Source organism: Stenotrophomonas sp. 112478_Sma, from assembly GCF_056479905.1.
This window is the reverse complement of the sequence record NZ_CM151072.1, coordinates 648,878-1,550,363: the sequence shown is the minus strand read 5'-3', so window position 1 is coordinate 1,550,363 and position 901,486 is coordinate 648,878. Positions and strand designations below refer to the sequence as shown.

Annotated in this window: 845 protein-coding genes, 33 tRNA genes, 2 other RNA genes, 9 pseudogenes and 2 riboswitches (2 of these 891 cut by a window edge); of the genes and pseudogenes, 382 read left to right on the top strand and 507 right to left on the bottom strand. The window is 66.5% G+C overall.

The annotated features are described in order from the left end of the window. Nucleotides 1-359: the 5' portion of a LysR family transcriptional regulator gene (locus ACZK08_RS07325; RefSeq protein ID WP_065181268.1), read on the bottom strand. 562 nt of this gene lie to the left of the window's left edge; the window shows 359 of its 921 coding nt (coding positions 1-359); the start codon lies at nt 357-359; its stop codon lies off the left edge, out of view. A gap of 139 nt (nt 360-498) precedes the next feature. Here ACZK08_RS07325 and ACZK08_RS07320 point away from each other — a divergent pair, with 139 nt between their 5' ends. Further along, on the top strand, nt 499-1,200 hold the full coding sequence (locus tag ACZK08_RS07320; RefSeq protein ID WP_053520377.1) for a pirin family protein: 702 nt from the start codon (nt 499-501) through the stop codon (nt 1,198-1,200). A 45-nt stretch (nt 1,201-1,245) separates the two neighbouring features. Here ACZK08_RS07320 and ACZK08_RS07315 read toward each other — a convergent pair whose 3' ends face one another. Further along, on the bottom strand, nt 1,246-1,941 hold the full coding sequence (locus ACZK08_RS07315) for an alpha/beta hydrolase (protein WP_065181267.1): 696 nt from the start codon (nt 1,939-1,941) through the stop codon (nt 1,246-1,248). A gap of 185 nt (nt 1,942-2,126) precedes the next feature. Here ACZK08_RS07315 and ACZK08_RS07310 point away from each other — a divergent pair, with 185 nt between their 5' ends. After that, complete coding sequence (locus ACZK08_RS07310; RefSeq protein ID WP_065181266.1) at nt 2,127-3,266, top strand: MFS transporter; 1,140 nt, start codon at nt 2,127-2,129, stop codon at nt 3,264-3,266. Nucleotides 3,267-3,273: 7 nt separating this feature from the next. On the opposite strand, the gene ACZK08_RS07305 is transcribed toward ACZK08_RS07310, so the two are convergent. Beyond that, a complete protein-coding gene (locus tag ACZK08_RS07305; protein WP_065181265.1) occupies nt 3,274-4,419 on the bottom strand; it encodes an alpha/beta fold hydrolase in 1,146 nt (381 codons plus the stop codon). A 225-nt stretch (nt 4,420-4,644) separates the two neighbouring features. Between ACZK08_RS07305 and ACZK08_RS07300 the strand changes: the two genes are divergently transcribed. Continuing rightward, nucleotides 4,645-7,023, top strand: a complete 2,379-nt coding sequence (locus ACZK08_RS07300) for a TonB-dependent receptor (protein WP_065181264.1) — start codon at nt 4,645-4,647, stop codon at nt 7,021-7,023. A gap of 8 nt (nt 7,024-7,031) precedes the next feature. Then, nucleotides 7,032-9,140, top strand: a complete 2,109-nt coding sequence (locus ACZK08_RS07295) for a phosphocholine-specific phospholipase C (RefSeq protein ID WP_065181263.1) — start codon at nt 7,032-7,034, stop codon at nt 9,138-9,140. Between the two features lie 66 nt (nt 9,141-9,206). Here the strand turns inward: ACZK08_RS07295 and ACZK08_RS07290 are convergent, their stop codons facing one another. The 16 genes from ACZK08_RS07290 to rlmE form a co-directional block, all read right to left on the bottom strand. Then, nucleotides 9,207-10,127 carry a hypothetical protein gene (locus ACZK08_RS07290; RefSeq protein ID WP_065181262.1) on the bottom strand — a complete coding sequence of 307 codons (921 nt, stop codon included), beginning with the start codon at nt 10,125-10,127 and terminating at the stop codon, nt 9,207-9,209. A gap of 179 nt (nt 10,128-10,306) precedes the next feature. Further along, nucleotides 10,307-10,399: transfer RNA gene (locus ACZK08_RS07285), tRNA-Ser, on the bottom strand. A 77-nt stretch (nt 10,400-10,476) separates the two neighbouring features. After that, nucleotides 10,477-10,680: a carbon storage regulator CsrA gene (gene csrA / locus ACZK08_RS07280; RefSeq protein ID WP_053520007.1), complete on the bottom strand. Its 204-nt coding sequence runs from the start codon at nt 10,678-10,680 to the stop codon at nt 10,477-10,479. Nucleotides 10,681-10,827: 147 nt separating this feature from the next. Further along, on the bottom strand, nt 10,828-13,476 hold the full coding sequence (alaS, locus tag ACZK08_RS07275; protein WP_065181261.1) for an alanine--tRNA ligase: 2,649 nt from the start codon (nt 13,474-13,476) through the stop codon (nt 10,828-10,830). Between the two features lie 109 nt (nt 13,477-13,585). After that, nucleotides 13,586-14,080, bottom strand: a complete 495-nt coding sequence (gene recX, locus ACZK08_RS07270; RefSeq protein WP_065181260.1) for a recombination regulator RecX — start codon at nt 14,078-14,080, stop codon at nt 13,586-13,588. A 110-nt stretch (nt 14,081-14,190) separates the two neighbouring features. Further along, entirely contained in the window at nt 14,191-15,228 is a 1,038-nt protein-coding gene (gene recA, locus ACZK08_RS07265; protein ID WP_053520004.1) for a recombinase RecA, read from the bottom strand. Nucleotides 15,229-15,432: 204 nt separating this feature from the next. Further along, nucleotides 15,433-16,068 (bottom strand): transcriptional repressor LexA, encoded by a 636-nt coding sequence (lexA, locus tag ACZK08_RS07260; RefSeq protein WP_053520003.1) that lies wholly within the window; start codon nt 16,066-16,068, stop codon nt 15,433-15,435. A gap of 89 nt (nt 16,069-16,157) precedes the next feature. Further along, nucleotides 16,158-17,840, bottom strand: coding sequence for a 2-polyprenylphenol 6-hydroxylase (gene ubiB / locus ACZK08_RS07255; RefSeq protein ID WP_065181390.1), 1,683 nt, complete (start codon nt 17,838-17,840; stop codon nt 16,158-16,160). Between the two features lie 34 nt (nt 17,841-17,874). Next, nucleotides 17,875-18,369 (bottom strand): CinA family protein, encoded by a 495-nt coding sequence (locus tag ACZK08_RS07250; protein ID WP_053520002.1) that lies wholly within the window; start codon nt 18,367-18,369, stop codon nt 17,875-17,877. Between the two features lie 120 nt (nt 18,370-18,489). Next, nucleotides 18,490-19,800 (bottom strand): ribosome rescue GTPase HflX, encoded by a 1,311-nt coding sequence (hflX, locus tag ACZK08_RS07245; protein ID WP_065181259.1) that lies wholly within the window; start codon nt 19,798-19,800, stop codon nt 18,490-18,492. Between the two features lie 14 nt (nt 19,801-19,814). Further along, nucleotides 19,815-20,090 carry an RNA chaperone Hfq gene (hfq, locus tag ACZK08_RS07240; protein ID WP_004152891.1) on the bottom strand — a complete coding sequence of 92 codons (276 nt, stop codon included), beginning with the start codon at nt 20,088-20,090 and terminating at the stop codon, nt 19,815-19,817. Nucleotides 20,091-20,186: 96 nt separating this feature from the next. Further along, nucleotides 20,187-21,140 carry a tRNA (adenosine(37)-N6)-dimethylallyltransferase MiaA gene (gene miaA / locus ACZK08_RS07235; protein WP_065181258.1) on the bottom strand — a complete coding sequence of 318 codons (954 nt, stop codon included), beginning with the start codon at nt 21,138-21,140 and terminating at the stop codon, nt 20,187-20,189. Beyond that, nucleotides 21,140-22,036 (bottom strand): dihydropteroate synthase, encoded by an 897-nt coding sequence (gene folP, locus ACZK08_RS07230; RefSeq protein WP_065174930.1) that lies wholly within the window; start codon nt 22,034-22,036, stop codon nt 21,140-21,142. The genes miaA and folP overlap by 1 nt, the downstream gene beginning before the upstream one ends. A 159-nt stretch (nt 22,037-22,195) precedes the next feature. After that, nucleotides 22,196-22,381 carry a hypothetical protein gene (locus ACZK08_RS07225; protein WP_053519738.1) on the bottom strand — a complete coding sequence of 62 codons (186 nt, stop codon included), beginning with the start codon at nt 22,379-22,381 and terminating at the stop codon, nt 22,196-22,198. Nucleotides 22,382-22,483: 102 nt separating this feature from the next. Next, complete coding sequence (ftsH, locus tag ACZK08_RS07220) at nt 22,484-24,421, bottom strand: ATP-dependent zinc metalloprotease FtsH (protein ID WP_065181257.1); 1,938 nt, start codon at nt 24,419-24,421, stop codon at nt 22,484-22,486. 66 nt (nt 24,422-24,487) lie between these two features. Then, a complete protein-coding gene (gene rlmE / locus ACZK08_RS07215; protein ID WP_065181256.1) occupies nt 24,488-25,120 on the bottom strand; it encodes a 23S rRNA (uridine(2552)-2'-O)-methyltransferase RlmE in 633 nt (210 codons plus the stop codon). A 65-nt stretch (nt 25,121-25,185) separates the two neighbouring features. Between rlmE and yhbY the strand changes: the two genes are divergently transcribed. Further along, a complete protein-coding gene (gene yhbY / locus ACZK08_RS07210) occupies nt 25,186-25,491 on the top strand; it encodes a ribosome assembly RNA-binding protein YhbY (RefSeq protein ID WP_053519735.1) in 306 nt (101 codons plus the stop codon). Between the two features lie 13 nt (nt 25,492-25,504). Continuing rightward, complete coding sequence (locus tag ACZK08_RS07205; protein ID WP_053519734.1) at nt 25,505-25,879, top strand: Mth938-like domain-containing protein; 375 nt, start codon at nt 25,505-25,507, stop codon at nt 25,877-25,879. 44 nt (nt 25,880-25,923) lie between these two features. Here ACZK08_RS07205 and ACZK08_RS07200 read toward each other — a convergent pair whose 3' ends face one another. Genes ACZK08_RS07200 through surE form a run of 4 tightly spaced genes read right to left on the bottom strand, consistent with a single transcriptional unit; the run spans nt 25,924 to nt 28,781 of the window. After that, nucleotides 25,924-26,697 (bottom strand): peptidoglycan DD-metalloendopeptidase family protein, encoded by a 774-nt coding sequence (locus tag ACZK08_RS07200; protein WP_065181255.1) that lies wholly within the window; start codon nt 26,695-26,697, stop codon nt 25,924-25,926. Then, entirely contained in the window at nt 26,694-27,308 is a 615-nt protein-coding gene (locus ACZK08_RS07195; protein ID WP_053519732.1) for a YqaA family protein, read from the bottom strand. The genes ACZK08_RS07200 and ACZK08_RS07195 overlap by 4 nt, the downstream gene beginning before the upstream one ends. 19 nt (nt 27,309-27,327) lie before the next feature. Next, on the bottom strand, nt 27,328-28,005 hold the full coding sequence (locus ACZK08_RS07190; protein ID WP_053519731.1) for a protein-L-isoaspartate(D-aspartate) O-methyltransferase: 678 nt from the start codon (nt 28,003-28,005) through the stop codon (nt 27,328-27,330). Beyond that, a complete protein-coding gene (gene surE, locus ACZK08_RS07185) occupies nt 28,002-28,781 on the bottom strand; it encodes a 5'/3'-nucleotidase SurE (RefSeq protein ID WP_053519730.1) in 780 nt (259 codons plus the stop codon). Before surE ends, ACZK08_RS07190 begins: the two co-directional genes overlap by 4 nt. A gap of 209 nt (nt 28,782-28,990) precedes the next feature. Between surE and ACZK08_RS07180 the strand changes: the two genes are divergently transcribed. Next, nucleotides 28,991-29,530 (top strand): Smr/MutS family protein, encoded by a 540-nt coding sequence (locus ACZK08_RS07180; protein ID WP_065181254.1) that lies wholly within the window; start codon nt 28,991-28,993, stop codon nt 29,528-29,530. A 10-nt stretch (nt 29,531-29,540) separates the two neighbouring features. On the opposite strand, the gene truD is transcribed toward ACZK08_RS07180, so the two are convergent. The 9 genes from truD to ACZK08_RS07135 form a co-directional block, all read right to left on the bottom strand. Then, entirely contained in the window at nt 29,541-30,572 is a 1,032-nt protein-coding gene (truD, locus tag ACZK08_RS07175) for a tRNA pseudouridine(13) synthase TruD (protein WP_065181253.1), read from the bottom strand. After that, a complete protein-coding gene (ispF, locus tag ACZK08_RS07170) occupies nt 30,569-31,066 on the bottom strand; it encodes a 2-C-methyl-D-erythritol 2,4-cyclodiphosphate synthase (protein ID WP_065181252.1) in 498 nt (165 codons plus the stop codon). The genes truD and ispF overlap by 4 nt, the downstream gene beginning before the upstream one ends. Nucleotides 31,067-31,100: 34 nt before the next feature. After that, nucleotides 31,101-31,799: a 2-C-methyl-D-erythritol 4-phosphate cytidylyltransferase gene (ispD, locus tag ACZK08_RS07165; protein WP_053519726.1), complete on the bottom strand. Its 699-nt coding sequence runs from the start codon at nt 31,797-31,799 to the stop codon at nt 31,101-31,103. After that, nucleotides 31,796-32,149 (bottom strand): cell division protein FtsB, encoded by a 354-nt coding sequence (gene ftsB / locus ACZK08_RS07160; protein ID WP_053519725.1) that lies wholly within the window; start codon nt 32,147-32,149, stop codon nt 31,796-31,798. The genes ispD and ftsB overlap by 4 nt, the downstream gene beginning before the upstream one ends. 4 nt (nt 32,150-32,153) lie before the next feature. After that, entirely contained in the window at nt 32,154-33,446 is a 1,293-nt protein-coding gene (gene eno / locus ACZK08_RS07155; protein WP_053519724.1) for a phosphopyruvate hydratase, read from the bottom strand. Between the two features lie 251 nt (nt 33,447-33,697). Next, nucleotides 33,698-34,045 (bottom strand): hypothetical protein, encoded by a 348-nt coding sequence (locus tag ACZK08_RS07150; RefSeq protein WP_065174924.1) that lies wholly within the window; start codon nt 34,043-34,045, stop codon nt 33,698-33,700. Then, entirely contained in the window at nt 34,042-34,872 is an 831-nt protein-coding gene (gene kdsA, locus ACZK08_RS07145; RefSeq protein WP_053519722.1) for a 3-deoxy-8-phosphooctulonate synthase, read from the bottom strand. Before kdsA ends, ACZK08_RS07150 begins: the two co-directional genes overlap by 4 nt. Nucleotides 34,873-34,962: 90 nt before the next feature. Then, complete coding sequence (locus tag ACZK08_RS07140) at nt 34,963-36,627, bottom strand: CTP synthase (protein ID WP_065174923.1); 1,665 nt, start codon at nt 36,625-36,627, stop codon at nt 34,963-34,965. 413 nt (nt 36,628-37,040) lie between these two features. Continuing rightward, nucleotides 37,041-37,274, bottom strand: coding sequence for a hypothetical protein (locus ACZK08_RS07135; protein ID WP_053519720.1), 234 nt, complete (start codon nt 37,272-37,274; stop codon nt 37,041-37,043). Nucleotides 37,275-37,434: 160 nt separating this feature from the next. Between ACZK08_RS07135 and parE the strand changes: the two genes are divergently transcribed. The 3 genes from parE to ACZK08_RS07120 all read left to right on the top strand — a co-directional run bounded on the left by parE (nt 37,435) and on the right by ACZK08_RS07120 (nt 41,661). Continuing rightward, nucleotides 37,435-39,324: a DNA topoisomerase IV subunit B gene (gene parE, locus ACZK08_RS07130; RefSeq protein ID WP_053519719.1), complete on the top strand. Its 1,890-nt coding sequence runs from the start codon at nt 37,435-37,437 to the stop codon at nt 39,322-39,324. Nucleotides 39,325-39,475: 151 nt separating this feature from the next. After that, entirely contained in the window at nt 39,476-40,054 is a 579-nt protein-coding gene (locus ACZK08_RS07125) for a GNAT family N-acetyltransferase (protein WP_053519739.1), read from the top strand. 110 nt (nt 40,055-40,164) lie between these two features. Next, on the top strand, nt 40,165-41,661 hold the full coding sequence (locus ACZK08_RS07120) for a S10 family peptidase (RefSeq protein ID WP_065181251.1): 1,497 nt from the start codon (nt 40,165-40,167) through the stop codon (nt 41,659-41,661). A 241-nt stretch (nt 41,662-41,902) separates the two neighbouring features. On the opposite strand, the gene ACZK08_RS07115 is transcribed toward ACZK08_RS07120, so the two are convergent. Then, nucleotides 41,903-43,024: an inorganic phosphate transporter gene (locus tag ACZK08_RS07115; protein WP_053519810.1), complete on the bottom strand. Its 1,122-nt coding sequence runs from the start codon at nt 43,022-43,024 to the stop codon at nt 41,903-41,905. 13 nt (nt 43,025-43,037) lie between these two features. Then, nucleotides 43,038-43,664 (bottom strand): DUF47 domain-containing protein, encoded by a 627-nt coding sequence (locus ACZK08_RS07110; RefSeq protein ID WP_004152833.1) that lies wholly within the window; start codon nt 43,662-43,664, stop codon nt 43,038-43,040. A 292-nt stretch (nt 43,665-43,956) separates the two neighbouring features. Between ACZK08_RS07110 and ACZK08_RS07105 the strand changes: the two genes are divergently transcribed. Next, nucleotides 43,957-45,261 carry a hemolysin family protein gene (locus ACZK08_RS07105; protein WP_065181250.1) on the top strand — a complete coding sequence of 435 codons (1,305 nt, stop codon included), beginning with the start codon at nt 43,957-43,959 and terminating at the stop codon, nt 45,259-45,261. After that, nucleotides 45,245-45,898, top strand: a complete 654-nt coding sequence (locus ACZK08_RS07100) for an exopolysaccharide biosynthesis protein (RefSeq protein WP_053519808.1) — start codon at nt 45,245-45,247, stop codon at nt 45,896-45,898. The genes ACZK08_RS07105 and ACZK08_RS07100 overlap by 17 nt, the downstream gene beginning before the upstream one ends. Before the next feature lie 10 nt (nt 45,899-45,908). Here ACZK08_RS07100 and ACZK08_RS07095 read toward each other — a convergent pair whose 3' ends face one another. The 4 genes from ACZK08_RS07095 to ACZK08_RS07080 all read right to left on the bottom strand — a co-directional run bounded on the left by ACZK08_RS07095 (nt 45,909) and on the right by ACZK08_RS07080 (nt 48,820). Continuing rightward, a complete protein-coding gene (locus ACZK08_RS07095) occupies nt 45,909-46,406 on the bottom strand; it encodes a pyridoxamine 5'-phosphate oxidase family protein (protein ID WP_053519807.1) in 498 nt (165 codons plus the stop codon). A gap of 68 nt (nt 46,407-46,474) precedes the next feature. Then, a complete protein-coding gene (locus ACZK08_RS07090) occupies nt 46,475-47,470 on the bottom strand; it encodes an LLM class flavin-dependent oxidoreductase (RefSeq protein WP_065181249.1) in 996 nt (331 codons plus the stop codon). 148 nt (nt 47,471-47,618) lie between these two features. Next, the gene (locus tag ACZK08_RS07085; RefSeq protein WP_053519805.1) at nt 47,619-48,386 is read right to left on the bottom strand and encodes a sulfurtransferase; all 768 of its coding nucleotides are present in this window, start codon (nt 48,384-48,386) and stop codon (nt 47,619-47,621) included. A gap of 68 nt (nt 48,387-48,454) precedes the next feature. Then, on the bottom strand, nt 48,455-48,820 hold the full coding sequence (locus ACZK08_RS07080; RefSeq protein WP_065181248.1) for a DUF6164 family protein: 366 nt from the start codon (nt 48,818-48,820) through the stop codon (nt 48,455-48,457). A 69-nt stretch (nt 48,821-48,889) separates the two neighbouring features. Between ACZK08_RS07080 and ACZK08_RS07075 the strand changes: the two genes are divergently transcribed. Together ACZK08_RS07075 and ACZK08_RS07070 are read left to right on the top strand one after the other, a co-directional pair. Continuing rightward, complete coding sequence (locus ACZK08_RS07075) at nt 48,890-49,324, top strand: FKBP-type peptidyl-prolyl cis-trans isomerase (RefSeq protein ID WP_053519803.1); 435 nt, start codon at nt 48,890-48,892, stop codon at nt 49,322-49,324. Continuing rightward, the gene (locus ACZK08_RS07070) at nt 49,311-50,558 is read left to right on the top strand and encodes a TIGR03862 family flavoprotein (RefSeq protein ID WP_065181247.1); all 1,248 of its coding nucleotides are present in this window, start codon (nt 49,311-49,313) and stop codon (nt 50,556-50,558) included. The genes ACZK08_RS07075 and ACZK08_RS07070 overlap by 14 nt, the downstream gene beginning before the upstream one ends. Nucleotides 50,559-50,608: 50 nt before the next feature. On the opposite strand, the gene ACZK08_RS07065 is transcribed toward ACZK08_RS07070, so the two are convergent. The 4 genes from ACZK08_RS07065 to ACZK08_RS07050 all read right to left on the bottom strand — a co-directional run bounded on the left by ACZK08_RS07065 (nt 50,609) and on the right by ACZK08_RS07050 (nt 54,626). Then, the gene (locus ACZK08_RS07065) at nt 50,609-51,070 is read right to left on the bottom strand and encodes a GNAT family N-acetyltransferase (protein ID WP_065181246.1); all 462 of its coding nucleotides are present in this window, start codon (nt 51,068-51,070) and stop codon (nt 50,609-50,611) included. Between the two features lie 21 nt (nt 51,071-51,091). Further along, a complete protein-coding gene (locus ACZK08_RS07060) occupies nt 51,092-52,714 on the bottom strand; it encodes an FMN-binding glutamate synthase family protein (RefSeq protein WP_053519800.1) in 1,623 nt (540 codons plus the stop codon). 55 nt (nt 52,715-52,769) lie between these two features. Then, nucleotides 52,770-54,056: a nucleotide sugar dehydrogenase gene (locus ACZK08_RS07055; protein WP_065181245.1), complete on the bottom strand. Its 1,287-nt coding sequence runs from the start codon at nt 54,054-54,056 to the stop codon at nt 52,770-52,772. Nucleotides 54,057-54,191: 135 nt separating this feature from the next. Further along, nucleotides 54,192-54,626: a BLUF domain-containing protein gene (locus tag ACZK08_RS07050; protein ID WP_053519798.1), complete on the bottom strand. Its 435-nt coding sequence runs from the start codon at nt 54,624-54,626 to the stop codon at nt 54,192-54,194. A 130-nt stretch (nt 54,627-54,756) separates the two neighbouring features. Here ACZK08_RS07050 and ACZK08_RS07045 point away from each other — a divergent pair. Beyond that, nucleotides 54,757-54,843 (top strand) — tRNA-Leu (locus ACZK08_RS07045). A 50-nt stretch (nt 54,844-54,893) separates the two neighbouring features. Here the strand turns inward: ACZK08_RS07045 and hemN are convergent. Then, complete coding sequence (gene hemN / locus ACZK08_RS07040) at nt 54,894-56,303, bottom strand: oxygen-independent coproporphyrinogen III oxidase (RefSeq protein WP_065181388.1); 1,410 nt, start codon at nt 56,301-56,303, stop codon at nt 54,894-54,896. Nucleotides 56,304-56,347: 44 nt separating this feature from the next. After that, nucleotides 56,348-56,788 (bottom strand): group III truncated hemoglobin, encoded by a 441-nt coding sequence (locus tag ACZK08_RS07035; protein ID WP_065181389.1) that lies wholly within the window; start codon nt 56,786-56,788, stop codon nt 56,348-56,350. Nucleotides 56,789-56,968: 180 nt separating this feature from the next. On the opposite strand from ACZK08_RS07035, the gene ACZK08_RS07030 reads away from it, so the two are divergent. Together ACZK08_RS07030 and ACZK08_RS07025 are read left to right on the top strand one after the other, a co-directional pair. Next, nucleotides 56,969-57,256: a hypothetical protein gene (locus ACZK08_RS07030; RefSeq protein ID WP_053520310.1), complete on the top strand. Its 288-nt coding sequence runs from the start codon at nt 56,969-56,971 to the stop codon at nt 57,254-57,256. Then, nucleotides 57,253-58,299 carry a 4Fe-4S dicluster domain-containing protein gene (locus ACZK08_RS07025; protein ID WP_065181244.1) on the top strand — a complete coding sequence of 349 codons (1,047 nt, stop codon included), beginning with the start codon at nt 57,253-57,255 and terminating at the stop codon, nt 58,297-58,299. The genes ACZK08_RS07030 and ACZK08_RS07025 overlap by 4 nt, the downstream gene beginning before the upstream one ends. Nucleotide 58,300: 1 nt before the next feature. On the opposite strand, the gene ACZK08_RS07020 is transcribed toward ACZK08_RS07025, so the two are convergent. Then, the gene (locus ACZK08_RS07020; protein WP_019337197.1) at nt 58,301-58,537 is read right to left on the bottom strand and encodes a hypothetical protein; all 237 of its coding nucleotides are present in this window, start codon (nt 58,535-58,537) and stop codon (nt 58,301-58,303) included. Between the two features lie 349 nt (nt 58,538-58,886). Then, nucleotides 58,887-59,096: a helix-turn-helix domain-containing protein gene (locus ACZK08_RS07015; protein ID WP_065175879.1), complete on the bottom strand. Its 210-nt coding sequence runs from the start codon at nt 59,094-59,096 to the stop codon at nt 58,887-58,889. 111 nt (nt 59,097-59,207) lie between these two features. On the opposite strand from ACZK08_RS07015, the gene ACZK08_RS07010 reads away from it, so the two are divergent. Both ACZK08_RS07010 and crcB read left to right on the top strand, forming a co-directional pair. After that, nucleotides 59,208-59,609 carry a hypothetical protein gene (locus tag ACZK08_RS07010; protein WP_053520302.1) on the top strand — a complete coding sequence of 134 codons (402 nt, stop codon included), beginning with the start codon at nt 59,208-59,210 and terminating at the stop codon, nt 59,607-59,609. A 22-nt stretch (nt 59,610-59,631) separates the two neighbouring features. Next, a riboswitch (Fluoride riboswitch) is annotated at nt 59,632-59,695 on the top strand. A gap of 81 nt (nt 59,696-59,776) precedes the next feature. Then, a complete protein-coding gene (gene crcB, locus ACZK08_RS07005) occupies nt 59,777-60,169 on the top strand; it encodes a fluoride efflux transporter CrcB (RefSeq protein ID WP_065181243.1) in 393 nt (130 codons plus the stop codon). 4 nt (nt 60,170-60,173) lie between these two features. On the opposite strand, the gene ACZK08_RS07000 is transcribed toward crcB, so the two are convergent. Further along, on the bottom strand, nt 60,174-61,007 hold the full coding sequence (locus ACZK08_RS07000; protein ID WP_053520304.1) for an AraC family transcriptional regulator: 834 nt from the start codon (nt 61,005-61,007) through the stop codon (nt 60,174-60,176). Between the two features lie 133 nt (nt 61,008-61,140). Between ACZK08_RS07000 and ACZK08_RS06995 the strand changes: the two genes are divergently transcribed. Then, nucleotides 61,141-61,635, top strand: coding sequence for a DUF6265 family protein (locus ACZK08_RS06995; RefSeq protein WP_065181242.1), 495 nt, complete (start codon nt 61,141-61,143; stop codon nt 61,633-61,635). A 73-nt stretch (nt 61,636-61,708) separates the two neighbouring features. Continuing rightward, a complete protein-coding gene (locus tag ACZK08_RS06990) occupies nt 61,709-62,788 on the top strand; it encodes an alpha/beta hydrolase (RefSeq protein WP_065181241.1) in 1,080 nt (359 codons plus the stop codon). Here the strand turns inward: ACZK08_RS06990 and ACZK08_RS06985 are convergent. The 5 genes from ACZK08_RS06985 to ACZK08_RS06965 form a co-directional block, all read right to left on the bottom strand. Continuing rightward, nucleotides 62,785-63,054, bottom strand: coding sequence for a hypothetical protein (locus ACZK08_RS06985; protein WP_053520307.1), 270 nt, complete (start codon nt 63,052-63,054; stop codon nt 62,785-62,787). The two genes, ACZK08_RS06990 and ACZK08_RS06985, sit on opposite strands and share 4 nt — an antisense overlap. A gap of 298 nt (nt 63,055-63,352) precedes the next feature. Then, nucleotides 63,353-64,534, bottom strand: a complete 1,182-nt coding sequence (locus ACZK08_RS06980) for a hypothetical protein (protein ID WP_478452642.1) — start codon at nt 64,532-64,534, stop codon at nt 63,353-63,355. Nucleotides 64,535-64,536: 2 nt separating this feature from the next. Further along, a complete protein-coding gene (locus tag ACZK08_RS06975; RefSeq protein WP_478452641.1) occupies nt 64,537-65,550 on the bottom strand; it encodes a nucleoid-associated protein in 1,014 nt (337 codons plus the stop codon). Between the two features lie 66 nt (nt 65,551-65,616). Next, nucleotides 65,617-66,135 (bottom strand): hypothetical protein, encoded by a 519-nt coding sequence (locus ACZK08_RS06970; protein ID WP_478452712.1) that lies wholly within the window; start codon nt 66,133-66,135, stop codon nt 65,617-65,619. A 161-nt stretch (nt 66,136-66,296) separates the two neighbouring features. Continuing rightward, nucleotides 66,297-66,911, bottom strand: a complete 615-nt coding sequence (locus tag ACZK08_RS06965; RefSeq protein WP_478452640.1) for a hypothetical protein — start codon at nt 66,909-66,911, stop codon at nt 66,297-66,299. Between the two features lie 65 nt (nt 66,912-66,976). On the opposite strand from ACZK08_RS06965, the gene ACZK08_RS06960 reads away from it, so the two are divergent. From ACZK08_RS06960 to ACZK08_RS06950, 3 genes are all read left to right on the top strand, one after another. Next, on the top strand, nt 66,977-67,249 hold the full coding sequence (locus ACZK08_RS06960; RefSeq protein WP_478452639.1) for a hypothetical protein: 273 nt from the start codon (nt 66,977-66,979) through the stop codon (nt 67,247-67,249). A gap of 138 nt (nt 67,250-67,387) precedes the next feature. Further along, a complete protein-coding gene (locus tag ACZK08_RS06955) occupies nt 67,388-68,521 on the top strand; it encodes a two-component system sensor histidine kinase NtrB (protein WP_478452711.1) in 1,134 nt (377 codons plus the stop codon). A 2-nt stretch (nt 68,522-68,523) separates the two neighbouring features. Continuing rightward, the gene (locus tag ACZK08_RS06950; protein WP_262218706.1) at nt 68,524-68,880 is read left to right on the top strand and encodes a response regulator; all 357 of its coding nucleotides are present in this window, start codon (nt 68,524-68,526) and stop codon (nt 68,878-68,880) included. A 35-nt stretch (nt 68,881-68,915) separates the two neighbouring features. Here ACZK08_RS06950 and ACZK08_RS06945 read toward each other — a convergent pair whose 3' ends face one another. From ACZK08_RS06945 to ACZK08_RS06820, 26 genes are all read right to left on the bottom strand, one after another. After that, entirely contained in the window at nt 68,916-69,359 is a 444-nt protein-coding gene (locus ACZK08_RS06945) for a BLUF domain-containing protein (RefSeq protein ID WP_478452638.1), read from the bottom strand. A gap of 112 nt (nt 69,360-69,471) precedes the next feature. Continuing rightward, nucleotides 69,472-69,648 (bottom strand): hypothetical protein, encoded by a 177-nt coding sequence (locus tag ACZK08_RS06940; protein WP_478452637.1) that lies wholly within the window; start codon nt 69,646-69,648, stop codon nt 69,472-69,474. Between the two features lie 822 nt (nt 69,649-70,470). Next, complete coding sequence (locus ACZK08_RS06935; protein WP_478452636.1) at nt 70,471-70,704, bottom strand: hypothetical protein; 234 nt, start codon at nt 70,702-70,704, stop codon at nt 70,471-70,473. Continuing rightward, a complete protein-coding gene (locus ACZK08_RS06930) occupies nt 70,694-71,719 on the bottom strand; it encodes a hypothetical protein (protein WP_478452635.1) in 1,026 nt (341 codons plus the stop codon). The genes ACZK08_RS06935 and ACZK08_RS06930 overlap by 11 nt, the downstream gene beginning before the upstream one ends. Nucleotides 71,720-72,835: 1,116 nt before the next feature. Continuing rightward, the gene (locus tag ACZK08_RS06925) at nt 72,836-73,816 is read right to left on the bottom strand and encodes a hypothetical protein (protein ID WP_478452634.1); all 981 of its coding nucleotides are present in this window, start codon (nt 73,814-73,816) and stop codon (nt 72,836-72,838) included. Then, a complete protein-coding gene (locus ACZK08_RS06920) occupies nt 73,813-77,418 on the bottom strand; it encodes a hypothetical protein (RefSeq protein WP_478452633.1) in 3,606 nt (1,201 codons plus the stop codon). Before ACZK08_RS06920 ends, ACZK08_RS06925 begins: the two co-directional genes overlap by 4 nt. A 3-nt stretch (nt 77,419-77,421) precedes the next feature. Beyond that, nucleotides 77,422-77,838 carry a hypothetical protein gene (locus tag ACZK08_RS06915; RefSeq protein ID WP_253119693.1) on the bottom strand — a complete coding sequence of 139 codons (417 nt, stop codon included), beginning with the start codon at nt 77,836-77,838 and terminating at the stop codon, nt 77,422-77,424. Beyond that, entirely contained in the window at nt 77,838-78,716 is an 879-nt protein-coding gene (locus ACZK08_RS06910; RefSeq protein ID WP_478452632.1) for a hypothetical protein, read from the bottom strand. Before ACZK08_RS06910 ends, ACZK08_RS06915 begins: the two co-directional genes overlap by 1 nt. A gap of 133 nt (nt 78,717-78,849) precedes the next feature. Further along, nucleotides 78,850-81,579 (bottom strand): hypothetical protein, encoded by a 2,730-nt coding sequence (locus ACZK08_RS06905; protein ID WP_478452631.1) that lies wholly within the window; start codon nt 81,577-81,579, stop codon nt 78,850-78,852. Further along, nucleotides 81,572-82,222: a hypothetical protein gene (locus ACZK08_RS06900; protein WP_478452630.1), complete on the bottom strand. Its 651-nt coding sequence runs from the start codon at nt 82,220-82,222 to the stop codon at nt 81,572-81,574. The genes ACZK08_RS06905 and ACZK08_RS06900 overlap by 8 nt, the downstream gene beginning before the upstream one ends. Before the next feature lie 71 nt (nt 82,223-82,293). Further along, complete coding sequence (locus ACZK08_RS06895; RefSeq protein WP_478452629.1) at nt 82,294-83,094, bottom strand: phage tail tube protein; 801 nt, start codon at nt 83,092-83,094, stop codon at nt 82,294-82,296. Nucleotides 83,095-83,107: 13 nt separating this feature from the next. After that, on the bottom strand, nt 83,108-83,590 hold the full coding sequence (locus ACZK08_RS06890; protein WP_262101210.1) for a hypothetical protein: 483 nt from the start codon (nt 83,588-83,590) through the stop codon (nt 83,108-83,110). After that, entirely contained in the window at nt 83,583-83,918 is a 336-nt protein-coding gene (locus ACZK08_RS06885) for a head-tail joining protein (RefSeq protein WP_478452628.1), read from the bottom strand. The genes ACZK08_RS06890 and ACZK08_RS06885 overlap by 8 nt, the downstream gene beginning before the upstream one ends. After that, nucleotides 83,915-84,406, bottom strand: coding sequence for a lysis system spanin subunit (locus ACZK08_RS06880; RefSeq protein WP_478452627.1), 492 nt, complete (start codon nt 84,404-84,406; stop codon nt 83,915-83,917). The genes ACZK08_RS06885 and ACZK08_RS06880 overlap by 4 nt, the downstream gene beginning before the upstream one ends. Then, nucleotides 84,403-84,687 (bottom strand): hypothetical protein, encoded by a 285-nt coding sequence (locus tag ACZK08_RS06875; RefSeq protein ID WP_262101207.1) that lies wholly within the window; start codon nt 84,685-84,687, stop codon nt 84,403-84,405. The genes ACZK08_RS06880 and ACZK08_RS06875 overlap by 4 nt, the downstream gene beginning before the upstream one ends. Before the next feature lie 50 nt (nt 84,688-84,737). Further along, the gene (locus tag ACZK08_RS06870; RefSeq protein WP_478452626.1) at nt 84,738-85,169 is read right to left on the bottom strand and encodes a structural protein P5; all 432 of its coding nucleotides are present in this window, start codon (nt 85,167-85,169) and stop codon (nt 84,738-84,740) included. Between the two features lie 78 nt (nt 85,170-85,247). Next, a complete protein-coding gene (locus tag ACZK08_RS06865) occupies nt 85,248-85,607 on the bottom strand; it encodes a DUF2190 family protein (protein WP_262101205.1) in 360 nt (119 codons plus the stop codon). Nucleotides 85,608-85,689: 82 nt separating this feature from the next. Continuing rightward, nucleotides 85,690-87,996: a ClpP-like prohead protease/major capsid protein fusion protein gene (locus ACZK08_RS06860; RefSeq protein ID WP_478452624.1), complete on the bottom strand. Its 2,307-nt coding sequence runs from the start codon at nt 87,994-87,996 to the stop codon at nt 85,690-85,692. Next, the gene (locus ACZK08_RS06855; RefSeq protein ID WP_478452622.1) at nt 87,993-89,459 is read right to left on the bottom strand and encodes a phage portal protein; all 1,467 of its coding nucleotides are present in this window, start codon (nt 89,457-89,459) and stop codon (nt 87,993-87,995) included. The genes ACZK08_RS06860 and ACZK08_RS06855 overlap by 4 nt, the downstream gene beginning before the upstream one ends. Before the next feature lie 413 nt (nt 89,460-89,872). Next, nucleotides 89,873-90,202, bottom strand: a complete 330-nt coding sequence (locus tag ACZK08_RS06850; RefSeq protein WP_262101201.1) for a helix-turn-helix domain-containing protein — start codon at nt 90,200-90,202, stop codon at nt 89,873-89,875. After that, entirely contained in the window at nt 90,199-92,289 is a 2,091-nt protein-coding gene (locus ACZK08_RS06845) for a phage terminase large subunit family protein (RefSeq protein WP_478452621.1), read from the bottom strand. The genes ACZK08_RS06850 and ACZK08_RS06845 overlap by 4 nt, the downstream gene beginning before the upstream one ends. Continuing rightward, complete coding sequence (locus tag ACZK08_RS06840) at nt 92,286-92,819, bottom strand: terminase small subunit (protein ID WP_478452620.1); 534 nt, start codon at nt 92,817-92,819, stop codon at nt 92,286-92,288. Before ACZK08_RS06840 ends, ACZK08_RS06845 begins: the two co-directional genes overlap by 4 nt. A 401-nt stretch (nt 92,820-93,220) precedes the next feature. Next, nucleotides 93,221-94,597, bottom strand: a complete 1,377-nt coding sequence (locus tag ACZK08_RS06835; RefSeq protein ID WP_478452619.1) for a virulence-associated E family protein — start codon at nt 94,595-94,597, stop codon at nt 93,221-93,223. A gap of 20 nt (nt 94,598-94,617) precedes the next feature. Further along, nucleotides 94,618-94,773, bottom strand: a complete 156-nt coding sequence (locus ACZK08_RS06830; protein ID WP_478452617.1) for a hypothetical protein — start codon at nt 94,771-94,773, stop codon at nt 94,618-94,620. 19 nt (nt 94,774-94,792) lie between these two features. Then, entirely contained in the window at nt 94,793-95,854 is a 1,062-nt protein-coding gene (locus ACZK08_RS06825; protein ID WP_478452616.1) for a CHC2 zinc finger domain-containing protein, read from the bottom strand. Nucleotides 95,855-96,443: 589 nt separating this feature from the next. After that, nucleotides 96,444-96,809, bottom strand: a complete 366-nt coding sequence (locus ACZK08_RS06820) for a hypothetical protein (RefSeq protein ID WP_478452615.1) — start codon at nt 96,807-96,809, stop codon at nt 96,444-96,446. Nucleotides 96,810-96,877: 68 nt separating this feature from the next. On the opposite strand from ACZK08_RS06820, the gene ACZK08_RS06815 reads away from it, so the two are divergent. The 3 genes from ACZK08_RS06815 to ACZK08_RS06805 all read left to right on the top strand — a co-directional run bounded on the left by ACZK08_RS06815 (nt 96,878) and on the right by ACZK08_RS06805 (nt 98,174). Then, nucleotides 96,878-97,108, top strand: coding sequence for a hypothetical protein (locus tag ACZK08_RS06815; RefSeq protein WP_478452614.1), 231 nt, complete (start codon nt 96,878-96,880; stop codon nt 97,106-97,108). 225 nt (nt 97,109-97,333) lie between these two features. Next, a complete protein-coding gene (locus ACZK08_RS06810; protein ID WP_478452613.1) occupies nt 97,334-97,888 on the top strand; it encodes a helix-turn-helix domain-containing protein in 555 nt (184 codons plus the stop codon). A gap of 121 nt (nt 97,889-98,009) precedes the next feature. Then, entirely contained in the window at nt 98,010-98,174 is a 165-nt protein-coding gene (locus tag ACZK08_RS06805) for a hypothetical protein (protein ID WP_478452612.1), read from the top strand. A gap of 39 nt (nt 98,175-98,213) precedes the next feature. On the opposite strand, the gene ACZK08_RS06800 is transcribed toward ACZK08_RS06805, so the two are convergent. Beyond that, nucleotides 98,214-98,690: a DUF4124 domain-containing protein gene (locus ACZK08_RS06800; RefSeq protein ID WP_478452710.1), complete on the bottom strand. Its 477-nt coding sequence runs from the start codon at nt 98,688-98,690 to the stop codon at nt 98,214-98,216. 306 nt (nt 98,691-98,996) lie between these two features. Between ACZK08_RS06800 and ACZK08_RS06795 the strand changes: the two genes are divergently transcribed. Genes ACZK08_RS06795 through ACZK08_RS06745 form a run of 11 tightly spaced genes read left to right on the top strand, consistent with a single transcriptional unit; the run spans nt 98,997 to nt 104,319 of the window. Further along, a complete protein-coding gene (locus ACZK08_RS06795) occupies nt 98,997-99,221 on the top strand; it encodes a hypothetical protein (RefSeq protein ID WP_478452611.1) in 225 nt (74 codons plus the stop codon). Then, nucleotides 99,218-99,466, top strand: a complete 249-nt coding sequence (locus tag ACZK08_RS06790; RefSeq protein WP_478452610.1) for a hypothetical protein — start codon at nt 99,218-99,220, stop codon at nt 99,464-99,466. The genes ACZK08_RS06795 and ACZK08_RS06790 overlap by 4 nt, the downstream gene beginning before the upstream one ends. Next, entirely contained in the window at nt 99,463-99,612 is a 150-nt protein-coding gene (locus ACZK08_RS06785; protein ID WP_478452609.1) for a hypothetical protein, read from the top strand. Before ACZK08_RS06790 ends, ACZK08_RS06785 begins: the two co-directional genes overlap by 4 nt. Before the next feature lie 2 nt (nt 99,613-99,614). Beyond that, complete coding sequence (locus tag ACZK08_RS06780) at nt 99,615-99,935, top strand: hypothetical protein (protein ID WP_478452607.1); 321 nt, start codon at nt 99,615-99,617, stop codon at nt 99,933-99,935. 15 nt (nt 99,936-99,950) lie between these two features. Then, entirely contained in the window at nt 99,951-100,223 is a 273-nt protein-coding gene (locus ACZK08_RS06775) for a hypothetical protein (protein ID WP_478452606.1), read from the top strand. Continuing rightward, on the top strand, nt 100,220-100,546 hold the full coding sequence (locus ACZK08_RS06770) for a hypothetical protein (protein WP_478452605.1): 327 nt from the start codon (nt 100,220-100,222) through the stop codon (nt 100,544-100,546). Before ACZK08_RS06775 ends, ACZK08_RS06770 begins: the two co-directional genes overlap by 4 nt. Further along, complete coding sequence (locus ACZK08_RS06765; RefSeq protein ID WP_478452603.1) at nt 100,543-100,782, top strand: hypothetical protein; 240 nt, start codon at nt 100,543-100,545, stop codon at nt 100,780-100,782. Before ACZK08_RS06770 ends, ACZK08_RS06765 begins: the two co-directional genes overlap by 4 nt. Then, the gene (locus ACZK08_RS06760) at nt 100,779-101,267 is read left to right on the top strand and encodes a hypothetical protein (RefSeq protein ID WP_478452601.1); all 489 of its coding nucleotides are present in this window, start codon (nt 100,779-100,781) and stop codon (nt 101,265-101,267) included. Before ACZK08_RS06765 ends, ACZK08_RS06760 begins: the two co-directional genes overlap by 4 nt. Before the next feature lie 7 nt (nt 101,268-101,274). Next, complete coding sequence (locus ACZK08_RS06755; RefSeq protein ID WP_478452600.1) at nt 101,275-101,667, top strand: hypothetical protein; 393 nt, start codon at nt 101,275-101,277, stop codon at nt 101,665-101,667. Next, complete coding sequence (locus ACZK08_RS06750; protein WP_478452599.1) at nt 101,664-102,362, top strand: hypothetical protein; 699 nt, start codon at nt 101,664-101,666, stop codon at nt 102,360-102,362. Before ACZK08_RS06755 ends, ACZK08_RS06750 begins: the two co-directional genes overlap by 4 nt. Next, complete coding sequence (locus ACZK08_RS06745) at nt 102,355-104,319, top strand: DNA cytosine methyltransferase (RefSeq protein WP_478452598.1); 1,965 nt, start codon at nt 102,355-102,357, stop codon at nt 104,317-104,319. Before ACZK08_RS06750 ends, ACZK08_RS06745 begins: the two co-directional genes overlap by 8 nt. 15 nt (nt 104,320-104,334) lie before the next feature. On the opposite strand, the gene ACZK08_RS06740 is transcribed toward ACZK08_RS06745, so the two are convergent. Further along, entirely contained in the window at nt 104,335-104,928 is a 594-nt protein-coding gene (locus tag ACZK08_RS06740; RefSeq protein WP_478452597.1) for a hypothetical protein, read from the bottom strand. Nucleotides 104,929-104,995: 67 nt separating this feature from the next. On the opposite strand from ACZK08_RS06740, the gene ACZK08_RS06735 reads away from it, so the two are divergent. Then, the gene (locus ACZK08_RS06735; RefSeq protein ID WP_478452596.1) at nt 104,996-105,346 is read left to right on the top strand and encodes a helix-turn-helix domain-containing protein; all 351 of its coding nucleotides are present in this window, start codon (nt 104,996-104,998) and stop codon (nt 105,344-105,346) included. Here ACZK08_RS06735 and ACZK08_RS06730 read toward each other — a convergent pair. From ACZK08_RS06730 to ACZK08_RS06640, 19 genes are all read right to left on the bottom strand, one after another. Beyond that, the gene (locus tag ACZK08_RS06730; RefSeq protein ID WP_478452594.1) at nt 105,334-106,449 is read right to left on the bottom strand and encodes a site-specific integrase; all 1,116 of its coding nucleotides are present in this window, start codon (nt 106,447-106,449) and stop codon (nt 105,334-105,336) included. The genes ACZK08_RS06735 and ACZK08_RS06730 overlap by 13 nt on opposite strands. Before the next feature lie 161 nt (nt 106,450-106,610). Beyond that, a tRNA-Cys gene (locus ACZK08_RS06725) sits at nt 106,611-106,684 on the bottom strand. A gap of 67 nt (nt 106,685-106,751) precedes the next feature. Further along, nucleotides 106,752-106,827: transfer RNA gene (locus ACZK08_RS06720), tRNA-Gly, on the bottom strand. 155 nt (nt 106,828-106,982) lie between these two features. Further along, a tRNA-Gly gene (locus ACZK08_RS06715) sits at nt 106,983-107,058 on the bottom strand. A gap of 55 nt (nt 107,059-107,113) precedes the next feature. Then, complete coding sequence (locus tag ACZK08_RS06710) at nt 107,114-110,416, bottom strand: hypothetical protein (protein WP_155760999.1); 3,303 nt, start codon at nt 110,414-110,416, stop codon at nt 107,114-107,116. A 155-nt stretch (nt 110,417-110,571) separates the two neighbouring features. After that, nucleotides 110,572-110,647, bottom strand: a tRNA-Gly gene (locus tag ACZK08_RS06705). Between the two features lie 178 nt (nt 110,648-110,825). Next, nucleotides 110,826-110,901 (bottom strand) — tRNA-Gly (locus ACZK08_RS06700). A 113-nt stretch (nt 110,902-111,014) separates the two neighbouring features. Continuing rightward, a complete protein-coding gene (gene pgsA / locus ACZK08_RS06695) occupies nt 111,015-111,644 on the bottom strand; it encodes a CDP-diacylglycerol--glycerol-3-phosphate 3-phosphatidyltransferase (RefSeq protein WP_065181239.1) in 630 nt (209 codons plus the stop codon). 18 nt (nt 111,645-111,662) lie between these two features. Next, on the bottom strand, nt 111,663-113,507 hold the full coding sequence (uvrC, locus tag ACZK08_RS06690) for an excinuclease ABC subunit UvrC (RefSeq protein WP_053519959.1): 1,845 nt from the start codon (nt 113,505-113,507) through the stop codon (nt 111,663-111,665). After that, a complete protein-coding gene (locus tag ACZK08_RS06685) occupies nt 113,504-114,916 on the bottom strand; it encodes a hypothetical protein (protein ID WP_065181238.1) in 1,413 nt (470 codons plus the stop codon). The genes uvrC and ACZK08_RS06685 overlap by 4 nt, the downstream gene beginning before the upstream one ends. Next, the gene (locus tag ACZK08_RS06680) at nt 114,913-115,401 is read right to left on the bottom strand and encodes a low molecular weight protein-tyrosine-phosphatase (protein ID WP_065181237.1); all 489 of its coding nucleotides are present in this window, start codon (nt 115,399-115,401) and stop codon (nt 114,913-114,915) included. Before ACZK08_RS06680 ends, ACZK08_RS06685 begins: the two co-directional genes overlap by 4 nt. After that, nucleotides 115,398-116,171: a 3-deoxy-manno-octulosonate cytidylyltransferase gene (gene kdsB, locus ACZK08_RS06675; RefSeq protein WP_053519962.1), complete on the bottom strand. Its 774-nt coding sequence runs from the start codon at nt 116,169-116,171 to the stop codon at nt 115,398-115,400. Before kdsB ends, ACZK08_RS06680 begins: the two co-directional genes overlap by 4 nt. 75 nt (nt 116,172-116,246) lie before the next feature. Next, nucleotides 116,247-117,266 carry a tetraacyldisaccharide 4'-kinase gene (gene lpxK / locus ACZK08_RS06670; protein ID WP_053519963.1) on the bottom strand — a complete coding sequence of 340 codons (1,020 nt, stop codon included), beginning with the start codon at nt 117,264-117,266 and terminating at the stop codon, nt 116,247-116,249. Then, complete coding sequence (gene msbA, locus ACZK08_RS06665; protein ID WP_053519964.1) at nt 117,266-119,014, bottom strand: lipid A export permease/ATP-binding protein MsbA; 1,749 nt, start codon at nt 119,012-119,014, stop codon at nt 117,266-117,268. Before msbA ends, lpxK begins: the two co-directional genes overlap by 1 nt. After that, on the bottom strand, nt 119,011-119,433 hold the full coding sequence (locus ACZK08_RS06660; RefSeq protein ID WP_065181236.1) for an ExbD/TolR family protein: 423 nt from the start codon (nt 119,431-119,433) through the stop codon (nt 119,011-119,013). The genes msbA and ACZK08_RS06660 overlap by 4 nt, the downstream gene beginning before the upstream one ends. Nucleotides 119,434-119,436: 3 nt before the next feature. Beyond that, nucleotides 119,437-120,105 carry a MotA/TolQ/ExbB proton channel family protein gene (locus tag ACZK08_RS06655; protein ID WP_053519966.1) on the bottom strand — a complete coding sequence of 223 codons (669 nt, stop codon included), beginning with the start codon at nt 120,103-120,105 and terminating at the stop codon, nt 119,437-119,439. A gap of 3 nt (nt 120,106-120,108) precedes the next feature. Beyond that, nucleotides 120,109-122,508: a DNA internalization-related competence protein ComEC/Rec2 gene (locus tag ACZK08_RS06650; RefSeq protein WP_065181235.1), complete on the bottom strand. Its 2,400-nt coding sequence runs from the start codon at nt 122,506-122,508 to the stop codon at nt 120,109-120,111. A gap of 59 nt (nt 122,509-122,567) precedes the next feature. After that, nucleotides 122,568-123,911, bottom strand: coding sequence for a sensor histidine kinase (locus ACZK08_RS06645; protein ID WP_053519968.1), 1,344 nt, complete (start codon nt 123,909-123,911; stop codon nt 122,568-122,570). A 1-nt stretch (nt 123,912) separates the two neighbouring features. Further along, nucleotides 123,913-124,584: a response regulator transcription factor gene (locus ACZK08_RS06640; RefSeq protein ID WP_065175867.1), complete on the bottom strand. Its 672-nt coding sequence runs from the start codon at nt 124,582-124,584 to the stop codon at nt 123,913-123,915. 137 nt (nt 124,585-124,721) lie between these two features. On the opposite strand from ACZK08_RS06640, the gene ACZK08_RS06635 reads away from it, so the two are divergent. Beyond that, a complete protein-coding gene (locus ACZK08_RS06635) occupies nt 124,722-125,489 on the top strand; it encodes a MipA/OmpV family protein (RefSeq protein WP_053519970.1) in 768 nt (255 codons plus the stop codon). A gap of 28 nt (nt 125,490-125,517) precedes the next feature. Further along, nucleotides 125,518-125,802: a hypothetical protein gene (locus tag ACZK08_RS06630; protein ID WP_065175865.1), complete on the top strand. Its 285-nt coding sequence runs from the start codon at nt 125,518-125,520 to the stop codon at nt 125,800-125,802. A gap of 84 nt (nt 125,803-125,886) precedes the next feature. Here the strand turns inward: ACZK08_RS06630 and ACZK08_RS06625 are convergent, their stop codons facing one another. Continuing rightward, nucleotides 125,887-126,027, bottom strand: a complete 141-nt coding sequence (locus tag ACZK08_RS06625) for a hypothetical protein (protein ID WP_181452099.1) — start codon at nt 126,025-126,027, stop codon at nt 125,887-125,889. A gap of 181 nt (nt 126,028-126,208) precedes the next feature. Between ACZK08_RS06625 and ACZK08_RS06620 the strand changes: the two genes are divergently transcribed. Then, nucleotides 126,209-126,550 (top strand): hypothetical protein, encoded by a 342-nt coding sequence (locus ACZK08_RS06620; RefSeq protein ID WP_065181234.1) that lies wholly within the window; start codon nt 126,209-126,211, stop codon nt 126,548-126,550. A 93-nt stretch (nt 126,551-126,643) separates the two neighbouring features. Here ACZK08_RS06620 and ACZK08_RS06615 read toward each other — a convergent pair. The 3 genes from ACZK08_RS06615 to uvrB form a co-directional block, all read right to left on the bottom strand. Further along, nucleotides 126,644-126,718: transfer RNA gene (locus ACZK08_RS06615), tRNA-Val, on the bottom strand. Nucleotides 126,719-126,816: 98 nt separating this feature from the next. Continuing rightward, nucleotides 126,817-126,891 (bottom strand) — tRNA-Val (locus ACZK08_RS06610). Nucleotides 126,892-126,996: 105 nt separating this feature from the next. Next, the gene (gene uvrB, locus ACZK08_RS06605; RefSeq protein WP_065181233.1) at nt 126,997-129,021 is read right to left on the bottom strand and encodes an excinuclease ABC subunit UvrB; all 2,025 of its coding nucleotides are present in this window, start codon (nt 129,019-129,021) and stop codon (nt 126,997-126,999) included. A gap of 128 nt (nt 129,022-129,149) precedes the next feature. Between uvrB and ACZK08_RS06600 the strand changes: the two genes are divergently transcribed. Next, nucleotides 129,150-129,680, top strand: coding sequence for a GspH/FimT family pseudopilin (locus ACZK08_RS06600; RefSeq protein WP_065181232.1), 531 nt, complete (start codon nt 129,150-129,152; stop codon nt 129,678-129,680). Nucleotides 129,681-129,737: 57 nt separating this feature from the next. On the opposite strand, the gene ACZK08_RS06595 is transcribed toward ACZK08_RS06600, so the two are convergent. The 11 genes from ACZK08_RS06595 to grxD form a co-directional block, all read right to left on the bottom strand. After that, a tRNA-Asn gene (locus ACZK08_RS06595) sits at nt 129,738-129,814 on the bottom strand. Nucleotides 129,815-129,880: 66 nt separating this feature from the next. Further along, the gene (locus ACZK08_RS06590) at nt 129,881-130,294 is read right to left on the bottom strand and encodes a type IV pilin protein (protein ID WP_053516619.1); all 414 of its coding nucleotides are present in this window, start codon (nt 130,292-130,294) and stop codon (nt 129,881-129,883) included. A 23-nt stretch (nt 130,295-130,317) separates the two neighbouring features. After that, a complete protein-coding gene (locus ACZK08_RS06585) occupies nt 130,318-134,892 on the bottom strand; it encodes a pilus assembly protein (protein WP_065181231.1) in 4,575 nt (1,524 codons plus the stop codon). After that, nucleotides 134,889-135,320, bottom strand: a complete 432-nt coding sequence (locus ACZK08_RS06580) for a pilus assembly PilX family protein (protein ID WP_080375235.1) — start codon at nt 135,318-135,320, stop codon at nt 134,889-134,891. The genes ACZK08_RS06585 and ACZK08_RS06580 overlap by 4 nt, the downstream gene beginning before the upstream one ends. A 63-nt stretch (nt 135,321-135,383) precedes the next feature. Then, on the bottom strand, nt 135,384-136,571 hold the full coding sequence (locus tag ACZK08_RS06575; protein ID WP_065181229.1) for a PilW family protein: 1,188 nt from the start codon (nt 136,569-136,571) through the stop codon (nt 135,384-135,386). Next, nucleotides 136,571-137,038: a type IV pilus modification protein PilV gene (pilV, locus tag ACZK08_RS06570; RefSeq protein WP_065181228.1), complete on the bottom strand. Its 468-nt coding sequence runs from the start codon at nt 137,036-137,038 to the stop codon at nt 136,571-136,573. The genes ACZK08_RS06575 and pilV overlap by 1 nt, the downstream gene beginning before the upstream one ends. Next, nucleotides 137,035-137,553 (bottom strand): GspH/FimT family pseudopilin, encoded by a 519-nt coding sequence (locus tag ACZK08_RS06565; RefSeq protein ID WP_065181387.1) that lies wholly within the window; start codon nt 137,551-137,553, stop codon nt 137,035-137,037. Before ACZK08_RS06565 ends, pilV begins: the two co-directional genes overlap by 4 nt. 162 nt (nt 137,554-137,715) lie before the next feature. Next, complete coding sequence (gene ppnN / locus ACZK08_RS06560) at nt 137,716-139,104, bottom strand: nucleotide 5'-monophosphate nucleosidase PpnN (protein ID WP_065175860.1); 1,389 nt, start codon at nt 139,102-139,104, stop codon at nt 137,716-137,718. 252 nt (nt 139,105-139,356) lie between these two features. After that, the gene (locus tag ACZK08_RS06555) at nt 139,357-142,590 is read right to left on the bottom strand and encodes a TonB-dependent receptor (RefSeq protein ID WP_074901106.1); all 3,234 of its coding nucleotides are present in this window, start codon (nt 142,588-142,590) and stop codon (nt 139,357-139,359) included. A gap of 232 nt (nt 142,591-142,822) precedes the next feature. Further along, a complete protein-coding gene (locus ACZK08_RS06550; RefSeq protein ID WP_053516611.1) occupies nt 142,823-143,599 on the bottom strand; it encodes an SDR family NAD(P)-dependent oxidoreductase in 777 nt (258 codons plus the stop codon). Beyond that, entirely contained in the window at nt 143,596-143,916 is a 321-nt protein-coding gene (gene grxD, locus ACZK08_RS06545) for a Grx4 family monothiol glutaredoxin (RefSeq protein WP_053516610.1), read from the bottom strand. The genes ACZK08_RS06550 and grxD overlap by 4 nt, the downstream gene beginning before the upstream one ends. Nucleotides 143,917-144,037: 121 nt before the next feature. Between grxD and ACZK08_RS06540 the strand changes: the two genes are divergently transcribed. Next, a complete protein-coding gene (locus ACZK08_RS06540) occupies nt 144,038-144,616 on the top strand; it encodes a superoxide dismutase (RefSeq protein ID WP_065181386.1) in 579 nt (192 codons plus the stop codon). A 58-nt stretch (nt 144,617-144,674) separates the two neighbouring features. On the opposite strand, the gene ACZK08_RS06535 is transcribed toward ACZK08_RS06540, so the two are convergent. The 3 genes from ACZK08_RS06535 to purE all read right to left on the bottom strand — a co-directional run bounded on the left by ACZK08_RS06535 (nt 144,675) and on the right by purE (nt 146,759). Further along, nucleotides 144,675-145,016, bottom strand: coding sequence for a carboxymuconolactone decarboxylase family protein (locus tag ACZK08_RS06535; protein WP_053516609.1), 342 nt, complete (start codon nt 145,014-145,016; stop codon nt 144,675-144,677). A 97-nt stretch (nt 145,017-145,113) separates the two neighbouring features. Continuing rightward, a complete protein-coding gene (locus ACZK08_RS06530; protein ID WP_065175858.1) occupies nt 145,114-146,259 on the bottom strand; it encodes a 5-(carboxyamino)imidazole ribonucleotide synthase in 1,146 nt (381 codons plus the stop codon). Continuing rightward, nucleotides 146,256-146,759, bottom strand: a complete 504-nt coding sequence (gene purE, locus ACZK08_RS06525; protein ID WP_053516607.1) for a 5-(carboxyamino)imidazole ribonucleotide mutase — start codon at nt 146,757-146,759, stop codon at nt 146,256-146,258. The genes ACZK08_RS06530 and purE overlap by 4 nt, the downstream gene beginning before the upstream one ends. Nucleotides 146,760-146,817: 58 nt before the next feature. On the opposite strand from purE, the gene ACZK08_RS06520 reads away from it, so the two are divergent. The 4 genes from ACZK08_RS06520 to ACZK08_RS06505 all read left to right on the top strand — a co-directional run bounded on the left by ACZK08_RS06520 (nt 146,818) and on the right by ACZK08_RS06505 (nt 149,509). After that, nucleotides 146,818-147,087: a Trm112 family protein gene (locus ACZK08_RS06520; protein ID WP_005408847.1), complete on the top strand. Its 270-nt coding sequence runs from the start codon at nt 146,818-146,820 to the stop codon at nt 147,085-147,087. After that, a complete protein-coding gene (gene nadC, locus ACZK08_RS06515; protein ID WP_065181227.1) occupies nt 147,084-147,935 on the top strand; it encodes a carboxylating nicotinate-nucleotide diphosphorylase in 852 nt (283 codons plus the stop codon). Before ACZK08_RS06520 ends, nadC begins: the two co-directional genes overlap by 4 nt. Nucleotides 147,936-148,103: 168 nt before the next feature. After that, the gene (locus tag ACZK08_RS06510; RefSeq protein ID WP_053516604.1) at nt 148,104-149,090 is read left to right on the top strand and encodes a DUF2272 domain-containing protein; all 987 of its coding nucleotides are present in this window, start codon (nt 148,104-148,106) and stop codon (nt 149,088-149,090) included. Between the two features lie 68 nt (nt 149,091-149,158). Further along, on the top strand, nt 149,159-149,509 hold the full coding sequence (locus tag ACZK08_RS06505; protein ID WP_053516603.1) for a DUF3301 domain-containing protein: 351 nt from the start codon (nt 149,159-149,161) through the stop codon (nt 149,507-149,509). A 933-nt stretch (nt 149,510-150,442) separates the two neighbouring features. Here the strand turns inward: ACZK08_RS06505 and ACZK08_RS06500 are convergent. The 7 genes from ACZK08_RS06500 to ACZK08_RS06470 form a co-directional block, all read right to left on the bottom strand. Beyond that, nucleotides 150,443-150,895, bottom strand: coding sequence for a ClpXP protease specificity-enhancing factor (locus ACZK08_RS06500; RefSeq protein WP_065181226.1), 453 nt, complete (start codon nt 150,893-150,895; stop codon nt 150,443-150,445). An 85-nt stretch (nt 150,896-150,980) separates the two neighbouring features. Beyond that, on the bottom strand, nt 150,981-151,616 hold the full coding sequence (locus tag ACZK08_RS06495; RefSeq protein WP_053516601.1) for a glutathione S-transferase N-terminal domain-containing protein: 636 nt from the start codon (nt 151,614-151,616) through the stop codon (nt 150,981-150,983). 134 nt (nt 151,617-151,750) lie between these two features. Further along, a complete protein-coding gene (locus ACZK08_RS06490) occupies nt 151,751-152,500 on the bottom strand; it encodes a cytochrome c1 (protein WP_053516600.1) in 750 nt (249 codons plus the stop codon). Beyond that, entirely contained in the window at nt 152,493-153,752 is a 1,260-nt protein-coding gene (locus tag ACZK08_RS06485; protein ID WP_053516598.1) for a cytochrome b, read from the bottom strand. Before ACZK08_RS06485 ends, ACZK08_RS06490 begins: the two co-directional genes overlap by 8 nt. Next, a complete protein-coding gene (petA, locus tag ACZK08_RS06480; protein ID WP_053516597.1) occupies nt 153,752-154,372 on the bottom strand; it encodes a ubiquinol-cytochrome c reductase iron-sulfur subunit in 621 nt (206 codons plus the stop codon). The genes ACZK08_RS06485 and petA overlap by 1 nt, the downstream gene beginning before the upstream one ends. A 189-nt stretch (nt 154,373-154,561) precedes the next feature. Continuing rightward, nucleotides 154,562-155,479, bottom strand: a complete 918-nt coding sequence (locus ACZK08_RS06475; RefSeq protein ID WP_065181225.1) for a lytic transglycosylase domain-containing protein — start codon at nt 155,477-155,479, stop codon at nt 154,562-154,564. A gap of 46 nt (nt 155,480-155,525) precedes the next feature. After that, on the bottom strand, nt 155,526-156,494 hold the full coding sequence (locus ACZK08_RS06470; RefSeq protein WP_065181224.1) for a helix-turn-helix transcriptional regulator: 969 nt from the start codon (nt 156,492-156,494) through the stop codon (nt 155,526-155,528). A gap of 81 nt (nt 156,495-156,575) precedes the next feature. Here ACZK08_RS06470 and ACZK08_RS06465 point away from each other — a divergent pair, with 81 nt between their 5' ends. Both ACZK08_RS06465 and miaB read left to right on the top strand, forming a co-directional pair. Then, entirely contained in the window at nt 156,576-157,196 is a 621-nt protein-coding gene (locus tag ACZK08_RS06465; RefSeq protein ID WP_053516594.1) for a glutathione S-transferase family protein, read from the top strand. A 133-nt stretch (nt 157,197-157,329) separates the two neighbouring features. Further along, nucleotides 157,330-158,751: a tRNA (N6-isopentenyl adenosine(37)-C2)-methylthiotransferase MiaB gene (miaB, locus tag ACZK08_RS06460; RefSeq protein WP_065176220.1), complete on the top strand. Its 1,422-nt coding sequence runs from the start codon at nt 157,330-157,332 to the stop codon at nt 158,749-158,751. A 245-nt stretch (nt 158,752-158,996) separates the two neighbouring features. On the opposite strand, the gene ACZK08_RS06455 is transcribed toward miaB, so the two are convergent. Continuing rightward, the gene (locus tag ACZK08_RS06455) at nt 158,997-160,553 is read right to left on the bottom strand and encodes a hypothetical protein (RefSeq protein WP_478452585.1); all 1,557 of its coding nucleotides are present in this window, start codon (nt 160,551-160,553) and stop codon (nt 158,997-158,999) included. Next, nucleotides 160,550-163,345 (bottom strand): phospholipase D-like domain-containing protein, encoded by a 2,796-nt coding sequence (locus ACZK08_RS06450; protein ID WP_478452584.1) that lies wholly within the window; start codon nt 163,343-163,345, stop codon nt 160,550-160,552. Before ACZK08_RS06450 ends, ACZK08_RS06455 begins: the two co-directional genes overlap by 4 nt. Between ACZK08_RS06450 and ACZK08_RS06445 the strand changes: the two genes are divergently transcribed. Continuing rightward, nucleotides 163,301-163,933, top strand: a complete 633-nt coding sequence (locus ACZK08_RS06445; RefSeq protein ID WP_231107712.1) for a hypothetical protein — start codon at nt 163,301-163,303, stop codon at nt 163,931-163,933. The two genes, ACZK08_RS06450 and ACZK08_RS06445, sit on opposite strands and share 45 nt — an antisense overlap. On the opposite strand, the gene ACZK08_RS06440 is transcribed toward ACZK08_RS06445, so the two are convergent. Continuing rightward, the gene (locus ACZK08_RS06440; protein ID WP_065181222.1) at nt 163,861-167,040 is read right to left on the bottom strand and encodes a type VI secretion system Vgr family protein; all 3,180 of its coding nucleotides are present in this window, start codon (nt 167,038-167,040) and stop codon (nt 163,861-163,863) included. The two genes, ACZK08_RS06445 and ACZK08_RS06440, sit on opposite strands and share 73 nt — an antisense overlap. Before the next feature lie 297 nt (nt 167,041-167,337). Between ACZK08_RS06440 and ACZK08_RS06435 the strand changes: the two genes are divergently transcribed. The 6 genes from ACZK08_RS06435 to ACZK08_RS06410 all read left to right on the top strand — a co-directional run bounded on the left by ACZK08_RS06435 (nt 167,338) and on the right by ACZK08_RS06410 (nt 172,626). After that, nucleotides 167,338-168,324 (top strand): PhoH family protein, encoded by a 987-nt coding sequence (locus tag ACZK08_RS06435; RefSeq protein ID WP_053516587.1) that lies wholly within the window; start codon nt 167,338-167,340, stop codon nt 168,322-168,324. After that, nucleotides 168,321-168,806, top strand: a complete 486-nt coding sequence (gene ybeY, locus ACZK08_RS06430) for an rRNA maturation RNase YbeY (RefSeq protein ID WP_053516586.1) — start codon at nt 168,321-168,323, stop codon at nt 168,804-168,806. The genes ACZK08_RS06435 and ybeY overlap by 4 nt, the downstream gene beginning before the upstream one ends. Before the next feature lie 64 nt (nt 168,807-168,870). Continuing rightward, nucleotides 168,871-169,425, top strand: a complete 555-nt coding sequence (locus ACZK08_RS06425) for a hypothetical protein (RefSeq protein ID WP_065181221.1) — start codon at nt 168,871-168,873, stop codon at nt 169,423-169,425. Between the two features lie 64 nt (nt 169,426-169,489). Further along, nucleotides 169,490-170,371, top strand: a complete 882-nt coding sequence (locus ACZK08_RS06420) for an HlyC/CorC family transporter (RefSeq protein ID WP_053516583.1) — start codon at nt 169,490-169,492, stop codon at nt 170,369-170,371. Beyond that, nucleotides 170,368-171,597 (top strand): lipoprotein N-acyltransferase Lnb domain-containing protein, encoded by a 1,230-nt coding sequence (locus ACZK08_RS06415; RefSeq protein WP_065181220.1) that lies wholly within the window; start codon nt 170,368-170,370, stop codon nt 171,595-171,597. The genes ACZK08_RS06420 and ACZK08_RS06415 overlap by 4 nt, the downstream gene beginning before the upstream one ends. 6 nt (nt 171,598-171,603) lie before the next feature. Continuing rightward, nucleotides 171,604-172,626, top strand: a complete 1,023-nt coding sequence (locus ACZK08_RS06410) for a magnesium and cobalt transport protein CorA (protein ID WP_053516581.1) — start codon at nt 171,604-171,606, stop codon at nt 172,624-172,626. Between the two features lie 57 nt (nt 172,627-172,683). Here the strand turns inward: ACZK08_RS06410 and ACZK08_RS06405 are convergent, their stop codons facing one another. From ACZK08_RS06405 to ACZK08_RS06360, 10 genes are all read right to left on the bottom strand, one after another. Next, the gene (locus tag ACZK08_RS06405; RefSeq protein ID WP_430543119.1) at nt 172,684-173,991 is read right to left on the bottom strand and encodes an NAD-dependent succinate-semialdehyde dehydrogenase; all 1,308 of its coding nucleotides are present in this window, start codon (nt 173,989-173,991) and stop codon (nt 172,684-172,686) included. Between the two features lie 120 nt (nt 173,992-174,111). After that, complete coding sequence (locus ACZK08_RS06400) at nt 174,112-174,954, bottom strand: ABC transporter permease subunit (RefSeq protein ID WP_005415928.1); 843 nt, start codon at nt 174,952-174,954, stop codon at nt 174,112-174,114. Beyond that, nucleotides 174,951-175,883 (bottom strand): ABC transporter permease subunit, encoded by a 933-nt coding sequence (locus tag ACZK08_RS06395; RefSeq protein WP_053516578.1) that lies wholly within the window; start codon nt 175,881-175,883, stop codon nt 174,951-174,953. The genes ACZK08_RS06400 and ACZK08_RS06395 overlap by 4 nt, the downstream gene beginning before the upstream one ends. Then, complete coding sequence (locus ACZK08_RS06390) at nt 175,880-177,016, bottom strand: ABC transporter ATP-binding protein (protein ID WP_065181218.1); 1,137 nt, start codon at nt 177,014-177,016, stop codon at nt 175,880-175,882. Before ACZK08_RS06390 ends, ACZK08_RS06395 begins: the two co-directional genes overlap by 4 nt. 164 nt (nt 177,017-177,180) lie before the next feature. After that, nucleotides 177,181-178,722, bottom strand: a complete 1,542-nt coding sequence (locus tag ACZK08_RS06385) for an efflux transporter outer membrane subunit (RefSeq protein ID WP_065181217.1) — start codon at nt 178,720-178,722, stop codon at nt 177,181-177,183. After that, complete coding sequence (locus ACZK08_RS06380) at nt 178,722-180,278, bottom strand: DHA2 family efflux MFS transporter permease subunit (protein WP_065181216.1); 1,557 nt, start codon at nt 180,276-180,278, stop codon at nt 178,722-178,724. Before ACZK08_RS06380 ends, ACZK08_RS06385 begins: the two co-directional genes overlap by 1 nt. After that, entirely contained in the window at nt 180,275-181,441 is a 1,167-nt protein-coding gene (locus tag ACZK08_RS06375; RefSeq protein WP_065181215.1) for an HlyD family secretion protein, read from the bottom strand. The genes ACZK08_RS06380 and ACZK08_RS06375 overlap by 4 nt, the downstream gene beginning before the upstream one ends. Nucleotides 181,442-181,590: 149 nt before the next feature. After that, complete coding sequence (locus ACZK08_RS06370; protein WP_065176209.1) at nt 181,591-182,700, bottom strand: polyamine ABC transporter substrate-binding protein; 1,110 nt, start codon at nt 182,698-182,700, stop codon at nt 181,591-181,593. Between the two features lie 92 nt (nt 182,701-182,792). Further along, a complete protein-coding gene (locus tag ACZK08_RS06365; RefSeq protein ID WP_065181214.1) occupies nt 182,793-184,190 on the bottom strand; it encodes a glutamine synthetase family protein in 1,398 nt (465 codons plus the stop codon). Next, nucleotides 184,187-184,948: a gamma-glutamyl-gamma-aminobutyrate hydrolase family protein gene (locus ACZK08_RS06360; protein ID WP_065176208.1), complete on the bottom strand. Its 762-nt coding sequence runs from the start codon at nt 184,946-184,948 to the stop codon at nt 184,187-184,189. The genes ACZK08_RS06365 and ACZK08_RS06360 overlap by 4 nt, the downstream gene beginning before the upstream one ends. Before the next feature lie 161 nt (nt 184,949-185,109). Between ACZK08_RS06360 and ACZK08_RS06355 the strand changes: the two genes are divergently transcribed. The 3 genes from ACZK08_RS06355 to ACZK08_RS06345 all read left to right on the top strand — a co-directional run bounded on the left by ACZK08_RS06355 (nt 185,110) and on the right by ACZK08_RS06345 (nt 189,862). Then, a complete protein-coding gene (locus ACZK08_RS06355; RefSeq protein WP_065181213.1) occupies nt 185,110-186,387 on the top strand; it encodes an NAD(P)/FAD-dependent oxidoreductase in 1,278 nt (425 codons plus the stop codon). 98 nt (nt 186,388-186,485) lie between these two features. Continuing rightward, nucleotides 186,486-188,087 carry an MASE1 domain-containing protein gene (locus ACZK08_RS06350; protein ID WP_081284345.1) on the top strand — a complete coding sequence of 534 codons (1,602 nt, stop codon included), beginning with the start codon at nt 186,486-186,488 and terminating at the stop codon, nt 188,085-188,087. Nucleotides 188,088-188,281: 194 nt separating this feature from the next. After that, on the top strand, nt 188,282-189,862 hold the full coding sequence (locus tag ACZK08_RS06345; RefSeq protein ID WP_065176206.1) for an MASE1 domain-containing protein: 1,581 nt from the start codon (nt 188,282-188,284) through the stop codon (nt 189,860-189,862). 39 nt (nt 189,863-189,901) lie between these two features. Here the strand turns inward: ACZK08_RS06345 and ACZK08_RS06340 are convergent, their stop codons facing one another. Beyond that, on the bottom strand, nt 189,902-190,312 hold the full coding sequence (locus ACZK08_RS06340; protein ID WP_227255205.1) for a hypothetical protein: 411 nt from the start codon (nt 190,310-190,312) through the stop codon (nt 189,902-189,904). 358 nt (nt 190,313-190,670) lie between these two features. Between ACZK08_RS06340 and ACZK08_RS06335 the strand changes: the two genes are divergently transcribed. Further along, a complete protein-coding gene (locus ACZK08_RS06335) occupies nt 190,671-192,014 on the top strand; it encodes a diguanylate cyclase (RefSeq protein WP_065176205.1) in 1,344 nt (447 codons plus the stop codon). An 86-nt stretch (nt 192,015-192,100) separates the two neighbouring features. After that, entirely contained in the window at nt 192,101-192,562 is a 462-nt protein-coding gene (locus tag ACZK08_RS06330; RefSeq protein WP_053516564.1) for a bacteriohemerythrin, read from the top strand. On the opposite strand, the gene ACZK08_RS06325 is transcribed toward ACZK08_RS06330, so the two are convergent. Next, a complete protein-coding gene (locus ACZK08_RS06325; RefSeq protein WP_065181212.1) occupies nt 192,563-193,843 on the bottom strand; it encodes an MFS transporter in 1,281 nt (426 codons plus the stop codon). A gap of 149 nt (nt 193,844-193,992) precedes the next feature. Continuing rightward, the gene (locus tag ACZK08_RS06320; RefSeq protein WP_065181211.1) at nt 193,993-195,489 is read right to left on the bottom strand and encodes an aldehyde dehydrogenase; all 1,497 of its coding nucleotides are present in this window, start codon (nt 195,487-195,489) and stop codon (nt 193,993-193,995) included. 147 nt (nt 195,490-195,636) lie between these two features. Here ACZK08_RS06320 and aptA point away from each other — a divergent pair, with 147 nt between their 5' ends. The 6 genes from aptA (at nt 195,637) to ACZK08_RS06290 (ending at nt 201,874) form a co-directional block, all read left to right on the top strand. Then, the gene (aptA, locus tag ACZK08_RS06315) at nt 195,637-196,989 is read left to right on the top strand and encodes an omega-aminotransferase AptA (RefSeq protein ID WP_065181210.1); all 1,353 of its coding nucleotides are present in this window, start codon (nt 195,637-195,639) and stop codon (nt 196,987-196,989) included. 63 nt (nt 196,990-197,052) lie between these two features. Beyond that, complete coding sequence (locus ACZK08_RS06310; protein ID WP_065181209.1) at nt 197,053-197,931, top strand: ParB N-terminal domain-containing protein; 879 nt, start codon at nt 197,053-197,055, stop codon at nt 197,929-197,931. A 115-nt stretch (nt 197,932-198,046) separates the two neighbouring features. Next, nucleotides 198,047-199,333 carry a DUF445 domain-containing protein gene (locus ACZK08_RS06305; RefSeq protein ID WP_065181208.1) on the top strand — a complete coding sequence of 429 codons (1,287 nt, stop codon included), beginning with the start codon at nt 198,047-198,049 and terminating at the stop codon, nt 199,331-199,333. 275 nt (nt 199,334-199,608) lie between these two features. Next, entirely contained in the window at nt 199,609-199,923 is a 315-nt protein-coding gene (locus ACZK08_RS06300; RefSeq protein ID WP_053518219.1) for a DUF3649 domain-containing protein, read from the top strand. Beyond that, nucleotides 199,920-201,548, top strand: coding sequence for a PepSY-associated TM helix domain-containing protein (locus ACZK08_RS06295; RefSeq protein WP_065181207.1), 1,629 nt, complete (start codon nt 199,920-199,922; stop codon nt 201,546-201,548). Before ACZK08_RS06300 ends, ACZK08_RS06295 begins: the two co-directional genes overlap by 4 nt. Beyond that, complete coding sequence (locus tag ACZK08_RS06290; RefSeq protein ID WP_065181206.1) at nt 201,545-201,874, top strand: DUF3325 domain-containing protein; 330 nt, start codon at nt 201,545-201,547, stop codon at nt 201,872-201,874. Before ACZK08_RS06295 ends, ACZK08_RS06290 begins: the two co-directional genes overlap by 4 nt. A 31-nt stretch (nt 201,875-201,905) precedes the next feature. On the opposite strand, the gene rlmKL is transcribed toward ACZK08_RS06290, so the two are convergent. After that, entirely contained in the window at nt 201,906-204,044 is a 2,139-nt protein-coding gene (gene rlmKL / locus ACZK08_RS06285) for a bifunctional 23S rRNA (guanine(2069)-N(7))-methyltransferase RlmK/23S rRNA (guanine(2445)-N(2))-methyltransferase RlmL (RefSeq protein ID WP_065181385.1), read from the bottom strand. A gap of 145 nt (nt 204,045-204,189) precedes the next feature. Next, nucleotides 204,190-204,717 carry an alpha/beta hydrolase gene (locus tag ACZK08_RS06280; RefSeq protein WP_053518227.1) on the bottom strand — a complete coding sequence of 176 codons (528 nt, stop codon included), beginning with the start codon at nt 204,715-204,717 and terminating at the stop codon, nt 204,190-204,192. A gap of 72 nt (nt 204,718-204,789) precedes the next feature. Between ACZK08_RS06280 and ACZK08_RS06275 the strand changes: the two genes are divergently transcribed. Continuing rightward, complete coding sequence (locus tag ACZK08_RS06275) at nt 204,790-205,356, top strand: N-acetylmuramoyl-L-alanine amidase (protein ID WP_065174726.1); 567 nt, start codon at nt 204,790-204,792, stop codon at nt 205,354-205,356. Nucleotides 205,357-205,427: 71 nt separating this feature from the next. Here the strand turns inward: ACZK08_RS06275 and ACZK08_RS06270 are convergent, their stop codons facing one another. The 3 genes from ACZK08_RS06270 to ACZK08_RS06260 all read right to left on the bottom strand — a co-directional run bounded on the left by ACZK08_RS06270 (nt 205,428) and on the right by ACZK08_RS06260 (nt 208,007). Beyond that, entirely contained in the window at nt 205,428-206,330 is a 903-nt protein-coding gene (locus tag ACZK08_RS06270) for a sulfurtransferase (RefSeq protein WP_065181205.1), read from the bottom strand. Then, nucleotides 206,327-207,139, bottom strand: a complete 813-nt coding sequence (locus ACZK08_RS06265; protein ID WP_065181204.1) for a CoA pyrophosphatase — start codon at nt 207,137-207,139, stop codon at nt 206,327-206,329. Before ACZK08_RS06265 ends, ACZK08_RS06270 begins: the two co-directional genes overlap by 4 nt. A 166-nt stretch (nt 207,140-207,305) precedes the next feature. After that, nucleotides 207,306-208,007, bottom strand: coding sequence for an FKBP-type peptidyl-prolyl cis-trans isomerase N-terminal domain-containing protein (locus tag ACZK08_RS06260; protein ID WP_005408797.1), 702 nt, complete (start codon nt 208,005-208,007; stop codon nt 207,306-207,308). A gap of 167 nt (nt 208,008-208,174) precedes the next feature. On the opposite strand from ACZK08_RS06260, the gene ACZK08_RS06255 reads away from it, so the two are divergent. The 15 genes from ACZK08_RS06255 to rnt all read left to right on the top strand — a co-directional run bounded on the left by ACZK08_RS06255 (nt 208,175) and on the right by rnt (nt 221,083). Next, entirely contained in the window at nt 208,175-208,957 is a 783-nt protein-coding gene (locus ACZK08_RS06255) for an enoyl-CoA hydratase/isomerase family protein (RefSeq protein ID WP_065181203.1), read from the top strand. A 4-nt stretch (nt 208,958-208,961) separates the two neighbouring features. Then, nucleotides 208,962-209,315, top strand: coding sequence for a hypothetical protein (locus tag ACZK08_RS06250; protein ID WP_053518210.1), 354 nt, complete (start codon nt 208,962-208,964; stop codon nt 209,313-209,315). Further along, nucleotides 209,315-210,004, top strand: coding sequence for an endonuclease III (gene nth / locus ACZK08_RS06245; protein WP_065181202.1), 690 nt, complete (start codon nt 209,315-209,317; stop codon nt 210,002-210,004). Before ACZK08_RS06250 ends, nth begins: the two co-directional genes overlap by 1 nt. Nucleotides 210,005-210,196: 192 nt before the next feature. Then, nucleotides 210,197-211,408, top strand: a complete 1,212-nt coding sequence (locus tag ACZK08_RS06240) for an OprO/OprP family phosphate-selective porin (protein WP_053518208.1) — start codon at nt 210,197-210,199, stop codon at nt 211,406-211,408. 208 nt (nt 211,409-211,616) lie between these two features. Continuing rightward, nucleotides 211,617-212,636, top strand: coding sequence for a phosphate ABC transporter substrate-binding protein PstS (gene pstS / locus ACZK08_RS06235; protein ID WP_065174722.1), 1,020 nt, complete (start codon nt 211,617-211,619; stop codon nt 212,634-212,636). Between the two features lie 319 nt (nt 212,637-212,955). Continuing rightward, nucleotides 212,956-214,044 carry a phosphate ABC transporter substrate-binding protein PstS gene (pstS, locus tag ACZK08_RS06230; RefSeq protein ID WP_053518206.1) on the top strand — a complete coding sequence of 363 codons (1,089 nt, stop codon included), beginning with the start codon at nt 212,956-212,958 and terminating at the stop codon, nt 214,042-214,044. A gap of 82 nt (nt 214,045-214,126) precedes the next feature. Continuing rightward, nucleotides 214,127-215,095: a phosphate ABC transporter permease subunit PstC gene (pstC, locus tag ACZK08_RS06225; protein WP_053518204.1), complete on the top strand. Its 969-nt coding sequence runs from the start codon at nt 214,127-214,129 to the stop codon at nt 215,093-215,095. Next, nucleotides 215,095-215,958 (top strand): phosphate ABC transporter permease PstA, encoded by an 864-nt coding sequence (pstA, locus tag ACZK08_RS06220; protein ID WP_053518203.1) that lies wholly within the window; start codon nt 215,095-215,097, stop codon nt 215,956-215,958. The genes pstC and pstA overlap by 1 nt, the downstream gene beginning before the upstream one ends. Before the next feature lie 19 nt (nt 215,959-215,977). Then, on the top strand, nt 215,978-216,808 hold the full coding sequence (gene pstB / locus ACZK08_RS06215; RefSeq protein WP_053518202.1) for a phosphate ABC transporter ATP-binding protein PstB: 831 nt from the start codon (nt 215,978-215,980) through the stop codon (nt 216,806-216,808). Between the two features lie 67 nt (nt 216,809-216,875). Then, the gene (gene phoU / locus ACZK08_RS06210) at nt 216,876-217,583 is read left to right on the top strand and encodes a phosphate signaling complex protein PhoU (RefSeq protein ID WP_053518201.1); all 708 of its coding nucleotides are present in this window, start codon (nt 216,876-216,878) and stop codon (nt 217,581-217,583) included. 257 nt (nt 217,584-217,840) lie between these two features. Then, on the top strand, nt 217,841-218,191 hold the full coding sequence (locus tag ACZK08_RS06205; protein ID WP_065181201.1) for an HvfA family oxazolone/thioamide-modified RiPP metallophore: 351 nt from the start codon (nt 217,841-217,843) through the stop codon (nt 218,189-218,191). Next, nucleotides 218,178-219,056: an HvfB family MNIO-type RiPP peptide maturase gene (locus ACZK08_RS06200; protein WP_065181200.1), complete on the top strand. Its 879-nt coding sequence runs from the start codon at nt 218,178-218,180 to the stop codon at nt 219,054-219,056. The genes ACZK08_RS06205 and ACZK08_RS06200 overlap by 14 nt, the downstream gene beginning before the upstream one ends. Next, nucleotides 219,049-219,804 carry an HvfC family RiPP maturation protein gene (locus ACZK08_RS06195; RefSeq protein ID WP_065181199.1) on the top strand — a complete coding sequence of 252 codons (756 nt, stop codon included), beginning with the start codon at nt 219,049-219,051 and terminating at the stop codon, nt 219,802-219,804. The genes ACZK08_RS06200 and ACZK08_RS06195 overlap by 8 nt, the downstream gene beginning before the upstream one ends. Before the next feature lie 23 nt (nt 219,805-219,827). After that, on the top strand, nt 219,828-220,358 hold the full coding sequence (locus ACZK08_RS06190) for an HvfX family Cu-binding RiPP maturation protein (protein WP_065181198.1): 531 nt from the start codon (nt 219,828-219,830) through the stop codon (nt 220,356-220,358). Nucleotides 220,359-220,498: 140 nt separating this feature from the next. Next, a complete protein-coding gene (gene rnt, locus ACZK08_RS06185) occupies nt 220,499-221,083 on the top strand; it encodes a ribonuclease T (protein WP_053518226.1) in 585 nt (194 codons plus the stop codon). A 63-nt stretch (nt 221,084-221,146) separates the two neighbouring features. On the opposite strand, the gene ACZK08_RS06180 is transcribed toward rnt, so the two are convergent. From ACZK08_RS06180 to ACZK08_RS06145, 8 genes are all read right to left on the bottom strand, one after another. Beyond that, nucleotides 221,147-224,173, bottom strand: a complete 3,027-nt coding sequence (locus ACZK08_RS06180; RefSeq protein WP_065181197.1) for a ligand-binding sensor domain-containing diguanylate cyclase — start codon at nt 224,171-224,173, stop codon at nt 221,147-221,149. Nucleotides 224,174-224,503: 330 nt separating this feature from the next. Then, nucleotides 224,504-225,277, bottom strand: coding sequence for a PoNe immunity protein domain-containing protein (locus ACZK08_RS06175; protein ID WP_081284344.1), 774 nt, complete (start codon nt 225,275-225,277; stop codon nt 224,504-224,506). A gap of 401 nt (nt 225,278-225,678) precedes the next feature. Beyond that, the gene (locus ACZK08_RS06170) at nt 225,679-226,446 is read right to left on the bottom strand and encodes a PoNe immunity protein domain-containing protein (protein ID WP_065181195.1); all 768 of its coding nucleotides are present in this window, start codon (nt 226,444-226,446) and stop codon (nt 225,679-225,681) included. A gap of 9 nt (nt 226,447-226,455) precedes the next feature. After that, on the bottom strand, nt 226,456-227,157 hold the full coding sequence (locus ACZK08_RS06165) for a hypothetical protein (RefSeq protein WP_196768720.1): 702 nt from the start codon (nt 227,155-227,157) through the stop codon (nt 226,456-226,458). Nucleotides 227,158-227,166: 9 nt separating this feature from the next. Further along, nucleotides 227,167-227,460: a hypothetical protein gene (locus ACZK08_RS06160; RefSeq protein WP_065181194.1), complete on the bottom strand. Its 294-nt coding sequence runs from the start codon at nt 227,458-227,460 to the stop codon at nt 227,167-227,169. A gap of 33 nt (nt 227,461-227,493) precedes the next feature. Then, nucleotides 227,494-228,174 (bottom strand): PAAR domain-containing protein, encoded by a 681-nt coding sequence (locus ACZK08_RS06155; RefSeq protein WP_065181193.1) that lies wholly within the window; start codon nt 228,172-228,174, stop codon nt 227,494-227,496. Nucleotides 228,175-228,387: 213 nt separating this feature from the next. Beyond that, nucleotides 228,388-229,797, bottom strand: a complete 1,410-nt coding sequence (locus ACZK08_RS06150; protein WP_053518188.1) for an ATP-binding protein — start codon at nt 229,795-229,797, stop codon at nt 228,388-228,390. Between the two features lie 6 nt (nt 229,798-229,803). After that, nucleotides 229,804-230,532 carry a response regulator gene (locus ACZK08_RS06145; protein ID WP_053518224.1) on the bottom strand — a complete coding sequence of 243 codons (729 nt, stop codon included), beginning with the start codon at nt 230,530-230,532 and terminating at the stop codon, nt 229,804-229,806. A 205-nt stretch (nt 230,533-230,737) separates the two neighbouring features. Here ACZK08_RS06145 and ACZK08_RS06140 point away from each other — a divergent pair, with 205 nt between their 5' ends. The 4 genes and pseudogenes from ACZK08_RS06140 (at nt 230,738) to ACZK08_RS06125 (ending at nt 234,643) form a co-directional block, all read left to right on the top strand. Then, nucleotides 230,738-231,982: an efflux RND transporter periplasmic adaptor subunit gene (locus ACZK08_RS06140; protein WP_111185757.1), complete on the top strand. Its 1,245-nt coding sequence runs from the start codon at nt 230,738-230,740 to the stop codon at nt 231,980-231,982. Then, nucleotides 231,979-232,167 (top strand): annotated as a pseudogene (locus ACZK08_RS06135) (ATP-binding cassette domain-containing protein); the annotation flags it as partial. The gene ACZK08_RS06140 and the pseudogene ACZK08_RS06135, both read left to right, overlap by 4 nt. A gap of 83 nt (nt 232,168-232,250) precedes the next feature. After that, a pseudogene (locus ACZK08_RS06130) lies at nt 232,251-233,207 on the top strand (ABC transporter permease); the annotation flags it as partial. Continuing rightward, the gene (locus ACZK08_RS06125; protein ID WP_065181191.1) at nt 233,204-234,643 is read left to right on the top strand and encodes an efflux transporter outer membrane subunit; all 1,440 of its coding nucleotides are present in this window, start codon (nt 233,204-233,206) and stop codon (nt 234,641-234,643) included. The pseudogene ACZK08_RS06130 and the gene ACZK08_RS06125, both read left to right, overlap by 4 nt. A 93-nt stretch (nt 234,644-234,736) precedes the next feature. Here ACZK08_RS06125 and rlmB read toward each other — a convergent pair whose 3' ends face one another. The 3 genes from rlmB to rnr all read right to left on the bottom strand — a co-directional run bounded on the left by rlmB (nt 234,737) and on the right by rnr (nt 238,557). Then, nucleotides 234,737-235,480 (bottom strand): 23S rRNA (guanosine(2251)-2'-O)-methyltransferase RlmB, encoded by a 744-nt coding sequence (gene rlmB / locus ACZK08_RS06120; RefSeq protein WP_053518184.1) that lies wholly within the window; start codon nt 235,478-235,480, stop codon nt 234,737-234,739. Between the two features lie 92 nt (nt 235,481-235,572). Then, complete coding sequence (locus ACZK08_RS06115; protein WP_065181190.1) at nt 235,573-236,067, bottom strand: GFA family protein; 495 nt, start codon at nt 236,065-236,067, stop codon at nt 235,573-235,575. Nucleotides 236,068-236,097: 30 nt separating this feature from the next. Then, a complete protein-coding gene (gene rnr / locus ACZK08_RS06110; RefSeq protein WP_065181189.1) occupies nt 236,098-238,557 on the bottom strand; it encodes a ribonuclease R in 2,460 nt (819 codons plus the stop codon). 128 nt (nt 238,558-238,685) lie between these two features. Between rnr and ACZK08_RS06105 the strand changes: the two genes are divergently transcribed. Further along, nucleotides 238,686-238,770 (top strand) — tRNA-Leu (locus ACZK08_RS06105). Between the two features lie 130 nt (nt 238,771-238,900). Further along, nucleotides 238,901-238,985 (top strand) — tRNA-Leu (locus tag ACZK08_RS06100). A gap of 63 nt (nt 238,986-239,048) precedes the next feature. Here the strand turns inward: ACZK08_RS06100 and ACZK08_RS06095 are convergent. Continuing rightward, nucleotides 239,049-239,795, bottom strand: coding sequence for a sulfite exporter TauE/SafE family protein (locus tag ACZK08_RS06095; RefSeq protein ID WP_065181188.1), 747 nt, complete (start codon nt 239,793-239,795; stop codon nt 239,049-239,051). Between the two features lie 100 nt (nt 239,796-239,895). Here ACZK08_RS06095 and ACZK08_RS06090 point away from each other — a divergent pair, with 100 nt between their 5' ends. Both ACZK08_RS06090 and ACZK08_RS06085 read left to right on the top strand, forming a co-directional pair. Beyond that, on the top strand, nt 239,896-240,795 hold the full coding sequence (locus tag ACZK08_RS06090; protein WP_065181187.1) for a LysR family transcriptional regulator: 900 nt from the start codon (nt 239,896-239,898) through the stop codon (nt 240,793-240,795). A 50-nt stretch (nt 240,796-240,845) separates the two neighbouring features. Then, nucleotides 240,846-240,930 (top strand) — tRNA-Leu (locus tag ACZK08_RS06085). Between the two features lie 176 nt (nt 240,931-241,106). Here the strand turns inward: ACZK08_RS06085 and emrB are convergent. Genes emrB through emrR form a run of 4 tightly spaced genes read right to left on the bottom strand, consistent with a single transcriptional unit; the run spans nt 241,107 to nt 245,824 of the window. Continuing rightward, nucleotides 241,107-242,693: a multidrug efflux MFS transporter permease subunit EmrB gene (gene emrB / locus ACZK08_RS06080; RefSeq protein ID WP_053518356.1), complete on the bottom strand. Its 1,587-nt coding sequence runs from the start codon at nt 242,691-242,693 to the stop codon at nt 241,107-241,109. A 7-nt stretch (nt 242,694-242,700) separates the two neighbouring features. Continuing rightward, nucleotides 242,701-243,879 carry a multidrug efflux MFS transporter periplasmic adaptor subunit EmrA gene (emrA, locus tag ACZK08_RS06075; RefSeq protein WP_053518354.1) on the bottom strand — a complete coding sequence of 393 codons (1,179 nt, stop codon included), beginning with the start codon at nt 243,877-243,879 and terminating at the stop codon, nt 242,701-242,703. An 11-nt stretch (nt 243,880-243,890) separates the two neighbouring features. After that, complete coding sequence (gene emrC / locus ACZK08_RS06070) at nt 243,891-245,384, bottom strand: multidrug efflux transporter outer membrane subunit EmrC (protein WP_065181186.1); 1,494 nt, start codon at nt 245,382-245,384, stop codon at nt 243,891-243,893. After that, a complete protein-coding gene (gene emrR / locus ACZK08_RS06065) occupies nt 245,381-245,824 on the bottom strand; it encodes a multidrug efflux system transcriptional regulator EmrR (protein WP_053518351.1) in 444 nt (147 codons plus the stop codon). Before emrR ends, emrC begins: the two co-directional genes overlap by 4 nt. Nucleotides 245,825-245,969: 145 nt before the next feature. Between emrR and ACZK08_RS06060 the strand changes: the two genes are divergently transcribed. Together ACZK08_RS06060 and parC are read left to right on the top strand one after the other, a co-directional pair. After that, nucleotides 245,970-246,878, top strand: coding sequence for a helix-turn-helix domain-containing protein (locus ACZK08_RS06060; RefSeq protein ID WP_065181185.1), 909 nt, complete (start codon nt 245,970-245,972; stop codon nt 246,876-246,878). Nucleotides 246,879-246,937: 59 nt separating this feature from the next. Further along, nucleotides 246,938-249,181 carry a DNA topoisomerase IV subunit A gene (gene parC / locus ACZK08_RS06055; protein ID WP_053518348.1) on the top strand — a complete coding sequence of 748 codons (2,244 nt, stop codon included), beginning with the start codon at nt 246,938-246,940 and terminating at the stop codon, nt 249,179-249,181. Nucleotides 249,182-249,391: 210 nt separating this feature from the next. Here parC and bfr read toward each other — a convergent pair whose 3' ends face one another. Continuing rightward, on the bottom strand, nt 249,392-249,880 hold the full coding sequence (gene bfr, locus ACZK08_RS06050; RefSeq protein ID WP_053518345.1) for a bacterioferritin: 489 nt from the start codon (nt 249,878-249,880) through the stop codon (nt 249,392-249,394). Between the two features lie 123 nt (nt 249,881-250,003). Between bfr and ACZK08_RS06045 the strand changes: the two genes are divergently transcribed. After that, on the top strand, nt 250,004-252,331 hold the full coding sequence (locus tag ACZK08_RS06045) for a penicillin acylase family protein (protein WP_065181184.1): 2,328 nt from the start codon (nt 250,004-250,006) through the stop codon (nt 252,329-252,331). An 82-nt stretch (nt 252,332-252,413) separates the two neighbouring features. Here ACZK08_RS06045 and ACZK08_RS06040 read toward each other — a convergent pair whose 3' ends face one another. The 8 genes from ACZK08_RS06040 to map (ACZK08_RS06005) all read right to left on the bottom strand — a co-directional run bounded on the left by ACZK08_RS06040 (nt 252,414) and on the right by map (ACZK08_RS06005) (nt 262,796). Further along, on the bottom strand, nt 252,414-253,802 hold the full coding sequence (locus tag ACZK08_RS06040; protein ID WP_065181183.1) for a cation:proton antiporter domain-containing protein: 1,389 nt from the start codon (nt 253,800-253,802) through the stop codon (nt 252,414-252,416). A gap of 81 nt (nt 253,803-253,883) precedes the next feature. Next, nucleotides 253,884-255,575, bottom strand: coding sequence for an asparagine synthase B (gene asnB, locus ACZK08_RS06035; protein ID WP_053518338.1), 1,692 nt, complete (start codon nt 255,573-255,575; stop codon nt 253,884-253,886). 366 nt (nt 255,576-255,941) lie between these two features. Continuing rightward, nucleotides 255,942-257,069, bottom strand: coding sequence for a succinyl-diaminopimelate desuccinylase (dapE, locus tag ACZK08_RS06030; RefSeq protein WP_065181182.1), 1,128 nt, complete (start codon nt 257,067-257,069; stop codon nt 255,942-255,944). Further along, nucleotides 257,066-257,437, bottom strand: coding sequence for an arsenate reductase (locus tag ACZK08_RS06025; protein WP_180875666.1), 372 nt, complete (start codon nt 257,435-257,437; stop codon nt 257,066-257,068). Before ACZK08_RS06025 ends, dapE begins: the two co-directional genes overlap by 4 nt. 31 nt (nt 257,438-257,468) lie before the next feature. Continuing rightward, nucleotides 257,469-258,335 carry a hypothetical protein gene (locus tag ACZK08_RS06020; RefSeq protein ID WP_065181181.1) on the bottom strand — a complete coding sequence of 289 codons (867 nt, stop codon included), beginning with the start codon at nt 258,333-258,335 and terminating at the stop codon, nt 257,469-257,471. Nucleotides 258,336-258,337: 2 nt separating this feature from the next. Further along, on the bottom strand, nt 258,338-259,387 hold the full coding sequence (dapD, locus tag ACZK08_RS06015) for a 2,3,4,5-tetrahydropyridine-2,6-dicarboxylate N-succinyltransferase (protein ID WP_053518332.1): 1,050 nt from the start codon (nt 259,385-259,387) through the stop codon (nt 258,338-258,340). Continuing rightward, complete coding sequence (locus tag ACZK08_RS06010; RefSeq protein WP_478452709.1) at nt 259,387-261,999, bottom strand: [protein-PII] uridylyltransferase; 2,613 nt, start codon at nt 261,997-261,999, stop codon at nt 259,387-259,389. Before ACZK08_RS06010 ends, dapD begins: the two co-directional genes overlap by 1 nt. A gap of 20 nt (nt 262,000-262,019) precedes the next feature. Next, complete coding sequence (gene map, locus ACZK08_RS06005) at nt 262,020-262,796, bottom strand: type I methionyl aminopeptidase (protein ID WP_111185881.1); 777 nt, start codon at nt 262,794-262,796, stop codon at nt 262,020-262,022. A gap of 239 nt (nt 262,797-263,035) precedes the next feature. On the opposite strand from map (ACZK08_RS06005), the gene ACZK08_RS06000 reads away from it, so the two are divergent. The 23 genes from ACZK08_RS06000 (at nt 263,036) to ACZK08_RS05890 (ending at nt 290,284) form a co-directional block, all read left to right on the top strand. Next, complete coding sequence (locus ACZK08_RS06000) at nt 263,036-263,566, top strand: Csu type fimbrial protein (protein WP_053518329.1); 531 nt, start codon at nt 263,036-263,038, stop codon at nt 263,564-263,566. Next, nucleotides 263,566-264,318 (top strand): fimbrial biogenesis chaperone, encoded by a 753-nt coding sequence (locus ACZK08_RS05995; RefSeq protein ID WP_065181179.1) that lies wholly within the window; start codon nt 263,566-263,568, stop codon nt 264,316-264,318. Before ACZK08_RS06000 ends, ACZK08_RS05995 begins: the two co-directional genes overlap by 1 nt. Before the next feature lie 7 nt (nt 264,319-264,325). Further along, complete coding sequence (locus ACZK08_RS05990; protein WP_065181178.1) at nt 264,326-266,680, top strand: fimbria/pilus outer membrane usher protein; 2,355 nt, start codon at nt 264,326-264,328, stop codon at nt 266,678-266,680. Further along, a complete protein-coding gene (locus tag ACZK08_RS05985) occupies nt 266,677-267,723 on the top strand; it encodes a Csu type fimbrial protein (protein WP_065174699.1) in 1,047 nt (348 codons plus the stop codon). Before ACZK08_RS05990 ends, ACZK08_RS05985 begins: the two co-directional genes overlap by 4 nt. A gap of 84 nt (nt 267,724-267,807) precedes the next feature. Further along, nucleotides 267,808-268,056, top strand: a complete 249-nt coding sequence (locus ACZK08_RS05980; RefSeq protein WP_231107710.1) for a hypothetical protein — start codon at nt 267,808-267,810, stop codon at nt 268,054-268,056. Between the two features lie 5 nt (nt 268,057-268,061). Then, nucleotides 268,062-268,760 (top strand): fimbrial biogenesis chaperone, encoded by a 699-nt coding sequence (locus ACZK08_RS05975; protein ID WP_065181383.1) that lies wholly within the window; start codon nt 268,062-268,064, stop codon nt 268,758-268,760. 219 nt (nt 268,761-268,979) lie between these two features. Continuing rightward, on the top strand, nt 268,980-269,786 hold the full coding sequence (gene rpsB / locus ACZK08_RS05970; RefSeq protein WP_053518321.1) for a 30S ribosomal protein S2: 807 nt from the start codon (nt 268,980-268,982) through the stop codon (nt 269,784-269,786). 125 nt (nt 269,787-269,911) lie between these two features. Then, entirely contained in the window at nt 269,912-270,790 is an 879-nt protein-coding gene (gene tsf, locus ACZK08_RS05965) for a translation elongation factor Ts (protein ID WP_053518318.1), read from the top strand. Nucleotides 270,791-270,993: 203 nt separating this feature from the next. After that, a complete protein-coding gene (locus ACZK08_RS05960; RefSeq protein WP_053518316.1) occupies nt 270,994-272,529 on the top strand; it encodes a sensor domain-containing diguanylate cyclase in 1,536 nt (511 codons plus the stop codon). A 120-nt stretch (nt 272,530-272,649) separates the two neighbouring features. Continuing rightward, entirely contained in the window at nt 272,650-273,378 is a 729-nt protein-coding gene (gene pyrH, locus ACZK08_RS05955; RefSeq protein ID WP_053518314.1) for a UMP kinase, read from the top strand. Between the two features lie 97 nt (nt 273,379-273,475). Beyond that, the gene (gene frr / locus ACZK08_RS05950; RefSeq protein ID WP_053518312.1) at nt 273,476-274,030 is read left to right on the top strand and encodes a ribosome recycling factor; all 555 of its coding nucleotides are present in this window, start codon (nt 273,476-273,478) and stop codon (nt 274,028-274,030) included. 5 nt (nt 274,031-274,035) lie between these two features. Beyond that, nucleotides 274,036-274,803: a polyprenyl diphosphate synthase gene (gene uppS, locus ACZK08_RS05945; RefSeq protein WP_065174698.1), complete on the top strand. Its 768-nt coding sequence runs from the start codon at nt 274,036-274,038 to the stop codon at nt 274,801-274,803. Further along, nucleotides 274,800-275,636 carry a phosphatidate cytidylyltransferase gene (locus tag ACZK08_RS05940; protein WP_053518308.1) on the top strand — a complete coding sequence of 279 codons (837 nt, stop codon included), beginning with the start codon at nt 274,800-274,802 and terminating at the stop codon, nt 275,634-275,636. Before uppS ends, ACZK08_RS05940 begins: the two co-directional genes overlap by 4 nt. A 2-nt stretch (nt 275,637-275,638) precedes the next feature. After that, entirely contained in the window at nt 275,639-276,829 is a 1,191-nt protein-coding gene (gene dxr / locus ACZK08_RS05935; protein WP_065181177.1) for a 1-deoxy-D-xylulose-5-phosphate reductoisomerase, read from the top strand. A gap of 60 nt (nt 276,830-276,889) precedes the next feature. After that, nucleotides 276,890-278,248: an RIP metalloprotease RseP gene (gene rseP / locus ACZK08_RS05930; RefSeq protein WP_065181176.1), complete on the top strand. Its 1,359-nt coding sequence runs from the start codon at nt 276,890-276,892 to the stop codon at nt 278,246-278,248. Nucleotides 278,249-278,322: 74 nt separating this feature from the next. Then, a complete protein-coding gene (gene bamA / locus ACZK08_RS05925) occupies nt 278,323-280,743 on the top strand; it encodes an outer membrane protein assembly factor BamA (RefSeq protein ID WP_065181175.1) in 2,421 nt (806 codons plus the stop codon). A gap of 422 nt (nt 280,744-281,165) precedes the next feature. Beyond that, nucleotides 281,166-282,188, top strand: a complete 1,023-nt coding sequence (lpxD, locus tag ACZK08_RS05920) for a UDP-3-O-(3-hydroxymyristoyl)glucosamine N-acyltransferase (RefSeq protein WP_065181174.1) — start codon at nt 281,166-281,168, stop codon at nt 282,186-282,188. Next, nucleotides 282,185-282,643, top strand: a complete 459-nt coding sequence (gene fabZ / locus ACZK08_RS05915; RefSeq protein ID WP_053519893.1) for a 3-hydroxyacyl-ACP dehydratase FabZ — start codon at nt 282,185-282,187, stop codon at nt 282,641-282,643. The genes lpxD and fabZ overlap by 4 nt, the downstream gene beginning before the upstream one ends. 18 nt (nt 282,644-282,661) lie before the next feature. After that, a complete protein-coding gene (lpxA, locus tag ACZK08_RS05910) occupies nt 282,662-283,453 on the top strand; it encodes an acyl-ACP--UDP-N-acetylglucosamine O-acyltransferase (RefSeq protein WP_053519894.1) in 792 nt (263 codons plus the stop codon). Further along, complete coding sequence (gene lpxB / locus ACZK08_RS05905; RefSeq protein WP_053519895.1) at nt 283,450-284,709, top strand: lipid-A-disaccharide synthase; 1,260 nt, start codon at nt 283,450-283,452, stop codon at nt 284,707-284,709. The genes lpxA and lpxB overlap by 4 nt, the downstream gene beginning before the upstream one ends. Further along, entirely contained in the window at nt 284,706-285,365 is a 660-nt protein-coding gene (locus ACZK08_RS05900; RefSeq protein ID WP_065181173.1) for a ribonuclease HII, read from the top strand. Before lpxB ends, ACZK08_RS05900 begins: the two co-directional genes overlap by 4 nt. A 218-nt stretch (nt 285,366-285,583) precedes the next feature. Next, the gene (gene dnaE, locus ACZK08_RS05895; RefSeq protein ID WP_065181172.1) at nt 285,584-289,174 is read left to right on the top strand and encodes a DNA polymerase III subunit alpha; all 3,591 of its coding nucleotides are present in this window, start codon (nt 285,584-285,586) and stop codon (nt 289,172-289,174) included. A gap of 150 nt (nt 289,175-289,324) precedes the next feature. Beyond that, on the top strand, nt 289,325-290,284 hold the full coding sequence (locus ACZK08_RS05890) for an acetyl-CoA carboxylase carboxyltransferase subunit alpha (RefSeq protein WP_053519898.1): 960 nt from the start codon (nt 289,325-289,327) through the stop codon (nt 290,282-290,284). 121 nt (nt 290,285-290,405) lie between these two features. Here the strand turns inward: ACZK08_RS05890 and ACZK08_RS05885 are convergent, their stop codons facing one another. Both ACZK08_RS05885 and ACZK08_RS05880 read right to left on the bottom strand, forming a co-directional pair. After that, complete coding sequence (locus ACZK08_RS05885) at nt 290,406-292,802, bottom strand: autotransporter family protein (protein ID WP_065181171.1); 2,397 nt, start codon at nt 292,800-292,802, stop codon at nt 290,406-290,408. A 231-nt stretch (nt 292,803-293,033) separates the two neighbouring features. Beyond that, the gene (locus ACZK08_RS05880; protein ID WP_065181382.1) at nt 293,034-293,489 is read right to left on the bottom strand and encodes a CopD family protein; all 456 of its coding nucleotides are present in this window, start codon (nt 293,487-293,489) and stop codon (nt 293,034-293,036) included. A 144-nt stretch (nt 293,490-293,633) separates the two neighbouring features. Between ACZK08_RS05880 and ACZK08_RS05875 the strand changes: the two genes are divergently transcribed. Next, nucleotides 293,634-294,224 carry a class I SAM-dependent DNA methyltransferase gene (locus tag ACZK08_RS05875; protein ID WP_065181170.1) on the top strand — a complete coding sequence of 197 codons (591 nt, stop codon included), beginning with the start codon at nt 293,634-293,636 and terminating at the stop codon, nt 294,222-294,224. A 93-nt stretch (nt 294,225-294,317) separates the two neighbouring features. After that, complete coding sequence (locus tag ACZK08_RS05870) at nt 294,318-295,622, top strand: polyhydroxyalkanoate depolymerase (RefSeq protein WP_053519900.1); 1,305 nt, start codon at nt 294,318-294,320, stop codon at nt 295,620-295,622. 111 nt (nt 295,623-295,733) lie between these two features. On the opposite strand, the gene ACZK08_RS05865 is transcribed toward ACZK08_RS05870, so the two are convergent. Together ACZK08_RS05865 and ACZK08_RS05860 are read right to left on the bottom strand one after the other, a co-directional pair. After that, a complete protein-coding gene (locus ACZK08_RS05865; protein ID WP_053519901.1) occupies nt 295,734-296,723 on the bottom strand; it encodes a sensor domain-containing protein in 990 nt (329 codons plus the stop codon). Beyond that, nucleotides 296,720-297,085, bottom strand: a complete 366-nt coding sequence (locus tag ACZK08_RS05860; RefSeq protein WP_053519902.1) for a PadR family transcriptional regulator — start codon at nt 297,083-297,085, stop codon at nt 296,720-296,722. Before ACZK08_RS05860 ends, ACZK08_RS05865 begins: the two co-directional genes overlap by 4 nt. Before the next feature lie 136 nt (nt 297,086-297,221). Between ACZK08_RS05860 and ACZK08_RS05855 the strand changes: the two genes are divergently transcribed. Together ACZK08_RS05855 and ACZK08_RS05850 are read left to right on the top strand one after the other, a co-directional pair. Beyond that, entirely contained in the window at nt 297,222-298,124 is a 903-nt protein-coding gene (locus ACZK08_RS05855; protein ID WP_065181169.1) for a peptidylprolyl isomerase, read from the top strand. A 13-nt stretch (nt 298,125-298,137) separates the two neighbouring features. After that, on the top strand, nt 298,138-298,494 hold the full coding sequence (locus tag ACZK08_RS05850; protein ID WP_478452566.1) for a hypothetical protein: 357 nt from the start codon (nt 298,138-298,140) through the stop codon (nt 298,492-298,494). A 237-nt stretch (nt 298,495-298,731) separates the two neighbouring features. Here ACZK08_RS05850 and ACZK08_RS05845 read toward each other — a convergent pair whose 3' ends face one another. After that, a complete protein-coding gene (locus ACZK08_RS05845) occupies nt 298,732-299,604 on the bottom strand; it encodes a DMT family transporter (RefSeq protein ID WP_065174688.1) in 873 nt (290 codons plus the stop codon). Nucleotides 299,605-299,719: 115 nt separating this feature from the next. On the opposite strand from ACZK08_RS05845, the gene ACZK08_RS05840 reads away from it, so the two are divergent. Continuing rightward, on the top strand, nt 299,720-300,664 hold the full coding sequence (locus tag ACZK08_RS05840; RefSeq protein WP_053518793.1) for a LysR substrate-binding domain-containing protein: 945 nt from the start codon (nt 299,720-299,722) through the stop codon (nt 300,662-300,664). A 71-nt stretch (nt 300,665-300,735) separates the two neighbouring features. Further along, nucleotides 300,736-301,029: a hypothetical protein gene (locus tag ACZK08_RS05835; protein ID WP_053518791.1), complete on the top strand. Its 294-nt coding sequence runs from the start codon at nt 300,736-300,738 to the stop codon at nt 301,027-301,029. 33 nt (nt 301,030-301,062) lie between these two features. Here ACZK08_RS05835 and ACZK08_RS05830 read toward each other — a convergent pair whose 3' ends face one another. Together ACZK08_RS05830 and ACZK08_RS05825 are read right to left on the bottom strand one after the other, a co-directional pair. Beyond that, nucleotides 301,063-301,860 (bottom strand): DUF4349 domain-containing protein, encoded by a 798-nt coding sequence (locus tag ACZK08_RS05830; protein WP_231107709.1) that lies wholly within the window; start codon nt 301,858-301,860, stop codon nt 301,063-301,065. Then, nucleotides 301,857-302,213, bottom strand: a complete 357-nt coding sequence (locus tag ACZK08_RS05825; protein WP_053518787.1) for a GFA family protein — start codon at nt 302,211-302,213, stop codon at nt 301,857-301,859. Before ACZK08_RS05825 ends, ACZK08_RS05830 begins: the two co-directional genes overlap by 4 nt. 112 nt (nt 302,214-302,325) lie before the next feature. Here ACZK08_RS05825 and ACZK08_RS05820 point away from each other — a divergent pair, with 112 nt between their 5' ends. Beyond that, complete coding sequence (locus ACZK08_RS05820; protein ID WP_065181167.1) at nt 302,326-304,134, top strand: DUF885 domain-containing protein; 1,809 nt, start codon at nt 302,326-302,328, stop codon at nt 304,132-304,134. A 100-nt stretch (nt 304,135-304,234) separates the two neighbouring features. Here ACZK08_RS05820 and smrA read toward each other — a convergent pair whose 3' ends face one another. After that, nucleotides 304,235-306,067, bottom strand: a complete 1,833-nt coding sequence (smrA, locus tag ACZK08_RS05815; protein WP_065181166.1) for a multidrug efflux ABC transporter SmrA — start codon at nt 306,065-306,067, stop codon at nt 304,235-304,237. 176 nt (nt 306,068-306,243) lie between these two features. Beyond that, nucleotides 306,244-307,803, bottom strand: coding sequence for a serine hydrolase (locus ACZK08_RS05810; protein ID WP_065181165.1), 1,560 nt, complete (start codon nt 307,801-307,803; stop codon nt 306,244-306,246). A 110-nt stretch (nt 307,804-307,913) separates the two neighbouring features. Between ACZK08_RS05810 and ACZK08_RS05805 the strand changes: the two genes are divergently transcribed. The 3 genes from ACZK08_RS05805 to ACZK08_RS05795 all read left to right on the top strand — a co-directional run bounded on the left by ACZK08_RS05805 (nt 307,914) and on the right by ACZK08_RS05795 (nt 310,189). Continuing rightward, nucleotides 307,914-308,357 (top strand): VOC family protein, encoded by a 444-nt coding sequence (locus ACZK08_RS05805; protein ID WP_065181164.1) that lies wholly within the window; start codon nt 307,914-307,916, stop codon nt 308,355-308,357. A gap of 68 nt (nt 308,358-308,425) precedes the next feature. Next, a complete protein-coding gene (locus tag ACZK08_RS05800) occupies nt 308,426-309,181 on the top strand; it encodes a DUF72 domain-containing protein (RefSeq protein ID WP_231107708.1) in 756 nt (251 codons plus the stop codon). A 60-nt stretch (nt 309,182-309,241) separates the two neighbouring features. Continuing rightward, on the top strand, nt 309,242-310,189 hold the full coding sequence (locus ACZK08_RS05795; protein WP_065174680.1) for a DMT family transporter: 948 nt from the start codon (nt 309,242-309,244) through the stop codon (nt 310,187-310,189). A gap of 9 nt (nt 310,190-310,198) precedes the next feature. Here the strand turns inward: ACZK08_RS05795 and ACZK08_RS05790 are convergent, their stop codons facing one another. The 6 genes from ACZK08_RS05790 to ACZK08_RS05765 all read right to left on the bottom strand — a co-directional run bounded on the left by ACZK08_RS05790 (nt 310,199) and on the right by ACZK08_RS05765 (nt 319,647). After that, entirely contained in the window at nt 310,199-311,359 is a 1,161-nt protein-coding gene (locus ACZK08_RS05790) for an AAA family ATPase (protein ID WP_065181162.1), read from the bottom strand. A gap of 105 nt (nt 311,360-311,464) precedes the next feature. Further along, complete coding sequence (locus ACZK08_RS05785; protein WP_065181161.1) at nt 311,465-312,535, bottom strand: sensor domain-containing diguanylate cyclase; 1,071 nt, start codon at nt 312,533-312,535, stop codon at nt 311,465-311,467. 74 nt (nt 312,536-312,609) lie between these two features. Further along, entirely contained in the window at nt 312,610-313,332 is a 723-nt protein-coding gene (locus ACZK08_RS05780) for a pseudouridine synthase (protein WP_053518769.1), read from the bottom strand. Between the two features lie 34 nt (nt 313,333-313,366). Continuing rightward, nucleotides 313,367-314,965: a sensor domain-containing diguanylate cyclase gene (locus ACZK08_RS05775; protein WP_080375311.1), complete on the bottom strand. Its 1,599-nt coding sequence runs from the start codon at nt 314,963-314,965 to the stop codon at nt 313,367-313,369. A gap of 174 nt (nt 314,966-315,139) precedes the next feature. After that, the gene (locus ACZK08_RS05770; RefSeq protein ID WP_065174677.1) at nt 315,140-317,563 is read right to left on the bottom strand and encodes a putative bifunctional diguanylate cyclase/phosphodiesterase; all 2,424 of its coding nucleotides are present in this window, start codon (nt 317,561-317,563) and stop codon (nt 315,140-315,142) included. 149 nt (nt 317,564-317,712) lie between these two features. After that, complete coding sequence (locus tag ACZK08_RS05765) at nt 317,713-319,647, bottom strand: DEAD/DEAH box helicase (RefSeq protein WP_065181160.1); 1,935 nt, start codon at nt 319,645-319,647, stop codon at nt 317,713-317,715. A 267-nt stretch (nt 319,648-319,914) separates the two neighbouring features. Here ACZK08_RS05765 and ACZK08_RS05760 point away from each other — a divergent pair, with 267 nt between their 5' ends. Further along, entirely contained in the window at nt 319,915-320,136 is a 222-nt protein-coding gene (locus ACZK08_RS05760) for an RNA-binding S4 domain-containing protein (RefSeq protein WP_014036469.1), read from the top strand. 11 nt (nt 320,137-320,147) lie between these two features. Here the strand turns inward: ACZK08_RS05760 and ubiM are convergent, their stop codons facing one another. The 4 genes from ubiM to ACZK08_RS05740 all read right to left on the bottom strand — a co-directional run bounded on the left by ubiM (nt 320,148) and on the right by ACZK08_RS05740 (nt 323,584). Next, the gene (gene ubiM, locus ACZK08_RS05755) at nt 320,148-321,326 is read right to left on the bottom strand and encodes a 5-demethoxyubiquinol-8 5-hydroxylase UbiM (RefSeq protein WP_065181159.1); all 1,179 of its coding nucleotides are present in this window, start codon (nt 321,324-321,326) and stop codon (nt 320,148-320,150) included. An 80-nt stretch (nt 321,327-321,406) separates the two neighbouring features. After that, nucleotides 321,407-321,796 (bottom strand): MAPEG family protein, encoded by a 390-nt coding sequence (locus ACZK08_RS05750; RefSeq protein ID WP_065181158.1) that lies wholly within the window; start codon nt 321,794-321,796, stop codon nt 321,407-321,409. Nucleotides 321,797-321,807: 11 nt separating this feature from the next. Further along, a complete protein-coding gene (locus ACZK08_RS05745) occupies nt 321,808-322,362 on the bottom strand; it encodes a DUF4019 domain-containing protein (RefSeq protein WP_053518760.1) in 555 nt (184 codons plus the stop codon). A gap of 58 nt (nt 322,363-322,420) precedes the next feature. Then, nucleotides 322,421-323,584: a COG3904 family protein gene (locus ACZK08_RS05740; protein WP_065181157.1), complete on the bottom strand. Its 1,164-nt coding sequence runs from the start codon at nt 323,582-323,584 to the stop codon at nt 322,421-322,423. A 160-nt stretch (nt 323,585-323,744) separates the two neighbouring features. On the opposite strand from ACZK08_RS05740, the gene ACZK08_RS05735 reads away from it, so the two are divergent. The 3 genes from ACZK08_RS05735 (at nt 323,745) to ACZK08_RS05725 (ending at nt 327,070) form a co-directional block, all read left to right on the top strand. Beyond that, complete coding sequence (locus ACZK08_RS05735; RefSeq protein ID WP_065181156.1) at nt 323,745-325,223, top strand: DNA-3-methyladenine glycosylase 2 family protein; 1,479 nt, start codon at nt 323,745-323,747, stop codon at nt 325,221-325,223. After that, entirely contained in the window at nt 325,220-325,711 is a 492-nt protein-coding gene (locus tag ACZK08_RS05730; protein ID WP_065181155.1) for a methylated-DNA--[protein]-cysteine S-methyltransferase, read from the top strand. Before ACZK08_RS05735 ends, ACZK08_RS05730 begins: the two co-directional genes overlap by 4 nt. Before the next feature lie 108 nt (nt 325,712-325,819). Then, a complete protein-coding gene (locus ACZK08_RS05725; RefSeq protein ID WP_065181154.1) occupies nt 325,820-327,070 on the top strand; it encodes an alkaline phosphatase family protein in 1,251 nt (416 codons plus the stop codon). Nucleotides 327,071-327,269: 199 nt separating this feature from the next. Here the strand turns inward: ACZK08_RS05725 and ACZK08_RS05720 are convergent, their stop codons facing one another. Beyond that, on the bottom strand, nt 327,270-327,449 hold the full coding sequence (locus ACZK08_RS05720) for a 30S ribosomal protein THX (protein ID WP_004150462.1): 180 nt from the start codon (nt 327,447-327,449) through the stop codon (nt 327,270-327,272). A gap of 110 nt (nt 327,450-327,559) precedes the next feature. After that, entirely contained in the window at nt 327,560-327,973 is a 414-nt protein-coding gene (locus ACZK08_RS05715) for a MerC domain-containing protein (protein WP_053518754.1), read from the bottom strand. A 134-nt stretch (nt 327,974-328,107) separates the two neighbouring features. Between ACZK08_RS05715 and ACZK08_RS05710 the strand changes: the two genes are divergently transcribed. The 4 genes from ACZK08_RS05710 (at nt 328,108) to ACZK08_RS05695 (ending at nt 334,000) form a co-directional block, all read left to right on the top strand. Then, entirely contained in the window at nt 328,108-330,315 is a 2,208-nt protein-coding gene (locus ACZK08_RS05710) for a TonB-dependent receptor (RefSeq protein WP_065174668.1), read from the top strand. A 274-nt stretch (nt 330,316-330,589) separates the two neighbouring features. Continuing rightward, complete coding sequence (locus tag ACZK08_RS05705; RefSeq protein WP_053518751.1) at nt 330,590-331,156, top strand: TetR/AcrR family transcriptional regulator; 567 nt, start codon at nt 330,590-330,592, stop codon at nt 331,154-331,156. Beyond that, a complete protein-coding gene (locus ACZK08_RS05700; RefSeq protein WP_065174667.1) occupies nt 331,156-332,829 on the top strand; it encodes an MFS transporter in 1,674 nt (557 codons plus the stop codon). Before ACZK08_RS05705 ends, ACZK08_RS05700 begins: the two co-directional genes overlap by 1 nt. 10 nt (nt 332,830-332,839) lie before the next feature. After that, a complete protein-coding gene (locus tag ACZK08_RS05695) occupies nt 332,840-334,000 on the top strand; it encodes an HlyD family secretion protein (RefSeq protein ID WP_065174666.1) in 1,161 nt (386 codons plus the stop codon). Nucleotides 334,001-334,074: 74 nt separating this feature from the next. Here ACZK08_RS05695 and ACZK08_RS05690 read toward each other — a convergent pair whose 3' ends face one another. The 7 genes and pseudogenes from ACZK08_RS05690 to creB all read right to left on the bottom strand — a co-directional run bounded on the left by ACZK08_RS05690 (nt 334,075) and on the right by creB (nt 341,797). After that, the gene (locus tag ACZK08_RS05690) at nt 334,075-334,566 is read right to left on the bottom strand and encodes a Fur family transcriptional regulator (protein WP_053517393.1); all 492 of its coding nucleotides are present in this window, start codon (nt 334,564-334,566) and stop codon (nt 334,075-334,077) included. A 33-nt stretch (nt 334,567-334,599) separates the two neighbouring features. Beyond that, the gene (gene gltX, locus ACZK08_RS05685; RefSeq protein ID WP_053517391.1) at nt 334,600-336,003 is read right to left on the bottom strand and encodes a glutamate--tRNA ligase; all 1,404 of its coding nucleotides are present in this window, start codon (nt 336,001-336,003) and stop codon (nt 334,600-334,602) included. A gap of 90 nt (nt 336,004-336,093) precedes the next feature. Next, nucleotides 336,094-337,692 (bottom strand): M20/M25/M40 family metallo-hydrolase, encoded by a 1,599-nt coding sequence (locus ACZK08_RS05680; RefSeq protein WP_065181153.1) that lies wholly within the window; start codon nt 337,690-337,692, stop codon nt 336,094-336,096. A 98-nt stretch (nt 337,693-337,790) separates the two neighbouring features. Then, nucleotides 337,791-338,202 (bottom strand): annotated as a pseudogene (locus ACZK08_RS05675) (hypothetical protein). A gap of 10 nt (nt 338,203-338,212) precedes the next feature. Then, nucleotides 338,213-339,532 carry a cell envelope integrity protein CreD gene (creD, locus tag ACZK08_RS05670; protein WP_065181151.1) on the bottom strand — a complete coding sequence of 440 codons (1,320 nt, stop codon included), beginning with the start codon at nt 339,530-339,532 and terminating at the stop codon, nt 338,213-338,215. Nucleotides 339,533-339,613: 81 nt separating this feature from the next. After that, nucleotides 339,614-341,074: a two-component system sensor histidine kinase CreC gene (gene creC, locus ACZK08_RS05665; protein WP_065181150.1), complete on the bottom strand. Its 1,461-nt coding sequence runs from the start codon at nt 341,072-341,074 to the stop codon at nt 339,614-339,616. A gap of 3 nt (nt 341,075-341,077) precedes the next feature. Then, entirely contained in the window at nt 341,078-341,797 is a 720-nt protein-coding gene (gene creB / locus ACZK08_RS05660; protein ID WP_081284343.1) for a two-component system response regulator CreB, read from the bottom strand. Nucleotides 341,798-341,831: 34 nt separating this feature from the next. On the opposite strand from creB, the gene ACZK08_RS05655 reads away from it, so the two are divergent. The 4 genes from ACZK08_RS05655 to ACZK08_RS05640 all read left to right on the top strand — a co-directional run bounded on the left by ACZK08_RS05655 (nt 341,832) and on the right by ACZK08_RS05640 (nt 347,584). Beyond that, a complete protein-coding gene (locus ACZK08_RS05655) occupies nt 341,832-342,689 on the top strand; it encodes a 23S rRNA (adenine(2030)-N(6))-methyltransferase RlmJ (protein WP_053517399.1) in 858 nt (285 codons plus the stop codon). 95 nt (nt 342,690-342,784) lie between these two features. Next, nucleotides 342,785-343,330, top strand: a complete 546-nt coding sequence (locus ACZK08_RS05650; RefSeq protein ID WP_053517384.1) for a GNAT family N-acetyltransferase — start codon at nt 342,785-342,787, stop codon at nt 343,328-343,330. A 125-nt stretch (nt 343,331-343,455) separates the two neighbouring features. After that, nucleotides 343,456-346,920: a transcription-repair coupling factor gene (gene mfd / locus ACZK08_RS05645; RefSeq protein ID WP_065181149.1), complete on the top strand. Its 3,465-nt coding sequence runs from the start codon at nt 343,456-343,458 to the stop codon at nt 346,918-346,920. Nucleotides 346,921-346,972: 52 nt separating this feature from the next. Further along, nucleotides 346,973-347,584, top strand: coding sequence for an HD-GYP domain-containing protein (locus ACZK08_RS05640; protein ID WP_065181148.1), 612 nt, complete (start codon nt 346,973-346,975; stop codon nt 347,582-347,584). A 78-nt stretch (nt 347,585-347,662) separates the two neighbouring features. On the opposite strand, the gene ACZK08_RS05635 is transcribed toward ACZK08_RS05640, so the two are convergent. Further along, complete coding sequence (locus ACZK08_RS05635) at nt 347,663-349,756, bottom strand: M13 family metallopeptidase (protein ID WP_065181147.1); 2,094 nt, start codon at nt 349,754-349,756, stop codon at nt 347,663-347,665. A 147-nt stretch (nt 349,757-349,903) separates the two neighbouring features. Further along, entirely contained in the window at nt 349,904-350,653 is a 750-nt protein-coding gene (gpmA, locus tag ACZK08_RS05630; RefSeq protein ID WP_014036448.1) for a 2,3-diphosphoglycerate-dependent phosphoglycerate mutase, read from the bottom strand. Between the two features lie 93 nt (nt 350,654-350,746). On the opposite strand from gpmA, the gene nfi reads away from it, so the two are divergent. Further along, nucleotides 350,747-351,421: a deoxyribonuclease V gene (nfi, locus tag ACZK08_RS05625; RefSeq protein ID WP_065174657.1), complete on the top strand. Its 675-nt coding sequence runs from the start codon at nt 350,747-350,749 to the stop codon at nt 351,419-351,421. Between the two features lie 7 nt (nt 351,422-351,428). On the opposite strand, the gene ACZK08_RS05620 is transcribed toward nfi, so the two are convergent. The 3 genes from ACZK08_RS05620 to ACZK08_RS05610 all read right to left on the bottom strand — a co-directional run bounded on the left by ACZK08_RS05620 (nt 351,429) and on the right by ACZK08_RS05610 (nt 356,243). Beyond that, nucleotides 351,429-352,409, bottom strand: coding sequence for a cation diffusion facilitator family transporter (locus ACZK08_RS05620; RefSeq protein ID WP_065181146.1), 981 nt, complete (start codon nt 352,407-352,409; stop codon nt 351,429-351,431). A gap of 157 nt (nt 352,410-352,566) precedes the next feature. Next, nucleotides 352,567-354,816, bottom strand: coding sequence for a TonB-dependent siderophore receptor (locus tag ACZK08_RS05615; RefSeq protein WP_065181145.1), 2,250 nt, complete (start codon nt 354,814-354,816; stop codon nt 352,567-352,569). A 218-nt stretch (nt 354,817-355,034) separates the two neighbouring features. After that, nucleotides 355,035-356,243 carry an MFS transporter gene (locus ACZK08_RS05610; RefSeq protein ID WP_065181144.1) on the bottom strand — a complete coding sequence of 403 codons (1,209 nt, stop codon included), beginning with the start codon at nt 356,241-356,243 and terminating at the stop codon, nt 355,035-355,037. Nucleotides 356,244-356,324: 81 nt separating this feature from the next. On the opposite strand from ACZK08_RS05610, the gene ACZK08_RS05605 reads away from it, so the two are divergent. From ACZK08_RS05605 to map (ACZK08_RS05585), 5 genes are all read left to right on the top strand, one after another. After that, nucleotides 356,325-356,762 (top strand): winged helix-turn-helix transcriptional regulator, encoded by a 438-nt coding sequence (locus tag ACZK08_RS05605; RefSeq protein ID WP_065181143.1) that lies wholly within the window; start codon nt 356,325-356,327, stop codon nt 356,760-356,762. Between the two features lie 168 nt (nt 356,763-356,930). Further along, complete coding sequence (locus ACZK08_RS05600) at nt 356,931-358,061, top strand: metallophosphoesterase (protein ID WP_081284342.1); 1,131 nt, start codon at nt 356,931-356,933, stop codon at nt 358,059-358,061. 61 nt (nt 358,062-358,122) lie between these two features. Next, a complete protein-coding gene (locus ACZK08_RS05595; protein WP_065181379.1) occupies nt 358,123-358,482 on the top strand; it encodes a bleomycin resistance protein in 360 nt (119 codons plus the stop codon). Between the two features lie 70 nt (nt 358,483-358,552). Next, the gene (locus tag ACZK08_RS05590; RefSeq protein ID WP_053517372.1) at nt 358,553-358,765 is read left to right on the top strand and encodes a ParD-like family protein; all 213 of its coding nucleotides are present in this window, start codon (nt 358,553-358,555) and stop codon (nt 358,763-358,765) included. Nucleotides 358,766-358,772: 7 nt separating this feature from the next. Next, the gene (gene map, locus ACZK08_RS05585) at nt 358,773-359,555 is read left to right on the top strand and encodes a type I methionyl aminopeptidase (RefSeq protein WP_065174740.1); all 783 of its coding nucleotides are present in this window, start codon (nt 358,773-358,775) and stop codon (nt 359,553-359,555) included. Here the strand turns inward: map (ACZK08_RS05585) and ACZK08_RS05580 are convergent. Beyond that, entirely contained in the window at nt 359,552-360,166 is a 615-nt protein-coding gene (locus ACZK08_RS05580; protein WP_065181142.1) for a LysE/ArgO family amino acid transporter, read from the bottom strand. The genes map (ACZK08_RS05585) and ACZK08_RS05580 overlap by 4 nt on opposite strands. 105 nt (nt 360,167-360,271) lie before the next feature. Here ACZK08_RS05580 and ACZK08_RS05575 point away from each other — a divergent pair, with 105 nt between their 5' ends. From ACZK08_RS05575 to ACZK08_RS05555, 5 genes are all read left to right on the top strand, one after another. Next, nucleotides 360,272-361,165 (top strand): LysR family transcriptional regulator ArgP, encoded by an 894-nt coding sequence (locus tag ACZK08_RS05575; protein WP_065181141.1) that lies wholly within the window; start codon nt 360,272-360,274, stop codon nt 361,163-361,165. 78 nt (nt 361,166-361,243) lie between these two features. Then, on the top strand, nt 361,244-362,650 hold the full coding sequence (locus tag ACZK08_RS05570; RefSeq protein ID WP_053517367.1) for a TolC family protein: 1,407 nt from the start codon (nt 361,244-361,246) through the stop codon (nt 362,648-362,650). After that, the gene (locus ACZK08_RS05565) at nt 362,643-363,653 is read left to right on the top strand and encodes an HlyD family secretion protein (RefSeq protein WP_478452557.1); all 1,011 of its coding nucleotides are present in this window, start codon (nt 362,643-362,645) and stop codon (nt 363,651-363,653) included. The genes ACZK08_RS05570 and ACZK08_RS05565 overlap by 8 nt, the downstream gene beginning before the upstream one ends. Continuing rightward, nucleotides 363,638-364,825 carry an ABC transporter permease gene (locus tag ACZK08_RS05560; RefSeq protein WP_065181139.1) on the top strand — a complete coding sequence of 396 codons (1,188 nt, stop codon included), beginning with the start codon at nt 363,638-363,640 and terminating at the stop codon, nt 364,823-364,825. The genes ACZK08_RS05565 and ACZK08_RS05560 overlap by 16 nt, the downstream gene beginning before the upstream one ends. After that, complete coding sequence (locus tag ACZK08_RS05555; protein WP_065181138.1) at nt 364,822-365,946, top strand: ABC transporter permease; 1,125 nt, start codon at nt 364,822-364,824, stop codon at nt 365,944-365,946. The genes ACZK08_RS05560 and ACZK08_RS05555 overlap by 4 nt, the downstream gene beginning before the upstream one ends. Before the next feature lie 66 nt (nt 365,947-366,012). On the opposite strand, the gene ACZK08_RS05550 is transcribed toward ACZK08_RS05555, so the two are convergent. Next, nucleotides 366,013-366,375 (bottom strand): glycine zipper 2TM domain-containing protein, encoded by a 363-nt coding sequence (locus tag ACZK08_RS05550; RefSeq protein WP_081284341.1) that lies wholly within the window; start codon nt 366,373-366,375, stop codon nt 366,013-366,015. Between the two features lie 921 nt (nt 366,376-367,296). On the opposite strand from ACZK08_RS05550, the gene ACZK08_RS05545 reads away from it, so the two are divergent. The 3 genes from ACZK08_RS05545 (at nt 367,297) to ACZK08_RS05535 (ending at nt 369,131) form a co-directional block, all read left to right on the top strand. Then, the gene (locus ACZK08_RS05545) at nt 367,297-367,821 is read left to right on the top strand and encodes a M15 family metallopeptidase (RefSeq protein WP_196768719.1); all 525 of its coding nucleotides are present in this window, start codon (nt 367,297-367,299) and stop codon (nt 367,819-367,821) included. Nucleotides 367,822-367,847: 26 nt separating this feature from the next. Further along, nucleotides 367,848-368,057 (top strand): YadA-like family protein, encoded by a 210-nt coding sequence (locus ACZK08_RS05540; RefSeq protein ID WP_154582339.1) that lies wholly within the window; start codon nt 367,848-367,850, stop codon nt 368,055-368,057. 372 nt (nt 368,058-368,429) lie between these two features. Beyond that, the gene (locus tag ACZK08_RS05535) at nt 368,430-369,131 is read left to right on the top strand and encodes a hypothetical protein (RefSeq protein WP_053517361.1); all 702 of its coding nucleotides are present in this window, start codon (nt 368,430-368,432) and stop codon (nt 369,129-369,131) included. A gap of 59 nt (nt 369,132-369,190) precedes the next feature. On the opposite strand, the gene ACZK08_RS05530 is transcribed toward ACZK08_RS05535, so the two are convergent. Continuing rightward, entirely contained in the window at nt 369,191-369,652 is a 462-nt protein-coding gene (locus ACZK08_RS05530; RefSeq protein WP_154582338.1) for a hypothetical protein, read from the bottom strand. A 479-nt stretch (nt 369,653-370,131) separates the two neighbouring features. Here ACZK08_RS05530 and ACZK08_RS05525 point away from each other — a divergent pair, with 479 nt between their 5' ends. After that, nucleotides 370,132-370,329 (top strand): hypothetical protein, encoded by a 198-nt coding sequence (locus ACZK08_RS05525; protein ID WP_478452553.1) that lies wholly within the window; start codon nt 370,132-370,134, stop codon nt 370,327-370,329. 344 nt (nt 370,330-370,673) lie between these two features. Here ACZK08_RS05525 and ACZK08_RS05520 read toward each other — a convergent pair whose 3' ends face one another. From ACZK08_RS05520 to ACZK08_RS05500, 5 genes are all read right to left on the bottom strand, one after another. Then, a complete protein-coding gene (locus tag ACZK08_RS05520; RefSeq protein ID WP_053517357.1) occupies nt 370,674-371,063 on the bottom strand; it encodes a hypothetical protein in 390 nt (129 codons plus the stop codon). A 103-nt stretch (nt 371,064-371,166) separates the two neighbouring features. After that, complete coding sequence (locus ACZK08_RS05515) at nt 371,167-371,544, bottom strand: hypothetical protein (protein ID WP_053517356.1); 378 nt, start codon at nt 371,542-371,544, stop codon at nt 371,167-371,169. A 129-nt stretch (nt 371,545-371,673) separates the two neighbouring features. Further along, on the bottom strand, nt 371,674-372,891 hold the full coding sequence (locus tag ACZK08_RS05510; RefSeq protein WP_229765810.1) for a hypothetical protein: 1,218 nt from the start codon (nt 372,889-372,891) through the stop codon (nt 371,674-371,676). A gap of 125 nt (nt 372,892-373,016) precedes the next feature. Next, nucleotides 373,017-373,427, bottom strand: coding sequence for a hypothetical protein (locus ACZK08_RS05505; protein WP_229765809.1), 411 nt, complete (start codon nt 373,425-373,427; stop codon nt 373,017-373,019). A gap of 91 nt (nt 373,428-373,518) precedes the next feature. Next, the gene (locus ACZK08_RS05500; RefSeq protein WP_065181135.1) at nt 373,519-373,800 is read right to left on the bottom strand and encodes a hypothetical protein; all 282 of its coding nucleotides are present in this window, start codon (nt 373,798-373,800) and stop codon (nt 373,519-373,521) included. A gap of 745 nt (nt 373,801-374,545) precedes the next feature. Between ACZK08_RS05500 and ACZK08_RS05495 the strand changes: the two genes are divergently transcribed. Beyond that, nucleotides 374,546-374,866: a hypothetical protein gene (locus ACZK08_RS05495; RefSeq protein WP_053517352.1), complete on the top strand. Its 321-nt coding sequence runs from the start codon at nt 374,546-374,548 to the stop codon at nt 374,864-374,866. 408 nt (nt 374,867-375,274) lie between these two features. Here the strand turns inward: ACZK08_RS05495 and ACZK08_RS05490 are convergent, their stop codons facing one another. Together ACZK08_RS05490 and ACZK08_RS05485 are read right to left on the bottom strand one after the other, a co-directional pair. Beyond that, entirely contained in the window at nt 375,275-375,952 is a 678-nt protein-coding gene (locus ACZK08_RS05490; protein ID WP_053517351.1) for a hypothetical protein, read from the bottom strand. Nucleotides 375,953-376,061: 109 nt separating this feature from the next. After that, nucleotides 376,062-376,568 (bottom strand): hypothetical protein, encoded by a 507-nt coding sequence (locus ACZK08_RS05485; RefSeq protein ID WP_053517350.1) that lies wholly within the window; start codon nt 376,566-376,568, stop codon nt 376,062-376,064. Nucleotides 376,569-377,289: 721 nt separating this feature from the next. Between ACZK08_RS05485 and ACZK08_RS05480 the strand changes: the two genes are divergently transcribed. Next, nucleotides 377,290-378,135, top strand: coding sequence for a hypothetical protein (locus ACZK08_RS05480; protein WP_053517347.1), 846 nt, complete (start codon nt 377,290-377,292; stop codon nt 378,133-378,135). A gap of 191 nt (nt 378,136-378,326) precedes the next feature. On the opposite strand, the gene ACZK08_RS05475 is transcribed toward ACZK08_RS05480, so the two are convergent. The 3 genes from ACZK08_RS05475 to ACZK08_RS05465 form a co-directional block, all read right to left on the bottom strand. Then, a complete protein-coding gene (locus ACZK08_RS05475; protein ID WP_229765808.1) occupies nt 378,327-378,824 on the bottom strand; it encodes a hypothetical protein in 498 nt (165 codons plus the stop codon). 74 nt (nt 378,825-378,898) lie between these two features. Next, nucleotides 378,899-379,027 carry a hypothetical protein gene (locus ACZK08_RS05470; protein WP_268222920.1) on the bottom strand — a complete coding sequence of 43 codons (129 nt, stop codon included), beginning with the start codon at nt 379,025-379,027 and terminating at the stop codon, nt 378,899-378,901. Between the two features lie 10 nt (nt 379,028-379,037). Further along, a complete protein-coding gene (locus ACZK08_RS05465; protein ID WP_154582337.1) occupies nt 379,038-379,457 on the bottom strand; it encodes a hypothetical protein in 420 nt (139 codons plus the stop codon). A gap of 882 nt (nt 379,458-380,339) precedes the next feature. Between ACZK08_RS05465 and ACZK08_RS05460 the strand changes: the two genes are divergently transcribed. The 3 genes from ACZK08_RS05460 (at nt 380,340) to ACZK08_RS05450 (ending at nt 382,920) form a co-directional block, all read left to right on the top strand. Continuing rightward, nucleotides 380,340-381,086 carry a hypothetical protein gene (locus ACZK08_RS05460; protein WP_053517345.1) on the top strand — a complete coding sequence of 249 codons (747 nt, stop codon included), beginning with the start codon at nt 380,340-380,342 and terminating at the stop codon, nt 381,084-381,086. Nucleotides 381,087-381,212: 126 nt separating this feature from the next. Further along, nucleotides 381,213-382,151 carry an HNH endonuclease gene (locus ACZK08_RS05455; RefSeq protein ID WP_053517343.1) on the top strand — a complete coding sequence of 313 codons (939 nt, stop codon included), beginning with the start codon at nt 381,213-381,215 and terminating at the stop codon, nt 382,149-382,151. After that, the gene (locus ACZK08_RS05450; protein ID WP_154582336.1) at nt 382,135-382,920 is read left to right on the top strand and encodes a hypothetical protein; all 786 of its coding nucleotides are present in this window, start codon (nt 382,135-382,137) and stop codon (nt 382,918-382,920) included. Before ACZK08_RS05455 ends, ACZK08_RS05450 begins: the two co-directional genes overlap by 17 nt. Before the next feature lie 32 nt (nt 382,921-382,952). Here the strand turns inward: ACZK08_RS05450 and ACZK08_RS05445 are convergent, their stop codons facing one another. The 3 genes from ACZK08_RS05445 to ACZK08_RS05435 all read right to left on the bottom strand — a co-directional run bounded on the left by ACZK08_RS05445 (nt 382,953) and on the right by ACZK08_RS05435 (nt 384,777). After that, a complete protein-coding gene (locus ACZK08_RS05445; RefSeq protein WP_195840309.1) occupies nt 382,953-383,606 on the bottom strand; it encodes a competence protein CoiA family protein in 654 nt (217 codons plus the stop codon). Nucleotides 383,607-383,863: 257 nt separating this feature from the next. Further along, nucleotides 383,864-384,241 (bottom strand): hypothetical protein, encoded by a 378-nt coding sequence (locus ACZK08_RS05440; RefSeq protein WP_331250502.1) that lies wholly within the window; start codon nt 384,239-384,241, stop codon nt 383,864-383,866. Beyond that, nucleotides 384,235-384,777 (bottom strand): hypothetical protein, encoded by a 543-nt coding sequence (locus tag ACZK08_RS05435; RefSeq protein ID WP_231107726.1) that lies wholly within the window; start codon nt 384,775-384,777, stop codon nt 384,235-384,237. Before ACZK08_RS05435 ends, ACZK08_RS05440 begins: the two co-directional genes overlap by 7 nt. A gap of 233 nt (nt 384,778-385,010) precedes the next feature. Between ACZK08_RS05435 and ACZK08_RS05430 the strand changes: the two genes are divergently transcribed. Continuing rightward, a complete protein-coding gene (locus ACZK08_RS05430; RefSeq protein ID WP_053517341.1) occupies nt 385,011-385,496 on the top strand; it encodes a hypothetical protein in 486 nt (161 codons plus the stop codon). A gap of 619 nt (nt 385,497-386,115) precedes the next feature. Further along, a complete protein-coding gene (locus tag ACZK08_RS05425; protein ID WP_053517338.1) occupies nt 386,116-386,919 on the top strand; it encodes a hypothetical protein in 804 nt (267 codons plus the stop codon). A gap of 243 nt (nt 386,920-387,162) precedes the next feature. Here ACZK08_RS05425 and ACZK08_RS05420 read toward each other — a convergent pair whose 3' ends face one another. Both ACZK08_RS05420 and ACZK08_RS05415 read right to left on the bottom strand, forming a co-directional pair. Next, a complete protein-coding gene (locus ACZK08_RS05420) occupies nt 387,163-388,404 on the bottom strand; it encodes an abortive infection family protein (RefSeq protein ID WP_053517337.1) in 1,242 nt (413 codons plus the stop codon). A 440-nt stretch (nt 388,405-388,844) separates the two neighbouring features. Continuing rightward, nucleotides 388,845-390,539 carry a site-specific integrase gene (locus ACZK08_RS05415; protein ID WP_155760997.1) on the bottom strand — a complete coding sequence of 565 codons (1,695 nt, stop codon included), beginning with the start codon at nt 390,537-390,539 and terminating at the stop codon, nt 388,845-388,847. 211 nt (nt 390,540-390,750) lie between these two features. On the opposite strand from ACZK08_RS05415, the gene mutS reads away from it, so the two are divergent. The 3 genes from mutS (at nt 390,751) to katG (ending at nt 396,506) form a co-directional block, all read left to right on the top strand. Continuing rightward, nucleotides 390,751-393,372 (top strand): DNA mismatch repair protein MutS, encoded by a 2,622-nt coding sequence (gene mutS, locus ACZK08_RS05410; RefSeq protein WP_081284339.1) that lies wholly within the window; start codon nt 390,751-390,753, stop codon nt 393,370-393,372. 137 nt (nt 393,373-393,509) lie between these two features. After that, entirely contained in the window at nt 393,510-394,118 is a 609-nt protein-coding gene (locus ACZK08_RS05405) for a DUF937 domain-containing protein (protein WP_065181132.1), read from the top strand. Between the two features lie 147 nt (nt 394,119-394,265). Further along, nucleotides 394,266-396,506, top strand: a complete 2,241-nt coding sequence (gene katG, locus ACZK08_RS05400) for a catalase/peroxidase HPI (RefSeq protein WP_065181131.1) — start codon at nt 394,266-394,268, stop codon at nt 396,504-396,506. A gap of 108 nt (nt 396,507-396,614) precedes the next feature. Here katG and ACZK08_RS05395 read toward each other — a convergent pair whose 3' ends face one another. After that, a complete protein-coding gene (locus tag ACZK08_RS05395; protein WP_053518953.1) occupies nt 396,615-397,022 on the bottom strand; it encodes an RNA-binding S4 domain-containing protein in 408 nt (135 codons plus the stop codon). 9 nt (nt 397,023-397,031) lie between these two features. After that, nucleotides 397,032-397,268: a hypothetical protein gene (locus ACZK08_RS05390; RefSeq protein ID WP_053518955.1), complete on the bottom strand. Its 237-nt coding sequence runs from the start codon at nt 397,266-397,268 to the stop codon at nt 397,032-397,034. Between the two features lie 62 nt (nt 397,269-397,330). On the opposite strand from ACZK08_RS05390, the gene ACZK08_RS05385 reads away from it, so the two are divergent. Next, entirely contained in the window at nt 397,331-398,788 is a 1,458-nt protein-coding gene (locus ACZK08_RS05385) for an MATE family efflux transporter (RefSeq protein ID WP_053518957.1), read from the top strand. A gap of 19 nt (nt 398,789-398,807) precedes the next feature. Here the strand turns inward: ACZK08_RS05385 and ACZK08_RS05380 are convergent, their stop codons facing one another. The 10 genes from ACZK08_RS05380 to ffh all read right to left on the bottom strand — a co-directional run bounded on the left by ACZK08_RS05380 (nt 398,808) and on the right by ffh (nt 405,824). After that, nucleotides 398,808-399,215 carry a DUF1801 domain-containing protein gene (locus tag ACZK08_RS05380; protein WP_053518959.1) on the bottom strand — a complete coding sequence of 136 codons (408 nt, stop codon included), beginning with the start codon at nt 399,213-399,215 and terminating at the stop codon, nt 398,808-398,810. Between the two features lie 38 nt (nt 399,216-399,253). Next, on the bottom strand, nt 399,254-399,688 hold the full coding sequence (locus ACZK08_RS05375) for a DUF1801 domain-containing protein (RefSeq protein WP_053518995.1): 435 nt from the start codon (nt 399,686-399,688) through the stop codon (nt 399,254-399,256). 79 nt (nt 399,689-399,767) lie between these two features. Beyond that, nucleotides 399,768-400,148, bottom strand: coding sequence for a DUF6404 family protein (locus ACZK08_RS05370; RefSeq protein ID WP_053518961.1), 381 nt, complete (start codon nt 400,146-400,148; stop codon nt 399,768-399,770). 82 nt (nt 400,149-400,230) lie between these two features. Then, nucleotides 400,231-400,632 (bottom strand): 50S ribosomal protein L19, encoded by a 402-nt coding sequence (gene rplS, locus ACZK08_RS05365; protein ID WP_053518963.1) that lies wholly within the window; start codon nt 400,630-400,632, stop codon nt 400,231-400,233. Nucleotides 400,633-400,786: 154 nt separating this feature from the next. Then, nucleotides 400,787-401,545, bottom strand: coding sequence for a tRNA (guanosine(37)-N1)-methyltransferase TrmD (gene trmD, locus ACZK08_RS05360; protein WP_065181130.1), 759 nt, complete (start codon nt 401,543-401,545; stop codon nt 400,787-400,789). Nucleotides 401,546-401,547: 2 nt separating this feature from the next. Further along, a complete protein-coding gene (gene rimM, locus ACZK08_RS05355; RefSeq protein WP_053518968.1) occupies nt 401,548-402,060 on the bottom strand; it encodes a ribosome maturation factor RimM in 513 nt (170 codons plus the stop codon). Nucleotides 402,061-402,104: 44 nt separating this feature from the next. Then, nucleotides 402,105-402,365 carry a 30S ribosomal protein S16 gene (gene rpsP, locus ACZK08_RS05350; protein ID WP_005415733.1) on the bottom strand — a complete coding sequence of 87 codons (261 nt, stop codon included), beginning with the start codon at nt 402,363-402,365 and terminating at the stop codon, nt 402,105-402,107. A 136-nt stretch (nt 402,366-402,501) separates the two neighbouring features. Beyond that, nucleotides 402,502-403,284 (bottom strand): aminotransferase class IV family protein, encoded by a 783-nt coding sequence (locus ACZK08_RS05345; protein WP_065181129.1) that lies wholly within the window; start codon nt 403,282-403,284, stop codon nt 402,502-402,504. Further along, nucleotides 403,281-404,357, bottom strand: a complete 1,077-nt coding sequence (locus tag ACZK08_RS05340; protein ID WP_065181128.1) for an NAD(P)H-dependent flavin oxidoreductase — start codon at nt 404,355-404,357, stop codon at nt 403,281-403,283. Before ACZK08_RS05340 ends, ACZK08_RS05345 begins: the two co-directional genes overlap by 4 nt. Nucleotides 404,358-404,447: 90 nt before the next feature. Further along, a complete protein-coding gene (ffh, locus tag ACZK08_RS05335; protein WP_053518973.1) occupies nt 404,448-405,824 on the bottom strand; it encodes a signal recognition particle protein in 1,377 nt (458 codons plus the stop codon). A 122-nt stretch (nt 405,825-405,946) separates the two neighbouring features. Here ffh and ACZK08_RS05330 point away from each other — a divergent pair, with 122 nt between their 5' ends. After that, the gene (locus tag ACZK08_RS05330) at nt 405,947-406,741 is read left to right on the top strand and encodes a cytochrome C assembly family protein (RefSeq protein WP_053518974.1); all 795 of its coding nucleotides are present in this window, start codon (nt 405,947-405,949) and stop codon (nt 406,739-406,741) included. 78 nt (nt 406,742-406,819) lie between these two features. On the opposite strand, the gene ACZK08_RS05325 is transcribed toward ACZK08_RS05330, so the two are convergent. The 3 genes from ACZK08_RS05325 to radA form a co-directional block, all read right to left on the bottom strand. Continuing rightward, entirely contained in the window at nt 406,820-409,126 is a 2,307-nt protein-coding gene (locus tag ACZK08_RS05325) for a tetratricopeptide repeat protein (protein ID WP_478452547.1), read from the bottom strand. A gap of 48 nt (nt 409,127-409,174) precedes the next feature. Further along, complete coding sequence (locus ACZK08_RS05320) at nt 409,175-411,031, bottom strand: ATP-binding protein (RefSeq protein WP_065181126.1); 1,857 nt, start codon at nt 411,029-411,031, stop codon at nt 409,175-409,177. A 199-nt stretch (nt 411,032-411,230) separates the two neighbouring features. Then, nucleotides 411,231-412,607, bottom strand: a complete 1,377-nt coding sequence (gene radA, locus ACZK08_RS05315) for a DNA repair protein RadA (protein ID WP_053518980.1) — start codon at nt 412,605-412,607, stop codon at nt 411,231-411,233. A 149-nt stretch (nt 412,608-412,756) separates the two neighbouring features. On the opposite strand from radA, the gene ACZK08_RS05310 reads away from it, so the two are divergent. Then, nucleotides 412,757-414,814: a putative bifunctional diguanylate cyclase/phosphodiesterase gene (locus ACZK08_RS05310; RefSeq protein WP_053518982.1), complete on the top strand. Its 2,058-nt coding sequence runs from the start codon at nt 412,757-412,759 to the stop codon at nt 414,812-414,814. 115 nt (nt 414,815-414,929) lie between these two features. Here ACZK08_RS05310 and cyoD read toward each other — a convergent pair whose 3' ends face one another. The 4 genes from cyoD to cyoA are packed head-to-tail and all read right to left on the bottom strand — an operon-like array spanning nt 414,930 to nt 418,946. Further along, nucleotides 414,930-415,271: a cytochrome o ubiquinol oxidase subunit IV gene (gene cyoD, locus ACZK08_RS05305; protein WP_053518984.1), complete on the bottom strand. Its 342-nt coding sequence runs from the start codon at nt 415,269-415,271 to the stop codon at nt 414,930-414,932. After that, the gene (cyoC, locus tag ACZK08_RS05300; protein WP_065174633.1) at nt 415,271-415,909 is read right to left on the bottom strand and encodes a cytochrome o ubiquinol oxidase subunit III; all 639 of its coding nucleotides are present in this window, start codon (nt 415,907-415,909) and stop codon (nt 415,271-415,273) included. The genes cyoD and cyoC overlap by 1 nt, the downstream gene beginning before the upstream one ends. Beyond that, entirely contained in the window at nt 415,906-417,903 is a 1,998-nt protein-coding gene (gene cyoB / locus ACZK08_RS05295) for a cytochrome o ubiquinol oxidase subunit I (protein ID WP_053518988.1), read from the bottom strand. The genes cyoC and cyoB overlap by 4 nt, the downstream gene beginning before the upstream one ends. Before the next feature lie 2 nt (nt 417,904-417,905). Next, nucleotides 417,906-418,946: a ubiquinol oxidase subunit II gene (gene cyoA, locus ACZK08_RS05290; RefSeq protein ID WP_053518989.1), complete on the bottom strand. Its 1,041-nt coding sequence runs from the start codon at nt 418,944-418,946 to the stop codon at nt 417,906-417,908. Between the two features lie 343 nt (nt 418,947-419,289). On the opposite strand from cyoA, the gene ACZK08_RS05285 reads away from it, so the two are divergent. Beyond that, entirely contained in the window at nt 419,290-419,970 is a 681-nt protein-coding gene (locus ACZK08_RS05285) for a GyrI-like domain-containing protein (protein ID WP_065181125.1), read from the top strand. Here the strand turns inward: ACZK08_RS05285 and ACZK08_RS05280 are convergent. From ACZK08_RS05280 to ACZK08_RS05265, 4 genes are all read right to left on the bottom strand, one after another. Beyond that, entirely contained in the window at nt 419,958-422,996 is a 3,039-nt protein-coding gene (locus ACZK08_RS05280) for an autotransporter domain-containing protein (RefSeq protein WP_231107706.1), read from the bottom strand. The two genes, ACZK08_RS05285 and ACZK08_RS05280, sit on opposite strands and share 13 nt — an antisense overlap. 298 nt (nt 422,997-423,294) lie before the next feature. After that, nucleotides 423,295-423,370 (bottom strand) — tRNA-Thr (locus tag ACZK08_RS05275). Nucleotides 423,371-423,421: 51 nt separating this feature from the next. Continuing rightward, the gene (locus tag ACZK08_RS05270; protein WP_053516243.1) at nt 423,422-424,426 is read right to left on the bottom strand and encodes a 2-hydroxyacid dehydrogenase; all 1,005 of its coding nucleotides are present in this window, start codon (nt 424,424-424,426) and stop codon (nt 423,422-423,424) included. Nucleotides 424,427-424,524: 98 nt separating this feature from the next. Then, entirely contained in the window at nt 424,525-427,410 is a 2,886-nt protein-coding gene (locus ACZK08_RS05265) for an autotransporter domain-containing protein (RefSeq protein ID WP_478452543.1), read from the bottom strand. 431 nt (nt 427,411-427,841) lie between these two features. On the opposite strand from ACZK08_RS05265, the gene ACZK08_RS05260 reads away from it, so the two are divergent. The 4 genes from ACZK08_RS05260 to treA all read left to right on the top strand — a co-directional run bounded on the left by ACZK08_RS05260 (nt 427,842) and on the right by treA (nt 433,783). After that, nucleotides 427,842-428,321 carry an RNA polymerase sigma factor gene (locus ACZK08_RS05260; RefSeq protein WP_229765781.1) on the top strand — a complete coding sequence of 160 codons (480 nt, stop codon included), beginning with the start codon at nt 427,842-427,844 and terminating at the stop codon, nt 428,319-428,321. Next, complete coding sequence (locus ACZK08_RS05255; RefSeq protein ID WP_065181122.1) at nt 428,318-429,286, top strand: FecR family protein; 969 nt, start codon at nt 428,318-428,320, stop codon at nt 429,284-429,286. The genes ACZK08_RS05260 and ACZK08_RS05255 overlap by 4 nt, the downstream gene beginning before the upstream one ends. Nucleotides 429,287-429,300: 14 nt before the next feature. After that, on the top strand, nt 429,301-432,090 hold the full coding sequence (locus tag ACZK08_RS05250; protein WP_065181121.1) for a TonB-dependent receptor plug domain-containing protein: 2,790 nt from the start codon (nt 429,301-429,303) through the stop codon (nt 432,088-432,090). 73 nt (nt 432,091-432,163) lie between these two features. Further along, a complete protein-coding gene (gene treA, locus ACZK08_RS05245) occupies nt 432,164-433,783 on the top strand; it encodes an alpha,alpha-trehalase TreA (RefSeq protein WP_065181120.1) in 1,620 nt (539 codons plus the stop codon). Here treA and ACZK08_RS05240 read toward each other — a convergent pair whose 3' ends face one another. The 7 genes from ACZK08_RS05240 to murJ all read right to left on the bottom strand — a co-directional run bounded on the left by ACZK08_RS05240 (nt 433,784) and on the right by murJ (nt 443,489). Beyond that, entirely contained in the window at nt 433,784-434,449 is a 666-nt protein-coding gene (locus tag ACZK08_RS05240) for a lysoplasmalogenase (protein WP_065181119.1), read from the bottom strand. Beyond that, nucleotides 434,446-436,329, bottom strand: a complete 1,884-nt coding sequence (locus tag ACZK08_RS05235; protein ID WP_065181118.1) for a M61 family metallopeptidase — start codon at nt 436,327-436,329, stop codon at nt 434,446-434,448. Before ACZK08_RS05235 ends, ACZK08_RS05240 begins: the two co-directional genes overlap by 4 nt. A gap of 202 nt (nt 436,330-436,531) precedes the next feature. Next, nucleotides 436,532-437,482, bottom strand: a complete 951-nt coding sequence (gene ispH / locus ACZK08_RS05230) for a 4-hydroxy-3-methylbut-2-enyl diphosphate reductase (protein ID WP_053516117.1) — start codon at nt 437,480-437,482, stop codon at nt 436,532-436,534. Between the two features lie 27 nt (nt 437,483-437,509). Beyond that, a complete protein-coding gene (lspA, locus tag ACZK08_RS05225; protein ID WP_065174616.1) occupies nt 437,510-438,034 on the bottom strand; it encodes a signal peptidase II in 525 nt (174 codons plus the stop codon). Further along, nucleotides 438,034-440,865, bottom strand: a complete 2,832-nt coding sequence (ileS, locus tag ACZK08_RS05220; protein ID WP_065181117.1) for an isoleucine--tRNA ligase — start codon at nt 440,863-440,865, stop codon at nt 438,034-438,036. The genes lspA and ileS overlap by 1 nt, the downstream gene beginning before the upstream one ends. Further along, a complete protein-coding gene (locus ACZK08_RS05215) occupies nt 440,862-441,809 on the bottom strand; it encodes a bifunctional riboflavin kinase/FAD synthetase (protein ID WP_053516122.1) in 948 nt (315 codons plus the stop codon). Before ACZK08_RS05215 ends, ileS begins: the two co-directional genes overlap by 4 nt. Before the next feature lie 75 nt (nt 441,810-441,884). Further along, nucleotides 441,885-443,489 carry a murein biosynthesis integral membrane protein MurJ gene (gene murJ, locus ACZK08_RS05210; RefSeq protein ID WP_065181116.1) on the bottom strand — a complete coding sequence of 535 codons (1,605 nt, stop codon included), beginning with the start codon at nt 443,487-443,489 and terminating at the stop codon, nt 441,885-441,887. Between the two features lie 117 nt (nt 443,490-443,606). Between murJ and rpsT the strand changes: the two genes are divergently transcribed. Beyond that, a complete protein-coding gene (gene rpsT / locus ACZK08_RS05205; RefSeq protein ID WP_005408560.1) occupies nt 443,607-443,876 on the top strand; it encodes a 30S ribosomal protein S20 in 270 nt (89 codons plus the stop codon). A 191-nt stretch (nt 443,877-444,067) separates the two neighbouring features. On the opposite strand, the gene cgtA is transcribed toward rpsT, so the two are convergent. The 3 genes from cgtA to rplU form a co-directional block, all read right to left on the bottom strand. After that, complete coding sequence (cgtA, locus tag ACZK08_RS05200; protein ID WP_065181115.1) at nt 444,068-445,120, bottom strand: Obg family GTPase CgtA; 1,053 nt, start codon at nt 445,118-445,120, stop codon at nt 444,068-444,070. A gap of 178 nt (nt 445,121-445,298) precedes the next feature. Further along, nucleotides 445,299-445,562: a 50S ribosomal protein L27 gene (gene rpmA / locus ACZK08_RS05195; protein WP_053516127.1), complete on the bottom strand. Its 264-nt coding sequence runs from the start codon at nt 445,560-445,562 to the stop codon at nt 445,299-445,301. Nucleotides 445,563-445,580: 18 nt separating this feature from the next. After that, entirely contained in the window at nt 445,581-445,889 is a 309-nt protein-coding gene (gene rplU, locus ACZK08_RS05190) for a 50S ribosomal protein L21 (protein WP_006424709.1), read from the bottom strand. A gap of 318 nt (nt 445,890-446,207) precedes the next feature. Here rplU and uvrA point away from each other — a divergent pair, with 318 nt between their 5' ends. After that, complete coding sequence (gene uvrA, locus ACZK08_RS05185) at nt 446,208-449,192, top strand: excinuclease ABC subunit UvrA (RefSeq protein ID WP_065181114.1); 2,985 nt, start codon at nt 446,208-446,210, stop codon at nt 449,190-449,192. Continuing rightward, nucleotides 449,192-449,599: an acyl-CoA thioesterase gene (locus ACZK08_RS05180; RefSeq protein ID WP_053516131.1), complete on the top strand. Its 408-nt coding sequence runs from the start codon at nt 449,192-449,194 to the stop codon at nt 449,597-449,599. The genes uvrA and ACZK08_RS05180 overlap by 1 nt, the downstream gene beginning before the upstream one ends. 105 nt (nt 449,600-449,704) lie before the next feature. On the opposite strand, the gene ACZK08_RS05175 is transcribed toward ACZK08_RS05180, so the two are convergent. Then, nucleotides 449,705-450,145, bottom strand: a complete 441-nt coding sequence (locus ACZK08_RS05175) for a copper chaperone PCu(A)C (protein ID WP_065181113.1) — start codon at nt 450,143-450,145, stop codon at nt 449,705-449,707. Nucleotides 450,146-450,179: 34 nt separating this feature from the next. Here ACZK08_RS05175 and ACZK08_RS05170 point away from each other — a divergent pair, with 34 nt between their 5' ends. The 4 genes from ACZK08_RS05170 to ACZK08_RS05155 all read left to right on the top strand — a co-directional run bounded on the left by ACZK08_RS05170 (nt 450,180) and on the right by ACZK08_RS05155 (nt 453,820). Next, complete coding sequence (locus ACZK08_RS05170) at nt 450,180-450,956, top strand: enoyl-CoA hydratase/isomerase family protein (protein ID WP_053516135.1); 777 nt, start codon at nt 450,180-450,182, stop codon at nt 450,954-450,956. Nucleotides 450,957-451,043: 87 nt separating this feature from the next. Further along, nucleotides 451,044-451,964, top strand: coding sequence for an acyl-CoA thioesterase II (gene tesB / locus ACZK08_RS05165; protein WP_414487809.1), 921 nt, complete (start codon nt 451,044-451,046; stop codon nt 451,962-451,964). Between the two features lie 4 nt (nt 451,965-451,968). Next, nucleotides 451,969-452,460: a pathogenicity-like protein gene (locus ACZK08_RS05160; RefSeq protein WP_053516139.1), complete on the top strand. Its 492-nt coding sequence runs from the start codon at nt 451,969-451,971 to the stop codon at nt 452,458-452,460. A gap of 142 nt (nt 452,461-452,602) precedes the next feature. Next, nucleotides 452,603-453,820, top strand: a complete 1,218-nt coding sequence (locus ACZK08_RS05155) for an RNA polymerase sigma factor (protein ID WP_065182362.1) — start codon at nt 452,603-452,605, stop codon at nt 453,818-453,820. 50 nt (nt 453,821-453,870) lie between these two features. Here the strand turns inward: ACZK08_RS05155 and ACZK08_RS05150 are convergent, their stop codons facing one another. Then, nucleotides 453,871-454,434, bottom strand: a complete 564-nt coding sequence (locus ACZK08_RS05150) for an EF-hand domain-containing protein (protein ID WP_065182363.1) — start codon at nt 454,432-454,434, stop codon at nt 453,871-453,873. A gap of 155 nt (nt 454,435-454,589) precedes the next feature. Here ACZK08_RS05150 and ACZK08_RS05145 point away from each other — a divergent pair, with 155 nt between their 5' ends. After that, nucleotides 454,590-455,345, top strand: coding sequence for an arginyltransferase (locus tag ACZK08_RS05145; protein WP_053516144.1), 756 nt, complete (start codon nt 454,590-454,592; stop codon nt 455,343-455,345). A 38-nt stretch (nt 455,346-455,383) separates the two neighbouring features. Continuing rightward, nucleotides 455,384-456,588, top strand: a pseudogene (locus ACZK08_RS05140) (endonuclease/exonuclease/phosphatase family protein). Between the two features lie 66 nt (nt 456,589-456,654). Here ACZK08_RS05140 and purT read toward each other — a convergent pair. Then, complete coding sequence (gene purT / locus ACZK08_RS05135) at nt 456,655-457,842, bottom strand: formate-dependent phosphoribosylglycinamide formyltransferase (protein ID WP_065182365.1); 1,188 nt, start codon at nt 457,840-457,842, stop codon at nt 456,655-456,657. Between the two features lie 130 nt (nt 457,843-457,972). Between purT and ACZK08_RS05130 the strand changes: the two genes are divergently transcribed. From ACZK08_RS05130 to ACZK08_RS05105, 6 genes are read left to right on the top strand one after another with little or no spacing between them, the layout of a single operon-like run. Beyond that, complete coding sequence (locus ACZK08_RS05130) at nt 457,973-458,854, top strand: SPFH domain-containing protein (protein ID WP_065182366.1); 882 nt, start codon at nt 457,973-457,975, stop codon at nt 458,852-458,854. Nucleotides 458,855-458,899: 45 nt separating this feature from the next. After that, entirely contained in the window at nt 458,900-459,079 is a 180-nt protein-coding gene (locus ACZK08_RS05125; protein WP_053516152.1) for a type II toxin-antitoxin system antitoxin, read from the top strand. Next, on the top strand, nt 459,076-459,255 hold the full coding sequence (locus ACZK08_RS05120; protein ID WP_053516154.1) for a DUF4177 domain-containing protein: 180 nt from the start codon (nt 459,076-459,078) through the stop codon (nt 459,253-459,255). Before ACZK08_RS05125 ends, ACZK08_RS05120 begins: the two co-directional genes overlap by 4 nt. Nucleotides 459,256-459,257: 2 nt before the next feature. After that, complete coding sequence (locus ACZK08_RS05115; protein ID WP_065174601.1) at nt 459,258-460,547, top strand: alpha/beta hydrolase; 1,290 nt, start codon at nt 459,258-459,260, stop codon at nt 460,545-460,547. Continuing rightward, nucleotides 460,544-461,137, top strand: a complete 594-nt coding sequence (locus ACZK08_RS05110; RefSeq protein WP_065182367.1) for a PH domain-containing protein — start codon at nt 460,544-460,546, stop codon at nt 461,135-461,137. The genes ACZK08_RS05115 and ACZK08_RS05110 overlap by 4 nt, the downstream gene beginning before the upstream one ends. Nucleotides 461,138-461,146: 9 nt before the next feature. Continuing rightward, nucleotides 461,147-461,956 (top strand): M15 family metallopeptidase, encoded by an 810-nt coding sequence (locus ACZK08_RS05105; RefSeq protein ID WP_065174599.1) that lies wholly within the window; start codon nt 461,147-461,149, stop codon nt 461,954-461,956. A gap of 19 nt (nt 461,957-461,975) precedes the next feature. On the opposite strand, the gene ACZK08_RS05100 is transcribed toward ACZK08_RS05105, so the two are convergent. The 4 genes from ACZK08_RS05100 to ACZK08_RS05085 all read right to left on the bottom strand — a co-directional run bounded on the left by ACZK08_RS05100 (nt 461,976) and on the right by ACZK08_RS05085 (nt 465,606). Then, nucleotides 461,976-462,347, bottom strand: a complete 372-nt coding sequence (locus tag ACZK08_RS05100; RefSeq protein WP_065182368.1) for a DUF423 domain-containing protein — start codon at nt 462,345-462,347, stop codon at nt 461,976-461,978. A 108-nt stretch (nt 462,348-462,455) separates the two neighbouring features. Next, nucleotides 462,456-463,529: a polyketide cyclase gene (locus ACZK08_RS05095; protein ID WP_065182369.1), complete on the bottom strand. Its 1,074-nt coding sequence runs from the start codon at nt 463,527-463,529 to the stop codon at nt 462,456-462,458. Nucleotides 463,530-463,762: 233 nt separating this feature from the next. Next, on the bottom strand, nt 463,763-464,404 hold the full coding sequence (locus ACZK08_RS05090; protein ID WP_065182370.1) for a response regulator: 642 nt from the start codon (nt 464,402-464,404) through the stop codon (nt 463,763-463,765). After that, entirely contained in the window at nt 464,404-465,606 is a 1,203-nt protein-coding gene (locus ACZK08_RS05085; protein WP_053516166.1) for a sensor histidine kinase, read from the bottom strand. The genes ACZK08_RS05090 and ACZK08_RS05085 overlap by 1 nt, the downstream gene beginning before the upstream one ends. 138 nt (nt 465,607-465,744) lie before the next feature. On the opposite strand from ACZK08_RS05085, the gene ACZK08_RS05080 reads away from it, so the two are divergent. Genes ACZK08_RS05080 through ACZK08_RS05060 form a run of 5 tightly spaced genes read left to right on the top strand, consistent with a single transcriptional unit; the run spans nt 465,745 to nt 468,772 of the window. After that, on the top strand, nt 465,745-466,341 hold the full coding sequence (locus ACZK08_RS05080; RefSeq protein WP_053516169.1) for a GNAT family N-acetyltransferase: 597 nt from the start codon (nt 465,745-465,747) through the stop codon (nt 466,339-466,341). Continuing rightward, on the top strand, nt 466,287-467,135 hold the full coding sequence (gene minC / locus ACZK08_RS05075) for a septum site-determining protein MinC (RefSeq protein ID WP_053516171.1): 849 nt from the start codon (nt 466,287-466,289) through the stop codon (nt 467,133-467,135). Before ACZK08_RS05080 ends, minC begins: the two co-directional genes overlap by 55 nt. Before the next feature lie 37 nt (nt 467,136-467,172). Beyond that, the gene (gene minD, locus ACZK08_RS05070; protein ID WP_053516174.1) at nt 467,173-467,982 is read left to right on the top strand and encodes a septum site-determining protein MinD; all 810 of its coding nucleotides are present in this window, start codon (nt 467,173-467,175) and stop codon (nt 467,980-467,982) included. A gap of 2 nt (nt 467,983-467,984) precedes the next feature. Then, nucleotides 467,985-468,245 carry a cell division topological specificity factor MinE gene (gene minE / locus ACZK08_RS05065; RefSeq protein WP_053516176.1) on the top strand — a complete coding sequence of 87 codons (261 nt, stop codon included), beginning with the start codon at nt 467,985-467,987 and terminating at the stop codon, nt 468,243-468,245. A 47-nt stretch (nt 468,246-468,292) separates the two neighbouring features. After that, nucleotides 468,293-468,772, top strand: a complete 480-nt coding sequence (locus ACZK08_RS05060) for a hypothetical protein (RefSeq protein WP_065182371.1) — start codon at nt 468,293-468,295, stop codon at nt 468,770-468,772. Nucleotides 468,773-469,244: 472 nt separating this feature from the next. Here ACZK08_RS05060 and ACZK08_RS05055 read toward each other — a convergent pair whose 3' ends face one another. The 3 genes and pseudogenes from ACZK08_RS05055 to ACZK08_RS05045 all read right to left on the bottom strand — a co-directional run bounded on the left by ACZK08_RS05055 (nt 469,245) and on the right by ACZK08_RS05045 (nt 474,902). After that, a complete protein-coding gene (locus ACZK08_RS05055; protein ID WP_053516181.1) occupies nt 469,245-470,489 on the bottom strand; it encodes a DUF819 family protein in 1,245 nt (414 codons plus the stop codon). Nucleotides 470,490-470,616: 127 nt separating this feature from the next. After that, complete coding sequence (locus ACZK08_RS05050) at nt 470,617-472,695, bottom strand: alpha/beta hydrolase family protein (protein WP_065182372.1); 2,079 nt, start codon at nt 472,693-472,695, stop codon at nt 470,617-470,619. 241 nt (nt 472,696-472,936) lie between these two features. Continuing rightward, a pseudogene (locus tag ACZK08_RS05045) lies at nt 472,937-474,902 on the bottom strand (OPT family oligopeptide transporter). Nucleotides 474,903-475,102: 200 nt separating this feature from the next. Between ACZK08_RS05045 and ACZK08_RS05040 the strand changes: the two are divergent. Together ACZK08_RS05040 and ACZK08_RS05035 are read left to right on the top strand one after the other, a co-directional pair. Next, complete coding sequence (locus ACZK08_RS05040; protein WP_065182373.1) at nt 475,103-476,251, top strand: acetyltransferase domain-containing protein; 1,149 nt, start codon at nt 475,103-475,105, stop codon at nt 476,249-476,251. An 88-nt stretch (nt 476,252-476,339) separates the two neighbouring features. Continuing rightward, on the top strand, nt 476,340-478,094 hold the full coding sequence (locus tag ACZK08_RS05035; RefSeq protein ID WP_065174593.1) for a peptide MFS transporter: 1,755 nt from the start codon (nt 476,340-476,342) through the stop codon (nt 478,092-478,094). A 45-nt stretch (nt 478,095-478,139) separates the two neighbouring features. Here the strand turns inward: ACZK08_RS05035 and ACZK08_RS05030 are convergent, their stop codons facing one another. Together ACZK08_RS05030 and ACZK08_RS05025 are read right to left on the bottom strand one after the other, a co-directional pair. Then, on the bottom strand, nt 478,140-480,128 hold the full coding sequence (locus ACZK08_RS05030) for an alpha/beta hydrolase family protein (RefSeq protein WP_065182374.1): 1,989 nt from the start codon (nt 480,126-480,128) through the stop codon (nt 478,140-478,142). A gap of 162 nt (nt 480,129-480,290) precedes the next feature. Further along, on the bottom strand, nt 480,291-480,926 hold the full coding sequence (locus tag ACZK08_RS05025) for a LysE/ArgO family amino acid transporter (protein ID WP_053516190.1): 636 nt from the start codon (nt 480,924-480,926) through the stop codon (nt 480,291-480,293). Between the two features lie 138 nt (nt 480,927-481,064). On the opposite strand from ACZK08_RS05025, the gene ACZK08_RS05020 reads away from it, so the two are divergent. The 3 genes from ACZK08_RS05020 to ACZK08_RS05010 all read left to right on the top strand — a co-directional run bounded on the left by ACZK08_RS05020 (nt 481,065) and on the right by ACZK08_RS05010 (nt 483,113). Then, a complete protein-coding gene (locus ACZK08_RS05020) occupies nt 481,065-481,970 on the top strand; it encodes a LysR family transcriptional regulator ArgP (protein WP_053516191.1) in 906 nt (301 codons plus the stop codon). Nucleotides 481,971-482,037: 67 nt separating this feature from the next. Further along, nucleotides 482,038-482,622 carry a hypothetical protein gene (locus ACZK08_RS05015; protein ID WP_053516192.1) on the top strand — a complete coding sequence of 195 codons (585 nt, stop codon included), beginning with the start codon at nt 482,038-482,040 and terminating at the stop codon, nt 482,620-482,622. A gap of 44 nt (nt 482,623-482,666) precedes the next feature. Further along, on the top strand, nt 482,667-483,113 hold the full coding sequence (locus ACZK08_RS05010; RefSeq protein WP_065182375.1) for a GNAT family N-acetyltransferase: 447 nt from the start codon (nt 482,667-482,669) through the stop codon (nt 483,111-483,113). Between the two features lie 27 nt (nt 483,114-483,140). Here the strand turns inward: ACZK08_RS05010 and ACZK08_RS05005 are convergent, their stop codons facing one another. Together ACZK08_RS05005 and ACZK08_RS05000 are read right to left on the bottom strand one after the other, a co-directional pair. Continuing rightward, a complete protein-coding gene (locus ACZK08_RS05005; protein ID WP_065182376.1) occupies nt 483,141-483,548 on the bottom strand; it encodes a hypothetical protein in 408 nt (135 codons plus the stop codon). A 65-nt stretch (nt 483,549-483,613) separates the two neighbouring features. After that, nucleotides 483,614-484,729, bottom strand: a complete 1,116-nt coding sequence (locus ACZK08_RS05000; RefSeq protein ID WP_081284418.1) for a PAAR domain-containing protein — start codon at nt 484,727-484,729, stop codon at nt 483,614-483,616. A gap of 214 nt (nt 484,730-484,943) precedes the next feature. Between ACZK08_RS05000 and mqo the strand changes: the two genes are divergently transcribed. The 11 genes from mqo (at nt 484,944) to ACZK08_RS04945 (ending at nt 497,461) form a co-directional block, all read left to right on the top strand. Then, the gene (mqo, locus tag ACZK08_RS04995; RefSeq protein ID WP_065182378.1) at nt 484,944-486,641 is read left to right on the top strand and encodes a malate dehydrogenase (quinone); all 1,698 of its coding nucleotides are present in this window, start codon (nt 484,944-484,946) and stop codon (nt 486,639-486,641) included. A 266-nt stretch (nt 486,642-486,907) separates the two neighbouring features. Next, the gene (locus ACZK08_RS04990; protein ID WP_065182481.1) at nt 486,908-489,097 is read left to right on the top strand and encodes a TonB-dependent siderophore receptor; all 2,190 of its coding nucleotides are present in this window, start codon (nt 486,908-486,910) and stop codon (nt 489,095-489,097) included. A gap of 131 nt (nt 489,098-489,228) precedes the next feature. Then, nucleotides 489,229-490,872, top strand: coding sequence for a malonate decarboxylase subunit alpha (gene mdcA, locus ACZK08_RS04985; RefSeq protein ID WP_065174588.1), 1,644 nt, complete (start codon nt 489,229-489,231; stop codon nt 490,870-490,872). Between the two features lie 10 nt (nt 490,873-490,882). Next, on the top strand, nt 490,883-491,203 hold the full coding sequence (gene mdcC / locus ACZK08_RS04980; RefSeq protein ID WP_053516201.1) for a malonate decarboxylase acyl carrier protein: 321 nt from the start codon (nt 490,883-490,885) through the stop codon (nt 491,201-491,203). Then, a complete protein-coding gene (locus tag ACZK08_RS04975; RefSeq protein ID WP_053516203.1) occupies nt 491,200-492,108 on the top strand; it encodes a biotin-independent malonate decarboxylase subunit beta in 909 nt (302 codons plus the stop codon). The genes mdcC and ACZK08_RS04975 overlap by 4 nt, the downstream gene beginning before the upstream one ends. After that, nucleotides 492,105-492,815 carry a biotin-independent malonate decarboxylase subunit gamma gene (mdcE, locus tag ACZK08_RS04970; RefSeq protein ID WP_053516205.1) on the top strand — a complete coding sequence of 237 codons (711 nt, stop codon included), beginning with the start codon at nt 492,105-492,107 and terminating at the stop codon, nt 492,813-492,815. The genes ACZK08_RS04975 and mdcE overlap by 4 nt, the downstream gene beginning before the upstream one ends. Then, nucleotides 492,808-493,449 carry a malonate decarboxylase holo-[acyl-carrier-protein] synthase gene (mdcG, locus tag ACZK08_RS04965; RefSeq protein ID WP_065182380.1) on the top strand — a complete coding sequence of 214 codons (642 nt, stop codon included), beginning with the start codon at nt 492,808-492,810 and terminating at the stop codon, nt 493,447-493,449. The genes mdcE and mdcG overlap by 8 nt, the downstream gene beginning before the upstream one ends. Then, on the top strand, nt 493,446-494,303 hold the full coding sequence (gene mdcB / locus ACZK08_RS04960; protein ID WP_065182381.1) for a triphosphoribosyl-dephospho-CoA synthase MdcB: 858 nt from the start codon (nt 493,446-493,448) through the stop codon (nt 494,301-494,303). The genes mdcG and mdcB overlap by 4 nt, the downstream gene beginning before the upstream one ends. Beyond that, on the top strand, nt 494,300-495,220 hold the full coding sequence (gene mdcH / locus ACZK08_RS04955; RefSeq protein WP_065182382.1) for a malonate decarboxylase subunit epsilon: 921 nt from the start codon (nt 494,300-494,302) through the stop codon (nt 495,218-495,220). The genes mdcB and mdcH overlap by 4 nt, the downstream gene beginning before the upstream one ends. Nucleotides 495,221-495,326: 106 nt before the next feature. Continuing rightward, complete coding sequence (locus tag ACZK08_RS04950) at nt 495,327-496,682, top strand: SLC13 family permease (protein ID WP_053516216.1); 1,356 nt, start codon at nt 495,327-495,329, stop codon at nt 496,680-496,682. Between the two features lie 59 nt (nt 496,683-496,741). After that, nucleotides 496,742-497,461: a GntR family transcriptional regulator gene (locus tag ACZK08_RS04945; RefSeq protein ID WP_065174583.1), complete on the top strand. Its 720-nt coding sequence runs from the start codon at nt 496,742-496,744 to the stop codon at nt 497,459-497,461. 65 nt (nt 497,462-497,526) lie between these two features. Here ACZK08_RS04945 and ACZK08_RS04940 read toward each other — a convergent pair whose 3' ends face one another. Beyond that, nucleotides 497,527-497,814, bottom strand: coding sequence for a hypothetical protein (locus tag ACZK08_RS04940; RefSeq protein WP_309250432.1), 288 nt, complete (start codon nt 497,812-497,814; stop codon nt 497,527-497,529). A 162-nt stretch (nt 497,815-497,976) separates the two neighbouring features. Between ACZK08_RS04940 and ACZK08_RS04935 the strand changes: the two genes are divergently transcribed. Then, nucleotides 497,977-498,924 (top strand): nucleoside hydrolase, encoded by a 948-nt coding sequence (locus ACZK08_RS04935; RefSeq protein ID WP_053516220.1) that lies wholly within the window; start codon nt 497,977-497,979, stop codon nt 498,922-498,924. 4 nt (nt 498,925-498,928) lie between these two features. On the opposite strand, the gene ACZK08_RS04930 is transcribed toward ACZK08_RS04935, so the two are convergent. The 5 genes from ACZK08_RS04930 to ACZK08_RS04910 all read right to left on the bottom strand — a co-directional run bounded on the left by ACZK08_RS04930 (nt 498,929) and on the right by ACZK08_RS04910 (nt 503,852). Then, the gene (locus ACZK08_RS04930) at nt 498,929-500,209 is read right to left on the bottom strand and encodes an MFS transporter (protein WP_065182383.1); all 1,281 of its coding nucleotides are present in this window, start codon (nt 500,207-500,209) and stop codon (nt 498,929-498,931) included. A 115-nt stretch (nt 500,210-500,324) separates the two neighbouring features. Next, on the bottom strand, nt 500,325-501,452 hold the full coding sequence (locus tag ACZK08_RS04925; RefSeq protein WP_478452525.1) for a metallophosphoesterase: 1,128 nt from the start codon (nt 501,450-501,452) through the stop codon (nt 500,325-500,327). Nucleotides 501,453-501,563: 111 nt separating this feature from the next. Beyond that, nucleotides 501,564-503,102 (bottom strand): TerC family protein, encoded by a 1,539-nt coding sequence (locus ACZK08_RS04920; protein WP_065174578.1) that lies wholly within the window; start codon nt 503,100-503,102, stop codon nt 501,564-501,566. A 44-nt stretch (nt 503,103-503,146) separates the two neighbouring features. Next, entirely contained in the window at nt 503,147-503,371 is a 225-nt protein-coding gene (locus ACZK08_RS04915) for a helix-turn-helix domain-containing protein (RefSeq protein ID WP_065174577.1), read from the bottom strand. 13 nt (nt 503,372-503,384) lie between these two features. Next, on the bottom strand, nt 503,385-503,852 hold the full coding sequence (locus ACZK08_RS04910) for a DUF2975 domain-containing protein (protein WP_065174736.1): 468 nt from the start codon (nt 503,850-503,852) through the stop codon (nt 503,385-503,387). A gap of 259 nt (nt 503,853-504,111) precedes the next feature. Between ACZK08_RS04910 and ACZK08_RS04905 the strand changes: the two genes are divergently transcribed. Together ACZK08_RS04905 and ACZK08_RS04900 are read left to right on the top strand one after the other, a co-directional pair. Then, nucleotides 504,112-504,429 (top strand): ArsR/SmtB family transcription factor, encoded by a 318-nt coding sequence (locus ACZK08_RS04905; protein ID WP_196768758.1) that lies wholly within the window; start codon nt 504,112-504,114, stop codon nt 504,427-504,429. 11 nt (nt 504,430-504,440) lie between these two features. Continuing rightward, the gene (locus ACZK08_RS04900) at nt 504,441-505,835 is read left to right on the top strand and encodes a DUF2867 domain-containing protein (RefSeq protein ID WP_065182385.1); all 1,395 of its coding nucleotides are present in this window, start codon (nt 504,441-504,443) and stop codon (nt 505,833-505,835) included. Nucleotides 505,836-505,904: 69 nt separating this feature from the next. Here the strand turns inward: ACZK08_RS04900 and ACZK08_RS04895 are convergent, their stop codons facing one another. The 5 genes from ACZK08_RS04895 to ACZK08_RS04875 form a co-directional block, all read right to left on the bottom strand. Then, nucleotides 505,905-506,411, bottom strand: a complete 507-nt coding sequence (locus ACZK08_RS04895) for a GNAT family N-acetyltransferase (RefSeq protein WP_065182386.1) — start codon at nt 506,409-506,411, stop codon at nt 505,905-505,907. Nucleotides 506,412-506,419: 8 nt separating this feature from the next. Next, on the bottom strand, nt 506,420-506,542 hold the full coding sequence (locus ACZK08_RS04890) for a hypothetical protein (protein ID WP_258012769.1): 123 nt from the start codon (nt 506,540-506,542) through the stop codon (nt 506,420-506,422). A gap of 127 nt (nt 506,543-506,669) precedes the next feature. Next, a complete protein-coding gene (locus ACZK08_RS04885) occupies nt 506,670-508,400 on the bottom strand; it encodes a GGDEF domain-containing protein (RefSeq protein ID WP_065182387.1) in 1,731 nt (576 codons plus the stop codon). 101 nt (nt 508,401-508,501) lie between these two features. Next, nucleotides 508,502-509,527 carry an AI-2E family transporter gene (locus tag ACZK08_RS04880; RefSeq protein WP_053516238.1) on the bottom strand — a complete coding sequence of 342 codons (1,026 nt, stop codon included), beginning with the start codon at nt 509,525-509,527 and terminating at the stop codon, nt 508,502-508,504. Nucleotides 509,528-509,669: 142 nt separating this feature from the next. Continuing rightward, entirely contained in the window at nt 509,670-510,677 is a 1,008-nt protein-coding gene (locus ACZK08_RS04875; RefSeq protein WP_065182388.1) for a LacI family DNA-binding transcriptional regulator, read from the bottom strand. Nucleotides 510,678-510,772: 95 nt separating this feature from the next. Here ACZK08_RS04875 and ACZK08_RS04870 point away from each other — a divergent pair, with 95 nt between their 5' ends. Genes ACZK08_RS04870 through ACZK08_RS04850 form a run of 5 tightly spaced genes read left to right on the top strand, consistent with a single transcriptional unit; the run spans nt 510,773 to nt 515,408 of the window. After that, nucleotides 510,773-511,825 (top strand): sugar phosphate isomerase/epimerase family protein, encoded by a 1,053-nt coding sequence (locus ACZK08_RS04870; protein WP_065182389.1) that lies wholly within the window; start codon nt 510,773-510,775, stop codon nt 511,823-511,825. A gap of 27 nt (nt 511,826-511,852) precedes the next feature. Beyond that, the gene (locus ACZK08_RS04865; RefSeq protein WP_065182390.1) at nt 511,853-513,070 is read left to right on the top strand and encodes a nucleoside permease; all 1,218 of its coding nucleotides are present in this window, start codon (nt 511,853-511,855) and stop codon (nt 513,068-513,070) included. Between the two features lie 12 nt (nt 513,071-513,082). Next, entirely contained in the window at nt 513,083-514,207 is a 1,125-nt protein-coding gene (locus ACZK08_RS04860) for a Gfo/Idh/MocA family protein (protein WP_065182391.1), read from the top strand. 19 nt (nt 514,208-514,226) lie between these two features. After that, nucleotides 514,227-515,093, top strand: coding sequence for a sugar phosphate isomerase/epimerase family protein (locus ACZK08_RS04855; RefSeq protein WP_065182392.1), 867 nt, complete (start codon nt 514,227-514,229; stop codon nt 515,091-515,093). An 18-nt stretch (nt 515,094-515,111) separates the two neighbouring features. After that, on the top strand, nt 515,112-515,408 hold the full coding sequence (locus ACZK08_RS04850) for a c-type cytochrome (protein WP_053516691.1): 297 nt from the start codon (nt 515,112-515,114) through the stop codon (nt 515,406-515,408). A 13-nt stretch (nt 515,409-515,421) separates the two neighbouring features. On the opposite strand, the gene ACZK08_RS04845 is transcribed toward ACZK08_RS04850, so the two are convergent. The 5 genes from ACZK08_RS04845 to ACZK08_RS04825 form a co-directional block, all read right to left on the bottom strand. Beyond that, nucleotides 515,422-516,165: a 3-keto-disaccharide hydrolase gene (locus ACZK08_RS04845; RefSeq protein WP_065182393.1), complete on the bottom strand. Its 744-nt coding sequence runs from the start codon at nt 516,163-516,165 to the stop codon at nt 515,422-515,424. A 43-nt stretch (nt 516,166-516,208) separates the two neighbouring features. Further along, nucleotides 516,209-516,784 (bottom strand): gluconate 2-dehydrogenase subunit 3 family protein, encoded by a 576-nt coding sequence (locus ACZK08_RS04840; RefSeq protein WP_065182394.1) that lies wholly within the window; start codon nt 516,782-516,784, stop codon nt 516,209-516,211. Next, nucleotides 516,784-518,469 carry a GMC oxidoreductase gene (locus ACZK08_RS04835; protein ID WP_065182395.1) on the bottom strand — a complete coding sequence of 562 codons (1,686 nt, stop codon included), beginning with the start codon at nt 518,467-518,469 and terminating at the stop codon, nt 516,784-516,786. The genes ACZK08_RS04840 and ACZK08_RS04835 overlap by 1 nt, the downstream gene beginning before the upstream one ends. A gap of 29 nt (nt 518,470-518,498) precedes the next feature. Beyond that, nucleotides 518,499-519,389, bottom strand: coding sequence for a hydroxypyruvate isomerase family protein (locus tag ACZK08_RS04830; RefSeq protein ID WP_180875414.1), 891 nt, complete (start codon nt 519,387-519,389; stop codon nt 518,499-518,501). A gap of 201 nt (nt 519,390-519,590) precedes the next feature. Then, the gene (locus tag ACZK08_RS04825; RefSeq protein ID WP_065182396.1) at nt 519,591-520,163 is read right to left on the bottom strand and encodes a single-stranded DNA-binding protein; all 573 of its coding nucleotides are present in this window, start codon (nt 520,161-520,163) and stop codon (nt 519,591-519,593) included. A 327-nt stretch (nt 520,164-520,490) separates the two neighbouring features. Between ACZK08_RS04825 and ACZK08_RS04820 the strand changes: the two genes are divergently transcribed. Further along, the gene (locus ACZK08_RS04820) at nt 520,491-521,522 is read left to right on the top strand and encodes a LacI family DNA-binding transcriptional regulator (RefSeq protein WP_065182397.1); all 1,032 of its coding nucleotides are present in this window, start codon (nt 520,491-520,493) and stop codon (nt 521,520-521,522) included. Between the two features lie 101 nt (nt 521,523-521,623). Here the strand turns inward: ACZK08_RS04820 and ACZK08_RS04815 are convergent, their stop codons facing one another. The 4 genes from ACZK08_RS04815 to ACZK08_RS04800 form a co-directional block, all read right to left on the bottom strand. Further along, nucleotides 521,624-522,010 (bottom strand): SseB family protein, encoded by a 387-nt coding sequence (locus ACZK08_RS04815; RefSeq protein WP_065182398.1) that lies wholly within the window; start codon nt 522,008-522,010, stop codon nt 521,624-521,626. A gap of 151 nt (nt 522,011-522,161) precedes the next feature. Further along, nucleotides 522,162-523,883, bottom strand: a complete 1,722-nt coding sequence (locus tag ACZK08_RS04810; protein ID WP_065182399.1) for an alpha-amylase family glycosyl hydrolase — start codon at nt 523,881-523,883, stop codon at nt 522,162-522,164. Then, entirely contained in the window at nt 523,883-525,370 is a 1,488-nt protein-coding gene (locus tag ACZK08_RS04805) for an MFS transporter (RefSeq protein ID WP_065182400.1), read from the bottom strand. Before ACZK08_RS04805 ends, ACZK08_RS04810 begins: the two co-directional genes overlap by 1 nt. Then, a complete protein-coding gene (locus ACZK08_RS04800; RefSeq protein WP_065182401.1) occupies nt 525,367-527,559 on the bottom strand; it encodes a glucosidase family protein in 2,193 nt (730 codons plus the stop codon). Before ACZK08_RS04800 ends, ACZK08_RS04805 begins: the two co-directional genes overlap by 4 nt. Nucleotides 527,560-527,796: 237 nt before the next feature. Between ACZK08_RS04800 and ACZK08_RS04795 the strand changes: the two genes are divergently transcribed. Together ACZK08_RS04795 and ACZK08_RS04790 are read left to right on the top strand one after the other, a co-directional pair. After that, nucleotides 527,797-529,851, top strand: coding sequence for a glycoside hydrolase family 97 protein (locus ACZK08_RS04795; RefSeq protein ID WP_065182402.1), 2,055 nt, complete (start codon nt 527,797-527,799; stop codon nt 529,849-529,851). 225 nt (nt 529,852-530,076) lie between these two features. Further along, nucleotides 530,077-532,833, top strand: coding sequence for a TonB-dependent receptor (locus ACZK08_RS04790; RefSeq protein WP_065182483.1), 2,757 nt, complete (start codon nt 530,077-530,079; stop codon nt 532,831-532,833). A gap of 248 nt (nt 532,834-533,081) precedes the next feature. On the opposite strand, the gene ACZK08_RS04785 is transcribed toward ACZK08_RS04790, so the two are convergent. Beyond that, on the bottom strand, nt 533,082-534,695 hold the full coding sequence (locus ACZK08_RS04785) for an alpha-glucosidase family protein (protein WP_065182403.1): 1,614 nt from the start codon (nt 534,693-534,695) through the stop codon (nt 533,082-533,084). Between the two features lie 215 nt (nt 534,696-534,910). On the opposite strand from ACZK08_RS04785, the gene ACZK08_RS04780 reads away from it, so the two are divergent. After that, complete coding sequence (locus ACZK08_RS04780) at nt 534,911-535,909, top strand: polyprenyl synthetase family protein (protein ID WP_065182404.1); 999 nt, start codon at nt 534,911-534,913, stop codon at nt 535,907-535,909. Nucleotides 535,910-535,946: 37 nt separating this feature from the next. Here the strand turns inward: ACZK08_RS04780 and ACZK08_RS04775 are convergent, their stop codons facing one another. Continuing rightward, entirely contained in the window at nt 535,947-536,738 is a 792-nt protein-coding gene (locus ACZK08_RS04775; RefSeq protein ID WP_065174562.1) for a dienelactone hydrolase family protein, read from the bottom strand. A gap of 127 nt (nt 536,739-536,865) precedes the next feature. On the opposite strand from ACZK08_RS04775, the gene ACZK08_RS04770 reads away from it, so the two are divergent. Beyond that, nucleotides 536,866-537,456, top strand: coding sequence for an SMI1/KNR4 family protein (locus ACZK08_RS04770; protein WP_065182405.1), 591 nt, complete (start codon nt 536,866-536,868; stop codon nt 537,454-537,456). Between the two features lie 93 nt (nt 537,457-537,549). Here ACZK08_RS04770 and murD read toward each other — a convergent pair whose 3' ends face one another. The 3 genes from murD to ACZK08_RS04755 all read right to left on the bottom strand — a co-directional run bounded on the left by murD (nt 537,550) and on the right by ACZK08_RS04755 (nt 542,963). After that, a complete protein-coding gene (gene murD / locus ACZK08_RS04765) occupies nt 537,550-538,959 on the bottom strand; it encodes a UDP-N-acetylmuramoyl-L-alanine--D-glutamate ligase (RefSeq protein ID WP_065182406.1) in 1,410 nt (469 codons plus the stop codon). After that, entirely contained in the window at nt 538,940-540,292 is a 1,353-nt protein-coding gene (gene murL, locus ACZK08_RS04760; RefSeq protein ID WP_065182407.1) for a UDP-N-acetyl-alpha-D-muramoyl-L-alanyl-L-glutamate epimerase, read from the bottom strand. The genes murD and murL overlap by 20 nt, the downstream gene beginning before the upstream one ends. 76 nt (nt 540,293-540,368) lie before the next feature. Beyond that, nucleotides 540,369-542,963 carry a bifunctional aspartate kinase/diaminopimelate decarboxylase gene (locus tag ACZK08_RS04755; protein WP_065182408.1) on the bottom strand — a complete coding sequence of 865 codons (2,595 nt, stop codon included), beginning with the start codon at nt 542,961-542,963 and terminating at the stop codon, nt 540,369-540,371. A 74-nt stretch (nt 542,964-543,037) separates the two neighbouring features. Here ACZK08_RS04755 and ACZK08_RS04750 point away from each other — a divergent pair, with 74 nt between their 5' ends. Then, nucleotides 543,038-543,910 (top strand): PhzF family phenazine biosynthesis protein, encoded by an 873-nt coding sequence (locus tag ACZK08_RS04750; protein ID WP_065182409.1) that lies wholly within the window; start codon nt 543,038-543,040, stop codon nt 543,908-543,910. 124 nt (nt 543,911-544,034) lie between these two features. Further along, nucleotides 544,035-544,913: a PhzF family phenazine biosynthesis protein gene (locus tag ACZK08_RS04745; RefSeq protein ID WP_065182410.1), complete on the top strand. Its 879-nt coding sequence runs from the start codon at nt 544,035-544,037 to the stop codon at nt 544,911-544,913. Between the two features lie 46 nt (nt 544,914-544,959). On the opposite strand, the gene ACZK08_RS04740 is transcribed toward ACZK08_RS04745, so the two are convergent. Then, on the bottom strand, nt 544,960-545,391 hold the full coding sequence (locus ACZK08_RS04740) for an OsmC family protein (RefSeq protein ID WP_053516662.1): 432 nt from the start codon (nt 545,389-545,391) through the stop codon (nt 544,960-544,962). 371 nt (nt 545,392-545,762) lie between these two features. Between ACZK08_RS04740 and ACZK08_RS04735 the strand changes: the two genes are divergently transcribed. From ACZK08_RS04735 to ACZK08_RS04720, 4 genes and pseudogenes are all read left to right on the top strand, one after another. Next, on the top strand, nt 545,763-546,161 hold the full coding sequence (locus tag ACZK08_RS04735; protein WP_053516661.1) for an HU family DNA-binding protein: 399 nt from the start codon (nt 545,763-545,765) through the stop codon (nt 546,159-546,161). A gap of 297 nt (nt 546,162-546,458) precedes the next feature. Then, nucleotides 546,459-546,767 carry a DUF3861 family protein gene (locus tag ACZK08_RS04730; RefSeq protein ID WP_053516660.1) on the top strand — a complete coding sequence of 103 codons (309 nt, stop codon included), beginning with the start codon at nt 546,459-546,461 and terminating at the stop codon, nt 546,765-546,767. Nucleotides 546,768-546,822: 55 nt separating this feature from the next. Continuing rightward, nucleotides 546,823-547,363: pseudogene (locus ACZK08_RS04725) on the top strand (hypothetical protein). A gap of 77 nt (nt 547,364-547,440) precedes the next feature. After that, nucleotides 547,441-548,037 carry a YceB family lipoprotein gene (locus ACZK08_RS04720; RefSeq protein WP_065174554.1) on the top strand — a complete coding sequence of 199 codons (597 nt, stop codon included), beginning with the start codon at nt 547,441-547,443 and terminating at the stop codon, nt 548,035-548,037. A gap of 68 nt (nt 548,038-548,105) precedes the next feature. On the opposite strand, the gene ACZK08_RS04715 is transcribed toward ACZK08_RS04720, so the two are convergent. Both ACZK08_RS04715 and ACZK08_RS04710 read right to left on the bottom strand, forming a co-directional pair. Then, on the bottom strand, nt 548,106-548,648 hold the full coding sequence (locus ACZK08_RS04715; RefSeq protein WP_065182412.1) for a type 1 glutamine amidotransferase domain-containing protein: 543 nt from the start codon (nt 548,646-548,648) through the stop codon (nt 548,106-548,108). Between the two features lie 132 nt (nt 548,649-548,780). Then, nucleotides 548,781-549,248, bottom strand: a complete 468-nt coding sequence (locus ACZK08_RS04710; RefSeq protein WP_053516698.1) for an SET domain-containing protein — start codon at nt 549,246-549,248, stop codon at nt 548,781-548,783. Nucleotides 549,249-549,462: 214 nt separating this feature from the next. Between ACZK08_RS04710 and ACZK08_RS04705 the strand changes: the two genes are divergently transcribed. The 5 genes from ACZK08_RS04705 to ACZK08_RS04685 all read left to right on the top strand — a co-directional run bounded on the left by ACZK08_RS04705 (nt 549,463) and on the right by ACZK08_RS04685 (nt 554,757). Further along, the gene (locus tag ACZK08_RS04705; protein WP_053516656.1) at nt 549,463-549,918 is read left to right on the top strand and encodes an SUF system Fe-S cluster assembly regulator; all 456 of its coding nucleotides are present in this window, start codon (nt 549,463-549,465) and stop codon (nt 549,916-549,918) included. Between the two features lie 18 nt (nt 549,919-549,936). After that, a complete protein-coding gene (gene sufB / locus ACZK08_RS04700) occupies nt 549,937-551,412 on the top strand; it encodes a Fe-S cluster assembly protein SufB (protein WP_065182413.1) in 1,476 nt (491 codons plus the stop codon). Nucleotides 551,413-551,477: 65 nt separating this feature from the next. Next, on the top strand, nt 551,478-552,242 hold the full coding sequence (gene sufC, locus ACZK08_RS04695; protein WP_053516654.1) for a Fe-S cluster assembly ATPase SufC: 765 nt from the start codon (nt 551,478-551,480) through the stop codon (nt 552,240-552,242). Beyond that, nucleotides 552,242-553,504 carry a Fe-S cluster assembly protein SufD gene (gene sufD, locus ACZK08_RS04690; protein ID WP_065182414.1) on the top strand — a complete coding sequence of 421 codons (1,263 nt, stop codon included), beginning with the start codon at nt 552,242-552,244 and terminating at the stop codon, nt 553,502-553,504. The genes sufC and sufD overlap by 1 nt, the downstream gene beginning before the upstream one ends. Further along, entirely contained in the window at nt 553,501-554,757 is a 1,257-nt protein-coding gene (locus tag ACZK08_RS04685; RefSeq protein WP_065182415.1) for a cysteine desulfurase, read from the top strand. Before sufD ends, ACZK08_RS04685 begins: the two co-directional genes overlap by 4 nt. A gap of 175 nt (nt 554,758-554,932) precedes the next feature. On the opposite strand, the gene ACZK08_RS04680 is transcribed toward ACZK08_RS04685, so the two are convergent. Next, nucleotides 554,933-555,583 carry a transposase gene (locus tag ACZK08_RS04680; protein ID WP_065182416.1) on the bottom strand — a complete coding sequence of 217 codons (651 nt, stop codon included), beginning with the start codon at nt 555,581-555,583 and terminating at the stop codon, nt 554,933-554,935. Nucleotides 555,584-555,791: 208 nt separating this feature from the next. Between ACZK08_RS04680 and ACZK08_RS04675 the strand changes: the two genes are divergently transcribed. The 12 genes from ACZK08_RS04675 (at nt 555,792) to ACZK08_RS04620 (ending at nt 568,381) form a co-directional block, all read left to right on the top strand. Continuing rightward, nucleotides 555,792-556,331, top strand: coding sequence for a GNAT family N-acetyltransferase (locus tag ACZK08_RS04675; protein WP_065182417.1), 540 nt, complete (start codon nt 555,792-555,794; stop codon nt 556,329-556,331). Then, nucleotides 556,328-556,660: a non-heme iron oxygenase ferredoxin subunit gene (locus ACZK08_RS04670; RefSeq protein WP_053516647.1), complete on the top strand. Its 333-nt coding sequence runs from the start codon at nt 556,328-556,330 to the stop codon at nt 556,658-556,660. Before ACZK08_RS04675 ends, ACZK08_RS04670 begins: the two co-directional genes overlap by 4 nt. 150 nt (nt 556,661-556,810) lie before the next feature. Then, entirely contained in the window at nt 556,811-557,203 is a 393-nt protein-coding gene (locus tag ACZK08_RS04665; RefSeq protein WP_065182418.1) for a hypothetical protein, read from the top strand. A 142-nt stretch (nt 557,204-557,345) separates the two neighbouring features. After that, a complete protein-coding gene (locus ACZK08_RS04660) occupies nt 557,346-559,670 on the top strand; it encodes a catecholate siderophore receptor Fiu (protein ID WP_065182419.1) in 2,325 nt (774 codons plus the stop codon). Nucleotides 559,671-559,721: 51 nt separating this feature from the next. Then, nucleotides 559,722-560,399 (top strand): Fe2+-dependent dioxygenase, encoded by a 678-nt coding sequence (locus ACZK08_RS04655; protein WP_065182420.1) that lies wholly within the window; start codon nt 559,722-559,724, stop codon nt 560,397-560,399. 165 nt (nt 560,400-560,564) lie between these two features. After that, nucleotides 560,565-560,963 carry a hypothetical protein gene (locus tag ACZK08_RS04650; protein ID WP_065182421.1) on the top strand — a complete coding sequence of 133 codons (399 nt, stop codon included), beginning with the start codon at nt 560,565-560,567 and terminating at the stop codon, nt 560,961-560,963. 147 nt (nt 560,964-561,110) lie between these two features. Next, on the top strand, nt 561,111-563,531 hold the full coding sequence (locus ACZK08_RS04645; RefSeq protein WP_065182422.1) for a TonB-dependent receptor domain-containing protein: 2,421 nt from the start codon (nt 561,111-561,113) through the stop codon (nt 563,529-563,531). A 116-nt stretch (nt 563,532-563,647) separates the two neighbouring features. Beyond that, nucleotides 563,648-564,286 carry a PepSY-associated TM helix domain-containing protein gene (locus ACZK08_RS04640; RefSeq protein ID WP_065182423.1) on the top strand — a complete coding sequence of 213 codons (639 nt, stop codon included), beginning with the start codon at nt 563,648-563,650 and terminating at the stop codon, nt 564,284-564,286. Nucleotides 564,287-564,317: 31 nt separating this feature from the next. Then, entirely contained in the window at nt 564,318-564,836 is a 519-nt protein-coding gene (locus ACZK08_RS04635) for a DUF2271 domain-containing protein (RefSeq protein WP_065182424.1), read from the top strand. Nucleotides 564,837-564,952: 116 nt separating this feature from the next. Beyond that, nucleotides 564,953-565,756, top strand: a complete 804-nt coding sequence (locus ACZK08_RS04630) for a DUF4198 domain-containing protein (protein WP_053516637.1) — start codon at nt 564,953-564,955, stop codon at nt 565,754-565,756. A gap of 52 nt (nt 565,757-565,808) precedes the next feature. Continuing rightward, a complete protein-coding gene (locus ACZK08_RS04625) occupies nt 565,809-566,780 on the top strand; it encodes an FAD:protein FMN transferase (RefSeq protein ID WP_065182425.1) in 972 nt (323 codons plus the stop codon). Then, nucleotides 566,777-568,381 carry a sulfite reductase subunit alpha gene (locus ACZK08_RS04620; protein ID WP_065182426.1) on the top strand — a complete coding sequence of 535 codons (1,605 nt, stop codon included), beginning with the start codon at nt 566,777-566,779 and terminating at the stop codon, nt 568,379-568,381. The genes ACZK08_RS04625 and ACZK08_RS04620 overlap by 4 nt, the downstream gene beginning before the upstream one ends. A gap of 54 nt (nt 568,382-568,435) precedes the next feature. Here ACZK08_RS04620 and ACZK08_RS04615 read toward each other — a convergent pair whose 3' ends face one another. From ACZK08_RS04615 to ACZK08_RS04600, 4 genes are all read right to left on the bottom strand, one after another. Continuing rightward, nucleotides 568,436-569,041, bottom strand: a complete 606-nt coding sequence (locus tag ACZK08_RS04615) for a HutD/Ves family protein (RefSeq protein WP_065174542.1) — start codon at nt 569,039-569,041, stop codon at nt 568,436-568,438. A 34-nt stretch (nt 569,042-569,075) separates the two neighbouring features. Beyond that, nucleotides 569,076-569,801, bottom strand: a complete 726-nt coding sequence (locus ACZK08_RS04610; protein WP_053516633.1) for a murein L,D-transpeptidase catalytic domain family protein — start codon at nt 569,799-569,801, stop codon at nt 569,076-569,078. Between the two features lie 16 nt (nt 569,802-569,817). Beyond that, on the bottom strand, nt 569,818-570,894 hold the full coding sequence (locus ACZK08_RS04605) for a L,D-transpeptidase (protein WP_065182427.1): 1,077 nt from the start codon (nt 570,892-570,894) through the stop codon (nt 569,818-569,820). A 338-nt stretch (nt 570,895-571,232) separates the two neighbouring features. Then, nucleotides 571,233-571,559: a ComEA family DNA-binding protein gene (locus ACZK08_RS04600; protein WP_231107783.1), complete on the bottom strand. Its 327-nt coding sequence runs from the start codon at nt 571,557-571,559 to the stop codon at nt 571,233-571,235. Nucleotides 571,560-571,757: 198 nt separating this feature from the next. Here ACZK08_RS04600 and ACZK08_RS04595 point away from each other — a divergent pair, with 198 nt between their 5' ends. The 4 genes and pseudogenes from ACZK08_RS04595 to murU all read left to right on the top strand — a co-directional run bounded on the left by ACZK08_RS04595 (nt 571,758) and on the right by murU (nt 575,386). After that, nucleotides 571,758-573,251, top strand: coding sequence for a M20 family metallopeptidase (locus ACZK08_RS04595; RefSeq protein ID WP_053516630.1), 1,494 nt, complete (start codon nt 571,758-571,760; stop codon nt 573,249-573,251). A gap of 69 nt (nt 573,252-573,320) precedes the next feature. After that, complete coding sequence (locus ACZK08_RS04590) at nt 573,321-573,590, top strand: GlsB/YeaQ/YmgE family stress response membrane protein (protein WP_065174540.1); 270 nt, start codon at nt 573,321-573,323, stop codon at nt 573,588-573,590. Nucleotides 573,591-573,654: 64 nt separating this feature from the next. Then, nucleotides 573,655-574,679: pseudogene (locus tag ACZK08_RS04585) on the top strand (aminoglycoside phosphotransferase family protein). Continuing rightward, nucleotides 574,676-575,386 (top strand): N-acetylmuramate alpha-1-phosphate uridylyltransferase MurU, encoded by a 711-nt coding sequence (gene murU / locus ACZK08_RS04580; protein ID WP_053516627.1) that lies wholly within the window; start codon nt 574,676-574,678, stop codon nt 575,384-575,386. The pseudogene ACZK08_RS04585 and the gene murU overlap by 4 nt, the downstream one beginning before the upstream one ends. Nucleotides 575,387-575,814: 428 nt before the next feature. Here the strand turns inward: murU and hda are convergent, their stop codons facing one another. From hda to ACZK08_RS04565, 3 genes are read right to left on the bottom strand one after another with little or no spacing between them, the layout of a single operon-like run. Continuing rightward, the gene (hda, locus tag ACZK08_RS04575; RefSeq protein WP_065182429.1) at nt 575,815-576,522 is read right to left on the bottom strand and encodes a DnaA regulatory inactivator Hda; all 708 of its coding nucleotides are present in this window, start codon (nt 576,520-576,522) and stop codon (nt 575,815-575,817) included. Beyond that, entirely contained in the window at nt 576,522-577,694 is a 1,173-nt protein-coding gene (locus ACZK08_RS04570; protein WP_065182430.1) for an AI-2E family transporter, read from the bottom strand. Before ACZK08_RS04570 ends, hda begins: the two co-directional genes overlap by 1 nt. Further along, nucleotides 577,691-578,818, bottom strand: coding sequence for a DUF2066 domain-containing protein (locus ACZK08_RS04565; RefSeq protein ID WP_227255408.1), 1,128 nt, complete (start codon nt 578,816-578,818; stop codon nt 577,691-577,693). The genes ACZK08_RS04570 and ACZK08_RS04565 overlap by 4 nt, the downstream gene beginning before the upstream one ends. 112 nt (nt 578,819-578,930) lie before the next feature. Between ACZK08_RS04565 and purM the strand changes: the two genes are divergently transcribed. The 5 genes from purM to ACZK08_RS04540 all read left to right on the top strand — a co-directional run bounded on the left by purM (nt 578,931) and on the right by ACZK08_RS04540 (nt 582,742). After that, nucleotides 578,931-579,989: a phosphoribosylformylglycinamidine cyclo-ligase gene (purM, locus tag ACZK08_RS04560; RefSeq protein ID WP_053519430.1), complete on the top strand. Its 1,059-nt coding sequence runs from the start codon at nt 578,931-578,933 to the stop codon at nt 579,987-579,989. A gap of 19 nt (nt 579,990-580,008) precedes the next feature. Next, a complete protein-coding gene (locus ACZK08_RS04555) occupies nt 580,009-580,497 on the top strand; it encodes a hypothetical protein (RefSeq protein ID WP_053519429.1) in 489 nt (162 codons plus the stop codon). A gap of 19 nt (nt 580,498-580,516) precedes the next feature. Continuing rightward, nucleotides 580,517-581,176 (top strand): phosphoribosylglycinamide formyltransferase, encoded by a 660-nt coding sequence (gene purN / locus ACZK08_RS04550; protein ID WP_065182432.1) that lies wholly within the window; start codon nt 580,517-580,519, stop codon nt 581,174-581,176. 67 nt (nt 581,177-581,243) lie between these two features. After that, complete coding sequence (locus tag ACZK08_RS04545; RefSeq protein ID WP_065174536.1) at nt 581,244-582,056, top strand: DUF3108 domain-containing protein; 813 nt, start codon at nt 581,244-581,246, stop codon at nt 582,054-582,056. Between the two features lie 2 nt (nt 582,057-582,058). Continuing rightward, on the top strand, nt 582,059-582,742 hold the full coding sequence (locus ACZK08_RS04540) for a DUF3108 domain-containing protein (protein WP_053519426.1): 684 nt from the start codon (nt 582,059-582,061) through the stop codon (nt 582,740-582,742). Between the two features lie 86 nt (nt 582,743-582,828). On the opposite strand, the gene ACZK08_RS04535 is transcribed toward ACZK08_RS04540, so the two are convergent. From ACZK08_RS04535 to ACZK08_RS04525, 3 genes are read right to left on the bottom strand one after another with little or no spacing between them, the layout of a single operon-like run. Beyond that, nucleotides 582,829-583,140 carry a hypothetical protein gene (locus ACZK08_RS04535; protein ID WP_053519425.1) on the bottom strand — a complete coding sequence of 104 codons (312 nt, stop codon included), beginning with the start codon at nt 583,138-583,140 and terminating at the stop codon, nt 582,829-582,831. Then, the gene (gene murA, locus ACZK08_RS04530) at nt 583,137-584,408 is read right to left on the bottom strand and encodes a UDP-N-acetylglucosamine 1-carboxyvinyltransferase (protein WP_053519424.1); all 1,272 of its coding nucleotides are present in this window, start codon (nt 584,406-584,408) and stop codon (nt 583,137-583,139) included. The genes ACZK08_RS04535 and murA overlap by 4 nt, the downstream gene beginning before the upstream one ends. Nucleotides 584,409-584,430: 22 nt before the next feature. Beyond that, on the bottom strand, nt 584,431-584,661 hold the full coding sequence (locus ACZK08_RS04525) for a BolA family protein (protein ID WP_053519423.1): 231 nt from the start codon (nt 584,659-584,661) through the stop codon (nt 584,431-584,433). 54 nt (nt 584,662-584,715) lie between these two features. On the opposite strand from ACZK08_RS04525, the gene ACZK08_RS04520 reads away from it, so the two are divergent. The 17 genes from ACZK08_RS04520 to ACZK08_RS04440 all read left to right on the top strand — a co-directional run bounded on the left by ACZK08_RS04520 (nt 584,716) and on the right by ACZK08_RS04440 (nt 598,423). After that, nucleotides 584,716-585,717, top strand: coding sequence for a KpsF/GutQ family sugar-phosphate isomerase (locus tag ACZK08_RS04520; protein ID WP_065174535.1), 1,002 nt, complete (start codon nt 584,716-584,718; stop codon nt 585,715-585,717). Between the two features lie 66 nt (nt 585,718-585,783). Then, nucleotides 585,784-586,332, top strand: a complete 549-nt coding sequence (locus ACZK08_RS04515) for a KdsC family phosphatase (RefSeq protein ID WP_053519421.1) — start codon at nt 585,784-585,786, stop codon at nt 586,330-586,332. Next, entirely contained in the window at nt 586,329-586,904 is a 576-nt protein-coding gene (lptC, locus tag ACZK08_RS04510) for an LPS export ABC transporter periplasmic protein LptC (protein ID WP_053519420.1), read from the top strand. Before ACZK08_RS04515 ends, lptC begins: the two co-directional genes overlap by 4 nt. Before the next feature lie 105 nt (nt 586,905-587,009). Next, on the top strand, nt 587,010-587,543 hold the full coding sequence (gene lptA / locus ACZK08_RS04505) for a lipopolysaccharide transport periplasmic protein LptA (RefSeq protein WP_065174534.1): 534 nt from the start codon (nt 587,010-587,012) through the stop codon (nt 587,541-587,543). After that, complete coding sequence (gene lptB, locus ACZK08_RS04500) at nt 587,543-588,262, top strand: LPS export ABC transporter ATP-binding protein (RefSeq protein WP_053519418.1); 720 nt, start codon at nt 587,543-587,545, stop codon at nt 588,260-588,262. The genes lptA and lptB overlap by 1 nt, the downstream gene beginning before the upstream one ends. A 40-nt stretch (nt 588,263-588,302) precedes the next feature. Next, complete coding sequence (locus ACZK08_RS04495) at nt 588,303-589,727, top strand: RNA polymerase factor sigma-54 (RefSeq protein ID WP_065182433.1); 1,425 nt, start codon at nt 588,303-588,305, stop codon at nt 589,725-589,727. A gap of 58 nt (nt 589,728-589,785) precedes the next feature. Further along, a complete protein-coding gene (gene hpf, locus ACZK08_RS04490) occupies nt 589,786-590,103 on the top strand; it encodes a ribosome hibernation-promoting factor, HPF/YfiA family (RefSeq protein WP_005415556.1) in 318 nt (105 codons plus the stop codon). Between the two features lie 21 nt (nt 590,104-590,124). Beyond that, a complete protein-coding gene (locus ACZK08_RS04485; RefSeq protein ID WP_053519416.1) occupies nt 590,125-590,577 on the top strand; it encodes a PTS sugar transporter subunit IIA in 453 nt (150 codons plus the stop codon). Next, entirely contained in the window at nt 590,574-591,524 is a 951-nt protein-coding gene (gene hprK / locus ACZK08_RS04480) for an HPr(Ser) kinase/phosphatase (protein WP_053519415.1), read from the top strand. The genes ACZK08_RS04485 and hprK overlap by 4 nt, the downstream gene beginning before the upstream one ends. A gap of 27 nt (nt 591,525-591,551) precedes the next feature. Then, the gene (rapZ, locus tag ACZK08_RS04475; protein WP_053519414.1) at nt 591,552-592,436 is read left to right on the top strand and encodes an RNase adapter RapZ; all 885 of its coding nucleotides are present in this window, start codon (nt 591,552-591,554) and stop codon (nt 592,434-592,436) included. Nucleotides 592,437-592,572: 136 nt separating this feature from the next. Next, nucleotides 592,573-592,965: a PTS sugar transporter subunit IIA gene (locus ACZK08_RS04470; RefSeq protein ID WP_065174531.1), complete on the top strand. Its 393-nt coding sequence runs from the start codon at nt 592,573-592,575 to the stop codon at nt 592,963-592,965. Continuing rightward, complete coding sequence (locus tag ACZK08_RS04465) at nt 592,958-593,227, top strand: HPr family phosphocarrier protein (protein WP_053519412.1); 270 nt, start codon at nt 592,958-592,960, stop codon at nt 593,225-593,227. Before ACZK08_RS04470 ends, ACZK08_RS04465 begins: the two co-directional genes overlap by 8 nt. Nucleotides 593,228-593,229: 2 nt before the next feature. After that, complete coding sequence (gene ptsP / locus ACZK08_RS04460) at nt 593,230-594,999, top strand: phosphoenolpyruvate--protein phosphotransferase (RefSeq protein WP_065174530.1); 1,770 nt, start codon at nt 593,230-593,232, stop codon at nt 594,997-594,999. A gap of 256 nt (nt 595,000-595,255) precedes the next feature. After that, on the top strand, nt 595,256-596,617 hold the full coding sequence (mgtE, locus tag ACZK08_RS04455; RefSeq protein WP_053519410.1) for a magnesium transporter: 1,362 nt from the start codon (nt 595,256-595,258) through the stop codon (nt 596,615-596,617). A gap of 57 nt (nt 596,618-596,674) precedes the next feature. After that, nucleotides 596,675-596,941 (top strand): hypothetical protein, encoded by a 267-nt coding sequence (locus ACZK08_RS04450; protein ID WP_053519409.1) that lies wholly within the window; start codon nt 596,675-596,677, stop codon nt 596,939-596,941. Nucleotides 596,942-597,011: 70 nt separating this feature from the next. Further along, nucleotides 597,012-597,830 carry a carboxylesterase family protein gene (locus ACZK08_RS04445; protein ID WP_065182434.1) on the top strand — a complete coding sequence of 273 codons (819 nt, stop codon included), beginning with the start codon at nt 597,012-597,014 and terminating at the stop codon, nt 597,828-597,830. Nucleotides 597,831-597,931: 101 nt separating this feature from the next. After that, entirely contained in the window at nt 597,932-598,423 is a 492-nt protein-coding gene (locus ACZK08_RS04440) for an REP-associated tyrosine transposase (protein WP_065182435.1), read from the top strand. Nucleotides 598,424-598,514: 91 nt separating this feature from the next. On the opposite strand, the gene ACZK08_RS04435 is transcribed toward ACZK08_RS04440, so the two are convergent. Genes ACZK08_RS04435 through ACZK08_RS04425 form a run of 3 tightly spaced genes read right to left on the bottom strand, consistent with a single transcriptional unit; the run spans nt 598,515 to nt 600,508 of the window. Further along, nucleotides 598,515-599,465: an aspartate carbamoyltransferase catalytic subunit gene (locus tag ACZK08_RS04435; RefSeq protein ID WP_053519403.1), complete on the bottom strand. Its 951-nt coding sequence runs from the start codon at nt 599,463-599,465 to the stop codon at nt 598,515-598,517. 16 nt (nt 599,466-599,481) lie between these two features. After that, complete coding sequence (ruvX, locus tag ACZK08_RS04430) at nt 599,482-599,949, bottom strand: Holliday junction resolvase RuvX (protein WP_053519401.1); 468 nt, start codon at nt 599,947-599,949, stop codon at nt 599,482-599,484. Then, entirely contained in the window at nt 599,942-600,508 is a 567-nt protein-coding gene (locus ACZK08_RS04425; RefSeq protein WP_065182436.1) for a YqgE/AlgH family protein, read from the bottom strand. Before ACZK08_RS04425 ends, ruvX begins: the two co-directional genes overlap by 8 nt. A gap of 89 nt (nt 600,509-600,597) precedes the next feature. Between ACZK08_RS04425 and ACZK08_RS04420 the strand changes: the two genes are divergently transcribed. Continuing rightward, nucleotides 600,598-601,143 (top strand): DNA-3-methyladenine glycosylase I, encoded by a 546-nt coding sequence (locus ACZK08_RS04420; protein WP_065182437.1) that lies wholly within the window; start codon nt 600,598-600,600, stop codon nt 601,141-601,143. 85 nt (nt 601,144-601,228) lie between these two features. Here ACZK08_RS04420 and ACZK08_RS04415 read toward each other — a convergent pair whose 3' ends face one another. After that, nucleotides 601,229-601,936 (bottom strand): YitT family protein, encoded by a 708-nt coding sequence (locus ACZK08_RS04415; RefSeq protein WP_263177737.1) that lies wholly within the window; start codon nt 601,934-601,936, stop codon nt 601,229-601,231. Nucleotides 601,937-602,094: 158 nt separating this feature from the next. On the opposite strand from ACZK08_RS04415, the gene ACZK08_RS04410 reads away from it, so the two are divergent. Next, the gene (locus ACZK08_RS04410) at nt 602,095-602,997 is read left to right on the top strand and encodes a LysR family transcriptional regulator (protein WP_053519263.1); all 903 of its coding nucleotides are present in this window, start codon (nt 602,095-602,097) and stop codon (nt 602,995-602,997) included. Between the two features lie 30 nt (nt 602,998-603,027). Here ACZK08_RS04410 and ACZK08_RS04405 read toward each other — a convergent pair whose 3' ends face one another. The 3 genes from ACZK08_RS04405 to ACZK08_RS04395 form a co-directional block, all read right to left on the bottom strand. Further along, the gene (locus ACZK08_RS04405) at nt 603,028-604,011 is read right to left on the bottom strand and encodes an aldo/keto reductase (RefSeq protein WP_065182439.1); all 984 of its coding nucleotides are present in this window, start codon (nt 604,009-604,011) and stop codon (nt 603,028-603,030) included. Between the two features lie 157 nt (nt 604,012-604,168). Then, nucleotides 604,169-605,263: a PilT/PilU family type 4a pilus ATPase gene (locus ACZK08_RS04400; RefSeq protein WP_053519270.1), complete on the bottom strand. Its 1,095-nt coding sequence runs from the start codon at nt 605,261-605,263 to the stop codon at nt 604,169-604,171. A gap of 147 nt (nt 605,264-605,410) precedes the next feature. Next, entirely contained in the window at nt 605,411-606,448 is a 1,038-nt protein-coding gene (locus ACZK08_RS04395) for a type IV pilus twitching motility protein PilT (RefSeq protein ID WP_053519259.1), read from the bottom strand. Between the two features lie 87 nt (nt 606,449-606,535). Between ACZK08_RS04395 and ACZK08_RS04390 the strand changes: the two genes are divergently transcribed. Both ACZK08_RS04390 and proC read left to right on the top strand, forming a co-directional pair. Continuing rightward, nucleotides 606,536-607,213: a YggS family pyridoxal phosphate-dependent enzyme gene (locus ACZK08_RS04390; RefSeq protein ID WP_065182440.1), complete on the top strand. Its 678-nt coding sequence runs from the start codon at nt 606,536-606,538 to the stop codon at nt 607,211-607,213. A gap of 18 nt (nt 607,214-607,231) precedes the next feature. Continuing rightward, entirely contained in the window at nt 607,232-608,053 is an 822-nt protein-coding gene (gene proC, locus ACZK08_RS04385; RefSeq protein WP_065182441.1) for a pyrroline-5-carboxylate reductase, read from the top strand. Nucleotides 608,054-608,112: 59 nt separating this feature from the next. On the opposite strand, the gene ACZK08_RS04380 is transcribed toward proC, so the two are convergent. Further along, on the bottom strand, nt 608,113-608,988 hold the full coding sequence (locus ACZK08_RS04380; protein WP_065182442.1) for a LysR family transcriptional regulator: 876 nt from the start codon (nt 608,986-608,988) through the stop codon (nt 608,113-608,115). A 99-nt stretch (nt 608,989-609,087) separates the two neighbouring features. Between ACZK08_RS04380 and ACZK08_RS04375 the strand changes: the two genes are divergently transcribed. Further along, nucleotides 609,088-609,690 carry a short chain dehydrogenase gene (locus tag ACZK08_RS04375; protein ID WP_065182443.1) on the top strand — a complete coding sequence of 201 codons (603 nt, stop codon included), beginning with the start codon at nt 609,088-609,090 and terminating at the stop codon, nt 609,688-609,690. A gap of 41 nt (nt 609,691-609,731) precedes the next feature. Here ACZK08_RS04375 and soxR read toward each other — a convergent pair whose 3' ends face one another. Then, nucleotides 609,732-610,166, bottom strand: coding sequence for a redox-sensitive transcriptional activator SoxR (gene soxR / locus ACZK08_RS04370; RefSeq protein WP_053519250.1), 435 nt, complete (start codon nt 610,164-610,166; stop codon nt 609,732-609,734). An 81-nt stretch (nt 610,167-610,247) separates the two neighbouring features. On the opposite strand from soxR, the gene ACZK08_RS04365 reads away from it, so the two are divergent. Further along, nucleotides 610,248-611,615: an MFS transporter gene (locus ACZK08_RS04365; RefSeq protein ID WP_065182444.1), complete on the top strand. Its 1,368-nt coding sequence runs from the start codon at nt 610,248-610,250 to the stop codon at nt 611,613-611,615. 45 nt (nt 611,616-611,660) lie between these two features. Here ACZK08_RS04365 and ACZK08_RS04360 read toward each other — a convergent pair whose 3' ends face one another. Then, nucleotides 611,661-613,685, bottom strand: coding sequence for an esterase/lipase family protein (locus ACZK08_RS04360; protein WP_065182445.1), 2,025 nt, complete (start codon nt 613,683-613,685; stop codon nt 611,661-611,663). After that, nucleotides 613,685-614,659, bottom strand: a complete 975-nt coding sequence (locus tag ACZK08_RS04355) for an Lnb N-terminal periplasmic domain-containing protein (RefSeq protein WP_065182446.1) — start codon at nt 614,657-614,659, stop codon at nt 613,685-613,687. Before ACZK08_RS04355 ends, ACZK08_RS04360 begins: the two co-directional genes overlap by 1 nt. A 174-nt stretch (nt 614,660-614,833) precedes the next feature. On the opposite strand from ACZK08_RS04355, the gene ACZK08_RS04350 reads away from it, so the two are divergent. The 4 genes from ACZK08_RS04350 to ACZK08_RS04335 all read left to right on the top strand — a co-directional run bounded on the left by ACZK08_RS04350 (nt 614,834) and on the right by ACZK08_RS04335 (nt 618,342). After that, nucleotides 614,834-615,238: a GFA family protein gene (locus tag ACZK08_RS04350; RefSeq protein ID WP_053519241.1), complete on the top strand. Its 405-nt coding sequence runs from the start codon at nt 614,834-614,836 to the stop codon at nt 615,236-615,238. A gap of 367 nt (nt 615,239-615,605) precedes the next feature. Beyond that, nucleotides 615,606-616,280: a class I SAM-dependent methyltransferase gene (locus tag ACZK08_RS04345; protein WP_065182447.1), complete on the top strand. Its 675-nt coding sequence runs from the start codon at nt 615,606-615,608 to the stop codon at nt 616,278-616,280. Between the two features lie 140 nt (nt 616,281-616,420). Further along, nucleotides 616,421-617,197 (top strand): DeoR/GlpR family DNA-binding transcription regulator, encoded by a 777-nt coding sequence (locus ACZK08_RS04340; protein ID WP_065175969.1) that lies wholly within the window; start codon nt 616,421-616,423, stop codon nt 617,195-617,197. An 11-nt stretch (nt 617,198-617,208) separates the two neighbouring features. Then, complete coding sequence (locus ACZK08_RS04335) at nt 617,209-618,342, top strand: MFS transporter (protein WP_197572159.1); 1,134 nt, start codon at nt 617,209-617,211, stop codon at nt 618,340-618,342. A 9-nt stretch (nt 618,343-618,351) separates the two neighbouring features. Here the strand turns inward: ACZK08_RS04335 and ACZK08_RS04330 are convergent, their stop codons facing one another. From ACZK08_RS04330 to ACZK08_RS04315, 4 genes are all read right to left on the bottom strand, one after another. Next, entirely contained in the window at nt 618,352-619,857 is a 1,506-nt protein-coding gene (locus ACZK08_RS04330) for a PepSY domain-containing protein (protein WP_065182449.1), read from the bottom strand. Between the two features lie 11 nt (nt 619,858-619,868). Continuing rightward, on the bottom strand, nt 619,869-622,004 hold the full coding sequence (locus ACZK08_RS04325) for a TonB-dependent receptor (RefSeq protein WP_478452490.1): 2,136 nt from the start codon (nt 622,002-622,004) through the stop codon (nt 619,869-619,871). A 120-nt stretch (nt 622,005-622,124) separates the two neighbouring features. Beyond that, nucleotides 622,125-622,511, bottom strand: a complete 387-nt coding sequence (locus tag ACZK08_RS04320) for a DUF2946 family protein (protein ID WP_065182485.1) — start codon at nt 622,509-622,511, stop codon at nt 622,125-622,127. A 130-nt stretch (nt 622,512-622,641) separates the two neighbouring features. Further along, nucleotides 622,642-623,022 carry a tautomerase family protein gene (locus ACZK08_RS04315; protein ID WP_053519221.1) on the bottom strand — a complete coding sequence of 127 codons (381 nt, stop codon included), beginning with the start codon at nt 623,020-623,022 and terminating at the stop codon, nt 622,642-622,644. A gap of 423 nt (nt 623,023-623,445) precedes the next feature. On the opposite strand from ACZK08_RS04315, the gene ACZK08_RS04310 reads away from it, so the two are divergent. The 7 genes from ACZK08_RS04310 (at nt 623,446) to ACZK08_RS04280 (ending at nt 627,683) form a co-directional block, all read left to right on the top strand. Continuing rightward, nucleotides 623,446-623,838: a PAAR domain-containing protein gene (locus ACZK08_RS04310; RefSeq protein ID WP_081284425.1), complete on the top strand. Its 393-nt coding sequence runs from the start codon at nt 623,446-623,448 to the stop codon at nt 623,836-623,838. Then, nucleotides 623,838-624,341 (top strand): DUF4123 domain-containing protein, encoded by a 504-nt coding sequence (locus ACZK08_RS04305; protein WP_065182451.1) that lies wholly within the window; start codon nt 623,838-623,840, stop codon nt 624,339-624,341. The genes ACZK08_RS04310 and ACZK08_RS04305 overlap by 1 nt, the downstream gene beginning before the upstream one ends. Beyond that, a complete protein-coding gene (locus ACZK08_RS04300; protein ID WP_065182486.1) occupies nt 624,322-624,669 on the top strand; it encodes a hypothetical protein in 348 nt (115 codons plus the stop codon). Before ACZK08_RS04305 ends, ACZK08_RS04300 begins: the two co-directional genes overlap by 20 nt. 17 nt (nt 624,670-624,686) lie before the next feature. Beyond that, nucleotides 624,687-625,445 (top strand): Tox-REase-5 domain-containing protein, encoded by a 759-nt coding sequence (locus tag ACZK08_RS04295; protein ID WP_081284421.1) that lies wholly within the window; start codon nt 624,687-624,689, stop codon nt 625,443-625,445. Further along, complete coding sequence (locus ACZK08_RS04290) at nt 625,442-626,203, top strand: Imm52 family immunity protein (protein WP_081284422.1); 762 nt, start codon at nt 625,442-625,444, stop codon at nt 626,201-626,203. The genes ACZK08_RS04295 and ACZK08_RS04290 overlap by 4 nt, the downstream gene beginning before the upstream one ends. A 459-nt stretch (nt 626,204-626,662) precedes the next feature. Then, nucleotides 626,663-627,067, top strand: a complete 405-nt coding sequence (locus tag ACZK08_RS04285) for a hypothetical protein (RefSeq protein ID WP_065182452.1) — start codon at nt 626,663-626,665, stop codon at nt 627,065-627,067. Between the two features lie 52 nt (nt 627,068-627,119). Further along, complete coding sequence (locus ACZK08_RS04280; protein WP_065182453.1) at nt 627,120-627,683, top strand: hypothetical protein; 564 nt, start codon at nt 627,120-627,122, stop codon at nt 627,681-627,683. Between the two features lie 83 nt (nt 627,684-627,766). Here ACZK08_RS04280 and ACZK08_RS04275 read toward each other — a convergent pair. The 14 genes from ACZK08_RS04275 to ACZK08_RS04210 all read right to left on the bottom strand — a co-directional run bounded on the left by ACZK08_RS04275 (nt 627,767) and on the right by ACZK08_RS04210 (nt 639,099). Beyond that, nucleotides 627,767-627,841, bottom strand: a tRNA-Val gene (locus tag ACZK08_RS04275). A gap of 113 nt (nt 627,842-627,954) precedes the next feature. Next, entirely contained in the window at nt 627,955-628,308 is a 354-nt protein-coding gene (locus ACZK08_RS04270) for a PilZ domain-containing protein (RefSeq protein WP_053520428.1), read from the bottom strand. Then, the gene (locus tag ACZK08_RS04265) at nt 628,305-629,261 is read right to left on the bottom strand and encodes a DNA polymerase III subunit delta' (RefSeq protein ID WP_065182454.1); all 957 of its coding nucleotides are present in this window, start codon (nt 629,259-629,261) and stop codon (nt 628,305-628,307) included. The genes ACZK08_RS04270 and ACZK08_RS04265 overlap by 4 nt, the downstream gene beginning before the upstream one ends. Continuing rightward, nucleotides 629,258-629,923 (bottom strand): dTMP kinase, encoded by a 666-nt coding sequence (gene tmk, locus ACZK08_RS04260; RefSeq protein WP_065182455.1) that lies wholly within the window; start codon nt 629,921-629,923, stop codon nt 629,258-629,260. The genes ACZK08_RS04265 and tmk overlap by 4 nt, the downstream gene beginning before the upstream one ends. Further along, entirely contained in the window at nt 629,920-630,981 is a 1,062-nt protein-coding gene (mltG, locus tag ACZK08_RS04255; RefSeq protein WP_065182456.1) for an endolytic transglycosylase MltG, read from the bottom strand. Before mltG ends, tmk begins: the two co-directional genes overlap by 4 nt. 155 nt (nt 630,982-631,136) lie before the next feature. Then, nucleotides 631,137-632,501 carry an aminodeoxychorismate synthase component I gene (locus ACZK08_RS04250; RefSeq protein ID WP_065182457.1) on the bottom strand — a complete coding sequence of 455 codons (1,365 nt, stop codon included), beginning with the start codon at nt 632,499-632,501 and terminating at the stop codon, nt 631,137-631,139. A 101-nt stretch (nt 632,502-632,602) separates the two neighbouring features. Next, a complete protein-coding gene (fabF, locus tag ACZK08_RS04245) occupies nt 632,603-633,865 on the bottom strand; it encodes a beta-ketoacyl-ACP synthase II (RefSeq protein ID WP_065182458.1) in 1,263 nt (420 codons plus the stop codon). Between the two features lie 142 nt (nt 633,866-634,007). Further along, nucleotides 634,008-634,247 carry an acyl carrier protein gene (gene acpP / locus ACZK08_RS04240; RefSeq protein ID WP_053519101.1) on the bottom strand — a complete coding sequence of 80 codons (240 nt, stop codon included), beginning with the start codon at nt 634,245-634,247 and terminating at the stop codon, nt 634,008-634,010. Nucleotides 634,248-634,399: 152 nt separating this feature from the next. After that, nucleotides 634,400-635,143, bottom strand: a complete 744-nt coding sequence (fabG, locus tag ACZK08_RS04235) for a 3-oxoacyl-ACP reductase FabG (RefSeq protein WP_053519099.1) — start codon at nt 635,141-635,143, stop codon at nt 634,400-634,402. An 82-nt stretch (nt 635,144-635,225) separates the two neighbouring features. Then, complete coding sequence (fabD, locus tag ACZK08_RS04230; RefSeq protein ID WP_065182459.1) at nt 635,226-636,170, bottom strand: ACP S-malonyltransferase; 945 nt, start codon at nt 636,168-636,170, stop codon at nt 635,226-635,228. 188 nt (nt 636,171-636,358) lie between these two features. Then, the gene (locus tag ACZK08_RS04225; RefSeq protein WP_065182460.1) at nt 636,359-637,141 is read right to left on the bottom strand and encodes a BUD32 family EKC/KEOPS complex subunit; all 783 of its coding nucleotides are present in this window, start codon (nt 637,139-637,141) and stop codon (nt 636,359-636,361) included. 75 nt (nt 637,142-637,216) lie between these two features. Beyond that, a complete protein-coding gene (locus tag ACZK08_RS04220; protein ID WP_053519093.1) occupies nt 637,217-638,194 on the bottom strand; it encodes a beta-ketoacyl-ACP synthase III in 978 nt (325 codons plus the stop codon). 93 nt (nt 638,195-638,287) lie between these two features. Then, nucleotides 638,288-638,482: a 50S ribosomal protein L32 gene (gene rpmF / locus ACZK08_RS04215; RefSeq protein ID WP_005408308.1), complete on the bottom strand. Its 195-nt coding sequence runs from the start codon at nt 638,480-638,482 to the stop codon at nt 638,288-638,290. Nucleotides 638,483-638,589: 107 nt separating this feature from the next. Then, nucleotides 638,590-639,099, bottom strand: coding sequence for a YceD family protein (locus tag ACZK08_RS04210; protein WP_049404889.1), 510 nt, complete (start codon nt 639,097-639,099; stop codon nt 638,590-638,592). Between the two features lie 113 nt (nt 639,100-639,212). On the opposite strand from ACZK08_RS04210, the gene ACZK08_RS04205 reads away from it, so the two are divergent. Next, complete coding sequence (locus ACZK08_RS04205; RefSeq protein ID WP_065182461.1) at nt 639,213-639,782, top strand: Maf family protein; 570 nt, start codon at nt 639,213-639,215, stop codon at nt 639,780-639,782. A 17-nt stretch (nt 639,783-639,799) separates the two neighbouring features. On the opposite strand, the gene ACZK08_RS04200 is transcribed toward ACZK08_RS04205, so the two are convergent. Further along, nucleotides 639,800-641,641: a glycosyltransferase family 39 protein gene (locus ACZK08_RS04200; protein ID WP_053519089.1), complete on the bottom strand. Its 1,842-nt coding sequence runs from the start codon at nt 641,639-641,641 to the stop codon at nt 639,800-639,802. 42 nt (nt 641,642-641,683) lie between these two features. On the opposite strand from ACZK08_RS04200, the gene ACZK08_RS04195 reads away from it, so the two are divergent. The 4 genes and pseudogenes from ACZK08_RS04195 to ACZK08_RS04180 all read left to right on the top strand — a co-directional run bounded on the left by ACZK08_RS04195 (nt 641,684) and on the right by ACZK08_RS04180 (nt 646,046). After that, nucleotides 641,684-642,637 carry an AAA family ATPase gene (locus ACZK08_RS04195; RefSeq protein WP_065175954.1) on the top strand — a complete coding sequence of 318 codons (954 nt, stop codon included), beginning with the start codon at nt 641,684-641,686 and terminating at the stop codon, nt 642,635-642,637. Nucleotides 642,638-642,639: 2 nt separating this feature from the next. Continuing rightward, the gene (locus ACZK08_RS04190) at nt 642,640-643,584 is read left to right on the top strand and encodes a DUF58 domain-containing protein (RefSeq protein WP_053519085.1); all 945 of its coding nucleotides are present in this window, start codon (nt 642,640-642,642) and stop codon (nt 643,582-643,584) included. Next, nucleotides 643,577-645,525 (top strand): annotated as a pseudogene (locus ACZK08_RS04185) (transglutaminase TgpA family protein). Before ACZK08_RS04190 ends, ACZK08_RS04185 begins: the two are co-directional and overlap by 8 nt. After that, on the top strand, nt 645,522-646,046 hold the full coding sequence (locus tag ACZK08_RS04180) for a Slp family lipoprotein (protein ID WP_053519081.1): 525 nt from the start codon (nt 645,522-645,524) through the stop codon (nt 646,044-646,046). Before ACZK08_RS04185 ends, ACZK08_RS04180 begins: the two are co-directional and overlap by 4 nt. Nucleotides 646,047-646,124: 78 nt before the next feature. Here the strand turns inward: ACZK08_RS04180 and ACZK08_RS04175 are convergent, their stop codons facing one another. The 4 genes from ACZK08_RS04175 to dnaX form a co-directional block, all read right to left on the bottom strand. Further along, nucleotides 646,125-646,484, bottom strand: a complete 360-nt coding sequence (locus tag ACZK08_RS04175; RefSeq protein ID WP_053519079.1) for a histidine triad nucleotide-binding protein — start codon at nt 646,482-646,484, stop codon at nt 646,125-646,127. Between the two features lie 64 nt (nt 646,485-646,548). Then, nucleotides 646,549-647,148 carry a recombination mediator RecR gene (gene recR, locus ACZK08_RS04170; protein ID WP_053519077.1) on the bottom strand — a complete coding sequence of 200 codons (600 nt, stop codon included), beginning with the start codon at nt 647,146-647,148 and terminating at the stop codon, nt 646,549-646,551. A 60-nt stretch (nt 647,149-647,208) separates the two neighbouring features. Further along, complete coding sequence (locus ACZK08_RS04165; protein WP_010483846.1) at nt 647,209-647,529, bottom strand: YbaB/EbfC family nucleoid-associated protein; 321 nt, start codon at nt 647,527-647,529, stop codon at nt 647,209-647,211. A 6-nt stretch (nt 647,530-647,535) separates the two neighbouring features. Continuing rightward, complete coding sequence (dnaX, locus tag ACZK08_RS04160; RefSeq protein WP_065182487.1) at nt 647,536-649,551, bottom strand: DNA polymerase III subunit gamma/tau; 2,016 nt, start codon at nt 649,549-649,551, stop codon at nt 647,536-647,538. 132 nt (nt 649,552-649,683) lie between these two features. Between dnaX and ACZK08_RS04155 the strand changes: the two genes are divergently transcribed. Beyond that, nucleotides 649,684-649,776, top strand: a tRNA-Ser gene (locus tag ACZK08_RS04155). 270 nt (nt 649,777-650,046) lie between these two features. On the opposite strand, the gene ACZK08_RS04150 is transcribed toward ACZK08_RS04155, so the two are convergent. After that, the gene (locus ACZK08_RS04150; RefSeq protein WP_053519073.1) at nt 650,047-650,364 is read right to left on the bottom strand and encodes a DMT family transporter; all 318 of its coding nucleotides are present in this window, start codon (nt 650,362-650,364) and stop codon (nt 650,047-650,049) included. Between the two features lie 300 nt (nt 650,365-650,664). On the opposite strand from ACZK08_RS04150, the gene ffs reads away from it, so the two are divergent. Further along, nucleotides 650,665-650,761: signal recognition particle sRNA small type (gene ffs / locus ACZK08_RS04145), an RNA gene on the top strand. Between the two features lie 65 nt (nt 650,762-650,826). Here ffs and ACZK08_RS04140 read toward each other — a convergent pair. From ACZK08_RS04140 to ACZK08_RS04130, 3 genes and pseudogenes are all read right to left on the bottom strand, one after another. Then, entirely contained in the window at nt 650,827-651,216 is a 390-nt protein-coding gene (locus ACZK08_RS04140; protein ID WP_053519070.1) for a nuclear transport factor 2 family protein, read from the bottom strand. After that, the gene (locus ACZK08_RS04135) at nt 651,213-651,980 is read right to left on the bottom strand and encodes an MBL fold metallo-hydrolase (protein WP_065182463.1); all 768 of its coding nucleotides are present in this window, start codon (nt 651,978-651,980) and stop codon (nt 651,213-651,215) included. The genes ACZK08_RS04140 and ACZK08_RS04135 overlap by 4 nt, the downstream gene beginning before the upstream one ends. Continuing rightward, nucleotides 651,980-652,728: pseudogene (locus ACZK08_RS04130) on the bottom strand (3-deoxy-D-manno-octulosonic acid kinase). Before ACZK08_RS04130 ends, ACZK08_RS04135 begins: the two are co-directional and overlap by 1 nt. A 20-nt stretch (nt 652,729-652,748) precedes the next feature. Here ACZK08_RS04130 and ACZK08_RS04125 point away from each other — a divergent pair. Further along, complete coding sequence (locus tag ACZK08_RS04125) at nt 652,749-653,795, top strand: glycosyltransferase family 9 protein (protein WP_065182464.1); 1,047 nt, start codon at nt 652,749-652,751, stop codon at nt 653,793-653,795. A gap of 44 nt (nt 653,796-653,839) precedes the next feature. On the opposite strand, the gene ACZK08_RS04120 is transcribed toward ACZK08_RS04125, so the two are convergent. Beyond that, nucleotides 653,840-654,244 carry a DUF6165 family protein gene (locus tag ACZK08_RS04120; RefSeq protein WP_053519062.1) on the bottom strand — a complete coding sequence of 135 codons (405 nt, stop codon included), beginning with the start codon at nt 654,242-654,244 and terminating at the stop codon, nt 653,840-653,842. 133 nt (nt 654,245-654,377) lie between these two features. After that, nucleotides 654,378-654,468 (bottom strand) — tRNA-Ser (locus ACZK08_RS04115). A 162-nt stretch (nt 654,469-654,630) separates the two neighbouring features. Between ACZK08_RS04115 and ACZK08_RS04110 the strand changes: the two genes are divergently transcribed. Continuing rightward, nucleotides 654,631-655,335 carry a PP2C family protein-serine/threonine phosphatase gene (locus ACZK08_RS04110; RefSeq protein ID WP_053519060.1) on the top strand — a complete coding sequence of 235 codons (705 nt, stop codon included), beginning with the start codon at nt 654,631-654,633 and terminating at the stop codon, nt 655,333-655,335. A 35-nt stretch (nt 655,336-655,370) separates the two neighbouring features. Here the strand turns inward: ACZK08_RS04110 and dnaQ are convergent, their stop codons facing one another. The 3 genes from dnaQ to ACZK08_RS04095 are packed head-to-tail and all read right to left on the bottom strand — an operon-like array spanning nt 655,371 to nt 657,217. Next, nucleotides 655,371-656,102, bottom strand: a complete 732-nt coding sequence (dnaQ, locus tag ACZK08_RS04105) for a DNA polymerase III subunit epsilon (protein ID WP_053519058.1) — start codon at nt 656,100-656,102, stop codon at nt 655,371-655,373. Nucleotides 656,103-656,106: 4 nt separating this feature from the next. Then, nucleotides 656,107-656,559: a ribonuclease HI gene (gene rnhA, locus ACZK08_RS04100; protein WP_053519056.1), complete on the bottom strand. Its 453-nt coding sequence runs from the start codon at nt 656,557-656,559 to the stop codon at nt 656,107-656,109. Between the two features lie 13 nt (nt 656,560-656,572). Then, nucleotides 656,573-657,217, bottom strand: a complete 645-nt coding sequence (locus ACZK08_RS04095) for a methyltransferase domain-containing protein (protein WP_053519054.1) — start codon at nt 657,215-657,217, stop codon at nt 656,573-656,575. Nucleotides 657,218-657,228: 11 nt separating this feature from the next. Between ACZK08_RS04095 and gloB the strand changes: the two genes are divergently transcribed. Both gloB and ACZK08_RS04085 read left to right on the top strand, forming a co-directional pair. Next, nucleotides 657,229-657,993 carry a hydroxyacylglutathione hydrolase gene (gene gloB, locus ACZK08_RS04090; RefSeq protein ID WP_053519052.1) on the top strand — a complete coding sequence of 255 codons (765 nt, stop codon included), beginning with the start codon at nt 657,229-657,231 and terminating at the stop codon, nt 657,991-657,993. Beyond that, complete coding sequence (locus tag ACZK08_RS04085) at nt 657,990-659,195, top strand: lytic transglycosylase domain-containing protein (RefSeq protein ID WP_065182465.1); 1,206 nt, start codon at nt 657,990-657,992, stop codon at nt 659,193-659,195. Before gloB ends, ACZK08_RS04085 begins: the two co-directional genes overlap by 4 nt. Before the next feature lie 99 nt (nt 659,196-659,294). Here ACZK08_RS04085 and ACZK08_RS04080 read toward each other — a convergent pair whose 3' ends face one another. The 12 genes from ACZK08_RS04080 to ACZK08_RS04025 all read right to left on the bottom strand — a co-directional run bounded on the left by ACZK08_RS04080 (nt 659,295) and on the right by ACZK08_RS04025 (nt 668,850). Next, nucleotides 659,295-661,250: a peptidyl-prolyl cis-trans isomerase gene (locus ACZK08_RS04080; RefSeq protein ID WP_478452487.1), complete on the bottom strand. Its 1,956-nt coding sequence runs from the start codon at nt 661,248-661,250 to the stop codon at nt 659,295-659,297. Between the two features lie 130 nt (nt 661,251-661,380). Beyond that, a tRNA-Asp gene (locus ACZK08_RS04075) sits at nt 661,381-661,457 on the bottom strand. Nucleotides 661,458-661,564: 107 nt separating this feature from the next. Continuing rightward, a tRNA-Asp gene (locus ACZK08_RS04070) sits at nt 661,565-661,641 on the bottom strand. A gap of 87 nt (nt 661,642-661,728) precedes the next feature. Next, nucleotides 661,729-661,805 (bottom strand) — tRNA-Asp (locus ACZK08_RS04065). A gap of 84 nt (nt 661,806-661,889) precedes the next feature. Continuing rightward, nucleotides 661,890-661,966: transfer RNA gene (locus ACZK08_RS04060), tRNA-Asp, on the bottom strand. Between the two features lie 26 nt (nt 661,967-661,992). Then, nucleotides 661,993-662,067: transfer RNA gene (locus ACZK08_RS04055), tRNA-Val, on the bottom strand. Between the two features lie 11 nt (nt 662,068-662,078). Then, the gene (locus ACZK08_RS04050; RefSeq protein WP_005408270.1) at nt 662,079-662,351 is read right to left on the bottom strand and encodes an HU family DNA-binding protein; all 273 of its coding nucleotides are present in this window, start codon (nt 662,349-662,351) and stop codon (nt 662,079-662,081) included. Between the two features lie 217 nt (nt 662,352-662,568). Continuing rightward, nucleotides 662,569-665,019: an endopeptidase La gene (gene lon / locus ACZK08_RS04045; RefSeq protein ID WP_053520353.1), complete on the bottom strand. Its 2,451-nt coding sequence runs from the start codon at nt 665,017-665,019 to the stop codon at nt 662,569-662,571. Nucleotides 665,020-665,161: 142 nt separating this feature from the next. Then, the gene (gene clpX, locus ACZK08_RS04040) at nt 665,162-666,451 is read right to left on the bottom strand and encodes an ATP-dependent Clp protease ATP-binding subunit ClpX (protein ID WP_053520352.1); all 1,290 of its coding nucleotides are present in this window, start codon (nt 666,449-666,451) and stop codon (nt 665,162-665,164) included. A 126-nt stretch (nt 666,452-666,577) separates the two neighbouring features. After that, complete coding sequence (gene clpP, locus ACZK08_RS04035; protein WP_053520351.1) at nt 666,578-667,204, bottom strand: ATP-dependent Clp endopeptidase proteolytic subunit ClpP; 627 nt, start codon at nt 667,202-667,204, stop codon at nt 666,578-666,580. A gap of 76 nt (nt 667,205-667,280) precedes the next feature. Then, nucleotides 667,281-668,576 carry a trigger factor gene (tig, locus tag ACZK08_RS04030; RefSeq protein WP_053520350.1) on the bottom strand — a complete coding sequence of 432 codons (1,296 nt, stop codon included), beginning with the start codon at nt 668,574-668,576 and terminating at the stop codon, nt 667,281-667,283. Nucleotides 668,577-668,765: 189 nt separating this feature from the next. Beyond that, nucleotides 668,766-668,850, bottom strand: a tRNA-Leu gene (locus ACZK08_RS04025). Nucleotides 668,851-668,994: 144 nt separating this feature from the next. On the opposite strand from ACZK08_RS04025, the gene ACZK08_RS04020 reads away from it, so the two are divergent. Then, nucleotides 668,995-669,654: a DUF2306 domain-containing protein gene (locus ACZK08_RS04020; RefSeq protein WP_081284423.1), complete on the top strand. Its 660-nt coding sequence runs from the start codon at nt 668,995-668,997 to the stop codon at nt 669,652-669,654. Nucleotides 669,655-669,698: 44 nt separating this feature from the next. Here ACZK08_RS04020 and ACZK08_RS04015 read toward each other — a convergent pair. From ACZK08_RS04015 to ACZK08_RS03995, 5 genes are all read right to left on the bottom strand, one after another. Then, nucleotides 669,699-669,774, bottom strand: a tRNA-Lys gene (locus tag ACZK08_RS04015). 164 nt (nt 669,775-669,938) lie between these two features. Beyond that, nucleotides 669,939-670,014 (bottom strand) — tRNA-Lys (locus ACZK08_RS04010). A gap of 79 nt (nt 670,015-670,093) precedes the next feature. Continuing rightward, nucleotides 670,094-670,170 (bottom strand) — tRNA-His (locus ACZK08_RS04005). A 173-nt stretch (nt 670,171-670,343) separates the two neighbouring features. Beyond that, nucleotides 670,344-670,420, bottom strand: a tRNA-Arg gene (locus tag ACZK08_RS04000). Between the two features lie 39 nt (nt 670,421-670,459). After that, a tRNA-Pro gene (locus tag ACZK08_RS03995) sits at nt 670,460-670,536 on the bottom strand. Nucleotides 670,537-670,717: 181 nt separating this feature from the next. Between ACZK08_RS03995 and ACZK08_RS03990 the strand changes: the two genes are divergently transcribed. Together ACZK08_RS03990 and ACZK08_RS03985 are read left to right on the top strand one after the other, a co-directional pair. Beyond that, nucleotides 670,718-671,473, top strand: coding sequence for a Bax inhibitor-1/YccA family protein (locus ACZK08_RS03990; protein WP_053520416.1), 756 nt, complete (start codon nt 670,718-670,720; stop codon nt 671,471-671,473). Nucleotides 671,474-671,550: 77 nt separating this feature from the next. Next, entirely contained in the window at nt 671,551-672,171 is a 621-nt protein-coding gene (locus ACZK08_RS03985; RefSeq protein ID WP_065182468.1) for a flavin reductase family protein, read from the top strand. 3 nt (nt 672,172-672,174) lie between these two features. Here ACZK08_RS03985 and ACZK08_RS03980 read toward each other — a convergent pair whose 3' ends face one another. The 4 genes from ACZK08_RS03980 to grxC all read right to left on the bottom strand — a co-directional run bounded on the left by ACZK08_RS03980 (nt 672,175) and on the right by grxC (nt 675,045). Further along, the gene (locus ACZK08_RS03980; RefSeq protein ID WP_065182488.1) at nt 672,175-672,936 is read right to left on the bottom strand and encodes a sulfite exporter TauE/SafE family protein; all 762 of its coding nucleotides are present in this window, start codon (nt 672,934-672,936) and stop codon (nt 672,175-672,177) included. 197 nt (nt 672,937-673,133) lie between these two features. Beyond that, complete coding sequence (locus tag ACZK08_RS03975) at nt 673,134-674,138, bottom strand: isocitrate dehydrogenase (RefSeq protein ID WP_053520418.1); 1,005 nt, start codon at nt 674,136-674,138, stop codon at nt 673,134-673,136. A gap of 227 nt (nt 674,139-674,365) precedes the next feature. Beyond that, nucleotides 674,366-674,758, bottom strand: a complete 393-nt coding sequence (locus ACZK08_RS03970) for a carboxymuconolactone decarboxylase family protein (protein WP_053519434.1) — start codon at nt 674,756-674,758, stop codon at nt 674,366-674,368. Then, nucleotides 674,755-675,045 carry a glutaredoxin 3 gene (grxC, locus tag ACZK08_RS03965; protein WP_004154541.1) on the bottom strand — a complete coding sequence of 97 codons (291 nt, stop codon included), beginning with the start codon at nt 675,043-675,045 and terminating at the stop codon, nt 674,755-674,757. The genes ACZK08_RS03970 and grxC overlap by 4 nt, the downstream gene beginning before the upstream one ends. Nucleotides 675,046-675,187: 142 nt before the next feature. On the opposite strand from grxC, the gene ACZK08_RS03960 reads away from it, so the two are divergent. From ACZK08_RS03960 to lpxH, 9 genes are all read left to right on the top strand, one after another. Further along, nucleotides 675,188-676,834, top strand: a complete 1,647-nt coding sequence (locus ACZK08_RS03960) for a M48 family metalloprotease (protein WP_053519435.1) — start codon at nt 675,188-675,190, stop codon at nt 676,832-676,834. A 116-nt stretch (nt 676,835-676,950) separates the two neighbouring features. Continuing rightward, nucleotides 676,951-677,640 (top strand): phosphate regulon transcriptional regulator PhoB, encoded by a 690-nt coding sequence (gene phoB / locus ACZK08_RS03955; protein ID WP_053519436.1) that lies wholly within the window; start codon nt 676,951-676,953, stop codon nt 677,638-677,640. Nucleotides 677,641-677,746: 106 nt separating this feature from the next. Further along, on the top strand, nt 677,747-679,075 hold the full coding sequence (phoR, locus tag ACZK08_RS03950; RefSeq protein WP_065182469.1) for a phosphate regulon sensor histidine kinase PhoR: 1,329 nt from the start codon (nt 677,747-677,749) through the stop codon (nt 679,073-679,075). Between the two features lie 4 nt (nt 679,076-679,079). Then, entirely contained in the window at nt 679,080-681,167 is a 2,088-nt protein-coding gene (ppk1, locus tag ACZK08_RS03945) for a polyphosphate kinase 1 (RefSeq protein ID WP_053519438.1), read from the top strand. Between the two features lie 359 nt (nt 681,168-681,526). Next, on the top strand, nt 681,527-683,053 hold the full coding sequence (ppx, locus tag ACZK08_RS03940) for an exopolyphosphatase (RefSeq protein WP_053519439.1): 1,527 nt from the start codon (nt 681,527-681,529) through the stop codon (nt 683,051-683,053). A gap of 294 nt (nt 683,054-683,347) precedes the next feature. Further along, nucleotides 683,348-686,278 carry a TonB-dependent receptor domain-containing protein gene (locus ACZK08_RS03935; protein ID WP_065182470.1) on the top strand — a complete coding sequence of 977 codons (2,931 nt, stop codon included), beginning with the start codon at nt 683,348-683,350 and terminating at the stop codon, nt 686,276-686,278. Between the two features lie 166 nt (nt 686,279-686,444). Then, nucleotides 686,445-687,590: a glycosyltransferase family 4 protein gene (locus ACZK08_RS03930; protein ID WP_065182471.1), complete on the top strand. Its 1,146-nt coding sequence runs from the start codon at nt 686,445-686,447 to the stop codon at nt 687,588-687,590. After that, the gene (locus ACZK08_RS03925; protein WP_053519442.1) at nt 687,571-688,110 is read left to right on the top strand and encodes a phosphatase PAP2 family protein; all 540 of its coding nucleotides are present in this window, start codon (nt 687,571-687,573) and stop codon (nt 688,108-688,110) included. Before ACZK08_RS03930 ends, ACZK08_RS03925 begins: the two co-directional genes overlap by 20 nt. A 58-nt stretch (nt 688,111-688,168) precedes the next feature. Then, nucleotides 688,169-688,909, top strand: coding sequence for a UDP-2,3-diacylglucosamine diphosphatase (lpxH, locus tag ACZK08_RS03920; RefSeq protein WP_065182472.1), 741 nt, complete (start codon nt 688,169-688,171; stop codon nt 688,907-688,909). A 54-nt stretch (nt 688,910-688,963) separates the two neighbouring features. Here lpxH and ACZK08_RS03915 read toward each other — a convergent pair whose 3' ends face one another. After that, nucleotides 688,964-690,217 carry a M12 family metallo-peptidase gene (locus ACZK08_RS03915; protein WP_478452486.1) on the bottom strand — a complete coding sequence of 418 codons (1,254 nt, stop codon included), beginning with the start codon at nt 690,215-690,217 and terminating at the stop codon, nt 688,964-688,966. A gap of 225 nt (nt 690,218-690,442) precedes the next feature. Between ACZK08_RS03915 and ACZK08_RS03910 the strand changes: the two genes are divergently transcribed. Then, a complete protein-coding gene (locus ACZK08_RS03910) occupies nt 690,443-691,900 on the top strand; it encodes a DUF2235 domain-containing protein (protein WP_065182474.1) in 1,458 nt (485 codons plus the stop codon). 42 nt (nt 691,901-691,942) lie between these two features. On the opposite strand, the gene ACZK08_RS03905 is transcribed toward ACZK08_RS03910, so the two are convergent. The 6 genes from ACZK08_RS03905 to ACZK08_RS03880 form a co-directional block, all read right to left on the bottom strand. Beyond that, entirely contained in the window at nt 691,943-692,767 is an 825-nt protein-coding gene (locus ACZK08_RS03905; RefSeq protein ID WP_065175939.1) for a ferritin-like domain-containing protein, read from the bottom strand. A 10-nt stretch (nt 692,768-692,777) separates the two neighbouring features. Further along, the gene (purF, locus tag ACZK08_RS03900) at nt 692,778-694,244 is read right to left on the bottom strand and encodes an amidophosphoribosyltransferase (RefSeq protein ID WP_065175938.1); all 1,467 of its coding nucleotides are present in this window, start codon (nt 694,242-694,244) and stop codon (nt 692,778-692,780) included. Between the two features lie 30 nt (nt 694,245-694,274). After that, nucleotides 694,275-695,036, bottom strand: coding sequence for a CvpA family protein (locus tag ACZK08_RS03895; protein WP_053519448.1), 762 nt, complete (start codon nt 695,034-695,036; stop codon nt 694,275-694,277). Between the two features lie 43 nt (nt 695,037-695,079). After that, nucleotides 695,080-696,090: an SPOR domain-containing protein gene (locus tag ACZK08_RS03890; RefSeq protein WP_065175936.1), complete on the bottom strand. Its 1,011-nt coding sequence runs from the start codon at nt 696,088-696,090 to the stop codon at nt 695,080-695,082. Between the two features lie 81 nt (nt 696,091-696,171). After that, a complete protein-coding gene (gene folC, locus ACZK08_RS03885; protein WP_065182475.1) occupies nt 696,172-697,443 on the bottom strand; it encodes a bifunctional tetrahydrofolate synthase/dihydrofolate synthase in 1,272 nt (423 codons plus the stop codon). A 45-nt stretch (nt 697,444-697,488) separates the two neighbouring features. Next, nucleotides 697,489-698,133, bottom strand: coding sequence for a histidine phosphatase family protein (locus tag ACZK08_RS03880; RefSeq protein ID WP_053519451.1), 645 nt, complete (start codon nt 698,131-698,133; stop codon nt 697,489-697,491). Nucleotides 698,134-698,359: 226 nt separating this feature from the next. Between ACZK08_RS03880 and ACZK08_RS03875 the strand changes: the two genes are divergently transcribed. Then, the gene (locus ACZK08_RS03875; protein WP_065182476.1) at nt 698,360-698,983 is read left to right on the top strand and encodes a hypothetical protein; all 624 of its coding nucleotides are present in this window, start codon (nt 698,360-698,362) and stop codon (nt 698,981-698,983) included. Nucleotides 698,984-699,118: 135 nt separating this feature from the next. On the opposite strand, the gene ACZK08_RS03870 is transcribed toward ACZK08_RS03875, so the two are convergent. Next, a complete protein-coding gene (locus ACZK08_RS03870; RefSeq protein ID WP_065182477.1) occupies nt 699,119-701,281 on the bottom strand; it encodes a S46 family peptidase in 2,163 nt (720 codons plus the stop codon). 335 nt (nt 701,282-701,616) lie between these two features. On the opposite strand from ACZK08_RS03870, the gene tdh reads away from it, so the two are divergent. Beyond that, nucleotides 701,617-702,639 carry an L-threonine 3-dehydrogenase gene (tdh, locus tag ACZK08_RS03865; RefSeq protein ID WP_053520036.1) on the top strand — a complete coding sequence of 341 codons (1,023 nt, stop codon included), beginning with the start codon at nt 701,617-701,619 and terminating at the stop codon, nt 702,637-702,639. A gap of 143 nt (nt 702,640-702,782) precedes the next feature. On the opposite strand, the gene ACZK08_RS03860 is transcribed toward tdh, so the two are convergent. After that, nucleotides 702,783-703,475, bottom strand: a complete 693-nt coding sequence (locus tag ACZK08_RS03860) for a TorF family putative porin (RefSeq protein WP_065182478.1) — start codon at nt 703,473-703,475, stop codon at nt 702,783-702,785. 199 nt (nt 703,476-703,674) lie between these two features. Here ACZK08_RS03860 and kbl point away from each other — a divergent pair, with 199 nt between their 5' ends. Continuing rightward, nucleotides 703,675-704,883 (top strand): glycine C-acetyltransferase, encoded by a 1,209-nt coding sequence (gene kbl, locus ACZK08_RS03855; RefSeq protein WP_065175932.1) that lies wholly within the window; start codon nt 703,675-703,677, stop codon nt 704,881-704,883. A 109-nt stretch (nt 704,884-704,992) separates the two neighbouring features. Here kbl and ACZK08_RS03850 read toward each other — a convergent pair whose 3' ends face one another. The 4 genes from ACZK08_RS03850 to ACZK08_RS03835 form a co-directional block, all read right to left on the bottom strand. Continuing rightward, nucleotides 704,993-705,328 carry a hypothetical protein gene (locus tag ACZK08_RS03850; protein WP_065182479.1) on the bottom strand — a complete coding sequence of 112 codons (336 nt, stop codon included), beginning with the start codon at nt 705,326-705,328 and terminating at the stop codon, nt 704,993-704,995. Nucleotides 705,329-705,414: 86 nt separating this feature from the next. Further along, a complete protein-coding gene (locus ACZK08_RS03845) occupies nt 705,415-706,221 on the bottom strand; it encodes a pseudouridine synthase (RefSeq protein WP_414488243.1) in 807 nt (268 codons plus the stop codon). A gap of 20 nt (nt 706,222-706,241) precedes the next feature. Beyond that, nucleotides 706,242-706,748, bottom strand: coding sequence for a hypothetical protein (locus tag ACZK08_RS03840; RefSeq protein ID WP_065182879.1), 507 nt, complete (start codon nt 706,746-706,748; stop codon nt 706,242-706,244). Nucleotides 706,749-706,968: 220 nt separating this feature from the next. Next, complete coding sequence (locus ACZK08_RS03835) at nt 706,969-708,060, bottom strand: OmpA family protein (RefSeq protein ID WP_065182878.1); 1,092 nt, start codon at nt 708,058-708,060, stop codon at nt 706,969-706,971. A 357-nt stretch (nt 708,061-708,417) separates the two neighbouring features. Between ACZK08_RS03835 and ACZK08_RS03830 the strand changes: the two genes are divergently transcribed. From ACZK08_RS03830 to ACZK08_RS03810, 5 genes are all read left to right on the top strand, one after another. Beyond that, nucleotides 708,418-709,437 carry a zinc-binding alcohol dehydrogenase family protein gene (locus ACZK08_RS03830; protein ID WP_065182877.1) on the top strand — a complete coding sequence of 340 codons (1,020 nt, stop codon included), beginning with the start codon at nt 708,418-708,420 and terminating at the stop codon, nt 709,435-709,437. A gap of 99 nt (nt 709,438-709,536) precedes the next feature. Then, nucleotides 709,537-710,181, top strand: a complete 645-nt coding sequence (gene yczE, locus ACZK08_RS03825; RefSeq protein WP_065182876.1) for a membrane protein YczE — start codon at nt 709,537-709,539, stop codon at nt 710,179-710,181. Nucleotides 710,182-710,283: 102 nt separating this feature from the next. After that, entirely contained in the window at nt 710,284-712,314 is a 2,031-nt protein-coding gene (locus ACZK08_RS03820) for an NADPH-dependent 2,4-dienoyl-CoA reductase (RefSeq protein ID WP_065182875.1), read from the top strand. A gap of 300 nt (nt 712,315-712,614) precedes the next feature. After that, entirely contained in the window at nt 712,615-713,073 is a 459-nt protein-coding gene (locus ACZK08_RS03815; RefSeq protein WP_053520031.1) for a cell wall hydrolase, read from the top strand. Nucleotides 713,074-713,158: 85 nt separating this feature from the next. Then, on the top strand, nt 713,159-713,770 hold the full coding sequence (locus ACZK08_RS03810; RefSeq protein ID WP_065182874.1) for a glutathione S-transferase N-terminal domain-containing protein: 612 nt from the start codon (nt 713,159-713,161) through the stop codon (nt 713,768-713,770). An 88-nt stretch (nt 713,771-713,858) separates the two neighbouring features. Here ACZK08_RS03810 and ACZK08_RS03805 read toward each other — a convergent pair whose 3' ends face one another. The 6 genes from ACZK08_RS03805 to ACZK08_RS03780 all read right to left on the bottom strand — a co-directional run bounded on the left by ACZK08_RS03805 (nt 713,859) and on the right by ACZK08_RS03780 (nt 720,395). Next, nucleotides 713,859-714,914, bottom strand: a complete 1,056-nt coding sequence (locus tag ACZK08_RS03805) for a suppressor of fused domain protein (protein WP_065182873.1) — start codon at nt 714,912-714,914, stop codon at nt 713,859-713,861. Between the two features lie 45 nt (nt 714,915-714,959). Then, a complete protein-coding gene (locus tag ACZK08_RS03800; protein ID WP_053520034.1) occupies nt 714,960-715,463 on the bottom strand; it encodes a hypothetical protein in 504 nt (167 codons plus the stop codon). Between the two features lie 159 nt (nt 715,464-715,622). Then, the gene (prpE, locus tag ACZK08_RS03795) at nt 715,623-717,503 is read right to left on the bottom strand and encodes a propionate--CoA ligase (protein WP_478452482.1); all 1,881 of its coding nucleotides are present in this window, start codon (nt 717,501-717,503) and stop codon (nt 715,623-715,625) included. 581 nt (nt 717,504-718,084) lie between these two features. Beyond that, entirely contained in the window at nt 718,085-718,699 is a 615-nt protein-coding gene (locus ACZK08_RS03790; protein WP_053520334.1) for an RluA family pseudouridine synthase, read from the bottom strand. Nucleotides 718,700-718,798: 99 nt separating this feature from the next. Then, the gene (locus tag ACZK08_RS03785) at nt 718,799-719,785 is read right to left on the bottom strand and encodes a malate dehydrogenase (RefSeq protein WP_005415428.1); all 987 of its coding nucleotides are present in this window, start codon (nt 719,783-719,785) and stop codon (nt 718,799-718,801) included. Nucleotides 719,786-719,903: 118 nt separating this feature from the next. Then, nucleotides 719,904-720,395 carry a peptidylprolyl isomerase gene (locus ACZK08_RS03780; RefSeq protein ID WP_053520333.1) on the bottom strand — a complete coding sequence of 164 codons (492 nt, stop codon included), beginning with the start codon at nt 720,393-720,395 and terminating at the stop codon, nt 719,904-719,906. Between the two features lie 249 nt (nt 720,396-720,644). On the opposite strand from ACZK08_RS03780, the gene typA reads away from it, so the two are divergent. Genes typA through ACZK08_RS03765 form a run of 3 tightly spaced genes read left to right on the top strand, consistent with a single transcriptional unit; the run spans nt 720,645 to nt 724,632 of the window. Beyond that, a complete protein-coding gene (gene typA / locus ACZK08_RS03775) occupies nt 720,645-722,492 on the top strand; it encodes a translational GTPase TypA (protein ID WP_053520332.1) in 1,848 nt (615 codons plus the stop codon). An 8-nt stretch (nt 722,493-722,500) separates the two neighbouring features. Further along, a complete protein-coding gene (locus ACZK08_RS03770) occupies nt 722,501-722,968 on the top strand; it encodes a DUF2127 domain-containing protein (RefSeq protein WP_065176006.1) in 468 nt (155 codons plus the stop codon). 41 nt (nt 722,969-723,009) lie between these two features. Beyond that, entirely contained in the window at nt 723,010-724,632 is a 1,623-nt protein-coding gene (locus ACZK08_RS03765) for an amidase (RefSeq protein WP_065182871.1), read from the top strand. Nucleotides 724,633-724,693: 61 nt separating this feature from the next. On the opposite strand, the gene ACZK08_RS03760 is transcribed toward ACZK08_RS03765, so the two are convergent. Further along, entirely contained in the window at nt 724,694-725,836 is a 1,143-nt protein-coding gene (locus tag ACZK08_RS03760; protein WP_053520335.1) for a mechanosensitive ion channel family protein, read from the bottom strand. A gap of 510 nt (nt 725,837-726,346) precedes the next feature. Then, on the bottom strand, nt 726,347-727,738 hold the full coding sequence (locus tag ACZK08_RS03755; RefSeq protein ID WP_053519755.1) for a class II 3-deoxy-7-phosphoheptulonate synthase: 1,392 nt from the start codon (nt 727,736-727,738) through the stop codon (nt 726,347-726,349). 219 nt (nt 727,739-727,957) lie between these two features. Between ACZK08_RS03755 and ACZK08_RS03750 the strand changes: the two genes are divergently transcribed. Then, a complete protein-coding gene (locus ACZK08_RS03750; RefSeq protein WP_065182870.1) occupies nt 727,958-730,084 on the top strand; it encodes a TonB-dependent receptor in 2,127 nt (708 codons plus the stop codon). 64 nt (nt 730,085-730,148) lie between these two features. On the opposite strand, the gene ACZK08_RS03745 is transcribed toward ACZK08_RS03750, so the two are convergent. The 47 genes from ACZK08_RS03745 to ACZK08_RS03515 all read right to left on the bottom strand — a co-directional run bounded on the left by ACZK08_RS03745 (nt 730,149) and on the right by ACZK08_RS03515 (nt 766,713). Next, the gene (locus tag ACZK08_RS03745; protein WP_053519753.1) at nt 730,149-730,655 is read right to left on the bottom strand and encodes a disulfide bond formation protein B; all 507 of its coding nucleotides are present in this window, start codon (nt 730,653-730,655) and stop codon (nt 730,149-730,151) included. 231 nt (nt 730,656-730,886) lie between these two features. Continuing rightward, a complete protein-coding gene (gene rplQ, locus ACZK08_RS03740; protein ID WP_053519752.1) occupies nt 730,887-731,270 on the bottom strand; it encodes a 50S ribosomal protein L17 in 384 nt (127 codons plus the stop codon). Nucleotides 731,271-731,461: 191 nt separating this feature from the next. After that, entirely contained in the window at nt 731,462-732,460 is a 999-nt protein-coding gene (locus tag ACZK08_RS03735; protein WP_004145453.1) for a DNA-directed RNA polymerase subunit alpha, read from the bottom strand. A 55-nt stretch (nt 732,461-732,515) separates the two neighbouring features. Further along, the gene (gene rpsD / locus ACZK08_RS03730) at nt 732,516-733,145 is read right to left on the bottom strand and encodes a 30S ribosomal protein S4 (RefSeq protein WP_004145446.1); all 630 of its coding nucleotides are present in this window, start codon (nt 733,143-733,145) and stop codon (nt 732,516-732,518) included. 15 nt (nt 733,146-733,160) lie between these two features. After that, nucleotides 733,161-733,550, bottom strand: coding sequence for a 30S ribosomal protein S11 (gene rpsK, locus ACZK08_RS03725; protein WP_004145443.1), 390 nt, complete (start codon nt 733,548-733,550; stop codon nt 733,161-733,163). Between the two features lie 11 nt (nt 733,551-733,561). Then, the gene (gene rpsM / locus ACZK08_RS03720) at nt 733,562-733,918 is read right to left on the bottom strand and encodes a 30S ribosomal protein S13 (RefSeq protein ID WP_004154500.1); all 357 of its coding nucleotides are present in this window, start codon (nt 733,916-733,918) and stop codon (nt 733,562-733,564) included. A 347-nt stretch (nt 733,919-734,265) separates the two neighbouring features. Beyond that, nucleotides 734,266-735,633, bottom strand: coding sequence for a preprotein translocase subunit SecY (gene secY / locus ACZK08_RS03715; protein ID WP_005415420.1), 1,368 nt, complete (start codon nt 735,631-735,633; stop codon nt 734,266-734,268). 7 nt (nt 735,634-735,640) lie between these two features. Next, on the bottom strand, nt 735,641-736,084 hold the full coding sequence (gene rplO, locus ACZK08_RS03710; RefSeq protein ID WP_053519751.1) for a 50S ribosomal protein L15: 444 nt from the start codon (nt 736,082-736,084) through the stop codon (nt 735,641-735,643). A gap of 6 nt (nt 736,085-736,090) precedes the next feature. Then, nucleotides 736,091-736,282 (bottom strand): 50S ribosomal protein L30, encoded by a 192-nt coding sequence (rpmD, locus tag ACZK08_RS03705; protein WP_004145412.1) that lies wholly within the window; start codon nt 736,280-736,282, stop codon nt 736,091-736,093. Continuing rightward, nucleotides 736,275-736,817 (bottom strand): 30S ribosomal protein S5, encoded by a 543-nt coding sequence (rpsE, locus tag ACZK08_RS03700; RefSeq protein ID WP_005408213.1) that lies wholly within the window; start codon nt 736,815-736,817, stop codon nt 736,275-736,277. The genes rpmD and rpsE overlap by 8 nt, the downstream gene beginning before the upstream one ends. A gap of 160 nt (nt 736,818-736,977) precedes the next feature. Then, entirely contained in the window at nt 736,978-737,331 is a 354-nt protein-coding gene (gene rplR, locus ACZK08_RS03695) for a 50S ribosomal protein L18 (protein WP_053519749.1), read from the bottom strand. A gap of 31 nt (nt 737,332-737,362) precedes the next feature. Then, nucleotides 737,363-737,887 carry a 50S ribosomal protein L6 gene (gene rplF, locus ACZK08_RS03690; RefSeq protein WP_053519748.1) on the bottom strand — a complete coding sequence of 175 codons (525 nt, stop codon included), beginning with the start codon at nt 737,885-737,887 and terminating at the stop codon, nt 737,363-737,365. A gap of 18 nt (nt 737,888-737,905) precedes the next feature. After that, entirely contained in the window at nt 737,906-738,304 is a 399-nt protein-coding gene (gene rpsH / locus ACZK08_RS03685) for a 30S ribosomal protein S8 (protein ID WP_005415417.1), read from the bottom strand. Between the two features lie 256 nt (nt 738,305-738,560). After that, a complete protein-coding gene (rpsN, locus tag ACZK08_RS03680) occupies nt 738,561-738,866 on the bottom strand; it encodes a 30S ribosomal protein S14 (RefSeq protein ID WP_053519747.1) in 306 nt (101 codons plus the stop codon). An 18-nt stretch (nt 738,867-738,884) separates the two neighbouring features. Beyond that, nucleotides 738,885-739,427 carry a 50S ribosomal protein L5 gene (gene rplE / locus ACZK08_RS03675; protein WP_053519746.1) on the bottom strand — a complete coding sequence of 181 codons (543 nt, stop codon included), beginning with the start codon at nt 739,425-739,427 and terminating at the stop codon, nt 738,885-738,887. A gap of 11 nt (nt 739,428-739,438) precedes the next feature. Next, entirely contained in the window at nt 739,439-739,756 is a 318-nt protein-coding gene (gene rplX, locus ACZK08_RS03670; protein WP_053519745.1) for a 50S ribosomal protein L24, read from the bottom strand. Nucleotides 739,757-739,772: 16 nt separating this feature from the next. Next, nucleotides 739,773-740,141, bottom strand: coding sequence for a 50S ribosomal protein L14 (gene rplN / locus ACZK08_RS03665; protein WP_010483978.1), 369 nt, complete (start codon nt 740,139-740,141; stop codon nt 739,773-739,775). Between the two features lie 12 nt (nt 740,142-740,153). Then, the gene (gene rpsQ, locus ACZK08_RS03660; RefSeq protein WP_053519744.1) at nt 740,154-740,423 is read right to left on the bottom strand and encodes a 30S ribosomal protein S17; all 270 of its coding nucleotides are present in this window, start codon (nt 740,421-740,423) and stop codon (nt 740,154-740,156) included. 11 nt (nt 740,424-740,434) lie between these two features. Further along, nucleotides 740,435-740,620: a 50S ribosomal protein L29 gene (gene rpmC / locus ACZK08_RS03655; protein ID WP_004154487.1), complete on the bottom strand. Its 186-nt coding sequence runs from the start codon at nt 740,618-740,620 to the stop codon at nt 740,435-740,437. Next, nucleotides 740,620-741,033, bottom strand: a complete 414-nt coding sequence (rplP, locus tag ACZK08_RS03650; protein ID WP_053519743.1) for a 50S ribosomal protein L16 — start codon at nt 741,031-741,033, stop codon at nt 740,620-740,622. Before rplP ends, rpmC begins: the two co-directional genes overlap by 1 nt. A gap of 5 nt (nt 741,034-741,038) precedes the next feature. Then, complete coding sequence (gene rpsC / locus ACZK08_RS03645; protein WP_004145350.1) at nt 741,039-741,773, bottom strand: 30S ribosomal protein S3; 735 nt, start codon at nt 741,771-741,773, stop codon at nt 741,039-741,041. Between the two features lie 18 nt (nt 741,774-741,791). Then, a complete protein-coding gene (gene rplV / locus ACZK08_RS03640; protein ID WP_080375339.1) occupies nt 741,792-742,127 on the bottom strand; it encodes a 50S ribosomal protein L22 in 336 nt (111 codons plus the stop codon). Nucleotides 742,128-742,139: 12 nt separating this feature from the next. Next, nucleotides 742,140-742,409, bottom strand: a complete 270-nt coding sequence (gene rpsS / locus ACZK08_RS03635) for a 30S ribosomal protein S19 (protein WP_005415413.1) — start codon at nt 742,407-742,409, stop codon at nt 742,140-742,142. Nucleotides 742,410-742,415: 6 nt separating this feature from the next. Next, nucleotides 742,416-743,243 (bottom strand): 50S ribosomal protein L2, encoded by an 828-nt coding sequence (gene rplB / locus ACZK08_RS03630; protein WP_065182869.1) that lies wholly within the window; start codon nt 743,241-743,243, stop codon nt 742,416-742,418. A gap of 10 nt (nt 743,244-743,253) precedes the next feature. Next, entirely contained in the window at nt 743,254-743,553 is a 300-nt protein-coding gene (gene rplW, locus ACZK08_RS03625) for a 50S ribosomal protein L23 (RefSeq protein ID WP_004145338.1), read from the bottom strand. Beyond that, entirely contained in the window at nt 743,550-744,155 is a 606-nt protein-coding gene (gene rplD / locus ACZK08_RS03620; RefSeq protein ID WP_053519740.1) for a 50S ribosomal protein L4, read from the bottom strand. The genes rplW and rplD overlap by 4 nt, the downstream gene beginning before the upstream one ends. A gap of 12 nt (nt 744,156-744,167) precedes the next feature. Further along, entirely contained in the window at nt 744,168-744,818 is a 651-nt protein-coding gene (gene rplC / locus ACZK08_RS03615; protein ID WP_004145336.1) for a 50S ribosomal protein L3, read from the bottom strand. 11 nt (nt 744,819-744,829) lie between these two features. Continuing rightward, nucleotides 744,830-745,141, bottom strand: a complete 312-nt coding sequence (gene rpsJ / locus ACZK08_RS03610; protein WP_005408208.1) for a 30S ribosomal protein S10 — start codon at nt 745,139-745,141, stop codon at nt 744,830-744,832. Nucleotides 745,142-745,474: 333 nt separating this feature from the next. Next, nucleotides 745,475-746,665, bottom strand: a complete 1,191-nt coding sequence (tuf, locus tag ACZK08_RS03605; protein WP_065176003.1) for an elongation factor Tu — start codon at nt 746,663-746,665, stop codon at nt 745,475-745,477. Between the two features lie 52 nt (nt 746,666-746,717). After that, the gene (fusA, locus tag ACZK08_RS03600; protein WP_049470847.1) at nt 746,718-748,859 is read right to left on the bottom strand and encodes an elongation factor G; all 2,142 of its coding nucleotides are present in this window, start codon (nt 748,857-748,859) and stop codon (nt 746,718-746,720) included. 138 nt (nt 748,860-748,997) lie between these two features. Further along, the gene (gene rpsG / locus ACZK08_RS03595) at nt 748,998-749,471 is read right to left on the bottom strand and encodes a 30S ribosomal protein S7 (protein WP_053519957.1); all 474 of its coding nucleotides are present in this window, start codon (nt 749,469-749,471) and stop codon (nt 748,998-749,000) included. Between the two features lie 12 nt (nt 749,472-749,483). After that, a complete protein-coding gene (gene rpsL, locus ACZK08_RS03590) occupies nt 749,484-749,858 on the bottom strand; it encodes a 30S ribosomal protein S12 (protein WP_004145320.1) in 375 nt (124 codons plus the stop codon). Between the two features lie 333 nt (nt 749,859-750,191). Further along, complete coding sequence (gene rpoC / locus ACZK08_RS03585) at nt 750,192-754,415, bottom strand: DNA-directed RNA polymerase subunit beta' (RefSeq protein WP_053519956.1); 4,224 nt, start codon at nt 754,413-754,415, stop codon at nt 750,192-750,194. Nucleotides 754,416-754,504: 89 nt separating this feature from the next. Then, a complete protein-coding gene (gene rpoB / locus ACZK08_RS03580) occupies nt 754,505-758,659 on the bottom strand; it encodes a DNA-directed RNA polymerase subunit beta (protein ID WP_053519955.1) in 4,155 nt (1,384 codons plus the stop codon). A gap of 321 nt (nt 758,660-758,980) precedes the next feature. Beyond that, nucleotides 758,981-759,349, bottom strand: coding sequence for a 50S ribosomal protein L7/L12 (gene rplL, locus ACZK08_RS03575; protein WP_053519954.1), 369 nt, complete (start codon nt 759,347-759,349; stop codon nt 758,981-758,983). A 63-nt stretch (nt 759,350-759,412) separates the two neighbouring features. Continuing rightward, the gene (gene rplJ, locus ACZK08_RS03570; RefSeq protein WP_065182868.1) at nt 759,413-759,943 is read right to left on the bottom strand and encodes a 50S ribosomal protein L10; all 531 of its coding nucleotides are present in this window, start codon (nt 759,941-759,943) and stop codon (nt 759,413-759,415) included. Between the two features lie 388 nt (nt 759,944-760,331). Beyond that, entirely contained in the window at nt 760,332-761,030 is a 699-nt protein-coding gene (gene rplA / locus ACZK08_RS03565; protein WP_004154350.1) for a 50S ribosomal protein L1, read from the bottom strand. Nucleotides 761,031-761,034: 4 nt separating this feature from the next. Continuing rightward, nucleotides 761,035-761,463, bottom strand: a complete 429-nt coding sequence (gene rplK / locus ACZK08_RS03560) for a 50S ribosomal protein L11 (protein ID WP_004145248.1) — start codon at nt 761,461-761,463, stop codon at nt 761,035-761,037. A gap of 231 nt (nt 761,464-761,694) precedes the next feature. After that, a complete protein-coding gene (gene nusG, locus ACZK08_RS03555; RefSeq protein WP_053519952.1) occupies nt 761,695-762,258 on the bottom strand; it encodes a transcription termination/antitermination protein NusG in 564 nt (187 codons plus the stop codon). Nucleotides 762,259-762,268: 10 nt separating this feature from the next. Further along, the gene (gene secE, locus ACZK08_RS03550; RefSeq protein ID WP_053519951.1) at nt 762,269-762,682 is read right to left on the bottom strand and encodes a preprotein translocase subunit SecE; all 414 of its coding nucleotides are present in this window, start codon (nt 762,680-762,682) and stop codon (nt 762,269-762,271) included. Nucleotides 762,683-762,730: 48 nt separating this feature from the next. Continuing rightward, nucleotides 762,731-762,806: transfer RNA gene (locus ACZK08_RS03545), tRNA-Trp, on the bottom strand. Between the two features lie 103 nt (nt 762,807-762,909). Then, nucleotides 762,910-764,100 (bottom strand): elongation factor Tu, encoded by a 1,191-nt coding sequence (gene tuf / locus ACZK08_RS03540; protein ID WP_065176003.1) that lies wholly within the window; start codon nt 764,098-764,100, stop codon nt 762,910-762,912. Between the two features lie 39 nt (nt 764,101-764,139). After that, a tRNA-Thr gene (locus ACZK08_RS03535) sits at nt 764,140-764,215 on the bottom strand. Nucleotides 764,216-764,263: 48 nt separating this feature from the next. Next, nucleotides 764,264-764,337: transfer RNA gene (locus ACZK08_RS03530), tRNA-Gly, on the bottom strand. A 25-nt stretch (nt 764,338-764,362) separates the two neighbouring features. Next, nucleotides 764,363-764,448 (bottom strand) — tRNA-Tyr (locus ACZK08_RS03525). A 137-nt stretch (nt 764,449-764,585) separates the two neighbouring features. Further along, entirely contained in the window at nt 764,586-765,602 is a 1,017-nt protein-coding gene (locus ACZK08_RS03520; RefSeq protein ID WP_065182867.1) for an isoaspartyl peptidase/L-asparaginase family protein, read from the bottom strand. A gap of 88 nt (nt 765,603-765,690) precedes the next feature. After that, nucleotides 765,691-766,713 (bottom strand): cyanophycinase, encoded by a 1,023-nt coding sequence (locus tag ACZK08_RS03515; protein WP_478452472.1) that lies wholly within the window; start codon nt 766,711-766,713, stop codon nt 765,691-765,693. Nucleotides 766,714-766,882: 169 nt separating this feature from the next. Between ACZK08_RS03515 and ACZK08_RS03510 the strand changes: the two genes are divergently transcribed. Further along, nucleotides 766,883-769,621 (top strand): TonB-dependent receptor plug domain-containing protein, encoded by a 2,739-nt coding sequence (locus ACZK08_RS03510; RefSeq protein ID WP_065182866.1) that lies wholly within the window; start codon nt 766,883-766,885, stop codon nt 769,619-769,621. A gap of 74 nt (nt 769,622-769,695) precedes the next feature. On the opposite strand, the gene ACZK08_RS03505 is transcribed toward ACZK08_RS03510, so the two are convergent. The 9 genes from ACZK08_RS03505 to ACZK08_RS03465 form a co-directional block, all read right to left on the bottom strand. After that, entirely contained in the window at nt 769,696-770,391 is a 696-nt protein-coding gene (locus tag ACZK08_RS03505; protein ID WP_065182865.1) for a hypothetical protein, read from the bottom strand. Nucleotides 770,392-771,002: 611 nt separating this feature from the next. Then, nucleotides 771,003-772,094, bottom strand: a complete 1,092-nt coding sequence (gene ychF / locus ACZK08_RS03500; protein WP_053520317.1) for a redox-regulated ATPase YchF — start codon at nt 772,092-772,094, stop codon at nt 771,003-771,005. Nucleotides 772,095-772,196: 102 nt separating this feature from the next. Further along, entirely contained in the window at nt 772,197-772,775 is a 579-nt protein-coding gene (gene pth, locus ACZK08_RS03495) for an aminoacyl-tRNA hydrolase (RefSeq protein ID WP_053520316.1), read from the bottom strand. A gap of 56 nt (nt 772,776-772,831) precedes the next feature. Next, entirely contained in the window at nt 772,832-773,452 is a 621-nt protein-coding gene (locus ACZK08_RS03490; protein WP_053520288.1) for a 50S ribosomal protein L25/general stress protein Ctc, read from the bottom strand. Between the two features lie 109 nt (nt 773,453-773,561). Beyond that, on the bottom strand, nt 773,562-774,521 hold the full coding sequence (locus tag ACZK08_RS03485) for a ribose-phosphate diphosphokinase (RefSeq protein ID WP_053520289.1): 960 nt from the start codon (nt 774,519-774,521) through the stop codon (nt 773,562-773,564). Nucleotides 774,522-774,659: 138 nt separating this feature from the next. Beyond that, a tRNA-Gln gene (locus ACZK08_RS03480) sits at nt 774,660-774,736 on the bottom strand. A gap of 10 nt (nt 774,737-774,746) precedes the next feature. After that, on the bottom strand, nt 774,747-775,616 hold the full coding sequence (gene ispE / locus ACZK08_RS03475; protein ID WP_065182864.1) for a 4-(cytidine 5'-diphospho)-2-C-methyl-D-erythritol kinase: 870 nt from the start codon (nt 775,614-775,616) through the stop codon (nt 774,747-774,749). Beyond that, nucleotides 775,613-776,272 carry a lipoprotein insertase outer membrane protein LolB gene (lolB, locus tag ACZK08_RS03470; protein ID WP_065182863.1) on the bottom strand — a complete coding sequence of 220 codons (660 nt, stop codon included), beginning with the start codon at nt 776,270-776,272 and terminating at the stop codon, nt 775,613-775,615. Before lolB ends, ispE begins: the two co-directional genes overlap by 4 nt. Next, nucleotides 776,269-777,954, bottom strand: a complete 1,686-nt coding sequence (locus tag ACZK08_RS03465; protein ID WP_196768763.1) for a tetratricopeptide repeat protein — start codon at nt 777,952-777,954, stop codon at nt 776,269-776,271. Before ACZK08_RS03465 ends, lolB begins: the two co-directional genes overlap by 4 nt. A gap of 63 nt (nt 777,955-778,017) precedes the next feature. On the opposite strand from ACZK08_RS03465, the gene hemA reads away from it, so the two are divergent. From hemA to ppk2, 4 genes are read left to right on the top strand one after another with little or no spacing between them, the layout of a single operon-like run. Beyond that, the gene (hemA, locus tag ACZK08_RS03460; RefSeq protein ID WP_053520284.1) at nt 778,018-779,301 is read left to right on the top strand and encodes a glutamyl-tRNA reductase; all 1,284 of its coding nucleotides are present in this window, start codon (nt 778,018-778,020) and stop codon (nt 779,299-779,301) included. Next, a complete protein-coding gene (prfA, locus tag ACZK08_RS03455) occupies nt 779,279-780,361 on the top strand; it encodes a peptide chain release factor 1 (RefSeq protein ID WP_053520283.1) in 1,083 nt (360 codons plus the stop codon). The genes hemA and prfA overlap by 23 nt, the downstream gene beginning before the upstream one ends. Nucleotides 780,362-780,366: 5 nt before the next feature. Then, nucleotides 780,367-782,073: an O-linked N-acetylglucosamine transferase, SPINDLY family protein gene (locus ACZK08_RS03450; protein WP_065182861.1), complete on the top strand. Its 1,707-nt coding sequence runs from the start codon at nt 780,367-780,369 to the stop codon at nt 782,071-782,073. 46 nt (nt 782,074-782,119) lie between these two features. Next, the gene (gene ppk2, locus ACZK08_RS03445) at nt 782,120-782,902 is read left to right on the top strand and encodes a polyphosphate kinase 2 (protein ID WP_065182860.1); all 783 of its coding nucleotides are present in this window, start codon (nt 782,120-782,122) and stop codon (nt 782,900-782,902) included. 423 nt (nt 782,903-783,325) lie between these two features. Here ppk2 and ACZK08_RS03440 read toward each other — a convergent pair whose 3' ends face one another. Further along, nucleotides 783,326-783,901, bottom strand: a complete 576-nt coding sequence (locus ACZK08_RS03440; protein WP_065182859.1) for a TlpA family protein disulfide reductase — start codon at nt 783,899-783,901, stop codon at nt 783,326-783,328. Then, complete coding sequence (locus ACZK08_RS03435) at nt 783,898-785,172, bottom strand: YihY family inner membrane protein (protein WP_053519156.1); 1,275 nt, start codon at nt 785,170-785,172, stop codon at nt 783,898-783,900. Before ACZK08_RS03435 ends, ACZK08_RS03440 begins: the two co-directional genes overlap by 4 nt. 77 nt (nt 785,173-785,249) lie before the next feature. On the opposite strand from ACZK08_RS03435, the gene wrbA reads away from it, so the two are divergent. The 3 genes from wrbA to ACZK08_RS03420 all read left to right on the top strand — a co-directional run bounded on the left by wrbA (nt 785,250) and on the right by ACZK08_RS03420 (nt 786,740). After that, a complete protein-coding gene (gene wrbA, locus ACZK08_RS03430) occupies nt 785,250-785,843 on the top strand; it encodes an NAD(P)H:quinone oxidoreductase (RefSeq protein ID WP_053519154.1) in 594 nt (197 codons plus the stop codon). Then, the gene (locus tag ACZK08_RS03425; RefSeq protein WP_065175995.1) at nt 785,840-786,175 is read left to right on the top strand and encodes a DUF2069 domain-containing protein; all 336 of its coding nucleotides are present in this window, start codon (nt 785,840-785,842) and stop codon (nt 786,173-786,175) included. Before wrbA ends, ACZK08_RS03425 begins: the two co-directional genes overlap by 4 nt. A 79-nt stretch (nt 786,176-786,254) precedes the next feature. Further along, nucleotides 786,255-786,740, top strand: coding sequence for an asparaginase domain-containing protein (locus tag ACZK08_RS03420; RefSeq protein ID WP_053519164.1), 486 nt, complete (start codon nt 786,255-786,257; stop codon nt 786,738-786,740). A 120-nt stretch (nt 786,741-786,860) separates the two neighbouring features. Here the strand turns inward: ACZK08_RS03420 and ACZK08_RS03415 are convergent, their stop codons facing one another. The 3 genes from ACZK08_RS03415 to sufT all read right to left on the bottom strand — a co-directional run bounded on the left by ACZK08_RS03415 (nt 786,861) and on the right by sufT (nt 790,719). Then, on the bottom strand, nt 786,861-788,603 hold the full coding sequence (locus tag ACZK08_RS03415; RefSeq protein WP_065182858.1) for a S8 family peptidase: 1,743 nt from the start codon (nt 788,601-788,603) through the stop codon (nt 786,861-786,863). A 410-nt stretch (nt 788,604-789,013) separates the two neighbouring features. Then, nucleotides 789,014-790,108, bottom strand: coding sequence for a branched-chain amino acid aminotransferase (locus ACZK08_RS03410; RefSeq protein WP_053519148.1), 1,095 nt, complete (start codon nt 790,106-790,108; stop codon nt 789,014-789,016). A 59-nt stretch (nt 790,109-790,167) separates the two neighbouring features. Beyond that, nucleotides 790,168-790,719 carry a putative Fe-S cluster assembly protein SufT gene (gene sufT / locus ACZK08_RS03405; RefSeq protein WP_004144911.1) on the bottom strand — a complete coding sequence of 184 codons (552 nt, stop codon included), beginning with the start codon at nt 790,717-790,719 and terminating at the stop codon, nt 790,168-790,170. Between the two features lie 122 nt (nt 790,720-790,841). Between sufT and ACZK08_RS03400 the strand changes: the two genes are divergently transcribed. Beyond that, nucleotides 790,842-791,261, top strand: a complete 420-nt coding sequence (locus ACZK08_RS03400) for a hypothetical protein (protein ID WP_053519146.1) — start codon at nt 790,842-790,844, stop codon at nt 791,259-791,261. A gap of 50 nt (nt 791,262-791,311) precedes the next feature. Here ACZK08_RS03400 and ACZK08_RS03395 read toward each other — a convergent pair whose 3' ends face one another. Beyond that, nucleotides 791,312-792,772 (bottom strand): NAD(P)(+) transhydrogenase (Re/Si-specific) subunit beta, encoded by a 1,461-nt coding sequence (locus tag ACZK08_RS03395; RefSeq protein WP_065182857.1) that lies wholly within the window; start codon nt 792,770-792,772, stop codon nt 791,312-791,314. After that, on the bottom strand, nt 792,769-793,089 hold the full coding sequence (locus tag ACZK08_RS03390; protein WP_053519142.1) for an NAD(P) transhydrogenase subunit alpha part 2: 321 nt from the start codon (nt 793,087-793,089) through the stop codon (nt 792,769-792,771). Before ACZK08_RS03390 ends, ACZK08_RS03395 begins: the two co-directional genes overlap by 4 nt. A gap of 97 nt (nt 793,090-793,186) precedes the next feature. Between ACZK08_RS03390 and ACZK08_RS03385 the strand changes: the two genes are divergently transcribed. From ACZK08_RS03385 to ACZK08_RS03375, 3 genes are read left to right on the top strand one after another with little or no spacing between them, the layout of a single operon-like run. Further along, on the top strand, nt 793,187-793,771 hold the full coding sequence (locus ACZK08_RS03385) for an RNA polymerase sigma factor (RefSeq protein ID WP_081284450.1): 585 nt from the start codon (nt 793,187-793,189) through the stop codon (nt 793,769-793,771). Continuing rightward, a complete protein-coding gene (locus ACZK08_RS03380; RefSeq protein WP_065182855.1) occupies nt 793,768-794,094 on the top strand; it encodes a hypothetical protein in 327 nt (108 codons plus the stop codon). Before ACZK08_RS03385 ends, ACZK08_RS03380 begins: the two co-directional genes overlap by 4 nt. Before the next feature lie 3 nt (nt 794,095-794,097). Continuing rightward, on the top strand, nt 794,098-794,550 hold the full coding sequence (locus tag ACZK08_RS03375) for a DUF3106 domain-containing protein (protein WP_053519136.1): 453 nt from the start codon (nt 794,098-794,100) through the stop codon (nt 794,548-794,550). 62 nt (nt 794,551-794,612) lie between these two features. Here ACZK08_RS03375 and ACZK08_RS03370 read toward each other — a convergent pair whose 3' ends face one another. Further along, nucleotides 794,613-795,692, bottom strand: coding sequence for an NAD(P) transhydrogenase subunit alpha (locus ACZK08_RS03370; RefSeq protein ID WP_065182854.1), 1,080 nt, complete (start codon nt 795,690-795,692; stop codon nt 794,613-794,615). A gap of 52 nt (nt 795,693-795,744) precedes the next feature. Then, complete coding sequence (locus ACZK08_RS03365) at nt 795,745-798,063, bottom strand: DUF1631 domain-containing protein (protein ID WP_053519132.1); 2,319 nt, start codon at nt 798,061-798,063, stop codon at nt 795,745-795,747. Nucleotides 798,064-798,394: 331 nt separating this feature from the next. Between ACZK08_RS03365 and ACZK08_RS03360 the strand changes: the two genes are divergently transcribed. Genes ACZK08_RS03360 through ACZK08_RS03345 form a run of 4 tightly spaced genes read left to right on the top strand, consistent with a single transcriptional unit; the run spans nt 798,395 to nt 801,264 of the window. Beyond that, complete coding sequence (locus ACZK08_RS03360) at nt 798,395-798,976, top strand: nitroreductase family protein (RefSeq protein WP_065176012.1); 582 nt, start codon at nt 798,395-798,397, stop codon at nt 798,974-798,976. After that, nucleotides 798,973-799,923, top strand: a complete 951-nt coding sequence (locus ACZK08_RS03355; protein WP_065175990.1) for a 5'-3' exonuclease — start codon at nt 798,973-798,975, stop codon at nt 799,921-799,923. The genes ACZK08_RS03360 and ACZK08_RS03355 overlap by 4 nt, the downstream gene beginning before the upstream one ends. Then, nucleotides 799,920-800,474 carry an NUDIX hydrolase gene (locus ACZK08_RS03350; RefSeq protein ID WP_053519128.1) on the top strand — a complete coding sequence of 185 codons (555 nt, stop codon included), beginning with the start codon at nt 799,920-799,922 and terminating at the stop codon, nt 800,472-800,474. Before ACZK08_RS03355 ends, ACZK08_RS03350 begins: the two co-directional genes overlap by 4 nt. After that, entirely contained in the window at nt 800,467-801,264 is a 798-nt protein-coding gene (locus tag ACZK08_RS03345) for an N-formylglutamate amidohydrolase (RefSeq protein ID WP_065182853.1), read from the top strand. Before ACZK08_RS03350 ends, ACZK08_RS03345 begins: the two co-directional genes overlap by 8 nt. A 112-nt stretch (nt 801,265-801,376) precedes the next feature. Here the strand turns inward: ACZK08_RS03345 and ACZK08_RS03340 are convergent, their stop codons facing one another. Further along, entirely contained in the window at nt 801,377-802,789 is a 1,413-nt protein-coding gene (locus tag ACZK08_RS03340; RefSeq protein ID WP_065182852.1) for an MFS transporter, read from the bottom strand. Nucleotides 802,790-802,894: 105 nt separating this feature from the next. Here ACZK08_RS03340 and ACZK08_RS03335 point away from each other — a divergent pair, with 105 nt between their 5' ends. Beyond that, nucleotides 802,895-803,779 (top strand): LysR family transcriptional regulator, encoded by an 885-nt coding sequence (locus ACZK08_RS03335; RefSeq protein ID WP_065182851.1) that lies wholly within the window; start codon nt 802,895-802,897, stop codon nt 803,777-803,779. Nucleotides 803,780-803,857: 78 nt separating this feature from the next. Here ACZK08_RS03335 and pip read toward each other — a convergent pair whose 3' ends face one another. Both pip and prmC read right to left on the bottom strand, forming a co-directional pair. Further along, on the bottom strand, nt 803,858-804,799 hold the full coding sequence (pip, locus tag ACZK08_RS03330) for a prolyl aminopeptidase (protein WP_065175985.1): 942 nt from the start codon (nt 804,797-804,799) through the stop codon (nt 803,858-803,860). A gap of 48 nt (nt 804,800-804,847) precedes the next feature. Next, a complete protein-coding gene (gene prmC, locus ACZK08_RS03325) occupies nt 804,848-805,705 on the bottom strand; it encodes a peptide chain release factor N(5)-glutamine methyltransferase (RefSeq protein WP_065182850.1) in 858 nt (285 codons plus the stop codon). Between the two features lie 354 nt (nt 805,706-806,059). Between prmC and ahpC the strand changes: the two genes are divergently transcribed. The 5 genes from ahpC to ACZK08_RS03300 all read left to right on the top strand — a co-directional run bounded on the left by ahpC (nt 806,060) and on the right by ACZK08_RS03300 (nt 811,021). Further along, entirely contained in the window at nt 806,060-806,623 is a 564-nt protein-coding gene (gene ahpC, locus ACZK08_RS03320) for an alkyl hydroperoxide reductase subunit C (RefSeq protein ID WP_005408159.1), read from the top strand. 222 nt (nt 806,624-806,845) lie between these two features. After that, the gene (gene ahpF, locus ACZK08_RS03315) at nt 806,846-808,438 is read left to right on the top strand and encodes an alkyl hydroperoxide reductase subunit F (RefSeq protein WP_065182849.1); all 1,593 of its coding nucleotides are present in this window, start codon (nt 806,846-806,848) and stop codon (nt 808,436-808,438) included. Nucleotides 808,439-808,522: 84 nt separating this feature from the next. After that, the gene (locus ACZK08_RS03310; RefSeq protein WP_065175982.1) at nt 808,523-809,488 is read left to right on the top strand and encodes a LysR substrate-binding domain-containing protein; all 966 of its coding nucleotides are present in this window, start codon (nt 808,523-808,525) and stop codon (nt 809,486-809,488) included. A 122-nt stretch (nt 809,489-809,610) separates the two neighbouring features. Further along, entirely contained in the window at nt 809,611-810,015 is a 405-nt protein-coding gene (gene rnk, locus ACZK08_RS03305) for a nucleoside diphosphate kinase regulator (protein WP_053519113.1), read from the top strand. Nucleotides 810,016-810,064: 49 nt separating this feature from the next. After that, entirely contained in the window at nt 810,065-811,021 is a 957-nt protein-coding gene (locus tag ACZK08_RS03300; RefSeq protein ID WP_065182848.1) for a transaldolase, read from the top strand. Nucleotides 811,022-811,595: 574 nt separating this feature from the next. On the opposite strand, the gene msrA is transcribed toward ACZK08_RS03300, so the two are convergent. Further along, the gene (gene msrA / locus ACZK08_RS03295; RefSeq protein WP_053519160.1) at nt 811,596-812,261 is read right to left on the bottom strand and encodes a peptide-methionine (S)-S-oxide reductase MsrA; all 666 of its coding nucleotides are present in this window, start codon (nt 812,259-812,261) and stop codon (nt 811,596-811,598) included. 30 nt (nt 812,262-812,291) lie between these two features. Then, nucleotides 812,292-812,555, bottom strand: coding sequence for a putative signal transducing protein (locus ACZK08_RS03290; RefSeq protein ID WP_053519109.1), 264 nt, complete (start codon nt 812,553-812,555; stop codon nt 812,292-812,294). Nucleotides 812,556-812,763: 208 nt separating this feature from the next. Between ACZK08_RS03290 and ACZK08_RS03285 the strand changes: the two genes are divergently transcribed. From ACZK08_RS03285 to ACZK08_RS03260, 6 genes are all read left to right on the top strand, one after another. After that, complete coding sequence (locus ACZK08_RS03285; protein WP_065176238.1) at nt 812,764-814,512, top strand: glutamine--tRNA ligase/YqeY domain fusion protein; 1,749 nt, start codon at nt 812,764-812,766, stop codon at nt 814,510-814,512. A 43-nt stretch (nt 814,513-814,555) separates the two neighbouring features. Continuing rightward, nucleotides 814,556-815,209 carry a hypothetical protein gene (locus ACZK08_RS03280; protein WP_065182847.1) on the top strand — a complete coding sequence of 218 codons (654 nt, stop codon included), beginning with the start codon at nt 814,556-814,558 and terminating at the stop codon, nt 815,207-815,209. A 48-nt stretch (nt 815,210-815,257) separates the two neighbouring features. Beyond that, complete coding sequence (locus ACZK08_RS03275) at nt 815,258-815,980, top strand: DUF6348 family protein (protein ID WP_065182846.1); 723 nt, start codon at nt 815,258-815,260, stop codon at nt 815,978-815,980. Nucleotides 815,981-816,074: 94 nt separating this feature from the next. Further along, a complete protein-coding gene (locus ACZK08_RS03270; protein ID WP_065176235.1) occupies nt 816,075-816,635 on the top strand; it encodes a nucleoside deaminase in 561 nt (186 codons plus the stop codon). Beyond that, nucleotides 816,619-817,686 carry a 23S rRNA (cytidine(2498)-2'-O)-methyltransferase RlmM gene (rlmM, locus tag ACZK08_RS03265; protein WP_065176234.1) on the top strand — a complete coding sequence of 356 codons (1,068 nt, stop codon included), beginning with the start codon at nt 816,619-816,621 and terminating at the stop codon, nt 817,684-817,686. Before ACZK08_RS03270 ends, rlmM begins: the two co-directional genes overlap by 17 nt. A 71-nt stretch (nt 817,687-817,757) precedes the next feature. Then, a complete protein-coding gene (locus tag ACZK08_RS03260; RefSeq protein WP_065182845.1) occupies nt 817,758-818,156 on the top strand; it encodes an EF-hand domain-containing protein in 399 nt (132 codons plus the stop codon). Between the two features lie 224 nt (nt 818,157-818,380). Here ACZK08_RS03260 and ACZK08_RS03255 read toward each other — a convergent pair whose 3' ends face one another. Continuing rightward, nucleotides 818,381-819,562, bottom strand: coding sequence for a UbiH/UbiF family hydroxylase (locus ACZK08_RS03255; protein ID WP_065176233.1), 1,182 nt, complete (start codon nt 819,560-819,562; stop codon nt 818,381-818,383). After that, nucleotides 819,559-820,767 (bottom strand): 2-octaprenyl-6-methoxyphenyl hydroxylase, encoded by a 1,209-nt coding sequence (gene ubiH / locus ACZK08_RS03250; protein WP_065182844.1) that lies wholly within the window; start codon nt 820,765-820,767, stop codon nt 819,559-819,561. The genes ACZK08_RS03255 and ubiH overlap by 4 nt, the downstream gene beginning before the upstream one ends. A gap of 109 nt (nt 820,768-820,876) precedes the next feature. Between ubiH and ACZK08_RS03245 the strand changes: the two genes are divergently transcribed. From ACZK08_RS03245 to ACZK08_RS03205, 9 genes are all read left to right on the top strand, one after another. Further along, complete coding sequence (locus ACZK08_RS03245) at nt 820,877-821,461, top strand: hypothetical protein (protein WP_053519669.1); 585 nt, start codon at nt 820,877-820,879, stop codon at nt 821,459-821,461. A gap of 8 nt (nt 821,462-821,469) precedes the next feature. Continuing rightward, on the top strand, nt 821,470-822,024 hold the full coding sequence (locus ACZK08_RS03240; protein ID WP_065182843.1) for a cob(I)yrinic acid a,c-diamide adenosyltransferase: 555 nt from the start codon (nt 821,470-821,472) through the stop codon (nt 822,022-822,024). Nucleotides 822,025-822,033: 9 nt separating this feature from the next. Further along, a complete protein-coding gene (locus ACZK08_RS03235) occupies nt 822,034-822,972 on the top strand; it encodes a histone deacetylase family protein (protein ID WP_065176230.1) in 939 nt (312 codons plus the stop codon). 89 nt (nt 822,973-823,061) lie between these two features. Beyond that, on the top strand, nt 823,062-825,518 hold the full coding sequence (gene lptD, locus ACZK08_RS03230) for an LPS-assembly protein LptD (protein WP_080375337.1): 2,457 nt from the start codon (nt 823,062-823,064) through the stop codon (nt 825,516-825,518). Further along, nucleotides 825,515-826,858, top strand: coding sequence for a peptidylprolyl isomerase (locus tag ACZK08_RS03225; protein ID WP_053519673.1), 1,344 nt, complete (start codon nt 825,515-825,517; stop codon nt 826,856-826,858). The genes lptD and ACZK08_RS03225 overlap by 4 nt, the downstream gene beginning before the upstream one ends. A 3-nt stretch (nt 826,859-826,861) precedes the next feature. Next, nucleotides 826,862-827,842: a 4-hydroxythreonine-4-phosphate dehydrogenase PdxA gene (pdxA, locus tag ACZK08_RS03220; RefSeq protein ID WP_065182842.1), complete on the top strand. Its 981-nt coding sequence runs from the start codon at nt 826,862-826,864 to the stop codon at nt 827,840-827,842. Then, on the top strand, nt 827,839-828,642 hold the full coding sequence (rsmA, locus tag ACZK08_RS03215; protein ID WP_065182841.1) for a 16S rRNA (adenine(1518)-N(6)/adenine(1519)-N(6))-dimethyltransferase RsmA: 804 nt from the start codon (nt 827,839-827,841) through the stop codon (nt 828,640-828,642). Before pdxA ends, rsmA begins: the two co-directional genes overlap by 4 nt. Before the next feature lie 13 nt (nt 828,643-828,655). Next, nucleotides 828,656-829,039, top strand: coding sequence for a Co2+/Mg2+ efflux protein ApaG (apaG, locus tag ACZK08_RS03210; RefSeq protein ID WP_053519676.1), 384 nt, complete (start codon nt 828,656-828,658; stop codon nt 829,037-829,039). A 15-nt stretch (nt 829,040-829,054) separates the two neighbouring features. Then, complete coding sequence (locus ACZK08_RS03205; protein WP_065182840.1) at nt 829,055-830,077, top strand: symmetrical bis(5'-nucleosyl)-tetraphosphatase; 1,023 nt, start codon at nt 829,055-829,057, stop codon at nt 830,075-830,077. A 44-nt stretch (nt 830,078-830,121) separates the two neighbouring features. Here the strand turns inward: ACZK08_RS03205 and ACZK08_RS03200 are convergent, their stop codons facing one another. From ACZK08_RS03200 to ACZK08_RS03160, 9 genes are all read right to left on the bottom strand, one after another. Beyond that, the gene (locus ACZK08_RS03200) at nt 830,122-830,613 is read right to left on the bottom strand and encodes a dihydrofolate reductase (protein ID WP_065182839.1); all 492 of its coding nucleotides are present in this window, start codon (nt 830,611-830,613) and stop codon (nt 830,122-830,124) included. A 5-nt stretch (nt 830,614-830,618) separates the two neighbouring features. Beyond that, nucleotides 830,619-831,413: a thymidylate synthase gene (locus ACZK08_RS03195; protein WP_065182838.1), complete on the bottom strand. Its 795-nt coding sequence runs from the start codon at nt 831,411-831,413 to the stop codon at nt 830,619-830,621. Then, nucleotides 831,410-832,294, bottom strand: a complete 885-nt coding sequence (lgt, locus tag ACZK08_RS03190) for a prolipoprotein diacylglyceryl transferase (RefSeq protein ID WP_065182837.1) — start codon at nt 832,292-832,294, stop codon at nt 831,410-831,412. Before lgt ends, ACZK08_RS03195 begins: the two co-directional genes overlap by 4 nt. 60 nt (nt 832,295-832,354) lie before the next feature. Continuing rightward, nucleotides 832,355-832,849 carry a TPM domain-containing protein gene (locus ACZK08_RS03185; RefSeq protein ID WP_065182836.1) on the bottom strand — a complete coding sequence of 165 codons (495 nt, stop codon included), beginning with the start codon at nt 832,847-832,849 and terminating at the stop codon, nt 832,355-832,357. Continuing rightward, entirely contained in the window at nt 832,849-833,736 is an 888-nt protein-coding gene (locus ACZK08_RS03180; protein WP_461288028.1) for a TPM domain-containing protein, read from the bottom strand. The genes ACZK08_RS03185 and ACZK08_RS03180 overlap by 1 nt, the downstream gene beginning before the upstream one ends. A gap of 3 nt (nt 833,737-833,739) precedes the next feature. After that, nucleotides 833,740-834,360 (bottom strand): LemA family protein, encoded by a 621-nt coding sequence (locus ACZK08_RS03175; protein WP_065182786.1) that lies wholly within the window; start codon nt 834,358-834,360, stop codon nt 833,740-833,742. 446 nt (nt 834,361-834,806) lie between these two features. Beyond that, the gene (locus ACZK08_RS03170) at nt 834,807-835,967 is read right to left on the bottom strand and encodes an MFS transporter (protein ID WP_053516410.1); all 1,161 of its coding nucleotides are present in this window, start codon (nt 835,965-835,967) and stop codon (nt 834,807-834,809) included. Nucleotides 835,968-836,270: 303 nt separating this feature from the next. Beyond that, the gene (locus tag ACZK08_RS03165) at nt 836,271-837,020 is read right to left on the bottom strand and encodes a TerC family protein (RefSeq protein WP_004144462.1); all 750 of its coding nucleotides are present in this window, start codon (nt 837,018-837,020) and stop codon (nt 836,271-836,273) included. A 33-nt stretch (nt 837,021-837,053) separates the two neighbouring features. After that, the gene (locus ACZK08_RS03160) at nt 837,054-837,449 is read right to left on the bottom strand and encodes a diacylglycerol kinase (protein ID WP_053516413.1); all 396 of its coding nucleotides are present in this window, start codon (nt 837,447-837,449) and stop codon (nt 837,054-837,056) included. A 212-nt stretch (nt 837,450-837,661) separates the two neighbouring features. On the opposite strand from ACZK08_RS03160, the gene ACZK08_RS03155 reads away from it, so the two are divergent. Further along, on the top strand, nt 837,662-838,363 hold the full coding sequence (locus ACZK08_RS03155; protein ID WP_065182787.1) for an SGNH/GDSL hydrolase family protein: 702 nt from the start codon (nt 837,662-837,664) through the stop codon (nt 838,361-838,363). Nucleotides 838,364-838,443: 80 nt separating this feature from the next. On the opposite strand, the gene ACZK08_RS03150 is transcribed toward ACZK08_RS03155, so the two are convergent. From ACZK08_RS03150 to ACZK08_RS03140, 3 genes are all read right to left on the bottom strand, one after another. Next, nucleotides 838,444-839,715, bottom strand: a complete 1,272-nt coding sequence (locus ACZK08_RS03150) for a sensor histidine kinase (RefSeq protein ID WP_053516416.1) — start codon at nt 839,713-839,715, stop codon at nt 838,444-838,446. Between the two features lie 156 nt (nt 839,716-839,871). Next, nucleotides 839,872-840,585, bottom strand: coding sequence for a response regulator transcription factor (locus ACZK08_RS03145; protein ID WP_002811889.1), 714 nt, complete (start codon nt 840,583-840,585; stop codon nt 839,872-839,874). A gap of 88 nt (nt 840,586-840,673) precedes the next feature. Then, complete coding sequence (locus tag ACZK08_RS03140; protein ID WP_053516417.1) at nt 840,674-841,318, bottom strand: arylesterase; 645 nt, start codon at nt 841,316-841,318, stop codon at nt 840,674-840,676. A 75-nt stretch (nt 841,319-841,393) separates the two neighbouring features. Between ACZK08_RS03140 and ACZK08_RS03135 the strand changes: the two genes are divergently transcribed. Both ACZK08_RS03135 and ACZK08_RS03130 read left to right on the top strand, forming a co-directional pair. After that, entirely contained in the window at nt 841,394-842,041 is a 648-nt protein-coding gene (locus ACZK08_RS03135) for an ABC transporter ATP-binding protein (RefSeq protein WP_080375229.1), read from the top strand. Continuing rightward, a complete protein-coding gene (locus ACZK08_RS03130; RefSeq protein ID WP_065182788.1) occupies nt 842,038-844,545 on the top strand; it encodes an ABC transporter permease in 2,508 nt (835 codons plus the stop codon). Before ACZK08_RS03135 ends, ACZK08_RS03130 begins: the two co-directional genes overlap by 4 nt. A 104-nt stretch (nt 844,546-844,649) precedes the next feature. Here the strand turns inward: ACZK08_RS03130 and ACZK08_RS03125 are convergent, their stop codons facing one another. From ACZK08_RS03125 to ACZK08_RS03105, 5 genes are all read right to left on the bottom strand, one after another. After that, entirely contained in the window at nt 844,650-845,576 is a 927-nt protein-coding gene (locus ACZK08_RS03125) for a DUF6607 family protein (RefSeq protein ID WP_065182789.1), read from the bottom strand. A 73-nt stretch (nt 845,577-845,649) separates the two neighbouring features. Further along, nucleotides 845,650-846,249 carry a ChuX/HutX family heme-like substrate-binding protein gene (locus ACZK08_RS03120; protein ID WP_065175798.1) on the bottom strand — a complete coding sequence of 200 codons (600 nt, stop codon included), beginning with the start codon at nt 846,247-846,249 and terminating at the stop codon, nt 845,650-845,652. 4 nt (nt 846,250-846,253) lie between these two features. Then, nucleotides 846,254-848,446 carry a TonB-dependent hemoglobin/transferrin/lactoferrin family receptor gene (locus ACZK08_RS03115; RefSeq protein WP_428992353.1) on the bottom strand — a complete coding sequence of 731 codons (2,193 nt, stop codon included), beginning with the start codon at nt 848,444-848,446 and terminating at the stop codon, nt 846,254-846,256. 150 nt (nt 848,447-848,596) lie between these two features. Further along, the gene (hemP, locus tag ACZK08_RS03110) at nt 848,597-848,791 is read right to left on the bottom strand and encodes a hemin uptake protein HemP (RefSeq protein WP_005412278.1); all 195 of its coding nucleotides are present in this window, start codon (nt 848,789-848,791) and stop codon (nt 848,597-848,599) included. A 194-nt stretch (nt 848,792-848,985) separates the two neighbouring features. After that, a complete protein-coding gene (locus ACZK08_RS03105) occupies nt 848,986-849,957 on the bottom strand; it encodes a potassium channel beta subunit family protein (RefSeq protein ID WP_065182831.1) in 972 nt (323 codons plus the stop codon). Nucleotides 849,958-850,149: 192 nt separating this feature from the next. Here ACZK08_RS03105 and ACZK08_RS03100 point away from each other — a divergent pair, with 192 nt between their 5' ends. The 6 genes from ACZK08_RS03100 to ACZK08_RS03075 all read left to right on the top strand — a co-directional run bounded on the left by ACZK08_RS03100 (nt 850,150) and on the right by ACZK08_RS03075 (nt 857,592). Further along, complete coding sequence (locus ACZK08_RS03100) at nt 850,150-851,448, top strand: NupC/NupG family nucleoside CNT transporter (protein WP_053516424.1); 1,299 nt, start codon at nt 850,150-850,152, stop codon at nt 851,446-851,448. Between the two features lie 25 nt (nt 851,449-851,473). Next, nucleotides 851,474-852,439, top strand: a complete 966-nt coding sequence (locus ACZK08_RS03095; protein WP_065175800.1) for a ribokinase — start codon at nt 851,474-851,476, stop codon at nt 852,437-852,439. Nucleotides 852,440-852,678: 239 nt separating this feature from the next. Further along, entirely contained in the window at nt 852,679-853,674 is a 996-nt protein-coding gene (gene dusB, locus ACZK08_RS03090) for a tRNA dihydrouridine synthase DusB (RefSeq protein WP_065182791.1), read from the top strand. A gap of 51 nt (nt 853,675-853,725) precedes the next feature. Further along, nucleotides 853,726-854,553 carry a methyltransferase domain-containing protein gene (locus ACZK08_RS03085; RefSeq protein ID WP_053516428.1) on the top strand — a complete coding sequence of 276 codons (828 nt, stop codon included), beginning with the start codon at nt 853,726-853,728 and terminating at the stop codon, nt 854,551-854,553. 163 nt (nt 854,554-854,716) lie between these two features. Continuing rightward, nucleotides 854,717-856,576, top strand: a complete 1,860-nt coding sequence (locus tag ACZK08_RS03080) for a DUF7657 domain-containing protein (RefSeq protein ID WP_065182792.1) — start codon at nt 854,717-854,719, stop codon at nt 856,574-856,576. Nucleotides 856,577-856,587: 11 nt separating this feature from the next. Next, nucleotides 856,588-857,592 carry a glycosyltransferase gene (locus ACZK08_RS03075; protein WP_053516476.1) on the top strand — a complete coding sequence of 335 codons (1,005 nt, stop codon included), beginning with the start codon at nt 856,588-856,590 and terminating at the stop codon, nt 857,590-857,592. A 27-nt stretch (nt 857,593-857,619) separates the two neighbouring features. Here ACZK08_RS03075 and ACZK08_RS03070 read toward each other — a convergent pair whose 3' ends face one another. From ACZK08_RS03070 to olsF, 3 genes are all read right to left on the bottom strand, one after another. After that, nucleotides 857,620-858,696 carry a metal-dependent hydrolase gene (locus ACZK08_RS03070; RefSeq protein ID WP_065182793.1) on the bottom strand — a complete coding sequence of 359 codons (1,077 nt, stop codon included), beginning with the start codon at nt 858,694-858,696 and terminating at the stop codon, nt 857,620-857,622. Nucleotides 858,697-858,760: 64 nt separating this feature from the next. Beyond that, entirely contained in the window at nt 858,761-859,564 is an 804-nt protein-coding gene (locus ACZK08_RS03065; RefSeq protein ID WP_053516431.1) for a UDP-2,3-diacylglucosamine diphosphatase, read from the bottom strand. Beyond that, nucleotides 859,561-861,270, bottom strand: a complete 1,710-nt coding sequence (olsF, locus tag ACZK08_RS03060) for a bifunctional ornithine lipid synthase OlsF (RefSeq protein ID WP_065182794.1) — start codon at nt 861,268-861,270, stop codon at nt 859,561-859,563. Before olsF ends, ACZK08_RS03065 begins: the two co-directional genes overlap by 4 nt. Before the next feature lie 336 nt (nt 861,271-861,606). Here olsF and metK point away from each other — a divergent pair, with 336 nt between their 5' ends. Then, nucleotides 861,607-862,818, top strand: coding sequence for a methionine adenosyltransferase (metK, locus tag ACZK08_RS03055; protein ID WP_053516433.1), 1,212 nt, complete (start codon nt 861,607-861,609; stop codon nt 862,816-862,818). A 140-nt stretch (nt 862,819-862,958) separates the two neighbouring features. Further along, on the top strand, nt 862,959-863,465 hold the full coding sequence (locus tag ACZK08_RS03050; protein ID WP_053516435.1) for an acyl-CoA thioesterase: 507 nt from the start codon (nt 862,959-862,961) through the stop codon (nt 863,463-863,465). 67 nt (nt 863,466-863,532) lie between these two features. On the opposite strand, the gene ppc is transcribed toward ACZK08_RS03050, so the two are convergent. Together ppc and ACZK08_RS03040 are read right to left on the bottom strand one after the other, a co-directional pair. Further along, entirely contained in the window at nt 863,533-866,244 is a 2,712-nt protein-coding gene (gene ppc, locus ACZK08_RS03045; protein ID WP_065182795.1) for a phosphoenolpyruvate carboxylase, read from the bottom strand. Between the two features lie 169 nt (nt 866,245-866,413). Continuing rightward, on the bottom strand, nt 866,414-868,930 hold the full coding sequence (locus ACZK08_RS03040) for a S9 family peptidase (protein ID WP_065182796.1): 2,517 nt from the start codon (nt 868,928-868,930) through the stop codon (nt 866,414-866,416). 118 nt (nt 868,931-869,048) lie between these two features. After that, nucleotides 869,049-869,132: riboswitch (S-adenosyl-L-homocysteine riboswitch) on the top strand. 36 nt (nt 869,133-869,168) lie between these two features. Between ACZK08_RS03040 and ahcY the strand changes: the two genes are divergently transcribed. The 3 genes from ahcY to ACZK08_RS03025 all read left to right on the top strand — a co-directional run bounded on the left by ahcY (nt 869,169) and on the right by ACZK08_RS03025 (nt 871,859). Beyond that, entirely contained in the window at nt 869,169-870,614 is a 1,446-nt protein-coding gene (gene ahcY / locus ACZK08_RS03035) for an adenosylhomocysteinase (protein WP_065182797.1), read from the top strand. A 286-nt stretch (nt 870,615-870,900) separates the two neighbouring features. Continuing rightward, on the top strand, nt 870,901-871,374 hold the full coding sequence (ybaK, locus tag ACZK08_RS03030; protein ID WP_053516440.1) for a Cys-tRNA(Pro) deacylase: 474 nt from the start codon (nt 870,901-870,903) through the stop codon (nt 871,372-871,374). Further along, on the top strand, nt 871,374-871,859 hold the full coding sequence (locus ACZK08_RS03025) for a hypothetical protein (RefSeq protein WP_065182798.1): 486 nt from the start codon (nt 871,374-871,376) through the stop codon (nt 871,857-871,859). The genes ybaK and ACZK08_RS03025 overlap by 1 nt, the downstream gene beginning before the upstream one ends. A 26-nt stretch (nt 871,860-871,885) precedes the next feature. On the opposite strand, the gene ACZK08_RS03020 is transcribed toward ACZK08_RS03025, so the two are convergent. Further along, on the bottom strand, nt 871,886-872,443 hold the full coding sequence (locus ACZK08_RS03020) for a DUF3228 family protein (protein ID WP_065182799.1): 558 nt from the start codon (nt 872,441-872,443) through the stop codon (nt 871,886-871,888). A 138-nt stretch (nt 872,444-872,581) separates the two neighbouring features. Between ACZK08_RS03020 and metF the strand changes: the two genes are divergently transcribed. Together metF and ACZK08_RS03010 are read left to right on the top strand one after the other, a co-directional pair. Continuing rightward, nucleotides 872,582-873,409: a methylenetetrahydrofolate reductase [NAD(P)H] gene (gene metF / locus ACZK08_RS03015; protein WP_053516480.1), complete on the top strand. Its 828-nt coding sequence runs from the start codon at nt 872,582-872,584 to the stop codon at nt 873,407-873,409. A gap of 40 nt (nt 873,410-873,449) precedes the next feature. Next, on the top strand, nt 873,450-874,028 hold the full coding sequence (locus tag ACZK08_RS03010; RefSeq protein WP_065175808.1) for a DUF4124 domain-containing protein: 579 nt from the start codon (nt 873,450-873,452) through the stop codon (nt 874,026-874,028). Between the two features lie 70 nt (nt 874,029-874,098). Here ACZK08_RS03010 and ACZK08_RS03005 read toward each other — a convergent pair whose 3' ends face one another. The 3 genes from ACZK08_RS03005 to ACZK08_RS02995 all read right to left on the bottom strand — a co-directional run bounded on the left by ACZK08_RS03005 (nt 874,099) and on the right by ACZK08_RS02995 (nt 879,105). Next, the gene (locus tag ACZK08_RS03005; RefSeq protein ID WP_065182800.1) at nt 874,099-875,052 is read right to left on the bottom strand and encodes a Nudix family hydrolase; all 954 of its coding nucleotides are present in this window, start codon (nt 875,050-875,052) and stop codon (nt 874,099-874,101) included. 102 nt (nt 875,053-875,154) lie between these two features. Beyond that, a complete protein-coding gene (secA, locus tag ACZK08_RS03000) occupies nt 875,155-877,887 on the bottom strand; it encodes a preprotein translocase subunit SecA (protein WP_053516445.1) in 2,733 nt (910 codons plus the stop codon). A 264-nt stretch (nt 877,888-878,151) separates the two neighbouring features. Beyond that, a complete protein-coding gene (locus ACZK08_RS02995) occupies nt 878,152-879,105 on the bottom strand; it encodes a M23 family metallopeptidase (RefSeq protein ID WP_053516446.1) in 954 nt (317 codons plus the stop codon). A gap of 12 nt (nt 879,106-879,117) precedes the next feature. On the opposite strand from ACZK08_RS02995, the gene ACZK08_RS02990 reads away from it, so the two are divergent. Further along, nucleotides 879,118-879,567: a DciA family protein gene (locus ACZK08_RS02990; RefSeq protein WP_053516447.1), complete on the top strand. Its 450-nt coding sequence runs from the start codon at nt 879,118-879,120 to the stop codon at nt 879,565-879,567. A 281-nt stretch (nt 879,568-879,848) separates the two neighbouring features. On the opposite strand, the gene lpxC is transcribed toward ACZK08_RS02990, so the two are convergent. The 15 genes from lpxC to ACZK08_RS02915 form a co-directional block, all read right to left on the bottom strand. Next, nucleotides 879,849-880,760 (bottom strand): UDP-3-O-acyl-N-acetylglucosamine deacetylase, encoded by a 912-nt coding sequence (gene lpxC, locus ACZK08_RS02985; protein WP_065182801.1) that lies wholly within the window; start codon nt 880,758-880,760, stop codon nt 879,849-879,851. 188 nt (nt 880,761-880,948) lie between these two features. Further along, complete coding sequence (ftsZ, locus tag ACZK08_RS02980) at nt 880,949-882,184, bottom strand: cell division protein FtsZ (protein ID WP_053516450.1); 1,236 nt, start codon at nt 882,182-882,184, stop codon at nt 880,949-880,951. A 161-nt stretch (nt 882,185-882,345) separates the two neighbouring features. Then, nucleotides 882,346-883,581: a cell division protein FtsA gene (ftsA, locus tag ACZK08_RS02975; RefSeq protein ID WP_005408083.1), complete on the bottom strand. Its 1,236-nt coding sequence runs from the start codon at nt 883,579-883,581 to the stop codon at nt 882,346-882,348. Continuing rightward, nucleotides 883,578-884,327 (bottom strand): cell division protein FtsQ/DivIB, encoded by a 750-nt coding sequence (locus ACZK08_RS02970; protein WP_053516451.1) that lies wholly within the window; start codon nt 884,325-884,327, stop codon nt 883,578-883,580. Before ACZK08_RS02970 ends, ftsA begins: the two co-directional genes overlap by 4 nt. Next, the gene (locus ACZK08_RS02965) at nt 884,324-885,286 is read right to left on the bottom strand and encodes a D-alanine--D-alanine ligase (protein WP_065182802.1); all 963 of its coding nucleotides are present in this window, start codon (nt 885,284-885,286) and stop codon (nt 884,324-884,326) included. Before ACZK08_RS02965 ends, ACZK08_RS02970 begins: the two co-directional genes overlap by 4 nt. Continuing rightward, on the bottom strand, nt 885,283-886,719 hold the full coding sequence (murC, locus tag ACZK08_RS02960; RefSeq protein ID WP_053516454.1) for a UDP-N-acetylmuramate--L-alanine ligase: 1,437 nt from the start codon (nt 886,717-886,719) through the stop codon (nt 885,283-885,285). The genes ACZK08_RS02965 and murC overlap by 4 nt, the downstream gene beginning before the upstream one ends. Nucleotides 886,720-886,759: 40 nt before the next feature. Then, nucleotides 886,760-887,848: an undecaprenyldiphospho-muramoylpentapeptide beta-N-acetylglucosaminyltransferase gene (gene murG / locus ACZK08_RS02955; RefSeq protein ID WP_065175811.1), complete on the bottom strand. Its 1,089-nt coding sequence runs from the start codon at nt 887,846-887,848 to the stop codon at nt 886,760-886,762. Continuing rightward, complete coding sequence (gene ftsW / locus ACZK08_RS02950) at nt 887,845-889,161, bottom strand: putative lipid II flippase FtsW (protein WP_065175812.1); 1,317 nt, start codon at nt 889,159-889,161, stop codon at nt 887,845-887,847. The genes murG and ftsW overlap by 4 nt, the downstream gene beginning before the upstream one ends. Nucleotides 889,162-889,163: 2 nt before the next feature. Next, entirely contained in the window at nt 889,164-890,249 is a 1,086-nt protein-coding gene (mraY, locus tag ACZK08_RS02945; protein ID WP_053516457.1) for a phospho-N-acetylmuramoyl-pentapeptide-transferase, read from the bottom strand. Then, complete coding sequence (locus tag ACZK08_RS02940) at nt 890,239-891,633, bottom strand: UDP-N-acetylmuramoyl-tripeptide--D-alanyl-D-alanine ligase (protein ID WP_065182803.1); 1,395 nt, start codon at nt 891,631-891,633, stop codon at nt 890,239-890,241. The genes mraY and ACZK08_RS02940 overlap by 11 nt, the downstream gene beginning before the upstream one ends. Continuing rightward, nucleotides 891,630-893,129, bottom strand: coding sequence for a UDP-N-acetylmuramoyl-L-alanyl-D-glutamate--2,6-diaminopimelate ligase (locus ACZK08_RS02935; RefSeq protein ID WP_065182804.1), 1,500 nt, complete (start codon nt 893,127-893,129; stop codon nt 891,630-891,632). The genes ACZK08_RS02940 and ACZK08_RS02935 overlap by 4 nt, the downstream gene beginning before the upstream one ends. After that, nucleotides 893,126-894,970 carry a peptidoglycan D,D-transpeptidase FtsI family protein gene (locus tag ACZK08_RS02930; protein ID WP_065182805.1) on the bottom strand — a complete coding sequence of 615 codons (1,845 nt, stop codon included), beginning with the start codon at nt 894,968-894,970 and terminating at the stop codon, nt 893,126-893,128. Before ACZK08_RS02930 ends, ACZK08_RS02935 begins: the two co-directional genes overlap by 4 nt. Continuing rightward, a complete protein-coding gene (gene ftsL / locus ACZK08_RS02925) occupies nt 894,967-895,230 on the bottom strand; it encodes a cell division protein FtsL (protein WP_053516463.1) in 264 nt (87 codons plus the stop codon). The genes ACZK08_RS02930 and ftsL overlap by 4 nt, the downstream gene beginning before the upstream one ends. Then, the gene (gene rsmH / locus ACZK08_RS02920) at nt 895,227-896,195 is read right to left on the bottom strand and encodes a 16S rRNA (cytosine(1402)-N(4))-methyltransferase RsmH (RefSeq protein WP_053516464.1); all 969 of its coding nucleotides are present in this window, start codon (nt 896,193-896,195) and stop codon (nt 895,227-895,229) included. The genes ftsL and rsmH overlap by 4 nt, the downstream gene beginning before the upstream one ends. A gap of 14 nt (nt 896,196-896,209) precedes the next feature. Beyond that, on the bottom strand, nt 896,210-896,611 hold the full coding sequence (locus tag ACZK08_RS02915) for a division/cell wall cluster transcriptional repressor MraZ (protein ID WP_008266948.1): 402 nt from the start codon (nt 896,609-896,611) through the stop codon (nt 896,210-896,212). 369 nt (nt 896,612-896,980) lie between these two features. Between ACZK08_RS02915 and ACZK08_RS02910 the strand changes: the two genes are divergently transcribed. After that, a complete protein-coding gene (locus ACZK08_RS02910) occupies nt 896,981-897,769 on the top strand; it encodes an NRDE family protein (RefSeq protein WP_065175816.1) in 789 nt (262 codons plus the stop codon). 51 nt (nt 897,770-897,820) lie between these two features. On the opposite strand, the gene rnpB is transcribed toward ACZK08_RS02910, so the two are convergent. Together rnpB and rsmI are read right to left on the bottom strand one after the other, a co-directional pair. Continuing rightward, nucleotides 897,821-898,172: RNase P RNA component class A (gene rnpB, locus ACZK08_RS02905), an RNA gene on the bottom strand. Nucleotides 898,173-898,259: 87 nt separating this feature from the next. Beyond that, nucleotides 898,260-899,078, bottom strand: coding sequence for a 16S rRNA (cytidine(1402)-2'-O)-methyltransferase (gene rsmI / locus ACZK08_RS02900; RefSeq protein WP_065175817.1), 819 nt, complete (start codon nt 899,076-899,078; stop codon nt 898,260-898,262). An 81-nt stretch (nt 899,079-899,159) separates the two neighbouring features. Between rsmI and ACZK08_RS02895 the strand changes: the two genes are divergently transcribed. From ACZK08_RS02895 to ACZK08_RS02885, 3 genes are all read left to right on the top strand, one after another. Then, nucleotides 899,160-900,881: a penicillin-binding protein activator gene (locus ACZK08_RS02895; RefSeq protein ID WP_128989130.1), complete on the top strand. Its 1,722-nt coding sequence runs from the start codon at nt 899,160-899,162 to the stop codon at nt 900,879-900,881. Continuing rightward, complete coding sequence (locus ACZK08_RS02890) at nt 900,871-901,239, top strand: YraN family protein (protein ID WP_065182806.1); 369 nt, start codon at nt 900,871-900,873, stop codon at nt 901,237-901,239. The genes ACZK08_RS02895 and ACZK08_RS02890 overlap by 11 nt, the downstream gene beginning before the upstream one ends. 97 nt (nt 901,240-901,336) lie before the next feature. Beyond that, nucleotides 901,337-901,486, top strand: the 5' end (the start) of a protein-coding gene (locus ACZK08_RS02885; protein WP_065182807.1) for an FAD-binding oxidoreductase. 1,236 nt of this gene lie beyond the right edge of the window; 150 of the gene's 1,386 nt are visible here — the first part of the coding sequence; it begins with the start codon at nt 901,337-901,339; its stop codon lies beyond the right edge, outside the window.

Here is a 901,486-nt window from a genome sequence, read left to right as displayed (position 1 = left end):
TCAGCGCCGCGAAATGCGGCGATGTCCGGACCCAGCAGCCAGGTGGGAAACACCGAATCCACTGCCAGGGTCAGTTCGGTTTCCCAGCCGGAGGCCACCCGGCGCACCCGTAGTTCCAGTTCGCGGGCCGCACGGAGCAGATGCCGGCCCTCATCCAGCAGCGCGCGACCGGCCTCGGTCGGCTCCGCACGCGGGCCCACCCGGTCGAACAGCTGCACGCCAAGATCCTCTTCCAGCTTGGCCACGGTGTAGGAAATGGTGGACGGCACCTTGTGCAGGGCCTTGCCGGCACCCGCAAACGAACCGCGGCGATCGATGGCGTCCAGGATCTGCAGGGCTTCGAGGCTGAGCTTGAGCATTCGAATTTTTCGATGATGGCTTTCAAAACTATCCGTTTTTCAAAGCACCGGCGCAAGCGGATACTTCTCTCCAACAGGGAAAAACGGCGATCAATGCCCTGCCCCGCCCCATCGAAAACATCGAACAAGGAGATATCCCATGCTGCAGATCCGCAAGAGTGCTACCCGTGGCCTGGCCGAACATGGCTGGCTGTCCTCGCGCCACACCTTCTCGTTCGCCAACTACTACGATCCGCGCTATGTCAGCTTCGGTCCGCTGCGGGTGATCAACGAGGACAAGGTGATCGGCGGCCAGGGCTTCGGCACCCACAGCCACAGCAACATGGAGATCGTCTCCTACGTGCTGGGCGGCGCACTGGAACACAAGGACTCGATGGGCACCGGTTCGGTACTGCGCTACGGCGATGTGCAGCGCATGAGCGCCGGCAGCGGCGTCAGCCACAGCGAGTTCAACCACTCGGCCACCGAACCCGTGCATTTCCTGCAGATCTGGATCTTCCCGGACACGGAGAACATCACCCCGTCGTATGAGGAAACCCACTTCACGCCGGACAGCAAGCGCAACCAGCTGCGCCTGATCGCCTCGCCCGACGGTGCCGATGGTTCGCTGCGCATCCACCAGGATGCCCGCATCTTCGCCACCCTGCTCGACGGCAGCCACAAGCTGCACCACGCCCTGGGCAGCGGACGCGGTGCCTATGTGCAGGTCGCCCGTGGCCAGCTGCAGGTCAACGGCATCACCCTGGAAGCCGGTGATGCGCTGCAGATCAGCGACGAAGCGCAGCTGACGCTGGAGAACGGCAACGACGCCGAAGTGCTGGTGTTCGACCTGCCGCTGTGAAGTCACGCCCGCGGTGCCGACCGGTACCGCGGGCGACCTCTGGCCTCAACCGCCGACGGCGGCGCAGGCCTCCAGAATCAACGCAGTCACCTCGGCCGGTTTCGACGCCAGCGAAGCATGGCTCGCATCCAGTTGCAGAAGACGCCGGGGCTGGATCCGATCGGCCATCATCGCCTGGTTCTGGGGCGCAATCATCCGGTCCTGGCGCGACAGCTGGTACCAGCTCGGCCTGTGCTTCCACGCCGGATCGGTGATCGCGTCACCAAACGTGCTCGCCAGCGGCGCCTTCTGGGTCACCGCCATCACGCGGCCCTCGTCGGCGGTGAGGTCCTGGCAGAAGCTCTCGTGGAATCTGTCCGCGCGCAGCCACAGATAGCCGTCGCTGTCCGGGGCAAGGTTCGCTGCCGCCTCGGGCAGGTGTTGCTGGGTAATGCCACCCGCGCTCTCGCCCTCGTCGGGTGCGAATGCGGCGATGTAGACCAGGCCCTTGACGTTGGCCTCCCTGCCCGCCTGGGTGATCACTGCACCACCGTAGGAGTGGCCGACCAGCAGGACGGGGCCATCGATCTGGCGGATCATCTTCTGCGTGCGGCTGGCATCATCGGCCAGCGAGGTAAGGGGTAGTTCGACCGCCTGCACGCGGTCATGGCCGTTGCGATGCAGTTCCAGAATGACCTTGGCCCAGTGTGCGGCCCCGCCCCAGAAACCATGGACGAGGAGGATGGTCGGCGCAGTACTCATGGATGGATCTCCGGCAGCGGCCAGGCGGAATGCCGACCGTGAGCCCACTGTCGCCGCGCAGCGTTAAACAGCAGTGACGCCCTTGGCGCGCTGCAATCGTATGCATGTCGGCCCCCCTCCGTTGGCACTTGCCGAACGGCCGTGAAATCGCTTCCATGACGGTTCACTGGAGCTTCCTACCGCGCATGACGCCTTCTTCCCCACGTGCCCAGCAGCACGCCACCCGCGCCGCCTTCTTCATTCCCGGTTTCGCCACCGCCGCGTGGGCACCGATGGTGCCCTTCGCCAAGGCCCAAGCAGGGCTGTCCGACGCCGGTCTGGGCGCCGTGCTGCTGTGCCTCGGGCTGGGCTCACTGCTGGCCATGCCGCTGGCCGGTGCGCTGACCGGTCGCTTCGGCTGCCGTCGGCTGCTGGTGGTCACCTGTGCACTCGTGCTGCTGGCACTGCCGCTGCTGGCGGTGCCGCCTTCGCCCTTCGTGCTCGGTGCGGCCCTGTTCGTGTTCGGCGCGGGCGTGGGTGCGATGGACTGCACGATGAACATGCAGGCAGTGGCCGTCGAACGCGAAGCCGGCCGGGTGATGATGTCCGGCTTCCACGCCTTCTACAGCATCGGTGGCTTTGTCGGCGCCGGCTGCATGACCGGTCTGCTGATCCTGGGCACACCGCTCTGGCTGGCCGCGCTGCTCGCGGCGGCGGCACTGCTGCTGGTAGCTGTGCTGTCGGCACCGCACTGGCGTCCGCAACGGATCCTGCACGAAGGCCCCTTGCTGGCACTGCCACATGGCGTGGTGCTGTTCATCGGCGTGCTGGCATTCGTGGTGTTTCTCGCCGAAGGCTCGATGCTGGACTGGAGCGCCGTGTTCCTGGCCGAGGTACGGCAGGTGCCTCGCGACCAGGCCGGCGCGGGCTTCGCGGTGTTCACTCTGGCGATGACAGCCATGCGCCTGTTCGGCGATGGCATCGTCGAGCGTCTCGGCCGCACCCGCACCCTTGTCATCGGCGGCATCACCGCTGCGGCCGGCTTTGCCGTGGCCACCCTGGTGCCATCGTTGCCGGTTGCCCTTGCGGGCCATGCGCTGGTCGGCCTGGGCTGCGCCAACATCGTGCCGGCACTGTTCTCGATGGCTGGACAGCAGCGCGCGATGCCCGAGAACATCGCCATCACGGCGGTCACCACACTCGGCTATGCCGGCATTCTCGCCGGCCCGGCCGCGATCGGCGCACTGGCCCATGCCAGCAGCCTGGGCTTCGCGTTCCTCTGCGTGGCGGCACTGCTGATCGGTGTCGCGCTGTCGGCGCCGGCACTAGCGCGCCGGCTGTCCTGACGATGCATCAACCGCGTGCCGGCTCCGCTGCCGGCACATCGTGCACCAGCCACTCGGCCTGTGCCGGCAGCTGCGGCGCCGGGCAGGTGGACGGGGGGTGCCGTTCGTCGCGCGCCATCCAGTCGTCGACCACACCGGCCAACAGATCCAGCCGCAGCGGCAGGGTGATATGGTCCTCGCCGCGCATCTCGATGTAGTGCGCCCGCGGGTTGGCCTGCGCGAGTTCGCGCCCCTGGCTCACAGGAATGTGCTGGTCGCCCTGCCCGTGCAGCAGCAGCACGCAGGCGCGCGTGTCGGCCAGCGCGCGAGCCACATCCACATGGTCAAGATCGACATCGATGCGGCGGCTGGCCGCAGCAATCACCTGGTCGATGTCCTGTCCGCCATAACGCCACCGCGCATATGAGGCCACGGCCTGTGCCTTCCACCCTTCCGGCTGCAGCGCCATCAGGTGCGGAATCATCGTGCGGATGGCTACGCCGGCATTGGCGAACGACTCCATCGCGACGACGCCGGCAACCTGGTCACCGAGCTTTTCAGCGGTGAACACCGCCGTCGCCGCGCCATAGGACACGCCGAACAGATACAGGGGCCCGGTGACTTCGCCGCGTGCGCGCAGCTCAGCGATCACATCGACCACGTCGTCCGATTCGTAGGTGCCATAGCCGGAGGGTCCAGCCCCGGACTGACCGTGGTTGCGCAGGTCGAGCGTGACCACGCGATAGCCCGATCCGGCCAGCTGCAATGACCACGGCAGCATCGAATCGCCGTTCATCATCCAGCCGTGCAGGAGCACCACGGTGCCACGCGGCGCCTGTGCCTGGAACGGCTGCGGCACCGACAGGCTGAGTCCGGTGTCCAGCGGCAGGCCATTCTCGTGCCGCTGCGGCAGATAGCGATAGCGGGCGCCGTAGTCGCCCGGATCGAACACGCGCCAGAAGATCGGCACGCCATCACGGCCCGGCGCGAAACCATGGCGATTGGGAATCCCGGCAATGGCCGCAGCGATGCGCGGCTGGTCAAGCAGCGTCGACACGCCGCCGGGCGCGACCAGGCGGTCGGCGAGCGAGGTGGATGCGGCATTCATCGAGGAAGAGCATGCAGCCAGCCATAGGCCGGCGCACGCCAGCAACAGCAGCAGCAGGCGCTTCATGGGCGATCAGGGAAGAAATGCGACAGCGTGGCAGCCTAGCGGGCACCGCGCTTGCCATCTATCGCGGTTCGATGACGGCTTGATGACAGCGCAGCATCGATTCAGCTTGGTGCAGGGCGCCTCCCGCGCCGCGGGTGCAATGAAGGCTGCATCTGCACGTCACCGTCACGTCACTGCCGCTGCCGACACTCCGGGGCTTCCCCCACTCGTGAAGGTCCGGTTTCGATGCCAACGCATGCGCGTATTCCCCGTATCTCGTTGCTTGCCCTGCTGATCGCGCCCACACTGGACGCCCTCGCCGAAGCACCGCAGGGAGAGGGTGACACGACACGTCGCAGCGACGCCCGCACGCTGGACCAGGTCCAGGTGATCGGCCAGGCAACCAGTTACGCCAAGACTGCGGTGCGCACGGAAACACTCAACCGGCAGCTGGTGATGAGCAGCGTCAACGACGCGCTCAACGAAGTGCCCGGCGTGGTCGTCAGCGAGGCCGATGCCACCGGTTCGTCGGTGTGGGGCACGCAGATCAGCATGCGCGGCTTCGTCACCAACCGCGATACGCAGCAGATCGGCACCACCATTGATGGCCTGCCCAATGGTGGCTCGGGCTACGGCGGTGGCTCCCTGGCCAATCGCTACATCGACACCCTGGACCTGGAAACGGTGGAGGTCAGCCAGGGCACGGCTGACATCTCCTCGCGCTCGAACGAGGCGCTGGGCGGCACCCTGAACTTCCTCACCGGCGATCCGCTGCAGGACAGCCGGCTGCGCTTCGTCGTCGGTGCCGGTGACAATGAAGCGCGCAAGTACTACGTGCGCTATGACACCGGCGTGCTTGGCGGCCACACACGTGCTTGGGTCAGTGCATCCTCGGCGCGCGTGCACGATTGGATCGACGGCAGCGGCCGCACCCGCAACGACCATATCGCCGGCAAGTTCGTCACCGAACTGGACCGCTGGACACTCACCGGCTATCTGTCCTACAACGATGCCGACGAACCGGAGTACACCAGCGTTTCGCCACAGGGCTTCGCCACCAATCCGGACCGCGACAACCTGGTCGGCACCCTGACCGGCATTCCCTATCTGGACCAGAACTTCCGTTCCGGTTCCCGTGCCCTGCGCGAGAACACCTTCGGTTACCTGCGCGCGGCCTTTGACGGTGGCAACGGCTTCAAGGCCTCGATGGCGGCCTACGGTCATCGCATGCAGGGTCGCGGCGACTGGCTGCCGCCGTACCTGGCGCAGGTCAGCGACGATGGCAGCGGTCGCCCCGAGTCGGAGTACACCGGCGGCAGCACCGTGTACGGCGGCAGCAACCGGGGCCAGATCTACTTCGTCAATCCCGATGGCAGCGCCGCCCAGCGTCTGGCCACCTGCACGCCGCGGCTGGGCTTCACGGCCGAGTATGATCCGGGCTGCTACGCCGGCAATGTGCTCGGCGCCCAGTCCTACCGCCACACCCACTACGACAACGACCGCATGGGCGTCACTGCCGACGTCGAGTGGCGGCAGACCTTCGGCAGCATCGACAACACGGTCCGCGGTGGCCTGTGGGTGGAAAAGCTGGACCGCTCCGCACGCCGCGACTGGCACCGGCTGCTCAACGTCGGGCAGGACATCGCCTTCGATCACCAGCCGTACTGGGTCCAGTTCGAAGACCGGTACAAGGTCGATGAGCAGATGTACTACATCGAGGACGTGGCCCGCTTCGGCCCCTTCAGCGCGCGCCTGGGCGTGAAGCAGTTCTTCGTGGACCAGTCCCGCCGGCGTGTGATCGGCGCCGCCGAGAACGTCACGTCCGATTCAAAGTCCGATCCGCTGCTGTCCACCGGCTTCACCTGGGCACCCGGTGTTCAGGGCATGGAACTGTTCGCAGGCTTCTCGCAGAACTTCGCGGCCATCCCCTCCGGCGTACTGGGCGAGACCGATCCGCAGCGCTTCCGCAACGTCGAGCCGGAGACCGCCGACAACATCGAACTCGGCATGCGCATCAGCCGCTGGCCGTTGACCGCCTCGGTCACCCTGTACAACATCAAGTTCGACAACCGCATCGTCTACCTGCCGGCCGGTTTCGTCAGCGGCATCGACTACCTGGGCGAGACCGACGGCGTCTACGAGAACTTCGGGGGCGTGGAGAGCAATGGCCTGGAAGCGGCGCTCGGATACGGCTGGGACAACGGCTGGCGGATCAACGCGGCCTATACCTACAACCGCTCGAAGTACCTCGGCAGCGGCGATTCCGCGCGTGACGCCCAGCTGGGCATCGTCGATGGCGCCAAGGTGATCGGCCAGCCCGAGCAGATCCTGGTGGTCTCGGCTGACTGGCAGGGCGAGAACTGGAACTTCGGCCTGTCAGGTCGCTACCTGGGAACGCGCTACCTCGATGCCGCCGACGCCAGCAGCCTCCCCTCGGCCACGGTGTTCAATGCCAACATCGGCTTCGATCTGCAGGGCCTGTCGCCACGCCTGAAGGGCATGGGTGCGAACCTGGTGGTGAGCAATCTCACCGACAAGCGGTATCTTGCAGGTGTCGACGGCCGCGACAGCGCCTTCATCGGCGCTCCGCGCACCGTCGGCATCTCCTTCCGCGTGGACCTGTGAGTGAACCCGTGACCGATATCGGCCGTCGCCGACTGTTGCAGGCCGGCCTTGCCGCCGGCCTTTCACCGCTGCTGCCGAGCATCGCCCGGGCCGCCGCGATCGCCCCCGATGCACGCACCCGGAGCCTGCAGGACCTGCAGCACATCGTGGTGTTCATGCAGGAGAACCGCTCGTTCGATCACTACTTCGGCACCCTGCCGGGCGTGCGCGGATTCGGTGATCGTTTCGTGGCCCCCGCCGCGCCCCTGGCGGGCGGTGGCGCTGCGCGCACCCTGTGGCTGCAACCCGATGCCAGCGGCAGCCGCGCGATCGCACCGTTCCCGCTGGATACCGCCGCGCACTTCGGCTACATGCGCGTCGAAGGCACGCCGCACACCTGGCCTGACGCGCAGCGTGCCTGGGACCATGGGCGCATGGGGCAGTGGCCCAAGGCCAAGCAGAATCACTCCATGGGCTACTTCCAGCGCAGCGACCTGCCCTTCCAGTTCGCACTCGCCGATGCCTTCACCGTCTGCGATGCCTATCACTGCGCGATCCAGGCCGGCACCAACCCGAACCGGGTGTTCCTGTGGACCGGCCACAACGATCCCTTTGCCCGCGCCGGCGGCCCGGTGATCGCCAACTCCCACGACAACTTCCCGGAGCACGGCGGCCATCCGGCGTCCTACCAGTGGACCAGCTACGTCGAGCAGCTGCAGCAGGCAGGGGTGTCCTGGCAGATCTACCAGGACATGGCCGACAACTTCACCGACAACCCGCTGGCCGGATTCGAGACCTTCCGGCAGGCGTACCGCGCTGCACCGGGTCACGATCCGCAGCTCCGCGCACGCGGGGTCAGCACGCGCGGGCTGGCACAGCTGCGCCAGGATGTGGTCGACGGGCAGTTGCCACAGGTCAGCTTCATCATCGCCGACGCTGCCGGCAGCGAACATCCCGGCCCCTCCAGCCCGGCGCAGGGCGCGGCCTACACCGCGCGCGTGCTCGACGCGCTGACCGCCGACCCGGAGGTCTGGAGTCGTACCGCCCTGCTGTTGATGTTCGACGAGAACGACGGCTTCTTCGACCACGTGCCGCCGCCCGCCCCGCCTTCACCGCTGGCGGATGGCTGGGCCGGCGCATCGTCGGTCGGCACCGAAGGCGAATACCATCGGCATCCTGCGCCTGGCGACGAGAAGTACGACGCCGCCGAGCTGCGTGGCCGCCCCTATGGACTGGGCCCGCGCGTGCCGTTGTACGTGATCTCGCCCTGGAGCCGGGGCGGCTGGGTCGATTCGCAGGTGTATGACCACACCTCGGTACTGCGTCTGATCGAACGCCGCTTCGGTGTGCCCGCACCGGGCATCTCACCGTGGCGGCGCGCGGTCTGTGGCGATCTGACCCACGCGTTCGATTTCGCCCAGCGCGATACCCGCCCCTTCGTGCAAGCGTTGCCTGACGTCGATGCGGTGGCCGCGCGCGCGGCGGCCCTGCCGGGCCGGACCGTGCCTGCCCTGCCGCAGGGGTTGCACCCTGCACGCCAGGAAGCCGGGGTAAGACCGGCACGCGCCCTGCCCTATCGGCCGCAGGCCCGGATCACCGCATTGGCCGCCGGAAGCATCGATCTGCAGCTGGCCTGCGAAGGAGCGGCAGCGGTACTGCATGTCTACGACCGGCTGCGCCTGGACGCGATTCCGAGGCGTTACACGCTGGTGCCGGGCACGCCCGTGCAGGCGCGCTGGCCGCTTGCTGCCGATGGCCGCTTCGACCTGTGGCTGCTGGGCCCCAATGGATTCCATCGCCACTTCCGCGGCGATGCCACCTCCCCGATGTTGCTGGCGGAGATGGAGCGCGCCGATGGCCAGCTTCGCCTGCGTCTGCGTAATCCAGGCGATGAGCCCTGCCGGGTCCGCGTGCAGGGAGGCGCCTATGCCGGGCACATGCCGGACCAGACGCTGGACATTGCCGCGCGCTCGGAAACATCACTGGCCTGGGATGCAGCGCCTACCGCAGGGTGGTACGACCTGCATGTCAGCGCTGGAAGCGGTGCGCTGCGCCTGGCAGGGCGCGTCGAGGATGGCCGCCCCGGCACCAGCGATCCGGCGATGGGCAGTGAACCCTTGCGGTTCCAGCACGATTGAGGTCGAGGACGAAATTCGGCAGGCCGCGTCCTGCCCCATAGAAACCGACGGAATCGGGACTGCGCGTCATTGATCTGCGATGCAGCAGTCCGCGTACACCTGCGTCGCCCGCTCGCGCGCAGCCTCGCGCTGCGCAGGGCTCAACTTCGCCTGCAACTCCTGCAGGCTCCTCGCCGGCATATGTGCCGGATTTGCCTTGGCAGCGGCCAAGGCATATGCATAGGCATTCACGCCATCGTAGGCGGTGATTCTTCCCTTGTCGTACGCGCTGGACAGGTGACTGACCGCATCGAGGCTTCCCGTTGCCGCAGCATCATGGAGATGGCGCATCGCACTCTCCCGCCATCTGACCAGGGATTCCGGATTCGCAAGCCACTCCGACGGAGGGCCGATGACGGTCTCGGGATCGGCCGCGTAAAGCAGCTTGGCTTCGATTGAACCCTGCGAGGCGGCCCTGGCAAGCCATGCTCCATGATAGAAGGCAGGCGCAGCTACCAGGGACGCACACTCGCCCAGACGACGCTCATCATTGACCAACGAGGCAGGATCCGGCGTCATGCCTGCATTACGAAGGAAATCGAATGACGCGACCGGATCATGCTTGATCAGGTTCCTGCACTCGCGCACCGTCAACTCCATCAGATAGCTCGCATCCGCATCACCGGCGTCGGAACGCTGCTTCATCACCCTCATGTACTCAAGCGCATCGCCCGGCGGCCGCCGCTCACGGTTGCCGGCAATCTCGTATGCCTTCGGACCTACCCGGCGGAAGACCTGGGGATTCGGCGGCTGCGGACCCGTTCGCGCAGCGGCACGATGCTGCTTTGAGGGCACGGGTGCGACGTCAGTGCGGCCTTGCGTGTGAGGCGCGTGCGCCGCAATCGCCTGCGGCATGGAATCCGCGCGGCCCCACAGGACATAACCGCCGGTCAACACGACAACTGCCACGCCGCCCACGATCAGAGCGCGCTTCAATGAAATCTGCATCCGCACTTCCCGTCCCATCGATCGCCGATCCGTCGGCGTACCGGCTCAGCACATCAGAACCTGCAATCCAAGTCCAGCAATCAGCGCAGACTCGATTCCTGCAGGTGATGGGCAACGTGCTGCACGGGAGAATTCCGGCCACAAAAAAGCCCCTGTCTCCAGGGGCTTTTCTGAGTATCTGGCGGAGTGAGAGGGATTCGAACCCTCGATAGAGCTTTTGACCCTATACTCCCTTAGCAGGGGAGCCCCTTCGGCCACTCGGGCATCACTCCGGGGATTTCACCGCGGGGGTGCGTCGCACCTCAGCGGGGCGTGAATCATAACGTTAATCACGCGCGAAGGTAAAGCCTTATTCCGCAGAATTTTCACCACCGGCGCTGCCGGCTTCGTCACCACGCTGGATGCGCTGGTAGATCTCTTCGCGATGCACAGCGACGTCCTTCGGCGCAGTGATGCCGATACGTACCTGGTTACCCTTGACGCCGAGCACGGTGACGCTCACCGAGTCACCGATCATCAAGGTTTCGCCGACGCGGCGAGTCAGGATCAACATTTTTGTAAGTCTCCATGGAACCGTGTGGAAGGGTATCCCCCACCGGCTTGACGCTTCGTCAAGAAGCGCTACCACGACAAAGGGAAAAGATTCGCAATGGTACCGTCAGCCGTCCCGCTCCTACAAGAAGGGGGACGGCAGGCTTCATCACAGGCGGGGGCTGACCCATTCGACGACGGCAGCCAGTGCAGTGGCAAGGGCGGGCCCGTCCTCGCCACCACCCTGGGCGAGGTCCGGGCGTCCGCCGCCCTTGCCCCCGATCTGACCGGCGATATGCGACAACAGTTCCCCGGCCTTGACCCGGCCCGTTGCACTGCCGTTCACGCCGGCGACCAGGGCGGCCTTGCCGTCCTGGGCACCTGCCAGCACGATCACCGCGTCTCCCAGCTGCTGCTTCAGGCGGTCCACGGCATCGCGCAGCGCCTTGGCGTCGAAGCCCTCCAGGCGGGCCGCCAGTACCTTCACGCCCGCGACCTCGACCGCCTGGCTGGAAAGGTCGGCGGTCGCACCCGCGGCAACCTTGGCCTTCACCGCTTCCAGTTCACGTTCCAGCTGCTTCTGGCGCTGGCCAAGCGCCCGGATCTTCTCGACCACGTCGGCAGCACTGCCACCCAGCAGCTCGGCCGCCTCGGACAACCGCGCCTCTTCGGCATCGACGTAATCCAGGGCGCCCTGACCGGTGACCGCTTCGATGCGACGCACGCCCGCGGAGACACCGCCTTCCGAGGTGATCTTGAACAGGCCGATATCACCGGTGCGCTTGACGTGGGTGCCACCACACAGTTCGGTGGAATAGTCGCCCATTTTCAGTACCCGGACCTGTTCGCCGTACTTCTCTCCGAACAGTGCCATTGCGCCGAAATCGAGTGCTTCCTGCATGCCCATGGAGTGCACTTCGGCAACATTGTTGGCACGCACCTGCTGATTGACCTTGCGCTCGATCACGGCCAGTTCTTCGGCACTGATCGGCTGGAAATGCGAGAAATCGAAACGCAGGCGGTCCGGCGCCACCAGCGAGCCCTTCTGCTGCACGTGCGTACCCAGCACTTCGCGCAGGGCCGCGTGCAGCAGGTGGGTGGCCGAGTGGTTGAGGATGGTGGCGCCGCGGCGCTCACCGTCGACCTCGCCAGCCAGCACATCGCCCACCTTCAGGTCGCCTTCGGTCAGGGTACCGACATGGCCGTGGAACTGGCCCGCGAACTTCTGGGTGTCTTCCACCGCCAGGCGCACGCCGTTGCCGGTCATTACGCCGGTATCGCCGACCTGGCCGCCGGACTCGGCATAGAACGGCGTCTGGTTGGTGATGACGATGACGGCATCGCCGGCACTGGCCGACTGCACCGGACGCCCCTCCTTGAGCAGCGCCAGCACGGTCAGGTCACCGGCCTGCAGGCGGTCGTAGCCCAGGAACACGGTCGGGGTGAGCGTCGCCACCAGCTCGGCCGGCAGGGTCACGCCACCGCCGAACTTGCCCGCGGCACGCGCGGTCTCGCGCTGCTGTTCCATTGCCGCATCGAACCCGGCGATATCGACCGTCAGGTCACGCTCGCGGGCGATGTCCTGGGTCAGGTCCAGGGGGAAGCCATAGGTGTCGTAAAGGCGGAAGGCGTCACCTCCCGGGATCACGCCATTGCCGGCCCTCGCCGCAACGTCTTCGAAGATTTTCATGCCGGCGTCGAGCGTCTCGGCGAACCGCTCCTCCTCAGCCTGCAGCGCGCGGGTCACGGTGTCCGCTGCCGCCGGCAGCTCCGGATAGGCCTCGCCCATCTGTGCAACCAGCGTCGGCACCAGCTTGCTGAAGAACGGCTGGCGCACACCCAGCATCCAACCATGACGCAGGGCGCGGCGGATGATACGGCGCAGCACATAGCCCCGTCCTTCGTTGGAAGGCAGGACGCCATCGACGATCAGGAACGAGCAGGCGCGGATGTGGTCGGCAATCACGCGCAGCGACTTGTTCTCCAGGTCGGAGGTACCGGTCAGCTCGGCGGCCTTGCGGATCAGAGCCTGGAACAGGTCGATCTCGTAGTTCGTGTGGACATGCTGCAGGATCGCCGCAAGACGTTCCAGGCCCATGCCGGTGTCCACGCACGGCGCCGGCAGCGGCACCAGAGTGCCGTCCGGCTGGCGGTCGAACTGCATGAACACCAGATTCCAGATCTCGATGAAGCGGTCGCCATCCTCATCCGGCGACCCCGGAGGACCGCCGGCAATGTGGTCGCCGTGGTCGTAGAAAATCTCGGTGCACGGACCACACGGGCCGGTGTCGGCCATCTGCCAGAAGTTGTCCGAAGCGAACGGCGCGCCCTTGTTGTCGCCGATCCGCACGATGCGCTCTTCCGGCACCCCCACCATGTCGCGCCACAGTTCGTAGGCTTCGTCGTCGGTCTGGTAGACAGTCACCAGCAGGCGCTCGGCCGGCAGCTTCCAGACCTGGGTCAGCAGCTCCCACGCCCACGCAATCGCGTCCTTCTTGAAGTAGTCACCAAACGACCAGTTGCCCAGCATTTCAAAGAAGGTGTGATGGCGGGCGGTGTAGCCGACCTGGTCAAGATCGTTGTGCTTGCCACCCGCCCGCAGGCAGCGCTGGACATCGGCCGCGCGCACGTAGCTGCGCTTCTCGGCACCGAGGAACACGTCCTTGAACTGCACCATGCCGGAGTTGGTGAACAGCAGGGTCGGATCGTTGCCAGGCACCAGCGGTGCCGACGGCACGATGGTATGGCCTTTGCCCTTGAAGAATTCAAGGAAATCGCTGCGGATCTGGGAGGTCGTGAATTTGGCGGGTGCGTTCATTGGGGGCTGGCAGTCTGCGGGCCGGCGGACCCGGACCACCGGCCGCCTGGGCCAGGGTCGCGACGGACCGCCGAAAACCTAAAGGGTATCAGGCCCGGCGCCGCCAGTCTCAATCGTCAGGGTCGTAGCGGGTCGCACGGCGGATGCTGTCACCGTCGAAGCCTCGCCGCGCCAGCAGATCCGCCGCTTTGCGGCGCTGCGCCAGGTCCTGTGGGCCGGCCTCGCCAAAGCGGCGGCGGACCAGATCACGGGCGTTCTCCTGCCAGTCGCCCTCGTAGCTGTCCATCGCTGCGGCAATGGCGGCACTGTCCAGCCCGTGGGTCCCCAGTTCGGCACGCACATGGATGGGGCCGTAACCGGTGTTGGCCCGCATGCGTACCAGGTTCTCGGCAAACCGGGTGTCGTCCTGCCACCCCGCTTCGGTCAGCTTGGCGACCGCTGCCTGCGCGGCTTCGTCTTCGATACCCCGCGCAGTCAGTTTGCGGGTCAATTCCTTGCGTGAATGCTCCCGGCGGACCAGCAGGCCCAGTGCCCGCTGCACCGGAGTCTGCTCGCGAGGCCGGCGCTTTCGGCCTGTCGAGGTAGGTTCGTCGCTGTAGGACATCAATCCCTCCAGGGGTGGCGCCGTCCCTGGCACCCTGCCCATCCTGGGCGGTTCGAACCTGCGGGGTAGAGCGACGTCACTGACGGCGTCACCCTACCCCACAGCAAGACTTACTCGTCGTCGCCTTCGTCGTCGCCTTCCTCGCGGACGGCCTCGGACGGCTGGAATTTCTCGCGCAGCTCGGCTTCGAGCTTGGCGGCGACGGTCGGGTTGTCACGCAGATAACCGCGGGCGTTGTCCTTGCCCTGGCCGATGCGCTCTTCGCCATAGCTGTACCAGGCACCGGCCTTCTCGACCAGCTTGGCATCCACGCCCATGTCGATCAGTTCACCTTCACGGCTGATGCCTTCGCCATACAGGATCTCGGTGATTACCTGCTTGAACGGCGGGGCCAGCTTGTTCTTGACGACCTTGATCTTGGTCTGGTTACCGATGATCTCATCGCCCTTCTTGATGGCACCGATGCGGCGGATGTCCAGACGGACCGAGGCATAGAACTTCAGCGCGTTGCCACCCGTGGTGGTCTCCGGGCTCTGGCCCGGCATCATCACGCCGATCTTCATGCGCAGCTGGTTGATGAAGATCACCAGCGTGTTCGAGCGCTTGATGTTGCCGGTCAGCTTACGCAGCGCCTGGCTCATCAGGCGGGCCTGCAGACCCGGCAACTGGTCGCCCATCTCGCCCTCGATTTCGGCCTTCGGGGTCAATGCCGCGACCGAGTCGATCACCAGGATGTCCACCGAGCCGGAACGGACCAGCATGTCGGCGATTTCCAATGCCTGTTCACCGGTATCGGGCTGCGACAGCAGCAGGTCGTCCACGTTCACGCCAAGCTTGGCGGCATAGATCGGGTCGAGAGCGTGCTCGGCATCGATGAAGGCAGCGGTGCCTCCCATCTTCTGGCACTCGGCGATGGCCTGCAGCGTCAGCGTGGTCTTGCCCGAGGACTCCGGTCCATAGATTTCCACCACGCGGCCCTTCGGCAGCCCCCCGATGCCCAATGCGATGTCGAGCATCAGCGAACCGGTCGGGATGGCTTCGACGGGCTCGACCACACGGTCGCCCATGCGCATCACCGAGCCCTTGCCGAACTGCTTTTCGATCTGGCCCAGAGCAGCAGCCAATGCGCGCTTCTTGTTCTCGTCCATCGTATTGGTCCTTGCAGAGGTCATTTCGTTGGGGGTGCTGTCTTTGGGGGTCTTCTTTGCCATGGGTTCACTTTAAGGCGGACGTATCGCACAGGCTGAGATTCTGCCCGGCGCTTTGAAAAGAATTATCGGACATCCGTACCAACCTCGGTGGAACCAGAGAATCGCCACAAAAGACCGCGGGGTAACGCACCTTCGAACGCTTCAGCGATTCGGCCGCAACAGGCCGCAGTACAGGCCTTCGATCGAAAAGTCCTGGTCGGGAAGCACTTCGATCGGCTTGTAATCGGGGTTCCGGGGCAACAGCCGGATACGGTCCTTCGCGATCTTCAGCAGCTTGACGGTGATCTCATCATCGATGCGCGCCACCACGATCTGCCCCGAATGGGCGTCGCGGGTGCGGTGCACGCCGATCAGGTCACCATCGAAGATGCCTTCGTCGATCATCGAGTCACCCTGCACCTTCAGCAGGTAATCCGGCGCGGGCGAAAAGAACACCCGGTCCAGCACCACGAAATCGTCCGAGCCGATATCCGCGCCGATAGGGAGGCCGGCGGCGACCCGCCCCAGTACTGGCAGCCGCAGCACGCTCTCGGGCAGCCCGGGCTCGGCCAGGGTCTCCACGGGGGGAGCCTGCACCAGGCGGATGCCCCGGGCCTGGCCGGGAATGCGGCGGATCGCTCCCGCCTGCTCCAGCGCCTCCAGGTGGTACTGGGCCGCGCGTACGCCCTTGAAGCCGAACGCACGTGCGATTTCAGTCTGCGACGGCGGCGCGCCTTCGCTCTCGATACGCTCGGCGATCAACTGCAGGATCGCCTGCTGGGTGTCGGTCAGGTCCATGGTTAGTAGTATTACTACTAACTACGGGAACTGCAAGTGCCGGACACGACAGGGCGAAGCGTGCCGGGCGATACCGCAGCGAACGACACTCAGTCGTGCCTGCCACTTCTCCAGATGGAGAACAGGATCCAGACGCCGCAGATACCGGCCCCGACGAATCCGGAAACCCCGAGCGCCAGCAGCCAGCGGCTGGAGACCCCACCGACGCTGTGCATGACGATCGATGAGCCGATGATCAGCGCTGCAGTCACGATGCCCATCACCATTCGATTGGCCGCACGGTTCACCTGCTCGCCAAAGCCCTGCAGCGCACTGGTCTCGACCTTCAGCTGCAGGCGCCCGCGGCGCGCCGCCTGCACCAGCTTGCGCAGATCGCGCGGCAGATCGCCGGCGAAGTCGATCATTCCCAACAGGCTGCGCCGGCCGCGTTTGAGCAATGCCCGCGGCGCGTAGCGCTGCAGTACCACCCGCTCCAGGAAGGGGCGTGCGGCACTGGCCATGTCGAAGTCCGGGTCGAGCTGCCGGCCCATGCCTTCCAGGGTGAGGAACGCCTTGATCATCAGTGCGAGGTCGGCCGGCAGGGTCAGGCTGTAGCTGCGCAGCAACTGGGTGATGTCGCCCAGCATCAGGCCGATACGCAGATCCTTCAGCGGCACGCCACGGTACTGGTCGACGAACTGGCTGATGTCGTGCTGCAGCCGGTTCTCATCCACCTCCACGCCCCCGGCCCAGTCCAGCAGGACGTCGGCCACCCCCTGCGGGTCCTGTTCGACCAGCCCGTGCAGCAGTTGCGCAACCTGGAAGCGACGCACTTCGGACAGTGCCCCGACCATGCCGAAGTCGATCACGCCGATGCGGCCGTCACGCAGATAGATGATGTTGCCCGGGTGTGGATCGGCGTGGAAGCTGCCGTCCTCCAGCACCATCTTCAATACGATGTTGGCACCGCGCCGCGCCAGTTCGCGACGGTCCAGCCCTGCTGCGTCCACGCCGGCAAGATCGCGGCCCGGAATGCCGTCCACGAAGTCCTGCACGTTCAGGCTTTCGCAGGTCCACTGCCAATGCACGCCGGGAACAAGGATGTCGTCGCGACCTTCAAAGTTGCGTGCGATGCGCTCCGCGTTGCGGCATTCGGCCGCGAAATCGAGTTCGCGCCGCAGCGATACGGTGAACTGCTGCACCACCTCTGCCGGCCGGTAACGGCGCAGATCCGGAAGACGCGCCTCGACGATTTCGGCCAGCCGTGCCAGCAGGCGCAGGTCGGCTTCGACCACGTCACGGATGCCGGGACGACGCACCTTCAGCACCACTTCGCGGCCGTCCAGCAGGCGCGCGCGATGGGCCTGCGCCAGCGAGGCCGCCGCCATCGGTGTTTCGTCGAGGAAGGCGAATACCTGCTGCGGAGGCGCGCCCAGATCGGCCTCCAGCTGCGCACGGATCTGCGCATACGGGAGGGCCGGTACCGCATTCTGGAGTTCGGAAAGCTCGGCGATCCACTCCGGCGGCAGCAGATCGACACGGGTCGCCAGCACCTGTCCAAGTTTGACGAACGTCGGGCCGAGGTCCTGCAGCGCGCTGCGCACCCGCACCGGCGCGGTCATCCGCAGCAGATGCTGGCGGTCCTCGTTCCAGTGCAGCAGGCGCCCGGCACGCTCCAGCACCGTGGCTAGGCCGATCCGGCGCACCACGTCGCCGAAGCCATAACGGATCAGGACCGCTGCAATTTCCTGCAGCCTCCCCAGGTCACGGACGGTGCCCAGCGTTTCCCACATCATGCGTGCTCCGGACGATTACCGCAGCAGCATGTCACAGCTGGGCGTCGATACCGTGCAATGCCGCAGCGACGGTTTGCCTGCGGATGGCTTCGCGGTCGCCATCGAACTGGAACAGTTCCGCCCGGGCGTATCCGCCGCGGCGCTTCCAGCCGATCCAGACGCTGCCGACCGGCTTGTCCGGGCTGCCGCCACCAGGACCGGCAATGCCGGTAACCGCCACCGCGATGCCGGCACCGGAGTTGATCAGAGCGCCGGACACCATCTCCAGCACCGTTTCGCGGCTCACCGCACCGAACTGCTCCAGCGTCTGCGCGCGTACCCCCAGCAGGCGCTGCTTGGCTTCGTAGCTGTAGACCACCATGCCGCAGTCGAAGAACGCCGAGGAACCGGCGATGTCGGTCATGGTCTTGGCGATCCAGCCGCCACTGCAGCTTTCAGCCGTCACAAGCTGCAGCGAGGCCTGCTGCAGGCGCTGCCCGAGTGCGGCAGCTTGGGCGTTGAGGTCGGCGTCGGTAGGGATGGACATCGAGATGACAGTGGGGTGAAGAACCCGCCTGTTGTACCGCAGATCGCAGACGCGTGTCGCGTCCCGGCCGGTACACGCCCGACTACGCAGCGGCGCGCACCGGGATTGTGCGGCGCTATCTCACCATTCCGGCAGCTTTTCCGGCAGCAGGGCACGGATCGGCCCGCCATCAATGCCCGCCGCGAGTTTTTCGGCTTCGGCAATCGGAAGATCGACCTGCAGCAGCCAGCCCTCCTCGTCTGCCCGCTCGCTGCGGATCACTTCCAGCTGATGCAGGCGCGCGCGCAGGCGGCCCGCATCCGGCGGCAGGCGCAGCTCCCCGGTCACATGCTGCAACCCCAGGCGCTTGCCCAGCACCGCCTGCAACAGCTCCAGGCCCTGCCCGTCACGCGCGGAGATCCAGACCCGCTCGCGGCGCGACTCGTCCGGCACGCCATCCTGACCATCGTGGCGCACTTCGGCGCCCTCGATACGGTCGATCTTGTTGAACACCAGCAGCTGCGGCAGATCACCCGCACCGACCGCAGCCAGCACCTCGTCGACCTGGGCGATGCGCTCCTCGCGGTGCGGATCGGCCCCATCGACCACGTGCAGCAGGAAATCGGCCTCGCGGGCCTCGGACAGGGTCGAGCGGAACGCGGCCACCAGGTCGTGCGGCAGGTCACGGACGAAGCCGACGGTGTCGGCCAGCACGACGTTGCCACCCGGCACAGCGATGCGGCGCACCGTCGGGTCCAGGGTCGCGAACAGCTGGTCGGCCGCATAGGCCTCGGCGCCGGTCATCGCGTTGAACAGGGTCGACTTGCCGGCATTGGTGTAACCGACCAGGGCCACACGCGGCAGTTCGCTGCGCACGCGCGCACGGCGCATCTGGGTGCGCTGGACTTCGACCTTCTCCAGCCGCTTCTGCAACTGCTCCACCCGCTTCTGCAGCAGACGGCGGTCGGTTTCCAGCTGGGTTTCACCCGGGCCGCGCAGGCCGATCGAACCACCGCGCTGGCGCTCCAGATGGGTCCAGCCGCGCACCAGCCGCGTCGCAAGGTGACGCAGCTGCGCCAGCTCGACCTGCAGCTTGCCTTCGTGGCTGTGAGCGCGCTGCGCGAAGATGTCCAGGATCAGCCCGGTACGGTCGATCACCCGGCGCTCCAGGAAGCGTTCCAGGTTGCGTTCCTGGCCGGGGCTCAGCGCATGGTTGACCAGCACCAGATCGGCGCCGGTGGCGTCAGCCGCTGCCTTGATCTCATCCAGCTTGCCGCTGCCGATCAGGGTCGAGGGATTGGGACGGTCCAGGCGCGCGGTGATCGTGGCAGCGATGCTGGCCCCTGCCGAGCGGGCCAGATCACCGAACTCTTCCAGCACGTCGTCTTCCAGCTTGCCGAAGTGCGGCTGGATCAGCAGGGCATGTTCACCCTTCTTCGAGCGGTCAAACATTCACCGCTCCGGTCTTACTCGTCTGCTTCATCACCTGCCTGACCACCTTCACCCGACTGCACATAACCACCGCCCGGCCCGACCTTCACATTGCGTGCCGGCACCACGGTGGAGATCGCATGCTTGTAGACCATCTGGCTGACCGTATTGCGCAGCAGGACCACGAACTGATCGAACGACTCGATCGTGCCCTGCAGCTTGATGCCGTTGACCAGGTACACCGAAACCGGCACGCGCTCGCGCCGCAGTGCATTCAAGAAAGGATCCTGCAGCGATTGCCCCTTGGACATTGCTCACTCCTGATTATTGTTCTTATTGGGTTGCCGGCGGCCGCCGCGGCCCCCGAGCCGCCCGCCGGACAGTGATGTTACACGGCTGGCGGCGGTTCAGCGTGCGACGAAGGTCGACACCGCGTCGGCCAGCCGCTCGTGGTCGATATGGGGGTCGAACCAGCGCGCGTCAAGCTCACCCCGCAGCCAGGTCAGCTGCCGCTTGGCCAGCTGGCGGGTGGCGAAGATCGCCTTGTCGCGGAAGCCGCCGGCATCGATCCGGCCGTCCAGATGCTCCCAAGCCTGGCGGTAGCCGACCGCACGCACCGCCGGCAGGTCCAGCGGTGCCGCGACAGCGGCCATTTCCGGCATCGCGCGCAGATCGCGCACTTCGTCGAGGAAGCCCTGGGCCAGCATGGCATCGAAGCGGGCCTCGATCCGCCGGTGCAGGATTGCCCGGTCGTGCGGCGCCAGGACCAGCTTCAGGGTGCGTACCGGCAGCGGCGCCACGCCGGGCCGGCGCTGCCACTCGCTGATCGGCGTTCCCGTCAGCCGATAGACCTCCAGCGCCCGCTGGATCCGCTGTGGGTCTGTCGCATGGATGCGGGCAGCAGCGGCGGGGTCCACCTTCGCCAGTTCGGCATGCAACGCGGCCCAACCGCGCTCGGCGGCCTCGGCTGCCAGCGTGGCGCGCAGGGCCGGGTCGGCCTCCGGCATGGGCGACAGTCCCTGCAGCAGGGCGCGGAAGTACAGGCCGGTGCCCCCGGCCAGGATCGGCATCCGTCCACGCGCAACGATGTCGGCGACGACGCGGCCGGCGTCGGCGGCGAACTCCGCCGCTGAGTAGGTCTGCCACGGATCACGCAGGTCCAGCAGGTGATGCGGCGCCTGTGCGCGCTCGGAAACGTCGGGCTTGGCCGAACCGATATCCAGATGGCGATAGACCAGCGCCGAGTCAACGCTGACGATCTCGCCATCCAGCTGCCGGGCCAGGGCGATCGCGGTGGCCGTCTTGCCACTGGCGGTCGGCCCCATCACGGCAATCGCCAGCGGCCGCCGGTCAACCCCCATCAGTCTTCGTCCGGCCAGCTGATCGTCGGCCGGGTGTCATCGCGTGGCGCCGGCACGGCGTCCACCGCCTGCCAGATCTTCAGTGCATCGACGGTGGCGGCGACGTCATGCACACGCACGATACGCGCACCGCGCTGCACGGCAATCAGGTGCGCGGCCACCGACGCCGCCACCCGCTCGGCCGGCGCGTCACGCCCGGTCAGCTCGCCAAGGCTGCGCTTGCGCGACAGGCCCGCCAGCATCGGCACACCCAGTTCCAGAAAACGCTCCGAACGCGCCAACAGGGTCATGTTGTGCGCGGTGTTCTTGCCGAAGCCGAAACCCGGATCGATGACCAGATGCTTCTTCGCGATGCCGGCCATCTCGGCGGCGAACAGGCGCTGCACGAGAAACCCGTGGACCTCGGCAACGACGTCGTCGTAGTGCGGATCGGCCTGCATGTTGCCCGGCTCGCCCTGCATGTGCATCAGCACCACCGGCACGTTGGCCGCAGCGGCCGCTTCCAGCGCGCCGTCCTGGCGCAGGCCGAAGATGTCGTTGATCATGCCGGCGCCGGCGGCCACCGCCGCGCGCATCACCTCAGGCTTGAAGGTATCGATGCTGATCGGCACGGAGGTACGCGCCGCAAGCTGCTCGATGACCGGAACGATGCGGCGGAGCTCTTCCTCCACCGATACCGGTACAGCGCCTGGACGGGTCGATTCACCCCCGATGTCGAGCAGGTCGGCGCCCTCTTCCACCAGCTTCAGGCCATGCGCGACCGCGGCCTCCGTGGTGTCATGGTGCCCCCCGTCAGAGAACGAATCCGGGGTGACGTTGACGATGCCCATGACCCGGGCACGGTCCAGGCGCAGGATGCGACCGGCGCAGTCGAGCTGGGGCGAGGTATCGAACATGGGCAATCCTGCAGGGACAACGGCGGGTAGTTTAGTTCGGCAGGGCTGCGCCCTGCACCCGCAGAGGCCAGAGCGACAACAACAGCCAGAGCAACAGCTGGTTTGCTGATGAAAGGCGGTGCCGGTCCGGTTGCAGGGCGTCAGCCCTGCCGACACCCCTCAACGGCGGCGGCGCTTGCGGTCCACGTACAGGGTCCTGGCAATGCTCAGGACGATGCCGATCGCAATACCCACCACGCAGCCCAGCAGCAGATTGTCGGCCCCCAGGCCCACACCCACACCGACCACGGTGGCGATGACCATCTCGACGGTGTGGGAAATCGGTTCGGGCTTCGGGGCGGACATGCGGGCTCCAGCGTCAGATCGGTTCTTCGGGGTGGGCCGATGGCCCGGAAACGACGAGGCCGGGTTGCCCCGGCCTCGTCTGATATCACGTGCAGCGGGCCGTCAGTGCGATTCGGCCGGACCGGCGATCGGCGGCAGCGGGCGAGCATCACCGCCCTTGTCGTTGCTGCCACCGTCCTTGTTCGACTTGTTCCAGCCCGCCGGCGGCGGCGGCTCGCGACCTTCCATGATGGCGTCGATCTGCGGCGCGTCGATGGTCTCGTACTGCAGCAGCAGCTGCGACATCGTGTGCAGCTTGTCGATGTTGTCGGTCAGCAGCTGGGTGGTGCGGGCGTAGGCCTTGTCGAGGATGTTGCGCACTTCCTCGTCAATGCGGCGCGCGGTGTCGTTGGACACGCTCTTGTGCTGCGTCACCGAGCGGCCCAGGAAGACTTCGTCGTCCTCCTCGCCATAGGCGATCGGACCGAGTTCTTCGGACAGGCCCCACTTGGTGACCATGTTGCGGGCCATCTTGGTGGCGCGCTCGATGTCGTTGGACGCACCCGTAGTGACCTTGTCGGTGCCGAAGATCAGCTCTTCGGCGACGCGGCCGCCGTACAGCGAGCACAGCTGCGACTGGATCGCCACGCGGTTCATCGAGTACTTGTCGCCCTCAGGCAGGTACATGGTCACACCCAGGGCGCGGCCGCGCGGAATGATCGTGACCTTGTAGACCGGGTCGTGCTCGGGCACCAGGCGGCCGACGATGGCATGGCCGGCTTCGTGGTAGGCGGTGAGGGTCTTCTCCTCCTCGCTCATGGCCATCGAACGGCGCTCGGCACCCATCAGGATCTTGTCACGGGCACGGTCGAAGTGGTCCATGCGGACTTCCTTCTCGTTGCCACGCGCAGCAAACAAGGCTGCCTCGTTGCAGAGGTTGGCCAGGTCCGCGCCGGAGAAGCCCGGGGTACCGCGTGCGATCACCAGCGGCTCGACGTCGTCGGCCAGCGGCAGCTTGCGCATGTGCACCTTCAGGATGTGCTCGCGGCCCTTCACGTCGGGCAGACCGACCACCACCTGGCGATCGAAGCGACCCGGGCGCAGCAGCGCCGGGTCCAGCACGTCCGGACGGTTGGTCGCGGCGATCACGATCACGCCTTCGCCACCCTCGAAGCCATCCATCTCGACCAGCAGCTGGTTCAGGGTCTGCTCGCGCTCGTCGTGACCGCCGCCCAGGCCGGCACCACGGTGACGGCCGACGGCATCGATCTCGTCGATGAAGATGATGCACGGGGCGTGCTTCTTGGCCTGCTCGAACATGTCACGCACGCGGCTGGCGCCGACACCGACGAACATTTCCACGAAGTCCGAACCGGAGATCGAGAAGAACGGCACCTTCGCCTCACCGGCGATGGCCTTGGCCAGCAGCGTCTTGCCGGTACCCGGCGGGCCGACCATCAGCACGCCACGCGGAATCTTGCCGCCCAGCTTGGTGAACTTGGACGGGTCGCGCAGGAAGTCGACCAGTTCGCCCACTTCCTCCTTGGCCTCGTCGCAGCCGGCGACATCGGCGAAGGTGACCTTGATCTGGTCCTCGCCCTGCAGCTTGGCGCGCGATTTGCCGAAGGACATCGCGCCCTTGGCGCCGCCGCCGCCGCCCTGCATCTGGCGCATGATGAACAGCCAGAAGCCGATGATCAGGATGACCGGCAGGAAATTCATCAGGATCGCGCCCAAGGAGATGCCGCTGGAGGGCTCCTCCTGCACGATCTCGACGTTCTTGGTGCGCAGCACGTTGATCAGGTCGCGATCGAACGGCGCGGTGATGGTGGACGACTGTCCACCCCGGGTGGTGTAGGTGATCTGGCTGGTGCCGCCGCGCATGTCGCCGCCGAAGGCGACCTTCTGCACGTTGCCGCTGTCCACCTGGTCCAGGAACTGCGAATAGGACGCACCCTGCGCACCGGGCCCGGAGGACTTGGGCGAGAAGCTCTGGAAGACCACCATCAGCACGACGGCGACGACCACCCATAGCAGGAGGTTCTTGGTCAAGTCGTTCATCCTCATTGGCTCCGGTGTTCCTCTCAGTGCGGGCGTTGCGTTGGGGTTGAAACTTACGTTGCGAGCTTACTTCATGTGGGCGCGTTTGCCCTGACCCAAGGCGTACACCTCGGGAGAGCGTTTGCGCGACGCTTCCGGCTTGCGGATGGAGACCTTGTCGTAGCGACGGCGCATTTCACGCACGTAGTCGTCAAAGCCCACACCCTGGAACAGCTTGATCAGGAACGCCCCGCCGGTCTTCAGGTGGTTGTCGGCGAAGTCCAGCGCCAGCTCCGCCAGATGCATCATCCGCGGCTGGTCGACCGCGTCCATGCCACTTTTATTGGGGGCCATGTCCGACAGCACAAGGTCCACCGGCTCGTCCCCGAGCATGGCTTCAAACTGAGATAGGACGGCTTCTTCCCTGAAGTCACCGTGAAGGAACTCCACACCCGCCAGCGGCGGCATCTCCAGGATGTCCAGCGCCAGCACGCGGCCGGTGTCTCCCATCTGTCTCCGAACCTGCTGAGACCATCCGCCAGGGGCGGCACCGAGGTCCACCACGACCATGTTCCGCTTCAGCAGGCGGTCACGTTCAAGCAACTCTTCAAGCTTGTAGGCCGCCCGCGAGCGCATGCCTTCGGCCTGCGCCTTCTTCACGAAGGGGTCGGAGAAGTGTTCCTTGAGCCAGCGCTGGCTGCTTTTGCTGCGGGTTGCCATTGGAAATAGGGGCTGATGGGGCCGTCATGATACCCTGATCCCCCCATTCAACCGTCTTTTCCTGCATGTCCATCGCCCTGACCGCCTCCCAGACCCGTTTCCTGCGCGGCCAAGCCCACGACCTGAAGGCCCTGCTGCAGACCGGCGGCAAGGGAGTGACCCCGGCCTTCATCGCGGAGCTGAACGAAGTGCTGGAGCGCCACGAGCTGGTCAAGGTCAAGGTCGCAGCCGAGGACCGCGAGGCCCGGGACGCGATGATCGGCGAGATCGTCGAAGCCACCGACAGTGCGCTGGTGCAGCGCATCGGTCACGTTGCCGTGCTGTATCGCCCGAGCAGGGAACAGCGCCAGATCGTGCTGCCGCGCGGCTGATCGCGCCTCCGCCATGCAGCTGAACCACGAGCCGCCCGATTACGCCTACAGCCTGCGCGCTGCCGATGGCCGCTCGGCCAAGGTCAATGACACGGTGCTGGCCAGCAGCTTTCTGCTGACGCCGGACCAGCTGGTCGAACATTGGCCTGTCGCCGATGCGGCGGCGCTGACGGTGGCCGACCTGGAACCGGTGCTGGCACTGAGTCCTGCATTGATCGTGCTGGGAACCGGCGAGCGGCAGGTGTTTCCGTCGGCTGCGGTCATGGCCGCCTGCCTGTCGCGCGGGATCGGCCTGGAAGTGATGAACAACCCTGCCGCGGCGCGCACCTTCAACATCCTTGCCGGCGAAGGCCGCAAGGTGGCGGCCGCGTTCATCCTGGAAGGTTGAGGACCACCGCCGGGCATGGCCCGGCGCTACCGTACCTGCCTGCGCTAGCGCGCTGGCAGGTACTGCTGCGGATCGACCGGCTTGCCGTTGTAGCGGATTTCAAAGTGCAGCATGTCGCGATTCGCGCCGGTGCGCCCCATCTCGGCAATCTGCTCACCCGCCTTCACGCTCTGTCCCTCGTTGACCAGGCGCTTGCGGTTGTGGCCGTAGGCCGACAGCCACTGGTCGCTGTGCTTGATGATGATCAGCTCGCCATAGCCGACCAGTCCGGCGCCCGAGTACACCACCACACCGTTGGCGGTGGCCTTGACGGCCTGCCCGCTGGTGCCGGCAATGTCGACGCCCTGCTTGGTTGCGTCGCCTGCCACGTAGCGGCCCACGATCGCGCCATCGGCTGGCCAGCGCCAGGCGATGTTGCTCTTCACCGGACCGGCCGGTGCCGTGGCCGGTGACGTGCTGCCGCCGCTGCGCGGCGCGGTGACCACGGTGGTCGGTGCGCGGCCGCTGCTGGCCCCCGGCGGATACAGGCGGATGACCTGCCCCGGATAGATCGTCGACGGGTTGTCCAGGCTGTTCCACGCGATCAGATCGGCCGGGGTGATGTCGTGGATGCGGGCCAGCGCGTAGATCGTGTCGCCCTTGCGCACGACCACGGTCTGCCCCGGCTTGGCCACCGAAGTCTTGGGCGTAGTGACCGCCGCCCCGCCACCACTGCCATTGGGCCGCACCACCGTGGCAGTGCCACAGGCAGCCAGGCCGGAAACCAGCAGCACCAGCGCGCCGACGCGCACTCCCTTGCTCAGACGATCAGCACTCATGCGAACTTCGACCTCCATACAAGCCAGGCGATCAGCACCACCACCAACGCGGTGGCGATCCAGCCCAGCGGTTCAATCCAGCGACGCAGCGCCGCTTCGGCGCGCGCTCCACCGATGCGGATCACGGCAGCGAGCACATACACGCGCTTGCCGCGTCCGATCAGCATGCTCAGCAGGTACTGTGGCATCGGTACGCCGACGATACCCGATGCCCACGTGAAGACCTTCATCGGGATCGGCATGAAGCCGCCCAGGACCAGGAACGTGAACACCGCCCACGGCGATTCGGCCATCTTCTCCTGCACGGTGGTGATGCCCTGTTCGATTGCCGGCAACATGCCCAGCACTTCGAACAATGGCTTGATCGCCTCGAATGCGAAGTGACCCAGCGCATAGCCGACCACGGCACCGACCATCGAACCGGCCAGGCTGAGGGTCGCGAACCACCAGCCGCGCCGGGGTTGAGCCACGCACATCGGCGCCAGCATCACTTCCGGCATCACCGGAAAGATGATCGCCTCGAAAAAACTCAGCACCGTCAGGTAGGTCGGTGCGCGTTCGTGCGCCGCCCACTTCATCGCCCGCTCGTACAGCGGTCCGAAAATCTTCATGCAACCCTGCTCCGTGGATTCAGTCCAGCATGCCAGACAGCAGCGGCACGAAGGTGACCGGTGCCAGCACGCGCTGTTCGACGCTGCCGTCGGCCCTGCGGTCCAGCTGCACCAGCGACTGCGCGCTGGCACCGCCGACCGGCGCCACCAGCCGGCCACCTTCGGCCAGCTGCTCGATCAGTGCGTCGACCAGCGCCGGGGCCGCAGCTGTGACGACGATGGCATCGAACGGGCCGTGCTCGGCCCAGCCGACACGGCCGTCATCGTGCTTGGTGCGGATGTTCATGCCGAGTGCGCGGAACCGCTTGCGGGCCTGCCGCAGCAGGTCGCCGATGCGCTCCACGGTGTAGACCTCCAGACCCAGTGCACCAAGCACGGCGGCCTGGTAGCCGGAGCCCGTCCCCACCTCCAGCACCCGCTTGGGCGCCACCTGCACGACCGCTTCGGTCATCCGGGCCACCACCCAGGGTTGCGAGATGGTCTGGCCGTGGCCGATCGGCAGCGCGGTGTCTTCATAGGCCCGCGAGGCCAGGGCCTCGTCGATGAACAGATGGCGGGGCACCACCCGGATCGCGTTCAGCGTGGATTCGTCGACGATGCCGGCTTCGCGCAGGCGATCGACCAGACGATCGCGGACGCGCTGTGACGTCATGCCGATGCCGACGGCTTCCGGTTGCAGGCGCAGGCGTGGGCTCATGCCGGCTGGTCCAGCGCGGCGCTAAGACCGCCGACCCAGCTGGCCACTTTCTCAAGCGCCTGATAGCGGGTCAGATCCACCTGGATCGGGGTGATCGAGATATGCCCGGTACGCACCGCGTGGAAGTCGGTGCCGGGGCCGGAGTCCTGCTCGCGGCCCGCCGGACCGATCCAGTACACCTCGTTGCCGCGTGGATCCTTCTGCGGGATGCAGCCTTCGGCGCGATGGCGGTTGCCCAGCCGGGTGACTTCGAAACCCTTGACCTCGGTCCACGGCAGGTCGGGCACGTTGACGTTGAGGATGGTGTCCGCCGGCAGCGGGTCGGCCTTGAGGCGGGCGACGATTTCCACGGCGGCACGCGCCGCGGTCTCGAAGTGACGGGGATCGTGATTGCGGGTCACCAGGGACACCGCCACCGCGGGCAGGCCGAGGAAGCGCCCCTCCATCGCCGCCGAGACGGTTCCGGAATAGATCACGTCGTCACCCAGGTTGGCGGCGTTGTTGATGCCCGACACGACAATGTCGGGTTCGAACTCCAGCAGGCCGGTCAGCGCCAGATGCACGCAGTCGGTGGGCGTGCCGGCCACCGACACGGTGTAGTGATCGATGCGCTTGAGCCGGATGGGCAGGTCCAGGGTCAGTGAATTGCTGGCGCCTGAGCGATCGCGGTCGGGTGCGACCACCGTCACTTCGTGGCCGGCGTCACGCAGTACCGAGGCAAGCATCCGGATACCTGCGGCGTCGACGCCATCGTCGTTACTGACCAGAATTCGCATCTTCGATTTAACCGCTTGATTTTCCAAGAATTCGATTCCGTCACCGTGCGGTGTTGGCGGGACCGTCGTGCTTCCCTGCGGAAGCCGACGACCTTGCAGGGGCATCGTCTATTGTGCCGCATGCGAGCCGCAGGTCCTACCCTGCCGGCGGTCACGACTGGCCTCGCATTGCGATAGGCAGGCCCGCGTCACCGGTTTACCCTGTGCGCATGTCGCATCCAGAAGACGAAGACCCTGCCGCGCTCTTCCGCGCGGCCATCGGCGAAGTGACGCCGCTGCGCAAAGAGGCCGAACCCGCGCCGGCCGCTGCCCGGCCGAAGCCGCGCGCGCGCATGGCCGAACGCGACGAGGCCGAGGCCGCCGGCGAGTTCGCCCGGCTGTTGCGCGACAGCGCACCGCTGGAAGCCGGGGATGTGGCCAGCTACCGGCGCGACGCCCTTCCGCCGCGGCTGTTCCAGCGTCTCAAGCGCGGCCAGTACTCGGTGCAGGACGAGCTGGATCTGCATGGCGCGACCGCAGCGCAGGCCGAGGCCATGCTGCGCCAGTTCCTGCTGGAGGCGCACGCACATGAGTATGGCTGCGTGCGCATCATCCACGGCAAGGGACTGCAATCCGACGGTGGTGCGCCGGTCCTGAAGAATCTGGTCGACCGGCTGCTGCGCCTGCGCAATGATGTGCTTGCCTTCCATTCGGCGCCGACCAGCCAGGGCGGAACGGGTGCCGTACTGGTGCTGCTGTCCCGGCGCTGATGCAATCCGCTCAGGACTGCGCCGCGTCCTCGACCGGCCCGAGCTCGTGCAGGACCGCGGTGGCGTAGCAGCCCGGCGGCAGCGCGAACGACAGCTCAAGCACATCTTCCGCCAGCCATTGGTGCTGCAGCAGCGCAGGACGCAGGCGCAACGCGCGGCGCTCCTGCTTCAGCCGTGCCTCTTCCAGTCCGGCACGCAGCGCCTTCGATTCCTCGTCGTCGAGCGCACGCAGTTCGAGCTCGCGGGCGGCGCCGGTACTGCGCAGCTCGCCCTCTCCCCACAACGGCGCGCTGGGATGGATATCGAACCCGGCCAGCCGCGCTGCCAGTGCATCGGTGTAAGGCTCCGGACCAAACACGCTGCGGCTGCCATCCAGCATCCACACCTCACCGTCCAGCGGCTGGTCCCAGACACCCTGCTCCACGCGTGCGGCAAGCACGCGATTGAACAGTGCCGAACGCGCAGCCGACAGCAGCAGCGAGCGCTGGTCCTTGCGCATGCGGCGGCCACCGAACATCGCCAGCGCTGCCGGAACGTTGCCGCCATCGCGGCCGAAACGCTGCTCGCCGAACCAGTTCGGCAAACCACGATCGGCAATCTGCTGCAGGCGTTCGCTGATTGCGACCGCATCGCCGCGTACCTGGCGCAGCACCAGCCTGAAACGATTGCCGGCCAGCGCGCCACGCTGCAGCTTGCGGTTGTGCCAGGTTGCATCGAGCACTTCGATATCATCGCTGGCCAGCAGCGCCAGATCCGGCGCGACGCGCTTGGGCAGATGCACACTGAAGCGCTGGGTGGTGACCGCGTGGCGATCCTTCATCCCGGCATAGCTGACCGCCATCTCCGGCAGGCCGGCCCACTTGGCCAGCACCTTGGCCACATGCACGGTGTTGGCACCGCGCTTGCGGATATGCAGCAGCAGATGCTCGCCCTCGCCCGTGGCCTCAAAGGCCGGCAGCTCGTCGACCTGGAAATCCTCCGGCGTGGTGCGGATGCGCGCCTGCAGCAGCGGCGCACCGAACGCGAGCGGCAGCGGAATCATGCCGCCACCAGCAGGACCACAGCCTGTGCCGCGATGCCTTCACCGCGACCGGTGAAGCCAAGCTTCTCCGACGTGGTGGCCTTCACGCTGACCGCATCCAGTGGCAGCTGCAACAGTGCCGCGATGCGTTCACGCATTGCCAGCGCATGCGGCCCGACCTTCGGTCGTTCACAGATCACGGTGACATCGGTGTTGCCGACGCACCAGCCGCGCTCACTCAGGAGAGCGTCGCAGTGGCGGACGAAGTCGCTGCTGTCGGCCCCCTTCCAGCGATCATCGCTGGGCGGAAAGTGCTGGCCGATGTCGCCCAGCGCCAGCGCGCCGAGCATGGCGTCACACAGCGCGTGCAGGATCACGTCGCCATCGCTGTGCGCGAGCACACCGTGGCTGTGCGGCACGCGCACGCCTCCCAGCATGATGTGGTCACCCTCACCAAAGGCGTGGACGTCGTAGCCCTGGCCGATGCGGACGGGCGGGAGCGGAGCAGTGCTCATGGATGCAACCCTTGCAGCAGGGCCGCGCGGGCGTTCAGCCGGCGCGGCGGGAAAGTACGAATTCGAAGCGGTCCAGGTCGGCGGGCGTAGTGACCTTGAAGTTGTCCTCGCTGCCTTCAACCAGCAGCGGGCGCTGGCCCTGGCGTTCCATGGCCATGGCTTCGTCGGTGACGTCCACGCCGGACGCAGCGGCGTCGGTCAGCGCGCGGATCAACTGATGGCGGCGGAACAGCTGCGGGGTCAGCGCGCGCCACAGGCGCTCGCGGGGCTCGGTGCCGTCGATGCCACCATCGTCACCGGCCCGCTTCAGGGTGTCGCGTACCGGCGCGGCAAGAATGGCCCCGACCGGATCGGTACGGCCAACCTCCAGCAGGCGGCCCAGGTCGGCCAGCGACAGATTGGGCCGTGCGGCATCGTGCACCAGCACGAACTCATCGGCGCGGACGCTCTCCGGCAGCGCAAGCAGGCCGGCCAGCACGGAGGCGGCGCGGGTCGCCCCGCCCGTGCAGGTCAGCACCGGCTTGCCGGCCCATTCGCTCCAGCCCGGCCAATCCGCGTCATCCTCGCCGATCACCACCATCGCGCCGGCAACGGCCGGGTGGGCCAGCAGTGCCTGCAGGGTGTGGGCCAGCAGCATCTGCCCGCCCGCCTGCAGATACTGCTTGGGCAGTGGCGCACCGAAGCGGGCGCCACGACCGGCAGCGGGAACGACCACCCAGATCGCCGCGCTCATGGCACGTCCGCCGGGTGGTCGCCCGCCTGTTCGGGCATCGGCACCGGCGGCTGCGCCGGACGAACCGGCGCGTCGTCGACCACCCGGTAGAACTTCTCGCCGGGCTTGATCATGCCCAGCTCACTGCGTGCGCGCTCTTCGATGGCGGACTGGCCTTCCTTGAGGTCCTTCACTTCGGCAGCCAGCGCATCATTGCGCTGCTGCAGACCTTCGTTGTCCCGTTCCTGGCCGGCAACCTGGGCTTCGAGCATCATCACTTCCCCCGAATTGCCCGGGCCGAACCAGAAACGGTACTGCAGCCATGCCAGCAGCAGGGCCAGCACCAGCAGCAGCCAGCGCCAATCGCGCATGGCCTCAGCGCTTCAGCGAAACGAACGCGTCACGACCGGCGTAACGCGCGCCGGCACCGAGGGCTTCCTCGATGCGCAGCAGCTGGTTGTACTTGGCCACGCGATCGCTGCGGCACAGCGAGCCGGTCTTGATCTGGGTGGCAGTGGTCGCCACGGCGATGTCGGCGATGGTGGTGTCTTCGGTTTCACCCGAACGGTGCGAGACGACAGCGGCATAACCGGCACGGTCAGCCATGGCAATCGCTTCCAGGGTTTCACTCAGGGTGCCGATCTGGTTGACCTTGATCAGGATGGCATTGGCAGTACCGGAGTCGATGCCCTCCTGGAAGATCTTCGGATTGGTCACGAACAGGTCATCGCCCACCAGCTGCACCTTCTTGCCGATGCGATCGGTCAGCAGCTTCCAGCCCGCCCAGTCGTTCTCGGCCAGGCCGTCCTCGATGGTGATGATCGGGTACTGCGCGGCCCAGTCGGCAAGGAAGTCGACGAACTGCTCGGAGGTCAGGCGCTTGTTCTCGCCGACCAGGTTGTACTTGCCATTCTCGAAGAACTCGCTGGAGGCCACGTCCAGACCCAGCAGCACGTCCTCGCCCGCGGTGTAGCCGGCCTTGCCGATCGCTTCGAGAATGGTGTCCAGCGCCTCGACGTTGCTGCGGAAGTCCGGTGCGAAGCCGCCTTCGTCACCAACCGCGGTGCTCAGGCCATGCCCCTTCAGCACCGACTTCAGCGAGTGGAAGATCTCGGTGCCGGCGCGCAGCGCTTCGGAGAACGAGGTGAAGCCGACCGGCAGCACCATGAACTCCTGGAAATCGACGTTGTTGTCGGCATGCGCGCCGCCGTTGATGATGTTCATCATCGGCACAGGCAGCGACGGGGTCACGCCGGTCCTGCCGGCCAGGTACTGCCACAGCGCCTGCTTGCTGGATGCTGCGGCGGCGTGCGCGGCCGCCATCGAGACACCGAGCAGCGCGTTGGCGCCCAGACGGCCCTTGTTCTCGGTGCCATCAAGGTCGATCAGGCGGCGGTCCAGGCCGGACTGGTCGGTGGCCTCGAAGCCCTTCAGCGCGGCAGCGATGGTCGTGTTGACGTTGTCGACAGCCTTGCGCACGCCCTTGCCCAGGTAGCGGGTCTTGTCGCCGTCACGCAGCTCGACCGCTTCCTTGGTGCCGGTCGAGGCGCCGGAGGGAACCGCGGCACGACCGAACGAACCGTCCTCCAGGGTGACTTCGGCTTCCAGCGTGGGGTTGCCACGGCTGTCGAGGATTTCACGGGCGTGGATGCTGCGGATCGTACTCATGGTCGGGCCGGTTACCTGTATGGAGAGGGGGCGACAAAACGAATGCCGCGTGATTATCCCCGGCTGCCCGCCCGTTGCCAAATGGCGCGAACGGCGTCAGCCCCGGCTGGCCCCCGCCCCGGCAGCAGCAGCGATACCAGGAGCACCCGCAAAGCAGCGGCCATGGCCGGACAGACGGTGCCATGCCTGCGCCGCCAGCCTGAGCGCGATCAGGCCCTTGGGCCAATCGCGTGCAGACGTGCTCGTATTCATCACAGCATCCCGTAGGACAGCGCACCGAGCCACAGCGAAAGCAGGACAACCGCCAGCCCGGCGGCCACCTTGCCGCGATTCAGGCGCCAAGCCAGCACGGCGGCAGCGATGCAGCCGCCGGCAGTCAACAGCTCGCCGGCCAGCAGCGCCATGAAGTACGCCCGCAGATTGAGCACGCTGCTGCCATCACCCGGGGACCGCACGGACGCTGCGCCGATCAGCACCAGACCGAACACGCCCACCGTGAACAACCCCGCCAGGCCCAGTGCGATCAGGCCCCACGGCCACTGTTTCCAGTGCCGGCGGCGACGCTGGGTTTCCAGCGCCGTCCATGGGTCAGACTTCACGCGAAGCGTGAGAAACCGTGCTTCTTGGTCACCGCATCGAGCTCCATCAGCGTTTCGAGCAGTGCTTCCATCTGGTCCAGCGGCCATGCGTTGGGACCGTCGGAGAGGGCCTTGGACGGGTCAGGATGGGTCTCGGCGAACAGACCGGAGATACCCACCGCCACCGCGGCCCGGGCCAACACCGGCACATGTTCGCGCTGGCCGCCGGAGCTGGTGCCCTGCCCACCCGGCAGCTGCACCGAATGGGTGGCGTCGAACACCACCGGACACCCGGTCTCGCGCATCACCGCCAGCGAACGCATGTCGCTCACCAGATTGTTGTAGCCGAAGCTGGCACCGCGTTCGCAGACCATGATCTGATCGTTACCGGTCGCCTTGGCCTTCTCCACGACCGGCTTCATGTCCCAGGGCGCCAGGAACTGGCCCTTCTTGATGTTGACCGGCTTCCCGGCCGAGCACACCTTGCGGATGAAGTCGGTCTGGCGAACAAGGAATGCCGGGGTCTGCAGCACATCCACGACCGAAGCCACTTCGTCCATCGGGGTGTACTCATGGACGTCGGTCAGCACCGGCACGCCGATCTGCTTCTTGACCTCGGCCAGGACTTTCAGCCCCTCCTCCATGCCCGGGCCGCGGAAAGCGGTACCAGACGTGCGGTTGGCCTTGTCGAAGCTGGACTTGAAGATGAAGTTCACACCGAGCTTGCCGGTGATCTCCTTCAGCTTGCCAGCGGTATCGAGCTGCAACTGCATCGACTCGATCACGCAGGGGCCGGCGATCAGGAACAGGGGCTGGTCCAGCCCCACTTCGAATCCACACAGTTTCATGGCGTTTCCTTAGAGTTGTCCGCTACATCGAACGGGCCGATGCACTTGGTTCAAGCGAGCAAGATGGGGCCTGGCGGGCCCCATCGCAAGTCAGGCGCGCGCTTCCTGCAACAACTGGCCACCGGCCTTGCGCTCGCGTGCGGCGCGGATGAAGCCGATGAACAGCGGGTGGCCGTCACGCGGCGTGGACAGGAACTCCGGATGCGCCTGGCAGGCCAGGAACCAGGGATGCGCATCGCGCGGCAGCTCGACCACTTCCACCAGGGTGTCGTCCATCGACTTGCCGGCGATCACCAGGCCGGCGTCTTCCAGCTGGGTGCGGTAACGGTTGTTGAACTCATACCGGTGGCGGTGGCGCTCGGCCACCACGTCCTTGCCGTACAGCTCACGCGCCAGCGTGCCCGGCTTCAGGCGCTGCTCCTGCAGGCCCAGACGCATGGTGCCGCCCAGGTCGCTCTTGTCGTCGCGCTTCTCGACGTCACCGGCAGCGGTGCGCCACTCGGTGATCAGGCCGATCACCGGATTTGGCGACTGGCGATCATTCTCGGTGCTGTTGGCACCTTCGAGGCCGACCACGTTGCGCGCGTAATCGACCACGGCCGCCTGCATGCCGTAGCAGATGCCGAAGTACGGCACCTGGTTCTCGCGGGCGAACTTCGAGGTCAGCACCTTGCCTTCGAAACCACGGTCGCCGAATCCGCCCGGCACCAGGATGCCATCGACATCGGCCAGCGCGGCCATGTCCGTGCCTTCCAGGTCCTGCGCTTCCAGCCACTTCAGATTGACCCGGGTGCGCTGGCGCAGGCCACCATGCTTGAGTGCTTCGCCGACCGACTTGTATGCATCCTGGTGGTCGACGTACTTGCCGACCACGGCGATGGTCACCTCGTCGAGCGGATGCAGCGTGGCGTCGACCGCGTCCTCCCACACCGACAGATCGACAGGACCGGCCTTGTCAGCGAGCTTCAGCTGGTTGACGACAATCTCATCCAGGCCCTGCGCATGCAGTCCCGAAGGGATGCGATACAGCACATCCACGTCCGGCACGCTGATCACGGCGCGTTCGGAAACGTTGGTGAACTGGGCGATCTTGCGACGCTCCGAATCGGGCACGGCCTGCTCCGAACGGCACAACAGCACATCCGGCTGGATGCCGATCGAACGCAGCTCCTTCACCGAGTGCTGGGTCGGCTTGGTCTTCAGTTCGCCGGCCGCGCCGATGTACGGCACCAGGGTGAGGTGCATGAACAGCGCCTTCTCCGGACCACGCTCGGTACGCACCTGGCGGATCGCCTCCAGGAACGGCAGCGATTCGATGTCGCCGACGGTGCCACCGATCTCGACCAGGGCGACGTCATAGCCTTCGGTGGCTTCGTCGATGCAACGACGGATCTCGTCGGTAATGTGCGGAATGACCTGCACGGTCGCGCCGAGGTAATCGCCGCGACGCTCCTTGCGGATCACGTTCTCGTAGATGCGACCGGTGGTGACCGAATTCTTGCGGCTCAGGCGCGTCCGCACGAACCGCTCGTAGTGGCCCAGATCGAGATCGGTCTCGGCACCGTCGTCGGTGACATAGACCTCGCCGTGCTGGAACGGGCTCATGGTGCCCGGATCAACGTTGATGTAGGGGTCGAGCTTCATCATCGTGACCTTCAGGCCACGGGCTTCGAGAATGGCGGCCAGCGACGCAGCGGCAATGCCTTTGCCGAGCGAGGACACCACGCCGCCGGTTACGAAAATCAAGGGAGTCATGGCTGCAAGCATCCTGTCTGGAAATGGAAAACGACAGCGCCACGCACGCCCTGGGGGCGGACATGGCGCTTGAAGGGGGTTTTCCGGTTCGCTGGGGCAGCGAGGGAGGTGCCGATCCGTGCGGCGGCTGGCGCCAGACGGTAACCATCGCGCGAGGTCGGGGCAACCGCGCCGGTCACATCGACCGTCACCTGCGACCCGCATTGCTGGAGGCCACGCATGGCCGTGCCAGCCCATTCGCAAATGGTGGACACGCACTACTCCCGGAAAGCCATAGTTTACAGATAGATGGCCGCCAACCCAAGAGGCTTGTGCAGGCCGACCGAACGAAAAACGCCCCCTTGCGGGGGCGTCGCGTCTCCAGAAGCCCGCTTCTACAGGGCTTCCGTGGGAAAGGGAGGGTGCGCGTGCGCTCAGCGCTTCTTGCGCGCCTCTTCCTCTTCTTCCTGCTGCGGAACCGGCTGGCCCTTGGCCTTCAGCTCCGCATTGGCCTGCGCGCGGCGCTTGGCCTTGGCGTCGGCTTCGGCCTGTGCCTTGTCGGCCTGGTCACCCTGCTGCGGGGCCGGCTGGCCGGCGTTCTGCGCCATCACCAGCGGCACCGCAACGGCGGCAGCGGCCAGGATCGCAATGGTCAGCAACTTCTTCATGGAGTCCTCCTCGCGGTATGGCTGGGACATGGGGACGCTGGCGTCCGGATTCCAGCGGCTGCCATTTTACCCCCTCCCCGGTGGCGAGGCTGAACCGCAGGCGTGCAAATTCGCCGCCCAGACCGCACACTTGCGCGTCGCTCCGCGCTTTAGAACATAGATGAACGCCCGCTATAACGCCGCCGATATTGAAGTCCTGTCCGGCCTTGACCCGGTCAAGCGCCGTCCCGGCATGTATACCGACACCGCGCGCCCCAACCACCTGGCGCAGGAAGTGATCGACAACTCGGTGGACGAGGCCCTCGCCGGCCACGCCCGCTCGATCGAGATCACCCTGTACAAGGACGGCAGCGTGGAGGTCAGCGATGACGGCCGTGGCATGCCGGTGGACATCCATCCGGAAGAGAAGATCCCGGGTGTCGAGCTGATCCTGACCCGCCTGCACGCGGGCGGCAAGTTCAGCAACAACAACTACACCTTCTCCGGCGGCCTGCACGGCGTCGGCGTCAGCGTGGTCAACGCGCTGTCGACCCTGGTGGAGGTGCACATCAAGCGTGAAGGTGCCGAACACCGCATCACCTTCCGTAACGGTGACCGCGCCACGCCGCTGGAAGTGGTGGGCACGGTCGGCAAGAAGAACACGGGCACCCGCGTGCGCTTCTGGCCCGACCCGAAGTACTTCGATACGCCGAAGTTCGCGGTGCGCGCACTCAAGCATCTGCTGCGCGCCAAGGCGGTGTTGTGTCCGGGCCTGACCGTGAAGCTGACCGACGAAGCCACCGGCGAAGTCGACACCTGGTACTACGAGGACGGCCTGCGCGACTACCTGAAGCTGGAGCTGGGCGAGCGCGAAATGCTGCCGGCCGACCTGTTCGTCGGCAACCTGAAGAAGGACACCGAAGTGGTGGACTGGGCCGTGGCCTGGCTGCCGGAAGGCGAGCTGGTCCAGGAAAGCTACGTCAACCTGATCCCGACTGCCCAGCACGGTACCCACGTCAACGGCCTGCGCACCGGCTTGACCGAGGCGCTCCGCGAGTTCTGCGACTTCCGCAACCTGCTGCCGCGTGGCGTGAAGCTGGCGCCGGAAGACGTGTGGGACCGCGTGTCGTTCGTGCTGTCGCTGAAAATGACCGATCCGCAGTTCAGCGGGCAGACCAAGGAACGCCTGTCCTCGCGGCAGGCCGCCGGTTTCGTGGAAGGTGCCGCGCACGATGCATTCAGCCTGCTGCTGAACCAGAACGTGGAACTGGGCGAGAAGATCGCGCAGATCGCCATCGAGCGCGCCAGCGCACGCCTGAAGACCGAAAAGCTGGTGGTCCGCAAGAAGGTCACCCAGGGCCCTGCCCTGCCGGGCAAGCTGGCCGACTGCATCAGCCAGGACCTGTCGCGTACCGAACTGTTCCTGGTGGAAGGTGATTCGGCAGGCGGCAGCGCCAAGCAGGCACGCGACAAGGATTTCCAGGCGATCATGCCGCTGCGCGGCAAGATCCTGAACACCTGGGAAGTCTCCTCCAACAGCGTGCTGGCCTCGGAAGAAGTGCACAACCTGGCCATCGCCATCGGCTGCGATCCGGGCAAGGATGACATCAGCGGCCTGCGCTACGGCAAGGTGGTGATCCTGGCCGACGCCGACTCGGACGGCCTGCACATCGCCACCCTGTTGACGGCGCTGTTCCTGAAGCACTTCCCGGCGCTGGTCGACGCCGGCCACGTGTTCGTGGCAATGCCGCCGCTGTTCCGCATCGACGTGGGCAAGCAGGTCTTCTACGCGCTGGACGAGGAAGAAAAGCGCTCCATGCTGGACAAGATCGAGCGCGAGAAGATCAAGGGCGCGGTCAATGTGACCCGGTTCAAGGGCCTGGGCGAGATGAACCCGTCGCAGCTGCGTGAGTCCACCATCCACCCGGACACCCGTCGCCTGGTGCAGCTGACCGTGGACGATCGCGAGCAGACCCGTTCGCTGATGGACATGCTGCTGGCCAAGAAGCGGGCGTCTGACCGCAAGGGCTGGCTGGAGACCAAGGGCGATCTGGCGTCGCTGGAAGTCTGACCCCAGCGCGGGCCGGGGCCGTTTCCTGTCGGGAAACGGCTCTGGCTGCATGGCCTGGCAGTACCGCTTCAGGCCGCCCACCGGGGCATTACACCCCCATCGGCAAACCCTGCGGGTCCATAATGCGCGCTCATCCGCGTGGACCACCGCATTGCCCAGCCACTCGCTGCTGTTCCCCGGCCTGCCCCTGCACAGCACGCGGCTGGTCCTGAGCCCGATCCGTCGTGATGACGCTGCTGCGTTGTTCACGCTGCAATCCAACCCGGCGGTGATGCGCTGGTGGAACCATCCTGCCTGGACACGGCCGGGCGAAGCCCGCGAACAGATCGACGACGACCTCGCCGCACACGCCATCGGCACCCAGCTCAAGCTGGCCGTGCGCGAATCGCTGGAAGGGCCGTTGCTGGGCATCTGCGTGGTGTTTGCCGTCGATCGCGATGCTGCGCGTGCCGAGATCGGCTATCTGCTGGCACCTGAGGTCCAGGGCCGGGGCTACATGCATGAGGCGTTGCAGCAGGTGCTGGCCTACCTGTTCCGGACGCTGCGCCTGCATCGCGTCGAAGCCGAGATCGATCCGCGCAATGCGGCCTCCGCGCACGTGCTTGAACGCCTCGGCTTCCATCGTGAGGGCCTCCTGCGCCAACGCTGGCGCATCCAGGGCGAGTTGGCCGACTCGGCTGTGTACGGGCTGCTGGCCGATGACGAAGCCGCGAGCGCCCTGCCCACTTGACCCAATCTGGCCGCAACCGACGACAACGCCCGGCCATGGCTTTGGACACATACGGCGCGGCACCCTGGAGGCCTAGCATCGAAACCCCCTTCCGCTGCCGATCCGGTGCCATGAAGTCCCTGCTGCACACTGCCGCGCTCTGCGTCGGCCTGCTCATTGCTCCTGCCAGCGTGCTGGCCGCGCCCGCCGCCGAATCCAAGCCCGACGCCAGGGACGACAGGGCCGAAGCACCTGCGCTGCCGGCCGACGCCTCCACCCGCCAGAGCATCCGCCTGGCAGGCCGCACGCTCGACTACACCGCCACCGTAGGGACCCTGCCGGTACGTGACGAGAAGGGCAAGGTGATCGCCGATGTAGTGTTCACCGCCTACACGATGCCCGGCAAGGACCGGCCGGTGACCTTCGCGCTCAACGGCGGGCCCGGCGCGTCCTCGGTGTATCTCAATCTGGGCGCCATCGGCCCGAAGGTCGTGACCTTCGGCTCGGAGGGCGACAGCGCGTCGGCGCCGGCCACGCTGCACGACAATCCGGGAACGTGGCTGGACTTCACCGACCTGGTCTTCATCGACCCGGTCGGCACCGGCTTCAGCCGTGCCCGCATCGGCGATGACGAAGCCAAGAAGGCACTGTACAACCCCAGTGCCGACATCGAGTACCTGTCGCGATCGATCTACGACTGGTTGCTGCGCAACCAGCGCATGGCGTCGCGCAAGTATCTCACCGGTGAGAGCTACGGTGGCTACCGCGGCCCACGCATCACCCACTACCTGCAGACGCGGCTGGGCGTTGCGATGAACGGCCTGGTGCTGGTCTCGCCGTACCTGAGCCCGACCCTGGAAGACAACGCCGACGTCTCGCCGATGGCGTGGATGCAGACGCTGCCGTCGATCGCAGCGGCGCACCTGGAGCGCCAGGGCCGCCTGACCGACGCGGCGATGCGTGAGGTGATCGAGTACACCCGCGGCGATTACGCCACCGCCCTGATGAAGGGCCGCAGCGATCCGCAGGCCACCGAAGCGATGCTGCGCCGGGTCACCGAGCTGACCGGGCTGGACCCGCAGTTCGTGCGTCGTGCCGGCGGCCGCCTGGAAACCCAGGCCTATCTGCGCGAAGTGTTCCGCGACAAGGGCACGCTGGGCAGCCGCTACGACTCGAACGTGACGGCGTTTGATCCGTTCCCGAACGATCCGGAACAGCGCGCCAACGATCCCCTGCTCGACAGCATCATCGCGCCGACCACCACCGCGATGGTCGACTTCGTCACCCGCGTAGTGGGCTGGAAGGTCGATGCGCGCTACCAGGCATTGAACTACGAGGTGAACCGGCTGTGGGACCGCAACGGGGACCTGCGCCAGGGTGCGGTGACCCAGCTGCGCCAGGCGGTGGCGATCGATCCGAATCTGCAGGTGCTGATCGCGCACGGCTGGAATGACCTGTCATGCCCGTTCATGGGCTCGATCCTGACCGTGGACCAGATGCCGGCGATGGGCAGCAACCCGGACCGCGTGCAGGTGCGCAGCTACCCGGGCGGGCACATGTTCTACAGCCGTGCCGACAGCCAGGCGGCATTCCGCAAGGATGTGCAGGCACTGTTCCAGCGCAACTGAGGGGTTCGGCCGGGCCTGCGGCCCGGCGCCCGCTGACGGCAACGGCAACGGCAAAAGCCGGGTTTCCGTGGGCTGGCGAGGTTCCTGCTGCTGTTGGTGGGTGTCGACCTTGGTCGACACGCTGGATACGGAAAAACGATCTGCCCATGAAAAAAGCCCGCCGGAATCCGGCGGGCTTTTTCATTTCCGGGGTCAGATCCCTATCTGCAGGGAAAGGGCTCTGACCCCAGGGTTGCTGGCATCAGGTCCAGCCGAACAGCTCGAACAGCTTCAGGATCAGGTACGCACAGCCGCCTGCCGCCGGGATGGTCAGGATCCAGGCCCAGACGATGCGCTCGATCACGCCGAACTTCAGCGAACGCGGATTCTTGGCAAAGCCCACGCCCATGATCGCGGTGGAGATGCTGTGCGTGGTCGAGACGGGCATGCCGAAATGCGCAGCCAGAGTCAGGATGGTGGCCGAGCTGGTCTCGGCGGCGAAGCCGTGGATCGGATGCAGCTTGACCATCTTGTGGCCCAGCGTCTTGATGATCTTCCAGCCACCCGAAGCGGTACCGGCGGCCATCACCACCGCACAGGTCAGCACGATCCACATCGCGATGCCGTCACCGGCCTGCGCATCCGGGTGCATGAAGGCCAGCCAGGACGGCAGGTTGTCCAGTGCACCGGTGGCTTCGGCACCGATCAGGGTCATGGCGATGATGCCCATGGTCTTCTGCGCATCGTTGTGCCCGTGTGCGAAGCCCATGTAGGCGGCCGAGACGATCTGCGCCTTGCCGAAGAAGGCATTGACCCAGCGCGGACGGGCCAGGCGGCCAATCGCACCACCGATCCTGGCCAGACCGGCAATCAGGCCCCACAGCAGCACCATCACCACGATGCCCAGCAGGAAACCGGCAATCGGCGAGGTGATCATCGGCACGAACACCTTCCACAGCAGGCCCTTGTTCTGCGCCCAGCTGCCGAGCCGTTCGGACCAGATCAGCGCATCCCAGTTGTTGTGCGCGGCCGCCAGCCCGGCGCCGCACAGGCCACCGATCAGGGCGTGCGAGGACGAGGACGGCAGCCCCTTCCACCAGGTGATCAGGTTCCAGATGATGCCGCCCAGCAGGGCGCACAGGATCACCTGCGGGGTGACATCGACCACGTTGGTGTTGAGCAGGCCCGACGCGATGGTCAGCGCCACCGCCGTACCGGTCAGGGCACCGATCAGGTTCATGAAGGCGGCGAGCATCACCGCCCAGCCGGGCGAGAGCACCTTGGTCGCCACCACGGTGGCGATGGAGTTGGCGGTGTCGTGGAAGCCGTTGATGAACTCGAAGACGAGCGCAGCCAGGATCACCACCAGGACGAGGGTCAACATGCGGCGGCGTCCGTCAGCTGTTCTTCAGCACGATCTGGTACGCCACCACGCCGGCCTCGCGGCAGCGGTCGATGGCTTTTTCCAGGATCTCGAAGAATTCCTTGAGCAGGAACATCTGCAGGTTGTCCAGGCGCCCGGAATAGATGTCACGGTACAGCTCCAGCATCAGCCGGTCGGCCTCGTTCTCCAGCGAGCGCAGCTTCTCGTTGAGCGCGGTCATCCGGTCCAGGTTCATGTGGCGCAGGTCGGCCACCATCTCCACCACCACGCCGGCGGCCTGCTCCAGCATCGCCGCGCGCGGCGCGAAGTCGATGTGCTCCAGGTGGGTCGTGGCCAGCGAATAGCGATCGGCGAACTTCTCGATCTGCTTGGGGATCTTGTACAGCGCCGACCCCAGCGCTTCGATGTCTTCACGCTCGATCGGCGTCATGAAGCTGTCCACCAGCGCCTGGCTGATCTTGTCCGACGCCGCACGCTCGCGCAGGCGGGCCAGCTTGAAGGCGTCCAGCGCGGGCTGGCGGTCGGCCTCGCGCAGCATGGAATGCAGCGCCTTGGCGGCGTCGGAGGCCGCGACGGCAGCCTCATCGAGCAGGGTGTAGAACTGTTTGCCGGAACCGAAAATGGTCTGCAGAGAGAACATTGAGAAACCTGTCAGCCGTCGCGGGAAGGACGGCACCGGACGGAATTATGACGGCTAGATGACCATCTCGGGTATCCCCGCCCCCTTTCCGGGGGTGGAACCCGCCAACCTGAACAGGCAGTTGCCACCTTGCCACGGCCCTTTGCTAAGATGCCAGCGCGCCCTCGGGCGCACCTTATGGACGACGACCCTTATCCCCCAGCGCCGCGCCGGACTCTGCTCCTGAGCGCCTGCCGCCATCGCAAGCACCCGCCCTCCCTGCCACCAACCGGGGACGACGCCCGTGTTTGAAATGATCTTGATTGTCTTCGCGCTGGTTCTGTTGAACGGCTTCTTCGCCATGTCCGAGATGTCGGTCATGACCTCGCGCAAGAGCCGTCTCAAGCAGATGGCCGGCAGCTCCAAGCGCGCCGCCAAGGCCCTGGAGCTGTCCGAAAAGCCCGAGAGCTTCCTGTCCACGGTCCAGATCGGCATCACCGTCATCGGCGTGCTGACCGGCTACCTGGGCGGCGACGCCATCGGCGACGCCATTGCCGGCTGGCTGCAGGGCCTGATGCCCGGCTTCACCTACGCCTCCCAGGTCGGCACCACGCTGGCCGTGACCCTCATCACCTTCGTGACCCTGATCTTTGGTGAGCTGGTGCCCAAGCGGCTGGCCCTGACCCGCTCCGAGACCATTGCCAGCCTGGTGGCCATGCCGATGAGCTGGCTGGCCAAACTGGCCCTGCCCTTCGTCTGGCTGCTGTCCAGGACGACCCAGCTGGTGCTGAAGGCACTTGGCCTGGGCAAGGACGAAGCCGCCTCGGTGACCGAAGAGGAGATCCGCATGCTGGTGGCCGAAAGCCACGAGGCAGGTGTGATCGACACCCATGAGCGCGACATGATGAACCGCGTGATGCGGCTGGGCGATCGCACCGCCGACAGCCTGATGACGCCGCGCAACCGGATCGCCTGGCTGGACACGCAGGCCGGCCTGGACCGCAACCTGGAAATCATGGCCGAGCATGAGTTCTCGCGCTATCCGGTCTATCGCGACAACGACATGGATGTGGTTGGTGTGCTTGAACTGAAATCGCTGGCGACCCGCATGGCACGCGGCGACAACGCGCTGTTCCAGACCCTGCGCGAGCCGTTGTACGTTTCCGAGTCCACCCATGCGATGAAGCTGCTGGAGATCTTCCGGGAAGAACAGCAGTCGATGGCGCTGGTCGTCGACGAATACGGCGAGATCCAGGGACTGGTCACCATCAGCGACCTGATGGGCGCAGTGGTCGGCCGCCTGCAGGCGGTGGAGAATGCCGACGAGGACGCACTGGTGGTGACCCGTGAGGACGGCTCGCTGCTGGTGGACGGCTCGCTGCCGGTGGACGACCTCCGCGAGCTGATCGGCAGCAACGAGCTTCCCGACGCCGAAGAGGGCGACTACTACACCCTGGCCGGCATGTGCATCCACTACTTCGGCCGCATCCCGCACGCGGGCGAGTACTTCGACTGGGCCGGCTGGCGCTTCGAGATCGTCGACCTGGACGGTGCACGTGTGGACAAGCTGCTGCTGCGCACGCTGTCGGACGAGCAGGCCGATGAGCTCACCGCCTGAGTCCGGCCCGCGCGACGCAGCACCTGCCTATCGCAACGAAGGCATCCGCACGCTGCTGGAAATGTTCGCCTGGGGTGATCCGGCCCAGCACATGAAGCTGGGCCAGATCCTGCAGGATCTGCAGCAGAGCGCCTTCGGCGTTTTCCTGTTCGTGGCGATCCTGCCATCGTTCATCCCGATTCCGGGGCTGGGCGGTGCGGTCAGTGGCCCCCTGGTGATCCTCATCGGCCTGCAGATGCTGTGCTGCATGCGGCGCCCCTGGTTGCCGGGCTTCATCGCCCGCCGCGGGCCGAAGCGCGGCACCATGCACCGGTTCCTGGACCGCATCGACCGCCCGCTGCGGCGCTTGGACCGCATGCTCAAGCCACGCCTGCCGCAGCTGCTCAAGCCGCTGCCGGCTCACGCGTTCACCGGCGCACTGCTGGTCCTGCTGGGCATCCTGCTGTCGCTGCCGATCCCGTTCACCAACTATCTGTTCGGCTTCCAGCTGCTGCTGTTCTCCCTGGCCCTGCTCGAGCGCGACGGCGCGCTGATGCTGGTCAACTGGATCGGAGCATTGGCGGCAATCGCGTTCTTTGGTTTCAGTTCCGGCCAACTGGTGAGCTACACCGTCGAACTGTTCCAGCGCTGGTTCTGAACCGGGCCCATCAACGCAGGTCGACGAAACCGTTGTCGGCAAGCTGGCCTGGCTCATCCTGTACCGCAGACAGCACGAACGTCAGCGCCCTGCCCAGCAGCGTGCCCGGTCCATCCCAGTACTCGGCCGATTCAGCCTGCACGTGGATGAGCCGAAGGTTCGGATCGTCCTTGCCGCCGGGGAAGAACAGCTTCATCGCTGGCGACCACAGCGCTTCCACCTTGGCTCGATCGTCGACGATGCGCGCATTGCCCGCCACCGACACATAGGTGTTCTTCGACGTCGAAGCGTAGGCCACGTTGACCCGCGGATTGAGCGCGATTTCCGCCACTTTCGGGCTGTCGGCTGCAGTAGCGAACCAGAGGTCACCATCGAAGGCGACCTGCTGGGTGCCGAGCGGACGGCTGTACAGGCGACCATCCACACCGACCGTGGTGAACATCGCCACCTCCACATCCTTGATCAGTTCGGCCAGCTGGGCGATGTGTTCTGCGCGGGAATCCGACATGGGGAGCTCCAGGGGTAGGGAGCCCCCATCAGACGCGGAAGGTCTGCAATGCGCCGTGATGCAATCGTTCAGCCCGCGTGGCGATCGTGCCACGCCCGCATGGTCAGCTCGAACGAGCGCAGCCGCGCGCGATGGTCATACAGATTGGCGGTGAGCATCAGTTCGTCAGGTCGATGGCGTTGGACGAACGCGGCGATACCCTCGGCCACCTGCTGCGGATCACCCAGCACCGTGCACGCCAATGCCCGCTCGACCCCCAGTTTCTCGTGCGGCTCCCAGAACGATTCGATGTCGTCGATCGGTGCCGGGATCTTGCCGGGACGCCCCCGGCGCAGATTGACGAAGCTCTGCTGCTGGCTGGTGAACAGGCGGCGCGATTCGGCTTCGCTGTCGCTGGCCACCACGTTCAATGCCAGCATCGCGTGCGGTTGCTTCAACGTGGCCGAAGGACGGAATTCGCGGCGGTAGACTGCCAGCGCCTCATCCATCGCGTCCGGGGCGAAGTGCGAGGCGAAGGCGTACGGCAGCCCCATCGATGCCGCCATGCGCGCACCGAACAGGCTGGAACCCAGGATCCACGTCGGCACCCGCAGGCCGCCGCCAGGCACGGCCTGCACCGCCTGACCGGGCTGGACCGGCTCGAAGTAATGCAGCAGCTCACGCACATCCTGCGGGAACTGGTCAGCGCTGTCGAAATAGCGCCGCAGCGCGCGGGCGGTCGGCTGGTCGGTGCCGGGCGCCCGCCCCAGCCCCAGATCGATGCGGTCCGGATAGAGCGAGGCCAGCGTGCCGAACTGCTCGGCCACCTGCAGCGGCGCATGGTTGGGCAGCATGATGCCGCCTGCACCGACACGGATGCGCTGCGTGCCACCGGCAACGTGCCCGATCAGCACGGCGGTGGCCGCGCTGGCGATACCGGGCATGTTGTGGTGTTCGGCCAGCCAGTAGCGGCGGTAGCCCAGCGCATCGGCATGCTGGGCCAGTTCCAGCATGTTGGAGAAGGCGGCGGTGGTATCGCTGCCCTCGCAGACCGGGGCCAGGTCGAGGATCGACAACGGGATCATCAGGCGGTTTCCGTCAAAAGATTCCCTGTGCATGGGGTCGGCCCGGCACGGCGGCCAGTGCCGGTGGCGGGACGCTGATTCCTGCCGGGCGGGTCAGCTCCCCAGGTGGACCGGACAGCCGTGCACGACCGGCGCCCGGGACAGCCGCTCAGAAGGCGCTGGGGCGTGGTTCCGGCAGCGGCTCATCCACCAGCGGCCTGAGCTCCGCATCCAGCGCCACCCGTTCATCGAACACGAAACAGCGCCCGTCGTAGCCCTCGCCGCCCACCTCTTCGAAGTAGCCGAGAATGCCGCCATCGAGCTGCAGCACGTTGTCCATGCCGTCATTGAGCATCCACAGTGCGGCCTTCTCGCAGCGGATGCCACCCGTGCAGAAGCTGACCACGGTGCTGTCCTTCAATGCGTCGCGGTGCGGCGCCAGGGCCTCCGGCAGATCGGTGAACTTGTGGATCGGCAGCACCAGCGCGTCCTTGAACGTGCCGTACTCCACCTCCTGCAGATTGCGGGTATCGAGCATCACCACCGGCTTTCCCGCATCGTCGTGGCCCTGCCGCAACCAACGCTGTACGGTGGCCGGATCGACCGCCGGCGCGCGTGGATAGGCCAGCGGCTGGCCGTCATCGCGGCGGAAACTGATGATCTCCGGCTTCACTCTGGCCTTGAGCCGCGCGAAGGGCTGATGCTCGCTGAAGCTGGTCTTGACCCGCATTCCGGCCAGACGCGGATCCTCACGCAGTGCCGCGTAGAAGCCCTCGATGGCGGCCGGGGCGCCCGCCAGGAACAGATTCAGGCCCTCGCCCGCCACCAGGATCGTGCCGCGCAGCCCAGCCGCTTCGGCACGCGCCAGCAATTGGTCGCACAGAACCTCGGGGGCGTCGATGGCAGTGAAATGATAGGCGGCGGTATTGGCGATCATCCGCGCATTTTAGCGCCTGGCCGCCACCGGGTCAGGACCCGGGGTCGATGATCGGCGGCTGGAGCGCCCTACCCCCGCAGCAGCATGAACGGCAGCAGCACCAGGGCAGCAGCGCCCAGCATCGCCAGCAGTACCAGCACGACATACAGCGGCCGGCGCCGCAGCAGGCTGCCGAAGGTCTCGGCCGTGCCATCACGCAGGGCCTGCTCACGCTCGGCCCGGATGCGTGGCGCGCGCTCGGCCTGGTACTCGGCCATCAATGCCTTGGCGCGCGCATGATCGCCGTCATCGCGCAGCCACAGCCCGCCATTGGAAATGCCCCAGGGACTGGGCTCGGTGCGGTACCAGGCGATGCCGTGGCGATCCAGGAGCGTGCAGACGTCGGCGTATTCGTCATCGCCGACATTGCGCAGATTGAGCAGGAGTTTGGCCATGGCGCCATGATACCCGGCGCCGATGCGCTACCCTTGCCGCCCTCGCCCTGCGCCCGACGGAGATGCCCGATGCGCCGACTGCTGCTTCCCCTGTTGCTGTCCCTTGCTGCTGCCGGCTGCTCGATGGAGCCGTCCGGCCCACCACCGGGAGGCACGCTGACCACCTTCGAGCGCATCGACACCCAGCCCGGTACCGGGGCCGAAGCGGTGGCGGGCCGGAAGGTCACCGTGCACTACACCGGCTGGATCTACGACAACCGCACCGAGAGCAAGCATGGCAAGACATTCGACAGCTCGGTCGGACGCGGCCAGCCGTTCACCTTCGTGCTCGGTGCCGGCCAGGTCATCCGCGGCTGGGATGAAGGTGTGGCCGGCATGAAGGTCGGCGGCAAGCGCACCCTGATGATCCCCCCGGACCTGGGCTACGGCAGCCGTCGCGCCGGCCCGATCCCGCCGGGCTCCTCGCTGGTGTTCGATGTCGAGCTGCTCGATGTCCAACCCTGATCGACATGCGCCGCGCCGCGTGGCTGTCGTCGGTGGCGGCCCGGCAGGGCTGTTCGCTGCCGAGCGCCTGCGCGCCGCCGGCCTGGAGGTGGACCTCTATGAAGCCAAGGGTTCCCCCGGTCGCAAGTTCCTGATCGCCGGCAAGGGCGGGCTCAACCTGACCCACTCCGATGCGCGCCCGCTGTTCGACAGCCGCTACCGCGAGCAGGCCGGTGAAGTCGGCCGCTGGCTGGACGGGTTCGACGCGCAGGCACTGCGCGACTGGGCCGCCGATCTCGGCGTGGAGACCTATGTCGGCAGTTCCGGCCGCGTGTTCCCGGTCAATCGCAAGGCTGCGCCCCTGCTGCGCGGCTGGGTGCGCCGCTTGAAGGAGCAGGGCGTACGCCTGCACGTGAATCACCGCTGGTGCGGATGGGCCAGCGACGGCGCGCTGCGCTTCAACACCGAAGACGGCCACCTCGACGTGCACGCTGATGCCACCGTGCTGGCGCTGGGCGGCGGCAGTTGGCCGCATCTCGGCAGCGACGGTGCCTGGGTGGCACCGCTGCAGGCGCGCGGCGTGGACATCGCGCCGTTACAGGCCGCCAACTGCGGGTTCGACGTCGACTGGACGCCCCTGTTCGCCCAGCGCAATGCCGGTGCCCCTTTGAAACCAGTGGTAGCGCATTGGATCGACCTGACCGGCCAACCACGGTCACTGCAGGGCGAATGCGTCGCCAGCGACTATGGCATCGAAGGCAGCCTGATCTACGCGCTGTCGGCCGACCTGCGCGAAACCATCAACCGCAAGGGTTGTGCGCCATTGTGGCTGGACCTGGCACCGGGCCGCGATGAGGCACGCCTGCTGGCCGATCTGTCGCGCCCACGCAAGGGCCGCAGCTTCGGTGAGCACCTGCGCCGCCAGGCCGGGGTGGACGCAGTGAAAGCGGCACTTGTGTTCGAGCACCTCGGCAAAGACGCGGGCAACGATCTTGCTGCGGTCGCAGCGACGCTCAAGCGCCTGCCGCTGAAACTGCTGCGCCCGCGGCCGATGGCTGAGGTGATCAGCACGGCCGGAGGGGTAAGGCTGGACGCGCTCGACGCAGGGCTGATGCTGCGTGCCCTGCCCGGCGTGTTCTGCGCTGGCGAAATGCTGGACTGGGAGGCGCCGACCGGCGGCTACCTGCTGACGGCCTGCTATGCCAGTGGCCTGCGCGCCGCCGAAGGCGTGATCCAGTGGTTAGCCACACGCTGAATCGCCTGCGGTAGCAGCGGGCGTGGCCCGGCGCTACCGGAAGCAGCGCCTCACCACGGCCTTCGCATGCGTACAGAGGCGAGTGGTACCCCGCTGGGATGGGGATAGATTTCCTCGCGTTCGCGGATGAAACCCTGCCGCTGATAGAAGGACACGGCATTGAGCGAGGCCGACAGCACCACCTCGCGCCCCGGATCGGCCAGCGCCAGCAGACGCTGCATCAGCGCCTGGCCGATACCCTGTCCGCCACGATCCGGATCGACGAACAGCGCATCCACCTCATTGCCATCGATATCCAGCACGCCAAAGCCGAGCAGCTCGCCCTGCCCGCCTTCGGCCACCACACAGCCGCCCTGCGACAGCAGCCGCGGATACTGCGCCGGCGGCAGCGACGCCGCCCAGGGTGCGATCACCTCCGGCGGATAGTGACTGCTGCAGGTCTCGCGCACGCACCGCGTGCGCAGGGCCCACAGCGGCGTGACATCGTCGATCGTCCCGGTCCTGAACTGCATGCAACCTCCGTGTGGAACCCATCACCGCGACTTGCTGGCTCTCAGCGCCTGGATCCGGGCCGGCGGCTGGAATGAATCACTGCGCGCGTCTGCCCAGAACGCATGGAATACCGCGTGATCCGGCACCCGCCGCAGCAGTTCTCCCGGCTCCAGATAGCGATACAGCGTCGCCAGCGAGCGGATCTCCACCGGCGACACGCGGCGCAGGATGTGCTCCGGCCCCAGTTCGGCCGGATCATTCAGGCCGGCCGCGCACAACAGCTCCTTCAGGGCATGCAGCGTGTGCTCGTGGTAGCTATGCACGCGCGTGGCCTTGTCAGGCGCGTCGAGGTGCTTCCAGCGCGCCGGGTCCTGCGTGGCGATGCCGGTCGGGCACTTGTCGGTGTGGCAGCTCAACGACTGGATGCACCCCAGTGCGAACATGAAGCCACGACCGGCATTGCACCAGTCCGCGCCGAGCGCGATGGTCCGGGCAATGTCGAATGCGCTGGTTATCTTGCCGGCCGCACCGATGCGGATGCGCTCGCGCAGGTCCAGCCCGACCAGGGTGTTGTGGACCAGCAGCAGTGCCTCGTGCATCGGCACGCCGACATGATCGACAAACTCGGCCGGTGCCGCGCCCGTGCCGCCCTCGGCGCCATCGACAACGATGAAGTCCGGCAACAGGCCGGTCTCCTGCATCGCCTTGGCGATACCGAACCACTCCCAGGGATGGCCGATGGCCAGCTTGAAGCCGACCGGTTTGCCACCGGACAGTTCACGCAGGCGGGCGACGAACTGCAGCAGTTCGACCGGCGTGGAAAACGCCGAGTGCCGCGACGGAGATACACAGTCCACCCCCATCGGCACGCCCCGGGTCACGGAGATCTCGGCCGTCACCTTCGGCGCGGGCAATACGCCGCCATGACCGGGCTTGGCCCCCTGGGACAGCTTGATCTCGATCATCTTCACCTGGTCATGGGTGGCGTTGGCGACGAACCGCTCTTCGCTGAAACCGCCCTTCTCGTCGCGGCAACCGAAGTAGCCCGAGCCGATTTCCCAGACCAGATCGCCGCCCATCTCACGGTGGTAGGGCGAGATCGAGCCTTCGCCCGTATCGTGATAGAAGCCGCCACGGCGTGCGCCTTCATTGAGCGCGCGGATCGCGTTGGCCGACAGCGAGCCGAAGCTCATCGCCGAGATGTTGAACACACTCGCCGAATAGGGCTTGGCGCAGCCTGCGCCGATCAGCACACGGAAATCGTGCCGGGCGATGGTGGTCGGTGCCAGCGAATGGTTGATCCATTCGTAGTCCACCGCATATGCACTACGCAGCGTGCCGAACGGCACCGTATCCATCTCGTTCTTGGCACGCTGGTAGATCAGTGCACGCTGCTGGCGCGAGAAGGGCACGTCTTCCAGATCACTCTGCACGAAATACTGGCGGATCTCCGGGCCGATCGATTCCAGCCCGTATCTGAAGTGCGCCATGACCGGATAGTTGCGGCGCAGGGTGCTGCGCTTCTGCAGCAGATCCCAGGTCCCCAGCGCCACCATCGCGGCGGTCAGACCGACGCCCCAGTACCAGGCAGGCCATATCGTGGCCAGCCACAGGCAGACGGGGAACATCAGGATGGCGAGCAGGTAGACGATATACCGGTGCATGGCGTTCCTTGGTTGCAACTGCAGCCGAGTCTACCGCGCCCGCCATCATCAACGCCTACAGGCGATCGTCGACCACGCTGCGCGGCCAGGCCGATTTCACGTCATACACCAGGCCGCCGGGCGCCAGCAGGCCGCGGATGCGGGCTTCATCCATCGCCTTGAAACTGGCATGCGCCACTGCCAATACGACCGCGTCGTAACAGCCGGCCTTCGGCTCGGCCAGCCACCGCACACCGGCATCGGCCAAGGCCGCCGGGCCCACCCATGGATCGCTGACATCGACCTGGGCGCCTGCGTCTGCCAGGCGCTGCGCCAGCTCCAGCGCACGACTGTTGCGCAGATCGGGGCAGTCTTCCTTGAAGGTGACGCCCAGCACCAGCACGCGCGCCTGGGCCGCGGTCCGCCCGCGCTCGGCCAACATGGCCAGGACGCGCATGGCCACGTGCTCGCCGACACGGTTGTTGACCTGCCGCGCGGTGTGGATGAGGTCCGGGTGGTAACCCACACTTTCCGACTTGTGCAGCAGGTAGTAGGGATCCACGCCGATGCAGTGGCCACCGACCAGACCGGGACGGAACGGCAGGAAATTCCACTTGCTGCCCGCGGCGTCCAGCACGTCCTGGGTATCGATGCCGAGACGGTCGAAAATCAGCGCCAGCTCGTTGACCAGGGCGATGTTGACGTCGCGCTGGATGTTCTCGACCACCTTGGCCGCTTCGGCCACGCGCATCGATGGCGCCGGGAAGGTGCCTGCGTCGATGATGCGGCGGTACAGCCCATCGACCACCGACGCCACCTCCGGTGTCGAACCCGAGGTGATCTTGCGGATGTCGGCCAGACGGCGCTGGCGGTCCCCCGGGCTGACCCGCTCCGGACTGTAGCCGCAGTAGAAATCTTCGTTGAATCGCAGGCCCGAACCCTGCTCCAGCAAGGGCACGCAGACTTCCTCGGTCGTGCCGGGATAGACCGTGGACTCGTAGATCACCAGATCGCCGGCGCGCAGATGGCTGGCGATCAACCGCGTCGCCGAGCGCAGGGGTTCCAGATCAGGCTGCTCGTAGGCATCGATGGGCGTCGGCACGGTGACGATGTACACGTTGCACTCGTCCAGCCGCGCAGGGTCGCTGCTGTACTCCAGCTGGCGTGCAGCGGCGAGTTCCCCGGCCTCCACCTCCAGCGTGTGGTCCTGGCCCGCGCGCAGCTCGGCGATGCGTTCGGGGTCGATGTCGAAGCCGAGCGTCCGCTGTTCCCGGCCGAAGGCCACGGCCAGTGGCAGGCCCACGTAACCCAGACCGATCACCGCGAACCGGGGCGCTTCCGCCGCCGACACCGGCACGCTCATCAATGTACCCGCCATGCCGGCAGCGACGGATCGCCCACTGCCGCCGCTTCGGCCATCACGCTCATTCGCTGCCCACTCCGGGAAGTCTTCGCAAGAGGGCTACAGCGTAACGGTGTCAGGACCTTGTCGCCAAGGTCAGGAGCCCAGTGCGACCGCGGCAGGCTCCAGCTCGCCATCGGCCCCGGTCCAGGCCTGCAGCAGGTGCTCGAACCCCACGCTGCCCAGCGTCAACCCCGGCCACGCCTCACCGACGATCTGTGCCAGCAGCTCCGCCTCGATGCGTCGCGTCCCCATGTTCCAGCGGGGGAACGCCCGCTGCGGCACGGGCGCCCGGCACAGCACCTTCAACTGGGTATGGCTGCGGGCATTGAGGATGCGCGGGAACACCGAATCGATACCATCCTGCGGACCTTCGAGATACTGCAGGAAGCGCGCACCGTCGAACATCAGCACCCCGGTGACGCCAGCCACGCGATTGAACGCCGTGGCATCGGCCAGCAGGCGGTCAAGATCGGATGTCCGCAGATCGGCGCGGGCATCGCTGACGTAGGCGATCGCGTAGAGCGACATCAGGTGGCTCCCCCCTGGGAACGATGGTCGGGACTATGGCATGAATGGGCGCTACAGTTAAGCGCGCCGTGCGATGCCCGGCCGCCGGTGCTGGAGCCCCCGCTGGGCTACAATCGGCGCCGCACTGCAGGCCCGGATGGCGAAACTGGTAGACGCATCGGACTTAAAATCCGCCGACCGCAAGGTCATGCCGGTTCGATTCCGGCTCCGGGCACCAGGGCTTTCGGGCAGAATGCGACACGCAGTGGCGTGAACCTCCCAACCACTTCAGATCGCGCGCGAATAGCGCGGCTGCTCGTGCGCTGCACGCAGATGGGGATCGAAGCACATCGCCAGCAGGCGCAGAAGCGGCCGGCCGCGTTCGCTGGCACGGACCACGCCATCGCGATACTCGACCAGGCCATCGTCCTGAAGCCGTTGCACGGCGCACAGGTCCTCGGCGAAGTAGTCGTCGAACACGATGCCGTGGCGATCGCCGAGCGCGCGTCCATCGACCTCTCCCTGGCACATCAGCTGCTGGATCAGGTCTGCGCGCAGCTGATCGTCGGCGCTGAGCGCCACGCCACGCCAGACCGGCAGCTGGCCCTGATCGACCGCACTCTCCCAGGACGGCAGGTCGCGTGGGTTCTGGCTGTAGGTCGCACCGATATGACTGATCGCGCTGACGCCGAGGCCCAGCAGGTCGGTATCGGCATGGGTGGTGTAGCCCATGAAGTTGCGATGCAGCTGGCCAGCGCGCTGGGCGCGCGAAAGATCCTCTTCCGGCAGCGCGAAATGATCCATGCCGATGTACTGATAGCCCGCTGCCGACAGCTGCTGCACGGCAAGTCCCAGCAGCGCAAGCTTGTCCTCCGGCGAGGGCAGCGCGCGCTCGTCGATCTGCCGCTGCGCGCGGAACAGATGCGGAAGGTGCGCGTAGCCATACACCGCCAATCGGTCCGGCCGCAGCGCCAGCACCTGCTCGAGGGTGCGGCCGAATCCTTCCTGGCTTTGTCCCGGTAGCCCGTAGATGAGATCCACGTTGACCGATCGCATGCCGCTGTCACGACAGGCATGCAGGATGTCCAGGGTCTGCTGCACCCCCTGCACACGGTTGATCGACGCCTGGACCGAGGGATCGAAGTCCTGCACGCCCAGGCTGGCGCGATTGAAGCCCAGCCGTGCCAGCATCGCCACGTCACGCGTTTCGATGAAGCGTGGATCAAGCTCGATCGAGAAATCGCGCTCGGCCGAGCAGCTGAAGTCAAAACGCCGGCGAAGGCCGTCGATCAGCGTGGTCATTGCCTCGGCATCCAGGAAATTCGGCGTTCCGCCCCCCAGGTGCAGCTGGATCACCTCACGGCCCTTCTGGAACTGCGGCGCCAGCAGATCGGCCTCGGCCAGGACCCGTGAGACGTAGCTGTGGCCACGGCTTCGATCACGGGTGATCACCCGGTTGCAGCCGCAGTAGAAGCACGGGCTGGAGCAGAACGGGACATGCACGTACAGCGACAGCGCGCGCGCCAGCACGTCGCTGTCCGCGATCGCCTGGCGCAGTGCGGGCGCGCCAAAACCATCGTGGAAGTGCGGAGCGGTCGGATACGAGGTGTAGCGCGGTCCGGGCCGGTCATGCCGGCGCAGCAGATCGGGGTCGAAGGTCCAGGCCAGGCCGCCGGCAGCGGGAGAGAACGTGTCCATGCCGCCAGCATCGCGCCGGACAGTCAGTGCCGCCTTGACCCAGATCAATCCCGCGCAGGAACGCCCAGCACCGGCAGCGCCACCTGCGGCCAGCGCAGCATCTGGTACCGGCGCCAGAACGTTTCCGCAATGCGCGCGGCCACATCATCGGCCAACGCCTGCATCGGTGGATTGCCGCATTCGGCGGTGGTGCGCCGGAACAGCGCGAGCCAGCGGTCGAACAGGTCCTTGTCCAGGGCGATGGCCATGTGCTTGGACATGGGCGATCCCTTGAAGCGACGCGTTCCCCTGAGCATTGCGGACCAGAAATCCACCAGTTGCGCCAGATGCCCGGGCCAATCGTGCACATGCGCGTCGAACACGGGGCCCAGACGCTCCTCCTCACGCACGCGTGCGTAGAAGTCGTGGACCAGACGGGTCACGTCCTCTTCGGTACACAGCGTGGGCGAGGCGACAGGCGGGACGAGCGATGGCGTTGCGTTCATCAGAGGCACCAGGCGATTGCCGGCAGAGTGCGCCAACCGGCCGGCACCGCCGTTGATCCAGATCAATGTCGGCGCGCGTGGGCGCGCCTAGGCTGACATGCCTGCAGGAAACATGCCCTGCGGATGCTGCGCCAGCCATGGCGGAGTATACGCGCCGCCCCCTTCCCGACCCGCGACCGCATGAATACACCCACTTCGTCCCCGCGTCAGCGCCTGATCCAGCATTGGGGCGCCATCCTCTGGCCCAGTTTCATCGCCGCCGGGCTGGCCAGCGTGGTGTTCTTCGCTTTCGTCGACCCGTTGCGCCTTCAGGCCATCAGTTTTCCGGGCACGGCGATCAGTCGCGAACTCGGCTACACGGTCGGCTTCTTCATGTTCTGGGCGGTGACGGCGCTGTCCAGCGCGATCACCGGATATCTGCTGCGGCCGATGCCGGCAGACGCAGATGATGAGCTGCCTCTGGGATGAACGCACCAAGGCCCCCTTCCCCACCGTGGCGATGGCGTGGCGCACTGCGGCTCGGTGTGCTGGTTGGCTTCCTTGGGCTGCCCTGGTTGCGCTGGGACGGCCGCCAGGCGCTGCTGCTGGACCTGGACGCACGTCGCTTCGACCTGTTCGGCTGGACCCTGTGGCCCGACGACGTTGGCCTGCTGCTGGGCCTGCTGCTGGCGCTGGCGATGGCACTGGCGCTGTTGACCCACCTCGCCGGCCGCATCTGGTGTGGCCATGCCTGCCCGCAGACGGTGTGGAGCTACGCCTTCAGCCTGATCGACAGCTTTCTTGCCCAACGCCTGCCACGCGCCCTGGCGCGTCCTGCCACGCAGGCCGCATGGTTACTGCTGTCGCTATGGACCGGCATCACCTTCGTGGGATTGTTCAGCCCGATCACCGGCCTCGTCACCGCCAGTGTCCAGGGCGGCTGGAGTGGCTGGGAAACCTTCTGGGTGCTGTTCTACACGGCAGCCACATGGGGCAACGCCGGCTTCCTGCGGGAGCAGGTCTGCCGTTCGCTGTGCCCCTTCGCGCGCGCACAGCCGTTGCTGGTCGACCCGCAGACCCCCCGGATGCTGTATGACGCGCGCCGCGGCGAACCCCGCGGGCCCCGGCCCGCTGGCCTTGGCGGCGTGATCGGCCGCGGTCGCGGGCTGCTCGATCCGACCTCCGCGCAGGACTACGTGTTCCGCGCCGCGCACCCATGGCTGGCCGGCCCCATGCCCACCTTCAGCGCCGACCGCCTCGGCGACTGCACCGATTGCGCGGCCTGTCTCCACGCCTGCCCGATGCAGCTCGACATCCGCCAGGGCCCGCAGGCCGACTGCCTGGCCTGCGGCGCCTGCCTGGATGCCTGCGAGCAGCAACAGTCCCGGGCCGGTTTCGGTCCGGGACTGATCCGCTACTGTAGCCCGCAGACGATGGCAGGGCAGCCGCGGCGCGGGTGGCGACCGCGGACCGTGGTTCTGGCATCGTTGCTGCTGGTGCTGCTGAGCGCTGGCGCCTGGCACCTGCTCTGAATCAGCGCGACCCGTTGGCGTGCGGAGGCACCAGCTGGGCACGCCGTACGATTCCGAGCTGCTCGATGATCAGCGCCATTTCATTGGTCACTTCCGTGCGCTCGGTCCCCTGCGGGACAAGCCGGTCCAGCACCTGCTGGTACGTGTCCCAGAAGGCAGGGCCGCATCCGTGTTTGTGATAGCTGGCTTCCAGTTCGCGGCGTACCCGTTCAGCCAAGCCATGCATGCCGTATTCCATACGACCTCCGTTGGACTTGTCCTGCATCGTTGACGGTCTACCGACTCACTTGCGTGCTGAAAGACTCCCGGGCTTCACGACCGGTTGACCTCAATTAGTCACAGATTTCACGACAGGTCAATTACATGCGGCGACTTTTTCGATTGAAATTATTAATCGTTCACATAACGGTCTGTGATCGGCACAGGCAAAAGAAGGGGCCGATCCCGACGCCGTGGTGCGTCCGTCGCCAGGGCAGCCTCGTGGCGCGATCAATCGCAACGCGGGTTTCGATCAATTTTCCCTATATTGATAAGCATGCTTAACACATGCCGCAAAGCGTGCTAAATACGACATTTGCAGACGCAACCTAGCTTGATTCGTCTTCAGAGGCCTCAGCCCAAGGGAACAGGTCGGGATGGCGCTGGTGGAGGATGAACTGTCGCAATGGAGGAATGGGCGCTTCCTGGGGCCATTGCGACACAGCGGATCGCGTTATGCCAAAGAACTGCGCCAGCTCGGCGTCGGTCTGGAATCCCAGGCGCGCGCGCACCTGCCGTTTGCTCCAGAAATCGGTCATGGTCGGCCCTGTCGTTAACCAGACTTATTCTTGCGGCAAGGATTCTTTCGCTTCCACGCGTTAAGCTGGCTTGCATAGATGAATACTCTCGGCCAACGACTCGCCATTGCCATGAAGAAAGCCGGGCACCCACGCCCGGCCGATCTGGCCCGCGCCGCCGCTTCAACGACGGCGACCATCAGCAACTGGCTCAACGACCACGTCAGCCCCTCACATGTGAAGGCCGAACAGCTGTTCCGGATCGCCGACGCAGCCAAGCTGGATGCACGCGAACTGCTGTACGGCATCCATGGGCGGGGCGTCGGCGAACGCACCAGCTATTACATGCCCAGCGAAGCGCACCTGGATGTCTGGCAGGATGCCTATGAACTGGTGAGCGTGCTGGTCGCCGAGAAGGGCCTGGAGATCGACCACCGGCGCCACGCGGCACTGGATCTGCTGGCATTCGAACTGTTGATGGATGGCGTCAGCCGCAGCAGGGTGGCCCGCGTGGTGATGACCTCCCTGCCCTGACCGGGTCGGCGCTGGTAGCATGGTGACCGATGGGGATGGGGCTCCCCCGATAACCGCCAGGCATGGCTGATGGCTCCTGCTGTGACGAACCGGGCGTTCGTCGATGGCAGGCCGTGCCCGCCATCGCGTTCGCCTCCGCATCTGCGAACACGTACTCGAGGCCCGCAATGCAAGCACTGAACAATTACGTCCTGGTCTTCCTGGGAGGCGGCGCCGGCGCCTGCCTGCGCCATGCCTGCAACCTGATCGGCACGCGGTTCGCCGTCGGCAGTCCATGGCCCTGGTCCACCTTCCTGGTCAACATCAGCGGCGCCCTGCTGATGGGCGTGGTCGTCGAGGCCTTCGCCCTGCGCAACGGCGCATCGCCGCAGCTGCGGCTGCTGCTGACCACGGGCATCCTGGGCGGCTACACCACCTTCTCCACCTATTCGCTGGAGATCGGCCTGCTGCTGCAACGGGGGCAGCACGGACTGGCCGCGCTGTATGCAGGGGGATCGATCGCACTGGGACTGGCCGGCCTGTTCGTGGGCATGAAGCTGGCCCGCCTCGCGCTGGGCTGAACGCTCAGGCCGCGGAGGTCCGCACCTGCCCCCGCCACTGCCGGGGCGATTGCCCGGTGTGCGCCTTGAACGCACGCGAAAGCGCCGCTTCACTGCCGTAGCCCACCTCGTCGGCAATCCGCTTCAGCGGTCGGCCCTGCCGCAGGGCCTGCTGCGCCAGGCCTACGCGCCAGCCCTGCAGGTACTGGCCGGGGGTGGTGCCCATCGCCTCACGGAAGCTCGCCGCGAATACGCTGCGCGACATTCCTGCGACGTCGGCGAGGTCTTCCAGCGTCCATGCCTGCGACGGCGCCTCGTGCATCGCGACCAATGCCAGACGCAGGCGCGGATGACCGAGGCCAGCAAACAGACCGCCGCGCATCTCACCGCCTTCCATCAGCTGCCGCAGCACCTGGATCATCACCACCTCGAACAGACGATTGACCATTGCCGCACGGCCACAACGCTGCTCGAACGCCTCCTCGAACAGCATTTCCAGCACCGCATCGCTGCCGTGCAGGTCCGCCAGTGGCAGGCAGATGAAATCAGGCAATGCGGCACTGATCGGATTGAGCCGGCCGCCTTCGAAATGCAGGTTGGCGCAGGCCATGTCGGCGCCGAGGTGCGGGTCGGTCTGGAAACGGTGGTGCATCGGCCTCGGGTACAGCAGCAGGCTGGGCACCTCGACCTGCACGGTCTGTTGTGCATGGCTGACCTGCACCGGTCCACGCCGTACCAGATGCAGCTGGCCGGCTTCGTCCTCCCCTTCCAGGCTGTTGATGCCGCACAGTGCACCGGCGTGGAAGACCGACGCAGTGACCGCGAAACGCTCAAGCAGGACGGCGAGGCGATCCACCATGTCGGACTCCAGGGCAAGCAGAAGGGGGAGGAACCCGCAGATCGTATCGAATTCGGCGTCATTGTGTGCGGCGCTGGCCGCCGGCGCTGCGCGGCGCTATACAGGGGCCACCGTCCCGCGCATGGAGCCCACGATGTCGAACCGGATCGCCCGCGCCGTGTTGCCTCTGCTGCTTTTCGCCACCCATGCGCAGGCCGCTGCAACCGCAGACATTGAACAGCTCGGCTGGCTCTCCGGCTGCTGGCAGCTGGACGGGCAGCCACCTGGAGCCGGTGAGCAGTGGTCCACCGTGGCCGGCGGAACGATGTTCGGCAGCAGCCGCAGCCTGCGCGACGGGCGCACCGTGGGTTTCGAGTTCATGCAGCTGCGCCAGCACGACGATGGGCGGCTGGTGTTCACCGCGCTGCCCTCCGGCCGCAACGCTACTGATTTCAGTGCCGTCCGGGTGGAGGCCGACGAGGTCGTCTTCGAGAATCCGGCCAATGATTTCCCGCAGCGGATCACCTATCGCCGCATCGCTGGGCAGCGCCTGCACGCACGTATCGAGATCGCACAGGACGATCCGGCACAGGCCATGGATTTTCCGATGCACCGCGTCGCCTGCGGCGGGCCGGTGATGGCCCCCTGACCTGACGCATTGCAGCGGGCACGGCACCGCGGCCGGTTCTATGCTCGGCGTATCACCTGCCCGGATGAACACGATGCGTGCCCTTCTCCGACTGACCCTGGCACTGGCCCTGGCGTTGCCTTCCATGCCGCTGCTCGCGGCGCCGCCCGCCCCGCCACGCATGCTCAGTGGCGAGCTGCAGGGTGCGCCGTGGCGCCTGGACATCCCTGCGGACTGGAACGGCGATCTGGTGATGCTGGCGCACGGTTACGAGCCGGTGGGCACGCCACGCGAATCGCCGATGGCCGCCAACGAGGCGACCGCACCTCTGCTGGCGGCCGGCTACGCGGTCGCACAGAGCGCCTACGCGAGCCAGGGGTGGGCGGTGGCCGATGCCATCAACGATGTGGAACGCCTGCGTCAGCACACGCTGGCCGGTTTGAAGGGCGTGCGCAATACCTGGCTGCTCGGTTTTTCGATGGGCGGTGCGGTGACCGTGGCGAGTCTCGAACGGCATCCGGCCCACTACGCCGGTGGTGTTTCGCTATGCGGCGCCAACCTGTCAGGCGAGCAGCTGGCCGGCGACCTGCTCACCACCGTGGTCGCGTTCGACTACTTCTTCCCGCATGCCGAAGGACTGCCTGCTGCTGGCCTGGCATCCAGCGAAGCCGCTTCGGTACCACAGGGCGAGCTGTACCAAGGCATCGTCAACGCCCTGCAACGCGCGCCGCACTCCGCTGCACTGCTGGCCGCACAACTGCAGGTCGCATCCGATGCGCTGCCCGGAACGATCAGCCTGCACGCGCTGGTCCTGCACGAACTGGCCAAGCGCAGCGGCGGCATGCCAGTCGGCAACATCGGCGTCGTCTATCGTGGATTCGGCGATGACGTCGCGTTCAATGCAGGGGTGCAGCGCATCGCCGCCGTTCCCGCAGCACAGGCGCGTGTGCGCAAAACACTCGGATTGACCGGCGCGCTGAAGCGGCCGTTGGTGATTCAGTTCAACAATGACGATCCCACCATCGCACCGCGCATGCAGGAACGCTATCCGCAACTGGCCGCGCACGCGGGTGCGACGCCGTTGCCGCGCGTACTGCCCGCAGCAGGCACGGGCCACTGTGGCTTCTCCGGAGAACAGGTGGTCGCGGCCCTGAAGGCTGCCGCGATGCGCTAGCCGCCCAGCGTGCCCATGGTGAAGGTGTAGCCGCTGCTCATCAGGAACTCACGCATGCGCATCTCGGCACGACGCGGCGATGCCAGGTTGGCAGGCCCGTACAGCGCGTAGACCACACCTGCCCCCTCGATGGCCTCGCGCCGGACCCCGCAGTGGCGGGTTTCCGAAGCGGTGCTCCAGCCATCGCGCAGGCGCTCCGGTCCGATCGATTGTCCGTTCATCAGCCGGAATGTCAGCCAGCGTACTTCCGTTGTGGGTTTGCTCATTGCCGATCCACCGCCTGTCCGCCACGCGCCATAGTCTCCCTGCCTGCCATTGCCGCGCCCGAAGGCCTCTGCGCTGACCATACCGCCTTGCCATGTCGTGGGCGGCTGAGACTGGGATGTCAGGCACGCTTGGCAGCGCACGATGACGGCGCAAAAAAAAGCCCTGACCGAAGTCAGGGCTTTTCAATTGGAGGCCTCAAGCGGAATCGAACCGCTGTAAACGGATTTGCAATCCGCAACTAAAGCTTACAAATCAGTCATTTAGGCAACCCTGCCATCCGCCGCGACACCGTAACCCTTAGCCTCCAGCAATCTGAACGTAAGCGGCCCAAGTAAGAGCTGTAGTTGCTGCGAGCAGCAGAGTAAGGCCGCAAGGAACCGCGATCTGATGAACGCTAATTCGCAAGGAAAGCTGCTTAATGACTGGACGGAGTTGATCATAGGTTGTGAACGCGCGCTCCTTCAAAACTCTCTCTTCAGCCTCAAGCTCAGTCTTCACTTGCGTAATAGTAAGAACGTGAACCGCAATCAACATTATTGCAATGATGGCGAAAACGATTGACGACAAAAGAAGTGCATTGTTGACAATTGCGTACTCGCGTCCAATTTTCATCTGACTTGCGAGTAGACCCTGCCCAACCGGAATTGCGATCAATTTACTCATCGCATCCGAGCTAGCCCCGTTCATCTTCACGACAAAATCCAACTTCTTTCGCTCAAACTCCTCACGAGCCTTATCGAAATTGAAGCCAGAAGCAAATATATCGAAGTCTGACAGGAAAGCTGAGTAGATGGTCTTCCAGGACTTTAAAAAAACTTCAAAACGATCAGCCTCAGCAACATTGAACAGGAACCGAACCAGGACCCTCTTCAATACGTCTTTGCGTCCCGACGCCAAGTGATCTTCAAACGCAGCTTTCTTAAACGCCTCCAAGTCTGGACCGCCCGCAACCTCGTCTAGCACCCACTGCTTGTAGATCACGGGAATTTCAAGCTTGCGAGAAGTGAGGATGATTGCTCGGCCAGCGCTGCCCACTTCAGTCCGGTAATCGTCAGAGATTCCCTTGATCAACTGGAACAGCTCAATGCAGCGCTCATAGGCCTGCACATACTGATGGACAGGCATGTCTCCCGACGCGTAGTCTTCTTGAAGCAGATAGAAATTCTGCGGCATTGAGCCCAGAAAGCGCCCCATCGAATAAGTGAGCAGTCCCCCGATATTCTTTGCGATGACAGGATCTGCCCGCACTGCACCATGAATAACCAGGACGAAGTTTCCACCGACCTGCACACCATCCACTCCGGTCATGATTTCGCGACCATCGACTTTCACGGTGAGGTGCCATCCCCCGCCCTCCACGGCAGCAACTAATCCATGCACCTGCTCCGACCGAGCAAGCGTGAGGATTAGATCCGGCCCTGCCAAGTCCTTGACAGCCGACAACCTGCACAGAGCAACGATGGATTCAAAAACCGTCATGGTCAGTTCTCAGAAAGCTCCTTAATTAGCCTGTCTGGCGCGTCCTTAATCGTAACAGTGGTACCTTCAAGGTGTACGTGAGCCTGCTTGAATGTATAAGTCATGTTGACGGATAGCTCTTTACTCTTGAAGCTAATATTGGAAAGCCCCTTAATCACAGTGGCATCTGGAAGAAATCCAGCCGATGGCGCTTCGTGATGTCCATTCAAGAAGTGCAGAAATGCGGTCGGCTCACCAGGCCACAGCGCATTGGCGAGCCCATCAAAATCTTCGACGCGCGGCTCATCGCTGTTCCGCAACGCGTCCATGTAATCGAACGCCCTACGCTGAAGGTCAGGAACCATCTCGGCAGCAAGTACACCAGCCTCAACCAAATTGTTTGCAAAATCCTTAACCACAGCCACGAGCTTCTTCGATTCAACCTTCGAATCTTGATCGACCTTACAGCCGACAAACTCCTGAAAATAATCCGACGGACCCTCGTCCTTGTTCTTCCGCAACACAAAGCTAAGGTAGCGCTCCCCCTGAGCGAGCCAAGCGCCGATATCAATCCTAGCTGCGACTTGCAGGCGATCCAGATTCAAGTAAGGCGCCTTGATAACCTTGTCGAGGCCCTCAGAAAATATCGCACCAGACTGAGGATTGAGCTTTGCAACCATGAGCATATCCCGTCCCTGATGCGAATATCTCAGCAAAAGAAGATACCCACCCCCCGCGAAGACAACCTCATTCATTGATACGACAAGCCGCTTGGCCGCAAGCTCCGAGAACTTAATAAAATCAAGCTCTCCATCTGTGAACTTTTGAAGATACAGGCTAAATCGGTAGTTTTCCTGGTCATCCTCGAAGGAGCCTGCAAATCTAGAACTACGATTGTTGTAGCTATCCAGAAGAGTGAGCATCAACGAATTTAGCTCATCGGTTCGCTCAAGCTCATTTTTTGCACCACTAAGTGTGGCGCCCTTTGCGCCACGCTCTTTATTAATTCGATGCGCAACTGCGTTAACTAGTTCCATGAATCCCCCTCTCCATGTAAATGACGCTTCTCCGAAGCGGCATGGTACACCGATGGTGGCAACCTATCAGCCACCCACATTGCGCGTATAACGAGCGCACCCTTCCCTTACCCACGCCTTCATTGGATCCTTCGCTCTGGGCTTGGTCTCAGCAGGCAGCTTGCGCTGCTCCAGCGCTTCCTTGACCCGTGTCAGATCCAGCGCCCCAGACTCAGCCAGTCGGCGCGCCTGTTGCTGCTGCCCGCGCGTTGGCGGCAGGTCGGGCAGTGGTGGCGGGGGCAGCCGGATCGGCGTGCTGTCGGTCAGACGGGCGACGGCATCGCGCAGAGGTAGCTCGGGATAGAGCCTGGCCGCGCACCAGCGCTCGGCGTACCGCTTCGCCTGCCGGACGCTCACCGCGCGCACTTCCTTCACCTGCCAAAACTTTTGCCCTTCCATCCACATGCGCACCCCAGGACCACCATCGGGGGCAACGCCGGCTGTCTCCCGGCCGTTGTACCAGAGCGCCCAGCGCTCACCGGTCTGGACCCAGCCAGAGGCGATCGGGGCGGTGCGGAAACCGTGGTGGCCGTGCGAGGAAAGCATGGCCGGAAGGATACGACCGGTGGTCGCAGATCCTGCGAACGCGGCCGGCATCTGGCTGAATCGTTCCGGTTCAGCGCCGGCGCGGCGCTGTTCACGCGCCCCTAGGTTGAGCTGCCATCGGCCCCGGACCAGGCGGTGCGACTTACGCCCCTGTCCAGCCGTCAGATCGGCCCTAGATCTTTGACCACCGTCTGACCCTCCTGCAGGAACCCAATCAACAGGCGGCCGCCGGCCACCCGTCGGCCCTCCCGCTCATTGAGGTAACTCGCCTGCAGCCGCCCGGCGGCCAGCAACTCGGCCTGGGCCATGCTCGGCGGCACTGTCTTCAGGGGCTCCCCCGGCGACGCCAGTTGGCCAGTTATGGGCTGCACGCGTGCCGGTTGCCCACTACCGCTCTTCGAATACGCCGTGGCGGTCATCCTGCCCTGCTGTGGAGACCAGCCACCCAGGACGATCTCCGTTCCCAATTGCTCGATCGGCAGGCCGGCCTCGGCCACCGCCTTCTCGTAGTTCGGCCACAGCTGGTCAATCACAGAGCCGAGTTCCGCGCTCAACTGTCCCACCGTGAACTCGGCGCGGAAGCTCGCCTGTAGGGCCAGCTCGTAGATCCGGAGGAAGAACTGGGCGGATCCTCGGGTGGCCAGCAGGAGGTTGTGCTGGGGGATCAAAAGCATCTTGGCCCCCGCCGAATGGGCGCCGGTCAGCGCATCCTCGGCGAGCGTATCGACTGCGATAACAAGCTGGTCACGACTGAGCAAAACGTTGAGGATGCTCATAGGGCGATCCCATGGGTGTTCGCAAACTATGGCGGTCCCCTGCCCCTCAGTCCAGACCGACGTCCATGACCGCACCAATCAAAGAGATTCTGGATCGCCTAGATGCCTGCGAAGTCGCGCAAGAGGCCCATCGCGGCTACTTGAAGGCGATGGAATACGCACTTAGGGTGGCCCTCCTCACGCACCCCGACCCGAAGCAGCTGTCCGATGTCTGGACATCGCTGCTGCCGAGCATCGCTCTCACTCACCAGAGTGAAGGCAGCATGTTCAGTGCTGCGTTCCAACAATCCCTGGTACTTCTAACTGAGCAGATCGGCAGCGCTCAGGGCTCGCCTTGAGAGCTTAAGCGTTGTCACCGCTTGACAGTTCCGCGCACGCCGCCCCCAACCTGGGAACGTGAAGGTCGGATGCCTTCACTTTCACAAACAGCTAACAAAAGGAAGCTTAGCTTGATCGCCCCGAAGGAGAGCTCACCAGTGACTCCACATCCCACGGGCGATCTAGGCGACGAGTCGCAACAATTTGGGCTTTTGGTCAATTCCGTCACTGATTACGCGATCTACATGCTCGACCCGGAAGGGGTCATCCGTACCTGGAACCCAGGCGGCGAGCGCATCAAAGGCTACCGCAAGGATGAGGTAGTCGGCACCAACTTCTCTAGGTTCTACACAACTGAGGACGCCGAAGCCGGGCTCCCGATGCGTAATCTCCGGACCGCGGCATCCGAAGGCCGATACGCGGGCGAAGGATGGCGTGTTAGAAGGGACGGCTCGCGCTTCCATGCCAGTGTGGTCATCGACCCCGTTTGGGTCAATGGCGAACTAGTCGGGTTCGCGAAAATTACACGAGATATCACTGAGCGCTATCTTGCGCAGGAACAGCTAAGGCGGACTCAACAGGAGCTCTTCCAGGCGCAGAAGATGGAAGCGATTGGCAAGCTCACACTGGGCTTGGCACACGATTTCAACAACCTTCTAAGCGTAGTCACCAATTGTCTCGATCTGATCGCGGCTCAACCCCATGGCGATCTGTCTGGAAAGTACATAGATACCGCACTGCGTTCGGTAGAGCGAGGAGCGCTCTTGACTCGTCAGTTGCTCACCTTCGGACGTGGTCACGAACTATCTCCGGAGAGATTGGACGTAGGTAAAGCCTTGCGCGATATCCACGACATGCTGCAACGCTCAGCTGGGGCGGCAATCAACGTCACACTGGACATTGCGGACGAGCTGCCGCCGGTGCACCTGGACCGCGGTCAACTGGAAGCCGCAGTGCTCAATTTGGTGTGCAACAGCCGTGATGCGATGCCTAACGGCGGCTCCATAAGCGTGACAGCACGTTTACAGCAGGTGAGTGATCCTGAAGGTGATGCCGAAGGCCCCGCCAACTATCTCTGCATTACAGTCCAAGACAATGGCCAAGGCATAGCGCCTGAGCACCAGCAGCGCATTTTCGAGCCATTCTTTACCACGAAGACGGTCGGTCGCGGGAGCGGCCTGGGCCTTAGCCAGGTGTTCGGATTCACTACTCAATCGGGCGGATTCATCCGCGTAAAGAGCGATGTGGGCTCGGGAACTTCCATCACCCTTCACTACCCTGTGACCGACTAAAGATGCCGCTCTCCGTGCTTTTTGTAGATGACGAGGACGATCTCCGTGAGATTGTCGTTGATGCACTTGCCGCCCAAGGATTTGCGGTAACCACCGCCCGAAATGGGCTTGAAGCGATCGCGTGCTTACGCAGCGAAGCTCAGTTCTCCATTGTCGTGACTGATTACAGCATGCCCGAGGGAGTATCGGGTTTGGATGTCGCCTCTGAGGCCGCCGCTGTGCAGCCGAACGCGCGCATATTACTTGCCTCAGGATACAGCCGCTCCCAGCTGCCAGCACTTCCGGAGAACGTTCACTTTCTCTCCAAGCCCTACCGTTTCAAGCAGCTAATTGCCGCTATCCACGATCAGCTCTCGTAGGCCGAAGCCCCCGCTCAGGTGAACGGGGGCCGCATTCATGCGGCAACAACGTAGGGCTCAATCAAGCGAACAAGCAGATCCATTGCGGTGGGGGAATCGCTTTCACCGCGTTGACTGAAGCTGGTCCAATCAGCTCGAACCATTTCCCGAAGCTCAACTGATTCGACAGGCAGCCAACGCATTGGCCAGAACGGAAGCCGTCGTTGCCCGACTCTGCCTCGCTGCAGTTCGATAATTCCATGGTGACTGCTGGCACCACGCACCCTGGAGTATGCAACAGAGACGCCATCCTCCGGCCCCTCCAGATACTGCATGAATCGTTCGCCGTCGAAGAGCAGAACCCCCGTAACTCCTGCGTCACGGTTGAACCGGGCTGCATCGTCCACGACTTTGTCCAGCTTGAGGTTAGACAAGCCAAGCTTGTCACCAGCGAGCGCCTCGCTCGCTTCGCTTACATATACCACCGCCCGAATGGGCATGTGCACCTCCTTAGTGAGGAACAACCCTATCAGGCGTGAGGGAACTATCAGGTGAGATAAATGCAATCTGCGCAACGATTCAGTAACACGTGATACTGAACGGGGATAGTCATCACACAATGACGGCAACGATCGGCGCAGGATCGCCAAAAATGCCCGGTACACCGCAATGCCCGATACAGGACTTTTTTACGTTCTCGCCCTTGATGCAGCCCGAGATCGCGACGGCAACCTTAACCGCGTAAACGCCATCAGCGTCCGCTGCAACCACTGCAAGCACATCACCCATTCGAAGGTGCCGGAGCTGGAGACAATGCCCGGCGGCACCCTGCTCGCATGCGCGGGGTGCGGCGAGCGTCAAGCCGTTAGCAACGCCCGGCTGGTGGAGTGTGACCACATCTTGGGTACTGGGGGTCCATCCCCAAAGGCCGCATGACCTGTCAGCCGCCAGCCGGTAGTCATAGAACGGGGACGCGGGCCGTCAAAGATCTGCACATCTCGGCCACGGACAGGCTCCAGGGCTGGATTGAACCACACATCCGCAGACCTCCTTCCGGAGTTATTCGGAAGACTCCCCGCCACGATGGAGGCGTGATATGCGCCAGCCCCCGTGCGACTTGAAGTAGCCCGTGTCCCCAGTAAGCAAGTATCTGAGCCCTACCCACGCCGAGGTAAGGACTGGAGTGTGCCAACCACGTGCCTTCTGGTAGGCGTAGCGAAACGCCTCCATCACCGAAGACTCGGTCGTCGGATGCGACGGCTAGCCATGGCTTTGCAGCCCCAAACGATTCCATGGACGAGAGCAAGCAATGCACCCGCGGCCAACGCCGGGCCGGCGAGGGAAATGAGAAGATTCACGGCGGCAGTCCTGCAAGCCCGTGGGGGAGTGAGCACAGCCGAACGCCCGGGCATTGAGCGCCCAGCAGTCCCCCTACCGCTCTGTCGCAAACATCGCCGCCAAGGCGTGAGCGCGGCGTGAATTCTCAGGAGTGTGGGCTGGACAACCCGACCAATGCGATGGCGACGGGTCCACGGCCAATGCCAGTTGCTGATATCCCTGTGTTGCGACGCAGCTCGGATGCTTGCCGGCGTCGAGCAGCGCCCTGTTTCGTCAGACAACTACTTCCATTAACGGAAGATTGGGCGCGGCTTCCAGCAGTCGACCACCGCTGACCCAAACGTTGTACGGGATGGGCTGCTGCAGCTGACCAAAGGCACGCATCTGAGCGCCATCATAGGTTGTTAGGCTACTGGTACCATCCGCATTGTGTGCAGTGACCGTTGCCAACAATCGCGGCCGTCCGCCGACCAGCTCGCCGAATTGATCCCACAGATCAGTCCGCATCGGTGAAATGCCTCTCTAGAGTCGCCGTCTGCTCAATCACGACAGCCTGCTGATCCACAACGACCTCAATACGGATCGACTCGCACTGTCCGTGCCAGGTTCCCTCCGAACTCACCACCTGCACCAGGTCGAGCGGCAAAATGACACCGATCTGTCCTGCCTTCAACGGCTTCGGGAAGAGCGGAGCCGTCAGATCCACCGCCGCTTGCTCACCGCGATCACAGAGGATATTGCGCCCACGCTCCGCGGCGGCGGCTGCGACGTTGATCAAAGGGCTACTTACCTGCTGCGCGAAGAGCTGGCCCGCTTCGCCACCCTTTCGCACCTTACACGTGACTCCCTTTCCCGCCAGCTCTCCCGTGACCACGACCGCGTCATACAGCGGCGCACTGCGCATCTGCAGGCTCTCGGTCAGAACAATGTCCTCCTGCACCACGTGATCCGGTGTGGTCTCCCGCCACAGCCATGGGCTGGTCGGGTAGCTAGCACGGACGACCAAGGCCAGTTCAGAGGGATGGGACTGCACTACCCCACCACTCGCAGCAGCAAGCGAATTGATGGCATCCAGCGGCGTGTTCGCGTCATAGAACCAGGCACCAGGTGGAACCGACCAATCCACCGTCTCGTACTGGGCGGCAAAGCCGGTATCAGCCAACTCTTCGGCCACAAGCTGCGCCATGCTGCGCTCTTCCGTCGTGGCCTTGACGCGAGCCGGCGCATAAGGCGACGCCAGCAGGGCTGTCCTTGAGCGCCCACTCAATCGCACACCCGCGCCGGCAAACTCTCGCTGCTTTTGGAAGCTCTCGATGATGCCGGTCCACACGTAGCCGTTCAGTACCAACTCGAACTGACGCGGGCCCGAGGCTGTGGGCCTGAGCAATCCCAGTTGACCGGCATCGGCCAGCTCAATATCAAAGGTCCATCCCCAAGCAGACCGCCCCGCACTGAGAGAGACGCGCGCCAGTTCGATCGGCATCCGGTCAGGAAGCCGCACAAATGAAACCTCGTTAATCACGACGTAGGTCCTACGTTGGGGGCGCACCACATAGCACGCCGAGATACCAAGATTCAGGGGAGCAAAGCCGGGAATACCAAGGGCAGCGCAGCCGAGCGTGAGACCGACCAGGTTTCCGGGTGGAGAGGCGGGATCTGGATCGGGATCTGGGCCAGGGCCAGGGATCGGGCGTACACCCCACGGCATGCGACGCGCCGGCCCCCAAGGCAGCTGGGCAGAGACGCGGGCGCCGAATGGGCTCGTCCACGTCAGGCCCCTTTCAGGGCCCACGCGCGGTGTCTGCCCCTTCCATCGAACATCTCGCGAAGTACGCGCACGGACTTGCCCGTCCCAGCACAACCCAGATGCGCGGCCGGTGGATGAGAGCGCTGGGCGCCAGGGAAGCGCCAGCCTCCGGCGTGCGGCCGGCAATTCGCTCCAGCCCGACCTCCAACCGCTAGCAATCCATCCCATGTGCTGACGCCAGATGAACCCCACGCTTTCATGAACCCGAGTCGCCAATCCCCAAGGCAGTGAGGTAAAGACCCCAATCGGACGGGCAGCCGACCAAGTGCCTGCTGCGGTGACCGCGAGCAGCTCCGCCTCGCCCCATCGTACCGACGTGAGCGGCCTTACTGTGGCGCTGCCCGCCCAGGAGAGGCCAACTTGCCGCCTCATTCCCCGTACTACCGGTTCGGGCGCGTTGTCGTCCCAGTTGACGCCAAGATTCAGAACGACAAATGAGCCCGCGCCGGCGAACCGGGGCCCCAAGTTGAGCCCAACAAGATTGCCCGGCACGGTCATCAATCGTCCATCGGAGCCGGCAGCACCCAATCTTGGGCGGCAGCGTTGTAGTTGCCCTGATCATCAAAACCGACGACGAGGAAGTGAACGTTCAGGGGAAGCCCCTCAATACGCCAAGTTCCGTCCGCGGCACTGATGGCAGCCCCCGCGATTCTCAATGTTCCTCTCTCAAGTGCGACAACGCGCCCTCTCGCCGGGGCGTTCATCACACGAAAGCGCCCATCGGGACTATCGGGATCTCCACTCGCCGGCAACGATCCAGCAAGGTAGCCAAATCCCGCCAAGTGGAGCGGGTTCCGCCTGATGAACTCGACGCGCCTCGCATCAACCATATCAATGCCACTCTCGGCCAAGATCGAGAATCACCTCTCCAACAGACGCGGATTCAACAGCGGTAGTGGGGCTGGCACTGAACCGTTTGCTCACCATGGCCTGCCCGGGGATAACGTTGGCGTCACCGTAAGCAAGATCCGCGCAGGGCGCGATGACGCCCGGATACTCACCCCGGAAGCGGCGAGGACCTTCCATGAGAAGTCCCGGGAATCCAAACACACCACCATTCGGGGGCGCCGGCCACTCGGCCGATGAATTGCTCCCAACCGATCCCCAAACGTAATAGGAGAATCCACGGTAGAGCGGCGCAAAGGAGGCGAGTGGGGCAGCCCCCAAGGTTCCATCGGCTTTCCTTCCTACGTACATAGCCGCAGTCGCGGCAGTTGCTTCGACATTGGAAAGGTTCTGCGTCATCGATACAAAGTTTCGATTCCGGCCGAAGCCCGAAGAGTATGTTGACTGCGCCGTGCTCGACACGGCGAAGCAGTGTTGATCGTCCGGCAAGTAGCTGACGATGTCGCCGGCAAAGTGAGGTGAGAACTGATCCGCTGTTCCCGTGTGGTTGATGAACAAGTAGAAGCATCGCTCGGTCCCCACGGCAAACCACGCGCGAGCGGTGCTGTTGGCGGCAGCAGATTTCGGCCACAGCAAGCCATTCGCCGACTGCGCGACCATAGGGACAGGACCCGTGCCAGTGTCAACGGTGTCCATGGATTCAAAGCCACGCATCAAAGCGTACTGAGCGTTGCTGTCATCGACGCGCAACCTGTAGCCGGAGCCGCTCACAACGTTGTTGCGATAAACACGCTTGTTCACACCCTGAAACTCGCGGGTCCAACCCAATGGTGCTTTTGCTTCCGCGCCAGAGCCGTAGCCGTTCACGAGTATCGCGTCCAATAGCGCAATGAGCGAATCAGCTTGGCCGGTCAGGGCTGGAGCGCCCGGATCTGTACTCTGGTAAACAGCTGGCTTGAGGCTCATGCGCCTTCCCCTGCAATGTTGCCGATGACCTGGAAGCGAGTTGAGTCGGATGCGCCTTCCGGCGTGCCCGGCAGCGTGGTGCGCATTAGCCAGACCGGAGCCAACCCACCAATGGTGTTGAATCTCACCACGTTGTTGGTGGACCAACCGGTTCCCCATCCCTCCTTCTTCATGACGAAGTACGGCTCCCCCGTGCGAGGATTAGTAGGTGCGAGATCCGTGGCCGTGTTTCCTGCAGATATCGTGCCCACTGTCTCGCCGATCACCTCAAACTGGGTTGCACTGGTAAACCGCACCGCCCAACGCTCAGTGATAGCGTCCTTGTTCGTCACAGCGAGCGGATAGTCCGTGTCGTTGTAGGTGCCGGGCGCGACACTACCGCTCGGTGAATCGGCCCATACGTTGGTCCATGCAGCCTGGTCGAACAGACTCACCACACGCGCCTGCAGGTCAAGCGATCCGTTGGCTTCACCCAGGCGCAGTGCGGTGCTGACCATCGACTCCCCCACCGGATAGTCGTGCGTCAGGGAGGTATTGATCTCGATCTCACCGGTGATCTGAGGCTGAACCACCAAGCGCCGGTCCTCGACGCGCTCGCTGATCGTCAGTGGCAGCGTGTACGCGGCCAGGTTCAGGGGGTCACTGAAGCGCAGATTGCCAATGTCCAGATCCGCCGTGAACCATGCGGCGTCGACCGGACGCCCGGCCGCGTCGCGCACTTCGATGCCTGCAATCCTTCCGCGACCAAAGCTGACAAGCTGGCCCGCTTGCGGCGATGGCACCACGTGCTTGGCCGTGTGGTGGATCAGCACGGTCTGCCCTGGCTTGAAGGCTGGCGCACGGCCGTCGCTGGGTAGGCGCACAGACGACAAGCCGATCACTACCTCCGACAGCGGGATCGATCGATACACGACCGCGCCCATGTAGATCGTGCCCGGCAGCACGAGCGTCGGCCTCCAGACCTGGTCCCCTTCCACCAGATCGGGGTCAAACCAGGGTTTACCCTCATTCCCTGCCACTGGCACCAGCTGGCCGAACTGAACCTTGACGACACCACTCTCCCAATCGACCTTCCCACGAATTTCCGCAGCTGACAGCACACCATTGATGTCCGCATTTGCCGTGAGCAGCTCGCCATCAATGCGGGTCGCGCGCAGCGTGAACATGCCTGGCCGGAGCGGCGAACCAGGCGCACGGAAGAAGCTGACGGCCACGCCCGGATCGGCGATCCGTGTCAGGAGGGATTGGATCTGGACAGTGTTCTCGCCGCCTGCCAGCCACTGCACCAAATTCACCACGCCTGCCGCGTAGTCGATCGTCCCTGCGTAGATGCCCGAGCCCGTGGTGGGATCGATGGAGTGATACAGCCCGCCGCTGCGGTCAACGTAGGTGCGCCCACGGAATGCAAAGCGGACGCTGCCCGGAACGATGCTGTCGCTGATGGTCGGAGTGAGCTGCAGCTGTACGGCCGGCAGCGGCATGACTTCCTGCGCAGCCTGGGCAGCCTCCCCAGCGAGCATCCACCCGACCGATACGATACTGCCGGCGGAGAACTGCGCCAACACGTCCAGGCGCTCGTAGCCAACCACCTTCAGGCGCCCGGAGCGGATCTCGTAGACCGGATAGGACACCTGGCGGACCATGAACTTTCCGGCCTGCAGCGAGATCGCGCCCGTGCTGTAGTTCACCGACCCCAGCACCGTGCTGAAGGCCGTGTCCCCCACCGAAACGCCGACCAGGTTGCCAGCCCCGTCGTCCTTCGCGATGACCCGCATTGCCTGAGGGGCCGACGACAGATCATCACGATCGCGCCTGACACTCACAAGCCAGTCGAGAAGCACTGTGCCCTGCCTCACCGGGCCTTGCGGCAGGGTGAAGGAAACGATCCCGGCCGAGTCAGGGACAGGCTGTGGTGCTGCATAGAGGGGCTGCCCCCACTCGTAGGCGATCAAGAGCTGGCTATCCGCATCAGGCAGATTCAGCGGCCGCAGCGAGATCTCGCCGGTCGAATAGCTGACTTGCCCGCGAACCTGCCCGCCGATCAGCAGGCCGCCGTTACCGTTGTCGGTGACCGCGACATTTGAGCCGCCTACACGTAGGGTCAGTTGCAACGTGCCCGGGACCGCCGAGCCCTCTCCCAGCACAAAGCGGAGCGCCGGCGGCAGGATGGAGGTATCACCGACCCGCGCCTCCGCAATGACGGGAGTGCCCCAGTTGGAGATGATGCTGCTCTTCAGGTCCGGGAGCGCACCCGCCGTTACCACTACGGCGCCGGTCTGGTAGTTGATGGTCCCGGTGCCCTGACCCGGCTTACCAATCAGGCGGCCACGACCGTTGTCGGTCAGCCTGATCCAGCGCCCCAGGGCGCGGTAGTCAACCACGACCGTACCCGGGGCAGGTAGCGGGGTCAGCTGGAACAGCCAGACCATCCCCTGATTGTTCTGCGTCACCTCGATCTCATCGGTAAAGCCCTGCATGGGGATGGAGCCCGCCGGCGACGCGGTGATGCTGATGCTGGTGCTGCCGATGCCAGTCCCGTGCGAGAGCGCTACGACCCCGCTCTGATAGTCGACCGTACCGCTCCAGGGCGTAGCCACTGCGGAGGAGAGGCCCCCTGTACCGTCGTCGGTGAGTTCGACGCTACCCGCAATCACACGCACCGCGCCCACCGCCAGTCCGGTGCCGAGATATCGGCTGACCGGCGCGCCAGCGGCAAAGCTCGCGTTGAAAGTCTGACCGAGACTGCCGGACGGGCCAGAGGGAACCTGGCTGATGGACCCCATACCGGCCAGCACATCACTGACCGGAGTTTCTGCCGTGGACGTGGGAACGATCGACACGTACGGAGTATCGACCTGCACAGCCAGATCACCAGGCTTCCCAGCGGCGGTGAGGCGTTTGACGCTGTGGTAGCTCGTAGCCTCCACCACATTGGTCTCGTAGATCCTGGTCGCAGGCTTGGTGGCCGAGTACCGCACCACCTCCTGGCCGTAGAAGTCGCGCAGCAACGCGTTCACCAGCTCGATCACCAAGACATCCCGCTCGAAGGCCCCTTGGTCATCGGTAAACGTACGCGTCGTGCGGGAAAGCACGCCCTTGACCCGCACGTACTGCTCGGCCGGGTCATGCCAGGAGCTGGCGAGCGTCAGCAGCGAAAAATTGTCATTGATGTCGGGGCTCGGCGCGTCCTTCATCGCGTAGACCTGGATAGTCATCTGGCCGCTGAAGTGGTTGCCGAGCAGTACAAAGCGGGACTCCGTGCCGCGCGTGATGTAGCTCTCCACGCGGTTCTTGGCGTCAAGGCGCACGTCACTGTAGGAGCCCGTAGCAAACATCGTGACGGTCACGCGCGGGTCAGCGGGCGGATCGATCAGCACCGCGATCGCGTCCTTCAACACGTCCGGTGCGGGCGTATCCACATGCACAAACATCTTACGGAGAGTGGTTCGGCCGGTAGTCCGCTCTTCATCACCGATATCCGGAAAGAGGTTGTTCATCGCCCCGTCAATGATTTCGGTCTGAACCATGCGGCCACCGCCGTCAGGGTTATCGGTCAAGCGCTGCGACTGCCGCAGCTTGATATCGGTAGCAAGAATCGTCATGGATTACACCGTCATGAGGCGAAGGGTGATGGCGAAGAGGTCCGCATCAAGCGCGGGGACAGCGAATCGGGTGGGGTCGACTTCGATGGCCGGGCCATCCGTACGGCGCCACCGCACCTGGAATGACCGCTCGCCACTGTTGTGGGCGGGCATGACCAGATCCAACGGCGCCAGGCGGGCCTCGCTTTCACTGGCCTGCAACGCCCGTAGCACGGGCAGGCTGACGACGCCGACATAGGCGGTACCGTCACGTGTTGTCTGGAGCGTGATCGGCCGCCCGGCCTGTCGCGCTGACTCTTGGACGATCAAGGCACCCGTCAGGCTTGTACGAGCCTGCTGCCCAACCTTCCAGGCCGTGAACTCATCCGTCCACTGGAGGTCAGCCGGCAGTTCAATTCCTGCAAGAACAATGCGGGTCATCAGCTACGCCCCCGCACGGATACGGCCCTGCTTTGCTGAACCTGGCGCAAGACCAGGGGAGCGACGAGGCCCGCGAGGCGCTGCGCTTGCTGCACCTCGGCTGCTGTGGCGCCGGCCACCACCTCCTTCGAAGGCAACTTCCAATCAATGACGATGACCTGTTCCTTGCTGCCGTTGCCGCTGATACGGGCGGCATCCGCCCTCGCCTGCGCCTCTGCCTCAGCTTCAGCCTGCTTGCGGCGCTCGGCGAGCGCAGCGGCGGCCTCCTGGTCTCGCTGCTGCCGCTGCCGCATGACCTGGGCCTCCAGCTGTGCCACCTCTGCGATTTCGCCCTTGCCGACGTAGTCAAACTGCCCGGCCAGCCGCTCCTTTGCCGCTTTGGAGAGTTCATCCTCCGCCTCGGAGGTTGCCTGAAGCTCCGCCTTGTACTCTGCCAACTTCCTGCGCTGGTCAGTGACCCGGTTCAGCGCATTCGCAAACTGGACAAGCGGGTTGGGTCCGCTGAGCTTGCGCATCGCCTGCAACGCCGATTCGGAAACCTCGCCAATGCTGAACGCCATGCCTTGCGCAGCGGCCCCGGCCTGCCCCATCTGCTTGCCCATTCGTTCGGAGCTACTCCCTACCCGGTCAACCTGGTCCGCAGCACCACCCGCGCTTTCGCGCACCTCCTCCAGCCGCTCGCGGCTGCGGCTGGCGCCGTCCTGCAGCTGGCGCATTGCGATGTCACTCACATCGCCCAGCCGCTGCATGCTGCGTTCGGTGTCGTAGATCGACTCCTGGACTGCGAGATGGCTATCGACGTTGTCCCGGCGCCATTGATCACTGTCTGCGGCTGCGGCTCGGGTTGCATCGGCATATGCCCGGAAGGCTCGACGCACGTCCTCGACGGATGCCTTGCCCCTGGCCGCGCCGTCACGGATCGCATCGAATGCACTCTTGGCGGCGTCACGTGTCGCGTTGAGCGACGCCTGGGACTGAATGCCGAGCCTGGCAAATTCGTCGGCTAGCGGGTCAATGGCAACCTGAATCTCTCGGATTCGAGCATTCAGCGCTGCGGCTGACCGCGCGGCCGAATCGAAACCGACCTTGCCCTGCCGCCCTGCCGATTCCAGCAGAGAGCCCAGCGTGCGCGCTTCGTCCAGCGTCGCGACCTTGCCAAGGGCTGCCTTGAATGCCGTCTCGATCTGGGGGGGGGGGGGGGTCCCCCCCCCCCCCCCCCCCCGGGCGGCGGGCGCCTTGCCCCCCGCCCGGGGCCGGCGCCCCCGGCGGGGGGGGGGCGGCGCGCCCCCCCCTTTGCGCCCCCCGGGCGGGGCGGGGGGCGGGGGGGGGGGGGGGGGGCCCTGGGGGGGGGGCCCCCCCCCCCGCCCGGGCCGGGGCCCGGGGGGGGGGCGGCCCGTCCCCGGGGGGCTTTTTCGGCGTTTCCCGCACCCCCTCGCGCCCGTTCCGCTCTGCGGCGGCGCCCTGGGAGGCGATGTAGCCCAGCGCCGCGCCGACTGCCTCCAGGCTCGCCGTGTCCGCGAAGTTGAGCCCCTCGAACACATTCCCGATAGACTCCTTCGCGAGCTTTGCGTTCCCGTCGATCCCCGCCAACTGCTGCGCCACCAGCTGGGCAGCCGGGCCGATTCCATTCGTGAGCGCGTCCGCAGCCGTCCGGACGCCATCCCGGAGCGACGCAAAGCCCGTCGACACGTCCAGCAACTTCTGTGTGACCTGGCCCAGCTGCTGCAGCTGCTCCGCCGTCGCGACGCCGGCCTTCTGCTGCATCAGCAGGAAGCCTTCCTGCGCCGTGAGGTACAGCTCCAGGCCGGACAGACGCTTCTCGTACGCCTGCCGCTCCGCCTCACCCAGCTTGGCGACTTCCTCGGCTGACTTGATGACTACGTCGCGGTATGCCACGAAGGACACAGCCTGCTCACGCAGCTGCAGCGCCGAATCGCGTACCTGGCTGATGTAGGCCCTCTGCGCCTCACCAGCTCGCTTCAAGGCCGGGTCGTGCTGCTTCCAGATGTCCTGCGCCACGGTCTTGAGGACATCCAGACCGCCCATCGCCGCTTCCAATCCCAGCACGGCCACCGTGATGGGGACTGCCTTCGGCAAACCGCGCAGCAACGCACCGAACCGGCCGATACCCCGGCTGCCGCTTGCGACGGCTGCATTGTTGGCAATCTGCGCGTTGGTGGTCGCGATCAGGGCTGCGCGCCATGCGTTCAGCTGGAGCAGCGCCCCCACGATCTTGAACTGCGCATATGCGGCAGCCATCAGGCCGATCACGCGAACATGGTCCACAACCCACTGCGTCGTGCCCTTCACCGCCTCGGCCATGGTGATGATGGCCTGGGCGGTCTGCTTGGCCCAGCGCGATAGGCTGCCATCGGCGGCCAGCCGATCCAGTGTGGTCAGCAGGGTGGTGAGCTGTTCCTTGAAGTAGGTCAGCACGCCTTGGTCGGCGACTTCCTGTTTCCAGTCCTTGAAGCGATCGGTGGCCGTCTTCCATAGGCCGGCGATGGTGCCCACCTTCGCGGCAGCGGCCGCGCCGCCATAGGATTCGGCCAGCAGATCGAGGATGATGGCCTGCGCCTTTGCCACCTGGCCGGTGGCTTCCAGGCTCTTGATCAGCGACTTCTGGCTGTCATCCAGCGTGAAGCCCTGCTTGCTCAGGCTCTCCATCGCCTTCGACGGGGTCTGCAGTGCCTTGCCTACGACCTCTGCCGATGACTCCAGAGAGATTTTGAGCCGCTCAGCCTGGTCGATGGTGATCTGCATCGCCGCTGGGAACTGCTCGCCCACGATGTTGGTGTAGGACAGCAGACGCACCTGCGCAGCGCTGATCTCTCCATCGTCAAACAGCCCACCCTGAAGTTCCTTCCGCATCGTGGCCAGGCTCTGCGCGGTGAACTCTCCGGTGCGCCGTGTCGCCTGCAACGCGGCCTCGAGCTGACCCAGCTCCTGCTCCGCGTCGCTGCCTTCTTTCACAATGGCCTTGATGCCATCGACCACTCGATTCAGGCCGATAAACGCGGCAGCACCAACGGCCACCGCTTTCAACTTGCCGAACCAACTGACAGTGCTCTCGGTGGCCGACGCAAGGTCGGCACTGCCTGCGGTCGCGTCGTCGGCACGCTCGCGATACTCCGCCAACGATCTTGCCGCAGCCCTGCTGGTGTTGGCCTGCTTGCGGAAGGCCGTCTCTGCCTCATCAATCTGCTGTTTGCGACGCCGCCCCGCCTCGGCCTCTGCCGCTGCGGCCCTGGCTTGTTCAGTGAGCGCAGCCGCACTCCGGGCCACCTCAATGCGCAGGCGCTGCTGGTAGTCGGCCAGATTCGCGGTGTTAACGCCGAGCGAAGAAAGCTCGTCGTCGGCCTTGCCGACAGCTTCCCATTGCTCGTTGAGTGCCTTCTTCAGCCGCTCGCCTTCTTTACGCAGATCCCGCTGGGTTGCCAGCACCTCGCGGGAGGGCTTGTCCATCTCGCCGATGCTGAGGCTGAGCGCCAGTGCAGCCTTCTGGTTGTCGTCAAACTGCCGCTCCAGCTGCGCGAGATCGGCCAGCATGCCGTCGAAGGCATCCGCCTTCGCCGCTGCCTCATTCAGTCCGGTGAGCGAGTCGAGCAGCTTCGTCGCCTTGCCAGCGGTCTCGACCGACACGTCCCCCAGGTCGCCGAACGCCGCGCGCAGTTCTTCCACACCCTCGCGGCCCTGCGTTTCGATGACGACCCGAATTGCCTCTTCCAGCCGATCAGCCATTGGAGCTTCCATTGACGCGCCACTGGCGGCGCAGTTCGGTCAGATAGGTGGTGTGGAAGCGCTCGATCAGCCGGCGACGGGCCTCCAGGGCGCGGCTGTTGCCATCAGCACCCGAGAGCATCTCGAACGGGCTGGGCCCACGGAGGATGCGAACGGGGCCACGGCCGTGGCGCTTCTGCTGCGCCCGATCCCAGCTACGCACACGGATGGCCCTTCGGCCCTTGATAGTGGCGATGAAGGCGCCCTCATAGGTCTTCGACTCGCCCACGCCAATGCCCGCCGTGGCACCCCGGGACTTCCGGCCAGCCCAGCGACCACCGAAATCGATCAGCGAGATCTGCCGCGTGCTGGCCCAGATCGAAAGGAACTCATCCCTGCCACGTTTACCGGTGCTGTAGCCGCGCTCGCCCGTCTCTACGCGATACTTCCCACGCAGCGCAGAAGCGCGGATGTTGTAGGAGCCACGGACCTCTTGCGCAGTAGCCGGCCCAGCGCGGCGCTGCAGACCAATAAATGCCCGCTGCACCGACAGGTCGTATCGATTCAGCACCTCGCCAGCCAGGTCGGTCAGGCCATGGAAGCCTTTTGCCCGCCGTCCGCTGACGTAGTACTTGAGCAGGTTGTTGTTGCGATTGGACGCCACGGTGCCCTTCCTGTTTCAAACCGGGAGGGCGCCCTTCCGGCGCCCTCCCCTTGCCGGGGTCACCGGCACGCTCAGCCTGCCGACTGCGCGGCGATCTTGAAGGTGTAGAGATCGGCCTCGCCGGCCTGGAAGATGACCGGCCCGGTCAGGGTCACCTGGATCGGCTCGTCGCTGAACCAGTCAACGTCGCCATCGACGGTCAGGTCGACATTGGGGATCGAGAGCAAGCCTTCGTCACCACTGATGCGGTCCTGCATGTCGCCCAGGACCTGGAACGACTTGCTCGGGGTGGTGCCGCCGCTGATCGCGGTTTCCAGATAAGCATCGAAGTTGTAATCGGCAACCACGACATCGCCGGCCTGCAGCGCGCCACCCTTCTTGGGGATCAGCAAACCATGACGGGGTTCGAGGTCGTAGTCGGTGCCCATCACCAGGTCCACATCGCCCTTCTTGAACATCGGCACCGGCGTTGCTTCGATGAAGTTGTGCGGCAGCTTCACGGGGGTATCCACGCTGCCAACAGTGATCGACACTGCGCTGGCCGAGCCGGCTGCCACAGTGGTGTTGACCAGGGTGCCATACAGCATGCGAGCCAGGAAGGCGGGCGGCACTTCCAGCGCGGTAATCGAGACGTTGGTGACGCCCGGATTCGAATCCTTATGGATGATCTGCTGATACCGAGCATCGCGGCGCTTGCTCTTGATCTCCACCGAATCGCCGGCTTCGTAGCTGAAGGTCAGCGAGGACTGCTCCAGGGGCTGGTTGCCGAACTTGTCGGCGGGCTCGGGAATGACGGGGACGCGACCGCCATCGGAGCCGTGCTCCCAGAAGCGCAGGTCACCTGCGAATTTGCGGACTTTTGGCTGTGCCATGGTTCTGGTTCCTTTACGGGTTGGACACGGGCTCAAAGGTCTCGGTCAGACCAGCCCGCGCGGTGATCTGAGCGACTACGGCGGTATGCCCGGCATCGTCCTCCAAGGTCGCCAGCTGGGTTTCCAGCAGCTCGAAGCTGGTCACGCCCAGCGGCAGCGACTTCTCTTTGAACGTCAGGGCGCGGATCAGGTCGTGGCGCGCGCGATGAACAAGCAACCTTGGATTCGCTTCATCGCTTCCGCGCGGAACTTCGAACTCGATGGTTATGGCCGCATCGGAGCTGGACTGGGCCACACCGCCGCCACTGCGCGAAAGCTGGCGCACAGAGATGATCGTTGCCGGCTCGGTGCTGCTCTCGCTGATCTCGGTTTCATCTATGATCACGGCGCCCGCACCGATGTCAGTGCGAAAGCCACTGCTGCGTGAGATGAGGCGGACACGAGCAGCCAGGAACTCCACCAGCTGCCAAGACAGCGGCTCTGCCAGGTCAACCACGGCTCACCAGCCAGCGGCTCTGCGAGCCGTCATCACTGATCTTCTTGCTGTTGACGAAGACCTCAGTACCGAACGCGCTCGAAACCACCTCGAAGCGATCGCCCTGGTCAGGCGCCACATCCGAACGCAGGTACGCGATCTCCACACGCCCTGCCCTGAACTGGCGCAGTTCACCGATGGTCTCAACGTCACGCTCCACGTAAGCACGCACGCCCTCGGTGGCCGGACCATCCTTGGCCGTGTACAGACCTCGCGACGCCATGCCCGCCAGCGCAAAGGCGGCGTGCAAGGTGCGATCCAGATCGCGGAGGAAATCGGGCTCGTTCACCGGGCACCTCGCGAACACAGCAACGCGTAAGCCTGAAGTCCCCTCACTTGTGCGTCGCACTGGGCTGCGGCGCCAACAGCTCGGCCCGCACTCTCAATTCGGTCGTCGGCTCGACCATCAGGCTGGCTGGCGGCAGCGGCGGCTGCGGACAGCTCGGCGGTGGCGACGCTTGCCTGCCAGCGCTGGTGCAAGCGCTGGTTGCCAGCGCGCAGATCAGCGATGAGGCGATCAGAGGCCTTCTGTGCATCGTCCTTCTCCTTTTCATATGTGGCAGCCAGGTGATTGGCGGCTTGAGCGCTTGCGCGTTCCGTCGCAAGCGCGTCATTCGCGTCAGCCAGTGCCGTCGCAGCGGCATCACGCTCATGACGAGCTTTGTCTCGGGCAGCCCAGGCGATGTCGGCAGCCCGGTGCGCTTGAGCAACCGAGCCTCTCTGCCAAATGACCAGGACGCTCAACCCAAGCAGCAGCGCCAGAAGCACCCGATTCATGCCACCGGCTCCTCGACGGGAGGGACGACCACTCCCAGCTGCTTGAGAGCGGACTCCAGCGAGATGACACGAAGCCTCAACCTATGAGCGTCCTCTTGCGCCTTCATGCGCAAGCGAACCTCCTCGTTGTACTGCTTGACCACCTCCGCCTGGGATGTTTCCAACGACTTCACCCGCTCAACGAGCCCGTTGAGCAGGTCTACGTTGGCGTCGGTTTCGGTGCGTTCTTTACGGCGCGCCAGGACCGCACCCCACGTTTCTCGGAGCAGCCACAGCGCCACTGCGCTGGCGGCCAGCCACCAAGGCGCGCCAGCCCCCTCTACGCCCCCAATCACTTCAGCGCCTCGGCGACGCCCGCAGCAACCACGGCCGCACTCCAATACATGCCGCCGTTCTCGTGCTTGGCAATGGCGGTCGCGAGTCGCCCCAGGGTCACAGGGTTCTCCAGCCGGATCACTTCCAACGGCGACACGCCCACCGCCGCCGCAACCTGCCGGGCGTAAGCGCCCGTATCGTTCTCCACCGGTGGTGCCCAGCGTCCGATGATCTCCTTCACCGTGCGCAAGCCGTGCTTGCGCTGGTAGGTCAGCAGGGTCTTCGCCAAGGCGCGAAAGCCAGCCTGCGGGGTCAGGAACACGCAGAAGCGCTGTTCGCGGGCGATAGCCGCGGCGGACCGATCCTCACCCTGCCACGGAGTGCCGGTGCGATCGATGTTGCCAGGATTGTTGTTGCGTACGCCGCGCGGCGTGCTGGTGGTGCCCATGCGATCCCCCGTTGTCGCTGTGAAAGAACCGGCACCGCTCACGCCACCCGGGCGTATGTGAGCGGTGCCGGCCAAGACTTACGCCGACTTCAACGAACCGGAGCCCGGGGTCAGCTTTGCGAGCACGGTTGCCGTGCCGGTGCCAGCGACGGCGACGGCCACCGCGCAGTTCTCCAGGTCGCCAGCATCGCCGCCGGTCGCGATCATCTGACCGGCCTGGGCGTCCCAGGTCAGGCCGGCACCTTCGACGATGTTGGCGCTGGCAAGCTTCGGCAGTTCGAACACGCCTTCGATCTGGGCACTGCCCTTGGCGCCAGCAGCAATGTCCACCAGCGCGACCGCCAGCAGCTTGCCGACGATGAACGCCTGGCCACTGACCAGGTTGGATGCTGCGGTGACATCGATCACTGCGCCCGGAAATTTGTAGTTCTTCGCCATGACGATGGTCCTCAGTTGGCGTCTTGCATGGATGAAGTGGGAGACCGCAGCTGCGGCGGGAGCGCCGCAGCCGCGTATCCGGTTACTCGCCCGGGTTGTAGGCTGCGCCGCGCCAGCCCACCGCACCCACGCCGTACTTGTGGACGACCTTCCAGCTGAGACCGTCAGTGCGGAAGTTGGTCTCCTGCTCCAACACCGGCGTCTGCACACCATTGAGGAAGGCGACTTCGATCACCGGCTCCACGTTCGGATCGGCGAAGCCGTACCAGCCCTTGCCGGTACCCAGGCGCGGAGAGGTGATGATGTCGCTGAAGGTGGCGCGCGAGGTGTTGTTGACCTGGAACCGGCCGGTCACATCCGGGTTGTACTCGCTGTTGTTCACCAGCGTCGCGCGGCCATGCATGGCGACCGTGCCCAGGAAGCGCGACAGCGAGATGTCCAGATAGTCGTTGCAACCCGGGTCCATCTGCAGCGCCATCAGTTGGCGCATCGCGTCGAAGGCATCGACCGAGACAGCGGCACCAGCGGCGATGTTGCCGTGCTCGGCGTGGAACAGGGTGTTCCCGTCCTTCATGACCGGGCCCAGCCCGCCGTTCTGCTTCAGAACATCGTAGACGTCCTTTTCGATCGTGCGGCCTGCGGCCTGACCCAGCGCCGTGGTGATGCGCACGAACGAACCCAGATCATCGTTCACCAGCACTTCCGGGGTGATCTGCAGGATGCGCCCCTTGCGAGCACCCTTGATGGTCTCGGCCTCGCCATCACCCAGCACGCCGTTCTCGTACTCGCCCGCTTCGTTGACCGGCTTCAGGTCGGAGAACGAAGACAGGTGGTAGCGGCTGTGCGCGCGGTAATCGGACAGCGTGCCGGTCGCGCAGAATCGGGTCCAGGTGAACTGCTGCAGGTTGTAGGCACCAACGAGCACCCGGTGCAGCACGTTCTCCAGCAGAACCGGGAAGTCACTGGTGGTCTGCACAGCGAGAACTCGGCGCGCGATCTGCTCACGGTCCATGCTACGGGTGTTCACACCCGCCTGGATCAGGGAGCGCTCGGCCAGCGCCAACAGCGTGGTGTGCGTGAAGGGGTTCCCGTTGCGCGCGGCCTCGGCATCAGCACCCGTCAGCACGCCGGCACGGGCGAGCAACGCATTGACCTGGGCGCGACGCTGATTGTCCTCCTCCGGCACCACGTCCGTGATGCTGAAGCCGCCGGCCAGCGGCTGTCCGCTCGCCGCCAGCTTCGCCAGCAGCTTGCCGCGCGCCACGTCTTCGGTGATCGCAGCATCAGCCAGGCACTCCGCCTCCAGCGCCTGGACGCCGCTGACCTCACGGAATCCGGCGAAGACGGTACGAATGGCTGCGTTGCGGGCCGAGATGGCCGCCATCACCTGCTCGACCGTCGCAGCCGGCGCCGAGGTCGCAGCCGCGACAGGAGCGGCTGCGGCCGGCGGTACCGGAGTGGCGGGCACGGGCGATGCCGGAGCGGCGGGGGCCGGTGCAGCCGGAGCGGTGCCCGCCTGCGCCATGATCAGTTGGCACTGCTGTTTCATGCTGGTTTCCTCAAGGTGGGCCACAACGGCCCGCTGGTGAACCTCGCGGAGCGAGGCAAAGGCTGTAGCGGTGGTGGTTGCCTGGATGTGCTTGCGCAGCAAGGCGTGCACGGCGCCCTCGGTGCCGGAGATCGCACTCACATAGGACAGCAGCGCTGCTGCGGCGACGGAGTCCGCAGGCTCCGGCTGCACGTCGGGAATGACTTCGCTGACCAGGCCCAGCGCCAGCGCTTCCGACGCGGTCAGCCAATGGTCCTTGCGATCGGTCAGCATCGTCTCGATGTCTGCCGGGTTCTTGGCCCGGCCCGAGTACGTCACCAGCATCTGGCGCCCATACACGTCGATCTGATCGGCCCGCTCGCGCAGGTCGCCGGCAAAGCCCCAGCCACCGCCCTGAGGGCCATGCAACATCAGCATGGTGTTCTCGTGCATGCGACGGGTGCTTCCGGCCATGAGAATCAGGCTGGCGATGCTGGCTGCAACGCCATCCACGGTCATGTTGATCGTGGCCGGGTGCTGCTTCAGTGCGTTGTAGATGGCCAACCCGTCGGTCACGACGCCGCCATCAGAGTTGATCCGGACGTTGATCACGCTCGCGGTCGTACCGGCCAGTTGCTCGACCACGCTGGCAGCTGTGACGCCCTCACCCCAGAAGTAGTCGCCGATTGGGCCGTAGATCAGCAGCTCGGCTTCACCGCCGCTGGTGGTGTTCAGCGCGAGTACCGACTTGCCCTTTGCCTCCGGCTGCATCGCCTCGATGTCAGCGGAATCAAAGGCGAAGGTAGCGGCAATCACGGCGCTGGCCAGTAGCGAAGTCTTGCCCATGATCAGTTGGTTCATTGCGTATCCTCGAAGGTGTTCGGGAGAGTGGTGCCGTCCGGCCGGGCTTGCGTAACGCCCGCATCGCTCACCTGACCCGGATCACTGTCCAGAATGATTCCCAGGTCTCTGGCCCATTTGCGTTCGTTGCGGATCTCTTCCAGCGTGTCGTACATGCGCCCACCGCGCTCGCTGATGACCGACGTGAGAGAGCGAATGCCGGCGCGGATCATCATGCGAAGGCCGGTCGCTTCATGGACCGGGTTGATCCACGGCATCACCGGCGGCATGTACATGGCGTCGGTGATCGTGGTCATCGAAACGCCGCTCGGAACGACCAGCTCTCCGGAGGCAATTGCAGCCTGGATAAAGCGCTCGTAGATCGGCCGAACGATCTGTGAGATCACCTCATAGGCCAGAACACCGTACGCGCCGTACTGCTCAACCAGCTCCTGCCGCTGCGCGGAATAGGTGCCGTTGTAGTTCTTCGACAGCGACGAGAACGAAACCCGCATACCGCCTGCTACAGCACGCAGCTGCCCGTTTCGGTAGGTCTCCAGATTCGGGTTGGGGCGATTGGTGTCGACCGTGCCAACGCTCTCACCCTTCACCAAGTCATCGAACACCATGCCCGGCTGGAACCGCATGGTCCTGCGTTCCGGCACCGTATCGTTCTCGCCGTAGCTCTGCGCATCGCCCTTGATGATGAAGGCAGCCATGCTGGCCGCGATCTTGGCGGCGACGCGCTCGGATTCCTCGTAGTCCTTCAGGTCATCCAAGCGGGTGAGGACAGACGCCAGCAGGCTGACACCGCGCACTTGGCCGATGCGATCAACCATCTTGGCGTGGTGAACGAAGTCAGCACTCACGCGCTTCAATTCCGGCATGACCGCGTTCGGGTCACCGGGATGCTGCTTGTAGAGGTGATACGCGATGGGCCTGTTCCAGGCGTTCTTCTCCACGCCCTGCATGATGTTCCTGACCGGATCGTTGAAATCAATCGGCAGGAGATCAGGCTCCATCATTTCGATGCTGTAGGGCACAACGGTGCCATGGTCGAGATACGGAACCGGCCCGATCAGATCTTGGTACAGGACTTCCCCGTCGCGGAACAGGGTCCGGGTCATCAGGCGCTGTGCCGCGCCGAAGTCATGGCACCAGGTGACCTCTGGGCGCTTCCAGAAGTCCCGGAGCAACGGGGTGATCTGATCGACCAGGGATTCCACGATGTTCCCGCTTGCGTCACGCGGCTGCGGCTCGATGCCGATGCCATCGCGGCCGATCACGTTCTGGACCATCTGGTTGAAGCCGTTCACCACGATGTCGTGGTTACGGTCGAGGTGCCGCGCCTGGGTGCGGATACGGGTCGCACCGCTGGCCACCGCCGTGTTGCCGGAGCCAAATTCACGCGCGGCCTCTCGCAGGCGGCTGGGCGTGGCACCGTCGTAGGCGCTGCTGTAGGCCGCAATGCGCGCACGCGCCATTGCGCGCTTCGCGCCCCAGCTGGGCGCTACTGCAGCAATCGCACGGTCAAGGCGGTTCACTCACGCCCCCGGAAGTCTGCAAGCGCCACAGATACGCGGCTACCGCCTCGCGCCTGCATGCTCACCCTGGCCTCCCATTCGTGGCGGCCTGCGCGGATCTCCGCCAAGTCCGCGCGATTCAACTGCCGCTCGCCCATGCGGAACGACTGTCCCTGCAGTACCGCAACTTCGGCGGCCAGGTACATTTCCAGCATGGTTTGAGCGGGAGTCGGCATGGAACTAGTTTGGAGACGGGGCCGTCTCAACCGTTACCAGCGAAGTGAGACGATCACCGCGCAGCGCCTCGTAGAATCAGTCATTTACGGAGCGGCCGTCTCAATCTTTGCCAGAAGGTGAGACGGCCTCCGGATTCGTCAGCCGACTCTGGACGGCTTCGGCAGTCCACCAGGGAACATTCGATACAACGCGGCTCGCGATACACCGTGCCGGCGGCAGACCAGTCGCCAGTCCTGGCCTTCAGCCAACTCCGCGCGAATCACCTCCACGCGTGAGCACGGCTTGTCCTGCCCGGCGGCCTTGGGGATGTGCAGGCGCTCACCACCGTACTCAGTCTGCAGAACGGTCATCACCGCCGTCGCGTAGGGCATGGCGTGTTCCTCGTTCAAACCCGTTTGCTCGACGATGCCTCGAATCACCAGACGACGCAGTTGCTCGGCAGCATCGATGTCGCGCGAGTTGCTCATAGGCGACTACTCCAACCGCTGGACCCAAAGTCGTCGCGCGACGTTTCACGGGAATCGCGCGCCACCCGCGCCGGGGCCGGCGAGGGCCTTTTCACGATCTGGTTCACCGGCGGCGCGGGCGCTGCAACTTCCGCCGCCGGCAATGCCGCAGCCGGCGGGATGCCAAACAGATCGTTTTCCGGCTGCACCTGTTCCTCCAACTGATCCCACCATTTCGCCTTCTTGGGTCCCCACAGGTCGAGCCGTTCCTCCAGCCATATTTCGTAGGTCAGGCAGTCCTTGACCTCGATTCGCTTGCGCGTTGCGGTCCACCTGGACTCCGACCCACCCTTCATCCTCCGCGTTGCGCGGATCTCGCCCGCCAGCTGTTTGAACCATTCGGGCGAGAGCTGATCTGACAGGTGCACGTAGCCCGGCCCCGGCACTGCAACGTCCAGCCGGGACTGGAACCGATCCTTCGCGAGGTTCGTGCCCACGTGCCAGAGCACCGGCCCGTGCTTCTCGATACGCCCATTGAAGCGGTAGCCGACGCGGCTGTTGCCGTTCTCGATGGACCGCTCCTGGCCGCTCGCGCCCTTCACCGCGTGCACGCGCAACGACTTCAACTTGTGTGCGAAGGCGTACACAGCGTCGGCATGGTGACCGCCCGAGTCGATCGCGGTGGCATAGATCCGTTGCGGCCTGCCGCAGGCATGTGTGTATTCCTGCTCACGCAGGAACGCCTCAGCCTCGGTCCAGACCTCCATCTGTGCAGGGTTACCGAAGAAAACGCGGTGGTCGATCGTCCACATCTGTCCACCCCGCCCCACACCCCAAATTCCGGCCTCAAGCCGATTGTCTTGGGTATCCATGCCACACAGGAGCAGCAAGCAGTCGCGGGGCATCGTCTTGAGCGGGAACGGCTCGGCCCTGTTCGCCAGCTCATCAGCATCTGTGCGTTCGACCTCTCCCTCCCAGGTCTCACCCAGAGTGGTGTTGGTCCATGCCTTCAGTTTGCTGTCGTCGCCTTCCTGGTGCTTGGTGTACGCCTCCAGGAACTCCCGGACAATCTGCTGCCACGCAACTGCCGGGCTGTAGGCGGTCCAGATGTGGACCGCCACGTGACGGGGAGCCTGGACCACGTGGCCCTCCGGCGTGGTGAAGCGGCCATCGGCGCGAAGCCAGAGATCACCGCGCGAGTTCACCCATTCGCCTTGCTCAGCCGCCAGCAGATACTCGCCCTGCGTCATTGGGTACGTACAGTGCGGGCAGAGGTGGTAGACGTGGACAACACCGCCAGATGCGTCTCGCTCGAATTTGAAGCCGTGCGATTCGTCCTTGCCACCCCACGTCAGTGCGTGGAAGGCGTCGCATTGTGGGCAGCGCACCCGGTAGGTGAATCGCTCATCCGCCTGCGAGTAGCGCGTATCCACCAGACTGAAGCCCTTGAGCTTCGGGGTACTGCCAGCCACGAGCTTGGGGAAGGTGGCGCCTTCCAAGCGCTTGGCGGCCAGCGAGTCCGGAGCGCCCTCCTTCTCAATGTCGTTGTCGAAGGCGTCCAGCTCGTCCAGCAGGGCAACGTCCACGGAGATTCGACGGTAGTTCTTCGCGGCCTTGCCGCCGCGCACGCGCAGGAGCGAACCGATGAACTTCTTCTGCTGCAGCGTGTTGTCCTTGTGCCGGGCCAGGTAGGCCGGGAACACCGCCCGCATGCACTCCACGTCACGTAGCATGGGCTCGAGCTCTGACTTGACGAAGTCGTCAGAGTCGTCGTCAGTCGGCTGCCAGATGCATTGGTTCCGGCGCCGGTGCTCTGCGTTGTAGCCAAGGAAGGCCAGGAGGATCTTGGTATAGCCCACACGCGCCGACTTCTTCACCGAGACCTCGGCTACGTCATCATTGCTGATCACCGCCATCATTCCGCGCTGGAACGGCCATGGGGTCCACTTCTGTTCGACATAGCTCGATTCGGCGGATAGGTAGAAGTGCTCCCGTGCCCAGGCTTCCAGCGTGATTGGCTCTTGCACCGCCCAGGATGCGAGCCCGCGCTGGAGATGGCGCTCCACGGCCTGCAGCTGGCTTGCATCGATTCCACGAAGAAGGGTCATTCGCACCGATCCTCCGCATCCACCGGCGTCGCGGTGGACGCGTCCTCATCGGAGTCGTCGTCGGCATCAACATCAGCCAGACGCATCGACGCAGCGAGGTTCCGCGCCTTGGCGACAATCTGGGCCACGACCTCGACATCTGCTGCCTTCAGCTGCGGAAGCCGGCGCCGCAGCGTCCCCGGGATCGTCTCAAGGATGCGCCCCGCCCGCGCGCCGACTTTCGACAACACCTGTTCCATGAGATGTGCCGGCGCCAGCTCGCCCCTGGTCACGGCGTTCTGCATCGCCAAGCGGTCAGCCTGCTCTCGCGCCAGCCGGGCGCGCTCGGCGGTCAGATCCTTACCCGCCTCACCGCCACGGCCAGCAGCGACCTCGCGCAGGTGATCGCAGTAGGCAAGCAGCCACTCATCACCGGCAGCACCGTCTGCGAGGACTCCACGGCGCACCAGGTCGCTGACCGCCTGCTGGGATATGCCCACCAGATCCCCAAACGCGCCCTGTTTCATCGGGCTGCTCAGATCAGAAACCACTACAACCCCCTTGGAAATGCTTCATGACTAGCGAGAAATTGCGCGACCGAATACCCGTGGAATCTGAGGCCGGGGAGGACCCATCGGCCCGCCCTCTTCCCCCTGCCCCTCCTGCCCAACCAACCGCACGATGATTCGCGTGGAACATGCCAGCCGTCCGCACCGTCCAAACCATCAAGGCAAGGTCTGGACGCCCGGAACCCGCGCCGTTCCTAAGCTGTCCACACTGTCCATACCGTCCACACCTATTCTTTTGATTTGATTGATTGAGGGCTGGGGAGGTGTGTTGGTACATGTACGCGCGCGAGAAAGGGTGTGGACGGTCAGGACAGCGCTGTCGCAGTAAGCGGCAGGTCTGGTCAGTGGTTCGGACGGGTGTGGACGAAGCTGGAAAGGTCTGGTCAGAAGTCAGGTCCACTGGGGCCCTCCTGCCTTGACCGCTGTACGGTTGCCAGCCAGTCATCGATCGCGAGGCCCGGCCTGAACCACCGGGGCTCCCGACCGCCGTCATCCGGCCAACGCCTGCGCTGCTGCTCCCAGCCCAGCGTCTTCATGATCGAGGCGACCCGCATTTGCTCGGGCTTGCCGTGCTTGCCTGGGTCCAAGCCGATGGCGTACGTCAGGAGGTTGTCGGTGGTCGCCCAGTCGATCTGCGGCGCCATCGCCAGTCGTGTCGGGTACTTGCTCGGCTCCATCCGAAGATCGAGCCACTGCTCGACTCGTCCCTCCCAGCTGTCGCCCACGTACCTGCTGGCCTGCTCTTCCTTCGCGTCTGCTGGCAGCTCCCACCACTCGAACCCAGCGTTGAACATGGTCACAGCCTCGGCCCACAGCTGGTCGCGCAACGCCGCGATCTCTGCGATCTGCACGTCGCCGTCAGTTCGCACGGGGAGGAAGCGCCGCCCACCCGTCGGGTCGCGTAGGTACTGATGCTCGTTCGTGGTGCCGGCGAACACGCATTCGCGGCGGTAGGAGCGAGGCACGCGCTCGTAGGGCGCTCGGAACTTGTCCACGCGCCTGGTGATGGCGGTCTTTACGCTGGTCACGTCGGCCTTCGAGAACGAGTCCATCTCGCCGATCTCGACGCCCCACGCACCTTGGATGACCTGGTAGAAGTCCTTTCCGCTCGGAGATTCGCTGGTCTCGACAAACCATTCGCTGCCGAAGATCGCGCGCAGGGCGCTCGACTTCCGCTTGCCCTGCTCACCTTCCAGCACCAGCATGAAGTCCACCTGTGCACCCACGCTGGGCTGCTTGGCGTCTACCCACAGGATGCGAGCCACGGCACTTACCATGAAGCACTGCGCTGCGCGCAGGCTGTAGGCATTATCCGCCGCACCAAATAGCTCAACGAGCATGCGCTCCACGCGCGTGACGCCATCCCATTGCAGGGCGCCGAGGTAGTCCTTGATTGGATGACGGCGGTGACGGCGCGCGACGGCGATTACGGCTTTCAACACCAGGTCATCGCTGCACTTCATCCAGTAGCGATCCGGGTGCTGCAGCCAAGCCGCCAGCTCGTAGGCGTCCGAGTCGATGAACTCGTCCCTGCTTCCACCTGTCCACGGTGGATCTCTGTGCAGCTTTACTTGATTGCTGGAGTCGTTGAGCCACCACAACCCCTTCAATCGATCATCGTTCTCCATGATCAGAATCAGGTTGTGCAGCGTACCTTCGACATTGCCATCGCGATTTCTGGTGAGGTGCTCCTTCCAGGCATTGGGGTCTACCCCGCCACCGCCTGGCGGTGGCGCACCGCCACCATCGATCACTGTCATCCTGCGCCTTGTCCCCACGCTCATTGCCGCATTGCCTTTTCATAGCCCCGCGCCAAGCGCAGGTATTCTTTTGCCCGCTCCCGGCGCAAGCGCCGAGAGTGCTCATATGGGTTGTCCAGGGCGGCCTGCGCCGCGATTCGGTAGGCCTTGGCGAGCTTCGCATTGGAGTGCAGCACTCGCTCCTCCAGCCTCCTGTCATGTGCCATTGGCATCCACCACGTCGACTTCAACCACACGGTTTGCGGCCCAAGCCGCAAGCTGTCGAGGCGTCCAGCCGTCGCGCTCCAACGCATCTGCGATGTCCCAACCATCGGGCTGGCCGGTCACATCCACAAAGCGGATCGATCTGGCGCCTGCCCGCTTCAACAGCTGGGCGACCCCCGGTTTGAACTGATTGGCATCGTTCCTCCACCCCAGCATTGCCTGCTGCCCGGGAGCGTCGGCATCGGGCCAGAGCACGCAATCCCGGCCGGCCAGCGGCGACCAGTCAGCTTTTGTGACGGCTTTCCCGCCGCCCGACCAGCTGATTGCCGCATAGCCAGGGAACGCATGTGCCCCCACATCCCGACATTTCTCGCCCTCTGGGATCAACACTGGCGCGTCGGGTTTCGCAGCCAAGGCATCCAGCCCGTACAGCGGCCGCGCGCCAGGGAAGCTCTCCAGGCACCATTGCTTCTGCCCTTCCGGCCCAACGCACCAGGTCACCTGCGGCGTCCACTTCCTGAGCTTGCGGCTGTCGCGATCGATGAATTCGCAACGCAGCACGTATCCAAGGATCTGCGATTCAGCGTTACGGTAGGCAAACACCCTGACCGGCTTCATTCGGCGTAGCTTGTCCCGCTTGGCATTCCAGATCGGTACCGTCCAGCCGCTGTCGGTCAGCAACGCCGGAGCATCATCGGGGACGGGCAGGATCGGCACCCACTTGACCCGCAACGACTCCTGGCTTGGCAGCCTCTCTCGCTCAGCCGCAACACCCAGCTGACCACCGGTTAGCTGCGCGCATGCCTCAAGGAATCCAACTTGCAGGTGCTGCACCAGGAAGCCGATCACATCACCGTGCGCACCACAGCCGAAGCAGTGGTAGAAGCCTTTGACTTCGTTGACAGTGAAGCTCGGCGAGGACTCGTCGTGAAATGGACATAGCCCGCTGTACTCCCCACGGCCGGCTGGCCTGAGCTTGACGTAACGGCCGATGACATCGGCGATATTTGCCGACTCGCGTATCGCATCGGTGTCTACGGAGCTGTTCGCCATCAGCGGCGCCTCGCGGCTCGTGATTCGCGACGCTCGATCATCCACCACTGCACCCGCAGGTACTCGGCAATTCGCTGGCGGCAACCAACGCCCCCCGTGCAAACGCCTGGCGCCTGGCAGGTTTCTGCGATCTGGTCGATCTGTGTGCGCCATTCTGACCGTGGCTGACGGGCAATCAGCAGGGCCTGGTGCAGACATCGATTCACACCCAACGGATACCTCCTTCATCGAGCTGGCGCTGGGCGCTGTCTCTACGTTCGGTTTCTTGGCGAATGCGCTCGCGTTCTGCCAGTGCTTCATCGCCCACTAGCCCTGGCACTGCATCGGTCAACGCAAGTGCGGCAAGCTCCATGGCCCGCCGCGCGGATGCGCTGGCTATGCCACGCCTTCGATACTGAGATCGACGGGCGTGGTCCGTACCCACGTCAGTCCTCCGTCCCCAGCTGCCCAGCCGCACGGCACGCATTGCGCTCCAAGCGGTAGCAGAGCTTGCGCACCTCGCGCGAAAGGTCTTGGATTCGATCTGCCTCGGGAACGCTCAGGCGTTGATCCGCTATCGCGTCGATGCCCGCACCAGCCAACGCCCCCGTCAGCTTGTGCAGTTCCAGCAGCTTCGCCTGGATCGCGGCCAGCTCGTCAGGCCACCCCCCTGCGGCGGCGGCGGTACGTAATCGACCATCAGGTCGTACTGGGCAGCAAGGGAGCAGACCCAGTCAGTTGCAATCTCCTGCGTACCGACGAATAGCTGCAGGTAGTCCGTCAGGATCTCGGCCATCTCCATCGAAACGGACTCGCCATCGACGCCCCTGAGCTTCTTTCTCAGCGTTTCCGCCGAGATCGACTTGCCACGGCGCTTGCTAATGTGCGCGGCCGCGTCCTGCAGCCCCCCAGGAGCACGGGTCACTGCGTTGTGCAGCGCGTCCCGCCAGTAGAGGTCAGAGCGACGGCACGTCATGCGGCCCCCTGAAATGCGCCATCGATCATCGTGGAAAAGCTAACTGTGGCGGGGACAACATTGACCGCATGGCAGAGATCATCAGCTTCCCGCAGCGCATGCGCTTCACCGCTGTCCGTACCTATGACGCCGCAGCAGGCGTCGGCGGAGTGGTAGCGGTGCTGTTTGCGCCCGCAAACCTGGCTCATGTCTGCCGAGGCGGTCATGCAGTTTCAGCCGGCCAAATGTCGGGACGGATTGCGGCGAGCGCCAACGGCTCGCAACCCAGCGCGACACCGATCTCGACCGATGCCAACTGAATCTTTCGCGCCAAGACCGGGCTGGGCTTCTTGTTCCTCCATCCGGTCGCGCACTGCCACAGGTATCCCTCAGAACTGCCGGTCAAGGCAGCGAGGCGCCGCTTACGTTCGGGGTCCGAAATGAAGGTGAGTAGGTCCATAGGGCCAGTATTTAGCCCGGAGCTAAACCTCGTTGTCAAGCGCTCAGCGCAACTTCCTTGTTTAGCTACTAGCTACGCTTGGCGCATGGATGCCATCACCGCCAGACACCTCAACCTCCAGGCCCTGGTGGCCACGCTCAAATCGCAGCTGGGGACGCAGAAAGCGATCGCCATCCATCTGGACATGGCGCCGTCCTATCTAAACCAGCTATTGAGCGGCAAGAAGATGGGGGATGACGTAGCGCGTAAGATCGAACGTGCGGCCGGGCTATCCCATGGCTGGCTGGACCAGCCGAGGCCGGACGACGACGCTGGCGCAGGGGCCGCTGCTGGTTCTCAGGATCTGCGAATCGACCCTGAGATCATTGCCTCCGCGATCAGGCTCGTGAGGCTCACGTTCGCCAACCTCGGGATTGATGACTTCAGCAATGAAGAAGATGGTACGCCTCTGGCATATGCCTATGAGTACCTTTACCAGCGGGGCGAGGCAACGGTAACTCCCGACAACCTGATTGACTTCAGTAAGGCGCTTGCACAGAGGCTCAGGGAGAAGGATGGAGAAGCAGAAGAAGGAACCCCCGGCCGCCGGGACGCTCGAAGCACTGGCTCAGGTGATCGCACAACGCGTCGCAAGGCGTGACGGGCAAAAGCCCAAGCTCCGCTTGGTGGAAGCACCTAGGCCATCAACCATCGATAACGTAACGCGAGACAGCATTCTCCGGCGAATCCGCTGGCTCCGCGATCACTACAACTTGGGCTGCTTGATCGACCAGGCAACATTCAACACGCCAGGCGTCGATTGCCTTGAAAACGACGCGCTGGTGCGTCTGCATCGGGAGATGGAAGCCGCGAGGGAGTGCTGCATGGACGGAGTTCCTTTGGATGAAGCTGGCTTCATCCGAGATGTTTCCATCCAGGACGCGTGACCCTGAATCGAAGCAAGTGGGCGCGTAACGCGCCCACATCTATGGCGTGCCAGCGCCTGAGTATTTTTCCCGCGTGGCTCTTTCTCGCTCAATACGAGCGTCAGCACATCGCTTCCTGGCCTCGGCCATCTGGCTATCTGCAGAGATCCTGTCGGCTGTGTGGGCCTGCTGCAGGCTAGCAATCTGAGACCTTATCCCCGACGCGTAAGTGGCGCCGGCAAGGTTGTTCCTTGCAGTGGCCAGTTCATGGTTTAGCGCAGCAATCTGACGTGACACATCCTGCCCCCGGGTGTTGACCGGGCCGTAAATCCGACTGTGCTCCGAGAACAAGCAGTTCCGTTCGGAGATGCCAGCATCTGCAAGTTCTGTCGTCTGATACACCGCTGCTCGATTGGCAGCCTCACCCGCACTCTCTGTAGAAGCTCGATTGGAGCGCAGCTTCATCGGCGCTGCGCCTGCGGAACATGGGGATTGCGAGTAGACCGTCTCCCCGGCTGCCCCCTTGCACTTGAACACCTGTGCCGAAGCCCACGGTGAAACTGCAAGCGCAACCCCTAGCACCACCAACCTGTTCAACGTCGCAGCCTCCCTGGCCCCTGTATGCCTGGGAATTATCAGGCGTGCCCCTCACTTTTTCAGCCCCTGACGAAAATTTAGCTCACAGCTATTGCAATGGAAATTTAGCTGTGGGATAAATTACCTCGCCGGCCAACGACCGGCGGGCGACCGGCGGGTCGCCACCCTGCCGCCCCTCCCCGGCCGGCAGTAGCCGCCCCTTTGGCCAGTGACCCGCCGGCGTCCTCCTTCGAACAGGAGCGCGCCATGTCTCATCGCTACGCCGATCCAAGCCCCTGCCTGCTGCCGCTGTTGGCCGTGAAGGCCCTGCGGGCCGTGGCAGCACGCGATCACAGCACCGCCCGAACCCTGTGGGTCCGCAGCAAGGGCGAACACAACCGCAACCAGCTGCGCCGCTCCCGGCGCATGAGCGTCGCCAGCCTGCGCCTGGAGGCCTGCTCGCGCGACATGTCGGCCGAGGTGCGGGCATGAGCGAGCTGACGGCTAAGGACCATCACCTGTGGTGCTTCAACTGCGACGAAAACAGTCCTGCCGCTGCAAGCACGGACGAATGCGACGACCTCGCAGGGCGCGAGGGCTGGGTGCTTGGAATCGACATTGACGGCGGCGGCGGGGCGCAGTACGCATGCGCCGACTGCGCCGAACTTCTGGATAAAGCGCATCCAGTCCGAAGCACGCGGGCGATGAAGCGAGAAATCAGCGGGGGTGCGGCATGAGCCGCCGCCTACGCCTCGCATGGGCTGCAGTGGCGCTGGCAGCTGCGATTGTGGTGCCGCTGCGCATCGCGGAGATCCACCAGGCGCATGTCGACCGTGATGCGGCCAAGGCACGCTGGGCGATCAGCACCTCGGTGAGGGGCTGACCATGCGCCAGACCTCTCGCCCGCTCCCCGATTCCGTGCCGCTGTGTGGTCCCGGCCATCGACCTCACGTCGTGGTGACCGAGGGCGCCCCTACCGGCCATCGCCTGGGCGCCCCCTGCCCGCCGCTGCTGCACATCGAATGCCATCGGTGTGGCTTCGCCACCCGCCCGGTACCGATGGAAAAGGCCGCGCTGGCAGAACTGCGCTGGACGGATGCAAGCCTGGCACACCTGCGCATCCCGATCTCCCTGCTCGCCCGCCATCGCGGCGAGGTCCTTGCCGAGATCGCCGCCGACTCCCCTTACTCGCCCATCGCTGCCTGACCAGGAGAACAAGCCATGTCCGCTCCACTCAAGCCGAAGGAAAAAGCCGCGTTGCTCGCAGCGCATGGCGCTTCCGACCTCACCCTCCACCGCACCGCCAACGGATTCGCGCCCCGCAACCGCCCCGAGAAGCTGTTCACGCGCCGCGTCATGAACTGGCTGGATGAGCGCGTGCTGATCAGGTACGACGACCCGCGGCTGCCGCGCAAGGCGACCTTGACCGCCACCGGCATCGCCGCCGCCGAGGCGGAGATCGCCAAGGCCCGCGACCTGGCAATGACGGCATGAGCGTGCAGCCCACTCTGCCAGTGGAGCAGCAATTCGCCACCGGCCATCAGGGCGAGTCACTCGTATTGATGGTCTGCCAGGGCTGGCTATGGGCCGGCCTCTACACCGCCGCGCCGCGCGAGTCGCTCCTGAAGGTCGCCGCCAGCGCCAGCCGGAGCGTGGGGGTATCGCAACACTCGCTCACCCTCGGCGGCGTCTCGTTTTCGCTCAACCGACTTGCCGCCCAGGCCGCGCACCGCTGGCTCGACCGCCAAGGCGTGCGTGTCCGTTCGATCTCCCCCAACAACCGCGCTACGCGCCGCACGCGAGGAATCGCAGCATGAACCGCTCTGTTGTCATCTATGGGCCGCAACGCTGCGGCAAGACCCCCAACGCACAGGAACTGCGCACGCACTTTGGCCTGCGTGAGGTACTGGACGACTGGGACGGCCACACCGCGTATCCACTGGAGGACACGCTCGTCCTGACCAACAATCCGGATGCCGTTGCTCACCACTCATCGCGTGTCCTGCACCACGGCTGGGCAATGCGCGAAATGCTAGCGGAGGCCCGCGCATGAGCGCCCGCCCGCAACAGATCGGCCGGGCCGCCGAAGTGCGCAAGGTCCTGTCCATGTTCCCGCAAGGCGCTACGGTCGAACAGATCAAGACCGCTGGTCGCATCAACAGCACGCACCAGGCTATCGGCTACACGTTGAAGGGGTTGGCGCGCGGCGGCCAGGCCATCTGTCACCGCTCGGGCGTGCGCGGAATCTGGCGCCTCTCCAGCCACACGCAACATGCGATCGCGCCGCTGCGCGCGGCACCCGGGCGGGAGCGACCGACTTGCGTGGTAGGTCCGCTCACCGGCGTCAGTGACGCGGCGACCACGATTCGTCACAGGGAACTGGACCGGCAGCAGCTCGCCGACGACCTGGAGGCTTTCCTCGCGGCGGGCGGGCACATTGAGGTGCTCGGGAACACCCCACTTCGCCCGCTGATGAGCCGGCACACCGCCAACCACGGGAGCTATGCAGAGCGCATGGCAGTCCATGACCACGACTGAGGCACGCATGAGCAGCGAATCCCACGCCGCGACCGCCACCGAACCCGGCAGGCCCGGCAGTACCTATTCCGATGGGCCCGTCTGGCGCGCCTTCGGCCTCAGCCGCGCCGCCTATCACGTGGTGCCGCGTCGCACCCTGCAATCGATGCCGGTCGAGTGGCAGGCGCGCTTTGTCGCGCTGATCGAGGAAGCACGCGAAGTGCTTCCGGATGAGGCTTTCCCTGAGTACCAGGTGATTCGCATCGACGCCGGCCGGTTCGCCTCCGACCCGAACCGGCGCTATCGCCATGCCGCGCCCTTCCCACTTCGCTGCGCTGGCGCCGAGCAGACGTCCCAGGTAGCGCCGCTCGCAGGCGCGTTCGTCAACACCGACACCCAATTCAAGCAGGCCCGCCGATGACCGCGAATCTCACGCTTCTTCCCACGAACTGCCCCGTTCTGCGCGACGCATTCGACACGATCACCGCGATTGCGGTCGAGGCCGTATGGCTGCCGAACCAGGCGAAGGCCATCACGGTCGCGCAGGCGCAGACCGCGTTGCGTGACCTGCATCATCGCCTTCCCCGGCAGCAGGATCTGCGCGTGTTCGAAGCACCCGTAGCCGCGTATGTCTCGACGCTGCGTAGCAGCCTGCTGGACGGCGACACGCCCCTCTGCGATACCACCCGTGCCCGGCTGGCGCAGGCGACTGTATTGCTGGAGCTGGTCAGGAAGCAGAAACACACCGTGGTCGATCCGGCAGACCCGTGGCGCGGCCTGTACCACCCCAGTCGCCTCCCGGCGCGCAACTCTGACGGCGAGATCCCGTGCCACCCGGACGTGCCCATGTGGGCTGACGGTCGCGAGGTATCGCTGCGCCCTCTTTTCCTCGCTCAGGGCTTCGACCTGGCCGTGGTCGAGGGCGAGTTTTCCGAAGAGGGCACCGGATCGGGCGCTTACAACGCCGCACAGGAACTGCGCGACTGGAATCCTGAAGCACCTGGAGAGGACTGGCGTCTGGCGTGGCTGGGGGAGACGGAAGACGGTCTCGCCGCGTGGTTCGTGCGACCTCTGGCGATCGCTGCAATGGCGTCGAAGGAGACTGCACATGGCTGACGGCTCCGGCGGTTTCGGTTTCCCGTTGCACGACCTCAAATCATGGCTGCGCTCGGACGAGATCGTTGTTGATCTGTTCGCAGGAGGAGGCGGCGCAAGCCATGCGATGGAGACAGCGCTGGCTCGGGCGGTCGACATTGCGATCAACCACAACCCTTGGGCTGTGGGACTGCACTCCGCCAATCACCCCTTTACTCGCCACCTGTGCCAGGACGTGTGGGAAGCAGACCCGCGCGTCGAGTGCGGCGGTCGCCCTGTGGGCGCACTACATGCCAGCCCGGACTGCACGCACTTCAGCCAGGCCAAGGGCGGTCAGCCGCGCAGCCGAGCAACCCGCTCGCTTTCGTGGGTTGTGCCCCGCTGGGCCGGCACCGTGCGTCCGCGCATCATCACGCTGGAGAACGTCAAGCAGATCCTGAAGTGGGGCCCGCTGATCGCCAAGCGCGACAAGGCAACCGGCCGCGTGATCAAGCTGGACGGCATGGTCGCCGCTGTCGGCGAGCGCGTTCCGCTGGACCAGCAGTTCCTGATCCCAGACAAAAAGCGCGAGGGCAGCACCTGGCGCCGCTTCGTCGCTGTGCTGCGGGCGCTCGGGTACCAGGTGGAGTGGCGCGTGCTGCGAGCCTGCGACTTCGGTGCGGGAACCACGCGGGAGCGGCTCTACATGATCGCCCGGTGCGACGGGGAGGCTATCGTTTGGCCCGAACCTAGCCATGGGCCTGACCGCGCACGGCCGCACGTGTCCGCAGCATCCAGCATCGACTGGTCCATTCCGTGCCCAAGCATCTTTGGCCGCAAGAAGCCGCTCGCGCATGCGACCCAGGCGCGCATCGCCCGAGGCATCAAGCGCTTCGTGCTGGATGCCACTGAGCCGTTCATCGTCCACGCCACCCACGGCGGGGAATGTAGGCCGCACGGAATCGGTGAACCGATGCCGACCATCACTGCAGCCAACCGTGGCGAGATGATGATCGTGTCGCCCACCATCGTGCAGTGCGCGAACGCATCCGCCAACGGCGTCGCTACCGGAAGTGAGCCGCTGGGCACCATCACCGCCTGGCCGCGCGGCGGTTCCCACGCCGTTGTGGCACCTGTGCTTGTGCAGTCCGGGTACGGCGAGAGGATCGGTCAGGCACCTCGCAGTCTCAACATCGATAAGCCGTTAGGCACTGTGGTCGCGGGAGGCACCAAGCACGCGCTGGCCGCTGCAAGCTTAGTGAAGTTCCGGGGCAGCAGTGATGGCGCGGACGCCGGCCAGCCGATGCCGACCATCACCAGCGGCGCTGGCGCGGCCCGGCCGGCCGGTGCCGCCCATGCCATGGGGGTCGTGGCGGCGTTTCTGGAACAGGCCAACGGCGGGTTCTACCAAGGCGCCGGCAGTGCCGCCGATGAGCCCTTGCCGACCATCTGCGCCAACGGGAGCCACCAGCGCCTCACGACCGCGCACCTGGTTACGCTGCGCAGGAACCTGGACGGCCAAACAACGGCCGATCCGCTCAGCACCATTTGCGCAGGTGCAACCCACCATGGGTTGATCGAGTGCGTCCTGAGCCCTGAGCAGGAAGCCGGCGCGCTGCGCGTTGCAGCCTTCTTGATGCGCTACTACGGCACGGGCGGACAGCATGGCGAACTGGACGAGCCGCTGGCGACCATCACCACGAAGGACCGGCTGGCGCTGGTCACGGTACATCTGAGCGGCGTTCCGTATGTGATCGTGGATATCGGATTGCGCATGCTCAAGCCGCACGAGCTGTTCCGCGCTCAAGGCTTCCCCGCCAACTACATCATCGATCGCACGCAGGATGGCCGGCAGGTCAGCAATAGCCGCGCGGTTGCCATGGTTGGCAACAGCGTGAGCCCGCCACCTCTCCGCGCCATCTTGGAAGCAAATGTTCGTCTGCGGGCAACTAACGTCGAAATGGAAGCCAAAAGCTCCAGCAAGAATCGCCGCTTGTAGCTCACGTCTTGGCTGTCAGCGTCGCCAGAACCTTTTGCGCGTCTCTCCCTTCAGCATCTTGTCGACTGCCTCACCCGCGAGCTTCAAATGATCATCACACTGCTCCAGAATTCTAAACAATCCTTGTCGCGTACTGTCCTTCATTACGCCCCCATCCTTCTCCTCATTCTCAGCGATGAACACAACCTGTTCCATGCGCTTGATGCATGCAAAAGCCTGCTGCATCGACTGAGATGCACCACCAAATTCGTGAAGGTAGGGCAGGACGGCCTTCAATTGGGGCGAGAGATTCGTAATGATCTTTCCCCATCTAAGCACTTCGGCGATGCTCTTTCCGCACGAGTTTCTCGCTGTAGCAACCGCAGCTCTCAGCATTACAAGATCAGTGAGCACACCGATAGCATGCGTGTTCGCCTTCGCCTTCTTCTCTTTGACTCGCTCCGCCCTGTCCATCAGGTTGAGAGTCAAAGGCACACCGATTGCAATCACGAGGCCAACGAGGCTCGCCCAGAACTGTGCCCAAGCAGGATCGATGCTAGCAGCATCTACCTTTGGAACGGCTTGAATGATGGTTTGCTTTATATCTATCGCCCATTGATTGCTCGGCATATGGCCCCCTGCTGCCTATGGAAGGTGAATTCTGCCACCCCTGATATTCGCTTGGCAGGGGGGGCGCATGAATAACCTTGCACCCCAACGCTACGAGAGCGAAGAGCAGACGGTAAGTCTAGAAGCGGCCGCAAGAATCCTCCGCATCGGGCTAGAAGCAATGAAAGAACTGGTCGATAAGGGCGAGGTGCCGGCCGTTCGCCTAAATCAGAAGCACACGGTCATGCTGCGCGAGGACCTGATCGAGTTCCTACGCTCGGAAGGGCGCAGGCAGGCCGCCGAACGAAAGAAGTCGATGATCGGCAACCGACTTGCCGCCAACACGCCTGAGTCAGGGTCGCCAAGACGTGCAAGCAAGTCGCGTCGCACAAAGCTCCCCGACCTCCGCGCCTACGAACAGGCCGATCACCAAAGCTGATCGGCCAGATCGGAAGCGCGAAGATTGGCGTACCGCTTTAATTGCCGCGGATCGCGATGCCCGGTGATTTTCGCAATCTGAATGTCCGTCAGCGAGGTCCTTTCGTACAGTCGGCTCGTCGCTTCGTGGCGCAGATCGTGGAAGCCGAGATCCGCGCACCCCGCCGAGACGAAGATGCGTTCGAACTGGCGCGACAGCTTGCTCGATACGCGCCGCAGGGCCAGAGGGCTACGCTCTCCGGTCCAGAACGGGAAAAGCCGCCCTTCGTAGTCACCCCCGTACACGGCAAGCTTCGCCAGCAGAACTGATGTCATGGGTACCTGACGCTTGCTCCCGTTCTTGGTCTTGTCCAGGAAGATCGTACGCTGCGCCACGTCGAGCTGGCTGCGCTCCAGCGTGTAGATCTCGCGCATGCGCATGGCGGTTTCCAGCGCCATGTCGAACATCATTATCAACGCCTCGCGCTGTGGCAGATCGAGCGGCCGCTGACGCCCCGGCGGCTTTGCGCCGGCCAGGATCTCGCGGATGCGTTCTTCCTCACCAGGCTCCAGACGGCGATCACGCTCCTGGTCAGCTTTCGCTTCCCCGTCGATACGCTTCACAGCTACCTTGTCGTCAGCCGTGTACGTCGAATAGCCCCGGGGCAGAAGCCGCAGTGGATTCATTGGCAGCGCGCCATGCGCAGCCAGCCAGTCCAGAGCCCGCGACAAGGCCCCCACGTAGTGCCGGATGGTCGAAGGCGCGAGGTTCTGCTCACGCTTCATGGTCGTGACCCACTCGGTCGCCCACGTAAACGTCAGCTGCGGCAGGGTAATTCCGATTGGCAGTCGAGAGAGCAGGACGGGCAGCAGCTGCTCGTCATCGACAGAGATGTGCTGAGCGCTCCGATACTCGCTGACCTGGCTGCGTAGATCCTTCGCGGCGGCCTTGGTGTTGGCCAGCTCCTCCGGCACCACTCCACGGTCGAGCAGCGCCTCGAGGCGGCGCACGTACTCGTCGCCCTCCGCCTCCGAGGAAAAGCTCAGGTAGACCGGCTGGGGCAGCAGCCCCGCCCGCTTGATCGTGTACTGCCAGGAGTCGCCCCGGCGTCGCTTGGTTGCCATCCCTGCTCCAACTCACGTAAACGCACTCGGCACATGTTAACGCGAGTTTGCCACCCGGAAACGGATGGCAGACCGATGATTTCAGGGCCGAATCAGGGGATTTTGGCTAGCGCCGCCAAACGCCAGAAAAAGAAAAACCCCTGATAAATCAGGGGTTTATTTGGAGGCCTCAAGCGGAATCGAACCGCTGTAAACGGATTTGCAATCCGGTGCATAGCCACTCTGCCATGAGGCCAACGTACTGCGCGCCAGGAATGGAGCCCCTGACATGACAAAACCCCGCGATGGGGCCTGTCGGAACATGGAGCGGGAAACGAGACTCGAACTCGCGACCTCAACCTTGGCAAGGTTGCGCTCTACCAACTGAGCTATTCCCGCATAGGCCGTCATGATACCGGAAGCCCGGAACTCACACCAGCGATTTCACACCTGATTTCACTTTTCTGACTGCGCGAAAAGCCTTGTGGCTCAACGGGCCCCGCCTTGCCAAGGGCGGGAGAAAAACAAGGCCCCAACCGGGGCCCTGTAGAATCTGGAGCGGGAAACGAGACTCGAACTCGCGACCTCAACCTTGGCAAGGTTGCGCTCTACCAACTGAGCTATTCCCGCAGATTCTTCGACCTGCGTCGAAGGAGCGCTATTGTGTCGAAGTTCCTTCACGCCGTCAACAGTCTTCCGATGGCGTGCGACGCGCGGCTTGGTCCACCGGGGCCCGCTGCCAGATCGCATACAGCGTTCCGACGATCTCCATTCCCTGCTCGAATGCCGAGAATCTGGCCTTCACCTTGCGGGGCCGGCGGCGCAGGTCGTCGTTGGCCATCAGTTCGCCAGACCGGTCGGCAGATGCCGCCTGGGCCTTCTGCAGGTACTGCTTCTCGAGGTACTTCTCGATCCCGGGAAGGTTCGACAACAGATGGGCCCCGTTGTGCCAGGGCATCAGTACCGCAACCAGGTCGTTGCGTTCTGCGATCTGGATGGCGATGTCCAGGAAGGACTCCACGATGGACCGGAGACAATGCGTCGCAAGCATGTCTTCCATGGGATTGATCGCGCGGATGATGAGGCAGCTCCCGGAAGCGTGCAGGGACGGCACGACCTCGATGTTCACCATGGCCATGCCCGCCAATCGTCGCTGCCTCGGATCGAATACGACCAGGTGGGCGTGGCGCGCCTCCTGCCACATCGCAACGCGATCGCGTGAGCATAGATTGGCGGCATGCTTGGCGAAGTACGCCGCCGGGTGCTTGGTCAACGTCGCCTGCAGATGCGTGCACGATCCGGAAGGGTCCGGGCGGCCATACCTGCCCTTCTCGCGCTTCACCCAGCGCACGCACACATCCAGAACGTTCTTGCGCATCTGCGCGAAGGCCTGATCCAGTGACATGACCGGTACCGTGCTGTCAGCGGACGGCGACGGCGGCAGCAGCCGCTGCAGCAGCTGCCCGGCGTCATCGGGAGCGAGGCTATGCAGAAAACGCTGAGCATGTTCGTCGAGGGCATCCGGCAATGCGCTGTTGAACAACCGATCCAGCTGCTCCAGGTACGCGCTGGTCTGCGCACCGTCCTCCGGCATGCTGGCGACCTCGCTGAAGGTGCTGCGCCGCCACTGGAGGATCTCCGGATCATTGCCTGCGGCAGCCAGCAGCAGGCCGAGATGGGCGGAGACCGACCAAGGATCCCGCGCGGGATCCAGCAACCGCTTCGATCGCAGGTCACGGAACGTTCGCGGCCCCTCATCCGGGCCGTGCTGGAACCGCGTCGCGTGTTCGCTGGCGCGTTTCAGTGCCAGCAGGCTGCTGCGCTCCAGCACGCCTGTGCGTTTTCTGATCGAGCGTTGCCAGGCCATCGGATGGAACGGCTCCAGCCTCCATCCATCCAGGTGCGACTGGAATCCGCGTGCCGCCGCCCAACTTCCACGAACGACATCGACGGACGTGCGGTAGACCATCGAAATGAGCTCCGCATCCACCTCGTCCAGCTCGGCTGACGTTGCTCCCTGCCCGGCCAGCAACTGCTCGACCGCGGGCTGTAACCGGGCCAGCCTGTCCTGCAGTGCTGTCATCGACGTTCCGCCTGCGCGAAGGACCGATGCGAGCAGAAGTCCGCCGGTTCCCTCCAGCATCGCGGGCAACTGCGGCAGGAGGCGCGCCATCTCTTCGCGACGCCGCTTGGCCAGCTCATCGTAGTAGCGCGCCATGGCATCTGCATCGACGGTTCTCTGCGGGCGCGGAACCACCTGGTGCGCCCGTCGTTCGACCACCTCCAGGACGCATCGATGGTTCTGCATCATGAAGCCGAAGTTGTGGCGCTGGAAGGCGTCATCCGCCAGCAGCCGACACAGTTCGGGATCGCTGCCGCTCCACCAGGTCACCCCGTGCAGGCCCCGGGTAGCGAAGTACCAGTCGCGCAGCGCTTTTACCGAATCCAGGCCTTTGTCTTCAACCAGGTAACGCAGCAGTCCCGGACCGAGGGACGCCAGCACTTCCAGCTTCCGCAGCTCTGCAAAATCAGCAGGCGCAATGGCCGAATGCAGGTACTGGAATGCGTCCAGGCTCCCCTGTGCAAGCATTCGACCCACCCATTCGACCAGGACATCGACGTCCATGCCCGCTGTGCGCCCCGCAATGAGGGTCAACCACGCGTCCAGGCGATCGGCGTCACCGACGCGATAGCAGGCCTGGAACGCAACAACGTGGCCCGCTGCACCGAGATCATGGCGAACCAGCACCTGCAGGAATCGATCCAGCCGATCGGGCCGTCGCAGATACTGGCTGCAGGCCCCCAACTGCGTGAAGTCGAGGCAATGAGGTGCTGCCAGCAGAAGATCGATGGCGGCCTCCACATCTTCGGCCGGGGCATCATCGCTCAGCTCGCCCAGCAACCGACAGCAAGTGGCAAGTGCATCGAGGCCTGTACCACACGCGATCAGATGATGGGCGATCCAGTCAGGCGGTGGAGCATGAAACCCCAGGTAGCCGCGCAGCGTGTGGATATCCGCAGGTGTGCATGCACCGGCTGCACCCACCACCCAGGCCCACGTCTTCGTCGGCGTGCGCCATAACAGATCACGTGCAGAATCGAATACCTCGTGCACCGGCGCAATGCCGGCATCGGCCAGCAGTGTCAGATTCGCGGCCAGACGCGCCGCATCAGATTCTTCCAGGTCGACATCATGAAGCCGCGCCAGGTGCGGCCGCGCAACGCCCGCGCGCATCAGTTGGCGCACAACGGAACGCACCGGCTCGCGCTGCGTTCGCCGCGGCCGCCAGCCGACGCTCCATGCCCTGTGCGCGGACTGCAGCCACTGCAGCTCTTCCTTGTGCTGGATGATGCCTTCATCCACCATCCACCGCGCAAACCATCCAGGCGCTTCAGACCGTCCAGCACACCGGTCGAGGTCCGTCAGCCGACGGAGGCCCAGGCGATGGGCAGCGATGAGCCAGCCGGCATCCCGCAGCTGCAGCGCCCGCAGTTCTTCCCACGACGTGGCTTCGAAGCGGCGCAGGGCGATGTCCAGGCTGCGGCTGTACATGCGTGCTTCCGCATGCAGGAACAGCCGTGCGTGGAACTGGCAGTACACGTACTGGCGGCCCTCGAACGTCCGGATCCGCGACAGCGCGTGTCGCACGTACCTGAGCACCCACGGGAACGGCATGAACACCTGCACCAGAAGCGGCCACCCGCGGCCCTTGCCAGGATGCAGCGCGATGTCCGCCGGAATGCCCAGCGCACGGCGCGCCATGTCTTCCTCGGTGACCACAGTCGGGTCTTGCCCGCGCAGCGCCTCGGCCACTGCGATCCGGAAGCCACGGATGCGGTTGCGCGGTGCTTCGGGCCGGTCATCCGTCTGCTCATCGTCGATGTCGTCGTGGAACGCACCCGCGGATCGTCCCCGGCAACCCTCCAGCATCCGATCACGGTACGCCCGGTAGGCGGTCTGCCCACCGTCCTGCCTCGTTTCGTGCACAGCCTCCATCTGCCAGCCCTTGCCCCGCTCCCTGCGTCACCCCGACGACTACAGCGGATGATATCCATTCGGCCCGGTCCGCAATGGCGGGCAGGAGGGTCCGGCCTGACCGGAAACGAAAAACGCCCCCTTGCGGGAGCGTTCTTTTTTGAATCTGGAGCGGGAAACGAGACTCGAACTCGCGACCTCAACCTTGGCAAGGTTGCGCTCTACCAACTGAGCTATTCCCGCAGATTCCGTTCGACCTGCGTCGAAGGAGCGCTATTGTGTCGAGATTGCAGCAATGCGTCAACAGAAATCTCCTCGGCGATTCCCGTTTTCCGTTCAGGTTCGGATGAGCGGAAAGCCCGGCAATCCAGGGCCGGCACAACATAAAAAAAGAGAGGCCAGAGGCCTCTCTTTCAGAATCTGGAGCGGGAAACGAGACTCGAACTCGCGACCTCAACCTTGGCAAGGTTGCGCTCTACCAACTGAGCTATTCCCGCTTGGGAGGCGAAATTCTACCCATTCTGGAAGGGGCGTCAAGGCCTTTTTTCAACCGCGCGCATCCAGCAACCAGCGCGCTTCGCAACCTGACGGGCATCCGGTGTGCCGCCGATCAACCGCTGCCCAGCTTCTTCTGTCGTGAGCGCTCGCGTGCGGCACGCTCGTCCTCGCGCAGGCTCGGCCAGGCCGCGTGCAGATACTGCAGGCCGGACCACAGCGTCAGCACTGCCGCGATGGCCAGCGTCCAGTCACCGATGTGGAAGATCGGCCAGCCCATCCAGATGTCCTCGACCGCCACGCTGGGCGCGACCGAGTACAGCAGGCACAGCAGCGCGACCATCTGCGCCGTTGTCTTCACCTTGCCGATCATCGCCACCCGCACCTTGGCACGCTGGCCAAGCTCGGCCATCCATTCGCGCAATGCCGAGACCGCGATTTCGCGGCCAACGATGACGGCGGCCCAGAACGCCATCCACGGCGTCGGATGCCCCTGCACGATCAGGAACAGCGCCACCGCCACCATCAACTTGTCCGCCACCGGGTCGAGAAAGGCGCCGAACGCCGATTCCAGCTGATAGCGGCGGGCGATCCAGCCATCGAGCCAATCGGTGATCGCGGCCAAGCCGAAGATCGCCGCCGAAGCGAAGTTGGTCCAGGTGTAGGGCAGGTAGAACACCAGCACCAGCACCGGGATCATCACGATCCGCAACAGCGTCAGCCAGGTGGGCAGGGTCAACTTCATGCTTGCGCGCTTCTCTCTCTAATCGGCCGCATCGGGCGTGGCCAACCCGTGCAGGTTAGCGTAGATACGGGCCGCGAGGGCATCATTGATGCCTTCCACCTTGGCGATCTCCGCTTCACCGGCCGCCTTCAGGCCGACCAGCCCACCGAAATGCTTCAGCAGGCTGGCACGACGACGCGGGCCGATGCCCGGGATGTCTTCCAGCCTGCTGGTCATGCGCGCCTTCTGCCGGCGGCCGCGGTGACCGGTGATGGCGAAGCGGTGCGCCTCGTCGCGCACCTGCTGGATGAACTGCAGGGCGGGATTGGCGGCACCGGGGCGCAGCTCGCGGCCGTCGGGCATGACCAGCGCCTCATGACCGGCGCGGCGCTCCACGCCCTTCGCCACGCCCACCAGCAATACGCCCTCCACGCCCAGGTCGGCCAGCGCTGCCTGCGCCTGCGCCAGCTGGCCGGCGCCACCGTCGATCAGCAGCACGTCGGGCAGTACGCCCTGCTCTTCCACGGCACGGCGGAAGCGGCGGTCGATGGCCTGACGCATGGCGGCATAGTCGTCGCCCGGCTCGATGCCGCTGATGTTGTAGCGACGATATTGGGCACGCACCGGACCGGCCGCATCGAAAACCACGCAGGACGCCACGGTCGCCTCACCCAGCGTGTGGCTGATGTCGAAGCACTCCACGCGCTTGACCGGCTCGGCCAGGCCCAGCATCTCGCGCAGGGCTTCGCTGCGCACGTGTTGCGCGTTGCGGCTGTTGAGCTCGGTGGCCAGCGTCAGCTGCGCGTTGCGGCTGGCCAGCTCTACATAACCGGCGCGCTCGCCGCGCACGTTCCACTTCAGCTGCACCTTGCGCTCGGCCGAAGCAGACAGCGCGGCCATCAGCAGATCGGCATCCGGAATCTCGCGATCCAGCAGGATCTCGCGCGGTGGCTCGAACTCGATGTAGTACTGGGAGACGAACGCCGCCAGCACTTCCTGTGGGCTGTCCTCGCCATTGGTGCGGGGGAAGAACGGGCGGGTGCCCAGGTTGCGCCCATCGCGGAATGCCAGCAGCAGCACGCAGGCCTGCGATCCCTGCATGGCCACGGCCAGCACGTCCAGGTCGGCGGCGCGGCCATCGACGTACTGGCGGGTCTGCATGCTGCGCAGCGACGAAATCAGATCACGCAGGCGCGCGGCCTGCTCGAACTCCAGTGCTTCACTGGCAGCCTGCATCTGCTCACCCAGTTCCCGGGTCAGCTCATCGCTCTTGCCTTCCAGGAACAGCGCCGCGCGGCGCACCGACTCGGCATACTCGCCTGCCGGTACCAGCTCGACGCAGGGGGCACTGCAGCGGCCGATCTGGTACTGCAGGCACGGCCGTGAGCGGTTGCGGAACACGCTGTCCTCGCAGCTGCGCAGCTTGAACAGCTTGTGCATCAGGTTCAGCGTCTCGCGCACCGCGGTGACACCCGGATACGGCCCGAAATAGCGGCCGGGGATCGCACGCGGCCCCCGGTGCAGGGCGATGCGCGGCCATTCCTCGCGGGTCAGCAGCACGTGCGGGTAGGTCTTGTCGTCGCGCAGGGAGACGTTGTAGCGCGGTGCCAGCGACTTGATCAGCTGGTTTTCCAGCAGCAGCGCCTCGGCCTCCGAGCGCGTGACAGTCACATCCATCCGCGTGATCTGCGAGATCATCGACATGATCCGCGCGTTCTTCGGGCTGCCATTGAAATAGCTGCCCACGCGGTTGCGAAGCGCGCGTGCCTTGCCGACGTACAGCAGGGTGTCGTCGGCGGCGTACATGCGGTACACCCCGGGGGCGGTACTGAGTTGGGCCGCGAAGGCCTTGCCGTCGAAGGCCGGGACGGGAACGTCGGTCATTCGCTGATCGGTACTTCGCTGAGTACACCACTGTCAGGGTCGAAACGCAGCACGGCGTGCGCGTCGGTCTCGGCGATCCACACCGCGCCCGCGCCCACGGCCAGGCCGGCCGGGCCATGCAGGCGCCGTGGCAACGGTTGCGTGGTCAGTTCGCCGCCGCCCAGGCGCAGCGTGCGCAGGCGACCGTTGCCGGTATCGGCAATCCACAGCAGCGGTGCGCCCGGACTCAGTGCAATAGCCTGCGGGAACTGCAGGCTGGCGTGGGCACGCGGGCCGTCGGCTTCACCGAAGCGCCATGTGCCCTGCCCGAGAAGCGTCTGCACCAGATCCCCACGCAGCTGCAGCGCGCGGATCGAAGACCCCAGCGCATCGGCCACGTACAGGACCTGTTGTACTACGGCAAGCGCGGTGGGTTGCGCGAAGGCAGCCAGATGCCCACTGCCGTCGCGCTCGTCGATCGCGCCACTGCCTGCGCGCCATTGCAGGCTGCGCTGGCCGAGGTGGTAGCTCCAGATCCGGTTGTCACCCGCCATGGCGATATGCAGCTGGTTGTCGGCGATGGCGAGGCCGACCGGATGATCCAGCGGCACCTGCCGCGGCTGGGCGATAGGCCCTTCCACCGGCGCGCCCGGGCGCCCATTGCCGCACAGGGTGTCGACCAGACCGGTCAACAGGTTGATCCGGCGGATGGCGTGGTTGCCGGTGTCGGCGACGTACAGGGCGTCGCGCTCGAGCACCAGTGCCTGCGGCCTGTGGAAGGCGGCCTCGGCCAGATTGCCATCCATGAAATCCGCGGTCCCCAGCCCGAACTGACGAAGCACGCGGCCGCCGTGGCTGCATTCGAGAATGCGGTGATGGCCGCTATCAGCGATGTACAGGCGCTCGGTGCTGACCGCCAGGCCCAGCGGAAAGCGCAACGCATGCCGCGGCTCGGGGTGCAGCTCGTTGCCACCGCGCGGCGGGGCCGAGGGTGCACCCTCGCACAGTGCGTTCAGCGCGCGCTCGAGCTCGCCGGCAGCGCCCTGCCCGACCAGCCGCTGCCGCTCGCGTCCCTGCGCGTCGAGAAGGATCAGGGTCGGCCACGCGGTGACACCGAAACGGCGCCAGCCGTCCCAATCCGCATCCAGCAGTACCGGGGCGGTCAGGCCCTGGCGGCGCAGCAGTTTCAACGCGGCATCGGCGTCGCGCTCGAAGTCGAAGCGCGGCACCTGCAGCACCAGCGGCTGCAGCTTGCCCGGATGGCGCGACAGCCATTGGCCGAACTCGGCCAGGCGTTGTGTGCTCCAGGCAGAGGCAGCGTTGACGAACAGCAGCGCGACCGGCCGGCCGCGCAGTTCCGCCAGGGTGCAGGGGGTGGCATTGAGCCAGGTGGCGAACTCGGGCAGGTCCGGGACAGGCTGGGCGTTCATGCCCTGATTATGCCGGAGTCGACGTCATGCAACAGTCGTGCCACCGCACGTTCTGCCGCTTGGTCAACCAGGGTCCAGACCTGCTCGAAATGATCGCTGCCACCGGTGTACGGATCCGGAATGGCGGCCGCGCACTGCCCGCCTGACCATGGCAGGTACAGGGCCAGGCGCTGGCGCTCCTGCGCGGTGGCCAACCGTCCGGCATCGCGCAGGTTGGCCTCATCGGCGCAGAGAATCCAGTCGAAGCGCTGGAAGTCATCGGCGCGCAGCTGGCGGGCACGCAGCCCGCTGATGTCAACGCCATGGCCGGCTGCGCAGGCGATCGCCCGCCGGTCCGGCGGCTCGCCCACGTGCCAGTCGCCGGTGCCGGCCGAATCGACCTGCACACGGCCGGCCAATGGGGATGCCTCCAGGCGCGCGCGCAATGCCCCCTCGGCCATCGGCGAGCGGCAGATGTTGCCCAGGCAGACGACCAGCAGCTTCATTGCGGGGTCATGGCCCGCAGCACCGCCTCGGCCCGCTCCAGGTCCTCCGGGGTGTCGATGCCAGGCGGAAACGCTTCAGGCGAGATGGCGACGCTGATCGGGAAGCCGGCTTCCAGCACGCGCAGCTGCTCCAGCGCTTCGATCTGCTCCAGCCGGCCCGGCGGCATCGCCGCGACCTGCTGCAGGAAGCCGGCGCGATAACCGTAGATGCCGATGTGACGAAGCCACTGGTGGCCTTCAGGCAGGGCCTCGCGGCTGCGTGCGAAACCGTCCCGGTGCCAGGCGATCGGGGCGCGGCTGAAGTACAGCGCCTCGTTGCGCACATTGCGCACCAGCTTGACCACGTTCGGATCGAACAAGGTCTCGGCGTCCTCGACCGTCGTAGCCAGGGTCGACATCGGCGCCGCGCCATCGACCAGCGCCTCGGCCACGGCGCGGATGCCGGCCGCCGGCGCGAACGGCTCATCGCCCTGCAGGTTCACCACCACGGTGTCGTCGTCCCAGCCGGCGATGCGCGCGCACTCGGCCAGGCGATCCGTGCCGGATGCATGCGATGCGGCGGTCATCGCCACCTTCACTTCGCCCAGGCCCGCCAGTGCGTCGGCGATCCGCTGATCGTCGGTGGCCACCCATACCTCGCGAGCGCCAGCCAACAACGCACGGCGCGCCACGTGCAGCACCAGCGGCTCGCCGCCGAGCAGGCGCAGTGGCTTGCCCGGCAGCCGCGAGGCGGCATAGCGGGCGGGGATGGCAACGACGAATTCAGTCATGCGGGCGGTACTCGGCAGGCTCGTTACAACGGGAATGTGGCCAGCGGCGCCTGATTGCAAGCGTCGCCCGGCCCCTCAGTTCGGTCGCAGCTTGTCCAGGCGATCGGTCAGCGCCACCCAGAACGCGGCAGGCAGTTCAGCGCGCAACGGCACGGCGTAATGCCAGTCATTGCCGAACGCGCGGCACTTCACGGCGTCCTTCTCGGTCATCAACACCGGCAGCTGGCTGCCAAAGGACAGTTCCTGCGGCTGGTAGGCATGGTGATCGGCGAAGGCATGCGGCACCACGCCGATGCCACGCGCGCGCAGCATGTCGAAGAAGCGCTGTGGATGGGCGATGCCCGCCACGGCATGCACGCGCTGGCCCTTGAAATAGCCCAGCGGGCGCGCACGCCCACCCGCGAGAGGCTGTGCGGTGTCGATATGCAGGGCCATCGGCCATTGACCGAATCCGCAGGCCTGCGCCGCGCCGTCCTCATCCGTCTGGCCCAGGTTGACCACGCGGAAATCGCACTCGGCAGCGCGGCTGACCGGCTCGCGCAACGGGCCGGCCGGGATCATCCGGCCGTTGCCGTAGCGGCGCTGCGCATCCACCACTTCGATTTCGATGTCACGCGCCAGCCGGTAGTGCTGCAGGCCGTCGTCGCAGACGATCACATCGCAACCGGCCTCGATCAGCGCACGGCCCGCCGCCACCCGATCGCGATCGACGCGCACCGGCACGCCGGTCTTCCAAGCAATCAGCACCGGCTCATCGCCGCCGGTTGCAACCGGCGTATCGGCCTTTACCCACTGCGCCTTGTCGGCGTTCTCGCGGCCATAACCACGGCTCGCCACGCCTGGCGTCCAGCCGGCCGCGCGCAGCCGCTCGACCAGGGCGATGGTCAACGGCGTCTTGCCGGTGCCGCCAGCGGTGATGTTGCCGACCACGATGACCGGCACCGGCAACGTGTGGCGCTTGCGCCAACCGCGCTGGTACAGGCGTCGCCGCAGCGCGGTGACGCCGGCATACAACGGAGCCAGCAGGCGCATGGGCCATGGAACCGAACTGCCGTCATACCAGTACGGCGGGGTCTGGGTACCCTTGCCTGCCATCAGTCCTGCCTTTCGCGGAACTGCATGCTGTGCAGGTGCTGGTACAGGCCACCCATGGCAAGCAGCTCATGATGGGTGCCACGTTCGACGATGCGGCCGTGATCCATCACCAGCACCTGGTCGGCGTGTTCGATGGTGGACAGGCGGTGGGCGATCACCAGCGTGGTGCGCTCCGGCATCAGTCGCTGCAGCGCGTCCTGCACCAGCCGTTCGGATTCATTGTCCAGCGCCGCGGTGGCTTCATCCAGGATCAGGATCGGCGCATCACGCAGGATCGCGCGGGCGATCGCCAGGCGCTGGCGCTGGCCACCGGACAGCAGCGCACCGTTCTCGCCCACCGGCGTCTGCAGCTGCTGTGGCATGCGTGCGATGAATTCCCAGGCATTGGCCGCTTCGGCCGCGGCACGGATCTGCTCGTCGGTCGCATCCATGCCATAGGCGATGTTGGCAGCGATGGTGTCGTCGAACAGCATGACCTTCTGCCCGACGATCGCCACCTGCCGGCGCAGGTCAGCCAGCGGATAGTCATCCAGGGGTACGCCGTCCAGCCGGATGACGCCGCCATTGGGCTCGTAGAACCGTGGCACCAGCCGGATCAGGCTGGTCTTGCCGCTGCCGGAACGACCAACGATGGCGGTGACCGTTCCGGGCCTGGCAACGAAACTGATGTCATCCAGGGCGATGCCGCTGTCTTCGCGATAACGCAGCATCACGTGCTCGAACGACAGTTCACCGCGTACGCGCTGCACGACATGCGTGCCGTCGTCGCGCTCGACCGGCATGTCGATGATGCCGAACAGGCGCTCGGCCGCCGCGACGCCACGCGAGATCGAGGTCTGCACGCTGGTCAGGCGCCGCAGCGAAGGGATGATCGCCATCATCGAGGTCATCAGGCCCATGAACTGGCCCGCATTGAGCTTGCCGGCCAGTGCTTCGCGGGTGGACACCCAGACGATCACCGCCAGGGCCAGCGCAGCGAGGAACTGGACCACGCTGGACGCGGCGGCACGCGTCACTTCGACTTTCATGTTCAGCGCGAGCATGCGGTTGGCCAGGCGCGAGTAACGGGCGATCTCATGCGCCTGCGTGCCATGCACCTTCACTTCCTGCTGCGCGGCGAGCGACTGTTCCGCCGTCTGCGCCATCGTGCCCATGCCGTCCTGGATGCCGCGGCTGATGCGGCGGTAGCGCTTGCCGACATAGGACACGATGCCGCCGATCAGCGGCACCACCAGCAGCATCGCCAGGGTCACCTTCACGCTCATCTGCAGCATCACCACCAGCATGGCGATGATGGTCAGGGTGTCGGCGACCACGGTCTTCAGTGCGTCGGCGCTGGCCTGGGTGACCTGCTCGGTGTCGAAGTTGAGGCGGCTGACCATCACCGGCGTCGCCTCGTTGTCGAAGTGCGAAGACGGCAGGTGCAGGTACTTCTGCAGAACCTGCTCGCGCAGGTCGCGGACCACGCTGCGCCCGGTCTTGGCCAGCGTGTAGTCGCTGACCCAGGTGGCCAGGCTGCGCATCAGGAACAGGCCCAGGATGGTCAGCGGCAGGATCACCGCCATGCGCGGCTCCGGGTTGACGAAGCCCCGGTTGACCAGCGGCTCCATCAGCTTGGTGAAGTGATAGCCGGCCAGTGCCTCGACCACCATCGCGATGACCGCGGCCACCATGAACACCCAATAGGCCCGTGTATAGCCCAGCAGGCGTTTGTAGATCGGCCACACCGGCGCGTGTTTGGAACTCATGGACGCACCTCTGGCGCAGTGGCGATTGCAATACGGCGGAAACCGAGCTGACCGAGCGCATCCTGCGCGGTCACGACGGCCTGGTAGGGAGTACGCGCATCGGCACGCAGCAGCACGGTCTGTTCGCGATCACTGCCCGCTACAGCGGCAATGGTCTGCTTGACCGACTCGACATCGCTGCGCAGCACTTCCTGGTCATTGATGAAATAGCGGCCGTCGGCGTTGATCAGCACGCTCAACGAACGCGGCGGTTCGTCGGTGTGCTGCTGGCTGGCGGTGGGCAGCTGCACCTGCAGCGTCGAACGTGCATCGAAGGTGGTGGTGACCACGAAGAAGATGATCAGCACCAGGATGACATCGATCAGCGGTACCAGATCGATATGCGGCTCATCCTGGGATCGGTCGTTGCCGATACGCATCGATCAGGCCTTCGCCGGGGCGGGCGCAGCGGCACGTGCAGCCGATGCCGGTGCGGGCGCCATCACGCCGGGACGACCATCGAGCGTATCCAGCAACGCGCTGGCTTCCTGTTCCATCTCCACCACGTAGCCGTGGATCCGGCCCTTGAAATAGCGATGGAACATCAGCGCAGGAATCGCCACGATCATGCCGGTAGCCGTGCAGACCAGGGCCTTGCCGATGCCACCGGCCAACTGGTTCACATCGCCCACGCCGTGGTCGAGGATGCCCAGGAACATCTGGATCATGCCGATCACCGTGCCGAGCAGGCCCAGCAGCGGGCCGGCCGAGGCAATGGTGCCGAGCGCGTTGAGGAACCGCTCCATGCGGTGTACCAGGTGGCGGCCGGTGTCCTCGATACGCTCGCGGATCTGGTCGCGCGGACGATTGCGTGCTTCCAGCGCGGCGGCCAGCAGCGCTCCCAGTGGCGAGTTGGCACGCAGCGTCTGCAGATGGGCAGGGTCGAGCTTGCCGCGCGCAGCCCAGTTGCGCACTTCCTGGCCCAGCCCCGGTGGCAGCACTTCAGCGCGCCGCAGGGACCAGAAGCGCTCCAGGACGATTGCCAAAGCCAGTACGCCCAACAGCAGCAGCGGCACCATCGGCCAGCCACCGGCCTTGACCAGTTCCCACACGTTTCAACCCTCCGGCCCAGCGGCCGCCTGTTCGATCGGCGATAGGATAGCAGCCGACCGCGCCCGCCCAGCGGCATCCCACCACCGGGCCGCGTGGATGCGCTGTTCACGCAGCTGCAGGCCTTGTGCGCCAAGCCATATGCGGATCGCGCCGGATTCGGCCGTAGCCAGCACTTCGGCGCCCACGGCGCGCCAGCGCTGCACCACGTCACGTTTCGGGTGGCCAAAACGGTTCTGGTGCCCGGCCGAGACCACGGCCAGCCGGGGAGCCACCGCTGCCACCCAGGCCGGATCCGAACTGCCCCCGCTGCCATGATGCGGCACCAGGACCACGTCCGCGCGCAGCTCGCCGGGCGCCCGCTCCACCAGGCGCCGTTCGGTCGCCGCGCCGATGTCGCCGGCCAGCAGGATCACGCCATGTGCGCTGGCGATGCGCAGCACGCAGCTGTCCTCGTTGCCGGCCGTCGGCACGTCGGGCCCGGGATGCAGCACCTCGAAGTCCACCCCGTCCCATCGCCAGCGAACGCCGCGATGGCAGCTGCCGGCACCGTCGAGGCTGCTGCCTGGGGGTGCCAGCAGCTCCAGGTGCGGCAGCTGCCTGCGCAGCCGCGGCAGTGCGCCGGTGTGATCCAGATGGTCATGACTGAGCACCACGCGACCGGGCGGCACCTGACCCAGCGCACGTACGGCCGGCAGCAGGACCCGTTCGTCGCCATCGCCACCGATCGCAGGGCCGACGTCGTACCACAATGCATGCCGTGCCGTGCGCACCAGCACCGCCGTGCCCTGCCCGACATCATGCACCAGCAGCTGCACCTCCCCGGCAGCCGGTATGTCACGTGACGGCCATGACAGCGGCAGGCACAGCAGCGCGCCGGCCAGCACGCCGCCGGCCCCGCGCGGCAGCAACCACCAGAACAGGCCCGCCAAGGCCGCTGGCACGGTCCACGCCGGAGCCTCGGCCAGCCACCACATCGCCTGCGGGTGGTCTGCCAGCGGCTGCAGGGCCTGCCAGCTGAGGTCGAACAGCCAGGACGCTGCGCGCCAGGGCCATCGTCCCGCCCCGCTGTACAGGGCATCCAGAGCGGTGCCAAGCAGTGCCAGTGGCACCACCAGCAGGCTCCACCACGGGATGACCGGCAGATTGACCAGAGGCCCAAGGCGCGCGGCGCCTCCGAACAGGGCCACGCACAGCGGCAGGAGGCCGAGACTGGCCACCCCCTGGGCCGCGAAGAAGGCCTGCAGGCGGCTCCCCACACTGTCGGCGCTTGCCGTCGGCAGGCACCACAGCAGCCAGAGCACGCCACCGAAGCTGAGCCAGAAGCCGGCCGACAGCACGGACAGTGGTGCTGGCAACAGCAGCACCAGGGCCGCCAGTGACACGGCCTGGACCACGTCGGGAGGTCGCCTCCCCCCGCGTGCCAGGGCGATCAGCCCGATCATCAACGCCGTGCGTACGGTCGGCAGTTCCGCGCCGGCCACCAGGGCATAGCCGGCCGCTGCCAGCGCGGCGGAACACGCAGCGGCCTGCGGACGCGGCCAATGACGGGCCAGCGACGGCAACAGCCACCACACTGCGCTGCACAGCAGTGCCGCGCAGCCACCCACCAGGCCCACGTGGAAGCCCGAGATGGCGATCAGGTGGGTCAGCCCCAGCGCACGTAACTGATTCCAATCGGTGTCGGACAGCCATCGGGTATCGCCCAGCGCGAGCGCGCGGATGAAGCGCGATGCGGGGCTGGGAACCTGCATTGCAATCGCATCGCTGCTGCGCTCGCGCCAGGCCAGCAGCCCGTCCGGCGCCTGCAGTTCACGCGCACTGCCCGCTGCACGCACCGTGCCGTGACCGGCAATGCCGGCCAGCACGGCATGACGTTCCGCGTCGAAGCCGCCAGGATTGATCCGCGAGCGTGGCGCCCGCAGCCGCAACGGCAACCGCCACTGCGCCCCCGCACGGACCTGATGACGGCCCCCACCCTCAACGCGCGTGCGGGTTCCGGGCCATGGATCGCCCCAGGTGATCTGCAGGCGCTTGCCCGCCAGTGCGGGATGCCCCGGTACATCGCCGACCTGCAGGACGAAACGGGTATGGCCGCCCGCCGTTACCGGCAGATCGACGACGCGCCCGCTGACCACGGCATCGCGGACCGGCATGGCCGGCGGCAATTGCTGCTGCAGCGTCCATTGACCATGCAGGGCCGCCCACGCTGCGCCGAACAGCAGCGCGGCAACCGCGCGGCCGCGCCACGGCAGCGCCCACCCCAGGCCGGCCACGGTGCTCGCCAGCGCGCAGCTCCAGAGCGGTGGCAACGCGGGCAGCAGCACGCACGCCAGGGCGCCGCTGACGAACGCGGCAGTGCAGACCCCGCCAATGGGAGCGGGCAACGGAGTATCGGCGGCCATCGCATCAGCCTGCCGCGTGCTGCCCCTGTCCTCCTATCAGGCAACGACCCGCGCAGCGGTCAGCGCCGCACGCTGCCGCGATGGAAATTGACCCGGAAGCTGGCGCCGCCGCCGACGGCTTCACCCACACTGACCGAGCCACCGTGATGCTGGACGATCTCCTTGACCAGGTGCAGGCCCAACCCGCTGCCACTGCCCGCCGCACGCAGTCGATGGAAGGGCTCGAAGATCGCCTCGCGGTCGCCGACCGGCACGCCCGCGCCCTGGTCGCTGACTTCCAGCAGACCGGTCCGGTCAAGACGTACGCAGATCGTGCCACGCCCGCCGCCATGAACGATGGCGTTGTGCACCAGATTGGCGATGACCCGCCCCAGCGCCAGGCTGTCACCGTGGATCCACACCGGCGTCTCTGGTGCGTCCACCTCGAAACCGTAGCCGGCGCCCACCACCAGCGGAGCCAGTTCGGCCGCCGCTTCGCGCACCACCAGGGCCAGATCCAACCGTTGCATCGCACTGGTGTTGCGATCCAGCCGCTGCAGATCCAGCAGGTGCTCGGCCACGTTGCCCAGGCGAGCAATGTCGGTCAGCAACTGCGATTTCAACTCGCCCTGCGGCAGCTGCGACAGGCGCGCCTGCACCACGGCAATCGGCACGCGCAGCTCATGCGCGGCATCAGCAAGAAACTTGTCACGCGCCGCATAGCCCTGCTGCACCTTGTCGATGGCATCGTTGAACGCCTCCACCAGCGGTGCTACCTCGGTCGAGACCAGCTGCGCGTCCAGCCGCGCGCCCGGCTGGCCGATGTCCAGTTCCTTGGCCTGCTGCGCGGAGCGTCGGACACCTCGCATCGCGCGGTGGATCACGGTCGGCATCACCAGCAGGGTGACCACGATCAGCGGCAGGAAGAACCACAGGCCAATCAGGCGCAGCACCATCAGCGCGCCATCCAGCAGGCCGCCCTTCGGTGCGCCCCCCACCATCACCGTGATGCGACGCCCGTCCTCGTTGCGGATCATCACCCGCGCCACGTCCAGATAGGGCGGCACCAGTGAACCCAGTTCGGTGGCACCCAGCGTCGGCAGCCGCGCCAGCAGCGGCGCATGGATCGCCGGTACCTTGCCACGCTCGAGCCAGGCTCCCCGGTCATCGACGGCGGCGAACCAGAGGTTGCCACCGGCGCGCGCATCCAGCTTCTGCCAGCGTGCCTCGTCCAGCGCCAGGCCCCCATCCTGGCTGTGCACGGCCTTGGCCACCGCCTCGGCGGTGAACATGTCCATGCCCCAGGAATCCTTGTCACCCCAGGTGAGGATCAGTGCGACCACGGCGAACAGCACGGTGAACGCCTGCGCCAGGAACAACCGCCAGGCCAGGCCGAGGGTGATCGATCGGATCGGTCGCGCCATGTCAGGCCTCCGCCAGCAGGTAGCCGACGCCGCGGATGACATGGATCTCCACGCCAGCGCCCGCCTGTTGCAGCGCTTTGCGCAGTTTGGAGATGTGCGCATCCAGCGCGTTGGACTGGATCTCGTCATCGAAACCGTAGACCGCCGCCTCCAATGCGCTGCGCGTGACCGTGCGCCCCTGCCTCATCGCCAGCGCCTGCAGCACCAGCACCTGGCGGCGCGGCAGTGCCAGTGTCTGGCCCTGCACCTGCGCCTGCAGCGATTCGAAGTCGAATTCCAGCTGCCCGAGCCGCAGGCTGGGAGTGACCATCGCCGATGGCCGACGCGATACCGCGCGGATGCGTGCCATCAGTTCTTCGATCGCCACCGGCTTGACCAGATAGTCATCGGCACCGACATCCAGGCCCTCGACCTTGTCCGACAGCGTGCCCTTGGCGGTCAGCATGATCACCGCCAGATTCGGCCGCAACGTGCGTGCGGTGGCGACGAAGGTGGCACCATCGCCGTCCGGCAGCTGGCGGTCGAGCAGCATCAGCTGGTGCACCGGTTCGCGCAACGCGATGGCGGCTTCGGCGAGGCTGCCGACCACGTCGGCGACCACGCCCTGCCGCTCCAGCCCGGACTGCAGGGCCCGCGAGAGGTCGGGATCATCTTCGACCAGAAGAATGCGCATGGAGGTCTCTGCTGCGGGAAACGGTTCGGATCATTGTGCCAGCCAGGGCCCCGTCGCGCTCCGTATGCATCGACGCAATGTTGCGACAATGTTGACACCGCAGCATGCAGCCTCATCCCCTGCAAAGCTGTCGATCGATGCCCTTGTCGCCCTCTGCCCTGCTGCGCCCGATGCTGTTCTCCGCCGTGCTGTCGATGCCGCTGCTGGCCCAGGCGGCGGAACAGACACCCGGCGTGAAGGCCGGGATCACGGTCGGCGCGACATCGGGCGCCTACGCGCACTACGACGTCAAGCCATTGGTCGTGCCCGCCCTCTCCTGGCAGGGCGAGCGCTTCTTCGCCAGCCCCGGCTCGCTGGGCATGTACCTGTACAAGGGCGAGGGCCTGCGCCTGTCGGCGGCGCTCACGCCCTACACGCTGCGCTTCAAGACCGATGACGTGAACGATCCACAGCTGCGCCGCCTGCACAGCCGGCAGATGTCGGCGATGGGAGGCATCAATGCCGAATACAGCGCCGACTGGGGCATCGTCGAAGCCAGTGTGATGCGCGAGATCAGCGGCCATGGTGGCGGCCTGGAATCAAGCCTGTACTACAGCTATCCGCTGCAGGCCGGTCGTTTCACCTGGGTGCCGAGGGCCGGAGTGGTGCATTCCAGTGCGCGCCTGCTCGATTACTACTACGGCATCAGCGACGAGGAAGCACTGCGTTCGGGCCTGGCCGCCTACAGCCCCGGCAGCGCCACCTCGCCGAGCGTGCAGATCGCGGTCAGCACGCCACTGGGCAGCAGATGGCGCGCCACCGGCGTAGTGGCCAACCAATGGTTCGGCGATGCGGTCAAGGACAGCCCGATGGCGCGCCGTGGCAGCCAGACATCCGCCTTCATTTCCCTGATGCGTTCGTTCTGACCGAGCGCTCCCCGGACGAGGAATCCCCATGGCCTCACCCAGCCCCGCAGCCGATGCGCACGCGATCCTGCGCGCCCCCGATCTGGACAGCGCCGAACGCGCGTATCTCGGCCTTCTGCCGGACCTGGACCACGTCGATGCACTGACCCGTCGTGCAGTGGGCCTGTCGAAGGTAGCCGACGCGGCACGCGGCTACGCCCTGTCGATGACCCTGATCGGCCTTCGCCTGCAGGAACTGGAGATGGGTGAGCCCTGCACAACGGAGCACCGCCAGGCGACACTGCGCAGCCTGCGCCAGGCCTTCAGCGCCTGACCGCCCCCCAGAACGGCACCCTTCCGTAGCCGATGCGGGCCACGCGTGTCCGAGTGTGCGGCACGCCGGCACGCAGGTGCGCCATCAGCGGCAGGTCGTCCAGGCCAGCACGGCACACAGGATGGCCACCCAGACCACGGCCTTGAACGTGCCCGCCAGCATGTTGCCGCCGAACAACAGTTCGAGCAGCGGGTTGGGCCTGGAAACGGGAACGTGATCGCTCATCGCAGCTGCTCCTTGTGATGGCCGCGATTGCGCGGTCGCCGCAAGTCTACGCCTGCCCGGTGCGGATTCATCGGCGCCTGGCTGCGTTTGGCGGCTCAATCCCGGTGTTCGTCGCAGGCCGGCTGTGGTCCCGGCGGCGAAGTGCCAGTCTGCCTGCACTTTCCCGCTGGAGCACCGTGCCATGCCGATGCTTGCCCTGTTGCTGCTGTGCGCTGGCGCGTTCGGTCACGCCACCAGTGCCGACGAGCCCGTGCTGGTCGATCTGCCCCTACAGTCCGGATCATCGACGAGGGTGGCGCAGCCCGCCATGCAGCGCGAACTGGAACCTGCGAGCCTGCGGCTCTTCCACCTGCGCCAGGATCGACTGCTGCGGGTGGGACAGCAGTGCCTGTCGCAGGAACAGGCCGATGGCCATCGCGAAATCGTCGGCGAGGCACGCATGATCCAGCTGTGGGAGCGTATCGATGGGCACTGGCGGATACGGCGGACGCTCGTCATTGACCACCGGGCCACGCGGACGTGACATCACGCGGCCATTGCATGCGCCCATGAAAAAAGCCGGCGATGGCCGGCTTTTCGTATTACCACCGCTGCACCGGCAGGGCCGGGAGCCAGGTGGTGGGCGGTACAGGGTTCGAACCTGTGACCCCTACCATGTCAAGGTAGTGCTCTACCGCTGAGCTAACCGCCCCATCGTGTTCCTGCGGCCCGCCAGCGGGCCTCTTTACGTAAAAACCCGGCGCCAGGGCCGGGCTTTCAATTCACGACCGCCCTCTTTCGAGAACGTCGTGGTGGGCGGTACAGGGTTCGAACCTGTGACCCCTACCATGTCAAGGTAGTGCTCTACCGCTGAGCTAACCGCCCGTTTGGGGTCTGAACGTCCGCGAATGCGTCGGTGCAGGCCGCGTATATTACGGATGCCGGCCCGGAAGCGCAACACTTTTGTGAAGACGTGCGGCACTGTCGCGTTCAGCCCAGGCTGGCCTCCTTCAGCTGTCGGATCTGGTCGCGGACGCGGGCCGCGTCCTCGAATTCCAGGTCCTTGGCGTGCTGGTACATCTGCTGTTCCAGCGCCTTGAGACGCGCCGCCAGCTGCGCCGGCCCGAGCGCGCGGTAGTCGGCCACATCCTCGGCCACTCCAGGCCTGCCCTTGCCTTTTCCCTTGCGCGATTCCTTCTCGGCCGCTTCGGATCGGGCACCTTCCAGTACGTCGGTGATCGGACGCGCCACCGAGCGCGGAATGATCCCGTGCTCTTCGTTGTACTCGACCTGCTTGGCGCGTCGGCGGTCGGTCTCGTCGATCGCGGCCTGCATCGAACGGGTCACCTTGTCGGCATACAGGATGGCCTTGCCGCGCACATTGCGGGCCGCACGGCCGATGGTCTGGATCAGCGAACCGGTGGAGCGCAGGAATCCCTCCTTGTCCGCGTCCAGGATCGCCACCAGCGACACCTCGGGCATGTCCAAGCCCTCGCGCAGCAGGTTGATGCCGACCAGCACGTCGAACTTGCCCAGGCGCAGGTCACGGATGATCTCCACGCGCTCGACGGTGTCCACGTCCGAATGCAGGTAGCGCACGCGGATGCCATGCTCGGTGAGGTACTCGGTCAGGTTCTCGGCCATGCGCTTGGTCAGCGTGGTAACCAGCACGCGGTCGCCAGCCTTGATGCGCTCGTTGGCCTCGCTCATCAGATCGTCGACCTGGGTGGCGACCGGGCGGATCTCCACCATCGGGTCGATCAGGCCGGTCGGCCGCACCACCAGCTCGGTCACTTCGTCGCCCGACTCACGCATTTCATACGGGCCTGGCGTGGCCGACACATAGATGCTGCGCGGCGAGCGCGCTTCCCACTCTTCGAAACGCAGCGGGCGGTTGTCCAGCGCCGAGGGCAGGCGGAAGCCGAATTCGACCAGGGTTTCCTTGCGCGACCGGTCGCCCTTGAACATTGCGCCGATCTGCGGAATGGTCACGTGCGATTCGTCGATCACCAGCAACGCGTCGGCCGGCAGATACTCGAACAGGGTCGGCGGTGGCTCGCCAGGGCCCTTGCCGGTGAGATGCCGCGAGTAGTTCTCGATGCCGTTGCAGTAGCCGACCTCGGCCATCATCTCCAGGTCGAACTGGGTGCGCTGGGCAAGGCGCTGCGCCTCGACCAGCTTGTTCTGTGCGTAGAGCTGCTCAAGCCGCTCCTTCAGTTCCACCTTGATGGTCTCGATCGCCGCGAGCACGCGTTCGCGGGTCGTCGCATAGTGGGTCTTCGGGTAGACGGTGAAGCGCATCAGGTTGCGCAGGGTTTCTCCGGTGAGCGGATCGAACATCGTGATCTTCTCGACCTCGCCATCGAACAGCTCGATGCGCAGCGCCTCGCTGTCCGACTCCGCCGGGAACACATCGATCACTTCGCCGCGCACGCGGAAGGTGCCGCGCTGCAGTTCGTATTCGTTGCGGGTGTACTGCAGCTGCGTCAGATGATTGATCAGGTCGCGCTGGTCGATGCGTTCACCCTTGGACAGGATCAGGCGCAGCGACAGGTAATCCTCGGGCGCACCCAGGCCGTAGATCGCCGACACGGTGGCCACCACGATCGCGTCGGGCCGCGACAGCAGGGTTTTGGTCGCCGCCAGCCGCATCTGCTCGATGTGCTCGTTGATCGAACTGTCCTTCTCGATGAAGGTGTCCGACGACGGCACATAGGCCTCCGGCTGGTAGTAGTCGTAGTAGCTGACGAAATACTCCACCGCGTTGTGCGGGAAGAACGCCTTGAATTCACCGTACAGCTGTGCGGCCAGCGTCTTGTTCGGCGCCATGATCAGCGTCGGCTTCTGGATCTGCTGGATGACATTGGCGATGGTGTAGGTCTTGCCCGAGCCGGTCACACCCAGCAGCGTCTGCTTGGCGATGCCGGACTCGAAATTGCTGGTCAGCTTCGCGATGGCGTTCGGCTGGTCGCCCGCCGGTGAATACGGCGAGACGAGTTCAAAACTGTCGCTCATGATGTTGCCAGATCCCGGGAACGGCCAGTATACGGGGCATCCGGTGACGGCCGGCTGAGGGGAAGCCGGACACCCCGACGCGCCAACCTCCAATGGAGACCGGCCGGCGGGGCCGGCAGGCTGGGGGCATGCTCCAGACCCTCTGCAAACACCCCGCGCGCAAGGCCCGGGGGCTCCACCTGCCTGAAATGCTGGTGGTCCTGATGATCCTGTGCGTACTGCTGGCTGTGGCCTGGCGCCCCTGGCAGCGCGCGATGCGCCAGCTGCAGGCCGAATCCCTGCGTGCCCAGCTGGTCGGCAGCCTGTCGCTGGCGCGCAGCACCGCCATCACCGAGGGACGCCCGGTCACCGTGTGCGGCTCCGGCGACGGCAGCCGCTGCGACAACCGCTGGAGCCAGGGCTGGCGCGTTCAGGTTGAGCCGCGGGTGGCCAGCGGGGGAATGACCACCCTGCTGCACACCCAGGAGAACCGCCATCGCCATGTGGAACTGCGGGCGAGCGACCATCGCGCCCACATCCGATTCCGCGCTGACGGGCGCAACGCCGGCACCAACCAGTCCATCGTGCTGTGCGTGCAGGGCCTGGAACACAGCCGCGTGATCATCAACATCCCCGGACGGATCCGGAGCCTGCGCCCACGCGTGCCTACGCCCTGCTGATCCCGCGCGGCATGCCCCAACGAAAAAAGCCGCGATTGCTCGCGGCTTTCTCGAAACTGGCGCCCGAAGTTGGACTCGAACCAACGACCCCCTGATTAACAGTCAAGTGCTCTAACCGGCTGAGCTATTCGGGCGGGGTGCGCATTCTAGCCAATTCCAGAAGTGGGGTGCAAGCCCCTTCCACACTCGCCGCTGCCGTCTTACCAGCACTCCGGGTTGGTCTTGCTGTCCGGCGTCTTGCGGCCCGCCTGATCGAGTGTCAGCGTGCCGCACGCGTCCTTGTCCTGGCCGGTTTCCGGAACCGCCTGCAGGGTATAGGTCCCGGCGGTCGCCTTGCCGTCGAACGATATGGCATAGCGGGCCGAGCCCTGCCGCGGCGACTGGCTGAACGGCAGCGAGAATCCGTCGTAGCTGTTCTGCACGGTGTGATGCCGCTCGAGCAGCTGCGCGATCTCGACCAGGTCAGCCTTGGCCATCGCGCGGTGCGTCTTCAGCACATGTCGCTGGTAGGAGGGCAGCGCCACAGCCGCAAGTACCGCGATGACGGCAACGGTGATCATCAGTTCGATCAGGGTGAAGCCCGTTACCTGCTGTTGTCTGCTGGATGTGCGCATGGCAGCTCCCGTATTCCTGGTAGTCATCGGATCTGGCGCCACGACTGGCGACCACAGGCTCGCTGGCCATACGCAGTATCCGCGCCCGGCGTGTTCAGAGCCACGATGCAGCGGTCCAGCGATCCATCGACCGTGCACTTCGGATCGCTGGGATCGCAGCCCTTCAAGGTGGTGCTGTTGACATTGGTGGACAGCACGGGGGCACCGGTTGCGATGTCTCCGCCGCGGGTCAGCGCACCGGCACCGCAGTTGGCGCCGCACAGCGCGTTTCCGCCGACCTCGTCGGTCAAGCCGCTCATCGCCGGCTGGCCGGTCAGCATGTTCAGGCGATAGCGCCAGTTGGTGCCGCCGCCGGTGCCGCAGACCGCCTGCCCGGGCACATAGGTGGTGAACATCACCGCGCCGCCCTGCAGCGTCGGATAGCCGAAGAAGCGCTCACCTTCCACATCGGAACCCACGATCAGGTCGACGTACCAGCCGCGCTTGCTCGCGTAGTCCACGCCGTTGCCCGACACGTCACGGAAGCCGGCACCATTGGCACTGACGGTCTGCCCCACCAGCGAATCACGGCTGGAAATGGCAGTGGAGAGGTTGTCCCAGAGCCCATACAGCGTCTGCACCGGCGAATTACGGGTCACTGCATTGTCGTCAGCGGTGAAGTAGCGACCGGTACCGAAGAACAGGCTGACGCCACCGCCCGGCCCCGCCGAGACTTCGATCGCGCCGGTAATCGGCTGGGCGACAGCGCTGCGCACTGCGGTGAACAGCGGCGTGCCGTTGAGGGCCACATTCCAGGCGCTGGGATCACCGCCACGCAGGTCGAAGCGCCACATGTTGCCCTGCATGTCGCCGCCATAGACGGTATCGGCCAGGCCACTGCTGTTGTGCAGCGCTACCGCGGTGACATGGTTGAGGCCATTGGCGACTGCGTACTTGCCCGCCGTGGGGTACACGCGCTTGAGGATCTCGCCGGTGCGGATGTCGACCACATAGAGCACCGGTCGGCCGGTGCTGGAATTGACACCGTTGCCGAACAGGGCGACGAACCGGGGCGGACTGTCCGCGTTGGGGCCGGCGACGGGCACCACGACCGGCTTGCCCATGACGAAGCCCAGGTCCGACTCGGTCTTGCCGGAAATCTCCCACAGCACGTTGCTGGCGGTGAACCCGGTCGGATTGCTGATATCCAGGGCGAACACCGAACCGTTGCCCACTGCCGTGGCCGACGGCCCGCGCGACGCGCCGCCGCCGCCGGTCGAACCGACCAGTACCGTGCGCCATGCATCGCCGTAGTAGACGTCCGACGAGGTCAGTCCGCCGTCCACGTAGTAGCGATGTCCATAGGTGGGGTTGGCCAGCTCCGCCATGTGCTGCAGCGAAGCCGATGGAATGAAGGCGAACTGCTCGCTGCCCGCCGAGGTGCCGGTGCTGGCATTGAAGCCATGCAGCATGCCGTCGTTCGCACCGACGTAGACCATCGAAGGTGGGCCACCGTTTGCCACCTTGGTCGCCAGGTAGGCCCGATAGCTCAAACCGAGCGTGGTCTTCCAGCTCACTCCCCCCTGCGCCTGCCACGAGGTGAAGCCGTAGTCGTCCTTGTTGGACACAATCTCCACGCTGGAATTGACGATATCGCCGAGCAGCGAGCTGCGCGGGCGGAAACCGCTCACCGGTGAGCCGCGCAGGTAACTGACCAGATCCGCCACGGTGTGCGAACCGAACCAGTTCGGCACCGTGTTGAGCCCCATGTTGCCGAGCTTCTCGGCGCGATCACGCCCGGGAACGTTGTCGGCGGTGAAATCGGCCGCTGCCACCGGCACCAGTTGGTTGGACGTGTTCACATAGGTGGGTGCGGTCGACATCACGATGGTCCGCCCGGAGGCGCTCATCTTGGTCGACGCACGCCACAGTTCAGCGCCGGCGCCTCCGGTGCTCGTGGTCTGGCTGGCGATGACATCACCGGTCCAGTCGTTCGAGCCCGACGGCACCGTGTAGTGCGCGGACACGGTGAAGGAGCCGGCGTTGACACGGGCGCCGGTGCCGCTGCCACCGACCGGGGCCTCGCCAGCCGCAGCGCTGTCGAAGATCGATTCCAGCGCGGACTTCAGCTTGGCCGGATTGCGTGCCAGGAAGTAGTTGTCCGGTACACCAGGCACCTTGCTGTCCCACTTCTTGCCTTCCGGCACGCCGTACTTGGCGGCGTACCACAGCGGGCTTTCCAGCTGCCCGGCCTGACCGGTACCCAGCTTGTAGCGCACCACGACCGCGCCGGTCCAGGTAGCCGGCGGATCGGCGCTGGTGCTCAACACCGAACCATTGCGGTTACCCGGACGCAGCACCAGCCGCTGCACGTTGTCAGCCGCATTGGAGCCCACGATCGTGTAGCCGGTCAGCATCGCGTTGCCTGCATAGGCGGACAGGTTCTCGATGCGGACCAGCACTTCGTCTTCGCCGACCTTGTTGCGAACGGCGTTGTTGTTGCATTCACCACTGTTGGAGCGCCAGCAGATGTTGCGGAATGGCGTCGTGCCACCGTCGCTGCAGGTGCTGCCTACGCAGTAGCTGAGCATGGAGACCACATCGTTGTCGTGGTCATTGCCCCACAGCGAATCCTCCCAGACCAGCGAGAAGCTGCCGGCCTTGCCATCGGCACGATAGTCACGGCCATAGACGTAGTTCGGCGATACCGCTGACCGCTTGGTACCAATGCCGACCGAGCCGAGGAAGCAGCTGCGCCAGCCGCCACTGTTGATACCGGCCCCTTCGCTGTTGTTGGCCTGGCACAGGGGCGCCAGGGTGATCTTGCCGTTGCCCACCGGAATCTCGAACTTCGGCAGGCTTTCGGCCATGGCCACGGTGTAGGTGGTGGCGGTCAGCTTGTAGGTGTTGGGTTTGTCCTGCACGCCCGGGCGCAGATCAGTCTCGGCAGCAGCTTTGGCCAACCCCGAGATCAGATAACTGCCTTCCGTGGACGGCACGTCCGGGCAGATGCCGCGCACGAGCGACAGACCGGTGACCTTGGCCGCCCGGCAGATGTCCTCATGGGTATTGATCGAGGCATAGCGCTCGGTCAGGCCCACACGGCCTGCCATGTAGCTGCCACCGGTGATCTTCTCCAGGTTGCCGATCGCATCGGTGGCCGCCGCTGCCGTGGTCAGGCCGTTGACCGTACCGATGTTGTCGCTGTCGAAGGACGGCAGGCCCGAGGACATCACCAGGATGTTGCAGGTGGCGCAGTAGGAGTTGCCGCCGTTGTTCGGCGAGCGGTACGGATCTTTCCACGCCACCGAATTGGGCAGGCCGCTGAGATCACCGGTGGCACTGTAGATCCCCTTCGTTTCACCCTTGATGTAGCGCAGCGCCTCGGCATACATCTCCGCCAGCGGATTGCCCCAGGCACTGCAGTTCTTGGACGCATTGCCTGGATCGGTCAGATTGCCGTTGCCGTTGAAACCCTGCCGATTGAGGATGCTGTAGGCGTTGCAGTCGTTCCAGTTGTCCTTCCAGTTCCACTGGTCGATACGGAAGTTGGAGATCGTATTGATGATGCCCTCTGCCCCGCCCGTCAGCGTGTTGCAGAACTGGCCATTGGACAGGTTGATCTCATCGCCGGCCGCACAGAAGGTCGTGCCGTTGCCGGCGATCTTGCCGATGTTGCGGCGGACCACGCCACCATCGCGCGGATTGACATAGGTGCCGGTGACCAGACCAAACCGCAGTCGGCCACTTTCACCATAGGACTGCAGCAGTCCCGCCGGTTTCAGGTAGTCCCGGGTGCCGTCGTTGTACTTGCGGCAGAACGCCTCTTGGAAAGTTCCTGAACCGGTGGCGCAGACCTCGACGCGTACATTCAGATCAGTCGCCGAACCGGGGGAGTCATCCTTGCCCTCATCCGTGCGCCCGGTAATGCACTGCCGCCCGGCAGTCGAGGCCCATTCACCCCAGCTGCCGCTGGCAACACGCATCAGCGGCGCGCCGGTGGCACTGATGCTGGCGTTGCAGAACGACATGGTCGTCTTGTACGGGGTGAAGTTGTTGATGTCGGCGCCGCTGTAGACCTTGACCCAGGCATGCAGGTCGTTGGGAATCTGCGCCCGCTCCAGTACCGTCTTGCTGGCGGTATCGGTGATGCGATGGCCGCCGTACAGCACGTAGCGCATCACATCCAGGCGGCTCATGGTCGCCCAGTTGAGGAAGTTGCCCGACCAGGTACCCGAGCAGGTGTGCCTTTGCGTGCCGGTCGCCTGGGCCGTGGCCTTGAACTGGCTGCTGCTGTACGTGTAGCAGAGATTGGAGTCGAAGTACCCGGAATAGTCGAACTTGTCCTGGTAGGTGGTGTCGAGCGTGCCGTCCTCGTCCAGATCGCTGTAGTCGCTGTAGGCCTTGTTGAACAGCTGCTCGTCGCGCGACATCACCATCATCATCAGCGGCGGCTGTGTCTTCTTGCTGTAGAGCGGCTCCTGCGCGATGTCATAGTCGCCAAGCGCAGCGAACAGCGGATAGACCAGTGCGCCCACGCCCACCAGCACGGCAGCGGCGGTGCCTGCACGCAGCCACGGGGAGGAGACAAGGCGGGAGAATCGGCGCGGAGTATTCATGGAATGAAGATCGTGTCGATGACGGCGCTGGAAGAAGGATTGGCCGGATCGTCACTGGCCAACACGGTGATCTGGTAGATGTTCTCGGTCTCTTCGTTCTTGCGCCGCCCCAGGCCCAGCGGCCCGACCGGCACGCATTTGTCCAGGCGGCGGGTATTGATCGCCGTTGCCGTGGTCTTGCCATCGGCCCAGGTCGCCGGGTCGAACACCGGGCTGCACTCTTCCTGGTTGGCCTCGAAGATCTTGCCGCTGTCGATGACAGCCTGGATCGCCGCTTCCTGCGAACGCACGTCGGCCTCGGCGTTCTGGAACGCCTGGTTCGAGCGCAGGTAGTTGGCGGCCATGCGTTCCTGCATGCCGGTCACCTGCATGCCGGCGATGCCGATCAGGGCCAGCAGGATCAACATGATCAGGGCGACATACAGCACCGCGCCGCGCTGTTGGCGGTGCGATGCGAAGGAGGGGGGCGCGGGCGCGGATGCATGGTGGCCTCAGTTGCCGAAGAGGCGATTGCGGAGGGCGATGGTGGTCTGGTAAACGGCGCGCATGCGGCCGTCCTCGGGCGCGGTGAATGTCACGCCCATCGAGGTCAGTACCGCATTCTGGTCGGCCTGAGGGGCTGCCGAGGGATCGGGACTGGCCATCACCAGGCCCATCTGCACGGCGCCCACGCGCCGCCAGGCGTTGATGTTGGGATTGGCCGATGCCTGCACGGTGGCAGCGGTACCCTGGCGATCAATGAAGCCGGTCGGGTAGGCACTGGTCAGGCGACGATCCTGGCCGTACAGCAGCTGCATGTTCTCCACACCCTCCACCAGGGCCTCAGGCGCGCCGGCGACCAGCGCACCGTTGGGCGTGGCGTTGAAACGCACACGGTACAGTGAGGAACGTGCGCTGGCAGCGTCGTAGCCCACGTAGTACACAGCGCTTTCCGCACGATGCAGCATCGCCTGGCCTGCGGTCACCGGACGGATGAAGTTGCTCGCATTGTTCGGTGCATCGCCGAAGGTGATCGTGCCCCCTGCCTTGTCGATGCTGCGCGCCTGGAAAACGGTGGCGCTGGCGCAGTCGGCAGCGCCGTACAGCCCGGAATCGGCAACGCCACTCTGCAGCACGGCGAGTCGCGTCTTGTCGAAACTGAAAACCGGCTGCGCGACGGTACCGCCGGAAGCCGTGACCGGCACGCCGTCCGGCATCAGGTATCGCAGGGCGACGATGTCGCTGCCGTTGACCCGGTTGGGCAGCGCCGCAGCGAATTCATCGGGCAATGCGGGTGTGTAGGCGGTGCCGCCCGTCGCCGGAGTGGCCGGCAGCGTCACCGCATCGCCGGGTGCCGTATCGGTCGCCTCGTAGCCCTGGATGGATCGCTGGAAGTCCAGCGCCGGATGAGGCGTGGCCGCGAACGTCGTAAACAGCGAGACGCCATCCGGCGACTGCCGGGCCTGATCGTTGACGCAGCCGAAATGACCTGCCATGCGCAGTTCGCGCTGCAGGGTATCCATGGCGAAGCGACTGTTCTCCTGCACGCGCGCCAGGCCATCGGACAGCTGATAGGCAGCACGCGAGGCCGCGAACACCTGGACGACACCGAGCATGACGATCACGCCGATGGTCAGCGCGATCATCAGTTCGACCATGGACAGGCCGGCCATGCGCCGGGCCGGGGAAGGCGCGCGCATCACAGGCGGCTCCCGGCACTGAAGGTGGTATCGCTGGCGTCAGCGTTCCAGCGCTCGTCACCCCACGTCACGCTGACCGTGTACTGGGTGCCGGCACGTGCGACCTTGGCCGTGGCCCCATCCCCCAGCGCCTTGCCGAGACGGCAGGTCCAGTCCAGGGTGAACGCGTCCTTGCCGATGTCGTTGCCGACCGGTGGCAGGCAGTTCTTGGCCGCGGTGGTCGCGGTGTAGTCGCCCACATAGGACGGAGCCATCGAGCGGTTCATCCGCAGCTGATCGAGCATTTCGTAGGTCAGGTTGGTCGCCTGGGTGCGATAGTTGGCGCTCTGCACGAAGCGCACGTTCATCGTCTGCAGCAGGGCGAAACCCAGCAAACCGACCCCCAGCACCAGGATCGCGATCAATACCTCGATCAGGCTGAAGCCGCCCTGCGCTTTGCGCGGGGAACGGAAACGGGGCGTTCTCACTTGCAGTCCTCCTTCAACAGACGCACCTGACCGGTCGGTGACAGGCGCAGCGTGCGCTGCAGCGGCTGCTTGCCGCAGTTGTCCGGGCGCAGCGTCAGGTCGAGCGTGGCATTGGCGCGATTGCGGCCCCGCGGGTCGAAACTCACCGACAGGTCGGGCGTACCGACGGCGACCAGCGCCGAACGCCCGGGGCTGTAGCGCAGGACGGTTTCGCCGGCACTGAGCGCGCCGTCGCCGTTGCTGTCGGCCCAGACCAGCCAGCCATCGGTCCAGCTGTCGCCATCACAGGACGTGCCTCCGGCAGAGGCACACACGCCGCCGCCCCTGCGGTTCTTCACCGCTTCACTGCGGGCCAGCGCCATCGACGCGATGAGGTCATTGCTGGTGGTGGCGATGCGGTTGGAGCGGATGGTGCTCTGGAAGCTCGGAAACGCGATCGTCGCCAGCACGCCCAGCACGACCACCGCGATCATCAACTCAACCAGCGTGAAGCCGTTCTGCCGGCGCAAAGACATGTGGACGCTCCCCAGCGTATTGATCGCCACCATGGGCCATCACCCTGCCGCCAGCAAGCGGCGGCAGGATGAACGGTCAATCCGGGGCGACGGGCGTCAAACGCTTGACGAACCGCCCTTCCCCACCGCTGCCGGCGCGATCCCCATCGCGCCGGCACGGTCTCAGGCCAGCACCTGGTAACAGGGCTGGTACTCGCCGGAGATCTTCATCCGGCGCTGCTCGACGAAGGCGCGCAGCAGCGCGTCCAGGGCCTGCATCATGTCCGGGTCACCGTGGATCTGGAACGGCCCGAACTGCTCGATGCGGCGCATGCCATCCTCCTTCACATTGCCGGCAACGATGCCGGAGAAGGCACGACGCAGGTCCGCCGCAAGGGCATGCGGCGCACGCCCATGGTGCAGATCCAGTGCAGCCATGGCCTCATGCGTCGGCACGAAGGGCTGCTGGTACTCCCACGGAATCTCGATGGACCAGTTGAAGAAGAACGAATCCTTCTGCGCCAGGCGATGCTCGCGCACGCGCTTGATGCCGGCGGACATCTTCCTGGCCACGGCAACCGGGTCGCCGATGATGATCTCGTAACGCTCGGCGGCAGCATCGCCCAGGGTCAGCCGGATGAAGCGGTCGATCTGCTCGAAATACGGCGCAGCCACGGTCGGGCCGGTCAGGATCAGCGGGAACGGCAGGTCCCTGTTCTCGTCGCGCAGCAGGATACCGAGCAGGTACAGGATCTCCTCGGCGGTGCCGACACCACCGGCAAACACGATGATGCCGTGGCCGATGCGGACGAACGCCTCCAGGCGCTTCTCGATGTCCGGCATGATCACCAGGTGGTTGACGATCGGGTTGGGCGATTCCGCAGCGATGATGCCCGGCTCGGTCAGGCCGATGTAGCGCGTCACCGTCTTGCGCTGCTTGGCGTGGGCAATCGTGGCCCCCTTCATCGGGCCCTTCATCGCACCTGGTCCACAGCCGGTGCAGATGTCCAGGCCGCGCAGGCCCAGCTCGTAGCCCACCTGCTTGGTGTACAGGTATTCGTCGCGCGAGATCGAGTGACCGCCCCAGCAGACCACCAGGTTCGGGTCACCGGGGTTGAGGATGCGGGCGTTGCGCAGCAGGCCGAACACCGCGTTGGTGATGCCTTCGGAGGACTCCAGTTCGGCCGCGTAGGCCGGGCCCATTTCGATGGCCATGTAGGCGAGGTCGCGGACCACGGCAAACAGCAGCTCGGCCACGCCGCGGATGATTTCGCCATCGACGAAGGCCATCGCCGGCGCATTGACCAGGTCGATGCGCACGCCACGATCCTGCTGCGCGACCTGGATGTCGAAGTCGGGATAGAGATCGCGCGCCGCGCGCGGATCATCCGATGCGCTGCCGCTGGTCAGCACGGCCAGCGCGCAGCGGCGCAGCAGCTCGTGCATGCCGCCGCCGGAGGCGTCGCGCAGGCGCGCCACTTCTGCCCGCGACAGCACATCCAGCCCACCGCGCGGGTAGATCCGCGCGTCCTGTACCGGCAGCGCACGGGCTGCCTTTTCGTTCGTGGTCATATCCAACGTTTCGCTTCCTTCAAGGTTTCCGACTGTACTGCCGCCCCCTTAAAAAGCAAAACGGCCGGGAATCCCGACCGTTGGATATGTGCTGACCGCGTTCGCCATTCCGGGACCGCATCTGCGGCATCGGCGCCGCGCACGAACCCGGATGCTACGCCGATGTCGTGGCCACTGCAAGAACTTTCACCCGAACGGGAAACGGCCGGGTTACCCCGGCCGTTTCCGTCTACTGCGTGATGTTCCGACGGATCAGAACTTGTACTTCAGGGTCAGCTGCATCGACCAGCGCGACACGGCAGTGTTGCCCTTGTCGTTGTTGTTTTCCTGGATCGCGGGGTTGTCGGTGGAACCGGTGAACGAGTACACGTACTTGCCGGTCGCCGGGTCGATACCCGCGTAGTTGGCGACGCGACGGGTGGCGTAGAAGCCGTAGTCGTCGATCAGGCCCCACTTCTTGTTCAGCAGGTTGCCGACATTCATGATGTCCAGCGCGATCTCACCCTTGTGGCTCTTCACGAAGCCCGGGAACTCCTGGCTGATGCGGACGTCGAAGGTGTTGATCCACTTGGCACGGTGCGAGTTGGCCGGGACCACGCTGCCACGGTAGGCATCGAGCTCCGGATTCTGCGCCAGCCAGTTGAAGAAGTCCTGCTCCATCTGCGCGCTCTGCACGAAGCGACCACCGACCACCGAACCGAACAGCACGTCACCCGGGCCGCTCGGCACATAGAACAGATCGTTGGTGGTAGCACCGTCGCCGTTGGCATCGTTGTAGAAGATGTAGCTGTACGGACGGCCCGAACGACCTTCGTAGAACAGGCCGACGCGGGTGGCGTTGTCACCGAAGAAGTTGTGCTTCCACTCCAGGGTGCCGGTGATGCGGTCCTTGATCGCGTAACGCGAGTCGTAGGCCACGTCTTCGTTGGCGTTGAAGATCAGCGTGTTGTTCCAGTTCGAGGTGTTCTGCGAGCTGGTCAGCGGGCTGACTTCCTTGGACTTGGTATAGGTGTAACCCAGCGACCAGCCCCAGTTCTCGGTCAGCGGCTTGGCCAGCGAGAAGGTGGCCTGCGTACCACGACCCTTGTCGGTGTTGCGCATGACCAGCACGTCGCCGATGTCGCTCGGACGGTTGGCACGGTCGGTGGCACGGTTGGTGCCGGTGGTCATGCCGAAGTTGGTGCCACCCGACATGCGGCTGTTCGCCGGATTACGGCCATTCGCATCCCAGTAGATCGCACGACCGTCCTGGCCGTAAGCGGTCGGCGCCGAAACGTCGAGACGGTCGAAGTAGATGCCGTCCTTGACCTTGGTCATCAGCACTTCGGCCGACGCCACGATGCCGTACCACGGCAGCTCATGGTCGAACGCCAGGTTGGCCTTCCACACCGACGGCAGGCGGGTGCCCGGGGCGATGATGTCGACGTTCTGGCGCGCAGCTGCGGGGCCACCAGCCGGAATGTACGGATTGTTGCCGTCCGGGGTGAAGCCGCTGGTCAGGTTGCGCTCATCGTACTCGATGTAGTTCAGGCCGGTGTTCTGGTAGGCACCCGCCAGCCACACGTTCGGGGCAGCGCCGCCGAACAGGCCCACGCCACCACGCAGCTGGGTCGGGCGCTCGCTGTCGAAGGTGTAGTTGAAGCCGACGCGCGGCTGCACCAGGTTCTTGTCGACCAGCTGGGTGTTGTTGAAGCCGTACAGCTGCTCGATGCGCGGGTTGTACAGGCGCTGGCTGCTGAAGTCAGGCATGTCGACGCGGACACCGAACATCAGGCTCAGGTTGTAGTTGATCGCCCAGGTATCCTGGACGAACACACCGGTGTTCTTCAGGGTGAAGTCTGCCGGGATATCACTGCGGCTGCCGCCGGCGCGCGGGGCACGCAGCTGGTAGCGCGCGATGCGACCGTTCAGGAAGTCCTCGACGCTGTTGAACTCGTAGACGCCGTTGAGGTTGCGGCCGTAGAAGTTCATCAGGTCGTTCTTCGAGTAATCGAAGCCGAACTTGACGGTGTGATCGCCGATGTACCAGGTACCGGCACCGAAGGCGCTCAGTTCCTTCGATTCCACGATGTTGACGTGCGTGTTCTGCTCGGTACCGACGTACAGCGAGTCGTTACCCGAACGGATGCGGATCTGCGGCATGTCGACCAGCGGAACGCGGTTGGCCGAGTAATCCTTGTGCGAGACCTTGAACTCGGTCGAGAAGTTCTCGGACCAGTCGCTGAACAGTTCGCCCATCCAGGTTTCGTATTCGGTCGGCTGCTGGTACCAGAAGTTGCTCAGCGAGATCGCACTGGTGCTGACCTGCGGGAAGCGGACGACGTTCTGCTCCATCTTGTTGTAGCGCAGGGCCGCACGGTGGTTTTCATTGATGTTCCAGTCCAGCTTGACCGCGTACTCTTCGATTTCGGTCTTGCTGTTCGGTGCCGTCAGGCTGCCCGGGTCATAGCCGAGTCCACCCAGGAAATTCTGGACGTCGGTGATCTGCTGCTGGGTGATGGTGCCCTTGCCGATCGGGGTGTCGCTCAGGCTGATGCCAGCGGCCGAACGCTCGTACTTCTCGTAGTTGCTGAAGAAGAACAGCTTGTCCTTGACGATCGGGCCGCCGAAGGTCATGCCGTAGGTCTTCTCGTCCTCGAAGCCGTTGAACTTCTCGCCACGCAGTTCCTCGCGGACCATGTCCTTGTCGCGGTAGGAACCGTAGACAGTGCCATGGAACTCGTTGGTACCCGACTTGGTCACGGCATTGATCACCGCACCGGTACCACCGGCGATGGTGGTGTCGTAGTTCGCGAGATCGATGTTGATTTCCTGGATGGCATCCATCGACACCGGCTGACGCTCGGTCGGCAGGTTGTTGGAGCCCAGGCCGAACGGATCGGAGGCACTGATGCCGTCGATACGGATCGCGTTGTAACGGGTGTTCTGACCGCCAGCCGAGATCGCGCCGTCAGCCTTGCTGACCTGCGAGATGCGCGGGTCCAGGCGGATGTAGTCCTGGATGTTGCGGTTGGCCGACGGCAGCGCGTCCATCGTTTCGCGGGTCACGTTCGAGCCGGTACCCATCTTGGTGGCGCTGAAGATGTCCAGGCCGCCCGCGGTGGCGACAACATTCACGGCGTCCAGGTTGGTGGCCGCCACGTCGCCGGTCAGGTTGGCATTGACGGTGTTGACCTGGTTCAGGTTCAGGTAGACACCCTCTTCGGTCTTGGTGCCTTCACCCGGCTTGGTGATGGTGATGGTGTACGGACCACCCACGCGCAGGCCGCGCGCGTTGTAACGACCCGACGCATCGGTCGTGGCGCGCGAAACGGTGCCCGACTCGGTGTGGGTGATGGTGACTTCAGCACCGGCGACAGGCTGGCCAGCGGCGGACACGACCTGGCCGCCGACACCTGCAGAGGTGCTCTGGGCGAAGGCGGGAGCGGCAGCAAGTGCGGCCACGAGACCAAGGGTGAGCTTGGACATCCGGAGTGGGTGGGTCATCTAGGGTAGCCTCGATACGAGTTGGCGATGGCGGAAAAAAGACGCATCCAAGCGGCCTTGCGGGTGGCCGACTGGACAGTGATCTGGGGTTCCCGACCGTGTTGGCTGAAGGCAGCCATAACGGTTAACACTAGATTAACACGCTACGCCATCAATGTGACGGTTGTGCGACAAACGGCACCGGATCGCAACGCAATCATGACGGGATCTTCATCCCGCCTTACGTCGCCCTTCACTCTGCCGGGCGTGCGCTGCCTGCATCCAGGATCTGCCCCCGCCAGGCCGAGCCGGCACTGGACAGCAGGGTCACGGCCGCGGCCGCGGCGGCCTCGGGCCCCTGCGCAGCCGGGTCCTGGTCGATCGAGTAGGCGCGGGCGCGCAGGGCCGTGCGCAGGGGCCCCGGGTACAGGCCGCTGACCCGGACCGGACTGCGGCCCAGCTCATCATGAAGGCTGGCGATCAGGCCACGCAGGCCATGCTGGGCGGCGCCATAGCCTCCCCAGTAGGCCTGCCCCACCCGTTCCGGGGCATCGACCGTGAACACCAGCGCCGCATCCTCGCGCTGGCGCAGCAGCGGCAGGCAGGCCTGCGCCAGCCAGGCGGGTGCGGTCAGGGTGACGTGGACGGCGCGGGCGAAACTTGCCGGGTCGGCCAGTTCGAACGGGGTCAAGCCCGGAAAGTGGGCGGCGCAGACAAGTAGCCCGTCCAGTCGCCCCAGCTCCGTCTGCAGCGCCTGGGCGAGATCGGCGTAGTCATCGGGACCGGCCCCTTCCAGATCCAGCGGATACAGCAGGGGCTCGGGACCGGCTGCCTGCACCTGGGCGTAGACCCGGTCCAGCCGGCGCGGCTTGCGCCCCAGCAGGACCACGGTCGCGCCTGCGCTGGCGGCGGCCACTGCGGCGGCACTTCCGAGGCCACCACCGGCACCGGCCACAAGCACCACGCGGTCCTGCAACGGGCGGCCATCGAGCGCCCCGTTGGTCGGTGACGTCGATGGCGGCGCACTCATCCCAGGGTCGCCTCTTCGACGATGCGCTTGAGCTCGCCGGATTCGAACAGCTCCATGATGATGTCGCAGCCGCCGATCAACTCCCCGTTGATGAACAGCTGCGGAAACGTCGGCAGGTTGGAGAAACGCGGCAGGTTCGCGCGGATTTCCGGCTCCTCCAGCACATTGACGGTGCGCAGGGAGACGGCGCCGGCAGCCATCAGCGCCTGTACGGCGCGGCTGGAGAAGCCGCACGTCGGGTATTGCGGGGTGCCCTTCATGAACAGCACGAGCGGGTAACGATCGACCTCGGCCTGGATTTGCTGCATTACCGCCACAACCACACTCCTTGCTTCGCCGGACAAACCGACCGCGATGGTCGGCTAGACTGCCCAAGGTAGCCGCCATTGTAAGCGGATGGAACCGGCTGCCGCCGCCCCTCTGTCCACGAACCTGTCCATGCCCGTCGAACTGCCTGCCCTGCCCTACCTGTCCGGCTCCCTGCAGCCCCATCTTTCCGCGCAGACCGTGGAACTGCATCACGGCGCGCACCATCGTGCCTACGTCGATGCGGTCAATGCCGGCATCCACGGCACCGAATGGGAAGAGGCCTCGCTGGAGGAGATCGTCCGTCATGCCCAGGGCGCCCTGTTCGACGCCGCGGCCCAGGCCTGGAACCACGGCTTCTATTGGCAGTGCCTGCGCCCGCGCGGCGGCGGTGAGCCACAGGGACGGCTGGGCGAGCTGGTCAAGCGCCAGTTCGGCGACGTGCAGCGCCTGCGCGAGGAGTTCAACCGTACCGCGCTGGGCCTGTTCGGCTCCGGCTGGGTGTGGCTGGTGCAGCATCCCGGCGGCCAGCTTGGCATCCAGGCCACCCGCAACGCCGGCACCCCGCTGACCGGCGACAGCACGCCGCTGCTGTGCTGCGACGTGTGGGAACACGCGTACTACACCGACTACCAGAACGACCGCACGCGCTACCTGGAGGCATTCTGGCAGCTGGTCAACTGGGAATTCGCCGAGGGCCGGCTGCGCTGAGAGCATCCGCCGGGCGTCGCCCGGCAGCACCGGGCCATGCCTGGCGACACGGCGGGCATCAGGCGCTCTCGTGCGCCGCCACCGCATCCATGACCCGGGCCGAGTACACCAGTGCCGCGCCCGCGTTGAGCGAAACCGCCACCCCGAGCGCCTCGGCGATCTCCTCGCGGCTGGCGCCCTGCTTGAGCGCGGCATCGACGTGCACCGTGATGCAGCCGTCGCAACGGGTGGTCACGGCGACCGCCAGCGCGATCAGTTCGCGGGTTTTTGCATCGAGATGGTGAGTCTGGGCACCGGCATTGGCCAGAGTGGCGTAACCCTTGATGGTATCCGGCGAGAGCTTGCCGATCTCGCCGATACGGCCCTTCAGTTCCTTGCGGTATTCGTTCCAGTCGAGCATGACGATGACTCCGGGGAAAGGAGCCTTACGCTATCACCCTGGTTGATGCGCCGATGCGTGCATCGGCGCGTCACAGCGTTGCGCTTCCGCGTCGCGGTCAACCGCGCAGCGCCCGCACCGCCGGTGCGACCTGCAGCTGGCGCCCCAGTGCCTCGCCCACCTGTTCCAGCGCCGTGGCCAGTGCGCCGGCCTGGTCGTCGCGCAGCGTGGCGTGGCCCACCTTGCGGCCTTCGCGGGGCTGCTTTCCATAATCGTGCCAGTGGCCGCTGGCCTGGGCCAGCACCGGCGCCGGGTCCGGCATCTCGCCCAGCCAGTTGAGCATGCAGGCGTGGCCGAGCATGCGGGTACTGCCCAGCGGCAGGCCCAGCACGGCGCGAAGATGATTCTCGAACTGCGAGGTCTCGCTGCCTTCGATGGTCCAATGGCCGGAGTTGTGCACGCGCGGCGCCATCTCGTTGGCCAGCAGTTCGCCGTCCCGGCAGAACAGCTCCAGAGCGAACACGCCCACGTACTGCAGATGCTCGGCCAGCCGTCGGGCATAGCCGATGGCGGCATCCTGTTCGGCGGCCGACAGCACAGCAGGCGCCACACTGGCCGAAAGCACGCCATCCACATGCCAGTTGCCGGTCACCGGCCAGGCCTGGAAACCGCCGTCACGACCGCGCACGGCCACCACGCTGACCTCGCGCTGGAAAGCCACGAAGCCCTCCAGGATCAGGCCGGTGTGCTCGACCTGGGCGCCCAGGGCCTGCCAGGCAGCGTCGATGTCAGCTTCGCTGCGCAACCGGAACTGGCCCTTGCCGTCATAGCCGAGGCGACGGGTCTTGAGGATGCACGGCAGGCCGAACGCGGCCGCCTTCGCGGCGAGCTCCTCGCGGCTGCGGATATCGGCGAACGGCGGCAGCGGAATGCCCAGCTGCTGGAACAGCGTCTTCTCGCTCAGGCGGTCCTGCGCTACAGCCAGCGCTGCGGGCGGCGGATACACCGGCACCCGCTCGGCCAGCCACTGCGCACTGTCCGCGGGCACATTCTCGAAGTCGAACGTCACTACATCGACTTTGGCGGCGAAGTCCGCCAGCGCCTGGCGGTCATCGAAGGCACCGACGGTGAGCGGTGCCAGCGGCCCGCTGCAGGCGTCCGCCGCCGGATCGTACAGTTCGAAGCGCAGTCCCAGCGGCGCACCGGCCAGGACCATCATGCGGGCCAGCTGGCCGCCGCCGAGGATGCCGACAGTCAGGTTCATTGGCGCGGGTCGTCGTGGGCCATCACATCTTCGGTCTGGCGCGTGCGGAAGGCATCCAGCGCCTGGCCGATGGCCGGCTGGTCGCTGGCCAGCATCGCGGCGGCGAACAGCGCGGCGTTGGAGGCACCCGCATTGCCGATGGCGAAGGTAGCCACCGGAATGCCGGCCGGCATCTGCACGATCGACAGCAGCGAGTCCATGCCATTGAGCGCCTTGGACTGCACCGGCACGCCCAGCACCGGAACCGCGGTCTTGGCCGCGATCATGCCCGGCAGATGCGCGGCACCGCCGGCGCCAGCGATGATCGCGCGCAGGCCACGTCCGCCCGCCTGTTCGGCATAGCTGAACAACACATCCGGCGTCCGATGGGCGGACACCACCTTCACTTCAAACGGAACACCCAGGGCCTCAAGCTTCTGGGCGGCGTGCTGCATGGTTTCCCAGTCGGAGCGGGAACCCATGACGATGCCGACGAGCGGCGCGTTCGGATTGGGGGTCATTGGCCGTCACCTGCCTTAAAGACGTATTCTAGCCGTCTTCCACGCAAGACGAAGAACCATGGATCGCAAGCTGCTCGACCTGCTGGTGTCGCCGGACACCCGCCAGCCCTTGTCCCTGCTGGATGGCAAGGGCCTGGAAGCCCTCAACAAGGCGATTTCCGCCGGCGCGGTGAACAAGGCCGACGGCAACCCGCTGGCGCAGCCGCTGCGCGAGGCCTTGGTCACCCGTGACCGCAAGCAGGTGTTCCGGGTCGACGACGGCATCCCGGTGCTGCTGGCCGAGGAGGCCATTCCAACCGCGCAGATCGCTGACTTCCCGGCCGCATGAGCATGCTGCCGACGCCGGATGCGGCCGTCGTCGCCGCCGATGTCGCCCGCGCGCTGGCGGAGGATCTGGGCAGCGGCGACGTCACCGCCGCCCTGCTGCCCGACCAGACTGACAGCGCCTACCTGCTGTGCAAACAGGATGCGGTGATTGCCGGCCGGCCGTGGTTCGATGCCACCCACCGCGCGCTCGACCCGGACGTGCGCATTGAATGGCGCATCGCCGAAGGCGAGTCCGTCACTGCCGGTACGGTACTTGCACTGCTGCACGGCCGCAGCCGCAGCCTGGTCAGCGCCGAGCGCACGTCGCTGAACTTCCTGCAGACCCTGTCCGGCACCGCTACCACCACAGCGCGCTACGTGGCCGCCGTGGCCGGCACCGGCACGCGCATTCTCGACACCCGCAAGACCCTGCCCGGCCTGCGCCTTGCACAGAAATACGCAGTGCGCTGCGGAGGCGGGGAAAACCATCGTTTCGGCCTGTACGACACGGTGATGCTGAAAGAAAACCATATCCGTGCCGCCGGTTCGCTGGCCGCTGCGGTGGCGGCCGCGCGTCGGCAATGGCCACGGTTGCCACTGGTGGTCGAGGTCGAAGACCTGACCCAGCTCCGTCAGGCGCTGGAGTCCGGCTGCGAGCGCATCCTGCTCGATGATTTCAGCCCCGACCTGCGCCGTGAAGCCGTACGCATCACCGCCGGCCGCATTCCGCTGGAGGTGTCCGGCAGCGTCGGCCTTGGCGGCCTGCGCTCGATCGCGGAGGACGGCGTGGACTGCATCTCCATCGGCGGCCTGACCAAGCATGTACAGGCCATCGATCTGTCACTGAAGCTGGGCCCACCGCCGGGTTGAGGCCCGGTAACGCCTGACGCAACCGCGTTGCCCGCCGGGCATGGCCCGGCGCTACCGGACGCGTCATGCATTGGGGAGCGCCCGGCCATGACCGGCCGACATTGACGGATCCACCCAGCGTTCACGACGGCGCTGCGACGCTGCGCGCATCCCCCACTGGAGCCGCGCATGCGCCGGATGCTGTTGCCTGCCTGTCTGCTGCTCGCGTCAATGCCCTTGTCCGCCGCAGCGGCCGAGGCCTGTGATGTCCCGCCGCGCTTCGGCCTGAGCCCCTTGGCCATCGCCATCCGCAACGCGGCGTGCAACGAGCATCGGCTGTGGTTCCGCCCCTTCATCGACCGCGATGGCCGCGCCGCCAGCCTCAGCGTCACGGAAGCCGAGAACGAGCATCTGGCCGACAACGGCCTGATTGCCTGGCAGCGCGTCTCCCACTACTGGCGTGACAGCGGGACGCTCAACGCCATGGGCAGCATCGCCGGTGCCAGCAGTTGTGCCGCGCCACTGGGCTCGCGCTATACCGACAGCGACTGCCGTGCCTTCCTGATCGACAATCCCTGGTCGGCTGCCTTCATTTCCTGGGTGATGGTGCGTGCCGGTGTCCCCGGCTTCAACACCTCACCGCGCCACATCGACTACATCCGTGCTGCCTACCAGGGTGGCCCTTCCGGCGTGCCTTACCGGCTGGCCGATCCAGCCACGGCTAAGCCAGCCCCCGGTGATCTTCTATGCTTCCTGCGCGACCGCAGCACCACGCTCAGCTACAGCGGACTGGTACAGGCGCTTGGCAATGGCTCGGTCGGCCATTGGAAGTCGCACTGCGAAGTGGTGGTCGCGGCCAATCTCGGCGGTGACCAGACCTTGTACCTGGTAGGCGGCAACGTCATGAACACCGTGGCGATGCGGCTGCTGCCGCTGGATCGGACCGGACTGATCCAGTTGCCTGCGGCCCGCGAACGCGACAGCACCGGCATCGAGCCCAGCTGCACGCCGGGGCGCGAGGACGAATGCAGTTTCAACCGCCAGGACTGGGCCGCACTGCTGCAGCTGACTGCGACCGCGCCGTTGATCGCACCGGCACCGGCAGCGGCAACGCCACCGATGACCACAGCGCCCGCAGTGCAGCCGGCTTCCGGTGATCCGCAGCGGATGAACTGAATCTTCTGCTTGATCCAGCAGGCATTCGCCGCCATCTTTGCCGCATCGACACCCGACGCCCTGGAACCATGCCCACCCTGCTGCTGTTGCTGATTGCCGGCGCCATCGTCTACTTCTTCTGGAACGCTGCCCGCTCCGCCGCCGAGCGCGCGGTCGAGCTGGGACGCAACGCCTGCCGCGCCGCCAATGTGCAGTGGCTGGACCAGGCGGTGCATGCCACCGGCCTGCGCCTGTCGCGCGGCGAGGATGGCCGGCTCGGTTTCGAGCGCACCTTCAAATTCGAGTATTCCTACGATGGCATCGATCGCCATGTGGGCCGGATGGTGCTGCGCGGCGATCAGCTGGTGTCGTTCACCGGCCCGGGCGCGGCGCGGATCAGCCAGATCCGGCCGGATGTGGACGATGCCGAGGATGTCTGAGATTCGAGCAATGCAGAGCGCGTGACCGATCCTTCCCGGGCCACCTCTTCCCCGTCCTTTGAAATGGGGGCAGCGCCCTCTGCGCCTTCTGCGGAAATGCGGGCGAGTAGGCGAAAACGCAATTTTTCACGTTGATAATCGCATACCCCCGTGTTAGAACCTGAGGCGAGCGAGCTTCTGGAATCCCTCGGCAACTGGCACCCTATTCAGTTGATTTCGCTCGCCTTGGCGGCGATCTGCTAGCGATCTACCGCCCACTCTCGAAAGACTCGACTGCGTAACAGGCACATCAAGGAGAGATGTTGATGTCAATGATTCTCAATCAGCAGCTACGGAAAGGTGCAAGCTGGATTCGCGTGGGATTGATCGCCACATTCTTAGTGGTTATTTCTTCGTTTGCGCCGAGCGCGTTCGCTGGGCAATGGGTGCAAACGGGACGGGCATTCCATCTGGACTCGGAAGGAATTGCCCCATACGCGGTGTTCTGGACGAATTACTGCCACGGCGGCGTAGCAGGACCAACTGGCGTTTACACCTATGGGGAGACTGGACCCGAGGGCTACGGGTCATGCCCTACTGACGTAAGCACCGGCTGGGCGGCAAACATCGGGTCCCACGTCGGCTACTGCCGCCCGGATCCCGAAAGCATGGGTGGTGGGTACTCCTGCGAGGAGCGCACCTACACTATTGTCGGCCAACCCCAACTTCCAGGAACATTGCCCTCCTCCTGCAGTGTCCCCGGGACCTACGCATTGACCTACTTTCGTCGGGCAGAACTGGTCTACTTTGGAAGCGGCGATAATCCCAACGACTACTACGACCGAGTCTTGGAAACCTCGCTCGAGTACTACTGCCAATAGATTTCAAATCTGACAATTGAATGGAGTCGGCGATTGACCTCGCCGACATCCGTTTGCGCATCCGAATTCTGAACTACTTGACCACGCGCAGGTTCGGCCGGCCCTTCGGCGGCGGCCCTGCCGGCGGCGTATCCTCCGGCGGCGTGTCGTCGTCATGCAGCACTTCGTCGCCGGTCGACGCCGGTTCGCTGCCCGGAATGTCATCCGGCAGTGCCATGCCCTGCCCGGTCTCGCGGGCGTAGACGGCCAGCACGGCACTGATCGGCACCTGCACCGGGTAGCTGGTACCGGAAAAGCGCGCCGAGAAGCTCACCATCTCGTTGTCGATCATCAGGCGCACTACCGCGCGTTCGGCGATGTTGAGCACCACTCTGCCATCCTTGACCGCCGAAGGCGGCACCTGCACGCCGGGGACGGCGGCGTCGACCAGGATGTGCGGGGTCAGCTGGTTGTCATTGATCCATTCCACCAGTGCCCGCAGCAGGTACGGGCGGTGGCTGGTCATGTGGAAGAAGTCTTCGGTCATGCGTGAAGTGTACGCGCCCGACGCCCCGACCGGGGCGGATCGCCTGCACGCCGGTCGGCGTGCAGACGGGAAAGCGGCGGCCGGCTCAGACGGGCAGGTCGCGCAGCTTCTTTTCCTGCTCGGTCAGGCTGCGCACGAACCCCGGGTGGCGGAAGATGCGGTTGCCGTAATCCTCGATGGCCTTGCCGTCCTTCGGCAACGGCACATCCAGTGACTGCAGGCGCCAGATGATCGGCGCCATCGCGCAGTCGGCCAGGCTCATTTCCGGGTTCAGGAAGAACTTGCTGGCCTTGAACAGCGGCAGCGACGCGGTCAGCAACTCCTTCAAGCGCTTGCGCCCGGCCTCGGCCTGGGTCTTGTTGCCCAGCTGGATGGCCTGCACCTGCGGCACCCAGTCGTGCTCGATGCGCAGCATCGCCAGGCGGATGCGTGCACGTGACAGCGGATCGACCGGCATCAGCGGCGGATGCGGATAGCGCTCGTCAAGGTATTCGCTCACCACCGAAGCGGCGTACAGCACCAGTTCGCGCTCGACCAGGGTCGGCACCGAATGGTACGGATTGAGGTCGATCAGGTCTTCGGGCGGATTCTGCGGATCGACCGCAACGAAATCGAACGTCACACCCTTGGCCGCAAGGACCAGGCGCACACGGTGGCACAGTACATCGTCGTTCGAGGAAAACAGCGTCAGTGTATTGCGCATGCGTACGCTCGCCGCCATCAAAGGCTCTCCTACGACAGGAGACCGCCTGCCGCATCGGCGCCGCCAGCACCGTGCCAGCGGTCGACTTCTCCCCGAGTGTGCAACCGACCATCACAAAAGCCAATAGGCCCAGCCAACGGCCGGCGGCAGAATCAGTGAACGTCCTTCCAGTATTCCTTCTTCAGCAGGTACACCAGGAAGGTCAACAGGGCCAGGAACAGGATCACCCACACGCCCAGCTGCTGCCGCTTGAGCGCGGCCGGTTCGCCGGCGTATTCGAGGAAGTTGGTGATGTCCCGCACGGCCTGGTCGTACTGGCCGGCATCAACCGAGCCGGGGCTGTCGATGCGCAGCCCGGTCACCGGCGGGTCCATGCCTGGCCCTTCGGCCTTGCCGTGCACGGCATGCTGCAGGCCCTGCATTTCCCAGAGCGGGTTGGGCATGGAGGCGTTGGCGAACAACGCGTTGTTCCAGCCCAGCGGGCGGCTGCTGTCGAGATAGAACGACTTGAGGTAGGTGTAGACCCAGTCGCTGCCCCGCACACGCGAGATCAGGCTCAGGTCCGGCGGCATCTTGCCGAACCACTTCTCGGCCTGCTCCTTGGGCATCGCCACCGGCACCGGATCGCCGATTGCCGCACCGGTGAAGTTGAGGTTGTTCATCACCTCTTCCTCGGTCAGCCCCAGGTCCTGCGCCATCCGCGAGTAGCGCAGGTACTTCAGCGCGTGGCAGCTGGAGCAGTAGTTCATGTACAGCTGCGCGCCGCGCTGCAGCGATGCGCGGTCACCGAGGTCGTTGCCGGCCTGCAGCAGCTTGGTGCCGCCTTCGGCAGCGGTGGCCAGGAAACTGCCCAGCATCAGGGCGGCCGCGAGGGCCAGCCGGACCATCCAGCGCTCAGTCATGCGTGGTCACCCTCTCCGGTACCGGCTTGGTCTTGTCCAGCCTTGTCCATAGCGGCATGGTGATGAAGAACGCGAAGTACAGGAAGGTCAGCACCCGCCCGATGTAGGTCTCGTGCACGTCGGTACCCGGACCGGAGCCGATCACGCCCAGCCACACGAAGCACACGGCCAGCATGCCCAGCATCACCTTCGAGATCCAGCCGCGGTAGCGCACCGACTTCACCCGCGCCTTGTCCAGCCAGGGCACCAGGAACAGGATGGCGATCGCCGAGAACATCACCAGCACGCCACCGAGCTTGTTCGGCACCACGCGCAGCATCGCGTAGTACGGGGTGTAGTACCACACCGGTTTGATGTGTTCCGGGGTCACCAGCCGGTTGGCCTCGGTGAAGTTGTCGTGCTCCAGGAACAGGCCACCAAAGCCGGGGGCGAAGAAGATGATGAAGGCGGCGATGATCAGCAGGAAGCCCGCGCCGACGCCATCCTTGAGCGTGTAGTAAGGATGGAAGGGAATGCCATCGGCCGGTGCATTGGGCGACCAGCGGTTGCCCTTGGGCCCCTTCTTGATCTCCACGCCATCCGGGTTGTTGGACCCCACTTCATGCAGCGCGCCCAGGTGCAGCACCACCAGCAGCAGCAGCACCAGAGGCAGTGCGATCACGTGCAGCGCGAAGAAGCGGTTGAGCGTGGCATCGCTGGGCAGGTAATCGCCCATGATCCACTCGGTCAGGCCATTGCCGATCACCGGAATCGCGCCGAACAGCGAGATGATCACCTTGGCGCCCCAGAACGACATCTGGCCCCACGGCAGCACGTAGCCCATGAAGGCCTCGGCCATCAGCACCAGGTAGATCAGCATGCCCAGGATCCACACCAGCTCGCGCGGTTTCTGGTAACTGCCATACAGCAGCCCGCGGAACATGTGCAGGTAGACCACGATGAAGAACAGCGATGCACCGGTGGAGTGCATGTAACGGATCAGCCAGCCCCACTCGACATCACGCATGATGTATTCGATGGAGCCGAAGGCCTCCGCCGCGCTGGTCTTGTAGTGCATCGTCAGGAAGATGCCGGTGACGATCTGGTTGACCAGCACCAGCAGCGCCAGTGAACCGAAGTAGTACCAGATGTTGAAGTTCTTCGGCGCGTAGTACTCGCTGACGTGCTTGCGGTAGATCGGCATCAGCCCCGGCGCGCGGGCGTTGACCCAGTCGGCGACGCCTGTCGCGGTACGGCTCAGGATATTGGCCATCAGGCTGCCCCCTCCGGATCGACACCGATGATGAGCGTGTTGTCGTCCTGGTAGTGGTGCGGTGGCACCAGCAGGTTGATCGGCGCCGGCACGTCCTTGAAGACGCGGCCGGACATGTCGAAGCGCGACTTGTGGCAGGGGCAGAAGTAGCCGCCCTTCCACTGCGGGTCATACGGTTCGGGGCGGATCTCGGCCACCATCTCCGGCGAGCAGCCCAGATGCGTGCACAGGCCGACCAGTACCGACACATCGGGCTTGATCGAGCGCAGCTCGGGATTCTGCTTGAGCACGTAGGCGGGCTGCTGGTCCTTCTCGCCGGACTCCGGGTCCTTGAGGCGGTCGTCGAGCCCATGCAGCGCGTCGAGGATCGCCTTGGACCGTTTGACGATCCAGATGGGCTGGCCGCGCCATTCCACGATCAGGCGCTGGCCTTCCTGCAGGGCACTGATATCGGCCACCACCGGTGCTCCCGCGAGCTTCGCGCGGGCACTGGGGTTCCACGATTTGATGAAAGGAACTGCGGTGAATCCGACGCCGACGGCGCCAACCACGGCTGTGGTGGCAGTAAGAAAACGCCGACGTCCGGTATTGACTGGATCGTGTACCCCATCGTTGGCCATCCGGCACTCCGATATTGATTAGGTAGCTTTAAGGCTGCCAGCGGTCTGGTGGGGGCCAGAGCCGCATTGAATCATGGGCGAGTGTAGCGGAACCGTTACGCGCCACACAACGCATTGCAACAACTCTTTGTACCGTGTGCCGACCGGCAGCCGGCGATGGGCCGTCAGTCGGCACCGGCACCGGCCGGACTACTGGTGACTCAAGGCATTGCGGTAACGCTCGGCCAGCTGGCCCACCCGACGCACGTAGTACTGGGTTTCGCTGTAAGGGGGCACGCCACCATGGCGGTCGACCGCACCTTCCCCGGCGTTGTAACCGGCGGCGGCCAGGGTGAGGTTGCCGTTGAATCGCTTCAGTAGCCACGACAGGTACTGCACGCCGCCACGGATGTTCTGGCCCGCATCGTAGGAATCATTGACCCCGAAGCGCGCGGCAGTCGGCGGCATCAGCTGCATCAGGCCCTGCGCACCGGCACGGCTGAGTGCAGTCGGATTGTAGGCCGACTCGGCATGGATGATCGCCCGGACCACCGCCTCCTCCACGCCGAACTCGCGCGCGGCCGAAGCGATCTCGGTCCGGAACGCCGTCGTGTTCAGACGCACGGTGCCGAAGTCCACGCGCGGGTTGGCCCCGCAGGCGTAGCAGCGCTCCATGAAGCTGTAGCGGATGGTGCGCACCGGCCCCAGGTGGGCAACCTGGCTGGGCCGCGCACTGGTGTAGTGGCGCACCCCATCCTTCATATAGGAATAGACCTGGCCACTGACCATGCGCCCGGTGCGGGACGTGCCGGCAGCAACTGCCGGAGTCGAAGCAGGCACCGGTGCAGCCGGCACGGGCACGGCTGCACTGGCGGCCACCGCCACCGGATTGCGCTCGATGCTGGCCACAGTGGCCGGCACAGGCCTGGCGACAGTCGCTGCCGGGCGGGCCGGGCGGGCGGCCTCCCGGCTGTAGCTGATGGTGCTGCATTGGGCGCCGGCCACACGCTTGCTCACATAGCTGGTGACCCCGTCTGCCCCCTGGCACTTGTACAGGGTGCCGGCGCTGGCCGGCGCAGCGGTCAGCGCAGCGATGATGATCGCCGTTGTCCCCAGTCTCCCCTTCATGGCCGCGAGTGTCCCAGCTTCGCCCCGCGTTGCCAAGCCGTGCGGCTCAGCCTGTGACGTCAGGCACAGCCAGCAGCTGCGCCAGCCCGCCCAGGCGCTGCGCCAGTTCCTGGCGCAGCGCCGGCGGCGTGGTCCACAGCTCCAGCGGCACCCGGTCGAGGCTGAGAATCTGCGCCAGCATCATGCCGCGGCTTTCCGCGCCCATGCGCAGCAGGCAGTGATCGGCACCCTCGGCTTCGAGCACGCCACACCAGGGGGGAATGCGACCTTCCAGCTCGGTGTGGCTGCCGGCCAGGCGCAGCACCGCCTGCAGTGCGAACGGCGCCTGGCTGACCGCCTGCCGCACCATCACATCGGGCGGTGCGGGCGTGCGCCGATGCAGGCCGGGCTCGGCCAGCGCGCGCACCGCGCCCATCCGGTCCACCCGCAACGTGCGCCAGTCCTGGCGGCCCAGATCCCAGGCCAGCAGGTACCAGCGACGTCCGTAGTTGACCAGATGCTGGGCCTCGACCTCGCGCTGGGTCACCGCGTCCTGCGCGCTGCGGTACTCGAAGGCCAGCCGGGTTGCCTGGCGGCAATGCTGGGCCAGGCGCCCCAGCAGACGTGCATCGGTGGAAGGCAGATCCGACAGCGTCGCGGTGGCGGCGTGCACCTCGCCAGCCTGCTGGCGGCGGCGGGTCGGCACCAGTGGGTCGAGCTTGGACAGCAGACCGCGCGCGGTCTCGTCGATGCCGGCCACCGTGGCCGAGGCCGCACGCAGGGCGATGGCCAGGGTCGTCGCCTCCTCTTCGTCCAGCAGCATCGGCAGTACCGGTGCGCCCGCCCCCAGCTGATAGCCGCCCCCTACCCCGGCCGATGCCCTGACCGGATAGCCCAGCTCACGAAGGCGCTCGATGTCGCGGCGGATGCTGCGCCGGTCCACCCCCATGCGCTCGGCCAGTTCAGCCCCCGACCACTGTCGGCGGGCCTGCAGCAGGGCGATCAGGCGGAGCAGCCGATGGGCGGTATGGCGCATGAGGGATCGAGGACAGAAGTCGTCCGCAATAGTGCCCCAGCATGGGCCCCAGTTCACCCCTCTGCTGCAAGGAGCACTGCCATGACGTCCCGCCAGATCACCCTCTATCACGCTGCCCGTTCACGCTCGAGCGGCGCCGTGGCCCTGCTTGAAGCCCTGGGTGCCGACTACCGCCTGCATGTGCTGGACCTGAAAGCCGGCGCCAACCTGGCCCCGGCCTACCTGGCCATCAACCCGATGGGCAAAGTGCCGGCGATCATCCATGAGGGCGCGCTGGTGACCGAGCAGGTGGCGATCTACCTGTACCTGGCCGATCTCTACCCCGAAGCCGGCCTGGCGCCGCCGATCGGCTCGCCGCTGCGCGGCCCCTACCTGCGCTGGATGGCCTTCTACGGCGCCTGCTTCGAGCCGGCGATGATCGACCGCGCGATGCGCCGCGACCCGCCTCCGCAGTCGATGTCGCCCTACAACGACGCGGAAACCGTCCTGCAGGTGATCGAGGCGCAGCTGGCGCAGGGACCTTACCTGCTGGGTGAGGAGATGAGCGCCGCCGACGTGCTGTGGGGCAATGCCCTGAAATGGACCACCGACTTCGGGCTGGTGCAGCCCGCCCCCGCCACGGCGGACTACATCGCCCGGATGGGCGCATTGACGGCCTTCGACCGCTCGCGGCAGATCGACGCGGAGCTGATCGCGGCGTAAGGGCGCCCGCCGGGCACGGCCCGGCGCTACCGGGCGCGGCAGGGGCCGTGCCCCATGAGCGTGCACCGCGGCGGGAGGCGCAGGATGCGGGTAGAATTGCCCGCTTTCCCGCCACCCGAATGGATTAAGCGCCATGACCGGGACGCCAGACGTCTTTCCGCCCGCCACGCCGGGCGGCACCCCGCTCGTTGCCCTGCCCTCCGCTCCGCGCACGCCGGAGCAGATCAAGGGCAAGCTGTACATCAAGACCCACGGTTGCCAGATGAACGAGTACGACTCGGCCAAGATGGCCGACGTGCTCGCCGCCAGCGACGGCCTGGTGCTGACCGACACCCCGGAGGATGCCGACGTCATCCTGGTCAACACCTGTTCCATCCGCGAGAAGGCGCAGGAGAAGGTGTTCAGCCAGCTCGGCGTCTGGAAGGGGCTGAAGAACCAGGGCCGCGAGGTCATCATCGGCGTCGGTGGCTGTGTCGCTTCGCAGGAGGGCGAGGCCATCATCAAGCGCGCGCCGTTCGTGGACCTGGTGTTCGGCCCGCAGACCCTGCACCGGTTGCCGGAGCTGATCCGAGCGCGTCGCGAGCAGAAGCGACCGCAGGTGGACATCAGCTTCCCGGAAATCGAGAAGTTCGACCGCCTGCCGGAGCCGCGCGCTGAAGGCGCGTCGGCGTTCGTGTCGATCATGGAAGGCTGCTCGAAGTACTGCTCGTTCTGCGTGGTGCCCTACACCCGCGGCACCGAAGTCAGCCGTCCATTCGAGGACGTGGTGGTGGAAGTGGCACAGCTGGCCGCGCAGGGCGTACGCGAGATCAACCTGCTCGGCCAGAACGTCAACGCCTACCGTGGCCCGTATGGCGATGGCGAGTTCGCCGATCTGGGCCTGTTGATCCGCACCATCGCCGAGATCGATGGCGTCGGCCGCATCCGCTTCACCACCTCGCACCCGCTGGAGTTCAGCGACTCGCTGGTGGACGCGTTCCGCGATGTGCCGCAGCTGGCCAACTTCCTGCATCTGCCGGTGCAGGCCGGCAGCGACCGCGTCCTGTCGGCGATGAAGCGCGGCTACACCGCGCTGGAGTTCAAGTCGAAGATCCGCAAGCTGCGCGCGGTGCGCCCGGACATCTCGATCAGTTCGGACTTCATCGTCGGCTTCCCCGGCGAGACCGAGGCGGACTTCGAGAAGACCATGAAGCTGATCGAGGACATCGGCTTCGACCACAGTTTCTCCTTCATCTATTCGCGTCGTCCGGGCACTCCGGCCGCCGACCTGGAAGACACGCTCAGCGATGCCGAGAAGCACGCGCGGCTGTCGCGCCTGCAGGAGCGCATCAACGCGCACGCCGCCGGCATTTCCGCAAAAATGGTCGGCACCGTGCAGACGGTACTGGTGGAAGGCCCATCCCGGAAGAACCCGAACGAGCTGACCGGCAAGACCGAGAACATGCGCTCGGTGAACTTCCCGGCGCCGGCACGCCTGATCGGTCAGTTCGTGGATGTGGTGATCACCGAGGCATTGACCAATTCGCTGCGCGGGCGGGTGGTGACGGAAGGCTGATCGCCGGAGTGGGGGAAGCCATGTACGGCTTGCGCCCCACGCAGCAGGCGTGGTGATTTTCTCACCACGCCACGCAGACCCTCTGTGCAGAAGGCTCTGCGTCACCTATCCACAGGTTGATTGCGCGTCGTTCCACAGTGATTGTGGAAAAGCGGTGGGTCTCAGGGGCGAGCCCGCCGGGCCTCGTTGCTGGCCGCAACCTTCGCTTAGCGGGTCTGCTCTGAGCCTCAGAAGGACGCATCGCGCTACTCGCTCAGGAATCCCAGCTTCGTCGTCCCGAATCCGTACCGGGTCTCCATCAGCTTCTTCGCCGGCCCCATGCCCTCTATGATCACCTTGCCATCAGGCGTGCCACAGCGGGCTGCCAGCTGCGTCCTGCCGTACTGCAGTTCGGCTTCACGACTGCGTTTGGGACGGGGATCGGGCTCCCACCAGGGGAAATGGGCATACGGCTTGTTGGCCGAGACCTCATGGCGCCAGCACACGAACGAGAGCGTCTCGTTGCCTGCTGCGTCATAGTCATAGACGCGGTAGGAGGTGTAGCCGCTGGTCAGCGGCGTAAGCTTCAACACACCCTTCTCTGCGTATGCGCGCAGGTTCTCGGTGTAGCCACCACTACCGGGAACCGGGCCGAACAGGATCACCCGCGTGAGCCTGCCGTTTGCGTCGTAGTTCTCCTGGCGATTCAGATCCAGCGTGCGCCACTGGCGTTCGTGGGGCTGCTTGGCACCGGGCCCGAAGACCTCGAAGATCCGTCGATGCGAGCGATGGTAGTACTCCCGGACGCGGGTGTAGTCAGTTACTCCTTCGAACAATCCCGTGGCAAGTTCCATTGGAACGCGCTCGCCGGGGAAGGTATACCGCAGCTTGTGCCGAGGGTCCCGGCTACGCTGCGCGAAGAGCGCAGTAGCGTCGGATTGCACGACAGTCATGGAGGAGTCCCGAACCCCCAAAAGGCCTTGCCTATCACTTCCGTGAAAGGTGATCGCCACTTCTCTGCGACCATTCGCCCCATCAACATACATGTAGCCACTCGCAATCCACGCTCCGTCCGTAGTTTCGGCGCCCGTTGCCGTGTCGTCACGTTCTGGCTGCTCACCACGCTTCCTTGTGGCCTCCTTGTCAACAACTGAAACCAACGCGCCATCCGACCGATACGTGAAGTACCAGGTCATCTTCTTCGAGGCCTTTTCACGTAACTGCGAGCACGTGAAGTCAGGAACATCCGAAACACTCATCCCGGAACTCTGATTGGCCACCTCTATGCGGCCATCATCATCATAGAGCGCACAGAACGTAGTCTCCCTATGCCCCTTCGCGTCAGTTGCATGAATCGACGTCAATTGACCGACCGAATCATAATCGAGCTCATACATCTTGTGCAGCTCGAAGTACGGATACACGGGCCTCACCGCAGGATGCAGACGCTCAGGAGGTGCTTCGCCAATCAACTTGGATTCCCGCCTTCTCCATTCCTCAGCACGGCAAATCCGTTGCGCTTGGCCACCGCTTTCCAAGTAGTAGACCGAACCACCATTCGAGTCGAATGGCTCATTCTTCAACTCAGTCAGGTCAGGACCAGTCCTGATCCTTATGTAAGGTTCCGCCTCGTTCGCGCGACTGAGACTGGCGCCCACTGCATCTCCTCCGCCAACCAAGCTCGGCCTGAACTTAACCACCAATCCGTTGCCCTGAAAGCGGCCATCGTCTTCATTGATTGAAATACAACCTGCATGCGCAGCTTGCACAGCGCACAGAGCACCAACCGCATGCAGGGCTTTCAACAGCAAGCGCTCAATCACACCTTCTCTCCTTGATTCAATGCAGCATGTCGAATCGAATATGCCAATTCACTTGAACTGCCTCCCTCAACAGGCACGGCTGCAATGATCTCGCTCGGCATCGTGGCAACCGGATCGTCCATGTTGCTCCCCCAAAGCAGCGGCATGGTGACCCAGAAGCCTTTGATCCGTGGGCGTCCCGGCTCGCCCCGAAGAAAGTCTGTCGCCCTACGCACATCGTGCCGACCTACTACACTGGTCACATAGTCGCTAACGACACTAGGCTCCTCCATGAAATCTGGCTGCAGGTCAGGTGGTTGCGCATGCAACATGCGTTTGACGTGACCCTTGTCATTCAAGCCTGCGGCGGGAAATCCATGAAGCACGGAGTCGTAGCGAGGGAACGAGTCGCGGGGGACATTGGTGAAGACACGCTGATAAGCGGCGGAATTTGAATCGGCAAGATTCCTGATGCTTCTCCACGTCTCGGCACTTGCTGGCCTGTCCACCGTCAGGGTTGGCACGTTCTTGTTGAACCAAGGCAGATACGTCTGCGCCGCTTCCACTGCCGAGTATGGCTTGTTCTCCTTCTCCGGCAGCTTTTGAATCTCCTGCCCCAGAAACTTCCTCCACAACTTCAACCGCAGCTCCCGAGCAAACGTTCGGGTTATTACCTGCACGCCGTTGCCCAGATCCATCCGCTTCGCCTCGCCATCAACGATCACCGCGGCGATCTCGGTATCACCCGTCCCCAGCAGACTGCGGTCATTGCAGTTCGCGCTGCCGATGATCGCCACCGCGTCATCAACGATCAGCAGCTTGGAATGCACATAGCACTGCTCGGTCACCACATACAGGGAGGGGCCATGCTCGGAGCCGATCGTGTGCGGCGGCAGATGATCGCTTCTGCGCGTTTCGGCCAGCACGCCGTAGCTGCGCAGATTCATCACCGACAGGTATTCCTTCCGCCGCCCGGCCTTGACCTCGGCCTGCAGGTCAGCCTCCTCCACGCCGGCCTCGCGGATGTCCTTGTCGCGTGCGATCAATGATCGGCAGATGCGCCGGATCAGGCTGTCGTCACCACGCAGCAGGGTCTGCTGCACCCAGTACTGCTGCTTCACGACGGCACCGTCCGCCAGGCTGCCCTCCGGGTGCACCGGCAGGGTGATGTACACATGGAAGCCCTGCCGGGCCAGGATCGCGCGGCGGATGCGCGCGGCCAGGGCGGCCACCAGCGGGTTGCTGGCCGCCGACTTCACTCCCTGCCTGCGTTCCACCACATCCTGCACGATGCCGGCCCTGCCTACCGGGCCGCTCATCCCCACGCCGCGCCCCACGTGACCAAGCTTCGCCTTTTCGGCATCCGTCGCATCCCGCCGCTCCCCGCCCTTCACTGCGGTTTCCACCACGCTGCCCGGATCCGCGTCGGACCAGCCGCAATCGGAAATGAGGAACTGCGTTTCCAGATAGATGTAGGCACTGGCCGATGCGATGCAGTTGACCATTGCGTCGAGAATGGAGTGCATCGGCTGCTCACGCTCCCAGTACGGCTGCAGGCAGCTGGCGTCGTCCAGGTTCAGGCCGAGTTCCCTGCACCCCTTCTTCTCCAGCGCATGCAGGGCGGTGCCCGAGGAACGCACGATCTGCACGCTGATCTTTCCCGCCGTGCCCGGCACCGTCAGGTCACCGAACACCGCCTGCATGCCCCCCATGGACTGCAGCCACTGATCGCTCAATGGCGTCAGTTCCATGCCACGCGCCAGGGTGGTCTGCTCGGGCAGCGCTGTGTCGAGCCATTCATTGGTCTTGCGAAGGCCCGTGTTCAGCCCCTTGCGCAGCAGCGAGCCGATGGTCCGGTCGCCGCGCTGGTTCTGCCAGACCATGGCATTCCAGCGGTGCATGAAGTTGCTGCAGATATCGAACACGGCCGGGCCCGCGATCTGCGCGTGCACGTCCTGCCAGGGCATGCGAGGCTGGCGGCCACTGTCGAGCAGCCGCTGGGTGCGATCAACCGGCGTATTGATCCACTGCACCAGCGATTCCCAGTCTTTCTTCGCCTTGTCGATCTTTGCTTCTATTTCGCTGAGTCGGCCTTCGATGTCCGCGCGCAGGCTGCGCGGATCGAGCAGGTAGCCCGCCGCTTTCTCTGCAGTCTGGAAGGGCCGCAGCGCTGCCGCCCGGATGTCGTTCTTCTGCTGGTCGAGCCAGCTGCCGAACTTCTTCGCCTGGATGGCGCTGAAGCCTGCCACCGCACGCCCTGCTGCGGCAGCCGCCTGGACCGGATTCAGTTTGATGGCTTCGTCGGCGGCACGGTTCGACGCGGCAATGACATCTGCATATTCCTGGCCGATCTCCTCCAGTGTCGTCTGGATGGCCAGGAACGTGCGCGCGACGGTGCGCTTGACCGCCATCCCCTCTTCCATGCCGGGGATGATCCACTCGGCGATCTTCCTGAGGCCTTCGCGCTCAAGCGCGTCGGGTACGCCCAGCTTGTCCGCATAGTCCTGCAGTTCGGCCAATGCGGCACCGGCATCCCACTGCGACTTCATCTGGTCCAGTGCGATGGCCATGCCGGGCACATACGCCTGTGCGAAGCCGGGACGAACGCGGCCTGCCGCATCCGGGCTGGTATCGGGCTTGTCCAGCGTGAGCTCCGTCTCATCATCCGTCATGCTCCGATACTTGCTCAGGCAGTTGTTGTAATGGTCATTGATCACGTGCAGCGTCGGGTCGCAGACCACGTCGAAGTTGCCGTCGTCCCAACGGCCATGGGCGACGTCGAGTCCTCCGACGAAGCCGATGCGTCCGTCCACCACCAGGATCTTCTGGTGGTGCGAGAAGGCGATGTTGAAGGCATCGGTGCGGCCGGTCGCCGGGTTGTGCAGGCCCACCTGGACCTGCCCGGGCGTCTTGTCATCCTGCATCTTGTACAGCGCCGTGCGCACCTCGTTCTCGTGGGTGTAGGCGGCCGCCTCCACGCTGTCGTAGAGCAGTACCCGCACATCCACGCCGCGCTGGTTGATAGCGTCGAACAGCAGCTCGCTCAGCCGCGCGGAGTGCGCGTCGCCGCGCGCGTCCATCTCGGTATCAAAGTTCATCTGCCAGTCGGCGATGAAGATGAACTTCTGCGCGCCGCGGATGGCATCGGCCATCGCCTTCATGGCCGAGCGCCCGTCGGTGAACGCGTCGACGCGGTTCCCGTGCCGCACCGGCGCGAACTGACGGTCCGGTGGTGCGTAGTAGTCGCCGCTGGTCGTGCCTTTCTGGCCATCCCTGCAGATGAGAGAGGCGCGCTCGACCCTGCCCCATGCGTTGGCGTCTGCCATGATCAGATCTCCTTGCGCCGGGCCGGGCTGGCGTCGATGTGGGACTGGAACTCGTACTCGGCGCGCTGCCGGTAGGCATGCAGTGCGGCATCGTCAGGCAGGTCGGCCAGACTCTTGCCATAGTTGATCGCCTCCAGCGTGTCCAGGGTTGCCCGCACCCCCGGGGAGCCGCTGTATGGCCGGGGCCGCTGCAGCGGGATCACGTCGATTCCGTGTACCAGGAACAGGCAGCCGGGATGGCGGCCTGCGTCACTCCAGATCCTCGCGCACAGCGCATCGTCCAGGCTGACATCGCCCTGTGCGTCGGCCTCACCTTCGGCCAGGGTCTCAGCCCAGCGTTCCGGCAGCAGGGCGCTGTCACGCTGCTCATCGTCCAGGGCGCGGTGCGTGCGCACGACCCTCCAGGGCTGCCCGCCCAGCGGCACACCCTGCGGGCCCGGGATGTCCTGCAGCCTGAAAGCAAGCTTCGGAACCTGCCCGTCCAGCGCGCTGGACGGCATGTCCGGCAGCGGACGGGTCAGCTGCGCCGGGCCGACGAAGGTGCGCTGCCCGGCCTGCACGGTCACCGTGCCGGGGCAGACCAGCACCAGGTTGCCATCTTCCAGCGTAATGCTGGCGCCACCGGCGGTGGCGATGTGCAGGGTGCGCGGTGCGGCAAGCTCCACAGCGCCCTGCCCGCTCGCTGCACGCACGGTGCTGCGCGCCTGCAGGTGGATCGTTTCGGACTGGGCCCGGATGTCCAGTACCTCCTGCCCAGCGACGATGGTCAATGCCGCATCACCGGCAAAGCTGCGGCCACTGGCCGCCAGCATGCCCACCGCCTGCGCCGCGTGCAGGCGCGCACCGCCGCCCACGTTGGCATCGGTGTGCCCGCCACTGGACAGTGCCACATTCCGGGCACCGCCCCAGTGCAGTGCCTGCCCGGCCACCATCATCAGACCGGCCTGCCCATGCAGGCCCAGCGTTGGCTGGCCGGTATGCGGAACATCGCCGGGCGCGGGGTGGCCCTCCTCACCGGCGCTGGCCTGCGCATAGGAAAGTCCGGTCACACTGGCCCGGGCAACCCGTTGCAGACCTGCCAGGCCGGTGCTGTCCTCCCGTACTGCGTGGCTGTCCAAGCCAGCCGTGCCGTGCATCGTAGCCGCGCCATGGCTGGACGCGGCCAGGAGGGCGGCCTGCTGCAGCAGCGCGCCGGCCGCAGACACCTCGCCTGCGGGTGACAGCGCAGCGTGGCCACGCGCGGTCAACCAGACACCCCGTTCGGCACGCAGCGCGCCCCACGCGTCAGTGCGCAGTTCCGCGCCTTCTCCGCGCAGGGAACCTCGATGGTTGTCAGCCATGTGCAGCAGATGACCCAGATTCAGCTCGCTGCTGGCGTGGCTGCTGGCCAGCTGCACGCGCAGCTGTGCGTCGGAATCATCGAAGGCCAGCCGGTTGTAACCCGTTCCGGACCATTCCCGTGATTGGATGCCCCATACCGCCCCGGCATGCCGGTGCTGGTCCTGCCCCGGTGCCATCGCGTGCCAGACAGGCGCATGGCCGCCGGCCGCATTGCCCTGTGCGCTCGGGCGGGAGTCGGTGGCATGCCCGAACAGGCCGCCGCTTTCGTCTGCGGCCGCTGCTCCGGCCGGGGTGCGCGCAACGCCCGCCTCGCCACGACCGTTGTACAGCGCGCCCAGCACCAAGGGCTGATCGATGTTCCCGTCCAGAAAGCCGATCACCACCTCCTGGCCGACACGCGGCAGGAACTGTGCACCGACGCCCGGTCCAGCGTAGCGCTGCGCGACCCGCAGCCAACAGGTCGTACCGGCATCTGTGGCGTCCTGAAGATGCAGACGTACCCGTACCCGGCCCAGGTGATCGGCGTACAGAGCGGCATCATCACGGCCATCGCCAGCGATGACCGTAGCGGTCTGATGGCCTGGCGCGAGCGGCCGCGGGTGGATGCGTTCGCCGGTGCCATCGGCCAGCACGGGCCGCCACGGTCGATTCCGATCGACGGCGCGGAAGCGATTGGCATAACCCAGGGGCGCGTTTGTCTCCAGCGCCACGCCGGGCATGGCTGAACCGGCCTCAAGCCAGCGGGCCGGTGCCGCAGCGCGTGGTTGCTCCGCCCCCTGCGTGATCGGCGGCGGATTGCACCCGTAATGCAGTAGTTCCGTCGGCAGCAGGCTCGGCGTCGAACCAGCGCTCGCGGCCAGAACGCGGATGAAGCGACCGACCTGCAGGCTGCGTACGCTGCCTGCCGCCAGCCAGCCTGCACTGCCGGCCTCGTGCGCTTCAGCTGCTCGCCGCGCGCGACGATACCCCTCATCGGCGCCAGCCAGGGCGTGGGTGCCCACCGGCTCATAGACCTCGCGCGGGCTGTGCCCGGCGTCCTGCAGTGGCATCTGCACATGTCGGACGGTGGCCGCCGGGGCATCGTCGGTGACGAGCGAGAGCCGGCTGCTGCCCAGCCGACGCCACCTGCCCAGCTGCTGCAGGGCATCTGCGCGCTCGGTGGCGTCGTCACGGTGGAAACGGATACCGCCGTCTCGGGCCGATTGTGGATTCTCAGGTTGCACGCTGCTGTCGGCGAACAGCACGAGCGTCAATCCGCCGCTGCTGTCGCTCTCGAACGTGCCCGCAATGCCTTCATCGGCCAACAGCCGCTGCACGAACTCAAGGTCCGGCTCCCGATACTGGATGCAGCAGTCGCGCACGGGTGCGGCGGCCAGAGCGGCCAGGGCATCGTCGCTCCAGCGCCAGCGGGCCAGTCCGCTGTGCGTGCCGAACACGTCCTCGACGATGTCCCGGACGGTCCGCTGCTGATGGACACGGCTGCGCCGCGCATGCCGCAGGAACCACGTCCATGGCACGAGATGCAGCCGATAGCGCGCCAGACCGCCGTCTGCGCCAAGGAGGTGAGCGGCGGCGATGTAGCCGCAGCGATGGTGGTCCTGGCCATCATCGAGGCAGGTGACCAGCGCGGCGCTCAGTCCCGGCCAGTCTGCGCATGACAGGCCCGCATCCGGGTGCACGGCATCTACCCAGTAATCGAAACCGTTGACCAGGCTTTCGTGGCCCCACCACTGTTCGACGAACAAGGGAGGCAGGCCCTCAGCCTGCAGCCGATGCAGTTGCCCGTTCGACCCGAGCCCCGCCAGCGGCGCGTGCGCAGCTGCCGTATGTGAAACATCCATGACCTCTCCCTGGCCGGGCGCTCCGCCCCGACGCTCAATGCCTGTGAACCTTCCCGTGGCCACCGCTGCTTCCGGTTTCCGTTCCCCACCCGGCCGTGACGCTTTTTTCACCACCGGCGCAGGAAGCTTGTGGCACAAGCATTGCGAACGTCTATCCACAGGTTCCCGCAGGCCCGATCCACACCCCGTGTGGAAAACCGCGTCGCAGCCCCCGTACTGGCCGTGTGCGCCCCCGCGCGCTACCCTTGTTTCCCCTTGAAGACACTGTGGTGGAAGGCTTCCGCCCCACCTCCAGCAATGAAGAACATCGAGCATCGAGACTTCACCCTGTCGCCGGAAGACAACGCGCGCCTGGCCAACCTGTGCGGCCCGTTCGACGGCCATTTGCGACAGATCGAACTGAAACTCGGCGTGGAGATCGCCAATCGCGGCTTCGTGTTCCGCATCAGTGGACCGAAGGAAGCCAGCGTGGAAGCGCAGAAGCTGATCGAGGCCCTGTACGCCGAAGCCGGCGAGACCACCTTCGACAACCACGCCATCCACCTGCGCCTGGCCCAGGCCAACGTGGAGCAGATCGCCGAACGCTCGTACGAAGCACAGGACGTGGCGATCCGGGTCAAGCGTGGCACCGTGCGCGGTCGCGGCGCCAACCAGGGCCGCTACCTGCACCAGATCGCCACCCATGACATCAACTTCGGCATCGGCCCGGCCGGTACCGGCAAGACCTTCCTGGCCGTGGCCAGCGCGGTGGAAGCGCTGAACGAGTCGCGCGTGCAGCGCCTGATCCTGGTGCGGCCTGCGGTCGAGGCCGGCGAGAAGCTCGGCTTCCTGCCTGGCGACCTGACCCAGAAGGTCGATCCCTACCTGCGGCCGCTGTACGACGCCCTGTACGAAATGATGGGCGTGGAGAAGGTGGTGAAGCTGCTGGAGAAGAACGTCATCGAGATCGCACCGCTGGCGTACATGCGTGGCCGCACGCTCAACGACGCGTTCGTGATCCTGGACGAGGCGCAGAACACCACCATCGAGCAGATGAAGATGTTCCTGACCCGGCTGGGCTTCGGCTCCACCGCCGTGGTCACCGGCGACCTGACCCAGACCGACCTGCCCAAGCACCTGAAATCGGGCCTGCGCGATGCCATCGACGTGCTGCGCGATGTCGAGGGCGTGAGCTTCACCTTCTTCGAATCGCGCGACGTCGTCCGCCATCCGCTGGTGGCCCGCATCGTCAGTGCCTACGACCGCCGCGACCTGCATCAGATCCAACCCGGAGCGACATCATGACCCGTGGTCCCGTACGGCTGGACGTCGCCGTCAGTTACGCCCTGCCCCGCGCCGGACTGCCGGCCGCGGTGAGCTTCCGCAGGTGGGTTGCCGCGGCCCTGAAGGGGCGGATCCGCGAAGCCGACCTGGCGATCCGCGTGGTCGATGCGAAGGAGGGGCAGTCGCTGAACCGCCACTACCGCGGCAAGGACTACGCCACCAATGTGCTCAGCTTCCCGGCCGAAGTGCCCGAAGGCCTGCCCAAGGGCGTGAAGTTCCCGCTGCTGGGCGACCTGGTGATCTGTGCCCCGGTGGTCGAGCGCGAGGCCGGTGAGCAGGGCAAGGCGCTCAACGCCCACTATGCGCACCTCACCGTGCACGGCGTGCTGCACCTGCTCGGCTGGGATCACGAAGACGACAAGGAAGCCGAGGCGATGGAGCAGCTGGAACGCGAGATCCTGGCCGAGCTCGGCATCGCCGACCCTTACGCCGGCGAGCGCTGAGCCCGCCGCCCCCCTGACCGGAAGGCAGCCGAGCCCAGGCTCGGCGCCACCACGGAGTGCCGCTGTGTTCCTGCCCCTGCTGCTTGCCACCTCTGCGTCCGCCGCTCCGCTGGACCTGCCGGCACTGATCGAATGCCGCCAGGACGTGGCCGCCCATGCCGCGCTGGCACCGCTGCTGGCCGACCCGCTGAAAGCGGTCGCCAGCGGCCTGCAACCCCTGCCGCAGGGCAACCGGTTCCTGAGCGAGTACCGGCTGGCGCAGCCCATCACGGTGTTCGGCACCCGCACGGACCGGGTCGCGATGGCCGGTGCCAGCATCATGGCCATCCTCGATGAGGCCGACCCCCGGCCACTGGCCAGGCGGCTCGGGCTGGAGACCGCATACGACCAGGACGGCAAGTTCATGGCGGGGCGCGAACTGGTCAGCCGTGACGTGACCGACCCGACCACCGGCGAGGCGCAGATCGAGTCGATCATCCTCAGTGTCTCAACGGTGGCCTCCCACCCGGGCCGGACGCTGGCCGGCTGCACCTACAGCCTGGACCTGCCCGAAGCACCGACGTCCCGGCCTGAACTGGCGCCGCCCCCGATCACCGGCCCCGACAGCGGGGGGCGCTGACAGGCCGCTACATCCTGCTAGACTGGCGCCAACGCCCGGCATGCCGGGTGCCCTTTTTCCAGAGATGTCTGAAGACGACAGTAGTAGCTCCCTGCAGGAGCACAGTGAAAAGAAGCGCGGCTGGCTGGAACGCCTGACGTCCGCGTTCTCCGGCGAACCCCATACCCGCGACGAGCTGGTCGCTGTCCTGCACACCGCGCAGGAAGAAGGTCTGATCGCCGCCGATACCCTGAAGATGATGGAAGGCGCCATTTCGGTGGCCGAGCTGACCGTGGGCGACGTGATGATCTCGCGTTCGCAGATGGTCTCGCTGCCCGTCGAAGCGCCCTTCCTGGAACTGATGAAGCAGGTGGTCGAATCCGGCCATTCGCGCTTCCCGGTGCATGGCGAGAACAAGGACGACATCCTCGGCATCCTGCTGGCCAAGGACCTGCTGCGCGGCGTGGTTGCCGACCACGGCCCGGCCAACGTACGCGAACTGCTGCGCCCGGCGGTGCTGATTCCTGAAGCGAAGAAGCTCAACGTGCTGCTGAAGGAGTTCCGCCTGTCGCGCAACCACATGGCCATCGTGGTCGACGAGTACGGCGGCGTCGCCGGCCTGGTCACCATCGAGGACGTGCTGGAACAGATCGTCGGCGACATCGATGACGAGCACGACGAAGCCGAGGATCCGTCGGCACAGATCGCGATCCAGGCCGACGGCCAGTACGTGGTCGATGCTCTGACCCCGATCGGGGATTTCAACGAGCGCTTCGGTGCCACGTTCTCCGACGAGGACTACGACACCATCGGCGGCCTGGTCACGGAAGCGGTCGGTCACCTTCCGGAGATCGGAGACGAACTGGCGCTGGACCGCTTCATGTTCCGCGTCGCGCGTGCCGATGCGCGCCGGGTACAGGCCTTCCACGTGACGGTGCTGCCACCGGACGCGCAGGACGACGCTTGAAACGGCGCGGGCTGATCCTCACCCTGTGGCTGGCACTGTGCATGCTGGCCACGGCCGTGCCTGCCATCGCCTTCGCGCAGGCGACGGCTACAGTCGCCGGAACTCCGGCGCCGCGCATCGGCGTGGTGACGATGCAGCCCGGCACGGTGTTCTTCGAGCGTTTCGGCCATGACGCCATCGTGGTGCTCGATCCGGCCAGTGGTGAGGCAACGTCGTACAACTTCGGCTACTTCGATCCGTCCGAGGATGACTTCATCGGTCGTTTCGTGCGTGGCGACATGATGTATTACCTGGTGGCGCTGCCCCTTCAGCAGGACCTGTCGTACTACGACGAGACCGGCCGCGGAGCGAGCGTGCAGTGGCTGGATCTGCGCCCGGACCAGGCGCGCGCACTGGCCGCCGACCTGGCCGAGCGGGCCAGGCCGGAGAACGCGCGCTACCACTACGACTACTACACCGCCAACTGCGCGACGATGGTGCGCGACACGCTGGACAAGGCGCTGGGTGGTGGACTGCATGCTCAGCTGTCCGGACGCTCGCGCGGTAATACCTACCGCAGCGAATCGGTCCGCCTGGCCTCGCCCGCGCCGTGGATGTGGCTGGGCTTCGACGTGGGCCTGGGCCCGTTCGCCGATCAGCCGCTGTCACGCTGGCAGGAAGCGTTCGTGCCGATGCGCCTGGCCGACGCCCTGCGCCAGGCGCGCAACAGCGACGGTCGTCCGCTGGTGCAGTCCGAGCAGGAACTGCTGCCGCACCGCATCGATCCGGAGCCCAAGGAATTCCCGCGCCGCTGGTGGCCGTGGCTGCTGTGCGGCCTGGCCATCGCTGCCGGCGTGCTGGCGTTGCGCAACCGGCCGCGCCTGCTGGCCGGACTGGGACTGCCGTTGTGGCTGCTGTGTGCCGTCGCAGGTGGCCTGCTGGTGTTCCTCTGGGGCTTCAGCACCCATTACGCCGCCTGGGCCAACCGCAACCTGCTGCTGCTTTCGCCGTTGTGCGTGCTGCTGCTGCCGGGCGCGGTCCGGCTGCTGCGCCGTCGCCCGCCGGGCCGCATGTTCACGGTCGTGCTGTGGCTGGTGGCACTGCAGGCCCTGGCCGCGCTGGTCCTGCACTGGCTGAGCCTGCAGGCACAGTACAACGTGCAATGGATCGTGCTGCTGCTGCCGATCCACGCTGCCCTGGCCTGGGTGCTGGGGCGCGATCGTCACTTGTCGGATACGCGGCACTGACGCACGATGGCGGGCATGTCACTGCCCGCCTCCGCTGCCGCACCTGCTTCGGCCAATCCCGCCTGCGTCATCAACTGCGTCCACTACGATGAGCAGGGCGTCCGCCATGACATCAGCCTGGACGCCATCAGCGACGTCATCGCCAGCGGCAACGGCTTCGTCTGGGTCGGCCTGTTCGACCCCAATGAAGACGTGCTGCTGAAGCTGCAGGAGGAATTCTGCCTGCACGACCTGGCGATCGAGGACGCGCGGAATGCGCACCAGCGGCCGAAGGTGGAAGCCTACGGCAACTCGCTGTTCGTGGTGATGACCACCGCGCAGATGGTCGATGAGCGCATCCAGTACGGTGAAACCCACGCCTTCCTCGGGCCGCGTTTCCTGGTGACCGTGCGCCACGGTGCTTCGCTGTCGTATGCACCAGTACGTGCCCGGGTGGAACGCGAGCCGCAGCTGCTGAAGATGGGTCCGTCGTATTGCCTGTATGCCGTCACCGACTTCGTGGTCGACAACTACCTGCCGATCACCAACCGCTTCCGCGACACGCTGGAGCTGCTGGAGAAGGACATCTTCGCCGAGAGCTACAAGCGCAGCACCGTGGTGCGCCTGTACGAGCTCAAGCGCGAGTTGAACAAGATGCGGATGGCCGTGGCCCCCTTGCAGGACGTGCTGGCGCAGCTGCGCCGCTACCAGGGCGAATTGATTCCGGACGAAGTGAAGCTCTACGTGCGCGACGTGCATGACCATGCGGTGCGCATCAGCGACGTGATCGATACCCTGCGCGAGATGCTGGGTACCGCACTGAGCGTGAACCTCTCGCTGGTGACGCTGGCGCAGGGCGAAACCGTAAAGCGGCTGGGTGCGTGGGCGGCCCTGCTGGCGGCGCCGACACTGATCACGAGCTGGTACGGCATGAACTTCAGTCACATGCCGGAGTTGAGCCAGCCATGGGCGTACCCGCTGATGATCGTCGGCGTGGGCGGTGTCTGCGTGGGCCTGTACCGGTTGTTCAAGCGCGCGCGGTGGTTGTAGAGCCGAGCCCAGGTTCGGGCTCGGCTGCTTCTTTACCGTGGCACACGGAATGCATCATCAGGCCACGTAGACGGTCTTGATGTTCATGAACTCATGGATGCCATGGTCCGCCAGTTCGCGGCCGAAGCCTGACTGTTTGCTGCCGCCGAACGGCAGCCGCGCGTCACTCTTGACGATGGCATTGACGAAGGCCGCACCGCATTCCATGCGCTGGGCGAAGGACTCGCCACGCACCGGGTCTCCGGTCCAGACACTGCCGCCCAGCCCGAAGCGGGTGTCGTTGGCCACGCGCAGCGCTTCCTCTTCATCCTTGACCCGGATCACCGCAGCCACCGGCCCAAACAGTTCCTCGTCGTAGGCGGGCATGCCCGGCCCGACCTGGTCCAGCACGGTGGCCGGATAGCCGGCATGCGTGCCCGCGATCGGCTCGCCGCCCAGCAGCACCCGCGCCCCCTTGGCCACACTCGCCTGCACCTGCTTGTGCAGCTCGTCGCGCAGGTCCGCGCGGGCCATCGGTGCCAGCGTGGTCTCGCGCTCGCTGGGGTCGCCATACCGGCGCTGACCAGCGGCCTCGACGAAGCGGCGGGTGAATTCATCGGCCACGCGCTCCACCACGATGAAGCGCTTGGCAGCGATACAGGTCTGCCCACTGTTGTCGAAGCGTGACTTCACTGCGGCCGCCACGGTCTTGTCGAGGTCGGCATCGTCCAGCACCACGAAGGCGTCACTGCCCCCCAGCTCCATCACCGACTTCTTCAGCTGGCTGCCCGCATTGGACGCGATCGAACGCCCGGCGCGTTCGCTGCCGGTCAGCGTCACCGCCTTCACCCGCGCATCGCGCAGCACCTCGGCTGCCTGGTCGTTGTCGATGTGCAGAACGTCGAACACACCGGCCGGCAGGCCACCGTCGCGGCACACCGCCAGGATCAGGTCCGCACACTGGGGCACGTTGCTGGCGTGCTTGAGCAGCGCCACGTTGCCGGCCATGAAGGCAGGCGCAAGGAAGCGGAACACCTGCCAGACCGGGAAGTTCCATGGCATCACCGCGAACACGCAGCCGATCGGCTCGTAGCGCACGTAGCTGCGCTGTGCCTCGGTATCGATCAGCTGGGGCTTGAGGTAGTCGGCGGCGTGATCGGCGTAGTACTCGCAGGCCGCCGCGCATTTGTCGACCTCGGCCAATGCCTCGGCCTTCAGCTTGCCCATCTCGTGCGTCATCGCCTGCTGCAGCTCGTCACGCCGCGTGCGCAGCTGCGCGGCGATGCCTCGCAGGACGGCACCCCGCTCCTGCAGCGAACGTGCGGCCCAGGCCGGGAATGCGTCGGCCGCGGCCTGCAGGCGCTGCTCGACGTCGGCAGCGCCCATCAGTTCATGGCGGTAGGTCACCTGGCCGGTGGTGGGATCGATGATCTCGACAGTCATGGGGGATCTCCTTCAGGCAGATCCCCAGTGTGCGCCCTTGCCCGTGAGCCGCGCGTTGCCGGATCAGCCGTTGTCCTGCCGGGCCAGCTGCAGGTCGCGCTGGCGCCGCTTCTCGGCGCGCGCGTTGATGTACCAGCCGATCACCGCCGCGATCGACACCGCCGATACCAGCAGCGTGGCCAGCGCATTGATCTTCGGGCTGATGCCCATGCGGACCGAAGCGAAGACCTTCATCGGCAGTGTTGTCGAGCCCGGCGTGGCGACGAAGCTGGCCACCACCACGTCATCCAGCGACAGCGTGAAGGCCAGCAGCCAGCCCGCTACCAGTGCTGGGGCGATGATCGGCAGCGTGATGCGGGTGAACACGGTCAGCCGGCTGGCCCCCAGGTCCATCGCCGCTTCTTCCAGCGACAGGTCCATTTCCTGCAGGCGCGAAGACACCACCACAGTGACGAAGCACAGGGTGAAGGTGACGTGGGCGATCCAGATGGTCGCCAGTCCACGCGCCGGGAAGCCCGGAATGGCCCCCATCGAGGCCAGCAGCGCCATCAGCGAGAAACCCAGGATCACGTCCGGCATCACCAGCGGCGCGGTGACCAGCGCGCCGAACAGCGGCTTGCCGCGGAAACGCTTGAATCGGGTCATCACCATGGCCGCCAGCGTACCGAGCACCGTGGCGGTGCAGGCGGTCCAGAACGCCACCACCAGGCTGGTCCACATCGCGTCCATCAGTGCACGGTCGGCGAACAGATCGCTGTAGGCGCGGGTGGAGAAGCCCGCCCATACCATCGCCAGCCGCGAACTGTTGAACGAATAGAACATCAACAGCAGGATCGGCAGGTACAGGAAGGCGAAGCCGAGCAGCAGCACGCCCAGACCCAGGCCCTTGGCGGTACGCGGGCTCATGCCTGCTTCCCTTCCAGCAGGCGCTGCTGGGAACGGTTGAACAGCAGGATCGGCACCAGCAGCAGCAGGATCATCGCCACCGCCATCGCCGAGGCGCCCGGCCAGTTGCGGTTGTTGAAGAACTCGTTCCACAGCTGCCGGCCAACCATCAACGTCTCCGATCCGCCGAGCATCTCAGGGATGACGAACTCGCCGACCGCCGGAATCATCACCAGCATGCAGCCGGCGATGATGCCGGCCCTGGACAGCGGCAGGGTGATGCGCAGGAAGGCCTGCCACGGCTTCGCACCGAGATCGTAGGCCGCCTCCAGCAGGCGGTGGTCATGCTTGACCAGGTTGGCGTACAGCGGCAGCACCATGAACGGCAGATAGCAGTAGACGATACCGATATAGGCCGCGGTCGGCGTATCGATCAGCTGCAGCCTGGGCAGCCCCATGCCGGTCATCAGCGTCTGCAGACCGGTGAACTGCAGGAACTGGTCAAGCAGGCCGTTGCGGTCCAGGATCGCCTTCCACGCGTACACGCGGATCAGGAACGAGGTCCACGACGGCAACACCACCAGCATCATCGCCACGTTGCGCGCCGCCGGCGACAGCCGGGCGATGGCATAGGCCATCGGGTAGCCGATCAGCAGGGTCAGGAAGGTGGAGATCGCTGCGATCTTGATGGAACTCAGGAACGCCTGGGCGTAGATCGAATCGCGGAACAGCGCCAGATAGTTCTCGAGGTTGAGCTTGAGCGAGAACCCGCCGTCCACGTACTGCAGCAGCCAGGTGTACGGCGGCGAGCCGACACGGCTGTGCGAGAAGCTGATCATCAACACGATCAGGAAAGGCACTGCGAAGAACAGCAGCAGCCACAGATACGGCACACCGATCACCGTGGCACGCAGTCCCGGCAGCCAGCGCTTCAGCCCGGCGACACTCATGAGGTCAGCACCACGCCGTCATTGTCGCGCCAGTGCACCCACACGCTGTCACCCCAGGTCAGGCCATCGCTGGCCCATCGCTGCGAATTGGCGAAGTTGGCCAGCACCTTGGCTCCACTGGGAAGCCGCACGTGGTAGACCGAGTGACTGCCGAAGTAGGCGATGTCCTCGATCACGCCCTGTGCCTTGTTGGTGTGCCCTTCCGGTTCGTCCTTGCCGATCATCACCTTTTCCGGGCGCAGCGCGAATGCGACCGGCTGCCCTTCATATCCAGTGATGCCATGGGCGATGTAGATCGGCGCCGGGAACAGCGGCGATCGTACGGTCACATACTCCGGCAGGTCCTCGTCGATCACGCCGTCGAACAGGTTCACCGAGCCGATGAACTCGGCGACGAACCGGTTGGCCGGCTGCTCGTACACTTCGTCCGGCTTGCCGACCTGCTGGATCCAGCCCGCATCCATCACCGCGATGCGGGTGGCCATGGTCATCGCTTCTTCCTGGTCGTGGGTGACCATCACGCAGGTCACGCCCGATGATTCAATGATGCTGACCAGTTCCAGCTGCATCTGCGAACGCAGCTTCTTGTCCAGCGCACCCATCGGCTCATCCAGCAGCAGCAGCTTGGGGCCCTTGGCCAGCGAGCGTGCCAGCGCCACGCGCTGCTGCTGGCCGCCGGACAGCTGATGCGGCTTGCGCTTGCCGAGGTGGCCCATCTGCACCAGCTCCAGCATTTCGCCGACGCGCCTGGCGATCGCATCCTTGCCCAGCCCGTCCTGCTTGAGGCCGAACGCGATGTTCTGCTCGACCGTCATGTGCGGGAACAGGGCGTAGGACTGGAACATCATGTTGACCGGCCGCTGATAGGGCGGCAACGCGTCCAGACGCTGCCCATCAAGGGTGATACTGCCCTTGGTGGGTGTCTCGAAGCCGCCCAGGCAGCGCAGCAGGGTGGATTTGCCGCTGCCGGAGCCGCCCAGCAGGGCAAAGATCTCGCCCTTGCGCACATCCAGATTGACGTCGTCGACGGCGACGAAACCGTCGAATTCCTTGCGCAGGTCACGAATGGAGAGATAGCCGGGCGCACTCACCGTATCAACGGCGGCGGCTTCCGGCTGGGCTTCAACGGGCATGGGGGCTCCGGGAGCGGGCGGTGGACAGCGGGCGCCATTCTACCGGCCAGGGGGCGATGACGGTATGACGGGGTATGGCGAGCGGCCGTTGCCCGCCGGGCATGGCCCGGCGCTACCCGCATGGCCTGGCTCCGGTAGCGCCGGGCCATGCCCGGCGGAGAGGATCAGCGAACAGCCACCGGCGGTGCCTCCTGCCAGCCCAGCCCCAGGCTCTTCTGCAGCGCCACGTACCGCACCAGCAACTGCAGCCGCGCCTGGGCGGCGGCATCCTGCGCCTGCAGCCGCTGGCGCTGTACGTCCAGCAGATCGATCTGCGAGGTGGCACCCGCCTGTCGACGCTGGCTCATCAACGCCAGCGAACGGTCCGCCGAAGCCTCGGCGCGGACACTGGCCTGCAGTTGCTGCCGGGCCGCACCGAAGCGCGCCAACGCGGTGTTGGCATCCTGCAGTGCAGCCAGCACCGTGCCCTCGTAGGCCGCCAACCGGGCCTCATTGCCGGCCCGAGCCTGGGCCACACGGGCCTTGTTCACGCCGAAGTCGAACAGCGACCAGCGCAGGAACGGGGCGACGATGGTGGCGGCTGAATCCCGCCCCAGGTCGGAAACCGAGGTGGCGCCCGCGCCGATGCTGCCCAGCAGGGTCACCTGCGGAAAATATGCTGAGATCGCCTGGCCGATCTGCGCCGAGGATGCCGCCAGCTCGCGCTCAGCCTTGCGCACATCCGGCCGGCGCTGGATCAACGCGCCCGCATCGTCTACCGGCACGCTGGCCGGCAGCACCGGCAGCGGCTGGTCTGCCGCCAACCGCGCATCCAGCGCCCCCGGCTCGCGGCCTACCATCAGGGCCAGCACATCTCGGGCTTCGTCGGCCTGTGCCTGTAGCGGCGGCAGCGCAGCCTGCTGCTGTTGCAGCTGGGCCTGCGCGCGCTCCACCTGCAGGTCCGAATCCGCACCGCGTTGGCGGCGCTGACGGGTCAGCTGCAGGCTTTCATCGGCGGCTCGGAGGTTGTGCTCGGCCAGGGCGATACGCTCGCGGCTGCTGCGGTAGCCGAGGTAGACCTGGGTCAGTTCCGCGGCAAGCTGCACCTGCGCATCGGCCAGTGCTGCGGCGTTGGCCTCGGCTTCGGCGGCGGCCTGCTCGGCCGCGCGGCGTCGGCGGCCGAACAGGTCCAGTTCCCAACTGGCGTCGAAGCCGGCCACGTACAGCTCGGTGTCCAGATCGATATCGGCGAACTGCTGGCGCAGCTGCGCCGCCTCCTGCGGACGGCCGTTGGCCTCGGCCACGCCGGCGATGTTCTCGCCCAGACCGCGCACGCTGTTTTCCAGCGAATCCGGTGCCTTGATGTTGGCGTAGCCCGCCGCCGCGCCCACGCTGGGCAGCTGCTCGGCGCGGCGCTGGCGCTGCAGCGCGCGCGAGGCCAGCAGCTTGGCCTGGGCGGCGCGCAGGTTGGGGCTGTTGCGCAGCGCCTCGTCCACCAGCTGGTCCAGCAGCGGATCGTTGAGCGCGCGCCACCACTGGCTGGGCGGGCTGGCGGGCTGCACGCCGGCCTGCGCCGCGCGTGGGAGCTGCGCCTGCGCGGTAGCGACCGTGGCCACGTCCGGTTTCACGTAATCCGGCCCCACCATGCAGCCCGCCAGCAGCAGCGGCAGGGTGGCCGGGCACAGCCGGCGCAGAAGGGGGGAAACGGGCAAGGTCGTCGAAGTCATCAGTGCATCGCCAATGGAACGCCCTTGGGCAGGGGCTTGAGCAGGAAGACCAGCGGCAGGGTGGCCACCACGATCAGGCCGAAGATCCAGAACAGGTCGTTGTAGGCCATAACCATCGCCTGCATCTGCACCGTCTGCGCCAGCACGGCCATCGCCTGGGTGGCGTCGCCCAGCTGCTGGCCGTAGGCATGCAGCGCGTCCTGTGCGATGGTCGAGTTTACGGTAACGCTGCTGCCGATCGCATCGATGTGCAGGGTGGTGCGGCGTTCCTGGAAAGTGGAAATGATGGCCAGCCCGATCGAGCCGCCGAGATTGCGCGCGGCGTTGAACAGGCCGGACGCATCGCTGGTGTACTCGCGCGGCACCGAGGTGATGGCCGCCTGGTTCAGCGCCATCATTGCCAGCGCCAGCCCACAGCCCTGCAGCAGCTGGCCTATGACGAAGTGCGGGCCGATGCTGTCCGGAGTCAGCCCCAGATTGACGAAGCAGGCAGCGGCGAAGCACAGCATGCCGCCGAACACCATGATGCGTACGTCGACCGTTTCCAGCATCTTCGGCATCAACGGCATCAGCAGGATGGTCGGCAGGCCGGCCAGCAGCAGCACATAGCCGGCCTGCTCGGTGTTGTAGCCGGCGATGATCGCCAGGAACTGCGGGATCATGTACATGACCCCGAACAGGATCATGCCCACCGCCATCACCATCACGAACACTGCGCCGAAACTGCGCTGGAACAGGATGTTGAGGCGGATGACCGGCGCCTTGCTGGTGAACTGCGAAAGCGCGAGCAGCGCGAAGCCCAGCACCGAGACGATGCTGAGAACCACGATCATCGTCGATTCGAACCAGCGCTCGCGCTGGCCGTCTTCCAGCACCACGGTAAGCGCGGACAGGCCGGCGGTCATGCCGACGATGCCCAGCCAGTCTGCGCGCAGCAGCCCACCCCAATCAGACGTTTCATGCGGAAGGCCGAGCAGCAGCAGGGCAACCAGGCCGGCGCAGATCGGCACGTTGATGAAGAACGCGTAGTGCCAGCTGACGTTCTCGGTCAACCAGCCGCCCAGCAAGGGGCCGATCACCGGGCCCAGGATGACGGTCATGCCGAACAGCGCCGTACCCAGCGGCTGCTGCTTCGGCGGCAGCCGCGTGCCGACGATGGTCAGCGCGGTCGGGATCAGCGCGCCACCGGCAAAACCCTGCCCTACCCGTCCGGCGATCATCATCGGCAACGAATCGGCCAGGCCGCACATCACCGAGAACGCAGTGAACAGCGTGGCGCAGATCAGCAGGAAAGTGCGCAGGCCCAGCGTGCGCACGAACCAGCCGGTCAGCGGAATCATCACGATTTCCGAGACAAGGAAGGCGGTGGAGATCCAGGTGCCTTCGGTGCCGCTGGCGCCCACTTCGCCCTGGATGGTGGGCAACGCGGCGTTGACGATGGAGATGTCCAGCGTAGCCATGAACGAACCGATGGTGCCGGCCGCCACGGCCAGCCAGGCCGCGGCATCCGCCTTGCCCCCGGCGACAGGTGCTGCATGGGCACGGGTGGCGTTCATCGCGCCGGCGCGGCCATGGCCTCGGCCTCGTCCTGGCTGCGCTCGCGCGCATCCTTTGCATTGCGGGTATCGACGGTCACTTCCACCGACATGCCCGGCACCAGCACCTTGCGAGCTTCGGCACCTGCCTCAACCCGGATGCGCACCGGCACGCGCTGCACGACCTTGGTGAAGTTGCCGGTGGCGTTCTGTGGCGGCAGCAGCGCGAACTGCGAGCCGGTACCCGGCGAAATGCTCTCCACCGTGCCGCGCAATGGGGTGCCTGGCAACGCATCGACCTTGATTTCGGCCGCCTGGCCGGCGCGCATCAGGCCCACCTGGGTTTCCTTGAAGTTGGCAACGAGGTACAGCGAAGCAACCGGCACGATGGTCATGGTGCGGGTACCGGCAGCAACAAACTGGCCAACCTGCACGGTCTTGTTGCCGACACGGCCGTCGATGCGCGCGCGCAGCTCGGTGTCCTCAAACGCCACTCTGGCCTGCGCAGCGTCGGCCTGCGCCTGCTTCAGTCCGGCCTGGGCCTGCTCGAGCTGGGCCTGGCTGGCTTCGATCTGGCTCTGCGCGCCCTGGATCTGTGCCTTGGCCGCGTCGTACTGGGCCTGGGCGCGCTCGACATCGTGGCGCAGGCTTTCGACGTGTTCATGGGTGTCGGCACCACTGGCCGCCAGCGGGGTGAAGCGCGCCAGCTCTGACCGGCCGAAACGCAGCGAGGCGGCGGCCGCGGTGAGCTGGGTCCGTGCCTGCAGCAGGCTGGACTGCTGGCCCTGCACCCCAGCGGCGGCAGCGGCGATGTCGGCTTCGCGCACGGCGATCACGGCCTCGGCCTGGTCCAGCGTGGCACGGTAGGTGCGCGGGTCGATGCGCAGCAGCGGTTCGCCAGCCTTGACCCACTGGTTGTCCTGCACCAGCACTTCGGTGACGTAACCGTTGATGCGCGGAGCGACCGCGACAGCGTCGGCCTGCAGATAGGCGTTGTTGGTGTCCTGCAGGTAGCGGCCGACCAGCAGGTGGTAGATCAGCCAGGCAACCAGGGCGATGACCACGACGACGCCGATGATGGCCAGCGTCCAGCGGACCTTGGGGTTCTTCAGCGGCGAAGGCTTGTCCTCGGTGGAAGGCGTTTCGTCAGGGGCGGCGTCGGCGCGCTGGGGCTGTTCGGTCATTGTCTGAAGGCGGTGGTCGGTGCCATACGGGACGGTAGGGGAAGCGATGCGGAGGCAAGGTGAAAAAAAAACGGAGGCCATTGGCCTCCGTTTCCTGTGCGCTGACGTCTGCCCGCATCCGCCGGGCATGGCCCGGCGCCATCGTCATCTCACCTGCCGGTCTTCACCTCGGTCCACAGACGGGTGTACAGCTTGTCCGTCTCCGGGGTGTTGATCGAATAGGTGAACATCTTCGCAGCCACATCGGCCGGCGGGTAGATGGTCGGGTCGGTACGGATCGCCTCGTCCACCAGCGGAGTCGCGGTCGGCACCGGGTTGGCGTAGTGGATGAAGTTGGTATTGGCCGCAGCGACCTTCGGCTCCAGCAGGTAATTGATGAACTTGTAAGCGGCCTCCGGATGCTTGGCGTCCTTCGGGATCGCCAGCATGTCGAACCACTGCGGTGCGCCTTCCTTCGGAATCGAATAGGCGACATGCACGCCGTTGCTGGCCTCCTCGGCGCGGTCGCGGGCCTGGATGATGTCACCCGACCAGCCGACCACCAGGCAGGTGCCGCCGTTGGCCAGCGAGCCGACGTACTGCGAGGAGTGGAAGTTCTGCACGTACGGGCGGATCGACTTCAACAGGTCGGCCGCCTTCTGCAGCTCGGCCGGATCGCCGCTGTGCGGGTCCAGGCCCAGATAGTGCAGTGCGATCGGGATCATGTCAGCCGGCGTGTCCAGGATGGTCACGCCGCAGTCTTTCATCTTGCTGATGTTCTCCGGCTTGAACACCAGGTCCCAGCTGTTGGCGATGTCGGTGCTGCCGCCGAAACGCTCCTTCAGCATGTCCACGTTGTAGCCGATGCCGGTGGTGCCGACCATGTACGGCACGCCGTAGCGGTTGTCCGGATCCTGGGTGGCGATGCGCTTCATCACCGCCGGGTCCAGATTGGCCAGGTTCGGGATCTTGCTCTTGTCCAGCGGCAGGAACACGCCCGCCTGGATCTGCCGGCCGAAGAAGTTCAGCGTCGGCACCACCACGTCGTAGCCGCTGTTGCCGGCCAGCAGCTTGGTCTCGACCATCTCATCGCTGTCGAACACGTCGTAGGTCACCTTGATCCCGGTTTCCTTCTCGAACGTCGGGATGGTGTCCTCGGCAATGTAATCGCTGTAGTTGTAGACGTTCAGGACCTGGCTGTCCTGACTGCCACCGTTGCCACCGCCACAGGCGGCGAGCATGGCGGAGGCCAGGCCGAGCGTGAGGATACGCAGCTTCATCGGGTGCTCCAGAATGCGGGGAGGGGGGCCGGCTCGGGCCGGCGACGGATGCCAGCCTACCCCCCGGCGGCGGATTTTTCTATTCCACGCTTTCACACGTTCAGCAGCAGGAACTCGCGCTCCCACGAGCTGATGACACGGAAGAAGGTCTCGTACTCCTTGCGCTTGACCGAGATGTAGGCCCGGCAGAAGCGCTCGCCCAGCAGCGCCTGCAGTTCGCCGCAGCGCTCAAGCCCGTCCAGCGCTTCGCCCAGCGAGCGCGGCAGGTTGTAGCCCAGCTCCTTGGCGCTGCCGGTGACCGGCGCATCCGGCGCCAGCCGCTCGCGGATGCCGAGCAGGCCACAGGCCAGGGTGGCGGCCATCGCCAGGTAGGGATTGGCGTCGGAGCCCGCGAATCGGCTCTCCACCCGCATGTTCTCCGGTGTATCCAGCGGCACGCGCAGGCCGCAGGTGCGGTTGTCGAAGCCCCAGTGCACGTTGCTCGGCGACACCTCGCCGAACACCAGCCGGCGATAGGAATTGACGTTCGGCGCGAAGAACGCCATCGCCTGCGGCGCATACTTCTGCAGCCCCCCAAGATAATGGCCGAACACCGGGCTGAACTCGCCTTCGGCATCGGTCTCACCGGCGAAGACGTTGCTGCCATCGCTCACCCGCACCAGGCTCTGGTGGATGTGCATGGCGCTGCCCGGTTCGTTCTCCATCGGCTTGGCCAGGAAAGTGGCGTACACGCCGTGGCGCATCGCCGCCTCGCGCATGGTGCGCTTGAACAGGAAAACCTGGTCGGCCAGATCCATCGCATCGGCGTGGGTGAAGTTGACTTCCAGCTGTGCCGCGCCGGATTCGTGGATCAGCGTGTCCACGTCCAGCTTCATGGCATCGGCGTAGTCGTACATCAGGTCGAGGATGGGGTCGAACTCGTTGACCGCATCGATCGAATACGACTGCCGCGCTGTTTCCGGGCGACCGGAGCGGCCGGCAGGCGGCAGCAGCGGGAAATCCGGGTCGGTGTTCTTCTGCACCAGGAAGAACTCCAGTTCCGGCGCCACCACCGGGCGCAGGCCCAGCTCGGCGTAGGCCGCCAGCACGCGACGGAGCACATTGCGCGGCGCCAGCTCATGCGGCTCGCCATTCTTGGTGTAGCAGTCATGGATGATCTGCGCGGTGGCATCGGCGGCCCACGGCACCATGCGCACGGTGTCCGGATCCGGGCGCAGCATCATGTCCGAGTCCGACGGCGAGGTCAGTTCGTAGTAGTCATCCGGAAACTCGCCGGTGACAGTCGTGGCGAAGATGCCCTCGGGCAGGCGGGTCCCGTAGTCGTGCGAGAACTTATCGGCGGGAATGATCTTGCCGCGCGCGTTGCCGGTGATGTCGGGCACCAGGCATTCGACTTCGGTGATACGCCGCTCCTTCAGCCAGCGCAGCAGGCTGCTCTCCTGCGGTGCGGGGGGCGTTGCCGTCTTGCGCGGGCGCGTTCGGGAACTCATCGGGAATCCAGTTGGTTCTGTTGATGCTGCCGGCAAGCTTGGCCGAACGCACGGAAAATAGCGTGATAGAACGGCGCCTGCATGACGCGCCACTCCGGGTGCCACTGTACGCCGAGCACGAAGCGGTGGCGCGGGCTGCGTGCCGCCTCGACCAGCCCGTCATCGGCGCGGGCCTCGACCTGCAGGCCGCTGGCCAGGCGGGCAATGCCCTGGCCGTGCACCGAATTGACCTGCACCCTCCCCTCGCCGTGCCAGTCCGCCAGCCACCCATCCGCCACCAGTGTGACCGCGTGGGACGGCCCGTACTGCACGTCCACGGGCGCCTGCGGATCTTCGCGATGATCGGCCAGCCCGGGTACCCGATGGACCTGTGGATGCAGGCTGCCTCCCAGGGCGACGTTCAATTCCTGGAAACCACGGCAGATCGCCAGCACCGGCAGGTCCATCGCCAGCGCCTCGTCCAGCAGTGCGAAGGCATTGGCATCGCGCGCAGGATCATGCGCATTGCCGGGCCAGCTGCGGCCACCGTCGTAATGCTGCGGCTCGATGTTGCTGACCGCACCGGTCAGCAGCAGACCGTCGAGGCCCTGCAGCCAATCGCGCGCAGGTAGCGGCGGCTGCAGGCTGGGCAGCACCAGCGGCGTGACCTCCGCTGCCTCGGCCAGGGCGCGGACATACTTCTCGCCGGCCACCGCAAAGCGATGATGGCCAAGCACCGTACTGTCGGTGGGCAGGCCCACCCAGGGCAGGCGACGCATGGGGAAACTCCTTGGCGTGCAGACACGTTACCCGCAGGTCCGCGAGTGCGGCAAGTCGTCGCCATCACGCGCGAGGTGCCAAGTATCGGCGAAACTGGGGGCGTGAACGCCGATCAACCTCCTCCGCCCCGTCTTCCCACCCTGCGCCCGCGAGGCCCGCAGTGACGTCCGCCTTTCCAGCCAGCTGGTATGCCGCCAGCCTGCCGGAGCCGGCCGCCCTGCCTCCGTTGCAGGGCGACATGCAGGCCGATGTCGCAGTGCTCGGTGCAGGCTACACGGGCCTGACAGCGGCGCTGGAACTGGCCTCACGCGGCCAGCACGTGGTCCTGCTGGACGCCCACCGGATCGGCTGGGGCGCGTCCGGTCGCAACGGTGGCCAGGCGCTGGTGGGCTATGGCTGCGAGGTGGACGAACTGGAACGGCAGCTGGGCCGGGACGATGCCCGCCATCTGTTCGACTGGTCACGTGACGCCGTGCAGGCCATGCGCACCCGCATCGACCGCTACGGCATCGACTGCCATTGGCGTGAGGGCCACGCCAGCGTCGCCATCCGTGCCCGCCACGAGCGCGAGCTGCGTGCCCACTGCGAGCACCTGCAACAGCAATACGATTACCCGATGCAGTGGTGGGATCGGCAGACACTGCGTGGGCAGCTGGACAGCCCGCGCTATCGCGCGGCCATGTTCGATCCACTCAGCGCGCACCTGCACCCCCTGGCGTATGCGCGCGGCCTGGCCGACGCAGCGCGCGCGGCCGGGGTGGTCATCCACGAGAACTCTGCGGTCACCCGCGTGCAGCGCGGGCCTCGCCCGGCCCTGCACACCGCGCACGGCAGCGTCAGCGCCGCGCATCTGGTGATCGCCGGCAATGCCTGGCTGCAGGGCCTGCTGCCAGTGCTGGAGCACCGCATCATGCCGGTAGGCACCTATATCGGTGCCAGTGCGTGCCTCGGCCCCGAACGGGCCCGCGCCCTGATCCGTAATGACATGGCAGTAGCAGACACTGCCTGGGCGCTGGACTATTTCCGCCTGAGCCACGACCACCGTCTGCTGTTCGGGGGCCGCGCCAGCTACTCGGCGCTACCGCCGCCCGGGCTGCGCGGAGTGATGCAGCGACGCATGCACGCGGTTTTTCCGCAGCTGGCCGACGTCGCTCTCGATCAGGTCTGGGGCGGCTATGTCGACATCACCCGCAACCGCGCCCCGCATTGGGGACGGCTGGACGGCAATCTGTACTTCGCGCAGGGATTCTCCGGCCACGGCGTGGCGGCAGCCGGCCTTGCGGGTGACGTGATCGCCGCGGCAATCGCCGGCCAGAGCGAGCGCCTCGACGTGTTCCAGCGCCTGAAGCACGCGCCGTTCCCGGGCGGGCGCCTGCTGCGCATGCCGCTGCTGGTGGCTGCGATGTCGTGGTACAGGCTGCGGGATGCGTTGTGGTGACGATATCAACGCCCTTGACGGGACTCCACGGCAGCGCGACTTGATCCCTTCACACCGATTGTTTGCATAATCTGCACAGGAGCAGGGGGAGCACGTGGATGCAGTGGTGGAAGGAAGGTCTACCGGTGAACATCCGGATCAGTCCCCAGGGACTGGTGCTGATGCTCATCTATGCCGTCGCCTGCGTGGCCACGCGCAAACTTTCGGTAGACCAGTTCTACCTGCCGGCAGGTGTGCGTGTGGCCGCCTTGCTGCTCTGTCCACCGCGCCTGTGGCCTTACCTGTTGCTGGGCGAGTACGCCTACTTCGCCCATCTGCGGATTCCGCTGCTCGAAAAATACGGGTTGGCATGGGTGCTTCTGGCCTCGGCATTTCTCATGCCGGCAGTGATGCTGATCGTACGCATGCACCGGAAGTTGCTTGCGCGCACCACGGTCCTCGGCGTGATCTCGATCGCGGTCTGTGCCGCGACGATCATCAGCCTGCTCAACCTCGGAATCTCGTACCTGCTCTGGGAGCCGCTGCATAACGCGTCGTTTATCACCAACGTAATGCGCTATGCGCTGGGCGACTTCACTGGGATCCTCATCCTGGCGCCACTCGCGCTGCTCTGGATCCGTCGCGCCGAGGAACAATGGACACCCCGGTCCGTTGCGGCCACAGTCGGAGCACTAGTAGCCATGCTGGTCATTGGCCTGCAGGCGACGCCGGTACCCGCCTCGATCACGGCCCCTGGCTCGCTGCAGTTGTTGTTGATCCTGCCTATTCCCGCAATCGCCCTGACCTGCCTGCTGGGATGGCGCGGGGCGGCCGTCGGTGTCGCCGCAGTGAACATGATTCTTGGTCTGAGCACCCCTTCTGACCACCCCGCATCATTCGATCAGGCGACCTTTGCCACCCAGCAGGCCATGGCCATCGCCAGCGTCGCCCTGTTGTTGCTGGGTGCGCGCATCACGCATTTCCAGAGCCAGCATCGGCTGCGTGAGGAAGACGGCAGAAACTCGATGAAACTGGCCCGCAGTACGCACATGGCCAGCGAAATGGATCTGCGAGAGCGAGCGGCGCACCTGCGCAGGCTGGGCGAGGGGATGGACCTGTCGCTCAACGAGATGGTGAACTGGCTGCACGCGCAAGGGCACCACGCTGTCGCCAACAGCCTGAAACACACATCAGAAGTCCATTCGCGCCAATTCCGCGCGCAGGCGAGCATGATCTACCCATCCGCCCTGGAGCGTCTCGGGCTTTACGTCGCTCTTCGTGCAGGTGGCGTGCGGGAGGCATGGGACAATACGCACCGGGTTACGCAGCCCCGGCTGACGGGCGACCCATGTCAGTTGGGAGTGGATCTGCAGCTGGCCGCATACCGGACCGTGGTTGAGGCCGTATCGTTGCTGCTCAGGTATGAGCCCGGTCAGATCTCCGTGCGCATCAGGTGCGGCGTCTTCAGACAGATGCACGGAGTACTGATTTCCGCCGCTCTTGTCGATCCTCACCATGCGCTTTCGCAACAGACTCAGGAACTGGTCCGTTCACAGCTATTGGGCCGGATCGTCGCCTATTCCGGGGCCGTCGATGTTCAGAAAAACAGGATCCGGATCGCCTTGCTGGATGGGCTGGCCACCTATCCGCAGGCCCCTCTGGCAGCACACTGTCCAGATGCGCCGTGGCCGTTCGACCAAGGTCGGCAATCTGCAACCTGACATAGAATTGCCAGTCAAAGCGCGATGGATGTCACTAATTCGCAGCAGTGCTGAACTGGTGTCGGCGGCAAAGAGCCAGGTAAGGAAGAAGAGATCCGATTGCGTAGGCGGGAATCTGCCGATACTGTCGCCAGAGGTGTAGACGTCCAGAGTGGATGGAACGCCACCATGGTACGAGCAAGGGAGGCTTGGGATTGAACTGGTGGAAGAACGATGTCGAGCTGAGCTTCCGGATACGCCCCATCGGACTTTTCATCGCTGGGATGTACGCCGTCACGTGCTGGGCCGCTCGTCAGGTCTCGCTCGACCAGTTTTACCTGCCGGCAGGCATACGGGTCGCTGCGCTGCTGCTCTGCCCTCCCCGCCTCTGGCCCTATCTGCTGCTTGGCGAATATGCTTACTTTGCCCAGATGCGATATCCACTCATCGGGAAGTATGGGCTGGCTTGGGTGATCCTGGGCTCCGTGTTCCTCATGCCAGCGGTAGCCTTGGTCGTGCGGGCGCATCGCAGATTCATGACTGCGACAACGGAGGGCTGGCTTCTCTCGATGGCGGTTTCCGCCGCGCTCATCGCCACCGCATTGAAACTGGGCTTGGCCCACCTGCTCTCCGAGAACCCGTCTTCCGTGCCATTTGCGACACGAGCTGTCCGCTTCGTGCTCGGTGATTACATCGCAATACTGACTGTCGCCCCACTCGCACTGCTCTGGATCCGGCGCCGGTCACTGTACGAGTGGAAGTTTTGGAAGCACGCGCCTACCGTAGCCGCATTGACACTACTGATATCACTGGGCGCATTCATGGCCTCGGGTGTCGAGCTCCCAGATGCCACCAAGACATCCCTGCAACTGGTGATGGCTTTGCCGGTTGTTGCCTTGACCTGCATCCATGGCTGGCGAGGAGCAGCTGTGGGTGTTCCGCTGTTGAACATAGTGATTGCAATGACAACACCAGCATCAGGACTGCCTGGTTCGTTCGACCAGCGAACATTCATGATGCAGCAGCTCATTGCCGTTGCAGGGACGGCGCTTCTTCTACTCGGTTCCCGCATCACTCAGCACTATCATCAGCATGCGCGCCATGATCTGGATGGGAGTCAGACGGCCAGGCTTTCGAGAACTGCTCATATGGCCAGCGAACTCGATCTGAGGCAGCGGGCGCTTGATCTCAGGAAGATCGCAGACGGCGTCGAGAAATCACTGAACCAGACTGCCGATCTTCTGAAAATGCACGGACACCATGCACCTGCAATGGATCTGCTGCACACCTCGACGACACATTCACGCCAGTTCCGTGAACTCACAAGCCTGGTGTATCCAACCGAAGTCGAGCAGGTCGGGTTGTATGTTGCCCTGCAGGTCAGCGGCATCAGCGAAAACTGGGACCGGACCAGCAGGGTTGCGCTCCCCCGCATGACGGGCGACCCCTGCAGGCTGAGCATTGCACTGCAGCTTGCTGCCTATCGAACCCTTACCGAAACGGTCGCACTGCTGCTCAAACACGAACGGGGGCAGATCCAGATCCAAGCACGCTGCGGCAGCCTGCATGGTCAACAGGGCATCCTGATCAGTGCATCTCTGTTGGACAGAGATCGCCACTTGTCGCTGGAAACCGCAAAACTGATCGTCGAGCGCCTGAGTTCACGTGCACTGGCCTATGGCGGTAAAGTGCAGACACGTCAAAACCGCGTAAGAGTGCTACTGCAGGAAACGGCCACGGGTGCAACCCACGGCAGCACGCATGCAGCGTGGATTGCTCGCGCCGACATCACCTGACTCTCACTCATCCGCCTCGATCAAGGAAAAGATCATGCTTCAGCGACTCGTAGCCGGCAGTTCGATCGCCCACGTTGCGTTGCTACCAGCACCATAGACGACCAGCGAGAACTCGGCTTGCCTGAGTACCACATGCCGCTGGGACTTTTCCGGCAATGCCAGCCGCTGCGACGGCAATGACACGGTAATCGGACTTTTGCCGGCCGGGAGCGTCCAGAACGTGGTGTCAACCTTGCCGATTATCAGCAGGACCTGTCCGGAGAGGTCATTCACCTGATAATAGTTGATTCCCTCACGCTCGAACCCATACACCAGCCAGTTCGGATCTGCACTCAGATTCGTCGCTGCTGGACGGGACTCACCAAGCCCCGCCTGAGCCATATGTGTTCCGTTGTCGTCACTCGGGCAGCATGCCGCCTCGGCGACGGCAGGTGCGGACAACAGAGTCATTGCAGGCATCAAAAAACGCAGACCAGAGAAATTCACACTCACCCCCGTGTTCGGTTGGACAACGCCAGGCAAACTCACTTCGCCACCCCATGACTGGATGGGCTCTCGGCCTCGCTTGCGGGCTGCCTCAGCCGGACGGAGTCAACCTCAGGCCGCCGGCAGGGTGGCGCAGCCAGCATAACCATCATCCAGCACCAGCGCCACGAGCAGAACTTCCGCCACTCCGCTCGTCGGGCCCCGACACTGAACGTGTCGGCCGGCGTTCACGCGATGACAACGCATGCGGTACCACCACTAAAGTTACGGCCGAAACCGCCGCTACCCGTGCCAAGACTTCCCTGACGTGAGCCTCCGCATCATGCCCGTCCTGCCGCAGGCCGCCGTCGATGGCGACCTCGCCGATCCGCTTCCGCAGCGGATCCTGCTGGTCGAAAACTCCCGTGCCTTCACCGGCATGCTGCGCGAGGCGATCGAACAGCGCCTGGAGCTGCCCGTCGTGGTCGCCTCCACCCTGGCCGAGGCCGACCGCCTGCTCAATGAGGGCGGCGGCTGGTTCCTGGTCCTGACCGGCCTGGTTCTGGCCGATGGCGACAGGGACGCGGTGGTCGAATTCTTCCTGAAACGCGATCTGCCCACCGTGGTGGTCAGTGGCGTGTATGACGAGGATCTGCGCAAGCGCGTGCTGCAGCAGCAGATCATCGACTACGTCCTGAAGAACACGCCCGGCAGCATCGACTATCTGGTGTGGCTGGTGCAGCGCCTGGAACGCAACCGTCGCATCGCCGCGCTGGTGGTGGACGATTCGCCCTCGGCACGCGGCTATGCGGCCGCGCTGCTGCGCATGTACGGCCACGAAGTGTACGAGGCTGCCGATGGCAATGAAGGCCTGGCGGCGATCGAGGCCCATCCTGCGATCCGGCTGGCGGTGGTCGACCAGGAGATGCCCGGCATGCAGGGCGTGGAATTCACCCGCCGCCTGCGCACCCTGCGCTCGCGCGACAAGGTGGCGGTGATCGGCATTTCCGGCAATACCGACGCATCACTGATTCCGCGCTTCCTGAAGAACGGCGCCAACGACTTCCTGCGCAAGCCCTTCTCGCGCGAGGAATTCTTCTGCCGCGTGTCGCAGAACGTGGACCAGCTGGAGCTGATCGGCACCCTGCAGGATCTGGCCACCCGGGACTTCCTGACCGGCCTGCCCAACCGCCGCTGCTTCCTGGAACAGAGCCAGCGCCAGCTGCCCCAGCTGCAGACCCATGGCCAGAGCGTGGCGGTGGCGATGATCGACATCGATCACTTCAAGCACATCAACGATACGCACGGCCATGAGGCCGGCGATGACGCCCTGCGTGCCGTGGCCGGGGCGGTGGCCGTGCATGCGCGCAGCCAGGACTTGATCGCGCGCTTCGGCGGCGAGGAGTTCTGCCTGCTGGTGCCGGACATGGAGCAGGACGAGGCAATGCTCTACTTCGAGGAACTCCGCCAGCGCATCGCGGCGCTGGAAGTGGATATCGGCACCGCCACACTGCGCATGACCGTCAGCATCGGCCTGTGCTGCCTCCGCCCGCAGCGCGATGCGCTGCATCGCCTGATTTCCGAGGCCGACCGTCAGCTGTACCTGGCCAAAGCCGGTGGCCGCAACCGGGTCAGCTGCACCACCATGGGCAGCCCGCTGCGTCCGCGCGAGCCCGCCCTGCCCTGATCGATCCGCTTTGATCCAGATCAACGCTGCCTGCCGGCAGCAGCCCTACAGTCGGCCCCGACATCACGCATGAAGGGGAGCCGGGGATGGCATTACTGGTCTGGCAGGACGATCTGAACATCGGCATCGATGTGATCGACCAACAACACCGCCGCATCATCGAGATGCTCAATCACCTGCATGTGGCCCAGGCCAGCATGCAGCGTGCTGCTGTCGGCGAAGTGATCGACGAGGTGGTTGATTACACCATGTCGCACTTCGCGTTCGAAGAAGAGCTGATGGAGGAAGCCGGCTATCCGTTCTGCGCTGCCCACAAGCGCGTGCATGAGGTCTTCATCAAGCGCGTGGCCGAGTACCGGCTGCGGTTCCAGGCCGGCGAGGACATCAGCGACGAGCTGCGCACGATGCTCTCGCGCTGGCTGTTCAACCACATCCGCGGCGACGACCAGGCCTACGCCGAACAGGTCAAGTCACATCTGAACCAGTTCACCCGTGAACACCAGGGCGGGGGCTGGCTGGGCCGCACGCTCAAGCGGATCTTCGGCTGATCAGCGCACGCGACGCTGCAGTGCCACCAGCGCGGCCAACGTCGCAACCGCGGTCAGGCACAGGTAGTAGCCGACCGCGACCAGGCCGAAGCGCTCGGCCAGCCAGGTCGCCAGGTACGGAGCGGGCGCCGCACCGAGAATGCCGGCCAGATTGAACGACAGCGATGCGCCGGTATAGCGCACTTCGACCGGATAGATCTCGGCCAGGAATGTGCCGCAGGGGCCATAGGTCAGGCCCATCAGGAACAGACCCAGGCACAGGAAGCCCAGCACCAGCCACGGGCTGCCGGGCTGGAACAACGGCGCAAACAGCAGGCCGAAGCCCAGGATCAGCACGCTGGCCACGATCATCGTCCGGCGGGTGCCCCAACGGTCGCCGTAGCGCGCCGACAGCGGGATGCCCAGCGCGAAGAACAGCATGGCGGCCATCTGCATCAGCAGGAACTGCTCGCGGCTGTAACCGAGTACCGCCGTGCCATGGCCCAGGCTGAATACCGTCATCAGATAGAACAGCACGAAGGTGGCGAATGCGCCCAGCGTACCCAGCAGCATCGGCACGGGATGGTCGCGCAGCACCGTCCACATCGGCAGCCGCACCGGCGCTCTGCGTTCCAGCGCCTTCTGGAAGTCCGGCGTCTCATGGATGTTCAGGCGCACCCACAGGCCCAGCCCGACCAGCAATGCGCTGGCCACGAACGGAATACGCCAGCCCCACTGCAGGAAGTCGTCCTGCCCCATGCTTCGGCCCAGCACCAGGAAGATGCCTGCCGACAGCAGGAAACCGAGCGGCGCGCCCAGCTGCGGGAACATGCCGTACCACGCGCGCTTGCCCGGTGGTGCGTTCTCGGTTGCCAGCAGCACCGCCCCGCCCCACTCGCCGCCCAGCCCCAGCCCCTGGCCGAACCGGCACAGCGCCAGCAGCGCCGGAGCCCACAGCCCGATCTGCGCATGGGTCGGCAGCAGGCCGATTGCGACAGTCGACAGTCCCATGGTGAGCAATGCCGCGACCAGGGTGGCCTTGCGGCCGATGCGGTCGCCGAAGTGGCCGAATACCGCCGAACCCACCGGCCGCGCGATGAACGCCACGGCGAACGTGGCCAGGGATTGCAGCAGCGCGGCCTGGTCACTGCTTTCCGGGAAGAACAGATGCGGGAACACCAGCACCGCGGCGGTGGCGTAGATGTAGAAGTCGAAGAACTCGATGGTCGTGCCGATCAGGCTGGCCAGCAGTACACGGCGAGGGGAATTCACGGGTGACGCGGCAGCGGTGATCGTCGACATCGGCAAGGCAGGCAATCCGGATCGTCCGATTCTGCCACGCATGACCCAGCAGGCGTGACGATGGTTTCAGCCGACACGGATGCAATCACACGCGATGCGATGTGTTCAGGGCGGTGGTGCCGCCACTCCCTTCGGGGCGCGACCCGCTGCTACAGCTGGATCCAGGTGGCCTTGATCTCGCTGTACTTGTCGAAGGCATGCAGTGATTTGTCGCGCCCATTGCCGGACTGCTTGTAGCCCCCGAAGGGGGCGGTCATGTCACCGCCGTCCCAGCCGTTGACCCAGACGCTGCCCGCGCGCAGCTGCCGCGCAACCCGGTGTGCCCGGCCCAGGTCCCGCGTCCACACGCCCGCCGCCAGGCCGTAGCGGCTGTCATTGGCCAGGCGCACCGCTTCGGCCTCGTCGTCGAAACCCAGCACCGCCAGCACCGGACCGAACACCTCCTCGCGCGCCAGGGCCTGTTCCGGCCGGACCTGGTCGAACACGGTCGGCTGCACGTAGCAGCCGCCTGCTTCCACCTCGGCGCGGCGTCCCCCCAGCAGCAGGCGCGCTCCGTCAGCTTCGGCCATGGCGATGTCCGCCAGTACCTTGTCCACATGCGCGGCATCGACGAGGGCACCCATCGGTGCGTCGGCCTCCAACGGGTGGCGCGGCTGCATGCGCTGGCCATGGGCGATCACCCGATGCACGAACTCCTCGCGGATCGAACGCTGCACCAGCAGCCGCGAGCCGGCGGTGCAGACTTCTCCCTGGTTGAAGAAGATGCCCTGCGCCACCCCCTTGGCCGCCTGCTCCAGGTCGGGCGCATCGGCAAACACTATATGCGGGCTCTTGCCGCCGCACTCCAGCCAGACCCGCTTCAGATTGGAGCGCCCGGCATGCTCGAGCAGCTTGGCGCCGGTGGCGGTGGAGCCGGTGAAGGCCAGCACGTCGACATCCCTGTGCAGCGCCAGCGGCTCGCCCACGCGGGCACCATCGCCCGGCAGAACGTTGAGCACGCCATCAGGCAGACCGGCCTCGCTGGCCAGCGCTGCCAGCCGCAACGCCGTCAGCGGCGAGCGCTCGGAAGGCTTGAGGATCACCGAATTGCCCATGGCCAGCGCCGGCGCGATCTTCCAGCAGGCCATCAGCAACGGGAAGTTCCACGGCACGATGGCGCCGACCACACCCGCAGGCTCACGCGTGACCAGGCCCAGCTCCTGGGGGCCGGTCGGTGCGATCTCTCCGTACAGCTTGTCCACCGCCTCTGCGGTCCAGGCCAGGCAACGCACCACGCCCGGCAGGTCGATGCGCCGTGCATCGCGCACCGGCTTGCCCATGTCCAGCGTTTCCAGCAGGGCCAGTTCGTCGGCATGCGCTTCCACCAGCGCCGCCAATGCCAGCAGCACGCGCTTGCGTTGCGCAGGGCTCACCTGCGACCAGTGGCCGGCCTCGAAGGCGCGCCGTGCCACCTGCACGGCACGCTCCACGTCCTGCGCGTCGCAGTCGGCGACGGTGCCAAGCACGCGGCCGTCGATCGGGCTGACGCAGTCGAAGCGGGCACCGCTGGCGGCATCCACGTAGCGGCCCGCGATGAAGGCCTGGCCGGGAATGGAGAGCTGGCCGGCCAGCGCCTGCCAGTGGCTGCGGTCGGGGAAATCGGCCATGACAGGATCCTGCAGTGCGTGTCGTTCCGGTTATACCGGTGCCGCCGCGACCTCGCCGTGACAGGCCATGCCCCGTGTGCACGGCGGGCATGGCCCGGGCGATGACGGCTGCGCTACAGTCCCTGCATCGGACCCGACGGAACCGGCATGAAGAACCCCGCGAGCGACGTGCACGAGCTGGCCATCCAGCGCCCCGACTCCCTGGAGGCGTACTGGATGCCCTTCACCGCCAACCGCCAGTTCAAGGGCGCGCCGCGCATGCTGGTACGGGCCGAAGGCATGCATTACGAAGACGTGGACGGGCGCCAGGTTCTCGATGGCACCGCCGGCCTGTGGTGCTGCAATGCCGGCCACGCCCGCCCGCGCATCGTCGAGGCGATTGTCGAACAGGCACGCACGCTGGATTACTCACCCGCCTTCCAGATGGGTTCGCCACCGGCATTCGCGCTGGCGCAGCGCCTGGCCGCGCTGGCTCCGGCCGGGCTCAACCACGTGTTCTTCACCAACTCGGGCTCCGAGGCGGTGGATACCGCAATGAAGATCGTGCTGGCCTATCACCGCCAGCGCGGCGAAGGCCAGCGTACCCGTTTCATCAGCCGCGAGAAGGCTTATCACGGTGTGGGCTTCGGCGGCATGGCGCTCGGCGGCCTGCCCAACAACCGCCGCCAGTTCGGCCTGCAGCTGGCGGGCGTGGACTATCTGCGGCACACGCTGGATCTGCAGCGCAACGCGTTCAGCAAGGGCCTGCCGCGCCAGGGCGCGGAACTGGCCGACGATCTGGAGCGGCTGATCGCCCTGCACGACGCGTCCACCATTGCGGCCGTGTTCGTCGAGCCCATCGCCGGTTCTGCGGGAGTGATCCTGCCTGCGCCCGGCTATCTGCAACGGCTGCGGGAGATCTGCGACCAGCACGGCATCCTGCTGGTGTTCGACGAGGTCATCACCGGTTTCGGCCGGGTCGGCATGCCGTTCGCCGCGCAGCGTTTCGGCGTCACGCCGGACCTGCTGACCTTTGCCAAGGGAGTCAGCAACGGCGCGGTTCCGCTGGGTGGCGTGCTGGCCAGCGATGCGGTGCACGCCGGCCTGATGCAGGGCCCGGCACAGGCCATCGAGCTGTTCCATGGCTATACCTATTCGGGGCACCCGCTGGCCTGCGCGGCAGCCCTGGCCACACTCGACGTCTATGCAGAGGAGCGCCTGTTCGAGCGTGCCATCGAACTGGGCGAGTACTGGCAGGAGCGGCTGCACGCCCTACAGGGGCTCCCCAACGTGATCGACATCCGCAACTTCGGACTGGTCGGTGCGGTCGAGCTGGCCCCGCGCAAGGATGCTCCGGGCAGCCGTGGTCACGAGGTCTACCGGCGCTGTTTCCACGACGGCGGACTGCTGGTGCGCTGTACGGGCGACATCATCGCGCTGTCGCCGCCACTGATCGTGGACAAGCCCCAGATCGACCAGATCACCAGCACTCTGGGCGAGATGATCCGGGCCACCGCGTAAGCCCGGGCCGGCGACAGCAAGCAGGTACAATGGTCGGTTCCGTTCCTGCCCGTTGCCGTGCCCATGGACATCGTCGTCAAAGAAGAACTCAAGGCCTACATCGACCCGCTCACGCCCGACGAATATGAGGCGCTGGAGCGCAGCATCCTCGCCGAGGGCTGCCGCGATGCACTGGTACTGTGGGGCGATGTCCTGGTGGATGGCCATAACCGCTACGGCATCTGCCAGAAGCATGGCCTGCCGTTCAACACGGTGCAGAACAGCCGCTTCCAGAGCATGGAGGACGTGCACCTGTGGATGATCGAACAGCACCTGGGCCGCCGCAGCGTGTCCGATTTCCAGCGCGGCGTGCTGGCCCTGCGCAAGCGCGACATCCTGTCGGCACGCAAGCAGATCGAGCAGGCCCAGCTGCAACGCGAAAGCGATGGCACCGCCGCATCGGCCGACGATGCCGGTGAAGACAGCCCACCGTGGGAACCGGCGCCGAAACTCAGCCGTGCGGAACTGGCCCGCGAAGCGAAGCTGAGCACCAGCCAGGTCGGGATGATCGAACGCATTCACGCACAGGCCGCCGCCGAAGTCGTGGAAGCGGTCAAGGCTGGCGTGATCTCGATCAGCGCGGCCGCGGCCGTGGCCGACCTGCCCGAGGAAGAGCAGCGCGCGGCAGCCGCAGGCGGCAAGGACGAACTGAAGCAGGCCGCCAAGCGCGTACGCGAGTCCAAGCGCAAGCCGCGCGCGGCGAAGCCAGAACCGGCGGAAATGGCGTTCGAGGAGCCCAGCGAGGACGAGATCGCCCTGCGCGATGCGGAAGTGCTGTCCGCGCTGGAGCAGTTGGGTGAGGATGCGCCGGCGCTGCGCCGACGCGTCGTCGCGCTCACTCGCGAGAACGATGCCCTGCGCACGCAGCTGGCGGCATTGCGCAGGCAGCTGGAAGCGCTGTAACGAATGGGTAGCGCTGGGCCATGCCCGGCGAGCGCAGCGGGCCCTGAAAAGCCGCCGGGCATGGCCCGGCGCTACCGATGCGCCGGCATCATCCGGTGGCGGTTAGACTGCCGCCATGACGTCCGCAATCGATCCGCGCCGCGCCCAGCTGCGACGCCTGAAAGCCATCGCCCTGGGCCTGCTGGTGTTGATGTTGGCCGGTTTTGCGGTCAGCCACTGGCAGGGCGAGCGCGGCGCCTGGGCCTGGGTATCCGCCTTCTGCGAGGCGGCAGCGGTGGGCGCGCTGGCAGACTGGTTCGCGGTGGTCGCCCTGTTCCGCAGGCCGATGGGCCTGCCGATTCCCCATACCGCCATCATTCCGCGCAGCAAGGAGCGCATCGGCGACAGCCTGGCGCTGTTCGTGCGCGATCAGTTCCTGGAACCACAGGTGCTGCTGGCCAAGCTGAAGGTGTTCGATCCGGCTGGCCGTCTCGGCAGTTGGCTGGCCGAACCGGCACGCGCACGCATGCTGGCCGACATGGCACGCGGCTGGGCGTTGCAGGCACTGGACTTCTTCGATGAACGCGCCGTGCGCCGGCAGCTGCACACGTTCGTGGTGCAGCAGTTGCGACAGTGGAACGCGGCATCCACCGCCGGCGAGCTGCTTGCCCTGCTGACCGCCGACGGGCGCCACCAGCGTGTGCTGGACGAGGGCCTGCAGAGACTGGGACGCTGGCTGGAGCAGCCGGAAGTGAAGGAGCGCGCGTCGCAGCTGATCGTGCGCTACATCCAGCGCGAATGGCCGACGCTCTCAAGCACGGTGAACTGGGTGAAACCCATCGACGAGATCGGTGACAGCCTGGCCGAGCGGCTGGCACGCGCCGTGCTGGAGGAGCTGCAGCAGGTACTGGCCGAGCCGCAGCATCCGCTGCGGCAGGATTACGAGGCGTGGCTGGGCAACTACGTCCAGCGCCTGCGCGAAGACCCGGCGCTGGCCGAGCGCATCGAACAGCTCAAGCAGGAGATGATCGACCATCCTGCCCTGCAGGAGTACGTGCAGGGGCTCTGGGCACGCATCCACGCCAGTCTGCGCGCCGACCTGCAGCGCGAGGATTCGGCGCTGGTCGGCCACCTGCAGCGCAGCCTCGCCTCGCTGGGAAGCACCCTGCAATCCGACCCTGCGCTGCGCGATGCACTGAACCAGCATCTGCTGGAAGGCGCACAGCGCCTGACCGGGCGACTGCGCGAGGGGGTCACCACGCACATCGCACAGACGGTCAGGGGCTGGGACGAGCGCCATCTGGTCGAGCAGCTGGAACTGAGCGTCGGGCGCGATCTGCAGTTCATCCGCTTCAACGGCACGCTGGTTGGCGGCCTGATCGGCCTGCTGCTGCACGCTGCAACGGTGGTGTTCCGCTTCTGAGCGTGGGTCCGCTGACCTGCTGCGTAGGCACGGAACGACTCCTCTTTCGTCACGCAGCCTTGATTAACAGAATGCGAATGCCTATCATTTACTGATCGGTGGTGCGCTTGGCCGCACGGGCAAGGAAGACCTGTCCGGTGCCCATGTACAGCCCTGACCTCCGGCTGCCCGTCTGCGCGGGCAGCGCTGCATTGATGGGACACGCTGGGCGACGTGCGCGGGGCGCAAGGGGGCCGCAGGCGCGTTCGATCCCCTCCCCGACCGACAGGACCACCGTGGACCGCTCGCCCGCAACCGCCAGCTCCCGTGTTTTCTTCCGCAACCCGCGCTGGGGCATCCTGTCGCGCTCGCTGGCCGCGATCTTCGGTGGCTATGCGCTGGCCTCCATGACCGGCGTGTTCTGTGCCGTCGTCCTGCCGGGCGCGCGGGGCCAGACCGTGCTGACCGGCATGCTGCTGGCCATCCTGGTTGCCGCCTGTGCCGCGCTGTGGGCATTCGCCACCCGCAGTGCCCTGCGTGCGTGGATCGGCATCCTCGCCCCTGCCCTGCTGATGGCCGGCATCGCGCGGCTGATGGGAGCCTGGGCATGAAGAACGGATTCCGCCAGTCGATGGCCTGGCTGCACACCTGGACCGGCCTGCTGGTCGGCTGGCTGCTGCTGCTGATCTTCATGGCCGGTACCGCAAGCTACTACCGTGAAGAGATCAGCCGCTGGATGCGCCCGGAACTGCCGGCCAGCACCGTCAGCATCGATGTGGCCGCGCAACGCAGCGTGGACTACCTGCAGACCCATGCGGCGCAGGCCCAGACCTGGTTCGTGACCCTGCCGCAGCCGCGCAACCCGGCCATGCAGCTGTTCTGGCGCCTGCCACCCGAGCTGGCCGATCCAAGCCGTGGCCGCCGCGGTGCCTTCGGCGATGCCACGCTCGACCCGAACACCGGCGACGAACTGAACGCCCGCCAGACGCGCGGCGGAGATTTCTTCTACCGCCTGCATTTCGACCTGCACTACATCCCCGTGCTGTGGGCCCGTTACCTGGTCGGCTTCTGCGCCATGTTCATGCTGGTGGCCATCGTCACCGGGGTGATCACCCACAAGAAGATCTTCAAGGACTTCTTCACTTTCCGCAAAGACAAGGGCCTGCGCTCCTGGCTGGATTTCCACAATGTCAGCGCGGTGATGGCGCTGCCCTACCACGCGATGATCACCTACACGGGCATCGTCACCCTGATGATCATGTACCTGCCCTGGGGCGTGAAAGTGGCCTACCCGCAGGATGAGGACAAATTCTTCAGCGAAGCCTTCGGTGGCCTGCCTGAAGTAACCGCGCCGGCCGAAGGCCGCGCCGCGCCGCTGCCGATCGCCCGCCTGCTGGACGATGCGCGCGCCCACTGGCATGGCGCCGAAGTGGCCGGCTTCACCGTGTCCAATCCGGGCGCGCGCAACGCGGTGATCGACATCCGCCAGCGTGACGGAAAGCGTCTTTCCATCGACACGCCTTCGCTGCGTTACGACATGGTGGACGGCAGGCTGCTGGAACAGACCCCGGCCTCCGGTGGTGCCACCGCCACCCGTGGCGTGCTGTATGGCCTGCACCTGGCGCGCTTCGCCGACTGGGGGCTGCGTGCGTTGTTCTTCCTGTCCGGCCTGGTCGGCTGCCTGATGGTGGCCAGTGGTGTGGTGCTGTGGGCAGTGAAGGAACGACCGAAGCATGCCAAGAGCGGGCGCACCGGCTTCGGCCTGCGCCTGGTCGATGCGTTGAACATCGGTACCGTGGCCGGCCTGCCGATCGCCTTTGCCGCCTACTTCTGGGGCAATCGGCTGCTGCCGCTGGATCTGGCCGATCGCTCCAATGCCGAAGCCAACGTGTTCTTCTATGCGTGGGGCGGCGCCCTGCTGGCCGCGTTCGTCTGGCCGAAACGGGTGATGTGGACGTGGCAGCTGTACGTGGGCGCAGCCGCATTCGCGCTGGTTCCGGTGGTCAACGCGCTGACCACCCACGCCCATCTGGGCATTACCCTGCGCAGCGGCGACTGGGTGCTGGCGGGCTTCGACCTGTCGATGATCGCCTTCGGTGCGATGCTGGCGCTGTGCGGCTGGCGCATGCAGCGCTGGACGCCACCGCTGTCTGCGGCCGAGAAGAAAAAGCGTGCCGCGGCAACCGTTGCGCCCAGGGCACCGACCGAAGCCACCGAAGTGGAGGCCAGCGCATGATGCTGCTGGCGCTGGCGCTTTCCTTCTCTGCGTTCACCGCGTTGTCGCTGGCGATGGAAAGGCACCAGCACGATCTGCACGGCAAAGCCGCCGCCGTTCCGGCACGGCGCGCCCAGTGGCGGGCGCTGGGCTGGTTGCTGCTGGCGGTCACCTTCGCCCTGTGCGTTGCCGACCATGGCTGGGCCATGGGTCCGGTGCAGTGGCTGGGCGTGATGACGGTGGGCGGCGTGACGCTGTCGTTCGGGCTGTATCCCTACCGGCCGCGGTGGATCGTGCCGCTGGCGATCACCCTGCCGTTGCTGGGCCTGGTGGTGGCGCTGGCATAGCCGGTAGCGCCGGGCCATGCCCGGCGAACCTTCAACCCAAACGCTTCAACTCCCACGCACGGTGGATGCGTGCGTTGCGCTCGAAGTCCGGACCGATGGTACGCGCAGTGATCTCACGACACTGGGCGAACTCGGCGATCGCGTTCTCTTCCAGCTTGAAACGGCGGAAGTTGTTGGAGAAGTACAGAACGCCTGCCGGTGCCAGCCGTGCCACCGCTGCACGCAGCAGCCGCAGCTGCTCGCGCTGCACATCGAAATCATCGGCGCGGGCGGAGTTGGAGAACGTCGGCGGATCGCAGAAGATCACATCGTACTGTCCGCGGTCGGCTTCCAGCCAGGCCATCGCATCGGCCTGCACCAGAAGATGCTGGTTGCCGCCCTGACCATTCAGGGCCAGGTTGTCGTAGCACCATTGCAGGTAGGTAGCGGACAGGTCGACACTGGTGGTGCTGGCCGCGCCGGCCACGGCTGCCTGCACGCTGGCCACGCCGGTGTAGCAGAACAGGTTGAGGAAGCGCTTGCCACGCACCTGCTCGGCCATCATCCGGCGCAGCGGACGATGGTCCAGGAACAGGCCGGTATCGAGATAGTCGAACAGGTTCACCTGCAGCAGCGCATGATTCTCGCGCACCACCACGAACTCGTCGCGCTGCTCGAAACGGCCGTACTTGCTGCCGCCCTTGCCACGCTCGCGTGACTTCATCGATACCTGTTCGGGCGGCACGCCGAATACCTCACGCGCGGCGGCCAGCAGTTCGTTGCGGCGGCGGCGCACGTCGTTCTCGGGAATCGCCGCCGGTGCAGCGTATTCCTGCACGTGCAGGAAGGTACGGCGCTGTCCACCGTCCTCTTCGTAGACATCGATGGCCGCCGCGTATTCCGGCAGGTCCGCATCGTAGGCGCGGAAGCAGGTGATGTCCTCGCGCGCGCGCCAGCTCTTGAACTTCTTCAGGTTCTTGCGCAGGCGGTTGGCCACCATCTGCGCACCTTCGCTCAGCTCCCGCGGCTGTGCCGGATCACGCCCCGGCACCGCGATCGGGTCGCAGACGATCAGCGCGCATTCCAGCGCGCCATTGAACATCTGGTACTTCTTGGCCGCACGAAGACCCGTGGCGAAGGCCAGCTCGTCGTTGCCGCACAGCAGGCTGGCGCGCCACTGCGGCACCGCCTTCTGCAGCGCGTTGCCCAAGGCGCGGTACAGCGCCGGATCGGCGGCCAGGCGCTCGTCGTAGGGCGGGTTGCAGACCACCGCACCGATCTCCTGCTCCGGCGAGGTGAGCTCGGATACGTCGGCGCGGGTGAAGCGGATGGCGTGGGCCACGCCCGCCACTTCGGCATTCTCGCGTGCCGCTTCGATCGCCGTCGGATCGATGTCGCTGCCGTGGATCACCGGCTTCAGCGCGGCCAGGCCGGTGGCCTCGCGCTCGCGCGCCTCGCTCTGGATCGCCTTCCAGGCCACCTTGTCGAAGCCCAGCCAGCGGCTCGGCGGCAGGCTGCCGTGGCGCATCAGGCCCGGCGCGACGTCGGCCGCCATCAGCGCGCCTTCGATCAACAACGTGCCGCTGCCGCACATCGGGTCCAGCAGGCCACCACCGGCGGCATGCAGACGCGGCCACTGCGCCCGCAGCAGCAACGCGGCCGCCAGGTTCTCCTTCAGCGGCGCTTCGTGCGCGGCCCCCCGCCAGCCACGGCGGTGCAGCGGGCCGCCGCCGAGGTCGATCGACAGCGAGGCACGTCCCTTGCGCAGCGACAGGTTGACGCGCACATCCGGCAGATCGGTGTTGACCGACGGCCGCTCCAGGCCCTCATCGCGCATGCGGTCGACGATGGCGTCCTTGATCCGCTGCGCGGCAAAGCGGGCGTGGGTGATCTTGTCGCCGGACACATGCGCATCCACCGCCAGGGTCATCTCCGGCTTGATGTGCTCATGCCACGGCAGCGCACGCACGCCGTCATACAGCGCCTGCTCGTCGGGGCATTCGAACTCGTCGATCGGCCACAGCACGCGGCTGGCCAGGCGTGACCACATCACGATCCGCAGCGCCTGCTCCAGCTCGCCCTCGGCATTGACGCCGGCAATGGTGGCAGTGGCCTTGTCCAGGCCCAGGGCCGACAGTTCATCGGCAAGCAGGTATTCCAGGCCCTTGGCGCAGGAGACGAAGAATTTCACGGGATCGGTTCGCAGGTGGTCGGGCGCGGCAGGGGAGCCGCGCCAGTCGGAAAGGAGGGCCGTGGGCACGGCCGGCAGGCCCGCGCCGGGGGCGGCGGGGCTGCCATTGTAGTCAATGCGGGCCGGCGCGCCGTGCGCCCCGGCTTCACAGTTGGCGCAGCAGGCGCTCGAAGGCGTGTGCGGATGCCTCCACGTGCCGCTCCAGGCGGTGGCCATCGTCCACCAGCAGCAGCTGTGCCGAGCGCGCCTGCGCCCAGGCGATCACCCCGGCGGCAGGCACAACATCATCGTGCCAGGCCTGGACCACGGTGGTGGGGACCGCTGCGGCGTCCAGCGCCGGCATGGGCCCCATGGTGGTCGGCGGGACCATCAGGAACAGGCCCGCCACCGGTACCTGCAACGAGGCGATCGCAGAGATGTAGGCGCCCAGGCTGGAACCCGCCAGTACCAGCGGCCCTTGTGCCGCCGCATGTGCAGCGCGTTCCAGCAGGCGCTGCAGACGCCCCGGCACGTCACCGACGCGGCTCACTTCGCTCATCGCGTCCAGATCGGTGTAGTCCGGCCGCTCATGGGTCCAGCCCAGGCGTTGGGCGACCTCGGCCAGTGCCGTGACCTTGGTGGCCTCCGGCCCGCTCTCGAAGCCATGGGAGAGGATGCAGTGACCGCGGCTCATGCGCACGCTCCGCAGGCGCGCACCGACAACGAAAGAGAATGCAGGTTCATTGCGCAATGCTAGCATCGCCGCATGCCCAACCCGCTCCTGCCCGGCCTGCTGCTGCAGCCCCTGCCCTATCACGACCTTCTGCCGCTGCGCGCGCCGGACACGCTGGAGATGGTGGTGATCCACTGCACCGAGCTGCCCGACCTGGCCACGGCCCGTGCCTATGGCGAGCGGGTGCTGTACGACAGCGGCGCCGGCAACAGCGGCCATTTCTACATCGACCGCGACGGCAGCGTCGTGCAGTACGTGGCACCTGAGCGCGTGGCCCACCACGTCCGCGGCATGAACGCACGGACGCTGGGCATCGAGCTGGTCAACAGCGGGCGCTACCCCGACTGGTTCGACAGCCGTCACCAGGCGATGGACGAGCCGTACACCGAGCCGCAGCTGCAGGCCCTGGAACAGCTGCTGCTGGCCTTGGTGGCGCGCTACCCGTCACTGCAGCGGATCGCCGGCCACGACCAGCTGGACCGGGAACAGGTGCAGGCCAGTGACGATCCGACGTTGAGCGTGGCCCGCAAGCGCGATCCGGGGCCGTTGTTTCCGTGGGCTCGGGTGCTGGCGAAGGTGCCCCTGCAATCGATCGGGTAACCGGCAGGACTGCCGCCTGAAGGGGGCAGATCCGTTCTGCGCGGGAAAACGGATCTGACCCCGGTTCTGTCTCAGGTACCGCTGGCGACCGGTCGGCTGTTGTCGCTCACCCAGCCGCTCCAGGAATCGGCATAGATGCGCGCCCCGGACAGGCCCGCCGCTTCCATCGCCAGCAGCAGATGGCACGCCGTCACGCCGGAACCGCACATCAGTACGACCTGCTGCGGATCGCGATTGCCGATGATGCCCTGCAGCTCGGCACGCAGCTCCTGCGTATCGCGCATGCGGCCATCGAGCACATTGGATGCGAACGGGCGGTTGACCGCGCCGGGCACGTGGCCGGCCACCGGATCCAGCGGTTCGACTTCGCCGCGGAAGCGCTCTCCCGCGCGGGCGTCCAGCAACCAGCCCGGCGCATGCTTGAGCCGGGCGGTGATCTCGTCGGCGTTGGCGATCTGCGTGGTGTCAAAGCGCCCCGGATAGGCCGGCTGGGCCGGAACCTCGCCCGCACCGGTCGCCAGCGGCAGCCCCGCTGCCTGCCAGGCCGCAATGCCTCCATCGAGCACCGCCACCCGCGCGTGGCCCATCAGGCGCAGCAGCCACCACAGGCGCGCGGCGGCCATGCTGCCATCGCTGCCGTCGTAGACCACCACCTGGGTCTCCGGGGCGATACCCCAGCGACCCAGCCGTGCGGCGAACGCGTCGCTGTCCGGCAGCGGGTGGCGACCGTGGCCGGCACGCGTGAGGTCGGACAGATCCCGGTTGAGGTCGGCGTACACCGCACCGGGGACATGACCGGCCAGGTACTGGCCCTCGCCCGCCTGCGGATCGCCCAGCGACGCGCGCGCATCGACCACACGCACGGCGGTGCTCGCCGTTGCACGGGCGTCGACCACGCGCACGTCCTCGCCCAGTGCAGCGGCGAGGGTGGCGACATCGACCAGGGTGGTCCACGGCGGATCGATCGGCTTCATTGCACTTGCTCCAGGCGGCGACGCAGGTTGTAGAGAATGGCCGCCGTCGCCCCCCAGATCCGCTGGCCAGGCCAGCCGTACTCGAGCACATGACGGATGCGGCCACGATGGTTGATTTCGACCTGGCGCAGGTTGTCGGCCGCCATCAGGTAATCCAGTGGCACCTCGAACACCTCGGCCACTTCACTGGGCTGCGGCACGGGCACGAAATCCGGATCGACCACCGCCACCACCGGGGTGACACGGTAACCGGTGATGGTCACGAACGGATCGAGGTAGCCCAGCGGCTGCACCTGCGCAGGCGCCAGCGCGATTTCTTCCTGGCTTTCGCGCAGCGCTGCGGCCAGCGCATCGCGATCATCCGGCTCGGTACGGCCGCCGGGAAAGCCGACCTGGCCGCCGTGCTGTCGCAGGGTTTCAGTGCGACGGGTCAGGATCACCTGCGCGCCGCTGGCACGCGGCACGATGCCGGCCAACACCGCCGCTTCCACCGGCGGACCCGGCGGCAGCAGGTCGATCAGTTCACTGCGGTTCCAACCGTCACCGGCGGGCGGGGCGGCCAGCGGATGCAATGCGCGCAACAGGCGATCATGGTCGGCCAGCGAGCCGTGCAGCGATTGCTGCAGCTGCTCGCGCAGCGGCAGCACGCGATGCAGGATGTGGCTGCGTTCGCTGTCGCTCATCGACGACCACCGTGTGATCTCGTCGATGTGCCGCCGGCAACCGCGGCACAGCCGGTTGCCATCCAGCTTGCACGTTCCGATGCAGGGGCTTGCGACAACACGCGCCGGGTCTTCCGTAGTTTGCACGTTGCAACAGTAGCGCGATTGCGCTGAATTTGCGCGGGCTGAAGATGCGGCATGCGGTCCTTCGCCGCGCGCCTTCGCCGAGCATGGCCCGATGCTGCCGGCCGCGCGCGGCGCAAACAAAAACGCGCCGGTGGGATCACCGGCGCGTTGATGTTGATGCGGAGGCTTACTTGACGCTGACCAGCTTGATCTCGAACTGCACGGCCACGTTCGGCGGGAACGGGGTGCGCGGGTCGGCACCGTACGCCTGGTCCGGCGGCAGGGTGACTTCCCACTTCGAACCCGCCGGCATCTGCAGCAGGGTCTCACGCATGGCCTTCATTTCGACTTCGCTGACCTTGATCGACGGAATCTGCTGGGCCGGGCGGGCCTCGGTCGGGCGCTGGCCGTACGGGAACGGACCGGCAACTTCCAGCTGCACGGTGCTGGCCTGGGTCGGCTTGGCACCCTTGCCGGCTTCGATCACGCGGTACTGGACGCCGCTCGGCAGGGACTGCACGCCGGCCTTGGCCTTGTTCGCCGCGATGAACTGATCGCTCTTGGTCTTGTTTTCGGCAGCGGCCTTTTCGTACTCGGCCTTGGCGGCCTGGGCACGACCCTGCTCGCGCTTCTGGAACGCTTCAACGGCCGGCTTCAGCTGCTCGGCGGTGATCGCCGGCTGCTTCTTGGCGTAGGCGTCCTGCAGACCCTTCACCACCGAGTTGATGTCCAGCTGCTCACCACGACCGGTCAGCTCCGCCAGGTTGTTGCCGTAGTCGTAACCGAAGTAGTAGCTCAGCTTGCCCTTTTCGGACGAGACGTCCTGGGCGAAGGCATTGCCCGTCAGGGCCAGGGCCGCGACGGCGACCGCGATAGAACGCAACTTCATCAAACAGTTCTCCAGGGGTGGTAACTCAGGGACGTTCTGCGCCGCCCTGAGGCGACGGGTTAGGATAACGGCCACAACGTGTAACCGCTACTCACCACGCAGGCTATGACCTGTCTGCGCGGGCAGAGTTCAAAATCACTCTTTTTTAACGTTCCAGGAGTTTCACCGTGGCCGATGACCTGATCGCCGTCACCGACGATGGCGCCATCCGCACCGTGACCGTCCAGCGCCCGGACAAGCTCAATGCCCTCAATGCCGCGACCCTGCAGGGTCTGGCCGATGCGTTCAGGGACGCCGCGGCCGACCCCGAGGTGCGTGTGGTGGTGCTGACCGGTGCCGGCCAGAAGGCCTTCGTCGCCGGCGCCGACATCGCCGAGATGAACACACTCAGTGCGGTTCAGGGACGTGATTTCTCCCTGCTCGGCCAAGGACTGATGCGTCAGATCGAACGCATGCCCAAGCCGGTCATCGCCCGCGTCAACGGTTTTGCCCTGGGCGGCGGCCTGGAACTGGCGCTGGCCTGCCATCTGCGCGTTGCCGCTGACTCGGCCAAGGTCGGCCAGCCGGAGATCAATCTCGGCCTGATCCCCGGCTTCGGCGGCAGCCAGCGCCTGCTGCGCCTCTGCGGCCGGGCTGCCACCCTGGAACTGTGCCTGCTGGGTGCGCCCATCGATGCCGCCCGTGCGCTCGCGCTGGGCATCGTCAACGAGGTGGTGCCGGCGGCCGATCTGGACACCCGTGTGCAGGACATCGCCCGGCAGCTGGCACGCTCGGCGCCCCTGGCGCTGCGCGCCCTGCTTGATGCGGTCCACGTCGGCGGCGAGTGCAGCCTGGAGGCGGGACTGGAGTACGAAAGCGCGCAGTTCGGCCTGCTGTTCGCCACCGAGGATATGCGCGAAGGCACCGGTGCCTTCCTGCAACGCCGTCCCCCCGCCTTCCAGAACCGTTGACCCCATGGCATCCCGACCCAACCCCGCGCTGCTGTTCGCCCGGGTCCAGGCAGACGATCTTGATGGTGCCCTGCAGGCCGGTCTGATGGACTATGTCGCCAACGAAGGCGACACACACGAGGTTCCCGGGCACCCGGAACTGCCGGAGGTGCTCAGCCAGGCGCGGCAGCAGCTGCAGCGCGCGTGGGCCGCACGTGACCGTTACCGCGCACGCGCGGTGCGCCTGGCCCGCCGCGACGCCGAACGCGATGCGCGTCGCACGCCGCGCCCGGCGCCGGACGTGAAACCTGCGCTGCCCGCCGCCGCTGCCGCCATCCTCGCCCGTGCCAAGGCACGCGCCACCGGCAAGGAGCGCTGATGGCCACCGCGAAGAAGGCCGCCCGCGCGCCAGCGCGGCGTGGCAGCAGCATGCCGCGCGCCGACGTGGTGGAAATGTTCACGCGCCTGCGCGAACTCAACCCGCATCCGAAGACCGAACTGGAATACAGCTCGCCGTTCGAACTGCTGGTGGCGGTGGCGTTGTCGGCGCAGGCCACCGATGTCGGCGTCAACAAGGCCACGCGTCGCCTGTTCCCCGTTGCCAACACGCCCGCGCAGATCCTGGCGCTGGGCGAGGACGGACTGAAGAAATACATCGCCACCATCGGCCTGTTCAACGCCAAGGCGAAAAACGTGATCGCCACCTGCGCGATCCTGCTGGAGAAACATGGCGGTGAAGTACCACGCGAACGCGAGGCACTGGAAGCCCTGCCCGGCGTCGGCCGCAAGACCGCCAACGTCGTGCTCAACACGGCTTTCGGCGAACCTGTGATGGCGGTGGATACGCACATCTTCCGCGTTGCGAACCGCACGGGACTGGCGCCGGGAAAGAACGTGCGCGAAGTCGAGGACAGGCTGGTCAAGGCGATTCCTGATGAATTCCTGCTCGACGCACATCACTGGTTGATACTGCACGGACGCTACGTCTGCAAGGCACGCAAGCCGGACTGCCCGGGATGCGTGATCGCTGATCTGTGCCGCTTCAAGGACAAGACACCGGCCCCCTGAGGCATCCCGCAGCGCCTGCGGGTAAATGCCATCGCAGCGCAATCCCCACGTCATATCGGCCCGGCATCAATGCCGGGCCCAGTCGTGGCAAGGGTCGCGGCGGACAGACTGCGCGCGGAAACTGTCACATTTACGCAATCTTTACCTTCTAGCCTGCGCGCATCTTCCCACCTGCCTGCAAGGCTCCTCTCCATGAAACTGCATCACCAACTCCTGACGGTGGCCGTGGCCGCTGCGCTCTATGTGCCGGCTGCCCACGCTGAAGTCGCCATCGACGTGATCGGCGGTTCGGAAATCACCTTCGAAGGCCTGGTCCAGGCCGACGGCAACTGGTTCCACAACGACGTCGTGGACCTCAATGGTGGCGATGCCGGCAATGGCAAGGACAGCGAGTTCGAGCTGCGCCGCGCCGAGCTGGTGCTCAAGGGCAAGGGCCCGGGCAACGTGGAGTGGGTGCTCGGCTACGACGCCAAGGCGGACAAGTTCCTCGACACCAACGTGAAGTACAAGCTGCTGGGCAATGCCAACCATTTCATCCAGGTCGGCCAGTTCAAGCAGCCCAACAGTCTGGAAGAGCTGTCCAGCACCAAGAACAACGACTTCATCTCCAAGGCCGCGGTCACCAACACCTACGCGATCGCCCGCCGCCTGGGTGGCGCCTACAGCTACGGCCAGGACAACTGGTCGGTCACCGCCAGCGCCTTCGGCCGCGAGCTGACCCGCAACCTGGCCCATGGCAGCGGCTACGGTGCGCGTGGCACCTGGGCTCCGATCAACGAGAAGGGCCAGGTCCTGCACTTCGGCCTGAGCTACGTGGACTACGACGCCGACGCCGACACCCTGCGCGTGCGCGCACGTCCGAACGCCGACCTGGCCACCGCCCGCCTGATCGACAGCGGCAACCTGACCGACACCGACCGCGTCAGCACCGTCGGCGCCGAAGCCATGTACTTCCAGGGCCCGTTCAAGGCCCAGGCCGAGTACTACACCAGCAAGGCCAAGCGCTACGACCACGACAACTACACCAGCGACGGCTACTACATCAGCGGCCTGTGGAATGTCACCGGCGAGACCTGGAGCTACAAGGGCGGCACGCCCGGCACCGGCCTGCCGAACAACCCGGCCAGCGGCCAGTGGCAGCTGGGCGTGCGCTACGACCACATGGACCTCAACGACGGCAACCTGGCCGCGAACCCGGTCGCCGGTCGCCCGCCGATCGTCGATGGCGTGCTCGGCGGCAAGATGGATGTGTGGACCGTCGGCGCCAACTGGTACTGGCGCTCGAACTTCAAGCTGATGCTGAACTACGTGAAGGTCGACAGCAAGAAGTACAGCTCCAGCGCCCGCGGCTTCGTCAATGACGATCCGAACATCCTGGAAGCCCGCGCGCAGTTCTTCTGGTAAGAGCCCGCGTCATCGCATCACGCACCGGCAAGGGCACGACTGCGGTCGTGCCCTTGCCACGTGCGGTGACGCCTGTAACGCAGCGCGATCCCCTCATCCGATGTCACACCGGCGTCATATGACAGACCTTTCCGTGTCACGGAATGGTTATGGAATGTGCACCGATACGTTGGGCAACCGCCCTTCGACCACCCCAGGAGTCTCTCCCGTGATCCACGCCTTCAAGTCGCGCGCCGCTGTCGCCATCCTGGCCGCGTCGTCCGTGTTCGCCGCCAATGCTGCCGATGTCACCGGCGCGGGCGCCTCCTTCATCTACCCCGTGATGTCCAAGTGGTCGGCGGACTACAGCACCGCCACCGGCAAGAAGGTCAACTACCAGTCGATCGGTTCCGGCGGCGGCATTGCCCAGATCAAGGCAGCGACCGTCGATTTTGGTTCCTCCGACGCGCCGCTGAAGCCGGAAGAACTGGCTGCCGCCGGCCTGGCCCAGTTCCCGTCGGTGATCGGCGGCGTGGTGCCGGTGATCAACGTCGCCGGCGTCGCACCGGGTGCGCTGAAGCTCGATGGCCCGACCCTGGCCAACATCTTCCTGGGCAAGATCACCACCTGGAACGATCCGGCCATCACTGCACTGAACCCGGGCCTGACCCTGCCCAGCGGCAAGATCACCATCGTGCACCGCTCCGACGGTTCGGGCACCACCTTCAACTTCGTCAACTACCTGTCCAAGGTCAGCCCGGAGTGGAAGAGCAAGGTCGGTGAAGGCACCTCGGTGCAGTGGCCGGCGGGCATCGGCGGCAAGGGCAACGAAGGCGTGGCCGCCTACGTCAAGCAGATCAAGGGTGGCATCGGCTACGTCGAGCTGTCCTATGCGCTGCAGAACAAGATGTCGTACGCGGCAATGAAGAACGCCGCGGGCAAGATCGTGCAGCCGTCGGACGCCTCGTTCTCGGCCGCCGCCGCCAGCGCCGACTGGGCCAATGCCCGTGACTTCTACCTGGTGATGACCAATGCCCCGGGTGCCGATGCGTGGCCGATCACCGCCACCAACTTCATCCTGGTCCGCAAGCAGCCGAAGAACGTCGCCGGTGCCAAGGCCACGCAGGAGTTCTTCCGCTGGATCTACAGGAACGGCGACCAGCAGGCCAAGCAGCTTGATTACGTCCCGCTGCCGGACACCCTGGTCCGCCAGATCGAGACCTACTGGACCCAGAACCTGAAGTACTGAGCAAGACCTCCCCCGCAGGAGCGGGGCCGACGGGTCCTCTCTCCCCCGCCGGCCCCACCGGGCGCGAGATCCTCGGGATCTCGCGCTCTTCTCGTTTGTGGGGTCCGGCCTTCCACCGGACCGGCGACCCTGCCGGTGCGCAGATCGGGCGGCCGCGGCGGTCTCCGGGGATGTCCGCAGTGGGCGACGACCCTGTGAAACCCTTGTCGGAACGTGATCCAGGACACCTCTGTCATGGACGTCATACGGCTGTAACAAAAACATCATTTCATAGCCGCATCCGCCGACGCCGTCGGCTCTTCCCCGCTATGGAGTGACCATGAAACTGCACTCGGCCGGCCTCGCCGCCCTTTCCCTGGCCATTGCCCTGGGCCTGTCGGCCTGCGGTGGCGACAAGCAGGCCGCGCAGCAGCCGGCCGCCGACGGTGCCGCTGCCCCGGCTGCCGCCGGTGCGAAGGTGACCGCCGAAGTCTCCGGCGCCGGCGCGTCCTTCATCTTCCCGCTGGTGTCGAAGTGGTCGGCCGACTACAACGCCAGCACCGGCGCCAAGATCAACTACCAGTCCATCGGTTCCGGCGGCGGCATCGCCCAGATCAAGGCCGGCACGGTCGACTTCGGCTCGTCCGACAAGCCGCTGAGCAGCGAGGAGCTGGCGCAGGCCGGCCTGGCCCAGTTCCCGTCGGCCATCGGCGGCGTGGTGCCGGTCGTCAACATCGAAGGCCTGGAAGCGGGCAAGCTGCGCCTGAGCGGCGCCCTGCTGGCCGACATCTTCCTCGGCAAGGTCAAGACCTGGAACGACCCGGCGATCGTCGCTGCCAACCCTGGCGTGACCCTGCCGGACGGCAAGATCACCATCGTCCACCGTTCGGACGGCTCGGGCACCACCTTCAACTTCTCCAACTACCTGTCCAAGGTCAGCCCGGAGTGGAAGAGCAAGGTCGGCGAAGGCACTTCGGTGCAGTGGCCGGACGGTGTGGGCGGCAAGGGCAACGAAGGCGTCGCCTCGTACGTCAAGCAGATCAAGGGCTCGATCGGCTACGTCGAACTGGCCTACGCGCTGCAGAACGCCATGCCGTACACCTCGCTGCAGAATGCCGCCGGCACCTGGGTGCAGCCGAGCGCGGAGACCTTCGCCGCTGCGGCCGCCAGCGCCGACTGGGCCAGCGCCAAGGACTTCAATCTGGTCATCACCAATGCTCCGGGTGAGCAGGCGTGGCCGATCACCGCCACCAACTTCATGCTGATGCAGAAGCAGCCGAAGGATGCCAAGCGCAACCAGGACACCCTGGCCTTCTTCAAGTGGGCCTTCGAGAACGGCCAGGCCCAGGCCAACGAGCTGCACTATGTGCCGCTGCCGGCCGAACTGGTCACGCAGATCGAGGCCTACTGGGCGACCGAACTGAAGTGATGGATCCGACGGTGCCCGCCGCGTGCGGGCACCGTGTCTTCCACGCCGTGCCGCCCCGCCCCTTCCTGGCCCTGCCGTCCCCATGAATGCCATCGCCCAGCCTGTAGCCGCCCCGTCCACGCGTGACGCGCGTGATGCCCGCAACGACAAACTGTTCCGATGGGTGCTGGTCGGCACCGTCATCTTCGTCCTGATCGCCCTGGCCTGCGCGGCTCTGTCGATGCTGTGGGGCGGCCGTCATGCCCTGCAGATGCAGGGCCTGAGCTTCTTCTTCTCTTCCGACTGGAATCCGGTCGAAAACAAGTTCGGTGCGCTTGCTCCGATCTACGGCACCCTGGTCACCGCGCTGATCGCGATGGTCATCGCCGTGCCGGTCAGCTTCGGCATCGCCTTCTTCCTGACCGAAGTGGCGCCACGCTGGCTGCGGGGGCCGGTCGGCACCGCCATCGAACTGCTGGCAGGCATTCCCTCCATCATCTACGGCATGTGGGGCCTGTTCGTGCTGGTACCGGTGATGACCGAGTACGTCACCCCGTTCCTCAACGAAACGCTGGGCGAATGGCCGGTCATCGGCCCGATCTTCCAGGGCCCACCGCTGGGCATCGGCATGCTGACCGCCGGCTTCGTGCTGGCCATCATGGTCATCCCGTTCATCTCTTCGGTCATGCGCGAGGTGTTCCTGACCGTACCGACCCGCCTGAAGGAATCGGCCTATGCGCTGGGGTCGACCAAGTGGGAAGTGAGCTGGGACATCGTGCTGCCCTACACCCGTTCGGCGGTGATCGGCGGCGTCTTCCTCGGCCTTGGCCGCGCACTGGGCGAGACCATGGCCGTGGCCTTCGTGATCGGCAACAGCGTGCGCCTGTCGCCGTCACTGCTGGAGCCGGGCACCACCATCGCCGCCCTGATCGCCAACGACTTCGGCGAGGCCACTGAAACCTACCGCTCGGCGCTGCTGCTGCTTGGCTTCGTCCTGTTCATCGTCACCTTCGTGGTGCTCGCCATCGCCCGCCTGATGCTGATGCGCCTGGCCCGCAAGGAGGGCAACTGATGTCCACCACCGCTGACTCGCTGTACCTGCGCCGCCGCATCGGCAATGTCGTCGCCATCGCGCTGTCCTGCGCCACCGCGCTGTTCGGTCTGTTCTTCCTGGGCTGGATCCTGTTCACCCTGGCCGCGAAGGGCCTGGCCGGCATCAACCTGGACCTGTTCACCAAGATGACACCGCCGCCGATGCAGGAAGGCGGCCTGGCCAACGCCTTCTTCGGCAGCGCGGTGATGTGTGCGCTGGCGATCGGCATCGGCACCCCGCTGGGTGTCCTGGCCGGCACTTGGCTGGCCGAGTACGGCAATGCCCGCAAGGCCGGCACCGTGGTCCGCTTCGTCAACGACATCCTGCTGTCGGCCCCGTCGATCGTGCTGGGCCTGTTCGTGTACACCCTGTACGTGATGCAGACCGGCGGCCAGTTCTCCGCCTTCGCCGGTGCGCTGTCGCTGGCCTTCATCGTGCTGCCGGTGGTGGTGCGTACCACCGACGAAATGCTGCGCCTGGTGCCCTCGCAGATGCGCGAAGCGGCGCTGTCGCTGGGCATCCCGCAATGGAAGGTGATCGTGCAGGTGCTCTACCGCAGCGCCTCGGCCGGCATCATCACCGGCATCCTGCTGGCGCTGGCCCGCATCTCCGGTGAGACCGCACCGCTGCTGTTCACTGCCTTCGGCAACCAGTACTGGAACAGCAACGTGTTCCAGCCGATGGCCTCGGTGCCGGTGGTGATGAACCAGTTCGCCGGCAGCCCGTACGAATCCTGGCAGGTGCTGGCCTGGGCCGGTGCCCTGGTGCTGACCGTCTTCGTGTTGCTGGTCAGCCTCGCCGCCCGCGGCCTCCTGCTGCGCAACCGCATCTCCCATGACTGACCTTTCCGTGGAAACCACCATGAACGATCTTTCCAATGCCGTGCCGATGCAGCGCATCGCCGTGCCGGCCTCGCACGAGAACCTGCATACCCCGGCTCCGGTCAAGCTCGCTGCGCGTGGCCTGGACTTCTACTACGACAAGTTCCACGCCCTCAAGGGCATCAACCTGGAGATCCCGGAAAAGCGCGTCACCGCGCTGATCGGCCCCTCCGGTTGCGGCAAGTCGACCCTGCTGCGCATCTTCAACCGCATCTACGCGCTGTACCCGAAGCTGGAAGCACGCGGCGAAGTGCTGCTGGACGGCGAGAACATCCTGTCGCCGAAGTTCCCGATGAACCGGCTGCGCAGCAAAGTAGGCATGGTGTTCCAGAAGCCGGTGCCGTTCCCGATGACGATCTTCGAGAACGTGGCCTACGGCATCCGCCACCACGAGAAGCTGTCCAAGGGTGAGATGAGCGACCGCGTCGAGCAGGCACTGCGTCAGGGCGCGCTGTGGGACGAGGTGAAGGACAAGCTCAACCAGAGCGCGCTGGGTCTTTCCGGTGGCCAGCAGCAGCGCCTGTGCATCGCCCGCGCCGTCGCCCTGCGCCCCGACGTGCTGCTGCTGGACGAACCGACTTCGGCACTGGACCCGATCTCCACCAGCCGCATCGAGCAACTGGTGGAAGAGCTCAAGAACGATTACACCATCGTCATCGTCACCCACAACATGCAGCAGGCCGCCCGCGTATCGGACTACACCGCCTTCATGTACCTGGGCGACCTGATCGAACATGACCGCACCGAAGTGATCTTCTCGCAGCCGTCCAAGCAGCAGACCGAAGACTACATCACCGGTCGCTTCGGCTGACCGGACCGCGGCTTCTTCACAGACAACGCCAGTCGGGCATGGCCCGGCTCTACATGACGGAACAACCATGAATCTTCCCAACGACCACATCGTCAAGAGCTACGACGAAGAGCAGCAGCGCCTGGTGGCCGAAATCGTGCGCATGGGCGAGATGGCCGTCGCCCAGCTCGAAGCATCGATGGACGTGATCGAGAAGCGCGATGAGAACGCCGCCCATCGCATCATCGCCAACGATGAGGCGATCGATGCACTGGAGCAGCAGATCAGCCACGACGTGATGCGCCTTGCGCTGCGCGGCCCGATGGCGCGCGACCTGCGCGAAATCCTTGCGGGCCTGCGCATCCCCGCCGACATCGAGCGGATCGGCGACTACGCGGCCAACGTTGCCAAGCGTTCGATCGCACTGGGCAAGGTGCCGCCGCTGCCGCAGATCCAGGGCCTGCGCGCCCTGGGCCGGCTGGCCGCACAGCAGGTGCGCCGCGCCATCGCGGCCTACCGCGACAATGATGCCGAGGCGGCGCTGGCCCTGCGCGAGGATGACGCGCGCCTGGATGCGCAGTACACCGCGCTGTTCCGCGAACTGCTGACCTACATGATGGAAGATCCGCGCAACATCACGCCGTGCACCCACCTGCTGTTCATGGCCAAGAATCTGGAACGCGTGGGCGACCACGCCACCAACATCGCCGAGAACGTCTGGTTCCTCGTGCATGGAGAGCAGCCGCTGCCGCCGCGCGAGAAGCGCGACGAAACCTCCAGCACCGGTCAGCCCTGACGCTGCACTGCAACACCGGAGTCGACTCCAGAGTGGCCGCTGTCCGCGCGACAGCGGCCTTTCTTTTTGGGCCTTCCAGCATTTCCAAAGGCGCCGCGCCTGCCTGGCAAGGCCCCGCCCCCTGACTGCGCGGAAAATCTCACGAAAATTTGAGTTCTCTGCGAGGATTCGTTGAGTAGGATCGGCGCACGATCGCTTCCACCGGCACCTCTGCCGGCCACCCGGGCACCTGCCCACACCACCCAGGAGCACAACCGATGAGCAGTACCAACAAGACCCTGTCCCTGCTGACCGCTACCGCCCTTGTCACCGGCCTGGGCATGACGGCCAGCGCTTCGGCTCTGAGCATGAGCGATCTGGCACAGGGCTATCTGGTGGCCGGCCAGGCCGCCAAGGCCACCGATGCCAAGGCTGCCGACGCGCGTACCGGCGACGCCGCCAAGCATGCCGAAGGCAAGTGCGGCGCCGATGGCAAGAGCGCCGAAGGCAAGTGTGGTGGCGACAAGGGCAAGGCCGCCGCCGGCACCGATGCCAAGGCCAAGAGCACCGGCGACAAGAAGGCGGCCGAAGGCAAGTGCGGCGAAGGCAAGTGCGGTGGCAAGCACTGACGTCCGCGCCAGCGCTGCCCACCGGCGTTCGCCGCTTCCCGCGGCGGCCGCCGGGTTGGGCCTGCGCCGCGCGCTGCTGCAGGCGCTGCGCGAGGCGCCGGCCGGCGACTTCGACTTCCTCGAATGTGCACCGGAGAACTGGATCCACGTAGGCGGCCCGGCAGGCGATGCACTGGCCGAACTGGCGGCGCGGCATCCGCTGAGCTGCCACGGCCTGTCACTGTCGCTGGGCGGCAGTGCACCGCTGGACACGCAGCTGCTGGCACAGGTTGGCCGGTTCCTGGACGAGCACCGCGTGCCGCTCTACAGCGAGCACCTGAGCTACTGCAGCGACGACGGCCATCTGTACGACCTGCTGCCGATTCCGTTCACCGATGAAGCCGTGCGCCATACCGCCACGCGCATTGCCCGTGTGCAGGACCTGCTCGGCCGGCGCATCGCGGTGGAGAACGTGTCCTACTACCTGGCACCGGAACCGTCCATGGACGAACTGGCCTTCACCAACGCGGTGCTTGCCGAAGCGGACTGCGACCTGCTGCTGGACGTCAACAACGTCTACGTCAACGCCTGCAACCATGGCTACGACGCCGACACATTCATCGCCGGCCTGCCGGCACAGCGCATCGTCTGCCTGCACGTGGCCGGGCACCTGGATGAAGCGCCGGACCTGAAGATCGACACCCATGGCAGCGCCGTGATCGATCCGGTCTGGGAGCTGCTGGCACGTACCTATGCGCGCATCGGCCCCCGCCCCACCCTGCTCGAACGCGACTTCAACTTCCCCCCATACGCCGAGCTCCAGAGCGAGCTGCAGACCATCCGCCGCCTGCAGGCCGACCCAGCCGGAGGCAGCACGCATGGCTGAAGCGCCGGAACGGCTGCGTGCGCAGCAGCACGCGTTCACCGCCCATCTGCGCGACCCGGACACCGTGGCCGCGCCGGCCGGCATGGAGCCGCGACGCGTAGCGGTGTACCAGCGCCTGCTGTTCAACAACCTGCTGGGTCTGTTGAGCAACGGGTTCCCGGTCTGCGTGCGCCTGCTCGGTGAACCGGGCTGGAGTGCCCTGGTGCGCAGCTACTTCGCGACGCATCGCTGCCGCAGTCCGCTGTTCACCGAACTGGCTGCCGAGTTCGTGCAGTGGCTGCAGGCACAGCCGCAGCTTCCGCATCCGGCGCTGGCCGAGCTGGCCCACTACGAGTGGGTGGAAACGGCGTTGTACCAGCTGCAGGCCGAGCCGCTGCCGGTGGCCGGCGCGATCGATCCGCGGGTGGTCGCCCTGCAGCGTTCGCCGCTGGCCTGGCCCTTGCTGTATCAATGGCCGGTCCACCGGCTTGGCGCGGACGATGCGCCGCGCACGGCTCCGGCCGAGCCGACCGGCCTGCTGGTCCGGCGCGATGCTGACGGTGTGGTGCGTTTCGCCAGCCTCAGCCCACTGGCGGTGCATCTGCTGGCCCGCATCGGCGAGCGGCCCGGCGCCGATGGCAACACCTACCTGCGGCGGCTGGCACTGGCGCACGGGCTGGAGGAGCACGCGTTGGACGAGGCCGGTGCCACCCTGCTGCAACAGTTCCTGCAAGCCGGCGTGATCGGCCCGATCACGCCGCCGCCCTGACGCCCCACTCCCGGAGATTCCCGATGAACTACCCGATCCTGGCCACCGCGCGTGGCCAGCTGGACCGTCTCGCCCCCTGGTTGGCCCCGCTGGGCCTGCGCGCACTGCTGGCCTGGGAGTACTTCGAATCCGGCCTCGAGAAACTGCACGGCCAGAACTGGTTCGCTGACCTGCAGCAGGCCTTTCCGTTTCCATTCGACCACTTGCCGGCCGCGCTGAACTGGCAACTGGCCACCTGGTTCGAACTGCTGGGTGCCGCCTGCCTGCTCGTCGGTTTCGGCACCCGCTTTGCCGCTGCCAGCCTGCTGGTGCTGACCGTGGTGGCGACCCATGCGGTGCACTGGCCGATGGAATGGCACTCGCTGGGCGACCTCGCCATGGGGTATGCAATCAGCGACCAAGGCTTCGGCAACTTCAAACTGCCCGTGCTGTTCATGGCGATGCTGCTGCCGTTGCTGTTCGCTGGCGCCGGCAGGCTGAGCGTCGATGCACTGCTGGCCCGGCATGGCGCTGGCGGGGGCACCTGGGCGGGAGCCGGTCCGCGATGCCGCTGATTGGCGCGCCGCCCGCAACGCCCCATCCGGCTGCGCGCACCGGGCGCTCAGGAACGCTCTGCTAGAATCCACGCATGACCGACCCCACCCCCGCACCTGACGTCGCCCCCGTTTCCGCAGTACCGCAGGCGCAGCGTGCGATGTCACAACGCTTCCGTGGCTTCCTGCCGGTGGTGGTGGACGTGGAGACCGGCGGCTTCGACGCCCAGCGCAACGCGCTGCTGGAGATCGCGGCGGTGCCGATCGAGATGGACGAGAACGGCCTGCTCTTCCCCGGGCAGACCGCCAGCGCGCATGTCGTGCCGGCCGAAGGGCTGGAAATCGATCCGAAGTCGCTGGAAGTCACCGGCATCATCCTGGATCACCCGTTCCGGCTGGCCAAGGAAGAGCGCGCCGCGCTGGACCATATCTTCACCCCGGTTCGCGCCGCGATGAAGAAGTACGGCTGTCAGCGCGCAATCCTGGTCGGCCACAACGCGCATTTCGACCTCGGTTTCGTCAATGCCGCCGTCGCCCGGACCGGGCACAAGCGCAATCCGTTCCACCCCTTCAGCGTATTCGACACGGTGACGCTGGCCGGCATCGCATACGGGCAGACGGTGCTGGCACGTGCTGCCAATGCGGCGGGACTGGGCTGGGATGCCAACGAAGCGCATAGCGCGGTGTACGACACCGAGCAGACGGCACGGCTGTTCTGCACGATCGCCAACGCCTGGCCGCGGTAACCGTCAGCGCCCCTCTCGCCGCGCAGGCGTGGGTGCCGACCGTGGGCCGGCACCGCCGGCGCGTCAACCGATGCTCGTGCGATCCCGCCCGTCGCTCTTGGCACGGTAGAGCGCGCGGTCGGCGCGCTGGTACAGCAGGGCCGGGGTGCGGTCTTCGGCCTCCAGTTCGACCAGTCCCGCACTGAAGGTCACCCTCAGTCCATCCACGCCCGCCCAGTCCGGGTGGTCATGGAACAGCCCCCGCAACCGCGCGCACAGCTGCGCGGCTTCCTCCAGCCGGGTGTCGTTGAGCAGCAGCGCGAATTCTTCGCCGCCTGTGCGCGCAGGCAGGTCCGAGTCACGACAGGCCGTGGCGATCACCCGCGCCACCTCGACCAGTACCGCATCACCGGTACTGTGGCTGTAGCGATCGTTGACAGCCTTGAAGTGATCGATATCCAGCACCACCAGGCATAGCGGGTGGCCGCTGCGCTGCGATCGTGCGAAGTCACGCGCCAGGGTTTCATCGAAGCCGCGGCGGTTGGCCAATCCGGTCAGCGCATCCTCCCGCGCCTGGCGCTCGAACGCTTCGGCCTGCCGTGCGAGGCGTTCGGCCAGCTCGGTCTTCTCCTGGTTCACCGCCTGCAGATGGACGGTCTGGGCCTGCAGGTCGAAGGTGGCCTCGTCCACGCGGCGAGCCAGACGCAGGTTGCTGGCCTTCAGCTGCTGCAGCAGGAAGCGGTACAGCGCCACCAGCCCGGCCAGCAGCAGGATGCCGCCCAGCGCCTGCACGCTGCGCCGTTGCCACCAGAACGGCTCCACGCTGAAGCTCCATACGGCTTCCTGCTGGCCCCAGGCGCCACTCGGGTGCGCGGCGGCCACGTGCAGCGTGTAATCGCCCGGTGGCAGGCCAACGAACTCCACGCTGCGCTGTGGACCGCGCTCGACCCAGCCGCTGTCCAGTCCATCCAGGCGCGTGCGGTAGCGGATCCGGTCCGACATCAGGTAGCTCAGGCCGACATAGCTCACCGCGAGGCGACGACCACCGGGAATCAGATTGCGTTCGGCGCCCTCCCAGTGCACCGGCGCGCCGTCCACCTGCACGTTCTCGATCGCCGCTGGCGGTGCCCGCCGTTCGCGGAAGCGCTGCAGGCGCTGCGGATCGACCGTACTCAGGCCCCCCGCGGTGACCACCCAGAAAGTGCCATCCTGGCGCAGGATCGCCGAGGGGCCGGAGCTGCCGTTGGCCTGTGCATTGGCCATGCCGTCGATCTCGTTGTAGCGCTCCACGCTCACCCGCGGCGCGCGGCCGTCGGCCACGGCATTGAGAGTCGCCATGTCGGTGCGCAGCACGCCACGGTTGCTGCTGATCCATACGTTGCCCAGCCGGTCGGGTACCAGCTGGAACACCGCGTCGACCGGCATGCCCTGCTCCAGGCCGACGCGGGCCAGCCGCCCGCCCTGCCAGCGGTACAGGCCGCGATCACTGCTGATCCACATCGCGTCACCGAGCTGGTGGAAGCCGAACACACTGCGTCCGCCCCCCAGCGGCGCCAGATCGATCGCCTGCACACGGTTGCCGCGCAGCACGCGGATGCCCTCGATCGTGCCGATCCACAGGTTGCCCTGGTGATCGTGTTCCAGCGCTGTGATCAGCCCGGTCGGCATGCCCGCCACCGGCGACACCTGCACCCGGTCGCCGTCGATGCGCACCACTCCCTTCTGCGTTCCGGCCCAGACCGCCCCGCTCGAATCCACGCTGATCGCGCGGATGTTGCCACCCGGCATGCCATCGTCGGCGGCGTAGTTGTGGCGCAGGCGGCCGTCCCGGGACAGGCGGTAGACGCCGTCACCGAAGGTTCCCACCCAGAGATCGCCGTCCGGCCCCTGCGCCAGGCTCAGCACCGACGGCGCCTTGCCACCGCGGTTGTGCAGCGGCATGGCCTGGAAACGGCCATCGGCATTCTGTCGATCCAGGCCACTGGCACTGCCCACCCACAGCTGGCGGTCACGATCTTCCAGCACGGTGCGCACGTAATCGCCGCTGAGCCCATCGCGCTCGGTGTAGCTGCTGAACAGGGTCTCGCGCAGGCGGTACAGGCCGCCGTTGGCCCCCACCCAGATGCTGCCCTCGTCATCCTCGCGCAGGCTCACCACGCGCCCGCCCGGCAGGCTCAGGCCCGCAGGCAGCCGCTCCAGTCCATGCGAGGAAATCCGCAGCAGCCCCTGGTTCTCGGTGCCCAGCCAGAGATCACCGTGGCGGTCCTGCAGCATCGAGGTCAGGTGCAGCTGGCCCGGCAGCCGGTGCACCAGCACCAGCCGGTCATCCTCGACCCGGTACAGGCGCTCGCCCGCCACGATCCACAGCGCACCGTCCGGCGCCCGGTACGGCCAGGACAGGCCACTGCCCGCGCCCAGCCCCCAGGCGGCGGGCGCGCGCTTCAGCACGCCATCGTTGTCACGCAGTACCAGGCCATCGAGCGTGCCGACCCAGACCCGATCCTGCGCATCCACCACCAGTTTGGTGAAGCTCATCGCCATCGGCAGATCTGCAGCCGGCGCCTGATAGACAAGGCCTTTGTCCGGCGCGAGATAACCCAGGCCCTTGCCTTCGTAGAGCAGCCACAGGCGCCCCTGGCTGTCCATCTGCATCGACTGGATCAGTACCTGCGGGGTATCCGGCTGGTGCTCCCACACACGCCACTGGCCATCACTGCCACGTCGGCTGACATTGCCGCGCGAGTCGCTGATCCACAGCCCGCCCTGACGGTCGACGAACAACGCGCCGATGCCGTTGTCGCGCAGCCCGGGCCGCGTGCTGCGGTCGTACACGGTGAAATCCAGGCCGTTGTAGCGCACCAGGCCTTCCCAGGTGGCAAACCAGAGATGGCCTTCCGGCGTCTGCGCGATGTCGCGCAGCGAGTTGTGCGGCAGGCCGTTGCGCGAGGTCCACACATCGATGGCGTAGTCGCGCAGCGGCGGTGCACCGCTCTGTGCCTGCAACGGCAATGCAGCAGCCAGCAGCAGCCACAGAAGGCTGTGTCGCAGCACCGCCCTCCAGTCCCACGCGTGACGCTCCACCCAGCGCCCGTCGTCCCCCTGCCCGCCCATCACCGCAGCAGTGGCGGCCGGGTACTGCGGCCAGGCGGGGCGGCAGGTGGAAATGCCCAGGCAGCGCGGGGCGGCGTGCCGACGGGAACAGGCTGGCTCATCGGGGGGCGTCTGGGGAGATGCGCGAATGATAGGGCAAACGCCAGCCCGCCGCGCCTGCCCAGCCGTGCCCCCCTCCCCCGGGCAGCAACGGCGGGCTTTCTGATCCAGCCGTGCAGGCGGTACGGATTTCTGGCGGAGGGGCGTGGTCCGGCACACTTTCCCGAGCCCAGGCGGTGACCACAGGCAGGACCAGAAGACCCCTCGCCTGGCGCCTCTGCGGAGGGACAGCTACGTCCTGTCGCCAGCACGACGCCTGTAATGGGCCACCAGATCCGCCGGGTAGTACTCGTGGTCGCGGAAGCTCGAATCGTCGATGTCGAACAGCATCACGACCAGCGCGGCCTCGAAGGCCCAGTAGCCCATGTAGCCGCTGTCGTCGTCACGGTGGTTGCCGTGCCAGTACACGTTGCGGCTGCCTGCATACCAGCCGTCCAGGAATTTCTTTACGAGCCCGGGCCGGTCCGAGGGTGAGGCGATTGCTTCCATGAGCGGGAGGTACTGGCGATACAGCACCTGCCTCCCCGGAACTCTTCCGTCTTCAACCAGCAGTATCGCGATTTCGTCAAAGAGTCGATCCTTTCCCGCATTCCCAATCAGCGTGAGGGCCTTCGCAAGGTAGGTCGAACCCATACCGGCGCTGACCGCGATCGCCAGCCACCAGAGGTGATCGACGTAGTGATCTTCACGAAGATCCTCGAACTGTGCACGATAGTTCTGGTCCTCCAAAGGCAATTGATCACACTGATGCAGGAGCTGCGCATGCGAAACAAGCAGCTGGTTCAGGTCATCATGAAGCAAAACAATAGCGTCGCCCCTTGAGAATCGCATGACCAACCGACGAAGGATGCGACCGGACACATCCGACGCGCCGAGAACACATCCCTTGGGAGGATAGGCTCGAGTCGCGATTGAATGATCAGTACGCGCCACCTCCACGGAGTCATAATCGATCCAATCCGTGAAGTACGGCTCCAGCATCCGGGTGTCACGCTGCGCACTCATGCGCCATCGCCCCACGGGCCGATCAAAGAACCAGTGTCGCCGATTTTTTCATCACCAATGTATGTCAGGCGGCGGATCCGGGTAGCTGTAGGCCACATCGATGCCATTCTCTCCCGGACGATACACGCCATCGGTCTTTCCCACTGGCGTCAGGCCCTTGCCCAGCATCGCCTGATGCGCCATCGCCTCGCCGAACGCGGCGCCTGCGGCGCGCGTGCGCCGCCCTCGCCATCCATGTGGCCGCCGAGCACTCGGTATCGGGTAGGGTCGCCGTAGTGGCGATGCAGCACCACCTCACCTCCGGCGACCGCGTCGCGGGCGACGAAGCCGCTGGCTGATCACATCGCCGCCGCGCTCGATTCGTCCCCGCACCCGGTGCAAGCATCTGAGCCGCCTGACCATCAGATACCTGCGCCAGCACAACGCCTGTAATAAGCCACCAGATCGGCCGGGTAGTACTCGTGGTCGCGGAAGCTCGAATCGTCGATGTCGAACAGCATCACGACCAGCGCGGCCTCGAAGGCCCAGTAGCCCATGTAGCCGCTGTCGTCGTCACGGTGATTCCCGTGCCAATAGAGGTTGCGGCTGCCCGCATACCAGCCATCCAGGAACTTCTTTACGAGCCCCGGTCGGTCCTGGATCGATGCGACGGCCTTTGCTAGCGGAAGGTACTGGCGATACAGCACGTGATTGGCAGCGGGTCGGCCTGTGTCTCCCAATGCAATCGCGACTCTGTCGAAAAGCTCGTCTTCCCCGGCGTGCTTCATCAAGCCAAGTGCACTTCGCACATAAGAGCCCTCCATACCCGCGGCAACCGAGAATGCCAACCACCAGAGGTACTTTGTGTACCTGTCCGGCCGAAGATCCTCCCATACTGCACGAATCGTCTGATCCTGTGCGCCCAAGGCATCGGCGCACAGATCAACGCGCCGCCTTGCAAACAACAGTTCTTCCAGTCCCCCCAGCACTTCAACCAGATCGTCGCCACGCGAGTAGCGCATGACCATTATCTGAAGGAGCAGGGAAAACACGGAACTCGATGCATTGGCGCGCCCGACGTCGGTGTACCGGTGTGAATCAATGCGATCAACAACCTCTGCAACCTCATCCAGCCGGAACTCGATGATTCCAGAGAAATATGCCTTGGATTTCCTGCTATCGCGCATCATCGGTCCAGTTCAAAATGATGAAGGGCCAATCACCCTTCCGTCCATGCCAAGCTTGTAGGACTGCGTCGTGCCATCTTCGGCCACCCTGATCAGAATCGACTCAACCCGCCCCTGATTCATCGCATCCCTCATCCTTCTTGCCTCTACGACCCCCACCTTGGAATCAAGACGCTCGTTTATCCATTCACTATCCATCTGCCGCGTACCGTCCCTGTACGGTCCACCCAACCGGCCCGTGTTGTACTTCGCTTCGGTGATCACATAGTCGGGCGGCGGATCCGGGTGGCTGTAGACCCCATCGATGCCATTCTCTCCCGGAGGATACACGCCATCGGTCTTTCCCACTGGCGTCAGGCCCTTGTCCAGCATCGCTTGATGCGCCCTCGCCTCACCGAACGCGGCACCTGCGGCGCGCGTGCGCGGCAGCCGGGTTTCCACCACCCCATCGGCATCCGGCGCCCGGCTTTCCGTGTGCCGACGCTTGCGCAAGCGCAATGCCCGCGCCAATGCGGTGAACGCCTCGCCCAGCTCGTCCAGCAGCGCCGCCAGACGCTGCCCCAACCGCCCGATCCGGGCCGCCCAGGTTGCGCCGCCATAGGCGGTTCCGGCCGTGCCTGCGCTGAACGCGCCCAGCAGCACGCTGATCACGACATTGAGCGCAAACTGGCTGCCGTAGCGCTGGGTCAGCTCCTGCAGCTCGTCTGGCGGCACCGCCTTCGCTCAGTCCGCGGGGAACGCCGCCAACAGCTGCCAGGTCGGGCCGTCGTCGAACAGCAGGATCAGCTGCTCCTTGATCGCACTGGCCTTGTCCAGCACCTGCTCGCCTGCTGCACGATGCCCCGCGATGCGTGCATCCAGCCCGTCCCAGTCGCCCGTCAGCAGCAGTCCGCTCAGTTCGCGCAGTTCCGCATCGGCCTTGAAGCGCAGCACCGCCAGCTGCCACACCGCTTCCACGCTGCCGCTGGCCCAGTCCCATGCGCCTCTGGCCTGGCCTTCGATGCGATTCAGTTCCATCAGGAAGGCCTGATGCGCAGCGCTGGCACTGTTTCATTGCCGCCAGTCCGCAGCAAAATCCTGCCGGGTCTGCTGCACGATGCGCTGCAGGGCCGCGCGAAGGCGTTCGCGGCAGGCCTGGATCTCAGCCGAGTCGGTGCTGTCGGCCTCGTACTGGTAGATCACCTGCACCGGCCCCACGCTTACCTGCGGCAGGCGTGCACGACCTTCGTCATCGAGATGGCCGCTGAGCACGCGGCCATCGGACAGGGTCGCCCGGTAACTGACACCGCGCGCGGGCGTGCAGTCCAGGTCGCCGTAGTGGCAATGCAGCACGACCTCGCGCGTAGCGACCGCATCGCGGGCAACGAAACCGCTGGGCGGCGGCGTGGCGTTCCACAGGTCCACTGCTGCCGGCGCGGCAGGCGGCGCGGAGACCGACGCACCGCCACCGCCACCGCCTCCGCCGTCAACCACATACACCAGCGACTGAGCACCTCCGAGCAACCTGCAGCCACAGGCCAGCGAATCGCCTTCGCGCGCGATCGGCTTGCCATCGAGGATCAGCGTCGGGTCCCCGGTGACGATCTCGAACGCGCCGCCGTGCTTCGGGCACGTTGCCTTGTCGCCCACGCAGGCGACGGCCTTGCCTTCGATATCCGTATTCGACGATCCGGTCAGCACCCGCCCGCCGCCCGTGGTGGCGTCGCCCACCACGATCCACATCCGTGCCATCTGCCATCCGCAAGGAACTTCGATGGCTTCAGGTGACCGGCCGCACGCAGCGCAGGCAATTCAACGCTGACGCAATTGCCTCGACTGCCTGTAAAACGCCTTGCAGCGCAGGCAATTACCGTGGGTGACGCATTCGCCCTATCGTGCTGCAGGCAGGGCTATCGCGTCAGTTTTGCGTGGGGCCTGCCGGAACGCAGCCCCCACCGCGTCTGCTCAGCCTGCCCGACCCGGCGCCACCACCTGTGCACTGGCCGGCCATTGCACCACGGCTTCCAGTCCGCCCTCGGCACGGTTGCGCAGCCACAGCCGCGCGCCGTCCTTCTCGGCCAGAGCGCGCGCAATGGTCAGGCCCAGCCCGGCCCCACCGGTTTCGCGCGAACGCGAGGTTTCCACCCGCACGAACGGGTCGAACACGGCTTCCAGCTGGTCGTCGGCCAGGCCGGGGCCATCATCGGCCACCACCACGGTGATGCTGCCGCCGCCCCGCTCGATGCGCACCCGCACGCGCTGGCCGTACATCACCGCGTTGTCCACCAGGTTCGAGAACAGGCGGTGCATCGCCAGTGGCCGCAGCATCAGCACCGCATCGCTCCTGCCCTCGAAGACGACATCGGCCCCACCTTCTGCGGTGTCCTCGACGATGCTCTCCAGCAGCGAATCCAGGTCCAGTGCAGCGCGCTGCTCGGCGCTCTCGGCACTTCGGGCCAGTTCCAGGCCTTCGCGGACCAGTGCCTGCATCGCAGCCAGATCGCCGATCAGGCGCTCGCGCAGTGCCTCATCGGTCACGTTCTCCAGCCGCAGGCGCAGGCGGGTCAGCGGTGTCTGCAGATCGTGGGTGATCGCCGCCAGCATCTGCGTACGCTCGGCCAGGTGTCGCTGCAGGCGGTGCTGCATGGCATTGAAGGCCTCGGCGGCGCGCTGTACTTCACGCGGGCCGCGCAGCGGCAGCGGATCGCGCTGCAGGTCGTCGCCAAGATCCTCGGCGGCGGCGGCCAGCTCCTGCAGCGGTGCGCTGGCCATGCGGGCCACGATGTAGGCCAGTACCGCGATGGCCAGCACAAGCAGGGTCAGGAACAGCGGGTCCACGGCCAGGATGCCGTTGTGGGCCACCGCCGGGGAATCCAGTGCCAGCTTCAGCAACGTACCGTCGTTGAGGGTGACGTCCACCGCGCGGCATTTGGGCGGGATGAACGCCGGATCGCGCTCGCGAGGATGCTTGCGGTAGCCGGGCGGCGGCGGTGGCAGCAGTTCCTGCAGCCTGGGAATGCAGGAGCGGAACGAAGTGAAGTGCACCTGCGCCCGCGCGACCGGGCCCGGGCGGTCCTCCAGCACTTCCATCAGCGCAGCATCGGCACGTCCCACGCGCGCACCGGACTGCAGCGCGCGCACGCTCGGCCCGCCCACTTCCAGCAGGCGCTCGCGCAGCTCGGGATTGCCGTCGAGCAGATTGACGTAGCCCTGCAGGCGATCGGCGATGCGGTTGAGGTTCTGCCGCTCGAACTCCTGCTGCCGCTTGGAGGTGGCCAGCATGGTCGCGCCGATCGCCGCCACCGACATGCCCAGCAGCAGGATCACGAACAGCCGCCCGACCATCGAGGACAGAAAGTGGCGCAGGCGATTCATCGCGGCTTATTCCAGGTTGACGGCCGAGGCGAGGACATAGCCTTCGTTGCGCACGGTCTTGATCAGCCCGTCGGGACCACCATCGTCACCCAGCTTGTTGCGCAGGCGGCTGACCTGCAGGTCGATCGCGCGATCCTGCGCCTCATAGTTACGGCCGCTGCTGAGCGCGACCAGCTGCTCACGCGACAGGACCTTGTTGGCATGTGCGATGAACACCCGCAGCAGGCGGAACTCCGCGCCGGACAGCACCACCACGCGCCCGTCCGGATCGACCAGGTGGCGGTGCTCCAGATCGAACACCCAGCGCGAGAATCGTGCACGGCGCACCGCCAGTGGCTCCAGATTGGCCGGCAGGGCTTCGGTACGGCGCAGCACGTTGCGGATGCGCGCCAGCAGCTCGCGCGGCTCGAACGGCTTGGCCAGATAGTCATCGGCGCCCATTTCCAGGCCCAGCACGCGATCGATCGGTTCCGCGCGGGCGGTCAGCATGATCACCGGCGTGTTCGAGCGTGCCCGCAGGTCACGGCACAGGGTCAGGCCATCCTCGCGCGGCAGGTTGAGGTCGAGCACGATCAGGTCCACGTGTTCGCGCTCCAGCAGCTGGCGCATGCTGGTGCCATCGGCCGCCGTGCTGACCTGGTAGCCGGCGCGGCCGAGCTGCTCGGCCAGCAGGGTGCGGATGTCGTTGTCGTCGTCGACGATCAGCAGTCGATGCATCGGGTTTTCAGTCTCCATGTCGCGGATCATCCCGTGTCGGGAGCTGAACCGCATCCTGGCCAATGCGTACCACTGTATCCACCCGCGGGCCGGATACCTGTCGATACGCGCTTTCGCCGACAGTGTTACACACAGACACACCCTGAGGATTGAGCGGTTGATCGCCCGGTCTTCACAATGCCCACCATCGCCGCCATCGCGGCACCGAGAGTGAAGCCACCACGTGATCCGCCGCCTGTTGCCCGCAACCCGCCGGGGCCGCCTGATGCTGGCCGCCCTGCTCGTCCTGATCGCTGCCGTGGCCGCCTGGTGGCTGCTGCGCAAGCCGGCCGCTCCGGCCCTGGCCACCACCCCCGTAGGCCGTGGCGACATCGAACAGACCGTTGAGGCGACCGGCGTGATCGACGCCTACAAGCTGGTCAGCGTAGGTGCGCAGGCCTCCGGCCAGATCAAATCGCTGAAGGTGCAGCTGGGCGATACGGTGAAGGAAGGCGACCTGATCGCCGAGATCGACGCCACCACCCAGCAGAACCAGGTACTCAACGCACAGGCCTCGCTGGACCAGGTGATCGCGCAGCGGGCGGTGCAGCAGGCGACACTGCGCCAGGCCGAGCTGGAATTCGCACGCCAGCAGCAGATGCTGGCCGCCGAGGCCACCTCCCGCCAGGAGTACGATGCCGCCGAAGCACAGCTGAAAACCGCGCGCGCCCAGCTGCAGTCCTACGAGGCACAGATCAAGGGTCGCGAAACCGAGCTGGGTACCGCCCGGGCCAACCTGGCCTACACCCGGATCACCGCGCCGATGGACGGCACCGTGGTCGCCGTGGTGGCCGAGGAAGGCCGCACGGTGAACGCCAACCAGACCGCGCCGACCATCGTCATGCTGGCGCGCCTGGACGTGGTGACGGTCAATGCCGAGGTGTCCGAGGCGGACGTTGTGAAGATCAAGGCCGGCATGCCGGTGTACTTCACGACGCTGGGCGACCCGGACCGGAAGTATCACGCCACGCTGCGGCAGATCAATCCGGCACCGGCATCGATTGCCAATGAAAGCTCGTCCAGCTCCAGCAGCTCTTCCAGTTCCAGCTCCAGCAGCGCGGTGTACTACAACGCCCTGTTCGACGTGGAGAACCCGGACGGCACCCTGCGCATCGACATGACCGCGCAGGTGTCGGTCCTGCTCAAGCAGGCCAAGGGCGTGCTGATGGTACCGGCGGTGGCACTGGGGCCGAAGACCCGCGACGGCGAGCGCGTGGTACGGGTGGTGGATGATCGGGGCCAGCCACAACCGCGCAAGGTCAAGGTCGGCATCAACAACGGTGCATCGGCTGAAATCCTCTCAGGCCTGCAGGAGGGCGAACGCGTGGTGGTCGGCGAGGCCAGCGCCGCGGCAGCGTCTGCGGGCGGCGGCAACCGGGGAGGCATGCAGATGCGCGTCGGCGGCCCGGGCATGGGCCCGCGCCGATGAGCACGACGGCGCCGTTGCTGCGCCTGCGTGACCTGCGACGCGAGTTCCCGGCCGGCGACGACGTCATTGCCGTGCTGCGCGACGTCAACCTGGACATCCACGCCGGCGAAATGGTCGCCATCGTCGGCCAGTCCGGTTCGGGCAAGTCCACCCTGATGAACATCCTCGGCTGCCTGGATCGCCCCACCCGGGGCAGCTACCAGGTGGCCGGCCGCGAAACCGGCCGGATGCAGCCGGACGAGCTGGCCGAACTGCGGCGCGGGCATAGACGCTCAAGGCCAGCGATGCCGATGCGCTCTCACGGCAGAGCTACGTGGACAGCGCCACGCCCAGCGTGTCGACCTCGGTCACCGCGCGTTACCGCAACCAGTCCTCCACCGCCCAGGTCAGCGGCGTTGGCGAGCAGTTCTTCCGGGTGAAGGGCGTGACCCTGCTCAGTGGCAGCTTCTTCGATGCCGATGCGGTGCGAGGGCTGGCCCAGGTCGCGATCATCGACGAGAACACCCAGACCCAGTTCTTCCCCGATGTCGATCCTGTCGGCCAGGTCATCCTGCTCGGCAACGTGCCGGTGCGGGTGGTCGGTGTCGCCAAGCGGCAGAGCTTCGGTTTTGGTGGCAGCACCAGTCTCAGCATCTGGGTGCCGTACACGACCGTGATGTCACGCATGCTGGGCCAGAGTCACGTCTCCAGCATCACCGTGCGCGTGGATGACGCCACGCCGATGGACGCCGCGCAGGAGGCGATCACCCGCCTGCTGACGATGCGCCATGGTACCGAGGATTTCTTCCTCAGCAACAGCGCCGAAATCCGCGAGACCATCGAGCAGACCACACGCACGATGACCCTGCTGATCGGCGCGATCGCCGCCATCGCACTGCTGGTCGGTGGCATCGGCGTGATGAACATCATGCTGGTCTCGGTCACCGAGCGGACCCGCGAGATCGGTGTGCGCATGGCCGTGGGTGCCCGGCAGAGTGACATCCGCCAGCAGTTCCTGATCGAGGCGGTGCTGGTGTGCCTGCTCGGAGGCCTGCTCGGCGTCGGCCTGGCGCTGCTGCTGGGCTCGATGATCGGACGTTTCGCCAGCGACTTCCAGGTGCTGTTCTCCACCGCTTCGATCATCGCCGCATTTGCCTGTTCCACCCTGATCGGCGTGGGCTTCGGCTTCCTTCCCGCGCGCAATGCCGCGCAGCTCGACCCGGTGGAGGCCCTGGCCCGCGAATGAAGACGATGCCCATGCTCCCCTTTCCTGCTCCCTCGCGCCTGCTGCTGGCCGGCGCCGTACTGATTGCCCTGTCCGGCTGTGCCTCGGTCGGCCGTTATCCGGTTGCCGATCCCGACGTGGCTGCTACTTATGGGCGTGGCAATGCCGCACTCAACGCACCGGTGGACGCTCCGCGCAGCAGCCTGGATACGCCTGCCCGCGACATCCGAGAGGATGTCTGGTGGAGCGGTTTCGGCGATGAACGTCTGGACCGGCTGGTGGCCCGGGCGCTGGCCGCCAACAGTGACCTTGCCGCCGCCGGCCTGGCCGTGCAGCGTTCCCGCCTGCAGGCCGGACTGACCAGCAACGCGCTTTGGCCACAGCCGTCCTCGTCGGGCGTCAGTGGCAGCGGCAGCCGTGCCACCGACCAGGCCGACGACTGGCGCCGCAGCTATTCCACCGGCGTTTCGCTGGCCTGGGAAGTCGATCTGTGGGGCCGGCTGAGGACCCAGCGCGACATCGCACGCTGGGAGGCTGAAGCCACCGAGGAAGATCGACAGAACACCGCCCTGCTGGTGATCGGCGATGCCATCAGCCAGTACTGGGCGTTGGCGTATCTCAACCAGTCGATCAGCACCGGCCAGGCCAACCTGGAGCGGCTGGAACGCACCCGCGAACTGGTCCAGGCCCGTTTCGACGCCGGTGCGGTTTCGCGCCTGGAAGTACGCCAGGCCCTGCAGAACCTGCAGTCGCAGCGCGCTGCGCAGAGTGCGCTGGAACAGCAGCGCGTGGAAGTGCGCAATGCGCTGACCGTGCTGCTCGACGGCACCCCCTGGCCGCAACAGGACGAGCCGCAGAACCTGCTGCAGGCACGCAGCCCTGCCATCGCTGAAGGCCTGCCGGCGGACCTGCTCGCTCGCCGTCCCGACCTGCGCGCGGCCGAGCTGCGGCTGCGCAACAGCCTGAAGACGATCAAGGTCACCGCCACCCAGTACTACCCGGCGTTGAGCCTGACCGGCAGCCTCGGTTCCAGCGCGACCTCGCTGGGCGATGTCCTGCGCAATCCGGTGGCCACGCTCGGTGCCGGCCTGTCCCTGCCCTTCCTCAACCTGCAGCGCGCACAGCTGGATACCGACGTGGCCGGTACCAACTACCAGATCGCCGCGACCGGGTTCCGCAAGACGCTGTACACCGCCCTGTCGGAAGTGGACAACGCGCTGTCGGCACGCGAGCAGCTGGCGCGCCAGGTGGCGGCGTCGCAGGCCTCGTATGACGAGGCGGTGGAAGTGGAACGCATGCAGGAAGTGCGCTACCGCGTGGGTGCCACCGACCTGCGGACCTGGCTGGAAGCCCAGCAGACCCGGCGCGATGCGGAGTTGTCACTGGCCCGCGTCCGGCAGAGCCAGTTGACCAACGATGTGACGCTGTTCAAGGCGCTGGGCGGCAGCGCGGGGTAGCGCCGGGCCATGCCCGGCGGCGTAGAGCGCGGCACGCCATGAGCGTGGTCGGACTGGATCCGCCGGGCATGGCCCGGCGCTGCCACGGGACGATCAGCCGCGCTGGCGCACGGCCTCGAACAGGCTGACGCCCGCGGCGACCGATACGTTCAGGCTCTCGATCTCGCCCGGCATCGGGATCTTGACCAGTCCATCGCAGTTCTCGCGGGTCAGGCGGCGCAGGCCGTCGGCTTCACCCCCCAGCACCAGGGCGATGTTGCCCTTCAGGTCCAGATCGTACAGCGACGCGGTCGCTTCACCGGCCAGGCCGTAGATCCACACGCCCTGCTTCTGCAGATCCTTCAGGCAGCGCGACAGGTTGGTCACGGCCACCACCGGGATACGGTCGGCGGCGCCGGCCGAGGTCTTGCGCACGGTGGCATTCACCGTCGCCGACTTGTCCTTGGGAATGATCACCGCAGTGGCACCGGCCGCCGCGGCCGAACGCAGGCAGGCGCCCAGGTTGTGCGGGTCCTGTACCTCATCCAGCACCAGCAGCAGGGCCCGGCCTTCAGCGGCAGTGACCAGTCCTTCCAGTTCATTCTCGCTGTAGGTGCGCGCAGCGGCATAGCGCGCGGCCACGCCCTGGTGGCGGACCGCACCGCCAACGCCGTCCAGCGCCTGCGCGGTGACCCGGCGGACATCGATCCCCTTGCGGCGCGCGTTCTCTTCGATTTCGGTCAGGCGTGGATTCTTCGCACCGGCCTCGACCAGCACTTCGCGGACGTTCTCGGCGTCGTTCTCGATGGAGGAGGCGACGGCGTTGACGCCGACGATCCACTGGCTGTTCTTGCTCATGCGGGCGGGACCGGAAAGGGGGTGGCTATGGTAGAGCATCGGCGACGGCCGCGCTTCGCGCTCGCCGGGCAGGGCCCGGCGCTACCCGCCGTTCACCCTTCGGCTGAACGGCTGCGCGGCGGCCAGTGTGGCGTGTCGTGGTCGGGATGCTGGTGGGAAACGATCGCAGCCAGGAAGTCCAGCGCCGCCACGTCCTCCTCCGTCCGCCGTGCCGGCAGGCTGCCCAGGGCGTCGACGAAGGGCAGCTTGCGCTCGACACCGTACTGGATCGTCGGCGGCAACCGTTCCGGCTGATCAAACGCCCCCGCCGCCACGGCCATGCCGTCGGGGGCTTCATAGGTCAGCGGCGTGCCGCAGTCGCCGCAGAAACCGCGCCGGACCACATTGGAGGAATGGAAATAGCGCGGCTGGCCGCGGGTCCAGCTGAACTGCACGCCGCGCACCGAGACCAAAGGCGCGTAATACGCGCCAAAGGCCTTCTGGCACATCCGGCAGTGGCAGATCGAACTGTCGGACAGTTCACCGCGCACCTGGAAGCGGATGGCACCGCACTGGCAGCCGCCGCTGTACTCGGGTTGGCCCTGCATGCTGCTTTCCTCCGGAACGGGCTCTACGGATCAGTACTTCTCTTTCCTGCGCTTGGTCGGTTTGCCGCGTTCGGGCAGCGGCGACAGTCCTGCCTCTTCTTCCTCGCCCTTGTGTTCGACCAGCCGGAAGTCGATCTTGCGCTCTTCCATGCTGGCCTTCAGTACGAGGATGCGCACGCGGTCACCCAGCCGGTAGCTGCTGCCACGACGTTCACCGGTCAGTGTCTTGCGGGTCGCATCGAACTTGTAATAGTCCTGCGGCAGCTGGGTGACATGGACCAGGCCCTGCACCTTGGAATCGTCCAGTTCCACGAACAGGCCGAAGCTGGTCACGCCACTGATCACGCCATCGAACTGGCCGCCGACATGCTTCTCCATCCACGCGGCCCGGTAACGCTCGTCGACCTCGCGTTCGGCCTCGTCAGCGCGGCGCTCGCGCTCGGAGCACTGCAGCGCCAGCGCTGCCATCTCGCGTGCGGTGTAGGTGAACTTGTCCAGCGGCCTGCCCGACAACGCATGCTTGATCGCGCGATGCACCAGCAGATCGGGATAGCGGCGGATCGGCGAAGTGAAGTGCGCGTACGCCTCCAGCGCGAGCCCGAAGTGACCGTGGTTGTCCGGACTGTAGACGGCCAGGCTCTGGCTGCGCAGCAGCACCGACTCCAGCAGCGTGGCATCGGGACGGTCGCGGATCTTCTTCAACAGCTTGGTGTAGTCACCGGGGCGCACCTTCGACCACGGCGGCAGGCTCAGCTTGAACTCCTTGAGGAATTCCAGCAGGTCGGCGTACTTGGTCTCCGGCGGCTTCTCGTGGACGCGGTACGGCGCCGGCACATGGTGCGACAGCAGGTACTTCGCCGCCTCCACGTTGGCGGCGATCATGCATTCCTCGATCAGCTTGTGCGCGTCGTTGCGCACCAGCATGCCGGCCTGGGTGACTTCGCCACGATTGTCCAGCACGAAGCGCACTTCACTGCTCTCGAACTCGATGGCCCCGCGCTTTGCACGTGCCTTGGCCAGCACCTTGTACAGCTGGTGCAGGCGCTGCACCTGGGGCAGCAGATCGCCGATGACGGCCTTCGCGCCGGCATCGTCCTCGCCCACGGCCTGCCACACCTGGGTATAGGTCAGGCGTGCGTGCGAATTCATCACCGCTTCGTAGAAGCGCGAGTGGACGACCTGGCCATCGCGGTCGATCTGCATGTCGCAGACGAAGCACATGCGGTCGACCTTGGGCATCAGCGAGCAGATACCGTTGGACAGGGTCTCCGGCAGCATCGGTACGACGAAGCCCGGGAAGTACACCGAGGTAGCGCGCTTCTGCGCCTCCTCATCCAGCGGCGTGCCCGGACGCACATAGTTGGAGACATCGGCGATGGCCACCACCAGACGGAATCCCTCCGGGTTCGGCTCGCAATACACCGCATCGTCGAAGTCCTTGGCATCCTCGCCATCGATGGTCACCAGCGGCGTGCGACGCAGGTCGACGCGGTCGCCGATCATCGCCGGCTCGACCACCAGCGGCACCGCGGCGGCCTCGTCCAGCACCTCCTGCGGAAACTCGAACGGCAGCTCGTGGCCATGGATGGCGGTCTCCACCACCAGCGAGGCGGTCAGCTTGTCACCCAGTACCGCGATGATGCGGCCGATCGGCGGACGGCGGCTGTCCGGCGCCTGCGTCAGCTCGCAGACCACCAGCTGGCCATCACGCGCACCTCCGGTCTGATCAGGCGGCACCTGCACGTTGCGCTGCACGCGCTTGTCATCAGGCACCACGTAATTGATGCCCATCTCGATGCTGAAGCGACCGATCAGACGGGTCATGCCGCGCTCGAGCACGCGGGCGATGCTGCCTTCGCGGCGGCCGCGATGATCGATGCCGGTGACACGCGCCAGCACCTTGTCGCCGTGCATCACCTTGCGCATTTCATAGGGCGGCAGGAACAGGTCGTCGCCGCCCTCGACCGGGCGCAGGAACCCGAATCCTTCCGGATTGGCGATCACCACACCGGTGACCAGGCTCAGCGCCTGCACCGGCGCGAAACCTCCACGGCGGTTCTGTACCAGCTGGCCATCGCGGACCATCGCACCCAGCCGGCGCGACAGCGCTTCGGCCCGGTCCGGCGCGGTCAGGCCCAGGCGGGCACCCAGTTCCTCGGCAGTCTGCGGCCCTTCGCAGCGCTCCAGCAGGGCCAGAATGGCCTCGCGGCTGGCGATGGGCTGTTCGTACTTCTCGGCTTCGCGGGACGCGTAGGGATCCTCGATCACCTTGCCGGCCGGCGGCAGCTTGCGGCCCGGCGCCGGTCCCGGTGCGTCGCCACCACGGCCCGGGCGACCGCGCGGCGGTGCGCCGCCACCCCCCAGCTCCGGGAACCAGCCCGGCAGTGGCTTGCCCGGCTGGGAGGTACGGGCTGCACCCGTCTTGGCGCCCTTCTTCGGGGCCTGGCTGCGGGACTTGCTCCCGCCCTTGCTTGGTTTTTTGGTAGTCATCGCCCTCCATGGTAGCCGCTGACGGCGTGCAGAACCGGTCAGCGACCCGCTTGCAGGCGCCACGTGAAAAAACTCCGCGAAGTCGTTGACAGCCTGCGGATTCATCTTCACAATTGCGCCTCTGGAACGCCCAGGTGGCGGAATTGGTAGACGCACTAGTTTCAGGTACTAGCGGGTAAAACCGTGGAGGTTCGAGTCCTCTCCTGGGCACCAACGAAAAATCTCCTCGCCTCGGCGGGGATTTTTTTTGCCCGCGTTTCCTGCCGTCGTTCCGCAGCGTGGCCGGGCGTTCACAAGGGTGTTGACACCCCCGTCACGGCACCCCATAATCTCGCTCCTCGACGCCCAGGTGGCGGAATTGGTAGACGCACTAGTTTCAGGTACTAGCGGGTAAAACCGTGGAGGTTCGAGTCCTCTCCTGGGCACCACGTCGAGACTGAGAAAAACCCGCGAAAGCGGGTTTTTTCATGTCCGGGCGCCAGCCAACGGGATCAGAACAGCGGTCGCAGCACCAGCTCCAGGCCCAGCAGCAGCAGGAAGCCCAGGAAGCACACGCGGAACACCCGCGCACTGATCCGCTGCCGGATCACCTGCCCCAGCCACATGCCCGCCAGCGCCGGCAACACCGCCAGCGCGCTCAATCCCAGCTGCTGCACACCGAATGCGCCGTGCAGCACCAGCCCACCCGTCAACGAGAGGGTCGACACCGTGAACGCCAGGCCCAGCGCCTGCACCAGCTCTTCGCGCTGCAGCCCCAGCGACTGCAGGTACGGCACCGCCGGCATCACGAACACACCGGTCGCCCCGGTCACCACGCCTGACAACGCCCCCACCAGCGGCCCCAGCCAACGCTCACGCCGCTGCGGCACACGGAATACCGGCGCAACCAAGGCGTACAGCGCATACACCACCAGCGCCACGCCCAGCGCCACGCGCGACCACGTGCGGTCGACCCGCACCAGCAACGTCGCCGCGCCCAGGGTCACCACCACCACGGCCAGCATCATCGGCCACAGGCGTCGCACGATCGGCCCCAGTGATGGCCCGGCCAGCAGTTGCCAGGCGTTGGTGACGAAGGTCGGAATGAACAGCATCGACGCCGCCGCCACCGGCGACAGCGCCCCTCCCAGCAGGCCCATCGCCACGGTCGGCAGGCCCATGCCGGTCACGCCCTTGACCCCCCCCGCCAGCATGAACACGGCGACCAGCAGACCATAGAAGAATGTCGTCTCACTCATGCCGTCATTGGAACCGGCGCGCCTTCCGCGCACAATGCGGCTTATGCGCCCCACCCTTCGGCTGACCCGAAGGCAGGCGGCACGCAACGAGGGCCGTGACATGCGGATGGACATCGCCGACCTGCGCCTGTTCCTGGCCGTGGCCGACGCCGGCAGCATCACCGCAGGCGCCGCGCAGGCAAACCTGGCGCTGGGCTCTGCCAGCGAACGCCTGCGGGCGATCGAGAACGACGCGGGCACCGCGCTGCTGGTGCGTCACCCGCGCGGCGTGAGCCTGACCGAAGCCGGTGCCGCCCTCGCCCACCACGCGCGCCAGATCCTGCATCAACAGGCACAGCTGCGTGGCGAACTGCAGGCCTTCGCGAAGGGCGCGCGCGGCACCCTGCACCTGTATGCCAACACCGCCGCACTGACCAGCTACCTGCCTTCCCGGTTGGCTCCCTGGCTGGCCGAACGCCCACGCCTGCACGTCGAACTGCACGAACGCACCAGCCCTGAAGTGGTCCGCGCCCTGACCGCTGGCCAGGCCGAAGCGGGAATCATCAGTGATGCGGTCGAGGCAACCGGCCTGCAACGCCATGTCGTTGCCGAGGATCCCCTGGTGATGCTGCTGCCCGCAGGCCATCGTTTCGCGGCCCGTCGCACGCTGGCCTTCGCCGATGTGGCCAGCGAAACCTTCGTCGCGCTGGCCGATGGCAATGCGCTGCAGACCTACATCGAAGCGCAGGCACGCGACATCGGCCATCGGTTGGACGTGCGCATCCGCATGAAGACCTTCGAAGGCGTGTGCATCATGGTGGGTCACGGCATCGGCGTGGGTATCGTGCCGCGCACCATCGCCCGCCAGCACCGCCGCGCGACACAGGCGCTGGCGGTGCCCCTCGCGGATGCGTGGGCACAGCGCCGCCTGTGTGCCTGCTTCGCCGACTGGACACGACTGTCGACAGCGATGCGCAGCCTGCTGCTGCACCTCGGCGTGGAAGCGGAGAAAAAAGCATGAAATGGTGTTGACACATCCGATGCCGTACCGCAGAATTCCCCTCCTGAGTCGCCCAGGTGGCGGAATTGGTAGACGCACTAGTTTCAGGTACTAGCGGGTAAAACCGTGGAGGTTCGAGTCCTCTCCTGGGCACCACGACTCATGATGATGAAACCCGCGAAAGCGGGTTTTTTCGTTTCCGGAATCCGCAGCGTCAACGCAAGGGCGACGCCTTCCGCGCGTTGCGCGAACGCCGCCTGGCAGAACTCACCACAGACAAAAACCCCGCCTTGCGGCGGGGTCGACATACAGCGCCGTGTTTGCGGGCAGTTTCAGTGCCCGCCACCGGCCGCTGCACCGGCACCGGCACCGAACGGCGGCTTGGCCAGCCACAGGAAGGTGATGATGGCCAGGAAGATCCAGCCCAGCAGGAAGAAGATGTCGTTGAAGCCCATCTGCGATGCCTGGTGGTTGATCATGGTGTTGAGCACCGCTGCACCATGCTGCAGGTCACCCTGCCCCATCGCCGCAACCTGGTCCTGCATGCCCGGCTGATAGGCCGAAATGTGTTCGGTCAGATCGGCGTGGTGCACCTGCGTGCGACGTGCCCACAGCCAGGTGGTCAGCGATGCTGCGAAACTGCCGCCCAGCGTGCGCAGGAACGTGGCCAGGCCCGAACCCGCGGCAATTTCGCGACCATCCAGATCCGACAGCAGGATCTGTAGAACTGGCATGAAGAACAGCGCCACGCCGATGCCCATGATCAGCTGCACGCCGGCCACGTGCTGGAAGTCCACCTGCAGATTGAAGCCCGAGCGCAGGAAGCTGGTCATCGACAGGAACACGAAGGCGATGGTCGCCAGCATGCGCATGTCGAAGCGCGAGGCATACTTGCCCACGAACGGCGTCATGATCACCGGCAGCACGCCGATCGGCGCCGTCGCCAGCCCTGCCCAGATCGCCGTGTACCCCATGTCGCGCTGCAGCCACTGCGGAATCAGCAGGGCCACGCTGAAGAATGCGGCATAGGCCACCACCATCGCCAGCGTGCCGGCGCGGAAGTTGCGGTGGCGGAACAGTTTCAGGTCGACGATCGGGTCCTTGTCGGTCAGTTCCCAGATCAGGAACACCGTCAGCGCCACGACCGCCACGCAGGCCAGCACCACGATCCGGGTGGAGGAGAACCAGTCCTCGTCGTTGCCCAGGTCGAGCACCAGCTGCAGTGCGCCGACGCCGATCACCAGCGTGATCAGGCCGACGTAGTCCATCTTCGGCTTCTCCACGTGTTCCGGACGGCCCTTCAGCTGGTTGCCCACCACCAGCGCGGCGAAGATGCCCAGGGGCACGTTGATCAGGAAGATCCATTCCCAGCTGTAGTTGTCCGTGATCCAGCCCCCGAGGATCGGCCCGCAGATCGGCGCGACCACGGTGATCATCGCCAGCAGCGCCAACGCCTGCCCGCGTTTCTCGCGTGGATAGATCGAGACCAGCAACGACTGCGTGATCGGATACATCGGGCCGGCCACGAAGCCCTGCAGGGCGCGCGACACCACCAGCATGCCCATGCTCTGCGCCAGGCCACACAACAGCGAGGTGATGACGAAGGCCAGCGTGGCCCAGACGAACAGCTTGCGCTCGCCGAAACGGCGGCTGAGCCAGCCGGTCAGCGGCAGTGCGATGGCCGTGCTGACCGCGAACGAAGTGATGACCCACGTCGCCTGCTGCGAACTGGCGCCGAGATTGCCGGCGATGGTCGGCAGCGAGACGTTGGCGATGGTGGTGTCGAGCACCTGCATGAAGGAGGCCATCGCCAGGCCCACGGTGCACAGGGCCACGCTCGGCGGCAGGAACCCGGCGGCCGCACCCGGCGCCGCCGGTGCGCCCGGGCTTCCGGGCGCGGCTGGAGCTTGGGCGGACATGGCGACCTCAGCCCACCTTCGACTGCTGCGGCACGTTGCCCTGGATGATCGAGTGGATCACCTCGTCGGCATCATGCAGCTGCTTGGCATAGACGTCGGTGTCGAACACCGTGCCCTTGGCCGGGGCGCTCGGCAGCACCTCGCCCTTCTGGTCGCGCAGGCTCACCTCGGCCTTCATCGACAGGCCGATACGCAACGGATGTTCGGCAAGCTGCTTGGCATCGATGGCGATGCGCACCGGAACGCGCTGCACGATCTTGATCCAGTTGCCGCTGGCGTTCTGCGCCGGCAGCAGCGAGAACGCCGAGCCGGTCCCCAGACCCAGGCTCTGCACGCGGCCCTTGTACTTCACATCGCCGGCGTACAGGTCAGACTTCAGCTCCACTTCCTGGCCCAGGCGCATGTGGCGCAGCTGGGTTTCCTTGAAGTTGGCCTCGACCCACATCTGCTCGGTCGGCACCACGGCCATCAGTGCGGCACCCGGCTGCACACGCTGGCCCACCTGCACCGAGCGACGGGCCACATAACCGGTGACCGGCGCGACGATGCCGGCGCGGGCATTGTTGAGGTAGGCCTGGCGCAGCTGCGCGGCGGCCGCCTGCACGTCGGGCTGGGTGGCGATCACCGTATCGTCGACCAGCGCACGGTTGCGCTCGACGGTCTCGCGCGAACCGGCCACCGCTGCTTCCGCCGCCGCCAGCTCATCGCGGGCATGGGCGAGTTCTTCGTTGGAGATGGCACCGGTGGCGGCCAGATCCCTGCGGCGGGCGAAGTCCTCGCGCACGCGCTTCAGGGTCACCTGACGGGCATTCAGGTCTGCCTGCGCGCCTTCCACGCTGCGATACAGGCCACGGGTCTGGCGAACGGTCTTGGCCAGGTTGGCTTCAGCCTGCTGCAGGGCCACGGACGTATCGGCCGGGTCCAGCTGCACCAGCAGCTGGCCACGCTCCACGCGCATGCCGTCATCGGCATTGATGGCGACCACGGTGCCTGCCACCAGCGGGGTGATCTGTACGAGGTTGCCCTGCACGTAGGCATCGTCGGTTTCTTCGAACCAACGGCCGAACATGAAATACCACAGCGCCAGTGCGGCAAGCAGCAGCACGACGATGACGAACAGGCCCCGCAGCAGGTTGCTGCGGCGGTTGGAGGCGGCCGGGGCCGCAGTGTCTTGGGTCTGGCTCATGGCGGAGATCTTCAGGAATGCGAGGAATCGGAATGGGAGGCAAGCGGCGCGCGATCAGCATCACTGGGCTGGAAGCCGCCGCCCAGCGCCTTGCTCAGGCGCACCGAGGTCTGCACCTGCTGCGACTGCAGGCTGGCCAGCTGCTGTTGTGACTGCAGCAGGGTGGACTGTGCGGACAGCACATCCAGGTAGCTGCCGATGCCGGCGCGGTAACGCTGCCCGGCCAGGTCGAACGCTGCACGCGCCGTGTCCACGGCCTGCTCCTGCGACTGCGCCTGCTGCGCCAGCGAGCGCACCGCATTGACCTGGTCGGCCACGTCGCGCAGTGCGTCAAGCACCGCCTGGTTGTAATTGGCCACCGCCAGGTCGTACTGCGCATCGGTGTCGGCCAGGTTGGCGCGCAGCTTGCCGCCTTCGAAGATCGGCAGGCTCAGCGCCGGGCCGATGTAGGCGAAGGAGGAACTGCTCTGCAGCAGATCGCCGACATTCGGCGCCACCACGCCGGCCAGCGCGGTCAGGTTGAGGCTCGGGTAGAACTTCGTCCTGGCGACCTTGATCTGCTTGTTGGCCGCTTCCACGCGCCAGCGTGCGGCGACGATGTCAGGACGACGGCCGAGCAGCTCGCTGGGCAGCACGCCTGGCAGCTGCAGGGCCGTCGGATTCAACGGCTGCGGACGCTCGATCGTCAGGCCACGGTCGGGGCCCTTGCCGACCAGGGCAGCCAATGCGGTGCGGGCGGCGTCGATGCGTTGCTGCGCGGCCTGCACCTGCTGTTGCGCGGCGGGCACGCGGGCTTCGGCCTGGCGCACCTGCAGATCGCTGTCGATGCCAGCGCGGCGACGCTGCCGGGTCAGTTCCAGCGACTTCTGCGACCGCGTCAGTTCTTCCTCGGCGACATCGTCGAGCTGCCACGCGTAAGCAAGGTCCGCATAGGCCTGGGCGATGCCGGTGGACAGGTTCAGGCGTGCGGCCTGGGCCTCCACGGTGGCGGCATGCGCGCCATCCACGGCCGCTTCCCAGGCGGCGCGCTTGCCGCCCCACAGGTCGATGCCGTAGCTGAAGTCGAAAGCGACCTGGCTGCTGCCTGCGTAGTGGCCACCGATCTCGTCGCCGGCCATCGACTCGGGCAGGCGAAGCCCGGTATAGCCGCCGGAAACGGAGAGACTGGGCAGGCGGTCAGCGCGTGCGGTACCGACCTTGGCCTGCGCCTGGCGCAGACGTGCGTCGGCGGCGTCCAGGCTCGGATGACCGGCCAGGCCTTCGGCGATCAGCGCGTCCAGCTGCGCGTCGCCCAATGCCTTCCACCAGTCCTGTGCGGGGAAGCCGGTGGCACTGAGATCGGTGTCGGCCAGGGTGCGCTCGCTGTGCAGGCTGTCCACATCGAGCAGGCGGCCCTGCGGTTCGAGGCCGCGGCTGCTGGCGCAGGCGGCCAGCGCCAGCGCCAGCGCCGACAGCAGCAGCGCGCGCCCGGACCGGCGGAATGAGGAATGCGGGATCGGGTTCATGGGGTCGTCAGGGAATCGCGGATTCGGGTCAGGAGGGACAACAGCAGCGTGCGCTCGTCGGCGGACAGATCGCGCAGGGCGTAATCCATCACCGCGTCGCCGCGCAGCTTCAAGCGCGCCCACAGTGCGCGGCCTTCATCGGTCAGCACGATCTGCAGCGCACGGCGGTCCTGCGCATGTGCCTCGCGGCGAACGCAGCCCAGGGCTTCCAGCTTGTCCAGCAGGCGGGTGACGGCACTGGGTACCTGGTCGATGGCCTGGGCCAGTTCGTTGGCGGTACAGGGGGCCATGTTCGAGAGCACCTTCAACCCGATGTAGTGGGTGAAGCCGATGCCCAGGTCTTCTTCGGCCATGGACGCGTCAAGCTGGCGGACCAGGCCGTCGCGCACCTGGCGCAGCAGCAGGCCGAAGCTGGGGGGAGTGGTTGCAGGACAGATCATGGGAGTGCATTCTCTTCCAAAAAAAATATTTCTCAATGGAAATATTCGATCTGGCATCGAATGCTGTGTTGCAGCAGCGGGCTGGATCAGTGAAGGCGCCTACCTTAATGGCGCCCCAGGATGGCCCGGTAGTACCATCAAGCCAATGAATGACACATTCCAGCCATCGGACAGGATGAACAAGGGGGACATCGCCCCGGCCCGGCAGTTGCTGCGCAACGAGGCGCTGGACTGGTTCGAGCGCAACGATGGCCCGCCGGTCGTCGGTTTCCGCTTCGACAGTCCGCAGGGGCTCGCCCGTGAAGTCGACTGGCACCATCACCAGCGTGCGCAGCTGATCTGCGTCGAACGCGGCCTGCTGACCACCCGCACCTCGCATGGAACGTGGTCGCTGGCGCCCGGTTCGGCCGGCTGGATGCCGCCCTTGGAACCTCACACGGTCGCTCTGGACGGCCCGCTGCGTGGCTGGGGCATGGCGCTGGCCGCGCCGGCCTGCACTGCCCTTCCCGCCGCCCCCTGCGTGCTGGGCCTGTCCAGGCTGGCGCAGGCACTGGCGGACCGGATCTGCAGCTGGTCGCTCGACCAGGTCGCCACGCCCGAGCACCAGCACATCATCGAGGTTCTGCTGGATGAGATCCGCACCGCACCGCGCCAGCGCATGCACCTGCCGATGCCGCACGATCGGCGCCTGCTGAAGATCGCCTCGCAGCTGCTGGCCGATCCCTCCGACGAGCGCAGCCTGGCCGAATGGGCGCATTGGGCCGGGCTTTCGCCGCGCAGCCTGACCCGCCACTTCCGCGACGAGACCACGCTGAGCTTCGCGCAGTGGCGCCAGCAGGCCCGTCTGTCCGAAGCGCTGCGGCAGCTGACCGATGGCCGCAGCGTGGCCGATATCGCCCATGCGCTGGGCTTCAGCAGCGCCAGCGCTTTCGTCACCGTGTTCCGCCGCCATTTCGGCCTGCCGCCCGGGCGCTACCTGGCGCGGGCCGGGAATGGACTGGAAACCGGCCTGGACCCTGCGCGCGGCTTGGCATCCCCGGCCGCATCCGGATAATCACAGGATTGCGAGCGGCGACCGCCGTCGCCGCCTCCCGACATAGGTAACAACGCCGCATGACCGAACTTGCCCGCCCCGTGTTCCACGGATTCGAACAACTGCCGTTGCGCGAGTACGCCGAACGCGCCTACCTCGACTACTCGATGTACGTGGTCCTGGACCGCGCCCTGCCGTTCGTCGGCGACGGCCTGAAGCCGGTGCAGCGCCGCATCATCTATTCGATGAGCGAGCTGGGGCTGAATGCCGCGTCCAAGCCGAAGAAGTCCGCACGCACCGTCGGTGACGTCATCGGTAAATACCACCCGCACGGCGACAGCGCGTGCTACGAGGCGCTGGTGCTGATGGCCCAGCCGTTCTCCTACCGCTATCCGCTGATCGAAGGCCAGGGCAACTTCGGCTCCAGCGACGACCCGAAGTCGTTCGCGGCGATGCGCTACACCGAATCCAAGCTCACCCCCATCGCCGAAGTGCTGCTGGGCGAGCTGGGCCAGGGCACCACCGACTGGGCGCCCAACTTCGATGGCACGCTGCAGGAGCCGACGTGGATGCCGGCCCGCCTGCCGCACCTGCTGCTCAACGGCACCACGGGCATCGCCGTGGGCATGGCCACCGATGTGCCGCCGCACAATCTCAACGAGATCGTCAGCGCGCTGCTGCACCTGCTGGACGATCCGGACGCCACCGTGCGCGACCTGTGCGAGCACGTGAAAGGCCCGGACTATCCCTCCAGCGCCGAGATCATCACGGCCGCCAACGATCTGCGCACCCTGTACGAGACCGGCAACGGCAGCGTGCGTGCGCGCGCGACGTTCAGCCGTGAAGCCGGCAACATCGTGGTCACCGCACTGCCGTTCCAGGTATCGCCCTCGAAGGTGATCGAGCAGATCGCCGCGCAGATGCGCGCCAAGAAGCTGCCGTGGCTGGAAGACATCCGCGATGAATCCGACCACGCCAATCCGGTGCGGGTGGTGCTGGTGCCGCGCTCGAACCGCGTCGATGCCGAGCAGCTGATGGGCCACCTGTTCGCCACCACCGACCTGGAGCGCAGCTACCGCGTCAACCTCAACGTGATCGGGCTGGACGGCCGTCCGCAGGTGAAGAACCTGAAGATGCTGCTCAGCGAATGGCTGACGTTCCGCAGCAACACCGTCACCCGCCGCCTGCAGCATCGCCTGCAGAAGGTCGAACGCCGCCTGCACCTGCTGGAAGGTCTGCTGGTGGCCTTCCTCAACCTGGACGAGGTGATCCATATCATCCGTACCGAGGACGAACCGAAGGCCGCACTGATCGCGCGCTTCGGCCTGTCCGAAGAACAGGCCGAGTACATCCTGGAGACCAAGCTGAAGCAGCTGGCCCGCCTGGAGGAAATGAAGATCCGCGGCGAGCAGGACGAGCTGGCCAAGGAACGCGAGAAGATCATCGGCATCCTCGACAGCAAGGCCAAGCTGAAGAAGCTGATCCGCGACGAGCTGCAAGCCGATGCGAAGAAGTTCGGCGACGAGCGCCGCTCGCCGCTGGTCCAGCGCCAGGCGGCGCAGGCTATCGACGAGACCGAGCTGGTGCCAAGCGAGCCGATGACGGTGGTGCTGTCGCAGAAGGGCTGGATCCGCGCCGCCAAGGGTCATGACGTGGACGCGTCGGCCCTGTCCTATCGCGATGGCGATGCGCTGCAGGGCGCCGTGCGCGCGCGCAGCACCCAGCAGGTCGCATTCCTGGACAGCGAAGGCCGGGCCTATTCAACGGCGGTGCACACCCTGCCTTCTGCGCGGGGCAACGGCGAGCCGCTGACCGGCCGTTTCTCGCCGGCGCCCGGCACCAGCTTCGTCACCCTGGCCAGCGCCGAGCCGGACGCACGCTTCGTGCTCGCGTCCAGCCATGGCTACGGCTTCGTCACCCGCTTCGAGAACCTGATCGGCCGCAACAAGGCCGGCAAGGCGATGCTGAACCTGTCCGCCGGCTCGTCGGTGCTGCCGCCGGCGGTGGTCGCCAATGTCGAGAGCGACCGCATCGTGGCGGTGACCAGCTCGGGCAACCTGCTGGCGATTCCGGCCAGCGATCTGCCCGAACTGGACAAAGGCAAGGGCAACAAGATCATCGAGATCCCCAAGGCCAAGCTGGCCACGGAACGCGTGGTCGCCATCGTGGCGATCGGGCCGGGGCAGACCCTGCAGGTGCGCGCCGGCCAGCGCACGATGGGCCTGAAGTTCAACGAGCTCGATGCCTACCTCGGCGCGCGGGCGACCCGCGGCCACCTGCTGCCGCGTGGCTGGCAGAAGGTCGAAGGCCTGTCAGTGGAATGACGCAGCGGGGTCGGATCCCTTTCCAACGGAAAGGGCTCTGACCCCAGCTCTGCCCGCCGGGCATGGCCCGGCGCTACCGAAACGCAGCACCAGACACGAAAAAGCCGGGGCATTCCCCGGCTTTTTCGTTGTCGGCTGGCGGGCGGTGGAGCGGCTGGCGGGCGAAGGCTGGCGAGCGATGCTCCGGTGCTGGCGGGCGACGGTACCGGTTCAGTGCGCCGGGGCGCCGCTGCCGTCGATCTTGCTCAGCTGGTACAGCTCCAGGCCGATGCGCTTGATCAGGCCCAGCTGCTGCTCCAGCCACCAGGCGTGGTCCTCTTCGGTGTCCTTCAGCTGCGCCAGCAGGATGTCGCGGCTCACGTAGTCGCCCTTCTCTTCGCACAGCTTCATGCCGGCGGCGAGGTTGTTGCGCACGGCGTACTCGGTGTCCAGATCCTTCTGCAGCATCTCCTCCACCGTCGTACCCGGCTCGGTCAGGTGCGGGCGCATGTCAGGATCACCGCCAAGGAACAGGATGCGGCGCAGCAGCGCGTCGGCATGCTGGGTCTCTTCCTCCATCTCGTGGTTCAGGCGCTCATACAGCGCGAACAGGCCCTGGTCCTCGTAACGGCGGGAGTGGATGAAGTACTGGTCACGCGCGGCAAGCTCGCCGCGCAGCAGTTCCTTCAGGCAGGCGATGACGTCCGGGTTGCCTTTCATGGGGGGCTCCTGTGAATCGATGCGGCATAGGGTGCCCCATTTCGGGATACGGTGATCTAATCGGAATCAGTCGCAGTTGCGCCTGCGGCTACAATCGGCCCCGGCGTTCGGAAAGGACCTGCAATGCGACGTACATGGCGTTGGCTGCTCGGCGTGCTGATCGCCACCCTGCTGGTGGTGGCCCTGGCAGCGTGGCTGCTGCTGCGCGGCAGCCTGGCCGATCTGGAAGGTGAACATGCCCTGCCCGGCCTAAGCGCAGCAGTCACTGTCGAGCGCGACGCGCTGGGCGTGGTCACCATCACCGCGGGCAGCCAGGCCGACGCCATGCGTGCGCTCGGCCGTGTCCACGCACAGGAGCGCTACTTCGAGATGGACCTGATGCGGCGCAGCGCGGCCGGCGAACTGGCTGCGCTGTTCGGCCCGAAGGCCATCGAGGTGGACAAGCGCATGCGGGTTCATCGCCTGCGCGCGCGGACCGACGCCCATCTGGAGGCCGCCCTGGGCAGCAACGCCGCGGCGGTGAACGCGTATGTCGATGGGGTCAACCAGGGCCTGGCCGATCTCTCCGTGCGCCCGTGGGCCTACCTGCTGCTGCGGCAGGCGCCGCAGCCGTGGACCGCCAGCGACAGCGTGCTGGCCGGGCTGGCCATGTACGCCGATCTGCAGGATCCGGGCAACCGGACTGAACTGGCGCTCAGCCGCATCCAGGCGGTGGTGCCACCGGCGCTGCATGCGCTGATCGCGCACCAGGGCAGCGAATGGGATGCGCCCCTGTTCGGCGAGCCGCGCGGCAATGCCCTGCTGCCCGATGCAGGGCAACTGGATCTGCGCACGCTGGCCGCCTCGCCCGCCCCCGTGCCGGTGGAAGCCGGCGCAGTGGGCAGCAACAACTTCGCCGTGGCCGGCGCCCTCACTGCCGATGGCCGTGCGATCGTTGCCGACGACATGCACCTGGGCCTGCGTGCACCCGGCCTCTGGTTCCGCGTGCGCCTGCGCTATCCCGATCCGCAGGCGGCCGATGGCCAGGTCGACATCAGTGGCTTCTCGCTGCCCGGTCTACCGGCCGTCATCGTCGGCAGCAACGGGCATGTCGCCTGGGGGTTCACCAACAGCTACATCGACACCGCCGATTTCCGCAACGAACCGGCCACGGCCCCGATGACGGTGCATGAAGAGCGCATCGCCGTGGCCGGCCAGGATGACGTGGTGTTCCCGGTGCGCGAGACCGCCTGGGGGCCGATCCTGCACACCCACGCCGATGGCAGCGGCGACGCACTGCGCTGGGTCGCACATCTGCCCGGCGCGGTGCGCCTGGATTTCGCCGACATGGCCCGCGCGGGCGACCTGGACCAGGCCCTGCGCGTGGCCGACCGCGCCGGCATTCCTGCACAGAACCTGGTGATCGGCGACCGCAGCGGGCGCATCGCCTGGCGTCTGATCGGCGCCCGTCCGGACCGTGGCTCCGGATGTGCGGCGGCCGGCTACGCGCCAGCGCGCAATGACGCCTGCGCACCCTGGTCGCTGCGCAGCGACGCTGCCCCCGCACTGATCGATCCCGCCGACCACCGTCTGTGGACCGCCAACGGCCGCGTGCTGGACGGCGCCGCACTGGCAGTGGCCGGCAATGGCGGCTACGACCTTGGCGCCCGCGCGCGGCAGATCCGCGACCTGCTGGCGGTCCAGGACCGTTTCGATGAGCACGACCTGCTGGCGATCCAGCTCGATGACCGCGCGGTAATGCTGCAACGCTGGTGGGCGCTGCTGCAGCAGATCACCGCACACAGCAGCGACCCTGCACTGCAGCGCCTGCATGCAGCCAATGCGCACTGGGAAGGACGGGCATCGGTGGACTCGGTGAGCTATCGCATCACCCGCGGCTTCCGTGGCAAGGTGCTCGATGCGGTCGAAGGCGCGCTGCTCGCGCCTGCCCGCGCACAGCTGGGCGCCGACTACCTGCCGCCGCGGCTGCCCGAGCTGGAGGGCGTGGTCTGGCCGATGCTGGAACAGCGCCCGGCACATCTGCTGCCACCCGGTATCGACAGCTGGGATGCGTTGCTGGCGAAGGCCGCACGTGAGCTGGAAGCAGATCTTGCCAGCCAGGGACCGCTGGCCCAGCGCCGCTGGGGAGAGCGCAACACCGCGTCGATCTGCCACCCAGTCAGTCGCGCCCTGCCCGCCTTCGCACGCCGCGCGTTGTGCATGCCGGCCGAGCCGTTGCCCGGCGACCGCGACATGCCACGGGTGCAGGCCCCGGATTTCGGTGCTTCGCAGCGGATGGTGGTCTCCCCCGGTCACGAAGCCGACGGCATCGTGCACATGCCCGGTGGCCAGAGTGGCCACCCGCTGTCCCCCTACTGGGGCGCGGGCCACGAAGACTGGGTGCATGGCCGCCCCTCGCCGTTCCTGCCGGGCAAGGCCCAGCACGTGATGACGCTGGTGCCGGCGAGATAGAGGGGTAGCGCCGGGCCATGCCCGGCGAGCGCGCAGCGCGGACGGACAGCAAAGCCGCCGGGCATGGCCCGGCGCTACCGGCTCAGGTGCGGCGGCGATCGATCAGGTTCAACAACGGCCCGGTCATCGCAGTGGTCACCAGTGCCATGATCACCAGTACCGCGAACAGGCGATCCCCGAGCAGGCCCAGCTCATAGCCCAGGTTGAGCACGATCAGTTCCATCAGGCCGCGCGTGTTCATCAGCGCTCCCAGCCGCCATGCCTCGCGGGCCGGCAGGCCGGTGCTGCGGGCGGCACTGAATGTGCCCAGCAGCTTGCCGGCCGTGGCCACCGCGATCACCACCAGGCACAGCACGATGTCGCCGGCGTGCAGTGCGTCGGCGCGCATGCGCAGGCCGGTCATGGCGAAGAACAGGGGCAGCAGCAGGGTCACCGCGAACGGCTCGACGCGGGCCATCAGCAGTGCGCGCAGCGGCGCATTGGATGACACCGCCACGCCCGCAGCGAATGCGCCGAACAACGCATGGATGCCCAGCATCTCGGTCACCAGCGCACTGGCCAGCGACAACAGCAGGATGCCCAGCAACCACCGTCCTTCACGTCCTGCCACCACCTGCTGGCGGGCAAACCACGGTCTTACCAGGCCAAGCATCAGCGCCACGAAGGCCACCACGCCCAGCAGGTTGAGGCTTGCCGGCAGCCAGCCACCGGCCTGTGCAGCCGCCACGATCAGCGCCAGCAGGCACCAGGCCGTGGCATCGCCGAGTGCCGCGCAGGCAATGGCGGTCTGTCCCAGCGGAGTATGGGTGATGCCGCGATCGGCGAGGATCCGCAGCAGCACCGGGAATGCCGTGATGCTCATCGATATCCCGACGAACAGCGCGAAGGACGTGAAGCCCACGCCCTGCGGACCGTGCTGCGGGTACAGCCAGATCGCCAGGGCCACGCCCAGCATGAATGGCACGGCGATACCGGCATGGCTGACGGTGAACGCGAACCGCCGTCGTCCGCGCAGTGCGGCCAGGTCGAGTTCGGCACCGGCCACCAGCAGAAACATCAGCACACCCAGCTGGCCGAGCAGGCCCAACGGCGCCAGCGACGCCGCCGGGAACAGCGCGCCATGCAACTGCGGCAACAGGCTGCCCAGCACCAACGGGCCCATCATCAGGCCTGCCGCCATTTCGCCGATCACCGCCGGCTGGCCGAAGCGCTTGAGCAGCGCTCCCGCGCCCTTGGCCACCAGCAGCAGGACCAGCAGCTGCAGCAGGAACAGGCCCAGCGGCGATGACAGATGCCGGGCCCAGCTGCCTTCGTCGGCAACCGTGGCGCGTGCGACCGCTTCAGGCGCCGCCGGCCCGGCATACCGCGCCAGCAGCAGGCCGGCCAGCAACGGCAGTCCGGCCCAGGCCACGTAGCGCCACCCCCACTTCATCGGCGGCGCCCGGCCCTCGCTCTGTACGTCCATGAACATTCCCCAATGTGCAGGGGGCGATGATACGTCCTTGCCTGCGCCGACGCTGCGCGCCCGCCGGGCGTAGCCCGGCGCTGCCGGTCACGCCAGGGCCTGCTCGTGTACCCCGGCAATCGCCCGGCCGGACGGATCGGCCGCTGCGGCGAAACTCGCGTCCCAGGCAATCGCGGCCGGCGAGGAACAGGCGATCGATTTTCCACCCGGGACCGTTTCGGCCGCGGCCCTGCTCGGGAAGAACTGTTCGAACAGGTGGCGATAGTAGTACGCCTCCTTGGTCTGCGGCGGGTTGTGCGGGAAGCGCTTGTCGGCGGCGGCCAGTACCCGGTCGCTGACCTGCGCCTCGGCGTGCGCCTTCAATCCATCGATCCAGCCATAGCCGACGCCATCGCTGAACTGCTCCTTCTGGCGCCACAGGATGCTGTCCGGCAGATAGCCATCGAACGCTTCACGCAACACCGCCTTCTCGATACGGCGACCGCCGAAGCCGCTGCCGACCATCTTGTGCGCGGCGTCGATGCGCATCGCCACATCGAGGAAGTCGCGGTCCAGGAACGGCACGCGAGGCTCCACGCCCCAGGCCATCATCGACTTGTTGGCACGCAGGCAATCGTAGTTGTGCAGGGCATCGAGCTTGCGCACCAGCTCCTGGTGGAATTCGCGCGCGTCCGGTGCCTTGTGGAAGTACAGGTAGCCGCCGAAGATCTCGTCGCTGCCTTCGCCGGACAACACCATCTTCACCCCCATCGCCTTGATCCGTCGTGCCAGCAGGAACATCGGCGTGGACGCGCGGATGGTGGTGACATCGTAGGTTTCGATATGGCGGATCACCTCGGGGAGCACGTCGAGGCCTTCCTCGAAGGTGTACTCGAAGCCGTGGTGCACGGTGCCCAGCGCTTCGGCGGCGACGGCGGCGGCGGCCAGATCGGGCGATCCCTTCAGCCCGATCGCGAACGAATGCAGGCGCGGCCACCAGGCTTCGCTCTGGCCGCCATCCTCGATGCGGCGGCGGGCATAGCGGGCGGCGACGGCGGCCACCAGCGACGAATCCAGTCCACCAGACAGCAGCACGCCGTACGGCACGTCGCTCATCAGCTGGCGTTCCACCGCATGTTCAAAGGCCTGTCGCAGCTCGGCCAGATCGGCTTGGCGCCCTTCAACGTCCGCATACTCGCGCCAGGGCTGCTGGTAGTAGCGCACCAGTTCGCCACTGGCACTGTCGTAGTAATGACCCGGCGGGAACTGGGCAACGTCGGCACAGGTATCCACCAGCGCTTTCATCTCCGAGGCCACCCGCAGGCGCCCCTGCGCGTCGTGCCCCCAGTACAGCGGCACCACGCCGACCGGATCGCGCGCCACCAGTACGCGACCGGCATCGCGGTCCCACAGCGCGAAGGCGAAGATGCCGTTGAGCTGCTCCAGCCAGCGGGACGGCGAGCCTCCCTGCCGGTACAGCGCGTTGATCACCTCGCAGTCCGAGCCGGTCTGGAAGTCGTAGGGGTGGGCCAGCGCGGCCTTGAGCAGCTGATGGTTGTAGATTTCGCCGTTGACCGCCAGCGCCAGCTGACCGTCCGCCGACAACAGCGGCTGCGAGCCACCCGCCGGATCGACGATGGCCAGCCGCTCGTGCACCAGCAGTGCACCTTCATCAAGGTAGACGCCGCTCCAGTCCGGGCCACGATGACGCTGCCGCTGCGACAGCTCCAACGCATGCCGGCGCAGGGCGGGAAGATCATCACCGGCCTGCAGGCCGAAGATTGCGAAGATCGAACACATGGGGGAACTCCTGTTGTCGGTTCTACGAGGGGCAAGGTGTTCGACCGGCCATCCAGGCCCGGGTAGCGCTGCGCCCGGGCACAAAAAAACCCGCATCGGCCGATGCGGGTTTTCTGGTGTCCGGGCGTGTGTTGCTGTCTATCTACCCAGGGCGCAGTCCCGCATCGGCCGCGCACGATTATTCGCGCGCAGATTATTGCGGTTGTTGTTGACGGCGGTGGCCAGGCGGATCGACATGACCCGACCCTAACCCGGTTTCCGGGGCCGCGCAACAGTTGCGTTGGCAACCAGGTGCGTCGTACGCCGGGCATGGCCCGGCGCTACCGTCGGCCAAGGGCGGCGCCGGGCCATGCCCGGCGTCGTGCCTCACACCAGCAGGCGCTCGACCAGCCGCAGGTACAGGCCCGGCAGGGCCTCAAGCTCGTCCACACGCACGTTCTCGTCCACCTGGTGAATGCTGGCGTTGACCGGTCCCACTTCGATGCACTGCGCGCCCAAGGGCGCGATGAAGCGGGCGTCGGACGTTCCGCCACCGGTGCTTTCTTCCGGCGCACCGCCGATGTGATCGGCCAGCACGGCGCGCGCGGCGGCACGCAGCGTGCCTTCGGGCGTGTAGAACGGCTCGCCGCTGCGGTGCCACTTCAGCGTGTACTGCAGGCCGTGACGGTCCAGCACCGCGGTGATCTCCGCTTCCAGTTTCGGCGCATCCCAATGCGGGTTGTAGCGGACGTTGAAATCCACTTCCAGCTCGCCCGGAATCACGTTGTTGGCACCGGTGCCGGCATGGATGTTGGAGATCTGCAGGCTGGTCGGCGGAAAGCTCTCGTAACCCTCGTCCCAGCGCCGCGCACTCAGTTCGGCCAACGCCGGCGCCGCCTGGTGGATCGGATTGCGTGCCTTCTCCGGGTAGGCCACATGGCCCTGCACGCCCTGCACGCGCAGCTTCGCCGACAGGCTGCCGCGGCGGCCGACGCGGAGCAGATCGCCCAGCGTTGCGGTCGACGAGGGTTCGCCGGTGATGCACCAGTCGATGCGCTGGCCACGCTCTGCGAACAGGCGCGCGACATGGCGCACGCCGTCGATCGCATCGCCCTCCTCGTCACTGGTCAGCAGCACCGCCAGCGTTCCCGCATGATGAGGGTGGGCTGCGGCGAACTGCTCGGCCGCGATCACGAACGCGGCTACGCTGCCCTTCATGTCGGCCGCGCCACGGCCGTACAGCACGCCATCGCGGATCTTCGGGACGAACGGATCGCTCTGCCAGGCCTCGCGCGGTCCCGGTGGCACCACGTCGGTGTGGCCCAGCAGGACCAGCACCGGCGCACCGCTGCCATGGGTCGCCCAGAGGTTGTCGACGTCGCCCAGGCGCAGGTGCTCGCAGTCGAACCCTGCACGCTGCAGCCGCGCCGCAAGCAGCGCCTGGCAGCCGGCATCGTCCGGCGTGACCGATGGCCGTGCGATCAGCTCGCAGGCCAGGTCCAGCACCGCGCTCACGCGCCACCCACGCCGAAGCGCGCCTTGAACCCGTTGTCGCTGAATCCCTGGCTGACCTTGCCGTCGGACGTCACCACCAGCGGGCGCTTGATCAGCTGCGGGTACTCGCGCAGCAGCAGCTTCCACTCGGCATCGGAGGCGGCCGCCTTGCGGTTGTCCGGCAGTTGCCGCCAGGTGGTCGATGACCGGTTGACCATCGCGGACAGGCCGCCCAGCTGCGCGGCCCACTCGACCAGCGTTTCCGGGCCGGGCTTGGTCTCGCGGTAGTCGACGAAGGTGTATGGCACGCCGAAGCGGTCCAGCCACTTGGTCGCCTTCTTGCAGGTATCGCAGTTCTTCAATCCGTAGACAGTGGTGCTCATGGCCATCGGCAATGCTGGAAAACAGAGGGGCAGAATCTCACAACAGACGCTCGGACACGACCCGGAACGGCACGCGTGGCAGGTGGAAGGCCAGCCCGTCGGGCAGCGCAACGCCCATCGCCTGCAGGCGTGGACACTGCAGCGTACCCTGCAGGTGCAGCGGCCGCAGATGGGTCAGCTCCACCGGCAGGTCGATGCGGGTGCTGGCCCAGTGCCCGTCACAGGTACGGGCGATGGCCTCGTCCTGGCAGGTCAGGAAACGCAGCAGGGCGTGATGGCCGCCAAAGGCCGCCGACCACGTGGCATCGTCCCAGCCTGCGGCAACCTGCCACTGCAGTCGAAGCGCCGGCGCGCTGCCGTGCCCACCTTCGATCAGGGTATGGCCGCCGCCATCGGCCCCAAGCACATGTGCGAAGCGCACGGAGAGATGAGGTTGCATGGCATCGCTGAAGGCACGCGCACCGGCGACGAAGGCCAGCTGATCCATCACGTTGCGGTCGAACAGCACGACCGGGGTGCCGTCCGGATCGTCGTCGCGGCGCAGATACCACCGCCAGTTGCTCTGCTGCGGCGATGGCATCAGCGCCCGCAGAGGGCCGGCCAGGGCCGGCCCGAAGTGACCGTGCCGATAGCTGAGGATGGAGTAAGGCGTACGACCTGCATGGACCACGTAGTGATGGCCAGGTGGCGGTGACGGCGCATGGCGCACATCGACCCACCAGCTGGCGTAGATCACATCGCGCACATCGCTGGCCAGCGCCGGCATCGGCCAGCGCCGCGACAGCGCGCGGCGCAGCCGGGTCCAGCGCGGTGCGTGCAGCAGGCGCGGCAGCATCCGCGCGAACACGTTGTCGAACGGATGCCGGTAGATCGCGGACTGCGCCAGGTCGTCCGGCGCAGCCATCGTCAGTCCGCCAGGCCGCGCAGAAGATCGTTGACGCTGGTCTTGCTGCGGGTGCGGGCATCGACCTGCTTGACGATCACCGCGCAGTACAGCGAGTGCGTGCCGTCCTTGCTCGGCAGCGAGCCCGACACCACCACGCTGTACGGCGGGATGTAGCCGTAGGTGATCTCGCCGGTGGCGCGGTTGTAGATGCGGGTGCTCTGGCTGAGGAACACGCCCATGCCGATCACGCTGTGGTGGCCGACCACTACGCCCTCCACCACTTCCGAACGCGCGCCGATGAAGCAATGGTCTTCGATGATGGTCGGGCTGGCCTGCAGCGGTTCGAGCACGCCGCCGATGCCGGCGCCACCGGACAGGTGGCAATGCTGGCCGATCTGCGCACAGGAACCGACGGTGGCCCAGGTATCGACCATCGTGCCCTCGCCGACATGGGCGCCGATGTTGGTGAAGCTCGGCATCAGCACCACATCCTTGCCGAAGTAGGTACCCCGGCGCGCGATCGCGCCCGGCACCACGCGTACCCCGGCACGACGGAACTTCGCTTCGTCGTACCCGGCAAAGCGCGATTCGACCTTGTCCCAGAACGGGGCCGGACGGGCGTCGACCACTGCCATGTCATTGACACGGAAGTACAGCAGCACCGCCTTCTTCAGCCATTCGTTGACTTTCCAGCCCCCCTGCCCGTCCGGCTCGGCGACACGGAACTCGCCGCTTTCCAGGCCGTCGATCACGCGGTTGACCAGCACCCGGGTCGAGCCCTCCAGTTCATGCAAGGTCAGCGTCGCGCGGCGCTCGAAGGCGCTTTCGATGCCGAACTTCAGTTCTTCCACGCCCGGCGCGGCCGGCCTGCGCAGCGACTTGCGGGCGATGGTCTCGGCGCGCGCGGCTTCCGCGCTCTTGGCCGGGGCCTTCTTCGGCGCCGGCTTCTTCGCGGCAGCCACCTTCTTCACCGGGGCAACGGTCTTCTTTGCGGCCGTCGCGGCAGTGGTCTTTCGGGCCGCCGCGCTCTTGGCGGTCGCGGCGGTCTTCTTTGCAGGCTTGGTGGCCATCAGGTGGGGTCTCCGGCGTTTCGATCAGGGTCCAGGCAGGCCAGCATCGCGTCATGCAGCTGCTGCCGGGCGGGTTCGGTCAGGGGGAGGTCGTGTTCGTCACTGATCACGAAGGTGTCTTCGGCGCGTTCGCCGAACGTGGCAATGCGCGCGTCATGCACGCGCAGGCCCTGGTTACGCAGCACGAACGCCACGTCGGCCAGCAGGCCGGGGCGGTCGGGTGCGACCAGGGCGAATCGGGTTGCGCCAGGCTCATCGCGGAACTCGATGCGCGGCACGAAGCGGAAGTGACGCAGCTGCCGCGGCACCACCCGCCGCGACGGGCGCAGACGGCCCAGGTCACCGGCCAGCGCCTCGCGCAGCGCAGCTTCCAGGTTGGCGCTGCTGCCATCGGCGAAGGTATCGGCGGGGCTGACCTCAAAGGTATCGAAGATGGTGCCCGCGGGGCCGTCCAGTACCCGTGCGCGATGGATGCCGTAGCCCTTGCGGTCCAGCGTCATCACGATGGCAGCAAACAGGCCGTCGCGATCCGGCGAATGCACGAACACTTCCAGCGCGGGGTCGTCGACGCTGATGCGGCGCACCTTCACCAGCGCCTGGCCCTGCTTCACCGGCACCAGCGCAGCGGCCTGCCAGGCCAGCTGCTCCGGACGCAGGCGGATGAAGCCTTCATCAGGCATGACGGCGAACTGGCGGTCGATCGTGGCGTCGTCATAGCCCTGTTCGCGTACCAGCGCGCGCACGCTGTCACGCGCCTCGGCAACGCGCTCGGCGGCCGGCACCGGATGCTCCAGGCCCTCGCGCAGTGCGCGCCGCGTGGCGAAGTACAGATCGGCCAGCAGCCGGTCCTTCCAGGCGTTCCACAACTTGGGGCTGGTGCCGGCGATGTCGGCGCAGGTCAGCAGGTACAGGTAGTCGAGGCGGTCGCGGCTGCCGACCAGGGTTGCGAAACGATGGATCACGGCCGGATCGGCGATGTCCTGCTTCTGCGCTGTCACCGACATGCGCAGGTGCTGTTCGACCAGCCACGCCACCAGTTCGGTATCCGAGGCACTGAGCGCATGCGCCCGGCAGAACGCGCGCGCATCCACCGCTCCCAGCTCGGAATGATCGCCGCCGCGGCCCTTGGCAATGTCATGGAACAGCCCGGCCAGCAGCAGCAGCTCCGGCTTGCGCAGCCGCGGCCACACTTCATGCGCGATCGAGAAGCGCTCGTCGGCACGGCTGCTGGCGAACTGGCCGATGTTGCGCAGAACCATCAGCGTGTGCTGATCGACGGTGTAGACGTGGAACAGGTCGAACTGCATGCGTCCGCTGACCTGGGCGAACGCGGGAATCCACTGGCCCAGCACACCCAGCCGGGCCATCCGCGAGAGCGTGTCGACCGGGCGCTGGCCACGCAGCAGCGCCATGAACTGCTCACGCGCATCGGCATCGGCCTGGTCATAGGCGGGCAGCAGCGGCAGCGACTCGGCCAGTGCGCGCGCGGTCAGCGAATGCAGGCCACGCACCTGCGGGTTGTTGGCCCAGCCGGCGAACAGGGCGAACACCTGGCCGATGTCGCCGCGCGGCCACGCCGCCTCGTTCGCCGCCAGATAGCCGCGGCGCAGCGAGAAACCCACGGTCAGCGGTTCCGGCAGCGCTTCGCCGTCGAACTGCTCCTCGAAGCGTTGCAGCAGGCGGTCGCTGATCCGGCGCACCACCGAAGCGGCGCGATAGAACCCCTGCATCATCTTCTCGACGCCCAGGTTCTCGGCGTCGTCCTCAAAACCCAGCCGCGCGGCCAGTGTCTTCTGGTAATCGAAGCGGAGGCGCTCCTCCGGCCGCCGTGCCACCAGGTGCAGGCCGAAGCGCAGGCGCGCCAGCACCGCGCGCTCCCGCTGGAGCGCCGCGGCTTCGTCGGCACCCAGATGGCCCAGCCCGACCAGCGCCTCAAGGTCGCGAACGCCGAACGCGCGCAGCGCCATCCACCCCAGCGTATTGAGATCACGCAGCCCGCCGGGGCCATCCTTCAGATCGGGCTCGAGGTTGTCGGCGGTATCGCCGAAACGCTGGTGGCGGTTGCGCAGTTCCTCCAGCTTGGCCAGGAAGAAGGTGCGCGCCGGCCACAGTCCGCTGTCGTCGTCGGTTGCTTCGCGCAGCGCCCGGCGCGCCGCATCGTCGGCCAGGATCGGGCGCGCTTCGATCAGCGCGGTCAGCACGGTCTGGTCGGCGGCCGCCTCGCGGCACTGCGCCGCCGAGCGCACGGCATGGCTGACCGCCAATCCGCAATCCCACAGCAGGGCGAACAACCGCGCCAGGCCCGCTTCGTGGGCGACCTGCGCTGGCGGCGCGCCGAACACCAGCAGATCGATGTCAGAACGTGGGAACAGCTCCCCACGGCCGTAGCCGCCCACTGCGAACAGGGACAGCCCACTGTCGGACGGCAGGCAGCGCTGCCACGCCAGCCGGATCAGGTGATCGGCCGCGCGCGCGCGCAGTGCCAGCAGGCGCTCGATGTTGTCGCCCTGGTCGAAACGGCGGTACAGCCGCGCATCGGCCTGCTGCAGCGCCTGCCGTGCAGCGGAAGCCCAGTCCGGGTCGTTGAGCGACGCGGCCGGCGTGTCCAGCAGCGAACTCGCCGGCAGCATCCTCAGGAGACCTGCGATTCGCCCGGCGACAGGGTCAGCACGTCAACGCCGGTCTCGGTGACCGCGATCATGTGCTCCCATTGCGCCGACAGCTTGCGGTCCTTGGTCACCACGGTCCAGCCATCCGGCAGCACCTTGTTGTAACGGGTGCCCTCGTTGATCATCGGCTCGATGGTGAAGGTCATGCCCGGCTGCAGCACCAGGCCCTGCCCCGGGCGACCGTAATGCACCACCTGCGGCTCGTCGTGATAGACCTTGCCGATGCCGTGGCCGCAGTACTCGCGCACCACGCTGAAGCGCTCGCCTTCGGCATAGCTCTGGATCGCGTGGCCGATGTCGCCCAGGGTCGCCCCCGGACGTACCGCGCGGATGCCGCGCCACATCGCTTCGTAGGTGGTCTCCACCAGGCGGCGCGCCATCACCGACGGTGTGCCGACGAAGTACATGCGACTGGTATCGCCGTGCCAGCCATCCTTGATGACGGTCACGTCGATGTTGACGATGTCGCCGTCCTTGAGCACCTTGCCTTCGCTCGGGATGCCGTGGCAGATGACATTGTTGACCGAGGTGCACACGGTCTTGGGGAAGCCGCGGTAGCCGACGTTGGCCGGAATGGCGCCCTGCACGTTGACGATATGGTCATGGCAGATGCGGTCCAGTTCCTCGGTGGTGACACCGGGCTTGACGTGGGGGGTGACGATGTCCAGCACTTCGCTGGCCAGGCGGCCGGCGATGCGCATCATCTCGATTTCCTGCGGGGTTTTCAGATTCACGCTCATGGCGCCCATTATCGCCGATCCGGCCGCAATCTGAACGAACGCCACCCAACTGGACGTTCCCGGCCATGCACAGTTCCGGCAAGGCGAGCGAAAGCGTGATCGCGCCACATTCCGCAGCCCCTGTTTATCACGGATTACAGACACTTGGCGGTCCTAAGCTGGCGCCAGCGTCGCCGAAGCGGCCCCGAACGTGCCGCCTTCGCCTTGTTCAACGGACCTTCGGGTCAAGGAGGTTGTCCATGCGAATCCCACTGCGCTCCTCCCTTGCCGGGGCCATGACCGCGCTGCTGCTGGCCGGCCCGGCGCTGGCGGCCGATACCACCACCTTCAACGTCACCCTCGTGGTCACCAAGGCCTGCACGATCACGGCCGCGGCCGCCACCAACGTCGACTTCGGTACCGCCGCATCGACCACCGCGATACCTACCCTGGGCCAGGGCACGGTGACCGCCCAGTGCTCTGCGCTGACCCCGTATACGATCGCGCTGAACGCGGGTGCGAACGCCGGTACGGCCGGCGACGTCACCACCCGGCGCATGAAGAACACCGACGCGGCGGTGACCGCCAACAACTACGTCGGTTACCAGCTGTACCGCGACGCGGCACACAGCCTGGTCTGGGGGTCGACGACCGGCACCAATACCCAGGCCGGCATCGGCACGGGCCTGGCGGTCCCCTACATCGTCTACGGCCAGATCCTGAACCTGAGCACCAACAACGCGGCCGCCGGCAACTACCTGGACACGATCACCGCCACGATTACTTATTGATGGAGCACGCCTCCATGTCCCGACCCCGCCTGTGGCGCGCCGCCGGCGTGGCGTTGCTCGCCTGCCTGCTGGCCAGCGCCGTGGCCACCTCCGCCGCCACCAGCCTGCAGGTCGCGCCCACCACCCTGCAGCTGGAGCCCCGCCAGCGTGCCGCCGAGCTGTGGCTGACCAACAGCGGGACCGCGCCGGTGAAGGTGCAGGTGCGGGTGTTCCGCTGGGTCCAGCAGGATGGCAGGGAGCAGCTGCTGCCTGCCGATGGGCTGCTGGCAACTCCACCGATGCAGGAACTGGCCGCAGGCCAGCAGCAGCTGGTGCGGGTGATGCGCACGGACAGCGAGGCACCGGCCTCCCAGCAGCATTACCGCCTGATCGTCGACGAAGTGCCGGACCTGGCCACCCGCGCCAGCGGCATGCAGTTCGTGCTGCGCTATTCGATCCCGGTGTTCATCCAGCCGGCCGGGGGCACGCCGGCGCCGCGCCTGCAGGCACGCCTGCTACGGCTGGACGACGGTCGCAGCGGCGTCGAGATCGGCAATTCCGGCGACAGCTACGCGCAGATCGCCGACCTGGCGCTGGGCAGTGTCGAACGCCCGCGTATCGTCCACCCCGGCCTGCTGGGCTATGTGCTGCCCGGCCAGCTGATGCGCTGGCCCGTGGAGCGCACGGCGGTCGACCGGGACAACGACCAGATCACGGCCAAGATCAATGGCGAGTCGACGCAGACACCGCTATCGCCGCCACCGGCTCGCTGAGGCGGTGGTGGGCACGGTGCTCGCTGCCGCGTGGGTTCCCGCGGCTCCGGCCGCCGACGTGTCCGGCATCTCCGGCGTCTCCGCCGATGCCCTGCTGCCTCCCCCGACACCGCTGACGGCCGGCCAGACGCTGTACCTGGACGTCTCGCTGAACAGCACGCCGCGCGGCCTGCTGCCCTTCACTGTAGCACGTGGCCGCCTGCAGGCCAGTCCGGAGGTGCTGCGCCAGCTCGGCTTCAGCGCCACCGGCGATGCACCGGTGTTTCTGGATCAGATCAGCGGCGTGGTCGCGCGCTACGACGCCCAGCTGCAGACACTGGCGCTGGATGTGCCGCTGGACCAGCTGACCCTGCCCACCACCCTGCTCGGCCGCCCGCAGGTGCGTACGCCGGCCGGCAGCGCCTCGCCGGGCCTGCTGCTCAACTACGACGTGTACGGCAGCCGCATCGAAGCACTCGGTAACCTTACCCTGAGCTCGGAACTGCGTCTGTTCGGCATCGGCAGCGGCACCTTCGAGAACACGGCGGTCACCCGTCGCTACCAGCAGCCGGACGACCGTCACTGGCGCAGCGAAAGCGTGCGCCTGGATACGCACTGGACACTGGATTTTCCCGAGTCGGCGACCACGCTGGAGATCGGTGATTTCTACAGCGGCTTTGTCGACTGGACCCGGCCGGTGCGCCTGGGCGGCGTGCAGGTCGGACGCAACTACGGGCTGCAGCCCTACCGCGTGCTGACACCGACGCCCGGCTTCCTGGGCGAGGCGGTGGTGCCGTCAACGGTGGAGCTGTACGTCGACGGGTTGCGCCAGTACAGCGGCCAGGTGCCGGTCGGACCGTTCCAGCTGGCGGCACAGCCGGGCATCAGCGGCACCGGCACCGCGCAGGTTGTGGTGACCGATGCCTTCGGCCGCATGCAGACGCTGGATTTCAGCTTCTATGGCACCCAGCAGCTGCTGGCCAAGGGCCTGTCGGACTGGTCGGTCGGTGCCGGACAACTGCGCGAAGCGTTCGGCGAACGCTCCTTCGAGTACGACAGCCGCACGGTGGCCAGCGCCAGCTGGCGTGGTGGCATCAGCGACACCTTCACCGGCGAAGCGCACGCCGAAGGCGGTGGCGGCCTGCTGCAGGCCGGCGTCGGTGGCTGGTGGCTGGCGGGCGAGGCCGGCGTGTTCAATGCCGCCTATGCGCACAGCCGCCTGCAGGGCCTGCAGGGCGGCCAATGGGCATTGGGCTACAGCTGGAACAACCGCCGCTTCAATTTCAATGTGCGCAGCGTACGCACCCACGGCGACTACCGCGATCTGGGCGCGCTGCAGGACAACCTGCCCCCGCGCATCAGCGAACAGGCCACTGCCGGTCTCGATCTGCTGGGGCTGGGAACGCTGAGCGCAAGCTACCTGCGGCTGCGCTACCCCGATGGCGACGACAACCGCTATGCCAGCCTGTTCTGGTCGCGCACCTGGAGCCAGCGCTGGTCGGCCTACCTCTCGGTCAACCAGAATCTGGACAGCAGCGACGACCGCAACATCTACCTGTCAGTGAGCGCGAGCCTCGGCAACAACCGCCAGGCCAGCCTCTCCAGCCAGCGCAACGGCGACAGCCAGGCCTGGGTGGCCGATATCACCCAGCCGGTCCCCGGCGATGGCAGTGCCGGCGGCATCGGCTGGCGCGCGCAGGTGCGCGGGGGCGACGAGGGCACAGGCGGCCTGGCCGAGGTCGGCATCCTCAACGACGTGGGGCGTTACGCGCTCGGCGCATCGCGCCAGGCCGGCATTGACTACGCCTATGCCAGCGCCAGCGGCAGCCTGGTGTGGATGGACGGGCACACCTTTGCCACCCGCGAGGTCTCCGACGCCTTCGCGGTGGTCAGCACCAGCGGCGTCGCCGGTGTCCCGGTACGGCTGGAAAACCGCCTGATCGGCGTCACCGACGACCGTGGCCTGCTGCTGGTCAGCCCCCTGCTGTCGTGGCAGCGCAACCGGGTCTCCATCGACACTCTCGACCTGCCGGCGGACATGCGCGCCGACCGCGTCGAGGACTGGGTGACACCCCGCCAGCGCGCCGGCACCGGCGTGACGTTCCATCTGCGCTCGCGGCCGTCGCTGACCCTGGTCCTGCAGGACATGGCCGGACAACCGCTGGAGGTGGGCAGCGAAGTGCAGCTGCCGCAGGGTCGCCAGGCCACCGTCGGCTACGACGGCCTGCTGTACCTGGAGGACGTGGCGCCGGGCAGCGTGCTGTACATCACCACCAGCCGCAGCCAGTGCCGGGTGAAGGTGCCGGCCACACCGGAAGTGGCTGCCAGCGGCGCCCGGCCCCGCCCGGCACCGGTACCGTGCATTCCCGAGGTGGCGCCATGAAGGTGCCCCTGCTCGGCCTGCTGCTCGTGCTCGGCCTGCTGGCCGCCACACCGGCGCACGCGGCGGCGGTGTGCACGGCCACCGCCAACCCCACCCTGCCGTTCGGCAACGTCAACAGCAATGCCCCCGGGCCCACCTCGGCCACGCTGAACATCACCGTCACCTGCACGACGGCGGCGCTGAGCCTGCTGGCCACTACCGGCGTGCGCGTGTGCGTGGGCATCGGTGCCGGCAGCGGCGGTGGCAGCAGCAGCACCTGGCGGACCCTGCGCACCAGTACCGGCACCCCTCCCGACACCCTGAACTTCCAGCTCTACAACAATGCCGGCTACAGCCAGGTCACCGGCCTGGTTCCCCGCGGTACGCCGCCAGCGCAGGAGCTGACCATGACCTACAACGTGCCGCTGGTGGTCGGCGGCAGCGGCGCGCAGTCCACCCAGCTGTTCGCACAGATCCCGGCCAACCAGGTGCTGGCCGCGGGCAACTACAGCAGCACCTTCAGCGGCGCCGATGTGGTGCTGACCTGGGCCTGGAACGAAGTGCTGCTCGGCAACGCGACCGTACCGGCCACCTGCAACGGCGGCGCCACCGGTACCAACAGCGCCAGCGCGGCCTTCAGCTTCATCGCGACCGCGACCGTGCTGCCACAGTGCGGCAGCTACCTCACCACCCCTCTGGACTTCGGCAACGTCACCGGCAGCATCACCAGCAACATCGACCGGACCGCCACCCTGACCCTGACCTGCCTGAAGAACACGGCATTCCAGATCGGCCTGGACAACGGCCAGAACAATCCCCCGGCCACCCCGACCCGGCGCATGCGCACCACCATCGGGGGCAGCAGTTACTACCTGGCCTATGAACTGTACCGCGACAGCGCACGCAACCAGCGCTGGGGCAACACGCTCACGGTCGATACCGCCAGCGGAACCGGTACCGGCAGTGCGCAGCAGCTGACGATCTACGGCCGGGTGCCGCCGGTCACCGGCCAGCCGCCGGCAGGTACCTACAACGATGTGGTGCAGGTGACGATCACCTACTGACCGGTGCCGCGAGCACCTGCCCCTACAGATCCGGCGCGCCCGGCCGATAGCGTCCAGCAGGTATCCCGGCACGGTGGATGACAGGTGGTTCGCGCAGTTCCGATCCTGGCGATGATGCTCGCCGCCCCCCTGGCATGGGCCGAGCCGGCAGCCCCGGTGCAGGTGCGCCTGGTCGTAGTGGAAGCCTGCCAGGGCGATGCCGGCGGCCGCGCGTGTGCCGTTCCGCACCAGCGCAGCGATGCCCCGCAGTTGCCGGCACAGCTGCGTGAACTCGCCCCCGCGCCAGCCGCGCCCACCGACGACGCTTCCGCCGCGCCGACATTCATCTACTGATGCCGATGCGCGCACTCCTTGCCCTGTTCCTGCTGCTGCCGGGGCTGCCTGCCGCCGCACTGGACCTGCTGCCCACGACCCTGCAGCTGCCCGCCGAAGGGGGCCGCACCGAACTCTGGCTGCACAACCCCGGCCCCGAGCGCTGGCAGGGCGAGGTGCAGATCCTGGCGTGGGAGCAGCAGCTGGACGCCGAACGGCTGCAGCCGAGCGACCGCATCCTGGCCAGTCCGACCCGACTGGATCTGGCGCCCGGCGCCCGCCAGCGGGTCTGGCTGCTGCCCCGCAGCGCCGTCCCGGTCGCCGCCGAGCAGGCCTACCGTATCGTGCTCGCCCCCGGCAGAAGCAGCCTGCCACGCTACTCGCTGCCGCTGTTCCAGGGTGCGGCTGCGTCGTCAGTGCGCCCGGCCGTGCGTGCCCGCGTCGAATCCAACGGGTCGCAGACTCATCTGCGACTGGACAACCCGGGCCGCCTGCATGCGCGCCTGGACGGGCTTTCATTCGAGTCCGCCGGCGGCCATCGCAGCGTGCTGCTGCCGGGCCTGGCCGGCTATGTGCTGGCAGGACGGGAAAGGCGCTGGACGTTGCCGGCACGCCGCGACGGCTATCTCGGCGGCCGCTTCCGGGCCCGCCTGCAGGACGGCCGGGAGGTCGTTCTGGACGCATGGGACCCGTCAATTGCGGTGAACCCGCCCGCCGGGCTATAATCGCCGGGATGTCCTGCCGCCCTGTGCGCTGGACCCCGTCCACACCGGACGTCACCGGTGAATCCACACCTGCTGCCCCCATCCGTGCCGGGGTGCTCCGCAAGGAGTTCGGCCACGGAGGCAACAGGGAAGCCCAACCCCGGAACCGATCGCGCTTCCACGCGTCCCGCATACCTATACCGCGGGCGGAATCGCTGGTTCCATATCAGGAGTACTGCAATGCCCCAGGTCACCATGCGTCAGATGCTGGAAGCCGGCGTCCACTTCGGCCACCAGACCCGCTACTGGAACCCGAAGATGGCTCCGTACATCTTCGGCGCCCGCGGCAAGATCCACATCATCAACCTGGAAAAGACCGTCCCGCTGTTCAACGACGCGATGAACTTCATCTCGTCGGTTGCCCAGAAGCGCGGCACCGTCCTGTTCCTGGGCACCAAGCGCAGCGCCCGCGAAACCATCAAGGAAGAAGCCGAGCGTTGCGGCATGCCGTTCATGAACCAGCGTTGGCTGGGCGGCACCCTGACCAACTTCCGTACCGTCAAGCAGTCGGTTGCCCGCCTGAAGGAACTGGAAGCCGGTGAAACCGACGGCACCTTCGAGAAGCTGGTCAAGCACGAAGTGCTGGGCCTGCGTCGCGAGCGCGACAAGCTGGAAGCCTCGCTGGGCGGCATCAAGGACATGAACCGTCTGCCGGACGCCATCTTCGTCATCGACATCGGCCACGAAGACATCGCCATCAAGGAAGCCAAGAAGCTCGGCATCCCGGTGATCGCCGTGGTTGATACCAACTACAACCCGGAGCTGGTCGATTACGCCATCCCGGGCAACGACGACGCCATCCGCGCCGTGCAGCTGTACGCCCGTGCCGCCGCCGACGCCGTGCTGGAAGGCAAGGCCGCTGCTCCGCACGCCGCCTCGGTGCGCGAGGAAGAGTTCGCTGAAGCCGCCGCTGAAGGCGAAGAGAAGCCGGCCCGTCGCGCTCCGGCCAAGAAGACCGCCAAGAAGGGCGACGAAGCCCAGGCCTGATCCAGGCCCCGGGGTGGGCCCCAGCGCCCACCCCTCCTGCATGCCGCCCTCGGCGCGTGACAGGACCATGTCATACGGGCCGGCCACCATGCCGGCCCAACCCCTTTCTTTCGTGAGGTAATCCCGTGGAAATCACTGCTTCCCTGGTCAAGGAACTGCGCGAGCGCACCGGCGCCGGCATGATGGAATGCAAGAAGGCGCTGACCGAAGCCGCCGGCGACATCGACGCTGCGGCGGAACTGCTGCGCAAGTCCGGCGCTGCCAAGGCCGACAAGAAGGCTGACCGCGTGGCCGCCGAAGGCCGTCTGGGCCTGGCACAGGACGGCGGCAAGGCCGTGCTGGTCGAAGTCAACTCGGAAACCGACTTCGTCGCCAACGACGTCAACTTCAAGACCTTCGTCGACGCCGTTGCCGCTGCCGCCCTGGCATCGGGCGCTGCCGACGTCGAAGCGCTGAAGACCGCCAAGCTGGCCTCCGGCGAGACCGTCGAAGAAGCCCGCGCCCTGGCCGTGCAGAAGCTGGGTGAGAACATCCAGATCCGCCGCATCGCCAAGGTCGACGGCAACAACACCGTGGGTGCCTACGTCCACACCAATGGCAAGGTCGGCGTCCTGGTGGACCTGGTCGGCGGCGACGCCGAACTGGCCCGCGGCCTGGCCATGCACGTGGCTGCGCTGAAGCCGCCGCACAACAAGGCCGCCGACGTTCCGGCCGACTTCGTCGAGAAGGAAAAGGAAATCGAACTGGCCAAGATGTCCGAGAAGGACAAGTCGAAGCCGGCCGATATCCTGGAAAAGATCATCAGCGGCAAGATCAACAAGATCGTCAGCGAAGTGACCCTGTACGGCCAGGCCTATGTGCTGGACGGCGACAAGACCGTCGAGCAGGTGGTCAAGGCCGCCGGTGCCGACGTCGCTGGTTTCCAGCTGCTGGTCGTCGGCGAAGGCATCGAGAAGGTGGTGGAAGACTACGCCGCCGAAGTTGCCAAGGCGATGCAGGTCTGAGTCCAGCCTTCCGGCTGTGAAGCGACCACAAGGAGCCGCGGGGAACCGCGGCTCTTTTTTTATGCCGTCGGTGAACTTTGCGTTGCGCGCGAATCAGGCCGATACTCGGCGCAGGGAATCCTCAGTCACATAGCAGGATAGAAAGTCGCAGACTGTGATGAATTCCTAGGTATTCTTGCCCTAATGGAATTGAACGATCCGCCATGCCTCCCGAGCTGACAGCTGCCCTGGCGCTCTGCCGCAACCTTCCCTCGCCACCCGGTATTGCCCTGCGCATCATCGAACTGGCCCAGGATCCGGAAGCGGACATCGCCACCGCCGCCGACATCATCGCCATCGACATGGCGCTCAGCGCCCGCATGCTGCGCATCGCCAACTCGCCGCTGTATGCCAGCCGGCGGCGCATCGAGAATCTCGGCCAGGCACTGACCATGCTGGGCCTCAACGCCACCATCAGCCTGGCGCTGGGTTTCACGGTCACCCAGGGACTGACCGGAAGCGGTGCCGATCACGACCTGCGCCAGCGGGCCTGGAAGCGCAGCATCCTCAGTGCACTGGCTGCCAGCCAGCTTGGCCAGGCGCGCGGGCTGCGCCGCCTGGAAGAACTGATGCTGGCCGGACTGCTGCAGGACATGGGCGTGCTGTGCCTGGCCCAGGCCGAAGCCGAGCGCTACCTGCCCCTGCTGCGTGAAGCACGCGACAACCTCGACCTGGTTGCCCGCGAGCGCGACGTGCTGGGCTGCAGCCACGCCGATGTCGGCGCCTGGGTGGCCGAGCAGTGGGGCCTGCCGCGCTACCTGGTGGAGAGCATCAGCCACAGCGAAGACGAGGACGCCGCCGATTCGCCCTTCCAGGCGTGCGTGCAGCTGTCCGGCGCGGTCGCTGACATCTGGCTGGACGGCGACGCCGACGCGGCCCGCGAACGGGCGCTGCAGCAGGTGCATGACCGCCTGGATCTGGACAGCGCCCGCTTCGACCAGGTCCTGGCCCGCATCAGCGATGCCCTGCCTGATATCGCCAGCCTGTTTGAAGCCGGCCTGAATTCTCCGGCGCGGGTGCACGAACTGATCGATCACGCACAGGAGCTGGCCACCCTGCGCAACCTGCGCGAACTGCAGGATGCCGACCAGGCACGGCGACGCGCCGATGAATTCGAGGCGCGCGCCAAGCGGCTGGCCGACCAGGCCCACCGTGACGCGCTGACCGGCGTACTCAACCGGCGCCAGCTGGAAGCGGTGCTGGAGCAGGAATTCCTGCGCGCCGGCCGGCATGGCTGGCCGCTTTCGGTGGCCTTCATCGACCTGGACGACTTCAAGAAGATCAACGACGCCCACGGTCATCTGACCGGCGACGAGGTGCTGCGCGCCTTCGCCGGCAAACTGCAGGGCCAGCTGCGCAACAGCGACACCGTCGCCCGCTTCGGTGGCGAGGAGTTCGTGGCGCTGCTGCCCAATACCAGCGAATCGGTGGCGCTGGAGGTGATCCGGCGCGTGCTGGCGAACATCGTCGCCACGCCGATGGCCGAACTCGAGGGAGGGCCGCTGTTCGTCACCTTCTCCGCCGGCGTGGCCACGCAGGGGGGCTACGAACGCTTCGCCGACGTGCAGGACCTGCTGCGCGCCGCCGATGACGTGCTGTATCGATCCAAGAACCTGGGCCGCAACCGGGTGATTGCCCGCTCCCCCGGCGCGCTGGGCCACGACGAACTGTCCGCCACTGCCGGCCTCGAAGCGGGCTGAACGGGACGCCCCGATGAGCGGGGCGATCCAGCCGATTTTGCGCCGCAGTGCACAAAACACTTTGGCCGGGCGCCGCATGCGCGTAGAATCGCCCGCGATTTCCACGCACCCGAGGTCCCCATGTCCAAGCTCGCCTATCGCCGCATCCTGCTGAAACTCTCCGGGGAGGCGCTGATGGGAGACGAGGACTACGGCATCGACCCGAAGGTCATCAACCGCCTGGCCCGTGAAGTGATCGAGGCCCAGCAGGCAGGGGCCGAAGTGGCACTGGTGATCGGCGGCGGCAACATCTTCCGCGGCGCCGGCCTGGCTGCCGGCGGCATGGACCGGGTCACCGGCGACCAGATGGGCATGCTGGCCACCGTCATCAACGCGCTGGCCATGCAGGACGCCCTGGAGAAGCTGGGCGCCAAGGCCCGCGTGATGAGCGCGATCAAGATCAACGACGTGTGCGAGGACTACATCCGCCGCCGCGCCATCCGTCACCTGGAAAAAGGCCGGCTGGTGATCTTCGCCGCCGGCGTCGGCAGCCCCTTCTTCACCACCGATTCCGGCGCAGCCCTGCGTGCCATCGAGATCGGTGCGGACCTGCTGCTCAAGGCCACCAAGGTCGATGGCGTGTACGACAAGGATCCGAACAAGCACAGCGACGCGGTCCGCTTCGACAGCCTGAGCTACGACGAAGTGATCCGCCGCGGGCTGGAAGTGATGGACACGGCCGCCTTCGCACTGGCCCGCGACAGCGATCTGCCGATGCGGGTGTTCGACATGGGCCAGCCGGGCGAGCTGCTGAAGATCCTCAGCGGCGAGAACATCGGCACCCTGGTCCAGGGCCGCGACCCGGCCTGAGCCTGAGCGCAAGGCGACGCCCGGGCCGATCCAGGCCCGGCAGCGTCCCGTATTCGCCTATAATCGCCCGATTCCAGTTACATCCAGGACCCGGGCGATGCTCAACGACATCAAGAACAACGCGCAGACGCGCATGGCCAAGAGCATCGACGCTCTGAAGCACACCCTCACCTCGATCCGCACCGGGCGTGCTACTCCGGCCCTGCTGGACCGCGTCACCGTCAATGCCTACGGCAATGCCAGCACCCCGCTGAACCAGGTCGCCTCGATCTCCAACGCCGACGCCCACTCGCTGCTGGTCACGCCGTTCGACAAGAGCATGATCAAGGAGATCGAGAAGGGGCTGTACAACGCCGAGTTCACCCCGAATACGCTGGGCACCGCGATCCGCATCAACATGCCGCCGCCGACCGAAGAGCGCCGCAAGGAACTGGTCAAGCAGGTGCAGAAGGAAGGCGAAGGCGCCAAGATCGCGATCCGCAACATCCGTCAGGACGCGAACAAGGAAATCGCCAAGCTGGTCAAGGACAAGGCGATCAGCGAAGACGAGAAGAAGCGCGGCGAAGACGATATCCAGAAGCTGACCGACAGCAACATCAAGGATGTCGACAAAGTCGTCGCGGACAAGGAAAAGGAACTGTTGTCGGTCTGAAGTCGATGCCTTCAGTCCCGCCTCCCCTGCCGGCCGCCCTGCCCCGCCACGTCGCCATCATCATGGATGGCAACGGACGCTGGGCACAGCAGCGCCGCCGCCCGCGCGTGATCGGCCACCGTGCCGGCGCGCGCGCGGTCAACCGCACCATCGAGCGCTGCCTTGAACTGGGCATCCCGGCGCTGACCCTGTTCGCCTTCTCCAGCGAGAACTGGGGCCGGCCGCAGGACGAAGTCGATGCGTTGATGAAGCTGTTCCTGGGTGCGCTCGACCGCGAAGTGGACGAGCTGCACCGCCGGGGCGTGCGCGTGCGCTTCATCGGCGAGCGCGAGCGCTTCGGCGCCTCGCTGGTCAGCCGCATGCAGCTGGCCGAACAGCGCACCGCCGGCAACACCACGCTGACCCTGTCGATCGCCGCCAGCTATGGCGGCCGCCAGGACATCGCCCGCGCGGCGCGCGCACTGGCTGCCGAAGTGGCGGCCGGGCGCCTGCTGCCCGAACAGATCGACGAGGCGCTGCTGGGCCGGCAGATGGCCCTGGCCGACCTGCCGGCACCGGACCTGTTCATCCGCACCGGTGGCGACACCCGCATCAGCAATTTCCTGCTGTGGCAGCTGGCCTACACCGAGCTGTGGTTCACCGAGGCACTGTGGCCGGACTTCGACGCCGCGATGCTGCAACAGGCGCTGGATGCCTATGCGGGCCGTGAGCGCCGCTTCGGCCTGACCAGCGCCCAGATCGCCGCCCTGGCCACCGAGACGTCCAGCCCATGACCAAGACCCGAGTCCTCGCCGCGCTGATCATGGCGCCGGTCGCCATTGCCGCGATCCTGCTGCTGCCGACGCAATGGCTGGCCGCCGCGGCCGCCGCCGTCCTGCTGATCGGCCTGTGGGAATGGCTGAAGCTGGCCGACGTTGAAGACACCCTGGCGCGCACCGTGCTGCTGGTATTGAACCTGCTGCTGATGGTGCTGCTGGTGTGGGCCGACGGCAGTACCCTGGTGCTGTTCCAGATCACCACGCTGGTCGGCGTCGCCTGGTGGCTGGCGGCGCTGGTCTGGCTGCGCTTCTTCAACTTCGGTGCACAGCCGGGCAGCCCCGCGCGCATCCTCAAGCTGCTGGCCGGCACACTGGCTATCGTGCCGGCCTGGGCCGCGCTGGTGCTGATCCACGCCGGCGGCGACCCGCCCGGCCGGCAGGGGCATCTGTGGCTGCTGGCCGCGCTGGCGCTGGTCTGGGCCGCCGATTCGGGCGCCTACTTTGCCGGTCGCCGCTTCGGCAGGCACAAGCTGGCCCCGCGCATCAGCCCGAACAAGACCTGGGAAGGCCTGGTCGGCGGCCTGCTGGCCGGCGTGGCCGTGGCCGTCGGCCTGGGCTGGCTGGCCGGTATCGACCTGGCCCACCTGCCGGGCCTGCTGATCACGTCCGTGGTCGCCGTGCTGGCCTCGGTGCTGGGCGATCTGTTCGAGAGCCTGATCAAGCGCCATGCCGGTGCCAAGGACTCGGGCAACCTGATCCCGGGCCATGGTGGCGTGCTCGACCGTGTCGACGGCGTCCTGGCAGCCGTGCCGGTGTTCGCGCTGGGCAAGGAAATCTTCGGATTCTGACCATGCATGCAGCAGCAGACCTGCGCCGGGTCGCCGTGTTCGGCGCCACCGGATCGATCGGTGCCTCCACCCTGGATGTGATCGCGCGCCATCCGCAGCGCTACCGGGCCACCGTGCTTGCCGCCGGCCGCCAGGTTCAGGCGCTGCTTGCGCTGTGCCGCCAGCATCAGCCCCTGCACGCGGTGATCGCCGACGAGGCCCTGTACCCTGCGCTGCGCGACGGCCTGCGCGAGGCCGGCCTGGCGACCCAGGCCCACGCCGGCCAGGCAGCGCTGGACCAGCTGGCCGCCAGTGACGCCTGCGACACCGTGGTGGCCGCCATCGTCGGCGCGGCAGGGCTGTCCTCGACCCTGGCCGCCGCTGCCGCGGGCAAGCGCATCCTGCTGGCGAACAAGGAATCACTGGTGCTGGCGGGCGAACTGCTGACCCGTACCGCCGAACGTGCCGGGGCCGAGATCATCCCGATCGACAGCGAGCACAGCGCCATCTTCCAGTGCCTGCGCTCGCGCGACGCCAGCCTCGAAGGCGCCGGGGTGCGCCGGATCCTGCTCACCGCCTCCGGTGGCCCGTTCCGTGGCCGCAGCCGCGCCGAACTGGCGCAGGTCACCCCGGCCCAGGCCGTGGCCCACCCGAAGTGGTCGATGGGGCCGAAGATCTCGGTCGATTCCGCGACCCTGATGAACAAGGGCCTGGAAGTGATCGAGGCCCACCACCTGTTCGCCGTGCCGGGTGGACGCATCGAGGTGCTGGTCCATCCGCAGAGCCTGGTCCATTCGCTGGTCGAATTCGTCGACGGCTCGACCCTGGCGCAGATGGGCCTGCCGGACATGCGCACCACCCTGGCCGTTGGCCTGGGCTGGCCGCAACGCATCGCCTCGGGCGTGGCCGGGCTGGATCTGCTGGCGCAGGGCCGGCTGGATTTCGAGGCGCCCGATACCGAGGCCTTCCCCTGCCTGGCGCTGGCCTGGCAGGCGATGCGCGCCGGTGGCACCGCCCCGGCGATGCTGAACGCCGCCAACGAAGAGGCCGTTTCAGCGTTTCTTCAGGGCCGGATCGGTTTCCTGACCATCCCGGCGCTGGTCGCTAACGCTCTTTCAACACTGCCGACCGAGCCAGCCGATACACTGGAGGTCCTGTTGTCCGCCGACCAGCGCGCACGCCTGCTGACCCTGAACGCCATCGACGCCGCCTGAACCGCCCGCCTGCCCAGCCCTGCATGACGACGCCGCCCCTGCCCGCCAACGTGAGCCTGCATGACTGACTTCATCGGATCGGTCTGGTGGATGATTGTCAGCCTGGGGCTGCTGGTCACCTTCCACGAGCTCGGGCATTACTGGGTCGGCCGCCTGTGCGGAGTCAAGGTGCTGCGCTTCTCTGTCGGCTTTGGCCGGCCGCTGTGGTCGCGGCGCGACCGGCATGGAACCGAATTCGCCATTGCTGCGATTCCGCTGGGCGGCTATGTGAAATTCCTCGACGAGCGCGAAGTCGAGGTGCATCCGCAGGAACGCGGCCAGGCGTTCAACCACAAGACGGTCTGGCAGCGCATCGCCATCGTTGCTGCCGGGCCGGTCGCCAACCTGCTGCTGTGCATCCTGCTGCTGTGGGCGATGTTCGTGATCGGCAAGCAGGACTATTCGCCCACCCTCGGCCGCACCAGCGGCATCGCGGCGACGGCGGGGCTCAACAGTGGTGACCGCGTGCTGCGCGTGGACGGCCGCCCGGTCAGCACCCTGGGCGAGGCCAGCATGGCCATGACCGCGGCAGCGATGGACCGTCGTGATGTCACGCTGGACGTGATCGACCGCAGCGATCAGGTGCATGCCCGTACCCTGCCGCTGTCGCAGCTGCCGGCAGGCTTCGATGAACGGCGGGTGCCGATCCTGGCGGGCCTGTACTGGCAGTCATGGCTGCAGCCCGCCCTGGTCGACAGGCTCACACCGGATTCCGTTGTTGCGGGCCAGCTGCAGCCGGGCGACCTCATCGTGGCCATCGACGGGCAGCGCATTGACAGCGTCGACCAGGTGATCGGCGAAATCCAGGCCCTGGGCCGCACCGGCGGCCCCGGCATGATCGAAGTCCTGCGTGGCGGCGAGCGGCTGGCACTGGAAGTGACTCCGCGCCAGGGCAAGGACGGCAAGGGCGAGCCGGTCTGGCAGATCGGCGTCGGTTTCCCCACCACCTACAGCCCGGCCTACGACACCCTGCTGCGTTACGGGCCACTGGACGCGGTCACCGTGGCGGTGCGTGAAACCGGCCGGCTGGCCGCCGACTCGCTGGGCATGATGGCCCGCATCGTGACCGGCAAGGCCTCGCTGCAGAACGTTTCCGGCCCGGTCACCATCGCCCGTGTGGCCAATGTATCGGCCAAACGTGGGCTCGACTGGTTCCTGCAGTTCCTCGCGCTGCTGTCGCTGAGCCTGTGCATCATCAATCTGCTGCCGATCCCGATCTTGGACGGCGGCCACCTGCTGTATTACCTTATCGAGTTGGTCAAGGGCAGCCCGCTGAGCGAGCGTGCCATCGCCGCCGGCCAATACATCGGCCTGGCGTTGCTGGCCGGGCTGATGGGGTTGGCGTTCTACAACGACATCCTCGGCCTGGTCCCGCGATGAACTTTTCCACGTTGTTGCCGTCTACAGCGTCGGCATCCCGCACCAATGAAATCGACCTTCCTACCGGACGTGACATGACGCGACTCCCCAATCGCCGCCTGCTGGCCCTCGCCCTCGCCGCCGTCACCGGCGCTCCCGCCCTGGCCCAGGCAGCCGAGCCCTTCACTGTCAGCGATATCCGCGTCGACGGCCTGCAGCGCATCAGCTCGGGTACGGTATTCACCTACCTGCCGGTGGAGCGTGGCGAGACGGTCACCGACAGCAAGGTCGGCGAAACCATCCGCGCCCTGTACAAGACCGGCTTCTTTGAGGACGTGCAGCTGGACCGCCAGGGCAACATCCTGGTGGTGACGGTCAAGGAACGCCCGGCGATCAACAAGCTGACCGTGACCGGCAACAAGGACATCAAGTCCGACCAGCTGCTCAAGGGCCTGTCCGACATCGGCCTGACCGAAGGTGGCACGTTCGATCGCCTGAGCCTGGACCGCGTGACCCAGGAACTGCGCCGCCAGTACAACGACCGCGGCAAGTACAACGTCGAGATCACCCCGACGGTGAGCCCGCTGGACCGCAACCGTGTGGACATCGCCATCGCGATCAAGGAAGGCAAGGCGGCCAAGATCCGCCATGTCAACCTGGTCGGCACCGAGAAGTACGACAGCAAGGACATCCTGGAAACCTGGGAATCCAAGGAGCACAACTGGGCCTCGTGGTACCGCCGCGATGACCAGTACTCCAAGGAAAAGCTGTCCGGCGACCTGGAAAAGCTGAACTCGTGGTACCTCGACCGTGGCTACGTCGACTTCAGCATCGACTCCACCCAGGTGTCGATCAGCCCCGACAAGCGCGACATGTTCCTCACCGCCGGCGTGACCGAGGGTGAGCAGTACAAGATCTCCGAGATCAAGGTCAGCGGCGACACCATCCTCCCGCAGGAGGACGTGGAGCGCATGGTGATCCAGAAGTCCGGCGACACCTTCTCGCGGGCGCTGCTGGAATTCAGCTCGGACACGATCACCAACTCGCTGTCCAACATCGGCTACGCGTTCGCCAAGGTGAACCCGATCCCGACCACCAACCGTGCTGACCAGACCGTTGCCATCAACATGCAGGTGGTGCCGGGCCCACGCGTGTCGGTGCGTCGCATCGTCTTCCGCGGCAATACCCGCACCTCCGACGAGGTGATGCGTCGCGAAATGCGCCAGTTCGAGAACAGCTGGTACTCGCAGGCCGCGATCGACCGCTCCAAGATCCGCCTGCAGCGCCTGGGCTATTTCGAATCGGTGGATGTGGAAACCCCGGCCGTCAGCGGCAGCAACGACCAGGTCGACGTCGTCTACAACGTCAAGGAAACCACCTCCGGCAGCTTCGTGTTCGGCCTGGGCTACTCGCAGTCCTACGGCATGACCACCTCCGTGCAGCTGTCGCAGAACAACTTCCTCGGCGGCGGCAACCGCGTGTCGGTGGAAGCCTCGCGCAGCAGCTACCTGCAGCGCTATGGCTTCAGCTACACCAACCCGTACTTCACCGATGACGGCGTGTCGCTGGGCTACAACCTGTCCTGGCGCGAACTGGACTACTCCGACTTCAACACCGCGCAGTACAACAGCACCAACGGTGCCGCGCAGGTGGTGTTCGGCGTGCCGCTGACCGAAACCGACTCGGTCTCGCTGATGTTCGGCATCGACAGCAACCAGATCTCGACGTACCAGAACGCAACGCCGCAATCGATCATCGACTACATCAACGCCGTCGGCCGCCGCACCTTCCATGCCTGGCGCACCGAGCTCGGCTGGGCACGCGACTCGCGCAACGACTACTTCATGCCGACCCGCGGTACCTACCAGCGCATCGGCCTGGAGACCACGCTGCCGGGTTCGACCGTCGAGTACTACAAGCTGAACTACCAGATCTCCAAGTACTGGCCGATCATGCCGTCGCTGGTGATCAACACGCGTGCGGAAATCGGCTACGGCGACAGCTACGGCAAGGACACCTCGCGTGATCTCTGCTACACCGCGCCGACCGAGGCCAACCCGAACCCGGTGCAGACCGTGAACTGCAACCCGGGCTCACCGGATTACAGGAAGACGGTCACCGCCAGCGGCCTGCCGTTCTACGAGAACTTCTACGCCGGCGGTACCAACTCGGTGCGCGGCTTCGAGGACAACACGCTGGGCCCGCGCGAAGTCACCATGGGCTATCCGGAGGGCCAGCCGCTGGGTGGCTCGCTGAAGACCGTCGGTTCGATCGAAGCCTACTTCCCGCGTCTGTTCGACAGCCCGTCGGCCCGCGTGTCGGCCTTCGTCGACTTCGGCAACGTCTACAACGGCGCCGACAACTTCAAGGCCAACGAACTGCGTGTGTCCACCGGTGTGGCCCTGCTGTGGCGCGCCCCGGTCGGCCCGATCTCGATCAGCTATGCGTTCCCGCTGAAGAAGGAAGACGACGACAAGATCGAGCGCCTGCAATTCACCTTCGGCGGGCAGTTCTGACGAACCGCCCTGCGGCTCATCGGAACTGCACGCGTATTCCTCCTATCCCCCGCGCCGCTGGCGCGCCCCCCTTAACAGAAGGGGGGCTCTCCACCAGATGGGGTACGAAGCGCCGGGCTCTGCCCGGCGTTTTCGTTTAACCCGGATGGCTGAAGCGCACGATCCGCTTTTGATCTTTTCTGTTTTCCGCGGCTGGCACTCGCGCCACGCTGTCAGAGGTCGGGCGGGTCGGGGCTGCGGGGGTGTGAGCCGCATGGATGCGGCGATCAAGGCTACAGGGACGTACTTGCGCCGTCCCCCGCAGCCCCGACCCGTCCGACCCAGCCCATGAGCCTGGCTCTGCCGGCCGCGAGGGGCCCCGCCGTTGGCTGCACAACTGCCCCCCGCATGACCGCAATGGCGTCACACGTTAAACTCCCGCCGTGAATACTCCCTCCTACACCGCCCAGCAACTCGCCGAGCAGTTCGGCCTGCAGGTCCATGGCGACCCCGCCACCGCCATCCATGGCGTGGCCACCCTCGCCCATGCCGGCCCTGGCCAGCTGACCTTCCTCGCCAATCCGCGCTACCGCACCCAGCTGGCCGACAGCCAGGCCTCGCTGGTGGTGCTGCGTGCCGACGATGCCGAGGCGGCTCCCGGCGCCGCGCTCGTGGCCAAGGACCCGTACACCACCTTCGCCAAGATCGCCGCGCTGTTCGACATCGCACCGACGCGCCCGCCGGGCATCCATCCCAGCGCCGTCATCGATCCCACCGCCCAGGTCGCAGCCAGCGCCCATATCGGTCCGTTCGTGTCCATCGGCGCCCGCAGCGTGGTCGGCGAGAACTGCATCATCGGCACCGGCAGCGTGATCGGCGAGGATTGCAGCCTGGACAACGGCTGCGAACTGATCGCCCGGGTCACCCTGGTCACCCGCGTCCGGCTGGGCAAGCGGGTGCGCCTCCACCCCGGCGCCGTGCTCGGCGCCGATGGCTTCGGCCTGGCGATGGACGCGGGCAGGTGGATCAAGGTGCCGCAGCTTGGCGGCGTGCGCATCGGCGACGACTGCGAAATCGGCGCCAACACCTGTGTGGACCGCGGCGCGCTGGAAGACACCGTGCTGGACGAAGACGTGCGCCTGGACAACCTGGTGCAGATCGCACACAACGTGCAGATCGGCGCGCACTCGGCCATCGCTGGCTGCACCGGCATTGCCGGCAGCGCCAAGATCGGACGTTACTGCCTGCTCGGCGGCCACGTAGGCGTGGTCGGCCACCTGGAGATCTGCGACAAGGTCGTGATCACCGGCAAATCGGTGGTGCGCAACTCCATCCATGAGCCGGGCGAGTATTCGTCCGGCACCCCGTTGACCGACAACCGCACGTGGCGCAAGAACGCCGCGCGCTTCAAGCAGCTCGATACGCTGGCCCGGCGCATCCTGGCTGTGAGCAAGGAGAAAGAATGAACGACACGCTGCAGCTTCCGATCGATGTCCTCCAGATCCAGGAGCTGATCCCGCACCGCTACCCGTTCCTGCTGGTGGACAAGGTCCTCGAGCTGGATGTGGACGCCAAGCGCATCCTTGCCCAGAAGAACGTGAGCATCAACGAGCCGTTCTTCCAGGGCCATTTCCCGGGCCGCCCGATCATGCCCGGCGTGCTGATCATCGAGGCACTGGCGCAGGCCGGCGGTGTGATGACCCAGCTCTCGCTCGGCCGCGATGCGCAGTCCAAGCTGTTCTACATGGTCAAGGTGGAGAACGCCCGCTTCAACAAGCAGGTGGTGCCGGGCGATGTGCTGCTGCTGGACGTGCAGATGAAGCGGCTGATCCGCAACATGGGCTGGTACTACGGCGAAGCCAAGGTCAACGGCGAAGTGGTGGCCTCTGCCGAGGTCATGTGCGCCGGTGCCAAGGGCTGAGCCATAACGGAGCCAGGAATGACTGACAACGCCCCACGGATCCACCCCACCGCCGTCATCGACCCGTCCGCCCGGCTGGCCGACGATGTGCAGGTCGGTGCCTTCACCCTGATCGGTGCCGATGTGGACATCGGCGCAGGCACGGTCGTCGGCCCACACTGCAGCATTCTCGGACCGACCCGGATCGGCCGCGACAACCGCTTCATCGGCCACGCAGCCATCGGCGGCGAGCCGCAGGACAAGAAGTTCGCCGGTGAACGCACCGAACTGGTGATCGGCGACCGCAACGTGTTCCGCGAGTTCGTCACCGTCAACCGCGGTACCGGCGGCGGCGGTGGCATCACCACGATCGGTGACGACAACTGGATGCTGGCCTATACGCATGTGGCGCACGACTGCCACGTCGGCAACGCCTGCGTGTTCTCCAACAACACCACGCTGGCCGGCCACGTTACTGTCGGCGACTACGTGATCATCAGCGGCTTCGCCGGTGCCCACCAGTTCTGCCGCATCGGCGCCCACGCCTTCCTCGGCATGGGTGCGCTGACCAACGGCGATGTTCCGCCGTTCACCATGGTGGGTTCCGATTCGCTGGGCCGCCCGCGCGGCATCAACAGTGAAGGCCTGAAGCGCCGCGGTTTCGATGCCGAACGCATCTCCGCCATCAAGCGTGCCTACCGGACCCTGTACGTGGCCGGCCTGCCGCTGGCCGAAGCCAAGCAGCAGCTGGTTGAACAGGCGCGCGACAGCGAGGACGTGAAGTCCATGCTGGAGTTCATCGAACACGCAGAGAGGCCCCTGCTGCGATGAGCAGCACGTCCGGCCAGGCGCCGGCCGGCGCCGCTGTCATTCCGCTGGCCTCCCTGGCCGGCAGCGTGCCTGCACAGCGGGTGCTCAGCGAGCGGCCGCTGCGGATCGCACTGGTGGCCGGTGAGGCCTCCGGCGACCTGCTCGGTGCCGGCCTGGTGCGCGAGTTGAAGGCCCGCTTCCCGAACGCCGAGTTCGCCGGCATCGGCGGCGATGCCATGCGCAATGCCGGTTGCCAGACCTGGCACGACGCCAGCGAACTGGCGGTGATGGGGCTGACCGAAGTCCTGCGCCACCTGCCGCGCCTGCTGAAGCTGCGCTCGGCCTTCCGCCAGCGCGCGCTCGAGTGGCAGCCGGACGTGTTCATCGGCATCGATGCGCCGGACTTCAACCTGGGCATCGAGCGCTGGCTGAAGCAGCGTGGCGTGCGCACCGTGCATTACGTCAGCCCTTCGGTCTGGGCGTGGCGCGAGAAACGCGCCGAGAAGATCGGCAACAGTGCCGACCTCGTGCTGTGCCTGTTCCCGATGGAACCCCCCATCTACGCCCGGCACGGAATCGACGCGCGCTTTGTCGGTCATCCGATGGCCGATGACATTCCGCTGCAGGGCAACCGCGACGAAGCCCGTGCCGCGCTGGGCCTGCCGGCCACGGCCAAGGTGCTGGCGGTGCTGCCGGGCAGCCGCCTGGGCGAGATCTCGCGCCTGGGCGAGCCGTTCTTCGAGGCCGCGTGGCAGGTTTCCGAACGGATTCCGGGGCTGCACGTCGTGGTGCCTGCCGCCAATGCCGCCTGCCGTCGCCTGATCGAGGAACAGCTGTCGCGTTCGGCGCTGCCGGTCGCCTACTCGCATGTGCTTGATGGCCAGGCCCGCGACGCCATGATCGCCGCCGACGTGGTGGTGCTCGCCTCCGGTACCGCGACCCTGGAAGCCATGCTGGTGAAGCGGCCGATGGTGGTCGGCTATCGCGTCAACGAACTGACCTACCGCCTGGTCAAGGCGCTGGGCCTGATCAAGGTCGACCGCTTCGCCCTGCCCAACATCCTGGCCGGCCAGGACCTGGCACCGGAGCTGATGCAGCACGACTGCACGCCGGACAAGCTGGCCGCCGCCATCCAGCAGTGGTTCGACCATCCGCAACGGGCCGCCGACCTGCAGGGAACCTATTCGCGCCTGCATGAACGCCTGCGCCGCAATGCCTCGGCACGCGCCGCCGACGCTGTCGGCGAGCTGCTCGTACGCGAGCTGGACAAGGCATGAGCCGCCGCCACGCCGCCGCAGCCAGCCTGGCCCTGTTCGACGGTTCACTGCGGGTTGAACCGGACCGCCTGGTCGCCGGTGTCGATGAGGCCGGCCGTGGCCCGCTGGCCGGGCCGGTCGCCGTCGCGGCGGTGGTATTCGATCCTGCCCGCCCGCGCATCAACGGCCTGGATGACTCCAAGCAGCTCACCGCCGCGCGCCGCGAGCAGCTGTACGATCGAATCATCGATCGCGCCCTGGCCTGGCATGTGGTGCTGGTGGACGTGGCAGCGATCGACCGCCTGAACATCTACCAGGCCACCCTGCAGGGCATGCGCGACGTGGTGGCGGCCGTGGCCCACGTGGCCGGCTTCGCCCGCATCGACGGCAACGTGGTTCCGAAGGGGCTGGTACTGCCGGCGCAGGCGCTGGTTGGTGGCGATGGCATCGACCGCGCGATCATGGCGGCGTCGATCCTGGCCAAGGTGTCGCGCGACCGGTACATGCAGGACCTGCACGTACAGCATCCGCACTACGGTTTCGACCAGCACAAGGGCTACGGCACTCCGGCCCACCTGGCGGCACTGCGTGAACACGGCCCCTGTGGCGAGCACCGGCGCAGTTTCGCCCCGGTGCGTGAATGCCTGGAAAACCCGGCGGCCGCGGCCATCGCCTGAACAACCGCCGCCGGGCATGGCCCGGCGGCACCGTGCGCTCACAGTGCCGTGGTAGCGCCGGGCCATGCCCGGCGGCATGTTCGCGCAATCGACGTGCCGTCAAGAGCTTGTCGCCTCCCCCTGCCCTCGCTACCCTGACCGGGCATTCCAGCGCTTCCCGACCCCGGCGACGAACTCCCGTCGGCACCCGGGGCCCCCGCGCTCCAACCTGGTCCGGCATGTCCAACTCCCGTTTCGTACATCTCCACGTCCACACCGAGTTCTCGCTGGCGGACTCGACCATCCGTGTGCCGGCCAAGCCGGACCAGGCCGACCCGAAGAAGGCAAAGCAGGCCAACCTGCTGTCACGCTCGGTCGAGCTGGGCCTGCCCGCGCTGGCGGTGACCGACCTCAACAATCTGTTCGCCCTGATCAAGTTCTACAAGGCAGCCGAAGGCGTGGGCATCAAGCCGATCGCCGGCGCCGACGTGATGATCGCCGAGGAGGGCCAGGACCCGTGGCGGATGACCCTGCTGTGCCGCGACCGCGAAGGCTACCTGAGCCTGTCACGGCTGCTGACCCGTGCCTGGATGGAGGGCCATCGTCCGGAGGGCGGCGTCGCCGTGCATCCGGACTGGTTGAAGGCGGGCAACGCCAACCTGTTCGCGCTGGCCGGGCGCGAGAGCCTGGCCGGGCGCCTGGCGCTGGACGGCAAGCACGACCTTGCCGAGCAGCATCTGGCCGACTGGCAGCGGGTGTTCGGCGATGGCCTGCACCTGGAGCTGACCCGCACCGGCCGCGACGGCGAGGAGGCCTTCAACCGCTTCGCGCTGATGGCCGCCGGCCAGCGCGGCCTGCCGGTGGTGGCCAGCAACGATGTGCGCTTCCTTGCACCGTCGGACTTCAGCGCGCATGAGGCACGTGTGTGCATCTCGACCGGCCGCGTGCTGGACGATCCCAAGCGGCCGCGCGAGTACAGTGACCAGCAGTACCTGAAGTCGGCCGAGGAGATGTGCGCGCTGTTCGCCGACATCCCCGATGCGATCGACAACACGCTGGCGCTGGCCGAGCGCTGCAACATCGAGATGCGGCTGGGCACCTACTTCCTGCCCAACTACCCGGTGCCGGACGACGAGACCCTGGATACCTGGATCCAGAAGATGTCGCGCGACGGCCTGGAAGAACGCCTGCAGAAGAATCCGCTGGCGCCGGGCAAGACCCGCGAGGAGTACTTCGAGCGCCTCGAATTCGAGCTCGATACCATCATCAAGATGGGTTTCCCCGGCTACTTCCTGATCGTGGCCGACTTCATCCAGTGGGGCAAGAACCAGGGCATCCCGATCGGCCCGGGCCGTGGTTCCGGTGCCGGTTCGCTGGTGGCGTGGGCGCTGAAGATCACCGACCTGGATCCGCTGCCCTACAACCTGCTGTTCGAGCGCTTCCTGAATCCGGAACGCGTGTCGATGCCCGACTTCGACATCGATTTCTGCATGGACCGCCGCGACGAAGTGATCGACTACGTCGCGCGCAAATACGGGCGCGAACGCGTCAGCCAGATCATCACCTACGGCACCATGGCCGCCAAGGCCGTGGTGCGCGATTCCGGCCGTGTGCTCGGTTTCCCCTATGGCCTGGTTGACGGTGTCTCCAAGCTGATCCCGAACATCCTCGGCATCCACCTGAAGGATGCGCTCGGCAAGGGCAAGGAAGGCCCGGGCTCGGAGATGGCATCGGCCGAGCTGATCCAGCGTTACGAGACCGAAGACGATGTCCGTGACCTGATCGATCTGGCGCTGCAGCTTGAAGACCTCACCCGCAACGCCGGCAAGCACGCCGGTGGCGTGGTGATCGGCCCCGAGCCGCTGAGCGAGTTCTGCCCGCTGTACGCCGAACACGACGAGAACGGCATCGGCAAGAACCCGGTCACCCAGTTCGACAAGAACGACGTCGAAGAAGTGGGCCTGGTGAAGTTCGACTTCCTTGGCCTGCGCACGCTGACCATCATCGACTGGGCAGTGAAGGCGATCAACAAGCGCCACGCGCGCGCCGGCATTCCGCCGGTGGACATCGCGGCGATCCCGCTGGACGACGCGCCGACCTACAAGGACATATTCGCCAACGGCAACACCGGTGCGGTCTTCCAGTTCGAATCCTCCGGCATGCGCCGCCTGCTGAAGGACGCACGCCCCGACCGTTTCGAAGACCTGATCGCGCTGGTGTCGCTGTACCGCCCCGGCCCGATGGACCTGATTCCGTCCTTCAACGCGCGCAAGCACGGGCAGGAAGAGATCATCTATCCCGATCCGCGCACCGAAGCCATCCTCAAGGACACCTACGGCATCATGGTGTACCAGGAGCAGGTGATGCAGATGGCGCAGATCGTCGGCGGCTACTCGCTGGGCGGCGCCGACCTGCTGCGTCGTGCGATGGGCAAGAAGGTGCCGGCGGAAATGGCCAAGCACCGCGAGATCTTCCGCGAGGGCGCGGCCAAGGGCGGGGTCGACGGCCCCAAGGCCGACGAGATCTTCGACCTGATGGAGAAGTTCGCCGGCTACGGCTTCAACAAGTCGCACGCCGCTGCCTACGCGCTGGTCAGTTACCAGACCGCGTGGCTCAAGCGCCATTACCCGGCCGAGTTCATGGCGGCCACGCTGTCTTCGGACATGGACAACACCGACAAGGTGGTCGGCTTCCTCGACGAGGTGCGCAACCTCGGCCTGACCGTGCTGCCGCCGAAGGTGAACCAGTCCGCCTTCATGTTCGAGGCAGCCACGCCGGACACCATCCAGTACGGCCTGGGTGCGATCAAGGGTGTCGGCCAGGGTGCCTGCGAAGCGGTGGTGGACGAGCGGCTGCGGGGCGGAAACTACACCGACCTGCTCGATTTCTGTACCCGCGTCGGCTCGGCCAAGCTCAACCGGCGCACCCTGGAAGCGATGATCAACTGCGGCGCACTGGATGAGCTGGGCCGCAACCGCGCCTCGCTGATGCTGCAGCTGCCGGAAGTGATCAAGGCCACCGAGCAGATGGCACGCGAGCGCGCCTCCGGGCAGAACTCGCTGTTCGGTGGGCCGGACCCGAGCGCGGCGACGATCCAGCTGGACCTGCCGGAGGCCGAAGAGTGGCCCCTGCTGCAGCGCCTGAACGGCGAGCGCGACACGCTGGGCTTCTACCTCAGCGGCCATCCATTCGATCCGTGGCGCGACGACGTGCGCGATCTGGTCGGCAACGATCTGGGCGCGGTGGAAAAGATCTGGAGCGCCAACAGCGGCGGTGGTGGTGGCGGTGAGAAGCGGTGGCGGCCGGAAGTGCAGACCGTGCTGGCCGGCCAGGTGGTCGGCGTTCGCCGCAAGGGCGAAAGCCAGATCTTCATCCAGCTCGAGGACGGGCGTGGACGCGTGGAGTGCAGCGCGTTCTCCGACACCCTGGCCGAGTTCGGCCACCTGATGACCAAGGACCGCATCCTGGTGGTCAAGGGCGGCCTGCGTGAAGACGAATTCAACGGTGGCTACGCCCTGCGCATCCGCCAGTGCTGGGATTTCGATGAGGTCTGCGCCAACTACGCTACGCGCCTGTCGCTGCGGCTGGACCTGCGCCAGCAGCGGCCGGTGTGGGAGCGCATCGATGCCCTGCTCGACCGCCATCGCCCCGGCCGCACGCCCCTGCGCCTGGACCTGCTGCTGAAGGGCCCGCACGGTGGCATCGCCGGCATGCTCGACGTGTCCGGACAGAGCGCCGTGCGCATCGACTCGAAGCTGATGGAAGCGCTGCGCGCCGACCCGGCCGTGCGCACCCTGAAGGTGCGCTACAGCCCGCCCTGGGCCAGCTGATCCCGCCCCGCCAGGTCCCGCGTCCAGCCGGCGCGGCCAAGGCAGCGCGCTGCCTGCCGGCCAGCCCCTCCGTACGCTCCAGACAGGGGCGTACGGGGAATTTCACCGGGTTCGGCTACACTTTCCTCCTTCTTTACACGACGGCTTCCGATGAATCCGAACTACCTCGACTTCGAGCAACCCATCGCCGACCTGGAAGCGAAGATCCAGGAGCTGCGCAACGCCAGTGCCGGTCCGGCGGTCAATGTCGAGGCCGAAGTGCACGCGCTGCAGGACAAGCTGCGCATGCGTACCGCACAGATCTTCCGCAACCTGACCTCCTGGCAGGTGCTGCAGCTGGCCCGCCACCCGTCGCGGCCCTACACCGCCGATTACATCCGCATCATCTTCGATGAGTTCCAGGAACTGGCCGGTGATCGCGCCTTTGCCGACGACAAGGCCATCATGGGCGGCCTGGCCCGCATCAATGGCCGCGCGGTGATGGTCATCGGCCACCAGAAGGGCCGCGACACCAAGGAGAAGATCAAGCGCAACTTCGGCATGCCCAAGCCCGAGGGCTACCGCAAGGCGCTGCGCCTGATGAAGATGGCCGAGCGTTTCGGCCTGCCGGTGCTGACCCTGATCGACACCGCCGGCGCTTGGCCGGGCATCGACGCCGAATCGCGCGGCCAGTCCGAAGCGATCGCGCGCAACCTGATGGAAATGGCCGAACTGAAGGTGCCGGTGATCTGCACCGTGATCGGCGAAGGCGGCTCAGGCGGTGCGCTGGCACTGGGCGTGGGCGACCGCACCGTGATGCTGGAGTACGCGGTGTATTCGACCATTACCCCGGAAGGCTGCGCCTCGATCCTGTGGAAGGATGCCGGCAAGGCCAAGGACGCGGCCGAACAGCTGGGCCTGACCGCCCCGCGCCTGAAGAGCCTGGGCCTGGTCGACAAGGTCGTGCGCGAGCCGACCGGCGGCGCCCACCGCAACCCGACCCAGATGGCCCGGCGCCTGAAGGCCGTGCTGCTGAACGAGCTGGACGCGCTGGACAAGCTGTCCACCGGGGAACTGCTGGAACAGCGCTACAAGCGCCTGCGCAGCTACGGCACCTACGAGGCCGCGTAATCGCTGCTTGGGCTGCACGGTAACGCCTGAAGCCGGGCAATGCCCGGCTCCAGAGGTGCCACATCCGTGTGGCGATACGTCCCTGTTCCTGTGCGTACGGACCCGCCGTACGCCGATCTGCTTACCAGTTGTAGGACATGCCCAGCGTGGCGCTGACTTCGCGGTAGCCGGAGTCACCGCGGCTCACGTCCAGACCGCCCCAGCCCGTCCAGCCCTTGGCGAATTCCACCCGCGCGCCTGCACCCAGCGCGTAGCGGTTGCGCGGCGCGTCGCTGTCCATGGCCACGTCATCGAACGCCATGCCACCCGTGCGGGCGTCGCGATACCAGTTGGCGGTCAGGTACGGGGTCACCACGGCGCCATGCGTGCCGGTCGATTCCGCTTCCAGGCGCAGGCCGAGGCGGCCGGACAGGCCACTTTCGCCCAGACCACGCACCACGGTGCCGTTCTGCTCGGTATGTCGATCCGTGCTGACGTTGGTGTAGACCAGCTGCAGCTCCGGCTGCAGGCTGACCCTGCTGTCGCCCAGCGTGCCGACGCCGAAGCGGTAACCCGCCTCCAGCGAACCCTGCCACAGGTCGCTGTCGTAGCGCTCGGCAGCCAGGCCATCGCCTTCCACCCGGTTGTTGAAGCGGCCGTGCTGCACCCAGCTGTCCACATAGGCACGACCAGTGTTCCAGCTGCCGTACACCCCTGCGGCCACGCCGGCGACCTTGCCGCGTGCCGCAAAGCCGGTCAGCGCCGAGGTGCTGGTGCTGTCGGCACGCCCACTACCGAGCATCACGCCCAGGCGGCCACGCCCTTCATCGAACAGCCCCACGTCTGCGCCCACCTGCACCACATGGCGCTGCGTGCGCAGGTCCAGCTGCTCCTGCATGGCCCCCAGGCGCGCCTGCTGGCTGTCCACGCGTGCCCAGCCGTGCACACCCTCGGCAACGGCCGCATTGCCGTCGCGATCACTGCGCTGCAGGCGGAACAACTGCCCTGCGGCGTACTGGTTGGCCAGGTACGCGCCGGTCTCCGGGCGCAGCACCGGCTTCGGATCCGGATTGATCGGACCGGTCGGGTCACAGTCGGGCAGCGACGGATCCAGGTCACAGGGATCCGGCGGCGTCACCGGCAGTTCCGAACGCAGGTACCAGTTGCCGTCGGCCTCATCCTTGAACAGGAAGTACTCGTACTGCCCGCCGACCGCACGGCCGACCAGGTCGAACTGGGCGTCGGACGCGCCGTTGATCTCGATCAGCTCGATGCCCTTGTCGGTCTGCGCGCCCTGGCCGCCGGCATTGAGCACGCGCACATTGGCCTGCCCGGTCGCATCACCGGCGATCACCAGGCGGTCGGTCTGCGAGTCGTCCTCGCCAAGCACCGTGTTGAACACCAGCGTGCCGCCGTTACCAACGAACTCGTCCAGGGACAGCGTATTGAAACCGCCCGCACCATCGCCCAGCTTGACCATGCTGCCCGCATCCAGCTGCAGACGGCCGACACTGCTGTCGCCGGTCAGCTGCCAGGTGCTCTGCTCACCCACCGCCACCGAGCTCGCATCGACGATGCGGCCGATCAGCGTGGCGCGGTTGCGCAGCGAGACATCCAGCTGGCCCGTGTAGGAGGCGCGATCGGCAATGATGTCGCCGGTCAGCGCCGCGTTCTCCACGTTGAAGCGGACGGCAACGTTGCCGACCTGCCCCTCCTCGCCATGCTTGACCAGCAGCAGCGTGCCATCGCCGGCAATCAGGCGCGCACCGTTGCGGATGTTGATCTCGGCGGATTCGCCGTCGACGTCGGCATCGGGACTGCCCCAGTCGACATCGGGATTGACCCAGATCGCCGGGCCGGTCTGCGACTCCAGGGTGGAATTGTCGACGTTCAATACCAGGTTGTTCGCACCCCGATATTCGAAGTACATGACTGCGCCGTTGCGGCTGGCCCGGATCGTCGAACCGTTGACAATGTCAGCCCGCCCGGCACCCATCGCCAGACCGACGTTATGGTTCCAACCCGTGCTGTCGCGGTGCGCCACATCCAGGTGGGAGTTGTCCATCAGAAGGTACACGTCGCCCTGTCCACCGCGGAATTCCGGGAACAAGGCGATGGCACCACCGATGGAATCGATCCGCGTGTTGTAGAGGCGTGCCGACGAATCGACCGAGATGTTGAACTGGGTCATGCCCAGGTCGATGCGGCTGTTGCGCGCGATCAGGCTGGAACCCGATTGCACGTGAATGTTCTGATTGGCATTGCGGACCAGCACATCCGCACGCGTGAGCACGACGTTGGAGCCGTAGGTCGCATTGATGCCGTAAGTGGACGCGTCGGTCACCGTCAGGTTGGACCCATTGGTCACCTGCCATGCCTCGATCGGATCCCCCTGCACCACCTCGTGGTCCTCGCCGTTGAGGTTGCCGGCAGAAGCGTGCTGGGCCAACGGCAGGGCCAGTGCCAGCAGCAGGCATTGCGAGAGCGGACGCAACGCAAGAGAACGCCCGCGTGCAGCGGAACGATGGGTGTATTTCATGACGGATCTCCAGAGGGGGGCACGTAGGCGGCACAGCGTGCGTGCAGTACCTCGCAATCCAGCCTGTGCCCACGTGGAGCGATGGCGGGACTGCTGCAGGCAGCCGCTGTGTCGAAGGCGCGCAGTATCTGGAGACGCACGGGCGGGGCCCATGCAATTTGTTGCAAGGCGCGCCGCGCCGCTTGTCAGGTTACGCGGCGATTCATCTGGAGGTGCGCGATGTGCGCCGGCTCAGAAGGGTTTGGCCAGCACCAGCCAGACGATCGGAATGAAGGCCAGCAGCGGGATTTCGTTGATCCAGCGCAGCGCGCGCGAGGACGGCAGAGGCCGGCCCTTGGCGACGCCCTTGAGCAGGCGGCCGGTCCAGCCGAAGTAGACCAGCAGCAGCACCACCAGGCCGAGCTTGGCATGCAGCCAGCCGGCACCGCCCGGCGCGACCATCGTCGGGAAGTCCGGAATGACCCGGTAGCCCAACCACAACACCAGTCCCAGGACGAAGGCCAGGCCGAACATCGAGTGGCCGAAACGGTACAGACGCAGGCCCATCAGCTGCAGGCGCTCGACCACCGCGGATTGTCCCGCCGCCTCGGCCAGGTTCACCAGGATGCGCGGCAGATAGAACACCGTCGCCATCCACGCCACCACGAACACGATGTGGAAGGTCTTGACCCAGTAGTAGCTCTGCATGCGCTCGCTCCAGCGGCTGGCGTAGGTGGCGGCCATTCTCGCATGGCGAGCCGGTGTACCGGCTGCGGTCGGCGCGACCGATCGACGCACGGCGAGCGGCAACGCCGTACGATAGGCACCGTTTTCAACGAAACCTCCTTCTGCGTGGACAAGACCTACGACGCCGCCTACTTCCAGCGCTGGTACCGCCGGGCCGACATCGGCGGCAGCGCCCGCCTCGCCCGCAAGGTGGCATTGGCGGTGGCCAGTGCCGAGTACTACCTGGAGCGGCCGATCCGCAGCGTGCTGGACATCGGCTGCGGCGAGGGGGCCTGGCGCGCGCCGCTGCGGAAACTGCGTCCGAAGGTCGAGTATCTGGGCTTCGACAGCAGCGAGTACGCTGTGCGTCGCTATGGCCGGACCCGCAACCTGCATCTGGCCCGCTTCGGCGACTTCGCCTGGCTGCGGCCGTGCGCGCCGGTGGACCTGCTGGTCTGCTCGGACGTGATGCATTACGTGCCCGACCGCGAGCTGCGCGCCGGCCTGGCGGGCGTGGCCGAGCTGACCGGCGGCATCGCGTTCCTGGAGACCTTCGCAGCCGAGGACGCGTTCGAGGGCGACCACGAGGGCTTCCAGGCCCGCCCGGCAGGCTGGTATCGCCGGACGCTGGCCCGGCACGGCCTGCAGCCGGCAGGGTCGCACTGCTGGCTCGGCCCCGCCCTGGCAGGCGATGCGGCCGCGCTGGAACGGATGTGAATCCGGATTCATTATTTTGAGCCAACTTAACCTGCGGGACACCCGGATGGGATATGCTGCGCGGCAACATATGACCATACATATTCGGTCGTCATGCTCTATCAACTGCACGAACTGACCCGCAACCTGCTCGCCCCCTGGGTGCACCAGGCCCAGGCCAACGCCAAGTTCTTCGCCAATCCCGGCCACTGGTGGTCGCAGATGCCGGGTGCCGAACGCCTGGCGGCGGTCAACGAACTGTTCCATCGCATCGGCAAGGATTACGAGAAGCCCGAGTGGGGCATCAACGAAATCGAGGTCGAAGGCGAGCGCGTGCCGATCGTCGTGCACGAGGAAGTGAGCAAGCCGTTCTGCAAGCTGCTGCGCTTCAAGCGTCACAGCAACGAAGCCGACCAGCTGCACACCATGCTCAACCAGCCCTTCGTGCTGGTGGTGGCGCCGCTGTCCGGCCATCACGCCACGCTGCTGCGCGATACCGTGCGCACGCTGCTGCGCGACCATCGTGTCTACGTCACCGACTGGGTCGATGCGCGCATGGTTGCGGCCAGCGAAGGTGATTTCGGCCTGGACGACTACATCGCCTACATCCAGGAGTTCATCCGCCACCTTGGCGTCGAGCGCCTGCACGTGGTCAGCGTGTGCCAGCCGACCGTACCGGTGCTGGCCGCGGTGTCACTGATGGCCAGCCGTGGCGAGCCCACCCCGCGCACGCTGGTGATGATGGGCGGTCCGATCGACGCACGCTGCAGCCCCACCGCGGTGAACAATCTGGCGACCCAGAACCCGCTGTCCTGGTTCGAGAACAACGTCATCCACAGCGTGCCGGCCGGCTACCCCGGTGCAGGCCGTCGCGTGTACCCGGGTTTCCTGCAGCACGCCGGCTTCCTGTCGATGAATCCCAGCCGCCATTTCAGCTCGCACTGGGACTTCTACGCCGACCTGGTCAAGGGTGATCTGGAAGACGCCGACGCGCACCGCCGCTTCTATGATGAGTACAACGCGGTGCTGGACATGCCTGCCAGGTACTACCTGGACACCATCCGCGTGGTCTTCCAGGACTTCCTGCTGCCGCGCGGAGAGTGGGTGGTCAACGGCGAAAAGGTCGACCCTTCGGCGATCCGCGATACCGCGCTGCTGAGCATCGAAGGCGAACTGGACGATATCGCGGGCCTCGGCCAGACCGAAGCTGCGCAGGCGCTGTGTACGGGCATCCCGGCCGAGCGCCGCGAGCATTTCATCGTCGAAGGCGCCGGCCATTACGGCATCTTCAGCGGCCGCCGCTGGCGCGAGGTGGTGTACCCGAAGGTACGCGACTTCTTCGCGGCGCACGCAGAAGCGCCAGCGGCAAAAGCGAAGAAGAAGAGCAACGTCACCCCGCTGCGCCGCAAGGCGGGCTGACCCTGCGCCGGGGGTCGGTTCCCTTTCCAACGGAAAGGGCTCTGACCCCGGCACCCCGCTCGAACGGAGTCAGGGCCCTGTTCTGCGAACAGGGATCCGACCCCTCGTCGCTTACAGGCGCACCAGCAGGTTCTTGGCGATCAGGCCATGCAGCTTGCCGATGCCGCGTGCCAGGTGCAGCGTCAGCAGCAGCAGCAGGGCACCCGCCGCGGCGACCACGATCCCGACCAGCGGCGAGGCAGCCATCGGCAGCACGTTCACGCCATCAACGTACACGCCCGGGATTTCCCCGCTGAAGATCGCTGCCACCGGCGCCCAGATCAGTCCCAGCGACAGCGACAGCAGCGTCACCGCGATGGTGAAGTAGACGATGCCCAAGGGCAGCATCAGCACGAAGTACAACAGGGTCAGCCAGGTGCGGCCGTCCGTGAACATGTCGCCGATACGCTGCAGCCAACTGCGGCTGCGGTCGGTGTAGCGCGGCCGCCGCGGCATGCGCTCGCCCAGCAGCGCCTCGACCAGGCGCCCCTCCAGCAGTGCCAGCCCGCGCACCGAACCGAAGAACAGCACGGTCAACGGCACGCCGATGATCAGGATCAGCAGGCCGAGCGACAGCGACAGGCCGGTCACCACCCAGGTGAAGAAGAAGATGCCGGTGGCCAGCGACAGCAGCATGTAGAACAGCGCGCCATAGGTGTGCGGATCGGCCACCACGCCAAAGAAGCGCGACAGCAGCGAGCGCGGCACCGGCACCGGCGGTGCCGCGGCCGGTTCCACACCACTGGCCTCGGCTGCCACACGCAGCACCGGCGCGGTGTCGGCGCGCGGCGTGCGCAATGCGCGGTTCACGGTGACTTCCGTTTCGCGGTAGATCTCCGCCACTTCATCCGGCGCACCGTAGCTGCCGGCCACATCGGCAATCACCTCCGCCTCGCTGCGACCGGGCTGGGCGGCCAGCTCGGAACGCAGGTATTCCTCGGCGTCATACAGCGCGTCCTGCACCATCGCCGGATCGGCGCCCTGCAGCGCCTCGCGCAGCTGCGCCAGGTACTGCGGGATGGTGGTCGGCAGGGCGCGGCCTGCCAGGCTCGGGTCGTTCATTGCGGTACCCCCTCCAACACGGAATCGACGGAATCACGGGTGGCCTGCCAGGCCTGGCGCCACTGCGCCAGCACTTCGCGGCCACGGTCATTGATGCGGTAGTAGCGCCGGGGCGGCCCGCTGCTGGAGGGCTCGACATGGCTCTCCAGCAGGCCGCCGTTCTCCAGGTTGCGCAGCACCGGGTACAGCGCGCTCTGCTTGCCACTCAGCACGCCCTCGCCCACGCGCTCCAGCTCCTTGGCGATGAGGTACCCGTACAGCGGCTCGCCGGTACGGGCCAGCACCGCCAGCAGGGCCAGCGACACGGTTCCGGCGCTGAGCTCCTTCTGGAACTTCTTCAGGTGGATGTCGTCTTCCGACATGCCCGGCCCTCCACTACGTTGAAGTCCACAGTAGTGCGAAGTTCGGTATAGCGAATGTGTCGTTAGTCATCCTGCCGGTTGGCGTGGCCCTGCGGCTCGCGCAGAATCGAGGGCTCGTTCATGTTCCGGGGTTTCCATGCCGCACCGTCGTCGCCTTGCCCTGACCGCCCTCGCCCTGGCCTGCCTGTTGCCCTCGCTGGCCAGCGCAGCGACGCCCTACCGCAGCCCGCAGCAGATCCTTGACGCCTCGGCCGCCAGCGATTGGCGCACCCCCGACCCGGCCAACCTGCTGTACATGGATCTGCCTGCCGGCCGGGTGATCATCGAACTGGCGCCCCAGTTCGCACCACGCCATGTCGCCAACATCCAGACGTTCGCCCACGAGCACTTCTGGGACGGCACCAGCATCTACCGTTCCCAGGACAACTTCGTCGTGCAGTTCGGCGATGCCGACGCCGATGACCCGGCCAGGGCCAAACCGTTCGGCAGCGCCGCGCGCAAGCTCCCGGCCGAGTTCGAGCGTGCCAGCGCCGGCCTGAAGGTGAGCGTGCTGCCGGACCGCGATGGCTGGGCGGCGCAGACCGGTTTCGTCGATGGCTTCCCGGTCGGACAGGATCCGCAGGCCGGCAAGGCCTGGCTGGCGCACTGCTACGGCATGCTGGGGGCCGGTCGCAACAACGACGAGGACAGCAGCATCGGTGCCGAACTGTACGTGGTGACCGGGCAGTCGCCACGTCAGCTGGACCGCAACATCACCCTGGTCGGTCGCGTCCTGAAGGGCATGGAACTGCTCAGCGCGATCCCGCGCGGCCCGGCGCCGATGGGCTTCTATGAAGACCCGAAGCTGCGCACGCCAATCATTTCGATCCGCCGTGCCAGCGACGTGGCGGCCGCCGAACGCACGCCGATCCAGGTGTTGCGTACTGATTCGAAGACTTTCGCCGATACGGTGGAGGCGCGGCGCAATCGCGTGGATGATTTCTACAAGCGTCCGGCGGGGCATATCGATCTGTGCAATGTTCCGGTGCCGGTGCGGTGATGGGTTCCTGCACGTGACGCGTGCTGAAGGTGCTTCACTGTTCATGGGCGTCACTTTTCTTTGTACGCAAAGAAAAGTAACCAAAAGAAACGTTCCGCCGACCGCGAGCCGATGCGCGTTGCGCATCGGTACCCTGCGCTCCTCGGCCCGTCGAGGGACGGCGCGGGAACTCGCTGCGCTCAGACACCCGCGCCTCTTCGCCCTCGCCGGACCTGCGGTGCTCGGCTCGCTCAAGGCGGACCCAGATCAAAGTCCACAGCTGCACCCAGCAGATCCACGTCAAGCGTGGATGCTGTTGCTGTTGCTGTTGCTGTTGCTGTTGCTGTTGCTGTCGCTGTTGCTGGTGATCTTGACCTTCAGTCCGCCTTGAGCGAGCCGAGCATCGCAGGGGAATCAGGGGCGGAGAGGTGCCGATGTCTGAGCGCAGCGAGTTCGGCACCGTCCCCTGATTCACCGAGAAGCGCAGGGGACCGACGTGCGAAGCACGGCGGCTCGCGGCTTGGCGGCGCGTTTCTTTTGGTTACTTTTCTTTTCGCGCGAAAAGAAAAGTAACGCCCATGAACAGTGAAGCACCTTCAGCACGCGCCACGCGCAAAACGCCAACGCCTCAGCCCTTCTGACTCACCGCCACGCTACCCAGAATCAACGCACCCGCAATCAGCATCTGCAGCGTCACCGGCTCACCCAGGAACAACCACGCGAACGCCGCACCGAACAGTGGAATCAGGTAGGTCACCGTGGATGCACGCGACGGGCCGATGCGGCCGATCAGACGGTAGAACATCAGGAACGCCAGCCCGGTGCAGGCCACGCCCAAGGCAATCGCCGCGCCCCACGCCTTGAGCGGAATCGCGGCCTGCGGCCAATGGCTCACCGCCATCGGCAGCATCCACAGCGAGGCGCAGGACAGCGTCGCCGCCGCCGCGGCAGCAGACGGCAGGCCCGCCATGTGCCGCTTCACCAGGTTCACCCCCAGTCCGTACAGCAGCGATGCCGCGGCGCCGGCCAGCACGGCCGTGCCGATGCCCAGGCCCGAGACCTTGGCCGTCGCCAGCACCACCACGCCGGCAAAGCCGACCAGCAACGCACCCGCGCGACGCACACCGATCTTCTCGCCGAAGAACAGGAAGGCGATGAGCGCGGCGAACAGGACCGTCATCGCATTGCAGATCGCACCGATCGCCGCCGGTGCGTGCTCGGCGGCGTAGGCGAACAGCACGAACGGCAACGCCGAGTTGACCAGGCCGATCGGCGCCAGCCACAGCCAGCGCCGCGGCGGGAACTGCGCCCGCGCGCGCCACAGGAACGGCAGCAGTACCAGTGCCCCCAGCAGCAGACGCACCTCGACCAGGGCGAACGGGCCGAACGATGGCACCGCCACCCGCATGAACAGGAACGAGCACCCCCAGATGGCGCCCAGCAGGGTCAACTCCAGCGGCGTGCGCCAGTCGCGCTCGGCCGCCTGTGGGACCGCATTCATGCCCTGCCTCCGTCCATCATCCACTCCTCGGTTGGTGCAACAGGATCAGACGCAGACGCCCGCCGCACAAGCGCGTAGTATCGCTGCCAGCCACAAGTATGGTTTGAGGCTGGACATGCAGCTACGCCCTTCCCTGCTCCCTGCCCTGGCCGTGTTCGCGGTCGCCGCGCGCCACCAGAACTTCGCCCAGGCTGCGCAGGAACTGCACCTGACCGCCAGCGCGGTCAGCCACCATGTCCGCCGCCTGGAAGAGGTGCTGGAAACCCGCCTGTTCCTGCGCCATGCCCGCGGCGTGCGGCTGACCGCCGAAGGCCGGCAGCTGGCCGACGCGGCCAGTGCGGCGTTCACCGATGTCGCCGCCGTCGCCCACAATCTGCATCCGGATGCGGACAGTGTGCCGCTGCGCATCACCACCCTGCGCTCCCTGTCGTACTGCTGGCTGCTGCCACGCCTGCCGCGCTTCACCCAGGCGCATCCGCACATCCGGGTGGAACTGCACACCGGCAGCGGCCTGGACCGCTACGACGACAACGGACCGGAGGTGGGCATCCGCTATGGCCTGGGCCAGTGGCCGGGGCTGCATGCGCAACACCTGATGGACGACAGCCTGTTCCCGGTCGCCTCGCCGGCGCTGCCGGGCGTGGAAGCCCTGCACGATCCGGCGCGCATCGCCGAACTGCCGCTGCTGACCGATCTCTCGCCGCAGGGCTGGCGCGACTGGTTCCGTCATGCGGGCGTACGCCCGCCCTCGCCGCTGCCGCCGATGCACACCTTCGCCGACAGCACCGATGCGATGCGGGCCGCGGTGTATGGCATGGGCGCGGTGCTGGCGCGCACCCACATCGCCCAACCCTACCTGCAGCGCTACGAGGTGGTGCGGCTGCCTGGGCCCGCCCTGAAGGCCCGCTATGCGTATTACGTGGTGCATGCCGAAGGCCAGCCGCCCAGCCCTGCCGCACGCCTGTTCATCGATTGGCTGCTGGCCCAGGCACAGGACGACCGCACACCGATCCCGGCACTGCCCGACAGTCTGCTCGGCCGCGCGCCCACGCCCGGCTGACCAGGCCCTCACCCGGTCTTTGCCCATCGCTGGCTACGCTGCGGATACCTCCACAACGACCTGCATCTGCCATGGCCCTGCTGCGAATGCGCATTACTGGAACCGAAGACGACGCCCGTGCGATCAGCGACCTGCTGCTGGGCCTGGAAGGCATCGAACATGTCGAGGAAACCGACGATCTGATGCCACACATGGACGACGATGACTCCAGTTCGGCAGGACTGTCCGATGACATCGGTCCGGGCATCCACGAACTGGAGGTGGAGGTGGGCAACGAAAGCACCGCGCAGAAGGTTCGTGACGCGGTGCAGGAGCTTGCGCTGGAGCTGGACGTGTTCGTCGAATACGAGACCGACGAAGGCTGAGCATCGCCGGGCGTGGCCCGGCGAACCCGCGCGTTACGGCGTCCGACGGCGGCGACGCAACCCCGCCCTCACACCCCATCCTGCGATCAATGCCAGTACCGCGACCGGCAGCAATGCAGCCGCCGCACGGATCAGGAAGGCGATACTGGTACTGAGGATGCTGCCCGACTCGCTCAGCGCATCGCCGATCTCGCTGCGGCCGCGCTCGCCGGAGGTGGTACCGAAGTGCAGCGTCAGCAGCTGCGTATCGATGCGGCGACGCTGCTGCGCGGCGTCCTTGCTGGCCTGCTCCACCCCCGCCTCGATCTCCGACAGGCGCGTGCTGATCGCCAGCAGATCCTCGATCTTCAGACCGCCACGGTCCTGGTAGGCGAGCAGGCGTGCGTGTTCCTTCTCCAACCGTGCCTTGGTCAACGCGGTATCGGCCACCTGCTGTGCAAGATCCTCGGCGCGGGTGGTGCGCGACTGCAGTGTGCCGCCCTCGCCCGCCAGGCCGATCAGGGGCTCCACGCCCTTCGGCGCGATGCGCACCCGGACCTCGCCGCTGGGTGAATCGCCACTGCGCTGGTCCACCTGCAGCACCGCACAGTCACCGAACTTCGCACTCTGGCAGGCCTGCGCGACCTGCTGGATGCGCGGCGCGATCGCTTCCGCGTCCAGCTGTACCTGCACGTCGTGTTCATAGGCCAGGAAGGCGCCTTCGGGCGACGCCACGGCTTCGGCTGTGGCACCACCGCCGCCGGCCGCGTGCTCCACCTTCGCGCAGGCCGCCAGGGCCAGCACGAGTGCCGGCACGGTCAATGCGCCCACCCATCCATGCCGGACCGTCACGCTGCGGCTCCGTCGTAGGAGGTCACCGACAGGCCGGCCAGGTCGACCTGCGGCAGGCAGCGCACGTTGACCGCCACCATGGCCGCACCGCTGCGCGGATCCACGGCCTCGCTGTACGGTGCAGTGCCGCACTCGCGGCAATGGTGGTGGTCGATGTGGTGCCTGTTGAACTGGTAGGTGGCCACATCGGCTGGATCGGTCTGCAGCTGGAATGCCTCGCGCGGCGCAAACCACAGCAGGCTGCCGCGGCGGCGGCACATCGAGCAGTTGCAGTCGATGACGTCGCTGATCGGGGCCTCGGCCTGCACCGTGAATGCGATCCTGCCGCAATGGCAGCTTCCCTGGTATTCCATGTCCTTTTCTCCGCTGGCGGGTCCGTGTAGGTGCCAATGGTAATCCTATGGCACGGGGACAAAGCAGCCCTGGCGGCCTATGCTCGGGGTTTGACCCCGTACAGGAATGCCGATGCGCCCGCATCTTCTTGCCCTCGCCCTGGTCGCCGCCCTCGCCGGCTGCCAGCAGGCCGACGCCCCGACCGCCGGTTCCACCTCCGCCGCCAGCCAGCAGGCCGGTGACGCGGCAGCCGATGCGGCCTTTGCCGATCTGTCCAAGCGCGCCCTGGACACCTGGATGCAGTTCTCCCCGGTCAGCGCCACCCAGATCGGCGACCACCGCTACGACAGCGAGATCGACGACCTGAGTGCGGCCGGCCAGCAGAAGACTGTCGCCGCCTACAAGGCATTGCTGGGCGAGCTGGACAGGATCGACGTGGCCAAGCTGGGCCGGGAGAACCAGGTCGATGCCGCCATCCTGCGCAACCAGCTGCAGTCGGAAATCTGGAACGCCGAAGTGCTGCAGTCCGGCAAGTGGGATCCGCAGCTGTACAACGGCATCGCCGGCAGCGCGATCTACGGCCTGATGGCACGCGAGTTCGCGCCGCTGCCGGAACGGCTGAAGTCGGCCACCGCGCGCATGGAAAAGCTGCCGGCGATCTTCGCCCAGGCCCGCGAGAACCTCGATCCGGCGCGTGTGCCGAAGATCCATGCCGAGACGGTGGCCAAGCAGAACAAGGGCATTCTCAGCATCGTCGATACCTTCATCACCCCGCATATCGGCGAACTGCCGCAGGCCGACCAGCAGCGCCTGCAGGCCGCCATCGATGGCCTGAAGAAGGCCGTGGACGAGCAGCAGACCTGGCTGGACAAGACCCTCGTGCCGAACGCGAAGGGTGATTTCCGCATCGGTGCGGAGAAGTACGACCAGAAGCTCAAGTTCGCCCTCAGTTCTTCGCTGTCGCGGCAGGAGATCGGTGAGCGCGCGCGTGCCGAGCTCAAGCGCGTGCGCGAAGACATGTACGGCATCGCGCAGACGGTGCTGAAGGACAAGCCGGGCGCGCCGGAGATGCCGGCGCAGCCGACCGACGAGCAGCAGCAGAAGGCCATCGAGGCCGCGCTGGAACTGGCCTACGCCGACAAGCCGGCACGTGACAAGGTGGTCGACGACGCCAAGGCCGCGCTGGACCAGTCCACCGCGTTCGTGCGCGAGCACGACCTGATGACGCTGCCGGATGCGCCGGTGGACATCATCCTGATGCCGGAATTCCAGCGTGGCGTGGCCGTGGCCTACTGCGATTCGCCGGGCCCGCTGGACAAGAACCTGAAGACCTTCTACGCGGTGTCGCCGATTCCCGACGACTGGAACGACAAGCAGGTCGATTCCTTCCTGCGTGAGTACAACTCGCGCATGATCCACCTGCTGAGCATCCATGAGGGCACGCCGGGCCATTACCTGGAAGGCTGGCATTCGGCCAAGTTCCCCTCGACCCTGCGCGCGGTACTGCGGTCGGGCCTGTTCGCCGAAGGCTGGGCGGTCTACACCGAGCGCATGATGCAGGAGCAGGGTTACCTCGACAACGATCCGCTGTTCCACCTGGTGCAGCTGAAGTTCTACCTGCGCACGATCTCCAACGCCATCCTCGACCAGGGCGTGCACGTGGACAACTGGGATCGCGAGAAGGCGATGCACCTGATGACCCACGACGCGTTCCAGCAGGAGAGCGAAGCGGCCGGCAAGTGGGTGCGCGCGCAGCTGACCTCGGCGCAGCTGCCGACCTACTTCGTGGGTGCGCAGGAGCACTTCGACACCCGCAAGGCGATGCAGGACAAGCTGGGCGACGCGTTCAACCTGAAGGCCTACCACGACCAGATGCTGTCCTACGGCGCACCGCCGGTGCGCTTCGCCCGCCAGCTGATGCTGGACCAGCCGATCGAGTAAGCGGCTGCGCTGGATGTGGATGATGAACGGCCCGGGCAACCGGGCCGTTCTTCTTTGCGCCGCATCCGCGCCCTGCACGGAACGGCCGCAGCCGAAACGGCTACTGGTCGGCCGCCACGAACCCGCCGGTCTGCCGTGCCCACAGCCGCGCATACAGACCACCGGCCGCGATCAGCTCGGCATGGCTGCCGGTTTCCACGATCCGGCCGTGGTCCATGACCACCAGCCGATCCATGCGCGCGATGGTCGACAGCCGATGCGCGATCGCGATCACCGTCTTGCCTCCCATCAATTCGTCCAGGCTGTCCTGGATCGCGGCTTCCACTTCCGAATCCAGCGCCGACGTCGCCTCGTCCAGCACCAGGATCGGCGCGTCCTTCAGCAGCACGCGGGCAATGGCGATTCGCTGGCGCTGGCCGCCGGACAGCTTCACCCCACGCTCGCCGACATGTGCGTCGTAGCCACGGCGCCCCTGCCCGTCCACCAGCGTGTCGATGAACGCTTCCGCACGCGCCTTGGCGACCGCAGCACGCAACTGATCATCGGTGGCATCCGGGCGCCCGTACAGCAGGTTGTCGCGGATCGAGCGGTGCAGCAGCGAGGTGTCCTGGGTCACTACGCCGATCTGTTGGCGCAGGCTCTCCTGTGTGACATGCGCGATGTCCTGGCCGTCGATCAGGATGCGGCCGCTTTCCAGGTCATACAGCCGCAGCAGCACATTGACCAGGGTCGACTTGCCGGCACCGGAGGGCCCGACCAGGCCGATCTTCTCGCCCGGCTTCACCACCAGGTCAAGGCCGGCGATCACGCCGCCCTTCTTGCCGTAGTGGAAATGGACATCCTGGAAGTGCACGCCGCCCTGGGTGACCTGCAGCGGCACGGCGTCCTCACGGTCCTGCACGGTGAGCGGCTGGGCGATGGTGGTGATGCCGTCCTGCACCGTACCGATGTCCTCGAAGATGCCGTTGATGGTCCACATGATCCAGCCCGACATGTTGTGGATGCGGATGACCAGGCCCGTCGCCAAGGTGATCGCGCCGACGGTGATGTGGCCACCGTTCCACAGCCACAGTGCCAGGCCACAGGTCCCGGCGATCAGGAAGCCGTTGACGATGGCGATGGCCAGGTCCATGCCGGTCGTCACCCGGGTCTGCGCGCGGTGCTTGACCGCCAGCTCCTGGATCGACTCGGCCACGTAGGCCTGCTCGCGGCCGCCATGGGCGAACAGCTTCAGCGTAGGAATGTTGGTGTAGCCATCGACGATGCGACCCATCGCCTTGGAGCGTGCTTCCGAGGCGATCCATGCCCGCTCCTTCGCGCGCGGCACGAAGTAGACCATGATCACTGCATAGGCAATCAGCCACAGCAGCAACGGCATCATCAATCGCCAGTCGGCCTGTGCGAACAGATACAGCGCGGTGCCGGTATAGACCACGATGTACCAGAGCGAGTCGACCATCTGCACAGCGGATTCGCGCAGCGACGTGCCGGTCTGCATCACCCGGTTGGCGACGCTGCCTGCGAAGTCGTTCTGGAAGAAGCTCAGGCTCTGACGTACCACGTAGTTGTGCATCAACCAGCGCGAACGATTGCTCAGGCCTGGCACGATGGCCTGGTTGACCAGCAGGTTGTGCAGGCCGACCAGCACCGGGCGCGCGATCACGGTGATGAACAGCATCCAGCCCAGCTCATTGGCGTGACGTTTGAAAAAGCCGGCACCGGGCTGCTCGGCGACCATGTCGACGATGCGGCCCAGGTAATCGAACATCGCCACTTCCACCAGCGCCAGCAGCAGGCCAGCGATCAGCGTGGCCAACAGCACCGGCCACACCGGCCGGAGGTAGTGCAGGTAGAACGGCAGCACCCTGCGCGGCGGCATGCGCCCGTCCACGGGCGGGAACACCGGAATCAGGGATTCAAACCAACGGAACATTGCATTCCCTCGCCTCTTGCAACCGACGGAGTATCCCATGCCGGATGTGTACGCCAACCGACGATGCCCGGTGCCGTTAGCGCCGGCCCGTGTTCGCCGGGCATGGCCCGGCGCTACCGATCATGCGGCGTCAGTTGACTACCCGTCGCGGTAGCGCCGGGCCATGCCCGGCGGCGTCAGTTGACCGGGGTGAACAGCAGGTCCTGGAAGTCGAAGCTGAAATCGGTCAGGTCGGAGATCGGCTGCATGCGCACCTCGCGCACCTTGCCATCCGGGTCGAGACTGATGTTCACGAAGGCATCGGCATTGAGCGAACGGTCGTCCCAGCGCACGATGAAGGTGTCGTGCTGCCAGTGCTCCAGCCGGCCGCTCAGCTGCGCGGTCTTCATGAAGCGCAGGCGCAGCCCCTTGCCTTCCGTGCTGATCTGCATGTCGCCATACCAGCGGTCGCGGAAGGTGCCGGTGTAACCGGCCAGCGGCAGCGAGGGAGTGCTGCCCCTGACACGCGCTGCCTGGTGCTTGGCCCAGGCCTCATCGGCCTTGTCCTGGCCCTTGGCCACGGCCTTGGCATAGGCGTCCACCCAGTCGTGCTTCTCCGCACCCAGATAGGCATCGAGCACGCTCAGCGTGATCGCGTTGAACGCAGCGCCCACTTCCTGGTTGGTCAGCACCACGACCCCCAGCTTCTCGCCCGGCACCAGCGTCAGCCGCGAGACCATGCCCGGCCAGCCACCGGTGTGCCAGACCAGCTTCTGCCCGCGGTAATCGCTCAGGCTCCAGCCTTCGCCGTAACCGGCGAAGTTCGGCCGCGCCGCTGCCAGCTCCGGCACGCTCGGCGCCGGAATCGACTGCGGCGTGATCATGCGCCACATCTGCTGCTGGCTCTTCGCGGTGAACAGCGGGCTGCCATCGGCCAGCGCGCCCTCGGCCAGCTGCACCTGCATCCAGCGCGCCATGTCGTGCGCGCTGGAATAGATGCCGCCGGCCCCGGCATTGTTCGACCAGGTCAGCGGTGCGACGGTGCGCAGATCCTTGAAATCGTACTTGGCGTGTCCGACGGCCGCCTTGTCGCCGGGCCGCAGGTGGTCGGCGTTGTAGCGCGTGCCCGCCATGCCCACCTTGTCGAAAATGCGGGTCTGCAGGAACTGCTGGTAGCTCATGCCGGAAACGTGCTCGATCACCTGCTGGGCGACGGCGTACAGGATGTTGTCGTAGGCATAGCTCTCGCGGAATCCCCCTTTCAACGGCACCTTGCCCAGCCGCTCCACCACTTCGGCATTGCTGTAGGCGGTGGCCGGCCAGAACAGCAGGTCGCCCGCGCCCAGGCTGAGGCCGCTGCGATGCGAGAGCAGGTCACGGATCGTCATCTGCCCGGTCACGAACGGATCGGACATGCGGAACGACGGCAGGTGGTCAATCACCTTGTCGTCCATCTTCAGCTTGCCGTCCTCGGCCAGCAGGTTCAGCGAGGTGGCGGTGAACGCTTTGGTATTGGAGGCGATCGCGAACAGGGTATCGGCCTGCACAGGATCCGGCCTGCCCTGCTCACGCACGCCCCAGCCGCGTTCCAGCACCACCTTGCCGTCCTTGACCACGGCAACGGCGATGCCCGGCACGTCGAACTGCGCACGCACGCGCTCGACGGTCGCATCCAGATCCTGCAGCTGCGGGGGCGTTGCAGCATTCGCCATGGTCGTGCAGGCCAGCAGCACGGCTCCTCCAATCCAGGTATTCATCCAGAACCATCTCCGAGCAGGGGTCGCGGCCATGTGCAGGCCATCACCGGGGTTTCGCGGGATGGTAACGGTCGCCGGCGCATCGTGCCCTGTGCCATAGGAGGGGTGCCATGGACGAGAACGGCCGATCAAGCAGTGGATCCACCATCATTCCGTGCCTGCGCTACCGCGACGCGCTGGCGGCGATCGACTGGCTGCAGCGCGCGTTCGGCTTCCAGGAGCAGGCGGTGTACGCCGATGGCGACGTGGTGTTCCACGCGCAGCTGGTGTTCGGGCACGGCATGATCATGCTGGGTTCGACCAGCAACGACAGCGCGTGGTCGAAGCTGGCGGTGATGCCTGACGAAACAGGGGGCCGCCAGACCCAGAGCGCCTGCGTGATCGTCAGCGACGCCGACGCGCACTATGCGCGGGCCAAGGCGGCCGGCGCGCGCATCGTGATCGACATTGCCGACCAGGCGTATGGCGGCCGTGGCTACGCCTGTGCCGATCCGGAAGGCTACGTGTGGTGGTTCGGCAGCTACGATCCCTGGCGCGCGGACCACCGCCAGTGACCGCGCCGGCACCCGCCCCCATCCGCTGCGGCATCGGCGGCTGGGTGTTCCCGGAATGGCGCGGCGGCATGTTCTATCCGCCCGGCCTGCCGCAGCGGGAGGAACTGGCGCACGCCAGCCGTGCCCTGCGCTGCATCGAGATCAACGGCACCTTCTATCGCACCCCGACCCCGGCCCAGTGCGCGCAGTGGGCGTCGCAGACTCCGGCCGGCTTCCGCTTCTCCCTGAAGGCACCCCGCTATCTGGTGCAGCGTCGCGACCTGTCCGGCACCGTGGAGGCCGCCGCGCCGTTCCTGCAGGCAGCGATCGCCCTGGGCGACCGCCTCGGGCCGCTGCTGTGGCAGTTCGATCCCCGCCACCCTGCCGATGCCCGGGCACTGGACGCGCTGATGGCCCAGCTGCCGAAGCAGCTCGATGGCCTGGCGCTGCAGCACGCTGTTGAAATCCGCAATCCGCAGGTGCACGGCGCGCCCCTGGTCACTGCCGCGCGCAGGCATGGGGTGGCGTTGGTCATCGAAGACAGCGACGAAGCCCCGCTGCACGGCGACGTCACCGCCAGCTTCGTCTACGCGCGCATCAAGCGCAGCCAGGCCCGTCTGCTGCAGGGGCTGCCTGCCGCCACGCAGCAGCGCTGGGCCGAACGCGCCCGGCGCTGGGCCGTCGGCGAGCCGGTCGACGACCTGCCATGCCTTGCCGAATCCGCCCCATCGACGCCACGAGAGGTGTACCTGCTCTGCATCGGTGCCGGCAAGGCACGCAATCCGGCCGCGGCGATGGCCCTGCAGCGGCGGCTGGACGACCTGCTCGGGTCTCAGGGGCGGTAAACGCGGCCAGGATCGAGCTGCCGACGCCCAGCGGTCACCGCCTTGCCGCACAATAGGCGGATGAGCACGCCCGACACCCGCAAAGCACTTTGGCAGATCCACTTCTGTGTCCTGTTGTGGGGCGTCACGGCCATCCTGGGCAAGCTGATCACCTTGCCGGCGCTGCCGCTGGTGTGGTGGCGCATGCTGCTGGTGACGGCGATGCTGGCACTGCTGCCACGGGTGTGGCGCGGCCTGCGCACGCTGCCGTTGCGGGTGGTGGCCGGATACGCCGGCATCGGTGCGCTGGTCGCCCTGCACTGGCTGACGTTCTATGGTGCGGTGAAACTGGCCAATGCCTCGGTGGCGGCGACCTGCATCGCGCTGGCACCGGTGTTCACCTCGATCATCGAGCCGTGGGTGGCCAAGCGTCCGTTCCAGCTGCGCGAACTGGCCTTCGGATTGGCAGTTCTGCCGGGCGTGGCGCTGGTGGTGGGGGGCGTGCCGGATGGCATGCGGCTGGGGGTTCTGGTTGGCGCGCTGTCTGCACTGCTGGTGGCGGTGTTCGGCTCGCTCAACAAGCGCATGGTCAGCCACGCCGATCCGTTGACGGTGACTGCGCTTGAACTGGGGGCCGGCACCCTGACCCTGACCCTGCTTGCGCCGCTGATGCCCTACCTGCTGCCGGCCCTGGCCAGCCCGCTGTGGGTGGTGCCGGACCTGCACGACGGCATCCTGCTGCTGGTACTGGCGGGTATCTGCACCCTGCTGCCGTTCGCCCTCGCCCTGGTCGCGCTGCGCCACCTCAGCGCCTACACCGTGCAGCTGGTGACCAACCTGGAACCGGTGTATGCGGTGCTGCTGGCGGTACTGCTGCTGCGCGAGCAGCACGAAGTCACTCCCTGGTTCTACCTGGGCGTGGCGATCATCGTCGGTGCGGTCTTCCTGCATCCGCTGCTGAACCGCCGCAAGCCGTTGCAGCATCCGGAAATCCTCGGCACCGCGGAGGCCCGCAACATCGCCGATTGAGCGGGCACGTCAACGCCGCGGCCAGTGCCATGCCGGCGCGTCCAGCACGCCCTGTCCGCTCAGCAGCGTGCGGCCGTGTTCCTTGTGCAGATGCACGGAATGGCATGCGGGCGCCTGCTCCAGAGCGGCGATCAGGCGGCTGGCGTGCGACACCACCCACACCTGGCTGCGTGAACTGGCCGCCACGATCAGCCGCGCCAACGCAGGCAGCAGGTCAGGATGCAGGCTGGTTTCCGGTTCGTTGAGCACCATCAGCGGCGGCGGCCGCGGCGTATGCAGGGCAGCAGCCAGCAGCAGGAAACGCAGCGTGCCGTCGGACAGTTCGGCCATCGACAGCGGCCGCAGCAGGCCGGGCTGGTGGAACCGCAGCACCATCCGTCCATCCAGCACCTCGAATCCCACCGAAGCCCCGGGGAAGGCATCGTCCACCGTGCGAGCCAGCGCGACCGGGTCACCGTTTTCCAGGATGGTCACCCACGCTGCGGCCAGATCGCGGCCATCGTGGTGCAGCACCGGGGTACGCGTGGCCATCGCCGGCTGCCGTGCCGGGGCATCGGCATCGCTGCGGAAGTGATCGTAGAAGCGCCAGCGCCGGATGTACTCGCGCAGGGCGAAGGTCTCCGGCATGCGCTGCGGATCAGCTACCTGGGTGAACAGGCTGTCGAACAGCGACAACCGGTCGTCCAGCACATCCCAGCCACGTGCATGGCGCTGCCGCACCATCCCGCCCCGGCGATCCACCAGCTGACTGGCTGTGCGCAGGAAGGGACCGGCCCAGATTGCTTCGGCCTTGATCTGCGGGTCCAGGGCGAATGCCGACAGGCTGGGCGGCGGGTAACCGAGGTCGATGGCGTAGCCGTAGTCATCGGTGGTGAAACCCAGTCTGAGGCCTACCGGCTCCTGTCGCGGCCCTCCCTGCAGCGGAATCTCGCCTGCAGCTACCCGGCGGTCGATCCTGCCGGGCCCTGCCCACAGCGCCGAGCCCAGCCCACCCTCGCGCGCCAGCGCTGAGGCCACCCCGCCCTGGGCGGTTTCAGCCAGCAGGCGCAGCGCCCGATACAGGCTGGACTTGCCGCTGCCGTTGTCGCCGGTGATCACGTTCAGCTGCTGCAACGGCAGCACCAGCGTATGCAGCGAGCGATAATTGGCGACGGCCAGGGTCTGCAGCATGGTGGTCATCCTTGGAAACAAGGCAACCATGGTGACCCGGAGCGTTCGCACCCGCTGCGACCCGGCGCCATGCAGCGATGGGGCCGCCGGTTGCGGACGGCCGGCTCAGTCCGCGAACTCCACGCGGTTGCGTCCGTTGCCCTTGGCCCGGTACAGCGCCGCGTCGGCACGGGCCAGGGTCTGGTCGACACTGTCGCCGGCGCGATGCATGGCCACGCCGATGCTGACCGTGACCGGAAAGCCGAGCGGCAGGTTGCCCACGGCCATGCGCAGGAACTCGCACTGCACGCCTGCCGCGTGGAGATCCGTGTCCGGCATCACCGCCACGAATTCCTCGCCGCCATACCGCGCCGCCGTTCCGCCGCCGGCGAAATGCGCGCGCAGCAATGCCCCCAGTTCGGCCAGCACACGGTCACCGGTCGCATGCCCGTGGAAATCATTGATGCTCTTGAAGTGGTCGATGTCCAGCAATGCCACGCAGACCTGTCGTGGCTGGCCATCGGCATCGGCGACGGACTCTTCCAGCGCGACCGCCATCGCCCGCCGGTTCGGAAGCCCGGTCAGTGCATCGGTGCGGCTCTGTTCGGCCAGATCCGCGTTCTGTGCCAGCAGCACATCGTGATACTCGGACAACAGGCGTTCGTAGTCGTCGCGTTCCAGCATGTGCTTCTGGATGTCCAGCGCAAAACGGCGCAGCTCCATCACCAGCATCACCTGCCGTGACAGCGCACTGAGTGCCTCGGCCTTGGCCCGTTCCAGATGCTGCGGGCGCGCATCGAACACGCACAGCGTCCCCAGCGGCAGTCCGTCGGAGCTGATCAGCGGTGCGCCGGCGTAGAAGCGGATGTGCGGATCGCCCACCACCACCGGATTGTCATGGAAACGCACGTCCTGCAGTGCGTCCTCGACCACCATCACCTCCTGCGGCTGCAGGATCGCATGGCCGCACATCGATTCGCTGCGCAGGGTCTCGGCGGCATCGATGCCCTGGATCGACTTGAACCATTGCCGCTCAACGTCGATCAGCGTGACGGCCGCCATCGACGTGCCGCAGACCGCCTTGGCGATCACCACCAGATCGTCGAACGATCTCTCGCGTTCCGAATCAAGGATGCGATAGCGGTACAGCGCTTCCAGGCGAAGCGCTTCATTGGCGGGCTTGTCGGGCTTGATCATGCAGCGTCATGTTCCGGCAGGTCTCGGCGGAGTCTATCCGATGCGCGGCCGGGCCGACGTCCGACCGCTGTCGTTCACCAGTCCTGCTGCTGCGGCAGCAGGCCGTGCAGTTCCTGCTCGGTCAGGTTGCGCCACTGGCCCGGCTTCAGCGCACCGATCTTGATGTTGTCGATGCGGACGCGGCGCAGCTGGGTGACGCGGTAACCGAATTCCGCCGCCATCAGGCGGATCTGCCGGTTCAGGCCCTGCTCCAGGGTGATGCGGAACCCGAATTTGGCGATGCGCGAGGTGCGGCAAGGCAGGGTCATCTGGTTGTGGATGCGCACACCACGGGCCATGCCGCGCAGGAACTCGTCGGTGACCGGCTTGTTCACCGCCACCAGATACTCCTTCTGGTGGCCATTCTCGGCACGCAGGATCTGGTTGACGATGTCGCCATTGCTGGTCATCAGGATCAGTCCTTCCGACTCCTTGTCCAGGCGGCCGATCGGGAAGATGCGCTGCTCGTGGCCGACGAAGTCGACGATGTTGCCCTTCACCGAGCTTTCGGTGGTGCAGGTAACGCCGACCGGCTTGTTCAGCGCGATGTAGACGTGGCGGCGCGCCCCCGGCTTGCGTGCGGTACGGGCACGCAGCGGCTGGCCGTCGACCAGCACCTGGTCGCCCTCGCCGACCACGGCACCGGTGCCGGCCGGATGGCCGTTGACGGTGACCCGGCGGGCGGCGATCAGGCGGTCGGCCTCGCGACGGGAGCAGAAGCCGGTATCGGCGATATGTTTGTTGAGTCGGGTGGTCATCGCCCTATTATCCGGCATCACCGCCCTGTCAGGTTCATGCCGGTGCGGGTGGATCCAGTTCTTCGCCGTCGAACACCCGGTTGCGGCCCGCGCGCTTGGCCACGTACATGGCATGGTCGGCCCGCCGCAGCAGCGCGGCCAGGTCGTCCTCGCCCGGCCGCCACTGGGCCAGGCCGATGCTGGCGGTCACCTCCAGCCCCGGCACCTGCAGGGCCTGGCAGGCCTCGGTGATGCGCTGGCGCAGGCGATCCAGCCGCGCCGCCGCCGCCTCGCGCGGCATGCCCGGCATCAGCAGCAGGAACTCCTCGCCGCCCATCCGCACCACCTGGTCCTGGCTGCGCACGGCGGCCCGCAGCGCACGGGCCACGGCGACCAGTACCTGGTCACCCACCTCATGCCCGTGGCGGTCGTTGATGTCCTTGAACAGATCAATGTCGAGGAAGCCGATCACCATCGGGCCACGCTCACGATCCACCCGTTCCAGATGATGGCCGAGCTCGCGCAGGCCGGCGCGGCGGTTGGGCAGCCCGGTCAGGCCGTCGGTCTCGGCCAGCTGGCGCATCTCGTCACGCTGCTGGCGCAGGCGTCCCAGCCGCAGGTTCAGGGCGTAGGCCGCCATCATCAGCAGCCAGGTGATCGCCAGCTGCAGCGCCTCCACCCGGTACTCCAGCAGCCACTCCGCAGCGCAGGCGTCGGCGCCGATCAGCACCAGCATCGGCGCCAGCGCCGCCAATCCAGCCAGTGCCCAGCGGTCGCCACGCCACCGCGCCCCTATCCCCATCAGCAGGGAGACGCCGCAGCCGGCCAGGTAGGTCACCTGCAGCCCCTGCGCGACCCATCCGAGCTGATCCCAGCGCAGCCACGGCACCAGCGCGGCTACGCCCAGCAGGGCGCACAGGACCATCTGCTGGAGCAGGCGTGACTTTGGCCACAACCGGTCGCCACCGTTCAGCCACCACAGGGCAGGCAGCACCAGTGCCTGGCTTGCTGCCGTCAGCGCCAGCAGCCACCAGGCGCCACGCGTGCCGACCGGCAGCCACGGCTCCGGATAACCGCTGAGGCCCCCGAGGATGGCCTGCCACAGCACCAGCACGCCGGTACCCGCGATGTACACCAGGAAGCTGCGATCACGGGTGGTCAGATAGGCCATCAGCGCCGACAGCGCCAAGGCCAGCGCCACCGCGATGCAGGCCGCGCGGACCAGCAGCCGCGCAGTGTCGTTCTGCTGCACCGGGCTGGGTGCGCCGAGCCGTAGCGTCGGTACCCAACGATCCTTCAGCGGCGTCTGCCACGAGACCAGGAATGGCTCGTGACTGCCGGCCGGCGGCACCGCAACCAGGCCCACGCCGGCACGGAAACGCGAGTCGCGGGTACGCGCATCATGCATGTCGCCGCAGATCTCCCGGTCGCCGTGCCGTACCTGGACCTCGCCCGCGAACACATTGAACACATCCAGCGCCTGGGGTTCGCCCGACCAGCCCGCCGGCGGCGCCGGCACCCGCACCTGCTGGCGTGGCCCGGCCAGCATCTGCGCAGTACAGGCGCGATGGGGCGTAGGCTCGGCGGTGGCAACGCCCACCAGCAGGTAGTCGGGACCGTGCATCGCCGCACCGGCCTGCGCAGGCCACGGCATTGCCAACCACACCAGCAGCACGACCAGCACCACCCCAGTTCCGTACTGCCACTGCCTGACGACCACGCCACATCCTGTTCTGCTTACGCCCGCGCCCACTGCGCGTCGCCCCTGGCGTGCATTATCGCAGCCGTCCGTGGCATGCAGGTGTAGACAATCGTCGCGGACCAGCGTTCAGCCTGCGGCCGGCGGGCCCTTCACCGCCTTCAGCCTGACCGGCCGCAGGTCGGTCAGGGTCATCCGCTCCAGCGGCTGCGGCCGCTCGATCGCATAGCCCTGCAGCCCCTGCACGCCCAGCCGGGTCAGCGCCCCCGCCACCTCGCTGCTCTCCACCCACTCGGCCACGACCTCCATCTGCAGTTCGCGGCCCAGTTCGGTGATCGCGCGCACGGTCGCATGGCTGACCGGATCGACATCCATGTCGCGCACGAATGCGCCGTCGATCTTCAGCATGTCGGCCGGCAGCTGGCGCAGGTACCCGAACGAGGACAGACCCGAGCCGAAATCGTCCAGCGCCAGCCGGCAGCCACGCGCCTTCACCGCATCGATGAACGCCCGCGCCTGGCTCAGATTGCTGATCGCGGCCGTCTCGGTGATCTCGAAGCAGAGCTTGGACGCCAGTACGCGGTTGCGCTCCAGCAGGTCGCAGACGAAGGCCAGGAAGCTGGGTTCGGCGATCGACTGTGCGGACACGTTGACGTTGCACAGGCCGAGCTGGCGCACATGCGCCGGGCATACCTGCAGGTGCCGGAACAGCAGGCCGAGCACATGCCGGTCCAATGTCACCGCCATGCCGTAGCGCTCCACGGCCGGCATGAACTGGCCGGGCAGATGCAGCGTGCCGTCGCTGTCGCGCATGCGTACCAGCACCTCGTAGTGCAGATAGCCCGGGTCACCCACCCGGGCGATGCGCTGCGCGTACAGCAGCATGCGATTTTCGGCCATCGCCCGGCTCACGCCCTGCAGGCGCTCGGCCTCCAGCCGCCGTTCGTCCAGCGCCATGCGGTCCTCGTTGAAACAGTGCACGCGATTGCGACCGGCCTGCTTGGCTGCGTAACAGGCACTGTCGGCTGCGCTCATCAGCCAGTTGACATCGGGTGCCTCCTGGCTGACCTCGACCACGCCGATGCTGCAGCTCAGCTGCAGGCTGCCTTCGCTGATCGGGAACGTGGCCTGGCCAAGATTGCGGATCACCCGCTGCAGCACGCGCTTGGCCTCATCCTGGCCCGCATGGGCGAGGAACACCGCGAATTCGTCGGCGCCCAACCGGCCAACCCAGTCGCCCTCGCGCACGGCGGCGACCAGATAGTCGGCGAAACCGCGCAGCATCTGGTCGCCAGCGGCATGGCCGAAGCTGTCATTGACCAGCTTGAAATGGTCCAGGTTGATGTAGCACAACGCATGCGTGCCCCCCTCGCTGCGCACCTGCAGCAGTGCACGCTCGAGCAGGCGCTCGATCTCGCGCCGGTTGATAAGGCCCGTCAGCGGATCGTGGCTGGCGTGGTGTTCGATCTCGCGGGCCAGCGCATGGTTCTGGCTTACATCCTCGACAATCGCGAACACCGACAGTCCGCCACCGGTGTTGCGCACGCCGGTACCGCTCCAGCGCCCCCATACCAGGCTGCCGTCGCGACGGCGGAAGCGCAGCTCGCTCGGCCGCAGCTGCCGCTCCCAGTCGATCCGGCCAACACCGTCGATGACCAGCTCTCCTTCCATCAGCAGGTCACCCAGCGACATCTGCAACAGCGCGTCACGGCGATGGTCGAGGATGTCCGCCATCGCCTGGTTGGCTTCCAGCACCCGGCCGCCGGCATCAAGCTTCAGCATGCCGACATTGGCCTGGTAGAAGGCTGCGCGGAAGCGGCTTTCATGCTCCGTCAGATCCTTGCCGACCCGTCGCGCCAAGGCGACGGCCATCAGGCTGATCGCCAGCACCGACAGGCCGCCGACAACCAGGGTCGCCATCCTTACCGCGGCAGCCATCCGCAGCAGTGCCTGCGAAAACGCCTGCGCCTGCACCTGCAGCCGCCGGTCGAGATCACGGAGCTGCTGCAGGTACCGGTCGCGCGCGGCGACCGGCAGTGGACCGTCGGCATGACGATGCTGCAGTTCATCGACCAGCCGATGCACGGCCATCAGGTCGCCGTCGGTCGCCCGCCAGAGGGCGGTCGCTTCACGGAAGGCGCCGAGGTCACGGGCGTGACGGAATGAAAAGATCAGCCGCGGCACATCGGCACGCGCGTTGCCGCCCTGCAGGAAGCCCTGTCGGGCACGCTCGATATCCGGTCTCGGCTGCTCCAGCGCCAGGCGTCCCTGCAGGTCCCCCATCGGCACGCGCAGGGCCTGGCGGGCGTCTTCCAGATCGCGGGCATCCCCCCGCGCCAGGTAGCGGCTGAGAGCGGCCGTGGCGTCCTGCTGGCCACGCGACCAATAGCCCTGGCCGGCGATCCACGCCGTCGAAGCCGCCTGCAGTTCCTGGATCAGCGCCGACAATGCGACCAGCCCGATCGCCATGCCCGTCAACAGCGCAAACCTCAGCCCCAGCCCACGGGACATGGGTACCCGGCGGCTGTGAATGTCCGTGCCACTCCTACCCATCCCGGATCCCCCCGAATGTGCTGCGGTGACAACCTCCCTTCGAACCGGCCCAGCCTATGACCCTGAATGTGTGGGCGGTGCGAAACCGGGGTCCACAAACGAGCAACGCCAGCCCGGGGGCTGGCGTTGTCGATCACGGCAGGTCTGGCTCAGTAGCTGCGCGGGCCGCGCGGCTTGAAGCCATCACGACGCGGCGGACGGCCGTCACGGTCGCCACCCGGACCACCCGGGCCACCTGGGCCGCCACGACGCGGGCCACCCGGGCCACCCGGACCCCGCTTGTCGAAGCGCGGCTTGAACGGACGCGGTGCCGGATTGATCTCTTCACCGGCAGCCAGCGGACGCATCTGCAGCTGCTGGCCGGACACCCACACCTTCTGCAGGTGGGTCAGCACGTCCTGCGGCATCTGCGCCGGCAGGTCCAGCAGCGAGAAGTCGTCGTGGATGTCGATGCGGCCGATGTAACGGCTTTCCAGGCCGGCTTCGTTGGCGATGGCGCCGACGATGTTCGCCGGCTTCACGCCATGCTGGTGACCGACCGAGATGCGGTAGGTCTCCATGCCCTGCTCCGGCGCACCGCGCGGCGGAACCTCGCGGCGCGGACGCTGCTCGCCCCCCCCCTCGGCGTCGTCACGGCGGGGACCACGCTCGAAGCGCGGGCCACGTTCGTTGCGGTCGAAGCGATCGCCACGCTCCGGACGGTCGCCCCGGTCGAAGCGCTCGCGCGGCGCACGCTCTTCCCGCGGGGCACGCACCGGCGGCTGCAGCAGGAACGGGGTGTCGCCCTGCAGCATCTTCGCCAGCGCGGCAGCAATTTCGATGGGCGGCACGTTCTGCTCGTTCTCGAAGCGCTCCAGAAGCTGGCGGTAGAAGTCCAGGCCGCCGGCGCCGAGCGTTTCGCTGATGCGCGAGGTGAACTTGTTGATGCGGGTATCGTTGACCGCTTCCACGCTCGGCAGCTGCATCTCTTCGATCGGCTGGCGGGTGGCGCGCTCGATCTGGCGCAGCATGCCCTTCTCGCGCGGGGTCGCGAACAGGATCGCCTCGCCGCTGCGGCCGGCACGACCGGTACGGCCAATGCGGTGCACGTAGCTTTCGGTGTCGTACGGAATGTCGTAGTTCAGCACGTGGCTGATGCGCTCGACGTCCAGGCCGCGGGCGGCAACGTCGGTGGCCACCAGGATGTCCAGCTTGCCTTCCTTCAGCATGGCGATGGTGCGCTCACGCTGGGCCTGCTGCATGTCGCCATTGATGGCGGCAGCGGCCAGGCCCCGGGCCTGCAGCTTGCTGGCCAGTTCTTCGGTACCGGCCTTGGTACGCGCGAAGATGATCATCGCGTCGAACGGCTCGACTTCCAGGATGCGGGTCAGCGCGTCCAGCTTGTGCATGCCGCTCACCCACCAGTAGCGCTGGCGGATGTTGGCCGAGGTGGTGGTCTTGGCCGCGATGGTGACCTCGACCGGGTCCTGCAGGTAGGTCTGCGCGATGCGGCGGATCTGCGGCGGCATGGTGGCCGAGAACAGGGCCACCTGGCGCTGCTCCGGCAGCTTCTTCAGCACGGCTTCGACGTCGTCGATGAAGCCCATGCGCAGCATTTCATCGGCTTCGTCCAGCACCAGGGTCTTCAGCTCGGACAGGTCCAGGGTGCTGCGGTCCAGATGGTCGATCACGCGGCCGGGGGTACCGACCACGATGTGCACGCCGCGGCGCAGGGCCGACAGCTGCTGGCCATACGGCTGGCCGCCGTACACCGGCAGCACGCGGAAGCCCGGGATCTTCGACGAATAGGACTGGAACGCTTCGGCGACCTGGATGGCCAGTTCGCGGGTCGGCGCAAGGACCAGCGCCTGGGGCTTGATCTGCTGCAGGTCGATGTTGGACAGTACGGGCAGTGCGAAAGCGGCGGTCTTGCCGGTACCGGTCTGCGCCTGGCCCAGCACGTCGCGGCCTTCCAGCATCGCCGGGATGGTGGCGGCCTGGATCGGCGACGGGGTTTCGTAGCCGATGGCGGTGACCGCCTGCATCACGGGCTCGGACAGGCCGAGCTGCGCGAACTGCAGCTGCGCTTGGGAATCTTGGGACATGGGGAACTCCGAAGACACTGCCGTCTTCCTGGCAGTGCGATAAAAAAGGTGATGGTCCGCGCTTTGGGCGCCCTTCTTATCGCGTGCCCTGGCGCTGCTCGGTCGGAGGAGATTTCACTCGCTCAGAGCGGAATGATACCGCATTGATCCTGAACGAGGCGTACAGCTTTCCCCTTCGCGTGCCGTCAGGCCCCGTGCTGGCGCACAATACGCGCCCTCTTCCCGGCCCGGCCGCTGGCCTGCGCCCCTTCCCAGGAACCCCGCTCCATGCAGATTCTCGAATTCGACCTCGACGGTGACTACGTCGAACTCAAGCAGTTGCTCAAGCTGGCCGACCTGGTCACCAGTGGCGGCGAGGCCAAGATGGTCATCAGCGAGGGCCAGGTGCGGGTCGACGGCGAAGTTGAACTGCGCAAGGCCTGCAAGATCCGCGCAGGCCAGGTGGTCGAATTCGCCGACAGCCAGATCCGGGTGCTGGCGGCCGGCTGATCTGACCCTGTTCAGGCCACGCGCTGGGTCAGGTGCGAGGCGATCAGCTGCCTGAACGGTGCCACGCCCTGGGCGACACGCAGGCCCGCTGCCCGCAGCAGCCGCGCCGGGCGCCGATCATCGGTGTACAGGCTGGCGATCGCATTGGTCGCCTCGTACAGCGGTCGCGCCGCCATCCGATGGCCACGCTGGTAGCCGGCCAGCATGCCGGCCGCGGCGATGTCCGCACCGCGGCGCTGCTGGCCGGCGATGCCCCGCGCCAGGCGCTGGGCACTGGCCAGGCCCAGGTTGAAGCCATGGGCGGTGACCGGGTGCATGCCCACCGCAGCGTCGCCGATCAGCGCCGAGCGCTCGCCTGCGAAATGGTGTGCATAGACACCCACCAACGGATAGGCCTGCGGCGTGGCGACCGGCTGCATGCCCCCCAGCCGATGCTCGAAGAAGCCGCTGACGGCCTCACCGAAGGCTACCTCATCCATCGCCAGCAGATCCTCGATCCGCCGCGGGGGCAGCGTGATCACCGCAGATGCCTGGCCTTCGTTGAGCGGCAGCAGCGCCATCGTACGACCGTAGCCGAACCACTCCCACGCGGTGTGGTGATGGTCGCGTTCGACGCGCATGCGGCACACCAGCATCGACTTGCCGAAGTCGCGCATCTGCGCACCGATGCCGAGCATGCGCCGGGTTGCGGAGAAACGGCTGTCCGCGGCCACCAGCAACCGCGCGTGCAGCCTGCTGCCATCATCCAGCGTGACCACATGGCCCTGCGCATCGGCCTGCACGCCCTGCACCTTGCGCCCGTCGAACAGTTCCAGGCCGTCCTGGCGCTGCACCGCGTCCCACGCCGCACGGCGGATCAGATGATTGGGCACCAGCCAACCCAGCGGCTGACCATCGACCTGGCTGCTGGCGAAGGTCAGTGCGAACGGCGAGCCGCCGTTCATCACCTTGGCATCGCGCAGTTCGGAAATCTCGGCCTCCGGCAGCCGTGCCCACAGCCCCAGCTGCTCCAGGCTCTGCCGCGACGCGTGGGTCAGCGCGATCTCGCGGCCGTCGAACGCCGCTTCGGCGAGCGCCTGGCGTGGCTGCGCTTCGATCAGCCCGATCTGCAGCCCGCTGCCGGCCAGCGCACGTGCGAAGCACAGTCCTGCCGGCCCCGCGCCAACCACCACCACGTCCATCCTGCGCATGCGCGCCTCCCACCATCGATCCAGTCGCAGCCAGCATAGCGCCGCGCAGCTGACCGGCCTTGATCTGGATCAGGCCCGGCTCACAGCAGTGCGAACACCAGCGCCAGGATCGACAGCAGCGACACCAGCCACACCAGGCTGCGCACGTAGGGCACACCCGCGGCGTACAGCGGCAGGTAGACCACCCGTGCCCAGAAGTACGCCTGCGCGGCCAGTACCGTGGTGTCGCTGCTGCGACCGGCCACCACCACCGCGATCGCGGCGGCGGCGAAGAACGGGAACGTCTCAAGGAAGTTGGACTGGGCCCGTTGCAGCCGCCCTGCCAGCGGGCTGAGTGGCCGGCCCTGTTCGTCGCGTGCCGACGCGTTCCACTTCATGCCCCGCTCGCGGGTCACCACCGTGGAGGTGGCGAAGATGTAGACAAACCCCAGCAGCGTCGACCACGCCAGCAGTGTCAGTTCGGCCGCCATGCTGTTCTCCTTCAGGGCCCGGGTGCGCGCAGGCTGTAACCGGCCAGGCGCCAGACCTGGTCCTCATCGAAGCGGAACGAGACCAGTTCGCGCACGGGCTGCGCACTGTTGGCGAAGCGGGTCGGGAAGCTGACATTGATGTACAGGCCTTCGGGTACGGCGGCGCCGGCCGCGTACTTCACCCGGGTAATGGACGGTTGGCCGCGACCACTCAAGGCACCCAGGCGGGTGCGGTCGGCGGTCAGCTGGCTGATGAAGGCCGGCTTGGTCACCGCGCGCCGCGCTACGGCTGATGCGCCATCCCACAACTCGCCCGCGCGGTTGGCGTCGACCATCTGCGCGGCCCTCAGTGCGGCCGCCCCCATCTCCGCGTCCTGCTTCTGCACCTGCGCCTGCTGTGCCGGGCTGAGGGCCGGTGCGGGCGGCCGTGCCGCTGTCGCCGGTGGCGCGGCGGCCGGCGCACTCGGCGCCGGGCGCGCCGGCGCCGGAGCCGGCGTGGCGGGCGCGGGCACCTGGGCGAATGCAGCAAGCGGCAACAGGGACAGCAGCAGGAGCGCGCGCTTCATGGACACCACCGGTTCATCGGAAGGAACCGCAGTCTACGCCAGCCGGGTGAGGCGTTTGTCAGCGCAGCGGCACGCTGCCCTGGGTTGCTTCGGCATCGGCCTGTGAGGCCTGGGTCTCCGTCTCCACTGCCGGCTGTTCCGCCACCGGAACCTGCGGCGGAGGAGACGGTGGCAGCGTGGCCACGTCGATCTCCGACAGCGGGCTCTCCTCGGGGCAGACCGGATCGGGGAAACCGAACCGCTGCTTGAGCGACTGGCCGCAGCTGTTGATCGATTCCATGTCCGCACCGTCGCGCTTGCACTGCTGGTCGAAGGCGATCAGGAACGCGTCCTTGCGCTGCACGAAATCGTCGCCACACGCGCGCATCTGCTTGATCCGTTCCAGGTCGTCCTGCACCGCATTGGTGCCATCCAGGCCGAACTGCCGCAGTTCCTCGGGGGTCAGCAGGCGCAGGCTGCGGTTGGGCACGGTCATCATCAGATCAGCAACGCCCACCGCCACACCGTTGCGCTGCAGATAATCCTTCACGTTGTCGTAGACCTCGTGCAGCTCGCGGTTGAGCTCGGCGCGCGAGGTCGCCTTGGAGCTGATGCGCATCATGCGGTGGATGCCGACCTTGCCGGTCAGCAGGCGGTTGTCGCCGGCCGCGAGCACGAACACGCAGGCGCTGTGGCAGATCGATCCTTCGCGCACCCAGATGGTCCAGCCCGATTCGCCGATGCTGTCGCCGGCAATGATCGCCGACTCGACCTGGCCACCACTGGAGTCGAGATCGAGGATGCGCTTGTGGATCTGCAGCGCGTCGGCCACCACGGCCAGGCGCCACATCATTTCGGCGAACCCGGGATTGATCTTGCCGCTGTAGCGCACCCGCAGCAGGCCCCGTTCGGCGCACGGCTGCAGCGCCTGGCTGATCTGCTCGCGCTGCAGTCCTTCCAGCTCCAGGCCGTCGCCGCCTTCGGCCGCGTAATCGGTGCTGCAGCTGACCCAGGCCCGGCCGTTCTCCAGCTGCGCCTGCGGCCACGGCCGATCCGCGCGGCTGCGCGGCGGGGGCGGCGGTGGTGGGGCGTCGGCGGCGTTGATCGACACCATGTTGTCGCCATCGCTGGCCGGCGCCCGTGCCGCCTTGTCAGCCGCAGTCACGTTGCCCGGATTCTCCAACTGGCTGCAGCCCGCAAGGGCCAGGCACAACAGGGGCAACCAGCGGATCAAGGCGGACATCGGGCAACCGGATTTCGCAGGAACAAGGATCACAGTCTACCTGCCCGGCGCGCGCATTCAGCACGTGGCACTGAACCGGTTCTGACCCCGGATCGCGACCCGCTGCATCCATGTCCGAATCCGGCGAGTATCCGCCACATGAGCGGCCTAGACTGGGCGCATGAACACCGCCCTCGTCCTCGACACCGCTGCCTGCGACCGTGCCCGCCTCGCCCGTGACGCGCGCTTTGATGGCGTGTTCTTCACCGCCGTGCGCAGCACCGGCATCTACTGCCGGCCCGTCTGCCCGGCGCCGCCGCCGAAGCCGCGCAACATCACCTATTTCCCGAGCGCGGCCGCAGCCACTGCCGCCGGTTACCGGCCCTGCCTGCGCTGCCGTCCCGAACTGGCGCCGCAGGCACAGCAGGCGCTGGCCGGCCAGGCCGTGCAGCGGGCGCTGGCGTTGATCCACGGCGGCTTCCTGCAGGAGCAGCCGGTTGCCGGCCTGGCTGCGAAGATCGGCCTCAGCGCACGCCAGCTGCAGCGCCTGTTCGTGGAGCACCTGGGCGCCACGCCCGGCCAGATCCACGCCACCCACCGCCTGCTGCTGGCCAAGCAGCTGCTGACCGAAACCACCCTGCCGGTCACCGACGTTGCGCTCGCGGCGGGCTACAACAGCCTGCGCCGCTTCAACACCGCCTTCCTGCAGGGCTGCGGGATGGCGCCGACCACGCTGCGCCGCCAGCACGTCCCGCTGGCCACCGATGACGGTGGCCTGGTGCTGCGCTTGGGCTACCGGCCTCCGCTGGATTTTCCGCGCATGCTGGCGTTCCTGCGCAAGCGCAGCCTGCCGGGCATCGAACTGATCGGCGACGACAGCTACCAGCGCGTGCTCGGCACGCCTGAACGACCCACCCTGCTGCGGGTGACGGCTGATCCGAAGCGGCCGGAACTGCGCCTGCAGTTGGGTGCGGTCGATCCGCGGCTGATACCGGACATCGTGCGACGCGTGCGGCGGGTATTCGATCTCGATGCCGACCTGCAGCAGGTGCATGCCGCGCTCGGTGAAGAGCCGCTGCTGGCGCGCGGCATCGCCGAACGCCCTGGCCTGCGCGTGCCGGGCGGCTGGGATGGCTTCGAGGTGGCGGTGCGTGCCGTGCTCGGCCAGCAGGTCAGCGTTGCGGCGGCGACCACCTTCGCGCGCCGGCTGGTCGACGCGCATGGCGCCCACCTGCCGGGCATGCCGACGGAGTTCGACCGCCAGTTCCCCTCTCCCTCGGTATTGGCGGACGCCCCTCTGGAATCGATCGGTCTGCCACGCAGCCGCGCCGCCACCGTGCGCGCACTGGCCGCAGCCTGCGTCAGTGGCCAGCTCGACTTCGGGCCCGGCCAGGCACTGGAGGAATTCGTCGCCCGCTGCGTGGCCCTGCCCGGCATTGGCCCGTGGACGGCGCAGTACATCGCCCTGCGCGGCCTGGGCCAGCCCGACGCGTTTCCTGCAGGTGACCTGGTGCTGCAGCAGGTGCTCGGCCATGCCCAGGGGCAGCGCCTGAGCGAACGCGCCACCGAAGCGCGATCCCAGCCCTGGCGCCCCTGGCGCTCGTATGCGGTGCTGCATCTGTGGCATCTGTCCGGCACGTTCGTTGGAGAACCGACATGACGTTGTTGTTCGACCGTTTTGACAGCCCGATCGGCGAGCTCACCATCGCCGGCGACGAACGTGGCCTGGCCCACGTGCTGTTTCCTGAAAACCGCCACCCCGCGCGCGGACGCAGCGACTGGCACAATGCGCCCGGCGCGTTGCCCGAGGCCCGCGAACAGCTGCTGCAGTACCTGCATGGCGAACGCAGCACATTCGATCTGCTGCTGGCACCGCGCGGCACCCCGTTCCAGCTGCGCGTGTGGCACGCCCTGGCGTTGATACCGTTCGGCCAGACCTGGAGCTACCTGCAGTTGGCGCAGCACCTGGGCCAGCCCAGCGCGACGCGCGCGGTCGGCGCCGCCAACGGCCGCAATCCCCTGCCGATCATCCTGCCCTGCCATCGCGTGATCGGCAGCAACGGAGCGCTGACCGGTTTCGGCGGCGGGCTGGAGACCAAGGCAGCACTGCTGCGGCTTGAGCAACGCCAGGTACCGCTGTTCGCCTGATGGGAGATCGGGGTCAGATCCCTTTTCCCGTAGGAAAGGGATCTGACCGCGGACGGTCCTGGCACGCCGTGTCTTGGGCGCGTCATTACCTCGCACTATGATGGGCGGATGACTCCCGTACGCCTGACCTGCGCGCTGGCGCTGCTGCTGCCGTTGGCCGCCTGCACCACCGCACCCGCCCCGACCGCCACCGTCTCCACGCCTGCGGCGACGGCCGCACCACCGAAGCTGCTGCTGATCTCCATCGATGGCCTGCGTGCCGACGCGCTGGACCGCGGGCTGACTCCGAACCTGCAGCGGATGATCGACAGCGGCGTGCGCGCACGCTGGATGACGCCCTCCTATCCCTCGCTGACCTTCCCCAACCACTACACCATCGTGACCGGTCTGCGCCCTGACCATCACGGCATCATCCACAATGCGATGGACGACGCATCGCTGGGCAGTTTCGCGCTGAGCAACCGCGAGGCGGTCACCCGCAGCGACTGGTGGGGCGGCGAGCCGATCTGGGTCAGCGCGGAGAAAGCCGGCGTGCGTTCCGCGACCTGGTCCTGGCCGGGCAGCGAAGCGGAGATCAAGGGCGTGCGCCCCAGCCAGTGGCTGGCGTATAACGACAAGGAACCGTTCGAGCAACGTGTGCAGACCGTACTGGGCTGGCTGGCACGCAGCGATGCCGAGGCGCCGCGCCTGGCCACGCTGTACATGGAACACGTCGACAAGGCCGGGCATCACCATGGGCCGCAGTCGCAGCAGTACACGGCAGCCATCGTGCGGGCCGACCAGGTTGTCGGCCAGGTGCTCGACGGACTGCAGCAGCGTGGCCTGACAGCCACCACCAATGTGATCGTGGTTTCCGATCACGGCATGGCCGCGGTGGGCGACGGCCAGGTGATCGCCACCGAGTCGATGGTGGACCCGGCCATCGCACGCAACGTCAGCCAGGGCCAGTCGGTCGGCTTCGCGCCGGTCGCGGGGCGTGAAGCCGAGGCCGAACGTGCCCTGCTCGGCCGCCATGCCCACTACGAATGCTGGAAGAAGGAGAACCTGCCTGCGCGCTGGCATTACGGCACGCATCCACGCATACCCGCCATCGTCTGCCAGATGGATGAAGGCTGGGACGCGCTGACCCGGGACTGGATCGCCAGGCGCGATCGTCGCGACGGCGGCTCGCACGGCTACGATCCGGCGCTGCCGTCGATGCGTGCGGTGTTCGTGGCGAGCGGCCCGTCGTTCCGTCAAGGGCTGCTGATCGACGGCTTCGACAACGTCGATGTCTATCCGCTGCTGGCGCACCTGCTGCAGGTTCCAGCCGCGCCGAACGACGGCAATGCCGAGACACTGAAGCAGACGCTGCGTTGATCGGGCGTCTCCGCCGGGCATGGCCCGGCGCTACCACGGCAATGGGGCGTCGGATGTCTCCGCCGGGCATGGCCCGGCGCTACCGTGCCAATGTGGGTAGCGCCGGGCCATGCCCGGCGAACGCGGCGGCCGCAACGACACGCATAAAAAAAACGCGGCGCCAGGCGCCGCGTTCTTCGTTGACCCATCGGCCGGCCGATCAGGCCTTGGCGACGGCCTTCTTCGCCACGGCCTTCTTCGCCGGAGCCTTGGCCACGGTCTTCTTGGCGACCGGGGCAGCGGCGCCTACGGCGACCTTGCTCGCGGTGTGCGAACGGGCGTTGCCGTAGCTGGCGTTGTAGCGCTTGCCCTTGGCGGTCTTGCGGTCACCCTTACCCATGTCTTCAACTCCTCAAATGTGAAATCTGGTTACCCCGTGCTGACACGGGTTCGGCGGGGCCGCCTTGCTGGACGCCCCCGCGCACGATCGGAAAGCCTATCACGGAGCGCCTAGTGCGCGCAGCTGGCGTCGTGTACGTGGCTGTGGTTGAGCCGCAGATTGACCAGATGGGCAACGCCGACCAGCAGACCGCCAATGGTCATCACCACCGCGTGCGGCACGGCATTGTGATGCAGCGGGTCGTACAGAACCCCGGCCCACAGCGCGACCAGCCCGGGAATCAGGAACGCCAGCGCGCGCAGGGCGCCATGCCGGCGGTAGCCCCAGACAAGGCTGAACAGACCCAGCAGGGTCACGAACACGACCAGCGCCTGTTCAACGCCATCGCTGAGCCAGAACGACAGGCCCAGCGAAGGCGCCGCGGCCAGCAGCACCGGAATCACCGCACAGTGCACTGCGCACAGCATCGATCCGGTGGCACCGAAACGGTCGAGCAGATGGCGCAGGTGGGAGGAGAGGGACATGACTTCCAGCAGGGTCGGCGAATCGTTATGGAATAATATAACATCCCTTCCTGGTCCGCACGATCTCCTCTCCCCCTGTCCCGCGACGGGATACGTGCGCTTCACAATTGATACACAGTAACAAGGACTTCTCGATGCCCGCCCCTTCCCTGCGGTTCAAGCCGCACACCCTCGCCCTGGCGCTCGCCGCGCTGCTGCCGTCCGCCGCATTCGCCGCAGCCGACGACGATGCGCACCGTGACCGCCACCTGACCGAGCTGTCGTCGGTGCAGGTCACCGCCTCGCCGCTGCAGGGCGATGCCGAGTCGCTGGCGCGGCCGGTCGAAGTGCTCGCCGGCGAGCGCCTGGACGAACAGAAGGCAGGCACCCTCGGCGATACGGTGGCCAAGCTGCCGGGCGTGCAGAGCACCTTCTTCGGCCCCGGTGTCGGTCGTCCAATCATCCGCGGCCAGGAAGGCCCGCGGGTGGCCGTGCTGTCCAACGGCATGGGCAACATGGATGCCTCCACCGTCAGCGCCGACCATGCCACCAGCATCGAACCGTTCCTGGCTGATCAGATCGAAGTGCTGAAGGGCCCGGCGACACTGCTGTTCGGCAGCGGTGCGATCGGCGGCGCGGTCAACGTCGTCGATGGCCGCATCGCCCGCGAGCTGCCCGACCGTCCGCTCAGCGGCCGCGCTGAACTGCGCGGTAACTCCGTCAATGACGAACGCAGCGGCATGTTCCGCCTCGACGGCGTCAGCGGCAACGTCGTGCTGCATGTCGACGGCCTGGTGCGCAACGGCGACGACTACCGCATTCCCGGCTACGCGGTGATCGACAGCCTGGAAGACCACCACGAAGACCATGACCACGACCACGCGGGCGAGGAAGGCGACGAGCCGCGCCGTGGCCGCCTGGACAACAGCTCCATCCGCACCCGGGCCGGTGGCGTGGGTGCCACCTGGCTGGGCGAGGGCGGCTACTTCGGCGTGTCGGCCAGCACCTATCGCACCAACTATGGCATCCCCAATGGCGCCCACGTCCACGCGGACGGCGACGATCATGACCACGATCATGATCATGATCACGGCGAGGAGGAGGAAGGCGGCGACGAGCATGACGTACGCATCGACATGGTGCAGAACCGCTTCGAGACCAAGGCCGGCATCTACAACCCGGTCTCGTTCCTGAAGAACATCAATGCCCGCGTGGCCTACACCGACTACGAGCATGTCGAGCTGGAGGCCGGCACGCCCTCCACACGCTTCACCAACCGCGGCATCGAAACCCGCCTGGAAGCCGTACAGCAGCAGGTCGGTGGCTGGGACGGCGCCTTCGGCGTGCAGTTCGGCAACAGCGATTTCGGCGCCAAGGGCGAAGAAGCATTCGTGCCGGACACCGGAACGAAAAACATCGGCCTGTTCGTGCTGCAGGAGAAGCAGTTCGGCCCGTTCAAGCTCGAACTCGGCGGCCGCCACGACCAGGTCAAGCTGGACCCGACCGGCGATTACCGCCGCCGGCAGTTCGATGCCACCAATCTGTCCGCGGCCGGCATCTGGAAGCTCAACGACGCGGTCGACCTGCGCATCGGCGTGGACAGCTCCGAACGTGCCCCCACCAATGAAGAGCTGTATGCCGCTGGCGCGCACATTGCCACCCGCTCGCTGGAAATCGGCGACGCCAACCTGAAGACCGAGCGCGGCCAGCGTGTCGAGCTGGGCATCCACACCCACAGCGATCGCCTGGACTTCTCCGCCTCGATCTACCAGACGAAGTTCAAGGACTTCATCTACCTGGCCGACACCGGCGTCACCGAAGGCCTGCCGGTGCGTGCATGGACGCAGCAGGATGCGGTGTTCAAGGGTGCCGAGGCGGAAGCCCTGGTGCATCTGTTCGAAGGCGTCGCAGGCGACTGGGATCTGCGCCTGTTCGGCGATTACGTGCAGGCCAAGCTGGACGGCAACGGCAGCCGCAACCTCGACATCGCGGTGCCGCACGGTGACCACAACCACAACTACACCGTGGAGCTGGCCAACACCGGCTACCTGCCGCGCATCGCCCCGGCCCGCGTTGGTGCCGACCTGCGCTGGGCGAAGGACGGCTGGCGCGCGTCGGTGGGCGCCGTGCGTTACAGCCGGCAGAAGGACGTGGCGCAGAACGAAGAGCCGAGCGACGGCTACACCCTGGTCGATGCGCACCTGGCCTACCGCTGGGATCGCAACGACAGCAACAGCTATGAGGTGTTCCTGGATGGCAGCAACCTGACCAACCGTGAAGTGCGCCCGCACACCTCGCTGCTGCGCGATTACTCGCCGCTGCCGGGCCGCGGTGTCGCATTCGGCATCCGTGCGTACTTCTGACCCCTCCAGCAGCAGGACGCCGTTCCACTGATCCCTGACGACGCTCGTTGTCGTTCTCTCCCGGGGGGCCTGCTGGCCCCCCGTTTTTTTTGGACCCGGTACGGCTTCGGACATGAGCCGCGCCGTGACGCTATCGATATGGCTTGGTGGCACCTCCCACCTGCCATGGATACGAATTCACACACCGATCACAAAGATGTGCGTAGGACAACAACCGGACAATCCCGTCACTCAATGTCTCGCACATCGGACACTCCTGTCCGAAAATGAACCCATGACCGCTCAACGCGCTGATGCCGCTGCCCGCCGTGCCCTCATTCTCGACGCCGCCGACCATGTGTTCGGGCAACACGGCGTCACCGCTCCGCTGGACCTGGTGGTCGAACGCGCCCAGGTGGGCCGGGCCACGCTGTACCGCAATTTTCCCGACCGCACCGCGCTGATCCAGGCCCTGCTGCAGCGTGCGGTCGACCGTATCCGCCGCCAGGTGGAGCAGCTGGGCGACCGTGACGACGCCCTGTTCGAGGTGTTCGAGGGGATGGCCCAGCGCATCATCGATTCACCTGCGCTGGCCGATTACTGGCGCGCCGTTGATTCGGACGTGCCCTCCATGCGCGCCGCGCGCGAGACCGTACGCGACCTGCTGGAAGCACCGATCCAGCGGGCCATCGCCGCAGGCCTGTGCCGTCCCGATCTGGAAAAAACGGATATTTCACTGATCTCCGGCATGCTGGGAGCGGCCCTTCGCGGCAAGACCCGTGACGAGCGCGCCCGTCTGGCCGGGCGTGCCCTGCAACTGCTGCGCGGAGGACTCCAGGGAGCAGCCAGCGGAGCACGCTGATGGTGCAGCCGTATCTGAAGCCGGTGCCGGACTGGGAGGAGCATGAGAAGCCGACCATGCCCGGATCGGCTTCGATGCCGTGGCACCCACCCTACCGGCGTGCAGCCTATGCCCTGGTGTCGCTGCTGGTGGCCATCACCGGCGGCCTCGGCAATGCGCTGGTCACCGCCAACCTGCCGTTCCTGCAGGGGCAACTGCAGCTCACCCCGACCCAGGGCAGCTGGCTGGTGGCCGCTTACGCGATGGTCAACGTCACCGCCAACCTGCTGGCCTTCAAGTTCCGCCAGCAGTACGGCATCCGCTTGTTCGCCGAGATCGGCCTGGGGCTGTATGCCGCGCTGGCCGTGCTGCACCTGTTCGTGGGCAGCTTCGAAACCACGATGCTGACGCGCGCGGCCAGCGGTTTCGCCGGTGCGGCGTGTTCGACGCTGGGTACGCTGTACATGCTGCAGGCGTTGCCGCGGCGCTTCACCGGCAACCTGCTGGTGATCGGCGTCGGTCTGTCGCAGCTGGCAGTTCCGCTGGCCTGGATCGTGTCGCCCGGCCTGGTCGATACCGGGCAATGGCACCAGCTGTATTCCTTCGAAGCAGGGCTGGCGCTGTGTGCGTTCGCGGCGGTGGTGGTGCTGAAGCTGCCGCCAGGCGTGCAGATCAAGGCCTTCGAGCCCATGGATTTCCTCACCTTCAGCCTGCTTGCCCCGGCGGTTGCGCTGCTGGTGGTGGTGCTGGCCCAGGGCTACACGCGCTGGTGGCTGGACACACCGTGGCTGGGCTGGGCGCTGGTCGCCTCGATCGCATTGTCGACCACCGCCTTCATCATCGAGCACTACCGGCGCAATCCACTGCTGCAGACGCGCTGGCTGGCCAGCCTGCCGGTACTGCACTTCATCGTGGGTGCGTTCCTCATCCGCTTCCTGACCACCGAGCAGTCCTACGGCGTGGTCAGCCTGATGCGCACGCTGGGCATGGGCCCGGACCAGCTGCGCCCCTTGTTCGTGGTGATTCTGGCAGGGGTTGTCACCGGCATCATCGGTACCGCCGTGACCTTCGGCCCGAAGCGGCTGATCCCGCAGCTGCTGATGGCGATCCTGCTGCTGGGTTCGGCGGCGTTCTTCGACCAGAACCGCACCAGCATGGACCGTCCCCACGATTTCTACCTCAGCCAGTTCCTGGCCTCGGTCGGTGCCGGGATGTTCATGGGCCCGCTGATCATGCTGGGCATCTCCGCCGCCCTGAAACAGGGCGTGGACCACATGATCACCTTCCTGGTAACGCTGTCGATCACCCAGACGCTGGGCGGGCTGGCCGGCTCGGCGCTGCTGGGAACCTTCCAGCTGCATCGCGAACAGCTGTATTCCAGCGCGCTGACCAGCCAGCTTGATCCCGCCGACCCGGTGGTGGCGCAGCGCCTGCGCATCCAGCAGCAGCTGTACGCCGCGCAGATCACCGATCCGGTGCTGCGCAGCGCGCAGGGCACCGCGCAGCTGGCACAGACGACGCGCCGCGAGGCCAATGTCCGTGGGTTCAATGATGTGTTCACCCTGAGCGGCTGGCTGGCGATCGGCTTCCTGTGCTGGTTGCTGCTGCTGTCGCTGCGTACCGCCGTGCTCAAGCAGTGGCGCAAGCGCCATCCGCCCTCCTCCGCTGCGGCCTCCCCCGCAGCGCCCCGCTGAGTCCTTCGCCATGCCTCCCGTCCCGCCCCGTCCCGACGATGCCGACAACGTGACTCCACCGCCGCCAACCGACGCGGCACCTGCGCCCACGCCGGTTGAGCCGGCGGTCGCGCCGAAGTACCTCAGACCCAGCGCGCGCAGCGTGGCAGTGATGGTGGTGGTGGCCCTGCTGGGCATCGCACTGATCCTGCGCGCGTGGCATCTGTGGCCGTTTGCCAGCAGCGTGATGGTCACCGACAACGCCTACGTGCGCGGGCAGATCACGGTGATGGCACCCCAGGTCAATGGCTATGTGACCGAGGTGCTGGTGAAGGACTTCCAGCACGTGAAGAAGGGCGAACCACTGCTGCGCATCGATGACCGCATCTATGCGCAGCGCGTGGCGCAGGCACAGGCCACGCTGGACAGCGCGCGCGCGGCGTTGGCCAACTCCGATCAGTCGCAGGCGCAGAACCGCGCGCAGATCGCTGCGGCCCAGGCCACCCTGTCCGCCGGCAAGGCCGAGCTTGAGCGCTCCCGCAACGAGCTGAAGCGGTACGAGCAGCTCGCCGCACAACGCCTGGTGTCGATCAATGACCGCGACCGCTTCCGCACGACCCAGGCGTCGGCGCAGGCCAGCGTGCAGCAGTCACAGGCACAGATCCGCATCGCCGAGGAAACGCTGGTCTCCACCCAGGTGGCACGCAAGAGCCTGGAGGCACAGGTGGAAAGCGCACAGGCGCAACTGGAACTGGCACGCATCGACCTGGCCAATACCGTGATCCATGCGCCGCGCGACGGGCAGATCAGCGAGGCCAGCGTGCGGACCGGCCAGTACGTGGCCGCCGGCTCGCAGCTGCTGTTCCTGGTGCCCGACGCGCTGTGGGTGGTCGCCAACTACAAGGAGGGCCAGACCTGGCAGATGCGCATCGGCCAACCTGCGACGTTCGCCGTGGACGCGTTCCAGGGCCAGGTGCTGCGCGGCCATGTGGAGCAGATCGCCCCCGCCACCGGCTCGGAATTCAGCGTCCTGCGCCCGGACAATGCCAGCGGCAACTTCACCAAGGTGGTGCAGCGGCTGCCGATCCGGATCTCGATCGATCCGGGGCAGGAGCTGGCCGCGCGACTGCGTCCCGGCATGTCGGTGATCGCACGGGTGGATACGGCGGCCGAGCCTGCGCCGGCCCGGTAGGGTCGAGCTCGTGAAACGGGGTCAGATTCCTTTTGCCAAGGCAAAAGGGATCTGACCCCAATCCCACCGGCCGCTCAGCCTGCGCAGCGGGCGCAGAGTCCGTGCACTTCCAGCGTCTGCGCCTGCGGCTGGAAGCCGAGCTCCTTGGCCCGCTTCTCCAGCTGGCCGACGATCTCGCGGTCTTCCAGTTCCACCGCGCTGTGGCAGCTGTTGCAGATCAGGAACGGCACCGAATGCGCCGCACTGCTGGGGTGGTGGCAGGCCACGAAGGCATTCACCGATTCCAGCTTGTGCACGAAGCCATTGGCCATCAGGAAGTCCAGCGCGCGGTACACGGTGGGCGGGGCATCGGCACCCACGCCCTTGCCGTTGCGCACCCATTCCAGCAGCTCGTAGGCCTTGACCGGCTTGCCGGCTTCGGCGATCAGCTTCAGTACGTTGGCGCGGATGGGGGTCAGGCGCAGCCCGCGTTCGCGCGAGACACGCTCGACCACCGCCACGAAATCCGATGCGTCATGGACGTGGTGGTGGGGGGCGGTACAGGCAGTGGCAGTCTTGGCGGGCATGCGCGTTCTCCGGTTCGGCCTGGCAAGGATGCCTCAGACCGTTGCTACCTTGGTAATGGCCGCGTCGATGCGTTTCAAGGCCTGCTCACGGCCGGCCAGGTACACGGTGTGGGAAATGTCAGGGCTGACCTGGGTACCGGTGATGGCCACGCGCAGCGGCTGGGCGACCTTGCCCATGCCGATCTCCAGCGCGGCGGCCGTGTCGTGCAGGGCCGTGCCGACCGCTTCGGCCGTCCATTCCGGCAGCGCCGCCAGCAGTTCACGGGCCTTGCCCAGGGCGACCTCGGCCCCGGCCTTGAAGTGCTTGGCCACTGCGGCTTCGTCGTAGTCGTTCAGCGGCTGGTACCAGACCACGGCCTTCTCGGCCATTTCCTTCAGGGTCTGCACGCGTTCACGCAGGGCGATCACCACGTCTACCGGTGCCGGGCCCGCCGCCACGTCCAGGCCCAGCTTCTGCAGCTGGTAGACCAGGTGCGGCACGATGTCGGCCGGCTCCACGGTCTTCAGGAAGTGCTGGTTGACCCAGCCCAGCTTGGCCATGTCCAGGCGCGACGCCTTGGAGTTGCAGTCCTTCACATCGAACAGGTCGATCAGTTCCTGGCGGGTAAACAGTTCCTGGTCACCATGCGACCAGCCCAGGCGGGCCAGGTAGCTCAGCAGTGCGTCCGGCAGGTAGCCGGCATCCCGGTACTGCATCACGTCGGCGGCGCCGGTGCGCTTGGACAGCTTGGCGCCCTGCTCGTCCAGGATCATCGGCATGTGGCCGAACTTCGGCACCGGTGCACCGATGCCTTCGTACAGGTTGATCTGGCGCGGCGTGTTGTTGATGTGGTCGTCACCGCGGATGACCTCGGTGATGCCCATGTCCCAGTCATCCACCACCACCGCGAAGTTGTAGGTGGGATAGCCGTCCGGACGGAAGATGACCATGTCATCCAGTTCGCTGTTGGCGATCTCGATCCGGCCCTTGATCAGGTCATCGAACACCACCGTACCCTGCAGCGGATTCTTGAAGCGGATGACGCGGTTCGGGTCGTCCCGGTATGGCAGGCCCAGCTCGCGCGCGGCACCGTTGTAGCGCGGCTTTTCCTGCCTGGCCATGGCGGCTTCGCGCATCGCGTCCAGCTCTTCCCGGGTTTCATAGGCGTAGTAGGCCTTGCCGTCGGCAATCAGCTGCTCGGCGACTTCCCGGTAACGGGCCACCCGGTCGGTCTGGTAGATCGGACCTTCGTCGTAGTCCAGGCCCAGCCACTCCATCGCCTCCAGGATGGCGTCGATCGCCCCCTGGGTGCTGCGTTCACGGTCGGTATCCTCGATGCGCAGCACGAACTCGCCGCCGCGGTGGCGGGCCTCCAGCCAGCAGTACAGCGCGGTGCGGGCGCCACCGATATGCAGATAACCGGTAGGACTGGGGGCGAAGCGGGTGCGGCAGGTCATGTGGGGCTCGAGGAACGGGAATTCCCCGATTTTACCACCAGCCCCGCGCCGGCACGGAGGGACGGACGGAGTCCGCCCCTCCGGCTCACGTCACGGCTGCGGCTCGGCCTTGCGCGGGAACGACTGCTCTCGCATCGCCGCGTTGTAGGCAAAGGAGGCCACGATGGCCGCTGCCTGCTTGAGATCTTCGGGCTCGGCGTGGTCCCAGGTGTCCAGATGGCTGTGGTGGACATTGGTGAAGTAATCCAGCCGGTCCTGGATGAACTGGAAGCCGGGCAGGCCGATGCGATCGAAGCTGATGTGGTCGGTGCTGCCGGTGTTGCGGGTCGCCACCGTGGTGGCGCCGACATCATGGAACGGGGCGAGCCAGGCCTCGAAGATCGGCATCGCCGCCAGGTTCTCCTGCGCGTAGATGCCACGGAAGCGGCCGGAGCCGTTGTCCATGTTGAAGTAGACCTGGAACTTGCTGTAGTCGCGGGTCTTGCGCAGCGGTCCGGTGGGGTCGCGCAGCGAGGCCGGCAACGCCTTCTGCGCAGCGTCCACCGGTTCCGGGAACTGGCCGAAGTGCTTGGCGACGTAGGCCTGCGAGCCGATCAGGCCCTGCTCCTCGCCGCTCCACAGCGCCACCCGGATGGTGCGCCGGGGCTTGGCACCGGTGGCCTTGAGGATGCGCATGGCTTCCATCATCACCGCCACGCCGGCCGCGTTGTCGGCCGCGCCGGTGCCGCTGTGCCAGGAATCGAGGTGCGCGCCGATCATCACCACCTCATCCGGCCTGCTGCTGCCCCGGATCTCCGCCAGCGTGTTGTAGCCGGGCTGATCGCTGTCGTCGGTGAAACGCGCGCTCACGTCCACCCGCAGGCGCACGGGCTGCTTGGCCTCCAGTGCACGCACCAGCGGATTGAAGTGCTCGGCGATCATCGCCAGCTCCGGAATGCCGACCGATTCCCCGGCCTTGCGCGAGCCGCCACCGGCCACGCGGATGATCCCGTTGTCCCAGCTGCTGATGCTGATCGAGGCCAGTGCGCCTTCCTCGACGAAGAAGGTGTTGACCTTGGCCGCAAGCGCCTGCCGCTCCTGGTACTCCTTCACCCGCTTGGCGCGCTCGGCGGTGGCGTCCTTGTCCTTGGGCAGGGTGAACTCCTGCAGTCCCTCCAGCGAGGTGGCGTCGTGACGATGCGAGTCCGGCTCGGTACCCCGCTTGTACTCGCGCGCCTCGCCGAGCAGCAGGATCTTCCCGCGCAGCTTGCCGCGGTACTTCTCGATGTCTTCCGGCTTCTTGATGTCCACCTGTACCAGCTCGCCCTCGACCGGTCCTCCGGTGCCCGGCGTCCAGGCCTTGGGCAGTGCGTGCAGCGGCATCACGCGGTCACCGAGCATCTCCACGCTGGCCGAGGTGAACTCCCAGCCACGGCCGAAGTCATCGAACGCTTCGTCGTGGACATTGTCCAGCTTCCATTCGGTGAACTTGCTGCGGGTCCACGCGTTTGCGCGCCCCATCGCCGGGGAGTTGGTCAGGCGCGGCCCGATGCGCTCGGTGAGATAGCTGAAGGTGTCCATCACCTGCGAGCGATGGAACGCCTCCTGGCGGATGCGGCTGACCATGTCCAGGTCCACCGGCTCGCGCTGCTGCGCCATCGCATTGCCGCTCATCGCCAGCGCAACCGCCAGCACACCCCACTTCAGCACATCCCACCCCTGCCCTTCGGCTCGATCATCAACCCCTCGAGTCTAGCCAGCGGGGGCGCCCGACCCCCGTCCCATCGGTCATGGGCGGTGCAGGCGCCTCATCCGCTCCAGCCCAGCCACAGCTGGGCGCGCATGGGCAGCAGCAGCAACCAGTGCCGCCGGTCGATGCTGCTGCAGCCGTAAACCGCAGCATGCGCAGGCCAGTCGCCGGGCAGGCCGGCGATGCCGATCTCGGCCAATGCCCCCGGCCCGGCCTTCCAGGGCCGGTAGCGCGGCACCTTTCCACCCAGCACTCCACGTCCCTGCCGTGCACCGTCCAGCCACTCCAGCCCCTGCCCCAGCACTCCTTCGCAGGTGGCCGCCGCCAGCTGGAAGCGGACCAGGCCGGGGGGCGATCCGCGCCCCCGGCAGGGCCGCCAGCACGCCATGCGCCTGCAGCAGTGCATCCACTTCGAGCAGAGCCGGAATGCCCTGCTGGGCTCTCAGCCGCAATCCCTGGCGCCATCCCATCGCGATCTCCTCACTTTGCTTCCGCGCCCAGCGCATACCAGTCCACGCGGCGGGTCACCCACATCGCCAGCGCCAGAATCACGAACAGCAGCAGCGAGCCCATCAGCAGCGCGTTGTTCTCCGAGACCAGCAGCCCGTAAAGCGCGCCATACAGCACGGTCAGCAGCGCGGCGAAGCCCAGACCGCGCTTCCAGTGACCGAGCACGTTGGCCAGGTACACCGCCTGCAGGCCGATGCAGGCCGCCGCCGAGACCAGATACGCCTTCCAGAAGGCGATGTGCTCGGACAGGCTGATCAGCAGCAGGAAGAAGATCGCCAGTGCCAGGCCCACCATCAGGTACTGCAGCGGGTGGATGCGCAGCGATTTGATCAGCTCGAACAGAATGAAGCCGACGAAGGTGAGCAGCACGAACAGCACGCCGTACTTGGAGGCGCGATCCGCCTGTGTGTAGGCGTCGACCGGATCGACCAGCGACACGCTGACCGCCTGCGACGCCACCTCGCCATCGCCGCGCAGCTGGCGCTGGGCATCGGAGGCCAGCGAGGACACCGCCCAGCGTGCGTCGAAGCCCTGCGCATCGACGCGGCGTTCGTTCGGCAGGAAGGCGCCGGCGAAGGACGGATGCGGCCAGCGCGACCGCAGTGCGATGCGGTTGTCATCGCCTACCGGCACGACCGACAGCATGCGGCTGCCGTCCAGCCGCAGTTCCAGCTCCACCGTGCTCGCTGCCAGCAGCCCGCCCTGCACCGCGGCAAAACCCGCCACGGGCGCATGCAGGCCACGCCCCAGTTCCGCAGCGGCGCCGACGCCCGGCAGCAGGCGTACCTGGCGGCCATCCACGCGCAGGTTGGGCGTGCCGACCAGACCACGCGCATCGGACACCCCCAGCGCCACATAGGGCTGGCCATAGGTGCGGCCTGGCTTGACCGGATAGTCGTCAGCCGCGAAAGAGGCCTTCAACTGGCCGTTCCAGCTGTACACCGGCACCTTGAACAGCCCGACCTCACGCTGGCTGGGCAGCATCTCGCCGCCAACGTCGAGCGAGGCCGGCATCTGCAGCCAGTGCCCTTCGCTGACCTGCACCTCGGTCTTCTTGTTGCCCTTGGCGTCGACGACTTCCACCTGCTGGCGCTCCACCCACGGCACCACCCGCACCGGCCCCACCAGCTGCTGCGCGCCGGCGCGGCTGTCAGCGACCCGCGCGAAGGCTTCGTCCCGGTATTGACTGCGCTCGTTGATCACGCTGCGGATCATCATCAGCGGAATCAGCAGCAGCAGGATCAGCCCGCCGACAATGGCGAACCGCAGCAGCATCTTCAGGGATTTCATGGTCCATCCTCGTTGGAGAGGGCTGCAGCATGGACCGTGACGGTGAGCGGGGTTTGTGGCGAATTTGAAGCGGATGTGAAGTCAGCGCCGCGTGCGCGGGCCGGGCATGCCCAGCGGCAACCACAGGCTGGCCACGGTCCCGCCGCCGTCGCGGGCCTGCAGCTGGACACGGCCATCGTGCAGGCGCGCTACTTCCTGCACGAACGGCAGCCCGAGGCCGGAGCTGCGGCGGCCACTGCCGGGACGGGCCAACGAGTAGAAGCGCTCGAACACGCGGTCACGGGCATAGTCGGGAATGCCGGCCCCCCGGTCGGCCACCTGCAGGCGCACGCCGCCGTCCTCAACCTGTGCCTGCAGCACCACCTGCGTCCCCGATGGAGAGAAGGCAACCGCGTTGTCGACCAGGTTGTTCAGCGCCTGCCGCAGCAGATAGGCATCACCCTGAATGCTCAGATCCGCCACGGCATCAGTGCGTACCTCGACGCCGGCCGCCTGCACGTGCACCTGCGCGGCTGCGACGGTCTGCTGCAGCAGCTCCGGCAGTGCGATCGGCGCACGCGTCTGCAGCCAGCCATGCTGCTCCACTTCGGCCAGCGCCAGCAGCTTGTCGATGGTTTCGGTCAACCGCTCCTGCTGCTCGAGGATGCTGCGCGCGAAGTGGGCACGGTCGGCATCGGCCATCGGTTCCTGCAGCAGCTCGGCGGCACCGCGTATCGCGGCCAGTGGACTCTTCATTTCGTGCGTCAGCGACTGCACATACTGCTCGACGTAGGCCTTGCCTTCGAGTTTGCGCCGCATGGTCTCCAGCGCCTGGCCGAGATCACCGATCTCATCGCGGCGGCGGCGTGGCGGCGGCACCGGCTCACCGGCGGTGACCGCGCGCGCATAGCGGCTGAGCTGGCCCAGGCCGGTGGTCAACCACATCGTCACCAGCACCCCGACCAGCGCCGAGAGTCCTATCAGCCATGCGCCGCGTTCGATGATGGCGCGCTGGCTGGCCGCAATGAACGGATCGATGCTGCGGTTGGGCTGGGCCAGGGTGAGCACGCCGATGAGAGTGCGGCCATCGCCCGGGTCGTACACCGGCGCGGCCACATGCATCACGGTGTTGCCCTCCTCGCCCGGCGTCTCCGGGCTGGAGCGGGCGCCGTACTCGCCGCGCAGGGTGCGGTAGACATCGTTCCAGCGCGAGTTGTCACGACCGACGTCGCGGCCCAGCGAATCGTAGATCACGATGCCTTTCGCATCGGTGATCGTCACCCGGTAATCGAGGGCGCGCTTGGGAAAGCGCCACACCATCGCTTTCAGGTCACGCTGCCGCGCCTTGGCCAGGTTGCGGGTGAAAGTCCCGCTGTTGATGGTGCCTGCCTTGACGTCCGCCGCCGCCATCTCGGCCAGCACGTTGGCTGCATCGACCAGGGTCGATTCCATCGCCTGGCGCACGCCCGGCTTCACTTCGTTGACGAACACGCGCATGACGAAGAACGCGGCGATGCCCACGATCAGGAAGAAGCCCAGGAACAGCTTCATCACCAGACGCATCGCTCACACCTCCAGGGCGTAGCCCAGGCCACGGTGGGTCCGGATCGGGTCGGTGCTGGCGCCGGCCGCGCGCAGCTTGGCACGCAGGGTCTTGACGTGCGTATCGACCGTGCGGTCGGCGCTGTCGGCACTGCTGTCCCAGCCGCGGTCCATCAGCTGGGCGCGGCTGAGGATGGCCCCGGGGCGTTGCAGCAGGGCTTCCAGCAGTGCGTACTCGTAGCGGGTCAGGTCCAGCGCCTGGCCGTGGAAGCGGACACGCCGGCCCTCGCGGTCGATGGCGAAGGCGCCATGCGTCTGCCAGCCCGCATCGGTGTCGCTGGCAGCAAGCGCCGCCCGCCGCACCCGCGCGCGCACCCGCGCCACCAGCTCGCGCGGCGAGAACGGCTTGGCCATGTAGTCGTCGGCGCCCAGCTCCAGGCCCAGCACCCGGTCCAGCTCGTCGTTGCGGGCGGTCAGGAAGATCACCGGCAGCTGCGCCTGCGGCCCGGGCAGCGCACGCAGCCGACGGCAGACCTCGAAGCCGCTCAGGTCCGGCAGGCCTACATCCAGCACCACCACATCGATACCACCGTCCCGCAGCCGTTGCAGGGCATCGCTGCCGAGCAGGCAGTGACTGGCCAGGTAGCCCTCGCTGCGCAGCGCGTAGAGCACGGTTTCGGCGATGGCGGCTTCGTCCTCGACCACCAGGACATGGGCAACGGTAGCTGTCATGGCGCGCAGCATAGCCGCTGCGGCCGCCGCCCCGTACACTGCCCCCATGAATTACCGCCATGCCTTCCACGCCGGCAACCATGCCGATGTCCTCAAGCACATCGTGCAGCTGGCCCTGATCGACAGCTTCAAGCGCAAGGACAGCCCGTTCTTCGTGCTGGACACCCACGGCGGCGCTGGCCGCTATCTGCTGGCCAGCGAAGAGAGCCGCAAGACGCTGGAGGCCGAATCCGGGGTCATGCGCCTGATGGCGCAGCCGAAGCTGCCGGACGTGGTCGAGCGCTACCTGAAGGCCGTGCAGGCCGACAATCCGGTCGGCGCGCTGACCAACTACCCCGGCTCGCCCCTGCTCACCGCCCAGGCCATGCGTGCGCAGGACCGGATGGCGGTATGCGAGCTGCAGGAAGACGAAGCAGGCACGCTCAAGGCCCTGTTCGCCCATGACAGCCGGGTCGGCGTGCACCCGGGCGACGGCTATGCACTGCTGCGCTCGCTGCTGCCGCCGAAGGTCAACGGCAGCAAGATCGGCCGCGGCCTGGTGCTGATCGACCCGCCCTACGAGGCCCAGGACGCCGAGTACCAGCGCATCCTGGCAGCGCTGGCCGAGACGCTGGCGCGCTGGCCGCAGGCCACCTGCGCGGTGTGGTTCCCGATCAAGCAGCGCCGCACGATCCTGCATTTCCTGCGCAAGGCCACTGCCTTGCCGGTCAAGTCGGCAGTGACCATCGAGTTCCTGGTACGCCCCGACGACTCACCGCTGCGCCTCAACGGCAGCGGCATGCTGGTGCTCAACGCCCCCTGGCAGTTCGACCGGGCGGTCGGTCCGGCCCTGCCGGCGCTGCGCCAGCACCTGGGTGAGCCCGGCGCCAGCACCCGCCTGGATTGGCTCAAGGCACCTGAATAATGGCCTTCACGAGGCTGTACGCCCGTGAGCCTTTTGTTCACGGAAGACAGCCCCGGTGATGCCACAATCGATGGACCACCAAGGAATCACCCGGTATGGCCACTCGCAACCGCATGCCGCCCTGGCATGAGATCTTCAAGGCTCCCAGCGGCCACGAGCTGCTGATCCGCCCCATCCGCCCGGAAGACAGCGCGCCGCTGCAAGCGGCCTTCAGCCTGTTCGGGCCGGAAGAAATCCGCGACCGTTTCCTGCAGGCGGTGACCGAGCTGTCACCGGAAACCACGCAGCGCCTGACCCATCCGAATCCCAAGACCGAGATCACCCTGGTCGCGGCCGAGTCCCTGCCCGCCGGTGAGGCCGTGGTCGGTGCGGTCGCCCGGGCCTCGATCATCCCCGGTACCCGCGAAGCCGAGTACGCGATCCTGATCAGCCGCTTCCTCATCGGCCAGGGCCTGGGCCGGCAGCTGATGCGCAAGCTGGTGAAGTGGGGCCGGGGCAAGTACCTGGATCGCCTGTACGGCGATGTGGCGGCCGAGAACGAGCCGATGAAGCAGCTGGCCGCCTCGCTGGGCTTCAAGCCCGTTCCGCACCCGAACGGCACCGAAGGGCTGGTGCGTATGGTGCTGGAACTGGACAACTGACGGTGACGCCGGGCGCGGCCCGGCGATGCCGTTGCAGCCACTGCGCCCTCCGGGCATGGCCCGGCGCTGCCCGCTCACGCAGCAATCATGGGGCGGGTGGAGGCTTCTGCTAAAATCCGCGGTCCATGTCGCGTACTTCATACCCCGCCCCGCCGCTGCCGCGCGCCGGCCAGCTCCGCGCCTGGTGGCGCGCCCCCGCTTCACCGACCGCCCTGGCCTGGTACCTGGCCCAGGCGGCGCGCGCGCATGACGCGCCGTTGCTGGTGGTTGCCCGTGACAACCACGGCGCCAACCAGCTCGAAGCCGATCTGCAGACCCTGCTGGGCAACGATCCCGCGCTGCCGGTGATCGCCTTCCCGGACTGGGAAACCCTGCCCTACGACCGCTTCAGCCCGCATCCGGACATCATCTCGCAGCGCCTGGCGGCCCTGCACCGCCTGCCTTCGCTCAAGCGCGGCCTGGTGGTGGTGCCGGTCCAGACCCTGCTGCAGCAGCTGGCCCCGCGCAGCTACGTGATCGGCGGCAGCTTCGACCTGAAGGTCGGCCAGCGCCTGGACCTGGAGGCCGAGAAACGCCGCCTGGAAAGCGCGGGCTACCGCAACGTGCCGCAGGTGATGGACCCCGGTGACTTCGCCGTGCGCGGCGGCCTGCTCGATGTGTTCCCGATGGGCGCCGACGAGCCCTTGCGGGTGGAGCTGCTGGACGAGGACATCGACTCGATCCGCGCCTTCGACCCGGAAAGCCAGCGCTCGCTGGACAGGGTCGAGTCGGTGCACATGCTGCCCGGCCGCGAAGTACCGATGGATGAGGCCAGCATCGGCCGCGTGCTGGCCGCCCTGCGTGAACGCTTCGATGTCGACACGCGCCGCAGCGCGCTGTACCAGGACCTCAAGTCCGGGTTGGCCCCGGCCGGCATCGAGTACTACCTGCCGCTGTTCTTCGACCGCACCGCCAGCCTGTTCGACTACCTGCCTGCCGGCAGCCTGCCGGTGGTGTGTGCCGGCGCAGGCGAAGCCGCCGACGCGTTCTGGGCACAGACCGGCGAACGCTACGAGCAGCGCCGCCACGATGTCGAGCGCCCACTGCTACCGCCCTCGGCGCTGTACCTTTCGCCTGAGCAGCTGCGCGAGCGGCTGAACGACGCGCCACGCATCGAAGTATGGGCCGCCGACCATGCGCGCATCGCCGATGCACATGCGCTGGGCGACCAGCCCCTGCCGGCGCTGCCGGTAGCGGCCCGCGAAGCACCCGCTGGCGACGCGCTGAAATCCTTCCTCGGCCACTACCCCGGCCGGGTACTGATCGCCGCAGATTCACCGGGCCGCCGCGAAGCCCTGCTGGAAGTGCTGCAGGCGGCCGAACTGAAGCCGCCGGTGGTTGCCGACCTGCCCGCCTTCCTCGCCAGCGATGTGCGCTTTGCCATCACCGTGGCGCCGCTGGAAGATGGCTTCGCCCTGGACGATCCGCGCCTGGCGGTCCTGACCGAACGCCAGCTGTTCCCCGAGCGCGCCGGTAGTACCCGCCGCACGCGCCGCGCCGGCCGCGAACCGGAAGCGATCATCCGTGACCTGGGCGAGCTGACCGAAGGCGCGCCGATCGTGCACGAGGATCATGGCGTGGGCCGTTATCGCGGCCTGATCGCGATGGACGTCGGTGGCATGCCGGGCGAGTTCCTGGAAATCGAGTATGCCAAGGGCGACCGCCTGTACGTGCCGGTCGCACAGCTGCATCTCATCAGCCGCTACTCCGGCGCATCCGCGGAGACCGCGCCCCTGCATTCGCTCGGGGGCGAGCAGTGGACCAAGGCCAAGCGCAAGGCCGCCGAGAAGGTGCGCGACGTCGCCGCCGAACTGCTGGAAATCCAGGCGCGCCGGCAGGCACGTGCCGGACTGGCCCTGCAGGTCGACCGCGCGATGTACGAACCATTCGCCGCCGGCTTCCCGTTCGAGGAGACACCCGACCAGCTGGCCGCCATCGACGCGACCCTGCGCGACCTCGCCAGCAGCCAGCCGATGGACCGCGTGGTCTGCGGCGATGTGGGCTTCGGCAAGACCGAGGTCGCTGTGCGCGCCGCGTTCGCCGCTGCCAGTGCCGGCAAGCAGGTGGCGGTGCTGGTGCCGACCACGCTGCTGGCCGAACAGCACTACCGCAACTTCCGCGACCGCTTCGCCGATTACCCGCTCAAGGTGGAAGTGCTGTCGCGCTTCAAGAGCACCAAGGAGATCAAGGCCGAACTGGAGAAGGTCGCTGCCGGCACCATCGATGTCATCGTGGGCACCCACCGCCTGCTGCAGCCGGACGTGAAGTTCAAGGATCTGGGCATGGTCATCGTCGACGAGGAACAACGGTTCGGCGTACGCCAGAAGGAGGCGCTGAAGGCGTTGCGTGCCAACGTGCACCTGCTGACCCTGACCGCCACGCCGATCCCGCGCACGCTGAACATGGCCATGGCCGGTCTTCGCGACCTGTCGATCATCGCCACGCCGCCGCCGAACCGGCTGGCGGTACAGACCTTCATCACGCAATGGGACAACGCGCTGCTGCGCGAGGCCTTCCAGCGCGAACTGGCGCGTGGTGGCCAGCTGTACTTCCTGCACAACGACGTGGAGAGCATCGGCCGCATGCAGCGCGAGCTGTCCGAACTCGTGCCGGAAGCGCGCATCGGCATCGCCCATGGCCAGATGCCGGAGCGCGAACTGGAAAAGGTGATGCTGGATTTCCAGAAGCAGCGCTTCAACGTGCTGCTGTCGACCACGATCATCGAGTCGGGCATCGACATCCCCAACGCCAACACCATCATCATCAACCGCGCTGACCGCTTCGGCCTGGCCCAGCTGCACCAGCTGCGCGGCCGCGTGGGGCGTTCGCACCACCGCGCCTACGCCTACCTGATCACGCCTGACCGCCGTGCGATCACCCCGGATGCCGAGAAGCGCCTGGAAGCCATCGCCTCCATGGACGAGCTGGGCGCCGGCTTCACCCTGGCCACGCACGATCTGGAAATCCGCGGTGCCGGTGAACTGCTCGGCGAGGACCAGAGCGGGCAGATGGCCGAAGTCGGCTTCAGCCTGTATACCGAGCTCCTGGAGCGCGCGGTACGCAGCATCAAGCAGGGCAAGCTGCCGGACCTGGATGCCGGCGAGGAAGTGCGCGGTGCCGACGTCGAGCTGCATGTGCCGGCCCTGATTCCGGAAGACTACCTGCCGGACGTGCATACCCGCCTGACGCTGTACAAGCGCATTTCCAGCGCGCGCGACAACGATGCGCTGCGCGAGCTGCAGGTCGAGATGATCGATCGCTTCGGCCTGCTGCCGGACCCGGCCAAGCACCTGTTCGCGGTTGCCGAGCTGAAGCTGCGGGCCAACGCGCTGGGCATCCGCAAGCTGGACCTGGGCGAGAACGGTGGCCGCATCGTGTTCGAATCGAAGCCGGACATCGACCCGATGGCCGTGATCCAGCTGATCCAGAAGCAGCCGAACCTGTATGCGATGGAAGGCCCGGACAAGCTCCGCATCAAGCACCCGCTACCCTTGCCGGAAGACCGCTTCAATGCGGCCCGCGCCCTGCTGACGACCCTCGCCCCGGGTTGATTTCCCACCGCCACCACCCCGCACCGGCCCCACCCGGTGCGGGCGGACGACCATGCTGCCTGACGCCGTACCCGCCCCCGACCTGCTGCACGCACAGGCCTGCCTGATCGATGCCCTGGCCATGTCGCTGCAGATGCGCGATGCCTACACCCGCCATCACTGTGACCGGGTCGGCCGGCTGGCCCAGCGCCTGGCCGTGCACTGCGACCTGGACCAGGAGGCCGGGACGCGGGTCGCGCTGGCCGCGCGATTCCATGACATCGGCAAGATCGGCATTCCCGACGACGTGCTGCTGAGCCCTCGCCGGCACACCGAACAGGAGCGCGCGATCATGCGTGAGCATCCCGTGCGTGGCGAGCACATCTTCCTGACCACCGGCCGCAGCGATGCCGCCGCGGTGGCCAGGCTGATCCGGGCCCATCACGAGGCATTCGACGGCAGCGGCTATCCCGACGGCCTGCACGGCGAGCACATCCCGCTGGGCGCGCGCATTGTCACGCTCGCCGACGCCTACGATGCGATGACCAGTGATCGTCCGTACCGGGCGGCGATGGCGCACGGAACGGCACTGCGCATCCTCGATGACCAGGCCGGCGGCCTGATCGACCCCTACGTGCTGCAGCGCTTCCATCGCCTGCTGGCGCAGGAACCTGCGCTGGCCTGAGATCCGGCGCCACCGGGCGAACAGACAAAAGGCCCGGCTTGCGCCGGGCCTTTCGCATCACGCTTCACGTGTGATCGGTTACCAGATCACCACGCGCTTGTCGTCGGCACGCACCATCGCGTCACCGGCCTTGCACTGGAACGCAGCCGCGAACGACGGCATGTTCGAGGGCGCACCGTTGGCGCGGAAGTTGGCCGGCGCGTGCGGATCGGTGTTCAGGCGCACGCGCAGTTCGCCATCGGTGAAGTTGCGACGCCACACGGTGGCCCAGTTCATGAAGAAGCGCTGGTCCTGGCTGTAGCCATCGACCTCGACGTTCGCCTTCGGATCTTCCTTCAGCGCCATCTGCAGCGCGTCATAGGCAACGGTCAGGCCGCCCAGGTCGCCGATGTTCTCGCCCAAGGTCAGCTTGCCCTTCACATTCACGCCGGGCACCGCTTCGTAGCCATCGAACTGCGCGACCAGCTGGTCGGTACGTTCGGTGAACGCCTTGCGGTCGGCATCGGTCCACCAGTTGTCGAAGTTGCCGTTGGCGGCGAACTGGCTGCCCGAATCGTCATAGCCGTGCATCATCTCGTGGCCGATCACCGCGCCGATGCCGCCGTAGTTCAGTGCCGGATCGGCCTTGGCGTCGAAGAACGGCGCCTGCAGGATCGCTGCCGGGAACACGATCTCGTTCTTGGTGGCGTTGTAGTAGGCGTTGACGGTCTGCGGCGTCATGCCCCACTCGGTCCTGTCCACCGGCTTGCCGATCTTGTCCAGCATGTAGCGGTAGTTGAACGCACGCGCCGCCTGCATGTTGCCGAGGTAGCTGTCGCCGTTGGTCTGCAGGCCTGCCCAGTCACGCCACTTGTCCGGGTAACCGATCTTCGGGGTGAAGCTGGCCCACTTCTCCAGTGCCTTCTTCTTGGTTTCCTCGCCCATCCACGGCAGCTGCTCCAGGCGCACCTTCAACGCCTGCGACAGGTTTTCCACCAAGTGCTGCATGGCCACCTTCGACTCGGCCGGGAATACGGCGTCGACGTACAGCTGGCCCAGCGCCTCACCCATGCCGCCGTTGACCGACTCCAGCACGCGCTTCCAGCGCGGCTGCATTTCCTTCTGGCCACGCAGGGTGGTGCCATAGAAATCGAAGTTGGCCTTCTCGAACTGGCTGCTCAGGTACGGCGAGGCGTCGTCGATGGTGTGGAAGCGCAGGTAGGCCTGCCAGGTGCTGGCCGGCACATCGGCCAGCATCTTGTCCATCTCGGAGAAGAAGCCCGGCTGGGCCAGCGAGAACTTCTGCGCGGCCGGCACCTTCAGGGTGTCGAACAGCGCGGTCCAGCTGAAATTCGGGGTCAGCCTGTCGGCGTCGGCAGCACTGAGCGGGTTGTAGCGCTTGGCCGGGTCACGCATTTCGATGCGCGACATGGACGCCTTGGCCAAGCGGGTTTCGAAGGCCATCACGGCCTTGGCCTGCTCGGCGGCCTGCGCGGCGTCCACGCCGGACAGGGTCAGCACCTGCGCGATGTAGGCCACGTAGGCGTCGCGGATCCTGGCCTGCGCATCATCGAAGTAGTAGCCCTTCTCCGGCAGGCCGAGGCCGCCCTGGCCGACGTAGGCGATGACATTGGCCGAATCCTTGTAATCGGCATTGGCGAACAGCGAGAACAGCACGCCCTTGCCCTCGGCCTGGCTGTCGCGCAGGTACTGGGTGAGGGTGGCGGTGTCCTTCAGCGCGGCGATCTTGTCGAGCTGCGGCTGCAGCGGCGCCAGGCCCGCAGCCTCGATCTTCGCTTCGTCGTTGCCGGTCTTCCAGATGTCGCCGATCTTGGCTTCCACCGAACCGGCCTTGGCCTGGCTGGCGGCAGCCTGCTGTACCAGCGCATGCTGCACTTCCAGCGAGCGCTCGCGCAGGATTTCGAAGCTGCCCCAGGTGGTCTGGTCGCCCGGTACCGGATTGGCCTTCAGCCACTTGCTGTTGACGAAGCCATTGAGGTCGGTGCAGGCCGCGATGGCCGGATCGAGATCGGCGCTGTTGAGCGAGATCAGCGGCGTCTTGATCTGTGACAGGTCGAAGGCCGGCGTAGCGTCGGCACTGGTCGCCGGTGCAGTTTCGTTCTTGCCACACGCAGCCAGGGAGGCGGCGATGGCGATGGTCAGGCCCAGCGGGGCCAGGTTGCGGACGTTCATGAGGCTCTCCTGCGGGTAATTCCACAGGGTAGACGGGGACGCCCGCGGCAGGGACCGGCCAAAGGTCACAGAGCGCTCGTCATGTGGCGCCGAGCCCTGCTCTGCGCCACAAAAAGCGAAGGCCGGCGTGCGCCGGCCTTCCGATTCCTACTTGGCCTTGCCTTGGTTGGCCACGGCCTCAGCGGCCTTGCGCGCCGCTTCCGGGTCGCCCAGGTAGCGGAACGACTGCACGGTCAGGTCATCGTTCAGTTCGAACAGCAGCGGAATGCCGGTCGGAATGTTCAGCTCGAGGATTTCCTCGCGCGAAACATTGTTGAGGTACTTGTACAGCGCGCGCAGCGAGTTGCCGTGGGCGGTGACCAGCACCGTCTTGCCGTCCTTCAGCTGCGGCGCGATGGCGTCGTGCCAGTACGGCAGCACGCGGTCGAGGGTGGTGGCCAGCGATTCGGTACCCGGCAGCGCGTTGCGGTCCAGCCCGGCGTAGCGACGGTCGTGGATCGGATGGCCCGGGTCTTCCAGATCCATCGGCGGCGGCGGGATGTCATAGGAGCGACGCCACACCTTGACCTGCTCCTCGCCGTGCTTTGCAGCGGTCTCGGCCTTGTCCAGGCCCTGCAGGCCGCCGTAATGGCGCTCGTTGAGACGCCAGGATTTGTTCACCGGCAGCCAGTCCTGCTCCAGCTCGGCCAGGGCGCCCTGCAGGGTGTGGATGGCGCGCTTCAACACCGAGGTGTGGGCGACGTCGAACTGCAGGCCTTCCTCGCGCATCAGGCGGCCAGCGGCGGCCGCTTCCCGGCGCCCCTGCTCCGTCAGGTCGACATCGACCCAGCCGGTGAAACGGTTGTCCAGGTTCCACTGGCTCTGGCCATGGCGCAACAGTACGAGTTTACGGGTCACTGCAGGATCTCCAACGCGAGGAAAGGCAGGCCGCCATTGTAGCCCCGGGGCCGCTCACCGTGCCTTGGCGCGGCCAATGCGATGCTGTGATCGATGAATACCGTGATCGATCCCGGGCGCTGGCAGGGCAGCGTCGCCGCCGCACGCGAGCAACAGCTGCGGCTTGCGGCGCGGGTGGAGCGCAGCGACCGGCTGCCGGGTACCGTACGCTGGCTGGCCGGGCTGGACGTCGGCTTCGAGGACGACGGCCGCACCACCCGCGCCGCAGCCGTGCTGCTGGATGCCGCCACCCTGCAACCGGTGGCCCGGGAGATCGCCCGCATTCCCACGGTGATGCCTTACATCCCTGGCCTGCTCAGCTTCCGCGAGCTGCCCGCCCTGCTCGCTGCACTGGCCCTGCTGCCGCGTTCGCCGGACCTGGTCTTCGTCGACGGGCACGGCATCAGCCATCCGCGACGGCTGGGCGTGGCGGCGCACCTGGGCGTCGTCACCGATCTGCCGAGCATCGGCGTGGCCAAGTCGAAACTGGTCGGTCGCTTCGTCGAGCCCGCAGACGAGGCTGGCGCGCATACGCCCCTGCTCGATGGCGATGAACAGCTCGGCTGGGTGCTGCGCAGCAAGGTCCGCTGCAGGCCGCTGTTCGTCGCTGGCGGGCACCGCATCAGCGCCGATACCGCACTGCAGTGGGTGCAGCGCACGCTGCGTGGCTATCGCCTGCCGGAGCCGACCCGCCTGGCGGATCGGCTGGCGTCGCGACGGGACGCGTAGCGGCAGATCAGTGGTGCACGTGGCCGCGATGGCCCTGCGCGTCCTCGCCGTGGTCGTGATCGTGCCGCGCATCCGGTGCGGCCGCACTGGGCGGCGCGGGATCTCCGCATGCCTCTCCGCAGTGATCCGCTTCAATCTGCAGGGTCACATGCTCGATGCCGAAGTCATCGTGCAGGCGACCTCCCAGCTCACGGCGCAGCACGTCGGCGTCGGTACCGTCGCGCATCACGACATGCGCGGTCAGCGCCGGCGTGCTCGAGGCCAGTGCCCACACATGCAGGTCATGCACGTCCAGCACCGCGGCGTGGCCGGACAGGCTGTCGCGGACCTTCGCCACATCCATGCCCTTGGGCACGCCTTCCAGCAGCACGTTGATCGCCTCGCGCATCAGCACATAGGTGCGTGGCAGCACCCACAGGCCGATCAGCACCGCCAGGATCGGGTCGATCGGCTGCCAGCCGGTCCAGCGGATCAGCAGCGCGCCGACGATCACCGCCACCGAGCCGAGCATGTCGGCCCATACTTCCAGGTAGGCACCTTTGACGTTGAGGCTTTCACCGCTGCCGGCCTGCAGCAGGCGCATCGAGATCAGATTGATGACCAGGCCGGCGGCGGCGATCACCAGCATGCCGGTGGAGGCAATCTCCTGCGGTTCGCGGAAGCGGCCGACCGCTTCCCACAGGATGTAGCCGGCCACCACGAACAGCATCGCGCCATTGATCATCGCGCCAAGGGCTTCCAGCCGCGCATAGCCATAGGTGCGGCGCGCGTCCGGCGGACGCCGGCTCAAGCGCACCGCGATCAGCGCGATCATCAGTGCGAGCGCGTCGGTGGCCATGTGGGCCGCATCGGACAGCAGCGCCAGGCTGTTGGTCCAGAACGCGCCGACGACTTCGACGACAAGGAAGGTGGAAGTCAGCCCCAACGCCCACCACAACGGCTTCTCGTGGCGGATCTGGGACGGCAGGTGATCGTGGTCGTGGCCCATGCAACAGCTCCTGTGCGATGCGGTCAGGCTACGGCGTGGCTGCGGGGGAGACTATTACGATGTTTATAACATTGCAGCTGTGCGGCGCCGGTCGCGCCGGGCGTGGCCCGGCGCTCGCCGATTGCACCGGGCCATGCCTGTCAGGCACCGCGCGCGCTCAGAAGCCGAAACGCAGGCTGGCCCAGTATGCGCGGCCCGGTTCGTTGTAGGTCGCCGCACCGGCGTCGCTGCTGTTGGCTTCGCGGAACAGGCGCTTGTCGGCCAGGTTGTTCACGCCGAAACCGAAGCTGACCGTCCCGGTAACCCTGTAGCGCGCGCTCACGCCCCAGATGTTGTATGCCCCCCGATCCTGCAGCACCACCGACGGATCGCAGCTTCCGGTGCAGCGAGGATCGTTGTTGATGTTGGTGGTGGCCGGCTCCTGCCTGCCGTAGAAGGTGCCGGTGAGCAGCAGCGACAGCTTTTCGGTGGCCTGCCAGTCCAGCATCGTGTTGACCGTGTACCGCGGTATCACCGACAGCGGCTGGCCGGTGCTCTTGTTCTCGTTCTCCACCATGTAGGTGAAGTTGCTGCTCCACTTCAGCCGGTCGCCCTGCTCGCCCAGCAGCGGCACCACCAGGTTGCCCTCCAGGCCCTGCACGATGGCCTTCGGTGCATTTTCCCAGCGGAAGATCCGGCCACGGGTATCGGCGGTGAGGCCGACCTGGGTATACCCGGCCTCGATCTTGTCCTTGTAGTCGTTGTGGAAGTAGGTCAACGAGGCCTGCCAGCCACTCTGCGGAGCCCATTCCACGCCCAGTTCCTTGTTCAGGCTGGTCTCGGCGTCCAGCTCCGCGTTGCCCTGCAGGTAGCAGCCCGCGCCCAGGCTCGGCAGTGCGTTGGGACAGCCGTTGCCACGGGTGTAGTACAGGTAGTCCGGATTGGACTGGTAGAGGTTGGGAGCCTTGAACGCGCGTGCGATGCCGCCCTTCACCACCCAGTCGCCATTGATGCGGAACTGCGCATTGAGGCTGGGGCTGGCGTTGTTGCCGAACTGGCTGTGGTGGTCGAAGCGCAGGCCCGGCGTCACGATCCAGCGTTCACCCAGGTAGATGTTGTCTTCGACGAAGACCGCCGTGGTCTGCGCATCGGACTTGCCGCGCGCGCGATCGGCCGACAGGCCCGGCAGTCCGCCGCCACTGCTGCCGGACTGGCTCATCGAATACGGATCGGTCAGGCGGCTGTCGAGATGCTCGAAGCCCAGCGTCCAGACATTCTCCGCCGCGCCGATCGTGGTCGGGAAACTGACCTCGCCGTCGAGCTGGTAATTGCGCAGGCGGGAGGTGGACCAGTCGGTGCCGTTGAAGCTGCCCTCGGGGCCACCGGCCAGGCCTTCGTTGATGCGCGAATTGTTGACCGCTTCCACCGCAGCAGTAACGCGCGAGGTCGCATCACCCCAGCGGCCACGATGGGTGATCGCCCCGGTGGTGCGGTACATGCGGTTGGTCTCTGCCTCGCTCTCGGCCAGCGCCGCCAGATCGACCGGCGTGGAGGTACCGGTGTTGCTCACGGCACGGTCGCCCGCATAGATGTTGCCCTGGCGGCTGGTACCGGCTTCGAATTCCACCACCTGGCCGGCGTTGATGTCCCAGCGCAGCAGCGCGTTGACATCGCGGTTCTTGACGCCCTCGCGGCCTGCGGGAGGTACGGTGCCCGGCGCGGTGGCGAACGCGCGATTGAGTTCGAGCGAATCGGCGTCGGTCCTGTTGAGGTTGCCATACAGGCGGAAGGACAACGCATCGGTCATCGGGCCGCTCAGCTGCAGGCCCACGCGCTCACTGCCACCTTCGGCGCTGTGCTCGGGTACCAGTCCGTACAGATCGACCGCTCCGGTCAGATCGCCCGTCGGGCGCTTGGTGATGATGTTGACCACGCCGCCGGAGGCGCCGGATCCATAACGCGCCGCTGCCGGACCGCGCAGCACTTCGATGCGCTCGATCATCTCCGCCGGCACCCAGTTGGTGTCGCCACGGGTATTGCGCTCACCGCTGCGGCCCATGCGCACGGCGTCGCGGGCGCCGACGCGTTTGCCGTCCACCAGGATCAGCGTGTTCTCCGGCCCCATGCCGCGCAGGTCGATCTGGCGGTTGTTGCCATACTGGCCAGACGCACTGTTGCCGGTGAGATTGACACCGGGCATGGTCCGCAGCAGCTCGGCGATGTCGTTGGCAGGAGGACGGCGCGCGATGTCCTCCGCGGTGATGGTCGATGTACCCAGGGCCTGACGCGCGATCTGCGAGGCGGTGACGTGTACCGTATCGATATCGGTCGCGTCGGTCTGCGCATGGGCACCCAGGGCACTGCCCGCAAGCAGGGCAGCAACGGCAAGCGCCAACGGGCGCGGCGGCGGAACAAGGACGGCAGACATCTTCAACACCTTCTGGCAGGGCAACGGGACCTCTGGCAAAGGGCTTGAGGCGACGACGGGGGGAGTGGGAGCGGCCCCGCACATCTTCCGCAGGCCGATCCATGCGCGCATTCTCCCATCAATGCGATTGATTCTCAAATGCGTCAACTCAGTGCAAGCGCTTCGCAAATGTGCATGGGGCCAAGTACGCTCATTCGGCGTACCCCTGCTGATGGGTACTACGCAGGGGGCCGGTGGCCGCCGGGGTGACGCGCTGCCGGTGCAGCGGCATGCAACGCCCACCATGCCAGCGCCGTCACCGCGATGCCTGCACCGAGTGCACAGACCCTGGTCCAGCCGTGGTGCGCCTGCATCCACGTACCGGCCGCAGCACCGGCGCCGCTGCCGACCGCGTAGAACAGCATGTACAGCGCCACCAGGCGACCGTGCTGTTCGGCAGGCGCGCGCAGCAGCAACGCCTGGTTGGACACATGCAGTGCCTGTCCTCCCAGATCGAGCACCACCACGCCCAGCAGCAGCCATGCCAGGGCGTGCGGCAGACCCAGCAGGGGCCACCACGCAAGCAGCATCAGCAGCAGCGCCCCCAGGCTCACCCGCAGGCAGAAACCCCGATCCATCCAGTGCCCCACCCGTGCAGCCAGCAGCGCACCGACCATGCCGGCCAGACCGAGCGCGCCGATGGCCGCGGTCGACCAGTTCATCGGTGATGCCGACAGGGGCAGCGGTACGGCCGCCCAGAACACGTTGAGGCCGGCGAACAGCAGCAGCGCCAGAGGGCCACGCTCGCGCAGCGTGCGATCACTGCGCAGCATCGTCATCATCGAGCCGAGCAGCGCGCGCCACGCCGGCGGCTGCGAGGGAACAGGCACGGCAGGCAGGCGTCGCCACAGCAGCATCGCCAACGCCGCCATCATCACTGCTGACAGCAGGTACACCGCGCGCCAGCCGGCCAGGGCCGCCACCGCGCCGGATACCACACGCGCAGCCAGCAGGCCGATGAACACCCCGCCCTGCACCATGCCAACCACGCGCCCCCGCTGCCCCGACGGTGCCAGCGTGGCTGCATAGGCGATGAGTCCCTGGGTGAGCGCCGTCCCGAGCAGGCCCGCCAGCAGCATGCCCCCCAGCAGCCAGGCGGTACTGCGTGCTGCCGCCAGTCCCAGCAGCACCATCACCAGTGCCAGCAGCTGCACGCGCAGCAGGCGGCGACGATCGCCGCGGTCGGCCAGCGGCAGCAGGCCGAGCAGGGCCAGCACGCTGCCGGCCTGGGTGGCGGCAACCACAGCGCCGGCCGTCGCGCGCTCCGTGGCGAAGGCCTGCGCCAGGCGCTCCAGCAGCGGCTGTGCGTAATAGACATTGGCCACACTGGCACCCGCCGCGATGGCCAGCAGGCCCAACAGGGCGCGCGGAAGGACGGAAACGGGCATGAATGTGGTTGCATATTGAAACTGGATGCACCCTATCGACAATGGTTTTAAAATGCAACCACATCGTCACGAGCCTTGCCCATGCATGCCGCCAGCCCCTGCCCCGTTGCCCGCAGCGCCGATCTGCTCGGTGATCGCTGGGCCCTGCTGATCATCCGCGATGCCTTTGATGGCGTTACCCGCTTCAGTGACTTCCAGCGCAGCCTCGGCGCAGCGCGCAACATCCTCAGCGACCGCCTGCGGCGTCTGGTCGAGGCCGGGCTGCTGCTGCAGCAACCTGCCAGCGATGGCAGCGCCTACCAGCAGTACGTGCTGACGCCAGCCGGACGCGAACTTTTCCCGGTGCTGGTGGCGCTGCGCCAATGGGGCGAACGCCATCGTTTCGCAACGGGTGAGGCGCACTCGCAGCTTGTCGAGCGTGCCAGCGGAGCGCCCCTTCCCTACATGCAGCCGCATGACCACACCGGTACGCCGCTGCTGGCGGAACAGACCGCGGTCCGCAAGGTGGACATGCGCTAGCCCGAGCCTCGCGTGCCGTTCCACCTGAGCGCGATGCGCCGGATCGATGATCCGCCTCCCACGGCAAAGCCTGCGCGCCGCCCGCGCATGCAGCGTGTAGCAATGCCAGCGTAGGATCACGGGCGGGCCCTGCGGCCCGCCCTTCCGTTGCTGCCTAGGACTCCGCCCATGCTCCGCCGTGCCCTGCCCCGATCCGCGTCCGTGCTTCTGCCCCTGCTCCTGCTGTGGGGCGTGCCAGGCGCGCAGGGCCGCGAAGTCGCCGCGCCTGCCGCCCACGTCGAGGCCGATGGCCCCTACGTGTTCCGCAACGGCGATCAGCTGCAGGCCAAATGGATCTGCGCTGACGCTGTGCAGACCCGCTCGCTGGGCACCGCCACTGGAGCTGCCGATGTCGCGCCCCTGTGCGGCTACCCGCACAGCGTGCACGTGCTGCCACCGGTCGCGCCTTCGGTGTCGGAGCTGCCTGCGGTACCGCGCATCGTCGCCCTGTCCGACATCCACGGCCAGTACGACCTGCTGGTACGACTGCTGCGCGCCCACCATGTGATCGATGCGCAGGACCGCTGGGTCCTCGGCCAGGACACCCTGGTGGTCGCTGGCGACGTGTTCGATCGCGGCCCGCAGGTCACCGAAGCGTTCTGGCTGTTGTATGGCCTGCAGCAGCAGGCGGCGGCCGCCGGCGGTGCGGTGCACTTCGTGCTCGGCAACCACGAGACCATGGTTCTGTACGACGACCTGCGCTATGTCAATCCGAAGTACCTGCGCAGCGCGCAGCTGCTCGGGCGCAGCTATCCGCAGCTGTACGGCGCTGATTCGGTGATCGGGCAATGGCTGCGGACGCGGCCGGTGCTGCTGAAGATCGGCGACACCCTGTTCCTGCATGGCGGCATCTCGCCCGAAGCGGTGGAACTGGCACTGCACCCGGCACGCACCAACGCCGCCTACCAGGCCTCGCTGGGATTGCCCAAGGCCGAAGTGAAGGCCGACCCCGCAACTGCACCGCTGTACGACGGCAAGACCAGCCCCATCTGGTACCGCGGCTACTTCGATGGGCGTCTCGATGCACGGGGCGTGCAGGACGTGCTCGACACGCTGCAGCTCAAGCGCATCGTGGTCGGCCACACGTCGATGCCGCATGTCAGCACGTTCCATGGTGATCGCGTGATCGCCATTGACAGCAGCATCAAGAACGGCGAGAACGGCGAGCTGCTGTTCATCGAGGATGGCCGGCTCAGCCGCGGTCTGCTGGACGGCTCACGGGTGCCGCTGGTCCAGGGTGAACCCGGCCTGCGGGACTGACCACGAAAGTGGCGGCACCCTGCCGGCGTACACTGCCGGCTCACCCCTGCGAGCCACCATGATGCGCCAGACCGTCATCCCGCAGCTGCGCATGCGCCACGCCGATGCCAGCCTGCCCTTCTACGTGCAGGGCCTGGGCTTCGTCGTCGACTGGGAGCATCGGTTCGAGCCGGGGTTTCCGTTGTTCGCCCAGCTCACCCGCGACGGCCAGACGCTGTTCCTCACCGAGCACAGCGGCGACTGCGAAGTGGGCGGCGCGGTCTACTTCATCGTCGAGGATGTCGACGCGCTGCACCGCGCCTTCAGTGCCGCGGGGGTACCGATCGAACAGCCGCCGCATGACACCGAGTGGGGCAGCCGCGAAATGCTGCTGCTCGATCCGGACCACAACCGCCTGCGCTTCGCCACCGCAACGGACTGAGTCCTCGCAGGCTTGAGAGGGATATACGAAACATATACGATACGTATATTCCTCTTACCTGGATCCGCCCATGGGCATCGTCAACATCGATGACACCCTGCACGACCAGCTGCGCCGTGCCTGCACCGTCTCCAGCCGCTCGATCAACGCCCAGGCCAGTTTCTGGATCCGCGTGGGCATGCTGTGCGAAATGAATCCGACGCTGAGCTTCCAGGACATCGTGGCCAGCGAACTGCGCGCCGCCGGCGTGCAGCCACAGCCGCTGGCACCCGCACGGGCCTGACGTGAGCATCATCAAGCGGCCCGACGAGATCGCGCTGATGGCCGAATCCGGCCGCCTGCTGGCACAGGTGTTCGCCGCGCTCGACAGATGGCCACTGCAGGGCCGCAGCACGATGGAGATCAACGACTTCGTCGAACGGATGATCGTCGACGAGCTGCAGGCGCGGCCTGCCAGCAAGGGCCAGTATGGCTTTCCGTACGTGCTCAACACCTCCATCGACAACGTGGTCTGCCACGGGGTGCCCAGTACCGCAGACGTGCTGCGTGAGGGCCAGATCGTGAATCTCGACATCACCCTGGAAAAGAACGGCTACATCGCCGATTCCAGCACCACCTACCCGGTCGGCGCGGTCACCCCTTCCGCACGGCGGCTGGTGCGGACCGCCTACGAAGCGATGTGGAAAGGCATCGCCGTGGTACGGCCCGGCGCGCGCCTGGGCGACATCGGCCACGCCATCGCCCGCTACGCTCGCCGCCACGGCTACAGCGTAGTAAAGGAATACTGCGGCCATGGCATCGGCCGGGAGATGCACGAAGAACCACAGATCCTGCATTACGGCCATCCCAACACCGGCAGGGTGCTGGAAGAAGGCATGGTGTTCACCATCGAACCGATGCTCAACCAGGGCAGGCCGGCGATCCGCCAGCGCGCGGGCGAATGGCCGGTCTATACCCGCGACGGCACGCTGTCGGCACAGTTCGAGCACACCGTGGCCGTGACCCGCAAGGGCGTGCGGGTGCTGACGCTGCGCCCCGACGAGACGCCGTTGTGCGCGGTGGACGCGGCCTAGAGCGGACGCAACAGCAACAGGGTGGCGAGGCAGAACATGAAGATCGCCACGCCGGCATCCAGCACCCTCCACGCGCTCGACCTGCGGAACACCGGCTGCAGCAGGCGGGCGCCATAGCCCAGCGTGCAGAACCAGGCCACGCTGGCCACGCAGGCTCCGGCGGCGAACGCCCAGCGCAGATCGCCCGGATAGCGCGTGGACAGGCTGCCCAGCAGCACCACGGTATCCAGGTAGACGTGCGGGTTGAGCAGGGTGAAGGCCAGGCAGGTCAGCAGTACCTCGCGCCCGCTGCCGCCCTGCGCCTCGGCGGCGGCCAGCGCACTGCCACCACGCCACGCGCGTAGTCCCGCCTGCAGGCCATACCACAGCAGGAACGCCGCACCACCAAAGCGCAGCACCTGCAGCAGCAGCGGCCACTGCAGCACCAGCGCGCCCATGCCACCGATACCGGCCAGTATCAGCACGATGTCCGCGCCGGCGCAGGCCAGCACCACCTTTCCCACATGACGCTGCTGCAGGCCCTGCCGCAGTACGAAGGCGTTCTGTGCACCGATGGCGATGATCAGGCCGGCACCTGCGAACAGGCCGGCGGCGGCAGCGGCGATCCACATGGGGCAGGCATGGCAGCGAGGGGACGCGCAGAGTGCGGCCGCCGCCCCTGTTTAGACAATCTGATTTTTCTTTATCCTGTGCAGAGAAACTGAAGAGGCACCGGCATGGATCTGCTACATCCACAACTGGCTGCGTTTGCTGCGGTGCTGGAGGAAGGCAGCTTCGACGCTGCAGCCCGACGCCTGTCGATCAGCCCGTCGGCGCTGTCGCAACGGATCAAGGCACTGGAGGACCGGCTCGGCCAGGTACTGGTGGTACGTCAGGCACCGTGCCGACCCACCGCCACAGGTGAAGCGCTGCTGCGCAGGGTGCGACCGATGCAGACGCTGGAGGCCGAGGCGCTGGCCGAACTGCTGCCCGAACGCGGCAGCGATGCCCCGCGCACACCGATCCCGTTGGCGGTCAACGACGACTCGCTCGATACCTGGTTCGTGCCGGCCATCGCCGAGCTGCACCAGCGCCATGGCTATCTGTTCGACCTGCGCATGGATGATCAGGACCACACCCTGCAGTTGCTGCGAGATGGCAGCGTGCTCGGCGCGGTCACCGCCGAAAGCCAGCCGGTGAAGGGCTGCAACGTGCATCCGCTCGGCGCCATGCGTTACCACGCCATCGCCTCGCCCGGCTTCGCCCGCCGGCACTTCAGCGAGGGCATGCAGGCTGCGGCGCTGGCACGTGCGCCGATGCTGGTGTTCAACCGCAAAGATGAACTGCAGTGGCGCTTCGTGCGGCGGCTGACCCGTGCGCGGCTGCAGCCACCGCTGCATTATCTGCCCTCCTCGACCGGCTTCGTCGAAGCCGCCGCGTGCGGACTGGGCTGGGGCATGGCCCCGGAAACTCTGGTGGGGCCTGCCGTGCATGCCGGCCGCGTGGTGGTACTGGAACCCCGCCGCTGGCTCGACGTGCCCTTGTACTGGCAGCACGCGGCCGTGCGCTCAAGCACGCTGCAGCACATCACCCAGGCATTGCGCACCGCGGCCAGCGGCGCCCTGCGTTGAGACCCACACGACGACCGCAGACCCCGGCTTCACGCGCAGACCACTAACGTTTGCTCACTTCTTAACTACAGGAACGGCATGCGTGTGAGCCGCCCACGGACGAGGATGCGCAGCGCGATGGGCGTCGCCGGCATGGCCTTTGCGGCCTGCTTGCCCTTTGCCACGTCAGCGCAGGCCATCACCGATACACCGGCATTGGACTGGGAACAGGCGCGGCAGCGGTTGGAACAGGTTTCCGACGCGCTGGCCGCGGCCGACGCCGCCGTCCGCAACAAGCAGGATCTGCAGGAGGCCACGCGCCTTCTGCGCCTGCCGGAGATCACCGGCGAGGTCCGCCGCCTGCAGTTCCAGAAGACCCTGACCCTGCCACTGGGCTCGCTGGCACCGGTGGCCGAGGCCTTTGGCATCGATTCCCCCCTGTCGTTCACCGAACGCGACTGGCGCACCCGCCCGGTCGTCACCGCTGTGCTGCCGCTGTACACCGGTGGCGTCATTCCTGCCGCACAGCGTGCCGCCAGCGCAGCCCACGAGCAGGCCAGCGCGGAACGCGAAGCACAGCGGCAGTCGTTGACCGTGCAGCTGGCCCAGGCCTACTTCGGCCAGCGCCTGGCCGAGCAGGCGGTGGACGTGCGCCGTGACGTCCGTGATGGCCTGGAACGCCACCTGGCCGATGCGCTGAAGCTGGAGCGCGAAGGCTTCGCCACCCGCGCGCAGCGACTGCAGGCCACCGTGGCGCGCGACAAGGCAGAGCGCGAGTACCAGAAGACCGTCAACGACCTGGCCACGTTGAAGGCCGCGCTGGCCACCCTGCTGCGCAGTGGCGGCGAGGTGCAGCCGGTATCACCCCTGTTCGTGCAGCGCGTGCCGCTGGAGCCGGCCGCCAGCTTCGAGCGCATCGCGCAGGCACGGCAACCCCAGATCGCACGGCTGCGGGCCATGGTGGCGCAGGCCGAACAGGGCGTGCGCGTACAACAGGCCAAGCTCAAGCCGCAGATATTCGCCTTTGGCCAATACGACTTCCGTCGCCGCGACGAGATGCTGACCGATCCGGACTGGGCGTTCGGCATCGGCCTGAAGTACACCTTCCTGTCGCCGAACTCGCGACCGGCGCAGATCAGCGCGGCACGTGCGCAGCAGGAGCAGGCGGAAGCCGGACTGCGCGAAGCCGAGAACCAGGTCGCGCTCGGCGTGCGCAAGGCGTGGAACGAGCTGGAAACGGCACGCCAGCAGTTCGTGCTGCTCGACAGCAGCATCGCCCAGGCACAGGAGAACCTGCGCCTGCAGGAGCTGGCATTCCGCGAGGGGCAGTCCACGTCGCTGGACGTCATCGATGCGCGGCTGGGTCTGGGAGGCGCTCGCGTGGAGCGTGCACAGGCCGCCTACCAGTACGATGTCGCGCTGGCACAGCTGCTGGAGATCAGTGGGCAGATGGACCGCTTCGAGGAATTCCGGCGTCGCGCAGATGAGGTGATCGACCATGAGTGACGTATTGCAGGATGAAGCGACACCACCAGGCAAGCGCCGGCTTGGCCGGATCCTGCTCGTGGTGCTGCTGGTAGTGGTGGCGCTGGGCCTGTGGTTCGCCTGGCGCAGCCCGGCCGACCAGATCCAGGGCATGGCCGACGCGGACACGATCAACGTCGCCGCGAAGATCACCGCCCGTGTCGCCGAGCTGAAGGTTCGCGAAGGCGACCGCGTGCAGGCCGGCCAGGTCGTGTTCCTGCTCGACAGCCCCGAAGTGACGGCGAAGGAACAGCAGGCACGCGGCGCTCTGGCCGCTGCGCAGGCGGTGGCCGACAAGGCTGCCGAAGGCGCACGTAGTGAGGACATCCGTGCTGCCGAAGCCAATTGGAAGCGTGCCGAAGCCGGAGCAACGCTGGCCGAAGCCACCTACCGCCGCGTGCAGAACCTGTTCAACGAAGGGGTGATGACCCGGCAGAAGCGCGACGAAGCACTCGCCCAGTCCACCAGTTCGCGCGAGCTGGCCCGTGCCGCCCGTGCCCAGTACGACATGGCGCTGGCCGGTGCGCGGGAACAGGACAAGCGTGCCGCGCAGGGCCAGGTACAGCAGGCGCAGGGCGCCGTGGCCGAAGTGGATGCGGCCCGCGTCGAAGTGGAGGGCCGTGCACCGGTGGCCGGCGAGATCAACAAGCGCATGGCCGATCCCGGCGAACTGGTACCCGCCGGCTATCCGGTATTCACCCTGGTCGACATCGACCGCATGTGGGTATCGATGAACCTGCGCGAATCACAGATGCAGGGCCTGAAGGTCGGCAGCACGCTGCGTGGCAGCGTGCCGGCCCTCGGTCAGGATAGCGAGTTCAAGGTCTACTTCATCAACCCGGCCTGCGACTATGCCACCTGGCGTACCACCCGGCAGTCGTCCGGCTACGATGTCCGCAGCTTCGAGGTGCGGGTGCGCCCGGTACGCCGCATCGAGGGCTTCCGCCCCGGCATGAGCGTGCTGTTCGCATGGCCCCAGCACTGAGCCCTGGTGGCAACGGCTTTGCTGCTGCCTGGCAGCGCGAGCTGCGGGGTCTTGGTGGCAACCGTGCCGACCTGGCGCTGGTCACGGTGCTGCCGCTGCTGATGCTGGTACTGATGGCCTGGATGTTCACGCCATCGGTCATGCGCGATGTACCCATCGCCGTGGTCGACCTCGATCACAGCAGCGACAGCCGGCAATTGCTGCGCATGCTCGATGCCAGCCCGGGGGTCCGCGTCGCCCGCCAGCCCGCCGACATGGACACCGCGCGCTCGCAGCTGCGCAGCCTGGAGGTGTTCGCAGTGGTGCTGGTGCCGCGCGACGTGACCCGTCAGGCCCTGCGCGGCCGCCAGGGCACGGTGTTCGCCTATTACAACGCCACCTACATGACCACCGGGCAATCGGCCGCGCGCGATATCGCCGATGCGGTGTCGGCCTGGAATGCACGCATGCTGCGCGAGCGCATCGGCCTGCAGGTGGGGCCCGCAAAGCTGCGCGCCGCCCCGATCGCCGTGCAGTCCGACATCCTCTACAACCCGGCACGCAGTTATGAGCTGTTCCTTCTGCCGCTGATCTTCCCGGCCGTCCTGTCGCTGGTGCTGGCACTGGCCGTGGCCGGAAGCGTGGGCCGGGAAATCCGCGATGGCACCCTGCCGGCCTGGCTCGGTGACACCCCGTGGGCCTCGATCGCCGGCAAGCTCGCGCCCTACGTACTGTTGTTCGCGTTGTACGGCACGCTGGGCGTCGGCTACCTCGCATGGCTGCGGGGGGACGGCATCGCCGGCAGTCTGCTCCTGCTGCTGGCTGCGCAGCCGGCGTTCTACCTGGCCACGGCCGCATATGCGTTGTTCTTCGTCGGCCTTGCCCGTGACATGGGTACCGCGCTGTCGGTGGTCGGCCTGACCATCGGCACAGCGCTGGCCTTCTCCAGTGCCACCTTCCCGGTACTGGATGGCCCGCTGTTCACCCGCATCTGGCACCAGCTGCTGCCACTCAGCGCGTACATCAAGGTGCAGACCGAGCAGCAGTTCGTCGGCGCACCGCTGTCCGTCTCGCTGTGGCCCTTGGCCACGCTGTTGTTGATGTCGGTGGTGGCCGGCGGCATCGGCAGCCTGCGGTTGATCGCTTTCGGCCGCACCCCGGAGGCCGCGCGACCGGCCGGGGCCGACGCATGAGCGCGGTCTGGCGCAGCCTGCGGCAGACCCTGCTGGCGGTGCTCGGCGACCGCTATGCCATCGTGGTGATGGTCGGTGCAGTCATCCTGTACTCGTTCTTCTATCCCGCCGCGTACCGCCACCAGGTGGCCGGCAATCTGCCGGTGCTGGTGGTCGATCAGGATCACAGTGCCACCAGCCGCGAACTGCTGCGCATCCTCGATGGCCTGCGCGTGGCGCGCGTGGTTGGCCAGCCGGCGGATCTGGACAGCGCGCGCCGGCAGCTGGAAGCGGGGCATGCCGAAGGCATCGTGCTCATCCCCGCGAACCTGGAGCGCGACATCCTGCGTGGCCAGCCAGCCAAGCTGGTCCTGCTGGGCAATGGCGCCTACCTGGGACGCGCCAGCTGGGTGCTGGGCAGCATCGCCGATGCGCTGGGCACATTCGGCCGCGACGCCGCCGTGACCCAGGCCGCGTTCATGGGCGCGCCGCAGGCAGCGCCGGTCACTCTCGTGCAGCGGCCCCTGTACAACACGCAGGAAGGCTATGGCAGCGCCATCGTACCCGGCGTGGCCGAACTGATCGTGCACCAGACACTGCTGATGGGCATCGGCGTACTGCTGGGAGGGCGGCGTCTGGTGCTCGGCCGCCGGCTGCACTTCGATCTGCCGACCCTGGCAGGCATGGCGATGGGCTTCGGCCTGATCGGGCTGTTCGGCCTGTTCTACTACGCCGGCTTCACCGCCTGGGTACAGGACTACCCGCGCGGCGGAAATCCGCTGGGCCAGCTGCTGGGCGGCACGCTGTTCATTGCCGCCACCGTGGCCTTCGGGCTGTTCATCGGCAGCTTCTTCCGCACCCGCGAACGCGCCTTCCAGTACATCATCGCCACCTCCATTCCGCTGTTCTTCCTCGCCAACCTCTCCTGGCCGGCGGTGATGACGCCCCGCCCGCTGGTGTGGCTGGCGCAGCTGCTGCCGACCACCTCCGGCATCAATCTGATAGTGCGGTTGAACCAGATGGACGCACGCCTGGAGGAAGTCAGCCGTGAACTTGCCACGCTCGCGGCGCTGCTGGTGATCTACGGCGGTCTTGCCATCTGGCGGCTGCATGGCAGGCCGTCGGGCGGGGTGCGCCCCTGAGCACAGACAAACGCCGGCACGGAGCCGGCGTTCGTTGCATCACTACGTGGAAGGGGAAAACGGCGATCAGCGGTAGACGCGCTCGCAGCGACGTTCCACCACCCGATCGCCGGTCTTCTGCTGGTGGTTGCCCTGGATCTGTCGTCCGGCGGCGCCGCCAGCGACTGCACCGGCGACGGTGGCGAGCTTCTTGCCATTGCCGCCGCCCACCTGGTTGCCCAGCAGGCCGCCCACCACCGCACCTGTGGCAGTACCGGCAATGCGGTTCGGATCGCGCGAGTTGCGCTGGACTTCAACGTTCCTGCATTCCACACGGCTGCCGTCGTTGAACTTGCGGCCTTCATCGCGGGGCCCGTAGGTCTGCGCACCCGCCATCGACGATGCCGCCATCAGGGTGCCCAGCACGAGCAGTCGGGTCGAGGTCTTCATGGCCAGCTCCTGTCTTCCGGGATGGGTCCAGTCTCCGCCTGCCGCTGGCAACTACGAGTGAAATCGGTGTCATCAGGACTTCATCGGCCATGCGTCGTTCATGAAAGACTCGCGGCCCATGACGACGACCCACCGCCATGCCTGCCGCGCGGACGATCGTGCTGCCCCATCCAGGCGTCCTCCGCCCCTTCCAGTTACCATGGACGGCCCTGCCTGCTCCGCCGCCGCAGCCTGCTGGCGCGGCCGGATGCTCTCTGATTCACGAGCCCATGTCCAAAGAGAAGTCCGCCGAACACACGCCCCTCATGAAGCATCATTAGCGTCTGTTCATTCTTTGGCCCGAAAGCCTTACTGGGCAAGGCCCGACTAGTCGACACGCCACGCACCCCTGACCGTCGCAACACTATCGCAACAACTCTTCTCCGATGCGGTCGGTGCGTTCACCTGTCCTAGCGGGGCCCAGTCAGCCTCATCTGCCGTGACCGATCAATACCACGCGCCTTCTTCGTCAGTCACTCGAACGGCAATCGGTTTGACTTCCCGCCCTTGCATGCTATGGCTTGCAACGGGGCGGGGTTTCTTACTCATTTTTACCTGCCTCATTAAGCCCCCAAGCTGCTGGCCTCCTCCCCCGGTCGTTCGGGGGCTTTGTTTGTTTTAGCTCGCTTGCGCTTTCCCGAAAATCTACTACCCCTGAAAGCATCCATTGTTCTTTCTGGGAGGAAAGCATGCAGCCCCGCTTTACCATCGCCCCCGTTCTGGCTTGCCTGGCCTTGGCCGGGTGTTCGATCATTCAACCCAAGCCCAAACCCGGCAGCCCCTGGATTTACCAAACCCCGAAGCCGCACGGCGCCATTTACCGGTTCTTTCATCCGAAAAACGAGCGGATGTGGAAGGGGGTTTCCCCAGCGCTGCGGGAAGGTGGAAGCCGTCCAGGCCCAGCTGGCCGCGGAAGGATTCGATGTGCGGCCACTTGAGGGCTACCGTTCGCCAGAGCGGCAAGCTGCGCTCCTCGCTTCAGCTTCTGGTGTCACGACGGTTGGTGCCTACAGTAGTTGCCACAACTTCGGCCTGGCCTTGGATGCTGCCGTGTTCGTCAACGGGGAGCCAAGCTGGAACCTGGGCGATGCCCATGTAATGGCCGGCTATCAACGCTTTGGAGAGCTGGCGGAGATCGTGGGGCTGAACTGGGGCGGCCGGTGGACCAGCCCGAAAGACTATCCCCACGTCGAGCTGAAAGCCGAGTGCGGCCGGGCCAAGTGGGCCTACCGGCAGGGGCGCAAGCCGGGCGCGTCCCGTGACCGGGGAGCCACGTCAGAAGTGCTGGCCCGTGCGCTGGCGCCGGCTTGGTGCCCTGCGGGGATGGAAACGGCGTGTCTGGCGTGGGGCAATGAAAACCGGATGGCCTGGAGCTGGATACTCCCGGCGCGGGTTTGTTGGGCCTAGGTGTGCAGGTCGGGGCTCTGACCCAGATGTCAACGGCTGCAGCGGCGAATGGCGGGGCTGCCGTCGGCCAGGTCAACCTCAATGTGGGCGTTGGATTCTCGGGTGGCAGTGCTGCGATGGCCGTGGGCTGGGGTGCTCGAGTTTCTAAAAAGGTCAGCGTCTCGGCGGGCCTGTCCTTCGGCTCTGGCAACAAGCCAGTGGCCGGGTTCGGGCTGAGCATCAACTTGGGGCGCTAAACGATTGCGTGGCGGGAAAAGGAGGTGGTCGTATCTCGGCAAGAGCCCTTTGGGGCCCTTGTCCGTTATCCCAAGCAAAGAGCGCCCCCGTCTACGAAGAAGCTCACGCAGCAATACAGTGGCGGCCCAATGGCGCTTTCTGTGGCCGCCATTTCCGATGAGTCAGCTCGCGGTGTTAGGGAGTGCTCTTGCGGACCGATCTGGTGCGGAGTAGGATCTCAAGCAGGCGCCCGCCTAAGCTTTGGACCGCTTGAAAAAGGCAGCTATCGAAACACCAATGTTTTGCTTTTGATCTCCCTACTCTTCCCGGCATGCCGGCTGCTTGGTAGGCGACAAAAGGTCCAACGCACCGAGCAGTTCAGGAGCATACGGATGAAATCTTTTATCAGTTCTGCCGCGTTTGCGGCGTCCCAGGCGATGTCTCACGCGGGCCAGTCGGTCAAGCGCTCCCACCTCGTGGAAGTGATCTCGGCCATGCTGGGCTACCAGAGCTTTGCCGCGCTTTGCGTCGAAGAAGCGGACACAACTCTAGAGTACCACTTGGCCGACGCAGAGCTTTACGTGCTCAACATGCCATTGGCCAGAGATCGCGCTGAAAAGCTTGGTGTGCTGCATTCCCTGCTCGCGTGCAAAGAGGCCGTTTCGTCAACGTTCCCAGCTCCCGTCTACGGCGATATCGAGGCTTTCTGGGATAGCCATGCCCGCGAACTGCTCGAAGCGGAGATTGCAGATGGCGAGGACACCGCTGCTGCAATGGCCGCTTGCAATGCCGTATTCCCGGATTACCCCGATCTGGGACCGCCAGAGGACAGCGCCGACTTGTGGGCGAGTACTGACAGATGGTCTATCGAGGCGAGGGGCACCATGAGCGGAGAATATGACCCTGAAGGAGACCAGATGTTCAATGGCCACACGCTGGACGTTTGGGGTGAGCTCTTCTACATAAAGGCAGGCCGTGCCGGCCTTATCTTTGAAGAGAGCCAAGAAGGCGCGGAGTTAGACGATGACTGGCGTGATGACGACTCTGACGACCTGGACGAGCAGTACGCCGAGCGCATGGAAAGAGACGACTGATCGCTTCACACCCAGCTTGGCCCTTAGGGGGCCAAGCTGTCTTTGGCCGTATGCCCCCACTACCGAACCATTCCCTGCTTGAAGATGGTGCCCGAGTCCGTGAGCGCTACAGGCAACACGGTTGATGTTGCGTGGCGTACCGCTAGCTTCAACACCTCCAGCGACCGCGCAGCCTTAAGCTCACCCTCACTCACCGCACTCATGGCCTCCTTTTCTTTGCGAATCCCTGCGTTGAGAGCGCCGACCTCTGCCCGACTGTGGGCCAGCACCAGCTTGTCATCCAGCGTGGCACCGCTCTTGAAATAGTCGGCCACCAAGCGCTCGATGCACTTCTCCTGCGAGTGGGCTTCCACGATGGAGTCCATCAGGCGCTCCTTCTGCTGATCACCCAGTTCCAAGGTTTCGCACCGGCTGCGGGTGCCCTTCTTCAAATCGACCACCTCTCCGTTCTCGTTCTTGGCGTAGAACCCCATCGCTGCCTCACGGTCTTCCTGCCGCGCCTGGAGCAGGCGCTGCCTCATGCCCCTCGCGTGCTGTCCACGAACCCGGATTCGGTTCGCCGGCTGGCTCAACTGCAGGCCGCCCGACGTGCTGACCGGGTGGAGGAGGCAGAGCTGGCGTATCGCGAGGCGATGGCCCGTACCCCCCCCCGGGGCGCCCCCCCCCCCCCCCCCCCCCCCGGGGGGGGGGGGCCCCCCCCCCCCCCCCCCCCCCCCCCCCCCCCCCCCCCCCCCCCCCCCCCCCCCCCCCCCCCCCCCCAAAACCCCCCCCCCCCCCCCCCCCCCCCCCCCCCCCCCCCCCCCCCCCCCCCCCTCCGGGGGGCCCCCCCCCCCCCCCCCCCGCCCCCCCCCCCCCCGCTGCAAAACACCAACCCCCCGAAGAACACCCCCCCCCGCATGCTGTCATCTAGCTTCTTGTATGGCGTTTTCACCTTCTTGCTGCCGTTGTCATACCACGCGTTGGTGTTCAGTTTTGCCGGATCAGGCCGCCAGAACAGGCAATGATGGAGCGCCTCGGACCGCAGATCACGATTGATAAACGTAGGCAAGCAATAAAAGATCTCTGGCGTGGAGCTCACCAACGCGAGCTGGCCTGCCGGCTGATCAAAGGTCCACTTCAGGCGATCTTTTCCAACTGCCCCGCTGGTAGCAAGCTTGGCTCGCTTGAACTGCAACCCAACGACCTTCCAGCCAACTGACAGCTTCTCATCTGCGGGCCAGACCTTCTCTTGGGAAGATCCGATTGCCCAGATGGCATATCGAAGGCCCACGTTCTTCAGATAGGCCTCAATGCCAGCGACAATCCACGCCTCATATTCCCGCTCGAGCGGCGATGCATACTTAACGCCTAGAATCTGCTTCATGTCCTTCCTTGGCTTGGTGATTCCGAACTGATACACCAACAAGGGGGCGTTGCGCCACCCCCGTCAAGACTTAACCTCTGTGGACAGGGAGGTAAACCACGTCTCGCCGCATGCCTTTTCAATCAGGTCCGGGTTCCAGCCCTATTGGCGGAAGACCAACCAAGCGACGCCGGCTCAAACTAGTCGCAGCTCGCCACTTCGATGGTCTCATACAGGCTGCCATCCACGAAGCGATACAAATAGCGAACACGCCCGCCCAGCGCTACGAATGCACGTCCCTCTGGGCCTTGAGCGCAGACCCCACCCTTCGCCGCGTTGCGCATCATCGCCCTGGCTTCAGCATCCGATTTTCCGGACTGAGCCAGAACCTGATTCATCTGTTCACGGGTATACGAAAAGTTGGCGGTATAGGTGATCGTGTTGCCACCGGCGACCACGGTCTGCATCGTCAAGTTTTGGTTGATACGCATGGGCAGCGAAGGCGCAACCGCATCGGCCATCTCACGGGCGAGCTGGGCCGCTGTCGGTGCAGCATAGGCATTGGCCGTTGCACCGATGCACCGATGCACGTGACCACCATCACCACCAATCCAGCAAACTTCCTTTTCTTCACGATGACTCTTCCTTATTACGTCATGTAACGCTCAGCGAACCGGGGACAGGAGCGCCCCACTACCGTGCGTTGCGAATCTTTTCCATCTTTCCTGCTAGACGCATGAGAGAGTCATAGGCCTCCAAATGCGAGCCATACCCGATCATCAGCTTTTCAAGATCAAACGGGCTAGTGAGCCGAAGGAGGGCAAACTGCTCTGCATCCTCGATAGCGAACCTCGGATTAGCTCTCAGAGACGCTTGCGCACGATTCAATGCATGCCACTGCTCACGCAGCTCCTCGGACTTCCTCTGCTCCCCGCGGGCGGCCAACAAATCTGCCTGGGCGAACAGCGCCCCGGCCACCACCTTGAGAACACGGTTGTCTTTGCTGGATCGATGGGCGAAGAACGCGATCGTTCCGACGACCAGAATCGCTAAAGGCAGATACCCTTCCATGGTCACACACTCATTCCCAAGAACAACTTCCATTGTCGCAGGCGAGTCATACGTGAACAATCCGCCATTCGAGACACGGGGTGCGTCCCGGTAGCCTCACGTCAACGACGCCCAGGCACATGCTCCACCTCACGGATCCACCTCCGCTCGGGAAGCGTGAACCTCTCTCATAAGTGAGGGATCGGAGTCTCTCCTGACGCCTCTTTCGACGTAGACGCCTGGAGATTGATGCTCAATGGAACCTTCCGCCAAGCATTCTTCCACTCGACCGAGCAACTTAAGCTGCTCATCGTGCTCATCAGAACCGCAGTCGCAATCGTCTTCGTGCACCTCCCTGAGCCAAATCCCATCTGCTTGGACGCGGAAATGCCATCCTTGAAAGACCCCAATATCTCGAATCTGGAGTCCTGGGTGCTCTACTCCAATCTCGGACACGGCGATTAGATTGTCCGGGCGTTTTTGAACAATCACTCCTTTTACATACCGTCCACGTCCGCCAAAGTAGACAAGTCCATCTACCTCTACCACGAGGCCATCACACGCCTCCAGAATCCGCGTAAGACGCGGGAGGGATGAGGGCTTTGAACTTGTCCCGTAATAGACGCCGGCACTACATAGGAAATGGGTTAGACGTTCCGGGTCGGCCGGATCGCGAAGGTCGCCGAGCCAAAACGGTCGATACATCGCTGCTGTAGGTGGCATGTGCTTTCGGACATGCAGCTTGTATTCCGGCAGAGGAAGCGACCTTCTGAAGAACGGGATCGGGTCATCCTCTGGGTCCACGCGGACCCAGGGCATCTCAAGCAAATCAGAGAATACCGGATCAACTTCTGGCTCGGGGAAAAGGTCTTCTGTCGAAAGGCCGTTCGCATAGCTCAACAAGACCGCCACCGGAACGACCAGATGTGCAAGCAAAACGGCCTCGGGCAAACCCGACGGCTCCAAGTGGCCCACCATATAGGCATCCTGGCACACGTATCGAGGACGCCCCTCCTTGGTCGCGATCTCTGAAAGATGCACGTAGCCGATGCCCGCAGACCTGCACGCCTTCTTGCTGATCAGATACACGTGACCATCCCCCTCGGCAGGGATGAACTCGGCCAGGTCTGAGATCAACACCACTGGATCTTCGTGACAATCCTCGACCATTTCACCATGTGGACGAGACACGAACTCATGGCTCGCGAACCATGCGGCGACCCGTGCATCGCCCGTTGCGTCCAAGAAGAATGACCTCCAACCGTAGTGCTGCAGAATGGCTTGGTCAGTAGCAAGGTCTTTTCTGTCCTCCCAACCCTGAACATGTCGCCGCAGCATTCGTTTGGCATAGTGGCTCCACCTGATCATCAGATCCGGAACACAAGGGGACCGAGAGAATGACGTCACGAGCGATGTGGAGCCGCCTGTAGGCGGCCAATGCTTACACTGTCCACGATACATTGCGTCCGGCCCAGCTTCGGCAATAGCGGCCTCTAGCGCCTCAACGGTCTCACATCGAAATGTTTTAACCATGCATTCGATCCTTGGGCTACTGTGCTGATATAGAGTCTACCTTGCTGAACGCCACCTTCAGCAAGATTGCCGAACCACCCTGCATAGGGCGAGTTTTTCATCAGGCACCGGTTCCAATCCCTCTCCCCATCGGTCCACCACACTGGCCCATGTTCGCCCAATCCCCTCTTCGCGCTGTCCACGGCGCGCCGGGCGGCGGCGAGTGCTTCTTCGTCCCCGTTGGCCTTCGCTGACTTCACGGCACGCCGCGCGTCCATCAGCTCGTGGACCAGGTGCTCCCTCTCCGGCTCACTGAGGCCCGGGTTGGTGGTTCTCCAGAGGCGCCCTCGCACAATGAGGTAGCGGCCGTCAGGGGTGGTGAGGGGAGGCATGCAGCGAGGGCATGGGGTGAGCGGTGACGGGGGAGCAGACAAAAAGAAAGGCGGCCTTCTGGCCGCCTTTTGTCTTCCGCCCTACCTCACCTCACCCAGCTTTTTGCTGCTCCTCACGCCAACCGTTGAGCAAGGTTTTGAACGTCGGGTTGGCCTTGGTGACGATAAACTCTCGGCCGCCAGCCATGAGCTTATTTCCGTTGTGATAGCGCGCATCGTGGATAGCGGTCCAGCGAGAGCCCCAAGAGAAGCCCTCTTCCTTCTCGAAGCTGACGGGCTCCAGGGAGACTTCGGAATAGGTTTCCACCAAACCCGGGTTCAGTCCCAAGTCGATCATGACGAATTCTTCGGCAGTGAAAGTATTGTTTTGCATGTTGGTCACCTTTTTGGCTTTTCGGTAAGCGGCATTGCCTTCCTATGAATCCAGGTTACGACAGACGCTAAAAATGTAAACCCGAAAACAACACATTTACTTAACTAAAGTGTAGAACTGACAGGCAACCGCAGAAAAAACAAAAAACTGAAACACCTCACACTTCCCGCCAAGCGCCGCGCCCGGCGGAAGCCTAGGCCCCACCCGCTTTTTTCCCAGGCCGCTTTTGCTTTTGCTTTGAGCCGCTTTTTACGTTGCGTTTTCTCTTCAAGAGCTCAAAAGAACGCGGCCTGGGCCGCGCATGAAAAGCGTCCTCTAGGAAAGTGAAAGAAACTTGGCCCGAGGTTCCACCCTCGCCGCCTCTTCATCCCCCCCATACACCATGCATAAAAAGGCGACATTGGACTGCCGCCTTACCCCCCCCCCCGTTCTCCGCCTCACTGGCGCAGCTTCAGACAGCGGTCTATCAACCGCCTCTTCGCCCCGCCCAGCCCGATCTCGCCGGCCCTTCAATGCCTGGCTAGCCGGGTGCCTATCCCAGCCGCTCGACCGGAGCCAAAAAATGCCGCAGCTGCGTGGTCGATTAGCAGGTGTGCTTAGGCTTCGACCGACCAAGTCCGGCGAACGTGTGCGTGACGCGCCCCTTGACGCGCCCGTCGACAGCTCCTCCCTGGCGTCTTAACGCTATGCACCATCAACGGTTCGGCTAAGATTGAACGCATCACTCTTTTGAGATGGAGATTGGATGGACAGCAAACAGGAAGCGAAGTTCGAACAGGTGCTTCTCGAAGCTGTGGACCAAGCCAAGGCATTCAACTATCACCCAAACCGTTTCGTAGCGATGATCCGCAGCAAGGGACCGTTTCAAACGGTCAAGGACATCGTCGCGAGCGCTAGGCCCTCTGACGGCTTCAACGAGCTGCTGCTGGCGGGCCGAATGGACCTGACCTGTGAGGCCATCATCGTGCAGACCGAATGGCGCACGTTCTTCGATGAAGATCTTCTGTCGATCGCAGAGCGGCGGCTCACTGCGCATGGCTACGCTTGGACGAGGTTCGCGGGATGACAGACCGCGATTGCTCCGGCTTCACTTGGGGCCAGCTTGCAAATCAGCCTTAGGGCTTCTGGGAGCCACTCGGTTCCCGGTGAAAACCTCAATCAGGGACGAGGCCACCTATCCATCTTCTGCCCAATGAACGACGGGACTAGGGCCGAGTGGCAGACGCCCAGGAGAGGCACCGCCCCTTCTCCCTAGGAGCGCTTGCGGGGCATGGAGCGACGAAATGCGTCAACTGGGAGCGGCCAGGGCGCGGCTTGAGGGCGAGGACATGAAAGCGCAGCGCCCACTTACGCAACAATAAGAATGGATTATCCGGGTCGCCACACCACGAGACGGTATCTTTGGGCTTGGCATGCTGTTAGTAGGAAGGAAGCACCGCGGCAAGACTACAGAAGCAATCACGCCCTCCCACTCCTAAAGTGCAAGGATTCTGGCGTTTCTTTTGCCGCACTTAGAACAGGTCAGTCTTGCCTTCAGGTCCTCCAAGCTCGTGCCCGCATTGGCGTGGCGAGCAAGGTCGTCTCTCGCGAAGACCTTCTCCCAACCACAAATGAATCCAGCCCTACACTTTACAAGCATCTCTTTATCGGACTCCAGCCATTCTTCGAGGCTGTCGGGATCGGCGGTGGAAAGACGCTGAGTGTCGGAGTACCACTGAGCAACCTCGTCGCTACTCCAATCGATTTGCAGCCAAACACTCTTGGCACCGAAGCAGTGCTTACCGCAGTTCACTGTCGGCTCGTAGTCCTTTCCCTGATCTCGGATGAGGTCTGCTTCATAGAGAAAGCTCTCACCATCTCTGTGGACTGACTCAAAGTGGACGCGAAAAAGGTATCTGGAGTCATCACCAGCCCCCTTCCTCAAGACTTCCAGCGCCTGAACTCCGCTTCCGTTGATATCCCGGCTGAACCTCATCTCGAGAGATCTGCGCAACGAGAAGAAGTGTTTTTTGTCATGCATGGCGAGGGCGAGCCTAGCAATGTCCTCGCACGTAGCCTTCTGAAGAGTTCCGGCCGCGCTACGTCGATCGATGCTCTCTCCCCGGTTGACGATCAGTTTTCGCTTGAGCATTGATTCGGCATGTTCCTTCATGGCGGTCCTTCGTTTTCGGGCTATTGAATACACTTACCTCACCGGCTGAGCCGGAAGATCTTTGGATCTGTGCGACACCTCAACTTTGGCGCTTGTCATTCACCCTGCCCTACTTTTTCAATCCCAACCAAGTGAGCACCACCGCCGAAGCAACGGTGAGCAGGAGAGCAATGCCAGCCTTGCCTAGGTTGTCCGCAAGCCAAGAACCCAAGCGGCGATAAAGGCTATCCTCCCCCGGCGGGGCCTGGATGTAGCGCGATGTGACGTCCTGCCCTTCTTCCGCCAGATCTTCGTTGCCCCAAGAGAAGCGCCCCAGGAAGACCACCCCGCCGCCTCGGTTGAGCTCATCAGTATTGCGGCGACTCGCCGCTTCCAGTGCCTCCAATGTGGGCGCGGCGGCTTCGGCAGTGGCTCGTATAGTGGTCCAAGTGATGTCCCGCGTTTGGACAACCGAGTTGTCCGGCAGCAGCACTGGCTTCCCCTGCTTATAGGGCCTGACAAAGCGCCGCTTTAGCTCAGCTGCCGTCAAATCGGTGAACAGGGCCGCCTTCTTGTCACTTCCCTTAAGCAACACGATGACGTGGTGGAAGCTTCCAGTGCTGCGGTGGCTGGCCATGGGCTAGCCGATCCGCCCGAGTGACCGCAGCACGTAGTCTTCCTCAAAGAGAGCTTCGTTGGCTGCCTTGCCCTTCTTGGCCATGGTGGTGTCCGCTAAATGCTTGATTGCCAATGTGTACATGACTATGCCGCCTTCCGCCGAGTTTGGCAAAAAGCTAGGCCCTGCCCATCTCACCTGCCGCGACCCCAGCGGGCGCGTGTTCGCCAAGAAGCACCGTTCCATCCTACGCGCGCTTCGCTTGGTCCACCCGGCCGCCGCCGTCAGCATGCCGAGCAGGAGTGCGCCATACAGACAGCCACTGATCGAGAGCTTACCGTCGGCAGCCCGGTGAACATCAACCTTCGGTCCTGCACGACTACAACTTAGCGCCCGCTTTGGGCCAGAAGCCGACATCACCTAGACGGGTACACCCGACTCTAGCTCTATCCCTTCGCAATCGAGCGGGAATGAAATCAAACGTCATGACTTGGCAGGGCCTTGCGGCTTAGCCCCCCCCCCCCCAAAGAACGGTCGCGGGCATCGAGAGCAACGACGCTCTTGCCCCTACTCCCTCACCGTTGCTGCGGCGACCAGCCCAGCAGGGCCCGCAACCCGGCGCTTTCGTTGGCTTTTGGCTTCGTTGGGCGGGCACGCCAGTCAAACGTCTGGTCGGCTTGTTCCGTATGCCATGGCCCCCTAGACTCGCTCTCCGACCACGCGCGGGAAAAGACAGGGCAGCATGAAAGCGGATCGCATCAGGATGCAGATACTGGAGCTATTGAGCCAAGCAGAAGCGTATGAGGGCAGGCTCGCCTATCATCAGCTTGGCTGGGCGGAGTGGGACGCAGCCCGAAACGCAGCCCCTCCGGATTGGCTCATCGAGGGCGATGATGCGCTTGTGAAGCCATTTGAGAGCCTCGCGGAACGCCTTTACCTCAGCACCATCCGCCTGCTGGAGACCGAGGCCCTCCCGGTTTACCTACGACAGTTTCTTGCAAGATTTGGTGAACCGTTCAACGCCAACCAAGCAGCCACGGTCTACGACATCGACGTTTTGGGTGACGGCGAGCCATACATCGTTTTCCTAGCACAGCTCAGAGAGTTCCTCGCGCCTCTGGATGTGCTCAACCGTTCCAGTCATTACCTCCGTTTCGCAGGGATAAAATACCTGGAAACGGTTTTGAACAATACTGCGTCCATCATCCAAAAAAGTGGAGAGAACCCAACGTCCGAGACCGGCGTCTACCAGGTGGTCAGGAATGTTCTGGAGGCGTTTTTCCCCTCAGCGATCTCACCGAAGTCTAACTTCCTCAAGACCGCTCAGGAGTACAAGCCGGACATCCTCATCCCGGAGCTTTCAACGGCCATCGAGTACAAATACGCGAAGGATGAGGCAAAACTCAAGGCGACCATTGCTCAGATTTCTGACGACGTAAAGGGATACACCGGAGACATTGACTACGATCTCTTCTACGCCGTCTTCTATGTAACAAGCGACTTCTGGGGGAAAGAGAAATTTGATCTCATATGGAAGGAGAAGGGCTTTCCAGAGAACTGGCGCGGCATCTACGTTGTTGGAAAATGACCAGCGACCTGTGGGGTTAGAGGTGCCAGGCCGTCAGCGGTAAACTGAACAAGCCCCTTCATGGCAGGATGAAGCCATGGCTTGGAAGGGGCGTCCCCTCGGCGCGTTTGGGACGCAACGGCCCTGTTGAATATGGCTATTGGACTGCTCTGACTCTGCCAAGTCCTGCGGTCAAACCTGCTCGTTTTCTTTTAGGCAGGAGGTACGGCTGTCCGGTCCCACGCCCGCTTGGTCCACCCGAATACCACGGCCAGCACGCCGATCACGAGAGCGCCATACAGCCAGGCACCGACAAAGGCCAAGGTCGCGATTTCGCCATAGTCCGGATGCTCGGCGTACTTAAACCCGAGAACGACGGCCGCAATCACCATCATCACGCCCACTCCTCCCCCGAGCAGCGCCCCTTTCAGGAAGTCGTGCTTCCGGAAATACGGCATTCGACCGGTGCGGACGTGCCAGTCCCAGAGCCGCTGAGCGCGGAGGTGGAGCACCAAGCAGAAGGCCAAGAACGCGAAGATCGCCACGCCCCCGGCGCAATAGAGCGAGCCCAGCAGCACACTGGATCGCATGGCCTCCTGCCCACCGCCCAAGGCGAGCAGCCCGAGCGGTCCCAGGATCATGGCCGGGAGGATCATCGCGGCAGGCCCAGTGGGCGGATGTAGCGGTTGGTATGGCGGATAGCGGTTCATTTGGTCCTCCCCTGTTGGATCACTGCACGCTTGATCGCGACTGGCGTGCAGTCAAGCGGCGGGCTGCGGCTCGTTTAGCCCGCAGACGTCCCTTCGTCCTTCACTTCGACCACCTGCCAGCCCTCGCCTTGCGGGCGGAACAGTGCACGGAGCTTTGGCTTGAGGGTGCTCGGCTCGCCGACGCTGTTGGAGGCCGATTGCATGTATGGTCATTCATGGCCTCTCTCCAGGCTTCGTTACAACCAATGGCTCGGCAACGCCCCGGGAAAACTCAACGGTGGTCCGGCGCATGAACGGGCCCGTCACCGTGACCGAGCAGACATCCCAGCCTGAGCGTTCCGCAACGCGCAAGCAGGCTTCACCGATCTTTTGAACGTGATCGCCGCCCTTGCGACTCTCAACGAGCTCTTCAATCACCGGCAGCAATCGGTCATAGCAAGCGTTCGCTCGAAAGAGGTTGCCACCTGCGGTGCTTCGGCAGAACTGCGAGAGTCCTTCGCCATCGTCCGGCAGTGGCCGCAGGGACCAACCTGCCAGACCCAACAACACGGCTGCCGCCACTCCCAACACCACGGCCCTCGCTCTTCTGGACCCGGCCAGCCCCCGCAGCACGTCAACGGAACGCTGATCCATTGCCGCCACACTTTGACGCCATCTCTTGCCCCACTCATACGACAAACCCATACGACCCTCCCGCCTGAATGTTCGATTCATTCATCCTTGATCGAAACCTGACGTTCGCAAGATGCAACCACCTGTTGATGTTTGACTAAATGTCGAATCCGCGAGGCTGTCCACAAAAGCGCCAGGCATTGCGAGCTGGGGCCACGTCATCGGGCCCTAGCTCCGCGTGCCGGGCCACTCAAGTGGTCCATGGGGACTTGACGCTTCTCAGTGGCTTTTAGGGATAGCCCAAGCGACTCAAGAAAGACGGGAGAGGGAGAGGCTGTCGCCACCCAAAGCCTAACCGGGCCCGGCCGTAGTCGCTGCCGCTTCCAAGGCCGCGTCACGCGAGGTCAAGTCGCCGTAGGTGTGGAAGAACCGTCCCGGGTCAAACCCGGCCTCTTCAAGGCTCAACCCGAAGCAGTGGAGGAACTCGGCGTTGGTAGCGTCGAAGTGCTGGTGAGCGTTCATGGAATACCCCCGGCTGGCAGAGCGGATTGCTCGCGTACCGTTTGCCCTGGGTCTGGGCTTACCCACACCCACGGCGTGCACCGCGGCAGCCGGGTGCAGACGGGTGCAGACGGGCCGGAACGATAGAGAAGGAGCCGCAAGGCTTGAGGGGAACCCCCACCATGGCAAGGTCGCTTCAGGGCAACCGCCAACAGCGGGGATTGAACGTTGTTGCCAGCGCGCCAATGCCTCGCTATGCTCACTGCACGGTGGCGACCCAGAGTTGTGAGTGACTCAAACCCGCGTTCCTGTTTTGACCCTCTGCTCGTTCCTCGAATCGACCGCCGCCTGGCACCGGATTCGGCGTAAGCACTCACCCGGCCCGGTCACCAGAGAGCTGCCATGTCGATCTACTCCCGTTCTGTCTTCGTTGCACACAAGGCCCTTGCCGCCAGTGGCATTGCGGTCTCCAAAAGTCATCTCCGGGAACTTGTCGCCGCGCTTTGCGGCTTCAACACGTTGGCCGCGTTGCAGGCCAGTCCATACTTCCCAGAAGGTGCGCCCGTTGAGGGTTTGTTGGTCCTCGCCGATGTAGAGCGAGCCCAAGCCCGGTGCCAGGCTCTGATGGCAGAGGTGAAGCCACTGCCTGTCCTTAGGGCCCTGTATACGGCGTTGGATACCACCCCAGCTGTCGGCGCTGTTGTGCTGGCAGACCTGAATCGAGATTCCGAATCACTCAAGCGCCTGATCCATGCCGAGGTCATGTCTGCCCCCAAGATGACGGGCACCGTGGATGACTACGAGGCCCGTGTCCAAGACATGATTCGCCCCAACGACAACCCCATGTCTATCAAGGTCCCTGAAGAACTGGCGCGTTCCTTCGCCAGAGACACGGGACCCGTGCGTGATCTGGAAGGCTCGGCTGCCTTCAACAAGGACCGCTTGATTGCTTCGTTTGAGGGCCGCTACACCGACGCCAAACAGGAGTCGGGCCTGGTCTCCGTTACCCTCCAGTTCCAGCTCCTCTCCCCCTCGCTCTTCTTGCTGGAAGACCGAGAACTGGAGTTCGAGTCCGACGAGGACGATGACGCAGTCACTGTCGACGACATGGACTACCAGTTCGCCGCAATCATGGATAACGGTCTTTAAATGTTTCGCCCACCTCCTTGCCTTTCCTGAAGTCATGGAGGTGGGAGCAGTCGTGATATCCAACCGCTCCTATGACCGCAGTGGCCTGGAACTCGGACTAATCTATTTGGCCACCAAAGGCATGGCATGGACAACGGCAACGACAAACAACGCATCGCCGAATGGCGCGCAAAGCGACGCCGGCAGCGCACCGAGCAGGAACAGGAGCGAAATCGCACGCGTCAGTTCGGTGGGCATTTCTTCCTCGAGGACGACGAAGGGGAAGACATCGATCCTGCTGACGCCGCTGCGGATGCAGAGGAGTTGGCCTTGGCCCAGCGAAAGTTGGTGCCCGCAGAGGCCCCGCCTCGCCTGACGAGCAGCGAGCTCAGGCTGGCGTTGTGGTCATGGGATTTGGACGCGTTGCGCCAGTTGTGGGGTGAGCGGGAGCAGAAGCTGACCTACCTGGAGGACGCCGCTCGGTTGCTTGCCCACATTCGTCACCGATCTGGGATTGATCCTGTCCTTCGTGCTCCGGCGGAGATGATGAAGAACGACGCGGTCGAAGCACTCAGGGGGACGCTGGAAGAGTCCGGCCGCCTGATTCCGAGCTTTCCGTCCGCCTCACTCGCTCCGCCAGACGTCGAGGTGGACGGCAAGCGCGTCGAGCAGGTGCTGCGAGTCATCCGGGATGGGCAGGCTGACTTCAGGAAACGGTTGATTGAGCATTACGGGGCCGTGTGCATGGTCACGGGCACGGCCCACGCGGCCGTGATCGATGCCGCGCACATCACGCCCTACAACGGCACGTCCACCAATGCGCTCAGCAACGGGCTGCTGCTTCGGAAGGACATCCACGCCCTGTTCGATGCAGGTTTGCTTGCGGTGTGCCCGAGCCTGGTCATCTCCGTCTCCAGCACCCTTTCTGATGCTTGCTACCGCGATCTGGATGGGCGGCCACTGAGGCTTCTAGCCCCGTCCAAGATCTCTACGACCGCTCTGCGCTCCCGAATGCTCGGCAAGGCAGCGGACGAAATCAGCCTTTCAGGCGTTACCCTCGGGGACAAAGATGAATCTCGCACCTGAGCCGCTGGAAGCCGTTCGCTGGGAGCATCACGAGGTGGCCGTTTACAGCGGTCTCGACCTTCCCTCCTTTGCTACTTTCCGGCGCGAAGTGGTGCTCGCCGCCGTCGAAGCGCTGGATAAAAAAATCGACGCTCTTGAGAACAGCGAAGAGGAGGTGGAGCGGGTCTTCGCCGTAGATCACTACGCTGACATCCGGCAGTCAACCATCGAAGCGTTTTTGCTGGCTACGCAGTCCATGCATGAACGAGCCCTTCGAGGATTGATGGTTGGCATGGCAGGGAGGAAGAGCTGGCCCGCCGGCAAAATCCAGCAGATTCAGCGCTGCTCTTTGGACGGCAAGGGCCCCAATCTGCTGCGCTTCTTTCAAGAGCTGTTCGATGCACCCATGGAATGGTTCGGCGTCCACGCCGACTTGCAGTTCCTTCACCTGTTGGGCAATGCGCTTCGACACGGCAACGGCGACTCTGCAATCAAGATCCATCAGCTCGCGCCATCGCTTTGGAAAACCTGGCTTCCGCCGGGGTCGCCCATTGGGGGTCTTTACACCGTGCCCTTCGACGCGCCGCGGCATCCGGCCTTCGACACGATCACCCTTCCTCGCGTCCTGCTCGATCAGATGATGATGGCCGTGAGAGGATTCTGGGAGGACATCGAGTTTGTCCGCTGCAACTCGTTCTCCAGGAAATCCGAAGGGGTCGAAAAGCACATGTACGAACTTCGGGAACAACGCGCGTGTCGATCAAATGAACGTGTCTGGACGCCAGGCTGATCAACCGTTGGGTTGAGATCAGGCTCTGTCCTTCATTGCTCGGCGTCCACCGGCACCCAATGAAAGTTCACGTTCAAACGTCGGATGAGCGCTTTGGTGGTCTTTCGCGGGGCTCGAGGACAGATCAGGACGGCATTCCCATTGGGCACCCGACGGGTCGCTAACTGCTCGGCCCGCAGGATCGCGCGATACTTCACGCATTGGTAGACGCCGCGCATGAGCTCGTCCTCCGAACAGGTGCTGGCCTTCACCTCCACCGCTAAGCGCTGCTTGCCGTTGTCGAACAGCACGTCCAGCCGATCCCCGCTGCTCAACACCGCCTCGCTCCTTCCGAGCTGAAACTCGCCGAAGTCTGACAACTCTTCGGGGTGCTCACGCACCCACTTCTTTAAAGCTTTGTGTTCGGGACTCTCAGGTGCACCGCCGGTTTGGACCTTGGGCAACGGCAGCACGTCCCCCTTGTCGGCCTCCAGCTCCCCGGACGCGGGTTCTAGGCGGGCCACGCCCAGCGCCGCTGCTATCTGATCCCACTTGTCGTAGTGGTAGACCGCGCTCATGGCGGCGTCGAGGTAAGCCTTCCGGTCGGCAGCCATGCCTGCACCGTTGTCCTCGAAGAAGTAGTGGGCAACCTCATCCGCGCCCGTGCTCGGGTGGCCCCGCGATGCGTCCAGCGACGGTGTTGCCACTGGGGAACATCTACTACACCGCCCGGCACCGGGTCGCGCTGGATCTGCTTCTTAGCGGCAAAGCAGCCACGTATGAGGAGGCGGTTGCGCTCACCAAGGACCGCCAAGCCCAGCGAGGCGAGGCCTGACACCTGGCAAAAAAATAGGCCGGGGATGAGCCGGCCGACGGATCCCGAGGAACAAGGGATGGGCAGAAGTATGCCCGGCCTCATTCGCAGTGGTAGAGACCCTTGGCCGAAATCCCGTCTGCCCCGATGTCAGGCGTGCGTGGGAAGCTTGACCAGTCCCATCCAGCCCGACTGCGTCGTGGAAGCACTCGCCATCAGGGTCCCGTGCCCTGGGATGACCTTGAGCTGGTCCACGCCGGCCTGGTCCCGGGGGAAGAACGGGCCGTCTGGGCTGAATATGAAATGGCCTCCCTGCAACGCACCGCAGATTTGACAGTGGTTGGCCACGTAGGTTTGGTTGGCCGTCTGCGAGTAGTTGGGCTTGAGCCAGTGGGCCTCGGCCCTGACCCGGGCCATCGTGCCCACGTCCAGCTCGCTGACGTATTTCAGCAGCGATGGGCCGCCTTCCTCGGGATACTCCTCGTCCTCGTTGTCGAGGAACCTAGGCACCCAAATGGCGGTCACCACGATCGACTCCGAGCACTTCCAACAGGTGGACTTGCCCTGCAGCAGGGCGTAGCTGGTGGCCGTGATATTGAGATCGGTCGTGGGGACGGGTCCACGTAGGCACCGCGATCCCAGGAGCGATAGCGCCAAGGCACCACCTCTTCCAGCGGGGTGAAGCGCGGGCTTGGAAGGTTGGTCAGGCCCCCAATGGCGTAACGTAGATTCGCGATGTGGGCCTCGGGGACGAACAGCCACGGTCTGGCGATCCACTCGGCCGGCACGCCGCTGTCGCGCTCCATGGCCACACGAACGCCAGGCCAAAGTTCGTTCCACGCCTTCAAGCGCGCGAGAAGCGAGTGTGCACGGGCAGCGTAGGTGATTTCGCACAAGAAAGCGGCTCGCTCCTTGAAGCTGACTGCCAAGGCGTCGCAATACCAATGCGGCCCGCTGGTGTCGGGGTTGCTTCCCTCGTTGAGTTGGATGCAGCACTGGCTGTTGACGAAGAGCGCGCGGTCCGCGCGAAGGTAATCCAGCACTACGCCTTCGAAATGATCCATGCCTACATTCCATGGATGCCCGGACTTCCTCCAGGCGTTGGGCAACCTTGCTGGCCGACACCTTGTCGCCGAACTTTCCCCGCGTGTCTTCCACCACCTTCAGGGCTATCACGGATGCGCGCAGCATATCGCGCTTGTCCCGGTCCCCTGTAGGCCGCGTTCCTGACGGCTCTTGGACCTTAGCAGCGGGCGGTGGCAATGTGGAGCCTTGGTGCTTCGTATACGATGCAGGCATGCCCGTCCGCCAAGCCCTCGCCTACGACCTTCTCAAGCATGTCAGCAAGCTGGAGTTCCAACTCCGGCGGCATGGCGACTTCTTTACCTATAGAAGGGATGGCCGTCCTACGCCTGATGTGAACTGGGACGAGGTCCAGCGCCGCGTGCGCCAACTTGGCGATGAGTTCGTGGTGAAAGTTCCGCTCCCAGCCAAGCAACGGCTGCTATGTCAGCGCACCGAGCGCCCAATGAAGCAAAGGATCGTCACGGAGAACGGCCGACCCGTTGCACGCTTCAGGCCCCGTCGTTTGGATGCGGATTCGGATGCCGTCGCTTTGGTCCAGGCCATGCGCCAGGTCCGCAACAACCTCTTCCACGGGGGCAAGGAAGATTGTGAAGACGATCCGTACGCAGAGGACGACGACTGGGTCTATGCGGCCACGCAGGTCGCCTTGGCACTGCAGAGTGCCCTCGACAGCGGAGCGCTCAACGCCCGGGCGTGAGACCGCGCCTTCACGTCCAGCCCCCCGTTCCACGAATATTGCGGCCCGCGGTGACGGGGCGTCGGGGGTGTGCGAGTCGCTGGGGGGGCTTGGCGCAGTCGCCGCCTGATCCCCGGTGCCCGTCCCCGGGGGGCCGCGGCTCCCGAGACAAAATCGCTAAGTTCTACCCGCGCCCACGCCCCCTCCTGCCCTTCTCGGTGCCGCTGACCTTCACGCCGAGCCGGCGCCTCTCGCTCCTGGAGTTCCTCGTCACATGCGACCCTTGCCGTCCTACTAACGACTATATGGGCAAAGTGCCAGTCATCGACAAGTTGCTGGAGCATCGGCACAGCGACATCGTCATGGTCAACTGGGATGGCCACTTCATGACCGCGCAGCTGCGCCCCCGCAGCGGGCAGTTGGACCTCGATTTCGTCAACCCTACTAATGGCACCGACGCCGCTCTGGGGACGAGGGGTAGCAGGTCTTAGGCATGGTGGCCAAGAGCCTTGGGAGGCGGTTGTGGGGATAGAATCTCGATCTGGATCTGAAAGGTATCCAAAAAACTTCGCTTCAGATGCCGACAGGTCCTTTTAACCCCAATAGCCTGACAAAACACCCCCATTTGGATCCAGCAATCGTGACCGCCAGCCACGCCCAACAGATCTGCGAAGACTACCTCCGACAGCAAATCGCCACAAATCAGGAGGCCCAGATCGCTTTCTCTGAAACGAGAGCCGCCCAGCGTCTTTTGAGTCGAAGCGCGGACCTTCGCCCCGTCTACGAGGAGGTGGAGCGCTCACTAGGGCTCAAGGGATTGGAATGGAAGGTCTTCTTGGACTGCTGCGTCTTGGCAACTGGGGCGTATTGGACGCCCGACAAGAACCTCAAGGACCGCGCCAGCAGGAAGCGTATGGAAAAGGTGAACACCGAGATCGGCGCGCTCTCCGCACAACTGGCGGATCTCTTGCTTGAGCGCGACGAGCTCTCCAATCGTTCGCCGTTTAGCTGCGACACTCTCTATCATCCAGTCGAGGTCATGTCGCAATCTAGCCAAAGCAACGGCCGTTACCAGTCCTTTCTGAAGAGCGAGCTGGATGGCCTTGCTGCTCGATTCGATCTGAAGTACTGGCCCTCGCTTTCAGAGATGGTGCGCGCCATCGGTCAAGATGCCGAGGACGCGGAAGTGTTCGCAGACGATGTCCGCACCGCCGCAATGTCCGAGAGCACGCGCCCATCCAAGGCGGATTTCATTCGAGCTCTTCACAAGGGCGTGGCAGACAATCAACATGCCGGCATGGGAGGATTGCGCCATTCCTTCAAGCTGTCCGATGCCGCCGCCGCCACACTCGCAAACGTGTTGCTGGACCTGCCCAGCGATGCGGTGGTGGATGCCAAATACGCGAAGAACGTTCGCGAACGCGATCAACGCAGGCAGGCGTGAAACAGCCAAGGCTTATTGACGGGAACCACCTCCCTCATAGCACTCTTCGGGTGTTACTTAAGACGCTTGCCTCGCATAACTACAGCGAGACCGGAGACGGCACTCCAATCGATGGAACAGCACCCGCGAACCGCGTGGGCGCGGCCCCACGATCGTCCACTCGGCCTCCCTCCTCAATCGGCTGCTCGGCCTCCTTCCTTCTCCCCACGGTGGGCAGCCGCCCGGTCTATTACTTCGCCACCGTCAGGCATTCGTATCCTCACGATTTCTGTAGGTATCGGAGACAAAGTCAATGAAGGCCACCGCAGAAGCTACGGCCAAACGTGCATGCCTTGGCTGCAGCCCCCGGTGCTTACCATCCCTCCCATGCCCCGTGCCGTACAAACCACGCAACTGCGCAAGATTGTGAGTGAGGGATGTCAGGTTTCGCAGAATAAGGCGAATGTTGTCCGCCCCCTTTTTCTCGTCAGAGACGGCCTCCGGAACAAGCTGCAAGTTCACCAGCAACAGCTTCGTGAGATCCCCGATGTCTGCCGCTTTTCCGTAGACCACCCCTCGCTTATTGAGGATTGTCTTACAACAGGTCTCTACTAGCTCTTTGGCCGTCCCAATAGCCGATGCAGGGTCGCCGTCAATAGACTTCTCCAGACGCTCAATCTCCTTCGCCATCCATCCAGCGTCTAAGGCATCTGCAACGGTACGTCCCCGTGAGACAGCGCGTTGCCCGTGATGAAAAAGCTCACGGTAAGCGTATCGTGACCTCCCACCAATACGCTCTTCCTCAAAGATCTCCCAGCCCGCGCCGCGCAACTGGTCATTGATGTGAGAGACGATGGTCAGCGATTCGTTCCTGTCCGGCCGCACGATTGGATGAACAATCTCGCATAGAAATCGAAGGAACTTATCCGGCGGAGCATCAAGCAGATTGAAGCGGCCGTCCGTGAATATCCAATCCCGCTCCCAGTCATCGTTGTTGATGCAGTGTTGCCATATGTCTTCAGAGGCGGTCGCATACCTCGGATCCGTGGAAGGAAGGGACCCCAAATCATAGAGACGGCTTAGAAACTCGACATCATCCAGCCTGCCTCTCCAGGACGTATCTTCCAGTCGCAGGCCATCGAATATATTCTGACGCACTTGGCGTGGCAGCTTCGACCCAATGGTTCGCCAACCCTTGCCCGTCTCTCGTGCAGGGACAATCTTTGCCGTGTACCAATCGCCGGGCTCCTCGCCCATAACTTCCTTCAGCTTGGTCGAGATCTGCTCCTCCAGCATTCCTCGCCTTGACCCGAGCCGAGCAAACTCGATGGCAGGCAACTGAAAGTAGATGTCCCACAGATTGGTGCCGCCATTCCAGTTGTCATAGCCAGTCAGTTCAGCCCGAGATGAGCAAGATCTGACCAATGCGGCGGCATCCTGAAAATCCTCCGCCAACAGAAGGGAATGAACGGTCGCCAAGACCTCTTCCAACTCGGAACTTTCCATCGCAACTCATTCCCTTAGTGTTCCACTCCGGGATCACATTATCGTCCAGGGCAAACCGATGGGCCAGCACCTCAGGCACTTCAAGACAGGGTTCCCGCCTCAAACAAGGCACCCTCTACAACGCTCATGCTTGGGGCGAAACGGTTCGATCACTGCCTAGTTGCCCGTCCAAGGCCACCTGGCGGCAGAAGCGATAGACCGCAGAGCCGCTCACACCCAGCTCCCGCGCCAACCGAGCCCGGCTCACCTCTTTCAAACGGTCCCTCACCTGATCCACGCCCAGCCGCCGCAAGGTGCGGTGCTCCGGTCCTTTGAGGACACGCCCCAGCCGAAGGGCTTGGCGGTCCATGCCGATGGTGGCCGGCGAAACGCCCAAGCGCTTGGCCACCTCGGCCGAGGTTAGCCCAGCCTGGACCAGCTGCTGAACCTGCTGGCGACGCTCAGCGACCTCGCAGGCCTGGCGGTTCCGGAACCGGAGACATGCCGTCCCCACCAGGCGTGCGGACGTGGTGGTGGAGCATCTGAGAGACAATGCGACTCTCGCCAAACTTCAGCGCCGCATACCGCCCGAGGGTTCGCCGCAAATCGTGGGTGGTCAGGCCTTGGTCGACTTCGTCTCGGAGGTCCAGGCCATCCTCCGGCTGCCCCACCAAGCCCGCGTCGCGACGCACATTGGCGAGGATGGATTTGCTATCGAGGTAATGGCCGGATTTGCTGCGGCTGGAACGAGCGGGGAAGACAAAGCGGGTCCGGTCCACTTTGCGCAGCGCTTCTTGAACGCCCGCCTCCAGCGCTACCAGGACCTGCCGCGCCGCGCCCTTGCCTTTGGCCGACTTCAGCAGAGACTCCGCGGCGGCCAGCTCGCGCCGGGCGTCTTCGTCGTCCAGCCGGGTGTCAAACCGCAGCCGAAGCACCCGCTCTGCGAAGTAGCTGATCGGCAGGAAGCGCTCTTCGCCCGATTTGGTGTCGAACATGAAGACCTGCGGCCCCTCCCGCTTCGTATAGCGGTTGATCTCTCCGGGCTCGCCCAGCCAGACCCATGACACTTCTTCTTGGATCAACTCGCTGTGGGAACAGCGATCCATCCAGCGCAGTTGCGCGGCTTCGCTTCGACGCGTGCCCCAAAGCAGGGTCAGCAGCAGGTAATCGGACGCGCCGGCGTTGTGGCCACCCTGCTCGTCCCGGCGCCCCACAATCGACTGCAACACCTTGGGGAGCGTGTTGTCAGTCAGCGGGTTGCGGACAGCCGCCTTCTCATAGTGCTTGCGAAGGTTCCGGGCGCCTCTCAGCAAGTGCCTATCAAAGATGGCCTGCAGGGGATTGTGCCTCAGCCTAGACTCTCGCCCCTCCCGTCCAGCCAGAACGCTCTCACGCTTCAGCACCATGGCCACCGCGCGATGGGCATCCGTGAAGCTGTGTTCGGTGGCGGCCAGGCCACTGGCCCGGACCCGCTGGACATACTTTCCTGTGATCCCCAGGCTCTCCAGTGTCCGCGTATCCAGCTCCGCCCAGTCCTCGTAGCCCGCCAATGCGTTCCTCATTGGAGTGGGGATGCGGTTGGAGCGCACCATCGCGCTCTTGCGCAACGCCTCGAACGCGGCTTCCACGTCGTCGTCGGTCACATCGGCCACGGCCCGCTGAGCGAACCCCACTTCCGGACGGGACAACCGAGCAAGGCTGTCCTCCAAGGCCGTCAGGCTGGACTGCTTGACTAGGCGCTTGGCCACCCGGTCCCTCATGTCCGCAATGTAGACGTCGAAACAATCGGCCACCGTGAGCCGGGCCAATCGCCCGTCCTCGTGCTGCTGCTGGCTCGCCCGGGCTGCCCGAGTCTTCGGGTTCTCGCCTGACGCCTTGAGCTCCTGAATAAGCTCCCGGGCCACAGAGTAGGCCTCTTCCAGCCCCATGTCCGTGACATTGCCCAACGCGAAGCGACGAACGCCCTGTGCTCCCCGTCGGACGACTTCGTAGGTGGTGCGGGTCTTCCCCACGTAAAAACCAAAGCCCACCGGTGCCCCTTGGTTTCCATCCAGCACGCGATAGGCCTTGTCGCCCTGCTCCAACGGCCGCTCCACCAGCTTGGCGCGCTTGCCCACGCCCCCCGACGCAGGGATGCGGCGAACCGAAAGCTCCATCACCTGTTGGTGGGTCAGACTAAACTTGGTGACCTGGCGCCGGGTGGCGCGGTCCGTCGCAACATTTTTGGCATGATCGTCCGTGTCCCGGTTGGCGTCGCAACACGATCTTTGCCCAAGCAACTGGCCGTCGCAACACCGTCGCAACAAAAAACCCCGTTACTTGCCGTTTCGAACGGCAACCCGCCTTCACTGACAGAGACGGACTCCATTGCAAGCCACTGATTCAAAAGCGAAACACAGCGAATCCAAGGGTACTCAAGAGCATACCCCCCTGATGAAGCAGTTCTTCGCAGCGAAGTCCGAGTACCCGGATCTGCTGCTGTTCTTCCGCATGGGCGACTTCTACGAGCTGTTCTACGACGATGCACGCAAGGCTGCACGCCTGCTCGACATCACCCTGACCCAGCGCGGCAGTTCCGGCGGCGCCCCGATTCCGATGGCCGGTGTGCCCGTGCATGCCTACGAGGGCTACCTGGCGCGCCTGGTGGCGCTGGGCGAATCCGTGGCGATCTGCGAGCAGATCGGCGACCCGGCCCTGGCCAAGGGGCTGGTCGAGCGCAAGGTGGTCCGCATCGTCACCCCCGGTACGGTCACCGACGAAGCACTGCTCGACGAACGCCGCGACACCCTGCTGATGGCCCTGTCGCGCACCCGGCAGGGCTACGGCCTGGCCTGGGCCGACCTCGCCGGTGGCCGCTTCCTGGTCAACGAGGTCGACACCGACGACGCGCTGGAAGCCGAGCTGGCGCGCCTGGAGCCGGCCGAGCTGCTGGTGCCGGACGAGGAGAACTGGCCGGACTTCCTGCGCCAGCGCAGCGGTGTGCGTCGCCGCGCGCCATGGCTGTTCGATGCGGACAGCGGTCGTCGGCAGCTGCTGGCCTTCTTCAAGCTGCATGACCTGAGCGGCTTCGGCATCGACGACAAGCCACGCGCCACGGCCGCCGCAGGCGCCCTGCTCGGCTATGTCGAAGAAACCCAGAAGCAGCGCCTGCCGCACCTGACCTCGATCGCGATGGAAACCGCCGGCGAGGCGATCGCCATGAACGCTGCGACCCGCCGCCACCTGGAGCTGGATACGCGGGTCGACGGCGATACCCGCAACACCCTGCTGGGCGTGCTCGACAGCACCGTCACGCCGATGGGCGGCCGCCTGCTGCGTCGCTGGCTGCATCGCCCGTTGCGCCTGCGCGAGGTGCTGGTACAGCGCCACCATGCGGTAGCGACGCTGATCGATCGCGGCAGCGATGGCGACATCCGCGAACAGTTCCGTCGCCTGGGTGACCTCGAGCGCATCCTCACCCGCGTCGCCCTGCGCTCGGCACGCCCCCGCGATTTCTCGACACTGCGCGATGGCCTGGGCCTGTTGCCTGCGGTGCGCGACGTGCTGGCGCCACTGGACTCGCCACGCCTGCAGGCGCTGTACGCCGCGCTGGGCGAGCATGACGACTGCGCGCAGCTGCTCGCGCGTGCCATCGCTGAAATGCCGCCGCTGAAGCTCAGCGATGGCGGCGTGCTGGCCGATGGCTTCGACGAGGAGCTGGATGAGCTGCGACGCCTCTCCACGAACGCCGACCAGTTCCTGGTCGACCTAGAGCGGCGCGAGCGCGAAAGCAGCGGCATTGCCACACTGAAGGTCGGCTACAACCGTGTGCACGGCTATTACATCGAGATCAGCAAGGGCCAGGCCGACCGCGCACCGGTGCACTACACGCGCCGCCAGACCCTCACCAACGCCGAGCGCTACATCACCGAAGAACTGAAGGCGTTCGAGGACAAGGTACTGTCCGCGCGCGACCGCTCGCTGTCGCGCGAGAAGTTCCTGTATGAGCAGCTGCTGGACACGCTGGGTGCACAGCTGGAGCCGCTGAAGCAGTGTGCCGCCGCGTTGAGCGAACTGGATGTGCTGGCCGCATTCGCCGAGCGCGCGCAGGCACTGGACTGGTCGCGCCCGGAACTGGAAACGGCACCCTGCCTGAAGATCGAGCGCGGCCGTCACCCTGTCGTGGAAGCCGTGCGCGAGCAGCCCTTCGAGCCGAACGATCTGGACCTGCACCCGGACCGCCGGATGCTGGTCATCACCGGCCCGAACATGGGCGGTAAATCCACCTACATGCGGCAGAATGCACTGATCGTGCTTCTGGCCCACATCGGCTCCTTCGTACCGGCCAGCCGCGCCGTGATCGGCCCGATCGACCGCATCCTGACCCGCATCGGCGCCGGCGACGATCTCGCCCGCGGGCAGTCGACCTTCATGGTCGAAATGGCCGAGACCAGCTACATCCTGCATCACGCCAGCCCACATTCGCTGGTGCTGATGGATGAGATCGGCCGCGGCACCTCCACCTATGACGGCCTTGCCCTGGCCGACGCGGTGGCCCGCCACCTCGCCTACGAGAACCGCTGCTACACGCTGTTCGCCACCCACTACTTCGAGCTGACCGCGCTGGCCGACGAGCAGCACGAGGGCGGCCGCAGCGGTATCGCCAACGTGCACCTGGATGCGGTCGAGCATGGCGAAGCGCTGGTGTTCATGCACGCTGTGAAAGACGGCCCGGCCAACCGCAGCTTCGGACTGCAGGTGGCCGCGCTGGCCGGCCTGCCTCGATCGACCGTGGCACAGGCGCGGCGGCGCCTGGCCGAACTGGAACAACGGGGCAGCGAGAGCCACGCGGCGGAGCTGGCCCCTCAGGCGCTGGATGCCCCGCAGCAGTTCGGCCTGTTCAATGCCCCGTCCAGCAAGGCGCAGGAGGCGCTGGCCGCCATCGATCCGGACGAACTGACGCCCAAACAGGCGCTGGAAGCGCTGTATCGGCTGAAGTCACTGCTGTAACCGGCATGGGACCGGCGCAACGCCGGCCCCCCTCCCGCCCCCGGTCAGAGCGAGCCTGCGCCCGGCAGCCTTCGCATTTCCGTCGTGCAGGCGGCGTTATGCTCGGGCGGTCCTTCCTTCACAGAACGGAGACCGCCATGAACACCGAATCCCTCGCCGCATCCCTCTTCCAGCAGCTGCAGCAGGGGCAAGGCCTGCAGCAGGTTTCCCAGCAGCTCGGCCTGGACAGCAGCCAGACCACCCAGGCGGTGGGCAGCGCCTTGCCGCTGCTGCTGGGCGCAATGGGCCAGAACGCCAGCGAGCCGCAGGGCGCGCAGTCCCTGCTCAATGCGCTGCAGCGTGACCATCTGGGCAGTGGTGGGGGTGGCGGCTTCGACCTCGGCAGCATCCTCGGCGCAGTGATGGGTGGCGGCGGCAGCGGCGCCACCGATGGGGCCGGCATCCTCGGCCACATCTTCGGTGGCCAGCAGCCGCAGGCCGCGCAGGTGCTTGGCCAGAAGACCGGCCTGGACAGCGGCACCTCCGGCAAGCTGCTGGCGATCCTTGCGCCCATCGTCATGTCCTTCCTGGCCCAGCGCTTCGCCCAGCAGGGCAACGCCAGCGAACTCAGCAGCGCCCTCGGCCAGGAGGCGCAGCAGTCCGGCGGCATCGGCAGCATGCTGGGCGGTGTGCTCGATCAGGACGGCGACGGCCAGTTCGGGGCCAGCGACCTGCTGAAACTCGGCTCGGGGTTGCTCAAGCGCTGATCGCACACACCCGTACAAGCCCCGGACCTAATAGACAGCCACTATCGCATTGGTTGAATCAATCGAATTTACCGATCCACAGGCGCCACCTAATGTGGGTCGGGCCTCCCCCGATTCCACCTTTCGCCAGTCCACAGGTAGAGACCCATGAAAAGCGAAGCGAAGTGCCCCTTCAACCATGCCGTCGTCGGTGACGCGACGACCAACCGCGACTGGTGGCCGAACCAGCTGCGCGTGGACCTGCTCAACCAGCATTCCGCGCGCTCCAACCCGCTCGATGCCGGCTTTGATTACGCATCAGCGTTCAAGAGCCTGGACTATGCCGCGCTGAAGGCAGACCTGAAAGCACTGATGACGGACTCGCAGGACTGGTGGCCGGCCGATTTCGGTCACTACGGCGGCCTGTTCATCCGCATGGCGTGGCACAGCGCCGGCACCTATCGCATCGGTGATGGCCGCGGTGGCGGCGGCCGCGGCCAGCAGCGCTTCGCTCCGCTCAACAGCTGGCCGGACAACGTCAGCCTGGACAAGGCGCGACGCCTGCTGTGGCCGATCAAGCAGAAGTACGGCCAGGCCATCTCCTGGGCCGACCTGCTTATCCTGACCGGCAATGTCGCGCTGGAGTCGATGGGCTTCAAGACACTGGGCTTCGCCGGTGGCCGTCCCGATACCTGGGAACCGGATCAGGATGTGTACTGGGGCCGCGAAACCACATGGCTGGGCGGTGACGTGCGCTACAAGCACGGCTCCGAAGGCGTGGTGGAATCCCACGGCGTGCTGGTGTCCGATGACGATGCCGATGGCGACGTGCATTCGCGCAAGCTGGAGAACCCGCTGGCCGCAGTGCAGATGGGCCTGATCTATGTGAATCCCGAGGGCCCCGACGGCAATCCTGACCCGGTACTGGCTGCACATGACATCCGTGACACGTTCGGCCGCATGGCGATGGACGATGAAGAAACGGTGGCGCTGATCGCCGGCGGGCACAGCTTCGGCAAGACCCATGGCGCCGGCCCGGCAGACAACGTCGGCAAGGAGCCTGAAGCGGCCGATCTGGAGAGCCAGGGCCTGGGCTGGGCCAACAGCTTCGGCAGCGGCAAGGGCGGCGACACCATCACCAGTGGCCTGGAAGTCACCTGGACCCGTACTCCAGCGCAGTGGAGCCATGACTTCTTCGAGAACCTGTTCAAGTACGAATGGGAACTGACCAAAAGTCCGGCCGGCGCGCATCAATGGGTGGCCAAGGATGCCGAGGCGGTCATTCCCGATGCGCACGACGCCTCGAAGAAGCACCGCCCGACCATGCTGACCACCGATCTGTCGCTGCGCATGGATCCCGCCTACGAAAAGATCTCGCGCCGCTTCCTGGCCGATCCGCAGGCGTTTGCCGATGCGTTCGCGCGCGCCTGGTTCAAGCTGACCCATCGCGACATGGGGCCGCGCGCGCGCTATCTGGGGCCGGAAGTGCCGGCCGAAGAGTTCATCTGGCAGGATCCGCTGCCGGCCGCAAAGCACCCGCTCATCGATGCCAGGGATGTGGCCACCCTGAAGCAGGCGATCGCCGCAAGCGGCCTGAGCGTCCCTGAACTGGTCTCCACGGCCTGGGCATCGGCCTCCACCTTCCGTGGCTCGGACAAGCGGGGCGGCGCCAATGGTGCGCGCATCCGCCTGGCACCGCAGAAGGACTGGCCGGTAAACCAGCCCACCCGTCTGGCCAAGGTGCTGGCCGCGCTGGAAAAGGTGCAGAGCGGGTTCAATGCCGGCAGTGAAAGGCAGGTGTCGCTGGCCGACCTGATCGTGCTGGCCGGTGGCGTGGGCATCGAACAGGCCGCCAAGGCCGGTGGGTACAACATCAGCGTACCGTTCACTCCGGGCCGTACCGACGCCAGCCAGGAGCAGACCGACGTGGAATCGTTCGCGGTGCTGGAACCGGCGGCCGATGGATTCCGCAACTACCTCAAGGGCGCCTACAGCGTTCCGGGCGAAGCGCTGCTGATCGACCGGGCGCAACTGCTGACGCTGACCGCCCCGGAGCTGACCGTGCTGGTCGGTGGCCTGCGCGTACTGGGTGCCAATACCGATGGCAGCGCGCACGGCGTCTTCACCGATCGGCCCGGGACACTCAGCAACGACTTCTTCGTCAACCTGCTGGACATGGGCACGCAGTGGAAGGCCACCGGTCGTGAAACCTACGAAGGCCGCAGCCGCAACGACGGCGCCGCACGCTGGACCGCCACCCGTGCTGATCTGGTATTTGGATCCAATGCGGTGCTGCGTGCGCTGGCAGAGGTCTATGGCAGTGCAGACGGCGAGAAGAAGTTCGTGCAGGACTTCGTCGCGGCGTGGACCCGGGTGATGGAGCTGGACCGCTACGACCTGCACGGCTGATCACCGGCAGGCCCGGCGCTGCTGTCGGAAGGCCCGCCGGGCATGGCCCGGCGCTACCACTGGAAGGCTCGCCGGGCATGACCCGGCGCTGCCCTGGGGGCGTTTGCGTTACAGCGCGTCGATGTCGCCCAGCGCGCGGATCAGACGCCGCGCGCGCTTGTCCGGCTTGTGCTCCGGTGGCTGGAAGCCGTCGCGCGCGGCGATGCGCAGTGCGCGCTGCTCGGCGCGCCGTGCCTTCGAGGCCTCGCTCTCGGCATACAGCTGGTGCGCGACCGGGGCAGGCCCGCGCTGGTCGCTCAGGCCCATCACCTGGATCTCGAAATGCTCCTCGCCGCGATCGACCTGCAGGTGCTCACCCACGCGCACCGCGCGCGAGGACTTCGGCCGCTGACCGGCCACGCTGACCTTGCCGGTTTCGATGGCCTGCTTGGCCAGGCTGCGGGTCTTGAAGAAACGGGCCGCCCACAACCAGATGTCCAGACGGACACTGGGCGACAGCGGGGAAAGCTCAGGCATCGGCAGGTACTACTCCGTTCGCTTGTTCAGGGGGCGCGGATTGTCGGGGTCGGTGCGGCAGCCGCTGCCCCCGATCAGGGTCGGTGCTCCGGCAGCGAGATCCTGGCGCTGGCTGCCGACCAGACATTCGGGGCGGTCGGTCGGCCGCACCTGGGTATCGCCCAGCCGGTCTCCCGACGAACATGCGGCCAACAGGCCGCCAATCAAGGCCAACGTCATCGACCTCACCTGCTGTCGTTGATGCATTGCCACACCCCGCGAACCGGCTTGGTGCTAGTGTGCGCCTCCCGGGATTCGATCACCACCCCATGGCCAAAGCGCCGCTTGACCTGACCGCCGGCCCGATCGGCCGCAATCTCCTGCTGTTCTCGCTGCCGATCCTGGCGGGCAACATCGCGCAGTCGCTGAACGGTTCGGTGAACGCGGTATGGGTCGGGCGCTTCCTCGGCGAAGCGGCACTGACCGCCACCGCGAACGCCAACAACATCATGTTCTTCCTGATCGGTTCGGTGTTCGGCTTCGGCATGGCCTCCACCATCCTGATCGGCCAGGCCATCGGTGCACGGGATATCGCCCAGGCACGGCGCGTGGTCGGCACCAGTGCCACGTTCTTCATCGGCCTGTCGGCGATCATCGCCATCGCCGGCTGGTTCATGGCCCATCCGCTGCTGGCGGCGATGGGCACGCCGGCGGCCTCGCTGCCACTGGCCGAGGCCTATCTGCGCATCATCTTCCTGGCAATGCCGACGTTGTATGCCTTTGCCTTCCTCAGCGCCGCGCTGCGCGGTGCCGGTGACTCGCGTACGCCGTTCCGCTTCCTGCTGCTGTCGGTCGTGCTGGACATCGCATTGAATCCGGTACTGATCTTCGGCATGGGTCCGTTCCCGGAGCTGGGCATCGCCGGTTCGGCCTGGGCCACGCTGGTGTCGCAGACCCTCTCGCTGGGCGGCCTGCTGCTCTACATGCGGCACAAGCGCCACACGCTGTGGCTGGGTCGCGCCGACATGCGCCTGTTCAAGCTGGACCTGACCATCCTGAAGGCACTGGTGGTCAAAGGCGTGCCGATGGGCCTGCAGATGGTGCTGATCTCGCTGTCGGTGATCCTGCTGATGACCATGGTCAACCAGTACGGCACCGAAACCGCGGCGGCCTATGGCGCCTCGTTGCAATTGTGGAACTACGTGCAGATGCCGGCGATGGCGATCGGCGCGGCCTGTTCGACGATGGCCGCACAGAACGTGGGTGCCCAGCAGTGGGATCGCGTCCGCGGCACCGCACGCAAGGGCGTGCTGTTCAATTTCCTGCTGACCGGTGCGTTGATCCTGCCGCTGGTGCTGCTGGACCAGTACTCGCTGGCCCTGTTCCTGCCGCAGGGCAGCGAGTCGCTGCAGATCGCGCGCCACCTCAACCATGTGGTGGTCGGCTCGTTCCTGTTCTTCGGCGTGAGCTTCGTGATTTCCGGCGTGGTGCGCTCGACGGGTGCGGTGATTCCACCACTGCTGATCCTGGCCGCGTCACTGTGGGGCGTGCGCGTTCCGTTCGCCGAACTGCTGCAGCCCTATTGGGGCGCAGATGCAATCTGGTGGAGTTTCCCGGTCAGTTCTCTGGTGTCGATGCTGCTGTCGCTGGCGTACTACCGCTGGGGGGGATGGCGCAAGGCGAAGATGATCAGCACACCCGCGAAGGCCGAGGCGATTGCCACACCGTCGGAGATTCCCGCCTGCCCACCGTCACCGGTGGCGGACCCAGATGCCGTGACCCGGTAGCGCCGGGCATGGCCCGGTGCTACCGCTTGTTCTTCGCGGCGTTGTGCTTGGCCGCCGCGCGCATCAGGGTCTTGAACGCCGTGGCATCGGGCATGGTGCCTTCATGGATGTCGATCGCGCGCCGCGTGTTGCCTTCCAGGCTGGCGTTGAACAGGCGCTTCGGGTCCGGCAAGGCCGCCCCCTGGGCGAAGGTCAGCTTCACTGCCTGTTTGTAGGTCTCACCGGTGCACAGGATGCCGTGATGCTCCCATACCGGTGTGCCCCGCCATTTCCAGGTTTCCTGCACCTCCGGCAGCGCTTCATGGATCAGCGCCCGAACGCGTGCCAGCGTTTCACCGCGCCAGTCACCCAGTTCCGCGATGCGCGCATCGATCAGTGCGGCCGCGGGTGTTCCGGCGTCGTCGGGGTTCGGTGCATGCGTGGTCATCGTGTGCTCTCGTCGGCGGAACGTCCGGAATGGCGGGCTTACATGCGTTCGCCGGGCAATGCAGCGGCCTGGCGGACCCACTCGAGGAACTGCGCTTCATCCAGCATGCCCTCCTGCGTGATGTGCAGGTAGCGGGTATCGGCGCTTCTGGACGGCTCCGGTGGCATCGGTTGCAGGGCCGCACCGCGGAAAAACGCAACCTTGATGTAACGGGCGAAGCAATGGAAGCTGAGGAACCAGCCGGCATCGGCGGCCACCGCGTACATCGGCGAGTTCCACTTCACCGCCTTGTGCACGCCGGGCACGGCTTGGCCTATCAGTGCGTCGAGGCGTGCGCCGATGGGCTGCTTCCAGTCCGGCATGGCGGCGATGTACGCCTGCACCGGCGCATCACCCTCGCCCTTGGCGATCTGCGGATTTCCCCCGGACAGGAGCCTGGGTGCAGTGGAAGGTGCGGCTCGCTTGGAAGGCATCGCACGGCGCATGCATGGGAATGAAGCCGCAGACTAGCGCCATCGGCAGCCTGCGGTCACGGCGCACTGCGCCATCGCTTCAGTCCGCCAGCGAGGCCAGGAACTGGCGCCATTCGGGCAGCTGTCGTTGGCGTTGAAGCGAGCGCATCAGGAGCGCCATCACCACACCGAACAGGCCGCCCGCCAGCAATCCGGCACCCAGCAGCAGGCCGAGTGGACGCTCACCGCCCTGCCACAGCAGCAGCCACATCAGGGCGCACCAGAACAGGCCGAACAGCAGCCCCTGCACCAGCGCGTTGATGCGGAAACCGGCCAGGATCGGCGGCGGCACAGCGACGCCCATCCGCCACAGCGTCCGATGCAGCAACGGTGCGGACTGCGCGCGCGGCAGCCCCTTGTCGTCCAGCAGACGAAGCGCCGCGCGGATGCGGTCGGGATAGCGCAGGTCGTTCTTGTTCATCGCACGAACCTAGCGGATGCAGGAGCACAAACGCAAACGGCCGCCCGAAGGCGGCCGTCGCGGCAACAACCGGAGTTGTCTATCAGGCCTTTTCGGCCAGACGGGCAGCCTTGGCCTGCGCAGCGGCAGCCAGGTCTTCCTTGATGCGGGCAGCCTTGCCTTCCAGGCCACGCAGGTAGTACAGCTTGCCGGCGCGGACCTTGCCGCGGCGCTTCACTTCGACCGAGTCGATGATGGCGCTGTGGGTCTGGAAGACGCGCTCGACGCCGTAGCCGTGCGAGATCTTGCGGACGGTGAACGAGGAGTTCAGGCCGGCATTCTTGGTGCCGATCACAACGCCTTCGTAGGCCTGCACGCGCTCACGGTTGCCTTCCTTCACCTTCACGTTGACGACAACGGTGTCGCCCTGGCTGAACTTCGGCAGTTCGCGGGTGATCTGGGCGGATTCGAATTCCGCGACGATGGACTTGTTCAGCTTGCTCATGGGTTACACCGATTCTTGTTCGGGTGGGCGTGTCGATTCGACAACGTAGGCTCATGCAGTCACCGGACTGTGCTGCACGTTTGTTTTGGGTACTGCGCACGCCAGCCGGGGCCGGCGGGAATTGGCCATGATAGCCGATAACGCCAGCCCTGCGCTAGGGGCTGGCCTTTTGTTTCCGGGCCTGACGGCCCTGCTCCAGCAGTTTGCGGTCGGTCTTGCCCAGCGCGTGTTCATCCAGCAGGTCCGGGCGCCGCTGGGCGGTACGGACCAGGGACTGCTGGCGGCGCCAGGCGGCGATGGCCGCGTGGTTGCCCGAGCGCAGCACCTCCGGCACGTCACCCAGCGGGTGCTGGGCCGGCTGGCTGTAATGCGGGCAGTCGAGCAGGCCGAGGTCGCCCTCGAAGCTGTCCTGTGCCGCCGATTCAGCGTCATTCAGGGCCCCCTCCTGCAGGCGGGCCACGGCGTCGATGATGACCGCTGCGCCCAGCTCGCCGCCGGACAGCACGTAGTCGCCGAGGGAAATCTCCTCGTCGACATTGGCTTCCAGGAAGCGCTCGTCGATGCCCTCGTAGCGCCCACAGAGCAGGACCATGCGCGGCAGCGCCGCCAGTTCACGGACCTTGGCCTGGGTCAACGGCGCCCCCTGCGGGCTGAGGTAGATCACCCTGGCCGGGGTCGGATCGGCATTGCGGATCGCCTGCAGGCAGGCCTGCAGCGGTTCGATCAGCATCACCATGCCCGGGCCACCGCCGAAGGGACGGTCGTCCACCCGGCGGTAGTTGCCTTCGGCGTAATCACGGGGATTCCAGCCGTGAAGGCTGAACAACCCTTTCTCCTGCGCGCGCCCGACCACGCCCAGTCCAGCAGACTGGGCGAGGAACTCGGGGAACAGGGTGATGACGTCGAAACGCATGCTCAGAACTCGGGATCCCAGTCGACCACGACCAGGTTCGCCTCGAAGTCCACCGAAACGACGAAGTCCGGCAGCACGAACGGGATCATCCGCTCGCGGTCGCCACGGACCACCACCACGTCGTTGGCGCCGGTGCTGAACAGGTGCGAGACCTGGCCCAGGGCAACGCCCTCGGTCGTCTTCACGTCCAGGCCTTCCAGGTCGACCCAGTAATATTCATCCGGATTCGGCGGCGGCAGCGCGCTGCGCGGCACGTAGATCTCGGTGCCACGCATGGCTTCGACCGCGTCACGGTCCTCGACGCCGGGGAAACGCGCGACCAGGTGCTTGCCGCTGTCGCGACCCCGCACACCTTCAATCGTGGTTTCCACGCCGGACGGACTGCGCACGATCCATGGCTGGTAACGGAAAATGGCGGAACGTGGCTCGGTCCAGGACTCGAGCTTGATCTCGCCGCGCACACCAAAAGCGCCGACAATCCTGCCCAGCAGGATGCGGCGCTCGATATCTTTCATCTGCTTCAACCAAGAGGGCCACGCCGGAGCGTGGCCCGTCAGGATCAGGCCGCAGCGGCCTGGGACTTGGTCGCTTCCTTGATCAGGTTGCGGACCTTGTCGGTCGGCTGGGCGCCGTTCTTGACCCAATGGTCAACGCGGGCCAGATCCAGCTCGATGCGCTTCTCGGCGCCCTGGGCGACCGGGTTGTAGAAGCCAACGCGCTCGATGTTGCGGCCGTCGCGCGCGCTGCGCACGTCGGTGACGATGATGTGGTAGAACGGACGCTTCTTGGCGCCGCCGCGGGTCAGTCGAATCTTGACCATGGTGTGTTTTCCTATTGCCCAGTCGCCAGGATGGCGAGGTAAGCGGGCGATTATAGCGGCAGGGCGTGACCGAGCCAACCCCATGCGTCACGGTAGCGCCGGGCCATGCCCGGCGGCCGGCAGGCCATGCATCCGTTCAGGAAAGCGGTTGCCACGGCACGCCGGCCAGTACCGCCCTGCCCTGTTCAGCCAACGCCAGCGAGCCGGCCAGGGCCCGCCCATCAATGCTCTGCAGCGCCCAGAGTCCGCTGGCGTTGCAGGCAAACGCAGCCTGCACTCCATGCAGGGCGCCTGCCGGCAGGGGCCGGCACACCTGCGGTCCATTCCAATGCGCACGCAGCAGGGCCTCTGCGGTACCCCGCAGCGCGGCGGCGCGTGGCCAGATCAGTTGGTGCCCATCATGCACGGCCACGTTCCAGGTCGTGCCCTCGCTGACGTGCCCCTGCGTGTCCACGAAAAGCGCGTCGTCAAACCCGTCGGCCATCGCCGCGCGCCGCTGCGCGAACAGGCCGAACGTGCCGACGTGCTTGATCTGCGGCAGCTCCCGCTGCCAGGTGACGCTGCGCACGCGCCGCGGCGCGGACAGCGATACCGGCGCGGATACCGCCACCAGCACATCGACCGCCACGCGGGCCAGTGGATCGCGGAAGTCGAAGTGACGCGAGAACACCGTCACCCGCAGCGAGGCGTCGGCAAGACCGGCCCTCTGCAGCGCCTGCGCCATCCAGCCCCGCACCTGCGCCGTGTCCAGCTCGCTGCCGAACAGGTCTCGTGTGGCCTGCGACAGTCGAGCCAGATGCAGGTCCAATCCCTGCACTGCTCCGCCACGCACCTGCAGCGAGGTGAAGTGACCGTAATTCACCAGCGCCGGCAGCAGATCCTCCACCTGCGCCGGCTGGCCGTTGCAGGTCAGCATCATCGCAGCAGCGCCTGCGCCTGTTCCCACATGCCGCGCAGCACGTCGGCGGCCGGCTGGGCCGGCGCCATCCACGCCGCTTGCCCGGCCCAGGCCTGCATCGCCGCCAGCCGGTTCTCGCGTGTGGCCTGCGCGCGCATCGGCCCGGTCAGTCCACGCTGTACCGGGTACGGGCGCGGAGCCGGCGCACCGGCCGCCGCAGCGGCGCGTACATAGGGCGTTGCCAGGCCGCGGCCCAGTCGGCCACTGAACGCGCGCGTCGGCCAGGTATCCTCCGGTTCCGTGATCGCCAGCGCGTCGGCCCAGGCCGGCGCCAGTGCTGCCTCCGGTGTGCGCAGGAACGCGGTGCCGATCTGCACCGCGCTGGCACCCAGCGTCAATGCCGCGGCGATGCCACGCCCGTCGGCGATGCCACCGGCCGCGATCACCGGAATTTGAAGATGGTCCGCCAGCCGCGGCAGCAGTGCGAACAGGCCGACCAGCTGGCGTTCGGCCAGCGCCGGATCGAAGGCCCCGCGATGGCCACCGGCTTCAGCCCCCTGTGCCACCACCGCATCGGCCCCGGCGTCCTGTGCAGCCCGCGCTTCGGCCAGCGTGGTGGCACAGGCGATCCAGGCAATGCCGGCGTCCTTCAACCGCTGCACATGCGCGGGGGAAAGCACGCCCATGATGGTCGAGGCCACCGCCGGGCGCGCGGCCAGCAACGCAGCGAACTGGTCCTCGAAATCGGCTGGCGTGGCATCGGCCGCACTGGCCGGCACCTCCGGTCCCCACTGCGCGAGGAAGGCACGGCTGGCGGATTCGGCGACCACGTCGCGCGTCGGCGCCGGGTCCGGCAACCACAGGTTCACCTGCGCCGGGCCGGTGGAGATGGCCCGGAACTCATCCATCCACCGCCCGATATCGGCGGCCGAGGAGAGCACCGCGCCCATTGCGCCCATGCTGCCGGCATTGGCCAGCGCCGCCGACAACGGCACCGGACAGGCACCGGCCATGGGGGAGAGGAGGATCGGAAGCTGCAATGAAAAACGCCGACAGAAGGCGTCGGCGCGTTCAAGAATCGGCGATGCGTTCACGCGACATACCTGCGGGAGAGGTCGCCGCCCAGCATACGCCAGTCGTTGCAGGCGGGGTCGGATCCGAACAGGTTCCGCCCCCGATGTTGATCAACGGAACGGCATGCCGCGGCCACCCATGGCGCCCATCATGCCCTTCATGCTGCGCATCATGCCCTTCATGCCGCCGCCGGCCATTTTGCTCATCATCTTTTCCATCTGCATGTACTGCTTCATGAGCTTGTTGACGTCGGCCGGAGTCACGCCCGAGCCCTTGGCGATGCGCGCGCGGCGCGAGCCGTTGAGCAGGTTCGGGTTGCGCCGTTCCTTCTTGGTCATCGAACTGATGATGGCGATCATGCGGGGCACTTCCTTGCCCTGGCTGACCTGCTGCTTGAGGTGGTCCGGGATGTTGCCCAGGCCCGGCAGCTTGTCCATCAGGCCGCCGATGCCGCCCATGTTCTGCATCTGCTCCAGCTGGTCGCGCATGTCGTTCAGGTCGAACTTCTTGCCCTTGGCGACCTTCTCGGCCAGCTTGGCCGCCTTGTCCTTGTCGACCTGCTGCTCGACCTGCTCGACCAGCGACAGCACATCGCCCATGTCCAGGATGCGGCTGGCGATGCGGTCCGGATGGAACACATCCAGGCCGTCCGGCTTTTCGCTGACGCCGACGAACTTGATCGGCTTGCCGGTGATGTAGCGCACACTCAGGGCGGCACCGCCACGGGCGTCACCGTCGGTCTTGGTCAGCACCACGCCGGTCAGCGGCAGCGCATCACCGAAGGCCTTGGCGGTGTTGGCCGCGTCCTGGCCGGTCATGGCATCGACCACGAACAGGGTTTCTGCCGGGTTGACCGCTGCGTGCAGGGCCTTGATCTCGGCCATCATCGCTTCATCGATGGCCAGGCGGCCGGCGGTATCGACCAGCAGCACGTCGACGAACGACTTGCGCGCATCGTCGATGGCGGCGCGGACGATGGCTTCCGGCTTCTGGTCGGCGCTGGACGGGAAGAACAGCACGCCGACCTGTTCGGCCAGGGTCTTCAGCTGCTCGATCGCCGCAGGACGGTAGACGTCGGCCGAGACCACCATCACCTTCTTCTTGCGCTTTTCCTTCAGGTGCTTGGCCAGCTTGCCCACGGTCGTGGTCTTGCCGGCGCCCTGCAGGCCCGCCATCAGGATGATGGCCGGCGCCGGCACGTTGAGGTTCAGGTCGCTGGCTTCAGCGCCCATCACCGCGGTCAGCTCGTCGCGGACGACCTTGATCAGCGCCTGGCCGGGGGTCAGCGACTTCAATACTTCCTGGCCAACGGCGCGCACCTTGATGCGCTCGATCAGCGCCTGTACCACCGGCAGCGCGACATCGGCCTCGAGCAGCGCGATGCGGACCTCACGGGTGGCCTCGCGGATGTTCTCCTCGGTCAGGCGGCCACGGCCGCGCAGGCGCTCGATGGTGCCGGAAAGGCGCTGGGTCAGGGACTCGAACATGCGGTGCGACCTGTCTGAAAACGGGGGACAATAAGGCACACAGTATAGCCGGTCCGCCCCTGCTCCCGGGCTGCGACACGGCGGCCGTCGCCAGCACCCCGGGGGTATGCGAAACTGCCACGATGACAATCGTTCTCATCGCCGTCCTGCTCTACCTGGCCGCCAGCGTCCTGCTGGTGCGCGCGCTCGGCCGCGATGGTGCCGTAGGTTCGCCCGCCTGGCTGTGGCCGGCGCTGCCAGCCATCGTGCTGCATGGCGGCTATCACGTGATGGTGGCGATGCGCACGAACGGCGGGCCGGACATGCATTTCTTCGCGGCGCTGTCGCTGGTCGGCCTGGGCATGGCCTGGCTGACGTCGCTGGTGGGCGCACGCGGCCGCATGTCCGCGCTGGGCGTGGTGGTGTTTCCGCTCGCGGCACTGTTGCTGCTGGCCTATCACGGCTATGGCCACGAGCCGAGCAAGGTGCTGGGCTGGCGGTTGGCCAGCCATGCCTGGCTGGCCCTGCTGGCCTACGCCACGCTGAGCATCGCGGCATTGCTGGCGATCATGCTGTGGCTGCAGGAACGCGCGCTGCGCCGCCGCGAATTCCGGCCCTGGCTGCGCGCCCTGCCCCCGCTGGCCGATCTGGAAGCGCTGCTGTTCCGGGTCATCGCGGTGGGCTTCGCCCTGCTCACGCTGACCCTGGTCACCGGCGTCCTGTTCGTCGATGACCTGCTTGCACAGAAGCTGGTGCACAAGACCGTACTGAGCGTGCTGTCGTGGATCGTTTTCGGCGTGCTTCTGATCGGCCGCCGCCGCTACGGCTGGCGCGGGGTGAAGGCGGTGCACTGGACATTGACGGCCATGCTGTTGCTGCTGCTGGCCTTCTTCGGCAGCCAGTTCGCGATCGAGCTGGTGTTCGGACACTCCCGTTGATCGGATGACAGGTCCGCCGGGCATCGCCCGGCGGCGCAGAGCAGTAGCGCCGGGCCATGCCCGGCGAGCGAGGCGTGCCTACAGGCCGTACCGCTCGATCACGTCCAGATGCGGCTGGCGATCCTGGTCGCAGGCTTCGGCCAGGCGCAGCCAGCACAGCGGATGTGCCCAACCGGCGGTGGCCTGCTGCAGGAACCGGTGCAGCGCGAGCGGTGCGTGATCCTGAGGCTGGGCGATGGTGAACAGCAGCCCCGGCAGCGTGCCATCCTCGGCCTCCGGGTCGGTCACGGTGTAGTCGGGGCGGCTGTGGGCCCAGATTTTCCAGCCCTGCGCCTCAACCGCCTCGACCAGGGCATTCCAGGCGTCCTCACCCGGATGGGCGCCGTCGATCAGCCAGCTGCGGGCGAAGCCGCCCCGCTCCAGCACATGCACCTGTGCGTAGGTCGGGATGAAGTGCTCGCGTGCCTCCTCGTCTTCCGGTGCCGGATGCACCAGCGCCGCGTCGAACACCACCCAGTCACCCACCTGCTGGGCGTGGTTGGCCGGCGCGTTCTCGACGATGCGGGCGGTCACCGGGCCACTGCGCCGGGCGTAGTACTCCATCGGCTCGCCCTCTTCCTCGCTGCGGATGATCACCCAGCCCCACGGCTCTTCGACCACACCCTCGGTGCTGGACAGTTCCATGCCGATCGCCGCCGCCGACCGCCGCACGGCGTCCCAGTCATGCGCGGCGCTGGCGGCACTCATGTGGTCCCAATGCGCGGCATTGGGCTCCTCCAGCAGTTCGATCAGCTGCGCGTAGCAGGCCTGGGCATCGCTGAAGCGTCCGGTCTCCATATACATGCGGGCCAGCGTGCCACGCGCGCCATGCGATCCCGGCGACAGCTCCAGCAGTGCCTTTGCGGCCAGCTCCAACGCCGGCCAGTCGGACACCCGGCGCGCGCGCTGCACCTCGCACCAGTGGGCGAACACCGGCACGCTGTCGCGGAAGACATCCGCCAACCGGCGCAGGCCGGCGTCATCGCCCTGTTCGGCCAGCCACCGCATCAGCGTGTAGGCCGCGGCACCATCGTGCTGCGGATGCGCCGCCACGAAGTCCCACAGCAGTGTGCGTGCTTCGGCCTGCGCGCCGCAGGCATTGAGCGCCGAAGCCGCCGTGTCGGCCAACGGCTCATCATCGGGACACTGTGCGTGGGCCTGCAGCAACCATTGCGCCTCCTGCTCGGGGTCGCGCGAGTGGTTCTGCTCCCCGCGCGCTTCCAGCCACGCCAGCAGCTCCGTGGCCGGCACCGGCAACGGTGTCACCTCCGGCAGGCTTTCCACGCGTGCGGCCAGGGCGGCCACCAGCGCGGACGCGCCGCGGTCCTGGCGCAGCTGAGGAAGGTGGGCACGGGCCAGGCCCAGCTGCCGCTGCGCCACCCAGCGCGCGCCCCGCTGCAGTGCCAGCTCCAGGCTGAGCGCAGCCACCTCGATCAACAACCGGTGCGAACCGACGCGGGCGAAATGCTCGATGATGGTGTTGAAGCGCGTACCCAGGTCCCAGGTGTTGCGCGCCGGATCGCGCCGGCACAACGCGGCGGCGGTGTTCGCCCACAGTCGCCAGTAGTTCGGCGTCAGCTCGCTCCACGGCACCATCTGCTGCAGCGCTTCTTCGTCGCGGCCCAGCTGTGCCAGCGCCCAGGCCTTGGACAGGCGGCGCGGCACGGTGCAGTTGGCCGGCTCATACTCGCCCGAAGCGACCACCTCGGCCTCCCGCTTTTCGATCAGCGCCAGCGCTTCCTCAGCGCGGCCCAGGCCCAGAAGGATCTTGATCTGCATCTCCGGGAAGCTGTCGAACACCTCCTTGCCGCAGGCCTCGATTGCGTCAGCCTGTGCCTGCAGGTAATCCAGCGCCTCCTGGCCCCGATCGTCGTCCAGCAGCGCGTCTGCCTTCTCGCAGCTCAGGCACTGGAAGCAGGCCCAGCTCGGATCGATGCGTGCCAGGGTCTCGTCGCAGACCTCGACCCGTTCGGGCACCCAGCCGGGGCCGTCGATGTTGCCGTAGCAGGCGGCCAGATCCTGGGTCACGCAGATCGACTGCGGGCACTCCAGGGTGTCCTCGCGATGCGCACGCTCGAACAGCGCGACCGCCTCGCCCAGTGCACTTTCACCTTCGACGCGGTTACCCACGCGGTTGCGCAGCGCCCAGTGGCCGACGTAGACATCGACCCAGGGATTGTCCAGCGCCTTGCCCAGCGCACGCGCCTCGGGCAACAGCGCATCGACGCGGTCGACCTGCAGCTCGCTGACGTCGTCTGCAAGGCGGTTCAGCAGGTGCGCGTTCTGCACCTGCCCGGCCTGGCGCAGGTCGCCCTGCAGTTTTTCTACCCAGTTCCAGATGTCCATGAGGGGATTACGTGCTCCTGTCTAGCGAAGGCTGGATGAGAGCGGGCGTCAGCGCAGCATCTGCTGCAGCGCGCCCGCGATGTCGGTGAAGGCTCCATTGAGGTCGGGGCCTGCGGTTGCCGTCGTCCGCGCCAGGGGCCTGCCCTGCGCGGCGACGATGATCTTCAGGGAGCGCAGCAGGCGTGCAGCCGCTTCGGCCTGCGGGTGGCCTTCGCGCTGTGCGCGCAGCAGCGCCTGCACCGCGGTGTTGTCGAGGTTGAGATACAGCCGCGACGGTGCACGCGATTCGATGCGTGCAGTGAACTGGCGGGCCAGCCGCAGCGCGGCCATCGACACACGCTTGTCGTTCTCGTCGTCCTCCAGCCGCTGCTTCAGTTCGGCCTCGCGGTCGGGCACCACCACCACCGGCAGTGCCTCCGGACTGAAGCGCGCCGGCAGCAGCTGCTCACCATCGCCCAACTGCTCACGCAGCCAGGCCAGCTGCGCCTCATCGAGGCTGTCATCGGTACGGAACAGCGCGCGGTTGCCCTGCTCGGTGCCCAGTTCCACCAAGCGCAGGCCCTTGGCCTGGGCCCAGCGACGCAGGAACGGAACCACCGCATAACGATGGCCATGCGCGACCGGCACCCCCATCGCGCGGAACAGCATCTCTTCGAAACCGCCACCGTTGTCGAGGATCACATGCACGGCGCCGCGTGCCGGCAGCGCGCTGGCCGGCAGATCGCCCTGCGAGGTCGGCACGCGCACGTGCTCCACCAGCAGTTCGAACAAGCGGTCATCACACAGCGCCGCGCCCAGCAGCGCTTCGTTGTGGCGGGCCAGCACCCGGCGCCAGGCTTCAGGCTGCTGCCGTGCCACCTCGGCCAGCCCATCGATCAACGCTTCCAGCAGGGCGTGCTGCACGGCGCGGTAATGATCATCGCGCTGCAGATCCTCACGACTGGCGGTGGGCGTCAGCCGCGAGGACTCGATCACGCCACCGATGAAGCCGGCCCAGGGCGGCAGCAGGTCACGTGCATCGTCGTCCAGCAGCATGCCGCGCACGAACACCGACAGATTGCGGTTGTCACTGGTGCCATAGGTGGCGCCGTCCTGCACCCACAACAGGCCCGTGGCGTCGCTGACGTCATCGGCGCGCAGCGGCAGGGTGACGATGGGCTCGAAGTCATGCTCGAAACGCGCGGCGAACTGCAGGGACTGCCGGCGCGCCTGCACCGGGTGCAGCGCGACCTCGCCCTGCGCCCGCCACGGCGGCGGCTCCGGATTGATCGCCGAGGTGGCGGCACCGATGAAGATTGGTTCGGACAGCAGCGCGCAGTACCGCCCCAGCACCTCGTGCAGGCGTGCTTCGTTGGCCAGCGGCAGGAAGTCGGGGTGCAGTTCCAGCTCCACTTCGGTTCCGATCTCGCGCGCGGGCACTTCGCTGACCGTGTACTGCTCGGCATTGCTGGACACGTACAGATGGCCGAGTTCCGGCGTCTGGTAGGAGGTGGTGCGAACGCTGACCCGACGCGCCAGCACGAAGGCGGACAGGAAGCCGAGACCGAACATGCCGATCAGGCCATCCTCGTCGGCGCCGCCCTGGCGCAGGCCACGGGTGTAGCCGACACCGACGGTCGCCAGGTAATCGTGGATCTCCTGGCGGGTCAGGCCCGCCCCGGTATCGCTGATGCGCAGCACGCCGGCGGTGGCGTCGACCTGGACGGAGATCCGGGAAGGCACGTCCCTGCCCGGCTGCTCGATGCGACGGCGGATGATCGAGTCATGCGCGTTCTGCACCAGCTCGCGCAGGGCCACCATCGGCGTGGAGTACAGGTGCTTGCCCAGCACCGTCATCAGTCCATTGAGGTCGACGCCCGCACGGCGGATTTCGGCGGCGGGGGCGGTAAGCGCGGGGTCCTGCATGTAATCGTTTACTCCTGGGCACGGAAAGGCGCCACAGGGCGCCTTCGTCGAGCGGGAAAAACTAGCACAGGGAGGCTGACCGTAGCCGCATCTGACGTCTGCAGCGTCTGGCCCCATGCCCGGCGGTCCTTCGCCGGGGAAGCAGACGCGCGTGGGCCGGCTCAACAGGATCGCGGCCGCCGGCGCGCCTCCGATGGAATCACGCTGCGTCGATCGCCTCGGACAGGCGCTCCACGGCGATCACCTCCATGCCCTTGACCGAGCCGCCCTTGGGCGCATTGGCCTTCGGCACGATCGCACGCCTGAAACCATGGGTGGCCGCCTCGCGCAGCCGGTCCTCACCATTGGGCACCGGGCGGATCTCGCCGGACAGGCCCACTTCGCCGAAGGCGATGGTCTTCTCGGCCAACGGCCGGTCCTGCAGCGACGACAGCACCGCCAGCAGCACCGGGAGGTCGGCGGCCGTCTCCTGCACGCGGATGCCGCCGACGACATTGACGAACACATCCTGGTCGCCCACCAGCACACCGCCGTGCCGGTGCAGCACCGCCAGCAGCATGGCAAGACGGTTCTGCTCCAGGCCTACGGCGACACGGCGCGGGTTCGACAGCGGCGACGCATCGACCAGCGCCTGTACCTCCACCAGCAGTGGACGGGTTCCTTCACGGGTCACCATCACGCAGCTGCCGGGCTGGTGCGTACTTCCACCGGACAGGAAGATGGCCGACGGATTGGAGACCTCCTTCAGGCCCTTGTCGCCCATGGCGAACACGCCCAGCTCGTTGACCGCGCCGAAACGGTTCTTGAACGCACGCAGCAGCCGGAAGCGGCTGCCGCTTTCACCTTCGAAGTACAGCACCGCATCGACCATGTGTTCCAGCACACGCGGGCCGGCGATGCCACCTTCCTTGGTGACGTGGCCGACCAGGAACACGGCGGTGCCGGTTTCCTTGGCGAAACGCACCAGCCGTGCGGCGCTCTCGCGCACCTGGCTGACCGACCCCGGTGCGGCGGTCAGGCTTTCCGTCCACAGCGTCTGCACCGAGTCGGCCACGATCAGGCGCGGGCCGGCCTTGGCCGCGTGCTGGAGGATCGACTCGACGCCGGTTTCAGCGAGCGCGTTGACGCCATCCAGGGGCAGTTCCAGCCGATGCGCGCGACCGGCCACCTGGGCCAAAGACTCCTCGCCGGTGACGTAGAGCACCGGCAGCTCGGCCGCCATCCTGGCGACCGCCTGCAGCAGCAGGGTCGACTTGCCGATGCCGGGATCGCCGCCGACCAGCACCACCGCCCCCTCCACCAGGCCGCCGCCGAGCACGCGGTCGAACTCGCCGATGCCGGTGCTGACCCGGCGATGCTCGGTCTGCTCCACGTCCTTCAGGGCGGTGATCTTCGGCGGATCGACCTTGCCCGCCCAGCCGGCCCGCCGCGATGCCGGCGCCTTGGCCGCCGCCGCGCTTTCCAGGACGATTTCCGACAGCGAATTCCAGGCATTGCACTCGGTGCACTGGCCCTGCCATTTGCTGTACTCGGCGCCGCATTCATTGCAGACGTAGGCGGTGCGGGCTTTTGCCATCTGGGAATTTCCTGCGGCGGGGACGGGCGTGGCAGGATAGCCGAGCCCGGTCGCAGGTGCTGCGACCGCTCAAGTACCGCCCACCTGCGCCGATAGGGGTCGCGGGCGTGCGCCTTGCGGGCGCCCCTCCCTTTCCCACTGGATTCAACATGACTGGAAGTTACAGTCAGAGCCTGGTCGCCATCTCTCTGCTGGTGGCCATTCTTGCTTCGTACACGGCCCTGGACATGGCCGGGCGTGTCGCCAGCGCGCAGGGACGCGTCGCCCGCTGGTGGCTGGCTGGTGGCGCCGCCGCGATGGGCCTGGGCATCTGGTCGATGCACTTCATCGGCATGCTGGCGTTCGACCTGCCGATCCCGATCGGTTACGACCTGGCCATCACCCTCTACTCCCTGGCCGTGTCGATCGGCGCATCGGCCTATGCGCTGTGGCTGGTCTCCCGCCCCAGCCTGCCGCGACGGCGGCTGCTGGCCGGTGCGGTGCTGATGGGCACCGGCATCGCGGCCATGCATTACCTGGGCATGGCCGCCATGCGCATGCAGCCCGGCATCGACTACCACCCAGGATGGTTCGCGACATCGATCGTGGTGGCCATCGGCGCAGCCGGCGCTGCGCTGTGGATCGCCTTCCGCCTGCGCACCGAGCAGCGCAACACGCTGCGCCTGCGCCTGCTCGCCTCGCTGGTGATGGGGCTGGCCATCGTCGGCATGCATTACACCGGCATGGCGGCCGCACGCTTCGCGGACGGCAGCATCTGCGGTGCCGTGGTCAATGGCGGCATCGATGCCCGCTGGCTGGCGGTACTGGTCATCGTCACCACCGTGGCGACGCTTGGCATCGCGCTGGTGGCCTCCCTGTTCGATCGCCAGATGCGGGTCCGCACCGGGCTGCTGGCCGATTCGCTCGCGCACGCCAACAACCGGCTGATCCAGGCCGCGCTGCACGACCCGCTGACCCAGCTGCCCAACCGCATGCTGCTGCAGGACCGCATCGAACAGGCCATCGAGAAGGCCTGCCGGCACCAGCACGCGGTGGCCGTGATGTTCTGCGATCTTGACGGATTCAAGGCGGTCAACGACGCCTACGGTCATCAACTGGGTGATCGCCTGCTGGTCGCCGTCGCGCAACGCATCGGCGGCCTGCTGCGACCGCAGGACACCTTCGCGCGCCTGGGCGGGGACGAATTCGTGATCGTGCTGGCGATCGACATCCCGGATGACGCCGTGGTCGTCGCAGAGCGCATCATCGCCGCGGCCAGCGAGCCTTTCATTCTCGACGCGGCCGAGCTGCAGGTCAGCGCCAGCCTCGGCATCGCCCTGTACCCGGACGACGCCGGCAACGAACGCGAGCTGATGGCCCACGCCGATGCAGCCATGTACCACACCAAGGACACCGGCCGGAACGGCTACACGTTCTTCACTCCCTCGATGCAGCTCAGTGCAAACCGCCAGCTGCGGCTGCTGCAGGATCTGCGCAAGGCCATCGCCCGGGACGAACTGGTGCTGCACTACCAGCCGAAATTTCCCGCCGCCGATGCCCCCGCCAGCGGCGCCGAAGCGCTGCTGCGCTGGCAGCACCCGGAACTGGGCCTGCTGGCACCGGACGTGTTCATCCCGATCGCCGAGCGCAGCGGGCTGATCCTGCCGATCGGTGACTGGGTACTGGATCGCGCCTGCGCCCAGCTGCGTGCGTGGCATGATGCCGGCCATCGCGGCTGGACGATGGCGGTCAACCTGTCTCCCCTGCAGTTCGCCTCGCCAACGCTGCTGGCCAGCGTGCGTGCGGCGCTGGAACGACACGCCATCGATCCGCCTCTGCTGACGCTTGAGATCACCGAAACGACTGCGATGAAGAATGTCGACGCGAGCCTGGCGATTCTCAACGATCTCACCGCGATGGGCGTGCACATCGCCATCGACGATTTCGGCACCGGCTATTCCAGCCTGCTCTACCTCAAGCGCATGCCGGCCACCGAGCTGAAGATCGACCGGGCCTTCGTGCACGACCTGGAACGCAATGCCGAAGACGCCGCGATCGTCTCCTCGATCATCGCCCTGGGCCGTACGCTGCAGTTGCAGGTGGTGGCCGAGGGCGTGGAGACCCAGGCCCAGCGCGAGTATCTGAGCGAACTGGGCTGCGACCAGCTGCAGGGCTACCACCTGGGTCGGCCGATGGATGCCGAGGAGTTCCTGCGCAAGGTGGGGTGAGGCCCGTCGTGCGAGGTCGGAGCCCTCGCCTGCGACATGGGATCCGACCCCATCCACCCGACAACAGAAAGGCCGCCCGGGGGCGGCCTTTCTGCGTGGCAACGTCGCGGGGACGTCAGTGCATCATATGCACGTTCATGTTGTGCATGACCCACAGGGTGCCGACCACGATGATGCCGATCACCACGATGGTGAAGGCAGCAGCGTTGACGTTCCAGCGGCTCTCCGAGGAGCGGTCCAGGTGCAGGAAGAACACCAGGTGGACCAGCATCTGCAGCACGGCGGTGATCGCGATCACCACACCGTTAACGGTGCGGGAGAAGTCGCCCGACATCACCATCCAGAACGGGATGACGGTCAGCACCACTGCCAGCACGAAGCCGATCAGGTACGACTTCACGCTGCCGTGGCTTTCGCCACCGGTGCCATGATCGTGTGCGTGGTTGTCATGTGCCATTACAGCGCTCCATTGAGGTAGACGACGGAGAACACGCCGATCCAGATCAGGTCCAGGAAGTGCCAGAACAGGCTCAGGCACGCCATGCGGGTCTTGTTGGTCGGGGTCAGGCCGTACTTCTTCAGCTGCACGAACATCACCAGCAGCCACAGCAGGCCGGCGCTGACGTGCAGGCCGTGGGTACCGACCAGGGCGAAGAACGCCGACAGGAAGGCACTGCGGTCCGGACCATAGCCCTGGTGGATCAGGTGCTGGAATTCCCACACTTCCATGCACATGAAGCCGAAGCCCAGCAGCCAGGTGATTGCCAGCCACAGGTACATTTGGCCCACCTGCTTGCGGTGCAGGGCGATCATGCCCAGACCGAAGGTCAGCGAGGAGGTCAGCAGCAGCGCGGTTTCCCAGGCCACGAACGACAGTTCGAACAGGTCCTTCGGACCGGGGCCACCATCGGTGCCGCCGGCCAGCACCACATAGGTGGCGAACAGCGACGCGAAGATGAGGCAGTCGCTCATCAGGTACACCCAGAAACCGAAGACGGTGTTGCCGCCGGTGTCGTGATGCTCGTGGTCGTCATGGCCATGGGCCGCCGCATGCGCGGCGTGCCCGTGGCTCAGGGTCGAGGTATTGGTGCTCATGCCTTCAGCTCCGACTTCACCAGGCCCTGGGCTTCCAGGTGCTTGCGGTGTTCGTTCTCGATGCGTTCCACCTCGGCGGCCGGGACCCAGTAGTCCACGTCCTGGTCGAAGGTGCGGTAGATGAACGTGGCGATCATGCCGACGAAGCCGACGATGGCCAGCCACCAGATGTGCCAGATCATCGCGAAGCCGAACACCAGGCTGAAGGCACCGATGACAACACCCGTGCCGGTATTGCGCGGCATGTGGATGTCGGTGTACTTCGCCGGCTTCGGCCAGGCCTCACCGCGCTGCTTGCGCTCCCAGAAATCGTCCAGCTCGGTGACGTCCGGCAGCGTGGCGAAGTTGTAGAACGCCGGCGGCGAAGAGGTTTCCCACTCCAGCGTACGGGCATCCCACGGATCGCCGGTCAGGTCGACGGTCTTCTTGCGGTCGCGGATCGACACGGCCACCTGGATGATCTGGCACAGGATGCCGGCACCGACGATGAAGGCACCTGCAGCAGCAACCAGCAGCAGCGGCTCATAGGCCGGATTGACCGTGCTCTGCAGGCGACGGGTCATGCCCATGAAGCCCAGCACGTACATCGGCATGAAGGTCACGTAGAAGCCGATGAACCAGCACCAGAACGCACACTTACCCCAGAACTCGTTGAGGCGGAAGCCGAACATCTTCGGCCACCAGTAGGTGATGCCCGCGAACATGCCGAACACCACGCCGCCGATGATCACGTTATGGAAGTGCGCGATCAGGAACAGGCTGTTGTGCAGCACGAAATCGATGGCCGGGATGGCCAGCATCACGCCGGTCATGCCGCCGATGGTGAAGGTGACCATGAAGCCGATCGTCCACAGCACCGGCGTGGTGAACTGCACGCGGCCGCGGAACATGGTGAACAGCCAGTTGAAGATCTTCACGCCCGTGGGAATGGAGATGATCATCGTCGTGATGCCGAAGAAGGCATTGACGTTGGCACCCGAACCCATGGTGAAGAAGTGGTGCAGCCACACGATGAACGACAGCACGCCGATGCAGGCGGTGGCGTAGACCATGCCCTTGTAACCGAACAGGGCCTTGCGCGAATACGTGGCGATCACTTCCGAGAACACGCCGAACGCCGGCAGTACCAGGATGTACACCTCCGGGTGGCCCCAGATCCAGATCAGGTTGATGTACAGCATGGCGTTGCCGCCACCGTCATTGGTGAAGAAGTGCGTACCCAGGTAACGGTCCAGGGTCAGCAGCACCAGGGTGATGGTCAGCACCGGGAAGGCAGCGACGATCAGCACGTTGGTCACCAGGGCAGTCCAGGTGAACACCGGCATCTGCATCAGCTTCATGCTCGGCGTGCGCATCTTGAGGATGGTGATGAAGAAGTTGATACCACTCAGCGTGGTACCCAGACCCGCCACCTGTAGACCCCAGATGTAGTAGTCCATGCCTACGCTTGGACTGTATTCGATCCCCGACAAGGGCGGGAATGCCAGCCAGCCGGTGGCGGCGAACTCACCGATCCACAGCGACAGCATGATCAGCACCGCACCGGCGACGAACAGCCAGAAGCTGAGCGAGTTGACGAACGGGAACGCGACGTCGCGCGCACCGATCTGCAGCGGCACGGCCAGATTCATCAGGCCGGTGATCAACGGCATCGCCACGAAGAAGATCATGATCACGCCGTGGGCGGTGAAGATCTGGTCGTAGTGGTGCGGCGGCAGGTAACCCTCGGAGCCACCGACGGCGATGGCCTGCTGGGTGCGCATCATGATCGCGTCGGAGAAACCGCGCAGCAGCATGACGAAGGCGACGATGAGGTACATCACGCCGATCTTCTTGTGATCCACCGAGGTGAACCACTCCTTCCACAGATAGCCCCACAGCTTGAACTTGGTGATCAGGGCGACGACGCCCAAGCCACCCAGCACCGCACCGACCAGTGTGGTCAGCACGATCGGATCGTGGGGGATCGACTCAAGAGAGAGTTTTCCCAGCATGTTCATTCTCCCGAGCCCGCATGACCGGCGTGGCCGGCGTGCTCGTGTTCAGTGGCATCCAGGTTTTCCCCGGACTCCTTGGACTTGTGCTCTTCGCTCGGGGCGTGGCCTTCGTGCCCTTCATGGCTGGCAGCATCGGCGGCAGCGGCGCCCGCATGGGCGTGCTTCATGCCGTAGTGCTTGTTGTCGCCCATGTGCTTGGCGATGACCCAGTCGAACAGGCCCTCCTCGGACCGGCCGTAGTAGGTCACCGGATACCACTCGGCATTGCGCGCTTCACCCAGGGCCTTGAACGAGGCCTTGTCCAGCGTCTGCTCACCGGCGCGGACCTGGTCCAGCCACTGGCGGTACTCGGCATCGGTGACCGAATAGGCAGTGAAGTGCATCTTGGCGAAGCCCGCACCGCTGTAGTGCGAGGACATGCCCGGGAATTCACCGGTTTCGTTGGCGATCAGGTGGAGCTTGGTCTCCATCGCCGCCATCGAATAGATCATGCTGCCCAGGTGCGGGATGAAGAAGGCATTCATCACCGTGTCGGAGGTGATCTTGAAGTTCAGCGGGGTGTTGACCGGGAACTTGATCTCGTTGACGACCGCGATCTTCTCTTCCGGATAGATGAACAGCCACTTCCAGTCCAGCGAGATCGCCTCGATGGTGACCGGCTTGACGTCCGATTCCAGCGGCTTGTACGGATCCAGCGCGTGCGAGGAGCGCCAGGTCAGCACAGCCAGCACCAGCACGATCATGCAGGGGATCGACCACACCACCACCTCGATCGCCGTCGAGTGCGACCACTTCGGCTCGTAACGGGCCTTGGTGTTGGAAGCGCGGTACTTCCACGCGAAGGTCAGGGTCATGATGATGACCGGGATGACGACCAGCAGCATGAGCACGGTGGCCGTGATCAGCAGGGTCTTCTCATCCTGGCCGATCTGGCCCTTCGGACTGAGGATGGCCACGGCATCGCAGCCGGTGAGCATCACCAGCACTGCGAGCAGCAGGCCCGGGCGCAACCAGCGCCCAAGGGTTTTCAACGGAATCATCGGTCGATCCAATTGCGAGGGAATGCCGTTCCCCGTCCTGCCCGCTCCGGCCAAAGCCGGTCCCACCCGTCCGGAGACAGGCAGGGAGGTGGGGTCGAGTCAGCCTTGCAATTTTAGGCCGTCACCCACCATTTAAGAAAGGCATTGACAATGATCCTCCGCAGGAAAGGCCCCATTCTGGCTGCGACACGTTGTCGCACCGTGCGCGCAATGGGGCGCGGAGCATCGCAGCCGCAGGTGTCGCCACGCCGGAATCCCTCGTTCGGCAAAGTCGAATGAACGCATTCAGGAACTGTGGCATGCTGACGCGCGTGCGATGCTGTCCGTCTACTGGAGAGCTCCAATGGGCAAAGTCGATTTCAAGACGCTTGACCGCACCCTGTACCGGGCGCCGACCGGCGACTTCGTCCTGCTCCAAGTGCCCTCCCTGCCGTTCGTGATGATTGACGGCCGCGGCGACCCCAACACGGCAATCGCCTACGCCGAGGCCGTACGCTGGCTTTACTCCGTCAGCTATGCGTTGAAGTTCGCCCTCAAGGCGGTGGGACAGGACCATGTGGTTGCGCCGCTGGAGGGGCTGTGGAGCGCTGAGGATCCGGGCAGCTTCGTCGCCCGCCGCAAGGACGAATGGACCTGGACCCTGATGATCCGCACCCCGGATGCCGTCGACACGCCGCGGTTCGCTGCAGCAACGGAGAAGGTGAGGGCGAAGCTCGGTGCGCCACCCTCCAGCCTGCGCCTGCAGCGGCTGGAGGAGGGTCTCTGCCTGCAGACGTTGCATGTGGGCCCCTATGAGGATGAAGGCCCGACACTCGCGAGGCTGCACCAGGAGGTGATGCCATCGCTGGGCTACACGTTTGCCGGCCCGCACCATGAGATCTATCTGAGCGACCCACGGAAGACCGCTCCTTCGCGACTCAAGACACTCCTGCGCCAACCTGTGCGGGCGGTAGAGGCGGATGAGCCGCCGGTGGACGCCCCCGCCCGGCGGGCGAGGACGTCCTCCCTGCATCAGAACCGGTAACCCAGCCCCAGCTGCACACCATTCTGCAGCTGGCCGTCGCGGCGCTCGCCCACATAGTCGACCATCACCGACAGCCGCTCGCTGGCCCGGCTGGTCACACCCAGGTTCCAGCTCAGCACCTGCTCGCCCACCGTCTGGCTGTTGCTGCCGAACACCAGATCCGGCGCCGCCGCAAAGCCGGTGCTGTAGCGGGCCTGCGTATCCCCCAGCTCCTTCTGCCACACCACCCGCGCCCGCGGGGTGATGCGCTCGCCGTTGTTGCCCTCGAAGGTCTTGAACAGCTGCAGGCCCGCACCGACCCGGATGCTCTCCAGGCTGCCGCCACGCCCGGCCAGCGCCGCCACGCCCTGCCCTTCGTTGAACCGCGTCGCGGAGGTGCGCGCGTAGTCCACCACCGGCAGCAGCGGCTGGATCACCACGCCCTTGCCGCTGGTGAAGGAGAACGCATGTTCCACCCGCGCGGAGATCGCATCGTTGCTGTACTTCGCACGCAGCGGGTCCTGCAGGCCCTCGATGCCGGCGATGCTGCGCCGGGTGTCGTGGCGCAGGTCGGTGTAGCGCACCGCCGCGGACAGGTAGCCGCGCGCGTAGATCGCGTCCAGGTAACCGCCCACATCCAGCGCACGCACGTCGCCGGTGAAGCGGGAGGCGCCACGGGCCTTGGTCGACATGTCCGCGGCCGCCACGCTTACGCCCAGGCCGACACGGTCATCGGCCAGGCGCGTATCGGCACCGACCACGATGCCGCCCACGGTATGGCTCATCCCGGCCACGCCGGCATCGGCACCGATGCGGCCATGGCTGGCGAAGCCGCGTGCCCACAGACCGTGGCCACGCTGGCCATCACCGCTGGCCCCCGCACCTGCTGCCGTCGGCTCGACCAGATGCATTGCCAGCTGGTTGAACAGGGTGCCATGGCGCATGCCCGGCTGTGCCGACATCGACTGCGCGACCTGCGCGGCCAGGCCATCGGCATCCCCACCGGCACTGCGCATCGCCGCCTGATGCTGCTGGACCACGTTGCCGATGCTGCCCAGCAGGGCGTTGTCGGCCAGGCGCAGGGTGGCGTGCGCATCGCCACGCAGCGCACCGGCCTGCTGCGCGACCACGTCGCGGTCGGCAAACTGCAGTGCACCCAGCAGCGGCTCCAGCGCCGACGCCGGTTGCGACGCGGCCGTCCTCAATGCCTGGCCGAGGCCCGCGCCCGACGCCACGTTGGCGAACGGAGACACGTCATCGAAGGCCGGATTGGCTACCGCCCAGATGCCGTCGCCGGTCTGCACGATATTGAACGTGAGCAGCGAGTTCTCGCGCGGATGGAACCTGCGCTGTGCCGTGTCGGCACTGGTCAGATCGGCACTGTAGCCCGAGCCGTCCTGCCGCTCGGCACGGGTGAAGGCGACCTGTCCGGCCTGCAGCTGCGGCACGCTGGCGTCGAACTCGCTGTCACTGTCGTTCAACAGCGCGGTGGTCAGCTCGTTGCCTTCCTTGCTGCCATAGATACGTCCCTGTACCAGCGGGATCGAAAGATCCTGGCGGTAGTAGCCCGGTGCGATATCCAGCGCGAGCTTGCCGACCGTGCCGCCGATCAGGAAGCCCGGCGCCGTGGTGGCCGCCCCGTTTCCGCAATAGTAGTAGCTGCCCTGGCTGTCGCAGCGATGGACTTCGAATGCGTCCAGTACAAGGCCCGCCTGGCGCGTCTCCGGGGTGATGTCGAACAGCAGCCGGCCGGCATTGGGATAGGCGAAGCTGACATAGCCGTTGACCGTCAACGGGCCGCCCTGCGGATGAAGATCGCCACCGGCCACCCTCACCCGCGCCACCTGCGGAACATTCCAGGGGAAGTCGGGATAGTCCGGGTCCCCGACATAGGCCGTCGCGCCGATGGTTCCATGCCCCTTCAGTGCGGCCCCTGGATCCAGCGTCACGACGGCCGTGGAGATTCGACCACCGGCCATCGCCACCTCACCTCCACGCCGGACCAGCAGCGTATCGCTGTTGTCCAGTTCGCCGGTCGAGGCGAGGGACAGCGAACCGTCCACGATCGTGCTCCCGGCCTTCAGCAGACCGTCCCTCACATCGACGGCACCGTTGCGTCCTATCACGCTGTTGCCGGTAAGCAGGTTGCTCTGCGCTGTGATGTCCAGCCTTCCCGAGTCCACCCACAGGATCGACGCACCGCTGTCTTCTGTCGCGGACCAGTGGGCGCCTGCGGTGAGCTTGATCACGCCAAAGGCATCGCCGCCGACGACCTTGTCCACATCCACATCGCGCACATAGGAGAACTGCGCGGGATCGAATGCCGGATTGATGTTTCCGCTCACCCGCTTGCCATCGATGATCAGGACATCGTTGGTCGTTGCATAGTCCATCGAGGTCGCCACCCTGTCGCTGAACAGCGTCACGTCCGGATAGGCCGTGCAGCCACCGTCGTCGCTGGTGTCGCGGGTCGGGCAGAAGCGGGTCGCGATGGCCATCGTGGCCGGATCGAAATAGCGCAGGAACCCGGAGCTTTCCGTCAGTTCGTAGTGGGCCTGGGTGATCCGGCCTTCAATGACGGCAAAGTCCCTGGCGCCAAACATGTCCCGGTAGTACTGGATGTACTTCTCCTGGCCCGGGTACGGCGTGGGAACACCATCCCGGGCTTCGCCATGAATCCCCAGCACGGTCATGTCGTAACCGTCATACACCGGCAGGGCGAAGCGGGTGATCCGACGATTGACACCGGCGACGAACGCATCGGCACACGCCGAGTAGCAACCACCGTCCAGCACGGTATCCAGGCCATTGCGGCGGATGACCTCGCCCATGCCAACGCCACCGCTGGCAGCACCACCGGGTGAATTGCGGAAGACGATCTGGCGGATGGTCCGTCCCTGCCGGTTCGCCGCGCTGAGAATGCGCTCCAAGGTCCTGGGATCGCTGCTCTCGACGCCGCCGGAGTAGTAGATCGTGTCGCCGTTAAGATGGAAGGTGCTTGCCTGCGCATCGAGCGTGGAGAGTCCCGCCATCAGAGCGAACGACATCGCCATGCTCAGCCTGGACCGGGAAATGAGGGGGGAGATCGACGAGTTCGACATGCGGGTTACCTGTGTTCGAGAGAGTGCCGCCCCGCCAACGCCCCTGCCGATGCAGGGCCACTGGACGTCGCAGTGCCATCCGTCGCGCCTGTGGCCGACGACAGGAAGCACTAACGGCCGAAGGTCGCCCTCACCCCCAGTCGGGCGGCGAATCGCGCCACCTGCCCTCGCATTCCGCCGGGCATGGCCCGGCGCCACCAGACACAAAAAAGCCCCGACCAGGGCCGGGGCTTTTCATCAAACATGGTGCCGGAAACAGGAGTCGAACCTGCGACCTACGCATTACGAATGCGCCGCTCTACCAACTGAGCTATTCCGGCCGAGCAGGCGATTTTACGGGCTCCCCTGCCCGGTGGTCAATCCACCCTCGGTCAGCCTGCCTCCACCCGGTTCGCGCACGCCCGCCCGGCCGCGAAATCCGCCAGGTTGCCCAGCGTGATCGCCGAAATCTCCTGCAGCGCCTCCACGGTGAAGAAGCCCTGATGGCCGGTCACCAGTACGTTGGGGAAGGTCATCAGGCGCTGGAATGCTTCATCGTCGATGATTTCCCCGGAGAGATCCTGGAAGAACAGCGCGCTTTCCTGCTCGTAGACATCAATGGCCAGGTGGCCCAGCCGGCGTGATTTCAGCGCGCGGATGACGGCATGGGTGTCGACCAGACCGCCACGCGAGGTGTTGACCAGCATGGCACCCGCCTTCATCTGCGCCAGCGACGCATCGTTGATCAGGTGATGGGTATCCGCCGTCAATGGGCAGTGCAGCGACACGATGTCGGCGCGGGACAGCAGCTCGGCCAGAGCCACGTTTTCTCCCAGCCCGGCGAAGGATGCCGATGGATAGGGATCATGGCCCAGCACCGTGCAGCCCAGGCCCTTGAAGATGCGCGCCGTCGCCACACCGATCTTGCCAGTGCCGACGATGCCGACGGTGCGGCCATGCAGGGTGTGCCCAAGCAGGCCATCGAGCATGAAGTTGCCTTCGCGTACGCGGTTGTAGGCGCGATGTGTCTGCCGGTTGAGGGTCATCACCAGGGCCAGGGCATGCTCGGCGACGGCCTCAGGTGAGTAGGCCGGCACGCGCGCGACGAACAGGCCCAGCGACGTCGCAGCGGCGAGATCGACGTTGTTGAAGCCGGCGCACCGCAGCAGCACGGCACGTACGCCTTGCGCGTGCAGGGCCTGCAGCACAGGGGCATCAAGACGATCATTGACGAACACGCAGACGGCGTCGCAGCCCTGTGCCAGCGTGGCGGTATGCAGGTCGAGCGCGGCATCGAAGTAGACGAACGCGAAATCCTGTTCTGCGGCGCCGCGTTGATTGGCCTCGTCAAGAAAGCGACGATCATAGGGCCGGGCGCTGAAGACTGCGATCTGCATGGAGGGGCCTGGGTGGAATTCCATGCCGAACCATACCGCAGCAGCGTGCGTCCTGGGACGGCACCGGCGATGCAGACATCGCCGGTGCCGCCGGCCACTCAGAACCGGTAACCCAGCCCCAGCTGCACACCATTCTGCAGCTGGCCGTCGCGGCGCTCGCCCACATAGTCGACCATCACCGACAGCCGCTCGCTGGCCCGGCTGGTCACACCCAGGTTCCAGCTCAGCACCTGCTCGCCCACCGTCTGGCTGTTGCTGCCGAACACCAGATCCGGCGCCGCCGCAAAGCCGGTGCTGTAGCGGGCCTGCGTATCCCCCAGCTCCTTCTGCCACACCACCCGCGCCCGCGGGGTGATGCGCTCGCCGTTGTTGCCCTCGAAGGTCTTGAACAGCTGCAGGCCCGCACCCACCCGGATGCTCTCCAGGCTGCCGCCACGCCCGGCCAGCGCCGCCACGCCCTGCCCTTCGTTGAACCGCGTCGCGGAGGTGCGCGCGTAATCCACCACCGGCAGCAGCGGCTGGATCACCACGCCCTTGCCGCGGGTGAAGGAGAACGCATGTTCCACCCGCGCAGAGATCGCATCGTTGCGGTACTTCGCACGCAGCGGATCCTGCAGGCCCTCGATGCCGGCGATGCTGCGCCGGGTGTCGTGGCGCAGGTCGGTGTAGCGCACCGCCGCGGACAGATAACCGCGCGCGTAGATCGCGTCCAGGTAACCGCCCACATCCAGCGCACGCACGTCGCCGGTGAAGCTGGAGGCGCCACGGGCCTTGGTCGACATGTCCGCAGCCGCCACGCTCACGCCCAGGCCGACACGGTCATCGGCCAGGCGCGCATCGGCACCGACCACGATGCCGCCCACGGCATGGCTCATCCCGGCCACGCCGGCATCGGCATCGATGCGGCCATGGCTGGCGAAGCCACGTGCCCACAGTCCGTGGCCACGCTGGCCATCGCCATTGGCCCCCGCACCTGCTGCCGTCGGCTCGACCAGATGCATTGCCAGCTGGTTGAACAGGGTGCCATGGCGCGTGCCCGGCTGTGCCGACATCGACTGCGCGACCTGCGCGGCCAGGCCATCGGCATCGCCACCGGCACTGCGCATCGCCGCCTGATGCTGCTGGACCACGTTGCCGATGCTGCCCAGCAGGGCGTTGTCGGCCAGGCGCAGGGTGGCGTGCGCGTCGCCACGCAGCGCACCGGCCTGCTGCGCGACCACGTCGCGGTCGGCAAACTGCAATGCGCCCAGCAGCGGCTTCAGGCCACTGTCCTGGCGATCGGATGCAGCTCCCAGCACACGCCCCAGGTCATCACCGGACGGGCCGTTGGCGAACAGATCCCACTGGTCGAAGCCCGGGTTGGCGGTCAGCCACAGACCGTCGGCCGTCTGCCTGACATTGAAACTCAACAGCGAGTTGTGGCGCGGACGGAACACCTCACCGCCGCTGATGCTGGCGCTGTAGCCAGTGTCGCCCAGCCGCACGACCTCCTGGAAGCCATCCTGGTAGATCGGGCCTTCAACCAGATCGCGACGGAAGTCCTTGCTGTAGTAGCCCTGCGCCACGTTCAGTTCAAGGAAGGCGCCCTTGGAGATCACCAGCGCGCCATCGAGCGCTTTGTTGGTGGACGGGTCGAAGAAATTACCCACGCGCACGCGACCACCGGCACTGCCGCCGCTCTCGGTCACGTCGAACAGCACTTTGCCGCCGGGCATGATGTTGACGTAGCCATGGGTGACCAGATCACCTCCGCGCGGCATCAGCGTGCCGAACACGCGCAGGCGGTTGAAGCCATCCTCGCGCCAGGACGGGCCGGTGCCACCCAGCAATGCAGTGCTGTCCATCGCGGTGCCCGCCACGTCGCCGTGGCCGACCAGCATGCCCGCACCGAGCACACGCACTTCCGGGGCACGCAGGGCGCCACCTTCCAGGGCGATGGTGCCATTGTCGACCAGCATGAAGTCCGCACCGGTGGTTGCGGACGAGCGCCAGACAGCGCCATTGGCAATCCGGATCACGCCCATCGAATCGTCCAGCGTGGACGCGTCCAGATCGCCCAGCCGAAGCTTGGACAGCAGCAGGGCCTGCACGCCGGGATCGCTCAGATAATCCTGCACCGAACCAGCGCCGATGCCCTGCGGACCCGTGCTGGAAAGGTTGTAGATGGTCAGTGCGTAGGAAAAGTACGCCGACGGCCGGTCGGTGCTCCAGCGCGCGAAGTCATCATCGACGAAGGTCTGCAGCTGGCGTCCCGACCGCAGGTAGCCCGGATTGATGTCACCGGTGACGTCCGCAGTGACATTCAACGTATCGCCCGGATCACGATAGCCGGTTGCGGTGATGATCCGGTTGCTGTGAATGTCCTGCCCAGGGAACGACTCCAGCGCGCTGCCGCTGCCATCCGGATCGAACGTGACCGACGTACCGGGGGTGCGCGCAGGATCGCGGAACACCAGCAGGCCGTTGGGCTTGACCACTTCGTACATCGCCTTGTGCAGCAGCCCAGCATCCATGCCGCCGCCATAGTTGCCGGTGTAGATCTGGGTCATGCGCGGCGACGGCTCGTAGATCACATTGCTGCCGTTGTTGGCCGCATGGATCTCCACCGAATCGACAATCGGCAGATCACCGGCAAGATAACGCTCCACGCCACCGGACTGCATGATCGAGCAGGACGAGATGCAATGGCCCGACACGATGGTGTTCAGGCCGGACGTGCGGATCACCCCCTGCAGCCACTCGCCGGCGATCAGCGCGCCACCGTTGGAGGTACGCAGCACCACCTCCCGGATCGGCCGCCCCTCGGCCTGCGCCTTGGCCAGCAGCGCCGGCAGCGAAACGACGTCGGCGAAGGTGACGCCACCGCTGAGGAAGATGCGGTCTCCCTGCACGTGATAGTTCATTGCCATGGCGTCATCAGCCTTGACCATGACGCCAACACCAATCAGGCCGGCCAGGGCCAGACTCAACTTGGACTGCTTCATACCGTTCTCTCTCCCCCCGCAACACGCGGACGGGAAGCTAAACGTCAGAGCGGGAGGCCCTCCCCCCGCTGCATGCCATGGAAAAAAATGAACGGATTCAGATCAAGTTGGCAGTCAAAACTGTGGCTGAGTTAGCGCTCTTGAACGCTTTTACAGGAGAAATACAGCCTCCGGCAAAGTTAAAAACGCAGAAAGGGCGGTAACACCCCCAGTGGCCATCCGGGTGAAAGGTGAACGAATTCATGATCGACACGTGCAGGCTGGCGGCTCTTCCCCATCCGGTCATCGTCGCGTAAAACTCGGTGACGCCCCCCCCCCATCGTTGCCCGAGGCCAGCCCTGTCCGCTTCGTCCCCCCTGATCCATCGCGCACCGGATCCGCCTGGGCCTCCGGACGCCTTCATCACGTTCGTAAGGGAAGAGCGCGCGCCGTTGTGCACTTTCCTGCGTACCCGTGGGGTGGGCCCGGAGGATGCGGAGGACATCGCCCAGGACTGCATGGAACGGTTGATCCGCTATCGCGCGCACGGCACCGAGGAACTGCGCCTGCTGCTGTATCGTATCGCCCGCAACCGCCTGGCAGACCGCGGCCGCTCGCCGCAGGCGAGACCGCATCTGTCGCTGGCCGAGCGCGATGGCAGCGACGAGCCCTCCAGCACGTCAGCCGACCCTCTGCGCCAGGCCGAATCCGGGCAGATGCTCGCCCTGCTCCGGCAGGCCCTGTTCAAACTGCCGGAGCGCGCGCGCGAGGTGTACCTGCTCAACCGGATCACCGGGATGAGCTACACGCAGATCGCGCAGCACTGTGGCATCACCGCCAAGACCGTGGAAAAACACATCGCCCGTGCACTGCAGGGCCTGCGCCAGGAGCTGGGGCCACACCCGCTGCACAACGACAGGGACAACGAATGATCAGCACCCGGCACACGGAAGAGGCGGGAGTGTTCGAGCGCGCCAGCGCCTGGGTGGCGCGCCTGGAGGCACACGACTGCACGCCCGAGGAACGCGAGCGCTTCGAAGACTGGCTGGCGGAGGACACCCGCCACGTCAAGGCGTGGGTACAGGCCGAAACGCTCTATCAGCAGAGTGCGGGCCTGGCCCAGGATCCCTGGCTGCGCACGGCGGCGGCGCGCGCCGCGCATCCGGCCCGGCGCCGCTGGCTGCCCGGCGTCGCTGCTGCGGCGGCGCTCTGTCTGGCCATCGGCATGGGCTGGATGGTCGCCACCGATGGCAATCCCACGCCCCGCATCTATGCCAACGACAGCCTTGCTCCCCGCCAACAGACGCTGGCCGATGGCAGCTCCGCCATCCTGGACGCAGGGACCACGTTGACCGTGCGCATGGGCTGGCGCCATCGGGAACTGGTCCTGGAGCAGGGTCGGCTGCAACTGCAGGTGGCACCGTCGCGCAAGGCCCTGCGTGTGCAGGCGGGCAGCAGTTCGATCCGCGATATCGGAACCACCTTCCAGGTGGAGCGCCTGCGCGACGGCCATGTCGAGGTCGCTCTGCTGGAAGGCGCAGTGGAGGTCACCAGCGGCAGCGCGCAGCACACGCTGGCCCCGGGCCAGCAGCTGCAGGTACTGCCCTCCGGACGGATCCAGCCGGGCCCTGCGCTCGCCTCGACCGAAGCGGCTGAGGCCTGGCTGCAGGGACGGCTGGTGTTCGATGCCACTCCCCTGGCGACCGTGGTCGAACGCATGAACCGCTACGGCCGCACGCAGATGGTGATCGCCGATCCGGAGATCGCCAGTCTCGCGGTCAGCGGCACCTTCCGTGCAGGCGACGCAGAGGAACTGCTGTCTGCGCTGGAGCTGGGATGGTCGGTTGCCGGCCAGGCGCGTCCGGATGGCGCGCTGGAACTGCGGCGTACCTACTGAGGAGAAAGGCGGTGATGGCAGGACCGGGCGCGCTGCAGTGGGGGCTGCTCCGGGGGCTGCTGTGGGTCATGTTCGGCGCTGCCAGCGCCGCGCCGGCCCACGCCGGCCAGCAACCCGCCAATGTCGACTACCACATCGCACCCGGCCCGCTGGCACCGGCACTGCAGCAATGGGCACGCCAGAGCGGCATCGCCCTGGTATTCGACGCCCGCGAGCTGACGGGCCTGCACACCCCCGGCGCCGACGGCCGACAGGCACCGGCGATCGCTCTCAAGCAGCTGGTCTCCGGGATGCCGGTGAACATCCTGCGCACGCCCTCGGGGGCGTTCGTCATCCGCCGCGTCGCTGCTTCTGCCGCGCCCCCTGCACGTGCCCCGACCGTGACGTCGCCCAAGCCGCCGCCGCCCGTCGCACTGGCCCCCGCGCAGGTGGAACTGGCACCGGTACACGTCACCGGCAGCCGCCTGCCGCGCACCTCCGTGCAGACGACGCTGCCGATGACGATCATCGATCGCGAAGACATCCTGCGCAGTGGTTACGGCAGCCTGTTCGACCTGTTGCGACATCTTCCCGGCATGAACGGCCACCCGGCGATGACCACGTCGCGCGGCGGCGATTCGCAGTATCTGCCGGTGGGCGCTGCAGCCACCACCAGCCTGGATGGCATGGGGCCGCGTGCGACCCTGTTCCTGGTCAACGGCCGGCGGCTGCCACGCTATCCGATGGTGTCGCTGGAACAGGGCGGGCTCACCGATCTGGGCGGCATTCCCCTGAGTTTCATCGAACGCATCGAGCTGGTGCGCGGAGGCGCGTCGGCCATCTATGGTGCCGACGCGATGTCCGGCGTGGTCAACATCATCCTGCGCGAACAGGCCGAAGGCCCGGAGGCGACGGTGCAATCGGGCATCAGCAGCCGCGGCGACGCGCAGCAGAATCGCCTGCAGATCGCCAACGGCGGCGTACGCGAAGGTGGGGACCGCTGGTTCGCCGGCCTGGACCTGCATCGCATCGAGCACGTGGCCGGCGATCGCCGTGCGTGGCATGCGGAAACGTCGTTGTATCCGATCGGCGCGTTCTACGACGGCGCGTACATCCCCGCCGAACTCTGCGAAGGTCCCTTGATGCAGCGTGAGGATGGCTGCTGGTTCGACAGCGCGCGGCCGCGCTCGCTGCAGCCCGCGTCGGATACTGCCTCGGCCTACCTGCGTTACCGGCACGAGCGTGGCGAAGGACGCTACGCCTATCTGGAAGCACGTGGCAGTCACAATCGGCAGCGTTTCGACCTGGGGCCGACCGCCGTTGCCATCGGCCTGTACGGCATCACGTTCAACAGCGTGCTGCGCGAGGCCGGAAGCGTGCGCCCGCACGTGCGCGCCAGCGATGCCGACATCACCCTGGGTATCGGTCGCGAGCAGCAGTCACGCAGCTGGGATGCGGGCATCAGCGCGCAACGCAGCCAGGTCACCCTGGTCACGCCGGGCACCGTGCGCACCGAACCGCTGCTGCACGCCGCCGAGACACTGGACTACCTTCCCGGCTTTACCTCGCTGCGTGCGGACAAAGCGCAACAGCTGTTCCCGTCGATCCGCAATCGTGGACGCACTGACCAGTGGCAAGGCTGGTGGGGCATGCAGCGGCAACTGATGCAGTTGCCTGGAGGGCCGGCCCAGCTGGCCACCGGCGTCGATCTGCGCTACGAAGCATGGGCCTCGTTACCCGATCCGTTGTTGATCCAGGGCGATCTGGCACTGGGCCTGCCCCAGCAGCAGCGACGCCTGTCACGTCGCAGCGGAGCCACCTATGCCGAGGTCGGCCTGCCGCTCAGCCGCTCGCTGCGCATGGACGTGGCCGCACGCTGGGACCGCGATGGCGATTACCTGGCGTTCTCGCCACGCGCGGGACTGCGTTGGAGTCCAACGCCCCACTGGTCGTTCCTGCTGACCAGCGGACAAGGCTACCGTGCGCCCAGCCTGTTCGAGCAGCGACGCCCCCCTGGCTACTTCGGCCTGGTCGCGCTGCCGGCCTCGCCGGGCCTGCCGCCCTGCGCACAGCCCGCGATCGACGGCAGCTGCCTGGTCAACGTGGAGGTCGCCGAGAACGACGCGCTGAAGGCGGAGCGTTCACGCAGCCATTCGCTGGCAGCCACGTGGACGCCCAACGACGTGTTCTCGCTGTCACTGACCCACAACATCGTCGAGCTGCGCAACGAGATCCTTGCCCTGAGGCCCACCGACGCGGCATGGAACCGCAGCACGTGGGAGCTGGATGACGAAGGGCGCCTGAGCAGTCTTCGCCTGTCATTCGACAACATCGGCCGCACGACGTCGCGCAATTGGGTAATGCGCGGCGAATACCGCGTCGACACCGATGACACCGGCCAGTGGCTTTTCTCACTGGACGCGCTGAAACAGCAGGCGCTGCGCCGCGAACGAGGGCAGGATGGCAGCGTGGATCTTCGGGGCCATGCCACGCCGGCAATGGCCGCGATCCTCACCGTGCAATGGCAGAACACGGCATGGGACGTGGCATTGCGCGGCAACCAGGTGGGACGCACGCGCGCCTGGCTGCCCGGTGCGGAATGCCCCGATGACCAGCGCGAGATGAACCATTGCATGAATCCACGGCAGCTGCGCTGGAACCTGCACATGGCGCGCAGGTTGGGGCCGCGGGTGATCGCCGCGCTGGACGTGCACAACGTGCTTGACCGGCAGCCGGTGAACTATCTGGTCGGCAACGGCGGACAGTTGCCGGGCTTGGATGATCCGCTGGGCCGCTATTTCCTGCTGACCCTGCAGTTCCGTTGAGGCCGCTGGCATCCACACGCGGGTGACACGGGCGGCACGCTAGGGTGGGCCCACGCCCACCGTGAGGTACGTCATGCGTCCTTCGATCCGCCCGGTCGTCTGCGTACTGGCCCTGTTACTCAGTGCCGGCGCGGCATGCGCCGGCTCACCCGCATCGACCCCTGCGCCACCGGACCAGGCCTGGCAGCCGCTTTTCCAGCAGGTCCAGCGCGCGCATCTGTTCCCCGACCAGAAGACCTTTGCCGATGCTGTGCCGCGGCAGTCGCCGGCTGCACTGCTGGCTGACTGGCAGCGCGCGCAGCGAGAGCCTGGCTACACGCTGCAGGCCTTCGTCGACAGGGCCTTCGACCTGCCTGGTGGACCTGCGCCCTACGTCTCACCCGCCGGCCAGAGCCTGCGCGCGCATATCGAAAGCCTGTGGCCCGTGCTGACCCGGCAGTCCACGGCGGTCGATCCCCATGGCTCGCTGCTGCCGCTGCCGCACGCGTATGTGGTGCCCGGTGGGCGCTTCCGCGAGGTGTATTACTGGGACAGCTACTTCACGATGCTGGGACTGGCCTCCAGTGGCCGCTGGCCCCAGGTCCGCGCGATGGTCGACAACTTCGCGTGGCAGCTCGACCAGTACGGGCACATTCCCAACGGCAACCGCAGTTACTACCTGAGCCGCTCGCAGCCGCCGTTCTTCAGCCTGATGGTGACCCTGCTGGCCGCGCACGAAGGCGATCAGGCGTACCGCCGCTATCTGACACAGCTGCGCACCGAGCACGACTTCTGGATGCGGGGCGCCGATGGCCTTGCGCCCGGCCAGGCACGCGAGCGCGTGGTGCGCATGCCCAATGGCGACCTGCTCAACCGCTACTGGGATGCTCGCGCGGTGCCGCGTAGCGAATCGTGGACGGACGATCTGGCGACGGCGGCACAGGCACCGCAGCGGGCACCCTCACAGCTGTACCGCGACCTTCGCGCCGGCGCCGAATCCGGCTGGGATTTCAGCTCGCGATGGATGGACGACCCCAGTGCACTGTCCAGCATCCAGACCACGTCGATCGTTCCAGTCGACCTGAACAGTCTGCTGTACCACCTCGAGCAGACCATCGCCCGGGCCAGCCGCGTGGCCGGCGACCGCGCATCGGCCCGCGACTACTCGGCCCGGGCCGAGGCCCGACGCACGGCCATCAATCGCCTGCTGTGGGATGCGGCGCAGGGCTGGTATGCCGATCATGATCTGCGCAGCGGACAGCTGCGCCCTGCCCTGACCGCTGCCGCGCTGTATCCGTTGTGGTTGAAGATCGCCACCGATGAGCAGGCGCGACGCAGCGCCGACGCAGCCGAAGCACAATTGATGCGTGAGGGCGGCCTGCTGACCACCACCCTCGTCAGCGGCCAGCAGTGGGACGCGCCGAACGGGTGGGCACCGCTGCAGTGGGTGGCCGTCGATGGCCTGCAGCACTACGGTCAGGAGCGCCTGGCGCGGCAGCTGGGAGTGCGCTTCCTGCGCACCGTGCAGTCCGTCTACGATCGGCAAGGCAAGCTGGTGGAGAAGTACGTGGTCGATGGCTCCGCGGGCGGAGGGGGCGGCGGCGAGTATCCGCTGCAGGATGGCTTCGGCTGGAGCAACGGGGTGACACTCGCACTGCTGGATCGCCTGTGCCCGCGGCAGCGGACCTGCGAGAACGCGGGCGACGTCGAGTAGCTAGCGCACCGATCGTGCGATCGCGTACTGCGCCGCGTAGTAGGTCGACAGCACCAGCAGGCTGGCCAGTGGCAGGCCACCGCCGAAACGGTCCCAGGCCAGCAGTGAATCGCTGGCGACGAACAGCAGGGCGCCGGCTGCCGCCCAGCGCGCACTGCCCGCTTCGACAGCCTCCGGTCGCGGGCGGGTCCACTGCCGCGCCAGCGCCAGGATCGCCATGCACGCCAGTACCACCACATAGGCCAGCACAGGGATGCGCATCGGCGGTGGCAGATGCGGCCATAGACCGGACAGGTTGAGCGCGGCGAACACACCCAGAAGCCCCCCTGCGGCGACCAGGCCGCGACCCGCGCGCAGACCATCGCGGAAGGCGACGATGTAGCAGAGGTGGGCCAGCAGGAACGCCAGCAGGCCGGGGACGAAGGCATCCATCGGCAGCATCAGCGCGATGTCACCTGCGCACGAGAGCAGCATGCCCGCCAGCACCGCGCGACGGTACGACGGCGATCCAGCAGGATGCACCTGCCATACCATCGCCGCGATCAGCAGGGTCGCTGCCGGCTTTGCCAGCCAGTGCAGCCAGCGGCCTTCGCCGGACAGGAATGCACCGACAATGGCCAGCACCGCCAGCAGCAGGACCGCACCGCCGCCCAGGCGTGGTCTCATCGCGGCTTCCACAGCTCGGCCAGCTGATCCGGGCGGCCGGGAATGCGCTCCAGCACCGGATACTGCAGGCCACCGTGATAGTCGATCCGGATCGGCTCGATGCGGTCGAACTGCTTGACCAGCAGCGTGATCGGCGCCTTGTTGGTGGCGGCGACGGCAACCGCGTCCTTCAACCGCTCGCTGCTGTACTCGCGGTCACCGATGGCGATCACCTTCATGCCTGGCGCCAGGCCTGCATTGAAGGCGGGACTGTCCCAGATCACGTCGCCGACCACACCGCTGTCCATCACCGTCGCACCGAGCGAGTACGCCAGCAGCGCCGCCTTGGCGCGTTTTTCCTGTGCCTTGTAGGCATCGTTCGGCGCGTCGCGGTAGACCAGCTTCCAGCCGGCCAGTTCCAGACCGCCGGTCAGCGATCCGTGGCCGTCCAGGCGCTGCCGCAGGAAGCCGGCCCAGTCGTACGGAGCAATGGCGTTCAAGGTCGCCACCACGTCGTCGAACGTATACGGATTGACGTCCCAGTCACCGTTGCCTACGCCAAAGAAGGCACGGGCAAAATCATCCAGACTGCGCCGGTTTCCGGTCAGCGCGCGCAGCCTGCCCTCCACTTCCAGCCACAGCATCTGGCCGCCGGAGTAATAGTCCTCGCTCATCTGGTAATTGCGATACGGCAGTGTGCGCCGCTGGGCGATGGTCGGGTCGTTGGTGGTGTCCTGCAGTGGCCGCCAGGCCAGTCCCGGGCGACCGCGATCATAGGTCGCCGCAACATTGGCCAGCATGTCGCGCGCCTGATCGGTGGACCACAACCCCGAGCGGGCGGCCAGCACCTGGCCCCAGAACTGGGTCTGGCCTTCGTACACCCACAGCAGGCTGTCACCCATCGGAACGTTGAAGTTGTCGGTTGCCAGGTCCGCGCCACGGCGATACTTGCCGTTCCAGGAATGCGTGTACTCGTGCGGCAGCAGGTCACGCATCCATGCCGAGTCATCCCACTCGGTGAAGTAGCCCGGCGCAGCGCTGTTCTCGCTGGAGCGATGATGCTCCAGCCCGATGCCGCCCAGTCGGTCGGTCAATGCCAGCAGGAACTCGTAATGGTCGTAGTGGCGCGCGCCGTACAAGCGGTCAGCCTGCTGCACCAGGGCGCGGTGCGCCTTGATCTGTGCCTCGGTCGGCTTCAGCGACTTCGCTTCATCGGCGAACACGTTCAGGTGCACCGGCGCCTTGGCGCCCGGGTCCAGATCGATGCGCTGGTAATGCTCACCGGCGAACAGCGGCGAATCGACCAGATGGTCGAAAGTGATCGGCTTGAACACCACCGTGTCACCGTCGCGCCGGACTGTTTCGAGCGCGGTGGCATAGCTCCAGCCCTTCGGCAGGGTCACGCTGGCCTGGGCCTGCAGATGGCGGGCATCGATCCCGGCCGGATACAGCGCGTTGGCGTTCCACTGCAGGTTGAGCATTTCCGGCGTCATCACCACGCGGCCCTGGTTGCCGCCCTGCGAGGACAGGAAATCGAACTGCGCCACGATCTCGCTGACGCCCTCCGGCACATCGACCTTGAACGCATAGACGTTGTACTGGTCGCGCTGCCAGGCCAGCGGCCTGCCATTGGCCGCGACGCGCAGGCCAGCGAGCTTGTCGATCGGGCCGGTGGGCGAATGGTTGCCGGGAATCCACTGCGGGTACAGCAGGGTCATCGGGCCGGGTTTTGCCGGCACGGTGGCGGTCACCTTGAAGATGCGCCGGGCCAGATCGCGCGCGTCCACGTCGATGCGCAGCAGGCCGTGCGCAGCGGCATCGGCCGGCTGCGGGCTCTGCGCCAGCGCGGGTGTGGCCGCCAGCGCGAACAGCACGGACATCACCAGGGCACGGGTCTTCATCGGGCGGCTTCCAACAGCGGAGAATCCTCCGATGCTAGGCCTGCGGGATGCGCGGCCCCATGGCCAAAGGTCATGGGCGGGCTGCCCATCCGCGCATGCCCAAGAGCGTGCGAACCAAGGTTCGCACCCACCTTGTGCTGGTTTGCACCCACCAGAGCGGTTTCAGTAGATCCACGCCGTGCGTGGACGAGGCCTTTCCCGGTCAGTCGATCAGGCGCAGGCGCAGTTCCTTCGGCAGCGCGAACACCATCGATTCCGGCTCGCCATCAAGCTCGGACACACTGCCGGCGCCCAGCTCGGCCAGGCGCGCAAGCACGCCATCGACCAGCACCTGCGGTGCCGACGCACCGGCGGTGACGCCGATGTGCTGCTTGCCCTGCACCCAGGCCGGGTTGATCTCATGGGCGCCGTCGATCAGGTAGCTCTCGACGCCTTCGCGCCGTGCCAGCTCGCTCAGCCGGTTGGAATTGGAGCTGTTCGGGGACCCGACCACCAGCACCAGATCGCAGCGCTTGGCCAGGTCACGTACCGCGTCCTGCCGGTTCTGCGTGGCGTAGCAGATATCGTCGTTCTTCGGCCCCTGCATGGCCGGGAAGCGCTCGCGCAGCGCGTCGATGATGCCGCGCGTATCGTCCACGGACAGCGTGGTCTGGGTGGTGTAGGCGAAGTTCTCGGGCTGGTTGATCTGCAGCGTGGCGACCTGCTCCACATCCTCCACCAGGTAGATCTGGCCGGTACCGGCTTCCTGGTTCCACTGCCCCATCGTGCCTTCCACTTCCGGATGGCCCGCGTGGCCGATCAGCACCACGTCGCGGCCCGCACGGCAATGGCGCGCCACTTCGAAGTGGACCTTGGTGACCAGCGGACAGGTAGCATCGAATACCTTCAGGCCACGACGCTCCGCTTCCAGGCGCACTGCCTGCGATACACCGTGGGCACTGAAGATGACGGTGTTGTTGTCCGGCACCTCGTCCAGTTCCTCGACGAAGATCGCACCGCGCTGCTTCAGATCATCGACCACGAAGCGGTTGTGCACCACCTCATGACGGACGTAGATGGGCGCGCCGAGCGTTTCGATCGCGCGCTTCACGATCTCGATCGCACGATCGACACCGGCACAGAAACCACGCGGGTTGGCGAGCAGCACATCCATCAGTTCAATCTCCCGGCAGCGGCCGGCTTACGGTTTCGGAGTGGCATTATCCGCCTTTTTGGCGGACCTGCCGTCGAACAGGCCGGTCAGGGCGATGCCGATGGCACCGACCACGATGGCCGAGTCGGCGATGTTGAACGCCGGCCAGGTATAGCTGCCAACGTACCACTGGATGAAATCGACGACATGACCGTGCACCTGGCGGTCGATCACGTTGCCGATCGCCCCGCCGATGATCAGCGCATAGGGAACGGCGGCCTTCCAGTTGCCACGGGCGGTGCCACGCAGCCACCATGCCATCAGGCCGCTGATGGCGATCGCCAGCGCCGTGAAGAAATACTTCTGCCAGCCACCGGCGTCGCTGAGGAAACTGAATGCGGCACCGGTGTTGTAGGTGCGATACCAGTTCCAGAAGCCATCGATGACCACCACCGGCTGGAACTCCGGCAGGCTCGACAGGACCCAGGCCTTGGACCACTGGTCCAGGCCGATGATGGCCGCCGACAGCAGCAGCCAGACCAGAGCGTTGGGATGCGGACGGGCGGCGCTCATCAGAACCAGCTCCGAACTTCGCCAGCGCCGTCGATGTTGCTCACGCAACGGCCGCACAGTTCCGGGTGATCGGCATGACTGCCGACGTCGGCGCGGTGATGCCAGCAGCGCACACACTTGGCCTTGGTGGTCGGCTGGGCACTGACGAACACCTCGTCGGTGGTTGCCGGACGCACCTGCACGTCACCGCTGATGAACAGGAAGCGCAGTTCGTCGGCCAGCGGCTGCCAGCGCGCCGCCTGCTCTTCGCTGGCGGCCACGGTGATCTCGGCCTCCAGGGCGGCGCCGATCGCGCCGTTGGCACGCATCGGCTCGAGCACCTTGGCCACCTGCTCGCGCACGGCCAGCAGCTGGTCGAAATCGGCAGCGTTGAGCTGGGCATCCGCCGGCAGCGGCGCCAGGCCCTCGTACCAGGTGGTGAACAGCACGTGGCCGGTGCGCGTGCCCGGCAGGTAGCCCCACAGCTCGTCGGCGGTGAAGGTCAGGATCGGTGCCACCCAGCGGGTGAACGCCTCGGCGATGTGATACATCGCGCTCTGCGCCGAACGGCGACCGTGCGAGTCGGTCGGCATCGTGTACAGGCGGTCCTTGGTGACGTCCAGGTACAGCGAGCCCAGGTCCACGCTGCAGAAGTTCAGCAGCAGCTGCACGATCTCGGCCATGTTGTAGCCGTCGTAGGCCGCCTTGATCTTCTCCTGCAGTTCCCACGCGCGATGCACGATCCAGCGGTCCAGCGCGACCATCTGGTCGAGCGGGCGCAGGTCCCGGGCCGGATCGAAACCGTCCAGGTTGCCGAGCAGGAAGCGCGCGGTGTTGCGCAGGCGACGGTAGGCGTCGGCATTGCGCTTGAGGATTTCCTGCGACAGCGACATCTCGTTGCTGTAGTCGGCCGAGGCGATCCACAGGCGCAGGATGTCCGCGCCCAGCTTGTTCATGATGTCCTGCGGCTCGATGCCGTTGCCCAGCGACTTGGACATCTTGCGGCCGTGCTCGTCCACGGTGAAACCGTGGGTGAGGCACTGCTTGTAGGGCGCACGCCTGTCGATTGCCACGCCGGTCAGCAGCGACGACTGGAACCAGCCGCGGTGCTGGTCCGAGCCTTCCAGGTACAGGTCGGCCGGCTTGCCGAAGCCACGCGCGGCCAGCACGCCTTCATGGGTGACACCCGAGTCGAACCAGACGTCGAGGATGTCGGTGACCTTCTCGTAGTCGGCCGCTTCGGCGCCCAGCAGTTCGGTTGCATCCAGCGAGTACCACACGTCGATGCCCTCGGCTTCGACACGGTCGGCAACCTGCTGCATCAGCTCCACCGAGCGCGGGTGGATCTCGCCGGTCTGGCGATGGGTGAACAGTGCGATCGGCACGCCCCAGGTGCGCTGGCGCGAGATCGTCCAGTCCGGACGGCCATCGACCATGCTCTGGATGCGCGCCTTGCCCCAGGCCGGGAACCAGCCGACGGTGTCGATCGCGGCCAGCGCATCGCTGCGCAGGTTGGCCTTGTCCATCGAGATGAACCACTGCGGGGTGGCACGGAACACCACCGGCGTCTTGTGGCGCCAGCAGTGCGGATAGCTGTGGCGGATCGGGTGGAAGGCCAGCAGCGTGCCGTTGTCGCGCAGCACGCCGATGATGGCCTCCTGCGCCTTCCACAGGTGCTGGCCGGCCAGTACCACGTCACCGGCCGGCGGCGTCGATTCCAGGTACACGCCACGGCCATCGATCGGCGTCACCTGGCCGGCGTTGTACGTGTCGAGCAGGCCGTACTTCTGGCTGACCACGTAGTCTTCCTGGCCATGTCCAGGAGCGGTGTGCACCGCACCGGTACCGTCTTCGTCGGACACATGGTCGCCGTTGAGCAGCGGGATCGCGCGCCCGGCATAGAACGGATGCGACAGCAGCTGGTTTTCCAGTGCAGCGCCCGTGGTTTCGCCGTGCAGTACCACCTCCTCGACGCCGTAGCGCTGCAGCGCACGTCCAGCCAGCGCAGCGGCAAGCACCAGCCAGCGGCGCTTGCCGTTGTGCGCCGGACCTTCGGCCAGCACGTAACGGATGTCCGCACCCAGCGACACGGCCAGCGACGCCGGCAGCGTCCACGGCGTGGTGGTCCAGATCGGCACCGCCACGTCCACATCGGCCGGCACGCTCACGCCGAATGCCTGGCCGATGGCCTGCGGATCGCGCGCGGGGTATGCCACGTCGATCGCCGGCGATTCCTTTTCCTGGTATTCGATCTCGGCTTCGGCCAGCGCCGAACCGCAGTCGAAGCACCAGTACACCGGCTTGGCACCCCGCACCAGGTGGCCATTGGCCACCACCTTGGCCAGTGCGCGGATCTCGTTGGCCTCGAAGTCGAAGCTCAGGGTCTTGTACGGGTTGTCCCAGTCACCGGTCACGCCCAGACGCTTGAAGTCCACGCGCTGGATGTCGATCTGCTCCTCGGCGAACTCACGGCACTTCTGCCGGAATTCAACCGCATCGAGCTTCACGCCGACCTTGCCCCACTTCTTTTCCACCGCGATCTCGATCGGCAGGCCGTGGCAGTCCCAGCCGGGCACGTAGGGCGCATCGAAACCGGCCAGGTAGCGCGACTTGACGATGATGTCCTTCAGGATCTTGTTGACCGCGTGGCCCAGGTGGATGCGGCCGTTGGCATACGGCGGGCCGTCGTGCAGCACGAACAACGGGCGGCCGGCGGCGTTGTCGCGCAACTGCTGGTAGAGCCCCTGCTCCTCCCACCGCGCCAGAATGCCCGGCTCGCGCTTGGGCAGGTCGCCGCGCATCGGGAAATCGGTGGCTGGCAGGTTCAGGGTGGTCTTGTAGTCCTGGCTCACGCAGTGGCTCGCAATCTATGTTCGGAAAGGATGGCGCGCGCCTGCTCGGCGTCGCGGTGCATCTGGTCGGTCAGTGCCGCCAGATCATTGAACTTCTCTTCGTCACGCAGCTTGGCGACGAATTCAACGTCGATGTGGCGACCGTACAGGTCACCCTGGAAATCGAACAGGTGGGCTTCCAGCAGCGGCTCCACGCCCTCCACCGTCGGCCGCGTGCCGAAGCTGGACACCGACGGCCAGGGCTGGTCGAACACACCGTGCACCCAGGTCGCGTAGATGCCCGACAACGCCGGGGTCTTGGGGAAACGCAGGTTGGCGGTCGGGAAGCCCAGCGTGCGGCCGAGCTGGCGACCACGCACCACGCGCCCGCTGATCGCGTAGGGGCGACCGAGCAGATCGCCGGCCCGGGCGAAATCGCCGGACTGCAGCAGCTGGCGGATGCGGGTACTGGAAATGCGCTCGCCGTGCAGGTCGACCGCCTCGATCTCGCCCGCGCTGAAGCCCAGCTCGCCACCCAGCTTCTGCAGCAGGGCCAGATCACCGCGGCGACGGTTGCCGAAGCAGAACTCCGGCCCGATCCACACTTCGCGGGCATTCAGTCGCCGCACCAGCAGCTGGCGGACGAAGGTTTCGGCCGGCATCGCCGCCATCGCTGCATCGAAGCGCAGCAGCCCCACCGCGTCCACCCCCAGCTCGCGCAGCATCTCGACCTTGCTGCGTGCCAGCGTCAGGCGCGGTGGTGGTGTGCCCTGGGCGAAGAACTCACGGGGCAACGGTTCGAACGCCACGGCCACCGCAGCCACGCCCAAGGCGCGCGCGCGCGCAACGGCATGCCGCACCAGTGCACGATGCCCCAGATGGAGGCCGTCGAATGCACCGATGCAGACCACGCTTCCGTTGGGGAACAGCTCCCCGCCCTCGACGCTTCTGAACAGCCTGCTCATCAACTCCCGTTCCGGCCCACCCGGGGCCGCCGCTTCAATGGTGTAACCCTGAAGTATAGCCGCCGCAGGCGACGATCAATGCCCGCGCAGGTCGCGCGGGCGGAAGCCCATGGCCAGCATCGCCAACAGATAGGTCAGGCCACCGCCCCCCACCAGCAGGATCAGGCCGCCGATCCGGTGCCATTTGTCCATCCCGGTGAAGGCCGGCATCCAGTACAGCAGGGCCAGCAGCACGCCGACCATGCACGCGCACGCCACCAGCAGCCGCACGAGGTAGCTGCCCCAGCCCGGCAGGCGCTGGTAGACATCGGTCTTGCCCAGCCAGTACCACAGCAGGCCCAGGTTCAGGTAACTGGACAACGCACTGGCAATGCCCAGCGCCAGATGCAGGCCGGGCTGCTTGCCGATGGCCGTCATCACGCCCTGCGCCTTCAGCGTGTCCGGCACCATCACCTGATACAGCACGGCCAGCAGGACGAAGTTGAACACCATGTTGGCCACCAGCGCGGCCACGCCGGCACGTACCGGGGTGCGGGTGTCCTGGCGGGCATAGAAGGCCGGCAGGACCACCTTCAACAGGGCGAAGGCCGGCAGGCCGAAGCTGAGGCCATACACCGACAGCGCGGTCATGCGGGTGTCGAAGGCGGTGAACTGGCGGTACTGGAACAGCGTGGCGATCAGCGGTTCAGCCAGCAGCACCAGGCCCAGCATGGCCGGCACCGAGATCAGCAGGGTCATGCGCAGGCCCCAGTCGAGCGAGCGCGAGAAGCCCTCGCGGTCGGTGCCAACGTGGTGGCGGGCCAACGCCGGCAGGATCACCGTGCCCAGGGCCACGCCGAACACCCCCAGCGGCAACTCCAGGAAGCGGTCGGCCAGGGACAGCCAGGACTGCGAGCCATCCGTCAGCTTGGCCGCGATCAGAGTGTCCAGCAGCAGGTTGATCTGCGCCACCGAGGAACCGAACAGGGTCGGCACCATCAGGGTCAGCACCTTGCGCACACCCGGGTGGTTCCAGCCCCAGCGCGGCAGGGTCAGCAGATTGATCCCCTTGAGCGAGGGCAACTGGAACAGCAGCTGCAGGATACCGGCCGCCAGCACGGCCCAGCCCAGCGCCAGGATCTGCTTTTCCGGGGTGCCGCCGAGTTGCGGCGCCAACCACAGCGCGCCGGCGATCATGCACAGGTTGAGGATGACCGGGGTCAGCGCCGGCATCGCGAAGCGCTGGAAGCTGTTCAGCGCCCCGCCGGCCAGCGCGGTGAGCGAGACGAACAACAGGAACGGGAAGGTCAGGCGGAACAGATCGACCAGCAGGGTCTGTTTGACCGGGTCGGTATCAGCGCCACTTGAGAACACCACCGCCAGCTGGGGAGCGAAGATCAACGCCAGCGCGGTGACCACCAGCAGCGTCCCGCCCAAGGTGCCCGCCACGCGTGACATCAGTTCGCGCAGTTCGGTGTGGCTGCGGGTCTCCTTCACCTCGGTGAACACCGGCACGAAGGCGGTGGCGAAGGAGCCTTCGGCGAACAGGCGACGCAGGAAATTGGGTACCCTGAACGCCACCCAGAACGCATCGGTGACCGCATTGGTGCCGAACGTGGTGGTGATCACCTGGTCCCGGACAAGTCCGAGCACCCGCGAGACCATGGTCATGCTGCTGAACGACAGCAGGCCCCGCAACATCTTCGGTGAACTCACTCAACGTCCCTCTTGACAATCGACTTGACGTACATTTCCCGCGCCATCATACTAGCCAGCTTGCTGTTCCCATAACACCGATTTTTTCAGGAAACCACCACCGTGGCCAATATCAAGTCCGCCAAGAAGCGCGCCAAGCAGACCGTCGTGCGCAACGCGCGCAACGTGGCTCAGCGCTCGATGCTGCGCACCGCTGTCAAGAAAGTGATCAAGGCGCTGGACGCCAACGATGCCGCCGGCGCCGAAGCCGCCTTCGCCGTTGCCCAGCCGATCCTGGATCGCTTCAGCGCGCGTGGCCTGATCCACAAGAACAAGGCTGCTCGCCACAAGAGCCGCCTGAACGACCGCATCAAGGCCCTCAAGGCCGCCTGATCCGGTTGCCGCCGGGGCTGCCGTCCCGGCGACACGCAAAAGCCCGGCTCCGGCCGGGTTTTTTGTTGCCTGCACTCCGCCGCCTGCCCCGTTTTCCGTAGAGCCGAGCCCATGCTCGGCTGCTGCCTGCATCGCAACCAACAAAAAAACCCGGCCGAAGCCGGGCTTTTCTGGCGGGAGCCACAACGCCCTTACTGCGCGTTGCGGGCCTCCAGCTCCTCTTCCTTCTGCCGATCGAAGAAGGCCATGATCCGGCTCATGATCGGGAAGGTACCTTCGCGCCCCAGGGCGGACACCAGGAACCAGGGCTCCTTCCAGCCCAGCTCGGCCACGATCTGTTCGGCCGCCGCCTTGGCCTCGTCCTCGAACATCAGGTCAGCCTTGTTCAGCACCAGCCAGCGCGGCTTTTGCAGCAGTTCCGGATCGTGCTTTTCCAGCTCGCGCTCGATCGCGCGCACCTGCTCGACCGGGGAGATGCCTTCCACGCCACCCTCCATCGGCGAGATGTCCACCAGGTGCAGCAGCAGGCGGGTGCGCTGCAGGTGGCGCAGGAACTGCGCGCCCAGGCCGGCACCGTCGGCCGCACCCTCGATCAGGCCCGGAATGTCGGCGATCACGAAGCTGCGGTAGTTCTCGACCTTCACCACGCCCAGATTCGGGTACAGCGTGGTGAACGGGTAGTCGGCCACCTTCGGCGTCGCCGCCGAGACAGCGCGGATCAGGGTGCTCTTGCCGGCATTGGGGAAGCCCAGCAGGCCGACGTCGGCCAGCAGCTTCAGTTCCAGCTTCAGCGTGCGCTCTTCGCCCGGCTCGCCCGGCAGCGCCTGGCGCGGCGAACGGTTGGTCGAGCTCTTGAAGTGCATGTTGCCCAAGCCGCCCCTGCCGCCCTTGGCCACCAGCAGGCGGTCGTTGTGCTGGGTCAGGTCGCCGATGATTTCATCGGTGGCGACGTTGATGACCACGGTGCCGACCGGCACGGTGATGGTCAGATCTTCGCCACCCTTGCCGTAGGCCTGCCGGCCCATGCCGTTCTCGCCGCGCTGCGCCCTGAAGATGCGGTCATGGCGGAAGTCGACCAGGGTGTTCAGGTTCTCGTCGGCGCGGATGTACACGCTGCCGCCCGCACCGCCGTCGCCGCCGTCCGGGCCGCCGAGCGGAATGAACTTCTCGCGACGGAAGCCAATGCAGCCGTTGCCGCCGTTGCCGGCGAACACTTCGATTTCTGCTTCGTCTACCAGTTTCATTGTTTCGATGCCTGCGATGGGCGCGGCCAACCTGCCGTCGCCTTGAATGTAATGCCAACCGATGGCGGGCAATCCGGCGCAGCCGGTCTTGCTTTTACTCTAACGAAAAGCCCCGCCGAAGCGGGGCTCTTCATGCAGCATTCCCATGCCGGGGCACGGGTGCCGGCGGATGCCTGGATCAGGCTTCGGCCGAGACGATGCTGACGGTGCGACGCTTCTTCGGACCCTTGACCGAGAACTCCACCTTGCCGTCCACGAGGGCGAACAGGGTGTGGTCACGGCCCAGGCCGACGCCGGAACCCGGGTGGAACTGGGTGCCGCGCTGGCGCACGATGATGTTGCCTGCTTCGATGGCCTGGCCGCCGAAGATCTTGACGCCGAGGTACTTCGGGTTGGAGTCGCGACCGTTGCGCGAGGAGCCTACGCCCTTTTTATGTGCCATGACTGCTTCTCCTGATGCTTAGCCGGCGATGCCGGTGATCTCGATTTCGGTGTAGTACTGACGGTGACCCTGGCGCTTCATGTGGTGCTTGCGGCGACGGAACTTGATGATCCGGACCTTGTCAGCACGACCCTGGGACAGAACCTTGGCGGTGACGGCGGCGCCCTTCAGCGCATCGCCCAGCTTCACGCCATCGCTGTCGCCCAGCATCAGGATGTTGTCGAACTTGATCTCGCTGCCGACTTCGACTTCGAGCTTTTCAACGCGGAGCTTTTCGCCCTGCGCCACGCGGTATTGCTTACCGCCGGTGACCAGTACTGCGTACATGACCAGGCCTTCCTCTGTAGTTATTGTGGTCTGAGCTGCCGCCATCGAGGGCGGACAGGAGCGGAATTGTACGCAGATCAACGGCCGCGGGTCAAGTCAACCCCTGAACGGCCTGGGGGGGGCCGGCCGGAACGGGGTCAGATCCCTTTTCACGTTGTGAAAAGGGATCTGACCCCCACCTGTCGGCCTGTCTCAGAAGGTGAGACACCGGGCTGGCATTGTCGCCCATTGCCCCCATCTGGTCACCTCGGTAGGCTGACCGATTGCCGTTCCCTGCTGGCCCGGCACCCAGCCAACGCCCCCACAACCGGATTCCCCATGGCGATGGATTTCATCCGCATCCGCGGCGCGCGGACGCACAACCTGAAGAACCTCGACCTCGACCTGCCCCGCGACAAGCTGATCGTGATCACCGGCCTGTCCGGCTCGGGCAAGTCGTCGCTGGCTTTCGACACGATCTACGCCGAAGGCCAGCGTCGCTACGTCGAGTCGCTGTCGGCCTACGCCCGGCAGTTCCTGAGCGTGATGGAGAAGCCGGACCTGGACCACATCGAGGGCCTGTCTCCGGCGATCTCGATCGAGCAGAAGTCGACGTCGCACAACCCGCGCTCGACGGTCGGCACGATCACCGAGATCTACGACTACCTGCGCCTGCTGTATGCCCGCGTCGGCACGCCGCGCTGCCCCGACCACGGCTATCCGCTGGAAGCGCAGACGGTCAGCCAGATGGTCGACCAGGTGCTGACGCTGGACCCGGAACAGCGCTACATGCTGCTGGCCCCGGTTATCCGCGACCGCAAGGGCGAACACGCGCAGGTATTCGACCAGCTGCGCGCACAGGGCTTCGTGCGCGTGCGCGTGGATGGCGAGCTGTATGAGATCGACGCGGTGCCGCCGCTGGCGCTGCGCCAGAAGCACACCATCGAGGCGGTGATCGACCGCTTCCGCCCGCGCGAGGACATCAAGCAGCGCCTGGCCGAGAGCTTCGAGACCGCGCTGAAACTCGGCGACGGCATGGCCTCGGTGCAGAGCCTGGACAACACCGCCAGCGCGCCGACCCTGTTCTCCTCCAAATACTCCTGCCCGGTCTGCGATTACTCGCTGCCGGAGCTGGAACCGCGCCTGTTCTCGTTCAACGCGCCGATGGGCGCCTGCCCCGGTTGTGATGGCCTGGGCATGGCCGAATTCTTCGATCCCTCGCGCGTGGTCGTGCATCCCGAGCTGTCCCTGGCCGCCGGCGCAGTACGTGGCTGGGACCGTCGCAATGCGTACTATTTCCAGCTGATCGCCTCGCTGGCGCGTCACTACAAGTTCGACGTCGATGCCGCCTGGAACTCGCTGCCGGCCAAGGTGCAGCAGGCCGTGCTGTATGGCAGCGGCGAGGACGCAATCACGTTCACCTACTTCACCGAAGCCGGCGGCCGCACCCAGCGCAAGCACCGCTTCGAGGGCATCATTCCCAACCTGGAACGCCGCTACAAGGAAACCGAGTCGGCGGCCGTGCAGGAGGAGCTCGGCAAGTACATCAGCGAGCGCGCCTGCCCCGAGTGCAACGGTGCCCGCCTGAACAAGGCTGCGCGCAACGTGTTCGTGGCCGACCGGCCGCTGCCGGACCTGGTGGTGCTACCGATCGACGAAGCCCTGAAGTTCTTCAGCGAACTGAGCCTGCCGGGCTGGCGTGGCGAGATCGCCTCGAAGATCGTCAAGGAGATCGGCGAACGCCTGGGCTTCCTGGTCGACGTGGGCCTGGACTACCTCACTCTGGAGCGCAAGGCCGATACCCTCTCCGGTGGCGAGGCACAGCGCATCCGCCTGGCCAGCCAGATCGGTGCCGGCCTGGTCGGCGTGATGTACGTGCTCGACGAGCCGTCGATCGGCCTGCACCAGCGCGACAACGAACGCCTGCTGGGCACCCTCACCCGCCTGCGCGACCTCGGCAACACGGTGATCGTGGTCGAGCATGACGAAGATGCGATCCGCCTGGCCGACTACGTGCTGGACATCGGCCCGGGCGCGGGCGTGCACGGTGGCGAGATCGTCGGCCAGGGCACCCTGCAGGACATCCTGGATGCACCCCGTTCGCTGACGGGCCAGTACCTGTCCGGCAAGCGCTCGATCGAGATCCCGGCGCGCCGGCACCGGCCGAATCCGAAGATGACCCTGCATCTGCGCGGCGCCAGCGGCAACAACCTGAAGGGGGTGGACCTGTCGATTCCCTCGGGCCTGCTGACCTGCGTGACCGGCGTGTCCGGCTCGGGCAAGTCGACGCTGATCAATGACACCCTGTTCTCGCTGGCCGCCAACGAGATCAACGGCTCCTCGCACCCGGTCGCCCCGTACAAGGAGATCGATGGCCTGGACCTGTTCGACAAGGTCGTGGACATCGACCAGTCGCCGATCGGCCGCACCCCGCGCTCGAACCCGGCCACCTACACCGGCCTGTTCACCCCGCTGCGCGAGCTGTTCGCACAGGTGCCCGAAGCGCGTGCGCGTGGTTATTCACCAGGTCGTTTCAGCTTCAACGTGCGCGGCGGACGCTGCGAGGCGTGCCAGGGTGATGGCCTGATCAAGGTCGAGATGCACTTCCTGCCGGACGTGTACGTGCCCTGCGATGTCTGCCACGGCAAGCGCTACAACCGCGAAACGCTGGAGATCCTGTACAAGGGCTTCAACATCAACGACGTGCTGGAAATGACCGTCGAAGATGCGCTGAAGCTGTTCGAGCCCGTGCCGTCGATCGCGCGCAAGCTGGAAACGCTGGTGGATGTCGGCCTGAGCTACATCAAGCTGGGACAGAGCGCGACCACGCTGTCCGGTGGTGAAGCGCAGCGCGTGAAGCTGTCCAAGGAGCTGTCGCGCCGCGATACCGGCCGCACCCTGTACATCCTCGATGAACCGACCACCGGCCTGCACTTCCACGACATCGAAGCGCTGCTGGGCGTGCTGCACAAGCTGCGCGACGAAGGCAACACGGTGGTGGTGATCGAGCACAACCTCGATGTGATCAAGACCGCCGACTGGATCGTCGACCTGGGGCCGGAAGGCGGCCACCGGGGTGGCACCATCCTGGTCACCGGCACGCCGGAAGACGTGGCCGCCTGCCCGCAGTCGTACACCGGGCAGTTCCTGGCACGCATGCTGCCGTCCACCAGTGCGCGCCCGGAGCAGCCGGCCGCCGTGGCCAACAAGCCCGACGCCCGGCCGCCGCGCAAGGTGAAGCCGGAGAAGGTGGCGAAGAAGGCCGTGGCCGCCAAGAGCACCGGCAAGGCCAGCAAGAGCACGACCAAGAAGAAGGACGCCTGATGAGCAGCGAACACAAGATCCTGGCCCGCATCCCGATCAGCGTGCGCTGGCGCGACATGGACAGCATGGGCCATGTGAACAACGCCAAGTACATCTCCTACCTGGAGGAAGCGCGCGTGCGCTGGATGCTGGGCGTGGAAGGCGTGTCGATGACCGACCGCATCGCGCCGGTGGTGGCCGCGACCAACGTCAACTACCGGCTGCCGATCGTGTGGCCCAACGACATCCTGGTCGAACTGTTCGTCGAGCGCCTGGGCAACAGCAGCGTCACCATCGGTCATCGCATCGTCGACCAGCAGGACGAGTCGAAGCTGTACTCCGATGGCAACGTGGTGGTGGTCTGGATGGATACCCAGACCGGCAAAAGCGCGCCGCTGCCGGACGCGATCCGCAGCGCATCGAGCTGATGCACTGCGGGTGGGTGCCGGCCCGGGTCGGCCCCACCCCGCCGGGCATGGCCCGGCGCTACCGACGCCGGTCCGGCCCTGATGCCCGGCGGAACGGGCGCTGCATCATGGAGCGGCCTTGCGTACCGTCAGCGTTGCGCTGGCGGTGCCACCGCCCTCCAGCTGCAACTGCAGCGGCACGACCTGCCCTTCCTTCAAAGCTCCCTCGCCTTCCATCAGCATCAGGTGCAGGCCACCGGGCTTGAGCTCGGTGCGCGCCCCGGCTGCAATCGGCAGCCGTTCGACTTCGCGCATCCGGCTGACACCGTCGACCACGGTGGTCTCGTGCAGTGACACGTCGCCGAAGGCCCTGCTGCCCGCGCCCACCACCGTCACCGGCGCTGCGCAGCGGTTCACGATCCTCCCGTAACCCGCCGTCATCGGCATGGCAGGGCTCGGCGGCAGGCGCACCCAGCCCTGCTCCACCGTCACACAGCGTGATTCCGCCGCCGCTGCTGCGGACGCACACAGAAGCAACAGTACGCCAACGAATGGTTTGGTTATCATCGCCCACGTTCCTTCTTCGCAACGAGACCGCAGCATGACGACGCTCATCGAGGTGATCAACCATGGTCCCATCCGCGAACTGCGCCTGGCGCGGCCGCCGGTCAATGCGCTGGACACCGACCTGTGCCGACAGCTGATCCACGCCGTCGAGCAGGCCATGGCCGACGATGCGCACGGCATCGTGCTGTCCGGCAGCGAGCGCGTGTTCACCGGCGGCATGGACGTGCCACACCTGCTCTCCCACGGCGATGACAAGCACAAGCTGCTGGATACCTGGAATGCCTTCTTCGGCGCGGTACGTACGCTGGCCGAGAGCCGCATCCCGGTGGTCGCCGCGATCACCGGCCACGCCCCTGCCGGCGGTTGCGTGCTCGCCCTGTGCTGCGATTACCGGGTGATGGCGCGCAGCGCCGACCCGGCACGCCCGTATGCCATCGGACTGAACGAGGTGCAGGTCGGCCTGATCGCACCGGAAGGCATCCAGCGCCTGCTGCGCCGTACCGTCGGCGTGCACCGCGCGGGGGTGCTGCTCACCACCGGTGCCCTGGTGCCGGCCGAGCAGGCGCTGCAGATCGGCCTGGTCGACGAACTGGCCGAGGGCGATCTGGTGGTCGCCCGCGCCGTGGCCTGGCTGCAGAACCTGCTCAGGCAGCCGCGGCAGCCGATGCTGCTGACCCGCGCCGTGGCCCGCAATGACCTGCACGAAGCGCTGCACCCGGACCTGATCCAGCTGGACCGGTTCGTAGAGGCCTGGTTCGCCCCGGACGCACAGAATGCCCTGCAGGCGCTGGTGGCGCGGCTGGGCAAGTAACGGTCTCCGCGCTCTGGGGTCAGCCCCCTTCTGCAATGCGAAAGGGATCCGACCCCGGACCGGTATAATCAAGGCCTCTTCATTGTTGTGGCCGCCCCCTTGAACGACACGCCCGAACCCGTCGTCTCCGAGCTGATCGACCTGCTCACCCTGGAGCGGCTGGAGGACAACCTGTTCCGCGGACAAAGCCGCGACATCGGCACCAAGTACGTGTTCGGCGGGCAGGTGCTGGGCCAGGCGCTGGCCGCCGCCCAGGCCACGGTCGACAACGGGCGCCATGTGCATTCGCTGCACGCGTATTTCCTGCGGGCCGGCAACATCGACCATCCGATCGTCTACGACGTGGACCGCACCCGCGATGGCGGCAGCTTCTCCGTGCGCCGGGTGACCGCGATCCAGCATGGCAAGGTGATCTTCTTCTGTGCTGCCTCGTTCCAGCAGGCGGAGACCGGTGCCGAGCACCAGCACAAGATGCCCGAAGTGCCTCAACCGGAAGACATCGAGCCGAACCGCCCGTTGCCGGCCGAAGTGCTGGAGCGGCTGCCGATCAAAGTGCAGCGCTGGCTCTCGCGCGGTGGCCCGTTCGAGTTCCGCCACGTCTATCCCCGCGACGAACTGAATCCGCCCAAGCGCCCGCCCTATCACCAGGTCTGGATGCGGTTGAGCGAACCGGTCGGCGATGCCCCCGAGCTGCACCAGGCGCTGCTGGCCTACGCGTCCGACTTCCATCTGCTGGGCACGGCGACCTTCCCGCACGGTATCAGCTACTACCATCCGCACGTGCAGATGGCCTCGCTCGACCACGCGATCTGGTTCCACCGCCCGTTCCGCGCCGACGACTGGCTGCTCTATTCGCTGGACAGCCCCAGTGCGCAGGATTCGCGCGGCCTCGCCCGCGGCCAGTTCTTCACCCGCAATGGCGTGCTGGTGGCCAGCACGGCACAGGAGGGCCTGATCCGCGTGGTTCCCGACCAGACTGCAGCGGCCGCCGTGCCGGCCAAGGACTGATCCGATGCGTCAGATCTTCAGCAGCCAGCGTGTGGAAACCGTCGAGGGCGTGGCCGAGCTCCTGCGCAGCCATGGCATCGAAGTGAAGGTGACCAATGGTCGTTCGTACAAGACCCGGCGGCGCGGCCAGTTCAGCTATACCGACCTGGGCAATACGCAGGGCTATCCAGCGGTCTGGATCGTGCGCGCCGACGACCAGCCGCGTGCGCGCGACATCCTGCGCGATGCACGCCTGCTCGATACCACCCGCCGCGACCATCCCACGGCCGAGTTCGCGTTCCGCGACACGCCGGATGCCGGCAGCGGCGGGCGCAGCTGGGCCTGGCGGATCCGCATCGCACTGCTGGTGGTGATCGCTGGCGTGGCGCTGGTGATCGGCCTGCGCCACCGCGGTGGCCCGGCCCCCGCGGCACCCGCCCCCGCCCCACAGACGCAACCGCAGCAGCCCGCACCGGAACAGGAAGAAGTGCGGGTCCGCATCCAGCCCTCGAAATGACGCGCCGGTAGCGCCGGGCCATGCCCGGCGAGCGCAGCGGACAGAAAAGCCGCCGGGCATGGCCCGGCGCTACCGGCAGGCGGGCCGGTCACATCGGGCGCGCAGCTCCGTCTTGGGACACAATCCAGCAGGAGCTGCCGCCATGACGACTTTCGCTGCAACGATCGACGAGACGCTTGAACGCGAGCTGCCGGCGGCCAGCAGTGGCTGCCAGCACGCCTATGGGCGCATCGTGCTCGCCTGCCAGAACACCGTGACCGCCATCGCCCTGGCCATCACCGGCGATCGCCAGGCCAGCGAGGACATCGCGCAGGAAGCGTTCGTGAAGGGCTGGCAGCAGCTGCACCAGCTGCGCAGTTCCACCAGCTTCCTGCCCTGGCTGCGGCAGATCACCCGCAACCTCGCGCGCGACTGGCTGCGTGCACAGCGCGGCAGGCCCCTGAGCGGCGAGGCCGCCGAAGTTGCGCTGGGCATGGCGGCCGACCCCTCGCCGACTGCCGCCGACCGCCTGCAGCGACTGGAAGAGGAGGTTGCCGCCGAGGACATCATCTCGGCGCTGCCCACCGACAGCCGCGAAGTCCTGCTGCTTTACTACCGGGAAGGTCAGCGCTCGCAGCAGGTGGCGGACCTGCTGGGCCTGAGTGATGCGGCGGTGCGCAAGCGCCTGTCGCGGGCCCGCGCGCAGGTCCGCGAGGGACTGCTGCAGCGCTTCGGCGAATTCGCGCGCAGCAGCGCACCCAGCGCTGCCTTCGCAACCACCGTGGTCTCGATGGTGCTGATCGCTGCGCCCGGCACGGCCAGTGCCGCGATCCTGCTCGGCACCGGTGTGGGCATTGGCGGCAGCAAGCTGGGGTTGGGCGGCGCCAGCGCAGCCGGCGGTACCGCGATGGGATCGCTGACAGCGGCGCTGGGGCACCTGCATCTGGTCCCGGCCCACAACTGGGCAGCGATCGCCGGTGCCGTGCTGGGCGGCGTGCTGGGCAGCTACCTGGGCGGTCGCTTCCTGCTGTCCTACGCCGAAACGGAACCGGAGCGGACCCAGGTCCGGCGCTTCGTCCATCTCAACACCTGGACCGTGATGGCCTGCTGCCTGTCCATACTGCTGGTCGTGCTGCTGCAGACGCCGGTATGGGTACACCTGGTGGTCATGGCCATCGGCCTGGGTGCGGTCAACTACCAGTGCCTGGGACCGCTGCAGCGCCTGATGCGGCCCTTGATCGTGCGCGACGCAGCGCGGCGCGGGCGGCAGGGCATCAACTGGAAGTACGAAGCGATGTACGGCCGCAGCGCCATCATCGCGATGAACCTGCTGGTGATCGCCCTGGTGGCCTATACGCTGCTCGACAGCGGTCGCCTGTAACGGACGACGCCGGCAGTCTGCCGGCGTCGTCGTTGAACGTTGCGCCGTGATCAGCGCTGCGGCTTCGGTGCGGCGCCGTCACGCGGGCCCCCGTGGCGCGGGCCGCCATGCATCGGGCCCTTCGCCGCATCGAATTCGGCCTTGCTCAACTGGCCGTCCTTGTTGGTGTCGGCAGCGGCGAACCAGGCGTCGCGATGCTGCTTCATGCGCAGCTCGCGATCCGCCTTGTCCAGATAGCCGTCCTTGTTGAGATCGAGCTGATCGAAACGTGCCGCCAGGCGCGGATCGGCCTTGGCCTCTTCGCGGCTGATGCGGCCGTCCTTGTCGGTGTCCAGCCTGGCCCAGCGCTCGCCGCCATGGCCGCCACGACGACCATGCTGCCAGCGCGGCATTTCATCGCGCGACAGCCTGCCGTCCTTGTTGCGGTCCAGTTCGTCGAACTTGGCCGCCAGACGTGGGTTGGCCGCGGCCTCGCTGCGGTCGATGACACCGTCGCCGTTGGTGTCCAGCTTGGCCGGACGCTGTGCCGGTGCGGTCGGGGGAGTCGCCGCCAGCGCGACACCGGAGGCGGACGTGGCAAGCAGCAGGGCCAGCAGCAGGGGGGTACGGATCATGAGGTCACTCCTGGGGATGAGGTTGCGTCGGGGTGATCACTTCACCCTCGAATGACAACAACGCCCGGCCGCGACGGCGGTTGACGCAACCGCCAGTTCCGTTCATCCGGCGGACAGTCGCGTTCATTGCGACACGCTGGGGCTATGCTGTGGCCATGGCGATCCACGGCGACAGAGACGACGAACTGCGGCTGTTCCAGACCGGCGAGCACCCCTGCGGGTACTGGCCGGACCGGGTGGCGCGCGACCTGGTGATGGATCCCCACGACCGTCGCCTGGGCGGCCTGTATCCACTCGCACTCAGCTGGGGCTTCCGCCGCAGCGGCGACCTGGTCTATCGGCCCCACTGCGCGCAGTGCCATGCCTGCGTGGCGGTACGGATTCCGGTGGCCCGGTTCGCGCCGGACCGCAGCCAGCGTCGCTGCGCCACCCGCAACGCCGACCTGGAGGTGCGGATCACCGCCGCCACTGCGCGCGAGGATCTGTTTGCCCTCTACCACCGCTATCTGGTGCACCGCCACGCCAACGGCGGCATGGACGATCATGGCCCGCACGAGTTCGAGCAGTTCCTGATCGGCAGCTGGTCGCACACCCGCTTCCTGGAGATGCGCCTGCCGGGCCACGATGGCCGGCCCAGCCAGCTGCTCGGAGTGGCCGTCACCGATGTCACCGAGCACGGCCTTTCGGCGGTCTATACCTTCTTCGATCCAGACCACGCAGCGCGGGGACTGGGCACGTTCGCCATCCTGCAGCAGATCGAATGGGCGCGTCGCGAAGGACTGCCGCACGTCTATCTGGGCTACTGGATCCGTGAACACCAGAAAATGGACTACAAGCGCCGCTTCCGTCCGCTGGAGGCCTACGATGGCCGTCGCTGGCACGATTTCGACCGCGATCTGGACGGCCGCTGACAAACCGCTGACACCGGGCGGGGTGCACAATAGGCGGCATGAACGCCCAACCTCTGATCCTTGCCCTGGCCCTGCTGTGTGGCGCTGCGGCCCTGCTCTTGCCAGGACCCCTGCGATGACCGAAACACCGTCCGCATCGCTGCGCCTGGCCACCTACAACACGTCGCTGTACTCCGATGAGGCCGGCGGCCTGATCAGGGAGCTTGAAGGCGACAGCGCGCATGCGCGCAAGATTGCCGCCGTGCTGCAGCAGGTGCGCCCGGACGTGGTGCTGCTGAACGAATTCGATTTCGACGACGCCCATCGCGCCGCCGACCTGTTCCAGAAGCGCTACCTGGAAGTGGCGCAGCCGGGCGGCGGCGCGCCGCTGCACTTCGCCTACCGCTACCTGGCCCCGGTCAACACCGGCGTGCCCAGTGGCCTGGACCTGGACAACAACGGCGTGGTCGGCGGCGAAGGTCGCAGCCGTGGCAACGATGCCTGGGGCTACGGCCTGCACCCGGGCCAGTACGGCATGCTGGTGCTGTCGCGCTACCCGATCGATGAAGCCAGGGTACGCAGCTTCCAGCTGCTGAAGTGGAGCACGATGCCGGGCGCGATCCGTCCGGTCGATCCGCGCAGCGGGCAGAGCTTCTACAGCGACGCCGTGTGGTCGAAGCTGCGCCTGTCGTCGAAGTCGCACTGGGATGTACCGGTGCAGACCCCGGCAGGCGTGGTGCATGCGCTGGTCTCGCACCCGACGCCGCCGGTGTTCGACGGCCCGGAAAAGCGCAACGCGGCGCGCAACCACGACGAACTGCGCCTGTGGCAGGAGTATCTCACCGCGGGTGACCAGCCCTGGCTGTGCGACGACAAGGGCCAGTGCGGAGGTCTGGCGCAGGATGCACGCTTCGTGATCCTCGGCGATCTCAACAACGACCCGGTCGACGGCGATGGCCGCCACGAGGCGATCGTCGAACTGATCGAGAACGCACGCGTATTGCGCTACCCCACCCCGCGCAGCGCGGGGGGTGAGGAAACCAGCCTCGCCTATGCCGCCAAGGGCATCGTGCGCAAGGGTGCGCCCTTCCACGCCACCGGCGACTTTGGCCCGAAGTCCGGCACCCTGCGACTGGACTACGTGCTGCCTTCCACCGGGTTCCAGTACGTGGGCAGTGGCGTGTTCTGGCCAGCCAGCAACAGCCCTGAAGCGAAGATTGCCGACGGCAGCGACCACCACCTGGTGTGGGTGGATGTGAAGTGACCCCAGGCGCCAGGCGCGCTGCTCTGCCTTGCAGAAAGCCGCCGGGCGCGGCCCGGCGCTACCGGCTTACGGGCGCAGCTCGACGCCGATGGCGTCGGCGGCATCACGGGCGATCGAGCGCGCCTCGTCGACGGTGTCGGCGCGCGCCAGGGTGACGCCGACACGGCGCTGACCGTGCACGCTCGGCTTGCCGAACAGGCGCACGGCCGTATCCGGCACCTGCAGTGCGGCAGCGACGTTGTTGAAGTACGGCACGCCTTCGCCCTGCGCCAGCAATGCACAGGATGCCGACGGACCACTCTGGCGGATCACCGGAACCGGCAGGCCCAGGATGGCGCGTGCGTGCAGCGCGAACTCGCTCAGTTCCTGCGATACCAGCGTCACCAGGCCAGTGTCGTGCGGGCGCGGGGACACTTCGCTGAACCACACTTCATCGCCCTTCACGAACAGCTCCACGCCGAACAGGCCCCAGCCACCCAGGTCATCGGTGATCGCACGCGAGATCTCCTCCGCGCGCGCCAGCGCCTTGTCCGACATCGGCTGCGGCTGCCAGCTCTCGCGGTAATCGCCGTCCTTCTGCAGATGACCGATCGGCGCGCAGAACGAGGTACCTGCCGCGTGGCGCACGGTCAGCAGAGTGATCTCGTAGTCGAAATCGATGAATCCCTCGACGATGCAGCGGCCGGCGCCCGCGCGGCCGCCGGTCTGCGCATACTCCCAGGCCGGCGCGATGTCCGCTTCGCTGCGCAGCGTGCTCTGTCCCTTGCCCGAGGAGGACATCACCGGCTTGACCACGCACGGCAGGCCGATGGCGGCCACGGCGGCGCGGTACTCCGCCTCGGTATCGACAAAGCGGTAGGGCGAGGTTGGCAGGCCCAGCGTCTCGGCGGCCAGGCGGCGGATGCCCTCACGGTCCATGGTCAGGCGTGCGGCACGCGCGGTGGGGATCACCCGCAGGCCCTGCTCCTGTTCCAGCTGTACCAGCGTCTCGGTGTGGATCGCCTCGATCTCCGGCACCACCAGATGAGGCTGTTCCTGGGCGATCAGCGCACGCAGCGCCATCGCATCCAGCATGTCGATCACGTGCGAACGATGCGCGACCTGCATGGCGGGCGCATCGGCGTAGCGGTCGGCGGCGATCACCTCCACGCCCAGCCGCTGCAGCTCGATGGCCACTTCCTTGCCGAGTTCGCCCGAGCCCAGCAGCAGCACACGGGTGGCGGAGGGCGAGAGGGGGGTTCCGAGCTTGGCCATGGAAGGGTCCGGCAGTGATGTGAAGGCGGGTGGGCATTCTAGCCGGTCCAGCGGCGGTTCCCGACGAACGGTAGTCGCCATCTGATATCAATTTGATATCGTCGCCTCGAACCCTCAAGGACGTACTGCCATGAAAGAGAAGTCGCTGTCCTCCCTCAACGGCCTGGGCACTCTGGCGAGCGCATTGCTCGTCGCCGTCTTCGGCGGTGTGCTGTTCGTGCTGGGCATCGCCGCCAAGGCGTCGACCGGCTCCCCCAACCTGCTGATGATGCTGGTTGGCGCGCTGGTCGCGGTGGTGGCGCTGTTCGCGCTGGCGGGCCTGTACACCGTGCAGCCGAACCAGGCCGCGGTGGTGAGCCTGTTCGGCAAGTACGTCGGCACCGTGAAAGACAATGGCCTGCGCTGGAACAACCCCTTCTACAGCAAGCGCCACGTCAGCCAGCGCGTGCGCAATTTCGAAAGCGGCAAGCTGAAGGTCAACGAGCTCGATGGCAGCCCGATCGAGATCGCCGCGGTGATCGTCTGGCAGGTGGTCGATGCCTCCGAAGCGGTCTACAACGTGGACGACTACGAGAGCTTCGTGCACATCCAGTCCGAATCGGCGCTGCGCGCGATGGCCACCAGCTATCCCTACGACCAGCATGAAGAGGGCCAGCTGGCGCTGCGCAGCCACGCCAGCGAGATCTCCCAGCACCTGAAGAACGAGTTGGCCGAGCGCCTGGCCGACGCCGGCGTGCAGGTGATCGACGCACGCATCAGCCACCTGGCCTATGCTGCCGAAATCGCCCAGGCCATGCTGCAGCGCCAGCAGGCCAACGCGGTGATCGCGGCACGCACGCGCATCGTTGCCGGTGCGGTCGGCATGGTCGAGATGGCCCTGGGCGAACTGCAGAAGAACGGCGTGGTGCAGCTGGACGAGGAACGCAAGGCGCACATGGTCAGCAACCTGTTGACCGTGCTGTGTTCGGACCGGGGCACGCAGCCGATCGTCAACGCCGGTTCGCTGTACTGAATCACCCTCGCAACGGGGCGCCCCACCGCCCCGCCAGGAGCATCCATGAGCGAGAAGAAAGCCTATCCACTGCGCATCAACGCCGACGTCCTGGCCGCGGCGCAGCGCTGGGCCGACGACGAACTGCGCAGCCTCAACGCGCAGATCGAGTACCTGCTGCGCGACGCGCTGCGCAAGGCCGGCAGGCTGCCGCATCCCAAGCCACCTCAGGAGGAGAAGGAATGAGCAAGCGCTGGACGTACCAGACCCTGGAAGTGCCCTCGACGCTGATGGGCAGCATGAAGACCGAAGCCGTGCAGGAGGCGTTGAACAAGCAGGGCCAGCTTGGCTGGGAGCTGGTCAACATCGTGATCCCCGCGCCGATGAGCGCAGCGGTGCTGGTCTTCAAGAAGGAGCTCTGACCATGAAGACCCGCCGTTCGCTGTTCGCCCTTTCACTGGCGCTGCTGAGCGGTGGCGCATTCGCCGCCGAACCGCAGCAGGTTGCCGCCCGCTTGCTGGACCACCTGCAGGCCGGCCGCATCGCCGATGCAGAGGCGATGCTGACCCCGCAGATGGCCCGTGCCGTTCCCGCCGAGAAGCTCGACAGCGTGTGGCGGTCCCTGGGCGAACTGCAGCAGCGGGGCCAGGCCCGCAGCAGCGAGCAGCAGGGCCTGCACCTGGTGGAAGTGCCGCTGCAGTTCACCGGTGGCGCGGTGATCGCGCAGGTGGCCGTGGATGCACAGGACAAGGTCGCCGGCCTGCTGCTGCGCCCCGCCCCCGCGGCCAAGGCACCGCCGCCGCCGGCCGATGCGACCTACAGCGAAGTTGATTTCAGTGTGCCGCAGACACGCGGTGCGCTGCCCGGCACGCTGGCGCTGCCCAAGGGCAAAGGCCCGTTCCCGGCAGTGGTGCTGGTGCACGGCTCGGGCCCGCAGGACCGTGACGAAACCATCGGCGGCAACCGTCCCTTCCTCGATATCGCCCGTGGCCTCGCCGCGCACGGAATCGCGGTACTGCGCTACGACAAGCGCACTCTCGCCCGGCCCCAGGATTTCCAGAGCGGCACCTTCACTGTCGATGACGAATCCACCGACGATGCGGTGGCGGCACTGGAGGCCGTCGCCAGCGACCCGCGCATCGACGGCCGCCGCGTGTTCGTGCTCGGCCACAGCCAGGGCGGCATGCTTGCGCCACGCATCGCCAGCCGCTGGCCACAGGCGCGTGGCGCCATCCTGTGGGCCGCTCCCGCGCGCACGCTGCTGGACCTGCTGCCGGAACAGAACCGCTACCTGCTGAGCCTGGACGGCGACATCAGCGCGGCCGGTCAGGCGCTGCTGGACAAACTGGACAGCCAGATCGCCGCAGCACGTGGCAGCACGCCGGTACCCGCCAGCGAACTGCCACTCGGCGTTCCGCAGTCCTTCTGGAAGAGCATCGAAGCCGTAGATGCCCGCGCCGATGCACAGCGGCTGCGCGCACCGCTGCTGATGCTGCATGGCGGGCGCGATTTCCAGGTTCCCGATGCCGACTGGGCACTCTGGCAGAAGGCCCTCGCCCGGCGCGACGATGTGCAGTGGCGGACCTATCCGGCGCTGAACCACATCGGCATCGCTGGCAGCGGCCCGAGTTCGTTGAAGGAGTACACCCGGCCCGGCCATGTCGATGCGGGGTTGATCGATGACATCGCCCGATGGGTGGAGGCACAACGATGAGCCCCAATGAAGCCCGTCCGTTCGAGCTGGCTGGCAGTTCACCCCTGCGCGTGCTGTGGGTGCTGTTGCCGGTGCTGGCCGTGCTGGTCATCAGCGTGTACGTGCAGTTCAGCCGCACGCGTGCGCCTGCACCATGGATGGAAGTCACCCTGTCGCCGCCGTTCTTCCTGATGAACGGCAGCGCGGCATGGAGCATCGCCGTGCTGGTGCTGATCGGCGTGGGCCTGGGTACTTCGTTCTTCCGCCGCCGCGTGGAGCTGGTGGGTGGCGTGCTGGATGTGCGTTCGACGCTGTACCGACGGCGTACACCGGTGCGCGACATGCTGCTGGACCAGGCCGAGGTGGTGGACCTGGCGCAGGACCGCCGCTATGGCATCCGCTTCAAGACCAACGGCTACTCGATGCCCGGCTTCTATTCCGGGCATATGCGGCTGCAGGGCGGCGGCAAGGGCTTTGCCCTGGTCACCGACCGTCACCGCACGCTGGCGATCCCGGTGCGCGGCGGCAGCACCCTGCTGCTGAGCATGGAACGCCCACAGGCATTGCTTGACGCCCTGCGCAAGGTGGCCGCAGCCGCGCCACAGCAGTAAGCTGCGGACATGCATCGCCGACCGCTGCTGCTGCTGAACACCGAGGCCATCGAACTGTGGCCGGCCGATCTGCTGCGCGCGCGCAGCAACCTCGATGCACGCCTGCTGGCGCGGGCCCGCTGGGTGCTGCGGCGCAAGCGCGATGGCCGCTATCTGGCCGCCGTGCTGACGCAGGGCGTTCATTCGCTGGTGCCGCGTCTGCCGCACGAGCCTGGCGTGGAGGAGGCGCTGGCACTGCTGGATGCCCGCGCGTCACGCCCTTTCGCTGCGGCACTGGAGCAGCGATGGCTGCCCCTGGCGGGCTTGCAGCAACGCCTGCAGCACCTTGGCCTGGATGCACAGGGTTACGCGGATGACACCGGGCTGCCGCTGGAAGCCGAGCCGTGCCTGCTGCATTTCGCCGGCCGCGATCGCTTTTCGCGGCCCCTGTGGTTGCGCCGCGACGCGGCGCAGGGGTGGCGGCGGATGCGCCTGCACGCGGCCCGCGATGGCGTTGCCCTGGATGCCATTTCCGGCTTCCGCAGCCATGCGTACCAGTTGGGAATCTTCGAGCGGAAGCGCGGCCGCGGCCTGAGCGTGGCGGAGATCCTGAAGGTCAACGCCGCGCCGGGCTTCAGCGAACACCACAGCGGGCACGCACTGGATATCGGCACCCCGGGCGATGCACCTGCAGAGGAATCGTTCGAGCGTACCGATGCGTTCGCGTGGCTTCAGGCCCACGCCCGCGGGCATGGATTCCACCTGAGCTACCCGCGCGGCAACCCGCACGGGATCGTCTACGAGCCCTGGCACTGGTGCTGGAGACCGGCCAACGGCTGAGCCCCTCCCCGCACTGCCCTCACCGCCGCAGGGCGTCGATCGCCAGCAGCACCCATCCCACCATCAGGCTGGTGCCGCCCACAGGCGCCAGCCGGGTAGGCCACTGCCAGAGCGCGCTGCCCACCAGGCTGCCGGAGAACAGCACGACGCCCAGCAGCAGCACGTACAGCGCCAGATGTGCGATCACGCCCTGCGCGCGCCGTCCCACCGCAACCAGCACGGCACCATGGGCGAACGCATACAGCGCCGCCATGTTCAGATGCTGCTGCGCCTGCGGATCGGACACGCCATGCGAGGCATAGGCCGACAGGCCGATCGAAGCGGCCGCCAACAGCGCACCGATGCAGGCCAGCAGCGAGGGCTTACGCGCACGTCGTTCCAGATTGAACATGACTGCTCCTTGCGCGGCGCCCGCCCGGCGGCGGACGCGGGATGAAAAAAAACGCGCCGCAGGAAGCGGCGCGTTTTCGTGTCCAACACTACATGGGTCAGCCAGCGCTTACTTGACGGCCCAGTAGATGTCGTAGGTGCCTTCCTGGGTGAACGACTTGTCCACGCCGTCCTTCCACGATTCGTACGGACGGTCGATGACTTCGTTGCCCGAGGTCACTGCCCACGCACGCAGGCCGTTGCGGGCCACGTCCAGGCCGGCCATGTGACCGGTGTAGGCCGCATGCGCCGAACGATGCGGGGCGACATGCAGGTACTTTACCGGGGCACCACCGTCGATCTTGACGGTCAGCTCCTCACCGGTGGCACCTTCGGTACCCTTCTTCTTCACCGGCTGTGCGATGTCGAAGGCGTACTTCTCGGCACCGAAATCGGTGGTGATGATGCGGAACGGACCGGCGGCTTCAAGGCCATTGGCCTCCATCACGCGCTTGATCCACTCCTGGTTGTCCTTGATGGACTTGGTGATGGTGTCCTGGCCGCGGTCGACGTTGCCGGCGTTGACGACCAGCAGGTCTTCGGCCGGCACCTGCACGATACCCAGATCGGTCAGCGGCGCTTCCGGAGTGCGGTAGTCGACGTTCGGCACGGTGGCCAGCATGTTCGCCATGCGCGACAGGCCCAGCTTGATGTCGTCGCCGATCTGGCGGCTGACATACAGGCCGGCGTAGCGACCGAACAGGTCGAAGCCGTACTTCACCGAGTAGTCCTGGGTGATCTTGACGTTGCGACCACCCTTGCCGGTCGGCTCCAGATTGAAGGTGGTGACCTTGTCGTGACCCTTGGTCGGGTCTTCGATGGCGATCACAACACGCTTGTTCTCTTCGGCCTCGGTCACCTTCCAGGAACCGTTGCCCAGGTCCTTGGAGGAGAAGTCGAGGGTGGCACCGACGCCGGAGGCCGGGCCGGACAGCTTCAGTTCAACGGCGGGATCGCGCAGTACCAGCGGGTTCCAGTCCTTGAAGCGGCGCAGGCTGCTGACCGTGTCGTACACAATCGTCATCTTGCGGTTGGTCTCGATGCTTTCGGTGATGTGGCGCTCGCCCGGCAGACATACGCCAATGATGACGAACAGGCCAGCCACGATCCCCAAGGCGATCAGGAACTCGATAATACGGGTCATTCAGGAGTCTCCGGGGCCGATCCCACGGCCGGGTTGATTGAAGCGAAGCGCCAATCCTAGCAGGCTTCGCGGGCATTGTTTATCGCGATTGGCGCACCGGTTTCCCTGCCGGCTGCGTATTTGTATGGACAAAGGATTGGCAGGGTAGCGCATCCGGCCGCCCCGCATGTAGGGGGCAGCCCGTCCCGGGGCCCGGGAATGCCGGCCAAACCTTTGCCGCAGAAGGCTTTTCGTCAGACCAGCTGCAGTTCGAACGCCTTCAGCACGGCCCGCGTACGGTCGCGCACGCCCAGCTTGGACAGGATGTTGGACACATGGTTCTTGATGGTGCCCTCGGCCACGCCCAGCGAATTGGCGATCTCCTTGTTGGAGAAGCCGCTGGCCATCAGCCGCAGGATCTCCGTCTCGCGGTCGGTCAGCGGGTCCGGCCGGTCCAGGCTGACGAAATCATTGCGCATGTGTTCCAGCCCGGACAGCAACCGCTGGGTCACTGCCGGCTGCACCAGCGATCCGCCGTCAGCCACGGTGCGGATGGCGCCGACCAGCTGGTCCAGGGTCACGTCCTTGAGCAGATACCCCTTGGCGCCGGCCTTCAGGCCCGCCAGCACCAGCTGGTCGTCGTCGAAGGTGGTCAGGATGATGGTCGGCGGCAGCTGTTCCAGCCGCGACAGGACCTGCAGCGCCTCCAGCCCGGACATCACCGGCATGCGCATGTCCATCAGGACCACATCCGGACGGACCTGGGGCATCAGTTCGACCGCCTGCCGGCCGTCGCCGGCCTCGGCCACCACCTCGATGCCGTCGTCCAGCGCCAGCAGCGAGCGGATTCCCTGCCGCACCAGGGTTTGGTCGTCGACCAGGCAGACGCGAATCATCAACGCACTCCTTCAGGAACCTTGGTAAGGGCGGCCACCAGCACGGTTGCCGGCACCGTCGCACGCAGGCAGAAGCCTTCGCCGGGGCGGGTTTCCACCTGCAGCTGGCCACCGCATTGTTGCAGGCGCTCGCGCATCCCGCGCAAGCCATTGCCCACATTGACCATTTCCGCGCCGACACCGTCGTCGCGCGCCTCGACCACCACCCGGTCCGGCGCCTCACGGTACACCCGGATCCACAGATGGCGGGCCCCGGAGTGGCGCACCGTATTGGTGATGATCTCCTGGGTGCAGCGCAGCAGCACGTGGGCCCGCTGCGGATCCTCCACGTTCAGGGGGTCCTCGATGTCCAGCTGGATGTCCAGCGAGGGCACGTTCTCGGTCAGCGGGCGCAGCGCGGCAGCCAGGTCGATGGCGCTGGTCTCGCGCAGTTGGCTGACCACTTCGCGCACATTGCCCAGCAGCAGCTTGGCCAGCGTGTGCGACCGTTTCACGTGGTCCAGCGCCTTGCCTTCGGCGAGATGGCCGGCCACTTCCAGGTTCAGGGTCAGCGCGGTCAACTGATGCCCCAGCAGGTCATGCAGCTCGCGCGAGATGCGGGTGCGCTCGTTGACCCGTGCGCTCTCGGCCAGCAGGGCGCGGGTCGCCCTCAGCTCCGCATTCAGCCGGCGCTGCTCGTCGCGGGCGTCGGTCTGCTGCCGTGCGACCAGGCTGGTCACGAACATGAACATGGAGAAGCCGCCATACAGCAGCGACTGCATGAGTGCCTCGAACAACGGCATGTCGAGAATCAGATAGTAGACCGGCAGCACCGCCAGCTGGCTGAGCAGCAACCAGATCACGCCACTGCGCACGGGCAGCATCCACGGGATCACCCCGGCGGCCACCATCATCAGGATGCTGCCCAGGCCCGAACCGCTCAGGTAGCTGACGCCCAGGGCCGAGCCGGTCAGTACCACCAGCACCACCCGGTCGTACCAGGCGGCCTGGCTGCTGTCGCGCAGGCCACGGGTCAGCCAGAAGTAGCCGGCGCCGAAGAACAGGTAGGCGGCAAACAGCCACAGGGACCAGCTGTCGATACCGCTGCCGCCGTGCCGCAGCATCGACTCGTACTGGGAATACACCACGGGCAGGCCGACCATGACCCAGGTGAACAGGCCGGCCAGGCGCAGGACTCGGATTTGGCTGAGATATCCCAACATGGAGGCATCTTAGGCTGAACCAGCGCTCCTGCCCCCGGGCAGAAGTCATGGCGACGGGCGTGCCCCCGCCAGCCACCCATGCAATAATCGTGCGCAGGGTCCGTTGCAGGACCAACCGCGTTACCCCACGGAGTCACAATGTCGATTGTCATCCGCGACGTGCGCGAGCACGAGCTCGATTCCGTCCTGGCTTTGAACAACAACGCTGGCCTGGCCATCCTTCCGCTGGATGCCGCACGCCTGCGCCTGTTCTATGAAACCGCTGAGTACTTCCGCGTCGCCGAGCGCGACGGCAACCTGGCCGGGTTCCTGATCGGCTTCGGCAGCGACAGCCAGCACGACAGCAGCAACTTCGCCTGGTTCAAGCAGCAGCTGGACACCCCGTTCTTCTATATCGACCGCATCGTGGTCGCCAGCCGCCGCCGCGGTGGTGGCGTCGGCCGGGCGTTCTACGCCGATGCGCAGAGCTTCGCCGAGCTGCGCTACCCGCAGATGACCTGCGAAGTCTTCCTCGACCATGGTGCCGATGCCGCCCTGCTGTTCCACGGCAGCTTCGGCTTCCGCGAGCTGGGCCAGAACACCATGCCGCAGGTCGATGTGCGCGCCAGCATGCTGGCCAAGGAACTGTGCAGCTACCCGTGGGTACAGGAGACCTACGGCGGCAAGCTGCCGGATGTGGCATGGACACGCGACCGGCAGCTGCCGGCGCAGGCACAGCGGCCGACGGGGACCTGAGCGTGGCGGTGAATTTCGATTACGAACAGGCAGGTGAACTGAAGATCGGCCAGGTCGGCATCGCCAACCTGCGCGTGCGGACCCTCGATGTCGAACGACTCGTGCAGGAAATGCGCGAACGGGTGACCCGCGCCCCGAAACTGTTCGGCCGTGCCGCGGTGATCCTGGACTTCGGCGGCCTCAGCCAGGTACCGGACGTGGCCACCGCGCAGGCGCTGGTCGATGGCCTGCGCAGCGCCGGCGTGCTGCCGGTGGCGCTGGCCTATGGCACCAGTGCGGTCGACCAGCTCTCGCAGCAGCTCGGCCTGCCGCTGCTGGCCAAGTTCCGCGCCCAGTACGAGCGTGTCGAGACCGAGCCGGCCCCGCCGCCTGCGCCTGCGCCGGAGCCGCGCCGCGCCGCCCGCGCTGAACCGAAGCCGGCCCCGGCCGCTCCGGTGGCCAGGGTGGCCGAGGGCTCGGCACCGCAACCGGGCCGCATGCAGCTCGGCAATGTACGTTCCGGCCAGCAGCTGTACGCGGAGAACTGCGACCTGACGGTCATGGCGACCGTCGGCGCCGGTGCCGAGGTCATCGCCGACGGCAGCATCCATATCTACGGCACCCTGCGCGGCCGCGCGCTGGCGGGTGCCCAGGGCAACACCGCGGCACGCATCTTCTGCCGTGATTTCCATGCGGAACTGGTGGCCATTGCCGGCCACTACAAGGTACTGGACGATGTCCCGGACAACCTGCGCGGCAAGGCCGTGCAGGTGTGGCTGGAACAGGACCAGGTCAAGATCGCTGCGCTGGACTGACGCAGCCCCAACATCATGCAGAACCAGGAGAAGTCCTTTGGCTGAAATCATCGTAGTCACCTCCGGCAAGGGCGGCGTCGGCAAGACCACTACCAGCGCGAGCCTGGCCTGCGGCCTGGCACGGCGCGGCAAGAAGGTGGCGGTGATCGACTTCGACGTCGGCCTGCGCAACCTCGACCTGATCATGGGCTGCGAACGCCGCGTGGTGTACGACTTCGTCAACGTCGTGCACGGCGAAGCCACCCTCAAGCAGGCCCTGATCAAGGACAAGCGCTTCGACAACCTGTACGTGCTGGCTGCCTCGCAGACCCGCGACAAGGACGCGCTGACCCAGGAGGGCGTGGGCAAGGTGCTGAAGGACCTGGCCGCCGACGGTTTCGACTTCGTGATCTGCGACTCCCCGGCCGGTATCGAGAAGGGTGCCTTCCTGGCGATGTACTTCGCCGACCGCGCGGTGGTGGTGGTGAACCCGGAAGTGTCCTCGGTGCGCGACTCTGACCGCATCATCGGCCTGCTGGATTCGAAGACACACAAGGCCGAATCCGGCCAGGACGTGCCGGCCTTCCTGCTGCTGACCCGCTACAGCCCGTCGCGCGTGGAAACCGGCGAGATGCTGAGCATCGTCGACGTGGAGGAAGTGCTGGGCCTGAAGGCGATCGGCGTGATCCCCGAATCGGGTGACGTGCTGAACGCCTCCAACAAGGGCGAGCCGGTGATCCTCGACGGCGAATCGATCGCTGGCCAGGCGTATGACGATGCGGTGAGCCGCATCCTGGGCGAGGAGCGGCCGATGCGCTTCACCACCGTGGAGAAGAAGGGCTTCTTCAGCAAGCTGTTCGGAGGGTAAGCATGGGCCTGTTTGATTTCCTCAAAGCGAAGAAGACCACCGCCGAAACCGCCAAGAACCGCCTGCAGATCATCATCGCGCAGGAGCGCAGCCATCGCGGTGGCCCGGACTACCTGCCGCTGCTGCAGCGCGAGCTGCTGGAAGTGATCAAGAAGTACGTCAACATCGACGTCGACGCGGTGAAGGTCGACCTGGTCAAGGATGGCCAGCACGACGTGCTGGACATCTCCGTGGCGCTGCCGGAAGGCCCGGAAAAGCCCTGACCCCCTGCCCCGCCCGTGCCTGCATGGGCGGGGCTGCACGATTCCGCATGACTGACACGACAACCGCCGTGGACATCACCTGCGTGGGCGATATCGCCTTCGCCGATGCACAGCGCCTGCTTGCCGCGCATGGGCTGGAGCTGCACCACGTCGCCGCCGGCGAGCCGATTCCCGGCAGCTACTGGGGCGAACCTGAAGCAGGCATCATCGCCAGCAACGTGTATGTGCGCGACGACACGCCCGTGCATTCGATGCTGCACGAGGCCTGCCATCTGATCGTGCTGCCGCCGGAGCGGCGCGCGCAGGTGCATACCGATGCCACTGATTCGGTCGCCGAGGAAGATGCCACGTGCTACCTGCAGATCGTGCTGGCCGCGCAGCTGCCCGGTGTCGGCAGCGCACGGCTGATGGCCGACATGGATGCGTGGGGGTATACGTACCGGTTGGGATCGACGAGAGCGTGGTTCGAGCAGGACGCCGAAGACGCGAAGGCGTGGTTGATCGAACGCGGGTTGCCAGTGGCGTAAGGCCGCGGGCGCGGTTGGCCACGGGCGCGTGGCGACGCGCCGAACTCTGCGGCGCCCCTCTTTTCACTCGGCGCGGTTCGAGCAGGACGCCGAAGACGCGAGAGTCTGGCTGATCGAACGTGGATTGCCAGCGGCGTAAGGCCGCGGGCGCGGTTGGCCACGGGCGCGTGGCGACGCGCCGAACTCTGCGGCGCCCCTCTTTTCACTCGGCGCGGTTCGAGCAGGACGCCGAAGACGCGAAGGCGTGGTTGATCGAACGCGGGTTGCCAGTGGCGTAAGGCCGCGGGCGCGGTTGGCCACGGGCGCGTGGCGACGCGCCGAACCCTGCGGCGCCCTTCTTTTCACTCGGCGCGGTTCGAGCAGGACGCCGAAGACGCGAAGGCGTGGTTGATCGAACACGGATTGCCGGTAGCGTGACGCGCCGCGAAACGGGGTCAGATCCCTTTTGCGCAGCAAAAGGGATCTGACCCCCTCACCCCTGCCCTGCCAGCGCACGCAGGGTAATGCCGACGATGTACGCCAGGTAGGTCCCGGTGGCGTAGCCCATCGTTCCCAGCAGCACGCCTACCGGTGCCAATGCAGGATGGAAGGCGGCGGCCACCACGGGCGCCGAGGCCGGACCGCCGATGTTCGACTGCGAGCCGATGGCGAAATAGAAGAACGGCACCTTCAGCAACCGGCCCAGGCACCACAGCAGCACGATGTGCACGGCGATCCAGATCAGGCCGAGCAGGAACAGCCACGGACGGTCCAGCAATGCCAGCAGATCCATCTGCATGCCGATGCAGGCGATCAGGAAGTACAGCAGCAGCGACCCCAGACGTGACGCTCCCGCTCCCTCCAGCGTGCGCGCGCGGGTGAAACTCAGGCCCAGGCCCAGCGTGGTCGACAGCACCACCACCCAGACGAAGGGAGCATCCAGGCTGAACTGCGATGCCCAGCCGACATGGGCCTTGAACCAGGCCGCCAGCGGCGCGCCGATTGCATGCGCCAGACCGACGCCACCGAACGCAACGGCGACGATCAGCATCAGATCGGTCAGGCTGGGAATGCGCTCGTGTTCGGCCTGGAAGCGCGCGATGCGTTCCTTCAGTTCGTCGATGGCCGAGGTATCGGCACCGCTGCGTGCGTCGATCTTCGCGGCGCGCCCGGCGAGGAAGATCAGTACCGCCATCCAGACGTAGCCGACACCCACGTCGACCACGGCGAACTGGCCGAAGGTGGTGGCGTTGACGTCGAATACTTCGCGCATCGCCAGCATGTTGGCGCCACCGCCGATCCAGCTGCCGGCCAGTGCGGCCATGCCGGCCCAGGTGTCGCCGGCAACGGTTTCCGGGTGCAGCGCGCGCATCAGCAGGAAGGCGACCACGGCACCGAGCATGATGCTGGCGGAGGCACCCAGGTACATCAGTACCAGCTTCGGTCCCAGCCGCAGGATGCCCTTGATGTCCACGGCCAGGGTCAGCAGCACCAGCGCCGCCGGCAGCAGGATGTCACGCGCGACCGGGTTGTACAGCGCGGTGTTCTGCCCGTCGATCAGGCCGACGGTGTTGTAGATGCCAGGAATGAGATAACACAGCAGCAACGCCGGCACGAAGGTGTAGAAGCGCTTCCACGGCCCCTGCTCGCGCGAGGCGGTCCAGAACACGGCCCCCAAAGTGGCGGCGATCAGGCCGAAGACCACGATGTCGTTCTGGATCAGGGCGTTCGAAGTCATGCGGGCGCTCGGGTAGAGCCGAGCCATGCTCGGCTGCTGTTGGCGGGAAAGGAGGCACAGAGCAGCCGAGCATGGCTCGGCTCTACAAAAAGCAGAGCGCCGCCCTGGGGGGCGGCGCCGGACCGGCTTATTCGCCGATATGCTGCTTCAGCCAGCCGTTGACCGTGTCATGCCACAGGATGCTGTTGTGCGGCTTGAGCACCCAGTGGTTCTCGTCCGGGAAGTACAGGAACTTCGACTCGATCCCCTGCCGCTGCGCCGCCGTGAATGCCGCCAGGCCCTGCTCGACCGGAATACGGAAGTCCTGCTGGCCATGGATGATCAGGATCGGCTTCTTCCAGTCCGCCACGTGGTTGACCGGGTTGAACTTCTCGTAGTTCGCCGCCTTCTGGTACGGCGTGCCGCCCTGCTCCCACTCGGTGAACCACAGCTCCTCGGTGGCGTAGCCCATCATGCGCTGGTCGAACACGCCATCGTGGTTGACCAGGCACTTGAACGGGCCGTTCCAGTTGCCGGCGATCCAGTTGACCATGAAGCCGCCATAGCTGGCGCCCAGAGCACAGGCCTTGTCACCGTTGAGGAACGAATACTTCTTCAGTGCCGCGTCCCAGCCCTTCTGCAGGTCTTCCAGCGGACGATCACCCCAGTGCTGGCTGATCGCATCGGTGAATGCCTGACCGTAGCCGGTGGAGCCGTGGAAATCGATCATCACCACCGCGTAGCCCTGGCCCGCATAGGTCTGCGGATTCCAGCGGTAGCTCCAGCCGTTGCCGAAGCTGCCCTGCGGACCGCCATGGATCAGGAACGCGACCGGGTAGGACTTGCCTTCCTGGTAGTTGTGCGGCTTGACCACATAGCCGTGCACGGTGTCGTTGTTCCAGCCCTTGAACGAGAACTGCTCGAAATCGCCGAAACTGACGTCCTTCAGCACGTCGCCGGCAGACGGTGTCAGCGCGCGCAGCTCGCCCATCGGCTGGCCGGCGGCTGGCAGCAGGCCGACCAGTACCTGGTCGTTGCTCTTCAGGCTGTTGCGGGTGATCGCCACGCTGGTGCCGGCCACATCGACGGCGGTCACGCTGCCATCGCCGATCAGGCGGGTCGCCTTGCCGGTGGCGACATCGATCTGGAACAGCGGGTGCTCGCCCAGATCATCGGCGGTGGTATAGATGCTGGCGCCATCGGCGGACAGCACGATGCCACCCGCCGAGCGATCCCACTGCGGGGCGATCTCACGGCTCTTGCCGCTGGCCAGATCCATCGCCATCAGGCCGAAGCGATCAGCTTCAAAGCCGGGGCGCTTCATCGCACGGTAGAACAGCGTCTTGCCATCGGCACTGAACACCGGGCCCGCATCCCATGCCGGGTTGGAGGCGGTCAGGTTCACCGGTGCCTGACGGCCGGCAGCATCGAAGCGATAGAGGTCGAAGTTGGTCGACCACGGCTCCTCGCGACCCGCCACGCGGATGCTGGCGACCACGCTGCTGCCGTCCGGCGACCACACGAAGTCGTCATTGCCACCGAATGGCTTGGACGGCGCATCGCCATCGAGGGTGGCGCTCAGCGCCGAAGCCCCCTTGACCGGGCCGGCCTGGGCGCCCGGCAGCGGCGCGACGAACAGGGTGTTGCGACGGCCGTCGTTCCAGGTATCCCAATGGCGCACGAACATCGAATCCCAGACCTGGCCACTGGCCTTGGCGTCCTTCTTCTCTTTCAGCTTCTTCTCGGTGCAGGCCAGGTCCGACGCGCAGGCCTGGAACACGCCGGCGCTGAACAGCACGCGGTCGTCCTGTGGCGAGACGTGGTAGCTGTCCACATCCACCGGGAAATCGGTCAGCTGGCGCGGGGCGCCGCCGCTGATCGCCTGCGCGTACAGCTGCTGGCTGCCGTTCTTGGCACTGAGGAAGTACACCGTCTGGCCGTCCGCCGACAGCGAGGCGGAATTGACGTTCCAGCCGGCCGGGGTGATCTGCTTCGGCGGTGCCGCGTCACGCGTGCGCAGGTTGCGTGCGTACAGGGCGGTGCTGGCCTTGAGGTTGGCGTCGGTGCTGCGCTTGGCGAACACCACGGTGCCGCCATCGGCGCTCAGCACCGGCGCGGAAACACGATCCATGGCCACCATGTCGCGGATCTCCAGGCCACGGGCAGCGGCGACGCTGGGCAGAGCGGCCAGCAGGCTCAGTGGCAGCAGGGCATGACGCAGTTTCATCGGGATCTCCGCAGGACGGCAAAAAAGCGATGGTAGGCCCCGCAGCCCGGGGCTGCCAAGGCCATCGGTCATGGCCGTGATCGGGCAGCCGCCAGAAACAGCAAACCGCGCCGTAGCGCGGTTTGTGGGTGGACCCGGGGTCGGATCCGATTCCGCAGGAATCGGCTCTGACCCCGCCCGGCCACCGCCGGCAAACCGGGGTCAGAGCCCTTCCCGGCGGGAAGGGATCCGACCCCGCGCATTACGCCTTGGCGTACTTGCCGGTGCGGTAGATCAGCCAGCCCACCAGGAACAGCACGGCCAGGCCGATCCACTGCGCGGCCGGCAGATGGAACGGCACGGCCAGCACGTCGGCGCGGCTGCTGACCACGATCGGAATGGCGATGGCGATGCCCATCAGCGCCTCGCCGGTGATCAGGCCGGCGGCGAACAGCACGCCCGGCTTGTGCACGCGGTCGCGGCCCTCTTCATCATCGGCACGCACCTTGTGGAAGCGCTCGACCAGGTAAGCGATCAGGCCGCCGAGGAAGATCGGCACCATCAGCTCCAGCGGCAGGTAGATGCCGATGGCGGCCGCCAGCACCGGCACCCGGAAGCGCGCGTTGCGCGCCTTCAGCCAGCTGTCGAAGGCAATGATGACGGCGCCGACCACGGCACCGATGCCGATGAAGGTCCACGGCAGCTCGCCACCGAACAGGCCCTTGGCCACCGACGCCATCAGGTTGGCCTGCGGCGCAGCCAGCGCGTTCGGGTGCAGCTCGGTCTTCACGCCGATGCCATAGGCGGTGGCCAGCAGGTTCAGCACCGGGGCCATGATCAGCGCGCAGGAGAACGCACCGATGCCCAGCATCAGCTGCTGCTTCCACGGCGTAGCGCCGACGATGTAACCGGCCTTGAGGTCCTGCAGATTGTCACCACCGACGGCGGCAGCGCAGCACCACCACCGCGCCGATCATGATCGCCGCCACCGCACCCAGCGGTGCACCGCCGGTACCGACCGGCTTGAGGCCATCGGCACCCAGCAGCACGACCAGTACCGCCGAGGCGAACAGGATGGTGGAAATGGTGATGCCCGAGACCGGGTTGTTGGACGAACCGATCAGGCCGGCCAGGTAGGCCGAGACCGACACGAACAGGAAGCCGGCGACGATCATGATGATGGTCATCGGGATCGACACGTGCCACTGGCCGACGATGGCCTGGTACAGGGCCAGCAGCGGCAGCACGAAGACCACCAGGGCGACCAGCATCCACTTCATCGGCAGGTCGCGCTCGGTGTGCGCCAGCACCGGTCCGCCGCTCTTGCGGGCGGCGGCAAAACCGCTCTTGACGCCGTTGAGCAGCGATTTGCGCAGCGAAATCAGGGTCCAGATGCCACCGATCAGCATTGCGCCGACACCCAGGTAGCGCATCTTCGCGCCCCAGATGGCGAATGCGGCCTCGGTGGAGGACGCAGCGGCCACCGACGCGGCCAGTGCCGGATCGGTGTTCATGAAGAACGCCTGGTAGAGCGGGATGGCGATGTGCCAGGTCAGGATCGAACCAGACACCACCACGATGCCGACGTTGAGGCCGACGATGTAGCCCACGCCCAGCAGCGCCGGCGACAGGTTGGTGCCGATGAACGCGGTGACCTTGGAACTGCCCACGTAGGCCGAGGTGGCCCAGGCATCGGGAATCAGGCGCATGCCGCTTTCCGCGGCCAGCTTGACGAAGGCGCCGATCACCGCCGACAGGCCCAGGATCTTCAGGCCCGGACCCGGGTTCTCACCGGCCTTGAGCACTTCCGCCGCCGCCTTGCCTTCCGGGAAGGGCAGCGGATCTTCGACGATCATCGAGCGGCGCAGCGGCACCGAGAACAGCACGCCCAGCAGGCCGCCCAGGCCGGCAATGCCCAGCACCCACCAGTACTTGAAGTCCGGCCAGTAGCCCATGATCACCAGCGCGGGGATGGTGAAGATGACACCGGCGGCGATCGAGGAACCGGCCGAGGCGCCGGTCTGCACGATGTTGTTCTCGAGGATCGAGCCACCGCCCAGCAGGCGCAGCACGCCCATGGAAATGACTGCGGCGGGAATCGCGGTGGCGATGGTCAGGCCTGCGAACAGACCGAGGTAGGCGTTGGCCGCGGACAGCACCACCGCCAGCACGATGGCCAGGGCCACTGCGCGGAAGGTGAGCTGCTTGGGCGCAGCGTCGTGGTTCATGGGAGCCCCTGCTGGCAAAAAATCCCTGCCACGCTAGCGTTCAGGGGGCGGCAAGTCCAGCACACCGCAGCATGACAAGCGCCAGCGGATCAGGCAGGACACCGATCAGGCACAGGCAGCAGACGCATCCGGCACATTCCGGCTGGGCATTCCGCAAACGATATGTTATATCTTTTCGATTGAACGACATCGCCGTCCGCATGCCCTCTCCGCCACCGGCCCGCCTCACCTCCATCGACCAGCTGCGCGGCACCGTCATGCTGTTGATGCTGCTCGACCACGTGCGCGAGACCTTTTTCCTGCAGCACCAGGTCAGCGACCCGATGGACGTATCCACTGTCTCCCCCGCGCTGTTCGCGTGCCGCCTGCTGGCCCACCTGTGCGCACCGGTGTTCGTGCTGCTGACCGGCCTGTCGGCCTGGCTGTATGGCCAGCGCCAGGCGGATCCGCGCCGGGCCACGGCCGCGTTCCTGCTCAAACGCGGGCTGTTCCTGGTGGTGCTGGAACTGACCCTGGTGAATTTCGCCTGGACCTTCCAGCTGCCTCCGGACACCGTGTACCTGCAGGTGATCTGGGCGATCGGCCTGAGCATGGTCGCGCTGGCCGGCCTGCTGTGGCTGCCTCGCGCGGCGCTGCTGGCGCTGGCGGTACTGCTGGTGGCCGGCCACAACCTGCTCGACGGCGTGCGCGTGGCAGGCGACGGTGTGCTGCCGGTGCTGTGGAAGGTGCTGCACCAGCGGGACTGGATCGAGGCCGGTGCACTCCGGCTGCGCACGTCCTATCCGGTGCTGCCGTGGATCGGGGTGATCGCGCTCGGCTATCTGATGGGGCCCTGGTTCGCGGCGGACCGCATGCCAGCGCAGCGTCACCGCTGGCTGGTGTGGGCTGGGCTGGCAGCGCTGGGCATGTTCGCCCTGCTGCGGTTCGGCAACGGCTATGGCGATACGCCCTGGCAGTTCCAGCAGGACGCGCTGCGCACCTGGATGAGCGTGTTCAACGTGACCAAGTATCCGCCATCACTGCAGTTCCTGTTGCTGACCCTGGGCGTTGGCCTGCTGTGGCTGCGCCTGTTTGAGTGGCCTGCGATGGCACGGGCGTTGAGGCCGCTGGCAGACATCGGCGCGGCTCCGATGTTCTTCTACCTGCTGCATCTGTATCTGCTGAAGCTGCTGTATCTGGCGGCGCTCGGGTTCTGGGGGCCGACCCACGGCAGCCTGTACGCTCTCGATTCGGTCGCCGGCCTGATCCTGGTGGCCTGTGCATTGGCGGTGGTGCTGTACCCGCCGACGCGGGCATTCGCGCGGTTCAAGGCGCGTCGGCGCGACCTGGGCTGGCTGCGATACCTGTGACCCCGCTCGCCGGGCGCGGCCTGATGCTGCCCGCCACGGGCGCGGCGGCGGGCCTATAATCGCGCCCTTTCCGCAGTGCCCGCCGTCGATGACCGTTGCCGCTCCCGCTTCCGACGACTTCCTTGGCCACCCCAAGGGCGTCTACGTCTGCTTCTTCACCGAAATGTGGGAGCGCTTCTCCTTCTATGGCATGAAGGCGCTGCTGCTGCTGTACCTGACCAAGTACCACCTGTTCGGCGACAAGGCCGGACTGGACCTGCTTGGCGCCTACGGTGGCCTGGTGTACTGCATCCCGGTGTTCGGCGGCATGCTGGCCGACCGCTGGCTGGGCATGCGCCGTGCAGTGCTGTTCGGCGGCATCCTGCTGGTGCTGGGCCATCTCGGCATGGCCTTCGAAGGCCACGCGGCATACCGGGTCAACGGTGAAGTGGTGCGCGACACCTCGGCGCTGGCGGTGACCTATCTGTCGCTGGCGCTGATCATCATGGGCGTGGGCTTCCTCAAGCCGAACATCTCCACCATCGTCGGCAAGCTGTACGCCAAGGACGATCCGCGCCGCGACTCGGGCTTCTCGCTGTTCTATGCCGGCATCAACCTCGGGGCGCTGTTCTCGTCGCTGGTGTGCGGCTTCCTCGGCGAGGCCTATGGCTGGAAGTATGGCTTCGGCGCGGCGGGCATCGGCATGCTGGCCGGGCTGGCGATGTTCCTGTGGGGGCAGAAGTACCTGCACGGGCATGCCGAGCCGCCACAGCCGGCCGCGCTGAAACAGCGGGTGCTGGGCCTGCCGCGTGAATGGCTGATCTATCTGTGCGCGGTGCTCGCGGTGCTGCCACTGGCGTGGCTGATGTGGGCCGCCGGTAACGGTGCGTTCGCTCTGGGCGGCGAAATCAGCCTGGCGTTGATGCTGATGCTGGTGGTGCTGGGAGGCGTGCTGGTCTGGTTCGCCTGGTTCACCGGCAGCCAGTGCACGCCGGTGCAGCGCCAGCAGATGATCGCGCTGATGGTGCTGATTTTCCTGGCGCTGGTGTTCTTCACCCTGTACGAGCAGTCCTATGGCTCGTGGGTGACGTTCACCGATCGCCTGCTGACCAAGGACATCGTTCCCTCGCTGGTGATCACTGACGGCACGCCGCTGCCCTGGTCGATCCTGTCGTTGCTGCTGGCGCCGCTGGGCTTCGTGGTCAGCGCGCGCCTGACCGAGCGTCGACCGGGGTCGGCCGCGCCGCGCCGGTTCTTCATTGCCATCGTCGCGCTGATGCTGGTCCTGCTGGTGCGCGACTGCCTGGTGATTCCGCAGACCGCCGGCTCCCTGACCTATCTGGGCGGACTGTTCCTGGTGCTGCTGGCGCCGGCCTTCGCCGCCCTCTGGACCTGGATGGACCGTCGCGGCTGGGAGCCGGGCAAGCCGGTCAAATCCGCCTGGGGCCTGGTGATCGGCGCGCTCTCGTTCGTCCCGCTCGCATTGGCCGCACAGCAGGTCGGCGCCACCGGCGAGATGGCCAGCGTCTGGTGGCTGGTCCTGGCCTACTTCCTGTTGGCCAGTGGTGAGATGTGCCTGTCGCCGGTGGGCCTATCGGCCGTAACGCAGCTGGCCGTGCCGCGGGTGATGAGCCTGATGATGGGCACCTGGTTCCTGGCCACAGCCTTCTCCGAGACGCTTGCCGCGCTGTTCGGCAAGCTGGCGGCCATCGATGTGCCCGAAGGCGGCACGCTGGACATGGCGGCGGCGGCCGGTGCGTATGCGCACCTGTTCTGGCTGCTGATGTGGATCGGCCTGGGCTGCGCCCTGCTGGCCTTCATCGCCGCGCCGCTGCTGAAGCGGATGATGCACGGGGTCAGGTAACTGCACTGCGCGGCGGCGGATCGTGGATCCGCCGCCGCTCTGCGTTTACGGCGCCTTGCCCTTCCCTGCCGGCGCCGATGCCTGGGCGGTCTTGCCTCCCAGGCTGCGCGACAGGAATGCGAGCAGCTTGTCGTAGTACTCGGTGCGATGGGCCAGGGTGTAGAAGCCGTGCCCCTCGGTCTTGTAGTACAGGCTTTCCACCGGCGTCCCGGCACGCTTCAGTGCCGCTTCCATGCGCTCGGTGTGCTGGATCGGCGCACGCTTGTCTTCGCCACCGGCCGCGAGGAACACCGGCACCTTGATCTGCGTGGCCAGGTTCACCGGCGAAACCGCGCCCAGCTTGGCCGGATCACCCAGCCATTCGCGCAGGAAGGTCACGCCCGAGTCACGCTCCTGCACATCGCCGCGGGCGAACATCAGCGGCAGGTCGTACACGCCGACATAGCCGGCCGCGCACTGGTACAGCCCCTGCTCGCGGGCAGCGCCCATCATCGCGGCGTAGGCCCCGTAACTGGCACCGTAGATGCAGATGCGTCTGGCATCGGCGATCCCCTGCGCGATCGCCCAGCGGGTGGCGTCGGTGACGTCATCCTGCATCGCGGCGCCCCATTGCTGGGCGCCGGCCTGGGCATGCGCACGGCCATAGTTCCCCGAGCCACGGAAGTTGACCTGCAGCACGGCGTAGCCGGCAGCGGCCAATATCTGCGTCTCGCGGTCGTACTGGCCATTGTCGAACACGTGGAACGGCCCACCGTGCGGCATCACCACCATCGGCAGGTTGCGTCCGTCGCTGCCGGAGGGCACGGTGAGGAAGCCGTGCAGCGGCAATCCGTCGCGCGCCTTGAGTGCCACCGGACGCACCGTTGCACTGCGATCGATGTCGATCCAGTCGCTGCGGCTGATCAGGTGATCAGCCTTGCGGGCCTCCGTGTCGTACACATAGAAGTCGCCGGGATTGGTGCCTGACCAGGTCTCCACCAGCACCACGCGGCCATCCCGGGTACTGGAGGTGATGTAGACCGGCCCCCCGAAGGCCGCCTCCAGGCTGCGGTACAGGCGCGCCTCCGGCGACTTCTCGTCGAAGAACCGGGTCCGTGGTGTGTCGCCCATAAACAGGGCGCCCACCGGCACATGGGTGCCGGGCCGGCGGATGATGCGGTACGGATCGACCACCTCGTCGCGCAGCACGACAGCGCGCTCGCCGGTCTGCGGATTCCAGCTGACGATGGCATCCGGCCCCTGCGCCTGCTCGGCCTGCAGGTACGCCAGGCTGCCATCGGCGGAGAAGCCGATCGCGGTCTCGATGCGCGTGCTCACCGCCTCATCGTTGATCATCTTCCAGCTGTCGCCCGATCGCTCGCGGTAGTACAGCTTGTTGACATTGTCGCTGCCGGACCCGTGGACGAAACGGACTTCGCCCTGGCCATCGGTGGTGAACTCACCGCGCCGCACCGGCGAGGAGGCCATGCGCACACGCCTGCCGCTGGCCACGTCCATGCGTTCGACGCGGGTGAACGGATCCTCCGCGAACGGCCATACCGTCACCAGCACGTTGCGTTCGTCGCCGGGCAGATCATCGGCCAGGAACGCCGCGACCGCCTCGACTTTCTTCGGCTGGATGCGGGTACCCGGGCCCTTGCTTTCGACGCGGTAACCGACCAGCAGCTCGCCGCGATTGCCGTTGGCATCGATGGCGTAGAGCTCGCCGGTGGGATTGGGCTTATCCAGCGCGCCCCACTTCTCGGCCAGGCCGATCAACAGCCGTTCGTTGCTGACCCAGTCGAATTCGTAGGCGTGATTCTTCTGCGGCGGGCGGAAGCTGCCCACGAGCTGCTTGTCGGCCAGCCGCATCACCGCGATCGCGGTGCTGTCCTCCATCGGCACGGTGGCAGCGACATACTCGCCCCCCGGCGATATCTTGATGTCGGTGAAGGTCTCCTGGCGCAGGAACTGCGTCAGATCCACCGCCCATGCGCTGCCCGCGGCAACGCTACCCACGACGACCAGTGCGGCCGTCAACATCGTCCTGCGCATCCTTCCCCCTGCTCCGATGGACACCTTGTCCTGTACACGGATTCTAGGCAGGCGCCGTCTGTCCCGCCAGAGCCGGAAAAGACGACGGCACCGTTGCCGGTGCCGTCGTTGCCACTGCCTTGGAGAGAGAGTCAGGACGTGGGTTCGGGGGCGTGCGCCGGGTCAGTGGACCCCGCGCACCGCCAGGGTGAGGGCCAGGATGCTGAGGATCACCGCGATGGTGCCGTCAAGCACACGCCAGGTGCTGGGCTTGGTGAACAGCGGCGCCAGCAGGCGTGCACCGAGGCCCTGCGCGGTCAGCCACAGGCAGCTCGCGGTGACCACGCCGGCCGCGAAGGCCATGCGTGCGTGGCCGAAGTTCTCGGCAATGGAGCCGATGACCATCATGTCCAGCCAGAAGTGCGGGTTGATCAGCGAAAAGCCGACCGCCGCCATCAGCACCGCGCGGCGGCTGCCGTCGTCGCTGTCGGCTTCACCCATGCCACCGCCACCGGCAATGGCGCGGCGCGCCGACTTCATCGCGTACCAGGCCAGGAAAGCCACGCCGGTCCACAGCACGGCCGAGGTCAGCCACGGCAGCGCCGAGGTCAACGTGCGCAGGCCGGCCACGCTGGCGAAGATGAAGAACGCATCGATGGCCGCGCAGGTGGCGACCACCGGCACGATGTGCTTGCGCAGGATGCCCTGGCGCAGGATGAAGGCGCTCTGGGCACCGACCACGGCGAACAGGCCGATGCCGGTGGCTGCACCAGAGAACCAGGCACCGAGGCCGGTGCCGGCGGAGATGACCGAAAACATGGGATTCACTGCCTTGTCTTGCTGGGGGGACGGTGCCTCGCGAAGGCGGACAGCACCGGGTACGGGCGCCATTGTCGCGCCGCAACATAGAAAAGACGAGCTAAACTTCCTAAACCAACATTAGCGGAACTTAATACCATGCGCATCGACCATGCCCAGCTGCGCGCGCTCGCCGCCGTGATCCGCGAAGGCAGCTTTGATCGCGCGGCGCAGTCGCTGAATGTCACCCCCTCGGCCATCTCGCAGCGGGTCAAGGCGCTGGAGGATCGTGTCGGACGCCTTCTGGTGAAGCGTGGCGCCCCCGCCACTGCCACCGCCGAAGGCCAGGTGCTGGTGCAGCTGGCCGAGCAGACGGCCCTGCTCGAGCATGACGCCCTGCACCGGATGGGCCTGGCCGATGAGGATCTGCCCCAGGCCAGCATTCCGGTGGCGGTGAACCACGACAGCCTGGAAACCTGGTTTCCGCAGGCGGCGCAGCAGTTCGCACTGGGTACCGGCACCACGCTCGACCTGCGCGTGGAAGACCAGGACCATACCGTGGAGCTGCTGCGGCAAGGCACGGTGCTCGGCGCGGTGACCACCCTGGACGAGCCGGTGCAGGGCTGCCAGATCCATGCACTCGGCAGCATCCGTTACGCGGCCACCTGCACGCCGGAGTTCCGCGAACGGCACTTCGCCAAGGGCGTGACCGCGCAGGCGCTGGCACAGGCACCGGTACTGGTGTTCAACCGCAAGGACGAAATGCAGTCGCGCTTTGCCCGGCGCATGGCCGGCGACGACCTGCCCAGCACCGCGCCGACCTGGTGGATTCCCTCCACCCGTGCCTTCGTGCAGGCCAACCTGGGCGGCATGGGCTGGACCATGAACCCCCTGCCGCTGGTCAAGCGGCACCTGGATGCCGGCCGCCTGGTCTACGTGCGACAGCGCGCGTGGGAGGACGTGCCGCTGTACTGGCAGCACTGGAAGGGCGATGTACAGACCATGGCCCTGCTGACCCGCGCGGTGCTGGAGGCATCCTCGACGCTGGTGCGGCGCAGGCGCTGACACCGTATGCATCCCCTCCACAGCGGGCATGCCTCTACTGTGCGGAATCCGATGACAGGACGGGCCGATGCAGACCGATCCGCTGTTCCTGCATATCCGCGTGGTGATGGGCATCATCCTGGGCCTGTCGATCACGACCCTGCTGAAAGGGATTGCGCAGATCATCGAGCATCCGCAGCGACGCGGCTGCTCGGCACTCCATCTGTGCTGGGTGGCATGGACGCTGGTGTCGCTGGTCACCTTCTGGTGGTGGGAGTTCCGCCTGATCGAAGTCCACCGGTGGACGTTCGAGACCTATCTGTTCGTGATCTGCTACTGCGCGACCTGGTTCCTGCTCTGCGCCCTGTTGTTCCCGGATGACCTGCGCGACTACGGCAGCTACGGCAATTACCTGATGCAGCGCAGACGCTGGATATTCGGCGTGATCGGCGCGCTGACGCTGCTGGATCTGGTGGACACCGCGATCAAGGGCACAAGCCGGTGGCATCTGCTGGGCGCGGCGTATCCGGTCCACACTCTGCTGATGCTGCTGGTGGTCCTGCTGGGCTGGAAACTGCACTCCAGCCGGGCACAGCTGCGACTGGCTGCTGCCACCCTGCTCTACCAGATCGGCTATTTCACCGCCGAATACTTCACAATCGGCAACGATTGAACGAGACGGGCAGTTCCTTCAGCGCCCGGTCACAAGGAGGTGCCATGACCATCCGTTACCGCGATGCCCACCCCGACGATGCCGCCGCCTGCATCGACCTGCGCGGGCGTACCCGCGAGAATGCCTTCAGTGCAGCGCAGCTGGCCGAGCTGGGCATCACGACGCAGAGCTGGGCCGAAGGCATCTGCAACGGAGATTTCATCGGACGCATCGCCTGCGACGGCGAGCGCATGGCCGGCTACGGGTTTGCCGACCGCGAAAGCGGCGAGGTGCTGGTTCTGGCCCTGCTGCCGGAGTACGAGAATCTGGGCATCGGCCGACGTCTGCTGCAGGATGTGGTCAGCCTGGCCCGGGATGCCGGTCACCACCGGCTGTTCCTTGCGTGCTCGGCCGACCCGCGCTCGCGCTCGCATGGCTTCTACCGCCATCTCGGCTGGTGCCCGACGGGCGAGATCGACGAAACCGGCGACGAGATTCTCGAACTGCGTTGACCCCAAGCGGAGTGCTGGCCGCTGCGGTCAGTCGACGTCGACCACGTGCAGCTGCGCCTGGACCACCTGCGCCTCGGCGCCGGTGGAACCTGGCGTCAGATTGATCGAGAACTGCAGGGTCACATCCATCGGGCGCAGGGCGAAGCGTGTCAGCTCCTGCGGCTTGATCGGGAAACCGATGCGCAGGGACTGGCCCGCGCGCAGCTCCTGCATCTGCTGCCGCAGCGCGGCCGCGGCCATGCCGCTGCGCAACGCCGTGGTCTTCTCGGAGTGGTTGTCCTTCACCCTGACCGACGGGCCACGGCTGCGGATGTACTCCAGCGGCAGCGACACAGGCTCGCTGCCGCTGTTGCGCAGTTCCAGTTCGACGTTGAGGGTGTCGCCGCGGAAACGGCACTGGGCATCGTCCACGCAGCGCGCATGAAGTTCGATCATGGGAGGAAGCTCCTTGCTGTGGGCCGGCAGCGCTGCGGCAGCGGCAAAAGTGGCAATCAACGAAATCACTTGACGGTGCATGTTATCTCCCGGCCGATTTCCCGGCTCAGCAGTTCACGTACTTCCCGCGCGATGTTCCAGGCATGACGCGGCCGGGTCACCGCGCAGTCCACGGAATTCATGATGGTCGCCGCCGGATCGGTCAGCTCACGGGAATCCGGAACGGCAACCAGCACCTCCGGATCCAGAGTGCCATCGGGCTGGACGTAACGCACGGTCTCTTCGTCCGGGTCGTTATACGAATACTCGTCCGGCACGCCCAGGGTGTGGGCGAACTCGTGGGCGAAGGTCCAGGCCGTGGTCGACACGGAGACATCGATATCCGGGAATTCCACCTGCTCCCGGTCATAGGTGCGATGAACGATCAGCCTGTAGTCGCTGCCGCCCTGCACCCACCGCACCTCGTAGCGGATCGGGAAGCTGCGGGTGCCGCACGCGGGATCATGGACGTCCAGCGTGAACCGGCCGTTCCAGAACTGATCGATGCCGCGCTCCATGCGCGCCTTGACCGCCGCCACCTCGGCAGCGGTGACGCCGGGCTTGGGCACCACCTGCACCTTGATCGACACCACCACCTCGCCCTGGGCCTGCAGCGGAACATCGATGCGGTAGCTGACCTGGAAAGGATAGTCATGCTTGTCGCCATTGACGTCATAGGCTTCGTAGTAGCGCCCGTCCACGTCACGGTCGATCTGCGCATCATGGTCCGCCACCCAGCACTGCGGCGCGTCCTCGTCGCGCACGGCGGTGCCGGGCGCTGCGAAGGGGGGTGTCTGCAGGGTCGGCTTCAACAACGGCGCGACGATCGCTGCGATCGCCGCCACTCCGGCGCCTGCACCTGCGCGCCCTCCACCGCCGGCCACCACGTGGGCGCGCTGCTGCTTGCCCGATACCAGTGCGCAACCGCAGCTGGCCCTGTCGCCATCGCGGGCGACCGGCTGGCCATCGATGACCAGGGTGGCATCGCCGGAAACGATCGAACCCGGACCATGGCGTGCACAGATGACACGGTCGCCGACACGCGCCACGGCGCGCCCTTCGATATCGGTATGCGGGGAACCTGTAAGGACCGAACCGCCCGTCTGCAGGGCGTCACCCACCACGATCAGCATCCGTGACATCGTTGCGCGGCCCCTCCGTGGCCGGTGGTCGTTCTGGAATCAGCCGATAAGTCTACCCCGGAGCGACCGCCGGCAGGATGATGCATTGCACAAAAACCGGACCCGTTCCGGGTAGAATCCTCTGCAAGGATGCTGCAAGGCGTTGTTTCTTCACGCCCTTCCCCTGCCCAGCGCGCATCCTGATCTCCTCCCCTCCGCCAACGATCCCGCCCCCATGAAGAAATTTGGCAAGGCCCTGCTCGCCCTGCTCGTGCTGTTCCTGCTGGCTGCCGCCGTGTTCCTGTACTGGCCGCTGACCCAGCGCTCCGTACCCGCCGCCAGCAACGACAAGCCTGTCGACGTTGTGCTGGTCGGCGCCGGCATCATGAGCATCACCCTGGCCACCTACCTGCAGGAACTGCAGCCGGACTGGAACATCCAGGTCTATGAACGCCTCGACGGCGTCGCCGGTGAAAGCTCCGACGGCTGGAACAACGCCGGCACCGGCCACTCGGCATTCGCCGAGCTGAACTACACCCCGGAACTGCCCGACGGCAGCATCGAGACCAAGCGTGCGGTCGGCATCGCCGAATCGTTCGAGGTCTCGCGCCAGTTCTGGTCGCACCAGGTGAAGGAAGGCCGGCTCAGCGAGCCCAGCGACTTCATCAACCCCACGCCGCACATGAGCTTCGTCTGGGGCGATGACAACATCGCCTACCTGCATAAGCGCCAGCAGGCGCTGGTGAAGAACCCGCTGTTCTACGGCATGCAGTACTCGGAAGACCCGGCACAGATCCGGCAGTGGGCTCCGCTGATGATGGAAGGCCGCGATCCGAAGCAGAAGGTCGCTGCGACCTGGATGCCACTGGGTACCGACGTCAACTTCGGCGTGATCACCCGCCAGTTGACCGCCGGCCTGCAGCGCAGTCCGAACTTCAGCCTGCACCTGAACCACGAAGTCTCGGCACTGCGGCAGAACGCGGACAAGAGCTGGAACGTCACGGTGAAGGACCTCAAGGCCGGCACCGAGAGCACCACCCACGCCCGCTTCGTGTTCATCGGTGCCGGCGGCGCCGCGCTGAAGCTGCTGCAGATGTCAGGCATTCCCGAGTCAAAGGACTACGCCGGCTTCCCGGTGGGCGGCCAGTTCCTCGCCTTCCAGGGCCAGGACGTGACCTCGCGCCATGGCGTCAAGGCCTATGGCATGGCCGAGACCGGTTCGCCGCCGATGTCGGTGCCGCACCTGGATGCGCGCAAGCTGGACGGCAAGCCGGTGGTCCTGTTCGGACCGTTCGCGCTGTACAGCACCAAGTTCCTCAAGCACGGCTCGTGGTGGGACCTGTACTCGTCGGTGACCCACAACAACGTTGCGCCGATGCTGGAAGTGGGCAAGGACAACCTGGACCTGGTGCAGTACCTGATGAGCCAGGCGCGGCTGAATGATGCCGACCGCCAGGCCGAACTGGTCAAGTACTTCCCCAATGCCAAGCCGGGCGACTGGAAGCTGGTCACCGCAGGCCAGCGCGTGCAGATCATCAAGCGCGACCCGTTGAAGGGTGCGGTGCTGCAGTTCGGTACCGAGATCGTGACCGACAAGGACCACACCATCGCTGCGCTGCTGGGCGCTTCGCCCGGTGCCTCGACGTCGCCGCCGATCATGCTGGATCTGATGGCCAAGGCCTTCCCCGAGCAGATGAAGGCCGGCTGGGAAGCCCGCCTGCGTGAGATCGTGCCCTCCTACGGGCGCAAGCTCAACGACAGTGCGGCACTGGTCAACGAGATCCGTTCGATGACCAGCCAGACCCTGAAGCTGCCCTACCTGGAAGTGCCGGCCGATGCCACGGCTGCACCGGCCACACCGCCGACGCCGACGCCGACGCCGACGCCGGGCAAGGAAAAGCGCAACGCCAACGAGGAACTGCAGGCGCTCTGAGCCCGGGTCTTCGATGACACCTACGGACGGCCACCTTCGGGTGGCCGTTCGCATTCAGGGAGCTCGGCTCTGCCGGGGCTCGCGGTGCGTGTCCCAGGCATCGACCAGCCCGGGCGAATTGTAATGTTGTTAAGAACGATTTACATTTGCGCCTCGCGCGGACCGCCCGCGCTCACCAGACGGACCTGACCCAGCCCGAAGCCGCCGCCCCGGGTACCGCCCGGCTGTTGCCGCCCTTCCGACTCTCCCGCATCGAGCCCACCAAGATGTCCCTGCACTCCCCTACCCGCCCGCTCCGTCGCGCGCTGCTGCCGGCCGCGCTGCTCGCATCCCTGGCCCTGTCGACCCCGTCAGCGTTCGCCGCCGGCGATGCCGCAGCCGATGCCAAGACCCTGGACCGCGTCAGCGTGCGCGCCGACCAGGCTGCGCCGCCCTCAAGCAGCACCCGCCTGCCGATCACCCTGCAGGAAACGCCGCAGTCGGCCACGGCCATCAGCCTGCAGCGCCTGCAGGACGAATCGCTGTTCAGCATCAACGACGTGCTGCGCAACGTCACCGGCGTCAGCGTGTCCTTCTATGACACCCAGCGCCCGCTGTACTACGCCCGCGGCTTTGCCATCACGGACTTCCAGATCGATGGCATTCCGACCTACAGCGGCTCCACCAACCAGGAATACGACACCGCCTTCTATGACCGCATCGAAGTGATCCGCGGTGCCAACGGCCTGCTCAGCGGCGCGGGGGTGCCTTCGGCCACGGTCAACCTGCTGCGCAAGCGCCCCGGCAAGGACTTCGACGCCTCGTTCTCGGTGAGCGCCGGCAGCTGGGACTACCGGCGCATGGAGGCCGACGTCACCGCGCCGCTGACCGCAGATGGCCGGTTCCGCAGCCGCGTGGTCGCCGCCTATACCGATCGTGATTTCTATTACGACCGCTACAAGGAGAACAAGATGGCCGGCATGGCGGTGCTGGAGGGCGACCTGACCGACAGCACCACGGTCACCCTCGGCTACCAGACCCAGGACAACAACCCGGTCGGTTCGACCTGGGGTACCGTGCCGTTCTTCGACAGCCGCGGCGACTTCGCGCACCTGCCGCGCTCGACCAACCTGGCACCGAAATGGAGCTACTGGCAGCGCGAGACCAGCACGGTGTTCGCCAACCTGGAGCAGCGCTTCGGCGAGGACTGGCTGCTGAAGATCAACACCGCCCACACCCGTGGCAATGTGCAGAACATGCGCCTGTACGGCACCGGCAATCCCGATCCGGCCACCGGTGCGGGCATCTACCTGCGCACTGCCGCTGGCGACTCCGAGGACACCCGCCGCAACATCGATGCCTACCTGACAGGCACGTTCCCGCTGTTCGGCCGCGAGCATGACGTCACCCTGGGTGCCCAGTGGTCCGACCTGGAAGGCACCACCCACACTGTTGCCCTGAACTACCCGCGCGACTGGGCCACCTGCGGCCGCGAACGCTGCTACTACATCCCCAACGTGTACGACTGGAACGGCGACATCTCCGAGGTGACCTACACCCGTACCGGCGCGCGCCGCGTGCAGAAGACCACGCAGAGCGGCGTCTACCTGGCCGCGCGCCTGCGCCTGGCCGATCCGCTGTCGTTGATCGCGGGTGCGCGCCTGAGCCGCTGGGAAACCCTCAGCCGCTCCTACAGCGTGGCCGGTGCGTATACCGGGACCAGCGGGGCCTACAAGGTCAGTGATGAAGTGACCCCGTACGTGGGACTGGTCTACGACGTCACGCCGCAGTTCTCGGTCTATGCCAGCTACACCGAGATCTTCAACCCGCAGAACTTCAAGGACCGCAACGAGAACCTGCTGGCGCCGGTGCAGGGCTCGAATCTGGAAGCGGGCATCAAGACGCAGTGGTTCGATGGGCGACTGACCGCCAACGCCGCTGTGTTCGAGGCCAAGCAGGACAACTATGCCGTGCGCGACATGGGAGTGCCGGAAGGCTCGCTCAGCGATGGCACCTCGGCCTACATCGGCGTCAACGGCACCAAGTCGCGTGGCTGGGAAATGGACGTCAACGGCGAGATCCTGCCGGGCTGGACGGTCAACGCCGGCTTCACCCATGTCAAAGTGACCCGCGCCGCCACCGACCTGCTGTACGCCAACCCGCCCGAAGACCTGCTGCAGCTCAACACGCAGGTGCGCCTGCGCGGTGCGCTGGAACGCCTGAGCCTGGGCGCCGGCGTGCAATGGCAGAGCAAGGTGCAGGGCTACAACATCCCCTACCCGCTGGGCGGCACGGTAACCGTGAACCAGCCGGCCTACACGCTCGTGCAGTTCAACGCCAACTACCGCATCAGCGACAACTGGACGGCAACGCTGAGCGTGCGCAACGCGCTGGACAAGACCTACTGGGCGAACCTGGACTACAACAACTACGGCGAACCGCGATTCGTCGCCGCCAGCCTGCGCTGGAAGTTCTGAGAACGACCGGCTGAAAGCCTGCAACCTGAATGGGCCCGCCATTGGCGGGCCCTTCTTTTTGCTGCGCTGCAGGTTGCGTCGCCTTCCGTAATTATGGCGTAATTATCTCAACGCCAATCGGAAGCCGGTCGATGAACCCGAGCTGGGACACGCTGGAACGCAGCCGCCAGGCACGTCTGCAGCGGGCTGCGCCCTGGAGCAGAGGCCGTGCAGTGGCCGCCGACGATGTGGGCGAGCTGCTGCACGCCCTGCTTGAACCCGGCGACAAGGTCTGCCTCGAGGGCAACAACCAGAAGCAGGCCGACTTCCTGGCCGAATGCCTTGCCGGGCTGGACCCCGCCCGCGTGCATGATCTGCACATGGTGCAGTCGGTGCTGTCGCTGCCCTCGCATCTGGACGTGTTCGAGCGGGGCATTGCCTCGAAGCTGGACTTTTCCTTCTCAGGCCCGCAATCGGTGCGACTGGCCAACCTGGTGGCCGAAGGGCGGATCCAGATCGGGGCCATCCACACCTACCTGGAACTGTTCGGCCGCTACTTCATCGACCTCACGCCGCGCGTGGCCCTGGTCGCAGCGCAGGCCGCCGACCGCGACGGCAACCTCTACACCGGGCCGAACACCGAAGACACGCCGGTGATCGTCGAGGCGACCGCCTTCCGTGGGGGCATCGTCATCGCCCAGGTCAACGAGATCGTCGACACCCTCCCCCGCGTCGATATCCCCGCCGACTGGGTCAACTTCGTTGTGCAGGCACCGCGCCCGAACCACATCGAACCCCTGTTCACCCGCGACCCGGCACAGATCTCCGAGATCCAGGTGCTGATGGCGATGATGGCGATCAAGGGCATCTACGCCGAATACGGTGTGAACCGGCTCAATCACGGCATCGGCTTCGACACGGCCGCGATCGAACTGCTGCTGCCGACCTATGCCGAATCGCTGGGCCTGAAGGGCAAGATCTGCCAGCACTGGGCGCTCAATCCGCATCCGGCGCTGATTCCCGCGATCGAGTCGGGTTTCGTGAAGTCCGTGCACTCGTTCGGTTCGGAACTGGGCATGGAGAAGTACATCGCCGCGCGCGGTGATGTGTTCTTCACCGGCGCCGATGGCTCGATGCGCTCCAACCGCGCGTTCTCGCAGACCGCCGGCCTGTATGCGTGCGACATGTTCATCGGCTCGACGCTGCAGGTCGACCTGCAGGGCAACAGCTCCACCGCCACCCGCGACCGCATCGCCGGCTTCGGTGGCGCGCCGAACATGGGCTCGGATGCGCGCGGCCGCCGTCATGCCAGCGACGCCTGGATCAAGGCCGGCCAGCAGGCCGCACGCCCGGGTGAGATGCCACGCGGGCGCAAGCTGGTGGTACAGATGGTGGAGACCTTCCGCGAACACATGGCACCCGCGTTCGTTGACCGCCTCGATGCGTGGGCGCTGGCCGAACGCGCTGGCATGCCACTGCCACCGGTGATGATCTACGGCGATGACGTGAGCCATGTGCTGACCGAGGAAGGCATCGCCAACCTGCTGCTGTGCCGCACCGCGGAGGAGCGCGAACAGGCGATCCGCGGCGTGGCCGGTTACACCACGGTCGGCCTGGGCCGCGATCGCGCGATGGTGGAGAACCTGCGCGACCGGGGCGTGATCCGGCGACCGGAAGATCTCGGCATTTCGGTGCGCGACGCCAGTCGTGACCTGCTGGCCGCGCGCTCGGTGAAAGACCTGGTGCGCTGGTCCGGCGGTCTCTACGACCCGCCCAAGCGCTTCCGCAACTGGTAAGGGGCACGCGATGGAAACCCTCGACTATCGATTCGACGGAAGAACCCCGGTGCGGTTCCCGCACGACGCAGTGCTGGTGGGCGTGCTGGCGTCCGGCAATCTGGAAGTCCTGCTGGAACCTGCCGCGCAGGACGGCGCAATGACCGTACATGTCGTCACCGCCGCGCAGGGCTTCGGCACGATCTGGCAGGCGGTCATCGGTGATTTCGCCCGGCGGCATCCGCTGCGCGACGTGCGCGTATCGATCAACGATGCCGGTGCCACCCCGGCGGTGGTCAGCCTGCGCCTGGACCAGGCGGTGGAGACACTGCTCGCCGGAGAACCGCGATGAATCCGATGCCACGACGCAGCTACCACGAGGCCGATGCCCGTGCCCGTATCGCCGGGCTGGTCGATGCCGGATCGTTCACCGAGTATCTCGGGCCGGCCCGGCGCGCCATGAGCCCGCACTTGGCACAGCTGGACCAACCCGCCGCGTTCGACGATGGCATCGTGGTCGGTGCGGCCTCGCTGCGTGGCAGGCGTGTGCTGATTGCTGCACAGCAGGGCGAATTCATGGGGGGCGGTGTCGGCGAAGTGCATGGCGCCAAGCTGACCGGCCTGCTGCGCCGGGCCGCGCAACACAGGCCCGACGGTGTGCTGCTGCTGCTCGACACCGGCGGCGTGCGCCTGCATGAAGCCAATGCGGGCCTGATCGCCATCTCCGAGATCATGCGCGCGACCCTGGACGCGCGCGCCACCGGCGTGCCGGTGGTGGCCCTCATCGGCAGCGGCAACGGCGCCTTCGGCGGCATGGGCATCGTCGCCCGCTGCTGCACCACGGTGATCATGTCCGAGGAAGGGCGACTGTCGCTGTCCGGGCCGGAAGTGATCGAGACCGTGCGCGGCGTAGAGGAGTTCGACTCGCGTGACCGTGCCCTCGTATGGCGGGTGACAGGCGGCAAGCACCGCTACCTCATCGACCAGGCGCAGGTTCTGGTTCCCGATGCCATCGACGCATTCGCCCAGGCCGCATTCGAGGCGCTGCAGCCAGACGCCGCCAGCGCAGACGCCGATGCCGCGCTGGCCGCGCTGCAGCAGCGACATGCCGCCCTGCAGGCCCGGGCAGAGGCCTGGGGGGACTGCCGCGATGGTCTGGAGATCTGGGCACGCCAGGGAATCGATGATCCCGAGCGCCTGCCGCTGCTGGACACCGACGCGTTCCTCGCCGCCACCGCCCACAGGAAACTGCCATGACCGCGCCGCTGCAGCCCCTGCTTGACGCGCTGTTCCCGCGCGGCCACGACGTAACCGTGCACGATTCCGTGCTGACGGGAAGCGCCAGTACCGAAGATGGCGAGGTCACGGTCATCGGCACCACTGACAAGCTGGAAGTCGGTGTCGATCATGCGCTGGCACTGGCGGCAACAGTACTCGCCAGCACCGCCGCACATCCGCAGCGACCGATCGTGATGCTGGTGGATACCGCAGGCCAACGCCTTTCGCGCCGCGACGAACTGCTCGGCATCAACGGTTACTTCGCCCACCTCGCGCAATGCCTGGACGTCGCGCGGCGACGCGGCGCACGGCTGGTGACCCTGGTCCATGGCGAGTCGGTCAGCGGTGGCTTCCTCTCGTTCGGCCTGATGGCGGACACCATTCATGCGCTGCCGGATGCCCAGGTTCGGGTGATGGACCTGCGGGCGATGGCTCGCGTGACCAAGCAACCGCTGGAAAAGCTGCAGGCGCTGAGCCTGACTTCGCCGGTGTTCGCACCCGGGGTGGAAAACTACGTGGCCATGGGTGCGGTACGGTCGCTGTGGTCGGGCGAGCTGGCGCAGGCCTTGCTGGATGCCCTGCGCGCGCCGGCCGACGGCGACCACCGTGCCGCACTGGGTGCCGAACGGGGGGGCCGCCTGCAGGCGGCTGCCGTCGCGGGCGCGGTGGCCAACGGCGATGCCTGAGCGTCTGGCCCGCCACACGCTGGTCTGGTTGTCGGCCCACGCCGACTGGCGGGCCGATGTGGCTGCGCAGGAACCGCGGCTCGCCGCATGGTTCGCGCAGGGATTGCCCGCAATGGTCGCGCGACGCGCGGCAGACGACCCCGATTCCCGCCTGCGGCTGGGTGTGCCGTTGCCACCGGGCGAAGGCAAACAGCGGCTTGCACTGCGGGTGCCGCTGCAGGATGTACAGCGTCGGCAGGCGCCGCCGGCACTGAGCGACATCCTCGCGGCAGGCGTATGCCCCGCCTGGCAGGCACCGTTGCACGCTCTCACCACGCTCGCGCCGGCCCGTGTGTTCGGCGCATTCGCCTGGCAGCACGTTACTGGCCTGCCCTATGTGCATGACCGTTCCGATATCGACCTGCTCTGGGAGGTCCCGGATGCGGCACGGGCCGATGCGCTGGTGACTCGGCTGCGGGCGTGGGAAGCGCAGCATCCGCAGCGGGTCGACGGCGAGCTGTGCCTGGCCCGTGGCGCTGCGGTGAACTGGCGCGAGTACGCCGGCAGCAGCCGTCAACTGCTGGTCAAACGCCTTGACGGCGCAGCCCTGGAAGCACGCCACCGTCTATTCGAGGGCAGCGGGGTGGCCGCATGAACGCCGTCGCGCCGCGCCTTGCCGGCCGCAGCACCGCGCCCGACAGTGCACGCCTAGGCCGCATGGCGATCGCCGCGCTGCAGGCCGAGCTGGCCTGTGCGCCCAAGCCCGGCTTGGTCACGCCGTTCGACAGCGGCAGCCATGACGACATGGATGCCGGTACGTTCCTGCGCAGCCTGTTTGCCCTGCGCCACTATTTCACTGCGGTTGCCCGCGATGGCGCCGCGGAAGCGCCGTTCCATCGGCTGCGCGACCACGGCCTGGCCGCCGAAGCGGCGATGCTGCGCGCCACCGGCGGCGTCAACACCCACCGCGGAGCGATCTTCAGCCTGGGCTTGCTGGTGGCAGCGTCAGCCTCGTGCCGCACGCGTCTGGGCCGAGCCGTGACAGGTGAACAGGTATGCCAGGCGGTCTGCCAATGGGCGGACGCCTTCGCCACCTCGCCCCTGGATGTGAACAGTCCGGGGCAGCGCGCGCGCGCCCGTCACGGCGTGCCCGGCGTACGCGAGCAGGCGGCCGCTGGATATCCGCTGCTGCGTGGGCTGGCCCTGCCGGCACTGCGCCATGCGCTGGGCGCAGGGCTGCCACGCGAAGCTGCACTGGCCCATACCCTGATGCATCTGGTCGCAGAGGTCGAGGATCTGAACCTGCTGCATCGGGGCGGTGTTGCCGGACTGCGCTGGGCCCAGCAGCAGGCACGCGGATTCCTCGACGCCGGCGGTGCCTTTGCCGCCGGCTGGCAACCCCGCCTGCAGGACATCGGCGATGCCTTCGTCGCACGCCGGCTCAGCCCGGGTGGCAGCGCCGATCTGCTGGCCTGCAGCGTCTTCCTGCTGTTGCAGGAGCAGGCGTGATGCTGGCCCTGCTCTGTCCGGGACAAGGTGCCCAGCATGCTGCGATGTTCGATCACGTGCGCGGCAACAACGCCGCGCATGGCGTGCTGCTCGCCGCCAGCGAGGTGCTGCAGCGCGACGTGTTCACCGCTGCTGCGGCCGAGGACCGGTTCGACAATGCGCAGGCACAACCGCTGCTGTGCGCGGCCAGTCTGGCGCAGTGGCACGCCCTGCGCGATGCATTGCCGGTGCCGACCGTGGTGGCCGGCTACAGCATCGGCGAACTGGCGGCGCATGCCATTGCCGGCACCTTCGACGCTGGCAGCTGCCTGGCCCTGTCGGCACAGCGCGCGCATCTGATGGACGGTGCCAGCGCGGCAGGCGCCGGCATGCTGGCGGTGCTGGGCCTGGATCGTACGACGTTGCAAGCGCTGTGCGATGCGCAGGGTACCCACATCGCCATCGTCAACGGCGAGGATCACTTCATTGTGGGAGGCATCCGGCACACCCTGCAGCCGCTGGCCGATGCGGCGCACGCGCTCGGTGCGCAGGTGCGTCCGTTGCCGGTCCACGTCGCTGCCCACACGCCCCTGCTGGCGGCTGCGGTGGCGCCCTTCGCCGCCGCGCTGGAGCGCTCGGGCATGCGGGCACCCCGCCTGCCGCTGCTGGCGGGCGTCGATGCACGGCCCGTGCGCGATGCCGCAACGGCGGTGCACAGCCTGTCGGCACAGCTGGCACAGACCATCGAGTGGGCACAGGTGATGCGGCAGGCCTTCGAGCGCGGCGCGCGGGTGTTCCTGCAGCTGGGCCCGGGCAATGCGCTCGCACGCATGGTCGCGCCGTCCTATCCCTGCTGCGAGTTCCGCGCGGTGGAAGAGTTCCAGAGCCTGCATGGCGCTGCGGCATGGGTCCGCAGTGCGCTGCAGCGCCTGCAGTAACGGGTTCGAGCAGTACGTATCACGCAACACTGCAGTACGTCGCCTTACCCCGGGGATGGCGGGTCTCCATCCGCGCTGTACGTGAGCCACGTGTCTGGGAGGGCGCATGAGTCCACAAATCGCAACGATCATCGGTCTGGTGATCATGTTCATCGTCGCCACCGCACTGCCGATCAACATGGGCGCAGTGGCCTTCGCACTGGCCTTCATCATCGGTGGTGTCTGGGTCGGCATGGGTGGCAAGGAAGTCCTCGCCGGCTTTCCCGGCGATCTGTTCCTGACCCTGGTCGGCATCACCTACCTGTTCGCCATCGCGCAGAAGAACGGCACCATCGACCTGCTGGTTCACTGGGCGGTACGCGCGGTGCGCGGCCACATCGTGGCCATTCCGTGGGTGATGTTCGTGGTCACTGCGGTGCTGACCGCCTTCGGCGCCCTCGGCCCGGCAGCGGTGGCGATCATCGGTCCGGTCGCGCTGCGCTTCGCCAAGCAGTACAACATCAACCCGTTGATGATGGGCCTGCTGGTCATCCACGGTGCGCAGGCCGGCGGCTTCTCGCCGATCAGCGTGTACGGCAGCATCACCAATGGCGTGGTGCAGAAGGCCGGGCTGGAGGTCACCGAGATGGCAGTGTTCCTGACCAGCCTCGGCTTCAACTTCATGATGGCGATCATCTGCTTCCTCGCCTTCGGCGGCATCGCGCTGATGCGACGTGGCTCGATTACCGCGGGCGGTGCGGAACTGGCAATGGCCGGTGGTCCGCAGGCGTCGTCGCGGCAGTTCGCCATCGAAGGCCATGGCGCGCTGGTGGCGGCCGGCGGCGGCACCCTGAGCAACGATCCGGCGGCGCTGGATGCAGTGGGTCTGACCCGGGAGCGGTTGTTCACCCTGGTCGGCCTGCTCGGCCTGGGCGTGGCGGCACTGATCTACAACCTCAACGTCGGCCTGGTGTCGATCACCGTCGCAGTGGCGCTGGCACTGCTCTCGCCGCAGAGCCAGAAGGGTGCGGTGGATGGCATCAGCTGGTCGACCGTTCTGTTGATCTGTGGCGTGGTGACCTATATCGGCGTGCTGGAGCATGCGGGCGCGGTCGACTTCATCGGCAACGGCGTCTCCAACATCGGCATTCCGCTGCTGGGCGCTCTGCTGGTGTGCTACGTCGGCGGTATCGTCTCCGCATTCGCATCATCCGCGGCGGTGCTCGGCGCAACGATTCCACTGGCGGTGCCGTTCCTGATGCAGGGGCACCTGGGTGCAGCCGGCGTGATCTGCGCACTGGCAGTGTCGTCCACCATCGTCGATGTCAGCCCCTTCTCCACCAACGGTGCACTGGTCGTGGCATCGGCGGCGAAGGAAGAACGCGAGACGCTGTTCCGCCGCTTCCTGGTCTACAGCGGCCTGGTGGTGGCATTGGGGCCGCTGCTGGCCTGGCTGGTGTTCGTGGTGCCGGGCTGGATGTAGGCGATGACCGGTCGTGCCGGCTGACGGCCGGCACTACCGCCAGCGGGTACACTCTGCCAATGGCCATCGCCCCTGCTCCACGGTCCCCGAAGAAGCGCGCCCCTCTGTACGAGGAGGTCGCCGAACATGTGCGTGAGCGCATCTATGACTATCGCCTGCCCCCCGGCGAATGGATCGACGAGCCTGCGCTGTGCAGTGAACTGGGCATCAGCCGCACCCCGCTGCGCGAGGCGTTGAAGCTGCTGGCAGCCGAAGGCCTGGTGCAGATCGACGCCGGGCGCGGCAGCCGGGTAACCCGGCTGACGCTGGAGGACCTCAACCAGCTGTTCCCGGTGATGGCCATGCTGGAGGGCCGCTGCGCGCATGAGGCGGTCAGGCATATCGATGATGCGGGCGTGGCCCAGCTGGAATCCCTGCATGCCGCGATGGAAGCGGCGGCGGCTGACGGCAACATCGCCGAGTATTACCGCAACAACTACCTCATCCACGAAACCGTGCAGCACTATGCCGGCAATCCGTGGCTGATCCGCATCACCCACGACCTGCACCGCATCCTGAAGATGCATCGCGGCCGGCAGCTGCTGACGCCCGGACGCACGGCACAGTCGCTGGCCGAGCACCGCGAGCTGATGGAGTGCTTCCGTCGCCGTGATGCCGACGCGGCAGAACGCACGATGGAACGGCACCTGCTCAGCCAGGGCCAGGCGCTGGCCGCCTACGTGGCGGCCGGGGGCCTGCTGAACGTACCGGCGCCGCTGCCGACCGAAGGCGGCGCCTGAGCGAGCTGTCGCCCCGCCGGGCGTGGCCCGCATTGCGGGCGGTGGCTGACCCTGTTCCTGTGGCGTCAATCGCCGCAGCTGCCGCCGTCGCTGCCACAGTCCGCAGAGGGGGCATTGCCCTCGTGGGCGCCATCGCTGGCCCAGATCGCGCCGTCCTGGCTGCGTGCCTGCAGTCCGAGCGGGCCCTCGGCGGCTGCCACCAGCAGGCAGACGACCGCGCCGATCAGCGGCAGCAGCCAGATCACCAGCACCTGCGCGGCCCGGTTGCCCGACGACAATTCCTGCCGACGCAGAATGACCCAGCTCGCCAGCAGATTCAGGCCCAGCACCAGCAGGACCAGCAGAAGGGTCACGATCAGCACCAGGCGTCTCCCGGCATGGATATCGACGCCATTATGGCCCGCCGCCCCGCCAATGGCCCTGCCTGTCATGAAGATGGGACAATGTAGCGCGCGCCGGCCTGCCTCCTGGCCGCCGGGGCCCCCCGCACCACACGGAAGAAGAAGAACAACAACATGCTGAAAGTCATTTTCGATACCGACCCGGGCGTCGACGACGCCCTGGCCCTGCTGTACCTGCACAAGCATCCGCAGATCGACCTGATCGGCGTTACCACCACCTTCGGCAACGCCTCGGTGGAGTCCACCACCCACAACGCGCTGTACCTGAAGCAGGCCTGGGCGCTGACTGCGCCGGTCGCGCGTGGCGCCGCGGGTCCCCTGCAGCCCGATGCCACGCCGGAAGCCTGGCCGGTGCACATCCACGGCCACAATGGCCTGGGCAATCACCCGGTGCCTGCACAGCTGGACGTGACCGCCGACGCCCGTCCTGCGCACCAGCTGATCATCGATCTGGTGCGGGCCCATCCAGGCGAGGTCACGCTGGTCGCGGTCGGCCGCATGACCAACCTGGCCCTGGCCCTGCAGCAGGCGCCGGACATCGCCGGCCTGGTGCGTGGCGTGGTCATCATGGGGGGCGCCTTCCACGTCAACGGCAACATCACCCCGGCCGCCGAGGCCAATATCTGGGGCGATGCGGAAGCCGCCGACGTGGTGTTCACCGCACAGTGGCCGGTCACCGCGATCGGCCTGGACGTGACCACCCGCGTCGAGATGGACCGTGACGGCCTGGACAAACTGGCTGCGGTCGGGGGTGCCGATGCTGAACTGGTGCGTGCGCTGTCGCAGGATTACGTGGACTTCTACCTGCAGGCCGGCCACAAGGGCATGGTCGTGCACGATTGCTGCGCCTGCATCGCGCTCACCCGCCCGGAGCTGTTCCGCTTCGAGCGCGCAAGCGTGCGCGTGGCCACCGACGGCGTCGCCCGTGGCATGACCATTCCCAAGCCTGAAGGCCTGGCATTCGGCCCCAGCGTATGGGACGGCCACGTGGTGCAGTCGATTGCCATTGGCGTGGATGCCGCCGCCGTGCTGGCCGACATCGAGCAGACGCTGAAGGTGTGACCGGCTAGGATCCGCCCTGCTTGCCAGGGCGGGTCTTCCGCGTCGATGCCGTTTCCGGCAGCGTCCACAGCACCGGCAACACCAGCAATGCGACCAGCGCGATCATCGCGCCCGGTGCCGCCGCCCAGCCGCTGCGCTCCACCCACCACTGCGCCAGCCACGGTGTCGCACCGCCGAAGACCGCCGTGGCCATGGTCACGCCCAGTGCCAGCCCGCTTACCCGGCCCTCGCCCGGAAACTGCTCGGCCGTGGCCGGTGCCGCGACCGCGCTCACGCCACCGGCCACGCAGGCCAGCAGCACCGCCGCCACGGCGATACCCAACGGCGTGGTATGCGCCATCCAGCCGAACAATGACAGCGGCAGCAACGCCGCCAGCACCGTCAGGCCCAACAGCAGCGGGCGCCGGCCGAAGCGATCGGACAACGCACCGCACAAGGGAGTGATGGCGATCACGGCCACCGCCGCGATCGTCGACAGCCACAGGGCATCGCCCTCGTCGTGCCCCTGTGCGTGCAGGAACGCGGGCACATAGGTGATGCCGACGTAGTAGGTGATCGAGCCCAGCGCGGAAATGGCGAAGGTGCGCGCTACCGCCTGCGGATGGTGGCGCAGCACGTGGCGCAGCGGCGTGGCAGGAATGCTGCCCTCGCGACGCTGCCGCTCGAACTCCGGCGATTCATGCATGCCCGAACGCGCGATCAGGATGACCAGCGCCAGTGCAGCACCGACGAAGAACGGAATGCGCCATCCCCAGCTGTCCAGTTGTACCTGCGGCAGCAGCGCGACCGTCAGTGCGGAGATCGCCACCGCCAGCAGCGCGCCCACTTCGCTGGCCGCCGAGGCCAACGAGGTCACCAGTCCACGCCGGCGTGCCGGAGCGCTTTCCAGCAGATAGGCGACTACGCCCGTGTATTCACCGCCCACCGAGAATGCCATCACGCACCGCAGCACCAGCAGCAGCACACCCGCCGTCGTGCCCGCCGTCGCGGCGGTAGGCAGCAGCGCGGTGGCCAGCATGGCTGCAGCCATCAGCGCCATCGAGGCCAGCAGCATCCAGCGCCGCCCCAAGCGGTCGCCGAGGTGACCGAAGCACAGCGCGCCGAGCGGGCGCATCAGGTAGGACACGGCAAATCCCGCAAGGGTGACCAGCATCGCCTGTTCGCCGCCGCCGAAAAACACCCGCGACAGCACCGTGGCGAAATAGAGGTACAGGGTAAAGTCGTACCACTCCACCACGGTGGACAGGCCGGCGACCCACATCGAGCGCTGCTGTGTCGCACTCATCGCCTGTTCGCCTTCGCCACCATCGTTTCCCTGTCTGCGGTCCGTGCGCAGGGTGCCACCACGCGGGTGACGGCACGGTGGACCCGCTGCACGACGGGCGCGGACCGCAGACGGCTCAGGGTGCGCGGCGCAGGGTGATCAGGGTGATCTCCGAGGGCACGCCGATGCGTGCCGGGAAGCCGGCCCACAGTCCCGCACCGTTGCTCACATACAGCGTCATGTCATCGACGCGGTACCGTCCGGAGACGAAACCGCCGTTGGCACGCTTCACCAGCTGGTCCATGCCGAGGATCTGGCCGCCATGGGTATGGCCGGACAGCTGCAGCTTGACCCCGCGTGCGGCCGCGTCCTTCGCATTGCGTGGGCGGTGGTCGAGCAGAATCACCGGGGCGGCCGGATCCGCACCCGCCAGCGCCGCCTCCAGATCGGGCAGCGGCAGGCCAAAGCGCGCGGCCACCGGATCGGTGACACCGGCGATCGTCATCGCCGCATCCCCACGCCGCACCTGCACGTGGCTGTTCTCCAGCACCTGCATGTGCAGCGCACGGAACGCCTGCATCCATTCGCTGTACTGGGCGTAGTACTCGTGATTGCCGGTGATGGCGATCACCCCGTCCGGCGCCCTCAGTTCACCCAGGGGCCGGAAGTCATTGCGCCGTGCCTGCACGGTGCCATCGATCAGGTCGCCGGTGATGACGACCAGGTCGGGCGCCAGGGCATTGCTTTCGGCCACGACCTGACGCACCCAGTCGCCGGTCAGCAGGCGGCTGGCGTGGATGTCGGTAAGCTGCAGTACGCGGTAACCCTCGAACGCGGCAGGCAGGCCGGCAATGGCCACCTCGATCTGTCGGGTCTTGGGCACCGCCATGCCCTGGCTCACGCCCCAGGCACTGACCAGCAGAGCCAGCAGGCCTGCGCCCGGGCGCAGCCACGGCGCGCGCAGCGCTGCGGTCACACGGGGCCTGCGCAGAACCCACGCGCCAAGCAGGCCCACGTCCATTACCAGCATCACCAGTGCCAGCAGCAGTACCGCAGTGGAGCCGGTGGCGAGCACGGCGATGGCCAGCTTGGGGATTTCCGGCGAGGCCATCGTGCCCCAGAACGTGGCCACGATCCGCAGCTGGACGGCGATGGCGACCAGCAGCAGGGACAGCAGTACCTTCAACCACACGGGCAGGCGCAGCGGCCAGAACAGGCGAAGGGCCACATACACGCCCATCAGCAAACCAATCGTACTCAGCACTGCGACGTTCCTGGACGAAGACAAGAGCCCGCCATGGTGACGGCTGCGGACAGCGTTGTGTAGAGCCGGGCCATGCCCGGCTGCTCAGTTCGCAGTCGAGCACGCTGGACGCTACGGAAGCCCGAGGCGCTCCACCCGCAGGCGGACAATGCGCCGCTTCTCCATGGCCAGTACGGTGATGCGGGCATCCGCTACTTCGACCGCATCGCCCACATCCGGCAGGCGGCCAAGCTGGTCCAGCACCAGGCCGGAGATGGTCATGTAGTCGGCACTGCGGGGCAGCGACACGCCGGCCAGCCGTTGCAGGTCATCCAGCGTCAACGCGCCGTCGGCCTCCCATTGGCCCTCGTCCAGCGCCACTACGCCGTAACGCTCGTCCTGGGTATCGACCAGATCGCCCGCGATCGCCGCCAGCAGGTCATTGGCGGTCACCAGGCCTTCCACACTGCCGTACTCGTCCACCGCTACCGCCAGCGGTACCGGGTGCAGGCGGATCAGTTCAAGCGCCTGCAACGCGCTGGCGCTGGACAGCACGTACTGCGGCTGGCGCAGGTTGGCTTCCAGCTGCAGCGGCCTGCCCTGCAGCAGGTCGGCCAGCAGGTCGCGGCTCTGCACCACACCACGCAGGCTGTCCAGATCACCCTCGCCCACGAGCAGGCGCGTGTGCGGCGACGCCACCAGGCGCGCCACCACGTCGTCCTGGCCGCGCGCCAGATCGATCCACTGCACGTCGGCGCGCACGGTCATCACACTGGACACAGGCCGGTCAGCCAGGCCCAGCACGCTGCGGATCATCTCGTGTTCGGCCGGCTGCAGGCGTTCCTCCGGATCACCGTGGTCTTCTTCGCTGGCATCGTCGTGGCCATTGGCCGGACGGGCGCCCAGCAGGCGCAGCACGGCATCGGCAGTGCGCTGACGGAACGGCTGGCGACGCTCGTTGCGCTCGCGGTTGAAGCGCACCCACTGGTTGAAGGCTTCCACCAGGATCGAGAACGCGATCGCCGCGTACAGGTAGCCCTTTGGAATCTTGTAACCCAGCCCCTCGGCGACCAGGCTGAAGCCGATCATCAACAGGAAGCCCAGGCACAGCACCACCACCGTGGGATGCTTGTTGACGAAGCGGGTCAGCGGCTTGCTGGCCACCAGCATCAGTGCCATCGCGATGGTCACCGCGGCATACATCACGCCCAGGTTGTCGACCATGCCCACGGCAGTGATCACCGAGTCCAGCGAGAACACGGCGTCCAGCACTACGATCTGTGCCACCACCATGGCAAAGCTGGCGTAGACCTTCTTGCCGTCTTCCTGGTGACTGCGGCCCTCCAGCCGCTCATGCAGCTCCATGGTGCCCTTGAACAGCAGGAACAGGCCACCGCCCAGCAGGATCAGGTCGCGTCCGGAGAAGCTGTGACCGAACAGCGTGACCAGCGGTTCGGTCAGCTTCATGATCCACGCCAGCGCGGCCAGCAGCACCAGCCGCATCAGCAGCGCCAGCGTCAGGCCGATCACCCGCGCACGGTCGCGCTGGTGCGGCGGCAGTTTGTCGGCCAGGATCGCGATGAACACCAGGTTGTCGATGCCGAGCACGATCTCGAGCACTACCAGGGTTGCAAGTCCCATCCATATCGAGGGGTCAGCCAACCATTCCATTTCGGGTCCGTTTCGTCAGTAGGTCAGGGGGAAAAACAAAAGCTTCAGCCGCCATCGTGCGCCTGCGTCGGGTCGTAGCCGAGCAGGTCGCCGGGTGTGCATTGCAGCTCCCGGCAGATGGCATCCAGCGTGGAAAAGCGGATGGCGCGGGCCTTGCCGGTTTTAAGGATGGACAGATTGGCCAGCGTGATGTCGATGCGCCCCGCCAGCTCGGACAGGGTCATGCCACGCGCCTGCAGCATGCGGTCCAACGTGATCACTACGGCCATCAGGTCAGGTCCATCAGATCAGGCCATCCAGGTCGTCGCGCATCGCCGCGCCGACCGCGAACACGCGCGCCAGCACGAACAGCATCAGTACCGCGACCAGACCGGTGATGGACATGCCTCCGCCCACCTCCATCCAGGCGAAATCAGGCCCCATCCAGGCAGCGTAGAGGCCGATCACGATCGACAGCAGTTCCATCGCCAGCATCAACCAGGCCATGCGCTGCAGGCGCCGGGCATTGGCATGGGTGAAGGGGCGTTCGCGGGCAGCGGACCTCAGCATCCGCGCGAGGTGTCGGAGGAACACCAGGCACAGCACCAGCAGGGCAACGATGGTGCCCAGGCCGATGCAGAAGTGCAGGAACAGATCGCCTCCGTGGGCGGCGGCAGTGCGTGCATCATGCACGGCATCCAGCAGCCAGCGGCGGTCGTAGGCGACCAGCGGCACGGCCAGCAGTGCGGCCAGGATGCCCAGCCAGCACATGGCCCGCACGGCCTGCACGGCGGTCTGGGCCAGGGTGAACAAGCCTCGCGCGGGTCTGGCGCGGGCGGGACGAGCGGTCAAGCGGCCTCCGGTATTGGGGTGGTCCTGCCGCCCCGGGGTGGATTTATCGATAAACGATATACCACATCCCGAAGTGAAAGGCTGAACGTCGGCGCTGTTGCACGCGAGCTTCGAACCCGCCTCCGCACTTGACACCCCAGTGACGATTTGATTATTAATTAACTAATTAGTTAATCACATTCTCATGGATCGCATCTTCGAAGCACTCGCCTCAACCGCCCGGCGGCAGGTCCTGGCCTATCTCAGCGCCGGTGAACTCAGTGCGGGCGAACTGTCCGAGCGCTTCGATTTCAGCAAGCCGGCACTGTCCAACCATCTGCGCATCCTTGAAGAGGCAGGTCTGATCGAACGCGAGAAGCGTGGCCAGTACGTGTACTTCCGACAGGTGCCCGACCGGCTTGCCAACACCTTGTTCTCGTGGGCTGCCGAAGTCTGCCCGGTGGGCGGCCCACTCAAGCGCGAAGCGCGCGCACGCCGCAAGTCACCCGCCCCCTGAGGAGCCGCCCGATGCCTGGACCGACCCACGACAGCCGCTCGTTTCCAGGTGTACAGCTTGCGGCTCAGGAGGGCGGCGGCCCCGTTGAAGTCACACTGATCGCACAGCTCGGCATCGGTGCCGGAGACGCGCTGGTGGCTGATGCCAGCCAGCGTCAGCGCCACCACCCCGCCTTCATCGATGCACTCGATGAGCCCTCTGCACGGCTCGGTGGCATGCATCTGCAGTACGGCGATGCGTCCTCGCTGTACAGTTTCATGGTCGGCGAAGGCGGACATCCGTTCCATCGCCACGCCGGCCCACGCATGTTCACCGCCATCGCCGGCAGCGCAGGCGCTGAGCTGCGTTTCGCGATGGCCTCCGATGCACAGCTCGCAATCGATCCCGTCGCGCTCCCGCGCTCGCTGCGTCGCGTCCAGATCCCACCGGACTGCCTTTTCACCGTTCGATTTGGCGGAGGTACCTGGCACCAGTTTGTATCGAACCATCCTGGCCACCCTGCCCTGTTCGCACTGTCTTGCCACAGCAACGAACTGGCCGGTGCGATGAGCGCTGAAACAAGAGCGCAGGTGCAACGCAACGGTGCTGATATTCCCAGCTTGACTGAGGTGCTTCCCGAGGTGCACTGGCCCACCATGGCCACGTTGGCGGCCACCCCGCTGCTGCGTCTCTCGCTGCAGGCCGCACCTCCCAGCCTGTGCGCGTCCCTGTGCGCCCGTACCCGGGCGTTGCTCGGCCCGCTGCGACGGATCAATCTGCGTCCACTGCGTGGCTTCGTCGAACGTGCCCCCCTTCCATTTACCATCGAGTCCCGCGCGCCCAGCGATGACGGACTGCTGGGCAAAGCACTGCAGTCCAGCAACTACCATGATCTGACGGTGCTCCGGCTGGACGGTGCTCAGTTGCAGCAGCCACCTGTTTCGCAGTTGCTGGCAAACGTGCTGGAAGGCTTCCTGTGCAACCCACCGGGCGGCGTCAGCCAGCTGATGGCGGTGCGCAACTGGCTGGTGGCTCCCTTGGGGCTGCGCACCGCGCGGCTGGGCTGCCCGGTCTCGTCGCTGGCATGCAGCGATCACACGCAGCTCTTTGCGGGCCGCTATCCCGTGTTGGATTCACAGGTCGATGCACATGGCCGCTATGCCGAAGTACTGCTGGGCGCCGACGATCGCCACCTGCGCTTCCGCAGCAGTGTCCGCGTGCAGCGGCATACCGACGGCCGCATCGATATCAGCCTTGGCACGCGTGTGCAGACCCGCAACATCTTCGGGCGTGTCTACATGGCGTTGATCGATGGCGTGCACCGGCATTACATCGCCCCTGCACTGCTGCGGCGCGCAGTCGAACATGCGCTCGCGCCCGAACTGGCGGTTCCCGGTGCCTGGACCGGTGAAGCCTCGCTTCGCTGAGTCCATAGAAGGCGGGATGAAACGCCATTGTCGTGTTCCGCAAACTGCCGAGGGGTTTACTGTCCGAACTCAACGCGCGTAGCGGAACACCAGATCGTCCGGATCGTTGCGCAGCGCGTCCGCATCCAGCACACCGCCCAGCCGCCGGGCCACGGCCTGCGACGCGAGGTTGTCCGGCGCCATGTAGCTCACCAGCGTCGGCAGCCGCAGCGACGAAAACGCCCAGTCGCGCAGCGCCGCCGCGGCCTCGCTGGCGAAGCCCTGCCCTTCGTGGCCGTCGTACAACAGCCAGCCCAGTTCCTTTTCCGGAAACAACGGGCCGTGATTGATGCCGACCTGTCCGATGCAGGCGCCGCTGTCGCTCCGCTCGATCATCAGCGCGCCGTGGCCGAACAAGGGCCAGCTGGCCAGGTCGTGACAGAACTGTCCCCAGGCCGCGACCTCACCAAATGGACCGCCCATGCCGCGCGCACGGGGCGATGCAAGAAAGCTCGCATAGGTGTTGAAATCCTCCAGCCGTTGCGGGCGCAGGCGCAACCGTGCGGTATGCAGCGTGGGAATCTCCAGCATCGCCATGGCCGATCTCACTGCACAGCCACACGACCATCACCGCGGCGCCGCAGCGACGGAGGGCGTGGCGCATCGGCGTCGGTGCACGCCAGCACGGACGCCGGCTGCGCGCTGGCCAAGGCGGGATCGACGGACATGGCGGGCTCCTGCAGTGTCAGGCTGCAAGTCTAGGCCGCGCTCTGTGCGATGCGGATGAAGTGCGGCGCAAGGGGGCATGCTGCCCCTGATGTACCGCCATGACCGGCGTCGCCAGCGCCGTGGCGCTCAGCGTGCACCGGCAATCCGTACCCGGTCGCGTCCCTGTGCCTTGGCCCGGTACATCGCGGCATCGGCAGCGCGCAGCAGGGAACGCCAGCCCAGTACATCGGTACTGCCCTCGGCCACGCCGAAACTGGCAGTGACACGCAGCACGTTGCCATTGCCCAGCACGATATCCGACTGCTGCAGTGCGACGCGCAGCGATTCGGCCAACCGGCCACCCGCGCCGAGATCCCCATCCGCCACCAGCACAAGGAACTCCTCGCCACCGTAGCGGGCGATGCTGTCGGTGTGCCGCAGGTACCTGCGCAGCAGCTGCGCAACCTGCACCAGTACCTCGTCGCCTGCGGCGTGGCCATGGCCGTCGTTGATTGCCTTGAAATGATCGACGTCGAGCAGGATCACCACCGCCATGCCGTTGCCTGCGGCGTGCCGCTGCTGCACGTGTTCGTCCAGCGCGCGCCGATTGAGCAACCCGGTCAGCGCATCGGTGCCGGCCAGCTGGCGCAGTTCGCTGGTCAGTGCGGAACGCTCACGTGAGGTCTCGCGCAGCACTTCAATCGCGTCGAACAGCCGCTGCATCTCTGCCAATGGATGAGTGACGTGCTGCGCGGGGCCCGGCGCGTCGGACGCGATCTGCACCACCTGTTCCTGTGCCTGCAGCAGCGGCCGGAGGATCTGTCGGTGGGCGATGCGCAGGGCCACGCCCAGCACCGCCAGCGTGCCCAATGCGGTGGCCCACAACACGGCCAGCCGCGTGGCCTCGCGATTCCGCGCCTGTTCGAAGCGCTCGATGGACACGCTCAGGTAGCCGTCGCGCAGCGCCTCCAGCGACTGCAGCGTCGGAACGTAGCGCGCCGTGAACTCCGCGGTGTTCCACGGCGGAGGCCGTCCACGGCGACCTTCCTCGATCAGCTGTTCGATCATCGGCAGCGACTCGGCGAAGAACTGCCGGCGTGCCATGTCCCAGTGCCAGGAAAGCTCAGGATCACTGCGGAACACCGACTCGTGACTGGCTGCCAGCCGCCACAGCTCGAGCAGGCGGCCCTCGGTCTGCTGCGCCGCGCGTACCTGCCGGACGCGCCAGGCCCCGGGAACCGCCACCGGCGCCATCACATTCGACGCCAGTCGGCCGCCATGCTCGCGCAGGTCCATCAGGATCTGGCCCTGGATCGCCGGAATCGCCGCTTCGAGGCCGGTGGCCACCAGCACGTTGATCTGCGCCGAACCCAGGCGATGCAGGCGATCGGTCACCATGAACATGCTGTTGATCGCATGCTCCACGTCGTCGACCGTCCGCGCGGCTGCGGGCTTTGCCACGACCCGGTCCACCGCCGCGCGCGCCTGGCGGAGCTGATGCTGGGCCTCGAACAGGGTGCGGCGCTCGTCAGGCAGGGAGGGCCCGGCCAGGATCACGGCATCCATCTGCGTCATCGCCATGTCGACCCGCCTTCGCGCCTGTGCCAGCCCTCCCGCCAGCCGCGCGCGTTCGTCGGTGTCGGCGCAATCGCTGCCGAGCAGGCTGTTGGCAGGCCCGCGCTCGGCCGAGGCCAGATTGGCCAGATCAAAGGTCTGTCGCAACCGGTGCAGGCTGACGAGGTTGTCTTCCGCTGCGGTGTAGCGCAGCGTGCCCTGGACCAGGGCGATGACCATCAAGGGCAGCGTGCAGACCACGAACAGCCCGGCCAGGATCCAGACCCAGGTCCGTAACCCGATCGGCGACACCTTGCGGGCCATTCACCATTCCCCTGAAGTGCGGACCACTGTAGCTGCCGGCTGGCGGCACCCACAAGCGTCCACCGTGGCGCTGCAGTGGCGCCCGCTGGCACCGGCAACTGTCAGATCCAGCGCTGGTCCACCAGTTCCCGTTTCACATAGGCATAGAACACCGGCGCAGCGACCAGCCCCGGCAGGCCGAAGGCGGCTTCCATCACCAGCATCGACAGCAGCAGTTCCCACGCACGGGCCTGGATCTCGCCACCGACGATGCGGGCATTGAGGAAGTACTCGAGTTTGTGGATCACCACCAGGTACAGCAGCGCCACCACCGCCACGTAGAACGATACCGACAGGGCAACGATGGTGATGACGGTATTGGAGATGATGTTGCCCACCACGGGCAGCAGGCCGGCGATGAACGTGATCAGTACCAGCGTCTTCGACAGCGGCAGGTGCACGCCGAACAGCGGCAGCACCCCCAGCAGGAAAATCGCGGTGAACACGGTATTGAGCAGGGAGATCTTCACCTGCGCGAACACCACCTGGCGGAATGCGGTCGCCAGGCGGCCGGTACGGCCGATCAGTTCCTGCGCCAGCGGCCCCATCGTCGGCAACGGAAGCTCGTCGTACAGCGCGATCATCGCCCCGAGCACCATGCCGATCAGCACGCGCACGCCGATCTGCACCGCCGACGTGCCGGCGACGCCCAGTTGCCGTTGGTGCTCTGCCGCCCACTCGTTCAATGCCGCACGCAGTGCCGGCATGTCCTCGGGAATATAGGGCTGCAGCAGTGCCGGCACCTGGTGGCGCGAGGTGTTGAGGATGTCCATCAGGCGCGCCAGCAGCGCATCCGGCCCGCCGGTTTCGGTGCGGAAGAAGGACGCCACGCCGATGCCGGCCAGCACGAGCACGCCGATGATGACGGCCGAAAGCACGATCACCGCGATCGCACGCGCGCGCCCGGGCGGCAGGCGCCCCTCCACTGTCGACGCCAGCAGGTGGGTCAACTGGAACACCAGCAGGCCCGACAGCAGCGTCACCACCAGGCCCAGCTTCAGTACCAGCCACATCCCCAGCAGCATCAATGACCAGGCCGCGATCCTTGCAACCGGAGGCCGGGGCTGGGCAACGAGGGCGTCTTGCATGGCATGAGTCCGGGCGGGGTGGCCCATGGTAGTGGAACGCTCCGGACACGGAAATGAATGGAATTGGGGCCAGCGCTTCTGATCACAGGCAATGAAACATCCCCGGCAGGCGCAGGCCTGCCGGGGTTCCTGCCTGCTGCCTTCACCTGTGCCCGGGCGACGCTGTCGAGCCACGCAGCATCAGACTGAAATCCAGCGTCTGCTGAAGCGGGACATCGAGGCCTTCGATGATGGCGAGCAGCAGTTTGACTGCGCGGTCGCCGATCTCCCGCATGGGCTGCCGGATGGTCGTCAACGGCGGCGTGAGGTAACGCGACGACGCCAGATCGTCGAAACCAACGATGGACAGCTCCTCGGGCACGCGGACGCCCAGTTCCCTGCAGGCCGCCAGGGTTCCCAGCGCCATCTGGTCACTGAAGCAGAAGATCGCGGTCGGCGCCGATGCGGCGGCCAGCAGTGCCGTCGCCGCCGCATGGCCGGATTCGACGGAGAAGTCACCCGGCACAACACTCAACTGGCGCAGTCGGCCGCGCGCCCTGCCCGCCGCCCGTGCTCCTTCCAGCCGCTGCTGGTGCAGGGGGTTGTCGGGGGGCCCGCCCACCACGGCGATCCGCTCATGTCCCAGTCCGTACAGGTGCTCCATCACCGCACGCGCGGCGGCAGCGTTGTCGATGTGGACACTGGGGAGGCCCAGCGCGGGGTCGAATTCACAGCCGTTGACCACCGGCGCGGCGGCGCCCTGCTGCTCGACGATCGCGCGCGCGGTAGGCGGCAGGCGATGGCCCAGTACGATCAGGCCATCGGCCTCGTTGCGACGGAGCATCTGCGCATAGCGCTCCTCGCGGTCGGGTCGATGCTGGGTGTCGCCCAGCAGGACCGCGTAGCCGACGGCCTGGGCCGCGTCTTCGGCACCCTGCAGGATCTGTGCGAAGAACGGGTTGGCAATGTCCGGCACGGTCACCAGGATCTTGCCGCTGCGCTGCGTCTTCAGCGTGCGGGCGACCGTATTGGGCACATAGCCCAGCGCGGCGGCGGCCTGTTCGATGCGCGTGCGCGTCGCCGGCAGCACCTTGTCCGGCCGGGACAGCGCCCGCGACACCGTACCGGCGGAGACGCCGACGTGCTTGGCGATGTCGTAGATGGTGGCCATGGCGTCAGTTCTTGTTTCCGCTGTGCAGTGCACAACAGGGTTTGCGGGAGACCCTGCTAGGGTAATGCAATCGATTGCATCGCGGGCGAACCACGTTGAAGACGCTCAAGGGTCCGGCGCTGTTCCTGGCGCAGTTCATCAGCGAAACACCTCCTTTTGATCGGCTGGACACGCTGGCCGGCTGGGCCGCGGGCCTGGGCTATTGTGGCGTACAAGTGCCGACGAACGCGCCGCATCTGTTCGATCTGGCCGAGGCCGCGCGCAGCCAGGCGTACTGCGACGACATCAGCGGCATGCTGGCCGACCATGGCCTGCAGATCACCGAGCTGTCCACCCATCTGCAGGGACAGCTGGTCGCCGTCCACCCCGCCTACGACAGCCTGTTCGACGGCTTCGCGCCGGTTGACAAGCGCGGCAACCCCGCCGCGCGCCAAGCCTGGGCGGTGGAACAGTTGAAGCTGGCCGCCCGCGCCAGCCAACGCCTGGGATTGACCGCGCATGCCACGTTCTCCGGCGCGCTGGCCTGGCCCTACTTCTATCCCTGGCCGCAACGCCCACCGGGACTGGCGGAAGAAGCCTTCGCCGAACTCGGCCGGCGCTGGCGTCCCATCCTGGAGGCGTTCGACGCCAGCGGCGTGGACCTGTGCTTCGAGATCCACCCGGGCGAGGATCTGCACGACGGTGCCACCTTCGAGCGCTTCCTCGATGTGGTGGACCACCACCCACGCGCGAAGATGCTGTACGACCCCAGCCACCTGCTGCTGCAGCAGATCGACTACCTGGGCTTCATCGACCGGTATCACGATCGCATTGGCATCTTCCACGTCAAGGACGCGGAATTCCGGCCCAGCGCGCGCAGCGGCGTCTATGGCGGTTACCAGGACTGGATCGACCGGCCGGGGCGCTTCCGCTCGCTCGGCGACGGCCAGATCGACTTCAAGGCGATCTTCTCCCGGTTCGCGCAGTACGATTTCCCGGGCTGGGCGGTCGTGGAGTGGGAGTGCTGCCTGAAGCACCCGGAGGACGGCGCACGCGAGGGAGCCGCCTTCGTCCGTGACCACATCATCCGCGTGACCGAACATGCCTTCGACGACTTCGCCGGCAGCGGCACGCCGCCGGAATCACTGCGCCGCATGCTGGGACTCTGAGCCACTACCGCCCCGGGAGGGCAAGCCATGACGCACGCCATGTCGCGCTTGGGCGCGATGATGTTCCTGCAGTTCTTCATCTGGGGCGCGTGGTTCGTGACCCTGGGGACGTATCTGGTGCAGGGCCCGCTGCAGGCCAGCGCCAGCCAGGTGGCCACCGCCTTCCTCAGCCAGTCCATCGGTGCCATCGTCGCCCCGTTCCTGGTCGGCCTGATAGCCGATCGCTACTTTGCGGCGCAGCGCATTCTCGGGGTGCTGCACCTGGCCGGTGCGGTGCTGATGTGGTTCGCATCCACGGCGACGGACTTCAACACGTTCTTCGCTTGTGTCATGGGTTACATGCTGCTTTTCATGCCGACGCTGGCCCTGGCCAACAGCGTGGCGATGCGCCATATGCAGTCGCCTGAGAAGCAGTTCCCGCTGGTGCGCGTGGCCGGCAGTGTCGGCTGGATCGTGGCCGGCGTGCTGATCGGCTGGCTGGGCTGGGAGCAGGCGCATCGGCTCGAACTGACCTTCCGCATGGCGGCGATGGCGTCGCTGGCCCTGGGTCTGTATGCCTTCACCCTGCCGCACACACCGCCGCTGGCCAGTCAGCGCGATGCGGGACTGGGGCAGATCCTGGGCCTGGACTCGCTGCGGCTGCTGAAGTCGCGCTCCTACCTGGTGTTCTTCCTCGCCTCCATCGCCATCTGCATTCCGTTGGCGTTCTACTACAACTTCACCAATCCGTATCTCAACGACCTGGGCGTGCGCGGCGCGGCCGGCCTGCAGTCGCTGGGCCAGGTCTCGGAAGTGCTGCTGATGCTGGCCATGCCGTTCCTGTTCCTCCGCCTGGGGGTCAAGACCATGCTGGCGGTGGGCATGGCCGCGTGGGTGGTGCGGTATGTCATGTTCGCCTTCGGCGATGCGGGCGGTGCGTTCTCCCTGCTGGTGATCGGCATCGTGCTGCACGGCATCTGCTACGACTTCTTCTTCGTCACCGGCCAGATCTATACCGACGCACACGCCGGCCCCGACGTGCGCAGCAGCGCGCAGGGCTTCATCACCCTGGCGACGTACGGCGTAGGCATGCTGATCGGCACGTTCCTGTCCGGTGCGGTGGTGGAGCACTTCACCACGGCGGCGGGTCCGGACTGGCAGCAGATCTGGCTGTTCCCGGCCGGCGTCGCACTGGTGGTGCTGATCGCCTTCCTGCTGCTGTTCCGCGAACGCCCCGCTGTCGCGGCCGCTCCCACCGCACCCTGAGGATCCCATCGGATGTCCAAGCTTGGAATCGCCATCGTCGGCACGGGCATGATCGGTGCGGTGCATCGCCGCGCGGCACTGCTGGCCGGGGCCGAGGTCCGCGGCGTGGCGGCCTCTTCCCCGCAGCGCGCACAGGAGGTGGCGCAGGCGTGGAACGTCGCGCATGCCTACCGCGATATCGAGGAGGTGGTCAGCGATCCGCAGGTGCAGGTCGTGCATGTGTGCACGCCCAACCATCTGCACCGCGCCATGGCGCAGGCCGCGCTGGAAGCCGGCAAGCACGTGATCTGCGAGAAGCCACTGGCCACCACCCTGGACGACGCCCAGGCATTGGCCGCGTTGGCCGCCAGGACCGGTCTGGTCGCTACGGTCCCCTTCGTCTACCGCTATCACCCGGTGGTCCGCGAGGCACGCGCACGCATCGCGCAGGGCGAGCTGGGGCCACTGCACCTGATCCACGGCAGCTACCTGCAGGACTGGCTGCTGGATCCGGCCAGCAACAACTGGCGTGTCGACCCCTCGCTGGGCGGCACCTCGCGCGTGTTCGCCGATATCGGCTCGCACTGGTGCGACCTTGTGGAATGGGTCAGCGGCGAACGCTTCGCCGAGGTCAGTGCCGCGTTCGCCACCGTCATCGCCGAGCGCGGCGCGGTCACCGGGCAGAGCTTCACCACGCCGGCCGCCGGCAGCACGACGCAGGCTGTTTCCAGCGAGGATGTGGCCACGGCGATGTTGCGCACGAGTGCGGGTACGCTCGCCTCGTTGACGGTCAGCCAGGTTTCGGCCGGACGCCACAACCGGCTGTGGTTCGAGATTGACGGCGCCAGGGCCAGCGTGGCCTTCAACCAGGAAGATGCCGAGCGGCTGTGGATCGGCCGGCCCGACCAGCGCGAGGATAGCTTCGTGCGCGGGCCCGGTGCCGGCAGCGCCGAACAACGCAGATTGTCGGTCTTGCCGGCCGGACACGCGCAGGGCTACGGCAACTGCTTCGAGGCGTTTGTCGCCGACACCTACCGTGCCATTGCGGGCGAGCAGCCGGAGGGCCTGCCCACCTTCGATGACGGCCTGCGCTCGGCGCGAATCGTCACACGCGTCATCGCATCCGCCAGGTCACGTGCCTGGACGGCCATCGATTGAATTCCCGGAGGACTGCCTGATGAACATCCGTATCCGCAGGACCGCAAGCCTTGCACTGCTGCTGCTCGTTGCCCTGCCCGCCTTCGCGCGCGATGCCACCGACCTGCACACGCCCATCGCGGTGCAGATGTACACGTTGCGCAATGCCGGCTCGCTCGACCAGCAGCTGAAGATCGTCCACGACGCCGGCGTGCGCGCCGTGGAAACAGTCGGTACGCAGAATGTCAGCGCTGCCGAACTCAAGCAGCTGCTCGACAAGTATTCGATCAAGGCGATTTCCTCGCACACGCAGCTGGCCGATCTGCGCAGTGACCTGGATGGCGTGGTCGCCTTCAACCGGGCCATCGGCAACACCACGCTGGTGGTGCCCTATCTGGCCGAGAAAGACCGCCCCACCGACGCTGCCGGCTGGACGGCGCTGGGCAAGGAACTGGGCCAGCTCTCGAAGCAGGCCCGTGCCAAGGGCATGCGCCTGGCCTATCACAACCACGACTTCGAGCTGGTCGACTTCAATGGCACGACCGGACTGGAACTGCTGTTCGCCGCGGCCGGCCCCGATCTGCAGACCGAGCTGGACCTGGCCTGGGTCGCACGGGCCGGCCATGACCCGGTGGTGATGCTGGGCAGATTCAAAGGCCGCCTGTTCGCGGTGCACGCCAAGGACAATGCCCCGAAGGGCCAGGCTGAGGATGAAGGCGGCTTCGCCGCCGTGGGCCAGGGCGTCCTGGACTGGAAAGCGATCCTGCCCGCCGCCGCCACGGCCGGCGTGCAGTGGTACATCCTCGAGCATGACCAACCCCGCGATCCAGCCACCGTCATCCGCACCGGTGCGGACTATCTGCGTGAACACCTGACTGCCCGCGTGCCTGCCGGTGCACAGCGCTAGCCCGCGAAGGAGCCCAGCTTGAAAACGATTCTGAAAGTGACTGTCGCGCTGTGCGGCACCCTGCTGGCCGCTGCGGCGTGGTGCAAGGAAGACCCTGCTGCCGGAGCGCAGCTCTACGCAACGCACTGCGTGGCCTGCCACGGTGCGGAGCGCGCCGGCGTGCCACCGACGTTCCCTGCGCTCACCGACGTCAGCAAACGGCTTCAGCCTGCGCAGATCAAGGACAAGATCAAGCAGGGCGGCGGCTTGATGCCCCCCTTCCCGCAGCTGTCGCAGCAGGAGATCGACAACATCGCCAGCTACCTGGCGAAGTAGGCATGAGGGTGCGCTACAGCTCGCGCACCCAGATGTTGCGGTAGCTCACCCTGGCGTCGTGCTCCTGCAGGTACAGCGGCGCACAGGCATGTGGCGCGTAGGAAGGCGCGCCGATGTACTCGGTCTTGCCCGCCAGCACCGTGTCGTCCTGCACCAGCACACCGTTGTGCAGCACGGTGATGCGGGCCGGCGAGGTGAGCCCGCCGCCTGCCGAGAAGCGCGGGGCCTTCCAGATAATGTCGTAGGCCTGCCACTCGCCGGGCGCACGCGAGGCATTCACCAACGGAATGGCCTGCTTGTACATCGATCCGGCCTGGCCGTTGGCATAGGTCGGGTTGTTGTAACTGTCGAGCACCTGCAGTTCGTACACCTCCTGCAGGAAGATGCCACTGTTGCCGCGGTGCTGACCGTCGAATCCGGCGGTCGCGGTGGGCGTGCGCCACTCGACATGCAGCTGGACATCGCAGAAGCGCTGCCTGGTGCGGATGCCCTTGCTGCCGGGCACCACGGTCAGCGCGCCATCGGCAACGGTCCAGGGCACGGGTCCGCCCTGCTCCGACTCCCAGCGCGACAGATCCTTGCCATCGAACAGCACGATCGCATCGGAGGGCGCGCGGCCTGGCGGCGTCGCTACGACCGCGGGAACCGGCGTCCACACTTCGGTCTTCGCCGGATCGCGCGCAGGGTCGCCGCCGTCCTGCGCGAACACGGGTGCGGTGCCCAGCAGGCAGGCCACTGTCAGGAGAGGTCGGTTCATCGTGCTTCCGGATCAAGGTGGGGGGTCGAGGCGTGGAGGCCCATCAGCTGGTCCCCCACGCCGGCGTGCCGGGCGTATAGGCAAGATCGCCGTCATAGCGACCCGGCACCGCAACGTACTTCAGCACTTCGGTCGCACCGACCTTCGAGGTGAAGAAGCCGAAGATGACCAGCTGCTTGATCATCGTGAAGTAGTGCGGCGCTGCCTCCCCCTCTTCCGCGGCACCGGTCTCGGTGACCTCGACGACGTGCGCCCGGGCTTCCGCATCCAGGGTGCGCAACAGTTCGCTGCGGGCCTGCGAGGGGAGCGACACGAAGCGGCCACCGGCACGCTTGTCGATATCGACCAGGCCGGCGCGGAATATCGCCTGCTGCCGGGGGGTGTAGCAATCGGTGACGAACAGCGCCATGAACGGGCCCACGCCGGCATCCTTCGCGCCCGGCGTTGTGGTTCGCGGCAGGATGGTTTCAGCGATCTCGTCCAGCATGCTGATGTCAGCGGCAGAGAACGCGGCCTTCGATCCTGTCGTCGCGCTCTGCCCTGCGGCCAGTGCGGGCAGGCCCACCATGGCCGCGCCGGTGGCGGCGAGGATCATCTTCAACAGTTCGCGACGGTCCATCACAGGTTCCCCGCTTTCAGTTCGCGTACGGCATGGTCGGCGGCCCGTGCCGTCAGCGCCATGTACGTCAGCGATGGATTCACGCACGCGCTGGAGGTCATGCAGGCGCCATCGGTCACATAGACATTCGGCGCATCCCAGACCTGATTATGCTGGTTGAGCACGGAGCTTCTGCGATCGCGGCCCATGCGGGCCGTGCCCATTTCATGGATGCCCTTGCCCGGGGCGTAGTCGTTGTCGTGCATCTCCACGTCCTTGACGCCGGCTGCCTCCAGCATCTCGGCAGCATCGGCCGCCATGTCCTTGCGCATCGCCAGTTCGTTCGAGCGCATCGAAACGTCCATCGCCAGCACCGGCAACCCCCACTTGTCCTTGCGCTGCGGATCCAGGCGGATCGTGTTGTCGTGGTGCGGCAGCATCTCGCCGAATCCGGTCATGCCGATGCGCCAGTCGCCCGGCAGCGTCAGCGCCTCCTTCAGGTCGGCACCGATGTTCAGCTCGGCGATCTCGCGCGACCACCCGGTGCGGCTGGCACCGCCCTGGTAGCCGAATCCGCGCAGGTAGCTGCGCTTGTCCGCAGCGACGTTGCGGAAGCGCGGAATGTAGAAGCCGCAGGGGCGGCGACCGAAGTAGTACTTGTCGTCGTAACCCTCGACCCGGCCGGAGGCACCGGCACCAAAATGATGGTCCATCACGTTGTGCCCCAGCTCGCCGGATGACGACCCCAGACCGCCCTCCCAGACATCGGTGGCCGAGTTCATCAGCATCCAGGTCGAGTTGAAGGAGGATGCGTTGAGGAAAATGACCTTGGCCGTGTACTGATAGGTCAGCCCGGTCTCGGCATCGATGACCTCCACACCGCGCGCGCGCTTGCGGTCCTTGTCGTACAGCACTTCCTTGACGATCGAGAAGGGCCGCAATGTCAGATTGCCCGTTTTCATCGCCGCCGGCAGCGTCGCCGCCTGGGTCGAGAAGTAGGCACCGAAGGGACAGCCCAGGATGCACTTGTTGCGGAACTGGCAGTTCACGCGCCCCTGCTCGGGCATGGGCTTGGTGATGTTGGCGGTACGCGAGTGGATCATGTGCCGCGTTCCGCCAAACGCCTTCCTGATCCGCGCGGCCACATCCTTCTCGACGATGTTCAGCGGGATCGGCGGCAGAAATTCACCGTCCGGCAGCACGTCCAGTCCCTCGCGCGTACCGGCGATACCGGCGAACTTCTCCACATGGTCGTACCAGGGTGCGATGTCGGCGTAGCGGATCGGCCAGTCAGTAGCGATGCCGTCCTTGAGGTTGGCTTCGAAATCCAGATCGGAGAAGCGGTAGCTCTGCCGCCCCCACATCAGCGAACGGCCGCCTACGTGGTAGCCACGGAACCAGTCGAAGCGCTTGGTCTCGGTGTACGGTGACTCCTGCTCATTGGCCCACATCCCTTCCAGGTTCTCGGCCAGGCCGTAGTCGCGCATCAATACGGGGAAGGCGGCCTTCATCGCCTGTGTCGGCCGGTTGCGGTGCGGGAAATCCCACGCCTCCTTCATCGCATTGACGTAGTCCTTGACGTGCTCGATGTTGCGCCCGCGTTCCAGCATCAGGACCTTCAGGCCCTTCTCGGTCAGTTCCTTCGCCGCCCAACCGCCACTGATTCCCGAGCCAACAACGATGGCGTCGTAATGATTGTCTGCCATGGGTCTACTTCACCTGGGTGGATATCGTTTCAGACGTCGCAGAGGCGGATCGCCTCGCGCAGCGAGCCGACGGGATCGGGTGCCGCAGGCATGAACTCCTGCGCCAGATACCCCTCGAAGCCGGTGTCGCGGATCGCGCGACAGATGGCCGGATAATGCAGTTCCTGCTGGTCACCGATCTCGTGCCGGCCTGGCACACCTGCGGTGTGGTAGTGCTTGAAGAAGCGGTGATGCCTGCCGATGGTGGCGATGATGTCGCCCTCCATGATCTGCATGTGATAGATGTCGTACAGCAGGCCGAAATTGTCCGATCCGAGCCGCTGGCACAGCTCGACGCCCCATGCGGAGTGATCGCACAGGTAATCGGGATGATCGACCCTGGAGTTCAGCAGCTCCATCACCAGCACGACACCACGCTTCTCGGCATGGCCGAGGATGCGCTTCAGCCCGGCTTCGGCATTCTCCAGGCCTTCCCGCGGATCCATGCCGTCACGATTGCCGGAGAAGCAGATGAGGTTGCGGTAGCCGGCATCGGCCACCAGATCGATGTGCCGCGCGTAGCGCTCCACCAGTGCATCGTGATACTGGCGGCCGGCAAAGCCTTTGGTCAGGCTGATCTCGGCGCCGTTGCACATGGAGCTGTAGACGCCATGCGCCTTCAGTGTGGGCCAGTCCGCCGGCCCCACCAGATCGATGGCGGCGAAGCCGATATCCTTCACCGTCTGGCAGAGCTGGGCGACCGACTGCTGCGGGAACGTCCAGCGGGCGACGGAATGCTTCAGGTTGCCCTTGAGTGGGGCCTGGGCGGCGAACGAGGGCAGCGCGGCTGCCGCAGCCAGGCCAAGGCCGCCAGCGAACGCCATGCGCAACGCATCGCGCCGCGTAAGCCCCGATGCCGGTCCGATCGAATGGATGGACATCCATCTGCCGGCCTCCCAACCGGTATCAAACGCAACGATTCACAGCAATGCAATCGATTGCACCATAAGGGAGGAATTCTTTTTTTTGCAAGACGCGGTGCACGAAAAATCCATGCTGCGCGGCACAACGCCGGCCTGCCGTGGAAAAAAGAAAAGCCCCGCATCGGCGGGGCTTTCTGTTTCCTGCGGACGCGCGTCCGATCAGAACGGAATATCGTCGTCAGCAAAATCGTCCATCGGCGGCGCCGACTGCTGCGGCTGCGGGCGCGGGTTGCCGCCCTGGTTGCCGTAACCGCCACCCTGGTTGCCGCCCTGGTTGCCATAGCCACCGCCCTGTCCACCACGCTGGCCACCACCACCGCCGTACTCCTGGCGCGGTGCCTGCTGGCGCTGCGGACGATCACCGCCGTAGTTGCCGCCGCCGCCACCACCGCCTTCACCGCGGCCGCCCAGCATCTGCATCTCATCGGCGACGATATCGGTGGAGTACTTCTCCACGCCGTCCTGGCCGGTGTACTTGTCGTAACGCAGGCTGCCTTCGACGTAGACCGAGCTGCCCTTGCGCAGGTACTCGCCGGCGATCTCGCCGAGCTTGCCGAAGAACACCACGCGGTGCCATTCGGTGCGTTCCTGCTGGTTGCCATCCTTGTCCTTGCGGACGCTGGTGGTGGCCAGGCTGATGCGGGTGATCGCCATGCCGCTCTGGGTGTACTTCACGTCCGGGTCGTTGCCGAGATTGCCGACCAGGATGACTTTATTGATGCCGCGCGCCATAGGTACCTTCGTCCGTTGTCCAGGGGCAGTCGACCAGTGATAGCACAGCCCCGGCCGGGGGTGCAGGACACTGGGCCGCCCCCGATGAATTTGGGGGAATGCAAGAACACCGCATCTTAGCACTGCCGCCGCTCCGTGCCCGGCCAGAAGCGACGAAAGACACCGAAAGATCCTACTGAAATCCTTGTAAGGCAATGACTTAGCCGTCCGGGCCGGACACCCCGGCGCGGCCGGCCGCAGTGACGGCCGCAGTGACGGCCGGCGCTGCGATGGCGCCCCCATGGCATCATGCCGGGGCATCTACTCATTCGTTCGCGCGCTTCCCCCATGACCATCAAAGGCAAAGCCACCTCCCTGGACATCGCCCATCTGGCCGGCGTCTCCCAGCCGACGGTGTCGCGGGCCCTGCGCGGCAGCCCGATGGTCAATGCGGAGACCCGAGAACGCATCCTGCGCATCGCCCGCGAGCTGAACTACAAGGTGGACAAGAACGCCTCCAGCCTGCGCCTGCGCAATGCCGGCACGCTGGCCCTGCTGTTCTTCGAGGACCCGACCAACGACGATTCGCTGATCAACCCGTTCTTCCACTCGATGCTGGGTTCGATCACCCGCGCCTGCGCGCTGCACGGGCAGGATCTGCTGGTGTCGTTCCAGCAGCTGTCGACCGACTGGCAGGCCGACTACGAGGACAGCAACAAGGCCGACGGCATCATCCTGCTGGGCTATGGCGACTACCACGAATCGCGCGACCGCCTGCAGCGGCTGGTCGAACAGGGCACCCACTTCGTGCGCTGGGGTGCGGCCCTGCCCGGCCAGCCCGGGGTGTCGATCGGCAGCGACAACTTCCAGGGCGGGCACGACATCACCACCCATCTTCTGCAGCAGGGCTGTCGGCGCATTGCCTTCCTCGGCCACGCCTCCAGCCATTACCCGGAATTCGAGGAGCGCTATCGCGGTCACGTGGCAGCCCTGCGCGATCACCGGCTGCATGCCGAACCGGCCCTGCAGTACGATGCCATCACCACCGAAGCGTCCGGCCAGGAAGCCTGCCAGGCGCTGCTGGCGCGAGGCGAACCGATCGATGCGATCTGCGCCGCCAGCGACCTGATCGCCATCGGTGCGATCCGTGCACTGCGCGAGGCCGGGCTGCGGGTGCCGCAGGACGTGGCGGTCACCGGGTTCGATGACATCCCGCTGGCCGCATCTGTATCGCCGGCATTGACCACCGTGCAGCAGGACACCAAGCAGGCCGGGCAACTGCTGGTGGAACGGCTGCTGGCCTCGATCAGCCGGCAGCCGGTGGAGAGCCAGAGCATCCCGGTGAAGCTGGTGGTGCGGGAATCATCGCTGCGCGGCTGAAACAGCGGACGTGATCGGACGGGACTACGCAGTGAACCCGGCCTGCGGGCACCGGACCGGGTGCCGCAAGGCCCGCAGGTGGACGGCCCCGTCGGGTGGCCTCAGCCCTGGGCGAAATCCTTCAGGATCTCGCCAATGCCGCTGGGCGAAATCTCGAAGCCCAGCGAGGTACCCGGGTTGATCACCACGCCATAGCCCCCCGGCACACGGCGCAGCACGTCCAGCATCAGCCAGCGGATCTGGTGTTCGGCCTGCTGGCTGTAGATGCCCACCCGCAATGGGTCGGTGAACACGGCCACGTGCAGCGTGCCCTGCTTGTCGAACAGCAGTGGGTCGAAGCCGCTGCCGTCGGGGGTGACCAGGCTGCCGGTCAGCAGCAGCACCTCGGAGGCGACGAAGGCCTCCATGAAGGCGCGGATCGGCACCGCCCCGTCCATCGCCGCCTTCAGCAGGGTTTCGATCGGGGTCTGCGGGGCGAGGTCGGACATGGCGGTACGGCGCGGCGTGAGGGGTGCCTATTGTAGGGTCGAGCCTGCTCGAAGAGCGTGCCAACCAAGGTTGGCACCTACCAGAGCGGGAGTGCCAACCGAGGGTGGCACCCACCAGAGCGGTAGCGCCGGGCCATGCCCGGCGGCGCCCTCACCGTCCCAGACGCTGGTCCCGAGCCTTCTGGTCGGCCATCGCCCTGTCCAGCTCTGCCTGCAGCGCTGGCTGCTGCACGGAGGCATCCAGCACGTACACCTTCACGCCATGCGCGGGCACTTCGGCCTTCAGGGAGGCATCCACCTGCAACGAACCGCCGTCCAGCGCGTCGCGCCAGCGGCCCGCCTGCAGGTAGCGCTCCACCTGGAAAACCGTCGCCTTGTCGCCCTTGTTCAACAGCACCAATGCGGTCTGTGCCACATCCCCCTGCTGCAGCACACGGAAGAACACCGCCTCATTGCCACGCAGGCGCTCGTTCACCTGCAGGCCGCGCTGCAGCGCCGGGGTGGCCTGGCGCAGCTGGGCGATGCGCCGCAGTGGCGCGAAGATCGGGCTCTGCGGTGCGGCATCCACCCGCGCCTGGCCGAAGTAGGCACGGTTGCCGGCATGCTCGGCACGGCCCCGCATGAAGCCGGTTTCCGAGCCGTAGTAGACCACCGGGATACCACGGGCGGTGAACAGCCAGTTGTGTGCGTCCATGAAACCGTTGTCGCTGGCCTGCAGGCGTGGCATGTCGTGGTTGTCGTAGAAGCTCATCAGCTCGTACGGATTGGCATAGGGGCCGCCGGTCAGGTGCAGCGGCTCGGCCAGCGTCTCGAAGCCCTTGCCGGCGGTACCGAAGGTCTGTTCCAGCGCGCCACGCAGCGGGAAGTCGAGCACGCTCACGTTGGCGTTGCGCGGCCAGGTGTGCTCGGCAATCCTGCTGGCGTCGTAATCGAAGGCCTCGCCGAACATGAACATGTTCGGATGCTCGGCACGGATGCGGTTCACGAACTCGTGCCACCACGGGTGCGGCAGCCAGCCGATGGTATCGATGCGCAGTGCGTCCACGCCCTGCGCGGTCCACTGCAGGTACGCGCCGACGAGGTAGTCCATCACCGCCGGGTTGTTCTGGTTGAAGTCGGACAGCTCGGCCAGGTTGCCATCGAAGATCGAGCCTTCCTTGCTGTCGACCGGGCCGATGGTGTTGTAGAACGCGTGCAGCGGGTTGTGCTTTGGATCCAGCTTCTGCGGGGGCAGGTTCTGGTGGTCGGCGATCAGCTTTCCCTCCTTGTCGAAGATCTGGCCGAACTGCGGCTGCCGCGTCGGCATGGTCCAGGCCGGCGAACCGTGGTTGCCGACGATGTCCAGCACCACCTTCAGGCCGGCACCGTGCAGGCCCTTGGTCAGGCCTGCAAAGTCCAGGTCCTTGCTGGGCAGGTGCTCGTCGAGTTTGTAGAAGTTGATGCCCCAGTAACCGTGGTAGCCGGTCTTGCCGCGGTCGGTCAGCGTGCTGGTGCAGCTGATCGGCTTGCTGCCGGTGAACGCCTCATCCGGATTGTCGACGATCGGCGTGATCCACACCGCACCGAAGCCGAGCTGACGGATGTAGTCGGCGTTGTCGAGCACGCCCCTGAAGTCGCCGCCGAGGTAGCCGATGTTGCCGTCCACCTTGTCCGGGCAGGGCACTGGAATGTCGAACGTGCGGTGGCTGCCCCCCTGATCGCGATGATCGTTGGACGGATCACCGTTGACGAAACGATCGGTCACCACGAAGTACACAGCATCGCTGGCGAACGGTTCGAGCGTGCCCACGTAGTCCGGGCGCGATGCGGCCTGTACCGCCGTGGCGAGCAGGGCCAGCGACAGCCCCAGCGACATTCTGGAATACACACGCATCATGCACTCTCCTGATGGGCCGGCACGCGAAGCACGCACAGCCCGGCAATGAACAGACTCACTCCACCCAGCACCAGCACGTGCAGGGGATTTCCGCCCAGCCACTCGCGCAGTGCGAAGCCCAGCGCGCTGGCGGCGACCAGCTGCGGAATGACGATGAAGAAATTGAACAGGCCCATGTAGATGCCCATCTTCGCCGCCGGCACGCTGTCGGACAGCAGGGCGTACGGCAGCGACAGGATCGAGGCCCAGGCGAAGCCGACGCCGGCCATGGACAGCAGCAGCCAGGTGGGGTCCTTGATGAACATCAGCGAGATCAGGCCCAGCCCTCCGAGCCACAGGTTCACCAGGTGGCTCCAGCGCAGGCCGATGGCGCGCACCATCGGCGGGATCAGCAAGGCGGCCAGTGCGGCGAAGCCGTTGTAGGCGCCGAACAGCACACCGACCCAGTTGGCACCCTCGTTGTACGCCGCCGACTGCGGGTCGGTGGAGCCGAAATGCGTGCCGGCCACCGCTGCGGTGGTGTAGATCCACATCGCAAACAACGCAAACCACGAGAAGAACTGCACCCAGGCCAACCGGCGCATGGTCACCGGCATCGCCCGCAGATCACCCACGATCGCCGCCAGCATGTGCGCCTGCGGCAGCGTACGGGCCAGCGCAAGAAGCACACCATAGCCCGCGCAGAGACCCGCCAGCACGTAGAGCATCCTGTCGCCCTGGCGCGCGGCGATCACAGCGGCCAGCAGCACGCCTGCACCCAGCCACAGCGCCACCTGCGCCCACGGTGCGGGGCCACTCGCAGCGGCGGCGGCATGGTGCGCCGGCGGCTCGGCGTCATCGAACCCGGCCAGTTCTGCCGGTGAATACTCGCGGGTACTGACCACGGTCCAGGTGATCGCCGCCAGCAGCACTGCCGCACCGAAATAGAACGCATAGCGCACCGTATCCGGCACCTCGCCGGCAGCGGCTGTGTTGGCCACGCCGAAGTGGGCCAGGATGAACGGCAGGAAGCTGGCAACGATGGCACCGACACCGATGAAGAAGCTCTGCATCGCGTAACCGGCCGGTCGCTGGCGCGGTGCCAGCTGGTCGCCCACGAAGGCACGGAACGGCTCCATCGACACGTTGATCGAGGCGTCCAGCACCCACAACGTGCCCGCCGCGATCCACAACGCAGGCGAGTTGGGCATGACCAGCAGGGCCAGCGTGGTCAGCACCGCACCGATCATGAAGAACGGGCGACGCCGGCCCCAGCGCGTCCACGTGCGGTCGGAGAGATAACCGATCACCGGTTGCACCAGCAGGCCGGTCAACGGTGCGGCGATCCACAGCCCGGGCACCGACTCCATGTCCGCGCCAAGCGTCTCGAAGATGCGGCTGGCGTTGGCGTTCTGCAGGGCAAAACCGAACTGGATGCCGAGGAAGCCGAAACACATGTTCCAGATCTGCCAGAACGACAGCTGCGGTTTGGCAGGGCGGTTCATCGTGCGTCCTCCGCCGTGGCGACCGGCGCCAGCGTCAGCGCCTTCACCTGCGCCTGGTTGAGCACGCCTTCGCGCCCGCCCTTTCCGCCGGTGTAGTGCGCGAAATGCTGCAGTGCGCTCATGTTGAAGCCTTCTTCAAGCGCGACCGTGCACGGCCCCTTGGGCACAGCGAACGTTGCCGAGGTCGAGTCCTGCACGGCCACGCTGTGCGGCATCGCAACCGTATGCCGCTGCAATGGCTGGCCCGGGCACTGCAGCACCAGTTGCTTGACCGCAGCCGTGACGCCGGTGTTGATCGGCCCGTTGGGGTTGCGGTACTGCAGGCGCAGGCGCACCTGCCCGGCCTTGGCCGAGGTGAACTGCCAGCGTTCCTCGCCCTTCAGCACCTGCTGCGGACCGACGCAGAGCATCGGGCTGTGCAGCGATTCCAACGTGCCTTCGCGCCGGGTCAGGCTGAGGCAATGCTGTAGGCCATCGTCGCTGATGCGCGCCACGCCCTTGCTGTCGGTGACCGCCTTGCCGTCCTTCCACAGCACCTGATCGGCCGCCACCGGAACGTTCCAGCCCGCGCCCTTGCGCAGGGCCTGCGGCGCAACCGGCGTGGCCGGTGCACGCATGTTGGCATCCGCAGCCGTGGCAGCGAAACCGGTTGCTGCCGGGGCGGCGACCAGCTGCACCGTCGTGGTGCTGCCACGCGTGGTGGTTCTGCCGGCCACCAGCAGGCCATCGCCCACGTTCTGCGGGCGCTCCAGCACATAGCGCTTGCCGTTGGCTTCCAACGTGATACGGGGATGTGTGCCGAACAGTTCCGGCACCAGCGCGGCCGGCAGCTTGGGCTGCACGCGGCCATCGTCCTGCACGCCGAACACGCCTTCGGTGACCATGGCCAGATAGCCGGCCACCGACCACAGCTGGCGCTCTGAATTGACCACCGGCCCGCTCAGCGCGCCTTCGTCCACATGCACGGCCTGGCTGACCAGCTCGTAGTTTTCCATGTTGGAACCAGCCAGTGCCGCCCCCTGCATCAGCGAGCGGATCTCGGCGGCGATGCGCGGCGCGTCGTCCAGCTGTCGCGCAGCACGCAGCGAATACGCACTGACGAACGGCCAGATCGCACGGTTGTGGTAGATCGGCTGCTGGGCTTCCTGTGGCCACACCACCGGGCTGCCGGCCGGCCCCATCGGGTAGTTCGCCAGCGCGCGGCGCGCCCGCGCCTCGGGCAGCACGTCGGCCAGGATGCCCAGCGACAGGCCCAGCAGGTCGACCTTGGCGTAGGGCACCGGATGCACCGCCTCACCGATGTAACTCATGTACTGGCCCATGTCGTCGCGCCAGAAGCGCGCATCGATCCGTACCGCCAGTTCATCGGCCCACGCCTTGTACTGCGCACGGCGATCATCGCCCCGCTGCGCGGCCATCTGCTCTGCCAGCCGCAGTGCCTGGTAGTGCAGGACGTTGGTGGACAGCGCGTAGGAATCACCGATGAAGCGCACGTTCTCCCGGGTCCAGTCCGGATACGTCTGTTCACGCCAGTCGAGGAACGAGGTTTCGCCGCGATAGAGGCCCATCTGTGGGTCGAACACCATCGCCCGGTCCTGCGCCAGCGTGCCCTGCAGCGCCTGCCAGACCTGTTCGGCAAAAGCAGGATCATCCAGCAGGTGGCGTGCGGCCAGGAACCACACCACACGGTCGCTGCTGATCGGCCAGCTGCCGCCGGAGCCGGTATCCTGCGCGACGAACAGGCCGGGCGTGCGCCCATCGCGGGCAGCCGACAACTTGAACTGCAACGACTGACGCGTGCGCTGCGGATCCAGCCGCGCCAACGCCAGGTCGGCGGCGAAGCTGACATCTCGGGTCCACACGTAGGGCCAGCGGGCGCCGGTCTGGAAGCAGTCGCATGGCACCGGCCGCCCTTCGTCAAAGGCGGGGTCGCGGATCGCATCGACCCGGTCCTGCGCCATCTCCTGCTGGGCCAGCGCGAACAGCGCGTCGAACATCACGCTTCCGGTCTGGCTGCGCATCGGCGCGGCGGCAATCGGCACAGCGCCGTTCGGCGTGTGCAGCACGAAGCTGCCCCTGGCAGCCGCTTCGGCACGCGCATGGCGGCCGTCGAATTCCAGGTCGGCCGCATGCGCGGTCGTCCCCAGCGCTGCCCCCAGGGCAGCGGTCAGGCAAATGATCTTCAGCATCGAAGCGGCAGACCGGCTTGCGCCCGTCGACCTCCCTCCCTCTCTGCACCGTTTATAGGTCCGCGCAGCCGTGACCGGCGCGCGGGCGCGGCGCCTCCCTCAAGGTGCCTTGGGCCCATGGTAGACGCGGGGCTGTCGCCTGCGTCCAGCTGCATACGTATTCATGCACCGACGCGGCAGTACGCCCGCCGGGCTGGCTTATGGTCCGGGTCTGCCAACGGCGCCTTGGGAGGGGAAATGCCGATGTCATCCAGTGTTGTACGTGCGGTGTTCGCGCGAATCATGGGCGTTGCGCTGCTGGGCCTGGCCACGCTGGCGCAGGCCGCCCCGCAGATCACCAGCGTCCAATCGCCCGGCGGCGTGCTCAAGGTCAGCTTGGTGCTGGACGGCGGCACCGCCCGCTACCGGGTGGAGCGCTTCGGTGAAGCCGTAGTGGAGGATTCCAGGCTTGGCTTCGAACTGCGCGATGGCCGCCTGGACCGGGATTTCATCCTGCTCGGGCAGCAACGACGCAGCGTCGATGAGACGTGGGAACAGCCGTGGGGGGAACGCCGCCTCACCCGCAACCACTTCAACGAGCTGACCGTGCAGCTGGCCGAAACCACCGGCAGCAAGCGCCGGCTGGATGTGGTGTTCCGCGTCTACGACGACGGCCTGGGCTTCCGCTATGTGTTCCCTGAGCAACCGAACCTGCGCGAAGCGATCATCGATGACGAGCTGACCGAATTCGCCATCGCGGCAGACTCCACAGCATGGTGGATCCCCGCCGGCGAACCGATCCACTATGAGTATCTCTACCAGCGCACGCCGCTGCGCGAGATCCCGCTGGTGCACACGCCGATGACGCTGCGCAGCCGCGATGGCCTGCACGTTGCGATCCATGAGGCTGCGCTGGTGGACTACGCCGGCATGTGGCTGCGCCGCACCGACGGCCAGCGCCTGCGCGCGCAGCTCTCGCCCTCGGCCGAAGGGTGGAAGGTGCGCCGTGCCCTGCCCTTCGTCACGCCCTGGCGCACGCTGCAGATCGCCGACCGCGCCGGCGGCCTGGTCGAGTCCGACCTGATCCTCAATCTCAACGAGCCCAATGCACTGGGCGATGTGAGCTGGGTGAAGCCGGCCAAGTACCTGGGCGTGTGGTGGTCGATGCACCTGGACAACGAAAGCTGGGCGACCGGACCGAAGCATGCGGCGACCACCGCCAAGACCAGGAGGGTGATCGATTTCGCCGCCGCGCACGGCTTCCGTGGCGTCCTGGTGGAGGGCTGGAATCCCGGCTGGGACGGCATGTGGGTGGGCAATGGCTACGACTTCGACTTCACTCGCGCCACGCCCGATTTCGACATTGAAGCGCTTTCGGCATATGGACTGAAGAAGGGCGTGCACCTGATCGGCCACCATGAAACCGGCTGTGCCATCGAACACTATGAGGCGCAGCTCGACGCCGCGCTGGACCTGTATGCGCGGCTGGCCGTGGACCAGTTCAAGACCGGCTACGTCTGCGACGACGGCCAGGTCGACCGTCACAACCCGTCGGGTGGCCCGCTGTGGCGAGAGTGGCACGACGGCCAGTTCATGGCGCGCCACCACCTGCATGTCGTGCAGGAAGCCGCGCGCCGGCACCTGTCGGTGAATCCGCACGAGCCGATCAAGGACACCGGCCTGCGCCGCACCTATCCCAACTGGATCTCCCGCGAAGGCGCGCGCGGCATGGAGTACAACGCCTGGGGCCAGCCGCCGAACCCGCCCGAACACGAAGTCAATCTGGTGTTCACCCGGATGCTGGCCGGACCGATGGATTACACCCCCGGCATCCTCAGCCTGAAGGGCCGCCACGGCCAGGCCATCCCCAGTACCCTGGCCCGTCAGCTGGCGCTGTACGTGGTGCTGTACAGCCCGATCCAGATGGCCGCCGATCTGCCCGAACACTACCTGCAGCATCGGGAGGCGTTCCGCTTCATCGAAGACGTGGCGGTGGACTGGGAGCAGAGCCGCGTGCTCGATGGTGAAGTGGGCGACTACGTGACGATCGTGCGCCGCGACCGCAACAGCCGTGACTGGTTCCTGGGCAGCATCACCGACGAGCATGGCCGCGTGCTGCCGGTGTCGCTGGGCTTCCTGGAGCCGGGCGTGCGCTACCGCGCGGAAATCTATCGCGATGGCGACGGTGCGGACTACCGCAGCAATCCGTTCGCGTTCACGCGGCAGACGCGTGAAGTGACCAGCGCCGATGCACTGACCCTGATGCTGGCGCCGGGCGGCGGGCAGGCCATTCGGTTCACGCCATTGGAGTGATGGATGCCCCCGCGTGACGTTCGCCGGGCATGGCCCGGCGCTACCGTGGCGGGGATCTGAAAGCGATTACAACCCTGCAAACGTCATTGAATACGTATGCAGGGTGATTCCCGCGGAGAACCCGCTGCCTACCATAGCGGCGACGACAGCGGCCACCGCGTCGCACGTTCACGGCGTTGCCGGAACGACCTCGAAATGAACAACAACATTGCCTGGGAGGGGAAAATGTTGAACCACAAGCGCAGCGCGCTGAGCATCGCGCTGGCCGTTGTCCTGGCGCCGTCACTGGCGGCGGCACAGACCACGCAGAGCACCACCACGCCGGCCGGCACCGCCGCCACCAACCTGGATACGGTGCAGGTCACCGGTATCCGCCGCGGCATCGAGAACGCGATCGCGATCAAGCAGGACGCCACCTCGGTGGTGGAAGCGATCTCCGCCGAGGACATCGGCAAGCTGCCCGACGTCAGCATTGCCGAATCCATCTCGCGCCTGCCCGGCCTGGCCGCGCAGCGCGTCGCCGGGCGTGCACAGGTGATCAGCGTGCGCGGCCTGTCCCCGGACTTCGCCACCACCCTGCTCAACGGCCGTGAGGTCGTCAGCACCGGCGACAACCGTGGCGTCGAGTTCGACCAGTATCCATCCGAGCTGGTCAACGGCGTGACGGTGTACAAGACGCCCGATGCGGCACTGGTCGGCCAGGGCCTGTCGGGCACCATCGACATGCAGACCGCCCGTCCGCTCAGCTTCCCCGACCGGGTGATCGCCGTCAGCGGGCGCCTGCAGAAGAGCTCGCTCGGCGATGCGGCCAACGTCGATGAGTTCGGCAACCGCTTCAGCGCCAGCTACATCGACCAGTTCTTCGACAAGACCCTGGGCATCGCCATCGGTTACGCGCACAGCGACAACCCGATCCAGGAAAACCAGGTCGGCCTGTACGAGCCGTGGACCACCCAGTACACCACGGACGGAAAACGTCCCGGCGTTGCTGCAGGCACCTATTTCTCCGACGGCATCAAGGCGCTGCGCCGTACCGGCAACAACAAGCGCGATGGCGTGATGGCCACGATCCAGTTCCGGCCCAACAACAGCTGGAGCAGCACCTTCGATGCATTCCACACCGAAGCCGAGCAGATCGACACCGCCAACCAGTTCGAACTGAACCTCAGCAACTACAACGGCAATTACCTGCCGGGCCTGCTGATCAGCAATCCGCAGATCAACGCCGACGGCACCTTCACCGGCGGTACCGCCAGCGGCGTGTACCCGCTGGTGCGCGGCATGTACAACAAGCGCAAGGACAAGATCGACGCGTTCGGCTGGAACAACGAATTCAACTTCGGCAGCGTCAAGCTGGTCGCCGACCTGAACTACTCCAAGGCCACGCGTGACGAGCTGAACCTGGAGAACAATCTGCAGCTCACGCCCATGCCGCAGCTGGATACGGTCGGCGTGCAGATCCGCCAGAACGGCTTCTCGCAGATCAGCCCGGGGCTGAACTACTCCAATCCCGATGCCCTGTTCCTGACCAACACCATCTATGGGTCCGGCTACGGCAAGGTGCCGAAGGTGGAAGATCGCCTGAAGGGCGGCAAGCTGGCGGCGACCATCGCCCTGCCCGAAGCGATGGCGTCGTGGGCACCGGACCTGGACATCGGCGTGAACTATGCCGATCGCCGCAAGGTCAAGACCCAGTCCGAGGGCAACATCCTGCTCGGTGCCCAGGGCGATGCCAACATCGCGGCGGACCTGCAGTACGACCCGGTGAACCTGGGCTTTGCCGGCCTCGGTACCATCCCGGCCTGGAACGTGCCGGCGGCGGTCGCCCGCTACATGACCTTCGATCCGGTCGACAACCTGGACTACCTGATTCCCAAGTCGTGGACGGTGCAGGAGAAGATCACCACCGCCTGGGCGCGCCTGAACATCAACACCGACATCGGCGTGGTCGGCGTGCGTGGCAACATCGGCGTGCAGATGCAGCGCACCGATCAGAGTTCGGACTCCCGCTACTGGGACGCGTCGCAGCCCGCCGGCAGCAACGTGCAGCCCTACTCCGACGGCCGCAAGTACAACGACTGGCTGCCGAGCCTGAATCTGGCCTTCATGTTCCCGCACGAACAGACCCTGCGCTTCGCGGCAGCCAAGCAGGTCGCGCGCCCACGCGTGGACCAGATGCGCGCCGGCCTGGAGTTCGGCGTGGATACCTCCACCGGCCGCCCCGGCGGCAGCGGCGGCAATCCGCGGCTGGACCCGTGGCGCGCCACCGCGCTGGATCTGTCCTATGAGAAGTACTTCGGCGAGAAGGCCTACGTCGCTGTGGCGATCTTCTACAAGGACCTGAAGAGCTACGTCTACACGCAGTCGGTGGACAACTACGACTTCAGCGGGCTGCTCGGCAACTACGTGCCGCCGCCGGGCATGGTGGTGCCCGTGCTGCCGACCGGCACCTTCTCCACGCCGGTGAACGGTGAGGGCGGTACCCTGCGCGGCCTCGAGCTGACCGGTTCGTTCCCGCTGGAGATGCTCACCGACAGCCTGCGCGGCTTCGGCGTGCAGGCCAGTGCCACGTTCAACGACAGCGACATCAAGATCCTCGACCCGGAAAGCGCCTCCAGCGTGGGTACCGATCCAATCAGCCTCCCGGGCCTGTCCAAGCGTGTGTACAACTTCACCGCGTACTTCGAGCGCAATGGTTTCGAGGCCCGCGTGAGCCAGCGCCGTCGTTCGGACTTCATCGGTGAGATCGGCAACTTCAACGGCAATCGCACCCTGCGTTATGTGGTGGGCGAGAACGTGACCGATGCGCAGATCAGCTACACCTTCAGCGACAGCAGCGCCCTGCGCGGGCTGACCCTGCTGCTGCAGGGAAGCAACCTGACCAACGAGCCGTACCGCACCTACGCCGGCACCAAGGATCGCCCGCTGGAATACATCGAGTGGGGCCGCACCTACGTGCTGGGCGTGAACTACAAGTTCTGACCCTCACCGGGCAATGCCGGCCCCGGGCCGGCAACCGCCCATCGAATGCCCGACGCTGCCCGGCAACCGCTCCATCGGTAGCGCCGGGCCATGCCCGGCGGCGAGGACCGCAGGCATGACCGGAAACCCGCTGCGCCTAAGCAGCGGGTTTTCTTTTGGGCGGGGTCCGCCAGCCACGGCACGGCCCATAAAAAAGGGACGGGGCGCTTCGGCCCCGTCCCCGCAAGTACCGCCACCGGAGAAATCGATCAGCTGCGTCGTGCGCAGAACACCGCACGCGGCGGCAGCTGGAGTTCGCCACCCTGCACCGTGCCCGCATCCGGGCCCGGCACATCCATCTGCTGCCAACGGCCGGCCGGCAGCGGATGGGTCACCGCCTCGCCCGACAGGTTGAAGGCCAGCAGGAGGGTTTCATCTGCAAGCATACGCTCGAACAGCAGCACTGGCTCACTGCTGTCAAGAAACCGGATGCTGCCATGCTGCAGGACGGGCTGATGGCGACGCCAGCCCAGGAATGCCCGGAAGGCCGCCAGCACCGACTGCGGGTCAGCGTCCTGCACCGCGACGGCCGCTGCCCGGTGCCCGGCCGGAATCGGCAACCACGGCTGACCGGTAGTGAAACCGGCCAGTGGCGCATCCGTCCACGGCATCGGAGTGCGGCAGCCATCGCGGCCCTTGAAGTTCGGCCAGAAGGTGATGCCGTAGGGATCCTGCAGCGCCTCGAACGGCACCTCGGCCTCGGCCAGGCCCAGTTCCTCGCCCTGGTACAGGCAGACCGAGCCGCGCAGGCAACTCAGCAGCGCCACCAGCATGCGCGCCAAGCGCGGATCGGCCGGATGGCCGCCCCAGCGGGTGACCGCGCGCTCCACATCGTGATTGGACACCGCCCAGCACGGCCAGCCTTCACTCATCGCGGTTTCCAGGCGCGAGACAGTCTCGCGGATGTAGGCCGCGCTGTAGTCGTCCACCAGCAGTTCAAAGCTGTAACCCATGTGCAGGCGGCCATCGCGGGTGTACTCCGCAGTGGTGGCCAGCGAATCCTCCGAGGAGATCTCACCCAGGCTGACCGCACCGGGGTACTGGTCGAGCAGCGCGCGCAGCCGCTCCAGGAACGGCAGGTTCTCCGGCTGCGTGTTGTTGAAGTAGTGGTACTGGTATGCGTACGGGTTGTCCGGGCTGAAGCCTCGGCCAACGCGCTTGTCAGCGGGCTTGGCCGGGTTGTCGCGCAGCTGCGCGTCATGGAAGCAGAAGTTGATCGCATCCAGGCGGAAGCCATCCACGCCACGGTCCAGCCAGAACCGCACGTTGTCCAGCGTGGCCTGCTGCACCTGCGGGTTGTGGAAGTTCAGGTCCGGCTGGTCGACCAGGAAATTGTGCAGATAGTACTGTTCGCGGCGCGGTTCCCACTGCCAGGCGCAGCCGCCGAACAGCGACAGCCAGTTGTTGGGCGGCGTGCCGTCCTCACGCGGGTCGGCCCAGACGTACCAGTCGGCCTTCGGATTGCTGCGATCCTGGCGGCTCTCGCGGAACCACGCGTGCTCGATCGAGGTATGGCTGAGGACCTGGTCGATCATCACCTTCAGCCCCAGGCCGTGGGCCTTGGCCAGCAGGCGGTCGAAGTCCTCCAGGCTGCCGAACAGCGGGTCGACGTCGCGGTAATCGGCGATGTCATAGCCGAAGTCGGCCATCGGCGACTTGAAGAACGGCGAGATCCAGATGGCATCCACACCCAGCGTGGCGATGTGGTCCAGGCGCTGGATGATCCCTGGCAGGTCACCGACCCCGTCGCCGTTGGCGTCGAGGAAACTGCGCGGATAGATCTGGTAGATGACGGCTCCGCGCCACCATGGATAGTGCGACATCGACAGCCCCCCTCCGGGCATGCGGGACCCGCCGGAAGCGGGCCGAAAACCAAGTCCCGCAAGCTTAGCGGTGCCTCCCCGGGGATGGCGCCACCTGCATACGTATTCACGCCAGGCAGTCACGGACGGCCGGGGCGATCAGGCCGGCAGGCCGGTTTGCGCCCGAATTCACGGGCAGCGCCTATAATCATCGACGAGCCTGAAAGCCTGATCGCATGACCATCACCGAAGACACCCGCCCCGCCCTGGGCCTGCCCCAGATCCAGTCGCTTGCTGCGGCCGACATGGCCGCCGTCGACGCCCTGATCCGGCGCCGGCTGTCCTCGGACGTCGTGCTGATCAACCAGATTGCGGACCACATCATTTCCGCCGGCGGCAAGCGCCTGCGGCCGATGCTGGTGATGCTGGCCGGTCATGCGGTCGGCCATGCCGGCCCCGAGCATCACCAGCTGGCGGCGATCATCGAGTTCATCCACACCTCCACCCTGCTGCACGATGACGTAGTGGACGAATCCAGCCTGCGGCGCGGCCGCAGCACCGCCAATGCCCTGTGGGGCAACGCACCGAGCGTGCTGGTTGGCGACTTCCTGTACTCGCGCAGTTTCCAGCTGATGGTCGAGCTGGACCGCATGCCGGTGATGCGGATCCTGGCCGACACCACCAATCGCATCGCCGAAGGCGAAGTGCTGCAGCTGCTGCACGTGCATAACCCGGATACCGACGAAGCGGCCTACCTGCGCGTGATCGAGCGCAAGACCGCCGTGCTGTTCGCTGCCGGCACCCGCCTGGGCGCCCTGGCCAGCGGCGTGGACGAAGCCACCCAGCAGGCGCTGTACGACTACGGCATGCATCTGGGCTATGCCTTCCAGATCGCCGATGACGTGCTGGATTACTCGGCCAACGCCGAGGAGCTGGGCAAGAATCTGGGCGACGACCTCGCCGAGGGCAAGGCAACGCTGCCGCTGATCCATGCCATGGCCCACTCCGACGACGCCACCCGCGAGCGCCTGCGCACCATCGTGCAGGAAGGCGATGCGTCGGCAATGCCGGAAGTGCTGACCGCGATCCACGCCACCGGCGGCCTGGACTACAGTCGTCGCCGGGCCGAGGAATACGCAGAGCGCGCCGAGCGTGCGCTCGACGGGCTGGGCGACAATGATGCCGTCGCCGCTCTGCGTGGACTGGCCCGCTACGCGGTGCAGCGCACGCATTGACCGCGCTCGCCGGGCATGGCCCGGCGAACCCGGTGCCTCAGCGCTTCTCGAAGCGCTCCTCGAAGAACTCGTCCAGTGCCTTCCACGCGCGCTTCGCCGCCCGCTCGTTGTACTGGCATCCCGGCGGATTGTTGGCATCACGCTCGGCAAAGCAATGCACGGCGCCGCTGTAGTTGGTGAATTCCCAGTCGACCTTGGCGGCATTCATCTCGTTCTGGAAGCTGGCGATGTCGGCCGCGGTCACGCTCCTGTCATCGGCACCATTGAGTACCAGCACCGAGGGATGCGCTCCACCGGCCTGCGCCGGCAGCGGCGAGCCCAGCCCACCATGCAGGCTGACCACGCCGGCCAGCGGCGCGCCCGCGCGGGCCAGCTCCAGAACGGTGGTACCGCCGAAGCAGAAGCCGACCGCACCGATGCGGCTGGCATCCAGCGGCACCTTGCCGGCCTGTGCCTTGAGCACATTCACCGCCTCCAGCGCACGCGCACGCAGCAGCGGCCGGTCGTTGCGCAACGCGGTGGCGACCGGCCCTGCCTCGGCATCGGTCTTCGGCCGCACACCCTTGCCATAGACATCGGCCACCAGCACCACGTAATCATCGCCGGCCAGCTGCTTGGCCTTCTCGACCGCCGATTCGTTCACACCCTTCCAGTTCGGCACCATCACCAGTCCGGGGCGCTTGTCACTGTCCCCGTCGTCATAGACCAGCACCCCGCTGAAGGTCGTGCCCTGGTGCGTCCACTCCACCGGCTGGGTCTTCATCGCCGCCCACGCCGGCAGCGCCGCCAGACCCAGGACCATCGCCACACCCCAACGCCATGCATTCATGCGCCTGCTCCAGAGAAAAGGAAACAGAGGGGTCGCCTGATGTCCCCCTCCCGTCCGCATTCTGCATTGGCGGCGTGACGCAGGTGTGGTTGGATACGCCCTGATTCCGCCCAGCCCCTGTTTGCGAATGAACCTTGTCGATCAATTCCTGTCCGGCCTGATGCCGCGCCTGCCCGTCGACGATGCTGCGCAATGGGCGCATGTCCAGGGCGCCAGCGCCGGAGACCTGCAACGCCTGCGTGCGCAGTGGCCGCAGGTACCTGACAGTCTGGTTGCGCTGCTGTCGCGCGTGGATGGCACGCATTTCCGCCGGTATCCCGAGGGCGAGGTCTGCGTGCTGATGCTCGGCTCGGACGTGGAAGGCGGCGGATACCCCTACTACCTGCGCTCGGTCGCACAGATCTTCGAGGATCAGCGGCACTGGGACGACAGCATCCGCTCGATCTACGAAGAATGGCTGGACGACGAACCGGAGATTCTCGGCGACGGCATCGATGCCGACGTACCGATGAGCCGCCGCCTGTGCTTCTCGCACTGCATGAACAACGGCGGCACCTCGATGCTGTACCTGGATTTCGACCCGGCACCGGGTGGCTCCGTCGGCCAGGTGGTGCGCTACCTGCATGATCCGGACAGCTATGCGGTCATCGCGCCCGGCTTCGATGCGTATCTGCAGCAGTTGATTGACGGCGACTACGCGTTCATCGAGGAAGCGTAGATCCACGCCTGCGTGGAAGAATTTGCCGGTGGGTTGCCGGCCGGGATCCCGCCGGGATCAGAGCCCTTTCCTGCGGAAAGGGATCCGACCCCCTCAGGCGATGCCCAGGCCCGGAATCGCGCTGATGCTGTCCGGATCGAATCCGGCCAGCTCGGCGAAGTGACGTCCGCGCGCAACGTAATCGCGGTAGGCCCCAAAACTTGGTGCGCCCGGCGACAACAGCACCACCCCGCCCTGCTGGCCCAGCGCAGCGCGTGCCAGCGCCATGGCCTCCGGCAGGTCGACGGCCGCATGCAGCCCGAATCGACCTGCATCGGCCAGCGGCTGCAGCATCGCGTGGATGCGCGGGCCGTTGCTGCCCATGGTCACGATCTCCACCGGCGGCACACCTTGCGCCATGTGCTGCATGAAATCGGTCCAGTCCAGGCCGCGGTCATGCCCGCCCACCAGCAGCGCGATGCGCTGGCCGCTGAAGCACTCCAGCGCCGCCAGACTGGCGTGCGGCGTGGTGCTGATCGAATCGTTGATGTAGGTCAGCCCATCGGCCACGCCGATGCGCTGCAGCCGGTTGGGCAGCGGACGGAAATCCTGCACGGCCGGCGCCAGCGCCGCCGCGTCCAGGCCCAGCGCTTCCAGCGCGGCCAGCACCGCACACAGGTTGCCGCGGTTGTGGCGGCCCGGCAGCGGCGTACTGCGTGTATCGAACACCGCCTGTTCGCCACGATGCACGATGTCGCCACGCATGTGCCAACCCTGCGGCTGGTTGAACCAGACCACCTGGCTGTGCGGCAGCGTCAGTTCCGCCAGATGCGGATCGGCGGCATTGAGCACGGCGATGCACGGCGCGGCATCGGTGACCAGCTGCAGCTTGTCCTCGATATAGCGCTGTTCGCTGCCATGCCAGTCCAGATGCTCAGGGAACAGATTCAACACCACCGCCACCTGCGGTCGCGCGCCACTGCGCGCCACTTCGCCGGTCTGGTAGCTGGACAGTTCCACCGCCCAATACTCAGGCGCCGGCTGCGGGTCCAGCACTTCCAGCAGCGGCAGGCCGATGTTGCCGACCAGGCCGGTGCGATGACCGGCCGCACGCAGCAGGTGCGCGACCAGCGCGGTGGTGGTGCTTTTGCCCTTGGTACCGGTCACGCACACGGTGTCATGGACGATGCCGTCGTCAGCGGCATGCTCGGCGAACCAGAGCGCGGTGCCCCCGATGAAACGCGTGCCCCGTGCCGCCGCGGCCACCGCGATCGGCTGGTAGGGACTGATGCCGGGTGACTTGATCACCACGTCGAACGCGGCCAGCGCCTCGGCCGAAGGCTCGCCACGCACCTCCAGTGACCCCTGCGTTTCCGCGCGCGCCGCATCGGCTTCGGCGGCCGGACAGAACAGGCTCAGCGGCAACGTCGGCAGGCGTGCACGCAGCACCGCGAATGCGGCACGGCCCTCACGCCCCCAGCCCCACAGCGCGACGCGCTTTCCTTCAAGCTGAGAAATCTTCACGCACCCGTTCCCACAGCGCAGCCGGAATGCGGTGCTCGCCCTGCAGCTGCAGCATCGGCGCCAGCTCCAGTTCGGCCGCGTCGAGCTGCGGCTGGATCTCGTTGCAGAAGCGCTTCACCAGCGCATCTTCCTTCCACTCCGGTCGCTGCGCCAGGGTCGCCATCGCTGCACGCGATTCACGACCTTCGCCCACGCACTCGAACGGCTTGTGATCCTGGAACTCCAGCAGCGCGTCGAAGCCACCGGCCTGCTCGACATCGTCCAGCAGATTGCGACCGAAGATGCGCACGAGGCGGGTCTTGGGCATGAACGGGGCCAGCGCCAGAAACACGAAATGGCACTTCGGGCAGACGCCGCACCAACGGTTCACGGGGCGCTCGCCGAGGATATGGAAGTTGCGGTTGCAGCTGGAGAAATGCGCGTCGTAGAAGTCGCTCTTGGCGAACTGGCGGGCCACCGCCAGTTCCGACATCGGTCGCAGCAGCGAGTAGTACTGCAGGTCTGCGGCCACGTGCGCCTGCACATGGCGGCCGAAGGCCTGCTCGAACGCCCAGCCCTTGGACCACTGGTGGTTCACCTCGCCGGTGCCCGGAATCTGGCTGCCGTAGCTGGCCGAGCGTTCGTTGGAGAACACCACCTGGTCCACGCCCTGCAGCAGGGCTGCCAGCACCATGATCGCCGAGTTCACCGCGGTCACCGGGATATGGCCGTTCCACGCCCCTTGGCGGTTGAGCTCGAACAGCTCCGGCGCCAGCGCGCGGCCCAGGTTCAGCGTCGGCAGGCCGGTGCGTTCGGCGCAGGCACGGATCAGCTGCGAACCGCCGATCCAGGTGACCGTCTCGTCCACGCCCGCCCGTCGCAGCGCTTCGATGCTGACCAGCGAATCCTTGCCGCCACCGATGGCGACCAGCGCATGCGGATGCAGGCCCACCTCCGGTGCCTGCACCGGCTCGCCCTGCACCGGCAGGCGGAAGCGGCCACGCAGGTTGAGGCCGTTGCGGTAGGCGAACTCGCCCAGGCCGTTGAGGTAGATCGCTTCCACCAGCGCCGCGGTATCGGCATCGATGGCGTAGCTGTCGATGCTGACGATCTCCGGCACGCCGGCCTTGTAGTAGCTGACGCCGGCGATCAGGTGCAGCAGCTGCAGCGCTCGCTGCACGGCAGCGGCGCGCGCCGGGTCGAGGACGAACGGGGCGCCGGGAACGGTGATGGTTTCCACCATCTCGGGGCCATCATCGAAGGCGTAGACCAGCCGTGCCACGCCGCTGTCCGCGGCAAATTCGCAGCGGACGAAGCGGAAACGGGAGACCTGGTGTTTGTCGAAAGCAGTCATGGTGTATCCGGTCAGGCACGGACCCGCGCGGTTGCGCGGGGCGTGTCGGTGGGCGGGTGCAGCGCGCGCAGGGCGATCACTCGATCACATCCTCGCGCGGCAGCGCCCGCTGGTTGTAGGTGTTGGACATCACGTAGCCATAGGCGCCAGCGTCAGCAATCAGCATCACGTCGTCCGGCGCGGTGGACACCGGCAGCTTGCGCCGCTTGCCGAACACATCGCTGGACTCGCAGATCGGGCCGACGACATCGAATGCCGCCTCGGCGTACCCGCCCTGGCGGCTGAGGTTCTCGATGTCGTGCCAGGCGTCGTACAGGGCCGGACGCATCAGCGTATTCATGCCGGCATCCAGGCCGACGCGGCGCACGCCGTCCTTCTCCACCACCTGGGTGGCATGGGTCAGCAGCACGCCGGACTCGGCCACCAGGTAGCGCCCCGGCTCGATGGCCAGGCGGAATGCGGGGTGCAGCGCCTTGACCTCGGCCAGGCCGGCAGCCCACGTGTCCAGATCGAAGGGCTCGTCCTCGTCGCTGTACGGAATCGGCAGGCCACCGCCGATGTCGATCGTCTGCACGCTGCCGATGCGGCGGGCGAAGCCTGCCAGCTCATCGCACATCAGGCGCCAATGCTGCGGGGTTTCCACGCCGCTGCCCAGGTGGGCGTGCAGGCCGACCACCCGGCTGCCCAGTTCGGTGGCGGCACGGACGAACTCATCGACGCGGGCGATCGGCAGGCCGAACTTGGACTCCTTGCCGCCGGTGCGGACCTTGGCGTGGTGGCCTTCGCCGCGCCCCAGGTCCACGCGCAACCACAGCTCGCGGTTGCGGAACAGGTCCGGCCAGCGCTGCAGGGCTTCGACGTTGTCGACGGTGACGGTCACGCCCAGTGCGAACGCGGCCTCGTACTCACTGCGCGGGCAGAAGCTGGGGGTGAACAGCACACGCCTGGGCGAAAGTTCCGGCAGGTGCTGGAACACATGCTTCAGCTCGCCATGCGAAACGCACTCCAGGCCGAAACCCTCCGACTCCAGCAACTGCAGGATGGCCGGGTGGCTGTTGGCCTTGATCGCGTAGTAACGCTGGTCGATCGGCTTGATCGCAGCCAGCGCGCGGGCACGCGCCCGCACGGTCGGCAGGTGATAGACGTAGCGCGGGGTGCCCGCGTCGGCCAGCTGCAGCAGGTGTGCCCGCTGGCCGCGCCACCAGGGCGTGCCGCGCGGGCGAACCGTGCCGGCGATCTCGCGCCAGCGCGGGCCGAACACCTCGGTTTCCTCCACCGGCATGGCGCCGCTGTCGATCAGTTCCGCATGCAGGATCGGCAGCAGGCCATCGGCATCGGCCTCATCGATGACGAAGGTCAGGTTCAGGTCGTTGGACGACTGCGAGATCATGTGCACGCGCTCACGGCCGAACGTGGCCCACACATCCGACAGCTTGTGCAGCAGCGAGCGCATGCCCAGCCCGACCAGGGTGATCGCCGCACAGGGCACAATCACCTTGACCTTGCACACCTGCGACAGGTCGGCCGACAGCGCGGCCAGCACATCGGTGTTGACCAGGTTCTCCGACGGATCCAGCGACACGGTGACATTGGTTTCGGCCGAACCGATCAGGTCCACCGACAGGCCGTGCTTCTTGAACAGGGCGAACACATCGGCCAGGAAGCCGACCTGTTGCCACATGCCGATGCCTTCCATCGACACCAGCACGATGCCGTTGCGACGACTGATTGCCTTCACGCCCGGTACCGGCGCGGCATTGCCGTCGATGCTGGTACCTGGAAGCTCGGGGCGCTCGGTGTCGAGGATCGCCATCGGTACACCGGCATCGCGGCACGGCTTGATCGAGCGCGGATGCAGCACCTTGGCACCCGTGGTGGCGATTTCCTGCGCCTCGTAGTAATCCAGACGGGTCAGCAGGCGCGCGTCCGGCACATCCTTGGGATTGGCGCTGAACATGCCCGGCACGTCGGTCCAGATTTCCACCCGGCTGGCGCCGAGCAGCGCACCGAAGTACGCCGCCGAGGTGTCCGAACCGCCACGGCCGAGGATGGCAGTGCCACCGTCCGCGTGCCGCGAAATGAAGCCCTGGGTGATCAGAAGGCGGGTCGGCTGCGCACGGAAGCGCTGCGCCCAGTCCGCATCCGAGCGCCACTGGCAGTTCACCGACAGGCGCTGCGACCAGTCGCTCTGGTTCGGCTGCGGCGGCAGTGCATCCAGCCAGTGCCGGGCATCCATCCAGCCCATGTCCAGCCCGGACGCGCGCAGGTATGCAGCGCCCACGGTCGAGGACAGCAGTTCACCCTGGCCCAGCACGTCGGCCTGCCAGTCCAGCGGCCGGGTGGCCGCGCGCGGATCGTCCAGCAGGCCCTGCAGGGCGGCCAGACGCTCGGCCAGCACTTCGCGGCCGAGGCCCAGCTCGACCAGGAATGCCTCGTGGCGTTCGACCAGCGCGGCGACGCGATCACGGCTGTCCGCCGCACCGTCGGCGATCGCGGTCAGCTCATTGGTCACCCCGGACAGCGCCGAAACCACCACCAGCACGCGCGAGCCGGTCTCTTCCGCGCGTTTTTTCGCCAGCTTCCCGATCGTGTCCCAGCGATGGCGACGCGACACCGAGGTGCCGCCGAACTTCAGTACGATCCAACGATCGACAAGGGGGGAAGCTGACATGGATTGGCTATGTGTATTGTGGGGAAGCCGCCCCTGGGGGCGGAACCTTCGATTCTAAGCCCAATATCCCCGCCATGACCGCCTATCGTTACCTGCAGCTCGATGTCTTTGCTCCCCGTCCCGGCACGGGCAACCCACTGGGTGTCGTATTTGACGCGGACGGGCTTTCCAGCGACCGCATGCAGGCGCTGGCCGCCTGGCTGAACCTGTCCGAGACAGTGTTCTTCGTCCGCCCCACCGCGGCCGGTGCCGACTACCACGTACGCATTTTCACCCCGGGCAGCGAGCTGCCGTTCGCCGGCCACCCCAGTGTCGGTGCCGCCTGGGCAGCGGTGACCAGCGGCCTGGCCGTGCCGCGCGACGGTGCCCTGGTACAGCAGTGCGCCGCCGGGCTGTTGCCGGTGCGCGTGTCCGGCCCGGCTGCCGCACCGACGATCCAGCTCGCCAGCCCCGCAGCACGGCACCTGGATACCGCTCCCGGGGCGGTGCCGGAAGCGCTGCTGGCCCAGGCCGCCGAGGGCCATGTGGCCCAGTTGTGGGACAACGGTCCGCGATGGTGGCTGCTGCCCCTGCGTGATGCCGCCAGCGTGCGCTCCCTGGCGCCGGACATGGCCGCCGTGCGCGACTGGACCAATGCCACCGGCGCCACCGGCGTGGCCGTGTTCGCACTGGAACAGGCTGCCGCTCACGCGCTCGTGGTGCGCGCTTTCTGCCCCGGCGATGCGGTGAACGTGCCCGAGGATCCGGTGACCGGCAGTGCCAATGCGCTGATTGGCGCCTGGCTGCGGCAACGCAGCGCGCTGCCGGGCACGAACGCCGGCTACGTGGCCAGCCAGGGCCGCGAAGTGGGCCGCGATGGTGAGGTCCAGGTCCAGGTCGATGCGCAGGGCACGGTGTGGATCGGCGGCCAGGTGCAGCCGGTGATCGATGGGCAGATTCACTGGTAGCCCCCCGCGCTACCCTATGCCGCCTTGCCGGTAGCGCCGGGCCAGGCCCGGCGACTCGCCGCGCTGCGCGCTCGCGGAGCATGGCCCCGCGCCACCGTCCCATCGTTTCCTGGAGTTGTCACTGATGTCCGCACGCCGTTTCCTGCAACTGGATGTGTTCTCCCCGCGCGCCGGTGCCGGCAATCCGCTGGCCGTGGTGCTGGATGCCGACGGACTCGACGACGACACCATGCAGGCCATCGCCCGCTGGACGCGGTTGCCCGAGACGACCTTCGTGTTCCCGCCGCAGACGGCGGGAACCAGCTACCGCCTGCGCATGTTCAGTCCGCAGAAGGAAGTCCCGTTTGCCGGCCACCCCAGCGTAGGCACCGCGCATGCCGTGCTGCAGGCGGGCCTGGCGGAGGCGGTGGATGGCCTGCTGGTGCAGGACGGGATTGCCGGCGCGCTGCCGCTGCGGGTCAGCGGCGAAGGCGCGCAACAGCGCATTGCCATCCGCACCCCGCGCGCGCAGCTGGCCGAAACCGCGCAGGCGGACGATCCGCGCCTGCAGGCGGCCCTGAAGGGCTGGCCACTGGGTCGGTTGCCGCCAGCACGCATGCAGGGCGGGCGCAGCTGGTGGGTGGTCCAGGTTGCCGATGAATCGGCCCTGCGCGCGCTGCGCCCGGACTGGGACGCGGTGGCCGCGCTGGCCGAATCCACCGACAGCATGGGCGTGTTCGCCTATGCATTCGCCGACGGCAACGAAGGCTTCGATCTGGCCGTGCGCGCGTTCGTCGGCAACGGGCGCCGCTTCGAGGATGCCGCCTCCGGCGCCGCCAACGCCGTGCTCGCGGCATGGCTGGACCTGCGCGGCGCTCTGCCGCGGGGCCGCGAGGCATTCGACGTCAGCCAGGGCCGGGAGGTCGGGCATGACGCACGCCTGACCCTGCGCGTGGACGAGGCCGGCGAGGTCTGGTCCGGCGGTCAGGTGCAGACGGTGATCGCCGGCACCCTTGATTGGTGATGGGTGGTTGCCCTGGGACGCCGGGCATGGCCCGGCGCTACCGACCTCAGCCCAGCTCGGCCTCCAGGCTGATGGGCACCGCGCTCAGTGCCTTGGACACCGGGCAGTTCTGCTTGGCATCGTCGGCGATGGCACGGAACTGCGTCGCATCGATCCCCGGCACCACGGCCTTCACTTTCAGCCGGATCTGCGAAAGCTGTGGGCCGCCTTCCATCGACAGATCCACCTTCGCCTCGGTATCCAGCGACGTCGGAGTGAAACCGGCCTCGCCGAGCTTGGCCGACAGCGCCATGGTGAAACAGCCGGCATGCGCGGCGGCGATCAGCTCTTCCGGGTTGGTGCCCTTCTCCTCGCCGAAACGGCTGTTGAACCCATAGCGGGTCTTGTCCAGCAGGCCACTCTGCGGCGTGCTCAACTGTCCCTTGCCGGACTTCAGATCGCCTTCCCAGTGCGCGGTGGCGTGTCGCGAGATTCCCATTTGCTGCTCCTGTGTGGCGGTGATGAACGGTCACCCTCGCATGGCGCACGTTATGCCTGCGTCGCTCTGCCGCATTGCAGCGTGCCCGGCACGCGTGCTCCGGTTGCTTCGCGCCAGCTCCGCGCCATGCCGTTTTTCCCTTGTTTTCAGCGGTTTCGCACTTCCACCCGGCGAAAGGGCCGGCGCTTTCCTGCCCCTCCGGGTGCCCCTGCCCCCTACCGCCGGCCATGTACTGAATCGGCCTGGATATGAAAAAACATGCACTTTCCGCGCTCCGGGCTATTGGCGGCGCCCGAGAGTTGCCCTACATTGCGCTTGCCGACGGGGTTCGGCGCCGACCAAACAACCAACCGTTCACGGAACAGGAAACCATGGCAAAGACCGCTAAGAAGGCTGCCCCGAAGAAGGCAGTGAAGAAAGTCGCGACGAAGGCTGCCGCCAAGCCGGCCGCTCCGAAGCCGATCAAGGAAGTGCTGACCAAGTCCGGCCTGGTTGCACACATCGCTGAAGCCTCCGGCGTTGTCGCCAAGGACGTGCGCGCTGTGCTGGCCTCGCTGGAAGGCGCTGTCGCCTCTTCGGTGCACAAGAAGGGCGCTGGCTCCTTCACCCTGCCGGGCCTGCTGAAGATCACCACCGTCAATGTGCCGGCCAAGCCGAAGCGCAAGGGCATCAACCCGTTCACCAAGGAAGAGCAGTGGTTCGCCGCCAAGCCGGCCACCACCAAGCTGAAGGTTCGTCCGCTCAAGAAGCTGAAGGACGCCGCGCTGTAAGCGCGCGCCATTCGGCGGATGCATGACGGGACGGCCCAGGCCGTCCCGTTTTTTTTGGCGTCCCCGCGGTTCCGCGCAGGCAGCGACCATCTTCCGGGCACGGCGCCGGGCATCGCAACACAGCGTTGCCCCAGCAGCGCAATCGGCCTCCCAGGCCCGCCACCAAAGGCTGCGGCCACGCTTCCCCCGCACTTCGTCCAACCGGGTGGAACACTGCGTGCAGCGCCGGCCGTCGCCGCCGGCGGCGGCCTTGCCTATGGTGGGCACATTCCCCCACAGCAACGGCGAGCACCTCTCATGGCCAGCCCCTCCACCCGCTACCGGATCTCGGTGACTCCGATCGAAAAGGACGGGTTGCAGTGCACCGGGCGCTGCACCATCGAACTGGAACATCGCGCCAGTCGCGACCTGATGCGACTGCTCGAAGCGGCACCGCGCACCGCAGGACTCAGTGGCGACGAGCGCGCCACGCTGGTGGTCGCCACCCAGTTGCTGCGCGACATCGTGCAGCGTCATGCCGACACCGACGGTCATGCACTGGCCGCACTCGCCGCCCAGGTCCTGCCGGCGCTGGATGCGCTGGATCAGCTGCCCTCCTCCCGCTGAAGACCCCGTAGTCGATACACTGCCGTCCTCCAGGTCGCCTCGGGGAGGAGGCACCATGCGCAGGACCCTGCTGTTGCTGATGCCGCTGGTCGTGCTGGGCTGTTCCCGGTCGCCCCCGCGCAGTGGATATCACCGCCCCGGTTGCCACCAGACCGGATGATGCACACCGGCAACCGACGGCCGCGGACGATGAGGCTGCATCGCTGCGGCCACCCACCGTCCTCCCGTTGCTGGCCGCAGTGGCTGACGACGCTGAGCCGCCCGGGGACATGCTCAGCCGGTACATGACCGACCTGCTCAATCGCGACCACGCCGCGAGCGACGCTGCCTGGACCTTCCCCCCCGCCGATCCGCGGCGGGCGGATGACGCCGCGCTGCGCCAGCTGGACAACGTGCGCGCCCTGCGCCTGCGCAGCCAGACGCCGGTCGCCGTCGACGGCAAGCATCCGCCGCAGCTGCTGGAAGTTCCGGTCCAGGTCCGCGCCGTTACCGCCGACGGCACCTTCCGCTTTGGTGGCTGGTATCGCGTGCAGCCCAACGCCGACGGCAGTGCCTGGCAGATCCAGTCGGCGCAGCTGCGGCCCTCTTTGGACTGAACCGCTGCAACGGCATGCACGCTCGATTCAGCCTGCAAAGCTACTCTGTAGCCACCCCGTCCTTTCCGGTCACCGCCATGCGCCTGCGTCCCCTGATGACCCGCCTCGCCGCCGCCACCGTCCTGATCGCCGCTGCGATCGGCGCGCAGGCCGCACCTTCGATTTCCGGCCGCGAACTCTCGGTTGGCGCCAGCGACGTGCAGCAGTACCTGGATGGCAGTTTCCCGCGTACCCAGGACGCACTTGGCGGCCTGATCGCGCTGACGATGAGCCATCCGCAACTGAGCCTTCCCGCGGGCGAACGCCTGAACCTGGGCATGGACGTGGCGCTTGCCACCGCCGGCGGCAGTCCGGCCAAGCTCGGTACGGTCAAGCTCAGCAGCGGCCTGCGTTATGACGCCCAGACCCAGGGCTTCCACCTGCAGCAGCCGAGCGTGGACGATTTCACCCCGGCCAATCAGGGCGGCCGCCTCGATTCACGTACCCGCGGGCTGCTCAATGCCTGGTTGAGCGACTATGCGCAGCGTGAACCGATCTACAAGCTTGATCCGGCCGTGGCCGGCATGCTCGGTGCGCTGCAGGTGCAATCGGCACAGGTGAAGAACGGCAAGCTGGTCGTCACCTTCAACCAGAACCTCGGCAACCTGGTGCCTGCGGGCCTGCTCGGCAACTGAGCCGAGCTGCAACACGGTGCCCGGCGGCGTCCAGCGGCCGGGCACGCGACGATGTCAGCTTCTAATCGTCAGGCGGCCAGCGCGCGGACGACGGCCTCGCTGAAGGCGGGAATGTCGTCGGGCTTGCGGCTGGTGATCAGATTGCCGTCCACCACCACTTCGGCATCCTGCCAGCGCGCACCGGCGTTGAGCAGATCCTGCTGCAGTGACGGCCACGAGGTGACCTCGCGGCCGTTGGCCAGATCACTGTTGATCAACAGCCAGGGGCCGTGGCAGATCGCCGCGACCGGCTTGCCGGCCGCTGCCAGGTCGCGGATGAAGTCCACGGCGGCCTGATCCGTGCGAAGCGTGTCCGGATTGATCACGCCACCGGGCAACACCAGCGCATCGAACCCTGCCGCGTCGGCTTCGCTCAGGGGGATGTCCACCGCCACCGCCTCGCCCCAGTCCTTCTCTTTCCAGCCTTTAATGGTGGCTTCCTTCGCCGGCGATATCACGCTGACCCGGGCGCCTTCCGCTTCAAGCAGGCGCTTGGGTTCAATCAGTTCGGACTGCTCGAAGCCGTGGGTGGCCAGGATGGCGATCTGCCTGCCTTTGAGGCGCTGGGCCATGGGTGCACTCCCGTTGGTGAGGATGAGTACCCAGCGTGCGGCAACGTGCATTGAAGCGGAGTGACCCGCGTGTCGATGGCAGGTGCATGTCCGCGATGCGGCCGGCGATCGGCCGGCCGTACCCGGTGCCGGTCAGCGCTTGGGCTGCAGCATGGTGCCGGTGCACTTGGGGGAACCGCAGCGGCACTCCCAGATCTTCTTCAGCTTGGCCGTATGGCGCTCGGCCAGGACGATGCCGTAGTTGTAGGTCAGCTCCTCACCGGCGGCGATATCGCGCAGCGCTTCGATGAACACCTTGTCACCACGGCTGTCGCCGTCCGCATCTTCCTCGATCACCGCCTCGCAGTTGGGGTCGCAGCTGTGGTTGATCCAGCGCGCATCGTTGCCCTTGTAATTGGCATCGATCACCCAGTCGTCGTTGAGGGTGAACAGGAAGGTGTGGCCGCTTTCGACGTCACCGCTGTCATCGGCATCGACGTCGCCATGGCTGCGCAGCAGGCCCTTGTACTGGATCACGCGCTCGCCCTGCTTGATCGGGGCCACGGCGAACACACCGTTGCCATGGATGGCGGACTTGCGGGCTTGGATCTTCTTCGGCATCGGCACGGGCTGTTTGCAGCGAAAGGAACCCGGATTCTCGCCCATTCCGGGCAATTGCGAAAATCGTCCCGATGCTCCAGCATGTCGCCCCGATCGTGACTGCGGGTGAACGGCCCCGGCCAGGGTCTCCCAGCGCCGGCTGAATGCCCGGGTTGGATGCCGGCGAAGAAAAGCGTACAATTTCAGTCCGCTTTAAGAACCGCTCGCATCCCCCATGTTGCGCGTCACCAAACTCACCGATTACGCCACCGTCGTGCTGACCGTGCTCGCCGCCCGTCCGGGCGAAGTGCTCAGCGCCACCGAGCTGGCCGAATTCACCGGCCTGGAGCCGCCCACCGTCAGCAAGGTCCTCAAGCCGCTGGCACAGGCCGGCCTGGTCGAGGGCCTGCGCGGCGTCCGCGGCGGCTATCGGCTGACCCGGCCCGCCGTGGAGGTCTCGCTGTTCGAAGTGGTGGAAGCAATGGAAGGGCCGCTGGCCCTGACCGAGTGCAGCCACGACCACCACCAGTGCGGCATGGCGCCCAAGTGCGGCGCGCGCAGCAGCTGGCGGCTGATCAACGACGTGGTCTCCGAGGCCCTGCGCGATGTCAGCCTGGCGCAGATCCTGCCCCCTCTTCCCCTTGTCGATGACGAACAGCGCCGCACCATCGCTGTCGACGTCGTCTCCTGATCCGTAGGCAGCCCCCCCATGGCCACCGAAACCATCGAAACCGTCGCCCACGACGACACCCCCAACCGCGAGATCCATGAGCAGCTCGGCCGCAAGTACTCGGCCGGCTTCGTCACGGACATCGAATCGGACTCGCTGCCCCCGGGCCTGGACGAGGACACCATCCGTGCGCTGTCCGCCAAGAAGGACGAGCCGGAATGGATGACGCAGTGGCGCCTGGACGCCTACCGCCACTTCCTGACGATGCCGATGCCGAACTGGGCCAAGCTGCAGATCGCCCCGATCGACCTGCAGGCGCTCAGCTATTACTCGGCACCGAAGGGCCCGAAGTACGCCTCGCTGGATGACGTGCCCAAGGAACTGCTCGATACCTACGACAAGCTGGGCGTGCCGCTGCACGAGCGCGCCAAGCTGGCCGGCGTGGCGGTGGACGCGGTGTTCGACTCGGTCTCGGTCGGCACCACGTTCCGCAAGGAACTGGCCGAGAAGGGCATCATCTTCTGTTCGATGTCCGAAGCCATCAAGGAACATCCGGAACTGGTGCGCCAGTACCTGGGTACCGTGGTGCCGGTCGGTGACAACTACTTCGCCGCGCTCAACTCGGCGGTGTTCTCCGATGGCAGCTTCGTGTTCATTCCCAGGGGCGTGCGCTGCCCGATGGAGCTGAGCACCTACTTCCGCATCAACGCCGGCCACACCGGCCAGTTCGAGCGCACCCTGATCGTGTGCGAGGACAAGGCCTACGTGTCCTACCTGGAAGGCTGCACCGCGCCGATGCGCGACGAGAACCAGCTGCACGCCGCGGTGGTCGAGCTGGTGGCGCTGGAAGATGCGGAGATCAAGTACTCCACGGTGCAGAACTGGTATCCGGGCGACGAGAACGGCGTCGGTGGTATCTACAACTTCGTCACCAAGCGCGCCGAGTGCCGCGGTGCACGCAGCAAGGTTACCTGGACCCAGGTCGAGACCGGCTCGGCGATCACCTGGAAGTATCCGTCCTGCGTGCTGCTGGGCGATGACTCGGTCGGCGAATTCCACTCCGTCGCGCTGACCCACCATCGCCAGCAGGCTGACACCGGCACCAAGATGATCCACGTCGGCAAGCGCACCAAGAGCAAGATCGTCAGCAAGGGCATCAGCGCCGGCCGCGGCCAGAACACCTACCGCGGCCTGGTCAAGGTCGACCGCAATGCCGAGGGCGCACGCAACTATACCCAGTGCGATTCGCTGCTGATCGGCAAGCAGTGCGGCGCCCACACCTTCCCCTACATCGAGGTGAAGAACCCGGGCGCCACCGTCGAGCACGAGGCCACCACCTCCAAGATTTCCGATGACCAGCTGTTCTACTGCCGCGCCCGTGGCATCAGCCAGGAAGACGCGGTGTCGATGATCGTCGACGGCTTCTGCAAGCAGGTGTTCCGCGAGCTGCCGATGGAATTCGCAGTGGAAGCCAAGAAGCTGCTGGAAGTCTCGCTGGAAGGTTCGGTGGGCTGAGCCCTGCCCTCGCAACGCATTCTTTTTATCGGCGGGCTGCGGCCCGCCTCACGGAAATCCCCACCATGCTGAAGATCGAAAACCTCCACGCCCGCATCGGCGACAAGGAAATCCTCAAGGGCCTCTCGCTGGACGTCCAGCCCGGCCAGGTGCACGCCATCATGGGCCCGAACGGCGCCGGCAAGTCCACCCTGGGCAACGTCCTGGCGGGCCGCGACGGCTATGAAGTGACCGAGGGCAGCGTCCGGTTCGACGGGGTCGATCTGCTCGACCAGGACCCGGAAGCGCGCGCCGCTGCCGGCCTGTTCCTGGCGTTCCAGTATCCGGTGGAAATCCCGGGCGTGAACAACACCTACTTCCTGCGCGCGGCACTGAACGCACAGCGCAAGGCACGCGGCGAGGACGAACTCGATTCCATGCAGTTCCTCAAGCTGGTACGGCAGAAGCTGGCCGTGCTGCACCTGAAGGACGAACTGCTGCACCGTGGCGTCAACGAAGGCTTCTCCGGTGGCGAAAAGAAGCGCAACGAGATCTTCCAGCTGGCCGTGCTGGAACCGAAGCTGGCGATCCTCGACGAAACCGATTCGGGCCTGGACATCGATGCGCTGAAGAGCGTGGCCGACGGCGTCAATGCGCTGCGCGCCGCCGACCGTTCGTTCCTGGTCATCACCCACTACCAGCGCCTGCTGGACTACATCAAGCCGGACGTGGTGCACGTGCTGGCCGACGGCCGCATCGTCAAGAGCGGTGGCCCGGAACTGGCGCTGGAACTGGAAGCGCACGGCTATGACTTCCTGAAGGACCGGGTCGTGCCCGAGGCGGCGGTCTGATGAGCGCCCTGCTTGATTCCATGGCCCAGGCCTTCTGCGGCAGCGATGCGCGCCGCGAAGTGCTGGATGCGGCCCTGCGTGATGGCCTGCCGGCCGCCCGCAACGAAGCCTGGAAGTACACCTCGCTGCGCCAGCTGGAGCGCCGTGCCTTCGCCGCCGCGCCGCTGTCGCCGCCGGTGCTGGATGTGGCCGTGCTGGAAGACATCCCCGCGCCGCGCCTGGTGTTCGTCAACGGCCGCCTCAGCGACGCACTGAGCGACACCCACGGCCTGCCGGCCGGCGTGCAGCTGGAACCGCTGTCCTCGGCGCTGGCCGCTGGTGAGGATGCCGCGCGTTTCCTCGGCCGCCGCTACGAGCGCAGCGACGAAGTGTTCGCCCGCCTGAATGCCGCCCTGGCCGATGAAGGCGCGGTGCTGCGCGTGGACGACGGCGTGCAGGTCGAGGCACCGCTGCAGCTGGTGTTCGCCAGCGTCGCCGGCGATACCGACCTGGCCTGGCACCACCGCCACCTGATCGAACTGCGTGCCGGCGCCAGCCTGGGCGTGGTCGAACACCGCTTCAGCGTCGGTGACTCTGCCCACCTGGACAACACCGTGCTGCACGTCCACGTTGCGCGCGATGCCGTGCTCAAGCATGCGCGCGTGCAGGCCGGCAGCGCACGCCAGACCAGCATCCTGCGCACCGACGCGGTGCTGGCCCGTGACGCTCAGTATCACCGCGTGGACCTGGAACTGGGCGCCGCGCTCAGCCGCCATGAACTGAACGTACGCCTGGAGGGCGACAACGCGCAGCTGACCGCCAATGGCGTGCTGCTCGGCAATGGCCGCCGCCACGTCGATACCCGCCTGGGCATCGACCACATCGCCCGCGATACCCGTAGCGAGCTGCTGTGGCGCGGCGTGGCCGCCAACCGCAGCCGCGTGGTGTTCCATGGTGGCATCCAGATCCGCGAAGGCGCCGACGGCACCGACGCGAACCTGTCCAACAAGAACCTGCTGCTGTCGGCCGACGCCGAGATCGACACCCAGCCGGTGCTGGTGATCGATGCCGACGAAGTGAAAGCCGCACACGGTGCGACCGTCGGCCAGCTCGACGCGAACGCGCTGTTCTACCTGCGCTCGCGTGGCCTGCCACAGGCACAGGCGCAGGCACTGCTGAGTGCCGCGTTCTGCCATGAGCCGCTGAAGGTACTGCCTGACGCGCTGCGCGAGCAGCTGGCACGCCGCCTGGACAAGGCCCTGGCCGAGGCGGGTGTGGCATGAATCTCTCCACCCCGCGCCCGATCGAAGAACGCGCCAGCGCCCCTGACTGGGATCGCGTGCGTCTCGACTTCCCGCTGCTGATGCGTGAAGTGCATGGCAAGCCGCTGGTCTATTTCGACAACGCCAACACCGGCCAGAAACCGGTGCAGGTGATCGGCGCGGTGGATGAGTTCTATCGCCGCTACAACGCCAACGTCAGCCGCGCGGTGCATGCCCTGGGCAGCGAAGCCACCGATGCCTACGAAGGTGCGCGCAACAAACTGGCGCGCTTCCTCAACGTGCGCCCCAGCGATCTGGTGCTGTGCAGCGGCACCACCTTCGCCATCAACCTGGTGGCGTACTCGTGGGCGCTGCCGCGATTGAAGTCCGGTGATGTGATCCTGGTCTCGCGCATGGAGCACCACGCCAACATCGTGCCGTGGCAGCTGGTCGCGCAGCGTACCGGCGCCACCCTCCGCGTGGCCGAGATCACCCCGGATGGCGCGCTCGACCTGGATGCGCTGCGTGCGGCCATGACCCCCGAGGTCAAGCTGCTGGCGGTCACCCACGTGTCCAATGTGCTCGGCACGGTCAACCCGGTGCGCGAGATCTGCCGTGAGGCGCGCAAGCGCGGCATCATCACGGTGGTGGACGGTTCGCAGGCCGCACCACACCGCAAGGTCGACGTCGCCGCGATCGGCTGCGACTTCTATGCCATCACCGGCCACAAGATGTGCGGACCGACCGGCACCGGCGCCCTGTGGGCACGCCGCGAGCATCTGGATGCGATGCCGCCGTTCCTCGGCGGTGGCGAGATGATCAAGGAAGTCAGCTTCGACGGCACCGTGTTCAACGATGCCCCGCACAAGTTCGAGGCCGGCACCCCGAACATCGCCGGCTTCATCGGCCTGGGCGTGGCCGCCGACTACCTGCAGGACATCGGCCAGGAGCACGTGGAGGCGCGGGAAGCCGAGCTGCTCGCCCACTTCACCGAAGAGCTGCGCCGCGTCGAAGGCCTGCGCATCATCGGTGAAGCGCCGGAGAAGGCGGCCGTGGTCTCGTTCCTGATCGACGGCGCGCATGCACACGACCTGGCCACCCTGCTCGACCTGGAAGGCGTGGCCGTGCGTTCCGGCCAGCACTGCGCACATCCGTTGCTGCAGTACTTCGGTGTCGCAGCCACCTGCCGTGCCTCGCTGGCGTTCTACAACACGCACGCCGAGATCGAGCGGTTCATGACCGCGCTGACCAAGGTACGTAAGTTGCTCGGCTGACCCGGAATACCCGGGGTCAGATCCCTTTCGCACCGCGAAAGGGATCTGACCCCATCAGCATCCGCGACAGCCGTCGCTGCGACTTCAATGCTCCCCGGATCTCCGCCAGATCACCCGCAGGAATGCCCTGCGCAACGAATTCCGCATAACGCCTGCGCCGCCCAGCACACCGGGGTCAGATCCCTTTCGCACCGCGAAAGGGATCTGACCCCATCAGCATTCCCGACAACTGCCGTTGCGACTGCAATGCTCGCCGGATCGCCGCCACATCCGCGGCAGGAATACCCTCCTCGATGAACTCCGCATAGCGCCTGCGCCGTTCATCCAGATCCAAGGCAATCAGCTCGAATGCCGAATGCGGTTCAAGCAGCGCATTCGGCATGCCCTGAGCATTCGCCCGATAGCTCGACCAGCGATAGTCACCCGGGCGCGCCACCCTCCCCGCACGGACAGGGTTGAGCTCGATGTAGCGCTGGCAGGCCAGCAGATAGCGATCCGTATCCACCCGCGTGGAATGGAAACGCCCCTCCCACAAGGTTCCAGTGCGGCCCTGCCGATCATTCACCCGGCGCACGTAGGTCCGGTTCACCGCCTGCATCATCCGCGACAGCCCGCCGGAAACATCAGGCGTCACCAGAAGGTGGACGTGGTTGTCCATCAGCACATACGCGTGAATCCGGCACTGTTGCTGGCCCCCGTGGTGACTCAGCAGGCGCAGGTAGGCGACGCGGTCGCCATCGGTGAAGAACACGGGCTGGCGATTGTTACCGCGCTGGACGACATGTTGCGGGTATCCGGGTGCATCGATCCGTGGTGGCCTTGGCATGGGCTCCTCCTGGAAACAAGGGGTCAGAGCCCTTCACTGCGCAAAGGGATCTGACCCCAAGCATCCGCCGGTTCCGTGCCCATGCCAGTCGGTCCATGGCCTTCCGTTGGGTCAGTAGACGCCGGGGTCAGATCCCTTCCGCCGCGCGAAAGGGATCTGATCCCATGTCCCCATTTGCGGCCGCCCACGCCCCACCTAGAATGGCGCCATGAGCACCCTGACCTTCCGCGCCGCTACGTCGGCCGATATCCCTGCCCTGATCTCGCTGGTGACCTCCGCCTACCGGGGCGACGCCAGCCGGGTCGGCTGGACCACCGAAGCCGACCTGCTGGACGGCGCCCGCATCGATGCCGAAGGCATCCAGACCGACCTCGACCGTCCCCGCTCGACCATCCTGCTGGCGGAGCGCGAGGGCCACCTCGTGGCCTGCGCCCACGTCGCCGATGTAGACGGCAAAGGCTACTTCGGCATGTTCTCGGTCGATCCGGCCCAGCAGGGGGGCGGCGTCGGCAAGCAGCTGATGGATGCGGCCGAAGCCCACGCCGCGCGCGAATGGGGCGTGCCGGTGATGCAGATGACCGTGATCGACGTGCGCGACGAACTGATCGCCTTCTATGAGCGCCGTGGCTACCGCCGCACCGGCATCAAGAAGCCGTTCCCCTACGGCGACGAGCGCTTCGGCATTCCCAAGCGCGACGATCTGCGCTTCGAGATCCTGGAAAAGCCGCTGGTGGGAGCCCCCGCATGAGCGACGCGTGGACCTTCGTCTGCGCCGGCAGCGACCTGCTGCCGGGTGAAATGAAGAGCGTGTTCGACGAGGTTACCGGTACGCCGATCGTGGTGTTCAACCTCGACGGCGAGCTGTATGCCCTGGAAGACCAGTGCACGCACGAGGAATTCGAGTTGTCCTCCGGCGAGTTCAACACCACCGAAGGCAGCGTCGAGTGCGTGCTGCACGGTGCCCGCTTCGACGTGCGTGATGGCCGTGCCCTGTGTGCCCCCGCGTACAGCCCGGTCCCCAAGTTCCCGGTCAAGCGCGAGCACGACGCCATCTGGACCCGCGACGACCGAGACTGACCGGCGCGCCCGCCCCCCGCCCGGGAAGGCCCTGCAGGCGCCCACAGGGCCGCGAGTGGCCAGGTACAGACCTCCCGCAACAGCGGAGATGCGAATCATTATCGTTGCTGTTACTCTACGTAACATCTTCGTAATGCCCATCGCCGCGCCATGGCCTCGCCCGCGCCCATCGCTACGCTCTGCCAGCTTGCCCGCACGGGCGGGCCGCTGTTGGCTGCGCTGCTGCTGGCACTGCTGCTGGGATGGTCGGCGCTGCATGAAGGGTCGCGCAGCTCGCTGGTCACCACGCCGGCGCTGCAGGCGCAGGACAGCCTGCCCGCAGCGCCTTTCGGCACGCCGCCCCGCGAGCAGGCCATGCCACGGGTGGAAGCCGAGCCCGATGACAGCCGGAGCATCAAGTCCCCGCTGCTGCGGCAGTTGTGTGGCCCGCTTCCAGTGCCGCCACCGGTGCCGGCAACCGCGCCGTCACCCTACCCGGCCCCGGCGCTCCCGTCACGCTACCAGCACCCCCCCGGCCAGGCGCCTCCGTCCCTGCTGAGCTGACGCTCTCCCCGGCCGCGCCCGGGCGTCCGGCGCTGCCCGGACCTCCACCTCCGATCCCGCTTCGAGTCCGCTTCCGATCCTGCCTGCCGCGCCGTCATCCGGCACCGGCGGATCGTTCCTGTCCCGCTACCCACCCAGACCCATGAACCCGATCAAGAGCCGCAAGCACGCCTCCCCACTCCGCAACCTGCCGCTGGCGACCGCCAGTCTGGCCGCCGGCCTCGGCCTGGCCACGCTGCCCGCGCTGGCCCACGCCGAAGCGACCGACAATGCCCGCACGCTGGACAAGATCGACGTGCACGCCACGCGTGGCTACAAGGCCGACAAGGTCGCCTCGCCGAAGTTCACCCAGCGCTTGCAGGACACCCCGCAGACCATCCAGGTCATCACCAGCGACCTCTTCAACCAGCAGGGCGCCACCACCCTGACCGAAGCGCTGCGCAATAGTCCGGGCGTGGGCACCTTCTATGCCGGCGAGAACGGCAACACCACCACCGGCGATGCGCTGTTCATGCGCGGCTTCGACACCTCCAACAGCCTGTTCGTCGATGGCGTGCGTGACCTCGGCTCGATCTCGCGCGACGTGTTCAACATCGAACAGGTGGAAGTGACCAAGGGGCCAGCAGGGACCGACAATGGTCGCTCGGCGCCGACCGGCGCCATCAACCTGGTGAGCAAGCAGGCCACCCTGCAGGACGCCACATCGGCCAGCGTTTCGCTGGGCAGTGACCAGCAGCGCCGGACGACCGGTGACTGGAACCAGTCGCTGGGCGCGACCAGCGCGCTGCGCGTCAACGCGATGTGGCAGGACAGCGACCAGCCCGGCCGCGATCATGTGCAGAACAAGCGCTGGGGCCTGGCCCCGTCGCTGGCGTTCGGCCTGGGCACGGCCACCCGCTACTACCTCAACCTGCTGTACGTGAAGCAGGACAACGTCCCCGACGGCGGCGTGCCGACCCTGGGGCTGCCGGGCTGGACGCCGCAGCCGACGCTCGAAGCGCTGGCCGGGCATCCGGTGGATCCGGAGAACTTCTACGGCACCCGTGCCGACCACGACGACGTGACCGCGAAGATGGCCACGTTCCGCTTCGAACATGATTTCAACGACAGCGTGCGCCTGACCAATACCGCGCGTTGGGGCCGCACCGAGCAGGACTACCTGCTCACCGCGTTCATGGGTACCGGCGCGCTCGGCGCCAATGGTCGTCCGACCGGCAACATCGGCTACACCAACCCCGCCGACCGTTCGACCTACACGATCGCGCGCAGCCTGCCGACCTTCAAGGACCAGCGCAACACCATCCTGACCGACCAGCTGAACCTGCGGGCCGACTTCAGCACCGGCGCCATCGGCCATGCCCTGAGCGCAGGCCTGGAGTTCACCCGCGAAGAACTGGACAGCTACGGCCAGGCGGCCACCGGCGGCACCAGCTGGCCTGCCGCGAACCTGTACGACCCGGACTGGAACGTGACCGGGCTGACCTGGGCGCATAACGGCGCCGATGCCCACGGCAAGACCACCACGTCCTCGGCGTATCTGTTCGACACGCTGGCATTCGGCGACAGCTTCCTGCTGACTGCCGGCGTGCGTGCCGACCACTACAAGACCGAGTACGCCAGCGCCTCGGTCTGCGGCGGCCGGAGTGGTCCCGCCTGCGGCAGCAATCCGGCCGGCACCGTGCTGCGCAACCCCACGCTGGAGGCCTCCGACACTCTGTTGAACTGGAAGCTGGGCGCGCTGTACAAGGTGGGCGACACGGTCAGCGTGTATGCCAACTACGCGATCTCGCAGCAGCCCCCGGGCGGTGCCAACTTCCAGCTGAGCAGCTCGGCCAGCAGCGTCGACAACCCCAAGCTGGACCCGCAGAAGGCCAAGACCTTCGAGGTCGGCAGCAAGTGGGCATTCCTGGATGATGCACTGGCCGTCAACCTGGCGTTGTTCCAGACCGACGTCGACAACGAGATCAATACCACCGTGCTCGACGAGGCCGGCAACCCGACCCAGACCGGCAGCAAGCGCGTGAAGGGCGTGGAGCTGTCCGCCGTGGGCCGCCTGACCGACAACTGGTCGGTGTCTGCCGGTTTCAGCCACCTCGACACCGAAGTGAAGGAAGGCGCCAAGGTCGCTGCCGACGGCACCACCAACCTGACGTACACGCCGGACGATACGTTCACCGGCTGGACCAGCTACACGCTGGCCCACGGCATCACCGTCGGGGGTGGCGTGCGCTACGCCGCCGGCATGCATCGTGGCACCGACGGTGCTGTCGGCACGCCGTCATTCACCAAGTCCTACGTGGTGTACGACGCCGTGGTGTCGTGGGCGGTCAACGAGAACATCTCGCTGCGCTTGAACGGCTACAACCTGTTCGACAAGGCCTACGTGGCCAGCATCAACAAGAGCGGCTACCGTTACACCCCGGGTGCCCCGCGCACCTTCCTGCTCAGCGCGGACATCCGCTTCTGATGTCCTGGCGCGGGGGAGCCCGGCTCCCCCGCGCAACGACGAGACGACACCATGCTGCTGCACATTCCCAACGTGCTCACCGCTGATGAAGTGGCACAGGTCCGCAAGCAACTGGACACCGCGGACTGGACCGATGGCCGCGAGACCGTGGGTGCCCAGGGTGCGCAGGTGAAGCACAACGAACAGCTGCCGGACGCGTCACCGGTGAAAGCCGAGCTGGGTGCCGGCGTGCTCGCCGCACTGCGGCGCAGCCCGCTGTTCTTCGCTGCGGCACTGCCGTTGAAGATCCTGCCCCCACGCTTCAACCGCTACCGCGGCGGCGGCACCTACGGCTTCCACGTCGATGGCGCAGTGATGAACCTGGGCAACGGCGAGCAGCTGCGCTCGGACATCTCCTGCACCCTGTTCCTGTCGGCGCCGGACGAGTACGACGGCGGCGAGCTGATCATCAGCGACACCTACGGCGAGCACGAGGTGAAGCTGCCAGCCGGCGACCTGATCGTCTATCCCTCCAGCAGCCTGCACCAGGTCAATCCTGTTACCCGGGGCGCGCGCGTGGCGTCGTTCTTCTGGGTGCAGAGCATGATCCGCGACGATGTACAGCGTCGCCTGCTGTGGGAAATGGACACGTCCATCGAGCGCCTGCGGCAGACCGGAGGCGACGCTGATGCGGTGCTGCAGCTGACCGGCGTGTATCACAACTTGCTGCGACGCTGGAGCGAGGTCTGAGCCACTCCAGGCCGCGCCCCTACATTTTAGCAATCATTCTCATTTGCATCCGCTAACAGCTCTCATTACAATCACGCCCCGTTGATGCTGGCCGTTGCCGGCAAACCATCTGGGGACCCCCGCTTGCTGCGCCCGCTCCGCCCTCGCCCACTCATCCATCGCAAGATGGGCACCGCCATGCGCGGCCAGCGTCCCGCGCTGGCCAGCCTGCTGGCATGGGTGGCGATGCTGGCGTTGCTGCTGGGCACCCTGCCGCTGCTGCCGCACCCGGCCACAGCGATGACCTTGCAGATGCCGCTGGAAGAACGTGGCGGCGAAGGCCCGTTGCAGGAAGAAGCCCCGGCCAAGCTGCGCCGCTGTGCCTCCGCCCCGGTAAAAGCGGCCGAGAAGGCGCCGCCGCTGCTGCTGGCCAGCCAGTGGCTGCGTACCGAACTTGAACTCGTACCCGTCACGCCGGCCATGTCCGGTGTGCGCCCGGACTGGCCACTGGCCGCTCCGGACACGCCTTGGGCCGACGCGCCCGGGCGTCGCCAGCAACGCGGTCAGGCGCCGCCGCTCGCCTGATCCACGGCCCGACGTGACCGCCTGCGCGGTCGCGTCCACACGCCGCTGACTGCTTCTTCCCTGCCGCCCCTGACCGGGCTTTCCCTGCCTGCCGTGTGCGCTCCGCACCCGGCATCGCGCTGCCTTACATCCTTCGAGGTATCTGCCATGGCCCAGCGCCATCGTGTCCGTTCGTCCCTGTCCCGCCCCCTGCTGACCAGCGCCGTGCTGGCGGCGATGGCGGCCCCAGCTTTCGCCCATGCAGAGATCGCCGGAGCGCCGCAGACCCTGGACAAGGTGGTCGTCACCGCCTCCGGCTTCGAACAGAAGATCACCGATGCCCCGGCCAGCATCAGCGTGGTCAGCCGCGAGGAACTGAGCAAGCGCCCCTACACCAGCCTGGTCGATGCGCTGCGCGATGTGGAAGGCATCGACGTCGGCCTGGAAGCCACCGACAAGAATGGCCGCGCCACCGTCTCCATGCGTGGCCTGCCCTCGGAATACACCCTGGTACTGATCGACGGCCGCCGCCAGAGCAACGTCGGCCAGCTGTATCCCAACAACTTCGGTGGCGGACAGTTCTCCTACCTGCCGCCGCTGGATGCGATCGAGCGCATCGAAGTGGTGCGCGGCCCGATGTCCACGCTGTACGGCTCGGATGCGATGGGCGGTGTCATCAACATCATCACCCGCCGCAACCAGGACAGCTGGCACGGCGCGCTGACCCAGGGCTTCACCGTGCAGCAGGACGACCAGTTCGGCGATGCCCGCAGCACCGACGTGTACCTGAGTGGTCCGCTGCTGAAGGACCGCCTGGGCCTGTCCGTGCGCGGCAGCTACTACGATGCGAAGGCGTCCAATCCGGAATGGGATGCGCTGCCGTTGCCCGATGGCACCCTGTGGGAACGCAGCATCGGCTTCGGAGGTGGCGGCAAGTCGGTGGCCAACACCAACTGGAACACGGGCGTGCGCCTGAACGTCCACGTCAATGACGACCACGAACTGTGGCTGGACTACGACGTGTCGCGGCAGAAGTACGACAACAGCGAGGGCCAGACCGGCACGCTCGACAGCCTGGCCAGCCTGTGGCGCGTCGGCAATGCGGTCATCCCCGATCCGGATGGCGGCGGCACCATCACCCGCCGCGTGGTGCAGCCGCGCGTGGGCTACACCGCCTACCAGCGCTATGAGCGTGACCAGGTATCGCTGACCCATCAGGGCCGCTACAGCTTCGGCACCTGGCAGACCTCGCTGACCCACAGCAAGAGCAGCAACCTCGGCCGTTCGCTGCCACTGACCCTGGACGAGCGCGCCAACCTGCAGACGCTGTGGAATGACGTCTGCCGCCGCACCGGCGCCGCCAACAACTGTGCGGCCGGTCGTGGCAATGCGCTGTCTGCCCTCGACCCGAGCGAGATGGCGCGCCTGCAGGCGTTCCTGCCACGTCCGCTGCGCACGATGGAGCTTGAGGGTTACGTGCTCGACACGATGCTCGACCTCGATTTCGGCGCGCACAAACTGACCGTTGGCGGACAGTACAACGACACCGACATGGTCGACGGCGTGTTCGGCATGGATGGCGCCGGCTACCGCAGCAACACCCGGCAGAAGCACCGCATGTGGGCCCTGTTCGCGGAGGACAACTGGGCACTGACCGATACCCTCACGGCGACCTTCGGCCTGCGCTACGACGACCACAACGTGTTCGGCAGCCATGTCAGCCCGCGCGGCTACCTGGTGTGGAATGCGAGCGACGCATGGACCTTCAAGGGCGGTGTCAGCACCGGCTACAAGACCCCGCGCCCGGACCAGCTGTTCCCGGGCATCACCGGCTTCGGTGGGCAGGGCGTGCTGCCGCTGGTCGGTTCGCCGAACCTCAAGCCGGAAACCAGCACCAACTACGAGCTGGCTGCCTACTACGAAGGCCAGCGCTGGGGCTTCAACGTCACCGGCTTCTTCAACCGGTTCGACGACAAGATCGCCAGCGGCGGCACCTTCCCGAACTGCGAGGTGGCTCCGGCCGGCAGCGGCTACTGCGTGGACATCGGGCCGGGCTGGGCCTCGCTGGGCTACAGCACCTTCACCCAGAGCGTGAACATCGACAAGGCCGAAACCCGTGGCGCCGAACTGGCCGCGCACGTCGATCTGCTGGAAACCCTGCAGCTGCGGGGCAACTACACCTGGACCCGCAGCGAACAGACCAGTGGCCCGCAGAAGGGACTGCCGATCAGTGGCACCATGCCGGCCCGGCATATGGCCAACGCCAGCCTCAACTGGCAGGTCAGCGACGCGGTCAGTCTGTCGCTGATAGGAGAAGGCCGCTACGACCGCTACCGCGATACGATCCTCGATGCGGCCGGCAACAGCCACGACCGCGTCTACGAGGACTACACGATCTTCCACCTCGGCGGCAGCTGGAAGGCCAACGCATGGCTGACCGTCAACGCACGCGTCAACAACCTGCTCGACAAGGACTTCGTCTCGCAGTCGTGCCTGCTGATCAGCCAGAGCGAGTTCAGCTGCGTGGACGATTACGCGACCAAGGACCAGCGCCGCAGCTACTGGATCTCGCTCAACGCGAGGTTCTGAGGCGACCCTGCCCGGTGCCGGCCGTGGCCGGTACCGGGATACAGAACGATACGCAATTGCGAGCTATTCTCATCAATGATGTAATGCGCAGTCCGCATCCGTCCTGAATCCCCGTCGTGAGCCGTTCCGTTCCCTCCAACGTGCAGCAGCAACAGAGCCGCGGCTTCTGGCTGCGGACGCTGCACCAGTGGCACTGGATCAGCTCGGCGGTGTGCCTGATCGGCATGCTGCTGTTCGCGGTGACCGGCCTGACCCTCAACCACGCAGCGAAGATCGAGGCCAAGCCCGAGGTGCAGAACCAGCAACTGCAACTGCCGGCCGATCTGCTCGGCCAGCTCGGCACGCGCGAGGACGGCCACGCGCCGATCCCCCGCCCGGCCCGGCAATGGCTGGATACGCAGCTGGGCATCGCCATCGGCGGTCGCCCGGCCGAGTGGTCGGCCGAGGAGATCTACTTGTCGTTGCCGCGACCCGGCGGCGACGCCTGGCTCAGCATCGATCGCGAAACCGGCGCGGTGGAATACGAATCAACCTCCCGCGGCGTGGTGTCCTACCTCAACGACCTGCACAAGGGGCGCAACGCGGGCCCGGCGTGGGGCTGGTTCCTGGACCTGTTCGCCGTGGCCTGCCTGGTGTTCTGCATCACCGGCCTGTTTCTGCTGCACCTGCATGCACGGCAGCGGCGCATGACCTGGCCGCTGGTCGGCCTCGGCCTGATGATCCCGCTGTTGATCGCCCTGCTGCTGATCCACTGAACCATCGAATCCCCTTCACCGGAGCCGCCCCATGCGCGTCACCCTGACCATCGCCCTCAGCGGCCTGCTGGCCACCTCGCCGGCCTATGCCGCCACGCTCGACATCAACGTCGAGGTGCCCAAGCTCAATGTCGCCGAGTATCACCGTCCCTACGTAGCGGTGTGGCTGGAAGGCGCCGACCAGAAAGTCGCGGCCAACCTGTCGGTCTGGTACCAGCAGACCAGCAACAGCGAAGGCCATGGCACCAAGTGGCTGCCCGACCTGCGCCAGTGGTGGCGCAAGAGCGGCCGCACCCTGCAGGTGCCGGTGGACGGCGTGACCGGCCCGACCCGCCCGGCCGGCAAGCACGCGCTGTCGTTCAACGACAAGCAGCCGGCGCTGAAGCAGCTGGCCCCGGGCAACTACACCCTGGTGGTGGAAGCGGTGCGCGAAGTCGGTGGCCGCGAACTGCTGAAGATCCCCTTCACCTGGCCGGCCACCGCCGCACAGAACGGCAAGGCGCAGGGCGCCACCGAACTGGGCCAGGTCACCCTCGCCATCAAACCGTAACCGCCTGAGCCGGGGTCAGAGCCCTTTCCGTTGGAAAGGGGTCCGACCCCGGGGTCGGCCCCCTTCCACAGGAAGGGCTCTGACCCCACCCTTCCAACGTCCCTGGAGTCTTCCGCATGAAGCGCACGCTCGTCCTCGCCGCCGCTCTGGCCGCTGCCCTTCCCTTTTCCGCACTCGCCCACAAGGCCTGGCTGCTGCCTTCGCAGACCGTGATCGCCGGCAATGCGCCGTGGATCACTGTTGATGGTGCGGTCTCCAACGACCTGTTCTACTTCAACCACGTGCCGCTGCGCCTGGAATCGCTGGTGATCACCGCGCCGGACGGCAGCAGCGTGCAGCCGCAGAACGCCTCGACCGGCAAGTACCGCAGCGTGTTCGATCTGGAGCTGAAGCAGCAGGGCACTTACCGCATCGCTTCGGTCAATGACGGCCTGTTCGCCACCTACGAACAGAACGGCGAGCGCAAGCGCTGGCGCGGTACCGCCGCCACCTTCGGCGAACTGCCCAAGGACGCGGAGAAGCTGGAAGTGAGCCAGTCGGTCGGCCGCGTGGAGACGTTCGTGACCAATGGCGCGCCGAACGATACCGCACTGAAGCCGACCAACCGCGGCATCGAGCTGGTTGCGGTCGGTCACCCGAACGACCTGTTCGCCGGCGAGGAAGCCACTTTCCGCGTGCTGGTCGACGGCAAGCCGACGGCTGGCCTTGCCTTCGAGATCGTGCGCGGCGCCACCCGCTACCGCAACGCGCAGGACGAACTGAAGGTGACCAGCGACGCCAAGGGCGAAATCAAGGTGACCTGGCCGGAAGCCGGCATGTACTGGCTGGAAACCGGCACTGAAGACAACAAGACCTCGGTGAAGCAGGCCGCCAAGCGTCGCCTGAGCTACGTGGCCACGCTGGAAGTGCTGCCGCAGTAATGGGGACCGCGATGCCGGGCACGCCCCGGCATCGCAGCCGCCACGCCCCGTCATGACCGATTCCCTGCTCGACATCGCCCGCCTCGGCGGCACCACCATGGGCACCACCTGGAGCGTGTCGCTGGTCGCGCCGCGCCAGCGCGACCTGCACCCGCTGCACGCCGGCATCCAGGCGCGCCTGGATGATGTGGTCGCGCAGATGAGTACGTGGGACGCCGGCTCGGACCTCAGCCGCTACAACAGCGCCGATGCAGGCCAGTGGTGCACCCTGCCTGCCGAAACCCGTCACGTCCTGTCCTGCGCGCAGTCCATCGCTGCCGCCAGCGACGGTGCGTTCGATCCCACCATCGGCCCGCTGGTGGCACTGTGGGGTTTCGGTGCACATGCCGGCGAAAGGCGCCAGCCCGATGCCGCCGCCGTGCAGGCCACGCGCGAGCGCTGCGGTTGGCAGCGGTTGCAATGGCGCGGCGATGCGCTGCTGCAACCCGGCGGACTGGAACTGGATCTCTCTGCGATCGCCAAGGGGTTCGGCGTCGATCACGTGGCCGCGTGGCTGCGCGATCAGGGCATCGCTGCTGCACTGATCGAGGTCGGTGGCGAACTGGCCGGCTACGGCCGCAAGCCCGATGGCCAACGGTGGCGCGTGCTGGTGGAATCGGCGCCGGAAGAAGACGCGCACGCCAAAACACCACCGCGGGTGCTGGCGCTGGACGGCAAGGCGGTCGCTACCTCCGGCGATCGCTGGCATCACTATCAGGCCGATGGCGAGGCCTACAGCCACAGCCTCGACCCGCGCACCGGCAGGCCGGTACGCCAGGTTGCAGCGGCGGTGACGGTGGTCGCCGACGACGCGATGCATGCTGATGCCTGGGCCACCGCACTCACCGTACTCGGCCGCGAGCACGGCATGGCGCTGGCCGAACGCGAAGGACTGGCCGCACGCTACCTGCATCGCGCAGCGGATGGCCCGCACGAGTTTCTCAGCAGCGCCTTCCAGCGTCTGCTCGACGAGCGGGACGCATGAGCGCACGGCCGTCGCGCGCGCTGCTCGGCAACGCGCTTGTACTGATCCTGCTGGCGCTGATCGGCTGGGCGCTGCTGCGACTGCATCTCGGCGAAGCCTGGTGGCAGGGCGCACCGCCGGCGCGGCAATCGCAGATCGCCATCATCGCCACCGCGCTCTATGCGCTGGTCTGCACCGCACTGTGGTGGCGTGGGCGACCGCGCGACGATGCTGCCTCTGGCGACGTCGCGCCGATCCTGCTGGTCTGGTCCAGCCAGACCGGCTTCGCCCGCGAACTGGCCGAACGCAGTGCCGAGGCATTGCGTGGTGCCGGCGTGCCGGTGCGTGTGCGCGGTCTGCATGAGGTCGACGCCACGTTGCTGGCCGGCAGCCAGCGTGCACTGTTCATCGCCAGTACCACCGGCGAAGGCGACCCGCCCGATCATGCAGTGCCCTTCCTGCGCCATGTGATGGCCCTGCCGTCATCGCTGCAGCATCTTTCGTACGGCGTTCTCGCCCTGGGTGATCGCAGCTACGGTCACTTCTGCGCCTTCGGTCACCAGCTCGACGACTGGCTGCGCCAGCACGGCGCACATGCCCTGTTCGACGCCATCGAGGTCGACAACGCCGATCCCGCTGCACTGCGGCACTGGCAGCAACTGCTCGGACAACTTGCCGGTGGCGCCAGCGAACTGCCCGACTGGAGCCCGGCCGAATACCAGCCGTGGACGCTGCTGCAACGCCGGCACCTCAATCCCGGCAGCCAGGGCGGACCTGTGTACTGGCTGCGCCTGCAGGCGCCTGCCATCGACGGCGTGCGCTGGCAGGCCGGCGACATTGCCGAGATCGGCCCGCAGCACGCGCGGCACAGCGCGCGGGCCTGGCTGGAATCACAGGGTTTCGATCCGCAGACGGTGCTCGAGGACGGCCAGACGCTGCTGGCCCGTGTCGAACGCTCGCACCTGCCCTCACTGGTGCCACCGGGTGATCTGCCCGCCCTGCTGGCGGCCCTGCAGCCGCTGCCGCATCGTGAGTACTCCATCGCTTCGGTGATGGAGGATGGTGCGGTGGAACTGCTGGTGCGCCGGCAGCTGCGTGCCGATGGCACGCCCGGCATCGGCAGTGCCTGGCTGTGCGACCACGCCGTCATCGGCGAGCCGGTACAACTGCGCCTGCGCCGCAACGACAACTTCCACGGTGCCGCCGTTGCGGCGCCGCTGCTGCTGATCGGCAATGGCACGGGCATCGCCGGCCTGCGTGCACACCTGCATGAGCGCGCGGCCGTCGGCGCGCACCGCACCTGGCTGCTGTTCGGCGAGCGCTCGGCCGCGCACGACTTCCATTTCGGTGACGAACTGCGGGCGATGCTGGCGGCCGGCACGCTGCAGCGTCTGGATACGGTGTTCAGCCGTGACGGCGGCAGCCACCGCTACGTGCAGGACCGCCTGCTGGCGGAGGCGGCAACGCTGCGGCAATGGGTCGATGAAGGTGCCACGATCCTGGTCTGCGGCAGCCTGCAGGGCATGGCGCCGGCCGTGGATGCGGTCATCGAGCAGGTGCTGGGTACCGACGGCAAGGAGGCCCTGCTGGTGGCCGGCCGTTACCGCCGTGATGTGTATTAGCCCAGGCAGCGCCCAGCGCATGCGCGGATGATGCCCATCGGCGCATGCGAATCATCAGTCCGCGGCGCTCACCCGTATCGCCAGCAGCTCGCCACTGCCCTGCAGCGCATGTCGCTGGCGCTCGCCGGCCGCCAGCCATGCAGTGTCGCCTGCCTGCATCGGCGGCAAGCCACTGTCCTCGGCAAAGCCGGCCTCACCCGCCAGCAGGTGCAGCGCCCAGGCCACGCCTGGCTCGCAGAAGAAGAACATCGGCCCCACCAGCGGCCGGTGCAGCAGCTCGGCGTGCAACTGCCCGCGCTTCCACATCAGGTTGAAATCATGGGTGGTGCCATCGACCAGTTCGCCGTGCAGTGCCTCCTCGCCGGCAAAGCGCACGCGACCATGCGGCGGCAGCACCTCCGCCACCCGGCCATCGGCGAAGCGCAGGCGCACACCGTTGCCCTGCAGCAGTACCAGTTCGCGCTCCACGCCCGGAAATGCAGAGAACGCGGCATCCTGCTCGATCTCCGCCACGGACAGGCGCAGGGCCCAGTCGTCCCCGTGCGCCGGCAGCCGCAGGATTTCGCGGGTCCAGCCCAGGCCATTGCGCCAGCGTTCGCGGCGGTAATCCAGGCGGGCAATCACCTGGCTCGGTGTCTTCAGCAGCGCATCGATATCCATGCCTGCATTGCACCACGCCACGTGCAATCGCGCATCAGCGCGTGGCGACCGTACCCTGCGCGCCACACTGGCCACCCAGCAGCTGCGAATGCTTCAGCCAGTCCTGGTCGGGGTAATAGGCGAACACCATCGTGCCACCACGCAACGCGTCGATCAGCGGCCTGGCCACCGACAGCCGCACCGCCGGACACCCCAGGCTGCGGCCCAGCCGACCCTGCAGCTGGGCGGTCGCCGGATTCACGTAGGGGGCGCCATGAATGACGATCGCACGCTCGCGCGCGCGGTCGTTGAAGCCCGGTTCCAGCCCGGCCAGCCGCAATGAGTAGCCGTTGCCGCCCATGTAGGTTTCCTGCGCGGTGAACACACCGAGGCTGGACATGTAACTGCCGTCGCGATTGGAAAAATGCTCGGTCCGGTTCTCACCACTGTTGCGGCCGTGCGCCACCCATTCCTCGAACAACAGCCGCTGGTGCGCCAGGTCGAACACCCACAGGCGCGGCTCGGTGGAGGGCCGCGAATAGTCGATCACGCTCAGGCGTTCGCCGCTGATGCCCAGCTCCGGTCGCAACAGGGCGCAGCGCATGGCCTGCGCCGCCAGCTGCAGCACATGGCGATCGGCCTTCGGCGCGGTACGTGCCAGCAGGGCGGCCAGATCCTCGGCACGGGTCGCGATGGCGGGCGTCTGCGCCAACGCGGGTGCGCTGGCCGAGGTTGCAAGCAGGCCAAGCGTGGCCAGCCGGCACAGGCGGGATGCGGTCATGGACGGGACACAGGACTCAGTTGCCTGTGAGAGTGGACCCTGCCGGCTCGGATTCCAAGACCGGCTGCAGGCCGGATTCAGCCGGGCTTGGGCGCACGGCGGGCAGCGAGGTCACCAGCAGCGTCGTGCCCGGCACCAGCACCTGGTACAGCTGCCGGGCGAAATCGGCCGGCAGCGCCAATGGCAGCGACGGCGTGGCCAACAGGTCCGGGGTCGCCTGCGCACGGTCCTGGCCCAGCAACGGATAGGCCGTCCATTGATGCAGGCGCTGCTTCGCATCGAGCGGGCTGGGAACATCGCTGTAGCCCTGCCCCATCACGAACAGCGTGGTGCCCTGGAAGGCTGGCAGCGCGTCGGCTTTCAGCGGCGATTCGCCAATCATCACGCCGTCGCGCAGGACGTACAGCCGCTGGTCGTGCAGGCTGACCAGGATGCCGACCTGCCCGGCCGGCGCCGCGCTGTCGTTCCACCAGGCCGCCGCCACACTGCCGTCGCCGGTCTCGGGCAGGGCCTCGCCGCGCGCGTTGACCGGCGCCAGTACGGCGGGATAGGCCAGCGTCATCGGCGCGCTCTTGGCATCGGCCACCACCACCGTATCGCCGCGCCGGGTCTCGCTGAACAGCTTCTGCGCGAACGCCTGGGGCAGCCGTACGCAGCCATGCGAGGCCGGATGCCCCGGCAGGCTGCCGCCATGCAGGGCGATGCCGTCCCAGGTCAGCCGCTGCATGTACGGCATCGGTGCGCTGTTATAGAGGTTGGAGCGGTGGTCCTTGTCCTTCTGCAGGATCGTGAACACCCCGGTCGGCGTCTCGTGTCCCGCCTTGCCCGAACTGATCGTGGTCAGCCCGATGGCGATCCCGTTGCGATACACGTAGGCGCGCTGCTCGTCCAGACTGACGACCAGCACGATCGGGCCGGCCGGGGAAATCTCCGGATGCCAGAGGAATTCGCCCGGCTTGAGATCAGTAGGCCCGCGTTCGGCGGCCACCGGCCCGGACGGGTCGGTCGAGTGCGAAGACGGCGGCCCGGCCTGCACGGTCAGCGGCAGTGCCAGGACAAGGGAGAGCATCAGGGACGAACGGTGCAGACGCATCCAGCCGAGGTTCCATTCCATGCGAAGCGGTCACCGTACACCATCGCGCCGTAGCGAACGCGCCAAAAGAGAATGCCCGGCGACACAACCCTGTGTCGTACCGGGCAATCGTCACGTCCTTGTCGGCCTGCTGCCTCCCCCGCGCGTCCTGCGAAGTGGGGGTGGCGTTGCATCCTGCACGCGGCCGCGTCTGTCCTGCTTGTATCTCAGCCCCTTCCACAGGTCTGTGATGCCACCATCCTGGTGATTGGTGCCGCATCCTGCGACGGTCGGTGAACACAGCCTCCCTGGCAGTGCCCGGTGGACCGGCCTCCTGCGGGTCCCGACGATTCCTGTTGTCAACGCCTTGGTACGGTCCGCACCGGTACCGATCCGGGTACCGGATCCGCGGGCAACAGCCTGTCGCCTACGGTGATCCGCTGTCGATTCCGTTCGACGATCACTGTCCCTATCCCCTTCACCTGCGTCAGATCCTCGACGCGCTTGAAGGGCCCGTGTCTGCGCCGGTGCTCGACGATCGCCGCAGCCTTCCTGGCTCCGACCATCGTCAATCCCTGCTGCAGCGCCTGGACATCGGCCCGGTTGATGTCGATCGGTTCGGCGGCATGCGCCCCTGCGATCCCCATTGCCAGTACCAGTGCCCCCAACACGACTAACCAAGGCACGACGTATAACTCCTTGTGGTTCTGGCCGCCCCGACCGGCAATCCCGTCGGTAGGAACAGTGTCCGTCACCACATACACACAGACTATCGGTTTCGTGGATTTCTAAAAGCCAGCCAAATACCCGACGTGATGTAGGAAAAACCCTACCCCCGGCGCAGGCGTAGAATGGCTGGATCAGCCATGCAACCGGAGTTTCAGATGGACAGCGCCAAGCTCGGCCAATTCGTGAATGACAAGTGGGACAGCGAAATCGTCCCGCAGTTGGTCGACTACATCCGCATTCCTAACAAGTCGCCGATGTTCGACGCCAATTGGGTGCAGAACGGCTACATGGAACAGGCGGTCACCCTGATGGAGACCTGGGCCAAGGCACAGGAGCTGCCGGGCCTGAAGGTCGAAGTGGTCCGCCTGGAAGGCCGTACCCCGCTGATTCTTCTGGAAATTCCCGCCACCGGCAGTGAAACCGGCGACGACACCATCCTGCTCTACGGGCACCTGGACAAGCAGCCGGAAATGACCGGCTGGGACGACGACCTGGGCCCGTGGACCCCGGTCCTGCGTGGCGACAAGCTCTATGGCCGCGGCGGCGCCGACGATGGCTACGCGATCTTCGGTTCGCTGGCCGCCGTGCTGGCCCTGCAGGCCCAGGGCCTGCCGCACGCGCGCTGCGTGGTCCTGATCGAAGCCTGTGAAGAGTCCGGCAGTTACGACCTGCCCGCCTACGTGGACCATCTGGCCGACCGCATCGGCAAGCCGTCGCTGGTGGTCTGCCTGGATTCGGGCTGCGCCAACTACGACCAGCTCTGGTGCACCACGTCGCTGCGCGGTCTCACCGGGGGCAACTTCACCGTCAAGGTGCTCAACGAAGGCGTGCATTCCGGCGATGCCTCCGGCGTGGTGCCGTCCAGCTTCCGCCTGCTGCGCCAGCTGCTGTCGCGCATCGAGGACCAGGACACCGGCCGCATCCTGATCGACGGCATGAACGTGGAAATCCCGGCCGAGCGCCAGGAACAGGCCAAGCGTGCCGCCGAAGTGGTCGATACGGCCATCTTCGAGAAGTTCCCGCTGGTCGATGGCCTGCGCCCGATGAACGAAGACCTCACCGAGCTGGTGCTCAACCGCACCTGGCGCCCGGCGTTGTCGGTCACCGGAATCGGCGGCATGCCGCCGCTGGAATCGGCCGGCAACGTGCTGCGCCCGCAGACCTCGGTGAAGCTGTCGCTGCGCCTGCCGCCCACCGCCGATGGCAAGACCTGCGGCGAGCTGCTGAAAGAAGCGCTGCTGCGCGATCCTCCGAACGGCGCGCAGGTCACCCTGGATCTGGAAAAGGCCTCCACCGGCTGGAATGCCCCGGCCATGGCGCCGTGGCTGACCAAGGCCATCGACGAAGCCAGCCAGACCTTCTTCGGCAAGCCGGCGATGTACATGGGCGAAGGCGGCTCGATTCCGTTCATGGGCATGCTGGGCGAGAAGTTCCCCGGTGCCCAGTTCATGATCACCGGCGTGCTTGGCCCGCACTCGAACGCGCACGGCCCGAACGAGTTCCTGCACATTCCGATGGGCAAGAAGGTCACCGCCTGCGTGTCCAAGGTGATCAGCGAGCACTACGCCGCCAGCCTGCGTGGCGAGACCAGTGGTTCGCCGGTGGCCGCCGACAGCGGCACGCGCCATGGCGACCACGGCTGCTGCTGATCCGGCACACCGTGACGGACGCAGCCCGGCCTTGCTAGGCTGCGTTCTTCTCAAGCGGAACGCACACGCATGAATGGTCTGTTCGGCAGCAGCAGCTGGCTGTACATCCTGCTGGTCGGGTTCTTCGTCGGCCTGCTCGGGCGCTTCGTCATGCCGGGCAACAACCGCATGGGCTGCCTGCTGACCATCGTGCTGGGCATCCTCGGTGCCCTGCTGGCCGGCTGGTTTGGTCAGTACATGGGCTGGTACGCCCCGGGCGAACCGGCTGGATTCCTCGGTGCCGTGGTTGGCGCGGTGGCCGTGCTGGCGATCCTGCGCCTGTTCAGCGGTCGCCGCTGAAACGGCCCCACCTTTCCCTCCTGTCCCCGACGTCGGCGCGCCCCGCGCGCCCGGATATGCCCGCATGACCGAACCCGCCTCCGATCCCCAGCGCAGCGCGCAGCGACTGCAGTGGGCCCGTATCCAGCTTGGCGATGCACAGGCCGTGGTTGAACGTGCCTCGGTCGATGCAGGCATGCGCAGCTACTGGCGCGTCACCGGTACACGCGGCAGCCACATCGTGATGGATGCTCCGCCGGGACTGGAAGACCCCCGCCCCTGGCTGCGCATGCGCGGCCTGCTGCACGACCATGGCCTGCGTGTGCCGGCCCTGCTTGCGCAGGATCTGGACGCCGGCTTCCTGCTGCTGGAGGATCTCGGCGGTCCGACCCTGGCGAGAATCCTCGACGAGCGCAACGCCGATGAATGGTTCGGCCGCGCCATCGATCAGCTGCTGCGCCTGCAGGCGATCCCGGTGCCGGCCGACTTCGGCCCGTTCGGCGAAGCCCTGCTGCAGCGTGATGCCGGCCTGTTCGACGAATGGTTCCTGCAGCGCCATCTCAACCTGCAGCTGGACTGCGGCGAAATCGAGGGCCTGCAGCTGGTCCATCGCCGGTTGATGGACAACGCACTGGGCCAGGCGCAGCTGATGACCCACCGCGACTACATGCCCCGCAATCTGATGCCCGTTGCCGACGGTCCGGCCGTGCTGGATTTCCAGGACCTGGTGCGGGGCCCGATCGCCTACGATGCCGTGAGCCTGTTCAAGGACGCGTTCCTGAGCTGGCCGCTGCAGCGCGTGGACGAGTGGCTCGCGCAGTACCACGCGCGCGCGCACGCTGCGGGCCTGCCGGTGCCCGACCGTGCGACCTTCCTGCGTGACGCGGACTGGATGGGCATCCAGCGCCACGTGAAGATCCTGGGCCTGTTCTGCCGCCTGCGTTACCGCGACAACAAGGGTCATTACCTGGACGATGCGCCGCGCTTCATCACCTATCTGGACGAAGTACTGCCGCGCTACCGCGAGCTGGCCCCCTGCGGCAGCTGCTGGACACACGCATCAAGCCGGCGCTGGCCGAGCTCGGCACACCGATGCGCATGGTCCGATGAAGGCGCTGATCTTCGCCGCCGGTCTGGGCGAGCGTATGCGCCCGCTGACCCTGCACACACCCAAGCCGCTGCTCGCAGTGGCCGGCAAGCCGCTGATCGTCTGGCACCTGGAGCGCCTGGCCGCCTGCGGCGTGCGCGATATCGTGGTCAATACCGCATGGCTGGCGGAACAGTTCCCGGCGATGCTAGGCGATGGCAGCCGATGGGGTGTGCGCCTGCACTTCATGCATGAAGGCGATACCCCGCTGGAGACCGGCGGAGGCATTCTCAATGCTCTGCCGGCACTGGGTGAGGATCCGTTCCTGGTGGTCAACGGCGACATCTGGACCGATTTCGATTTCGCCACACTACCGCGCGAGCCGCGGGGCCAGGCGCATCTGGTGCTGGTCGACAACCCCACGCAGCATCCGCACGGTGATTACCGGCTGGACACGCAGGGCCTGCTGCACCATGACCGCGAAGGACCGTGCCTGACCTATGCCGGCATCGGCGTGTACCGCCCCTCAATCGTGGCCGACTGGCGCACGGTGATTGGCGATGCGCCGGGCAGCGAGCGGCTGCCGCCGAAGTTCTCGGTGGTGCCACTGCAGAAGCACTTCATGGCGCAGGGGTTGATGACGGGGCAGCACCATCGCGGGCGCTGGACCGACGTCGGCACGGTGGATCGCCTGCGTGCGCTGGATGTTGAGTTGGCGGCGAACGGCTGAGCCCCTCATGGTTGGTCGCTCCAATCAAAAGCCGTGCCTGGCCGGGCGGGGTGGGTTCGCGGGGGACGCCGTGAACCCATCCATGGGGGCTTGGCCGCGGCATCCATGCCGCGGACACCCCCGCGAACCCACCCCGCCCGGCCTCTGACAGTTTCCGTGCGCGTCCAGCCACGGAAGAGAGTAGAGAAAAGCAAAAGCAGGTCGCTTCGCTGCGCATCCACGCGTAGCGTGGATCTACCGTGTCGACCAAGGTCGACACCCACCAACAACAGTGCAGTACGCAGTCCCGGCAGATTGCGGGAACGTACTTGCGCCGTCCCCCGCAACCTGAGCCACCCCGCCTCCCCTCAGGAAGCCCGCGTTTGACGTTGACGTTGCTCTGGCTTCGGCGGGTGCAGGGCGGCAGCCCTGCAAAACAAACCCCAACCTCAGTAGCGAGGGCGGCCTTCTTCCAGCACCTGGCGCAGGAACGGCACGGTGATCCGACGCTTGGCCGCCAGCGATTCGCGGTCCAGCCAGTCCAGCAACGTGATCAGCCCGCCCAGCTCGCGCCCGGTGTGCGACAGCAGCCACTCGATCGCGGCCTCGTCGATCGCCAGCCCCCGTCGCAGCGCGCGCTCGCGCAGCACCGCCGCGCGTCCTTCCTCGTCCAGCGGCTGCAGCAGCACCCGCACGCACTGGCCCAGCCGCGAGCGCAGGTCCGGCAGCACCAGTCCGAGTTCGGCCGGCGCCTTCTGCGCCGTGTAGAGCACGGTCACGCCGGCAGCGCGCGCACGGTTATGGAAATCGAACAGGGCAATCTCGTCCTCGCGGTTGCCGGCAATCTCGTCCAGTCCGTCCAGCGCGACCAGCTCGCGCGCCTCCAGCCCCTCCAGCGCTGCCCGCACACGGCCGGCCGCACTGGCCAGCGGCACATAGGTCGGCAGCCGCCCGGCCTGCTCGGCGCTGGAACACATCGCCAGCGCCTGATGCGTCTTGCCCGTGCCTGCCGCGCCTTCCAGGTAGACCCAGTCGTGGCTGGCACCGACCGCGATCGCGCGCAGCTGCGCCAGCGCACCATCCGGTGCGCCGATGAAGGTCTCCAGGCGCTGGTCCCGCGGGTAGTGCAGGGCCAGCGGCAATTGCGGCACACCCATCACTTCAGGTCGGGGCCCTTGTCGTTTGTGTCGAGGATGATTTGGGGCGGCTCGACCACACCGTCAAGCACGATCGCCGATTTCTCACCCGCGTAAAGATCGCTCTGCCGATAGCGCTGGTGCGCATAGCGCAGCAGCACGTTGGACACGGCAGCCACCGGCAGCGCCAGCAGCATGCCGAGGAAGCCGAACAGCTGGCCGCCTGCCATCACCGCGAAGATCACTGCCACCGGATGCAGGCCGATCTTGTCGCCGACGATGCGCGGCGTCAGTACATAGCTCTCCAGCAACTGGCCGACCGTGAACACCACGCCGACCAGTATCAGCAGTTTCAGGTCGAAGCCCTGCGCCTGCACCAGCGCGGCGATGATCGCCATCAGGATGCCGGTGGTCGCGCCCAGGTACGGAATGAAGCTGATCAGGCCCGCGATCATGCCGATCAGCAGCCCCAGCTTCAGCCCCACCAGCGACAGGCCGCCGGCATAGATCACGCCCAGTGCCAGCATCACCAGGAACTGGCCGCGGATGAAGGCCCCCAGCACCTCGTTGGATTCGCGCGCCAGCGCCGTGATGGTGCCGATGTGGTTGCGCGGAATGACCGAGGCGACCCGCTCCACCAGCTTGTCCCAGTCGCGCAGGAAGTAGAACGCCAGGATCGGCAGCAGCAGGATGTTGACCACCCAGGTCACCATCGTGAAGCCCGAGCGCGAGACATATCCCATGAAGGTCTTGGCGAAGCCGCCCGCCTGCTGCCAATGGCTGCGCACCCATTCGATCAGGCGATCCGGGTCCAGCCACTGCATCACCTCCAGGCCGGTCTTCTGCTCGAACCACGGAATGCCGGTCTGCATCAGCCAGGCCTGTGCCTGCGGCACGGCCGCCACCAGGGTGGTGATCTGCTTTTCGATCATCGGCACCAGCACCAGCAGCGCGGCGACGATCACCAGCACCATGGCCACGAACACCAGCACCACGCCGGTCATGCGCGAGCGCCCGGTGGCCTCGATGCGGTCCACCAGCGGATCACCCAGCCAGGCCAGCGCCAGCGCCAGCACGAACGGCGTCAGGATCGGCGCCAGCAGCCACACGATCCAGCCGATCAGGCCGGCAAGCAGGATGTATTTGACCCGGCGCAGGAACTGCGCGATTTCAGCTTCCGGCGTCAGGGTCATCGCAGTCGGTACTCGTTGCTGACCGGCGCCTGCACCGGCACGCCGGTGGTGTCATCGATCGGTGTCGGAAGGGCAGGCAGCGGGGCGTTTGGAACCAGCACGCCGCTGTCACCCAGCATGCGGTTGAAGCCGGCCAGGCCGGTGGTCATTTCCACGGTCAGCTCCAGCCGGCCCGCGCTGGCGTGCAGCGGAGTGACATTGCGCACCACCGGCACGTCGCGCAGGCCTGCGGCCAGTCGCAGGTAGTCATCGGCACTGTTGATGCCGGTGACCACCACCCGGTAGCTGCCCGCCTGGCCGGTGGCCACACCGGCCTTGGCATAACGCTTGACCAGCGCATCGGCCGCGCCATCGGCGCCCGCGGCCATCGCGCGCATGGCGTTGGCATCCTTGCTGGTCCATCTGTTCAGTTCACGGCCATCGTCGACGAACACCCAGTCCGCCTGCCAGCCGCCATTGGCACGGTAGAGCTTGCCGATCAGCTGCATCGGCGGCGAGTAGCGCGAAGAGGCGCGGGCCACGGCGGCGCTGTCCTGGCGCCAGATGGCACCGGCCAGCGCCTGTTCGGCAGCGCCCCCACTGGGCAGGCCCAGCTTGTAGCCGCGCTCGATGGCGCGGTTCAGCAGCGGGCGCGCGGCATTGGCCTGCTGCACGCTGACCAGGCGCGGGCCGCTGCCGTCATCGACGGCCAGCCACAGCACCGGCTTCGGTCGGGGCTGCGGCCACAGCGGCAGGCCCAGCGCGGCGACCAGCGAATCGACGTCATCCTCGCGGAAACGGGCCACCAGCAGGGTCCGGAAACTGGGCGCACCGCTGGCGCTGACGCTCTGGTCCTGCTTGTAGTCGTAGCTGGCCACGTAATCCTTGGCATTGCGCAGGGCCTGCACCACGCCGGGCCGGGACATCACGCTGCGGTCGCCCGACAGCTTGCCCAGCACTACGCTCAGGGCGCGTGCCAGCCCGCCATTGCGGTCGGCCTCGGCCTGGCTGTTGACCGGCACTTCGGCCTCGTAGGCCCCACTGGCGGTGGCGACATCCCCCTCGGTGCGCAGGCCGCTCTGGGCCATCGTGGCCACCGGCAGGCTCAACGCAAGAAGCAGGGTGAGAATCAGGCTGCGGCGCATCAGGACATCCATTGGCTCGACGTATCCGGGGGGAATTGTTGCCCGAATACGGCCTGTGCGCCAATGCGGCCTGTTAAAATCGCCCGTTCAACCCCTGCCAGCGCCGACGCCCGTGACCAACACCCCGTCTTCCGCCCCCTCCCCCCTCACCTACCGTGACGCGGGCGTCGACATCGACGCCGGCAACGAGCTGGTCGAGCGGATCAAGCCCCTGGTCAAGCGCAGCTTCCGTCCGGAAGTGATGGGCGGCCTGGGCGGTTTCGGCGCCCTGTTCGACCTGTCCAACAAGTACCGCGAACCGGTGCTGGTGTCGGGTACCGACGGTGTCGGCACCAAGCTGAAGCTGGCCCACCAGCTGAACCGCCACGATACGATCGGCATCGATCTGGTCGCGATGTGCGTGAACGACGTGCTGGTGCAGGGCGCCGAGCCGCTGTTCTTCCTGGACTACTTCGCCACCGGCAAGCTGGACGTGGATACCGCCGCGGCGGTCGTGGGCGGCATCGCCAACGGCTGCACCGAGGCCGGCTGCGCACTGATCGGCGGCGAGACCGCTGAAATGCCCGACATGTATGCCCCGGGCGAGTACGATCTGGCCGGCTTCACCGTGGCCGCGGTGGAAAAGAGCGAACTGAAGGATGGCGCCAGCGTGGCGGCCGGCGATGTGCTGATCGGCATCGCCTCGTCCGGCCCGCACTCCAACGGCTACTCGCTGGTCCGCCGCATCTACGACCGCGCCGGGCGTCCGGCCGATCTTGAGCTGGAAGGCGGCGTGAAGCTGGTCGACGCGCTGATGGCACCGACCCGGTTGTACGTCAAGCCGATCCTGTCGCTGCTGAAGTCGCACGGCGATGCCATCCATGGCATGGCCCACATCACCGGTGGCGGACTGACCGAGAACATCATCCGGGTGGTCCCGGACGGCCTCGGCCTGGACATCCAGGCGGCCTCGTGGACGCTGCCGCCGGTGTTCCAGTGGCTTCAGAAGGAAGGCGCGGTCGCCGACAGCGAAATGTGGCGCACCTTCAACTGCGGCATCGGCTTCGTGCTGATCGTCGCGCCGGACCAGGTCGAGGCGGTGTCCGCCGCGGTCACCGCCCAGGGCCTGGATCACTGGACCATCGGCCAGGTCGTCACCACCGAAGGCGCCGAGCGCGTCCGCATCGCCTGACCCCTGCAGAGGAGCCCGCATGGACGCAATGCCCCCATCCCCTTCGAACCCGGTGCCGCCGCCGCTGCTGACGGCACCCGTATTCGGCCCGCAGGACGCCAGCCATCTGCGGGCGCTGTCCATCGGCCACTACGTGGTTGGTGCGCTCATCGCACTGTTCTCGCTGATCTTCATCATCCACATCGTGCTGGGCGTGAGCGCCCTGACCGGGGCATTGCCGCTGAGCTCGGAGGGGCAGCCCTCATCGCCCGCCGAGCAGCGGATGTTCGGCTGGATGTTCACCATCATCGGCAGCGTGATCGTGGTAGGCGGCGTCACCCTGGGGGCCTTCGTCGCCTACGCCGGGCGCTGCCTGGCGCAGCGCCGCCGTTACGTGCTGTGCCTGGTGGTCGCGGGCCTGTCCTGCCTGTTCACCCCGGTGGGCACGGTGCTGGGGGTGTTCACCCTGATCGCCCTGCTCCGCCCCCAGGTGAAAGCCGTGTTCGACACTCCGTCGGCAAGCGTTTGAGCCGCCTGGGTTGCCGGTAATGAACGCACCCCGCCGCATCGCCGTGCTCGCCTCCGGGCGCGGCAGCAACCTGCAGGCCATCCTGGATGCCATCGCGTCGGGCCGCCTGCCGGCCGACGTGGTGGGCGTGTTCTCCGACCGCCCCGATGCCGCGGCCCTGCAGCGGGTCGATCCTTCCCGGCGCTGGGCGCATGCACCGAAGGAATTCAGCGATCGTGCCGCCTACGAGCTGGCCCTAGGCGACGCGGTTGCCGCCTCCGCCCCGGACTGGATCGTCTGCGCCGGCTACATGCGCATTCTCGGCGCTGGCTTCGTGCAGCGCTTCAACGGTCGCCTGGTCAACATCCACCCGTCGCTGCTGCCGCTGTACAAGGGCCTGCATACGCACGCCCGGGCGCTGGAAGCCGGCGATGCCGAGCATGGCGCAAGCGTGCATCTGGTGGTGCCGGAGCTGGACGCGGGTACGGTGCTGGCGCAGGCGCGCGTGCCGGTGCTGGCAGGCGACGATGCACAGACCCTTGCCGAGCGCGTGCTGGCGGTGGAACACCCGCTGCTGATCGCCAGCCTGCAGCTGCTGTGCGATGGCCGGCTGGCTGAACGGGAAGGACAGGCGTTCTTCGACGGTCACCCCCTGTTTAGGCCGCTGGCCCTAGATTCCGCCGGAAACCTGAACCGATAACGTTCTGCACACGCCCCGCTGACTGCGGGGCTGGCATCCTGCCTCACTCCTGCGGCCCCTGTCCCCCATGAAGACCACGACGCTGCTGTGCACGCCCCTGCTGTTGTCGCTTGCCGTGTTGCCTGGCGTGGGCTGGGGCCAGGCACAGCCCTCTGCCGACCCGGCAGCTCCGTCGCAGGCCCCGGCCGCACCGGCCGTGCCCATGCTGCCCGCGCTGGCTTGGGAACCGCCGCCGCTGCAACCGTTCACCGCTACCTACCAGGCCTTCTACAAGGGCAAGGAAGCCGGCGATGCCACCATGCAGGTCACCCATACCGGCGGCAACCAGTGGCGGGTGGACATGCAGGTGGTGGGCCGCCGCGGCTTTGCCAGCGTGCTCGGCCTGAACATCGAGCAGAGCACGGTGTTCGAGGAGCGCGGCGGCGTCTATGCGCCGCTGAGCCAAAGCACGGTGCGCAAGGGCCTGTTCCTGGGCAAGAAGGCCGTCGGCACCTATAACTGGCAGGCCGGCACCGCGCAGTGGACCGGCGATGTGAAAAAGGATCGCGCGCAGCCCATTCCGCTGCAGGCCGGCGATCAGAGCGCCCTGCTGATCAACCTGGCGATCATGCGTGATGCCCGCCCGGGCGTGGCCATGCACTACCGCTACGTCGACATGGGCAAGGTGCGCCAGCACGACTACCAGGCCGCGCCGCAGACCGAGAACGTCGAGGTCGGCGACCTGTCCTACAACGCGCTGCGGGTATACCGCAGCAACGGCGGCAACAACGAAACCATTCTCTGGATCGCCAACGGTGTCCCCACCCCGGTGCGCATCCTGCAACGCGAAGATGGCGAAGACCGCGTCGATCTCCGCCTGATCGAATACCAAGGAGTCTGAGCATGAACACCCTGTCCCGCCCCCTGACGTGGATCGCCGCTGCCACCCTGTCGATGGCCAGCCTGCCGGCGATGGCCCTGGAGCCGTTCAAGGCCGACTATCTGGCCAGCTACATGGGCATGCAGGCCAACGGCACCATGACGCTGGCCAGTGAAGGCAGCAACAAGTGGCGCTACAGCCTGCAGGTGAAAAACCAGCTGGCCGACCTGAGCCAGAGCACCGTGTTCGAGGAAGTGCGCGGCCAGCTGCGTCCGCTCAGCAGCCAGGACCGCTCGGCGCTGCTGGTGAAGAAGCGCAACGTGCAGGCCAACTACAACTGGACCAGCAACCAGGCCACCTGGACCGGCGACATCAAGCCGGACCGCGCCGGACCGATCGCCCTGAAGGCCGGCGACATGGATGCGCTGCTGATCAATCTGGCCATCGCCCGCGACCTGGCAGCCGGCAAGCCGTTGACCTACCGCATGGTCGACGAGGGCCGGATCAAGAACATGACCTACCGTGTGATCGGCAAGGAATCGATCACCGTGGGCGGCAAGAGCTACGAGGCGACCAAGGTGTCGCGTGCCGATGGCAACAAGGAGCTGATCGCCTGGATCGTGCCGGAGTTTCCGGTGCCGGCGCGCATGCTGCAGCGGGAAAGCGGCCGCGACGCGCTGGACCTGACCATCCGATCGATGAACTGAGTGCCGGGGGTCGGATCCCATCCCCTCGGGGATGGGCTCTGACCCCGGCCCCGCACAAGGAAAACGCCCGCTTGCGCGGGCGTTTTTCATTTCTTCTCTTCGGCCGGTTTGAACTCGGTGCGGCAGTCCACCCGGATCTGCTCACCGCTTCCGCGCCAGACGAACGTGCGGCAATGGCGGTTGCCTTCCTGGCTGTCGTTCACCGACACGGCATAGAACGACTGGATGATCTCGTCACGCGATACCGTGCCGTCACCGTTCCAGTCCATGTCCTTCTGCTCGATGCCGCGGGTGATGGCGATATCGGCGTACCAGGCATATCCCAGCCACGCCAGCACGATCAGCACCAGCGCCAGCAGCGCCTTGCGACGCGGGCTGAATTTTCCGCGAAGGATCATGGCACGCGCCGGATGGTGGCACCGAGCGAAGACAGCTTCTCTTCGATGTTCTCGTAGCCGCGATCGAGGTGGTAGATGCGATCGATGGTGGTATCGCCGCTGGCCATCAGGCCGGCCAGGATCAGCGATGCCGATGCACGCAGGTCGGTGGCCATGACCGGCGCGCCGCTCAGGTGCTCGCTGCCACGCACGATCGCGGTATGGCCTTCGACCTGGATGTCCGCGCCCAGGCGCAGCAGCTCGTTGACGTGCATGAAACGGTTCTCGAAGATCGTTTCGTTGATCACGCCGACGCCGTCGGCCACGCAGTTGAGCGCCATGAACTGCGCCTGCATGTCGGTCGGGAATGCCGGATACGGCGCGGTGGTCAGGTTCACCGCCTTCGGCCGCTTGCCCTGCATGTCCAGGGTGATGCTGTCCTCGGTGGTCTCGATCCGGGCACCCGCCTCGACCAGCTTGGACAGCACCGCGTCCATGGTGTTCGGACGTGCACGGTTGACCGTGACCTTGCCGCCGGTCATCGCGGCGGCCACCAGGAAGGTGCCGGTCTCGATGCGGTCGGGCAGCACTTCATGACGGCCACCGGAGAGGCGCTCCACGCCTTCGATCACCAGGCGGGCGGTGCCGAGGCCTTCGATCTTCGCACCCAGAGCGATCAGGCAATGGGCCAGATCGGTCACCTCCGGCTCCATCGCGCAGTTGTCGAGGATGGTGGTGCCTTCGGCCAGCACCGCGCCCATCAGCACGTTCTCGGTCCCGGTCACGCTCACCATGTCGAAGGTGAAGTGGCCACCCTTCAAGCGCTTGGCCGAAGCCTTGATGAATCCGTTCTCGACCACGATGTCGGCACCAAGCGCCTGCAGGCCCTTGATGTGCTGGTCGACCGGACGCGAGCCGATGGCACAGCCACCGGGCAGCGACACTTCGGCCGCACCGAAACGGGCCAGCAGCGGACCCAGCACCAGGATCGACGCACGCATGGTCTTGACCAGTTCGTACGGCGCCACATGCTGGTTCACCGCACGCGGGTCGACCACGATCGCGCTGCCGCGCGACAGCGTGCCCTGGTCGATGGTGACCTTGGCGCCCAGTTCGCCCAGCAGCTTCACCGTGGTGACCACATCGTGCAGGTGGGGCACGTTGGTGATCTCCACCGGCTCATCGGCCAGCAGGGTCGCGCAGAGGATGGGGAGGACGGCGTTCTTGGCGCCGGAGATGCTCACTTCACCGTGCAGCGCAGCGCCGCCGGTCACAACGATCTTGGCCATGGGGTTCGGGATCTTCTGCGGTTCAGCCGGCTTCGGCCGGGGTCACGGTTTTCAGCGCCAGCGCGTGGATCGCGCCGCCCATCAGGTCGCCCAGCGTGGCATAGACCATGCGGTGGCGGGCCAGCGGCATCTTGCCGGCAAAGGCGTCGCAGACCACGGTCGCTTCGAAATGCACGCCATCGTCGCCCCGCACATCGGCGCGGGCGCCAGGCAGGCCGGTTTCGATCAGGTTGCGGATGGTGTCGGCGTCCAACGGGCTTTCCTAATAAAATGAACCCTCATTCTACTTCCGCTGCGTGGCGTCCGCATGGCCGAGTCCCTCCCGCCCCCCCGTTCCGTCGAGCCGGCCGCCCTGGTGGCCAGCGGCCGCCGCGTGTTCGAGATCGAGCAGCAGGCACTGCAGGCGGTCGCCGAGCGCCTGGGCGAGCCGTTCCAGAAGGCCTGCCAGGTGATCCTGGGCAGCCGCGGGCGGGTGGTCGCCACCGGCATGGGCAAGTCAGGCCATGTGGCGCGCAAGATCGCCGCAACCCTGGCGTCCACCGGTACCCCGGCGTTCTACGTGCACCCGGGCGAGGCCGGCCATGGCGACCTGGGCATGATCACCGAAGCCGACGTGGTGCTGGCCCTGTCCTATTCGGGCGAATCGGACGAAGTGCTGATGCTGCTGCCCGTGCTCAAGCGCCAGGGCAACGTGCTGATCTCCATGACCGGCCGCCCGCAGTCCAGCCTGGCGACCGCCGCCGACGTCCACCTGGACGTCAGCGTGCCGGCCGAGGCCTGCCCGCTGGCGCTGGCTCCGACCTCGAGCACCACCGCCTCGCTGGCGATGGGCGACGCGCTGGCGGTGGCCCTGCTGGATGCGCGCGGCTTCACCGCTGACGATTTCGCCCGCTCGCATCCGGCCGGCAGCCTTGGCCGTCGCCTGCTGCTGCATATCACCGACGTCATGCATACCGGTGCCGATCTGCCCAAGGTCGATGCCGGCGCCAGCCTCAGCGAGGCCCTGGTGGAGATGAGCCGCAAGCGCCTGGGCATGACCGCCGTGGTCGATGCCGAGGGCGTGCTGATCGGCCTGTTCACCGACGGTGACCTGCGCCGGGCACTGGACAGTGCGCTGGACGTGCGCACGGCAAAGATCGCCGATGTGATGACGCGCAACCCCCGCACCATCGGAGCCGACCAGCTGGCGGTGGAGGCCGCCCGCCAGATGGAAACCCAGCAGATCAACGGCCTGATCGTGGTCGATGACCAGGGCCGCGCCGTCGGCGCCCTGAACATTCATGACCTGTTGCGGGCCCGGGTGGTTTAACCGACAGTCCGTAGACCCCATTCAGTCTGTAACCCCACACCTGCCCTGATCGAGTCCAACGTCCTGATGCCCTGGTCCCCCCTGCCCGCCTTCCCTGCCCACCTGCATGCCGCTGCGGCGCGGATCCGCATGGCCTGCTTCGACGTGGACGGCACCCTCACCGACGGTCGGCTGTACTACGACCAGGACGGCAACGAGAGCAAGGCGTATTTCGTGCAGGATGGCCTGGGCCTGAAACTGCTGCAGCAGCACGGCATACACCCCGTGCTGATCACCGCGCGCAACAGCCAGTCCGCGCTCAGGCGCGGTGCCGATCTCGGCATTGATACCCACATCGCCGTGGGCGACAAGCTGGCCAGCGTGCAGGCCCTGTGTGCCCAGCGCGGCATCGGCCTGGAACAGGTCGCCTTCCTTGGCGATGACCTGCCGGATCTGGCGCCCCTGGGTGCGGTCGGCCTGGCCGTGGCGCCGGCCAATGCCCATCCGTGGATCGCCGAACGCGTGCACTGGCAGACCCGTTCCGAAGGCGGGCGCGGCGCGGCGCGTGAGCTGTGCGACGTGCTGCTGGCGGCGCAGGGTCATGTCGCGTCGGTCCTGGCGAGGTACGGCGCATGAACGCACCGACCGTGAACTGGCGCACCGTGCTCGGCATCGGCCTGCTGCTGGCGGCCCTGCTCAGCAGCTGGGCCGCGCTGCGCAACCGCGACAAGGGCCCGGCCCAGAGCGGCCAGGAAGTCGGCGTGGATTACATCCTGCACGACTTCCAGATCGTCGCCCTGGACGAGCAGGGCAAGGAATCGACCACCCTGCGCGCGCCGCGGCTGGAGCGGCAGCGCGGCGACCAGACCATCAACATCGCCACGCCACTGTTCGAGATGCCCGACAAGGACGGCAGGCACTGGACACTGCGCGCGGAGACCGGCTGGCTGAGCGCCAAGGGTGACGAACTGAAGCTGCGCGGCAAGGTGGCGGGTGACAGTCCGGCTGCCCCGGGCGTCGTGCCGACCACCTTCCGCACCGACCACCTGGACGTGTTCCCCAAGGAGAGCCGGGCCCGGACCGACGCCCTGGTGACCATGACCCGCCCCGGCATGGAGCAGTCCGGCGTCGGGTTCGAGGTGGATTCGAAGAACAACACGTATCATTTCCTCAGCCAGTCCAAGGGTCGCTACACGCCCAGACGCTGATTCCGCCGCCCGGCCCGCGACGTCCCTGGACAGGCGCGGCGCCGGCAGCCCCCACCCGCTGCTGCCCTCCTGACCGGGCAGCCACCACCGGCAGAACGGACCCCGATGAAGATCCCCTTTGCAGCCATGCTCGCACTCAGTCTTCTTGTCCCCGCCCTCGCGCAGGCGAAGTCGACCGACCGCAACGAGCCCATGAACATCGATGCCGGTGCACAGAACGGCATGCTCACCGGCGACGGCAAAACCGTGCTGTCGCAGGGCGTGATCATCACCCAGGGCACGCTGGACCTGCGCTCGTCCGAAGCGGAGATCTATCTCAAGGACGGCGAGCCGGTGCGTGTGGTGTTCACCGGCAAGCAGGCGAAGTTGAAGCAGCAGCTCGATGACGGCACCTGGATGGATGCGCTCGCCGACCGCATCGACTACGACATCAAGACCGAGATCATCACCCTCACCGGCAACTACAAGGTCACCAGCGCGCGCGGCACCAACGCCGGCCAGCGCATGGTCTACAACACCCGTACCGGCGAGATGAACTCCGGCGGCGACGGCAGCCGCGTGCGCACCGTTATCCCGCCCAAGAACAAGACGCCTGCCGCCACCACCACGCCGGCGCAGCCGGCCGGGAGCCGGAAGTAATGCTCGTCGCCAAGGGCCTGCGCAAGCGCTACAAGCAACGTGAGGTCGTCAAGGACTTCGGGCTCACCCTCGAAGCGGGCGAAGTGGTCGGCCTGCTCGGCCCCAACGGTGCCGGCAAGACCACCTGCTTCTACATGATCGTCGGCCTGGTTGCCGCCGATGCCGGCAGCATCGTGCTCGATGGCAAGGACATCACCGGCGATCCGATGTACACCCGTGCCAAGCAGGGCGTGGGCTACCTGCCGCAGGAGCCCTCGGTGTTCCGCAAGCTGACCGTGGCCGACAACATCCGCCTGGTGCTGGAACTGCGCGAGGATCTGGACTCGGCCGGCCGCGAGCGCGAGTTGAACAGCCTGCTGGACGAACTGCAGCTGGGCCATGTGTCCGAACAGCTTGGCGCCAGCCTGTCCGGCGGCGAGCGCCGCCGCTGCGAAATCGCCCGCGCGCTGGCGGCGCAACCCCGGCTGATCCTGCTCGACGAACCGTTTGCCGGTGTCGATCCGATCTCGGTCGGCGAGATCCAGCGCATCGTCACCCACCTCAAGCAGCGCGGCATCGGTGTGCTGATCACCGACCACAACGTGCGCGAGACCTTGGGAATCTGCGACCGCGCGTATATCCTCGCCGAGGGCACCGTACTGGCCCAGGGTTCGCCGGAATCGATCCTGGACAATGCCGACGTACGTCGCGTCTACCTTGGGGACTCGTTCAAGCTGTGACCGCAGCTGCCGGGTTCCATTCCCCCTCTTCGGCACAGGCATGAAGACTCGGCTGCAGACATCGTTGGGACAGCAGCTGGTGCTCACGCCCCAGCTGCAGCAGGCGATCAAGCTGCTGCAGATGTCCAGCACCGAGCTGGAACTGGAGATCGCCCAGGCGGTGGAGAGCAATCCGCTGCTGGACTGGGCCGAAGGCAACGAGAGCGATGCCGCTGCCGGCGACGATGGCAACGGCGATGACGCCCCGCCCGAACGCGCCGACGCCGGCCAGGAGGACGACTGGGCAACGGCGGAACCGGACTGGAGCACCGCCGGCAGCGGCGGCAGCTTCGACGACGATGACGACAGCGGCAGCGCGGCCGAACGCGTGGCCGAAACCGAGACCCTGGCCGACCACCTGCTGTGGCAGCTGCACCTGTCGCACCTGTCCGCACGCGACCGCAGCATCGGGGCTGCCCTGATCGACGCCCTGGACGACGATGGCTACCTGCGCGAACCGCTGTCCACCATCGCCGAGACCCTGCTGCCGGCGATCCACGCCGGCGAGGACGAGATCCTCACCGTACTGCACCAGATCCAGCGCTTCGATCCGGTCGGAGTAGCGGCACGCAGTCTGGGCGAATGCCTGCAGCTGCAACTGGACGTACTGGCGGCCGACACACCTGGCCTTGCCCTGGCACGACAGGTCGCTGCCGGGCCGCTGGAGCGGCTGCCGCGCAGCGGCGTGGCCGGACTGGCGCACGAGCTGCGGCAGCCCCTGGCCGACGTCGAGACCGCCGTGGCCCTGCTGCGGTCACTGGACCCGCGTCCGGGCACCCAGATCGCGCCGCTGTCGCAGGACACCTACGTGGTGCCGGACGTGGTGGTCTGGCGGCAGAACGGCGTGTGGCGCGCCGCCCTGGCGGGCCATGCCGGGCCGAAGGTGGTCATCCACCGCGGTTACGAACAGATGATCCGCCGCTGCGGTGAGGCCGACGCCGGCTACCTGCGCGCCCAGCTGCAGGAGGCCCGCTGGCTGCTGAAAGGCCTGCAGCAGCGTGGCGAGACCCTGCTGCGGGTAGTGCGCTGCCTGATCCTGCAGCAGTCCGGCTTCCTGGAGTTCGGCGAACAGGCACTGCGTCCGCTCACCCTGCGTGAGATCGCCGCCGAACTGGGCCTGCACGAATCCACCATTTCGCGGGCGATCGCCCGCAAGCATGTCAGGACCCCACGCGGCACCCTGCCGCTGCGCGCCTTCTTCGCGTCGGGCATCGATACCGAAGGCGGCGGTGAGGCATCCAGCACCGCCATCCAGGCAATGATCCGGCGCCTGATCGATGACGAAAACCCGCGCAAGCCCCTTTCTGACGCCAAGCTGGCTGACCTGCTCAAATCGTCGGGAATTCCAGTGGCGCGACGCACCGTGGCGAAGTATCGTGAAGCCATGAACATTTCCGCCTCGCACGAAAGGGTCAGAATCGCTTGACGCACCGCCGCGCCCGGCGGAGAGGTTCATTGGCACATCCGAACACAGGAGAAACCCGATGCGCATCGAAACGTTTGGCAAAGACGTCGAAGTCACCCCGGCCCTGCAGTCCTATGTAGAGGAGAAGCTGGCCCGGATCGGAAAGCACTTCGACCAGCACTGCGAAGCGCGGGTGACCCTCAAGCTGCAGAAGACCGAACACCATGTCGACGCCAGCCTCAACATTCCCGGCCAGACCCTGCACGCCGAGGCCGGCGGCCAGACCATGTATGCCGCGATCGACCTGCTTGCGGACAAGCTTGACCGCCTGGTGATCAAGCACAAGGAGAAAAAACAGCAGCACGCACCGCTGCCGGTGGGTGACAATGGCGGCTGATCGCCACCGTTCCCCGCAGACATGCCCCTGACTGACCTCCTGGCGGCCGTGCAGACCCAGCTCTGCACGGCCACCGACCGCGACAGCGTCCTCAAGGCCGCGGCCGGGTTGCTGGCCTGCCGCCAGGCCAATGCCGAACAGATCTATCTGAACCTGTGCCAGCGTGAGGCGCTGGGCAGCACCGCGATCGGTTGCGGCATCGCCATTCCGCATGGCCGCGCGCCGACCCTGGACCGCCCACGCGGCGCCCTGCTGCGACTGGAGACCCCCGTCGACTTCGGGGGCGACGAGCCGGTCGACCTGGTGTTCGCGATGGCCGTTCCGGCCCACTACACCCATCAGCACCTGATGCTGCTGTCCGAACTGGCCGAACTGTTCTCCGCCCCCGCCATCCGCGAGGCGCTGCGCGCCGCCGGCGACGCGCGGGCACTGCGTCAGGCCCTGGATCTCACGCCCCCGGCGAGTGCCGCATGAATACCAGCATCACCGCACGCGAACTGTTCGAACAGCAGCGCGAACGCCTGGGCCTGCGCTGGGTGGCGGGAAAATCCGGCGAGAAGCGCGAGCTCGAGGCCGGCAACACCGTCTCCCGCCGGCCCTCGCTGGCGGGCTACCTCAATGCGATCTACCCCAACAAGGTGCAGATCCTGGGCACCGAGGAACTGTCCTGGCTGGACGCGCTGGAACCGCGCCAGCGCTGGGAGACGATCGAAAAACTCATGCAGTCGCACCCGCTGGCGCTGGTGATTACCCGCAACCAGCCCTGTCCGGAAGACCTGCGCGCGGCCGCCGACGAGTCGGGCACGCCGCTGTGGGTATCTCCCAAGCGCGGCCACGAACTGCTCAATCATCTGTCCTACCACCTGGCACGCACGCTGGCGCCGCGCGTGATCCTGCACGGCGTGTTCATGGAGATCTACTCCATCGGCGTGCTGATCACCGGCGAAGCCGGGTCGGGCAAGAGCGAGCTGGCGCTGGAACTGCTCAGCCGTGGCCACCGCCTGGTGGCCGATGATGCACCTGAATTCACCCAGATCGCGCCGGACGTGCTCGACGGCACCTGCCCGGAACTGCTGCAGGACCTGCTGGAAGTACGCGGCCTGGGCGTGCTGAACGTGCGCGAGATGTTCGGCGACACGGCTGTAAAGAAGAACAAGTACCTTCGGCTGATCGTCCACCTGACCAAGCCGATGACCGAGCCCACTCCGCATGGCTACGAACGCCTGACCGGCGATTCCGGTACCCGCCATGTGCTGGACCTGGACGTGCCGCTGATCACGCTGCCGGTGATGCCCGGCCGCAACCTAGCCGTGCTGACCGAGGCGGCCACCCGCCTGCATATCCTGCGGACCAAGGGCATCGACCCGGCCGCGATGTTCATCGCGCGCCACAGCAACCTGCTGGAACGGCGAACACCCTGATTTCCCTGGCCTTCGAAGAGTCTGTCCATGAGCACCGCTGCCCCCACCGCCCCGACCCTGATCATCGTCAGCGGCCTGTCCGGCTCGGGTAAATCCGTCGCCCTGAAGACGTTCGAGGACCAGGACTACTACTGCTCGGACAACCTGCCGATCCAGCTGCTGCCGGACTTCGTGCGCAGCCTGCTGGCCCACCATGACGGCGCCGCGCCGCGCCGGCTGGCGGTCGGCATCGACGTGCGCGGCCAGGCCGACCTGAGCCAGCTGGCCAACTGGCGGCAACTGGCCACCGATGCTGGCGTGGAAACCAAGGTGCTGTTCTTTGAAGCCAGCGACGAGGCGGTGCTCAAGCGCTATGCCGACACCCGTCGCCGCCATCCACTCAGCCAGCTCGGTCTGTCGCTGCCGGAAGCGATCGCCCGCGAGCGCGAACTGATCGCACCGCTGCGCCAGGAGGCCGACGCGATCATCGACACCAGCGCGCTCAACGTGCACCAGCTGCGCCGCCGCATCATCACCGAGTTCACGCTGGACCACGCAACCCGCCTGTCGCTGCTGTTCGAATCGTTCGCCTACAAGCGTGGCGTGCCGGCCGAAGCGGATTTCGTCTTCGATGCGCGGGTGCTGCCCAATCCGCACTGGGATCCCGAGCTGCGTGCGCTCAGTGGCCGCGAGCCGGGCGTGCGCGACTACCTGGAAGCCCAGCCGGACGTGCAGTGCTACCTCGCACAGCTGATGGGTTTTCTCGACACCTGGCTGCCGAAGCTGGGCGACGGCACCCGCAGCTACGTGACCGTGGCCTTCGGCTGCACCGGCGGCAAGCACCGCTCGGTCTATCTGGCCGAACGGATGGCCCGGCATGCCCGCGAAATGGGCTGGGAAGACGTGGCCACCTATCACCGCGAGCAGGATTGAGAGGCCCGGCCGGGGTGCGCCCGACCGCCCCGCGGAGAGGCGGGATGGGCCGGCAGGCGGGGGACGCTGAATACGGGACACAGTGCCCCTCATCTGCGGCTATCGCCAATTCACCTTGACCTGTTAACGTGCAGTAATGACCTGTGGCATTCTCCTCGTAACACATCCCGGGGTCGGCGCCGCCCTGCTTGACGTGGCGACCCGGCTCCTGCGGCAGCTGCCGTTGAAGACCGAAGCTTTCGAAGTACCGTTCGACGCAGACCTGGATGCTCTGCTCCCCCTCGCCTCGGCCGCGCTGCGGCGGGTTGATGGTGGAGAAGGCGTGCTGATCCTGACCGACCTGTACGGCGCCAGCCCCGCCAACCTTGCCGGGCAGCTGGCCCGGCTGGGGACCCCGGTTCGCCGGGTGTCGGCGCTGAGCCTGCCGATGTTGCTGCGGGTGATGAATTATCCGGAACAGGCACTGGATCAACTGCCCGCCACCGCTGCGGCGGGTACCCGTAATGGAGCGATAGTCGACGATGCTTGAACGAGAACTCACCGTCAGCAACCGCCTGGGCCTGCATGCCCGGGCCACCGCCAAGCTGGTGCAGACCCTGGCACCGTTCCGGTGCAACGTGACCATGGCTGCCAAGGGCCGCGAGATCAACGCCAAGAGCATCATGGGCGTGATGCTGCTCGCTGCCGGCCAGGGCACCCCGGTCACCGTGCGCATCAGTGGCGAAGACGAAGCCGCCGCGATGGACGCGGTGGTCGACCTGTTCGAACGCCGCTTCGACGAGGACAGCTGATCGTGCCGCGCGCCCGCGCCGGCCAGCTCCCTTCCGGCCAACGGCCGGTCCAGCTGCTGGCTGGTCATGGCGCTGCGCGGGGTTCGGCGATGGGGCGTGCACGCGTGCGCCTGCCGCATGCGCTGGACGTTGCCGAACAGCGCGTGGCACCGCAGCAGATCGAAACCGAGCTGACGCGCCTGCATCACGCCGTGGATGCCGCGCGCGCGGAGATGCATGAGCTTCGGCAGCGCCTGCACGGCGCACTGAACCAGGAAGTAGGCGAATTCCTCGATCTGCACGCGCTGCTGCTGGACGACCCGGAGCTGCTGTTCGGCCTGGATGAGCTGATCCGCAGCGGCCCGTACAGCGCCGGATACGCCCTGCGCCTGCAGCGCGACCGCCTGGCCAAGGTCTTCGATGGCATGGACGATGCCTACCTGAAGAGCCGCATGGACGATCTGGATCATGTGATCGGCCGCATTCACGCCTTCCTGCAGCCGGAGCGTGCGCCGGTGATGAAGGGGCTGGCCGGCGAGATCCTGGTCTGCGACAACATCGCGCCGTCCGAGCTGGCACAGCTGCAGGCACAGGGCGTCGTAGGCATCGTCACCGCCGCCGGCAGCGCGCTGTCGCACAGCGCCATCCTCGCCCGCAGTCTGCACCTGCCACTGATCGTCAACGTTCCGCAGCTGCTCAGCCGCGTTGCCGATGGCGACGTGCTGATCGTCGATGGCGCCGACGGCAGCATCACCGTCAACCCGCAGGCCGACAACCTGCGTGACTATCGCGCACGGCTGAAGGAACACGCCCGCGAGCAGCGGGAGCTCGGGCGCCTGCGCAGCAAACCCAGCCGTACCCGCGACCAGGTCGACATCGCCCTGCTGGCCAACGCCGAATCGCTGGAGGACGTAACCCAGGCCCACGCCCTCGGCGCGCAGGGACTGGGTCTGTACCGCACGGAATTCCTGTTCCTGCAGCGCAACGAACTGCCGGACGAGGAAGAACAGTTCCGGACCTACCGCGACGCCGCGCTGGGCATGAGCGGGCGGCCGGTGACCATCCGCACCCTCGATCTGGGTGCGGACAAAGCGGATCGTACCGGCCTGACCCTGAGCAACGAAGAGAACCCGGCGCTTGGCCTGCGGGGCGTGCGCCTGTCGCTGGCACGGCCGAAAGTGGCCGACACCCAGCTGCGGGCGATTCTGCGTGCTTCGGCCTATGGCAAGCTGCGGGTGCTGGTGCCGATGATCAGCACGCGCGAAGAGCTACTGGCCGTGCGCCGGCGCATGCTCAAGCTGTCCGAACAACTGCGCGCGGAAGGACACATGGTGGCCGACCACGTGCCGCTGGGGGCGATGATCGAAGTACCCGCCGCTGCTCTGGCGCTGGAGAGCTTCATCGACCTGGTCGACTTCCTGTCGATCGGCACCAATGACCTGGTGCAGTACCTGCTCGCGGCCGACCGCAACAACGAGGCGCTGGGCGAACTCTACTCGCCGCTGCACCCGGCGGTGCTGCGCCTGCTGCAGATGGTGATCGAGACCGGCGCACGCCATCGTGTGCCGGTGGCGGTGTGCGGCGAGATCGCGGGGGACGCACGCATGGCGCCGCTGCTGCTGGCACTGGGCCTGACCGAGTTCAGCCTGCATCCGGGCACGCTGCTGGAAGTCCGCCGCGCGATCCGCGAGGCCGACCTGGCATCCCTGCGCGCCCGCGCTCCGAAGCTGCTGGCCGCGCGGGACCGTCGCGGCATCGAGCGCTGGCTGGCACTGGTGGCCGATACGCCCTGACGGCCGCGCTGCGCGCTCGCCGGGCATGGCCCGGCGCTACCACCCCACGCATCCCGCTCGCCGGGCATGGCCCGGCGCACCACCGCGTGTACCTTCCCGGTAGCGCCGGGCCATGCCCGGCGGAATTCATGGACCCCGCTGGCCGCAGACACCGGGGTATGCGTTGAAACATCCCCTTGCGATAATGACGCGCTGAACACCCTTGTTGCCGCATCCTTGCCAGGATCGCGGCTTTTCTTATCCCGCGGGAGCTGCGATGGCTGAAGCTGTACGCCACGACAAGACTGCGCGCCAACTGCGGATGCTGTCCGATGCACTGGACAGTGGCCGGCTGGGACCGGTGCGTCGCCTGGTCAATACTCTGGCCCCCGCCGAGATCGGCAACCTGCTCGAATCGCTGCCGCCGGGAAAGCGCGAAGTCGTGTGGGGCCTGGTCGATCCGGAAGATGACGGCGAGGTGCTGGTCCACGTCGGCGACGACGTGCGCGAGAGCCTGCTCGCGGACATGGACCCGGACGAGATCATCGCCGCGGTCGAAGACCTGGACATCGACGACCTGGCCGATCTGGTCGAGGACCTGCCGGACACGGTCATCGACGAAGTCCTCAAGTCGATGGACCGCGAGAACCGCGAGCGCCTCGAGCAGGTCCTGTCCTACCCCGAGGACAGCGCTGGCCGCCTGATGAACCCGGACGTGGTGACCGTGCGCGCCGACGTCAACGTCGACGTGGTGCTGCGCTACCTGCGCCTGCGCGGCGAACTGCCGGATCATACCGACCACCTGTTCGTGGTCAGCCGCCGCCATCAGTATCTTGGCCGTGTCTCGCTTGCAGCGCTGGTCACCCATGAAGACACCACGCCGATCAACCGGTTGATCGACGACGAACAGCCAGCGATCGATGTCGGCGAGAGCGACCAGGAGGTCGCCCGCCAGTTCTCCGACCATGACTGGATTTCCGCGCCGGTGGTGGACGACAACAACATTCTGGTCGGCCGCATCACCATCGATGACGTGGTCGACATCATCCGTGGCCAGGCCGAGCACCAGGCGCTGGGCGCCGCCGGCCTGGACGAGGACGAGGATCTGTTCAGCCCGGTGTGGCGCGCGATGCGCCGTCGCCTGATGTGGCTGTCGGTGAACCTGTGTACCGCCTTCCTCGCCTCCAGCGTGGTCGGTCACTTCGAAGGCACGATCGACAAGCTGGTGGCGCTGGCGGTGCTCATGCCCATCGTCGCCGGCCTCGGCGGCAACGCAGGCACGCAGGTGCTGGCGTTGATGGTGCGCGGCCTGGCGCTGGGCCAGGTGGGCGCATCCAATGCACGCACCCTGCTGTGGAAGGAAGTGCGGGTGGCACTGCTCAACGGCCTGTTGCTGGGTTCCGTGCTGGGCCTGATCGTGCTGGCCTGGTTCCATTCGCCGGGGTTGTCGGCGGTGATCGCCATCGCGCTGACCTTCAACCTGCTGTTCGCCGCGCTGGCCGGTGTGCTGGTGCCGCTGACCCTGAAACGTTTCGGCTTCGATCCGGCCTTGGCCAGCGGTATTTTCCTGACCGCCGTGACCGATTCGATGGGCTTCTTCACCTTCCTCGGCCTGGCCACCCTGGTGCTGCTGCACTGACCGACCTGCGCCCTGCCCCCGGTCGGGGCGCGGGGCCCATTCCCACTGGAACACCCCATGGCAACCACGATCGAAAACTACTTCCAGCCGGGTTGGCGCGACCAGCTGCATACCTGTGCCGCGTGCGAATGGAAGGGCAGTTCGCGGGCAATGGTGATGGAGCTGGACGAGGACGCCACCGAGTACGACTGCCCGGTGTGCGAGAACCCGCTGCTGGTGGTGCTGCACCCGGATCTGGCACAGGTACGGGCCGCCGCCGCCGAAGGCAACGCTGAAGCGCAGGAGCAGCTGGACATCGTCGCCAGCGCCCCCCGGCCCGAGTGACGCGCTGCACCATGCTGGCCAGGCGCGACTGGACTACCATGAAAACGATTCCAGATCAGGAAACGCGCTCATGGTTCGTCTGCTTGCACGCTGGTTGCCGCTGCTGCTGGTCCTGATGGTAGGAGGCTGCGCCAGCACCGCCGAACGGGCGCACGGACGCTTCGAGGCGCGTGCGGTGAAGGTGGATGGCCGGACGGCCTATTACCAGGTGTTCATTCCGGCGGGCCTGCAGCCGCGTGGTTCGGCGCAGCAGGGTGCCGCGCCGGTCGATGTGCCCGTCATCCTGTTCCTGCACGGCTCTGGCGAGCGCGGCGGCGATGGCGTGAAGCAGACCCACGCCGGGCTCGGCCCGTACCTGCGCGACCACCGCGACTTCCCGGCGCTGGTGGTGTTCCCACAGGTTCCCGGGCACGAGGAATGGAGCGGCCGCAACAACCGGGTGGCCCTGGCCGCACTCGACGCCACCCTCGCCGAGTTCGGTGCCGACCCGGCCCGGCAGTACCTGACCGGCATGTCGATGGGCGGCTACGGCAGCTGGAACATCGCACTGGATGACCCGCGCCGTTTCGCGGCGATCGTGCCGGTCTGCGGTGCGGTGCTGGCCCCCCGCGCGGTGCGGCCGACCCTGTTCGTGGAGCAGGTCGCCAACGAAGCCGATCCGTATGCCGCGATTGCACAGCGCCTGCGGCACACGCCGATCTGGATCTTCCATGGTGCGCTTGACGATGTGGTGCCACCAGACGACGACCGCCGCCTGCACGCCGCATTCCAGGCCACCGGCGCCGCCGACGTACGCTACACCGAGTATCCGCAAGGTAACCACAACGCCTGGGATGCCACCTACGCCGATGCGGCGATGTGGACGTGGTTGTTCAAGCAGAAGCGCTGAGCCATAGCTTCGGTAGTTGCCAACCTTGGTTGGCACTGGCCTACCTGAAACCAACCCATTCCCCGATGTTCACTGGAAGCAGGCCCGTCCATGCTTGCTCCATGCAGAACACACGTCTCCTGCTCGGTCGTCCCTCCAGCATCGGCCTCAGCTATATCCTCACCACCGTCGTCCATGACCGCGCGCCGCTCTTCACCAACGCCGCAGCGGCCGCCTTGGCAGTCCGCGAATTCCAGCGACTGGATCAGGAAGGCTTCACCCGCTCGATTGCGTACGTGGTCATGCCCGACCACATCCACTGGCTGGTCGAACTACGTGCGGGAACGCTGGAAACCGTCATGAAGCGTTTCAAGTCGCGCACCGCCCAGCAGGTAAACCGGTTGCTGGGGCGAGTCGGGCGCTTCTGGCAGGCCTGCTATCACGATCATGCGATCCGCTCTGACGAATCGTTGCACCGGCATGCGATGTATCTGATGGGAAATCCGATCAGGGCCGGGCTGACGACGCGGCTTGGGCAATATCCCCATGCATGGTGCGAATGGGAGCTTGGCGCTTCGTGTGATCCGCTCGACAACTTGGGCGCGGATGGATAGTGCCAACCAAGGTTGGCATCTACCAGAGCGGTGCGCGGACAAGCCGCGCGGTAAGTGTGTCAACCAAGGCTGACACCTGCCAAAGAGGGGTTCAGCCCAGCAGGGTTTCCAGCACGGCCATGCGCACGGCGACGCCGTTGGCGACCTGGCGCAGCACCCACGACTGTGGGCCATCGGCCACATCGTCGGTCACTTCCACGCCGCGGTTGATCGGGCCGGGGTGCAGCACCGCGGCGTCCTTGCCGGCGCGGGCCAGGCGTTCGCGGGTCAGTCCGTACTGGTCGTGATACTGCTCCAGCGACGGTACCAGCCCTTCTTCCATGCGCTCGCGCTGCAGGCGCAACATCATCAGTGCGTCGACCCCTTCCAGCATCGCGTCGAAATCCTCGCCCACCACGCAGCCCTTCAGGGTTTCGTCGTCCGGCAACAGGGACTGCGGGCCACACACGCGGATCTCGCCCACGCCCAGCGTGCGCAGTGCGTGCAGGTCGGTGCGGGCCACGCGCGAGTGCTTTACGTCGCCGACGATCACCACCTTCAGCTTCGAGAAATCCGGGCCCTTGGCCTGGCGCAGGGTCAGCATGTCCAGCAGGCCCTGGGTGGGGTGCGAACTGCGCCCATCGCCGGCGTTGACGAGGGCGGTGCCCTCGCCCGCCGCTTCGGCCAGGGCGGCCACGGCACCATCATCGGGATGGCGCACCACGAAACCGCGCACGCCCATCGCTTCCAGGTTGCGCAGCGTGTCGCAGGCGGTTTCGCCCTTGCGCGTGGACGAGGTCGACGCATCGAAGTTCAGCACGTCGGCGCCCAGGCGCTGCGCGGCCAGCTGGAACGAACTGCGCGTGCGGGTGGACGGTTCGAAGAACAGCGTGCACACCGCGGAACCGGCCAGCACGTGCCGCTTGTTGCCGACGCGGCCGACCGCCGCGTCGCGGATCTGGCCCGCGCGGTCGAGCAGCTGCAACAGGGTGTCGCGGGGCAGGCCCTCAAGAGTCAGCAGGTGGCGCAGGCGGCCGGAGGCATCGAGTTGCTGGGCGGTCATGGCGGGAATCGTGCAGTCAGGGAATGGGAGTGGCGTCGTCCGGCGAGGACAGCCAGCGGTCGATGATCACCGCCGCAGCCACCGCATCGAGCGCGGCCGCATCACGGCGGCGCTTGCGCCCTTCGGCGCGCTCGACGGCGAAGCGGCGGGCGGCTTCCACCGAGCTTGAGCGCTCGTCGATCATCACCACCGGCAGCTTGAATCGTTCCCGCAGCTGGCGGGCGAAGCCCTGCGCGCGCTTGCGGTTGGGTTGGTCCTGGCCGTCGAGCGTCAGCGGATCGCCGACCACCAGGCCATCGGGCTTCCATTCCTTGATGAGGCGTTCGATCGCCGCCCAGTCCGGGCCGTTGCCGTGCACGTCGACCACGGCCACGGCACGCGCGTGCGCGGCGAAGGCACTGCCGATGGCCACACCGATCCGTCGCGCGCCGACATCGAAGCCGAGCACGGTGCCATCGCGACGGAGGGCGGCCGGCTCAGACATGGCCGCTGTAATCGGTGAGCCGGAACAGATCCACGCCGATGCGCGAGGCCGCGCCCTGCCAGCGCTGCTCCAGCGGCAGCTGGAACACCAGTTCGGCGTCGGCCGGCACGGTCAGCCAGCTGTTCTCGGAAAGCTCGCTTTCCAGCTGCCCGGCGCCCCATCCGGCGCAGCCAAGGGTCACCACGGCATTGGCCGGGCCTTCGCCGCGGGCCATTGCTTCGAGGATGTCGCGCGACGTGGTCAGGTACAGGCCATCGCCCACCGTCAGGCTGGAATCCCAGGGCCGCGCATCGTCGTGGATGACGAACCCGCGCTCGGGATGTACCGGCCCGCCGTTGAGCACCATGCGCGCCTGCAGGTCGCCATCGCTGGTGGCGATGTCCATCTGCGACAGCACCTCGCCCAGCGTGTACTCGGACGGCTGGTTGACCAGCACGCCCATCGCCCCGTTCTCGTCGTGCTGGCAGATCAGCGCGACGCTGCGGGCAAAGGTCGCGTCGAGCAGCGACGGCAGCGCGACGAGCAGGTGATCGGCAAGGGAAGTGGGAGTTGCGGGCATGCCGCCATTCTAGCCGCTGGCCGCCCCCGATGCCTGCACCTGCCGGTCACGGCGCGCATAATGACCACCCCGTACCGCAGGAGTTCGCCTTGTCCGGATATTGCCTGATCGCCCCCGGCCACCCGGTGCACGACTACTACCACGCGCACGAGTACGGCTTCCCGCAGCGCGACGAACGCGAGCTGTTCGAGCGGCTGGTGCTGGAGATCAACCAGGCCGGCCTGAGCTGGGAGACCATCCTGAAGAAGCGGGAAGGATTCCGCGCGGCCTACGATGCCTTCGACGTGGACCGGGTCGCGGCCTATGCCGAGCACGACATCGAGCGCCTGCTCTCGGACCCGGGCATCATCCGCAACCGCCTGAAGGTGCTTGCCGCGATCCACAACGCACAGGTGATCCAGCAGCTGCGTGCGGACCACGGCAGCTTCGCCGCCTGGCTGGACGCGCATCACCCACGCAGCAAGGCTGACTGGGTGAAGCTGTTCAAGAAGACCTTCCGCTTCACCGGCGGCGAGATCACCGGCGAATTCCTGATGAGCCTGGGCTACCTGCCGGGTGCGCACGCCGCAGACTGCCCGGTGCATGCGCGGCTGCTGAAGCTGTCACCGCCCTGGCTGCAGGCCGTCGCCCGCTGAACCGGACCCGCCGGGCGTGGCCCGGCGCTACCACGTACCGGTTCCGGTAGCGCCAGGCCATGCCCGGCGAACGCGGAATGCGCGCTTACACGCCCATGTAACGGCCGGGCCGGTGGTTGAACATCAGCACCAGGCTGAGCACCACCGCGCCGATCGCCGAATACATCACCTTGGACGGCGAAAGCACGAAGAACGCGGCGATCATCAGGCAGGCATCGTAGGACATCTGCACCTTGCCGGCGCTCCAGCCACGGGTCCGCTGCAGGTAGACCGCCAGGATGCCGATGCCGCCCAGGCTGGCGCGGTGGCGGATGAAGAACAGGATGCCCAGCCCCGACAGCGCGCCGCCGACGATCGCCGAGTACAGCGGATGGATGTGCGAGAAATCGATCCAGTGCGGCAGCAGATCGGTCAGTACGCCGCAGGCGGTAACCGCGGCAAAGGTCTTCAGGGTGAACTCCCAGCCCATGCGCCGCAGCGCCACCCAGTAGAAGGGCAGATTGACCAGCACGAACACCAGCCCGAAGTTCCAGCCCATGGAGTAGTGCAGCAGGAAGGCCATGCCGGCCATGCCGCCGATCATCAGCCCGCCCTTGGCAAAGATGGCCAGGCCCAGCGAGGCCACCATCGTCGCCAGCACCATGCCCTGTACGTCCTCGGCCACCGAGTGGCGCAGCGCTTTCTCGTCGGCGGTGGTACCGGCGCTGTCCGGCGGCGGAGTCAACGGACCGGCGGTGACCAGGTGGCCGTCAGCGTCGTCGCACGGCGCGGGGCCATGGGAAGGATGGGACATGCGGGTGGGGGACAGCGGGGGGAGGCGGTATTAGACACGATCCGCATGACAGTTGCAGATGAAATCGTTCAGCTGGATGCGCCGCCCTGCCTGAGGGCTCCCCGGAAAGCATCAGCCTGCGCGGCAGCGGGGCAGCGGCGGCGCCGTATCATTCCCGCATGCCGCGCGAAAACCTCAACGACCTGCAGGCCTTTGTCCACGTCGCCCGCGAGGGCAGCTTCACCCGCGCGGCCGCCCAGCTGGGTGTCTCACAGTCCGCGCTCAGCCATGCCATGCGTGGCCTCGAAGAGCGGCTCGGGGTGCGCCTGCTGACCCGGACCACCCGCAGCGTCTCCACCACGGAGGCTGGCGCCCGCCTGCTCGCCACGCTGGCACCACGCCTGGCCGAGATCGAGCACGAACTGGCCGCGTTGGCCGAGTACCGCGACCGCCCCGCCGGGACCATCCGCATCAACGCCACCGGCCACGCCGCTGAGTATCTGGCGTGGCCACGGCTGGCCCCCCTGCTGCAGCGCTTCCCCGACCTGAAGATCGAATTGACCACCGACTATGGCCTGGCCGACATCGTCGCCGAGCGCTATGACATCGGCATCCGACTCGGCGAGCGCCTGGCACGCGACATGATCGCCGTGCCCATCAGCCCGCCGCTGCGGATGCGTGTGGTCGGTGCCCCGGGTTATTTCCGTCAGCACGCCGCCCCCGCGCATCCGCACGACCTGGCCAGCCACAACTGCATCACCCTGCGCCTGCCCACCCATGGCGGACTGATGCCATGGGACTTCGGCCAGGATGGCCACGAACTGAGCGTGCGCGTGAGCGGGCAGTGGACCTTCAACACGATGGGCATGACCCGCAGCGCAGCACTGGCCGGCAGCGGGCTGGCCTGGCTGCCGGAAGACCAGGTCCTGCCGATGCTGGACGATGGCCGCCTGCAATCGGTGCTGGACGACTGGTGCCCGCCGTTCGATGGCTACTACGCGTACTACCCCTCGCGCCACCACGTGACCCTGGCGATGCGCACGGTGCTCGATGCCCTGCGCGGGCCGATGATGGACCGATGAGTGCAGGCCCAAGGCCCGCACCCACCACGATCAGCCCTTGACCTGCGCCGCACGCTGGGCGTTGTAGCGCTCGCCGACGATCGACACTTCATCCAGCGCCTGCGCGATGCGCTGCCGTTCTTCGCTCGACAGCTGCAGGTCCACCGCTCCCAGGTTCTCTTCCAGGCGATGCACCTTGGTGGTGCCCGGAATCGGCACGATCCAGTCCGCCTGCGCCAGCAGCCAGGCCAATGCCACCTGTGCCGGGGTGGCACCGCGGGCGGCGGCAATGGCGCCGATCCGGTCCACCAGCGCCTGGTTCGCCCGGCGCGCTTCGACTGCAAACCGCGGCACGGTGTTGCGGAAATCGTCGGCCTCGAACGTGGTCTCTGCACTGATCGTACCGGTCAGGAAGCCCCGGCCCAGCGGACTGAACGGTACGAAACCGATGCCCAGCTCCTGCAGGGTCGGCAGCAGTTCGCGCTCCGGCTCGCGCCACCACAACGAGTATTCGCTCTGCACCGCAGCCACCGGCTGCACGGCATGTGCACGGCGCACGGTGGCGGCACTCGCTTCGGAGAGCCCGAAGTGGCCGACCTTGCCTTCGGCAATCAGGTCGCGCACGGTACCGGCGACGTCCTCGATCGGCACATTGGGATCGACACGGTGCTGGTAGAACAGATCGATGTGGTCGGTACGCAGGCGCTTGAGGCTGGCTTCGGCCACGGCACGGATGTTCTCCGGGCGGCTGTCCAGCCCGGTATCGGCCTGGGCATTCCTGAAACCGAACTTGGTGGCGATCACCAGCCGGTCCCGATGCGGCGCCAGCGCCCTGCCCAGCAGGGCCTCGTTGGTGTACGGGCCATACACCTCGGCCGTGTCGAAGAAGGTGACCCCGCGCTCCACGGCTGCGTGCAGCAGCGCGACGCCCTGCTCCAGTTCCACGGGCTTGCCGTAGCTGTGGCTCAGGCCCATGCAGCCCAGGCCGAGGGCGGAAACCTTCAGGCCGCTGCGGCCGAGTTCACGTGTCTGCATTGTCATGCTCCAGAGGGGGAGCGCTGACGATACGCCTGCGGCCCCATCGGATTGAACCGGCTGCGCCGCAGTCGGTCATGACTGGATTTCATGAATCCGCCCGCCCCGGTGATCTTCCGCGGCGCCGGGCGATGCCCGGCTGCCGTCCCCTGCTGCTTCAGCGGATCTCGGAGATTTCCACGCCGTCCAGCCCCTGCGACAGGGTGCGCGCGTCACCGCCCTGGCTCAGCTTGATGCGCAGCCGCACTTCATTCTGCGAATCGGCATACCGCAGCGCATCCTCGTAGCTGATCTCACCGGCCTGGTACAGCTCGAACAGGCTCTGGTCGAAGGTCTTCATGCCCAGCTGGACCGATTCCTTCATCACTTCCTTCAGCTTGTGGATCTCGCCGTCGCGGATGTAGTCCTGCACCAGCGGCGTGCCCAGCAGGATCTCCATCGCAACCTTGCGCGAGCGGCCATCCGGGGACGGCACCAGCTGCTGGGCGACCACGCCCTTGAGGTTCAGCGACAGGTCCATCAGCAGCTGGTTGCGACGGTCTTCCGGGAAGAAATTGATGATGCGGTCCATCGCCTGGTTGGCGTTGTTGGCATGCAGCGTCGCCAGCACCAGGTGGCCGGTCTCGGCGAAGGCAATGGCGTGGTCCATGCCTTCGCGGGTACGCACCTCACCAATCATGATCACGTCCGGCGCCTGGCGCAGCGTGTTCTTCAGCGCGGCCTCCCAGCTGTCGGTATCGATGCCCACTTCGCGCTGGGTGATGATGCAGCCCTCGTGCTTGTGCACGAACTCGATCGGATCCTCGATGGTGATGATGTGGCCGGTGGAATTCTGGTTGCGATAACCGATCATCGCTGCCAGCGACGTCGACTTGCCGGTACCGGTCGCACCGACGAACAGGATGATGCCGCGCTTGGTCATCGCCAGCGTCTTGATGATCGGCGGCAGGCTCAGTTCTTCCACGGTCGGGATGCGCGTCTCGATGCGACGCAGCACCATGCCCACCTGGTTGCGCTGATAGAAGCAGCTCACGCGGAAACGGCCGACACCCGACAGGCCTATGGCGAAGTTGCATTCGTGGGTCTTCTCGAACTCTTCGCGCTGTGCCGGCGTCATCACGTTCAGCACCAGGTCGCGGCTCTGCTGCGGCGTCAGGGGTGTCTGCGTGATCGGCGCGATCTTGCCATTGACCTTCATCGCCGGCGGCATGCCCGCGGTGATGAACAGGTCCGAGGCGCGCTGGTGCGCCATCAGCTTGAGGAAGGAGGTGAAATCGATGGTGGTGGCGGTGGTGTTCACGGCAGGCTCCCAGGAGGCATGTGCCAGGCTTCAGTCGATGGTCGGAACATCGCGGAGTCGCCGGCGCGGTCGCGCGCCGGGGCCCGCTTCTGCCTTGCCTTACTCGAACAGTCGCTTGTCCTTGGCGTACTCGCGCGCCTGGTTGCGGGTGATCAGGCTGCGCTTGACCAGGTCCTGCAGGTGCTGGTCGAGCGTCATCATGCCCTGCTGCTGACCGGTCTGGATCGCCGAGTACATCTGCGCCACCTTGTCTTCGCGGATCAGATTGCGGATGGCCGGCGTGCCCACCATGATCTCCCATGCTGCGGTACGGCCGCCGCCCACCTTCTTCAACAGTGCCTGCGAGATCACCGCGCGCAGCGACTCGGACAGCATCGAGCGCACCATCGGCTTCTCGCCGGCCGGGAACACGTCGATGATGCGGTCGATGGTCTTGGCCGCCGAACTGGTGTGCAGGGTGCCGAACACCAGGTGGCCGGTCTCCGCGGCGGTCAGTGCCAGGCGGATGGTTTCCAGGTCGCGCAGTTCGCCGACCAGGATGATGTCCGGGTCTTCTCGCAGTGCCGAGCGCAGTGCCTCGTTGAAGCCATGCGTATCGCGGTGTACTTCGCGCTGGTTGATCAGGCACTTCTGCGAGGTGTGCACGAACTCGATCGGATCCTCGACGGTGAGGATGTGGCCGTATTCGCTCTTGTTGATGTAGTCGATCATCGCGGCCAGCGTGGTCGACTTGCCCGAACCGGTCGGTCCGGTCACCAGGATCAGGCCCTGCGGCTGCTGGATCAGTTCGCGGAAGATCGGCGGGCAGGCCAGATCCTCCAGCGTCAGCACCTCCGACGGAATGGTACGGAACACCGCGCCCGCACCCCGGTTCTGGTTGAACGCATTCACGCGGAAACGTGCCAGCGACGGGATCTCGAACGAGAAGTCCACTTCGAGGAATTCCTCGTAGTCGCGGCGCTGCTTGTCGGACATGATGTCGTACACCAGCGCATGGACCTGCTTGTGGTCCAGTGCCGGGATGTTGATGCGGCGAACGTCGCCGTCCACGCGGATCATCGGCGGCAGGCCTGCGGACAGGTGCAGGTCGGACGCTTTGTTCTTTACGGAAAACGCCAACAGCTCGGCGATATCCATGAGCGGCTACTCCCCAATAACGGCTTCGACTGGAAGGATCTTTCCCCGGGCGGCAGTATAGCCTCCTGATCGATTGGAACGCGTTACGTGGCCACTGCCCTGCCCCAGATCCTGAGCACCCTGCACGCTGCGGCCGAGGCCGCTGGACGTGCGCCGCCGCGCCTGCTGGCGGTCTCCAAGACCCAACCGGCCGAGGCCGTGGCCGCCCTTGCTGCACAGGGCCAGCGCGCCTTCGGCGAAAACTACGTGCAGGAGGCGCTGGCCAAGATGCAGGCGCTGCAGCATCTGGACCTGGAATGGCACCTGATCGGCCATCTGCAGTCCAACAAGGCCGAAGCGGTGGCCACGCATTTCGACTGGGTGCAGAGCGTGGACCGTCCCAAGCTGGTGACCGCGCTGGCCCGCCATCGACCGGCGGCGCGCGGAGCACTGAACGTGCTGATCCAGGTCAACATCGATGATGAATCCAGCAAGCACGGCTGCGCGCCAGGGGACGTCCAGGCCCTGGCCGAGGTCATCGCCGCCGAGCCTGGCCTGCGGTTGCGGGGTCTGATGGCGATCCCGGCGCCGTGGCCGGAGGCGGAACGCCGCCGCGACGCATTCGTGCGCATGCGCACACTTTTCCAGACACTGGCCGACCGCTTCCCGCAGGTCGATACCCTTTCGATGGGCATGAGCAGCGACTACACCGAGGCCATCGCCGAAGGCGCCACCCTGGTGCGCATCGGCACCGCCCTGTTCGGCGCCCGTCCGCGGCCGGCCTGACATTCCGAGGAGACTTCCATGGCAGCAGATTCCATCACCTTCATCGGCGGCGGCAACATGGCACGCAGCCTGATCGCCGGCCTGATCCGCCAGGGCGTGCCTGCCACGCGCATCCACGTGGCCGAGCCGGTCGCCGCCGTGCGCGATGCGCTTGCCAGCGACTTCGGCGTGCATACCCACGACAGCGCCAGCGCGGCCGCCGCGCAGGGCCAGACCTGGCTGCTGGCGGTCAAGCCACAGGTACTGCGCGACGTCTGCCAGTCGCTGCAGCCGCTGGCGCAGGACAACCGACCGCTGGTGGTCTCGATCGCCGCCGGCATCACCAGCACGCAGCTGCAGCGCTGGCTGGGCGGCACGTTGCCGGTGGTGCGCGCGATGCCCAACACGCCCGCGCTGCTCGGTGCCGGCGTCACCGGCCTGTACGCAACACCGGCAGTGGATGCACCGCAGCGGGCCCAGGCCGAGCACCTGCTGGCCAGTGCCGGACGCACGGTATGGATCGACAGCGAGCCGTTGATGGATTCGGTCACCGCTGTCTCCGGCAGCGGTCCGGCCTATGTGTTCCTGCTCGCCGAAGCGATGGAAGCGGCAGGCATCGCCCAGGGTCTGCCCGCCGACGCCGCACGCACGCTGGTGGTGCAGACGCTGCTGGGCGCCTCGCGCATGCTCGATGAAGCGGGCGAAAGTCCCACCGAGCTGCGCCGCCGCGTGACCTCGCCCAACGGCACCACCCAGGCTGCGATCGAGAGCTTCCAGGCCGGCGGCTTCGAGGCACTGGTGGATGCCGCGCTGCGCGCCGCACAGGTGCGCGGCCAGGAACTGTCAGCGGCAAACGACTGATTCCTTGGGGTCAGATCCCTCTGCCGGGGCAAAGGGATCCGACCCCATCTCCCCGATGCTCATTGCCCCAACGTGGTCATGACGAAGTCGACGAAGCACTGCAGGCGCGGGCGCGGGCGACGGTCCGGCAGATAGATCAGGTGCATCGGCCGCGGCGCCGGCAGATGGTCGCGCAGCAGCGGTTTCAGCCGGCCCGCAGCGATCTCAGTGGCCAGCAGCGCCGTCGGTTGCAGAATCAATCCGGCACCCGCCACGGCGGCCTCGCGCAGCGCGAAGCCGTCATTGCTGGTGAGCCGTGCCTCCCAGTCCACATGCTCGCCACTGGCCAGCTGCCAACCGTGCCCGCCACGCCACGCCAGGTGGCTCAGGCAATCGTGCCCCTGCAGATCCGCGGGCATCCGCGGCGTGCCTCGACGGCGAAGGTACGACGGCGCTGCGCACAGGCTCATCGCATAGGGAGGCAGCGGACGCGCCACGATGTCCGCCGAGGGCAGCGGACCGACCCGGATCGCCGCGTCGAAGCCGTCTTCGATCAGGTCCACCCGCCGATTGCTCAGATCCAGTTCGATGTTCAGCAGCGGCTGTGCACGCAGCAGTTCGGCCAACCGGGGCGCCAGCACGCAGCTGCCCCAGGTGGTGGGAGCACTGACCCGCAACACACCGCGCGGCTGCAGCTGCAGGCCGGCCACGTCCGCCTCGGCCTGCTGCACCTGTTCCAGCACCTGCCGGCAACCGGCCAGATAGGCACTGCCCGCTTCGGTCAGGCGCTGCCGCCGCGTGTTCCGCTGCAACAGCGCGGTGCCGAGGTGGCTTTCCAGCTGCTGGATGTACTTGCCCACCATCACCGCAGACACCTGCAGGTGCTCGGCGGCAGCCGCGAAACTCCCGCGCTCGGCCACGGCGACGAAGGCCTGCATGCAGCGCAGCATGTCCATTGCTAAGTCCTGATTAGTAATCAGCGAATCATACGCGGCTTACCAAACCGCGTCGTCACGGCGCAGACTGCGCTTCGTCTCCCCAAGCAAGGAACCGTCATGAAGATTCTTCTCGTGGGCGCCACCGGCACGCTCGGCCAGGCCGTAGCGCGCCAGCTCGGCCAGCAGCACCAGATCCTGGACGCAGGGCGCAGCAGCGGCACGCTGCGCGTCGATCTGACCGACGATGCCAGCGTCAACGAACTGTTTGCCCGCACCGGCGCGGTCGATGCGGTGATTTCCACAACAGGCAAACTGCATTTTGGTCCCCTGCGTGACATGACGCCCGAACGGTTCAACGTCGGCCTGCAGGACAAGCTGCTCGGTCAGGTACGGCTGGCACTGGCCGCCCAGCATCACCTCACCCCCGGTGGCTCGATCACCCTGACCAGCGGCATCGTCAGTGCCCAGCCGATCCGCGATGGCGTCAATGCAACCTCGGTGAACGCCGCGCTGGAAGGATTCGTGCGCGCAGCGGCCCTGGAGCTGCTGCCCCGCGGGCTGCGCATCAATGTCGTCAGCCCGAATGTGCTGGTCGAATCAATGGATGCCTACGCGCCCTACTTCCCCGGCTTTGAAGCGGTCACCGCCCAGCGCGCGGCACTGGCGTACCAGCGCGCGGTGGAAGGCATCCTGAGCGGTGAAACGATCACCGTCTGGTGATGCATGATCCAGCCTGGCGTGCCCTCCGATGTGCCGGGGCCTCAGCCCCAGCGCATCGGACCGTCACCCCGTTCCCCGAGGACATCTTCGGGGTTGGCCAGCCGGCAGCGCTTCAGTGACAGGCAGCCGCAACCGATGCACCCGGTCAGCTCGTCACGCAGCAGCTGCAGCATGTGGATGCGCTCATCCAGCTCGGTCCGCCAGCGTGCAGACAGCGTGGCCCAGTCGGCCTTGGTCGGTGCCCTGCCCTGCGGCAGGCTTTCGAAAGCACGCGCCACCGCCTCCAGCGGCATGCCCACGCGCTGTGCAACGCGTATCACCGCCAGCCGGCGCAGCACGTCGCGGCTGAAGCGGCGCTGGTTGCCCGAGGTACGCAGGCTGCTGATCAGGCCCTTGCGCTCATAGAAGTGCAGTGCGGATACGGCCACGCCGCTGCGCTGCGAAACCTCACCCACACTCAGTTCCTGCGACACCATTGCTTGACCTCAACTATAGTTCAGGTGTCATGCTGCGGTCTTCGCCGCCGGATGACAAGCGCGGCCTCCCAGACTTTCCGCATGACCCCGACTCCACCTGCTGCCGACGCCGCCCCTGCTGCCGAAACCTCCATCCTCTCCGCGCGCTATCGTGCGACCACCCTCGGCATGGTCGCCCTGGTTTCGCTGCACGCCTTCGAAGCGCTGGCGGTGGCCGCAGCCATGCCCACCGTCGCCGCCGCACTCGACGGGCTCCGCCTGTACGCGCTGGCCTTCGGCGGGACCCTCGCCACCAGCGTCATCGGCATGACACTCGCTGGCCTCTGGGCCGACCGGCACGGGCCCGCGCGGCCGCTGTGGTGGGGCCTGGCGTGCTTCGTACTGGGCCTGCTGCTGGCCGGCCTGGCCACGCACATGGGGATACTGGTGGCCGGGCGGCTGCTGCAGGGCCTGGGCGCGGGTGCGATCTCGGTCTCGCTGTATGTGATGGTCGGCCGTACCTACCCCGAATCGCTGCGGCCGAAGGTGTTCGCAGCATTCTCCGCTGGCTGGGTGGTGCCGTCGATGATCGGCCCGGCTGCGAGCGGGCTCATCGTGCAGCACCTGGGCTGGCGGTGGGTGTTCCTGGCCGTGCCGCTGCTGGCGCTACCCGCTGCATTGCTGCTGCGACCTGCACTGTCACGCCTGCAGCCCTCGCCTGCGGGCGACAGCGGCAATCGCAGCCGGGTGGTGCGCTGGGCCAGCGGCGCGTCGCTGGCAGCGCTGCTGCTGTATCTCGGCGGGCAGCAGCAAGGGATGGCGGCAGTGCTGTGCATCGCTGTGGCGATGCTTGCGCTGCTGTTCTGCGTGCAGCGGCTGCTGCCCGCCGGCACCTTGCGCCTGCATCGCGGCCTGCCCAGTGTGATCGCCCTGCGCGGCATCGCCGCTGCGGCATTCTTCGCCTGCGAGGCCTACCTGCCACTGCTGCTGCAGCGCGAGCGCGGGCTGTCACCCAGCGGGGCCGGCGCGGTGTTGAGCCTGGGGGCATTGGGCTGGTTCGCCGGGTCGTGGCTGCAGGGCCACCAGCGCAATGGCTGGTCACGCCAGCAGCTGCTGCGCGCGGGAACGCCGCTGATGGCGATCGGTATCGCGGCCACGCTGGCGGTGCTGTTCCGCACGGTACCGCTGCCGGTGGCTCTGATCGGCTGGACGCTCACCGGCTTCGGCATGGGCATGATCTACGCCAGTCTTTCGGTACTGACCCTGTCCCTTTCGGCACCGCACGAACAGGGAGCCAACACCTCGGCGCTGCAGTTGAGCGAGGCGCTGGCAGTCACCACCGCACTGGCCGTCTCCGGCGCGCTGTTTGCCCTGTTCGTGGACGACAGGCCACACACCGGCTACGTACTGTGCCTGGCGATCACCCTGGGCCTGGCTCTGCTGTCCACGCTGATTGCACGCCGGGTGTAACGCCACCGGTTGATTCGGCCGGGCGTGGCCCGGCGATCAGTGCAGTCATGGCGTGGCCGCCGCGTCCACGTCATCGATGTCCCGGTGCAGGATGCGGCGCACCTCCAGCACGGCCTGCGGCGATTCCTGCACGCTGTGTCCGGAGATGATGACCTTCTCCGACAGCGCCCCCGGCAGGTGCGCGCTCCAATACGGCACCAGCCCATCGTCGGATTTCTCCAACGGCAGTTCGGGTTTGCGCTGGGCGATGATCGAGTGGTACTTCAGGCCCGCTTCGATCGGCAGCTGTGCGGCCGCCTTCACGAACGGATCGCTGGCCTTGAGGTTGTCGATGCTGTTGGGAATCTTCGGCTTGGCGGTGCCGTCAACCTGCTGCTCGGCCTGCGCCAGCGCCAGGAACACATCCTCGAACTTGCCCAGGATGGTCAGCGGCAGGCGCACCAGGCGGCCGATCAGGCGGCCGACCCTGTTGCCGGCGATGTCGGTGCCCTGATGCGGGGCGGCGATGAAGATCGCCCGTTCCACATTCGGCTGCGCCTTGAAGTGCAGCAGCGGGCCCAGCTTGTTCTGCACCCGCTTCAGTCGTTCACCCTTCAGGTCATAGTTGGCCAGCAGGTCGTTCCACAGCACATCGCCCGAGTCGCTCACCAGCAGGCGGGCCAGCACGCCGCCCATGCTGTGACCGATGTAGACCATGTCCTTCGATGCGCGCGTGCTGCCATCCGGGTCGAAATGCTTCAGCGTGTCGTTGAATGCAGTAGCGATCTCATAGCGGTTCAGCGCGATCGGCGCGTTGGTCGGGTAATACACCTGCCACACCTGGAACTGCTGGCGCAGCTCGGGATCGCCCATGATCTCGTTGGCCAGGTTCACCCACGCTTCCGGGCTGCTGGCCAGGCCATGCAGCATGAAGATGATGCGGCGGTTCGGATCCCACGGCTGCATCAGGTAGATGTGCGGCTCACCGATACCCTCGCTCATGCCGAACAGCGTGCGCAGCGATTGCCGGGCGAAGCCACTCTGCGCCAGCCACAGGCCGTAGGCGGCAGTGAAGTTGCCGGCCAGCGGCACCTGCTCGCCGTGCAGGGTGATGCGCTCGGTCGCTTCGGGCGAATAGGCGTCCAGCTCGACCCGGCGGGTACGCATCACGTCCTCCAGCGTGCTGCCCTCGAAGCGCAGCAGCGCGGTGACGTTGATCGAGGACATCTCGCTGAACTCCGGCACCGCATCATCATGGCGATGGCGGCGACCACGACGCGCATCGCTGTCGTCGTCCTGCCCGCCGTCCGCCTTCGGGCCATCTGCGGAGACCGCCGGAGTGACCAGCTTCGGCGGGTCCATCACCATCACCAGCTCCGCACCGAAACCGTCGCGTCGATAGGTACTGCGCAGGCCGACGAAGCTGACCGTGCCAGCGGGTACCAGCTGCGCCGGAATGCTCTTCAGGGCCAGCTGCTGGTAGTTGGAGGCCAGCGACCAGCTGCCGACCGTGATCGGCTTCGTATAGTCCTCGCCGGCGAGCGCGGCGGCGCGCGCCCGCACGAACAGAACCACCGCGGCCTTCTCGGCTGCATAGTTGTAGTAGTCGCGCACCTGCGTCTGCCGGTCCTCGAACGCCCGATCGGACGGCGAACGGCCGCTGTAGAACAGGTAGGCGTAGGCATAGCGCGCCGCTTCCAGCCATGCGTCCAGTGCGGCATCGCTCATCGGTGGATCGCCCGCCGCCGTCTTCTTCGGGGTCAGCGCCAGCGCTGCCTTCACCCACAGCTCCGACAACGCGGACAGCCGCTGTTCGACGTTGAGATCGTCGGTCATCAACAGCGTGCTGCGACAGACCACGAAGTCCTTCTCGCACTGCGACTCATCCAGCCCGGCTGCACTCAGCGTTTCCCGGGCCGCCGGGCTGAGCTTGCCGGTGTTGAGCACATCGGCACGCTTGTTGACCAGCGAGTCACTGGATTTCACCTGCTTGACGGTGACCATCGCGCAGCCGCTGCCGGCCAGCAGCATGAAGATCGCCAGCGACGCCGGCAGCACGCGCTGCCAGCGGGAAAGTATGGACATGAGCATCACTGCGAGTCCTGCTCGGTGCCGGGCACGCCCTGGCGGATCACGGTGGAAAAGTTGCCGCCGTCACCCAGGTCCAGCGCGCGCTGGGTGATCCGGCCCTTGGCATGCAGCACTGCGTACGGCACCCCCGGCGTCAATGCCCCGACCTCCTGCGCGTACTCGGCTAGATAGCCGGACAGCAGCAGGCGGTAGTCGAGCGGCAGCCGCGGCGCGATATGCCTGGCCAGATCGAAGACGATGGTGGTGCAGTTGCTGGTCAGCGTGTTGTAGAAGCCGGGCTTCGCATCCAGCTCGCGCGCCTGCGCGATGTAGGCAGCGAACAGTTCCTTCAACTGTGCGCGGTCCATGCCATGCAGGCGGTACAGATAGACATCCTCGCCACGCGCGTTGGTACGCGTGCGGATGATGTCGGTCTCTTCGGAGGCCACCAGGGTCATCTCGAACTTGCGGAAGAATCCCCCCAGTGCCGAGAACGATTCCCCGCGTTCCTTGCGGATCTCCAGCGAGAACACGACATGGCGGCCATCGTCGAAGCCGAACGAGATCAGCGTGTGGGCGATCGCCGGCCCCATCCAGTACGAAAGCACCAGGTCGGCCGAACGCAGCTGGTCCAGGTCGTACGTGCGGCGCACCCAGCGCGCGTCATAGTCGGTTTCGCTGCGCCAGGTGAAATCGCGCACGTTGTCCAGCACCACATGCCGCCCATCGAAGGAGACCACGTGCAGGCGTTGCGCTACATCATCGGCCCAGACGCGATCCTGGCGCGGGGTCAGCAGCATCCACCACCCCAGCGCCAGGGCCAGCGCCACGCCAAAGGCCATGCCGAGCCGTCGCGTGCCATGGCCACGGGCGACCCGCCAGGACGCCCACAGGGCGGACAGCACCCACAGTACCGCCACGGCCGACGCCAGCCAGCCCGGCCCCGGCAGCTGATAGAGCAGCAGGCCAGCCACCCACAGTGCCAGCAGTACCATCACACTTCCTGTCATCCAACGTCCTGCGGCTTTCACTGGCGTCCTGTCGTGGTCCCGGGGGCGCATAGTTAGCCACAAGCGGGTTCGCCCTGGCATCTACGGCCCGTTCAGGCTGCTGGGTGCACCGTCTGCAACGCCGTTTTCCACATACCGTTCCCTCTTCCAGGAGCATCGATGGGCATTACCTCCGTGGCCGGTGTTGCGGTCCAACCCCAGCACAGCGCCCGCTGTCATTGCGGTACGGTCGAACTGCTGCTGGACCTGCCGGACGGCATCGTCGACCCGCGCCGCTGCGACTGTTCGATGTGCCGCCGCCGCGGCGCCATCGCCGCCAGCGTCGCCCTCGCCGGGCTGCAGGTGGTGCGAGGGCGGGACCATCTGCGGCTGTACCAGTTCAACACGCATGTGGCCGAGCATTACTTCTGCGATGTGTGCGGCATCTACACCCACCACCGCCGGCGTTCGAACCCCGACCAGTACGGCTACAACGTCGCCTGCCTGGAGGGCATCGATCCCTTCGCGCTGGGCGTGATCCCGGTCAGCGATGGCGTGAACCATCCGGCCGACCGCCCCGCCTAGTGCCGGGTACGGCGTGACGGCGCGGCGACCTTCTGCCAGGGCGCCATGCCGCTGCGGCCTGCGCGTACAGGCCGCTTGCGCCAGGGCCGGCGGGGCGCGGGCTCCGCTTGAACGGGGCGCGGCGGAGGCGCGGGCCGGCGTGCAGGCCAGAGATGATCAAGCAGCCACATGGTCGGTCTCCGTGGGGGCGGGGACGATCAAGCGTGGACGCTGGCCTGCATAGCCGGCGTGAGGCATCGACGACGCCACGATGACAGGCGGCGAAGCCCTGCGCGCGCACCACGCCGCAGCCGCATCGCGGACTGGGCGGCACCTCTTGACGCCCGCGCTACAGTGATAATTCCCCTCCTGCTGCAGGTGCCCCCGGATGCCTTCGTTCTCCGATGCCCAGGCTGCGGCCCGCTATCACGAGGGACCGCTGCGACAGGTACCTGGATTCCTCGGTCTGCAACAGATGGCCCACCTGCTGCTGGCCGAGCACGTGCCCGAGCACGGCCACGTGCTGGTGCTCGGCGCCGGTGGCGGCCTCGAGCTGAAGACCTTCGCTGACGCCCACCCATACTGGCGCATGCTCGGAGTCGATCCGGCCGGCCCGATGCTGGCGCTGGCCCGCGAAACGCTCGGCACACGGATGAACCACGTGGAGCTGCTGGAGGGCTACATCGAGGATGCCCCGGCCACGATCTTCGATGGCGCCAGCTGCCTGCTGACCCTGCACTTCCTCGATATCGACCAGCGCCGGCATACCCTGCGCGAACTGCGCAGGCGGCTGCGTCCGGGCGCGCCATTGGTGGTGGCCCACCACAGCGTCCCGCAGGAGCCGGAGGCGAAGCTGCGCTGGTTGAGGCGCTATGCGGCCTTCGGCGAGGCTTCCGGCATTGCCCGTGCGGATGCACAGCGCGCGATCACCGCCATCGCCGAGCGCCTGCCGCTGCTGTCACCGGAACAGGAGGTGGAGGTGCTGCAGGAGGCAGGCTTCAAGGACATCGAGCTGTTCTACGCCGGATTCACCTTCAAGGGCTGGGTCGCCTACGCGGCCTGATGAACCTGCAGAGCCGGCGCTCGCCCGGCCAAGCCCCGCACCTCGCACTTTTCCAGGGCCGCCCGGGAGAAGGGGCTCCCGTGCGTCGACCCGGAATGCACGTTATTGCATGTTCATGCACGAATATGCACACTTATCCCATGAACGCCGATTCCAGCCCCCTCCCCGCCGAACGTACCCGGCAGATCCTCGAGGAACTGCGCCAGCAGGGCCGCGTGATCGCCGCGGAACTGGCGCGTCGTTATGCGGTTTCCGAAGATTCGATCCGCCGCGACCTGCGTGAACTGGCCGCCCAAGGCCTGTGCCAGCGCGTGTACGGCGGCGCCGTGCTGCCGCCGCCGAAGGAGCGCCCGCTGCGCGAGCGCCTGACCCGCGATCGTGGCGACAAGGCCGAACTGGCCGCGCGCGTCTGTGCCCTGCTGCAACCTGGGCAGGTGGTGCTGCTCGATGCCGGTTCGACCAACCTGGCCATCGCCCAGCAGTTGCCGCCCGAACTGGCACTGACGGTGATTACCAACGCGCCGCAGATCGCCACCGCCGCCAGCGTGCATGAAGGCACTTCCGTGCAGCTGATCGGCGGCCGCCTGGCCAGCGGCGGCGGGGCGGTCGGTGCTGAAGCACTGGCCCAGGTGCAGCGCCTGCGCGCCGACGTGTACCTGCCCGGCCCGTGCGCGGTGGACGGCGACACTGGTGTGTGGGCGATGGATGCCGAAGAAGCCACCTTGAAGCGCGCCATGGTGGCCTGCAGCAGCCGCGTCATTGTCGCCGCCACCACCGAAAAACTCGGTGCCCGTGGTCACTGGCAGATCGCCGGCCTCGACGAGATCGACGACCTGGTGCTGACCACATCAGCCCCGCCCGCACTGGCAGCGCGCTTCCTCGCTGCCGGTATTGCGGTGCACCCCACCCCGCCCTGACCGAACCGCCCATGTCCGTTGCCTACCGCGCGCGTGCCGAACAGCACGCGACCCGCGCTGCATTCTTCATTCCCGGTTTCGCCACGGCACTGTGGGCGACGCTGGTACCGTTCGCCAAGGCACGCGCGGACCTCAACGACGCCACGCTCGGCGTGGTGCTGCTCTGCCTGGGTGCCGGTTCGCTGCTGGCGATGCCAGTGGCGGGCGTTCTGGCCGCGCGGCTGGGCTGCCGCCGGGTGATGGTGGCCAGTACGCTGTTGATCTGCCTCACCGTGCCGGGCCTGGCCCTGGCCGGTTCAGCGTGGCTGCTGGGCCTGGTGCTGTTCGTGTTCGGTGCCGCGGTAGGCGCGATGGACTGCACGATGAACGTGCAGGCCGTGGTGGTCGAGCGCGAAGCGCGACGTGTAATGATGTCCGGCTTCCACGCCTTCTTCAGCATCGGCGGCTTCCTGGGCGCGGCAATGATGACCGTGCTGCTGTCCCTGCAGCTGCCACCGCTGGCATCGGTGCTGATCGGCGTGGCCGCGATGCTACTGGCGATGCTGCTGTCGGCGTCGTACTGGCACCGCGAGCGCATGCCGCACGACACCCCGATGCTGGCCATGCCGCACGGCATCGTGCTGTTCATCGGCGTGCTGGCCTTCGTCGCGTTCCTTGGCGAAGGCGCGATGCTGGACTGGAGCGCGGTCTTTCTCAGTGACGTGCGCAGCGTCGATGCGCGCATGGCTGGCATCGGCTATGTGATCTTCACCCTGACCATGACCGTGGCCCGCCTGCTCGGCGATGCACTGGTGGCGCGGGTGGGACGCGAACGCGCCATCGTGTTCGGTGGCCTGCTCGCGGCCAGTGGCGTGCTGGTGCTGACGCTTGTCACGCCCTGGCAGGTCTCACTGGCCGGTTATGTGCTGGTCGGCCTCGGCTGCGCCAACATCGCGCCGGCGCTGTTCTCGCTGGCCGGCCACCAGACCCGCATGCCCGGCGCGCTGGCGATCACCGCCGTGTCCACGCTGGGCTTTGCCGGCATTCTTGCCGGCCCGGCACTCATCGGCTTCGCCGCCAATCATTTCGGCCTGATCGCTGCATTCATCGGTGTGGCCATCGCGCTGCTGCTGGTGGCGGTGTCCACGCGCTGGCTGCGGGTGTAGCGCGCGGCATCAACGGCGCCGACGCTGGACCTTCATCCGCAATCGTCGATAGCCGATCACCGTAGCCGTCGCGCACAGCGCGGTGCCGGCGGTGCTCAACAGCAGCAGCACGCCCAGGCGGGCCGTCTCCTGCCGCAGCATCGCCGGCAGGTCCCAGCTGTGCAGGAAGTAGAACAGCCAGCGCCCGACGCGCTCACGATGCCCCAGGGTCAGCAGTGGATCGCCGCTGGCCAGATCGAAGTAGACGCGCGTCGCCTCGGCATCACCGAAGTCCGCCACCGCCACCGGGAAGCGGCGCACCGCCGCGCCGTTCATCGCCTCCGGCGCACGTGGATAGAAATAGGCATCCGCTGCATGCAGTAGTGCGAACCGATGCATCGGCGCGGCAGACATCGCCTGCGCCTTCTGCTGCAGCAATGCCACCGGCAGCAGCTGCATCATCCGGAGATGCCCTTCGTCTGCGGATACGATGCGCGTATCGCCCTGCCCGTCCAGCAGCAGCGCGAACAGCTCACCGCCAATGCGCCGCCACTGGATCTCCACCGGCATGAACAGCGCATCATGGGCCGCAGCCAGCAGCGCTGCCGGTTCGCCCAGTGCGCCATTCACTGCCACCGCATCGCCGCGATATTGCGCCGTGCCGATCGCCGCGCGCGTACTGCTGAACACGCCCAGCGGATTCATCGACATCAGCCCGCTGAAGATCCAGGTGAACACGAACGCCGCAGCCATCAGACCGATCAGATGATGCCAGCGCATCCACGGCTCGACGTACGGCGTCTTCGCACCGGAGCGATAGTGGCCAGCGAAGCGCCAGCGCCACACCCCCACCACGATGCCGCTCACCGCCACCACCGTGCACAGTGCGGACAGCACGATCACCACCCACGTCCACACCGGGTCCACCGACTGCATGCGCAGGAAGTACAGCCAGTGCAGCCAAGCGCCCACATAGTTCCAGCGCTGCTGCACATGCGGTGCATCCAGCACCACCTCGCCGGTGCGCGAAGACACATACAGGTCACCCGGCCGCGCACCGCCCACCTCGACCCGGTACAGCGGCCGATGCGCATCCAGCGCACGCGAATGCGTCCAGCGGTCCTCATCCACGCGCATCGCACCCACGAATGCCGGGCCGCCGGCAAACTGCGCCGCCGAGGCTTCGGCGCGCTGTGCCGATACCGGCGGCAGGACCTGCCCGGTGCGCGCCGACCAGGCTCCCACGTGGTTGCCACTACGCACCACATAGGCGGGCTCGCCACGCAGCGTGGTCAGCGCCACGCTTTCCGGCTCAGCCTGCACGGCCGCTGGCAACGCCGACAGTCCCAGCAGCCCATGCGCGTCTCCCAGCACCGGCAACGCCGCCAGCCGCTCGCCGGGCGTCAGCTTCGGGTAGCCGACGAACAGCATCACCATGCCGCTGACAAACCACAGCAGCATCAGCAGGCATCCGCCGATGCCCAGCCAACGGTGCACCAGGTAGGTCCAGCGCTTGGCAGTGGATCGCAGCGACATGGCGTGCGTCCTCAGAAGCGATGATCGAGGGTGAACTCGACGCGGCGATCCGCACCCAGCAGCCACTGCGTACTGGTGTAGTACGCCGTGGCGTAGTACGCCTTGTCGAACACGTTGAACACACGGGCTGTCACCCGCGTGCGCGGTGCCGCCTGCCAGGTCAGCGCCAGATCGGTGGTGCCGTAGCCCGGCAGCTCCAGGGTGTTGGCGTTGTCGGCGTAGCGCTTGCCGACGTAACGCATACCTGCGGCCGCGCTCCAGTCGGGCAGGAACTGCCAGCTCACCCATACATTGGCCAGCCGCTCTGCCACGTTCGGCGGCACATTGCCATCGCGCGAGACCAGCACAGCCGGCGAACCGGTGGCTTCCAGGAAGTCCTCGAACTCGGCCTTCAGCACCGTCGCGTTGGCATCGAGCGTCCACTGCGACGCGAAATTCCAGTTCAAGGACGCCTCGATTCCGCGCGAGGTCTGCGCGCCCACCTGCACCCGACGATCCGGGAGCAGCGGATCACGGCTGAGCAGCCCGGTCTTGCGGATCCGGTACGCCGCCAGCGTCCACTCGCCACCGTCGAAGGCCTGCTTCAGGCCGACTTCGACCTGACGCCCCTTGGCCAGGTCGAAGGCACCGTTGGCCGGACTGATCATCAACAGGCCGCTGACCGGGTCGGCCGCCTGCGAATACTGCGCGTACAGGCTCAGCGTCGGCTGCAGCGCGAATACCGTGCCTGCTCGCCAGCCGGTGCTGCTGTAGGTCTTCGAGAATGCCCCCTGGCCGCTGATCAGATCGGTACGATCGATGCGCGCGCGGTCGTGGCGCAGCCCGCCCAGTACCGACCAGCGCTCGCTCAGGGCCAGCCGGTCTTCCACGAACAGAGCGTACTGCTCGGCACTGTTGCGGTAGCGCGGCAGGTTCGGCGCATCGCTGGCAAACTGCCCCGGCACCGGATGGAACGGATCGACCGGGCCGGAGCTGCCGGCATAGGTGTTGTTGGTGTGCTTGAAGTGCGCGCGGTTGGCATCCATCCCCAGCGCGAAACTGTTGGCAAGACCGCCCACCTCACCCTGCACGCGCAGCGTCGAGGTCAGCCCGGTCTGGTCCTGGTTATGGGTGATCTGGGTATTGCCGGAACGATCGATCAGCCCGGTGCGTGGGTTGTAGACATAGGCCTCGGCGTTGCGCCAATCGCGCAGGCTGTCGATCTGGTAGACGCGGGTACGCCACTCCACCTTCGCGTTCGGCGTCCACAGCGCATCGAGCTGCGTCCAGCGGTCACGGAATCGGATGTCACTGTCTTCCACGTTGTAGTTGCGGTGGCGCAGTGCGTCCAACTGTCGGCCATCCAGCAGCGGCGTGCCGAAGTAGCGCATCGGCTGCTGGTAGCCCTGCCCATGGGTGAGCGTCAGCTGCAGGTCGGTACGCGGCTGCCACAGCAATGCCCCGGAGAAAGTCGCGTCACTGTTGCGACCACGGTCCACCCAGCCGCCGCTGTAGTTGCCGCTCACATCCAGCCGGTAGGCCAGCTCGGGCGTCAGCGCGCCACCGCTGCCGAAGCCCAGGCGCGCCGTGTCCTCGCTGCCCACCGTCACACTGATCTCGTTCTCGACGGCACCGCGCGAAGGCTTCTTCGGCACGATGTTGATCACACCGCCGATCGCACCGTCGCCGTGGATCATCGAGGCCGGCCCGCGCAGCACTTCGATGCGCTCGATGGACCAGGTATCGAACGGGAACGTGATGCCGACGCCCCCGTACTGGCGCAGCCCGTCATACAGGCGCATCACCGACGCCCCATCGGTGAAACCCCGGCTGGACAGTGCGCTGAGGCCATTGCCCGGATGCGGCATCGCGCTGATCGCACCCGCGCGGCTGATCGCATCGTTGAGGTTGGAGTCACCGCGCTGCTCCAGCTGGTCGCGGTCGATCACGGTGAGCGCCGCAGGTGTCTGCAGCACGTTCAGGCCCAGCGCGGAACCTGCGCCGGGGGTGGCCGACAGCGCACCGAGCCGGGTATCGACCACGCGTACGGTGTCCAGGGTGGTCGGGCCCGCCGCTTCGGCACGGGCAGGTGCAACAGGCAGGGCGCAGGCGCACAGCGCCGGCAGCGTCGCCCAACGCAGGGCAACGCGCTTCGGATGTCTTTTCATTTTTTCACGGCATGCAATGCCACCCCGCACCGCGGGGCAGCAGGAAGGAAGGCGCACGCGGTAGCGCCAGGCCATGCCTGGCGGCTTCCATCAGAGGGAATGCACGGCCGCGCGCGCGGCTCAGCCCGCCAATGCCGCCGGTGGTCCCCGCGCCCCGAGGGTTCCCGCCAGGCGCGCGGGCACTGCCAGCACAGCGCCCAGCCGCGCCCGGCAGACCGGCGCCAAGGGCACCAGCAGCAGGAACGCCGCCACCAGCAGGGTGATCAGCCGCGCCGCGATCAGGCAGTAATCGCAATCCACGCCCATTTCATGGTCGGCGTGTGGATCGGCGGGCGGATTCTTCGCGGCCTCATCGTGCGGCGTCGCCATCGCATGATGGTCGTGATGGCCTTCCATCGTGTGCTGCGCATGCAGCGAATGATCCATCGCCGCCACCGGCGCCGCCGCTGCCACGCGGCCATGCGCCACCCAGCGGCTCACCAGCGGGGCAAGCAGCACCAGCAGCAGGGCGAGCCATGCCAGGGCCTGGAACCGGCGGTGGAATCGGGGGCGGTGCACCCGGGCATTCTACGGCGCGGCGCCGCAACCTTGGACCACGTTCAGGGTTTTGCCCCTGCGACAGGGTGACGCAGGCGCCTCACGTCGCGTACTGGGCAACGCCATGCCCGAACGACCAGTTCTCCTTCTTCACTTCCACCAGATTGATGAACACGTCCTCGCGGCGGATGCCCACTGCCGCATGCAGGCCGTCAGCGATGCCCGCGTACAGCGCCTTCTTCTGCTCCAGGGTGCGGCCCTCGTTCCAGGTGATCTGGATGCAGATGAAATCGTCGGAGCGCTGCACACCCAGGTAACTGGGGTCGTAGACCAGGGTGGCGGCGTCGTGCTCCTGGAAAATCTGGAAGCGGTCGTTCTCGGGCACGCCGACCGCGCGCATGGCCTGGTAGATGGCCTCGCCGACACGCTGCAGGTAGTCGGCGGATTGGCCTTTGCGGAGATCGATGCGGGCGAGCGGCATGGTGGGGCTCCCGGGTGGAGGGTTGGGAGACGATGCGCCGGGCTGCTGGATTTCTGTGTGAAATGGCGCGCGAACGCGCGTCCCGTTTAGGGCCCTGCAATTTCCTCCCCCAGGAGGGCGCACTTCTCAGCTTCCCTGCCGCTCCGCGTTCGTTCTCTGAGTACGAGGGTGCATGTCGCTTCTCGCAGGTTTCTGAACTCATCAACGCAGCGTCGCGCAGACCACGTCCCTGCCCCCGTTGACTGAATCCCGCGGCCACAGATTTCTGGAAAGCTCTTGTTTCTCCGGCAGAAACGGGAGAAGCGATCACAATCAGCAGCTGCATGGAGTGCCATAAGTGACAGCATGATGGCTGCAACTGCTTGATGGATCTTGTTGCCGGGTTGCACGCTGGGCACCGACCAACAGGTTCGATATCTCAACGTGAGACGACACTGGATTGTCGTTGGTGACACGACCAGCAGTAGCGGACGCGTCATCAACGGCTCACCCTGCACAGACATCGAGGGCCGCGCCGTCGCACGTGAAGGCGACAGCGCCACCTGCCCGCTGCATCAGGGGGTCTTCCCGATCATCGAAGGCGAGCCCACCCTTATCATCGACGGTCACCCCGTCGCGCTCCACGGGCACCGTCTCGCATGCGGCTGCCAGCTTGTTTCCACCCAACAGCGCCTGGTGTACGTCAGCGAAGCGCCTTGTACTGCCGCACCCTCAACGATTGATGTCTCGACAGGCTCCTCTCCCGGAGCGGCCATCTGCCTGGAGTGCCTGCTCACTGCAGGCACCAGCGGCGCTCCGCTTCTGGTGCGCTCGTGATGGCGTGGACAGCATTCGCTTTGGTGGACTGCGCCGCCGCCCCTGAACGAGAGGGCGAACTCCGCCATTACACTCAGCAGGACACACTGCTCCACCGCTCGCTGTTCACAGGACAGCCCGAGAGCGATCTCGTCCAAGCTTCTCCCTGGCTGATCGAGTTACCTTGGGGAGCGATCCAGAGACCTGTACATCACTGGCTGACCTGCCTCGGTCGTCAGTCTTCGGGCGTCACGATACTGGCTTCAGCGACAGCCTTCGATCCATTGTTTCAACATCTGCAGACGAAACTGGACATCTCGCTGCCGGACGGGTCGTTGGCATTGATGCGCTACTACGACCCCAGAGCCTTCCTCCGATACTGCGATGTCCTCACTCCCCGACAACAGCTGGACCTGCTCGGTCCGGTACTGGAGTGGCAGGTCACGTTGAACAGTCAGGACTGGACTCTGGTCCGAGCCGATCTCGAAAGGCCAGGTGCATGCGATGCTGACACTCAGCGCTGAACAGTATGCGAGGCTTTGCCTCCCGGATCCAGCAACCTTCGTCGTCCCGCTTTCGCGCGAAACCAGAAGACACTTTCCTGACGAGACCGCCCAACGAAGCGACGAGGAACTCGTCGAGGATGTCCGTGCAAGTTACGGGCACGCTATGACATCCCTGCACATCACGCATCTACCGACGCTGGTGCGCTGGGTGAAAGCCGATGTGGCCTGGGCCCGCGGGTTGCGCGACCAGGCAGTCACCCGGGTCTGGTTCAACGAGACCGCCCATCCCAATGCCACGGCAGCGGACCTTCTGGCACTGCTGGCCTCTTCCCGCATCACAGACTGAACTGAAAGGACCAGAAAATGGGTGCTGTGCCATTCCCTATTCCCCCTCCCCCAGTGACGTCGCCAAGGGCATGGGATCCGGTTCGCGATGCTCCCGTTCCGTTCCCAGACCAGATGCCAGGAACCACGGCAGGCGGCCCGACGCTCGGCCAGATATGGCAGAAGATCAAGGAAGCGACGGGTGTCGAAACTGGAGTGAAGACCGAACCCAGGGTACAGACGAGCGAGACAGATTGCTCGCAGACGAGCAACCAGAATGACTGCAACGCCTGCAAGCTGGCACAAGGCTACCTCGTGCCCGCGAACTACACGATTCCACTGACTCAGTACCGGAACTACGACTACCAGCTGCGAATCGCCAATCGCCTGGCCGGACCGGAGAGCTTCGATTACACGTATGGGGGCACCGCGCTGGACAGATCTCGCGCAGCTATCCTCCGCGAGAAGAATCAGATCACCATAACCGAGTGGCAGTGCGCAGGTGTCCGGTTCGATGGCTTCTGGCGAAGAACATGTACCGCCGTTGAAGCGAAAGGCCACTACTCCCAGTTCTTTGACGAGAAGGGAACATTACGCTTGTGGGCTGCGCTGAAGTCTGGAAAGAGAAGGGAAAATATTGAGGAATCCTGGATAAGACAGTTAAGTACGCAGCATGGAGTCATCAGCGGTTTCGGACGACCCTCAAAACTGGAGTGGCACTTCCTCGAACGAGTGTGCTACATGGCCGCACTACGCCTCTTTGGCCCACTTGCCTCAGTCTGCAGATACTCACCATGACCGAGATATACAACGCATTCATAGATACAACTGTGCCGGTGGAGGTGCTGAGTGCTGAGGCGGCCTATCGACAACTGTTGCAACTTACCGAAGAGCTTGGCGAGATACATCACCTTTTCCAGAACTGGGCGCTTCGTGATTCCTCTGGCAGACCGGTACCTCTAAGCGACAAGACAAGGTTCATCGATGCAGTCGCCGAGAACGCCGCCTACTACCATAGAAAGTACCCAACTGCGGCCAATTCAGGCGGTGCCGGCGCTTCCATTACTCCCGCCTTGAGCCAGAAAGCTCATGATCAACCTGGCTGTCCTACGCTGGATTACAGGCCGTGGTTCGGCAGGGTTACCCTGAGCATCAACGCCCCCGTCCAGGCTTTTGGTCCGGATGGCACATCCGGAATCATTCGATCCTGCGTCCGAAGCATGGCAACCCGTTTGGATGCCGTGTTCGTTGCGACAGACGTTACGTCCCCACTCCCGGACGGAGAGGGATATGAGACCTATGCACACTTCCATCAACTGTTTCCCCATCGACGCTGGCTTGGCTGGATGGGTTTTGTCCCCCACCTCGTGCCGAAGAAATTCATTCCTGAAGCAGCGTCCATGGAGGTCGTGAAAGGCAAAGGAACGATGATCGTAGCGCTGGACGAACCCTTCGATCTGCGCAATCCGGAACATCTGAGGCGCGTGCATCAGGTTGAACTGCGGATGGCGAATGCCGGGCTGCTGGATATCACCGACCCGACGCTGCTCGAGTGATCCGGGCATCCGTGCGCAGCGTGACGCAAACAACCCGCAGCGCGTACCGCGTTGTCGCGAAGTGCACCGACAGCACGTGCAGCGCGTCGCATCGGAAGTGACGTTGCTCGCAACGCGCCCGTGCGCTGACGCACAGATCGAAATCTGCCTCCTCCGCATTGGCATGAAAAAGAATTTTCCTTACAGACCGATGTGATTGCGCAGCCGGATGATCGCCGCGCCGAGACAGATTGCCTTGGCCGGGATTGGCGTCTCGAATAAACGAACAAGCTTCAAGGCCTGCGAAATCAATCGCAGCTGAGAGAATGCACCGACTGCCGTCAATGGCGGACGGTGCGTGGGGATCGCAAGATCCGCCAGGCGTTCTTCTCCCTTGAAGTTTGTTTGCCTTGGTACGCCAACCCGCACCGTCCGCCACCTTCACTCGGAAGGTGGCCCCACGCCAGTGAGGGTTTCGCCATGACCAACCGCACCGCCGTCCATCCACGCCTGCACGCCCTGATCGGCGACATCGCCGCCGACGTGCCCGAGGACCTCGCACGCGAGATCGAGTGCGCCTTGCACGAACAGAGTCTGCCCGTGCAGTCGCCTGCCTTCTTCACGTACCTCAATGCCATCAGCCGCGCCGACGGCGATGACGGGCAACCGTGCAGCAGCCTCACTCTGGGCGCCAGCAATCACGCCTCGCTGCGCCGCTCGCTGTCCGGACTCAGTGCATTGCTCGATCTGCTGCAGGCGGGCGATCGAGCGCGCGCCGAGGGTGGCCCGGACCAGCAGTTGGGTGCCTTCCACACTGATGGACTTATCGTGGCCGCACGACAGCTGGTGCGCGAGGCGAATCATTGCCTCTCCGGCGCTGACTGACCGGCCCGGATGCCCTCCCGCTACAATCGCGCAGGGAACGCAGGAGGCCGCAATGGACGCCGAACACTTGGAGTACTTCAAGGCCGCACTGGAAGGCCGCGCAACCGTGGGTTGGAACGTATGGTTTGCCGCCAACCAGCACGCGCTGGCCCAACAGCTGAGCCGCCCTGCACTGCTGCGGTTGAAGTTCAGAAAACTGGATGAAGCCGAGTGCCTGCTCGCCGACGCCGGCATCGTACCTCGCAGTACGGCGGGCAAACGCTACGAAATGTACTGCGCCCAGTTCTCGGAGGACGTGGTGGACGCAAACGGTCGCCCGCTGCCGGCCATCTGGCGCGCGGCGCACGGCGGTGCGATCGGCCTGCTGGCCGATGGTGAGCAGGAGGCCGGCCAGGCGAAGTTGCTGGCGGAGTTTCGCCGCACCCGCAAGCACGGGCTTCAACAGGCCCACGAATGGCTGGCCGATCTGTGCTTTGAAGGCGAGATGGAACTGACCAGCGGCAATGCCGAGGTGGGCCGTGGTCTGTTGGCGGTGGTGGTGCGGGCCGGCAGCGGCCACGACCTGTTGGATGCGACGGCGATGATCGCGCGGAATCTGCTGGATCAGCACGGCTGATGGCAGCCGCAGCAGCGACGCTGGCACGCATCATCAGATAACAAAAAGCCCCCATTTCTGGAGGCTTTTTTCGTTCTGCAACATGGTGGGCGGTACAGGGATCGAACCTGTGACCCTTGCCGTGTGAAGGCAATGCTCTACCGCTGAGCTAACCGCCCGGTGTGTTGCTGAGCCGCTCATTATAGGAACTTTTCAGAGGCCGTCAACAGTTTTCACATTCGTCTTCACGGGTGTTTTCGAGGCGTGCCGCCGGGCGTGGCCCGGCGCTGCCTCACATCGTGTGGGTGGGCTTGTCCGAGCTGGTCAGGCCGGCCAGCTGGGTCTCGATCTTGTGGCGCACGCCCTCGCCTTCAGCGCCGTCGGCCAGCTGCACGCCGATGCCCGCGGTACGGTTGCCCTGCGCCCCTGCCGGGGTCACCCAGATCACCTTGCCGGCCACCGGCAGGCGCTCGCTGGAATCGGGCAGGGTCAGCAGCAGGAACACCTCATCGCCGAGGAAGTAGCGCTTGGGCGTGGGCACGAAGATGCCGCCATTCTTCACGAACGGCATGTACGCGCTGTACAGCGCGGCTTTGTCCTTCACGGCCAGGGACAGGATGCCCTGGCGGGCGTTGCTGGCACTCATCGATTTCCCCTTGCGGCAGGCCGCTCGTTCACCTTGTTCCAGGCCAGCAGCAACTCGACCACCGCAAGGTCTGCACGCACCGTGGTGCGCAGCAGGTCGCGGGTGCGGTTGGCAGCGTCGAACCAGGCTGCCAGCTTGTGCAATCGCTCCGGCGCGGTCAAGGCGTCCGTGCTGGCCTGGGCCAGCGCCAGGTCGGCGGCGAAGCGCAGGCGCAGCGCCGCGTTGTCATCACCGCACCATTTCTGCGCCAGCTCCACCGCGCCGGTCCTGCCGGTGGCCAGCTGCTCCAGGTCGCGGGCCACCTCACGGCGCAGGCTCAGCCCGTCCTCGCGCAGCCAGTTGTCGGCCTGGCCGGGATGGCCGCGCGCGGCGTCCAGCGCTTCGCGTGCGGAGGCGTCGCTGTGGCCCTGCTGCTGCAACCAGGCCAGCGCTTCCTCGTGCGGCGGCAGCTTGAACTCCAGGCGCTGGCACCGGCTGCGGATGGTCTGCGGCAGGCGTGCCGGGTCGCTGCTGATCAGCCACAGGTAGCGGCCGGGCTGCGGTTCTTCCAGCGTCTTGAGCAGTGCATTGGCCGCGGAGCGGTTGATCGCATCGGCCGGATCGACGATCACCACCTGGGCCACACCGTACTGCGGGGTCAATGCCAGTTTGTCGGTGATCTCGCGCACCTGCTCGATGACGATCTCGGTACGCAGCTTGTCGCCGCTCTTGTTCGGAATGAAGCTCACCAGCTGCAGGTCCGGGTGGGTACCGGCAGCGATCAGGTGGCGGGTGCGCGTGGCGTGCGCGGCATCGCCCTGCGCCAGCACGTGGTCGGCCAGCGCCAGTGCAACCTCGCGCTTGCCCAGCCCGGCCGGGCCGCAGATCAACAGGCCATGCCCCAGCCGGCCCGCTTCGAGCGCGGCCACGGTCTGATCGAATGCGCGCTGCTGCCAAGGCGAGAAGGTGCTCATGCGCCCTTTCCTTCCTGCAGCCAGCGCTCGACCTGCGCGATCACGTCGGCGGCCACGCGTTCCTGCACCTGGCCCGCGTCGATCACGGCGAAACGCTGTGGGTCCTGTTGGGCGCGGCTGCGGAACACTTCACGCACGCGCTGGAAGAAATCGTCCTGCTCGCTCTCGATGCGGTCCGGCCACAGGTCGCGGCCATTGGCGCGCGCACGACCGACCGCCACGTCCACATCCAGCAGCAGGGTCAGGCCCGGCAACAGGCCAACGGCACGGCGCTCCAGCTCGGCAATCCACTGCGGGTCCAGGCCACGGCCCCCTCCCTGATAGGCGTAGCTGGAATCGGTGAAGCGATCACTCAGCACGTAGGCACCGCGCTGCAGGGCCGGCTGGATCACCTCCCGCACGTGCTGCGCGCGGGCGGCGAACACCAGCAGCAGCTCGGCCTCGGCGCTGAGCGGCTCGGCGGCGATCTCGGCATCGGGCTTCAGTATCAGGCTGCGGATGCGCTCGGCCAGCGGCGTGCCGCCCGGTTCACGCGTCAGCACGACCTCATGGCCATGCTGGCGCAGGCACGCGCGGATGGCATTGATCGCAGTGGTCTTGCCGGCGCCTTCGCCGCCTTCCAGGCTGACGAAACGTGGGTGGCGTAGCAGCGCGGGACTCATTGCGCCGGGGTCTCCTGGGTGCGTTGCTGGCGCAGCTGCTGCAGGTAGCGCGCTACCGCAGCGTTGTGCTGGTCCAGGCTGGACGAGAACACGTGCGCGCCACTGCCATCGCCAACGGCGACGAAATACAGTGCATCCCCCGCTGCCGGCTGTGCCGCGGCCATCAGCGCGTCGCGGCTGGGCATGGCGATGGGGGTCGGGGTCAGGCCCGCACGGGTATAGGTGTTGTAAGGCGTATCGGTGGTCAGGTCGCGGCGGCGGATGTTGCCGTCATAGGCCGCGCCGATGCCATAGATCACGGTGGGATCGGTCTGCAGGCGCATGCCGATCTGCAGGCGGCGCATGAACACGCCGGCAATCTGCGGGCGCTCGCTGGCCAGCGCGGTTTCCTTCTCGATGATCGATGCCAGCGTCAGCAGTTCGTACGGCGTGTTGATCGGCAGGTCCGGTGCACGGCTCTGCCAGGCCTCGTCCAGCGCCTTTTCCATCGCCGCATGCGCACGCTTGAGCACATCCACGTCGCTGTCACCGCGCTGGTAGATGTAGGTCTCCGGCAGGAACCGGCCTTCCGGATGCTGGCCGCCGAAGCCCAGGCGCTGCATCAGTGCCGCATCATCAAGATCATCGGTGGTGTGCAGCAGTGGATCGGCACGCTTCAGCGCCGCGCGCAGCTGGCGGATGTTCCAGCCTTCGATGATGGTGACGCGGTGCTGCAGGACCTTGCCGGCGCGCATGCGCAGCAGCAGCTCGCGCGGGGTCAGCTGGTTGTCCAGCGCGTACTCACCCACCTTCAGCTTGCCGGCGGCGTCGAGCTGGCGTGCCAGCAGCTGCCACTGTGCGTCCTGGCCTTCGTCCACGCCCGCCTCGCGCAGCTTGCGCAGCACGGTGTTCAGGCCATCGCCGCTGGCGATCACCACGGTCTCTGCGGAGGGGGAGATCCGGGCATCGGCGAACTGGGTCTGCTTGTAGAAGAACCACGCGCCCGCGCCGGCCACGACCGCGATCAGCACCACCAGCAGCGTTACCACGAACAGACACCCGCGCTTGGCTCCCGCCATGGATTACCTCAGAACTCGATTCCGTCGTGCAGGATACCGTGCCGGTGGTGTGGGGTCATGGCCGGATGAGGCGCTCAACCCCGCTTCGCTCGCCGGGCATGGCCCGGCGGTGATGCATCGGTAGCGCCGGGCCATGCCCGCCGGGGGTCGATCGCCTACCCTTGCTGGCCCAGGGCGCGCAGCAGGCCACGCGCTTTGGCGCGGGTCTCGTCCAGCTCCTTGTCCGGGTCCGAATCGACCACGATGCCGGCACCGGTGCGGAAACTGACCTCGTAGCCGTCCACCTCGGCGGTACGGATCAGGATGTTCAGGTCCAGGTCGCCATCGCGGTTCAGCCAGCCGAACGCCCCGGTATAGGCACCGCGCGGCACCTGCTCCAGCTCGCTGATGATCTGCATGCAGCGCACCTTCGGGCAGCCGGTGATGGTGCCGCCGGGGAACGTTGCGGCGATCACTTCGCCGGGGGTGACCTCCGGGCGCAGATGGCCGCTGACGTTGCTGACGATGTGGTGCACATGGGCGTAGCTCTCCACCGTCATCAGTTCATCAACCACCACGGTGCCGGGCAGGCAGATGCGGCCCAGATCGTTGCGTTCGAGGTCGATCAGCATCACGTGCTCGGCGCGCTCCTTCGGGTGCCCGACCAGCTCCTGGATGCGCGCGGCATCATCGTCACCCTCGAAACGCGGGCGCGTGCCCGCGATCGGCCGGGTCTGCGCGTGGCCGGCATGCACCGATACCAGCCGCTCCGGCGAGGAGCTGACCACGTGCCGCCCAAACGCACTGAACAGGCCGGCAAACGGTGCGGGGTTGGCGCGGCGCAGCTGTGCGTACAGGGCCTGCGGGCTGACCGGCGTGGCGAACTGCGCGCTCCAGCGCCGCGACAGGTTCACCTGGAACACATCGCCGGCGCGCAGGTAGTCGATCACCCGGCGCACGCCGTCGGTGAAGCGCTGCGGCGCGTCTTCGCCGACCGACTGCGGCGGCTGCCAGCCCTGCCCCGCCTCCGGCAGCGCCTGCGCGGCCAGCGCCACCAGCGAGTCCAGCAGCGCCTGCTCGCCCGCTTCGGCGATGACGAAGCTGGCGTGGTTCTGGTGATCGTGCAGCACGGCCGCCGGGCAGCGCAGCGCCAGTGCCGTCGGCCGGCCATCATCGCGCGCACGCGCCGGCAGCACCGGCTCGATCTGGCTGGCCACTTCGTAGTCGAGCATCAAGGCCCAGCCGCCGCGGAACGGCAGGCTGTGACTGCCATCGTGCGGCAGCCGTGCCTGCTGCCAGGCGCGGTCCAGCGCCTGCAGGAAGCTGCCGGGCTGCACCGTATCCTGCTGGTCGCGCACGCAACCATCGGCATCCAGGCGCAGCGTGTCGCCCTGTGCGGCCAACAGCAGGCTCCAGCGCCCCTGCGCGGTGCCGGAAGCGGTGGACTCCATCAGCAGCGGGAAACGTTCCGGCGCTTGCTGCTGCAGGGCCAGCAGATCGATCGGATGCGGCAGCGGGTGGATCAGCGGGGCGTGGGTCATGGTGGCCTGCAGGGGAATTCAGATACACGGAAGCCGCCTTGCGGCGGCTTCCTCGTGCGTGGAGCACGTCCGGTCGAGCATGGCCCGACGCGACAACCCGGTCAGACGCGCTTGAAGATCAGCGTGCCGTTGGTGCCGCCGAAGCCGAAGCCATTGGACATCACCACGTCGACCTTGGCCTGGCGCGCTTCATTGGGGACGTAGTCCAGGTCACAGCCTTCGCCCGGCTCCTGCAGGTTGATGGTCGGCGGGATGACGTTGTCCTGCAGCGCCATCACCGAGAAGATCGCCTCCACACCGCCGGCAGCGCCGAGCAGGTGGCCGGTCATCGACTTGGTGGAGCTGACCATCATCTTGTAGGCGTGGTCGCCGAAGGCCGTCTTCATCGCCATGGTTTCGCCCAGGTCGCCCAGCGGCGTGGAGGTGCCATGTGCGTTGAGGTAACCCACCTGTTCCGGATTCAGGCCAGCGTCCTTCAACGCCATGGTCATGCAGCGGGCAGCGCCTTCGCCGTTCTCGCTCGGCGCGGTCATGTGGTACGCGTCGGAGCTGGCGCCGAAGCCGGCCAGCTCGCAATAGATCTTCGCGCCACGGGCCTTGGCGTGCTCGTACTCTTCCAGGATCAGGATGCCGGCACCGTCGCCCAGCACGAAGCCGTCGCGGTCCTTGTCCCAGGGGCGCGAGGCCTGTTCCGGTGCGTCGTTGCGGGTGGACATGGCCTTCATCGCGCAGAAGCCGCCCACGGCGGTCGGCGAGGAGCCGCGCTCGGCGCCGCCCACCACCATCACGTCTGCATCGCCGTACTGGATCATGCGCATGGCGGTGCCGATCGAGTGGTTCGAGGTGGCGCATGCCGAAACCGCCGAGAACGACGGGCCCTTCAGGCCGGTGATGATGCTCAGCTGGCCCGGCAGCATGTTGATGATGGTCTTGGGCACGTAGAAGGGCGAGATCTTCTTGCCCTCGTGGAATTCGATGGTCTGCTCTTCGATGCCGAGCAGGCCGCCGATGCCGGCGCCGACGATGGCGCCGATGCGCTCGGCATTAGCGTCGGTGATCTCCAGGCCCGAATCATGCAGGGCCATGAACGAGGCACCGAGGCCGTAATGGATGAACGGGTCCATCTTCTTGGCATCCTTGCCGCTGACCCGATACTTGCCGAACAGTGCATTGTCGGCGGTGATGTCGAAGCCCCTGACCTCACCTGCAATCTTGGTGGTGAACCGTTCCAGGTAGGAATCGGCGACGTTGGTCAGCGGACCGATGCCCGAACGACCATGGGTGATGCCTTCCCAGCTGCTGGCCAGATCATTGCCCAACGGCGAGACGATACCCAAGCCGGTTACGACGACGCGACGCTTCATTGCTGATTCTCCTGACCCGAAGATGCTTTCGGGCAACGCGGTTTGCTTCGGTGTGATGCGCAAACACACGGGGCCGCAACAGCGGCCCCATGGGGTGCGGTGTGCGCCGGGCGGATGCCCGCACGCGCACTGCCGTCTGACATCAGGCCTTGACGTGGGCCTTGATGTAGTCGATGGCGGCCTGCACGGTGCTGATCTTCTCGGCTTCTTCGTCCGGGATTTCGCACTCGAATTCTTCTTCCAGCGCCATCACCAGCTCGACGGTGTCCAGCGAGTCAGCGCCCAGGTCATCGACGAACGATGCGCTGGTGGTGACTTCTTCTTCCTTGACGCCAAGCTGTTCGACGACGATTTTCTTGACGCGTTCTTCGATGGTGCTCATGGGATCTCGCTCCAGATGGAGTTGTGGTTCAAAAGTGGTCGCCATCAAGGGCGATGGCCGTGGGATAGTGTAGTGGAAACCGGCGCGCCCTTGCATTGCAGCAAAAATCCACGCAGATCAACCACTTGCGGCGCAATCCGTGCGCCCCTTGCTTACGGCATGTACATGCCGCCGTTCACATGGAGGGTTTCGCCGGTGATGTAGCCGGCAGCCGGGCTGGCCAGGAAGGCCACCGCATGGGCGATGTCTTCCGGCGAACCCAGGCGTTCGAGGGCGATGTCGTTGATCAGCGCGGTGCGCGCTTCTTCCGGCAGTGCCTTGGTCATGTCGGTGTCGATGAAGCCCGGCGCGACCACGTTGACGGTGACGCCACGCGAGCCGATCTCCTTGGCCAGCGACTTGCTGAAGCCGATGATGCCGGCCTTGGCGGCAGCGTAGTTGGCCTGGCCGGCATTGCCGGTCACGCCCACCACCGAGGCGATGTTGATGATGCGGCCCTTGCGTGCCTTCATCATGCCACGCATGACCGCCTTGCTGGTGCGGAACACGCTGGTCAGGTTGGTGTCGATGATCGAGGCCCAGTCATCGTCCTTCATGCGCATCAACAGATTGTCGCGGGTGATGCCGGCGTTGTTGACCAGGATCGAGATCGGGCCGAACTCCTTGGCGATGCCATCCAGCACGCTGTCCAGTGCGGCGGCATCGGTGACGTTCAGCGCGCGGCCGTGACCACCGTGGGCCGCCAGGCGCTCGCCGATCGCCGCAGCGCCGGACTCGGTGGTGGCGGTGCCGATGACGGTGGCGCCCTGGGCGGCCAGCAGATCGGCAATGGCGGCACCGATGCCACGGCTGGCGCCGGTGACCAGTGCGATTTCACCCTGCAGGGGCTTGCTCATGATGGTTTCCTCAGACGGGGGCAGCCGCCCCACCCGCGCCGCGTGCAGCGGCCACTGGCAGAGTCGGCAGGAACAGGGGCGATCAGGCCGACCATGCCTCGCGGGCGCTTTCAAAGTCGCCCGGGGTGGCCAGCGAACGGCCGTCGATGGCCTTGTCGATGCGCTTGACCAGGCCGGTCAGCACCTTGCCCGGGCCACATTCGGCAACCTGGGTGATGCCACGGGTGGCCAGGGCCTGCACGCAACCGGTCCACTGCACCGGCTGGTACAGCTGCTGGACCAGCGCGGTGCGGATGGCATCCACGCCGTCGTGCACCTGGGCATCGACGTTCTGTACCACCGGCAGCTGCGGAGCCTGCCAGGACAGCCCGGCCATCACTTCGGCCAGACGGTTGGCGGCCTCGCGCATCAACGGGGTATGCGAGGGCACGCTGACGGCCAGCTTCACTGCCTTGCGCACGCCCTTTTCGGCCAGCAACGCCAGCGCGCGGTCGACTGCTGCCGCATCGCCACCGATCACGATCTGGCCGGGCGAGTTGAAGTTGGCCGGTACCACCACCTGGCTGCCCGCTGCTTCGGCGCAGACGTCCAGCACCAGCTGGTCTTCGGCGCCGAGCACGGCGGCCATGGCGCCCACGCCGGCCGGAGCCGCGTCCTGCATCAGCTGGCCGCGCAGGCGCACCAGGTGCGCACCGTCATGCAGGCTCAGCGCGCCAGCGGCGACCAGCGCCGTGTACTCGCCCAGGCTGTGGCCGGCCAGCACCGACGGGCGCGGACCACCCACGGCGTTCCAGGCGCGCCAAACGCCGATGCTCGCCGCCAGCAGGGCCGGCTGCGTGTATTCGGTACGGTTGAGCATTTCCTCCGGGCCACCCTGGGACAGCGCCCACAGGTCGACGCCGGCACCATCGGATGCCTCGGTGAAGGCCTCACGCACCTGCGGGTGCAGCTCGGCCAGCTCGGCCACCATGCCCACAGACTGCGAGCCCTGGCCGGGGAAGACAAAAGCGAGGGTGGATACGGTCACGCGGTCATCCGCTTGTTGCAATCGAAGCGGGCCATGATAAGGGTGAATCCGCCGTGTCGTCTGTACGTGCGCGTATGCAGGGCGTATGGAGCGCGCCAGCAATGCCGGGCCGGCGAACGGTTGCGGCAGCGCCAAGCCATGCCCGGTGAACGGCTCCGGTAGCGCCGGGCCATGCCCGGCGGATGCAATCAGCAGAACAACTGCAGAATGTCCAGTTCGCCATCGGCAAAGAAGTCCATGCACAGCCCGACCACCATCAGCACCCCCATGGTGGTGGCGCCGTGCGCGATGAAGATCGAATGGGCCAGCGTGCGCGCCGAGCGTCCGAGCTTCATGCAGACCCGGGCCAGGCGCTGCAGGCGGCCGCTCACAGCGTGCACGTGCTCGCGTACCGGCGCCTGCACGGTGCCGATCGCCTCGGCCATCATCGCCTGCAGGCAGTCAGGCCGGTCGGCGTAGTACTTGGCCACGCCATAGCCGAACATCAGCCAGTCGCGCGCCTGGGCTTCGGCCAGATCCATCACTTCCAGCGGATCTTCCTCGAAGTCGATGAAACCGACCCGCTCGCCATCCCAGGTGAGGTTGCGCGGCAGCGGCTGGCCGAAATAGGCGCCACGGCTGTGTGCTTCGGCAAGTGCCCGCATTGCGGCCATCACCAGCCGGTCCCGCCCGGCGTCGTCGGCCTCGCGCAGGCAGGTGTTGAACGAGCTGCCGTTGTCCCCGATCACCAGCGCGGCATGGCCGCTGCCGATCACGTCGGGCACGTTCACCCCTTGTGCCTGCAGTTCGCCCAGGCGGCGGGCCTCGACCTCGCGTGCGGCGTCTCCGCCCCGGTGCGGCGGCGGGCGCAGCGCGTCCAGCTGGAACCGCCGGGCGACGAAATTGAGCAGGCCCAGGGCCATGGCTCGGCTTCCCTTGCCGTACTGCTTCAGCCAGGCGCGCTGCCCGTCGATGACGATGGGCTCAACCATGACAGGACCTCCTTAAACGCGTTACGGCCCCGGAGGGCCGCAACGACAGACTTCACGTTGTCGTAACTTGCACTATCAATAGCGCAACAGGGCCGAACCCCACGTGAAGCCGCCACCAAAGGCCTCCAGCAGCAGCAGCTGACCGCGCTCGACGCGGCCCGAGCGGACCGCGGCGTCCAGCGCCAGCGGCACCGAGCCGGACGAGGTATTGCCATGCTGATCGACGGTGACCACGACCTGGTCCATCGACATTTCCAGCCGCTTGGCGGTGGCTTCGATGATGCGCAGGTTGGCCTGGTGCGGGATCAGCCAGTCCAGGTCCGACTTGTCCAGGCCATTGGCAGCCAGGGTCTCGTCCACGACCGAGTCCAGCGCCTTGACGGCGTACTTGAACACGTCGTTGCCCTTCATGTTGATGGTGCCGCCGCCATTGGCGCCGTCCTTGAAACCGGCCGAAACGCCGACCGGATTCCACAGCAGTTCCTTCTTGCTGCCATCAGAGTGCAGATGCGTGCTGAGGATGCCGGTTTCCTCGTCGGCCTTGAGCACGACGGCGCCAGCACCATCACCGAACAGCACGCAGGTGGTGCGGTCGTTCCAGTCGACGATGCGGGTCAGGGTTTCCGCGCCGATCACCAGCACGTGCCTGCAGTCGCCGGAACGGATGAACTTGTCGGCCACGCTCAGCGCGAACACGAAGCCCGAGCAGGCCGCGTTGACGTCGAAGGCGGGGCAACCGGCCACACCGAGCTTGGCCTGGATGAGGCACGCGGTGGACGGGAAAATCAGATCAGGCGTGGTCGTGCCGACCACGATCATGTCGAGCTGGGAAGCGTCGATGCCCGCCGCTTCAAGCGCACGCAGCGCAGCCTGGTAGCCGAGATCGCTGGTGGTCTCGCCTTCGGCCGCAATGTGCCGCTCACGAATACCGGTGCGCGTCTGGATCCACTCGTCCGAGGTTTCGACCATTTTTTCCAGGTCGGCGTTGGTCAGGACTTTTTCCGGCAAATAGCTGCCGGTGCCCGCGATCCTCGAGTAGATCCGCTTGCTCATCATGTTTCCTGTTGCGCGGGCCGCCGATCACCGGCACGCCCGGGGAAAGAAGGCAAAGGCCGCTGCCCGTCGGGCAGCGGCCTTCCCGGCACATCAATCTTCTTCGACGGCCGAGGTCTTGGTCTGGATGACCTTCTTGCCACGGTAGAAACCGTCGGCAGTGATGTGGTGACGCAGATGCACTTCACCGGTGGTCGGGTCGGTCGACAGCTGCTTGGCGCTCAGGGCGTCATGCGAACGACGCTGGCCGCGACGGGACGGGGTAACACGGGATTTCTGGACAGCCATGGGATTGCTCCAAACTCGGTTCGTTTTGCTTCGTCGTTTCGTCGCACAGGACGCCAGCGCCCAGCACACTTTTCGCTTTCGCCGCAGCCGCCGACGACAACCGGCTGCTATTGTTTCTTCAACGCCGCCAACGCCGCGAACGGGTTGGCCTTCTTCGTTTCTTCTTCGCTCGGTGCCCAGTCCTTGTCGACTGCTTCACCGTCGGGTGACAGCGGTACCACCGGCACCGCCAGCACCAGTTCGTCCTCGACCAGGTCCAGCGGACGCAGCTGGCCATCTTCCGGCACCAGCAACGCCTCGTATTCCTCCGGCAGGGACGATTCCTCGTCCTCGTCGCGGATCAGGCCAAGCCTCTGGGTCACCTTCACCGGCAACAGGAATCGCTGCATGCTGCGCTGACAGGTCAGCGGCAGCGCGGTGTCGATGGTCAGTTCCACATAGGATACCCGCAAGACGTCGTCGCGACCGAACTCAAGCGAGTACACGCACTCGCCGTCGGTATCTGCGACCAACCCCTGCAGGCGGGTCAATTCAGCCAGGGACACCTGACCGTCGAAGCGCCTTCGCGCTACAACCATCCGCCAGGCATCCAGCGTTTCGGGCACGTTCGCGGACATAAGCCGCTGAATACTAAGGATCCGGGCGGCGGCTGTCAAATGCCCGCCACATGAGGCTTGCCGCTGGCAGTCAGGCCGGGCCAGACTGCCGCACCCTGCCCCGGTATTGTTGCATGACCCTGGTCCTGGCCTCCACCTCCCGTTACCGCCGCGAGCTGCTGCAGCGGCTGGCCCTGCCGTTCGGGTGCGCGCGCCCGGAGGTGGATGAAACGCCGTTGAGCGGTGAAGCCCCGCTGGATCTGGCGGTACGCCTGGCCGCGGCCAAGGCGGCCGATGTGGCCGCCCGCCACCCGGGCGCCTGGGTGATCGGCTCGGACCAGGTCGCCGATCTGGAAGGCCGGCCGCTGGGCAAGCCAGGCACGGTCGATGCCGCCTGTGCGCAGTTGGCGGCCATGGCCGGACGCACCGTACGCTTCCACACCGCCCTCAATCTCACACGCGACGGAGAATCTTTCGCAGCGCTGGATCTGACCGAAGTGCGCTTCCGTCATCTTGATGCCGCGGAAATCGCCCGTTATGTCGCTGCCGAGCAGCCCCTTGACTGTGCCGGCAGCTTCAAATGCGAAGGACTGGGCATCAGCCTGTTCGAAGCCATCGACAGCCGCGATCCCACCGCGCTGGTCGGCCTGCCCCTGATCGCCCTGTGCAGCCTGCTGCGCAGGGCCGGATTCCGGGTGCCCTGAGCCCCGGGGTAGCGCCTTCAGCGCTTCTCCACCACGAACGGCTGCTCCTGCCATGCTTCCACGCTGCCGTCGTGGCCGTACAGGCGCAGGCCCAGCCAGTGCTTGCCCGGTGCCAGCACGGAGGTATCGAGGCTGGCATCGAAGCCCACGGCCGGATGCTGCGGATCGGTGCTGTCCGGCCAGGCCGGGCGCAGGTCGAACTCGCGACCGTAGCGTGCATCGCCGATCGAGCGGCCATCGACCAGCACCTCCACGCGCGCCAGGCCGACGCCGTCCTTGAAGGCCCAGCCCCGGATCGCCAGCGTGCCGGACACCTTCTCGCCATTGGACGGCGCATCCAGCCACGCCATCGCCGGCGTCACGCAGGGCCCCGGCGCGCGCTGCGCCGGCAGGCGGAACAGCAGGAAGCGCTGGAAGCCGTGGTCACTGCTGACAATCCGTGGTGCCGGCAGCGGCCCCACCTGTTCGCAGACCGCGTGATAGCGGTCCAGCAGCTCGCGGTACCGCTGGTCGCTGGGTGACAGCACCAGCAGCATGGGCGCGGTGCGCTCACCGGCATGCACCAGGTTCCACTGCGCCAGCTGCGCCGTGCGGCCATGCTTGTCGTTGAGCGGGTGCGGCAACACTTCGATATCGCCATCGCCCAGCTGGAAGCCCAGCTCGGCCCCCACCTTGAAGTTGCCGGCCAGGACACGCGTGCCTTCCGGCATCTGCTGCAGTTCCTCGCGGACCGCCGTGGCCAACGGCTCCCAGCCGGCGAAATTGCGCGGGTAGTACTTGCTGCCGGCCATCTGCTCGCGCAGTGCCGGCGTGGATGCCATCAGGTAGTAGCCGAACGCCAGCACCATGCCCAGCCCTGCCAGCCACCACCCTGTCCTGCGCAGCCAGCGCGGCCATCCATTGAGCACCACCGGTACCGCGACCAGCAGCGCCAGGTAGCCCGGCAGCGGCCAGTGGAAACTGATGCGCTCGACATCGGTGAAGAACCCCAGCAGGAAGATGCCCAGCGTCGATACGCCGCCCACCAGCCCGAAGTAGCGCCACTGCACGCGCGCACCACCACCGCTGCGCGTGCCGGCCAGCGCCACCTTCCACATCGCGATGCACAGGATGGGGGTGACCAGCATCGGCTGGATCACCAGGAACCACAGCCCACCCCACTCGAACGCCCAGGGATGGCGCTCGACCACCTGGAACTTCAGCCCGGCATCGTGGTTGTCCGCATTCCACGCCAGCAACGGCAACCAGGCCAGTACACCGATGGCCAGCGCGACCCAGACCCGCGGATCGGCCAGCATGCGCCGGCCCTGCGGCAACGCCAGCAACGCGATGAAGCCGACGCCGATCACACCGATGAAGCGATAGTGGCTGAGCGCACCGATCAGCAGGCCCAATGCCAGCTTCATCGCCGATGATGCGTCCACGTTGTGCAGCAGGCGCGCACCCGCGTGCAGGCACAGCACGGCCGCCAGCGCCATGGGTACGTCCGGCACCGCCAGCAGCCCCAGCGTGGCCGACAGTGGCATCAGCAGAGTAAGGCTGCCTGCCTGCCAACCGGCCACGGCACCGAACCAGCGCGTGGCGATGCGCGAAACCAGCCAGGGCAGCAACGCACCTATCGCCAGGAACGGCAGGCGCAGGGCCAGCACGTGATGACCGCCGATCTCCACGCCCAGCCGCGCCATCCACGCGGTCAGGCCCGGCAGATCGGAATAGGCCGCCGCCAGGTGCTGGCCTTCCTGCCAGTAGAACGCTTCATCGACGAACAGTGGCAGGCGCGCGGCCACCACCAGCTTGGCCGCTGTGACCAGCGTCCATAACCAGAGAAAAATCGTCCGTGCGCGCTGTTCGCCCTGCATTGCTCTATGGATAATCGAGGAGATTCCAGATCAGAGACGATCATGCCAGCTTCGTCCCCCAGTCCCAGCATGCTAACCGATCAACTGCGCCAGTCCCTGCGGGAGGCCCAGGATCAGGTCAACGCGCTGGTGCTGGGCAAGGTTCCGGAAGTGCGGCTCGCCTTCGTCGCTCTGCTGTCCGGTGGACATCTGCTGATCGAGGACCTGCCCGGCCTCGGCAAGACCACGCTGGCCCACGCGCTGGCCAGCAGTCTGGGCCTGGGCTTCCAGCGCGTGCAGTTCACCTCGGATCTGTTGCCGGCCGATGTGCTTGGCGTATCGGTGTATGAGGCAGGCAGTCGCCAGTTCCAGTTCCATCCCGGCCCGGTGTTCACCCATGTGCTGCTGGCCGATGAAATCAACCGCGCGCCACCACGCACGCAGAGCGCGCTGCTGGAGGCCATGGCCGAACAGCAGGTGACACTGGATGGACAGACGCATGCGCTGCCGGACCCCTTCTTCGTGATCGCCACCCAGAATCCGGTGGACCTGTCGGGCACGTTCCCCTTGCCCGACTCGCAGCTGGACCGTTTCCTGCTGCGGCTGGCGATGGGCTATCCCAGCCCGCAGGCCGAGCGCGAGCTGCTGCGCGGCACCGATCGCCGCGACCTGATCGCACGTGCGATGCCGAAACTGGACGAAGTGCAGGTGCGGGCATTGCGTGAGGCCGTAGGCCAGGTCCACGCCAGCGACGCGCTGGTCGACTACGTGCAGGCCCTGCTGACACGCAGCCGCCAGCATGCAGGCGTGCGCGTTGGGCTGTCGCCTCGTGCCGGACTGGCGCTGCTGCGTGCAGCCCGGGCGCATGCGCTGCTGCTCGGCCGCAGCCATGTCATTCCCGAAGACGTGCAGACGCTGTTCGTGGCGGTGGCGGGGCATCGACTGGTGGCCGAAGCCGAGTCCAGCTCCGGGCCTGCGCTGGCACGCGCGATCCTGCAGACCGTCACGGTGGACTGAGCGTGGCCTCGCGCTGGGCGCGGCTGCAGCTGCTGGCACGCCCGCGTGCGCCGGAAGCACTGCCGCAGCGGTTGAACCGCCACCGCATCTACGTGCTGCCGACGCGCTTCGGCCTGTTCGTCGCCACGCTGCTGTCGGCGATGCTGCTGGGTGCGCTGAATTACAACAACAACCCCGCGTTGCTGCTGGCGTTGCTGCTGGCGGCGGCGGCAATCGCCAGCGCCATTGCCGCGCACCTGCAGTTGTCGGGCGTGCAGATCGATGCGATCTCCGCCGAGCCGGTGCCTGCCGGCCAGCCGCTGCGGCTGCGCGTGGACCTGTCGCTGCGTGATCCGCGGCCACGACAGGGGCTGCACCTGCAACTGGGCGACAGCCAGGCCTGGACCTCGCTGCCGGCACAGGGGCGTGGCGAAGTGGAGCTGGACGTCCCCAGCGAACGTCGCGGCTGGCGGGAGCTGTCGCGCATCCGCCTGTCCACCACGCAACCGCTGGGCCTGGTCCGTGCGTGGTCATGGGTGTGGCCGGAACAGCCATTGCTGGTGTATCCCCTGGCCGAAGCGTTGGCCCCCGCGCTGCCGGAGCGCGGCAACGATCCATTGCACACCCGCGCCCACGCCAGCGGCGAAGAGCTGCACCAGCTGCGCCCCTACCGCGCCGGAGACGCGCCACGCAGCATTGCCTGGAAGCACTCCGCGCGCCGCGACAGCCTGCTGGTCCGTGAGTACGAAAAGCCGGTCGGCATCGAGGTCGTGCTGGACTGGCACACGCTGGCGCCACTGCCGACCGAAGCGCGCATCGCACGCTTGGCGCGCTGGATCGACATGGCCGAACGCGGAGGTCGCCGCTACACCCTGCTGCTGCCCTCGCATCCGCCACTGGGGCCGGGACAGGGCGCCAGCCATCACCATCTCTGCCTGCGCGCGTTGGCGCTGATGCCGCATGACTGACGCCGCGCCCACGCTCGACCGCAACGCCCGCACCTGGACCCTGGCCAGCGCTGCGCTTGCGCTGCTGCCGTTGCTGCTGCAGTTGCCGCCGATGCTGGCCACGGTGATCGCGCTGGCTGCGCTGCTGACGGCCGCGCTGTCGTGGCGACGCGTGTTGCCGATGCCGGTGCGCCTGCTGCTCGTGCTGGGCATGCTGGCCGCCATCGTCTGGCAGATGGGCCTGGTCCGCCCCGGACGCGATACCGGCTGCGCACTGCTCGCCGCGATGCTTGCAATCAAGTCCAGCGAGCTGCGCAGCCTGCGCGATGCACGCAGCCTGCTGGGCTTCGCGCTGTTCTCGCCATTCGCCGCTTTCCTGCTGGACCAGGGCCCGCTGACCACGCTGCTGGCGGCGCTGGCCGGCCTTTGTGCACTGCTGGCCCTGCAGCGCCTGGCACAGGGCGAGGGCCACGCCGACGCCTTGCCGTTGCGCGGCCAGCTGAAGGGCGTCGGCCGGCTGCTGGCGCTGGGCCTGCCACTGGCGCTGGCGTCGTTCTGGCTGTTTCCGCGTCTGTCCACGCCGCTGTGGGGCGTACCCGAACGCGCGGTCAGCACGCCGGGCCTGTCCGACAGCATGGAGCCGGGGCAGTGGCTGGACCTGATGGCCGACGACACACCTGCGCTGCGGGTGCAGTTCTTCGGCGCCGTACCCGAGCCGGACCAGCGCTACTGGCGAGGACCGGTGTTGACCGACTTCGATGGCCGACGCTGGACCCGTGACCCTGCCCGCACGCAGCGCCCACCCGCGATCGTCGATGCCGGTGCGCGCGGCTGGGACTACCAGATCGACTACGAACCGACCGACCGCCGCCAGCTGGTGGCACTGGATCTGCCCACCCGTGCGCCGGAAGGCAGCACGCTGGATGCGGACATGAGCCTGCTCAGCGACCGCACGCTGTCGGCGCTGAGCCGGTGGCGCCTGCACTCGGCGCCGCCGCAGCACTTCGACAGCGCGCTCCCCCCTACCTGCGACGCGCAGCGCTGCAGTTGCCGGCCGGCTTCAATCCACGCACCGCCACCCTCGCCCGGCAGTGGCGGCAGGAGGCGGGCAGCAACGATGAGGCCGTGGTACGTCGCGCACTGCAGTGGATCACCACCGATTTCTCCTACACGCTGGACACGCCCGTGGCCGGCCGCGACCCCATCGATGAATTCCTGTTCGGCTACAAGGCAGGCTTCTGCGAGCACTTCAGCTCGGCCTTCGTGGTGCTGATGCGCAACGCAGGCATTCCGGCCCGTGTGGTGACCGGCTTCGCCGGCGGCACGCGCAACCGGGTGGGCGATTACTGGGTCGTGCGGCGGATGGATGCCCACGCCTGGGCCGAGGTCTGGCTGCCGCAACGGGGCTGGGTGCGGGTCGATCCCACGGCGGCCGTCGCCCCCGAACGCATCCTGGACACCCTCGACGATCGCCTGCTGGCTGAGGCCGGCAATCCGCTGCAACAGCGCTGGCTGCAGCTGGGGCAGATGGGCGACTGGCTGCGCCGTGGCTGGAACGACCTGGTGCTGTCCTTCGATGCGCGCCGCCAGCAGCAGCTGTTCAAGCCCCTGGGCCTGGACGACATCAGTCCGGGACAGTTGCTGTCAGGCTTCGTGATGGCCGCGTTGGCAGCCGTGCTGTGGATGGCATGGCTGCTGGCCCGGGGCGAGCGCGAACGCGACCCGCTGCTGCGCGCCTGGCACCGCCTGGGCCGGCGCTACGCCCGGCTCGGCCTGGCCCGGGAACCGCACGAGCCGGCACTGCTCTGGGCCCATCGCGTCCATGCGTGCCGGCCCGATCCGGCCCTGCTGGCACTCAGCCAGCGTTTCGCCGACGCGCGCTACGCTGGAACTTGCACCGACCTCGCTTCATTATTGCGGGACCTGCGCAGGCATCGCCCGACTTCCGGAGCCTCCCCATGAACACCAAGTTCCTTCTCACCGCTGTGGCCACGCTGGCCCTGTCGGCCTGCGCCACGGCCCCAAAGCCGCTGCAGGGACAGTTCAGCATGGTCTCCCCGCGCGATTCAGTCGCCACCCAGCAGGTCGGCACGCCCGTGCGCTGGGGTGGCCGCATCATCGAAACCAAGCCCGGCCAGGGCGAGACCTGCTTCCAGATGATCTCGCGCCCGCTCAACGCCTCCGGCCGGCCGAACACCACCTCGTCCGATGCCAGCGACGGCCGCTTCATCGCCTGCCGCTCCGGCTTCTACGATCCGGCGGTGTTTGAGCCCGGCCGTGACGTGACCTTCATCGGCAAGATCGATGGCTACCAGAACACCCGCATCGGCGAGTACGACTATCGCCTGCCGAAGCTGTCGGCCGATGTGATCTACCTGTGGCCGGAGCAGCGACAGGTCGACGTCGTGCCCTACCCCTATGGCCCCTGGGGCCCGGGCCCGTATGGCCCGTACTGGGGCTACGGCCGCTGGGGCTGGTGGTAACCCCCCTCCGGTACGCATGACGCAGAAGGCCGCCCACCGGGCGGCCTTCTGCTTGCACGGCATCGCGCCGGCGGGCGCTTACTTCCCCGGCGCGCCGAAATGGCCCAGCGGCGCGCCGGCCAGCAGATGCATGTGGATGTGGAACACGGTCTGCCCTGCATCCTCGCGGCAGTTCATCACGATGCGGTAGCCCTGCTCGGCAAAGCCCTCGCGGCGCGCATAGTCGGCCGCCGCCAGGGCCAGCTTGCCGATCAGGTGCGCCTGCGAAGGCTGCAGGTCGTCCAGGGTCGGAATGATTTCATTCTTCGGAATGAACAGCACGTGCACCGGCGCCTGCGGCGCGATGTCCTTGAAGCCCAGCACGTCCTCGTCTTCATAGACGATGGTGGCCGGAATCTCGCGACGGATGATCCTGCTGAAAAGGGTTTCGTTGCTCATGGTCGGCCTCGGTGAAATGTCGCCTGCATTGTAGGCAACCCCCGCCCTTCAAAGGGCCAGGCCGTCAATCGCGGAATTCGCTGCGGGTGCCGAACGCGTGCGACAGCGTGCCGCGATCCACGTATTCCAGTTCGCCCCCCAGCGGCAGCCCCTGCGCCAACCGGCTCGGCCGGACCTGGCGGGCCCGCGCCAGCTGCGCCAGATAATGCGCGGTGGCCTCTCCCTCGACGGTGGCGCTGGTGGCGATGATCAGCTCCTGCACTTCGCCTTCGCCAAGGCGCTGCTCCAGCTGCTCCAGGCCCAGGTCGCGTGGACCGATGCCGTCGAGCGGCGACAGACGCCCCTGCAGCACGAAGTAGACACCCCGGAAGCCGGTGGCATTCTCGATGGCAAGGCGGTCGGCGGGCGATTCCACCACGCACAGCTGGCTGCGCTCGCGGCTGCCGTTGGCACAGGTCGGGCACAGTTCGGTTTCACTGAAATCGCGGCACTGCGCGCAGTGGCCGATGCGCTCTACGGCCAGCGCCAACACCTCGGCCAGGCGCTGGCCGCCGTCGCGTTCGCGTTCCAGCAGGTGGTAGGCCATGCGCTGCGCGGTCTTCTGGCCCACGCCAGGCAGCACCCGCAGCGCATCGATCAATTGTTCAAGCAGGGGTGCGGACACGGCAGCTTCTGGCTTTATGGGTGTGCGCGGCACCCGGCAACGCGGGCACCGCGCTGACGATCAGAACGGCAGCTTCATGCCCGGCGGAAGCTGCATGCCGGCGGTAGCCGAACCCATCTTCGACTTCGATTCGGCATCGATCTTGTTGGAGGCATCGTTGAACGCCGCGGCGATCAGGTCTTCCAGCATCTCCGGGTCACTGGCCAGCGACGGGTCGATGCGCACCTTGCGGCACTCCTTGGCACCGGTCAGCGTCACGCTGACCATGCCACCGCCGGCACTGCCGGTCACTTCGATCCTGGCGATTTCTTCCTGGGCCTTCTGCAGGTTCTCCTGCATCTTCTGGGCCTGCTGCATCAGTTGGGCGATGTTGCCGCGCATAGTGTCTTACTCGTCAAAAGAACGGATGGAATCGGAAACGACCCGGGCGCCGTGTTGCTGGATCAGCACCTGCACTTCCGGATCGTCCATGAAAACAGCCTCTGCCACCTGTTGCCGCTCGCCGCGCTGGCGATCGGCGCGCTGGTGCAGGGTCTCGGCCGGAACGTGTTCGGTTTCCACGGTCTCGACCACGATCTTCAGCGCGTGCCCCAAGGCCTTTTCCAGCATTTCGCCAAGAGCGGCCAGCGCGCGTTCCGAGCGCAGGTACTCAAATCCGGGCGAAAGCCCCAGTTTCAAGGTCCCCTGCCGGCAGGAGATGAAGGCGGCATTGGCCGCAAGCTGCCGTGAAGGCCCGCTCAGGCCGCTGTTGGCGACCAGGTCCAGCCAGTCTTCCGCTGTCGCCAGCTCGCCGATGTCAGCCCGCGCGCCCGTCTCCGCCGACGCGACGGGCGCAGGTGGAGCGATGACGATGCCCTCGGAACGGAACGGACGCTCGGGCGCGGCTGATGCAGCGACCGGAGGCGACGGCTCATGCCAGGGCGCGACCATGGCCGCGTCCGGCGTGGCGACATCCGCAGCCAGTGCCTGGTCGCGGGCCTCGGCCTCATCCGTGGCCCACGGCGGAAGATCATCGACGGCCACCGGCACCGGGATGCCGTCGGCCTTGACCGGCGGCGGCGACACCGGTTCTTCGACCGGAACCGGCTTCGGCTCAGGCGCCGGATCAGGTTCGGGTTCGGGCGCCGGCTCTGGCTCCGGGTCGGGTTCGCGTGGGGCGGCCTGCGCAGGCACGCGGGCCGGGATCGCGGCAGCGGCGGCCACCGGGGCCGTTTCCTGGCTGCCAGCACCCGCCCCACCACCGGGCATCGCCCCCCCGGCGGCACCGCCGGCGGCATCCACCGAACGCGGCACCGGCGGCACCGACGCTGCCGGGCGGAACGCCAGCATGCGCAGCACGGCCATTTCAAAGCCCGCGCGCGGGCTCGGCGCCAGCGACAGGTCGCGACGGCCGTTCAGGGCCATCTGATACCAGAGCTGCACCACCTCCGGACGCAGCCGCCCGGCGAATGCTGCCGCATCCAGGCCTTCAGCCGCAGCGGCAACACCCGGTACCAGCTGCTGCACCTGGATGCGATGCAGGCCTTCGGCCAAGGCCTCCAGCACGCCACTCCAGTCGGGCGAGAATTCCGCCAGTGCCGCCACCACCTGCAACAGGCGCGACCCGTCACCTTCGGCGAGGGCATCGAGCATCGCTGCCACCTGGGTGCGATCGACGGTCCCCAGCATGGTGCGCACCACATCGTCGCGCAGCGCACCACCGGCGTAGGCGATGGCCTGGTCCAGCAGCGACAGACCGTCGCGCAAACTGCCGTCGGCGGCCTTGGCCAGCTGCACGATGGCACTGCCGTCGGCTTCGATTTCCTCGGCCGCCAGGATGCGGGTCATCTGGCGCTGGATCTGGTCCTCATCCAGGCGCTTGAGGTTGAACTGCAGGCAGCGGCTGAGCACGGTGACCGGCAGCTTCTGCGGATCGGTGGTGGCCAGCAGGAACTTGACGTGCTCCGGCGGCTCTTCCAGCGTCTTCAGCAGCGCGTTGAACGCCGCCTTCGAGAGCATGTGCACTTCGTCGATCAGGTAGACCTTGTACTTGCCGCGCGAGGGCATGTACTGCGCGTTCTCGATCACCTCGCGGACGTCATCCACGCCGGTGTTGGACGCGGCGTCGATCTCCAGCAGGTCGATGTAGCGACCGGCATCGATGTCCAGGCAGGCCGGGCACTGGCCGCACGGATCGGCACTGGTGCCCTGCTCGCAGTTCAGCGACTTGGCGAAGATGCGCGCGATGGTGGTCTTGCCCACACCGCGGGTACCGGTGAACAAGAACGCGTGGTGGACCCGGCCACTGTCCAGCGCATTGCTGAGCGCACGGACCACGTGTTCCTGGCCCACCAGCTCGGCAAAACGCTTCGGACGCCACTTGCGGGCAAGGACGAGATAGGACATCAGGCCACCGTCTTCCATCGGATGCTCCATTGTGCCACGCCTGTCCATCCCCCTCCGCCTGCGACGCGCCCTGAATGGGTGCTTGTGTCCTGCCGCGCCGCCCGCTAGAATCTGCGCCCCTGCTGAGGCGTTTGCCGATGGCAGGGATCCGGAGAGGTGTCCGAGTGGTTGAAGGAGCACGCCTGGAAAGTGTGTAAGCGTCTAAACCGCGCTTCGGGGGTTCGAATCCCCCTCTCTCCGCCAGATGAATGAAAAAGCCGCCCATCGGGCGGCTTTTTCATTTGTCTGGTGGAGAGCATCGGGGTGAGAAGCCTCGCCGGGGTTCGACGGATCTGCAGGAGCAGATCCGGACCGCCGAAGGCGGGTCCCGAAGCGCAGCGCGCAGGGATCGGGTGCAGGGATGCACCCGACAATCCCCCTCTCTCCGCCAGATGAATGAAAAAGCCGCCCATCGGGCGGCTTTTTCATTTGTCTGGCAGCCGGGGTCGGTTGTCCAGGAAACTGCCCCCAGCCTCAACTGCTGGACAGCTTCATCAGCACCAGCCCCGACACGATCAGCACCGCCGCGCCGATCCGCATCGGGCTGACCTGTTCACCCAGGAACACGATGCCGACCACGAAGGCACCGACCGCGCCGATGCCTGTCCAGATCGTGTAAGCCGTTCCCAGCGGCAGGCTGCGCATGGCCACGGCCAGCAGCCAGAAACTGGCGATCATGCCGGCGAGGGTGACCAGGGTGGGAGTGAGCCTGGTGAAGCCTTCCGATTGCTTCATCGACACGGCCCAGACGATTTCCAGCAGGCCAGCGAACAACAGATAGATCCAGGCCATGACGGCCCTCCTCTTGGCAGGGCCAGGCCGTCCTGGTCATTGATTCCCGATGCGGGGGAGGTCGTTCCTCCTGGCCCGGGATTCTAGCAACGCCCGCGCCGCCCGGCCGCGAATACGCGCCGCGGGTTACAGCAGATTCAGCGCATGGCGCTGGCGTCGATACGCATGCCTGCGCTAGAATGCGCGCCTGCCATCGGCCAGCCGATGTGCAGTCCGGCTGTGGTCTCCGGCGCACCCTGCGCTGCTTCCCCTGATCCGTGAACAGGCCGCCTCCGGGCGGCCAACGTCTCTATGGTGGCCCCGTCGGCCCCTCGCGACGCTAGGTCGAAAACCCCGCCAGGGCCGGAAGGCAGCAACGGTATCGATCGACGCGGGCGCCGAGGTCAGCCGGCGGGGCCATCGCCTTTCTGGCAGTGCCGCGCTCTGGTAAGAGGTCAACCCTGGTTGGCCCCCTCGCCGGCGCTACCGTGCTTCGGGCGTCCCTTGATGGAATACCACCCGCCATCCCTGCCCATGCCTGCGCCACAACGAACTGCGCAGCACCCAGCGCTGCGGCTGGCCATCCAGGTGGTAGCGGCTGCGATAACGCACCTGGGCCAGGTCTGGTGCCAGCAACGAGACCGCGTACTGCTCCGATTCGATCTGCACCTGCGCCCGCTCCAGCGGAATCTCCGCCAGCGCAGCCGCACGGCCATAGCACTGGCCGGAGCTGCCGATCTCGCTGAAATCCTCATCCAGCAGTTCCGACAGCCGCGCGCGATCACCGCGCACCTGCGGGGTGTGCAGCGCGCGTTCCAGATGTTCCAGCTCGGCCGCCAGCGCCGCGTCGGCAGGCTGGCCAGAGGTATTCACGGCGGATCCTGCGCCAGCACGTGCGGCGCGGTCGGGGTCGCCAGCGGCACGCACTGGCCCGGCTGTGCCACGCGGTGTCCGCGCGCGGCCAGCGCAGCACCATCGGCCACGCTGGCGTAGTGGTACAGCATCATCCGCGCCTGCAGCTCAGCGCTGTACTCGCGCTCCAGATCATCGACCCCGGTATGCGATGGATTGCCGTGCAGGCCGCAGTCGTGGGCGATCAGCTCGTTGTCACTGGCGTACCGCGCCAGCATCTCCGGGATCGGCCGGGTATCACCGCTCCAGGTCAGCGCGCCCTGCAGGCGCAACCCATAGGCGGTCTCCGGCCAGTGGTGGCGTGCCGGGAATACTTCCAGGCGCACGCCTTCATGCCAGAACGCGTCGCCGACCACGACCAACTGGAACGCATCCCAGAAATTGGCACCGCCCTCGGCCAGCACATTGGGGTAATCGCCGATGCGCCTGTGCAGCAGCGGCACCACGGTGGCCGGCACATACAGGCGCACCTTCCCACGCCGCTGCGCGTTGAAGTAGGTCTCCACGAACAGCCGCTCGAAACCGGCCACATGGTCCAGGTGGACATGCGTGATGAACAGCGCCTGCGGCATGTGGCCGTAGCGCGCCTTGAAGGCGGTCAGGCCTTCCCCGCCACAGTCGATCGTCAACCACGGCCGACCTTCGCGCTCGATCACCGACATCGGTGATCCCAACTCGACCGCCGACGCATTGCCGACGCCGAGGAAACGCAACGACCAGTCCATCAGGTGCCCCGGTTCCAGGCCATGTCATAGGCGCGGCGCAGCCGCGCGTAGTCCTTCTGCACGTCCTCTACGCTGCGCTCGCCGCGCAGCTTGATCAACGAGCGCAGCAGGCGCTTGAGGTTGCGCTCCCGCCAGGCGGTGGCCGGAATGCGGATGACGCCACGATCGAAGTCGATCAGCCAGCCATGGCCGTTGCTGTCGAACAGGATGTTGTGCGCGTTGAGGTCGGCATGGTCCAGGCCGGCACGGTGGAAGCGGGCGATCAGCCGACCGGTCTCTTCCCACGGCGCGCCACGTCCGGCAACCAGCGCGCGGTCGGCCAGCGAACGCACCCCTTCGATCCGTTCCATCAGGATCGCCGCCCGGTAGCGCATGCCCTGCCGCATGTAGAAAGCCGCCACCGGCCGGGGAACCGGCAGCTTCAGCGCGCGCAGGGCCCGCATCAGCCGGAACTCGGCAAAACTGCGGGTCCGGTCGGCGCCCCGCCACAGGTACTGGTCGTGGCTGATCCTGGCCACCAGGCCACCGCGCAGGTAGTGGCGCAGCACGCTGGGGCCGAACGGCGCGTCGACGAACCAGGCGCTGCCACGCCCCCCTCGCCCACCGGCCGGGCCCGGCTGCCCCAGTGCTGGGGAGAGAACAGGCCGATGTCGGCTTGCCGCAGGCGCTCGCGGTCGAACAGAATGGCCCCGATGCCGCGACCCTCGCGGCATGGCGTCAGCGCTTCATTGGCGTCGAATGCGACCATTTCTTTGAGTCTAACAACACATGGCATCAGCGTCCTCATCCTTGTGCCTTCTGCGCCTGTCCGCACTTGGCGATGTCACCCACGTGGTGCCCCTGGTGCGTACGCTGCAGGCCGCACGCCCGGACACGCCGATCCACTGGATCATCGACAAGGCCGGGCAGAAGTTGCTCGAGGGTCTGCCGGGCGTGACCTTCCACGCCTACGACAAGAAGAGCGGCATGGCCGGCGTCAAGGAGCTGCGCAAGCAGCTGCCACCGGGGCGCTTCGAGGCGCTGCTGCAGATGCAGGTGGCCTTCCGCGCGAACCTGCTGTCGGCGTTCATCCCGGCCGAACGCCGCATCGGATACGACCGCAGCCGCTCGAAGGATCTGCATGGGTTGTTCATCAACGAACGCATTCCGGATCGCCCCGGCATCCACGTGCTGGACGCGATCGGCAGCTTCTGCGAGCCGCTGGGCCTGCGCCAGACAGAGGTGAGCTGGGACCTGGCCGTGCCGCCGTCCGCCTTCGAGTGGGCTGCGGCGCAGTGGCAGGACGATGGCCGGCCGGTACTGATGATTTCGCCCTGCTCCAGCCACGTCCGCCGCAACTGGTACGCCGACCGCTACGCGGCCGTCGCCAACCATGCCACGCAGCGCGGCTGGCAGGTGGTGCTGTGCGGTGGCCGCAGTGAACTGGAACGCAGCATGGCCGACGCGATCCAGGCCCAGCTGCACACGCCGGCACTGGATCTGGTCGGTAAGGACACGCTCAAGCAGCTGCCTGCGCTGCTGGCACGCGCCAATCTGGTGATGACACCCGATTCGGGACCGATGCATATCGCCAATGCCATGGGAGCGAAGGTGCTGGGCCTGCACGCGGCCAGCAACCCGCACCGCAGCGGCCCTTATTCGGATCGCCGCTACTGCGTGGACCGCTATGACGACGCCGCACGCAAGTATCTCGGCAAGCAGGCCGCCGACCTCAAGTGGGGCACCAAGATCGAGTTCGATGATGTGATGGAACTGATCACGGTCGAGGACGGCATCGCCGCCTTCGAACGTTACGTGACCGACCACCTCACCTGAGTCGATGGATCATCGGTAGCCGGGCCACGCCCGGCGGATCCATCTCACCCGCGCTGTGCGTAATCCTGGTACGACTTCTCTTCCACGTAGGCAGAGCCCAGTGCCAGGTTGATCGCCTTCTTGATGCGCGCACGCTCGTCGTTGCGCAGATACACACTGCGTGCAAGGTCGATGAAGCCCTGGTCGAACGCCTGCGCCTTCTCCTTCAGGCGGATGTCGTCCTCGATGTCCCACAACTGCTCGTTGACGGCCTTGAGTTCACCGCGCAGCTTGGCGATGTCCTTGACCGCGGCCGGGTGCGCCATCCAGGTCTGCTCCAGCGCCGACAGCTCCTTGCGCACGTTGGCCAGCTTGCCCTCGTCGCTGATCCGCTCGGACTTGATCTGCAGGATCGAAATCTTGTCGAGCAGTTCGCCAAAGGACACGGGAACGAGGATTTCAGCAGTCATGGGGGAGCTCCAGCAGGTGATGCGTACATGTTAACCCGCAGCACCCCGAGGGGAGATCCATTGCCGCCCCGCAGCGCGCGCGGCCAGCCGGACAACGAAAAAAGCCGCCCGGGGGGCGGCTTTCTTCTTCATCTGGCGGAGAGGGGGGGATTCGAACCCCCGAGGCGCTATAAACGCCTGCCTGATTTCGAGTCAGGTACATTCAACCACTCTGCCACCTCTCCGGGTGGTCCCCGGCGAACCGGGGACGCGCATCATACGAGGAAGTGAGGCTGCCGACAAGTCTCCTGGGGCCTGCGGCGCAATTTTCCTGCCGCCATGCCTTGCCGGATGCCGGTCACGCCGTGATGATGCCCTCTCCCCCGCGCTACTCCGCCCCGCACACCATGATCGAATTCGGACATCTCACCCATCCCGGCCTGCGCCGCGAGCTCAACGAGGACACCTATTACGGTGACAGCGAGCTGGGCGTGTGGCTGGTGGCCGATGGCATGGGCGGGCACGCCTGCGGCGAGGTCGCCAGCGCGCTGGCGCGCGAAGCCATCGTCCGCGAGATCCGCCGCGGCGCGTCGCTGGAGCAGGCCATCCGCACGGCCGACGAAGAGATCATCCGCGCTTCGCGGCGACGCAACGATACGCTTCCGATGGGCACCACCGTGGTCGCCGCGCGCGTGCAGGGCAATCGCTACGAAGTGGCCTGGGTCGGTGACAGCCGGGCCTACCTGTGGCGCGACGGCCAGCTGGCCCAGCTCAGCCAGGATCACAGCGTGGTGCAGGAACTGGTCACGCAGGGCAACCTGACCGCGGAGCAGGCGCGCGCGCATCCGCACCGCAATGTGGTCACCCAGGCGCTGGGCGTGACCGATCCGGCGCACCTGAACGTGGCCACCACCCGTGGCGAACTTCGTCCCGGCATGCAGCTGCTGCTGTGCAGCGATGGCCTGACCGAGGAAGTCGATGATCGTGGCATCGCCCGCACGCTGGCCTTCGACGACGCCAGCGCACAGGAATGCGTGGATACGCTCGTCGCCGCCGCGCTTGATGGCGGCGGCCGCGACAACATCAGCGTGATCCTGGTCCGCTGCCACTGAGCCAGCGGACCGCACGCGCACCCTGCGCCGAGGGTCTACGCGCTGGCGGGCTCTTCCACCTTCGGGCCGTCCCACAGCGCATGACCGGCCTTCTTGCGCAGGCGTTCCAGTCGCGCGGCGTGCGCTTCACGTTCCGATGCGGTGGCGACCACGCGCGGACGCGGCAGCAGCTTGGCAGCATCGAACGCCTGCAGCACCGCGCCACCCGCGCCGGCCTCGTCCTCGCCCAGGCCGAAGCCGATCTCTTCCTGCCCTGACGTCAGCGCGATGTAGACATCGCCCAGGATCTGCGCATCGAGCAGGCCGCCGTGCAGTGCACGGTGCGAATTGTCCACGCCCAGCCGCTTGCACAGCGCATCGAGCGAGTTGCGCTGGCCCGGGAAACGCTCGCGCGCCATCGCCAGGGTATCGATCACGGTGCAGCGATCGGTGATCTTCCCGTACTGCGGCCCCAGCAGGGACAGCTCGTTGTCGAGGAAGCCCAGGTCGAATGCCGCGTTATGGATGATCAGCTCGGCACCGTCGATGAACGCCAGGAACTCATCGGCGATCTGCGCGAACTCGGGCTTGTCGGCCAGGAAGTCCAGGGTCAGGCCGGTGACCTCCTGCGCGCCCTGTTCGAACTCACAGTCCGGCTTGATGTACTGGTGATAGTTGTTGCCGGTGGGGCGACGCTTGAACAGCTCCACGCAGCCGATTTCGACGATGCGGTTGCCCTTCTTCCACTCCAGGCCGGTGGTTTCGGTATCAAGGATGATCTGACGCATGGGCTCAGTTTACCGGGCTGGCATCGCGGATCTGGATGGCGGCATTGCGCGCCAGCGTATCGACGCGTTCATTGTCCGGATCGCCGGAATGCCCCTTCACCCAGCGCCAGTCGATCTGGTGCCGCAGCGTGGCCGCATGCAGCCGCTCCCACAGCTCGCGGTTCTTCACCGGATCACCGCCGGCGGTCTTCCAGTTCTTGCGGATCCAACCCGGCATCCATTGGGTCAGGCCCTGCCGCACATACTGGGAGTCGGTGAACAGCACGATGTTGCAGGGCTCGGTCAGCGCCTCCAGGCCGGAAATGGCCGCCATCAGTTCCATCCGGTTGTTGGTGGTATGCGCTTCGCCGCCGCTCAGTTCACGCTCGTGGTCCTTGTAGCGCAGCAACGCGGCCCAGCCGCCGGGACCGGGATTGCCGAGGCAGGATCCGTCGGTATGGATTTCGATGGTTTTCAATACAGCTCCAGAATCAGGTAGCAACGGTGCCATGCCAGCGCACCGGCAGCGGTGTCGGCCCGGGCAGGGCCAACGTACGTTTTTCGGCATGGAACAGGCAGGCCGCGCGCAGCGGGGCCCAACCCCCGCGGCCACGACTGCCGGCGCCCTGCCAGAGCGGGCCCAGGTAGCGCATGTCGTCGCAGTCCAGCCCGTGACGACCCAGCAGCTGGCGGATCCGCTGCGGCGTACGCACCGTCAGGCCATGCTGGCGCCAGTGGGTGCGGAACGGACTGAACGGATTAAGGCTGCTCAACCACAGATGGCCGCCGGGCATCAGCACCCGCTCGCACTCGTCAAGCAGCTGGTCGGCATCAGCGGCCGTCACGTGCTGCAGCACGATGGCATTGACGCTTTCGGTGGCCAGCGGCAGCGGCAGACCGCAGCACGCATCGCCGGCGTAGCGGCCGCCATTGCGGTACAGGCGCAGGCCGCGCCCGCCCGGCTGCGCATCTTCCAGCCAGGCAGCGCTCGGCGCGATCCACATCCAGGGCTGTGCGGGCAGCACCGACAGCTGTGGCAACAGCAGTTGCCGCTCCAGCACGCGCAGGGCCGCCGCCGGCTCGCTGTCGAACCACGGGGCCAGGCTCGCTTGACGGGTGCTCTGCAGCGCGGGCATGGTCCAATTCTATGCGACTGACTGCCCTGCCCGCATTTGCGGACAACTACATCTGGGTGCTGATCGATGATGAAGGCGCTGCCATCGTCGTCGATCCCGGTGATGCCGCGCCGGTGCTCGCGCTGGCCGAACAGGGCCTGCGCGTGGATACCATCCTGCTGACCCACCATCACGACGACCACATCGGTGGCGTGCCGGCCCTGCGTGCCCGTTTTCCCGGCGCGCGGGTGGTCGCACCGGTGGAGGAACGCATCACCACCGCCACCGAACGCGTCGGCGAAGGTGAACGCGTTCAGGCACTGGGCCGGACGTTCCACGTACTATCCGTGCCCGGGCATACCCGCAGCCACATCGCGTTTCACACTGCTGAACATCTTTTCAGCGGAGATTCGTTGTTCAGCCTGGGCTGTGGACGCCTGTTCGAAGGTACGCCGTCCCAGCTGCTGGCATCGATGCGCACGCTGGGTACCTTGCCTGCACGACTGCTGCTTTGTTGTGCCCATGAGTACACCGTGTCAAATGCCGTCTTCGCGCGGCATGTCGACCCCGCCAACGCTGCCCTGCGGCAGCGCCAAGAGGAGGCTTTGGCCATGCGCCGCGATGACCGTTCCACCCTGCCGGTAACCCTGGCCAACGAACTGGACTGCAATCCGTTCCTGCGTGTGCACACCGCGCCGATCCGCGCGGCGGTGTCGGCGCACCTGGGGCGCGACGTCGTTGACGATGTCGATGTGATGGCCGGTCTCCGGCATTGGAAAGACGGCTTCCGCGCATGATGCGCCGAAGTCTGCCGCTGGCCCTGGGCATCGCTCTGGGGCTGGCTGGAACCGCAGGCGCGCAGTCGCTGGGCGCTGGCATCGGCCAGAATCTCACCGCCGCTGCTGCGTTGCCCTTGGATGCCTCTTCGCTGCCACCTGCATCGGTGCGCAATGGCCAGGAGATCTTCTCCAGCTTCCGCGATGGCCTGGCTGAACCCACCTGCGACGCCGAGGCCACCAGCCCGCGCTGGCAGAAGCAGTTCGCGCACGCCCCATCGCGCCTGGCCAACCAGGATGACGATGCACTGGTCCTGTTCGGCTATGTGGTCGAAGAACTGCGCAAGGCCAACCTGCCGACCGAATTCGCGCTGATTCCCTTCGTGGAAAGCGGCTACCGGCCCAATGCCCGCAATGGCAGCGGACCGACCGGGTTGTGGCAGTTCATCGCCACCACCGCCCGCAACCATCGCGTGCCGATGGCCAACGGCTACGACGGCCGCCTGTCGGCGGTGGATTCGACCCAGGCCGCGGTGCGCTACCTGAAAACCCTGCACGGCATGTTCGGCGGCGACTGGCGGCTGGCCACCATGGCCTACAACGCTGGCGAATATCGCGTGCTGCAGGCACTGCGCAAGGCGGGCATGAATGCGCAGAACGCCACGCCCTCGGCCCTGCCCGGCCTGTCGCCGGTCACCTATGCCTACGTCGAGAAGCTTCACGCCCTGGCCTGCGTGCTGGAAGACGTGGAAGAACAGCCGGGCGTCATGGCCTCGCTGGACCGCACCGTGCCGGTGCTGAAGGATCATGCCCTGCCGGCCGGCACCAGCGTCCAGCAGTGGGCCGCCCAGCGCTCACTGGACCCGGCACGCATCGCCCGCCTGAATCCCGCCCTGGCCGCCGGTGGCCGCCCCACGGGCACCACCCGGGTGCTGGCCCCTGTCGCAGCGGCGACCGCCGACGTGGTGGACAGCACGACGGCGCTGGCGGCCTCGGTTTCGCCCGCCTCTGCCCCCGCTGCCTCGCCAGCGCCGCAGGTTGCCCGCACCGTCGCCGCCGCCGTCGACCGTCCGCGCAGCCGTCGGCATACGGTGCGCAACGGCGAGTCGGCCTGGACCATTGCCCGTCGCTACGGCATGCCGGTCAAGGCGCTGCTGTCGCTGAATGGCCTGAGTGGCAGCAGCGTGCTCAAGCCGGGCGCGGTGCTTCGCCTGGAAGACTGACCGGCGCACAGCAGCGCCGCGCGATCCTCCTGCTACCGGGCACCCGCCCACGAAAAAGGCCCGGCAATGCCGGGCCTTTCCGTTCTGCCCGCCGTGGGCTTACAGATTCGCTTCGGTGGTCTGCACCACGAACTTCTTGCGCATCGCGTCGATGTAGGCCTTGGCTGCGGCCATGCCGTCGATCTGGCTCAACTGTTCCTTCAGCTGCTTCTGCTGCTCGGCGGTCACGTCCTTGATGTCGCCCGGATTGACCTTGTTCACCGCGAACACCAGCGCACGGCCGTTGACGTCGACCTTGCCGTAGGTCGGCTTGCCTGCGGTGGGTACCGGCGCGCTGAAGATCGCGCTGTTGATTTCCGGGGTCGGCACCGGCTGGCCACGCGGCAGGCCCGGCATCGGGCTCAGCTGCAGCTTTTCGCTGGCAGCCAGCGACTGCAGGGTGGCACCGCCCTTCAACTTGGCCAGCAGCGCTTCGGCCGCCTTGTCGCTGGCCTGGCGCTGGCGGTCGGCACGGATCGCGGCGATCACCTGCTCGCGGGCCTTCTCCAGCGGCAGCGCCTGCTCCGGCGTGTGGGCCGCGACGCGGATCACGACGCTGTGGTTGGTGGCGCCGCCCAGCGCGATCGGATCGCTGGCGGTCCCGTCCTGCACCAGCACGTCCGAGAACGCGGCGCGCAGCACGGCCGGGTCGCTGGCGATGCCGCTGGCGGTAGCGCGGGTGATCGGTCCCAGGGTCTGCAGCGGCAGCCCCACTTCCTTGGCTGCGGCAGCCAGGTCGCTCGGGCTCTTGTTGATGGCATCGACCAGACGGCCGGCCAGCTCGTTGAAACCGCGCTCACCGTCGGCCTTGAGCTGTTCGGCGGCCAGCGTATCGCGCACGTCCTCGAACGACTTGCCTTCGCCGCCGCGTACCGCGGCCACCTTGATGATGTGGTATCCGTATTCGGTCTTGACCGGACCGATCACATCGCCGGCCTTGGCCGCGAACAGGGCATCGTCAAACGGCTTGACCATCGCGCCAAGCTCCACCCAGCCCAGGTCACCGCCCTGGTCCTTGGAGCCCGGATCCTCGGAGTTGGCCTTGGCCAGGGCTGCGAAGTCGGCACCGGCCGCCTTTGCCTGGGCCGCCAGCTTGTTCGCCTTGGCCTCAGCACCGTCGCCGGTAATCAGGATGTGGGCGGCCTGGCGCTGCTCCGGGGAGGTGAACTTGGCCTTCTCTTCCTCGTAGCGCTTGCGCAGGGTGGCTTCGTCGGCCGGCGTCGGCGCCGGCAGGTTGGCACCGTTGACCTCGACATACTCCAGCGAAACGGTTTCGGCCTGGCGGAAATCCTTGCCATGGCTGTCGTACCACTGCTTGATCTGCGCATCGGTCACCGGGGCCGTGTCAGCCGGCACCGGCGGCAGCGCAGCCAGCTCGACATCACGGGTTTCGCCCAGCAGCTTCAACAGGCGTTCGGTCTCGGCCTGGGTGACAAAACCGGAGTTCTGCAGTCCGGCCGGAATCACCGACTGCTGCAGGCTCTCGCGCACCAGTTCCTGGAACTGGGTCGGAGTACGCGGAGGATTGCCGCCGGCCAGCGCCAGGCGGTAGCTGTTCTCGTTGAACTTGCCATCCGGCCCCTGGAACGCCGGCATGGACGTGATGTACTCGCGCACGGCGCCATCGCCAATCACCACACCCGCCTGCTCGCCGACCAGGCGCACGACCTGCTCGTCGATCAGCTGATCCAGGACCGCCAGCTTGTTCTCGGTGCTTTCGAACGCGCGCGGGTCGAAGTTGTCGCCCTGCTGCTGGCGCTCACGCATGCGCTCCTGCTCGAAACGGGTGCGGAAATCCTGCGCGCTGATCTCATGGTGCTGCCACAGCATGCGTACCGGCCACCACGACGGCGCGGAACGCCACCAGGTCGGCGGTGCGGAAACCTTGGCCACGTTCTGTGCGCCAACGCCACCCAGGTAGCTGTTGTCGATCACGAACAGGAACGGAATCATCAGCAGCCCCAGGATCACGGTGACGATCCAGCCTGAGGTCTTGTCGCGGAGTTTCTGCAGCATGGTGAGGAATCACAAGGCCTGATTGGCGAGCCCGGCAGTGTAACCCGCTTCGTCGCAGGGACCAAAAACGCCAAGGGCGACATGCGCGCAAAGAAAAAGCCCCCGGCATTCGCCGAGGGCTTTTGAAAGTTGGCGGAGCGGACGGGACTCGAACCCGCGACCTCCGGCGTGACAGGCCAGCATTCTAACCAGCTGAACTACCGCTCCGCGCTTGAAACTTTGCAGGCGCCCAGTATATCCGAAGACACCCTGGAAACCCAGCCCGATGAACACTTTTTTCAAAGTTTTTTCACGGGGACTTAAGAACTTCGCAATGGCGGAGCGGACGGGACTCGAACCCGCGACCTCCGGCGTGACAGGCCAGCATTCTAACCAGCTGAACTACCGCTCCGTGCTTGCGACAACCCTTCTGCCTTCGTCCCGGACAGGCCGGGGAGAAGACAAGGCCCCCAGCTTTGGGCCGGGGGCCTCGATGTAATGGCGGAGCGGACGGGACTCGAACCCGCGACCTCCGGCGTGACAGGCCAGCATTCTAACCAGCTGAACTACCGCTCCGCGTTGTACTGCTTGTGTTCTCTTCCGGATCAGGATCAGGGAGAAAACAAAGCCTCCAGCTTTTGGCCGGAGGCCTCGTTGAAGTGGCGGAGCGGACGGGACTCGAACCCGCGACCTCCGGCGTGACAGGCCAGCATTCTAACCAGCTGAACTACCGCTCCACACTCAAACTTTTACCGCGGTGCTGTGGTGGGTGCTGAGGGTTTCGAACCCCCGACCCTCTCCGTGTAAAGGAGACGCTCTACCGCTGAGCTAAGCACCCCAGCGAGCCGCTTAGTTTACAGCATCCTTAAGGGCCTTGCCAGCCTTGAAGGACGGATTCTTCGAAGCAGCGATCTTGATGGTGTCGCCGGTCTTCGGGTTGCGGCCGGTGCGGGCTGCACGGTCGCGGACCTGGAAGGTACCGAAGCCAACCAGGGTGACCGCATCGCCGTCCTTCAGCGCCTTGGTGATGGCAGCAACGACGGCATCGACAGCGCGGCTGGACTCGGCCTTGGTCAGGTCGGCAGCTTCAGCAACGGCGTCGATCAATTCGGTCTTGTTCATTCTCTACAACTCCTTTGGCGGTGGGTTCCGCGGATTCGACAGGGAAGCAACCGCACGCCATCTGCGCGCGATCGCCATGTGGAAACGGTTCGCCGATTCAGAGATCGCCAACAGCGATCACTCATTTGCGAGTGCTGCTTTTATACCAGTGGCCCTACCCCCACGCAAGCTGGAAAGCCAGCAACGACGCGGGTTTCAGGCCATTCGGCAACGCGCGTCAGTGCTTGACGCGCGCGTTTCCACTCGGTTTCGCCTTGCTACGTACCGTGACGCGCTGCGCACTCTTGCGCGCCTTCTTCGGTGCCAGCGGACGCTCCAATGCCAGATCAAGCACTTCTTCGATGTACTTCACCGGCACGATCTTCAGATCACGGGTGACGTTGGCCGGGATGTCGGCCAGATCCTTGCGGTTCTCTTCGGGAATGATGACCGTGCGGATACCGCCACGCAGTGCAGCCAGCAGCTTCTCCTTCAGTCCACCGATGGCGGTGACCCGCCCACGCAGCGTGATTTCGCCGGTCATCGCCACATCGGCACGCACCGGCACCCTGGTCAGCATCGAGACCAGGGACGTCACCATCGCCGCGCCGGCGCTCGGGCCGTCCTTCGGCGTGGCACCGTCCGGAACGTGCAGGTGCACGTCGTGCTTCTGCAGGAAGTCGCTGTCGATGCCGAAACGATCGGCGCGCGAACGCACGACCGACAGCGCCGCCGAAGCCGATTCCTTCATCACGTTGCCAAGCTGGCCGGTCAGGATCAACTGGCCCTTGCCCGGTACCAGCGTCGATTCGATCTGCAGCAGGTCGCCACCGACTTCGGTCCAGGCCAGGCCGGTGACCAGGCCGATCTCGTTTTCTTCCTCGGCGCGACCAAAATCGAAGCGGCGCACGCCCAGGTACTTGTCCAGGTTCTTGCCGGTCACCGTGACCAGCGCCTTGGCCTTCTTCGCGCCCTTTCTGGCCTTCACCGGCTGCGGGCCTGCCAGCGCGATCTCCTTCACCACCTTGCGGCAGATCTTGGCGATCTCGCGTTCCAGATTGCGCACGCCCGACTCGCGGGTGTAGTAGCGCACGATGTCCTGGATCGCATCGCTGCCGATTTCCAGTTCCTCCGGCTTCAGGCCATTGGCCTTGATCTGCTTGGGCACCAGGTAGCGGGTCGCGATGTTGAGCTTCTCATCCTCGGTGTAACCGGGGATGCGGATCACTTCCATGCGGTCCAGCAGCGGGCCCGGAATGTTGAGCGAGTTCGAGGTGGCCACGAACATCACTTCCGACAGATCCAGGTCCACTTCCAGGTAGTGATCGTTGAATGCGTTGTTCTGCTCCGGATCGAGCACTTCCAGCAGCGCCGAGGAGGGATCACCACGGAAGTCCATCGACATCTTGTCGATCTCGTCGAGCACGAACAGCGGGTTCTTGCTGCCGACCTTGTTGAGGTTCTGCACGATGCGGCCCGGCATGGAGCCGACGTAGGTGCGACGGTGGCCACGGATCTCGGCCTCATCACGCACGCCGCCCAGCGACATGCGCACGAACTTGCGGTTGGTGGCCTTGGCGATGGACTGGCCGAGCGAGGTCTTGCCCACGCCCGGCGGCCCGACCAGGCACAGGATCGGGCCCTTCATCTGCTTCACCCGCGACTGCACCGCCAGGTATTCAAGGATGCGCTCCTTGACCTTCTCCAGGCCGTAATGGTCGGCATCGAGCGTATCCTGCGCGGCCTTCAGGTCCTTGCGCACCTTGGTGCGCTTCTTCCACGGCACGCCCAGCAGCCACTCCAGGTAATTGCGCACGACCGCCGCCTCAGCGGACATCGGCGACATCTGCTTGAGCTTGTTCAGTTCGTTGCGCGCCTTGGCTTCCACGGCCTTCGGCATGCCCGCTTCGGCGATCTTGCGGGCCAGCTCTTCCAGCTCGCCCGGCGCGTCGTCGAGGTCACCCAGTTCCTTCTGGATGGCCTTCATCTGTTCATTGAGGTAGTACTCGCGCTGGCTCTTCTCCATCTGCGACTTCACGCGGCCGCGGATGCGCTTTTCCATCTGCTGCACGTCGATCTCGCCGTCGACCAGGCCGACCAGCATCTCCAGGCGCTCGCCGACAGCCAGCGTTTCCAGCAGGCGCTGCTTGTCGGCCAGGCGCACGCTGATGTGGGCGGCGATGGTGTCGGCCAGGCGCGCAGGCTCGTCGATCCCGGCCAGGGTCTGCAGCAGCTCCGGCGGAAGCTTGCGGTTGGTTTTCACGTACTGCTCGAACAGCGACATCAGCGAGCGGGCGATCGCCTCGATCTCGCGCGGCTCGCGCTCGTCCGCAGCGTCGATCTCCACGGCCTGGCCGTGCAGCGAACCGTTGCGTTCGTCGACATGGGTCACCTGCACGCGCGAGAGGCCTTCGACCAGCACCTTGATCGTGCCATCGGGGAGCTTCAGCAGCTGCAGCACCTGCGCCAGCGTACCGACCTGGTAGAGATCGGCCGCATGCGGGTCGTCGGTCTCGGCGGACTTCTGCGCGAGCAGCAGGATGCGCTTGTCTGCCTCCATTGCCTGTTCGAGCGCGTGCATGGACTTGTCACGGCCGACGAACAGCGGGATGACCATGTGCGGGAACACCACTACGTCGCGCAGCGGCAGGACCGGCAGGTCGAGGGTTTCACTTGGGGAACGGGCCATGGGGGCTCCAGGGAAGGGGAAAACCGCCTCCGGGAGGACATCTTCCGGAGACAAAAAAAGCCGATGGCCCCGTTATGGGGCCATCGGCTTTCAGATGCAAGGCATTCCTTTAAAATTCTTTCCAATCAACAACTTGGAAGAATCACTCGGCGCCTGCGGCCTTCTGTTCAGGGGCCGCCGGGGTCTGGTAGATCAGGTACGGCTCGGACTTGTGCTCGATCACCGATTCGTCCACCACCACCTTGCTGACGTTTTCCTGCGAAGGCAGGTCGTACATGGTGTCCAGCAGCACCGATTCGACGATGGTGCGCAGGCCACGGGCGCCGGTCTTGCGCTTGAGCGCCTTGCGGGCGATGGCCGACAGGGCGTCCGGACGGAACTCCAGTTCGACGTTCTCCATCTCGAACAGCTTCTTGAACTGCTTGGTGATGGCGTTCTTCGGTTCGGTCAGGATCTTGATCAGGGCCGGCTCGTCCAGCTCCTCCAGGGTCGCCACCACCGGCAGGCGGCCGACGAACTCGGGAATCAGGCCGAACTTGATCAGATCTTCCGGCTCGACTTCCGCCAGCAGCTTGCCCACTTCCTGCTTGCGCTCGGCGCTCTTCACCTTGGCGCCGAAGCCGATGCTGCCCACGTCGGTGGAACGGGCCTGGATCACCTTGTCCAGGCCGGCGAACGCGCCGCCGCAGATGAACAGGATGTTCTTGGTGTCCACCTGCAGGAACTCCTGCTGCGGATGCTTGCGACCGCCCTGCGGCGGCACGCTGGCCACGGTACCTTCGATCAGCTTCAGCAGGGCCTGCTGTACGCCTTCGCCGGACACGTCGCGGGTGATCGACGGGTTCTCGCTCTTGCGCGAGATCTTGTCGATCTCATCGATATAGACGATGCCCTGCTGCGCCTTCTCGACGTCGTAGTCGCACTTCTGCAGCAGCTTCTGGATGATGTTCTCCACGTCCTCGCCCACGTAACCGGCTTCGGTCAGCGTGGTGGCGTCGGCCATGGTGAACGGCACGTTGAGCAGGCGGGCCAGGGTTTCGGCCAGCAGGGTCTTGCCCGAACCGGTCGGACCGACCAGCAGGATGTTCGACTTCGCCAGCTCGACGTCGTCGTTCTTCTGCCGGCTCTCGATGCGCTTGTAATGGTTGTATACGGCCACGGCCAAGGTGCGCTTGGCACGGTTCTGGCCGATCACGTACTGGTCGAGGACCTCGAGGATCTCGCGCGGCTTCGGCAGCGAGCTGCGCGCCGACTGCGCCTTTTCCTCAAGTTCTTCGCGGATGATGTCGTTGCACAGCTCCACGCATTCATCGCAGATGAACACGCTCGGACCCGCAATCAGCTTGCGCACTTCATGCTGGCTCTTGCCGCAGAAAGAGCAGTAGAGGATCTTGCCGGTGTCCGTGGAACGACCTTGGCGGTCTTCGCTCATGCTTCGCTTACCCAGTTACCCCACCCGCTGAACGGGGGTTCGATTCGAGAATAGCACAGGGCCGGAGGGACACCAGTCCCGCCCGACCCTGCAGGAACGAGGCCTGCCTGGCCCCGTGAAGGCGGCTCAACCCGCCTGGACCGACTCATCCGGGCGACGCTCCAGGACCTGGTCGACCAGGCCGTAGGCCTGCGCTTCGACCGCACTCTTGAAGTTGTCGCGCTCGGTATCGCGAGCGATCGTTTCCAGCGACTGGCCGGTGTGGCGGGCCAGGATCTCATTCAGGCGCGAACGCAGCGTCAGGATCTCGCGCGCGTGGATGTCGATGTCCGTCGCCTGGCCCTGGTAACCCCCCAGCGGCTGGTGGATCATCACGCGCGAATTGGGCAGCGCATAGCGCTTGCCGGCTTCACCTGCGGCCAGCAGGAGGGCACCCATCGAGGCCGCCTGGCCGATGCAGGTGGTGCTCACATTCGGCTTGATGTACTGCATGGTGTCGTAGATCGCCATACCGGCGGTGACCACGCCACCCGGCGAGTTGATGTAGATGTTGATGTCCTTCTCCGGGTTCTCCGATTCCAGGAACAGCAACTGCGCCACCACCACGTTGGCCATGTGATCGTCGATCGGGCCCACGAGGAAGATCAGGCGCTCCTTCAACAGGCGCGAATAGATGTCGTAGGCACGCTCGCCGCGGCTGGTCTGCTCGACCACCATCGGAACCAGGTTCAGGGCTTTGGTTCGGTTGTCCATTACGTGAGGTACCTATCTTGGGGGGAAACAACCCCGCGCCGGCAGGGGCGCGGGGCATACGGTGATCCGCCCGGACTTACTGGCGGATCGCGTCCTGGAACGACAGCTTCTCTTCGGTGTGCTGGGCGCGCTCGGCGATCCAGTCGATCACCTGCTCTTCCATCACACGGTTCTGCAGACCAGACATCAGCTGGGGGTCGTTGCGGTACATCTCAATGACCTGCTCCGGCTCTTCGTAGGTCGAGGCGATCAGACGCAGCGTTTCGTTCAGGCGCTTGGGCTCCAGGCGCAGATCGTTGGTGCGCGCCACTTCGCCGACCAGCAGGCCGACCAGCACGCGCTTGGCGGCGGCGTCCTTGAAACCTTCGTGGGCATCGGCCGGGATCTCGCCCGGGTTGCGGCCGCTGCGGCGGATCTGCTCGACCTGCTGGGCCAGCATCGCGCGGGCTTCGTTCTCGACCAGGCGCGGCGGCATTTCCACCGAGGAATAGGCGGCGATCAGCTGCTCGCCCACTTCACGGCGCAGGCGGTTCATCAGCGCGCCCTTGAGCTCGCGCTCCAGGTTGGCGCGGATGTCGCTGCGGAACTGCTCGACATCACCGCCCTTCACGCCGAAGCTCTTGATGAAGGCCTCATCGACCGCCGGCACCACCGGCTCGGACACTTCGGCAACCTTGACGGTGACCTGCACGGTCTTGCCGGCCAGCACCGGCACGCGCCAGTCGGCCGGGAAATCGACGTCCAGCGTCTTTTCCTCGCCCTTGGCCAGGCCGACCAGGCCCTTTTCGATGGTCTCGAACATCATGCCCTGGCCGAGCACGATCGAACCCTTCTCGGTGCCTTCGGCCGGCAGGCGCTCTTCGCCGGCCTGGGACCAGGTTTCGACCGCGACCAGGTCGCCATCCTGCGCACCACGCGCAACCGGTGCCCAGGTGCGGCGCTGGTTCTGCAGGTTCTCGATCATCTGGTCGATGTCGGCGTCGGTGATCTCGGCGGTGTGGCGCACCACGGTCAGCTTGCTGACGTCGATGTCACCGAAGTCCGGCACCACTTCCACGGTGGCCACGAAGGAGAACTCACCCTCGTCGCCCTTGTCGATGCGCGGGCTGCCGACGATGCGCAGATCGTGCTCACGCACGGCCGCGTCGAAGGTTTCGCGCAGCAGGCCGTCCAGCGCCTCGCCACGGACCTGCGCGCCGAAGCGCTGCTCGATCACCTTGGCCGGCACCTTGCCCGGACGGAAACCCTTGATGCGGGTGGTACGGGCGATTTCGCCCAGGCGGCCGTTGATGTGGCTCTGCAGACGGTCTTCCGGCAGCGAGAAGCTCAGGCGGCGTTCCAGGTTGCCGATGGATTCGATCGAAGCTTGCATGTTGACTCCTGCCACCGGTGGCGCTCTGGCCTCCGGCTCGATGATGGATGAAACGGTTGTAAGGTGACGGCGTCCGGGACGCGCCTGCTTGCCGCAGCCCTTTAGTTTCGCCCAATTCGGCGTGCACTGCCAGCGCAGGCCGGGCAAGCGCCTCGGGAACGCCCGGCGGGGGCGGAGGCAGGCCGGCACTGGTGCGAAAGGGGGGACTCGAACCCCCACGCCTTGCGGCACTGGAACCTAAATCCAGGGCGTCTACCAATTCCGCCACTTTCGCGTGGCCGGCACAGGCCGTCATTGTCGCAGGCGGGTGCACAAAGCGGAAGGCGTGACAAACCTGAATACGTAGTCCAGGCACCCACGCGCAGGCGCCGGCACGTGCGCGTAGACTCGTGCCGTTGCCGCCACCCGGTCTGCCCCGATGGAACGCACCCCACTCCGCACGCCCCTGCAGGCCCGGATGCCCGGCTGGTCCACACTCGTCTGGCTGCTCGGTCTTGCAGTCGCGCTGCACTTCCTGTGGGTCACCGCACAGCGCTACGGGCAGGTCAGCGCCGAGGCCTATGGCATGTTCTGGGAGCGTCGCAACTGGCTGTGGCTGCATGTCGCCGGCGGCAGCCTGGCCATGCTGGCTGGCGCCACGCAGTTCATCGGTCCCCTGCGGCGACACCGTCCCCGGCTGCATCGCTGGCTGGGACGGATCTACCTGGCCGGCATCCTGCTGGGGAGCGCCGCTGTCGCCGGCCTGATCGCCACCACCCAGGGCTGGCTGGCACTGAAAATGGCGTTCGCTGCGACCGGCCTGGCGTGGTTGGTCACGTCATTCTGCGGCTATCGCAGCATCCGGCGTGGCGACGTCGAGCAGCACCGGCGATGGATGCTGCGCAGCTACCTGGTGACGCTGTCACCCGCGGTGTTCCGCCTGTCGCTGCTGGTGCCTGCGCTCATGCAGCTGGCATCGCCCCTGGTGATGGTGCCGAGCCTGCTGGTGCTGAGCTGGGCCCTGCCGTTGATGGTGCATGAAGCAGGAAGGCGCCTGGTGTCCATCGGCACACTCGCAGAGCCGTCCGGCAGCCGCTGAACACCCAAGAAAAAAGCCACCTGGCGGACCAAGTGGCTTTCGTCTGGTGGGCTGTCAAGGATTCGAACCTTGGACCTATTGATTAAGAGTCAACTGCTCTACCAACTGAGCTAACAGCCCGAAATCGGGGCGCGAATTATGACCTGATGCGCACACGGGGTGCAAGCTTTTTTTCAACATCGTTGATCGATGCATGCGTGCCACGACCCAAGGTGCTTCGCATGCCCTTTGCGCGGCCTGCAGGCAAGAAAAAAGCCACCTGGGGTACCAGGTGGCTTCTGTCTTGGTGGGCCGTCAAGGATTCGAACCTTGGACCTATTGATTAAGAGTCAACTGCTCTACCAACTGAGCTAACGGCCCGTGAAACTCAGACGCACATTATAGCGTGCATTCTGTTTATTGCAACACCGTGTCGGCTGTGCCGATGCGGTTGAATCAGTGGGGTGGCTGAGGGGATTCGAACCCCCGACCACCGGAATCACAATCCGGTACTCTAACCAACTGAGCTACAGCCACCACTGAAACATTCGCTTCATCGCCAATGCTGCTGGCGCTGGAGCTTTGAAGCCTTGCCTGGAGACCGTCACCGAAGTTCGGGCCGCCGAAGCGAGTCCGATATTCTGGTGGAGTCCTCACGCTTTTGCAAGCCTTTCTTCACATCCGCCGATGCGGTCCCGGTGCTTCGCCAATGGCGCGCCCGACAGGAATCGAACCTGTAACCGCCGGCTTAGAAGGCCGGTGCTCTATCCAGTTGAGCTACGGGCGCCCGAACCGGAACGGCGTCCAATCCGACGTGGCGTGGGATTGGTCGGGGTAGAGGGATTCGAACCCCCGACATCCTGCTCCCAAAGCAGGCGCGCTACCAGACTGCGCTATACCCCGGTCTTGCAATCCCCTCGAGCCAAGCCCGGGGAGTTGGCCATTGTCGCCAAGCACGCGGCGAACTGTCAACGCAGCGATCTGTCCCGGGCGCGCGGTCACGGCAGTGCCAGTGGCCATCGGCTATGCTCGACATCGTCGGCCGGATGGCCTTCCTGATCCCTCATTCGCACGGAGAACGCGCATGCGCAGCGGCAACCCGGCTCTTTCCGAGTCGACTTTCCTCGACCTCGCCAACGGCTCGGTGGTGACCCGCCCCGACCAGGCGATGACCCTCAACGGCACCGTCAACAAGACCGGCATCCTGTTGCTGCTGACCGTGCTGACCGCAGCCTTCGCCTGGAACCAGACCGTGGCCTTCGGCCAGGTGCTGCCGGCCGCCAAGCTGTATGCCATGGGCGGCGCGATCGGCGGCCTGGTGCTGGCGCTGGTCACCGTGTTCAAGAAGCAATGGTCGCCGGTCACCGCACCGCTGTACGCGCTGGTGGAAGGCCTGTTCCTCGGCGCCATTTCCGCCGTGTTCGAGCTGCGGTTCCCGGGCATCGTATTCCAGGCCGTGCTGCTGACCTTCGGCACGCTGGCTGCCCTGCTGGTGGCCTACCGCACCGGCGTCATCAAGGCCACCGAGAATTTCAAGCTCGGCGTGGTCGCCGCCACCGGTGGCATCGCCCTGCTCTACCTGGCGTCGTTCGTGCTGTCGTTCTTCAACATCGAAGTCCCGCTGATCCACTCCTCCAGCGGCTGGGGCATCGCCTTCAGCCTGTTCGTGGTCGTGGTCGCCGCGCTGAACCTGGTGCTGGATTTCGATTTCATTGAGAGCGGTGTGGCCCAGCGCGCGCCCAAGTACATGGAGTGGTATGGCGCATTCGGCCTGATGGTGACCCTGGTCTGGCTGTACGTCGAGTTCCTCCGCCTGCTGTCAAAGATCCAGCAGCGCTGATTCCGGTCAGGCTGAAGACGACAAAGGGCGCCTCCGTGGCGCCCTTTCTGTTCCCCTCCCCCCCTTTCGACCCCGCCATGCCTGCCCTCTTCCACAGCTATCGCCCCGCTGACGGCCATCGCCTGCCGCATGACCCGTTCAACGCCATCATCGGACCCCGCCCGATCGGCTGGATTTCCAGCTGCACTGCCGACGGCGCGTTGAACCTGGCGCCCTACAGCTTCTTCAACGCCTTCAACTACACGCCGCCGATCATTGGTTTCTCCAGCCAGGGCCGCAAGGACTCGCTGCACAACATCGAAGCGACGGGCGAGTTCGTCTGGAACCTGGCCACTTTCGACCTGGCCGAAGCCATGAACGAGAGCTGCCGGGCGGTCGCGCGGGACGTCGACGAGTTCACGCTGGCCGGCTTGACGCCGTTGGCTTCCGGGCAGGTCAAGCCGCCGCGTGTTGCAGAAAGCCCGGTCAGCATGGAATGCCGCTGCACCCAGATCGTCCGCCTGCGCGATGCCGCCGGACAGGACACCAACGGCTGGCTGGTGCTCGGCGAGGTGGTCGCCGTCCATATCGAGGCACGACTGCTGGTCGATGGCATCTACGACACTGCAGCCGCCGACACGATCCTGCGCGGCGGTGGACCGGCCGACTATTTCCGCGTCAGTGCCGAGCAGCGTTTCCGCATGTTCCGGCCGGCCTGAATCTCAGCCGGTAACCGGGCGCGCCAACAGGGCCGGCAGCGAGGACGTGAGCAGTGCGATGCCCGACAGCGTCAGCAGGCTCAATACGATCTGGCGGAACCGCGCCTCGCTGATGCCGATGTAGACCCGCGCGCCCAGCAGCGCCGGAAGCAGCATGGCCGGGGCGACGACAGCGAAGTACGGCAACATCTGCCGGGTGACCAGGCCACTGCCGACGTAGGTGGCCATGGTGACCGACAGCATCGCCAGGTTGAAGTTCTGGATGACCGCGCGCTGCTCCTCCTTGCCGAAACCACGCAGCGTGCTCCACAACGTGGGCACGGGACCTGCGAAGCCGCCGATGCCGCTGAGCACGCCACCGGCCATGCCCGCCACGGTGTCGCCGATGCGCCCGCCCGTGGTGATCGGCGGCAGCGAACGGGCCATCAGCATCACCGGGCACCACAGTGCCAGGAAGCCTCCCAGCAGGGCCTTGAACCAGTCCATGTCCAGCTGCGGCAATACCATCACGCCCAGCGGAATGCCCGCCAGGCCGCCGAAGACGAAGGGCAGCAGCAGACGCAGATTGAATCCGCGCCGCACGGTGAACACCGCCACCAGCTGACCCACCAGCGCGCCGAACACCGACAGCGTAGCCGCCAGGCGTGGCTCCAGCCCCCACGCCCAGAACGACATGGCGACCATTCCGAACGCAAAGCCGGACAGTCCCTGCACGAATCCCGCCACGATCGCTCCAAGTGCGACCAGCAGATACACCGAATCCATCATCACCTCGCTACGACCCCATGGCTACGCTGCCACGCCGGCCTGGGCAGCGTAGTGCGTGGCAAGGTGCTCGACGAGCGTGCGCACTTTCGGTGCCGCCACACCACATGAGCTGCGCAGAGCATGCGCAGGCACCCAAACGCAACGGGGCGCCCGAAGGCGCCCCGCTGGAAATCCAGGCAAGGTCCCGCCACCGCTTACAGGCGCGTGGCGATGGCCTTGGCGAAGCTCATGGTGGTGCCGGTGCCGCCCAGGTCGCCGGTCAGCGAGTCCTTGGCTTCCATGGTCGCCACGATGGCCTTGCGCAGGCGCTCGGCATTCTGCGGCTGGCCGATGTGATCCAGCATCTGTGCCGCCGCCAGCAGCAGCGCGCAGGGATTGGCCTTGCCCTGGCCCGCGATGTCCGGCGCGGTGCCGTGCACGGCTTCGAAGATCGCCGCATCCTTGCCGATGTTGGCACCCGGGGCCAGGCCCAGGCCGCCGACCAGACCGGCGCAGAGATCGGAAATGATGTCGCCGAACAGGTTGGTGGTGACGATCACATCGAACTGTTCCGGGCGCATCACCAGCTGCATGCAGGTGTTGTCGACGATCATTTCCTGGAATTCGATGTCCGGATACTGGGCGGCCACTTCACGGGCGACGTTCAGGAACAGGCCCGAGGTCGACTTGATGATGTTGGCCTTGTGCACGGCGGTGACCTTCTTGCGGCCGACGCTGCGGGCCAGTTCGAAGGCGTAGCGCACGATGCGCTCCGAGCCCTTGCGGGTGATGCGGGTGCCGGAGAAGGCAGTCTCGCCGTCGGCCGACACTTCCTGGCCTTCAGCCAGGTAGGCGCCTTCGGTGTTCTCACGCACGGTGATCAGGTCGACGTTGTCGAAACGCGACTTGGTGTTCGGGAAGGTGTGGGCCGGACGCACGTTGGCGTACAGGTCGAAATGGCGGCGCAGGCTGACATTGATCGAGGTGAAGCCACCACCGACCGGCGTGGTCAGCGGGCTCTTCAGGGCAACCTTGTTGCGCGCGATCGAGTCCAGGGTGACCGCCGGCATCAGGTCGCCGTGCTTCTCCAGCGCCGCCAGGCCGGCGTCGGCCTCTTCATACTCCAGGCCGGCATTGAGCTGGTCGAGCACGTACAGGGTGGCGTCCATGATCTCCGGGCCGATGCCGTCGCCGCGGATGACCGTAATTTTCTGCGTCATTGATCGATGTTCCGAACAGGGGGAAAAAACGCCGTCCGGACGTGCCCGGAAACGCCGGCGCAAAGGAAGTTTCACCGGCAATTATGCCTGAGCCGGGGCCGAGGTCCCAAATAGACCATGGTCCCAGTCCCCGGCTCAGGCAGAATTGCCCGCGTATTCCGGTAGCGCCGGGCCATGCCCGGCGGGTGGGCGTCCGGTCATTCGCCGGGCATGGCCCGGCGTTACCCTCAGTGCTCGTGGGCTTCCGGGGCGGCGGCACCGCCTTCGAGCTGGTCGAGGAAATCGACCGCGCGGCGCAGGTGCGGGATCACGATCGAGCCGCCGACCACCAGGCCGACCGAGAAGGTCTCGAAGAACTCCTCGCGGGTCACCCCGGCCTCCTTGCACTGGGCCACGTGGTAGCTGATGCAGTCGTCGCAGCGCAGCACCATCGAGGCCACCAGCCCCAGCAGCTCCTTGGTCTTCACATCCAGCGCACCGGCCTGGTAGGTCTGCGTATCCAGCGCGAAGAACCGGCGCACCACCTGGTTCGGCTCGCCCAGGATGCGCTCGTTCATGCGCTTGCGGAACGCGGTGAACTCGGCGATGCGGTCCTTGCTGCCGTCGTCGGCCGCGCTCATGCCTGGCCCTGCCCGGCCAGCAGCGGCTCAAGCTTGCCTTCACGGTGCAGCGCCATCATGTCGTCATAGCCACCGACATGGACGTCGCCGACGAAGATCTGCGGCACGCTGGTGCGGCGGGTCAGCGCCATCATCTTCTCGCGTTCGGCCGGGTCCAGGTCGATGCGGACCTCGGTCCACTGCTGGCCCTTGCTCTTGAGGAAGTTCTTGGCGGCCACGCAGTACGGGCAGACGGCAGTGGAATAGATGGTGATGGCGGGGGCACCGCCGGCGGTCTGGGCTGTCACGGGAAACTCCACGATGGATCGACGGTCTACATATGGTACCGGTGCGCTGGAATTTCCACGCTACCACCGCAACACTGTGGATTAACGAATGGTTGCCCCCTGCCCTGCCACGCTTGGCGCGCCCCGCCCGAGGACCTCCCGCTTGCGAGCCCTGCTGCTTTCGACCGCCGTCACCTTCGCCCTGGCCATGCCGCTGGCCCAGGCCCAGGAGAAGCTGCCCGACATCGGCTCCTCGGCCGGCGAGCTGCTGACCCCGGCCCGCCAGGCCGAGTACGGCGCGATGATGCTGCGCGAGCTGCGCAACTATGGCTACCTGCTGGACGATCCGCTGGTCAATGACTGGCTGCAGACCATGGGCACCCGCCTGGGGTCCAACAGCGACCAGCCGCGCCAGCCCTACACCTTCTTCGTGATGAAGGACCGCCAGATCAACGCCTTCGCGACCCTGGGCGGCTACATCGGGGTCAACGCCGGGCTGGTGCTGACGGCCGAACGCGAAGACGAGGTTGCCGCGGTGCTGTCACACGAAATCGCCCACGTCACCCAGCAGCACGTGCTGCGCGGGGTCGAGCGCGCCCAGCGCGACCAGATCCCGATCCTGCTGGGCATGCTGGCGGCGGTGGTGGCGGCACAGGCCAGCAACAGCACCTCTTCAGGCAATGCGACCATGGCCGCGATCAGCTCGGGCATGGGCCTGATGCAGCAGCGGCAGATCAACTACACCCGCTCCAACGAATCGGAAGCCGATCGGCTGGGCATACGCACCCTGTCACGCAGCGGTTACGACGTGGACGCGATGGCCGGCTTCTTCGAGCGGATGTCGACGGCCATGCGCGGCAACGAGGGCGGCTACAGCGTGCCGGAGTTCCTGCGCACGCACCCGGTCAACATCACGCGCATCAGCGAAGCGAAGGCCCGCGCCGAGCAGATGAAGAAGGACACGGTGCTGCTGACCACCACCACGCCCAGCGGCGAGCGCAGGGAACGGGTGGACCCGGCCGACCCGACCCTGTCCGAACCGCTGCTGCGCGGCAGCAACCCGCTGCTGCCAAGCAGTGTGCTGCGGGTGCCGGTTGGCCAGCTCAGCCGGGGCCCCAGCGGCGACTTCGACTGGGCACGTGAACGGTTGCGGGTGCTCAGTGCCGACTCCACCGGCGAGGTGGAGCGCGAGTACGCCGACCTGGGCAAACGCCAGAAGAGTGGATTGAACGATGCCCAGCGCTACGGCCAGGCCCTGGCGGTGATGCGGGGGGGACGCAGCGGTGCCGGCGAGGCGCGGCAGACCCTGAACGGCCTGCTGCAGGCCCATCCGGACAGCCTGTGGGTAGCCCTGGCCCTGGCCGAGGCCGAATCGCGCTCGGGCCAGGCCACGCAGGCCAATGCCCGTTTCGAGCAGCTGCTGCGTGAGCATCCCAACAGCCGGCCCGTCGCGCTGACCTACGCCGAGATCCTCAACGAACAGGGCAACCGCGAGGCGGGGCAGCGCGCGCAGGCCATGCTGCGGCCGCTGCTGTCGCAAAGTGGTAACGATCCGGTGTTCCAGCAGCGCTACGCCCGTGCCAGCGAACTGGCCGGGGACAGCGTCCGTGCCAGCGAGGCCTACGCCGAGGCCGCCTTCCTCAGCGGCCGGCCGGAGCAGGCGCTGATGCAGCTGCAGGCACTCAAGCGCAATCCCGCACTGGACTACGTAGGACGGGCCCGGGTCGACGCGCGCATCGAATCGATCACCCCGACCGTGCTGGAACTGCGCCGGCAGGGCGTGCAGGACCCCGATCTGGACCGCCGCTGAGCGCTGCATGACCGGTCCGTGGCAATCGGGAGCGGTTCCGGCCCGATGGTCACAAACATGTCATCAAACCGTAGTCTACTGGCACCCGTCCAGTAACCGAGCCCTACGGTGCCCTCGTGCAGAAACGTATCCTGATCGTCGATGACGAGCCCGCGATCCGCGAAATGGTCGCCTTCGCCCTGCGCAAGGGTGACTACGAGCCGGTTCATGCCGGTGATGCCCGCGAAGCCCAGACCGCGATCGCCGACCGTGTTCCCGACCTGATCCTGCTGGACTGGATGCTGCCCGGCACCAGCGGCCTGGACCTGGCGCGCCGCTGGCGCAAGGAGACGCTGACCCGCGAGGTGCCCATCATCATGCTGACCGCGCGTGGCGAGGAGAACGACCGTGTCGGCGGCCTGGAAGCCGGCGTCGACGATTACGTGGTCAAGCCGTTCTCGGCACGGGAGCTGCTGGCCCGCATCCGTGCGGTCATGCGCCGCGCCCGCGAAGACGACGAGGACGGCAGCGTGGCGGTCGGTCCGATCCGCATCGACGGTGCCGCGCATCGCGTGTTCGCCAACGAACAGCCGGTGCCGATCGGCCCGACCGAGTACCGCCTGCTGCACTTTTTCATGACCCACCCCGAGCGCGTGTACACCCGCGCCCAGCTGCTCGACCACGTGTGGGGCGGCAGCGTGTACGTGGAGGAGCGCACCATCGACGTGCACATCCGCCGCCTGCGCAAGACGCTGGAACCGTTCAATGCCGAGAACATGGTGCAGACCGTGCGCGGCGCGGGTTACCGCTTCTCGACCGCCACCTGAGTCCCGTCGTGCCGGCATCGGGCACCCACGGGTGCCGATGCCGGCAACTCTGCTATAACCCTTGGTTCATTCCAGTGAACCACCGCACCTCATCGACGAGACCGCAATGCCCCGCCACATCCGCTCTGCCTGGTTGAAGACGCTGGCTACCGTCGCCGCGGTACTGCTGTTCGCCGGACTGGTGGGATGGTTCACGGGCCATCTGTGGTTGTGCGTCGCACTGGGCGCGCTGGCGACGCTGGCCTGGCATTACTGGCGGTTGCGCAGCGTGCTGCGCCGGCTGACCGCGCGCCAGCGCTGGGATACCGCCGAAGGCACGGGTGTGTGGAATGAACTGGATCGCCTGCTGTACCGCAACCAGGTCGAAATGCGCGTGCGCAAGCGGCGCCTGCTGGACATGCTGCGCAGCTACCGCGCCGCGGCCGCCGCGCTGCCCGACGCAGTGGTGGTGCTCGACCGCAACAGCCAGCGCGTGCAGTGGTTCAACGAAGCGGCCACGGCCCTGCTTGGCCTGCACCACCCGGGCGACCTGGGCGAGGCCCTTGTCGAGCGGTTGCAGCCGATGCCGCTGGCCCACTGGCTGGCCGGTGGTCGCAACGCCGAGCCGATCCTGGACGTGCCCTCGCCGGTCGATCCAGCGATCCGCCTCAACCTCCGCCTGATTCCGTATTCGTCGGACTACTGGCTGCTGATCGCCCGTGATGTCAGCAAGCTGCTGCGCCTGGAGCAGGTCCGCCGCGATTTCGTCGCCAATGTTTCACATGAGCTGCGCACCCCTCTCACCGTGGTGCACGGCTACCTGGACATGATGGATCCGGAGGATTTCCCCGGCACCGGCCCGATGCTTGAAGAGATGCGCAAGCAGAGCCAGCGCATGGCCCAGCTGGTGGAAGACCTGCTGACCCTGTCGCGGCTGGAGTCGCAGGAGCACACCGAAGAGGAAGTCGTGGCCATGCAGCCGATGCTGGCCACGCTGCGTCGCGAAGCCGAGGCCCACAGCCAGGGTCGCCACCAGATCAGCATCGAGGACCTTGCCGGCGTCGACCTGCAGGGCTCGACCAAGGAGCTGCACAGCGCCTTCTCCAATCTGGTCACCAATGCAGTGCGCTACACGCCGGCCGACGGCCGCATCACCGTCGAGTTCCGTCGCGAAGGCGACGGCGCGGTGCTGGCCGTGCGCGATACCGGCTATGGCATCCCGGCAACCCACCTGCCGCGGCTGACCGAGCGCTTCTACCGCGTTTCCAGCAGCCGCTCGCGCGAGAGCGGCGGCACCGGCCTCGGCCTTTCCATCGTCAAGCACATCCTCGGCCTGCACCATGCGCGGCTGGAGATCGAAAGCGAGGTCGGCAAAGGATCGGTGTTCTCCTGTCATTTCGATGCCGACCACGTGCGCCAGCGCGAGTCCGCCCCCCTGACCTCCGTCGAAGAATGAAGCCATGAGCAGCCTCGGATCCCTCCCTCTCCCCGTGAGCCCGGACAACGATCCGCTGCGCGATCCGGCGCTGTACATCAACCGCGAACTGTCGCAGCTGGATTTCAACTTCCGCGTGCTGGCCCAGGCCATGGACCCGCAGGTGCCCCTGCTGGAGCGCCTGCGCTTCATGTGCATCTCCTGCACCAACCTCGACGAGTTCTTCGAGATCCGGGCCGCCGCTGTCCGCCACGCGCAGGAATACGGCCTGCCGCCGGCTCCGGACGGGATGAGCCCGCAGGCCATCCTCAACGCCATCCATGAACGCGCCGCCGAACTGGTGGACCAGCAGTACCGCTGCTGGAACGAGACACTGCGCCCGGCCCTGATGGATGCCGGCATCGGCGTGCTCGGCCGCCATTCGTGGAACCACCGGCAGAAGCGCTGGCTGCGGGCCTACTTCCGCAACGAGATCATGCCGGTGCTGTCGCCGCTGGGCCTGGATCCGGTGCATCCGTTCCCGAAGATCCTCAACAAGTCGCTGAACATCGTCGTCGTGCTGAAGGGCACCGATGCATTCGGCCGCGCCGGCCACCTGGCCATCGTGCGCGCACCGCGCTCGCTGCCGCGCATCATCCAGCTGCCGGAAAAACTCGGTGGCTCGCAGAACTTCGTGTTCCTGTCCTCGGTGCTGTCCACCTTCGTGGATGAACTGTTCCCGGGCATGGAGGTCCAGGGCGCCTACCAGTTCCGCGTGACCCGCAATTCCGAGCTGGTGGTGGACGAGGAGGAAGTGGAGAACCTGGCGCTGGCACTGCGCGATGAACTGGTCGACCGCGGCTACCGGCCGGCGGTGCGGCTGGAAATCGCCCATGACATGCCGCGCGAGATCGTGCGTACCCTGCTGCAGAACTTCGGCCTGACCGAGAACGCGGTGTATCGCATCGACGGCCCGGTCAACCTCAACCGCATCATCCAGCTGTACGACCTCATCGCGCAGCCGGACCTGAAATATCCGCCGATGACGCCGCGCACGCTGCGCGACACCGACGGCATCTTCGAGACCGTGGCGCGCCAGGACCTGCTGCTGCACCATCCCTTCGATGCGTTCGCGGCCGTACTCGACCTGATCCGCCAGGCGGCGCTGGATCCGAACGTGCTGGCGATCAAGCAGACCCTGTACCGCACGGGCAAGGATTCGCTGATCGTCGATGCGCTGATCCAGGCTGCACGTGCCGGCAAGGATGTGACCGTGGTGGTCGAGCTGCGCGCACGCTTCGATGAAGAGGCCAACCTCGGGCTGGCCGATCGCCTGCAGGAAGCCGGCGTACAGGTGGTGTATGGCGTGGTCGGCTACAAGACCCATGCCAAGATGCTGCTGATCGTGCGTCGCGAAGGCCGCAAGCTGCGCCGTTACGTGCACCTGGGCACCGGCAACTACCACAGCGGTACGGCGCGCGCGTACACCGACATCAGCCTGATCACCGCCGACGCGGACATCGGCAATGATGTGCACCTGCTGTTCCAGCAGCTGTCCGGGCTGGCCTCGAAGATGAAGCTCAAGCGCCTGCTGCAGTCGCCCTTCACCCTGCATACCGGCATCCTGGCGCGGATCGAGCGCGAGACGCGCATCGCGGCCGCGGGCCGCCCGGCACGCATCATCGCCAAGATGAACGCCCTCAACGAGGCCCAGGTAATCCGCGCGCTGTACGCCGCCTCGCAGGCCGGAGTGCAGATCGACCTGATCATCCGTGGCGCCTGCACCCTGCGTCCCGGCGTCCCGGGCGTGTCCGACAACATCCGTGTCCGCTCCATCGTCGGCCGCTTCCTGGAACACAGCCGGGTCTACTGGTTCGGCAACGATGGTGCGCCCGAACTGTACTGCGCGAGCGCCGACTGGCTGGAGCGCAACCTGCTGCGGCGGGTCGAGACCTGCTTCCCGATCCTGGATCCGACGCTGGCCAAGCGGGTCTACCGCGAAGTCCTGCAGAACTATCTGGACGACAACCTCAACGCCTGGGAACTGGATGCCGATGGCATCTATCACAAGCGTGCCCCGGCCCACGACGAGGCCCCGCATTCGGCGCAGATGGCATTGATGCAGGGTCTCTGACCCGGTAGGTGCCGGCCTTGGTCGGCACAATGCGTCCAATGTAGAAAACCGGGGGCAGAGCCCGTTGCGCAGCAACGGGATCCGACCCCGTGTCGTTCCGGCAGACCGCGGCCAACTGTCGAAGGCGGGGTGGGTCCGGTTGAGGGGGTGTGAGCGGCATGGATGCCGCGACCAAGCCCCCAGGGATGGGTTGACGGCGTCCCCCTCATCCGGACCCACCCCGCCATCCCTCAGAAAACCCGCTTTTGACGTTGACGTTGACCTTGCCGGCCAGCGGCCGGCACTACCGAACGCCCCCCCGACAAAATGTGAAGGCCATGCGGTGACGAGCACACCGCCCCTTCGGCTAACATTCGCCCATGCCGCATACCACCACGACTCCGCCCGCATTGCAGGATGGCGACCTGCTGGCCGCCATCGACCTTGGCTCCAACAGTTTCCACATGGTCATCGCGCGCTACACGCTCGGCCAGCTGCGGGTGATCGACCGCCTGCGCGAAACCGTGCGCATGGCCGACGGTCTGGATGGCAAGGGGGGCCTGTCGGCTGCGGCACGGCAACGCGCACTGGAATGCCTGGCCCGCTTCGGCCAGCGCATCCGCAATGTCCCGTCGCACCGCGTGCGTGCACTGGCCACCAATACCGTGCGGCAGCTGCGTTCACCGCAGTCGTTCCTGGTTCCCGCCGAAACCGCGCTTGGCCATGCCATTGAAGTGGTGAGCGGCCGCGAGGAGGCGCGCCTGATCTACCTGGGCGTCGCCCATGCCCAGCCGCCCAAACCGGGCGAGCGCCGGCTGGTGATCGACATCGGCGGTGGCTCGACCGAGTTCATCATCGGCATGGGCATGCAGACCCTCGAGCGCGAGAGCCTGCAGGCCGGCTGCATTGCCAGCACCCGCCGCTTCTTTCCGGGCGGCAAGCTCAGCAAGAAGCGCTGGAAGGATGCACTGGCCGAGATCGGTCGCGAGTTCCAGCCCTTCGCCAGCAAGTACCGTGCGCTGGGCTGGCAGGAGGCACTGGGTTCTTCGGGCACCCACAAGGCGATCAGCGAGATCTGCGCGACGATGAAGCTGAGCAAGGGGGCGATCACCGCCGAAGCCCTGCCACAGCTGCGCGACGAGCTGCTCAAGGCCAAGAAGATCGACGACATCGTGCTGCCGGGCCTGTCCAGCGATCGCCGCCCGATCATCGCGGGCGGCATCCTGGTGCTGGAGGCGGCCTTCCAGGCATTGGGCCTGCAGAAGCTGCTGGTCAGCAAGGCCGCGATGCGCGAAGGCATCCTTTACGACATTGTCGGCCGTGCCGGCGAGAACGACCTGCGCGACGAATCGGTCGCTGCGCTCACCCACCGTTACGGCATCGACACCGTCCAGGCCGACCGCGTGCAGGACACCGCCCTGTCGCTGCTGGAGCAGGTGCAGGAACGCTGGAAGCTCGACGCTGACGATGCCCGCATGCTCGGCTGGGCGGCACGCCTGCATGAGCTGGGGCTGATGATCGCCCACAGCGGCTATCACGTGCATGGCAGCTACGTGCTGGAACACTCGGACATCGCCGGCTTCTCGCGGCAGGAGCAGCAGATGCTGGCGGCCCTGGTCCGCAGCCATCGCCGCAGCGTGGGCAAGACCGCGTTCGACGCCCTGCCCGAGCGCCTGCTGCTGACCGCGCGGCGGCTGGCCGCGCTGCTGCGCCTGGCGGTGCTGCTCAACCGTGCCCATGAGGACGCTCCGCTGCCGCCGCTGGAACTGACCGCCGATGACAACCGGTTGTCGCTGATCGTGCCGCAGGCGTTCATCGACGCCCGGCCGCTGCTGCGCGCCGACCTGATCGGCGAGACCGACGGCATCGCCGGCCTCGGCATCCAGTTCCGTCCCTTCGTTGCCTGAATACGCGCGCCTCGGCGTTACATTCGGTGACACTTTGCGCAATCTGGCGGCTTTTCCTGCTGCATCGCGTTAGCCCGTCGTTGGGGGTCCATCCGCGACGGCATCGTAAGCGATTGCTTTTGTTCATTTTTTGTGAGGATTTGTGACAAAGCGTTAATTTGTTCGACACGCCCTATTTACACAGCATTAACCAACGAGACTACTATCGGGTTGCTGGTCCGGTCGCACGACCTTCCGGCTTCTTCGACGCCCTTTTTGGCGTCCGTTGCACGACCTGAGAGAGAGAGAGCTCGTATGACTTCACGCACCACCGCCCTGGGGCAGGCGATCCGCTATGCCCTGGCTACCACTGCAACGCTGGCGGCACTGCCCGCGTTCGCCCAGAGCGAAAGCACTGCTTCGCCGACCAACCTGGACCGTATCGAGATCACCGGTTCGCGTATCCGTCAGGTCGACGTGGAAACCGCCCAGCCGGTGTTCGCGATCAGCCGCAACGATATCGAGCGCCAGGGCTTCAGCTCGGTTGCCGACATCCTGCAGAACGTCACCGCGATGGGCAGCCCGGCAATCAGCCGCGCCAACGCGCTGACCGCAGGCGAGAACGCGGGCGGCACCTACATCGACATGCGCAACCTGGGCACGCAGCGCACGCTGGTGCTGGTCAACGGCAAGCGCCTGGGCATCAGCACGTCCGGCTACCAGGACGTTTCCTCCCTGCCGGTGTCGGCAGTGGAGCGCATCGAGGTGCTGAAGGACGGCGCTTCTGCGATCTATGGTTCGGATGCCATGGCTGGCGTGGTCAACATCATCACCCGCTCCAACGTCACCGGCGTGACCGCCAACGTCTACCACGGCCAGTACAGCGAGGGCGACGGCGCGCGCGACCGCTTCGACGTGGTCGCCGGCTGGAACAACGACCGCATCTCGCTGACCCTGTCGGCCGAGCATGCAGAAGAGAAGGGCGTGTGGGCACGTGACCGCGGCTTCAGCCAGTACGGCATGACCGATCGCCACCCGAACGACAGCAGCAACTGGACCACCATCAGCCAGTACGGCCAGTTCACCGGCGTGCGCGGTCCCGGCTGCAATGCGACGCCTCCGGCAGGCTGTGGCTACTCGCTCAACCGTGGCACGGACCCGACCAATCCGGCCAATTACCACCTCACCAACTCCACGCCCTTCACCGGTGACGTGAGCAACGCCAACGACCAGATGCACGTGATGTACCCGGTCAAGCGCGACTCGATCTACTTCGACGGCCGGTTCAAGATCACCGACAACGTCAACTTCCGCACCGAGCTGGGCTACAACCAGCGCGAGTCCACCCGCCAGATCGCGGGCTATCCGCTGCAGTCGAGCACCGCCGGTGTCGGCTCCATGTCGATCGACAGCTACTTCAACCCGTTCGGCAACCAGCACGGCTTCGCCACCCCGACTGCGGTGGCCTGGAACCGCCGCACCTGGGAAGTGCCGCGCGTGACCACCAGCGAGCTGAAGACCTACCGCGCGGTCGCGTCGTTCGACGGCTCGTTCGACATCGGCGAGCGTTACTTCGACTGGGAAGTGGGCTACCAGTACAACCGCAACGAGCTGGAATCGGTGGCGACCGGCAACCTGCACAAGGGTCGCGTCGCGGCCGGCGTAGGTCCGTCCTTCTTCAACGCCGCCACCGGCAAGGTGCAGTGCGGCACGGCCGCTGCTCCGATCTCCTACGACGTCTGCAAGCCGTGGAACCCGCTGGTTCCGTACGGCACCACCGCTGCCGATGGCATCTATGGCAACGAAGAACTGCAGGCGTGGCTGTTCCCGGATGAGATCACCAAGGGCCGCACCACCTCCAAGAACTTCTTCGCCAGCATCGCGGGCAGCATCGTGACCCTGCCGGCCGGTGACCTCGGCTTCGCCTTCGGCGTGGAAAGCCGCAAGGAAGAAGGCAAGTACACCCCGGATGCCCTGGCCCAGACCGGCGCCACCACCAACCTCGCGGCTGGCCCGACCGGTGGCGACTACACCGTCAATGAAGCCTACCTGGAAGTGAACGTTCCGGTGCTGGCCGATCTGCCGGGCGCGAAGGAACTGAGCTTCAACGGTGCTACCCGTTTCTCGGACTACAACACCTTCGGCAACACCCTCAACAGCAAGTTCGGCTTCAAGTGGAAGCCGATCGACTCGCTGATGGTGCGTGGCACCTGGGCGGAGGGCTTCCGCGCCCCGACCATCAACGATCTGTTCGGTGGTGGCTCCGAGACCTTCGCGCAGTTCAGCGATCCGTGCGACACCCGCTTCGGTTCCTCGGCCTCCAGCGCCGAAGTCCGTGCGCGTTGCGCCCGCGACATCGCCAATGCCGATACCTTCCGCCAGCTGCGCCAGGGCGGCACTCCGGTGAACACCTCCACCGATGCCACGCCGGTGCCATTCACCTCCGGCTCCAATCCGCAGCTGACTCCGGAAACCTCGACCAGCAAGACGCTGGGCCTGGTCTGGAGCCCGAGCTTCATCCAGGGCTTCAACGCCTCGCTGGACTGGTGGAAGATCCGCATCGACAACACGATCATTGCCGATACGCCGACCCAGATCCTGCAGGACTGCTACGAAGCAGGCATCGATTCGCGCTGCACGCGCTTCCAGCGTGACCCGGTGACGGGCATCGTGACCAACCTGAAGTTCGGCAACCGCAATGCGGGCTTCATGGAAACCGAAGGTTACGACCTGGATGTGAGCTACCGTCTGGACACCCGGTTCGGCAAGTTCAACGTGAATTCGGCCACCACCTACGTGTCCAGTGCGACCTACCGCACCTCGAACGACAGCTCGATCGTTCCGATCGTCACCAACGGCATCGGCAGCGCCTTCCGCGTCCGCTCGAACCTGGCGCTGGGCTACGATCTGGGTGACTTCGGGGTGACCTGGACCGCGCGCTACTACTCGGGCGTGAAGGAGACCTGCTCCAACATCGGTCTGTATCCGGACGAGTGCTCCGATCCGGGCGTGTATGCACCGTGGTACAAGGGCTCGCGCAACTACAACGAGCGTGGTTCGGTGACCTTCCACGACGTGCAGTTCCGCTACAACCTGCCGTGGGATGCGACCGTCGCCGTCGGCGCCAACAACGTGTTCGAGAAGTCCGGCCCGATCATGTACAGCAAGCCGAACTCCGCGTTCTCGTACTACGGTGGCTACGACATCGGTCGTTTCATCTACATGAAGTACCAGCAGCGCTTCTGATCGATCGCACTGCGACGCTCCACGACCACGGCCCTTCGGGGCCGTGGTTTTTTCTGGCCCCGGCCCCGCAGCCGGCACTCCTGCGCGTCTGTCATGCCTGTGTCGCCAAGCCGTCATGTCGGCTACATCGCCAGGCCCGAGCATGCCGGGAAACCGGAGGCCCGCCATGCGCTATGCCATCGTCACCGAGACGTATCCGCCGGAAGTCAACGGCGTCGCACTGACCGTGCAGGGACTGGAACAGGGCCTGCGGACGGCCGGGCACGAGATCGACCTGATCCGGCCACGCCAGGCCAGTGAAGCGCTGGATTCCGCTCCCGGTACCCTGCTGGTGCCCGGCGCCGCCCTGCCCCGCTATCCCGGGTTGCGGTTCGGCCTGCCGGCCCCGATCCGGCTCGGTCGCCACTGGCAGCAGCAGCGCCCGGATGCGATCTATGTCGCTACCGAAGGCCCGCTGGGCTGGTCGGCGCTGCGTACCGCGCGGCGCCTCGGCATCCCGGTAGCCAGTGGCTTCCACACCCGCTTCGACGAGTATCTGCCCGACTACGGGGTCGCCTGGCTGCAGGCCGCCGCGATGCGCTGGATGCGCCGCTTCCACAACCAGGCCGACGCCACCCTCGTGCCCACCCGCGAGCTCCAACAGTTCCTTGCCGAACAGGGCTTCGAGCGCGTCCGGCTGCTGGCCCGCGCGGTCGACAGCCAGCAGTTCGACCCGGGCCGGCGTGACCCCACCCTGCGCGAGGAATGGGGCATCGACGGCAATGGCCTGGCAGCGATCTACGTTGGCCGCATCGCCGCCGAGAAGAACCTCGGACTGGCCGTGAAGGCGTTCCGCCGCCTGCAGCAGATACGGCCGAAGGCACGCTTCGTCTGGGTCGGCGACGGGCCCGCACGGGAGAAGCTGGCGCATGAGAACCCCGACTTCATCTTCTGCGGCATCCAGCGCGGCGAAGCGCTGGCCCGCCATTTCGCCAGCGGCGATCTGTTCCTGTTCCCCAGCCGCAGCGAGACCTTCGGCAACGTGACCCTGGAAAGCATGGCCAGCGGCCTGGCCACGGTGGCCTTCGATTACGGCGCGGCGCGTGAGTACCTGCGCAACGGCGAGAACGGTGCCGCCGTGGACAACGACGAGCAGTTCGTCGAAGCGGCCGTGCAGCTGGCCAGCGATGACACGCTGCGCCGCGAACTGGGCAGCCAGGCCGCACGGGCGATGAAGCGGCTGCATCCGCAGCAGGTGGTGGCCGAGTTCGATGCGCTGCTGGCCGAGCTGGCGAACACCCGGAGGACTGGCCATGCGCACCACGCCGCTTGAACTGCTGCGCGGCAGCGAAACACGCCTGTGCCGGCGGGCGAACCACTATTGCCGGCGCCGCCGCGTGCGCCGTCTGTTCTCGATCATCAGCCGGCTTGGCGACGGCGTGTTCTGGTACGTGCTGATGGGTGTACTGGTGGCGATCGATGGCTTCGACGGGCTGCGCGCATCGGTGCACATGGCCGCCACCGGCCTGGCCGCGCTGCTGCTGTACAAGGGCCTCAAGCGCTGGACCCGGCGCCCCCGCCCGTATGCCGCGGATCTGCGCATCCGGGCCTGGGTGGCCCCGCTGGACGAGTTCAGTTTCCCGTCCGGGCATACCCTGCACGCGGTGTCGTTCACCATCGTGGCGTTGGCCTATTACCCCTGGCTGGCGCCGCTGCTGGTGCCGTTCACCCTCGGCGTGGGCCTGTCGCGGGTCGTGCTGGGCCTGCATTACCCCAGCGATGTGCTGGCCGCCACCGGCATCGCCGCACTGCTGGCGTCGGCCAGCCTGGCCTGGCTGCCGCTGCCGGTGTGATGCGCTCGCCGGCCATGGCCCGGCGCTACCGGTATCCGCGATGACCTAGAATGCAGGCATGACCACGCTGTTCATTTCCGACCTGCACCTGGACCCGAGCCGTCCGGAAATCACCGACCTGTTCCTGCGTTTCCTGCGCGAACAGGCGCCCGGCGCGGACGCGCTGTACATCCTGGGCGATCTGTTCGAGGCCTGGATCGGCGACGACACGCCCTCACCCGCCGCCGATGCGGTGGCGGACGCGTTGAGGACGCTCGCCGACAGCGGCGTGCCGGTGTACTTCATCCGCGGCAACCGCGATTTCCTGCTTGGCGAAGACTACGCGCGCCGCGGCGGCCTGCGCATCCTGCCCGACCCCTGCGTGATCGAGCTGTACGGCCGTGCCGTGCTGCTGCAGCACGGCGATCTGCTGTGCACCGACGACATTCCCTACCAGCAGTTCCGCGCGCAGACGCGCGATCCGGCCTTCCAGGCGCAGTTCCTCTCGCAACCGCTGGCCGCACGCATTGCCTTCGCACAGAAGGCCCGTGAAGCGAGCCAGGCACGGCAGTCGGAAATGAAACAGGGCGATCGCGCGCAGTTCGAGACAGTGACCGACGTGGCCCCGGCCGAAGTGGAGGCCACCTTCATCCGTCACGGCGTGGACACCATGATCCACGGCCACACCCACCGCCCTGCAATCCATGCGCTGCAGGCCGGCGGACGCAGCTGCACCCGCATCGTTCTGGGTGACTGGTACGAGCAGGGCTCGGTACTGCGCGTGACCCCACAGGGCTGGACGCTGGATTCGCTGACCTGAGGCCCGTCCATCCACGGCAGCGCACGACCCCGGGTCGTGCGCCCCGAGTACCGGTTACCGGAAGCCGGCGATGGTGTGCTTGGTATTGACCAGCACGCGCTGGTTGTCGGCGGTGCTGGCATTGCCCATCGGGATGCCGTTGTAGCTGATGTTCGGATTGGACCAGTAATTCAGGCGCGGGCAGCTGCGGGTGCAGTTGTACGCCATGATGGTGCGCCAGCCGGTACCGCTGGATGGCTCATAGCGATAGCCATGGCCATAGGCGTACGGCGACGTGCTCGGATCGTTGGCGAGATCGTGCCGCGCGCACTGCAGGTGGCCGATCTCGTGGGCGAACGAGTAGTAGCCGGTCGCGCAATCCCAGTACACCGCCGCGAACGCGGTGGATGCGCTTGAGCCGATGCCCGAGGCCAGGCCGCAGTACGACGCGTTGTTGATCAGCAGCACGCCGACATCGGCCGTGTAGGTATTGCGGCTGCTGTGGATGCTGTCCATGTAGCCGTCGCTGGTGCCGCGGAAACGTGCCAGATCGGTATTGAAGTCGCCGGATTCGCTGTAACTGGTGGTCTCGTAGCGGGCCAGCTGCAGCGTCAGGCCGACATTGCTGTTGGTGTAGCCCTGGTTCGACTCGGCGACCGCCAGCTGCACCAGCGACTGCATGTTGCCGCCATAGGCGGCGACGGCGGCATTGGTGGCCACCACCAGTACCCGGATGGTCGCCGGCGTTCCCGAAGACGCCTGGGCAATGCCGATGCGGTCATCGGCCGGCAGCGGAATCTTCGGCAACTGGTTGTAGTCGGCCGGGTGATCGGCCGGCATCCGCGATTCATCCACTTCCACCAGGACGTGGCGGTTGCCGAGCGGACGCAACCGGTAGAGTTTGCCGTCCTTGCGGATCGAGCCGGTCAGCGTGTCGCCGGAGCGGACCAGGATCACCGAATTGCCAGGGTCATCCTGTCCATTGGAGGTGGCCGCCTGCAGCCTGCCCGACGCGGAGCGGAGCTGGCCGTACCAGACAGAGCCGCCGTCGGGCAGCGTTTCGACCTTGCTGCGTACCGCCTGCACCCGCTGGCCAAGCAGCTCGAACTCCAGCTGCGGCTGCGCGGTGGCAGCGGCATCGACCCGCACCTCCTGCACGGCGGCCGTGGACGGCGTCGCCAGCAACCGGCCCAGCGCAGGTTCACTGCTTGCCGATGCACGACTGAGTACCGTCACCGGCTCGAACAACGGTGCAGCACCGGCGGCCGCAACCACCGACATTCCCAGCAACAGGCCACCCGCCGTCTTGCCAATCGATCTGGACATCATTTCGTCGCTCCTTGAATGAAGTGAACAGCAGTGATGCAGCACGACCCGTTGTGTCGGGTCCGGCCATCTGGCCTGCGCAGGTCGTGTGAATTCAATAGGCGGTGGGAATGAGAATCTGGATCTGTGATCGACCGCATCTGCGTTCAGTCAGGTCAACAGCGTCGCTACACTTCGCCAACACACCGCTTTCGCGCTACCGTGACGTAGCCACGACGGGGAATGCACATGGCACCAGCGCAGGACACCCATGACGATGCCGCCGTGCTGCGGATTGGTCTGTTCTTCGATGGCACCCGCAACAACGCGCACAACCTGGCGCGCGGACACGTCCAGGTGCCGCAACCCCGCCCTGCCGTGCTGCGTGCCGACGATGATTCGACCTATCAGAGCCGGTTGACCAGCAGCTACGACAATGGCCTGACCAACGTTGCACGGCTGCACCGGTTGTATCCGGACAGCCGCCAGGAGACGCTGCCGTTCCCCTCGCTGGCCATCTACGTGGAAGGGGTGGGCACCCGCGATGATGCCGAAGACGATCTGCTGGGACTGGCCTTCGGCATCGGCGCCAGCGGTGTGCGTGCCAAGGTCGAGCGCGCGCTCAACGAGCTGTTGCCGGCAGCATTGACCAGCGTGTCCGCGCGCTGGCACAGGCCCGTGCAGGGCGTGCAGCTGGATCTGTTCGGATACTCGCGCGGGGCGGCGGCGGCGCGCGATGCCGCCAACCGCTTGCAGGCCTGGGATACGGCCCGCTGGCAGCAACTGCTGCAGGACGCGGGGCTGGTGTGCGCCGCCGGCTTCGCGCCGGCACGGCCGCTGCTGCGCTTCATCGGCCTGTTCGACACGGTCGTCGCCGTAAGCGGGGGAAGAGCCGATGAGCGACCACGCGTCGCCCTCGCCGCCGACATCGCCGGACGTGTCGTGCAGCTGGTCGCGCGCGACGAACATCGCCAGCACTACCCGCTCACGCGGGTGGCCGCAGCGCACGTGGAGATCGCACTGCCCGGCGTGCACGCCAACATCGGCGGTGGCTACAACCAGACAGAGGAAGGACCGAAGCTGCTCAGTCGCCCACGCCGGCAGCAGCTGCGCCGGCCAAGCGTGGCCGACTACCAGGTCCCCCCGCTGGCACAGCTTCAGGCCACGACGGTGTACGCCGAGGCGCAGGCGGATGCCGAACGCTGGCGGCAGCAGCTCGGGCTGGGCGAAAAGGAAGTGTGGGTCGATGTCTGGCACCAGTGGCAGCAGCAACGCCGCGCCGGCAGCCGCAGCGTGCTGCTGTCGCCGGTGTTGTACGTCACCGCGGCAGTGGTGCTGCGTCGGCGCATCGACTGGCGTTACCAGCTGGTGGCCCTGCAGGTGATGCAGCAGCAGGCCATCGCCGCCGGCGTACGCTGGCGCGCAGATGCCAACGCGGTTGCCGGCTGGGAACTGCCCGACGCACTGCTGCCGATCGCGCGCCGGCTGATGGCCGGCCAGGCCCTCACCCCGGCCCAGGAAGCACTGCTGCGCAGGCGCTACCTGATGCAGTCGGCACACTGGAATTTCGACGCACTGGGCGATACCGCGCTGACCTATGCGGCCGATGCCGGCGTGAGCGAGCTGCCGTATCGACCCGGTCCCGGCCTGTTCTACATCAACCGCCCCACCGTGGATGGCAAGCGGGTGGTGCTGCCGAACACATGAGACGCGCCCGCGCAGGGCGGGACTGGGCTCCCGCGTTGCCGGTCAGCCGGCCTGTTCGACCAGGTTGGCCAGTTCGTCGGCATCGAAGCCCGCCAGCAGGCGGGCTTCCAGGTTGAACGGACCATGCAGGTAACCGCCTGCGAACTCGACCAGCAGTGCCTTGAAGCGTGCGCGCGGTTCAACGCCGGCACGTTCGCAGTACCAGCGGTACCAGCGCGAACCTGCGGCGACGTGCGCCACTTCCTCGCGCAGGATGATCTCCAGCACATCCGCGGTCTCGCCATCGCCGACGTTGCGCAGCTTGTCGATCATGCCCGGTGTCACGTCCAGGCCGCGCGCTTCCAGTACGCGGGGCACCAGCGCCATGCGTGCCAGGCCGTCATGTGCGGTCTTCTCGCACATCTCCCACAGGCCGTTATGCGCAGGGAAGTCGGCGTAGTCGTGGCCATGTGCCAGCAGGCGCTCACGCAACAGCATGAAATGCCGCGACTCGTCATCGGCACAACTGACCCAGTCGGCATGGAAGGCTGCGGGCAGGCCGCGGAAGCGATACACGGCATCCCAGGCCAGATCGATCGCATTGAGTTCGATGTGGGCGATGGCATGGATGAACGCGGCGCGCCCTTCCACGCCACCGAGGCCACGCCGCGGCACCTCGCGCGGATGGACCAGTACCAGGCGGTCCGGCCTGCCCGGCATCCGGATCGGCTCCGGTGGCGGCGCATCCACCGCCACCTTCAGCCGCCCCGCACGGAATGCCGCGGCATGGGCCTGGGTCAAGGCCACCTTGCGCAGCGGATCGGCTTCTGCAAGGCACTGCTGCGCGGCACGCAGCAGGTCGCCACCGACGTCGGCCAGCTCGACCACGCCCTTGGCCTCAGGCGCGGCGCTTGTGCTTGGCGTCGTCCGAACGCAGCTGCTGGATGCGCTCGAAATAGCCCGGTTCGATACCGGTGGGATAGTGGCCGTTGAAGCAGGACGAGTCGAAGTTGCGCAGTGCGGGGTTGCCCTCGCTCACGGCCGCTTCCATGTCTTCCAGATCCTGGTAGATCAGCCAGTCGCAGCCCAGGTGGGCCTCGATTTCTTCAACGCTGCGGTTGTGCGCGACCAGTTCTTCGGCGGCCGGCATGTCGATGCCGTAGATGTTCGGGAAGCGCACCGGCGGGGCGGCACTGGCCAGGTAGACCTTGCGTGCGCCCGCATCACGGGCCATCTGCACGATCTGCTGGCTGGTGGTGCCACGCACGATCGAGTCGTCCACCAGCAGCACAACCCGGTTGCGGAACTCCAGGTGGATCGGGTTGAGCTTGCGCCGCACCGACTTCACCCGCTCACCCTGCCCCGGCATGATGAAGGTGCGGCCGATATAGCGGTTCTTGATGAAGCCTTCGCGGTACTTCACCCCGAGCACGTTGGAGATTTCCAGCGCGGCATCGCGCGAGGTGTCCGGAATCGGGATGATGGTGTCGATGTCGTGGTCCGGGCGCAGGCGCAGGATCTTCTCGCCCAGCTTGATGCCCATGCGCATGCGCGCCTTGTGCACCGAGACATTGTCGATCATCGAATCCGGGCGGGCGAAGTACACGTACTCGAAGATGCACGGCGTATGCTCGGCCGGTTCGGCGCAGATTTCCGAGAACAGCTCGCCACGCGCGGTGATGACCAGCGCTTCGCCCGGCTGCACGTCGCGTACGCGCTGGAAGCCGAGCACGTCCAGTGCGGCCGATTCGGAAGCGACGATGTACTCGTCGCCCTCGGCATGGCTGCGCTTGCCCAGCACCAGCGGACGGATGCCATGCGGATCGCGGAAGGCAACCAGTCCCAGGCCCAGCACCACGCTGACCACCGCGTAGCCGCCCTTGCAGCGACGATGCACCCCGGCCACCGCGCGGATGGCGGCTTCCGGACTGAGCTGGCGCTGCTGTTCCAGTTCGTAGGCGAACACGTTCAGCAGCACTTCGCTGTCCGAATCGGTGTTGACGTTGCGGCGGTCCTGCTCGAACACCTGCTGGCGCAGAGCCTCGGTGTTGATGAGGTTGCCGTTGTGCGCCAGGGCGATGCCATACGGCGAATTGACGTAGAACGGCTGGGCCTCGTCCATGCCTTCCGAACCGGCCGTGGGATACCGCACGTGGGCGATACCGACGCTGCCCTCCAGGGTGGACATGGTGCGTGCGTCGAACACGTCGCGGACCAGGCCGTTGGCCTTCTGCACCCGCAGGCGGCTGCCGTTGGCGGTGGCGATGCCTGCCGCGTCCTGGCCGCGATGCTGGAGGACGGTCAAGCCGTCATACAACTGCCCGGCGACGTTCTGGTTGCCGACGATTCCGACGATGCCACACATGGTGCGAGGTCTCCGCTGGGCTGTGCCCAGTTACAAGGAAGGTGGCCGTGCCTGGCCTGGGGTCCCGCCCGCGGCAGGCGCGGGCCGGGCCGGACGCGCGGGCGCCGGCTCGATGTTGCTGGGCAGTGTGGGGGCCGGCCGGGGCTCCCGCTCCACGTCCACGGGCCGCGGCCATCCGCCGCCCGCCACTACCTCGTTGAGAACGCCATTATCGCCTGTCGGCGCCGGCTTGCCCAATACCTGCGAGGAGGTGGGGGCATTCTCGAGCAGGGGCAAGGGCAGTGCCCCCGGCAGCAGGCCGTCCAGCGGCAGCGCCTGTGGCAGCATGCCGTCCAGCTGCGGCAGCTGGGCCTGCATCCAGGCCACCGCCGGCTGCAGCAACGGCCGCACCTGCGACTGCTGCCATGCCGGCTCAGCAGGCAACGCGGTGAAACCGGCCAGCAGCAACAGCACGCTGGCGAAGAACAGGCCGCGGACCAGGCCCAGGGCACCGCCCAGCAGGCGATCCACGCCGCCCAGCAGGGTCAGTTTGATCGCTGCCTTCAGCAACAGCCCGACCAGCCCGACCGCCACCACGGTGAGCACGAACACCCCCAGATAGCCGGCCAGATAGTGACCCGTGCCGGGTGGCTGGGGCGCCGCCCACCAGTGCGATGCCTCGTTGCCGAAGGTGAACGCCATCCAGCCGGCCAGCAGCCAGGACACCAGCGCGACCACGGTGCCGACGAAACCGCGGATGAAGCCGAACAGCACCGACGCACCGATCAGCACGCCCAGCACGATGTCGATCACGCTGCCCGCTCCTGCCGACGACAGCGGCGGACAGCGCGCGTGATCACGGGTGCGGTCGGACCATGCCGGCCACGCCGACCTTGGCCGCCACCTGGGCCTTCAGCTGCTCGGCATCGGCGCGGTTGGCCACCGGCCCGACGCGCACGCGATGCAGGGTGCCCTTTTCGGTGCGGACCTGCTCGACAAAGGCACTGAATCCGGCAGCGCGCACCTTGTCGCGCAGCGCGTTGGCGTCGTTGGCCTGGCCGAACGCCCCCAGCTGGACCGCGAAACCAACACCGCCCGCCGCCGGCGCGGCCGGGGTTTGCGGTTGCGGCTTTGGCTCGGGCTTGGCGACCGGCTTCGTCGCCTCCGGCGTCGCCGTTGCCTTCGGTGCTTCAGGCCTGGCGACCGGCGTGCTGGGCGGCAGGCTCTCGCTGCGCACCGGGTTGCCCGTGGCCGACGGCGTGGACGCCGCCGCCGGGGTGCTGGCCGACGGTGCCGCCGGCGCCGGAGCAGCGGCGGCCGGTGCAGCCGCAGCTGCGGGCGCATCCAGCGTGATCACCTCGGCATGGACGTCGGAGCGGATCTTCACCGCCTGCAGGCGGGCCGCCTCGGCCTGGGCGCGATCGGCATACGGTCCGACGCGCACGCGCCACGCCTGCCGGCCGTTGATGGTCGCCGCCTCGGCAAAGCCCGGCAGCTGCGAACGCTTCAGATAGGCGATCACCGCATCGGCGTCGGCCTTGCTGCCATAGGCGCCGAATGTCACCGCATAGTTGCCGGCAGCCACCGCCGGCGAGGTGTCCACGGTCGGCGGCGTGGCGGGCGCGGCTGCGTCCTGCAGCGGTGCGGCCTGGCCACTCTGCAGGCCGGTGGCACCCCCGGCCGGGGCGACCAGCGGCAGCTCACGGGTCTCGAACTGGCCGTCGGCGGGCGCATTGGGCGCTGCGATCGGCACACTGGCGACGCCACTGTCCGGCGCCGGCCCCTTCACCAGCATCGGCAGGAAGATCACGGCGAGTGCCACCAGCACGATGGCACCAATCAATCGCTGTTTCAGAGGCGTATCCACGTGAGGCAGGCAACTGTCCGGGGGTTGCGGTCGATTATACGGGTGCCGGACCGGACGGCGTCGGCGTTGGCTGAACGTGGATCAGGGCGCGGGCTGCAACCACTGCAGGGCCGCAGCGGCCGTGTGGAACGAACCGAATACCAGTACGCGGTCGCCTGACTGGGCCTGTGCCAGCACCTGCGTCAGTGCCTGCTCGACAGTGCCGACCAGCCGTGCGGTGACCGCAGCGGTGCCATGCAGACGTGCCTGCAGCTGCTGCGCACTCTGTCCGCGCGGACCTTCCAGGCCAGCCAGCGTCCACTCGTCCACCACCTCCTGCAGCGCCTGCACCACGCCTTCCGCATCCTTGTCCTGCAACGCGGCATAGACCGCCAGGGTCCGGCCCGGGACAGCTTCGGCCTTCAGCGCGCGTGCCAGCTGGCCGGCCGCCTGCGGGTTGTGACCCACATCGACCCGCACCTGCACGCCATCACGATCGAATGCCTGCAGGCGACCGTTGATGCGGGCCGCGGCGATGCCAGCCGCCCACGCCGCGCGTGGCAGCGGCCGGTCCAGCGCGCGCAGCGCGGCAATGGCCGCGCCGGCATTGGCCAGCTGGATCGGACCGGCCAGCGCCGGGGTCGGCAGTTCCATGCGCAGGCCGACATCGCGCCAGCGCCAGCGCTGGGCATCGATCGGCTCGTAGAAGTAGTCGCTGCCGCCGCGGATGGCGTTCGCGCCCAGCAGATAGGCCCGTGCCAGCACGCTCGACGGCGGGTCGGTCTCGCCCAGGATCACCGGTTTCCAGCCGCGGATGATGCCGGCCTTTTCCGCACCGATCGCTTCACGGTCCTCGCCCAGCCACTCGGCATGGTCGATGTCCACCGTGGTGATCACGGCCACGTCGGCGTCGACGATGTTGACCGCATCCAGGCGCCCTCCCAGCCCGACTTCCAGTACCGCCAGGTCCAGCGCTGCCCCCGCGAACAGCTGCAGGGCGGCCAGCGTGCCGTACTCGAAGTAGGTCAGGGTGATGTCGCCACGCGCAGCTTCGACGGCGTTGAATGCCGCCACCAGAGCGGCATCCTCCGCCTCCTGCCCATCGATGCGTACGCGTTCGTTGTAGCGCAGCAGGTGCGGCGACGTGTAGGCCCCCACCTTCCAGCCTGCAGCGCGGCCGATGGCCTCGATGAAGGCGACCGTGGAGCCCTTGCCGTTGGTCCCACCGACCACGATGGTGCGCTTGGCCGGCGCGCCCAGTCCCATCCTCGTGGCCACGGCGCGGACGCGCTCCAGGCCCATGTCGATCGTCGCCGGGTGCTGGCGTTCAATGTAATCCAGCCATTCGGCCAGGGTGGTCGGCAGGTTCGTCACGGCAGCGGTTCCAGCAGAAGCAGGGTGGTTCGATGTGGACAGGGATCAGAGGGCGCGGTGCTTGGCTTCGCCGAAGAACGGGGTGTGGTGGGCGCAGTCGTTGAGGCGCACGACCTCCAGGCTCTCCAGGTCCGGACCTTCAAGCAGGTTCAACGTGGTCGGTGCCTGGCGGAAGGTCCACAGCCGCGACAGCGGCAGGCCCAGCACCCTGCACAGGATCACCCGGTTGACGGCATCGTGTGCGACCACCAGCAGCGTGTCGTGCTCCCCGAGGCCCTCGCTGGCGCGTGCCAGGCCGCGCCAGCTGCGCTCGAGCACCAGACGCAGCGACTCGCCGCCCGGCATCAGCACGGTATCGGGTTCCTCACGCCACGCCTTCAACCGCGACGGGTCCTTCTCGTTGATCTCGCTGGCCAGCAGGCCTTCCCACTCGCCATGGGCGATTTCCTGCAGATCCGGTTCGGTCTGCAGCGTGCCGGCACGGTCGGCGCCGAGGGCCAGCTGGGCGGTGCGCTGGGCGCGCGACAGCGGCGAGGCCACCGCACGGGTGATGTCCACGGATGCCAGGCGGGCGCCCAGCGCCTGGGCCTGGGCTTCGCCGATGGGCGAAAGCGGGATGTCGATCTGGCCCTGGTAGCGGCCTTCGGCGTTCCACGGGGTTTCACCGTGGCGGGCAAGCAGGATGCGCATGCGTGCAAGGAGTCCTGGGGGGAGGAGATGGCCGCGATTCGTTCACATCCTGTGAAGTACGCGGAACAGGGATGATACCTGTTCGGCGCATCGCACCGGTCAGCCAAGCGTACAGTGCGACCAACGAGGTCGAAACGGACAGCCACGTTCACTTCTCAATTTGCAACCAATCTGATGGTATTGCTGGCAACCGATGTCCATGCTCTGGGCTTTTGCGGGCCCATCCATGTCCAATCGCTCCTACCTGTGCTGCAGCCCCTTGCCGGGCATCTATCCAAGTTTTGCCGACGACTACGATTTCGACGTGCAGACGCTGGCAAATGATGTCTACTGCATACCGCTGCTGTGGCCTGCGCTTTTCACGCCCGAGGATTTCCAGCAGGCTGATTTCGAACTCGATGGCGAAGTGGTGATCGGGCAGGCACCTTCGGCCCCCAAACAGAAAGTGCTCGAAACCCTTCGGCGCCGCCGCACAGGCGTCGTCCAGGCATTCAAGGGTATCGGTGATCTTGCTCCGTACGTGAACATGCTCGAGCGGGTGATTGAAGACGCGCCGTATGAGTTCATTTCAATCGAAATGGACGAAATTGCCGCCCTGAACGATCCCGAGAAAGAGTTCTATGAAGCATTCAAGCGCTTGTTGTCCGGATTGGATGCACCGGACGAAGACGTTTGCGAAAAGCTGATCGCGCTGGCTGCAATGGAACACAGCTGGCCTATCCCATCCGTCCGCCTGCATCTCGACAGCCTTGAAGGCTCGGAAGATGACTACTGGAATCACTGTCGGGTACTCGGAGCGGGCAGCGATGTGTCGGGAATGGGGCGCCCGGTTCCCTGGGAAACCGCTTAAGGCTGCTGACAAAAACCCCCGCGACAGACGTCGCGGGGGTTGAGGATTTGCAGTAGATCCACGCCATGCGTGGATACACCGCCCGGCAGTATCTGCAGGCGTTGCCGGCCAGCGGCCGGCACTACCGCAACCGGTTTATTTCGCCAGGTTCAATTCCTTCAGCAGCTGCGGCGCGGGGGCCACTTCCTGCATGATCCACTGCATGTAGCGGCTGTCCACCGCGATCATGCGGGTCATCACCGGGTCGAATACCCAGTTGGAGCTGACCGATTCCCAGTTGCCGTCGAAGGCCAGGCCGACCAGCTTGCCGTGCGCATCGAGCACCGGCGAACCGGAGTTGCCACCGGTGATGTCCAGGTTGGACAGGAAGTTCACCGGCACCGAGCCGATCCGCTTGTCCTCCAGGCCGCCATACCGCTTGGCCTTGACCGCATCCAGCAGTGCCTTCGGCGAGTCGAACGGATCGACGCCGGTTTCCTTCGCCGCAACGCCTTCCAGCGTGGTGAACGGGGTGTACTGGACACCGTCCTTGGCATAGCCCATGACATTGCCGAAGGTGATGCGCAGCGACAGGTTGGCATCGGGGTAGACGAACTCGCCCTTGCTCTTCTTGTAGTCCGCCACCGCCTGCAGGTACAGCGGACGGGCCGTCAGCGATTCACCTTCGCGGATCTTCCTCTGTTCTTCCTGCTTCAGCAGGGCCGGCATCACGGCCACGGCGTACTGGATGGCCGGATCGGTGCTGGCCTCGAAGGCGGCACGGTCGGCCTTGAACCACTTCAGGCGTGCATCGAGGCTGCCCAGCCCGGTGCCGGCCAGCTTCTTCACCAGGCCGTTGACGGCCCCGGCATCGCTGCCGCCCAGCCACTGGTTGAGAACCTCGTTGTTGCGCTGTGCCGCCGGCAGCGCGACGTACTGGTCCAGCCAGTACTGCTGCAGCTGCTGGTCCATGCCGGCGACGTAGCGACGGTCCATCTGGCGCAGATTGCCTTCCAGGGTCGGCAGGTCGCGCTCCTGATAACCGGCTTCACGCTCGGCGTCCGGCTTGGCGCGTTCGATCGACAGACGGTAAAGCGACAGCGCGGCGCCCACGGCCGAGGTGTTGTTGAACTGGCCGACGAACAGATCGCGCTCGCGGGTACTCTTGCTGGTATCCAGGTGCTTGAGCAGCTGGGCGTGTGCGGCCAGGGCCGGCTTGCCGGCTGCGCCCTGCTGCTTCAGCCAGGCCAGCACGGCGGCCTCTTCGGCCCGCTTCTGCCCGGCCGCGTCGATGCGCTTGAAGCCTTCCAGCTGGCCGACGTAGTTCTTGGCCACGTTGTTCATGCTGGCCGCCGTGTTGGCGTACTTGACCTTGACGTCGGCGTCGGCCTTGCCGGCCTTGTCGATCAGCGCCAGCACTTCGTTGTAATGGCGGGCGATGGTCGGGTAGGTGAACTCGGCGGTTTCATTGAATTCGCCGGCCAGCGCATAGCGGTTGGTGCGGCCCGGGTAGCCGGCCACCATCACGAAGTCGTCCGCGCCCAGCGGCTGGTCGGCGAACTTCAGGAAGTGCTTCGGCTGGTACGGCACATTGTCGGCCGAGAACGCGGCCGGCTTGCCATCCTTGCCCACGTAGGCGCGATAGAACGAGAAGTCGCCGGTGTGGCGCGGCCACATCCAGTTGTCGACGTCGCCGCCGAACTTGCCGACGCTGCCCGGGGGCGCATAGACCAGGCGCACGTCCTTGATTTCCATGTTGCGGAACAGGCGGTAGGTATTGCCGCCGGAGAAGCTGTACAGACGGCAGCGGAAACCGGCGTCGGCTTCACAGGCGGCGGTCTGGGCCTTGTCGAACGCTTCCAGCGCACGGGTGCGGGCCAGCGGGTCCTTGCCGGCGGCGGCGATGGCGGCCTTGGCCTGGTCGGTGACGTCGGTGATCCGGTCCAGCACGAACACGCGGGCGTTGGGACCGGCGCTGAGTTCGTCCTTCAGGGTCGGCGCGTTGAAACCCTCCTTGATCAGGTTCTTCTCGGCGGTGGAGTTGAGCTGGATCGCGCCGTAGGCACAGTGGTGGTTGGTGACCACCAGGCCCTGCGGGGAGACGAAGCTGGCGGTGCAGCCGCCCAGCGCCACCACCGCGCCCATCGGGTCGCCGGTCAGGTCGGACAGCTGTTCCGGCGACAGTTTCAGGCCGGCCTTCTGCAGCGGGCCGGCGATCTCCGGCAACTGCTGCGGTACCCACATGCCTTCGGCGGCATGGGCGACCTGGACCAGCCCAAGGCTGGCGACGACGGAGAATGCAAGCAGGTTCGAGCGCATGGAGCGGCCCCTGGTAGTGGAACCTTCGATTGTAGCCCGCCCCCCTGCCCTGTCCCGAACCCCGGAAGTCATGCCCCCGGGCCCGCCGGGCATGGCCCGGCGCTACCCGCACGATTTCCCGATGGCGCCGGGCCATGCCCCGCGAGCGCGAGCCGCCCGATTTCCCGGTAGTGCGGGGCCATGCCCGGCGAGCACGCCGGTCACGTTCGAAACGCCCGCCGGCGCACGCCTTTCGTTCCGCCAGCGCGCCCGCAGCGCAACATTGGAATTCCGTGCAGACCTCTATAATCCGCGCTTTCCCCCTGATGAGTTCCACCCCGATGGCGCAGCAAACGATGAAGGCCCTGGTCAAGCGCGAAGCGGCCAAGGGCATCTGGCTCGAAGAGGTCCCGGTGCCGACCCCGGGCCCGAACGAGGTCCTGATCAAGCTGGAAAAGACCGCCATCTGCGGTACCGACCTGCACATCTACCTGTGGGACGAGTGGAGCCAGCGCACCATCAAGCCGGGCCTGACCATCGGCCACGAATTCGTCGGTCGCATCGCCGCGCTTGGCTCGGCGGTGACCGGCTATGAGGTTGGCCAGCGCGTCTCGGCCGAAGGCCACATCGTCTGCGGCCACTGCCGCAACTGCCGTGGCGGCCGCCCGCACCTGTGCCCGAACACCGTCGGCATCGGCGTGAACGTCAATGGCGCCTTCGCCGAGTACATGGTGATGCCCGCCAGCAACCTGTGGCCGATCCCCGACCAGATTCCGTCCGAACTGGCGGCCTTCTTCGACCCGTACGGCAACGCCGCGCACTGCGCGCTGGAGTTCGACGTGATCGGCGAGGACGTGCTGATCACCGGCGCCGGCCCGATCGGCATCATCGCCGCGGGCATCTGCAAGCACATCGGTGCGCGCAACGTGGTGGTGACCGACGTCAACGACTTCCGCCTGAAGCTGGCCGCCGACATGGGCGCGACGCGCGTGGTCAATGTCACCAACACCTCGCTGAAGGACGTGATGAAGGAACTGCACATGGAGGGCTTCGACGTGGGCCTGGAAATGAGCGGCAATCCGCGCGCCTTCAACGACATGCTCGACTGCATGTACCACGGCGGCAAGATCGCCATGCTCGGCATCATGCCCAAGGGTGCCGGCTGCGACTGGGACAAGATCATCTTCAAGGGCCTGACCGTGCAGGGCATCTACGGCCGCAAGATGTACGAGACCTGGTACAAGATGACGCAGCTGGTGCTGTCCGGTTTCCCGCTCGGCAAGGTGATGACCCACCAGTTGCCGATCGACGACTTCCAGAAGGGCTTCGACCTGATGGAAGAAGGCAAGGCCGGCAAGGTGGTACTGAGCTGGAATTGATCACTCGCGCCTCCGGCGCGACTGCCTGATTCCCCCGCATCTCACTTTGTCCCCGCGCCGTTGGCCGGCCCACAGAGTGCCCGACGCCAGACACGAAAAAGGCACCTCCAGGGGTGCCTTTTTCGTTTGATGTCATGCGCCGCTTACTGGCCTACCGCCACCGTGAACACCACCCGGTTGTCGGCCAGCTTGCCGCTGTTGTCGCGGCCGTTGCCGTCGGTGCCGTAGTAGCCCAGGCCGAGGGTGAACAGACCCCAGGTACGGGCCACGCCAACGTTCCAGTCGGTGTAATCCTTGGCAATGCCCTTTTCGAAGGTGCTGCGGCCGACGCTGGCGCTCAGCGTGAAATCCTGCGGCAGGCCCCACTCGCCGCCCAGCGCGTAATACCAGCCATCGGTGCTGCTGTTCCACACGTCGTTGCTGTAGGCCACCGTCAGCTTGTAGGTGTCATCCAGCGTGGTGGTGGTGATCAGCTCGTTGTAGTTCAGCTCGCTGGCGCCGGGGTAGGTGTAGCGGTTCAGCAGCACATCGAAGTTCACGCGCTCGGTGGCGTCGACGCCGTAGCCGATCTGGTAATCCACTTCGACGCTCGGGTCGCCCGGGCCGAAGTCCACGCCCGATCCCCAGACACCGGCATACAGGCCAACCGGGCTGGTATAGGTGAAACCGGCCTGCAGAGTGGGATCCTCATCGGTCTGCGACACACCACGGAACAGGTAATCCGACACGGCGGTAACGTTCCAGCTGTACGGCGATTCGCTGTCCTGGGCGCTGGCGGCAAACGGGGCCAAGGTCAGGGCGGCGGCAAGGGCGAGGCAGGCATGAGCGTGCTTCATGGTCGTCTCCGGTGGGGGGCGGTGGCGTGCAGGGCAGTTGCGGGAACCGGAGCCAGAACGGGCCGGTTCACGATTTTTTAACCCGTTTGCTATTGCATTGCAACATGTGCCGGCCATGGCGGTGCCTGCCTGCCGCCGGTCGCCAGCCATCGATGCCCGGTAGAATCGTCGGTTTCCCGTGCTGAGCCGTGCCCACGCCATGACCGACGCCTCCTCCGCCCTGACCCGCCACTATGCCGAGGAACTGGACGCCATCCGCGCCCAGGGCCTGTTCAAGTCCGAGCGGATCATCACCAGTCCGCAATCGGCCGAGATCACGCTGGCCGATGGCCGCAAGGTGCTGAACTTCTGCGCCAACAACTACCTGGGCCTGGCCGATCATCCCGACCTGATCCAGGCCGCCAAGGATGCTCTGGATACCCACGGCTTCGGCATGGCCTCGGTGCGCTTCATCTGCGGCACCCAGGACCTGCACAAGCAGCTTGAGAAACAGATCGCCGATTTCTTCGGCAAGCAGGACACCATCCTGTATGCGGCCTGTTTCGATGCGAACGGCGGCCTGTTCGAGCCGCTGCTCGGCGAGAACGATGCGATCATCTCGGACGCACTGAACCACGCATCGATCATCGACGGGGTGCGCCTGTGCAAGGCCAAGCGCTTCCGCTACGCCAACTGCGACATGGCCGACCTGGAAGCGCAGCTGCAGGCCGCCGACGCCGCCGGCTGCAGGACCAAGCTGATCACCACCGACGGCGTGTTCTCGATGGACGGCTTCATTGCCCCGCTGGACGAGATCACCGCGCTCGCGAAGAAGTACAACGCGCTGGTGCACATCGACGAATGCCATGCCACGGGTTTCCTTGGCGCCACCGGTCGTGGCTCGGCCGAGGTGAAGGGTGTGCTGGAAAAGATCGACATCATCACCGGCACTCTGGGCAAGGCCATGGGGGGCGCACTGGGCGGCTTCACCTGCGCCAGCGCCGAAGTGATCGAACTGCTGCGCCAGCGCTCGCGCCCGTACCTGTTCTCCAACTCGCTGCCGCCGCATGTGGTCGCCGCCGGCATCAAGGCCTTCGAGATGCTGGCTGCCGCCGACGACCTGCGCGATCGGCTGGCCGAGAACACCGCGTACTTCCGCGGGAAGATGACCGCCGCCGGCTTCGACGTGAAGCCGGGCGTGCATCCGATCAGCCCGGTGATGCTGTACGACGCACCGTTGGCGCAGAAGTTCGCCGAGCGCCTGCTCGAGGAAGGCATCTATGCGATCGGCTTCTTCTTCCCGGTGGTGCCCAAGGGACAGGCACGTATCCGCACCCAGATCAGCGCCGCGCACAGCCGCGAGCAGCTGGACCGCGCGATCGACGCCTTCTCCCGCATCGGCGTCGAGCTGGGCGTGATCAAGGGTTGATGATGCCCGGGGTCGGATCCCTTTGCGCAGGAAAGGGCTCTGACCCCAGCACCCAAAAGCGTGCCGACCAAGGTCGGCACCTACCAGGGGCGTAGCGCGCCGCCCTGCGTCATTTCTTTTTCTTCTTGTCCTTCGGCTCATCCTTGCTGGCCACCACGACCGGTTTGGCGGCAGCGTCCTGGGTATTGCCACGGGCGACGCGGATGCCATTGGCCTTCATCCATGCATCGAACTCGTCGGCGGTCATCTTCCTGTCGCCGTCGCTCATCAGGAAGCGGTAACTGCCGCGACCATCCAGTTCCGGGGTTTTCACTTCCACCACCGGGGTTTCGGCAGGCGTTTCCGTCTTGGCCATTTTCTTGTGGCCACCGCAGGCGGCCAGCAGCGCGATCGGCAGCAGCAGGCCGGCACAGCGCAGGGTTCGGTTGAGGGACAAGTGGTACATGGGCAGGCTCCGTTCGGGATTTCGACGACCAGACGCCCCCTACGCCTGGAACGGTGACCGGCATCCGCCGGCCGCGGGCATGACGCTCAGCCCGGTGCAGCGGCCCCCAGCCGCTGCTGGTCATTGACCTCCAGCATCCGCCACTGGCCCTTGCCGAGATCGTCGAGCGCCAGGTCGCCGATCGCGACCCGGACCAGGCGCAGCACCTGCAGGTCGAAGGCCGCCAGCAGGCGGCGGATGTGGCGGTTGCGGCCCTCGTCGAGGACCACCTCCAGCCACGCGGTCTTGTCGCCGCTGCGCAGCACGCGCACGGCCCGGGCGGCCAGGAATTCACCCTCGTCGTCCACCCCGGCCTGCAGCGCCGCCAGCGTGGCCGCATCGGGCAGGCGATCGATCTGCACGTGGTAGGTCTTGTCCGGCCCGGTCTGCGGATCGGTCAGGCGCGCCGCCCACTGCGGATCGTTGCTGAACAGCAACAGGCCCTCACTGGCCTTGTCCAGCCGGCCGACCGGCGCGATCCAGGGCAGGCCGGCGCCGTCGAAGCAGCGGTATACGGTGTCACGGCCGCGCTCGTCCTGCGCGGTGGTCACCACCCCGCGCGGCTTGTTGAGCATCAGGTAAAGCCGCTGCGGCGGCGCCAGCGGCAGGCCATCGACCTCGATGGGAGGTGCCGGGCTGCCGATCGGAAACTCCGGGTCACGGACGATACGGCCGGAGACGCGCACGCGGCCCTCGGCGATCCAGCGCGCGGCTTCGCTGCGCGAGCACACGCCGGCCTTGGAGAGCACACGCGCCAGGCCATGGCGCACACCCTTGGATGCATCCGGATCCGCGCGCCCACGCAGGACGTGGGAGCGGGCGGCGGGGGCGGCAGGTGGGCGGCGCGTACGCAAGCCTCTGCTCCCCGCGACGGTTACTTCTTATCGACCGGCTTGGTCTCAGCCGGTGCTTCGGCCGCGGCCGGGGTGGCCACCGGTGCCGGGCGCGCCTTGACCACGCGGACGCCACGCGCCTTCATCCAGGCATCGAATTCCTCGGCGGTCATGCGCTTGCCGTTCTGGCTCATGTCGAAGCGCCACGGCGTATTGTCGAATTCGGTCTGCGGCTTGTACGCCGCCGGATCGTTCGGCTTCACCGCCGGCGCGCTCGGAATCGCCTTGGCGATGTTCTGGCAGCCGTCGATGCGCAGGCGTTGCAGCACCTGGTCCAGCGACTGCGAAGGATCGTAGCTGCTGCTCAGCACACCGGCCGGCATGCCCAGCTGGTTGCCACGGATGTACAGCTCGTCGGCCACCGGCGCGATGGTCGTGGCCGGCAGCGGCAGCGGCGAAGCGCTGGTATTGACCGAGCAATCGACCGCAGCGTGAGCGGCAGGAACCAGGGCCAGCGCCAGGACGGCGGCCGATGCAGAGCGCAGCATGAGAGGCATCCACGGAAGGAAGGTGACGCGGCGAGTGTAGCAATGCGGCGACAGCTTTCAAGCGCCACTTTCAATGAATGCGCCAACTCATTGGTTTTTTGGACAAAAAGCCGACAAACGGTCGGTCCATCGAGGCCCGTTCCGGCTTTTCCCGCCGCAGAAACAACAAGACCCGGCCGAAGCCGGGTCCTGCTGTGTCTTGCGGGCGAAACGTCAGAACTTAGTTCTGGACGTTCAGCTCGGTACGACGGTTCTTGGCGCGACCTTCCGGATTGTCCGAACCATCCGGGTTGGTGTTCGGAGCAATCGGACGGCTCTCGCCGTAGCCGATCGGGCCGACCAGACGCGAAGCGTCCACGCCGTTCTTGGTCAGGTAGTTGTACACCGCGGTGGCGCGGCGCTCCGACAGCTTCTGGTTGTAAGCGTCGGTACCCTTCGAGTCGGTGTGACCGGCGACTTCAACGCGCAGATCCGGGTAACGCTTCAGGATCTCGGTGGCTTCGCTCAGGATGGCCACGGCGTCCGGACGCAGGTTCGACTTGTCGAAGTCGAAGTTCACGCCCTTCAGGTCGATCGAGACCGGCACCGGGCAACCGTCCGGACCGATGGTCTGACCCGGCTGCGAGTTCGGGCACTTGTCGTCGCAGTTGTTGACGCCGTCACCGTCGTCATCCAGGTCGGCGCAGCTCGGGGCAACCGGAGCCGGAGCCGGAGCAGCCGCGACCGGAGCCGGGCCCAGCGGGATCACGACGCCGACCGAAGCCAGCACGTCGCCGAACCAGTCTTCGCTGGCAGCGTGGTAGCTCTTGTCGTCGAAATCAGCGCGGTAGGCCACTTCGGCGCGGACAGCAACGCGCTTGTCGAAGGTGGTCTGCAGGCCGACGCCGAGCTTGGCGGCAACGTTGCCGTCCTTGCGCTCACGCGGACCATTGACGCTGATCGCCGGGTACTCTTCTTCCGACTTCTGGTAGCCCAGGCCACCGACGATGTACGGGTTCCAGCCGCGGCCTTCCTTGATGAAGTGGCGACGCAGGTCCAGCGAGATGCCGTACTGCGACCAGTTCAGGTCCTGATTGCTGTCGAAGTTCGGGTTCTGATAGTTCAGCTCACCGTCCAGCGACCAGTTCGGGCTGATGAACTTACCCAGGCCCAGGGTCACGAACGGAGCGTCGTTGGTCAGACGGTCGTTGTCCTGGAAGTTGAAGCCGGCCGAACCGGTCAGGTACCAGCGGTCATCGAACTCCTGCGCAGAAGCAGCCTGGGCGAAAGCCAGACCACCCAGCAGCGCGGCAGTAAGGATCTTCTTGTTCATTGAGTACAGCTCCTATTTCGGGGGTATGAAACCGGTAGAGGCATGGGCCAGCACTACTGCGTCGATGTTCAGACAGCCGATTCAGCACGCCACCGCCGCGAACATTATGCTCAGGCGGGTGAAGGCCATGTTAACAGTCCCGTAACATGTGAAGTGTTGCGCCCGACCGGCCACCGGTCCGACGTTGAAACCCTATACAGGATGATGAAAATCCGCAAGACCCTCACCCCATAAGGGTTTGACGGTGTTTAGGCAACGCAGGCGACATTCTGTGGAACGCGCGGCGAAGGAGATTCAGCGCGCCCCCGGAAACGTGAGGAACCTTATGATGAAAAGGGAAACCGAGCCGGAGCCGAGATGAAAGCCGTCGCCCTGAGTCGTGAATCCGCCCCCGCCCTGCAGGATCTCCGGCTGCCGCCGCCGCTGCCGCCAGCCGGCCGCGATCTGCTGGTCCGCGTGCAGGCGGTTTCGATCAATCCGGTCGACGGCAAGCAGCGTGCCGCCACCGATCCGGCCACGCTGGACACGCCGCGGGTGCTCGGCTGGGATGCGGCGGGCGTGGTCGAGGCCATCGGCGAGGACGCCCGCCTGTTCGCCTCCGGCGACGAGGTCTACTACGCCGGCGATGTCACCCGCTCCGGCTGCAATGCCCAGTATCAGCTGGTGGATGAGCGGCTGGTCGCACGCAAGCCCACCACGCTGGATTTCGCCGAGGCAGCGGCGCTGCCGCTGACCACACTGACCGCATGGGAGCTGCTGTTCGAGCGCATGCCGCTGCATCTGGATGACCGCCGCCACGCCGGGCAGCACCTGTTGGTGATCGGCGGCGCCGGCGGCGTCGGTTCGATGGCCATCCAGCTGGCCCACCATGCCGGCTTCACGGTCATTGCCACCGCCTCCCGCGAGCGGTCGGCCGACTGGTGCCGGCAGATGGGCGCCCATCACGTGATCGACCATCGCCAGCCGCTGCAGCCGCAGCTGCAGGCACTGGGCATCAGCGCCGTGCAGATCGCGCTCAACCTGGCCGACACCGATCACTACTGGGATGAACTGGGCCAGCTGCTGGCGCCGCAGGGGCATGTCGGGCTGATCGTCGAACCCCGCGGCGCGCTGCGCATCGGCGACCCGTACAAGGCCAAATGCATCGGCATCCACTGGGAATTCATGTTCGCGCGATCGCGCTTCGATACCGCCGACCGCATCGAGCAGCACCGCATCCTGAGCCGCGCCGCGAGCATGATCGATGCAGGCCAGCTGCGTGGCACGCTCAGCGAGACACTCGGCACGATCAATGCCGCCAACCTGCAGGCGGCGCATGAGCGGCTGGCCAGCGGCCGCACGCTGGGCAAGCTGGCACTGGCAGGCTGGGACGACTGACGCGCGCGCTGTGGCGCGGGATTCACCGGGATCTGTATCTATGGAAGCGGGCGATTCGGGATTACGGTGGAGACAGATTCCCTCCTCCCGAGCGCTCCCATGCCCACTGCCCTGCCCCTGCGCCTGCTGCAACTGATCGTCGGCCTGTTCCTGTACGGCTTCGGCGCCTCGCTGATGATCCGTGCCGCGATCGGTGTCGCGCCCTGGGACGTGCTGTCACAGGGCGTCGCGGCGCAGACCCCGCTGTCCTTCGGCCTGGCCACGAACGTGATCGGCGCGCTGGTCCTGCTGCTGTGGTGGCCCCTGCGGCAGAAGCCGGGCGTCGGCACCGTACTCAACGTGCTGCTGATCGGTCCGTCCGCGCAGTTTGGGCTGTGGCTGTTGCCGCCGGCTGTCGGCCTGGTCTGGCAGGTGGCGATGTTCGGTGCCGGCATGCTGCTGGTGGCACTGGCCACCGGCCTGTACATCGGCGCGCGGCTCGGCCCCGGCCCGCGCGACGGGCTGATGACCGGCCTGCATGCCCGCACCGGTTGGCCGATCTGGAAGGTGCGCAGCCTGATCGAAGGCAGCGTCCTGCTGCTGGGCTGGTGGCTGGGAGGCAACGTGGGCGTCGGCACCCTGGCCTTTGCGCTGCTGATCGGCCCGCTGTGCGGGGTGACGCTGGGCTGGTTCGGCATCGGCCGGCCCCTGCCGGCGGGTGGCGCCGGGCCACGCCCGGCGAGCGCGCAGCGCGGCCACGGGTAGCCGCATCGCCGGGCATGGCCCGGCGCTACCGATTCGCCCGCCCCTTGCCCCGACCGCCGTTTCGCGGCACGCTTCGCGCTTCCGTACGCAAGCGTATCGACCATGTCGCCAGCCAACGAAAGCGCCTATCCCCACCTGTTCGCCCCGCTCGATCTGGGCTTCACCCAGCTGCGCAACCGGGTGCTGATGGGTTCGATGCACACCGGGCTGGAAGATCGCGCGCGCGATTTCCCGCGCCTGGCCGCCTACTTCGCCGAGCGCGCCGAAGGCGGCGTCGGCCTGATCGTCACCGGCGGCTTCGCCCCCAACGTGGTCGGCTGGCTCAAACCCTTCGGCGGCAAGCTGTCCTGGCCCTGGGAAGTGCGTCCGCACCGGCAACTGACGGCCGCCGCCCACCAGCATGGCGCGAAGATCTGTCTGCAGCTGCTGCACGCCGGCCGCTATGCCTACCACCCCCTGTCGGTGGCGCCCTCCAAGCTCAAGGCGCCGATCAATCCGTTCACCCCGCGCGCACTGTCGGCCAGCGGCGTCGAACGGCACATCGCCGATTACGCACGCAGCGCCAGGCTGGCACGCGAAGCCGGCTACGACGGTGTCGAAGTGATGGGCTCGGAGGGATACCTCATCAACGAGTTCATCGCCCCGCGCACCAACACGCGCACGGACCGCTGGGGCGGCGATGCCTCCCAGCGCATGCGCTTCGCAGTGGAGATCGTGCGCCGCATCCGCGAAGCCTGCGGCCCGGATTTCATCATCATCTACCGGCTGTCACTGGTGGATCTGGTTGAGGACGGCAGCAACTGGGAGGAAATCGTGCAGCAGGCGCAGGCCATCGAGGCCGCGGGCGCGACGATCATCAATTCCGGCATCGGCTGGCACGAGGCGCGCATTCCCACCATCGCCACCTCGGTGCCCCGCGCCGCCTTCGCCGGGGTCACCGCCAAGCTGAAGCCGCATGTGGCGGTGCCGCTGGTGGCGACCAACCGCATCAACATGCCCGAGGTTGCCGAGCGCATTCTCGCCGACGGCGGTGCGGACATGGTGTCGCTTGCGCGCCCGCTGCTGGCCGACCCGCAATGGCCGAACAAGGCGCGCGCCGGCCGGGCCGACACGATCAACACGTGCATCGCCTGCAACCAGGCATGCCTGGATCACGTCTTCGAGAACAAGCTGGCCAGTTGCCTGGTCAATCCGCGGGCCGCGCACGAAACCGAACTGGTCTACCGCCCGACGTCCACACCGAAGCGGGTGGCGGTGGTGGGCGCGGGCCCGGCCGGCCTGGCCTGCGCCACGGTGGCCGCCGAGCGCGGTCACCAGGTCACCCTGTTCGACGCCAGCGACGAGATCGGCGGCCAGTTCAATGTGGCCAAGCGCATCCCGGGCAAGGAAGAGTTCCACGAGACGCTGCGCTATTTCCGCCACAAGCTGCAGGACACGGGCGTGCAGCTGCGCCTGGGTACCCGGGCAGACGCGACCTGTCTGGCCGGCTTCGACGAGGTCGTGCTGGCGACCGGCATCACGCCGCGCCGGGTCGACTTCCCCGGCGCGGACCACGCCAAGGTCGTCAGCTACCTGGACGTGCTGCAGGGCCGGGTCGAGGTGGGCGCCAGCGCGGCCATCATCGGTGCCGGCGGCATCGGCTTCGATGTCGGGGAATTCCTCAGCCACGAGGGCCCATCGCCGTCGCTGGACCCGCAGCGCTGGATGGCCGAATGGGGGGTGGACGCCACCTTCGAGGCCCGCGGCTCGCTGGCCCGCCCGCAGGTGGACGCTTCGCCACGCCGGCTGTGGCTGCTGCAGCGCAGCCCCGGCAAGCCGGGTGCGCGCCTGGGCAAGACCACCGGTTGGATCCATCGCGCCACGCTGAAGGCCAAGGGCGTGCGGATGCTGGGCGGCGTCGAGTATCTCGGCGTGGACGACCAGGGGCTGCGCATCCGCGTGGAGGGCAGCGAACAGCTGCTGCCGGTGGATCATGTGGTGATCTGCGCGGGGCAGGAACCGAACCGCGCGCTGCAGGCCGAACTGCAGGCGGCGGGCATCAGCGCACAGCTGATCGGCGGTGCCGATGTGGCCGCCGAACTGGACGCCAAACGCGCCATCGATCAGGGGAGCCGGGTGGCGGCCGCCCTTTGATCCAGACCTGAATGGGCGGCGGGACTGTGATTTCCGTCACCCACCTCAAAGCTGAATGTCAAGCCGGGCGATTCATGATGCGTTCGGCCAGCCCCCCTACCTTGCGCCAACTTTCCGCTCACCACCCAGTTTCCGGTGAGCCGGTGCGGCCCTCCCGGATCGTTCATCGATCCTCTTTTCCCGGGCCGCCCACGGGGCGGCCCCGATGGCCGCCTCCCCATGACGCCAAGTCGTACCCCGCCTCCTGCCCTCTCTTCGGCCGGAACCCCGTGGTGCGGCCCATACGGAGCAAGGAGTTATATGAAACTGGCCTGGATTCTCTGGCTGTCGCAGTTGCTGCCCCAGCCGGCGGCTGATTCATTGTGTTTGAGCACCACCGTATACCTGGAAGCCCGCGACCAGACCCTGCGCGGCCAGCAGGCCGTGGCCGAGGTGGCACTGCGCCGCCTCGACAGCGGCCTGTGGGGCGACTCGATGTGCCAGGTGGTGACCGCACGCAAGCAGTTCGCCCCGACCATCGTCTCCCCCGGCACCCAGCTGGGCAACGACGCGGCCTGGAGCGAGGCCATGAGCGTGGCCTTCGATGCGGAGCGCAACTGGGCGCTGCCGGCCGGCGAGCGCCGCGAGATCGTTCCCGGTGCCAGCCATTTCGCCGCCCTGGCCATCGCCAGCCCGAACTGGCGCAATGCCTACCAGGTGGCCACCATCGGTGATCACACCTTCTATAAGGTGCAGAACCTCAAGCCCCGGCAGTCGTAACAAACTGTTGCCGGCGGCAGCGTTGCCGCGCGCCGGCAGGCTCTGGGATAGTGGGCGATTCCCGCACACCCCGCCTGGAGTTCCCATGAAGCTGTACAGCAAGCCCGGTGCCTGCTCCACCGCCGACCACATCGCCCTGCAGTGGACCGGCCAGCCGTTCGAGGTCGAACTGCTCGACAAGGACACCCTGAAGGGGCCGGAATTCCTCAAGATCAACCCGGCCGGCTCGGTTCCGGCGCTGGTCGATGGCGACTTCATCCTGCTGCAGAACGCGGCCATCATGGGCTACATCGCCGACCGCTTCCCGCAGGCCGGCCTGGCCGGCGACGGCAGCCCGCGCCAGCGTGCCGAGGCCACCCGCTGGCTGGCCTTCGTCAACTCCGATGTGCACCCGGCGTTCTCGCCGCTGTTCGCACCGGGCAAGTTCATCGGCGATGAGAGCCAGTACGACGCGATCCGCGCGGCCGCCCGCAAGCGCCTGCGTGGCCTGTTCGAGACGGCCGACCGGCAGCTGGCGGACAAGCCGTGGCTGGCCGGATTCCGCAGCTTCGCCGATCCGTACTTCTACATCACCCTGCGCTGGGCAGCCGGCGCCAAGGTCGACCTGGCGGGGCTGGATCATCTGGCCGCCTACAAGGCGCGCATGGACGCCGATGCCGGCGTGCAGGCCGCACTGAAGGCCGAAGGCCTGGCCTGACCGCACACGGAGCCGCCGGCAGCGCAGGCGGCTCCGATCCGGCGTCCCGGCCCCGCGCCGGGCATCGCCGGCGCCCCGTGTCCACCATTCAACCGATCTGGCGGATCACGGCACCCTTGGCGTCACGCAGCAACGTCGGCACCACCTCGACCTGCAACTGGCCGCCCAGCGGGTAGATCCCGCGCTCGGCACGCACGTCCTGCCACGCCTGGACCCCCTGTGCATCCAATGCCCAGCGCGCGCTGTCGGCATCGACGTCGTTGGCGCCGCCGCCCGCAGCCGGGGTGAACTCCCATTGGCGCTCACGGCTGACCAGCACCAGTGATGCGCCATGGTGCAGGCGCAGCGGCAGCAGCTCACGCACGCTCGGCACCTGGCCGGCGCCGAGCACCAGCGTGGTCACGCCCGAGACCTGTCGCCAGTCCAGCGTTTCAATGAACAACATGCCGGTGCTGGAACCCTCCCGCGCACTGCCCGCCTGCACCTGCGCCGCCAGTGCCGGATCATCCAGCAAGTCGCCCCGATGCAGATCGGTGATCCACAGGGGCATCGCCGGCTCCAGCACGTGCAGCACCCCGCGGGTCGACCAGCGTTTCACTGCAGCCATTTCCCCATCCGTCAGCCCGACCAGCTGCAGGAACTGCAGGCGGCCGTTGGCGGTCTCGCGCGCCGGCAACTGCGGGTCGGCGATGAAAGCCAGATGGCGCAGGCGGGTGTCGGACTCGAGGGCAATCGGGCCGTTCGCGTCAAGGTGGTGGCCATCCTCGAACACGTTGCCGCTGCCGAACACGTAGCGCGCCAGGTTCTGCAGCAGGTTCATCGGCCATGTCGGCGGTGCCTGTTCGGCGTGCACGCTCTCGCCTGCTGCCAGACGGAAGGTCAGCTCGAATCCGTAGCCGCTTGCTTCGGCGTCACTGCTCTCCTTGGCGTACAGCTCGGACAGGCCATAGGTGATGTAGTGCCAGTGCGGTACCGGCGCCTCCGCCCGGTAGACACTGATGCCATCGAGGGGATCCTGGCCGCCCAGCGTGTACGGCAACGCCGTTCCGAAATGCAGGGGCTCCTGGCCCGCGTACAGCGGCGCCAACGCCGCATTGATCGCGTCCCAGCCCGGGGTGTCGGTGTCGTCGTGGTCGTCCTGCACGAGAGGCTCCTGATGGGAATGAAACCATCCACTCTACGCGCTGCGTCAGGCCTGCACGACTCCGCGATCGCCGGCTGCCAGCGATGCCTGCGTTTCCTGCCACCAGCGCTGTGCCAGTGCCGGGCTGCGTGCCTTGCCTACCGCCGCCAGCAGTTCCGGGCACAGGCGCTCCAGGGCCGAGGCATCGGTGCAGCGCTCGATCTTCAACTGCATGAAGTAGCCCTTCAGCCCGAGGTGGCGCCGCACGGCTTCGCTCATCGCCTCGTACAGCTGCTGATACAGCGCCGGGTCCTGTTCGCGGCCATTGCTGAGGCCAGCGACCGGCACCGCATCGGCGCTGCCCCCCACCACTTCGATCAGCTCCATCGCGGCCAGCTGTTCCAGCGCATCGGGTGGCGCCCGCAGTCCTTCGAGCAGGCTGCGCAGTTCGGTGTCATCGCGGCGACCATCGACCATCAGCAGGATCGAGCGCAGCGCGGCCGGCAGGCGCCGCGCACGATCCTCGATTTCCTGGCGGCCAGCGGCCGTCTTGGCGTGCAGCAGTGCCATAGCTCCCCCGTTCCATGATGCGCATGCCTGCGCGCCCTGACGGACGCGCTCCCCGGCATCGAGCTTAACGCACTGCTGGTACGGTGAACGCTGCGGTGCAGCACCGCTGCATTCCTTGCCTCGGCCCGCTGCACGCGGCCCCGGCAATACAGGACCGGTCTAGCGTCCCAGCGCGCGGCGGATCTCCTCCAGGGCGGCCGGGTCATCCAGGGTCGACAGATCGCCGGGATCGCGCTGCTCGGCCAGCGCCTGCAGCGAGCGCCGCAGCAGTTTCCCCGAGCGCGTCTTCGGCAACGCGTTGACCACGTGCACGTGCGCCGGCCGTGCAACCGCCCCCAGCGACGTGGTCACCGTTGCCATCATCTCCGCCACCACCGGTGCAGGGTCTTCGCCCCCCAGCCCCTGCTTGAGGGTGACGAAGACCAGCGGCACCTGTCCCTTCAGTTCATCCTTGACGCCGATCACCGCAGCCTCCGCCACACGCGGGTGGCTGGAGATGGCTTCCTCGATCTCACGTGTCCCCAGGCGATGCCCGGCGACGTTGATGACATCGTCGGTACGGCCGAGGATGAAGGTGTAGCCGTCATCGTCGCGGATCGCCCAGTCCAGCGAGCTGTACAGCAGTTCCTTGAAATGGCTGAAGTAGCTCTGCAGGAAGCGGCTGTCGTCGTTCCACACCGTGCTCATGCAGCCCGGCGGCAATGGCGGGGTGACCACCAGGACTCCCTTCTGCCCGGGTGCGACTTCTTCGCCGGTGTTCTCGTCGATCACCTTCATGCGGTAACCGAGGTTGGGGAAGCCCGGCGAACCAAAGCGCACCGGCTTCATCTCCAGGCCCGGCAACAGGGTCAAGGCCGGCCAGCCGGTTTCGGTCTGCCAGTAGTTGTCGATGATCGGTTTGCCCAGCGCTTCATTGATCCAGTGCGCGGTCGGCTCATCCAGCGGTTCGCCGGCCAGGAACAGGTACTTCAACGCGCGCAGGTCGTGGCGATGGATGAAATCCGCGTCGTGCTTCTTCAGCACGCGGATCGCGGTGGGAGAGGAGAACATCGTGCGCACGTTGTACTGCTCGCACAGGGCCCACCAGATGCCCGGATCCGGATGGGTCGGCAGGCCTTCGTACAACAGCGATGTGCAACCGCCGATCAGCGGTCCATACACGTTGTAGGAATGTCCCACGGCCCAGCCGACATCGGAGGTGGAGAACATCACCTGCCCCGGCTTGCAGTCGAAGACGGTCTCCATCGACTGTGCCATCGCCACCGCGTATCCGCCCACATCACGCTGCACGCCCTTGGGCTTGCCGGTGGTGCCGGAGGTATACAGCAGATAGCTCGGCTCGCTCGCTTCCAGCCACTGCACCGGAACATCGACGGCACCGACTTCCGCGCGCAGCATCGCGTACTCGACGTCGCGGCCCTCGATGCGCGGCTCGGCCGGATCCAGCCCGCGCGAAACGATCAGCACGTGCGGCGGTGGATGCCCGGCTTCCGCACAGGCGGCGTCCACCATCGGCTTGTAGGGAATGAGCTTGCCTCCGCGCATGCCGGCATCGGCCGCGATCAGCAGCTTGGGTCTGGCATCGTCGATGCGCAGGGCAAGGTTGTGCGCGGCGAAACCACCGAACACCACCGAGTGCACGGCCCCGATGCGCGCGCAGGCCAGCATCGCGAACACGGCTTCGGCCATGTTCGGCATGTAGATGACCACGCGGTCGCCATGGCCGACGCCCAGGCGCTGGAGCACGGCAGCGAAGTCGTTCACTTCACGGTACAGCTGCCGGTAGGTGATCTCGCGGGTGCTGTTGGTTTCGGTGGAAATGGCCACCAGCGCGAGCTGGTCGGGCCGAGTGTCCAGATGGCGATCAACCGCGTTGTAACAGAGGTTGGTTTCGCCGCCTACATACCAGCGCCGGAACGGCGGGTTGCTGTAGTCGAGCACCTGTTGCGGCGGCTTGTGCCAATGGATGCGCTTGGCTTCCTCGCCCCAGAACGCCTCCGGCTCGTCGATCGAGCGGCGGTAGGTTTCCTCGTAGTTCATGACGCAGCCCTCCCAGACGAAGTCATGGGTTCGAGCATAGTGCCGCGTTGCCGCGCGTTCCGCCCTACCTTGGTAGGGGGTGGGTTTTCCATGCAGGGCTGCCGCCCTGCACCTGCACCTGCAGAGGCCGAAGCCGAAGCCGAAGCCGAAGCCGAAGCAACAGGCTATCCGTGGGATGGCGGGGTGGGTCCGGTGGCGGGAGACGCCGTAAACCCGTCCATGGGGGCTTGGCCGCGGCATCCATGCCGCGGACACTCCCGCCACCGGACCCACCCCGCCTTCGACAGTTTTCTGTGATCTGTCGGAACGATCCGACCCACCATCTATTCCGATATCTGACAGATTTCATCCACGCTCGGCATAGATCCATCAGATCGCGGCATTCTGCCGAAGGTGGGGCGGTGTCGGAGTGCGGGGTGTCCGCGGCATGGATGCCGCGGCCAAGCCTACAGGGACGTACTTGCGGCGTCCCCGCACTCCGACACCGCCCCGCCAACCCACGGATTGCCCGCTTTTGACGTTGAACTTGCTCTGGCTCGTAGCAGATGCAGGGCGCAGCCCTGCCGCCCCCCTTGCCCTGCTTAGAACGGAGTGGCGGACTCGAACGCCAGCACGTCGCCCGTCACCGGGTGGGTGAAGTGCAGGCTGCGCGCATGCAGATGCACGCGCTGCGCCGGTGCGGCGCCATACAGCACATCGCCGACGATCGGATGACCCAGGCTGGCCATGTGCAGGCGCAACTGATGGCTGCGCCCGGTCACCGGCTCCAGCGCCACGCGCGTGCGCTGCGCTTCAACATCGCGGGCCAGCACGCGCCAGCGCGTCAGCGCAGGCTTGCCGTGTTCATGGTCGACCTTCTGTTTCGGCCGGTTCGGCCAGTCCACGATCAGCGGCAGATCCACTTCGCCGGCATCACCTTCGATCACACCCTGCACGACGGCTTCGTAACACTTGCCCACCCTGCGCTGCTCGAACTGCATCGACAACGCGGCCTGCGTCGTCTTGCCCCGTGCATGCAGCAGCAGACCGGAGGTGACCTGGTCCAGCCGATGCACGGTCAGCGCGTCCGGGTACAGCACCTGCAGGCGGGCCACCACGCAGTCCTGGTTCTCCGCGCTACGGCCAGGCACGGACAGCAGGCCAGCGGGCTTTTCCACCACCAGCAGCGCGTCATCGATGTAATGCAGGTGGATCAGGTGGATCATGCGGTTCTGCGGAACTCCAAATGAAAACGGGGAAGCTGAAGCTTCCCCGTTTCTGTCAGCTGCGTGCCGGCCAGACCGGCACCCGCGGCATCAGCCCAGCAGGTGGGCAACGCCGGCGCGTTCTTCTTCCAGCTCGGCCAGGGTCTTGTCGATGTACTTCTGGCTGAAGTCGTCGATCGGCAGATCCTTGACCAGGGTGTACTTGCCGTTCTCGGTGGTCACGGCGAAGCCGAAGATCACGCCTTCCGGGATGCCGTAGGAACCATCGGACGGCACGCCCATGGTGACCCACTTGCCGTTGCTGCCCAGCACCCAGTCACGCACGTGGTCGATTGCGGCATTGGCCGCCGAAGCCGCCGAGGACGAGCCACGGGCTTCGATGATCGCCGCGCCGCGCTTGCCGACGGTCGGAATGAAGGTGTTGGCATTCCACTCCTGGTCGTTGATCGCATCGGCGATCGAAGCACCATCGGCGGTGGCGAAACGGTAGTCCGGGTACATGGTCGGGCTGTGGTTGCCCCACACCACCAGCTTTTCCATGCCACCGACCGGCTTGCCGAGCTTGGCCGACAGCTGGCTCAGGGCACGGTTGTGGTCCAGGCGCAGCATGGCGGTGAAGTTTTCCGGCTTCAGGTCCGGTGCCGACTTCATGGCGATGTAGGCGTTGGTGTTGGCCGGGTTGCCGACCACCAGCACCTTCACGTCACGGCTGGCGACCTTGTTCAGCGCCGCGCCCTGCGCGGTGAAGATCTTGGCGTTTTCCAGCAGCAGGTCCTTGCGCTCCATGCCCGGGCCGCGCGGACGCGCGCCGACCAGCAGGGCGATGTCGGCATCCTTGAACGCCACTTCAGCGTCGTCGGTGCCGACCATGCCGGCCAGCAGCGGGAAGGCGCAGTCTTCCAGTTCCATCATCACGCCCTTCAGGGCGGCCTGGGCCTTGTCCACCGGCAGCTCCAGCAGCTGCAGGATGACCGGCTGGTCCTTGCCCAGCATTTCGCCGGAGGCGATGCGGAACAGCAGGGCATAACCGATCTGGCCGGCGGCGCCGGTCACGGCAACACGAACGGGTGCTTTCATGGGGGTTTCCTCTTGCTTGCAAGCGTTTGATGGGACGCCGCGGGCGTGGCCCGGCGGGCCTGGCAGGCGGCGGAGAACAGGGAAACGGCCACCCGTGGGTGGCCGTCTCGGAAGGGGGTCAGGCGGCGAGGATCTTGTTCCACTCGGCCACGCGGTCGGCCTGTGCGGCCAGCGCGGCGTCGACGTCGCCTTCCAGGGTGATCGAATGGATCACGTCGCCCTGCTTGACCGAATCGACGATGGCCTGGCCTTCCAGAACCTTGCCGAACACGGTGTGGCGGCCATCCAGCCAATCGGTCTTGATGTGGGTGATGAAGAACTGGCTGCCATTGGTGTTCGGGCCGGCGTTGGCCATCGACAGCGAGCCGACCTCATGCTTCACGCCGTTCTTCTCGTCTTCGAACTTGTAGCCCGGGCCACCGGTGCCACGGCCCTGCGGGCAACCGCCCTGGATCATGAAGTCGGCGATCACGCGGTGGAAGATCAGGCCGTCATAGAAGCCGTGCTTGACCAGGTTCACGAAGTTGGCAACGGTCAGCGGCGCCTTGTCAGCGAACAGCTCGACCTTGATCGGGCCCTGGGTGGTGTCGAAAGTGGCGATGAGGGACATGAAGATCCTTGTTGCAAAGGGAAAGGCGTCTAGCCACCTAGTTTACACCCGGCTCGTGGCGGCGGCGGCTTCGACCATCGGCGCAGGGCGACGCTTCAGGCTCTGGAGGGGCGCCGCCGGCGGGGCCCCGACGGCCAGCTGAATGGGGCTCCCGGGCGGGCCGGAATCCAGCTTTTCGCGAATCGTCAAGTTCGACGTATAATGTTGGACTTCTTTTTCCAAATCCGGCGCCGACTGGCCCCCTTTCGTATGTCCATCGAAAATCTTCGCAACATCGCCATCGTCGCCCACGTCGACCATGGCAAGACCACCCTGGTCGACCAGCTGCTGAAGCAGTCCGGCACCCTGTCCGAGCGTACCGTCCTCGCCGAGCGCGTGATGGACAGCAACGACCAGGAAAAGGAACGCGGCATCACCATCCTGGCCAAGAACACGGCCATCACCTGGGAAGACAAGAAGACCGGCATCAAGAACCGGATCAACATCGTCGACACCCCCGGCCACGCCGACTTCGGCGGTGAGGTCGAGCGCGTGCTGTCGATGGTCGACACCGTGCTGATCCTGGTCGACGCGATGGACGGCCCGATGCCGCAGACCCGCTTCGTCACCCAGAAGGCCTTCGCGATGGGCTTCAAGCCGATCGTGGTGGTCAACAAGATCGACCGTCCGGGCGCGCGTCCGGACTGGGTGATCGACCAGGTGTTCGATCTGTTCGACAAGCTCGGCGCGACCAACGAGCAGCTGGACTTCCCGATCGTCTACGCGTCGGCCCTGAACGGCTATGCCGGCCTGGAAGACACCGTCCGCGATGGCGACATGACCCCGCTCTACGAAGCGATCATGAAGCACGCGCCGAAGCCCGAAGTGGATCCGGAAGGTGCCTTCCAGATGCGCATCAGCCAGCTGGACTACAACAACTTCGTGGGCGTGATCGGCATCGGCCGCATCCAGCGTGGCACCCTGAAGAAGAACATGCAGGTCACGGTGATCGATCGTGAAGGCAAGAAGCGCAACGGCAAGGTCGCGCAGGTGCTGGGCTTCCTGGGCCTGGAGCGCATCGAGCAGGACACCGCTGAAGCCGGCGACATCGTGGCGATCTCGGGCATTCCGGAGCTGACCATCTCCGACACCCTCTGCCACCCGGACACCCCGGAAGCGCTGCCGGCGCTGACCGTGGACGAGCCGACCATCTCGATGACCTTCCAGGTCAACAACTCGCCGTTCGCGGGCAACAAGGACCTGTCCGGTGGCAAGTTCCTGACCAGCCGCCAGATCAAGGACCGCCTGGACCGTGAAAAGGTCCACAACGTGGCGCTGAAGGTCGAACAGCTGGAGGACGCCGACAAGTTCCTGGTCTCCGGCCGTGGCGAACTGCACCTGTCGGTGCTGATCGAGAACATGCGTCGTGAAGGCTACGAACTGGCCGTGTCGCGTCCGGAAGTGATCATCAAGGAAATCGACGGCCAGCAGATGGAGCCGATCGAACAGCTGGTGGTGGACGTGGAAGAAGTGCACCAGGGCGGCGTGATGGAAAAGCTGGGAACCCGCAAGGGCCAGCTGAAGAACATGGAACCGGACGGCAAGGGCCGCGTGCGCCTGGAATACTCGATCCCGGCCCGTGGCCTGATCGGCTTCCAGAACGAGTTCAAGACCCTGACCCAGGGTTCGGGCCTGCTGTTCCACGTGTTCGACCATTACGGTCCGAAGGAACAGGGCGCAATCGCCAAGCGCATCAACGGCGTCATGATCGCCAACGCCCCGGGCGTGACTCCGGCCTACTCCCTGGGCCCGCTGCAGGAACGCGGCAAGCTGTTCGCTGCTGAAGGCGACAATGTGTATGAAGGCCAGCTGGTCGGCATCCACTCCAAGGACAACGACCTGACCGTCAACGCCATCAAGACCAAGCCGCTGACCAACATGCGCGCTTCGGGCAAGGACGATGCGATCCAGCTGACCCCGGCGATCAAGTACTCGCTGGAACAGGCGCTGGACTTCATCGAGGACGACGAGCTGGTCGAGATCACTCCGAAGGAAATCCGGCTGCGCAAGAAGTTCCTGACCGAAAGCGACCGCAAGAAGGCTTCGCGCGGCGGCTGAGCCGGACCGTGAGCCAGAGCGGCTACAACCCGGATCCACACCGGCATCCGGGCCTCCACGTCATCGCCCTGCTCGAAGCGAGCAAGGCGGTGCTGGCGTTGCTGGCTGCGACCGGGCTTGAAGTGCTCGGTCCGCAGCCGCTCCGCGATGGGGTCAATGCCCTGATCCGGCGTTTCAGCCTGGACCCGGATCACGGCACCCTGCCCTCCCTCCTGAACATGATCAATCCCGACGCCGTGCACCTGGCGGCGGCGGCGATGATCGGCTACGGCCTGCTGCACCTGGTGGAAGCCTGGGGCCTCTGGCGGGCCAGGGCCTGGGCCTCCTGGCTGGGCTGCCTGACCGCCGCGCTGTATCTGCCCTTCGATGTCTTCGCCATCGTCCGCCACCCCGGCTGGCCCTCCTGGACGATCCTGGCGATAAACCTGCTCGTGGTCTACGTCCTGGCCCGCGACCTGCGCAAGCGCCACCACTGAGCAGCAGCTACACTGGGCATTGGAGCCGACCAAGCCGCCCCATGCGCCCGTCCTTGCCGCCTCTGCTGACCTGCCTGCTCATCGCGCTGCCCGCGTTGTTCATTGTTGGCTGCAGCCCGGCCACGACCAGCGCCCACGCCGCCGAACCCGCGAGCCGCAACGTGCCCTTCCCCTACGCCGAGACCGACCTGGCCGACCTGCAGGCGCGCATGGTGGCCGGCGAACTGGACAGCACCACGCTGACCCACGCCTACCTGCAGCGCATCGCTGCGCTGGATCGCGCCGGGCCGCGCCTGCGTGCCGTCATCGAACTCAACCCGGATGCCCTGCGGGAAGCCGGTGAACGCGATCGCGAGCGCCGGGACGGCCATCTGCGCGGGCCGCTGCATGGCATTCCGGTCCTGCTGAAGGACAACATCAACGCCGCGCCCATGACCACCAGCGCCGGATCGCTCGCGCTGCAGGGTTTCCGCCCCGCCGATGCCTACCTGGTAAGACGCCTGCGCGAGGCCGGCGCGGTCGTGCTGGGCAAGACCAATCTCAGCGAGTGGGCCAACTTCCGCGGCAACGATTCGGTGTCGGGCTGGAGTGCGCGCGGTGGCCAGACCCGCAATCCGTACCGTCTCAGCCATTCGCCCTGTGGCTCCAGCAGCGGCAGCGCGGTAGCGGTGGCCGCCAATCTGGCCAGTGTGGCGATCGGCACCGAGACCGACGGCAGCATCGTCTGCCCGGCCGCGATCAACGGCATCGTCGGCCTGAAACCGACGGTCGGCCTGGTCAGCCGCGAAGGCATCATCCCGATCTCCTTCAGCCAGGACACCGCCGGGCCGATGACGCGCAGCGTCGCCGACGCCGCGGCCGTACTGACGGCGATCGCGGGCCGGGACGATGCCGACCCCGCCACGGCCACCATGCCCGGCCGCGCGGTCTACGACTACACCGCGCGCCTGGACCCCGAAGGCCTGCGCGGCAAGCGCATCGGCCTGCTGCAGACCCCTCTGCTGACATACCGTGGCATGGCACCGCTGATCGATCAGGCCGCCGCCGAACTGCGCCGTGCGGGCGCGGTGGTGGTGCCGGTGGAACTGCCCGACCCGGGTGCCTGGGCCGAAGCCGAGTGGGTCGTGCTGCTGCATGAGTTCAAGGCCGGGCTGGAGCGCTACTTCAAGACCTACCGCGCGCCCCTGCGCAGTCTTGGCGAACTCATCGCCTTCAACCAGGCCCAGGCGCCGCAGGAACTGGGCCTGTTCGGCCAGGAACTGCTGCTGGAGGCCAACGCCACTGCCGGACTGGCCGACCCTGCCTACATCCGTGCGCGCAGCGATGCGCGACGCCTGGCCGGCCCGGAAGGCATCGACGCCGTCCTGGCTGCCAACCAGCTGGATGCGCTGGTTGCACCGACCACCGGCACGGCCTGGCCCATCCGCCGCGAAGGCGACGATTTCCCGGGTGAGAGCTACAGCGTGGCAGCGGTCGCGGGTTACCCCAGCCTGAGCGTGCCGATGGGACAGATCAACGGCCTGCCGGTCGGCCTGCTGTTCATGGGCACAGCCTGGAGCGAGCCGAAGCTGATCGAAATGGCCTATGCCTACGAGCAACGCACACGTGCGCGTCGCCCGCCTCATTTCGAAACCGACACCCTGATCGACACTGGCGAGCCTTGATCGGCCCCGGGTTGCCCGGCGGACCGGGGGTACCGCTGCGCTCGCCGGGCACGTCCCGGCGCTAGCGGTCGGGGTCCGGTTCCACCGGCGCGATCGCGGCCTCGCCGTCCTCCGCCCCGGGTGAACGTACATCTGCCGTACGTGCACGCGGTGCGCGTGGCATGTCCAGCTCATCCTCGCGCTGCAACCGCGCGCGCAGCTGCGGCAGTGATTGCGGATGCTCTCGCGCCAGGAAATCCAGCATGCGCTCGCGCACCAGGCAGCGAAGATCGAAGGCATCGCCGGAGCTGCGTGCACTGACCAGCAGGCGCACCTGGATTGCCCGCTCGCTGGTTTCGGTCACCTGGGTCACGCAGACCCGTCCATCCCACAGCGCCTCGCCGCGGCAGATGCGCTCCAGTTCACTGCGGATCGCCGCGATCGGCGCACGGTAGTCCAGCCACAGGAACGCCGTGCCGAGCAGATCGGCGCTGCGCCGGGTCCAGTTCTGGAAGGGGTTCTCGATGAACCAGGTCAGCGGCACCACCATCCGCCGCTCGTCCCAGATGCGTACCACCACATAGCTGCTGCCGATCTCCTCCACGCGCCCCCACTCGCCTTCAACGATCACCACATCATCCAGCCGGATCGGCTGGGTCACTGCGATCTGCAGGCCGGCGATGAGGTTGCCGAACACCGGCTTGGCGGCGATGCCCGCGACCAGCCCGATCAGACCGGCCGAGGCCAGCAGGGCGGCGCCGATCTTCTGCACCATCGGGAATGTCAGCAGCACCAGCGATGCACCGAGCACGATGATGCCGCCCATCAGCACGCGGCTCAGCACCCGCGTCTGGGTCTGGATGCGACGGGCTTCCAGATTGTCCGAGACGTCGATGGGATGACTGCGCAGGATCGCACGCTCGCCGGCGGCCACCGCGCGCACCAGCAGCCAGATGAAACAGGCCGTCAGCGCGATGTGCAGCCCGTGCTGCAGATGCCCCAGCAGAGGCTCCTGCAGTGGCGTGGCCTGCAGCGCCGGGATCAGCAGCAGCAAGGGCCATGCGGTCGCCATTGGCAGACCGAGCACACGACCGATGCGCGCGCGCCGGCGATCACGCCCTTTCAGCCGGTGATAGATCCACAGGATCAGCCAGGCACCGATGCCACCCACCAGTGCCGCCAGACCCAGCGGCCATGCATATGCCTGTGCGCTTTGCCAGTGCACGGTTGCCACCTCCACTCGAACAGCAGCGGACAGCCTCGCGCATGGCGCATGAGCGTCACGTCAGCCGTTCGTAAGCAGGGTGTTGGCCTGCAGGGCTTGCAGCCCTGCACCTGCTGCGGGCTGGAGCAACAGCAACTGCAGAAGCAACAGCAAAAGCAGCAGCAGAAACTGGCATTCCGTGGGATGGCGGGGTGGGGCCGGTTGCGGGGGACGCCGTGAATCCGTCCATGGAGGCTCGGTCGCCGCATCCATGTGGCTTACGCCCCCGCAACCGGCCCCACCCCGCCTTCGACATATTTTCGGGATCTGTCGGAATGGCTCTTGGGGTCAGATCCGTTTTCCTGCGGAAAACGGATCTGACCCCAGATTGATTTCGACGTCGGACAGAGATTCATCCACGCATGGCGTGGATCTGACAGACACCGGGAATCCGCCATCCCACGGAATGCCCGCATTTGACGTCGACGTTGACTCCGCAGGTGCAGGGCTGCAAGCCCTGCCGAAAAACCCTTAGCGCACCTGTTCCTGCTTGCGCACGATCGCCATCGCGATCTCCAGCGACTGCTCGTAGTTCAGCCGCGGATCGACCGTGGAACGGTACGCGCGCTCAAGATCACGCTCGGTGAGCTCGCGCGCGCCACCGGTGCATTCGGTCACGTCCTCGCCGGTCAGCTCCAGGTGCACGCCGCCCAGGCGCGTACCTGCCGCGGCGTGCAGATCGAACGACAACTCCACCTCGCGGCGCACGTTGTCGAAGCGGCGCGTCTTGAACCCATTGGCGGTGCTCTCGGTGTTGCCGTGCATGGCATCGCACACCCACAGCACGCGGCGGCCGTCGCGCTTGACCGCTTCCAGCAGCGACGGCAGCTTTTCGGCTATCTGCGTCGCGCCCATGCGGTGAATGAAGGTCAGGCGCCCGGGCTCGTCGTCCGGATTGAGTACATCGATCAGGCGCAGCAGCTGGTCCGGCGAAACCGACGGCCCCACCTTGATCGCGATCGGATTGCGCACGCCCCGCAGGTACTCCACGTGGGCGCCGTCGAGCGCCGCCGTGCGCATGCCGATCCAGGGATAGTGCGTGCTCAGGTTCAACCAGCCCTGCTGGCGCGGCACCTGCCGGGTCAGCGCCTGCTCGTAGGGCAGCAGCAGGGCTTCGTGCGAGGTGTAGAAGTCGATGCGGTTGAGGTTGTGCACCCGGGCACCGGCCAGGGTTTCCATGAAGTGCACGGCATCGCCGATCGATGCCACCATCTTCTGGTACTCGGCGGCGAGCGGCGAATGCCGCACCCAGTCCAGGTTCCAGTACTCGGGGTGGTGCAGGTCGGCGAAGCCGCCATCGATCAGCGCCCGCACGAAATTCATCGTCATCGCCGAATGTGCGTGGGCCTGCAGCATCCGCTTCGGGTCGGGCAGGCGCGCGGCTTCGGTGAAGGCCGGCGCATTGATCACATCGCCCCGGTAGCTGGGCAGCGTCACCCCATCACGGGTCTCGGTATCAGCCGAGCGTGGCTTGGCGTACTGGCCGGCGAAGCGGCCGACGCGGATCACCGGCTGGCGCAGGCCATGCACCAGTACCAGGCTCATCTGCAGCAGCACCTTCAGCCGATTGGAGATGGTGCCGGACTCACAGTCGCTGAAGTTCTCGGCGCAATCGCCGCCCTGCAGCAGGAAGCGCTTGCCCTCCTGCGCCTCCGCCAGCTGCTGCTTCAGCGCCAGGATCTCCCACGAGGTCACCAGAGGGGGTAGCCGCTTCAGCTCATGCAGGGCAGCATCCAGCGCCACCGGGTCGGGATAGGTCGGCATCTGCAGTGCGGTCTTGCCGCGCCAGCTCTCCGGCGACCAGGCAGCACCCGCAGCGGTTGCGGCAGGATCGGGAACCGGTGAAACGGCGGACAGGCTCATTGCAGACTTCCGGGGTGGGGGACGGTCATGGTCGCAGAGCCGGCCGCCGCCGCAAAGGGCCAGCCCTTCCGGCCCGATGCCTGAACGCCAGGGAGAGCACGCGCCGAGCAGCCACAGACCGCATGGTCGGCGGCACCGCCAGAGGCGCATGATCTGTTACGGAGTAACACTCACCGTCATGGACCGGCCCCCTCCACGCCCCAGGCCCTGCTCTCTCCCATGAAGCCCTCACGCCTCGCTACCAGCATCACCTTCGCCCTGGCCCTGGCCAGCACGCCCCCCCTTGCCGCGGCCGCGGATGACGCCGGGCCCGCAGTGAAAAACCTGGATGCGGTCACCGTCAGCGCCCACCTCGATCAGGCCCGCAACGCGCTGTCGCCGGACATCGGCAGCAGCCAGTACCAGATCACCGCCGAGGACATCCAGAAGCAGCCGCTCGGCGCCTCCGCCGCACTCAGCCAGGTGCTGCTGCAGGCCCCGGGCGTGGTCCAGGATTCCTACGGCGGTGTCCATGTGCGTGGTGATCACGCCAACCTGCAGTACCGCATCAACGGCGTGCTGCTGCCCGAATCGATCTCCGGCTTCGGCCAGACCGTGGATACGCGAACCATCAGGAGCATCCGGCTGATGGATGGCGCACTGCCGGCGCAGTTCGGCGAACGCACCGCCGCAGTGGTGGACATCACCACCCGCAGTGGCGCCGAACTGGGCAACGGCGGCAGCGCCGGACTGACTGCCGGGTCGTTCGGCAAGGTCAATCCCAACGCCTCCTGGTGGGGCAACCAGGGACGCTGGAGCTGGTTCCTGACCGGCAACTACGACCAGAACGAGGTCGGCCTGGAGAACCCGACGAACTCGCGCCGGCCGCTGCACGACGACACCCACCAGGGCAAGGCGTTCGCCGACCTCACCTATCTGCTGGACGAGAACACGCGCGTGAGCGTGTTTGCCGGCATTGCCAACAACCGCTTCCAGATTCCGGTGAACCCGGGCCAGACACCGCAGTTCGGCTACCTCGATACCTCCACGTTCGACTCCAGCCAGCTGGATGAGACCCAGCGCGAGACCACGCGCTTCGGCATGCTGGTGCTGCAGGGGACGCTGGGCGCCAGCGCGTACCAGCTGTCGGCCGGCCAACGCTACAGCGATGTCGGGTTCAATCCCGATGTGGCGGGCGATCTGGTATTCAGCGGTGTTGCTTCACAGGTCCAGCGCAGCAACCGCGCCAACACCGTGCAGGCCGACGTTTCCACCCCGCTGGGCAGCGATCACACGCTGCGCTATGGCCTGTACGGCAATCATGAGACCGCGCGGGCCCACAGCAGCAGCTGGGTGTTCCCGGTTGACGACGCCGGCCAGCAGGCCAGCACCACGCCCCTGCTGATTCCCGACCGCAGTGCTTTCCACGCCAGCACGCTGGCGCTCTACGTGCAGGACGAGTGGAAGATCGGAGACAACTGGACGGTCAACTATGGTCTGCGCGGCGACCGCTACACGGCCTTCGGGCGGACCGAAGGCCAGATCAGCCCGCGCCTGGGCGTGGTCTGGAATGCCGGCGACAGCACCACCCTGCACGCAGGCTATGCGCGCTACTTCACACCACCGGCCAGCGAGCTGATCGCCTCCGACGACATCGCGCTGTACGACGGCACCAGCAACCAGCAGCCCAGTGATGGCAACGCCACGCCACTGGCCGAGCGCAGTGACTACTACGACCTCGGCATCTCGCAGCAGATCGGCGAGCACCTGACACTCGGCGTGGATGCGTATGACCGGCGTGTCGCCCGCCTGCAGGATGAAGGCCAGTTCGGCGCCGCCTACCTCTATTCAACGTTCAACTATCGTCGCGGCCACATCCGCGGCCTGGAGTTCAGCGCCGACTACAGCGACGGACCGTTCAGCGCTTACTTCAACGCTGCATACAACAAGGGGATCGGCACCCAGGTGATCACCGGCCAGTACAACCTCGACCCGGACGCCCTGGCCTACGTGGCCGACCATTGGATCCACCTGGACCACGACCAGAAGCTGACCTCGTCGGGCGGTGTCAGCTATGCCTTCGCCGGACACAACCGGATCGGTGCCAACTACGTGTTCGGCAGTGGCCTGCGCTCGGACACCGAAAGCGTACCCAATGGGGGCGAGCTGCCGTCCTACCTGCAGGTGAACCTCAGTGCTGGCCACGATTTCAACCCCGACAGCGGCCATCCGCTGCATGCACAGCTGGCGTTGGTCAACGCGCTGGATCGCAGCTATCAGCTGCGCGATGGCGGCGGCGTAGGCGTGTTCGCCCCCCAGTGGGGGCCGCGACGCGGCGCCTATCTCAGCCTGCAACAGGATTTCTGATCGATGTCGCCGCCCCCCGGCAGAGCCGAGCCCATGCCCGGCTCTGCCGGGGCGCGTCAGTTACTCAGCGCCTGACCCTGCGCAGCGGCACCAGCAGTGCCCACAGCCCCAGCAGCACGAACCACACGCCCGACCACATCGGCATGGTCAGTCCGAGGAAGGTCCAGTCGATGTTGCCGCAGTTGCCGGTACCGGTCAGCACCGTGCGGAACACCTCGAACGGGCCCATGGTCTCGCGCAGGAAGCTCAGCGGTGGGCCACAGGTGGCACCCATTTCCGGCGGCAGCATCTGCACGTAGACATGGCGCGCGGCGATGCCGACGCCGACGGCTGCCGCAATGAAGGCAAGGATGCCGTACGTCACCCGTCCCGGCCGGTTCGACGGGCCGTGCAGTGCGCCCAGCAGGAACAGCAGGCCGAGCGCGGCAAAGGCCAGCCGCTGGAAGATGCACAGCGGGCACGGCTCCAGCCCCATCTTCAGCTGCAGGAAAATCGCATAGCCCAGCAGGCCCACGCAGATCAGGAAGCCCAGCAGGAACTGGGCGCGGAAGGGCCAGCGCAGAGGATTCATCGTGAATGCTCGAATGGATCAGGCGCCAAGCGTAACCGACCGCGCCTGCCATTCGAACCGCTGCCGGTGACGCTCGTCGGAACGGTGCGGGCCACTTCCCTTCGCAGGTAGCGCCGGGCCATGCCCGGCGAGTGCAGCGGAAACGTAAACGCCGGGCATCGCCCGGCGCTACCAGAACGCAAAAGCCCGGCAGATGCCGGGCTTTCACTGTGTCGCGTTGGAGCGGTCCGATTACTCGGCCACTTCCTCGGCCACGGCCGGACGGTCGACCAGCTCGACGTAGGCCATCGGAGCATTGTCGCCGGCGCGGAAGCCGCACTTCAGCAGACGCAGGTAGCCACCCGGACGGTTCGCGTAGCGCGGGCCCAGGATGGTGAACAGGTTGCCCACGGCTTCGTTGTCACGCAGGCGGGCAAAGGCCAGACGGCGGTTGGCAACGGAATCGACCTTGGCCAGGGTGATCAGCGGCTCGGCGACGCGGCGCAGTTCCTTGGCCTTCGGCAGGGTGGTCTTGATCAGCTCGTGCTTGAACAGCGAGGCGGCCATGTTCTTGAACATCGCTTCGCGATGGGCGCTGGTACGGCTGAACTTACGGCCAGACTTCTGGTGACGCATGGTGATGCTCCTTGGTTAATGATGTGGCTGTGTGGATCGTTGTCGCCATCCTGGCGTTGCTGCACGGACTGCGGATGGTCCTGGCCGCCCGTCCTGGACGACCTGCCCGCGAACCTGCGGTTCGTCATGGCATCTTGCGGTGAAGGCTCCACCGCTGACGGTGGAGCCTTCGGGTACAGCAGGAGGCTTTATCAGCCCAGCATGCCGTGGCTGGCGACGCCGGCCGGCGGCCAGTTCTCCAGCTTCATGCCAAGCGACAGGCCACGCTGGGCCAGCACTTCCTTGATCTCGGTGAGCGACTTCTTGCCCAGATTCGGGGTCTTCAGCAGCTCCACTTCGGTCTTCTGGATCAGATCGCCGATGTAGTAGATGCTTTCAGCCTTCAGGCAGTTGGCCGAACGCACGGTCAGCTCCAGATCGTCGATCGGGCGCAGCAGCACCGGATCCACGCCGTTGTTGGCCGGCTTGGCCGCACCGCGGTCGCGGTGGGTGAAGTCACCGAACACCGACAGCTGGTCGCTGAGGATGTCGGCGGCGGTGCGCACGGCTTCCTCGGCATCGATGGTGCCGTTGGTCTCGATATCGATGACCAGCTTGTCCAGGTCGGTACGCTGTTCGACGCGGGCCGCTTCCACGGCATAGGCGACGCGGCGGACCGGCGAGAACGAGGCATCCAGGACCAGGCGGCCGATGGCACGGGTTTCTTCGTCCGGACGACGACGCGCAGCAGCCGGCTGGTAGCCGAAACCACGCTCGATCTTCAGACGCATGTTCACTGCCGTATCCTTGGTCAGGTGGCAGATCACATGGTCGCCGTTCAGGATCTCCACATTGTGGTCGACCTTGATATCGGCAGCGGTGACAACGCCCGGGCCCTGCTTGGACAGGGACAGGGTGGCGCTGTCGCCGGAGTGCATACGGATGGCCACGTCCTTCAGGTTCAGCAGGACTTCGAGCACGTCCTCCTGCAGACCTTCGACCGTGGTGTACTCATGCAACACGCCGTCGATTTCGACTTCCGTGATGGCGAAGCCCGGGATGGACGACAGCAGCACGCGACGCAGGGCGTTGCCCAGCGTATGCCCGTAACCCCGCTCCAAAGGTTCGATAACGACCTTTGCACGGGTGTCGGTAAGGCGTTCGATCTGCGGACCGCGAGGACGCAGAACCTGGTTGGCGGTAACCGTCATGTTGCGGGTTCTCCTAGTGAACCCCCGGCCGTCGCCGGGGGCTCTCCAATGTGAATTACTTCGAATACAGCTCGACGATCAGCGCTTCGTTGATGTCCGCAGGCAGATCCGAACGATCCGGAACCGCCTTGAAGATGCCGGTGAACTTGCCGGAATCCACTTCAACCCACGACGGGCTCAGGTCATGCTGTGCGGCGACGGTCAGGGCTTCCTGGACGCGCAGCTGCTTGGCAGCCTTCTCGGACAGCGCGATGGCATCGCCAGCCTTGACCTGGTACGAAGCCAGGTTGACCGACTTGCCATTCACGGTGACGCCGCGGTGCGACACCAGCTGGCGGGCAGCCGGACGGGTCACGGCGAAGCCCATGCGGTAGACGACGTTGTCCAGGCGGGTTTCCAGCAGCTGCAGCAGGTTCTCGCCGGTGTTGCCCTTCTTGGTCGAGGCCTTCTTGTAGTAGTTGCGGAACTGACGCTCCAGCAGGCCGTAGATACGCTTGACCTTCTGCTTTTCACGCAGCTGGGTGGCGTAGTCGGACAGCTTGCCCTTGCGGGCAGTGGCGCCATGCTGGCCGGGCTTCTGCTCCAGCTTGCACTTGGAGTCCAGCGCACGCGCCGGGCTCTTCAGGGACAGGTCGGCGCCTTCGCGGCGGGCGAGCTTACAGGTAGGACCGATATAACGAGCCATTTCTTATCGCTCCCTTTAGACGCGACGCTTCTTCGGCGGACGGCACCCGTTGTGCGGGATGGGCGTCACGTCGATGATGTTGGTGATCTTGTAGCCGACGTTGTTCAACGAACGCACGGCCGACTCACGGCCCGGACCCGGGCCCTTGATGCGGACTTCCAGCGACTTCACGCCGTAGTCCAGCGCAGCACGACCGGCCTTCTCGGCAGCCACCTGGGCAGCGAACGGGGTCGACTTGCGCGAACCGCGGAAGCCAGCGCCACCGGAGGTCGCCCACGACAGAGCATTGCCCTGGCGGTCGGTGATGGTGACGATGGTGTTGTTGAACGAAGCGTGGACGTGGGCAACGCCGTCAGTGACGACGCGCTTGATCTTCTTCTTGGTCTTAGCAGCGGGCTTAGCCATTTCTCAGTCCCTTACTTCTTGATCGCCTTGCGCGGACCCTTGCGGGTGCGGGCGTTGGTACGGGTGCGCTGGCCACGCAGCGGGAGGCCACGACGGTGACGCAGGCCGCGGTAGCAGCCCAGGTCCATCAGGCGCTTGATCGCGATGCCGATCTCACGGCGCAGATCGCCTTCCACGATGTACTTGCCGACTTCGGCGCGCAGGCGCTCGATTTCCGGCTCCGACAGATCGCGGATCTTGGTGGTCGAAGCGACGCCTGCGACTTCGCAGACCTTCTTCGAACGGGTACGGCCGATGCCGTAAATGCTTTGCAACCCGACCCAGACATGCTTCTGGGCTGGCAGGTTGACGCCTGCAATACGCGCCATGACGCGGTTCTCCAGCTGAGTGATGGCCGACAGCGCGCCTCGGGCACGCCAATCCGGCAGGATGGATCAAAAAAGTGAACTAGCGATACTAACAAGGTTCCGGTTTACATGGAAGCCCGTGAAACCAGAGGTTTCATGAACCCGGCCTGGGGAGTGTGCCCAGGCTCCGGCGCCGGATGGGGTTGATCCCGGGAGGTCTCCCGGGGCCGCCCGCGCTACTCCTGCGCGGGACCACCTCATCACACCCCCACCCGGAACCGCTGCGGGGGCCGCCCTTCGTTTGTGTGGCCGGAGTCCGCGAAGCGGAGGGACCATCACGTCAGGAAGACGAAAGTATAACAGGCGAATCAGCCGCGGGCAAAACCGCCGCGGTTGCCACCCTTCAGGTTGGCCTTCTTCAGCAGGCTCTCGTACTGGTGGGACATCAGGTGCGCCTGCACCTGGGCGATGAAGTCCATCACCACCACCACCACGATCAGCAGCGAGGTACCGCCAAAGTAGAACGAGGCGTTCAGCTGCGTCCGCATCAGTTCCGGCAGCAGGCAGACGATCACCAGGTAGGCCGAGCCGGCTGCGGTCAGGCGGGTCAGCACGCCGTCGATGTAGTCGGCAGTGGCCTTGCCCGGACGGATGCCCGGAATCAGCGCGCCCGACTTCTTCAGGTTGTCGGCGGTTTCCTGCGAGTTGAACACCAGCGCGGTATAGAAGAACGCGAAACCGGTGATCAGCGCAGCGAACACGATCATGTGCAGCGGCTCGCCCGGACCCAGCGCGTTGGCGACCTTCTGCAGGACCTGGCCGAAGCTGCTCTGGTTGGCCGCTTGGCCGGACCACATGGCCAGGGTGGCCGGGAAGGCCAGCAGGCTCGAGGCGAAGATCGCCGGGATGACGCCGGCCATGTTGAGCTTCAGCGGCAGGAACGAGGTCTGGTTCATGTACGCATTGCGACCGCCCTGGCGGCGCGCGTAATTGACCGTGATCCGGCGCTGGCCGCGCTCGACGAACACCACGAAGAAGGTGAAGGCGAGTACGACGATGGCGATCAGCAGCAGCTGGATAAACTGGATGTTGCCGTCGCGGTAGGCATCGAAGGTATGGATGACCGCGCCCGGCAGGCCCGCCACGATACCGGCGAAGATGATCAGCGACACGCCGTTGCCGATGCCGCGCTCGGTGACCTGCTCACCGACCCACATCAGGAACATGGTGCCGGCGGTCAGCGCGACCACGGCGGTGAGCACGAAGCCCATGCCCGGCGCGTACACGACCGGAGCGCCCGACGGCGAGACCTGGCCCTGCAGGGCCAGAGCGATCGAACCGCCCTGCACCACTGCCAGCAGCACGGCGCCGATGCGCGAATACTGGGTGATCTTGCGGCGACCGGACTCACCTTCCTTCTGCATCGCCTTCAGGGCGGGGAAGATGTGCACGGCCAGCTGCATCACGATCGATGCCGAGATGTACGGCATCACGTTCAGCGCGAAGATGCTGAAACGGTGCAGGGCGCCGCCCGAGAACATGTTGAACATGTCCACGATGCCGCCGCCCTGCTGTTGCATCATGGCAAGCATGGCATCGGGATTGACGCCCGGCACCGGCACGTAGCAGCCGATGCGATAGACGATCAAAGCCCCGACGACGAACAGCAAACGTTGGCGAAGTTCAGTGAACTTGCCCATTCCGCCCGCGAGGTTACCGATGCCAGCTTGCGCCATGATTTTCTTACTCCGTTACGCTGCCGCCGGCAGCTTCGATCGCAGCCTTGGCACCGGCCGTGGCAGCAACACCCTTCAGGGTGAACGCCTTGGTCACTTCGCCCTTGACGACGACCTTGGCCTTCTTGGCAGTGCTCGGGACCAGCTTGGCGGCACGCAGGGCGGCGAAGTCGATCTCGCCGGCCGGCAGCTTGTCCAGCTGGTACAGCAGCACTTCAGCGGTGTCCTTGGCGATCGGCGAACGGAAGCCGATCTTCGGCAGACGACGCTGCATGGGGGTCTGGCCGCCTTCGAAGCCGGCCTTGATCTTGCCGCCACCCTTGCGGGCGAACGAACCCTTGTGGCCGCGGCCGGCAGTCTTGCCCAGGCCCGAGCCGATACCGCGACCGACGCGGGTGCGCTCGGTACGGGCGCCCGGTGCCGGGCTCAGTTCATTGAGACGCAGAGTCATGATCGATTACTCCTCAACCTTGACGAGGTAGTGAACGGTATTGATCAGGCCGCGAACCTGCGGGCTGTCCTTCAGTTCACGCACATCGTTGAGCTTGTTCAGACCCAGGGCACGCACCGACAGGCGGTGACGCGACTGAGCACCACGCAGGCCGCGCACCAGGCGCACCTTCACAGTCTTGTTGGACTCATTAGCCATGGTTGAGTTCCTCCACCTTCTTGCCGCGCTTGGCCGCGATGCGGGCCGGCGACTGCGCTGCAGACAGGCCCTTCACGGTGGCACGCACCAGGTTGATCGGGTTGCGCGAACCGGTGGCCTTGGCCAGCACGTTCTTCACGCCAACCGCTTCCAGGACGGCGCGCATGGCACCGCCGGCGATGACGCCGGTACCTTCCGAAGCCGGCTGCATGAACACGCGGGCTGCGCCATGACCATCCTTGATGGTGTGCCACAGGGTGCCGTTGTTCAGGTCAACGCTGACCAGGTTCTTGCGGGCCTGTTCCATCGACTTCTGGATGGCGACCGGCACTTCGCGGGCCTTGCCATAACCGAAACCGACCTTGCCTTCGCCGTCGCCGACCACGGTCAGGGCGGTGAAGGTGAACTGGCGACCACCCTTGACGGTCTTGCTGACGCGGTTGACCGCGACCAGCTTTTCGATCATGCCGTCGTCGATCTTCTCTTCGCGGTTACGGTCGCGATCGCGACCCCGCTGCTGACGCTCTTCTGCCATGTTGATTCCTTGGTTGTTGGGTATGTACGGCTCAGGGCCGCTTATGGTTGTGGAATGACGCGTCGTTCCGGTGGGCCACTACAGAAGAATGGCGCCGTCCAGCCTCGCTCAGGCTGGCGAGCAGGCGGACAGGGGGCCATCGGCCCCCTCCCCCGATCCCTTAGAACTGCAGGCCGGCTTCGCGGGCAGCCTCTGCCAGGGCCTTGATACGGCCGTGGTAACGGTAACCCGAACGATCGAAGGCAACCTTCTCGACGCCGGCGGCCTTGGCACGCTCAGCGACGATGCGGCCAACCTTGGCGGCGGCATCGACATTCTTGCCGCTCTTCAGGCCTTCCTTGACGTCGGTCTGGGTGGTGTTGGCGGCAGCCAGCACCTTGGAACCGTCGGCGGTGAAGACCTGGGCATACAGGTGCTGGCCGGTGCGCAGCACCGACAGGCGGGCGACGCCGAGCTCACGGATGTGGGCGCGGGTCGACTTGGCGCGACGCAGGCGGGCGATGTTCTTGTTCATGATGTTTTTCCTATGAAAGCGGAAGCGCCTATTAGGCCTTCTTGGCTTCCTTACGGATGATGACTTCGTCGGAGTACTTCACGCCCTTGCCCTTGTACGGCTCCGGCTTGCGGAACGCACGGATCTTGGCGGCAACTTCACCGACGGCCTGCTTGTCCGCGCCCTGGACCAGGATCTCGGTCTGGGTCGGGGTGGACAGCGTGATGCCTTCCGGCGCCACGAACACGACCGGGTGCGAGAAGCCCAGCGACAGGCTCAGGTCCTTGCCCTGCATGGCAGCGCGGTAACCCACGCCGACCAGCTCCAGCTTGCGCTCGAAGCCTTCGGACACGCCCTTGACCATGTTGGCCAGGATCGCACGCACGGTACCGGTCAGTGCGACCAGTTCGACGTTCTCGGTGCTCAGGGTGGCAACGCCGTTATCGACGTTGATGGCAATACCGGCCGGCTTGGCCAGCGACAGGGTGCCCTTCGGGCCCTTGGCGGTGACGCTTTCCGACTGGACGTTCAGTTCAACCTTACCCAGGTCGATCGGCTTCTTGGCTACGCGGGACATAGTTCTACTCCTTTCGCCTTAGGCCACGAAGCACAGGACTTCGCCGCCGACGCCCAGCTGGCGCGCCTGCGCATCAGTCATGATGCCCTTGGAGGTGGAAATGATGGAGATGCCCAGGCCGTTCATGACCTTCGGCAGCTCGCTCTTGCCGCGGTACTGGCGCAGGCCCGAACGCGAGAAGCGCTTCAGGGTCGCGATGACCGGCTTGCCTTCGAAATACTTCAGCACGATTTCCAGCTCGGCCTTGTTGTTCTCCAGCTGGGTAACGCGCAGGTCGGTGATGTAACCCTCGTCCTTCAGGACCTGGGCGATCGCAACCTTGATCTTGGACGACGGGGCTTTCACCGTCTGCTTGCCAACCGCGGCCGCATTCTTGATGCGGACCAGCAGGTCGGCGATGGGATCAGTCATGCTCATATGAGTACCTTTGAGTGCACCGATATCCGCTTTCGCGAAAATCTGTTGTCTCCTGGAAACGGGCCAGGTCCCTTGATGCAGCGGACCTGTGGCCCGCCCTACAACCCCGTCTGCACAGGGCAAGACGCGGGAGTATACGCCAAAAGAGCCCGACTTGCGTCGGGCTCTTCGGGTTTTTTGCGAAAGGGAGGCTGAATGCCTCCCCTCCCCGGTTCAGGAACCCCCGGGGGGCGCCTGATCGCAGGACCGGCTGGGATTACCAGCTGGCCTTGCGCAGACCCGGGACGTCGCCACGCATGGTGGCTTCACGCAGCTTGTTGCGGCCCAGGCCGAACTTGCTGTAGACGCCACGCGGACGGCCGGACAGTTCGCAGCGGTTGCGCTGGCGGCTCGGCGACGAATCGCGCGGCAGCTTGGCCAGCTTGGCAGCAGCTTCGATCTTCTCGTCGTAGCTCGCGTCCACCGAGGACACGATCTTCTTCAGAGCAGCACGCTTCTCAGCGTACTTCTTGGCCAGCTTTTCCCGCTTGATGTCGCGGTTGACCATGGAGGTCTTTGCCATTTCGGTTTCCTCGACGGATCAGTTACGGAACGGGAACTTGAACGCTGCCAGCAGCGCCTTCGCTTCCGCGTCGGTCTTCGCAGTGGTGGTGATGGCGATATCCATACCGCGGATCGCGTCGACAGCGTCGAAGTCGATTTCCGGGAAGATGATCTGTTCCTTCACACCCATGTTGAAGTTGCCGCGACCGTCGAAGGAACGACCGGAGACACCACGGAAGTCGCGCACGCGCGGCAGCGAGATGTTGATCAGGCGATCCAGGAACTCGTACATCTTGTGGCGACGCAGCGTGGTCTTGCAGCCGATCGGCCAACCATCGCGGATCTTGAACGACGCAACCGAAATACGCGACTTGGTGACAACCGGCTTCTGGCCGGAAATCTTGGTCATGTCGCCGACGGCGTTTTCCAGGATCTTCTTGTTGGTGGCCGCTTCGCCGACACCCATGTTCAGGGTGACCTTGACGAGCTTCGGCACTTCCATCGGATTGGTGTAGCCGAACTGCTTCATCAGCGCCGGCACCACTTCGTCCTTGTAGAACTTTTCGAGACGGGAAGTCATCTTCTCATTCCTCAGGCGTCGAGCGCCTCACCGCTGGAGCGGAACACACGCAGTTTGCGTCCATCCTCCAGCACCTTGAAGCCAACGCGTTCGCCCTTGCCCGAAGCCGGGTTCAGCACATTCACGTTGGAGATATGGATCGAAGCTTCACGCTCGACCACGCCGCCGGCAACGCCTGCCTGCGGGTTCGGCTTGGTGTGGCGCTTGACGATGTTCACGTTGGCGACGACCACACGGTCGCCGTCGACGCGGACGACTTCGCCCTGCTTGCCCTTGTCCTTGCCGGTGTTGACGACGACCTGGTCGCCCTTCTTGATACGGTTAGCCATGATTATCTCCTGTCGCTCACAGCACTTCGGGAGCGAGCGAGACGATCTTCATGAACTTCTCCGAACGAAGTTCACGGGTCACCGGCCCGAAGATACGGGTACCGATCGGCTCCTGCTTGTTGTTCAGCAGGACGGCAGCGTTGCCGTCGAAGCGGATCAGCGAGCCGTCGGCGCGACGCACACCCTTGCGGGTACGCACCACGACGGCGTCATACACTTCACCCTTCTTGACCTTGCCGCGCGGAATCGCATCCTTCACGGTGACCTTGATGATGTCGCCGATGCCGGCGTAACGGCGCTTGGAACCACCCAGCACCTTGAAGCACATCACCTGCTTGGCACCCGAATTGTCCGCGACGTCAAGGTAGCTCTGCATCTGGATCATGATTCAGACTCCTTATTCAGCCGCACGCGTGATGACTTCCACCACGCGCCAGTTCTTGGTCTTGGACATCGGAGCAATCTCGGTCACGCGGACGACATCGCCTTCCTTGCAGGCGTTGTCGGCATCGTGGGCGTGCAGCTTCGTCGAGCGCTTGATGTACTTGCCGTACAGTGCGTGCTTGACCTGACGCTCAACCAGGACGGTAACCGTCTTGTCCATCTTGTTGCTGACGACACGGCCTTCGACCGTGCGCAGCGTCTTGTTTTCAGTATTGTCGCTCATAGCGGCCATCCTTACTTCGTGCTGCCGAGCAGGGTCTTGACGCGAGCAATCTCGCGACGGACCCGGCGGATGTCGTGGGTCTTCGGCAGCTGGCCGGTGACCTGCTGCATACGGACAGAGAACTGTTCCTTACGCAGGTCGATCAGGTGGGCCTTGAGTTCGTCAGCCGACTTTTCACGGAGAGTTTTGATATCCATCAGCGCACCGTACGGGTCACGAAAGTGGTGGTGACCGAGAGCTTGGCGGCGGCCAGGCGGAACGCCTCGCGAGCCACTTCCTCGGAAACACCCTCGATTTCATAGATCATGCGGCCGGGCTGGATCTGGGCCACCCAGTATTCCACGTTACCCTTACCCGAACCCATTCGAACTTCGATGGGCTTCTTGGTGATGGGCTTGTCGGGGAACACGCGGATCCACATCTTGCCGCCGCGCTTGACGTAGCGGCTGATCGAGCGGCGAGCCGCTTCGATCTGACGCGCGGTCAGCTGACCGTGTGCGGTTGCCTTCAGGCCGTATTCGCCGAAGCTGACAGCGTTGGCGCTCCAGCTCAGGCCTTCGTTACGGCCCTTGTGTACCTTGCGGTACTTGGTTCGCTTGGGTTGCAACATTGTCGTTACCTCGCTTCACGGGCCGGGCGCTGACGGTCACCACGGTCGCCGCGATCGTGACGATCGTTGCGCGACGGGGTGTCGTCCTGCTTTTCCTGGCCAACCTGGGAGAAATCGAAGACCTCGCCCTTGTAGATCCAGACCTTGATGCCGATGATGCCGTAGGTCGTCTTGGCTTCAGCGAAGCCATAGTCGATGTCGGCACGCAGGGTGTGCAGCGGCACGCGGCCTTCGCGGTACCACTCCGAACGGGCGATTTCAGCACCGTTGAGGCGGCCACCCACGTTGACCTTGATGCCCAGGGCACCCAGGCGCATCGCGTTGCCCACCGAGCGCTTCATTGCGCGGCGGAACATGATGCGACGCTCCAGCTGCTGGGCGATCGACTCGGCAACGAGCTGCGCGTCCAGTTCCGGCTTGCGCACTTCGGTGACGTTGATGTGCGCCGGAACGCCCATCATCTCGCTCACTTCCTTGCGCAGCTTCTCGATGTCCTCACCACGCTTGCCGATCACCACGCCCGGACGGGCGGTGTGGATCGTCACGCGCGCGGTCTTGGCCGGACGCTCGATCAGGATCTTGCTGATGCCGGCCTGAGCCAGCTTCTTGCGCAGCATTTCGCGAACTTTCAGGTCGGCTGCCAGGTAACCAGCGAACTCGGCCTTGTTGGCGTACCACTTGGAGTTCCAGTCCTTGGAAATACCGAGACGGATACCAATCGGATGAACTTTATGACCCATGGTCTTTTCCTTATCCGCTTACTTGCCGGCGCCCACAACCACAGTGATGTGGCTGGTGCGCTTGAGGATGCGGGTACCGCGGCCTTTCGCCCGCGCCATGAAACGCTTCAGGGTCGGACCTTCATCAACCATGATGGTCTGAACCTTCAGCTCGTCGACGTCGGCGCCCTGGTTGTTCTCAGCGTTGGCAATAGCCGACTCCACCACCTTCTTGATCAGGTGGGCAGCCTTCTTGTCCGAGAACTTCAGCAGATTGACCGCACGTTCGGCCGGCAGACCGCGCACCTGGTCAGCGACCAGGCGAGCCTTCTGCGGGGAGATGCGCGCAGTGCGCAGGATGGCTTTCGCTTCCATTGTCATCTCTCCTTACTTGCCCGACTTCTTGTCACCACCGTGACCCTTGAAGGTCCGGGTGATGGCAAATTCGCCGAGCTTGTGGCCGACCATGTTCTCGTTGACGAGAACCGGGATGTGGTTCTTGCCGTTATGCACGGCAATGGTGATGCCTACCATGTCAGGCAGGATCATCGAACGGCGCGACCAGGTCTTGATCGGCTTCTTGCTGCCCGCAGCGGCCTCCACCTTCTTGACGAGGTGGTGATCGACGAACGGGCCCTTCTTGAGTGAACGTGCCATGGTCGATTAGCCCCTACGATCGCGGACGATGAACTGCTGAGTGCGCTTGTTATGGCGCGTCTTGTAACCCTTGGTCGGGACACCCCACGGGGTGACCGGATGCGGGTTACCCTGGCCGGCCTTGGCCTCACCACCACCGTGCGGGTGGTCAACCGGGTTCATGGCAGCACCACGAACGGTCGGGCGGACGCCGCGCCAGCGCTTGGCACCGGCCTTGCCCAGCTTTTCCAGGCTGTGCTCGTCGTTGCCGACTTCGCCGATGGTGGCGCAGCACTCGACCGGAACCTTACGCATTTCACCCGAGCGCAGACGCAGGGTGGCGTAGACGCCTTCACGGGCGACCAGCTGCACGGCAGCACCTGCAGCGCGGGCGATCTGAGCGCCCTTGCCCGGCTTCAGCTCGATGCAGTGGATGGTGGTACCGACCGGGATGTTGCGCAGCGGCAGGGTGTTGCCCGCCTTGATCGGGGCATCCGAACCAGCGATCACCTGATCACCGGCCTTCAGGCCCTTCGGGGCGATGATGTAGCGACGCTCGCCGTCGACGTAGCACAGCAGGGCGATATGGGCGGTGCGGTTCGGATCGTATTCGATGCGTTCCACGCGCGCCGGGATGCCCAGCTTGTTGCGCTTGAAGTCGATGATGCGGTAGTGCTGCTTGTGGCCACCACCGACGTGACGGGTGGTGATGCGGCCGTGGTGGTTACGACCACCCGAGCGGCTCTGCGACTCGACCAGCGCAGCGTGCGGAGCACCCTTGTGCAGGTCGGGCGTAACCACGCGCACGGCCGAACGGCGGCCGGGGGAAGTGGGCTTGAATTTCATCAATGGCATGGGATGTACCTCAGGCCTTGGCCGTTACATCGATCGACTGGCCATCGGCCAGGCGAACGTACGCCTTGCGCCAATCGCCGCGGCGGCCAGCACGGTTACGGAAGGACTTGTTCTTGCCCTTGACGTTGACCACGTTGACGGCTTCGACCTTGACGTCGAACAGCTGCTCAACCGCGGCCTTTACATCGGCCTTGGTGGCTTCGTTCGAAACTTCGAAGACATACTGGTTGGAGAGTTCCTGCAGGCGCGCGGTCTTTTCGGAGACACGCGGGGCACGCAGCACGCTGAAGATTTTTTCGTTGCTGTTCATGCCAGCCACTCCTCGACCTTCTTGACCGCGTCAGCGGTGATGACGACCGTGTCGGCACCGACCAGCGACACCGGGTCCAGGCCCTGCACATCACGCACCTGCACGTACGGCAGATTGCGGGCGGACAGGTACAGGTGCTCGGAGGCTTCCTCGGTGACGATCAGCGGGCGCTTGCCCACTTCCAGGCCGGCCAGCTTGGCGATCAGACCCTTCGTGCTGGTCGCTTCGACATCGAAGGCCTCCACGATGGTCAGACGGCCCTGACGGTTCAGCTCGGACAGGATCGCGCACATGGCGGCACGGTACTGCTTACGATTGACCTTCTGCTCGAAGCTGCGCGGCTTGGCCGCGAAGGTGACACCGCCGCCGACGAAGATCGGAGCCGTCAGTGCGCCATGACGCGCGCCGCCGCCCTTCTGCTTCTTCGACTTCTTGGTGGTACCAGCCACTTCGGAGCGAGTCTTCTGTGCCTTGGTGCCGGCGCGACCGGCGTTGCGGTAAGCAACGACGACCTGGTGGACCAGATCTTCGCTGAAATCGCGACCGAACACGGCGTCGGAGACCGAGACCTTGTTGTTGCTACCCGTGATAACGAGTTCCATCGTCATCTCTCCTTATGCCTTGCTCGCCGGACGGACGATCACATCGCCACCCGCCGCGCCAGGAACGGCGCCGCGAACCGCAATCAGACCGCGCTCGACGTCGACCTTGACCACTTCCAGGTTCTGGGTGCTCTGCTGCACCGCGCCCATGTGGCCCGACATCTTCTTGCCCGGGAAAACGCGACCCGGGGTCTGGCGCTGACCCAGCGAACCCGGCGCGCGATGCGACAGCGAGTTACCGTGGGTTGCATCGCCCATACGGAAGTTGTGGCGCTTGATGGTGCCCTGGAAACCCTTACCCTTGGTGACACCCTGGACGTCGACGATCTGGCCGACTTCGAAGATGTCCGCCTTGACTTCGCCGCCGACGGCGAAATCGCCGAGCTGCGCGTCTTCAACGCGGAATTCCCACAGGCCACGACCCGCTTCCACCTTCGCCTTGGCGAAGTGGCCGGCTTCCGGCTTGTTGACCAGGGCAGCGCGACGCGCGCCGACGGTCACCTGCACGGCGCTGTAGCCGTCGGTTTCGACGGTCTTGATCTGCGCGATGCGGTTCGGGGTGGCTTCGATCAGGGTCACCGGGATGGAACGACCATCTTCGGTGAACACGCGGCTCATGCCGGCCTTGCGGCCCACGAAGCCCAACGAATACTTCTTCGTCATGGTCGTAGTCCTCAGGTCAGCTTGATCTGAACGTCGACGCCGGCAGCCAGTTCGAGCTTCATCAGCGCGTCCACGGTCTTGTCATTCGGGTCAACGATATCGAGCACGCGCTTGTGCGTGCGGGTCTCGTACTGGTCACGCGCGTCCTTGTCGACGTGCGGGGAAACGAGAACGGTGTAACGCTCGATCTTGGTCGGCAGCGGGATCGGGCCACGCACTTGCGCGCCGGTCCGCTTTGCCGTTTCAACGATCTCGCTGGCCGAACGGTCGATCAGACGATGATCGAACGCTTTCAGCCGGATCCGGATCTTTTGGTCCGCCATGGCGGTAGGTTCCTTCGTTAAAAGAGCGACAGACAAAGCCTCTGGGTTGCTTTGCCCCATGAAATTCCTGCATACGGACGGCCCGCACTCCTGCAGGCCGACAAGGTCAATCCGTAGACCTCAAAAACGTAGGCAGACCAGTTTCCCGGCCTGCCCAGACGTAGAAGCATAATGGCACGCCAGGCAGCTGTCAACAGTCTCCTGTTGACGCCGCCTGAATGGCCTTGACCCTTCCTGGTCCGGGGAACACAAGGCACATCCTGTGCCTGCTTTCCCATTTTGATACGCCCCGATGCCCTACCCAGGCAACATCGGGGCGCAGAGTCTAACAGATTACTTGATGATCTTCGAGACCACGCCGGCGCCGACGGTGCGGCCACCTTCGCGGATGGCGAAGCGCAGGCCTTCGTCCATCGCGACCGGGTTGATCAGGGTCACGGTCATCTTGACGTTGTCACCCGGCATCACCATTTCCACGCCTTCCGGCAGCTTGGCAGCGCCGGTGATGTCGGTGGTGCGGAAGTAGAACTGCGGGCGGTAGCCGTTGAAGAACGGGGTGTGACGGCCGCCCTCGTCCTTCGACAGCACGTACACTTCGCCTTCGAACTCGGTGTGCGGGGTGATCGAACCCGGCTTGGCCAGAACCTGGCCGCGCTCGACGTCGTCACGCTTGGTGCCGCGCAGCAGCAGACCGGCGTTGTCGCCTGCCTGGCCCTGGTCCAGCAGCTTGCGGAACATTTCCACGCCGGTCACGGTGGTCTTCTGGGTCGGACGGATACCGACGATTTCGATTTCGTCACCAACCTTGATCACGCCGCGCTCGATACGACCGGTCACCACGGTGCCGCGGCCCGAGATCGAGAACACGTCTTCCACCGGCATCAGGAACGGCTTGTCGATCGCACGCTCCGGCTCCGGAATCCAGGTGTCCAGCGCGTCGACCAGCTTCAGGATCGCCGGCACGCCGATCTCGCTCTGGTCGCCTTCCAGCGCCAGGCGGGCCGAACCCGAGATGATCGGGGTGTCGTCGCCCGGGAACTCGTACTTGCTCAGCAGTTCGCGCACTTCCATTTCGACCAGCTCGAGCAGCTCGGCGTCGTCGACCATGTCAGCCTTGTTCAGGAACACCACGATGTACGGCACGCCGACCTGACGCGACAGCAGGATGTGCTCGCGGGTCTGCGGCATCGGGCCGTCAGCGGCCGAGCACACCAGGATCGCGCCGTCCATCTGGGCAGCACCGGTGATCATGTTCTTGACGTAGTCAGCGTGGCCCGGGCAGTCAACGTGGGCGTAGTGACGGGTCGGGGATTCGTATTCGACGTGCGCGGTCGAGATCGTGATACCACGAGCCTTTTCTTCCGGTGCGGCGTCGATGGCGTCATACGCCTTGAACTCGCCACCGAAGCGCTCGGCGCCGATCTTGGTCAGCGCGGCGGTCAGCGTGGTCTTGCCGTGGTCGACGTGACCGATGGTGCCGACGTTGACGTGCGGCTTGGTGCGCTCGAACTTACCCTTTGCCATTGTTATATACCTTGATTGTTCGTAAGTGGTTTCAAGAGAGGCTGAGCGAGGCTCAGCCCTTCTTCATGACGGCTTCGGCGATGTTGGTCGGAGCCGGCTCGTAGTGATCGAATTCCATGGTGAAGGTGGCGCGGCCCTGGGTCTGCGAACGCAGCGCAGTGGCGTAGCCGAACATTTCACCCAGCGGGATCATCGCGTTGATGATGCTGGCCGAACCGTCACCGGTGGTGTCGGAACCCTGCAGCACGCCGCGACGACGGCTGACGTCGCCCATCACGTCACCCTGGTAATCCTCCGGGGTCACGATCTCGACCTTCATGATCGGCTCCAGCAGCACCGGCTTGGCCTTGGCGAAGCCCTGCTTGAAGGCCATCGACGAAGCCAGCTTGAACGCCATTTCCGAGGAGTCGACGTCGTGGTACGAACCGAACACCAGCTTCACCTTGACATCCACGACCGGGAAGCCAGCCAGCGGGCCGCTGGTGATGGTTTCGCGCAGGCCCTTCTCGACCGACGGAATGAATTCCTTCGGGATCACGCCGCCGGTGATGTCGTTGATGAACAGGAAGTCGTCCTTGATGGCCGGAGCCAGCTTCGGATCGGCACGGTCTTCAGCGGTGATCGGCGACAGCTCGATCACGACGTGACCGTACTGACCCTTACCACCGGACTGCTTGGCGTGCTTGTAGTCCGACTTGACGTCGGCCAGGGTGATCGTTTCGCGGTAGGCCACCTGCGGCGCACCGACGTTGGCTTCAACGTTGAACTCGCGCTTCAGGCGGTCGACGATGATGTCCAGGTGCAGCTCGCCCATGCCGGAGATGATGGTCTGGCCGGATTCTTCGTCGGTCTTGACGCGGAACGACGGATCTTCCTGCGCCAGACGACCCAGGGCCAGACCCATCTTTTCCTGGTCCGACTTGGTCTTCGGCTCGACGGCCATCGAGATCACCGGCTCCGGGAACGTCATGCGCTCCAGGATGATCGGGGCGTCCACGGCGCACAGGGTGTCACCGGTAGTGGTGTCCTTCAGGCCCACGGCCGCAGCGATGTCACCCGCCAGAACTTCCTTGATTTCCTCGCGGTTGTTCGAGTGCATCTGCAGGATGCGGCCGATGCGCTCCTTCTTGCCCTTCACCGAGTTCAGCACGGTGTCACCACCGTTCAGCGTGCCCGAGTAGACGCGGAAGAAGGTCAGCGCGCCGACGAACGGGTCGGTGATGATCTTGAAGGCCAGCGACGAGAACGGCGCCTTGTCATCCGACTTGCGGGTCATCTCGACGGTATCGTCGTCGACGTCCACGCCCTTCACGTCCGGCACATCGACCGGCGACGGCAGCAGCTGGATCACGCCGTCCAGCATGGCCTGCACGCCCTTGTTCTTGAACGCCGAGCCGCAGTACATCGGCACGATCTCGGTGGCCAGGGTGCGGGTACGCAGCGCGTTGATGATTTCAGCCTCGGCCAGCTCTTCGCCGCCCAGGTACTTCTCCATCAGCTCTTCGCTGGCTTCGGCAGCGGTCTCGACCATGAACTGGCGGGCTTCTTCAGCAGCTGCCTGCAGTTCAGCCGGGATGTCGCTGTACTCGAACTTCATGCCCTGCGAGGCTTCATCCCAGTGGATGGCCTTCATCTTCAGCAGGTCGACGACGCCCTTGAAGTTGTCTTCAGCGCCGATCGGCAGCTGCATCGGCACGGCAACCGCGCCCAGCTTGGCCTTCAGCTGGCCGACGACCTTCTGGAAGTTGGCACCGGTACGGTCCATCTTGTTGACGAACGCGATGCGCGGCACGTGGTACTTGTTGGCCTGGCGCCACACGGTTTCCGACTGCGGCTGCACGCCACCGACGGCACACAGCACGAACACCGCACCGTCGAGCACGCGCAGCGAGCGCTCCACTTCGATGGTGAAGTCGACGTGCCCGGGGGTGTCGATGATGTTGAAGCGATGCTCCGGCAGGGACTTGTCCATGCCCTTCCAGAACGCGGTGGTGGCAGCGGACTGGATCGTGATGCCACGCTCCTGCTCCTGCTCCATCCAGTCCATGGTGGCGGCGCCGTCATGCACTTCACCGATCTTGTGGCTCTTGCCGGTGTAGAACAGGATGCGCTCGGACGTGGTGGTCTTGCCGGCATCGATGTGAGCCATGATGCCGAAGTTACGGTAACGCTCGATGGGAGTGGAACGGGCCACGGGGAGCCTCTCAGATTTCTTGGATTTCGGATGGCCGAACGCCGCCTTTCGGCGGCCTTCGGGTTGGCGCAGTCCTTCTGGGACCGCGAGGCAGCACCTAGGTGGTGCTGCCCTGCCTGTTTTGCAAGGCCGTCAAACTCACCAGCGGTAGTGGGCGAATGCCTTGTTGGCTTCGGCCATGCGGTGGGTTTCTTCGCGCTTCTTGATGGCGCCACCACGGTTTTCCGAGGCGTCGATCAGTTCAGCAGCCAGCTTCTTCGGCATGGTGTTCTCACCACGCTTGCGCGCGGAGTCGATCAGCCAGCGCATGGCCAGAGCCATCTTGCGCGAGGCACGCACTTCGACCGGCACCTGGTAGGTGGCACCGCCGACGCGACGCGACTTGACTTCGACCGCCGGAGCGACGTTGTCCAGCGCCTTCTGTACCAGCTCGATGGCGTTGGCGCTGCTGTTCTTCTCGGTGATCACGTCCATGGCGCCGTACACGATCTTTTCGGCGACGGACTTCTTGCCGCTCTGCATGACCATGTTGATGAAGCGGGCGATGGTTTCGCTTCCGTGCTTCGGATCGGGCAGGACGGAACGCTGCGGAGTATTACCCTTACGCGACATAGTGCTCTCTCCTTAGGCCTTCGGACGCTTGGCGCCGTACTTGGAACGGGCCTGGCGACGCTTGGCAACGCCGGCGGCGTCGAGCGAGCCACGAACGGTGTGGTAACGCACACCCGGCAGGTCCTTGACGCGACCGCCGCGGATCAGGACCACGGAGTGCTCCTGCAGGTTGTGGCCTTCACCACCGATGTAGGAAATCACTTCTTCCTGGTTGGTCAGGCGGACCTTGGCAACCTTGCGAAGGGCCGAGTTCGGCTTCTTCGGAGTGGTGGTGTAGACACGGGTGCAGACGCCACGGCGCTGCGGGCACTTGTCGAGCGCCGGCGAGGCACTCTTGTAGGTGGTCGCTTGCCGCGGCTTGCGGACCAGCTGGTTGATCGTCGCCATCAGTAGGTTCTTCTGATTGGTGGCCGGAAAATCCGGCCAGAGATGCGGAAATGTTAAAGCAGGCCAAAATTCTGGCCTGCTGAGACAGACGATTGTAGCAACCTGCCAGGAACGACGTCAAACGCGTCCTGTCAAGCCCGTCCCTGATCCCGGAACGTTACTGGGGGGCCTCCATGTACCCCGTTCAGGTTCGACCGGCCCTCCACGGATGGAGCCGCCTGCCGCTACAGCCAGGTCGGACGGCCTGCGCCGCCCTGCCCTTCAAGCCCGCCCGGGCATGTCCCCGGGCGTTACCGCAAAGGTGGGTCCGGCCTTGCGGCCGGACCGGTCACCTCATTCCTCGCCCGCAGCCTGTTCGGTCTCGGCTTCCACTGCCGGAGCCTCGACCGCCGCCGGGGTGCCGGCCAGGGTCTGCATCTCCGACTCGGTGAGGCCGGACGCGCCACGACGGCGCTGGCTGTGGTACGCCAGACCGGTACCGGCCGGAATCAGACGGCCGACGATGACGTTTTCCTTCAGGCCACGCAGGTTGTCCGAGGTGCCGCGCACGGCCGCTTCGGTCAGCACGCGGGTGGTCTCCTGGAACGACGCCGCCGAGATGAACGACTCGGTGGCCAGCGAGGCCTTGGTGATGCCCAGCAGGACCGGATCGAACCGCGCCGGCAGCTCGTTGCGGGTCGACAGGCGGGCATTCTCCTCGATAACGCGCTGGCGTTCGACCTGCTCGCCGTTCAGGAACTTGCTGCTGCCCTGATCGGTGATCTCGACCTTGCGCAGCATCTGGCGGGTGATCACCTCGATGTGCTTGTCGTTGATCTTCACGCCCTGCAGGCGGTACACGTCCTGGATTTCCTTGACCAGGTAGGCCGCCAGCGGTTCGACACCCAGCAGGCGCAGGATGTCCTGCGGGCTCGGCTCGCCGTCAACGATGGTTTCACCCTTGGTGACATGCTCGCCTTCGAACACGATGACCTGGCGGTACTTCGGAATCAGCTCTTCGTGCTCCGAACCATCGGTGTCCTTGATGATCAGGCGCTGCTTGCCCTTGGTGTCCTTGCCGAAGCTGATGATGCCCGAACGCTCGGCCAGCACCGCCGGATCCTTCGGCTTGCGCGCTTCGAAGAGGTCGGCCACGCGCGGCAGACCACCGGTGATGTCGCGGGTCTTCGAGGCTTCCTGCGGGATCTTGGCGACGACGTCACCCACGCCCACCGGGGCGCCATCCTGCAGGTTGACGATCGAGCGCGGCGGCAGCAGGTACTGCGCCGGCAGATCGGTGCCCGGGATCGACAGGTCGTTGCCCTTGGCGTCGACGATGCGCACGATCGGGCGCAGGTCCTTGGCCTGGGTACCACGACGCTTCGGATCGGTGATTTCGCGCGAGGCCAGGCCGGTCAGCTCGTCGGTCTTCTCGATGACGGTGATGCCGTCGACGAAGTCGATGAAGCGGATGAAGCCGGCCACTTCCGACACGATCGGGTGGTTATGCGGATCCCAGTTGGCCACGGTCTGGCCAGCCTTGATCGCATCGCCGTCCTTGGACGTGATGGTCGCACCGTACGGCAGCTTGTAGCGCTCACGCTCACGGCCGTGGGCATCGAGCACCGAGATTTCGCCCGAGCGCGACACTGCCACCAGCGAGCCGTTGGCATGCTCGACCGACTTGAGGTTGCTGAACTTGACCGAGCCGGTGGTCTTGACGGTGATGTTGTCGACCGCAGCAGCTCGCGACGCCGCACCACCGATGTGGAAGGTACGCATGGTCAGCTGGGTACCCGGCTCACCGATGGACTGGGCGGCGATGACGCCGACCGCTTCACCGATGTTGACCAGATGGCCACGGGCCAGATCGCGGCCGTAGCAGCGAGCGCAGACACCGAAGGCCGATTCGCACGAAATCGTCGAACGCACCTTGATGCTCTGCACGCCGGCATCTTCCAGCTTGGCGACCCACTGCTCGTCCAGCAGGGTGTTGCGGGTGACGATCGGATCTTCGTCGTTGCCCGGCAGGAACACGTCCTCGGCAACCACGCGACCCAGCACGCGGTCCTTCAGCGGCTCGACCACGTCACCGCCTTCCACGATCGGGGTCATGATCAGGCCTTCGGTGGTACCGCAATCCACCTCGGTGATCACCACGTCCTGCGCCACGTCGACCAGTCGACGGGTCAGGTAACCCGAGTTCGCGGTCTTCAGCGCGGTATCGGCCAGACCCTTACGGGCACCGTGGGTGGAGTTGAAGTACTCCTGCACGTTCAGGCCTTCGCGGAAGTTCGCCTTGATGGGCGTCTCGATGATCGAGCCGTCCGGGCGGGCCATCAGGCCGCGCATGCCGGCCAGCTGACGGATCTGCGCCTGGCTGCCTCGTGCACCGGAGTCGGCCATGATGTACAGCGAGTTCATCGACTTCTGATCGATGGTCTCACCCTTGGCATTGACGACCTTCTCGGTACCGATGGTGTCCATCATCGCCTTGGCGATGCGCTCGTTGGTGCGCGACCAGATGTCGACCACCTTGTTGTAGCGCTCGCCAGCGGTGACCAGACCCGACTGGTACTGCTCCTGGATTTCCAGCACTTCGGCTTCGGCCTCGGTGAGGATGCCGCGCTTTTCGTCCGGGATCAGCATGTCGTCGATACCGATCGACACGCCGGCGCGGGTTGCGTAGGCGAAGCCGGTGTACATCAGCTTGTCGGCGAACACGACCGTGTCCTTCAGACCCAGCTGACGGTAGCTGGAGTTGATCAGGCGCGAGATGTTCTTCTTGGTCAGCTCGGTGTTGGCCAGCGCGAACGGCAGGCCTTCCGGCAGGATTTCAGCCAGCAGGGCGCGACCGATCGTGGTATCCACGATCGAGGTCTTGTTCTGCTTGTTGCCTTCCTCGTCGGTCACCACCTCGGTGATGCGGACCTTGACCTTGGCGTGCAGTTCCACCACGCGGTTGTCGTAGGCGCGCTTGACTTCGGCGATGTTGGCGAAGGCCATGCCCTCGCCCTTCTTGTTCTCCAGCGAGCGGGTCATGTAGTACAGACCCAGCACGACGTCCTGCGACGGCACGATGATCGGCTCGCCGTTGGCCGGCGACAGGATGTTGTTGGTCGACATCATCAGCGCACGCGCTTCCAGCTGGGCTTCCAGCGAGAGCGGCACGTGGACGGCCATCTGGTCACCGTCAAAGTCGGCGTTGAACGCGGTGCAGACCAGCGGATGCAGCTGGATGGCCTTGCCTTCGATCAGCACCGGCTCGAACGCCTGGATGCCCAGACGGTGCAGGGTCGGCGCGCGGTTCAGCATCACCGGATGCTCGCGGATGACCTCTTCCAGGATGTCCCAGACTTCGGCTTCTTCGCGCTCGACCAGCTTCTTGGCGGCCTTGATGGTGGTGGCCAGGCCACGACGCTGCAGCTTGGCGAACACGAACGGCTTGAACAGCTCCAGCGCCATCTTCTTCGGCAGGCCGCACTGGTGCAGGCGCAGGTACGGACCGACCACGATGACCGAACGGCCCGAGTAGTCCACGCGCTTGCCCAGCAGGTTCTGACGGAAGCGACCCTGCTTGCCCTTGATCATGTCGGCCAGCGACTTCAGCGGGCGCTTGTTGGTGCCGGTGATGGCACGGCCACGGCGACCGTTGTCCAGCAGCGCATCGACCGATTCCTGCAGCATGCGCTTTTCATTGCGCACGATGATGTCCGGCGCGCTCAGTTCGAGCAGGCGGCGCAGGCGGTTGTTGCGGTTGATGACGCGGCGGTACAGGTCGTTCAGGTCGGAGGTCGCGAAGCGGCCACCGTCCAGCGGCACCAGCGGACGCAGGTCCGGCGGCAGCACCGGCAGCACGGTCATCACCATCCATTCCGGACGGTTGCCCGACTCCAGGAAGGCCTCGATCAGCTTGATGCGCTTGGTCAGTCGCTTCAGCTTGGTTTCCGAACCGGTCGCGGCGATCTCCTCGCGCAGGCGGGTCATCTCCGACTGCAGGTCGATCGTGCGCAGCAGTTCGTACACGGCCTCGGCGCCCATGGCGGCGTCGAAGTCGTCACCGTGCTCCTGGCGGGCCTGCAGGTACTGTTCTTCGGTCAGCAGCTGGCGGCGCTCCAGGGCGGTCAGGCCCGGCTCGGTCACCACGTAGGCTTCGAAGTACAGCACGCGCTCGATGTCGCGCAGGGTCATGTCCAGCATCAGGCCGATGCGCGACGGCAGCGACTTGAGGAACCAGATGTGCGCGACCGGCGAGGCCAGGTCGATGTGGCCCATGCGCTCGCGGCGCACCTTGGCCAGGGTCACTTCAGTGCCGCACTTCTCGCAGACCACGCCGCGGTGCTTCATGCGCTTGTACTTGCCGCACAGGCACTCGTAGTCCTTGACCGGGCCGAAGATGGCGGCGCAGAACAGGCCGTCGCGTTCCGGCTTGAAGGTACGGTAGTTGATGGTTTCCGGCTTCTTCACTTCGCCGAAGGACCACGAGCGGATCAGGTCCGGCGAAGCCAGCGCGATCTTGATCGCGTCGAAGTCCAGCGTCTGGCGCTGCTGGTTGAAGAGATTGAGCAGGTCTTTCATGGTGTTCTCCAGAAGGAGGAATGCTGTGTCGATGGGCTTTCAGGTCACTGCCAGCGGCGCGGCGGAGAGAGCCGCCGCGCCGGCATGGATCAGTTGTCTTCCAGTTCCATGTTGATGGCCAGCGAGCGGATTTCCTTCACGAGCACGTTGAAGGATTCCGGCATGCCCGCGACCATCTCGTGCTCACCGTCGACGATGTTCTTGTACATCTGGTTGCGGCCCTGCACGTCATCGGACTTCACCGTCAGCATTTCCTGCAGGGTGTAGGCCGCGCCGTAGGCTTCCAGCGCCCAGACTTCCATTTCACCGAAGCGCTGGCCACCGAACTGCGCCTTGCCGCCCAGCGGCTGCTGGGTGACGAGCGAGTACGGACCGGTCGAACGCGCGTGCATCTTGTCGTCGACCAGGTGGTTCAGCTTCAGGTAGTGCATGTAACCCACGGTGGTGTGGCGATCGAACGCTTCACCGGTGCGGCCGTCGTACAGCTGGGTCTGGCCACTGCTCGGCAGATCGGCCAGTTCCAGCATGCGCTTGATTTCCGCTTCGGTGGCACCGTCGAACACCGGGGTGGCCATCGGCACGCCGTCGGTGAGGTTACGGGCCAGGCGCAGCAGCTCCTCGTCGCTGAACTGCGACAGGTCGACACGGTTGGCCACGTTGGTGTCATCGTGGTTGTAGATGTCGTCCAGGAACCGGCGCAGGTCGGCAACGGCCGCCTGGGCTTCCAGCATCGCCTGGATCTTGCGGCCCAGGCCCTTGGCGGCCCAACCCAGGTGCACTTCCAGGATCTGGCCGATGTTCATACGCGACGGCACGCCCAGCGGGTTCAGCACGATGTCCACGGTTTCGCCCGAGGCCATGTACGGCATGTCCTCGACCGGCACCACGTTGGACACCACACCCTTGTTGCCGTGGCGACCCGCCATCTTGTCGCCCGGCTGGATGCGGCGCTTCACGGCCAGGAACACCTTGACCATCTTCAGCACGCCCGGAGCCAGGTCGTCGCCTGCGGTGATCTTGCCGCGCTTGTCGGCGAAGCGACGCTCGAATTCCTTCTCGTGCGCCTGGATCTGCTTCTGGGCGCGCTCGATGGCTTCCGAAGCGTCCTCGTCCTTCATGCGCAGCACGAACCAGTCAGCCTTCTTCAGGCCGTCCAGGTACGCGTCGGTGATGACGTCACCCTTCTTTAGGCCGGCACCGCCGTTGACCACCTTGCCGACGATCTGCGAACGCAGACGCATGTAGATGGCGGCTTCCAGGATGCGGAACTGGTCGTCGAAGTCCTTCTTGACGCGCTTGATCTCCGACTCTTCGATCTGGCGCGCACGCTTGTCCTTCTCGATGCCGTCGCGGGTGAAGACCTGCACGTCGATGACGGTGCCGTCCATGCCCGGCGGAACGCGCAGCGAGCTGTCCTTAACGTCCGAAGCCTTCTCGCCGAAGATCGCGCGCAGCAGCTTCTCTTCCGGGGTCAGCTGGCTCTCGCCCTTCGGCGTGACCTTGCCGACCAGGATGTCGCCGGCGCGGACTTCCGCACCGATGTACACCACGCCGCTCTCGTCCAGGCGGTTCAGCGCCTGCTCGGAAACGTTCGGGATGTCGGCGGAGATTTCCTCCGGCCCCAGCTTGGTGTCGCGCGCGACGCAGGTCAGCTCTTCGATGTGGATCGTGGTGTAGCGATCCTCTTCCACCACGCGTTCGGAGAGGAGGATGGAGTCTTCGAAGTTGTAGCCGTTCCACGGCATGAACGCGATCAGCATGTTCTGGCCCAGAGCCAGTTCGCCGATGTCGGTGGACGGACCGTCGGCCAGCACGTCGCCGCGGGCGATGACGTCACCCACCTGGACCAGCGGACGCTGGTTGATGCAGGTGTTCTGGTTGGAACGGGTGTACTTGACCAGGTTGTAGATGTCGACGCCGGCGTCGGTGGCACCGACGATCTCTTCCTCGACCACCTTGACCACGATGCGGGCAGCGTCGATCTGCACGATCTCACCGCCACGACGGGCGTTCACGGTCACACCGGAGTCACGCGCCACGGCGCGCTCGATGCCGGTGCCGACCAGCGGCTTCTGCGAACGCAGGGTCGGCACGGCCTGACGCTGCATGTTCGCGCCCATCAGTGCGCGGTTGGCGTCATCGTGCTCCAGGAACGGCACCAGCGCGGCCGCGATCGACACGGTCTGCATCGGCGAGACGTCCATGAAGTGGACCTCCGCCGGCGGCTTCAGCAGCGACTCGCCCTGGTAGCGGCACGGCACGAACTGCTCGGTCAGCATGCTCTTGGCATCGGTCAGGGCGTTGGCCTGGGCGATGACGTACTCGTTTTCCTCGATCGCCGACAGGAACTCGATCTCGTCGGAGACCTTGCCGTCCACGACCTTGCGGTACGGGGTCTCGAGGAAACCGTACTGGTTGGTGCGGGCGTACACGGCCAGCGAGTTGATCAGGCCGATGTTCGGGCCTTCCGGCGTTTCGATGGTGCAGACGCGGCCGTAGTGGGTCGGGTGCACGTCGCGCACTTCGAAGCCGGCGCGCTCACGGGTCAGGCCGCCCGGGCCCAGGGCCGAGACGCGACGCTTGTGGGTCACTTCCGACAGCGGGTTGTTCTGATCCATGAACTGCGACAGCTGCGAGGAGCCGAAGAACTCCTTGATGGCGGCAGCGACCGGCTTGGCGTTGATCAGTTCCTGCGGCGTCAGGCCTTCGGACTCGGCCATCGACAGGCGTTCCTTGACCGCGCGCTCGACGCGGACCAGGCCGACGCGGAACACGTTCTCGGCCATTTCACCGACCGAACGCACGCGACGGTTGCCCAGATGATCGATGTCGTCGACCACGCCGCGACCATTGCGGATCTCGGTCAGGACCTTGATCACGTCCAGGATGTCGGAGCTGTCGCCATGGGCAGCGACCAGGCGCTTGGACTCTTCGTCGTTGCGCTCACCGAAGTACTTGCTGTCGTACAGCACGGCTTCGCCGGTGGTTTCCTTGCGGCCCACGCGACGGTTGAACTTCATGCGGCCGACCGCGGACAGGTCGTAGCGCTCGAAGGTGAAGAACAGGTTGTGGAACAGGTTCTGCGCGGCGTCCTTGGTCGGCGGCTCGCCCGGACGCATCATGCGGTAGATCTCGACCAGTGCTTCCAGCTGGGTCTTGGTCGGATCGATGCGCAGGGTGTTGGACAGGTACGGACCACGATCCAGGTCGTTCACCCACAGGGTACCGACCGCATCGACGCCTGCCTTGCGGAAGTTCTGCAGCTGCTCTTCGCTGATCTCGTCATTGGCCTGGGCCAGCAGTTCGCCGGTCGAGGCATCAACCACGTCGTGCGACAGGATGCGGCCGACCAGGTAGTCGTCCGGCACGGCCAGGGCCGCAATGCCCGAGGCTTCCAGCTGCTTGATGTGGCGCGCGGTGATGCGCTTGCCGGCTTCCACGATGACCTTGTCGCCGTCGGCGAGGTCGAAGCCCAGGGTTTCGCCACGCAGGCGCTCCGGCACCAGCTCCAGCTGGACGCCTTCATCCGGGTTGATGTGGAAGGTGTTGATCTCGAAGAACTCGGCCAGCATCTCTTCGTTGCTGTAGCCAAGCGCGCGCAGCAGGATCGACACCGGCAGCTTGCGGCGGCGGTCGATACGGGTGAACAGCGCGTCCTTCGGGTCGAACTCGAAGTCCAGCCAGGAACCGCGGTAGGGAATGATGCGGGCGCTGTACAGCAGCTTGCCCGAGCTGTGGGTCTTGCCGCGGTCGTGGTCGAAGAACACGCCCGGCGAGCGGTGCAGCTGCGAGACGATGACGCGCTCGGTGCCGTTGACGATGAAGGTGCCGTTCTCGGTCATCAGCGGGATTTCGCCCAGATAGACCTCCTGCTCCTTCACGTACTTGATGGCCTTGGTCGACGACTCGCGGTCGTAGATCACCAGGCGCACGGTCACGCGCAGCGGAGCGCCGTAGCTCATGCCGCGCTGGCGGCATTCACGTTCGTCGAAGACCGGCTCGCCCAGCTTGTAGCCGACGTACTCCAGGGCGGCATTGCCGCTGTAGCTGGCGATCGGGAAGACCGACTTCAGCGCGGCGTGCAGGCCATGATCGGCACGCTTGGCCGGATCGATGTTCTCCTGCAGGAAATCACGGTAGGAATCCACCTGGATCGCGAGCAGGAACGGCACTTCGAGAATCGAGCGCTGCTTGCCGAAATCCTTGCGGATACGCTTCTTTTCGGTGAACGAATAGGACGTCATGAGGTCTTCCACCTTGTTGTGCGGGCCGTGCGTCCACGACCCTGAAGGGAACTTTGAAATTGTCAGTTGGAAGTCGCTGGTATTGCCGGCACCAGCACGCCTTCTCCCGCTACTTCCAACTGCCAACTCGTCTGCATCTACTTCCCTGCTGCCGCGCGATGCGCGGGCGTGCCGGGATTTGACCGCAGCCCGTGTTGGGCTTTCTACCGCCTGATTCCACCCGCGCAGTACGCGGGCCTGCAACAACGACCAAAGGCCGGGGGCTTACGCCCCCAGCCTTGGCTGCATCGCCGAGAATCGATGACGATGCAAAGGAAGTGCTTACTTGACTTCGACAGTCGCGCCAGCAGCTTCCAGGTCCTTCTTCATCTTCTCGGCGTCGTCCTTCGAAGCGCCTTCCTTCAGGACGCCACCGGCTTCGGCCAGGTCCTTCGCTTCCTTCAGGCCCAGGCCGGTGATGGCGCGGACGGCCTTGATGACTTCGACCTTCTTCTCGCCGGCCGACTTCAGGGTGACGGTGAACTCGGTCTGCTCTTCAACAGCAGCGGCCGGGCCAGCGGCAGCAGCCACGGCAACCGGAGCAGCGGCGGAGACGCCGAACTTCTCTTCGATGGCCTTGACCAGCTCCATCACTTCCATCAGGGACTTCTCGGCGATGGCGTCGACGATCTGTTCGTTGGTAAGGGACATGATTAATACCTTTGGATGATTTTCTGGGTTGAGGTTCCGTCAGGAACCACGGTAAGTCGAAACTCAGGCGGTCTCGGCGGCCGGCTCGGCAGCGGCGCTTTCGCCACCACCCTGCTTCTCGCCAACAGCCTTGATGGCGCGGGCGAACATCGTGACCGGCTCGGTCAGGACGCGGGCCAGCATGGCCAGGGCCTGATCGCGGGTCGGCAGCGAGGCCAGCACGTCGACGTGGCTTGCCGGGAACACTTCGCCACCGATGGCGACGACCTTAGCCTTCAGCTTGTCGTTGCCCTTGGCGGCTTCCTTGATCAGGCGACCGGCAGCGCCGGGCTCCTCGAGCGAGAACGCGTACAGCAGCGGACCAACCATCTGGTCCTGGGCCACGGCGAACTCGGTGCCTTCAACGGCGCGCGAAGCCAGGGTGTTCTTGACAACCTTCAAGAAAACACCGGTTTCACGAGCCTGCTTGCGCATCGCGGTCATCTGGGCGACCGTGGTGCCAGCGTATTCGGCTGCGATCAAGGAGTGGGCCTTGGCGGCGACGTCTGCCAGCTCGGCGACTACTTCTTGCTTCTGGGACAGATTGAGAGCCATTGCACTCCTCCAATTGAACTCCGCTTACGGCTCCTGCCGTGTGCGGTCCTGTGCGGCATCCGTCCTGGACGCCGGGAACACCAGGATGATGTTCCGGGGGGTGGGCCGTTCTAGACCTGGAGTGGGCCAACCTGGGAAACCCAGACGTGCGTGAACCAGAAAAACTCCAGAAGGGCACCATCTACGCAGGGTGATTCCGGGGAATCGATTAAGCGTTCATGACTGTTCCGGCGGCGACTCCCTGCCATATCGAGCTTCCGTGCCCGTCGCCGGCCCTGCCACGACCGCGCCTGCGGTCTTTGACGGCTACCGCAGGCGGTGGGCTGCCTGCGATGCCTTCAAATGTCACGGTCACGGCACCCGAAAGTACCGTGACCGCTTGAAACAATTACTTCAGGGTCAGCGACGACTGGTCGACGGTGACGCCCGGGCCCATCGTCGAGCTGACCGAAACCTTCTGCAGGTAGGTGCCCTTCGAGGTGGCCGGCTTGGCCTTGATCAGGTCCAGCAGCAGCGCGGTCAGGTTCGACTTCAGCGCGTCTTCGGCGAAGTCGGCCTTGCCGATGGTGCAGTGGATGATGCCAGCCTTGTCGGTGCGGTAACGGACCTGGCCCGACTTGGCGTTCTTCACGGCTTCACCCGGGTTCGGGGAAACGGTGCCGACCTTCGGGTTCGGCATCAGGCCGCGCGGGCCCAGCACGGTGCCCAGCTTACCGACAACGCGCATGGCGTCCGGGGTCGCGATGACGACGTCGTAGTTCAGATCGCCGGCCTGCATCTTCTCGGCCAGGTCATCCATGCCGACGGCTTCGGCGCCAGCGGCCAGGGCTTCATCAGCCTTGGCACCGGCCGGAGCGAACACGGCAACGCGGACCGACTTGCCGGTACCGGCCGGCAGGACGGTGGAGCCACGGACCTGCTGGTCGGACTTCTTCGCGTCGACGCCCAGGCGCACAGCAACGTCGATCGACTCGACGAACTTGGCCTTGGTGGCGCTCTTCAGGATGTTGATCGCGTCCTCGAAGGCGTAAGCCTTGCCCGGAACGACGGCGGCCTTGATGGCCTTCTCACGCTTGGTCTGTGCCATCTTCTTAACCCTCCACCACGAGGCCCATGGAACGGGCAGAGCCAGCGATGGTACGCACGGCGGCGTCCAGGTCGGCGGCAGTCAGGTCCGGTTCCTTCGCCTTGGCGATCTCTTCCAGCTGCTTACGGGTGACCTTGCCGACCTTCTCGGTGTTCGGGCGCTTGGAGCCCGACGAGATGCCAGCGGCCTTCTTCAGCAGGGTGGTGGCCGGGGTGCTCTTGGTGATGAAGGTGAACGTACGGTCCGAGTAGGCCGTGATGATCACCGGAACCGGCAGACCCGGCTCGAGCTTCTGCGTGGCAGCGTTGAACGCCTTGCAGAATTCCATGATGTTCAGGCCGCGCTGACCCAGCGCAGGACCGACCGGCGGCGAGGGGTTGGCCTGACCGGCCTTCACCTGCAGCTTGATGTAACCGACAACTTTCTTTGCCATGTGAGTACTCTCCGGGTGCTAGCGCCTTTCGACAACAGGCTCCCCATCGGACCGGGAATCACGCGTCCCGGCATCGCGTTTTGAAATCATGCCGAAGGCCACCTTGCGGTGGCCTCGTCCTGCTGGCTTCCCAGCGGGGAGCCGCGCACTATATCAGATTTTGGGCGCCCTGTCTGAACAGGGAGGGCGACCTGAAGGCTGCCAGCCCGTGGCCGGCAGCATCACCGGGCATCAGCCGGTCTGCTTCTCGACCTGGCCGAACTCGAGCTCGACCGGGGTGGCACGACCGAAGATCAGCACCGAGACGCGCAGACGGCTCTTCTCGTAGTTGACTTCTTCGACCACACCATTGAAATCGTTGAACGGACCATCGGTGACGCGGACCATCTGGCCCGGCTCGAACAGCACCTTCGGACGCGGCTTCTCGACACCTTCCTGAACGCGGTTCAGGATGGACTCGGCTTCGGAATCGGCAATCGGCAGCGGACGATCGGCGGTACCGCCGATGAAGCCCATCACGCGCGGGGTTTCCTTGACCAAGTGCCAGCTTTCGTTGTCGATGCGCGGAATACCGGCTTCTTCGTGGGTCTCGATCTGGACCAGCACGTAACCCGGGAAGAACTTGCGCTCGGACCGGCGCTTCTGGCCGGCGCGCATCTCGATCACTTCCTCGGTCGGAACCAGGACGTCGCCGAAGCGCTCTTCCATGCCATCACGGACGATGCGATCACGCAGAGCCTGCGCCACCGACTTCTCGAAGCCCGAATAGGCGTGAACGACGTACCAACGCTTCATGCAATTCTCCTTAGCGGCTCAGGAACCACTGAGTCAGTTTCTGGATCAGGAAGTCGAAGCCACCCAGCAGCAGGCTGAGGATGAGCACCACGACAATCACGACCCAGGTCATGCGAACGGCTTCCTGGCGCGTCGGCCAGACCACCTTGCGCAGTTCGAAGCGCGACTCGGAGAGGAATTCGCGGGTGTCGCGCCCCTTGCCGGTCAGCATGAACACGCCGATACCGCCAACCAGACCGACCACGACCGCCAACGCACGCAGCTGACCCGCCCACGCGCCCAGCTGGGCGGCGCGACCGGAGTCGGCGGAGAACCAGAACCAGACGAACAGACCCGCCAGCACCAGCAGGGATGCGGCAACGTACTTGACGATATCTCCACCGCTGGCGGAGGTGTCCTTGGAATGTTCGATCTTGCTATTCATCCGGTGTGTCTGCTTTAGCGGCAAGAGCCGCTGGATAAGGTGGGCAGATGGCACGCCAGGAGGGACTCGAACCCCCAACCTGCGGTTTTGGAGACCGCTGCTCTGCCAATTGAGCTACTGGCGTACGTTTTGAAACTTGCCTTCCCTTAGACGGCGAAGGCGGACCGAGGTTCCCGGCCCGCCACTCGCGCGACCGGCAGCGCTATGCAACCGCCGGTACTGCAGGCTTACTTGATGATCTTCGAGACCACGCCGGCGCCGACGGTGCGGCCACCTTCGCGGATGGCGAAGCGCAGGCCTTCGTCCATCGCGACCGGGTTGATCAGGGTCACGGTCATCTTGACGTTGTCACCCGGCATCACCATTTCCACGCCTTCCGGCAGCTTGGCAGCGCCGGTGATGTCGGTGGTGCGGAAGTAGAACTGCGGGCGGTAGCCGTTGAAGAACGGGGTGTGACGGCCGCCCTCGTCCTTCGACAGCACGTACACTTCGCCTTCGAACTCGGTGTGCGGGGTGATCGAACCCGGCTTGGCCAGAACCTGGCCGCGCTCGACGTCGTCACGCTTGGTGCCGCGCAGCAGCAGACCGGCGTTGTCGCCTGCCTGGCCCTGGTCCAGCAGCTTGCGGAACATTTCCACGCCGGTCACGGTGGTCTTCTGGGTCGGACGGATACCGACGATTTCGATTTCGTCACCAACCTTGATCACGCCGCGCTCGATACGACCGGTCACCACGGTGCCGCGGCCCGAGATCGAGAACACGTCTTCCACCGGCATCAGGAACGGCTTGTCGATCGCACGCTCCGGCTCCGGAATCCAGGTGTCCAGCGCGTCGACCAGCTTCAGGATCGCCGGCACGCCGATCTCGCTCTGGTCGCCTTCCAGCGCCAGGCGGGCCGAACCCGAGATGATCGGGGTGTCGTCGCCCGGGAACTCGTACTTGCTCAGCAGTTCGCGCACTTCCATTTCGACCAGCTCGAGCAGCTCGGCGTCGTCGACCATGTCAGCCTTGTTCAGGAACACCACGATGTACGGCACGCCGACCTGACGCGACAGCAGGATGTGCTCGCGGGTCTGCGGCATCGGGCCGTCAGCGGCCGAGCACACCAGGATCGCGCCGTCCATCTGGGCGGCACCGGTGATCATGTTCTTGACGTAGTCAGCGTGGCCCGGGCAGTCAACGTGGGCGTAGTGACGGGTCGGGGATTCGTATTCGACGTGCGCGGTCGAGATCGTGATGCCACGAGCCTTTTCTTCCGGTGCGGCGTCGATGGCGTCATACGCCTTGAACTCGCCACCGAAGCGCTCGGCGCCGATCTTGGTCAGCGCGGCGGTCAGCGTGGTCTTGCCGTGGTCGACGTGACCGATGGTGCCGACGTTGACGTGCGGCTTGGTGCGCTCGAACTTACCCTTGGCCATGGCTGCTTATCTCGAATTCGTCTGGTGTGGTGCTGAAGATGGTGCTCACGAAAGGAATCGAACCTTCGACCTCTTCCTTACCAAGGAAGTGCTCTACCGACTGAGCTACGTGAGCGAGTTTTGCATTATGGCATGAACTCGATAATATTCAAAGTTCATTCAATGGAGCGGGAGACGGGAATCGAACCCGCACCATCAGCTTGGAAGGCTGAGGTTCTACCATTGAACTACTCCCGCACCGGGAAGTGCCACAACGTGAAGCTGGTGGAGGGAGGTGGATTCGAACCACCGAAGGCGTAAGCCAGCAGATTTACAGTCTGCCCCCGTTGGCCGCTTGGGTATCCCTCCGTTTCAACCCCATCCCGTGCCGCCGAAGCGTTGCGGTGTGTGGTGGTGAGCCCGCAATTCTGGAGATGAAGCGGGGGCCTGTCAACGCTTTTTTTCACTTTTTTTCACATGCGTCGCAAACCCTTTGATACGCAAGCCTATTGCCCGGGCAGTGCCAAGGCCTCGTCGGCGAAGATCGCCACATGCGGAACGCCGTCGGCACCGATCCAGCCGCGATACATGCCCTGGGTGTTGAACGGCGTGGCCGCTTTTCCATCGGCGGAGAGCACGATCGCACCGCCATCCCCACCCATCTGCGGAATCGCCTCGTTGATCACGCCCCTGCCCGCCTCCGCCGGCGACTGGCCCTGGTAGCGGATACGCGCGCAGATCTCGTGCGCGGCAGCGGTGCGGATGTAGTACTCGCCCCACCCGGTTCCCGACACCGCACAGCGTGCATCGGCCCAGGTGCCGGCGCCGATGATCGGCGAATCGCCGACGCGCCCGTAGCGCTTGTTGGTCATTCCTCCGGTGGAGGTCCCCGCTGCCAGGCGCCCCTGCGCATCCAGCGCAACCGCACCGACCGTGCCGAAGTGCCGGGCCGTTTCCAGGTCGGCGTGGGCCTGGCCGCCGGCCTCCTCCTTCAGTGCGCGCTGCAGCTGCTGCCAGCGCTTGTCGGTGCGGAAGTACGAAGGATCGACCAGGGTCATGCCCTGCTCGACGGCGAACGCCTCAGCGCCCTGCCCGACCATCATCACGTGTTTCGATTCCTGCATCACGGCCGTTGCCAGCAGGATCGGGTTGCGTACGCGCTGCACGCCGGCCACCGCGCCGGCCGCCTGGGTGGCGCCATCCATCACGGCCGCGTCCAGCTCGTTGCGCCCGTCGTGGGTGAACACCGCGCCTTTGCCGGCATTGAACGTGGGATCGTCCTCGAGAACGGTGATCGCTGCGGTGACCGCCGCCAGTGCAGGGCGACCGGCTGCCAGCTCGGCATGCCCCTTCAGCAGCGCCGCACGGAGTGCCGCACGTGCCGCCTTCTCCTCGGCGGCGGACAGATCCTTGCGCTCGACGCCGGCACCGCCATGGATGACCAGCAGGGGCGACGCATCCGGCGCAGCATGGGCGAGCAACGGCAGGGACAGCAGCGCAGACAGCGCCAGATGAAGCTTCATCGATATCTCCGGAAATGGAAGCGATGGCATCGAGCAGGCTCGACGAGATGCCCAAAGGGAAGCGCCGGCGCGCGGCCGGCAGCAGCGGTCAGCGACGGATCAGTTCAATCCGGCCACCGTCAACATCGACCGCTGCGTGATAGTCGGCGTCGGCCTGGAAGTCGTCCAGCCGCATGCGGCCACCGCTTGCCACCACGGTAACCGGCACAGCGTGGAAACGCAGCGGTTCGCCCTGCGTGAGCCGGTCCGCGCCACGTCCCGGGCGGACCACCCAGACCCTGCCATGACCATCGGCGCTGTACACCTGCGCGCGTCCGTCAGGCTCCACGCACAGCGCGGTGTCTTCGTCCACGCCGATGCCGATCATGTCCGGGTCGCCACTGTCCTGCGCGGCACGGGCGACGAGCACGATCAGGCGACCGAGACGATCACGCCGGTCGAAGTGGGTGTCGGTGACCACCCGCTGCAGATAAGGCATCTGCAGGAAGCCACTGTCCATCGTCACCGCGCTGCCCATCGGGTCGGCCAGCGCGGCGGCGGAGGTGACGCTGCCACCGTCAAGCGCGCCGTAGGCATAGCCACCGAGGATCGCCAATCCGGCACTGGTGCCGGCGATCGGTTTGCCGGCACGGACGTGGGCATTGAGCGCGCGGTTGAGTGCGGTCCCCTTCCAGAAGCGGATGTAGCGCGACTGGTCGCCGCCGGCGATGAAGATGGCGTCGGCCGCGGCCACCACCCGCAGTACGGCCGGGTCGTCGGCGCCACGACGGCTGTCGAACACCAGGGTCTGCACGGCGGTGGTGCCGCCGATGTCATGGTGCAGACGCTCCTGCAGCTCGTCGCTGCCGGAGGCGCGCAGGATCAGCACGCGGCCATTGCCGGCCTGCTTCAACCACCACTGGAACGCCTCCGGCACCCACTCTCCGCCGCCCATCAGCATCATCGCCGGCGCCCTCGGCCCCGGTCGCGGGGCATCGAGATCGCCGGTCTCGTAATAGGCGAATCCCGGCCCCTGCAGGTCCTGCGCGGACGCGGCCAGCGGCGAGCCCAGGAGAACCAGCACTGCCAGGCCGGCAAGCACGTGACGCAGCCTTCGATGGAACCGTCGCATCTTGATCTCCCTGAACAGAAACGACCTGCAAGCGTTTTCACTCTTTGCCAGATGGGTCATCAGTAGTCAAGGGCATGAAAAAGGCGTTAAATGCCGGCGCCCATTGCGGAAATCTGAATGGGGGATGGGCCCCTCCTCTGCGGGCCGGCATTACTTCCGGGAACTTCTCATGCGTAGACAGGCGATGGCGTGGTCGATCCAGCTGGCGTTGATGGGCCTTGCTGCTTCTGCGGCGGCCCAGGCTCCGGCCTCCTCTCCGGTACGGCAGCTCGATGCGGTGCAGGTCACCGGCTCACGCATTCCGCGCGCCCAGGTCGAGGGCCCTGCCCCGATCACGGTGATCGACGCCGAACAGATCCGTTCCAGCGGCTTCACCACCGTGCCGGACGTGCTGCGGGCAATGACCCAGAACGGTGGCGAGACGCAGAGCCAGCAATCCTCCAGCGGCGCCGACTTCTCGCCGGGTGCACAGCAGGTCGACCTGCGCGGGCTGGGACCCAACCACACCCTGGTGCTGGTCAACGGCCGCCGCATCGCCGATTTCCCGATGCCGTTCCAGGGCCGCAGCAACTTCACCGACGTGTCCAACATTCCGCTGGGCATGATCGACCGCATCGAAGTACTGACCGGCAGCGCCTCGGCCATCTATGGTTCGGACGCGATCGCCGGCGTGGTCAACTTCATCCTCAAGAAGAAGGCCGACGGCACCACGGTCGACGTGCGCATGGGTGCCACCAGTGAAGGCGGTGGCGATTCCTTCGACATGAGTCTGTCCAGCGGGTTCAGCGCGGGCCGCTTCAATGCGGTGTACAGCGTGGAGCTGCAGTCGCAGACGCCGCTGTGGGCCTATGAGCGCGACATCCAGGATTCGACCCAGGACGGGCCGACCGAGGGCTCGCGCATCGCCCGCCGTGCCTACCTGCGCACCGACTACAACGATGACTACCTGGATCCGGGCGCGGCCACCTGCGATGCCCTGAGCGGACAGAACCAGGGCAGCACCTACCATGCCTTCCGCCCCCGCTATGGCTACTACTGCGGCAGCGACGCGTCGATCGGCTACGGCACCATCCTCAGCAAGCGCCGCGGCGCCAACGGCTATGCCTCGCTGAGCTATGACTTCGACAACGGCCAGCAGTGGTTCGCCGACGTGCAGATGGGTTACCACACGCTGGCGCTGATGCGCGATGTGACGTCGTGGGGCCGCATGGCCGCCGACGGAGACGAGTCGGGCTACTTCAGCAACGAAGCCACCGGCGAAATCGAGTTCTGGCAGCGCCAGTTCTCACCCGAGGAAATGGGTGGCCTGCGCAACGCGATGGTGCGCAGCACGCAGAAGACCTTCAGCGTGACCACCGGCTTCAAGGGCAACCTGGCCGGCAACTGGGATTACGAAGCGGCGTTGAGCCATTCGCAGTACCAGTCGCGGATCAGCTGGCCGCAGATCATCGCCGGCAGGGCCAACGACCTGTTCCTGGGCCCGCAGCTGGGCGAGGACGATGACGGCTTCCCGATCTACAACGCCGACCCGTCGCGGCTGTACCGACCGCTGACCCGCGCCGAGTACGACGCGATCGCCGCACGCACCACCTATACCCCGAAGTCCCGCACCGAGACGGCCGCCCTCACCCTGACCAACGGCTCGCTGTTCGCCCTGCCCGGCGGCGATGCCGGTTTTGCCGCGACCGTGGAAGTGGGCCAGCAGGCCTACGCGCTGAATCCCGATCCGCTGGCGACCCAGTACTACTACTACAGCTGGAAGGATTCCGACGGCAAGGGTTCGCGCAACCGCTGGGCAACGGCCGCCGAGCTGCGCATGCCGCTGCACGAGACGATCAACCTGAGCGTGGCCGGTCGCTATGACCAGTACCGCTACTCCGGCCACACGATCGGCAAGGCGACCTGGAGCGGCGGCCTTGAGTGGCGCCCGGTCGAGAGCCTGCTGGTGCGCGGCTCGTACGGCACGGCCTTCCGCGCCCCGGACCTGCACTACGTGTTTGCCGGCCCCGGCAACGACGAAACCAGCGCCGAGGACCTGTACAGCTGCCGCGCCGACCAGGCCGATGACTGCTCGGACTACGAGCGCAACGTCATCCGCAGCCGCAGCGGCAACCGCGAGCTGGACCCGGAGACCAGCACCTCGTGGAGCGCAGGCTTCGTCTGGTCGCCGGCCGCAGGGCTGGATCTTTCGGTGGATTGGTTCGACATCGACATGCGCAGGCAGGTGCAGGACATGGACGTGCGCACGATCCTGGCCAGTGAAGCGAACTGCCGCCTGGGCGACGCCGACATCACGTCACCGACCTGCGTGGACGCACTGGCGCGGGTGACCCGGACCGCCGACGGCCGCCTGTACGGGGTGCACGTGAATCCGATCAACGTGGCACGCGAGTCGACCTCAGGCATCGATGCGGGCCTGCGCTACCGCCTGCAGACCGGTATCGGTGACTTCATCTTCAACGGCAGCCACACCTGGGTGAAGAAGCACGATTTCCAGCGCTACACCGGCGATGCGATCGAGGACCAGTTCGCGGTGAACAGCGGCTTCGACATCCCACGCACCAAGAGCAGCGTCAGTGTGACGTGGGAAAAGGATGCGTGGTCGGCCACCGTGTACGGTTCGCGACTGGGCAAGCTGCCCACCTCGGACAGCTACGACCAGGTGTTCGACTGGGACAGCGGCGACAGCCCGTACATCAGGGCCACGTACCGCTACAACGCGTCGGTGCAGTATCGCTTCGACGACCACTCGCGCCTGTCTCTGTCTGTGGTCAACATGTTCAACAAGATGCCGCCGAAGGACGCCACATACACGGCGTACCCGTACTACGACGTCTCCTGGTTCGACAGTGTGGGCCGCACGATCAATCTGCAGTACACGCACAAGTTTGGCGGCAGCGCGCTGTAAGGCGTGCCGCTGCATTGAACTCAGGCGGGAGGACGGGGGCGCAGGCCTCCGCAACCTTCCGCGTGCAGTTCCGCTCAGGACGTAGACTGCGCCGGCTCCGCAAAGCGCCAGAAGACACGGACCACATCAAGCATCTGTCCATGCAGTTCGTCGTACCGGGCAATCACCCCCGGCGCGAACGTCGCATTACCATTCGCGTCCAGCGGAACCGGCTCCCCCAGCGCGCGGGCCATGTCGATGTAGAAATAATGCATATCACCGTAGGGACGCTTGCTGTCCATCAGCATCACTGCTCTCCCCAGCGTGCGGGTGTTCATGCTCCGCAGCAGTGCAAGGTGTTCCGGTGACACTGCCACCACTTCATCGCCCCGGGAGCCATCCGTGGCCGCGGTCAGGACGTAGCGACCGGGCTCTAGCCTTCCCCCGACGATGAAGCTGGATGCGATCCGGGCAAGCCGTCTGGCAAGGGCCTGCCCCTCATCGGTGCGTCGTCCTGCTGGCTCCTGGCAGATACGACCCAGTGCTGCATAGGCGATCAGTGCCTCTGGATCCTCCGGGTCAACAGAGTCCAGGTAGATACCTCCGCTTTCGCTGAAGTCCGCTTCGGGTCGCAGCCGCTCGCGCATGGCACTCAACAGGCTGACCGCACTGCACTCCGGGGCTGATGCACTCCCTCGTGCAGGCCGCACGACCATGTATTGGCAGCCGTAGGCCAGAAGCAACCCGAGGGCCGCGATCGCCACTACCCACCCATACGTTCGCGTCGTCATAGCAACTCTCCGGGTCGCGCACAGGCGTGATGCCGCCCGTGTCAGTGGAAGGGTCAGAGGTCAGCCTGAAGCAGCACCGCGCCGCGCACCATGCAACAAGTCCGAAATCGGAATCTGCTGTCGGCCGTGGTTTTCCACACCACGCGTGGAAAGCGATGGGGGCTTGGTGTGGACAAGTAGGCGAGAGCCTTGCGCCTCAGGCGTTTCCATGCGTGGTTATTTTTTATCCACGGCCGCGATTGTTTTCCACACGGCGCGTGGAAGGCAATGGGAACTTGATGTGGACAAGTGGGTGAGAGCGTTGTCGCGCAGGCGTTTCCAAGCGCGGTGAAATTTTGTCCACGGCGTGCGGACAAGCTTCTGTAGAGCCGAGCCCATGCTCGGCTCCGGCTGGCATCAGCCGGGCATGGGCTCGGCTCTACAGCGGCACGCTGGGTTTTCCACACCGCGCGTGGAAAGCGGTGGGGGTTTGATGTGGACAAGTGTGTGCGAACGTTGCGCTGCAGGCGTTTCAGAGCATGGTCAATTTTTGTCCAGCGCAGGGACGGATGCCGGAAACGCGGACGCCCCGCTCGAGGCGGGGCGTCCGGGGTCGATCCGATGCCGCTGGATCAGACGTTGAAGCGGAAGTGCAGCACGTCGCCTTCCTGCACGCGGTATTCCTTGCCTTCCAGGCGCAGGCGACCGGCTTCCTTGGCACCGGCTTCGCCCTTGTACTTGATGAAGTCGTCATACGCGATGGTTTCGGCGCGGATGAAGCCCTTCTCGAAGTCGGTGTGGATGACCGCGGCGGCCTGCGGGGCGGTGGCACCCTTGCGCACGGTCCAGGCGCGGACTTCCTTCACGCCGGCAGTGAAGTAGGTCTGCAAGCCCAGCAGGCTGTAGGCCGCGTTGATCACGCGGTTCAGGCCCGGCTCGCTCAGGCCCAGGTCGGCCAGGAACGTGTCGCGATCCTCGTCGTCAAGCTGCGACAGTTCTTCCTCGATCGCGGCGGACACCGGTACCACCTGCGCGCCCTCGGCGGCAGCGTGCGCGCGCACGGCTTCCAGGTGCGGGTTGTTCTCGAACCCGTCCTCCAGCACGTTGGCGATGTACATCACCGGCTTCAGGGTCAGCAGGAACAGGTCGCGCACCAGCGCCTTCTCTTCCTCGTCCAGACCCACCGAACGGCCGGACTTGCCGTCAGAAAGCGCAGCCTGCAGCTTGGCCAGCACCGGCTTGCGCGCGGCGGCCTCCTTGTCGCCACCCTTGGCAGCGCGCTCGGCGCGGTTCAGCGCCTTCTCGACGCTGTCCAGATCAGCCAGGGCCAGTTCGGTATCGATGGTTTCGATATCCGAAATGGGATCGACCTTGTTGTTGACATGGATGACGTCGGCGTTCTCGAAGCAGCGCACCACGTGGGTGATCGCATCGACTTCGCGGATGTGCGCGAGGAACTTGTTGCCCAGTCCTTCGCCGCTGGCAGCGCCGGCGACCAGGCCGGCGATGTCGACGAATTCCACGGCGGTCGGAATGACCTTCTGCGGGTTGATGATCGCTGCCAGCTCGTTCAGGCGCGGGTCCGGCACCGGCACGATGCCGACGTTCGGTTCGATGGTGCAGAACGGGAAGTTCGCCGCGGCGATGCCCGCCTTGGTCAGCGCGTTGAACAGGGTCGACTTGCCGACGTTGGGCAGGCCGACGATGCCGCATTTGATACCCATCTTTGACAACCTCTGGGGTGAAATTGATTGGGAAAACAGCGCGCGCGCCGCTTTCCCAAGCTGTTTCAATCGATCATTGCGGGTGCCAACCGGGGTTGGCAGCTACTTCGGGGTGTTCAGGCGCTTCATCGCTTCATTGAAATCGCCCTGCACGGCCAGCGGCATCACGTCGATCGCATCGTCGATGGCGCGCGCGATCAGCAGGTCGTCGTCCTTGGACGGGCGGCCCAGCACCCAGCCCACCACGCGATCCTTGTGGCCGGGATGGCCGATGCCCACGCGCAGGCGATGGAACTTGCCGTGACCCAGCAGGCGGATGGTGTCACGCAGGCCATTCTGGCCGCCATGACCGCCGTCGAACTTGAGCCGCGCCACACCGGGCGGGAGGTCCAGTTCATCATGCGCCAACAGGGTTTCCTCGGGCTCGATCTTCCAGAACCGCTGCGCGGCGGTGACCGATTTGCCACTGAGGTTCATGAAAGTGGCAGGCTTGAGCAGCCATACCGTCTGCCCGGCGATCTCGACCTTGGCGGTCTCGCCGAACAGCTTGCTGTCCACGTTCCATCGCGCCCCTGCCTTTTCCGCCAGGGCCTCAACGAAATGAAACCCGGCATTGTGCCGGGTCCGGGCGTGCTCCGATCCGGGATTGCCCAGACCGACGATCAGTCGCAGTCCTGCCATTGGATCTTCCTGTAGATGCCGGGGCGGCGCCTGCCGGAGCAGGCGCCGCGGGGGCATTACTCGGCGGCCGGTGCTTCTTCAGCGTCGGCAGCGTCTTCCTTGCCGTGCTTGGCGGTGACGATCGCGTCGTCGTGGTCCTTGCCCAGCGCCAGGGCCGGGATTTCCACGCCCTTCGGCAGCTTGATGTTGGACAGGTACACCACGTCGCCAGCAGCCAGGTCGGCCAGGTCGACTTCGATCGACTCCGGCAGGTCCTTCGGCAGGCAGCTGATGGTCACTTCCTTCAGTTCGTGGGTGACCACGACGTCGGCAGCCTTGCCGGCCGGCGAGGTGTCTTCGTTGATGAAGTGCAGCGGGACCGAAGCGGTCAGGGCTTCGTTCTCGTTCACGCGCTGGAAGTCCAGGTGCATGATCAGCTGCTTGTACGGATGGCGCTGCATGTCACGCAGCAGGACCTTCTGCACCTGGCCGTCCAGGTTCAGGTCCAGGATCGAGGCATAGAACCACTCGTTCTGCTGGGCCAGCCAGATTTCGTTGTGGTCCAGGCTGATGGCGACCGGCTCGGCGTTGCCGCCGTACACGATGGCCGGGATCACACCGGCGTGACGCAGGCGGCGGCTCGCACCCTTACGCTGCAGTTCACGCTTGGTGACCTTGATTTCATGGGTCTTCGACATTTTCGACTACTCAGGTTGTTGCCTTGCCCTGCGGCTTGGCGATTGAAGATGCTTCCGCGACCAGAAGCATCCGGGGAAGTCCTTGCCGTTGCCGGCAGGGACGAAAAACTCAGTCCACGTACAGCGAGCTGACCGACTCGCCGAAGGCGATGCGGCGCATCGTTTCGGCCAGCATCTCCGCCACGCTCAGCTGGCGGATCTTGCTGCACACCCGCGCTGCGTCCTTCAGCGGGATGGTATCGGTCACCACCAGCTCGTCGAGCTGGGAATTGGTGATGTTGTCCACCGCCGGGCCCGACAGCACCGCGTGGGTGCAGTAGGCGGCGACCTTGAGCGCACCGCGCGCCTTCAGGGCAGCGGCAGCGGCGCACAGGGTGCCGGCGGTGTCGACGATGTCATCGACCATCACGCAGGTCTTGCCTTCGACGTCACCGATGATGTTCATCACGGTGGAGACGTTGGCACGCGGACGGCGCTTGTCGATGATCGCCAGGTCGGCATCATCCAGGCGCTTGGCCACGGCACGGGCGCGGACCACGCCGCCCACGTCCGGCGACACCACGATCAGGTTTTCCGTGCCGTAGGCGCGCCAGATGTCGGCCAGCAGCAGCGGGGAGGCATAAACGTTGTCGACCGGAATATCAAAGAAGCCCTGGATCTGGTCGGCGTGCAGGTCGACCGTCAGCACGCGATCAGCGCCAGCGGTGCTGAACATCTTCGCCGCCAGCTTGGCGGTGATCGGCACACGCGAGGAACGCATGCGGCGATCCTGGCGCGAGTAACCGAAGTACGGCACCACGGCGGTCACGCTGTTCACCGATGCGCGCTTGAGCGCGTCGATCAGCACCAGCAGTTCCATCAGGTTTTCCGCGCTCGGCGCGCAGGTCGGCTGGATCACGAACACGTCCTGCTTGCGGACGTTCTCTTCGATCTCCACCTGCACTTCTCCATCGGAGAAATGAGAGACCAGCGCCTTGCCCGGGCGAACCCCCAGTTCCTTGCAGATGTTCTGCGCCAGACGTTTGTTGGCGTTGCCGGAAAAGACCAGCAGGTTCGGGGACTCTTGCATCATGATTGTCTCGGGCGGGGACGAGTGGCGGGGATCCGGTGGCGGCAAGGACCACGCCGGACCCTTGCTGCTGACAACACCGCGGTTGTTTCCACGTCCCGCGCGGATGATGCGCTGAAGGCGCGGACACAGCCGCATTGGCAGGGGCGGTAGGATTCGAACCTACGAATGCCAGGATCAAAACCTGGTGCCTTGGGCCTCTTGGCGACGCCCCTGCATTTGAAATCAGTGTTGCTCGAGTGCATCCAGCAGCGGCGAACGCGCAACGCCCGCAGCCACCCTGGCCCGCAACTCCTTCGGCAACTTCGCCCGCCCCTGCTGTGCGGCAGTCTGCGATGCGAATTCGACGAAACAACCACTTCCAGAACCGGTCAGTCGCGCGGTACCGATGTCGCTCAACGCGGCAAGTGCTGCCTCGACGGCAGGCTCGCGGCGGCGCAGCACCGGTTCGAACGCGTTCCCGACCAAGGCCCCGGAAGCGAAGTCGTCTATTTTCGCCACTGGGCTGTCGCGCGTCAAATCCGGGGCTGCGAACAGGACCGGGGTCGGAACATGAACGCCGGGCTCGACCACCACATACCAGGCCGGTGCCAGGGTGATCGGCTGCAGCCGCTCTCCCACACCTTCGGCCCAGGCGTTACGGCCACGCACGAACACCGGCACATCCGCGCCCAGGCGCAGGCCCAGCGCGGCCAACGCGTCCTCGTCCAGAGCGGCGTTCCAGAGCCGGTTCAGCGCCACCAGCACGGTGGCAGCGTCGGATGACCCACCGCCGAACCCACCACCGGCCGAAATATGCTTTTCGACGATGATGTCGACACCTTGGTCGATGTTGGCGACCTCTTTCAGCATGCGGGCGGCACGTACGGCCAAATCGTCGGCCTCGTCCACACCCGGCAATCCCTCACCCTGCCGACGTACCTGGCCGTCTTCACGCATGCGCAGGCCGATACGGTCCCCCCAATCCAGCAGGCGGAACACGGTCTGCAGCTCGTGATAGCCGTCGGCGCGGCGGCCGGTGATATGAAGGAACAGGTTCAGCTTGGCCGGGGCCGGCCACCAAGACCAGCCCGCATCCTCCGCACCCGCGCTCATGGCGCGCCCTGCCCCCACTGGTCCACCAGCAGGCGAACCTTGGCGTCTCCGCTACTGGCTTCGATCCGGCGCGGCAGGGACGGGCGCCCGGCCTCGGCGGGGTACCAGTCCAGGTACTGGATCTGCCAGCCCATCTGCTGCATGCGGCGCGGGCGGCCTTCGCCATCACGCTCGACCTTGCCCGCGCCGGCGGGATCGGCAACCGCCAGCCCACGCACCCACTCGGGCAGGGAGTTGACCGGGATTTCCCAGCCCGTGGCCTCCAGCAGCAGCTGCTGCGCGTCCTCGCCTTCACGCGGGCCGCCGGCCAGTCCCTCCAGGCGACCGCCTCCATGCTGGCTGTCGCCGGTCAGCTTCCAGCTCTGCCGGGTCACCGGTGCACTGAGCTCGATCACGTAGCGCCGCCCGGCCTGCTGCCAGTCGATGCGTCCACTGCCACCGTCCTTGCCCTTGCTGACCGCTACCCGGCCCTGGAAGGACCACTCCGGCTGCGCCTGCAGCGCCGCCACCCGAGCGGCTTCGGCCTGTGCCGCTTCCGCCGACACGGTCTCGACCACGGCCGGCGCCGGTGTCTTCTGGGTGCCCAGCGACGTACAGGCAGTCATGGCGACGGTCGCCACTGCCAACAGCAGCGGCCGGAAAAGGGAAACACTCATGGATTGAATTTCTCGCGGGCACGCTGCAGCGCGCGGTTGTCGGGGTCGAGCCTGGCCGCTTCCTCGAAGAAGTGGCGGGCCTCGTCATGCCGGCCGAGCACCCACAGCACTTCGCCGACGTGTGCGGCGATCTCCGGATCCTTGGCCAGGGTCCACGCACGACGCAGCTGCACCAGCGCCTCGTCGTTGCGGCCCAGGCGATACAGCACCCAGCCATAGCTGTCGACGATGGCGGCATTGTCCGGCTCGGCCACGCGGGCACGGTCGATCAGTTCCAGCGCCTCCTGGTAGCGACCGGTGCGATCGGCCAGGGTGTAGCCCAGCGCATTCAGCGCCGGCACGTTCTCCGGCTCGGTGATCAGGATCTTGCGCAGGTCGGCCTCGGCACGGGCAATATCATCACGGCGTTCCCAGGCCAACGCCCGCGCGTACAGCAGTGCATTCTCGTCCGGGTAAGCGGCCAGACCGCGGGCCAGCGCATCCAGTTCACCTGCATCGTCGCTGGCGCGCTGCCGCAGTTCCGCTTCCAGCAGATAGGCGTCGCGGCGCACCTCGTCGTCCACGCCTGCATCGGACTGGATCGCGTGTACCTCGTCCAGCGCCAGGCTCTGGCGCCCGGCAAGCGCCTGTGCGCTCGCCGCCCGCAGGCGGGCCTCGCTCAGTTCATCGCCGCCCGGCACGCTGTGATACCACTGCACCGCTTCCGGATAACGCTTGAGATACTCCGCGATCTTGCCCAGCAGCAGGCGCTGCGCCGGGTCCGGTTTGGCGGCCTGCCGCGACAGCTCGCTGTACAGGTTGGAAAGGGCCGCCTTGTCTCCCTGCTTGGCCAGCAGCGACGCCCGCATTCCCCAGGTCTGCACGTCCTGCGGCCCTACCGCCAGCACCCGCTCGGCGGCGGCCGGCTGGTTCAGGCTGTCGTAGGCAATGGCCACCGCGTTGCGCAGTTCCGGATCCTGGCGGGTCTTCGGTTCGACCTCGCGCAGCAGCGCCAGCGCGCGATCGGTCTGCCCCGCCTGCTGCAGCTGGCTGGCGCGCAGCAACGCCACGCGCGGCTCTTCCGGGAAGCGCTTGACCACCTCATCGATCATGCGCCGTGCCAGCTCCGGCTTTTCCATCCGCAGCGCCAGGCGGCCGAATTCCTGCCAGGCCTCGATCTTCGGCGGGATGGCGTTGGCATCGACCAGCTCGCCCAGCACCTGCGCCGGCACGGCCGGATCGCGTCCACCGCCGATCAGCGCGGCCAGGGCAAACTTCCAGCCGCGGTCATCGCTGTCCTGCAGCAGGCTCTGCAGCTCGCTGCGGGCCGCCTTCACGTCGCCCTGGCGCATCGCCAGCGCACCGGCCGCGCTGCGCATGGCCAGCGACCGTGGCGCGCGCTGCTGCCACAGGGCCAGGCCCTGGGCGGCGCTGGCATCGTCGTTGGCCAGCATGGAAATACGGGTCGCGCGCTCGGCCAGGCCGGCATCGCCGTCGCTGCGCTGGGCGGCCTGCAGGTACCAGCGCGCCGCCTCGGCCAGCTTGCCGGCCTGCAGGGCGAACTCGCCGGCCATCACCGGCTCCAGTGCCAGTTCCTCGGTGGCGGCGCCCCGCGCCGGGGGCTTGGCGGGCGCCGCCGACAGGGCCTGGCTGCACGCCAGGGACAGCAGCAGAACACTGGGGATGCGAATCAATGCGGGCATCGTCGGCATCGGGGCCTTAAAATGTCGTCCAATGGCCAGCAGCTTATCGCAAGCAACTGAACAATGACCCTGTGGGTGCTCGGACTGAATCACCAGACCGCGCCGGTGGAACTGCGCGAGCGCGCGGCCTTCGCCGGCGATGCCTTGCCGCGCGCGCTCGGTTCGCTGCGCGACACCCCGCAGATTGCCGAGGCGGTGCTGCTGTCCACCTGCAACCGCACGGAACTGTACGCGGTGGCCGATTCGGCGCAGGCGCTGGACCAGTGGCTGCGCAGCCAGGCCGGCGACCTGCAGGGCTACCTGTACCAGCATGCTGACGCCGATGCCGTGCGCCACCTGTTCCGGGTCGCGACGGGCCTGGACTCGATGGTGCTGGGTGAACCGCAGATCCTGGGCCAGGTGAAGGATGCCTGGTCGACCGCGCGCGACCACGGTCTGCTTGGCCAGCGCCTGGACCGGCTGTTCCAGCAGACGTTCTCCGTGGCCAAGCGTGCGCGCACCGATACCCAGGTCGGCGCCAACCCGGTGTCGGTCGCCTCGGCCGCGGTGCGCCTGGCGCAGAATGCCTTTGCCCGACTGGATGATTCCACCGTGCTGCTGGTCGGTGCGGGGGAAACCATCGAGCTGGCCGCCCGCCACCTCAGCGAAGGCAAGGTGCGGCGGCTGCTGATCGCCAACCGCACGCTCGCCCATGCGCAGGAACTGGCCAGCCGTCATGGCGGCGTGGCCCTGCCGCTGACCGAGCTTGAACGCCATCTGGCCGAGGCCGACATCGTGTTCTCGGCCACCGCCGCACGCGAACCGGTGATCCACCGCGAGACCGTGGCCAATGCACTGCGTGCACGCCGGCACAAGCCGATGCTGCTGTTCGATCTGGCCGTGCCACGCGACATCGAGGCTGAGGTCGGCACGCTCAACGATGCCTTCCTGTACACCGTGGACGATCTGGAACGCGCGGTGGAAGACAATCGACGCGGCCGTCGCGAGGCGGCCGCCGAAGCCGAAGCGATCATCGACCTGCAGGTATCGCGCTTCGTCGAGACCCTGCAGGCCGGCGCCCACCACGCGCCGCTGCGGCAACTGCGTGCCTTCGGCGACGCCACCCGCGCCGAGCTGCTCGAACGTGCCCGTCAGCAGCTGGCCAACGGCAAGCCGGCCGAAGAGGTCATGGAACTGCTGGCCCACGGCCTGACCAACCGGCTCCTGCACCCCCCGACCGCTGCCTTGCGCGCGGCCGCGCTGAGCGGCGATGCCGACCTGACCCGCGCCGCCGAGCGCCTGTTCCCGGCCACGCCGGGTTACCGCCACCCACCCGTGAGAACCGATGACGCCGACCCTGCGCCGTAAGCTGGAAGCGCTGGCCGAGCGCCGCGAAGAACTGGAACGCCTGCTCGCCGAACCCGACGTGGTCGCCGACAACACCCGTTTCCGCGACCTTTCGCGCGAATTCGCCCAACTTGAACCGGTCGCCACCGCACTGGCCGACGAGGCGCGCGCCAAGGCCGACCTGGCCGCCGCCGAGGGCATGCGCGCCGATCCGGACCTGCGCGAGCTGGCCGATGAGGAAATCGCCTCGGCCCAGGCGCGCCTGCAGGAACTGGAGCAGGAGCTGGCCTTGCTGCTGGTGCCCCGCGACCCACGTGACGAGGGCAATCTGTTCCTGGAAGTCCGCGCCGGTACCGGTGGCGACGAAGCAGCGATCTTCGCCGGCGACCTGTTCCGCATGTACGCGCGCTATGCCGAGCGCCAGGGCTGGAAAGTCGAGATCGAGTCCGACAACCCCGGCGAGCACGGCGGCTACAAGGAAGTGGTGGCGCGCGTGGTCGGCCGTGGCGCCTTCTCGCGGCTGAAATTCGAATCCGGCACGCATCGCGTGCAGCGCGTGCCCGCCACCGAATCGCAGGGCCGCATCCACACCTCGGCGGCCACCGTGGCGATCATTCCGGAAGCGGACGAAGTCGATGACATCGTCATCAACCCCGCCGACCTGAAGGTCGACACCTTCCGCTCATCCGGTGCCGGTGGCCAGCACGTCAACAAGACCGAGTCGGCCATCCGCATCACCCACGTGCCGACCGGCGTGGTGGTGGAATGCCAGACCGAACGCAGCCAGCACGCGAACCGCGACAAGGCGATGAAACGCCTGAAGGCGCAGCTGCTCGACGCCGAGCGCCAGCGCCAGGACGCCGCGCAGGCCGAATCGCGTCGCCTGCAGGTCGGCAGTGGCGATCGCAGCCAGCGCATCCGCACCTACAATTTCCCACAGGGGCGGATCACCGATCATCGTGTGGAAGGCCTGACCCTGTATGACCTGCCCAACATCCTCGCCGGCGATCTGGACCCGCTGCTGCAGCGCCTCAGCCACGAGCACCAGGTGGATGCCCTGGCCCAGCTGTCGGCGGGCTGACGCCGATGTCGGCCTGGCAGCAGCGGCAACAACTGCAGCAGGCGATCGCGCGCCAGCCCGGTGACTTCGTCGCCTGGGTGATGCTGGCCGATCTGGAACTGGAAGCCGGCGACATCGGCGCAGGCGAGCAGGCCGCACGGCGTGCGCTGCAGCTGCGGCCAGACCATCCCGAGGCGCTGGCCCGGCTGGGTCGCGTGGCATGGATGGCCGGTGCGCACGCCGACGCTGCGACGCTGCTGGGACAGGCTTCAGCGCGCGCTCCGGAGCATCCCGGCATCGCGCTGTGGCTGGGCCATGCCCTGGAAGATGCCGGCGACCCCGAGGGCGCGGCGGCCGCGTACCGGCGTGCACATGGGCTGATGCCCGACGAACCCTATATCGCCGCCCAGCGACTGGCATGGCAACGCCGCCTGTGCGACTGGCAGGACGTGGAGGCCCTGGCCGCGCAGGTGCGCGGCGCGGTCGCGACCGGGCAGGGCGCGGTCGAGCCCTTTGCCTTCCTCAGCGAAGACGCCAGCGCCGCCGAGCAGCTGGCCTGCGCCCGCACGCGCGCCGCAGCCGTGGCCGCATCGGTGCGGCCGATGCCCGCTGTGAAGGTACGGACGCAGGGAGCCCTGCGGATCGGCTTCCTCTCCAACGGCTTCGGCGCACATCCGACCGGGTTGTTGACCGTTGCTCTGTTCGAGCAGCTGGGCCGCCACCCGGAACTGCAGCTGCATCTGTTCGCACTGAACCGGGACGATGGCAGCCGCATCCGCCAGCGGCTGCAGGCGGCAACCCGGCTGCACGATCTGGCGGGGCGCCGCCATGCCGACATCGCTGCCGCCATCCGTGCACAGGGCATCGACCTGCTGTTCGACCTGCGTGGCTGGGGCGGTGGCGGCGCGCCGGAAGTGCTGGCGCTGCGCCCTGCCCCGCTGCAACTCAACTGGCTGGCCTATCCCGGCACATCCGGCGCACCGTGGCTGGATGCGGTGATCGCCGATGCGTTCGTCCTGCCAGCGGCGTTGGCGCCCCACCACAGCGAGCGCGTGGTGTACCTGCCGCGCGCGTTCCAGCCCTCGGACAACACCCGCGCGCTCGAGCCGGCACCGGATCGCGCCGCGTGCGGCCTGCCCGGACACGGCGTGGTGTTCTGCTGCTTCAACAACAGCTACAAGCTCAACCCGCGCAGCATGGGGCGGGCGTTCGCCGTCCTGGCGGCGGTGCCTGGCAGCGTTCTATGGCTGTTGTCCGGCCCCGGCCAGGCCGATGCGCGCCTGCGGGCAGCGGCGCAGGCAGCGGGTCTGGACCAGGCGCGGCTGGTGTTCATGCCCAAGCTGCCGCATCCGCAGTATCTGGCCCGCTATCAACTGGCCGATCTGTTCCTGGATACACACCCGTACAACGCGCACACCACGGCCTCCGACGCACTGTGGGCGGGCTGCCCGGTACTCACCTGCCCGGGCGAGACCTTCGCCGCGCGCGTGGCCGGCAGCCTCAACCATCACCTGGGCCTGGCACGGATGAACGTTGCCGACGATGCGGCGTTCATCGCCACCGCCCGTGCGCTCGGCAACGATCCGGCAGCGCTGGCCGCACTGCGCGCCGAACTGGCACAGGCCCGCGCGCGTAGCGGCGTGTTCGACATGGCCGGTTTCGCCCGCGACCTTTCGGCACTGCTGCAGCAGCTGGCGCACGAGCAGGGCTGGCAGGGCGTCGACGGCGCCTGAGCAACCGCTGCGCTAGGCTGGGCCCTCCTTTCCGCGCGGCATGACGATGGGCAAGCTCAAACGCAAGGACTACGACGAACTGCTGCTGCCGTTGCAGCTGGAACTGACCGCGATGGCCCGCTGGGTGCAGCACAGCGGGCAGCGGTTGCTGGTGCTGTTCGAAGGCCGCGACACCGCCGGCAAGGGCGGCGCGATCCAGGCCATCAGCCAGCACCTCAATCCGCGCCAATGCCGGGTGGTGGCGCTGCCCAAGCCGACCGACCGCGAGGCGTCACAGTGGTACTTCCAGCGCTACGTCGGGCACCTTCCGGCGGCGGGTGAGATCGTGCTGATGGATCGAAGCTGGTACAACCGCGCAGGTGTCGAGCGGGTCATGGGCTACTGCAGCGAGAGCGAGTACCAGCAGTTCCTGCGCCAGGCCCCGGTGTTCGAGCAGCTGCTGGTGGATGACGGCATCCTGTTGTTCAAGTACTGGCTGTGCGTGGACCAGGAGCAGCAGGAGAAGCGCTTCGCCGAGCGCCATATCGATCCCCTCAAGGGCTGGAAGCTGTCACCGGTCGATCTGAAATCGCGCAGCAAGTACAGCGCCTATACCGAAGCACGGGAGGCCATGCTGCGTGCCACCCATCGCGAAGGTGCGCCGTGGACCCTGGTGGACTTCAACGACCAGCGGCTGGGCAGGCTGACCCTGGTACGCAACCTGCTTGACCGGTTGCCCGACACCCGCGTGGACGCGCCTCTGCCGGAGCTGCCGAAGCTGAAGGGCAAGCTGCATCGCGAGCACTACGATGTGCTGAAGCCGATCGAGGACTTCCCGGTCGAGGAGTAGAGGTTGTCTGCAGGGCCTGCGGCCCTGCACCCGCTACGAGCAACGGCAGAAGCAGAAGCAGGTTTCCTGAGGGATGGCGGGGTGGGCCCGGTTGCGGGGGACGCCGTAAACCCATCCATGGGGGCTTGGCCGCGGCATCCATGCCGCGGACACCCCCGCAACCGGACCCACCCCGCCTTCGACAGTTTCCTGCGAGCTTCAGTAGATCCACGCATGGCGTCGATCTATCAGATTGCAGATATCTGTCAGAGGTGGGGCGGTGTCGGAGTGCGGGGTGTCAGCCGCATGGATGCGGCTGCCAAGCCTACAGGGACGTACTTGCGGCGTCCCCGCACTCCGACACCGCCCCGCCACCCCACGGTATGTCTGCTGTTGCTGTTGCGCGTAGCGGGTGCAGGGCCGCAGGCCCTGCCGGCACACCCACTACTTCGCAGCCGCGATCTGCTTCTCGATGTCGGCCGCCGTAACCGGGCCTAGGAAGCTGTGCGCCAACCGCCCTTGCGGATCGATCAGATGCGTCAGCGGCAGCCCCCGCGGCGTGGCGAAGTCCGCCGGCGGATCGAACGGATCGACAATCACGATCGGATAGGTCACCGGATGCTTGGTCAGGAACGACTGCATCTCCGGCACCTCGATGTCCTCATAGGCCAGGCCGACCACTTCGATGTTGCTGCGCATGGCGTGCAGCGCGGACAACTCCGGCATCTCCTTGCGGCATGGTGCGCACCACGTGGCCCAGAAATTCACCACCACCCACTTGCCCCGATGGGCCGCCAGGTCGTACTCGCTGCCATCGACGGCCTTCATCTTCAATGTGGGGAACTCGGCCGTGACACGTTCGGCCGGCGTGTCCTCGGCCGCAGGCGGTGCCGCCGGTGCGGGAGCCTGCGCCGGTGGCTGGCTGCTGGCCGGGGTCGCGTCCTGCGCAGGCTTGCAGGCCGCCAGGGCAAGCGCCACGGCCAATGGAACTGCCAGCAGCAGCGGAGTCGTGCGGGTCATGGGGTGTCTCCGGAATCGGGATAGATATCGCTGACGCGACGCTTGAGGCGCTCACGCAGAGGCAGGCGCAGTTCATCCAGCGCCGCCAGCGCGGCCTGGCCCAGGCTGTCTTCGCGGTAGGGCAGATGCTGCTCCGCCACCGGGATGCGCAGTTGGGTGCATTCGTACAGATCGGCCAGGCTGACCTGGTCCAGGTCGCGCGCGAGCAGCCATTCACCCCGCTCGTCGCGGCGCAGCAGGCCGATGGCCTCCAGTTTGCAGGCCAGGTCCTGCAGCAGCGAGTCGGTCAGCATCGGCTCCAGCCGCAGGATCTCGTCATCGGCCAGCCCCCTGCCCCGGGCACGCGCCTGGTGGAAGCGGCCGAGCAGGCGCAGCAGCCCATAGAATTCATAGCCCTGCGGCAGGCGCAGCTCGACCGGCTGGTAGCGGAACGCCGCCATCGACGATGCCAGCGATGCGCCAAGCAGCACCGCCACCCAGCACAGATAGATCCACAGCAGCAGGATCGGCACGAACGCGACCGTGCCATAGAGCTTCTGGTAGGACTGGAAACTGCCCAGATAGGCACCGATGCCCCACTTCACCAGCTCCAGGATCACCGCCGCCAGGATCGCGCCGGGGACGGCGTGCCGCCATTTCACCGTATGGTGCGGCACGACCCGGAACATCAGGCTGATGCAGACGAATTCGATCAGCACCGGTGCCAGCCGCAGCGACAGGTCGGCCAGCCAGCGCCCCTCCTGGGTCCCGAACAGCGGCATTGCCAGTACCCGTGCCGACACTGCCAGCGAGGCGGCGGCAAGCATCGCGCCCAGGGTCAGCACGGTCCAGTAGACCAGGAAGCGGGTCAGCTTGGGCCGGGTCGATCCGACCCGCCAGATCTTGTTGAACGTCTCTTCCACGCTGTTGAGGGTGATCAGCAGCGAGACGACCAGGGCGATGAAGCCGGCCGCGGTGAGCTGGCCAGCGCTGGCCGAGAACTGCCGCAGGTAGCCTTCGGCGGCGCGTGCGGCATTGGGCACGAAGTTGGAGAAGACATAGTCGCTGAGCTGGTCGCTCCAGCGGTCGAAGACCGGGAAGGCCGAAAGCACGCCGAACACCACGATCGCCAGCGGAACCAGGGCGAATACCGTGGTGTAGGCCAGTGCGGCGGCCGCCTGGAACAGGCGGTCATCGAGAAAGCGGTGCCACAGGAAGCGGCCGAAGCTGGCGGCACGCGCACGATCGCGCGCGCGTTCCATCCATAGGTTGAGCGTATCCAGAGGTTCCATCGGCGCAAGGGTACCCGATGCGGAATGCACGCAGGATAGCCATACTGGCGTCCACACGATGAGGAGACCTGGGCACGATGGGCGAGATCCTGGTGCTTTACTACAGCCGCGGTGGCTCGGTGGCACGGCTGGCGCGCCAGATCGCGCGGGGAATCGGCGAGGTGCCGGGAATGGTGGCGCGGCTGCGCACGGTGCCGCCGGTGGCGGCCGTGACCCAGACCGCACAGCCGCCGGTGCCCGACGATGGCGCCCCCTACGTGAGCGTGCAGGATCTGGCCGACTGCCAGGGGCTGCTGCTGGGCAGTCCGACGCGGTTCGGCAACATGGCCGCGCCGGTCAAGCACTTCCTCGATGGACTCGGTGCTGAATGGGTCAATGGCACGCTTGCGGGCAAGCCCGCCGGCGTGTTCACCTCGACCGCATCAATGCACGGCGGGCAGGAATCGACCCTGCTGACCATGCAGGTGCCGTTGCTGCATCACGGCTGCCTGATCGTCGGCATTCCGTTCACCGAACCGGGTTTGAGCCACACCACCAGCGGCGGCACGCCCTACGGCGCCAGCCATGTGGCGGGAGCGGCCGACGACCCGCAGCCGACCGATGATGAGGCAGTGCTGGCGCGGGCGCTGGGCCGTCGCGTCGCCGATATCGCGCAGCGGCTGGCCCGATGAACGCCGCGCCGCGTACGGTTCTGCTGCTGGCCCTGATGGGTCTGGCCGCGCTGTTTGCAGGCTGGTTCATCAACGACAAGCACTGGCTGGCCACCCAGCTGGTGTTCACCGCCCCACCGCTTGCACTGGCCATCGCCCTGCGCCTGGGCTGGCGCAAGGCAGGGTTCTGGGCCTCCGTGCTGGCGCTGGGCTGGTTCAGCCATGGCGTGATGAGCGCCTGGAGCCACCCGGAAACGCGCTGGCTGGCCTTGCTCGAGATTGCCCTGGCACTGACCGTGATCTTCGCCGCCAGCCTGCCGGGCCTGCGTGCGCGCTTCGGCAGGCGACGCTGACGCTGCGCCTCCCGGGCCGTATCATCTGCGTTCCCGGCCCCGCGCCGCTGCACCTGTCCTGGTTTCGCGCATGCACATGATGGAAGAGCTCCTGGTCGTCACCACCGGTGGCACGATCGACAAGATCTACTTCGACGACAAGTCGGACTACCAGATCGGCGATCCGCAGATCGGCATGATCCTGCGCGAGCTGGGGGTGACGTTCCGCTTCAACGTGATTCCGATCCTGCGCAAGGACTCGCTGCACATCAACGATGAGGACCGCGAGCTGATCCGGGCCACCATCGCGGCGCAGCCGACCCGGCATGTGCTGGTGACCCATGGCACCGATTCGATGGTGCAGACCGGCAAGGTGCTGGCGACGATCGCGGACAAGACCATCGTGATGACCGGCGCGCTCAGTCCGGCACGTTTCCGCGGTTCGGACGCGGAGTTCAACATCGGCTGCGCGATCGGCGCGGTACAGTCGCTGCCGGCCGGCGTCTACATCGCGATGAACGGGCGGATTTTCGACCCGCAGCACGTGCGCAAGAACGTTGCCGCAAACCGCTTCGAATCGGTTTGAGGAACGGAGTGCCGACCAAGGTCGGCACCCACCACGACGCGGCGGCACGCACCACCGCGCGGCCCCATGCAAAAACGCCCCGGCCGAAGCCAGGGCGTGCCCTAGGAGAGGGTCTTGGGCTCAGTACTGGGCGTTGAGGGTCACGCCCGAGAAGGTGCTGTAGGCCTTCACCCGTACGTACCAGGTACCGGCAGCGGGGCTGTTGACCGTGCAGGTTTCGCTGTTGCCGCTCAGGTACGGACGGCACGTGTAGGCGGTATCGGTCGGCGCGCTGCCCTGCCGCAGGTACAGGTCGGCATCACCGCTGCCGCCGCTGATCGTCACCCGCAGCTGGCTGCTGCCGGACGGGACATTGACGGTGTAGTTCAGCGAAGCGCCCGATGCGGCACCCAGTCCGCTCACCGGTACGTTGTTCTGCAGCACGGTACCGCCCGGGTTCGGGTTGCCACCGCCATTGATCGCTGCCGCCACTGCAGCATCGGCGTCGATGATGCCGGCGCCACAGCCACCCGAACAGGCACCCGGCAGCGGCCGAGCGGTGCTCTTGATGATGCTTTCCACCTGGGCCGGGCTCAGCGGGCTCGGTGCGACCGACTGCATCAGCGCGACCACGCCGGCCACGTGCGGTGCTGCCATCGAGGTGCCGTTGTACGAGGCATAGCTGGCGCTGCCCGGCGTGGTGGTGCCGGTGTTGAGAGTGGACAGGATGCCCTGGCCCGGCGCGGAGATGTCGATGCCCGTGCCGTAGTTGGAGAAGCTGGCACGTGCGCCCGCCGACGTGGTGGCCGCCACCGCGATCACGTTCGGGCAGTTGGCCGGTACCGATGAAGACACGTTGGTGTTGCTGTTGCCTGCGGCCACCACCACCGTGGTGCCACGGCCGACGGCGCCGTTGATCGCGTTCTGGTAGGTGGTCGAGCAGCTGCCGCCACCACCCAGCGAGAGGTTGATGACCTCGGCCGGATTGGCATTGGCCGGCACGCCGCTGACACTGCCGCCGGAGGCCCACACGATGGCGTCGGCGATGTCGGAGGTGTAGCCACCGCACTTGCCGAGCACGCGCACCGGCACGACCTTGGCATTGAAGGCAGTACCCGCCACGCCGGTGCTGTTGTTGGTCACCGCTGCCACGGTGCCGGCAACGTGGGTGCCGTGCCAGCTGGAGTTGGAGGCCGGGTAGCCTGCGCCACATTCGTTGGCGGCGTACCAGTCACCCTCGTCGTTGGGATTGCTGTCGCGGCCACCGCCGTCGCGTGCCATTGCCGCGTCGCTGATGAAGTCATAGCCGGGCAGGATGTTGGCGTTCAGATCGGGGTGGTTGGTGATGCCGGTGTCGATCACCGCGACGACCACGCCGGTGCCGGTGGCCTTGTCCCAGGCCGGGCGCACGTTGATCGAGGCGTTGGACGTACCGAACCCCCACTGTTCGCTGAAGCGGGTGTCGTTCGGCGTCAGCGTCGCGCGCATGATCTGGTCGACTTCCACGTATTCGACGTTGGGGTCGGCGGCGAGCTTGCGCATCAGCAGTTCGGATTCGGCCTGGTCCAGCGGACGATCGGTCCTGACCAGGGTCGGGCCGACGGCCAGCTTGCGGATCTGCTGCAGGCCCAGCGCGCGGCCCTGGCTGCTGGCAAGGCCCGCAGCCGCTGTCTTCAGCGACGATGCCAGGGCGGTGGTGTTGGCCACCGGCGCACTGCCGTCGCGATACTTGACGATGAAACGCTGGTGCGTCGGCGCGGACTGCAGCCCGCTGAGCTGGACATCACCGGCCAGCGCAGGCGTGGCCAGCAGCAGCGATGAAAGAACGGAAGCACCAAGGACCACCCACACTCGACGCACACGCGGTTGCGTTACCTGGGACATCGTATTTCCCTTTCTAGTGGTGTGAATGCCGGAATCGGCAGAAACACCGGCCCGAACCATGGGCTGGCTTGCGTTGGCGAGGTCCGGAGTCCGGCGAGCCAGCGGATCCCCCTTACGATCCGCCGTGCCGATGACGCTAATGGCCTAAACCGGACACCACAATATTTTCAGTGTCTTTTCAGGAACATGAAATGTTCGATCTGAGACTTTCCGGGTCGAGGGTTTGTGAAGATGAAGGAACTTTCGCGCCACGCGCACGAACCTGACTGGGCAGATGTCCTGTCCACCGATGACTTTGCCGACATCGGCGGCCGGCCTTCCCCGTAAACGACGAAGGCCCGTCGCGGGGACGGGCCTTCGGGGAACAGCGCCGCCGGGCATGGGCCCGGCGCTACAGCCTGGCGGGAGGATCAGCCCAGCCTGACCAGCCAGTTGTGACGGTCCGGCAGACGGCCGTACTGGATGTCGGTCAGTTCCTTGCGCAGCGACATGGTCACTTCGCCGGCCGGCGCGTTGAGGTCGCCCACCGAGAAGCCTTCGCCCTTGAGCTGGCCGATCGGAGTCACCACCGCAGCGGTGCCGCAGGCGAACACCTCGCTGATCGCACCGGATGCAACGCCGTCCTTCCACTCGTCGATGCTGACCTTGCGCTCCTCGACCTTCATGCCGCGGTCGCGGGCCAGCTGCAGGATGCTCTCGCGGGTGATGCCTTCCAGGATGCTGCCCGACAGCTGCGGCGTGACCAGGGTGCCGTCCTTGTAGACCAGGAAGACGTTCATGCCGCCCAGTTCCTCCAGGTACTTGCCCTCGACCGGGTCGAGGAACAGCACCTGCGAGCAGCCCTGCGCCTGGGCCTTCTGCTGCGGCAGCAGCGAGGCGGCGTAATTGCCACCGCACTTGGCCGCGCCGGTGCCGCCCTTGGCCGCACGCGCATATTCGGTGGACAGCCAGATCGACACCGGTGCCACGCCCTTGGCGAAGTACGGACCGGCCGGGCTGGCGATGACGTAATAGCCGGCCTTGTGCGCGCCACGCACGCCGAGGAAGGCCTCGTCGCCAATCATGAACGGGCGGAAGTACAGGCTGGACTCATCCGCCGACGGCACCCAGGCGCTGTCCACGGCGATCAGCTGTTTCAGCGACTCGACGAAGATCTCCACCGGCAGTTCCGGCAGCGCCAGGCGCTGTGCCGAGCGCTGCAGGCGACGGCCGTTGGCATCCGGGCGGAAGGTCCAGATCGAGCCGTCTGCGTGGCGGTAGGCCTTGATGCCCTCAAAGATCTCCTGGCCGTAATGCAGCACGGCCGCTGCCGGGTCCAGCTGCAACGGGCCATAGGCACGCACGTTGGCGTTGTGCCAGCCGGTGTCCTTGTCCCACCGCACTTCCACCATGTGGTCGGTGAAGTGCAGGCCGAAACCCGGCTTCTCCAGGATCGTGGCGCGCTCTTCAGCGCTGCGCGGGTGGTCCGAACGGGTGACGGCGAAGCTGGGGATGGACTGGGACACCGGAGGATTCCTGTTCTGGTTGCGGGTAGTGCCGGGCCCGCGTCACTGCGGGCCCTGGGTCAAAGCATGCCGGTCTCGAGACGGGCCGCCTCGGACATCATGTGCTGGTTCCATGGCGGATCGAACACCAGCTCGACGTCGGCCTCGGCCACCGTCGGGATCATTTCCAGCTTGCTGCGCACGTCGTCGACCAGGATGTCACCCATGCCGCACGCAGGCGCGGTCAGGGTCATCTTCACGTCGATCTCGCGCTGGCCCTCGTCCAGATGCTTGATCTCGACCTCGTAGACGAGGCCCAGTTCGACGATGTTCACCGGAATTTCCGGATCGAAGCAGGTGCGAAGCTGCTGCCATACCAGTTGCTCCACCTGTTCGTCGGTGGCGTCGGCCGGCAGTTCCAGCGGAGCGGGTGCTTCCTTGCCGATGGCGTCGCCATCCTTGCCGGCGATGCGGAACAGGTTGCCTTCGACGAATACCGAATAGCTGCCGCCCAGCGCCTGGGTGATGTACCCATAGCTGCCGGCGGGCAGGGTCACGGTGTCGCCCTGCGGGACCATCACGGCCTCGCAATCGCGTTCGAAGTGGACAGGTTCGCTGCTACGGGAATACATGGGGACCGATATGGGGCCGTGGCCATGGCCACGCAAGACGGCATTCTAGCCCAGCCGTCCTGCGCCCGCCGGTGCACCGCGGCAAACCACAGTATCCTGTGGGTGACTTTCAGGAAGCTTCGATGTCCTCCAATGCCGCGCGTGCCAGGACCGTGACCTGGCTCTGGCCCTTCATGCTGCTGCTGGGCCTGGTTGTTGCTCCCCTCGCCTGGATGCTGCTGGCCCTGATGACCGGCCGCCAGGTCGGCTGGATGGCAGTGCTGACCGCTCTGGAACTGGTGTTCATGCTGCGTCTGGGCACACTCGGTCCCGGCCGTCTTCGCGTGGCCCTGGTGGTGGCCGGCACGCTGCTGGTGGCGGCGGTGGCGAACTGGGCGATCGCCAGCGCCTGGATGGGCGGCTCGATGGGGCTCAACCCCTGGGACGCCTCGCTGCGCATGGGCCCGCATCTGGCCTGGACGCTGATCAACCTGGCCAATGGCGCGATGGAATGGCTGTGGCTGGCGATCGGCGTGGCCGTCGGCGCCTGGCTGGCGCGCTGATCGCACCGATTCGGGTAGCGCCGGGCCATGCCCGGCGCTGCCGCTACGGCTCAATGCCCGCCGTCGAGCGCCTTCAGCTCGCTGACCAGCGACGCCGCCGCCTCAGCGCCGTCGCCGTACAGCATGCGTGTGTTGTCGGCGTAGAACAGCGCATTCTCGATCCCGGCAAAGCCGGTCCCGCGACCACGCTTGATCACCACCACGTTGCGCGCGTTGATCACGTCCAGCACCGGCATGCCGTAGATCGGACTGGCCGGATCGGTACGTGCGACCGGATTGACCACGTCGTTGGCGCCGATCACCAGCACCACATCGGTGCTGGCGAACTCGGGATTGATGTCATCCATGTCGGCGATCAGGTCGTACGGCACGCCGGCCTCGGCCAGCAGCACGTTCATGTGCCCGGGCATGCGCCCGGCGACCGGATGGATGGCGAACTTCACCTTGACCCCGCGCTGCCCCAACCGCTGTGCCAGTTCCCAGATCTTGTGCTGGGCCTGGGCCACGGCCATGCCGTAACCGGGCACGATCACCACGCGCTCGGCGAAGGCCATCATTGCCGCCACATCGGCCGCCTCGATCGGCTTCTGCGCGCCGGTGATCGCCTGTGCCTCTCCGCCTGCACCACCCCCGAAATTGGAGAACAGCACGTTGCGGATAGGCCGGTTCATCGCCTTGGCCATCAGGCGGGTCAGCAGGATGCCCGCCGCGCCGACCATCATGCCGGCGATGATCAAGGCCTCGTTGCCCAGCACGTAGCCCTCGAAGGACACCGCCAGACCGGTGAATGCGTTGTACAGCGAGATCACCACCGGCATGTCGGCGCCACCGATCGGCAGCGTCATCAGCACGCCCAGTGCCAGTGCCAGCACGAAGAAGGCGATGATCGCCCAGGTGCTGAGCGTGCTGGCCGCGACGATGGCCAGCACCACCACCGCCAGCGCCACCAGCAGGTTCAACGCCTGCTGCCCTGGCCAGGTGACCCGCTTGTCGAGGCGGCCATCCAGTTTGGCCCAGGCGATCACGGAGCCGGACAGCGACACCGCGCCGATCGCGGCGCCGACCACCGCCAGCAGCAGCACGGTGGTGGAAGGCTGGCGTGCGGCAAGGTCGGCCAGCGCCTGTTCGCTCCAGTGCGTGGTATCGCGATGGGCCAGGAAGGCGTAGCGCAGCAGTTCGACCGCACCGATCGCCGCCGCCGAACCACCGCCCATGCCGTTGTACAGCGCCACCATCTGCGGCATGTCGGTGACCGCGACCTTGCCGGCCGACCACCAGGCCAGGCCGGCACCCAGCAGCAGCGCGACCAGGATAAGCGGCACGTTGTGCAGCTCGGGCAGGAAGAAGGTGGCCGCGGTGGCCAGCAGCATGCCCAGTCCGGCCCAGCGGATGCCGCTGCGCGCGGTCAGCGGCGAGGCCATCCGCTGCAGGCCGAGCAGGAAGAGCGTGGCGGCCACCAGGTAGCTGGCCTTGACCAGCCAATCGAGCAGTTCGACGGTGCTGATGTTCAAGCCTGCGGCTCCTTCGGTTCGTCCTTGCCTGCCCGCGGCGCGCTCGGCCTGAACATCTCCAGCATGCGCGCGGTGACCACGTAGCCGCCGGCGGCGTTACCGGCACCTAGCACCACGGCGATGAAGCCCAAGGCCTTTTCCAGCGGCGTCTGTGCGTGGCCGAGCACCACCATCGCGCCGATCAGCACGATGCCGTGGATGAAATTGGAACCCGACATCAGCGGGGTGTGCAGGATCACCGGCACCCGCGAAATGATCACGTGGCCGGCGATGGCGGCCAGCATGAAGATGTACAGCGCCACGAACCCGTCACTCATCAGCAACGCTCCCGCTCTGTCTTCGTCGGCCCATCATAACCATGGGCTGAACCCGGCGCGCATCCTCGTCAACCGGGGCCGCGCTCACGCGTTGTCGATGGTGACCCCGAGCAAGGAACCGTACCCTGTGCTGGTGAGCAGCCCCGTCCCCCCGACCGCCGACACCGATGCCCTGCCAGCGTCGCTGGAAGCGTTCCTGGCGAGCATCGGCCCGCGCGCGTTCCGCTTCGCCGAGGCCGGCCTGCGCCAGCGCGAGGATGCCCTGGACGCCGTGCAGGATGCCCTGCTGCGCATGCTGGACTATGCCGACAAGCCCGCCAGCGAATGGGCGCCCCTGTTCTGGAGCATCCTGCGCCGGCGGGTGATCGACCTGCAGCGCCGACGCCGCTTCCGCCTCCCGTTCTGGCGCGACAACCAGGATGCCGACGGTGCCGACATCGACTGGGCCGACCCCGGCCCTACCCCGGCGCAGGCGCACGAGCAGCACCAGCAGTACCAGCAGCTGGTGCAGGCGCTGCGTACGCTGCCCGCCCGCCAGCGCGAAGCGTTCACCCTGCGCGTGCTGCAGGAACTGGACGGCGCCACCACCGCCCGCGCCATGGGCTGCAGCGAAGGCGCGGTAAAGACCCATCTCGCACGCGCCCGGCAGGCGCTGCAGGATTATCTGGAGAACCCCCCGTGAACCGCTCCCTGCCCTCCGATGACGCCTTGCGGCGCCTGCATGCGCATTCTCTGCAGGCGCTGTCGCCGGCAACGCTGTCGCGCCTGCGCCAGGCCCGCCAGGGCGCCCATGCAGCCCATCGTGGGCGCTGGCGTTGGTGGCTGGCCAGCGCCTGCTCGCTGGTGGTGGCGCTGGGCATCGGCGTGCAGTTCACCGGTCCGGACCTGCCGACGCGGCCAGCGCCGGTACCGACCGTTGCCGCAGTGGAAGACAACAGCGCGCTGTACGACGAGAATCCCGATCTGTACCTGTGGCTGGGCGACACCGACCTGGCGATGGAGTGAATCATGCTGCGACATCTCTCCCTGCCCCTGCTGATCGCCCTGGCGCTGCTGCCTGCAGCACCGGTGCTGGCGCAGACCCATGCGCCCGCGCCGCCCGCTCCCGGTGCTCCACTGCCTGCCTGGGATCAGCTCAGCCCCGCCCAGCGCGAGGCGGTGCTGGCCCCGCTGCGCGACCGCTGGAACGGCGCCGATGCCGGTCAGCGCCAGCGCATGCTGGCCCATGGCCAGCGCTGGCAGTCCATGAGCCCGGAAGAGCGCGACAAGGCCCGCCGTGGCCTGCGCCGGTTCGAGCACATGAGCCCGGAACAGCGCGAACAGGCACGCGCACTGTTCGGGCAGATGCGCCAGCTGCCCCCTGCCCAGCGCGACGCCCTGCGCGATCGCTGGTCCCGGATGACGCCGGAGGAGCGTCGCGACTGGGTGCGGGACAACCCGCCACCGGCAAAGCCGCGGTAAGCCTTCGGGATACAGGGGTCAGATCCCTTTGCCAGAGGCAAAGGGATCTGACCCCATGTCATTCACGCCTGCCAGCGCGTCTTTGCCAGCAGTTCGTCTTCCCAGTCGAAGCTCAGCTGCCCTTCGCGTACGAACAGGGCAACGAAGTTGAGCAGGTTGCGCGCATACATCTCGCTGGCCTGGGTCGCACCCCGGCTGGCCAGGCCCAGCGGTCCATCGATGGTCACGCCCTGGTGTTCGATGCACTGCCCCGGCTGGGTCAGCGCGCAGTTGCCGCCGCTCTCGGCCGCCAGATCGACGATCACACTGCCCGCCGCCATGCCTTCCACCATCGCCGCAGTGACGATGGTCGGTGCCGGACGGCCCGGCACGGCTGCGGTACAGATCACTACATCGACGCTGCGCAGATGGTCGGCCAGCCGCCGCTGCTGCTCGGCCCGTTCTTCCTCGGTCAGCGCCCGCGCGTAGCCGCCCTCGCCGGCCGCGCTGACGCCCAGGTCGAGGAAGCGTGCGCCCAGCGACTGGATCTGCTCGCGCGTTTCCGGCCGCACATCGAATCCTTCCACCTGGGCGCCGAGGCGGCGCGCAGTAGCGATCGCCTGCAATCCTGCAACGCCGGCGCCGATCACCAGCACCTTGGCCGGACGCACGGTACCGGCCGCGGTGGTCAGCATCGGGAAGAAGCGCGGTGCACGCTCGGCTGCGATGAGCGCAGCCTTGTAGCCCGCCATGCCGGCCTGCGAACTGAGCACATCCATCGCCTGCGCACGGGTGGTGCGCGGCAACAGCTGCAGCGGGAACAGCAGCAGGCGGTCCTCGCTGGCCAGCGCCGCCAGTGTCGGATCGCTGGCCGGCGTCAGCAGGCCGACCACGGCTGCGCCCGGCTTGAGCCAGGCCAGCACCTGCGCCGGCGGCGCCTGCACGCACAGAAGGATGTCGATCTCGCCCCAGCGACCGTCATCGAATGCACGTGCGCCCGCGTCCTGATAGGCGGCATCGGGAAAACCGGCGGCCTCGCCCGCACCGGTTTCGTACCAGACGGTGACGCCCAGTGCGGCGAGCTTGCGCGCGGTCTCCGGCGTCAACGCCACGCGCCGTTCGCCCGGCGCGGTCTCCTTGATCCCCAGCAACGCCACAGCCATGCAGGTCCCCGCTGATCGGTGAGTTTTCCCGATCCTAGCAGGCGGCTCCCGCTCAGTGCAGGGTGGCGTTGCCCGGGTCGAGGCGGTCGATCACGCCCTGCATGGCGCTGTCGAAGGCGCCATCGTCGACATGCGCACGCAGGCGGCCCAGCCGCACCATCACCGCCAGTTCCTCCGGCGAAGCCACGCAGAAGCGCACGCCACGCCGGTTGACGAACAGCAGCCGGGAAGAAATCGGGCTCACCCAGGACAGCTTGCCGGCCTGCACCTTGCCGTCCTTGTCGACGAAGTCCAGCCAACTGCCGATCTCCATCCGGCGGAAGCGATCGGCATCGGCATTGTCGAAATCGTCGGTATCCACCTGGCTGCCCAGTTCGACCGTCGGCGAGTCCGCAACCGGCGGCATGGGCAGGACAACCTGCGGCAGCTCCGGCAGCGCACGTTCCAGCTCCGGCCGTGACTCGGCGATGCCCTGCAGGGTGTCATGCAGTGCATCGATGGCCGAGGTTGCCGCATCGCCGTGTACGCCGACACTGGCGAACACCTTGGCCAGCACCGGCTGCCAGGCTTGCAGCCAGGGCTTGCCGATGATCTGCCGGCGCGCTTCGGCCACTTCCTCCAGCAGGCCATCGCCCAGAGCCAGGGCTTCGGCGACCGATGCACCGTCTTCGCCCTCGCGCAGCAGCGCCAGGGTCAGGTGGTGCTGCCACGGCTGGCGCAGGAACTCGGCGATGGCCGGTGGCAGGGTGGCATCGCCTATGCGGCGATCCAGCTCGGTGGCCGCGCGCGTGCGGGCCATTTCCAGCTTTTCCTGGCCGCGCTGCGTTTCCGCTGCGCGCCGCTCGGCAATCTCGACGCGGCGACGGTGCTGCACCAGGAAGTCGCGGAACTCCTCTTCCAGGGTGAGGAAGATGGCCAGGTTCTCGTTGAACTCGGCGACCAGGCGCTCGATGATCTCCTCCACCTTGGCCATCAGCATGCGCTCGGCCTGGCTCTCGCCGGTGTTGCCTTCGCAGGCCTCGGCCAACGAATTGAGCAGCTTGCGCGCCGGATGGGTCTTCTGCACGAACATGCGGCGGTCGAGCATGGCGACCTTGACGAAGGGCACCACCAGGCGGCCGATCAGTTCGCGCGAGCGGCCCTCCAGTTCGCGTTCATCCAGCATGACGTCGAACAGCATGCCGACCAGGTCGATCGCGTCCTCGTCCTGCGGATCCAGGCGCGTCTGGCCCGGGTCGACGCCCAGCCGGGTGGCGCTGGACAACACCTCGCTCTTCAGGCGCTGCGCGAGCGACTCACCATCCTCACCGATCGCCGCACGCAGCGTGGCGCTGGGGGTCGCCTGCAGCAGCGACAGCACCGACATCATCTCGCGCTGGCTCAACGGGCGCTGCTGGCCCACGGCCACCTGCGCGGCCGATGTTGCGTCCTCACGCACGTGGCGCGTCTGCTGCAGCAGTTCCTGCAGCGCTTCCAGCAACATCCCCTGCTGGCCATAGGCCTCGCTGCCGGCGGCGCCGGGACCGTCCCCACCGGCCTGCTGAAGGTGGCCTCGGCGCTCGGACCAGCGCGCGGCGAAGCGCTGCGCCCACGCCGGTGCGGCCTGCTCGTCATCGCTGAAATCGCTGTCGAACCCCGGCACCGGGCGCTGTTCGACCAGATCGTCCAGCCCCTGCGGTGAACGCGGGCCCGGGGCCGCCGGGGTGCGGCGCACCGCGCCCATCTGCGACATCACGCCGGCCGCCGCGAGCTGCTCGTCCAGCTTGTCGTAGATGCGGCCGACCGGCGCGCGCAGGTCGCGCTCGCACAGCTTGATCAGCACCAGGTGGACTTCCGGCGCCAGTTCGCAGCCGGCGAAGGCCTCGTGGATGGCCACGCCCAGGTGTTCCGGGCTGATCGGGTTCAGGTCGGCATCCAGCGGCACATCGCCGGCCAGCCAGCCCAGGCGGCGGTCCAGCCGCGCCAGAACCGGCTTGAAATCACGCAGCAGCACCGTGGCGAAGTTGCGCACCGCCAGCCTCGATTCGAGCACGTGCTCGGCCAGCAGGCTCAGGCCATCCTCGGCCGGGCCGGACAGGGTCGCATCCGCCGACAGTGGCTCTCCGGCAACCAGAGCCGCCCAGGCGCGTTGCAGATGGCCGGCAAAGGCCGCCGCTATCTCCTCGCGCCGCCGGCGCAGCTCGCGCATCGCATCAAGGAACAGCAGCTGCGAGGCGCCGGCATTGCCGGCACGGTCGAACAGGGCGTCGTCGAAGCGCGCCAGTGCTGCCCCGAAGGCCTGGCACAGCGCGGGCAGGACGGCGTCACGGGCAAGCTGGAACTGGGCCGGGTCACGACCCGACGTTCCCAACGGTGTGGGCGCGCTCATCATTCGGGAAGGCTCCCCACCTTCTCTGGTGCGACAGACAACATGGACATCGCGACGACCGGCACACCCCATGTACCGATACGTCGATGGTAGGCCGGCCCGCCCCTCACGGACAGTGAAACAGTCCTCACTTCAAACCTCGTGACCCACGGCCCGGCAAGAGGGATATCGTAAGCCGTGCAAGGCCCGCGAGGCGAGAGGAAGCCGGCGTCCGATTGCCGCCAGTGGCATGATGTTCATCACAGTTTGATAGTGAGGGGACAGACGCCGCAGCCACGGCGTCATCGACCACCGCGACTATAATCAAATGCCCGTGATGACCGGTTCAGACGCCATGCCCGACCCCGCCGCCCTGCTTGCCCTCGATGCCCGCCGCTCGGTGCCCTCGCGGCAGCTGGGCGAGCCCGGGCCGGACCCGCAGACCCTGCTGCGCATGCTCTCCTCGGCGGTGCGGGTGCCCGACCACGGCAAGCGGGTGCCGTTCCGGTTCCTGAAGATTGCCGGCGATGCGCGTCACACTCTGGGCGCGTTCCTGGCCGAGCGCAGCCGCCAGCGCGATCCCACCGCCGGCGAGGCCGTGTTCGAGAAGGATCGCCAGCGTTTCAGCCATGCGCCGCTGGTGATCGTGGTGGTGGCCAGCCCCCGCCCCGACCCGAAGGTGCCCGAGCAGGAGCAGCTGATGACCGCTGGATGCGTCTGCTTTGCCCTGCTGCAGGCCGCACAGGCGCTGGGCTTCGGCGCCCAGTGGCTGACGGCGTGGATGGCGTTCGACCCGGCCGTACACGCCCATCTGGGGCTGGCCGACGGCGAGCGCATCGCCGGTTTCATCCATATCGGCACCGCCCGCGCCGACGTGCCCGAGCGCGAGCGTCCGGATCCAGCCGCCCTGCTGCGCGACTGGACGCCACCGGCATGACCTTGCCGGCACCGGCGCCGGCGCTGTACCTGGTCGACGCCAGCATCTACGTGTTCCGTGCCTGGCACTCGCTGCCCGACCAGTTCCAGGATGCGCAGGGCTGGCCGACCAATGCCGTGCACGGCTTCGCGCGCTTCCTGCTGGACCTGCTCGAACGCGAGCGTCCGCAGCACATCGCCATCGCCTTTGACGAGGCGCTGGACAGCGGCTTCCGCCATCGCCTGTATCCGGCGTACAAGGCCAACCGCGATCCGGCTCCGGAGGCGCTGAAGCGCCAGTTCGTGCATTGCAAGGCACTGTGCGCGGCGCTCGGTCTGGCCGTGCTTGCCCATCACGACTACGAGGCCGACGACCTGATCGGCAGCGCCCTGCATGTGCACCGCGGCAGCCACCGCGGTGTCATCATTTCCGCCGACAAGGACCTGTCGCAGCTGCTGCTGGACCACGACGAGCAGTGGGACTATGCGCGCAACCAGCGCTGGAGCGTGGCCGGGGTGAAAGCGCGGCATGGCGTGCATGCGCACCAGATCGCCGACTACCTGGCACTGTGCGGCGATGCGGTGGACAACATCCCCGGCATCAGCGGCGTCGGCAGCAAGTCCGCGGCGGTCCTGCTGGCCCACTTCGGCAGCCTGGATGTGCTGTACGAGCGCCTGGACGAAGTGCCCTTCCTGCGCCTGCGCGGCGCAGCGCAGATGGCAGTGCGCCTGCGCGAGCAGCGCGAGCATGCCCTGCTCTGGCGACAGCTGACCACCATCGCGCTGGACGCGCCGCTGGAAGGCTGCCAGCCCGGCCTGCTGCGGCAGACGGCCGACCCGGAGCTGCTCGGCGGCCTGTGCCAGACCCTGCGCTTCGGCCCGATGACCCGCCGCCGGCTGTTCAACGCCGCCGGCATGGCCGACCCGCTTCCCACTCCCTCCTTTTCCAATTCCGGCGAGCCCGCATGAGCCAGCGCAATACCGAAGCCCCGCGTGTCGTCTATGAAGGCAAGTACCAGCGCATGCTGGTACGCGGCACCTGGGAATACAGCGAACGCACCCACGCCGGTGGCCTGGCGGCGATCATCATCGCCGTCACCCCCGAGGACAAGGTGCTGTTCGTCGAGCAGTTCCGCGTGCCCCTGCAGGCATCGACCATCGAGATGCCGGCCGGGCTGGTCGGTGACATCCATGCCGGCGAGTCGATCGAAGTCTCGGCGGTACGCGAACTGGAAGAAGAGACCGGCTGGACCGCCGAGCACGCCGAAGTGCTGATGATCGGCCCGACCTCCTCAGGCGCCAGCAGCGAGAAGATCGCCTTCGTGCGCGCCACCGGCCTGCGCCGGATCGGCGAAGGCGGCGGCGATGACAGCGAGGACATCACGGTGCACGAGGTCCCGCTCAAGCAGGCTGCCGCGTGGCTGGTGCAGAAGATGGGCGAAGGCTACGAGCTCGATGCCAAGCTCTGGGCCGGGCTGTGGATGATCGAACATCACCTGGACGGGCGCCCGCGTGGCTGACGCCGACCTGCACACCTTGCCGGCATTGCTGGGCGCTGACGACCCGGCGATCTACACCATCCACCGGCCGCAGGGCGCTTCGCCGTACCTGCTGCTGGCCGATCACGCCGGGCAGCAGGTACCGCGCGCACTGGCCGGCCTCGGCCTGCCGCAGCGCGAACTTGACCGCCATATCGGCTGGGACATCGGCATCGCCGGCACCACGCGTGCATTGGCCGAACGGCTGGATGCCTGGGCCATCGAGCAGACCTATTCGCGCCTGCTGATCGACTGCAACCGTCCGCTGGCATCGCCGACCCTGATTCCGGAAGCAAGCGATCACACCGTGGTACCGGGCAACGCCGGCCTGTCGGCCGCACAACGGCAGCAGCGCATCGACGCGATCCACGCGCCCTATCACGCCCGCATCGAAGCGGAACTGGATGCGCGCCGCGAAGCCGGCCGCCCGACCCTGCTGGTGATGATGCACAGCTTCACTCCCTCCATGAACGGCACGCTGCGGCCATGGCATGCCGGCGTGCTCTACCACCAGGACACGCGCTTTGCCCACGCCCTGCTGCAGGCACTGCGCGAGGAAGGCGATCTGGTGGTCGGTGACAACGAACCGTATTCGGTAAGCAGTACCAGCGACTACGCGGTACCGGTGCACGGCGAAGGGCGCGGCCTGGTGCACGTGGAACTGGAGATCCGTCAGGACCTGATCGCCGACGCGGCCGGGCAGCAGGCGTGGGCCGAGCGGCTGGCGCGGATCTTCAGCGCGTTGCAGCCACGGCTGCTGGCATCGGTGTAACGCCATCCGGGCCCGGTAGCGCCGGGCCATGCCCGGCGGCACTGGAGGATTCACCGTCGCGTTGCGCCTCGCCGGGGATGGCCCGGCGCTACCGGGTCATCCTGCAGGTCGATCATGCGTCGTTGGCCAGGCAGGCGGGGACCGCCGGGGCGACCGGCGCCGGGCGCAGGGCCAGCGCGATGACCACGCCGAGCAGTGCAAACACTGCGGCGCCGTACTCCGCACGCACCAGCCCGGTCAGCGCATCCGGAGAGCCGGCAGCTGCCACGTCGGCGTTGGCCACCATCACCAGTACCGCCAGGCCCAGCGCACCGCCGATCTGCTGTGCGGTGGCCGCCATGCCCGACGCCACGCCCTGCTGCGCCGCCGGCACGCCCTGACCCGCCACGATCCACATCGCGGTCCAGGTCATTCCCTGGCCGATGCTCAACACCACCACGCCCGGCAGCAATGGCCAGAAATTCGAGGCATGCGGCAGTGCCGCCGCCACCCAGGCGATGCCGACGGCACCGGCCAGGTTGCCGATCACCAGCACCCTGCGCGCGCTCCAGCGCTGCAGCGTCCACTCGGCAAGCTGGATGCCCACGGTGCACACCGCCGTGGCCGGCAGGAATGCCAGGCCGGCCTGCAGCGGACTCCAGCCGTAGCCGTCCTGGAAGTACAGCGCCATGAAGTAGTACTGCACACCGTAGCTGCTCATGAACGCGAAGGTCAGGCCGAGGGCGGCACGAAGGCCCGGCAGGCGCAGCAGCGCGAACTGCATCAGTGGATCGCGGCTGCGCAGCTCGATCTGCACGAACGCGAACAGGATCAGTATCGACAGCACCAGGCAGCCCAGCGTGACGGGCGCCGCCCACCCCCATTCGGGGCCCTGTACCAGCGTGGTCACCAGCAGGCTGCCACCCAGGGTCACGGTGATGCAGCCGGCCAGATCGAACGAACGGCCCTGCGGGCGCGAAGCATCGGGCGGCAGCCACGCACCGGCGGCAAGCGCGCACGCGGTGGCCAGCGGCACGATCACCGCCAGCACCGCCGGCCAGCCGAAGGCCTGGGTGAGTACGCCACCGAGCAGCGTACCCAAGGCAAGACCCACTGCACTGGCCATGCTCCAGATCGCCAGCGCGCGGTTGCGGGCCGGGCCTTCTTCATACAGCGTGTTGATCAGGGCCAGCGTTGCCGGGAACAGCAGCGCGGCACCGATGCCCTGCACTGCGCGCGCGATGATCAACAGGCCCGCATTCGGCGCCAGCGCGCCGAGCAGCGATGCCACCGCGAACAACAGCATGCCCAGGCGGTAGAAGCGGCGGCGGCCGATCAGGTCGGCGGCACGCCCGCCCAGCAGCAGGCTGCCGCCGAAAGCCACGGTGTAGGCACTGACCACCCATTGCAGCTGCTGCGCGTTGATCTGCAGCGCGCGGCCCATGTCATGCAGCGCGACAAAGATGATGGTGGCATCCAGGGCGATGATCAGCTGGGCGGTGGCCAGCAGGGTCAGTGCCCAGCGCGGGTATTTGAGGGGAGGCATCGGTGGTCTGGACTGAAGGGGGAGCGCAGTCTCATTGATGCAGCGGAATCAATAAACCCCTCACCCGCCATATCTGTCATGATTTTCTGCATGAGTGGATCATCGATGGACCTCAACGCGGTGCGCATGCTGGTGCAGGTGGCCGAAGCACGCAGCTTCACCGTCGCTGCCGGCCAGCTCGGCCTGAGCCAATCCGGGCTGTCGCGTGCGATCAGCCGGCTCGAGGTGGACCTGGGCGTGAAGCTGCTGCAGCGGAACACGCGCAACGTGGCATTGACCCCGGATGGGCGCCAGTTTGTGGAACAGGTCGCGCCACTGCTGTGCGGACTGGAGGACGCGGAACGGCAGCTTGCCGATCGCCCCTGCACGCCGTCGGGCACGCTGAAGATCAGTGCGCCGTCGATGTTCGGCCGCAAGGTGCTGGTGCCCCTGCTGGCGCCGTTGCTGGAGCGCCATTCACAACTGCAGGTCGAAGCCGTGCTCAGCGATCGCCTGGTCGACCTGGTCGAAGAGGGGTTCGACGCCGCGCTGCGGACTGGCACCATCGCCGACCAGCGCATCGTCGCCCGGCCCCTGCGACCGCTGCGCTGGGTGACCGTCGCCAGCCCGGACTACCTCGCCCGGCGCGGTGCACCGGGCGATGTGGCCGCACTGGCGGGGCATGCCTGCCTGGCCGTGCGCAACCTGCGCAGTGGCCGCCTGGTGGACTGGCAGTTCCTTCAGGACGGCCAGCTGCGCGAGTTCACGCCACCGACGCGGATGGTGTTCGACAGCGGCGACCCATTGGTGGAAGCCGCCATCGCCGGCATCGGCATCGTGCAGGTAATGGATTTCGCCGTGGCCGACGCCTTGGCCGACGGCCGTCTGCTGCGCGTGCTGCAACCGTATGAAGGCCGCAGCCGCGAACTCTCTTTGATCTACCCACCTTCGCGCCAGCACTCGCCGAAGCTGCAGGTGCTGGCCGACGCGCTGCTTGCAGGGGACTGGTAGCACCGGGCCATGCCCGGCGAGTCAAACCGCGGCAACAGATCGCAACGCCGCCGGGCGTGGCCCGGCGCTACCGGCGCGTTACGCGAAGCTGTCCGTGGCGCGCACCAGCGCGTCGACATTCTCCGCTTCGAACGCGGAGTGGCCCGATGCCGGGGTGATTTCCAGCTTCGCCTTCGGCCACACCTTGGTCAGGTCCCAGGCATTGGCGAGCGGGCACACCACGTCGTAGCGGCCATGCACGATCACGCCCGGGATGTCGGCGATGCGGTGCGCGTCGCGCAGCAGCTGGTCTTCCACCTCGAAGAAGCCACCATTGACGAAGTAGTGGTTCTCGATACGGGCAAAGGCCAGCGCGAAATGCGGGTCTTCGTGGCTGTTGATGAAGTCGTCATCCACATGCAGGAAGCTGGTCGCCCCCTCCCACACGGCCCAGGCCTTGGCTGCTTCCAGGCGGGTCGCCTCGTCTTCACTGGTCAGGCGACGGTGGAACGCCGAGATCAGGTCATGGCGTTCAACCACCGGAATGGGCTTCAGATAGTGCTCCCATGCATCGGGGAACAGGCGGTTGGCGCCTTCCTGGTAGAACCACTCCAGCTCCCAGCGGCGGAGCATGAAGATGCCGCGCAGAACCAGTTCGGTGACGCGCTGCGGATGGGTTTCGGCGTAGGCCAGCGCCAGGGTTGACCCCCAGCTGCCTCCGAACACCTGCCAGCGGTCCACGTTCAGATGCTCGCGCAGCCGCTCGATATCGGCCACCAGGTCCCAGGTGGTGTTGTCCACCAGATCCGCATGCGGCGTGGAACGGCCGGCACCGCGCTGGTCGAACAGGATGATGCGGTACTTCGCCGGGTCATGGAACTGGCGCATCTTGTCGCTGCAACCGCCGCCCGGACCGCCGTGCAGCATCACCACCGGCTTGCCATCCGGATTGCCGCACTGCTCGAAGTACAGCGTGTGGCGGTCGTCGACCTTCAGGGTGCCGACGTCATAGGGGGTGATGGCGGGGTACAGCGTACGCATGCTTGCAGCTCCAGGGTGATGCCCTGCCGGGGCAGGAGAACCCCCATTCTAGGCCGGTCGCCGGCCGAGGGTGACCCGATCACGCTGCTCAAGGTCCTGCTGGGTCTGCACGTCGGCGAAACCGGCCGCATCGAACAGCGTGCGGATCGCCGCGCCCTGGTCCCAGCCGTGCTCGATCAGCAGCCAGCCCGCCGGCTGCAGGTGTTCGGGCGCGCCTGCGACGATGCGGCGGATATCGTCCAGTCCGTCGATGCCGGACGCCAGCGCGCTGGCCGGCTCGAACCGCAGGTCGCCCTGCTGCAGATGCGGATCTTCGCTGGCGATGTAGGGCGGATTGCTGGCAATCAGTGCAAAGCGCGCGCCCTGCAGCGGTGCGTACCAGTCCTGTCCACCTTCAGCGAAACGCACGTTGCGCAGTTCATGGTGGGCGGCATTGCGCGCAGCCATGGCCAGTGCACCGGGGCTGGCATCGGTGGCCAGCACCTGTGCCAGCGGCCGCTCGCTGGCCAGGGCCAGGGCGATCGCACCACTGCCGGTGCCGAGGTCGGCCACGGACAGCGGGCGGTCCGATGGCAGGCGTTCCAGCGCCAGCTCCACCAGCAGTTCGGTTTCCGGACGCGGGATGAGGGTCGCCGCATCGACCCGCAGATCAAGCGTCCAGAACCCGCGCCGGCCGGTCAGGTAGGCCACCGGCTCACCGGCGGCGCGACGCGCCAGCAGCGCCTCGAAGGCAGCCTGCGCCGTTGCCGGCAGCGGATCGGTCGCATGGGCGAACAGCCAGCTGCGTGGACGCTCCAGCACATGCAGCAGCAGCAGCTCGGCTTCGTGGCGGGCGTCGATGCCGCCCAGGCGGGCGCTGGCGTCGGCCACCACCTGGCGCAGGGAGGGTTGGGTTGGGGAAGACATTCCGCAATTGTAGAGCCGAGCCCATGCTCGGCTGCTTCTGGAACAGCCGAGCATGGGCTCGGCTCTACAGATCCGCGGTCGAGCGTGGGCTCGGCTCTACAAAAGCTGGAATCCGTTCAGGTTTCGCTCGAGGGCATAAGGAGGGGCTATCAGCCCTCTTCACGCGTCCCTGGCGATTTTCCTTGTCACACAGGCAGTTGCAGGATGAGGGACGCAAGGTTCAGTGCGGGCTCATGGCAATTTGATAGGCTGCATCTATCAAATAGATGCAATCAATGGATTGTTCTTATCGCAACTGAGCCGGTAACCTAGCTCCTGTCGATTCACCCACTCCCTTCACCCAAAGGAAAAATGATGTCCCTCATCAATACCCAGATCCAGCCGTTTGAAGCCAACGCCTACCACAACGGCGAGTTCATCAAGGTTTCCGATGCCAGCCTGAAGGGCCAGTGGTCCGTCCTGATCTTCATGCCGGCTGCATTCACCTTCAACTGCCCGACCGAGATCGAAGACGCCGCCGACCACTACGCCGAGTTCAAGAAGGCTGGCGCTGAGGTCTACATCGTCACCACCGACACGCACTTCTCGCACAAGGTGTGGCACGAAACCTCGCCGGCCGTCGGCAAGGCCCAGTTCCCGCTGGTCGGCGACCCGACCCACCAGCTGACCAACGCCTTCGGCGTGCACATTCCGGAAGAGGGCCTGGCCCTGCGCGGCACCTTCATCATCAATCCGGAAGGCGTGATCAAGACCCTGGAGATCCACTCCAACGAGATCGCCCGCGACGTCTCCGAGACCCTGCGCAAGCTGAAGGCCGCCCAGTTCACCGCCGCCAACCCGAACCAGGTGTGCCCGGCGAAGTGGAAGGAAGGCGAGAAGACCCTGACCCCGTCGCTGGACCTGGTCGGCAAGATCTAACGCAGCACCGGCACGCCGTGGCCCCACGCCACGGCAGGCCCATCTCCATGCCGGCGGCATCGCCGGCGTGGGGGTGAACCCAAGACAGCCATCGCCGGCCCGTCGCGGCCAGCCAGCCCCTTCCACGGTCACTGTCTTGGGTTCACCCCTACCCCCTGCTGGTCCGCTACCTTCTACAGCGGTGCCACGCCCCCTGTTTGCCTGAATCCAGGAGAAGACCCGATGTTGGACGCCAACCTGCAGTCGCAGCTGAAGACCTATCTGGAGCGCGTGACCCGCCCTATCCAGATCACCGCGCATGCCGACGACGGCGACAAGTCGCGGGAAATGCTGGAACTGCTGCAGACCCTGGAAAGCCTGTCCGACAGCATCTCGCTGCAGGTGCTGCGTGATGGCCAGGGCCGCGTGCCTTCGTTCGACCTGGGCACGCCCGGCCAGGACATCCACCTGACCTTCGCCGGCCTGCCGATGGGTCATGAATTCACCTCGCTGGTGCTGGCGCTGCTGCAGGTCGGCGGCCATCCCTCCAAGGCCACTGCCGAGCTGATCGAGCAGGTGCAGAGCCTGGAAGGCGAGTACCGGTTCGAGACCTATTTCTCCCTGTCCTGCCAGAACTGCCCGGACGTGGTGCAGGCGCTGAACCTGGCCGCGGTGCTCAACCCGCGCATCCAGCACGTGGCCATCGACGGCGCGCTGTTCCAGGAGGAAGTGGAGAAGCGCGAGATCATGTCGGTGCCGACCGTGTATCTCAACGGTGAAGTCTTCGACCAGGGCCGGATGACGCTCGAACAGATCGTGGCCAAGCTGGATACCAACGCCAGCAAGCGCGACGCAGAGAAGATCGCCGCCAAGCAGGCCTTCGACGTGCTGGTGGTGGGCGGCGGCCCGGCTGGCGCGGCCGCAGCGATCTACGCCGCGCGCAAGGGCATCCGCACCGGCATCGCCGCCGAGCGCTTCGGCGGCCAGGTACTGGATACCATGGCCATCGAGAACTTCATCTCGGTCAAGGAGACCGAAGGCCCGAAGCTCGCTACCGCGCTGGAGCAGCATGTGCGCGAGTACGACGTGGACATCATGGATCTGCAGCGCGCGACCGCGCTGGTGCCGGCCGGCGACGATGGGCTGGTACAGGTGCAGCTGGAAAACGGCGCGGTGCTGAAGTCACGTTCGGTGATCCTGTCCACCGGTGCGCGCTGGCGGCAGATGAATGTGCCGGGCGAAGAGCAGTACCGCAACAAGGGTGTGGCCTACTGCCCGCACTGCGATGGCCCGCTGTTCAAGGGCAAGCGCGTGGCGGTGATCGGTGGTGGCAACTCCGGCGTTGAAGCTGCCATCGATCTGGCCGGCATCGTGTCGCATGTAACCCTGCTGGAATTCGATTCCAGCCTGCGCGCCGATGAGGTGCTGCAGAAGAAGCTTCGCAGCCTCGGCAATGTCACCGTGCTGACCAGCGCCCAGACCACCGAAGTGCTGGGCGATGGCAGCCGGGTCACCGGGCTGGTCTACAAGGACCGCATCGGTGGCGACGCCCACCGCGTAGAGCTGGAAGGCATCTTCGTGCAGATCGGCCTGCTGCCCAACACCGAGTGGCTTAAGGACACCGTGGCGCTGTCGCCGCGCGGCGAGATCGTCATCGACGACCGTGGCCAGACCAGTGTGCCCGGCGTGTTCGCCGCAGGTGATTGCACGACGGTACCCTACAAGCAGATCATCATCGCCATGGGCGCCGGCTCGACCGCCGCACTGAGCGCGTTCGATCATCTGATCCGCTCGTCGGTGAGCAGGAGCAGCGGAGCCGTTGCCGAAGCTGCCTGATCCACTGCTCCCGGGTTGCCGGGAGCATTGTCAGCTGCGGGGTGACCACGCCGCCAGCCGGTCCGTTATCCCTGGGATGTGAGGATGAATCTACGCGATCTGAAGTACCTGGTAGCCCTGGCCGACCACAAGCATTTCGGTCGGGCTGCCGCGTCGTGCTTCGTCAGCCAGCCCACGTTGTCCACCCAGATCCGCAAGCTGGAAGAAGAGCTGGGCCTGCCGCTGGTCGAGCGGGCCCCCCGCAAGGTGATGCTGACGCCGGCCGGCCAGGAAGCCGCTGCACGGGCGCGGGTGATCGTGTCCGAGGTGGAGCAGCTGAAGGAAGCGGCACGGCGCAGCCGCGATCCGGAAGCCGGCACGGTGCGCCTGGGAATCTTCCCGACCCTGGGCCCGTACCTGTTGCCGCATGTGATCCCGCGCATCCGCGAACGTTTCCCGGAACTGGAACTGCTGCTGGTCGAAGAGAAGAGCGATGTGCTGCTGGAGCGCCTGCGCGAAGGCAAGCTCGATGCCGCGCTGCTGGCACTGCCGGTGATCGACGACCAGCTGCACGCCGAGTTCCTGTTCGAGGAGCCGTTCCTGTTGGCCGTTTCCGGTCGCCATCCGCTCGCCCAGCGCGCTCATCTGGATGTGCAGGAACTGGCCACGCAGAAGCTGCTGCTGCTGGAAGACGGCCATTGCCTGCGCGACCAGGCGCTGGAAGTGTGCCGGCTGTTCGGCGCCAACGAGAAATCCGAGTTCCGCGCCACCAGCCTGGAAACATTGCGGCAGATGGTCGCCGCCGATGTCGGCATCACATTGCTGCCAAGCCTGTCGGTGCAGCCCCCCGTCCCGCGCTCGAACAACATCCGCCTGCTCGATTTCATCGGCGAGGGCCGGCCCAGCCGCCGTATTGCGATGGTCTGGCGCCGCAGCTCGGCGATGAACGACTTCCTGATGGAGCTGGCCAGCCAGTTCAAGCGCCTGCCGCATGCGCTGTTCACGCTGGAAGCCGCCAATGGCACGGCCGCCGATCCGGCCAGCCTTTCCGGCCCCGCGCTGAACGGCTGACGGCCCCGCGTCCCCGCCCCCGAGCGGCGGGAGTCGATTCCGGTCGCATTTGTCCCCACAATACAGACAGGCGGCGCCAGCAGGCGCCGCCTTTTGCATGGTTTTCAACCAAGGAGTTTTACATGAACACCGCCAGCGGCCTGCCGCCGTCGATCACTGTCTCAACCTTCGACATGGACCGCCTGGAGGCCATGCTCGAAGCCCCTGCGCTGAGCCAGACGCCTGCCGCGCTCGCGCTTGCCGAAGAACTCAACCGGGCCACCGTGCTGGCGCCGGACCAGATTCCCGAAGGCATCGTCATGATGCATTCCCGCGTGGAGTGCGAAGATGGGGTTTCAGGCGAGAAGCACGTCCTGACCCTGGTCTTCCCCCGCGAAGCCAACGTCGATGAAGGCAAGGTTTCCGTGCTGGCCCCGGTCGGCAGTGCCCTGCTCGGCCTGTCGGTCGGCCAGAGCATCGACTGGACTGCACCCGGCGGTCGCAAGCTGCGCCTGCGCGTGACCGCAGTGCACAACGACCGTCCCTGATCTCCGCTGCGCACTGCGCGCGATCCGATTCCCCGTACCAGGAGCCGTAATGAGTACCTCGTCCAAACTGTCCCAGCTGCGCGAACTGTCCGTGGTCGTTGCCGATACCGGTGACTACGAGGCGATCAAGCGCCTGCAGCCGGTGGACTGCACCACCAACCCGACCCTGGTGAAGAAGGCACTGGACCTGCCGGTCTATGCCGATCTGATCGAGCGCGAACTGGCCTGGGGCCGTCAGCAGAGCGGCGACCGCGAGGCCGTGGTGCATGCGGTGGCCGATCGGCTGACCATCGGCGTCGGCGCGCTGCTCAGCACGCTGGTGCCGGGCCGCGTGTCCACCGAGGTGGATGCTGACCAGGCGTACGACACCGCCGCCACCGTGGCCAAGGCCCGCCAGTTCATCCAGATGTACGCCGATGCCGGCGTACCGCGCGAGAAGATCCTGATCAAGATCGCCGCGACCTGGGAAGGCGTGGAAGCGGCGCGGATCCTGCAGGCCGAGGGCATCGACTGCAACCTGACGCTGATCTTCAACCCGACCCAGGCGCTGGCCTGCAGCGAAGCGGGCGCGTTCCTGATCTCGCCGTTCGTCGGCCGCATCCTTGACTGGTACGTGGCCAACGGCCAGACCCCGGCCAACATCGATGAGGACCCGGGCGTGAAGTTCGTGCGCAGCGTGTATGCGGAGTTCAAGCGCCGTGGTTCGCCGACCGTGGTGATGGGCGCCTCGTTCCGTTCCACCGCACAGATCGAGGCGCTGGCCGGCTGCGACCGCCTGACCATTTCGCCGGATCTGCTGGAGAAGCTCGACGCCGATCACGGCGAGCTGCCGCGCAAGCTGGTGCCCGGTGAGGGTAACGGCGTGGCGGTGACCCCGATCGATGCGGCGACGTTTGCGGCGGATCTGGCTGCCGATCCGATGGCGACCGAGAAGCTGGCGACCGGTATCGAGGCGTTCGCCAAGGATCTGGAAGCGCTGCGCGAGCGGATCCGCGCGGCGCTGTAAGGGTTCCAGCCAACGGCTGAGCCCCTCGTGGCGGGGGCTTGGTCGCGAAAGGCGGGTCATGCGTTTGGCAGGGTGGGTAGGCCGTGCAGGGGACGCTGCAAGTACGTCCCTGTAAGCTCGGTCGCCGCATCCATGCGGCTCACGCCCCTGCACAGCCTACCCACCCTGCCTTCGACAATTTCCTGCGGCCGCCCGCCACGGAAGAAAGAGAGAAGAGCAACAGCGGGTCGCGCGCTTCGCTTGCTCGGAGCGGAGCATGGCTCCGCTCTACAAAAGACACCGCAGGATCAAACAAAAAGGACGCGGCGAAGGCCGCGTCCTTTTTGTTTTCTTTCAGTTCGTCAGTAACCAACGCTCTTGCCCACCGTCACCGGGAAATGATCGGAGGCGGGACGGGTACAGATGGCGGGACCGTCCACGGCATGGATGCCGTGGCCGAGCCCCCAAGGACGGGTTTACGGCGTGTCCCGCCATCTGTACCCGTCCCGCCCAACTCACAGCAACCCAGAGCCGCTTTGGCTTTGGCTTTGGCAGTTGATTGAGCTTCTGCCCGCCGCAGGCGGACCACCGCGCGTCAGCGCGGCGCCTCCACATCCAGCCCGATCGGGCAGCTCACCCCGGTGCCGCCGATGCCGCAGTAACCGTTCGGGTTCTTCGCCAGGTACTGCTGGTGATAGTCCTCGGCGTAGTAGTACTCCGGCGCCGGGAACACGATCTCAGTGGTAATAGGGCCGTAGCCGGCCGCGTCCAGCTGCGCCTGGTAGGCCTCGCGGCTGGCCAGCGCAGCGGCGTACTGCGTTTCGTCGGTGGCATGGATCGCCGAACGGTACTGGGTGCCGGTGTCGTTGCCCTGGCGCATGCCCTGGGTCGGGTCGTGGCTTTCCCAGAACAGCTGCAGCAACCGTTCCAGGCTCACCACCTTCGGATCGAACACCACCTGCACCACTTCGGTGTGGCCGGTCAGGCCGGAGCAGACTTCTTCATAGGTGGGATTCGGCGTGACGCCGCCGGCATAGCCGACCGACGTGCTGTACACGCCCGGCTCCGACCAGAATTTGCGCTCGGCTCCCCAGAAGCAGCCAAGCGCGAAACGGATCTGCTGCAGGCCGGCAAAGCGGTCCTTCAGCGGGTGACTGTTCACGAAGTGCTGGTTGCTGTGCAGCGGCAGTGGCTGATCACGCCCTGGCAGCGCCTCTTCCGGGCGCGGCAGGCGCTGCTTGAAGGCGCCGATGCCCAGGATGCCCTGTCCGATTCCCAACATGATGCGCTCCTACGCCGGAAGACCGGCAATGTCGTCTGCATCGGAAATGGGGGCGTCGGCGGCGTGGCCCAAGTCCAGGCCGGCGACGATGCCTTCAGCCTCGGCCCGCGCGGCGTCGGGGATGCCGACCCTCAATACACCGAACAGCGGCAGCTCGCCCATGCCCCCCAGCAGCTGCTCGCCGAACACGAAGGCAGGAATGCCGGCATCTTCCAGCGCGTGCTTCACCAGGTGGGCGTCGAACAGATTGTCGGCCTTGTACACGATGTGCATGGGGCGGCTCCACGGGAGAGGCCTCCAGCATACGCCCGGGCGCTGAATGCCGCCGCTGCGCTCGCCGGGCATGGCCCGGCGCTACCCCCTTGCGCCCGCTGCACTTGCCGGCCGGGCCCCCTGCGCCCGGTAGCGCGGGCGCAACCCCGGCAGCCCTTCCCCTTACGCGCTAGACTGTTGGTCTTTCTGCCCTTTTTCGCCCAGCCTCATGTCCGAGCACACCCCCGCCAGCCCCGAGACCCCCGCCGACAGCCACGAAAAGCGCGATTTCATCCGCCAGATCGTGCGCGAGGACCTGGCCAGCGGAAAGCACCAGGCGATCAAGACCCGGTTTCCGCCGGAGCCGAACGGCTACCTGCACATCGGCCATGCCAAGTCGATCTGCCTGAACTTCGGCATTGCCGGCGAGTTCAGCGGCGTATGCAACCTGCGCTTCGACGACACCAATCCGGCCAAGGAAGACCCGGAGTACGTGGCCGCCATCCAGGATGATGTCCGTTGGCTGGGGTTCGAGTGGAACGAACTGCGCCACGCCTCCGATTACTTCCAGGCCTACTATCTCGCCGCCGAGAAGCTGATCGAGCAGGGCAAGGCCTATGTGTGTGACCTGTCGGCCGAGGAAGTGCGTGCCTACCGTGGCACCCTGACCGAGCCGGGCCGTCCCTCGCCGTGGCGCGACCGCAGTGTCGAGGAGAACCTCGACCTGTTCCGCCGCATGCGTGCCGGTGAATTCCCGGACGGTGCGCGCACCCTGCGCGCGAAGATCGACATGGCCAGCGGCAACATCAACCTGCGCGATCCGGCGCTGTACCGCATCAAGCATGTCGAGCACCAGAACACGGGCAACGCGTGGCCGATCTACCCGATGTACGACTTCGCGCATGCATTGGGCGATTCGATCGAGGGCATCACCCACTCGCTGTGCACCCTGGAATTCGAGGACCATCGCCCGCTCTACGACTGGTGCGTGGACAACGTCGATTTCGCCCATGACGACGCACTGACCCAGCCGCTGGTCGATGCCGGCCTGCCGCGCGAAGCCGCCAAGCCGCGCCAGATCGAATTCTCGCGCCTGAACATCAACTACACGGTGATGAGCAAGCGCAAGCTGATGGCGCTGGTCACCGAGCAGCTGGTGGACGGCTGGGAGGACCCGCGCATGCCGACCCTGCAGGGACTGCGTCGCCGCGGCTACACCCCGGCGGCAATGCGCCTGTTCGCCGAACGCGTGGGCATCAGCAAGCAGAACTCGCTGATCGACTTCAGCGTGCTGGAAGGCGCGCTGCGCGAAGACCTCGATGGCGCCGCACCGCGCCGCATGGCCGTGGTCGACCCGCTCAAGCTGGTGCTGACCAACCTGCCCGAAGGCCATGAAGAACAGCTCACCTTCAGCAACCATCCGAAGGACGAGAGCTTCGGCAGCCGTCAGGTGCCGTTCGCGCGCGAGGTCTGGATCGACCGCGAGGACTTCGCCGAAGTACCGCCGAAGGGCTGGAAGCGCTTGGTGCCGGGCGGCGAAGTGCGCCTGCGTGGTGCCGGCATCATCCGCTGCGATGAGGTGATCAAGGATGCCGACGGCACCATCACCGAGCTGCGCGGCTGGCTGGATCCGGAGTCGCGCCCCGGCATGGAAGGGGCCAACCGCAAGGTCAAGGGCACCATTCACTGGGTCAGCGCCGTGCACGGCGTTCCGGCCGAGATCCGCCTGTACGACCGGCTGTTCTCGGTGCCGAACCCGGACGACGAGTCGGAAGGCAGGACCTACCGCGACTACCTCAATCCGGAATCGCGCCGCACCGTCACCGGCTATGTCGAGCCGGCCGCGGCCAGCGCCGCGCCGGAGCAGTCGTTCCAGTTCGAGCGCACCGGCTACTTCGTTGCCGACCGCCGCGACCACACCGAAGCCAAGCCGGTGTTCAACCGCAGCGTGACGCTGCGCGATACCTGGTCGGCCTGAAGACCTGCGCGGGCGCCGACACGGCGCCCGCACGCCCGCGACGATGATCACCGCCCTGTCCGCCCTGCTCTGGTTCATCTCGCAGCATCCGCTGCTGACGTTCTTTGCAGCAATGGGGCTGGCCGCGCTGGTCTCGTGGTGGCGGCGTTCACCGGTCTACGCCATCGTGGTGTTTCCGCTGGCGATGCTCAACATCTTCCTCGGCAGCTTCCTCAACGCCACTTTCCTCAACGCGGTGGGCGAGCGCGGTGAAGCGGTGATCGTGAAGGCCGAGGAAACCAATTCAACGCTCAACGAACAGTACATCTGGCGCTACGAAGCGGTGTTGCGCACCGCCGAAGGTCGCGACGTGGAGGTGGTGTTCCACACCAACACCGCTTCGCTGTGGCCGCTGGAGAACGCGATCCGCATCCCGGCTCAGGACCAGCCGTTCGTGGTGAAGTACACGCCGGGCTTTCCGCGCAACTTCGTCATCCTCACCACCGAATCACCGCACGGCATCGCCCAGGCCCGTGCCAGCGCGCGCGAGCGGGTGGAGGTAGCCGCACGCAAGCTGCACTTCAGCCCGGGCAACGCCGATTTCCGCGCGGACTATCGCCGCGAACTGGATACCTGGCTGCGTGATCATGGCAACGATCCGCAGCAGCAGTCCGACGCACGGCGATATCGCGCAGAACGCGAAGCACTCGATCACTAGCACCCGGCCCGGCCTGGATGCTCCACCCGATCCATCCTCAGGCCTGACATGACCACGACGTCCACCGCCCTCCTCCCGCTGCTGCAGCAGGTCCTGCAGGACGCTGGCATCGCCAGTCGCGTCGACGGCGGCGCGCTGGTGCTGGACAGCGGCCTGCGCCTGACCCCGCATGCGATGGCAGCGCACGCGCGCGACAACGGTGGCTGGCAGACCTCCACGGTCATCGAGGCGCAGCACCCCACCCTGTTCGCCGATGGCCTGTTCGAGTACCAGCACGCCAACGGCGCCGATGAGCAGGCCTCGCTGCTGTCCGGCTTCCAGGCCTGGGTGCGGGTGGACCTGGCCACCCTGCAGACCGCAGTGGGCGCCGACGACGCGCAGGGCCTGCCGATGATGGGCCTGACCTATCCAGCAGGTGATGACGGCAAGGAACACGGGCGCACCGTGGTGCTGGGGCCGCTGGCCCACTACCGCGCGCAGGAGGTGGAGGTCGCCACATGCAGTGAGGACGACCACGGTTCCTGCCCCTGCTGCCTGTTCACCAGGAGCATGGACGCCTTCGACGAGCTGCTGAAAGCGCGCCAGTTCCTTGCCATCCGCCTGTTCGCCTCGCGCGATGCCGATGGCCTGTGCGAGGCCGATTGTCGGGTCAATGGCCACGACTTCGCCCCTGCCCTGCCATTGCTGCGCGCGTATGCCGCCAGTTGGCCGCAGGCCGGGCTGGAGTTCCGCAAGCAGTACGTGGTGATCCGCACCGGCTCACCCGGCTGACGCGCCCACACCCGGTACAGGCCGGTGCGGCTACACTGCGCGCCGGTTTCCCAAGCAACCGCACTTTTCCCATCCCACACGAGGCACCCCCGCGATGCTGTATGCGCAAGTCCACCTGACCCTTCCCGCCTGGATCCACGACCAGATCGACCTGGATCGTCGATATCCGGGCGATGAGGCCAAGGTCGCGCTGGCCATCGAGCTGTCGCGCCAGAACGTCGAGCACGCCAGCGGCGGCCCGTTCGGCGCCGTGGTGTTCGGTCCGGACGACAAGGTGATCGCCGCCGGCGTGAACCGGGTGATGCCGCATGCCACCTCGTTGGCACATGCCGAGAACATGGCCTACATGCTGGCCCAGCAGCGCCTGCAGACGCCGCGCCTGAATGCCGTGCTGTCGCCGGTCACCCTGGCCACCAGCTCGCAGCCGTGCTGCCAGTGTTACGGCGCTACGGTGTGGGCCGGCATCGACCGCCTGCTGATCGGCGCCAGTGCCGCCGATGTAGAGGAACTGACCCCGTTCGACGAAGGCCCGCTGCCGGCCGACTGGGTGGGCGAGCTCAACAAGCGTGGCATCGAGGTGGTGCAGGGCCTGAACCGCGACGCCGCACGCAGCGTGCTGCGCGCCTATGGGGAAAGCGATGGCGCCCGTTACTGAAACCGGCATCGGCCTGCTGTGCCTGTGCCGGCAGGGCTTCGAGCCGGAGCTGGCCGGCGAACTGCAGTTCCGCGCCGGTGAGGCAGGCTTCGCCGGCTACGCACGTACCCAGCGCAATGACGGCTATGTGTTGTTCATGTGCGACGAAGCGGCCGCGTTGGCACCGCGGTTGCCGTGGCGCGGCCTGATCTTCGCGCGGCAGAAGCTGGTGGTGCTGGCTGAACTGCCGCAGCTGGATCCGGCCGATCGCATCACGCCGATGCTGGAGGTGCTGGCCGATGCGCCACGCTTTGGTGATCTGTGGGTCGAACATCCGGATTCGGATGCCGGCAAGCCACTGTCCGGGCTCGCCCGTGCGTTCGGCAACGCGTTGCGCCCGGCACTGCGCAAGGCCGGCAAGCTCAGCGACAAGCCCAATGCACGGCTGCCACGCCTGCACGTGGTGTTCGTGGACGGCACCCACGCCTTCATCTGCGTGGCCGACCCCGCCGACAGCGCACCGTGGGCACTGGGCATTCCGCGCCTGAAACTGCTGCCGGAGGCCCCCTCGCGTTCGGCGCTGAAGCTGGACGAAGCCCTGCTGACGCTGCTGGCGCCGGAAGAACGCGAGGCACTGGTGAAACCCGGCATGCGCGCGGCCGATCTGGGGGCGGCACCGGGCGGCTGGACCTGGGTGTTGACCCGCCAGCACATGCAGGTGCTGAGCATCGACAACGGCCCCCTGCGCCAGCACGTACTGGATACCGGCCTGGTCGAGCACCTGCGCGCGGATGGCTTCCATTGGCACCCGGAGCAGCCGCTGGACTGGATGGTGTGCGACATGGTCGAGCAACCGCGCCGCGTTGCCGAACGCATGGCCACCTGGTTCCGCGAAGGCTGGTGCAGGCATGCCATCTTCAATCTGAAACTGCCGATGAAGAAGCGCTGGGACGAGACCCGGCTGTGCCTGGACCTGTTCCAGGAGCAGGCTGGCACGTCTCTGGAAGTGCGTGCCAAGCAGCTCTATCACGACCGCGAAGAGATCACCGTGCTGGCGTCGCCGATGCGGTGATGCGCGGCAGGGTCATCGCCCGCACAGGATGCCGCGGGTACGCTTCCGTCAACGCCCGCCAGGAGTCCGTCATGTACCGTCCGCGTTTGCCCGTGCTGCTGGCTGCCCTGCTGGCCACGTCCCCCGTGCTGGCGCAGCAGCTGCCGCCCACACCCGCGCAGAGCCAACCGCTGGGTCCGACCGGCGGAGCCATCCGCCAGCAGCCCTTGAATGCCGGACGGGTCACCGGCAGTGTCGATATTCCGATGCCCGCAGGGGAGGCCCAGGTCACGGTGCGCTCGGTTGAACCCAGCAGCGTGACCGGCCAGTACCGCATCCACTTTGCCGCGCTGGATACCGACGGTGATGGCTTCATCAGCCGTGCGGAGGCCCAGGCCAATCCTGCACTGGCCGATGAGTTCACCGCGCTGGACAGCAAGCGCCGCGGCAAGCTGGATCGTGCCGACCTGGCCGGCTGGCTGATTGATTGATCCGGTTCACGGATCCCGCCGGGCATGGCCCGGCGCTACCGGCCTGATGATCCGCCGAACGGCGTCCCGTTGCCGCGCTGGATCGTGCCGACCTGGCCGGCGCGCTGATTGATTGATCCGCTGCTGGTAGCGCCGGGCCATGCCCGGCGGGACCGGTGAACCGCGCTGTGCGCTCGCCGGGCATGGCCCGGCGCTACCGGCGGATCAACCGCCAAACGGGGTCGTCACACGCCGGCGGCGCGCTTCCAGAACGCCTGAACCAGTGGCGGCCACTTGCCGACGCAGCCCAGCGCGCGGCCACGGGCCAGGGTCAGGTGCATCTCGTCGTTGGAGAAGAGGCGATTGATCGCATCGAAACTGTAGGCGGCCACCTGGTTGTCGCTACGCCGCTCGCGGGCCCAGCGCTGCAGGCGCTGCGGCGACAGGCGCGGCTGGCCACGGCGCTCGGCTGAAGGCGCCAGCCATTGCCGCAGGGCAGCGACATCCCGCAGCCCCAGGTTCACGCCCTGCCCGGCCAGGGGATGCACCACATGCGCGGCGTCGCCGAGTGCGAGCACGCGGCCGGCCACATAGTGGCGGGCCAGCTGGCGGCGCAGCGGGAACGCGGCGCGCGGCGACACCAGGCGCAGTTCGCCCAGCCGTGCGGCGAAGGCGCGGGTCAGTTCGCGATTGAATGCCTCCTCCTCCAGCGCCAGCACGCGCACCGCCTCTTCGTCAGGCAAGGTCCACACGATCGAGCTGCGGCGCTCGGCCACCGGCAGCAGCGCCAGCGGACCGGTCGGCAGGAAACGCTGCCAGGCCGTAGCCTGGTTGGGCAGCTCGCTGTCGACGTAGGCCACCACGCCACGTTGGTGATAGTCGTGGCGCACCACGTCGATGCCCGCCAGCTCGCGCAGCGTCGACTCGGCACCATCGGCGGCCACGGCGAGGGCCGCTTCCAGCCTGCGTCCGTCATCCAGGCGCAGTCGCACCCCCTCCTCGTCCTGCTCCAGCGCCTCCACCCGTGCCGGGCAATGCAGCTGCACCCCGGCCGCCGGCAGTGCCGCCCACAGGCGATCCTGCAACAGCCCGTTCTCGACGATGAAGCCCAGCTCGCGACGCCCCAGGCGGTCGGCGTCGAACAGCAGGTCCTCGCCTCCCGCGGCATCCCATACCTGCATGCGGCGATACGGCCAGGCCCGCGCCTGTACGATCGCAGGCCACACGCCGAGACGGTCCAGCAGCTGCACGTTGTCAGCCGCGAAGGCGAACACGCGCAGGTCCGGCTGCGATGCCTGCCAGGGCGCGGGCTCACGGCCCTCCACCAGGGCGACGGCCAGCCCCGCATCGGCCAGCGCCAGTGCACACGCGGCACCGACCACGCCGCCTCCCACGATGACCACGTCCAGGCGCGCGCGGCGGTTCATGCGGCTTCTCCGCGGCACAGTCGCGGCACGACGCCACGGAAACCCATCGCCCCGCCGACCAGCATCGACTGCACCGAACCGCGCTGCGCGGCCACCAGGCCGAGACTGCGCAACGGGCGCATCAACGGCGCAGGATTGCTGGTCAGGCGCGCCAGTCCTCCGGAGAACGCCACCGTCTGCTGGCGATCCTCTTCCCGACGGGCCACATACGCACGCAGCAGCGCATCACTGCCGGCATCGCCTGCATCGTCTTCCAGCAGTTCGGCCAGGGTCAGCGCATCGCGCAGGCCCAGGTTGAAGCCTTGCGCGCCCAACGGATGGATGGTCTGTGCGGCATTGCCGAGCAGCACCGCGCGCTCGCCTGCCAGGGCACGCGCCAGCACCTGGATCAGCGGGTAGGCACTGCGCGGACCCGACTCCAGCAGACGCCCGGCACGCCAGCCGATGGCATGCTGCAGGCGCTGCAGCCACGCTGCATCGTCCAGCGCCGTCACCGCGTCGGCGTCTTCGCGCGCCACCCCGTGCACCGTGCCGAAATGGCGATCGCCACGCGGCAGCAGGGCCGTTGGACCGGTATCGGTGAAGCGCTCCCAGGCCGTGCCGTCGGGCGCGCGCTGGCTGCGCACGCGGGCTACGAACAGGGTCTGCTGGAAATCGTGGCGGTCGACCTCGATGCCCAGCGCCTCCCGCACCGCACTGGCCGTGCCATCGGCCCCGACCACCAGCCGTGCCAGCAGCGTGCGCTCGCCGGCGTCGTCGGCCACATGCACCTGGCGACAGCCCTCCACCACCCCGCCCAGGCCGAGGAAACGCATCGGCCGGTAACGCCGCAGCCGCGGCAGTTCCTGCAGGCGTGCCTCAAGCGCATGACCGAAGTCACGTGCGACCACCACCTGGCCGAACCACGGCCGGTTGTAATCGGCCGCATCGAGCTGCACCCGGCCAAAGTCGCCGGCGCGGCTGACATGGATGCGACGGATCGGTCCCGGCGCCATCGCCAGCTTCTGCATCACCCCCAGCGCGGTCAGCGCGTTGACGGTGGCGGCGGCGAAACTGAGGTTGCGCTGGTCGAACACCGCCGGCAGTCCACCGGCAGGGCTGGCCTCGATCAGGCCCACGTCGCGGCCCAGGCGGTCCAGGGCGATGGCGAGGCTGGCACCCACCAGTCCGCCGCCGACGATCAGCACGTCATGTCGTTCACTCATGGCGTTCATGATACGCGCTCGCCCCGGCTGTACACCGAACGCGACGCTGCCTGCGCCAACCCGCGCGGCGGGCTAGAATGAAAGCTGAATCCGCTCCGGGCCCGCCGCCATGTCCGACACCGCCAATCGCGCCTTCGTCCTGTCCGTGCTCGTGCTGTTGCTGGCGGCGACCCGGGTCAACCACTTCGCGGCGATCCCCGATGCCTCCTGGGCGGTGTTCTTCATCGGCGGTTTCTACCTGGCGCGCTGGACGCGCTGGGCCTTTCCGCTGCTGATGCTGTTTGCGGTGCTGGTCGACTGGATCGTGATCCGCAGCGCGGGGCTGGATTTCTGGCAGCACTACTGTGTGTCGCCCGGCTACTGGCTGCTGCTGCCGGCGTACTTCTCGCTGTGGGCCGGCGGCATGCTGCTGGGCCACAACTACCGCGGCGCGCGCTGGCCGGTGCTGGCCAAGGGTGCGCTCCTGCTGGTGGCCTCGGTGGCGCTGTGCCACCTGCTTGCGCAGGGGGGCTTCTACTGGACCACCCGCAACGTTGCCGAGCCGACGCTGGCGGGCTGGGCGCAGAACTACGCACAGTGGTTCGGCCCCTACCTGCGGACCACGGCGATCTACGTGGCGCTGGCCGCTGCCCTGCAACTGGCCGTGGAGCAGGTGCTCAAGCTCCAGCAGGCCCGTCGCGACATCCGGCACTGAGCTGCGCCATGGGCCATCGCCTCTCGCGCATCTACACCCGCACCGGTGACGACGGCAGCACCGGACTGGGCGATGGCCAGCGTGTAGCCAAGGACGATGCCCGCGTCGCCTCCTATGGCACCGTCGACGAAGCCAACGCGGCGCTGGGCCTGCTGCTGGCCGCACCGCTTCCGGACGACGTACGCGCGCTGGTGGTCCATCTGCAGCACCAGCTGTTCGACCTGGGCGCCGAGCTGTGCATCCCCGGCCATGCCGCGATCCAAGCCGCCGATGTCTCGGCGCTGGAACAGCAGCTGGACCACTACAACACCACGCTGCCGATGCTGAAGGAGTTCATCCTGCCCGCCGGTGGCGAAGCCGCCGCACGCTGCCACCTGGCACGGACCATCGTCCGCCGCGCCGAGCGCGAGACGGTGACGCTGTCCCGCCATGAGAACGTGCGCAGCGAAGCGCTGCAGTATCTCAACCGGCTGTCGGACCTGCTGTTCGTGCTGGCCCGGGTGCTGGCCCGCGCCGATGGGCAGGGCGAGGCGCTCTGGCAGCCCCAGCACCGGCAGGGCTGAGTTCGTACGATGCTGGTCTTCACCCATCCGTCCTGCCTGCTGCACGATCCCGGTCCGGGCCATCCCGAATGCCCGCAACGGCTGCAGGGCGTGCTCGACGCCCTGCGCGGCGCATTCCCCGGCCAGCTGGACTGGCGCGAGGCCCCACCCGCCAAGTTCGGCGAGTTGAGCCGGGTCCACGACAGCGCCCTGCTCGACTTCGTGCTGCAACCGCAGACCGTGCCCCTGCGCCAGCTGGACATGGACACCTGGACCTCGCCCGGCTCGGCCAGCGCGGCGGTGCATGCTGCCGGTGCCGGTGTGGCCGCGGTGGATGCGGTGATGCTGGGCGCGGACCCGCTGGCGTTCTGCGCGGTGCGCCCGCCGGGTCACCATGCCACCAGCAGCACGGCCATGGGCTTCTGCCTGCTCAACAACATCGCCATCGCCGCAGCCTACGCGCGCGACCGCCACGGGCTGGAGCGGATCGCGGTGGTCGACTTCGACGTCCACCATGGCAACGGCACCCAGGACATCTTCCAGCACGACGCACGGGTGTCGTATTACAGCACCCACCAGGCCGGCCTGTTCCCCAACTCCGGCCTGCGCCGTGACCGTGGCGCGGGCAATCTGATGAACATCCTGCTGCCGCCGGGCAGTGGCGGATTCCGCTTCCGCAATGTCTGGGCCGACGAGATGCTGCCGGCCATCGACGACTTCCGCCCGCAGCTGATGCTGATCTCGGCAGGCTTCGACGCCCATCTGCGCGACCCCCAGGCGGATCTGATGCTGGAGACCGAGGATTTCGCCTGGATCACCCGCGAACTGCATGCGCTGGCGCGTCGCCATGCGGCCGGCCGGGTGGTGTCGATGCTGGAGGGCGGCTACGACCTGCAGGCCCTGGCCGAATGCAGCGTGGCCCACGTGCAGGCCCTGATGTCGCCGGCGGCGTCCCCCCCGGCTGGATGAACCCGAACCGGTGCGACCGGGCCGCCTTCATTGCCCCTATGCAAGGGATGGGGCAAGCTACCGTCCGTTTTCGCCCGAATCCGAACCGCGTGCGCCGAGCCCTCCGCCTGCTTCCCCTGCCTCTGAGCATCGCCGTCTGCCTGCCGGCGATGGCCGATGATAAGCCGCTCAACTGGGGCCTGTGCCCGGCAACCGACGTCATTCCCGCGTTCACCGACGCCCCGACCCCGGTTCCGGGCCAGGACAAGGCCGCCGCCAGCGCCGCGCGCGAGCAGCAGCCGACCGATATCGAGGGCGATCAGCTGCTGGGTACCACCACGGTGCCGCAGTACGAGGGCAACGTCGCCCTGCGTCGCGGCGACCAGTTCGTCGGCACCGACAAGCTCAGCTTCGACACCGAGTCCGGCAACTACATCGCCGATGGCAATGTCCGCTACCAGGACGCGTCGATCCGGATGGTCGCCAAGCGCGCCGAGGGCAACCAGGAAAGCGACACCCACAAGATCACCGACATCCAGTACCAGCTGGTGTCCCGCCGTGGCAACGGCGACGCCGAATCGGTCGACCTGCAGGGCGCGGTCGGGCAGATGCACCGCTCCACCTACACCACCTGCGACCCGTCGCAGCCGGTGTGGAAGCTGTCGGCGCCGCAGATCGAAGTGGACAACGACGAGGGCTTCGGCACGGCGCGCAATGCCGTGCTGCGCATCGGCAAGGTGCCGGTGCTGTGGGCACCGTACTTCAAGTTCCCGATCGACGACCGGCGCAAGACCGGCCTGCTGTTCCCGCAGCTGGGCATGTCCGGGCGCAACGGGTTCGACTACACCCAGCCGATCTACCTGAATCTGGCACCGAACTACGACGACACGCTGATGCCGCGCTACATGAGCCGGCGCGGCCTGATGCTCGACAACGAGTTCCGCTACCTCTACAACGGCGGCCGCGGCGAACTGCTGACCGCCTACATCCCCAACGACAAGCTGCGCGACCGCGATCGCGGCCGTGTCATGTTCAGCGGCTACCACAACGTGGACAGCCACTGGCAGGCGCGTGCCAACCTGGCCTGGGTCAGCGACGAGCGCTACGTCGAGGACTTCGCCAACCGCCTGGTGGGCGTGACCGCCTCGAACCTGCAGAGCACCGTTGGCCTGTACGGCACCGGCCAGAACTGGACGGCCGGAATCATGGCCGACCGCTGGCAGCTGACCGACTACACGCTCAACGAGAGCGCGCTGGCCTACAACCGCCAGCCGCGCCTGTACTTCAACTGGGACAAGCCGGTCCTGTCGTGGCTGGAAACCGGCGTGTACGCCGAAGCCGTGCGCTTCACCCATGAAGACATCAACTTCAAGTACGGCCCCGAGGCCGGACCGGACCTTGAGTACACCCGTACCGGCCAGACCCAGCGGATGTACGGCGGCGCACGCCTGGACCTGAAACCCTATGTGTCGCTGCCGTTCAGCGGTGCGGCCTGGTACGTGACCCCGACCCTGGCCTACCGCTACACCGCCTACGACCTGGACCGGCAGCTGGCCGACAGCATCCGCCGCAACGTGCTGGTTTCGCAGGGCGTTGATCCGGCCACCGCTACCCCCGAGCAGCTGCGCGGCAACACCTCGCCCAGCCGCAGCCTGCCGATCGGCAGCATCGATGCCGGCCTGTTCTTCGACCGCGAGACCACCATCGGCGGCCGCTCGTTCCTGCACACCCTGGAACCGCGCCTGTTCTACCTGCGCACGCCCTACCGCAACCAGGACGAGCTGCCGATCTTCGATACCCGCGACTTCACCTTCAGCTGGGGCCAGCTGTTCCGCGACTCGCGCTATACCGGCGCCGACCGCCAGAACGACGCCAACCAGCTGACCATGGCGCTGGGCACCCGCTTCATCGACCAGACCACCGGCCGCGAGCGGTTCTCGGCGGCCATCGGCCAGATCCAGTACTTCGACGAATCGCGGGTGACCGCCGTGCCGGGTGGCCCGCCGGTGGAAAAGGGCAAGTCGGCCTGGATCGCCGATGCCAACTACATGGTCAACGACCGCTGGACCCTCAGCGCGACCTACCAGTGGGACCCCAAATACAAGCGTGAGGACCTGGCCAGCTTCCGCGCCCGTTACCTGATGCCCAACGATGGCGTGGTCAACCTGACCTACCGCCACCGCATCAACCCGGACGGCACCGACCTGCTGAAGCAGGCCGACCTGTCGTTCCTGTACCCGCTGAACCCCCGCTGGAGCCTGGTCGGCCGCTACTACTACTCGCTGGAAGACAAGAAGCCGCTGGAAATCATCGGTGGCGTCCAGTGGGACAGCTGCTGTCTGGCCGTGCGCGCGGTGGCCCGCCGCTACGTGCGCAACCGCGAGGGCGAGCTGAACAATTCCATCCAGCTGGAGTTCGTGCTGAAGGGCCTCAGCTCCCTGGGCCAGGACACGGACCGCACCCTGCGCCGTGCTATCCTCGGCTACAACCGCGACGACCTCTATCTCGTGCCCCCCAGCAATACCGGGACGACCCGGGACGACTACGATCCGAATCTGATCCCATGACCAAGCGCTTCCCCGTTCTTCTCGCCTCGCTGCTGGCGGTGTCCAGCGTGTCCGCCCCCCTGCAGGTACTTGCCCAGGAGGCGCAGCCGCTGGACCGCATCGCCGCTGTCGTCGATGAGGACGTGATCCTGCAGAGCGAACTCCAGCGCGCCATCGCCAACATCAAGGCGCAGTACGCCGGCCGCGAGGCCCAGCTGCCGCCGGATGACGTACTCAGCCGGCAGGTGCTCGAGCGCCTGGTGCTGGTCAAGCTGCAGGTGGCCCGTGCGCAGGGCAGCGGCATCCGCGTCAGCGACCAGGAGCTGAACCAGGCGATGAATGCCATCGCCCAGCAGAATGGTTCCAATCTGGACGCGCTGCGCCAGCGCCTGGCAAGTGACGGCATCGATTTCAACGACTTCCGCGCCTCGGTGCGTGACGAGATCACCGTGCAGCGCCTGCGCCAGAGCTTCGCGCAGAGCCGCATCAGCGTCAGCGAGGGCGAAGTCGATGCCGCGTTGAAGCAGCAGGCCACCGCCGGCAACCAGTACCACCTGGCGCACATCCTGATCGCCCTGCCCGACGGCGCCAATGCCGAGCAGATCGCCACCGGCCAGAAGAAGGCCGACGGCGTGAAGGCCCTGCTGGACAAGGGTGAGCTGGACTTCAATGCCGCCGCCGTACGTTACTCGGACAGCCCCAATGCACTGGAAGGCGGCGACCTGGGCTGGCGCAGCATGGACGAGATCCCGGCCGCGTTCGCGCAGCTGATGGAAAAGATGAATGCCGGTGACGTGGTTGGCCCGATCCGTGGTCCGAGCGGCTTCCAGCTGCTGAAGCTGGTGGAAGTGCGCGATTCCAGCGCCGCCGCCGGCACCCATACCGTCACCGAGTTCCACGGCCGCCACATCCTGGTGCGCGTGGACGACAACCAGACCGATGCGGCCGCCAAGGCCAAGATCGACACCCTGCGTGCCCGCATTGCCGGCGGCGCCGACTTCCAGACGGTGGCCAGGGAGTCGTCCGAGGACAACAACAGCAAGGGCCAGGGCGGCGATCTGGGCTGGTTCCCGGCCGATGCGTTCGGTCCGGCCTTCGGCCAGCAGGTCCAGAGCGTGCAGGACGGCGGTGTCAGCCAGCCGTTCCGCACCGACGCCGGTTGGCACATCGTGCAGCGCGTGGCGACCCGCCAGACCGACGTGACCAACGACAACCAGCGTGCGCAGGTCCGCGAAACCATCGGCCGCCGCAAGCTGGAAGACGAATACAACCGTTTCCTGCAGGAGCTGCGTGGCGAAGCCTACGTCAGCTTCCGCAGCGGTGACCGCGCGGAAAACACCGCGACGCCGCCGCAGTCCTGACCGATGCGCCCCGAGCTCGCTCTGGTACCGGGCGAGCCCGCCGGGATCGGCCCGGAGCTGTGCATCCGCCTGATCCAGCAGCCGCGCGATGATTGCCGGCTGCTGGCTTTCGCCGACCCGGATACCCTGCGCGCGGCCGCCGCCGCGCTCGACCTGCCCCTGCAACTGCTGCCCGAGAAGGCGGAAGCCCGCTTCCCGGGCGACCTGCGTCTGCGCGTCGTGGCCAATGCCGTCCCGAGCCGTTTCGGCCACGCCGATCCGGCCAATGCCGGCGCGGTCATCGGCGCCCTGCTCGGCGCCGGCCAGGCCTGCCTGTCGGGCGAGCTGCACGGCGTGGTCACCGGCCCGGTGCACAAGGCGGTCATCAACGAGGGCGGCATCGCCTACAGCGGCACCACCGAACTGCTGGCCGACCAGGCCGGGGTGAAGGTGGTGATGATGCTGGCCAATCACATCGTGCGCGTGGCCCTGGCCACCACCCACCTGCCGCTGCGTGAGGTCGCCGATGCGATCACCGCGCCCGGCCTGGAGCACACCCTGCGCACCGTGCACGCCGCGCTGCGCCGGGAGTTCGGGCTGGCATCGCCGCGCATCGCCGTGCTCGGCCTGAATCCGCATGCCGGCGAAGACGGTCACCTCGGCCGCGAGGAACTGGATCTGATCATCCCGCTGCTGCAGCGCCTGCGCGCCGAAGGCATGGATCTGGTCGGGCCGCTGCCGGCCGACACCGCATTCCTGCCAGGCAAGCTGGCAGGCTTCGATACGGTCCTGGCCATGTACCACGACCAGGGCCTGCCGGTGCTGAAGTACTCCGGCTTCGAGCAGGCCGTGAACCTGACCCTGGGCCTGCCCTACCCGCGCGTCGCTGTCGATCACGGTACCGCGCTGGACCTGGCCGGCCGCGGCATTGCCGATCCATCCAGCCTGCAGGCGGCAACGACGCTGTGTGCGCAGCTTGCGCGGCAACGTACACTGAGCGCATGAATTCCCCGCATTCCCCCTCCGGCCCGGTGTTCACCGCCCCGGCCAAGAAGCAGCTTGGCCAGCATTTCCTGGCCGATCGCCACTACATCGACAAGATCGTGATGGCGGTCAATCCCAAGGACGGTGACCGCCTGGTCGAGATCGGCCCCGGCCAGGGAGCGATCACGCTGCCGCTGCTGCGCGTGCATCCGGCACTGACAGTGATCGAGTTCGACCGCGACCTGATCGCGCCGCTGACCGCCGCCGCCGAGCCGCTGGGCGAGCTGACCATCGTCCACCGCGACGTGCTGCGCGTGGACTTCACCGAACTGGCGGCCGGACAGCCGATCCGTCTGGTCGGCAACCTGCCGTACAACATCTCCTCGCCTATCCTGTTCCATGCGCTCGAGCATGCCGCCGTGGTCCGCGACATGCACTTCATGCTGCAGAAGGAAGTGGTCGACCGCATGGCAGCCGGCCCCGGCAGCAAGGTCTACGGCCGCCTCAGCGTGATGCTGCAGGCCTACTGCACAGTCACCTCGCTGTTCGTGGTGCCGCCGGGTGCGTTCCGGCCACCGCCGAAGGTCGATTCGGCCGTGGTGCGGCTGGTGCCGCATGATCCGGCCACGGTCGGCATCCGTGACCACGCCCGCTTCGCCGAAGTGGTCAAGGCCGCCTTCGGCCAGCGCCGCAAGACCCTGCGCAACGCACTGAACAACGTGGTGTCGGCCGACCAGTTCGCCGCTGCCGGCGTGCGCCCGGATGCCCGTGCCGAACAGCTGGACGTGGCCGAATTCATCGCCTTGGCCAATGCCTCCTGATTACACTGCCGGTATGGAAGACGCTGACGTTTACGCCATTTCCGTCGAGGTCGCACCGCGATTCCTCGATGACCAGTCCGTGCCGGAAGACGGCCGCTATGCGTTCGCCTATACGATCCGCATCCACAACCAGGGCCGGGTGGCCGCGCGGCTGGTCGCGCGCCACTGGCGCATCACCGATGCCAACGGCCGCGTCGAGCACGTCGATGGCGAAGGCGTGATCGGTGAGCAGCCGCGGCTGCGTCCCGGTGAAGACTTCCACTACACGTCCGGTGTCATGCTGGCGACCGATCACGGAACCATGCAGGGCCACTACGACATGGTCGCCGATGACGGCACCGAATTCGCCGCGCCGGTCGCACCGTTCGTGCTGGCCATCCCACGTACCCTGCACTGACACGGAGGCCGGACGATGAGTGTGTGGGCGATCGGCGACCTGCAGGGCTGCTATGACGTGACCCAGCGACTGCTGGAGAAGCTCCGCTTCGACCCCGCGCAGGACACCCTGTGGTTCTGCGGCGACCTGGTCAACCGCGGTGGTCAATCCCTGGAAACGCTGCGGCTGGTGCATTCGCTGCGCGAGCACAGCGTGGTCGTACTGGGCAATCACGATCTTTCGCTGCTGGCGGTCGGTGCACGCACCGAGGAAGAGCAGCGCAAGGTCAATCCGGACCTGCTGCGCATCGTGCAGGCCGAGGACCGCGACGAACTTCTGGACTGGCTGCGCCTGCAGAAGCTGGTGCATGTGGACCGCGAGATGGGCTGGATGATGGTGCACGCCGGCCTGGCGCCGAAATGGACCACGCAGATGGCCGAAAAGCATGCGGCCGAAGTCGAAGTGCAACTGCACGGCGCGGGCTACCGCAAGCTGTTCCGCAACATGTATGGCGACAAGCCAAGCTGGGCACCGAACCTGTCCGGCTACGACCGTTCGCGGGCGATCATCAACGTGCTCACCCGCATGCGCTACTGCACTCCGCGCGGACGCATCGGCATCGAGGACAAGGGCACGCCGGGCACGCAGGAACAGGGACTGTATCCGTGGTTTGAAGTGCCCGGCCGGGTCGAGCGCGACCTGAAGGTCGTATGCGGACATTGGTCGGCGCTGGGCCTGACCATCACCCAGGGCGTGCACGCCATCGATACCGGCGCGGTATGGGGCGGCAAGCTGACCGCGATCCAGCTCGATACCGATGAGCTGCGCGTGGTGCAGGTGCCCGGCCGTGATGTTCCTGCCCCGGTTCCGAATGCCCGGCCGCCGGCGCGACCGGCCCACGAGCGCCCCGCCGCTGCGGCGCAGAGCAAGGAACAGGGCGGCGGAAACACCGCTGCCAACCCGGGCAACCGCGGCCCACGCCGCCGCCGTCGCCGCGGTGGTGGTGGTGGTGGCGGTACGGGGGGCGGCAACAGCACCGGCACACCGCCGCAGGGCTGAGCCCTCAGGGAGCCGAGCATGGCTCGGCTCTACAGGTGCGGCGATCAGCGGCGCACGTAATGCACGAAGCGGAACGCGTAGGCGTGGCGTTCGTCGGCCGGATGCGGCTCACTGCTTGTTTCCCGCCACAGCTGCGGGTCCACCTGCGGGAAATGGGTGTCGGCCGGCACTTCGGCATCGACCCAGGTCAGGTACAGGTCACTGGCCTGGTCCAGCAGCTGGCGGAAGATCTCGCCGCCTCCGATGACACACAGCTCACTGCCCCCCTCGCCTTCAGCGATCGCCTTCGCTTCGTCCAGCGAGGCCACCGCGCGCATGCCCTCGAACGGCACCTGACCGCTGCGGGTCAGCACCAGGTTGGTCCGCCCCGGCAGCACGCGGCCGATCGACTCGGCCGTCCTGCGCCCCATCAGGATCGGCTTGCCCAGGGTGAGCGCCTTGAAGTGCTTGAAGTCATCCGGCAGGTACCAGGGCATGGCATTGCCCTGGCCAATGCCACGATTGCGATCCAGCGCCACGATCATCGAAAGCTTCATCGCGCTCACACCGCCACCGGCGCCTTGATCGCCGGATGTGGATCGTATCCGTCGATGCGGATGTCGTCGAACTGGAAACCGAACAGGTCGGTCACGTCCGGGTTCAACCACAGCTTCGGCAGCGCGCGCGGTTCGCGCGCCAGCTGCTCGCGGGCCTGCTCGAAATGGTTGGAGTACAGGTGCGCATCGCCCAGCGTATGCACGAAGTCGCCCACGCCCAGGCCGGTGGCCTGCGCAACCATGTGGGTCAGCAGCGCATAGCTGGCGATGTTGAACGGCACGCCGAGGAAGATGTCGCCGCTGCGCTGGTACAACTGGCAACTGAGCCTGCCATCGGCCACGTAGAACTGGAACAGGTTGTGGCAGGGCATCAGCGCCATCTGCGAGAGCTCGCCCACGTTCCAGGCGCTGACCACCAGCCGCCGCGAATCGGGGTTGCGCTTGATCTCGTCCACCAGCCACTGCATCTGGTCGATCTCGCGACCATCGGCGGTGGCCCAGCTGCGCCACTGCTTGCCGTACACCGGGCCAAGATCACCGTTGCCGTCGGCCCATTCGTCCCAGATCCGTACCTGGTTGTCCTTCAGGTAGCCGATGTTGGTATCGCCTTTCAGGAACCACAGCAGCTCGTGGATGATCGAGCGCAGGTGCAGTTTCTTGGTGGTGACCAGCGGGAAACCTTCGTTGAGGTCGAAGCGCATCTGCCAGCCGAACACGCTGCGGGTGCCGGTACCGGTGCGGTCGCTCTTCTCCGTCCCGTGCTCCAGCACGTGCGAGAGCAGGTCCAGGTAGGCCTTCATGCCTTGCCCTCCACCGCCAGCGGCTGCGGCTGCAGTACCGGTGCGCGGCGCGACATCGCCAGCAGCACCAGGCCCAGCGCGATCAGCGGCAGGCTGAGGATCTGGCCGCGGGTGAGCCAGTCGAACGCTACGTAGATGCCGTTGTCGGGCATGCGCACGAATTCCACCGCGAAGCGGAAGACACCGTACATCAGCGCGAACAGCCCCCCCACCAGATAGCGATGGCGTGGCTTGGCCGACACCGCCCACAGCACCACGAACATCACCAGCCCCTCCAGGAAGGCTTCATACAGCTGCGAGGGGTGGCGTGCGTACTGGTTCAGCGCGCCGGTCGCGAACTGCGCCTGCAGGGTCGCGTGGTCAAGCTGGTTCAGCGGCGCCGGCAGGCCGGACGGAAACACCACGCCCCAGCTGCCGTCGGTGTACTTGCCCCACAGCTCTGCGCCGATGAAGTTGCCGATGCGGCCAAAACCCAGGCCCAGTGGCACCAGCGGCGCCATGAAGTCCATGGTGTCGAAGAAGTGCAGCCTGTGCTTGCGCGACCACCACCAGCAGGCGCCGAGCACGCCCAGCAGGCCACCGTGGAAGCTCATGCCGCCGTCCCATACCTTGAACAGCAGCAGCGGGTTGTGCAGGAAATCGCCCAGCGCGTAGAACAGCATGTAACCGATGCGCCCGCCCAGCACGACGCCCAGCATGGCGTAGAACAACAGGTCGGAGAATCCGTTGGCATCGACGCCGGGCAGGCGCCCGGCGGCGATCCGGCGACGACCGAGCAGCCAGGCGGCGGTGAAACCCAGCAGGTACATGATGCCGTACCAATGCACCTTGATCGGCCCCAGCGAGAGGGCGATGGGGTCGATGTCGTGGAAATAGATCATGGAAGACGCCTGGCAGGAGTACGGGTATTTTAGCGCCCCGACCCGGCCCGGGACCGGGGCTCAGCCCAGGATCTGCGGCGCATTCGGGAGCGCGTCATCCTCCGACCGCGTCGAGGCCGGAAAGTGCCCTTCCACCAGGCTGGAGACTTCGTCGATCGCATCGCGCAGCGCATCCACCGGACTGGCGCCGCGCAGGCCTTCGCGCAGGTGGGTGCACACCCGCTGCCACTGCGCCGCGCTGACCCGGTCGCTCAGGCCCCGGTCGGCGACGATCTCGATGGCGTGGTCGGCCAGCAGCAGGTAGATCAGTACGCCGTTGTTGTGCCGGGTATCCCAGGTGCGCAGGTGGGCGAATGCCTGCTCCGCCGCCTGGCGCGGCGTGATTCCGCGCCAGACCGCGTGCAGCGGCAGGTCGGCTTCGACAGCGAACATCACCTGGCCGCCGTGGCGCTGCTCACCGGCAGCGATGGCCGCGGTGATCGCCTGCAGCGTCGCGGGGGGAAACGCCCGTCGTACCGAGGGCGAGAACAGATGACGGCAAAGACGACGGATCATCACCAACCTCCCGAAGCACCACCGCCGCCGGAACGGCCACCGCCGCCGCCCCAGCCGCCTCCGCCGCCGAAACCGCCGCCGCCCCCGAAACCACCACCGCCGCCCCAGCTGCCGCCGCCCCAGCCACTGCCGCCGGCAAAGCGGCCGGGATGGCCGGACAGCATCGCCACCACCAGCCCGACAACGCCGGCCAGGCCACTGGCCAGCAGGGTGGAGGTGAACAGGAAGGCAGCAACCGCCGCACCCGCACCTCCGAGCAGCCCGCGCACCGGCCGCGGCACCCGCGAGAACACGCCCCGCAGCACCGTGCCTGCGAACACGCCGATGAACAACGCCAGGATCCAGGTATCGCCGCCGCCGTCGGCCTCCCGCCCGCGCTGGCCACTGACCGGCGCCGGCAGCGACTCGCCATCGATCAGCTTGACCAGCACCGCCGTGGCATCGGTGATGCCGCCGGCGTAGTCGCCACTGCGGAAACGCGGCACCAGGTATTCCTGGATGACGCGGTTGGCGATCGCATCGGGAATCGCACCCTCCAGGCCGTAGCCCGGCTCGATGCGCACGCGCCGGTCCTCCTTGGCCACCACCAGCAGCACACCGTCATCGACCCCTTTGCGTCCGATCTGCCACTGGTCGAACACGCGGGTGGTGTACTGGGCGATGTCCTCGGGCTGGGTGGTGGGCACCACCAGCACCTGCAGCTGGCTGCCCTTGCGCTGCTGCAGGTCCAATGCCTGCTGCACCAGCGCCTGCTTCTGCGCGGCATCCAGCGTGCCGGTGGTGTCGACCACCGGCGAATCCAGCGCCGGAATCGGCGCCAGCTGCTGCGCCAGCGCCGCCAGCGGCAGCCACAGCAGCAGGGCCAACAGCGCAGTGGCCAGGCGCATCGGTCAGTGGCCCGGCTGCGGTGCCGGCTGCTGCTGCGGCGCGTTGCCGAAATCGACGGTCGGTGCGTTGGAGATCTGCGCTTCGTTGTCCACGGTGAAGTTCGGCTTGGTCTTGTAGCCGAACAGTTTGGCGGTGATCACCTGCGGGAACGAGCGGATGTAGGTGTTGTAGTCCTGCACCTGCTGGATGTAGCGGCCACGGGCGACGGTGATGCGGTTCTCGGTGCCTTCCAGCTGGGCCTGCAGGTCACGGAAGTTCTGGTCGGACTTGAGCACCGGGTAGTTCTCGGTGACGACCAGCAGGCGCGACAGCGCGCTACCCAGTTCGCCCTGGGCCTGCTGGAACTGCTTGAGCGAGGCTTCGTCATCGGCGTTGACGTTGATCTGGCCGACACGCGAGCGGGCGTTGGTGACTTCGGTCAGCACGCGCTCTTCCTGGCTGGCGAAGCCCTTCACGGTCTGCACCAGGTTGGGCACCAGGTCGGCGCGGCGCTTGTACTGGTTGAGCACTTCGGACCAGCTGGCCTTGACCGCTTCATCCTTCTGCTGGATCGCGTTGTAGCCGCAGCCGGACAGCAGGGAGGCCAGCAGCATCAGGGGCAGGACACGGGTGAACAGGCGCATGGCGAAGGTTCCGGGTGGGTTTGGCGCCGAGCATGCCATGGTTCGGGTGAAAGACCGGCCATCGGGCGCCGCCCCCTCCGCGGTGGCCATGCTCAGGGATCGCCTGAGTAGTCCGGGCGGGTGGGCATGGCGGGGGACGCCGTGAATCCGTCCCGGGAGGCTTATCCGCGCCATCCATGGCGCGGATACCCCCGCCACGCCCACCCGCCCGGCCTCATACGGTTTCCTGCGCACCGCGGGAAGATCAAAAGAAAAAAATCAAAAGCAAAAGCCGGTTCTTCAGGCATTCGTGTCGACCAAGGTCGACACCTACCAGAGCGCAACGCCGTTGCGACAGATCGCGGGAATCTGTCGAAGGCGGGGCGGGGAATGCAGGCTTTTGCTTTTGCCGTTGACGTTGTTTCGGCGGGTGCAGGGCTGCAAGCCCTGCCGGAATCCAACACCCCTCAGCAGGCTTCGGCCACCGCAGTGCGCGGACGCCCCAGCCACGCCAGCAGCAGGCCCGATGCCGCCAGCAGGCCACCGGCCACCGGAATGGCCGCGTAGCCCAGGCCCGAGCTGATCACCGCACCGCCGAGCGCCGCACCCACGGCATTGCCGAGGTTGAACGCGCCCACGTTGATCGACGACGCTAGGCCCGGCGCCTCGGTGGCCGCTTCCATCACCCGGATCTGCAGCGGCGGCACGATGGCGAAAGTCGCCGCGCCGAACAGCAGTACACCCAGCGCTGCGGTCACGGGATTCATGAAGGCCAGCGGCAGCACGAACATCAACACCGCCAGCGCCGCCAGCAGGATCCGCGTAGCGCCATCCAGCGACCAGTCGGCCATGCGCCCGCCGATGCCATTGCCGATGGTGAAACCGATACCGATCAGCGCCAGTGACATCGCGATGAAGGCATTGGAGGCACCGGTCAGCTCGGTCAGCACCGGCGCCACGTAGGTGTACAGGGTGAACATCGCACCGGCGCCCAGCACCGTGGTGGCCATGGCCAGCAGCACCTGCGGCTGCAGGATCGCCTTCAGTTCACGGCGCACGTCCGGGCGCGGGCCCGGTGCCGAGGCCGGCAGGGCCAGGCCGAGCGCGATGATCGCCACTACGCCCAGCACTGCGGTGCCGGCGAAGGACAGGCGCCAGCCCAGCTGCTGGCCGACCCAGGTTGCCAGCGGCACGCCGCCGATGTTGGCGATGGTCAGGCCCATGAACATCGTGGCCACCGCCGCCGCCTGCTTGTCCTTCGGTACCAGGCTGGCGGCGACCACCGCACCGATACCAAAGAAGGCACCGTGGTTGAGGCTGGTGACCAGCCGCGACAACAGCAGCAGGCCATAGTTCGGCGCCAGCGCCGACAGCAGGTTGCCGACCACGAAGATCGACATCAGCAGCATCAGCGCGGTGCGCTTGCCGAAGCGCCCCATCAGCAGCGTCATCACCGGCGCGCCCAGCATCACGCCCATGGCGTAGGCCGTGATCAGCATGCCGGCGGTGGGAATGCCAACCCCTACGCCGTCGGCGATGACCGGCAGCAGGCCCATCGGGGCGAACTCGGTGGTGCCGATGGCGAAGGCGCCGACGGCAAGCGCCAGCAATGCGGCTCTGGACTTCATGGGGGACTTCCTGGGGGCGGGAATCGGGAGCGCGTAGCCTGCGCGCTTTGCCGCACCGGATTAAGCCTTGTCCGGGGAAAACACTGTTGATACGGGTTCACAAGTGAAGGTGTACGCCAGCATTGCAGGCAAAAGCCCCATGGCCCGGCGCTACCCGCGGCGTGGCGTACCCCGATAGCACCGGGCCATGCCCGGCGTTGCCCGAGGCGTGGCGTACCCCGTTAGCGCCGGGCTATGCCCGGCGGACGCGGTAGCCCGCAAAGCAGAACCCCCGGCCGGGCCGGGGGTTCGAGGTCATACGCTTTACCAGTCGCCGGCGCCCGGCACGTGGTGGTCGCGCGCGCGACGGCGCATCAGCAGGTTCAACCATTCCACCAGCACCGAGAAGCCCATCGCGGCGTAGATGTACGGCTTGGGCACATGCACGTCGAGGCCGTCCAGGATCAGCACCGCGCCGATCAGCAGGATGAAGGCCAGCGCCAGCATCTTCACCGTCGGGTTGGCGTCGATGAAGCGCCCCAGCGGATTGGCCGCCAGCAGCATGACCAGCACCGACAGCAGGATGGCAGCGACCATCACCGGGATGTGGTCGGCGATGCCGACGGCCGTGATCACCGAGTCCAGCGAGAACACGATATCGATGATGGCGATCTGCAGGATGACCATGCCGAACACGCCCGACGCCTTGCTGGTCGCCGGATTCTCGTCTTCGCCACCGGTGATCAGTTCCTTGATCTCCATGTAACCCTTGATGATCAGGAACAGGCCACCCACGATCAGCACCAGGTCGCGGATCGAGATGCCCATGCCGGCCACGGTGAACAGGTTGGCGGACATGTGGGCCAGGTAGGCCAGCGACACCAGCAGTGCGATACGGGTGATGCAGGCCACGGCGATGCCGAGCTTGCGCGCAAAGGGACGGCGCTCTTCCGGCAGCTTGCTGACCGCGATGGAGATGAACACCAGATTGTCGATGCCGAGCACGATTTCCAGTGCGCTCAGGGTGAACAGGGTCACCCAGGCGTTGGGGTCGGCGAGGAACTCAAAGGACATGGAAACTCTTCAAGGCAGTGGGGGAATGGGGGTTCAGCCGTAGCGGCCGGCCAGTGCATGCGGGACCACGACCAGGGCCCAGCACAGCAGTACGTTCATCATCAGCACGAACACGGCGGCCGAACCCATGTCCTTGGCGCGCCCGGCCAGCTCGTGGATCTCGCTGCCGTAGCGCTCGATCACGGCCTCGATGGCGGAGTTGGCCAGTTCCATCGCCAGCACCAGCAGCATCGAGCCGATCAGCAGCGCGCGCTCCACCGGGGTCTGGCCGAGCCAGATCGCCACCGGGGTCAGCAGGACCAGCAGGTAGACCTCCAGCCGGAACGAGGACTCATGCAGCCAGGCAGCCCGCAGGCCCTGCCAGGACCAGCGCGCGGCCTGGAAGATGCGGCGCGGGCCGCGCGGCATGTGGCCGAACTGGTCAGCCACGGGTGGAGCATCCAGCAACGGGGGCGCGGCGCAGCGACCGCTCAGACGCACGGCAGGGAGTCATGGGTGCACAGGGATGGGCAGATAGCCGCCATTTTGCCACAAGGCCGCCGGCCATACTCCGCGCGGTCGGGCCGAATGGCCTGCCGGGGACAAGCGCGGGCCGCGCCCGCCTCCTATGATGGCTCCCTCCTTCCTGCCTGGAGTGCACGATGTCCCACCGCCGTCCCGCTCTGCTGATGCTGGGCCTGCTGACCCTTGCGCCGCTGGCGCTGGCACGCGTTCCCTCGCCGTCGCCCCGCGTTCCCGAGCAGGTCTCCAACGTGGCCTGGGCCGCCGACATGGCCGCCTTCGCCGCCGCCGACAAGGTCGCCCCGCCGCCTCGTGGTGGCATCGAGTTCATCGGCAGTTCGTCATTCCGGATGTGGGACAGCCTGGCGGCCGATTTCGCCGGCCAGCCGGTGTTCAACCGGGGCTTCGGCGGCTCGGAAGTCCGGGACAGCACCTGGTATGCCGGACAGATCGTGATCCCGTACGCGCCGTGCAAGGTCTTCCTGTACGCCGGCGACAACGACCTCAACAGCGGCCGCAGCGCCGTGCAGGTGCGCGACGATGTGGTCGCCTTCGTGCAGCGCGTGCATCGCGACCTGCCCAAGACCCGGGTGGAATACGTGTCGATCAAGCCCAGCCCGTCACGGGCGCACCTGCTGCCGGCGATCAACGAGGCCAACACGCTGGTCAAGGCGGCGCTGGCCAGGCTGCCCAACACCGGCTTCACCGACATCTACACGCCGATGCTGGGCGCCGACGGCCAGCCTGATCGCGCGCTGTTCCGTGAGGACATGCTGCACATGACGCCCGCCGGATATGCCATCTGGACCCGCGCGCTGGCACCGAAGGTGACCTGCGACTGAGGCACTGCGCACGCCGGGCATGGCCCGGCGCTACCCCTGCCATTCCGCGGAATGCCCGCTTCTGACCCGGCAAAAGCCCTCTAGCGGAAAATCACGGTGGCTTCGGTTCCCTGCCCGGGTTCGCTGGAGAGGCTGACCTTCCAGCCGAAGCGATCGCACAGCCGGCGCACGATCGACAGGCCCAGTCCGGTGCCCTGCGGGCGACTGGGTTCGGCGCGGTAGAACGGCTCGAACGCGCGCGACAGGGCTTCGGCAGACATGCCGATGCCGGTGTCGCGCACCACCACCCGGTCGTCGCGCACATGCACGTCGATGCGGCCTTCGTCGGTATAGCTGCAGGCGTTGCGCACCAGGTTGCTGACCACCACCTGCAGCACCCGCGGCGGCGCATGCAGATTCACCGGTCCGTCGCTGTGCAGGTGCACCACGACCGGGCGCGTACCCAGCAGTTCGTTGGCGTTGTCCACCTCGTGACGGACGATGTCGTTGACATCGAACAGCTCGACCTGCGGCTCGACATCCGCCTCGCGGGCAAGGATCAGGAAGGCGTCGATCACCGCTTCCATGTCACGCCCGGCACGCTGGATGCGCTGCAGGCTGCGGCGCAGGCGCGGCTGCAGGGAATCATCCCCCAGCGCCATGTCGCTGGCCACGCGGATCACCGTCAACGGCGTGCGCAGTTCATGGCTGGCATCGCGGGTGAAGTTGCGTTCGCGGGCGACATGCGCGCTGACCCGGTTGGCCAGCGAATGCAGGGCCGCAGCGAGCTGCCGGGTCTCGCCCTGCATGTCCGCCGGCAGTTTGTTCGGTTCCAGATCGGCTGCCTCGGGGTGACCGGGATCCCAGCGCGACACGCGCCGCGCCAGCCAGTTCACCGGCGATACCAGACGCTTGGAGGCGCGATAGGTGATCCAGCTGGCGCCATACACCGCCAGCAGGGTCAGCAGCACCGGCACGATGCCGAACCAGAACGCCAGCATTTCCGCGCGTGAGCGCAGGAATACCAGATACAGGCGGCCGGCCGGCCGCACATCGACCAGGACCAGCTGGTCATCCGCCGGCAGTTCGTGGAAACCGGGCTCCAGGTCGCGCAGGTTGGCCGGCAGCGACAACGCGGACTGGCCGCTTTCCAGCAGGTAGCCGCGGATGTTCTGCGTATTGGGGGGAGGCTGTGCGGGGGACGCGTCGTGCAGCGTCCAGTAATACGCCGCTTCCTCGCGCAGCGCTGCACCGACCAGGCTGTGCTTGATGACCAGCGACACCAGCCATGCGCCCAGCAGGATGCCCAGGCTGGCCAGCACTGCCTGCAGGATGAAGGCGATACGGATCTTGCGCGGCAGGCCGTGCGGCATTGCGGGGTCCCGGTCAGAGCGCTGCGATTATAGGCAGCGCACCGCGCCGTGGTCGTGCAGGGATGATGACCGCCGACACTGCCGGTCGGTCATCCCCTGCCCTGTTGCCCGTCCGCTACCGCACCGGGCCTGCAGCTGCACCGGCACGGTCCCTGCTCAGGCCATCGGCTGGGCGATGTCGGCAATGCGATAGCCGGCGCTCTGCACGGTATGCAGCAGCGGGCGATCGAACGGCTTGTCGATGATCTTGCGCAGGTTGTACAGATGGCTGCGCAGGGTGTCCGAATCCGGCAACCCGTTGCCCCAGATCTCGCGCTCGATTTCCTGGCGGGTGACAACCCGCGGCGATTCGCGCATCAGAATCGTCAACAGGCGCAGGCCGATCGGCGACAGCTGCAGTTCGGTGCCGGCGCGGGTGGCGCGCATGCTGACCGGATCGAGCACCAGGTCGGCGACCTTGAGCACTTCCGAACCCACCTGGCGGCGTTCGCGGCGGATCAGCGCGCGCAGGCGTGCTTCCAGTTCCTGGATCGCGAACGGCTTGGTCAGGTAGTCATCGGCACCGAAACCCAGGCCGGTGAGCTTGTCGTCCAGCGTATCGCGCGCGGTCAGCATCAGCACCGGCGTCGATTTGCGCGCATCGTTGCGCAGCCGCCGGCAGACTTCGATGCCATCCAGCCGCGGCAGCATCAGGTCCAGCACCACCACGTCATAGCTGTTCTCCGCCGCAAGCCGGTAGCCGTCCAGGCCATCCTGTGCATAGTCGACTTCGAAGCCACGACCTTCCAAGTATTCGCCGATCATCTCGGAGATGTTGCGGTTGTCTTCGACCACCAGCACCAAGCCGGAAGTCTCCTTCGTCTGACGCATGTGATTCCCTCTAACTTCAGCTTTGTGAAACATGCCGGATCGACGGTGGAGGCAATGTGAAGTTCCGTCAAGAGGTCCGATCCGCTGCTCAGAGCAGCGGCTTGAGCAGGGGCCAGACGTTGTCGAGCACCTTCGGCTGGGCCTGGGCGGTGGGGTGCAGACCGTCGGCCTGCATCATCCCCGGCTGCAGGGCCACCCCCTCCAGCAGGAACGGCAGCAGCGGCACAGCGTAGCGGTCGGCCAGCGCGCGGTAGGCGGCCGCCAGCCGCTGGCGGTACGCCGGGCCGTAATTCGGTGGCACATCGATGCCCAGCAGCAGCACCTTGGCGCCCGCCTTCTGGCTGGCCTGCACCATCTTTTCCAGATTGCCCTGCACCTGCGCCGGGGTCAGCCCGCGCAGGGCGTCGTTGCCCCCCAGAGCGATCACCACCACGTCCGGCTTCTCCTTCGCCAGCAGGCCCGGCAGCCGGGTCAGGGCGCCGGCGGTGGTCTCGCCGCTCATGCTGGCGTTGACGATCCGCGCCGGCGTTTTCGACTGCTGCCTGACCCGCTGCTGCAGCAGGCTGACCCAGCCGGCATCGGCAGGGATATTGTGGGCAGCACTGAGGCTGTCGCCGAGCACCAGGACGGTACCGGCCGGACCTTTGGCACAGGCCAGCCCGGGCAACAGCAGGAACCCTAGCAACAGCACCATCATCATGCCGGCTCGCCGGCTCCATCCCGTCTTGCGCATTGGAGTCTCCTCATCGACAGCCTGTCCCCCCGCAGCGCGCCCGTCGCCATCGCCGTCGACCAGGTCGGCAAATCCGTGCATGGCCCGGAGGGTGAAGTCCACATACTGGACAACATCACTTTGACGGTCCATGAAGGCACCAGCGTGGCCATCGTCGGCGCCTCCGGCTCCGGCAAAACCACCCTGCTCGGCCTGCTCGCCGGGCTGGACCTGCCCAGCCGCGGTCGCATCGCTCTGGCCGGGCACGAACTGTCCAGCCTGGATGAGGAAGCCCGCGCGCAGCTGCGTGCTCGCGAGGTCGGCTTCGTCTTCCAGAGCTTCCACCTGCTGCCGGCGCTGACCGCCGCCGAGAACGTCGCCCTGCCACTGGAGCTGGGCGGGCGCGAGGATCGCGCGCGGGTGGACGCCGTGCTGGACCAGGTCGGGCTGGCCCATCGCGCCCGCCATTACCCGCGCCAGCTGTCCGGCGGCGAACAGCAGCGCGTGGCATTGGCGCGTGCCTTCGTCACCCGGCCGCGCATCCTGTTCGCCGACGAGCCGACCGGCTCGCTGGACCAGAGCACCGGCCAGCACATCAGCGACCTGCTGTTCGAGCTCAACGCCGGCAGCGGCACCACGCTGGTGCTGGTCACCCACGATCTGCGCCTGGCCCAGCGCTGCCAGCACATCCACCGCATCGACAACGGCCGCCTGCAGGCGGTCGCGCACGAGGCCCGCGCATGAACCTGCTGCGGCATGCGTGGCGCGCGCTGCGCCGCGAAGCCCTGGCCGGCGACCTGCTGACCGTGTTCGCCGCGCTGGTACTGGGCGTGGCGGTGATGACCGCGGTCGGCACGCTGGTGAACCGGGTCAACCTGGCACTGACCAGCAGCGCTGCGGAGATGCTCGGCGGCGACCTCGGCGTCGCCGGTCGTGACGACCCGCCGGCCGCCTTCGCCGAAGAGGCCGGGCAGCGGGGACTGGCATCCACCCGCATGGCCAGTTTCGGCACCGTGCTGTTCCAGGGCGATGCCAGCCAGATGGCCAGCATCAAGGCGGTACAGGCCGGCTATCCGCTGCGGGGGACGCTGCGGGTACGCAGCACGCCCGGTGGTGCGCTGATCGACGATGCCGGCATGCCGCCGCAGGGCCAGGCCTATGCCGATCCCCGCCTGCTGCAGGCGCTGGGGTTGAAGGCCGGCGATGACCTCGAGTTCGGCGCCGGTACGCTGCGCATCGCCGGCATCATCGAGGCCGAACCGGATGCCGGCGGCGACCTCCTCACGCTGTCGCCGACGTTGCTGGTCAATCGCGCTGATGTCGACGGCACCGGCCTGCTCGGTCCCGGCAGCCGCATCAGCTACCGGCTGATGTTCGCCGGGCCGGCCGACCGGATCGCGGCGTTCCGGCAATGGCTGCAGCCACAGGTGAAGGGCATGCGCCTGCTCAGCGTGGATGACACCCAGCGCGGCGTGCGCCAGGCGTTCGATCTGGCCGGGCGCTTCCTCGGCCTGAGCGCGCTGCTGGCGGTGCTGCTGGCCGGCGTCGCCACCGCGCTGGCCGCCAACCGCTTCGCCCTGCGCCGCATCGACCAGGTGGCGATCCTGCGTTGCCTGGGAGCACGCCAGCGCGACATCCTGCTGGGCCTGGCACTGCAGCTGCTGATGCTGGCCGTTCCGGCCTGCCTGCTCGGCATCGGCTTGGGCATGGCCGCGCAGGAAAGCCTGGTACAGGTGCTGGGCAGCCTGATACCGCAGCGCCTGCCGCTGCCCCAGGCAACACCGGCGCTGACCGGTGCAGGCATCGGCCTGTTGCTGCTGTTCGGCTTCGGCCTGCCGCCGCTGCTGCGCCTGCGCGGCGTGCCGCCGATGCGCGTGCTCAACCGCTCCTTCGCTGCTCTGCCGCCCGCCTCGCTGCTGGCCTACGTCGCCGCCCTGCTGGCCAGCCTGGTGCTGGCCGTGCAGGTGACCGGCGACCTGAAACTGGCCCTGTGGGTGCTGGGTGGCCTGGCCGCTCTCGCCGCAGCGGCGGGCCTGGGCGGCTTCGTGCTGCTGCAGGTGCTGCGCAGCCTGCAGCACCGCCTGCACGGCAACTGGCGGCTGGGATTGGCCGCCCTGACCCGCCGCCGGATGCTGGCGGTGATGCAACTGGTGGGCCTGTCGCTGTCGCTGTGCGCGCTGCTGCTGCTGGCCGTGACCGGGCCGGGGCTGCTGCAGCAGTGGCGCGAGCGCCTGCCGGAGAACACGCCGAACTACTTCCTGATCAACATCCAGCCCGAACAACGCGACGGCGTGCTGGCAGCATTGCGCGCGCTGGGTGCGGCCGATGCCAGCATCGAACCGATGGCCACCGGCCGCCTGATCGCGATCAACGGCAAGCCGCCGGTGCGCGTGGACCAGGCGCAGGACGGCCAGGGGCGGGAAAACGGCCCGCGCGAGGACGACGACGAGAACCGGCCACTGAACTTCAGCTGGCGCAGCACTTTCCCGCCGGCCAATACGCTGCTTGAGGGCCACTTCTGGAAGGCGGACAGCACTGCGCCCGAAGCCTCGGTGGAAACCGGCTGGGCCAAACGCTACGGCGTCTCGACCGGCGACCGTATCGGCATTTCCGTGGGCGAGCAGCAGCGCGAGTTCACCGTGACCAGCGTGCGCAAGGCGGACTGGAACACGTTCCGGCCGAACTTCTTCGTGCTGTTGAATCCGAACGCCGTGGGCGACACCCCGCACAACCTGCTCTCGGCATTCCACCTGCCGGCCGGCCAGGCAGCCGGGCTGGGCGAACTGGTGCGTGCACAGCCGAACCTGTCGCTGCTGGACGTGGATGCGGTGATCTCGCAGGTGCGCGACGTGATGGAACGGGTGGCGCAGGCGGTGCAGCTGGTGATGGTGTTCAGCCTGCTGGCCGGCGTGCTGGTCCTGCTGGCTGCCCTGCAGGCCACGGCCGGCGAGCGCCGCTACGACAGCGCGGTACTGCGCACGCTGGGCGCGACCCGGCGCCAGCTGCGCGGTGCGGTGCTGGTCGAGTTCGGGGCACTGGGCGCGCTCGCCGCGCTGCTGGCGGTGGGCGCCACGGCCGTGATCGGGCTGGTGGTGTCGCAGAAGGTGTTCGAACTGCCGCTGCTGCCGCCGTGGCCGGGCCTGCTGCTGGGCGGCGTGGTCGGCATCGGGCTGAGCCTGCTGGCGGGCTGGTGGGGCACCCGGCGCATCCTGCATACCCCGCCCGCCCTGGCCCTGCGCGAAGCCTGACGCAGGCGCGCGCCGGGAGGCGTGCCGGGCAAGCCCGGCACCCTTCCTTGCGGTAGATCCACGCCATGCGTGGATCCGGCTGTGGCCTCGAGCAGGGCTCGACCCTACTGGGCCTTTTCCACGTACCTGGCGAACACTTCGTCGATCTGCGCGTCCTTCACCTGCTTGCCGTCCTGCAGGTCCTGCGCCTGGGTGAACAGCGGAATGATCATCGCCATCCCATCCAGCTTGGTCTTCAGGTGCACGCCCGGAGCCTGGGTCAGGAAACCGTCCCAGCGCTGGCGGACCTTGGCCCAGTAGCCGGCGGTGGCCTTCCAGTAATCGCGCGCCGGGGTGAAGTCGATCTCGGTGGTCTTCACGTAGTCGTTGAAGCCGAACTCGCGCGCGATCTCCACTTGGCTGCCGTCGGTGTTGCGCTGCACCTTGGTGTTGAACTGCTCGTGGGTCCAGCCGTTCGGGGTGAGCGTGTGGCGGTTGACCACCGCCAGCGCGTTGTAGTCGCTGCGCTTGGTGTACTCACGGCGCGGCAGCGGGCGCCAGCTCAGGTCGCTGGTCCAGCTCGGCACGTTGTTGGTGTAGGTCCATTTGCCGGTGCCGCAGTAGCGCGGTGCATCGCTTACTTCATACACGCACTGGGTCCAGGCGCCCTGGTTCACCGCCGCCGGGATGCTGCGTACCCGCCAGGTCTGATCGGCACTGAACTCGAAGCGGTTCGGGGCCTCGTAGACCCAGTCCTGGCGCCAGTGCTTGGTGATGTGGCCGCTCTTCTCGTCCAGCAGCAGGTGTTGCAGCACGATGCGCTTCGGGGTGTCCTCGACCACGATGACCATTTCATTGCCGCCGCTGCGCATCGCCGGCGCGCGCTCGTAGCCCGGCTTCAGCAGCACGGTTTCGTCGAAGGCGAAATCCACGGTGTACTCGCCCTGCATGGCCAGAATGCTGTCGTGATCGCGGGCGATGTCGGAGGGCTGCGCGCTGGCCACGCCGCTGCCGGCGAGCAACAGCAGGACGCTGGCTGTCTGGAATTTCATCGGGGTCTTCCTTCGGGGTTGCAGGTTCGTTGAGAGGCCATCCGTGGCCGTCGGGCGTTCCATCAGGAACAGATCAGAGGCGGATCAGCGGCTGGTCGCCGGGAATCCGTGGTGGCGGCCGGCGCGCGGCGTCGGCACAGCAGCAGTCGTCGATGGCCAGCTCGCCCTCTGCGCCTTCCAGGCGCGCGATGCGGCGTGCGGTGGCCGCGCCCAGCGACGACAGCGTCGACAGGCTGGCCGCCAGGGTGCGGCCGTCATCGGCGGCATGCAGGCGCAGCGCACACAGGCGCCAACGCTGGCCGCCGAGATGACCGGCCAGGCGCCGCCACAGGCGTTCACCGACACTGCCGTCGCTGTCGTGCTGTGGGCCCGGCGGCAGCGCGGCCACCAACCGGTCCCAGGCCAGGAAATCGCTGTCCGGCAGCAGGTACAGGCGCCACACGCAGCGGCCACGGCCGTCAAGGAAGCACAGGCTTTCGCGCAGGCCCTCGCTGTCCACGCCCTGGCAGGCATGCACGCGCACCGCCTGGCGCCAGCCGCCAAGCTCGTTGCCGTCGGCGTGGTAGAGACACAACACGGTGCCAAGCGTGGCCAGCTGTGCCGGGGTCGGCCATGCCGCGCGGTGTGGAGCGGCGATGGAGTCATTCCTGCGTGCGGACAAGGCTCGGCTCATGAGGTCACCAGGACACGGCAAGGCTGGCGGAGAAGGTACGACCCGGGCTGGTGTAGCGATCCAGCACGCGGCTGGTCGGCGACAGCGTCGTACCCACGTTGGACCAATCGATGTAGCGTTTGTCGCCCAGGTTGAACACGCCTACGTTGAAGGTCGCACCCGGGGCGAAGTTCCAATGTGCCATCAGGTCGGCCACGCCATAGCCGGCCGGGCGGTACACCGTGGCCGAGGCGACGCGGTCCTTGCGCTTGACGAACGTGCCGGCCAGTTCGACACCCCAGGCATCGGTGTCGTACATCAGGCCGACGGTGCCGCGCAGCGGGTCGACCGAATCCAGCGGGGTGTCCTCGGTCTTGTTGTCGCCGCGCGACCAGGCCACGGAACTGCGCAGTGCCCAGCCCTGCAGGGTCGGGCTGATCTGGCCGAAGTCGACGCCGGCCTTCAGTTCAGCGCCGTAGATGCGGGCGTCGGCGATGTTGCGCGACTGGAACACCATCAGGCCCTGCGCATTGGTGCCGACCAGCGACTGCGACTCGATGAAGTCCTTGTACTCGTTGTAGTAGCCGCTGACGCTGACGTAGGCAGCCGGCGACAGGAAGCGCAGGCCCAGTTCCATGCCATCACTGGTTTCCGGCTTCAGGTCCGGATTGGGAATGGCCGTGTAGCCGAAGGCGAAGTTGGTGAAGCCGAGATTGACGTCGTTGTACGGCGGCGAGCGGAAGCCGTGCGAGTAACCGGCAAACAGCGACCATTCGTCGGTGAAGCGATAGACCATGCCAAGCTTGGGCGAGACGCTGGTCTTGGTCAGCTTCGCCACCGCCACGCCGGGATTGTCCTCGGCGAAGATGTTGTCCACTTCCGGCTTCAGCTCGTAGCGGTCCACGCGCACGCCCGGCACCAGCGACAGCTTGCCGCCAGCCATGCGCATTTCATCCTGCGCATACAGGCCCAGCTCGGTGGTCTTGCTGATCGGGAAATCGCGTACCGGGAACGCATCGGGCAGGATGGTGGTGCTGGTCTGGCCGTTGGCCAGTACCTGGAAACCATCGCGCTTCTGGCGGATCTCGGTGCGTGCACCCTCGAAGCCATAGGTCAGCGCGTGCTCGACGCTGCCGGTGCTGAAGGCCTTGTTGAACTGCGCCTGCAGGCCGTACACACGCTGGTCGAAGTTGAACTCGCGGTGGCGACGGCTGCGGTTGGCACGGTCCTCATCGGTGATCTGGGTGGTTTCGCTGTGCTGGGTATACAGCTGCCAGTGCAGGCTGTCGGCGAAGCCTTTGTCCAGCGCATCCATTTCATGCGCGAACGACACGCGGGTGCGGTTCTGCTTGTCGCGCGCCTTCATGCCGGTGGTGGTGGTACGGTCGATCGAAGACAGCACGTTGGTCTCGGTCTTGTCTTCGTTGCCTTCCACGGTCAGGCGGAAGCGCTGGTCCTCGCTCGGTGCATAGACCAGCTTGGCCAGGCCGCTGCGACCGTCGCGGTCCTGCGGGTTGGGGGCGGTGCGGGTGTTGTCGTTGCTGCGCACGTCACCCTTGTTGTCGGTTTCCTGGCCCTGGCGATGGTTGATGTTGACCATGCCGCTCCAGTGTTCGCCGCCGAACGCCGTGGTGACACCGCCGAGCAGGCCCTTCCATTCACCGTCGTAGCCGAACTTCAGGCCGACGTAGCTGTCCTTGCCATCCTTCAGGTAATCGGCCGGATCCTTGGTGACGAAGGCGACCACGCCGCCCAGCGCATCGGAACCGTACAGCGAGCTGGCCGGGCCGCGCACGATCTCCACGCGCTTGAGCGTGTCCAGATCGGTGAAGTTGCGGTTGGCGTTGGAGAACGAACCAATGTTGAAGCTGGTCGGCATCGCGATGCCATCGGTCTGCACCCGCACACGGTTGCCGTCCAGGCCACGGATACGGATGCTGCCCAGGCCGAAGCGCGCGGCGCTGCGGCTGACCGACAGGCCCGGCTCGTAGCGCAGCAGATCCTTGATGTCCTGGACCAGGTGCCGGTCCATCTGCTCACGGTCGATCACGTCCACCGTCGCGGCGACGTCACTCACTGCGCGCTCGGTGCGCGTGGCGGTGACCTGCACGCGATCGAATTCGCGCGCATCGGGCGCGGCGCTGGCGGCAGTGGCAGCGTGGGCGGACAGCGGCAGCGCCATCCAGACAGCAAGGCAAAGGGCGGTATGGCGGGTCATCGGGTTCGTTCGGTCAGGCAGGGGAACCCCCGGCCACCGGCACGCCGGAGCGCACGCGGTAGACCGAGGGGGAGAGAGCGGGAGCGGTCGGGTCGCCCACCCTGCGGGCGGCGCCCGGCAGGAGGGAGGGAGGCGGGCGACCAGGCCGCATTACTTGGTCAGGATCAGCTTGTCGTTGCTGGTGTGCCGCAGGCGATAGAAGCGATCGCCGTGCTGGATCAGGATTTCACGACGGCCCTTGAGCAGGGCTTCGCTGTCGATGACCTCTTCCGGCGGAACGACGCGGACCGGACGATCGCGGAGGGTCAGTGTTTCAGGGCGCAGCAGTACAGGTTGAGCGTTCATGAGCATCTGGACTCGTGCGAGGGACGAGTTAAATGATAATGATTCTCAGTTGACAATCAACAACCATTCTCAATTTGATTGATGAGATTAATGATCGAAATCCAAAATTCGATAGATTTTGTGAATCGAATGGTGGGTGGCGGCGACCCTGGGGTCGAGCACAGCTCGACTCCCCGGCGGGAAAATGCTGCGGGTCAGACGAAGGCGGCTTCGATCCGGGCCCAGCCAGCGGCGTCGATCTGCTCCAGGACGTCCAGGGCCTGCAGGTTCTGCAGCAGCTGCTCGACCCGGCTGGCGCCCAGGATCACGCTGGACACCTGTGGATTGCGCAGGCACCAGGCGATGGCCACGCTGGCCGGGGCGTGGCCAAGCTCGCGTGCCACCGCGCTGAAATGACGGACCTGGGCCAGGCGTGCCTGTGCATCGGCGCCCAGAACCAGATCCTGCAGCCACTCCATGCCCTCGCGGCCGAGCCGGGCGTCGGCCGGAATGCCACGGTCGTACTTGCCACTGAGCAGGCCGGACGCCAACGGCGAGAAGATGGTGGTGCCCAGGCCGGCCCCCGCGTACAGCGGGGCGTACTCGGTTTCCACCCGCTCGCGGTGCAGCAGGTTGTACTGCGGCTGCTCCATCGAAGGCCCCTGCAGGTTGTGCCGCGCGGCGATGTCCAGCGCCTGCTGGATCTGTGCCGCCGACCACTCGGACGTGCCCCAGTAGAGCACCTTGCCCTGCCGGATCAGGGTATCCATCGCGTGCACGGTCTCGGCGATCGGCGCGTCGGGATCCGGGCGATGGCAGTAGTAAAGGTCCAGATAGTCCACCCGCAGGCGCTTGAGCGCGGCATGGCAGGCATCGGTGACGTGCTTGCGCGACAGGCCGCGCTGGGTCGGTCGCGGGTCCTTGGCACTGCCGAAGAACACCTTGCTGGACACGCAGAACCCATCGCGCGGCAGGCGCAGGTCGGCGATCACATCGCCCATCACCTGCTCGGCGCGGCCATTGGCATACCCCTCGGCATTGTCGAAGAAATTGATGCCATGGTCCCAGGCCGCGGCAACCAGGTTGCGGGCCTCGTCGCGCGGAATCTGGTCACCGAAGGTCACCCAGGCGCCGAAGGACAGGGCGGATATCGGCAGGCCGGTGGAGCCCAGGCGGCGGTAATGCATGCGAATCTCCTGCTGCGGGCCCGCATCCGGGCCGGAATCGAGCCCCATTCTACCCGTCGTGCCGACCGCAACCCCTTGCCGTTGCTGGCCCGATCGGTGCCGATGGCCGCGCGCACGCTGCTTTTCCTTGCCCCGGCCCCTGCCCTGCACTAGGCTTCCCGTTTTTCGCGACGCCCCAGGGGAGTCACTCACATGGTCGAAGGTTTGGGCAGGATCGGCTTCGGCCTGTTCGGGTTGGCGGTGCTGATCGGCATCACCTGGTTGTTTTCCAACAACAAGCGCGCGGTGGACTGGAAGCTCGTCGCCACCGGCATCACCCTGCAGATCGCCTTTGCGGCGCTGGTGATCCTGGTCCCCGGCGGCCGCGACGTGTTCGATGCGCTCGGCCACGGCTTCGTGAAGGTCCTGAGCTTCGTCAACGAGGGCTCGAAGTTCATCTTCGGCTCGCTGATGGACGTCCAGAACTACGGCTTCATCTTCGCCTTCCAGGTGCTGCCGACCATCATCTTCTTCTCCGCGCTGATGGGCGTGATGTACCACCTGAACGTCATGCAGGCGATCGTCCGGGTGATGGCGTGGGCGATCACCAAGGTGATGCGCGTGTCCGGTGCCGAAACCACCAGCGTCTGCGCCAGCGTCTTCATCGGCCAGACCGAGGCGCCGCTGACCGTGCGCCCGTACATCGCCAAGATGACCCAGTCCGAGCTGCTGACCATGATGATCGGTGGCATGGCCCACATCGCTGGCGGCGTGCTGGCGGCCTACGTGGGCATGCTCGGCGGGGGCGACCCGACCCAGCAGGCGTTCTACGCCAAGCATCTGCTGGCGGCCAGCATCATGGCCGCACCGGCCACGCTGGTGGTGGCCAAGCTGCTGATCCCGGAAACCGGCACCCCGCTGACCCGCGGCACGGTGAAGATGGAAGTGGAGAAGACCTCCAGCAACATCATCGACGCGGCGGCGGCCGGCGCCGGTGACGGTCTGAAGCTGGCGCTGAACATCGGCGCGATGCTGCTGGCCTTCATCGCCCTGATCGCCCTGCTGAACGCCCCGCTGACCTGGCTCGGCGAAGTGACCGGCCTGGCCGCACAGATCGGCAAGCCGACCAACCTGTCGACCATCTTCGGCTACCTGCTGGCACCGATCGCCTGGGTGATCGGCACTCCGTGGGCCGACGCCACCACCGTGGGGTCGCTGATCGGACAGAAGGTCGTGATCAACGAATTCGTCGCCTATACCGAGCTGTCGCAGATCGTGAACGGCCAGGTCGCCGGCGTGACCCTGTCCAACGAAGGTCGCCTGATCGCCACCTATGCGCTGTGCGGCTTCGCCAACTTCAGCTCGATCGCGATCCAGATCGGCGGCATCGGTGGCCTGGCCCCGGAACGTCGCCACGACCTGGCCAAGTTCGGCCTGCGCGCGGTACTGGGCGGTACCATCGCCACCTTCATGACGGCGACCATCGCCGGCGTGCTGACGCATTTCAGTTGAACCCTAGTTCGAGAAAAGATTCCCTATGAGCAGCAGTGTCGTTGTCGTCGGTTCCTTCAATGTCGATCACGTGTGGCGGTGCGAGTCGCTGCCGGCACCGGGCGCGACCATTGCCGGCCGCTACAGCACCGGCCCCGGTGGCAAGGGCTTCAACCAGGCCGTGGCCGCATGCCGCGCGGGCGCCGACACCCACTTCGTGTGCGCCCTGGGTGATGACGCCGGCGGTGCCACCGCCCGCGACCTCGCCGGCCAGGACGGTTTCGCGCTGATCGCCGAAGCCAGCAACGAACCGACCGGCACCGCCGGCATCTATGTCGATGCACGGGGTCGTAACACCATCGTGATCGGCCCGGGCGCCAATGCCGCCCTGAGCACCGATTTCCTGCAGCAGCAACAGGCGCTGCTGACCGGTGCCCGGGTGGTGCTGGTGCAGCTGGAGTCGCCGGTGCAGACCATCGAGGCGGCACTGGCTGCCGCCCGCGAGGCCGGTGTCACCACCGTGCTCAACACCGCACCGGCCGACGCCCCCTCGACCATCGGCCTGCTCAAGCTGGCCGATGTGATCACCCCGAACGAGACCGAGTTCGCCGCCCTGCTGGGCCGCCATGTCGGCGAGCGCGTGGATGCCAACGACGTGGCCGCGCTGGATGGTGCCAGCCTGCATGCGCTGTGCCGCAAGCTGGTCGGCAACGGTACCGTGGTGGTGACCCTGGGCTCGGTGGGCGTGTTCGTTTCGCATGCCGATGAGAACCTGCGCGGCGACACCCAGCCGTACTACCGCGTGGGTGCCGAGCAGGTGCAGGCGATCGATACCACCGGTGCCGGCGACGCCTTCAACGGCGCGCTGGCCGCCTCCCTTGCCCAGCTGCCGGAGGCGCCGTTCGCACGCCATGTGCGCTTCGCCAACCAGTTCGCGGGCCGCTCGACCGAGAAGGAAGGCGCCGCAGCGGCGATGCCACGGCTGACCCCGGCCGACGTGGAAATCCGGTAGGTCCACGCCGCAGCTGCATGAACCGGCCCGGGCGCGCAGGTGCCCGGGCCTTTTTCTGCCTGCGCCCATGCAGGGCACGCAGCCCTCCCCAGCCGCCCACCATGACCCGCCACTGGGGGCGGCGGAAGCAACCGTCAAACATCTGCTGATGCCCGTACGGCATGAGGTCGGTCCGGATCGGCCTGAACCGGCGCCTCGCCGACCCGGCCATGTGACCGCCTGCGGCCTACAATGGGCGTATGCAGATCGGCCCCTACACCATTGCTCCCAACGTCGTGCTGGCGCCCATGGCCGGCGTCACCGACAAGCCGTTCCGCCTGCTGTGCAAACGGCTGGGCGCGGGCCTGGCCGCCTCCGAGATGACCATCAGCGACCCGCGCTTCTGGAACACGCGCAAGTCGATCCACCGCATGGACCATGAGGGTGAACCGGCACCGATCAGCGTGCAGATCGCCGGCACCGAGCCGCAGCAGCTGGCCGAGGCGGCGCGTTACAACGTCGACCATGGTGCGCAGATCATCGACATCAACATGGGCTGCCCGGCCAAGAAGGTCTGCAATGCCTGGGCCGGTTCGGCGCTGATGCGTGACGAATCGCTGGTGGCGCGCATCCTTGCTGCCGTGGTCAACGCGGTCGATGTGCCGGTCACGCTGAAGATCCGCACCGGCTGGGACTGCGACCACCGCAATGGGCCGCTGATCGCGCGCATCGCCGAGGACAGCGGCATCGCCGCCCTGGCTGTGCACGGCCGCACCCGCGACCAGCACTACACCGGCCAGGCCGAGTACGCCACGATCGGCGAGATCAAGGCCGCGCTGCGCATTCCGGTGATCGCCAATGGAGACATCGATTCGCCGCGCAAGGCCGCCTTCGTCCTGCAGCAGACCGGCGTGGACGCAGTGATGATCGGTCGCGCGGCGCAGGGCCGGCCGTGGATCTTCCGCGAGGTGGCGCACTACCTGGCCACCGGCGAGGAACTGACCCCGCCGTCACTGGCCGAAGTGCGCGATATCCTGCTTGGCCACCTGCACGCCCTGCATGCCTTCTACGGCGAGCCGCAGGGCGTGCGCATCGCGCGCAAGCACCTGGGCTGGTACGCCAAGGACCGGCCCGAGAATGCGGCGTTCCGCGCCGTGGTCAACCGCGCCGAAGATCCGCAGAGCCAGATTACGCTGACCACCGAGTACTTCGACCGACTGATCGCCGGGCAACCGGCGCTGCCGTCGGCTGCCTGACCCCGCACGCCCCGCAGTCGACCCTGCACGACGCACCACGAGCCCGCGACCATGACACCGCCGATTTCCTCCCCCACCTACCTGCACGGGTTCTCCGGCACCGAACAGCAGCGCCTGATGACCCAGGCCCGCCTGCTGGAATCGAGCATCTTCGGCCAGATCGACTACGGCAGCGCACGACGCCTGCTGGAAGTCGGCAGCGGCGTCGGCGCGCAGACCGAGATCCTGCTGCGCCGCTTCCCGGACCTGCACGTGACCGGCGTGGACCTGAGCGAAACGCAGCTGGCGACCGCCCGCGAGAACCTCGCGCGCACGCCGTGGTGCAGCGATCGCTACACCCTGCAGCAGGCCGATGCAGGCGAGCTGCCGTTCGAGGCACGCAGCTTCGATTCGGCATTCCTGTGCTGGGTGCTGGAGCATGTACCTTCGCCGGCCCGCGTGCTCAGCGAAGTGCGCCGCGTACTCGCACCGGGATCGCCGGTCTACATCACCGAAGTGATGAACGCATCGTTCCTGCTCGATCCGTATTCGCCGCACATCTGGCGTTACTGGATGGCATTCAATGATTTCCAGTACGACCACGGCGGCGATCCCTTCGTCGGCGCCAAGCTCGGCAACCTGCTGCTGGCCGGTGGTTTCCGCGATGTGCATACCGAGATCAAGACGATCCACCTGGACAACCGCGAGCCGGCGCGGCGCAAGACGATGATCGCGTTCTGGGAGCAGCTGCTGCTGTCGGCCGCCGAGCAGCTGCTGCAGGCCGGCACCGTGGACGAGGATACGGTGGAGGGCATGCGTCGCGAGTTCCGGTTGGTGCAGAACGATCCCAATGCCGTGTTCTTCTTCTCGTTCGTGCAGGGCCGCGCGACGGTGTATTGACCGGCGCTTGCACCGCTGCGCTGCGGCAGTGCCACGCGCCGCATGGCTGGCAACCCGCTAGAATCGTCGCGGGCTGGCGTCGAGGACGGGCGCGCGCTGGACCCGGCCCCTTCCGCGTGCGCGGCAACGGGACCACCGAGCTCCGCGCCTGAAGGGATTCCTGATGACAGCACGCGCAACGACTCCGGGTAGCACGCTGCCCCTCGCCGCCCGGGAAGGCGGCCTGCTGGATGGCCTCGACTCCCGCCAGGCCCGTCTGTGCCTGGGCATCGTGGCGGTGCTGTGCCTGCTGTATGTCGCATTTGCACTGACGCCCTCGTCGTATGCGATGGCCAGCCAGTACCTGGGGCTGGCGCCGATCGAGCCCCTGCTCGGCAAGGCGCGGGGCATCCGCATGGACGAGTGGATGGTCTACACCCCTTACGTGCAGATCGCGGTGGCCAACGACTTCGGCGCGACCAACGCGTTTTCGCCGTACCACGAGACGCTGCGCTCGTTCCAGGCGCTTCCGCTGCTGGACTGGGGCCTGCTGTTCAAGCCGTACCACTGGGCCTTCTTCATCCTGCCACCGGCCAACGCCTACTCGTTCTTCTTTATGTTCATGGCGATGGCGTTCCTGTGCGGCTGGGCGCTGTTCCTGCGCCAACTGCGGGTTCCGCCGCTGGCGGCCGTGCTGGTCGCGCTGACACTGTACTTCTCGCCCTACGTGCAGGTGTGGTGGACGACCAACTGGGGCGCGTTCGCGCTGGCCCCGTGGGTAGCCGTGGCCTGGCTGCGGATCGACAACCGCTGGCTGCGCATCCTCGCCAGCGCCTACGCACTGGTGGTCTGGCTGCTGGCCGTGGCCTACCCGCCCTTCATCATTTCAGCGCTGCTGGCCATGGGCGTGCTGGTGCTGGCCTTCCGCCGCGATGCGTTGACAGTGGCACGCCTGCTCGACGCGGCGGTCGCCGGCGGCCTGGCGCTGCTGGCGTTCCTGGGCTATTTCCACGAAGCGATCGAGATCGTCCGCAACACCGTCTATCCCGGCCAGCGCGAGAGCGCCGGCGGCGGGGTCAGCCCGGTCGCGCTGCTCACCCACGGGTTCCCCAACCTGATGACGCGCGGGTTCTATCCGCTGCCTGCGTTCGAGCCGTCCAACGCCTGCGAGATCGCAGTGTTCAGCAGCCTGCTGCCGCTGTTCACCGCCGTCCTCGCCGACTGGACGCAGGTGCTGCGCTGGGCGCGCGGCCACCGGCTGTCGCTGGGGGTGCTGGCCGCCGGCATCGCGCTGGTCGCCTGCTGGATCTTCCTGCCGGTGCCGCTGCGGATCGGCCAGCTGACCGGACTGTCGATGGTGCCGCCCACCCGTGCGTTGCTGGCATTGGGCCTGCTGCTGAACATCGGCTGCGCGATCGTGCTGGTGCGCGGCGGGGTGCGCCTGGGACGCGGCCGCCTGCTGCTGCTCGCGGCCCTGCTGCTGGCGGGATGCCTGCTCAAGTTCGCCTTCGGCCAGGGCAGTTTCAGCCGGCTGCATGCCACGGCCGATGCATGGCCACTGCTGTGCGTGGGCGTGCTGGCCTTCGCCGCGCGCCGCCCGCGGTTCGCCGCGCATCCGGTGGCGCTGGTGCTGGCGGTGGCCGCGCTCGGCAACGTGCTGACCAACGGGCTGTTCAATCCGGTGCAGTCGGCCCGGCCGATCTTCGACATGGACCGCGGCGCCGTGCTGGCGTCGATGCAGGAGCGCGGTGCACGGCAGGCTGCGGACGGAGCGCTGGTGGTGGAAGGGCGCTACGGTGCGCTGCTGTCCGGCGTCGGTATCCCGGCAGTCAACCACACGCTGTATTTCCCGCAGCTGGCGTACTTCCGCGCGCGCTTCCCGGACATGCCCGAAGACCGCTTCAACACCACGTTCAACCGCTATCACCATGTGATGGTCAGCGACGTCGCCGAACCCCGTTCGATGTACGCCGACCTGGTGGAAGTGCCCGCAGCCGCGATGCTGGCCGCGCCCGCGCAGCCGCCGGCACCGCCGCAGCCCTGAGGACGATGCAGATGAACGCCTACGCGCGCCCGGCCACGCCACCGAAGATCGCCGTCATCATTCCCTGCTACCGGGTGACCCGCCACGTGCTCGGCGTGCTCGCAGCGATCGACGATGCGGTCACCGCCATCTACTGCGTTGATGATGCCTGCCCGGATGGCAGCGGCCGGATGGTCCAGGACAGCACGCGCGATCCCCGGGTCAGGGTGCTGTTCCATGCGCAGAACCGCGGCGTCGGTGGTGCGATCAAGACCGGCTACCGCGCGGCCATCGCCGAGGGCATGGACATCCTGGTGAAGGTCGATGGCGACGGCCAGATGGATCCCACACTGCTGATGGACTTCGTCGCTCCCATCGCCGAGGGCAACGCCGACTACACCAAGGGCAACCGCTTCTGGAACCTCAGCCACATCCGTCGCATGCCGCTGCTGCGGCGGATCGGCAACCTCGCGCTGTCGTTCATGAGCAAGGCGTCTTCCGGCTACTGGCAGGTGTTCGACCCGACCAACGGCTACACCGCCATCCACGCCCGCGTTGCCAGCCACCTGCCCCTTGATGCGATCAGCGACCGTTACTTCTTCGAGACCGACATGCTGTTCCGCCTCAACACGGTGCGTGCCGTGGTGCAGGACGTGGCGATGGACGCGCGCTATGCCGACGAGACCAGCAACCTGCGCATCAGCCGGGTACTGGGCGAGTTCGCCTTCAAGCACGTGCGCAACACGCTCAAGCGTGTCGGCTACAACTATTTCCTGCGCGACCTGACCATCGCCTCGCTGGAGCTGATCGCCGGGCTGGGACTGCTTGCCTTCGGTGGCGTGTTCGGCGCGTACCACTGGATCGCATCGGCATCGGCGGAGGTTGCGACGCCGGTCGGTACGCTCATGATCGTCATGGTTTCGCTGATTTCAGGTCTGCAGTTCCTGCTGGCATTCGTCGGCTTCGACATCGCCAATGCGCCGCGCCAGGTCCTGCATCGCTCGATCCAGCTCAACCGCACAGCACCGCCGGCCTGACGCCGGCACAGCATCCCCGCCTGCCGATCAATCGCCCGCGTGCACCGGGGCACCACCGCCGGTGGCGCCCGTCGCTGCCGGCGCATGCCAGATCCGCTGCCACATCGCGGCCAGCCTGACGCCGACATCGGCGCGCGCCGCTGGGCTGCTGTAATCCGTGCGCCGCTGCTCGGGCACGATCGCCTGCCAGCGCCCATCGACCTGCCGTGCTACCGCGAAGTTGAAGGTGTAATCCGGCTCCAGGCCCATGCGCAGATCACTCAGCACCAGCATTCCGTCCACTATCTGCGCACGCATGAAGCCACGGTTGAACCACTGCAGGCGTTGAACCGCCGGAATCGACTGCGCTTCACGCAGGGCCTGCACATTGGACGGGTGGCCTTCGAACTGCATCGGGCCGCGGTCGGCCACCAGCGAGCGATCGCCGACCACGTAACCGTTCGGGGTCATCGCCACCACCCGCCACAGCAGGGTGTTGAACGGCATCGGCACCGAGAATCGTGGTGCATCGCCCAGCCCCATGGCCGCAAGGCTCTGCTGGGCGGCACGGTCGACCTGAGCCTTGGCCAGCAGGCCCCATCCCAGGTAGCCGGTACTGAGCACCAGGGCGAGCCCGAGCACCTTGCCGGCCCACGGCCGCGCGCGCCCGAACCACGCCACCACGCAGCCCAGCAGCAGCCATACCGTGTACGCCGGGTCGATGATGAAAACACTCGATCCCATGGTCGGGTGTGGCCGCAGTGGCCACCACAGCTGGGTCCCGTAGACGGTGAACGCATCCAGCAGTGGATGGGTGACCAGCGCCAGCTGGATGGCCCAGAACCAGCGCAGCGGCGACTGCGCCACCCGCCCCCGGCCGTAGCGCTTGAACAGCCACCAGATCAACGCCGCCACCCAGGGCAACACCAGCAGCGAATGGCTGAAGCTGCGGTGGTCGACCATCACCGCTACGGGATCCTCGGCAGTGAAGCCCAGCCACAAGGCATCCAGATCCGGCAGGGTGCCAAGTGCGGCACCGGCCAGCAGGGCCGCGCGGCGATGTCCGGGCGGGGCGATGGCAGCGGCTACGGCGCCGCCGAGAACGATCTGGGTCAAGGAATCCATGGCCCGATGCTAACGGCTTTGCCGGGCGACAGCAGAGCCCGGACGGTGGCCGGTGTCGCTGGGCTCAGGCAGCCGCCGCGCGCCGGGCTGCGCCGGGCAGCTCCACCAGCGTCCGCCCATGGTGATCGAGCAGGCGCAGCGCGCCATCATGATCTTCGGCCAGCGCGGTCAGGCTCTCCACCCAGTCGCCGTCGTTGGCGTAGACCAGGCCGTCGCGCTCGACCAGCGCCGCACGGTGGATGTGCCCGCAGATGATGCCGTCCAGGCCGCGCCGGCGCACGTCGTCCAGCCCGGCCTGCACGAAGCGCTCGATGTAGCGCTCGGCCGCTCCACTGCGCTTCTTGAGGAATTCCGACAGCGACCAGTAGCGCATGCCCAGCCGGCGGCGCACGGCGTTGAGCGCCTGGTTGCCGGTCAGGATGCGGTAGTACAGCCAGTCGCCGAACTTTTCCTGCAGGCCGCCGAAATGGGTGACACCGTCGTAGTCGTCACCATGGGCGACCAGCAACCGTCGCCCGTCGGCGGTCACGTGGATCGCGCGACGGCGCACCTGCATCGCCGGCAGCATCAACCCGCAGACATGGCGCAGCGAGGCATCGTGATTGCCGGGGATGTAGATGATCTCGGTACCATTGCGACGCAGTGCATGCAGCGCCTGGATGACGTCGCTGTGCGACTGCCGCCAGTTGGCGCGGTGATGCGCCATCCACCACAGGTCGATGATGTCACCGACCAGGTACAACCGTTCACAGCGAAGCTGGGTGAGAAACACGGCCAGTTCGGCCGCGTGGCAGTGACGCGACCCCAGATGCACGTCGGAGACGAACACGGCGCGACGGTGTGGCGACAACGTCGCCAGCGCGCTCATGCCTGCGCTCCGGCATCGCGCAGGTAGCGCTTGCGCTTGTGCGGTCGGATCGCGCACAGGTCCACCTCGATCAGACCGTCGATCGAGTCGCTGAACGCCGGGTCGACACCGAACGCAAGGAAGCGCGCGCCACCGGGCTCGCACAGGTCGGTGTACTGGCGGTACAGGGTCGGCACGCCGGTCCCGAGTGCGGCCAGGTTGGCCTTCAGGACATCGAAGGCTGCGCCCGCATCCAGTTCGCCGAAACTGGGCGGTGCCGCGAAGTACTGGAAGGGCCGGTTCGACTCGGCCAGGCCGGCGATGCCGCCGTAGTAGCGCTGGTAGTAGGCCACCAGTTGCTCGCGCGCATCGCGCGGCAGCGCCGCACTGATCGATACCGCACCGAACAGGTAGCGGATGCCGGGCCGGCACTGCAGGTATGCGCCGATTCCCTGCCACAGGTAGTCCAGGCTGCGGCTGCCCCAGTAATCGGGCACCACGAAGCTGCGGCCCAGCTCCAGCCCCTCGGCGATATGGGTGATGGCATCATCGGAATAGCGGAACAGCGACGCGCTGTAGAGCCCTGCCAGCCCGCGCCGGGCCAGCGCGTGCGCGCCCCGCATGATGCGGTACGCGCCCGCGATGCGCTGCGCGGCAGCGTCCCAGATCAGGATGTGCTCGTACTGCGGATCGAAGGCGTCCAGGTCGCGGCTGTGGCCGGTACCCTCGCCCACCTGGCGGAACGTCAGCTCGCGCAGGCGTCCCAGTTCCAGCAGCAGCGGCGAGTCGGCGCTGCAGCTGGCCAGCAGGATCTGCTTGCCGTCGGCGGTCTGCCCGAGACGGGCAGCGCCAGCGATGGCGGCCGCCACCTGCGACGGCGGCACCGGTGCGGCCAGTGGTTCGGGGCCGGCGCTGGCAGTCTCGCCGGGGCGCAGGTCGCGACCCAGCGCATACACCGCGCGCCGTACCGCCAGCAGCTGCTCGCCCGGGTCGCCCTGTCCCAGCTGCATCGGTTCACCGACGCGCAACCGCAGCGGCCGACCACGCCGCGCGAACATCTCGCGCGCCAGCAGCGCGGTGCCGGCTGGCTTGAACAGGGTCGAGGCGCCGTAGAACAGGGCCGAATTGCGTGCCTCCACCCGCACCGGCAACACCGGGGCGCCGGCGGCCCGGGCGAACCTGACGAACCCGCGCTGCCAGCGACCATCACGGATGCCACGCAACGACAGCCGGGATACCTCGCCGGCCGGAAACACGATCACGCACTGCTCGGCGGCCAGCGCCTGCTCCACCGCCTGCAGGCTGCCGCGCTGGACCTTGCCGCCGAGGATGCGGACCGGCAGCAGCAGGTCCTGCAGCGGGCCGATGGCGCCCAGCAGATCGTTGGCCACGATCCGCACATCACGGCGGATGCGGCCGACCGCGTCCAGCAGCGCCAGCGCGTCAAGTGCACCGGAAGGATGATTGGCCACGATCAGCAGACGGCCCGTGGCCGGAATGCGGGCCAGGGCTGCCGGATCCACCTGGTACTGGCCGTCCAGGAACTCCAGTCCGGCGGCCACGAAGCCGAATCCGCGCACGTCAGCGTTGCGCCGCAGGAAGTCCTCCACCCGGTCCAGCCGCGACCAGCGACCGACACTGCGCAGCAGTGGCCGCGCGAGCTGGCCGCGGCGGCCATGGAACCACTCCGGGAAGCGTTGCTGCAGACGCTGTTCGAGTTCCTGCATGGCGTGCTCACTGATACCCGGCGGCCGGATTGGCCGACAGCCTGCGCCTGGCACGCGGCAGGCAGATGGCGGTTTCGGGGCAGAACGATGACGGCCGGTCCCGCTCCGGCAACGCCGGAACCGCCCCTTCCCCCCCGCAACACGGCCTTGCGGCAATGGTCACGCCAGTGGAACACTGCCTGCGCACCGTGTCCTGCAGACGCCCGCCAGGCCTTGTGCCAGAGGGCACGTCACCTTAACCACCGGCAACCCGTACGGGTTCACAATGCACAGGCGGCGCACCCCGTGTATGATGCGCGCCCATCTTTCCATCCGAATCAAGGGATATTAAGCCTGATGTCCAGCTACCTGTTCACCTCCGAATCGGTCTCCGAAGGCCATCCGGACAAGATTGCCGACCAGATCTCCGACGCGGTGCTGGACGCGATCCTGACCCAGGACCAGCGCGCCCGCGTGGCCTGCGAGACCATGGTCAAGACCGGTGTGGCCATTGTTGCCGGTGAGATCACCACCAGCGCCTGGATCGACCTCGAAGCGCTGACCCGCAAGGTCATCCTGGACATCGGCTATGACAGCTCCGACGTCGGCTTCGACGGCGCCACCTGCGGCGTGCTGAACCTGATCGGCAAGCAGTCGCCGCACATTGCCCAGGGCGTGGACCGCAAGAAGCCGGAAGAAATGGGCGCGGGCGACCAGGGCCTGATGTTCGGCTACGCCACCAACGAGACCGACAGCTACATGCCGGCCGCGATCCACCTGTCGCACCGCCTGGTCGAGCAGCAGGCCAAGATCCGCAAGAAGAAGAACTCGCCGCTGTCGTGGCTGCGCCCGGACGCCAAGAGCCAGGTCACCCTGCGCTACGAGAACGGCGAAGTGGCCGCCATCGACGCGGTGGTGCTGTCCACCCAGCACGCCCCGGGCATCAAGCAGAAGGACCTGATCGAGGCCGTCCGCGAAGAGATCATCAAGCCGGTGCTGCCGGCCAAGTGGCTGCACAAGGGCACCAAGTTCCACATCAACCCGACCGGCAAGTTCGAGATCGGCGGCCCGGTGGGCGACTGCGGCCTGACCGGCCGCAAGATCATCGTCGACACCTACGGCGGCTGGGCCCGTCACGGTGGCGGCGCGTTCTCCGGCAAGGATCCGTCCAAGGTTGACCGCTCGGCCGCCTACGCTGCCCGCTACGTCGCCAAGAACGTGGTCGCCGCCGGCCTGGCCGACCGCTGCGAAGTGCAGGTCTCCTACGCCATCGGCGTGGCCGAGCCGACCTCGATCTCGGTCACCACCTTCGGCACGGGCAAGATCAGCGACGACAAGATCGAGAAGCTGATCCGCAAGCACTTCGACCTGCGCCCGTACGGCATCATCAAGATGCTGGACCTGATCCACCCGATGTACCAGCAGACTGCGGCCTACGGCCACTTCGGCCGCAAGCCGAAGGAGTTCAGCTACCTCAACGGTGCCGGCGAGACGGTCAACGCCACGGCCTTCTCCTGGGAGAAGACCGATCGTGCCGCCGCCCTGCGCGCCGATGCGAAGCTGAAGTAAGACAGACGAAGGGCCGCGCAAGCGGCCCTTCTGCTTTCTGTAGAGCCGAGCCCATGCTCGGCTTTCTTTTGCCTGCGCCGAGAGCAGCCGAGCACGGGCTCGGCTCTACACGAGCTGCGCCACGCCGATACAATCGGTGCATGTCGACCGAACTCAAAACCCACCAGCTGTCCATGACCGTGCTGATGTCGCCGGAGATGGCCAACTTCTCCGGCAAGGTCCACGGCGGCGCCATCCTGCGCCTGCTCGACCAGGTTGCCTACGCCTGTGCCAGCCGCTACGCCGGCAGCTACGTGGTCACCCTGTCGGTGGACCAGGTGATGTTCCGCCAACCGATCGCGGTGGGCGAACTGGTGACGTTCCTGGCCTCGGTGAACTACACCGGCACCTCGTCGATGGAGATCGGCATCAAGGTGGTGGCCGAGGACATCCTCAAGCGCAGCGTGCGCCACGCCAACAGCTGTTTCTTCACCATGGTGGCGGTGGACGAAGAGGGGCGGCCAACGCCTGTCCCCCCGCTGCAGCCCGCCAGTTCGGACGAGAAGCGCCGGCAGGCCGCCGCGCTGATCCGGCGCCAGCTGCGGCAGGAAATGGAGCAACGGCACCTGGAACTGCTGGCGTCCAATCCGCCTTCGCCTGAAGAGTGAGAGCGTGCGGGGCAAGCCCCGCACCCACCGAGGCGGGTAGCGCCGGGCCATGCCCGGCGGATGCGGATCACCCGGTGTTCTGCACGCCCTGCGAAACACCATTCACGCAGGCCACCAGCGCGCGCAGCAGTTCTTCGTCCTCCCGCCCGCTTTCGCGCCAGCGCTGCAGCAGGTCCACCTGCAGCACGCTGATCGGATCGACGTAGGGATTGCGCAGGCGGATCGACAGCGCCAGCCGCGCATCGTGCTCCAGCAAGGTCTGCTGGTCCATCAGTGCCAGCAGCCAGCGGCGGGTCAGCGCCAGTTCGTGCTGGATCTGCGGGAAAAAGCGCCCGTGCAGGTCACCGGAGAGACGCGAGAACTGTTCGGCGATGGTGATATCGCCCTTGGACAGCACCATTGCGATGTCGTCCAGGAAGGTGCGGAAGAACGGCCAGTCGCGCGCCATGTCGCGCAGGACAGGTTCATGGCCGGCATCCACCGCCGCCTGCAGGCCGCTGCCCACGCCATACCAGCCGGGAATCACCGCGCGGGCCTGGCTCCAGGCGAATACCCACGGGATCGCACGCAGGTTGCCCAGTGCCGCATCCTGGCCGAGACGACGCGACGGCCGTGAACCCAGCGTCATCCGCTCGATCACATCGATCGGCGTCGCCGTACGGAAGTAATCCATGAAACCGGCCTGGCCGACGAAGACGCGATAGACCTCGCTGCTGGCGGCGGCGACCACGTCCATCACCGGTCGCCAGCCCTCCTCGCGAGGTTCCGCGGCACGCGGACGCAGACTGGCCCGCAGCACCGCACCGGTGGCCTGCTCCAGCGATCGCAGCGCCAGCGCGCGGATGCCGTACTTGCGGTGGATCACCTCGCCCTGCTCGGTCACGCGCAGGCGACCATCGATGCTGCCACGTGGCGACGCGTCCACCGCGTGCGTGGTCTTGCCACCGCCCCGGCTGATCGAACCACCACGGCCGTGGAAGAAGGTCAGGCGGATGCCGGCCTCGGCCGCCACGTCCAGCAGTTCCACCTGCGCACGCTGCAGGCCCCAGCGCGAAGCGGCGATGCCGCCGTCCTTGCTGCTGTCGGAATAACCCAGCATCACCATCTGCACATCACCGCGTGCCCGCAGATGAGCGCGATAGACCGGATCGGCCAGCAGGTCACGCAGCGTCGCAGTACCACGCTTGAGATCGTCCACCGTCTCGAACAGCGGTGCGATGTCCAGCGGCACCGCGCCGTCCTCGTCAGCCAATCCGCCACGGCGCGCCAGCGCCAGCACGGCCAGCACATCGCTGCGATCATGTGCCATCGAGATGATGTAGCTGCCCAGCGCCTCGCTGCCATGCCGCGCGCGCGCGTCGGCCAGCGCCGCGAACACCGCATCCAGTCGCTGGTTGCCCTCGTCGTCGCCCACCGGCAGCGGCTGCTCGCCGCTGGCGTGTGGCCCGAGCAGGCCGGCGCGGGCCAATGGATCCAATCCGTCCCACGCCGCTTCGCCGCCCAGCACCGCCGCCAGCGCGCGCGCATGCACGCTCGATTCCTGCCGCACGTCCAGCCGCGCCAGATGGAAGCCGAACGTCTTCACCCGCCACAACAGTCGCTGCACGGCGAATCCGCCGGCATGCTCGCCACGGTTGGCACGCAGGCTGTCGAGGATCAGCTGCAGATCGTCGATCAGCTCGTCCGGGCCTGCATAGGCCCCCTCTGCATCGTCCAGAGTGGCCTGCAGGCGCGCACGCATGCGGTCGTTGAGCAGGCGGTATGGCATGTCGGCGTGCCGCGGGCGCGACTGCACCTGCGGCAACAGCTGCTGGTAGTGCGCCACGCGCGCCTGCAGCGCATCGCTCACGCCCACCCGCTCGGTGGACTGGCTGAGCAGGCTGGCCAGCTGCAGCAGTTCCTTCTGGTAGCGCCCCAGCACTGCCTGTCGCTGGGCATCGAGCGTGCTGCGGATGGTGCGGGCGTCCACGTTCGGGTTGCCGTCCATGTCGCCGCCCACCCAGGTGCCGAAACGCAGCAGGCGCGGCAGCGCCAGTTCTTCGCCATAGGTATCACGCAGCGCCTGCTGCAGGGATTCGTACAGCACGGGTATCACCCGGTACAGCACCTGCACCAGATAGAAGCCGACATGCTCGCGCTCGTCATCGACCGTCGGCCGCACCGGCGAGGAGTCGGTGGTCTGCCAGGAAGCGGTCAGCGCCATGCGGAAGCGTGCAGCATCCGCTGCCGCCTCGCCCGGCGTGCGCTGGCCGTCGAGGTTGTCGACCAGGCTGGCCACCATCAGCTGCTCTTTCTCCAGCAGTGCGCGGCGCACGGCTTCGGTCGGATGCGCAGTGAACACCGGTTCGATATCGATGCGCGGCAGCCACTGCGCCAACTCATCCAGCGTCACGCCCTGCGCCTTCAGGTGCTGCAGCGCATCCTGCAGGCCATCCGGCTGCGGCGCGGCAGTACCGGCGCGCTGGTAGTCGCGGCGGCGGCGGATGCGGTGCACGCGCTCGGCAATGTTGACCACCTGGAAGTAGGTGCTGAATGCCCGCACCATCGTCTCGGCCTGCTGCGGCGCACGACCGGCCAGGCCATTGGCCAGCTCCGACAGCGGCGCCTGGTTTTCGCGGCGGGCGATGGCCCGCGTGCGCACATCCTCGACATCGTCGAGGAAGGTTGCCGAAACCTGCTCGACCAGCAGGTCGCCGACCAGCGCGCCGAGCCGGCGCACGTCATCGCGGAGCGGAAGATCGGGAGAAGCAAACTCGATGCTGCTGCGGTACTCGTTCATCGGCGACGCACGGGCCTCGGTCAACGGATCCTGGATCCAAGCCTATCCCAGATCGGGGGCTGTGCTGCGATGCAGAAATGGTTTCATCTGCATGCAACGCCAGCGCTGCCGATGTGGAATGCAACCGCGTCGGGGCGGCCCCCTCGCAGGGGCCGCCGGCATGCACGTGTCAGCGCTTCTTCTTCGCCTTGCCCGAGGCTGCCGGGCCGATGGTCTGCTCCAGCCAGCGCTCGCTCTCGGCCAGCATGGTCATGATCGATTCGCGTGCACGATAGGCGTGCGATTCGTTCGGCAGCATCACCAGGCGCGCCGTCCCTCCGAGTCCCTTCACCGCAGCGAACATGCGCTCGCTCTGCATCGGGAAGGTGCCGGAATTGTTGTCATCCACGCCGTGAATGAACAGGATCGGATCCTTGATCCGGTCCGCATAGTTGAACGGCGCCATCTTCTGATACACGTCCTGCGCCTGCCAGTAGTTGCGCTCTTCGGCCTGGAAGCCGAACGGCGTCAGCGTACGGTTGTAGGCACCACTGCGGGCGATGCCGGCCTTGAACAGGCGCGTATGCGCAAGCAGGTTCGCGGTCATGAACGCACCGTAGGAATGGCCGCCGATGGCGATATGGTCGCGGTCGGTCACGCCACGGCGCACCACTTCGTCCACCGCAGCCTGGGCATTGGCCACCAGCTGTTCGATATAGGTGTCGTTGGGTTCCTTGTCACCCTCGCCGATGATCGGCATCGAAGGACTTGCCAGCACCACATAGCCCTTGGCCAGGAAGGCCTGCGGGCCCCAGTAGCTGATCGCGTTGAAACGGTACGGCGAATCGGTGACCTGGCTGGCGGCCGCGGCGCTCTTGAACTCGCCCGGATAGGCCCACATCAGCAGCGGGCGCGGGCCGTCGCGGGTGGGATCGTAGCCCGGCGGCAGCAGCAGCGTGGCCGTGAGGTCCACGCCGTCGGCACGCTTGTAGCGGATCTGCTCCTTCTGCACGCCCTTGAGCTGCGGCAGCGGATGCGGGAAGTGGGTCAGCGCGCGCGATGCCGCGCCGGCATCGGTGAGCGACTGCACATGGAAGTTGGTCGGCTCGTCCGGGCTTTCACGGCTCAGCAGCAGCGAGCTGCCCTGGTTGTCCAGCAACGCCACCGGCACCGAATAGTTCGGCGCCTGCGAGTGGAACAGGCGGGTGGCCTTTCCGCTGGCGATGTCGAAGCGGTCCACGAACGGACGGTCACCTTCCGGCGAAGCACCGGCACCAACCAGATACAGGCTGCCACCATCGGGGCTGGTCTGCAGCAGCGAGCGGCCGCGATCGTCGCTGGACAGCTGGGGCCGGCCAGGATCGGAATAGCGGTCCTGCGCATCACGATCCCACAGCAGGCGCGGCTCGGCACCGGCGTTGTCCGGGGCAATCAACCAGGTCTTGGTCCTGCGGGTCTTCCACCACGACTCGGTGAGCAGGGCCAGGTCGCCACGGCCCCAGCTGATGCCGGCCAGACGGCTGCCGAGCTGGGCCAGCGTCACTGGCGGCCTGTCGAACGGGGCGGCCTGCATCAGCACCGCGTCGCGCACCTTGGCGTCGCGGTTCGGATCACCACCGTCCTGGGCTTCGGCCCAGACCAGTGTGGCATCAGCATCGCCGCGCCAGCTGATGTCGCGCACGCCGGTCACTTCGGCGTCGTTGCCGGTCGGCAGGCCTTCCACCAGCGGGCGCACGGCCACGGTGTGCACCAGTTGGCCGCTGGCACGGTCGATCACTTCAATGCGGCGCGGGAAGCTGCTGACCGGCACCACATAGGAGTAAGGCCGCTGCACCGGCTGGCGCAGCACGAAGCGGCCATCCGGCGACACCGAGAAGCCCATGAAGATGCCCGCCGCGCCGATCGCGCGGGTGCGGCCATCCAGGCTGACTTCCATCGGCTGGGTGGTGGCGTAGTAGTCGAACTGGCGCGCGTCGGCCTCGTTCTTCAGCAGGTCCTGATAGGTACGGATCGACACCACGCCGCCGCCCTGGCTGGTCTGCTGCACGGCGGGGCCGGTGGGAATGCCGTCGGCGGCCGGGGCGGCGCCGAGGTTGGCCGGGCGGGTAAACACCACCAGACCACGGCTGTCCGGCAGCCACTGGTAGCCGCTGCCGATCACCGTGTTCAGGCCGGCGACCAGGCGACGGGCGCTGCCGGCGGCCACATCCACCAGCCACAGTTCATTGGCGCCACTGGCGGCGTCGACCTGGTTGAAGGCCAGCCACTTCTGGTCCGGCGACCATGCCAGGCTGGCAATCGACAGCGTGCCCGGCAGGCCGCTGATCTGCCGCTCCCTGCCGTCGGCCACGCTCATCAGCCACAGCTTCTCGCCGAAGCTGAAACGGCTGTCGGAGAACGTGCGCGGGTTGATGCGCAGGCCTGCCAGCTTCAGTTCCGGCTGGGCCACCACCTGGATCGACGGCAGCGACGGCATCTGCATCAGCGCGGCCACATCGCGGCGCGGCGACAGGTACAGCGAGGGCGCACGCGGGGCGTCGACCACCGCCTGCAGCTCGGCCGAGGGCAGCTCGTAGCCGTTTGCCCCCTGGGCCTGGGCCGCCGCAGGCTGCGGCGCTGCCGCCCAGGCCAGCGGGGCCACCGCCAACAGGGCCATGGACAGGACCAGGCCGGTCAAGCGCCGGTTGCGGCGTACATGCATGCTCATCGTTCCACCTGAGGGTGCGTTAAAACCCGACCTTAACAGTCCGTGCACAGGCGCCCATCTGCCGATGGTTGGGTCACGCCGATGAAACACCGGGCGCGCGATATAATGGCCGTTCTCCCCTCCCGAGGGGCGCTGCGACCGGACCCCCATGAGGCCGGCCAGGCTCGGTGAGGTGGCTCTGTAACAACGGCGCCCGGCTAGATGCGAGCACCCGCTCGCCCACAACCGGAGCTACTGCATGAACGCTGTTGCCAAGACCTTCTCCACCGAAGGCGATTACAAGATCCGCGACATCACCCTGGCCGACTGGGGCCGCAAGGAACTGGACATCGCCGAGCATGAAATGCCGGGCCTGATGTCGATCCGCCGCAAGTACCAGGCCGAGCTGCCGCTGAAGGGCGTGCGTGTGACCGGCTCGCTGCACATGACCATCCAGACCGCGGTGCTGATCGAAACGCTGAAGGACATCGGCGCCGACGTGCGCTGGGCCTCGTGCAACATCTTCTCGACCCAGGACCATGCGGCTGCGGCCATCGCCGCCACCGGCACCCCGGTGTTCGCCTGGAAGGGCGAGACCCTGGAAGAGTACTGGGACTGCACCCTGGACGCGCTGACCTTCACCCTGGCCGACGGCACCCTGACCGGTCCGGAGCTGGTGGTCGATGACGGTGGCGACGTCACCCTGCTGATCCACAAGGGCTACGAGCTGGAAAACGGCAGTGACTGGGTCAACACCGCCTCCTCCTCGCACGAGGAACAGGTCATCAAGAACCTGCTCAAGCGCGTGGCCAAGGAGCGCCCGGGTTACTGGGGCCGCGTGGTCAAGGACTGGAAGGGCGTCTCCGAAGAGACCACCACCGGCGTGCACCGCCTGTACCAGCTGGCCCAGGCCGGCACCCTGCTGATTCCGGCGATCAACGTCAACGATTCGGTCACCAAGAGCAAGTTCGACAACCTGTACGGCTGCCGCGAGTCGCTGGCCGATGGCCTGAAGCGTGCCATGGACGTGATGCTGGCCGGCAAGCTGGCCGTGGTCTGCGGTTACGGTGACGTCGGCAAGGGCTGCGCCGCCTCGCTGCGTGCCTACGGCGCACGCGTGGTCGTGACCGAAATCGATCCGATCTGCGCCCTGCAGGCAGCGATGGAAGGCTATGAAGTCAACACCATCGAATCGACCCTGGGCCGTGCCGACCTGTACGTCACCACCACCGGCAACAAGGACATCATCCGCATCGAGCACCTGAGCGCGATGAAGGACCAGGCGATCGTCTGCAACATCGGCCACTTCGACAACGAGATCCAGGTCGATGCGCTGGTGTCCTACCCGGGCATCAAGCACGTGAACATCAAGCCGCAGGTCGACAAGTACGTCTTCCCGAACGGCAATGCGATCTTCCTGCTGGCCGAGGGCCGCCTGGTGAACCTGGGCTGTGCCACCGGCCACCCGAGCTTCGTGATGTCCAACAGCTTCGCCAACCAGACCCTGGCACAGATCGACCTGTGGGCGAACAAGGACAGCTACGAGAAGAAGGTCTACCTGCTGCCGAAGAAGCTGGACGAGGAAGTGGCACGCCTGCACCTGGAGAAGATCGGCGTGAAGCTGACCACCCTGACCCAGGAACAGGCCGACTACATCGGCGTGCCGGTGGAAGGCCCGTTCAAGCCGGACCACTACCGCTACTGATGCCGCGCCCGGGGTCGGTTCCCTTTCCGCAGGAAAGGGCCCCGGCCCCAGCAACGGAAACAGAAAGAACGGGCGCCTTCGGGCGCCCGTTCTGCGTCAGGCACGCCGCTAGCGCCAGCCCATGAGCATCCCGGTAGCGCCGGGCCATGCCCGGCGGGTGCAGGGCGCCTGCTCATCGACACGCAGGCAATACGATCTCCACGCCACCGGGCATGGTCCGGCGCTGCCGGATCGCGGCAACAGCCTCGGTCAAGGCAGCCGCGTCGCCCCACGCTACGATGCGCCCATGACTCCGGCCATCACCCTGCTCAAGCGCGAGAAGATCGCCCACACCGTACGCAGCTACGTGCACGATGCCCACGCCGAATCGTATGGTGGCGAGGCCGTCGACAAGCTGGGCCTCGATCCGGCACAGGTATTCAAGACCCTGCTGGCCAGCACCGAAACCCACGAGCTGCTGGTGGCGATCGTGCCGGTGGCCGGCCAGTTGGACCTGAAGGCGTTGGCGGAAGCAGCCGGCTGCCGGAAGTGTGAGATGGCCGCTGCCGACGCCGCCCAGCGCGCCACCGGCTACGTGGTCGGTGGCATCAGCCCGCTCGGGCAGAAGAAGCGCCTGCGCACGTTCCTGGATGCCAGTGCGCAGGTATTGCCCAGCCTGCATGTCAGCGCCGGGCGTCGTGGACTGGAAGTGGAACTGGCGCCGGCCGACCTGCTGCGCCTTACTGCCGGCCATTACGCCGCCATCGGCAAGGCCCGCTGATGCGCTGGCCGTGGTCCGCAGCGCCGATACCCCGGCTCGACGATGCACAGGCCGACGTGCTGCTGCAGAATCTGCTGTCGCGCGACGCCAGCCGCATCACCGACACCGCGCGCACGGTTGCGCGGTTGTTCACCCCCTCCTCGCTGGAGGCCCTGGCATCGCACGCCGACCTGATCGAGCGACGCTGCCAGCCCGTCGAACTCGGCGGCATGCTGGTCAGCAACCAGGCGCACCTGAAGGCGGCGCTGCGACGATTGCGCCACTGGCAGGCGCGCGAGGGTTGCCTGTGCGCGCTCAACCCCACCTACCCGTTCTTCGATCCCCGGCACCTGCTCGAACAGGGCCACATGCAGCTGCTCTCGTTGCAGGAGGCCGAAGATGGTTGGGGCGATTGCCACACGGTCGCCTGTGCACACTGCGGCCAGCACTGGCAGGCAATCGACCGCGAATACCATTACCCGTGGTGGGAATGGCTTTCCGGCTGAGCGCGGCCGGACGCACGTGACCGGGCCTACGGCCGCCAGTTGGCGTTGTTCTCCCAGAACGCCACCGAACGCTGGTAGGCCTCACGGTCCAGCGGCACGCCGGAACCCCCCTCCTCCACACCGAGCGCATTGCGCATCATCGTGATCGGCGCCATCGGCACTTCTTCCGGTTCGGCAGTGTAGATGCAGCCGACGATGCCCCAGTCCGCATCGATCGGTGAGCCCTCTTTGGCCAGCTGCTCGGCGCTGTACAGGATCACCACCAGGTAGTTCGCACGCGGCGATTCGACGCCTTCGAACCAACGCACCAGCACCGGCAGCTCATCGCGGTTGCGCGCTTCGTAGCCGCTGCGCAGCAGGTGGCGGTTGGCATCGGTGACCGGCACGGTCAGGCAGCGCGTGCTGGTCCAGTTCTCGTAGACGAACAGCTTGCAGAATGGCGCGTAGCCGTCGAGCACCTTCAGTGGCGCATGCGCATTGAGGTGGGCCTCGAACTGCTCGGCAGTGCAGTCCTGGATGGTGTTGCCGCGTGGCACGCGCGGGAACAGGCGGGGACGGGCGAAATCGGTAAGGACGATGGACATGGAGTGCGGCGTGATCAGGAATTCAGTGGCACAGGGTACCCGCCCTTCCCCCTTCGCGGCAGGCGCTTCACACATTCATTGCACATCCATCTTGATGAAGCGATATACTGGTTCGCACCCGCCGCCATCGCCCGTGCCATGACCGCCATCAGCTTCGAGTTCTATCCGCCCAAGACCGACGAACAGCGCAGCCAGCTCGACCGTGCCGCGGCGAAGCTGAAGGACTACGCGCCCGAGTACGTGTCCTGTACGTTCGGCGCCGGTGGCTCGACCCTGAGCTACACCTCCGAGACCGTGCGCCATCTCAACCAGCACCACGGCTTCGAGGCGGCGCCTCATCTCTCCTGTGTCGGCGGCACCCGCCAGGAAATCCGCGAGCTGCTCAAGCTGTACCGCGCGATCGGCTGCCGCCGGCTGGTCGCACTGCGCGGTGACCTGCCCTCGGGCATGGGCTTTCCTGGCGACCTGCGCTACGCCGCCGAACTGATCGCCTTCATCCGTGCCGAACATGGCAATGCCTTCCGCATCGAGGTCGGTGCCTACCCCGAAACACATCCGCAGGCCTCCGATGCCCTGGCCGACCTGAAGCACTTCAAGGCCAAGATCGATGCCGGCGCCGACGCGGCGATCACCCAGTACTTCTTCAACCCCGACGCCTACTTCCACTTCGTGGATGAAGTGCGCCGGCTTGGCGTGGACGTGCCGATCACGCCCGGCATCATGCCGATCGCCAACTTCAGCCAGCTGCGCCGCTTCTCCGAGCAATGCGGTGCCGAGATCCCGCGCTGGATCGGCCGCAAGATGCAGGCCTACGGCGATGACGCGGCATCGGTGCGTGCATTCGGCGCCGAAGTGGTGGCCAAGCTGTGCCAGCGCCTGATCGAAGGCGGCGCGCCGGGCCTGCACTTCTACACACTGAACCTGGCCAAGCCGACAACGGCCGTGTTGAAACTGCTGCAGGGCTGAAAGCACGCTGCACGCGTGCATTCGGCGCTACCCTGCGTCGATGAGATCCATTTCACTCCTGCTGCTGCCGCTGCTGCTGTCCGCTGCGCCCGGCGTTGCCCACGGCCAGGCCTCGCGCCTGAACCGCTGCACCGATGCACAAGGCCAGAGCGTCTACACCGACCGGCCCTGCGACAGCATCGGCGCGCGATCACGGCTGCCACCTCCCGCTCCTGCCGGCAACCACCTGCCGCAGGACTCGCTGGGGGCGCGCTGCCCGCGCCGCCTGAGCGAGCTGGTACAGGCCCTGCGCACCGGCATTACCGGCAACGACGTGAACCGCTTGTCCTCACTCTATCTCTGGGGGGCGGTGTCCGACGCGGGCGCGCAGCGCATCCTCGGCCAGCTGGAGTCGCTGGCGCGGCGGCCACTGGTGGACGTCGTGCCGGTCTATCCGCAGCAGGCACAGGCCGTTCTCCAGGACGAGGATCCTGCACTGGCCGGATCCGCGACCGAGCCCTCCGCATCGCGCCATCCCGTAGGCCTGCGGCTTGAGCAGACGCTGCCTGGCAGCGCCACCCGCGCCGCGACGGTGCTGGGACTGCGACGTCAGTACGGCTGTTTCTGGATCACATTGTGATCGCTAGGGGTCCGATCCCGGCAATGGGGTCAGAGCCCGGCTGCGCGAGGATCTGACCCGCGAGCGTGCTCTACTCCGGCCACAGGCTGCGGATGGCGGCGATGCCCTGCCCACCATGGCGGCGCGCCTCAGCGACCTGGCCGCGTGCCATCCCACCCAGCGCGTAGATGGGCAGCGATACCTGTGCACGCAGGGCGGCAAACGCATCCCAGCCCAGCGGCGTTGCCTCGGGATGGCTGGCGGTCGCCTGCACCGGCCCAAGCACGGCGAAGTCGCATCCCAGCCGTTGTGCGGCCTGCAGCTGCTCAAGATCGTGGCAGGAGGCTCCCACCAGCTGCCCATCCGGCAACGGTCGCGCCTGCAGGGACAACAGCTGTTCGCTGCCCAGATGCACGCCGACACCCAGCGAGCGCGCCAGTTCGATATCGCGGTTCAGCAGCCACTGCACCCCGCGCCGGTGCGCGCGCAGCGCCTGCTCGATCAGGGCCTGACGGCGAGGATGCTGCAGCGGCAGGCGCAGCTGGATGCGCTGCTGGCCGCCACTGACCGCGCGCTGCAGCCGTTCCTGCCACTGCCGTTGACCGGCATCGTCCTCACCCGGTGCAGGGGTGACCAGGTAGCAGTCGGGCTCGCGCAGTGCCGCCACCACCGGCAGGTCGGCCGGCGGCATCGAGTAGCGTCCGAGCTTGTCCTGCGCGACCCAGGTGATGGCCTGGCCTTCGCGACCGCGCGGTGTGCCCTTCCAGCTGCGGACGTGCCGCACTTCCAGCGTCAGGTGCTTGTCCGGGTACCGCTGCGGCACGTCCATGATCCAGTCGCCGACCTCGGCTTCGATGCCCAGTTCCTCGCGCAGTTCACGCACCAGGGCCTGCGCGGAGGTTTCGCCCGCTTCGCGCTTGCCGCCGGGGAACTCCCACAGGCCGGCCATGTCGCGGTTCTCGGTACGACGGTTGAGCAGCACGCGGCCACGGGCGTCGGTGATGACGGCCGCCACGACATGGATCGATCGGGTGGGGGAAGGCATGCAGGGAGCATGCCTACAACAGGGGGACCGGCGCAATCGCGGATCGCGTACTTTCCTGCCCCAGAACGGGAGAGCCCCGCTTTCGCGGGGCTCTCTGGCCGGTCAACTCAGCTGGCCGTGGCAGTGCTTGTACTTCTTGCCACTGCCGCACGGGCACGGATCGTTGCGGCCGATCTTGGCTTCTTCGCGCTGCACCTGGGCCACGCCCTGCTGCGCGGCCTGCACCTGCGCCGCTTCCTCGTCGGCGCTGTAGCCGCCGGCGTCCTGGTGCTGGAACTGCGACTGGCGCAGGCGTGCCTCGACCTGCTGGCGCTCGGCCGCTTCCAGTGCCTGCACTTCCTCGTCGCTGCGGATGCGCACGCGGGCGAGCAGGGTCACCACTTCGCGCTTGACGTTCTCCAGCATGTCCGAGAACAGCTCGAAGGCTTCCTTCTTGTACTCCTGCTTCGGCTGCTTCTGCGCGTAACCCCGCAGGTAGATGCCCTGGCGCAGGTAGTCCATGCGTGCCAGGTGCTCCTTCCAGCTCTGGTCCAGCACGGTCAGCATCACATGCTTTTCCAGCGCGCGCATGGTCTCGTCGCCGACGCTGGCTTCCTTCTCGGCGAAGTGCTGGTTGACGCGCTCCTGCACCTTGGCGGCGATGGTTTCGGCGTCCAGTTCCTCGTGCGACTTGACCAGGTCGGTCAGCGACATCTGCAGGCCGAACTCCGACTCCAGGGTCGCTTCCAGGCCACGCAGGTCCCACTGCTCGTCCACCGAGTTCGGCGGCACGAAGCGCGCAACGATGTCGAAGACGACATCGTCGCGGATGCCATCGACGTTCTCCTTCACCGATTCGGCGTCCAGCAGTTCATCGCGCTGGGCGTAGATGACCTTGCGCTGGTCGTTGTTGACGTCGTCGAAGTCCAGCAGGTTCTTGCGGATGTCGAAGTTGTGGGCCTCGACCTTGCGCTGCGCCTTCTCGATCTGGCGGCTGACCAGGCGGTCTTCGATGACGTCGTCTTCCTTCATGCCCATCATGCGCATGGCCTTCTGCACCCAGTCGGAGGCGAAGATGCGCATCAGGTTGTCTTCCAGCGACAGGTAGAAGCGGGACGAACCCGGGTCACCCTGGCGGCCCGAACGGCCACGCAGCTGGTTGTCGATACGACGCGATTCATGGCGCTCGGTGCCGACGATGTGCAGGCCGCCTGCCGCCTTCACTGCTTCGTGGCGCTGCTGCCAGTCGGCCTTGATCGCCGCCTTCTGTTCATCGGTGGCATCTTCGCCCAGCGCATGCAGCTCGGCTTCCAGCGAACCACCGAGCACGATGTCGGTACCACGACCGGCCATGTTGGTGGCGATGGTCACCGCGCCGGGACGACCGGCATTGGCGACGATGGTCGCTTCGCGGTCATGCTGCTTGGCGTTGAGCACTTCGTGCTTCACGCCCGCCTTGCGCAGGTGCTCGGACAGCATTTCCGAGGTTTCGATCGAGGTGGTACCGACCAGCACCGGCTGGCCGCGCTTGGCGCATTCCTCGATGTCGGCCAGCACCGCGTTGAACTTGCCCTTGCGGTTGAGGAACACCTGGTCCGGGCTGTCCTTGCGGATGGTCGGGCGGTTGGTCGGGATCACCACCACTTCCAGGCCGTAGATGCTCTGGAACTCGAATGCTTCGGTATCGGCCGTACCGGTCATGCCGGACAGCTTCTTGTACATGCGGAACAGGTTCTGGAAGGTAATGCTGGCCAGCGTCTGGTTCTCACGCTGCACCGGCACGCCTTCCTTCGCCTCCACCGCCTGGTGCAGGCCGTCGGACCAGCGGCGACCGGCCAGGGTACGGCCGGTGAACTCGTCCACGATCACCACTTCACCATCGCGCACGATGTAGTCCACGTCACGCTGGTAGATGGCGTGCGCGCGCAGGGCGGCGTTGAGGTGGTGGACCACGGTCAGGTTCTGCGCCGCGTAAAGGCCTTCGGTGTCGCCGTTGAGGATGCCGGCCTCGACCAGCAGCTGTTCGGCGTGCTCCATGCCCGCTTCGGACAGGTGCACCTGCTTGCCCTTCTCGTCGACCCAGAAGTCGCCCTCGCCGTCTTCCACTTCCTGCTTGACCAGGTTCGGCACGATGCGGTTGACGCGGATGTACAGCTCCGGGGAATCGTCGGCCGGGCCGGAGATGATCAGCGGGGTGCGTGCTTCGTCGATCAGGATGGAGTCGACTTCGTCGACGATGGCGTAGTGCAGGCCGCGCTGATAGCGATCGGCCTTGGACAGCGCCATGTTGTCGCGCAGGTAGTCGAAACCGAATTCGTTGTTGGTGCCGTAGGTGATGTCGGCGGAATAGGCTTCGCGCTTGTCGCTGTGCGGCATGCCCGGATACACCACGCCCACGCTCAGGCCCAGCCAGTTGTACAGCTTGCCCATCTGCGCGGCATCGCGGCGGGCCAGGTAGTCGTTCACGGTGACCACGTGCACGCCCTTGCCTTCCAGCGCGTTGAGGTACACCGGCAGCGTGGCCACCAGGGTCTTGCCTTCACCGGTACGCATTTCGGCGATCTTGCCCAGGTGCAGGACCATGCCGCCGATCAGCTGCACGTCGTAGTGGCGCATGCCGAGCACGCGGCGACCGGCTTCGCGGCAGACCGCGAATGCTTCCGGCAGGACCTTGTCCAGGGCCTCACCGCCGGCGATGCGCTGCTTGAACTCCGGCGTCTTGGCCTGCAGCTGCTCGTCGGAAAGCTTCTCGATCTCCGGCTCCAGCGCATTGATCTTGGCGACGATGCGGTTGAGCTGGCGCAGCTGTCGTTCGTTACGACTGCCAAATACGCGGGTAAGCAGGCTGTTGATCATTGAAGGAACCGGGTTGGATGGACACGACGCCCGGCCTTCCCTGGGGAATCCGTCCGCCGCAAACGAAACAGGGCGCTTGGCGCCCTGTCGATGGCAACACCCATTGTAGCTTGGGACGGCCGGGAGGGGTTTCAAGCGTCCCGTGCGGCGTGATCGGCCCGGATCCGGCAAACCGGGGTTGAGCAAAGGGGTCGGATCCCTTTCGCCGTGGCGAAAGGATCTGACCCCAAGGAGGGTGGCGCCGGGCCATGCCCGGCGCTGGAATCAGCCGCGGCTGATACGGCCGACCGGCGTGTTGCCGCCGTCGCCGAGGAACTTGCGCGGGTTGACCACGTTGCCGTTTTCCCACACCTCGAAGTGCACGTGGGCGCCGGTGGAGCGACCGGTGGAACCGGCCTTGGCCACTTCCTGGCCGGCACGGACCAGATCGCCGACCTTCACGACCAGGCGCGAATTGTGCGCGTAGCGGGTGACGTAGCCGTTGCCATGGTCGACATCGACGACGTTGCCGTAGCCGCCCTTGACGCCGGAGAAGCTGACCACGCCATCGGCCACGGCCATGACCGGATCGCCGACCCGGGCGTGGAAGTCCATGCCCTTGTGGGTGGCGGCACCGCGGCCGAAGGGGTCGGCACGGGTGCCGAAGCCGGACGTGACATAGCTGTTGCGGATCGGCATGCGCGAAGGCACGGCGTTCTGCTGCAGCTGGTGATCGAACATCAGCGATTCCATCACCGACAGCTGGCGGCCTGAAGCAGCGAAACGCTGCTCCAGCACCTGTAAGTCGGCGTTGACATCCTTGACCGGGATGTCCGAGGTCGGGCCGCCGGCATCGCCGTCACCCAGGCCGGGAGTTTCGTTGAAGTCAAACTCGCCATCTTCCAGCTTGCCCATCTGGGTCAGCCGTTCGCCCAGGGCGTTGAGGCGGGTGGCCTGCGCCTGCAGCTCGCCGAGGCGGGCCGCCAGCGCGTTGACCTGGGTCTGCGCATCGCGCTGGACCTTGGCCAGTTCAGCCTCCTGGCGGTCGACCTTGGCCTGCAGCCGCGAATCGTTGAACGCGTTGGCGCCGATTCCGCCTGCAAAGCCGATAATGCAGCCTACCCCGAGCACGCTGCCCAGCAGGGCACGGGGGCGGTCCTCGAAATAGAACCGCAAACGCGTGAGCGCCGATTTGGCCTGACCTTCACGCGTTTTGATTACGATCTTTTTGAATGCCATCAGTGAGTTTTCATGTCTGAGCCGAAATCCAGCGTTCGCCCCGCTTCCGTGCCGAAACCGGCACTGGATGCGGTAATGGCGGACAAAAGCGGGAACCCGCTGCGGCGTGCCTTGTGGCTCGACGCGCTGGACCGTCAGTTGCGCCCCCAGTTGCCGCCACCTCTGCGCAGCCGTTGCCGGCTGGCCAATGTGGACGGGGAACACCTCGTTTTTCTCGTCGAGTCCCCGGTCTGGCATGCCAAGTTCCGGCTTGCCGAGGCCCAGCTTCTCGACGCGGCCCGGTCCATCGGGCTGAAGGCCACCAGGGTGACCATCAAGACTGCGTCCACCACTCCCTCACGCTCCCCAGCGATCGACAACCGGAATGGCCCCCACGCAGTTTCAGCCGCCACGCACAAAGGGCTACGCGACGCCTTGGCAGCCCTGCAGGATGTTCCTTCGAAGCCGAAGAAGCGGTCCTGAGGACAACGGAGCCTCCTGCTCCGCTCCCCGTCGCGCGTGTCACCGCAGCGTGAAACATTTCGGGGGCCGGGTCGCATCCTAGCGGTCCCCGGTGGACCTGTCGTTAGATTGTTGTTAAAACAACGTTAAATTCAGGCTTCCGATCCAACAGGTTCACGAAACCGTGACGACAGACCGACAGTCGCGTCACCTGCTGCGTCGTATCCATCGCAGCCTCCAGAAATGCGGACGCCGCCCTGAGAGGCGGCGTTTTTTCCTTTCAATTCAAAACGTTATGTGGATCAGGCGTAGGCCGGGGTGGCGTACTCGACCGGATCCGGTAGCGCCGGCGAGTCATAGCTGACCCACTCCCACGCGCTGGCATCGGCCATCAGCGCGCGCACCAGCTTGTTGTTGAGCGCGTGACCGGACTTGAAGCCCTCGTAGGCGCCCAGCACCTGGCCACCGGCGAGGTAGAGGTCGCCGATCGCATCAAGGATCTTGTGGCGCACGAATTCGTCGGCGTAGCGCAGCCCGTCTTCGTTGAGCACGCGGAACTCGTCAAGCACGATGGCGTTGTCCATCGACCCGCCCAGGCCCAGATTGCGTTCACGCATGTACTCCAGGTCGCGCATGAAGCCGAAGGTGCGCGCGCGGGAGATTTCCTTGGTGTACGCCAGCGTGGAGAATTCGATTTCCTGGCGTGACTGCTTGGCCGGGATCATCGGGTGGTCGAACTGGATGGTGAAGCCCAGCTTGTACCCCTCGTAGGGCGTGAAGCGGGCCACCTTGTCACCCTCGGTCACTTCCACGGTCTTGAGCACGCGGATGAAGCGCTTGGGCGCATCCTGTTCCACGATGCCTGCCGACTGCAGCAGGAACACGAACGGGCCGGCCGAACCGTCCATGATCGGCAGCTCGGCCGAGGACAGCTCGACGATGATGTTGTCCACACCCAGGCCGGCCAGAGCCGACATCAGGTGTTCAACGGTCTGGACCTTGGCGTCGTTGCAGGTCAGGCCGGTGCACAGGGTCACTTCGGTGACCAGCTCCGCCTTGGCCGGCACTTCCACCACCGGATCCAGATCCACGCGGCGGAACACGATGCCGTGGTTGACCGGTGCCGGGCGCAGGGTCATGTAGACCTTGTCACCGCTGTGCAGGCCAACGCCGGTAGCGCGGATCGTGTTCTTGAGGGTGCGTTGCTGGATCATGGGGGCAGACCGGAAGTGACACCTTAGATTAACACGCGCACTCCCCTACCCCGGCTGAAACGGCGGCAGGACACACCGGCGCGCGGGTGGGACACGCGTGAAGGGCCGCCGGGCCTATCCTGGCCCGGCGCCCGCACTTCAGGACATGGTGGCGCGACCCGGGGAGGACAAGCCCCGGGCAGCTCCGCTCAGTCCGCCTGGCGGCGCAGGAACGCCGGGATGTCCAGGTAATCATTCGGCAGTTCCGCCGCCGCCGGGGCCGAAGAGGCCGGGGCCGACGCGGTGGAGGCTGCCGCGGTATCGCTGCTGGCACGACGCAGGCCCAGGCCCATGCCGCCCACGGCCTTGGAGACCGCATCGCCACCCGTGTCGAACTCGCCGAACTCCGGCTGGCCGGTGGTGGCATTGCGCACCAGCTTGATCGGCGCACGCTCGCCCGGACGCTGGCTCTTGCTGGCCGACACGCGGTTCAGGCCGGTAGCCACCACCGTCACGCGCACTTCGTCCTGCATGTCCGGATCCAGCACGGTACCGACCACCACGGTGGCATCTTCGGACGCGAAGCCATCGATGGTGCGGCCGATCTCGTCGAACTCGGCCATGGTGAAGTCGGCGCCAGCGGTGATGTTGACCAGGATGCCGTTGGCACCGGCCAGGTTCACATCGTCCAGCAGCGGGTTCTGGATCGCCGCTTCGGCGGCAGCCTGGGCACGGTCATCGCCACGGGCGGTGCCGGTACCCATCATCGCCAGGCCCATTTCGGACATGACGGTGCGCACGTCGGCGAAGTCGACGTTGATCAGGCCCGGACGCACGATCAGGTCAGCAATGCCCTGCACGGCGCCCTGCAGCACGTCATTGGCGGCACGGAACGCCTGGATCATGGTGGCGTTGCGGCCCAGCACGGTGATCAGCTTCTCGTTCGGAATCGTGATCAGCGAGTCGCAGTGCTGGCTCAGTTCCTCGATGCCCTTCAGCGCAACCTGCATGCGGCGACGGCCTTCGAACGGGAACGGCTTGGTGACCACGGCCACGGTCAGGATGCCCATTTCCTTGGCCAGCTGCGCCACCACCGGCGCCGCACCGGTGCCGGTGCCGCCGCCCATGCCGGCGGTGATGAACACCATGTCGGCGCCCTGCAGGGCGTCCATGATGCGCTCACGGTCTTCCAGGGCGGCCTGGCGGCCCACTTCCGGGTTCGCGCCTGCGCCCAGGCCCTTGGTCACGTTGGTGCCCAGCTGCAGCTGCAGCTTCGCACCGCAATTCTTGATGGCCTGCGAGTCGGTGTTGGCGGTGATGAACTCCACGCCGTCCACCGCCGAGTTGACCATGTGCGCCACGGCATTGCCGCCGCCGCCGCCCACGCCAACCACCTTGATCACCGCATTGGGTGCCATCTTTTCGATCAGTTCAAAATGCGCCATGTCCGTGTCCTCGTTGTATCCGCTTTCGATGGCATGGGCATTCGGGCGTCCTGCCGTCCTGCTGCATGCCGCCGTTGCGGCTGTGTGGGTTGTGTGTTGCCGGTGTTGCGTTGTGTTGCGGGTGTTGCATCCGGGCGATGCCCGGCGTTACGGGTTCCGCGTCAGAACTCGCCGCGGAACCAGGTCTTGAGTTTCTTGAACATGCTGCCGGCGCGCCCGGTCGGCAGCGATGGCCGGCGCGGATGCTCGATCTGGCTGCCCATCAGCAGCAGGCCCACGCCGGTGGCGTGCACCGGGTTGCCGACCACTTCGCCCAGGCCGGTGACGTGCTGCGGAATGCCCACGCGCACCGGCATCTGCAGCATCTCTTCAGCCAGCTCGACCACGCCTTCCATCTTCGATGCACCGCCGGTGAGCACCATGCCCGCGCGCACCAGCTCTTCGAAGCCGGAGCGACGCAGTTCGGCCTGCACCATCTCGAAGATTTCCTCGTAGCGGCCCTGCACTGCCTGCGCCAGCGAATGGCGCGGCATGCGCCGCGGCGGGCGATCACCCACCGACGGCACCTGGATGCTCTCCTCGGCAGTGGCCAGCTGGGCCAGGGCGCAGGCGTAGCGCACCTTGATCTGCTCGGCTTCCGGGGTCGGCGTGCGCAGCATGTGCGCGATGTCGTTGGTGACGTGGTCGCCGGCAATCGGCAGCGATGCGGTGTGGCAGATCGCGCCCTGCACGAACACCGCGATGTCGGTGGTGCCTGCGCCCATGTCGACCAGCACCACACCCAGCTCGCGTTCGTCGGCGGTCAGCACCGCCACGCTGGAGGCCAGCGAGGACAGCACCAGATCATCCACCTGCAGGCCGCAGCGCTGCACGCACTTGCTGATGTTGGCGGCGGCGGACTGCGCGCACACCACCAGGTGTGCATGCACTTCCAGGCGCACACCGGTCATGCCCACCGGGTTGCGGATGCCTTCCTGCGAATCATCCAGCACGTACTCGCGCGGGATCGCATGCAGGATCTTCTGGTCGGCCGGAATCGCCACCGCCTTGGCAGCGTCGAGCACGCGGTCCAGGTCGCCCCAGGTCACTTCGCCATCGCGGATCGGCACGATGCCCGGCGAGTTCTTGCACTGCACGTGGTTGCCGGAGATCGAGGCGTAGACCGAACGGATCTCGCAGCCGGCCATCAGCTCGGCCTCTTCGACCGCACGCTGGATCGACTGCACGGTCGATTCGATGTCCACCACCACGCCGCGCTTGAGGCCGCGCGACTCGTGCGATCCGATGCCGATCACTTCGATCGGGTTGCCCGGCGAATACTCGCCCACCAGCGCCACCACCTTGGAGGTGCCGATATCCAGGCCGACGATCAGCGATTTGTCACCCTTGCGATTCATGTCCTTTCCTGCGTCCTTCTTGCCGGGGTCGCCGGCGCGTCAGCCGGCGCGGCCGGGGTGCCCCAGCTCAGCGTGAAACCATTGGTGTAGCGGAGATCGGCGCGCTCGATCGGCGCAGCCTGGTTGGCCAGTTGTGGCAGCACGCGCACGAAGCGCTGCAGGCGCGAACGGGCGTCATCGCGTCCTACCACCACTTCGGTGCCGTTGCTCAGCACCAGCGACCAGCTGCCGCGCGCATCCATGGTCAGCCGGCGCACGTCGACGCCGGCAGGCGCGAACAGCGCGCGTGAATCGTTGTACAGCTTGACCACTTCCTCGGTCTGGCTGTCGGGGCCATCCAGCTCGGGCAGCTGCAGGTCGGCCAGCTTCTTCGGCGTGGGGAACAGCTTGCCCTGCTCGGACAGCAGGCGACCCTCGCCCCAGCGGGCGAAAGGCTTGTGCTCGACCAGGGTCACTTCCAGCACGTCAGGCCACTGCTTGCGCACCTGCGCGCTTTCCACCCACGGCAGCTTCTCCAGTGCGTCCTGCGCATCCTGCAGCTTGACCGCGAAGAACCCGGCACGCGCATACGGCAACAGCACCTGCTGCAGCTGCTCGGCCGGCACGCGCTTGAATTCACCGTGCACGCGCAGCTTCGCCAGCGGCCAGCGCTCGGCGCCGACCCAGCCATTGACCACGGCCACCACCGGCAGTGCCACCACCGACAGCGCCAGAAGCCAGACGAAGATGCGCAGCACCGCGTTCATGCGTGGCCAGCCTCCAGGGTCTGTTCAAGCACGCGCCACACCAGCTCCTCGAAGCCGATGCCGGCCTGGCGGGCCGCCTTGGGCACCAGCGAGTGGCTGGTCATGCCCGGCGCGGTGTTCACTTCCAGCAGGAAGAAGCGGCCACTTGCGCGGTCACGCATCACGTCCACGCGCCCCCAGCCACGGCAGCCGGCGGCGCGGAACGCGGCCAGCGCGATGCGACGGATCTCGTCCTCGGCCTCGCCGTCCAGGCCCGGGCACAGGTACTGGGTATCTTCTGCGATGTACTTGGCGTTGTAGTCGTACCACTGGCCCTTGGGCACGATGCGGATCGACGGCAGTGCGACGTCGCCAAGGATGGCGACGGTCAGCTCGTCGCCGACTACCATCTGCTCCATCAGCAGCTGGCCGTCGTAGCGCGCAGCCAACGCCACCGCCTCGTCCAGGCCTGCTTCGTCGGTCACACGGCTGATGCCCACGCTGGAGCCTTCGTTGGCCGGCTTGACCACCACCGGCAGGCCTAGCTCGCGCGCCTGTGCGTGGACGGTCTCGGCAGTGACCTTCCGGTACTGCGGGGTGGGTAAACCGACCGAGAGCCACACCTGCTTGGTGCGGATCTTGTCCATGCTCAATGCCGAACCCAGCACGTCCGAGCCGGTATACGGCACGCCGAAGGCGTCCATCAGGCCCTGCACGATGCCATCCTCTCCGCCACCGTTGTGGCCATGCAGGATGTTGAACACGCGATCGATGCCGCCGCCGGCCAATGCCCGGGCCAGGGCCGGAATGCCGTCCACGGCGAACGCATCGACGCCGCGCGACTGCAGCGCCTCCAGCACGTTGCGGCCGGAGTCCAGCGACACCTCGCGCTCGCTGGAGGTACCGCCGAGCAGGACGGCGACGCGGCCGAACACGGCCGGGTCGGTACTGCGCAGCGGCGGGAAGGTCAGCGTGCTCACGCCTCGCCCTCCGCCTTGAAGCCTTCCACTGCGATGTGGGTGGCGACGGCGCCGATATCGCCGGCCCCCATCATCAGCAGCAGGTCACCATCCTGCAGCACGTCCGGCAGCACGCTCGCCAGCTCGGCGGCCTTGCCCACCACCACCGGCTCGCTGCGGCCGCGGGCGCGGATGGCGCGTGCCAGCGCATGCGAATCGGCACCTGCGATCGGCTCCTCGCCGGCCGGGTAGACCTCGCTCAGTACCAGCGCGTCGACGCTGGACAGCACTGCAGCGAACTTGTCGAACTGGTCGCGGGTGCGGCTGTAGCGGTGGGGCTGGAACGCGACCACCAGGCGCTTGTCGGCCCAGCCGCCGCGGGCAGCGGCAAACACCGCCTCCAGTTCGCTCGGGTGATGACCGTAATCATCGATGATCCGCACCCTGGCACCGCTGGCGGTGGTGACTTCGCCCAGGTCGTTGAAGCGACGGCCGACGCCGGCGAAGGCCTCCAGCGCACGCGCAATCGCATCCGGTGCCACGCCCAGCTGCCAACCGACCGCAGCGGCGGCCAGCGCGTTGAGCACGTTGTGCCTGCCCGGCAGTGCCAGCACCACTTCCTGGCTGGTGCCCTGCGGCAGGCGCAGGGTGAAGCGCATGCGCGAGCCCTCCTGCACCACGTTCTCGGCGCGCACGTCGGCCTGCGGGCTCATGCCGTAGCTCATGACGTGGCGCGGCGTCCTGGCGGCCAGTGCAGCCACTTCCGGATCGTCGATGCACAGTACCGCCAGCCCGTAGAACGGCAGGCGCTGCAGGAACTCGGCGAATGCGGCCTGCACCCGGGCGAAGTCGTTGCCGTAGTTTTCCAGGTGGTCCGCATCGATGTTGGTGATGATCGACATCAGCGGATTCAGGCGCAGGAAGCTGCCATCGCTCTCATCGGCCTCTGCCACCAGCCACTGCCCACCGCCGAGCTTGGCGTTGGCGCCGGCGGCCAGCAGCTGGCCACCGATCACGAAGGTCGGGTCCAGGCCGCCCTCGCTCAGCACCGCTGCCGTCAGGCTGGTGGTGGTGGTCTTGCCATGGGTGCCGGCCACGGCGATGCCACGCCGGAAGCGCATCAGCTCGGCCAGCATCGCCGCACGCGGCATGATCGGAATGCGCTGGCTGCGCGCCTCCATCAGCTCCGGGTTGTCTTCGCGGATCGCGCTGGACACCACCACGCAGTCGGTGCCCAGCACATTGGCCGCCGAATGGCCACGCATGATGCGTGCTCCTAGGCCGGCCAGGCGGCGGGTGGCCGCATTGTCGGCATTGTCCGAACCGGACACTTCATAACCCAGCGTCAGCATCACTTCGGCGATGCCGCTCATGCCGGTGCCGCCGATGCCGACGAAGTGCACGCGCGGGAAGGCGCGCACCAGGTCGTTGGTGTCGTGCAGGCGACGGATCATGCGCGGCCTCGCGCAGGGCAGGCGCGCTGGCATGCCTTCTTCATACAGCTTCCTCGAGAATGATATCGGCGATGCGCTCGGCGGCATCGACCTTGGCCAGGGCACGCGCGGCTTGCGCCATCTGCATGCGGCGGCCGGGATTTTCGGACAGATCGCGCAGCAGTGCGGCAATGCCGTCTGCCAGCGTTCCGTCCTGCTTCAGCAAAACCGCCGCGCCGCGCTCGACCAGATACTCCGCGTTGCGGGTCTGGTGATCGTCGACGGCGGCGGGGAATGGCACCAGCACGCTGCCGACACCGACCGCGCACAGCTCGGCCAGGGTGGATGCCCCGGCACGGCACACGACCAGGTCGGCCCACGCGAATGCCTCGGCCATGTCCGCGATGAACGGAGTGATCTGCGCCTGCACGCCCGCCTTGGCATAGGCCTCGACCGCTTCGGCGTGCAGCTTCTCGCCGCTCTGATGGCGCACCTGCACCGGCACTTCCGCACCGAGCGCTGCGATGGCCTGCGGCACGCCGCTGTTGAGTGCGCGCGCACCCTGGCTGCCGCCCACCACCAGCACGCGCAACGGACCGTGGCGATCGGCGAAACGCTGTTCCGGCGGCGCGATCGCGGCGATCTCCGCGCGCACTGGATTGCCCACCGCTTCTTCACCCTTGGCGAAGGTGCCCGGGAACCCGGTCAGCAGGCGGCGCGAGTAGCGCGACAGGATGCGGTTGGTCATGCCGGGTGCGCGGTTCTGCTCGTGCACCAGCAGTGGCAGCCCATGCAGGCGGGTGGCCATGCCACCGGGTCCCGAGGCGAATCCGCCGAAGGCAATCACCGCACGCGGCTGGCGACGGCGGATGATCATGCCGGCCGCACGCAACGCGCGCATCAGCCGCCACGGTGCGCCCAGCAGTGCCAGCTTGCCCTTGCCACGCAGGCCGGTGATGGACAGCGTGTCGATCGGAATGTCGTGCTGCGGCACCAACCGGGTTTCCATCGCGCCTTCGGCGCCCATCCAGGTGACCGGCACGCCACGCTCGCGCAGCACGCGGGCCACGGCCAGCCCTGGGAAGATATGCCCGCCGGTACCACCGGCCAGGATCATCACCGGGCGAACGTTGTGGTCGGCAGCACTCATCCGAGCCTCCCGAAAGTCGGTTCGACGCGGGACTGCAGGCGGCTGGTGCCACGCACGGCAGGGCCCGCGCCGGCAGGCGCGTCCGCGCCCATCGGCAGCGACCCCGCGGACGGGGCGGACGGCTCTTCGGCCGGTGCGGTGGCAGCATCGTCGCCGCCGCCGATGCGCACGGCCTGGCGGCGCTCGGCACGCTTCAGCTCGTAGGACACGCGCAGCAGCAGGCCCATCGCCACGCACGTCATCAGGACCGACGAACCACCCGAGGAGATCAGCGGCAGGGTCAGGCCCTTGGTCGGCAGGATGCCCAGGTTCACGCCGATCGAAACGAAGGTCTGCATGCTGATCCACAGGCCGATGCCGAAGGCGATGTAGCCGGAGAAGTGGCGCTTCATTTCCACGCAGCGCATGCCCAGCCAGAAGGTGCGGCCGACCAGCAGCGCGAACAGGGCGATGATGACGCAGGTGCCCATGAAGCCGAATTCCTCGGCGGTCACCGAGAAGATGAAATCGGTATGTGCTTCGGGCAGGTAGTACAGCTTCTGTACCGAATTGCCGAGGCCGACGCCGGTCCACTCGCCGCGCCCCACCGCCATCAGCGCGTTGGACAGCTGGTAGCCGTCGCCCTGCTGGTCGGCCCACGGGTCCAGGAACGAGGTGATGCGGCGCATGCGGTACGGCTCGATGATCGCCAGCGCGCTCATGCCGACCAGGCCGATGATCACCGGCATCGACATGCGCGGCATGTTGACTCCGCCCAGCACCAGCATGCCGGCCGTGATCGCCAGCAGCAGGGTCGACGAACCGAAGTCGGGCTGCAGCAGCAGCAGCACCACCAGCGCACCGGCCACGCCCAGCGGCTTGAGCATCGCCGGCCAGGTCGCGTTGACCTCGTCGCGGAAGCGCACCAGGTAGCTGGACAGCCAGACGATGTACAGCACCTTCACCGCTTCCACGGTCTGGAACTTGGAGACCCCCAGGTTGATCCAGCGGCGGGCACCATTGACGCTGCTGCCCAGACCGGGAATGAACACCACCAGCAGCAGTGCGAAGCAGCCCAGCAGCAGCACCTGGTTGTACTGCTCGATGGACTTCAGCTCGGTACGCGCGGCAATGGCCGCCAGCACGATGCCGATCGCCAGGAACACCAGGTGGCGGTTGAGGTAGTAGAACGGGCTGCTCATCAACGCGATCGAGCTCGACGCCACCATCACCACGCCCAGCCCGGTGAGCGCGAGCATCGCACCCAGCAGCCACTTGTCGTAGCTGCCTTCGATGGCTTCGAGGCGTGTTGCCTGGCGGGACAGGTCGTTCATCGTCAGCGCACCTTCAACGTGGCCAGGCCGATCAGCACGAGCACGACGGAGATGATCCAGAAGCGCACGATCACGCGCGGCTCCGGCCAGCCCTTCAGTTCGAAATGGTGGTGGATCGGCGCCATGCGGAACACGCGCTTGCCGGTCAGCTTGAACGAGGCGACCTGGATCATCACCGACAGGGTCTCGATGACGAATACGCCGCCCATGATCACCAGCACCAGTTCCTGGCGGGTGATCACCGCGATCGTGCCCAGCACCGCGCCCAGCGCCAGCGCACCGATGTCGCCCATGAAGACCATCGCCGGATAGGTGTTGAACCACAGGAAGCCCAGCCCGGCGCCCGCGATGGCGGCGCAGATGATGACCAGCTCACCGGCACCGGGAATCTGCGGGATCTGCAGGTAGTTGGCGAACACCACGTTGCCGGAGGCGTAGGCGAACACGCCCAGCGCGCAGGCGACCAGCACGGTGGGCATGATCGCCAGGCCGTCCAGGCCATCGGTCAGGTTGACCGCGTTGGAGAAGCCGACGATCCAGAAGTAGGCGATGGTCACGAAGCCGATGCCGGCCAGCGGCAGCGCCACCGACTTGAACATCGGAATGTAGAAGGTCAGTGCGGCAGGCACATCGGCGGTATAGAACAGGAACAGGCCGGCGGCCAGTCCGAAGATCGACTGCAGCAGGTACTTCCAGCGCGACTTCAGGCCGTTCGGGTCGCGGCGGACGATCTTGATCCAGTCGTCGTACCAGCCGATCGCGCCGAAGCACAGCATCACCGCCAGCACCAGCCAGACGTAGCGGTTGCGCAGGTCGGCCCACATCAGCACCGACAGGGTGACGGTCAGCAGGATCAGCGAACCGCCCATGGTCGGCGTGCCGGCCTTGGAGAAATGGGTCTGCGGGCCGTCCTTGCGGATCGGCTGGCCGCCCTTGAACTGGGCAAGCTTGCGGATCATCGCCGGGCCGAGCCACAGCGACAGGAACAGGGCCGTCAACGCGGCAAGGATGGCGCGGAACGTCTGGTAGTTGAACAGCCCGAACAGGCTCTCCAACTGCTGCAACCATCGAGCCAGTTCATACAACATGCGGGGATTCCTCTCCTTGCGCCAGCAGCGCTTTGACGATCGTGTCCATGGCGCTGCCACGGGAACCCTTGACCAGGCAGCGCACGCCGGCGTGCAGCTCGTCCTTCAACGCCTGCGACAGCGCGTCATGGGTGGCGAATTGGCGGCCGCCTTCGCCGAACGCGGCGGCGGCGGCGGCACTGAGCGGACCGAGCGCATACAGGCGCTTCAGCCCTGCGGCGCGCGCGCGGACGCCGGCCTGCGCGTGCAGCGACTGCGCATCCGGGCCAAGCTCACGCATGTCACCCAGCACCAGCCAGCCCTCTTCCGGGGCGGCCGCCAGCGCATCGATGGCGGCGGCCAGCGAACCGGGATTGGCGTTGTAGCTGTCGTCCACCAGCACCGCACCATTGCGCAACTGGTGCGCGATCTGGCGTCCGGGCACCGGCTGTGCGTCGGCCAGGCCGGCGGCAACCCATGCCAGGTCGATGCCGGCAGCCAGCGCCAGGCTGGCGGCAGCAAGCGCGTTGCTGACGTTGTGGCGGCCCGGCAGGCCCAGCACCACGCGTGCTTCGCCCATCGGCGAGACCAGCGTGAACTGGCTGCCCTGCGCACCGGCGCGGATGTCACGCGCGGTGATGTCGGCAGTGTGTTCCAGGCCGTAACGCAGCACGCGGCAGCGCGGCGGAACGCCGACGAAGTGCTGCTCGAACCAGCGTCCGTAGGCATCATCGACATTGATCACCGCCACGCCGTCGGCCGGCAGTGCGGCGTAGATGGCGCCTTTGGTGGTGGCCACGCCGAGCAGACTGCCCATCCGCTCGAGATGCGCAGGCGCGATGTTGTTGACCAGCGCATAGCGCGGGCGGGCGATATCGGTCAGGTAGGCGATGTCGCCCGGCTTGCCGGCGCCCATCTCGTAGACGGCGTAGTCGGCATCTTCCGGCGCATCGATCACCGCCAGCGGCAGGCCGATCTCGTTGTTGCGGTTGCCCGGGTTGGCATAGACCACCTTGTGCGCGTGCTGTGCCACCTGTTGCAGGATGGCCAGCAGCAGGCTCTTCACGCTGGTCTTGCCGTTGCTGCCGGTGATCGCGAAGACCTCGGTGCTGCGGTCGCGCTGCATGCCCGTGGCGATCCTCGCCAGCGCCAGTTCGCTGTCGGCGACCAGCACCTGCGGCAGCTCGACCGGCAGCAGGCGCTCGACCAGCAGCGCGCTGGCGCCGCGGGCCTGCGCGTCGGCGGCGAAGTCATGGCCATCGAAGCGCTCGCCACGCAGGGCCACGTACAGGCTGCCCGGGCCAAGACTGCGGGTATCGTTGCTGATGGCATCGATGGCGACATCGTCGCCGTGGATCTCGCCGCCGGCCCAGTGCGCGATCAGCGACAGCAGGGTGCGCTTCATCGTGCACCCTCCGCCGCCAGCACACCGGCCTTGGCAGCCAGTGCAGCGGCCGCCACTTCGGTGTCGTCGAAGTCGTGGCGTACGCCCTTGATCTCCTGGTAGGGCTCATGGCCCTTGCCGGCGATCAGGATGATGTCGCTGGCACCGGCGCGCTTCACGGCCAGGCCGATCGCGCGCGCACGGTTGCGCTGCACCGTCACCGCGCCGGCATCGGTGAATCCTGCAAGGATGTCGGCGACGATGCGGTCACCGTCCTCGCCACGCGGGTTGTCATCGGTCACGATGACCTGGTTGGCCAGCCGCTCGGCAATGGCCGCCATCTGCGGGCGCTTGCCGGTGTCACGTTCACCGCCACAGCCGAACACACAGTACAGCGTGCCCTGCAGATGCCCGTGCAGGCTGTCCAGTGCCTGTTCCAGTGCATCCGGCGTGTGCGCGTAGTCGATGACCACGGTCGGCAGGCCCTGCTCGCCGCCAAGGCGGTTCATGCGGCCGCGGATCGGCTGCAGCGCCGACAGTACCTCGGCGATACGCGGCAGTGACTGGCCCTGTGCGTGCAGGGTACCGGCCACGGCCAGCAGGTTGTCGACGTTGAAGCGGCCCAGCAGCGGCGACTGCACGGCAGCACGCTGGCCGTCGATGAGCAGTTCGAAGGCGATGCCACGGCCGTCCAGCTGCAGCGCTTCGGCGCGCACGTTGGCATCGGCCGCACCGCGCGAACTCAAGCCGATCGGCAGCACGCCGGCCGGCAGGTCGGCGAACAGCTGGCGACCGAACGCGTCGTCGAGGTTGATCACCGCCGCCTTCAGGCCCGGGCGATGGAACAGCCGCGCCTTGGCCGCGCCGTAGCTGGCCATGTCGCCGTGGTAATCGAGATGATCGCGGGTGAGGTTGGTGAACACGGCCACGTCGTAATGCACGGCATCGACGCGGCCCTGGTCCAGCGCATGTGAACTGACTTCCATCGCCACCGCACGCGCACCCTGGTCGCGCAGCTGCGCCAGCAGGGCATGCATCTGCAGCACCAGCGGCGTGGTGAAGCCGGTCGGCTCGACCGCGCCGTAAAGTCCAGCACCCAGCGTGCCGATACTGCCACTGGGCGTTCCCAGCAGATGCCAGGCCTGGGCCAGCAGCTGCACGGTGGACGTTTTGCCGTTGGTACCGGTGACACCCACCATCGCCATTGCCCGCGACGGTGCACCGTGGAACTGGTCAGCCATTGCGCCCATGCGTGCGCGCAGGCCCGGCACCGCGATGGCATCGGCCGGTGCGGGCAGATCGTCCGGTGCCGGTGGCTCGAACAGGATCGCGCCGGCGCCCGCCGCGCGCGCCTGATCGACGAAGCCCAGGCCATGTGCGCCGAAGCCGGCGATGGCCACGAAGGCATTGCCGGGGCGTACGGCACGGCTGTCCAGCACCAGGCCGGTCAGAACGGGATCATGGCCCGCCAGGGCCACGTCCGGAAGCAACTGCGAAAGCAACATCGAAGGGCTCATTGCGTGCCTCCCGTGGCGGGCGGCGTCTGGACCTGCGCGCTGGGCAGCGCGGCATCGAATTCGGCGGCGGCATCGACCGGCAGCGCGGTCTCGGCCGGCGGGGCCGGCAGGATCGAGGCCGAGTGCCCCATCTTTCCGGACTGCTGCGCGGCCAGCCACGACTGCAGGTCGTCCAGCGGCACATCCATCAGGCGCAGAGTGCCTTCCATCACGTTGTGATAGACCGGCGCCGACACCAGGCCGCCGTAGAACTTGCCGGCCTGCGGATCATTGATGACGATGACAGTGGCGAAGCGCGGGTTGGTGGCGGGCACCACGCCGGCGAACAGCGCGTTGTAGTGACCGCGCTCGTAGCCGCCGGGGCCGGCCTTGCGCGCAGTACCGGTCTTGCCGGCGACGTGGTAGCCCAGGACCGCCGCCTGCTTGGCGCCGCCCTGGGTGACCACCGTTTCCATCATCGCCACCACCTGCTTGGCGACGTTCTCGTCGATGATCTGCTGGCCTTCGTTGCGCTGCCCCTTGACGAAGGTCGGTGCAATCAGGCGACCACCGTTGGCCAGCGCCGAGTACGCGGTGGCGATCTGCAACGGCGTGACCGACAGGCCGTAGCCATAGGACATGGTGGTCTTGGTGGTTCCCGACCAACGGCCCGGACGCATCACCACACCTCCCGACTCACCCGGGAAACCGCTGTGCGGTACCGAGCCGTAGCCGAAGCGCCGCACACCGTCATAGAAGGTCTGGTCGGGCATCTTCGCCGCGACCTTGGCGGCACCCACGTTGGAGCTGCGGGTGATCACGCCGGTCACGTTCAGTACCCCGTTGTTGCGCGGCACGTCGCGGATGGTGAAGCGGCCCAGGGTCATGTAACCCGGATTGGTGTCGACGATGGTGTCCTTGGTCACCACACCTGCCTGCAGCGCGGTGGCGATGGTCAACGGCTTCATCGTCGAGCCCGGTTCGACCAGATCGGTCACCGCGCGATTGCGGCGCGAATCGGGCAACGCACCGGTCAGCGAGTTCGGGTTGTAGGTCGGCAGGTTGACCATGGCCAGGATCTCGCCGGTGGTCACGTCCATGATGACCATCGAACCGCCGGCCGCCTTGTTGGCCACCAGCGCATTGCGCAGTTCCTTGAAGGCCAGGTACTGGATGCGGCGATCGATGCTGAGGGTCAGGTCCTTGCCCGGTTCGGCGGCACGCAGCAGATCGCTCTCGACGGTCTCGCCCTTGCGGTTGCGGATCACCCGCTTCGCGCCCGGCTTGCCGCGCAGCCATTCGTCGAACGCCAGTTCCAGGCCTTCCTGGCCGCGGTCGTCGATGTTGGTGAAACCCAGCACATGCGCCATCGCTTCGCCCTGCGGGTAGAAGCGGCGGAACTCGCGCTGCGCGGCCACGCCTGGAATCTTCAGCGCGACCACCTTTTCTGCCTCGTCCGGATTGATCCGGCGACGCAGGTACATGAATTCCTTGTCCGACTTCTGCGACAGGCGGCTGCTCAGCTCGTCCACCGACATGCCCACGGCCTGCGCCAATTCCGGAATGCGGTCAGGCGCGCGCAGCAGGTCCTGCGGGTTCACCCAGATCGAGGCCACCGGGGTGGAGACCGCCAGCGGTTCGCCGTTGCGGTCGGTGATCATGCCGCGCGAGGTTTTGATCGGCAGCTCGCGCAGGTAGCGGGCCTCGCCCTGGCGCTGGTAGAAATCGCTGTTGATGATCTGCACGTAGGCCGCGCGGCCGACCAGCGACACCGAACACAGGCCGAGCGCCAGTGCCACCCAGCGCAGGCGCTGGCGCAGGTTGAAGGCGTTGCGTGGACGGTTGCGGCCGGTCTTGCTCATGGGCGCACCACCACTACGTCGGCGGCTTCGGGGAACTTCATGCCCAGCTTTTCACGGGCGATGCGGTCGACGCGGTTGGCTTCGGCCAGGGTGGCCTGTTCCAGCTGCAGGCGGCCGAATTCGATGTTCAGGTCATCGCGCGCACGCTCGGCGCGCGACAGCTCGATGAACGTCTGCCGGTGGCGGTGGCGCACGAACACCACGCCGATCGCCGAGGCCACGGTGGAGGCCAGCAGAATGATCAGCAGCAGGCGGCTCATGCGTCGGCCTCCCGCTTTTGGGCCACGCGTAGCACGGCGCTGCGCGCGCGCGGGTTGGCGGCCAGTTCGTCGTCCGTGGCCTTGATGGCCCCGCCGATCAGGTCCAGGGTCGGCACGAACGCGACCGCTTCAGGCAGGCGGCGGTTGGCAGGCGGCGCCTTGGCCAGACGGTTCATGTACTGCTTGACGATACGGTCTTCCAGCGAATGGAAGCTGATGACCGCCAGCCGGCCGCCGGGCTTGAGCCGTTCCACCGCCGCGTCGAGCCCGGCCTCCAGATCGGCCAGCTCGCGGTTGATGTGGATGCGGATGGCCTGGAAACTGCGAGTGGCCGGATGGATCTTGTCCTTGCCACGGGGCATCACCGACGCGATCAGTTCGGCCAGTTCGGCGGTGCGGGAGAACGGCTGCTTCTCGCGGCGGGCAACGATGGCGCGGGCGATGCGCCGGCTCTGCCGCTCTTCGCCGTAGGTCCACAGCACGTCGGCGATCTCGCGCTCTTCGACGCGGTTGATCCACTGCGCGGCACTTTCGCCGCTGTCCGGATCCATGCGCATGTCCAGCGGGCCGTCCTTGCCGAAGCTGAAACCACGTTCGGCCACGTCCAGCTGCGGCGAGGACACGCCGAGATCGAACAGCACGCCATCCAGGCCTTCGGCCGTCTCGTTCCACTGCAGCAGCTGGGCGAAGCTGCCACGGAAAATCGACACGCGCGGGTCCGGCGCGAAGTCGCGCTCGGCCACAGCGATGGCTTCCGGATCCTTGTCCATGACCAGCAGGCGTCCCTCCGGCCCCAACTGGGTGAGCACGCCACGTGCGTGACCGCCACGACCGAACGTGCCATCCAGATAACGTCCGTTTTCGATCACCCTCAGGCCGTCCAGGACCTGGGTGTACAGGACCGGCAGGTGCACCGCCGGCGACTGCGACACCGGAAGGTGACCGGCCTGCGCTTCTGGGCGCATCCGGGCACCCCCGCTCACAACTTCAGGTCGAGCAACCCATCGCCCAGATCCTCGTCAGACAACGTCTGCTGGATCAGGGCACGATGCGCCTGCTCGCTCCACAATTCGAACTTGTCGCCCATACCGAGCAATACCGCCTTCTTTTCTATGCCCACCGCACCGCGGTGGCTGGCGGGAATGCTGATACGACCGTTGCCGTCCAGCTCCAGGTGGGCGGCCGAGCCGACCAGCTTCTGCTGCAACAGGCGCACGACGCGCTGGGTATTGGGCTTGGACATGACATCGTCGCGGACCCGCTCCCATTCGGACTCGGCATACAGCCACAGGCAGCCGGCTTCGAACGGGTTGTAGGTCAACACGAGACGGTTGTTGCTGGCGCGCGCGACGAGGTCGCGGTAAGCGGTGGGAACCGCCATGCGCCCCTTGTCGTCAACTGTGATGGCCGTCTCGCCCTGAAACACGACGCCTGCACCTTGTCCTTCGCCCGGTGAAACATTGAACCACGAAAACCCACAAAACACCCGGATTTCCCTCTGATGCCCACCTTAGCAGCGAGCGAAGGGTTGTCAACAACTTTTCCGCAGGGAAATCGCCAGCCACATCAATGGCTTGCAGCAACCTTTAGAGAATTGTTCAAGGCTTATCCACAAGTTGCTGATCCGTCTCAATTTTTGAGATTGAACGGAAGTTCAGGCCTGTGCAGGGGGCGTGAAACATCGCCCCCGCATTCATCGGGAACTGGCTGAAAGCGGCGCCAGACTGCGCAAACCGGGCACAATGACGTCATGTGCCTGCTTGCTCTTGGCTGGATGCACCATCCGCGCTGGCGGCTGGTGATGACCGGCAACCGTGATGAGTTCCACGCCCGCCCCACTGCGGCGCTGGCCCGCTGGCAGGATGAGACCTCCGTCATCGGCGGGCGCGACCTCCGCTCCGGAGGAGGCTGGGCCGGCGTCGGTGCCGGCGGCCGGATGGCGGTGGTCACCAATGTGCGCGATCCGCTGGCCGCCCAGACCGGTCCCTCGCGTGGCGCGCTGGTGGCCGACTTCCTGCGTGGCCGCGACCCGGCCGCAGTGCATATCGACCGCTTGGCGGCCGTGGCCGGCGCCTACGCCCCGTTCAACCTGCTGCTGGCCGATAGCGACAGCCTGGAGTATCTGGGCAACCACCCTGCCGAACGGCAGCGCCTGGGGCCGGGCGTGCATGGCATGTCCAACGGTGCACTGGATGCCCCCTGGCCGAAGACACAGCGGCTGATGGCCGCGCTGACGGCCTGGCTGGAAGAAGACGGGGTCAGATCTCCTTCGCAAAGCGAAAGGGATCTGACCCCGGACCTGACCCCGCTATGGACCGCGCTGGCCGACGAACACCGGCCTGCCGACAGTGACCTGCCGGACACCGGCATCGGACTGGAACGCGAGCGCTGGTTGAGCCCGGCCTTCATCCGCGGCGACGACTACGGCACCCGTGCCAGCACCGTGCTGCTGATCGATGGTGATGGCCACGGGCAGATCCATGAACGCCGCTTCGGGCCGCAGGGCGTATTCGTCGCCGGAAGCCGCATCGACTTCTGAACGGCGGGCAGAATACCGCCGGGCATGGCCTGGCGCTGCAGAAGTGAATGGAGGCGGAGCCGGCCGATAAGCCGGGTTCTGTCGTGGACAGTCATTCCTCTAGGCGTTACGTCACCGCAACGCTCAAGCAACCTACCCGGATCCAACGCGGGCCGCGCCAAAGGATCCCTATTTGGTCTTGCTCCAGGTGGGGTTTGCCGTGCCGGTCTGTTACCAGACTCGCGGTGCGCTCTTACCGCACCATTTCACCCTTACCGGCCTTCCGAAGAAGACGTAGGCGGTATCTTTCTGTTGCACTTTCCGTCGGCTTGCGCCGCCCAGGCGTTACCTGGCACCTTGCCCTGTGGAGCCCGGACTTTCCTCGGCACCCCGCAAGGGATGACGCGACTGTCTGGCCGGCTCCGCCAGCGCGCATTCTACCGTACGCGGGTGGTTCCTGCCCGGTGGCTGTTCGATGCCGCGCGACGCGCACGCCGGGCATGGCCCGGCGCTACCGGCCGTACAACGCCTTGCGCGGTGCGCCGGTCAGCTCGGCGGCCAGCTTGGCGGCGGTCGACGGCGGCAGGTGCTCGCTCAATGTGGCGTAGACGCGACGGCCATGGGCCAGCTGCGCTTCCTCGTCGTCGCCGGCCCCCTGCACCATCACCACGAACTCGCCCTTGCGCTGGTTCTCGTCGGCTTCGACCGTTGCCCGCAAGGCCGCCAGATCGCCATCCAGCACGGTCTCGAACAGCTTGGTCAGCTCCCGCGCCAGCACCGCAGGCCGCTCACCGCCGAAGATCGCGGCCATGTCCGCCAGGGACTCGGCGATCCGGTGCGAGGATTCGTAGAACACCATCGTGCGCACCTCGCCGGCGAGCGCCTGCAGCCGGTCGCGGCGCCCGCTGGCCTTGGCCGGCAGGAATCCCTCGAAACTGAAGCGATCGCTGGGCAGGCCGGCCACGCTGAGCGCGGCAATGGCGGCACAGGCACCCGGAACCGGGCTGACCCGGATGCCCGCCGCGCGCGCGGCCCGTACCAGGCGGAAGCCGGGATCGCTGACCAGCGGCGTGCCGGCATCGCTGACCAGCGCCAGCGATTCGCCCGCCTGCAGGCGCGAGACCAGTCGCTGCGCCAGGGCGTCTTCGTTGTGCTCGTGCAGCGCCACCAGCGGCTGCTGGATGCCGAAATGGGACAACAGCTGGCCGCTGCGCCGCGTGTCTTCGGCACAGATCGCCGCTACCGAACGCAGCACCTCCTGTGCGCGCGGACTCAGATCGGCCAGGTTGCCGATCGGCGTGGCGACGACATACAGGGTGGGGACACTCATTTCAGCGGTACTCACGGGGCAAGGGTAGAATCCTAGCGTGTACCTGGCCAAGGCCGCTGCCCTCATCGCATGGACCCGATCATGAACAAGCCCGCCGCACGCATCTCCGCCCTTTCGTTGTCGCTGATGCTCCTGGCCGGCTGTGCCACCACCAGCTTCACCAGCGCGCCCGAATCGCCGGCCCAGAGCCAGGCGCTGGCGCTGATCGAACAGGGCAAGCCGCGCGACGCCGCGATGCAGCTGGAGGGCCTGGCGGCCACCCTGCGCGGCAGCGCGCGCAGCAATGCCCTGGCGGATGCAGCCTGGGCGTGGCACCTGGCCGGCGACAGCACCCGCGCGCGCAGCCTGTTGGGGCAGCTCAGCGCCCGCCAGCTGTCCGGTGCCAGCCTGCAGCGTTACCAGCTGACCGGCGCCGAGCTGGCACTGGCTGACAAGCAACCCGCACAGGCGTTGGCCCTGCTCAAGGACAATGGCGACAACGTCGCACCCGGCCTGCGCACGCGCTGGCTGCTCGCCCGTGCCCAGGCCCTGCAGGCCACTGGCGATGCCTTCGGCGCCGCCAGCGACCGCGCACGCGCGCAGGCCGGCCTCACCGGCAGCGCGCGCAACGAGAACCAGGCGGCCATTTCAGGCCTGCTTGGCACCCTCGACGATGCCACGCTGCGCAGCCGTGCCGCCGCGCTGCCGGCCAACGATCCGCTGTACAACTTCGCCGGCCGTGCGTTGATCGCCCGCGGCCTGCCGCTTCCGCGTCCGTTCGACCGCGACGGTGCCGCCCAGTTCGATACCAGCAAGCGCCCGCCGGCAATGAGCGATGGCTACCGCCCGCCGGCGAAGCTGGCCGTGCTGCTGCCACTCAGTGGCCGCCTTGCCACCGCGGCACAGCCGGTGCGCGATGGCCTGCTCGCCGCCTATTACGGCGAATCGCGCCGCCGCCCGGACATCAATTTCTTCGATACCGCCGGCACGCCGGCCGGTGCATTGGCTGCATACGACAAGGCAGTGGCCTCCGGTGCCGACTTCGTCGTCGGCCCGCTGGGCCGCGATGAAGTGGATGCGGTATACGGCCGCCAGCCGCTGCAGGTGCCGGTGCTGGCGCTGAACCGTGGCAAGGATTCACCGCCGGCCGGCAGCGCCGGCTTCTCGCTCGCCCCGGAAGACGACGGCATCGTCGCCGCCGAATACCTGCGCGGCCGTGAGCGCAATCGCGCCCTGGTCATCAGCAGCAGCGACGATACCGGCCGCCGCGCCGCCGCGGCCTTCTCCCAGCGTTTCACCCAGCGCGGTGGCCAGGTGGCCGCCACGGTATCGGTCCCTGAAGCGGTGGGCGATGTCGGCGCCCAGGTGCGCAATGCCGGCCAGGTCGACGCTGTGTTTCTCGCCGTGCGCGCTCCGCAGGCGCGGCTGCTCGCGCCGCAGCTGGCGCTGGCCGGTGTCGGCGGCGCCACCCGCGTCGGCACGTCCCAGCTGACCATCGGCAGCGGCAAGGTGGAGGAAGACGTGGCACTGGACGGCATCGTCTACCCGAATGAAGCCTGGAACGTGCGCAGTGTCTCCGGCCTGCCGTCGGCCAGCCAGGTCGCCAGCACGCTGCCCAGCGCGCGCGGTGCCGCCGGCCGCCTGTTCGCTTTCGGCGCCGACGCGTGGAAGATCAGCAGCTATCTGGACAAGCTGGCCAACGAAGGCGGCCTGGAAGGCGCCACCGGCACCCTGTTCCTCGATGGCAATGGCAACATCCTGCGCCAGCCAGCGTGGTCGACCTTCAGCGGCGGCCGGCCGATGCCGATCGTCGGTGGTCGCTGAGCGCACGCAGCGGGGCTCGGCGGTGGAAACCGCCGCCGAGCTGCACCTGCAACAGGCCGGGCTGCAGCCACGCGCGCGCAATGTCCGTTATCGAAGCGGAGAGCTGGACCTGGTGATGGACGACGCCGGCACCGTGGTTTTCGTGGAGGTGCGGTACCGCGCGCGCAGCGACTTCGGCGGCGCTGCCGCCTCGGTCGACCCCCGCAAATGCCGGCGCCTGGTACAGGCCGCACAGTTGTACCTGCAGGCGCATCCTGCACTGGCCGATGCGCCCTGCCGCTTCGACGTGGTCGAAGCCAGCGGCGAACCGCCACAGCTGCACTGGCTGCGCGACGCGTTCCGGCTGGACGACTGCTGATGCCCTCGATCATCACCCACGCTGCCGTGCCGATGCCCGGCGCAGAGGCCGCCTGCAAGGCCATCCACTCCGTACCGGTTGTTCCACGAGATCCAACATGAGCCCTGCCCTGCCCGCTGCCCTGGTTGCCGAACTGTCCGCCCTGCTGGGTACGGAGGGCTGGCGCATGGATGACACCGCGCTGGAGGCGAATGCGCAGGACAACTCATGGCGCCGGCAACGCCCCGCCGCCGTCGCGCTGCCGGCC

Excerpts from the sequence above, each read along its gene's own strand:
- ACZK08_RS07320 (WP_053520377.1), top strand. The coding sequence starts at position 499 with ATGCTGCAGATCCGCAAGAGTGCTACCCGTGGCCTGGCCGAACATGGC.
- ACZK08_RS07315 (WP_065181267.1), bottom strand. The coding sequence starts at position 1,941 with ATGAGTACTGCGCCGACCATCCTCCTCGTCCATGGTTTCTGGGGCGGG.
- ACZK08_RS07310 (WP_065181266.1), top strand. The coding sequence starts at position 2,127 with ATGACGCCTTCTTCCCCACGTGCCCAGCAGCACGCCACCCGCGCCGCC.
- ACZK08_RS07305 (WP_065181265.1), bottom strand. The coding sequence starts at position 4,419 with ATGAAGCGCCTGCTGCTGCTGTTGCTGGCGTGCGCCGGCCTATGGCTG.
- ACZK08_RS07300 (WP_065181264.1), top strand. The coding sequence starts at position 4,645 with ATGCCAACGCATGCGCGTATTCCCCGTATCTCGTTGCTTGCCCTGCTG.
- ACZK08_RS07290 (WP_065181262.1), bottom strand. The coding sequence starts at position 10,127 with ATGCAGATTTCATTGAAGCGCGCTCTGATCGTGGGCGGCGTGGCAGTT.
- csrA (WP_053520007.1), bottom strand. The coding sequence starts at position 10,680 with ATGTTGATCCTGACTCGCCGCGTCGGCGAAACCTTGATGATCGGTGAC.
- alaS (WP_065181261.1), bottom strand. The coding sequence starts at position 13,476 with ATGAACGCACCCGCCAAATTCACGACCTCCCAGATCCGCAGCGATTTC.
- recX (WP_065181260.1), bottom strand. The coding sequence starts at position 14,080 with ATGTCCTACAGCGACGAACCTACCTCGACAGGCCGAAAGCGCCGGCCT.
- recA (WP_053520004.1), bottom strand. The coding sequence starts at position 15,228 with ATGGACGAGAACAAGAAGCGCGCATTGGCTGCTGCTCTGGGCCAGATC.
- lexA (WP_053520003.1), bottom strand. The coding sequence starts at position 16,068 with ATGGACCTGACCGACACCCAGCAGGCGATCCTGCAGTTGATCGCCGAG.
- ubiB (WP_065181390.1), bottom strand. The coding sequence starts at position 17,840 with ATGTGGGAAACGCTGGGCACCGTCCGTGACCTGGGGAGGCTGCAGGAA.
- ACZK08_RS07250 (WP_053520002.1), bottom strand. The coding sequence starts at position 18,369 with ATGTCCATCCCTACCGACGCCGACCTCAACGCCCAAGCTGCCGCACTC.
- hflX (WP_065181259.1), bottom strand. The coding sequence starts at position 19,800 with ATGTTTGACCGCTCGAAGAAGGGTGAACATGCCCTGCTGATCCAGCCG.
- hfq (WP_004152891.1), bottom strand. The coding sequence starts at position 20,090 with ATGTCCAAGGGGCAATCGCTGCAGGATCCTTTCTTGAATGCACTGCGG.
- miaA (WP_065181258.1), bottom strand. The coding sequence starts at position 21,140 with ATGGGGGTTGACCGGCGGCCGCTGGCGATTGCCGTGATGGGGCCGACC.
- folP (WP_065174930.1), bottom strand. The coding sequence starts at position 22,036 with ATGTTCGATACCTCGCCCCAGCTCGACTGCGCCGGTCGCATCCTGCGC.
- ACZK08_RS07225 (WP_053519738.1), bottom strand. The coding sequence starts at position 22,381 with ATGTCCGCCCCGAAGCCCGAACCGATTTCCCACACCGTCGAGATGGTC.
- ftsH (WP_065181257.1), bottom strand. The coding sequence starts at position 24,421 with ATGAACGACTTGACCAAGAACCTCCTGCTATGGGTGGTCGTCGCCGTC.
- rlmE (WP_065181256.1), bottom strand. The coding sequence starts at position 25,120 with ATGGCAACCCGCAGCAAAAGCAGCCAGCGCTGGCTCAAGGAACACTTC.
- yhbY (WP_053519735.1), top strand. The coding sequence starts at position 25,186 with ATGTCCATCGCCCTGACCGCCTCCCAGACCCGTTTCCTGCGCGGCCAA.
- ACZK08_RS07205 (WP_053519734.1), top strand. The coding sequence starts at position 25,505 with ATGCAGCTGAACCACGAGCCGCCCGATTACGCCTACAGCCTGCGCGCT.
- ACZK08_RS07200 (WP_065181255.1), bottom strand. The coding sequence starts at position 26,697 with ATGAGTGCTGATCGTCTGAGCAAGGGAGTGCGCGTCGGCGCGCTGGTG.
- ACZK08_RS07195 (WP_053519732.1), bottom strand. The coding sequence starts at position 27,308 with ATGAAGATTTTCGGACCGCTGTACGAGCGGGCGATGAAGTGGGCGGCG.
- ACZK08_RS07190 (WP_053519731.1), bottom strand. The coding sequence starts at position 28,005 with ATGAGCCCACGCCTGCGCCTGCAACCGGAAGCCGTCGGCATCGGCATG.
- surE (WP_053519730.1), bottom strand. The coding sequence starts at position 28,781 with ATGCGAATTCTGGTCAGTAACGACGATGGCGTCGACGCCGCAGGTATC.
- ACZK08_RS07180 (WP_065181254.1), top strand. The coding sequence starts at position 28,991 with ATGTCGCATCCAGAAGACGAAGACCCTGCCGCGCTCTTCCGCGCGGCC.
- truD (WP_065181253.1), bottom strand. The coding sequence starts at position 30,572 with ATGATTCCGCTGCCGCTCGCGTTCGGTGCGCCGCTGCTGCAGGCGCGC.
- ispF (WP_065181252.1), bottom strand. The coding sequence starts at position 31,066 with ATGAGCACTGCTCCGCTCCCGCCCGTCCGCATCGGCCAGGGCTACGAC.
- ispD (WP_053519726.1), bottom strand. The coding sequence starts at position 31,799 with ATGAGCGCGGCGATCTGGGTGGTCGTTCCCGCTGCCGGTCGTGGCGCC.
- ftsB (WP_053519725.1), bottom strand. The coding sequence starts at position 32,149 with ATGCGCGATTGGCGCTGGCTGCTGCTGGTGCTGGCCCTGCTGCTGGCA.
- eno (WP_053519724.1), bottom strand. The coding sequence starts at position 33,446 with ATGAGTACGATCCGCAGCATCCACGCCCGTGAAATCCTCGACAGCCGT.
- kdsA (WP_053519722.1), bottom strand. The coding sequence starts at position 34,872 with ATGAAACTGTGTGGATTCGAAGTGGGGCTGGACCAGCCCCTGTTCCTG.
- ACZK08_RS07140 (WP_065174923.1), bottom strand. The coding sequence starts at position 36,627 with ATGACTCCCTTGATTTTCGTAACCGGCGGCGTGGTGTCCTCGCTCGGC.
- ACZK08_RS07135 (WP_053519720.1), bottom strand. The coding sequence starts at position 37,274 with ATGAAGAAGTTGCTGACCATTGCGATCCTGGCCGCTGCCGCCGTTGCG.
- parE (WP_053519719.1), top strand. The coding sequence starts at position 37,435 with ATGAACGCCCGCTATAACGCCGCCGATATTGAAGTCCTGTCCGGCCTT.
- ACZK08_RS07120 (WP_065181251.1), top strand. The coding sequence starts at position 40,165 with ATGAAGTCCCTGCTGCACACTGCCGCGCTCTGCGTCGGCCTGCTCATT.
- ACZK08_RS07115 (WP_053519810.1), bottom strand. The coding sequence starts at position 43,024 with ATGTTGACCCTCGTCCTGGTGGTGATCCTGGCTGCGCTCGTCTTCGAG.
- ACZK08_RS07110 (WP_004152833.1), bottom strand. The coding sequence starts at position 43,664 with ATGTTCTCTCTGCAGACCATTTTCGGTTCCGGCAAACAGTTCTACACC.
- ACZK08_RS07105 (WP_065181250.1), top strand. The coding sequence starts at position 43,957 with ATGATCTTGATTGTCTTCGCGCTGGTTCTGTTGAACGGCTTCTTCGCC.
- ACZK08_RS07100 (WP_053519808.1), top strand. The coding sequence starts at position 45,245 with ATGAGCTCACCGCCTGAGTCCGGCCCGCGCGACGCAGCACCTGCCTAT.
- ACZK08_RS07095 (WP_053519807.1), bottom strand. The coding sequence starts at position 46,406 with ATGTCGGATTCCCGCGCAGAACACATCGCCCAGCTGGCCGAACTGATC.
- ACZK08_RS07090 (WP_065181249.1), bottom strand. The coding sequence starts at position 47,470 with ATGATCCCGTTGTCGATCCTCGACCTGGCCCCGGTCTGCGAGGGCAGC.
- ACZK08_RS07085 (WP_053519805.1), bottom strand. The coding sequence starts at position 48,386 with ATGATCGCCAATACCGCCGCCTATCATTTCACTGCCATCGACGCCCCC.
- ACZK08_RS07080 (WP_065181248.1), bottom strand. The coding sequence starts at position 48,820 with ATGGCCAAACTCCTGCTCAATCTGCGCAATGTCGGCGATGACGAATAC.
- ACZK08_RS07075 (WP_053519803.1), top strand. The coding sequence starts at position 48,890 with ATGCGCCGACTGCTGCTTCCCCTGTTGCTGTCCCTTGCTGCTGCCGGC.
- ACZK08_RS07070 (WP_065181247.1), top strand. The coding sequence starts at position 49,311 with ATGTCCAACCCTGATCGACATGCGCCGCGCCGCGTGGCTGTCGTCGGT.
- ACZK08_RS07065 (WP_065181246.1), bottom strand. The coding sequence starts at position 51,070 with ATGCAGTTCAGGACCGGGACGATCGACGATGTCACGCCGCTGTGGGCC.
- ACZK08_RS07060 (WP_053519800.1), bottom strand. The coding sequence starts at position 52,714 with ATGCACCGGTATATCGTCTACCTGCTCGCCATCCTGATGTTCCCCGTC.
- ACZK08_RS07055 (WP_065181245.1), bottom strand. The coding sequence starts at position 54,056 with ATGAGCGTGCCGGTGTCGGCGGCGGAAGCGCCCCGGTTCGCGGTGATC.
- ACZK08_RS07050 (WP_053519798.1), bottom strand. The coding sequence starts at position 54,626 with ATGTCGCTCTACGCGATCGCCTACGTCAGCGATGCCCGCGCCGATCTG.
- hemN (WP_065181388.1), bottom strand. The coding sequence starts at position 56,303 with ATGGACACGTTCTCTCCCGCTGCCGGCGGCCTGGCCTGGACCTTCGAC.
- ACZK08_RS07035 (WP_065181389.1), bottom strand. The coding sequence starts at position 56,788 with ATGAACGCAACGCCATCGCTCGTCCCGCCTGTCGCCTCGCCCACGCTG.
- ACZK08_RS07030 (WP_053520310.1), top strand. The coding sequence starts at position 56,969 with ATGAATACACCCACTTCGTCCCCGCGTCAGCGCCTGATCCAGCATTGG.
- ACZK08_RS07025 (WP_065181244.1), top strand. The coding sequence starts at position 57,253 with ATGAACGCACCAAGGCCCCCTTCCCCACCGTGGCGATGGCGTGGCGCA.
- ACZK08_RS07020 (WP_019337197.1), bottom strand. The coding sequence starts at position 58,537 with ATGGAATACGGCATGCATGGCTTGGCTGAACGGGTACGCCGCGAACTG.
- ACZK08_RS07015 (WP_065175879.1), bottom strand. The coding sequence starts at position 59,096 with ATGACCGATTTCTGGAGCAAACGGCAGGTGCGCGCGCGCCTGGGATTC.
- ACZK08_RS07010 (WP_053520302.1), top strand. The coding sequence starts at position 59,208 with ATGAAGAAAGCCGGGCACCCACGCCCGGCCGATCTGGCCCGCGCCGCC.
- crcB (WP_065181243.1), top strand. The coding sequence starts at position 59,777 with ATGCAAGCACTGAACAATTACGTCCTGGTCTTCCTGGGAGGCGGCGCC.
- ACZK08_RS07000 (WP_053520304.1), bottom strand. The coding sequence starts at position 61,007 with ATGGTGGATCGCCTCGCCGTCCTGCTTGAGCGTTTCGCGGTCACTGCG.
- ACZK08_RS06995 (WP_065181242.1), top strand. The coding sequence starts at position 61,141 with ATGTCGAACCGGATCGCCCGCGCCGTGTTGCCTCTGCTGCTTTTCGCC.
- ACZK08_RS06990 (WP_065181241.1), top strand. The coding sequence starts at position 61,709 with ATGCGTGCCCTTCTCCGACTGACCCTGGCACTGGCCCTGGCGTTGCCT.
- ACZK08_RS06985 (WP_053520307.1), bottom strand. The coding sequence starts at position 63,054 with ATGAGCAAACCCACAACGGAAGTACGCTGGCTGACATTCCGGCTGATG.
- ACZK08_RS06980 (WP_478452642.1), bottom strand. The coding sequence starts at position 64,534 with ATGACGGTTTTTGAATCCATCGTTGCTCTGTGCAGGTTGTCGGCTGTC.
- ACZK08_RS06975 (WP_478452641.1), bottom strand. The coding sequence starts at position 65,550 with ATGGAACTAGTTAACGCAGTTGCGCATCGAATTAATAAAGAGCGTGGC.
- ACZK08_RS06970 (WP_478452712.1), bottom strand. The coding sequence starts at position 66,135 with ATGCTTTCCTCGCACGGCCACCACGGTTTCCGCACCGCCCCGATCGCC.
- ACZK08_RS06965 (WP_478452640.1), bottom strand. The coding sequence starts at position 66,911 with ATGAGCATCCTCAACGTTTTGCTCAGTCGTGACCAGCTTGTTATCGCA.
- ACZK08_RS06960 (WP_478452639.1), top strand. The coding sequence starts at position 66,977 with ATGACCGCACCAATCAAAGAGATTCTGGATCGCCTAGATGCCTGCGAA.
- ACZK08_RS06950 (WP_262218706.1), top strand. The coding sequence starts at position 68,524 with ATGCCGCTCTCCGTGCTTTTTGTAGATGACGAGGACGATCTCCGTGAG.
- ACZK08_RS06945 (WP_478452638.1), bottom strand. The coding sequence starts at position 69,359 with ATGCCCATTCGGGCGGTGGTATATGTAAGCGAAGCGAGCGAGGCGCTC.
- ACZK08_RS06940 (WP_478452637.1), bottom strand. The coding sequence starts at position 69,648 with ATGGGTGATGTGCTTGCAGTGGTTGCAGCGGACGCTGATGGCGTTTAC.
- ACZK08_RS06935 (WP_478452636.1), bottom strand. The coding sequence starts at position 70,704 with ATGCGGACTGATCTGTGGGATCAATTCGGCGAGCTGGTCGGCGGACGG.
- ACZK08_RS06925 (WP_478452634.1), bottom strand. The coding sequence starts at position 73,816 with ATGAGCCTCAAGCCAGCTGTTTACCAGAGTACAGATCCGGGCGCTCCA.
- ACZK08_RS06920 (WP_478452633.1), bottom strand. The coding sequence starts at position 77,418 with ATGACGATTCTTGCTACCGATATCAAGCTGCGGCAGTCGCAGCGCTTG.
- ACZK08_RS06915 (WP_253119693.1), bottom strand. The coding sequence starts at position 77,838 with ATGACCCGCATTGTTCTTGCAGGAATTGAACTGCCGGCTGACCTCCAG.
- ACZK08_RS06905 (WP_478452631.1), bottom strand. The coding sequence starts at position 81,579 with ATGGCTGATCGGCTGGAAGAGGCAATTCGGGTCGTCATCGAAACGCAG.
- ACZK08_RS06895 (WP_478452629.1), bottom strand. The coding sequence starts at position 83,094 with ATGGCACAGCCAAAAGTCCGCAAATTCGCAGGTGACCTGCGCTTCTGG.
- ACZK08_RS06880 (WP_478452627.1), bottom strand. The coding sequence starts at position 84,406 with ATGAATCGGGTGCTTCTGGCGCTGCTGCTTGGGTTGAGCGTCCTGGTC.
- ACZK08_RS06870 (WP_478452626.1), bottom strand. The coding sequence starts at position 85,169 with ATGGGCACCACCAGCACGCCGCGCGGCGTACGCAACAACAATCCTGGC.
- ACZK08_RS06865 (WP_262101205.1), bottom strand. The coding sequence starts at position 85,607 with ATGGCGAAGAACTACAAATTTCCGGGCGCAGTGATCGATGTCACCGCA.
- ACZK08_RS06860 (WP_478452624.1), bottom strand. The coding sequence starts at position 87,996 with ATGAACCAACTGATCATGGGCAAGACTTCGCTACTGGCCAGCGCCGTG.
- ACZK08_RS06855 (WP_478452622.1), bottom strand. The coding sequence starts at position 89,459 with ATGGCGCGTGCGCGCATTGCGGCCTACAGCAGCGCCTACGACGGTGCC.
- ACZK08_RS06850 (WP_262101201.1), bottom strand. The coding sequence starts at position 90,202 with ATGAGCAACTCGCGCGACATCGATGCTGCCGAGCAACTGCGTCGTCTG.
- ACZK08_RS06845 (WP_478452621.1), bottom strand. The coding sequence starts at position 92,289 with ATGACCCTTCTTCGTGGAATCGATGCAAGCCAGCTGCAGGCCGTGGAG.
- ACZK08_RS06835 (WP_478452619.1), bottom strand. The coding sequence starts at position 94,597 with ATGACAGTGATCGATGGTGGCGGTGCGCCACCGCCAGGCGGTGGCGGG.
- ACZK08_RS06825 (WP_478452616.1), bottom strand. The coding sequence starts at position 95,854 with ATGGCGAACAGCTCCGTAGACACCGATGCGATACGCGAGTCGGCAAAT.
- ACZK08_RS06820 (WP_478452615.1), bottom strand. The coding sequence starts at position 96,809 with ATGACGTGCCGTCGCTCTGACCTCTACTGGCGGGACGCGCTGCACAAC.
- ACZK08_RS06815 (WP_478452614.1), top strand. The coding sequence starts at position 96,878 with ATGGCAGAGATCATCAGCTTCCCGCAGCGCATGCGCTTCACCGCTGTC.
- ACZK08_RS06810 (WP_478452613.1), top strand. The coding sequence starts at position 97,334 with ATGGATGCCATCACCGCCAGACACCTCAACCTCCAGGCCCTGGTGGCC.
- ACZK08_RS06795 (WP_478452611.1), top strand. The coding sequence starts at position 98,997 with ATGTCTCATCGCTACGCCGATCCAAGCCCCTGCCTGCTGCCGCTGTTG.
- ACZK08_RS06790 (WP_478452610.1), top strand. The coding sequence starts at position 99,218 with ATGAGCGAGCTGACGGCTAAGGACCATCACCTGTGGTGCTTCAACTGC.
- ACZK08_RS06785 (WP_478452609.1), top strand. The coding sequence starts at position 99,463 with ATGAGCCGCCGCCTACGCCTCGCATGGGCTGCAGTGGCGCTGGCAGCT.
- ACZK08_RS06780 (WP_478452607.1), top strand. The coding sequence starts at position 99,615 with ATGCGCCAGACCTCTCGCCCGCTCCCCGATTCCGTGCCGCTGTGTGGT.
- ACZK08_RS06775 (WP_478452606.1), top strand. The coding sequence starts at position 99,951 with ATGTCCGCTCCACTCAAGCCGAAGGAAAAAGCCGCGTTGCTCGCAGCG.
- ACZK08_RS06770 (WP_478452605.1), top strand. The coding sequence starts at position 100,220 with ATGAGCGTGCAGCCCACTCTGCCAGTGGAGCAGCAATTCGCCACCGGC.
- ACZK08_RS06765 (WP_478452603.1), top strand. The coding sequence starts at position 100,543 with ATGAACCGCTCTGTTGTCATCTATGGGCCGCAACGCTGCGGCAAGACC.
- ACZK08_RS06760 (WP_478452601.1), top strand. The coding sequence starts at position 100,779 with ATGAGCGCCCGCCCGCAACAGATCGGCCGGGCCGCCGAAGTGCGCAAG.
- ACZK08_RS06755 (WP_478452600.1), top strand. The coding sequence starts at position 101,275 with ATGAGCAGCGAATCCCACGCCGCGACCGCCACCGAACCCGGCAGGCCC.
- ACZK08_RS06750 (WP_478452599.1), top strand. The coding sequence starts at position 101,664 with ATGACCGCGAATCTCACGCTTCTTCCCACGAACTGCCCCGTTCTGCGC.
- ACZK08_RS06745 (WP_478452598.1), top strand. The coding sequence starts at position 102,355 with ATGGCTGACGGCTCCGGCGGTTTCGGTTTCCCGTTGCACGACCTCAAA.
- ACZK08_RS06740 (WP_478452597.1), bottom strand. The coding sequence starts at position 104,928 with ATGCCGAGCAATCAATGGGCGATAGATATAAAGCAAACCATCATTCAA.
- ACZK08_RS06735 (WP_478452596.1), top strand. The coding sequence starts at position 104,996 with ATGAATAACCTTGCACCCCAACGCTACGAGAGCGAAGAGCAGACGGTA.
- ACZK08_RS06730 (WP_478452594.1), bottom strand. The coding sequence starts at position 106,449 with ATGGCAACCAAGCGACGCCGGGGCGACTCCTGGCAGTACACGATCAAG.
- pgsA (WP_065181239.1), bottom strand. The coding sequence starts at position 111,644 with ATGAAGTTGACCCTGCCCACCTGGCTGACGCTGTTGCGGATCGTGATG.
- uvrC (WP_053519959.1), bottom strand. The coding sequence starts at position 113,507 with ATGACCGACGTTCCCGTCCCGGCCTTCGACGGCAAGGCCTTCGCGGCC.
- ACZK08_RS06685 (WP_065181238.1), bottom strand. The coding sequence starts at position 114,916 with ATGAACGCCCAGCCTGTCCCGGACCTGCCCGAGTTCGCCACCTGGCTC.
- ACZK08_RS06680 (WP_065181237.1), bottom strand. The coding sequence starts at position 115,401 with ATGAAGCTGCTGGTCGTCTGCCTGGGCAACATCTGCCGCTCGCCGATG.
- kdsB (WP_053519962.1), bottom strand. The coding sequence starts at position 116,171 with ATGACTGAATTCGTCGTTGCCATCCCCGCCCGCTATGCCGCCTCGCGG.
- lpxK (WP_053519963.1), bottom strand. The coding sequence starts at position 117,266 with ATGGCAGGCAAGGGTACCCAGACCCCGCCGTACTGGTATGACGGCAGT.
- msbA (WP_053519964.1), bottom strand. The coding sequence starts at position 119,014 with ATGAGTTCCAAACACGCGCCGGTGTGGCCGATCTACAAACGCCTGCTG.
- ACZK08_RS06660 (WP_065181236.1), bottom strand. The coding sequence starts at position 119,433 with ATGCGTATCGGCAACGACCGATCCCAGGATGAGCCGCATATCGATCTG.
- ACZK08_RS06650 (WP_065181235.1), bottom strand. The coding sequence starts at position 122,508 with ATGGCCGCCGATACTCCGTTGCCCGCTCCCATTGGCGGGGTCTGCACT.
- ACZK08_RS06645 (WP_053519968.1), bottom strand. The coding sequence starts at position 123,911 with ATGGCGCGACCGATCCGATCGATCACCCTCGGCCTGGCCTGGCGGTTG.
- ACZK08_RS06640 (WP_065175867.1), bottom strand. The coding sequence starts at position 124,584 with ATGCGCATTCTTCTGGTCGAAGATGATCCCGACCTCTCGCGGGCCCTG.
- ACZK08_RS06635 (WP_053519970.1), top strand. The coding sequence starts at position 124,722 with ATGCCCTTGTCGCCCTCTGCCCTGCTGCGCCCGATGCTGTTCTCCGCC.
- ACZK08_RS06630 (WP_065175865.1), top strand. The coding sequence starts at position 125,518 with ATGGCCTCACCCAGCCCCGCAGCCGATGCGCACGCGATCCTGCGCGCC.
- ACZK08_RS06625 (WP_181452099.1), bottom strand. The coding sequence starts at position 126,027 with ATGAGCGATCACGTTCCCGTTTCCAGGCCCAACCCGCTGCTCGAACTG.
- ACZK08_RS06620 (WP_065181234.1), top strand. The coding sequence starts at position 126,209 with ATGCCGATGCTTGCCCTGTTGCTGCTGTGCGCTGGCGCGTTCGGTCAC.
- uvrB (WP_065181233.1), bottom strand. The coding sequence starts at position 129,021 with ATGAGCGACAGTTTTGAACTCGTCTCGCCGTATTCACCGGCGGGCGAC.
- ACZK08_RS06600 (WP_065181232.1), top strand. The coding sequence starts at position 129,150 with ATGCTCCAGACCCTCTGCAAACACCCCGCGCGCAAGGCCCGGGGGCTC.
- ACZK08_RS06590 (WP_053516619.1), bottom strand. The coding sequence starts at position 130,294 with ATGCGCACATCCAGCAGACAACAGCAGGTAACGGGCTTCACCCTGATC.
- ACZK08_RS06585 (WP_065181231.1), bottom strand. The coding sequence starts at position 134,892 with ATGAATACTCCGCGCCGATTCTCCCGCCTTGTCTCCTCCCCGTGGCTG.
- ACZK08_RS06575 (WP_065181229.1), bottom strand. The coding sequence starts at position 136,571 with ATGCGCGCGCCTTCCCCGGCCCGGCGCATGGCCGGCCTGTCCATGGTC.
- ACZK08_RS06565 (WP_065181387.1), bottom strand. The coding sequence starts at position 137,553 with ATGTCTTTGCGCCGGCAGAACGGCTTCACGCTGGTTGAGTTGATGATC.
- ppnN (WP_065175860.1), bottom strand. The coding sequence starts at position 139,104 with ATGACCACGAACGAAAAGGCAGCCCGTGCGCTGCCGGTACAGGACGCG.
- ACZK08_RS06555 (WP_074901106.1), bottom strand. The coding sequence starts at position 142,590 with ATGACCCACCCACTCCGGATGTCCAAGCTCACCCTTGGTCTCGTGGCC.
- ACZK08_RS06550 (WP_053516611.1), bottom strand. The coding sequence starts at position 143,599 with ATGAGTGCGCCGCCATCGACGTCACCGACCAACGGGGCGCTCGATGGC.
- ACZK08_RS06540 (WP_065181386.1), top strand. The coding sequence starts at position 144,038 with ATGCCCGTCGAACTGCCTGCCCTGCCCTACCTGTCCGGCTCCCTGCAG.
- ACZK08_RS06535 (WP_053516609.1), bottom strand. The coding sequence starts at position 145,016 with ATGCTCGACTGGAACGAATACCGCAAGGAACTGAAGGGCCGTATCGGC.
- ACZK08_RS06530 (WP_065175858.1), bottom strand. The coding sequence starts at position 146,259 with ATGAACCTGACTGTCGGCATCCTCGGCGGCGGCCAGCTGGCCCGCATG.
- purE (WP_053516607.1), bottom strand. The coding sequence starts at position 146,759 with ATGACCCCCAATCCGAACGCGCCGCTCGTCGGCATCGTCATGGGTTCC.
- ACZK08_RS06520 (WP_005408847.1), top strand. The coding sequence starts at position 146,818 with ATGGATCGCAAGCTGCTCGACCTGCTGGTGTCGCCGGACACCCGCCAG.
- nadC (WP_065181227.1), top strand. The coding sequence starts at position 147,084 with ATGAGCATGCTGCCGACGCCGGATGCGGCCGTCGTCGCCGCCGATGTC.
- ACZK08_RS06510 (WP_053516604.1), top strand. The coding sequence starts at position 148,104 with ATGCGCCGGATGCTGTTGCCTGCCTGTCTGCTGCTCGCGTCAATGCCC.
- ACZK08_RS06505 (WP_053516603.1), top strand. The coding sequence starts at position 149,159 with ATGCCCACCCTGCTGCTGTTGCTGATTGCCGGCGCCATCGTCTACTTC.
- ACZK08_RS06500 (WP_065181226.1), bottom strand. The coding sequence starts at position 150,895 with ATGACCGAAGACTTCTTCCACATGACCAGCCACCGCCCGTACCTGCTG.
- ACZK08_RS06495 (WP_053516601.1), bottom strand. The coding sequence starts at position 151,616 with ATGGCGGCGAGCGTACGCATGCGCAATACACTGACGCTGTTTTCCTCG.
- ACZK08_RS06490 (WP_053516600.1), bottom strand. The coding sequence starts at position 152,500 with ATGACTGAGCGCTGGATGGTCCGGCTGGCCCTCGCGGCCGCCCTGATG.
- ACZK08_RS06485 (WP_053516598.1), bottom strand. The coding sequence starts at position 153,752 with ATGGCCAATATCCTGAGCCGTACCGCGACAGGCGTCGCCGACTGGGTC.
- petA (WP_053516597.1), bottom strand. The coding sequence starts at position 154,372 with ATGGCCAACGATGGGGTACACGATCCAGTCAATACCGGACGTCGGCGT.
- ACZK08_RS06475 (WP_065181225.1), bottom strand. The coding sequence starts at position 155,479 with ATGAAGGGGAGACTGGGGACAACGGCGATCATCATCGCTGCGCTGACC.
- ACZK08_RS06470 (WP_065181224.1), bottom strand. The coding sequence starts at position 156,494 with ATGCGCCATACCGCCCATCGGCTGCTCCGCCTGATCGCCCTGCTGCAG.
- ACZK08_RS06465 (WP_053516594.1), top strand. The coding sequence starts at position 156,576 with ATGACGTCCCGCCAGATCACCCTCTATCACGCTGCCCGTTCACGCTCG.
- miaB (WP_065176220.1), top strand. The coding sequence starts at position 157,330 with ATGACCGGGACGCCAGACGTCTTTCCGCCCGCCACGCCGGGCGGCACC.
- ACZK08_RS06445 (WP_231107712.1), top strand. The coding sequence starts at position 163,301 with ATGGGCGACGTCGAGTCCTCCGACGAAGCCGATGCGTCCGTCCACCAC.
- ACZK08_RS06440 (WP_065181222.1), bottom strand. The coding sequence starts at position 167,040 with ATGGATGTTTCACATACGGCAGCTGCGCACGCGCCGCTGGCGGGGCTC.
- ACZK08_RS06435 (WP_053516587.1), top strand. The coding sequence starts at position 167,338 with ATGAAGAACATCGAGCATCGAGACTTCACCCTGTCGCCGGAAGACAAC.
- ybeY (WP_053516586.1), top strand. The coding sequence starts at position 168,321 with ATGACCCGTGGTCCCGTACGGCTGGACGTCGCCGTCAGTTACGCCCTG.
- ACZK08_RS06420 (WP_053516583.1), top strand. The coding sequence starts at position 169,490 with ATGTCTGAAGACGACAGTAGTAGCTCCCTGCAGGAGCACAGTGAAAAG.
- ACZK08_RS06410 (WP_053516581.1), top strand. The coding sequence starts at position 171,604 with ATGGCGGGCATGTCACTGCCCGCCTCCGCTGCCGCACCTGCTTCGGCC.
- ACZK08_RS06405 (WP_430543119.1), bottom strand. The coding sequence starts at position 173,991 with ATGGGCGCTGCCGACGTCGAGCAGCGCCTGCAGGCCGCGGCCGACGCA.
- ACZK08_RS06400 (WP_005415928.1), bottom strand. The coding sequence starts at position 174,954 with ATGAGCCCGCGTACCGCCAAGGGCCTGGGTCTGGGCGTGCTGCTGCTC.
- ACZK08_RS06395 (WP_053516578.1), bottom strand. The coding sequence starts at position 175,883 with ATGAGTGTCGCCGGGCTGAAGCGCTGGCTGCCGGGACTGCGTGCCACG.
- ACZK08_RS06390 (WP_065181218.1), bottom strand. The coding sequence starts at position 177,016 with ATGCCCGTTGAAGCCCAGCCGGAAGCCGCCGCCGTTGATACGGTGAGT.
- ACZK08_RS06385 (WP_065181217.1), bottom strand. The coding sequence starts at position 178,722 with ATGACTTCGACGACCTTGCCCGTTTCCCCCCTTCTGCGCCGGCTGTGC.
- ACZK08_RS06380 (WP_065181216.1), bottom strand. The coding sequence starts at position 180,278 with ATGAACGCCACCCGTGCCCATGCAGCACCTGTCGCCGGGGGCAAGGCG.
- ACZK08_RS06375 (WP_065181215.1), bottom strand. The coding sequence starts at position 181,441 with ATGACCGAACAGCCCCAGCGCGCCGACGCCGCCCCTGACGAAACGCCT.
- ACZK08_RS06370 (WP_065176209.1), bottom strand. The coding sequence starts at position 182,700 with ATGAAGCTGCGTATCCTCACGCTCGGCCTGGCCTCCGCCATGCTCGCC.
- ACZK08_RS06365 (WP_065181214.1), bottom strand. The coding sequence starts at position 184,190 with ATGAGTTCCCGAACGCGCCCGCGCAAGACGGCAACGCCCCCCGCACCG.
- ACZK08_RS06360 (WP_065176208.1), bottom strand. The coding sequence starts at position 184,948 with ATGCGTCGCCTGCCCTGGGTGGGCCTGCCCACCGACAGTACGGTGCTT.
- ACZK08_RS06350 (WP_081284345.1), top strand. The coding sequence starts at position 186,486 with ATGCAGTGGTGGAAGGAAGGTCTACCGGTGAACATCCGGATCAGTCCC.
- ACZK08_RS06340 (WP_227255205.1), bottom strand. The coding sequence starts at position 190,312 with ATGACTCTGTTGTCCGCACCTGCCGTCGCCGAGGCGGCATGCTGCCCG.
- ACZK08_RS06335 (WP_065176205.1), top strand. The coding sequence starts at position 190,671 with ATGCCCGTCCTGCCGCAGGCCGCCGTCGATGGCGACCTCGCCGATCCG.
- ACZK08_RS06330 (WP_053516564.1), top strand. The coding sequence starts at position 192,101 with ATGGCATTACTGGTCTGGCAGGACGATCTGAACATCGGCATCGATGTG.
- ACZK08_RS06325 (WP_065181212.1), bottom strand. The coding sequence starts at position 193,843 with ATGTCGACGATCACCGCTGCCGCGTCACCCGTGAATTCCCCTCGCCGT.
- ACZK08_RS06320 (WP_065181211.1), bottom strand. The coding sequence starts at position 195,489 with ATGGCCGATTTCCCCGACCGCAGCCACTGGCAGGCGCTGGCCGGCCAG.
- aptA (WP_065181210.1), top strand. The coding sequence starts at position 195,637 with ATGAAGAACCCCGCGAGCGACGTGCACGAGCTGGCCATCCAGCGCCCC.
- ACZK08_RS06310 (WP_065181209.1), top strand. The coding sequence starts at position 197,053 with ATGGACATCGTCGTCAAAGAAGAACTCAAGGCCTACATCGACCCGCTC.
- ACZK08_RS06305 (WP_065181208.1), top strand. The coding sequence starts at position 198,047 with ATGACGTCCGCAATCGATCCGCGCCGCGCCCAGCTGCGACGCCTGAAA.
- ACZK08_RS06295 (WP_065181207.1), top strand. The coding sequence starts at position 199,920 with ATGAAGAACGGATTCCGCCAGTCGATGGCCTGGCTGCACACCTGGACC.
- ACZK08_RS06290 (WP_065181206.1), top strand. The coding sequence starts at position 201,545 with ATGATGCTGCTGGCGCTGGCGCTTTCCTTCTCTGCGTTCACCGCGTTG.
- ACZK08_RS06280 (WP_053518227.1), bottom strand. The coding sequence starts at position 204,717 with ATGAGCCGCGGTCACTGCATCCTCTCCCATGGCTTCGAGAGCGGGCCG.
- ACZK08_RS06275 (WP_065174726.1), top strand. The coding sequence starts at position 204,790 with ATGCCCAACCCGCTCCTGCCCGGCCTGCTGCTGCAGCCCCTGCCCTAT.
- ACZK08_RS06270 (WP_065181205.1), bottom strand. The coding sequence starts at position 206,330 with ATGAAGCCGATCGATCCGCCGTGGACCACCCTGGTCGATGTCGCCACC.
- ACZK08_RS06260 (WP_005408797.1), bottom strand. The coding sequence starts at position 208,007 with ATGAAGTTGCGTTCTATCGCGGTCGCCGTCGCGGCCCTGGCCCTGACG.
- ACZK08_RS06250 (WP_053518210.1), top strand. The coding sequence starts at position 208,962 with ATGGCATCCCGACCCAACCCCGCGCTGCTGTTCGCCCGGGTCCAGGCA.
- nth (WP_065181202.1), top strand. The coding sequence starts at position 209,315 with ATGGCCACCGCGAAGAAGGCCGCCCGCGCGCCAGCGCGGCGTGGCAGC.
- ACZK08_RS06240 (WP_053518208.1), top strand. The coding sequence starts at position 210,197 with ATGAAACTGCATCACCAACTCCTGACGGTGGCCGTGGCCGCTGCGCTC.
- pstS (WP_053518206.1), top strand. The coding sequence starts at position 212,956 with ATGAAACTGCACTCGGCCGGCCTCGCCGCCCTTTCCCTGGCCATTGCC.
- pstC (WP_053518204.1), top strand. The coding sequence starts at position 214,127 with ATGAATGCCATCGCCCAGCCTGTAGCCGCCCCGTCCACGCGTGACGCG.
- pstA (WP_053518203.1), top strand. The coding sequence starts at position 215,095 with ATGTCCACCACCGCTGACTCGCTGTACCTGCGCCGCCGCATCGGCAAT.
- pstB (WP_053518202.1), top strand. The coding sequence starts at position 215,978 with ATGAACGATCTTTCCAATGCCGTGCCGATGCAGCGCATCGCCGTGCCG.
- phoU (WP_053518201.1), top strand. The coding sequence starts at position 216,876 with ATGAATCTTCCCAACGACCACATCGTCAAGAGCTACGACGAAGAGCAG.
- ACZK08_RS06205 (WP_065181201.1), top strand. The coding sequence starts at position 217,841 with ATGAGCAGTACCAACAAGACCCTGTCCCTGCTGACCGCTACCGCCCTT.
- ACZK08_RS06195 (WP_065181199.1), top strand. The coding sequence starts at position 219,049 with ATGGCTGAAGCGCCGGAACGGCTGCGTGCGCAGCAGCACGCGTTCACC.
- ACZK08_RS06190 (WP_065181198.1), top strand. The coding sequence starts at position 219,828 with ATGAACTACCCGATCCTGGCCACCGCGCGTGGCCAGCTGGACCGTCTC.
- rnt (WP_053518226.1), top strand. The coding sequence starts at position 220,499 with ATGTCACAACGCTTCCGTGGCTTCCTGCCGGTGGTGGTGGACGTGGAG.
- ACZK08_RS06180 (WP_065181197.1), bottom strand. The coding sequence starts at position 224,173 with ATGGGCGGGCAGGGGGACGACGGGCGCTGGGTGGAGCGTCACGCGTGG.
- ACZK08_RS06175 (WP_081284344.1), bottom strand. The coding sequence starts at position 225,277 with ATGAGTGCGCAGCGTGACACCCGGATGCTGGAGCCGTACTTCACGGAT.
- ACZK08_RS06170 (WP_065181195.1), bottom strand. The coding sequence starts at position 226,446 with ATGATGCGCGATAGCAGGAAATCCAAGGCATATTTCTCTGGAATCATC.
- ACZK08_RS06160 (WP_065181194.1), bottom strand. The coding sequence starts at position 227,460 with ATGGAACTGAATCGCATCGAAGGCCAGGCCAGAGGCGCATGGGACTGG.
- ACZK08_RS06155 (WP_065181193.1), bottom strand. The coding sequence starts at position 228,174 with ATGGCACGGATGTGGATCGTGGTGGGCGACGCCACCACGGGCGGCGGG.
- ACZK08_RS06150 (WP_053518188.1), bottom strand. The coding sequence starts at position 229,797 with ATGAATCGCCTGCGCCACTTTCTGTCCTCGATGGTCGGGCGGCTGTTC.
- ACZK08_RS06145 (WP_053518224.1), bottom strand. The coding sequence starts at position 230,532 with ATGGAGACTGAAAACCCGATGCATCGACTGCTGATCGTCGACGACGAC.
- ACZK08_RS06125 (WP_065181191.1), top strand. The coding sequence starts at position 233,204 with ATGAAGACGATGCCCATGCTCCCCTTTCCTGCTCCCTCGCGCCTGCTG.
- rlmB (WP_053518184.1), bottom strand. The coding sequence starts at position 235,480 with ATGAGCAAGAACAGCCAGTGGATCGTCGGCGTCAACGCCGTCGCCTCC.
- ACZK08_RS06115 (WP_065181190.1), bottom strand. The coding sequence starts at position 236,067 with ATGCAGGGCCAACCCGAGTACAGCGGCGGCTGCCAGTGCGGTGCCATC.
- rnr (WP_065181189.1), bottom strand. The coding sequence starts at position 238,557 with ATGACTACCAAAAAACCAAGCAAGGGCGGGAGCAAGTCCCGCAGCCAG.
- ACZK08_RS06095 (WP_065181188.1), bottom strand. The coding sequence starts at position 239,795 with ATGAGTGAGACGACATTCTTCTATGGTCTGCTGGTCGCCGTGTTCATG.
- ACZK08_RS06090 (WP_065181187.1), top strand. The coding sequence starts at position 239,896 with ATGCGGATGGACATCGCCGACCTGCGCCTGTTCCTGGCCGTGGCCGAC.
- emrB (WP_053518356.1), bottom strand. The coding sequence starts at position 242,693 with ATGTCCGCCCAAGCTCCAGCCGCGCCCGGAAGCCCGGGCGCACCGGCG.
- emrA (WP_053518354.1), bottom strand. The coding sequence starts at position 243,879 with ATGAGCCAGACCCAAGACACTGCGGCCCCGGCCGCCTCCAACCGCCGC.
- emrC (WP_065181186.1), bottom strand. The coding sequence starts at position 245,384 with ATGAACCCGATCCCGCATTCCTCATTCCGCCGGTCCGGGCGCGCGCTG.
- emrR (WP_053518351.1), bottom strand. The coding sequence starts at position 245,824 with ATGATCTGTCCTGCAACCACTCCCCCCAGCTTCGGCCTGCTGCTGCGC.
- ACZK08_RS06060 (WP_065181185.1), top strand. The coding sequence starts at position 245,970 with ATGAATGACACATTCCAGCCATCGGACAGGATGAACAAGGGGGACATC.
- parC (WP_053518348.1), top strand. The coding sequence starts at position 246,938 with ATGACCGAACTTGCCCGCCCCGTGTTCCACGGATTCGAACAACTGCCG.
- bfr (WP_053518345.1), bottom strand. The coding sequence starts at position 249,880 with ATGAAAGGCAACCCGGACGTCATCGCCTGCCTGAAGGAACTGCTGCGC.
- ACZK08_RS06045 (WP_065181184.1), top strand. The coding sequence starts at position 250,004 with ATGCGACGTACATGGCGTTGGCTGCTCGGCGTGCTGATCGCCACCCTG.
- ACZK08_RS06040 (WP_065181183.1), bottom strand. The coding sequence starts at position 253,802 with ATGTTCATGGACGTACAGAGCGAGGGCCGGGCGCCGCCGATGAAGTGG.
- asnB (WP_053518338.1), bottom strand. The coding sequence starts at position 255,575 with ATGTGTTCGATCTTCGCAATCTTCGGCCTGCAGGCCGGTGATGATCTT.
- ACZK08_RS06025 (WP_180875666.1), bottom strand. The coding sequence starts at position 257,437 with ATGGCCATGAGCACCACTGTCTACGGATTGAAGAACTGCGATACCTGC.
- ACZK08_RS06020 (WP_065181181.1), bottom strand. The coding sequence starts at position 258,335 with ATGGCTGCGCCGGACGACCTGGCGCAGTCCGCGATCTACCGGCATCCG.
- dapD (WP_053518332.1), bottom strand. The coding sequence starts at position 259,387 with ATGGCCACCAAGCCTGCAAAGAAGACCGCCGCGACCGCCAAGAGCGCG.
- map (WP_111185881.1), bottom strand. The coding sequence starts at position 262,796 with ATGAGCGTGAATCTGAAAACCCCGCAGGAAATCGAGATGATGCGCATC.
- ACZK08_RS06000 (WP_053518329.1), top strand. The coding sequence starts at position 263,036 with ATGCGAATCCCACTGCGCTCCTCCCTTGCCGGGGCCATGACCGCGCTG.
- ACZK08_RS05995 (WP_065181179.1), top strand. The coding sequence starts at position 263,566 with ATGGAGCACGCCTCCATGTCCCGACCCCGCCTGTGGCGCGCCGCCGGC.
- ACZK08_RS05985 (WP_065174699.1), top strand. The coding sequence starts at position 266,677 with ATGAAGGTGCCCCTGCTCGGCCTGCTGCTCGTGCTCGGCCTGCTGGCC.
- ACZK08_RS05975 (WP_065181383.1), top strand. The coding sequence starts at position 268,062 with ATGCGCGCACTCCTTGCCCTGTTCCTGCTGCTGCCGGGGCTGCCTGCC.
- rpsB (WP_053518321.1), top strand. The coding sequence starts at position 268,980 with ATGCCCCAGGTCACCATGCGTCAGATGCTGGAAGCCGGCGTCCACTTC.
- ACZK08_RS05960 (WP_053518316.1), top strand. The coding sequence starts at position 270,994 with ATGCCTCCCGAGCTGACAGCTGCCCTGGCGCTCTGCCGCAACCTTCCC.
- pyrH (WP_053518314.1), top strand. The coding sequence starts at position 272,650 with ATGTCCAAGCTCGCCTATCGCCGCATCCTGCTGAAACTCTCCGGGGAG.
- frr (WP_053518312.1), top strand. The coding sequence starts at position 273,476 with ATGCTCAACGACATCAAGAACAACGCGCAGACGCGCATGGCCAAGAGC.
- uppS (WP_065174698.1), top strand. The coding sequence starts at position 274,036 with ATGCCTTCAGTCCCGCCTCCCCTGCCGGCCGCCCTGCCCCGCCACGTC.
- ACZK08_RS05940 (WP_053518308.1), top strand. The coding sequence starts at position 274,800 with ATGACCAAGACCCGAGTCCTCGCCGCGCTGATCATGGCGCCGGTCGCC.
- dxr (WP_065181177.1), top strand. The coding sequence starts at position 275,639 with ATGCATGCAGCAGCAGACCTGCGCCGGGTCGCCGTGTTCGGCGCCACC.
- rseP (WP_065181176.1), top strand. The coding sequence starts at position 276,890 with ATGACTGACTTCATCGGATCGGTCTGGTGGATGATTGTCAGCCTGGGG.
- bamA (WP_065181175.1), top strand. The coding sequence starts at position 278,323 with ATGACGCGACTCCCCAATCGCCGCCTGCTGGCCCTCGCCCTCGCCGCC.
- fabZ (WP_053519893.1), top strand. The coding sequence starts at position 282,185 with ATGAACGACACGCTGCAGCTTCCGATCGATGTCCTCCAGATCCAGGAG.
- lpxA (WP_053519894.1), top strand. The coding sequence starts at position 282,662 with ATGACTGACAACGCCCCACGGATCCACCCCACCGCCGTCATCGACCCG.
- lpxB (WP_053519895.1), top strand. The coding sequence starts at position 283,450 with ATGAGCAGCACGTCCGGCCAGGCGCCGGCCGGCGCCGCTGTCATTCCG.
- ACZK08_RS05900 (WP_065181173.1), top strand. The coding sequence starts at position 284,706 with ATGAGCCGCCGCCACGCCGCCGCAGCCAGCCTGGCCCTGTTCGACGGT.
- dnaE (WP_065181172.1), top strand. The coding sequence starts at position 285,584 with ATGTCCAACTCCCGTTTCGTACATCTCCACGTCCACACCGAGTTCTCG.
- ACZK08_RS05890 (WP_053519898.1), top strand. The coding sequence starts at position 289,325 with ATGAATCCGAACTACCTCGACTTCGAGCAACCCATCGCCGACCTGGAA.
- ACZK08_RS05885 (WP_065181171.1), bottom strand. The coding sequence starts at position 292,802 with ATGAAATACACCCATCGTTCCGCTGCACGCGGGCGTTCTCTTGCGTTG.
- ACZK08_RS05880 (WP_065181382.1), bottom strand. The coding sequence starts at position 293,489 with ATGCAGAGCTACTACTGGGTCAAGACCTTCCACATCGTGTTCGTGGTG.
- ACZK08_RS05870 (WP_053519900.1), top strand. The coding sequence starts at position 294,318 with ATGCTCTATCAACTGCACGAACTGACCCGCAACCTGCTCGCCCCCTGG.
- ACZK08_RS05865 (WP_053519901.1), bottom strand. The coding sequence starts at position 296,723 with ATGAACGACCCGAGCCTGGCAGGCCGCGCCCTGCCGACCACCATCCCG.
- ACZK08_RS05860 (WP_053519902.1), bottom strand. The coding sequence starts at position 297,085 with ATGTCGGAAGACGACATCCACCTGAAGAAGTTCCAGAAGGAGCTCAGC.
- ACZK08_RS05855 (WP_065181169.1), top strand. The coding sequence starts at position 297,222 with ATGCCGCACCGTCGTCGCCTTGCCCTGACCGCCCTCGCCCTGGCCTGC.
- ACZK08_RS05845 (WP_065174688.1), bottom strand. The coding sequence starts at position 299,604 with ATGAATGCGGTCCCACAGGCGGCCGAGCGCGACTGGCGCACGCCGCTG.
- ACZK08_RS05840 (WP_053518793.1), top strand. The coding sequence starts at position 299,720 with ATGCAGCTACGCCCTTCCCTGCTCCCTGCCCTGGCCGTGTTCGCGGTC.
- ACZK08_RS05835 (WP_053518791.1), top strand. The coding sequence starts at position 300,736 with ATGGCCCTGCTGCGAATGCGCATTACTGGAACCGAAGACGACGCCCGT.
- ACZK08_RS05825 (WP_053518787.1), bottom strand. The coding sequence starts at position 302,213 with ATGGAATACCAGGGAAGCTGCCATTGCGGCAGGATCGCATTCACGGTG.
- ACZK08_RS05820 (WP_065181167.1), top strand. The coding sequence starts at position 302,326 with ATGCGCCCGCATCTTCTTGCCCTCGCCCTGGTCGCCGCCCTCGCCGGC.
- smrA (WP_065181166.1), bottom strand. The coding sequence starts at position 306,067 with ATGTTCCGTTGGTTTGAATCCCTGATTCCGGTGTTCCCGCCCGTGGAC.
- ACZK08_RS05810 (WP_065181165.1), bottom strand. The coding sequence starts at position 307,803 with ATGAATACCTGGATTGGAGGAGCCGTGCTGCTGGCCTGCACGACCATG.
- ACZK08_RS05805 (WP_065181164.1), top strand. The coding sequence starts at position 307,914 with ATGGACGAGAACGGCCGATCAAGCAGTGGATCCACCATCATTCCGTGC.
- ACZK08_RS05800 (WP_231107708.1), top strand. The coding sequence starts at position 308,426 with ATGTTCTATCCGCCCGGCCTGCCGCAGCGGGAGGAACTGGCGCACGCC.
- ACZK08_RS05795 (WP_065174680.1), top strand. The coding sequence starts at position 309,242 with ATGAGCACGCCCGACACCCGCAAAGCACTTTGGCAGATCCACTTCTGT.
- ACZK08_RS05790 (WP_065181162.1), bottom strand. The coding sequence starts at position 311,359 with ATGCTGCAGACCCTGGCCGTCGCCAATTATCGCTCGCTGCATACGCTG.
- ACZK08_RS05785 (WP_065181161.1), bottom strand. The coding sequence starts at position 312,535 with ATGATCAAGCCCGACAAGCCCGCCAATGAAGCGCTTCGCCTGGAAGCG.
- ACZK08_RS05780 (WP_053518769.1), bottom strand. The coding sequence starts at position 313,332 with ATGACCACCCGACTCAACAAACATATCGCCGATACCGGCTTCTGCTCC.
- ACZK08_RS05775 (WP_080375311.1), bottom strand. The coding sequence starts at position 314,965 with ATGCCGTGGCCTGCGCAGGCCGGTGCGGCGATGCACGGTCCCGACTAC.
- ACZK08_RS05770 (WP_065174677.1), bottom strand. The coding sequence starts at position 317,563 with ATGGGTAGGAGTGGCACGGACATTCACAGCCGCCGGGTACCCATGTCC.
- ACZK08_RS05765 (WP_065181160.1), bottom strand. The coding sequence starts at position 319,647 with ATGTCCCAAGATTCCCAAGCGCAGCTGCAGTTCGCGCAGCTCGGCCTG.
- ACZK08_RS05760 (WP_014036469.1), top strand. The coding sequence starts at position 319,915 with ATGCAGATTCTCGAATTCGACCTCGACGGTGACTACGTCGAACTCAAG.
- ubiM (WP_065181159.1), bottom strand. The coding sequence starts at position 321,326 with ATGCGCAGGATGGACGTGGTGGTGGTTGGCGCGGGGCCGGCAGGACTG.
- ACZK08_RS05750 (WP_065181158.1), bottom strand. The coding sequence starts at position 321,796 with ATGGCGGCCGAACTGACACTGCTGGCGTGGTCGACGCTGCTGGGGTTT.
- ACZK08_RS05745 (WP_053518760.1), bottom strand. The coding sequence starts at position 322,362 with ATGAAGCGCGCGCTCCTGCTGCTGTCCCTGTTGCCGCTTGCTGCATTC.
- ACZK08_RS05740 (WP_065181157.1), bottom strand. The coding sequence starts at position 323,584 with ATGTCCGCCTTGATCCGCTGGTTGCCCCTGTTGTGCCTGGCCCTTGCG.
- ACZK08_RS05735 (WP_065181156.1), top strand. The coding sequence starts at position 323,745 with ATGAACACCGCCCTCGTCCTCGACACCGCTGCCTGCGACCGTGCCCGC.
- ACZK08_RS05730 (WP_065181155.1), top strand. The coding sequence starts at position 325,220 with ATGACGTTGTTGTTCGACCGTTTTGACAGCCCGATCGGCGAGCTCACC.
- ACZK08_RS05725 (WP_065181154.1), top strand. The coding sequence starts at position 325,820 with ATGACTCCCGTACGCCTGACCTGCGCGCTGGCGCTGCTGCTGCCGTTG.
- ACZK08_RS05720 (WP_004150462.1), bottom strand. The coding sequence starts at position 327,449 with ATGGGTAAGGGTGACCGCAAGACCGCCAAGGGCAAGCGCTACAACGCC.
- ACZK08_RS05715 (WP_053518754.1), bottom strand. The coding sequence starts at position 327,973 with ATGTCCCTCTCCTCCCACCTGCGCCATCTGCTCGACCGTTTCGGTGCC.
- ACZK08_RS05710 (WP_065174668.1), top strand. The coding sequence starts at position 328,108 with ATGCCCGCCCCTTCCCTGCGGTTCAAGCCGCACACCCTCGCCCTGGCG.
- ACZK08_RS05705 (WP_053518751.1), top strand. The coding sequence starts at position 330,590 with ATGACCGCTCAACGCGCTGATGCCGCTGCCCGCCGTGCCCTCATTCTC.
- ACZK08_RS05700 (WP_065174667.1), top strand. The coding sequence starts at position 331,156 with ATGGTGCAGCCGTATCTGAAGCCGGTGCCGGACTGGGAGGAGCATGAG.
- ACZK08_RS05695 (WP_065174666.1), top strand. The coding sequence starts at position 332,840 with ATGCCTCCCGTCCCGCCCCGTCCCGACGATGCCGACAACGTGACTCCA.
- ACZK08_RS05690 (WP_053517393.1), bottom strand. The coding sequence starts at position 334,566 with ATGCCCGCCAAGACTGCCACTGCCTGTACCGCCCCCCACCACCACGTC.
- gltX (WP_053517391.1), bottom strand. The coding sequence starts at position 336,003 with ATGACCTGCCGCACCCGCTTCGCCCCCAGTCCTACCGGTTATCTGCAT.
- creD (WP_065181151.1), bottom strand. The coding sequence starts at position 339,532 with ATGAAATCCCTGAAGATGCTGCTGCGGTTCGCCATTGTCGGCGGGCTG.
- creC (WP_065181150.1), bottom strand. The coding sequence starts at position 341,074 with ATGCGTCTGGTGATGAAGCTGTTCCTGGGCTTCTTCCTGATCGTGGGC.
- creB (WP_081284343.1), bottom strand. The coding sequence starts at position 341,797 with ATGCTGCGCGCCATGACAGCTACCGTTGCCCATGTCCTGGTGGTCGAG.
- ACZK08_RS05655 (WP_053517399.1), top strand. The coding sequence starts at position 341,832 with ATGAATTACCGCCATGCCTTCCACGCCGGCAACCATGCCGATGTCCTC.
- ACZK08_RS05650 (WP_053517384.1), top strand. The coding sequence starts at position 342,785 with ATGGCCACTCGCAACCGCATGCCGCCCTGGCATGAGATCTTCAAGGCT.
- mfd (WP_065181149.1), top strand. The coding sequence starts at position 343,456 with ATGTCGCGTACTTCATACCCCGCCCCGCCGCTGCCGCGCGCCGGCCAG.
- ACZK08_RS05640 (WP_065181148.1), top strand. The coding sequence starts at position 346,973 with ATGCTGCCTGACGCCGTACCCGCCCCCGACCTGCTGCACGCACAGGCC.
- ACZK08_RS05635 (WP_065181147.1), bottom strand. The coding sequence starts at position 349,756 with ATGAACGTCCGCAACCTGGCCCCGCTGGGCCTGACCATCGCCATCGCC.
- nfi (WP_065174657.1), top strand. The coding sequence starts at position 350,747 with ATGAATACCGTGATCGATCCCGGGCGCTGGCAGGGCAGCGTCGCCGCC.
- ACZK08_RS05620 (WP_065181146.1), bottom strand. The coding sequence starts at position 352,409 with ATGGGCCACGACCACGATCACCTGCCGTCCCAGATCCGCCACGAGAAG.
- ACZK08_RS05615 (WP_065181145.1), bottom strand. The coding sequence starts at position 354,816 with ATGTCTGCCGTCCTTGTTCCGCCGCCGCGCCCGTTGGCGCTTGCCGTT.
- ACZK08_RS05610 (WP_065181144.1), bottom strand. The coding sequence starts at position 356,243 with ATGCCCGTTTCCGTCCTTCCGCGCGCCCTGTTGGGCCTGCTGGCCATC.
- ACZK08_RS05605 (WP_065181143.1), top strand. The coding sequence starts at position 356,325 with ATGCATGCCGCCAGCCCCTGCCCCGTTGCCCGCAGCGCCGATCTGCTC.
- ACZK08_RS05600 (WP_081284342.1), top strand. The coding sequence starts at position 356,931 with ATGCTCCGCCGTGCCCTGCCCCGATCCGCGTCCGTGCTTCTGCCCCTG.
- ACZK08_RS05595 (WP_065181379.1), top strand. The coding sequence starts at position 358,123 with ATGCGCCAGACCGTCATCCCGCAGCTGCGCATGCGCCACGCCGATGCC.
- ACZK08_RS05590 (WP_053517372.1), top strand. The coding sequence starts at position 358,553 with ATGGGCATCGTCAACATCGATGACACCCTGCACGACCAGCTGCGCCGT.
- ACZK08_RS05580 (WP_065181142.1), bottom strand. The coding sequence starts at position 360,166 with ATGTGGATCGCCGCTGCCGCCGCCGGCCTGTTCGCAGGTGCCGGCCTG.
- ACZK08_RS05575 (WP_065181141.1), top strand. The coding sequence starts at position 360,272 with ATGGATCTGCTACATCCACAACTGGCTGCGTTTGCTGCGGTGCTGGAG.
- ACZK08_RS05570 (WP_053517367.1), top strand. The coding sequence starts at position 361,244 with ATGCGTGTGAGCCGCCCACGGACGAGGATGCGCAGCGCGATGGGCGTC.
- ACZK08_RS05565 (WP_478452557.1), top strand. The coding sequence starts at position 362,643 with ATGAGTGACGTATTGCAGGATGAAGCGACACCACCAGGCAAGCGCCGG.
- ACZK08_RS05560 (WP_065181139.1), top strand. The coding sequence starts at position 363,638 with ATGGCCCCAGCACTGAGCCCTGGTGGCAACGGCTTTGCTGCTGCCTGG.
- ACZK08_RS05555 (WP_065181138.1), top strand. The coding sequence starts at position 364,822 with ATGAGCGCGGTCTGGCGCAGCCTGCGGCAGACCCTGCTGGCGGTGCTC.
- ACZK08_RS05550 (WP_081284341.1), bottom strand. The coding sequence starts at position 366,375 with ATGAAGACCTCGACCCGACTGCTCGTGCTGGGCACCCTGATGGCGGCA.
- ACZK08_RS05540 (WP_154582339.1), top strand. The coding sequence starts at position 367,848 with ATGTCAACGGCTGCAGCGGCGAATGGCGGGGCTGCCGTCGGCCAGGTC.
- ACZK08_RS05535 (WP_053517361.1), top strand. The coding sequence starts at position 368,430 with ATGAAATCTTTTATCAGTTCTGCCGCGTTTGCGGCGTCCCAGGCGATG.
- ACZK08_RS05530 (WP_154582338.1), bottom strand. The coding sequence starts at position 369,652 with ATGAGGCAGCGCCTGCTCCAGGCGCGGCAGGAAGACCGTGAGGCAGCG.
- ACZK08_RS05525 (WP_478452553.1), top strand. The coding sequence starts at position 370,132 with ATGATGGAGCGCCTCGGACCGCAGATCACGATTGATAAACGTAGGCAA.
- ACZK08_RS05515 (WP_053517356.1), bottom strand. The coding sequence starts at position 371,544 with ATGGAAGGGTATCTGCCTTTAGCGATTCTGGTCGTCGGAACGATCGCG.
- ACZK08_RS05510 (WP_229765810.1), bottom strand. The coding sequence starts at position 372,891 with ATGATCAGGTGGAGCCACTATGCCAAACGAATGCTGCGGCGACATGTT.
- ACZK08_RS05505 (WP_229765809.1), bottom strand. The coding sequence starts at position 373,427 with ATGCCTCCCCTCACCACCCCTGACGGCCGCTACCTCATTGTGCGAGGG.
- ACZK08_RS05500 (WP_065181135.1), bottom strand. The coding sequence starts at position 373,800 with ATGCAAAACAATACTTTCACTGCCGAAGAATTCGTCATGATCGACTTG.
- ACZK08_RS05495 (WP_053517352.1), top strand. The coding sequence starts at position 374,546 with ATGGACAGCAAACAGGAAGCGAAGTTCGAACAGGTGCTTCTCGAAGCT.
- ACZK08_RS05490 (WP_053517351.1), bottom strand. The coding sequence starts at position 375,952 with ATGAAGGAACATGCCGAATCAATGCTCAAGCGAAAACTGATCGTCAAC.
- ACZK08_RS05485 (WP_053517350.1), bottom strand. The coding sequence starts at position 376,568 with ATGGCCAGCCACCGCAGCACTGGAAGCTTCCACCACGTCATCGTGTTG.
- ACZK08_RS05480 (WP_053517347.1), top strand. The coding sequence starts at position 377,290 with ATGAAAGCGGATCGCATCAGGATGCAGATACTGGAGCTATTGAGCCAA.
- ACZK08_RS05475 (WP_229765808.1), bottom strand. The coding sequence starts at position 378,824 with ATGAACCGCTATCCGCCATACCAACCGCTACATCCGCCCACTGGGCCT.
- ACZK08_RS05470 (WP_268222920.1), bottom strand. The coding sequence starts at position 379,027 with ATGCAATCGGCCTCCAACAGCGTCGGCGAGCCGAGCACCCTCAAGCCA.
- ACZK08_RS05465 (WP_154582337.1), bottom strand. The coding sequence starts at position 379,457 with ATGGATCAGCGTTCCGTTGACGTGCTGCGGGGGCTGGCCGGGTCCAGA.
- ACZK08_RS05460 (WP_053517345.1), top strand. The coding sequence starts at position 380,340 with ATGTCGATCTACTCCCGTTCTGTCTTCGTTGCACACAAGGCCCTTGCC.
- ACZK08_RS05455 (WP_053517343.1), top strand. The coding sequence starts at position 381,213 with ATGGACAACGGCAACGACAAACAACGCATCGCCGAATGGCGCGCAAAG.
- ACZK08_RS05450 (WP_154582336.1), top strand. The coding sequence starts at position 382,135 with ATGAATCTCGCACCTGAGCCGCTGGAAGCCGTTCGCTGGGAGCATCAC.
- ACZK08_RS05435 (WP_231107726.1), bottom strand. The coding sequence starts at position 384,777 with ATGGATCATTTCGAAGGCGTAGTGCTGGATTACCTTCGCGCGGACCGC.
- ACZK08_RS05430 (WP_053517341.1), top strand. The coding sequence starts at position 385,011 with ATGCCCGTCCGCCAAGCCCTCGCCTACGACCTTCTCAAGCATGTCAGC.
- ACZK08_RS05420 (WP_053517337.1), bottom strand. The coding sequence starts at position 388,404 with ATGGAAAGTTCCGAGTTGGAAGAGGTCTTGGCGACCGTTCATTCCCTT.
- ACZK08_RS05415 (WP_155760997.1), bottom strand. The coding sequence starts at position 390,539 with ATGGAGCTTTCGGTTCGCCGCATCCCTGCGTCGGGGGGCGTGGGCAAG.
- ACZK08_RS05405 (WP_065181132.1), top strand. The coding sequence starts at position 393,510 with ATGAACACCGAATCCCTCGCCGCATCCCTCTTCCAGCAGCTGCAGCAG.
- katG (WP_065181131.1), top strand. The coding sequence starts at position 394,266 with ATGAAAAGCGAAGCGAAGTGCCCCTTCAACCATGCCGTCGTCGGTGAC.
- ACZK08_RS05395 (WP_053518953.1), bottom strand. The coding sequence starts at position 397,022 with ATGCCTGAGCTTTCCCCGCTGTCGCCCAGTGTCCGTCTGGACATCTGG.
- ACZK08_RS05390 (WP_053518955.1), bottom strand. The coding sequence starts at position 397,268 with ATGCATCAACGACAGCAGGTGAGGTCGATGACGTTGGCCTTGATTGGC.
- ACZK08_RS05385 (WP_053518957.1), top strand. The coding sequence starts at position 397,331 with ATGGCCAAAGCGCCGCTTGACCTGACCGCCGGCCCGATCGGCCGCAAT.
- ACZK08_RS05380 (WP_053518959.1), bottom strand. The coding sequence starts at position 399,215 with ATGACCACGCATGCACCGAACCCCGACGACGCCGGAACACCCGCGGCC.
- ACZK08_RS05375 (WP_053518995.1), bottom strand. The coding sequence starts at position 399,688 with ATGCCTTCCAAGCGAGCCGCACCTTCCACTGCACCCAGGCTCCTGTCC.
- ACZK08_RS05370 (WP_053518961.1), bottom strand. The coding sequence starts at position 400,148 with ATGAACAAGAACGACCTGCGCTATCCCGACCGCATCCGCGCGGCGCTT.
- rplS (WP_053518963.1), bottom strand. The coding sequence starts at position 400,632 with ATGAGCAAGCTGAACAAGTCCATCGTCGCGGAATTCGAATCCGCCCAG.
- trmD (WP_065181130.1), bottom strand. The coding sequence starts at position 401,545 with ATGCGTTTCGACGTCATCACCCTGTTCCCCGAGTTCCTCGCCCAGTCT.
- rimM (WP_053518968.1), bottom strand. The coding sequence starts at position 402,060 with ATGAAAGATATCGAGCGCCGCATCCTGCTGGGCAGGATTGTCGGCGCT.
- rpsP (WP_005415733.1), bottom strand. The coding sequence starts at position 402,365 with ATGGTCAAGATTCGACTGACCCGCGGCGGCGCCAAGAAGCGTCCGTTC.
- ACZK08_RS05345 (WP_065181129.1), bottom strand. The coding sequence starts at position 403,284 with ATGATGCTGACCTGCAACGGCCAGCCGGCGCAGGTGGAGGATCTGCTG.
- ffh (WP_053518973.1), bottom strand. The coding sequence starts at position 405,824 with ATGTTCGAGTCCCTGACCCAGCGCCTTTCCGGCACCATCGAGCGCCTG.
- ACZK08_RS05330 (WP_053518974.1), top strand. The coding sequence starts at position 405,947 with ATGACAATCGTTCTCATCGCCGTCCTGCTCTACCTGGCCGCCAGCGTC.
- ACZK08_RS05325 (WP_478452547.1), bottom strand. The coding sequence starts at position 409,126 with ATGGACATCTGGAACTGGGTAGAAAAACTGCAGGGCGACCTGCGCCAG.
- ACZK08_RS05320 (WP_065181126.1), bottom strand. The coding sequence starts at position 411,031 with ATGCAGGACCCCGCGCTTACCGCCCCCGCCGCCGAAATCCGCCGTGCG.
- radA (WP_053518980.1), bottom strand. The coding sequence starts at position 412,607 with ATGGCAAAAGCCCGCACCGCCTACGTCTGCAATGAATGCGGCGCCGAG.
- ACZK08_RS05310 (WP_053518982.1), top strand. The coding sequence starts at position 412,757 with ATGACTGGAAGTTACAGTCAGAGCCTGGTCGCCATCTCTCTGCTGGTG.
- cyoD (WP_053518984.1), bottom strand. The coding sequence starts at position 415,271 with ATGGCACATGACAACCACGCACACGATCATGGCACCGGTGGCGAAAGC.
- cyoC (WP_065174633.1), bottom strand. The coding sequence starts at position 415,909 with ATGAGCACCAATACCTCGACCCTGAGCCACGGGCACGCCGCGCATGCG.
- cyoB (WP_053518988.1), bottom strand. The coding sequence starts at position 417,903 with ATGCTGGGAAAACTCTCTCTTGAGTCGATCCCCCACGATCCGATCGTG.
- cyoA (WP_053518989.1), bottom strand. The coding sequence starts at position 418,946 with ATGATTCCGTTGAAAACCCTTGGGCGCTGGTTGCGCCCGGGCCTGCTG.
- ACZK08_RS05285 (WP_065181125.1), top strand. The coding sequence starts at position 419,290 with ATGGGCAAAGTCGATTTCAAGACGCTTGACCGCACCCTGTACCGGGCG.
- ACZK08_RS05280 (WP_231107706.1), bottom strand. The coding sequence starts at position 422,996 with ATGTCGTTCGCTCTGATGGCGGGACTCTCCACGCTCGATGCGCAGGCA.
- ACZK08_RS05270 (WP_053516243.1), bottom strand. The coding sequence starts at position 424,426 with ATGCAGATCGCAGTCTTCAGCGCCCGGCCCTATGATCGTCGCTTTCTT.
- ACZK08_RS05265 (WP_478452543.1), bottom strand. The coding sequence starts at position 427,410 with ATGAAGCAGTCCAAGTTGAGTCTGGCCCTGGCCGGCCTGATTGGTGTT.
- ACZK08_RS05255 (WP_065181122.1), top strand. The coding sequence starts at position 428,318 with ATGATCAGCACCCGGCACACGGAAGAGGCGGGAGTGTTCGAGCGCGCC.
- ACZK08_RS05250 (WP_065181121.1), top strand. The coding sequence starts at position 429,301 with ATGGCAGGACCGGGCGCGCTGCAGTGGGGGCTGCTCCGGGGGCTGCTG.
- treA (WP_065181120.1), top strand. The coding sequence starts at position 432,164 with ATGCGTCCTTCGATCCGCCCGGTCGTCTGCGTACTGGCCCTGTTACTC.
- ACZK08_RS05240 (WP_065181119.1), bottom strand. The coding sequence starts at position 434,449 with ATGAGACCACGCCTGGGCGGCGGTGCGGTCCTGCTGCTGGCGGTGCTG.
- ACZK08_RS05235 (WP_065181118.1), bottom strand. The coding sequence starts at position 436,329 with ATGAAGACCCGTGCCCTGGTGATGTCCGTGCTGTTCGCGCTGGCGGCC.
- ispH (WP_053516117.1), bottom strand. The coding sequence starts at position 437,482 with ATGGATGTGCTGCTCGCCAACCCGCGTGGTTTCTGTGCCGGTGTCGAT.
- lspA (WP_065174616.1), bottom strand. The coding sequence starts at position 438,034 with ATGAGCGCCGCCCGTCCGCATCCCAACGCTCTGGTCTGGCTGCTGCTG.
- ACZK08_RS05215 (WP_053516122.1), bottom strand. The coding sequence starts at position 441,809 with ATGAGCAGGCTGTTCAGAAGCGTCGAGGGCGGGGAGCTGTTCCCCAAC.
- murJ (WP_065181116.1), bottom strand. The coding sequence starts at position 443,489 with ATGTTGCGGGGCCTGCTGTCGTTCAGCAGCATGACCATGGTCTCGCGG.
- cgtA (WP_065181115.1), bottom strand. The coding sequence starts at position 445,120 with ATGAAACTGGTAGACGAAGCAGAAATCGAAGTGTTCGCCGGCAACGGC.
- rpmA (WP_053516127.1), bottom strand. The coding sequence starts at position 445,562 with ATGGCACATAAAAAGGGCGTAGGCTCCTCGCGCAACGGTCGCGACTCC.
- rplU (WP_006424709.1), bottom strand. The coding sequence starts at position 445,889 with ATGTACGCAGTACTGGTCACCGGCGGTAAGCAATACCGCGTGGCGCAG.
- uvrA (WP_065181114.1), top strand. The coding sequence starts at position 446,208 with ATGGCGATGGATTTCATCCGCATCCGCGGCGCGCGGACGCACAACCTG.
- ACZK08_RS05180 (WP_053516131.1), top strand. The coding sequence starts at position 449,192 with ATGAGCAGCGAACACAAGATCCTGGCCCGCATCCCGATCAGCGTGCGC.
- ACZK08_RS05175 (WP_065181113.1), bottom strand. The coding sequence starts at position 450,145 with ATGATAACCAAACCATTCGTTGGCGTACTGTTGCTTCTGTGTGCGTCC.
- ACZK08_RS05170 (WP_053516135.1), top strand. The coding sequence starts at position 450,180 with ATGACGACGCTCATCGAGGTGATCAACCATGGTCCCATCCGCGAACTG.
- ACZK08_RS05160 (WP_053516139.1), top strand. The coding sequence starts at position 451,969 with ATGCGTCAGATCTTCAGCAGCCAGCGTGTGGAAACCGTCGAGGGCGTG.
- ACZK08_RS05155 (WP_065182362.1), top strand. The coding sequence starts at position 452,603 with ATGACGACTTTCGCTGCAACGATCGACGAGACGCTTGAACGCGAGCTG.
- ACZK08_RS05150 (WP_065182363.1), bottom strand. The coding sequence starts at position 454,434 with ATGATCCGTACCCCCCTGCTGCTGGCCCTGCTGCTTGCCACGTCCGCC.
- ACZK08_RS05145 (WP_053516144.1), top strand. The coding sequence starts at position 454,590 with ATGGCGATCCACGGCGACAGAGACGACGAACTGCGGCTGTTCCAGACC.
- purT (WP_065182365.1), bottom strand. The coding sequence starts at position 457,842 with ATGGCCAAGCTCGGAACCCCCCTCTCGCCCTCCGCCACCCGTGTGCTG.
- ACZK08_RS05130 (WP_065182366.1), top strand. The coding sequence starts at position 457,973 with ATGAAAGAGAAGTCGCTGTCCTCCCTCAACGGCCTGGGCACTCTGGCG.
- ACZK08_RS05125 (WP_053516152.1), top strand. The coding sequence starts at position 458,900 with ATGAGCGAGAAGAAAGCCTATCCACTGCGCATCAACGCCGACGTCCTG.
- ACZK08_RS05120 (WP_053516154.1), top strand. The coding sequence starts at position 459,076 with ATGAGCAAGCGCTGGACGTACCAGACCCTGGAAGTGCCCTCGACGCTG.
- ACZK08_RS05115 (WP_065174601.1), top strand. The coding sequence starts at position 459,258 with ATGAAGACCCGCCGTTCGCTGTTCGCCCTTTCACTGGCGCTGCTGAGC.
- ACZK08_RS05110 (WP_065182367.1), top strand. The coding sequence starts at position 460,544 with ATGAGCCCCAATGAAGCCCGTCCGTTCGAGCTGGCTGGCAGTTCACCC.
- ACZK08_RS05105 (WP_065174599.1), top strand. The coding sequence starts at position 461,147 with ATGCATCGCCGACCGCTGCTGCTGCTGAACACCGAGGCCATCGAACTG.
- ACZK08_RS05100 (WP_065182368.1), bottom strand. The coding sequence starts at position 462,347 with ATGTTCAATCTGGAACGACGTGCGCGTAAGCCCTCGCTGCTGGCCTGC.
- ACZK08_RS05095 (WP_065182369.1), bottom strand. The coding sequence starts at position 463,529 with ATGACCCGTATTATCGAGTTCCTGATCGCCTTGGGGATCGTGGCTGGC.
- ACZK08_RS05090 (WP_065182370.1), bottom strand. The coding sequence starts at position 464,404 with ATGATTCGCGTCTGCCTGGTCGACGACCAAACCCTGGTGCGGCAGGGA.
- ACZK08_RS05085 (WP_053516166.1), bottom strand. The coding sequence starts at position 465,606 with ATGTTGGGATATCTCAGCCAAATCCGAGTCCTGCGCCTGGCCGGCCTG.
- ACZK08_RS05080 (WP_053516169.1), top strand. The coding sequence starts at position 465,745 with ATGTCGATTGTCATCCGCGACGTGCGCGAGCACGAGCTCGATTCCGTC.
- minC (WP_053516171.1), top strand. The coding sequence starts at position 466,287 with ATGGACACGCGACCGGCAGCTGCCGGCGCAGGCACAGCGGCCGACGGG.
- minE (WP_053516176.1), top strand. The coding sequence starts at position 467,985 with ATGGGCCTGTTTGATTTCCTCAAAGCGAAGAAGACCACCGCCGAAACC.
- ACZK08_RS05060 (WP_065182371.1), top strand. The coding sequence starts at position 468,293 with ATGACTGACACGACAACCGCCGTGGACATCACCTGCGTGGGCGATATC.
- ACZK08_RS05055 (WP_053516181.1), bottom strand. The coding sequence starts at position 470,489 with ATGACTTCGAACGCCCTGATCCAGAACGACATCGTGGTCTTCGGCCTG.
- ACZK08_RS05050 (WP_065182372.1), bottom strand. The coding sequence starts at position 472,695 with ATGAAACTGCGTCATGCCCTGCTGCCACTGAGCCTGCTGGCCGCTCTG.
- ACZK08_RS05040 (WP_065182373.1), top strand. The coding sequence starts at position 475,103 with ATGCCCTCTCCGCCACCGGCCCGCCTCACCTCCATCGACCAGCTGCGC.
- ACZK08_RS05035 (WP_065174593.1), top strand. The coding sequence starts at position 476,340 with ATGACCGTTGCCGCTCCCGCTTCCGACGACTTCCTTGGCCACCCCAAG.
- ACZK08_RS05030 (WP_065182374.1), bottom strand. The coding sequence starts at position 480,128 with ATGCGCAGGACGATGTTGACGGCCGCACTGGTCGTCGTGGGTAGCGTT.
- ACZK08_RS05025 (WP_053516190.1), bottom strand. The coding sequence starts at position 480,926 with ATGTTTTCGGTCATCTCCGCCGGCACCGGCCTCGGTGCCTGGTTCTCT.
- ACZK08_RS05020 (WP_053516191.1), top strand. The coding sequence starts at position 481,065 with ATGCGCATCGACCATGCCCAGCTGCGCGCGCTCGCCGCCGTGATCCGC.
- ACZK08_RS05015 (WP_053516192.1), top strand. The coding sequence starts at position 482,038 with ATGCAGACCGATCCGCTGTTCCTGCATATCCGCGTGGTGATGGGCATC.
- ACZK08_RS05010 (WP_065182375.1), top strand. The coding sequence starts at position 482,667 with ATGACCATCCGTTACCGCGATGCCCACCCCGACGATGCCGCCGCCTGC.
- ACZK08_RS05005 (WP_065182376.1), bottom strand. The coding sequence starts at position 483,548 with ATGATCGAACTTCATGCGCGCTGCGTGGACGATGCCCAGTGCCGTTTC.
- ACZK08_RS05000 (WP_081284418.1), bottom strand. The coding sequence starts at position 484,729 with ATGTCACGGATGCTGATCGTGGTGGGTGACGCCCTGCAGACGGGCGGT.
- mqo (WP_065182378.1), top strand. The coding sequence starts at position 484,944 with ATGAAGAAATTTGGCAAGGCCCTGCTCGCCCTGCTCGTGCTGTTCCTG.
- ACZK08_RS04990 (WP_065182481.1), top strand. The coding sequence starts at position 486,908 with ATGTCCCTGCACTCCCCTACCCGCCCGCTCCGTCGCGCGCTGCTGCCG.
- mdcA (WP_065174588.1), top strand. The coding sequence starts at position 489,229 with ATGAACCCGAGCTGGGACACGCTGGAACGCAGCCGCCAGGCACGTCTG.
- mdcC (WP_053516201.1), top strand. The coding sequence starts at position 490,883 with ATGGAAACCCTCGACTATCGATTCGACGGAAGAACCCCGGTGCGGTTC.
- ACZK08_RS04975 (WP_053516203.1), top strand. The coding sequence starts at position 491,200 with ATGAATCCGATGCCACGACGCAGCTACCACGAGGCCGATGCCCGTGCC.
- mdcE (WP_053516205.1), top strand. The coding sequence starts at position 492,105 with ATGACCGCGCCGCTGCAGCCCCTGCTTGACGCGCTGTTCCCGCGCGGC.
- mdcG (WP_065182380.1), top strand. The coding sequence starts at position 492,808 with ATGCCTGAGCGTCTGGCCCGCCACACGCTGGTCTGGTTGTCGGCCCAC.
- mdcB (WP_065182381.1), top strand. The coding sequence starts at position 493,446 with ATGAACGCCGTCGCGCCGCGCCTTGCCGGCCGCAGCACCGCGCCCGAC.
- ACZK08_RS04950 (WP_053516216.1), top strand. The coding sequence starts at position 495,327 with ATGAGTCCACAAATCGCAACGATCATCGGTCTGGTGATCATGTTCATC.
- ACZK08_RS04945 (WP_065174583.1), top strand. The coding sequence starts at position 496,742 with ATGGCCATCGCCCCTGCTCCACGGTCCCCGAAGAAGCGCGCCCCTCTG.
- ACZK08_RS04935 (WP_053516220.1), top strand. The coding sequence starts at position 497,977 with ATGCTGAAAGTCATTTTCGATACCGACCCGGGCGTCGACGACGCCCTG.
- ACZK08_RS04930 (WP_065182383.1), bottom strand. The coding sequence starts at position 500,209 with ATGAGTGCGACACAGCAGCGCTCGATGTGGGTCGCCGGCCTGTCCACC.
- ACZK08_RS04920 (WP_065174578.1), bottom strand. The coding sequence starts at position 503,102 with ATGGAATGGTTGGCTGACCCCTCGATATGGATGGGACTTGCAACCCTG.
- ACZK08_RS04915 (WP_065174577.1), bottom strand. The coding sequence starts at position 503,371 with ATGGCCGTAGTGATCACGTTGGACCGCATGCTGCAGGCGCGTGGCATG.
- ACZK08_RS04910 (WP_065174736.1), bottom strand. The coding sequence starts at position 503,852 with ATGTGCTGGCTGGGCATCCTGGCCGCACTGCTGGCCGTGCCGCTGGTC.
- ACZK08_RS04900 (WP_065182385.1), top strand. The coding sequence starts at position 504,441 with ATGCCTGGACCGACCCACGACAGCCGCTCGTTTCCAGGTGTACAGCTT.
- ACZK08_RS04895 (WP_065182386.1), bottom strand. The coding sequence starts at position 506,411 with ATGGCGATGCTGGAGATTCCCACGCTGCATACCGCACGGTTGCGCCTG.
- ACZK08_RS04890 (WP_258012769.1), bottom strand. The coding sequence starts at position 506,542 with ATGTCCGTCGATCCCGCCTTGGCCAGCGCGCAGCCGGCGTCCGTGCTG.
- ACZK08_RS04885 (WP_065182387.1), bottom strand. The coding sequence starts at position 508,400 with ATGGCCCGCAAGGTGTCGCCGATCGGGTTACGGACCTGGGTCTGGATC.
- ACZK08_RS04880 (WP_053516238.1), bottom strand. The coding sequence starts at position 509,527 with ATGCAAGACGCCCTCGTTGCCCAGCCCCGGCCTCCGGTTGCAAGGATC.
- ACZK08_RS04875 (WP_065182388.1), bottom strand. The coding sequence starts at position 510,677 with ATGGCCACCATCTACGACATCGCCAAGCACGTCGGCGTCTCCGCCGGT.
- ACZK08_RS04865 (WP_065182390.1), top strand. The coding sequence starts at position 511,853 with ATGACGCACGCCATGTCGCGCTTGGGCGCGATGATGTTCCTGCAGTTC.
- ACZK08_RS04860 (WP_065182391.1), top strand. The coding sequence starts at position 513,083 with ATGTCCAAGCTTGGAATCGCCATCGTCGGCACGGGCATGATCGGTGCG.
- ACZK08_RS04855 (WP_065182392.1), top strand. The coding sequence starts at position 514,227 with ATGAACATCCGTATCCGCAGGACCGCAAGCCTTGCACTGCTGCTGCTC.
- ACZK08_RS04845 (WP_065182393.1), bottom strand. The coding sequence starts at position 516,165 with ATGAACCGACCTCTCCTGACAGTGGCCTGCCTGCTGGGCACCGCACCC.
- ACZK08_RS04840 (WP_065182394.1), bottom strand. The coding sequence starts at position 516,784 with ATGGACCGTCGCGAACTGTTGAAGATGATCCTCGCCGCCACCGGCGCG.
- ACZK08_RS04835 (WP_065182395.1), bottom strand. The coding sequence starts at position 518,469 with ATGGCAGACAATCATTACGACGCCATCGTTGTTGGCTCGGGAATCAGT.
- ACZK08_RS04830 (WP_180875414.1), bottom strand. The coding sequence starts at position 519,389 with ATGTCCATCCATTCGATCGGACCGGCATCGGGGCTTACGCGGCGCGAT.
- ACZK08_RS04825 (WP_065182396.1), bottom strand. The coding sequence starts at position 520,163 with ATGGCGCGCGGCATCAATAAAGTCATCCTGGTCGGCAATCTCGGCAAC.
- ACZK08_RS04820 (WP_065182397.1), top strand. The coding sequence starts at position 520,491 with ATGACCATCAAAGGCAAAGCCACCTCCCTGGACATCGCCCATCTGGCC.
- ACZK08_RS04815 (WP_065182398.1), bottom strand. The coding sequence starts at position 522,010 with ATGTCCGACCTCGCCCCGCAGACCCCGATCGAAACCCTGCTGAAGGCG.
- ACZK08_RS04810 (WP_065182399.1), bottom strand. The coding sequence starts at position 523,883 with ATGCGTGTGTATTCCAGAATGTCGCTGGGGCTGTCGCTGGCCCTGCTC.
- ACZK08_RS04805 (WP_065182400.1), bottom strand. The coding sequence starts at position 525,370 with ATGAACCGCCCTGCCAAACCGCAGCTGTCGTTCTGGCAGATCTGGAAC.
- ACZK08_RS04800 (WP_065182401.1), bottom strand. The coding sequence starts at position 527,559 with ATGCTGAAGATCATTTGCCTGACCGCTGCCCTGGGGGCAGCGCTGGGG.
- ACZK08_RS04795 (WP_065182402.1), top strand. The coding sequence starts at position 527,797 with ATGCCGATGTCATCCAGTGTTGTACGTGCGGTGTTCGCGCGAATCATG.
- ACZK08_RS04790 (WP_065182483.1), top strand. The coding sequence starts at position 530,077 with ATGTTGAACCACAAGCGCAGCGCGCTGAGCATCGCGCTGGCCGTTGTC.
- ACZK08_RS04785 (WP_065182403.1), bottom strand. The coding sequence starts at position 534,695 with ATGTCGCACTATCCATGGTGGCGCGGAGCCGTCATCTACCAGATCTAT.
- ACZK08_RS04780 (WP_065182404.1), top strand. The coding sequence starts at position 534,911 with ATGACCATCACCGAAGACACCCGCCCCGCCCTGGGCCTGCCCCAGATC.
- ACZK08_RS04775 (WP_065174562.1), bottom strand. The coding sequence starts at position 536,738 with ATGAATGCATGGCGTTGGGGTGTGGCGATGGTCCTGGGTCTGGCGGCG.
- ACZK08_RS04770 (WP_065182405.1), top strand. The coding sequence starts at position 536,866 with ATGAACCTTGTCGATCAATTCCTGTCCGGCCTGATGCCGCGCCTGCCC.
- murL (WP_065182407.1), bottom strand. The coding sequence starts at position 540,292 with ATGACTGCTTTCGACAAACACCAGGTCTCCCGTTTCCGCTTCGTCCGC.
- ACZK08_RS04755 (WP_065182408.1), bottom strand. The coding sequence starts at position 542,963 with ATGTCAGCTTCCCCCCTTGTCGATCGTTGGATCGTACTGAAGTTCGGC.
- ACZK08_RS04750 (WP_065182409.1), top strand. The coding sequence starts at position 543,038 with ATGACCGCCTATCGTTACCTGCAGCTCGATGTCTTTGCTCCCCGTCCC.
- ACZK08_RS04745 (WP_065182410.1), top strand. The coding sequence starts at position 544,035 with ATGTCCGCACGCCGTTTCCTGCAACTGGATGTGTTCTCCCCGCGCGCC.
- ACZK08_RS04740 (WP_053516662.1), bottom strand. The coding sequence starts at position 545,391 with ATGGGAATCTCGCGACACGCCACCGCGCACTGGGAAGGCGATCTGAAG.
- ACZK08_RS04735 (WP_053516661.1), top strand. The coding sequence starts at position 545,763 with ATGGCAAAGACCGCTAAGAAGGCTGCCCCGAAGAAGGCAGTGAAGAAA.
- ACZK08_RS04730 (WP_053516660.1), top strand. The coding sequence starts at position 546,459 with ATGGCCAGCCCCTCCACCCGCTACCGGATCTCGGTGACTCCGATCGAA.
- ACZK08_RS04720 (WP_065174554.1), top strand. The coding sequence starts at position 547,441 with ATGCGCCTGCGTCCCCTGATGACCCGCCTCGCCGCCGCCACCGTCCTG.
- ACZK08_RS04715 (WP_065182412.1), bottom strand. The coding sequence starts at position 548,648 with ATGGCCCAGCGCCTCAAAGGCAGGCAGATCGCCATCCTGGCCACCCAC.
- ACZK08_RS04710 (WP_053516698.1), bottom strand. The coding sequence starts at position 549,248 with ATGCCGAAGAAGATCCAAGCCCGCAAGTCCGCCATCCATGGCAACGGT.
- ACZK08_RS04705 (WP_053516656.1), top strand. The coding sequence starts at position 549,463 with ATGTTGCGCGTCACCAAACTCACCGATTACGCCACCGTCGTGCTGACC.
- sufB (WP_065182413.1), top strand. The coding sequence starts at position 549,937 with ATGGCCACCGAAACCATCGAAACCGTCGCCCACGACGACACCCCCAAC.
- sufC (WP_053516654.1), top strand. The coding sequence starts at position 551,478 with ATGCTGAAGATCGAAAACCTCCACGCCCGCATCGGCGACAAGGAAATC.
- sufD (WP_065182414.1), top strand. The coding sequence starts at position 552,242 with ATGAGCGCCCTGCTTGATTCCATGGCCCAGGCCTTCTGCGGCAGCGAT.
- ACZK08_RS04685 (WP_065182415.1), top strand. The coding sequence starts at position 553,501 with ATGAATCTCTCCACCCCGCGCCCGATCGAAGAACGCGCCAGCGCCCCT.
- ACZK08_RS04680 (WP_065182416.1), bottom strand. The coding sequence starts at position 555,583 with ATGCCAAGGCCACCACGGATCGATGCACCCGGATACCCGCAACATGTC.
- ACZK08_RS04675 (WP_065182417.1), top strand. The coding sequence starts at position 555,792 with ATGAGCACCCTGACCTTCCGCGCCGCTACGTCGGCCGATATCCCTGCC.
- ACZK08_RS04670 (WP_053516647.1), top strand. The coding sequence starts at position 556,328 with ATGAGCGACGCGTGGACCTTCGTCTGCGCCGGCAGCGACCTGCTGCCG.
- ACZK08_RS04665 (WP_065182418.1), top strand. The coding sequence starts at position 556,811 with ATGGCCTCGCCCGCGCCCATCGCTACGCTCTGCCAGCTTGCCCGCACG.
- ACZK08_RS04660 (WP_065182419.1), top strand. The coding sequence starts at position 557,346 with ATGAACCCGATCAAGAGCCGCAAGCACGCCTCCCCACTCCGCAACCTG.
- ACZK08_RS04655 (WP_065182420.1), top strand. The coding sequence starts at position 559,722 with ATGCTGCTGCACATTCCCAACGTGCTCACCGCTGATGAAGTGGCACAG.
- ACZK08_RS04650 (WP_065182421.1), top strand. The coding sequence starts at position 560,565 with ATGGGCACCGCCATGCGCGGCCAGCGTCCCGCGCTGGCCAGCCTGCTG.
- ACZK08_RS04645 (WP_065182422.1), top strand. The coding sequence starts at position 561,111 with ATGGCCCAGCGCCATCGTGTCCGTTCGTCCCTGTCCCGCCCCCTGCTG.
- ACZK08_RS04635 (WP_065182424.1), top strand. The coding sequence starts at position 564,318 with ATGCGCGTCACCCTGACCATCGCCCTCAGCGGCCTGCTGGCCACCTCG.
- ACZK08_RS04630 (WP_053516637.1), top strand. The coding sequence starts at position 564,953 with ATGAAGCGCACGCTCGTCCTCGCCGCCGCTCTGGCCGCTGCCCTTCCC.
- ACZK08_RS04625 (WP_065182425.1), top strand. The coding sequence starts at position 565,809 with ATGACCGATTCCCTGCTCGACATCGCCCGCCTCGGCGGCACCACCATG.
- ACZK08_RS04620 (WP_065182426.1), top strand. The coding sequence starts at position 566,777 with ATGAGCGCACGGCCGTCGCGCGCGCTGCTCGGCAACGCGCTTGTACTG.
- ACZK08_RS04615 (WP_065174542.1), bottom strand. The coding sequence starts at position 569,041 with ATGGATATCGATGCGCTGCTGAAGACACCGAGCCAGGTGATTGCCCGC.
- ACZK08_RS04610 (WP_053516633.1), bottom strand. The coding sequence starts at position 569,801 with ATGACCGCATCCCGCCTGTGCCGGCTGGCCACGCTTGGCCTGCTTGCA.
- ACZK08_RS04605 (WP_065182427.1), bottom strand. The coding sequence starts at position 570,894 with ATGCGTCTGCACCGTTCGTCCCTGATGCTCTCCCTTGTCCTGGCACTG.
- ACZK08_RS04595 (WP_053516630.1), top strand. The coding sequence starts at position 571,758 with ATGGACAGCGCCAAGCTCGGCCAATTCGTGAATGACAAGTGGGACAGC.
- ACZK08_RS04590 (WP_065174540.1), top strand. The coding sequence starts at position 573,321 with ATGAATGGTCTGTTCGGCAGCAGCAGCTGGCTGTACATCCTGCTGGTC.
- murU (WP_053516627.1), top strand. The coding sequence starts at position 574,676 with ATGAAGGCGCTGATCTTCGCCGCCGGTCTGGGCGAGCGTATGCGCCCG.
- hda (WP_065182429.1), bottom strand. The coding sequence starts at position 576,522 with ATGGGTGTGCCGCAATTGCCGCTGGCCCTGCACTACCCGCGGGACCAG.
- ACZK08_RS04570 (WP_065182430.1), bottom strand. The coding sequence starts at position 577,694 with ATGACCCTGACGCCGGAAGCTGAAATCGCGCAGTTCCTGCGCCGGGTC.
- ACZK08_RS04565 (WP_227255408.1), bottom strand. The coding sequence starts at position 578,818 with ATGCGCCGCAGCCTGATTCTCACCCTGCTTCTTGCGTTGAGCCTGCCG.
- ACZK08_RS04555 (WP_053519429.1), top strand. The coding sequence starts at position 580,009 with ATGGACGCAATGCCCCCATCCCCTTCGAACCCGGTGCCGCCGCCGCTG.
- purN (WP_065182432.1), top strand. The coding sequence starts at position 580,517 with ATGAACGCACCCCGCCGCATCGCCGTGCTCGCCTCCGGGCGCGGCAGC.
- ACZK08_RS04545 (WP_065174536.1), top strand. The coding sequence starts at position 581,244 with ATGAAGACCACGACGCTGCTGTGCACGCCCCTGCTGTTGTCGCTTGCC.
- ACZK08_RS04540 (WP_053519426.1), top strand. The coding sequence starts at position 582,059 with ATGAACACCCTGTCCCGCCCCCTGACGTGGATCGCCGCTGCCACCCTG.
- ACZK08_RS04535 (WP_053519425.1), bottom strand. The coding sequence starts at position 583,140 with ATGATCCTTCGCGGAAAATTCAGCCCGCGTCGCAAGGCGCTGCTGGCG.
- murA (WP_053519424.1), bottom strand. The coding sequence starts at position 584,408 with ATGGCCAAGATCGTTGTGACCGGCGGCGCTGCGCTGCACGGTGAAGTG.
- ACZK08_RS04520 (WP_065174535.1), top strand. The coding sequence starts at position 584,716 with ATGGCCGAGTCCCTCCCGCCCCCCCGTTCCGTCGAGCCGGCCGCCCTG.
- ACZK08_RS04515 (WP_053519421.1), top strand. The coding sequence starts at position 585,784 with ATGCCCTGGTCCCCCCTGCCCGCCTTCCCTGCCCACCTGCATGCCGCT.
- lptC (WP_053519420.1), top strand. The coding sequence starts at position 586,329 with ATGAACGCACCGACCGTGAACTGGCGCACCGTGCTCGGCATCGGCCTG.
- lptA (WP_065174534.1), top strand. The coding sequence starts at position 587,010 with ATGAAGATCCCCTTTGCAGCCATGCTCGCACTCAGTCTTCTTGTCCCC.
- lptB (WP_053519418.1), top strand. The coding sequence starts at position 587,543 with ATGCTCGTCGCCAAGGGCCTGCGCAAGCGCTACAAGCAACGTGAGGTC.
- ACZK08_RS04495 (WP_065182433.1), top strand. The coding sequence starts at position 588,303 with ATGAAGACTCGGCTGCAGACATCGTTGGGACAGCAGCTGGTGCTCACG.
- hpf (WP_005415556.1), top strand. The coding sequence starts at position 589,786 with ATGCGCATCGAAACGTTTGGCAAAGACGTCGAAGTCACCCCGGCCCTG.
- ACZK08_RS04485 (WP_053519416.1), top strand. The coding sequence starts at position 590,125 with ATGCCCCTGACTGACCTCCTGGCGGCCGTGCAGACCCAGCTCTGCACG.
- hprK (WP_053519415.1), top strand. The coding sequence starts at position 590,574 with ATGAATACCAGCATCACCGCACGCGAACTGTTCGAACAGCAGCGCGAA.
- rapZ (WP_053519414.1), top strand. The coding sequence starts at position 591,552 with ATGAGCACCGCTGCCCCCACCGCCCCGACCCTGATCATCGTCAGCGGC.
- ACZK08_RS04470 (WP_065174531.1), top strand. The coding sequence starts at position 592,573 with ATGACCTGTGGCATTCTCCTCGTAACACATCCCGGGGTCGGCGCCGCC.
- ACZK08_RS04465 (WP_053519412.1), top strand. The coding sequence starts at position 592,958 with ATGCTTGAACGAGAACTCACCGTCAGCAACCGCCTGGGCCTGCATGCC.
- mgtE (WP_053519410.1), top strand. The coding sequence starts at position 595,256 with ATGGCTGAAGCTGTACGCCACGACAAGACTGCGCGCCAACTGCGGATG.
- ACZK08_RS04450 (WP_053519409.1), top strand. The coding sequence starts at position 596,675 with ATGGCAACCACGATCGAAAACTACTTCCAGCCGGGTTGGCGCGACCAG.
- ACZK08_RS04445 (WP_065182434.1), top strand. The coding sequence starts at position 597,012 with ATGGTTCGTCTGCTTGCACGCTGGTTGCCGCTGCTGCTGGTCCTGATG.
- ACZK08_RS04440 (WP_065182435.1), top strand. The coding sequence starts at position 597,932 with ATGCAGAACACACGTCTCCTGCTCGGTCGTCCCTCCAGCATCGGCCTC.
- ACZK08_RS04435 (WP_053519403.1), bottom strand. The coding sequence starts at position 599,465 with ATGACCGCCCAGCAACTCGATGCCTCCGGCCGCCTGCGCCACCTGCTG.
- ruvX (WP_053519401.1), bottom strand. The coding sequence starts at position 599,949 with ATGTCTGAGCCGGCCGCCCTCCGTCGCGATGGCACCGTGCTCGGCTTC.
- ACZK08_RS04425 (WP_065182436.1), bottom strand. The coding sequence starts at position 600,508 with ATGCCCGCAACTCCCACTTCCCTTGCCGATCACCTGCTCGTCGCGCTG.
- ACZK08_RS04415 (WP_263177737.1), bottom strand. The coding sequence starts at position 601,936 with ATGTCCCATCCTTCCCATGGCCCCGCGCCGTGCGACGACGCTGACGGC.
- ACZK08_RS04410 (WP_053519263.1), top strand. The coding sequence starts at position 602,095 with ATGCCGCGCGAAAACCTCAACGACCTGCAGGCCTTTGTCCACGTCGCC.
- ACZK08_RS04405 (WP_065182439.1), bottom strand. The coding sequence starts at position 604,011 with ATGCAGACACGTGAACTCGGCCGCAGCGGCCTGAAGGTTTCCGCCCTC.
- ACZK08_RS04400 (WP_053519270.1), bottom strand. The coding sequence starts at position 605,263 with ATGGCGCACCAGCGCGCCTCGGACCTGTTCATCACCGCGGGCATGCCG.
- ACZK08_RS04395 (WP_053519259.1), bottom strand. The coding sequence starts at position 606,448 with ATGGATATCGCCGAGCTGTTGGCGTTTTCCGTAAAGAACAAAGCGTCC.
- proC (WP_065182441.1), top strand. The coding sequence starts at position 607,232 with ATGGCAGCAGATTCCATCACCTTCATCGGCGGCGGCAACATGGCACGC.
- ACZK08_RS04380 (WP_065182442.1), bottom strand. The coding sequence starts at position 608,988 with ATGGACATGCTGCGCTGCATGCAGGCCTTCGTCGCCGTGGCCGAGCGC.
- ACZK08_RS04375 (WP_065182443.1), top strand. The coding sequence starts at position 609,088 with ATGAAGATTCTTCTCGTGGGCGCCACCGGCACGCTCGGCCAGGCCGTA.
- soxR (WP_053519250.1), bottom strand. The coding sequence starts at position 610,166 with ATGGTGTCGCAGGAACTGAGTGTGGGTGAGGTTTCGCAGCGCAGCGGC.
- ACZK08_RS04365 (WP_065182444.1), top strand. The coding sequence starts at position 610,248 with ATGACCCCGACTCCACCTGCTGCCGACGCCGCCCCTGCTGCCGAAACC.
- ACZK08_RS04360 (WP_065182445.1), bottom strand. The coding sequence starts at position 613,685 with ATGCTCATGTCCATACTTTCCCGCTGGCAGCGCGTGCTGCCGGCGTCG.
- ACZK08_RS04355 (WP_065182446.1), bottom strand. The coding sequence starts at position 614,659 with ATGGTACTGCTGGCACTGTGGGTGGCTGGCCTGCTGCTCTATCAGCTG.
- ACZK08_RS04350 (WP_053519241.1), top strand. The coding sequence starts at position 614,834 with ATGGGCATTACCTCCGTGGCCGGTGTTGCGGTCCAACCCCAGCACAGC.
- ACZK08_RS04345 (WP_065182447.1), top strand. The coding sequence starts at position 615,606 with ATGCCTTCGTTCTCCGATGCCCAGGCTGCGGCCCGCTATCACGAGGGA.
- ACZK08_RS04340 (WP_065175969.1), top strand. The coding sequence starts at position 616,421 with ATGAACGCCGATTCCAGCCCCCTCCCCGCCGAACGTACCCGGCAGATC.
- ACZK08_RS04335 (WP_197572159.1), top strand. The coding sequence starts at position 617,209 with ATGTCCGTTGCCTACCGCGCGCGTGCCGAACAGCACGCGACCCGCGCT.
- ACZK08_RS04330 (WP_065182449.1), bottom strand. The coding sequence starts at position 619,857 with ATGTCGCTGCGATCCACTGCCAAGCGCTGGACCTACCTGGTGCACCGT.
- ACZK08_RS04325 (WP_478452490.1), bottom strand. The coding sequence starts at position 622,004 with ATGAAAAGACATCCGAAGCGCGTTGCCCTGCGTTGGGCGACGCTGCCG.
- ACZK08_RS04315 (WP_053519221.1), bottom strand. The coding sequence starts at position 623,022 with ATGCCGCTCGCCCGCATCGATCTCCGCAAAGGCCAATCCGCCGACTAC.
- ACZK08_RS04305 (WP_065182451.1), top strand. The coding sequence starts at position 623,838 with ATGGCGTGGACAGCATTCGCTTTGGTGGACTGCGCCGCCGCCCCTGAA.
- ACZK08_RS04300 (WP_065182486.1), top strand. The coding sequence starts at position 624,322 with ATGCTGACACTCAGCGCTGAACAGTATGCGAGGCTTTGCCTCCCGGAT.
- ACZK08_RS04295 (WP_081284421.1), top strand. The coding sequence starts at position 624,687 with ATGGGTGCTGTGCCATTCCCTATTCCCCCTCCCCCAGTGACGTCGCCA.
- ACZK08_RS04290 (WP_081284422.1), top strand. The coding sequence starts at position 625,442 with ATGACCGAGATATACAACGCATTCATAGATACAACTGTGCCGGTGGAG.
- ACZK08_RS04285 (WP_065182452.1), top strand. The coding sequence starts at position 626,663 with ATGACCAACCGCACCGCCGTCCATCCACGCCTGCACGCCCTGATCGGC.
- ACZK08_RS04280 (WP_065182453.1), top strand. The coding sequence starts at position 627,120 with ATGGACGCCGAACACTTGGAGTACTTCAAGGCCGCACTGGAAGGCCGC.
- ACZK08_RS04270 (WP_053520428.1), bottom strand. The coding sequence starts at position 628,308 with ATGAGTGCCAGCAACGCCCGCCAGGGCATCCTGTCCCTGGCCGTGAAG.
- ACZK08_RS04265 (WP_065182454.1), bottom strand. The coding sequence starts at position 629,261 with ATGAGCACCTTCTCGCCTTGGCAGCAGCGCGCATTCGATCAGACCGTG.
- tmk (WP_065182455.1), bottom strand. The coding sequence starts at position 629,923 with ATGAGTCCCGCGCTGCTACGCCACCCACGTTTCGTCAGCCTGGAAGGC.
- mltG (WP_065182456.1), bottom strand. The coding sequence starts at position 630,981 with ATGGCGGGAGCCAAGCGCGGGTGTCTGTTCGTGGTAACGCTGCTGGTG.
- ACZK08_RS04250 (WP_065182457.1), bottom strand. The coding sequence starts at position 632,501 with ATGACCCACGCCCCGCTGATCCACCCGCTGCCGCATCCGATCGATCTG.
- fabF (WP_065182458.1), bottom strand. The coding sequence starts at position 633,865 with ATGAAGCGTCGCGTCGTCGTAACCGGCTTGGGTATCGTCTCGCCGTTG.
- acpP (WP_053519101.1), bottom strand. The coding sequence starts at position 634,247 with ATGAGCACCATCGAAGAACGCGTCAAGAAAATCGTCGTCGAACAGCTT.
- fabG (WP_053519099.1), bottom strand. The coding sequence starts at position 635,143 with ATGAGCAAGCCCCTGCAGGGTGAAATCGCACTGGTCACCGGCGCCAGC.
- ACZK08_RS04225 (WP_065182460.1), bottom strand. The coding sequence starts at position 637,141 with ATGGTTGAGCCCATCGTCATCGACGGGCAGCGCGCCTGGCTGAAGCAG.
- ACZK08_RS04220 (WP_053519093.1), bottom strand. The coding sequence starts at position 638,194 with ATGAGCAAGCGGATCTACTCGAGGATCGCGGGCACCGGCAGCTATTTG.
- rpmF (WP_005408308.1), bottom strand. The coding sequence starts at position 638,482 with ATGGCTGTCCAGAAATCCCGTGTTACCCCGTCCCGTCGCGGCCAGCGT.
- ACZK08_RS04210 (WP_049404889.1), bottom strand. The coding sequence starts at position 639,099 with ATGTCCGCGAACGTGCCCGAAACGCTGGATGCCTGGCGGATGGTTGTA.
- ACZK08_RS04205 (WP_065182461.1), top strand. The coding sequence starts at position 639,213 with ATGACCCTGGTCCTGGCCTCCACCTCCCGTTACCGCCGCGAGCTGCTG.
- ACZK08_RS04200 (WP_053519089.1), bottom strand. The coding sequence starts at position 641,641 with ATGCAGGGCGAACAGCGCGCACGGACGATTTTTCTCTGGTTATGGACG.
- ACZK08_RS04195 (WP_065175954.1), top strand. The coding sequence starts at position 641,684 with ATGCCAGCTTCGTCCCCCAGTCCCAGCATGCTAACCGATCAACTGCGC.
- ACZK08_RS04180 (WP_053519081.1), top strand. The coding sequence starts at position 645,522 with ATGAACACCAAGTTCCTTCTCACCGCTGTGGCCACGCTGGCCCTGTCG.
- ACZK08_RS04175 (WP_053519079.1), bottom strand. The coding sequence starts at position 646,484 with ATGAGCAACGAAACCCTTTTCAGCAGGATCATCCGTCGCGAGATTCCG.
- ACZK08_RS04165 (WP_010483846.1), bottom strand. The coding sequence starts at position 647,529 with ATGCGCGGCAACATCGCCCAACTGATGCAGCAGGCCCAGAAGATGCAG.
- dnaX (WP_065182487.1), bottom strand. The coding sequence starts at position 649,551 with ATGGAAGACGGTGGCCTGATGTCCTATCTCGTCCTTGCCCGCAAGTGG.
- ACZK08_RS04150 (WP_053519073.1), bottom strand. The coding sequence starts at position 650,364 with ATGGCCTGGATCTATCTGTTGTTCGCTGGCCTGCTGGAAATCGTCTGG.
- ACZK08_RS04135 (WP_065182463.1), bottom strand. The coding sequence starts at position 651,980 with ATGGACTGGTCGTTGCGTTTCCTCGGCGTCGGCAATGCGTCGGCGGTC.
- ACZK08_RS04125 (WP_065182464.1), top strand. The coding sequence starts at position 652,749 with ATGGCATCAGCGTCCTCATCCTTGTGCCTTCTGCGCCTGTCCGCACTT.
- ACZK08_RS04120 (WP_053519062.1), bottom strand. The coding sequence starts at position 654,244 with ATGACTGCTGAAATCCTCGTTCCCGTGTCCTTTGGCGAACTGCTCGAC.
- ACZK08_RS04110 (WP_053519060.1), top strand. The coding sequence starts at position 654,631 with ATGATCGAATTCGGACATCTCACCCATCCCGGCCTGCGCCGCGAGCTC.
- dnaQ (WP_053519058.1), bottom strand. The coding sequence starts at position 656,102 with ATGCGTCAGATCATCCTTGATACCGAAACCACCGGCCTGGAGTGGAAG.
- ACZK08_RS04095 (WP_053519054.1), bottom strand. The coding sequence starts at position 657,217 with ATGCCCGCGCTGCAGAGCACCCGTCAAGCGAGCCTGGCCCCGTGGTTC.
- gloB (WP_053519052.1), top strand. The coding sequence starts at position 657,229 with ATGCGACTGACTGCCCTGCCCGCATTTGCGGACAACTACATCTGGGTG.
- ACZK08_RS04085 (WP_065182465.1), top strand. The coding sequence starts at position 657,990 with ATGATGCGCCGAAGTCTGCCGCTGGCCCTGGGCATCGCTCTGGGGCTG.
- ACZK08_RS04080 (WP_478452487.1), bottom strand. The coding sequence starts at position 661,250 with ATGCTGCAGAAACTCCGCGACAAGACCTCAGGCTGGATCGTCACCGTG.
- ACZK08_RS04050 (WP_005408270.1), bottom strand. The coding sequence starts at position 662,351 with ATGAACAAGACCGAATTGATCGACGCCGTTGCTGAAGCTGCCGACCTG.
- lon (WP_053520353.1), bottom strand. The coding sequence starts at position 665,019 with ATGGCCCGTTCCCCAAGTGAAACCCTCGACCTGCCGGTCCTGCCGCTG.
- clpX (WP_053520352.1), bottom strand. The coding sequence starts at position 666,451 with ATGAGCGAAGACCGCCAAGGTCGTTCCACGGACACCGGCAAGATCCTC.
- clpP (WP_053520351.1), bottom strand. The coding sequence starts at position 667,204 with ATGGACAACCGAACCAAAGCCCTGAACCTGGTTCCGATGGTGGTCGAG.
- tig (WP_053520350.1), bottom strand. The coding sequence starts at position 668,576 with ATGCAAGCTTCGATCGAATCCATCGGCAACCTGGAACGCCGCCTGAGC.
- ACZK08_RS04020 (WP_081284423.1), top strand. The coding sequence starts at position 668,995 with ATGGAACGCACCCCACTCCGCACGCCCCTGCAGGCCCGGATGCCCGGC.
- ACZK08_RS03990 (WP_053520416.1), top strand. The coding sequence starts at position 670,718 with ATGCGCAGCGGCAACCCGGCTCTTTCCGAGTCGACTTTCCTCGACCTC.
- ACZK08_RS03985 (WP_065182468.1), top strand. The coding sequence starts at position 671,551 with ATGCCTGCCCTCTTCCACAGCTATCGCCCCGCTGACGGCCATCGCCTG.
- ACZK08_RS03980 (WP_065182488.1), bottom strand. The coding sequence starts at position 672,936 with ATGGATTCGGTGTATCTGCTGGTCGCACTTGGAGCGATCGTGGCGGGA.
- ACZK08_RS03975 (WP_053520418.1), bottom strand. The coding sequence starts at position 674,138 with ATGACGCAGAAAATTACGGTCATCCGCGGCGACGGCATCGGCCCGGAG.
- ACZK08_RS03970 (WP_053519434.1), bottom strand. The coding sequence starts at position 674,758 with ATGAGCGCGGCCGACGACGGCAGCAAGGACCGCATCGCCGAGTTCACC.
- phoR (WP_065182469.1), top strand. The coding sequence starts at position 677,747 with ATGCCCCGCCACATCCGCTCTGCCTGGTTGAAGACGCTGGCTACCGTC.
- ppk1 (WP_053519438.1), top strand. The coding sequence starts at position 679,080 with ATGAGCAGCCTCGGATCCCTCCCTCTCCCCGTGAGCCCGGACAACGAT.
- ppx (WP_053519439.1), top strand. The coding sequence starts at position 681,527 with ATGCCGCATACCACCACGACTCCGCCCGCATTGCAGGATGGCGACCTG.
- ACZK08_RS03935 (WP_065182470.1), top strand. The coding sequence starts at position 683,348 with ATGACTTCACGCACCACCGCCCTGGGGCAGGCGATCCGCTATGCCCTG.
- ACZK08_RS03930 (WP_065182471.1), top strand. The coding sequence starts at position 686,445 with ATGCGCTATGCCATCGTCACCGAGACGTATCCGCCGGAAGTCAACGGC.
- ACZK08_RS03925 (WP_053519442.1), top strand. The coding sequence starts at position 687,571 with ATGCGCACCACGCCGCTTGAACTGCTGCGCGGCAGCGAAACACGCCTG.
- lpxH (WP_065182472.1), top strand. The coding sequence starts at position 688,169 with ATGACCACGCTGTTCATTTCCGACCTGCACCTGGACCCGAGCCGTCCG.
- ACZK08_RS03915 (WP_478452486.1), bottom strand. The coding sequence starts at position 690,217 with ATGATGTCCAGATCGATTGGCAAGACGGCGGGTGGCCTGTTGCTGGGA.
- ACZK08_RS03910 (WP_065182474.1), top strand. The coding sequence starts at position 690,443 with ATGGCACCAGCGCAGGACACCCATGACGATGCCGCCGTGCTGCGGATT.
- purF (WP_065175938.1), bottom strand. The coding sequence starts at position 694,244 with ATGTGTGGCATCGTCGGAATCGTCGGCAACCAGAACGTCGCCGGGCAG.
- ACZK08_RS03880 (WP_053519451.1), bottom strand. The coding sequence starts at position 698,133 with ATGCGCATCCTGCTTGCCCGCCACGGTGAAACCCCGTGGAACGCCGAA.
- ACZK08_RS03875 (WP_065182476.1), top strand. The coding sequence starts at position 698,360 with ATGTCCAATCGCTCCTACCTGTGCTGCAGCCCCTTGCCGGGCATCTAT.
- ACZK08_RS03870 (WP_065182477.1), bottom strand. The coding sequence starts at position 701,281 with ATGCGCTCGAACCTGCTTGCATTCTCCGTCGTCGCCAGCCTTGGGCTG.
- tdh (WP_053520036.1), top strand. The coding sequence starts at position 701,617 with ATGAAGGCCCTGGTCAAGCGCGAAGCGGCCAAGGGCATCTGGCTCGAA.
- ACZK08_RS03860 (WP_065182478.1), bottom strand. The coding sequence starts at position 703,475 with ATGAAGCACGCTCATGCCTGCCTCGCCCTTGCCGCCGCCCTGACCTTG.
- kbl (WP_065175932.1), top strand. The coding sequence starts at position 703,675 with ATGACCGACGCCTCCTCCGCCCTGACCCGCCACTATGCCGAGGAACTG.
- ACZK08_RS03850 (WP_065182479.1), bottom strand. The coding sequence starts at position 705,328 with ATGTACCACTTGTCCCTCAACCGAACCCTGCGCTGTGCCGGCCTGCTG.
- ACZK08_RS03840 (WP_065182879.1), bottom strand. The coding sequence starts at position 706,748 with ATGCTGCGCTCTGCATCGGCCGCCGTCCTGGCGCTGGCCCTGGTTCCT.
- ACZK08_RS03835 (WP_065182878.1), bottom strand. The coding sequence starts at position 708,060 with ATGAACAAGAAGATCCTTACTGCCGCGCTGCTGGGTGGTCTGGCTTTC.
- ACZK08_RS03830 (WP_065182877.1), top strand. The coding sequence starts at position 708,418 with ATGAAAGCCGTCGCCCTGAGTCGTGAATCCGCCCCCGCCCTGCAGGAT.
- yczE (WP_065182876.1), top strand. The coding sequence starts at position 709,537 with ATGCCCACTGCCCTGCCCCTGCGCCTGCTGCAACTGATCGTCGGCCTG.
- ACZK08_RS03820 (WP_065182875.1), top strand. The coding sequence starts at position 710,284 with ATGTCGCCAGCCAACGAAAGCGCCTATCCCCACCTGTTCGCCCCGCTC.
- ACZK08_RS03815 (WP_053520031.1), top strand. The coding sequence starts at position 712,615 with ATGAAACTGGCCTGGATTCTCTGGCTGTCGCAGTTGCTGCCCCAGCCG.
- ACZK08_RS03810 (WP_065182874.1), top strand. The coding sequence starts at position 713,159 with ATGAAGCTGTACAGCAAGCCCGGTGCCTGCTCCACCGCCGACCACATC.
- ACZK08_RS03800 (WP_053520034.1), bottom strand. The coding sequence starts at position 715,463 with ATGGCACTGCTGCACGCCAAGACGGCCGCTGGCCGCCAGGAAATCGAG.
- prpE (WP_478452482.1), bottom strand. The coding sequence starts at position 717,503 with ATGAACTACGAGGAAACCTACCGCCGCTCGATCGACGAGCCGGAGGCG.
- ACZK08_RS03785 (WP_005415428.1), bottom strand. The coding sequence starts at position 719,785 with ATGAAAGCACCCGTTCGTGTTGCCGTGACCGGCGCCGCCGGCCAGATC.
- ACZK08_RS03780 (WP_053520333.1), bottom strand. The coding sequence starts at position 720,395 with ATGTCCCTCATCGCCACTTTCGACACCACCCAGGGCCCGATCAAGGTC.
- typA (WP_053520332.1), top strand. The coding sequence starts at position 720,645 with ATGTCCATCGAAAATCTTCGCAACATCGCCATCGTCGCCCACGTCGAC.
- ACZK08_RS03765 (WP_065182871.1), top strand. The coding sequence starts at position 723,010 with ATGCGCCCGTCCTTGCCGCCTCTGCTGACCTGCCTGCTCATCGCGCTG.
- ACZK08_RS03755 (WP_053519755.1), bottom strand. The coding sequence starts at position 727,738 with ATGAGCCTGTCCGCCGTTTCACCGGTTCCCGATCCTGCCGCAACCGCT.
- ACZK08_RS03750 (WP_065182870.1), top strand. The coding sequence starts at position 727,958 with ATGAAGCCCTCACGCCTCGCTACCAGCATCACCTTCGCCCTGGCCCTG.
- ACZK08_RS03745 (WP_053519753.1), bottom strand. The coding sequence starts at position 730,655 with ATGAATCCTCTGCGCTGGCCCTTCCGCGCCCAGTTCCTGCTGGGCTTC.
- rplQ (WP_053519752.1), bottom strand. The coding sequence starts at position 731,270 with ATGCGTCACCAGAAGTCTGGCCGTAAGTTCAGCCGTACCAGCGCCCAT.
- ACZK08_RS03735 (WP_004145453.1), bottom strand. The coding sequence starts at position 732,460 with ATGACGGTTACCGCCAACCAGGTTCTGCGTCCTCGCGGTCCGCAGATC.
- rpsD (WP_004145446.1), bottom strand. The coding sequence starts at position 733,145 with ATGGCTCGTTATATCGGTCCTACCTGTAAGCTCGCCCGCCGCGAAGGC.
- rpsK (WP_004145443.1), bottom strand. The coding sequence starts at position 733,550 with ATGGCTAAGCCCGCTGCTAAGACCAAGAAGAAGATCAAGCGCGTCGTC.
- rpsM (WP_004154500.1), bottom strand. The coding sequence starts at position 733,918 with ATGGCGCGTATTGCAGGCGTCAACCTGCCAGCCCAGAAGCATGTCTGG.
- secY (WP_005415420.1), bottom strand. The coding sequence starts at position 735,633 with ATGGCGCAAGCTGGCATCGGTAACCTCGCGGGCGGAATGGGCAAGTTC.
- rplO (WP_053519751.1), bottom strand. The coding sequence starts at position 736,084 with ATGACTCTGCGTCTCAATGAACTGAGCCCGGCACCGGGCGCCCGTACC.
- rpmD (WP_004145412.1), bottom strand. The coding sequence starts at position 736,282 with ATGGCTAATGAGTCCAACAAGACTGTGAAGGTGCGCCTGGTGCGCGGC.
- rpsE (WP_005408213.1), bottom strand. The coding sequence starts at position 736,817 with ATGGCAGAAGAGCGTCAGCAGCGGGGTCGCGATCGCGACCGTAACCGC.
- rplR (WP_053519749.1), bottom strand. The coding sequence starts at position 737,331 with ATGAACAAGAACATCGCCCGCCTGCGTCGCGCCAAGTCGACCCGCGCC.
- rplF (WP_053519748.1), bottom strand. The coding sequence starts at position 737,887 with ATGTCCCGCGTAGCCAAGAAGCCGATCGACCTGGGTAAGGTTGAACTG.
- rpsH (WP_005415417.1), bottom strand. The coding sequence starts at position 738,304 with ATGAGCATGACTGATCCCATCGCCGACCTGCTGGTCCGCATCAAGAAT.
- rpsN (WP_053519747.1), bottom strand. The coding sequence starts at position 738,866 with ATGGCAAAGACCTCCATGGTCAACCGCGACATCAAGCGGGAAAAGCTG.
- rplE (WP_053519746.1), bottom strand. The coding sequence starts at position 739,427 with ATGACTTCCCGTCTCGAAAAGTTCTACAAGGACGAAGTGGTGCCGGCG.
- rplX (WP_053519745.1), bottom strand. The coding sequence starts at position 739,756 with ATGGCTAACCGTATCAAGAAGGGCGACCAGGTCGTCGTCAACACCGGC.
- rplN (WP_010483978.1), bottom strand. The coding sequence starts at position 740,141 with ATGATCCAGATGCAGAGCTACCTTGACGTCGCGGACAATTCGGGTGCC.
- rpsQ (WP_053519744.1), bottom strand. The coding sequence starts at position 740,423 with ATGAGCGACAATACTGAAAACAAGACGCTGCGCACGGTCGAAGGCCGT.
- rpmC (WP_004154487.1), bottom strand. The coding sequence starts at position 740,620 with ATGGATATCAAAACTCTCCGTGAAAAGTCGGCTGACGAACTCAAGGCC.
- rplP (WP_053519743.1), bottom strand. The coding sequence starts at position 741,033 with ATGTTGCAACCCAAGCGAACCAAGTACCGCAAGGTACACAAGGGCCGT.
- rpsC (WP_004145350.1), bottom strand. The coding sequence starts at position 741,773 with ATGGGTCATAAAGTTCATCCGATTGGTATCCGTCTCGGTATTTCCAAG.
- rplV (WP_080375339.1), bottom strand. The coding sequence starts at position 742,127 with ATGGAAGCGAAAGCCATCCTGCGCACTGCGCGCATCTCCCCGCAGAAG.
- rpsS (WP_005415413.1), bottom strand. The coding sequence starts at position 742,409 with ATGGCACGTTCACTCAAGAAGGGCCCGTTCGTCGATCACCACCTCGTC.
- rplB (WP_065182869.1), bottom strand. The coding sequence starts at position 743,243 with ATGCCATTGATGAAATTCAAGCCCACTTCCCCCGGCCGCCGTTCGGCC.
- rplW (WP_004145338.1), bottom strand. The coding sequence starts at position 743,553 with ATGAACAGCAACGAAAAAATCTTCAGCGTGCTGCGTGCCCCGCGTGTC.
- rplD (WP_053519740.1), bottom strand. The coding sequence starts at position 744,155 with ATGGAACTCGTTATCACGGGTAGCAACAACAAGGTCTCGGTCTCCGAC.
- rplC (WP_004145336.1), bottom strand. The coding sequence starts at position 744,818 with ATGACGAAGAAGTATTCGTTGGGCTTCGTGGGCCGCAAGGCCGGCATG.
- rpsJ (WP_005408208.1), bottom strand. The coding sequence starts at position 745,141 with ATGGCGGACCAAAAGATCCGGATCCGGCTGAAAGCGTTCGATCATCGT.
- tuf (WP_065176003.1), bottom strand. The coding sequence starts at position 746,665 with ATGGCAAAGGGTAAGTTCGAGCGCACCAAGCCGCACGTCAACGTCGGC.
- rpsG (WP_053519957.1), bottom strand. The coding sequence starts at position 749,471 with ATGTCGCGTAAGGGTAATACTCCGCAGCGTTCCGTCCTGCCCGATCCG.
- rpsL (WP_004145320.1), bottom strand. The coding sequence starts at position 749,858 with ATGGCGACGATCAACCAGCTGGTCCGCAAGCCGCGGCAAGCGACCACC.
- rpoC (WP_053519956.1), bottom strand. The coding sequence starts at position 754,415 with ATGAAAGACCTGCTCAATCTCTTCAACCAGCAGCGCCAGACGCTGGAC.
- rpoB (WP_053519955.1), bottom strand. The coding sequence starts at position 758,659 with ATGACGTCCTATTCGTTCACCGAAAAGAAGCGTATCCGCAAGGATTTC.
- rplL (WP_053519954.1), bottom strand. The coding sequence starts at position 759,349 with ATGTCCCTTACCAACGAACAGATCGTCGACGCCATCGCCGAGAAGTCC.
- rplJ (WP_065182868.1), bottom strand. The coding sequence starts at position 759,943 with ATGGCTCTCAATCTGTCCCAGAAGCAAGAAGTAGTCGCCGAGCTGGCA.
- rplA (WP_004154350.1), bottom strand. The coding sequence starts at position 761,030 with ATGGCACAGACCAAGCGTGAGAAGGCCATCAAGGCCGCCGTCGTTCCG.
- rplK (WP_004145248.1), bottom strand. The coding sequence starts at position 761,463 with ATGGCAAAGAAAGTTGTCGGTTACATCAAGCTGCAGGTGAAGGCCGGT.
- nusG (WP_053519952.1), bottom strand. The coding sequence starts at position 762,258 with ATGAAGCGTTGGTACGTCGTTCACGCCTATTCGGGCTTCGAGAAGTCG.
- secE (WP_053519951.1), bottom strand. The coding sequence starts at position 762,682 with ATGAATAGCAAGATCGAACATTCCAAGGACACCTCCGCCAGCGGTGGA.
- tuf (WP_065176003.1), bottom strand. The coding sequence starts at position 764,100 with ATGGCCAAGGGTAAGTTCGAGCGCACCAAGCCGCACGTCAACGTCGGC.
- ACZK08_RS03520 (WP_065182867.1), bottom strand. The coding sequence starts at position 765,602 with ATGAAGCTTCATCTGGCGCTGTCTGCGCTGCTGTCCCTGCCGTTGCTC.
- ACZK08_RS03515 (WP_478452472.1), bottom strand. The coding sequence starts at position 766,713 with ATGCGACGGTTCCATCGAAGGCTGCGTCACGTGCTTGCCGGCCTGGCA.
- ACZK08_RS03510 (WP_065182866.1), top strand. The coding sequence starts at position 766,883 with ATGCGTAGACAGGCGATGGCGTGGTCGATCCAGCTGGCGTTGATGGGC.
- ACZK08_RS03505 (WP_065182865.1), bottom strand. The coding sequence starts at position 770,391 with ATGACGACGCGAACGTATGGGTGGGTAGTGGCGATCGCGGCCCTCGGG.
- ychF (WP_053520317.1), bottom strand. The coding sequence starts at position 772,094 with ATGGGTATCAAATGCGGCATCGTCGGCCTGCCCAACGTCGGCAAGTCG.
- pth (WP_053520316.1), bottom strand. The coding sequence starts at position 772,775 with ATGGCAGGACTGCGACTGATCGTCGGTCTGGGCAATCCCGGATCGGAG.
- ACZK08_RS03490 (WP_053520288.1), bottom strand. The coding sequence starts at position 773,452 with ATGTCGAAGACCCATGAAATCAAGGTCACCAAGCGTGAACTGCAGCGT.
- ACZK08_RS03485 (WP_053520289.1), bottom strand. The coding sequence starts at position 774,521 with ATGCAAGAGTCCCCGAACCTGCTGGTCTTTTCCGGCAACGCCAACAAA.
- ispE (WP_065182864.1), bottom strand. The coding sequence starts at position 775,616 with ATGAGCGCGGGTGCGGAGGATGCGGGCTGGTCTTGGTGGCCGGCCCCG.
- lolB (WP_065182863.1), bottom strand. The coding sequence starts at position 776,272 with ATGAGTGTTTCCCTTTTCCGGCCGCTGCTGTTGGCAGTGGCGACCGTC.
- ACZK08_RS03465 (WP_196768763.1), bottom strand. The coding sequence starts at position 777,954 with ATGCCCGCATTGATTCGCATCCCCAGTGTTCTGCTGCTGTCCCTGGCG.
- hemA (WP_053520284.1), top strand. The coding sequence starts at position 778,018 with ATGACCCTGTGGGTGCTCGGACTGAATCACCAGACCGCGCCGGTGGAA.
- prfA (WP_053520283.1), top strand. The coding sequence starts at position 779,279 with ATGACGCCGACCCTGCGCCGTAAGCTGGAAGCGCTGGCCGAGCGCCGC.
- ACZK08_RS03450 (WP_065182861.1), top strand. The coding sequence starts at position 780,367 with ATGTCGGCCTGGCAGCAGCGGCAACAACTGCAGCAGGCGATCGCGCGC.
- ppk2 (WP_065182860.1), top strand. The coding sequence starts at position 782,120 with ATGGGCAAGCTCAAACGCAAGGACTACGACGAACTGCTGCTGCCGTTG.
- ACZK08_RS03440 (WP_065182859.1), bottom strand. The coding sequence starts at position 783,901 with ATGACCCGCACGACTCCGCTGCTGCTGGCAGTTCCATTGGCCGTGGCG.
- ACZK08_RS03435 (WP_053519156.1), bottom strand. The coding sequence starts at position 785,172 with ATGGAACCTCTGGATACGCTCAACCTATGGATGGAACGCGCGCGCGAT.
- wrbA (WP_053519154.1), top strand. The coding sequence starts at position 785,250 with ATGGGCGAGATCCTGGTGCTTTACTACAGCCGCGGTGGCTCGGTGGCA.
- ACZK08_RS03425 (WP_065175995.1), top strand. The coding sequence starts at position 785,840 with ATGAACGCCGCGCCGCGTACGGTTCTGCTGCTGGCCCTGATGGGTCTG.
- ACZK08_RS03420 (WP_053519164.1), top strand. The coding sequence starts at position 786,255 with ATGGAAGAGCTCCTGGTCGTCACCACCGGTGGCACGATCGACAAGATC.
- ACZK08_RS03415 (WP_065182858.1), bottom strand. The coding sequence starts at position 788,603 with ATGTCCCAGGTAACGCAACCGCGTGTGCGTCGAGTGTGGGTGGTCCTT.
- sufT (WP_004144911.1), bottom strand. The coding sequence starts at position 790,719 with ATGTATTCCCGTAGCAGCGAACCTGTCCACTTCGAACGCGATTGCGAG.
- ACZK08_RS03400 (WP_053519146.1), top strand. The coding sequence starts at position 790,842 with ATGTCCTCCAATGCCGCGCGTGCCAGGACCGTGACCTGGCTCTGGCCC.
- ACZK08_RS03390 (WP_053519142.1), bottom strand. The coding sequence starts at position 793,089 with ATGAGTGACGGGTTCGTGGCGCTGTACATCTTCATGCTGGCCGCCATC.
- ACZK08_RS03385 (WP_081284450.1), top strand. The coding sequence starts at position 793,187 with ATGGTGACCCCGAGCAAGGAACCGTACCCTGTGCTGGTGAGCAGCCCC.
- ACZK08_RS03375 (WP_053519136.1), top strand. The coding sequence starts at position 794,098 with ATGCTGCGACATCTCTCCCTGCCCCTGCTGATCGCCCTGGCGCTGCTG.
- ACZK08_RS03370 (WP_065182854.1), bottom strand. The coding sequence starts at position 795,692 with ATGGCTGTGGCGTTGCTGGGGATCAAGGAGACCGCGCCGGGCGAACGG.
- ACZK08_RS03365 (WP_053519132.1), bottom strand. The coding sequence starts at position 798,063 with ATGATGAGCGCGCCCACACCGTTGGGAACGTCGGGTCGTGACCCGGCC.
- ACZK08_RS03360 (WP_065176012.1), top strand. The coding sequence starts at position 798,395 with ATGCCCGACCCCGCCGCCCTGCTTGCCCTCGATGCCCGCCGCTCGGTG.
- ACZK08_RS03355 (WP_065175990.1), top strand. The coding sequence starts at position 798,973 with ATGACCTTGCCGGCACCGGCGCCGGCGCTGTACCTGGTCGACGCCAGC.
- ACZK08_RS03350 (WP_053519128.1), top strand. The coding sequence starts at position 799,920 with ATGAGCCAGCGCAATACCGAAGCCCCGCGTGTCGTCTATGAAGGCAAG.
- ACZK08_RS03340 (WP_065182852.1), bottom strand. The coding sequence starts at position 802,789 with ATGCCTCCCCTCAAATACCCGCGCTGGGCACTGACCCTGCTGGCCACC.
- ACZK08_RS03335 (WP_065182851.1), top strand. The coding sequence starts at position 802,895 with ATGGACCTCAACGCGGTGCGCATGCTGGTGCAGGTGGCCGAAGCACGC.
- pip (WP_065175985.1), bottom strand. The coding sequence starts at position 804,799 with ATGCGTACGCTGTACCCCGCCATCACCCCCTATGACGTCGGCACCCTG.
- prmC (WP_065182850.1), bottom strand. The coding sequence starts at position 805,705 with ATGTCTTCCCCAACCCAACCCTCCCTGCGCCAGGTGGTGGCCGACGCC.
- ahpC (WP_005408159.1), top strand. The coding sequence starts at position 806,060 with ATGTCCCTCATCAATACCCAGATCCAGCCGTTTGAAGCCAACGCCTAC.
- ahpF (WP_065182849.1), top strand. The coding sequence starts at position 806,846 with ATGTTGGACGCCAACCTGCAGTCGCAGCTGAAGACCTATCTGGAGCGC.
- ACZK08_RS03310 (WP_065175982.1), top strand. The coding sequence starts at position 808,523 with ATGAATCTACGCGATCTGAAGTACCTGGTAGCCCTGGCCGACCACAAG.
- rnk (WP_053519113.1), top strand. The coding sequence starts at position 809,611 with ATGAACACCGCCAGCGGCCTGCCGCCGTCGATCACTGTCTCAACCTTC.
- ACZK08_RS03300 (WP_065182848.1), top strand. The coding sequence starts at position 810,065 with ATGAGTACCTCGTCCAAACTGTCCCAGCTGCGCGAACTGTCCGTGGTC.
- ACZK08_RS03290 (WP_053519109.1), bottom strand. The coding sequence starts at position 812,555 with ATGCACATCGTGTACAAGGCCGACAATCTGTTCGACGCCCACCTGGTG.
- ACZK08_RS03285 (WP_065176238.1), top strand. The coding sequence starts at position 812,764 with ATGTCCGAGCACACCCCCGCCAGCCCCGAGACCCCCGCCGACAGCCAC.
- ACZK08_RS03280 (WP_065182847.1), top strand. The coding sequence starts at position 814,556 with ATGATCACCGCCCTGTCCGCCCTGCTCTGGTTCATCTCGCAGCATCCG.
- ACZK08_RS03275 (WP_065182846.1), top strand. The coding sequence starts at position 815,258 with ATGACCACGACGTCCACCGCCCTCCTCCCGCTGCTGCAGCAGGTCCTG.
- ACZK08_RS03270 (WP_065176235.1), top strand. The coding sequence starts at position 816,075 with ATGCTGTATGCGCAAGTCCACCTGACCCTTCCCGCCTGGATCCACGAC.
- rlmM (WP_065176234.1), top strand. The coding sequence starts at position 816,619 with ATGGCGCCCGTTACTGAAACCGGCATCGGCCTGCTGTGCCTGTGCCGG.
- ACZK08_RS03260 (WP_065182845.1), top strand. The coding sequence starts at position 817,758 with ATGTACCGTCCGCGTTTGCCCGTGCTGCTGGCTGCCCTGCTGGCCACG.
- ACZK08_RS03255 (WP_065176233.1), bottom strand. The coding sequence starts at position 819,562 with ATGAACCGCCGCGCGCGCCTGGACGTGGTCATCGTGGGAGGCGGCGTG.
- ubiH (WP_065182844.1), bottom strand. The coding sequence starts at position 820,767 with ATGAGTGAACGACATGACGTGCTGATCGTCGGCGGCGGACTGGTGGGT.
- ACZK08_RS03245 (WP_053519669.1), top strand. The coding sequence starts at position 820,877 with ATGTCCGACACCGCCAATCGCGCCTTCGTCCTGTCCGTGCTCGTGCTG.
- ACZK08_RS03240 (WP_065182843.1), top strand. The coding sequence starts at position 821,470 with ATGGGCCATCGCCTCTCGCGCATCTACACCCGCACCGGTGACGACGGC.
- ACZK08_RS03235 (WP_065176230.1), top strand. The coding sequence starts at position 822,034 with ATGCTGGTCTTCACCCATCCGTCCTGCCTGCTGCACGATCCCGGTCCG.
- ACZK08_RS03225 (WP_053519673.1), top strand. The coding sequence starts at position 825,515 with ATGACCAAGCGCTTCCCCGTTCTTCTCGCCTCGCTGCTGGCGGTGTCC.
- pdxA (WP_065182842.1), top strand. The coding sequence starts at position 826,862 with ATGCGCCCCGAGCTCGCTCTGGTACCGGGCGAGCCCGCCGGGATCGGC.
- rsmA (WP_065182841.1), top strand. The coding sequence starts at position 827,839 with ATGAATTCCCCGCATTCCCCCTCCGGCCCGGTGTTCACCGCCCCGGCC.
- apaG (WP_053519676.1), top strand. The coding sequence starts at position 828,656 with ATGGAAGACGCTGACGTTTACGCCATTTCCGTCGAGGTCGCACCGCGA.
- ACZK08_RS03205 (WP_065182840.1), top strand. The coding sequence starts at position 829,055 with ATGAGTGTGTGGGCGATCGGCGACCTGCAGGGCTGCTATGACGTGACC.
- ACZK08_RS03200 (WP_065182839.1), bottom strand. The coding sequence starts at position 830,613 with ATGAAGCTTTCGATGATCGTGGCGCTGGATCGCAATCGTGGCATTGGC.
- ACZK08_RS03195 (WP_065182838.1), bottom strand. The coding sequence starts at position 831,413 with ATGAAGGCCTACCTGGACCTGCTCTCGCACGTGCTGGAGCACGGGACG.
- lgt (WP_065182837.1), bottom strand. The coding sequence starts at position 832,294 with ATGATCTATTTCCACGACATCGACCCCATCGCCCTCTCGCTGGGGCCG.
- ACZK08_RS03185 (WP_065182836.1), bottom strand. The coding sequence starts at position 832,849 with ATGATCCGTCGTCTTTGCCGTCATCTGTTCTCGCCCTCGGTACGACGG.
- ACZK08_RS03180 (WP_461288028.1), bottom strand. The coding sequence starts at position 833,736 with ATGCGCCTGGCCACTGCGCTGTTGGCCCTGCTGCTGTGGCTGCCGCTG.
- ACZK08_RS03175 (WP_065182786.1), bottom strand. The coding sequence starts at position 834,360 with ATGCGCCTGTTCACCCGTGTCCTGCCCCTGATGCTGCTGGCCTCCCTG.
- ACZK08_RS03170 (WP_053516410.1), bottom strand. The coding sequence starts at position 835,967 with ATGAAGTCCAGAGCCGCATTGCTGGCGCTTGCCGTCGGCGCCTTCGCC.
- ACZK08_RS03165 (WP_004144462.1), bottom strand. The coding sequence starts at position 837,020 with ATGTCCTTTGAGTTCCTCGCCGACCCCAACGCCTGGGTGACCCTGTTC.
- ACZK08_RS03155 (WP_065182787.1), top strand. The coding sequence starts at position 837,662 with ATGTCCCACCGCCGTCCCGCTCTGCTGATGCTGGGCCTGCTGACCCTT.
- ACZK08_RS03150 (WP_053516416.1), bottom strand. The coding sequence starts at position 839,715 with ATGCCGCACGGCCTGCCGCGCAAGATCCGTATCGCCTTCATCCTGCAG.
- ACZK08_RS03145 (WP_002811889.1), bottom strand. The coding sequence starts at position 840,585 with ATGCGTCAGACGAAGGAGACTTCCGGCTTGGTGCTGGTGGTCGAAGAC.
- ACZK08_RS03140 (WP_053516417.1), bottom strand. The coding sequence starts at position 841,318 with ATGCGCAAGACGGGATGGAGCCGGCGAGCCGGCATGATGATGGTGCTG.
- ACZK08_RS03130 (WP_065182788.1), top strand. The coding sequence starts at position 842,038 with ATGAACCTGCTGCGGCATGCGTGGCGCGCGCTGCGCCGCGAAGCCCTG.
- ACZK08_RS03125 (WP_065182789.1), bottom strand. The coding sequence starts at position 845,576 with ATGAAATTCCAGACAGCCAGCGTCCTGCTGTTGCTCGCCGGCAGCGGC.
- ACZK08_RS03120 (WP_065175798.1), bottom strand. The coding sequence starts at position 846,249 with ATGAGCCGAGCCTTGTCCGCACGCAGGAATGACTCCATCGCCGCTCCA.
- ACZK08_RS03115 (WP_428992353.1), bottom strand. The coding sequence starts at position 848,446 with ATGACCCGCCATACCGCCCTTTGCCTTGCTGTCTGGATGGCGCTGCCG.
- hemP (WP_005412278.1), bottom strand. The coding sequence starts at position 848,791 with ATGAACGCTCAACCTGTACTGCTGCGCCCTGAAACACTGACCCTCCGC.
- ACZK08_RS03105 (WP_065182831.1), bottom strand. The coding sequence starts at position 849,957 with ATGCATTACCGCCGCCTGGGCTCCACCGGCCTGCCGATATCCGCCCTG.
- ACZK08_RS03100 (WP_053516424.1), top strand. The coding sequence starts at position 850,150 with ATGGTCGAAGGTTTGGGCAGGATCGGCTTCGGCCTGTTCGGGTTGGCG.
- ACZK08_RS03095 (WP_065175800.1), top strand. The coding sequence starts at position 851,474 with ATGAGCAGCAGTGTCGTTGTCGTCGGTTCCTTCAATGTCGATCACGTG.
- dusB (WP_065182791.1), top strand. The coding sequence starts at position 852,679 with ATGCAGATCGGCCCCTACACCATTGCTCCCAACGTCGTGCTGGCGCCC.
- ACZK08_RS03085 (WP_053516428.1), top strand. The coding sequence starts at position 853,726 with ATGACACCGCCGATTTCCTCCCCCACCTACCTGCACGGGTTCTCCGGC.
- ACZK08_RS03080 (WP_065182792.1), top strand. The coding sequence starts at position 854,717 with ATGACAGCACGCGCAACGACTCCGGGTAGCACGCTGCCCCTCGCCGCC.
- ACZK08_RS03075 (WP_053516476.1), top strand. The coding sequence starts at position 856,588 with ATGAACGCCTACGCGCGCCCGGCCACGCCACCGAAGATCGCCGTCATC.
- ACZK08_RS03070 (WP_065182793.1), bottom strand. The coding sequence starts at position 858,696 with ATGGATTCCTTGACCCAGATCGTTCTCGGCGGCGCCGTAGCCGCTGCC.
- ACZK08_RS03065 (WP_053516431.1), bottom strand. The coding sequence starts at position 859,564 with ATGAGCGCGCTGGCGACGTTGTCGCCACACCGTCGCGCCGTGTTCGTC.
- olsF (WP_065182794.1), bottom strand. The coding sequence starts at position 861,270 with ATGCAGGAACTCGAACAGCGTCTGCAGCAACGCTTCCCGGAGTGGTTC.
- metK (WP_053516433.1), top strand. The coding sequence starts at position 861,607 with ATGTCCAGCTACCTGTTCACCTCCGAATCGGTCTCCGAAGGCCATCCG.
- ACZK08_RS03050 (WP_053516435.1), top strand. The coding sequence starts at position 862,959 with ATGTCGACCGAACTCAAAACCCACCAGCTGTCCATGACCGTGCTGATG.
- ppc (WP_065182795.1), bottom strand. The coding sequence starts at position 866,244 with ATGAACGAGTACCGCAGCAGCATCGAGTTTGCTTCTCCCGATCTTCCG.
- ACZK08_RS03040 (WP_065182796.1), bottom strand. The coding sequence starts at position 868,930 with ATGAGCATGCATGTACGCCGCAACCGGCGCTTGACCGGCCTGGTCCTG.
- ahcY (WP_065182797.1), top strand. The coding sequence starts at position 869,169 with ATGAACGCTGTTGCCAAGACCTTCTCCACCGAAGGCGATTACAAGATC.
- ybaK (WP_053516440.1), top strand. The coding sequence starts at position 870,901 with ATGACTCCGGCCATCACCCTGCTCAAGCGCGAGAAGATCGCCCACACC.
- ACZK08_RS03025 (WP_065182798.1), top strand. The coding sequence starts at position 871,374 with ATGCGCTGGCCGTGGTCCGCAGCGCCGATACCCCGGCTCGACGATGCA.
- ACZK08_RS03020 (WP_065182799.1), bottom strand. The coding sequence starts at position 872,443 with ATGTCCATCGTCCTTACCGATTTCGCCCGTCCCCGCCTGTTCCCGCGC.
- metF (WP_053516480.1), top strand. The coding sequence starts at position 872,582 with ATGACCGCCATCAGCTTCGAGTTCTATCCGCCCAAGACCGACGAACAG.
- ACZK08_RS03010 (WP_065175808.1), top strand. The coding sequence starts at position 873,450 with ATGAGATCCATTTCACTCCTGCTGCTGCCGCTGCTGCTGTCCGCTGCG.
- ACZK08_RS03005 (WP_065182800.1), bottom strand. The coding sequence starts at position 875,052 with ATGCCTTCCCCCACCCGATCGATCCATGTCGTGGCGGCCGTCATCACC.
- secA (WP_053516445.1), bottom strand. The coding sequence starts at position 877,887 with ATGATCAACAGCCTGCTTACCCGCGTATTTGGCAGTCGTAACGAACGA.
- ACZK08_RS02995 (WP_053516446.1), bottom strand. The coding sequence starts at position 879,105 with ATGGCATTCAAAAAGATCGTAATCAAAACGCGTGAAGGTCAGGCCAAA.
- ACZK08_RS02990 (WP_053516447.1), top strand. The coding sequence starts at position 879,118 with ATGTCTGAGCCGAAATCCAGCGTTCGCCCCGCTTCCGTGCCGAAACCG.
- lpxC (WP_065182801.1), bottom strand. The coding sequence starts at position 880,760 with ATGATCCAGCAACGCACCCTCAAGAACACGATCCGCGCTACCGGCGTT.
- ftsZ (WP_053516450.1), bottom strand. The coding sequence starts at position 882,184 with ATGGCGCATTTTGAACTGATCGAAAAGATGGCACCCAATGCGGTGATC.
- ftsA (WP_005408083.1), bottom strand. The coding sequence starts at position 883,581 with ATGAATCGCAAGGGTGACAAATCGCTGATCGTCGGCCTGGATATCGGC.
- ACZK08_RS02970 (WP_053516451.1), bottom strand. The coding sequence starts at position 884,327 with ATGAACGCGGTGCTGCGCATCTTCGTCTGGCTTCTGGCGCTGTCGGTG.
- murC (WP_053516454.1), bottom strand. The coding sequence starts at position 886,719 with ATGATCCGTCGCCTGCACGACACCAACGACCTGGTGCGCGCCTTCCCG.
- murG (WP_065175811.1), bottom strand. The coding sequence starts at position 887,848 with ATGAGTGCTGCCGACCACAACGTTCGCCCGGTGATGATCCTGGCCGGT.
- ftsW (WP_065175812.1), bottom strand. The coding sequence starts at position 889,161 with ATGAACGACCTGTCCCGCCAGGCAACACGCCTCGAAGCCATCGAAGGC.
- mraY (WP_053516457.1), bottom strand. The coding sequence starts at position 890,249 with ATGTTGTATGAACTGGCTCGATGGTTGCAGCAGTTGGAGAGCCTGTTC.
- ACZK08_RS02940 (WP_065182803.1), bottom strand. The coding sequence starts at position 891,633 with ATGAAGCGCACCCTGCTGTCGCTGATCGCGCACTGGGCCGGCGGCGAG.
- ACZK08_RS02935 (WP_065182804.1), bottom strand. The coding sequence starts at position 893,129 with ATGAGCCCTTCGATGTTGCTTTCGCAGTTGCTTCCGGACGTGGCCCTG.
- ACZK08_RS02930 (WP_065182805.1), bottom strand. The coding sequence starts at position 894,970 with ATGAGCAAGACCGGCCGCAACCGTCCACGCAACGCCTTCAACCTGCGC.
- ftsL (WP_053516463.1), bottom strand. The coding sequence starts at position 895,230 with ATGAGCCGCCTGCTGCTGATCATTCTGCTGGCCTCCACCGTGGCCTCG.
- rsmH (WP_053516464.1), bottom strand. The coding sequence starts at position 896,195 with ATGCGCCCAGAAGCGCAGGCCGGTCACCTTCCGGTGTCGCAGTCGCCG.
- ACZK08_RS02915 (WP_008266948.1), bottom strand. The coding sequence starts at position 896,611 with ATGGCGGTTCCCACCGCTTACCGCGACCTCGTCGCGCGCGCCAGCAAC.
- ACZK08_RS02910 (WP_065175816.1), top strand. The coding sequence starts at position 896,981 with ATGTGCCTGCTTGCTCTTGGCTGGATGCACCATCCGCGCTGGCGGCTG.
- rsmI (WP_065175817.1), bottom strand. The coding sequence starts at position 899,078 with ATGAGTGTCCCCACCCTGTATGTCGTCGCCACGCCGATCGGCAACCTG.
- ACZK08_RS02895 (WP_128989130.1), top strand. The coding sequence starts at position 899,160 with ATGAACAAGCCCGCCGCACGCATCTCCGCCCTTTCGTTGTCGCTGATG.